826 protein-coding genes, 6 tRNA genes, 17 pseudogenes, 1 CRISPR repeat array, 1 riboswitch and 8 other annotated features (1 of these 859 only partly in view) are annotated in these 851,647 nt (G+C 34.8%); of the genes and pseudogenes, 122 read left to right on the top strand and 727 right to left on the bottom strand.

What is annotated here, in order from left to right; all coding sequences use genetic code 11:
- Positions 1-355: 355 nt before the first annotated feature.
- The gene (locus M9426_RS09265; RefSeq protein ID WP_250342047.1) at positions 356-1,090 is read right to left on the bottom strand and encodes an AAA family ATPase; all 735 of its coding nucleotides are present in this window, start codon (positions 1,088-1,090) and stop codon (positions 356-358) included.
- Positions 1,091-1,200: 110 nt separating this feature from the next.
- Between M9426_RS09265 and M9426_RS09260 the strand changes: the two genes are divergently transcribed.
- Positions 1,201-2,667, top strand: coding sequence for a helicase HerA-like domain-containing protein (locus M9426_RS09260; protein WP_250342046.1), 1,467 nt, complete (start codon positions 1,201-1,203; stop codon positions 2,665-2,667).
- 56 nt (positions 2,668-2,723) lie between these two features.
- On the opposite strand, the gene M9426_RS09255 is transcribed toward M9426_RS09260, so the two are convergent.
- The 4 genes from M9426_RS09255 to M9426_RS09240 all read right to left on the bottom strand — a co-directional run bounded on the left by M9426_RS09255 (position 2,724) and on the right by M9426_RS09240 (position 8,276).
- Positions 2,724-3,965 (bottom strand): YkvI family membrane protein, encoded by a 1,242-nt coding sequence (locus tag M9426_RS09255; RefSeq protein WP_250342045.1) that lies wholly within the window; start codon positions 3,963-3,965, stop codon positions 2,724-2,726.
- Positions 3,966-4,115: 150 nt separating this feature from the next.
- Positions 4,116-5,639, bottom strand: a complete 1,524-nt coding sequence (locus M9426_RS09250; protein WP_250342044.1) for a hypothetical protein — start codon at positions 5,637-5,639, stop codon at positions 4,116-4,118.
- A gap of 153 nt (positions 5,640-5,792) precedes the next feature.
- Entirely contained in the window at positions 5,793-7,586 is a 1,794-nt protein-coding gene (locus M9426_RS09245; RefSeq protein ID WP_250342043.1) for an oleate hydratase, read from the bottom strand.
- A gap of 99 nt (positions 7,587-7,685) precedes the next feature.
- On the bottom strand, positions 7,686-8,276 hold the full coding sequence (locus M9426_RS09240) for a TetR/AcrR family transcriptional regulator (protein WP_250342042.1): 591 nt from the start codon (positions 8,274-8,276) through the stop codon (positions 7,686-7,688).
- 136 nt (positions 8,277-8,412) lie between these two features.
- Here M9426_RS09240 and M9426_RS09235 point away from each other — a divergent pair, with 136 nt between their 5' ends.
- On the top strand, positions 8,413-9,420 hold the full coding sequence (locus M9426_RS09235; RefSeq protein ID WP_250342041.1) for a potassium channel family protein: 1,008 nt from the start codon (positions 8,413-8,415) through the stop codon (positions 9,418-9,420).
- 38 nt (positions 9,421-9,458) lie between these two features.
- Positions 9,459-10,361, top strand: coding sequence for a DMT family transporter (locus M9426_RS09230; RefSeq protein ID WP_250342040.1), 903 nt, complete (start codon positions 9,459-9,461; stop codon positions 10,359-10,361).
- A gap of 132 nt (positions 10,362-10,493) precedes the next feature.
- Here the strand turns inward: M9426_RS09230 and M9426_RS09225 are convergent, their stop codons facing one another.
- From M9426_RS09225 to M9426_RS09175, 11 genes are all read right to left on the bottom strand, one after another.
- A complete protein-coding gene (locus M9426_RS09225) occupies positions 10,494-10,991 on the bottom strand; it encodes a methyltransferase family protein (protein WP_250342039.1) in 498 nt (165 codons plus the stop codon).
- Between the two features lie 104 nt (positions 10,992-11,095).
- Positions 11,096-11,722, bottom strand: coding sequence for an L-2-amino-thiazoline-4-carboxylic acid hydrolase (locus M9426_RS09220; protein ID WP_250342038.1), 627 nt, complete (start codon positions 11,720-11,722; stop codon positions 11,096-11,098).
- Between the two features lie 31 nt (positions 11,723-11,753).
- On the bottom strand, positions 11,754-12,362 hold the full coding sequence (locus M9426_RS09215; RefSeq protein WP_250342037.1) for a class I SAM-dependent methyltransferase: 609 nt from the start codon (positions 12,360-12,362) through the stop codon (positions 11,754-11,756).
- 271 nt (positions 12,363-12,633) lie between these two features.
- Complete coding sequence (locus M9426_RS09210) at positions 12,634-13,659, bottom strand: acyl-CoA thioester hydrolase/BAAT C-terminal domain-containing protein (protein ID WP_250342036.1); 1,026 nt, start codon at positions 13,657-13,659, stop codon at positions 12,634-12,636.
- 549 nt (positions 13,660-14,208) lie between these two features.
- Positions 14,209-14,793 carry an MptD family putative ECF transporter S component gene (locus tag M9426_RS09205; protein ID WP_070669956.1) on the bottom strand — a complete coding sequence of 195 codons (585 nt, stop codon included), beginning with the start codon at positions 14,791-14,793 and terminating at the stop codon, positions 14,209-14,211.
- 10 nt (positions 14,794-14,803) lie between these two features.
- Positions 14,804-15,508 carry an energy-coupling factor transporter transmembrane component T gene (locus M9426_RS09200; protein WP_143877061.1) on the bottom strand — a complete coding sequence of 235 codons (705 nt, stop codon included), beginning with the start codon at positions 15,506-15,508 and terminating at the stop codon, positions 14,804-14,806.
- A complete protein-coding gene (locus M9426_RS09195) occupies positions 15,498-17,015 on the bottom strand; it encodes an ABC transporter ATP-binding protein (protein ID WP_143877060.1) in 1,518 nt (505 codons plus the stop codon). The genes M9426_RS09200 and M9426_RS09195 overlap by 11 nt, the downstream gene beginning before the upstream one ends.
- Positions 17,016-17,017: 2 nt before the next feature.
- Positions 17,018-18,727 (bottom strand): ABC transporter ATP-binding protein, encoded by a 1,710-nt coding sequence (locus tag M9426_RS09190; protein ID WP_047199662.1) that lies wholly within the window; start codon positions 18,725-18,727, stop codon positions 17,018-17,020.
- A complete protein-coding gene (locus M9426_RS09185; protein ID WP_029140959.1) occupies positions 18,720-20,459 on the bottom strand; it encodes an ABC transporter ATP-binding protein in 1,740 nt (579 codons plus the stop codon). The genes M9426_RS09190 and M9426_RS09185 overlap by 8 nt, the downstream gene beginning before the upstream one ends.
- Before the next feature lie 140 nt (positions 20,460-20,599).
- Positions 20,600-21,118 carry a ClbS/DfsB family four-helix bundle protein gene (locus M9426_RS09180; RefSeq protein WP_000708365.1) on the bottom strand — a complete coding sequence of 173 codons (519 nt, stop codon included), beginning with the start codon at positions 21,116-21,118 and terminating at the stop codon, positions 20,600-20,602.
- 50 nt (positions 21,119-21,168) lie between these two features.
- A complete protein-coding gene (locus tag M9426_RS09175; RefSeq protein ID WP_000079884.1) occupies positions 21,169-21,741 on the bottom strand; it encodes a TetR/AcrR family transcriptional regulator in 573 nt (190 codons plus the stop codon).
- A gap of 283 nt (positions 21,742-22,024) precedes the next feature.
- Between M9426_RS09175 and M9426_RS09170 the strand changes: the two are divergent.
- Together M9426_RS09170 and M9426_RS09165 are read left to right on the top strand one after the other, a co-directional pair.
- A pseudogene (locus tag M9426_RS09170) lies at positions 22,025-22,381 on the top strand (plasmid mobilization protein).
- A gap of 1 nt (position 22,382) precedes the next feature.
- Positions 22,383-22,535, top strand: a pseudogene (locus M9426_RS09165) (relaxase); the annotation flags it as partial.
- An 8-nt stretch (positions 22,536-22,543) separates the two neighbouring features.
- Here M9426_RS09165 and M9426_RS09365 read toward each other — a convergent pair.
- From M9426_RS09365 to M9426_RS08915, 51 genes and pseudogenes are all read right to left on the bottom strand, one after another.
- Positions 22,544-22,864, bottom strand: coding sequence for a hypothetical protein (locus M9426_RS09365; protein ID WP_435405875.1), 321 nt, complete (start codon positions 22,862-22,864; stop codon positions 22,544-22,546).
- Between the two features lie 752 nt (positions 22,865-23,616).
- Positions 23,617-24,123 (bottom strand): hypothetical protein, encoded by a 507-nt coding sequence (locus M9426_RS09155; protein ID WP_250342035.1) that lies wholly within the window; start codon positions 24,121-24,123, stop codon positions 23,617-23,619.
- Positions 24,124-24,180: 57 nt separating this feature from the next.
- Positions 24,181-24,798, bottom strand: a complete 618-nt coding sequence (locus M9426_RS09150) for a class I SAM-dependent methyltransferase (RefSeq protein WP_250342034.1) — start codon at positions 24,796-24,798, stop codon at positions 24,181-24,183.
- A 153-nt stretch (positions 24,799-24,951) separates the two neighbouring features.
- Positions 24,952-25,270 (bottom strand): annotated as a pseudogene (locus tag M9426_RS09145) (23S rRNA (uracil(1939)-C(5))-methyltransferase RlmD); the annotation flags it as partial.
- A gap of 82 nt (positions 25,271-25,352) precedes the next feature.
- Entirely contained in the window at positions 25,353-26,651 is a 1,299-nt protein-coding gene (locus M9426_RS09140) for an ATP-binding protein (RefSeq protein WP_250342033.1), read from the bottom strand.
- A 751-nt stretch (positions 26,652-27,402) separates the two neighbouring features.
- Entirely contained in the window at positions 27,403-27,798 is a 396-nt protein-coding gene (locus M9426_RS09135) for a hypothetical protein (protein WP_250342032.1), read from the bottom strand.
- 340 nt (positions 27,799-28,138) lie between these two features.
- The gene (locus M9426_RS09130) at positions 28,139-29,815 is read right to left on the bottom strand and encodes a recombinase family protein (protein WP_250342031.1); all 1,677 of its coding nucleotides are present in this window, start codon (positions 29,813-29,815) and stop codon (positions 28,139-28,141) included.
- A gap of 97 nt (positions 29,816-29,912) precedes the next feature.
- Positions 29,913-30,074: a hypothetical protein gene (locus M9426_RS09125; RefSeq protein WP_000368174.1), complete on the bottom strand. Its 162-nt coding sequence runs from the start codon at positions 30,072-30,074 to the stop codon at positions 29,913-29,915.
- Positions 30,075-30,758: 684 nt separating this feature from the next.
- Positions 30,759-31,487, bottom strand: a complete 729-nt coding sequence (locus tag M9426_RS09120; RefSeq protein WP_250342030.1) for a putative phage replisome organizer — start codon at positions 31,485-31,487, stop codon at positions 30,759-30,761.
- A 125-nt stretch (positions 31,488-31,612) separates the two neighbouring features.
- Complete coding sequence (locus tag M9426_RS09115) at positions 31,613-32,140, bottom strand: PcfB family protein (RefSeq protein WP_009345651.1); 528 nt, start codon at positions 32,138-32,140, stop codon at positions 31,613-31,615.
- Positions 32,141-32,322: 182 nt separating this feature from the next.
- Complete coding sequence (locus M9426_RS09110) at positions 32,323-32,496, bottom strand: hypothetical protein (RefSeq protein WP_169043308.1); 174 nt, start codon at positions 32,494-32,496, stop codon at positions 32,323-32,325.
- A gap of 73 nt (positions 32,497-32,569) precedes the next feature.
- A complete protein-coding gene (gene mobQ / locus M9426_RS09105) occupies positions 32,570-34,210 on the bottom strand; it encodes a MobQ family relaxase (protein ID WP_250342029.1) in 1,641 nt (546 codons plus the stop codon).
- A 348-nt stretch (positions 34,211-34,558) separates the two neighbouring features.
- The gene (locus M9426_RS09100) at positions 34,559-34,879 is read right to left on the bottom strand and encodes a DUF3847 domain-containing protein (RefSeq protein WP_250342028.1); all 321 of its coding nucleotides are present in this window, start codon (positions 34,877-34,879) and stop codon (positions 34,559-34,561) included.
- Positions 34,880-35,217: 338 nt separating this feature from the next.
- Positions 35,218-35,727: a hypothetical protein gene (locus M9426_RS09095; RefSeq protein WP_250342027.1), complete on the bottom strand. Its 510-nt coding sequence runs from the start codon at positions 35,725-35,727 to the stop codon at positions 35,218-35,220.
- Positions 35,728-35,783: 56 nt separating this feature from the next.
- Positions 35,784-35,942, bottom strand: coding sequence for a transposon-encoded TnpW family protein (locus tag M9426_RS09090; protein ID WP_250342026.1), 159 nt, complete (start codon positions 35,940-35,942; stop codon positions 35,784-35,786).
- Positions 35,943-36,046: 104 nt separating this feature from the next.
- Positions 36,047-36,415: a nuclear transport factor 2 family protein gene (locus M9426_RS09085; protein ID WP_070606376.1), complete on the bottom strand. Its 369-nt coding sequence runs from the start codon at positions 36,413-36,415 to the stop codon at positions 36,047-36,049.
- 10 nt (positions 36,416-36,425) lie between these two features.
- Positions 36,426-36,590, bottom strand: a pseudogene (locus tag M9426_RS09080) (nuclear transport factor 2 family protein); the annotation flags it as partial.
- Positions 36,591-36,714: 124 nt separating this feature from the next.
- Positions 36,715-38,220 (bottom strand): cardiolipin synthase, encoded by a 1,506-nt coding sequence (gene cls / locus M9426_RS09075; protein WP_072470439.1) that lies wholly within the window; start codon positions 38,218-38,220, stop codon positions 36,715-36,717.
- Positions 38,221-38,284: 64 nt separating this feature from the next.
- Entirely contained in the window at positions 38,285-39,259 is a 975-nt protein-coding gene (bsh, locus tag M9426_RS09070; protein ID WP_250342025.1) for a choloylglycine hydrolase, read from the bottom strand.
- A gap of 342 nt (positions 39,260-39,601) precedes the next feature.
- On the bottom strand, positions 39,602-39,901 hold the full coding sequence (locus M9426_RS09065) for a nuclear transport factor 2 family protein (protein WP_435405874.1): 300 nt from the start codon (positions 39,899-39,901) through the stop codon (positions 39,602-39,604).
- Positions 39,902-40,250: 349 nt separating this feature from the next.
- Positions 40,251-40,541 (bottom strand): DUF3847 domain-containing protein, encoded by a 291-nt coding sequence (locus tag M9426_RS09060; RefSeq protein WP_250342024.1) that lies wholly within the window; start codon positions 40,539-40,541, stop codon positions 40,251-40,253.
- A gap of 123 nt (positions 40,542-40,664) precedes the next feature.
- Positions 40,665-40,748: pseudogene (locus tag M9426_RS09055) on the bottom strand (single-stranded DNA-binding protein); the annotation flags it as partial.
- A gap of 202 nt (positions 40,749-40,950) precedes the next feature.
- Positions 40,951-41,259, bottom strand: a complete 309-nt coding sequence (locus M9426_RS09050; RefSeq protein WP_250342023.1) for a hypothetical protein — start codon at positions 41,257-41,259, stop codon at positions 40,951-40,953.
- Positions 41,260-41,296: 37 nt separating this feature from the next.
- A pseudogene (locus M9426_RS09360) lies at positions 41,297-41,458 on the bottom strand (conjugal transfer protein); the annotation flags it as partial.
- Positions 41,459-41,761: 303 nt separating this feature from the next.
- A pseudogene (locus M9426_RS09045) lies at positions 41,762-42,094 on the bottom strand (23S rRNA (uracil(1939)-C(5))-methyltransferase RlmD); the annotation flags it as partial.
- Positions 42,095-42,157: 63 nt separating this feature from the next.
- Positions 42,158-42,637 carry a Csac_0668 family 2Fe-2S cluster-binding (seleno)protein gene (locus M9426_RS09040; protein WP_000700631.1) on the bottom strand — a complete coding sequence of 160 codons (480 nt, stop codon included), beginning with the start codon at positions 42,635-42,637 and terminating at the stop codon, positions 42,158-42,160.
- Positions 42,638-43,035: 398 nt separating this feature from the next.
- Positions 43,036-43,308, bottom strand: a pseudogene (locus tag M9426_RS09035) (transposase); the annotation flags it as partial.
- Positions 43,309-43,501: 193 nt separating this feature from the next.
- Entirely contained in the window at positions 43,502-43,726 is a 225-nt protein-coding gene (locus M9426_RS09030; protein ID WP_250342021.1) for a hypothetical protein, read from the bottom strand.
- Between the two features lie 117 nt (positions 43,727-43,843).
- A complete protein-coding gene (locus M9426_RS09025) occupies positions 43,844-45,376 on the bottom strand; it encodes a HEPN domain-containing protein (RefSeq protein ID WP_250342020.1) in 1,533 nt (510 codons plus the stop codon).
- A gap of 666 nt (positions 45,377-46,042) precedes the next feature.
- A complete protein-coding gene (locus M9426_RS09020; protein ID WP_000802831.1) occupies positions 46,043-46,702 on the bottom strand; it encodes a dihydrofolate reductase family protein in 660 nt (219 codons plus the stop codon).
- A 110-nt stretch (positions 46,703-46,812) separates the two neighbouring features.
- Entirely contained in the window at positions 46,813-47,169 is a 357-nt protein-coding gene (locus tag M9426_RS09375) for a WYL domain-containing protein (protein ID WP_000374054.1), read from the bottom strand.
- 23 nt (positions 47,170-47,192) lie between these two features.
- The gene (locus M9426_RS09370) at positions 47,193-47,765 is read right to left on the bottom strand and encodes a helix-turn-helix transcriptional regulator (protein ID WP_494337126.1); all 573 of its coding nucleotides are present in this window, start codon (positions 47,763-47,765) and stop codon (positions 47,193-47,195) included.
- Positions 47,766-48,040: 275 nt separating this feature from the next.
- Positions 48,041-48,835, bottom strand: coding sequence for an aminoglycoside O-phosphotransferase APH(3')-IIIa (gene aph(3')-IIIa, locus M9426_RS09005; protein WP_001096887.1), 795 nt, complete (start codon positions 48,833-48,835; stop codon positions 48,041-48,043).
- A gap of 92 nt (positions 48,836-48,927) precedes the next feature.
- Complete coding sequence (sat4, locus tag M9426_RS09000; RefSeq protein ID WP_000627290.1) at positions 48,928-49,470, bottom strand: streptothricin N-acetyltransferase Sat4; 543 nt, start codon at positions 49,468-49,470, stop codon at positions 48,928-48,930.
- Positions 49,467-50,375 carry an aminoglycoside nucleotidyltransferase ANT(6)-Ia gene (locus tag M9426_RS08995; protein WP_001255866.1) on the bottom strand — a complete coding sequence of 303 codons (909 nt, stop codon included), beginning with the start codon at positions 50,373-50,375 and terminating at the stop codon, positions 49,467-49,469. The genes sat4 and M9426_RS08995 overlap by 4 nt, the downstream gene beginning before the upstream one ends.
- Before the next feature lie 32 nt (positions 50,376-50,407).
- Entirely contained in the window at positions 50,408-51,142 is a 735-nt protein-coding gene (locus M9426_RS08990; protein WP_019131792.1) for a class I SAM-dependent methyltransferase, read from the bottom strand.
- Positions 51,123-51,992: a nucleotidyltransferase domain-containing protein gene (locus M9426_RS08985; protein WP_019131793.1), complete on the bottom strand. Its 870-nt coding sequence runs from the start codon at positions 51,990-51,992 to the stop codon at positions 51,123-51,125. The genes M9426_RS08990 and M9426_RS08985 overlap by 20 nt, the downstream gene beginning before the upstream one ends.
- A gap of 703 nt (positions 51,993-52,695) precedes the next feature.
- Positions 52,696-54,267 carry a recombinase family protein gene (locus M9426_RS08980; protein ID WP_065735315.1) on the bottom strand — a complete coding sequence of 524 codons (1,572 nt, stop codon included), beginning with the start codon at positions 54,265-54,267 and terminating at the stop codon, positions 52,696-52,698.
- A complete protein-coding gene (locus M9426_RS08975; protein ID WP_019131795.1) occupies positions 54,260-54,676 on the bottom strand; it encodes a recombinase family protein in 417 nt (138 codons plus the stop codon). Before M9426_RS08975 ends, M9426_RS08980 begins: the two co-directional genes overlap by 8 nt.
- Positions 54,669-56,231, bottom strand: coding sequence for a recombinase family protein (locus M9426_RS08970; protein ID WP_250342019.1), 1,563 nt, complete (start codon positions 56,229-56,231; stop codon positions 54,669-54,671). Before M9426_RS08970 ends, M9426_RS08975 begins: the two co-directional genes overlap by 8 nt.
- A 59-nt stretch (positions 56,232-56,290) precedes the next feature.
- Positions 56,291-56,500 carry an SHOCT domain-containing protein gene (locus M9426_RS08965; RefSeq protein ID WP_065735313.1) on the bottom strand — a complete coding sequence of 70 codons (210 nt, stop codon included), beginning with the start codon at positions 56,498-56,500 and terminating at the stop codon, positions 56,291-56,293.
- Positions 56,501-56,712: 212 nt separating this feature from the next.
- Complete coding sequence (locus M9426_RS08960; RefSeq protein WP_065735312.1) at positions 56,713-57,816, bottom strand: helix-turn-helix domain-containing protein; 1,104 nt, start codon at positions 57,814-57,816, stop codon at positions 56,713-56,715.
- Positions 57,817-57,829: 13 nt separating this feature from the next.
- Entirely contained in the window at positions 57,830-58,597 is a 768-nt protein-coding gene (locus tag M9426_RS08955) for an ABC transporter permease (RefSeq protein WP_065735311.1), read from the bottom strand.
- Positions 58,594-59,508: an ABC transporter ATP-binding protein gene (locus tag M9426_RS08950; RefSeq protein WP_065735310.1), complete on the bottom strand. Its 915-nt coding sequence runs from the start codon at positions 59,506-59,508 to the stop codon at positions 58,594-58,596. The genes M9426_RS08955 and M9426_RS08950 overlap by 4 nt, the downstream gene beginning before the upstream one ends.
- Positions 59,508-59,708 carry a PLD nuclease N-terminal domain-containing protein gene (locus M9426_RS08945; protein WP_065735309.1) on the bottom strand — a complete coding sequence of 67 codons (201 nt, stop codon included), beginning with the start codon at positions 59,706-59,708 and terminating at the stop codon, positions 59,508-59,510. Before M9426_RS08945 ends, M9426_RS08950 begins: the two co-directional genes overlap by 1 nt.
- A gap of 170 nt (positions 59,709-59,878) precedes the next feature.
- Positions 59,879-60,688 carry an N-acetylmuramoyl-L-alanine amidase gene (locus tag M9426_RS08940; RefSeq protein WP_156329537.1) on the bottom strand — a complete coding sequence of 270 codons (810 nt, stop codon included), beginning with the start codon at positions 60,686-60,688 and terminating at the stop codon, positions 59,879-59,881.
- Entirely contained in the window at positions 60,689-61,090 is a 402-nt protein-coding gene (locus tag M9426_RS08935; RefSeq protein WP_156329538.1) for a phage holin family protein, read from the bottom strand.
- Position 61,091: 1 nt separating this feature from the next.
- Positions 61,092-62,471, bottom strand: a complete 1,380-nt coding sequence (locus M9426_RS08930) for a hypothetical protein (RefSeq protein ID WP_156329539.1) — start codon at positions 62,469-62,471, stop codon at positions 61,092-61,094.
- On the bottom strand, positions 62,458-64,329 hold the full coding sequence (locus tag M9426_RS08925; RefSeq protein WP_250342018.1) for a hypothetical protein: 1,872 nt from the start codon (positions 64,327-64,329) through the stop codon (positions 62,458-62,460). Before M9426_RS08925 ends, M9426_RS08930 begins: the two co-directional genes overlap by 14 nt.
- Positions 64,329-64,691: a hypothetical protein gene (locus M9426_RS08920; protein WP_250342017.1), complete on the bottom strand. Its 363-nt coding sequence runs from the start codon at positions 64,689-64,691 to the stop codon at positions 64,329-64,331. Before M9426_RS08920 ends, M9426_RS08925 begins: the two co-directional genes overlap by 1 nt.
- A gap of 103 nt (positions 64,692-64,794) precedes the next feature.
- Positions 64,795-67,860: a phage tail tape measure protein gene (locus tag M9426_RS08915; protein WP_250342016.1), complete on the bottom strand. Its 3,066-nt coding sequence runs from the start codon at positions 67,858-67,860 to the stop codon at positions 64,795-64,797.
- An 89-nt stretch (positions 67,861-67,949) separates the two neighbouring features.
- Between M9426_RS08915 and M9426_RS08910 the strand changes: the two genes are divergently transcribed.
- Together M9426_RS08910 and M9426_RS08905 are read left to right on the top strand one after the other, a co-directional pair.
- A complete protein-coding gene (locus M9426_RS08910; protein ID WP_019131811.1) occupies positions 67,950-68,273 on the top strand; it encodes a type II toxin-antitoxin system Phd/YefM family antitoxin in 324 nt (107 codons plus the stop codon).
- 94 nt (positions 68,274-68,367) lie between these two features.
- Entirely contained in the window at positions 68,368-68,598 is a 231-nt protein-coding gene (locus M9426_RS08905; protein ID WP_019131813.1) for a hypothetical protein, read from the top strand.
- On the opposite strand, the gene M9426_RS08900 is transcribed toward M9426_RS08905, so the two are convergent.
- The 53 genes and pseudogenes from M9426_RS08900 to M9426_RS08635 form a co-directional block, all read right to left on the bottom strand.
- Complete coding sequence (locus M9426_RS08900; RefSeq protein WP_004816339.1) at positions 68,595-68,759, bottom strand: hypothetical protein; 165 nt, start codon at positions 68,757-68,759, stop codon at positions 68,595-68,597. The two genes, M9426_RS08905 and M9426_RS08900, sit on opposite strands and share 4 nt — an antisense overlap.
- Positions 68,760-68,776: 17 nt before the next feature.
- Positions 68,777-69,133 (bottom strand): hypothetical protein, encoded by a 357-nt coding sequence (locus M9426_RS08895; protein ID WP_019117844.1) that lies wholly within the window; start codon positions 69,131-69,133, stop codon positions 68,777-68,779.
- A gap of 2 nt (positions 69,134-69,135) precedes the next feature.
- Complete coding sequence (locus M9426_RS08890; RefSeq protein WP_019131814.1) at positions 69,136-69,732, bottom strand: major tail protein; 597 nt, start codon at positions 69,730-69,732, stop codon at positions 69,136-69,138.
- A 161-nt stretch (positions 69,733-69,893) separates the two neighbouring features.
- Positions 69,894-70,220: a hypothetical protein gene (locus tag M9426_RS08885; protein WP_250342015.1), complete on the bottom strand. Its 327-nt coding sequence runs from the start codon at positions 70,218-70,220 to the stop codon at positions 69,894-69,896.
- Positions 70,213-70,593: an HK97 gp10 family phage protein gene (locus M9426_RS08880; RefSeq protein ID WP_002834872.1), complete on the bottom strand. Its 381-nt coding sequence runs from the start codon at positions 70,591-70,593 to the stop codon at positions 70,213-70,215. The genes M9426_RS08885 and M9426_RS08880 overlap by 8 nt, the downstream gene beginning before the upstream one ends.
- Positions 70,590-70,922, bottom strand: coding sequence for a phage head closure protein (locus M9426_RS08875; protein WP_002834874.1), 333 nt, complete (start codon positions 70,920-70,922; stop codon positions 70,590-70,592). The genes M9426_RS08880 and M9426_RS08875 overlap by 4 nt, the downstream gene beginning before the upstream one ends.
- The gene (locus M9426_RS08870; RefSeq protein WP_002834875.1) at positions 70,922-71,194 is read right to left on the bottom strand and encodes a head-tail connector protein; all 273 of its coding nucleotides are present in this window, start codon (positions 71,192-71,194) and stop codon (positions 70,922-70,924) included. Before M9426_RS08870 ends, M9426_RS08875 begins: the two co-directional genes overlap by 1 nt.
- Before the next feature lie 10 nt (positions 71,195-71,204).
- Positions 71,205-72,395: a phage major capsid protein gene (locus tag M9426_RS08865; RefSeq protein WP_002834876.1), complete on the bottom strand. Its 1,191-nt coding sequence runs from the start codon at positions 72,393-72,395 to the stop codon at positions 71,205-71,207.
- Between the two features lie 2 nt (positions 72,396-72,397).
- On the bottom strand, positions 72,398-73,084 hold the full coding sequence (locus M9426_RS08860) for a head maturation protease, ClpP-related (RefSeq protein ID WP_002834877.1): 687 nt from the start codon (positions 73,082-73,084) through the stop codon (positions 72,398-72,400).
- A complete protein-coding gene (locus tag M9426_RS08855) occupies positions 73,071-74,189 on the bottom strand; it encodes a phage portal protein (RefSeq protein ID WP_230454528.1) in 1,119 nt (372 codons plus the stop codon). The genes M9426_RS08860 and M9426_RS08855 overlap by 14 nt, the downstream gene beginning before the upstream one ends.
- A gap of 204 nt (positions 74,190-74,393) precedes the next feature.
- Positions 74,394-74,813, bottom strand: a complete 420-nt coding sequence (locus tag M9426_RS08850; protein WP_002834879.1) for a nuclear transport factor 2 family protein — start codon at positions 74,811-74,813, stop codon at positions 74,394-74,396.
- A 44-nt stretch (positions 74,814-74,857) separates the two neighbouring features.
- Positions 74,858-76,447: a terminase large subunit gene (locus tag M9426_RS08845; RefSeq protein ID WP_002834880.1), complete on the bottom strand. Its 1,590-nt coding sequence runs from the start codon at positions 76,445-76,447 to the stop codon at positions 74,858-74,860.
- Positions 76,448-76,542: 95 nt separating this feature from the next.
- Positions 76,543-76,830 (bottom strand): hypothetical protein, encoded by a 288-nt coding sequence (locus M9426_RS08840; RefSeq protein ID WP_035109041.1) that lies wholly within the window; start codon positions 76,828-76,830, stop codon positions 76,543-76,545.
- 93 nt (positions 76,831-76,923) lie between these two features.
- Entirely contained in the window at positions 76,924-77,292 is a 369-nt protein-coding gene (locus M9426_RS08835) for a DUF7698 family protein (protein WP_035109042.1), read from the bottom strand.
- 71 nt (positions 77,293-77,363) lie between these two features.
- The gene (locus M9426_RS08830; RefSeq protein ID WP_002834883.1) at positions 77,364-77,579 is read right to left on the bottom strand and encodes a DUF4314 domain-containing protein; all 216 of its coding nucleotides are present in this window, start codon (positions 77,577-77,579) and stop codon (positions 77,364-77,366) included.
- A gap of 43 nt (positions 77,580-77,622) precedes the next feature.
- Positions 77,623-78,873: a site-specific DNA-methyltransferase gene (locus tag M9426_RS08825; RefSeq protein WP_002834884.1), complete on the bottom strand. Its 1,251-nt coding sequence runs from the start codon at positions 78,871-78,873 to the stop codon at positions 77,623-77,625.
- Positions 78,873-79,655 (bottom strand): S-adenosylmethionine synthetase N-terminal domain-containing protein, encoded by a 783-nt coding sequence (locus tag M9426_RS08820; RefSeq protein WP_002834885.1) that lies wholly within the window; start codon positions 79,653-79,655, stop codon positions 78,873-78,875. The genes M9426_RS08825 and M9426_RS08820 overlap by 1 nt, the downstream gene beginning before the upstream one ends.
- A 3-nt stretch (positions 79,656-79,658) precedes the next feature.
- The gene (locus M9426_RS08815) at positions 79,659-80,171 is read right to left on the bottom strand and encodes an NUMOD4 domain-containing protein (RefSeq protein WP_002834886.1); all 513 of its coding nucleotides are present in this window, start codon (positions 80,169-80,171) and stop codon (positions 79,659-79,661) included.
- Positions 80,172-80,180: 9 nt separating this feature from the next.
- On the bottom strand, positions 80,181-80,648 hold the full coding sequence (locus tag M9426_RS08810) for a P27 family phage terminase small subunit (protein ID WP_435405873.1): 468 nt from the start codon (positions 80,646-80,648) through the stop codon (positions 80,181-80,183).
- Positions 80,649-80,881: 233 nt separating this feature from the next.
- Complete coding sequence (locus M9426_RS08805) at positions 80,882-81,238, bottom strand: HNH endonuclease (protein WP_250342014.1); 357 nt, start codon at positions 81,236-81,238, stop codon at positions 80,882-80,884.
- 99 nt (positions 81,239-81,337) lie between these two features.
- Positions 81,338-81,766 carry a hypothetical protein gene (locus tag M9426_RS08800; RefSeq protein ID WP_250342013.1) on the bottom strand — a complete coding sequence of 143 codons (429 nt, stop codon included), beginning with the start codon at positions 81,764-81,766 and terminating at the stop codon, positions 81,338-81,340.
- A 47-nt stretch (positions 81,767-81,813) separates the two neighbouring features.
- On the bottom strand, positions 81,814-83,157 hold the full coding sequence (locus M9426_RS08795; protein WP_250342012.1) for a DEAD/DEAH box helicase: 1,344 nt from the start codon (positions 83,155-83,157) through the stop codon (positions 81,814-81,816).
- Positions 83,158-83,439 carry a VRR-NUC domain-containing protein gene (locus M9426_RS08790; protein ID WP_250342011.1) on the bottom strand — a complete coding sequence of 94 codons (282 nt, stop codon included), beginning with the start codon at positions 83,437-83,439 and terminating at the stop codon, positions 83,158-83,160.
- Entirely contained in the window at positions 83,397-83,654 is a 258-nt protein-coding gene (locus tag M9426_RS08785; RefSeq protein ID WP_035109046.1) for a sterile alpha motif-like domain-containing protein, read from the bottom strand. Before M9426_RS08785 ends, M9426_RS08790 begins: the two co-directional genes overlap by 43 nt.
- A 263-nt stretch (positions 83,655-83,917) precedes the next feature.
- A complete protein-coding gene (locus M9426_RS08780; RefSeq protein ID WP_250342010.1) occupies positions 83,918-86,119 on the bottom strand; it encodes a phage/plasmid primase, P4 family in 2,202 nt (733 codons plus the stop codon).
- Positions 86,120-86,506: a DUF7768 domain-containing protein gene (locus M9426_RS08775; protein ID WP_002834899.1), complete on the bottom strand. Its 387-nt coding sequence runs from the start codon at positions 86,504-86,506 to the stop codon at positions 86,120-86,122.
- A complete protein-coding gene (locus M9426_RS08770; protein ID WP_004835125.1) occupies positions 86,499-86,699 on the bottom strand; it encodes a hypothetical protein in 201 nt (66 codons plus the stop codon). The genes M9426_RS08775 and M9426_RS08770 overlap by 8 nt, the downstream gene beginning before the upstream one ends.
- 13 nt (positions 86,700-86,712) lie before the next feature.
- Complete coding sequence (locus M9426_RS08765; protein ID WP_250342009.1) at positions 86,713-89,571, bottom strand: DNA polymerase; 2,859 nt, start codon at positions 89,569-89,571, stop codon at positions 86,713-86,715.
- Complete coding sequence (locus tag M9426_RS08760) at positions 89,546-89,746, bottom strand: hypothetical protein (protein ID WP_071125837.1); 201 nt, start codon at positions 89,744-89,746, stop codon at positions 89,546-89,548. The genes M9426_RS08765 and M9426_RS08760 overlap by 26 nt, the downstream gene beginning before the upstream one ends.
- 9 nt (positions 89,747-89,755) lie before the next feature.
- Complete coding sequence (locus tag M9426_RS08755) at positions 89,756-90,307, bottom strand: DUF2815 family protein (RefSeq protein ID WP_019125147.1); 552 nt, start codon at positions 90,305-90,307, stop codon at positions 89,756-89,758.
- 1 nt (position 90,308) lies between these two features.
- Positions 90,309-91,421 carry a DUF2800 domain-containing protein gene (locus M9426_RS08750; protein WP_250342008.1) on the bottom strand — a complete coding sequence of 371 codons (1,113 nt, stop codon included), beginning with the start codon at positions 91,419-91,421 and terminating at the stop codon, positions 90,309-90,311.
- Entirely contained in the window at positions 91,421-91,717 is a 297-nt protein-coding gene (locus tag M9426_RS08745; RefSeq protein ID WP_070699899.1) for a hypothetical protein, read from the bottom strand. The genes M9426_RS08750 and M9426_RS08745 overlap by 1 nt, the downstream gene beginning before the upstream one ends.
- The gene (locus M9426_RS08740; protein WP_250342007.1) at positions 91,659-91,982 is read right to left on the bottom strand and encodes a hypothetical protein; all 324 of its coding nucleotides are present in this window, start codon (positions 91,980-91,982) and stop codon (positions 91,659-91,661) included. The genes M9426_RS08745 and M9426_RS08740 overlap by 59 nt, the downstream gene beginning before the upstream one ends.
- A complete protein-coding gene (locus M9426_RS08735) occupies positions 91,970-92,488 on the bottom strand; it encodes a sigma-70 family RNA polymerase sigma factor (RefSeq protein WP_250342006.1) in 519 nt (172 codons plus the stop codon). Before M9426_RS08735 ends, M9426_RS08740 begins: the two co-directional genes overlap by 13 nt.
- Positions 92,489-92,822: 334 nt before the next feature.
- The gene (locus M9426_RS08730; protein ID WP_176269516.1) at positions 92,823-92,987 is read right to left on the bottom strand and encodes a hypothetical protein; all 165 of its coding nucleotides are present in this window, start codon (positions 92,985-92,987) and stop codon (positions 92,823-92,825) included.
- A gap of 72 nt (positions 92,988-93,059) precedes the next feature.
- Positions 93,060-93,845, bottom strand: coding sequence for an ImmA/IrrE family metallo-endopeptidase (locus M9426_RS08725; RefSeq protein WP_250342005.1), 786 nt, complete (start codon positions 93,843-93,845; stop codon positions 93,060-93,062).
- A 2-nt stretch (positions 93,846-93,847) separates the two neighbouring features.
- Complete coding sequence (locus M9426_RS08720) at positions 93,848-94,219, bottom strand: helix-turn-helix domain-containing protein (RefSeq protein ID WP_034440562.1); 372 nt, start codon at positions 94,217-94,219, stop codon at positions 93,848-93,850.
- A 278-nt stretch (positions 94,220-94,497) separates the two neighbouring features.
- A complete protein-coding gene (locus M9426_RS08715; protein ID WP_250342004.1) occupies positions 94,498-96,252 on the bottom strand; it encodes a recombinase family protein in 1,755 nt (584 codons plus the stop codon).
- Positions 96,253-96,307: 55 nt separating this feature from the next.
- On the bottom strand, positions 96,308-96,445 hold the full coding sequence (locus M9426_RS08710) for a hypothetical protein (protein WP_023054952.1): 138 nt from the start codon (positions 96,443-96,445) through the stop codon (positions 96,308-96,310).
- 385 nt (positions 96,446-96,830) lie between these two features.
- Positions 96,831-98,222 carry an ABC transporter ATP-binding protein gene (locus tag M9426_RS08705; RefSeq protein ID WP_250342003.1) on the bottom strand — a complete coding sequence of 464 codons (1,392 nt, stop codon included), beginning with the start codon at positions 98,220-98,222 and terminating at the stop codon, positions 96,831-96,833.
- The gene (locus M9426_RS08700; protein ID WP_250342002.1) at positions 98,219-98,947 is read right to left on the bottom strand and encodes an energy-coupling factor transporter transmembrane component T; all 729 of its coding nucleotides are present in this window, start codon (positions 98,945-98,947) and stop codon (positions 98,219-98,221) included. Before M9426_RS08700 ends, M9426_RS08705 begins: the two co-directional genes overlap by 4 nt.
- On the bottom strand, positions 98,947-99,537 hold the full coding sequence (locus M9426_RS08695; RefSeq protein ID WP_106460090.1) for an MptD family putative ECF transporter S component: 591 nt from the start codon (positions 99,535-99,537) through the stop codon (positions 98,947-98,949). Before M9426_RS08695 ends, M9426_RS08700 begins: the two co-directional genes overlap by 1 nt.
- A gap of 25 nt (positions 99,538-99,562) precedes the next feature.
- The gene (locus M9426_RS08690; RefSeq protein ID WP_250342001.1) at positions 99,563-101,287 is read right to left on the bottom strand and encodes an ABC transporter ATP-binding protein; all 1,725 of its coding nucleotides are present in this window, start codon (positions 101,285-101,287) and stop codon (positions 99,563-99,565) included.
- Positions 101,284-103,053, bottom strand: coding sequence for an ABC transporter ATP-binding protein (locus M9426_RS08685; RefSeq protein WP_250342000.1), 1,770 nt, complete (start codon positions 103,051-103,053; stop codon positions 101,284-101,286). Before M9426_RS08685 ends, M9426_RS08690 begins: the two co-directional genes overlap by 4 nt.
- Before the next feature lie 107 nt (positions 103,054-103,160).
- On the bottom strand, positions 103,161-103,775 hold the full coding sequence (locus M9426_RS08680) for a TetR/AcrR family transcriptional regulator (RefSeq protein ID WP_205052529.1): 615 nt from the start codon (positions 103,773-103,775) through the stop codon (positions 103,161-103,163).
- Between the two features lie 228 nt (positions 103,776-104,003).
- Positions 104,004-104,168: pseudogene (locus M9426_RS08675) on the bottom strand (sigma-70 family RNA polymerase sigma factor); the annotation flags it as partial.
- Positions 104,169-104,177: 9 nt separating this feature from the next.
- Positions 104,178-105,914: an ABC transporter ATP-binding protein gene (locus M9426_RS08670; RefSeq protein ID WP_250341999.1), complete on the bottom strand. Its 1,737-nt coding sequence runs from the start codon at positions 105,912-105,914 to the stop codon at positions 104,178-104,180.
- The gene (locus tag M9426_RS08665) at positions 105,907-107,628 is read right to left on the bottom strand and encodes an ABC transporter ATP-binding protein (protein ID WP_250341998.1); all 1,722 of its coding nucleotides are present in this window, start codon (positions 107,626-107,628) and stop codon (positions 105,907-105,909) included. The genes M9426_RS08670 and M9426_RS08665 overlap by 8 nt, the downstream gene beginning before the upstream one ends.
- A 37-nt stretch (positions 107,629-107,665) precedes the next feature.
- Positions 107,666-109,018, bottom strand: coding sequence for an MATE family efflux transporter (locus tag M9426_RS08660; protein WP_250341997.1), 1,353 nt, complete (start codon positions 109,016-109,018; stop codon positions 107,666-107,668).
- Positions 109,019-109,030: 12 nt separating this feature from the next.
- Positions 109,031-110,480 (bottom strand): annotated as a pseudogene (locus M9426_RS09305) (ABC transporter ATP-binding protein).
- Positions 110,477-111,157 (bottom strand): energy-coupling factor transporter transmembrane component T family protein, encoded by a 681-nt coding sequence (locus M9426_RS08645; protein ID WP_012291072.1) that lies wholly within the window; start codon positions 111,155-111,157, stop codon positions 110,477-110,479. The pseudogene M9426_RS09305 and the gene M9426_RS08645 overlap by 4 nt, the downstream one beginning before the upstream one ends.
- Complete coding sequence (locus M9426_RS08640; protein ID WP_106460083.1) at positions 111,157-111,735, bottom strand: MptD family putative ECF transporter S component; 579 nt, start codon at positions 111,733-111,735, stop codon at positions 111,157-111,159. The genes M9426_RS08645 and M9426_RS08640 overlap by 1 nt, the downstream gene beginning before the upstream one ends.
- 51 nt (positions 111,736-111,786) lie before the next feature.
- Entirely contained in the window at positions 111,787-112,359 is a 573-nt protein-coding gene (locus tag M9426_RS08635; RefSeq protein ID WP_106460082.1) for a TetR/AcrR family transcriptional regulator, read from the bottom strand.
- A gap of 292 nt (positions 112,360-112,651) precedes the next feature.
- Here M9426_RS08635 and M9426_RS08630 point away from each other — a divergent pair, with 292 nt between their 5' ends.
- The gene (locus tag M9426_RS08630) at positions 112,652-112,993 is read left to right on the top strand and encodes a plasmid mobilization protein (RefSeq protein WP_250341994.1); all 342 of its coding nucleotides are present in this window, start codon (positions 112,652-112,654) and stop codon (positions 112,991-112,993) included.
- 321 nt (positions 112,994-113,314) lie between these two features.
- Here M9426_RS08630 and M9426_RS08625 read toward each other — a convergent pair whose 3' ends face one another.
- The 23 genes and pseudogenes from M9426_RS08625 to M9426_RS08520 form a co-directional block, all read right to left on the bottom strand.
- Positions 113,315-115,219 carry a UvrD-helicase domain-containing protein gene (locus M9426_RS08625; RefSeq protein ID WP_106460080.1) on the bottom strand — a complete coding sequence of 635 codons (1,905 nt, stop codon included), beginning with the start codon at positions 115,217-115,219 and terminating at the stop codon, positions 113,315-113,317.
- The gene (locus M9426_RS08620) at positions 115,207-117,297 is read right to left on the bottom strand and encodes an ATP-dependent nuclease (RefSeq protein ID WP_015777630.1); all 2,091 of its coding nucleotides are present in this window, start codon (positions 117,295-117,297) and stop codon (positions 115,207-115,209) included. The genes M9426_RS08625 and M9426_RS08620 overlap by 13 nt, the downstream gene beginning before the upstream one ends.
- A gap of 77 nt (positions 117,298-117,374) precedes the next feature.
- A pseudogene (locus M9426_RS08615) lies at positions 117,375-118,209 on the bottom strand (nucleotidyl transferase AbiEii/AbiGii toxin family protein).
- Complete coding sequence (locus tag M9426_RS08610) at positions 118,206-118,793, bottom strand: type IV toxin-antitoxin system AbiEi family antitoxin domain-containing protein (protein ID WP_106460079.1); 588 nt, start codon at positions 118,791-118,793, stop codon at positions 118,206-118,208. The pseudogene M9426_RS08615 and the gene M9426_RS08610 overlap by 4 nt, the downstream one beginning before the upstream one ends.
- Positions 118,794-119,261: 468 nt before the next feature.
- Entirely contained in the window at positions 119,262-119,954 is a 693-nt protein-coding gene (locus tag M9426_RS08605; protein ID WP_019108018.1) for an MBL fold metallo-hydrolase, read from the bottom strand.
- The gene (locus tag M9426_RS08600) at positions 119,945-120,196 is read right to left on the bottom strand and encodes a cytidine deaminase family protein (protein WP_256466622.1); all 252 of its coding nucleotides are present in this window, start codon (positions 120,194-120,196) and stop codon (positions 119,945-119,947) included. Before M9426_RS08600 ends, M9426_RS08605 begins: the two co-directional genes overlap by 10 nt.
- A gap of 183 nt (positions 120,197-120,379) precedes the next feature.
- A complete protein-coding gene (locus tag M9426_RS08595; RefSeq protein WP_020999721.1) occupies positions 120,380-120,904 on the bottom strand; it encodes a phosphotransferase in 525 nt (174 codons plus the stop codon).
- Positions 120,905-121,120: 216 nt separating this feature from the next.
- Positions 121,121-121,852, bottom strand: a complete 732-nt coding sequence (gene erm(A), locus M9426_RS08590; protein WP_000810833.1) for a 23S rRNA (adenine(2058)-N(6))-methyltransferase Erm(A) — start codon at positions 121,850-121,852, stop codon at positions 121,121-121,123.
- Positions 121,853-121,909: 57 nt separating this feature from the next.
- A complete protein-coding gene (locus M9426_RS09340) occupies positions 121,910-121,969 on the bottom strand; it encodes an erythromycin resistance leader peptide (RefSeq protein WP_146743586.1) in 60 nt (19 codons plus the stop codon).
- Between the two features lie 291 nt (positions 121,970-122,260).
- Entirely contained in the window at positions 122,261-123,556 is a 1,296-nt protein-coding gene (gene rlmD, locus M9426_RS08585) for a 23S rRNA (uracil(1939)-C(5))-methyltransferase RlmD (protein ID WP_250341992.1), read from the bottom strand.
- Positions 123,543-124,370, bottom strand: coding sequence for a CvfB family protein (locus M9426_RS08580; RefSeq protein WP_250341991.1), 828 nt, complete (start codon positions 124,368-124,370; stop codon positions 123,543-123,545). Before M9426_RS08580 ends, rlmD (M9426_RS08585) begins: the two co-directional genes overlap by 14 nt.
- On the bottom strand, positions 124,361-124,942 hold the full coding sequence (locus tag M9426_RS08575; protein WP_250341990.1) for a hypothetical protein: 582 nt from the start codon (positions 124,940-124,942) through the stop codon (positions 124,361-124,363). The genes M9426_RS08580 and M9426_RS08575 overlap by 10 nt, the downstream gene beginning before the upstream one ends.
- 122 nt (positions 124,943-125,064) lie before the next feature.
- Positions 125,065-126,561, bottom strand: coding sequence for a VanW family protein (locus M9426_RS08570; RefSeq protein ID WP_250341989.1), 1,497 nt, complete (start codon positions 126,559-126,561; stop codon positions 125,065-125,067).
- Between the two features lie 5 nt (positions 126,562-126,566).
- Entirely contained in the window at positions 126,567-127,208 is a 642-nt protein-coding gene (gene nth / locus M9426_RS08565) for an endonuclease III (RefSeq protein ID WP_250341988.1), read from the bottom strand.
- A gap of 17 nt (positions 127,209-127,225) precedes the next feature.
- Entirely contained in the window at positions 127,226-127,507 is a 282-nt protein-coding gene (locus tag M9426_RS08560; RefSeq protein WP_250341987.1) for a DUF503 domain-containing protein, read from the bottom strand.
- A gap of 134 nt (positions 127,508-127,641) precedes the next feature.
- Positions 127,642-128,154 (bottom strand): acyl-CoA thioesterase, encoded by a 513-nt coding sequence (locus tag M9426_RS08555; RefSeq protein WP_250341986.1) that lies wholly within the window; start codon positions 128,152-128,154, stop codon positions 127,642-127,644.
- A complete protein-coding gene (locus tag M9426_RS08550) occupies positions 128,126-129,049 on the bottom strand; it encodes a pseudouridine-5'-phosphate glycosidase (protein WP_250341985.1) in 924 nt (307 codons plus the stop codon). Before M9426_RS08550 ends, M9426_RS08555 begins: the two co-directional genes overlap by 29 nt.
- Entirely contained in the window at positions 129,039-130,118 is a 1,080-nt protein-coding gene (locus M9426_RS08545) for a carbohydrate kinase (protein WP_250341984.1), read from the bottom strand. The genes M9426_RS08550 and M9426_RS08545 overlap by 11 nt, the downstream gene beginning before the upstream one ends.
- A gap of 51 nt (positions 130,119-130,169) precedes the next feature.
- Positions 130,170-130,772 carry a thymidine kinase gene (locus M9426_RS08540; protein ID WP_060800124.1) on the bottom strand — a complete coding sequence of 201 codons (603 nt, stop codon included), beginning with the start codon at positions 130,770-130,772 and terminating at the stop codon, positions 130,170-130,172.
- A 4-nt stretch (positions 130,773-130,776) separates the two neighbouring features.
- Positions 130,777-131,382 carry a peptidylprolyl isomerase gene (locus M9426_RS08535; protein ID WP_250341983.1) on the bottom strand — a complete coding sequence of 202 codons (606 nt, stop codon included), beginning with the start codon at positions 131,380-131,382 and terminating at the stop codon, positions 130,777-130,779.
- A 12-nt stretch (positions 131,383-131,394) separates the two neighbouring features.
- Entirely contained in the window at positions 131,395-132,759 is a 1,365-nt protein-coding gene (locus M9426_RS08530) for an MATE family efflux transporter (RefSeq protein ID WP_250341982.1), read from the bottom strand.
- Positions 132,760-132,762: 3 nt separating this feature from the next.
- The gene (gene map, locus M9426_RS08525; RefSeq protein WP_005956859.1) at positions 132,763-133,518 is read right to left on the bottom strand and encodes a type I methionyl aminopeptidase; all 756 of its coding nucleotides are present in this window, start codon (positions 133,516-133,518) and stop codon (positions 132,763-132,765) included.
- Positions 133,515-134,411: a tetratricopeptide repeat protein gene (locus M9426_RS08520; protein ID WP_250341981.1), complete on the bottom strand. Its 897-nt coding sequence runs from the start codon at positions 134,409-134,411 to the stop codon at positions 133,515-133,517. Before M9426_RS08520 ends, map begins: the two co-directional genes overlap by 4 nt.
- Positions 134,412-134,511: 100 nt before the next feature.
- Between M9426_RS08520 and mnmL the strand changes: the two genes are divergently transcribed.
- Positions 134,512-135,477 carry a tRNA modification radical SAM protein MnmL/YtqA gene (gene mnmL / locus M9426_RS08515; protein ID WP_250341980.1) on the top strand — a complete coding sequence of 322 codons (966 nt, stop codon included), beginning with the start codon at positions 134,512-134,514 and terminating at the stop codon, positions 135,475-135,477.
- 72 nt (positions 135,478-135,549) lie between these two features.
- Positions 135,550-136,788 carry a carboxylate--amine ligase gene (locus M9426_RS08510; RefSeq protein ID WP_250341979.1) on the top strand — a complete coding sequence of 413 codons (1,239 nt, stop codon included), beginning with the start codon at positions 135,550-135,552 and terminating at the stop codon, positions 136,786-136,788.
- A gap of 154 nt (positions 136,789-136,942) precedes the next feature.
- Here the strand turns inward: M9426_RS08510 and M9426_RS08505 are convergent, their stop codons facing one another.
- The 76 genes from M9426_RS08505 to crcB form a co-directional block, all read right to left on the bottom strand.
- A complete protein-coding gene (locus M9426_RS08505; protein ID WP_250341978.1) occupies positions 136,943-137,578 on the bottom strand; it encodes a thiamine diphosphokinase in 636 nt (211 codons plus the stop codon).
- Entirely contained in the window at positions 137,575-138,219 is a 645-nt protein-coding gene (rpe, locus tag M9426_RS08500; RefSeq protein WP_250341977.1) for a ribulose-phosphate 3-epimerase, read from the bottom strand. Before rpe ends, M9426_RS08505 begins: the two co-directional genes overlap by 4 nt.
- Positions 138,219-139,070, bottom strand: a complete 852-nt coding sequence (gene rsgA, locus M9426_RS08495) for a ribosome small subunit-dependent GTPase A (RefSeq protein ID WP_250341976.1) — start codon at positions 139,068-139,070, stop codon at positions 138,219-138,221. The genes rpe and rsgA overlap by 1 nt, the downstream gene beginning before the upstream one ends.
- Entirely contained in the window at positions 139,070-141,058 is a 1,989-nt protein-coding gene (pknB, locus tag M9426_RS08490) for a Stk1 family PASTA domain-containing Ser/Thr kinase (protein ID WP_250341975.1), read from the bottom strand. The genes rsgA and pknB overlap by 1 nt, the downstream gene beginning before the upstream one ends.
- A gap of 7 nt (positions 141,059-141,065) precedes the next feature.
- On the bottom strand, positions 141,066-141,782 hold the full coding sequence (locus M9426_RS08485) for a Stp1/IreP family PP2C-type Ser/Thr phosphatase (protein ID WP_250341974.1): 717 nt from the start codon (positions 141,780-141,782) through the stop codon (positions 141,066-141,068).
- Positions 141,783-142,802 carry a dual-specificity RNA methyltransferase RlmN gene (gene rlmN, locus M9426_RS08480; protein ID WP_250341973.1) on the bottom strand — a complete coding sequence of 340 codons (1,020 nt, stop codon included), beginning with the start codon at positions 142,800-142,802 and terminating at the stop codon, positions 141,783-141,785.
- Positions 142,803-142,922: 120 nt separating this feature from the next.
- Entirely contained in the window at positions 142,923-144,215 is a 1,293-nt protein-coding gene (gene rsmB, locus M9426_RS08475) for a 16S rRNA (cytosine(967)-C(5))-methyltransferase RsmB (protein WP_250341972.1), read from the bottom strand.
- Complete coding sequence (locus M9426_RS08470; protein WP_250341971.1) at positions 144,215-144,907, bottom strand: zinc metallopeptidase; 693 nt, start codon at positions 144,905-144,907, stop codon at positions 144,215-144,217. The genes rsmB and M9426_RS08470 overlap by 1 nt, the downstream gene beginning before the upstream one ends.
- Positions 144,907-145,833, bottom strand: coding sequence for a methionyl-tRNA formyltransferase (fmt, locus tag M9426_RS08465; RefSeq protein WP_250341970.1), 927 nt, complete (start codon positions 145,831-145,833; stop codon positions 144,907-144,909). The genes M9426_RS08470 and fmt overlap by 1 nt, the downstream gene beginning before the upstream one ends.
- Positions 145,833-146,324, bottom strand: a complete 492-nt coding sequence (gene def / locus M9426_RS08460; protein WP_250341969.1) for a peptide deformylase — start codon at positions 146,322-146,324, stop codon at positions 145,833-145,835. Before def ends, fmt begins: the two co-directional genes overlap by 1 nt.
- Positions 146,325-146,332: 8 nt before the next feature.
- Entirely contained in the window at positions 146,333-148,672 is a 2,340-nt protein-coding gene (gene priA, locus M9426_RS08455) for a primosomal protein N' (protein WP_250341968.1), read from the bottom strand.
- A gap of 29 nt (positions 148,673-148,701) precedes the next feature.
- Positions 148,702-149,895 (bottom strand): bifunctional phosphopantothenoylcysteine decarboxylase/phosphopantothenate--cysteine ligase CoaBC, encoded by a 1,194-nt coding sequence (gene coaBC / locus M9426_RS08450; protein ID WP_250341967.1) that lies wholly within the window; start codon positions 149,893-149,895, stop codon positions 148,702-148,704.
- 1 nt (position 149,896) lies between these two features.
- On the bottom strand, positions 149,897-150,199 hold the full coding sequence (rpoZ, locus tag M9426_RS08445; protein WP_148465526.1) for a DNA-directed RNA polymerase subunit omega: 303 nt from the start codon (positions 150,197-150,199) through the stop codon (positions 149,897-149,899).
- Positions 150,196-150,816 carry a guanylate kinase gene (gene gmk / locus M9426_RS08440; protein ID WP_005956769.1) on the bottom strand — a complete coding sequence of 207 codons (621 nt, stop codon included), beginning with the start codon at positions 150,814-150,816 and terminating at the stop codon, positions 150,196-150,198. Before gmk ends, rpoZ begins: the two co-directional genes overlap by 4 nt.
- Positions 150,817-150,838: 22 nt before the next feature.
- On the bottom strand, positions 150,839-151,714 hold the full coding sequence (locus M9426_RS08435; RefSeq protein ID WP_250341966.1) for a YicC/YloC family endoribonuclease: 876 nt from the start codon (positions 151,712-151,714) through the stop codon (positions 150,839-150,841).
- Between the two features lie 48 nt (positions 151,715-151,762).
- Entirely contained in the window at positions 151,763-154,174 is a 2,412-nt protein-coding gene (gene leuS / locus M9426_RS08430; protein ID WP_250341965.1) for a leucine--tRNA ligase, read from the bottom strand.
- A gap of 23 nt (positions 154,175-154,197) precedes the next feature.
- Complete coding sequence (asnS, locus tag M9426_RS08425) at positions 154,198-155,586, bottom strand: asparagine--tRNA ligase (protein ID WP_060800104.1); 1,389 nt, start codon at positions 155,584-155,586, stop codon at positions 154,198-154,200.
- A 72-nt stretch (positions 155,587-155,658) separates the two neighbouring features.
- Complete coding sequence (locus M9426_RS08420) at positions 155,659-156,960, bottom strand: replication-associated recombination protein A (RefSeq protein WP_060800103.1); 1,302 nt, start codon at positions 156,958-156,960, stop codon at positions 155,659-155,661.
- 1 nt (position 156,961) lies between these two features.
- Positions 156,962-157,420 carry a transcriptional regulator NrdR gene (nrdR, locus tag M9426_RS08415; protein WP_005956710.1) on the bottom strand — a complete coding sequence of 153 codons (459 nt, stop codon included), beginning with the start codon at positions 157,418-157,420 and terminating at the stop codon, positions 156,962-156,964.
- 141 nt (positions 157,421-157,561) lie between these two features.
- Positions 157,562-158,812, bottom strand: coding sequence for a sodium/glutamate symporter (gene gltS, locus M9426_RS08410; RefSeq protein ID WP_250341964.1), 1,251 nt, complete (start codon positions 158,810-158,812; stop codon positions 157,562-157,564).
- Between the two features lie 458 nt (positions 158,813-159,270).
- On the bottom strand, positions 159,271-160,362 hold the full coding sequence (ftsZ, locus tag M9426_RS08405) for a cell division protein FtsZ (RefSeq protein WP_250341963.1): 1,092 nt from the start codon (positions 160,360-160,362) through the stop codon (positions 159,271-159,273).
- Between the two features lie 117 nt (positions 160,363-160,479).
- Positions 160,480-161,331, bottom strand: coding sequence for a cell division protein FtsQ/DivIB (locus M9426_RS08400; RefSeq protein ID WP_195443031.1), 852 nt, complete (start codon positions 161,329-161,331; stop codon positions 160,480-160,482).
- A 4-nt stretch (positions 161,332-161,335) separates the two neighbouring features.
- On the bottom strand, positions 161,336-162,415 hold the full coding sequence (gene murG, locus M9426_RS08395) for an undecaprenyldiphospho-muramoylpentapeptide beta-N-acetylglucosaminyltransferase (RefSeq protein ID WP_250341962.1): 1,080 nt from the start codon (positions 162,413-162,415) through the stop codon (positions 161,336-161,338).
- On the bottom strand, positions 162,412-163,518 hold the full coding sequence (locus tag M9426_RS08390; protein WP_250341961.1) for an FtsW/RodA/SpoVE family cell cycle protein: 1,107 nt from the start codon (positions 163,516-163,518) through the stop codon (positions 162,412-162,414). Before M9426_RS08390 ends, murG begins: the two co-directional genes overlap by 4 nt.
- Complete coding sequence (gene murD, locus M9426_RS08385) at positions 163,519-164,838, bottom strand: UDP-N-acetylmuramoyl-L-alanine--D-glutamate ligase (protein WP_250341960.1); 1,320 nt, start codon at positions 164,836-164,838, stop codon at positions 163,519-163,521.
- A gap of 10 nt (positions 164,839-164,848) precedes the next feature.
- On the bottom strand, positions 164,849-165,799 hold the full coding sequence (gene mraY / locus M9426_RS08380; RefSeq protein WP_250341959.1) for a phospho-N-acetylmuramoyl-pentapeptide-transferase: 951 nt from the start codon (positions 165,797-165,799) through the stop codon (positions 164,849-164,851).
- An 11-nt stretch (positions 165,800-165,810) separates the two neighbouring features.
- Entirely contained in the window at positions 165,811-168,300 is a 2,490-nt protein-coding gene (locus M9426_RS08375; protein WP_250341958.1) for a penicillin-binding transpeptidase domain-containing protein, read from the bottom strand.
- Positions 168,301-168,310: 10 nt separating this feature from the next.
- Positions 168,311-168,718, bottom strand: coding sequence for a septum formation initiator family protein (locus M9426_RS08370; protein WP_060800093.1), 408 nt, complete (start codon positions 168,716-168,718; stop codon positions 168,311-168,313).
- 1 nt (position 168,719) lies between these two features.
- Complete coding sequence (rsmH, locus tag M9426_RS08365; RefSeq protein ID WP_195443055.1) at positions 168,720-169,658, bottom strand: 16S rRNA (cytosine(1402)-N(4))-methyltransferase RsmH; 939 nt, start codon at positions 169,656-169,658, stop codon at positions 168,720-168,722.
- Positions 169,658-170,086 carry a division/cell wall cluster transcriptional repressor MraZ gene (gene mraZ / locus M9426_RS08360; protein WP_005956849.1) on the bottom strand — a complete coding sequence of 143 codons (429 nt, stop codon included), beginning with the start codon at positions 170,084-170,086 and terminating at the stop codon, positions 169,658-169,660. Before mraZ ends, rsmH begins: the two co-directional genes overlap by 1 nt.
- 508 nt (positions 170,087-170,594) lie before the next feature.
- A complete protein-coding gene (locus M9426_RS08355; protein ID WP_250341957.1) occupies positions 170,595-172,031 on the bottom strand; it encodes an ATP-binding protein in 1,437 nt (478 codons plus the stop codon).
- Positions 172,015-172,686, bottom strand: a complete 672-nt coding sequence (locus tag M9426_RS08350; protein ID WP_005956870.1) for a response regulator transcription factor — start codon at positions 172,684-172,686, stop codon at positions 172,015-172,017. Before M9426_RS08350 ends, M9426_RS08355 begins: the two co-directional genes overlap by 17 nt.
- 204 nt (positions 172,687-172,890) lie before the next feature.
- A complete protein-coding gene (locus M9426_RS08345; RefSeq protein ID WP_250341956.1) occupies positions 172,891-174,042 on the bottom strand; it encodes a TraB/GumN family protein in 1,152 nt (383 codons plus the stop codon).
- Positions 174,043-174,062: 20 nt separating this feature from the next.
- The gene (locus M9426_RS08340) at positions 174,063-175,025 is read right to left on the bottom strand and encodes a hypothetical protein (RefSeq protein ID WP_250341955.1); all 963 of its coding nucleotides are present in this window, start codon (positions 175,023-175,025) and stop codon (positions 174,063-174,065) included.
- Positions 175,018-175,836, bottom strand: a complete 819-nt coding sequence (locus tag M9426_RS08335) for a hypothetical protein (protein WP_250341954.1) — start codon at positions 175,834-175,836, stop codon at positions 175,018-175,020. The genes M9426_RS08340 and M9426_RS08335 overlap by 8 nt, the downstream gene beginning before the upstream one ends.
- Before the next feature lie 7 nt (positions 175,837-175,843).
- On the bottom strand, positions 175,844-176,266 hold the full coding sequence (locus M9426_RS08330) for a SoxR reducing system RseC family protein (protein ID WP_250341953.1): 423 nt from the start codon (positions 176,264-176,266) through the stop codon (positions 175,844-175,846).
- A gap of 14 nt (positions 176,267-176,280) precedes the next feature.
- Positions 176,281-178,056: an aspartate--tRNA ligase gene (aspS, locus tag M9426_RS08325; protein WP_250341952.1), complete on the bottom strand. Its 1,776-nt coding sequence runs from the start codon at positions 178,054-178,056 to the stop codon at positions 176,281-176,283.
- Positions 178,057-178,201: 145 nt separating this feature from the next.
- Entirely contained in the window at positions 178,202-179,737 is a 1,536-nt protein-coding gene (locus tag M9426_RS08320) for a Mur ligase family protein (protein ID WP_250341951.1), read from the bottom strand.
- Positions 179,738-179,739: 2 nt separating this feature from the next.
- Positions 179,740-181,068 (bottom strand): coproporphyrinogen dehydrogenase HemZ, encoded by a 1,329-nt coding sequence (gene hemZ / locus M9426_RS08315; RefSeq protein WP_250341950.1) that lies wholly within the window; start codon positions 181,066-181,068, stop codon positions 179,740-179,742.
- Positions 181,065-181,691 carry an MBL fold metallo-hydrolase gene (locus M9426_RS08310; protein WP_250341949.1) on the bottom strand — a complete coding sequence of 209 codons (627 nt, stop codon included), beginning with the start codon at positions 181,689-181,691 and terminating at the stop codon, positions 181,065-181,067. The genes hemZ and M9426_RS08310 overlap by 4 nt, the downstream gene beginning before the upstream one ends.
- An 8-nt stretch (positions 181,692-181,699) precedes the next feature.
- A complete protein-coding gene (gene dtd / locus M9426_RS08305) occupies positions 181,700-182,149 on the bottom strand; it encodes a D-aminoacyl-tRNA deacylase (RefSeq protein WP_005956763.1) in 450 nt (149 codons plus the stop codon).
- Positions 182,150-182,153: 4 nt separating this feature from the next.
- Positions 182,154-184,301, bottom strand: a complete 2,148-nt coding sequence (locus M9426_RS08300) for a RelA/SpoT family protein (RefSeq protein ID WP_250341948.1) — start codon at positions 184,299-184,301, stop codon at positions 182,154-182,156.
- The gene (gene recJ, locus M9426_RS08295; RefSeq protein ID WP_250341947.1) at positions 184,285-186,075 is read right to left on the bottom strand and encodes a single-stranded-DNA-specific exonuclease RecJ; all 1,791 of its coding nucleotides are present in this window, start codon (positions 186,073-186,075) and stop codon (positions 184,285-184,287) included. The genes M9426_RS08300 and recJ overlap by 17 nt, the downstream gene beginning before the upstream one ends.
- 116 nt (positions 186,076-186,191) lie before the next feature.
- Positions 186,192-187,544, bottom strand: a complete 1,353-nt coding sequence (gene scfB / locus M9426_RS08290; protein ID WP_250341946.1) for a thioether cross-link-forming SCIFF peptide maturase — start codon at positions 187,542-187,544, stop codon at positions 186,192-186,194.
- 52 nt (positions 187,545-187,596) lie between these two features.
- A complete protein-coding gene (gene scfA / locus M9426_RS08285; protein WP_005956826.1) occupies positions 187,597-187,743 on the bottom strand; it encodes a six-cysteine ranthipeptide SCIFF in 147 nt (48 codons plus the stop codon).
- 8 nt (positions 187,744-187,751) lie between these two features.
- Complete coding sequence (gene yajC, locus M9426_RS08280; protein ID WP_005956830.1) at positions 187,752-188,051, bottom strand: preprotein translocase subunit YajC; 300 nt, start codon at positions 188,049-188,051, stop codon at positions 187,752-187,754.
- An 80-nt stretch (positions 188,052-188,131) separates the two neighbouring features.
- A complete protein-coding gene (gene tgt / locus M9426_RS08275) occupies positions 188,132-189,244 on the bottom strand; it encodes a tRNA guanosine(34) transglycosylase Tgt (protein ID WP_250341945.1) in 1,113 nt (370 codons plus the stop codon).
- A 5-nt stretch (positions 189,245-189,249) separates the two neighbouring features.
- Complete coding sequence (gene queA / locus M9426_RS08270) at positions 189,250-190,269, bottom strand: tRNA preQ1(34) S-adenosylmethionine ribosyltransferase-isomerase QueA (protein WP_250341944.1); 1,020 nt, start codon at positions 190,267-190,269, stop codon at positions 189,250-189,252.
- Between the two features lie 13 nt (positions 190,270-190,282).
- Positions 190,283-191,401, bottom strand: a complete 1,119-nt coding sequence (locus tag M9426_RS08265) for a SpoIID/LytB domain-containing protein (protein ID WP_250341943.1) — start codon at positions 191,399-191,401, stop codon at positions 190,283-190,285.
- 1 nt (position 191,402) lies between these two features.
- Entirely contained in the window at positions 191,403-192,404 is a 1,002-nt protein-coding gene (gene ruvB / locus M9426_RS08260; RefSeq protein ID WP_250341942.1) for a Holliday junction branch migration DNA helicase RuvB, read from the bottom strand.
- 4 nt (positions 192,405-192,408) lie between these two features.
- Complete coding sequence (gene ruvA / locus M9426_RS08255; protein WP_250341941.1) at positions 192,409-192,993, bottom strand: Holliday junction branch migration protein RuvA; 585 nt, start codon at positions 192,991-192,993, stop codon at positions 192,409-192,411.
- Entirely contained in the window at positions 192,993-193,487 is a 495-nt protein-coding gene (gene ruvC, locus M9426_RS08250; RefSeq protein ID WP_148465495.1) for a crossover junction endodeoxyribonuclease RuvC, read from the bottom strand. Before ruvC ends, ruvA begins: the two co-directional genes overlap by 1 nt.
- A gap of 38 nt (positions 193,488-193,525) precedes the next feature.
- Positions 193,526-194,287: a hypothetical protein gene (locus M9426_RS08245; protein WP_060800076.1), complete on the bottom strand. Its 762-nt coding sequence runs from the start codon at positions 194,285-194,287 to the stop codon at positions 193,526-193,528.
- A gap of 83 nt (positions 194,288-194,370) precedes the next feature.
- Positions 194,371-195,366, bottom strand: a complete 996-nt coding sequence (gene asnA, locus M9426_RS08240; protein ID WP_250341940.1) for an aspartate--ammonia ligase — start codon at positions 195,364-195,366, stop codon at positions 194,371-194,373.
- A gap of 54 nt (positions 195,367-195,420) precedes the next feature.
- Complete coding sequence (locus M9426_RS08235) at positions 195,421-196,074, bottom strand: zinc dependent phospholipase C family protein (RefSeq protein WP_250341939.1); 654 nt, start codon at positions 196,072-196,074, stop codon at positions 195,421-195,423.
- A gap of 66 nt (positions 196,075-196,140) precedes the next feature.
- Positions 196,141-197,775, bottom strand: a complete 1,635-nt coding sequence (locus M9426_RS08230; protein ID WP_250341938.1) for a glycosyl hydrolase family 18 protein — start codon at positions 197,773-197,775, stop codon at positions 196,141-196,143.
- A gap of 70 nt (positions 197,776-197,845) precedes the next feature.
- Positions 197,846-198,193 (bottom strand): 50S ribosomal protein L19, encoded by a 348-nt coding sequence (rplS, locus tag M9426_RS08225; protein ID WP_005956838.1) that lies wholly within the window; start codon positions 198,191-198,193, stop codon positions 197,846-197,848.
- Entirely contained in the window at positions 198,180-198,923 is a 744-nt protein-coding gene (gene trmD / locus M9426_RS08220; protein ID WP_005956786.1) for a tRNA (guanosine(37)-N1)-methyltransferase TrmD, read from the bottom strand. Before trmD ends, rplS begins: the two co-directional genes overlap by 14 nt.
- Positions 198,920-199,423 (bottom strand): ribosome maturation factor RimM, encoded by a 504-nt coding sequence (gene rimM / locus M9426_RS08215; protein WP_250341937.1) that lies wholly within the window; start codon positions 199,421-199,423, stop codon positions 198,920-198,922. Before rimM ends, trmD begins: the two co-directional genes overlap by 4 nt.
- On the bottom strand, positions 199,410-199,643 hold the full coding sequence (locus tag M9426_RS08210) for a KH domain-containing protein (RefSeq protein ID WP_005956767.1): 234 nt from the start codon (positions 199,641-199,643) through the stop codon (positions 199,410-199,412). The genes rimM and M9426_RS08210 overlap by 14 nt, the downstream gene beginning before the upstream one ends.
- 20 nt (positions 199,644-199,663) lie before the next feature.
- Positions 199,664-199,963 carry a 30S ribosomal protein S16 gene (gene rpsP, locus M9426_RS08205; RefSeq protein WP_005956761.1) on the bottom strand — a complete coding sequence of 100 codons (300 nt, stop codon included), beginning with the start codon at positions 199,961-199,963 and terminating at the stop codon, positions 199,664-199,666.
- A 49-nt stretch (positions 199,964-200,012) separates the two neighbouring features.
- Positions 200,013-201,350, bottom strand: a complete 1,338-nt coding sequence (gene ffh / locus M9426_RS08200; RefSeq protein ID WP_250341936.1) for a signal recognition particle protein — start codon at positions 201,348-201,350, stop codon at positions 200,013-200,015.
- Between the two features lie 11 nt (positions 201,351-201,361).
- Positions 201,362-201,718, bottom strand: a complete 357-nt coding sequence (ylxM, locus tag M9426_RS08195; RefSeq protein WP_250341935.1) for a YlxM family DNA-binding protein — start codon at positions 201,716-201,718, stop codon at positions 201,362-201,364.
- A gap of 420 nt (positions 201,719-202,138) precedes the next feature.
- On the bottom strand, positions 202,139-203,626 hold the full coding sequence (gene ftsY, locus M9426_RS08190) for a signal recognition particle-docking protein FtsY (protein WP_250341934.1): 1,488 nt from the start codon (positions 203,624-203,626) through the stop codon (positions 202,139-202,141).
- 9 nt (positions 203,627-203,635) lie between these two features.
- Complete coding sequence (smc, locus tag M9426_RS08185; protein WP_250341933.1) at positions 203,636-207,157, bottom strand: chromosome segregation protein SMC; 3,522 nt, start codon at positions 207,155-207,157, stop codon at positions 203,636-203,638.
- A gap of 4 nt (positions 207,158-207,161) precedes the next feature.
- On the bottom strand, positions 207,162-208,211 hold the full coding sequence (locus M9426_RS08180) for an elongator complex protein 3 (protein WP_250341932.1): 1,050 nt from the start codon (positions 208,209-208,211) through the stop codon (positions 207,162-207,164).
- Entirely contained in the window at positions 208,204-208,899 is a 696-nt protein-coding gene (gene rnc, locus M9426_RS08175; RefSeq protein ID WP_060800067.1) for a ribonuclease III, read from the bottom strand. The genes M9426_RS08180 and rnc overlap by 8 nt, the downstream gene beginning before the upstream one ends.
- 4 nt (positions 208,900-208,903) lie before the next feature.
- Positions 208,904-209,131, bottom strand: coding sequence for an acyl carrier protein (gene acpP / locus M9426_RS08170; protein WP_005956798.1), 228 nt, complete (start codon positions 209,129-209,131; stop codon positions 208,904-208,906).
- Positions 209,131-210,114: a phosphate acyltransferase PlsX gene (gene plsX / locus M9426_RS08165; RefSeq protein ID WP_250341931.1), complete on the bottom strand. Its 984-nt coding sequence runs from the start codon at positions 210,112-210,114 to the stop codon at positions 209,131-209,133. Before plsX ends, acpP begins: the two co-directional genes overlap by 1 nt.
- A 632-nt stretch (positions 210,115-210,746) precedes the next feature.
- On the bottom strand, positions 210,747-214,283 hold the full coding sequence (gene nifJ, locus M9426_RS08160; RefSeq protein WP_250341930.1) for a pyruvate:ferredoxin (flavodoxin) oxidoreductase: 3,537 nt from the start codon (positions 214,281-214,283) through the stop codon (positions 210,747-210,749).
- Positions 214,284-214,515: 232 nt separating this feature from the next.
- A complete protein-coding gene (gene hprK / locus M9426_RS08155) occupies positions 214,516-215,430 on the bottom strand; it encodes an HPr(Ser) kinase/phosphatase (protein WP_005956853.1) in 915 nt (304 codons plus the stop codon).
- A complete protein-coding gene (gene uvrC, locus M9426_RS08150; protein ID WP_250341929.1) occupies positions 215,420-217,282 on the bottom strand; it encodes an excinuclease ABC subunit UvrC in 1,863 nt (620 codons plus the stop codon). Before uvrC ends, hprK begins: the two co-directional genes overlap by 11 nt.
- 4 nt (positions 217,283-217,286) lie before the next feature.
- Positions 217,287-219,038 carry an aminopeptidase P family protein gene (locus tag M9426_RS08145; protein WP_250341928.1) on the bottom strand — a complete coding sequence of 584 codons (1,752 nt, stop codon included), beginning with the start codon at positions 219,036-219,038 and terminating at the stop codon, positions 217,287-217,289.
- Positions 219,039-219,711: 673 nt separating this feature from the next.
- The gene (locus M9426_RS08140) at positions 219,712-221,784 is read right to left on the bottom strand and encodes a sensor histidine kinase (RefSeq protein WP_250341927.1); all 2,073 of its coding nucleotides are present in this window, start codon (positions 221,782-221,784) and stop codon (positions 219,712-219,714) included.
- Complete coding sequence (locus tag M9426_RS08135) at positions 221,784-222,482, bottom strand: response regulator transcription factor (protein WP_005956756.1); 699 nt, start codon at positions 222,480-222,482, stop codon at positions 221,784-221,786. The genes M9426_RS08140 and M9426_RS08135 overlap by 1 nt, the downstream gene beginning before the upstream one ends.
- Positions 222,483-222,564: 82 nt before the next feature.
- On the bottom strand, positions 222,565-222,927 hold the full coding sequence (gene crcB / locus M9426_RS08130) for a fluoride efflux transporter CrcB (protein WP_250341926.1): 363 nt from the start codon (positions 222,925-222,927) through the stop codon (positions 222,565-222,567).
- A 92-nt stretch (positions 222,928-223,019) separates the two neighbouring features.
- Here crcB and M9426_RS08125 point away from each other — a divergent pair, with 92 nt between their 5' ends.
- Positions 223,020-224,339: a uracil-xanthine permease family protein gene (locus M9426_RS08125; RefSeq protein ID WP_250341925.1), complete on the top strand. Its 1,320-nt coding sequence runs from the start codon at positions 223,020-223,022 to the stop codon at positions 224,337-224,339.
- Between the two features lie 106 nt (positions 224,340-224,445).
- Positions 224,446-225,603: an alanine racemase gene (gene alr / locus M9426_RS08120; protein WP_250341924.1), complete on the top strand. Its 1,158-nt coding sequence runs from the start codon at positions 224,446-224,448 to the stop codon at positions 225,601-225,603.
- Between the two features lie 109 nt (positions 225,604-225,712).
- Here alr and spoVG read toward each other — a convergent pair whose 3' ends face one another.
- Positions 225,713-226,036, bottom strand: a complete 324-nt coding sequence (gene spoVG / locus M9426_RS08115; protein WP_148465481.1) for a septation regulator SpoVG — start codon at positions 226,034-226,036, stop codon at positions 225,713-225,715.
- 160 nt (positions 226,037-226,196) lie between these two features.
- Between spoVG and murC the strand changes: the two genes are divergently transcribed.
- A complete protein-coding gene (gene murC, locus M9426_RS08110; protein ID WP_250341923.1) occupies positions 226,197-227,591 on the top strand; it encodes a UDP-N-acetylmuramate--L-alanine ligase in 1,395 nt (464 codons plus the stop codon).
- An 82-nt stretch (positions 227,592-227,673) separates the two neighbouring features.
- Here the strand turns inward: murC and M9426_RS08105 are convergent, their stop codons facing one another.
- The 24 genes from M9426_RS08105 to M9426_RS07990 form a co-directional block, all read right to left on the bottom strand.
- Entirely contained in the window at positions 227,674-229,950 is a 2,277-nt protein-coding gene (locus tag M9426_RS08105; RefSeq protein ID WP_250341922.1) for a stalk domain-containing protein, read from the bottom strand.
- Between the two features lie 189 nt (positions 229,951-230,139).
- Positions 230,140-231,207 carry a pyridoxal-phosphate-dependent aminotransferase family protein gene (locus M9426_RS08100; RefSeq protein WP_250341921.1) on the bottom strand — a complete coding sequence of 356 codons (1,068 nt, stop codon included), beginning with the start codon at positions 231,205-231,207 and terminating at the stop codon, positions 230,140-230,142.
- 243 nt (positions 231,208-231,450) lie between these two features.
- Positions 231,451-232,539, bottom strand: coding sequence for a PIN/TRAM domain-containing protein (locus M9426_RS08095; RefSeq protein WP_250341920.1), 1,089 nt, complete (start codon positions 232,537-232,539; stop codon positions 231,451-231,453).
- A gap of 33 nt (positions 232,540-232,572) precedes the next feature.
- Positions 232,573-233,055 (bottom strand): CarD family transcriptional regulator, encoded by a 483-nt coding sequence (locus M9426_RS08090; RefSeq protein ID WP_250341919.1) that lies wholly within the window; start codon positions 233,053-233,055, stop codon positions 232,573-232,575.
- A 626-nt stretch (positions 233,056-233,681) separates the two neighbouring features.
- A complete protein-coding gene (locus tag M9426_RS08085; RefSeq protein WP_250341918.1) occupies positions 233,682-235,025 on the bottom strand; it encodes a butyryl-CoA:acetate CoA-transferase in 1,344 nt (447 codons plus the stop codon).
- Between the two features lie 21 nt (positions 235,026-235,046).
- The gene (locus tag M9426_RS08080; protein WP_250341917.1) at positions 235,047-237,974 is read right to left on the bottom strand and encodes a UvrD-helicase domain-containing protein; all 2,928 of its coding nucleotides are present in this window, start codon (positions 237,972-237,974) and stop codon (positions 235,047-235,049) included.
- Between the two features lie 14 nt (positions 237,975-237,988).
- Positions 237,989-238,270: an ArsR/SmtB family transcription factor gene (locus M9426_RS08075; RefSeq protein ID WP_250341916.1), complete on the bottom strand. Its 282-nt coding sequence runs from the start codon at positions 238,268-238,270 to the stop codon at positions 237,989-237,991.
- A gap of 305 nt (positions 238,271-238,575) precedes the next feature.
- Positions 238,576-239,448 carry a copper amine oxidase N-terminal domain-containing protein gene (locus M9426_RS08070; protein WP_250341915.1) on the bottom strand — a complete coding sequence of 291 codons (873 nt, stop codon included), beginning with the start codon at positions 239,446-239,448 and terminating at the stop codon, positions 238,576-238,578.
- Positions 239,449-239,509: 61 nt separating this feature from the next.
- Positions 239,510-243,451, bottom strand: coding sequence for an S-layer homology domain-containing protein (locus tag M9426_RS08065; RefSeq protein ID WP_250341914.1), 3,942 nt, complete (start codon positions 243,449-243,451; stop codon positions 239,510-239,512).
- 126 nt (positions 243,452-243,577) lie between these two features.
- A complete protein-coding gene (locus M9426_RS08060; RefSeq protein ID WP_195443106.1) occupies positions 243,578-244,186 on the bottom strand; it encodes a hypothetical protein in 609 nt (202 codons plus the stop codon).
- Positions 244,187-244,284: 98 nt separating this feature from the next.
- Positions 244,285-244,794 carry a flavodoxin family protein gene (locus M9426_RS08055; protein ID WP_250341913.1) on the bottom strand — a complete coding sequence of 170 codons (510 nt, stop codon included), beginning with the start codon at positions 244,792-244,794 and terminating at the stop codon, positions 244,285-244,287.
- A 9-nt stretch (positions 244,795-244,803) separates the two neighbouring features.
- Positions 244,804-245,565 (bottom strand): ABC transporter ATP-binding protein, encoded by a 762-nt coding sequence (locus M9426_RS08050; protein ID WP_250341912.1) that lies wholly within the window; start codon positions 245,563-245,565, stop codon positions 244,804-244,806.
- Positions 245,555-246,544, bottom strand: coding sequence for a FecCD family ABC transporter permease (locus tag M9426_RS08045; RefSeq protein ID WP_250341911.1), 990 nt, complete (start codon positions 246,542-246,544; stop codon positions 245,555-245,557). Before M9426_RS08045 ends, M9426_RS08050 begins: the two co-directional genes overlap by 11 nt.
- Entirely contained in the window at positions 246,531-247,451 is a 921-nt protein-coding gene (isdE, locus tag M9426_RS08040) for a heme ABC transporter substrate-binding protein IsdE (RefSeq protein ID WP_250341910.1), read from the bottom strand. The genes M9426_RS08045 and isdE overlap by 14 nt, the downstream gene beginning before the upstream one ends.
- Positions 247,444-248,412, bottom strand: a complete 969-nt coding sequence (locus tag M9426_RS08035) for a heme-binding Shp domain-containing protein (protein WP_250341909.1) — start codon at positions 248,410-248,412, stop codon at positions 247,444-247,446. The genes isdE and M9426_RS08035 overlap by 8 nt, the downstream gene beginning before the upstream one ends.
- Positions 248,393-249,874, bottom strand: a complete 1,482-nt coding sequence (locus tag M9426_RS08030; protein ID WP_250341908.1) for an NEAT domain-containing protein — start codon at positions 249,872-249,874, stop codon at positions 248,393-248,395. The genes M9426_RS08035 and M9426_RS08030 overlap by 20 nt, the downstream gene beginning before the upstream one ends.
- A 220-nt stretch (positions 249,875-250,094) precedes the next feature.
- The gene (locus M9426_RS08025) at positions 250,095-250,928 is read right to left on the bottom strand and encodes a hypothetical protein (RefSeq protein ID WP_250341907.1); all 834 of its coding nucleotides are present in this window, start codon (positions 250,926-250,928) and stop codon (positions 250,095-250,097) included.
- A 4-nt stretch (positions 250,929-250,932) separates the two neighbouring features.
- Entirely contained in the window at positions 250,933-252,591 is a 1,659-nt protein-coding gene (locus M9426_RS08020; protein ID WP_250341906.1) for an ABC transporter ATP-binding protein, read from the bottom strand.
- Positions 252,575-254,293 (bottom strand): ABC transporter ATP-binding protein/permease, encoded by a 1,719-nt coding sequence (locus tag M9426_RS08015; protein ID WP_250341905.1) that lies wholly within the window; start codon positions 254,291-254,293, stop codon positions 252,575-252,577. Before M9426_RS08015 ends, M9426_RS08020 begins: the two co-directional genes overlap by 17 nt.
- A gap of 2 nt (positions 254,294-254,295) precedes the next feature.
- Positions 254,296-254,658 (bottom strand): YbaN family protein, encoded by a 363-nt coding sequence (locus tag M9426_RS08010; protein WP_250341904.1) that lies wholly within the window; start codon positions 254,656-254,658, stop codon positions 254,296-254,298.
- A 238-nt stretch (positions 254,659-254,896) separates the two neighbouring features.
- Positions 254,897-257,998, bottom strand: coding sequence for an isoleucine--tRNA ligase (gene ileS / locus M9426_RS08005; protein ID WP_005955979.1), 3,102 nt, complete (start codon positions 257,996-257,998; stop codon positions 254,897-254,899).
- Positions 257,999-258,052: 54 nt separating this feature from the next.
- Positions 258,053-258,242, bottom strand: a binding site (T-box leader).
- Positions 258,237-258,647, bottom strand: a complete 411-nt coding sequence (locus tag M9426_RS08000) for an RrF2 family transcriptional regulator (RefSeq protein ID WP_040541359.1) — start codon at positions 258,645-258,647, stop codon at positions 258,237-258,239. It overlaps the preceding feature by 6 nt.
- Positions 258,648-258,682: 35 nt before the next feature.
- Positions 258,683-259,960 (bottom strand): NAD(P)H-dependent oxidoreductase, encoded by a 1,278-nt coding sequence (locus M9426_RS07995; RefSeq protein ID WP_250341903.1) that lies wholly within the window; start codon positions 259,958-259,960, stop codon positions 258,683-258,685.
- Positions 259,961-260,032: 72 nt separating this feature from the next.
- Positions 260,033-261,244: an aminoacetone oxidase family FAD-binding enzyme gene (locus M9426_RS07990; RefSeq protein WP_250341902.1), complete on the bottom strand. Its 1,212-nt coding sequence runs from the start codon at positions 261,242-261,244 to the stop codon at positions 260,033-260,035.
- A gap of 91 nt (positions 261,245-261,335) precedes the next feature.
- Here M9426_RS07990 and M9426_RS07985 point away from each other — a divergent pair, with 91 nt between their 5' ends.
- On the top strand, positions 261,336-262,970 hold the full coding sequence (locus M9426_RS07985; RefSeq protein WP_060800035.1) for a putative manganese-dependent inorganic diphosphatase: 1,635 nt from the start codon (positions 261,336-261,338) through the stop codon (positions 262,968-262,970).
- Positions 262,971-263,032: 62 nt separating this feature from the next.
- Here the strand turns inward: M9426_RS07985 and M9426_RS07980 are convergent, their stop codons facing one another.
- The 32 genes from M9426_RS07980 to M9426_RS07825 form a co-directional block, all read right to left on the bottom strand.
- Complete coding sequence (locus tag M9426_RS07980; protein ID WP_250341901.1) at positions 263,033-263,587, bottom strand: hypothetical protein; 555 nt, start codon at positions 263,585-263,587, stop codon at positions 263,033-263,035.
- Between the two features lie 10 nt (positions 263,588-263,597).
- Positions 263,598-265,355, bottom strand: a complete 1,758-nt coding sequence (locus M9426_RS07975) for a DUF4153 domain-containing protein (RefSeq protein WP_250341900.1) — start codon at positions 265,353-265,355, stop codon at positions 263,598-263,600.
- A 90-nt stretch (positions 265,356-265,445) separates the two neighbouring features.
- Entirely contained in the window at positions 265,446-266,711 is a 1,266-nt protein-coding gene (locus M9426_RS07970) for a dihydroorotase (protein ID WP_250341899.1), read from the bottom strand.
- 82 nt (positions 266,712-266,793) lie between these two features.
- Entirely contained in the window at positions 266,794-267,102 is a 309-nt protein-coding gene (locus tag M9426_RS07965) for a CD1247 N-terminal domain-containing protein (protein WP_005955993.1), read from the bottom strand.
- Positions 267,103-267,114: 12 nt separating this feature from the next.
- Positions 267,115-267,672, bottom strand: coding sequence for an elongation factor P (gene efp, locus M9426_RS07960; RefSeq protein WP_005955873.1), 558 nt, complete (start codon positions 267,670-267,672; stop codon positions 267,115-267,117).
- 14 nt (positions 267,673-267,686) lie between these two features.
- Positions 267,687-268,652: a hypothetical protein gene (locus tag M9426_RS07955; protein WP_250341898.1), complete on the bottom strand. Its 966-nt coding sequence runs from the start codon at positions 268,650-268,652 to the stop codon at positions 267,687-267,689.
- Positions 268,645-269,151 carry a PilW family protein gene (locus tag M9426_RS07950; protein ID WP_250341897.1) on the bottom strand — a complete coding sequence of 169 codons (507 nt, stop codon included), beginning with the start codon at positions 269,149-269,151 and terminating at the stop codon, positions 268,645-268,647. The genes M9426_RS07955 and M9426_RS07950 overlap by 8 nt, the downstream gene beginning before the upstream one ends.
- Positions 269,096-269,476 carry a type II secretion system protein gene (locus tag M9426_RS07945; protein WP_250341896.1) on the bottom strand — a complete coding sequence of 127 codons (381 nt, stop codon included), beginning with the start codon at positions 269,474-269,476 and terminating at the stop codon, positions 269,096-269,098. The genes M9426_RS07950 and M9426_RS07945 overlap by 56 nt, the downstream gene beginning before the upstream one ends.
- Positions 269,460-269,900 carry a prepilin-type N-terminal cleavage/methylation domain-containing protein gene (locus M9426_RS07940; RefSeq protein ID WP_250341895.1) on the bottom strand — a complete coding sequence of 147 codons (441 nt, stop codon included), beginning with the start codon at positions 269,898-269,900 and terminating at the stop codon, positions 269,460-269,462. Before M9426_RS07940 ends, M9426_RS07945 begins: the two co-directional genes overlap by 17 nt.
- The gene (locus M9426_RS07935) at positions 269,869-271,011 is read right to left on the bottom strand and encodes a hypothetical protein (RefSeq protein WP_250341894.1); all 1,143 of its coding nucleotides are present in this window, start codon (positions 271,009-271,011) and stop codon (positions 269,869-269,871) included. The genes M9426_RS07940 and M9426_RS07935 overlap by 32 nt, the downstream gene beginning before the upstream one ends.
- A complete protein-coding gene (locus M9426_RS07930) occupies positions 270,998-271,546 on the bottom strand; it encodes an SGNH/GDSL hydrolase family protein (protein WP_250341893.1) in 549 nt (182 codons plus the stop codon). Before M9426_RS07930 ends, M9426_RS07935 begins: the two co-directional genes overlap by 14 nt.
- Before the next feature lie 8 nt (positions 271,547-271,554).
- Positions 271,555-272,274 carry a RadC family protein gene (gene radC, locus M9426_RS07925; protein ID WP_005955827.1) on the bottom strand — a complete coding sequence of 240 codons (720 nt, stop codon included), beginning with the start codon at positions 272,272-272,274 and terminating at the stop codon, positions 271,555-271,557.
- Between the two features lie 22 nt (positions 272,275-272,296).
- Entirely contained in the window at positions 272,297-272,872 is a 576-nt protein-coding gene (locus M9426_RS07920; RefSeq protein ID WP_005955987.1) for a Maf family protein, read from the bottom strand.
- An 8-nt stretch (positions 272,873-272,880) separates the two neighbouring features.
- Entirely contained in the window at positions 272,881-273,381 is a 501-nt protein-coding gene (locus tag M9426_RS07915; protein ID WP_148465451.1) for a Gx transporter family protein, read from the bottom strand.
- A complete protein-coding gene (locus M9426_RS07910) occupies positions 273,378-273,773 on the bottom strand; it encodes a NusG domain II-containing protein (RefSeq protein WP_250341892.1) in 396 nt (131 codons plus the stop codon). The genes M9426_RS07915 and M9426_RS07910 overlap by 4 nt, the downstream gene beginning before the upstream one ends.
- Positions 273,774-274,021: 248 nt before the next feature.
- Positions 274,022-274,108 (bottom strand) — tRNA-Leu (locus tag M9426_RS07905).
- A gap of 39 nt (positions 274,109-274,147) precedes the next feature.
- Positions 274,148-274,224, bottom strand: a tRNA-His gene (locus tag M9426_RS07900).
- Positions 274,225-274,276: 52 nt separating this feature from the next.
- Positions 274,277-274,861, bottom strand: coding sequence for an RdgB/HAM1 family non-canonical purine NTP pyrophosphatase (gene rdgB / locus M9426_RS07895; RefSeq protein ID WP_250341891.1), 585 nt, complete (start codon positions 274,859-274,861; stop codon positions 274,277-274,279).
- Positions 274,858-275,574, bottom strand: coding sequence for a ribonuclease PH (rph, locus tag M9426_RS07890; protein WP_005955881.1), 717 nt, complete (start codon positions 275,572-275,574; stop codon positions 274,858-274,860). Before rph ends, rdgB begins: the two co-directional genes overlap by 4 nt.
- Positions 275,575-275,584: 10 nt before the next feature.
- Entirely contained in the window at positions 275,585-276,931 is a 1,347-nt protein-coding gene (locus tag M9426_RS07885) for an N-acetylmuramoyl-L-alanine amidase (protein ID WP_195443146.1), read from the bottom strand.
- A 71-nt stretch (positions 276,932-277,002) separates the two neighbouring features.
- Complete coding sequence (locus M9426_RS07880) at positions 277,003-277,986, bottom strand: AIR synthase family protein (protein ID WP_250341890.1); 984 nt, start codon at positions 277,984-277,986, stop codon at positions 277,003-277,005.
- Positions 277,987-278,013: 27 nt separating this feature from the next.
- Positions 278,014-279,300 carry a type IV pilus biogenesis protein PilM gene (locus M9426_RS07875; protein ID WP_250341889.1) on the bottom strand — a complete coding sequence of 429 codons (1,287 nt, stop codon included), beginning with the start codon at positions 279,298-279,300 and terminating at the stop codon, positions 278,014-278,016.
- Between the two features lie 3 nt (positions 279,301-279,303).
- Complete coding sequence (locus M9426_RS07870; protein ID WP_250341888.1) at positions 279,304-280,035, bottom strand: prepilin peptidase; 732 nt, start codon at positions 280,033-280,035, stop codon at positions 279,304-279,306.
- A complete protein-coding gene (locus M9426_RS07865) occupies positions 280,025-280,405 on the bottom strand; it encodes a prepilin-type N-terminal cleavage/methylation domain-containing protein (protein ID WP_250341887.1) in 381 nt (126 codons plus the stop codon). The genes M9426_RS07870 and M9426_RS07865 overlap by 11 nt, the downstream gene beginning before the upstream one ends.
- 9 nt (positions 280,406-280,414) lie before the next feature.
- The gene (locus M9426_RS07860) at positions 280,415-281,584 is read right to left on the bottom strand and encodes a type II secretion system F family protein (protein WP_250341886.1); all 1,170 of its coding nucleotides are present in this window, start codon (positions 281,582-281,584) and stop codon (positions 280,415-280,417) included.
- Positions 281,581-283,026 carry a GspE/PulE family protein gene (locus tag M9426_RS07855; protein WP_250341885.1) on the bottom strand — a complete coding sequence of 482 codons (1,446 nt, stop codon included), beginning with the start codon at positions 283,024-283,026 and terminating at the stop codon, positions 281,581-281,583. Before M9426_RS07855 ends, M9426_RS07860 begins: the two co-directional genes overlap by 4 nt.
- Positions 283,019-285,097 carry a type I DNA topoisomerase gene (topA, locus tag M9426_RS07850; RefSeq protein WP_250341884.1) on the bottom strand — a complete coding sequence of 693 codons (2,079 nt, stop codon included), beginning with the start codon at positions 285,095-285,097 and terminating at the stop codon, positions 283,019-283,021. The genes M9426_RS07855 and topA overlap by 8 nt, the downstream gene beginning before the upstream one ends.
- 25 nt (positions 285,098-285,122) lie before the next feature.
- Entirely contained in the window at positions 285,123-286,202 is a 1,080-nt protein-coding gene (gene dprA, locus M9426_RS07845; RefSeq protein ID WP_250341883.1) for a DNA-processing protein DprA, read from the bottom strand.
- A gap of 10 nt (positions 286,203-286,212) precedes the next feature.
- The gene (locus tag M9426_RS07840; RefSeq protein WP_250341882.1) at positions 286,213-287,733 is read right to left on the bottom strand and encodes a YifB family Mg chelatase-like AAA ATPase; all 1,521 of its coding nucleotides are present in this window, start codon (positions 287,731-287,733) and stop codon (positions 286,213-286,215) included.
- A 126-nt stretch (positions 287,734-287,859) separates the two neighbouring features.
- Positions 287,860-289,152, bottom strand: a complete 1,293-nt coding sequence (locus tag M9426_RS07835) for a copper amine oxidase N-terminal domain-containing protein (RefSeq protein WP_250341881.1) — start codon at positions 289,150-289,152, stop codon at positions 287,860-287,862.
- 171 nt (positions 289,153-289,323) lie between these two features.
- Positions 289,324-290,571: an aminopeptidase gene (locus M9426_RS07830; protein ID WP_250341880.1), complete on the bottom strand. Its 1,248-nt coding sequence runs from the start codon at positions 290,569-290,571 to the stop codon at positions 289,324-289,326.
- Positions 290,572-290,683: 112 nt separating this feature from the next.
- Positions 290,684-292,027 carry an oxaloacetate decarboxylase subunit alpha gene (locus M9426_RS07825; RefSeq protein WP_005955942.1) on the bottom strand — a complete coding sequence of 448 codons (1,344 nt, stop codon included), beginning with the start codon at positions 292,025-292,027 and terminating at the stop codon, positions 290,684-290,686.
- A gap of 227 nt (positions 292,028-292,254) precedes the next feature.
- On the opposite strand from M9426_RS07825, the gene rpsD reads away from it, so the two are divergent.
- Entirely contained in the window at positions 292,255-292,851 is a 597-nt protein-coding gene (gene rpsD, locus M9426_RS07820; protein ID WP_005955856.1) for a 30S ribosomal protein S4, read from the top strand.
- Between the two features lie 191 nt (positions 292,852-293,042).
- Here rpsD and M9426_RS07815 read toward each other — a convergent pair whose 3' ends face one another.
- On the bottom strand, positions 293,043-294,347 hold the full coding sequence (locus tag M9426_RS07815; protein ID WP_060800012.1) for a sodium-dependent transporter: 1,305 nt from the start codon (positions 294,345-294,347) through the stop codon (positions 293,043-293,045).
- A gap of 166 nt (positions 294,348-294,513) precedes the next feature.
- Between M9426_RS07815 and M9426_RS07810 the strand changes: the two genes are divergently transcribed.
- Complete coding sequence (locus M9426_RS07810; RefSeq protein WP_005955936.1) at positions 294,514-294,771, top strand: putative signal transducing protein; 258 nt, start codon at positions 294,514-294,516, stop codon at positions 294,769-294,771.
- 49 nt (positions 294,772-294,820) lie between these two features.
- Here M9426_RS07810 and M9426_RS07805 read toward each other — a convergent pair whose 3' ends face one another.
- The 13 genes from M9426_RS07805 to M9426_RS07745 form a co-directional block, all read right to left on the bottom strand.
- Positions 294,821-295,114 (bottom strand): YciI family protein, encoded by a 294-nt coding sequence (locus M9426_RS07805; RefSeq protein ID WP_250341879.1) that lies wholly within the window; start codon positions 295,112-295,114, stop codon positions 294,821-294,823.
- A gap of 1 nt (position 295,115) precedes the next feature.
- Positions 295,116-296,180 carry an alpha/beta hydrolase gene (locus tag M9426_RS07800; RefSeq protein WP_250341878.1) on the bottom strand — a complete coding sequence of 355 codons (1,065 nt, stop codon included), beginning with the start codon at positions 296,178-296,180 and terminating at the stop codon, positions 295,116-295,118.
- A gap of 113 nt (positions 296,181-296,293) precedes the next feature.
- Positions 296,294-300,052, bottom strand: coding sequence for a Rib/alpha-like domain-containing protein (locus tag M9426_RS07795; protein WP_250341877.1), 3,759 nt, complete (start codon positions 300,050-300,052; stop codon positions 296,294-296,296).
- Positions 300,053-300,262: 210 nt separating this feature from the next.
- A complete protein-coding gene (purD, locus tag M9426_RS07790) occupies positions 300,263-301,507 on the bottom strand; it encodes a phosphoribosylamine--glycine ligase (protein ID WP_250341876.1) in 1,245 nt (414 codons plus the stop codon).
- Between the two features lie 8 nt (positions 301,508-301,515).
- Positions 301,516-303,027 (bottom strand): bifunctional phosphoribosylaminoimidazolecarboxamide formyltransferase/IMP cyclohydrolase, encoded by a 1,512-nt coding sequence (purH, locus tag M9426_RS07785; RefSeq protein WP_250341875.1) that lies wholly within the window; start codon positions 303,025-303,027, stop codon positions 301,516-301,518.
- A gap of 1 nt (position 303,028) precedes the next feature.
- Complete coding sequence (gene purN, locus M9426_RS07780; RefSeq protein WP_005955901.1) at positions 303,029-303,631, bottom strand: phosphoribosylglycinamide formyltransferase; 603 nt, start codon at positions 303,629-303,631, stop codon at positions 303,029-303,031.
- Positions 303,615-304,646, bottom strand: a complete 1,032-nt coding sequence (gene purM / locus M9426_RS07775; protein ID WP_250341874.1) for a phosphoribosylformylglycinamidine cyclo-ligase — start codon at positions 304,644-304,646, stop codon at positions 303,615-303,617. Before purM ends, purN begins: the two co-directional genes overlap by 17 nt.
- A gap of 11 nt (positions 304,647-304,657) precedes the next feature.
- Positions 304,658-305,134, bottom strand: a complete 477-nt coding sequence (purE, locus tag M9426_RS07770) for a 5-(carboxyamino)imidazole ribonucleotide mutase (RefSeq protein ID WP_005955862.1) — start codon at positions 305,132-305,134, stop codon at positions 304,658-304,660.
- Positions 305,135-305,143: 9 nt separating this feature from the next.
- A complete protein-coding gene (locus M9426_RS07765) occupies positions 305,144-305,824 on the bottom strand; it encodes a phosphoribosylaminoimidazolesuccinocarboxamide synthase (protein WP_005955896.1) in 681 nt (226 codons plus the stop codon).
- A gap of 298 nt (positions 305,825-306,122) precedes the next feature.
- Positions 306,123-308,267 carry a polyphosphate kinase 1 gene (gene ppk1, locus M9426_RS07760; RefSeq protein ID WP_250341873.1) on the bottom strand — a complete coding sequence of 715 codons (2,145 nt, stop codon included), beginning with the start codon at positions 308,265-308,267 and terminating at the stop codon, positions 306,123-306,125.
- Complete coding sequence (locus M9426_RS07755) at positions 308,245-309,162, bottom strand: Ppx/GppA phosphatase family protein (RefSeq protein ID WP_250341872.1); 918 nt, start codon at positions 309,160-309,162, stop codon at positions 308,245-308,247. The genes ppk1 and M9426_RS07755 overlap by 23 nt, the downstream gene beginning before the upstream one ends.
- Before the next feature lie 177 nt (positions 309,163-309,339).
- On the bottom strand, positions 309,340-310,119 hold the full coding sequence (locus M9426_RS07750; protein ID WP_250341871.1) for an inositol monophosphatase family protein: 780 nt from the start codon (positions 310,117-310,119) through the stop codon (positions 309,340-309,342).
- Between the two features lie 10 nt (positions 310,120-310,129).
- Complete coding sequence (locus M9426_RS07745; protein WP_250341870.1) at positions 310,130-313,021, bottom strand: insulinase family protein; 2,892 nt, start codon at positions 313,019-313,021, stop codon at positions 310,130-310,132.
- 98 nt (positions 313,022-313,119) lie between these two features.
- On the opposite strand from M9426_RS07745, the gene M9426_RS07740 reads away from it, so the two are divergent.
- On the top strand, positions 313,120-314,637 hold the full coding sequence (locus tag M9426_RS07740; RefSeq protein ID WP_250341869.1) for an oleate hydratase: 1,518 nt from the start codon (positions 313,120-313,122) through the stop codon (positions 314,635-314,637).
- A gap of 261 nt (positions 314,638-314,898) precedes the next feature.
- Here M9426_RS07740 and tsaD read toward each other — a convergent pair whose 3' ends face one another.
- The 49 genes from tsaD to thrS form a co-directional block, all read right to left on the bottom strand.
- A complete protein-coding gene (gene tsaD / locus M9426_RS07735; protein WP_250341868.1) occupies positions 314,899-315,897 on the bottom strand; it encodes a tRNA (adenosine(37)-N6)-threonylcarbamoyltransferase complex transferase subunit TsaD in 999 nt (332 codons plus the stop codon).
- A gap of 4 nt (positions 315,898-315,901) precedes the next feature.
- A complete protein-coding gene (rimI, locus tag M9426_RS07730; RefSeq protein WP_250341867.1) occupies positions 315,902-316,336 on the bottom strand; it encodes a ribosomal protein S18-alanine N-acetyltransferase in 435 nt (144 codons plus the stop codon).
- Positions 316,308-316,982, bottom strand: coding sequence for a tRNA (adenosine(37)-N6)-threonylcarbamoyltransferase complex dimerization subunit type 1 TsaB (gene tsaB / locus M9426_RS07725; protein WP_250341866.1), 675 nt, complete (start codon positions 316,980-316,982; stop codon positions 316,308-316,310). Before tsaB ends, rimI begins: the two co-directional genes overlap by 29 nt.
- A complete protein-coding gene (tsaE, locus tag M9426_RS07720) occupies positions 316,963-317,421 on the bottom strand; it encodes a tRNA (adenosine(37)-N6)-threonylcarbamoyltransferase complex ATPase subunit type 1 TsaE (protein ID WP_250341865.1) in 459 nt (152 codons plus the stop codon). Before tsaE ends, tsaB begins: the two co-directional genes overlap by 20 nt.
- A complete protein-coding gene (locus M9426_RS07715; RefSeq protein WP_250341864.1) occupies positions 317,405-317,938 on the bottom strand; it encodes a nitroreductase family protein in 534 nt (177 codons plus the stop codon). Before M9426_RS07715 ends, tsaE begins: the two co-directional genes overlap by 17 nt.
- A gap of 83 nt (positions 317,939-318,021) precedes the next feature.
- Positions 318,022-320,265 carry a DUF3160 domain-containing protein gene (locus M9426_RS07710; protein ID WP_250341863.1) on the bottom strand — a complete coding sequence of 748 codons (2,244 nt, stop codon included), beginning with the start codon at positions 320,263-320,265 and terminating at the stop codon, positions 318,022-318,024.
- Complete coding sequence (locus M9426_RS07705; protein WP_250341862.1) at positions 320,256-320,861, bottom strand: hypothetical protein; 606 nt, start codon at positions 320,859-320,861, stop codon at positions 320,256-320,258. Before M9426_RS07705 ends, M9426_RS07710 begins: the two co-directional genes overlap by 10 nt.
- Before the next feature lie 454 nt (positions 320,862-321,315).
- Positions 321,316-323,391: a bifunctional 4-hydroxy-3-methylbut-2-enyl diphosphate reductase/30S ribosomal protein S1 gene (locus tag M9426_RS07700; RefSeq protein WP_250341861.1), complete on the bottom strand. Its 2,076-nt coding sequence runs from the start codon at positions 323,389-323,391 to the stop codon at positions 321,316-321,318.
- Positions 323,376-323,966: a lysophospholipid acyltransferase family protein gene (locus M9426_RS07695; protein ID WP_250341860.1), complete on the bottom strand. Its 591-nt coding sequence runs from the start codon at positions 323,964-323,966 to the stop codon at positions 323,376-323,378. The genes M9426_RS07700 and M9426_RS07695 overlap by 16 nt, the downstream gene beginning before the upstream one ends.
- 3 nt (positions 323,967-323,969) lie before the next feature.
- The gene (cmk, locus tag M9426_RS07690; protein ID WP_250341859.1) at positions 323,970-324,590 is read right to left on the bottom strand and encodes a (d)CMP kinase; all 621 of its coding nucleotides are present in this window, start codon (positions 324,588-324,590) and stop codon (positions 323,970-323,972) included.
- Positions 324,591-324,674: 84 nt separating this feature from the next.
- Positions 324,675-325,865 carry a BaiN/RdsA family NAD(P)/FAD-dependent oxidoreductase gene (locus tag M9426_RS07685; protein WP_250341858.1) on the bottom strand — a complete coding sequence of 397 codons (1,191 nt, stop codon included), beginning with the start codon at positions 325,863-325,865 and terminating at the stop codon, positions 324,675-324,677.
- Positions 325,862-326,416 (bottom strand): tRNA 5-(aminomethyl)-2-thiouridylate-methyltransferase MnmM, encoded by a 555-nt coding sequence (gene mnmM / locus M9426_RS07680; RefSeq protein ID WP_250341857.1) that lies wholly within the window; start codon positions 326,414-326,416, stop codon positions 325,862-325,864. The genes M9426_RS07685 and mnmM overlap by 4 nt, the downstream gene beginning before the upstream one ends.
- Positions 326,413-327,120: a pseudouridine synthase gene (locus M9426_RS07675; protein WP_250341856.1), complete on the bottom strand. Its 708-nt coding sequence runs from the start codon at positions 327,118-327,120 to the stop codon at positions 326,413-326,415. Before M9426_RS07675 ends, mnmM begins: the two co-directional genes overlap by 4 nt.
- Positions 327,117-327,644 (bottom strand): SMC-Scp complex subunit ScpB, encoded by a 528-nt coding sequence (gene scpB, locus M9426_RS07670; RefSeq protein ID WP_005955854.1) that lies wholly within the window; start codon positions 327,642-327,644, stop codon positions 327,117-327,119. The genes M9426_RS07675 and scpB overlap by 4 nt, the downstream gene beginning before the upstream one ends.
- Entirely contained in the window at positions 327,613-328,359 is a 747-nt protein-coding gene (locus M9426_RS07665) for a segregation and condensation protein A (RefSeq protein WP_250341855.1), read from the bottom strand. The genes scpB and M9426_RS07665 overlap by 32 nt, the downstream gene beginning before the upstream one ends.
- Positions 328,338-328,970 carry a site-2 protease family protein gene (locus M9426_RS07660; RefSeq protein ID WP_250341854.1) on the bottom strand — a complete coding sequence of 211 codons (633 nt, stop codon included), beginning with the start codon at positions 328,968-328,970 and terminating at the stop codon, positions 328,338-328,340. Before M9426_RS07660 ends, M9426_RS07665 begins: the two co-directional genes overlap by 22 nt.
- A gap of 1 nt (position 328,971) precedes the next feature.
- Positions 328,972-330,273, bottom strand: a complete 1,302-nt coding sequence (locus M9426_RS07655; protein ID WP_250341853.1) for a thymidine phosphorylase — start codon at positions 330,271-330,273, stop codon at positions 328,972-328,974.
- Positions 330,273-331,073 carry a purine-nucleoside phosphorylase gene (locus M9426_RS07650; protein WP_250341852.1) on the bottom strand — a complete coding sequence of 267 codons (801 nt, stop codon included), beginning with the start codon at positions 331,071-331,073 and terminating at the stop codon, positions 330,273-330,275. Before M9426_RS07650 ends, M9426_RS07655 begins: the two co-directional genes overlap by 1 nt.
- On the bottom strand, positions 331,066-331,617 hold the full coding sequence (locus M9426_RS07645) for an NUDIX hydrolase (RefSeq protein ID WP_250341851.1): 552 nt from the start codon (positions 331,615-331,617) through the stop codon (positions 331,066-331,068). The genes M9426_RS07650 and M9426_RS07645 overlap by 8 nt, the downstream gene beginning before the upstream one ends.
- Entirely contained in the window at positions 331,618-333,279 is a 1,662-nt protein-coding gene (gene recN, locus M9426_RS07640; RefSeq protein WP_250341850.1) for a DNA repair protein RecN, read from the bottom strand.
- 7 nt (positions 333,280-333,286) lie between these two features.
- Positions 333,287-334,087 carry a TlyA family RNA methyltransferase gene (locus M9426_RS07635; protein ID WP_250341849.1) on the bottom strand — a complete coding sequence of 267 codons (801 nt, stop codon included), beginning with the start codon at positions 334,085-334,087 and terminating at the stop codon, positions 333,287-333,289.
- Complete coding sequence (locus M9426_RS07630; protein WP_250341848.1) at positions 334,087-334,944, bottom strand: polyprenyl synthetase family protein; 858 nt, start codon at positions 334,942-334,944, stop codon at positions 334,087-334,089. Before M9426_RS07630 ends, M9426_RS07635 begins: the two co-directional genes overlap by 1 nt.
- On the bottom strand, positions 334,928-335,152 hold the full coding sequence (gene xseB, locus M9426_RS07625; RefSeq protein ID WP_060799977.1) for an exodeoxyribonuclease VII small subunit: 225 nt from the start codon (positions 335,150-335,152) through the stop codon (positions 334,928-334,930). Before xseB ends, M9426_RS07630 begins: the two co-directional genes overlap by 17 nt.
- Entirely contained in the window at positions 335,153-336,604 is a 1,452-nt protein-coding gene (xseA, locus tag M9426_RS07620; RefSeq protein WP_250341847.1) for an exodeoxyribonuclease VII large subunit, read from the bottom strand.
- A 1-nt stretch (position 336,605) separates the two neighbouring features.
- Positions 336,606-337,004, bottom strand: coding sequence for a transcription antitermination factor NusB (nusB, locus tag M9426_RS07615; protein ID WP_060799975.1), 399 nt, complete (start codon positions 337,002-337,004; stop codon positions 336,606-336,608).
- Complete coding sequence (locus M9426_RS07610; RefSeq protein ID WP_005955958.1) at positions 337,001-337,387, bottom strand: Asp23/Gls24 family envelope stress response protein; 387 nt, start codon at positions 337,385-337,387, stop codon at positions 337,001-337,003. Before M9426_RS07610 ends, nusB begins: the two co-directional genes overlap by 4 nt.
- Positions 337,388-337,696: 309 nt before the next feature.
- Positions 337,697-338,431 (bottom strand): tRNA pseudouridine(38-40) synthase TruA, encoded by a 735-nt coding sequence (gene truA, locus M9426_RS07605; RefSeq protein ID WP_250341846.1) that lies wholly within the window; start codon positions 338,429-338,431, stop codon positions 337,697-337,699.
- Complete coding sequence (locus M9426_RS07600; RefSeq protein ID WP_250341845.1) at positions 338,428-339,225, bottom strand: energy-coupling factor transporter transmembrane component T family protein; 798 nt, start codon at positions 339,223-339,225, stop codon at positions 338,428-338,430. The genes truA and M9426_RS07600 overlap by 4 nt, the downstream gene beginning before the upstream one ends.
- Positions 339,218-340,084 (bottom strand): energy-coupling factor transporter ATPase, encoded by an 867-nt coding sequence (locus M9426_RS07595; protein ID WP_250341844.1) that lies wholly within the window; start codon positions 340,082-340,084, stop codon positions 339,218-339,220. The genes M9426_RS07600 and M9426_RS07595 overlap by 8 nt, the downstream gene beginning before the upstream one ends.
- A complete protein-coding gene (locus M9426_RS07590; protein WP_250341843.1) occupies positions 340,075-340,899 on the bottom strand; it encodes an energy-coupling factor transporter ATPase in 825 nt (274 codons plus the stop codon). Before M9426_RS07590 ends, M9426_RS07595 begins: the two co-directional genes overlap by 10 nt.
- Before the next feature lie 57 nt (positions 340,900-340,956).
- Positions 340,957-341,574, bottom strand: a complete 618-nt coding sequence (locus M9426_RS07585; RefSeq protein WP_250342634.1) for a DNA-3-methyladenine glycosylase — start codon at positions 341,572-341,574, stop codon at positions 340,957-340,959.
- Complete coding sequence (locus M9426_RS07580; RefSeq protein ID WP_060799969.1) at positions 341,549-341,929, bottom strand: YkvA family protein; 381 nt, start codon at positions 341,927-341,929, stop codon at positions 341,549-341,551. Before M9426_RS07580 ends, M9426_RS07585 begins: the two co-directional genes overlap by 26 nt.
- Before the next feature lie 62 nt (positions 341,930-341,991).
- On the bottom strand, positions 341,992-342,621 hold the full coding sequence (pyrE, locus tag M9426_RS07575) for an orotate phosphoribosyltransferase (protein WP_060799968.1): 630 nt from the start codon (positions 342,619-342,621) through the stop codon (positions 341,992-341,994).
- A complete protein-coding gene (pyrF, locus tag M9426_RS07570; RefSeq protein WP_250341842.1) occupies positions 342,621-343,325 on the bottom strand; it encodes an orotidine-5'-phosphate decarboxylase in 705 nt (234 codons plus the stop codon). The genes pyrE and pyrF overlap by 1 nt, the downstream gene beginning before the upstream one ends.
- Before the next feature lie 7 nt (positions 343,326-343,332).
- Positions 343,333-344,448, bottom strand: coding sequence for a peptide chain release factor 2 (gene prfB / locus M9426_RS07565; protein WP_250341841.1), 1,116 nt, complete (start codon positions 344,446-344,448; stop codon positions 343,333-343,335).
- 424 nt (positions 344,449-344,872) lie between these two features.
- Positions 344,873-352,108, bottom strand: coding sequence for a stalk domain-containing protein (locus M9426_RS07560; protein ID WP_250341840.1), 7,236 nt, complete (start codon positions 352,106-352,108; stop codon positions 344,873-344,875).
- A gap of 738 nt (positions 352,109-352,846) precedes the next feature.
- Positions 352,847-353,116, bottom strand: coding sequence for a rhodanese-like domain-containing protein (locus M9426_RS07555; protein ID WP_250341839.1), 270 nt, complete (start codon positions 353,114-353,116; stop codon positions 352,847-352,849).
- A 55-nt stretch (positions 353,117-353,171) separates the two neighbouring features.
- On the bottom strand, positions 353,172-353,549 hold the full coding sequence (locus M9426_RS07550) for a RidA family protein (protein WP_250341838.1): 378 nt from the start codon (positions 353,547-353,549) through the stop codon (positions 353,172-353,174).
- A 1-nt stretch (position 353,550) separates the two neighbouring features.
- Positions 353,551-353,895: a ribosome silencing factor gene (rsfS, locus tag M9426_RS07545; RefSeq protein WP_060799431.1), complete on the bottom strand. Its 345-nt coding sequence runs from the start codon at positions 353,893-353,895 to the stop codon at positions 353,551-353,553.
- Positions 353,896-353,903: 8 nt separating this feature from the next.
- On the bottom strand, positions 353,904-354,782 hold the full coding sequence (locus M9426_RS07540; RefSeq protein ID WP_250341837.1) for an LCP family protein: 879 nt from the start codon (positions 354,780-354,782) through the stop codon (positions 353,904-353,906).
- Positions 354,779-355,351, bottom strand: coding sequence for a bis(5'-nucleosyl)-tetraphosphatase (symmetrical) YqeK (gene yqeK, locus M9426_RS07535; protein ID WP_250341836.1), 573 nt, complete (start codon positions 355,349-355,351; stop codon positions 354,779-354,781). The genes M9426_RS07540 and yqeK overlap by 4 nt, the downstream gene beginning before the upstream one ends.
- Entirely contained in the window at positions 355,341-355,949 is a 609-nt protein-coding gene (nadD, locus tag M9426_RS07530) for a nicotinate-nucleotide adenylyltransferase (RefSeq protein WP_250341835.1), read from the bottom strand. Before nadD ends, yqeK begins: the two co-directional genes overlap by 11 nt.
- A complete protein-coding gene (gene yhbY / locus M9426_RS07525) occupies positions 355,949-356,236 on the bottom strand; it encodes a ribosome assembly RNA-binding protein YhbY (protein ID WP_005956645.1) in 288 nt (95 codons plus the stop codon). The genes nadD and yhbY overlap by 1 nt, the downstream gene beginning before the upstream one ends.
- Positions 356,237-356,248: 12 nt before the next feature.
- The gene (gene obgE, locus M9426_RS07520; protein WP_250341834.1) at positions 356,249-357,517 is read right to left on the bottom strand and encodes a GTPase ObgE; all 1,269 of its coding nucleotides are present in this window, start codon (positions 357,515-357,517) and stop codon (positions 356,249-356,251) included.
- 225 nt (positions 357,518-357,742) lie between these two features.
- Complete coding sequence (gene tnpA / locus M9426_RS07515) at positions 357,743-358,225, bottom strand: IS200/IS605 family transposase (protein ID WP_250341816.1); 483 nt, start codon at positions 358,223-358,225, stop codon at positions 357,743-357,745.
- A gap of 172 nt (positions 358,226-358,397) precedes the next feature.
- On the bottom strand, positions 358,398-358,697 hold the full coding sequence (gene rpmA / locus M9426_RS07510) for a 50S ribosomal protein L27 (RefSeq protein WP_005956665.1): 300 nt from the start codon (positions 358,695-358,697) through the stop codon (positions 358,398-358,400).
- Positions 358,690-359,028: a ribosomal-processing cysteine protease Prp gene (locus tag M9426_RS07505; RefSeq protein ID WP_250341833.1), complete on the bottom strand. Its 339-nt coding sequence runs from the start codon at positions 359,026-359,028 to the stop codon at positions 358,690-358,692. Before M9426_RS07505 ends, rpmA begins: the two co-directional genes overlap by 8 nt.
- Complete coding sequence (gene rplU, locus M9426_RS07500; RefSeq protein ID WP_195443234.1) at positions 359,028-359,333, bottom strand: 50S ribosomal protein L21; 306 nt, start codon at positions 359,331-359,333, stop codon at positions 359,028-359,030. Before rplU ends, M9426_RS07505 begins: the two co-directional genes overlap by 1 nt.
- A gap of 11 nt (positions 359,334-359,344) precedes the next feature.
- Positions 359,345-359,412: a sequence feature (ribosomal protein L21 leader region), on the bottom strand.
- A gap of 309 nt (positions 359,413-359,721) precedes the next feature.
- Complete coding sequence (gene thrS / locus M9426_RS07495; RefSeq protein ID WP_250341832.1) at positions 359,722-361,632, bottom strand: threonine--tRNA ligase; 1,911 nt, start codon at positions 361,630-361,632, stop codon at positions 359,722-359,724.
- A gap of 40 nt (positions 361,633-361,672) precedes the next feature.
- Positions 361,673-361,851, bottom strand: a binding site (T-box leader).
- Between the two features lie 166 nt (positions 361,852-362,017).
- On the opposite strand from thrS, the gene M9426_RS07490 reads away from it, so the two are divergent.
- Positions 362,018-362,356, top strand: coding sequence for a hypothetical protein (locus M9426_RS07490; protein WP_250341831.1), 339 nt, complete (start codon positions 362,018-362,020; stop codon positions 362,354-362,356).
- Between the two features lie 12 nt (positions 362,357-362,368).
- Here the strand turns inward: M9426_RS07490 and M9426_RS07485 are convergent, their stop codons facing one another.
- The 4 genes from M9426_RS07485 to M9426_RS07470 all read right to left on the bottom strand — a co-directional run bounded on the left by M9426_RS07485 (position 362,369) and on the right by M9426_RS07470 (position 365,509).
- Positions 362,369-363,058 (bottom strand): DUF6873 family GME fold protein, encoded by a 690-nt coding sequence (locus M9426_RS07485; RefSeq protein ID WP_250341830.1) that lies wholly within the window; start codon positions 363,056-363,058, stop codon positions 362,369-362,371.
- Positions 363,055-363,801, bottom strand: coding sequence for a TrmH family RNA methyltransferase (locus M9426_RS07480; RefSeq protein ID WP_250341829.1), 747 nt, complete (start codon positions 363,799-363,801; stop codon positions 363,055-363,057). The genes M9426_RS07485 and M9426_RS07480 overlap by 4 nt, the downstream gene beginning before the upstream one ends.
- A 66-nt stretch (positions 363,802-363,867) precedes the next feature.
- On the bottom strand, positions 363,868-364,368 hold the full coding sequence (locus M9426_RS07475) for a DUF4342 domain-containing protein (RefSeq protein WP_005956621.1): 501 nt from the start codon (positions 364,366-364,368) through the stop codon (positions 363,868-363,870).
- A 46-nt stretch (positions 364,369-364,414) separates the two neighbouring features.
- On the bottom strand, positions 364,415-365,509 hold the full coding sequence (locus M9426_RS07470) for a DUF3048 domain-containing protein (RefSeq protein ID WP_250341828.1): 1,095 nt from the start codon (positions 365,507-365,509) through the stop codon (positions 364,415-364,417).
- Between the two features lie 343 nt (positions 365,510-365,852).
- On the opposite strand from M9426_RS07470, the gene M9426_RS07465 reads away from it, so the two are divergent.
- Positions 365,853-366,026 carry a hypothetical protein gene (locus tag M9426_RS07465; RefSeq protein WP_156417309.1) on the top strand — a complete coding sequence of 58 codons (174 nt, stop codon included), beginning with the start codon at positions 365,853-365,855 and terminating at the stop codon, positions 366,024-366,026.
- A 71-nt stretch (positions 366,027-366,097) separates the two neighbouring features.
- On the opposite strand, the gene M9426_RS07460 is transcribed toward M9426_RS07465, so the two are convergent.
- The 27 genes from M9426_RS07460 to ychF all read right to left on the bottom strand — a co-directional run bounded on the left by M9426_RS07460 (position 366,098) and on the right by ychF (position 389,388).
- Complete coding sequence (locus M9426_RS07460) at positions 366,098-366,748, bottom strand: potassium channel family protein (RefSeq protein WP_250341827.1); 651 nt, start codon at positions 366,746-366,748, stop codon at positions 366,098-366,100.
- Between the two features lie 3 nt (positions 366,749-366,751).
- Positions 366,752-368,080 carry a TrkH family potassium uptake protein gene (locus M9426_RS07455; RefSeq protein WP_005956657.1) on the bottom strand — a complete coding sequence of 443 codons (1,329 nt, stop codon included), beginning with the start codon at positions 368,078-368,080 and terminating at the stop codon, positions 366,752-366,754.
- 68 nt (positions 368,081-368,148) lie between these two features.
- Complete coding sequence (gene rplT, locus M9426_RS07450; RefSeq protein ID WP_005956682.1) at positions 368,149-368,499, bottom strand: 50S ribosomal protein L20; 351 nt, start codon at positions 368,497-368,499, stop codon at positions 368,149-368,151.
- Positions 368,500-368,511: 12 nt separating this feature from the next.
- Positions 368,512-368,703: a 50S ribosomal protein L35 gene (gene rpmI / locus M9426_RS07445; protein WP_250341826.1), complete on the bottom strand. Its 192-nt coding sequence runs from the start codon at positions 368,701-368,703 to the stop codon at positions 368,512-368,514.
- A gap of 11 nt (positions 368,704-368,714) precedes the next feature.
- Positions 368,715-369,335 (bottom strand): translation initiation factor IF-3, encoded by a 621-nt coding sequence (gene infC, locus M9426_RS07440; protein WP_231723709.1) that lies wholly within the window; start codon positions 369,333-369,335, stop codon positions 368,715-368,717.
- A 73-nt stretch (positions 369,336-369,408) separates the two neighbouring features.
- Complete coding sequence (gene udk / locus M9426_RS07435) at positions 369,409-370,026, bottom strand: uridine kinase (RefSeq protein ID WP_060799404.1); 618 nt, start codon at positions 370,024-370,026, stop codon at positions 369,409-369,411.
- A complete protein-coding gene (locus M9426_RS07430; RefSeq protein WP_060799402.1) occupies positions 370,016-371,245 on the bottom strand; it encodes a peptidase U32 family protein in 1,230 nt (409 codons plus the stop codon). The genes udk and M9426_RS07430 overlap by 11 nt, the downstream gene beginning before the upstream one ends.
- Positions 371,232-371,888, bottom strand: a complete 657-nt coding sequence (locus tag M9426_RS07425) for an O-methyltransferase (RefSeq protein WP_060799400.1) — start codon at positions 371,886-371,888, stop codon at positions 371,232-371,234. The genes M9426_RS07430 and M9426_RS07425 overlap by 14 nt, the downstream gene beginning before the upstream one ends.
- Before the next feature lie 42 nt (positions 371,889-371,930).
- On the bottom strand, positions 371,931-373,592 hold the full coding sequence (locus M9426_RS07420) for a ribonuclease J (RefSeq protein WP_005956166.1): 1,662 nt from the start codon (positions 373,590-373,592) through the stop codon (positions 371,931-371,933).
- On the bottom strand, positions 373,592-374,050 hold the full coding sequence (locus M9426_RS07415; protein ID WP_005956136.1) for a Fur family transcriptional regulator: 459 nt from the start codon (positions 374,048-374,050) through the stop codon (positions 373,592-373,594). Before M9426_RS07415 ends, M9426_RS07420 begins: the two co-directional genes overlap by 1 nt.
- The gene (locus M9426_RS07410) at positions 374,051-374,296 is read right to left on the bottom strand and encodes a DUF1292 domain-containing protein (protein ID WP_005956313.1); all 246 of its coding nucleotides are present in this window, start codon (positions 374,294-374,296) and stop codon (positions 374,051-374,053) included.
- Positions 374,297-374,304: 8 nt separating this feature from the next.
- On the bottom strand, positions 374,305-374,721 hold the full coding sequence (ruvX, locus tag M9426_RS07405; RefSeq protein ID WP_005956077.1) for a Holliday junction resolvase RuvX: 417 nt from the start codon (positions 374,719-374,721) through the stop codon (positions 374,305-374,307).
- Between the two features lie 57 nt (positions 374,722-374,778).
- Positions 374,779-375,033, bottom strand: a complete 255-nt coding sequence (locus M9426_RS07400; RefSeq protein WP_005956238.1) for an IreB family regulatory phosphoprotein — start codon at positions 375,031-375,033, stop codon at positions 374,779-374,781.
- 48 nt (positions 375,034-375,081) lie between these two features.
- The gene (alaS, locus tag M9426_RS07395; protein WP_250341825.1) at positions 375,082-377,694 is read right to left on the bottom strand and encodes an alanine--tRNA ligase; all 2,613 of its coding nucleotides are present in this window, start codon (positions 377,692-377,694) and stop codon (positions 375,082-375,084) included.
- Between the two features lie 77 nt (positions 377,695-377,771).
- Positions 377,772-379,055: an AI-2E family transporter gene (locus M9426_RS07390; protein WP_060799396.1), complete on the bottom strand. Its 1,284-nt coding sequence runs from the start codon at positions 379,053-379,055 to the stop codon at positions 377,772-377,774.
- Positions 379,056-379,059: 4 nt separating this feature from the next.
- Complete coding sequence (locus M9426_RS07385; protein ID WP_005956298.1) at positions 379,060-380,187, bottom strand: cysteine desulfurase family protein; 1,128 nt, start codon at positions 380,185-380,187, stop codon at positions 379,060-379,062.
- A 7-nt stretch (positions 380,188-380,194) separates the two neighbouring features.
- Positions 380,195-380,590: an RrF2 family transcriptional regulator gene (locus M9426_RS07380; protein ID WP_005956306.1), complete on the bottom strand. Its 396-nt coding sequence runs from the start codon at positions 380,588-380,590 to the stop codon at positions 380,195-380,197.
- 11 nt (positions 380,591-380,601) lie between these two features.
- On the bottom strand, positions 380,602-381,057 hold the full coding sequence (gene sufU / locus M9426_RS07375) for a Fe-S cluster assembly sulfur transfer protein SufU (protein WP_005956153.1): 456 nt from the start codon (positions 381,055-381,057) through the stop codon (positions 380,602-380,604).
- Positions 381,047-382,288, bottom strand: a complete 1,242-nt coding sequence (locus M9426_RS07370) for a cysteine desulfurase (protein WP_250341824.1) — start codon at positions 382,286-382,288, stop codon at positions 381,047-381,049. Before M9426_RS07370 ends, sufU begins: the two co-directional genes overlap by 11 nt.
- Positions 382,289-383,338, bottom strand: coding sequence for a SufB/SufD family protein (locus tag M9426_RS07365; RefSeq protein WP_250341823.1), 1,050 nt, complete (start codon positions 383,336-383,338; stop codon positions 382,289-382,291).
- 7 nt (positions 383,339-383,345) lie between these two features.
- A complete protein-coding gene (sufB, locus tag M9426_RS07360) occupies positions 383,346-384,725 on the bottom strand; it encodes a Fe-S cluster assembly protein SufB (protein ID WP_250342633.1) in 1,380 nt (459 codons plus the stop codon).
- Between the two features lie 37 nt (positions 384,726-384,762).
- Positions 384,763-385,509, bottom strand: coding sequence for a Fe-S cluster assembly ATPase SufC (sufC, locus tag M9426_RS07355; RefSeq protein ID WP_060799388.1), 747 nt, complete (start codon positions 385,507-385,509; stop codon positions 384,763-384,765).
- 125 nt (positions 385,510-385,634) lie between these two features.
- Positions 385,635-385,994 (bottom strand): YraN family protein, encoded by a 360-nt coding sequence (locus tag M9426_RS07350; protein WP_250341822.1) that lies wholly within the window; start codon positions 385,992-385,994, stop codon positions 385,635-385,637.
- Entirely contained in the window at positions 385,988-386,605 is a 618-nt protein-coding gene (gene rnhB, locus M9426_RS07345; protein WP_195443264.1) for a ribonuclease HII, read from the bottom strand. The genes M9426_RS07350 and rnhB overlap by 7 nt, the downstream gene beginning before the upstream one ends.
- Positions 386,592-387,443: a ribosome biogenesis GTPase YlqF gene (gene ylqF, locus M9426_RS07340; protein WP_005956176.1), complete on the bottom strand. Its 852-nt coding sequence runs from the start codon at positions 387,441-387,443 to the stop codon at positions 386,592-386,594. The genes rnhB and ylqF overlap by 14 nt, the downstream gene beginning before the upstream one ends.
- Positions 387,444-388,274 carry an HAD-IIB family hydrolase gene (locus M9426_RS07335; RefSeq protein ID WP_250341821.1) on the bottom strand — a complete coding sequence of 277 codons (831 nt, stop codon included), beginning with the start codon at positions 388,272-388,274 and terminating at the stop codon, positions 387,444-387,446.
- Positions 388,275-388,299: 25 nt separating this feature from the next.
- Entirely contained in the window at positions 388,300-389,388 is a 1,089-nt protein-coding gene (gene ychF, locus M9426_RS07330; protein ID WP_250341820.1) for a redox-regulated ATPase YchF, read from the bottom strand.
- 360 nt (positions 389,389-389,748) lie between these two features.
- On the opposite strand from ychF, the gene M9426_RS07325 reads away from it, so the two are divergent.
- From M9426_RS07325 to M9426_RS07310, 4 genes are all read left to right on the top strand, one after another.
- Positions 389,749-391,023 (top strand): ATP-binding cassette domain-containing protein, encoded by a 1,275-nt coding sequence (locus M9426_RS07325; protein WP_250341819.1) that lies wholly within the window; start codon positions 389,749-389,751, stop codon positions 391,021-391,023.
- The gene (locus M9426_RS07320) at positions 391,013-391,843 is read left to right on the top strand and encodes an ABC transporter permease subunit (protein ID WP_060799374.1); all 831 of its coding nucleotides are present in this window, start codon (positions 391,013-391,015) and stop codon (positions 391,841-391,843) included. The genes M9426_RS07325 and M9426_RS07320 overlap by 11 nt, the downstream gene beginning before the upstream one ends.
- Positions 391,844-391,971: 128 nt before the next feature.
- Positions 391,972-392,493 carry a sigma-70 family RNA polymerase sigma factor gene (locus M9426_RS07315; RefSeq protein ID WP_250341818.1) on the top strand — a complete coding sequence of 174 codons (522 nt, stop codon included), beginning with the start codon at positions 391,972-391,974 and terminating at the stop codon, positions 392,491-392,493.
- Positions 392,483-393,523 carry a DUF4179 domain-containing protein gene (locus M9426_RS07310; RefSeq protein ID WP_250341817.1) on the top strand — a complete coding sequence of 347 codons (1,041 nt, stop codon included), beginning with the start codon at positions 392,483-392,485 and terminating at the stop codon, positions 393,521-393,523. The genes M9426_RS07315 and M9426_RS07310 overlap by 11 nt, the downstream gene beginning before the upstream one ends.
- Before the next feature lie 125 nt (positions 393,524-393,648).
- Here the strand turns inward: M9426_RS07310 and tnpA (M9426_RS07305) are convergent, their stop codons facing one another.
- The 10 genes from tnpA (M9426_RS07305) to hflX all read right to left on the bottom strand — a co-directional run bounded on the left by tnpA (M9426_RS07305) (position 393,649) and on the right by hflX (position 402,165).
- Positions 393,649-394,131 carry an IS200/IS605 family transposase gene (tnpA, locus tag M9426_RS07305; protein ID WP_250341816.1) on the bottom strand — a complete coding sequence of 161 codons (483 nt, stop codon included), beginning with the start codon at positions 394,129-394,131 and terminating at the stop codon, positions 393,649-393,651.
- A gap of 191 nt (positions 394,132-394,322) precedes the next feature.
- Entirely contained in the window at positions 394,323-395,135 is an 813-nt protein-coding gene (locus tag M9426_RS07300; protein WP_250341815.1) for an ABC transporter ATP-binding protein, read from the bottom strand.
- Positions 395,122-396,006, bottom strand: coding sequence for an ABC transporter permease (locus tag M9426_RS07295; protein WP_250341814.1), 885 nt, complete (start codon positions 396,004-396,006; stop codon positions 395,122-395,124). Before M9426_RS07295 ends, M9426_RS07300 begins: the two co-directional genes overlap by 14 nt.
- A gap of 35 nt (positions 396,007-396,041) precedes the next feature.
- Positions 396,042-397,031 (bottom strand): ABC transporter substrate-binding protein, encoded by a 990-nt coding sequence (locus M9426_RS07290; protein WP_250341813.1) that lies wholly within the window; start codon positions 397,029-397,031, stop codon positions 396,042-396,044.
- Positions 397,032-397,068: 37 nt separating this feature from the next.
- Positions 397,069-397,301 (bottom strand) — a binding site (T-box leader).
- A gap of 108 nt (positions 397,302-397,409) precedes the next feature.
- On the bottom strand, positions 397,410-398,387 hold the full coding sequence (locus M9426_RS07285) for an ABC transporter substrate-binding protein (protein ID WP_250341812.1): 978 nt from the start codon (positions 398,385-398,387) through the stop codon (positions 397,410-397,412).
- Positions 398,388-398,436: 49 nt separating this feature from the next.
- Positions 398,437-398,665 (bottom strand) — a binding site (T-box leader).
- An 84-nt stretch (positions 398,666-398,749) separates the two neighbouring features.
- A complete protein-coding gene (locus tag M9426_RS07280; RefSeq protein ID WP_250341811.1) occupies positions 398,750-398,932 on the bottom strand; it encodes a hypothetical protein in 183 nt (60 codons plus the stop codon).
- A gap of 206 nt (positions 398,933-399,138) precedes the next feature.
- Positions 399,139-399,321, bottom strand: coding sequence for a hypothetical protein (locus tag M9426_RS07275; protein ID WP_005956316.1), 183 nt, complete (start codon positions 399,319-399,321; stop codon positions 399,139-399,141).
- A 198-nt stretch (positions 399,322-399,519) separates the two neighbouring features.
- Positions 399,520-400,236: an NAD(+) synthase gene (gene nadE / locus M9426_RS07270; RefSeq protein ID WP_250341810.1), complete on the bottom strand. Its 717-nt coding sequence runs from the start codon at positions 400,234-400,236 to the stop codon at positions 399,520-399,522.
- Between the two features lie 14 nt (positions 400,237-400,250).
- Complete coding sequence (locus tag M9426_RS07265; protein WP_250341809.1) at positions 400,251-400,883, bottom strand: YigZ family protein; 633 nt, start codon at positions 400,881-400,883, stop codon at positions 400,251-400,253.
- Complete coding sequence (gene hflX, locus M9426_RS07260) at positions 400,876-402,165, bottom strand: GTPase HflX (protein WP_250341808.1); 1,290 nt, start codon at positions 402,163-402,165, stop codon at positions 400,876-400,878. Before hflX ends, M9426_RS07265 begins: the two co-directional genes overlap by 8 nt.
- 91 nt (positions 402,166-402,256) lie before the next feature.
- Here hflX and M9426_RS07255 point away from each other — a divergent pair, with 91 nt between their 5' ends.
- Together M9426_RS07255 and M9426_RS07250 are read left to right on the top strand one after the other, a co-directional pair.
- Positions 402,257-405,139, top strand: a complete 2,883-nt coding sequence (locus M9426_RS07255; protein WP_250341807.1) for a transglycosylase domain-containing protein — start codon at positions 402,257-402,259, stop codon at positions 405,137-405,139.
- A 17-nt stretch (positions 405,140-405,156) separates the two neighbouring features.
- Positions 405,157-405,342, top strand: coding sequence for a hypothetical protein (locus tag M9426_RS07250; protein WP_005956281.1), 186 nt, complete (start codon positions 405,157-405,159; stop codon positions 405,340-405,342).
- A gap of 111 nt (positions 405,343-405,453) precedes the next feature.
- On the opposite strand, the gene M9426_RS07245 is transcribed toward M9426_RS07250, so the two are convergent.
- From M9426_RS07245 to M9426_RS07235, 3 genes are all read right to left on the bottom strand, one after another.
- The gene (locus tag M9426_RS07245; protein WP_005956199.1) at positions 405,454-405,966 is read right to left on the bottom strand and encodes a macro domain-containing protein; all 513 of its coding nucleotides are present in this window, start codon (positions 405,964-405,966) and stop codon (positions 405,454-405,456) included.
- A 134-nt stretch (positions 405,967-406,100) separates the two neighbouring features.
- Positions 406,101-407,609, bottom strand: a complete 1,509-nt coding sequence (locus tag M9426_RS07240) for a Na+/H+ antiporter NhaC family protein (RefSeq protein ID WP_250341806.1) — start codon at positions 407,607-407,609, stop codon at positions 406,101-406,103.
- Positions 407,610-407,622: 13 nt separating this feature from the next.
- On the bottom strand, positions 407,623-408,336 hold the full coding sequence (locus tag M9426_RS07235) for a hypothetical protein (RefSeq protein WP_005956234.1): 714 nt from the start codon (positions 408,334-408,336) through the stop codon (positions 407,623-407,625).
- Positions 408,337-408,475: 139 nt separating this feature from the next.
- Here M9426_RS07235 and M9426_RS07230 point away from each other — a divergent pair, with 139 nt between their 5' ends.
- On the top strand, positions 408,476-409,381 hold the full coding sequence (locus M9426_RS07230; RefSeq protein WP_250341805.1) for a restriction endonuclease: 906 nt from the start codon (positions 408,476-408,478) through the stop codon (positions 409,379-409,381).
- Between the two features lie 275 nt (positions 409,382-409,656).
- Here the strand turns inward: M9426_RS07230 and M9426_RS07225 are convergent, their stop codons facing one another.
- From M9426_RS07225 to M9426_RS07165, 13 genes are all read right to left on the bottom strand, one after another.
- Positions 409,657-409,902 (bottom strand): DUF1294 domain-containing protein, encoded by a 246-nt coding sequence (locus tag M9426_RS07225; RefSeq protein WP_005956203.1) that lies wholly within the window; start codon positions 409,900-409,902, stop codon positions 409,657-409,659.
- 77 nt (positions 409,903-409,979) lie between these two features.
- On the bottom strand, positions 409,980-410,462 hold the full coding sequence (locus M9426_RS07220; RefSeq protein ID WP_005956271.1) for a hypothetical protein: 483 nt from the start codon (positions 410,460-410,462) through the stop codon (positions 409,980-409,982).
- Positions 410,463-410,595: 133 nt separating this feature from the next.
- Entirely contained in the window at positions 410,596-411,393 is a 798-nt protein-coding gene (locus tag M9426_RS07215; protein ID WP_195443309.1) for a putative hydro-lyase, read from the bottom strand.
- A complete protein-coding gene (locus M9426_RS07210; protein ID WP_250341804.1) occupies positions 411,390-412,334 on the bottom strand; it encodes a 5-oxoprolinase subunit C family protein in 945 nt (314 codons plus the stop codon). Before M9426_RS07210 ends, M9426_RS07215 begins: the two co-directional genes overlap by 4 nt.
- The gene (gene pxpB / locus M9426_RS07205) at positions 412,327-413,073 is read right to left on the bottom strand and encodes a 5-oxoprolinase subunit PxpB (protein WP_005956257.1); all 747 of its coding nucleotides are present in this window, start codon (positions 413,071-413,073) and stop codon (positions 412,327-412,329) included. The genes M9426_RS07210 and pxpB overlap by 8 nt, the downstream gene beginning before the upstream one ends.
- A 35-nt stretch (positions 413,074-413,108) precedes the next feature.
- Positions 413,109-414,314, bottom strand: coding sequence for an NRAMP family divalent metal transporter (locus tag M9426_RS07200; RefSeq protein ID WP_005956180.1), 1,206 nt, complete (start codon positions 414,312-414,314; stop codon positions 413,109-413,111).
- A 14-nt stretch (positions 414,315-414,328) separates the two neighbouring features.
- The gene (locus tag M9426_RS07195; protein WP_005956066.1) at positions 414,329-415,099 is read right to left on the bottom strand and encodes a LamB/YcsF family protein; all 771 of its coding nucleotides are present in this window, start codon (positions 415,097-415,099) and stop codon (positions 414,329-414,331) included.
- A 146-nt stretch (positions 415,100-415,245) separates the two neighbouring features.
- Entirely contained in the window at positions 415,246-415,998 is a 753-nt protein-coding gene (locus M9426_RS07190) for an ABC transporter ATP-binding protein (RefSeq protein WP_195443326.1), read from the bottom strand.
- Positions 415,995-417,014 carry an ABC transporter substrate-binding protein gene (locus M9426_RS07185; RefSeq protein ID WP_250341803.1) on the bottom strand — a complete coding sequence of 340 codons (1,020 nt, stop codon included), beginning with the start codon at positions 417,012-417,014 and terminating at the stop codon, positions 415,995-415,997. Before M9426_RS07185 ends, M9426_RS07190 begins: the two co-directional genes overlap by 4 nt.
- Positions 417,011-417,775, bottom strand: coding sequence for an ABC transporter permease (locus M9426_RS07180; RefSeq protein ID WP_005956190.1), 765 nt, complete (start codon positions 417,773-417,775; stop codon positions 417,011-417,013). The genes M9426_RS07185 and M9426_RS07180 overlap by 4 nt, the downstream gene beginning before the upstream one ends.
- Positions 417,744-418,043 (bottom strand): thiamine-binding protein, encoded by a 300-nt coding sequence (locus M9426_RS07175; protein WP_005956232.1) that lies wholly within the window; start codon positions 418,041-418,043, stop codon positions 417,744-417,746. Before M9426_RS07175 ends, M9426_RS07180 begins: the two co-directional genes overlap by 32 nt.
- 207 nt (positions 418,044-418,250) lie before the next feature.
- Positions 418,251-418,826: a nitroreductase family protein gene (locus tag M9426_RS07170; protein ID WP_250341802.1), complete on the bottom strand. Its 576-nt coding sequence runs from the start codon at positions 418,824-418,826 to the stop codon at positions 418,251-418,253.
- A gap of 53 nt (positions 418,827-418,879) precedes the next feature.
- Positions 418,880-420,625 carry an ABC transporter ATP-binding protein gene (locus tag M9426_RS07165; protein ID WP_250341801.1) on the bottom strand — a complete coding sequence of 582 codons (1,746 nt, stop codon included), beginning with the start codon at positions 420,623-420,625 and terminating at the stop codon, positions 418,880-418,882.
- A 155-nt stretch (positions 420,626-420,780) separates the two neighbouring features.
- On the opposite strand from M9426_RS07165, the gene murJ reads away from it, so the two are divergent.
- The 4 genes from murJ (at position 420,781) to M9426_RS07145 (ending at position 425,547) form a co-directional block, all read left to right on the top strand.
- Positions 420,781-422,382 (top strand): murein biosynthesis integral membrane protein MurJ, encoded by a 1,602-nt coding sequence (gene murJ / locus M9426_RS07160; protein WP_250341800.1) that lies wholly within the window; start codon positions 420,781-420,783, stop codon positions 422,380-422,382.
- A 132-nt stretch (positions 422,383-422,514) separates the two neighbouring features.
- Positions 422,515-424,218 carry a hypothetical protein gene (locus M9426_RS07155; RefSeq protein ID WP_250341799.1) on the top strand — a complete coding sequence of 568 codons (1,704 nt, stop codon included), beginning with the start codon at positions 422,515-422,517 and terminating at the stop codon, positions 424,216-424,218.
- 160 nt (positions 424,219-424,378) lie between these two features.
- On the top strand, positions 424,379-424,849 hold the full coding sequence (locus M9426_RS07150; RefSeq protein WP_250341798.1) for an HD domain-containing protein: 471 nt from the start codon (positions 424,379-424,381) through the stop codon (positions 424,847-424,849).
- A complete protein-coding gene (locus M9426_RS07145) occupies positions 424,846-425,547 on the top strand; it encodes a putative ABC transporter permease (RefSeq protein WP_250341797.1) in 702 nt (233 codons plus the stop codon). The genes M9426_RS07150 and M9426_RS07145 overlap by 4 nt, the downstream gene beginning before the upstream one ends.
- A 267-nt stretch (positions 425,548-425,814) precedes the next feature.
- Here the strand turns inward: M9426_RS07145 and pyk are convergent, their stop codons facing one another.
- The 10 genes from pyk to glmU all read right to left on the bottom strand — a co-directional run bounded on the left by pyk (position 425,815) and on the right by glmU (position 441,145).
- On the bottom strand, positions 425,815-427,548 hold the full coding sequence (pyk, locus tag M9426_RS07140) for a pyruvate kinase (RefSeq protein ID WP_250341796.1): 1,734 nt from the start codon (positions 427,546-427,548) through the stop codon (positions 425,815-425,817).
- A gap of 9 nt (positions 427,549-427,557) precedes the next feature.
- A complete protein-coding gene (locus tag M9426_RS07135; protein WP_250341795.1) occupies positions 427,558-428,511 on the bottom strand; it encodes an ATP-dependent 6-phosphofructokinase in 954 nt (317 codons plus the stop codon).
- 6 nt (positions 428,512-428,517) lie between these two features.
- Complete coding sequence (locus M9426_RS07130; RefSeq protein WP_250341794.1) at positions 428,518-431,943, bottom strand: DNA polymerase III subunit alpha; 3,426 nt, start codon at positions 431,941-431,943, stop codon at positions 428,518-428,520.
- 260 nt (positions 431,944-432,203) lie between these two features.
- Positions 432,204-432,470 carry an HPr family phosphocarrier protein gene (locus tag M9426_RS07125; protein WP_005956304.1) on the bottom strand — a complete coding sequence of 89 codons (267 nt, stop codon included), beginning with the start codon at positions 432,468-432,470 and terminating at the stop codon, positions 432,204-432,206.
- A gap of 1 nt (position 432,471) precedes the next feature.
- Complete coding sequence (gene whiA, locus M9426_RS07120; RefSeq protein WP_250341793.1) at positions 432,472-433,407, bottom strand: DNA-binding protein WhiA; 936 nt, start codon at positions 433,405-433,407, stop codon at positions 432,472-432,474.
- A gap of 186 nt (positions 433,408-433,593) precedes the next feature.
- Positions 433,594-434,682: a peptidylprolyl isomerase gene (locus M9426_RS07115; protein ID WP_005956140.1), complete on the bottom strand. Its 1,089-nt coding sequence runs from the start codon at positions 434,680-434,682 to the stop codon at positions 433,594-433,596.
- A 52-nt stretch (positions 434,683-434,734) separates the two neighbouring features.
- Positions 434,735-438,214, bottom strand: a complete 3,480-nt coding sequence (mfd, locus tag M9426_RS07110) for a transcription-repair coupling factor (RefSeq protein ID WP_250341792.1) — start codon at positions 438,212-438,214, stop codon at positions 434,735-434,737.
- An 8-nt stretch (positions 438,215-438,222) separates the two neighbouring features.
- Complete coding sequence (pth, locus tag M9426_RS07105; RefSeq protein ID WP_250341791.1) at positions 438,223-438,792, bottom strand: aminoacyl-tRNA hydrolase; 570 nt, start codon at positions 438,790-438,792, stop codon at positions 438,223-438,225.
- Positions 438,793-438,801: 9 nt separating this feature from the next.
- Positions 438,802-439,752 carry a ribose-phosphate diphosphokinase gene (locus tag M9426_RS07100; protein ID WP_250341790.1) on the bottom strand — a complete coding sequence of 317 codons (951 nt, stop codon included), beginning with the start codon at positions 439,750-439,752 and terminating at the stop codon, positions 438,802-438,804.
- A gap of 13 nt (positions 439,753-439,765) precedes the next feature.
- A complete protein-coding gene (gene glmU, locus M9426_RS07095; protein WP_250341789.1) occupies positions 439,766-441,145 on the bottom strand; it encodes a bifunctional UDP-N-acetylglucosamine diphosphorylase/glucosamine-1-phosphate N-acetyltransferase GlmU in 1,380 nt (459 codons plus the stop codon).
- A 914-nt stretch (positions 441,146-442,059) separates the two neighbouring features.
- Between glmU and cysK the strand changes: the two genes are divergently transcribed.
- From cysK to M9426_RS07080, 3 genes are all read left to right on the top strand, one after another.
- Complete coding sequence (gene cysK, locus M9426_RS07090; RefSeq protein WP_250341788.1) at positions 442,060-442,950, top strand: cysteine synthase A; 891 nt, start codon at positions 442,060-442,062, stop codon at positions 442,948-442,950.
- Positions 442,943-443,494, top strand: coding sequence for a serine O-acetyltransferase EpsC (epsC, locus tag M9426_RS07085; protein ID WP_250341787.1), 552 nt, complete (start codon positions 442,943-442,945; stop codon positions 443,492-443,494). The genes cysK and epsC overlap by 8 nt, the downstream gene beginning before the upstream one ends.
- Before the next feature lie 521 nt (positions 443,495-444,015).
- Complete coding sequence (locus tag M9426_RS07080; RefSeq protein ID WP_250341786.1) at positions 444,016-444,828, top strand: deoxyribonuclease IV; 813 nt, start codon at positions 444,016-444,018, stop codon at positions 444,826-444,828.
- A 92-nt stretch (positions 444,829-444,920) separates the two neighbouring features.
- Here M9426_RS07080 and M9426_RS07075 read toward each other — a convergent pair whose 3' ends face one another.
- The 10 genes from M9426_RS07075 to M9426_RS07025 form a co-directional block, all read right to left on the bottom strand.
- Positions 444,921-446,066 (bottom strand): aminotransferase class I/II-fold pyridoxal phosphate-dependent enzyme, encoded by a 1,146-nt coding sequence (locus M9426_RS07075; protein WP_250341785.1) that lies wholly within the window; start codon positions 446,064-446,066, stop codon positions 444,921-444,923.
- Positions 446,059-446,772, bottom strand: a complete 714-nt coding sequence (locus tag M9426_RS07070) for a 6-carboxyhexanoate--CoA ligase (protein WP_250341784.1) — start codon at positions 446,770-446,772, stop codon at positions 446,059-446,061. The genes M9426_RS07075 and M9426_RS07070 overlap by 8 nt, the downstream gene beginning before the upstream one ends.
- On the bottom strand, positions 446,762-447,250 hold the full coding sequence (locus tag M9426_RS07065) for a hypothetical protein (protein WP_250341783.1): 489 nt from the start codon (positions 447,248-447,250) through the stop codon (positions 446,762-446,764). Before M9426_RS07065 ends, M9426_RS07070 begins: the two co-directional genes overlap by 11 nt.
- A 100-nt stretch (positions 447,251-447,350) precedes the next feature.
- Positions 447,351-447,737, bottom strand: a complete 387-nt coding sequence (rplL, locus tag M9426_RS07060; RefSeq protein WP_005956282.1) for a 50S ribosomal protein L7/L12 — start codon at positions 447,735-447,737, stop codon at positions 447,351-447,353.
- Between the two features lie 50 nt (positions 447,738-447,787).
- The gene (rplJ, locus tag M9426_RS07055; RefSeq protein WP_060799625.1) at positions 447,788-448,324 is read right to left on the bottom strand and encodes a 50S ribosomal protein L10; all 537 of its coding nucleotides are present in this window, start codon (positions 448,322-448,324) and stop codon (positions 447,788-447,790) included.
- 8 nt (positions 448,325-448,332) lie between these two features.
- Positions 448,333-448,454 (bottom strand) — a sequence feature (ribosomal protein L10 leader region).
- A gap of 489 nt (positions 448,455-448,943) precedes the next feature.
- Entirely contained in the window at positions 448,944-449,585 is a 642-nt protein-coding gene (locus tag M9426_RS07050; RefSeq protein WP_250341782.1) for a DUF6198 family protein, read from the bottom strand.
- Positions 449,586-450,086: 501 nt separating this feature from the next.
- Entirely contained in the window at positions 450,087-451,304 is a 1,218-nt protein-coding gene (locus tag M9426_RS07045; protein ID WP_001291561.1) for a tyrosine-type recombinase/integrase, read from the bottom strand.
- Between the two features lie 81 nt (positions 451,305-451,385).
- Positions 451,386-451,589: an excisionase gene (locus M9426_RS07040; protein WP_000814511.1), complete on the bottom strand. Its 204-nt coding sequence runs from the start codon at positions 451,587-451,589 to the stop codon at positions 451,386-451,388.
- A 460-nt stretch (positions 451,590-452,049) separates the two neighbouring features.
- Entirely contained in the window at positions 452,050-452,280 is a 231-nt protein-coding gene (locus tag M9426_RS07030; protein WP_000857133.1) for a helix-turn-helix domain-containing protein, read from the bottom strand.
- The gene (locus tag M9426_RS07025; RefSeq protein ID WP_000804885.1) at positions 452,277-452,699 is read right to left on the bottom strand and encodes a sigma-70 family RNA polymerase sigma factor; all 423 of its coding nucleotides are present in this window, start codon (positions 452,697-452,699) and stop codon (positions 452,277-452,279) included. Before M9426_RS07025 ends, M9426_RS07030 begins: the two co-directional genes overlap by 4 nt.
- A gap of 504 nt (positions 452,700-453,203) precedes the next feature.
- Between M9426_RS07025 and M9426_RS07020 the strand changes: the two genes are divergently transcribed.
- Complete coding sequence (locus M9426_RS07020) at positions 453,204-453,557, top strand: helix-turn-helix transcriptional regulator (RefSeq protein ID WP_001227347.1); 354 nt, start codon at positions 453,204-453,206, stop codon at positions 453,555-453,557.
- Between the two features lie 59 nt (positions 453,558-453,616).
- Here M9426_RS07020 and M9426_RS07015 read toward each other — a convergent pair whose 3' ends face one another.
- The 26 genes from M9426_RS07015 to M9426_RS06885 form a co-directional block, all read right to left on the bottom strand.
- Positions 453,617-453,784 carry a cysteine-rich KTR domain-containing protein gene (locus M9426_RS07015; protein WP_000336323.1) on the bottom strand — a complete coding sequence of 56 codons (168 nt, stop codon included), beginning with the start codon at positions 453,782-453,784 and terminating at the stop codon, positions 453,617-453,619.
- A gap of 118 nt (positions 453,785-453,902) precedes the next feature.
- Positions 453,903-455,822 carry a tetracycline resistance ribosomal protection protein Tet(M) gene (gene tet(M), locus M9426_RS07010; RefSeq protein WP_000691727.1) on the bottom strand — a complete coding sequence of 640 codons (1,920 nt, stop codon included), beginning with the start codon at positions 455,820-455,822 and terminating at the stop codon, positions 453,903-453,905.
- Positions 455,823-455,837: 15 nt separating this feature from the next.
- Positions 455,838-455,924 (bottom strand): tetracycline resistance determinant leader peptide, encoded by an 87-nt coding sequence (locus M9426_RS07005; protein ID WP_011058339.1) that lies wholly within the window; start codon positions 455,922-455,924, stop codon positions 455,838-455,840.
- Positions 455,925-456,198: 274 nt separating this feature from the next.
- Entirely contained in the window at positions 456,199-457,131 is a 933-nt protein-coding gene (locus tag M9426_RS07000; RefSeq protein WP_001224319.1) for a conjugal transfer protein, read from the bottom strand.
- Positions 457,128-458,129, bottom strand: coding sequence for a bifunctional lytic transglycosylase/C40 family peptidase (locus M9426_RS06995; RefSeq protein WP_000769868.1), 1,002 nt, complete (start codon positions 458,127-458,129; stop codon positions 457,128-457,130). The genes M9426_RS07000 and M9426_RS06995 overlap by 4 nt, the downstream gene beginning before the upstream one ends.
- Positions 458,126-460,303 carry a CD3337/EF1877 family mobilome membrane protein gene (locus M9426_RS06990; RefSeq protein WP_000804748.1) on the bottom strand — a complete coding sequence of 726 codons (2,178 nt, stop codon included), beginning with the start codon at positions 460,301-460,303 and terminating at the stop codon, positions 458,126-458,128. The genes M9426_RS06995 and M9426_RS06990 overlap by 4 nt, the downstream gene beginning before the upstream one ends.
- A gap of 2 nt (positions 460,304-460,305) precedes the next feature.
- Entirely contained in the window at positions 460,306-462,753 is a 2,448-nt protein-coding gene (gene tcpF, locus M9426_RS06985; protein ID WP_250341781.1) for a conjugal transfer ATPase TcpF, read from the bottom strand.
- Positions 462,737-463,129, bottom strand: a complete 393-nt coding sequence (locus tag M9426_RS06980) for a conjugal transfer protein (protein WP_000723888.1) — start codon at positions 463,127-463,129, stop codon at positions 462,737-462,739. The genes tcpF and M9426_RS06980 overlap by 17 nt, the downstream gene beginning before the upstream one ends.
- Before the next feature lie 88 nt (positions 463,130-463,217).
- Positions 463,218-463,715: an antirestriction protein ArdA gene (locus M9426_RS06975; RefSeq protein ID WP_000342539.1), complete on the bottom strand. Its 498-nt coding sequence runs from the start codon at positions 463,713-463,715 to the stop codon at positions 463,218-463,220.
- Between the two features lie 116 nt (positions 463,716-463,831).
- Positions 463,832-464,053 (bottom strand): hypothetical protein, encoded by a 222-nt coding sequence (locus tag M9426_RS06970; RefSeq protein WP_001009056.1) that lies wholly within the window; start codon positions 464,051-464,053, stop codon positions 463,832-463,834.
- Positions 464,054-464,095: 42 nt separating this feature from the next.
- The gene (mobT, locus tag M9426_RS06965; protein WP_000398284.1) at positions 464,096-465,301 is read right to left on the bottom strand and encodes a MobT family relaxase; all 1,206 of its coding nucleotides are present in this window, start codon (positions 465,299-465,301) and stop codon (positions 464,096-464,098) included.
- Positions 465,302-465,478: 177 nt separating this feature from the next.
- Positions 465,479-466,864 carry an FtsK/SpoIIIE domain-containing protein gene (locus M9426_RS06955; protein ID WP_250341780.1) on the bottom strand — a complete coding sequence of 462 codons (1,386 nt, stop codon included), beginning with the start codon at positions 466,862-466,864 and terminating at the stop codon, positions 465,479-465,481.
- A 28-nt stretch (positions 466,865-466,892) separates the two neighbouring features.
- On the bottom strand, positions 466,893-467,279 hold the full coding sequence (locus M9426_RS06950; protein WP_000985015.1) for a YdcP family protein: 387 nt from the start codon (positions 467,277-467,279) through the stop codon (positions 466,893-466,895).
- 15 nt (positions 467,280-467,294) lie between these two features.
- Positions 467,295-467,609 carry a YdcP family protein gene (locus M9426_RS06945; RefSeq protein WP_000420682.1) on the bottom strand — a complete coding sequence of 105 codons (315 nt, stop codon included), beginning with the start codon at positions 467,607-467,609 and terminating at the stop codon, positions 467,295-467,297.
- A 482-nt stretch (positions 467,610-468,091) separates the two neighbouring features.
- Positions 468,092-468,793 (bottom strand): 50S ribosomal protein L1, encoded by a 702-nt coding sequence (rplA, locus tag M9426_RS06940; protein WP_005956100.1) that lies wholly within the window; start codon positions 468,791-468,793, stop codon positions 468,092-468,094.
- A 39-nt stretch (positions 468,794-468,832) separates the two neighbouring features.
- Positions 468,833-469,258 (bottom strand): 50S ribosomal protein L11, encoded by a 426-nt coding sequence (gene rplK / locus M9426_RS06935; protein ID WP_005956246.1) that lies wholly within the window; start codon positions 469,256-469,258, stop codon positions 468,833-468,835.
- A gap of 47 nt (positions 469,259-469,305) precedes the next feature.
- The gene (gene nusG, locus M9426_RS06930) at positions 469,306-469,848 is read right to left on the bottom strand and encodes a transcription termination/antitermination protein NusG (RefSeq protein WP_005956160.1); all 543 of its coding nucleotides are present in this window, start codon (positions 469,846-469,848) and stop codon (positions 469,306-469,308) included.
- A gap of 14 nt (positions 469,849-469,862) precedes the next feature.
- A complete protein-coding gene (secE, locus tag M9426_RS06925) occupies positions 469,863-470,078 on the bottom strand; it encodes a preprotein translocase subunit SecE (protein ID WP_005956279.1) in 216 nt (71 codons plus the stop codon).
- A 9-nt stretch (positions 470,079-470,087) separates the two neighbouring features.
- A complete protein-coding gene (gene rpmG, locus M9426_RS06920) occupies positions 470,088-470,237 on the bottom strand; it encodes a 50S ribosomal protein L33 (protein ID WP_040541406.1) in 150 nt (49 codons plus the stop codon).
- A 185-nt stretch (positions 470,238-470,422) separates the two neighbouring features.
- Positions 470,423-471,235 carry a CPBP family intramembrane glutamic endopeptidase gene (locus M9426_RS06915; RefSeq protein ID WP_250341779.1) on the bottom strand — a complete coding sequence of 271 codons (813 nt, stop codon included), beginning with the start codon at positions 471,233-471,235 and terminating at the stop codon, positions 470,423-470,425.
- A 105-nt stretch (positions 471,236-471,340) separates the two neighbouring features.
- Positions 471,341-473,641, bottom strand: a complete 2,301-nt coding sequence (locus M9426_RS06910; RefSeq protein ID WP_250341778.1) for an ATP-dependent DNA helicase — start codon at positions 473,639-473,641, stop codon at positions 471,341-471,343.
- Positions 473,642-473,670: 29 nt separating this feature from the next.
- A complete protein-coding gene (locus M9426_RS06905; protein ID WP_195443373.1) occupies positions 473,671-474,135 on the bottom strand; it encodes a tRNA (cytidine(34)-2'-O)-methyltransferase in 465 nt (154 codons plus the stop codon).
- The gene (locus tag M9426_RS06900) at positions 474,129-475,685 is read right to left on the bottom strand and encodes an NAD(P)/FAD-dependent oxidoreductase (RefSeq protein ID WP_250341777.1); all 1,557 of its coding nucleotides are present in this window, start codon (positions 475,683-475,685) and stop codon (positions 474,129-474,131) included. The genes M9426_RS06905 and M9426_RS06900 overlap by 7 nt, the downstream gene beginning before the upstream one ends.
- A 106-nt stretch (positions 475,686-475,791) precedes the next feature.
- Complete coding sequence (locus M9426_RS06895; protein WP_250341776.1) at positions 475,792-476,946, bottom strand: sensor histidine kinase; 1,155 nt, start codon at positions 476,944-476,946, stop codon at positions 475,792-475,794.
- Positions 476,933-477,607: a response regulator transcription factor gene (locus M9426_RS06890; protein ID WP_250341775.1), complete on the bottom strand. Its 675-nt coding sequence runs from the start codon at positions 477,605-477,607 to the stop codon at positions 476,933-476,935. Before M9426_RS06890 ends, M9426_RS06895 begins: the two co-directional genes overlap by 14 nt.
- Positions 477,604-478,080 (bottom strand): dihydrofolate reductase, encoded by a 477-nt coding sequence (locus M9426_RS06885; protein WP_250341774.1) that lies wholly within the window; start codon positions 478,078-478,080, stop codon positions 477,604-477,606. Before M9426_RS06885 ends, M9426_RS06890 begins: the two co-directional genes overlap by 4 nt.
- Positions 478,081-478,226: 146 nt before the next feature.
- Here M9426_RS06885 and M9426_RS06880 point away from each other — a divergent pair.
- Positions 478,227-478,300: transfer RNA gene (locus M9426_RS06880), tRNA-Cys, on the top strand.
- A gap of 127 nt (positions 478,301-478,427) precedes the next feature.
- Here the strand turns inward: M9426_RS06880 and M9426_RS06875 are convergent.
- Both M9426_RS06875 and M9426_RS06870 read right to left on the bottom strand, forming a co-directional pair.
- Entirely contained in the window at positions 478,428-478,883 is a 456-nt protein-coding gene (locus tag M9426_RS06875; protein WP_250341773.1) for a VOC family protein, read from the bottom strand.
- A gap of 189 nt (positions 478,884-479,072) precedes the next feature.
- On the bottom strand, positions 479,073-480,338 hold the full coding sequence (locus M9426_RS06870) for a Glu/Leu/Phe/Val family dehydrogenase (protein ID WP_005956075.1): 1,266 nt from the start codon (positions 480,336-480,338) through the stop codon (positions 479,073-479,075).
- 415 nt (positions 480,339-480,753) lie between these two features.
- Between M9426_RS06870 and M9426_RS06865 the strand changes: the two genes are divergently transcribed.
- Positions 480,754-481,638, top strand: coding sequence for a YitT family protein (locus M9426_RS06865; RefSeq protein ID WP_250341772.1), 885 nt, complete (start codon positions 480,754-480,756; stop codon positions 481,636-481,638).
- Between the two features lie 255 nt (positions 481,639-481,893).
- Here the strand turns inward: M9426_RS06865 and M9426_RS06860 are convergent, their stop codons facing one another.
- From M9426_RS06860 to M9426_RS06845, 4 genes are read right to left on the bottom strand one after another with little or no spacing between them, the layout of a single operon-like run.
- Entirely contained in the window at positions 481,894-482,595 is a 702-nt protein-coding gene (locus M9426_RS06860) for a CPBP family intramembrane glutamic endopeptidase (RefSeq protein ID WP_250341771.1), read from the bottom strand.
- Positions 482,582-483,121, bottom strand: coding sequence for a 5-formyltetrahydrofolate cyclo-ligase (locus M9426_RS06855; protein WP_148465306.1), 540 nt, complete (start codon positions 483,119-483,121; stop codon positions 482,582-482,584). The genes M9426_RS06860 and M9426_RS06855 overlap by 14 nt, the downstream gene beginning before the upstream one ends.
- Positions 483,114-485,726 (bottom strand): PD-(D/E)XK nuclease family protein, encoded by a 2,613-nt coding sequence (locus M9426_RS06850; protein ID WP_250341770.1) that lies wholly within the window; start codon positions 485,724-485,726, stop codon positions 483,114-483,116. The genes M9426_RS06855 and M9426_RS06850 overlap by 8 nt, the downstream gene beginning before the upstream one ends.
- A complete protein-coding gene (locus tag M9426_RS06845; RefSeq protein WP_250341769.1) occupies positions 485,707-486,696 on the bottom strand; it encodes an RluA family pseudouridine synthase in 990 nt (329 codons plus the stop codon). The genes M9426_RS06850 and M9426_RS06845 overlap by 20 nt, the downstream gene beginning before the upstream one ends.
- 73 nt (positions 486,697-486,769) lie before the next feature.
- On the opposite strand from M9426_RS06845, the gene M9426_RS06840 reads away from it, so the two are divergent.
- The 3 genes from M9426_RS06840 (at position 486,770) to M9426_RS06830 (ending at position 490,332) form a co-directional block, all read left to right on the top strand.
- Positions 486,770-487,456 (top strand): endolytic transglycosylase MltG, encoded by a 687-nt coding sequence (locus M9426_RS06840; RefSeq protein ID WP_250341768.1) that lies wholly within the window; start codon positions 486,770-486,772, stop codon positions 487,454-487,456.
- A 906-nt stretch (positions 487,457-488,362) separates the two neighbouring features.
- Positions 488,363-489,448, top strand: coding sequence for a M24 family metallopeptidase (locus M9426_RS06835; protein WP_250341767.1), 1,086 nt, complete (start codon positions 488,363-488,365; stop codon positions 489,446-489,448).
- Positions 489,449-490,140: 692 nt separating this feature from the next.
- Positions 490,141-490,332: a hypothetical protein gene (locus M9426_RS06830; RefSeq protein WP_250341766.1), complete on the top strand. Its 192-nt coding sequence runs from the start codon at positions 490,141-490,143 to the stop codon at positions 490,330-490,332.
- Between the two features lie 589 nt (positions 490,333-490,921).
- On the opposite strand, the gene M9426_RS06825 is transcribed toward M9426_RS06830, so the two are convergent.
- The 12 genes from M9426_RS06825 to M9426_RS06770 form a co-directional block, all read right to left on the bottom strand.
- Positions 490,922-491,068 carry a YvrJ family protein gene (locus M9426_RS06825; protein ID WP_005956291.1) on the bottom strand — a complete coding sequence of 49 codons (147 nt, stop codon included), beginning with the start codon at positions 491,066-491,068 and terminating at the stop codon, positions 490,922-490,924.
- Between the two features lie 31 nt (positions 491,069-491,099).
- Positions 491,100-491,318 (bottom strand): DUF2922 domain-containing protein, encoded by a 219-nt coding sequence (locus M9426_RS06820; RefSeq protein WP_250341765.1) that lies wholly within the window; start codon positions 491,316-491,318, stop codon positions 491,100-491,102.
- 86 nt (positions 491,319-491,404) lie between these two features.
- Positions 491,405-491,626 (bottom strand): DUF1659 domain-containing protein, encoded by a 222-nt coding sequence (locus tag M9426_RS06815; protein WP_195443387.1) that lies wholly within the window; start codon positions 491,624-491,626, stop codon positions 491,405-491,407.
- A gap of 83 nt (positions 491,627-491,709) precedes the next feature.
- Positions 491,710-492,186: a peptidoglycan recognition protein family protein gene (locus M9426_RS06810; RefSeq protein WP_195443389.1), complete on the bottom strand. Its 477-nt coding sequence runs from the start codon at positions 492,184-492,186 to the stop codon at positions 491,710-491,712.
- A gap of 12 nt (positions 492,187-492,198) precedes the next feature.
- A complete protein-coding gene (locus M9426_RS06805) occupies positions 492,199-492,939 on the bottom strand; it encodes a sigma-70 family RNA polymerase sigma factor (RefSeq protein ID WP_250341764.1) in 741 nt (246 codons plus the stop codon).
- 1,219 nt (positions 492,940-494,158) lie between these two features.
- Positions 494,159-494,887, bottom strand: coding sequence for a hypothetical protein (locus M9426_RS06800; protein WP_250341763.1), 729 nt, complete (start codon positions 494,885-494,887; stop codon positions 494,159-494,161).
- A 109-nt stretch (positions 494,888-494,996) separates the two neighbouring features.
- Positions 494,997-497,801 (bottom strand): S-layer homology domain-containing protein, encoded by a 2,805-nt coding sequence (locus M9426_RS06795; RefSeq protein WP_250341762.1) that lies wholly within the window; start codon positions 497,799-497,801, stop codon positions 494,997-494,999.
- Positions 497,802-499,221: 1,420 nt separating this feature from the next.
- A complete protein-coding gene (locus tag M9426_RS06790; protein WP_250341761.1) occupies positions 499,222-499,941 on the bottom strand; it encodes a Fic family protein in 720 nt (239 codons plus the stop codon).
- 759 nt (positions 499,942-500,700) lie between these two features.
- Entirely contained in the window at positions 500,701-502,107 is a 1,407-nt protein-coding gene (locus tag M9426_RS06785; protein WP_250341760.1) for an AlbA family DNA-binding domain-containing protein, read from the bottom strand.
- 1,344 nt (positions 502,108-503,451) lie between these two features.
- Positions 503,452-504,576, bottom strand: a complete 1,125-nt coding sequence (locus M9426_RS06780) for a pyridoxal-phosphate-dependent aminotransferase family protein (protein WP_250341759.1) — start codon at positions 504,574-504,576, stop codon at positions 503,452-503,454.
- A gap of 128 nt (positions 504,577-504,704) precedes the next feature.
- Positions 504,705-505,310: an ECF transporter S component gene (locus tag M9426_RS06775; protein ID WP_250341758.1), complete on the bottom strand. Its 606-nt coding sequence runs from the start codon at positions 505,308-505,310 to the stop codon at positions 504,705-504,707.
- Between the two features lie 52 nt (positions 505,311-505,362).
- Positions 505,363-505,475: riboswitch (FMN riboswitch) on the bottom strand.
- A 105-nt stretch (positions 505,476-505,580) separates the two neighbouring features.
- Positions 505,581-507,020: a L,D-transpeptidase family protein gene (locus tag M9426_RS06770; protein WP_250341757.1), complete on the bottom strand. Its 1,440-nt coding sequence runs from the start codon at positions 507,018-507,020 to the stop codon at positions 505,581-505,583.
- Positions 507,021-507,160: 140 nt separating this feature from the next.
- Here M9426_RS06770 and fic point away from each other — a divergent pair, with 140 nt between their 5' ends.
- A complete protein-coding gene (fic, locus tag M9426_RS06765; protein WP_005956162.1) occupies positions 507,161-507,730 on the top strand; it encodes a protein adenylyltransferase Fic in 570 nt (189 codons plus the stop codon).
- 101 nt (positions 507,731-507,831) lie between these two features.
- On the opposite strand, the gene M9426_RS06760 is transcribed toward fic, so the two are convergent.
- Positions 507,832-507,915 (bottom strand) — tRNA-Leu (locus tag M9426_RS06760).
- A gap of 308 nt (positions 507,916-508,223) precedes the next feature.
- On the opposite strand from M9426_RS06760, the gene M9426_RS06755 reads away from it, so the two are divergent.
- The 4 genes from M9426_RS06755 (at position 508,224) to M9426_RS06740 (ending at position 512,002) form a co-directional block, all read left to right on the top strand.
- On the top strand, positions 508,224-509,153 hold the full coding sequence (locus tag M9426_RS06755) for an L-lactate dehydrogenase (protein ID WP_250341756.1): 930 nt from the start codon (positions 508,224-508,226) through the stop codon (positions 509,151-509,153).
- 28 nt (positions 509,154-509,181) lie between these two features.
- Positions 509,182-509,583 (top strand): hypothetical protein, encoded by a 402-nt coding sequence (locus M9426_RS06750; protein WP_250341755.1) that lies wholly within the window; start codon positions 509,182-509,184, stop codon positions 509,581-509,583.
- 100 nt (positions 509,584-509,683) lie between these two features.
- Complete coding sequence (locus tag M9426_RS06745; protein ID WP_250341754.1) at positions 509,684-510,577, top strand: copper amine oxidase N-terminal domain-containing protein; 894 nt, start codon at positions 509,684-509,686, stop codon at positions 510,575-510,577.
- A gap of 114 nt (positions 510,578-510,691) precedes the next feature.
- Complete coding sequence (locus M9426_RS06740; RefSeq protein ID WP_250341753.1) at positions 510,692-512,002, top strand: hypothetical protein; 1,311 nt, start codon at positions 510,692-510,694, stop codon at positions 512,000-512,002.
- A gap of 69 nt (positions 512,003-512,071) precedes the next feature.
- Here the strand turns inward: M9426_RS06740 and M9426_RS06735 are convergent, their stop codons facing one another.
- The 7 genes from M9426_RS06735 to M9426_RS06705 form a co-directional block, all read right to left on the bottom strand.
- Positions 512,072-513,367, bottom strand: coding sequence for a bifunctional folylpolyglutamate synthase/dihydrofolate synthase (locus M9426_RS06735; RefSeq protein WP_250341752.1), 1,296 nt, complete (start codon positions 513,365-513,367; stop codon positions 512,072-512,074).
- A complete protein-coding gene (locus tag M9426_RS06730) occupies positions 513,364-516,015 on the bottom strand; it encodes a valine--tRNA ligase (RefSeq protein ID WP_250341751.1) in 2,652 nt (883 codons plus the stop codon). The genes M9426_RS06735 and M9426_RS06730 overlap by 4 nt, the downstream gene beginning before the upstream one ends.
- Before the next feature lie 77 nt (positions 516,016-516,092).
- Positions 516,093-516,294 (bottom strand) — a binding site (T-box leader).
- Complete coding sequence (locus M9426_RS06725; protein ID WP_250341750.1) at positions 516,289-516,855, bottom strand: hypothetical protein; 567 nt, start codon at positions 516,853-516,855, stop codon at positions 516,289-516,291. (Overlaps the previous feature by 6 nt.)
- Positions 516,845-517,075: a sodium ion-translocating decarboxylase subunit beta gene (locus tag M9426_RS06720; RefSeq protein ID WP_250341749.1), complete on the bottom strand. Its 231-nt coding sequence runs from the start codon at positions 517,073-517,075 to the stop codon at positions 516,845-516,847. The genes M9426_RS06725 and M9426_RS06720 overlap by 11 nt, the downstream gene beginning before the upstream one ends.
- 63 nt (positions 517,076-517,138) lie before the next feature.
- Complete coding sequence (gene trpS, locus M9426_RS06715) at positions 517,139-518,131, bottom strand: tryptophan--tRNA ligase (RefSeq protein ID WP_250341748.1); 993 nt, start codon at positions 518,129-518,131, stop codon at positions 517,139-517,141.
- A complete protein-coding gene (locus M9426_RS06710; protein WP_250341747.1) occupies positions 518,121-519,017 on the bottom strand; it encodes a CPBP family intramembrane glutamic endopeptidase in 897 nt (298 codons plus the stop codon). The genes trpS and M9426_RS06710 overlap by 11 nt, the downstream gene beginning before the upstream one ends.
- Positions 518,986-520,269 (bottom strand): amidohydrolase, encoded by a 1,284-nt coding sequence (locus M9426_RS06705; protein ID WP_250341746.1) that lies wholly within the window; start codon positions 520,267-520,269, stop codon positions 518,986-518,988. Before M9426_RS06705 ends, M9426_RS06710 begins: the two co-directional genes overlap by 32 nt.
- A gap of 103 nt (positions 520,270-520,372) precedes the next feature.
- Between M9426_RS06705 and M9426_RS06700 the strand changes: the two genes are divergently transcribed.
- The 5 genes from M9426_RS06700 (at position 520,373) to M9426_RS06680 (ending at position 524,070) form a co-directional block, all read left to right on the top strand.
- Entirely contained in the window at positions 520,373-521,020 is a 648-nt protein-coding gene (locus M9426_RS06700) for a trimeric intracellular cation channel family protein (protein ID WP_250341745.1), read from the top strand.
- A 10-nt stretch (positions 521,021-521,030) separates the two neighbouring features.
- Entirely contained in the window at positions 521,031-521,342 is a 312-nt protein-coding gene (locus M9426_RS06695; RefSeq protein ID WP_060799474.1) for an MTH1187 family thiamine-binding protein, read from the top strand.
- Between the two features lie 182 nt (positions 521,343-521,524).
- Positions 521,525-522,487, top strand: coding sequence for a P1 family peptidase (locus M9426_RS06690; protein ID WP_250341744.1), 963 nt, complete (start codon positions 521,525-521,527; stop codon positions 522,485-522,487).
- A gap of 49 nt (positions 522,488-522,536) precedes the next feature.
- Positions 522,537-523,286, top strand: a complete 750-nt coding sequence (locus M9426_RS06685; protein ID WP_250341743.1) for an ECF transporter S component — start codon at positions 522,537-522,539, stop codon at positions 523,284-523,286.
- Position 523,287: 1 nt separating this feature from the next.
- A complete protein-coding gene (locus tag M9426_RS06680) occupies positions 523,288-524,070 on the top strand; it encodes a type III pantothenate kinase (RefSeq protein ID WP_250341742.1) in 783 nt (260 codons plus the stop codon).
- Between the two features lie 18 nt (positions 524,071-524,088).
- Here M9426_RS06680 and murI read toward each other — a convergent pair whose 3' ends face one another.
- The 61 genes from murI to M9426_RS06375 all read right to left on the bottom strand — a co-directional run bounded on the left by murI (position 524,089) and on the right by M9426_RS06375 (position 561,603).
- The gene (gene murI / locus M9426_RS06675; protein WP_148465275.1) at positions 524,089-524,919 is read right to left on the bottom strand and encodes a glutamate racemase; all 831 of its coding nucleotides are present in this window, start codon (positions 524,917-524,919) and stop codon (positions 524,089-524,091) included.
- Between the two features lie 332 nt (positions 524,920-525,251).
- Positions 525,252-525,692 carry a type II toxin-antitoxin system HicB family antitoxin gene (locus M9426_RS06670; RefSeq protein WP_148465274.1) on the bottom strand — a complete coding sequence of 147 codons (441 nt, stop codon included), beginning with the start codon at positions 525,690-525,692 and terminating at the stop codon, positions 525,252-525,254.
- A 32-nt stretch (positions 525,693-525,724) separates the two neighbouring features.
- Positions 525,725-525,910 carry a type II toxin-antitoxin system HicA family toxin gene (locus M9426_RS06665; protein WP_148465273.1) on the bottom strand — a complete coding sequence of 62 codons (186 nt, stop codon included), beginning with the start codon at positions 525,908-525,910 and terminating at the stop codon, positions 525,725-525,727.
- 274 nt (positions 525,911-526,184) lie between these two features.
- Positions 526,185-526,255: transfer RNA gene (locus M9426_RS06660), tRNA-Lys, on the bottom strand.
- 152 nt (positions 526,256-526,407) lie between these two features.
- Positions 526,408-526,611, bottom strand: coding sequence for a hypothetical protein (locus tag M9426_RS06655; RefSeq protein WP_250341741.1), 204 nt, complete (start codon positions 526,609-526,611; stop codon positions 526,408-526,410).
- A 287-nt stretch (positions 526,612-526,898) separates the two neighbouring features.
- Entirely contained in the window at positions 526,899-527,156 is a 258-nt protein-coding gene (locus M9426_RS06650; RefSeq protein ID WP_250341740.1) for a hypothetical protein, read from the bottom strand.
- Positions 527,157-527,162: 6 nt separating this feature from the next.
- The gene (locus M9426_RS06645; protein ID WP_250341739.1) at positions 527,163-527,471 is read right to left on the bottom strand and encodes a phage holin, LLH family; all 309 of its coding nucleotides are present in this window, start codon (positions 527,469-527,471) and stop codon (positions 527,163-527,165) included.
- Complete coding sequence (locus tag M9426_RS06640; RefSeq protein WP_250341738.1) at positions 527,458-527,844, bottom strand: phage holin family protein; 387 nt, start codon at positions 527,842-527,844, stop codon at positions 527,458-527,460. Before M9426_RS06640 ends, M9426_RS06645 begins: the two co-directional genes overlap by 14 nt.
- A gap of 1 nt (position 527,845) precedes the next feature.
- Positions 527,846-528,595, bottom strand: a complete 750-nt coding sequence (locus M9426_RS06635; RefSeq protein WP_250341737.1) for an N-acetylmuramoyl-L-alanine amidase — start codon at positions 528,593-528,595, stop codon at positions 527,846-527,848.
- A 1-nt stretch (position 528,596) separates the two neighbouring features.
- Entirely contained in the window at positions 528,597-528,923 is a 327-nt protein-coding gene (locus M9426_RS06630) for a hypothetical protein (RefSeq protein WP_250341736.1), read from the bottom strand.
- A 108-nt stretch (positions 528,924-529,031) separates the two neighbouring features.
- The gene (locus tag M9426_RS06625; RefSeq protein ID WP_250341735.1) at positions 529,032-529,706 is read right to left on the bottom strand and encodes a hypothetical protein; all 675 of its coding nucleotides are present in this window, start codon (positions 529,704-529,706) and stop codon (positions 529,032-529,034) included.
- 83 nt (positions 529,707-529,789) lie between these two features.
- Complete coding sequence (locus M9426_RS06620; RefSeq protein WP_250341734.1) at positions 529,790-530,257, bottom strand: hypothetical protein; 468 nt, start codon at positions 530,255-530,257, stop codon at positions 529,790-529,792.
- Between the two features lie 4 nt (positions 530,258-530,261).
- A complete protein-coding gene (locus tag M9426_RS06615) occupies positions 530,262-531,524 on the bottom strand; it encodes a hypothetical protein (RefSeq protein ID WP_250341733.1) in 1,263 nt (420 codons plus the stop codon).
- Between the two features lie 2 nt (positions 531,525-531,526).
- Complete coding sequence (locus tag M9426_RS06610; RefSeq protein ID WP_250341732.1) at positions 531,527-531,676, bottom strand: hypothetical protein; 150 nt, start codon at positions 531,674-531,676, stop codon at positions 531,527-531,529.
- On the bottom strand, positions 531,676-531,816 hold the full coding sequence (locus M9426_RS06605; protein WP_250341731.1) for a CD1375 family protein: 141 nt from the start codon (positions 531,814-531,816) through the stop codon (positions 531,676-531,678). Before M9426_RS06605 ends, M9426_RS06610 begins: the two co-directional genes overlap by 1 nt.
- Positions 531,816-532,055: a hypothetical protein gene (locus M9426_RS06600; RefSeq protein WP_250341730.1), complete on the bottom strand. Its 240-nt coding sequence runs from the start codon at positions 532,053-532,055 to the stop codon at positions 531,816-531,818. The genes M9426_RS06605 and M9426_RS06600 overlap by 1 nt, the downstream gene beginning before the upstream one ends.
- Positions 532,055-533,626, bottom strand: coding sequence for a hypothetical protein (locus M9426_RS06595; protein WP_250341729.1), 1,572 nt, complete (start codon positions 533,624-533,626; stop codon positions 532,055-532,057). The genes M9426_RS06600 and M9426_RS06595 overlap by 1 nt, the downstream gene beginning before the upstream one ends.
- Positions 533,627-533,628: 2 nt before the next feature.
- Positions 533,629-534,099, bottom strand: coding sequence for a hypothetical protein (locus M9426_RS06590; protein ID WP_250341728.1), 471 nt, complete (start codon positions 534,097-534,099; stop codon positions 533,629-533,631).
- The gene (locus M9426_RS06585) at positions 534,096-534,434 is read right to left on the bottom strand and encodes a hypothetical protein (protein WP_250341727.1); all 339 of its coding nucleotides are present in this window, start codon (positions 534,432-534,434) and stop codon (positions 534,096-534,098) included. The genes M9426_RS06590 and M9426_RS06585 overlap by 4 nt, the downstream gene beginning before the upstream one ends.
- A 6-nt stretch (positions 534,435-534,440) precedes the next feature.
- On the bottom strand, positions 534,441-535,256 hold the full coding sequence (locus M9426_RS06580; protein WP_250341726.1) for a putative phage tail protein: 816 nt from the start codon (positions 535,254-535,256) through the stop codon (positions 534,441-534,443).
- Complete coding sequence (locus M9426_RS06575; protein WP_250341725.1) at positions 535,246-536,382, bottom strand: baseplate J/gp47 family protein; 1,137 nt, start codon at positions 536,380-536,382, stop codon at positions 535,246-535,248. The genes M9426_RS06580 and M9426_RS06575 overlap by 11 nt, the downstream gene beginning before the upstream one ends.
- Positions 536,383-536,384: 2 nt before the next feature.
- Entirely contained in the window at positions 536,385-536,828 is a 444-nt protein-coding gene (locus tag M9426_RS06570) for a DUF2634 domain-containing protein (RefSeq protein WP_250341724.1), read from the bottom strand.
- Positions 536,825-537,280: a hypothetical protein gene (locus tag M9426_RS06565; protein WP_250341723.1), complete on the bottom strand. Its 456-nt coding sequence runs from the start codon at positions 537,278-537,280 to the stop codon at positions 536,825-536,827. Before M9426_RS06565 ends, M9426_RS06570 begins: the two co-directional genes overlap by 4 nt.
- The gene (locus M9426_RS06560; RefSeq protein WP_250341722.1) at positions 537,280-538,686 is read right to left on the bottom strand and encodes an XkdQ/YqbQ family protein; all 1,407 of its coding nucleotides are present in this window, start codon (positions 538,684-538,686) and stop codon (positions 537,280-537,282) included. The genes M9426_RS06565 and M9426_RS06560 overlap by 1 nt, the downstream gene beginning before the upstream one ends.
- A gap of 5 nt (positions 538,687-538,691) precedes the next feature.
- Complete coding sequence (locus tag M9426_RS06555; RefSeq protein ID WP_250341721.1) at positions 538,692-539,297, bottom strand: hypothetical protein; 606 nt, start codon at positions 539,295-539,297, stop codon at positions 538,692-538,694.
- Positions 539,290-541,344, bottom strand: a complete 2,055-nt coding sequence (locus M9426_RS06550) for a tape measure protein (protein ID WP_250341720.1) — start codon at positions 541,342-541,344, stop codon at positions 539,290-539,292. Before M9426_RS06550 ends, M9426_RS06555 begins: the two co-directional genes overlap by 8 nt.
- 164 nt (positions 541,345-541,508) lie before the next feature.
- Complete coding sequence (locus M9426_RS06545; RefSeq protein WP_250341719.1) at positions 541,509-541,913, bottom strand: phage tail assembly chaperone; 405 nt, start codon at positions 541,911-541,913, stop codon at positions 541,509-541,511.
- Positions 541,910-542,395: a phage tail tube protein gene (locus M9426_RS06540; protein WP_250341718.1), complete on the bottom strand. Its 486-nt coding sequence runs from the start codon at positions 542,393-542,395 to the stop codon at positions 541,910-541,912. Before M9426_RS06540 ends, M9426_RS06545 begins: the two co-directional genes overlap by 4 nt.
- A gap of 53 nt (positions 542,396-542,448) precedes the next feature.
- Entirely contained in the window at positions 542,449-543,792 is a 1,344-nt protein-coding gene (locus tag M9426_RS06535; protein WP_250341717.1) for a phage tail sheath family protein, read from the bottom strand.
- A 16-nt stretch (positions 543,793-543,808) separates the two neighbouring features.
- On the bottom strand, positions 543,809-543,988 hold the full coding sequence (locus M9426_RS06530) for a hypothetical protein (protein ID WP_250341716.1): 180 nt from the start codon (positions 543,986-543,988) through the stop codon (positions 543,809-543,811).
- Complete coding sequence (locus M9426_RS06525) at positions 543,978-544,646, bottom strand: phage tail terminator family protein (RefSeq protein WP_250341715.1); 669 nt, start codon at positions 544,644-544,646, stop codon at positions 543,978-543,980. The genes M9426_RS06530 and M9426_RS06525 overlap by 11 nt, the downstream gene beginning before the upstream one ends.
- Positions 544,643-545,032 (bottom strand): HK97 gp10 family phage protein, encoded by a 390-nt coding sequence (locus tag M9426_RS06520; RefSeq protein WP_250341714.1) that lies wholly within the window; start codon positions 545,030-545,032, stop codon positions 544,643-544,645. The genes M9426_RS06525 and M9426_RS06520 overlap by 4 nt, the downstream gene beginning before the upstream one ends.
- Positions 545,032-545,403, bottom strand: coding sequence for a hypothetical protein (locus M9426_RS06515; RefSeq protein WP_250341713.1), 372 nt, complete (start codon positions 545,401-545,403; stop codon positions 545,032-545,034). Before M9426_RS06515 ends, M9426_RS06520 begins: the two co-directional genes overlap by 1 nt.
- Positions 545,382-545,807 carry a histone H3 family protein gene (locus tag M9426_RS06510; protein WP_250341712.1) on the bottom strand — a complete coding sequence of 142 codons (426 nt, stop codon included), beginning with the start codon at positions 545,805-545,807 and terminating at the stop codon, positions 545,382-545,384. Before M9426_RS06510 ends, M9426_RS06515 begins: the two co-directional genes overlap by 22 nt.
- A gap of 7 nt (positions 545,808-545,814) precedes the next feature.
- Positions 545,815-546,057 carry a hypothetical protein gene (locus M9426_RS06505; RefSeq protein WP_250341711.1) on the bottom strand — a complete coding sequence of 81 codons (243 nt, stop codon included), beginning with the start codon at positions 546,055-546,057 and terminating at the stop codon, positions 545,815-545,817.
- Positions 546,058-546,067: 10 nt separating this feature from the next.
- On the bottom strand, positions 546,068-546,985 hold the full coding sequence (locus tag M9426_RS06500; protein ID WP_250341710.1) for a hypothetical protein: 918 nt from the start codon (positions 546,983-546,985) through the stop codon (positions 546,068-546,070).
- A gap of 14 nt (positions 546,986-546,999) precedes the next feature.
- Positions 547,000-547,545: a phage scaffolding protein gene (locus M9426_RS06495; RefSeq protein ID WP_250341709.1), complete on the bottom strand. Its 546-nt coding sequence runs from the start codon at positions 547,543-547,545 to the stop codon at positions 547,000-547,002.
- 220 nt (positions 547,546-547,765) lie between these two features.
- Entirely contained in the window at positions 547,766-547,939 is a 174-nt protein-coding gene (locus M9426_RS06490; RefSeq protein WP_250341708.1) for a hypothetical protein, read from the bottom strand.
- A 2-nt stretch (positions 547,940-547,941) separates the two neighbouring features.
- Positions 547,942-550,470, bottom strand: a complete 2,529-nt coding sequence (locus M9426_RS06485; RefSeq protein ID WP_250341707.1) for a minor capsid protein — start codon at positions 550,468-550,470, stop codon at positions 547,942-547,944.
- Complete coding sequence (locus M9426_RS06480; RefSeq protein WP_250341706.1) at positions 550,430-551,836, bottom strand: phage portal protein; 1,407 nt, start codon at positions 551,834-551,836, stop codon at positions 550,430-550,432. The genes M9426_RS06485 and M9426_RS06480 overlap by 41 nt, the downstream gene beginning before the upstream one ends.
- Before the next feature lie 10 nt (positions 551,837-551,846).
- Entirely contained in the window at positions 551,847-553,097 is a 1,251-nt protein-coding gene (locus M9426_RS06475; RefSeq protein ID WP_250341705.1) for a PBSX family phage terminase large subunit, read from the bottom strand.
- Positions 553,084-553,551 carry a terminase small subunit gene (locus M9426_RS06470; protein ID WP_250341704.1) on the bottom strand — a complete coding sequence of 156 codons (468 nt, stop codon included), beginning with the start codon at positions 553,549-553,551 and terminating at the stop codon, positions 553,084-553,086. The genes M9426_RS06475 and M9426_RS06470 overlap by 14 nt, the downstream gene beginning before the upstream one ends.
- Positions 553,552-553,705: 154 nt before the next feature.
- Positions 553,706-554,815: an HNH endonuclease gene (locus tag M9426_RS06465; protein ID WP_250341703.1), complete on the bottom strand. Its 1,110-nt coding sequence runs from the start codon at positions 554,813-554,815 to the stop codon at positions 553,706-553,708.
- Between the two features lie 2 nt (positions 554,816-554,817).
- Positions 554,818-555,222, bottom strand: coding sequence for a hypothetical protein (locus tag M9426_RS06460; protein WP_195444635.1), 405 nt, complete (start codon positions 555,220-555,222; stop codon positions 554,818-554,820).
- Between the two features lie 131 nt (positions 555,223-555,353).
- Complete coding sequence (locus tag M9426_RS06455; protein ID WP_250341702.1) at positions 555,354-555,692, bottom strand: MazG-like family protein; 339 nt, start codon at positions 555,690-555,692, stop codon at positions 555,354-555,356.
- On the bottom strand, positions 555,692-556,006 hold the full coding sequence (locus M9426_RS06450) for a hypothetical protein (RefSeq protein ID WP_250341701.1): 315 nt from the start codon (positions 556,004-556,006) through the stop codon (positions 555,692-555,694). Before M9426_RS06450 ends, M9426_RS06455 begins: the two co-directional genes overlap by 1 nt.
- A 14-nt stretch (positions 556,007-556,020) precedes the next feature.
- On the bottom strand, positions 556,021-556,263 hold the full coding sequence (locus tag M9426_RS06445) for a hypothetical protein (RefSeq protein WP_250341700.1): 243 nt from the start codon (positions 556,261-556,263) through the stop codon (positions 556,021-556,023).
- A gap of 9 nt (positions 556,264-556,272) precedes the next feature.
- Positions 556,273-556,485: a hypothetical protein gene (locus M9426_RS06440; RefSeq protein WP_250341699.1), complete on the bottom strand. Its 213-nt coding sequence runs from the start codon at positions 556,483-556,485 to the stop codon at positions 556,273-556,275.
- A gap of 13 nt (positions 556,486-556,498) precedes the next feature.
- Positions 556,499-556,675 carry a hypothetical protein gene (locus tag M9426_RS06435; protein ID WP_250341698.1) on the bottom strand — a complete coding sequence of 59 codons (177 nt, stop codon included), beginning with the start codon at positions 556,673-556,675 and terminating at the stop codon, positions 556,499-556,501.
- On the bottom strand, positions 556,672-556,827 hold the full coding sequence (locus M9426_RS06430; RefSeq protein ID WP_250341697.1) for a hypothetical protein: 156 nt from the start codon (positions 556,825-556,827) through the stop codon (positions 556,672-556,674). Before M9426_RS06430 ends, M9426_RS06435 begins: the two co-directional genes overlap by 4 nt.
- A complete protein-coding gene (locus M9426_RS06425; RefSeq protein ID WP_250341696.1) occupies positions 556,824-557,057 on the bottom strand; it encodes a hypothetical protein in 234 nt (77 codons plus the stop codon). The genes M9426_RS06430 and M9426_RS06425 overlap by 4 nt, the downstream gene beginning before the upstream one ends.
- A 43-nt stretch (positions 557,058-557,100) precedes the next feature.
- Positions 557,101-557,445, bottom strand: a complete 345-nt coding sequence (locus tag M9426_RS06420; RefSeq protein WP_250341695.1) for a DUF1064 domain-containing protein — start codon at positions 557,443-557,445, stop codon at positions 557,101-557,103.
- Entirely contained in the window at positions 557,438-558,289 is an 852-nt protein-coding gene (locus tag M9426_RS06415) for a DUF4373 domain-containing protein (RefSeq protein WP_250341694.1), read from the bottom strand. Before M9426_RS06415 ends, M9426_RS06420 begins: the two co-directional genes overlap by 8 nt.
- A 78-nt stretch (positions 558,290-558,367) precedes the next feature.
- Positions 558,368-559,228, bottom strand: a complete 861-nt coding sequence (gene bet, locus M9426_RS06410; protein ID WP_250341693.1) for a phage recombination protein Bet — start codon at positions 559,226-559,228, stop codon at positions 558,368-558,370.
- Between the two features lie 11 nt (positions 559,229-559,239).
- Positions 559,240-559,779: a host-nuclease inhibitor Gam family protein gene (locus M9426_RS06405; RefSeq protein WP_250341692.1), complete on the bottom strand. Its 540-nt coding sequence runs from the start codon at positions 559,777-559,779 to the stop codon at positions 559,240-559,242.
- A 10-nt stretch (positions 559,780-559,789) separates the two neighbouring features.
- Entirely contained in the window at positions 559,790-560,005 is a 216-nt protein-coding gene (locus tag M9426_RS06400) for a hypothetical protein (RefSeq protein ID WP_250341691.1), read from the bottom strand.
- 58 nt (positions 560,006-560,063) lie between these two features.
- Entirely contained in the window at positions 560,064-560,717 is a 654-nt protein-coding gene (locus M9426_RS06395; RefSeq protein ID WP_250341690.1) for a hypothetical protein, read from the bottom strand.
- 73 nt (positions 560,718-560,790) lie between these two features.
- Positions 560,791-560,976: a hypothetical protein gene (locus M9426_RS06390; RefSeq protein WP_010242877.1), complete on the bottom strand. Its 186-nt coding sequence runs from the start codon at positions 560,974-560,976 to the stop codon at positions 560,791-560,793.
- A gap of 9 nt (positions 560,977-560,985) precedes the next feature.
- Entirely contained in the window at positions 560,986-561,165 is a 180-nt protein-coding gene (locus tag M9426_RS06385; RefSeq protein WP_250341689.1) for a hypothetical protein, read from the bottom strand.
- Between the two features lies 1 nt (position 561,166).
- On the bottom strand, positions 561,167-561,367 hold the full coding sequence (locus M9426_RS06380; RefSeq protein WP_250341688.1) for a helix-turn-helix domain-containing protein: 201 nt from the start codon (positions 561,365-561,367) through the stop codon (positions 561,167-561,169).
- Between the two features lie 26 nt (positions 561,368-561,393).
- The gene (locus M9426_RS06375; protein ID WP_250341687.1) at positions 561,394-561,603 is read right to left on the bottom strand and encodes a helix-turn-helix transcriptional regulator; all 210 of its coding nucleotides are present in this window, start codon (positions 561,601-561,603) and stop codon (positions 561,394-561,396) included.
- Between the two features lie 159 nt (positions 561,604-561,762).
- On the opposite strand from M9426_RS06375, the gene M9426_RS06370 reads away from it, so the two are divergent.
- From M9426_RS06370 to M9426_RS06355, 4 genes are all read left to right on the top strand, one after another.
- Positions 561,763-562,131, top strand: a complete 369-nt coding sequence (locus M9426_RS06370) for a helix-turn-helix domain-containing protein (protein ID WP_250341686.1) — start codon at positions 561,763-561,765, stop codon at positions 562,129-562,131.
- A gap of 78 nt (positions 562,132-562,209) precedes the next feature.
- Positions 562,210-562,779, top strand: a complete 570-nt coding sequence (locus M9426_RS06365) for an ImmA/IrrE family metallo-endopeptidase (RefSeq protein WP_250341685.1) — start codon at positions 562,210-562,212, stop codon at positions 562,777-562,779.
- 12 nt (positions 562,780-562,791) lie between these two features.
- The gene (locus tag M9426_RS06360) at positions 562,792-563,730 is read left to right on the top strand and encodes an SAP domain-containing protein (RefSeq protein WP_250341684.1); all 939 of its coding nucleotides are present in this window, start codon (positions 562,792-562,794) and stop codon (positions 563,728-563,730) included.
- A 134-nt stretch (positions 563,731-563,864) separates the two neighbouring features.
- On the top strand, positions 563,865-564,878 hold the full coding sequence (locus M9426_RS06355) for a tyrosine-type recombinase/integrase (protein WP_250341683.1): 1,014 nt from the start codon (positions 563,865-563,867) through the stop codon (positions 564,876-564,878).
- A 125-nt stretch (positions 564,879-565,003) separates the two neighbouring features.
- Here M9426_RS06355 and M9426_RS06350 read toward each other — a convergent pair.
- Together M9426_RS06350 and M9426_RS06345 are read right to left on the bottom strand one after the other, a co-directional pair.
- A tRNA-Lys gene (locus tag M9426_RS06350) sits at positions 565,004-565,079 on the bottom strand.
- Between the two features lie 83 nt (positions 565,080-565,162).
- Complete coding sequence (locus M9426_RS06345; RefSeq protein ID WP_250341682.1) at positions 565,163-565,840, bottom strand: GntR family transcriptional regulator; 678 nt, start codon at positions 565,838-565,840, stop codon at positions 565,163-565,165.
- A gap of 185 nt (positions 565,841-566,025) precedes the next feature.
- On the opposite strand from M9426_RS06345, the gene M9426_RS06340 reads away from it, so the two are divergent.
- On the top strand, positions 566,026-566,649 hold the full coding sequence (locus M9426_RS06340; protein WP_195443466.1) for a PepSY domain-containing protein: 624 nt from the start codon (positions 566,026-566,028) through the stop codon (positions 566,647-566,649).
- 214 nt (positions 566,650-566,863) lie between these two features.
- Here the strand turns inward: M9426_RS06340 and M9426_RS06335 are convergent, their stop codons facing one another.
- The 5 genes from M9426_RS06335 to secA form a co-directional block, all read right to left on the bottom strand.
- Entirely contained in the window at positions 566,864-567,166 is a 303-nt protein-coding gene (locus M9426_RS06335) for a DUF3870 domain-containing protein (protein WP_250341681.1), read from the bottom strand.
- A 1-nt stretch (position 567,167) separates the two neighbouring features.
- A complete protein-coding gene (locus M9426_RS06330) occupies positions 567,168-567,956 on the bottom strand; it encodes a serine hydrolase (RefSeq protein ID WP_250341680.1) in 789 nt (262 codons plus the stop codon).
- A 25-nt stretch (positions 567,957-567,981) separates the two neighbouring features.
- Positions 567,982-569,163 (bottom strand): DUF819 family protein, encoded by a 1,182-nt coding sequence (locus M9426_RS06325; RefSeq protein WP_148465222.1) that lies wholly within the window; start codon positions 569,161-569,163, stop codon positions 567,982-567,984.
- Between the two features lie 52 nt (positions 569,164-569,215).
- Complete coding sequence (locus M9426_RS06320; protein ID WP_250341679.1) at positions 569,216-570,310, bottom strand: dipeptide epimerase; 1,095 nt, start codon at positions 570,308-570,310, stop codon at positions 569,216-569,218.
- 473 nt (positions 570,311-570,783) lie between these two features.
- Positions 570,784-573,522: a preprotein translocase subunit SecA gene (secA, locus tag M9426_RS06315; protein WP_148465217.1), complete on the bottom strand. Its 2,739-nt coding sequence runs from the start codon at positions 573,520-573,522 to the stop codon at positions 570,784-570,786.
- Between the two features lie 216 nt (positions 573,523-573,738).
- Here secA and guaA point away from each other — a divergent pair, with 216 nt between their 5' ends.
- The 7 genes and pseudogenes from guaA to M9426_RS06285 all read left to right on the top strand — a co-directional run bounded on the left by guaA (position 573,739) and on the right by M9426_RS06285 (position 579,524).
- A complete protein-coding gene (guaA, locus tag M9426_RS06310; RefSeq protein ID WP_250341678.1) occupies positions 573,739-575,259 on the top strand; it encodes a glutamine-hydrolyzing GMP synthase in 1,521 nt (506 codons plus the stop codon).
- Between the two features lie 200 nt (positions 575,260-575,459).
- A pseudogene (locus M9426_RS06305) lies at positions 575,460-575,648 on the top strand (plasmid mobilization relaxosome protein MobC); the annotation flags it as partial.
- Between the two features lies 1 nt (position 575,649).
- Positions 575,650-575,904 (top strand): annotated as a pseudogene (locus tag M9426_RS06300) (relaxase/mobilization nuclease domain-containing protein); the annotation flags it as partial.
- A 194-nt stretch (positions 575,905-576,098) separates the two neighbouring features.
- Positions 576,099-576,227, top strand: a complete 129-nt coding sequence (locus M9426_RS06295; protein ID WP_005957740.1) for an LDCC motif putative metal-binding protein — start codon at positions 576,099-576,101, stop codon at positions 576,225-576,227.
- Positions 576,228-576,747: 520 nt separating this feature from the next.
- Positions 576,748-576,843, top strand: a pseudogene (locus M9426_RS09355) (relaxase); the annotation flags it as partial.
- A 115-nt stretch (positions 576,844-576,958) separates the two neighbouring features.
- Positions 576,959-577,408 (top strand): CopY/TcrY family copper transport repressor, encoded by a 450-nt coding sequence (locus M9426_RS06290; protein ID WP_250341677.1) that lies wholly within the window; start codon positions 576,959-576,961, stop codon positions 577,406-577,408.
- A gap of 19 nt (positions 577,409-577,427) precedes the next feature.
- Complete coding sequence (locus M9426_RS06285; RefSeq protein ID WP_250341676.1) at positions 577,428-579,524, top strand: heavy metal translocating P-type ATPase; 2,097 nt, start codon at positions 577,428-577,430, stop codon at positions 579,522-579,524.
- 581 nt (positions 579,525-580,105) lie between these two features.
- Here M9426_RS06285 and M9426_RS06280 read toward each other — a convergent pair.
- On the bottom strand, positions 580,106-580,333 hold the full coding sequence (locus M9426_RS06280) for a helix-turn-helix domain-containing protein (RefSeq protein WP_019034280.1): 228 nt from the start codon (positions 580,331-580,333) through the stop codon (positions 580,106-580,108).
- A 671-nt stretch (positions 580,334-581,004) separates the two neighbouring features.
- Between M9426_RS06280 and M9426_RS06275 the strand changes: the two genes are divergently transcribed.
- The gene (locus M9426_RS06275; RefSeq protein ID WP_072071454.1) at positions 581,005-581,256 is read left to right on the top strand and encodes a mobilization protein; all 252 of its coding nucleotides are present in this window, start codon (positions 581,005-581,007) and stop codon (positions 581,254-581,256) included.
- Between the two features lie 329 nt (positions 581,257-581,585).
- Here the strand turns inward: M9426_RS06275 and M9426_RS06270 are convergent, their stop codons facing one another.
- The gene (locus tag M9426_RS06270; RefSeq protein ID WP_005957777.1) at positions 581,586-582,011 is read right to left on the bottom strand and encodes a MarR family winged helix-turn-helix transcriptional regulator; all 426 of its coding nucleotides are present in this window, start codon (positions 582,009-582,011) and stop codon (positions 581,586-581,588) included.
- A gap of 1 nt (position 582,012) precedes the next feature.
- Positions 582,013-582,387 (bottom strand): hypothetical protein, encoded by a 375-nt coding sequence (locus M9426_RS06265; protein WP_250341675.1) that lies wholly within the window; start codon positions 582,385-582,387, stop codon positions 582,013-582,015.
- Positions 582,388-582,779: 392 nt separating this feature from the next.
- Here M9426_RS06265 and mgtA point away from each other — a divergent pair, with 392 nt between their 5' ends.
- The 6 genes from mgtA (at position 582,780) to M9426_RS06235 (ending at position 592,068) form a co-directional block, all read left to right on the top strand.
- Positions 582,780-585,311, top strand: coding sequence for a magnesium-translocating P-type ATPase (gene mgtA / locus M9426_RS06260; protein WP_250341674.1), 2,532 nt, complete (start codon positions 582,780-582,782; stop codon positions 585,309-585,311).
- Positions 585,312-585,661: 350 nt separating this feature from the next.
- Positions 585,662-586,972: an aspartate kinase gene (locus M9426_RS06255; protein ID WP_250341673.1), complete on the top strand. Its 1,311-nt coding sequence runs from the start codon at positions 585,662-585,664 to the stop codon at positions 586,970-586,972.
- Positions 586,973-586,974: 2 nt separating this feature from the next.
- Positions 586,975-587,952: an aspartate-semialdehyde dehydrogenase gene (locus M9426_RS06250; RefSeq protein ID WP_250341672.1), complete on the top strand. Its 978-nt coding sequence runs from the start codon at positions 586,975-586,977 to the stop codon at positions 587,950-587,952.
- Between the two features lies 1 nt (position 587,953).
- Positions 587,954-589,135 carry a homoserine dehydrogenase gene (locus M9426_RS06245; protein ID WP_250341671.1) on the top strand — a complete coding sequence of 394 codons (1,182 nt, stop codon included), beginning with the start codon at positions 587,954-587,956 and terminating at the stop codon, positions 589,133-589,135.
- Entirely contained in the window at positions 589,132-591,426 is a 2,295-nt protein-coding gene (gene thrB, locus M9426_RS06240) for a homoserine kinase (protein ID WP_250341670.1), read from the top strand. Before M9426_RS06245 ends, thrB begins: the two co-directional genes overlap by 4 nt.
- 135 nt (positions 591,427-591,561) lie before the next feature.
- A complete protein-coding gene (locus M9426_RS06235; protein ID WP_250341669.1) occupies positions 591,562-592,068 on the top strand; it encodes an ECF transporter S component in 507 nt (168 codons plus the stop codon).
- Between the two features lie 50 nt (positions 592,069-592,118).
- Here M9426_RS06235 and hslO read toward each other — a convergent pair whose 3' ends face one another.
- From hslO to hpt, 5 genes are read right to left on the bottom strand one after another with little or no spacing between them, the layout of a single operon-like run.
- Positions 592,119-593,039, bottom strand: coding sequence for an Hsp33 family molecular chaperone HslO (gene hslO, locus M9426_RS06230; RefSeq protein ID WP_250341668.1), 921 nt, complete (start codon positions 593,037-593,039; stop codon positions 592,119-592,121).
- 2 nt (positions 593,040-593,041) lie between these two features.
- Positions 593,042-593,767: a class I SAM-dependent DNA methyltransferase gene (locus M9426_RS06225; protein ID WP_250341667.1), complete on the bottom strand. Its 726-nt coding sequence runs from the start codon at positions 593,765-593,767 to the stop codon at positions 593,042-593,044.
- Positions 593,764-594,501, bottom strand: coding sequence for an SIR2 family NAD-dependent protein deacylase (locus M9426_RS06220; protein ID WP_250341666.1), 738 nt, complete (start codon positions 594,499-594,501; stop codon positions 593,764-593,766). The genes M9426_RS06225 and M9426_RS06220 overlap by 4 nt, the downstream gene beginning before the upstream one ends.
- An 11-nt stretch (positions 594,502-594,512) precedes the next feature.
- Positions 594,513-595,427 (bottom strand): type II CAAX endopeptidase family protein, encoded by a 915-nt coding sequence (locus M9426_RS06215; protein WP_250341665.1) that lies wholly within the window; start codon positions 595,425-595,427, stop codon positions 594,513-594,515.
- Positions 595,414-595,941, bottom strand: coding sequence for a hypoxanthine phosphoribosyltransferase (gene hpt / locus M9426_RS06210; RefSeq protein ID WP_005957802.1), 528 nt, complete (start codon positions 595,939-595,941; stop codon positions 595,414-595,416). The genes M9426_RS06215 and hpt overlap by 14 nt, the downstream gene beginning before the upstream one ends.
- 97 nt (positions 595,942-596,038) lie before the next feature.
- Here hpt and M9426_RS06205 point away from each other — a divergent pair, with 97 nt between their 5' ends.
- Positions 596,039-596,563, top strand: a complete 525-nt coding sequence (locus M9426_RS06205) for a DUF4364 family protein (protein WP_250341664.1) — start codon at positions 596,039-596,041, stop codon at positions 596,561-596,563.
- A 91-nt stretch (positions 596,564-596,654) separates the two neighbouring features.
- Here the strand turns inward: M9426_RS06205 and M9426_RS06200 are convergent, their stop codons facing one another.
- The 13 genes from M9426_RS06200 to nadA form a co-directional block, all read right to left on the bottom strand.
- Positions 596,655-598,730, bottom strand: a complete 2,076-nt coding sequence (locus tag M9426_RS06200) for a heavy metal translocating P-type ATPase (protein WP_250341663.1) — start codon at positions 598,728-598,730, stop codon at positions 596,655-596,657.
- 1 nt (position 598,731) lies between these two features.
- Entirely contained in the window at positions 598,732-599,043 is a 312-nt protein-coding gene (locus M9426_RS06195; protein WP_148465155.1) for a DUF6110 family protein, read from the bottom strand.
- A gap of 437 nt (positions 599,044-599,480) precedes the next feature.
- On the bottom strand, positions 599,481-601,154 hold the full coding sequence (locus tag M9426_RS06190; RefSeq protein WP_250341662.1) for a sensor histidine kinase: 1,674 nt from the start codon (positions 601,152-601,154) through the stop codon (positions 599,481-599,483).
- A 1-nt stretch (position 601,155) separates the two neighbouring features.
- Positions 601,156-601,836: a response regulator transcription factor gene (locus M9426_RS06185; RefSeq protein ID WP_250341661.1), complete on the bottom strand. Its 681-nt coding sequence runs from the start codon at positions 601,834-601,836 to the stop codon at positions 601,156-601,158.
- A 30-nt stretch (positions 601,837-601,866) separates the two neighbouring features.
- Positions 601,867-602,505 (bottom strand): phosphate signaling complex protein PhoU, encoded by a 639-nt coding sequence (phoU, locus tag M9426_RS06180; protein ID WP_005957817.1) that lies wholly within the window; start codon positions 602,503-602,505, stop codon positions 601,867-601,869.
- A complete protein-coding gene (gene pstB / locus M9426_RS06175; RefSeq protein ID WP_250341660.1) occupies positions 602,505-603,260 on the bottom strand; it encodes a phosphate ABC transporter ATP-binding protein PstB in 756 nt (251 codons plus the stop codon). The genes phoU and pstB overlap by 1 nt, the downstream gene beginning before the upstream one ends.
- Entirely contained in the window at positions 603,260-604,141 is an 882-nt protein-coding gene (gene pstA / locus M9426_RS06170; RefSeq protein ID WP_250341659.1) for a phosphate ABC transporter permease PstA, read from the bottom strand. Before pstA ends, pstB begins: the two co-directional genes overlap by 1 nt.
- On the bottom strand, positions 604,134-605,042 hold the full coding sequence (pstC, locus tag M9426_RS06165) for a phosphate ABC transporter permease subunit PstC (protein ID WP_250341658.1): 909 nt from the start codon (positions 605,040-605,042) through the stop codon (positions 604,134-604,136). The genes pstA and pstC overlap by 8 nt, the downstream gene beginning before the upstream one ends.
- A gap of 17 nt (positions 605,043-605,059) precedes the next feature.
- Positions 605,060-605,962, bottom strand: a complete 903-nt coding sequence (locus M9426_RS06160) for a substrate-binding domain-containing protein (protein ID WP_250341657.1) — start codon at positions 605,960-605,962, stop codon at positions 605,060-605,062.
- Positions 605,963-606,136: 174 nt separating this feature from the next.
- Entirely contained in the window at positions 606,137-606,646 is a 510-nt protein-coding gene (locus M9426_RS06155) for a transcription repressor NadR (RefSeq protein ID WP_250341656.1), read from the bottom strand.
- A gap of 7 nt (positions 606,647-606,653) precedes the next feature.
- Positions 606,654-607,499: a carboxylating nicotinate-nucleotide diphosphorylase gene (gene nadC, locus M9426_RS06150; protein WP_250341655.1), complete on the bottom strand. Its 846-nt coding sequence runs from the start codon at positions 607,497-607,499 to the stop codon at positions 606,654-606,656.
- Complete coding sequence (locus M9426_RS06145) at positions 607,471-608,733, bottom strand: L-aspartate oxidase (RefSeq protein WP_250341654.1); 1,263 nt, start codon at positions 608,731-608,733, stop codon at positions 607,471-607,473. Before M9426_RS06145 ends, nadC begins: the two co-directional genes overlap by 29 nt.
- A 1-nt stretch (position 608,734) precedes the next feature.
- A complete protein-coding gene (gene nadA, locus M9426_RS06140; RefSeq protein WP_250341653.1) occupies positions 608,735-609,658 on the bottom strand; it encodes a quinolinate synthase NadA in 924 nt (307 codons plus the stop codon).
- Between the two features lie 287 nt (positions 609,659-609,945).
- Here nadA and M9426_RS06135 point away from each other — a divergent pair, with 287 nt between their 5' ends.
- Positions 609,946-610,956, top strand: a complete 1,011-nt coding sequence (locus M9426_RS06135) for an aminomethyl transferase family protein (protein ID WP_250341652.1) — start codon at positions 609,946-609,948, stop codon at positions 610,954-610,956.
- Between the two features lie 168 nt (positions 610,957-611,124).
- Here the strand turns inward: M9426_RS06135 and M9426_RS06130 are convergent, their stop codons facing one another.
- From M9426_RS06130 to M9426_RS06095, 8 genes are all read right to left on the bottom strand, one after another.
- Entirely contained in the window at positions 611,125-613,626 is a 2,502-nt protein-coding gene (locus M9426_RS06130) for an ABC transporter permease (protein ID WP_345779811.1), read from the bottom strand.
- Positions 613,589-614,266, bottom strand: coding sequence for an ABC transporter ATP-binding protein (locus M9426_RS06125; protein WP_250341650.1), 678 nt, complete (start codon positions 614,264-614,266; stop codon positions 613,589-613,591). Before M9426_RS06125 ends, M9426_RS06130 begins: the two co-directional genes overlap by 38 nt.
- Positions 614,267-614,354: 88 nt before the next feature.
- A complete protein-coding gene (locus M9426_RS06120) occupies positions 614,355-615,227 on the bottom strand; it encodes a sensor histidine kinase (RefSeq protein WP_250341649.1) in 873 nt (290 codons plus the stop codon).
- Entirely contained in the window at positions 615,215-615,868 is a 654-nt protein-coding gene (locus M9426_RS06115) for a response regulator transcription factor (protein ID WP_250341648.1), read from the bottom strand. Before M9426_RS06115 ends, M9426_RS06120 begins: the two co-directional genes overlap by 13 nt.
- Positions 615,869-615,941: 73 nt before the next feature.
- Positions 615,942-618,458 carry a Spaf_1101 family AAA-like ATPase gene (locus M9426_RS06110; protein ID WP_250341647.1) on the bottom strand — a complete coding sequence of 839 codons (2,517 nt, stop codon included), beginning with the start codon at positions 618,456-618,458 and terminating at the stop codon, positions 615,942-615,944.
- A gap of 156 nt (positions 618,459-618,614) precedes the next feature.
- Positions 618,615-618,815: a helix-turn-helix domain-containing protein gene (locus M9426_RS06105; RefSeq protein WP_250341646.1), complete on the bottom strand. Its 201-nt coding sequence runs from the start codon at positions 618,813-618,815 to the stop codon at positions 618,615-618,617.
- Between the two features lie 428 nt (positions 618,816-619,243).
- Positions 619,244-620,086, bottom strand: coding sequence for an ABC transporter permease (locus M9426_RS06100; protein ID WP_250341645.1), 843 nt, complete (start codon positions 620,084-620,086; stop codon positions 619,244-619,246).
- Complete coding sequence (locus M9426_RS06095) at positions 620,083-620,982, bottom strand: ABC transporter ATP-binding protein (RefSeq protein ID WP_250341644.1); 900 nt, start codon at positions 620,980-620,982, stop codon at positions 620,083-620,085. Before M9426_RS06095 ends, M9426_RS06100 begins: the two co-directional genes overlap by 4 nt.
- A gap of 331 nt (positions 620,983-621,313) precedes the next feature.
- Here M9426_RS06095 and M9426_RS06090 point away from each other — a divergent pair.
- A pseudogene (locus M9426_RS06090) lies at positions 621,314-621,641 on the top strand (relaxase); the annotation flags it as partial.
- Positions 621,642-621,659: 18 nt separating this feature from the next.
- Here M9426_RS06090 and M9426_RS06085 read toward each other — a convergent pair.
- The 3 genes from M9426_RS06085 to M9426_RS06075 all read right to left on the bottom strand — a co-directional run bounded on the left by M9426_RS06085 (position 621,660) and on the right by M9426_RS06075 (position 624,287).
- Positions 621,660-622,031 (bottom strand): hypothetical protein, encoded by a 372-nt coding sequence (locus M9426_RS06085; RefSeq protein WP_250341643.1) that lies wholly within the window; start codon positions 622,029-622,031, stop codon positions 621,660-621,662.
- 131 nt (positions 622,032-622,162) lie between these two features.
- A complete protein-coding gene (locus M9426_RS06080; protein WP_250341642.1) occupies positions 622,163-622,768 on the bottom strand; it encodes a response regulator transcription factor in 606 nt (201 codons plus the stop codon).
- Entirely contained in the window at positions 622,740-624,287 is a 1,548-nt protein-coding gene (locus M9426_RS06075; protein WP_250341641.1) for a sensor histidine kinase, read from the bottom strand. The genes M9426_RS06080 and M9426_RS06075 overlap by 29 nt, the downstream gene beginning before the upstream one ends.
- Positions 624,288-624,675: 388 nt before the next feature.
- Here M9426_RS06075 and M9426_RS06070 point away from each other — a divergent pair.
- Positions 624,676-625,224, top strand: a pseudogene (locus M9426_RS06070) (transposase); the annotation flags it as partial.
- Between the two features lie 54 nt (positions 625,225-625,278).
- A pseudogene (locus M9426_RS09350) lies at positions 625,279-625,614 on the top strand (transposase); the annotation flags it as partial.
- A gap of 3 nt (positions 625,615-625,617) precedes the next feature.
- Here M9426_RS09350 and M9426_RS06065 read toward each other — a convergent pair.
- The 8 genes from M9426_RS06065 to M9426_RS06030 form a co-directional block, all read right to left on the bottom strand.
- Entirely contained in the window at positions 625,618-629,619 is a 4,002-nt protein-coding gene (locus M9426_RS06065) for an FtsX-like permease family protein (protein WP_250341640.1), read from the bottom strand.
- Between the two features lie 7 nt (positions 629,620-629,626).
- A complete protein-coding gene (locus tag M9426_RS06060) occupies positions 629,627-630,328 on the bottom strand; it encodes an ABC transporter ATP-binding protein (protein WP_005957422.1) in 702 nt (233 codons plus the stop codon).
- A gap of 164 nt (positions 630,329-630,492) precedes the next feature.
- On the bottom strand, positions 630,493-630,948 hold the full coding sequence (gene smpB, locus M9426_RS06055) for an SsrA-binding protein SmpB (protein ID WP_250341639.1): 456 nt from the start codon (positions 630,946-630,948) through the stop codon (positions 630,493-630,495).
- Positions 630,941-633,043 carry a ribonuclease R gene (gene rnr / locus M9426_RS06050; RefSeq protein ID WP_250341638.1) on the bottom strand — a complete coding sequence of 701 codons (2,103 nt, stop codon included), beginning with the start codon at positions 633,041-633,043 and terminating at the stop codon, positions 630,941-630,943. Before rnr ends, smpB begins: the two co-directional genes overlap by 8 nt.
- Positions 633,043-634,215, bottom strand: a complete 1,173-nt coding sequence (locus M9426_RS06045; protein WP_060799590.1) for a D-alanine--D-alanine ligase family protein — start codon at positions 634,213-634,215, stop codon at positions 633,043-633,045. The genes rnr and M9426_RS06045 overlap by 1 nt, the downstream gene beginning before the upstream one ends.
- Before the next feature lie 4 nt (positions 634,216-634,219).
- On the bottom strand, positions 634,220-635,773 hold the full coding sequence (locus M9426_RS06040; RefSeq protein ID WP_250341637.1) for a UDP-N-acetylmuramoyl-tripeptide--D-alanyl-D-alanine ligase: 1,554 nt from the start codon (positions 635,771-635,773) through the stop codon (positions 634,220-634,222).
- Between the two features lie 9 nt (positions 635,774-635,782).
- The gene (locus M9426_RS06035; RefSeq protein WP_250341636.1) at positions 635,783-636,553 is read right to left on the bottom strand and encodes an alpha/beta fold hydrolase; all 771 of its coding nucleotides are present in this window, start codon (positions 636,551-636,553) and stop codon (positions 635,783-635,785) included.
- Positions 636,540-636,968: a hypothetical protein gene (locus M9426_RS06030; protein WP_250341635.1), complete on the bottom strand. Its 429-nt coding sequence runs from the start codon at positions 636,966-636,968 to the stop codon at positions 636,540-636,542. Before M9426_RS06030 ends, M9426_RS06035 begins: the two co-directional genes overlap by 14 nt.
- A 106-nt stretch (positions 636,969-637,074) precedes the next feature.
- Between M9426_RS06030 and M9426_RS06025 the strand changes: the two genes are divergently transcribed.
- A complete protein-coding gene (locus M9426_RS06025) occupies positions 637,075-637,314 on the top strand; it encodes a glutaredoxin family protein (RefSeq protein WP_250341634.1) in 240 nt (79 codons plus the stop codon).
- Positions 637,315-637,350: 36 nt separating this feature from the next.
- Here the strand turns inward: M9426_RS06025 and M9426_RS06020 are convergent, their stop codons facing one another.
- From M9426_RS06020 to M9426_RS05990, 7 genes are all read right to left on the bottom strand, one after another.
- On the bottom strand, positions 637,351-638,244 hold the full coding sequence (locus M9426_RS06020) for a hypothetical protein (RefSeq protein ID WP_250341633.1): 894 nt from the start codon (positions 638,242-638,244) through the stop codon (positions 637,351-637,353).
- A gap of 255 nt (positions 638,245-638,499) precedes the next feature.
- Complete coding sequence (locus M9426_RS06015) at positions 638,500-639,486, bottom strand: resuscitation-promoting factor (RefSeq protein ID WP_250341632.1); 987 nt, start codon at positions 639,484-639,486, stop codon at positions 638,500-638,502.
- Between the two features lie 441 nt (positions 639,487-639,927).
- Complete coding sequence (locus tag M9426_RS06010; protein ID WP_250341631.1) at positions 639,928-640,557, bottom strand: NUDIX hydrolase; 630 nt, start codon at positions 640,555-640,557, stop codon at positions 639,928-639,930.
- Complete coding sequence (locus M9426_RS06005) at positions 640,547-641,578, bottom strand: patatin-like phospholipase family protein (protein WP_250341630.1); 1,032 nt, start codon at positions 641,576-641,578, stop codon at positions 640,547-640,549. Before M9426_RS06005 ends, M9426_RS06010 begins: the two co-directional genes overlap by 11 nt.
- A complete protein-coding gene (mscL, locus tag M9426_RS06000; protein ID WP_250341629.1) occupies positions 641,575-641,994 on the bottom strand; it encodes a large conductance mechanosensitive channel protein MscL in 420 nt (139 codons plus the stop codon). The genes M9426_RS06005 and mscL overlap by 4 nt, the downstream gene beginning before the upstream one ends.
- A 210-nt stretch (positions 641,995-642,204) precedes the next feature.
- Positions 642,205-642,624: a deoxycytidylate deaminase gene (locus M9426_RS05995; RefSeq protein WP_005957383.1), complete on the bottom strand. Its 420-nt coding sequence runs from the start codon at positions 642,622-642,624 to the stop codon at positions 642,205-642,207.
- Positions 642,621-643,199 carry a ribonuclease H1 domain-containing protein gene (locus M9426_RS05990; protein ID WP_250341628.1) on the bottom strand — a complete coding sequence of 193 codons (579 nt, stop codon included), beginning with the start codon at positions 643,197-643,199 and terminating at the stop codon, positions 642,621-642,623. Before M9426_RS05990 ends, M9426_RS05995 begins: the two co-directional genes overlap by 4 nt.
- A gap of 88 nt (positions 643,200-643,287) precedes the next feature.
- Between M9426_RS05990 and M9426_RS05985 the strand changes: the two genes are divergently transcribed.
- The 3 genes from M9426_RS05985 (at position 643,288) to M9426_RS05975 (ending at position 647,548) form a co-directional block, all read left to right on the top strand.
- Positions 643,288-644,178: a fructose bisphosphate aldolase gene (locus tag M9426_RS05985; protein WP_250341627.1), complete on the top strand. Its 891-nt coding sequence runs from the start codon at positions 643,288-643,290 to the stop codon at positions 644,176-644,178.
- A 300-nt stretch (positions 644,179-644,478) separates the two neighbouring features.
- Entirely contained in the window at positions 644,479-646,122 is a 1,644-nt protein-coding gene (locus M9426_RS05980) for a tryptophanase (RefSeq protein ID WP_005957420.1), read from the top strand.
- A gap of 85 nt (positions 646,123-646,207) precedes the next feature.
- Positions 646,208-647,548, top strand: a complete 1,341-nt coding sequence (locus M9426_RS05975) for a sodium-dependent transporter (RefSeq protein ID WP_250341626.1) — start codon at positions 646,208-646,210, stop codon at positions 647,546-647,548.
- 69 nt (positions 647,549-647,617) lie between these two features.
- On the opposite strand, the gene gloB is transcribed toward M9426_RS05975, so the two are convergent.
- From gloB to ahpC, 36 genes are all read right to left on the bottom strand, one after another.
- Positions 647,618-648,307, bottom strand: a complete 690-nt coding sequence (gene gloB, locus M9426_RS05970; RefSeq protein ID WP_250341625.1) for a hydroxyacylglutathione hydrolase — start codon at positions 648,305-648,307, stop codon at positions 647,618-647,620.
- A gap of 791 nt (positions 648,308-649,098) precedes the next feature.
- The gene (groL, locus tag M9426_RS05965) at positions 649,099-650,721 is read right to left on the bottom strand and encodes a chaperonin GroEL (protein WP_195443702.1); all 1,623 of its coding nucleotides are present in this window, start codon (positions 650,719-650,721) and stop codon (positions 649,099-649,101) included.
- A gap of 29 nt (positions 650,722-650,750) precedes the next feature.
- Entirely contained in the window at positions 650,751-651,032 is a 282-nt protein-coding gene (locus M9426_RS05960) for a co-chaperone GroES (protein ID WP_195443705.1), read from the bottom strand.
- 980 nt (positions 651,033-652,012) lie between these two features.
- Positions 652,013-652,567 carry a methylated-DNA--[protein]-cysteine S-methyltransferase gene (locus M9426_RS05955; RefSeq protein ID WP_250341624.1) on the bottom strand — a complete coding sequence of 185 codons (555 nt, stop codon included), beginning with the start codon at positions 652,565-652,567 and terminating at the stop codon, positions 652,013-652,015.
- A 49-nt stretch (positions 652,568-652,616) separates the two neighbouring features.
- A complete protein-coding gene (gene rplQ / locus M9426_RS05950; RefSeq protein WP_005957415.1) occupies positions 652,617-652,958 on the bottom strand; it encodes a 50S ribosomal protein L17 in 342 nt (113 codons plus the stop codon).
- 10 nt (positions 652,959-652,968) lie between these two features.
- Entirely contained in the window at positions 652,969-653,916 is a 948-nt protein-coding gene (locus tag M9426_RS05945) for a DNA-directed RNA polymerase subunit alpha (protein WP_250341623.1), read from the bottom strand.
- A 26-nt stretch (positions 653,917-653,942) separates the two neighbouring features.
- Positions 653,943-654,338, bottom strand: coding sequence for a 30S ribosomal protein S11 (rpsK, locus tag M9426_RS05940; protein WP_005957371.1), 396 nt, complete (start codon positions 654,336-654,338; stop codon positions 653,943-653,945).
- Positions 654,339-654,350: 12 nt separating this feature from the next.
- Complete coding sequence (gene rpsM / locus M9426_RS05935) at positions 654,351-654,713, bottom strand: 30S ribosomal protein S13 (RefSeq protein WP_005957375.1); 363 nt, start codon at positions 654,711-654,713, stop codon at positions 654,351-654,353.
- 11 nt (positions 654,714-654,724) lie between these two features.
- Positions 654,725-654,838 (bottom strand): 50S ribosomal protein L36, encoded by a 114-nt coding sequence (rpmJ, locus tag M9426_RS05930; RefSeq protein ID WP_005957387.1) that lies wholly within the window; start codon positions 654,836-654,838, stop codon positions 654,725-654,727.
- A gap of 22 nt (positions 654,839-654,860) precedes the next feature.
- Entirely contained in the window at positions 654,861-655,079 is a 219-nt protein-coding gene (gene infA, locus M9426_RS05925; protein ID WP_005957367.1) for a translation initiation factor IF-1, read from the bottom strand.
- A gap of 18 nt (positions 655,080-655,097) precedes the next feature.
- The gene (locus M9426_RS05920; protein ID WP_231723510.1) at positions 655,098-655,319 is read right to left on the bottom strand and encodes a KOW domain-containing RNA-binding protein; all 222 of its coding nucleotides are present in this window, start codon (positions 655,317-655,319) and stop codon (positions 655,098-655,100) included.
- Between the two features lie 36 nt (positions 655,320-655,355).
- The gene (locus tag M9426_RS05915) at positions 655,356-655,997 is read right to left on the bottom strand and encodes an adenylate kinase (protein WP_005957369.1); all 642 of its coding nucleotides are present in this window, start codon (positions 655,995-655,997) and stop codon (positions 655,356-655,358) included.
- Between the two features lie 9 nt (positions 655,998-656,006).
- On the bottom strand, positions 656,007-657,287 hold the full coding sequence (gene secY, locus M9426_RS05910) for a preprotein translocase subunit SecY (protein WP_195443716.1): 1,281 nt from the start codon (positions 657,285-657,287) through the stop codon (positions 656,007-656,009).
- On the bottom strand, positions 657,287-657,736 hold the full coding sequence (gene rplO, locus M9426_RS05905) for a 50S ribosomal protein L15 (RefSeq protein WP_005957515.1): 450 nt from the start codon (positions 657,734-657,736) through the stop codon (positions 657,287-657,289). Before rplO ends, secY begins: the two co-directional genes overlap by 1 nt.
- A gap of 13 nt (positions 657,737-657,749) precedes the next feature.
- Positions 657,750-657,926, bottom strand: coding sequence for a 50S ribosomal protein L30 (gene rpmD / locus M9426_RS05900; protein ID WP_005957502.1), 177 nt, complete (start codon positions 657,924-657,926; stop codon positions 657,750-657,752).
- Between the two features lie 10 nt (positions 657,927-657,936).
- On the bottom strand, positions 657,937-658,443 hold the full coding sequence (gene rpsE / locus M9426_RS05895) for a 30S ribosomal protein S5 (RefSeq protein WP_005957480.1): 507 nt from the start codon (positions 658,441-658,443) through the stop codon (positions 657,937-657,939).
- Positions 658,444-658,456: 13 nt separating this feature from the next.
- Positions 658,457-658,819: a 50S ribosomal protein L18 gene (gene rplR / locus M9426_RS05890; protein WP_250341622.1), complete on the bottom strand. Its 363-nt coding sequence runs from the start codon at positions 658,817-658,819 to the stop codon at positions 658,457-658,459.
- A 15-nt stretch (positions 658,820-658,834) separates the two neighbouring features.
- Positions 658,835-659,371 carry a 50S ribosomal protein L6 gene (rplF, locus tag M9426_RS05885; protein WP_005957448.1) on the bottom strand — a complete coding sequence of 179 codons (537 nt, stop codon included), beginning with the start codon at positions 659,369-659,371 and terminating at the stop codon, positions 658,835-658,837.
- 14 nt (positions 659,372-659,385) lie between these two features.
- A complete protein-coding gene (gene rpsH, locus M9426_RS05880; protein ID WP_005957390.1) occupies positions 659,386-659,781 on the bottom strand; it encodes a 30S ribosomal protein S8 in 396 nt (131 codons plus the stop codon).
- Between the two features lie 30 nt (positions 659,782-659,811).
- Entirely contained in the window at positions 659,812-659,997 is a 186-nt protein-coding gene (locus tag M9426_RS05875; RefSeq protein ID WP_005957510.1) for a type Z 30S ribosomal protein S14, read from the bottom strand.
- 11 nt (positions 659,998-660,008) lie between these two features.
- Positions 660,009-660,554: a 50S ribosomal protein L5 gene (gene rplE / locus M9426_RS05870; protein WP_062571956.1), complete on the bottom strand. Its 546-nt coding sequence runs from the start codon at positions 660,552-660,554 to the stop codon at positions 660,009-660,011.
- 11 nt (positions 660,555-660,565) lie between these two features.
- The gene (gene rplX / locus M9426_RS05865) at positions 660,566-660,874 is read right to left on the bottom strand and encodes a 50S ribosomal protein L24 (protein ID WP_005957468.1); all 309 of its coding nucleotides are present in this window, start codon (positions 660,872-660,874) and stop codon (positions 660,566-660,568) included.
- 14 nt (positions 660,875-660,888) lie between these two features.
- Complete coding sequence (rplN, locus tag M9426_RS05860; RefSeq protein WP_148465119.1) at positions 660,889-661,257, bottom strand: 50S ribosomal protein L14; 369 nt, start codon at positions 661,255-661,257, stop codon at positions 660,889-660,891.
- 23 nt (positions 661,258-661,280) lie between these two features.
- Positions 661,281-661,535 (bottom strand): 30S ribosomal protein S17, encoded by a 255-nt coding sequence (gene rpsQ / locus M9426_RS05855; RefSeq protein ID WP_005957504.1) that lies wholly within the window; start codon positions 661,533-661,535, stop codon positions 661,281-661,283.
- A gap of 4 nt (positions 661,536-661,539) precedes the next feature.
- Positions 661,540-661,746 carry a 50S ribosomal protein L29 gene (rpmC, locus tag M9426_RS05850; protein ID WP_005957439.1) on the bottom strand — a complete coding sequence of 69 codons (207 nt, stop codon included), beginning with the start codon at positions 661,744-661,746 and terminating at the stop codon, positions 661,540-661,542.
- Complete coding sequence (gene rplP / locus M9426_RS05845; protein ID WP_005957418.1) at positions 661,736-662,167, bottom strand: 50S ribosomal protein L16; 432 nt, start codon at positions 662,165-662,167, stop codon at positions 661,736-661,738. Before rplP ends, rpmC begins: the two co-directional genes overlap by 11 nt.
- Before the next feature lie 17 nt (positions 662,168-662,184).
- Positions 662,185-662,940, bottom strand: coding sequence for a 30S ribosomal protein S3 (rpsC, locus tag M9426_RS05840; RefSeq protein ID WP_060800688.1), 756 nt, complete (start codon positions 662,938-662,940; stop codon positions 662,185-662,187).
- Positions 662,941-662,951: 11 nt separating this feature from the next.
- Entirely contained in the window at positions 662,952-663,287 is a 336-nt protein-coding gene (rplV, locus tag M9426_RS05835; RefSeq protein ID WP_005957388.1) for a 50S ribosomal protein L22, read from the bottom strand.
- An 11-nt stretch (positions 663,288-663,298) separates the two neighbouring features.
- Complete coding sequence (rpsS, locus tag M9426_RS05830) at positions 663,299-663,583, bottom strand: 30S ribosomal protein S19 (RefSeq protein ID WP_005957452.1); 285 nt, start codon at positions 663,581-663,583, stop codon at positions 663,299-663,301.
- A 13-nt stretch (positions 663,584-663,596) separates the two neighbouring features.
- The gene (gene rplB, locus M9426_RS05825; protein WP_005957523.1) at positions 663,597-664,427 is read right to left on the bottom strand and encodes a 50S ribosomal protein L2; all 831 of its coding nucleotides are present in this window, start codon (positions 664,425-664,427) and stop codon (positions 663,597-663,599) included.
- Positions 664,428-664,445: 18 nt separating this feature from the next.
- Entirely contained in the window at positions 664,446-664,733 is a 288-nt protein-coding gene (rplW, locus tag M9426_RS05820) for a 50S ribosomal protein L23 (RefSeq protein ID WP_005957514.1), read from the bottom strand.
- Positions 664,733-665,356: a 50S ribosomal protein L4 gene (gene rplD, locus M9426_RS05815; RefSeq protein ID WP_005957518.1), complete on the bottom strand. Its 624-nt coding sequence runs from the start codon at positions 665,354-665,356 to the stop codon at positions 664,733-664,735. The genes rplW and rplD overlap by 1 nt, the downstream gene beginning before the upstream one ends.
- 17 nt (positions 665,357-665,373) lie before the next feature.
- The gene (gene rplC / locus M9426_RS05810) at positions 665,374-666,006 is read right to left on the bottom strand and encodes a 50S ribosomal protein L3 (protein WP_005957434.1); all 633 of its coding nucleotides are present in this window, start codon (positions 666,004-666,006) and stop codon (positions 665,374-665,376) included.
- 58 nt (positions 666,007-666,064) lie between these two features.
- Positions 666,065-666,382, bottom strand: a complete 318-nt coding sequence (rpsJ, locus tag M9426_RS05805) for a 30S ribosomal protein S10 (RefSeq protein WP_070700276.1) — start codon at positions 666,380-666,382, stop codon at positions 666,065-666,067.
- A gap of 713 nt (positions 666,383-667,095) precedes the next feature.
- On the bottom strand, positions 667,096-668,619 hold the full coding sequence (ahpF, locus tag M9426_RS05800; RefSeq protein WP_250341621.1) for an alkyl hydroperoxide reductase subunit F: 1,524 nt from the start codon (positions 668,617-668,619) through the stop codon (positions 667,096-667,098).
- Positions 668,619-669,188 carry an alkyl hydroperoxide reductase subunit C gene (gene ahpC, locus M9426_RS05795; protein ID WP_005957521.1) on the bottom strand — a complete coding sequence of 190 codons (570 nt, stop codon included), beginning with the start codon at positions 669,186-669,188 and terminating at the stop codon, positions 668,619-668,621. The genes ahpF and ahpC overlap by 1 nt, the downstream gene beginning before the upstream one ends.
- 516 nt (positions 669,189-669,704) lie before the next feature.
- Between ahpC and M9426_RS05790 the strand changes: the two genes are divergently transcribed.
- Both M9426_RS05790 and M9426_RS05785 read left to right on the top strand, forming a co-directional pair.
- Positions 669,705-670,502 carry an electron transfer flavoprotein subunit beta/FixA family protein gene (locus tag M9426_RS05790; protein ID WP_060800685.1) on the top strand — a complete coding sequence of 266 codons (798 nt, stop codon included), beginning with the start codon at positions 669,705-669,707 and terminating at the stop codon, positions 670,500-670,502.
- Between the two features lie 8 nt (positions 670,503-670,510).
- Positions 670,511-671,506 carry an electron transfer flavoprotein subunit alpha/FixB family protein gene (locus M9426_RS05785; protein WP_060800684.1) on the top strand — a complete coding sequence of 332 codons (996 nt, stop codon included), beginning with the start codon at positions 670,511-670,513 and terminating at the stop codon, positions 671,504-671,506.
- Positions 671,507-671,591: 85 nt separating this feature from the next.
- On the opposite strand, the gene M9426_RS09290 is transcribed toward M9426_RS05785, so the two are convergent.
- The 7 genes from M9426_RS09290 to M9426_RS05755 form a co-directional block, all read right to left on the bottom strand.
- Positions 671,592-671,714: a hypothetical protein gene (locus tag M9426_RS09290; protein WP_256466621.1), complete on the bottom strand. Its 123-nt coding sequence runs from the start codon at positions 671,712-671,714 to the stop codon at positions 671,592-671,594.
- 372 nt (positions 671,715-672,086) lie between these two features.
- A complete protein-coding gene (locus tag M9426_RS05780) occupies positions 672,087-672,779 on the bottom strand; it encodes an LrgB family protein (RefSeq protein WP_060800683.1) in 693 nt (230 codons plus the stop codon).
- On the bottom strand, positions 672,772-673,122 hold the full coding sequence (locus tag M9426_RS05775; protein ID WP_148465114.1) for a CidA/LrgA family protein: 351 nt from the start codon (positions 673,120-673,122) through the stop codon (positions 672,772-672,774). The genes M9426_RS05780 and M9426_RS05775 overlap by 8 nt, the downstream gene beginning before the upstream one ends.
- 10 nt (positions 673,123-673,132) lie before the next feature.
- Positions 673,133-674,104: an electron transfer flavoprotein subunit alpha/FixB family protein gene (locus M9426_RS05770; RefSeq protein ID WP_250341620.1), complete on the bottom strand. Its 972-nt coding sequence runs from the start codon at positions 674,102-674,104 to the stop codon at positions 673,133-673,135.
- Positions 674,105-674,116: 12 nt separating this feature from the next.
- Positions 674,117-674,887, bottom strand: coding sequence for an electron transfer flavoprotein subunit beta/FixA family protein (locus tag M9426_RS05765; protein ID WP_005957506.1), 771 nt, complete (start codon positions 674,885-674,887; stop codon positions 674,117-674,119).
- A gap of 10 nt (positions 674,888-674,897) precedes the next feature.
- Positions 674,898-676,034, bottom strand: a complete 1,137-nt coding sequence (locus tag M9426_RS05760) for an acyl-CoA dehydrogenase family protein (protein WP_250341619.1) — start codon at positions 676,032-676,034, stop codon at positions 674,898-674,900.
- A gap of 19 nt (positions 676,035-676,053) precedes the next feature.
- Positions 676,054-677,466, bottom strand: a complete 1,413-nt coding sequence (locus M9426_RS05755; protein WP_250341618.1) for a D-lactate dehydrogenase — start codon at positions 677,464-677,466, stop codon at positions 676,054-676,056.
- A 170-nt stretch (positions 677,467-677,636) separates the two neighbouring features.
- Here M9426_RS05755 and M9426_RS05750 point away from each other — a divergent pair, with 170 nt between their 5' ends.
- Positions 677,637-679,073 (top strand): hypothetical protein, encoded by a 1,437-nt coding sequence (locus M9426_RS05750; RefSeq protein ID WP_250341617.1) that lies wholly within the window; start codon positions 677,637-677,639, stop codon positions 679,071-679,073.
- 299 nt (positions 679,074-679,372) lie between these two features.
- Here M9426_RS05750 and M9426_RS05745 read toward each other — a convergent pair whose 3' ends face one another.
- A complete protein-coding gene (locus M9426_RS05745; protein WP_250341616.1) occupies positions 679,373-685,957 on the bottom strand; it encodes a S8 family serine peptidase in 6,585 nt (2,194 codons plus the stop codon).
- Between the two features lie 717 nt (positions 685,958-686,674).
- On the opposite strand from M9426_RS05745, the gene yfcC reads away from it, so the two are divergent.
- Positions 686,675-688,387, top strand: a complete 1,713-nt coding sequence (yfcC, locus tag M9426_RS05740) for a putative basic amino acid antiporter YfcC (protein ID WP_148465108.1) — start codon at positions 686,675-686,677, stop codon at positions 688,385-688,387.
- A 12-nt stretch (positions 688,388-688,399) separates the two neighbouring features.
- Positions 688,400-689,584, top strand: coding sequence for a beta-aspartyl-peptidase (gene iadA, locus M9426_RS05735; RefSeq protein ID WP_250341615.1), 1,185 nt, complete (start codon positions 688,400-688,402; stop codon positions 689,582-689,584).
- Between the two features lie 64 nt (positions 689,585-689,648).
- Here iadA and M9426_RS05730 read toward each other — a convergent pair whose 3' ends face one another.
- From M9426_RS05730 to M9426_RS05685, 10 genes are all read right to left on the bottom strand, one after another.
- Positions 689,649-689,891 carry a type II toxin-antitoxin system RelB/DinJ family antitoxin gene (locus M9426_RS05730; protein WP_250341614.1) on the bottom strand — a complete coding sequence of 81 codons (243 nt, stop codon included), beginning with the start codon at positions 689,889-689,891 and terminating at the stop codon, positions 689,649-689,651.
- Positions 689,892-690,269: 378 nt separating this feature from the next.
- Positions 690,270-691,100: a class C sortase gene (locus M9426_RS05725; protein WP_250341613.1), complete on the bottom strand. Its 831-nt coding sequence runs from the start codon at positions 691,098-691,100 to the stop codon at positions 690,270-690,272.
- A complete protein-coding gene (locus tag M9426_RS05720; protein ID WP_435405872.1) occupies positions 691,090-691,917 on the bottom strand; it encodes a class C sortase in 828 nt (275 codons plus the stop codon). Before M9426_RS05720 ends, M9426_RS05725 begins: the two co-directional genes overlap by 11 nt.
- Positions 691,904-692,902, bottom strand: coding sequence for a class C sortase (locus M9426_RS05715; RefSeq protein WP_250341611.1), 999 nt, complete (start codon positions 692,900-692,902; stop codon positions 691,904-691,906). Before M9426_RS05715 ends, M9426_RS05720 begins: the two co-directional genes overlap by 14 nt.
- Positions 692,903-692,941: 39 nt before the next feature.
- Entirely contained in the window at positions 692,942-694,168 is a 1,227-nt protein-coding gene (locus M9426_RS05710) for an MSCRAMM family protein (protein ID WP_250341610.1), read from the bottom strand.
- Positions 694,169-694,278: 110 nt separating this feature from the next.
- The gene (locus tag M9426_RS05705; protein WP_250341609.1) at positions 694,279-696,435 is read right to left on the bottom strand and encodes a SpaA isopeptide-forming pilin-related protein; all 2,157 of its coding nucleotides are present in this window, start codon (positions 696,433-696,435) and stop codon (positions 694,279-694,281) included.
- A gap of 527 nt (positions 696,436-696,962) precedes the next feature.
- The gene (locus M9426_RS05700; protein WP_250341608.1) at positions 696,963-711,143 is read right to left on the bottom strand and encodes a SpaA isopeptide-forming pilin-related protein; all 14,181 of its coding nucleotides are present in this window, start codon (positions 711,141-711,143) and stop codon (positions 696,963-696,965) included.
- Positions 711,144-712,276: 1,133 nt separating this feature from the next.
- Positions 712,277-713,530, bottom strand: coding sequence for an ABC transporter permease (locus M9426_RS05695; protein ID WP_250341607.1), 1,254 nt, complete (start codon positions 713,528-713,530; stop codon positions 712,277-712,279).
- Complete coding sequence (locus tag M9426_RS05690) at positions 713,530-714,213, bottom strand: ABC transporter ATP-binding protein (protein WP_250341606.1); 684 nt, start codon at positions 714,211-714,213, stop codon at positions 713,530-713,532. The genes M9426_RS05695 and M9426_RS05690 overlap by 1 nt, the downstream gene beginning before the upstream one ends.
- Positions 714,210-716,330: an efflux RND transporter periplasmic adaptor subunit gene (locus M9426_RS05685; protein WP_250341605.1), complete on the bottom strand. Its 2,121-nt coding sequence runs from the start codon at positions 716,328-716,330 to the stop codon at positions 714,210-714,212. The genes M9426_RS05690 and M9426_RS05685 overlap by 4 nt, the downstream gene beginning before the upstream one ends.
- 170 nt (positions 716,331-716,500) lie before the next feature.
- On the opposite strand from M9426_RS05685, the gene M9426_RS05680 reads away from it, so the two are divergent.
- Positions 716,501-717,802, top strand: coding sequence for a Na+/H+ antiporter NhaC family protein (locus M9426_RS05680; protein WP_250341604.1), 1,302 nt, complete (start codon positions 716,501-716,503; stop codon positions 717,800-717,802).
- A 256-nt stretch (positions 717,803-718,058) separates the two neighbouring features.
- On the opposite strand, the gene M9426_RS05675 is transcribed toward M9426_RS05680, so the two are convergent.
- The 8 genes from M9426_RS05675 to M9426_RS05640 all read right to left on the bottom strand — a co-directional run bounded on the left by M9426_RS05675 (position 718,059) and on the right by M9426_RS05640 (position 726,003).
- Positions 718,059-718,703 (bottom strand): ABC transporter permease, encoded by a 645-nt coding sequence (locus M9426_RS05675; protein ID WP_250341603.1) that lies wholly within the window; start codon positions 718,701-718,703, stop codon positions 718,059-718,061.
- Positions 718,696-719,673, bottom strand: coding sequence for an osmoprotectant ABC transporter substrate-binding protein (locus M9426_RS05670; RefSeq protein ID WP_250341602.1), 978 nt, complete (start codon positions 719,671-719,673; stop codon positions 718,696-718,698). The genes M9426_RS05675 and M9426_RS05670 overlap by 8 nt, the downstream gene beginning before the upstream one ends.
- Positions 719,673-720,308 (bottom strand): ABC transporter permease, encoded by a 636-nt coding sequence (locus tag M9426_RS05665; protein ID WP_305883872.1) that lies wholly within the window; start codon positions 720,306-720,308, stop codon positions 719,673-719,675. The genes M9426_RS05670 and M9426_RS05665 overlap by 1 nt, the downstream gene beginning before the upstream one ends.
- Complete coding sequence (locus tag M9426_RS05660) at positions 720,301-721,521, bottom strand: ABC transporter ATP-binding protein (protein WP_250341600.1); 1,221 nt, start codon at positions 721,519-721,521, stop codon at positions 720,301-720,303. Before M9426_RS05660 ends, M9426_RS05665 begins: the two co-directional genes overlap by 8 nt.
- A 451-nt stretch (positions 721,522-721,972) precedes the next feature.
- A complete protein-coding gene (locus M9426_RS05655; protein ID WP_250341599.1) occupies positions 721,973-723,181 on the bottom strand; it encodes an AI-2E family transporter in 1,209 nt (402 codons plus the stop codon).
- Positions 723,182-723,201: 20 nt separating this feature from the next.
- On the bottom strand, positions 723,202-723,645 hold the full coding sequence (locus M9426_RS05650) for a hypothetical protein (protein WP_060800652.1): 444 nt from the start codon (positions 723,643-723,645) through the stop codon (positions 723,202-723,204).
- 2 nt (positions 723,646-723,647) lie between these two features.
- Complete coding sequence (locus M9426_RS05645) at positions 723,648-724,514, bottom strand: radical SAM protein (protein ID WP_250341598.1); 867 nt, start codon at positions 724,512-724,514, stop codon at positions 723,648-723,650.
- 34 nt (positions 724,515-724,548) lie between these two features.
- The gene (locus tag M9426_RS05640; protein ID WP_250341597.1) at positions 724,549-726,003 is read right to left on the bottom strand and encodes a nicotinate phosphoribosyltransferase; all 1,455 of its coding nucleotides are present in this window, start codon (positions 726,001-726,003) and stop codon (positions 724,549-724,551) included.
- Between the two features lie 274 nt (positions 726,004-726,277).
- Between M9426_RS05640 and M9426_RS05635 the strand changes: the two genes are divergently transcribed.
- The 3 genes from M9426_RS05635 to M9426_RS05625 all read left to right on the top strand — a co-directional run bounded on the left by M9426_RS05635 (position 726,278) and on the right by M9426_RS05625 (position 729,596).
- Positions 726,278-727,096, top strand: a complete 819-nt coding sequence (locus M9426_RS05635; RefSeq protein WP_005955526.1) for a tRNA lysidine(34) synthetase — start codon at positions 726,278-726,280, stop codon at positions 727,094-727,096.
- 121 nt (positions 727,097-727,217) lie between these two features.
- Positions 727,218-728,429, top strand: a complete 1,212-nt coding sequence (locus M9426_RS05630; RefSeq protein WP_250341596.1) for an FprA family A-type flavoprotein — start codon at positions 727,218-727,220, stop codon at positions 728,427-728,429.
- 816 nt (positions 728,430-729,245) lie between these two features.
- Positions 729,246-729,596, top strand: a complete 351-nt coding sequence (locus tag M9426_RS05625; RefSeq protein ID WP_250341595.1) for a Spx/MgsR family RNA polymerase-binding regulatory protein — start codon at positions 729,246-729,248, stop codon at positions 729,594-729,596.
- Positions 729,597-729,710: 114 nt separating this feature from the next.
- On the opposite strand, the gene M9426_RS05620 is transcribed toward M9426_RS05625, so the two are convergent.
- The 4 genes from M9426_RS05620 to M9426_RS05605 all read right to left on the bottom strand — a co-directional run bounded on the left by M9426_RS05620 (position 729,711) and on the right by M9426_RS05605 (position 734,512).
- The gene (locus tag M9426_RS05620; RefSeq protein ID WP_250341594.1) at positions 729,711-731,237 is read right to left on the bottom strand and encodes a ClC family H(+)/Cl(-) exchange transporter; all 1,527 of its coding nucleotides are present in this window, start codon (positions 731,235-731,237) and stop codon (positions 729,711-729,713) included.
- On the bottom strand, positions 731,227-732,423 hold the full coding sequence (locus M9426_RS05615; RefSeq protein WP_250341593.1) for a hypothetical protein: 1,197 nt from the start codon (positions 732,421-732,423) through the stop codon (positions 731,227-731,229). Before M9426_RS05615 ends, M9426_RS05620 begins: the two co-directional genes overlap by 11 nt.
- A 111-nt stretch (positions 732,424-732,534) precedes the next feature.
- Positions 732,535-733,893, bottom strand: a complete 1,359-nt coding sequence (locus M9426_RS05610) for an MATE family efflux transporter (RefSeq protein ID WP_250341592.1) — start codon at positions 733,891-733,893, stop codon at positions 732,535-732,537.
- Complete coding sequence (locus M9426_RS05605) at positions 733,886-734,512, bottom strand: NAD(P)H-hydrate epimerase (protein ID WP_250341591.1); 627 nt, start codon at positions 734,510-734,512, stop codon at positions 733,886-733,888. The genes M9426_RS05610 and M9426_RS05605 overlap by 8 nt, the downstream gene beginning before the upstream one ends.
- Positions 734,513-734,802: 290 nt before the next feature.
- Between M9426_RS05605 and M9426_RS05600 the strand changes: the two genes are divergently transcribed.
- The 5 genes from M9426_RS05600 (at position 734,803) to M9426_RS05580 (ending at position 739,539) form a co-directional block, all read left to right on the top strand.
- A complete protein-coding gene (locus tag M9426_RS05600) occupies positions 734,803-735,438 on the top strand; it encodes a helix-turn-helix domain-containing protein (protein ID WP_005955550.1) in 636 nt (211 codons plus the stop codon).
- Positions 735,439-735,493: 55 nt separating this feature from the next.
- On the top strand, positions 735,494-736,930 hold the full coding sequence (locus M9426_RS05595; RefSeq protein WP_250341590.1) for an MBOAT family O-acyltransferase: 1,437 nt from the start codon (positions 735,494-735,496) through the stop codon (positions 736,928-736,930).
- 8 nt (positions 736,931-736,938) lie between these two features.
- A complete protein-coding gene (locus tag M9426_RS05590; protein WP_250341589.1) occupies positions 736,939-737,967 on the top strand; it encodes an LB_356 family protein in 1,029 nt (342 codons plus the stop codon).
- Positions 737,968-738,140: 173 nt separating this feature from the next.
- The gene (locus tag M9426_RS05585; RefSeq protein WP_005955449.1) at positions 738,141-739,016 is read left to right on the top strand and encodes a LysR family transcriptional regulator; all 876 of its coding nucleotides are present in this window, start codon (positions 738,141-738,143) and stop codon (positions 739,014-739,016) included.
- A gap of 1 nt (position 739,017) precedes the next feature.
- Positions 739,018-739,539 carry a phosphatase PAP2 family protein gene (locus M9426_RS05580; protein ID WP_250341588.1) on the top strand — a complete coding sequence of 174 codons (522 nt, stop codon included), beginning with the start codon at positions 739,018-739,020 and terminating at the stop codon, positions 739,537-739,539.
- A 7-nt stretch (positions 739,540-739,546) separates the two neighbouring features.
- Here M9426_RS05580 and M9426_RS05575 read toward each other — a convergent pair whose 3' ends face one another.
- From M9426_RS05575 to M9426_RS05500, 16 genes are all read right to left on the bottom strand, one after another.
- Complete coding sequence (locus M9426_RS05575; protein WP_250341587.1) at positions 739,547-740,236, bottom strand: hypothetical protein; 690 nt, start codon at positions 740,234-740,236, stop codon at positions 739,547-739,549.
- A gap of 28 nt (positions 740,237-740,264) precedes the next feature.
- On the bottom strand, positions 740,265-740,870 hold the full coding sequence (locus tag M9426_RS05570) for a C39 family peptidase (RefSeq protein ID WP_250341586.1): 606 nt from the start codon (positions 740,868-740,870) through the stop codon (positions 740,265-740,267).
- A gap of 39 nt (positions 740,871-740,909) precedes the next feature.
- The gene (locus M9426_RS05565; RefSeq protein WP_250341585.1) at positions 740,910-741,647 is read right to left on the bottom strand and encodes a TIGR03915 family putative DNA repair protein; all 738 of its coding nucleotides are present in this window, start codon (positions 741,645-741,647) and stop codon (positions 740,910-740,912) included.
- A gap of 426 nt (positions 741,648-742,073) precedes the next feature.
- Positions 742,074-743,672, bottom strand: coding sequence for a Na/Pi cotransporter family protein (locus tag M9426_RS05560; protein ID WP_250341584.1), 1,599 nt, complete (start codon positions 743,670-743,672; stop codon positions 742,074-742,076).
- 157 nt (positions 743,673-743,829) lie between these two features.
- Positions 743,830-745,050 (bottom strand): MFS transporter, encoded by a 1,221-nt coding sequence (locus M9426_RS05555; RefSeq protein WP_250341583.1) that lies wholly within the window; start codon positions 745,048-745,050, stop codon positions 743,830-743,832.
- 32 nt (positions 745,051-745,082) lie between these two features.
- Positions 745,083-745,355, bottom strand: a complete 273-nt coding sequence (locus M9426_RS05550) for a hypothetical protein (RefSeq protein ID WP_195443871.1) — start codon at positions 745,353-745,355, stop codon at positions 745,083-745,085.
- A 1-nt stretch (position 745,356) separates the two neighbouring features.
- Positions 745,357-745,896 carry a GNAT family N-acetyltransferase gene (locus M9426_RS05545; protein ID WP_250341582.1) on the bottom strand — a complete coding sequence of 180 codons (540 nt, stop codon included), beginning with the start codon at positions 745,894-745,896 and terminating at the stop codon, positions 745,357-745,359.
- Between the two features lie 4 nt (positions 745,897-745,900).
- Positions 745,901-746,317 carry a histidine kinase gene (locus M9426_RS05540; RefSeq protein WP_250341581.1) on the bottom strand — a complete coding sequence of 139 codons (417 nt, stop codon included), beginning with the start codon at positions 746,315-746,317 and terminating at the stop codon, positions 745,901-745,903.
- 8 nt (positions 746,318-746,325) lie between these two features.
- Entirely contained in the window at positions 746,326-746,538 is a 213-nt protein-coding gene (locus M9426_RS05535) for a helix-turn-helix transcriptional regulator (RefSeq protein WP_250341580.1), read from the bottom strand.
- A gap of 192 nt (positions 746,539-746,730) precedes the next feature.
- Positions 746,731-747,135: a metal-dependent transcriptional regulator gene (locus M9426_RS05530; RefSeq protein WP_005955481.1), complete on the bottom strand. Its 405-nt coding sequence runs from the start codon at positions 747,133-747,135 to the stop codon at positions 746,731-746,733.
- Positions 747,132-748,244: a metal ABC transporter permease gene (locus tag M9426_RS05525; protein ID WP_250341579.1), complete on the bottom strand. Its 1,113-nt coding sequence runs from the start codon at positions 748,242-748,244 to the stop codon at positions 747,132-747,134. The genes M9426_RS05530 and M9426_RS05525 overlap by 4 nt, the downstream gene beginning before the upstream one ends.
- Positions 748,241-749,122, bottom strand: a complete 882-nt coding sequence (locus M9426_RS05520) for a metal ABC transporter permease (RefSeq protein WP_005955575.1) — start codon at positions 749,120-749,122, stop codon at positions 748,241-748,243. Before M9426_RS05520 ends, M9426_RS05525 begins: the two co-directional genes overlap by 4 nt.
- A complete protein-coding gene (locus M9426_RS05515) occupies positions 749,115-749,840 on the bottom strand; it encodes a metal ABC transporter ATP-binding protein (protein WP_005955545.1) in 726 nt (241 codons plus the stop codon). The genes M9426_RS05520 and M9426_RS05515 overlap by 8 nt, the downstream gene beginning before the upstream one ends.
- A 9-nt stretch (positions 749,841-749,849) precedes the next feature.
- On the bottom strand, positions 749,850-750,803 hold the full coding sequence (locus M9426_RS05510; RefSeq protein WP_060800628.1) for a metal ABC transporter solute-binding protein, Zn/Mn family: 954 nt from the start codon (positions 750,801-750,803) through the stop codon (positions 749,850-749,852).
- Between the two features lie 379 nt (positions 750,804-751,182).
- Entirely contained in the window at positions 751,183-752,040 is an 858-nt protein-coding gene (locus tag M9426_RS05505; RefSeq protein WP_250341578.1) for a hypothetical protein, read from the bottom strand.
- An 85-nt stretch (positions 752,041-752,125) separates the two neighbouring features.
- Positions 752,126-752,608 carry an acyl-CoA thioesterase gene (locus M9426_RS05500; protein ID WP_250341577.1) on the bottom strand — a complete coding sequence of 161 codons (483 nt, stop codon included), beginning with the start codon at positions 752,606-752,608 and terminating at the stop codon, positions 752,126-752,128.
- 149 nt (positions 752,609-752,757) lie between these two features.
- Between M9426_RS05500 and M9426_RS05495 the strand changes: the two genes are divergently transcribed.
- A complete protein-coding gene (locus M9426_RS05495; protein WP_250341576.1) occupies positions 752,758-753,966 on the top strand; it encodes a copper amine oxidase N-terminal domain-containing protein in 1,209 nt (402 codons plus the stop codon).
- Positions 753,967-754,356: 390 nt separating this feature from the next.
- On the opposite strand, the gene M9426_RS09285 is transcribed toward M9426_RS05495, so the two are convergent.
- The 3 genes from M9426_RS09285 to M9426_RS05485 all read right to left on the bottom strand — a co-directional run bounded on the left by M9426_RS09285 (position 754,357) and on the right by M9426_RS05485 (position 756,353).
- Entirely contained in the window at positions 754,357-754,482 is a 126-nt protein-coding gene (locus tag M9426_RS09285) for a hypothetical protein (RefSeq protein ID WP_256466620.1), read from the bottom strand.
- Between the two features lie 58 nt (positions 754,483-754,540).
- Complete coding sequence (locus tag M9426_RS05490) at positions 754,541-755,284, bottom strand: alpha/beta fold hydrolase (RefSeq protein WP_250341575.1); 744 nt, start codon at positions 755,282-755,284, stop codon at positions 754,541-754,543.
- Between the two features lie 310 nt (positions 755,285-755,594).
- Positions 755,595-756,353, bottom strand: coding sequence for an SDR family NAD(P)-dependent oxidoreductase (locus M9426_RS05485; RefSeq protein ID WP_250341574.1), 759 nt, complete (start codon positions 756,351-756,353; stop codon positions 755,595-755,597).
- A gap of 279 nt (positions 756,354-756,632) precedes the next feature.
- Positions 756,633-756,879, top strand: a binding site (T-box leader).
- A gap of 57 nt (positions 756,880-756,936) precedes the next feature.
- Between M9426_RS05485 and M9426_RS05480 the strand changes: the two genes are divergently transcribed.
- From M9426_RS05480 to M9426_RS05465, 4 genes are read left to right on the top strand one after another with little or no spacing between them, the layout of a single operon-like run.
- The gene (locus tag M9426_RS05480) at positions 756,937-757,980 is read left to right on the top strand and encodes a methionine ABC transporter ATP-binding protein (protein WP_250341573.1); all 1,044 of its coding nucleotides are present in this window, start codon (positions 756,937-756,939) and stop codon (positions 757,978-757,980) included.
- Complete coding sequence (locus tag M9426_RS05475) at positions 757,980-758,660, top strand: methionine ABC transporter permease (RefSeq protein ID WP_250341572.1); 681 nt, start codon at positions 757,980-757,982, stop codon at positions 758,658-758,660. Before M9426_RS05480 ends, M9426_RS05475 begins: the two co-directional genes overlap by 1 nt.
- Positions 758,661-758,678: 18 nt before the next feature.
- Complete coding sequence (locus M9426_RS05470) at positions 758,679-759,572, top strand: MetQ/NlpA family ABC transporter substrate-binding protein (RefSeq protein WP_250341571.1); 894 nt, start codon at positions 758,679-758,681, stop codon at positions 759,570-759,572.
- Positions 759,556-759,780, top strand: a complete 225-nt coding sequence (locus M9426_RS05465) for a hypothetical protein (protein ID WP_250341570.1) — start codon at positions 759,556-759,558, stop codon at positions 759,778-759,780. The genes M9426_RS05470 and M9426_RS05465 overlap by 17 nt, the downstream gene beginning before the upstream one ends.
- 505 nt (positions 759,781-760,285) lie before the next feature.
- Here the strand turns inward: M9426_RS05465 and M9426_RS05460 are convergent.
- The 6 genes from M9426_RS05460 to M9426_RS05435 form a co-directional block, all read right to left on the bottom strand.
- Positions 760,286-760,597 carry a PadR family transcriptional regulator gene (locus M9426_RS05460; protein WP_250341569.1) on the bottom strand — a complete coding sequence of 104 codons (312 nt, stop codon included), beginning with the start codon at positions 760,595-760,597 and terminating at the stop codon, positions 760,286-760,288.
- A 2-nt stretch (positions 760,598-760,599) separates the two neighbouring features.
- The gene (locus M9426_RS05455; RefSeq protein WP_250341568.1) at positions 760,600-761,841 is read right to left on the bottom strand and encodes a DUF2812 domain-containing protein; all 1,242 of its coding nucleotides are present in this window, start codon (positions 761,839-761,841) and stop codon (positions 760,600-760,602) included.
- Between the two features lie 296 nt (positions 761,842-762,137).
- On the bottom strand, positions 762,138-762,965 hold the full coding sequence (locus M9426_RS05450; RefSeq protein ID WP_060800622.1) for a class I SAM-dependent methyltransferase: 828 nt from the start codon (positions 762,963-762,965) through the stop codon (positions 762,138-762,140).
- Positions 762,966-763,049: 84 nt separating this feature from the next.
- Complete coding sequence (locus M9426_RS05445; protein WP_250341567.1) at positions 763,050-763,688, bottom strand: DUF6796 family protein; 639 nt, start codon at positions 763,686-763,688, stop codon at positions 763,050-763,052.
- Between the two features lie 301 nt (positions 763,689-763,989).
- The gene (locus M9426_RS05440) at positions 763,990-764,661 is read right to left on the bottom strand and encodes an MgtC/SapB family protein (protein ID WP_250341566.1); all 672 of its coding nucleotides are present in this window, start codon (positions 764,659-764,661) and stop codon (positions 763,990-763,992) included.
- A 241-nt stretch (positions 764,662-764,902) separates the two neighbouring features.
- Positions 764,903-765,124, bottom strand: a complete 222-nt coding sequence (locus M9426_RS05435; RefSeq protein ID WP_005955598.1) for a DUF3784 domain-containing protein — start codon at positions 765,122-765,124, stop codon at positions 764,903-764,905.
- 147 nt (positions 765,125-765,271) lie between these two features.
- Between M9426_RS05435 and M9426_RS05430 the strand changes: the two genes are divergently transcribed.
- Together M9426_RS05430 and M9426_RS05425 are read left to right on the top strand one after the other, a co-directional pair.
- On the top strand, positions 765,272-765,529 hold the full coding sequence (locus M9426_RS05430; RefSeq protein ID WP_005955548.1) for an AbrB/MazE/SpoVT family DNA-binding domain-containing protein: 258 nt from the start codon (positions 765,272-765,274) through the stop codon (positions 765,527-765,529).
- On the top strand, positions 765,529-765,795 hold the full coding sequence (locus M9426_RS05425; protein ID WP_195443904.1) for a type II toxin-antitoxin system RelE/ParE family toxin: 267 nt from the start codon (positions 765,529-765,531) through the stop codon (positions 765,793-765,795). Before M9426_RS05430 ends, M9426_RS05425 begins: the two co-directional genes overlap by 1 nt.
- A gap of 257 nt (positions 765,796-766,052) precedes the next feature.
- Here the strand turns inward: M9426_RS05425 and M9426_RS05420 are convergent, their stop codons facing one another.
- The 9 genes from M9426_RS05420 to rlmD (M9426_RS05380) all read right to left on the bottom strand — a co-directional run bounded on the left by M9426_RS05420 (position 766,053) and on the right by rlmD (M9426_RS05380) (position 772,441).
- A complete protein-coding gene (locus tag M9426_RS05420; RefSeq protein WP_250341565.1) occupies positions 766,053-766,391 on the bottom strand; it encodes an SdpI family protein in 339 nt (112 codons plus the stop codon).
- A complete protein-coding gene (locus tag M9426_RS05415; RefSeq protein ID WP_250341564.1) occupies positions 766,381-766,521 on the bottom strand; it encodes a hypothetical protein in 141 nt (46 codons plus the stop codon). Before M9426_RS05415 ends, M9426_RS05420 begins: the two co-directional genes overlap by 11 nt.
- A 138-nt stretch (positions 766,522-766,659) precedes the next feature.
- Positions 766,660-767,085: a hypothetical protein gene (locus tag M9426_RS05410; RefSeq protein WP_250341563.1), complete on the bottom strand. Its 426-nt coding sequence runs from the start codon at positions 767,083-767,085 to the stop codon at positions 766,660-766,662.
- 50 nt (positions 767,086-767,135) lie between these two features.
- Positions 767,136-767,804: an ATP-binding protein gene (locus M9426_RS05405; protein WP_250341562.1), complete on the bottom strand. Its 669-nt coding sequence runs from the start codon at positions 767,802-767,804 to the stop codon at positions 767,136-767,138.
- A 125-nt stretch (positions 767,805-767,929) separates the two neighbouring features.
- The gene (locus M9426_RS05400) at positions 767,930-768,787 is read right to left on the bottom strand and encodes an Abi family protein (RefSeq protein ID WP_250341561.1); all 858 of its coding nucleotides are present in this window, start codon (positions 768,785-768,787) and stop codon (positions 767,930-767,932) included.
- Positions 768,788-769,018: 231 nt separating this feature from the next.
- Complete coding sequence (locus M9426_RS05395) at positions 769,019-769,549, bottom strand: HNH endonuclease (RefSeq protein WP_250341560.1); 531 nt, start codon at positions 769,547-769,549, stop codon at positions 769,019-769,021.
- Positions 769,550-769,725: 176 nt separating this feature from the next.
- Positions 769,726-770,283 (bottom strand): hypothetical protein, encoded by a 558-nt coding sequence (locus M9426_RS05390; protein WP_250341559.1) that lies wholly within the window; start codon positions 770,281-770,283, stop codon positions 769,726-769,728.
- On the bottom strand, positions 770,246-771,073 hold the full coding sequence (locus M9426_RS05385) for a hypothetical protein (RefSeq protein ID WP_250341558.1): 828 nt from the start codon (positions 771,071-771,073) through the stop codon (positions 770,246-770,248). Before M9426_RS05385 ends, M9426_RS05390 begins: the two co-directional genes overlap by 38 nt.
- Before the next feature lie 36 nt (positions 771,074-771,109).
- A complete protein-coding gene (rlmD, locus tag M9426_RS05380) occupies positions 771,110-772,441 on the bottom strand; it encodes a 23S rRNA (uracil(1939)-C(5))-methyltransferase RlmD (RefSeq protein WP_250341557.1) in 1,332 nt (443 codons plus the stop codon).
- A gap of 188 nt (positions 772,442-772,629) precedes the next feature.
- Here rlmD (M9426_RS05380) and M9426_RS05375 point away from each other — a divergent pair, with 188 nt between their 5' ends.
- Genes M9426_RS05375 through M9426_RS05355 form a run of 5 tightly spaced genes read left to right on the top strand, consistent with a single transcriptional unit; the run spans position 772,630 to position 777,540 of the window.
- On the top strand, positions 772,630-773,667 hold the full coding sequence (locus M9426_RS05375; protein ID WP_250341556.1) for a phosphate/phosphite/phosphonate ABC transporter substrate-binding protein: 1,038 nt from the start codon (positions 772,630-772,632) through the stop codon (positions 773,665-773,667).
- 40 nt (positions 773,668-773,707) lie between these two features.
- Complete coding sequence (phnC, locus tag M9426_RS05370; protein WP_005955554.1) at positions 773,708-774,472, top strand: phosphonate ABC transporter ATP-binding protein; 765 nt, start codon at positions 773,708-773,710, stop codon at positions 774,470-774,472.
- Positions 774,469-775,290 (top strand): phosphonate ABC transporter, permease protein PhnE, encoded by an 822-nt coding sequence (gene phnE, locus M9426_RS05365; RefSeq protein ID WP_005955513.1) that lies wholly within the window; start codon positions 774,469-774,471, stop codon positions 775,288-775,290. Before phnC ends, phnE (M9426_RS05365) begins: the two co-directional genes overlap by 4 nt.
- 1 nt (position 775,291) lies before the next feature.
- The gene (phnE, locus tag M9426_RS05360; RefSeq protein ID WP_005955447.1) at positions 775,292-776,104 is read left to right on the top strand and encodes a phosphonate ABC transporter, permease protein PhnE; all 813 of its coding nucleotides are present in this window, start codon (positions 775,292-775,294) and stop codon (positions 776,102-776,104) included.
- On the top strand, positions 776,101-777,540 hold the full coding sequence (locus tag M9426_RS05355; protein WP_250341555.1) for a bifunctional metallophosphatase/5'-nucleotidase: 1,440 nt from the start codon (positions 776,101-776,103) through the stop codon (positions 777,538-777,540). Before phnE (M9426_RS05360) ends, M9426_RS05355 begins: the two co-directional genes overlap by 4 nt.
- A 161-nt stretch (positions 777,541-777,701) precedes the next feature.
- On the opposite strand, the gene M9426_RS05350 is transcribed toward M9426_RS05355, so the two are convergent.
- Positions 777,702-778,364 (bottom strand): S-layer homology domain-containing protein, encoded by a 663-nt coding sequence (locus M9426_RS05350; RefSeq protein WP_005955532.1) that lies wholly within the window; start codon positions 778,362-778,364, stop codon positions 777,702-777,704.
- Positions 778,365-779,123: 759 nt separating this feature from the next.
- On the opposite strand from M9426_RS05350, the gene M9426_RS05345 reads away from it, so the two are divergent.
- Positions 779,124-779,642, top strand: a complete 519-nt coding sequence (locus M9426_RS05345; RefSeq protein WP_250341554.1) for a nitroreductase family protein — start codon at positions 779,124-779,126, stop codon at positions 779,640-779,642.
- A gap of 93 nt (positions 779,643-779,735) precedes the next feature.
- On the opposite strand, the gene M9426_RS05340 is transcribed toward M9426_RS05345, so the two are convergent.
- The 17 genes from M9426_RS05340 to M9426_RS05260 form a co-directional block, all read right to left on the bottom strand.
- A complete protein-coding gene (locus tag M9426_RS05340) occupies positions 779,736-780,599 on the bottom strand; it encodes a DUF1002 domain-containing protein (protein ID WP_250341553.1) in 864 nt (287 codons plus the stop codon).
- A 188-nt stretch (positions 780,600-780,787) separates the two neighbouring features.
- The gene (yihA, locus tag M9426_RS05335) at positions 780,788-781,384 is read right to left on the bottom strand and encodes a ribosome biogenesis GTP-binding protein YihA/YsxC (protein WP_005955507.1); all 597 of its coding nucleotides are present in this window, start codon (positions 781,382-781,384) and stop codon (positions 780,788-780,790) included.
- Positions 781,371-783,704, bottom strand: coding sequence for an endopeptidase La (lon, locus tag M9426_RS05330; RefSeq protein WP_250341552.1), 2,334 nt, complete (start codon positions 783,702-783,704; stop codon positions 781,371-781,373). Before lon ends, yihA begins: the two co-directional genes overlap by 14 nt.
- 46 nt (positions 783,705-783,750) lie before the next feature.
- On the bottom strand, positions 783,751-784,968 hold the full coding sequence (gene clpX / locus M9426_RS05325; protein WP_060800603.1) for an ATP-dependent Clp protease ATP-binding subunit ClpX: 1,218 nt from the start codon (positions 784,966-784,968) through the stop codon (positions 783,751-783,753).
- Between the two features lie 8 nt (positions 784,969-784,976).
- Positions 784,977-785,561: an ATP-dependent Clp endopeptidase proteolytic subunit ClpP gene (gene clpP, locus M9426_RS05320; protein WP_005955542.1), complete on the bottom strand. Its 585-nt coding sequence runs from the start codon at positions 785,559-785,561 to the stop codon at positions 784,977-784,979.
- 16 nt (positions 785,562-785,577) lie between these two features.
- The gene (gene tig / locus M9426_RS05315; RefSeq protein ID WP_250341551.1) at positions 785,578-786,927 is read right to left on the bottom strand and encodes a trigger factor; all 1,350 of its coding nucleotides are present in this window, start codon (positions 786,925-786,927) and stop codon (positions 785,578-785,580) included.
- 70 nt (positions 786,928-786,997) lie between these two features.
- Positions 786,998-787,219 (bottom strand): YdbC family protein, encoded by a 222-nt coding sequence (locus M9426_RS05310; RefSeq protein ID WP_005955451.1) that lies wholly within the window; start codon positions 787,217-787,219, stop codon positions 786,998-787,000.
- A 1-nt stretch (position 787,220) separates the two neighbouring features.
- A complete protein-coding gene (locus tag M9426_RS05305) occupies positions 787,221-788,924 on the bottom strand; it encodes a proline--tRNA ligase (RefSeq protein ID WP_250341550.1) in 1,704 nt (567 codons plus the stop codon).
- A gap of 452 nt (positions 788,925-789,376) precedes the next feature.
- Positions 789,377-789,571 (bottom strand): hypothetical protein, encoded by a 195-nt coding sequence (locus M9426_RS05300; protein WP_250341549.1) that lies wholly within the window; start codon positions 789,569-789,571, stop codon positions 789,377-789,379.
- A gap of 20 nt (positions 789,572-789,591) precedes the next feature.
- Positions 789,592-798,053: direct repeats of the CRISPR family, unit length 32 nt; unit sequence ATTTCAATCCACGCACCCGCGAAGGGTGCGAC.
- Between the two features lie 131 nt (positions 798,054-798,184).
- Positions 798,185-798,478, bottom strand: coding sequence for a CRISPR-associated endonuclease Cas2 (gene cas2 / locus M9426_RS05295; protein WP_005955246.1), 294 nt, complete (start codon positions 798,476-798,478; stop codon positions 798,185-798,187).
- Between the two features lies 1 nt (position 798,479).
- Positions 798,480-799,511 carry a type I-C CRISPR-associated endonuclease Cas1c gene (gene cas1c, locus M9426_RS05290; protein WP_250341548.1) on the bottom strand — a complete coding sequence of 344 codons (1,032 nt, stop codon included), beginning with the start codon at positions 799,509-799,511 and terminating at the stop codon, positions 798,480-798,482.
- Complete coding sequence (cas4, locus tag M9426_RS05285) at positions 799,508-800,161, bottom strand: CRISPR-associated protein Cas4 (RefSeq protein ID WP_250341547.1); 654 nt, start codon at positions 800,159-800,161, stop codon at positions 799,508-799,510. The genes cas1c and cas4 overlap by 4 nt, the downstream gene beginning before the upstream one ends.
- A 1-nt stretch (position 800,162) precedes the next feature.
- Positions 800,163-801,014, bottom strand: coding sequence for a type I-C CRISPR-associated protein Cas7/Csd2 (gene cas7c, locus M9426_RS05280; RefSeq protein WP_250341546.1), 852 nt, complete (start codon positions 801,012-801,014; stop codon positions 800,163-800,165).
- Positions 801,007-802,971 carry a type I-C CRISPR-associated protein Cas8c/Csd1 gene (gene cas8c / locus M9426_RS05275; RefSeq protein ID WP_250341545.1) on the bottom strand — a complete coding sequence of 655 codons (1,965 nt, stop codon included), beginning with the start codon at positions 802,969-802,971 and terminating at the stop codon, positions 801,007-801,009. The genes cas7c and cas8c overlap by 8 nt, the downstream gene beginning before the upstream one ends.
- Before the next feature lie 13 nt (positions 802,972-802,984).
- Positions 802,985-803,689, bottom strand: a complete 705-nt coding sequence (gene cas5c / locus M9426_RS05270) for a type I-C CRISPR-associated protein Cas5c (protein ID WP_250341544.1) — start codon at positions 803,687-803,689, stop codon at positions 802,985-802,987.
- A 198-nt stretch (positions 803,690-803,887) separates the two neighbouring features.
- On the bottom strand, positions 803,888-806,467 hold the full coding sequence (gene cas3, locus M9426_RS05265) for a CRISPR-associated helicase Cas3' (protein ID WP_250341543.1): 2,580 nt from the start codon (positions 806,465-806,467) through the stop codon (positions 803,888-803,890).
- Positions 806,468-806,502: 35 nt separating this feature from the next.
- Entirely contained in the window at positions 806,503-807,441 is a 939-nt protein-coding gene (locus M9426_RS05260) for a phosphoglycerate dehydrogenase (protein ID WP_250341542.1), read from the bottom strand.
- A 153-nt stretch (positions 807,442-807,594) separates the two neighbouring features.
- Between M9426_RS05260 and M9426_RS05255 the strand changes: the two genes are divergently transcribed.
- The 3 genes from M9426_RS05255 (at position 807,595) to M9426_RS05245 (ending at position 810,585) form a co-directional block, all read left to right on the top strand.
- Positions 807,595-809,151, top strand: coding sequence for an SH3 domain-containing protein (locus M9426_RS05255; protein ID WP_195445301.1), 1,557 nt, complete (start codon positions 807,595-807,597; stop codon positions 809,149-809,151).
- Positions 809,152-809,260: 109 nt separating this feature from the next.
- Positions 809,261-809,827, top strand: a complete 567-nt coding sequence (locus M9426_RS05250) for an RNA polymerase sigma factor (RefSeq protein WP_250341541.1) — start codon at positions 809,261-809,263, stop codon at positions 809,825-809,827.
- On the top strand, positions 809,824-810,585 hold the full coding sequence (locus M9426_RS05245) for a hypothetical protein (protein WP_250341540.1): 762 nt from the start codon (positions 809,824-809,826) through the stop codon (positions 810,583-810,585). Before M9426_RS05250 ends, M9426_RS05245 begins: the two co-directional genes overlap by 4 nt.
- A 124-nt stretch (positions 810,586-810,709) precedes the next feature.
- Here M9426_RS05245 and M9426_RS05240 read toward each other — a convergent pair whose 3' ends face one another.
- The 8 genes from M9426_RS05240 to murA all read right to left on the bottom strand — a co-directional run bounded on the left by M9426_RS05240 (position 810,710) and on the right by murA (position 818,714).
- Positions 810,710-811,561, bottom strand: a complete 852-nt coding sequence (locus M9426_RS05240) for a DnaJ domain-containing protein (protein WP_250341539.1) — start codon at positions 811,559-811,561, stop codon at positions 810,710-810,712.
- Positions 811,554-812,222 carry a metallopeptidase family protein gene (locus tag M9426_RS05235; RefSeq protein WP_187360262.1) on the bottom strand — a complete coding sequence of 223 codons (669 nt, stop codon included), beginning with the start codon at positions 812,220-812,222 and terminating at the stop codon, positions 811,554-811,556. Before M9426_RS05235 ends, M9426_RS05240 begins: the two co-directional genes overlap by 8 nt.
- A 92-nt stretch (positions 812,223-812,314) precedes the next feature.
- The gene (locus tag M9426_RS05230) at positions 812,315-813,115 is read right to left on the bottom strand and encodes an ATP-binding cassette domain-containing protein (RefSeq protein ID WP_005955405.1); all 801 of its coding nucleotides are present in this window, start codon (positions 813,113-813,115) and stop codon (positions 812,315-812,317) included.
- A gap of 4 nt (positions 813,116-813,119) precedes the next feature.
- Positions 813,120-814,076, bottom strand: coding sequence for an ABC transporter ATP-binding protein (locus M9426_RS05225; protein ID WP_195445291.1), 957 nt, complete (start codon positions 814,074-814,076; stop codon positions 813,120-813,122).
- Between the two features lies 1 nt (position 814,077).
- Positions 814,078-814,920: an ABC transporter permease gene (locus M9426_RS05220; protein ID WP_060800531.1), complete on the bottom strand. Its 843-nt coding sequence runs from the start codon at positions 814,918-814,920 to the stop codon at positions 814,078-814,080.
- Between the two features lie 7 nt (positions 814,921-814,927).
- A complete protein-coding gene (locus tag M9426_RS05215) occupies positions 814,928-815,857 on the bottom strand; it encodes an ABC transporter permease (RefSeq protein ID WP_250341538.1) in 930 nt (309 codons plus the stop codon).
- 67 nt (positions 815,858-815,924) lie between these two features.
- The gene (locus tag M9426_RS05210; RefSeq protein WP_250341537.1) at positions 815,925-817,451 is read right to left on the bottom strand and encodes an ABC transporter substrate-binding protein; all 1,527 of its coding nucleotides are present in this window, start codon (positions 817,449-817,451) and stop codon (positions 815,925-815,927) included.
- A gap of 15 nt (positions 817,452-817,466) precedes the next feature.
- Entirely contained in the window at positions 817,467-818,714 is a 1,248-nt protein-coding gene (murA, locus tag M9426_RS05205; protein WP_005955165.1) for a UDP-N-acetylglucosamine 1-carboxyvinyltransferase, read from the bottom strand.
- Positions 818,715-818,856: 142 nt separating this feature from the next.
- On the opposite strand from murA, the gene M9426_RS05200 reads away from it, so the two are divergent.
- On the top strand, positions 818,857-820,011 hold the full coding sequence (locus tag M9426_RS05200; protein WP_250341536.1) for an aminotransferase class I/II-fold pyridoxal phosphate-dependent enzyme: 1,155 nt from the start codon (positions 818,857-818,859) through the stop codon (positions 820,009-820,011).
- Positions 820,012-820,121: 110 nt separating this feature from the next.
- Here the strand turns inward: M9426_RS05200 and M9426_RS05195 are convergent, their stop codons facing one another.
- From M9426_RS05195 to sdaAB, 10 genes are all read right to left on the bottom strand, one after another.
- Positions 820,122-820,997 (bottom strand): DNA-3-methyladenine glycosylase family protein, encoded by an 876-nt coding sequence (locus tag M9426_RS05195; RefSeq protein ID WP_250341535.1) that lies wholly within the window; start codon positions 820,995-820,997, stop codon positions 820,122-820,124.
- Positions 820,998-821,044: 47 nt separating this feature from the next.
- Complete coding sequence (locus M9426_RS05190) at positions 821,045-821,674, bottom strand: redox-sensing transcriptional repressor Rex (protein WP_005955344.1); 630 nt, start codon at positions 821,672-821,674, stop codon at positions 821,045-821,047.
- A 262-nt stretch (positions 821,675-821,936) separates the two neighbouring features.
- Positions 821,937-822,680 carry a class B sortase gene (srtB, locus tag M9426_RS05185; protein WP_250341534.1) on the bottom strand — a complete coding sequence of 248 codons (744 nt, stop codon included), beginning with the start codon at positions 822,678-822,680 and terminating at the stop codon, positions 821,937-821,939.
- Positions 822,681-822,708: 28 nt separating this feature from the next.
- Entirely contained in the window at positions 822,709-822,885 is a 177-nt protein-coding gene (locus M9426_RS05180) for a hypothetical protein (RefSeq protein ID WP_250341533.1), read from the bottom strand.
- 1 nt (position 822,886) lies between these two features.
- The gene (locus tag M9426_RS05175; RefSeq protein ID WP_250341532.1) at positions 822,887-823,789 is read right to left on the bottom strand and encodes an arginine deiminase-related protein; all 903 of its coding nucleotides are present in this window, start codon (positions 823,787-823,789) and stop codon (positions 822,887-822,889) included.
- Positions 823,790-823,886: 97 nt separating this feature from the next.
- Positions 823,887-824,717, bottom strand: a complete 831-nt coding sequence (locus M9426_RS05170; RefSeq protein ID WP_250341531.1) for a bifunctional 5,10-methylenetetrahydrofolate dehydrogenase/5,10-methenyltetrahydrofolate cyclohydrolase — start codon at positions 824,715-824,717, stop codon at positions 823,887-823,889.
- A 78-nt stretch (positions 824,718-824,795) separates the two neighbouring features.
- Positions 824,796-825,530: an elongation factor P 5-aminopentanone reductase gene (ymfI, locus tag M9426_RS05165; RefSeq protein ID WP_005955067.1), complete on the bottom strand. Its 735-nt coding sequence runs from the start codon at positions 825,528-825,530 to the stop codon at positions 824,796-824,798.
- Between the two features lie 112 nt (positions 825,531-825,642).
- Positions 825,643-826,878 carry a dicarboxylate/amino acid:cation symporter gene (locus M9426_RS05160; protein ID WP_250341530.1) on the bottom strand — a complete coding sequence of 412 codons (1,236 nt, stop codon included), beginning with the start codon at positions 826,876-826,878 and terminating at the stop codon, positions 825,643-825,645.
- 5 nt (positions 826,879-826,883) lie between these two features.
- Positions 826,884-827,765: an L-serine ammonia-lyase, iron-sulfur-dependent, subunit alpha gene (sdaAA, locus tag M9426_RS05155; protein WP_250341529.1), complete on the bottom strand. Its 882-nt coding sequence runs from the start codon at positions 827,763-827,765 to the stop codon at positions 826,884-826,886.
- Positions 827,766-828,434 carry an L-serine ammonia-lyase, iron-sulfur-dependent subunit beta gene (gene sdaAB / locus M9426_RS05150; RefSeq protein ID WP_250341528.1) on the bottom strand — a complete coding sequence of 223 codons (669 nt, stop codon included), beginning with the start codon at positions 828,432-828,434 and terminating at the stop codon, positions 827,766-827,768.
- A gap of 247 nt (positions 828,435-828,681) precedes the next feature.
- Here sdaAB and M9426_RS05145 point away from each other — a divergent pair, with 247 nt between their 5' ends.
- Entirely contained in the window at positions 828,682-830,259 is a 1,578-nt protein-coding gene (locus M9426_RS05145; protein ID WP_148465019.1) for an AbgT family transporter, read from the top strand.
- Between the two features lie 118 nt (positions 830,260-830,377).
- Here the strand turns inward: M9426_RS05145 and M9426_RS05140 are convergent, their stop codons facing one another.
- A complete protein-coding gene (locus tag M9426_RS05140) occupies positions 830,378-830,845 on the bottom strand; it encodes a radical SAM protein (protein ID WP_250341527.1) in 468 nt (155 codons plus the stop codon).
- Between the two features lie 354 nt (positions 830,846-831,199).
- Here M9426_RS05140 and M9426_RS05135 point away from each other — a divergent pair, with 354 nt between their 5' ends.
- Together M9426_RS05135 and M9426_RS05130 are read left to right on the top strand one after the other, a co-directional pair.
- Complete coding sequence (locus M9426_RS05135; protein WP_005955132.1) at positions 831,200-831,643, top strand: MarR family winged helix-turn-helix transcriptional regulator; 444 nt, start codon at positions 831,200-831,202, stop codon at positions 831,641-831,643.
- A 50-nt stretch (positions 831,644-831,693) separates the two neighbouring features.
- Positions 831,694-832,536, top strand: a complete 843-nt coding sequence (locus M9426_RS05130) for a DegV family protein (RefSeq protein WP_250341526.1) — start codon at positions 831,694-831,696, stop codon at positions 832,534-832,536.
- A gap of 78 nt (positions 832,537-832,614) precedes the next feature.
- On the opposite strand, the gene M9426_RS05125 is transcribed toward M9426_RS05130, so the two are convergent.
- Positions 832,615-833,325 (bottom strand): helix-turn-helix domain-containing protein, encoded by a 711-nt coding sequence (locus M9426_RS05125; RefSeq protein WP_250341525.1) that lies wholly within the window; start codon positions 833,323-833,325, stop codon positions 832,615-832,617.
- Positions 833,326-833,521: 196 nt separating this feature from the next.
- On the opposite strand from M9426_RS05125, the gene M9426_RS05120 reads away from it, so the two are divergent.
- The 7 genes from M9426_RS05120 (at position 833,522) to M9426_RS05090 (ending at position 841,400) form a co-directional block, all read left to right on the top strand.
- Positions 833,522-834,709 (top strand): MalY/PatB family protein, encoded by a 1,188-nt coding sequence (locus M9426_RS05120; RefSeq protein ID WP_250341524.1) that lies wholly within the window; start codon positions 833,522-833,524, stop codon positions 834,707-834,709.
- A 168-nt stretch (positions 834,710-834,877) separates the two neighbouring features.
- Entirely contained in the window at positions 834,878-835,795 is a 918-nt protein-coding gene (locus M9426_RS05115) for a DUF2232 domain-containing protein (RefSeq protein ID WP_250341523.1), read from the top strand.
- Positions 835,796-835,806: 11 nt separating this feature from the next.
- Complete coding sequence (locus M9426_RS05110) at positions 835,807-837,804, top strand: DHH family phosphoesterase (RefSeq protein WP_250341522.1); 1,998 nt, start codon at positions 835,807-835,809, stop codon at positions 837,802-837,804.
- 1 nt (position 837,805) lies between these two features.
- The gene (gene rplI, locus M9426_RS05105) at positions 837,806-838,255 is read left to right on the top strand and encodes a 50S ribosomal protein L9 (protein WP_005955268.1); all 450 of its coding nucleotides are present in this window, start codon (positions 837,806-837,808) and stop codon (positions 838,253-838,255) included.
- 5 nt (positions 838,256-838,260) lie between these two features.
- Positions 838,261-839,622 carry a replicative DNA helicase gene (gene dnaB / locus M9426_RS05100; RefSeq protein ID WP_250341521.1) on the top strand — a complete coding sequence of 454 codons (1,362 nt, stop codon included), beginning with the start codon at positions 838,261-838,263 and terminating at the stop codon, positions 839,620-839,622.
- Between the two features lie 100 nt (positions 839,623-839,722).
- On the top strand, positions 839,723-840,598 hold the full coding sequence (locus M9426_RS05095) for an undecaprenyl-diphosphate phosphatase (RefSeq protein ID WP_250341520.1): 876 nt from the start codon (positions 839,723-839,725) through the stop codon (positions 840,596-840,598).
- Positions 840,599-840,605: 7 nt separating this feature from the next.
- A complete protein-coding gene (locus tag M9426_RS05090) occupies positions 840,606-841,400 on the top strand; it encodes a carbon-nitrogen hydrolase family protein (protein ID WP_250341519.1) in 795 nt (264 codons plus the stop codon).
- Positions 841,401-841,533: 133 nt separating this feature from the next.
- Here M9426_RS05090 and tnpA (M9426_RS05085) read toward each other — a convergent pair whose 3' ends face one another.
- The 3 genes from tnpA (M9426_RS05085) to M9426_RS05075 all read right to left on the bottom strand — a co-directional run bounded on the left by tnpA (M9426_RS05085) (position 841,534) and on the right by M9426_RS05075 (position 843,119).
- The gene (tnpA, locus tag M9426_RS05085) at positions 841,534-842,007 is read right to left on the bottom strand and encodes an IS200/IS605 family transposase (protein WP_005955379.1); all 474 of its coding nucleotides are present in this window, start codon (positions 842,005-842,007) and stop codon (positions 841,534-841,536) included.
- A gap of 208 nt (positions 842,008-842,215) precedes the next feature.
- Entirely contained in the window at positions 842,216-842,857 is a 642-nt protein-coding gene (locus tag M9426_RS05080; RefSeq protein ID WP_005955183.1) for an SdpI family protein, read from the bottom strand.
- Complete coding sequence (locus tag M9426_RS05075; protein WP_005955259.1) at positions 842,847-843,119, bottom strand: autorepressor SdpR family transcription factor; 273 nt, start codon at positions 843,117-843,119, stop codon at positions 842,847-842,849. The genes M9426_RS05080 and M9426_RS05075 overlap by 11 nt, the downstream gene beginning before the upstream one ends.
- 439 nt (positions 843,120-843,558) lie before the next feature.
- Here M9426_RS05075 and M9426_RS05070 point away from each other — a divergent pair, with 439 nt between their 5' ends.
- The 3 genes from M9426_RS05070 to M9426_RS05060 all read left to right on the top strand — a co-directional run bounded on the left by M9426_RS05070 (position 843,559) and on the right by M9426_RS05060 (position 847,712).
- The gene (locus tag M9426_RS05070) at positions 843,559-844,308 is read left to right on the top strand and encodes an IclR family transcriptional regulator (protein WP_005955304.1); all 750 of its coding nucleotides are present in this window, start codon (positions 843,559-843,561) and stop codon (positions 844,306-844,308) included.
- A 191-nt stretch (positions 844,309-844,499) separates the two neighbouring features.
- Positions 844,500-845,732, top strand: coding sequence for a Fic family protein (locus M9426_RS05065; protein WP_005955216.1), 1,233 nt, complete (start codon positions 844,500-844,502; stop codon positions 845,730-845,732).
- Between the two features lie 93 nt (positions 845,733-845,825).
- Positions 845,826-847,712, top strand: a complete 1,887-nt coding sequence (locus tag M9426_RS05060; RefSeq protein ID WP_250341518.1) for an ABC-F family ATP-binding cassette domain-containing protein — start codon at positions 845,826-845,828, stop codon at positions 847,710-847,712.
- 317 nt (positions 847,713-848,029) lie between these two features.
- Here M9426_RS05060 and M9426_RS05055 read toward each other — a convergent pair whose 3' ends face one another.
- Complete coding sequence (locus M9426_RS05055; RefSeq protein ID WP_005955240.1) at positions 848,030-848,668, bottom strand: aspartate/glutamate racemase family protein; 639 nt, start codon at positions 848,666-848,668, stop codon at positions 848,030-848,032.
- 4 nt (positions 848,669-848,672) lie between these two features.
- Complete coding sequence (locus M9426_RS05050) at positions 848,673-849,545, bottom strand: diacylglycerol/lipid kinase family protein (protein ID WP_250341517.1); 873 nt, start codon at positions 849,543-849,545, stop codon at positions 848,673-848,675.
- Between the two features lie 190 nt (positions 849,546-849,735).
- On the opposite strand from M9426_RS05050, the gene M9426_RS05045 reads away from it, so the two are divergent.
- Positions 849,736-851,565, top strand: a complete 1,830-nt coding sequence (locus tag M9426_RS05045) for an LTA synthase family protein (RefSeq protein WP_250341516.1) — start codon at positions 849,736-849,738, stop codon at positions 851,563-851,565.
- Here M9426_RS05045 and M9426_RS05040 read toward each other — a convergent pair whose 3' ends face one another.
- Positions 851,566-851,647, bottom strand: partial view of a DUF368 domain-containing protein gene (locus M9426_RS05040; RefSeq protein ID WP_250341515.1) — the 3' end only. Its footprint extends 812 nt past the window's final position; the window shows 82 of its 894 coding nt (coding positions 813-894); its start codon lies beyond the right edge, outside the window; the stop codon is at positions 851,566-851,568.

Genomic DNA, 851,647 nt, shown 5'->3' with positions numbered 1-851,647 from the left:
GTTTTCCTCCATAAATTTTATGATTTGTATCTTTCACAAATTAAATACATGCCTTAAATTAAATCAAAGACAATAAAATATTTTAATTTATAGAATTAATATAAATTGCCTACTACTTTATATTAACTTACATAAATAATAAATATTCAAAAATATTTAACTAAATGTAATGATACGAGAATTATTTTAGCATAGGTTTCCCTTTAGATAAATAAAAAATATTTTCAAAAAATAAAAATTTAACATTTCTTTGACATTGATACTATAAATTTAATTTATACATTAGTTTCTTTTTTGATTAGTTATAAATTTTTTAAAGACAAAAAATAACCCCGATTATGTATCAGGGTTATTGTCAATCATCGAATAAAAAATTCATCATTCTTTCTGGATCATCTAAGAAGGCTTTAGTTACACTATAGGATTCTGTTTCCTTGTAGGACTTCTTCTCTATGCCAGCTTCGCTAAATTCATAAATATCTGCATTGGGATAGGCAAGTATAATTGGCGAGTGACTTGCAATTATAAATTGAGTATCTTTTTTTACTAGTTCATCTATTATGCAGAGTAGCGACATCTGTGACGTTGGGGAAAGTGCAGCTTCAGGTTCATCGAGTAGGTAGATTCCTCTGGCTCTAAACCTATTTAGGATGAGAGACCTAAAACTCTCGCCATGGGATTGGTCATGAAGAGACTTGCCACCATAAGAATCATAAAAATTTGTGAAACCAGAGCTTGCGAGCTCCTCAACTTCTGTTGCAAGATTGTAAAAGGACTCAGCTCTAAGAAAAAAACCATCCTCTTCTCTTCTTGATCCTCTAGCAATTTCTAAGATTTTTCCAAGTTCTGAATGAGTTTCTTTTGTGGCGAAGTTAAAATTTTTGGATCCCCCTTCTGGGTTGAGGCCTAGGGCAACAGCTATGGCTTCAAGAAGAGTTGACTTCCCACTTCCATTTTCTCCAACAAAAAAAGTCACAGGCTTATGGATTTTAATTCCCTGAAAATTTTTTAATGAAGGAATATTTCTAAGGTATGAATATTCTTCGAAGTCTTCTATATTTATTTTATAAATTTCTTTTAAGTATTCCATGGTATGACCTCACATTCTTTAATCAATTATATCATTTTTAAAAACTTATTTTATCAAGTCTTTTCTCTGCTATAATAAACTTAGATTACAAAGCTACTAAGGAGGCTCTTATGGATAAAATTTTAATTGGAAAGGGTAAGTTTGAAAATTACATTCTTCTCAACAAGGTGAACAGGCATGGACTTATTAGTGGAGCAACAGGATCTGGAAAGACTGTTACACTTAAGGTCTTAACTGAAGGTCTATCTGATGCTGGTGTCCCAAGTATCCTTGCTGATGTCAAGGGAGATCTTGTAAATATTTCTAAGCCTGGAGAAATGAATGACAAGCTAAGGTCAAGGCTTAATGAACTGGGTTTAGATGATTTTGATTTTAAGCCCTACCCTCTTAACATTTGGGATGTATATCAAGAAGGAGGAATTCCTCTTAGGATAACTATTTCTGAAATGGGTCCTCTCATGCTTTCAAATATCTTAGGCCTCAATGATACTCAAATGGGAGTTTTAAATATTGTCTTTAAGGTTGCCGACAGTGAAGGACTTCTCTTAATTGATTTAAAAGACTTAAAGGAAGTTATAAATTATGTAAGTGATAACCGTGAGGTCGTTAGCAAAAATTTTGGAAACGTAGCTAGCCAAAGCTTGTCTGCTATTTCAAGAAAATTGCTCTTCCTAGAAGATGCTGGTGGAGATTTGTTCTTTGGAGAACCAGCAATCGACATCAATGACTTAATTAAAACTGATTCAGAGGGCAGGGGTCTTGTAAATATTTTAAAGGCAGATAAGCTTATTACAAATCCTCTTCTCTATTCAATGTTACTACTATATCTTCTATCAGAAATTTATGAAAACTTCCCAGAAGTTGGTGACTTGGATAAACCTAAGTTGGTTTTCTTCTTTGACGAAGCCCACTTACTTTTTAAAAATACACCTAATGTTTTAAAGGATAAAATAATTCAAGTGGTAAGACTTGTTCGCAGTAAGGGTGTTGGAGTATTTTTCATAACACAAAACCCCTTGGATATTCCAGAAGAAGTTTCGTCTCAACTTTCCAACAGGATTATCCACCAGCTAAGAGCTTATTCTCCTAAAGAATTAAAAACTATTAAGGCTGTTGCTGATAGCTTTAGACAAGATGAGTCAATAGACTTAAAAGAAGAAATTATAAATTTAAGGACTGGAGAGGCAATAGTATCCTTCCCTGATGAAACTGGTGCACCAAGCTTTGCAGACAGAGCTTTAATCTTGCCACCTCACTCCTCATTCTCGAACCTTAATGATATGGAATTAAAATCAATAGTTGAGTCTTCTTCCCTCTACTCTAAATATAAAAATTCTATTGATAGGGAGTCTGCTTATGAAGTTCTTAAAGATAGGATTGAGAGAGAAAAAATTGATAAAGCTCGCGAAGAAGAATATGAACTTAGAAGAAAAGAACTTGAAAAAGAAAGGAAGTCTTCTCGCAAGCAAAAGTCCTACATCGACAAGGGGATTGACTCCATGTTAGGAACAATAACAAGATCCATTGGTCGTGAAATAGCTAGAGGAATACTTGGTTCAATGAAAAAGAGAAGATAAATATTTTTGAATTTAAAAAAGACTGGATGAAACTTTTAATCTCTCCAGTCTTTATTTTAATTATTGTTTTCTTCTTCCAGCTCTTCTTCTATCTCTTCTTCTACAGCCTCTTTTATCTTATCGTCGTCAATAATAGATGCTTCTGCTAGCTTATCTAACTTTTGCCTATCTTTTCTACTAAATTCCAAATCATCGTCTAGTTTTTTTCTTGTAAGTTCTTCTATCTGATCACGTTTTTTACTTTCAGATTTTATTGAATCTCTCTCTTTAAACCAGGCTACAATTAAAATTAAAATTAGGGCAGTTCCTAAGAAACCAAGTATTGGATAAAGTATTGCCATTAGTTTTTTGAATCCCATAAAAGAAAGTCCAAATCCCAATAGGGTGAAAATTATTAAATTTCTTTTGAACTTCTCTTCTGTCAGGGACAGTCTTCTTGCAGCAGAGTAGAATAATGAAATGGCAGTATTAAAAATCATTCCAAAAATAACTAAAGACATTGCAAGTCCCAAGTAGGGATTAATATTATTTAATATAACTTGCATGGGAATGTCTGCATCTATTACATCATTAAGCCCTAAAAATACTGTTATACCAACTAGAAATGTTAAGATTGCAACGAGACTGCCACCTAACATTCCACCGGCTCTTGCCTGTGACGAGTCAGTCCTAGTGCCACCAAGTACAAATGCCATAGAAATACTTGAAATCATACAAAGTCCAAAATAATTTATTGTGGAAATATAAATATTAGGTAGTGATGCTTTTAAAGTTTTTCCAAGGGCATCTAGGGCTTGAAAGTCTGGATTTGAATTTACTATTGTGTGGATAGAGCCTACTAAAGTAAAAACTAAAATTAGAGGAGTAAAAAGTCCAATTACTTTAGTTACTTTTTCAAAGTCCATCATTCCTACTACTATAATCAATATTGTACATATTAGTGAACCCACCCATGATTTCAAACCAAATTGTTGGTTTAAGTTGGAGCCTGCACCTGCTATCATTACAAAGCCCATTAAAAAACAGTTTAAAAGTAGGGCGAAGTCCATAAACTTTGTCACAAATTTTTCTGAAACTTCTTCTAGTACATCTATGTGACTTTCTGCTATGAAGTGACTTCCTAGTTGAAGGATAATTCCACCTACAAAAATGTGTAGGATTCCAACTACTATTAGCCCAAAAATTCCTGGTTTCCCAAAGGAAACAAAATATTGCATAAGTTCTTGACCACTGGCTAGGCCTGCTCCTGTAAGTACGCCAACATAGGCCAGTATTATGCTTATGGTTTTCTTATTCATTAGTTCTCCTTAATCTCAAATTAATAATCGAACTCTTATATGTTATCACAATGAGAATATATTACAAATTTGTAGACTTTGTTTCTTTATGAAATAAAAAAAGAAAGTAATTTTAACAAGTACTTTCTTTTCTTAAATTGCTTTATTAAATTACTCTTCATCATACTTTTCAAGTATAAATTTTGTCTTCTCTAATGGAAAGGGTACATCTTCTTTATAAAAGTATTCTACTTTATCGACAAAAGCTACTGCTTCATGGTTGTCAGGTCCCACAGGTACAAGGACTAAATCACCTTCTTCTATCTCATTATCTTCAGTCCTATAGTAGTAGGTCTTCTTACCACTTCCAAAGTCAAGACTGCAATAAATATATTGATCTTTTAATCTTCTAACTTTTTCATAAAATTTAGGATTTAAAATTTCTTCAAAGTTATAAAAGTTTAAAGACTCCTGAAGGATTTCAGCAAATTCAGAAAAATCTTCTGGTAAGCCTCTCTTGTCAAAATCTCCTTCAATAATTCGCTGTGGCTTCTTCTCATAATCAATAGTTATCTTATATTTTCTTATCTCGTCAGGTATTCCTATAGCATCTTCAGGATTTCCTTTTATCTTTTTAAATAAATCTTCTTCTTCAAAATTATCAAGGATTGAATCTATTAGTCCTTTCACCTCAAATTTTTGATAAACTTTGCATTCTTCCCCAATTATTTTGTTATGCTCTATTGTGTTTTCTTCCCTATTAATAATTATTGATTCCTTATAATCCCATATTGCGCGATCAAAATTTTTATCAAAAATAAATCTATCAATAGGAATTTCTGTTATTCTATGATAGTATAGGCTAAGTTTTTTTATTCTATCAGTCTTAGCTTTCCCATCAAAAACAAATAAGTCCATTCTTCCAAGCAAGCTCCTTATAAAAAATGATAAATAAGCAAGATCCTCATGCTGGTTTTCAAACAGGGGGCCATTAAATCTATATTTTTTACCTTCTGTGTTTTCTATTACTGCATCCCAACTTCCTACATCCATAATCATAAGTTCAAAGGGATCGTACTTATCTCCAAAATATTTTTTAAGCTCATAAAAAATTCTATAGGCTTCTTGTTTTCTAATTTTAAAGTCGATTCTCTCGAAATTTTTATTTCTCCCTATTTCTCTGGCATACTTATAAGACTTAATAGAAACTCTTCCTTCAATATCTAGGTAGATATCTTGTCCTATAATTTGACCTTCCTCAGGAAAAAGTCCGAAAGACATAGCATCCGATTTTAAAATAAAACTTTTGATTTCCCCTTTAAATAAGAATTTATCCTTTGCTGCAAGCTGATTTAAATGACTTAACGCCAAAATAAACCAATTTATATTATCTTCTTTTAAAATTTCACTTTGGTCATAAGCCCAGTGGTTGAAATATCTCCAATTAAGAAAAATAACAGAACCCAAAAGATCAATTTCATTTACTTCATCAATAATTTTTTTTAACTTAGCTAACTTACTTGTCTCATTTCCATATTTTCTAAGAAACTCATGTCCTAATTCTAGAGAGAAGCCAAGCTCCAGGCAATCTTCTGCCATTTTTACATCAATTAAATCTTGAAGATTAGGATCTTCTGCAGAAAATTTATCCAACCACTTATTTGAAAATTTATAAATCTTTTTAAAATCTGTCACACTATTCCACCCCACTTGCTTTAAGCTAATAAATTATTATTTACTCTTATTATATTATAAATAACACAAAAAAATCTCTTAAGATGCTTAGACCTCAAGAGATTTTTCTTATTATATGCTATTTAATTATTTAATTATTTAATCCTGTAATCATTATATAATATTAAATTCTTTTAACATTTCTTCTATATCTGTACCTTTAATAAATTTTGCAACTTTCATCTTTTGTAGTGGTGAAAGTGGAAGATCTGGCTTTTCACCATCTGATAGTGCAACCATACCGTTTAGAAGGTATCTTATATCATATCTTGATGCGAATACTTCCGGTACAGCCTTTTCTACTCCGCAAAGTACATAAACTGCTTCCATTGCTGTTCTACCAGAGTATTCTGTTGTGAATACTGTATCTCTTCCTGGATCATCAAGAGTTTCTGCAAATTGTCCTAAGAAAGCAAAGTTAACTCCACCCTTTGGAACTACATAAGGTCTATCGCCTGCTTTCCTTGGCATAAATTGAGCTGTGATATATGGCATCATTACAGGTACTGCTGTACAAGTTTCAGCAAGTGCATCAATTTCATTTACAGGAACACCAATGTGGTATAACCATTCTTTTGTAATTTCCTTACCAGTACAATCTCTCATTTTCTTCTTGATGTAGTCACCTTCAACATCTGTGAATAAACCGTAAACCCAAACACATACATCATTTTCAGGTTGTTCTGGATATTGACCTTGTCTGTTAATTGTCCAAGACATTAACCAGCTTGAATCAACGCAAGTAACAATACCACCTGTTACAGTTTTTCCACCATAAGGGCTTCTCTTTGTAATTTTTTCAATATATTTTGGCACTGATTCGTCGTGGCAAGTTACTGTACAAGACTCCCAGTTACTCTTTTCTACATCTGAGCAGAATACTTCAGGATTACCAAAGTCATCTGATTTTTTAGCAATGTTTTTCCACATTTCCCAGCAACCAGTTTGTTCGTCACTAAGTTCTGCTGGTGTGTTGTCATCACCATAACTTGAGTTTTCTGTCATAGATCCGTTAGTTATAAATAAAAGATCATTTTCTGTTAAGTCAATAGACTTGTCATTTCCATCTTTATCTTCAGCTATAATTTTTGTTGCAACTTTTCTATTTTCTGAAATATCAAAGTCAACATCAGTAACCTTAATGTTGTATTGGAATTTACATCCGTGATTTTCAAGATATTTAACCATTGGTTTTACGATTGAATTGTATTGGTCATATCTTGTAAATCTAAGGGCAGATAAATTTGTAAGTCCTCCAACGTGGTGGATAAAACGATTTAGATATAATTTCATTTCTAGAGCAGAATGCCAGTTTTCAAAGGCAAACATTGTTCTCCAAAGTGTCCAGAAGTCTGAGTTTAAAAGTCCATCTGAGAAAATATCTTCTATAGCCTTATCTTCAAGTAGTTCATCTTGAGTCATGCAAAGTTCTGCAATTTCTTTAACTTGATCTTGAGTTAGATTAAATTTACCATCGTCATAACGTTCACCTTGTTTGTGAGTTATACGGCAATTACTAAAGTTTGGATCGTCGTAGTTAGTGTAGAAATAATCGTCTAAAACACTCATTTCTGGGTCTTCTAAACTTGGGATTGAACTCCAAATATCCCATAGACATTCGAAGTGAGCTCCAGTTTCTCTACCACCACGAGCTACATACCCCCTAGTATCCATGTAATCACCATCAAGTGAACCACCAGGAATATCTAATTGTTCTAAGAAAGTAATTTTTTTACCTTCCATGTGAGCATCTCTAATTAAGAAACAAGCTGCAGTAAGTGATGCAATTCCTGTTCCTACTAAGTAAGCAGATTTTTTTTCAATTCCTGCTGGCTTTCTAGCTTTTACTAATCTTTGAAAATCTCCATTAGTAAGTTTTAATCTCTTATCATGAGTCTTTAGTTCCATAACATCCTCCTTAAATAATTCTTTATCATTTCTTCTATGTTTATTAGAACATTGTTCTGATAAAGTATCATCTGCCAAAAGAGGATTCTTGGGTAACTTTTACTCAATTTCAAGAGATTGGGTAAGTTTTTCTAACTTTTCACTGCGTTTTAAAGACTCTAATATATTCCCGTCCATTAACTCTCCTAATCTACGCGTAACTACCTTAGGATCTGTCTTCATGTCAGTGGCCACCCATTGGATTAAAGATGAACTGAAAGCACATTGATAAAAATAAGCAATAAGTTTTATATCAATTTCTTGAGCTTTTGTATCCTTGGCAACTCTTCTCACATATTTTCTCATTATTTCTCCTGAAATAGAAAAAATATATTTTTCTAATTCAATTTTGTAATCAGACTCATACATATGCTTTACAACTTTTTTATTATCCAAGATAAATTTTTCAGCAGATATAAAACTCTCTTCCCAAGATAGGGTTTCATTAAACTCTTTGATTACATCTTCAAGTTCTTCATCAAAAATTTCTTTAACAAGTTGTGGTAAATTTTCATAATGATAATAAAAAGTTTTTCTTTCTATTTTGCATTGTTTTGCTATTTCAGTCACAGTAATATTATGTAAACTCTTTTTATTCAAAAGTTTTATAAATTCTTGCTTTATTAGATTTTTTGTATAATTTTTCGCCATAAGACTCCCCTCTTATAAATTCATATATATTAACCATTTTTAAAATTATTAAATAGATAAATTAGAATATTATATAGCTTAAACTTCTAGTCTTTTATCATGTATTATAATATAATCTCAAGTATAGGAGAAGCTTATGGACGAGAAAAGAAAAATTAAATTTATTTTATATGCATTTTCCCTCTTGCTTATCATAGGCACAGTGGGTTATATGATTTTATCAGATGTAGATTTTGTTGACGCCTTATACATGACAGTTATAACTGTATCTACTGTTGGCTTCGGTGAAGTTGGCACAACTAGCAATTCTTCAGAAATATTTTCAGTTATAATGATATTTTTAGGAGTTGGTCTCTTTGGTTATGCTTTTACAACTCTTGTTGCTATGTTTGTTGAAGGTAAGGTTTCTGATTTATGGAAGGGAAGTAAAATGGAAAGAAAAATTTCTGCTCTAAGTGATCATTACATAATATGTGGATCTGGAGAGCTTGCAGAAGTAATCATTAAAAAGTTTATAGATGAAAATTTAGACTTCGTAGTAATAACAGATAAACGAGAAGACCTTGATGACTACAGTCACCACAATATATTAGTTGTTGAAGGACAATCAACTGAAGAAAGTGTCTTACTTCATGCAGGAATTGAGAAGGCAAAAGGTCTTGTTGCTACAATGGAAACCGAGGTTGATAATATTGTTACAGTTCTTACTGCAAGAAATCTCAACAATAAAATTTATATAATCTCTAATGCAATTACAAAGTCAGGCAATGAAAAATTATTAAAAGTTGGCGCTAATAAAACCCTGTCAGCCATTGAAATATCTGGCAACAGGATGGCATCATTAATGATTAAACCAAATATTATTTCTTTTCTTGATGTTGTCACAAGAGTTGGAGATGTAGAACTTGACCTTGAAGAAGTTATCGTAAAGAAGGGATCTTATTTAGAAAACAAAACATTAATTGAAGCAGAAATACCAAGAAAAACTGGTCTAACTGTTTTGGCAATAAAAAAGATTGAAGATGAAAAGATACTCTTTAACCCTCCTATTGATTATACTTTTAAGATTGGCGATGTCCTTATAATACTTGGACGAGAAGAGCAAGTTGATAAGCTTAGAAATTTAGGAGATGAAATAAAATAATTTATATATAAGTTTAAACATTATAGGGGGAAATTTGATTGAAGAACAAGAGTAAGATGAGGGGTTTATTTTTTGCATCTTTAGGTGCTATGAGCTGGGGAATATCTGGTGTGTGTAGTCAGTATCTTTTTATGAATTATGATGTTGATTCATCTTGGTTAACGGCTATACGTATGGTCTTATCAGGGATCCTACTTTTAATTTTATCAGCCTTTAAAGATAAGGATAAAATAATAAAAATTTGGACAATTCCAAAAGATGTTGGATGGCTTTTTGCCTTTTCCATTTTAGGACTCTTAATGTGTCAGTACACTTATGTAAGTGCTATAAAATATTCAGACTCAGCAACTGCAACAGTCCTTCAAAGCCTTAACGTAGTTATAATGATCGTCTTTATGTCCATAGTGACAAGAACAAAAATGAAGTTCTCGCAAATTCTAGCAGTTTTTCTAGCTGTGTTAGGAACCTACTTAATCTCAACTGGTGGAAATCCCCGAAACATGACAATTTCTACAGCAGGGCTTATCTTTGGATTGTTATCTGCTGTGGGAGTTATCACATATACACTTTTTTCCAGACCTATTATTGTTAAATGGGGCAACATACTTGTAACTGGTTGGGGTATGCTCATCGGTGGTCTTGTAATATCCATAATTACCAAGGCTTGGATTATACCAAAGGATCTTGACTTCATAGCATGGCTAATGATAGCAATTATAATAGTAGTAGGCACTGCTGGTGGCTTCTCCATCTTCCTTGAAGGTGTAAAGCATATTGGTCCAGTTAAGGCAACCTTAATTGGATGTCTTGAGCCAGCTTCAGCTACTTTGCTTGCTGCTATATTCTTAGGAATGAGATTTTCATTAGTAGAGTTAACAGGTTTTTTCTGTATACTCTTGACTGTCTTTTTATCAGTTAAAGACAAAGAAGCAGAAAATTAAGTTAGATTTTATAAAAATTTTTATAAGGCCTTTCTATTTATTTTATAAGTATCAAAATGTAATTATTATTCTGTAATAAGACAAAAGCATCTAGCTTTATGGTGACCCCATAAGGATAGATGCTTTTTTAATTCAATTACTTTTTCTTCTAAACCATGGTATTACTCTATTTACTTCATTTAAATATATTTCATATTCTTTCCCAAATTCATTTTTTAACCATCTTTCTTCTGTGTTTTTCATCAATATTGTTAGGTAGGCCCAGAAGACAAAGGGCAGTATTAATAAAATATAGTTTGCTGTGAGTAAAAGAATTCCTGTAAAGATAAATATAAATGCTGAGTAGACAGGATTTCTTACAAATCCGTAGACTCCACTTGTAATCAACTTTTTCTCTTTAACTTTTTTATTTATTTTTTGAACTATTACAGCCTCTATCCATAAATATAAGCCAAATAGTATTAGGAGAATTCCAAAAACAATAAAAAATATTTTTCCCTCGGTAAATTCTCCTGCATATAAGTATCCTTTAATATGTAGATATACTCCTAACATTGTTAAAAATAAACAGGTTAGTACATAAATTGGTCCGACCCCAAAAGCTGGCATTTTAAATTCTTTTGATTTCATTTTCAACCCTCAGTGATTATTGTAAACTTAATAATCCCCTTTTTTCCACTATGTAAATTGATGTTAACGAAGTAAAGCTTCTTTAAAAAAATAGTTTATTAAGTTCACTCCCTATCGCCAGTTATAAAATAATCGCAACAATCTGCTCCATTTGCTATGGTATCTTTTCTGTGAAGGACTCCATGTTGAAGACTTATCATAAGCTCGTCCAACTCACAGAATAAAGGCATTAATTCAGCTACCCCTAGCTTCTCTGTGTAAGCACAAATTGGGCAACGAGTAATTCTATAATAACAAGCTCCCTCATAGGGTTCTCCCTCAAAATCAACTTTAAAGGATGTTGGATATAGCTTTTCTTTTTCCTCTGTGTACCACTTGTAATACTTAAGTATATTTTTCTTATTTGCCTTTTTTCCCCTTTTAGTATTAAGATCAGTTAAGGAGAAAAACCATCTAAGTGAATAAAGGGCCCTTCTCATCATTTCTTGTACTATTTCAGGAGGAATACTTTTCTCGCTTGCTATATAAGGAGCTACAAAAGCAAGGGCGAACATCTCATTGTATGCCATGGGATTGTCATCGCCTATATCATCAGCCTCTTCTATTAATTTTCGATAAACTATCTTACTTTTTTTGATTACTTCTCTAGCATAATCATGTCCATAATTTTCTAGTAAGACTTTTTTCATAGGATATTTAAATAGATTGAAATAAAATCCATGGTATTTCATAATTTATCCCTTGCACCTTTCTTTAAATTATTTACTTTGTTGCAATAAATAAGATTTGTTCCTTTTTATCTAAATAATACTCACATTTAAAACCAATATCTGTGAGCATTTTTGTCAAATCCTTTGGTGTGTAAACTTTGAGATTTATAACTCTCGATAGTTTCCTAACATCTTTTCTTTTCATAGAAGAAACTTCATTACATATTAAAAATTTCCCATCTTTCTTTAGCACTCTATAAATTTCCTTAAAGCATTCCTCTATATCACTCCAGAAATAAATAGTTTCAAAAGCTGTAACAACATCTATTGATTCATCTTCAAAAGGAAGGCTTTTTACATCTCCTAATAGGATTTTACATCTTCCAGACTCTATTGCCTCTTTATTTCTCTCACTTGTTATTTTTACACTTGCTTCTGAGTGATCAAGGCCATAAACTTTATCAGCTTTAGTCAAAAAATATTCTATGTTACGTCCTCCACCACATCCCAAATCTAGGACAGTATAATCTTCAGAAATATTTAAGTAAGACCTACCCCACTTTGCTAATTTTTCATGCCCTTTATTCATACTCTTTAACATAAATCTTCCACAAAAATTATCTTTTGGCTTTCTAAAATTTTCTAAGAAACTCTTAAACATATACACCTCCGATTGATACTAATTATCACCTGTATTATATCACTTTTCATTATTTTAAACACAAATACTATTTATATTAATTAATTAAACGAAAATAAAAAAATGACCTCATTAATTTTGCGTTTTCAATCGAAATATTTGGAAAAATCAAATCTATTAGTCTTTCTTTATTTTAAAAAAATTTACTTACGTTTCCTTTTCCTTCCATTTTTGGCACTAAAAAAGACGATAGATTATTATTTCTACCGTCTTTAAATATCTAAGTAATCTTCTATTTATGGTTTTCAATTAAGAAAGCATCAATAGCTTTTATTGATTCGATTTTTGCTTTTTTATTGTCTTCAGCTGTTCCACCCGTTGCAATCCTCACATTTTTTATATTAATGATCCCATTGCCAGCAAATATATGCCCTGCACCTTTATAAGAATAAATCTTTGCATTAGGATTTTCTTCTTTTATTTTATTTGCCATGGCAAGACTATCCCACATCAAATCATCCTCGCCTACTATCATTAATATATTCGCCTTGACATCTTTGACTGGGATTAGTTTTTCTTGGCTTGATGAGTCTTTCTCTATTGCACTATTATAAGTATCTTTAAAACTAATAGGACTTTTAATAATGGCTGGAACAATAATATTTTTCAAAAATGACTTAAGTGATGATTTTTTAATATCTATATAAGGAAGCTCCTTTCCTTTATATGTCCATGATGAACCATAATCTTTAAAATCTAGACCAGCAAAAGTATAAGATGAAGGTGCTATTAAAACCAAGTTATCTATCTCATGATATTTGCTAGCCAAATTAAGTGCATATTCTGATCCTTTTGACGCCGCCAAAATACTTATCGGTTTATTATCTTTTACATTTTTATTTATATAATTGATAACATCTTCAAATTGTTCTAAGGGAATTCTTCTCAGAGTTTGTTCTTGATTTCTCATACCATACATAAATAAGGCAAAAGTTTCATAACCCTCCTCAGCTAATCTTTTTGCATTATCAAAATTTGGACTTCCGTCAGAACCTCCAAAACAAATTACAAGGCCCTTATGTAATTTTTCTTTGGGTACAAATCTAAAGCCTTGCATTCTACCTTCATCAACATAGGTTACATCAACTCCGTCAGTAGCTACGGGATAAAGACTTATATCATTTACATCTTTATAATATTCAGGTAATTTCAAGTTATTGCTATTTTTATACTTATGGTCATTGTATATTCTAAGAATAAAAACCAAAGCCAGTAAAATAATAACAATTGAAAAAATTCTAAAAAATATTTTTTTCATTTTATATACTTCCTTTGTAATAATATGAAGCTTCTACTAATATCTAACAAAAATTTAATTTTACTTATTATATCATCCTTAGTGTATTAATTACATTAGCAACAATAATTCATTAATAAGTCCTATTAAAAGATGAATTACAATAGAATTCTCGGCTTTCTTATAATGTTTGATTGAGTCTTTTTGACCTATCCTTCTTCGTCTTTGTCGAAGACAAAATACTTATAAAACTACATAAAATACAATATAACTAAATTTAAATATTCTGTATTAAGATTACACTCTCAACACACATTGTCTTTTGCTATAGTATTTTTGAGTTTTAATGATTAATTTGAACAAAAAAAATGAGGACTTATGCTATTAGACATAAATCCTCTAAAATAAAACAAATTTGTTTTTTCCCTATATTTTAAATTTGATTTTTTATGGTAATTACCAGTATCAAAAAGGTCTATTGTTTTTTTCTATATGAATAACAGACCCTAAATAATACATAGCAATTACCTCCATTATTTAATCCATTTTTCCCTCACAAATAAATATTGATTAAATCACTCCGGCTTTTTCAAAATGTTTTTTAAGTATTCTAGTTGCAACGAATGCTCCTATGCAAGCAAGAACAAAAGTTATCAAGCCAAATCCTACTGCCCACGAAACTTTGAAATAAGATAATGCTTCATTTATTTGTGCTTCGCTCATTTTCCATTTTGATGCTCTTTCCACAAAAGAAGCTGTCCCGAATAAAATCACAGGAATTACTGTCCCTAAAAAATCTGCTAATGCAAATGTCCCATATCCAATAATCATTCGTCCCTTGCTCTCATAATTTCCTATAATCAAATCACATATAATTCCACCGATTACAGCAAAGACTGCATGAGGCAAATGTCCTCCTGACAATGCAATTAAACCAAGAAGCGTTCCTGATATTGTAAATACGCCCTTCTTTTTAACTTTCAAAGCCATAAGGATATAAACTGTAGCAGCTACCATAAAGCTAACTCCTGACGCAATAAATCCTCCAATCACTGTTGTTGCCATAGCAAATGCAACCGCCATGTATATGACAATTCCAATTGCATTAAAGATTCCGATTGTAATAAAATCACGACCATTTAATTTGTTTTTCATAAAAGTCCTCCTAATAAATTTTCTGTATTACTATCACAAGAGCAATCATCAAAGCTCCTAATAGTCCAATCAACAAATCCGCCCATCTAAACCTCAATTTTGTTAATGTAACCCTGTTCGCATCACTATCAAGTCCTCTAATGAGTGCTGAAGCTGACAGTTCATCTGAAATCTTAATCATTCTCATTAAAAGCGGAACAAGCGTATATTCAATGTATTTAATTGGATGTAGCAACGGGAAAAATCTACTTGTTACGATTCCTCGAATCTTCATATTCTCTTTTAATGCCTTGAGTTCTATTTTTATAGTTGGTACAAACCTAAGCAAAACACTAAAAGGTATACCAATGCTTCTTGGTACTTTCATTCTATTTAATGCTTCAAGCATTTCACTTACACTTGTAGTCTTTGTTATATATCCACCAAACATAGCAATTAAGGTCATCCTTGATGCAAAGTAAATAAACATATATATTGCAAATACGATACTTGCTTCACGAAACTTTCCAAGCCCTAACTCTATGCAGTATAAAAGCACAAAAAACAAAATAAAGCGTAATGCTCTTTTCCACATACTACTGTATACATACAGAAAAAAGGCAAAGACAATCAGTCCGAAAAGTAGGATTGTATCGCTTATAAAAAAGCTGGTAAAGGAGGCAATTGGAAGTAGAATAAGTTTTATTCTCGGATCGACTGTTTTTCTATCTATCAAGTTCTCTACCTCCTCTCATCTTGTCTAATATGAGAAATTTATTACTTTCACTCATATTCAGAACCTTTTCTATTTTTCCATCTCCCATTACCCATAGCTCACTCACTGTGTTTGCTAAAAACTCAAAATCATGACTTATCACCAAAACTGTTGTCCCATTTTTTAATTGTTCTTCAATCAATTTTGCGACTGAAAGCATTGAGTCTTTATCACAACCTGATGTTGGTTCATCATAGATAAAAACTTTTGCCTGTTTCATCATTCCACAAGCTATTGTCAGTCTTTGTTTTTCTCCTCTTGATAAAGCAAACGGATGCTTGTCTATATATTTATCTAAGCCAAGTACATTCAAAATAAACTTTGCCTTTTGGGTATTTTCTTTTTTATTTTTACTTGAAATACCAAGTAGCATTTCATCAAGTACACTTTCCGAAAACAACTGATAGTCTGAATCTTGAAAGACAAAATATGACATATCCATTAAATCTTTGTGATTAAGCGACTTATCTTTTCCCGCCCATATTGTCCCCTCTTTTATCTTCTCAAGTCCTGAAAGCACTCTTGCAAAGGTAGTTTTCCCAGTACCATTTAAGCCGATAAGACCAATGGCTTTTCCGCACTCCATATTGAAATCAAGATGATTTAAAATGTACTGTTTTTGCTTCTTTCCATTCTTAGCTACATTCGAATAGCAAAATCTCAAGCCTTTTCCGCTGATACTTTCATCCTTTAATTGATATGAATCTTTCTTCTCACTTATCCTGTATTCTTCTAATTCAAGAGTTCTTAATCCATTCTCATCCCAAAACTCCTCTTCAAGATGAATAACTTCTTCCCGACTCAAGTCCAGTGCAATTTCTCCATCTTTCACCAAAAGAAAACGGTCAAATAAAGATTTTACATAGTACAAACGATGTTCAATTAGAACAACTGTTGTTCCTTTTTTCTTTAATTTTTCCAAAATTAAAAACAGGTCAAATGTTGCTTTCATATCCAAATTTGCTGAAGGCTCATCTAAAATTAAAACTTTCGGATTCATTGCATAGATGCTTGCAATAGCTATCTTTTGTTTCTGCCCGCTTGATAATTCAAAAACAGATTTTCCTTCCAGTTCCTCAATATCCAGTTCTGCATATACTTCTGCTACTCTCTGTTTTATTTCATCTCTTGATTTGCAGATGGTTTGAAGCCCAAAAGCTATTTCTTCATCTGTCGTTGTCGTAAAAAACTGACTTCTTGGATCTTGAAATACAGTCCCTACAATATGCCCTATTTCATGAAGCGATAACTTGCTTATATCTTTTCCGGACGCAAAGGCTTCCCCTTGCATTTTGCCTTTGTAATAATGTGGAATAAGACCATTCATTACACTTCCAAGAGTGCTTTTACCACTTCCACTTTTCCCTGAAATTAAAACAAATTCACCTTTTTTAATTTCAAGATTGACATTTTTTAAAGCAGTTCGTCCATCTTCCCATTCATAAGAAACATCTTTTAGCAAAATCATGGTTATACCCCATACTGAGCTTTCCATAATTTTGTGTAGTAACCATTTTTCGCAAGAAGTTCACCATGCTTTCCTTTTTCAAGTAAATTTCCTTTTTGAAATACGAGAATTTGGTCAGCTTTTTGAATTGTTTTTAAATGATGAGCCACTACAAGTACAGTTCTATTCTTTGCAAGTTCTGTAATAGCATCCTGTATCAAAGATTCATTTACAGGATCAACATTACTTGTCATTTCATCAAGAATTAAAATCGGTGCATCTTTTAGAAAAGCTCTTGCAATAGATATTCTTTGTCTTTGTCCACCTGATAAAATTCCTCCATTTTCGCCAATATCAGTTTCATAACCTTTTGGTAAACTCATAATGAAATCATGTATTCTTGCTTTCTTTGCAGCTTCAATGATTTCCTCTTTTGTAGCTCCTTTTTTACCTACTCTGATATTTTCTTCAATCGTGTTATCAAACAATTGAACATTCTGCATGACAATGCTAATACGGTCTAAAAGCTCATCATAAGGAATATCCCTTATATCAATTCCTCCGAGTGTAATTTTTCCTTTATGCACATCATAAAATCTTAGAAGTAAGTTGGTTATAGTGGTCTTTCCACTACCTGATTCTCCAACTAAGGCTGTCATTGTTTTTTCAGCAATAGAAAAGCTCAATTTTTCCATTTTAAATTCATCTTTTTCATAGGAAAATCCAATGTTATCAAAAGCTATATCATTATCTTTCGGAACAATTCCATTCACTTTATCCGGGATTACATCTGCATATAAAATTCTTGAAAGTCTTTCGTAACTATCTACCGCCGAAACATAGTTCATATAGTGTTGTTCCATAGAAGCGAACGGCTTATAAAACTCTTTTGAAATTACTGCAAAGATAATAAAATTAAGTACATCAAGACTTCCCTTTATAACAAGTATTGCTCCTGCAATTAAAAGAACTAAATATCCAATATCCAGTAAAAACCCAAATATAGATAGCTGTTTTGCCTTGAATCTTGAAGCTACTTTGCTTGTTTCTCCAAACTTTTTTGTCTTGTTCATAAGCTCATTATCCAAGCTTTTATTGTTTGAAAAACTCTTTAGTACAGGTATTCCTCTAACATATTCAACAAATAAGCTAACCATATCAAGAAGTGCTGAATTATTCTGATTCTCTATTCTTTCAGATTGCTTAATTGTCAGATATAGAAAGACAAGTGCAATCGGAACAGATACAGCCATTAGAATAGCAAGTTTGAAATCAATACTTGCAAGACCGATAAATACGACTGCACCTATCAAAAAATCGCCAAACATTCTCGACCACATGTGTCCTACAACAAGAGACATATTATCAACATCTTTGTGTAAAATTGTATTGATCTCTCCCAGTCTTTCATTGGTATAAAATCCCAAACTGAATTTTTTCAATTTAATAATCATGCGTTCTCTGATTTGCTGAACAATATCAAAACCTGCACTATGCTTTTTCATATCTGCAACCATATTACAAATGCCTTTGAATACTACAAGTAACCCAATTGCAATAAAACCTTTATATAAACTTGCTAAACTCGTCCCATCAAATATCTGAAACAGTATAGAAAATACGATAACAATCATGGCTATGGAGCTTAGTCCATAAAGGGCAAAGAATACACTTGATATAATCAAATCTCTCTTGCCGGTTTTTGTAAGCAGCTTTAACATTTCTCTAAACATTTTCTGTTACCACCTCTTTCAAATTCCATCTATCTACCTTGTTCTGTGCTTCAACCATATCCTTATAGAACTCACATCTTTTCATCAACTCTTCATGGCTTCCTGCATCAAGAACAACACCCTTATCCATAACTATAATTTGGTCTGAATCTCTAATTGTGTTTAGATGATGAGCAATTGTAATAATGGTTTTATCCTTGCTTAAATCGTCAATTGCTTCGCCGATTAGTCTTTCATTTTCACTATCAACAGCTGCCATTGCTTCATCTAATATTAAAATCGGTGCATTTTTCAGTATCATTCTTGCTATGGAGATTCTTTGTTTTTCTCCACCAGATAACTTAACTCCCATTTCACCTACTCGTGTTTCATATCCATTTGGCAATGCTGAAATAAAATCATGGCATCTTGCTTTTTTAGCAGCTTCTATGACTTCTTCTTTTGTTGCATTTAGTTTTCCAATTGCTATATTTTCAAAAATACTTAAATCAAAAAGGATAATTTCTTGTTGCACACTACCAATCAGCATTGAGATATTTTCTTGACTATATTCTTTTATATCTTTTCCATTTATCAGTATTTGTCCTTCATCTGCATCCCAAAATCCCATAAGCAAATTAGATACGGTACTTTTCCCACAACCACTTGCTCCTACAAAGGCATTCAAACTATTTTTCTTAAAATTCAAATTGATATTTTTAAGCTCAAAGCTATCTTTTCCGTATGCAAAATTCACATCTTTAAATTCTATATTTCCAAATTCTAAACCTTGTTCTGTCTTTTTCTTTGGAAGCGGAACTGTTAAAACTTTTCCAATCGCCTTTAGTGCTTCCTTAAACACAATAGAAAAATGTTGCAATGTAGCCGTCTTACTTATAGATGCAGTAAAAGCAGACGATAAAATAATGGCAAGTATAAAATTAGGGGTTGTAATATTTCCATAGTAAAGAAATATACTTCCCAAAATCATGACAATAACTACTCCAATTTCCATAAATATGTCAATGAGTCCCATTGGAATTGTAATTGCTCCCATGCTCTTTTTAACCCAGTAAATATATTCTCTTGCCGTTTTTAATGTTCTTTCACTAATCTCCTCTTCTTTAGCAAAAGCCTTAATCACAGAAATATTTTTTACATATTCCATTAGCTCTTCTCTCATCTTATTTTCATGGTTAAAGTAAATAGCAAAGTTTTTATCCATTGTTTTCTGTGAAAGAACTTTTACCAAATACATGAGTGGAACTCCAGCAATCATTCCAAGAGCAAGACGCCAATCAACAAAAATCATAGCTACAAAAATAATGGTAGGCAGAAGTGTAACTGCCATTATTTCAGGAAGACCATGGGCAAGGTATACTTCCACTTGCTCTACATCATGTTGAACAATGTTGGTAAGCTCTCCTGTATTATGTTCTTTAAAGAATCCCAAACTTAGTTTTTTCAGATGACCGATAATATCTAACCTAAGTTCTGTTAATTTTTCGTATGCTTTCTCATGGGCAACCTTTGTTGCAAAATAATAAAACACTCCTTTTAATACAAACGATATAAAGATTCCCAAGAATATATACTTTAAATTACCTTCGTTAATATTGTTTGTGATTAAAGAACTAATCAAATATACAAGTAAGATTTGTGGTATCAAATCAAATACTATTTTTAAAGCAAGAAGTGAATTGGATAAACTATTTTTCCCAATCACTTTTTTCCTTAATTCTTTTTCCGGCATGAACAACTCTCCTTTCAAAATTGAATAATATTGAATTTTAATTCAGTATTAAGGTTTAAAGTAAGACTTTGCTGATTACGCAAAGTCTATTTTATCCGATCACTATATTTTTTTAAATTACTGTATCAGCAAATCAAAAATTATAGCACAATCTTTTTCCATTTTCTAATCTTAGTTCTAAACGTTCCAAAAGGGGCAACCGTATTAACATGAATAAACTTATAAACTTCCCATGTCGCTGTTTTAGTAGCTTCATCAGCCCATTTTCTCATATGCGGTTGAAATAATTCTTCTTCACTTAGTGTATCAATCATTGTATAGATAGATATAATATTTTCTTTCAATCGTTTCTTTAATTCTTCTATCGATAAATGAGCATAAGTATCGGTAAACCACTGATATAATTCTCCAAGTTGATTCCATTTAAACATATCCGACGGTGTCTTTACTTCAAAACCGTTTTTCTCATCTTTTTCCCATTTCAAAACTAATGTTGTCCATCCGAGTTGATAAGCAAGATTTTCTGCTGGTGTTCTGTCAACTTCAGGGACTCTCTTATCTTTGAGAGATTCAGGAATAATATCAAATTCAGAAATATACTTTTCAAAACTTTTATTTATCTCAGATTTCAGTTCTTCTTTATCTTTATATATCTTCAAAATATCTCCTCCAAAAATTTAAATTTATCGCATTTAAATATCAAATCAACTTACAATGATTCCACTCCCTTGTAATAACACTTTGCAATAAGTTTTAGCATATCTTTTGCCCACTTTTCACTTTGATAATGCCTTGCTATTTCAAGAAGTCCCTCTGTAAAGTTACTGGCTAAAATATGGGCAAGCATTGGATCATATTCCTGTTTCGATTGTCTTTTTAAACTTACTTCAATATGAACCTGCATTTGCGATATGAGTTTTTGTTTTGCTTCTGTATGCTTTGTACCTGAGCTTTTATCCATTAAAATAATTAACTTCTTACGATCTTTTAAAAGTTCATGAATATAATTTTCTCCAACTTCATCAAATCTTTCAGAAGCAGAACCTTTTTCCAAAGATTCTTCCTCATTAAAAGCTGACTCGAAGTTTATATAAACAGAACTTACTACTGCATCAAACAAAACTGCCTTATTTTTGAAATAGGTATAAATTAGTGCCACAGGAATATCTGCTTCTTTTGCAATTTCTGTTAATTTGGCACCTCTATAATCCTTTTTATAAAATACTTTTTCTGCTGCTTCGAGTATTCTATTTCTAACTTCTTCTTTTAATACTTGTGCCATAGCACACCTCTTTCGAATAAAATACTGAATCTCAATTTAATAATAAATCTAAATTAAATATTTTTCAATAGTGCTCTGAAATTATATTCTGAGTATGGTATAATTCATTTATTATAAATAACACGCTTAACGCTTATAACTATAATAGCAAGCACAGTAAGTGAGTACCCACTTACGAAAAATTGATGAAGCAGAACCTTTATGGACTGCTTCTTTTTTTATCAATTTTGCCTTGTTAGGGAGAACCCTAAGACCCAAATTATTTATTATAAGGAGAACTGCTATGGATAATAGAAAAATAAAAAATCAACTTAAAATATATTTAACAGATAAAGAAAAAAATTTTTTTGAAAAGAAAGTGAAACTTCCTAATTGCAAAACCATGTCCCACTTTCTTAGAAAGTGCGTATTAGAAAAAGAGATTTATGTAGTACATTTATAACCATTTAGAAACTTACAATGGCTACTTTCAAATGCTACGAATAATATAAACCAGATTGCAAAAGCAACTAATACAACTGGTCTTATTTACAAAAATGAGATTGAATCTATGAATAAACAGATAGAAAAAATATCAAGAGAAATATGGCAGATCCATTCCCTACTTCTTAATAAATCAAAAGGTAGTTCTGGTGATTAGTATGGCAATTACAAAAATATATCCTATAAAATCAACTCTAAATTTGGCAATAGACTGTATAACTAAGAGTAAAAAAACTGATTAAAAAGGCTTGGTATCTTCATTTAAATGTCATCCGTCTACTGCTCATATTCAATTTATGAAAACACGAAAGATTATATTCTAAAGCATATTTTGAAACAAAAAAGAAGTAGAATAATTCCACTTCTCATGATTAATATTTCCTTGTCTATAATTTGCCAGACAGTGTCTGTTAAATAAATCTAATTGATCTGTTTTTGCCTTTATATAAATAGTCAACGCTTGGACTATCTTCTGCATTTTTGTGATGGAATTTAACGATAAGATAATCATTAATATTTGTAGGTTGATCGTTGACACTTTCCTTGCGGTATCTTTGGTATTTTCCTCAATATCAGCAATTATGCCGAATATCTCATCTTGGTTCTCAATTTTTAAACGATCTTCTGAAGTGTTTTTCATGATTTCAACTTCTTTTACTTCCTCGGCTTTGAGTAGAATTATTTTTTATTACTAACACATGCAGTCAATGACAAAATGGTTATTAAGACCAGTGTTATTCCAAGATGTTTTTTCATCGTTTTCATCTCCCCTTTCGATTTATTATCATGCTCCCTCATACACTTTATTATTCTGTGCAATCATGCTGAAACTTTTAAAATCAAATTTTCTAAAATATACTCCTTGATTTGTGCATAAGTAGCCTTACTTTCGATACCTATCAAGCCAAGCTCATCTACCTCAATTTCAACATTTAGATTTATATCACATCAGGTTTGGACAAAGGTGTAATCGCCTCAGCCGTCGAATTTTGCCAATCGAATCACCCTGGCGATCGCTTCTCTTGGAGATTCTTGGCATGATCAAGTCCTTAGCTTTTTGTAAGAAGGGCAATCGCCTCGCCATGCTACGAGGCATGGACGAAGCGATCAAGCCCACCAACACCTGCTCCTACCGTGGTATCTTTATGCACAAAGCCTATTGATTTTATAAGGTCTATCATATTTTTTTCAATCATAGTTTTTTTGATTCGGCTATTTTACATGATATTTATGGTGTAGCTGCAAAGAAGTATTTAAAAATTGTGTCCATATACTTGACTATGTTGCACCTTTCTTTCTAATTTTGGGCGAAGAAAAAACAGTAAACCGATTTGATTTACTGTTCTTATGGTATCTCTCATCAAATTATTAAATTGTTATGCAACTCTAAATTTATCTTCCTAAAAAGCCAACAAACAAAGCTTGAATTGTAGCTATAATTGGTACAAGAAAAAATGGAACTAATAAAAAATGTTCTCGAATTGCCAAATGTTTCATCCAATTATTAAACTCATAATCTTTGTGTCCCTCTGTTCCTGGAATAACTATCTTTTCTTTATATTTTCCTTGAAATAAGAGACAATCCAATAACAAAAAATCTCCTATATTTAATATACTCCACTGAATGTATCCCATCCAAAATATATTCCAAAAGCCAACGATTCCTGAATGTATAATGCTTATTGTTGAATAAATAAAACAAACTCCTACAATAATGATAGTAAGTATCATGTTTATCTTTTTCTCTTGCTTTGTCATTTGTTTCGGAGCTATTTTTTGGATAGCCTTTGGATAAGAATCCAAAAAGAATCTTGGATTAATAAGTACCAAAGAAGCCACTGCACCGTTAAAAATAGCTGCTATAGCAATTCCGACAAGAATTGCCTGTATTAAATCCATAAAATCATCTCCCTTTTGCTTTTAAATTCATATTACTTTGTAAATAATAATTTAATATTACTTTTTATATGCAATCATCACACCAATCGGTGCAAGACCTCCATATACCAATTTCATTTCAACTACTGAAAATCCATATTCTTTAATAAAATCTTCAAATTCCTTTTTATCCCATTCTTGATACATCTTAAATCCTATAATAGACATCAACCTTTTTATCATTTTTCTTTGCTTTCCCTCTTTCCATAGAAAAGTGGGGGCGAATAAAGTTCCATTCGATTTTAACACCCTATATATTTCTTTCATTGCCTCATCCGGTTTAGGCATAATATGAAGTGCATTAGCAATTAACACACAATCAAATTTTTCATGCGAATAGGATAATGCTACTGCATCGGCTGTTTCAAATGTAAGTTTTTCGTATTCCCCACGCTTTTTAGCCTCTAAAATCATTTGCTCAGAAAAGTCTGTAGCAATCCAACTTTTCGTATGCTTTGAAAGACTAAAGGACAATTGTCCTGATCCACAAGCGAGTTCAAGCACCTCCATGTCTTTATTCAAATGAGGACGAATGTAATTGCATACTTTATCATATACTCCTTTGTCTTTTTTCATGAAAGGAGTATATAGCTTAGCAAATTTATCCCAAAATTTTTTATTGCTTTTATCAATCATTTCAACGCTCCTTTAAATATAAAAAGAATCCTATCAATCTTTATATTGAGCCTATTTTCTAATTCATACCTCGTAAGAGAGGAATAATAGCTGTTCCTATACCAAGTAGGAATGTCATAAATGCAGAAAGTCGTATGCTGTCATTCTTTTCTATTAAATCATTTTGAAGTGTCTCAAAGCATCCATGATGGCTTCTTCTTTTTCAGGTGTACACTGTGGAATAATTTGTTACTCCTTTTTAGACTTGTTGCAATGTTATCGTAATTCTATTCCACATTTTCTTTTTATCTGTGCAATATATAATGCCGGAACTTTTAATTCAAATTTATTTCAAACATATTCTTTGATTTGAGCATATGTTGCCTTACTTTCACAACTTGTCAAATCAAGCTCATCCAGCTCAATTTAAATATTTATATGCTTATAAGACATCGAGTTTGGACAAAAGTGCTACCGTCTCGAAGTGGATTGAGTAGTCAGTATGAATAAAATTTAATTTTTAGGGAAGCCTCGTATGTGGAAATATATCCATAACAAATTCGTTAAATTCTTCATTATAAGTCCAAGCTCTCCTTGTTTAACAAAAAGTCAAATAAATTAATAGTGAGTATTCCATTTTCATCTAAAAACGGCTTTATTCGATCTTTCACGATAATTATTTTCTTAAAAGAGTCATCAATATTTAACAAGGAGGCTTTTTCTTGATTTGTTTTTTCGATTGATGGAAGCCTATATGCAGATTGAATATAATATCTTTTGCTTCCAAGGTTGGCTATGAAATCAACTTCCAGCTGTTTCTTTATATCTTTATTATTAACATTTTCCCTTTTAATGACCATTCCTACATCGACCATATAGCCACGATATCTTAATTCGTTATAAATGATATTTTCCATTAGGTGGGTTGGTTCTATCTGTCTAAAGTTTAATCTTGCATTTCTCAACCCTACATCTTCAAAGTATATTTTATAAGGCGTTCCTATATATTTTCTCCCTTTAACATCGTATCTATAGACTCTTTTTAAAATAAAAGAATCTTCAAAGTAGCCTATAAACTTATCAATTGTATTTGCAGAAATTTTAGATTTTTTTATGGACTTAAAAGTTGAAGCTATTTTACTTGGATTCGTAAGACTTGAAATTCCTGATGCTAAAATATTAAGTAAGTCTTCTAGTTCAGAAGTTAAGCGTATGTCATACCTATGAACAATATCTCGCAAATATACATTTTCGAGTTGCCCCTTTAGATAATTCATCTTATCTTCATCCCTTTTCATTAAAGCTCCAGCTGGTAAACCTCCGTAAACTTGATATTCAGCAAAAGCATCTTCTTTGTCGCCATCATAAGTTTGAAGAAATTCAGAAAATACAAGGGGCATAATATGAATCTCGTCACCCCTACCTGCAAATTCAGTGATTACATCTTTAGACAGAAACTTTGAATTGCTTCCCGTGACATAGACATCAAAATTATCTTGACGCAAAAATCCATTTAAGACTTGCTCAAAGGATTTAAGCAATTGAACTTCATCTAAGAGGATATAAAATTTTTCCTTGTCATTAGTTTTGCTCATGATATAGTCTAAAAACTTTTTAGAATCTACTAATCTTTCACCGCTTAGTACATCTAAATCCATTAAATCTTCGTCAATTTTTAATAAATCTCTTCCTGAATCAAAGGCAAATTTTATAATATGTTTATTATCTACTCCATTTTCAAGCAAATGATTATAAAATAGATTATTAAGCAAGTAAGATTTACCGCTCCTTCTTATTCCTGTAATAATCTTAATGAACCCATTGTCCTTTTTTCGTATTAATTTATCTAAATAATAATCACGCTTTATTTCCATAAACCTACACCTCTATCTATTTAGAATTATTTCCGTTTTGGAACTTAATCTAAGTATATTATAAGGTGTAAGTTCATATAATTCAAATCTATTTAAAAATAATTCCATATCGGACATATTTTTAAATTAGTGTTTAACATTTCCATTCACGTATTTGTCCAGCTTGTGTTCAAGTAATTATCCACAATCCATTCAAGTAATTATCCGATTTTTATTCAAGCACTTGTTCGTGTCCTATTTTCTTATATTTAAGATATAATACTTTTGGAACAAGCCCTTGCCATATGTGGCGGGGATTTTTTGCAATCAAAAGACCCGACTTGGTTCGCATTGTTAAGAGGCGTGTCGGGTACTGTTATTTCTATTGTATATTTACTTTTTATCCCTGTCAATTTTCTATTTCAACTTCAAGTCCTGATTTGAATATTACTTTAAACTTTTTTCATAAATGACTATCTTCTCTACTAGTTTTCTTACCAATTCTTCATTATAGCGTTCTATTTCTAATTCCTGATTTTCTAAAAACGCTTATTTAACTGTTTCTTAAATGATTCCCTTATTTTGTTTGTCTATATACTAGGTCTTATTTATTTAGGATATTCTAAATAAGTGAAGATATTCTCTTTATTTTCCAAACTTTCTTTTACTTTTGGATATTTCCCTGACCATAAGGCTATTTGACTAAGATCCAATAGATAAAATGGTATGTATCCTGTTCACTACAGAAAACATACCATTGAAAAGATATTTTTTATTTATATTTATACGTAAATAAGGCTATACATATATTTATTACTAATAATATCACAATTGGTAGGAAAAAAAACAACAATTCATCACCATTTGTACTGCCCATGGCTACACCAACAAATGATATGAATGAGCTAATTATAAATAGGCCTATAACAAATAGATATAAATATATATTTTTGTAAAAAGCAAATACAAAAAACATAAGGGTTAGCATTATATAGGGTCCTGCAATAAATGGTCCTTTGGAAAAGACTTCAAAAATAATATTTCCTGTTGGAAAAAACAAAAGACCTAACAATATAATTAAAATCATCACTCCATAATATAGTCTGCTTAGTTTAAATTTTAAATAAAAATTTTTTAATCTATCTTCTCTTTTTAATTTTTTGTTCATAGTTCATCACCACACAAAATTAGAATAACATATTTTCCAGGAATGTTTAATTTTATCCTAAGCCAATCTTCCAATTGGAATAATGAGATTTATTTTTTTATGCATATTGAAGTCCTTAATTCAACCTAATTAATATTATATCATTTTTATTATATGATAAGCAGTCTGATATTATCCATCCTGTTCACTCCATCTAAAATATCCATAGTGTCTACACACCCTGCAATAATCTACACTTGAACTGTTCCCACAAGGTGTTTTTCTAATAGAAAAATGGCTTTAAGGTTTCTTTCAACAATCCTAAAATCCATTGATACCAACAGTCTTGTAACATCTTATCCTATTCTCTTGACATCAATACTACACTCTCATCTTGTTCATTATTGTCCAAACTTATATTCAAGCCATCGTCTATAATTGGGAGCTTGAAAGTAATTGATTTTAGCCATTGTCCGTTAGGTTGTTTTTCTTCATAAATTTGAATTTCAGAAATCAAAGCTGTAATTAACTGCCTACGCTCTACATCATTCATAACTTTATAGAGTTTATCAAAATAGATCAGAATCTTATATATGTTATCTCCTGTGAGTTTTTCAGCTTCAATAGTCTGTTTCTTTGCTTTCGCATCAATTAGTGATGATTCTAATTCATCTATTTTGTCATACATACGATATAGTCTATCATCTAAATCCTGTTTCCTTCTCTTATAATGCTTATCTTCAACATCTAAATTATCTATTTCCTCAATTAGCTTAAACTTTGTAGAATGACTCTTCCTCAATTCCTTTTGGTAATTATCTATTTCTTTTTCTATTTCAGAGGTATCCACCTTCATGTTGATTTTTTCTTGCATCATAGAAGCAAATTTCGGATTACTTACTATCTTGACAATCACCTCTGCAACAGCATCATCTAACAATTCTTCTCTAATTTGCTTACGGAAAGTACACTTATGACCTCTTATCATCTGCCTATGTTTACAACCATAGTAATAAAAATCTTTATATTTTGTGCCATCTTTCTTTTTCTTGGTACACTTGTTTCCAAACATTCCCACTCCACATATCGGGCATTTTACAATTCCAGAAAGCAAGTGTGTGCGTGTATCTTTTCCTTTATTCACATGCTCATATTTCTTTGCTTGAGATTTTAGCTTAACCTGAGCAGCTTGCCAAACTTCATCGGAAACTATAGCTTCATGTATCCCTTCAGATATTAGATATTCATCTTGTTCAACCTGCTTATATTCATTTCTTGTACCATGAACTTTTTCTAAAGTTCTTCTTCCAAATGCTATTTTCCCATTATATACAGGATTCTTTAATATCTTTCTTATAAGACCTGCATCAAACAAAGGATTCTTACCATTCTGTCTTGGAATTTTTCTAATTCCATGATTCTCTAAGTATTTAGATAGCCCATTGGCTCCTATCGTAGTATTTACATACTGGTCGAAAATCGTTCTTATGGCAACTGCCTCTTCCTCATTTATAAACAGCTTGCCATCTTCAAGTTTATATCCATACGGAGCAAAGCCACCATTCCATTTTCCTTCCCTTGCTTTTTGAATTCGACCTTCCATTGTTTGAATACGAATGTTTTCTCTTTCTATTTCAGCCACAGCTGATAAAACAGAAATCATTAGTTTCCCAGCATCTTTAGATGAATCAATGCCATCTTCAACACAGATAAGATTAACTCCATAATCCTGCATTATCTGAAGTGTAGAAAGAACATCAGCTGCATTTCTTGCAAATCTTGATAACTTAAACACAAGAACAAAAGATACTCCATCTTTTCCAGATTTTATATCTTCCATCATTCGATTGAACTGTTTTCTACCTTCAATAGACTTGCCAGACTTTCCGGCATCTTCATACTCTCCGACAATTTCGTAATCGTTGTAAATAGCAAAAGCTTTCATTCGTGATTTTTGTGCCTCTAACGAATACCCCTCTATCTGTATTGACGTAGATACTCGTGTATAGAGGTATACTTTTATTTTTTCTTTTAACATAGCATTAACCTCAATATAACTTTTCTATATCATATATAAACTTTGATTTTTGAATTTAAGTTTGGACTATCATTTCAAGTATATTATAACACTTTTATTAATCCGTCTCAATTTGTGTTTTTGCCATGTCAAAACTATTTTTCATCTCTTGATTTTTTGCTGGCGTTGGATCGGGCAGATTATCTAAATCTAAAGCACCAGCATATTTTGCAATCAGATTTGCTATTAAATCAGCCAATCCATTCCAGTCATTGTCCAATATATACCTCCTCTAAAGTTTTATATCTAATAATTATTTGTTTAATTAAGTTTTACGACATTGACAAGTGCTTTGGATTAGCAACATAGGAATCTCACCTCCGCCTCTATTCCGGATGAGCCGGCTTCAACCTTAGAAGTATCATTATCCTCATTTTCTTCATAGCGGATAGGGTATCCCTCCCTATATTCAAACTCTTACTTATCGCTCTCTTTCTTTTTGCTTAGCAGAACTTTTTTTGCCGAATTATTCAGCCGAAAGATCTTGGCGGATAGGTTATTACGCTCCAAAAATAATTAACGTCTTGTCTTGGTCTATTCAATTGTTAAGGTTCAAAATTTATCGAGAGCTATTAGTCTTTTTAAAATTTGATCCTCAGAAAATATTTATCTTGACGAAACAAAATTCTATAAATTACTCTCTTATACTTAACAGTGAAAAGAAGTCTTTCTTGGTAACCAATTTTGAAATAGAATTTGCTTATATAAAAAGGTCCAATTCCCACTGCATAAGTAGCAGTGAAAATTAGACCCTCTTGGTAATTGTCATCTAGAAGTCTTCTAGCATTTCTTTAATTTTCTAATCGCCTTTTAAGTGTCATATTTATATTTTTATTATCTCTAGCATACTTTGATACCTTTTTAGACTTAAAGTCTTTAATAGTGGCTTTCCACCTCTTTTTACCTATAAAGATTCTCCTACATCATAGTTCATTTTTTTATTTCCTCCTTGATGTCTTAGTTTTTCTTTATCTTCTTCATACCATTTTAAGATTGTCACATATTGGTTTTGATAGGTCTTACCACTGCTTTCCATGTATCTGGATAGTTTATTTATCATTATTTCTGTGTGTGAGTTTAATTTTTCTTTAAGGTTTTTATATTCTTCTTCAGTTAATCGAACATTTTTGAATTCTCCATAAAAGATGGGGGTGGACTTTTTATCTATCTCTCCCTCTCTCTCTTTATCTATCTCTATATCTTTATCTATCTCTATCTCTTGTCGGACATGGGTTGGACTCATTAAGGACAATGTCCTCTGTTTATTTTGTCTGTATCTTCTTTTTTTCTCTGCCCAGGCTGTTTCTGATCCGATTAAGTTCGGTATTTCTGTTAAATAGTATTCATCATTTTCTGTTACAACTTCTAGTAAACCTTGATTGATTAAATAATTAGCTGTGACCATTACATCATCGTCTGTTTCATCTATGGTTAGTGCTAACTCTTTTATAAAATCACTTTCTACTCCATCATAATAGAGTTTGCCCTCATCTTTTAGGCTTAGTAGTAGAAGTTTGAGGTAGATTATCGTGTAGGTATCTCCTCCAGATATTCTCCTTAGTCTTTTTATCCTTTTGTCTGTGAAAAATTCTTCTTTTAATTTTATCCAATAATATCTTTTGTTTGTTGCCATATCTGCTCCTTTCTTGATTTTCGATAATCGAAATTCTTGATTTCCGATTTTCGGAATTCTTGATTTCCGATTTTCGGAAGTCTTGTTATTTTAGTTATTTAAGGGTGTAACTTTTCGTTACTCCCTTAGATTTCTCTGGTCATATCTTTTTTACTTGGTTTTACTTTTTCTTTTACTTTTCTTTTGACTTTTTCTTTTGTCTTATCCTTGTTCTTGGATAGGTCTTTGTATTTCTTTATTTGTTTTAGGATACTTTCTTTTTCTTTTTTATTTTCCTTGGCTATGACTTGCTTAAAGGCATATTCCATTACTTTTATGTCTTTGGCTTGGAAGAATATTTCATAGTTTTTGCTTTCTTTGTTTTTCATTACTGAGAAACTTACTCCAAGTTTGTTTAGTTCTTTTCTTAAGTCTTTGAGGTTGCTTTGATCTATGCTTATATTTTCTAGTTGTCCTTTTTTGTAGAGGTCTTTTATTTTTATTTCATCGCCAATAAGGCTTTTTAGGTTTCCATTTGCTTTTTCTAAAGTATCATTCATCTTTTTTCTAATTTCTTTGTCTAATTTAATTGATTCTTTTGCTGCCTTTATTGTGTATGATATTATGGTTTGTGCTGCTTGCCCTGCTTCTTTGCTTATTTCTTCGTTTATCATGCTTTATCTCCTTTGTTTGAATTAAAAAAAGGGAAGTATAGGCTTTAATTTTTCTATACTTCCCTTTGATTGTTTTTATTTTATTGTTCTTGGTGGTGGAATGCTTTATTTTGATGTTTTTATAGCTTACTTAGGTTTTGTACCTTTTATACTTTAAAATAGCTTACAATGCCTTTCCACCTTTAGTAGTTTGTGTGTGTTCTTTTGTCTGATAGATAGTTTTTCATGTTGGAATATATAATCTGTATTTCTTCATTGTTCATTGCTTTTATTTCTTCTGTGCTTTTATATGTTTTGTATGTTCCATCTTCGTTTGCTTTTATGAGTTCGTCTATTAGCTCTTGCCTTTTATTCATCTCTATTACCTCCTAGATCTGCCTTTAGTTGTTTGGTCATATTATAGCTTGGATAAGATATTTTTACCAGGTCTTATCTTTCTTGATCCATTTTCTTGTTTTTCATCATTTCTCTGTATTCATTGTCTTTATTAACTTGGTCTTGGAACTTTTTAATCTGTACTATTACACTTGGTTTTTCACCTTGTTTTATTAACTTATCTATTTCTATGGATAAGTCTATACCTAATTCTTTGTTTACAAAATCTACTGAATATTTTATATGATTAATTTCCTGGTATTCATCTTTTATCTTGTCTTTTTCTTTATTTATTTCTTCAAGATTTGCCATTAAAAGATTTTTTTCTTCATTCCATTTTTTAGGACTTAGCTTTTCCTTGTCTGATAGGAGTTTTTTTAATTTCCCACTTACTACCTTATATTGGTCTATGTCTTTCTTATATTTGTTATAGAATGCGTCTTTTGTGAATATATTTTTCTTTTGATATTCTTCATAAACTCCTTTTTTGGCTTTGTAGATTTCATAGTATAGAATTTTCTTTTCTACATCTTCCATTTCTTTATGGATTGTCTTTGCTTTTTTATTTAGCCTATAGCTATTAGACTTTAAACTTTCTATTTTTGTTTGTAACTGACCTATGGTTTCTATATTATTTTTTCTTAAATAACTATATGCACTTGTTAGCTTTCTGAAGTCATATTTTTCTTTATTTGTTTTTGCATATCCTTTTAGATATTTACTTTTTTCTTTTTGAATTTCTGAATAAGTTAATAGATAATTTGTTAGATTAAAAAGTTTAGGGTTGTCTATTACCTTATCTCTTTCTATATCCTTAAATTTTTCATAAGCCGTAGATAAGTTATCTAATAGATTTCCTATCCAACCCTTTAATGTTTTTATCTCTTCTTTTATTGTTTTTACAAGGTTATTATATTTTCTTATTTCTCTATTGTAGTTTCCCTTGTCAGTTTCTATTCCCTTTCTTTCCATTGCACTTGCTGCTGATCCTAAATGGATTGTCGGTAGATAATCTGAATTTTGTCTTTTAAAACTCCTATGGTCTACTCTTTTTTCTATCTTGTTTTTTGCTAGGTATTCATTGCAAAGGTCTGAAAAATTTTCTCTCCATTTTTCTACATTGCCTTTATCGTTCCATGTTGTTAGTTCTACTTTTCTTGTTTTGGGTTTTCCATTTTTGTTTAAAATCTTTTCTCCTTTTTCATCTAGGATATATTCTTTTTTTGACTTTGCTAAGAACTCTCCTTTTTCGTTTATGGGTCGCATTATGGTCATTATATGACAATGGATATTTCCATTTTTATCTTGACTCTCATCATGAATTGCATAATCTACTATCATTCCTTGTGATGTTAGATTTTCTTTTATATATCTTTCGACTAGGTTTTTATTTTCACTTAAAGATAACTCTTTTGGTAGTCCTATTATGAATTGTCTTGCTAGTTGGGCATTAGAATTTTTTTCTGTCATTTCTACTTTATTCCATAAGGTAGACCTATCATTAAATTCTTTTGGTATATGATCAGGCAATATTATATTTTTTACTAATACTTTTTCTTTTCTTGTATAGTCATGGGTTACTCCGTCCCATTCATTTTTTATTTTTTCTCCACTTATATATGCTGCACTTGCTACTGCACTTTTTCCTTTTCCTCTTGATATTATGTTTACTGAAAAATGAAAACTGTCTGCCATTTTTATCACTTCCTTTCTTTTTTTGTTGTTTCACCCTAAAGGGTACAAGTAGGTGGAGGCTTAATAGATTTTTATATCCTCTTTGTGAATGAGCGTTTTGAAATGATAGAATAGAAAAAGCCGACTACTGAATTAATTTTTGTTGTTTCACCCTTACGGGTACAGGCAGTTAGTCGGCTTAATTGTTTTGTTCATTTCAAATTTTAAAAGTCAAGGGCGAGCCTTAGCGAGTTTATTTACCCTTGATTTTTAAAAAGCGAATGGTTGTTGCTCCCTGCAAGGGTTTGGCTCCGCAGGACGCAAGCACCCTTTAGGGTGTATAATTGCGCCCTTGTAACCAAGGGACAATTATGTTATTTCATCTTTAGATGATTTTTCTACATTATCATCTACTCTTTCTTCTAAAATTTCCATCATGTTTAATCTTATTTCTTCATCATTTAACATTTTTATTAACTTATAAAATTCATCTTTTGTTAAGTTAATACTTTCTTCAAAAATACTTTCAAACACTGCTCCTTTTTCTATGAGTCTTTTGTTTCTTGCTTTTCTTTCTTGTTCATTAAGTTTTTTCTTCAACTGTCTTTTTTGATTTTGTAATTGTTTAATACTTTCTTCTTTCTTTTTAATCTGTTCTTCAATACTTAACTTTATTCTTTTACTTGCCATAATATTTCCTTTCTTAAAATAAAAAAACGACTAGATTTTTATTTCTAATCGTTTTTTATATTTCAACTGTCAAATTAATCTTATAAATTACTTTTTGTCAATATAAGTCGCATAATTTTTGTATAAATAAATGGTTGCCATTAACCAAAGTATTATAATTACAAGTTTCATCGGAATACTTAAATTTGATAAAAATACTAATAGTTTCTTAAGTATATGGTTCTCATCTAAAAGGTCTATCTCAAGTATCCTTCTCACAAATGATATAATTAAAATTAATACTGAAAAAACCAAATAAAACCAAAACAAGATTTTTTTTATCATATTTACTATCCTACTTAGAATGCAACAAACATTATTGTTTTTGCTGCCCAATGAGCTGCTGTTTGATTCCAGCCCCATTTATTTATTAAGAAGTTCTCTATACCATTTTGATGATCATCTTCCCACTCAAATAAATAGTCTGTAAAATCTGCTAGTCCTTTTTCACCCATTTTTACCCCGAATTTCTTCGCGGCTTTCTTTAAAATTGGTTTAGCAACTTTAACAACTTTTTTTACTGCCGATACTTTCCATCTTAGTTCTGTTCCACTATGATTTATTAAATATTGTTCTTCTAGAAAATTGATCTCTTCATAATTTAAATCAAGTTCATTTTTCAATTCAAATAGCTCTGACTTCTTATAATCAGGTAATTTATTAGTTAACAAACTCTCATATTTGACTTCATCGTTTGAAGATTTATACTTACTGTAGCTAGAAGCAAAAACTGGTACAGTAGTTTGAGAAAAGATTAGAATCGCCATAGTTGTCGCAAATAGTTTTTTGTTTAATTTAGAATTTTTCATATATCCTCCTAATATAATTTCTTAGTTTTATAATTTGATTTCTACGTTATATTAATTTAATAGGAATCTATCAATATTAGCTTTAATATTTTATCCTTGTATGTTTCGCCTGTACCTTGCTTAAAATGTAGGTTTACAGTATATTTTGTCTTCCCAATATCCATAATTAACTGTTTATGTGGTGGTACTTGTATTTTTCTTCTTTCTTCTTCCATAAGTTCTCCTTTCCATTTTTAGACAATAAAAAACAGCAAACCATTTTTGATTTACTGTTACTGTGTTAGTTTTTATTAAATTGCTTGATTTTCAAAATTGAAATTTACCTAATGCGTTTCCCAATTTTCATTTTCTTACGCCATTCTGGTGCCAATCCATCATAAGACCAATATTCATCCATATCAACAATCAAATTATCTTCAAGATAGATAAAACTTACTACATGAAAAGACTCACTATTATCTGTTGGAAAAACCCGACAAGCTAAAATAATAGTATCTTCATTTTCTTCAATTCTCTCTATTTCTCCGTTCCAATTTCCGGGATATTCACAATTTGCCCTTATATACTCATCTAAGGTAAAAAACTCATTTGTGCAATGCCATTTTATAACAGCATTCTTTTGAAAATATTTCCTAAGTTCTTCTGCATTTTGTGATAAAACCGTTTTGAAAAATCTATCTATATCCATAGTAATCACCTTAAAACCAATTCACTTTTTCATCTCTAAACAATGGTGTTTCACTCTCTTTGTAAGGATTGTAGTTATTACAATTACAGCCAAACTCTTTCAATACTTTTATCTTATTATCGGCTGTCCAAACAATCAAAGAAATACCGTCAAATTCTTCAACTTTCCCTGTAGAGATACAATTGATGTGAGACCAAAAACAGGAAATTCTCTCTCCTGTTTTTGGGCTCACATCATTTACAAATGTACATTTTCTCAACAAATTATAATTTTCTATTTATCTAATTTTATTATATCGTTTACATTATTGGAGCAAATAATCTTAAAATAGCTTGCCATAGTCCTTTAAATAAACCATTTTTTGCTTCTCTTTCATCTACTTTATGTGATTCTTTAAAGGAATCCTCAAAATCTTTTTTGATATCTTTTATTACATTTGTATCCTTCATATAAATACCACATTCAAAATGTAAATATAAACTTCTATAATCTAAGTTTATTGTTCCTACAGTTGCTATTTCATCATCGGATAAAAATACTTTGCTATGTACAAAACCATTCGTATAAGTATAAATTTTTACTCCACCTTTAATTAATGTATAAAAATAAGAAGAGGTTAAATCATATACAATTCTTTTATCGGGTATTCCAGGAACAACAATTCTGACATCTACTCCTCTTCTTGCAGCTAAGATTAAACTATTTATCATATCTGTATCAATAATTAAATAAGGTGTATAAATATAAACATACTTTTTCGCTTGATTGATAATATTTAGATAAATATCTTCGCCGGTTATAACATCATCTAATGGACTTTCCCCATAAGGTACAACGAAAGCATTTTCCTTATACTTTTCAGTAAAATTATATTTGTATTTATTATAATCATTATCTTCTTTTTTAAATGAATTCCACATTTCTAGAAACATAACAGTAAAATTCCAAACAGCTTCACCTTTTATCCTAATTCCATTATCTTTCCATACTCCTAATTTACTATTTATATTTATATATTCATCTGAAATATTAATTCCACCAGAAAAAACAGTATGTCCATCAATTATCATCATTTTTCTATGATCTCTATTATTCATAATAATACCTGCAAATGGCGATAATTTATTAAATTGCATACATTTTATTCCATATTTCCCCAGTAACTTTGGATAATTACTAGGTAGCATAGCAAAAGAACCCATATCATCATATAATACTCTTACATCTAGTCCTGAATTTGCTTTTTCTTTTAATATATCTAAAATTCCTTGCCACATAGTACCATTATTAATAATGAAATATTCTATAAAAATAAATTTTTTGGCTTTTTTTAGTTCTTCTAACATAACAGGATAAACGTCATCACCAAGAGAATAATAGTTTATCTCATTGTTTTTCGTTACAGGAAATCCTGCAAATTCACTTATATATTTTAATTGTCCTAAATTTTTAGTATCGATTTCTTTTTTTATAAATTCATCTTGTATTAAGTATTTTTGACCATTTTCTATATTTTCATTAATATTCTTTAAAACTTTACTTCTTTTCATATTATTACTAAGTATGATATATAGAAGTGTTCCAATTAATGGAAAAAGCATAATCAGTAATATCCATATTAAATCGCTACTTAATCTTTTACTATACTTGATAATCATTAAAACAATTATAATACTAAGTAAACCATAAACTACATGAATAATACTTATAAATTCTCCAAATTTTAAATATATAAATAATGTTAATAGAATTTGTATTAATAAACCTATTGCTACAACAATTCCTCTTTTTACTGCCATCCACATATTTTTTCTCCTCATACTAATTCATTTTTATATGTAATACTTTTATCTTCTTTATAGATAAACATTAATTTTGAGTTCTTATCTGTTCTTCCTTTATCAAAGGATAACAAATAAGTACATTACTATCTAGATTTTCTTTGTGCATATCAACTGCTGTTATTTGATGATTATCATATGTTGTATAATAATAAATTCCCTTATTTACATTACAGCAAGATGTATAAATTGTTATTTCAAATTTATCATCACCTAAATCACAGCATCCTCTTTGTTGATCAACGCTACCTAAAATGTGAAAAAATTGACTAACACTTGATTTTTCATCTTCTTTAGAAAAAGAATTTAATTTAGTATACGCTACTCTTATGAATCTTGATTGCGATGATAAATCACCTGGTAGACCTATTGCTCCCATTCCTCTACTATATAAACTTAGATCTAATTCTTTACTAAATTTATTCTCTGGAGATTTAGGTGATAAATACATATAATTATTTAAGGCAAACATTTGCTTATCAAAAGATGGATTATTAGTTAATACCCCTACTGGATTATCATATATTTTTATTCCATCAATAACAGACTCTACAGTTATTGATTGTGTGCTATCGGAAATAATCCAATGTAAGCTAGCTAATGGTAATTTATCACTAAATGGAGTATTTAACACATTCATTTTTTCAATCAAATTTCTAGCTTCATTTACATTTGAACATTGGCTTAAAATCCATGGTATCAGTTCAAATTGAGCAACATTATCTTTTCCTTCCTGTTTTTCTTTATAATGAGCATTTCCAACAAAATTTAAACCTGCTATTGCTAACCCTTTTTCGTTTATTGCATCGTAATATAATGGATAATCTTCAGTAACAAATGCCATTCCAATTATCGCATAATGACTCTTAATGTCATCTACTTCTCTAAATTTAAATTCAAAGTTTCTTGGTGTTATTGTTACTTCATCTCCATATGAAAATTCATAATCCAATGTTCTTCCAAAATAAAAATCTTTCGTTTTATAAGTTGCTGCTGTACACATATTCTTTCCCTTCTTTCTAATACTATTTCTTATCTTTTATATAACTCTCTTTAAAATTACTATTTAGTGATTATATTTAATTCACTAAAAATATCTTTCAAAGATATAAGGGCATTTCTGTTATCAATCATAAATGAAAGAAAATCATTTTTCTTATCATTAGTATCTAGTCTATTCATTACTATTGAAATAACATCTGATTTTATATTTTGTCTATCTAATTCTTTTAATATTGAACAATCTAAGTTTGATAACATTACTACCCTATTGCTGGCGGGTTAACCCGCCAGCAATAGGGTAACATACAGGAAATTCTCTCTCCTGTTTTTGGTCTCACATCATTTACAAATGTACAATACCGTCAAATTCTTCAACTCTCCCCTCATTCATTTTATTTTTGAAGTGCCATTCTACAATAGTTTGATTATCCTTATGAAAAAATTGCTTTATATCCCAAGCAAGCACTTTTCCTCTTGTATTCCATTCATTAAACCAGTGCTTTACTGTTTGACAATTTTCATACTTAGGACTCCAGCTCTCAATATAAATTACATCATCTAAAAAAATATCATCTATACCTAAGTCTTGTTGTGTGAGCCACATATCAAACCATAAACGAATGATTTTTTCTCTTTCATTCATAAATTTAAGCACCTCCAAAATCAAATAATTATATATAATTATACCATTTTTTCACTTACTTTTATAGGTCTAACTCATTCCTCTTTACCTGTGATAGTCGTTTTGCTTGTTCCTGTAAATACTCTATGCAAGTCTTAACTTTTTCTGCTTGTTCTACTTATTTTCGTATTTCTAATATTTGATTGTAAAGGTTATTTTTATCTTTCCTCATATTGGCAACTTTTGATTTCCGTTTGAATATATTTAAGATCTTGGTTTCTCTTAAGTATTCTTTCAGATATTTCTTGAAACTTTCAAATAAAATAAGTTATGCAATATACTCATTGTAAAAATCTTCCTATTTGTTTTTTTAATTTTCTCCAATTAGTCTTAGTGTTTCTTTAAATTCTTTTGTATTTGTTGCTTCTTCTAGTAGGATTTTTATTTCTTCATCTGTTAGTTCTTCTGCATTTTCTATAAGGCTTTCTAAGATTGCTCCTCTTGTTATGAGCCTATGAGTTCTTTCTTTTCTTCTTTTTACTATGTCTTGTTTTAATATCTTATTTTCTTGATTTTTTAGTTGCCTTAATCTTTCTTCTGTATCATCAATTTTTTCTTTTATTTCTTTTGACTCTTGTCTTATTTGCTCTAATTTTTTCATACAAAACTCCTTTCTTGTAATAAAAAAGAGATAACATTTCTGCTATCCCTTTCAAAGTTTCACTATTGAAATTTTATGTCTTTTGAAATATCATCTATGTTTCTATAATGATTTTCTATTTATTATTCTTTCTCCATCCTTTTCAAATTCTGAAAATTTAGCTTCCTTAACTAAATTTGCATTAATATTTATCATTTCTCTATCCATTAATTTCTTCTCCTTAATCTATAAATTTCAATTAAAAAAGCGACTGAACTTATATTTCAATCGCTGAATATCTTATACATTAAATTGTTTTAAGTAGGACTTCTTATCCTTACCATTTTCACCTCCTTCAAATTGTTGGATATAAAAAGCAGCAAATCATATTAGACTTACTGCTTTCTCAATTTCAAATAAACAAATCCTTTTATTTTTTTATAACTATATCTTTTGCACCCGATGGTAAAGGCTTATATCCAGCAAATCCTGGATAACCTGGATAGCCTGGATAACCCGGATAACCTGGATAGCCTGGATTGCCTCTATAAGGATGATTTGTAAAATAATAAATTCTATCCTTATCTACAATAGTTCCTAAATAATCTCCTTTCATTGTAACAACTTCATTATTTCCCCACGGAAGCCATCCTATCAATTTTCCATTTTTGTCCCAAATAAATTTATTAACTTTGAAACAGATCCATTCTCCAGATGAATTGAATAAATAATCAACCAATGTTTTTCCTCCTCTTTCTTAATTTATATCATATATATCATACTCTAAATATCCTTGTATTTGGTGTCAACTTCGCCCTCCCTTTTTGCTTTAAATACTCTTCCACATCAAACAAGTTTTCATTATTATAATCTTCCAACAACTTGTAATTCTTATATTTTGTAACATCAAATTTATCAGATAAGAAAGGTCTTACTCCACAAGCAAGTTCAAGCACCTACATATCTTTATTCAAATGAGGACTAAGATATTCACAAACTTTATCATAAACCTCTTTATCTTTTTTCATATAAGAGGCATACTACTTAGCAAATTTATCCTAAAATTTTTTGTTGGTTTTATCAATCATTTCAACGCTCCTCTAAATATAAAAATGATCCTATCAATCTTTATATTGAGCCTATTTTCTAATTGATACCTTGCAAGAAATGAATAATAGCTGTTCCTATACCAAGTAGGAATGTAATAAATGCAGAAAGTCATATGCTGGCATTCTTTCCTATTAAATCATTTTGAAGTGTCTTAAAGCATCCATGATGGCTTCTTCTTTTTCAGGTGTACACTGTGGAATAATTTGTTTCTCTTTTTTAGACTTGTTGTAATGTTCTCGTAATTCTATTCCACATTTCCTTTTTATCTGTGCAATATATAATGTCGGAACTTTTAATTCAAATTTATTCCAAACATATTCTTTGATTTGAGCATATGTTGCATTACTTTCAGCACTTGTCAAATCAAGCTCATCGAGCTCAATTTCAATATTTATATGCTTATCGACATCTAGTTTGGACAAAAGTGCTACCGTCTCAACCCCTATGGTTATGGGGAACATATCCACGCTCGTAGATGGAAACATATCAAAGATTGGCTCTCGTTTGTAGGAACATATCGACTGTAATTATTTCATTTTCAAGCCTTTATCGATAGCTTCCTGAATAATCTTATGACAACAAACTCCCAACGGATTGTTTTCTTTACAATTAGAATTTTTCATTGCCCCAGTGATGGCATTTACTTCTTTTACGGATTTCGCGCCATGCTTTACAACTGCTTCAATTACCTGATTTTCTGTGACTTCGCTACAATAACAAGCATACTTAGGATCTGCATCTTTCTTAAACCAGATAGGAACTCTAACTTGGTCTTTCAAGAATTTTATTTCATTATCTAAGTTATAGTAAACAACGTCGCAGTCCTCGTTCATGCAAATCTTATATTGATCTCCGTTAACAGCATTACGATAATCATCTACCACTAGATGTTCAACAGTTACTTTACTAACGGAAATCCCTTCATTATTACATACAGGACAATTGTCTTTAATTTGATCCGGCTTTTCTGTTTTGCATCCACAACAACATTCATTATTAATCTTCATATTCTTAGCCTCCATATTTTCATTATAATTTCTTTTTTAAACTAGGTAAAACCAATTTCATATACTTGTCATTTATTAATAGCGTCAAACATTTTAGCTGGTGTTAATTTACTTAGCTCCCTGTTGTCAGCCAACGCACGTGTAGCTTTTTGGTGTATAAACACATCAGTGTCATGTTACCCATTGCTCGGCATTCTTCTAATGAACCCAAATACGTGGAATGGCAACCCTTTTTTAGACAATTTATAACCGAACATTATCAAGCTTGAAAGTTTCTTTAGATTATAAAATATATTCTCAGACAATCAAGGGTAAAAGCTTCGCCCAAATTTCGTTGAAATTTGCCCTTGACAGTCTGTTCATATATTTTATTTAATTTATGAAACTTCCAGAGCTTTTTATTCTGCTTTTCTATATTCTACTGGTGTTTTATATCCTAAAGATCCATGAATTCTTAGGTTATTATACCAATATACGTATTCTGCTAATTTTAGATTAAGTTCTTGGAAATTAGTAAAGTTCTCCTGATATATGAATTCTGTCTTCATTACTTTATTGACTGCTTCGCTTACTGCGTTATCATATGGGCTTCCTTTTTTACTTAGCGATCTTTTTATCCCAAATACCTTTAATATTTCTTCTATTTTTATATTTTTAAATTCTCTTCCTCTGTGAGTTGTGTCTTTTGAAAAGTCAATTTCAGATAATTCATCTTCCCCTATTTCTATATCTAAATGATGTTCTGTATTTAGTTTGGACAACAGAGCTACCGTCTCGCAGTGGCTTGACTGGTCAGTATGGATAAAATTTAATATTTCTCAAAAGCTTCGTATGTGGGGATATATCCATAAATACTAGAAACTATTAAGGTCTTAAAGCAGTAATCGGTATTACGTAAACATCATCATCTCTTTTATAAGTAAAAGGGGCTTTGGCGCATAATACCATCATAAATGATGGGTTGGACATGCTTTTTGTATCTATTTTAGATGCTAAATCTCTTAATATCTCTGCACCTTCCTCAATTAACTTATCTCCACCAAGTTTAATTTCAACTAGACCATAATCTCCCTTTCTTATATGAATCAATGCATCACATTTTAAATCCCACTTATCCCTATACCGACAGGCTCTTACATATAAACAGTTGTTATAATTACTTAAACTATTGCCCCTAAATCATAACCAGTTATTTGTTAGTAATTATTATTTTCTTAGTTTCGCCTTTAAAAAAGGATACTGATATATCCTTTCATCTCTATTTTCACCATATAAAGATCTTAAAACAAAATAATAAATCACAAAATCTAAAACTAAACTGGCACTTAAAAACTCATCTGTAGTTGTAAATCTATTTCTATTTCTTTGATTGTTTGCTCCATGAGTATAAAAATTTCTTGTATCTTTTAATCTTCGTGAGAAATTAAATATAAATTTAGTATCTTCTTTCCAATTAGGATCCATTTCAGAAAACACAACTTTAAGTTCATCTGGAAATCTTTCTAACACTGCTTCTAATTTTTCTCTCAACGTTATATTATTCTTTTTATTTTTATCTAGACATCTATTTACCTCTTCTTTAGTCGATTCTTCAAGTTCAGAACTATCCATAAAGTTTTTTATCTTTTCTCTTGCTTCATTAAATTTTAAATCCTTATCAGTTGATTTTTCTTGGCTTTGTAAGAAATTATCATAGTAGGTCTCCATCATTTTTATTTTATTTACTAGAATGGTTTCTATCTCCAAACTCGAATTCATGTTTTGATAGTATAAGTCGATGATGTACTGTAGCTTATCTTTCTCTTCAAACCACGTTTTAAGCAACTCTCCATAATCATCTTTAATATCACTTAGTCTTAAAGAATTTATTTTTAATTTCGGAGATTCTTTTAAAGCTTGTCTAAATATAAGTCTACCTTTATATTTAGGACTGTGAAACTTACATTCTCCATTTCCAAGATCCTCTATCCACCTTCTGTTCATTTTGTCTTCTAAATAAAATTCAAAATAAGTATATCTTCCAAAAATTTGTGTTAAAAAATCACTAAGTTTTAAAGTCCAATTTGCAATTTCCATAAATATTTCAATTGTTTCTGTTTTATAGTCTTTTGTATAAATTGATATGTATGATTCAGTTTTTACTTGTGCTCCCTGATGAATTACTTGATTTGCTTTAATATCCTTCTTCAAACTTATAATATATTTTCCATCCAAAATTTCAAATTTATTCTTATCAAAAAATTCATTATTATAATGTATCGTAACTGCCTTTGAATCGCTTGAATAATCAAAACTCGGTAAATCAATATTGTACCAATTATCTAAATAATCAATCCCAAAATTTACTTTAGTAGCTATAATTTTTTCTTCAATATTAAAATCAGTATATATTGGGTCTTTATCTAATATATAAGCTACATTCGCAAGATATTTCTCTACTACGTAACCCGGAGCACTGAAAGCGCTGTTAATAATAAAACATTTTTCTAAAATTACAAACAATCCTGAACTTAAATATCCATAAATACGATATATATTCTTATCATAATCAGATCCAAATCCATTAAAACAGCCATTAATGTCTAAAGTAATCCTTCCTTCTGATAATTCAAGTTTTCCTGGTATTGCCCCACCTGAAAAGGTAAAACTCTTCTTTTCGAATAAATCGCCTAAGTTAAATGCCCACATACCCTCAATACTGTAATTATTATCTAAATTGAAAGACTTAATATTTCCCATTTAACCCTCTCCTAATAAAAACAAGTTATTTTTTATAAATTGTTAATGGCTAATTTTACCGTAAACAAAAATAATAAAAAATTTAATCTTAGACTTCTCTTATATTTTCAAGAATAACTACCATCTCAACATGCCTTGAGTGGGCAAAAAAGATGTCGCACCCCACTGGTATCCCCTTGGCGGAAGCCCATATTTCTGAAACAGTCGCCTGGATAGGCTATTTTTCATTGATTTGGTGCCTGCTTTTGCGTTACAATCCAAGTAATTGTAAGCAATAAAGCCTTCAAAAGCATGTTGTCCTCTTGAAGGCTTTATTCGGTACAACTTTAAAATTGGTTTACTTATCTTTATCTTCCTCTCTAAGATACTTAACTAGCCCCGGATAATTGCTTATCCTTACAGTTCGGATCAATTAGAATTAGCCGAAAACGGCGGCGAAGAAACGAACCACCGAGAAGCACCGCCGCATTGCCGAGCTTGATACCCTCATTGAACGACTGTATGCGGACCGGAAAAGGCGCGGTTGACCGCCTTGCCCTCAAAGGCTTAGGGGCATATCAACTATATATTGGGGCCGAGTGCCGTTACTTTAACACCGCCGCTAGCCATGAGCTTATGCTTCCTTTAGGACACTGTCCCAACAGACACTTTTTAAAGTATGCTGCACTAATCCTTATTTTTCACAGCATAGCGCAATGACAGACAGCCATGTTCTGCATTCTCTGTTCCCTGCAATTCCAAATTAACTTTTTCAGATAACAGAAGGTTATCAAATAGTTGTTTTTCTTTATTACCTACAAAACATGGTGATATCACAAGACTGATTTCATCAATAAGTCCGTTTTCTAATAATTTGTTGGTTAATCCACCGCCACTGTCTGTCCGCATGTATTTACACCCATATTGCTCATGCAGGATCTGAAAGGCTTTTTCATAGTCCACATGATCATTTCCTGACACAATATATGGGTAATGCCTTTCCTCCAAATAATTCAAATATTCCTTCGGAGTGGCAGTTGATACCAGAATGACAATTTCCTTCAGATATCCAAGATTTCTTAAGCAATGAAGACTTCTCAAGATACCTCTGCTGTCAGGTATGACTCCTATTGGTCTGGGGTCCTCCGGGCTTGTTATGATTTTCTCAAAATCAGCCTCTGTTTCAGCAGGATATTTTTCAAATGCAGTAAAAACAGTATTGGACCCAAACAGCACCGCATCCGAATGAATTCCCCCGGCAACCTGGTAGTAAACTTCCGGATTATCAAAGCCTTTAATGCGGCCATCAAGGCTAATTTGTGTGTGCATAATTATCTTTGGTTTCATATTTTTCAATCCTCCTTTTTGATAGTAGAATATCATAATACACTGACAGCTGTATGTCAGCAGGGGATATGAAACCTTACAAAAAATACATAACAGACCAATCGCTTTCTCTAAATCAAGTTTAGGCAGTGATTCGTAATTTGTGCCAGGTGTTTACGGGTTATGCATTTTAATTCATCAGGTTGGACTATTTCAATGCCTGATCCATATTCAATCAGCTGCTTGCTCAATATCTCAAAGGAATCTGTCTGGAATTCGATTTCCATTTTACTTCCCAAATCGGTTTCTTCAAGGAAGCCGAGAGAATACCTGTTCTTGATAGAATTGTATGTCTCCCCTTTTTCAGCTCTAAGAATTACATTATATAGTTTTTTATATGAAAGCATTTGTTTTAATATTTGTTCCAAAGAGCCATCATGGCTTTGACAGAGCTCTTCTTCTATGCAAATGCTTTTAATCCGATCCACACGAAAATTCCTATATTCATTTCTTAGCCTGCAAAACCGATTAAGTACCAGTTCTGTTCATAAAACCCCAGTGATATAGGCTCTATCATTCTGCTTTCCGGTTCTTGCCCTCCTGATGCAGGATATTGAATTGATATTACCCTTTTATTGCAGATTGCAGTCTGAATTGCTGCAATAACGTTATCCGCCAATGTATTTTTCTGTCCAGATGTGCTGTACACGTTAATACTGTTCTCCAACTCCTGTGCATAGTTTTTTTCACCATGCTTCAAAATAGATTTGATTTTATACATAGCTGAATCAAAATCCTTTATAAATGATTCATCTCCATGGCAATTTAAAAATTTCCCTGCTGTAATCAATGCACCCACTCCCGCCGCTGTAAACATTACCGGCGGAAGTAGGAAGCCCTCTACAAGAAAATATCCTTTTCCGGCCTCAGATCCAATTGGTATTCCGGCTTCTTCAAGTGTCCGGATATCTCTGTAAACTGTCCTTAAGCTTATATTAAATCGCTGTGCAATTTCTTTGGCAGGAATTATTTTTTTTGATTGCAGCTGAATAAGAATAGAGGTTACTCTGTTAATCCTGTTCAAATTTTATTCCTCCTCTGTGACTTCCATAAAAAGTATATCCTATGCGTTCTTAAGCTAGCTGCTGTTAGTGCTTCTCATTGCACCCTGGTTATAAAAGCCATACTCACAAACCTCTTCACCAAAACTCTTTACATCTCTAATATAGAACTCTATCTAGCGAACTTTTAGAAAAGATATAAAACATCAGAGTATGGACAGTTGCGGATGTACTTCAGAAAAGATTAGATGTCTAAAAAGCTTGTAGTTAAAGCTTTTTAGACATCTAAATCTAGGTACTAAAACAATTCATCCAGTAAAATATAATATTTTATTTTCTCCCAATCAGGCTTGATCCCCAGTAAGTCAAAAAATAGCTCGACATACTGTTCTTCCCCGATATCCTCCCTGATCGATCGGACGCAGAAGGCAATGTCATACCACTTGTCCGCCCTGCCGCTTCTCCCAAGATCAATAAAGCCACTTACTTTGCCATCTTTCACAAAGATGTTGCTGTCTCCCAGGTCGCCGTGGGAAAAGACAAGTTCCTCTTCGGGCTTTTCCGTCTTTAAAAAATCATACAGCTCGCGCGGATCTTTAAATGGAGTGTCTTCTTCCCAGTTTTCGCAATCCACATCGGCCAGATCGTTATTCAGTAAGTAATCCAATTCGGCTAAGCGGCTGTCTAAGCTATTCGTATAGGGACAATCCGATATGTCGATGGAGTGAAAGAGCCTGATGCACTCCGCATACAGCTCGATAATCTTTTCAGGGCTTTGTTCATCTTCATACTCTTCCGAGCAAAGGACGCCATCGGCCTCACTCATGAGCAGATTGCTCCAGCCATCATGCCGTTCAAAGTGCAGGACCTTTGGAACAGGCAGCTTTCCTTCCAGCCATAGCATCATGTCCTTTTCCCGTTCCACATCATAGGTGGTCCCTTTATACCGGCTGTCCGTCATTTTTAAATATAGGTTTTCATTTTCTCCCACCAGCTTATATACCTTAGCAGGAGACATTCCTTCCGTATCTTTTACGCAGCGGTATTTTTCGATCAGTTTTTTCAATTCCGGTGATATTCTCATTTTAGCCATTTATTATTTCCTTCCTCTTTTCTACAGTATTTAAAGATACCCCAAGAAGCTAATTATAACAAGACGAACTCCAATTCACTGTTCCTTGCATTCTAAAACCTTAAATACCAGAAAACAGCTTTTTCAAAGTTGTTTTCAAAGTTGGCGTATAACATAGTATCGACGGAGCCGATTTTGAAACCACAATTATGATAGAATTTACAAGCTATAAGGTTATTGTCCTGGGTTTCAAGCATTAGTCCATGCAAGTTTTTATGCTTTGCCCATTCTATAGATATATTGATAAGCGCGCTGCCTATGCCTTGCCCCCTGAAATCCTTACATACGGCGATATCTTCTATATAAGCGTACCGGTTCCAATTTTTTCGCAGTTTAACTTTTCCGACGCATTTATCGTCTTGGTAGTAAAGATATATTATCTTATCAGTATTGTCAATATATTCAAGGCAATCTGCCTCCTCATCCTCTTCATCCTCTTCGTCTTGGTAGCTTTTTAAATATGGCGCTTCATAGAGTAATTCTGTAAAGGTCCAATTCTCGTTTTCATACCTCGGTATAATCTTACCTATCACCTCAAATGGTTCGCTGGGTTTATCGATATCTTTCAGGTGCCCTGCTTTCATTTCTGTAATCACTGTTCCCGCCTCTCTTCTATATCAGCGGCATATGTGCTATCCAGGCAGCCGGTTTTACCAGTGTATTTTTTATACATGTCCCTGGTATATTTTGTTATATTCCTATCATACTCCGGATAGGCATAATGAAGCCTTTCCGCCACCTCACCGGATACCGCCCTGAACAATTGATGGCATAGAAATAATGCTTCCCATATGTTTTCATAGGAATCCATCCGGTAGGTGGACAAAAGTTTCTCCCACAAATCCTCGGATATATACCTTTCAATAAACTTATAGTTCTTGCCTACACTTAATTTAAAGCCTGTTTCGATGCCGACCTTCCATGATATCATTCTCAGCAGCTCATGGCGAACAATCTGATTAAAATGATCAATAGCAAATAAAATTTCCTTACGGCACAATCCTTTAATAACATAAGGTGTTACATTCCAAAATTCATTGCAGCAATCATCATACTCCCTTGCGCTTGGCTTTCTTACATGATAATCTATATCAGTCGGAACTATGTCCCTTTTAATTCTACAATCTTTATCAATTAGAACCTTTATTAATTTATCGCCCTTTAGGTAATTATCTAACTCTTCCAAGGGCAATAAGGTAAGATCAATTTTATTGTAATCATCAAATAGCATAAGATAGGAAAATCCCTTTTCTTCAGGTGGGAATAATTCCATATCCTCCGGCTTTTGCATCATTATTATATTCCCAAATTGATTAAGCCAGTCATCATTAGATATAAACGGTTCTATATCACTTACAAAATATGTAATATCATAATCCTGAAATTCATCTTTAGGTATATTAATATTTGCGCGTGACCCCTCAAGGGTCACAATTCGAATACGTTCATCCTGTTCTGCTAAAGAAAGTACTAAATCCATCATTTCTTTTTCTGATCTCATTTACATACTCCTCGTTTATTTTTTCTATATTATTACATCTTCTTTTTTGCCGATACAATCAGCATCATTGGGCGTCGCATTTCATCCGCCATCCCCGGAATATCCATCATGTTCTCTGGCGGCTGTGGCTCCACAATCTGATTTATTATAAAACTATTTGAAAGCAGTGTATTTAGATATGTGGTCAGTGTTCTATGATATTTTGTAACCTTTTCTTCCAAAAACATAGCTGTCCGTTTGCCCTCATAATAATAATTGTCCACCGGGAAATGCAGTATTTCTCCTTTTTCGTTATAATACCAGTCTTGTGTTCCATGAGCAGTAAAAACAGGATGTTCAACTGTAAAAACTAAATTGCCACCAGCCTTCAGCATCCTATATATCTTTTTTATTAAATTCTCATAGTCTGCTACATAATGAAACGCAAGCGAACTTAGTATTACATCAAAGCTCTCCTCTGGGAAATCCACATCTTCTATAGCACAACATCTATATTCAATCTGTGAGAAATGCGTTTTCTCTTTTGCTACTTTGAGCATTTTATGAGAAATATCAACACCTACAACAGAAGACGCTCCGTGTTCCATCGCATAAATACAATGCCATCCATAGCCGCATCCTAAATCAAGCACAAGCTTATCTTTAAAATCCGGCAGCAGCTTTCTCAATGTTTCCCATTCTCCTGCACCGGCTAGTCCCTGCTGTGATCGACTCATTTGACTGTATTTTTGAAAAAATATATTATCATCATATTTGTTTTCTTTCATCTGAATTCCCCTCGTTTAAAAAGTTATTCATCTCCGTTGCAATTTTTTTCACTTCTTTATAAAGCTTCTCGGTCAGATCGTAGCATTCAAAAAGTGAAAGACCGAGTACTTCAAAAATATGATTAACCCTTTCAGCATATTTTTCAGGTTTATATTCAAAGGTTTCAATCAGTTTTATAGCTTTCTTTTCGTTAATGCAATAAGCATTATTACATGCAAATAGTACTTGATTTAAGCATGAAATAATACGAAAAACATGGCCTGCAATATAATATTTATCCTCTGCTCCCGCATTTGCTTTTACAAACATTAAAGAGAACTCTGCTTCAAATATAAAAAAGTTTATCAAGTTCTTCTTTAGAGCACCAGGGTAAATTTCTGCCTGATTTTTTAATTCGCATAAGCTTTCATTCTTAGTATATAGTATCTTGCTGATCGCCAATTCTCCACGATACATAGCACTTATATATCCATGGGGATGCCCCGTCTGATAATTAGTAGTAACAATTCCTTGCTCCGTATCTTTGATTATTTGTTCCACCCGTTTTATATCACGTAAAATCAAGTCAACATGATACCCATTTATAACTAACCATCCGCCGCCATTAATCCAATCACCCCACGCTCCGGGAGGTACAACAAGGTTATTTCTATTCTCATCATCCAACTCTGTAGCAATTTGATTAATCGCTGTAATGTCAAATGATTCTGATTTGTAATAGATTCCGATATCTATATCAGAATCCTCTGTATGTGTGCCTCTTGCACGAGAACCCCCTAATACAATGCCTTCTATATAAGGCAAAGAGGATAATTTGTCTGTCACTGATTGAATAATATTATCTATCATACTGAATCTCTCCTTTCAATATCAAAAGCTATATCTCATGTTGAGAAACACTTTTTTTGCCATATGTTCCTTATGCTTTACGTATATTTATATGGAAAGGAAAGGGGGCCTTCGGAATTCATCTTGAAGGCCTTATTTTCCCTGATTAGTGATCTAAACTACTTAGTGCTTAGATAAAATCCATAATCTTTTTCACTGCCCTACTTACCATCTGTCAAATAAGAAAAGTAAAATAATTATCAGACCATGAATATACAACAAAACAATCATAATATTTCTTTTATAACGTAATGATACAGATTAATGTATTAATTTAAAAGAGCAGCCGTTAAATTGAAGTCAATATCTGTTCTATCCACTCCCTAATTGATTATTGCTACTGTTTACTCAATCTGGTTGTTTTTCTGACACTCTCGATCTGTTCTCACAAACAAAGAAACACACATTTCTCCGAGTTGATAAAATAGATGTTTCTTCTTAAAACATTGCTATATCATTATTTTCTTGACATCAAACATACCGTCTCAGCAGGCGATTTCTGCCAATCGAAGCTCCCTATTCGGTCGCTTCTCTTGGGAAATCTTTGCATGAGACCTGCCTCTACTTTTCAGCGTCGCTTCGCTCCTTGACAAGTAGGGCTAGGGCTTCAACATGGTTCGCATTGTTAAGAGGCGTGTCGGGTGCTGTTAGTTATATTGTATATTTACTTTTTATCCTTGTCAATTTCAACCTCAAGTCCAGATTTAAACACTACTTTTAAATTTTCTTCATAAATTACTATCTTATCTATAAGTTTCCTCACCAATTCTTCATCATAACTTTCTATTTCTAATTCTTGATTGTCTAAAAACTCTTCTAATTCCTTTAGCCTGCTTTGTTCATTCTTCTCTTCCGCCATTTCAAGGAGTATCTTTTCTTTTTCATTTCTTAACTCTTCCACCCTTTCTACAAGGTCTGTGTAATCTTTCTTGGCATTAGCTACTTTTAAAAGCTCTTCTTGCACTTTCAACATTTCTTTATCTATTTCTTCTATCTGGCTAGTTCCATCACCTGTGATGACTTTTTCTATATTCTCTTTTATTATTTCTTTTAATTCACTGCTTTCAGATATAAGTTGATTAATGGCTTCTACAACTGCCTCTTGTAGGTCGTCTTCTTTAATAGTTCTCGCATGGCAGGCATCTGGTCCATGGGTTACTCTTGTGCAGCACCTCCAAACGGTGTACTTTTTCCCTCTGTTATTCCATGCTATTCTCCTGTAAATATCGCCGCATTTTGAGCAGTAGACAATACTTGAAAGGGCATATTTGCTGGAATAAATTCTTCTTTTTCCTTTGCCACTTACCATATTAGCTCGTCTATCCATTTCTTCTTGGACTCGCATGAAGATTTCTTTTGGTATGATGGCTTCATGGCTATTTTCTACATAATATTGAGGTGCAATTCCATCATTTTTTACTCTCTTCTTATTCAGGAAATCCACTGTATAAGTCTTTTGTAAGAGGGCATCCCCCATGTATTTCTCATTAGTTAATATTTGATTGAGGTTCGATACATGCCACTTCTTATTTCCTGCTCCATTTACTATCTTGTCTTTCTCTAGTCCTTCCTTTATATCTCGTAGGCTTGCTCCTTCTAAATATTCTCTGTAGATCCTTTTTATAATTTTTGCTTCTTCAGGAACAATGACAAGTTTTCCTTCTTCGTCTTTTGTATAGCCTAAAAACCTATTATGGTTTACTTGGACTTGACCTTGTTGAAACCTATATTGAACGCCTAACTTTACATTTTGAGATAAGGACTGACTTTCCTGTTGAGCAAGAGATGCCATAATGGTAAGGAGGACTTCTCCCTTGGCGTCCATGGTGTTGATGTTTTCTTTTTCAAAATAGACTGGGATGTTGTTTTCTTTTAGTTTACGAATATACTTTAAACAGTCTAGTGTGTTTCTGGCAAATCTCGATATGGACTTTGTAATGATGTAGTCGATATTTCCTTCCATGGCTTCTTCAATCATTTTATTAAAGCCAGCTCTTTTCTTGGTATATGTTCCACTGATTCCTTCATCAGAAAAAACTCCCGCAAATTCCCAATCTGGATTTTTCTTTATATAATTTGTGTAGTGGTCTACTTGAGTGTCATAAGAAGTTGCTTGTTCATCGCTATCTGTTGATACCCTCGCATAAGCTGCCACTCTCAGTTTCTTCTTTTCTGATTCCTTGATGGAATTTCCTTTTTTCTTCTTCGCTGGTATTACTATGACCTTGCTATTCATCATCTATCACCTTGATTAACCTATACTTATAACTCGCTCGTTCAAAGGGATCTAGTGGTAGAACTTCTTCACTTTTGTATCTAAACTTGCATGGAACTCTAATGATCTCTTCTTCCTTTTCCCAAACTCGTCCCATGGCCACTGCCCTTTCTTTTAACATTTGACCTGCTTTTTCAAAGCTTTCTCTATCTATTATCTTGGGATAGATTTCATTTCCTAAATACTTTTTATTGGTAAGGATTCTTTTTACACTGGAGCTGTTTTTCTTCACGCCTGCAAGGTCTGCTGACTTTATAAGGGCATTGCCAGCAAGGTAGTTTTTAAAGATTTTTCTTATATTCTCCGCTTCTTTTTCTTGAATTTCTAATCTTCCGTCTCTTATGGTATAGCCATAACATAACCTAGACATTATTTTTCACTTCCTCTCTAAGTACAAGTCCACACTTTAAATGAAAATCAAGGGTCTCTCTATTAACAACTTGAATGTGGTCAATGATTTCTTCAAACAAGTCATCTTCAAAGTGATCTATCATTTCACTTTTTCCTAAGATTCCTATTAATTTTTCAAGTTCTCTTATTTCTTCATCATTTCCAAGGATGGCTTTTTTAATTCTTTCCTTTTCCCTGAGTAGATAACTTTCTTCACTAGAAATTTCACTGCTTTCTTTTGCGTAAACACTTGCATCTAAAACTCCCGAAGTTATTAGTTTGCTTAGAACCTCTTTTCTTTCCTTTAGTTTTTCTAGTCTTTCTTCAATTCCATTTATCTTCTCGACTTCTTCCTTGCTGTCCACTCTCTTTAAGGATTCTAAGAGTGGTGTAAGGATACTATCTTTTCCAAAGACTAGCTTGTTTACTAAAGTCGCAAATGCCAGTTTTATGTCCTTGTCTTTAATAAACTTCATATAACATTTATTAATATCTTTAAGGTGTTCACTGCAAGTCCAAGCTATATATTTTTCTTTGCCATTATAGTGATGTCTTCTTTTAAAGCTTGAACCACACTCGCCACACTTTATTTTCCCCGATAGGCTATATCTATTTTGGTATCTTTTAGTGTTTTCTCCATTTCCTTTTGCTATAGCCCTTATCCTTATTAGGTCTTGAACTTTCTCAAAGTCCTCTCTACTTACAATGGCTTCATGGTTGTCTATTATCTTATACTGGTCTTCTTCTCCCTTATTCTTGTGTCTATTATAATTTTCATCTGTATAGGTCTTTTGGTAGATGACATCGCCTATATATTTTTCATTTTTTAAGATTCCGTTTATAGTCGATCCATGCCATTTTGCTCCTTTTTGTCCTTTAATCTTTCTTTTATTTAAGTCTTCTGCAATTTTATGTGTTCCCTTACCTGAAAGATACTGTTCAAATATTTCTTTTATGATTTTTCCTTCTTCTTCATTCACTACCATCTTTCCGTCTATATTCTCATAGCCATAGGGTGGACTTGATATGATAAAGGTTCCATTTTGAAATCTTTTCTTTATGGACCATTTGTTATTTTCTGATATCGACCTGGACTCACTTTCTGCAAGGGATGAAAGTATGGATAACATCAACTCGCTTTCCATGGTTCTTGTATCAATGTTTTCTTTTTCAAAATAGATACCAATGTTTAAATCGAGAAGTCTCCTTACGATTTCCAAACAATCTGTCGTGTTTCTTGCAAGCCTTGAGATTGATTTGGTTAGGATAAAATCTATTTTTCCGTCTTCACAGTCTTTTAGCATTTTTAGAAGACCGTCTCTACATTCTTTCTTTGTTCCAGTGATGCCTTCGTCAAAGTATAGGCCTGCAAAAGTATATGAATTGTTCTCTGCTATCATCTTTTCGTAGTGTGCCTTTTGTGTTTTAAGACTCACCAGTTGAGCTTCCTCATCTGTCGATACTCTTACATAGGCAGCAACTCTAAATATAGATTCTTCTTTTTGATTTGCTTCTATTTTTGTTATCTTTTTCATCGTCTCACCTCTCTTTCTCTAAGTGCTATATTCCCGTACAAGTAAGTATTTATCAAGTCTTATATCATTAATTCTGAAAGAATAGGTTTGAACTTTTTTATGTTTTCTCTCCTAATTTTCCTATATTCTTCAAGGCTAATTTCATCTAAAAGAAATAGGTCTTGAATGAATTTATCCGATAGATAGAAATTAAGCTCTGCCTTTAAATCCCTTTCAGTGTATTCAGTTTTTATAATTTCTTGTCTACCTTCAAACTTTTCTACTCTCATACTCCACCTCCTATATCACAGGCAAAGAAATCAGGTCTATCTTTAACCCTAAATTTCTTTCCTCTATATTCCTTAGGACAAAGGGAGTAGTTTTGAGTAAAGTTTATAATTTCTAATATATGTAAAGAGAAATATGGCGTTAGAAATGTAGGCATAAAAAAAGGTTATAATTTTGAAAAATTACAACCTTTTGTCCAATGCTAGTTATTTAATTATAGAGAGTATATTTCTTTAACCCTATCAGCTAAGAACTTTACTCTTCCTTCAGAGATTATTTCTTTAAAACTCTCGTTATTTGCAATTGTTTCTAAATAAAAGTTAACAATCATATCGTCACTTCTGTTTGGATTTGTAGATAATAATAAATTTTCATCAAGCCATTCATCTATTTGATTAAAATACTCATCACCTCTTATCTTAAAAGATTTTTCCTTGCTCTCTATTAGTAGGTTGAGTAATTTTTCTACATATTGACTAGCGATTTTTGGGTTATTATCTTTAATATAATGAGTTGCCAAGGATAAATAAAAGTTTAAAACTATAGAAATATTTATTTCAATAAGATTAAAAGTTTCTATTAAATCCTCCACTCTTTCCAAGGTTTCGACCCAATCCTCATTATGCAAACTGCTTTTCATCATAAGAAGAGTGATTAAATCAATTACGTTCTTATAAATCATTACTTGAAGTTTTTGATCTACTTCATTTTCTTTCTTCATTTTTAGATAAGCTGAAGCCACCAAACAATCTTTAGATATAGATAGCATGTCAGAAGATGGTAAAATATTTAATGCTTCTTCTGATTTTCCTAAACTAATTAAACAGGCTGCCCTCAAGCTCAATGATTGTTCTTTTAATATAGGATTTTTAGAATGCTCGCATACCCTATTTAGTATATTATTTGCGTATTCTAGATATTCCTCTTTTTTTACATCATCAGTTGCTAAATCACAATGGTTCAAAATAAACAAAGCCATGTAATATAGTAGTTCAAAGCAAGAATAGTATTGTTTTATTTTGATTTTTATATCTTCTACGATACTATCCATATCTGTATCAGTGACACGATTCTCTAAGTCTATATAAAATTTTTGAATTTGAGTTGAAGATAAATCTGGGTCATATCCTATTAATTCATCCACACTTATATTGAAAAAAGTGGCAAGTTTTGGTAGAAGTAAAATATCTGGATGGCTTTGACCTGTCTCCCATTTTGATACGGACGCTTTTGTTACCATCATAAATTCTGCTAATTCTTCCTGAGTTATACCTCTTTCTTTTCGCTTCTGAAGAATATTTTCTCCAATTTTTAGCATTCTATTTTACCTCCTAACTGATTTGTTTTTTGTTTATTATAGCAATTGAAATTACGATACACAGTATAAGCAAAATACTTCCTGTAATAATCGGTACATAATAGTCATCATATCCTATTCCTTTAATAAGGTTCACAGGCTTTCCTATTAATGCGATAGGCATATATTTAACAATTTCATCTCGAATAGATAATATAAGTTGAATCACAATCCCAACGGTCGTTAATATTAATGTGCCTATAACATTTCCTGAAATCACCCCAGCTAATATCTCTAATGATATTAAAAATAAACCAAATATAAAGGGAAGTAAGGCTGCCATAAGTATATTTCTTATAGGAAATGAAATCCCGAAAAAGTATTTTGTATAGAAATAAGTGAGTATAAATGAGCAAAAGTAAGCCAAAAACCACAAAATGAAATTGTAAAAAATCTTCGATAGCACTACTTGATACCTTGGCAGTCCCTTAGATAACAAATTAATCAAGGTTCCCTTTTGGAATTCATTTGCCATTTGTGTACTTAAGATAATGGCTAATCCAAACATACCTATTTGACTAATGTTTTTAAAGAATTGTGTCCAAGAATCTATTTCTGATGGTGGTGCTACGTTAATATCTATATTTCCTGTAGCTATGGATTGAAGTATCAGGGGAGTTAATTTCGCTGTCAAAGGACTTATCAACCCTATAAACAAGAACAGGATAAGGGTAGAAGTCGTTTTTTTAGTCCTTGCACCTTCAATAGCTTCTTTCTTTAATAGAGATAAAAATATCCTCATGTTTTCGTCACCTCCATAAAAATATTTTCTAATGTAGGTTCTTCTATTTTTATTTCTAGAGGAAATATGTTTAGCTTATATAGCTCATATAAAATATCAATATCTTTTATTTTATTGTCTTCGTCTGTAAGGTATAAAATATCTCCTTTTTCATTCGTTACAAGATTTGAAAATTTATCTAGTGACTTAAATACCTTTAGCTCTTTGTTCGACTTAAACCTTATTTTAATTGTATTTTTTCTCTTTATATTTTTTAGCTCATCTATCGAACCTTCTAGTACATTTTTTCCTTTATCAAGCACCACAACATGATCGCAGATTGCTTCAACATCCGATAAAATATGTGTGGAAAAAATAACGGTTGTAGAGTCTTTTATTTTTAATATAATGTCTAATATCTCTTTTCTTCCAAGTGGATCAAGGGCGGAAGTTGGTTCATCACATATTAATAATTTGGGACTATTTAACAAGGCTTGGGCAATACCCAAGCGCTGTCTCATACCTCTAGAATATCCACTAATTCTTTTATTGACATCTCTTAATCCCACCAATTCTAAAAGTTCTTCGCTCTTGTTTTTAATTTCATTTTTGCTAAGACCAGTTATAGCCCCACATAGATTCAGATATTCCTTTGCTGTCATATAACCGTAAAATTCAGGAACATCTGGAAGATACCCTATAAATCGATTGGTTTTTGACTGACCAAAGCTAACTTTTTCTCCAAATACTTCAATTGAGCCTTCATCAATTTTCAAAAATCCTAAAATCATTTTCATTGTCGTAGTTTTTCCAGCACCATTTTTGCCTAAAAAACCAAAGATTGTGTTTTCAGGAATTGACATGGATAATCCATTAATAATCGTATTTTTACCAAAAGATTTATGAAGGCTTTCAATTTTAAGTGCTTCCATTATTCTTCCTCCCTACCTATTGTTAAGTATAGGATAGGTCCAATAATTTGAATAAAAACAACTATTAAAATCCACATTGTTCTACTGCCAAATTTATATCTATTGTGTTTTAAAACATGTCTTAAGGAATAAATCATAAGTCCAATTTCTAAAATAATAATAGGTATAAGTATCGGCAAATATTCTCTAATAATATCCATTTTAAGCCCTCCTTTATTTGTATATATCTTACCATTTTATTAAATCAACTTTCAAGAAACTATTAGTAAACTTATCCTATTTTTATCAACTTTCAAGAAACTATATTTTATTTCATCAGAAATAAAAAAATAGCCTGTACCAAAATCGGCACAGGCTTCTTACTCACATATTATAATAGTTGGTTCACTCTTCTCTGAATAACATAATAATCATATCCAGCATTAGTTAACCTTCTTTTTCTCTCTTCTCCATTACCCCATTTTCCACTTATAACTTCTTTTGCTAACTCATCGATTGTCTTACCAACTGGATATACTATCTTGCCATTAACATCGAATACTTTTAATCCAAATCTATCGGCACATCTTTTAGCATTATCTAAATTCTTAAACGCACCTTTCTGGCTTTTTACATCAGACCAAGATTTTCTAACTCTATATAGTCCACCTATTGATTTGCTAACAGTCTTATTATCTCTTAGTCTTTTATTGACTTCTCTTGCGATATATGGGAACTTACTGCCAAGGTATGGTCCAGGACAATTTGTACTAGAATACCACTCGTGTTTTTGAAGAACACCATCCTTACCTCCAGTGTAGGTGCAGGGATAGATTCCATTTCTCCTACAGATGTCTGTTACTAAATCAATTAGTCTATTTAAAACATAATCAGAAACCAACCACTGAGGTCCTCTCGTAGAGTTCCCTACTTCAATTGTGACTGCTCTATTGTCACACCAAGAAGATGAGGTTGTCCATGCTCTGTTAGATTCATCTACTCCTAAAACAATGACTCCATCGGATCCTAAATTGTAGTTAGCAGATGCTCGTCTTGACCTTGGCACAAATACTCCAGCAAGATTTCTACCATTTATAACTCCTGCCGCATGGTGGATTGCTATTTTAGTAATCTTTTGATTTCTTCTTCCGCTATGGTTTGGTGAAAGAATTGTTGCTTGTACTAATGGACTATTACTCATTTATTTTTCCTCCTTGAATTGTTCTAATACTTTTTTTAATTTTTCTGGTACTGGCAAACCTAAAGCTACAGAGTTTTCAAGTATAGAAAGCCCCTCATTTGCTATATAAAAAAAGATGATGGCTGTTCTTATCATTGTCCCATCACCTTTAATTAAATTTACATCACATAGGTTTGCTATTCCTACAACTATAAAAATCATAATCTTTTTTGCTATCCCTTTAAATCCTATGGACGAGGATAGCTTTCTTTCGACCCCTGCTCTTAAAACTCCTGTTAAATAGTCTGCAATAACAAAAGCAAGAAGTGTGTAAATAAAAGCATCTACACTTCCAAGATAAAATCCCAACCATCCTCCGATAGCTGTAAAACATACTTTTAGTATTTCTAAAAACTTATTCATTTTATTCCTCCTCTGTTAAGGTATATGTTATTTTCATTGTCTTATCTGCCGTTTTTAATATTGGACTTGATAGGTTGTTAATTGTTCCAAGATATGGAGTATGAAGAAATAAAAGTTTGTAAAACCTCTCCTCATAACCTCCAAATCCAATGACCAATGGCCCGATTGTCTTTGGATCCATCATTAAATTTGGTATTCCCTCTCCGCTATAATCAGAAACACTGTTTACTATGACTTGGTCTTTTTTATCAATTGCAAATTCATAACCTAATATATAGTCTCCCCACTTATATAGGTAACAGTATTCTCCCCCATATTTCGAAGTCCTAACTTCTTTACCTAATTCTATAACAGAAATATCTACAGGATTATTGATATTAATTTTATAGATTTTATCCGCACTATATGAATTTATCGAATATAGGTAGCCATCTTTAATACAGCTATATACATATCTATGACAGTAACTTCTATTTTTTTCATAGTAACTTCCTAATTTACCTAATCTTATTTCATTTAATGCCCACTCATCTATTTTCGTTGAGTAATCATTTTTATTTATTTTTATTCTTATTAGCTTATCTCTGTAAGTTCCAAAACCATACCAATTTCCATCTTCTCCGTCATAAAAACAACATTCGTTCCAAGTACTCAATTTACTAAAAAACTCTGATACGTCAATTGTTATCCTTTCCTCATTTTTATATCCTTTAGTGTAAATTGGATCATTTAAACCTATATTCGTAAATGGTTCCTTAAGTTTAACTAATTCTATAGATTTGTTGTCTAAAGGCCATATTGAAACCAAGGTGTTGTTTTCAACATCTATTTCAACACATCCGTTATATGCGTCCGAGACTTCTCTGTTTTTCCATAAGCTAATTTTATTTAATAATAAGAAGGGATCTTTACCATGAGTGTCTCCATAAAAATGTTTCCCTCCTCTATAATGTGTTAATGCCAATGAAGAGATTCTTCCGTTTGCCTGTGATGTAGAAAAGTCCCAGACAAACTTGTATCCATTTTCAAGAGGGGTTGATTCATTAAGATTAGCTGAACCTCTTCTTGGGGCATCCGTTGAATTTACATCGTTGGATGCATAACCTATTATTTGGTTATCTGAAGGAGCAAATATTTTATTTGGATCTTCTTCTAATTTATCCTCAAATAAAAGGATTCCACCATAACATTTAGTTGCTATAGGAAATATTTCTTTTTCATATTGAGTAATTCTCGAATCACCCATAGGGTACATTAACCCCATAGGATTGAGCCTTAATAAATCTGGAACTGCATTCGTTATTAAGTTTTCATCTTCATATATCTCCTTCCTATTTGTCCTCACATCAGTTAGTTCAATGACTGATTTACCTTTGAGCATTTCCTTCCTCCTTATCTTTAAATTCTGTAGTAATTTCTTCCGTATATTTTCTAAGCATTAATCCTTGATATTTAAATCTTCCTACCTTTTCATTAAATACTAGTGGTCTTGGGACTTGTCTTTCTACTTTGTATTCAGCTTTCAATTTTCTAAGCAGGAATGAATGACTAAGTTCTATTCTCTTCCAAGATTCATCAATCTTAATCTTTCCATCCCAAGCCTCCGTAGAACCTAAGGATTGACCAGATATAGCTGCAATAGCATTATCTTTACCTATCATAGCTTGTCCTGATTCAAGCCTAATAAGCACTGAGAAGTTGTTCATTGTCTTTTCTTGAAGTTTGGTTAATGGATAGAAAAGATTTAAAATGTGGTCACCACTTAGGTAGTTTTCTTTTGGAATGTGATGTTCTATTTTCGTATCATTAAAAACATAAGTAATAACTATCCTTGTTGGTATTTCTATGTTTTCAATAAAGTCTAATTCTTCTACTTCCTCTTTTTCTTCATACTTTGGAGGATCATAGGATTTTCCATCTTTATTTAATACCTCTACTCGCTTCTTGACACTCCTTGAAATCTTTCTTGTCTTTTCTTCGGTATCACAGATGATATTTAACAAGATAGATGCATTAAAAATTGCCTCCGTTTCTTTATTGGAGGCAAATTCTATACGAATTATCGGCGTGTCTGTGGTAGAAAGATTAAAGACAGAGTAATTAGAATAGGCATGAACTACCAACTTTTCCGATTCAATCTGATTTAAAAGTCCTACTATATTCTTATCATTCTTACTTTTAGCCTTAGATAAATAGGGGTTTTTCCCAACTCCTAAAATCCTGTGCTTCCCATTTATCTTGTATTCTATATCAGTGATAAGGCCTTCAATCTTTTCTTCTTCGTAAGAAATAGCTATCCTATCTCCAACATCAAGGCTTGGATCTCCTATAGTTACCATGTCAAAAGGGGTGTGATTAATCTTACAAATTTCAGTAAGAAGTACTTCACACATTCTTTTTCTTTTTTCTGGAAGTCCTAATTGCATTAAAGGATTTATTCCAAGGTTCATAGTTAGGCCATCATCATTTTCTAAAGAGTAGTATTCAGCTATTTTTGTCTTTGCATTTGTTGAGTTGATGGCTGTATATCTTGTCTTAAAATCTGATATTGATGAAGAAAATCTTTCTTCTGTTTTAATTTCAGTTGATATGCTTTCTGCATACTTTCTTAAAACCAACTTACCATCACGTGAAACCCCAGCAAAAGCACCAAGAGTCGATGCTATATAGTGAATAAAGTCCCTGTAAGTTTCTATATCATGGTCTTGATAAATTGCCAAAACTTCTTCACCATTAACAAAAGCTTTCACCTCATCTTCTGTCATGCCTAGTTTTACCTTGCACTTCTCACATGATAATGTAAGTAATTCAAAGGCTGTACCAAAGGTATCTGTTACTGGGAAGTTCTTATCAAACCTAAGCATATAATCATAGCCTTTTAATTCTAAAATCTTCTTAGACCTATTTGCTTCAGTAATGTCAAATATTCCCATCGGTATGGTTTCTATCTTTTTGTTTTCTAATTCTTGATGATAATAAAGTACTAATTTGGAATCCTCTAAAGAATACCTATCTATATCTGAAAAAAGACTGATTCCAAACTCCCCAGCATAAACTGTACCTATTTCAAGTTCAGAAGATCCAGAGCATGAACGATGAATGTATCCAGACCCTTTAAGAATATCTTGATTGGTAAATGGAATGATTGTTTCATCTTTTAAGATGATATTTCCCGTCCAGTAAAATTTACGAGAATTCTTTTTGATTGCTGTTTTATATTCATTGCTTGTTGGATGCATTAGTACTCCTCCAATGAAAAAGATACTTCCCACAATCCTTTATAAGAAGTATCTTTTATTAGTTTGACTTGAAACTTGTCTATATACATTTGTGACTCTTTTAGGTCCAACGTTTCTGTATCTAAGTATTTAACTTTAAGATTAGACTTGTTAGCAAGACCACTCAATATCTTCACAAGCTTAGGACTACATGAAAAACCTACAGAAATACTTGCTACTTTGTTTCTAACAATATCTCTTTGAATAGTTCCTGCCTCTGTCTCTCCTCCAGTATCTGCCTCAATATCTCTAAACTCCAAATCATAAGAATTTGGTAGAGGTAGGTCTACTCCTTCAATAATTAAATATGACTGATATTTCAATTTATACGACTACACCTCCATTCACTACGTCGCTTTGCTCCTTATTCATGGGGTGAGACTGCATCTAACCTACCAACAAAATCACAGATTTTGGGTTAGGTCATTATCTACCTCCACTTCTTAAATTCTTACGCATTGATGCATTAACAATAACTTCATCAAGGAGAGTTCCACCAAGATAAACTGGTATGACTATATCTCCAGTATTTTCTGATTTTAAATTAATGTTTGCAAGTGCATCGGATATTTGCCTTCCAATATCAATGCCACTTACAACAGATTCTTTATCATGTCCTCCAATCTCTAGAGATGATATATTGGGACTTAAAACCATATCACTTGCGACATTTTTCATAGAAGATTGAACTAATTTCCTACTCTTTTCTATTCCATTAGATAGACCTTCCATAAAGTCTGGCATCCATGATTCATAATCAGTAAGTGGACCAACATCTGGCACAGAGAAGTGCAGGTAAGACCTAATAGTTGATGCCACATTCGATACAGCCGATGTAACATTGCTAATCGCACTTCTAATCCCTCTTGCAATCCCGTTAATCATATCGGCTCCCCATGTATAGGCTTGAGATGCCAAATTCTTAATATGATTAACTGCATTGTTAAAACCATTTCTAATTGTGGACTGAATATTTGACATGGTCGATGAAATACTTGATCTCATCGAATTAAATGCAGACGATACTGCTGACTTCGCAGTATTTACTGCAGAGGAAATAGTCGACTTTATGGAGTTCCAAGCAGATGAAACAAAGGTCTTAATATTATTCATTGTTGATGAGATAAAGGTCTTTATCCCATTCCAGATTGATTCAAGGATTGTCTTAATAGAAGTCAAGATAGTCTCAATAGTTGTTTTTATATTGGTCCAGGATGTAGAAATAAATTCTCCAATGGCAGTAATGACTGTTGTTAAAAACTCTTTTAGTCCATTCCAAATGGTTTCTACTTTTACTTTAATTGCATCAAGAACTGTTGAAATTAAAGTCTTAATACCTTCCCAAGTAGTTTTTATAAACTCTCCAACTGCTGTAAATACTTCTGTAGTTGTAGTTGATATAGCTGTCCATATATTGGTAAAAGTAGTTTGAATTCCCGTCCAGAGGCTTGTAAAGAATTCTCCTAAACTTTGCCATAAACTCTTGGCTCCCTCAATAAAGGTATTCCAAGATTCAGTTAGAAAAGTTGTTATAGATGTCCAGATACTGTTCCATCCTTCAGAAAGTCCGTTCCATAGATTGGCAAAGAAGTCCTTGATGCTTTTCCAAGTATTCTTCACTCCTTCAATAAATCCGGACCAAAATTCTGATAGGAAACTTGTAATCTCAGTCCACGATTTTGTCCAAGATTCTGATATTCCTTGCCAGAGGTTTACGAAGAATTCTTTTATTCCATTCCAAATGGCAACAGTTGATTCCTTAATAGTTTCCCATATGGAGATGACCCCTTCTCTAAACCAGTCGCACTTCTTCCATAAAAGAATAAGACCAGCTATTACTGCACCAATAGCAATAGGAACAATACCAATGGCTGATACTACTGCAGTGATTGCTGGTATAAGTGTACCTGTAAAGATTCCAACTATCTTAGTTATTCCTCCTACTATTAGAGGTCCTTTGGTCATAATAGTTCCTATTGACCAGATAAGTTTTCCTACAATCATAAGTACAGGTCCAAGAGCAGCTATAAAAAGACCGATACCTGCAATAATACCTTTTACTGGTCCTGGAAGTGCATTAAGACCATTTACCAGTTTGGTTAATATATCTACTGCTTTTCTAACAGCAGGCATTAAAAGTTCTCCAAAGGATATGGCTAATTCTTCTAAGGCAGATTGTAAAATCTTTAATTGACCAGCCAGGTTATCCTGCATAGTAGCAGCCATTTTTTCTGCTGTTCCATCTGCCTTATAGATGGCATCACTTAAACTGTTATAGTCTTTTTCACTGGCATTTATAATTGCCAACATTCCAGACATGGCATTTTTACCAAATATCATGGATGCTGCTTGTGCTTTTTGAGTTCCATCTAAATTAGCAAAGGCTACCCTAAAGGTGCTTAGAGTTTCATCAAGTGAAAGGCCCTGTACATCTTCAATAGATAATCCCAACATGGACATTCCATTAATAACTTCTTTAGTTGGTGATGCGAGTCTTGTTAGTCCAGACCTTAAAGCGGTCCCTGCTTGTGAGCCTTTTATTCCTGCGTTAGCCATTAAACCTATAGCTACTGCTGTATCTTCAACTGAATAGCCAAGTGTCCCAGCAATAGGTGCAGCATATTTGAAGGTTTCACCCATTAATGAAACATTGGTATTGGCATTAGATGATGCAGCAGCAAGAACATCAGCAAAGTGAGAAGAGTCTTCAGCTTTTAAACCAAAGGCTGTAAGGGCATCTGTAACGATATCTGAAGTAGTAGCTAGATCCTCACCACTAGCTGCAGCAAGGTTCATGACTCCTTCAATACCACTAATCATATCTTTACTTTTCCAACCAGCCATAGCCATGTAGTTCATAGCCTCTGCCGCTTCAGATGCTGAGAACTTGGTCTTGGCCCCCATTTCACGAGCCTTTTCCCTTAGGGCATCAAAGTCGGAGCCTGTTGCACCAGATACTGCTTTTACCTTTGACATACCTGAATCAAAATCTGATGCAGTCTTTACAGCCGCTACCCCAAGACCTGCTACTGCAAGAGATACTGGCATCATTTTTCTTCCTACATTTTCTATATTTTGCCCTGTGTTTTGCCATTTTTCTCCAGTAATAGCTATGTTTTGCAGGGTTTGATTAGTGGTTGCACCTTGCCTTTCTAAAGATTTAAGGGCTTGTTCTGTTTCAATAATCTCTCGTTTAAGTGCATCATATTGCTCTTGGGAAATCTTTCCTTCTGCAAGAGCCTGTTCAGCTTGTTTTTGTGCCTCTTTCAAAGAAGTTAATTTGTTCTTTGTTTCTTCTAAGGTCTGTCCTAATAGCTTATGCTTTTGGGAGATAAGTTCTGTATTTCCAGGATCAAGTTTTAGAAGTTTATTGACATCACGAAGTTCTGATTGGGTATGTTTTATCTCCGTATTAACTTGTTTTAGTGCGGTCTGTAATTTGGTAGTATCTCCACCAATCTCAACAGTTATCCCTTTTATTCTATTTGCCAATATCTCACCTCCTCTTTAGAGATATATTTATCAGTGTTTTTGTTGATGTTTTTATCAATTTTTGCTATACTTATCTTGAGGTGATAAGTATGAATTTTGTAAAAGAATTATCCAATAAGACTGTATCCATTTCTGAATTCAATCGAGGTCTAGCTGGACGTATTTTCGATGATGTTAAAGTAAATGGTTCTAAAGTTGTATTAAAAAATAACGCCCCTGAGTGCATTCTTCTTTCCCCAGATGAATATATGAAACTTATTGATGAACTCGAAGATGCAAGAGATCTTATGCTTGCCAATACAAGGATGTCATCAATGGATAAATCCGATTTAATTTCTCAAGATGAATTTGAAGAAGCCTTTCATATCAATTTAAATGAAGTCTCTCCTCTTGATGAGGACGAAATTGAATGAACTATAAACTATCCTTTATAAAAGAAGCCATCCAAGACTATAAAGCCTTAGATGGATCTCAAAGAAAATTGTCGATAAAGCACTTAAGAGGATCTTGATAAATCCTCTTCCTAATACTGAAGGTGGGTATGGCAAGCCTCTTTCTAACCTTTCTGATTCTAAGCTTGCTGGTCTTATGAAAATTAAACTTAAGAGTTCAGGTCTTAGGATCGTTTATAAATTGGAAAAATCAGATGACGAAGTTCTTGTCATTATTATCGGTGCAAGAGCGGAATCCAAAGTCTATAAAGACGCTGAAAAAAGAGTAGCTAAGCTTGAAGATTAAAATTTATCAAAGTCTTCTTGCGTAGCTACTTCTTTATATTTATAGTCGTCATTATTCTTTTCTGTAAACATATCATTTACAAGTCCAATTGTTAGTAGAGATAAATCAGAAACAGAAAGACCAAGTTCCACTGCCCTTAATAGAAACAAGGGTGTAGTCATTGGTCTTTCTGTTGGCCTTACTTTTTTTTAGGAACTTCTTCCGATTTTATATTAAGTCCCCATAATTCAATTAGCTGAGGTAGAATTTGATAAATTGAAAAGGTTGAGAAATTATCCAACCATTCTTCTGGACTATCTGGTACAGATTTATCTCCATGCTTTGCCATTACATAGGCTATATTTTCAAATAGTTCTAATGAGCCTATATCTAGATTGGATTTATCTTCATCATTTTTCTTCATGGATTTTTCAAGTTCCATTAAGTCTTTGAAGATATCTCTTCCAAATTTAAGTCTATAGATTCTTGGGATTGCTGCTGATGCACGGAAAACAACTTCTTTCCCATCGATTTGAATTTTCTTGGTTAGTGCCATATTTATTTACCTCCAACACTTGCTCTTGAAGGTGTTACTGTATTTTCTGTTGGCATATAGACTGACTTGTACCAACCATCATAAGTTTCCTTTGTAGTCTCTTCGCCTGTTCTAGCCTTTACATTTCCATTTGGAAGTGGTCTTGCTTGAATAGACAAGGTTTCTGGTTGGACTTCTCTTGATTCCTCGTTGGTTTCTCCTTCAAGAGTAGGTCTTGCTGCTGAGCAGTTATACATGACGTGACGGATTTTCTTTTGGTCACCATCAAACTCAAATAACAGTGCAAAGTTTGCAGTTTCGGAATTTGAAGACTCAATAAGAACTTTATTTGAATCTGATCTTTCCATCAAAACATCCGTCCTAAAGGATTCTGGAATAAGGGCGATTTCTAAATCTCCATCATATCCCATATTGTTTGAAATAGTGTAGTATTCAATTCCATCTGCATAAAAGCTTTCAGGCTCTCCATTAGGATCCAATGAAATTGAAACAGCACCAGGCATTGGCACTGGTGTTTTATATTTAATAACGCCCTCTTCAGCTTTATCGAATAATGCATAATGCACATTGCAAATATTAAACTTTACCTTATTTGCCATAATTGTTACCTCCCATAAATTGTAGTGAGTCAGCTCCATCACAATTCTCTTCGCTCCTTATCAGTCGCAGAGAATTGGATTGCGTGACATCTGACCTACCTTCCACTCGCAAGGCTCGTGGGGTTAGGTCATTAACATTACAAATATTAAATTTAACTTTATTAGCCATTTTTTACCTCCATAGTAAATTCATAGAGAACTTCATAGAGTCTTTCTGATTCAATCCAAACTTCAGATTTTTCATAATAGATTTCTTCTCTATCAAGTATCTCTTCTATTTTTTCTTCTAGTTTTAAATCTTTCTTATCAGTGTAAAGTTCTAAGTCTATCTGGGTGTTTTTGTAAAAAACTACTCCATCTGCTCCAAAGTGTTTATTCTTTGGAAATAGATAGACTATAAATGGTGGATCTGGACTTTCTCCTTCAGCAAAGTGCGAGTATGCAAATGGAAGTCCTATTTTTTCAATTATTTTTAATAGCCTATCCATCGTTTAGTTTCCTCATAATATTTTCTTCCAATTCTCTGATTCCTTTCTCCTCAGCTGGACCAATGTGTGGCTTAGCAGATACTCTTCCTCCCTGCCTAAGAACATGACCTTTTTCAAGTAGATGAGCCAGTTGATATCTATTTCTTGAGTGAACTACGAGTTCTATTGAGTTTGATGTTTCTTTCATAGTTTTTACAGACCAGGACTTAGAATATTTCTTTGTCTCCCCTACAGGTGCATTTTCTTGTATGTCTTTTCTAATATTGCTACCAGCCTTTTTAACTTCCTTTTTGACTTCATCTGTTGCCATATCAGAATATTCTTCTAAGCCCTTCATTATTTCACTGGCTAGGTTTTCAATTTTTACATTCATCTACTCACCTTCCTACATCTAAACTTTATAAGTCTATTTTTATAGTTCATAAAGTCAATTGAGATGATATTGTAAATTTCATCATCAAATAGAATTCTGTACTCTGAAGTATTAATGTTCTTCAGACTATTTTGAAATCTTACAGTAAAAGAAATATCTGACCTGTCTACTTCCATCCCAAGAAATATTTCTTCTCCTTTTCCTTGAAAAGATATATAGGTTGATGTTGTTAGATAGTCCATCCATACTGATTTATGGTTACCAATTTCATCTACCTCAACATTTTTATTTTGAAAGGTTATTTTTCTATTTAAATCCGATATCCTCATTAGAACTCAGCCTTTCTCATTCCAAACAATAAAGCCCTTAGAGTTAAGTTTAGTTCAGAATAATCTGCCTCTTCTCTATGCTCATAAAGATACGCTGTCATATATAAGACAGCTATCTTTCCATTTGGATTTTTAGAAAGTTCTTCCTCACTATCAACTCTAGCTACATCCATGGAGTGCTTTATTGATGATTGGATGAGAGATTCAATCATCTCATCCTCATCATCAAAATCCACCCTTAAATAGGACTTTGCCTCCTCAAGAGTAATCATAATTTACTCCTTAGGCAGTAGTACCGATTTTTAATAGTTTAACTGCTTCTCTTAAAACTAAGATTCCATCAACTCTTTCTTTACCTAAGAAACCAACCATGCCATTACCAGCAAATAGTTCTTTTAAGTCTTGGAATGACCTATTTCCTCTATCTCCAATCTTGTAGTATGAAAAATCGCCAAAGGCTACAGCAAGTTTTCCTTTATCAGCTTTTGGAGCAAAGGCAGATGTGTAGGCAGGATATCCTAAAAGTCTATCCGGTTCTCCATCTTTAAGTGATGGTTGCCAAATATATGCACCATTAACATCTTTAAGTTTTCTAATTTGAGCAACTGTTGCATCATTTAAAATGAAGGCTGCTTTCTTTCTATAAGGTCTGTCTAAGGAGTAGACTAAATCAATTAGTTCATCTGCAGTAATTGTTTGAGCCTTTGTTGTACCTCCAAGTTCTCCACCTTTTTTAGAGTCAAAAATTCCTGTAGGCTTATTTACTCCATCGCCATTTAAGAAAGCATCCTCTTCAGCATTTGCTAGTGCTCTAGTAAATTCTTCAGTGATGTATTTTTCTAAATTAAAGGCTGCATCATAGAGAAGTTCTTCAGTAACTTTAATACCAACATGGAGTTTATGTGCATCAAGAGATACTTGATCGAATGTACCATCTCCAAAGGTAAGTTGACCACCTTCTTCAACCCATAGGGCTGCTGGTTTAGTAGCTGCAATATTAATTTTATGAAGTCCGGAAGTTTGAACTTTTGTAGCTAATTTTCTTACAATATTTTCATCTTCAAGACCATTTACAATATCTACTTCCATTTCTTCTGGAACTAAATATCCACCACTTTCATCTGTTCCTACTTTTAATTCATTAGAAATATCTCTAAAGTTAGTTCTTAATGCTTTCATCATAGACTTCTTATAGACATTTCTTGCCCTCATTGGCTTTTCTTCTTCATTAAAAGTAGCAGGTTCATTTGTTAATGCTTGAGTAGTAGGTTTTTCTAAAGTTTTATCCATTTCTTCTTCCCTCTTCTTTCTATCAATTTCACGAGTGTAATTCTCGATAGTTCTCTCCATCTCTTCATATGTCTTAAAGTCTTCATCAGACATTAGACCATTTTCATCTTTCTTAGATTCGGCAAATGCCTTTGCCTCATCCCAAGCTTTAGTTCTCTTTTCTAAAAGTTCTTTAATATTCATAATTACCTCCAAGTGTTTTTAATTTTGTTTAATCTTTCATCTACTTCTCTCATTGAGTGAGTCTTCACTTCTTTATTTATCTTTGTTAAAAGTGAGTTTGTAACTGCTCGCCTTGAAAAGACCATGTTCGTAACTTTTTCATCTTTTCTTTTATCGGTTAGAGTTCCATCACAAAAACCCATCTCGATGGCCTTATTCTTATCAAACCAAGTCTCTCCATCCATTAGATTAGAAATTTCTTCTCTTGATAAACCTGTCTTAATCTCATAGGCATTGATGATTGATTCCTTGACTTCCTTTAACATGTCCATAGCTTTTTGCATTTCTTTTGAGTCACCAATGGCTACAGTTAAAGGATTGTGAATCATCATTAATGATGTAGGACTCATCAATACTTCAGTTCCTGCCATAGCAATAACTGAAGCTGCTGATGCTGCGAGTCCATCAATCTTTATGGCCACATTTCCCTTGTGTTCTAAAAGCATGGTGTAAATTCTTGATGCTGCGATACAATCTCCACCAGGGGAGTTGATCCACACAGTTATGTCTCCACTTTTATTTTTTAATTCTTCAAAAAAGAGCCTTGGTGTGATTTCATCATCAAACCAAGACTCTTCTGCAATAACTCCATCTATATAGAGTTCATTTGAATTCTTATTCCAATTCCAAAATATTTTATTGTTCTTCATTAGTATTTATTTCTTCTCCTTTCTGCTGATAAAAACTACCTGCTTTATCAAGTGGTAGCATATTTCCATTTACAAGGTATAAGTCACCACCTTCTTCAGCTGATATCCTATCTAGGTTTTCTAATTCTCTTATGTCATTTGCACTCATCCAGCCATTTTGTCTTCCTACAGCATATCCATTCATCCTTGATTCATAGTCTCCCCTCAGAAGTCCATCAAGATTAAATTTAATAAAGTAGGATTCTTTTTCTTTCTTTGTTAATAGTGCTCTTTCCAAAGATTGCTCCCAACGAACAATCCAAGGGTCAAGAGTGTATTTAACAAATTCAAGCGACTGCTGTTCTATATTTGAAAATGACGACTTCTCCAAGTCTCCAATCATGTGAGGTGGTATTCTGAATATCCTTGCTATCTCATTTAATTGAAACTTTCTAGTTTCCAAAAACTGGGCCTCACTTGGTGCGATGGCTATTGGTTGGTATTTCATCCCTTCTTCAAGTACAGCCACTTTATTGGCATTTTTAGGCCCTTGAAATGCAGCATTCCATGACGCTCTAACTCTTTCTGGGTCTTTGATGATTCCTGGATGCTCTAAAACCCCACCAGGCTGTGCTCCATTTTGAAAGAATGACGCTCCATAATCTTCGCAAGCCATAGCCATACCAATTGCATTTTTTGCCATTGTAATTGGTGAGTATCCAATAAGACCATCAAAACCAAGTCCTGGTATATGAAGGACATCTTCTTTTAAAAGATAAACTTCTTCTGATTTATGACTGTATTTATAGAAGATTTCTCCATCTTCACTTCTCATAACCGTCATCTTATTCGGCATTAATGGGTAAAGTCCTATGACCTCATTTCTTCCATTACGAATTATCTGAGCGTAGGCATTACCCCAAAGTAATAGATGGGTCATTAGTGTTTCTCTAAAAACAAATGAAGTCATCTCTATATTTGGTTCATCGTGCAAAAGAAAATATATGGCATGGTCTTTTGCTTTTTCCTTTGAGTTTGAATCTCCTCTTTTATATAGATGAAGAGGAAGTCCTGCTAAGGTTTCAGCAAGCACTCTCACACATGAATAAACTGCAGTCATTTGCATAGCAGTAAACTCGTTTACATTCGTACCTGCTGTTGTCCTTCCAAATAAAAAAGACGATGAAGATATCCTCTCCCCGTCTTTAGGTTTATCTCTCGACTTAAATATTAAATTTAAAATGTTTATATTACCACCTTCCTAAAAGTTGGTATGAAAAAAGCACCTACTAATGTAGATGCTAAAAAAAATATCATTAATAAATATATGTTAAAACCACTTTGACTTTTCTTTTCTAAATTTAGGAATCTCTCCATAAGCATATGGATTATAATTATCTATATTACATCCAAATTCTTTTAATTCTATTATTTTATTATCAAAATCCCATTTAACCAAAGAAATTCCATTAAATTCATCAATTTTCCCATTATTCATCACTGATTTAAAATGCCATTCCACAATTGATTGGTCTTTAAAGTCTAAAAATTGTACAATATCCCATGTTTCAACTTTTGCACGACTGTTCCATTCTTTAAACCATAACTCGAGTGTACTGCGATTATTATACTTTGGCCCCCAACTTTCTGTATACACAATATCATTAGCAAAAATATCTTTAATTCCTAAGTCTTGTTTTTTTATCCACATATCAAACCATAAACGAATAATATCTTCTCTATTCCTCATGAATATCACCTCAAAAATGTTTCTATTTTATTTATATACCCATATTAAAAAACAATCAATCCCCTATCATCATAAACCGATTCACTTGTATCATTACCACATCTTATTGCTCTATCAAGGGCCATGATTGTAGCAATAACTCCATCTATTTTTTCTGTAGACTTTTCTTTGTCTGCCTTAATGTTTCCAGCAGGATCAGTTTTTATAAAAATATTATCCATCATCCATCTTAGGACGGGATGTCCTCCATGGGCTATTTTTCTTTCAAGTGTTAGTTTCATTAATTCTTTTGTTGGTGGAGACATATCCTTAAATCCTTGACCAAATGGAACTACTGTAAAACCCATGCCTTCTAAGTTTTGAACCATCTGAACTGCTCCCCACCTGTCAAAGGCAATTTCTCGTATGTTATATATCTCGCCTAAGTCTTCGATAAATTTTTCAATAAACCCATAGTGGACTACATTTCCTTCTGTTGTCATAATATAGCCTTGTTTTTTCCATAGGTCATAGTTTACATGGTCTCTTTTTACTCTTAGGTCGAGGTTATCTTCTGGTAACCAAAAGTAGGGTAATATTTGATATTTATCATCTTCGTCTATTGGAGGAAAGACTAAAACAAAAGCTGTAATATCCGTTGTGCTTGATAGGTCAAGACCACCATAACAGACTCTGCCCTTTAGTTCTTCTTCATTAACAGCAAAGTTACATAAATCCCATTTTTCCATAGGCATCCATCTAATTGCTTGTTTGACCCACTGATTTAATCTTAACTGCCTAAAGGCATTCTCTTCAGTTGGATTTTGCTTAGCCGATTCACAGGCTTGTCTTACTTTTTCTATTGGAACTGTAATTCCTAGAGAGGGATTTGCCTTATGCCATACTTTTTCATCTGTCCAATCATCTTCTCTGTCTGCTCCATAGATTACAGGATAGAAAGTTGGATCCGTTTTTCTTCCTTCAAGTATGTCGACTGCCTTTTGATGCGTTTCGTAGCAGATTGATTTCGTATCTGTTCCTGCAGTTGTAATAAGAAAATATAGAGGTTGGGTTCTTGCATCACCAGACCCTTTTGTCATAACATCAAATAATTTTCTATTGGGCTGAGTATGAAGCTCGTCAAAGACCACACCATGAATATTAAATCCGTGTTTAGAATAAGCCTCTGCAGATAAAACTTGATAGAAAGAATTGGTCGGCTTATATATCATTCTCTTTTGAGATGCTAGAATCTTTACTCTTTTAGATAAGGCTGGACTCATCCTTACCATATCAGCTGCAACATCAAAAACTATAGTTGCTTGCTGTCTATCGGCGGCACAACCATATACCTCTGCTCTTTCTTCTCCATCACCACAAGTAAGAAGGAGTGCTACAGCAGCTGCAAGTTCTGACTTTCCCATTTTCTTTGGTATTTCAATATAGGCTGTATTAAATTGTCTATATCCCGTATCTTTCACTATGCCAAACAGATCTCTAATGATTTCTTCTTGCCAGTCAATAAGCTTAAAATCTTTACCTGCCCATCTACCTTTTGTGTGTTTAAGACATTCTATAAAGGTGACGGCATAATCTGCCTTGTTTTTATCATAATGAGATGTAGGTAGCATAAATTTTGTTGGTTTATATTTCATTTGACCTCCTTCCTTGAAAAATAGGCATAAAAAATAGCCACTTGCTAGTGACTTCTACTACAACAAATAGAGCCTAAACTCTATTTGGAATTTTTTTATCTTTGTCTTGCTATGTTTAATTCTTTGTAAGCTTTCTTTAATTCTCTTTCTAGTGTTTCTGATTCTGTAAAAAGTTGGAATTCTTCATCTGTTAAATTTCCTTTTGATACTTCCCAAAGTTCTTCATGAACTTGGTCTGCACATTTCTTTGCTGTTCCTGCTATGTCTAAAAGGTTAATGGCTGCTCCAGTCTTGCCTTCTTTTGATTTTTTTATTGAGCTTTCTGCGTATCTTTTGCAAGCTTTAACTTCTGCTTCTAATCTTTCTAAAAGGTCTTTTTTCATGGTAATGTTCTCCTTCTCTTTTGTTGTACACATATTCCCGTACAAGAAGAGATAAGTCAAGCAATTATCTTGCTCAACTCTCTATTTTTATTATTAATTTCTCTTGAAAAGGAGGGCTGGTGCATATTCTTTTTCCTCTTTGCTCTCTTTGAAATTCCAATTAGTCCTTCCTGTATCTATTTCAATTAAGTCTATAGGAAAGTAACCTTTTCTTTTAAAACTTTTTAATCCTTTCATAAGACCTGTTGACTGGTCTGAAATTGTAAATTCTTGTATTCCAAATCTTTCAAGATTCTCTATCATATCTTCGTGATTATCTACAAATCCAATGTCATCAAAGTTTATGATGTCTCGCCCTATCCTTTGGGATTCCCTATATGCCCAATAAAATCTGTAACTGATTTTATTTTCTTCGAATTCTTCTTTTTCTTTAATGTTTTCTAACAATTCAATCTTTTTCATTTTTGTACCTCCTCTTTTGTTGTACACATATTCCCGTACAATAGAGGAATAGTCAAGCAATGTATGGTTATTTAATTAGATTTTTCAATAATATCCTCCCTAAAAATTACATTTAACATCGAACCATTATCCCATTTTACTAGGATTGATCCAAGGGCATCTACTCCATAAACTGTACCTAAAGTTCCAACTGGAGGTGCTTGGTCATCTTCCATTTGGATTAGTTTCACTCTTGTACCTACTGGATACGTCTCTTTCAATTTTTGTATAATTTCCCTTGAAATCATCTAATCACCTCACATACATATATCACTCAATCTAGGATTTATATCAAGTCAGATTAATAACATCTTCATACTTATATTTTTTTCCATCTCTTAAAAGGCTTATATCTTCATCACTACCCACTAAATTTAAATATCTTTTTACTGCTACATCAACAAATTTAGGTTCTATTTCTATTCCATAGCAGATTCGATTAAGCTCCTCACAGGCAATTAATGTAGATGCACTTCCTAAAAATCCATCAAGGACTAAGCCATTTGTTTGAGTTGATTGCTTTATTAAATAAGCAATAAGTGGTACTGGTTTTGATGATGGATGACCACATCCTTCTTTTTCAGAATCTTTAATTCCATCAAATTCAAAGACTGCTGTTTGCTTTTGATCTCCATACCAGTTATGTTTTCCATCTTTTCTCCAACCAAAGATAATAGGCTCCATATTAAATTTCCAATCTGTTCTCATGAAAGGAGCTCTTGGTTTTTTCCAAATCAGTCCTGCACCAACTTTAAATCCAGCATCTTCAAAAGCATCATAGAAAACTCTTGCCTTCATCGTTGCATAGAATTCATAAATAGATGCATCTTTGGCCATTGCATCTTTGAAGTTAGTAAATACCTTCATTAAAAATTCATAGGCTTCCTTATCATTAAGATTGTCATTTTTAATTGTTCCCGATTTATTTTTCAAATCTACAAAATATGGTGCATCTGTACATACTAAATTGACCTTAGTTTCACCTAGTAACTTTTCAAAAGTATCCCATAGAGTAGAATCTCCACAGATAACTTTATGTCTTCCTAGAGCCCATATATCTCCTTCTTTAGAAAAAGTTGGTTTATTTAGTTCTCCCTCAATATCAAAGTCATCTTCTTTTGCTTCACTACCTAAATCAAAAAGCTGACCCAGTTCTTCTTCCGAAAAACCTGTCAGCTCTACGTTAAATCCATATTCTTCTAATGATTCTAGTTCGATTTTTAGTAATTCTTCATCCCAACCAGCATCAAGACTTAACTTATTATCAGCAAGAACATAAGCTTTTCTTTGTGCCTCTGTGAGATGATTTTCTAAAATACATGGAACTTTCTTTAGTCCTAGTTTCTTAGCCGCTAGAAGTCTGCAATGTCCTGCTGTAATAACATTCTCATCTGAAATTAAGATAGGATTTAAAAATCCAAATTCTTTTATAGATGCAGCTACCTTATTTACTTGTTCGTCAGTATGCGTTCTAGCATTACTAATATATGGGATGAGTTCATCTACATTTTTTAATTCATATTGTAATAGTCCTTCTTTCATTAGATGAGCCCCCACTTTGCAAATTCCTCAAAACCACCAATAGATTTTACATAGTCTTCGGCAATTTCTACTATTTCTTCATAGGCTTTATCACCAACAAATTCATCTCCAATGGCACAGGATAATTCTATATCCCTATTTTCTTTTTGTGCTTTTAGGTGGGCGTAGATATTGACCGATACATCTGCCTTAGATAGGTCTTTACCATGTAGTCCACCACCAGTTACAGCTCGACCCATATCTGAACCTAGCTTTCTATTGGTTGCTCCAGTATCTACATTAAATCCTCCAGTCCAATCTCCTAATGGATTTACAATTGCTCTTGGATAAATTGATTTTAAAATTTCCGTAGATACATTTGACTGACAAATAATAAGTTTATCCCCATCGAGAATATATTTCCCATCATATGGGTAGTCCCTATAAATTTCTCTGGCTATAGTTGAGAGTTTCTTTTCTTCTTCAGATGTAGGCACTCCTTTAAATATTCCATTATCCCCACATCTAATCTTTTCTTTTTGATTGTTCGATAAGTGAATGTCTTGCTCTACAATTTTTACATCGGCTTTTACTTCTCCTGCTATTCTATTAATAGCTGATTTGATTTCTTCAACATCTAACTTGCAGTCCGTTTCTATAATCACATGACAGTCTCCATGTCCCAGTAAAACTTCAACTGCTATTTTAGGATTATCTTTTTCTTTATATGCTAAATCTACAATTGCACCAGCAATACAATCTGCTATTTTATCAACGTGTGATGGATTCACTTTTTCAAACATATATTACACCTCCATGTTTTTTATCCTTCCAAAATTCCAACCATTAATTAGAAAATTGTTCAACGTATTCTCTTTTACACATTTTTCTAATTTCCCGTTATTTATCCATTTCCTATTTTTGCTATTCTCAGAAAGTTTTTTTCTACTTTTTTCAGAAATCACTTTTCCTTTATGTGATTCAGATATTTTCTTCTTAACATCTCCATAATTCATATTGTATGAATGAGTACACCATTCTAAATTTTCTAATTTGTTATTAGCTTTGTTTTCATCAAGATGATTTACTTCCTCATAGTTATTTGGATTAGGCAAAAAAGAAAGAGCCACCAATCTGTGAACGAGCAAATTTTTTTTGCTACCATTCTTCCAGAGGTAAACTCTTTTGTATCCATTAGGTTGAAAATCTCCCTTTAATATTAAATTATTACTTTTTATGCTTCTAATATTACCTAGAGTAGATGCCTGATATTCATCTTCATATCCAGGAATATCTTTCCATACTTCTATTGAATTCAATGAAACCTCTTACTTTCTACTTCTTAGAAGTTTTTCCATCATATCTTCTCCATAATCTTCATATACTTCCGTGCAGTTTTCTTTAACTATGTCATAAATCTCGTACCATAGAAGATTGGCCGTCTTTTGAAATTGTGAAGACATCTGTACAAAGGGAGAGGCAATAACTCCACCAGTTGTAGGATGCTTTCCTAAAAGTCCAAATTGACTTATTGCCTCTTCACATTGAATGTATCTTGCAAAAGCCTGGGAGTAGGATTCTAATAATCTTGGATTTACTAAGTTTTCACAGTTTCTCTGTTTTAGCCATCCCCAGGTCTCTTTATATATTTCATCAGCACCAAGTGGTATACCATTTTTTTGCTTTGCAGATAGATAGTCACTAGGAGCTGGCATATCCGTTCCATCAAGAACAGCACCGTCTGGTAAGTCAACTGCATCTATTTCTTCTGGAGTAAATGTTGGAATATCATTCATTAGTATTTCTACTTTTTTACCTTTTTCTATTTTTTCAGCAGCAGGCTGTGGTTTCCCTCCTGCTTTTACTCTTCTTCCACCTCTGTATGTTCCGTCTTTAGCGATAGTATCACCTCCTAGTTTATTATTTTCTTTAATAGGGCCTTTGAACCCGTTTTTTTGTGCGTGAGAGGGCGGCACCGTTGGTAGGGGATTCACTCGTAGAGATTAAGACTCCCCCTACCCACGGAAAACTATCCTCCAAACCTATCTCCACTCTTTGCATGAATCTTTGAGTGACAAGATTTACAAAGACTCATAAGATTATCTTCATCATTAGTTCCACCACGAGAAAGAGGAAGTATGTGATGTACTTCCTCTACCTTTGTCATTCTATTTTCTTTTAAACACATCTCACAAAGTGGATGCTCTGCTACATATCTTTTTCGTATAAGTCTCCATGCTTTTCCATAACGCTTATGAGTTTTAGGATCTCGTTTATATTTTTCATAGTTTTTGTTGTATTCTTTCTCATGTTTCTTACAGAATCGTCCATCAACTAACTCTGGACAACCTGGATGTGAACATGGTCTCTTAGGTTTTCTTGGCACTTTATCACTCCATAAAGAAAGCCTCGAAGATTAAATCTTCAAGGCTCTATTAATTATTCTTTTGCTATTTTAATAATACTACAACTCCATAGTGACATTCTATGACATTTCATGACAAGGTTTGATTAGATTTGAAGTTTCTTTTAATCCCAGATTGTGAAGCCTATGAATATGCCTAATATCGTAATTCATATCAACTGCTATCTTCTCCCAAGTCTCATAACAAAGATATCTTTTTTCAAGGATAACTTGAAGTTCCTTATTTTGAATCTGTTTGATTGTTCCAACCATCTCTGCTTTCAAATCTACAAGTTTATCTATATCCCTATTAATCTCTTCTTGGAGATCTACAATCTTTACGATAGTATCTTCAAGTTTTGATGGTCCTCTATTAGGACTCTTAGGCATATCTGATAAGGTCGATGTAGCTTTTGTTGCTAGAGCGTTGAGTGATTCAACTTGCTCCAGCTTTGAGTTTATTCTCTTGTCTAAATAAAAAGCTTGTTTTAAATATTCTTTTGCATTCATTTCTTACCTCCATAAGTATTGAGGTAAGTTCTCTATAGAACCTCTACTCATTTTAGATTTGCTTTTACTGCATCAATGAGTGCAGCTTGTGTCTTGTTCTTATTTTCTAATGATTTCATTACATCTTCATCAATAGTTCCTTTAGATAAGATATGATGAATTACAACTGTTTCTTTCTGACCCTGCCTATATAGTCTGGCATTGGTTTGTTCATAAAGTTCTAATGACCAAGTAAGAGAAAACCAAATAAGTGTTGAGCCACCTGCTTGTAGGTTTAATCCATGACCAGCAGATGCTGGATGGATAATGGCTACAGGAATCTTACCTTGATTCCATTCTTTAAAGTCCTCACTTGTCTTAAGTTCTCTTACATCAAACTTGTCTTTTATTCTTTTTAAATCTGACTTATACCAATAAGCTATCAGAACAGGTTTACCATTTGCACCCTCTATTAAATCTTCCAAGGCATCAAGTTTTCTATCATGAATATGAATCATATTTTTATCTTCATCATAAACAGAGCCTGACGCCATTTGAAGTAACTTATTAGAAAGTGCAGCAGCATTAACTGCATCTATATCTTTATCCTTAATACTAACAACCAAGTCTTTTTTTAAGGTTTCATAGATATCTCTTTCTTTGTCTGATAGATTTACAAAGACTTCATTGTTTATCTTCTCTGGCATTTTTAGGTAATCTTCAGCTTTCATAGAAACTGTTATATCTGATATTTTTTCATAGATTGCATCTTCAGCAAAAGGTAGTGGTTTGTAAGAATAAATGATTGGTCCGTTTCTTTTATCTGGTTTGAAGTAGATTTCTCTGTACTGACCAATAAATCTGCCAAGTCTTTGACCCATATCAAGCAGTCTAAACTCAGCCCACAAATCCATTAGACCATTTGATGATGGAGTTCCAGTAAGACCAACTATTCTTTTTACCTTTGGTCTAACTTTCATCAAGGCCTTAAACCTCTTTGATCTATGAGACTTAAAAGATGATAATTCGTCAATTACAATCATATCGTAGTTAAAGGACAGTTCGCTCTTATTTATTAGCCAATCTACATTTTCCCTATTGATTAGATAAATATCTGCCTGTTTATTTAATGCTTTTATTCTTTCCTTTTCACTACCTATGACTACTGAATATTTTAAGATATCAAGATGAGACCATTTTTCTATTTCTTCCTTCCATGTATCTCTAGCAACTCTTAATGGTGCTATTATTAGAACTTTAGAAATTTCAAAAGAATCAAAGAGTAAATCTTTTATAGCTGATAAGCTTATGACCGTCTTGCCGAGACCCATATCCAATAGAAGTGCAGATTCTTTATTTTCTTTAATAAACTCAGTAGCATATTTTTGATATTTATGTGGAGTGTATTCCAATTAGTCACCTCCAATCCTCTTTATTATTTCATCAATGTTTTCTTTTGAATCAAGAACATAAACCTTAAAACCTAAATCTTTAAATTGCCTTATTCTCTTTTTCTGGATTGCTCTTACTTCTCCTCTAGGTCTTTTTGTTTCCACAAATCCAATCTTTCCTTTAGGTAGAAGTATTATCCTATCTGGTATTCCCGTCATTGAAGGAGATGTAAATTTAAGACAAAGACCCTTATTCTCTTTTACTCTTTTAACAAGGGCAGATTCAATCTCTTTCTCTCGCAATTTTCATACTCCCTCCATGCGTTCTCAAAAGTCATCATACAATCATAACAAGCACCCTGGCTTTTTAAATAATTTTTAATCAGTCTTTTCCAGCCCTTAAATTTCCCTGTTTTATTTTTAGGAAAGTCTCTATCTTGCTTCATATCTCTTGCTAAATCTCCTCTTGGAGACTTTTCATTTAAGTGATTTTTCATCATGTAATTATAGAAATTCATAAATCCTCCATTTTTTTAAGTGTTGTATAGTGTAGCTTTATATAAACCTTTTACACGAGAGAATAAAAATAATATATAAAAGAAAGTAGGCTATAACTATTCACACCATACAAAATGCGTATATTAAGCCATTTTACTGTTAAGTCAAGTGTAAATAGTCATGTCTTTTTGTAGTTTAGTGTATACATTTTTCATTAATTAAGAAAAACTTTTTTCTCTACAATCATCTTTATTTAGCCTATAAATGCTACACTAAGATGCATTTATAAAAAGTCGTCTTCCGACTCCATTAAATCATTGATGGTTATACCACCCCATTCAATTCCCCTATTTGTCCTTTTCTTTTCATAACCTTCTGCTATAAGGGCTCGTGAAAAATCTCTATTATTCCTAATGTATTCTCCATTTGAACCAGCCCACTCACGATAAACTTGATATAACCTTGCACTCATTTCTTTAAAATTTGTTCCTTTTATGCATTTATCTGAAATAAAATGGTTTATCCAGTCATTTTCTTCTTTATATGATTTTTTTGCATCATCTACTACATTACACTTTGGATATTTAAAGCCTGCATCTATATATTCTTTTGCTCCTTCAATCATCCACTGTAGAATTGCCTCACCTGCTTTTTCTAGGAGCTTATCTATATAGTCTGTCTTAGGATTTTTAATGGCGACAGAAAATGGAGCCACCACAATTCTTCTCCAGGTACCTCGATCATTAGATCCTACCTTTGGTAAATGATTTGTATAGAGAATAGTAGAATGCGTTGGCGTAAATGAAAATGGTGCATAGTATTTTCTTTCTGCTGAAATATCATCAACACTTGCTATCTGCTTTAGCATTGAACTTGACAGTCTTTGACCCTCTTCTGTTTCAGAGGCTAGAATAAATCTCTTACCACATAACTCTGCAAGATCAACCTTCACATTCTTTGCTCTTGTTGTTAAAGACTCAGCTGGGATTTTACCTGCATAGTCTCCAAGAACGTGAGCCTCTGAATTAAAGACTGTAGACTTCCCATTTCCTCCATCTCCATAAGCTATAAGGAGTGCTTCTTCATAAACATGACCTATTAATGTCGACCCTGCATGGAACTTTAAGAAATTAATAAACTCATCATCTCCACCAGTTACATCCCTTAAAGTAGCTATCCACATATCCATATTATCCTTACTTGGAGCTAGGGCAGTAATCTTCGCGCAATAGTAAGATGGGTCATGCTCTTTTATTTCACTTGTTTTTAAATCAATAACTCCAACAGGTGTATTTAAAATAAAAGCATCTGCATCAAGTTTTTCATTTTTAACTTCTAACAAAGACTTAGCTAGTTTTAATATTCCAGATACTTTTCCGTGGTCGTTCATTTTTTTAGCAAAATTGAGATAAGCTTTTGCACTATTTATTTTTAATTTTGCTTGTGCTTTTTCTTCCTTACTTCCCATCATTTCAGCATCTGCTAATTCTTGATAGGTCTCTTTAAATTCAATGCTTGCATTTTCTAAAACTTTTTTGGCAGTCTCCATATAAAGACTCATTACTTTTAGCTCAGAATCTTCCCACTTCTTGCCCGTCCAATAAAGCCAGCCTTGAGATATCGTGTAGATAGCTTTATCTTTGTTATGCTTAGTAAAGATTTCTGCCATTGCTATATCTGTAAGTTTCTCTGGCTTATATTTCTCATATCTTTCATTGTATTCTTCAGGTGGCACATAATCTTCACTTGCTGCTACCTTTTTATAAAATTTACAAGCTGACCTCCATATTTGTTCTAGTTCATCATCTGGAAGTGGTGGAGAACAAAGTGATGCTTTTTTATCGAATAATTCTCTTGCCTCATCTGTATTTCCATATCGAATTAGAACCTTACCAGCGAAATGATTCATAGTTGAGTTTCTAGAGCCTTGATGAATCAAATCTTGAGAGTTATCAAAATTTTCAAAGTCGTCCTTTAGGATTTCTGTTACATATTTTCTCCCTCTAACTATTTCAACAACAGGGTTCTTAACGCCAAAGAAAAATCTCGCTCCATCTAGTGCATTACCATCAAAGAAAGTATAAGTCTCTGCCAAGCTTTCTTTTATGCCTACATATTCAGCTAAATTTGTAATCTTAGGAATTGGAAAATATATGTGCATTCTTGGTCTTGCAGCTTTTCCATTTTTTTCTTTTCTATGGTTTCTGCTGTAAACTATAGCAAATTTAACTCCATCAAATATTCTCTTTAAATCATTAGCTGAAATCCAGTCATCTGGATTTTCTGAATGATCGTTGTCTATATCCATGGGAACACATTCCGACTCTATAAAATTATCATTGGATCGATAGGAATTTTTATACTTAGCCATTACATGATCAAAACTTGCGGCTTTCTCAAATGACCTAACATCTAGTGCATTAACTTCATTTGGATAAACACAGTTTGACTCCACTCCCATTAAGTTTGAGGTGTATATTTTCAATTAGGATACCTCCTTTATATAACGAATCTTCATTTTTCTCTTCTTAGCAATTTTTATTTCTTCTGCCATTCCAGGACTTATATGATCACCAAAAGCCCAGACTTCTTCACATTTTCCAAGAAGGACATAATTAAAATGCATGGCAAGTCTTCTCTCACTTTCATCACTCATAAACTGAGGAAATAAAAGATGTGGTGCTATGGGAATATTTCCTTTATCTAAGGCATATCGAGAATACTTCTGTGCCTTGATGACATTATTTTCTAGATCTTCAGAAAATGGACTGCAGATATATACCAGGGGATAGTATCTCTTCTCTGCATTTTTAATTGCTTGATAAGGAGTGGGATCCTTGCACCCACTCCCGTTGTATAGTTCCTTATTCATAAATATCCCTCATTGTTTCACTACAAGTATTACAGCAAACTTGAGTAGAAAATAAATCGCCATCTTCCAATACTTTATTTAATTCTACTCGAACTTCTTTTCCACACTTTGGACAGGTGCAAAAGACATTCTCATCATTTATTTCAATGCTTATTTCCATAGAATCATTGATTTTTTCTTTCACATAAAACATGAATAAACCTCCATTAATCTTTCTTATAAAATTCACTTTCAAATCCATCTGCATCTAATATAAGTCCAGGTGCCCAACTAGGAAGTAAGGACATTATTTGATTTACTTCCTCGATACTAGATGAATTACTTTCTATTACAACTTCATCATGAATATGCATGACGATATTAAATCCTTTTTGTTCAAGTCTCATCATAGCCTCAGCGAGAATATCCCTTGCGATAGCTTGAACTATATTCTCTACAAACTTTCCGCCGTAGGATTCTATCTTGTCCCATTTATTTCCTACTACTATTCCCTCATAGACTATTGACTCTCCACCAAATCGATTCATCCCTATCTTTGCCTTTGGATAAGCAAGTCGTCTTTTTGAAGGAAGTTCTATGAAAAGAATGCCTTTTTCATAGCTAATAACTAAGCTCTTATATTTTTCTTTAGTTCTAGTCTTTACAACCCTTCTTACGACTGAATCTATGTCCCACCAAAGACTCACTATATTTGGATTAGCCTCTCGCCAGGAATCAACTATTGATTGAAGTTCATCTTCAGACAAACCCATCTCAATACCACCCATAGCTTTAAGAGCACCTAAGGCTCCTTGGTAGCCACAGTTGTGAACTAATTTCCCTGATACGGTAAAACGGTTATTCTTTCCGGCATTTCGTATATCATAAAGTCTAGTCTTGCTTCTATACCTTTCCAATTTTTTCTTTTCTCGAATACAGCTAATTCTGCATCTTCTATAATTTCGTCTCGGCTTAATCCTTTTGAAAGTTTCCTTATAACAACACTTCGTGCATAAGGCCAGTATTTTTGATGAAATTCTGTTAATACAGTATTTCTCTTGTTCGAAGCATTCTCTATACGAGTCGCAAATCTTAAGTTGCCTCTTTCGTAATGCCCATTGTTGTCTATTCTGTCTATTTCTAGTTCTCTTTTTGGCAATCCAAATCTTTCTATTAAATAAAGACCTGCCTCTAGAATTGATGGAAACTTGAATTTTATTCCTCTTTCTCCATAGTTTTTGAACTCTGGATCTTTTGGGTTGGTACACCTTTGCTTTGCTGCTGTTAGCCTTCTGTCCAACCATCGTGGAATTTGTCTTGGCTGGGAGCAAGCTTGACATCCTTTTGACCTTCCTGTTGTTAAATTTCCCCTGTCTTGCCATTGAATGCTTCCACAGCCTTGACATCTTGTGAGGACATAACAAGAATTCCAGTTTTTCGCCCATCTTTTTTCTGGGCTTATAATCTTCACCCACCCGTATTGTTCTCCTACCATCTCCTGATTGTAGGAGATGTGCTCCGCTGGTGGCAGCTTCTCCAAATTGTATTGGCTTTTCTTGCCCCTCGATCCATACGATATGGTCTTTTGTTGCTCTAAGCCCATCATATTCAATCACTTCTCCTATCCCCTTATATATAACTCCATCATGTGAAACCCAGTTTTCTCCATCCCATAATTTATGAGCTTTTGTAAGTTTTTCTATAGGAACTAACCCCTTATCTGTAAGAACCAACTCGCCTTCAGCAATACAAGCTAACGTCGCTATCTTTCCTTTTTGTCTAAGATGACCATTTACTCCATGCTTTTCAACTGGCACTCCAAACATCCTTGATGCTGTTCTGCAATAGATATCTTCTCCATTTTCAAAGGCATCCAGTACCCATTGTTCTCCTGCAAGCCATGCAAGGACACGGGCCTCTATTGCTGAAAAGTCTGAAATAATAAACCTGGTGCCTTCTTTTGCTATAAAGGCTGTCCTTATTAGTTGGGATAAAATATCTGACGGGGATTCATAGAGAATTTCCATAGTTTCATAATCTCTATTTTTTACAAGACTTCTTGCAAGTTCTAAATCTTTTAGATTGTTTCTTCTTAAGTTTTGAACTTGAATAAGTCTTCCTGAATACCTTCCAGTTCTATTTGCACCATAAAATTGGATCAGACCCCTTGCTCGATTGTCTTTTCCTTTTACATTTTTCATAGCATCATATTTTCTAACTGAAGACTTAGATAATTCCTGTCTAAGTTCCAAGACTTCTTTAATATCTCCTTCAGCGTTTTTAAGAGCAGACTCTACATCTTTCTTAGCTAAAGACTCTATCTCTAAGCCTTTCTTATTTAGCCATTCTTTAAGCTGTAAGGGAGAATTTGGATTCTCAAGACCAGTTAATCCTATAGCTCTATCCATGTTTTCATCTCGTAATATCTCATCAAATTTAATAGCTGAATCAACTAAAACTTCATCAATTAAGATTCCTCTGTCATTGATGGTTTGGTCTATCCAGTAGTTTTCCCATTCTGATTGAGGCATAGGAAAGGCTGATAGTTTTTTCTTAATAGCCATTTCTGTTTCCACATCTCTTTGGTTATATTCCTTAAAGATAGACCACTTTTCTAAATCGTGATGTGGTAGATTTCTTGTCCTCATACCATTGGTTTTAGTTGGTTTACAAGGAATAGAAAAATATCTTATGAGAGCCTTGCCTTCATTCATTTTTTGCTTATCTAGTTTTAAAACCTCTCCTACTTTTTCAAGAGATAGAGGTAGACCAAGATAAGCCGACCAAATCATGGTGCAGTACCAACCTTGAGGTTTTAATCGCTCTCCAAGAAATCTAGATAAACACACCCTTTCAAAGTTTGCGTTAAAGGCCCACTTTTCTATAGTTTCATCTCTAAGTGCTGATAATATTTCTTCAGGAATAATCTCTCCACTTGCCAAATCTATGACCTTAACTTCTCCATCATCAATAGAATAGGCAAAGAGGAGGATTTCAAAATCCTCACTCTCAGCATATTTGTATACACCACTTTTGCCTAAGTCAACTGAAGAATAGGTCTCAAGATCTATGGACAATCTCTTCATAGCTATCACTAAGCTTTGTTAATTCTGCTAAATTATTTTTTCTATCTTCTTTTATTTGTTTTTCTATTTTTCTAATATCTCTATCTAGTTCTTTTAACTGAGCTTGTAAAAATCCAAGCTTATAACATAAAAAGGACCAAATAGCTAAAACTATCGCTGTAATTAAATAGTCCATTTCTACCTCCTATGCTAAGAAATCTTCGTCATCATCGTCCATCGCATCGAAGTCATCTGCTGCATTAGACCTATTTCCTAGAGGTTGACCATCTCTTAGTTTTTGAATATTTCCAAGGCCAACGGCCACTCCTTTATTACCATTCACATTGTAGGCGTAGAAGTTAAGTGATACTCTTGCATAAACTCCTGAGTAAACTTCACTTCTATCAAGAATTGGTTCTACGTTTCTATCTACAATTTGAGGTGCTGTCATAGAGTTGGCATTTAAGAAGTATGCATCTGCATAAGCCTCATCATCTTTTTCTGTGTCACCATCTCTTAATGGAAGTTTGATAGCTTTCTTATTTGGTTTCTTTCCATTGAATTTAGAAAGTCCTTCATCAATAGCAGCATCTACTGCTTTTTCAATCTTCTCGATTGTCTTTTGGTCGCTCTTTGGAATAATGACGGATACTGAGTATCTTTCTTTACCACCATTGATTGACTTTGGTTCCCATACATTTGCATAGCTTAATCTAACTTCGCCTGTAATTACTTTTGTTTTATTCATATTTGACATATTATTTACCTCCAAATTCTTCTTTAACATTGTCAATTTTTACTTCTTCCCTCTTGTCATCAATGCTTACTAAGGTTAACTTTCCTTTTGGTTTTTCTAATAAGTCAGTGATATTTTCATCAAAGATTTTCTTACCTAGTAACTTAGTCATAGCTGTGATGCCAAGTAACTTCTCTTCAAAGGGGTTAAATCCCAGTTCTCTTACTTTCTTAACTACTTCATCTTCATCTCGGTATTTCCTATTAGACCTACCTTCGACAAGTTTTAGATCCTTCCATCTATGACCCTTCATTGCTCTTTCTAAAGCGTAAGCCTTGATATCTTTGACCCATTGTTCCAGTTCGTCTAGTTTTGGTAGAATCTCTTCAATTTCATCATCCGATAGTTCTGGTGGTAGGGTAAATTCTTCTTGTGCTAGTTTTAAGTTTTCTTCCGCTCTTTTTCTACACTTATTCTTAGCTTTACAGAAAATGCACCATTCTCCACACGAGAATTCTCCCTCGCCTTTATATGCTTTCTCAGCAATTTCTCGTATGGTTTCTCCCCACTTATAAAGTTCTGTCTTTTTAATTTCATAAGTTGAGATATTACATCTTCTTGGTTGATAGATATGAAGAATTACTTCCTCAATATCATAAATTCCATCGAAGAGAGTCAGAGCACCAAGTCCATATAACATGAGTTGTGTGTTTTCTTTAGCATCTACTAAAACTCCCTGACCATACTTTAGATCTATTACATGAAGTTCTTTTCCTCCAACAACTACACAGTCAGCAGTTCCAAAGGACTCTTTAACATAGTCTGATAGGTTAAGTCTTTCTTCCACAAAGACGGCTGGGCTTTCATAACTACTTATTACTTCTATTACATATGAGGCATATCCTTCAGTTAACTCATCCATTTCTTCATCATAAAAATCCAAATCTTCAGTAGGATCTTTTACATCTATGCCTAATAACTTTTTTAGTTTATATTCTGCTAAGGCATGAGCCGATGTGCCTTCAAGTGCATAGGGACTAACTTCATCTTCATATTTTTGAGAGAGCCTAACGCTTGGTGGACAGTGAATCCAGCGTGAACTACTTGATGCAGATAATATTGCGTGATCGCCCATCAGAGTTTCTCCACATCTGCTACCAAGTCTTTATATTTACTTGGATCAATTTCAGATAACTTTTTAGCCCCATACTTTTCTAAAAGTTCTCTTATTTTTGCTGTATGGCCTAATCTTGATTTGTCAGCTAGTATCTTTCTAACATCTTCAATCTCATAGGTCTTTTCTTCTTGCTTCACCTTTTCTTCTTTAGGTAGTTCCTCATCACTTTCTAGTGCTGTTAGAAGGACACCTATACTAGATGCAAGATTCTCTGCATCTTCTTTGATTTCCATTAGTAGCTTTATTCTTGACACTTCTTTCTCCTTTCTCTGGTTGCATTAATTCCATAGCTATCTTCTTGGCAACAATTGAGATGGCTATTAAACTTTCTGCCATCTGTTCGTTTTTTACTAAGTCCACTTTGTTCCTCCTTTCATACTCCTTGGGACATTTGCCTTCATTTTGAGTAAGTTGTATATCCTCATACTTCTTAGGACATCCTGTTTGTATTTGAGTAAGACTTCTTCCCTCATATTCCTTAGGACATCTAGTAAGTTTTTGAGTAATTATTTTTTCCAAGGTCTCAATTTCTCTTGAATCTTTGGTAAATGCTTATTTTTGATGTTATTAGCTGTTTTTTGGGATATTCCTACTACTTCTGCGACTTCTCTTTCTTTCATTTCGTAGAGAAAAAGTAGTTTTAGAACTTTTTTATCTCTATCAGAAAATTCACTAATGACTTCTAAGAATGCTTCTTCCAGAAGTTTGTACGTTACTATGTCCTCAGTATTTTTAACGCTAGTTACTTCAAAGTCGTATTCCTCTTCAGCAACATCAAGGGATAAGGGAAGTCCATATTCTTTTGTATCGACAAAGCCTGTTTCTAAGCTTCCTGCTTGGACATAGTTTCCATTTTTCTCAGCCATTGTTTTAATTCTGTCTTTATCTTGTAGTTCTTCTAAATTCTTGTAGGCTCTTTGGATTCTCTTTTTTTCTCTCCAGATTGGTTTCATGTATTCTTTGTAGACTTCTTCACTAACTTCGATTTCTTTGCCATTTATTTCTAAATATCTTTTCTTTGCCATCTTTTGCCTCCTCGCAAAATCTCTAGATCCGCAAGAAGGCCATCCGTAAAAACAAAAAAAGACGGCAATAGAAAACCATGGTTTGGTTTTCCGACTGCCGTCTAGCGTTCTTGCGGATATCTTTTACTTATTTAAAATTTTAATTTCGCCTTTAACTACATAGGCTATGGTTGTACTTTTACCTCGTATGATAGTTAGCTTTTTCTTGTCTTCACTAATATCACAGACTCTTTTTCCTTCTTTGTTTCTTATTTCTATAGGATCACCTCCTTAATATAAAAATAGCCAGATGAGTTTCTTTTTGAATACTCATCCGGCTATTTGATAGTTACATTTACTTCTTTGCTCGGTATGGTTTTTTCTTATTTTTGTTTGATATTTCCAGTGTTGAGATTTTCCCACAGTGTGGACATTTAGCTTGTATCTCTATTTTCTCTAAAGGAATTCTTGATACATCAAAAAATCTCTTTTTACAGACTGGACATGCCATTTGTTCCATAATACCTCCTTATCTTTCCTTGTTAGCTTCTTTGCTAATTTCTTTCTTAAAAAAATATAGCTAAGCTATATTTTAAAAACTAAATTCGTTATATAGTTCTTTTGTTAATTCAAAGTCATTAGGTGCATAGCCTAATACTTTTAATCGAACTAATGCTGCTGTTTTTGATACTTGGAATTGCTCTGATACTTTCATGATGAAATCAAATAGATAAGTCTCATCCTTAATATGCTTATCATAACCCAGATAGTATAAATACTTTATAATCGCTTTTTTATTCATCAAAAGACAAGAAGCAAATGTATTCGCCTGCCATTCTATTGTATCCATAAATCCCCAACGCTTAGTTTTCTTCTTATTAACATCGCCAGTTCGACAAGCTAGTGAAGCAGGCTTTTCTTCTTCATTAAAAAAAGATAGTTGGTTTGGATCTCTATAGAATACACACGGATGGATTACTCCATGTCCACATTCATGAGCTAGGGTAAATCTTCTAAATCCTTTATCTCTTGGATTGTCTAATTGCTTATCTATTAGAATAGTATTGGCTCTATCTGTAAGATATTCTAGTTCCCATTGTCCAGTTTCAACATTTGGCATCAGGCTTTTCATTGTTCGTATTACTTGGTCATCATTAAAGACCATCATCCCTGCATAGCATCCGTTATGAGATAAGTAGGCATATTCAACATTAAACCCTAAATCAAATTCTGCCAGTCCCTCAATATCTACTGCTTCAAAATTTTCAATTGCAGAAGGACAATATTTATTGAGAATTTGCTCGGTCAGTGATTCAATTTGATCTAAAGTGATAAATGGAGCACCTGTACTTGATTTGTTGAAGTTATATTGATACATGCCTACCTCTCTTTTTCAATTTCTTCAATGAATTTTATCCACTCTTCTTCTTTAACATCTAAGTCTCTAGCTTTTCTCAAAGCTACGCTTAAGCCTTTAGTCTTTAAAATATACTCTGGCAAATCAGGTGCCACCGTATTTCTTTGTTTTCCAGCTAAATCCATCATAATGGATGATTCTTCTTCATCCAAGTTTAATATTTTAGCAATTTGGTTCAACCTCTCTAAGTCAAAAGAATCTCTTTTTCCTTTCTCTACATCGCTTAGATACGGTGAGGAAATATTAAGCCTGTCCGCCATATCCTTTAAGGTGATTCTTAAATCCTTTCTCTTCTGAGAGATAAAATCCCCAAAAGTCAGTTCGTGATTGTTCATGATTACCTCCTATTACTTTATTAGCTAATCTGCTAACTTGTTTATATTTTACAACTTATTAATTGATGTGTCAAGTCCTAATATCTATTCTGTTCACTCTCCCTATAAATATCTATCCTGTCTACACACCCCTACGATTTTTACTATTAATATGTTCCCACAAGGTGTTTTCCAAATAGAAAAATGGCTTTTAAGATTTCTTCTAAAATCCTAAAAGCCATTGATTTCAACAGTTTTATAGCTTGTTATTCTATTTTCTTGACATCAATACTACAGTCTCAACATGCATTATCTTTTGCTTGGGAACATAATTTTTTATCCTCGTCATTCTTGTGGGAGCACAATTTATTAATGTCATCGTCTTTGGTATTTTTTCTTTTATCTTTAAAGTTATTAGAATCTTGACTATCTTTAACACCTGTTTTGAAGTAGAATGTCAGGTCATATGGATGAACTGTTCCGTCTTTGTCAATTCTACCCACTACGACTTTATCAACTATGCTTTCAAATACTGTTCTATTAAATTCCTCTATAATTTCTCTATTTTCTAACACCTTTTTAAATTGCTTTAGTCTTTTTTTAATAGAATTTTCATCTTTTATTGTTAGTTCCAGTGTTTTCTTTTCATCAAGTAATTCTTCTTTTTGTTTTGTAAGTTTTTTATACTTTTTAGCATAAACTTCTTCGTCTATCCTATCTTCTAAATGAAGATCAACTAACTTTCTTTCTTGACTAATGATTCTATTTAATTGATTTTCTATCTTTTTCAGATTCTTGACTAATGTATTATCATTTATTTCTTCTTCGACAATTTTTAAAAAGTCATCTATTACTGTTGAATCTGCATGGCATAATTGCCTATAGCTTTCAACAAATGCTTTTTCTATTGCCGCTTCTTGTATTCCCTTTGAATGAGGGCAATATTTTTTACCTTTTTTTGTTGACCTTACACATTGCCAGTTAATTTTTTTGTAAATTGAACTTGTGTGCCAAGTTCTTCTTGAAAGTATTTCTCCACAAAATCCACATTCCAGCATACTTGAAAAAGCGTATTGCCTTGATAGTTTTTCTCTTTTTCTATCCTTGTTAGCAATAGTGTTTCTGTTTTGTGCTCTTCTGAGTCTAATCTCTTGTGCCTTTTCAAAATCTTCTTTTGATATAATTGGCTCGTGATGATTTTCAATGTGGTATTTATCAGATTCACCAAAATTTGCTAGTCTTCTTTTTGTTATGGGATCAACTGTGAAGGTCTTTCCCATTAGTATATCGCCAATATACTTTTCATTTTTAATTATTCCTAACACTGTAGTATCAGACCATTTTGTTTTACCTCTCGGAGTGAGATATCCTTGCTCTTCTAGTTCCCTGCCAATGACTGAGCCACCATTACCCTCTAAATATCTTTTAAAGATGTATCTGACAATTGTGGCTTCTTCTTCATTTATAGAGATACTTTTTGTTATAGGGTCATAGTCGTATCCAAGACAACCTTGAAAACCAATAAGTTCCCCTTTTTCCATTTTCATTTTCAGTCCTTTTTTTACATGGGCTGAGGTATTTTCTACTTCTTGTTGAGCTACTGAACTTAATATTGTTAATAGTAACTCTCCATCCATTGTCAAAGTATCTATATTTTCTTCTTCAAATACTACACCAACATTATTTTCCTTTAGCAGTCTTACATATTTCAAAGTATCTAATGTATTTCTAGCAAATCTTGATATAGATTTAGTGATTATCATGTCTATATCTCCATTTTGACAATCGCTTATTAGTCTCATGAAATCTGCTCTTTTAGTAGCAGTTGTTCCTGTTGTCGCTTCATCTGCATATATACCAGCCAAAGTCCAGTTCTTATTATTTTTTATTAGATTTGTGTAATAATCAACTTGCGACTTATATGATTCAAGTTGGTCTTTACTATCTGTACTTACTCGACAATATGCTGCAACTCGTTTTAAATCTAAATGCAGTGCATTTCTATTTCTTGCTCCTGTATTTGAAGCTTTTATTAATTTTACTTTAGTATTCATTTTACCTCCTTCCCATTTTGTATCTTTCTACAGTGTTATTATATCACAAGATTAACTACTTTCTATCTCTCTTCTTATAATCATTTTCTATTCTATTTTTTATTTTTGTATATTCCTTATCATTAATTAATTTAAGATCATAAAGTCTACATAACATAGCAACTCTCATGCTATAAACTTTTATTGCTTGCATTTTAACCTCCTATGTAAGTTAATTTTTTACCTTGATAAGTTGTTTAAATTTAAAATATACTAATCTCACCTAAGAAATTTATAAATATTCGCAACTCAAAGTATTTTGATTTTTATAGAAAGATGACAAAATACCCCTCACTTTATATAGTGAAATTTGCCCTCTTTGGTAACCAGAATTTTTATTTTTTTATAGTATTTTTGAGTTTTAATGATTAATTGAATATAAAAAATGAGGACTTATGCTATTAGGCATAAATCCTCAAAAATAAAAAATATTATAAAGTTTATATTATGAAGTATTCTAAAAAATACTATTCATAACTTCTCGTTTTTCTTGCGTTTTTATCATATGTCCCTCTTGCAATTTACTAATGTATGCATTTTCACAAATACGTGAAATCAATCACTTTATCACAAACTGACTCTAAAAACTCAACATCATGGGATATTATTAAAATCAGCTTGTCTTTTTCCTTAACTTTCTTTATGTTTTTAGCTACTATTTTCATATTTCTATAGTCCAATCCACTGGTTGGCTCATCGAAAAATAGGATTTTCTTGTCGGATAGTAAAGCGGATAAAATAATCACTCTCTGTTTTTGTCCTCCTGACAAGGTGTGAGGATTTCTATCACCAATGTTTTTTAACTCCATGTCTTTTAACCAAGTATCTAAAGCATTATCATCTTTAATATTTGATGTTAATACTATTTCATCTTTGACAGTGTCCGTGAATAACTGATAGTTCACTTCCTGCATAATAAGCAGGCTCTCATTTAGCCTACTTTTTATATTTAAATTCTCACCATCTCTTAAAATTTTCCCTTTATTTTCTTTGTATAAGCCACATATGATTTTTGCTAATGTAGACTTCCCAATTCCATTTTCTCCAACAATCCCAATAATATTGCCATAGCTAAATTTAAGATCCTTAATGGACAAAATTGTTTTGGTACTTCTTTTGAACATCAGATTTTTTAACTCTAATAAAGTCCCTTTATTTGAAGTTTCAAAATCATCAAATCTTTCAATGGCTTTATAATCAGAATTCCTAAGTCCCGTTCTCATTCGTTCATCTTCACTTAGATTTTCAATTTCGTCCATACTATATTCTCTGATGATTTTCCCATCCTCTAAGTATATTGCTCTATCAACAATGTCTTTTAAATACCACAACCTGTGTTCTGCAATAATAATAGTTTTTCCTAAAGATTTAAGCTTTTTTATTGTAAGAGATAATTCTTTCATTGACTTTATGTCTAAGCTTGAAGATGGTTCATCAAGAATAAATATCTCAGGGTTTAATGCGTAAATGCTTGCTATAGCAATCTTCTGCTTTTCTCCTCCAGAAAGATTGAATATATTTTTATTCATCAAGTTTTCAAGATGAAGCTCTTTTTCAACTTCGTCAATCCTTTTGTTAATTACTTCTCTTTCTATTCCGTAATTTTCTAAACCAAAAGCAATTTCATCGGTTGTATTGGTTGTATAAAACTGTGTTTTAGGATTTTGAAAAACCGAGCCTACATTCTTAGATAATTTATAAATTGGTGTAGTAAATGTATTCATACCATTGACCATAACACTGCCAGAAATGTCCCCATCATAAAACTCAGGTATTATACCGTTCATAAGCTTTAATAGAGTCGACTTTCCGCAACCGCTCCTACCACACAGAAGAATGCATTCCCCTTTTTTGATTTTCAAATTTATATCTTTTAATGAGTAATCAGATCCTCCCTTATACTTAAAACTTAATTCTATAATTTCAATCATAAGTCCCACCCTGATACTTTCATAAATATTACTATTGATAAAATTAAAATCATAAGAATTAGAACACCAATATCATTTTTTCTAAACTTAATTAGGTGTCTACTTGTTTTGTTAACAGGAGCATCGAGTCCCCTTATAATGGCTGATTGAGAGAGCTCATCCCCAATTTCTATCACACTTACGAACAATGGCACAAAAAAATATTCCATAATTAATGTTGGTCTTCTTGTTAAATTGATTAAGTTAAAATTAATTCCTCGAGTTTTCATCGCCATATTTATATGACTCCATTCGTCTTTAATAGTAGGCAAACATCTAAATATTACAGAAATCATTATGAGCGAGTCTTTTGAAAGTTTTAATTTTTGTAAAGTTGCTACTGCAATGGAAACAGATGTGGAATTTAAAATCCATTTACCCACGATAATACATGGCAAAAATTTTCTTCCAATTGCTAAGATAAATAAAATTAAATTCAAAAGAAAATTCATATTAAAATAGGCTAAAGATTTTTCCAATACTACACTTATTACAAAAAATAAAATATACCTTATAGCGGATTTTTTATAACCATCGCTAATAATAATGACAAGGAAAAATAATGTAATAAGGGTTTGATAGATCCAATCAAACCCTAAAAAAATTAAAATATTCGCACCTATAAGCAAGATAAGTTTTGTTCTGAGGTCATATTTTGACCCCAGAACAAACTTTGAATTTTCCATTATAAAACTCCTGCGGATTCCAACTTTTTATTTAGTATTTTCTTTGTAAAATAAGAACCAATCAAAGAGAATATAAATGTTCCAATAATCATTACTGGTAACATCCATATTGGTGTCCATGCTCTTACTGTGTTACAAAAGCTTTGATCTAATTTACCTTTTATTAAACTTTCAAAAAATGCTTCTCTCATAAGCCAAATTGGTAAGAATCCTCCAAATAAGTTTAGAGAAAAAAACATATGACTAATTGTATTTTTCTTAAAGTCTGTATAATTCCCACCTTTTGCTATGAACATAGCAATTATTCCGGCAGGCACTGCCACTAATGGTGCAATTGGAATATGTCCAGTTGCAACTAATAAAATACTTGGTAAGATAGCTGCGATTACAATAGCAGTAGCTGACTTTGTCTTTGCAAGAAGCATATGATAGGTTGGTGCAGCAAATAGTGCTACAAGCATAGGCATTAGTAAAAATAAAACAGGGACAGGCATAGATATTGCCCCAATGACTGCATATGTTACAAAGTAAAGTGCAATTAAAACACCGGCTGTAACTGCATTTTTTGATGATTTCTTTTGTGTTTTCATAAATTTCCTCCTTTAAAATTGATTGTTACTGTACAATCTTCCATTCTTTAGACTTTTCTTGATAATTCCATAAGTCTTTATATAGTCCTTCATTTTTAATAAGTTCTTCATGTTTCCCAACTTCTTCTACCTTTCCTTTGTTTAAAACAACAATTTTATCAGCTCCCATTATGCTCCTTAATTTATGAGCTACAACCACAACTGTTTTATTTTTAATTAAATTTGATATTGCTTCCTGTATAATAAGTTCATTTTCAGGATCAAGTGAAGATGTTGCTTCATCAAGTAGTATTATTGGTGCATTTTTTAATATTGCTCTCGCTATTGATATTCTTTGTTTCTCACCTCCAGACAGAGTCGCTCCTCCTTGTCCAATCATAGTGTCAAATCCATCATCTTTTTTGACTATAAAGTCATAAGCTCCTGCCATTTTTGCAGCATTCATGATTTCATCTTTACTTGCATCTTCATTTCCAAATTTTATATTGTTATAAATTGTGTCTTTAAAAAGATACACATCTTGAAAAACAACAGAAAATTTATCCATTATTTTATCAGGGTCGGCTGTTAGCAAATCTACTCCACCAATTTTAATTGCCCCTTCATTAGGATCATAAAATCTGGAAATTAATTTAATTAGTGAAGATTTTCCAGAGCCAGAGTAACCAACAAAAGCAGTTAATTCATTTTCATTAATGTCTAATGAAACATTATCGATAACCTTAGATTCCTTGTAAGAAAATGAAACATCGTGGATTTCAATTTTGTTGCTTTCGTTTACATCGGAATTTCCTGACATAGATTTAGCGTTAAGTAAGTTAATGATTCTCTCTCCTGAAACTGATGCCATTTGTAGACCTGTATAATTTACAAGTGCAAGCTCCAAGGGATCAAAAATCCTTGTGCCTACAAATAAGAACATTAAAAATGTATCAATTTCCAAAGATCCATTTATAAATAAATAGGAACCAACTAAACTCATCAAAGGAAGTCCTATTCTTAAAATCATACTTGCTATAGTAGTTAATGAACCAACCCCTTTCTCACTCTTAATATTTGCATTTCTTGAGTTATCTATATCTTCTTCAAGTTTTGTTAATGTATCATCTAAGCTGTTATAAGCTTTTAGAGTCTTAATGGTATCCAAATATTCATTTATATCTTCTTCCTCTTTTATCCTCATTTTCTTTGTTTTTAAATAATTTTGTTTCTGAAAGTTTTGCATGAGCGTGAGAAGTAGAACAGAAATAGGTAGTCCTATAAGAGTTGCTATTCCCATTTTTACATTAATTATCAAAAATAATATCGAGCAAAGAATCGCTACACATATACCACTGAAAAATTGAGGTAATTGATGCGTTACTGCCGTTTCAACTTTGAAAAAATCATTCATTAATGTATCTAAGATCTCCGCTGAACTTTTCCCTGAAATATAACCTATTGGCAATTTTCTTATGTGGTCTGCAAGCTCTATTCTTCCATCTGCACTTGTCTTGTATCCAAGTTCATAGGTATATTTTGTGGCTAAATTTTCCAATAAGAATGTTATTAAGAAAAATACTGCCATTATCCCAAAATACTTCCATAAAAGGCTCGTATCTATACTATCTGCGCCTCTATTTAAAAATAGTGTTTCTACAATTTTTGCCAAAGCAATAAATGGTATAAGGTTGGAAATAGATGCCAAAACATTTAAAATAATTGATTTTCTTATATTATTCATCTTTCCTAATGTAATATTTCTTATCATTCATTCTCACTCCCTTCTATATCCATTTGCCAAATATTTGTCTTCTTATAAATATCAAAGAGTCTCTTATATATTCCATCTGCAAGGATTAAATCTTCATGCTTACCTCTTTCTGCAATTTTTCCATCAGATATTACTAAAATTTGATTTGCATGCTCTATGGTATTTAACCTATGAGCAATCATGATAACTGTCTTATCTTTAACCAATTCAGACAAAGCTTCCTGCATAAGATATTCATTTTCAGAATCAGCAAAACTTGTTGCCTCGTCTAATACTAATATTGGTGCATCCTTTAAAATCGCTCTTGCTACAGCAATACGTTGTTTCTCTCCGCCGGATAAATAAGTCCCTTTACCCAAAACAGTATTGTATCCATTAGGAAGTTTTACAATAAAATCATGACATCTTGCTTTTTTACATGCTTTTATGACATCCTCTTTTGTAGAACCTATCTTTGCCATAGCAACATTATTGAAGACTGTATCTGTGATAAGATCACTGTCTTGAAAAACGAATGCTATCCTCTCCATTAAGGCGTTCATCGGAATATTTTTTATATTAACTCCACCAATTTTAATAGAGCCTTCTGAAGGATCGTAAAATCTGGGTATTAGCGTTCCAATGGTAGATTTGCCTGCTCCCGAATAGCCAACTAATGCTGTAACTTCTCCTTGTTTAGCACAGAAGCTTATATTCTTTAAAACCTCTTCATTTCCATAAGAAAAGCTTACATTCTCAAATTCAAGATCATGACCTTTTATCTCTTCCTCGCTATTTTCAATTGCCAATTCTTTTTGATCTATAATTTCGTAGATTCTCAAAACAACTTCATTTAGTAAATTCATTCCTTCTGCAAAATCTCTAAGTTTTAATGCAGGTACGCTAATGGCGGGTACAAGAATCAAATAGAAAATAAAAACTGTAGCAAAATCCAAGTTATTATTTCGTGACATTAAAAATATTCCTAAAGGAACTATGAATGTAGCAACAGATAAAATAAACATTCTAAATGAAACAAATCCTGGTCTTATCATTGATGTCATCGAACTTGTAAAGTCTCTATATTCTCCTACTGACTTTGAAAAAGTTTTAAATGATTTTGCTCCTGTTCCAAATATTTTCACTTCCGGCATACCTTTAACGTATTCAGTAGTTGCTGAATTAATTTGATCCAAAATCGCAAAGTTCTTCTCAAGTCCACCCGACTTTATAATCTTTGCCATGATTGCAATCTGAATTCCTAAACCAACAAATATAATTAACAAAGTCGTAAGACCTAATATTAAATTTATCTTTAACATAACAATTATCATTGCTAAAATTAGTGCTAAAGTTGAAATTAGATTTGGTAATTGATGAGAAAAATAACCCTCAATTTGATTCATGTCCGATCCTAATACTTGTCTTATTTTTGACTTGTTGTCGCCGGTAAAAAAACCTGAAGGAAGATTCCCAATATGAAATAATATCTTCTTTTTTAAGTTAGCTATTAAAACATATGAAAACTTATGGCATAAAATACCGCCAATGTAAGTTAAGCAATATGACAATACCACTGCTGCAAGTCCATAGATGCAGAACTGTATTGTACTTTGTTCTAATTTTCCATATAAAAATAGAGATTTTATGACTTTGTATATCACCAAAATTGGACAAATACTTAATAGCATCCCAAGACTAACAAATAATATTCCTCCTACAAGTTGTCCTTTTTTTATTTCACTGTAGGAAATAATATCTTTGATTGATTTCTTCTTTTTCATCTAAAACATGCCTCCTTACCGAACGAGTTCGTTCATTTACCTTAAAACTAATACAAGGAAAACACCGTTGATGTTTTCCTTGTAAAATACTTATATTTTATTTTTCTCTAATGAGGTCTTTGAAATAGCTCACTTATTATTCCAAAGGCATCACTTGAATTTGTTTTGTTTTCTCCCTTAATAATATAGTCGTTATATATTGTTCCGACAGCTCCGTATAAAATAAAAGCTGCAAAACTTCTCACATTTTCTCTGTTTATTCCCATATTATTTTCTATTTTTTTATTTTCAATTCCTTCAATTATAAACTCTGAATAGACATCTATAAATTTTCCAATGTAATGAATTAATTCCCATAGCCTGTAAGAGTTATCTGTAATTGAATTCTCTTTCGAAAAATTATATCTTGTTGTAAATTGACCGATATCTTTTACTATAAGTTCTCTTACAATTTTTATTCTTTCTTCGTAATCCATTTCCTTATTTTGAAGTATATCCAACTTATTTTTTAGTTTTTCTTCAAAATATGTTTCCATACACGCCAAAAAAATATCTTCTTTTGATTTGAAGTAATAATAAAACATTCCAGGTGCACCGTTAACTTCTGCGAGAATATCTCGCACAGAAACTTTTTCATACCCATACTTTTCAAAAAGTCTGGATGCTATATTTATAAGCTCCTGTTTTCTTTCTTCTGGATCTTTTACATTTCTCTTTGCCAAAACCTCACCACCTATTGACCGACACTCGTTCTTTAATAAAGATTATCATTTTCTTATACTTTTGTCAATAGTGCCCTGAAATTATATTCTGAGTATGGTATAATTTTATTTACTATAAATAAGCACGCTTAACGCTTATAGTCTTAATTACACAATAACAGGGTCTGTAAATAATTTTGTGTATCAACCTAAATCCTGTTTAAAGGGTAATGGTTGATACATTTTTTATGCTTCAATCATCATTGGTGTAGCTACAACTTTTTCTACATCAACATTTTTATCTTCTAGATTATCTTCAAAATTCCCATATTGATTTAGGAACGAAAAAAAGAGCAAGTGGTTTTTCTTGTCCACCTGCTCTAAATATTTTTCATGTTCAGAGACTTTAAATATTTCTTCCTATCAATTATTTAATTTCCATGATTCTGCCTTAGCTTTTGCATTGATAAGGTCAGAATAAAGTCCATTATTTTTAATCAGTTCTTCATGATTTCCACATTCTACTATTTCTCCATCTTTTAAGACTAAAATCTGATCTGCATTTCTAATGGTTTTTAGTCTATGGGCAATCATAATTACTGTCTTATTTTTTGTTAATGTTTCTATTGCTTCTTTAAGTTTATCTTCATTTTCTGGGTCAATATTTGCAGTTGCTTCATCAAAGATAATTATATCTGCATATTTTAGCATGGCTCTAGCTATGGAAATTCTTTGTTTTTCTCCACCAGATAGGCTTGCTCCACCTTCCCCAATAATAGTGTCATATCCTTCTGGTAAAGCTTCTATGAATTCATGACATCTTGCTTTTTTTGCAGCTTGAACTACTTCTTCATGGCTCGCATTTTGTTTTCCAAATTTTATATTATTTTCAATTGTATCTTCAAATAGGTATACATCCTGAAAGACCATTGAAATAGAATTCATTAAGTTTTCTATCTTATAGTCTTTTATATTTTTTCCACCAATTAAAATCTCGCCAGAATTTACATCCCAAAATCTCGCTATGAGATTACAAAATGTTGTTTTACCAGATCCAGATGGACCAACAATAGCAGTCATAGTATTTTCTTTTATCTCTGCTGATACATTTTTTAAAATTGGTCTGTCATCATAAGAAAAAGAAACATCTTTAAAGACTATATCGTGATTTCGTATAGACTCTGAAACTTCTCCTTCTTTCATATCAGGCATTGAGTCTATAAAGCCAACTGAATCTATAGCATTTTCGCAAGCTCTTAGGATTGCCATGTTTGATCCTGCACCGATTAGTCCTTCAAAGATTATAAAGGATGCCATAATCATAAGAATTGTTTCAGCAAGTGGAAGTTCACCAGATAAATTTAATTTTAATGATACATAGACCATAGCTACTGTTGTTATTCCCATTACAATTCTTTGGATAACTGTGTAAGGTGCTACAGATATTTCTAAATCTAAAAGTATATTTGATGTATCTTTTATAGACTTTCTTAAAGCCCTGTTATTTTCTCCACCAAGATTATAGGATTTTATAACCTGCATTCCTTGTAAAGTTGCTAATACTTCTTTTGTAAGTCTTGTTTGTGTTTCTGTCATTTTATCTGCATTAGCTGATGATTTTTTCTCCATCATTGATGTAACTATAAAGAATACTATTACACCTACTACTGCAACAAGCCCTACCTTTACATTAAATATTAAAGTTCCAAGGACAAAAACTAAAGTATTTAGAACTCCACCAAGTACAAGAACCAAAAGCATAGGCACCCACATTTCCGCTTGGGAAAGTGAAGATGTGGAAATAGTAGTTAATCTTCCTAGTGAAAAGCTTGAAAAGAAACCCATAGGAACTCTTTTTATTTTTTCTCCTATTTCTATCCTCTTATGAGCTGCCATAAAATATCCAGCGTGTGTTTGTGCCATTTGTGATGATTTTTGTGTCATTATCTTTCCAACAAGGGATATAACTAATATTCCAAGACAAACAAAGATAGCCTTATAGTCTAAAGTTTTAGAAAATATATTTACTAGCATATAGTAAATTGCACCAAACTCAAGGGCATTAAATACTGCGTGCAAAAATCCAGCGAGAATAGATTTCTTAATATATACCTGTTCTTCTTTTGAAAAATTCCATATCTTTTTAAACACATTAAGCATTTTCATCCCCCCTTAAATTTGCAGCATACATTTCCTTATAAAGTTCTGATGACTTTAATAGTTCTTCATGAGTACCATAAGAATTTAATTTGCCATCTTTAATGACAAATATCCTATCTGCATCAACAATTGTCTTTAACCTATGAGCGATTATTATTAAAGTTTTACCCTTAACTAGATTTGCCAAGGCGTTTTGTATGAGAGCTTCATTTTCAGGATCTATATAAGAAGTTGCTTCATCTAAAATTACGATTGGTGCATTCTTTAGCATGGCACGAGCAATAGATATTCTTTGTCTTTCTCCTCCAGATAGATGACCTCCACCTTCGCCAACTCTTGTATCATAACCATTAGATAGATTCATAATAAAATCATGGCAGGCAGATTTTTTACATACCTCTATGATTTCTTCGTCTGAGGCATTCTTATTTCCAAGCCTAATATTTTCCTTTATAGTCATATCAAAGAGGAAATTGTCTTGGGATACAAAAGAAATAAGTGAAGACAAGTTTTCGAGCGACACATCTTTTGTTTCTACTCCGCCAATTTTAATAGATCCCTTATCTACATTCCAAAATCCAGCAATAAGTTTTGCTATTGTGGACTTGCCTGACCCAGAAGGACCAACGAGTGCTGAAACATTAGATTCTTTTATTTCCATAGAAAGATTATCAATGACTTTCTTTTTTCCATCGTAAGAAAAGTCTACGTCTTGAAGTTCTATATTATAGGATTCTATTTTTTCTCCCTTGTCGATATTTTCTAACTCTCTTGAATCTAAAATCTTTCCTATTTCAGAAGTTATAGTTGATATTCTTGACATATCATCCATATAGTTCATGATTTTTAAAATGCTAGAAACTGTAGCAAAGGATAAGACGATTAAGGTAATTAAATTTCCTAAATCAATACTTCCATTTATATAAAATAAAATCCCAAAGGGTATGATTGTAATAATTCCCATAGGAGAAAGTAATCTACCTATGGCAACCCTATTCATAGATTCACCCATCCAGTTATAATAAAAGCTTGCATTGTCATAAACTGCATCAGCATATTTTTTATAAGATGATTCGCTTTGATTAAAGGTCTTTATTACTTCTATCCCATTTATATACTCAACAATAGAATTATTCATGTGTTGACCAATGGCAACTGACTTCCCAAACATTTCCTTATAATGAGCATTCATAACAGACATCATAATAGACATTCCTACCACAAATGGAATTAGTGATAGCAAGGTCAATCGCCAATCTAAGCTAAACATATAAATAAATAATAAAACAGGTCCTACTAAGTTTGCAGTAAATTCTGGCACTAAGTGGGCAAGGGATGTTTCCATAGAATCAACTTGCTCAACTATAATATTTTTTAATTCCCCTGAAGATCTTGAAAGAACATCTCCCAGTGGCATCTTAAATAATTTTTTGGAAATATCATTTCTAATTTCTCCTAAAGAATTAAAAGTTGCCGTATGAGAAATACTTGTTGATATTCCTGCTGCCACTTCTTTAATAACAAATGTTATTAAAATACTTATACAAAGTGAAGTATATAAACTCGTATCGCTTACGCCATTAATCAAATTTACAATTATTTTTGCCATATAAATATAGGAAAAAAGACCAGCCACCACCCCAACTGTTGCAAGTAGGACGGATATAAAATATGAGCCTTTTCTTTTATTTACATATTCTTTTACTAAATTCACTTTAAAACCTCCTTTAGTAATATTTTTAAATAGTTTATTATATTTTTTTTATTTCAGAGGGCATTCTATTAAGCTCTCCAATCATCATTGCTATTCCAGCTAAAATCATAATTAAATCTACAAGAGGTTCTGCAAACCATACTGCTTTAACTCCAAATATCATTGGTAAAATAATCATGGCAGGTACGAATAAAAATAACTGTCTTAGCATTACTATTATGCCGGCTTTTTTAGCGTTTCCTATTGATTGGAAGAATGTTATAGTCATTACCATTACTCCATATAGGATAAAGATAGAATAAAATAGTCTAAAGTTTCCTATTCCCTGAGTTATAATACTTTCTTCTACTCCAAATAAAGACAGAATATTCTTTGAAAATGCTAATGCTGGTATCCAAAATATTGATGCAAGAACTAATCCTCCGATAGAAAATACTTTCATAGCTTCTTTTACTCTGTCGTATTTTTTCGCTCCAAAATTTGTACCAACTACAGGTTGTAAACCTTGACTCATTCCCCAAAGTGGAATGAATGAAAAGGCATATATTCTAAGTGTTGCTGCCATCAAGATAGCATTTGTATCTCCGCCATATTTAAATGACATTTTATATAGCATTGTTTGTTGAATCATAAATAAAATTTGCATCATCATAGCAGATGACCCTACGCCAAACATTTCTTTTTTTATTTCCTGATCAGGTTTGATTTTATTTATTTTTACTGCTTTACTTTTATATTTGAAGTAATGGAGTGTTATTATCGCTTGAACAAATTGTGCTGTAATAGTTGCAAGTGCAGCCCCTTCAATTGCATATTTTCCCATTAATTTCATTAGAATGGGATCAAGAATTATGTTTAAAAAAGCTCCTAGCCCCATAATGAGCATTGCTTTTTTCATTAATCCTTCTCCACGCATAACCATGTTTGCTGATTGAGTAAAGTTTACAAATAAAGAACCAATAAAAATTACTCGTAAATATCTGATACCATATTCTTTAATTTCTCCACTTGCTCCAACCATATCTAAAAAATGTGGTGCAAGTAAAATTCCACCAATTGTAATAATTGATGAGAATAGAATAACCCAAAAGATTAAATTCCCCATAATTTTATCAACTGTTTTTTTGTCGCCCTTTCCTATAGCTCTTGATAAAACCGATGCTGAACCTACACCAATAAGTGTAGATACACCACTATTGAAAAATGTAAGTGGCATAGCTACACCACAAGCTGTCATTGCTGTTTGTCCTATAATATTTCCTGCAAAAATTCCATCCATTAGTGGATAAAGACCTATTACTATCATTCCTATTACAGCAGGGATAGATAATTGAAAAAGTAAATCTATAGGTCTTTTTGTTAATAATTGTTCTTTCATATCTTGTTTCAAAAAATCAACTCCTTACACAATCAGTCCATCTTTAATAAATTTCAAAATATCTTTTTCATGTCCTTGAACATATACTTTCTTATATCCATCTTCTTCAAGCATTAACACAGAATTACAAACTTTAAAAATAAGTTCTATATCATGAGTTATTATGGCAAAAGGATATATTTTTGAATATCTTTTTATTATTTCAGAAATATCATTCATCCTCTTGTAATCTAAACCTGACGTAGGTTCATCAAGAATTATTAGTTTTCTACCACTTAAACAAGCAGTTAATAGTGCAAGTCTTTGTTTTTGTCCACCAGATAGATTTTGTGGATGGTCATACCTATTTTCCCAAAGGTCAATATGTTTTAATTCGTTTCTAAGTCTATTTAAATATTCAACGTCATTAATTCTATCTTTTTGTAAAAGCTCATTTTCCACTGTATCAAAAAATATTTGGTATTCTACATCTTGCATCATATAATAAGCGTTTCTTAATCTTTCTTTTTTATTTCTCCCAAAGCTTGTATTGCCTTTAAAGTTTAATAAACCAGCTAAAGATCTTGCAAGAGTCGTTTTACCTACTCCATTTTTACCTATAATCGCCATTATCTCATTTTCATATAAGCTTATATTTAAATTTTTTATTAATTCTTTTTTTACCAATAGAAATACCAACTCCTCTTATATCCTCAACTACATTTTGGGAATTATCAATATTTTCAGATAGCAAAAAATTATAGTTAGTTGTTCTTAAAGAGTAATTTTTACAATCCTCTTCTGTTAATTCACCTTTTTTAAAGACTTTTTCGATTTTACCATCTTTCATATACAGAAAACGATCATATAAATCATTTAAATAGAACAATCTATGCTCAGATATTATTATCGTTTTTCCTAAGGATTTTAATTGTTCAAGAATATTTTTAAGTTCGACTATTCCCCTATAGTCTAAATTTGATGATGGTTCATCAAAGAAAATTATTTTAGTATCATAAACAAGAGTAGATGAGATAGCAACTTTTTGCTTTTGTCCACCTGATAAAGAATTGATATTTCTATATTTTAAATTTTCAATTCCCATCACACTCAAAGAGTCATCAACTCTTTTCTTTAATCCTGAAAGCTCCATTCCTAAATTTTCTCCAACAAAGGCAAGCTCATCCTCAACAATATTTGCGAAAAACTGATCTGTTGGATTTTGAAAAACATTTCCTATATATTTTGCCAATTCTCCATTTTTATATTGCGAAATATTTTTTCCTAAAATAGATACTTGTCCATATAATTGTCCTTGATAATGATTCGGAATTAAACCATTTAATATTCTTGTTAGAGTAGTTTTTCCACAACCAGATAAACCACTTATAACAACAAGTTCCCCTTCTTTAATATTTAGCTCTATATCTTTTAAAATCACCTTATCATTTCCATCATAAGAGAATTTTTTAATATCAGCTTCTATTACATTCATATTGACCTCCACAATAAGAAAATAGCTAAAAGTAAGAATACGATATCAAAAAATTTAAAAGTTATTTTATGATAATTGGTCCTTTCCCCTCTATATTCTGCTCCTTTAGATATAATAGATGAAGTCAAAGTTTCACTCACTTGCAAACATTTATAGATAAGAGGGATGAAGTAAAGTTCAAAAGACCTAACAGGATGGAGGGGACTTAATCTTAGCCCCCTTACCTTCATGCCATTCTTTATTTCTTTAATCCTTAACCCCATCTCTGATATAAACTTCATTCCTATCACTATGCTTAGAGCAAACACATTTGGAATGTGTAAAAACTTAAGTGAACTCATCATTTTAAGTGGTGATGTATTCACAAGAATACCGCCAATAATAAATATCGGAAAGAGTTTTAATACGATTTCTACAAGACCTAAAATTGCATTTCCACCTATTCCTAAGTCTATAATAGTTAATGTTTTGCCAACAATTAACAAGATAAGAACTGTTGCTAGTTGTTTAATAAATTGTTTTAAGGAAAAAGTTAAGGTTAGAAACATTGATATTCCTATCATAATATAGTAGCCAATATCATCTGTTATAAATAATATAATCGAAAACGCTAAAATTAAAACAAATAAGATTATAGGATTTACAAGACAGTTGTCATCTCTCCTTATGTTTTCCATTACAATATTCCTGATTTTTTACTCTTTTTAAAAAACTTATTATTTATATATAATCCAAATCTTCCTGCTATTAATACCAAAACGATATTAATGCCTATTGAGATTAGCATTGCCTTTGGTGTAAAAAAGGCATCCATAAAGGCAGCCTGTTCTTTTGTAAATACGCTAAAAACTTCAACAATTTTTTCTGGTCCAAGTAATCTTACAAATGTCATTGCGTGCATTGAAATAACAAACATTCCAGCAGATAATGCTAAAGCAACTCTATTATCATTTTTATAGTTACCTATAATTAATTCTGCTACAATAGCTGCGATGGCATTTACTATAAGCATTGGCCAATATCCACTTAAAGCATAAAATACACCCAGCAACATGAAAAATATAAAAGCTATTCCTCTTTTTTGTAATTTTTTAGCCATAATTATAAATGGCGGAGCTACTACAAAGGAAGAAAATCCTGCCGCTATATATAAGGATAAAGTTCCTAACATTCCTGTAGCTGTTGATACAGCCATGTTTAATATAAACGCCACTACTGTAAAAATTGTAACTTGTACGACATCTTTTAATTTCATATAAACCTCCAATTTAAGATATATTTTTTCTTTCTGAGTAAACCCTAAGATTTACTTAGCATTATTATCTAAGATAATTCCTATCATTTTTTTTAATGCAAGTTTGTTCTTCACAAAATTTTCTCTTGCATTTAGAACTTCACAACCTAGAATAAATGTGTTAATCAAATCAGTTATTAATTCGATAGCTTCACTTAATTCACCCCTTACATCTTCATCAAATAACATTAGAATACTATCAGATGATGATTTTTTTAGTTTCTTATATAAGTCTTTTAACTTATCGTCATGATTTAATTCCTGCAAAAACATTGCATAAATTGAAACATAGTCACTCTGATATAGCATTTTTTCTAAAATAATCTCAGATAAAACTTCGCTAAAATCCTGACTTGTTTTATTCATCTCATCATAGATTATCTTCTCTCTGTATTTATTTCCTTCTAACATAATGTCGTATAAAATTTCATAGGTAGAACCATAATGATGATACAAACCACCTCTAGAAAGCCCAGTAGCTTCCATAATGTCATTCATAACTGTATTTCTAAATCCCTTATCCAAAAAGACTTTCATAGCTGCTTGTCTAATCTGCTTTTTTCTTTCATCAGCTTCCATTTTCATTTCATAAATAACCTCCAAACCGACACTGTTGTCGGTATTATTATATCAACACTGATAATCATTGTCAATAGCTTCGCTTATACTTCTTTATTAATTTCTTTAAATGCGGTATAATCAATAAAATTGAATAAACGCTTAACGCTTATAACTTTAATAGCAAGCACAGTAAGTGAGTACCCACTTACGAAAAATTGATGAAGCAGAACCTTTATGGACTGCTTCTTTTTTTATCAATTTTACCTTGTTAGGGAGAGCCCTAAGATCCCAATATTTTATGATAAGGAGATATACTATGGATAATAGAAAAAGAAATAATCAACTAAAAATATATTTAACAGATGAAGAAAAGGAAGTTTTTGAAAAGAAAATGAAACTTGCTAATTGCAAAACTATGTCTCACTTTCTTAGAAAATGTGTATTGGAAAAAGAGATTTATGTAGTAGATTTAGAACCATTTAGAAACCTACAATGGTTACTTTCAAATGCAACAAATAATATAAACCAGATTGCCAAGGCTACTAATACAACTGGTGTTATTTACAAAAATGAAATTGAATCTATGAATAATCAGATAGAAAAATTATCAAGAGAAATATGGCAGATTCATTCCCTACTTCTTAATAAATCAAAATGAAATTTATTATATAAGTCAAAATTTAATTTATAAATACATTAAATATCAGATGAGAAATTCTACATTTTTAATAAAAACTAGGTACATCAAATACTGCATTTTTCATGAATATAATCATGTTTTTATTTTTCAAATCAATCTACATGATTTGAAAAGTATCTTTCCGAACTTAAATATAGTATTCTAGTAAATACAATAAAAAAAGAATACCCTCATGCAAGAGTATTCTTAAAATAAAAATAGTAATTATCTTTTTTCATTCTATAGAATAATATTAAAAAGCAGCATAAAACATAAGTAGAAATAGTACCTACTTTTCAATTAAATCGAAGAGAGTTCTATAACATTTTCTTCTCCAAAATACTCTTTAGCTTTTTCTAATATGTCAGAATCATCAGTAGGCATATATATTATTAAATTCTTTTTTGCTCTTGTTATACATACATAAAATAATTTTTTTGTACGTTTCTGAACATTAGAGTTCGGAGATCCTTTCCCAAATAATGTTCTAAAGTCATATTTATTCCAATCAGACTCTAATACAAGCAATACATTGTCATATTCACTACCTTTAACACTATGTTGAGTACAAATTGGTGAAAATTCTTTTAAATATAAAACACTTTTTCTATATTGATTAAATGTTATCTTTTTTATTCTCTCCCATAAATAAAACCCTTTATTTGAAATATAATCACTAAACAATTCATCTTCTTTGAGTAACCCTTTTACTTCCGCAAATTTTAATACATTTTCTATCGTTTGATTATCTTCACTTACAAGATAATCAATTGCTTGCTTAAGGCAAATCTTATCATTTCTATTATGAATAGAAAATTTTGTTATTCGTAGAAAATCATTAAATCTATTAGCCTCATATAATTCAATAATCTCCTCTAATATATCTAATCTGCGTAAAATCCTATCTCTATAAGAATTAGCTTCATATCTACCACTCATTCCATTTAATTTATATGACATGAGTGATTCCTTAGTGATTCTACATTTTTCGTAAGCTTCTTCCCATGACATATCTTCTAAAACACTATATATTGACTGATAAATTTCATTTCCGTTAATTTGATCTAACAGCTCCACTTTGTTATATGTCGGTTTTACCTCTAACGTTATTTCTCCCAAAGTCTTATTACAGTCTAAATTTCCCTTATCAATTTTTTTCTTTATCCCACTTATAAGCTTAGTTATCAAATCAGCATTATATAGATCATATAAGTCTTTAAAGCCAGTCATTTCAGCATTATATTTATGTGTTAGCCTTAACTCTTTTGTTTGTTTTCCATCAGAAAAATCCCAAGATTCAAAAATATTCTTCCCCTTTACACTTATAAAATCATTTATTTCAGTTCCATATAAAAATTTAATACTACCTTCTCTAATAGTACCATTTTCCATATTAGGTGCATTTATATCTTCTGAAGGTCTTTGCTCAATATCATCATCTCTAAACTTATTGGCTACTTCGATTACAACTCTTGGATTTCTTCGGTTTTGCGTCTTTACTATTTTAGTTAAATTATATTGATTTAAATTACCAACTCCGTCGTCATATATAGACTGCATTGAATCTCCAAAAAAACCAATTACATTTTTCTTATCGCTTTGCTCAAGATGCTTTAGTAAAATATCAGCAACTAAAGGACTTGTATCCTGATATTCATCAACAAAAATACAATCTGCAATATCCTTTAAAATGTCCGCTATTTTTTTATATTTCTCAAACATTTTCTCTGCAACAATCAAAATGTGATTATGGCTGATTTTCACTCTATTTTCTTCATTTGCCGTTACAGAATAATACTCATCATAATCTACATAAAGATTTTCGAAATATTCTTGAGAAATTAAATCCTCAGAAAAATCTTTTGGCTTTTTAAAGTTCTTTTCATTATCATCGTTAATAAGCTCAACTAAAATATTTTTTATTTCATTCTGATATTTTCTGATAAGAGACCATATAAACTCATGTATTGTTGAAACCCAAATATTTTCATTTTCTATTCTTGATAAAATTTCGGCAACTGCATTATTTGTATATGTAATGCATACTATCTTTATATCTGGTAATTCCTCTGTGAGTGCATTTATTAAGGAAATTAAGGAGTATGTTTTTCCACTACCTGCTCCACCTTCTAAAATAAAATTTTCACCATTTTTTATACATTCAAGAGCTTCTAATACTTCTTTTTCCAATGTTAGCGTATCCATAATAAGCCCTCCTCAATATAATGTGGAACTGCCCATTTTTCATCTTCTTCGCCATTCTCATTATCAAAATACAATAAGCTTGATGCAAATGCCGATTTCTTTTTCACATTATTCAAAGCAAAATTATAATAATCACCATTTTCTATTTCATCATTCGAAAAATCTTTTAAAGCTCCATATTGATAAAACCCTTCTTTGTTTTTTAATATAAAGTCTTTATTTAGTGCTATAAATGCATCTTCAAAACTACTCGCTTGATACTCACCATAAGATTCTGGTATTTGATAGGCCATTCTCATATTATCTTTAATTTTATCCTCAGCATTTTTCCCTACAAGTTCCTTAAATTGATTATTCGATGTATCAATTCCAGTATCTTTAAAAAATTCTTTTATTGATGCGTTACTTGTATGTGTTCCCTCATCGGGGTGACAACTCGTATATACAGTTCTTTCTTTTCCATTTTTATCTATTTTCTTTTCAGCTTTAACAGAGTCAATATCCGTAACAAACAAAACTTTTGTTCCTAAAAAGGAAAATAAAGGCATAAATATATGAGAATGCGCTCCAACTTCTATTATAGAAATATTCTGTGATAATAGTGGTATAATATCTGCTCTTGGCTTTTCTTTATTATCAATTTTATGCATCATCACTGGCATTAAAATTCGTTCGGTATCTCCTTCTATACAAATAGCTTTATCCGCAAAGAATAGTTCACTTCTATTCATTGTCAGATATTGTTTTACAAACTTAAATCCTTTCTGTTCATCTCCACCATACTCTTCTTTTAAAGAATTAAAGCTCTTAGCTATGACCGTATTCCCGTTTTTCTTCAAATATATAATGTCATCAAAGTTACATTCAGAAACTATATGTGATGAATGCGAAGTGATTAAAATCTGCAACTGCTTATTCTTTTCTTTCAACAACTTATTTCTATGTGCTTTGATATGAGATTTAATATTCCTTATAAATATATACTGTAACTGAGGGTGTGTATGTGCTTCAGGTTCTTCAATATATAAGAGATTTATATCTGCTGGTTGTTCAAACAATTCCTGTATATTGGTTTCAATCTCAAATAAAATACCAATTAAATTTAAATACCCCAATCCATTATATGTTTCTGGAAGCGAATAATCTCCCCCTTGTCTATAACTTAAGTTTGTATTATCTGACAATAAATTTTTCTCTGAAATAGATGACTCTATTGCTATATCAATTCCATTTTCTGCACCACCATAAGTTTTAATAACATCTATAACATCACTAAAAATACCATCAATGGGTTCTTCACCTTCACTTTTTTCTCCATTGTAAATCTTATATAATTCTTTATCGGCTTCCTCCAATTTTTCTTCAAGTCTTGTAAATACCGATTCACTTTCATCTTTTGCAGCTTTATAAGAACTGAAATATTTACCAGTTAAACCTGATAAAACATGATTACGATCATCATTAGAAACCGCTCGATCAGCTCTTATTCCTGCCACTTTAATGACTTTTTGAATATCTTTATTATCAATTTCTTCTGATCTATCTTGCGTTGTTTTGTTTGCTTCAACATCAAACCCTCTTGAATATTTTTTCGTTTCAAAGAAGTTTGCAAAATTCTTACTCATAAATTTGGAAAATGATTTAAAATCTTCAATATTTTTTTCACTAATAATGTTTTTTAATTCTATGATTTTTTTTGCAGCTATTACCGAAATAAATTCTAAAACTATTATGTTATTATCTGGATTTAAGTCCATCATGAATTTTTGAATATTCTCATATGAATCATTATCATTATACTCAATGAATAATTGCATATTAATAGTTTCTAATAATTGAACTTCATCCAGCTTTGTTATATCAAAACCAATTATTTTTTTATAGAGATCTTTCTGGCATTCTAAATTTATATCTTCCCAAAATAATTTAGATGAATTTAGCATTTTATCTAAAACAATAATAGATGATGTTTTTCCACAATTATTTTTACCTATAACTAGCGACAATTCATCTTTAAAATTTAACTCAAAATTTTTTAATAATCTAAAGTTTTTGACTTTCATCTTTTTTAAAATCATTTTAATACTCCTCTTTACCTTCTAAATCAAACTTTTCTTTTATATTTATTTTCCTAAAAATCCTTTGTCTACTTAGATCAACTTGTTGTTTTCGAGACGATTCTCACTACATCAACAACCTTATCAAAGGTTAAATCTCCAATATATTTATTTTCACTCAGATATACTTCCCACAATGATCTCAGGTATGAATCTTCTTTTATGTACTCTATTATTTCCTCATAGTCTTGCATTATCTCATCACTTCTTCTTTTGTTTGAGGTTCTCTCTACTGCTTCTTTTAAAACTTTATAGTTTATCTGGTCTTTTTTAGTTTGTAGAGGGTGTATAGGTCTTAAAAGTCTCTCATTCGTGTGGTTGTTATATTTCTTCTGATTATTGTTTCGTATTTTCAGCTAAAATTGTTTCTAATGGGTATGCCATTATTTTTATATTTTCTTTGCTAAAGATACATGGATAGGTGTATTCTATTTCTCTTGGTGTTATTGCATCTCCTGTTGTTAGATCAAGTTTCATTGTGTTTTTAGTTTTTCCAACATTTGCTATTAGTGAAATTCTAAAGTTCTCGTACTCATCCTCTTCTCTAATATAAGAGATGTCTTTTATTTCAAATTTTATTCCATCATCGACATCTATATTTATAATTTCATCTACGATTTCTTTTATTTTTTCTTCTTTTAGGGGTATGCCTTTTATGGTTGTGTCCATGTCCATAGTTGTTCTATTTTCAATGCCGATTAAGGATGATATGAGGAATCCTCCCTTTATTACAAAATTATTTTTGTATTATGATTTAGATAGTCTTTCTAAAAATCTTTCAAAGAAATATATTTGCAAAACTTCTTGCGATTTCAAATTCTTCTTCTCTGCTAAACTTCTTATCTTTCCCTTTATACTCTCGATATTAATCATGATAATACCTCCATGTATTTTCTAATTTCATTTTCTATTTTAAATAGTCTGCTGTATTTTATTAATCGTCTTAGATTTTTATTTGGTGATTTAAAGTATCTTTTTATTGCTTCTGTAAAAATTTGTTTATCTATTTTTTCTCTGTCGATTATGATATCGCAAATTGTTCGATCTATATCATAAACTGGGATAAGGTTGCCTTGTGGTGATTTTATTTCTGCCTTTCCTAGTTCGTATAAATCTTTTTTTACATAGTGAACTTGTAGATCCTCATATCTTTTTTTGATATGGCTGGCATTGTAGCCTTGAGGTACAGATATATGAAATACATTTGGGGTCCTATCTGATAAGTCATGTAGATATAGGGCTGTTTGATGGGAAAATATAATTCGATTACTATTTGATGATATTAAAACAAAATCGTCTATTACTTTTCCTTTTAATTGATATAGTCCTGGTCTTAATCTTTCCAACTGTCCACTCTTTGTTAATTCTGATAAATTATGCCTAGTATATCCAAGTTCTTCTGCTTCTTTGTTGGTTATCACTAAATTTTCTTGGATATATTCTTTAAGTGTATTCATAGTCCGCCTCCTCTCGTTTACGCTTTTATTATATGTTATAAAAGCGAATATGTAAAGCTGGGCTATGAGTAATTTATATTTTGAGAAGGATGTAACGAATCCTTACTCCCTTCAATAAAAAAGAGCAGCCTTTTAAGCTACTCTTATAGAAAGTACAAAATGAGTTTATCTTATTAATTTTTTCTTTGTGTTTCCTCATACTAGTTTTAAAACTACTCTTACATCCATGTAGTTTTTTTGAGTCTTTTTGACGTATCCTTCTTCATCTTTATCAAAGACAAAATGCTTATAAAACTGCTTAAAATGCAGGATTTCTAAATTTATATCTTTTGTATCAACGCTATAGCTTCCACATGGCTTGAGAGGATAGAATGAATGTCATTTGAGTGTGTCCGTTCTCGGGAACATATCCACTGCGTTTTTGGGGCTATCGGTAGACGGGAACATATCAATACACCTCATGGATTATTATTTTAGAATGGATTTTAAGTAATCTAATAAATCTGATTTAGTTAGAGGCTCTGCATGACTTAAAATACAATACTTACAGTCGAAACTTTCTATCAAATTTGTTAATGACATTAATTTTTCTTTATCCATATACCCATCATTGTAGAAATCCTCGCTTGTTGAATCTCCCAAGAACAATATTTTTTCCTCAGGAATATAGATAAGCACCGTATCTTCCGAATGGGGTGAAACCGTATGAAAAATCATTGCGGTTATTCCACCGAGATTAAGGGTAAGCTCTTTTTCAAATTGGATATCCGATAGAACGGCAATAATTCTTTTATTATCTACATATTCTCTAGCTAGGCACTCATCATCATTTATCAAAAATTTTATATATGCACTGTCAGATAGTTTGGCTCTTTCCTGTTTCAAAAACTCGTTGGTTTTATGGTGTGCAATGGACAATCCGTGAATTTTATGCATTCCAAAGGTATGGTCCCAGTGCCAATGAGTGATGACAGTAAAATCTGGCTTCTTTAGGTCCTCGATTTCTAGGGATTTATAAAATTCATCAACATGGTCTGCTGAATTTCCTGCATCAATGGCAAGTGCAATTTTATCTCCATTTAAGTATGCCAACATAGGCCTATCAGTTTCTGGTTGATGTGGATAATAAAAGACCCTGCTAGTTATCTTTTTCAGTTCCATTTGCCATCCCACCTTTCTGGTAATAAATCTTTCAGCAACACTTCTTCCATTTCAGGTAATACAATTTGGGTCTCTATATTTTGATTATCTATCTGTGCAATAAACTCTCTGCACCTTCCACATGGTGGAAGTATACTCCCATCTTCAAATACAGCGATAATCCTTTTGATTGCAGTTTCATTGTTCTTTACCATTTCAGCAATAGCTGACTGTTCAGCGCATAAGCCAATAGAACAGGGCAAGTCAATGCATATTCATGTAAAGATGTTACCGCTATTTGTCTCCAACGCGCACGCAACATGCCCTGAAGTTCCAAAGTTCCGTAACTTTTTATGATTAATTATACTGAAAGCAATTTGATATAATTCTTGTTTATTCATTTTCTTCTCCAATATTATTTAGCTTAATAATACGTTATTCTTTTTTCAAAACACTAAGTTATTCAGTTCACCATCAAGAACTTTTATAGTTTCATTTCTTTCCTTATCCTCTTGATTGTCATATAAAAGTTGTTCAATAAACTCCCATATATCTTCTAGTTTACGTCTAATATGATAGAATAACAAAGCATCCGTATTGATTAAAAAATCTTTGTGTAATTTCAGGTATATGTTCATAAATACATCATAATATGGCTTATCAACAAAAAACATGAGATCAGCTTTTACTGGAGCCAATTTCAAGCCTTCCCAGTCAATTAGAACTAACTGCTCATCCCGTTGCATCAAGTTCCAATTATGAATATCTGTATGGCATAGGGCCATTTTAGGATTACTTCGTCTTAGAATCTCCGACAGTCCTTCAACTCTGTCAATAGATTGTTCAAGGGGTTTTATGTGTGCCCCAAGCAAGCATTTTAAGTCCATGGGAAGACTGGCGCATTCTTTACGCAATACTTGTTTTAGCTGTTTCAGAAATGGCAAGATAAAATCTTCCCTAATTAGTTGCACATATACCTACTGTATCAATAAATTTTGAGTTATCATTGACTATATTAGTTGCTATTATCAGAATAGTCGTCGATAACTATATTTTCGTGCAAATATGCAAATAAGTAAAATGATAGTTATGTTATATCATAATAATTGAAAATAATAGAATGCATTTTTCAATGTAATAAGATTAAGCGTTCTCTTAAAGTTAGAGAACGCTTAATTATTTTTAATTTATTGAAATAATTTGTAACTATTGAAAACAGACAAAAATTGTTCATTGGATAATTTATCAAGATCAGTAACATTCGCATGCTTCAGCACCTGTCTTAATTGATTTTTAGTAAAAAGAACATGATATTCCCTGTTTACCCATTTATAAACGAAAAATCTATACTTTTTGTAGTCCTTCTTTAAAATAAATGGTTTATGCCTTTCAAGTACAATCAATACAGAATCTACATTAGGCTTAGGGTGAAAATATGCTCGTGGCACTTTTTTAAGAATTTTTATATCCATTTCCACCATTAACAGCAAACCTAAAGCTCGTTGGGTATTTTGCAACCTTTTAGCAAATCCCCTCTCTACAATAAGGTAGCTATATTTCGCTTGACTATCAAAAGCAATCTTTTTTACAATATCAGTACTAATATTGTAGGGAATATTACCAAATATTTTATAGTCTGTATTTTTAGGAAAGCTAAACTTCAAAATATCCTCATGAATAACTTTTATATTCTGAAAAGGTTCAACTGCTTTTTTCGTGGCATGACATAAACCTTCATCAATCTCTATAGCATTCACCCGTTGACTCATTTCCACAAGTTCCTTGGTAAAATGTCCTTTTCCTGACCCAATTTCTATTATTTTATCTTGTTTATTGATATTCGTATATTTTAATATTTCCTTTACATGCTTTTTAGATGTAATGAAATTTTGCGTATTTTTCGGGTTTTTCTGTTTCATTATAACCTTCTCCTTGCCGTTTATAATGAACTAATCTTAAGAGCTCATTATAACCAATTATTTTTGGTTTGGTTGATAATGAAATCTCTCAATAACAAATATAGAAAACATACCCATACCTTTACCTCCTTTAATTTTTTTCATTATAAATGAGATAAAGTAATATCTACTACTGCAATACATGTACACATATTTAACTCCTCCTTATGCAACTGATTATATAACTTTTAATTTCTCTATTCAATAAAGTTCTGTGCTAATCTACCTCACCCTATGGATTTTTAATCCCGAAACATCAAATGTCATCTGTCAAATGCCCTATTTAAAAGGGTCAAAAAACGGTATTTTTTAGCCTGTTTTTGACCCAATTTTCGTACTCAAACCACTACATGTTGTGGTTGACTCCTATTATTCCTTGTCCAAACCACAATACGTCATCAGAATTGCTGCTTCAACGTGAGCGGTATTTGGAAATAAATTTACTACTGATATTTTTTCTACTTTATACACTTCTTTTAAAGACTTTAAATCTCTTGCTTGGGTTGCTGGGTTGCAGGATATATATACCAGTCTTTCTACTGGATTTTCTTTTAAAAAGTTTACTAGTTTTTCATCTAGTCCCTTTCTCGGTGGGTCTACTATAATTTTATTTGGTGCAATTTTTTCTTCTTCCCAAAGTTTTTCTATAGTTTCTTCTGCTGGTCCATGTACAAATCTTGCAGGGATATTATTTTTCTCTGCATTTTCTCTTGCATCATCAACTGCACTCTCAACAATTTCTATTCCTATGACTTCAGGTCCAGACTTTGCCACTGAAAGTGATATGGATCCAACTCCACAGTAGAGGTCGTAGATCTTGTCATCGTCTTTGGGTTCAAGATAGTCTATTGCCTTCTTGTACAATTTTTCAGTTGCAGGTCCATTGATTTGGAAGAAGGATTCTGGGGAAATTTTATAATTTATACCAAGTAGTTTTTCTTCTATTGTGTCGTCACCATAAATTTTTTCAAACTCCCGTGAGTAGTGAGTCTTATCTTCCTTGTTATAATTTAAGTAAATTGACTTAACTCCTGCATCTATGAGGTCAGACAAGACATCTTTTATCTCAAGCCTTCCCCTCTTGCTCACAAGTATTAAAAGAATATCTCCCTTGTAATTTGTCCTAATTCCTATTCTCTTAAGGTCCTTTAATTTTTTATAATTCCACATTATTTTAAGAACCTGGTTAGCTGAATCTTTTTGCATTATGCAGGTTTTTATAGGAACAATTTCTTTAGAATTCTTGGCAAAAAGTCCAATCTTTCCATCACTAACTTGAAATTGCATATTGTTTCTATAATGTGTTTTGTCTGGAGAATCAATAACTTCTTCCACTTCTAAATCAAGGCCAGCAAGTTTATTTAAATTCTTATTTACATCTGCTTCCTTCCATTTTAATTCCTTATCATCGGAATAATTTAGGAAGTCACAGCCACCGCAATCTTTAAAATAAGGACAGGGGGATTCCACTCTGTCCTTAGATTTTTTAAGTATTTTTAAAATTTCTCCCTTGGCGAAACTTTTCTTTTTCTTAGTAATAATATACTCTACTTCATCACCAATGACGCCACCATTTAAAAATACCGGGCTCCCATTGAGTTTAGTCATACCAAGACCCTTGAAGTCAAAGTCTATAATTTCTCCACTAAATTTATTTTCTGCCATGTCTCAACTCTATCTTTGTATCGTAAATATTTATCTTCCTATTTTTGTAAAGATTACCTACTGCTCTTTTGTAGGCTTTTTTACTTAGACCTGTTATGTCTTTAATAAGTTCTGGATCTGACTTGTCTCCTAATTCTAGAACTCCATTATTATCTTCAAGTATTTCTAAAATTAAGTCTGCATCAGCATCAATTTGTTTATAGGCTTTTTCTCTTAAAGTCAAAGTAATAAAACCTGTTTGAAGAATTCTTTGGACTCTTGCTTCTACTTCTTCTCCAACCTTGTAGATTCCCTTGATTTCTTCTATAGGAATCATGCCGTCGTATTTATTATCAATGGCAACAAAGGCACCAGGTCTGCCTATACTATAAATAGTTCCTTTGACAATATCATTAACCTTAAAGTTCCCTTCTGTGCTTAGCTTGTCTTTTATATTCATTGTTAAAGCAAGTCTGTCGCTCTTGTCATGATAAAGGTAAAGTAGATACTCATCGCCAACTGTTAGCCTTCCAAAGGATTCTTTAAAAGGTAAGAAAATGTCCTTGCCAATTCCATTGTCTACGAAGTAACCAACCTTGGCCTTGTCAACAACCTTTAATTTCTTTAATTCTCCTACTTGAGCAAAGGGCCTTTTCAAAGTTGCTTCAAATTCTTCGTGGATGTTGTAGACAAATGCTTCAACTTCTTCGCCTACTTTTAAATCTTCCCCTTCTCCTTTTGCAAGATTAACTCTTTCTCCATCTTGGTCCTTAAGACTTACTCTTCCATCTTTTTTAGATGCAACTGTTAACTTTTGTATTTTTCCTAATTCCATGCCTTCTCCTCTATTATTTCTTTTCCAATCTCTGTCATGCCTTCATACAAGTCGTCTATTATACCGTAATCTATATCCTTTAAAACATCTATCCCATAATAAATAAAGGCTGGATGTTTTAAGATGTTCAAAAATATTTCATAAGCCCTTGTCACTTCTCTGAGATTGTAGTACTTGGTCATGAGCATACCAAATTTCACGCACTCTTCATTTCTCGAATCTCTCATGAGTAAAATTGAAAGGCCAATTAATTTGCTTTCGTCAAATTCTATTTTTTGAAGTAAGAAAGTCAAAAAATTTCTCTCTGCTTCAAGAGCCTTTTTATCCTTAAAAAATTCTTCAAACTCTTCAATTGCCTTATTATCTCTTAAATAATAGTCATCAAGAGCCTTGTTAAGTTCTCTTGTTTTTATGTGATTTATTTTTTCCTCTCCCTTTAGGACCCTAAGTTCATAAGATCCATCAGTTAAGTTCAAATCGTTTATCTCAGATAGATTTGTTAAATCAAAATTATTTTCTAGAAGAATTTTATAAATTGACTTTTTCTTTTTAAATATATCAAATAGTCCCATAAACCTATTTTATCACAAATGCTTCCATTATATTTATTAAATGAAAAATACTTGTCTATAAGTCAACAGATTATTAAAATTTCAAAAAAATAAGAGCCTAAGCTCTTATTAATTTTTATTTATTAAGATTTCTTTTTATCTTTAGATTTTTTGGAATCTTTACTGTCTTTAGACTTCTTTGAGTCTTTGCTGTCCTTTGACCTCTTACTACTCTTACTACTCTTACTATTATTGTCTTCATCATCGTCATTAGACTTGGAAGAGATCCCTGTACCCACTACTAGGACCTTACTCTTAGGAACATAATAAGATTTTGAAATTTCTTTCTTTTCTACTACTTCTCCGTTTTTTACGACTTCCTTGTAAGTCTTGTAGGAGTAACCATTTTTTCCACTTTCCTTTACCACAGTTTCGCCTTCTGGTATTGAGTCAGAATATGTTGTCTTTACATCTGGGCTTACAACTCCAAGTCTTTCTGGAATTATTTTTACTTTGTAGTCCCTCTCAGCTGAATTTCCCAAAACTTTAAAATCAAGTTTTTGTCCATCGGCTTCAGCCAAGATAATAATTGGATTATTTATATTGTTTTTAAATTTTAAGTCCTTATAACCTCTTGCTACTGCAGCGTCTGTTCCAAGATCAACATAATTAATTGGTCTAGAGTGATTGTGTCTTTCAACAATTTCTAAGTCTGATAGAATTAATGAATTGTATAGGGTTGTAGAAACTTGACAAATTCCTCCGCCAATTCCAGTTTCATATTCTCCACCAACAATAACTGTTGCATTTTTAAAACCCGTAGCTTCACTTATTTCTCCAACAATATTGTTAAAAGAAATTTCATCGCCAGGATTTAATTTCATGTTGTTGAATTTCTCTGAAGCAATTTTTATGTTCTCTTTTCTATTTTTAATTGATGATGAATAATCTGTACTAAAATCACCTAAAACTTTATCAATACCTTGATAATAATCTGATTGAATTTTGGGCTCTGTATCATAAACTGGGAGTTCAATCTTTTCTTCATTAAGCATATCTTTATTGAGAAGTCCCTTTGCTTCATTTAAGTCAAGATACCTGCCCTTTTCTGATTTTGCTATGGTTATGGTCCCATCTTCATTAAAAATTGGGTGAGCGTCAAGAGGTTTTTTGTGGATTTCTCTTGCTAGGTTAGTCAATACAGCATCCTTTTTTCCTTCATCAAAGCTTGAGTCCGCTATAATATTCTTTTTAAAAATTAAACTAGAAACAATATCTAAATAATTAGAAAAAAGTCCCTTACTTCTTCCAATACTATAAGCCTCATTTACAGCATCTTCTAAATTTAAGCTATAACCAAAGTCCTTTAGGGCAATGGGAAAATCTCTATCCCCATATGAAAAATTTATTTTTTTATTGTTAATTCTTTCTTCAGTAATTTTTGAGACTTCTTTTAGTGCTTCATCCTTAGATAAATTAGACACATCAACATCTTCAACTCTTACTCCCCTATGAATTCCTGTGTTTAAAGATTCACTTGTAAAATACATTACGGAGATAAAAATAAGCATCAAAAAAATTGCTATACCTATGAGCACTTTATTATTTATGTTAAAAAACTTATTTCTTAAATTCTTCATTTAAGTCATGTCTCCTCATAATATCTACAAAAATCTTTTATAGGGCAAGCCTGACACTTAGGACTCCTTGCAGTGCAGCATCTTCTTCCGTGGAAAATAAATAAGTGATGGGCCTTAGTCCACCTGTCTCTGTCTATTTTATTTTCCAAGGCTTTTTCTGTCTTTTCTACATTATTTTCGCTGACAAAACCAATTCTATTAGAAACCCTAAAGACATGAGTATCCACAGCTATAGCAGGAACTCCAAAACAAGTTGATGCTACAACATTGGCAGTCTTTTTTCCCACTCCTGGTAGCTTCATTAAATCTTTAATAGTTTCTGGAACTTTGCCATTAAATTCTTCCAATATAACATTTGACGATGCCTTAATGTTCTTTGCCTTATTTCTATAAAGTCCACATTCTTTTACAAGTCCTTCCAAGGTTTTTATATCCATGTTGGCAAAGTCTTCTGGCTTATTGTATTTTTTAAACATCTCTTCAGTTACCTTGTTAACTCTAACATCAGTGCATTGAGCTGATAAAATAGTTGCCACTAAGAGCTCAAAGGGACTCTTGTGTTCGAGTTCACACTTAGCATCTGGATAAGTCTCTTCTAAGACGTCAAGGCACTTGTCGGCCTCATCGTGGCTTAAAATTCCCTTCATCTTTATTCCCCTTAATTTTATAATATTTCTCTGTTAATATTTATAATTTCAATTTCGCTATAGGAATCAAAAAAATTTATCACTTTCTCAATGGTTTCTTCAACAATCTTTTGATCATTAGAAATAGTTGAGAAGGCAATAATAGATTTTTGCCATTTGTCATTTTCTCCAACTTCAGCAATTGAAATATTAAATCTATTTTTTGATTTTTCGATAATACTTTTAACAACAGACCTCTTTGACTTAAGAGAGTTTGCATTAAAAATAAAAATTTCGCAAGTACATATTCCTATTATCATAATAAATATTATAACATGAATATGAAAATATTTTCATATTAAAAGGCTTCTTCTATGCTTAATTCTATATTCTCAATAAAAATTTTATACAAATTAAAAAGCTGCAAATAACATAAGTTACTTACAGCTTAATTTTATTTTAAGATTTCTCTTAATTCCTTGTTGTTTTGTTGTCTAATCTTATTAATTTGTTTTCTCGCTTCGTAGCCTTCAATGATTTTTTTCTCTTCAAGACTTTCTCCAATAATTTCTGGAATCATTCCCGGCTCAGTACCCTTGCACTTAAATGTTAGAAAGCAAAAGGCTGCAAGCTCAGTTTCTCCAGTCATAGGACCTTCTTTAGTAAACTTTGTGAAAACTTCTACAGAAGTATTGCCCACTCCAGAGATAAAAGTTGTTGCTGTCAAAAAGTCTCCTTGGTTAATTGGCCTTAAAAAAGTTAAACTATCACAGGAGATTGTAGCAACTCTCCCCCTTGTGTGTCTTATGGCACAAGTACCAGAGCTGTGGTCTGCTATCTCAAAAAGTCTTGGTCCATAAAGTGTGCCTCCAGTATTTAAGTCTGTTGGCATAACACCGTATGTGAAGACTACCTTTGATTCTGAAACTTTTTTTGAATTAGTAGAGATATTTTGCAACTTCAGCACCTAATCTTGCGTTGTTCTTAACAAGTGCAATGTTAGCTTCAAGAGATTTTCCTTCAGTAACTTCAAGAACCTTAGATAATAGGAATGGAGTTGTTTCCTTTCCATGGATTCCCTTTTCTTCAGCTTCAACTAGAGCTGCTTCAATTGCCTTGTTGATTTTATCTTCGTCCATTGAATCTGCTTCTGGAATTGGATTTGTAAGAAGAATTCCCCCTGTTAAACCAAGATTCCATTGAGTATTTGCTGCTTCTGCTGCTTCTTGAGGTGTTTTAATGTTGTAGTCAACTTTAAATTCAGATTTTCTTGTAAAGAAAGCTGGCATATGATAAGTTTGGTAACCAAATACTGGAACACCCTTTGTTTCAAGATATTCAAGAGTAAGTCCAATATCAAGGATTGATTTACAACCTGCACATACTATCATAATGTCATTTGATGCAAGTTCTTCAAGGTCTCTTGAGATATCAAAAGTTGTTTCAGCGTGTCTGTGAACTCCACCAAGTCCACCAGTAACAAAGATTTTGATTCCAGCAAGTCTTGATGCAATAATAGTTGATGCAACTGTTGTAGCTCCATTAAGTCCACGAGAAACAATATAAGCAAAGTCTCTTCTTGAAGCCTTGATGATGTCCTTTGAAGTTGCCATGAATTCTAATTCTTCTTCGCTAAGACCAATTTTAATCTTTCCACCAATAATTGCAGTTGTTGCAGGAACAGCTCCATTTTCTCTAATGATTTCTTCACAAGCCTTGGCTGTTTCAATATTTTGTGGGTAAGGCATTCCGTGAGAAATAATTGTAGATTCAAGGGCAACTACTGGTTTGCCTTCTTCCATAGCTTTTTTAACTTCGTCACTGTACTCAACATATTTTTTTAGCATTTCATTAGTAATCATAAATTTCTCCTTTTAAATTATTTTCATTCATATCCTTTGAACATGAGTCTGAGCTCATAAGTGTTATCCTAGCTGCTGCTTCTGCTGCAGCCATTCTCTCTTCTATTTCTAAATCATTATAAAGTCCATAAGCATAGCCTGCCATAAAGGCATCTCCTGCTCCACTGGCACTTAATATTTTAACTTCTCTCGGCTTTCTCATCATCTTAAAATCTTTTTCAAAATAATATGATCCTTGGCCTCCAGCAGTTATTACAAGACTTTCTAGGCCCTTACTTATTAGGTCTTCTCCAAGCATATCAATGTTATCAGTTTCCAATCCTGAAAGAGCCTGGGCTTCATAAATATTTACCTTTAAGAAGTAAATCTTTTCTAGCATGTTTTTAATCTTCATTACCTTTTTAGTTGAAACCCCATCTATCAAAAACTTGCCCTTTAAGTTTTTTAGGACATAGTCAAGAGTCTCCTCTTCAAGATTTGTATCCATTATTGTGAATTCAGCATTCTCAATAATTTTTCTGTTTTTCTCAACATAATCCTTGTCAATGTTCTTTATGAGTTCCATGTCTGATATGGCTACATACATATCTCTAGTTTCGTCAAGGATTGCAAGATAGTGTGGAGTGATGCCATCAGTTATTAGAACTCTTGAGCTGTCAACATTTATCCTGTTGAGCTCCGTCAAAATATTCTTGCCGGCATCGTCTCTTCCTACTACTGATAGAAGACTGGTATTAACCCCAAGCCTTGCTAGGTTCTCGCAAATGTTTCTTCCAACACCGCCACTAGAGTATTCAATTTTTCCTGGGTTTGAGTCTCTCTCTTTTAAATTATCAAAGGTTGATCCACTTATATCCATATTGCAGCCACCAAGTATAGCAACATAGGTGTCCTCTCTTAAGATATAACCCCTTCCCAAGATATAACCCGAGGTCATCAGATTATTAATATGGGCAGATACCCCTGACCTTGTGATGTTTAACTCATCAGCAATTTCTTGCTGAGACATTCCAGGATTTTTTTTCAAAAGATTTATAATTTCTTTCTCTCTTGGAGTCAAAAAAATCACCTCTAATCATTTACTTATATTCTAGTCAAATGATTAGAGGTTGTCAATATCTTATAAAAAATTTTCTTGGTTTTTTCTTATCTTATCTTCTTCTCTTGCTTCCCTATAGCATCTTCTACAAAGTGGTTCATATTCTTCTACAGCTCCAAGCTCTACCCTCTTGTCACTCTTGATTTTTCTGTGAGAAACCCAAGCATCGGTTCCACACTTCTTGCAAACTGCATGGTGCTTATTGAGGTAGTCAACCTTTGGCATAAGTTCCTTTACTATTTCAAAAGGTTGAGCCATGTAGTCCATATCAAGTCCTGCTAATACAATAGTAATTCCCATATCGAGAATTTTTTCTAAGTCTTCTAATACAAGTTCAGGCGTGTCACACAAAAATTGTACTTCATCGATTCCAATAACTTGTGGAGAGTATTTTTCTACATAAGCTAAGATTTCATTTATTGATTCAACTTCAACAGCATCAAGGGAAATCTTATCATGTGTTACAATTTCATTTTTAGCATACCTCTTATCCATAAGTGGTTTAAAGGCAACTACCTTGTAATTGGCAATAGAAAATCTCTTTAGGTCCTTTTCCAGTGAACTAGTCTTTCCAGAAAACATAGAACCTGTGTGTAATATCATTCTTCCTCTATACTGATGCATGATCTTATCCCTTATACTCTTCTACTATTGCTTCTTCTATCACTATGTCGTTAACTGGTTTATCCATAAAACCAACTCTAGTCTTGGCAATGTCATCAACTACATCCATTCCCTCAAGAACTTGTCCAAAAACAGAGTGCTTTCCATCCAGCCAAAAAGCTCCTCCCTTTTCTTCGTAGGCCTTTACAATTTCTTCAGGATAACCATTTTCTTCTCCAGCATCTTTCATTTGTGAAATTATATCATCAGAGAGTTTATCCCCTTGCACTATAAAAAATTGAGATCCATTTGTGTTTGGACCAGCGTTAGCCATGGAAAGAGCTCCCCTAAAATTTCTAAAGTTCACATCAAATTCATCCTTAAAAGCTTTCTTCCACTTACTTTCTCCTCCACGACCTGTCCCACTTGGGTCTCCCCCTTGGATCATAAAGTTTTCTATAACCCTGTGAAAAATTATTCCGTCATAGTATTTATCTTCTATAAGTGAAATGAAGTTTTCAACAGCAAGAGGTGCTGCTTCTTCAAATAATCTAATTTTAATATCGCCTTTATTAGTTTTTAATACTGCAATCTTTTCTCCAATTGCAGGTTTTTCAAATTGTTTTAACATTAAATCTCCCTTTCATAAATAACTTTTCATATTAATTCTAAATCCTTGAGTCTTTTTTCGCAAATAATAATAGACTATTGTTAAAAATATTCCCTTTAAAACCGACGATAGGGTCATTGCCAACCATATTCCATTTACGTGGAAGATTGGCATCAATAAAAGAGCCATTGGAATCCTTGACACATTAAATACCATAGAATTTATAGCAGGATACCTTGTTAGCCCAAGTCCATTTAGCATCCCTGTAGTACCAATTTCTAAAGTCATAAAGTATTGCGAAAAAGCTAAAATTTTTAAATAATCTATACCAGCTACAATTGCCTCAGGGTCCTTAGGTATAAAGAGTCTGAATAAATTTTCTGCAAAGAAAAATAAGAGGACTGTAGCAAAAATTCCAATAATATTTACAATTTTCATAGCTTCTCTTCTTCCATCATGGAGTCTTTCATAATTTTTAGCTCCAAAGTTTTGACCAAAAAAGGCAGAGAAGGCAACGGCAAACCCATCGGCAGTCATCCAAGAAATTGATTCAACTTGTGAACCAATGGAATAAACTGCAATGTAAAGAGCACCAAAGCTTGCTATATATCTATTTAGTATCATACTCACTGAAGCATGAATTAAAGACTGGAGTGATGCAGGTAAGCCTAGGTTTAAAATAGATTTAAAGTAAGACCCTTCTGGCATCTTAAAGTAGTTTGTCCTAACAAATATTTCTCTATTTGCTACTCCAATATAAAGATACAATAAGCTAGATACCATCTGAGCAAGGACAGTAGCATAGGCCGCTCCCCTTATTCCCATCTTCGGAAAAATCCCAATTCCAAATATAAAAAAGGGGTCCAAGATTAAATTTATAACCAAGGAAATAATTGAAATCTTAAAGGGTGTAATAGAATTCCCCTTGGCAAAAAAAGCCGAAGATAAAATTGGATTTAAAAAAGTAAAAATTAGTCCTCCACTAACAATTAATAAGTAATCAACTGCCATGGTGTGAACGGATTCTTCAAGCCTATAAAATCCAATAATATTATTTCTCATGCTTATGTATAGGGTCATTAGTCCTATACAAAAAATCAAATTGATTACAAATCCTGCTATCCAAACTTTTTTCGATGACTCATCATCATTTCTCCCAAAGGCCTGAGACAGTCCTACGGAAACTCCTGTCTTGGCAACAAGGGTTATGGCCTGAGCCATCCAAACTAAAAAGGAACAGGCTCCTACAGCAGCAACAGCTTCTGTAGAGAGTCGTCCCAACCACATTAAATCAACAAGAGAATAAGCCATTTGAACAAAGGCCGTTCCCATTAGCGGCAAAGCCATTTTTAATAGGGCAGAAAAAATATTTCCCCTTAGTAAATTGACTTCCCTCATTTATTAACAGTCACCTTGATCTGTAATAATTATTGGACCATCCTTTGTAATTGCAATTTGGTGTTCATATTGAGCTGAAAGAGAGCCGTCCTTTGTCCTTGCAGTCCAACCATTGTCGTCAATAGTGAGTTCCTTCTTACCCATATTTATCATTGGTTCAATAGTAAATACCATTCCCTCTTGGATTCTTAGACCACGACCAGGCTTTCCATAGTGTAGAACTTGTGGGTCTTCGTGCATTTCTTGACCGATTCCATGTCCAACAAATTCTCTTACCACAGAGTAACCATTGTCTTCGGCGTGTTTTTGAACTGCTGCTCCAATATCGCCAAGTCTATTTCCAATTACAGCTTTTTCTATTCCCTTATACATTGCTTCACGAGTTACTTGTAAAAGTTTTTTTGCTTCAGGAGAAACATTGCCCACTTCATAAGACCAAGCTGAATCGGCAAGCCATCCATCCACATTTACAACCATATCAACTGTAATTATGTCTCCATCTTTTAGCTCATATTCAGTTGGAAAACCGTGGCAAATTTCATCATTAACAGATGCACAAACTGAATAAGGATAGCCTTCATAACCCTTTTGTTCAGGATAGGCCCCTCTTTCCTTTAAATAATTTTCCACAAATCTGTCGATTTCAATTGTCTTAACACCTGGCTTTATAAAATCTCTAAGCTTGTGGTGAACATCTGATAAGACCTTGCCAGCAACTTGCATTTTCTTAATTTCATCTTCTGTTTTTATAATTATCATTTTAACTCCTTTACTATTTCACTTAAATCATCATCTCTTAGTGCCCAATCATAGGCATCTGGATTTATTTCTATCGCTGTTATAATCTCTTCTTTGGCCAAGTCATCTCTTCCAAGCAAGTGGAAGGAGCAGGCCTTATTGTAATGGAGATTCACAGACTTTGGAAAATCTATAAGTCCCCTGTTTAATATATCAATAGCAGCTTCATAATCCTTTTCTTCGATATAAATTGCAGACATATTTAAAAATAAAAAGGGATCTTCAAATTTGCTAATGGCATCATAATAATATTTAAGTGCCTGCTTGTTGTCGTCCTTCTTCTTACAAAGTACACCCATATTATATAAGGCTCTACCATAATCTTCTTTAATATATAATGATTTTTTTACATAATTTTCTGCAAGTTCATTTTCATTTAGGACTTCATAGATGGATCCAAGGTCGTTGTAGGCCACAAAGTCAAATTCATCTAAGTCGATAACTTTCTTGAATTCCTCTATAGCAAGCTTACTCTCTCCAAGTTTGTCATAGGCATGAGCTAGATAATAGTGAGCTCTGTCATAGGTATGGTCTAGGTCAATGGCTCTTTTGTAATTTTCTATAGAGTAGTTTGTGTCTCCACCCTCAAAATCATTGGTAATGGCAAGCCCATAATAAGCTCCTGGCATCTCCTTCAAAGCTAAGATCTTATCAAAATAATTTTTTGCTTCTTCATAAGCTTCTTTCTTTAGATAAATATCAGCTAACTCAAAGTAAACTGAAATTCTTTCATCTAGGTCTTTCTCAGATGTAAAGTTAAGAGACTTTAATAAGAGGTCCTCAGCCTTATCATAGTCGCCATCTATTAAAAAGTCTTCTGCTAAAATTAAATAGTTTTTAAATTTTAAGTCCATTAAAAAACCTCAATTCCTATTCTATTATATAGTATTTTTTTCAATTTCATATACATAGAAATAATTTTTAATTAAATATATAATGAATGTGGTGATAAACGTGAGAAGATTTTTATCCTTTAATGATTTTTTTAAGGAATACTTTGGTGGCAAGACTGTCAAGCTTTCTCTTGATGGAGGATTTTCATGTCCCAATAGAGATGGCAGACTTTCAGAGACTGGTTGCATCTTTTGTTCCGACGAAGGCAGTGGAGAATTTGCTGGTTCAAAGTCTCTCAGTATTGGTGACCAAATAAAGTCTCAAAAAGAGTTTTTAAAAAACAAATGGAAGGCTGACAACTACATAGCCTACTTTCAAAATTTTACAAATACCTATGGGTCTTTAGATAATTTAAAAAAAATTTATAATCAAGTTGCAGACCGTGACGATATAAGAGGTATCTCTATTGCAACTAGGTGTGATTGTCTTGATGATGAGAAAATCCAGTATTTAAAAGAAATCTCTAAGAAGAAAACTTTGTGGCTTGAACTTGGAATGCAGACAGTTAATGAAGATACAATCAAACTAATTAACCGTGGCTACTCCCACAAGCTTTTCGATGAAACTATAAATAAATTAAAGGATGCTAATATTTTATTTTTAATTCATGCTATCTTTGGCCTTCCCTATGAAGATCAAGGGGACTTCGAGAAAACAATTAATTACATAAAAGACATTGCACCCTTTGGAGTAAAGTTTCACAACTTATACATCTTGAAGGATTCTCAAATATATAAACTTTACAAAAATAAAAATTTTAAAATCCTAACAAAAGATGAATATGTGGAACTTATTCTTAGAGCCCTAGATGGGATTGACAAGAAAACTGTAGTCCATAGGATAAGTGGTGACCCACCAAAATCAAAGCTTTATGAACCTAAATGGTGTGCTGACAAGTTGTCTGTGATTTCACAAATTGACAAAGCTTTAAAGGAAAATAATAGAAAAATAATTTCTCAAGAGGAGATTATAAAAATTGTAAATTATTGGAAGGAGAAAGATAGGGCTTTTACCCAGCCTTCTTAAATTTTCCCTCCCACTAGTGTATAATGTATAAAGATATAGCGACTAAATAAATTTATGGATAAAAGGAGAAACATGAAAAATATTTCTAGAGATATAATAAAAAAATATAATGTTAAGTTTGTAATTCTTGGTTCCGATGAAAATGCCTATGGGATAGCTCGTATTTTAAATGACAACTACGGTCTAATCTCTACAGTTTTTTGTCAAAAGCCCCTTCCTGCTACAGACAATTCGAAAATCCTTGATAGGAAGATTATAGAAAATTTTTCTAACAACGAAGTTTTTGTCAGTGAAATGATAAAATTTGCTGAAGCAAATAAGGATGCCAGCCTAATTACAATTCCTTGTGGAGATGAATACTCTAAGCTACTTTCAAACAATAAGGAAAAAATAAAGGATTATTACAAGTTCAACACACCATCTACTGACTTAAATGACAGACTTGAAAATAAAATCGACTTTTATAACTCCTGCGAAGAACTTGGCATTCCCTATCCTAAATTTGCAATAATAAATTCTTCTAAGGAAATAGAAGGTCTTGACCTACAGTTCCCACTTATACTTAAACCTAACGATTCTATATCCTATGTAAAATTATCTTTTCCAAACAAGTATAAGGTCTATACAATTTATGACTATGCAGAACTTGAATCAGTTGTAAAAACAATTTACGACGACAACCACTATGAAGGTACCATGCTTGTCCAAGAATTTATTCCTGGTCCTGCATCAAACCAAGCTTCCTTTAACGTCTACTGTGACAAGAATGGAAAAGTTAGGATGATGGTTTATGGTCAAATTCTTCTTGCAGATCCACTTCCACTTAGGATTGGAAATAACGACGCAATTTACACAAGAAATATGCCTGAACTTTATAAGTTCTATAGGGAAAAGTTAGAGTCAATTCACTACACTGGTTATTCAAACATAGACTTAAAATACGATCCACGTGACAACACCTTTAAGGCCTTTGAAATGAATCTTAGACTTCCTCAAAGTCATTACTTCATGGCTGCTGGTGGCGTAAATGTCCTTGATTTTTATATTCGTGACCTCTTAGACCTTGGCTTTGAAGAAGAAGTTTACTACCACAAGGAAACTTCAAAAATTTGGATGAATGCCCATCCAAAACTTTTAAAAGAGTACACAAATGAAAAGTACCACAAGACTATTGATGAGCTTTTAAAGAATGGCTACGAATTTACAATTAACAACAAGAAAGACTTTAGCATTAGCAGAAAGATTACTTATCTAAAGAGAAAGTATGGATCTATAAAGCATTACAAAATGTATTATAAGTTAGAGAAATAAAAAATTGCCAGCTTCTTTTAGGGGAGCTGGTTTTTCTTTGCAGTAAGTTTTATGTAATTAATTACTAAATTTTAATTTTCATTTCCAATACTTATTCCTTCAAAAATTTTTTATAAAAAGAAAAACCCAGGCTTTTTAAAGCTTGGGTTTCTATTTAATCTCTTGACTGAATGATAAAGGCTGAGCCCTGATTAATTTTTATAGTGGCACTATCTCCCACCATTTCATTGCTAACTCCCCTACTAGGATTTTCTGAATTAATTTCAAGGTCCTCTACTTCATAATAGAGTCCCTTAGTTGTAAAGTTCATCCTATCACCAGCATTTATTAAAGAAAAATATTTTTTATTGGTTCTCACAAAGTCGTAAGAACCTTCTTCTACATAAATAACTTCATTGTAGTCGTCTTCTATCTTTGCACTTATTCCTTTTTTATATAATTTTTTAAGGTTCAATAAATTTGCAAGTTCGTGGTCAAGTCTTGTTCCCAAAGCTCCAAGAATTACAATATCCTTATAGCCCTCATCAACTAAGTAAGACAGGGCGAGCTCTGTGTCAGTGAAGTCTTTTTTGGCAGGAAACTTTTTTACTTCTATCTTGTGTTCCTTAATATAATCTAAAGCTTCCTCTCCAATAGAATCAAGATCTCCCAAGAGTATATCAGCTCCTAGGTCATACTTCATAAGAAGTCTTGCACCACCATCTGCTACAATTATAAACCTGTCTGGATACTTTTCTATTAATTCTTTAGAAACTTGCCTACCAGCAGAAATTAAAAGTGCTTTTTTCATAAGAGTTCCTTAAAGGCCTTTATGTTTTCTCTAGTTTTGTCTTTTTGAAAAATTGCAGAGCCAGCAACAAGTATGTCTGCTCCAGCAGCTAGAACTTCCTTTGCGTTGTCTAGCTTGACACCGCCGTCAACTTCTATTAAGGTATTGATATTTCTTTCTTCAATCATCTTCTTAACTTCAGAAATTTTTCTAAGTGCAGATGGAATGAATTTTTGTCCCCCAAAACCCGGGTTAACGCTCATGATTAAAACTAGGTCTAGCTTGTCCAAAGTATAGTCTAAGACTTCAAGACTATCTGATGGATTTAGGGCAAGTCCTGCCTTCATACCATGAGACTTAATAAGTGAAAGAGTCCTATCAAGATGCTTTGTTGTGCTTGGATGGATAGTTATAATGTCAGAGCCTGCATTTTTAAAATCCTCAATAAAATTTTCTGGTCTTTCAATCATTAGGTGGGTGTCAAAGGGAATATCTGTTAAGGGTCTCAAGGATTTTACAATACCAGGACCATAGGAAATATTTGGCACGTAGTTGCCATCCATGATATCAAGGTGAAGAAAGTCAACTCGTTCTTCCTTTAGTATCTTAATTTCTTTTTCTAAATTTGTAAAATCTGCTGAGAGTAGTGATGGTGAAATCATTAGTATTCTCCTTTGCTTTTTAATTCTTCAAAAATGTATAAGTAGTTTTCATATCTTTCTTTTTCAATTTTTCCAGCTTCAAGAGCTTCCTTTACTCCACACTGTGGTTCTCTTATGTGGTTACAGTTGTTAAACTTGCAAGATGAATATTTTTCAAATTCTCTAAAATAATTTTTTAATTCGTCGCTATTAATATTTAAGCTCAAGGAAGAAAATCCTGGCGTGTCAAAGATATAAAGGTCATCCTTGAATAGGATTTCTGTGTGTCTTGTTGTGTGCTTTCCTCTTCTCGTCTTGTCAGAAACTTTTCCAACTTCTACGTCCTTGTCTAATATCCTAGAAGTAATAGTTGACTTGCCTGCACCACTGACGCCACATAAGGCAACAGTTTTTCCCCTTATATAATCTCTTAAGTCCTCTATGGAGTTATCCTTATTTGAAATCATAAAAGTTTTAAATCCAGAGTTTTTGTATATGTTTGCTAGTTTCTCACTTTCTTTCCTATCGAGGTCACACTTATTTATGACAATTGCCACATCTATGCCTTGGTCCTCTGCCTGGATAATAGTCTTATCTATTGTCATTAAATTATATTTTGGATCCATAACAGGAACAACAACTAAAGCCATGTCAACATTGGCAACCTTTGGCCTTGTGAGCATATTTTTTCTGGGATATACTTTTTCAATATATCCCAGAGTCTTTTCTTCAAACTTAAATTCTACATTGTCACCAACTATAGGATCTACCTTAGAATGTCTAAAATTTCCTCTCGCTCTTGTTTCATAAACTTGTCCCTCAGCAAGAATATAGTAGAAGCCACCAGTTAGTTTTATTATCTTTCCAATCATTATCTTATCTTCTCTGTTTTTACAAGGTTGCCATCAACATAAATGTTGTATTCGCCAGGCCCAATAAGTTCAACGCTAGCAACATCTCCAGCTTCAACATTGTAGTTCCAAACAGTTTGACCACCAGTTTTATTTCCACTTCCATCTTTTACCCTGTCTGCAGAAACCTTGTGGCTTTCGCCGTCATCAGGCACCTTAACCTTTATATGGTTTACCTTGTTAAAATTATCTTCTTTGTTGCTTTCATCGCTATTCTTATCATCATTTCTATCTTCATCTTCAACTTTTGGTCCCTTGGAAATATAAAGTGTAACAGTAGAACCCTTTTCTACACTTGTTTTTGCCTTTGGATCCATGTCATAAACTTGACCTTCAGAAACCTTGTTACTATGTCCATTTTCTATAACTACAGTAAGTCCAAAACTCTTTAGTTGATTTACAACAACATCTTGATCCATTCCCTTGTAGTCGCTTAGGACAACAGGAGTCTTATCTTGTCCCTTAGAGACAATAAGTTTAACCGCTGTTCCTCTTTTTACAGAGTAACCTCCATCAGGGTTTGAATAAATTACCTTGCCTTCTTCAACAGTGTCATTAAATTCTTCTTCTACAGAACCTAGTTTTAATGAATTTTCTTCGAGTAGTTTTTTAGCTTCTTCTTCTGATAAACCCTTAAGTGGTGGAACTGGTACAGAATCTGGAAGTTCATTAATCTCAAGGGTAATTGTTGTTCCCTTCTCAACTGAAGTTCCTTCTTCTGGATTTTGTCCTAATACCACACCATCAGGTTCCTTTTCATTTTCCACCGTATTTACATCCAAGACTAAGCCCTGAGCCTCTATAAGTTCTTTAGCCTCTTCTCTTGTCTTCCCAATGTAATTTTCAACAGCAATTTTTTCAACAACATCGCCTGACTTCATTCCCTTTATTGCCTTTGGTACTACATATATTAAAAGAGCAATGATTACGATAGCTGAGAATATACCTAGTAGGGCTGGAGCTACAGATTTTTTCTTTTTAACAAGCTTCTTAGGTTTATTTGGTCTTTTAGCATCAAGATTATTTGAATGATTCCTATTAGGTCTTCTGTTAATAGGAGGTGTGACAAAGGCAGTATTGTCATCTTCCTCATAAACTCTATTTACTGAAAAAGTCCTTGCTCCCATAGTGTAATCTTTAATGTCTTTAATGAGTTCAAAGACGTCCTTATACCTGTGGTCCGGATCCTTTTCTGTCATTTTTAAAACTAAGGCATCAACTGATGGGTCGAGACTCTTTATAAATTCAGAAGGCCTTGGCATCTGAGATTGCACTTGCATTAGGGCAACTGATACTGGATTGTCTGCATCAAAAGGCAACCTTCCTGTTAACATTTCAAAGAGTACTATACCCAATGAATAAATGTCAGACCTGTTGTCTACTTTTGCACCCCTCGCTTGTTCAGGTGAAAAATAGTGAACAGAACCCATAACGGCATTTGTTGCTGTAACAGTTGTGTTGTCTGCCACTCTCGCTATTCCAAAGTCTGTAACCTTTATCCTGTCGTCTCTTGTTACCATAATGTTTTGAGATTTTATATCTCTATGGACTATGTGCTTAGAGTGAGCAACCTTTAAAGCTTCAGCAATTTGTATACAGTAGTTTAAAGCTCTCTTTTCAGAAAGTCTTCCCTCATCATTAATCAAGTCCTTAAGAGTTTTCCCATCAATATATTCCATTACAATATAGTGGACTTCCTTATCTTGGATTTTTTCAGTTCCAACATCGTAAATGCTAACTATATTTGGGTGAGAGATACTTGCTGCCGCAAGAGACTCCCTCTTAAATTTTCTTATAAAGTTGTTATCTTCGTTATATTCTAATTTTAGAACCTTAATGGCAACTATTCTATCAAGTTTGCTGTCATGAGCCTTAAAAACATTGCCCATACCGCCAGTGCCAATTTTTTCTAATATTTCGTATCTATTACCTAAAATTTTATTAATCATTGCCCACCTACTCATTAAATACTAAAATAAATGTAATATTATCCATGCCACCATTTTTTAGGGCTAAGTCTAGAAGCATATCCCTAGCTTCTTCAGGGCTGTTTTCTTTTACAATCTTAAATATTTCCTCATCAGGAACCATATTTGTAAGCCCGTCAGAACAAAATAAAAGTACATCCTTATCCTTAATGTTAAGAGTGTTAACTATAACCTCTATATCAGATGTGGTCCCCATAGCCTTAGTTAAGACATTTTTCTTGGGGTGATTTTTTGCTTCTTCTTCCGTAATTTCTCCAATTTCAATTAGATAATTTACAAAGGAATCATCTTGAGTTATTTGCTCCATCTCTTCATTTATCCTGTAGATCCTAGAATCTCCTATATTTGAATAAATAAGGACATCATCTAAGATAAGTCCACTTGATAAAGTAGTTCCCATTCCCCTGTAATCTTCATTTTCTTGGGAGCTCTCATAGATTTTTTTATTGGCATCTCGAATAGAAGAAGAGAGGATTTCTATTGCATCATCAATGCTTGTCACTTCCCTTTCTCCTGCAAAGTCCTGTCCAATTATTTCAGTTGCCATCTTAGATGCTCTTTCACCTGCAAGATGACCTCCCATTCCATCAGCCAATACATATAAGTTTTTTGATTCATTTACATAATATGAATCTTCATTGTTTTTTCTGTAGTTGCCTACATTTGTTGCTGATACTACTTTCATTCATTTCACCTCGATCTTACGCCTAAGTTGTCCACATGAGGCACTGATGTCGCTACCTAGTTCTCTTCTTATCGTTACATTAAATCCCTTTTTCTCAAGTTTATTTTTGAAGTCATTGATTTCAGCCTTAGAAGGCCTTTTCTCATCAAATTCTTCTATGGGATTTAAGGGAATTAAGTTTATATGACACTTTAAGTTTTTTGCAAAATTATAAAGTTCATCAATATTTTTAACTCCATCATTTTGATTTTTTATCATTGTATATTCAAAGGTAATCCTATTATTTGTCTTCTTGACATAATATTCCAAGGATTTTTTTAGTTCAGCAAGATTAAAGCGTCTATTAATTGGCATTAGTGCTGACCTATCTTTGTCATTAGTTTGATGTAGACTAACTGCTAGGTTAATTGGAAGATTTAAATCCGCCATATCATAAATCTTATCAGCTACTCCACAAGTTGAAATTGTAATATTTCTATAGGAGGTGTTGTGGCCCTTCTCGTCGTGAAGAAGTTTTATAAACCTAATTACTTCATCGAAATTATCAAGAGGCTCTCCACTTCCCATCAATATAAAGTTTGAAATTTTTATATTGTATTTATTTTCGATTTCATAAACCTGTCCTAGCATTTCGCCAGCACTTAGGTTCCTAACAAGACCAGACTTTGTTGAAGCACAAAAATCACAACCCATCCTGCATCCAACTTGAGTTGACACACATTGGGAATAACCATGCTTGTATTCCATTAAGACGCCTTCAATTAGGTTTCCATCTTTTAATTTAAAGAGCATCTTTCTCGTTTCATCTATGTCTGAGTCGAAACTTTTAAAAATTTCAATCTTATTTACTTCTTCATCTTTTATAAGGGAGATGGCCTTTGCCGAAAGATTTGAGTTCTCCACATCATATCTCTTTTTGTCGTGGAAAAAAGTAAAAAGTTGCGTGCCCCTAAAGGCTTTCCCTTTTCTATCTTCAAAAAATTGGCGCAGTTCATCTTCATACATAGAATTTAATTCCATTAAAACCACCTATTCATCTAATCATTATACCATTAGACATCTACAAATAAAAATAGATTTAAAGAAATTAATCAAATACAAAAAAAGACTGAGAAAAAATTTCACAGCCTTCAATAATTATTAATTTTTTTCTAAGAGACAAATAGAAAAACCATCTGAACCATCTACTGATGGAAAAAGTTTTAATACATCCTTGTCTCTTAATTTTTTTATTTTAAAGTTTTCGTTCTCTTTTAAAAAGTTCTCGATAACATCTTCGTTCTCAATCTTTGATAGAGAACAAGTTGAGTAAAGCAAAAGTCCCTTTTCTCTTACATACTCTTTGGCCTTGTTTAAAATTTCTAATTGAATTACTCCAAGTTCCTTTAAGTCATCAATCCCCTTATTCCATTTTATGTCAGGTTTCTTCCTATAGAGTCCTGTCCCAGAACAAGGTGCATCGACTAAGACGTAATCAAAGTTATTAATAAACTCTTCATTCAAGACTCTAGCATCATTAACCCTTGGAGATATGTTTGTGCATCCAAGTCTCTTGGCATTTTCCTTTATTAGTTTTATTTTTCCCTTGGACTTGTCACAGGCAATTATTTCTCCTGTGTTATCCATGAGCTCTGATAAGTGAGTAGTTTTTCCACCAGGTGCTGCACAAAGATCAAGTACTTTTGAATCTTTGCTTGGATTTAAAAAAGTAGAAACCAAAATTGATCCTAGATCTTGTACATAGAAGTGACCTTTTTCAAAAAATTCAGTGTCTATAATTCCATTGGGATTTAAAACATTTAGGGCATTCACGTAAGTTGTTTCTTCGATGTCAAAGCCAGACTCAGTTAAGTTTTTAATAAGCTCATCCCTATTAATTTTCAAAGTGTTAACCCTAATAGTAAAGGGCGGTTTTTCATTATTTGCCTTTAAAAGTTTTTTTGTAAATTCCTCTCCATACTTGTCATAGAAGTACTCTGTATAAAATCTTGGATGAGAATAGTAAGTTGAGAGATTATCTATTGAATTCTTTAAGGTAACTTGAAGAGCTTTCTCTTTCGAAATACTTCTCAAAATTCCATTTGTAAAAGATATGGATCCCTTGTTGCCATAAATTTTTGCAAGATTAACAGATTCATCAACTATAGAATAATCAGGAACCTTGTCGAGAAAATACATTTGGTAAATTGCCATCTCCAAGATGCTAAGTATAATTTTGTGAATCCTATTAAATCTAACTTTAGAATTCTCTCTTATAACATAGTCTAAGTAAGTTTTGTTTCTAACAACGCCTGTTGTTATTTCTTTAATGAAGGCAAAGTCTCTTTCATCAATATTTGATGCTTTTAAAATTTCTAAACTTTCCTCTAAAAATGTCCCCTTATAGAGGACATCGTTAATTATTTGTAGTGCTTTTTCTCTTGTGTTCTTCATTAATCTCTTCTTCCAAATATACTAAGTAGTCTCAAAAATTGTCCAATTGCAACTAAAGTTGATGCAACGTAAGTTAGTGCCGCTGCACTTAGAACTTCTCTTGTGCCTTTTAAATCTTCATCAGATATAATCCCCATAGCAAGCTCTTCTTTTGCCCTGTTTGATGCATTAAATTCAACAGGCAAAGTCACAATTTGAAATAAAACTGCAAAGAAGAAGAGAGCAATACCTAACTTAGTAAAAAATACAGAGAAGAAAAATCCTAGTATTATTAAAAAGAAGGAGACTTGTGTCCCAAGATTTGCAAGTGGAACTAAGGCTGTCCTAAGCTTTAGCGGAGCATAGTCAACTGAGTCTTGGATAGCATGACCAACTTCATGAGCTGCAATAGAAACTGATGCAATAGAATTTCTATAATAGACATCTCTTGATAGGTTTAAAGTCTTATCTCTGGGATCATAGTGATCCGAAAGTTTTCCATCAACCATCCTAATGCTTACATTTGAAAGTCCATTTCTATCTAAAATTTCTCTAGCAACTTCTGCACCACTTAAATTTGTAGAAGCGGGTATTTTTTTATATTTTTCATAAGCAGAGCTAATTTTTGCCTGTGCATACATGGCAAGAATTAAGCCTGGTAGTATATAAATTAAATAAGAAAAATCATAAGTGTAAAAATATGGTCCAAACATTATTTTCCTCCAATCACATAATTTTCTTGGAATTTATTTCCTCGTAAGAAATCATCTATTCCCATGGCCCTTTTGCCTGGTGCTTGTATTTCTTTAACAGAAATTGCCCCATCACCTGTTTTAATAATTAATTCTTTGTCAGATTTTATTATCCTTCCTGCTTCTAAATCATTTTTGTCTTCAAGTTCTTCTGCCTTGTAAATTTTATAGAACTTATCATAATATTTGAACCTTACCCCATAGTGTGGGCTAAGTCCTCTTATTTTATTTACTATATTTGCAGAAGTGTCATTAAAATCTAAATCTAAATCATTTTTTAAAATCTTATTAGCGTAGGTCTTTTTGTCTTCATCTTGTTCTATAAATTCTACTGGTCCATTTGAAGCATCAAGTACAAACTCTTCTAGTAGATCTGCGCCCATATGTGAAAGCTTATCTTCAAGTTCTCCTGCATTCATTTCTTCAATTTCAATTTCTTTCACAGCAGAAACTGGTCCGGCATCAAGACCTTCTTCAACCTTCATTAGGCTGACACCAGTCTTGGAATGGCCTTCCATAATAGCTCTGTTAATTGGAGCTGCCCCTCTTAGATATGGCAAAAGAGAAGCGTGAACATTCACTATATATTTTTTGGGCAAGTCTATAATTTCTTGACTCAAGATTTGACCATAGGCAACTACAACTATAATGTCAGCTTCAACATGTCTTAATTTGTCAATTGCTTCAGGAGAATTTACATCTGCTGGCTGGTAAACTTCAAGCCCAAGTTCTTCTGCCTTAACTTTTACAGGAGTTTTAGTAAATTTCTTTCCCCTGCCCTTTCTCTTGTCTTCTTGAGATACTACAAGAGCTACTTCTCCTAGAGTATTTAGTCTTTCCAAAATTGGAACAGAAAAATCAGGAGTTCCCATAAAGATAAACTTCATTATTCTTCACTCTCCGCTTCATACATATCTATTGCCTTATCTGTATAAAGTATTCCGTCAAGATGGTCTGTCTCATGTTGGATAATCCTAGCCAAAAAGTCTTCAGCCTCCATAAGTTTTTCTTGACCCTCTAGGTCATTATACTTAACCTTAATGTGCTTTGCCCTCTTAACTGTTCCTTGTTTCCCAGGAACTGAAAGACAACCTTCCATTGAGACTTCTTCTCCATCTTTTTCTATAATCTCAGGGTTAATCATGTAAAATCTCATTGGCTTTTCGCCCTCATCATTATCTTCTTCCCTGTTATCAACAACAATTACTCTTTTTAAGATTCCAATTTGAGGAGCTGCAAGTCCAACTCCAGGAGCAAGGTCCATAGTTTCGTACATATCATCTATTAAAAATTTTAATCTATCATTATAATTAGTAACTACTTTTGATTTTTTCCTAAGAATAGGATCTCCATCTGTTCTAATTTTTCTTATTGCCATTAAACCACCTAAAATTCTATATTTAAAATAATTTTTCTTTCATTTTCTATCTTACTGTTATTTATTACCCTATTAAGACCTTCAATTAACAATCCAAGGTCCTTAGGCTTGACTTTGAGGGAAAATTTAGTCTTGTTAATATTTTTTATCCTTGGCATCTTAATAAATTTTGTAACCATAATATCCATTCCCTTTAAGTCAATAGACATTTGTTGTAAAAACTTTTCTGCCCAAACTTGAGTTAGGTTTTCATCATAGGATGAAAATTCAAGTTCAATTAATTTTGTATAAGGAGGATACAAGAAAGTCTTCCTCTCTTCAATTTCATACTGGTAGAAGTCTTCATAATCTCCCTTAGCAGAGTAATTTATGATTTCACTGTCAGGACTGTAGGTTTGAATTATCACTTTCCCCTTCTTTGATGCACGACCAGCCCTTCCAGAAACTTGAGTAATAAGTTGGAAGGTTCTCTCTCTTGCCTTGTAATCAGAAATGTATAAGGACATGTCTGCTGCTACTATACCCACAAGAGTTACATCTTCAAAGTCAAATCCCTTTGAAACCATTTGAGTGCCTATAATTACATCAGCTTCCTTATTCTTTATCTTTTCATAAAATTCATTAAAGGAGTTTTTTTTCCCAGTTGTATCTCTGTCCATCCTTAGAACTCTAGCCTCTGGAAAATATTTTTTGACTTCTTCCTCAACTCTTTGGGTTCCAACTCCAAATTGTTTTATAAATTTCGATCCACATGAAGGACATAACTTAGGTAAAGCTTTTGTCTTTCCACAATAGTGACATATTAGCCTATTCTTTGCCTTGTGATAGGTCATAGATATGTCACAGTCGTCACACTTTATAACTTCTCCACAAGACCTACAAGAAATAAAGTTAGAAAAGCCCCTTCTATTTAAAAATAGGATGATTTGCTCCTTGTTGTTTATCTTCTCTTCTATAGCTTTTTTTAATTCTCTACTAAATATTGAGACGTTACCCATAGTTAGTTCATCTCTCATGTCAACTATCTCTGTATCGGGTAGAAAGGCTCCCTTCTTTGCCCTATTTTTTAATTGGCAAAGATTATAAAATCCCTTCTTGGCATAGAAATAGGATTCCACTGAAGGAGTTGCAGATCCAAGAACCACCTTACCTCTATCCTTCATCCTATTTATAGCAACTTCTATGGTGTCGTACTTTAAGTTGTCGTGAAAGTCATAGGAAGAGTCGTGAGCCTCGTCAACAATAATCATTTTTAAATTTTTAAAAGGAACGAATACGGCAGACCTCACTCCAACTACGACCTTTACCTGGTCATTTAGGACCTTCCTATATTCATCATATCTTTCACCTGCTGAGAGCTTAGAGTGGATTATTGCCACTTCATTTCCAAACCAAGATTTAAATCTCTCAATCATTTGTGGTGTTAAACCAATTTCTGGTACAAGGACAATAACTTGGCCACCATCTTCTATGACCTTTGAGGTTAAATTTAAATAAACTTCAGTCTTGCCTGATCCAGTTAGACCATGAAGAAGAGACACAACTTTATCAGTCTCTTGTATGCTTTTTAAAGCTTCCTGCTGCTCATCATTTAATGCCAACTTATTTGTTTTATAAGGATTTTCCACAGGTTCTCGATTTACCTCTTTTTTATATTCTTCAATTAAGTTTCTTTTCATTAAACTCTTAATTGGGGAATAAGAAATATCTAAATCCTTCATTACATCTGCCCTAGATATATCTTTCTTATCTTTTATAAAATTAAAAACCTGAGCTTGCTTCTCGCTTATGCCCTCAAGATTTTTTGGATCAAAATTCTTTGAAATTTTTAAATAGTTCACAAGCTTTGGTTTTATAGTCACAAGTGAATCGTAAATATATTTTATATATCCCTTTGTCCTTAATCTCTTAATAAGAATTTTTTCATCATCACTTAAGTCTTCAAAGTATTTTGATAAGTCAACAGAATTTAAATCTTCCAGGTCTTTGCCATGGGGATACTTCTCCACAAGAATTTTCTTTTTAATTCTTTGAAGGTTTCCTGGTGGTAAAATTGGAGAGAAGGCCTTTGAATAACCGATAATGTACCTTTCTTTCATCCAGAGTCCAAGTTTTATTAAGTCCTCAGATATTATTGGTTCATCGTCAAGGACTGAATGGATTTCCTTTAACTTTTCTAGGTGATTTCCAGAGTAATTTTCATGTAAAAAAAGGACGATACCAACTCGGTAAGATTTGCCAAAATTTACGAGTACTCGCATACCAGGTTGAACATCATCTTTTACTATGTATGTATAAAGTTTATCAATTTTTTGAAAATTATTTTCTATAAAAATATCTGCAAACATATCTTCACCCACAAAAGAGCTAGATTTCTCTAGCTCATAAGTTTTTTTGCCCTATCTAAAATTTCTCTTGCAAGTTCAGTCTTACTCATAATTTCTAAATCATCAGTCTTGTCTCGTGAAATAATAGAAACTATGTTAGTGTCGCTACCAAAACCTGCGCCTTCTTTTTTTATATTGTTAACAACTATAATATCAAAATTCTTTTTTATTAGTTTTTCTTTTGCATACTCATAGATGTTAGTCGACTCAGCTGCAAATCCAACTATAACTTGGTTTTTCTTTAGACTGCCATAGTGTGCGGCAATGTCAGGATTTTTTTCCATCTCAATAAGATTCATCTGACTGTCGCTACCTTTTTTAATCTTTTCTTCACTATAAGTCTTTGGTCTATAATCACTTGGAGCTGCTGCCTTAATTAATATGTCGCAGTCATCAAAGTATTTTCCAACAGCATCAAACATTTGACGAGTTGAATCTACTCTAACAAAGTTATCAACCTTTGGAACTTCTATTTTTGTTGGTCCAGAAATAAGAGTTACCTTTGCTCCTCTTTTTTTTGCATTGTCAGCAAGAGCATAACCCATTTTACCTGAAGAGTAATTGGAAATAAACCTAACTGGATCAAGTGCTTCTCTTGTAGGTCCAGCAGTTATTACAACGTGTTTGCCTTCAAGATCTTTCTCAGTAAGAGCCCTATCAATTTCATCAACTATTTCGCTAGGCTCCAGCATCTTACCACTACCATAGTCGTTACATGCAAGAAGGTCCTCTTTAGTGTCTAAGATTAAAACTCCCCTGTCTCTAAGAGCTTGCATATTTTTTTGATTAGCTTCTGAATTAAGCATTACCGTATTCATTCCAGGAGCCAAGATTACCTTAGACCTTGATGCCATTAGGACTGTGGATAACATATCATCAGCAATTCCATTGGCAAATTTTCCAATAATATTTGCAGTTGCTGGAGCTATAACAATTATATCTGCCCACTTAGCAAGAGATATGTGCTCAACATCCATGTTAAATAGTTGGTTAAACATTTCACCATGTACCACATTGTTAGACATAGTTTGAAAAGTAAGAGGGGTTACAAATTCAGTGGCATTCTTTGTCATTACGACCTTTACTTCTGCCCCTAGTTTTCTCAAAAGACTGCAAATACCTGGTGACTTATAAGCCGCAATCCCACCTGTTACTCCAAGTAGAATTTTTTTACCTTTTAGCATCTTATTCCTCTTCTACTTCCTCTTTATTTAAATCTTCAATCTTTTTTTGTTTGATTTCTTGGATAAGATTTTCTTTTTCTTCAGCGATTTTTTCTTCGTATTCTGAATCACTTAATCTTTCTCCAAATTTTATTTTACCAGCCATGATTTCTTCGATAGCTATTGTAACTGGCTTATCGCTATCTGTATCAACAAGAGCTGGGTTTCCATCTATAAGCTTTCTTGCTCTCTTTGATACTAAGATTGCAAGTTCATATCTTGAATCTGCAACTTCTTTTAATTCTTTAAAAGATGGTATAATCATTTGCTTCTCTCCTCTTCTGCTTGAACTTCCTTCTTAATATTTTTGTGCCTTTTAACCCTAAGTTTTTCAGCTGCTATAATAGTTTCAATGTCTTTTACAGCATTATCAATCACATCGTTAATAACAAAGTAGTCATATTCTCCTACGAAATCAAGTTCTCTAAAGGCATTTCTATATCTTGTTTCAATTTCATCTTCAGTTTCTGTATCTCTCTTAACTAGACGAGATCTTAATTCATCCATAGTAGGCGGAATTAAAAATATGAAAACTGCTTCCTTATACTTTTCTTTGATTTGAAGGGCGCCTTGTACATCTATTTCAAGAAGGACAATTTCTCCCTTTTCTATTTCATCAAAAACAAACTTCTTTGGTGTTCCGTAGTAGTTAGTGTGAACAAAGGCATGCTCCAAAAGCTCATCCTTTTCTACCATTTCTTCAAATTCTTCTCTTGTGGCAAAAAAGTAGTTTTCGCCATTAACTTCTCCTGGTCTAGGAGTCCTAGTAGTAACAGAAGTTGAGAAAATAATATCGTCATTATTTTTCATTAGAGCTTCACTTACTGTTCCCTTTCCGGAACCAGAAGGACCTGATAAAACTAATAAAAATCCGCCGTCCAAATAATCACCATCCTAATTTTTATTATTCAACATTTTGCGCTTGTTCACGCAATTTTTCTATTTCTGATTTTAGCATTACAACAGCACTTGTAATTTCTATATCATTGGATTTTGAACCTATGGTGTTAGCTTCCCTATTCAATTCTTGAATTAGGAAGTCTAATTTTCTTCCAATTGGTCCCTCTTCATTTATTATATCATTAAAATTTTGAATATGGATTTTAAGCCTTGTAATTTCTTCATCAATTGAAAGTTTATCAAGCATTATTGCTATTTCTGTCAAAATCCTATCTTCATTTACTTCACTTGATTGTAGAAATTCAGCTACTCTTTCTCTCAATCTGTTTTCATTTTCTTTTAAGCTTATTGGAGCTCTTTCTTCAACAAAATAAGTAAGTCTTTCAACTTCATCGAGCTTGATTTTAAAATCTTCCCTAATCTTTTCACCTTCGAAGGCTCTTGATTTGAGAAAATCTTTGGCAGCTTCGTCGAGAACCTTTAAAAGTTCTTCCTTAATATAGTCGCCATCAAAATCAGCTTTTTGAGCTTTTACTATATTTGAGTCCTTCATAATCTTAGAGAAAGATAAGTCTGAGCTTAATCCATAATTTTCCTCTAATTCTTTACTTATACTAATATACTTATTTAAAAGCTCATAGTCAATATCTATTTCAACCTGGCTTGAGTCCAAGTATTCAAAGTTTATGAATACATCAACCTTGCCTCTTTTGATTTTTGACTTAATAAAAGATCTTACAGCTTCTTCTGCATACATAATTGAGCCAGGCATCCTGACATTCGTGTCGAGATATCTGTTGTTAACAGATTTCATCTCCACTTTTATATAAAAATCTTCACACTTTTTTTCAAAAAGGCCGTAGCCAGTCATGCTATTCATAAATTACTCCTCATAAAGAACAAAAAGCACTAAAAAGTGCTTTTCATTTTATTTTACAACTATATTTACAATCTTATTTGGAATATAAATTTTCTTAACAACATTTTTTCCATCAATATTCTTAGCGAAAAGTTCATCCTTTTCTGCAATTTCAAATACTGTATCTTGTGAAGCATCTCTTTCAATATTAATTGTATATCTAACTTTTCCATTAAATTGAACTGGAATTTCTATTTCATTATCAATAGTTAATTCTTCTTCAAATATTGGCCAAGTTTGTTCTGATAATACTCCACCTAGGTTGCAAACTTCCCATAATTCTTCTGTAATGTGAGGTGCAACTGGATTTAATAAAATTAAGAAAGTTCTAAAGTCTTCCTTAGTAATCTTACCAAGGTCACTAAATTCATTGGAAAGAGTCATAAGTTGTGCAATTGCAGTGTTGGCTTTTAAGTTAGCATAATCTTCTGTAACTTTTTTAATAGTCTTGTGGATATCAGTAACTAATTCTTTACTGTATTCATCGCCATCAACAACAATCTCTTGTAGATTCCAAACTCTCTCTAAGAATCTTCTACAACCCTTAACACCATTTTCTGACCAAGGTACAGGTTTTTCAAAGTCACCAATAAACATTTCATAACATCTTAATGTATCCGCACCATAATCTCTAACAATATCATCTGGGTTTACAACATTTCCCCTAGATTTTGACATCTTTTCATTATTTCCACCAAGAATCATTCCGTGAGAAGTTCTTTTTTGGTATGGTTCTTTAGTTGGAACAACACCAATATCGTATAGGAACTTGTGCCAGAATCTTGAGTATAGTAGGTGAAGAGTTGTATGTTCCATACCACCATTGTACCAATCAACTGGAGTCCAATATTCAAGAGCTTCCTTACTAGCAAGTGCTTCATCATTGTGAGGATCAGTATATCTTAAGAAGTACCAAGATGATCCAGCCCATTGTGGCATTGTATCAGTTTCTCTCTTTGCTGGTCCACCACATTTTGGACAAGTAGTGTTAACCCAATCAGTCATCTTAGCAAGAGGAGATTCGCCAGAGTCAGTTGGTTCATAGTTTTCAACTTCTGGAAGTAGAAGTGGAAGTTCCTCTTCAGGAAGAGCTACATAACCACATTTTTCACAGTGAACTATAGGAATTGGTTCTCCCCAGTATCTTTGTCTTGAGAATACCCAGTCTCTTAATTTATAGTTAATTTTTCTATCTCCAAGCTTGTGTTCTTCAAGATAGTCGATCATTTTAGCTATTGCATCTTTAACTTCAAGTCCATCTAGGATACCTGAGTTAATCATTTTTCCGGTGGCAGTTTCTGTATTTGCATGTTCTGATACATCTGAACCTTCAATTACTGGAACAATATTAAGACCAAACTTCTTTGCAAAGTCATAGTCACGATCATCATGGGCAGGTACAGCCATAATAGCTCCTGTTCCATAAGTCATTAGAACATAGTCTGAAATCCAAATTGGAATTTCTTTGTTAGTTAAAGGATTAATTGCCTTAATTCCTTTTATTTCTACACCAGATTTATCTTTTTCAAGTTCAGTTCTTTCGAAGTCACTCTTCTTAGCACATTCTGCCTTATAGGCATTTATTTCCTCTAAGTTTTCAATCTTGTCAGCGTGATTTTCAATTAATGGATGTTCCGGTGCAATTACCATGTAAGTTGCTCCGTAAATTGTATCTGGCCTTGTAGTGAAAACTTCAAGTTTTTCATCGTAGTCCTTAAGTGAGAAGTTTATACTTGCTCCTTCACTTCTACCAATCCAGTTCTTTTGTTGTGTTACAACCCTATCTATAAAGTCAAGATCGTCTAAGTCTTCAATAAGTCTATCTGCGTACTCAGTAATCTTAAGCATCCATTGGCTCTTAACACGTCTTACAACTTCTTCACCACATCTTTCGCACTTTCCACCAACAACTTCTTCGTTGGAAAGTCCTACTTTACATGATGGGCACCAGTTAATTGGCATTTCCTTCTTATAAGCAAGTCCCTTTTTATAAAGTTGTAAGAAAATCCATTGTGTCCATTTATAATATTCAGGATCAGTTGTGTTAATTTCTCTAGACCAGTCAAAGGAAAAACCTATTGACTTTAATTGTTTCTTAAAGTGAGCAATGTTGTTTTTAGTAACAAGTGCTGGATGAATTTTATTTTTTATTGCATAGTTTTCTGTTGGTAGTCCAAAGGCATCCCAACCCATTGGATAAAGTACGTTATATCCTTGCATTCTCTTCATTCTGGAAACTATATCAAGGGCAGTATAAGGTCTTGGGTGACCTACGTGAAGTCCTTGTCCAGATGGATAAGGGAATTCAACTAGAGCATAAAATTTTTCCTTGTCTGAATTATTTTCACATACAAAGGATTCATGTTCATCCCAAAAGTCTTGCCACTTTTTTTCTATTTCACTTGGTGTATATTTATTCATAATAACTCCTAAAATTTCAAAAATTAAAATTCAGCATTTCCAACAGTTCTTGGGAATGGAATTACGTCTCTTATGTTTTTCATTCCAGTAATATACATTACTGCTCTTTCAAATCCTAGACCAAATCCTGAGTGAACTACAGATCCGTATCTTCTTAAATCTAAATACCAATCGTAATTATCCATATCCATTCCAATGTTTTTCATTTTTTCTTCAAGAACATCAAATCTGTGTTCTCTTTGGCTTCCTCCAATGATTTCACCAACTCCTGGTACTAATAGGTCCATAGCTGCAACAGTTTTTTTATCTTCATTTTCATACATATAGAAGGCTTTGATTTCCTTTGGATAGTCAGTTACAAAAACTGGTTTCTTGTAAACTTCTTCTGTAATGTATCTTTCATGTTCTGTTTGTAGGTCAATTCCCCAGCTTACTGGATAGTTAAATTCTTTGTCAGCCTTTTCAAGAATTTCAATAGCTTCTGTATAAGTTATTCTAGCAAATTCATTTTCTACAACATTGTGGAGTCTTTCAAGTAGACCCTTGTCAATAAAGTTGTTGAAAAATTCCATTTCTTGTGGTGCATTTTCAAGTACGTAGGAAATAATGTATTTTAACATTTCTTCTGACACGTCCATGTTTACATTTAAGTCAGCAAAGGCCATTTCTGGTTCAATCATCCAAAATTCTGCAGCATGTCTTTGTGTATTTGAATTTTCTGCCCTAAAAGTTGGTCCAAATGTATAAATATCTCTAAAAGCTTCTGCAAAAGCTTCTGCTTCTAATTGTCCAGATACTGTTAGATGTGTCTTTTTGTTGAAAAAGTCCTTAGAATAATCAACTTCTGTTGGCTCAGATTTAGCAATCTTATCAATATCTAAAGTTGTCACTTGGAACATTTCTCCTGCTCCTTCAGCATCTGAAGTTGTAATAATTGGAGCATGTACGTAAACAAATCCCTTTTCTTGGAAGAACTTATGAATTGCATAGGCAATTAGTGATCTAACTCTAAAAACAGCATTAAATGTGTTTGCTCTTGGACGTAGATGAGCTATTGTTCTCAGATATTCCATTGTGTGTCTCTTCTTTTGAAGCGGGTAAGATGGATCTGATGAACAGATTGCTTCTATCTTATTTGCTTGTAATTCAAAAGATTGGTTTTTTCCAGGTGATTTAACAATTTTTCCGCTTATTTCAAGTGAAGAGCTTATTGGAAATTTTTCAACTTCGTCGAAGTTTTCTAACTCTTTACCATAAACAACTTGAATTGGTTTAAAAACTGTTCCATCAGTGAGTTCAATAAAACCAAAGTTTTTTGAAGCCCTAGATGTTTTCACCCAACCACTTAATACTATTTCTTTATCTAAAAAATCTTCTGGATTCTTAAATATATCTCTAATGCTAATTGACATAATTCCTCCTAATTTTCAATTTCTTACTTAATTGTTAAGTATATAATTAATTGCCCTGTTTGTCAATTTTACTCACTTTAAACTATCTAAATAATCTTTTATATTTCTTTCATAGCCAATTTCTTTTGGCTCATAATATTTTTTTCCCTTAAAATTATCTGGCATGTATTTTTGATCCACATAGGCATTTTCATAATCATGTGGATATAAGTATTTTTCATCAGTTTCATTTTGCGGGTTTCTCTTATCCCTTATATACTTTGGTATATCAATGTTATTTGATTTTTTTACATCTTCCATAGCCTTATTTATTCCACGATAAGCTGCGTTAGATTTTTCTGAAGTTGCGAGATAAGTAGCTGTTTGTGCCAAAATTATTCTTGCTTCAGGCATCCCCACTGCATTTATATTGTTAAAACAAGCTGCAGCTACTTGTATAGCTTCTGGATTTGCATTTCCCACATCTTCTGATGCAAAAATTATAAGTCTCCTTGCAATAAATTTTATATCTTCGCCGCCTTCTAGCATCTTTGCAAGATATATCAAAGCAGCGTCAGGATCAGAACCCCTCATAGACTTAATAAAGGCCGAGATTGTGTCATAGTGCTCGTTGTTATTCTTATCGTACTTTACGTTTTTAATAAGTAGTGAGTTCTCAATAACATCTCTATCAATTAAAATTTTCCCATCAACTTGATCTGTGGAAAGAACTGCAATTTCTAAGCTATTTAATAAATATCTTCCATCTCCATTGGAGTTTTTTATTAAAATATGCCTTGCTTCTTCAGTTATTACTATATTCTTCTTTCCAAGTCCACGTTCTTTGTCACTTAGAGCCCTACCCATCATATCTTCAAGGTCTTTATCTTCAAGTGGATGTAAGTTTATTATTTGCATCCTGGATAAAAGAGCCCTATTTACTTCAAAGTAAGGATTTTCAGTTGTAGCACCAATTAGACTTATTACTCCCCTTTCAACAAAAGGCAAAAGAGCATCCTGCTGACTCTTATTGAACCTGTGGATTTCATCAATAAAAACTATAGTTGCTACGTTGTCAAACTTCATAGAGTCTTCAGCCTTGGATAAGACCTCTCGTAGTTCTTTTAAATTCGAAGTTACAGCAGAGAGTTTTACAAAGTTTTTGTTTGTGGTCCTAGCAATAATTTCTGCTAGAGTTGTCTTCCCAACACCAGGAGGACCGTAAAATAAAACTGAAGTTAGCCTATCACTTTTTATTAATCTTGAAAGGTATTTCCCTTCTCCAATAATATGGTCTTGACCAAAAAATTCTTCTAGAGTCCTTGGCCTCATCCTATCAGCAAGAGGGGCCTTGGTCTCCAAATTTTTTTGCATACTAAGTTCGAATAAATCCATATTAATTCTTCTTTTTTACAAAGTTTTCTAATTCGTCAATAAAGGATTGAAGGTCTTTGAATTCTCTATATACGGATGCAAACCTAACATAAGAAACTTCATCAAGATCTTTTAACTCATCCATTACCATTTCTCCAACTTCAAGAGAACTAATCTCCTTCTTCATAGAGTTTTCAATTTTCTTTTCTATATTATTAACGGCTTCTTCTATATCAGCAGCAGAAACAGGTCTCTTTTCACAGGACTTAATCATTCCCCTAATAATTTTTTCCCTATCAAAGGCCTGTCTGTTTCCATCTTTTTTTATTACCATAATTGGTGACTGTTCAATTTTTTCATAGGTTGTGAATCTCTTTTGACATTTTAAACATTCACGTCTTCTTCTAATTGTATTACCTTCATCAGTTGGTCTTGTATCTAATACTTTGGAGTCATCGTATCCACAAAAAGGGCATTTCATACTTTTCACCTCATTCAAATAAGGTCCAAAAGGACCATTTAACTAATAATATCACTTAAAAATTTATTAATCAATTACAAGACAATATAAAAAAGCTGAGCCCTAAGGCCCAGCTAATTAATTTTGGTTTAATAAAAAATCTTATGAAATACTTTGTGCAATATTTAAGAATATTGTTATAAATACTGAGTTTGTAATATCAATTGCAAAAGCTCCAACCATTGGAAGGATGAAGTATGCCTTTGGTGATGGACCAAATCTTTCAGTAATTGAGTCCATGTTAGCAAGGGCGTTATAAGTAGCACCCATACCAAATCCACACATACCGCCAGCAAGTACTGCTGCATCATAATTTTTGCCCATTGCCCAGAATGTTATAACATAAGCAAAGAAAATCATAAATATAGTTTGAGCAAATAGGATAACAAGCATTGGTCCTGCAACTTCTTTAAGGTCAATTAAGTTAATATCGATTAAAGCCATTACTAGGAATACATTTAGTCCAACGTCTCCACAAATAGAGTTAGCTCTTTGGTTAACCATAAGACGTCCTTCTTTGCCAATTGTGTTAACAAAGATACCTGCAATAATCATTGAAGTTACGTATGCTGGTAAGTTTAATTCTTTGCCCATGATTGATACGTGAGTCCTTATGAACTCTTGAAGTATTGAACCAAATCCAATTGATACGAAGATTAGTCCAAGAACTTTAATGAAGTCTCCAGCTTGAAGAGGTATTACCCTTTCATAGCCATCACCAGCGTTGTTTTCTTCTAAGTTTTCAAGAACATCATCGTAGTTTGAAGATTTACTCTTATTTCCAGAAAGATTCTTTCTGTTAATAAGTGTTGATCCTACTGGTCCTCCTATTAAAGATCCCATGATAACACCAAAAGTTGCTGCTGCAAGTCCAAAAGTCTTTGCATTATCAAGACCTAATTGAGCAAAGGTACTTCCCCAAGCTCCTGCTGATCCGTGACCACCAACCATAGTAACTGAACCACAAATAAGTCCAAGAAGAGGATTTTGTCCTAATACCTTAGCAAGAACAAGTCCTATAGTATCTTGTCCTAGAACTAATATTGCTGAAATTAACCAGAATATTAAGAATCCCTTTCCACCCTTCTTTAATGTGTCAAGGTCAGCCCCAACACCAATTGCAGTAAAGAATACCATCATAAATGGATTTTGTAGTGCTTGATCAAATTCAAAAGTTGCTATGCCTCCAATTTGCAATAAGAATCTAATAATTGCAAATAAAAATCCCCCAATTACTGGTGCTGGGACGCAAAACTTTTGAAAAAAGTTAATCTTACTTCTTAAATATTTACCTATGTAGTAAACCATAATTGCAAATCCTACCGTTTGCATTAAGTTAAATGAAAAATTCATTTTTACCTCCTTTAATTTTTTCGCACAAGGGATATTATAACAAATAAAATTTAAAAAATAAAAATTTTTTTATTTTTTTTCTAAAGTTTAATTTTATTATTATTTTTTGTTAGTATTATAAATTAATTTATAATTTTTTACCGATTAGTAATCATTAATTCTTGAGTTTTTTACATTTAATTTATTTTGATGCTTTTATAATCGAATATAGTTTTTGATTTTAAATTATTCTTGTAAAAACATTTTCATTGAATGTAATTGTGTATCTATTCTTCATGATTTTGTATTAAAAAATTTCTAAACTATTTCTACTTTTTTAACTAAATTGATAAGCTTGTACTTGAAAATATAATTTTATTTTTTATTTAAACACTGCTGATGAAAATTTTTTAATCAATCTAATAAATTTTTCAATAAAAAAAGGACATTGTCTCCAATGTCCTAAATCTTTAATTAAATTATTTTCTATTAATTCTTAAGAAAGAAGGGATTTTAAGTTCTCCATTATCTTCATCATCATTGTCTTCAAGCGATTCGATGGGAGATTTTTGACCTAAATCTAGCTTTTTATCCTTTTTATCTTTCTTGTCATCCTTGTATTGATCAAATTCAGTAGCTATAACTGTAATCTTAACTTCATCCTTAAGTGATTCGTCGATTCCTGCACCAAAGATAATATTAGCATCTTCAGATACACAATCTCTAATAAGATCAGCTGCTTCATTAACTTCAAAAATACCAAGGTCTGAACCTGCTGTAATGTTAAGAAGAACAGATTTTGCTCCTTCGATTGAAGTTTCTAGTAGAGGAGAGTTTATTGCAAGTTTAGCTGCTTCTGTTGCTCTGTCATCACCAGATGCACGTCCAATACCCATGTGAGCAATGCCCTTGTCATACATAATTGTCTTAACGTCTGCAAAGTCAAGGTTGATAAGGTTAGGAACAGATATTAGATCTGAGATACCTTGAATACCTTGTTTTAATATATCGTCTGCCATTTCAAAGGCTTGTGAGAAGCTAGTCTTTTTATCTGCAATACTTAGAAGTCTGTCGTTTGGAATTATAACTAATGTGTCAACTTTTCCCTTAAGAGCATTAATACCTAATTCAGCTGATTTTGCTCTCTTTCTACCTTCAAAAGTAAAAGGTTTTGTAACAACACCAACAGTAAGTAGGCCTAATTCTTTTGCTACATCTGCAATAACAGGAGCAGCACCAGTACCAGTACCTCCACCCATTCCTGCAGTGATAAATACCATATCAGCACCATCTAGTGCTTCTCTAATTTCATCTAAAGATTCTTCAGCAGCTTGTTCACCAATTTCTGGGTTAGCACCTGCTCCAAGTCCCTTAGTAATTTTTTCTCCAAGTTGAATTTTTGTTTCAGCATTTGAATTCTTAAGTGCTTGTCTATCAGTGTTGAATACTAAAAACTCAACGCCCTTTACACCAGCGTCAATCATTCTATTAACAGCGTTATTTCCGCCGCCACCAACGCCAACTACTTTAATTTTGGCAAAATCGTCTTGGTCCATATCGAATTCCAACATAAACATCCTCCTCGTATACTAAATAATTATTTTTATATTCATTACTACCATTTTATAGAAATAGTGTGGAATAGTCAATATATAAAGGTTAAAAGTGTCCTTTAAATTGTATTTTATCTAATCCTGATTTATTTCTCTATAAGATTTATTTTTGTTTTCTTCTTTTTTTAATTTTTTGTTTTCTTCTTGGTCTGATTTAGAATCTGTTTCTCCATCAGTAATGAGAATTGGGCTGTCTCCCTTTTCCATTTGAATTAAAATTGCATTTTTATTTGTAGTGCTAATATCCTTTAAAATTAAGGAAAGCATCTTTAGTTTGTAGTCAATATTAGAATATGATCCAAATTCAATTTTAATTCCATCAACTGTAGTAAAGGTTGAAATAGAATCAAGAAGTTCTATGTCTCTAATATTTCCACGAAGTGAGTACTCGTCATTTCTTAGTTCTAATAAGAGATCTCTCTTCTCTCGGTCTTCTTTGTTTGTAAGTATATAGTTACCAGCTTGTGGGTTTTCTACATTAAAACCAGATAAATTAACTAAGTTGTCTCTTTTTTTATCTGAGTTTTCAAGAATTCTAAAGTTATCATCAACTAATAAGTAGTCATTTACATCTAATTGGTAATAAGGAACTCTTTCCTTTACCCTAATTGTCACTCTTCCCTTTAAGTTGTAAGAAATCTTAGCATCTTCTATATAGGGAACGCTTTTTAGTTTTTTAACTCTGTCTTTTTTTGATACGACAAAAAATTTACTTCCCTTATGTAAGCCAGAAACTTTTTTTATTTTAGCAGCACTTACATTTTTGTTACCCTCTATGCTGATACTTGTCACATTAAAAAAATTTGAGTTTTTTAGTGCAAAAATTATCAAAAAAATGAAGGAAAAGAATATAAAAAACCTGCTAAAAATTCTAAAATATCTTTTCTTTTTATTCAGTTTTCTTTTTTTCTTTTCCATCTTTTTCATAAAATCACTTTAAAATAATATCTACTATTTTTGAAACAGCTTTAGGACTAGCGAGTTTTTTTGAATTTTTCGCCATCTCATTTCTTTTCTTATCATCATCAAGAATTTTATTTATTTCATCTAAAAGTGTCTTACCATTTAAGTCCTTCTCTTCAATAACTGTAGAAGCACCCATGTTTTTGTAACTCATGGCATTGTAGTATTGATGATTGCCTGCAGTGTAAGCCTTTGGAATTAAAATAGATGCAAGACCTAGTGCAGAAATTTCTGCAAGAGTCATAGCAGATGATGATGCTATAACAAGATCAGCACTTGATAGGTAATCATAAACTTTATGTGTGTAATCTAATATTTCTACATTATCAGGAAGTTCATCTAGCTTTTCCATAAAAGCTTTATAATGTTCCCTACCAGTAACATGAGTTAACTTGAAGGGAAGTTCCTTGTTTTCTTTTAGGATTTCTAAAATTGCATCATTTGTTGATTCTTGTCCACCGGATCCTCCAAAGGAAAATACAAATTTTTCTTGGTCTTTAATATTTAATCCTTCTCTAGATTTAGCTCTATCTAAATGAGAGAATACATCTCTTACCGGATTACCTGTGAAGATGATGTTGTCATTGTCCAAATACTTTTTAGCTTCCTCAAAGTTAATAAAAACATAGTCAGCCTTCTTGGCAAGAATTTTATTAGTCTTGCCTGGGTAGGCATTTTGTTCTTGTACTACTGTCTTTATCTTTTTTTGTTGAGCCTTAAAAACTATTGGAGCACAAACATAGCCACCAGTTCCAATTACATAGTCTGGTTTAAAGTTATTAAGTATCTTGTTACACTCCCTCAATCCCTTCATGAGATTAAAGAAAGTTATAACTGTATCTTTGTTTAATTTTTTTCTTGGAAGACCAGAAATATCAATTCCCTTAAAGTCAAAATTATACTTCTTAGCTAATTCTTCTTCTAAGGAATTTTTCTTTCCAACATAAAGAATCTCTGCTTCCTTATCCTTCTTTTTAATTTCTTCTCCAATTGCTAGGGCAGGATATATATGTCCCCCAGTACCGCCACCGGATAAAATGTATTTCATAGTGTGCCTTCTTTCGAAATTTTTAATAATATTGCTGTTGATACAAGTGCCATTACAAGAGCTGTACCCCCATAAGAAATAAAGGGTAAAGTTATACCAGTTACTGGTAGGATCTTTGCACAAACCCCCATATTAAAAAAGGCTTGGATACCAATGTAGGTTGTCATACCAATAGCTGTAAACTTATCAAAATAATTAGTTGCCTTAAAAGCAATCATGTATCCCCTGTAAATATATATTATAAATAATAATATTACTATAAAAGTTCCAATAAAACCAAATTCTTCTGCAATTACAGAAAAAATAAAGTCAGTATAGGCTTCTGGTAGGTTAGTGTACTTTTGTCTAGACCTAAATAAACCTACACCAGAATAGCCTCCTAGGGCAAAGGCATATAAGGACTGCCTTGATTGATAAAGGGCTGCTGATTGGTAGTCTGTAGAATCAGATACAAATCCTAGAATTCTCATCATTCTAAACTTATTCTCAGGGTCCTTTAGGATTACAAATATTAATCCTATCCCTAGTACCACCAAAAACATAAACTGTTTCTTTGTAATTCCACTTGCTAATAGGATAGCAAAAAGTGCTACACCAATAACGACAGCAGTTGAGAAGTCCTTGATCATAATTGGTCCAACAGAAATACCCATTATCCCTACTGCCATTAAAAAAGTCTTTCTATCTCTTAGGGAGTAGATATTCTTAGCCAAGTACTTTGCTAAATATATTATTGAAGACAATTTCAAAATATCTGACGGTTGAAATCTAATTATTTTTAAATCTAGCCATCTTACCTGTCCCTTTGACTTGTCCCCAAGTGGTGACCATAAAAGAAGTATTAAAATGATACTCATAGGAAATATCCATTCAATATTTTTATAAATCACTGCTCTTGGCATTTTTATTATCATAAAAAGGGCTATAATACCTATCACTAAAAAACCCGATTGTCTTGCCAAATAATGGAAACTGTTAAGATTGTATTTTTTTGCCGTTGGAAAGGAAGCTGATGTAACTGCTACAAGACCAATTACAATTAGAAAAATTGTAGCCAGAAGAAGCATCAAGTCAATATCTTTTATTTCCTTTTTTAACTTCATCTACATCAACTCTTTTACAAGGTCCTTAAAGTGTTGACCCCTCACTTCATAACTCTTATACATATCCCATGAAGCGCATGCTGGTGAAAGCAAAACATCATCACCCTTAATGGCAAGTTTTTTTGCAAGCTCTACTGCTTTTTTTAGGTCCTCTGTAATATAAAACTCTACTCCATGATTTTTACATGAATTGGAAATTTTTTCTGCTGTTTGACCAAATAAAATTGCTGTCTTTAATTTATCCTTAGATTTTTCTATTAAATTATCAAAATCTGCGCCCTTGTCATAACCGCCAGCGATTAAGACTACATCTCCATCCATGGCAGCTACAGCAACTTCAGTAGAGTCTGGGTTAGTTCCCTTAGAGTCGTTATAATATTTTACTCCATCAACTTCTCTTACAAATTCAATCCTGTGTTCAACTCCAGTAAAAGATGCAATTGATTTTTTTATTACGTCTAAATCAATCTTCAAAATTTTGCATGCAATTACTGCAGCCATAATATTTCTTATATTATGATCTCCAGGAATCTTTATGTCTTTAACATCTAAAATTTCTTCAGTTTTATCTCCATCGGTAAAATAAATTTTACCTTGGTCAAGGTAGGCTCCCTTTTCAGAGGTTTTTTCCATAGAGAAATAATATTTTTCTGCCTTTAAATTATATTTTTCTGCAAGTTCTTTGTCTTCATAATTTAAAATTGCAAAGTCATTTTCATCTTGGTTTTTGAAAATCTTAAACTTAGCATCTACATAGTTTTGTCTAGTCTTGTGCCAGTCCAAGTGGTCACTTGTAACATAAGTTAGCACTGCAATGTGTGGTTTAAAATCTACGGTATTCTCTAATTGGAAGGAAGATGCTTCTATTACAACATAATCTTCAGGCTTGGCTTCTCTAGTTATTTCAAGAATTCCTCTACCAATATTTCCAACAACATAAGTCTTTGCTACCCTTCTTAGGATGTCCCCAAGAATTGTTGTTGTTGTAGTCTTTCCATTAGTACCAGTAACTGCAAGTACATTTTTTGTTTTTAAGTTTCTATAGCTAAGCTCAATATCAGAAATAATTTCAATATTCTTTTCCCTAGCTTTTTCTAAAAGTTCATGGAAGGGATAAATTCCTGGACTTTTTACTATTAAATCAATATTATCAAGATCTTCATCTTTGAAAATAATAAAATCTTCTTCAACATTTAATTTTTGTAGGTCTTGATTGCTATCATAGACATAAATTTTGCATGGAAATTCTTTTAAAAACTTTAGGGCTGTTTTTCCAGTAACACCAAAACCCATTATTAATATATTTTTGTTTTCTAACATCTTAAATCACCTAAAATAAAATTAAGTAGGAAATCACACAAAGTATAACTTCTACTAATGAAAATACTGCAACTATTTTTTTCTCATGCCATCCCTTGTGTTCAAAATGATGGTGAAGCGGTGACATAAGGAAAACTCTCTTCCCCCTAGTTTTAAAACTAACTACTTGAATTATAACTGAAAGTGTTTCTATAAAATAAATTCCACCAGCAATAGGTAAAATTAAGGGCACATTTAAAAGAAGTGCAATTGCAGATATTGCTCCACCTAGGGCAAGAGATCCTGTATCTCCCATAAATACCTTAGCTGGAAACTTGTTATAGTGTAAGAAGCCCATTAGAGCTCCTGCTAGTGCTAAGCAAAATCCTGCAATTTCATATCTTTGAAATTTAATTGCTACAAAATTGAAAAACATAAGACAGATAATTGTCACACTAGATGAAAGACCATCTAGTCCGTCAGTTAAGTTTACTGAATTTACTGTTCCAACAATTACAAAAATCACAAAAGGAATATAAAGAAATCCTATTGACCTATAATCTTTTAAGAATGGAATATAAAGGTCTGTTCCCATTTCCTTAGAATTGTATTGATAAATTATTAAAATAACCGCAACTAAGATTTGAAGAAGTAGCTTTTGGTAAGCACGTAGGCCAAGATTCCTCTTCATAACAACCTTGATGTAGTCATCAATAAATCCTACTGCCCCAAAGGCAAGAGTTGAAAATAGTATCATTAAAACTGACAACTTGAAATTTGCAGTTACAAGGCTAGTTATTATTACTGATGCTAAAAATATTAAACCACCAATTGTTGGAGTCCCACTTTTTACCAAGTGAGACTGAGGTCCATCTTCTCTTATACTTTGTCCTGCGTGTAATCTTTTTAATATTGGAATTATAAGTCTTCCCAAGACTATGGAGAGAACAAATCCCAAACCTATATTAATTAAATAATTCATTATACTTTAACCTAATCCCTTTTATTTTTATTACTTTCTTTGTTATTATTTTCTAAATTTTCTTTAGATTTTTTCTTTTTACTTTTAGATTTCTTAATTTCTTTATTGTTTTCTTTATTCTTCTTATTTACTTCAGACTTTTTTTCACTATTATAATTTTTTTCCTCATTAAAAGACTTATTGTTAGAATTTTCTTCACTAGGCTTATCAAAATCCTCATCTATTTTTGAGTAATTAAGTGTGACGCTTTCGCTGCCACTTAATTTTTGTCCAGGTCTTGGACTTTGTGATATAAAGTCGCCATTTCCCTTGATATTATACTCTAAATTCATAGAATTTAAAATAGATTGGCTTTCTTTTCTAGTCTTCTTGCTAAGGTCAGGCATTATTAATAGACCACTGTCCTTATCATTAACTGCAAGGTCAACTATAGTATCTTTTAATACATAGGATCCTGCCGATGGACTTTGGTTAGTAACAACAGAATATGGTAAGACATTTTCTGAATTGTTGTTAAACCTAAGTCCAGAATCAATTAATATCTTTCCTGCATCTTCAAGAAGGAGTCCTCCTACATTTGGAACAGAAATAAACTCATCTTTTTCATCAACTTCTTCAGTTTTTTGAATTTTCATATAGTTAAGAGACTTTTCCAATACATCTTGAACTACTGGAGCTGCAACTACACTACCAAGTATCCCTCCCTTAGGATTGTTAATAACAACAAGAACTGTTAATCTCGGATCATTTAGAGGCGCTACACCAACAAAGGATGAGTTATAGGCTTCAAGATAACCAGTAGGTGTTGCAATATTAGCAGTACCAGACTTACCTCCAACGATGTATCCCGGTACTTGTGCACGCTGACCTGTACCCTTTTCGACTACTCTTCTCATCATCATCTTCATCTTGTCAGAAGTTCCCTCAGATATTACCCTTCTCCTAAGCTCAGGTCTTTTTCTTTCGATTACATTACCATTGGCATCTACTATTTCCTTTATAAGAGTTGGTTTATTTAAGAAACCTCCATTGGAGATTGCACTTACTGCATTTATAAGTTGTATAGGAGACACAGCAATTGAGTGTCCATAGGACATTGTTGCTAGATTAACCTTACTTATATCCTTATAGGACCTTGGAACAATACCAATGGATTCACCATAAAGCTCTATTCCAGTTTTTTTACCAAAACCAAAGGCCTTGATATACTTTAAGAACTTTTCAGCTCCCAAGTCTTGACCGACTTGAATCATAGTCATGTTACAGGATTCTTCTATGCCCTTGGCAAGAGTCTTTTTCCCCCTAGTGCGGCTTGTACAAGTTAACCTACTATTGCCCATAACCATTGCTCCGTTACAAACATATTGTGAATCAGGTTGGGCTGTGTTTTCTTCTATTGCAGCAGCTGCTGTTATAAGTTTAAAAATTGAACCGGGCTCATACTGGTCATTGACATTAAAGTCTCTCCAGTTGTCGTAGAGGATGTCCATCTTTTCTTCTTCACTTAATTTATCCCACTCCTCTTCTTGCTTTTCATTAAGAGGTGCCCTTGGATCATTTAGGTTGTAGTCATCCTTAGTTGTCATCGCCAAGATTTCTCCAGTCATAGTATCTTGAACTATGATAGAAACCTTGTCTGCCATATTTTCCTTTTTTGCATGTAAAGCTGCAGTTTCTGCAAACTGTTGGATGTTTGAATCAATTGATAAAACTACAGAATAACCTTCTTTTGGTGCATAGGTTTCCTCATCTGTAAGAGGAATTTTATTTGAAGCGTTGTCCTTTAAAGATACATTCTTTCCAGAGATCCCTGATAATTCTTCGTCAAAGGATGCCTCAATCCCATATTGACCCACATTTTCATCATTAGTAAAGCCAATAACATAAGATGCCAAGTTGTTAAATGGATATAGCCTTCTTGTTACATCATCTATAGACATAGGAATGAGGTTGGATTTTTTATTATCTTTTTTTTCTTTATTTTCTTTTATAATTTGTAATCTTAAGTCCTTTAATTCTTGGGCCTTGCCCCTTTCAATGTTAGTAGCAAGTCTTACAACCTTGTCACCTTCCATCTTGGACCTAATCTCATCATAGTCTATACCAGTTACATCAGAAATTGTTTTTGCATCTTCGTCATATAACTTTTCTTTCCTGTTTTTGAAATCACTTTCGCTTTCGTCCTTTCTCTCCTTCAAATAATCCATGTCGTAAAAGACATTACACTTAGTTATGTTAATTGCCATCTCTTTCTTGTTTCTGTCATAGATTATTCCACGATTAGAGTTTATGACCTCAGTCTTTGTTAATTGGTTTAAGGCTGCGATAGTTAATTCTTCTGACTGGACTATTTGAATCCAGAGAAGTTTTGCGATTAATATTACAAACAAAAAAGCTAGAAAGATAAAAAATACAAATATGAATCTATTGGCATTGTTAGTCTTGCTCTTAAATCCATTTTTCATTTTTTTATCTCTAGCTTTCACTTTATTAGTTTTCAATTATATCCTCCTAATCTCTTGTAAAAGACCTGAGGACAGAGACAATTGGACTCAAAAATACGTTGTAGTTAATGTCTCCCACTTTTTCTTCTTCCCCTGAATCAATGTAAACTATTTGGTCTTCTGAAGGATAAACCATTCCAAGTTTATACATTGCCTCTTCTGCTATTTGAGCAGATGACTTTACAGCTTTAATATCGCCTACAAGAGTTGTTTTTGTTTTATTTAATTCTTCAATTTCAGCCTTTTGTCTCAAGATTTCCCTGTCGAGACCTGCAACTTGTGAATAAAGAATAATAACAGCTGCAAATATTATAATAACAATTGCTATTGTAAAAATAAAAGGCCTATTATTTAAAAGTCGATTTCTATATATATTATAACTTTTATTTGAAATTTTAGTTAATCTTTTTGCCATTTTACACCTCTAATTTTTCGGCAATTCTTAGTTTCGCTGAGTGAGATCTATTATTTTCTTTTAATTCTTCTTCACTTGCAGTTATTGGCTTTCTAGTTAAAATTTTTATTTCTTTTTTCTTGTCACATGTACAAATTGGAGACGATGGAGGACAAATACAATCCTTTTCTAGGTATTTAAAGGCATTTTTCACTATCCTGTCTTCTAAGGAGTGAAAAGTTATTATTGCAATCCTCCCACCTGGGTTAAGTCTATGGACAAATCTCTCAATTGAGTCCTCAAGAACATCAAGTTCCCTATTAACTTCAATTCTCAAGGCTTGAAAAGTTCTCTTTGCTGGATGAGGTCCATTTCTTCTTGCAGAAGCTGGAATAGCATTTTTTATAATTTCAACAAGTTCAAAAGTTGTCTCTATGTTTTTCTTTTTTCTCTCACCTACAATGAACTTGGCAATTCTTGCTGCCCACTTTTCTTCCCCATATTCTTTTATGATTCTTGTAATTTCACTTTCACTATAAGTATTTACAATGTCTCTTGCTGATATATCAAGTTCTTGATCCATCCTCATATCAAGTGGTGCATCAAACCTATATGAAAACCCTCTCTCAGGATTGTCAAATTGATAGGATGAAACTCCAATATCAAGGAGGACACCGTCGATTTTATCAATTCCAAGCTCATCAAGAGCTTTTTCAAAATTTATATAATTTAAGTTAAAAAATTCTACATTTTTATAGTCGGAAAGTCTTTCTTTTGCAACTTCAAGGGCTTCTATATCTTGATCTATTCCAATTAAAAGTCCAGATCCCTTTAGTTTTTTTAAGATTTCACGGCTGTGACCTGCTCCACCAAGAGTTCCGTCCAGATAGATTTTTCCTTCTCTTATGTTTAATCCTTCAATTGTTTCATCTAAAAGAACACTTTTGTGTGCAAATTCCATTATATTCCCAACTCCGACATTTTTTCAGCAAGCTCTTCATAGGATAGAGCTTCTTCTTCATTGTACTTATTCCAATTTTCCTCTGACCAAATTTCTGCCCTGTTTGAAAGTCCTATGATTACGCACTTGTCAATTAAGTCTGCATATTCTCTTAGGTGTTCACCAATTAGGACTCTTCCCTGCTTATCTAATTCGCAGTCCACTGCTCCAGAGAAAAATGTTCTCACAAAAGACCTTACAGCCTTGTTAGTCATTGGGAGTTCCTTTAACTTGTTTTCAATTTTCTCCCACTGGTCGCTTGGATATAAAAATAGGCAGTCGTCTAAACCCTTCGTCATTACAAAAGATGAAAGGTCTTCTCTAAACTTTGATGGAATTGTAACTCTTCCCTTAGGATCGAGGTTGTGTCTAAATTCACCTATTAACATAAAATTCTCCACTTTATTCCATTTTAACTATTTTTTACTCCACTTTGCTCCACCTAAGTTAATTTTACTACACAAAGTCCCTATTTTCTAGTGTTTTAATTAGTTTTCAAAAAATAGGACTATAGGCCCTAAAATTTTACTCTGAATAAAAAATATTTTCATAAAATACAATTTTTATTTCTGGGATAGGGGCTTTGGTCTATAAAATAAAAAATTATAATTCTTTTTAGTTTGTCTTTAATTGTTAATTAATAAATTTTTATAAGCTATTTAATTTTTACAAGTTAATAAATTTTTACGACTTCTTAAATTCTCACAAGCCTATAAACTCCTATGACTTCCTTGATCATCACGACTCAATAAATTATTACAAATTATTTAATCTTCACGAGTTAATAAATTTCTATAACTTCGTTGATTGTCATAAGCTCAATAATTTTTCAATAAGCAAATATATTTTTCCACAAAAAAAATCGACTATCTCTAGTCGATTTAATCTCTTATTATTTTATTTCTTTCCTATAAAGTAGAAATCGGAACCCTGACCTAGCTTTGAGTTAACTCCGTAGTCAAAACCATGAAGATCCATTATTGTCTTGACAATATAAAGTCCCAGACCAGTTCCAATCTCAGGTCTAGTGTGGTTGTCACGAACCCTATAAAATCTGTCCCAAATTCCCCTTATATCCTTTTCACTTATTCCTATTCCCTTGTCTATACAGTGGAATTCAGTTTCTTTTTCATCACCCTTGATTATTAATTTTATTTCCTTGTTAACTGGCGAATAATTAATGGCATTGTTGACCAAATTATAAATTACTCGGTTTATCTTAGACTTGTCTGCAAAAATTCTTGTATCACCAGAGGCTTCAATGTCAAACTTGTATGCTGTAAAATCTTTATTTATTTTAAACCTATCTAAGACTTCCTCCACAGAATCTTTAAGGTCATACTCTTCCTTCTTAATTTCTTCTAAGTTGGACTCCATCTTTGAGAGATCTAAAAGATCATTTACAAGATCTGTCAACTTATCAGCTTCGCTAATAATGGTTTCCAAGTGCTTATTTCGCAAAACTTCATTGGGACCAGATATATCCCTAATCATCTCTCCATAAGATTTTATAACTGTCAGCGGAGTCTTCAAGTCATGACTTACATTGGCGACAAGGTCCTTCCTCATTTCAATTGTCTTTGTGAGTTCATTCTTTGCATAGTTAAGAGTGTTGGATAGATCATCTATTTCAGTGTACTCTCCCTTCCTAAAAGTAACCTTGTAGTCCCCCTTAGCAAGCTCTTTGGCAGTGTTTGACATCCTAACAAGAGGTCTTGAAAGTCTCTTAGAAACAAAGTAGGCAGTGATAGATGCAAATATAAGTGACAAGAAGGAAATTATTATAAGTATTCTTCTAATTACATCAACAGTTGCATCTACGGGCTTTAAAACTGAGTTGATATAGAGATAATAGTCTTCTCCATCAGTTTTACCAAGATAACCTGCATAAATAATGGAAGGGTCCTTTAGGTTTTCATACCTAACTGTATAGATTTTATAAGTCCTGTTGTCCCTACTTAAGGATCCAAAAAACTTATCGAAATTATCCCAAATCATCCTTGGTCTCTCTACAAATTCATCGAATAATCTTAGAGGAAAGACCCAAGCTCCATTTTGATCCAAAACCTTTATCTCAAGTCCCTTAGTATTTGCATAGTTTGAAAGTTTAGTTTCAAAATCTTGTGACTTGTATTCACTCCTAAGTTCATTACCAACCTTTGTAACTTCACGAATTTTCATAGTTTCGTAAAAACTTGAAAGGAAAACTGTTTGAAAGAGCCAAATAGAAATTAAGATCAGTCCAGCGAAAAAGACAAAGTACTTCCACAGCTTAAAGAGAATGCTGTTTTTGTCTATTTTTATCCTCCTCACTTCTTTAATTTCTCGTATCAAACTTATATCCCACTCCTCTTACTGTAATAATAAATTTTCTGTACTCTTTAATAGAATTTCTAAGCATCTTTATGTGTGTGTCTACTGTCCTGTCTTCCCCGTAGAAATCATAACCCCAAACTTGGTTTAGGAGCTTATCACGAGAAAGAGCAATATTTTTATTTTTCACCATGTAGACTAAGAGGTCATATTCCTTAGGAGTTAGGTCAATCATTTCATCGTCAACAAATACAACACGACCATCTAAGTCAATTTTAAGTCCTTCAAACTCCATAGTCTTATTTTCTTCAACCTTGTTGTTACGATTTACAATTACATTGAGTCTAGCCATGAGTTCCTTTGGAGAGAAGGGTTTAGTAACATAATCATCTATTCCAATTTCAAACCCAAATAATTTGTCATATTCCTCACTTCTTGCCGACAGCATTAAGACGGGAATATTTTTTATTTTCTTTATTTCCTTGTAGGATGAAAAACCATCAAGCCTTGGCATCATAATATCCATTACAATTACATCGAAGTCTTCTTCTTTTACCTTATCAATAGCGTCAAGACCATCGACAGCTTCAACAACTTCGTGGCCTTCAAACTCTGCGTAGGTTCTTATAACTTCTCTAATGCTTTTTTCATCATCTACTACTAAAATTTTAAACATTTAATCACCAACTTAATTATAATAAGAATTTGTGAATTTTTGATGAAAGCTTTGTTAAGCCTCTTCTTATAAATTCTCTTTACATTTAATTTTATTATATCAATAAGATAAGTTTTTTGTTAGAATCTTTTCCTTTGATTAAAATTGCAATCTAAGCAAAATAAAAAAAGCCTGTAAGAATTTCTTACAGACTAAAATAATTTATTAAATTATACTTTGAATAATCTTTGACCCTGCAATAATTGTTCCAATTGATGAACCTAAGTTAGCAAGTATTACTACTAAGAGGGCTTTCAAAAACTTATTGTGAATCCATGACTTAAGATTAAATATGTCATCAGGAATATTATTTACGTCTTCAACTGTTGGCTTCTTTAAACTTGCTTCAACTAAACCTGCAAACCATCCACAAGCAAGGACTGGATTGATCGAAGTAAAAGGTGCTGCCACGAAAGCAGTTAATACACTTAGTGGATGTGGAAGACATAAAGCTGTAAAGACAGCAGCTAAGACTGAATTAAATATAAACCAGGATTTAATTTGAGATAAGCCCGTATTCATACTTTGCTTAAAGCCTAAGACTATTAAGATTACAATTAGGGCCGGTATTATCCAAGGCAAGAGCTTCCCAATTAAGGATTTAGGTGGAATCTTATTAAGCTCTTCAATATCTTGGTCCTTGAAGACTTCTTCTTCAACACCTGGCGTGTGGGCTGCTCCAAGAATAGCGACAACTTTTTTGCCTGGTGCATTCTTAATGTTATAAGCAAGGAACTTATCCCTCTCGTGCAAAAGTGTTGCGGCAATTTGAGGATAGTCCTTACCCATATCTTCAATAGCAAGTTCAAGATTATCTCTTTCGATTAATCTCTGAAGATCTTCCTCAGACACATCTTCGTCGTCATCAATGGACATTAAAGAGAAAAATAATTTTATTTTTTCAAAAAATCCCATTTTTCTCCAAATCCTCATGAAAGTTGTTTGAATACTTCTGTCAGCTAGGACTAAGTTGATTCCCATCTCTTCAGAAGCCTTAATACCTTCCATCATCTCTTGACCAGGTTTTGTTTTTAGTTTTTTTGCAATATTTTTTTGATATGATGAAAGAATTAGGTTTGCTATTAAAAGGGTAACCTTCTTCTCCTTTATAATATCAATAATATTTGTGTTCTTCCAAGCCTCAGGATTTTTTAAATTTTTATACCTTTGGTCGTCAAGCTCAATACATATTGAGTCAGGATTCTCTTCTTTTATAGTTTCCCTAACCAAATTAACACTTTCTTGTGAAACGTGAGCTGTTGGTATTAAAATAATTTCCTTTCCTTGGTAATCTATTCTAATTAATTGATCCTTCATTTTTCTCCTACGTAGAAGTTTTATTCTTTTTCTTCACTAATGGTGTAGGTTTTTTCATCTACACCCCTATAATAATTTGTAATCAGCTTCTTGCCTTCTATCTTCTCTGTCATAAATATCTTGTCCTTTGATTTAAACTTATTAAGACCATCTTCATTTTTTATCTCATAACCCTTTAGATAATTAATTGAAGAGTTTAAAATATCAAGACAAAGAGCATTTAAGATGTCTTCTTCATTGTCTTCTTTTTCTGTGTCTTTAACAACCTTAAGGTCTTTTAGATTTTTATTTTTAGAATTCTTATTTAATCCATAAATATTCTCATAAACTTCTAAAAGATTATCTTCTTTTTCTAAAATTTCCTCTTTTTCATCCTTTAACCTAGATATTTTAGAGGAATCATTTAAAAGAATGGACTTAAGCAAATAATTGTCTCCCTTTAATAAGTATTCTACAAGACCAAGATTTTCAAATCCCTTGATGTTGTGCTTTCCTATGGACCTGTTCAAGTCATAAGCATAGTGGGAGTCTATAAAAAATGTAAGAAGTCTTAAGTTGTCTTCCATATCCTCCCTAAGCAAATCCTTGTCAATAAAATTGCCTCTAAGAGGTGTAAAAGAATTTACTTTTTCTTTTGAAATTTCAAAAAATTTTAATTCTCTATTCTCTTCAAAGGGAATTAAAGAATCTCCCAATTCCCTATTGAGGTCTTCTATCTCTGTAGACTTGTTTTGTAAAACATCAAACTTTTCAATTTCACTTGATATTACATCAAGCTTTGAGTTTTTTAAGTTTATATCTTGGCTGAGATTTTTTATTTTTTCCTCTGTCTTATTTTTCTTTTCTAAGAGAGAAGAATTTTCTCTTGTTAAGTTAAAGTAAGAAGACTCCATGTATCTTAAGTTGGAAAAACCAAGATAAGAAAGTATAAGACTTAGAATTATAAAGAGAAAAGACAAAAAAGTTTTTTTATTTTCATTCATTTTTATCACTCTTTTCCAAGGCCCTTATAATTCCATAATTTTTATAGTATTCAGAAACTTTTTCATCTAAGAAGTTTTTTAAATATACTAATTTTTCTGATGATAGGTCACCAGTCTTAAAGGATTTCTCTTCCATTTCTTTGTAGATATCCAATAAATTGTTAAGATCGACGTATATTTCAGAGAAAGGCACCTTGTCATCCTTTATAAAGTTATAAATACTTGAAGAATATATTGATGCATAGAATACAAATAAATTTAGTTCCTTAGATGGTTTATTTTCTTTTATCAAATAAGAAGCAAATCCATCTAGGTCTTTAAAAAGGCTCTCAATTTCTAGGTCCTTATAAATATTCTTGTGCTTTTCAAGATTTTCTTCTCTACTTATACTTAAGAAGTCATCCACAATCCTATCGTAATTTTCTTTTTCATAAATATTTGAATTAAAAAATGCACCATAAGCTCTTAGTCTTTCTCTAACTTCAGATTTGATGGCCTTGTTCTTTTCTTCATAATCTGCTTTTATTTTTTTAATTTCCTCAGATTTATTGGCTTCAAATTGGTATCCATATTTTTCATAAAATTCTTGAGACTTTAAATTAAATTCAATGTCCAAGTCATCTATTTCTTTGTCAAAAGTCTTAGACTTATCTTCCAAAGACTTTATCTCTTGAGCCAAAGCCCTGTTTTCAGAAATCAGCCTTGTTGAAAACTTTTTGTTTGCAACAGAATATACAAAAAATAATACAGACAAGACTAGGATGCAAAGAGAAAAAATATAGAGAACCTTGTGCCAGTTTTTACTACTCATCTTTCACCTACATTTTTTCAATAAGAATGCTGGCTCCACTTGTCTTTCCAAAATTTTTATCAATACTCCTAAGTATAATAAAGGAAATAATAAAGGATAAAACCCCTGCTATGAGAGACATTAAGTCCTTGTTAGCAAGTCCCATCTTATTAAAAACATAATAAGATAAAGAAATTGCCGACATAAATAGGACTAGTGGCAAGCCATAAACTAAAAATTTGTAGGAAAGCACTGACTTGTCATTGGTTTTTATCTTGACTACATCTCCAACTTTTGCAGAAATTGTATTGTTAAACTCAAAGAGCTCTTGTTCAGATTCAGCGCACTTTGCATTACAAGACTCGCAAGATTCTCCGCAGGCACTTTCTCTAGTAAATTCCACAAATATTTTGTTGTTCTTTTGAGCTCTTACAATGCCAATACTTTCCATAAAATCACCTATTCTTAATCTTCAATTACCTTAATGTGGACTTCTTCTAATTGTTTTTCTGTAAGTTCTGTTGGCGCACCTGTTAATAGACAAGTTGCAGCTTGAGTTTTAGGGAAGGCTATTACGTCCCTGATACTCTTAGCTCCTGTAAATAACATTACAAGTCTGTCTAAACCATAAGCAAGTCCTCCATGTGGTGGAGCTCCATACTTAAAGGCTTCAAGAAGGAAACCAAATTTTTTCTTAGCTTCTTCTTCTGATAAGCCCAGTGCTTCAAACATTTTTTCTTGGACTTCTGGGTCGTTGATCCTAATACTTCCTCCACCCATTTCGTCACCATTTATAACAATGTCATAAGCCTTTGCTCTTGCATTTTCCTTGTCACTTACTAATTTATCCACGTCTTCATCAAGTGGACTTGTGAAAGGATGGTGCATAGCAACATATCTTCCTTCCTCTTCATCATATTCAAATAGAGGGAATTCTGTAATCCAAACAAGTTTATAGTCATCTTCGTCAATTAAGTCCATGTCCCTTGCAATTTTGTTACGAAGGTTACCTAGACCACTAAATACAACAGAATTTTTATCAGCAAGAATTAAAATTAAATCGCCTTTTTTTGCTTCAAAAGCAGAAATAATTTCTTGCATTGTTTCTTCTGAAATAAATTTAGCAATTGGCGAATCAATTTCTTCATCAACTCTTATCCAAGAAAGTCCCATTGCCTTATAGTCTTTTACAAAGGATTCTAGTTTTTTAACTTGCTTCTTGGAATAGAATTCACTTCCGCCATCAACTTTGATACCTCTAACACTCTTGCCTTTTTCTGTATTTCCTTCAAATACCTTGAAGCCGCAAGTTTTTACTATTTCAGAAATATCTTTTAATTCCATACCAAATCTAAGGTCTGGCTTATCTACCCCAAACCTATCCATGGCTTCAGAGTATTTCATCCTCTTAATAGGAAGTTCAATGTCTTTGTTAATTACTTCTTTAAACAATTTTTGAAGGAATCTTTCATTTATTCCCATTACATCTTCTTCGTCAACGAAGCTAAGTTCCATATCAATTTGAGTAAACTCAGGTTGTCTATTTGCTCTTAAATCTTCATCTCTAAAGCACTTAGTGATTTGAATGTATCTATCCATTCCTGCAACCATTAATAATTGCTTCATTAACTGTGGTGATTGAGGAAGAGCATAGAACTCGCCAGGGTTAACCCTACTTGGGACTAAGTAGTCTCTCGCTCCTTCAGGAGTTGGCTTAGTTAACATAGGAGTTTCAACTTCTATAAATCCATTATCATAGAAGAAGTCACGAGTAATCTTATAAATCTTTGAACGAATCATAAGATTTCTTTGCATACTTGGTTTTCTTAAATCAAGAGTCCTGTACTTAAGTCTCATGTTTTCAGCAACATTGTCATTGTCCTTGACATAAATTGGTGGAACTTCAGACTCATTTAAAATTTTAAGTTCACTAGCTAGGACTTCAACCCTACCAGTTTCTAATTCTTCATTGATTGAAGATCTCATACGAACTGCACCCTTGACAGCAATTACAAATTCTCCACGAAGGTGTGATGCCTTTTCTAAAAGCTCTTCTGATGAAGTATCGTCAAAAACAATTTGTGCAATTCCACTTCTATCTCTTAAGTCAACAAAAACTATGGATCCCAATGACCTTTGCTTTGCCACCCAACCCATTAGGACAACTTCTTTTGAAATCATATCTTCTGAAATCTCATTACAATAATTTGTTCTCTTGAGATTTCCCATTTTTTCAGCCATATTTCCTCCTAAAAATTAAACTCCAAGCCTCAAATGGTTTGGAGCTTATTCGTTAACATTTTTTATAATCGATTAGCCATTTATATTGTTTTTAATCCATAAAAATCTATTTTAATTATAAAACAAGGCCTGTCAAAATTCAACTTTAACAGATTCTCTTGTCGATTCTGTGAGAAAATCCTTGGATATCTTTCACCTTGTTTTCTCTCAAAAGTTTTTCCTTTACAAAGCCTGCTCCCTTATCCATGCCTTGGCAACCAGCAAGGAGTAATACATCATCTTGATCAAGTAAGTCAATAGCATCGTTAATTGACTCTTCGAGTGTGTCATATACTTTGCAAGCAATCTTATTCTTTTCTAAAATATCTTTAAAAACTTTTAGTTCTTCATCAGTTACCCTGTCCTTTTCCTTGACAGTATCTCTTGATAAGGTTGCAGTAAGGGATTTTGGATTTAAAACTTTTATCCACTTAACTAATCTTTCTGTAATTTCACGATTTACTTCAACCCCTCTCTTGCCCCTAATTGCATAGAGAATATTAAGATTTTTATAATCCATTTCCTTTAAGGTTTCCATAGTTGCGTCAATATTTTTTTCATTGGCGAAGTGGTCATCTAAAATTTTAAATTCTTCATCAAATATTAATTCAAATCTTCTCTCTACTCCCTTAAAATTTTTTAGAGCTCTCTTTATAGTTTCTGTATCAATTTTAAGACAGAGACCTATTATTATGGCAACAAGAGAATTCATTACAGATGAATAACCAACTGAACCAAGTTCGATTTCAAATTCAGATTTTTCTAAAATAAAATCTTTAATTTTTATGTCCCTATTTATCTTAAAAGTAAATTTTCCCTTACCAGTTGAAAGGTCAAGATTTTGAATTCCAAAGTCAGCGTCATTGTTTTCTAAAGAGAAGCTAAGAACCTTTGCCCTTGTCTTATCCTTTAGTGAGTAAATTTTTTCATCGTCTGCATTTAATATTGCAAGGGCATCTTCTTTTGCGTGTCTAATAAGTCTAGATTTAAATCTAAAATAATTTTCAAAACTTCCATGTTGATCAATATGTTCTCTGCCAAGATTATTAAAAGTTACAATATCAAAATCAATGTTTTTATTTCTATATAATTCTTGAGCAGATGAAGAGACTTCCATAGTCACATCAGTTACTCCCTTGTCCTTCATATCCCTGAAATAGGATTGAAGAGTTAAGGACTCTGGTGTTGTAAGTACAGATGGAATCATTACATCAGCATATCTTGTTAACACAGTTCCAATAATCCCTGTATTTCTTTTATCTTCTTCTAAAATAGAATTTACCATAAAGGCAGTAGTTGTCTTGCCATTAGTTGCAGTAATCCCTATTACATTCATATCTTTTGAAGGATCTTCATAGAAATTTCTTGCCATGTCTGCAAGGGCAATTCTTGAATTTTCAACTCTTATTTGTTTAATATCTTCCTCAGAGTAGTCTTCGACTACAGCAATTTCTGCTCCAAGTTCTCTTGCTTTCTTTATAAACTTGTGGCCATCTGTGACGTATCCTTTTATGGCAACAAAAATACCGCCCTCAACTACATCGTCTGTGTGAAAGGCGATATTTTTTATTTCTATTTCTTTATCAATTTCAAAATTTGCATCAATAATATCTAAATTATTTAAAATTTTTTCTAATTTCAAGCTTATCTTCTCCTTAGAAAGTCTTCAAGGTTTTTAGAATTTAAATTTCTCTCAAACTTTCCCTTTTCATTTAAAATCTTTGTGCTTGCGCCTAGGCCAAAGCCAATAATGTTTTCAAGTTCTTCCATCATAACAATATTATAAACTGAAGCATGACCCTTCTTTGCATATCCAATATTCTCTGATGAAATTACAGATTTTTTCTGCCTATAAAGATAATAGGGTTCATAATTATTTTCTATTAAAAGTTTCTTCGATTCTTCCAAAAGATTTCCAAAGTCTTCATCATTGTGGTAGGAATTTTCAAAAAGTTTTGATCCATTCTTTAAGGCTAGAGTGTGCAGCGTAATATTTTCTGGAGAAAAGTCTATTGCTTTTTTTATAGAATCAAGAATACTAGCCTTATCTTCTCCAGGAAGTCCCATGATTAAATCCATATTTATAGTTTCAAAACCAAACTCTCTTGCCTTATCAAACCAAAAACAAAAATCTTTATTTGAAACCCTATTTAATTTGTTAATTACCTCTTCATTGAAAGTCTGTGGATTTAGAGAAATCCTATTAACTCCCTTGTCTTTTAACATTTTTAAAATTTCAAGGCTCAAGCTATCAATTCTTCCGCATTCAACAGTAAACTCTCTTGTGTGGCCAAACTTTTTAATCAGTGAATCAATAATTTTTTCCAAGTTGTCCAAGCCAATTGATGTGGGAGTTCCCCCTCCTATATAAATTGAATTAGGCTCTTTAGAAAATTCAAGCTCATAGGAATTTATATCGTAGGTTAAATTTTTTGTGTATAAATCCATTTTCCCCTTGTTCTCTATTGTCGTGTCAAAGGAACAATAAAGGCACCTTGATGGGCAAAAGGGTATGTGCACATAGACATTATAATTTTTTAAATTGGAATTAAGCCTTAGATCTTCTTGATTTTTATAAATTTTATATAAAAAATCTGCCTCCTCATTTCCAATCCTATACTTGTCCCATAAAATTTTAAGGGACTCATCATAGGAAGAGCCCTCAAAAACTTTTGAGATAAGTTTTAAGGGCCTCACTCCAGTTAGGATTCCAAAGCTTGGATCAAAATTTTCACCCTTAGAAAACAAGTCAAATAAATATCTCTTAATAGCGAAGTGAGCTTTTTCATCCCTAAGCCTAAGCCTTTCACTAACCTTTATCTTGTCTCCAAAGATGCTAATAAAAACATTTTGGTCTTCAATTTTTATTTTGATGTCAAAGTTTAAATCTTCATAATTTTTAGGAAGCTTCATCCTAAAAAATTCGAAAATTGATTTCTTTAAGCCTTCGCTTTCGTTTTCTATATTAATCATAATTGTCTAAGATAAGGATTTGTCATTTTCTCATAGGATATTTGTGACTCAGGACCGTGACCTGATAGGACATAAATCTCATCGTCAAGTTTTTTTAATTTTTTTAATGATTCAATCATAAGTGAATGGTTTGACTCTGGAAAGTCAGTCCTTCCTATGGATCCATTAAAAAGAGTGTCTCCTGCAAATAAATAATTTTCAAATAAGTAGCAAACTGATCCAAGAGTATGGCCTGGCGTTTCAATAACTTTTATAGTTCCTTCTGAGAAAGGAATTTCATCCCCCTCTTTTACAAAGACATCTACATCAGCTGCTTCAATTTGCATACCAAAGGCAGAAGCTCTGACTTCCTTTGGACTCTCTAAGAAGGCCCTGTCATCTTTTGACATGTAAACTGGCGCCTTGTATTTTTTCACTAGAGCAGCAACTGCCCCTACGTGATCAAAGTGACCATGAGTTAGCAAAATATATTTGATATTTAGTGAGTTCTTATCAATAGCTTCAATTATATTTTCACTTGATCCACCTGGATCAACTACAAAAGCATCCTTGTTTTCATCAAAAAGTATAAAGCAATTTTCTTGTAACTCTCCAACAACTAACTTCATAATTTTATATTCCATTATTTCACCTAAAATTCCTTGCTTGAATCCAATAAAATAGTAACCGGTCCATCATTAATAAGTTCAACATCCATATCTGCACCATATTCGCCAACAGAAACCTTAATTCCTAAATTTTTCATCTCTTCAATGAATTTTTCATAAAGAATTATTCCATCATCAAACTTTGCCGACCTAATGTAGGATGGTCTGTTGCCCTTTCTGGCATCCCCATAGAGGGTGAATTGACTTACAACTAAAATTTCAAGACCATAATCAAGAAGAGACTTATTCATAACCCCTTCTTCGTCATCAAAAATTCTCAATTTGCTTACTTTTTTTATAATATATTCTAAATCTTTTTCGTCGTCATTAGCTTCTATGCCGAGTAAAAGCATAATCCCCTTGTCGATTTTAGAAATCACTTTGCCATCAACAGATACACTTGCTCTTTTTACTCTTTGAACTACTCCACGCATTTTATCACGCCTTTATTCTGTAAACTTCAAGGACATTGTTTATCCTCTTAAGTTTTTCCATTAGTCTTTCAAGTTCTTCACTGTCAGTTATTTCAACTGTAATATCTATAACAGCGTCGCCATTTTTTACAACTTTTGCATTTAAATAGGACATGCTAAGTTTAGATTCATTTACCCTACTTGCAATATCAGCAATAACATTTGGCTTGTCAAAGGCCCTGATTTCAATAGAAGCACTGTAGCTTGTTGAATTTGAATTTTCCCATTTAACTTCAACAAGTCTTTCTGGATCAACATTGTTTTGTAGATTTTTACAGTCCTTTCTGTGAACTGAAATTCCTCTTCCAATAGTTATATAACCAACAATTTCATCTCCAGGGACTGGTGTACAACATTTTGCAATTCTAACATTTACACCGTCAACACCCTTGACTTCAATTCCTTGGTTATTGTATCTCCTCTTAGATTCAACAATTTCTTCAATGCCTTTGTCGTCTTTTTTGTAATGCTTATTATAAATATCTTGTAATTTTGCAGTTACTTGGGCAGTAGTTATAGTTCCAAAGCCAACTGCTGCATACATTTCATCAAGACTAAGCATATTTAATTTTTCTTTTACTTCTTCTAGCCAATCATCACGCAAGATTTTGTGAGTTTCGTAGCCAAGTTTCTTAACTTCTCTTTCAATAGCATCTCGTCCTCTTTCAATATTCTTTTCCTTATCTTTAACCTTGAAATATTGCAAGATTTTTTTACGAGCTTGAGGACTCTTAACAATTTTTAACCAATCAAGAGATGGGCTTGTGTTTGGATTTGTAATAACATCAACAATATTACCACTTTGTAGGGTGTAATTAAGTGGTACAATCCTTCCATTGACCTTAGCACCTACACATGTGTTACCAACTTGGGAGTGAATTCTGTAGGCAAAGTCAATTGGAGTTGACCCTTCAGGTAAGTTTATAACATCTCCCCTTGGAGTGAAGACAAATACTTCATCAGCGAAGAAGTCAATCTTTAGGGTATCCATGAAGTCGCCTGGATCATTTAAGTCTTTTTGCCATTCAAGTAATTGTCTAAGCCAAGTTAAGTTTTCATCAAAAGCTGTTTCTTTAGATACTCCAGCCTTGTATTTCCAGTGGGCAGCGATACCATATTCAGCAGTTTGATGCATTTCATAAGTCCTAATTTGAACTTCAAAAGTCTCTCCATTATTGTCTATAACAGTTGTGTGAAGAGATTGATACTTATTAGGCTTAGGCATAGCTATATAGTCCTTAAACCTACCTGGTATTGGTTTGAAAAGTGTATGAACAACACCTAGGGCACCATAACAATCCTTTACGGAATGCGTTAATATTCTAACTGCAGAAAGGTCATAAATTTCATCAAAGACCTTGCCCTTCTTCTTCATCTTATTATAAATTGAGTAGAAGTTCTTTGGTCTTCCCTTAATTTCACATTCAATTCCAACATTTTTTAGGTTTTCTTCAAGAAGCCCTATTATGTGGTTGATTAAATCTTCTCTTTCATTCCTTCTCTTGTTGACCATGTCTACTAATTCATAGTAGCCTTCTTCATCAAGATACCTAAGTGAAAGGTCTTCAAGTTCCCACTTAATCCTGCTCATACCAAGCCTATCAGCTATTGGTGCATAGATTTCAACAGTTTCTGTTGCCTTTTCAATCTTCTTGGCATCAGTCATGTACTCAAGAGTTCTCATATTGTGAAGCCTATCAGCTAATTTAACAATAATAACCCTAATGTCCTTGGCCATGGCAAGAACCATTTTTCTTATATTTTCGGCTTGTTTTTCTTCCTTGTTTTTATAATTTAATTGTTTTAACTTTGTAACGCCGTCAACTAGGTCAGCAATTTCTTGACCAAATTCATTTTTAACATCTTCAAGAGTTACATCTGTATCTTCAACTACATCATGAAGAAGACCAGCAACTATAGTTGCTGTATCCATATTCATATCTGCCAAAATCAAGCTGACATTAAGGGGGTGAATAATATAGTCTTCACCAGAGTTTCTCTTTTGTCCCCTGTGGTGTTCATCAGCCATCTTATAGGCACGTTTAATCATGTCTATATCAGCATTTTCATTATAGGATTTTACTTTTTCAATTAATTCATCTATTAATAACATTCTTCTCACCTGTGATTCTATAGCTTTTTATCTTTAGCTGAATAGTAACATTTCCATTAAATTTATTTAAGTCAAGATTAAAAACTATATCTATAAATATATTTGAAGGTCTTCCATTTAAAAGACCCATAACTTCTTCCCTGCCATAGGAACTAGCAAGCTTATTTAAAAATACTTTTGAATCTTCAAATAATATTCCTGTGTAATTTATATTATCTTGGGATAAAGTCATCTTTAAAAAGTTTTTATTTTTACCCAAGATATTAAGTGACTTTATCTGTAAGTTTTTAGCACCAAACTTCGGCGCAGAGTTTCCATTTCCAAAGGGAGCCAGAGCCTCTATGTCCTGGACAAGCTTCATGCTAATGTATTTGAGCTCTAAATTTCCATCAATATAAATCTTTCTTATTAAGTCGTGCCTTGTTAAGCTCTCTTTTTGGTCTACATCCCTAATAAAGTCATCTAGATTTTCTAGGGGAAGAGCTAGTCCGCAGGCCATCTTGTGACCACCAAAGCTCCTCAGGTATTCCTTAGATTTAGAAAATTCTTGGAACATATTATATTCTTCAATACTTCTTCCAGATCCCTTAATTAAGTCCTTGGAATCACTTAGAACTACGCTTGGCCTGTAATACTTTTCTTTGATTTTTCCAGCAACAATACCAAGAATGGATTCATTTAAGCCTTCCTCATAAACTATTAGGACCTTATGCTTATCTAGCAATCCTTCTTTCTGTATCTTCTCATCTATTACTTCAAAGGCATCACTAGTTAGCTTTTGTCTTTCATAATTTAGGTCTCTTAATTCTTTGGCTTTTTCAAGAGCAATAGAATAGTCCTTTTCCAAAAATAATTCTAGGGCTTCTTTAGCAGATTCAAGCCTTCCACTGGAATTAATAGTTGGTCCAAGGATAAAACCAAGATGGTAAACATCAATATCATCTTTTTTTATATCGGCTGCCTCTATTAAGGCATTAAGGCCCAAATCTTTGCTTTTCCTTAAGATCTTAATTCCCTCAGAAACTATAACCCTATTTTCATTTGTAAGTGGCATTACATCACATACAGTAGCTATGGCAGCATAGGGCAAGAATTTTTCATAAAACTCTTCCTTGTCTACTCCCTTGATCAAAAAAAGATACTCTATGAGTTTAAAGGCAACTACCCCTCCGCAAATTTCCTTAAAGGGATAAGAGCAAGCATCCTGTTTTGGATCTATAACTGCACTTGCCTCTGGTATAATCTCAACTTCATTTCCATCTTTAATAATTTTCGGCACCTCATGATGGTCAGTTACAACTACATCAATATCTAAAGACATGGCATAATCAACTGCATCTCTTGCAGCTATTCCATTGTCACAAGTTATAATGCACTTGACACCATCTTCATTAGCCTTGTCAATTAAATTTTTGTTGATTCCATAGCCATCTTTAACTCTATGAGGTATGTCATAAGAGACATCTCCACCAATAGTCCTTAAGCCTTCATACAAGATATAAGTTGATGTTACACCGTCAACATCATAGTCTCCAATAATTCTAATTTTATTTTTCTTAGCCAAGTGACTTAAAATTATATTTGAAGCCTTGACCATGTCCTTTAACAAAATAGGCGAATTTAAATTTGAAAGACTTGGCTCTAAAAACTCTCGAATGTCTTCTTCAGTATTTATTTCCCTATTGAGTAAAATTTTATATATGACATTGTTTATCCCTAATTTTTTATAGTCGATTCCAGGATCACTTTTGTTTTTTATAAACCATCTTTCCATTTAATCACCACTTTATATATACGATTAATTATATCAAAAATTATCATTTAGGTAAAACAATTAGGCTATCAAGCAACAAAAAAAGAACCCTCATGGGGGTTCTTCAAAAGATTTTATTATTCTTCATTAGCTAGAACTGAAATTGCACATTCAATTCTTTTCTTTTCCATTTCACATCCAACCTTGTAAGGTTTGCTTAAGTCATTGTTGCTGTAGTAAGCGTTGGCGTGACAACCACCTGAGCAGTAGTATCTTGCCCAACAAGTAGGACAGTCTTCATTAGTATAAACATTGGAATTTTTAAAAGTATCTCTTAGGTCAGTGTTTTTTATTCCTTCATCAACATTACCAAGTAAGAAGTCTTCTTCACCAACAAATTGGTGACAAGGATAAATTTCTCCTTGCGGAGTTATAGCAACATATTCCGATCCAGCACCACATCCAACAGTCCTCTTAACTATACAAGGTCCTTGAGATAGGTCAATAATAAAGTGGAAGAAGGAAAAGTCCTTGTCTTTCTTTCTTATTTCAATATAGTCCTTGGACATTTTTTCATACTCTCTAAGAATTTTATCAAGGTGTTCTTCTCTTATTGCGTAAGGCTCTCTCTCATCAGTAACTACTGGTTCAATAGAAGTCTTTTTAAATCCATGAGAATAGAAGTCCTTTAAGTCTTCTGAAAAGTCTAAATTTTCATTTGTGAAAGTTCCCCTGATAAAGTAGTCCTTGTCTCCTCTCTTATCAATAAGTTCTTTGAACTTTGGAACTATAATGTCATAGGACCCCTTGCCATTAGTAGTAGGACGCATTTCATCATTAATTTCTTTTCTTCCATCAATTGATAGAACTACATTGTCCATGTTCTCATTAATAAATTCTTCTATTTCGTCATTTAGTAGGACGCCATTAGTTGTAATTGTGAATCTAAAGTGTTTGTCATATTTCTTTTCTTCTTCTCTACCATAAGCTACAAGTTTTTTTACTAAGTCAAAATTCATTAGAGGTTCCCCACCGAAGAAATCCACTTCAAGATTTCTCCTGTTACCAGAATTTTGTAGAAGAAAGTCTAAGGCCTTCTTACCTGTTTCAAAAGTCATAAGACTTCTATCTCCCTTGAAGTCACCTTGGGATGCAAAGCAATACTTACATCTTAGGTTACAATCGTGGGCAACATGAAGGCAAAGAGCCTTTACTACATTTTGAGGATTGAATCGAGGAAGTTTAAAGTGTTCATCTTCAGAAAATAATAAATCTTCCTTAGCCAAGTAGTCTATTTCTTCATAGGCTTCTTTAGCATCTTCTTCATTATATAGTTTTGAATATTTATCAATAACTTCATCCTTTGACAATTTTTCATAATCATCAATCATTTCATATACAATTTTTTCTACTACATGGACTGATCCACTTGCTATATCAAGGACAATGTATCTATTATTTAAATAAAATTTATGAATTCTTTCTTCCATCTTTTCTCCTTTACTTAACCCCTAACAAAATAAAAGCAAGGTTTCCCTTGCCTTAGTTTTCAGAATTTTCACATTTTTGATTTCCAACTGTACAGCTAGTTTTGCAAGCTGATTGACAAGATGTTTGACATTCGCCACATCCGCCTTTTTCATAAGTTTTCTTAAGATTTTTTTGTGTAAGTGTTTTAATGTGTTTCATAATATCTCCTATTCTTCTTCAGCGTCTTTTAAATCAGCATTCTTTTTATAAGTACCATTAATTCCCCACTTCATGACTTCAATTTTTGTGTTGTCAGATGAAGTTTCGATAACTAAGTAATCTTCCTTTACAAGGATAATTTTTCCAATAATACCACCGATTGTTATTATTTTATCTCCAACCTTTAAGTTTTCACGCATTTCATTTATTTCATTTGCTTTTTTCTTTTGCGGTCTTATTACGAAGAAATAAAAAACAACAAACATCAATATTAAGGGAATAAAGTTTAACATTGCGTTTTGATTCATTATTAACCCCTTTCTTCTTTATGATTTATAATTATATTATACATTTTATCTTATAACTTAACAAGAATATCTTTAAGACTTTACTTATAACCGTATTTTTTATAAAAATCTTTTTTATATTCTAAGAAGTAGTCACCTTTAATAGACTCTCTAATATTTTTCATCATGTCGATTAAGAAGTAGAGATTGTGAATAGTTGCAAGCCTCATTCCAAGTATCTCGTCTACATTAAATAAGTGTCTAAGATATGCCTTAGAATAGTTTCTACAAGTGTAGCAGTCGCATTCATCATCTAATCTTGAGAAGTCATCCTTATAAATTGCATTTTTAATTGGAATTCTTCCCTGATGAGTTAAGACAGTTCCATTTCTTGCAATTCTTGTAGGAAGAACACAGTCTGCCATGTCCACTCCTCTTTCTACTGCTTCGAATAAGTAGTCTGGACTACCAACTCCCATTAGGTATCTAGGTTTATTTTCAGGCATGAAGTCTGTTGTGTAATCTAAGATTTCAGTCATTAAATCAATAGGTTCACCAACTGAAAGACCTCCAATAGAATAACCCTTAAAGTCCATATCCACCATTTCTTTTGCAGAAATTTCTCTTAGGTCCTTATACATACCACCTTGGATAATTCCAAAAAGAGTTTGATTATCTACGTTCTTGTGGTGGTTCTTACATCTTTCAGCCCATCTAAGAGTTCTTCTCATTGAATGATCTATATATTCATGGCTTGCTGGATAGGGTGCACATTCGTCAAAGGCCATAATTATATCTGATCCCAAAATGTTTTGGATATCAATTGACTTTTCAGGAGAGATAAACATCTTGCTCCCGTCAATATGACTCCTAAAATGAACTCCTTCTTCAGTAATTTTTCTATTATCTGATAAAGAAAAAACCTGAAATCCTCCTGAATCTGTTAGAATTGGTTTGTCCCAATTCATAAACTTGTGAAGACCTCCAGCTTTTTCTATTATCTCAGTCCCTGGTCTTAAAAATAAATGATAGGTATTAGATAAAATTATTTGTGCTCCAATATCTTTTAACTCTTCAGGAGTCATAGTCTTTACTGTTGCTCTTGTTCCAACTGGCATGAAAATTGGAGTTTCAATTTCCCCATGATTAGTTGTTATTTTTCCAAGTCTTGCCTTTGAATCCTTAGAAGTCTTTAATAATTCAAATTTAAACATAAAACCTACCTTATAAACATGGCATCACCAAAGCTGAAAAATCTATATCTTTCTTTAACAGCTTCTTCATATGCCTTTAAAATAATCTCTCTACTTGATAAGGATGAAACAAGCATTAGAAGAGTGGATTCTGGCAAGTGAAAGTTTGTTATAAGGGCATCTACACACTTAAACTTATAGGGTGGATAAATAAATATATTTGTAAATCCACTTTTTTCACATACTCTTCCATCTTCATTTGCAATAGATTCAACAGTTCTCACACTTGTAGTGCCAACTGCGATTACCCTGCTTCCCCTGTCCTTGGCTGCATTTATTTTATCTGCAACTTCCTTTGTCATTACATAAAATTCAGAGTGCATTTCATGTTCATCAACATTTTCCACCTTAACTGGTCTAAAGGTTCCTAGTCCAACGTGAAGAGTAATGTAACAAATTTCTACACCCTTATCTTTTAATTTTTCTAATAATTCCTTTGTGAAATGAAGTCCTGCAGTTGGTGCGGCAGCTGATCCTTCTTCCCTTGCGTAAACTGTTTGATACCTATTTTTATCCTCTAGTTTTTCTGTTATATAAGGTGGAAGTGGCATTTCACCAAGTTCATCTAGGATTTCTTCAAATATTCCATCATAATCAAATTTTAGAAATCTAGATCCGTCTTCTGAAATATCTACAACCTCAGCAGAAAGTTTATCACTGAAAATAATTTTACTTCCTATTTTTGCTTTTTTACCAGGTTTAGATAGACATTCCCATATATCATCTTTCATATTTAAAAGAAGAAATTCTATTTTTTCTTCTTTTCCTTCCCTGTGTCCATAAATTCTTGCAGGCATTACCTTGGTGTCGTTTAATACCAACAAATCACCCTTCTTGAGATAGTCTATGATATCATAAAAGTGTTTGTGTTCCATCTCTCCACTTTCTTTATCTAAAACAAGAAGTCTTGAATGATCTCTTTTTTCTTCAGGATGTTGTGCTATTAATTCCTTTGGTAAGTCGTAATAAAAATCTTTTGTTTTCATTTTCGCCTTTCTATTATTTTATCTTTTCAATATTTGTTCCTGGAAAATAAAATTCAATAATATCCTTGTAATTGCTTCCCTTTTTTGCCATTTCAACAGCACCGTATTGACTCATGCCAACACCATGTCCATATCCCTTTCCACTTACAAATATTTTATTTCCTATTACATTTACATCAAATAGGGTTGATTTGATAATTGTATTACCAATTTTTTTTCTAAAATCAGTAGCCTTTATTTTTACATCTCCCTTTGATGTAGAAAAAGTTAAGTTGTTAACTCTATTCGAATTATTGTAGTCAAGACTAACGCTAAATACATCAGATAAATTTAACTTCTTTAAATCGCTATCTTTAAGCTCATACTTCCATGGATGAACTGAGTAAGGATCTTCTTGTGCAATAAGGTAAGGAACACTATTTCCGCCCCAAGCTTCGGAAGAAGCGACAGTATAACCACCAGAAGAAGCACAGAAAATTGTCTCTGCAACTTCACCCTTATATTTAATAACTTGGCCAAGAGTATCTTCTACAGCCTTATTTGTAGATTTGTTCTCAACATCTTTTCCATAATAAACTTGTGAGCTTGTAGTATCGTCAAGATTATAGCCTTTTTTAATAAATTTGTTGTAATTATTAATAGCAAAAGACCTTGAGCATAAGGCTTGGGCCTTTAGAGATTCCATTGGAAAACTTGGGCTCATTTCTTTTGGAAGAACTCCCTTTAAATATTCGTCTATCTCCACCCTATTTACTACATCAAGTTTTTTATTATTAACTCTAAAGGAAATTGCTCCCCCATAGTTTCTCTTGATTTTATCTACGTAAATTGGCGAATCAGAGGATATTAAAAAGGCTCCATTTTGTGGAAAGTTATTTAATTTAAAATTCTTTCCATCTAAATTAATTTTATTTCCATCAAATATAATATTAATTTCATTGTTGTTTGTATTGTTTATTACTTGTTCATCAGAAGTCACAACTTTTAAATTAGATTTAGATTTTAATTTTAATGTTTCACCAGCTGAAATAGATTTTCCAACCTTAATGTCAATCTTGTCATAGTCTTCCTTAGCAAAGATATTTAATGGCAGTAAAACCAAAAATAAAGCTAACAATAATATTTTTTTCATTTTATTCACCCTTATACTCCAAACCAAAATGGTCATAGGCCCTTTTAGTGGCCATCCTTCCTCTAGGCGTTCTAATAATAAAGCCTATTTGCATTAAATAAGGCTCATAAACATCTTCTACTGTTCCCTTATCTTCACCAATAGCAGCTGAAATCGCATCAATTCCAACTGGCCTACCGTTGAATTTCTCAATCATTGTAAGTATAATTCTTCTGTCAATATTGTCTAAGCCAAACTTGTCGATTTCAAGAAGGTTAAGTCCCTTTATGGCAACCTTAGTTGTTATAACTCCGCCTTCCTTTACTTCAGCATAGTCTCTTACTCTTTTCAAAAGTCTATTGGCAATTCTCGGTGTTCCCCTTGATCTTCTTGCAATTTCTAAGGCTCCCTCTTCTTCTATGGGAACATTTAAAATTTTAGCCGACCTCATTATAATCTCAACTAAAGACTTTGTATCATAAAGATCAAGTTTCAACATTACCCCAAACCTATCTCTAAGAGGTGACGTAAGCATACCTGCCCTTGTTGTGGCACCAATAAGTGTAAAAGGTGCAAGGTCAAGTCTAATTGATCTTGCAGAAGGTCCCTTACCTATTATTATATCTAAAGCATGGTCCTCCATAGCAGGATATAAGATTTCCTCCACAGACTTATTTAGCCTGTGAATTTCATCAATAAATAGAACATCGTCATTATTTAAATTTGTAAGAATACTTGCTAGGTCTCCCTGCTTTTCAATTGCAGGGCCAGATGTAACCTTTAGGTTAACCCCCATCTCATTGGCAATTATGCCAGCAAGTGTGGTTTTCCCAAGTCCTGGTGGTCCACTTAAAAGTGTATGATCCAAGGGTTCTGACCTGTTCTTGGCAGCTTCAATAAAAATTTTTAAATTCTTAACTACCTTTTCTTGGCCAATATACTCTTCTAACCACTTAGGTCTAAGACTTACCTCCCTAGCATCGCCATCAATAAGTTCTGGCTCAACTAATCTATTTTTTTCCATTATATCAACCCATTAATTTTAAAGCTTCTCTTATTCTCTCAGAAATATCAATAGAAGGATCTACCTTTTCTAGTGCTTTTTTAGCATCATATACATTATAACCTAAGGAAATTAGGGCCTCAACTGCTGAATCGTCCTTTTCTTCGATAATTTCTACATCATCAGTCATAGAAGTCAAGTCTAGGTCTAACTTCTCAACCTTATCCTTTAATTCAAGAATTATCCTTTGAGCAGTTTTCTTCCCTATACCAGGTAATTTTGTAAGAGATTTTTCATCCTTGGATATAATATATTTTGCAATATTAAAGACATCATCGCCATCAAGAATTCCCATGGCTAACTTAGGACCAATTCCTGTTACACTTGTAAGAAGATCGAAAGCATCTCTTGTTTCTATATGTCTAAATCCATATAAAATTGCCGCATCTTCCCTTAAAACAAGCCTAATGTTGATGAAAACTTCTTCATTTTCATAAAATGTGTGAAGTTCTCTTTCCACCATATTAACTATATAGCCTATTCCATTGGATTCAAGTACTAGGTATCCCCTGTCAGTAGAGTGAACTCTTCCCCTTAAAAATTCTATCATTATATCATCCTAAAACTTTCTTTAAACTTAATTGAACTTCCATGAGTTATTGCAACTGCTAAGGCATCTGCAACATCGTCAGGTTTTGGAACCTTTTCTAAGTTTAAAATAATTCTTACCATCTCTTGAACTTGATTTTTAGTAGCCCTTCCATAACCAACTATGGCTTGTTTTACTTGAAGAGGCGTGTATTCATAAAGTCCTGCTCCAGATTCTTTGGCAGCAAGGACTTCAACTCCACGAGCTTGGGCAACTGTAATTGCTGTCTTAACATTCTTATTAAAAAACAATTCTTCAAAAGCAATGTCGTCAGGCTTATACCTTTCTATAAGTTCATTCATTTCTTCGTAGATTGTATCTAGTCTTTCTGGGAGAGGAACTTTTGCCTCTGTGGTTATTGCACCGTAATCTAAAACTTTATAAGAATTCCCTTTAAGTTCAAGAAATCCATATCCAACAATAGCTATCCCTGGGTCAATTCCCAAAATTATCAATTTATCACCACTTTAAAAAGGATAGTATAAAACTATCCTTACTTGTATCTCTTTAAAACTCTATCATTAACTCCATCCCAAAAAGCATTTCTAAAAACTCTGAAGCAATCTATGTAGAGAAATTTAGAAATCTTATTATTTAAATTTTCAATTTCAGAATCAGTTAAGTAGGAGTCAACTTCTTTTATTTCAACGTCGTCATCTTGACTTCTAAAAATAAGCTGCAAGTCTAGGTGGTCGTTTATACTTTGGATCTTACTATTGAGAAGTCTTTTTCTAACATCAGTAAGAGTGTTTTTTATAAAAATCCTTATTTGCCTATCTTTTCTTATTTCTTTAAAAACTAACTTCTTAAAAGATAAAACTTCTTCGTTTTTAAATTCATATTGAAAAAGTTTTTTTCTATTGTAAAGTTCATCTATTGTAAGGTGCTTTAAGGTTATTATCTCAAGCATATTTATGTGCTTTTTTGAGTTAAACCCAAGTCTATAACCCTCTAAGTATAAGTAAAGTTCAAGCCTATTTATGTCATCATGAATAAGACTTGAGAGGTTCCTTGCTATAAGTTCAATTCCCTCTTTTTGCCTATAAACTTTTACAATATCCTTTCTCAAATTCTCAAGAGTTACGTACCTTGGATAAATATTTTCAATGGATTCGTAAACATTGTAAAGATTGAGTAAAATATTTATGCTATCCAAGTCGCCCTTGTACAAAAAGTTTGCGATTAGGTATTTTTTTATATCTTTAAAGGCAAGCCTTTTATAAGGTGTCTGATTTAATTTTTCTGCCAATTCCATAAAAAAATCCTCCGTTACTTCGTATAAAATAATTATACTATAAGTCACGGAGGATTGAAATCCAAATTGTAAATGTAATGTAATTATAATAATTTAATTTTATTGTCTTTGCAGAAGTCTAAACTCTTTTCATCCCAAACACCTACTTGGACTTCTCCAATGTGTTGCTTTTCTAAAAAGAACATACAAATTCTTGATTGGCCAATACCACCACCAACAGTGTAAGGTAAGTCTGCATTTAAAACATTTTGGTGATAAGGAAGTTTAAATCTTTCAGTTGTATTTGTAAGTTCGCATTGACTCTTTAGAGATTTTTCATCAACACGGATACCCATGCTTGAAACTTCAAGAGAGTTATCTAGGACTTCATCCCAGAACAAGATGTCTCCATTTAAGTCCCAATCATCATAGTCAGGTGATCTGTGATCGTGTGGCTCACCAGACTTTAATTTATGTCCAATGCCCATGATAAACACAGCACCCTTTTCCTTACAGATTAATTTTTCTCTTTCCTTAGAAGTTTTTCCTGGATACATATCTTCTAATTCTTGGGAAGTTATAAAGAAGATTTCTTCTGGAAGCTTCTTTGAAAGAATGTATGGATAAGTTTGATTAATATATTCTTCAGTTCTTTTAAATACAGAATAAATTTCTCTTACAATTAAGAAAAGATATTCTTTATTCCTATCAGACTTATTTATAATTTTTTCCCAGTCCCATTGGTCTACATAAGAAGAGTGAATTTCATCAAGTTCTTCTTCTGCCCTAATGGCATTCATATCTGCGTAGATTCCTTCATACATATTAAAATTGTAGTCCTTAAGGGCATTCCTCTTCCACTTAGCAAGAGATTGAACAATTTCAACATTAATCCCATATTGTCTAAGATCAAAGTCTACAGCTTTTTCTCCATTTAAGTTGTCGTTAAGTCCAGTTTCAGGTCTTACAAAAAGAGGTGCAGAAACCCTTTGTAGATTTAAAGTGTTTGCCAAATCTCTTTGAAAGTAATCCTTAACTGACTTGATTGCAATTTGTGTCTCTCTAAGATCTAATTTTGTAGCACTAGAGTTGTTCCTCATCTTTTCCTCCCTAATTATAAAAATCTTCCACCCACATTGAGTGAAAGATTTCTTTTAAATATATTGTATATCAAAATCTCCTTGAAATTGGAGACTTGATTCAATAACTAAAACAGAAATATTTGTACAAAGATTTAAAGCAAAATTCAAATCATTATCAAAGGAATGATTTGACTCCTTGTATTGGTCTATTACATCTATTAAATACTTCTTAACTCTTTCTTCAAGCCTCATGTCAGAATCTTCTAAAAAACTAATATCATTTATACTAATTACAGATGAAAAATCTTTTTCTAGATATTTATTTTCTCTTGCATAAAGAGCTAAGTCTTGTTCGTACTTAACGTGTTTTCTCAAATTTTCTACGAAAGTCATTCTGTAGGCGTGAGGATAGCAAACAAAATCACATAGATAGTGCATTATTATGCCAAGCCTCCTGCTCACATAGTTAATTAATAGTTTGCTTTCATTTCCTTCAGAATAAGAAAACCTTGAAAAGAAAATTAATTTTGTAATTTCTTTTGCTATATAGTCTCCAGATTCGTCGAAATAATGTCTCTTCAACTTATAATAAGGAAGGACATCGGGAGCAACTGATCCCCAAAGCATTTTTTCTAAATTTAAATTGACATTGTATTTATCTTTTATTCTATCGTGGACAATTTTTGCCACGATTTTATGTGTATCTGGTAAAATTTTTAAACACATCCTAATTAAAATTTTTCAACATCTTCACAAAATGATTTTATACTTTAATAGTTAAATTGTCAATTTTTAGTTTGTTTTGTCAAGTTCCTTTGATATTACATCCCAAATATTTGGAGTTTCAAACCCAAGTCTCCAGCTTCCAACACCTGCTAGGTTGTATTTATTAACAAGAGATACCTTTTTCTCAAGTGAGTTTGCATCTTCAATCCAAATTTTATAGTCTGCATTGTTTTCTTGATATTCGATATAATTTTGTTGTGACTCTTTGTCCCAAACTGGTTTTAAACCTTTAGCTGCAATTATTCTTGCAACTTCATCCATAGAAATTGTCTTAGAAGTTACCTTGCCGCCAGCTTCTTTCCATATTCTTGTATAAAGTGGAACTCCAAGAATCATTTTTTTATTTGGAATATTTCTAAACAATACATTGACAGATCCCTCTACCCATTTATATTGGGCAACAGATCCAGCCTTATCAGAAGATCCCCAGTGTTGGTCGTAGGCCATTACTACCATGTAGTCAGCTATCTCAGCGAGAGACTTTCTGTCATAAGGTTCCTTTGTAACATCAGCTGATATTTGCGGTGTAACGTCAACAGTTATTATGAAGTCATCTCCTGCTGCTTGTCTAAATTCTCTTACAAAGTCTGTTATATAATCTCTATCGTCAATCTTTGTATGTTCGAAGTCAATGTTTATTCCCTTCATGCCATACTTTTTGCATAGCTCAAGAGTTTTATTTATAACCTTTTTACGAGTGTTTTCATTTGATAGGGCCTCATGAGTTATATTTGGATCAAAGGAGTTATCAAGATATGCCCAGACATCTATTCCTAAGTCCTTATATTTTTTAATATAATTTTGATTTCCCCTGTCAATCATATCTCCATTTCCATTTCTAATGGAGAACCATGTTGGAATTATTACATCAAGTCCCTTTATGTCTTTAATTTGGTTTATCTTGTCTTCAGAATGTTCTGCATAAGTGTAATCCCAAGTTAAGTTAATTGGACCGTCAGATGTATTTTTTGAAGTTGACTTTAAAGATACTTTTTCAAAATTTTCGTCAAGGTCCTTCTTTAAAACATATCCGGCATATCCTTCTGGCATCCTAACTTTGTAGAACTTACCCTTTTCTTCATATACATAAAGTTCTTCTCCCTTTGGAAGCTTCTTTATAATTGGGCTCCTCTTAGAAGCAGATTCTCTTAATAGAGTTTCTGATGTAGTCTTAGTTAGGTCATACTCCTTGTCCCTGTAGTCAAGAAGCAATAGTCTAATGTCCTTGTTGTACCTTAATCTAACATCATAGTCGTAGATAAAGGCTTCAATTGGAAGCATAATCTTTCCATTTTTTTCAATAACAGGAGCTCTTAAATCAATTGTCCCGCTGTTAAACTTTGCTTCATATTCATTTAATTTTAAAATTTTATTAGCATGATTGTTGTTGATTTTTACTTCACCTGTTGACTCATCATATTCGATTCCCTTATCAAGGTATTCTTTTATGTAGTCTAGTGAAAGGTAAATCATTCCATCTTCAATACAAAAGTCGTCTTTATCAATGTCTTTGTCTTCTGTCAAAAAGTTAAACTTATCGTACTTAGTTGAGATTTTGCTAGTTCCTCTATTTTCAACAAATAAAAATGCACCAGCTGCTAGGACTACTATTAACAAGAGTCCCATAAAAAGTTTTTTCATATTTATCACCCTTTATTAAATTATTTGCTCAAAATAAAAGATACTAAAAATAGGACTTAAAGTCCCATTCTCAGTAATTTGTCTTTTCTCTAACTTTTGCAGCCTTACCTTGTCTATCTCTAAGATAGTAAAGTTTAGCACGTCTAACTCTACCCTTTCTTGTAACTACAAGATCAGCAATTCTTGGTGAGTTAAGTAGGAAAGTTCTTTCAACTCCAATACCGTAAGAAATTCTTCTTACTGTGAAAGTCTTTCTAGCGCCTTTTCCTTGAATTTTTAAAACAGTACCATCGAATACTTGGATTCTTTGTCTTTCTCCTTCGATAATTCTGTAGTGAACGCTAACTGTATCTCCAACATTAAATTTAGGTAAGTTTTCATTTATTTGTTCAGCTTCAATAGCTCTAATATAATCCATTGTCTTTACCTCCTTCCAGTAAATCTTTCAAAATATCTTTTTCTTCATCATTTAAAGTCTTATCTTTTAATAAGTCTGGCCTTTTCTGTAAAGTATTTTTAATAGACTCTCTAAGTCTATACTTCCTTATTTTTTCATGATCTCCACTTAAAAGAATATCTGGAACTTCAAGTCCTCTAAATTCTCTTGGTCTTGTGTACTGGGGATGTTCTAAAAGTCCATTGTAATGTGATTCATCCTCAAAGGACTCCTCACTTGCAAGTACGCCATCAAGTAGTCTTGACACGCCATCAATAATAACCATAGATGCCAACTCTCCACCAGTTAAAACATAATCACCAATGGAAATTTCTTCATCTACATAATTTTCAATGACTCTATTGTCAATACCTTCATAATGACCGTTGAGAAGAATTATGTGTTCTTCTTCTTTTAGTTCTTTTAACTTATCCTGTGTAAGAACCTTGCCCTGTGGGGACATATAATAAACTTTGGAATTTTCTGTCTTTACAGATTCTATTGCCTCTACTATTGGTTTAATTTGCATCAGCATACCAGGTCCACCGCCATAGGGATAATCATCAACTTGTAAATATTTGTTGATGGCAAAATCTCTAATATCTACAGTTTCTAATTCTAATTTTCCTTGGCCAATAGATCTTCCAACAATAGAAAAATCTCTAATATTATTTATGAAATCGGGAAATAATGTTAAAACACTAATTTTCACAAAATCATTCCTTCTATTAACTTAATAGTTATTGTTGAATCTATCTTTTTAATAAATTCTTTTACTCCTGGCACTTGATAAGTTTCCTTATCCTTGCCTTCTATGACAAAAATATCATTAGCGGGATATTCCAATACTTCCTTTAAGACTCCAATGTAATTACCATCAGTGTCATAAACTTCTTTTCCAATTAAATCGGAAACATAATACTGGTCTTCCTCAAGTTCTAACCTGTCTTCATCTTTAATATAAATGTTAGATCCCTTTAAATTTAGGACATCATTTATATTTTCATAACCTTCAAAGCTTAAGTAGACAAAATCATTAACACGAACTCTTTTAATAAAAAATTCTTTTAAATCTTCGCCTACAAAGACGCTTTCCAGTTTAGAAAACCTCTTTTTGTCAAAGGTATAAGGATCAACCTTAAGTTCTCCCTTAATACCATGAGTATTAATTATTTTACCAATGCAAGTAATTGAATCTTTAATATTCTTCAATTTCCAAATTAACCTTTACATCTTCTTTTAGTGAAACAGCTTTTAAAATTGCTCTTATTGCCTTAGCAATTCTGCCTTGTTTGCCAATAACTTTTCCCATATCATTTGATGCAACTTTAAGAGTAATATCAATTGAATTATCATTCTTAGTCATTGCCACATCAACTGAAGAAGGATCGTCAACTAAAGATTTAGCAATATATTCAATTAATTCAACCATTTGGTCCTCCAAACATACTGTTATTCAGTAGCTTCTGATTCACTTGCTTCTGCTGTATTATTTGAGTTTGCACCAGCGCTGTACACTGAGTTTTCTCTGAAAAGTCTGTCAACTGTATCAGTAGGTTTTGCACCATTCTTAATCCAGTTGTTAGCTTTTTCTGCATCTACAACAACTTCCTTAGGAGTTGTAAGTGGGTTATAATAACCAATCTCCTCGATGAATTTTCCATCTCTAGGACTTCTAGAGTCTGCTACAACTATTCTATAAAAGGGTTTTTTCTTAGCACCCATTCTTCTAAGTCTAATTTTAACTGCCAAATTATTCACCTCCACAAAAAAATTTATATATTAAAATATATAAGCTAACTTAAAAGGAAAAAGGTAATTTAAACTTTCTCTTTCCCATTGTCTTGGACATGTTTCCAAATTGTTTCATCATCTTTCTCATGTCCTTAAACTGTTTAATCAGTTTGTTTACATCGGCTGGACTAGTTCCAGATCCCTTTGCTATTCTCTTCCTTCTGGAAGAATCTATAATTTCTGGCTTTTGTCTTTCCTTCTTTGTCATGGAAAGAATAATAGCCTCTACCTTAGCAAATTCATTATCAGGTAATTTAATACCCTTTAGAGCCTTGCTGTTCATACCAGGAATCATTCCTATTATGTCTTCAAGTGGCCCCATGTTTTTCATTTGTTGCATTTGGTCTAGGAAATCTTCAAAAGTGAAAGTTGACTTCCTAAGTTTTTCTTCAAGTTCCTTTGCCTTTTTATCATCAACAGCTGACTGTGCCTTTTCGATTAGGGAGAGCACATCTCCCATTCCAAGTATTCTTGAAGCCATTCTATCTGGATGAAAGACTTCAATGTTGTCCATTTTTTCGCCACTTGCGATAAACTTAATAGGAACATCTGTAACTGACCTAATTGAAAGGGCAGCTCCACCTCTTGCATCACCATCAAGCTTAGTTAAGATAACACCTGTTAACTTCAACATGTCGTCAAAGGTATCAGCAACATTTACTGCATCTTGACCTGTCATTGCATCAAGGACAAGAAGGACTTCTGAAGGTTCAAGAGCCTCGTGAATATCTTGAAGCTCTTTCATAAGGGCTTCATCTATGTGAAGTCTACCTGCAGTATCTATGATGACAACGTCATTTCCATTTTTCTTGGCATGCTCAAGAGCTGCCTTGGAAATATCAACTGGAGAAATCTTATCTCCCATAGTAAATACTGGTGTATCAACAGACTCACCTACAACTTGAAGTTGTTTTATAGCTGCGGGTCTGTAAACGTCACAAGCAACTAAAAGAGGTCTCTTTCCATCTTTTTTTAATTTATTGGCAAGCTTACCACTTGTAGTAGTTTTACCTGCACCTTGAAGACCACACATCATTATAACAGTTGGTTTCTTTGAGAAGTCAATTTTAACCTCGCTAGTACCCATTAAACTTGTGAGTTCTTCATTAACAATTTTTATTACTTGCTGGCCGGGAGTTAGGGATTCTAAAACTTCTTTTCCCAAAGCCCTTTCTTTTACTGTCTTAACAAAGTCTTTTACAACTCTGAAGTTTACGTCAGCTTCAAGAAGTGCAAGTTTTACCTCACGCATTGCTGCGTCAATATCTTTTTCAGATAATTTACCTTTACCTCTTAAATTTTGCAAAGTATTTTGCAATTTATCGGATAAACTTTCGAATACCAAAAATCCACCTCCTAGTCAAAAAGTATTTCTCTAAGCTCTTTAATTTTTAAATTATTGTTTTCACTTAGACTTTCTTTTTCTATACTTTCTAAAATTCTTTCTATTTTTTCATTTTTTATTTCTTTATTAGCTTCTTCTTTTTTTGCATTTTTTATTAACTCAAGTTTTGCTTCAAACTCCTCTAAGTTGTTCTCTGCTCTCTTTAAGTTGTCGAATACTGCTTGCTTAGATATATTAAGTTCAGATGAAATCTCGTTAATTGTGCAATCATAAACATAATACATTAGGGCAGCCTTCTTCTGCTTTTCAGTAAGAAGCTTTCCGTAGAAATCAAGTAACCTGTTCATCCTGAAAAATTTCTCATTCATTATATCACCATTTTTCTTGAGAGGTCAACCTCTTTACTTGACCTATCTAATTCTAACTAATAGCCCACTTAATGTCAACAATTATTTTAAATTTTTTTAGTTTTTTTATTGTTTTCTAGGTTTTTTTTCTATTATCTGTAGACACCCAATTCAATGACTTTAATAACTTTTTAAATTTTTATAAAATAACAAAATCATATAACGTCATAAGACTTTATGACTTCCTAATTTCCTATTAGTTTATAAGTTTTATGACTTAATAGGTTTTTATAACTTCATAAAATTTTATTTTTGAAATTTTCAAACTCATTAAAATAATTTTTCCACAAGAAATCCTTCAAATAATTTTACAAAAACCATCACTTAAAAGTTAGCAATAAAAAAGTAGGCCCTAAGACCTACTAAATATTTTTATGAATTTTAACCAAAAATTGTTTCTAAGAAGTTATCGATGTTGAAGTCTTGAAGGTCATCTATGCCTTCCCCTACTCCAATTAGCTTAATAGGAATTCCAAGTTCTGATTGAAGGGCAACGACAACGCCACCCTTGGCTGTTCCGTCAAGCTTTGTTAATGCAATTCCTGTTATGTCAGTTGCTTCTCTAAAGGTCTTTGCTTGGTTAATTGCATTTTGACCTGTTGTTGAGTCAAGTACCAATAAGTTTTCACGATTTGCTTCTGGGAACTTGTTAGAAATAATCCTATTAATTTTTTCAAGTTCTTTCATGAGATTAGACTTGTTGTGAAGTCTTCCTGCTGTGTCAACTATTAAGACGTCAGTTTTTCTAGCCTTAGCTGCTTCAATTGCATCGAAAACAACTGCTGCAGGGTCTGATCCTTCAGCGTGACTAATTATATCAACGTGAGCCCTATTGCCCCATTCTTTTAATTGATCAATAGCTGCTGCCCTAAAGGTATCTGCTGCACAAACAAGAACTGACTTGCCCTCTCTTTTGAATCTTGATGAAAGCTTACCAATAGTTGTTGTCTTACCAACTCCATTTACTCCAACTACTAAAATGATTACAGGCGGTTCTGTCTTAATAGGAGTATTTAATTCAGGGTTCATAAGTTTTTTTGCTTCTGCCATTAAAAGAGGCTTAACTTCTTGTGGGTCATTTATCTTTTCCCTGATTATTGTTTCACGCAAGTTGTCAATTAGCTTCATTGTGGTTTCCATTCCAATGTCTGCTGATATTAAAATATCCTCAAGGTCTTCAAGCATTTCGTCATCAATCTTGACATAAGCACCTAGGACAGTGTTGATTTTAATTCCAACTTCTTTTCTAGTCTTGTCTAGACCTTCCTTTAGTCTTTGGAAGAGTGAAACTTTTTTTGGCTCTTCTTCTACTACTTCTTCAGTATTTTCAACTTCCTTAGTTTCTTCTTTTGCTTCTTCTCTAGCTTCTTCCTTTTGTTCTAGAGCATCTTCAATAACTTCCTTGTCCTTGAAGGCTTCGTCTGTATCTTCTATTTTTTCTGAAGTTTCCACATCTTCTTCAGAAAGTTTTCCTTCTTCAGAAACTTCTTCTAGTTTTTCATGAATTTCTTCTATTTCTTCTGCTTGAGCTTCTTCTCTTGCTGCTTCCTTTTGTTCTAAAGCATCTTCAATAACTTCCTTGTCCTTGAAGGCTTCATTTGTGTCTTGGATTTTTTCTGAAGTATTTACATCTTCTTCAGAAAGATTTCCTACTTCAGATACTTCTTCTAGCTTTTCATGAATTTCTTCTATTTCTTCTTGGACTTCTTCGTCCTTAAATTCTTCATTTACTTCATCATGAATGAGCTGTTCTTCTTCTAAATTTGCTACTTCAGACTCAGTTTCTTCGGCAAGATTCTCTTCAATTAACTCTTCCTTGTTTTCCTTGTCGTCTTTTTTCTTAAATTTATCCTTAAACCAATTAAACATATCTATCTCCTAATCCTTTAATTTTACAGAGAACAATTTACTAATTCCCTTCTCTTCCATTGTAACACCATACATAGTCTTTGCAATCTCCATTGTGAGCTTCCTGTGAGTTATGATTATAAACTGAATTCCTTCAAGAGTTAAAAGGTAATCGGCATACCTCTTGATATTTGCATCGTCAAGAGCTGCATCAATCTCGTCTAGGATGCAAAAAGATGCTGGCCTATACTTTAATAGGGCAAACAATAGGGCAACTGCAGTAAGGGACCTTTCCCCACCTGATAATAGAGAAAGGGATTGTAATCTCTTGCCTGGAGGCGATGCCTTGATCTCAATTCCTGATTCTAATACATCTCCCTCTATGCTTATCTCTGCACGGCCGCCATTAAATAAAATTTTAAAAATTTCAGTAAAGTTTCCAGAAATTTCTTCCATGGCTTCATTAAATAATTTTTTCATCTCATGGTCAAGCTTACTTAGAATAGATTTAATTTCTTCTTTTGATTTAATCAAATCATCTCTTTGTGAAGTGTAAAAATCGCATCTTTCTTTTACAAGTTTATATTCTTCAATAGAAGAAATATTTACTTCTCCATAGTCGCGAACCTTCTTCTTTAGCCTTCTAAGAGTCCCCTCTTTCAAATCCACAAGATTATCATCAATAAAGTCGTAATAATCCTGAATGTCGTAATCTTCCCTTAGTCTATCCACTTCACTAGAAATTTTATTCCTGTTCATTTCAATTTTTAGTTCAGTTTTTTCTATTTCAGAACTTATTATAAGGGATTTTTCCTTAAGGTTTGAAAGCTCCTCCCTCTTATCTAGGTAAGTTTTATTTTTCTCATCTAAGTCCTTCTTAACTTCTTCTAATTTGAGATTTAAGTTTTCTATTGATTCCCTAATCTCTTCAAGAGATTTTTTATTTTCTTCATTAGATTTGGTCTTCTCTTCAATATTAGCTTGAGACTCTTCTAATATTTTCTTATTATTCTCAAGTTTTTCTTCAATTGAAGATATTTCAGACTTTATTCTTTCAATTTCTCTGGACTTGTAGAGGATTTTTTCTCTATTTTCCCTTTCAAGTAATTGAATTTCTATTTTTTCATCCTTTAGACCTTCGATTTCCTTTGAAAGTTTTTCTAGCCTATCTCCGCTATCAACTTCAGCCAAGAGTTCTTCAAGCATTTTATTCTTGCTTTCAATTTGTATCCTGTTATCTTCTAAACTACTTATATCAGCTTTTATATTTTCTTCAAGCTCTTCTCTTTCTCTTACATACTTGTTTAAGTACTGGGAGTTAAGCTCATTATCATTTTTATTTTTGTAAATGTTTGATTCTATTTCATTTATCTTGAGGCTTAGAGAATTTCTTTTTTCCATGTAAGATCCTGCAAAATCATTGAGGTTTGAAATCTTTTTTTCAACTTCTTCCTTTGCTGCTTCAACTTTTTTAAGCTGGCTTTGAAGAATCTTAAATTTGTTTTGGAAATCAGTAATTTCATTTTTACGCAAGATAAAAGAACTGTTGTAGTTGTTAAGTGAACCACCTGTGATGGCACCCGATGGATTAAAGACTTCTCCCTTTAGAGTTACCACCTTAAGCTTATGTTTTTTTGAAATCCTTGAAGCATTTTTAAAATTGTCAGCTATTATAACTCTTCCCAACAAGTTATAAAAAATCCCCTTAAATACTTCATCAAATTTTATTAAATCACAAGCTAGGCCAACCATACCTTCTTCTTTGGAGTTAACGCTTACTCTACTTCCAGAAACCCTATCTAGTGGAAGAAAAGTTGCTCTTCCCATCTTATTATTCTCCAAAATTTTTAACATCTCTGATGTATCTTTTGTAGAGGATACAATGATGTTTTGGGACATGGACCCAAGGGCAACAGAAATTGCCCTTTCAAAATCTTTTTCAACATAAAATTTTTCTGCAACTGGACCATAAAGTGAATCCTTGAAAATATTATTCTTAGAAGAAAAATTCATAAAGGATTTTACAGTCCTGTTGTAGCCTTCGTAGTTTGATTCCATGTTTTCAAGAATCTTTAGCCTTGCGAGGATTTCATTTCCTTCATTTCTTCTTTCTATTAGATTGGATTCAAGTTTTTTATTTTCATCATCAAGTCTTATGAGATCGTCCTTGGTCTTTTCAAAGTCTTGGTCATCTTTTTCGAGTTTCTCCCTTAGATTTTTTAATTCTAAGTTATCTCTATCAATAATTTCTTCAAATTCAATTTGATTCTCTCTTAGATTTTCTATGGACTTATCAAGATTAGACTTTCTATTGTTTTTTTCTTCTATTATATCTTCAAGGGTTTCGCTCTTAAATTTTATATTTTCAATTTCATTTTTTACTTTGTTTTTATTTTCAAAATTTAAGTTGCCAAGATCTTCTAGGTTCTTAAAGTCTGCTTCTAAATTTCTTATTAAATCTTCTTTTGCATTTAGTTTTTCAAGAATTTCTTCTTTAGAGGAATTTAATACTTCCCTATCTTTTTCAATTTCTCCTATTGATTCCCTAGCACTAAGTAAATCTTTATCTAAGCTTCCATTTTCAAAGCCTATTCTTTCAATATCCCTCTTGAGAGAATTTATTTTTTCCTCATCCAGATTTATTTCTAAATTTAACTTGTCAAAGTCTTCCTTGTGGCTATTTAATTTTTCACTAGAAGACTCGTTTTCTTCTTTTAGCTCCTCAAGTTTCTCTTGAATTTCTTCTAAATCTTGAGATAAATCTTCTCTTTTGCTTAGGATTTTATCAGAATCAGATTTTAAAACTTCAAGTTCCTTGACCTTGTTAAGTAAGTCTTCTTCACGCTTTTTCATATCCTTACAAGAAAAGTTTATGTCGTAAATCTTTAATTCTTCATAATCTTTTAAGTAGGCTTCAGCTTTTTCTGCTTGGACTTTTAAGTTTTGTTCTTGGACTTCTATTTCTGAAAGAATGTCTTCAATCCTAATTAGGTTCTCCTCTGTCTTTAGAAGTTTATTCCTAGATTGAATTTTCTTATACTTGTACTTTGAAATACCTGCAGCTTCTTCGAAGATATTTCTCCTGTCTTCAGGTTTTGAACTTAGGACGGATTCAATCTTACCTTGCCCTATAACAGAATAGCCGTCTTTACCAATTCCTGTATCCATGAAAAGTTCTTTTATGTCTTTGAGCCTACACTTCTTATTGTTAATCAAAAATTCACTCTCAAGGGACCTGTACATCCTCCTAGTTACAGAAACTTCACTATAATCTACGTTAAGGGACTTGTCCGAGTTGTCAAATACAATAGTTACCTCAGCCATGCCTAGGGGTTTTTTGGAATCAGTTCCAGAAAAAATTACATCCTCCATCTTACTTCCACGAAGATTTTTGGCGGAAGATTCACCCAATACCCAGGTTATTGCATCTGTAATATTACTTTTCCCACTACCATTGGGTCCGACAATTGCCGTAGTGGTTTCATCTAATTCAATTTTTGTTCTATTTGCAAAGGACTTAAATCCCTGCATAGTAACGGATTTTAAAAACATTTGCTCACCTGTAGTAGTTTCTCACATCAATAACTTCGTCTTTCTTTGACAAAATTTCCACTTCAAAATCAGAAAGATCCTTTTGTCTAAGATTTAATTTATCTATTCCTAATTTATTTATAATTTCCTTCTTGTTCTCTGACCCTTGTCCACTTATATTAGAAATATTTTTCCCCTTGGCAAGTAGGGTAATTTCATCAGCAATATTATTTGAATCCACAAAATAATTTATAAGTGCATTTTTAAAATAATAGGATTCAACTAATTGCCTATAAGCTGGATGAAAGGCTCCTGCCACAATATCTCCACCATAGTTTATATTGTCTGTTGGCTGAAGACCAACTCTTATGACATTTATATTATTTTTATAATAAATATTTAAAATGTCAGCCACATATTTAATTGAATCTTCTAATTCAAGAGCCTTGTAATTTCCCTTTTCCAGATTTATACAAAGGGCCGTCTCTTTTATAACAAGTGTTGGATATACTCTTATACAATAGGGCTTTAGTTTTACAAACTCCCTTGCAGTATAGAGTGATTTTTCTAAAGTATCCCCTGGCAGTCCCACCATTTGCTGAAGTCCCAGTTTAAAACCATAGGATTTAATCAAATTTGCAGCCTCATAGACACAAGAAGCATTGTGCCCCCTGTTAGATAAGATTAAAACTTCGGGATCAAGACTTTGGACCCCAAGTTCAATTATATCTACTCCATATTTTTTTAAATTTTCTAGAATTCTATCATCTATGGCATCGGGTCTTGTTGAAAGTCTAATATACTTTACAAAACCCTTTTCTTTATAGCTATGAGCCACTTTTAAAAATTCACTTTGCTCTTCAAGAGGTATAGCTGTGAAGCTTCCGCCATAAAAGGCAACTTCAACATTATCCTTCCTCTTAAAATAAGAAAGATATTCCAAAATAGTATCTTCAACATCACTATTTGAAATATCTGTAGACATCCCTGTAATTTTTCTCTGGTTACAAAAAACACAATCATTAGGACAGCCGTAGTGAGGAATGAAAATAGGTATTATATTTCTCTTAGCCATTCCTTCTCCTTTCAAGAGCCTCTCTTGCAGCTTCTTGCTGAGATTCCTTCTTTGTCTTGCCAGATCCTTTTCCAGCCAAAACTTCATCTAAGTATAATTCTGTAAAAAAGGTTTTGTCGTTATCTGGTCCTTCTTCCCTCACAAGTTTATACTCAGCCTTTTGCCCAGACCTTTGGACCTCTTCTTGAAGCATGGTTTTAAAGTCAACATTAAAGAGTTTATAAGCATCTTCTTTTAAGAATTCATCAAATAAATTCAAAACAATTTTCTTTGCATTATTGAAGTTCGAATCCAAAAAAATAGCACCAATCAAGGCTTCTAAAGCATCAGCAGAGGTTGACTCCCTCTTGCTACCACCATTTTTCTTTTCCCCTTTACCAAATCTTATAAAGTCTCCAAGTTCCAAACCCTTGGCAATGAAAAATAAGACTTTCTCATTAACAGACTCTGCCCTCATCTTAGTTAAGGACCCTTCAAGGTCTCTTGGAAAGTTCTTATAAAAATACTCCCCAATAACTAGACCAAGGACAGCATCTCCAAGAAATTCAAGTCTTTCATTACTTTCATATTGTTTCATCTTGTTTTCATTGACATAGGATGAGTGAGTTAGGGCTGTTTCTAAAAGACCTTTATCCTTAAAATCATAATTTAATTTTCTTTCAAGATTTTTTAAATTGGAAAAGGTCATTTGATTACTGTTCCAAATCTTCTACGTATTCTATTACATCGCCAATAGTCTTTAACTTTTCAAGGTCTTCTTCAGAAACCTCTGTCTCAAATTCTTCTTCTATTGTCATTACAAGTTCAACAAGCTCAATAGAATCAGCATTTAAGTCATCTTGAAAGTTCATATCTTCTGTAAGATCATCCTTATCAATGTTGAATTGTTCAGCAATAATTTGTAAAATTCTATCCTTCATTATTTTTCCACCTTATCCTTTATTTTATCTACAATATTAGATTCTACTATATCTATGGCATATTTTGCAGCATTTTTTATGGCTCTGGCATCAGAATTTCCATGAGCCTTAATAATGTTGCCATCAATTCCCAATAAGATTGTTCCCCCAACTTCTTTAGCATCTAGCTTTTTAAACTTATTCATTAAAAAGTCAGTGAAAGCTTTTTTACTCTTATCGTCTAAGTCTGAAGTTGCAATACCGTGGAAAAGGCTTTTTGTTGCAAATTCCACTACTCCCTCAATGGATTTAAGAAGAACATTTCCATCGAATCCATCACAAACTAGAAGGTCCACATCATTATCCATAATTTCTCTAGCTTCAACATTTCCCACAAAGTTGAGATCAGATTCTTTTAATCTTTGGTAGGCTTCCTTATAAAGTGCATTGCCCTTGCCTTCTTCTACCCCTACATTTAATAGTCCAATTTTTGGATTTTCTATCTTGTAGTATTCTCTTAAGAATACATCACCAAGGATTGCAAATTCTTCTAAAAGTTCTGGGCTTGTGTCCATGTTGGCGCCAGAATCTATTACAAGCGTATTAGATTTTAAACCTGGTATTAAAGTTGGAAGAACTCCTCTTTTTATTCCCTTAATTCTTCCTACAATAAAGATTCCGCCACCTAAAAGGGCGCCAGTACTTCCTGCAGAAATAAGTGCTTGGGCCTTCTTTTCTTTTAAGAGAGTCATAGCCTTTACAATAGAAGATTCTTTCTTTTTCCTTAAAGCGAGAACAGGTTCTTCATTGTTCTCAATGTTTTCACTTGCATCCACTATCTCTACTTTATCTTTATCATAATCTAGTCCTTGAAGATTTTCTTTTATAAAGTCTTCTCTTCCCACTAGGATTATTTCTTTATTAAATTCATTGGAAGCATCAATAGCTCCCTTAATGATTTCAGCCTTATTGTCGCCACCATTTATATCAAAAATTAGTTTCATTTCGACCTCCATTAATAAATTTAATATTATATTAAATGATTAAAAAAATCAATCTTTTGCCTATATTTAATAAGATTTCTTCACTTCTCTTAAGTCAATCAAATTTATAAATTATTTTTTATAACCTATAAAAACTTTTTATTTTATAAGGCAAATATTTTAAATATTATAATGAGAGTTTTTTATTTTGTGTTAATCTTTTTCTTATTTTAAATCAGAAGTCTTTATGTTTAAAATTACAAAGTCATTTAAACTGAATTATTATTTACTACAAGTTAGTAAAAATTTATGAAACAGGATTTATCTATGACTTAGTAAAAGTTGATGACTTAGTAAAGGTTGATGACTTAGTAAAAGTTAACAACTTAGCGAGAGTTAATAACTCCGCATTAATCTATAGCTTTTTATTTACTTAAAAAGCTATGAGAAAATATTAATTTATAAAGTTTTACAAACTAATAACTTCCTACTTAATAGAAAATTATAGCTAAGTATTCTTGTTTAACTTCAAGATTAATTTCTCTAAAGAAAATATAAGTTAGCAAAATTAAAAAAGACAATAAAAAAACTCGCTCAAGTTTCCTCAAGCGAGTTTAATTTATTTATTTAGAAATTATATTATTTGGCAAAAATTATTCTTCACCGTTTGCTAGTGCAATATAGCCAGCGTATCTTGCCTTAGCATTTTCTTCAGCAACTTCGTAAAGTTTTTCTGCTCTTTCAGGGAATAACTTCTTAAGAGATGTATATCTTACTTCTCCGTCAAGGAAGTCTCTGAATGGTTTAGTAGGTTCTTTAGAGTCTAAAATGAATGGATTCTTTCCTTCTTCTTTAAGTTCAGGGTTGAATCTGTATAGGTGCCAGTAACCTGTTTCAACAGCTTTCTTTTCTTCTTCAATTGAGAAGCCCATACCTACTCTAATACCGTGGTTAATACATGGAGCGTAAGCAATGATTAGTGATGGACCATCATAAGCTTCAGCTTCTTTAATTGCCTTGTAAGCTTGGTTCTTGTCAGCACCAAGAGCAATTTGAGCTACATATACATAACCATAAGTTGTTGCCATTAGACCAAGGTCTTTCTTCTTAGTTAACTTACCAGCTGCTGCGAATTGTGCAATTGCTGCAGTTGGAGTTGCCTTAGAAGCTTGACCACCAGTGTTTGAATAAACTTCAGTATCAAGAACAAGAATGTTGATATTTTCACCAGATGCTAGAACGTGGTCAACTCCACCGAATCCGATGTCGTAAGCCCAACCGTCTCCACCGATGATCCATTGACTCTTCTTGATTAAGAATCTTTCAAGACCCTTAAGATCATCAATGATTTCATCTGCCTTGTCGTTTCCGAATTTCTTATCAAGAACTTTTAGTACATTTGCACTTGCTGCCTTAGAAGTCTTGTAGTCATCCATTCCTTCAATCCAAGCCTTGAATGCTTCGTTAGCTTCTGCGTCAACGTTAAGTTCAATGAAGTCTTCCAAAAGGTTCTTAATTCTATTTCTTGTTTGAGTTTGAGATACAGCCATACCATATCCATATTCAGCATTGTCTTCGAATAGGGAGTTAGCCCATGATGGTCCATTTCCGCATTCGTCAGTACAATATGGCATTGATGGTGCTGATCCACCCCAGATTGATGAACAACCTGTAGCGTTAGCAATGCTCATTCTATCTCCAAATAATTGTGTAACAAGTTTTACATATGGAGTTTCTCCACAACCTGCACAAGCTCCTGAGAATTCAAGATATGGAGTTTGGAATTGACTGTTCTTGAAGTTGTTAGGTTCAATGTTTTCTTGTTTAGATTTTACGTGTTCAAATGCATATTCCCAGTTAGCTGCTTGAACGTCTAATTCATTTTCGAACGGTGACATAACAAGTGCTTTTTCTTTTGCTGGACAAACTTGAGCACAGTTTCCACAACCTGTACAGTCTAGTGGAGAAATTTGCATTCTGTATTCGTAATTTTCAAGTCCCTTACCTCTAGCCTTAATTGTTTCAAAGCCTTCTGGTGCGTTAGCCTTTTCTTCTTCGTCAGCAAGGAAAGGTCTAATTACTGCGTGAGGACAAACTAGTGAACATTGGTTACATTGGATACAGTTTTCGCTCTTCCAGTGAGGAACATTAACTGCGATACCTCTCTTTTCGTAACGGCTTGTTCCTGATGGGAATGTACCGTCAACCATGTTGCTGAAAGTTGATACAGGAAGATCGTTACCTTCTTGTCTGTTCATTGGAATTAGGATGTTATTGATAAATTCAGGAGCTCCCTTAATCTTGAAGTCCTTAGTTGTATCAGAATCTTTCCAAGAATCTTTAACTTCTACTTTGTGAAGAGCTCCAATACCTTGATCTACTGCAGCGTAGTTCATGTTAACAATATCGTCACCCTTAGCACCGTAATCTTTTACGATAGCTTGTTTTAGAAGTTTAACAGCTTCATCTAGTGGAAGTACTTGAGAAAGGTTGAAGAATGCAGCTTGCATTACCATGTTAGTTCTTCCGCCAAGTCCAACTTCTGCAGCTATTTTAGTAGCGTTAATTGTATAGAATTCAATTTCATTTTCAGCAATATATTTCTTCATATATCCTGGTAGGTGTTCATCAAGTTCTTCGTCATTCCAAATAGTATTTAGAAGGAACTTTCCACCTTTCTTAAGTCCTCTTAATAGGTCATAAGAGTAAACATAAGATTGTTTTGAACATGAAATGAAATCAGTTTCTGTTAGTAGGTAAGTTGATGTAATTCTGTTGTGACCAAATCTTAAGTGAGACATTGTAACTCCACCAGATTTTTTAGAGTCATAATCAAAGTAACCTTGTGCATACATGTCAGTGTTGTCACCGATAATCTTGATTGCAGATTTGTTTGCACCTACAGTACCGTCAGATCCGAATCCCCAGAACTTACATCTAATAGTTCCTTCAGGTTCAGTTGTGATGTGTTCTTTAATTTCAAGTGATTTGTGAGTTACATCATCAACGATACCAATTGTGAAGTCATTCTTAGGTTGGTCAGCCTTAAGGTTTTCGTAAACTGTTAAGATATCTGTTGGGTTAGTGTCCTTTGAACCTAGACCATAGATACCACCAACGATAAGTGGTTTCTTATCTGATTCATAGAAAGCATCTCTAACATCAAGGTAAAGTGGTTGTCCAACTGCTCCCTTTTCCTTAGTTCTATCAAGAACTGCAATTCTTTCAACAGTTTCAGGAATTGCTGCCATTAAGTGTTTAATTGAGAAAGGTCTGTAAAGGTGAACTTTAACAAGTCCAGTCTTTTGTCCCTTTGCGTTTAGGTAATCAACAACTTCTTCAATTGTTTCAGTTACTGATCCCATTGCTACGATAATGTCAGTAGCATCTTTTGCACCGTAGTAGTTGAATAGGTTGTATTCTCTACCAGTTAATTTAGAAATGTCCTTCATATAACCTTCAGTGATATCAATGATATCAGTGTAATAGTGGTTTGAAGCTTCAATTTCTTGGAAGTAGATATCAGGGTTTTGTGCAGTACCTCTAATTTCAGGTCCATTAGGGTTAAGAGCTCTTTGTTTGAAAGCCTTAACTGCTTCTTTATCTACTAGTTTTGCTAAATCATCGTAATTAAGTACTTCAATTTTTTGAACTTCGTGAGATGTTCTAAAACCATCAAAGAAGTGAATGAAAGGTAAACTTCCCTTGATAGCAGCTAAGTGAGCAACGCCAGCTAAGTCCATTGCTTCTTGAACTGAACCAGATGCTAACATAGCAAGTCCTGCAGCTCTTGCTGCCATAACGTCTTGGTGGTCTCCAAAAATTGAAAGTGCGTGTGATGCTAGTGCTCTAGCAGCAACGTGGAATACACCTGGAAGTAGTTCCCCTGCTATCTTGTACATGTTAGGTAGCATAAGTAATAGACCTTGAGATGCTGTGTATGTTGATGTTAGTGATCCAGCTTGTAGTGAACCGTGAACAGCTCCAGCAGCTCCTCCTTCAGATTGTAACTCCTTAACCAATACTTCTTGACCGAAGATGTTCTTTCTTCCGTGAGAAGCCCAAGCATCAATGTGCTCAGCCATTGGTGAAGAAGGTGTGATTGGGTAAATACAAGCAACGTCAGAAAACGCATAGGCTACGTGAGCGGCTGCTTCATTACCGTCCATTGTTTTAAATGTTTTAGACATATTTGCCTCCTAATTATTAATAATATAAATATTAACTAACCATACTGTTTATATTATAGAACTTAATTTAATAAATTTCAATAATATTATTAATAAAAGTCTTAGAAAGATTTAAAAATAGCGAATTGTGAAAGACGTTCCATTATACGGAATTTACTTTTTATTTTTAATTTTTTTCTTACTATTAATAATAATAAATAAAAGCTTATTATTAAGTTCTCATTAATTATCTTTAATTTCTCTTTCCACCCATAAGTCTATTGTTTAAAGCTTCTGCAGGATTGTAACCCAATTCTTTTTGCTTGTAGTTTTTAGTAGCAACTTCAATTATAAGGGCAGTGTGTCTTCCTGGCTTAACTGGTATGTCAAACCTAACAACATCTATCCCTAGAATGCTTTGGTATTTGTTGTCTAATCCCAGTCTTTCATATTCCTTTGACTCGTCCCAATCTTCTAAGTTTACAACGACTTCGATTTCTTTTTCTTCCATGACGAAACCAACACCAAACATTTTTTGAATGTCGATAATGCCAACTCCCCTTATCTCCATAAAATATTTTGTTATTTCTGGTGACTTTCCAATAAGTCTCTTATCTAAGTTTTTTATAATAACCGAGTCATCAGAAATTAATCTTGCTCCATTAGAAATAAGATCTAGGGCAGTTTCACTTTTACCAATTCCACTTCTTCCTGTTATTAAAACTCCAATACCAGAAATATCTAAAAGAACACCGTGCATCCTCATTGTTGGAGCTAGTTCATCTTCTACAAGTGAAATAATCTTACTAAAGACCTTTGAAGTTGAGTCAGGACTCCTTAAGATTGTTACATTATATTTTTTTGCAAGTTCTATGGCTTGAGGAAAAATTTCAGCATTCCTAGAAAAAATAACTGCAGGAATGTCATAGATAAATAATTTTTCTAGGGTTTCATACCTCATCTTATCTTCCATAGAATTTATATAGTGCCACTCTTGAGTTCCTATTAGTTGGATCCTGTCCTTAACAAAGTTAGAGTAATAACCATTAAGTTGTAGGCCTGGTCTATTGATGTCACTACTTTCTATTTCTATGTCCTTGTAGTCTATGGATGCATGAACAAGTTCAAATTTTAATTCATCAACTATATATTTTATTTTAACGCCCATTATTTCCTCCCCTAAAGTGCTGGTAAATGGAATTAGCACTTGCTTCATTCATGGATTCAACTTCCATTAATTCTTCTAGACTTGCATTTTTTATCTTATCAATGGATTTAAAGTGTTTTAAGAGATTTTCCTTCCTCTTTGGTCCAATTAATTTTATATCATCTAGTTCTGACTTAAACATAGTCTTGGTCCTTAAATTTCTGTGATAATTTATGGCAAACCTGTGGGCCTCTTCTTGAATTTTATAAATCATCTTGTAAGCACGTGAGTTTAAATCAATTTTAAATTCTTCATTATTGTAAATAATTCCACGAGTCTTGTGGAAGTCATCCTTTACAAGTCCACAAATTTCTAAATTTAAATTCAACTTGTCTAAGATTTCTTTGGCAGCATTGACTTGTCCCTTGCCACCGTCCATCATTATAAGGTCTGGGAAATTTGAAAAAGAAGATGACTTAGAAGTTTTTTTCTCTTCCACTCCCCTTGTAAATCTCCTCTCGATAACTTCCTTTAAACTAGAATAGTCATCTGGTCCCACAACACTTTTAATCCTAAATTTTCTGTAGTCACTTTTCTTAGAGTCGCCATCTTCAAAAACTACCATTGAGCCCACTGACTCAACTCCAGAAATATTTGAAATATCGTAGGCCTCAATCCTCCTAGGAGTTTCGTTCAGACCAAGTAGGTCCCTAATATCTTCAAGGGCCTTTTTATTTGTTTCAGCTCGCTTCTTGAACTTGTCACCGTACTTTTCTATCATATCCAGGGCATTCCTCTTTACCATTTTAACAAGTTCTTTCTTGTTGCCCTTTATTGGAACTACAATATTTACCTTATTGCCCCTCTTTTCTGTTAGCCAATCTTCCAATAATTTAATATCGAGAGGTTTTTCTTCTATTATAATTTCCTTTGGTATATAAGATGCTCCAATGTAAAATTGCTTGATAAAAGATGAAAATATTTCTTCATAAGAATCATTGTAATAGTCTCTAATCATGTAGTGTTCTCTACCAATAATTTTTCCATTCCTAAAAAAGAAGATTTGAATCAAGACTTCGTCAATTCCCTTGGCAAGGGCAATAATGTCCTTGTCATCGTTAGCTTCTGGATCAGAAATAAGTTGCCTTTCCTTTAAGTATTCAAGATTTTTAATCCTGTCCCTAATGTCTGCTGCATTTTCATAATCAAGATTTCTTGAGTAGTCCATCATCTTCTCATGAAGTTTATCCACTAGCTTGCTGTTGGAAGAGGATAAAAAATTTAGGACTTCATCTACCATTAAATTATAATCCTCATCCTTTACTTCTCCAGTGCAAGGTCCCAGGCACTTGCCAATGTAGTAGTTTAAGCAGGGCCTAAAAGGTTTTTCTTCCACATTTTCAAGATTCAAATTGCAGGTCCTAAGGGGATAAATCCTCTCAAAGGTTTCAATAGAACCATTTACTGCAAAGACATCGGGATAGGGCCCAAAGTATTTTGCTCCGTCTTTGGCAACTCTTCTTGTCTTCATAACCCTTGGAAATCTCTCGTTGACCTTAACTTTGATGTAGGGATACTGCTTGTCATCACGGAGTAGGATGTTATATTTTGGAAGATTGTCCTTTATCAAGTTGGACTCAAGCACTAGGGACTCAACTTCATTTTCTACTATTATATATTCGAAGTCGTGAATCTTTGACACCATGCTGGCAACTTTTTTTGAGGACTTACCATAGGATCCAAAGTATTGTCTAACTCTTTTTCTAAGAGATTTAGCTTTTCCAACATACATTATCTCGTCTAATTCATTTTTCATTATATAAACTCCTGGTTTGTCGGGAAGTTTATCAAGCCTTTCTCTTAAATCTAACAATTATTTATACCTCTCTCGTTGCTTCTTTCAAGTATTCTAAAATTTCTCCTTCAAGATAGGGACTTAATTTTTCAAAAACTTCCTTGTGGTAGGAATTTAAAACTTCCACTTGTCTCTTTGTCAAAAGACTTACATCAATTGCATCTAGTTCAAAGGGACAGAAGGAAATTGTCTTAAACTTATTAAAGATTGAGTCCACAGTTTGGCAGTCGTAGACAACCCTCATGATGTTTTCAATCCTAATTCCATGCTTGCCTTCCTTATAAACTCCAGGTTCATTGGAAACAATCATGCCTTCTTCCATTCTCACTGCAGGGTCTCTTGGAGAAATTCTGTGTGGTCCTTCGTGAACTGAAAGGACAAAACCAATTCCATGACCAGTGCCACACTTGTAATCCATTCTCTCTTGCCAAAGGGCATATCTTGCAATCCCATCAAGGGCCAGGTCATAAGTTCCCTTTAAGAAAACTGCGTCCATTAGGTTTATGTGACTCTTAAGGGTCAAAGTATAATCTCTTATCTCTTCTTCACTTAAGTCTCCCATGGCAATGGTCCTTGTAATATCAGTTGTCCCTGAATAATATTGGCCTCCTGAATCTACAAGATAAAGTCCCTTGTCCCCTATTATTGCTTGGCTTTCCTTTGTGGCATGATAGTGCATCATGGCAGCATTAGGGCCATAGGCTGAAATCGTGTCAAAGGAATTAGATATATAAAGAGGGTCCTCCCCACGAAGTCCATCAAGTTTCATAGCAGCTTGGTATTCCCCAATTTTATTTTTTGCATTTTTCTTCAACCAGTAGATAAACTTAAAGAGTGCCACACCATCTCTAACATAAGTTTCTTCAAGATTTTTTATCTCAACATCGTTCTTTATAGCCTTTAGGTCTTCTGAAATGTTTCTTCCAAAGATAATTTCATTCTTGTCGCAGAGTTCCTTATAAATTCTTTCGTTAATAGAGGCTGGGTCAAGATAAATTTTCTCGCCATTATAAGTTTTTAAATATTCATAAAAATCTGAGTAATCTTTTATTTCTAGGACTTTAGACAGTTCTTCTTCAATATTTTTTGTCTTAGACCTATCTGTAAACAAGATGACCTTGTCTTCTTCAATTATCATAAATGAAATTAAAACTGGAGTGTCCTTTATGTCCATGCCACGAAGGTTTAGGGTCCATCCAATATCCACAAGAGATGAAACCACAGTCATCTTGGCATTTTTATTTTTTAAAATTTCTCTGATTTTAGAAATTTTATCTTGGCAAGACTTGCCAGCATATTTGATATCCAACAAAAAGGCATCATCTGATGGAAAGTCATACCTATCTTCCCAAAGGTCCTTTATCAAATCTATATCAAGAATTTTAATATTCTTATTTTGCAATTTCTTTGAAATAGAAGAAAACTCTTGATGAGAAAAATATTCTGCATTAAGACCAAGGGTCATTCCCTCTTTCATGTTTTCTGCAATCCACTCATCGTAGTTTAAAACTCCAGCTTGCCCTTGCTTTTTAAGTTCAAAGCCAAAATCTTTTATCTCTCTTGCAGCTTGAATGTAATATCTTCCATCAGTCCAAAGGAAAGCCTCATCTCTTGTCACTACAGCAGTCCCTTGTGAACCAGTAAAGCCTGTTAAGAATTCTCTTTCCTTGTAATAGTCTGGCAGGTACTCAGACCCATGTGGGTCCTTTGATGGCACAAGATAAAAATCTATTTTATTTTCTTTCATTAAGTTTCGTATTTTATTTAAAATCACATTATCACTTCCTAAGTCCTATATTATCACAAGAGGAAATTAGGGCAAAGAAAAAAGTCCGGTCTCCCGAACTTTCTCCTTTTATATTAAATTTTTCTCATTATCGCCTTTGCTCAAAATTTAAATTTCTCATTAAAATAAGAAGTAATATACAATTTCCCACCATGTGTAACTAAGATATGCTAATAAGAATAGTAGTATTATCAATATACTTTTAATTAGTAAAGCTTGATTTTTCTTAGAAATTTTCTTATTAACATAAAAATTTATAGTTTCATACCCTCCATACAATATAGGAATGTTAATTATAATACACATTAAATTTAAATAAGAGTTTATAAATTTATCAGAACCTAAAAAGTAAATATTATATTTCCTGCCAAAAAATTTAAGACTAACAAATAATATTAAACTTAGTAATGATATTCCATACATAGTTCTTTTTTTATTAGTACGCTTATTTAATAAATAAACTAAGATTAAGTATATTATTATAGTTATAATGTAAATTAAAAGCTGTTTTGTACCCACTTTTTCCACCTCTAAATAATTTTATTTTTGTCGACTTTATATTTTCATCTCGAATATATAATACCACTTTATCTTTGTCAAGTTTTAATAAAAGAAAAAAAGTCCGGTCTCCCGAACTTTCTCCTCTTTATTAAATTTATTTTTAAAATTTAATTGTAACTTTGAATAAGTCTCCGTCAATGTCAATGTCAAAGCTTGCTCCGTGAGCTCTCACGAAGGAAGATGCTATTGATAGACCAAGACCTGATCCTGAAGTTGTTCTTGATTTTTCTCCACGAGTGAATCTTTCCATAAGTTCCTCTGCAGAAATATTAAGTGGATACTTAGAAATATTTTTTATTGTAAGCTTAACTCCACCCTCATCTCTTAGATCAACATAAACTCTTGAGTTTTCTAGGGCATACTTAGAAATATTTGAGAATAAGTTGTCTAAGACTCTTGAGAATTTTTGTCCGTCAATCTTAAGCATTACTTTTTCTTCAGAAAGATTGGAAATTATCTCAATATTGTTTTCTTTAATTTTATCTTCCCACTCGCCTATTGATTGGGCAACGAGAGAATTAAAATCAAGCTCTTGTCTATCAAGTTCAATGTTATTTGATGTTGCCTTTGAAACTTCAAACAAGTCTTCGATTAAGACTCTTAACTTGTTGGACTTTTCATTAATTATCCTTGCGTACTCTTTAGCTTCCTCTTGTGAATTATCTTCCTTTGAAAGCAAGTCAGAATAATTGAGTATGGAAGTAAGAGGTGTCTTTAGGTCGTGGCTAACATTGGTTATAAGTTCAGTCTTTAACCTTTCAGACTTTACTGCATCTTCAATAGCAAGGTCTAAGTTTGATCCAATGTTGTTAAAGTTATCAACTATGCCGTCATAAAGTCCACCAGTTTTTTCAATCTTCTTCTTATAATTTCCTCCAACTATTTCGCTTGCTTCCCTATTAATTCTCGCAACTTGGTTAATGTTTTTAAGAATTATAAAGTAGATGAAGCCTGCAAAAATAATTATTGGTATCACTATAGCTTCAGGCGCTGATGCAAACATGCCTGCAAAGAATAGAAAGAGTAGAAATACTACAATACACAAGACAAGATAAACAAGAGTGAATTTCATCTTGGCATTATTTATTTCCTTATTATCAAATTTGTCAACTTTTGAGAATTCTCTAATGCTTGCCTTAAAGGCCCTATAGATCAAAGCATTTTCTACTAAATAGTTTTCTGTATTTTTATTAAATGTGCTCTTCAGTAAGATTACAAGATAGTCTACAGTTAGTGAAATAATCACAAGACCAAGAAGGTAGAATAAATAGAAAATATACAAATTACTATAAATTTGGTTTATACTTGATATTCCTGCACTAGAAAATACAAAAATTACAAATAAAATTATCACAAGTTCTATTGGAAACTTGAAAACTTTTCGCAAGCTTCCGCTGCTGTCAACTTTTTCCATATTCATAAATAGTCCTAATAATGCTGATAAGACAGCTGTAATTAATACGCTTACTCCAATTTGCACTTGGACTTGGTCCATAAAGACATCTCTTTCAATATCTTTAAAAACTTCATCATCTAAAGATGTATAATAAGCAAACTTTAGGTTTTTAATATTGTTTTTGCTGTTCAAATCTCTAAAACTGTCATTAATTTTAGATTTAAAAGACTTGTCTATAAAATTGTAGTCGCTATCCATAAGTCTTTGGCTCTTTTGAACCTTATCAATCACTATACTATCATTAATTACTGACCCAGTAATTAAGAAGTCATTGTTTCTCATTTCAATCTCTAGGGGATCAAACTCATTTTTTTCATATTCATTAGTAAGATAAAAAGTTTTATATTCAGATTTTAATTCAGGTTGGTCTAGCATCCAATCTTCAAGATAGTCCTTTGGGTCAAGTCCCTTGGCCTTTAGGTCATCCTTCTTCTTTTGAGCTTCAATTAATCCTGGATCTGTAACAACATTTCCATTTTGGTCAAAATATTTTAGTTTATAAGACTTAACAGCAAAGTTAAATCTATTATTGGAGCTATAGTCTTCACCATAAAGAGATAGGTCTATAGTGCCGGTAATTCTATTATCTGTCAGAATTCTTCTGTAAGTAGAACTCGGATCTCTTGAAAATAAAAGTCTACCTGCCAAAAGTGATACTAGTGAAATTACTAAAATTATTAAAGCATAATAGGATAATTTGTAAGAATTTTTTTTCATTATTTTCGCCTCAAATCTTCAAACTTATATCCAAGACCCCACTGAACCTTTAAGTACATTGGCTTCTTTGGATTTACTTCGATTTTTTCTCTAATACGTCTGATGTGAACTGTCACAGTCTTTGCCTCCATGGCTGGTTCATTCCAGACACTTTCATAAATTTCTTCAATGGAAAAAACCCTGTTGGGATTCTTCATCAAGAGTTCTAAAATTTTAAACTCAATAGAAGTAAGTGCTACTGGCTTGTCCTCTACATAGGCAATTTTTTGTGACAAGTCTAACTTGATACTGCCTATCTCAATAAAGTTCCTGTCCTTTTTTAAATCATAGGCATAAAATCTTCTCAGGTTGCTCTTCACTCGAGCAATGAGTTCCATTGGATTGAAGGGTTTTTGAACATAATCATCAGCACCAATGTTGAGTCCGAAAATTTTGTCTGTGTCCTCTGATTTTGCAGATAGGATAATTATTGGGACAAAGGAAACTTCTCTTAGTTTAATTATTGCTTCCTCGCCAGAAAGTTTTGGCATCATGAGGTCCATTATAATTAAATCAATTTTTTCATTTTTAAAAATTTCTAGAGCTTCAAGTCCATCTTCAGCGTAAAAAATTTCAAAGTTTTCATTTTTTAGATAAATTCCAATGGACCTTGCGATTTCCTTGTCGTCCTCGGCAATTAAAATATTGTACTTATCCATTACATCCCTCCTTCTGACTTTATAATAGCAAATAATAATTACAAAACTTCTTACAAATTCTTACAAAAATCTTAAATCGTATTTAAAATGCTTTTATTGCAATTTCTCTTGCAAGATAGATGGCAAAGAGAGACAAAATCATGCTAAGAAAGGCATAAAAAATTCCTGTACCAAACTTTTGATTGTCTCCCAAGTTAAAGATTTCAAAGGCAAAAGTTGAAAAAGTTGTAAAGCCTCCACAAAAACCAACTTTTAAAAATAAAACAAGTCTGGAGTCCAAATTATTTTTCTCTGCGTAAAAGGCTATGAGGCCAATTAAAAATGATCCAACTACATTAATTATAAAAGTTCCAAGAGGAAAGTCCCCCTGACTTTTTATTGTGGTGGACAAAAAATACCTAAGTAAAGAGCCCAAGGCCCCACCAAGTCCAACAAATATATACATTTTTTCTTCCTTTCTATCCTAGAAATATTGTTACTTAAAAGTGAATGTGTTAAAATTTACTCAACATTATTATATGAGAAATGGGGTTTATTGTGAAGAAATATTATGGTATGAAACTTGAATACGAAGTTGACGACAAGCCAGATTTTTTGAAATCATCTTTACTTGGTTTTCAAAATATCTTAACTGCCTTTAGTGGAATTATTGCAGTGCCACTTAGTATTGCTGCCATAGCTGGCACAAATGTTGCTGAGACTTCTGTACTTATCTCTGCCGCTCTTCTTGCTTCGGGTATATGTTCCTTTATCCAAACAAGAGGAATCTTTAAGGGCAAGGCCAAGGTTGGTATAGGCCTTCCAACTATAATGGGAACAGATTTTGGATTTGTTCCACCAGCCAACGCTGTTATCAACACTATGGGCGGCGGCCTTGCAGGTTACTTTGGCGCTACAATTATGGGGGCCTTTTTGGAATTAATCTTAAGCTTTTTTATAAAGCCACTACTTAAGTTCTTCCCAGAAGTTGTAACTGGAACTGTAATCACTCTTATAGGTATTACTATGATGCCTGTTGCCTTTGACTGGGTGGGTGGAGGCTATGGCGCAGAAAATTATGGGGACCCACTCTTTATTGGAATAGCCGTCTTTACCTTCTTACTTATAATTTTTATAAATCATTATGGAAGGGGCTTTGCAACAACAGCATCAGTTGTCATTGCCATGACTATTTCCTACTTAATTTGTATTCCACTAAAACTTGTTGACTTCTCACAAGTTGCAGCTGCTCCATGGTTAAGACTTCCAAGTTTATTTCCCTTTGGACTTAAGTTTGATGTAAGGTTTGTCATCCCCTTCATAGCAGGTTACCTTGTTACAATTATAGAAACTGTTGGAGTTATGAAAACTCTTGGCGAAGTTTGTGAAGTTGACCTTGATGACAACGACATTGCATCTGGTGTAAGGGCAGACGCTATTGGTTCAATGCTTTCTCCTGTTTTTGGATCTGGTGCAGCCCAAACCTTTAGTCAAAACGTAGGACTTATTCCACTTACAAAATGTGCATCAAAAAAAGTTGCAATTTACTCTTCTTTTATTTTGATTATAATGAGTCTTTGTCCAAAGTTTGCAACTCTTGTTTCTATTATGCCAACACCAATTCTTGGTGGAGCAGGTATTCTTATGTTTGGAACAATTTTAGGTTCAGGCATGCAGGCCTTATCAAGAGCTAAGTTCTCATCTAAGAACTTAATGATTATTGCCGGCGGCATAGGAGTTGGTATTGGAATCACAATGAGGCCAGACATTGTTGCAAAACTTCCTACTGTAATTGCAGCTCTCTTCTCTTCAGGTATCTCTGGAGGAACTATTGTGGCTGTGGTTTTAAATATTTTGTTAATAGACAAGGAATATTAATTAAACTGCCTCAGGGCAGTTTTTTTATTTTCAAAAGTATTTTATTTATTTCCTGTGATATAATAAAAAAAGCAACTTTTAAACTCTTAATCGAAAGGATAATAGGATGAAAGATTTTTTAACAAGACCTGCTTGGATAGAGATAGATCTTGATAAATTTGAAAATAATATGAAGATAATAAGGGACAAGGTTGGAGAAAAAACTGAAGTCATGAGTGTCGTGAAAAGCGATGCCTATAGACTAGGTGCTCTTCCACTATCACAAGTTTCCCTTGACCTTGGAATAAATTACTATGCAGTGGCAACTTTATCAGAGGCCCTAAGCTTGAGAAAAAAATTTTCTAAAGTTAATATTTTGATTTTGGGTTACACACCTCGTCATCTCTATGAAGATGCCATAAGAAATCACATTACTCTTACAATTTATTCTCTTAATGATGCACTAGTTTTAAATGAGCTTGCAGGTAATTTGAAAGAAGAAGCTAAAATACATATTGCCTTTGACTCTGGCATGTCAAGAATTGGTTTCATGCCTTCAGATGAAGCAAAAAAAGAAATTTGCGAAATCTTTAAACTAGGAAATATAAATGTTGAAGGAATATTCTCTCACTTTGCAGCTTGCGAAACTGATCCAGAATTTACTGAAAGACAGTTTAAGACCTTCACGCATTTTATTGACGAGTTGGGTCAGCTTGGATGCAAATTTAAATTTAGACACATTGCAAATTCACACTCCGTTCTCTTCCATGACGAGTACGACCTAGACATGGTGAGACCTGGCATAATTCAATTTGGTTACACTGACAGTGATCATCTTCCCGAGGAATTTGGCTTAGAGGAAATTTTATCCTTGAAGGCACAAATTTCTTCTATAAGAGAAGTAAAAAAAGGCGAGACTGTTGGCTACGAAAGGTTTTATAAATGCCCAAGGGACACAAAAGTTGTAACTCTTCCCCTTGGCTATGCAGATGCCTTCCCTCGTATCCTCTCCGAAAAAATTGAAGTTTTAATAAATGGCAAGAGGTGTAAACAAATTGGTCTTATCTGCATGGATCAAATGATGGTAGATGCCACTGATGTGGACTGCAAGATTGGCGACGACGTTGTCTTAATTGGAAGACAAGGCGACGAAGAGATAAAAGTTCGTGATATTTGCATTCATTCTGGCGATTGTGAAACATCCTTTATAACCCACTTCAACAGGAGACTTCCAAAATATTATTACAAAAATAAAGAACTTGTCCACGTAAGTAAGATGGACTAATACTGGCTATGACTTTCATAGCCTTTTTTATTTTTGTTTTTTTGCGTCGCACTTATTTTATAAGTCTACATAAAAAAAAGAGAGCCTAAGCCCTCTTAATCTTTAAATTTTATTCTTCGATTACTTCTTCTGCTTCAACTTCAATAACTTCACCATCATTTTCTTCTTGGTCAAGTTGTTCCTTCACAGAATAATATTCTTTAAATACAACATCTTCAAGTTCTTTTCTTGCTTCAGCACTAATAGGATGAGCAATGTCTCTGTATTCACCATTAGGAAGTCTTCTGCTTGGCATTGCTAAAAATAATGATTCTTTGCCTTCTATTATTTTTATGTCGTGAAGCACGAATTCGTTATCAAAGGTTACAGATACTATTGCTTTAAGCTTTCCTTCAGTTGGCAATTTACGTAGTCTTACATCAGTTATGTTCATAGAAGTATCCCTCTCTTTCTTTATCACATTATAACATAATCAAGTTATATATTGAATATGTTAATTAAATATTTTCCCTGATTTTACATAAAAAGAAAAGTTAAAAAATTTTCTCACTTTAGAAAATATGTTATAATTAAAAAGAATTGGAGGAAGTAAATTGTTTGAAATTAATATAGATAAAAGTGATTACAAAAATATTTTTTTTATTGGCATTGGTGGCATTTCTATGTCTGCTCTTGCAGAATTAATGTTGGCTAAGGGTTATAAGGTTTACGGAAGCGACAGAAGTCCTTCTATTAATACAGATAAATTAGAAAAGAATGGTGCAAAAATTTATTACGAGCACAAGAAAGAGCACATTAATGGTATGGACCTTGTTATCTTTACAGATGCAATCTCCTTTGACAACGAAGAATATGTTGAAGCTGTAAAACAAAAAATTGACCTTGTTGATCGTGCAAGTTTTCTTGGAGCAGTGATGAAGAACTACGACAAATCAATTGCCGTTTCTGGAACTCATGGTAAGACTTCTACTACATCAATGCTTACAGAAATTATTAAGGACCTCGATGTCAATCCAACAATTATGCTTGGTGGCCAACTAAAAGATATTGATGGAAATATAAAAATCGGTGATGAAAAATTATTTTTAACAGAAGCCTGCGAGTACAAGGCAAACATCCTAAAGTATTTCCCAACAACAGAAATTATTTTAAATATTGACGAGGACCACCTAGATTACTTTGACAACATTGACCACATAATAAGAACCTTTAAGGGCTACGTTGATAACCTAAGAGAAAGTGATTATGTAGTCATAAATATTGATGATGAAAATGCAAAGACACTTTTACCTATTGAAAACTGTAAGGTCTTCACTTTTGGAATAAAAAATCATGCTGACCTAATGGCAAAGAATATTGAATTTAATAATGAGGGCTTCCCTACTTATGACCTCTACCTTAAAGACGAAAAAGTAGCTCACGTTGAACTTTCAGTTCTCGGAAGACACAATATTTTAAATTCTCTTGCTGCTATTGGGGCAGCCTATGTTAATGGAATCTCCATCGAGGATTCTATTGCTGGCTTAAAATCTTATAAGGGTGTTGAGAGAAGGCTAGAAGAAAAAGGATTTTACAAGGGTGCTAAGGTCATGGACGACTACGCCCACCACCCAACTGAAATAAAATCATCTATTCATGCAATTAAAAATGCTTGCAAGGGTAAACTCTACACAGTTTTCCAACCTCATACTTTTACTAGGACAAAGCTTCTTCTTGATGCCTTTGCAAATTCCTTTGATGAATCGGATGTAATTATCATCACTGATATTTATGCAGCTCGAGAAAAGGACTACGGCGATATCCACTCAAAGACTCTTAGAAATGCTATTGCTGATCACAGGGACAACGCCTTTTATATCTCTGGCTTCGAAGACATAGTTAAGTTTGTAAAAGAAAATATTTCAAAGGACGATATTTTTGTAACTATGGGAGCTGGCGACGTTTATAAAATTGGCGAGATGCTCTTAGCTGAAAATGACAATAAATAAAAAATTAGGAACTCAAATGAGTTCCTTTTTTTGTTCTTATAATTTAAATCTCCATAAAAAAATCTCCCCTCAGGGAGATCTTTTAGTTTAATATGCTCTTATTCTTTTGATTCATATTTTTATTATTTTGATTAGCATTTGAAGCCTTATTATTTGTTTCTAAGTTCTTATTGCTAATAGGCTTATTATCTTTGCTATTTTCATTAGACTTATTGTTGAATTTATTATTGGCATTCTTGTTAGAATTATTAGCTTCTCTATTGACTTCAATATTTTTGCTATCTAGGTCTTTCTTATCTTCAAAGTATGAAATTTCAATTTCACGACTTTCATTGATGTAGTTTACATTCATACCTAAGTTCTCTGCAACAAACCTAATTGGTACATAAGTCCTGTCGCCTTTAATTATTGCAGCTTGGTCAATAGCAATTTCTCTACCATCAACTGTAATCTTTTTAGAATCAATTGGAAGGATTATATTCTTGCCCTTACTATTTACTGTTACAACTCTACTATCTCCATCCCAAGCAACATCTCCACCTATTGCCTCAATTATAAATCTAAGTGGAACAAGAGTCCTTGAGTTTGAGATAAATGGTTTTGCATCCATCTTCTTTGCTTGACCATTAACTGTGTAGTTCACATCATTTATCTTCATCTTTATAAGTCTTGTGTTTTCATCATAAAGTGAAAGGCTTGCAGTTTTGCCTCCAAGTTTTACGAGAATCTTTGGATTTTTACCATAGTCATTAATTTTTATATTAAAATTATTTGGATTTACTTCTGCATTTAAATCTTCAAAGGAGTAGTTTAAAACTCTAGGAGAAATATTTATCTTTCTTCCCTTATACTCTCCTATAGCTTCAACTTTAATTTCGCTGCCCTTCTTAACAATATTGTTCTTGGTTGAAAGCTTTAAGTTGTTATAGCTTGATGGATCAGCTACATTGACTTCTTTGCTAAATCCATCTCCCTTGTCAGCTTGAAGATTAATTGTAAACTTGCCTGGAGTTAATGGAAGATAAGTTTGACCATTTAAGATATTTGCTCCATTAGAAGAGTCTGAAATAGTGTAAGTTCTTGTCTTAATATCAATTGGATTTAAAAATTCATCCCAAGCTGATTTTAATTTTAGGTTGACTTGTTCACCAACAATAGTGTCAACATCACTTTCAAATTTTCCATCAACAATCAAGCCAGTATTTTTACTTGTGTTATAAACTCCAAGACCATTTACAACTCTTCTCTCGGCTCCATTCCTCTCTGGGTTTGTTGCCCTAGTCCTGTTAAGGTCCCCAAGATTTCTAACAGCCATGGTAGTTGATCCACCACCATCGAGGTTCATAGCCTTATAGACTCCTATTTCTTGCATAAATTTTGCAAATTCAGCAATTGTTAGACCTGAAGATCTTTTAGTTCTGCCTTCAGCAGTTACTACATAAACTGTTTTACCGTCTTGGCTAATTCCAACAGCGGTCCTTGCCCTTACACCGTCAATAAATTTAATATCTCTTGTGTAGGGTTTAACAGCTCCATTGTCAACTAAAACTGCATGACCACCAATCATCATCTTCCAGTTTCTATTAGGTTCTATGTTGTATTTTATGCCTAATTTGTCTCCAACTTTTACGTTGTCTTGGATAAATTTGATAGCAGAACCAGAAAATTGTAGGATTTTCTTTCCATTAGGTATAGACATATCAAGTCCCTTATTGTAAGAAATTTGTTCAACTACATTGTTTTCATTTAATAGAACTTCTCCACCATTTTTATCTCCCCTAGTCTTAGCAGTCCAAAAGGAATCATATAATTGGATTTTATTTTGGTGGGAATACTCCATAGATGGTTGGTACCAATATTTAGTTTTGTTTAAACCATCAATAGGAAAAGATCTACCATTAGAAGCAGTGACGCTTCCAACAAACTTTGTAAGTTCTATAAAAGCCTTATCGTTGCTGTCAATTCCAAAGGACCAGATGTCATTTAAAACTGCTGGCGAAGATTTAGTCTCTCCATTAATAACTGATGGTCCTTGTGGGGCACCTTCTAACTGCATAGTGAAGAAGTCACCATTGACAAGGGCAACTGCATTAGTCCTGTTTGCCATTTGTGAAACTGTAGCCTTATTAGTATAAGTTCCTCCACCAGCTACAGTGTTAATCTTTGCATGGGGATTGTTCAAATCCACCTTTATAACATTTGCCTCTGCATTTCCTTTACTTCTCTTAACTTGGTATTTGTATCTCACAACTCCAGGAGCAATTGGCTCTTGGAATAGCAATTTGTTCTCTGCAAACACATTTGAACTTATTAAGAGAAAAAATAAAATCAATGCAATACTAATTTTTTTCTTATTCATTTAATCTACCTCACTTAATTAAAAATTATAAATCATAGCTAGGCCATTCTCAAAGAATATTAAAACTTGTAACAAAAACTTAATTATAAAAAGCAAAACCTAGATAAGAAATTTTAAATTCTCAACTAGGTCCTTAGTAAATAAATTTTTTCAATAAAAAATATCCTGTCATCCAGGATATTCTTCATCTCATTTTTTTAGAATTTCTTCAAAAGTTTTTGTGAATTCTTTTATATTTTCTAATTTTGTATCACCCATGTGGCCAACCCTAAAAGTTTTGCCAGCAAGTTTTCCATAACCATTAGAAATTAAAAATCCCTTGTTCATAAATTCTTGGCTTACTTTATCAAACTCCAAGTTCTTTGTATTCTTTACACAAGTTATTGTTGGAGAAAGATACTTCTTATTGCCAAAGATTTCAAAGTTCTCATTGGCCCATTTTTTAAAGTATTGAGACATTTCTTCATGCCTTTTATATCTGTTTTCAAGTCCTTCTTCATTAACAATATAGTTTAGTTGATATTCAGCAGCAACCATATTAGAAATAGCTGGAGTTGATGGATATTGGTAGTTGTGTTCTTTTACATACTTGTATAAAAGAAGTAAGTCAAAGTAGTGGCCTCTGTTTTCAACAGTCTTTGCCTTTTCTACTGCCTTTTGTGAAAAAGATGCAAAGCTAAGACCTGGTACAAGGCTTAGACATTTTTGTGAAGAAGTAATTGCAATATCAATTCCATACTTATCTTGATCAATTGGAGTTCCGCCAGCTGAACTTACAGTATCAAGTGCCCAAACAATGTCAGGGTACTTGTCAATAAGAGGCTTTAATTCATCTAGGTTATTTAAGATACCTGAAGATGTTTCGTTGTGAGTTATACCAACAAAATCATATTCCTTTGACTTTAAAGCTTCTTCTAACTTATTTGGATCAGTTACTTCTCCATCCTCTGCTCTTAAGATATCAGTCTCTATTCCATTTTCAAGTCCAAGTCTTTGCCATAGGTCTCCAAAAGATCCTATAGAACAAATAAGAGCCCTCTTCTTAGTGCAAGACCTAATGGCACCTTCCATAAGGCCAGTACCTGATGATGTTGAAACAAGGATTTCTTCCTTTGTTCCAAATATCTTTTGCATATTTATTGTAATTGATTTTTGAACTTCTGATGCTTCCTTAGTTCTATGTCCAATAACAGGTTTTTCAAATTGCTTCAAAACTTCGCTGCGGACAGACACAGGACCGGGTAAAAATAATTTCATTTTTGTTCCCCCTTATCTAGTAACAAATAATAATACAAATAAAATTTACCGTCAAATAAAAATCTTTGTAAGACTATCTATAATAATTTTGTTCAATCTCCTTAGATTACATTTATACCACAGAATTTGAAGCTTCAATCAAACTATTACTTATTGCTAAAATTCTATTAATTAAAATTCACTAATTTGTTTAATAAAAGAAGACAATAAAAAACTCTGTCCTAAGACAGAGCTAAAATCAAATTATTTTAATTTTGCAAAAATCATCTTGCCTGCTGAAGTTTGAAGAGCTGATGTAACAACAACATTTACCTTTTCTCCAATTAAGTCCTTGCCATTTTCAACAACAATCATAGTGCCGTCATCTAAATAAGCAAGACCTTGGTTGTGCTCCTTACCTTCTCTTACAATTAAAATGTCCATCTCTTCGCCGGGAAGATAAAGAGGCTTAACTGCATTAGCAAGCTCGTTAATATTTAAAACTTCAAGGTTTTGAACCCTAGCTACCTTGTTCAAATTATAATCATTTGTGACAATTTTTCCATTTAAATCAATGGCAAGCTTTAGAAGTTTTGAATCCACTTCAGGAATTTCTTCAATCTTTCCTTTATAGATTATGACTTCAACATTTTTTAGTTCTTGAATTTCTGCAACAGTGTCAAGACCTCTCCTGCCACGATTTCTTTTAAGTCCATCAGCAGAGTCAGCTATGTGTTGTAATTCTTCAAGAACAAAAACTGGAACAACAAGAGGCCCTTCAATAAATCCTGCTCTTGCTATGTCGAGGATTCTCCCGTCAATAATAACAGAAGTATCCAAGACCTTGGGAATGCCTGTGTGATCCTTTACAACATCCTTAGGCTTTAAACTTCTTTTAGCCGCCAAAGATGTGAGATCCCTAACTTTTTCTGATATAGTGTCCTTATTTGACATCCCAATATTAAGACCTAAATAACCAAGTATACCATAAAGTAAAATTGAAACTACTGAACCCACATAAGGGATTGGAATCTTGTAGATAGGTTGTGAAATTAAGAATGCTATTATGAGACCAAGAATTAGTCCCACTGCGCCTAGTATTACTTCTGTAAAAGATTTTGTTTGGATTTGTCTTTCCCATATAGCCAACAAATCTTCCAAGGCTCGAAAAGCCTTTGGAGAAAGCATATAAAATATAAGTGCAAATAAAAGTACAACAACAACAGAAATACCTGTTGTGATTTTTTGGCTACCAATAGCTTTTACAAAGTTTATATCTGATAAAACAGATACAATAAAAACACCGACTAATGCGCCTATTGCAGTAAATAGAAACTTAAATATTTTGGACACAATTTTTCGGTTTTTGCTAATAAAAATCCCTCCTTATCCAAAAATGGCATCATCAATTAATTTTGTCACTTCTTCAACATTTTTTTCAAAAACAAGAACCATCTCTGATACAATAATCTGCTTTGCCTCATTCAAAATCTTCCTCTCACCTGTTGACAGGGACTTTTCTCTATCAAGACTTTCAAGAGATCTTACAACATCAGCAATTTCCATTAAATCACCAGATTTTATCTTGTCAAGATTGTATCTATATCTTCTATTCCAATTTTTGGGCATAGAAACTTCCTCTTCAGAAGATAGAGCTTTTAAAACCTTCTCCATAGTATTAGCATCAGAAATATCTCTAACACCAATTTCTTTTGCATTTTTTACAGGCACCATGACCTTAAGATCATTTATAGGTAACCTCATTATGTAGTATTTGTGCACATCTCCAAGGATTTCTCTCTCTTCAATTGCTACAATTTCACCGGCACCATGCATAGGATATACAATCTTATCACCAATATTAAACATTTTTTACCTCCTATTGTCCCTTATACTAGTATAACAGAGCTTTTTAGAAAAGTAAACGTAACACTATATCATAATACCTTACATTATGCAAAGTTTTTTTTGGTGATTTTTTATTTTTATTTATTATAAATTTTATTTGTGAAAGATATAGATGGTCATTGTGAAAATTTATTGAAGTAAATTAAAAAACTATTAAATACTTTATTAATTTTTATTAAGAAGCTTGTAAAAAATTTTAATTTTGTAAGACTTTATAACTTTTCTTTTTATTCTAATTTAGTTAAAACTTAGGACTTTGTTGTTATTTACGTATCAATAAGGACTTATAAATTAGCAATTATTTTTAATCTGATAACATTTTATGACTTAATAATTATTTCCTACTTAGTAACATCTTATGACTTTGTGAATATTTCTCATTTAATAGCATCTTATGGCTTCATAATTATTTTTCCCTTAATAACATCTTAAGACTTTGTAACTAATTTTCACTTAATAAATTTTACAAGTTTACTTTTAAAAGCTCTCTCATTCTTTTTAATCATCTTAGATTTTTTCCTTCCATATACATATTGTTAGAGGGCATAAAAAAATCCCCTGACAAATCAGGGGATGTAATTTAAAAATTATCTCTTGTTAGTTCTTCTCCAGATATTCATTCTTTCTGCTTCCTTAATTAGGTCATCCCTAAATTCTGGTGCAGCGATGTTAATGATACCTTCTGCTCTTTGCCAAGTTGATTGGCCCTTGCAGTTGAACTTACCATATTCAGTTACTAGCCAGTGAGTGTTAGGTCTAGCAGCTGTAATAGCAGAGAATGTTTCAAAGTTTGGAACAATTCTTGATTCTTCCTTGCCAGTCTTCTTGTTCATAAATTTAGAAGATAGACAGATAAAGGACTTTCCACCCTTAGATAAATAAGCTCCTAGAACGAAATCTAGTTGTCCACCTGCTCCAGAAATGTGTCTTGCTCCTGAAGATTCAGAAGATACTTGTCCAAATAAGTCTACGTTAACAGCGTTGTTAATGGAAATAAAGTTGTCAAGTTGTGCAATTACTCTTGCATCATTTGTATAAGAAACAGGAGCTGCCATAGCATCAGAATTAAAATCTAAATAGTCATACATTTCCTGAGAACCTGCTGCAAAAGCATAAACTTGTCTAAATCTATCAATTGACTTCTTTGAACCACTTAACTTACCCTTCTTCGCCATATCTACGAAACCATCAACATACATTTCTGTATGAACTCCAAGGTCCTTTAGGTCAGAGTCAGCAATTAGGGATCCAACAGCATTTGGCATTCCACCAATTCCTAGTTGAAGTGTTGCCCCATTAGGAATTTCTTCTACAATTAATTCTGCAACCTTTTTATCAACTTCGCCGAAGCTTCCCTTAGGAAGTGCAGCTATTTCTGGATTTTCTCCCTCGATAATGTAGTCTACATCCTTAATATTAATTTCATGTTCGAATCCTCCAAGGCAAGTTGGCATATTTTTATTTATTTCAACAATTACCTTGTCAGCAACTTCTGTAACTGCTCTTAAGTGTGAAGCATTAAGTCCAAAATTAAAGTTACCATGTTTATCCATTGGAGGAGTTACAATAACTGCTATATTAACCTTGCAATTTTCCCTATACATTTTTGGGAGTTCTGAGTACCTTAATGGAATATAGAAACCACCTGGAGTTGTGTTAATTCTCTTTCTATCTGGTCCACCTGCGTGCCAAGAATTCCAAACAACTTTTTCTCCTGCTGGATCTTTTTTAAATACTTCTGGTTCCCAAAGAAGTACCCCACCTCTTAAATAAATTTCATTTAATTCATCTAGTCTTTCAGCAAGAGCCTTGTCAAAGGCAACAGGTGTACTTGCACCCCATGCGTAGTCAATCCACATATTGTCCTTTACTAGACCAGCAGCTTCTTTTGCTGTAATTAACTTGTCCTTATAGTCCTTAGAATAGTCCATATTTCCTCCTTAAATAAAAAATTATAAATAATCCCTTAATAGCTTGTGAGACCTTATAAACTTAATGTAATTTAAAAATTCTTCCATTACTTCTTTATATTTTTCTTCACTTGTCTCTACAACTATTTTATTTTTACCCCTTAGGTCAAATATATATGCAGCCTTTATCTTAACTTTATATAGGTTTTCATAGATTGCTGAATAAAGTATTAGTTGGTTCTCGTAGGTCTTTTTTAAGTCTTCTACACTCCCATAGCTAGTCTTTAAATCAAGAATATAATATTCGCCATTAATTTTTATAACTTGGTCAATGTAACCCTTTACAAGAAAACCTTTTAAGTCGTAGTAAAATAAAAGCTCTTTATCTATTATACACTCTTCTTCCATTTCTAAGTAGTTTAAAACTAATTCTTTTGAAAGATTTAACTTTTCAGAGTTTATCTCCTCTTCATAATATGAAAATACATCTTTTATAATGTCCTCAATCTTCTTGTTTTTTAAATCAATTTTTTTATACTTGTAGGCGAACATGTGAACAATATTCCCAAGAGTTTTGGGATCCATTATTTGATTTGTCCCTTGACCCCTTGTGTACTTGTCAATGCCCAAAAAGTACTTGTAGTAAAAGTCCTTCTTGCTTCTCTTGAAGTTTATAAAATCTGTAACTGTGTAATATTCTCTTATCCTATTTTCAAATTTTATATCTATGTCAAGTGGAATAAAGTTTTCTTCTACTTGTCTTCCTTCTATATTTGAGAGCTTATATTCTTGTAAAGCAAAAATATCTCCCAAGAGAGAAAAATAAGAACCTGCCCTTGCCTTTTCATGGTCTCCAAATAAGACTAATTCTTTTTTTGCCCTGGTCATGGCAACGTAAAGAACCCTAATCTCTTCTTCCTCATCAATCTCCCTTAATTTATTTGCGATTTCCTTATAAGAATAATTAGAAAGGTCAGAATTTATTCCAAGTCCAAGGTCTTTATCAACAATTATCCTATTATTGCTTCCAAGTTTTTTCCCCTTATCCATGTGAGAAATTATTAGGCCATCAAACTCCAGCCCCTTAGACTTATGGATTGTAAGAAGATTAATTCCATCTTCAAGGTCCTCAAAGGTCATAGAAGAAATATGTCTTTCAAAGGCTCTGAAGTCATTGGAATAATTTTCCACAAAGTCCCTAGCTTCTTCCTTAAACCTATAAATATATTCCCAGTCACTTTTCCTTAAAGTTCCAAGTTTATAAAAATAATCCATTAGTTCATCAAGGACTTCATCTATCATAAGGTAAGATGTTTTCTCTCTTGTTTCCTTTAAAAATCTCAAAAAATTCTTAATATTGTCTTGAGTTGAATTATAGTTTAATAGGTCTTCAGAATTATTAATTCCCTCATTTAATATTGCCACTAAATCTTTGAATTCAAAATTCAAAAGCTCTGAGTTAAAGAGTGATAAAAATTCCAAAAATTCTTTTGGGCTGTAAATCGCAGAGAGAATATTTTTTATAAGTTTTAAAATATCAATTTCTTCAAGACTTCTCTCACCCTTATTGTATTTTATTCCACGTGCAGATAAAACTTCCCCTATTTCATCAATTTGCGAGTTGGACCTTGATAGGATTGCAATATCCTTGGCCTTGTATTTTTTTAAAAAGTCTTCTGCTAAATCTGCAATATTAGAAATTTCAGAAGAATTATAGAGGTAAACTCCTCCACCCTCTTTATGGGAAAATTCCATTTCGTCATAGGAATCTATTAGGTCCTTAAACTTTTCATTTATAAAATTTATTATTTCACCGTCAGACCTATAATTTTTGTTCATTATAAGAGAAGTCCCTCTGGCTTCTATGTCTCCAGAAAAAGAAAAATAAGAAGATAAATCAGTTCCCCTAAAGGCATAAATAGATTGCTTAGGGTCACCAACTATAAAAATATTAGAAGAAGAAAAGGCTCTAATGATTTCATTTTGGATTTCGTTGGTATCTTGGTATTCGTCAACGAGGATATAAGAATACCTAGAAACTAATTCTCCTTTGACAAGAGGATTTTTTAAGATAAGCTCTGCGTAAGAAATTATATCTTCGTAATCAAGTCCACTTATATCTTCCTTAGATTTCTTATAATTTTTGTCGATTTCCTTTAAAATTTCTATAATGATTTCATAATAGTCCTTGTTCTTCTCTTCTAAGTCTTTCTTTAGCTCTTGGATAAGGTCCTTGATTTCTATAATCTTGTCATTGTGTTTTGTTGATGTCCCAAGATTTTCTTCTATCGTATTTAAAATTTCGTTGTCAAAGGTCTTTAAAGATTTTATTTCATCAATATTATTGTCGTAAAAAGTCTTGAATTTATTTCCACTTAGGCTCCTAAATTCATCTAAAAGTATAATTAAATCATCAAAACTTTTTTCCGCCCCAATAAAGTTTAAGGACTTATTTAAAATATCATCAAAATCCAAGTTATTATTTTTAAAATCCCTATACAGACTTATAAAAATATTTTTTTCTTCAAAGGGAGATGACTTAAAGTCTAAAAGATAATTTTTAAATCTTTCATCTTCGAAATTATTGAAACTCTCTTTTACAGCTTCCTCTAACAGATAGTCCCCTTCACCCTCTTCTAAAATTTTGAATCGTGGATTTATCCCTAGAATAAAAGAATAATTCTCAACAATTTCATGAGCAAAAGAGTGAATGGTCATTACATTAAGATCTCTCTCCTCAAAGTCAATATTGTTGAGAACAAGTTCTTTTGATATCCTTCCAAGCATTTCTTGAGCAGCTTTTTTTGTAAAAGTTATAGCCAAAATATGCTTTGGACTTATATTATTTTTTACAATATTTATAAACCTACTAGTGAGGACCCTAGTCTTGCCAGTACCAGCCCCTGCCATTAAAGATAAATCTTTATCAAGAGTGTAGACTGCTTTTTTTTGAACTTCACTTAGTTCCATAAGCTAGCTTTTCCTTAATTCTTGAAGAGAGTCTTGGCAAGTCTTAAAATAAATTCATTTTCCACCTTGTAATAGATTTCTGTTCCATTTCTATTAGCTATTAAAATACCAGCTCTCCTAAGCTTGCCTAGGTGAGATGAAACAGTTGGTTGTGGAATGTGAAACTTCTCTTGCATAGATCCAACATTAGCCGGACCATTGTCAATTAAGTTCTCTATAATTTTAAGTCTAATTGGATGGGCCATGACCTTTAAAAGTTCAGCTGTGTTTTCAAGTTTGTCAATTTTCTTCTTCAAATTCTTACCTCCAAGTATGTCTTCCTTAATAATTTATTTACTATAGTAAGATTATGTAATATTAGAGAATTTGTCAATAGTTTTTGTATAATTAAGAATTATGCAAATATTTCCATTAGGATAAAATAGCAAAATCTTCTTGTATTTTATAAAATAAAATTTATTTTTTGTGTCCTTTAATTTTTTAATTTCTTTCAATAGATATCCCAAGTAAATAATGTTTTTATTTATAACCTTCTTAAACTTCTAAAATATTGTCTAAAAAAAAATCTCCCATAAAAATTATTATGAGAGATTTACAAAAATTATTTACTTATCTTTACACTTCTTGTTGAAGCATCCCAATCTACTTTAGCTCCTAAAATTTCTGAAATTGCTCTTAGGGGTACAAAAGTTCTTGCATCCTTAATCACTGCTGGTGAGTCGATTGCAATTTTCTTTCCATTAGCCTCAATTTCTTTTTCTCCAATAACAAGGCTTGCCTTCTTATCTCCAATGAGAACAGTTTTTGTATCAGCCTTCCAATCAACTTTTTCACCAAGAGCCTCAGAGATAAACCTTAGAGGAACCATTGTCCTTCCATTTTCAATGTAAGCTGGAGTTTCTGGTTTTATTTCCTTGTCTGAAACAAAAATTTTAATCTCAGATTTAGATGAAGATTTTTCAGCCTTTACATCCTTCTTGCTTTCAAGTTTAGAATCCTTAGCTTCGATGGCCTTAGCATTAGCCCAGTCAAACTTTAGGTAAGCCTTTTGTTCTCCTGAACCCTTTCCACCACCAGCAATAGCATCCATAGCATCAACCCATACAGCAACAAGAATTTGGTCTTCCTTTGGATTTGTTCTTACAAACTCGTGCTTCTTTATATATTCACCATTAATAGGGCTTTGCTTAGTTTCAACTCTCTTAGAGTCCTTATCGCCATCATAGATAAATAAATTTGTAAGTTCACCTTCCATATTCATAAATTCCATCTTCTTTAGAAAAATATTGTAAATAAATTTACCATCTTTTTCTTCAACTTGAGCAACTTGCTTTAAAGAAGGGTTGCCCATAGACTCCTTATCTGGTTCGCCATACTTAACTAACTTTACTGGTACTTCATAAGAACTTGCAGCAAAAATAGAATTAGGTAATAAAACTAATACTAACAATAGTGATAAAATAATTTTTTTCATATTACACCTCATTTTTATATAAAGGGACTCTTAATTTAAAAGTCCCTTTAAACTTTTAAACTTAATTGTGATCAATGTTGTAAAGAACTTGTGCAACTTGTGCCCTAGTAAATTGAGATTTTGGTGCGAAGCTTCCATCGCCCATACCACTTACTACTCCAAGTCTTGCCATTTCCTTTACAGAATCCTTAGCCCAGCCTTGAATCTTTTCTTCATCTTTGAAGCTATTAGTATTGCCTTTAGCATTGAGATTCTTGCCTGATACCTTCAAGAACTTAGTCATCATCACAGCCATTTCTTCTCTTGTTAGTTCTTTATCAGGTGCAAAGTTTCCTTGACCTACTCCTGATACTATTCCAACTTTGTTTGCCCATGTGATGTATGGACTGTAATACATTCCTGACTTAACATCTTTGAAGTTTTGATCCTTGTAGTCATTTACATTGACATTTAACATTCTTCCTAGAACACTTACAAATTGTCCCCTTGTTATAGATTTGTTAGGACCAAATTCTGTATTGCTTAGGCCTGCAAAGTATCCCTTGCTTACAACATAATCAATAGCAGTCTTAGCCCAATGGCCGCTTATGTCTGTAAAGTTATTTGATGCATTGTTATTTTGTACTACTTGTGGTGCTTGCTTTTGTTGATTTTGTTGATTTTGATTTTGTTGGTTTTGGTTATTGTTGTTTCCACCAACTCTACCTACTTCTCTTGCATTGTTCCAATTAAAGGATAGGATTGCCCTTTGTTCATTTACGGCAATTTGATCCATTACATCAACTTTAACGCTGACATTTACCTTGTTATATTTGCCATTCATAACCCATGACCATACATTTCCAGATGATTGTTCTGCTAAATATTTATTACCATCATGAATAAATAGATGAGTTAAATTACCAACAAGTTTTTGTCCATTAAATTCTCTTTCAAGAGGATTAAATTGAACGCTATACCTGAATTGACCGTTTCTTTCCTCTACTCTTGCTATGTGGTTTATTGCTCCATTTGCCATAGAGTATCCATCTTGATAAGCATGAAGAACTTCTACAGGTACTTCATATTGGATTGTTACTGGTCCATTGTTTTTATTGCTTTGGTTGTTTTGATTGTTTTGGTTGTTGTTACCATAACTTCCCCATGAAGAATTGTTGTTTCCCCATCCGGAGCTGTTGCCCCAGCCTTGGTTGTTGTTGCCCCAAGCTTGGTTGTTATTTCCCCAAGAACTATTATTGTTTTGCTTATTCATACTACCCTTATTGTTAATAACTGCATTATTTAGGGCTTGTGTAGCACTTAATATTTCTTCTCTTGATGCGTATGGGTTATTAGCAATTGCACCTGCCCTTGCCATAGCTGCTACTAAGTTGGAGTCAGCTCCCTTACTCATAGATGCACTTGCACTTGCCATTGCAGAGCCTAGTGCAGATCTTTCTATAGCTAAGTTTTGGAAGGAATATCCTGGTGTGCTTGGATTACTTGGGTTACTTGGGTTACTTGGATTACTTGGATTGCTTGGGTTAGATTGATTGTCATCTCCCCATCCAGTCCATTCTTTTGCTTTAGACCCTGTTATTTTCAATTTTGCATTTTGTTCAGCTCCACCTAGTTTAGCCATAGCATCTACACTTACACGGCAATAAATTTCTCCATCTTGAGTTTTAAACTTAGGATCTATTTCAAATTTAAATAAAGATGGAAATTCTTTCTCTTCATTTCCTAATCCCTTATCCCTTTTATTCTCAATTATTGTAGATTCTATTTTTTCAGACTTAAAATTATTTTCTTTGTATGTCCAGAATTGTAATAAATGTCCACGCATACCCATAAAATCAAGACCCTTTAATTTTATTGTCATATAAGTCTTGCCATTTTCTTCTGTGATTTTTGCCTTTTGGACTAGGGCGCCATTACCCATAGATGCATTGTTTTGGTAACCATGCCATAGCATAACAGGCACTTCTAATTCTTCTTTATTTTGATTTTCAATTTTTGAATTAGTAAATTCTTCTACAGCCTTGTTCAAATTCTTTAGTGCTTCATTTATCTTGCTTTGATCTTGTTCTTCATTTTTTGCAACATTTTCTGCGACTTCAATAGCTTTACTAAGTTTCTTAAAATCCTCCTCTGAATGTCTTCCTTTTTTTATACTTTTAGCATCCTCTATTGCTTGATTTAAGTTATCTTTATTAATTTCTTCTATTTTTTCTTCTAATACTTTTTTCCCTATATCATAATTTGGTATTTTAAACATCCTTTCTACAGGATCTTCTGTTTTCTTAGGAGCTAAAGTCATTCTTCCATTATCTTCTACACTTATAAACCTAGCATTAATTAATCCTATCTTTTCATCTTCATCACCTATTGACAAAGGAACATCCTTTAACTTTATCTTTGTTATTCTATTTTTATAAGTGTTCTTTTTATTTGTAACGGTAAAATCCTTGCTATCCAATACTTCTACATCTTTTATACTTCCATCAGATGACTTGTATTGGATCGGTTTAGAATCATCAATTTTTACTATTCCAGTCTCTCTAAGCTTAGTTCCTTTTTTGTATTGTTCAGCCCAATACACGGTAATATCAGCTTTATTTTTTCTTATTTCCAAGTCGTATATTGGTATAATGCCTTCTCCCGGATTAAATCCAAGCTTATTATAATTTCCCTGGATTAATTCATCATTGTATTGCTCTCTCGTGTATTTTATCTTATTATTTTCCTTATCCCATAAAGCATCAAGCATAGCTTGGTTTGCCGGCAAACTTATTATTTTTAAAACTTTATATTTTCCACTTGGAAGATTTAACTTTTCCAATTTCATATCTTCCCATCTCATTAGAAGATTGAAATTTTGTAAAGAATTACCCATCGCATCAACCTTTACTTTAAAAAGTTTTTGAGACTCATAATTTGTCGAACCATCTTCATATTTTAATGGTATTTCATAAATTTCCGGAAAAGATAATTCAATGCCACCTACATTCTCTGAAAAATATTTCTTTAAGTATTGCGGATTATCTAAAGCTATTTCCTTTGCTGTAAAAACTGTAGGAGCTTTCATATATTGGTCAAAATCATCTACTGAATTATAAGTCCACAGTTTCATGAGATGTCCTGTTATTGCCTGTCCACCTGTATAAGCAGGATCGCTCAATGTTAGTGGCTTAAATTTTATTCTCAACTTAATAGAACCATCTTGCCCAACAATTAGTTCTCCGTTATCTTCTACTGCACCATCTGCCATTGAATATTTTCCTGGTGAATTTGAATACCTGATAGATAGAGGAATATTATAAGTCCCCGGAAGCAAGTCTTTAGGTATTGGCTTAGGCCAACCCTGAAAGATATATATCCTAAATTTGTCATGTGTACTACTATAATAATCTACCGGTTGGAGGCTAAGATTTATTAAATATTTCCTTCCATCATGGCTTGATTTATAATCCTGTATTACGTAAAATCCTTCCCCTTGTTCGTCATAACTTCTTTTTTTATCTAATTTCTTAGGTTCACTCCATGAATTAGTGGAATCATCGAAGGATGATAAATACAATTCAACTTGTTCAGGCCAGATGTTATACATACTTCCGTCATCTATTCCGGAACTATTTATAACAAAATTACCATAATAGTCGCACCCAACATCGTGCTTTAAGTCTAATTCATAGGCATTCCACTGAGGGTCATCCTCTTTATTAACAGCTGCTTCATCTTTATGTTTTTCTCTAAATTCTTTAAAGTTTTGATCATTATCAGATATTTTTTTGCCTGACATCTTTAATCTATTTTCATCAAATAGGGGATGAGTTGCCGTTTCATCCGTAGATACATCTTTTCCTTGAGCCCATCTTTTATATACTTCCGGATGAATTTCAAAGTGCGCTCTGTTATCTCCGGTGATTGGAATTATAGCAGAATGGTCTGCTGCTAATACATTAGACCCACTTGCGAATAAAAATACCAGCAAAAATAAAATAAAATTTATACTTTTTTTCAATTTATTTTCCTTTCTTTTTTTTATATAGTTAATAGATGTATAGGTCTATTCGCTATACATCTATTACTATTCACAATAAACATCTTTTGAATTGTAAATTTTTAAGGATTAGTTATTTATTATAATTTATTTTACAAAAAATCTTGCCTCTGGTTTCATCATAGCTGCACCGATTTTACCTAAAAATCCGGAGTCAGCTAAATTAGTTGTAAATTTAATTTTAAAATAATTATTATATTCTCCTATACTTTCTTCTTCTAGGTCATCCTTTAATATAGTGAATTTAAATCCTTCAGGCACAGTCTTATTTTTATTATGAACAGCTTCTTTAGAACCAAAGGCTTCTACTTGAATTTCTTTTCCATCTATTACAGGTGTAATGCTAGTACAATCTGCTTCATATACATTACCAAGCATTTTTTTACTAACTGGCTTTGTATATAAAGTTATTTCGTAGCTGTCGCCCTTATCTTCAACTTTTGATAAATCTTTATTGAATGCATCATCAGCCATAGAAAGTTTTGCTTTTGTTATGTGATATATAGCAAAATCTGCTACTTCCCTTACGGATCTATCAGAATATTTAAATCCATACAGTTCTGAATCAGAGTAGTCTATAGTTTCTTTAATTTGCTCCTTTATGGATTCTAGATTCATTTCTTGAGCAAATGTAAAAGTTGGAACTAACATCATTAATACTAATAGTAATAAACTAATTTTCTTTAAATATTTCATATTATTTATCCTTCCTTTATATTATTTATTTTTCCATAACTAATCCTTATAAGGTTATAAACGTACTTTCCTAATCCCACCCAAACACCCACTAATTTTTATAAATTAATTAATTTTTCATAGAAGTAGTTTGCAGCTTCTTCTAGTTCTTCTTCGCTTGCTTCTCTTGATGCAAGGCTTGTTTCTATCATTTTTTCTTTTATCTTTTTTGGAACTACTAGCCCTGTAATTCCTCTTAATTTTTCTATCATCTTGGGATCAACTAGGCCTGGGCATATGTATTGTCCCAAGGAGTCCCTGTCTATTAAAAGATTCTCTAAATTTTTTATCACCTTCCTTCCATGTTCTGAGTCTGGCATTGCTCCCAAGGTCGCAAATAGTCCAAGCTTTTTATTTTCTATAGTCTTTAAGAATTTTAATGCCTTGGTCTCTAAGGTCCCTCTATCGATCCAGGCACCCAAAAGTATGAAGTCAAATTGTTCTACTTGAGGTGCATCTCTTATGTCCTTTATTGTCATCTGGTGTTCTTCTTTTAAGACTCCATAAATTTTTTCTGCCATTCTCTTGGTGTTTCCCGTCTTTGATGAATAAATTATTAGTCCTTTCACTTTTCCTCCTTAGTCTTCTGCAAATACATATTTTCTATTTTCTATATCTATTATTTTTAGTCTTGTGTCGTAGATCTTGCTTATCTTTTCTCCTGTCAAGACCTGACTTGCCTTTCCTTGAAATTCGATTTTCCCCTTCATCATTCCCACTATGGTGTCCGAATACTCTAGGGACTGGTTGATGTCATGAAGGACCATGATTATTGTCTTGCCTAGATTTTTATTTAAATTTCTTATTAGTTTTAAAATTTCTATTTGGTATTTAATATCTAAGTAGGTTGTGGGTTCGTCTAAGAGAAGTATCTCGCTATCTTGTGCAATCGCCATAGCTATCCACGCCCTTTGGACTTGTCCACCTGATAGGGAATTTACTCGCTCTTTTCTTATCTCTTCTAAGCCACAAACTTCTATTGCCTCATTGATTTTGTTTTTGTCTTCTATGCTTGGCTTCTGCATAAAGCCTACATAGGGATTTCTTCCATAGGCAACAAGTTCTTCAACTTTAATGTCGCCTGCTATTTGATTTTTTTGTCTAACTATGGCAACTTTTTTTGCAAATTCTTTTCTCTCTATATTTTTTATATTTTTGCCATCAAGACTTATGAATCCCATTTTCGGTTTTTCTACTCTTGTTATTAATTTCAATAGGGTTGACTTGCCACAGCCATTGGCACCTAGGAGGGTTGTGATCTTATTTTTTTCTATTTTTAGATTTAAGTCTTTTATAACCATGTTCTTGTCATAGGCGAAAAATAAGTGATTAATTTCCATAATTTTTCCCTCCTACTTTTAATAGGCCTATAAAAAATATTCCGCCCACTACTGTCATTACTACTGATGGTTTTATTTCGTAAGGGTAGGCTATCACTCTTCCCAAGGTATCTGATAGGAGGAGGGTTATTGCTCCCAGTATCATGGAATAGGGTATTAGGTTTTTGTGGTTGGAGCCAAGAATTATTCTTGATATGTGTGGCACCACTAGGCCTAAGAATCCTATTACACCAACAATGGCTGTGGATACTGATGCTAGTATTATTCCTATTAGGGCTAGGATAAACCTATCTCGATTTACATTAACTCCCAAGGCTTGTGCTGTTTGGTCTTCCAGTTGAAGTAGGTTAGCTGTCCTTATTGTGAAGAGTGCTATTATTAGAAATAGGATTCCGTAAATTGCCATAATTTTTACATCTGCCCAAGTTTTTTGCGCTACATTTCCTTCTATTATTGATTGAACGTTTGTGAGGTTGCCCCCCATCATGGATTTTATTCCTTCGTTTACTCCCATGAGGGTCATGTTGAGTGCCACACCTACGAGGATTAATTTTATTGGGTTGGATCCTCCGTTCCAAGCTAGTGAATATATTAAGAGGTAGGCTAGAAGTCCTCCCACTACTGAAAAAAGTGGGCTAAAGGCATATAGGCCAGGGAATAATATCATTACAAGGCTTGCTGATAGACTGGCTGCTGATGATATACCTATTATCCCTGGATCTGTTAGGGGGTTTTGCATTACTGCTTGTAGGAGAACTCCTGATGTTGCAAGAGCCGCCCCAGCTAGTATTGATATTATTATTCTTGGAAACCTAAGGTCATATATTGTCGCTACGTCGGGATCATATTCTATGAACAAGCCTCTTAACAATTTTCCAAAGGTCATTTCTATGGATCCTGTTTTTGCTGAATAGAGGATGAGTCCTATTAGGACCAGGATTGATATGGTGTAAACTAGGATGATTTTATTTTTTTTCATTTGTCTTTTCACCTGTATTTCCTACTTCATTTGAATCTTTCCCGTAGAAGAGTTTGTCTAAGTCATTTAAGGCTTCCTTGTAGTTGAATTTCGCACTCATGCCAAATTTTTTGTAGTCAAGGTCGTAGACCCTGCCTTCCTTAACTGCCCTAAAGTGTTTCCAAATGTCATTTTCTGTAAAGTCTTTTTTAAACATTGCCATTACTTGATCTGGTAGGGCATGGGCTGTTCTAAGTATCATGTCAGGGTCTTTCTTCAACATATCTTCTGTGTTTATTGTTATGAATTGTTGGTCTGTTCCTTCATATACATTTTCTGCCCCTGCAAGTTTTACAAGGCTTCCTGCATAGGAGTTTTCTGTTGCTACTACATAGGACCCTGGCAAACCCATTAAGATTAATACTCTAGGTGCTTTTTTGTCCTTGTGTTTTTCTTTATAGTCGTCTATGAATTTTTTGTAATCATCAATTAAGTCTTTGGCTTCTTTTTTTCTGTTAAGTAATTTTCCAAGATCCTCTATTGACTTATACATTCCATCTGTGTTGTTTAGGTTTAAAAATCCATAGTCAAGGTCTGCTGCCTTGTACTTTGGAAGTAGGTCTGATATTAAAGACACTGGTGAGAATACATAGTCTGGATTTATTTGTTTTAATTTTTCTATGTCTGGTGTCATTGCCATACCTACCTTAGGGACATCCTTATATCTTTCTGGCATTGGATCGATTTCCGAGTCTGGTACTGCAACTAGGTCTATGTTTAATTTTTCCATTATATAAACTGTTGCCATTGATGTTGCTGCTATTCTCAGTTCGCCATTATTTGCTTTCTTACTAGATTTTTGACTCACGCAAGATGTTAATAATAGACTTGCTAGAAGTATGGCTAGAATCTTTTTTATCCTATTCATAGATATTTCTCCTTTTTTCTTCTAATTCATCTTCTACTTTTTTCTTGTAGTTATATGATAGGAGGGCTAGTATGATAAATCCGCTTGTTAGTATTACAAAGAGACCAATTAAGCCATAAATAAAAGCTACAGTTATTTTGCCTAATTTTGTCTTTTGTGTTTCTTTTTCATCTTGGTCATCTGAATAATATAATTTTTTAATTATTGGAGAATCCTTTGTTAAAAGTCCATGGTCATAACCTAAGTCTCCAGCAGAAAATTTTGAGTTGACAGGTTTTTGCTCTATTACTTCTCCTTGGTTAGGAGCTTGTAAAACTTCTCCAACTTGTTCATCATTGTCTAGTGGTTTTAAGTTGCTTAGGTTAGGTATATTGTTATTTGTATTAGTTTTAGGAATATTTGCCTGTGCCTGTGCTTGTGGGGCTTCCGTTACTGCTTCTTGTTTATTTGTACGTCTTGAAGAAGCATTTTGAAGAGTTGCAAAGTCCGTGTTACCTTTAACTAAATCTGATATTGTGTAGTAAAATATTACATCCCTTCCCATTGGACCTACAAAAAATGTTGCCCTTACGATTACATTTTTGCTTGGTATCTCAAATCTGTAATCTCGTGTTTCTGCTGTCTTTCCCGTAACTTCTGCTGGTACAGAATAGAAACTGTTGTCGCCATAATTTTGGACTGCGAAGGTTTCATTTTTGATATAGTTGGCTAGGTTATAACGTACTGACAAAAATATTCTTCCATCATCGGTTGTCTCTACCAAGGCTTGTGGAGATACTACATTTTCTGTCATACCCTGTCCTATTCCTGGATTGTTGCCTGGGTCTTCTATGACTCCTGTAACTGGATGAGAATAATAAGGCGTTGTCTTTGCTATTTCTTGTGAATAGGCATAGGTAACATTTATTAGACTTGTAAAAATGAGAGCCATAAGGCAAAGGCTATTTATTATTTTTTTCATTATCTTTTAGCCCTCCTAAAAACATCATTTCATCTTTCATATCTTTTACTTCTTGCAAATTCTTTCTAATTACTACAAAGGCTATTGCATTTAATCCTATAAATATTAGGAGTATTAAAATAATAATGCCCTTGGATTCTTTTTCTTCAATTTCTTGTCCCTCTGCTCCATTCTCTTTATCTTTATTTTGATTGGAGGATGGTCCCTTGTTTTCTTGACCTGAAATTTTACTTTGTAGTGATCCTATAGGGGGCGGACTTGTGTTTAGTGTTGTTGAACTAACTTGTGGTTCTTCTACTGGCATAGAGGATGAAGAATCTGAAGAGCTTGATATTTTTTGTGTCTGTGGTTTTTTAACTGTCGTCATAAAGGCCTTTGCTCTATCTTCTTTTGAACTACTAGTGCTTGTACTTATATTGCTTAGTGTAGGCAATTTATTATTATCTATGGTTTGATTTGCTTGCATACCTGAACCAGCAGCTTTCGCCACTATAAAGATTGCTGAATCCTTTGTTTTAAATTCAATGTAATCGCCATTAACTTTGAAATCTATCTTCTTTTTTTCTCTATTAATTATTTCATAAAGGCTTAGCTTGTCTTGTCCTTTGAATTTTAAAAGAGGTAATTTTAAATCAAATTCTTTGTTTGCGTAAATCTTTTTTCTCTTTGCTTGAACGTTTTCTTCCTTGCCTGTTATTTCATCTAGGGGTCCTAAAAACTCAACCTTAAAAACATTCACTTGATCTAATTTATCAAAGGACTTTGTGAATTCTTCTGCTTCTTTCCCAGATAATTTGTTTCCATAAAATGAAAATTCTTCACTAAATGTTTCTGGCCCGTAGTTGACTATCAAATTTTTATTTTGAACTTCTCCTGCTTCCTTTGAATTAAAGTCTGGCTTCTTTGGTCCCTCTTTAAACTTCTTTATTAGGGTCGCTTCACTTTCATTTATTTTGTTTATTTTGTCAAAGTCCAATTTTATTCTCGCCCTTATTGGTTCGTCCCCCATGGGCTCAACCTTTGGATCTACATAGACCTTTGTCATTTCATCCATATTAATTAAGTTTGTCCTAAATACTCTTGGTCTTTTGTCCTTTTCCTTAGGTACTTCTAGGTCATAGCATCCTGCTTCTGCCCTATGATAAATTCCATCTTCCTTTTGGAAATATATATTTACCAAGGATGCTGTTATAGACATATATTCCATCTTGTCTGACCCTATGTATAAATTTGCTTCCTTATTCTTTACTTCTATCTCCGCTTTTTGTATAAGGGCCTTGTTACCCATACTCGGTTTTTCTTCGATGGCATGCCACAACTTAATTGGAATTTCATAGCAACCATCTTCTAAATTTATTTCTTTTTTCTCTGGTGTGCTTTCATTATCTGCAAATACAAAATTCGTTAAGAATAATAAAGATAATAAAAATACTAGAGATATGTAAATTTTTTTATTTTTCATTATAAAACCCCTTTTTATAAAATGATAATTTCAGGTTAATGATATTACTTATCAATTAAATAAGCTATAAAAGAATTATGAAAATTTTGTTAACTCTGGTTTACTTGAAGGAAAATTTTTATAAATATATTATTTTAATTTTTATAATAAAAATAAACCCTAGTCAGTGACTAGAGTTTAGAATGTTTTTATATATTTTACGGTGTATAAATTTAAGTTTTTAAGTTAAACAAAGGTTAACTATGAATAAAAAATTTGCTTTTTTAGCATGGATTGTTATTCCCATTTGAGATTTAATTTTTAAAATCAAGGATGCCTCTAAAATTATCCCATCTGATGTTGACCAGTAATCAATTAAATCAAGGGGAATCTTAAAAATCCTGTCCTTAGAATTTATTTCTATTTCTTGTCCATCATCGAAATAAAATAGTTTTGTAGCAATCGCTTTTTTAAAGTAACCGTGATGAGCCTTTTTTATTGTCTTAGTTGAAAGTTCTATATAGGATTCTTCTCCAATTATCAAATATGCGTGATCATCAAAACCCATAAGTGCCATGGAATTATCTACAAAGGATCTTTTGCTCTCTTCATCAATCTTCTTAATTGAAAAATTAATTTTATGCCTTCCCTCATCTAAATATTCGGAAATATCTTGGACCCTCTCTCTCCCCTGAATATCTTTAGCCAAAATCATACTCTTGTATCTTTTTTCCATTGCCTCTTGATAAGGAATAAGTCTCTTTGACAATATTTCTAGGCTGATACTCCTAGCAAGAATATCGTCAATATCCAAAAATTTTTGCACTACAAATAAATTCTTTTCAAGCTTCTCATTATAAAATTTAGAAAGGTCACACCCAATTTTCGTCAACTTGTACTCATTATCCTCTTTGTATAGGATGCCTGTAAGAATCATTTTATCAAGAATTTTTTTTGAGTTAGCGCGAGAACAATTAAAGAATAGACTTGCTTCTGTAATAGTCTTCCTTCCTTCATAATTTTTTATAAATAATAAATATTCAATTTGTATTTTAGTTATATTCAAGTTTATCATTGACTTATGACTCCATTTCTCTCTTTACTTCTACTATTCTGTCACAAATCCTAAGGGAACTATCTCTGTGAGATGAAATTATAATATTTTTATTTTTTCTCTCCTTATATAGGGACTTTAAAATTATCCCTTCGTTTAAGGCGTCTATGTTGGCTGTTGGTTCATCAAGTAGATATAACTTAGACTTTCTTAAAAAGATTCTTGCTAAAGCTAGCCTCTGAGCTTGTCCAGTGGAGATTTCATTATTTTCTTTTACTATCTCTGTGTCAAATCCCTTTTCAAGAGTCATTATGAAATCATATATATTTGCCTTCTTGCAAGCTTCTATTAATTCCTCTTCACTTGCATCTTTTTTTGCAATTTTCAAGTTATCTCTAATGCTTCCTCTAAATAGGTGGGTTTCTTGACTTAAGTATGAAATGTTTTCTCTTAAATTTAAGGTATTCAAGTCTTTTATGTTTATATCATTTATGCAAATTTTACCACTTTTTGTATCATAAAATCTCATCATTAATTTTATTAAGGTTGACTTGCCGCAACCGCTTTTGCCTTTTAGGCCTATTATCTCATTTAATGAAGCTTTAAAATTAAAATCATTAATAAGTTTTGTATCATCATAAGAGAAATTTACTTCTTCAAGACTCATATTTTCATAATCAATTTCTTCTCCCTCATAATTTATTGGTGTAAGAGGATCCTCTTCTAAAAGTTCCATGACTCTCTTGCCGCAAGCAAAGGTCAAAACTAAATTATTTGCAAGAGATGAAAGGGCACTTGTTGGTCCAAAAGAAGAAATGAAAACTCCCAAGGGAAATAATAAGCCACTAAGGTCTAGGATAGACTCCTCGTAAAGCTTAAAGGCTGCCAAAGTAAAAATTAAGTCTCCAAGTATTATGGTAAAAGATGTGAGTGCAAAATTACTAGATGACTTTTCTGTAAGAATCTTGGTAGACCTATTTAGCTTGTTTGCTTCAAATTCAATCTCTTTATACCTATCATCAAAGTAAGAAAAATTAATAATTTCTTTTATTCCCTTAAAGCTATCCAGGATTAGAGAATTTAAACTCGATAAATTCTTCCTCTGCCTTCTCCCAATTTCTCTAGCAGATTTCTCAGTAATAATTGGGATAATAATAGCTAATAACAAGTGAAAAGCTAAAAGTATCCAAGAATAAATTGGATTAAATTTCCACAAGATTATAAAGAAAAATAAAGTGTGCACTAGGGCTATACAAACAGGAGAAATTGTGTGTGCATAAAAGACCTCTAGTAGTTCTATATCTGATGTGATAATAGAAATTAATTCCCCCTTATTTTTTCCATTCATCTTAGCTGGTCCCAAAGACCTTAGCTTTCTGAAAATTTTATCTCTTAATATTGCTAAAATTTTGAAGGCTATATAGTGATTTAAAAGCTGTTCAAGGTACTTAAATATTGCTCTTAGTATAGCTAAAGTGAATAAGATACCCATTATTAATTTTAAATTTATAGTTTGCTTTAAAAGTATCTTACTTAGGTAGAATAAGCCTAGTGATGGCAATAAGGTCGCAAATATGTGTCCACTTGCACCAAAAAATATGGCAAAAAACATTTGTAACTTCAAATCACCCACAAGAGATAGGAGTTTCCCTATTAAATTTTTATATTCAATTAATTTCTTCATTTAAACCCCACATTTCTAATTCCCTTTGGTATCTATAAATACCAGAAAATAATTCTCCCTTACTTATTTCTTCAAAACTTCCTTCTTCAGCTACCTTCTTATTGTCAAGATAGTAAATATAGTCTGCCTGAAGGACTGTGTTGAGTCTATGAGTAATAAGAATAATGGTCATTTTTTCTTTTAATTTTTGTATAAGATCTAAAATCAAATCTTCTGATTCCTTATCTATATTTGAAATGGACTCATCTAAAATTAAAATCTTTGGTTCTTTCAAAAGGGCCCTTCCTATTGCAAGCCTTTGTTTTTGTCCACCTGATAGGTTGTTGCCAGCACTTTCTAGGATGCTATCTAAGCCTCCTATATTTTTAAAGTAAGAATAAAGACCAACCTCTTCTAAAACTTCTATTAACTTATCATCATCTGCATTTTTATTTGCCATTTTAAGATTATATCTAAGACTTTCCTTAAAGAAGTAGGGGTTATTGTCTACTAACATTATATTTTCATTTAAAGAATCATTTGAAATTTCACTTAAGCCATTGTAAAGTATCTCTCCATCATAATTTCTTTCAAATCCACCAACTAATTTCGCAAGAGTAGACTTCCCACAACCACTTTCTCCTACTATGGCTGTGATTTTGTTCGACTTAATCTTCATATTTAAGTCTTTTAAAACTTCCTTTTCTCCGTAAGAAAAACTTAAATTTTTTACTTCTACATCTACTTTCTCATCCTTTAGTAGGTCTTCAAAATCATCTATACTTTCTATTTCTAAAATTTCAAAGAGGGAATTAGCTGCTGTGATCCCATTCATTGCGACATGGAAAAGTGCCCCCAACCTTCTTAAAGGCAAGAAAAATTCTTGGCTTAAGAGTATAAAAGAAAAGGCTGCAAAGACAGAAAGCTGCCCCCTAGAATAATAATATATGGATAAAATTATTCCCAAGGCTGATCCTGCATAAGAAATTAAGTCTAGAACTGTAATGTTATTAAGTTGCATCATGAGGAGCTTCATGGTTTTTACTCTAAAGTCTTCTGCCTTTTCATTCAATAGGTCATTGTAGTCTTCATCTGCATTAAAAACTTCTAAATTTGTTAAGCCATATAGGAAGTCAATAAAAACTTCTGACAAATTTGTATATGATTTCCAATAAGTTTTCACGACTTTCTTTGCAAGTTTTTGCACCATCATTATGGCAATAGGTATTAGTGGTATTAGTAAGAGCATTATTATTGCAATTTTGAAATTTAAAAAGGAAAGTAGGCAAAATAAAATTAGGGGACCTATTAGGGAGAAGAGAAGTTGTGGCAAGAGCGCAGAGTAAAATAAATTGAGTTGTTCTATCCCTTCTACGCCTAAATTTATAACTTCTGAAATAGAAACTTTGCTCCCATACTCCATCTTAAAAGAAAAAACCTTCTTCATTAGTCTTTCTCTCAAGGTATTTTTAATCCTATAGGAAGCCTTATAAGATATACTAGATTCTATTTTTATTAAGAAAATATTTAGTCCAATTATCATGAGCATAAATAAAATAAATTTGCTCCCACTAAAGCTTGAACTAATTAAAGCTTCTATAGACTTGCCTATTAAAAAAATCATGGCAACATTAGTTGTCATTTGTAAAATTTTTATAAGTAAAAGCTTTAAGATTTGTAGCTTTTCACTTTTTAATTCATTGAATAATTTCTTGTTAAACATTTCTACTCCTTGATTGTCTTAATTTTAAAAATAAAATATATGTAGTGAAAAATAAGCACTAATAAAAGTGTAATTCTAGCATGCAAGTTGTTTACAAAATAAAATGATATAGCTAAAAAGAAAGTGATTGTCATGAGTATCTTCATCTTCCTCTCTCTTGTCATGCCAGTCTTGTTTTTTATTGGCTCAATATTTTCCTTGTATAATTTAGTAGAAATAAAATAGTCGTTGAACTTTTTTGATCCTCTTGCAAAGCAATAAGTTGCAAGTAACAAGAAGGGAGTCGCAGGTAATAAGGGCAAATATATACCGATTATTCCAATCCCCAAAAATATAAATCCAAGTATTAAAAATAAAATCTTCAATTATATCCTCCTTAACTTTAGTTTCTTAATTTTTCATGATAAATACTAACAAAGAAATTTTTATAAGTAAATAATATTGATATTGGGTATCATTTTATTTTTCTTAAATAAATTCACTTTTTTTATCTTATATGTTGAATTATAGGGACTAGGTCCTTGTTAACCTCAGTTAATTTTTTATATAATTTAAGACAAAAAAATAAGGCCCTGGATCCCCAGAGCCTTTAAGCTTATAAGCTTACATTTTTTCAATATTTATTTTAATGTCGTGACCATTTAGACTTTCAACTTCTGCTTCATTGTCTTCTTTTACAATATCAAGTGCAAGAGTTTCTGATTTGATAAATTCTTTTTCTGCTTCAATAGCTTTTTCAACTTCATCATCAGACTTGTATGTGATCTTAATGTTGTCAAGAATATCTAAGTCTTTTTTCTTTCTTAGTTGCTGAATCTTTGATACAAATTCTCTTACATAACCTTCATTTAGAAGTTCTTCGTTAAGTTCTGTGTCTAGGATTACGAAGAGGTTGTTTTCCATTATTACGTCGAAGCCTTCTTTTGCAGAAATTTTAACTTCAACAAAGTCTCTTTCAATTTCTGTATCTTCGCCAGCAAGTTCAAGAGTAACTTTACCTTCTTCAAGCTTAGCTAGTAGGTCTTTTGCATTGGCTTCTCTAAGAGCCTTGCCAAAGTCCTTAACCTTTGAACCTAAGATGCTACCACAAACTTTAAAGTTTGGTTTAAGTTCAAATTCCATATATTCTGAAAGGTCATGTTCAAATTGAACTTCCTTAACGTTAAGTTCTTCCTTGATAAGTTCTGTTAAGTCGCCAATGATTTCCTTGTACTTTCCATCGATGATAACTTTAGAAAGTGGTTGTCTAACCTTTATCTTTGCTTCTTCTCTTGAAGCTCTTCCTAGAGTTACAAGATCTCTTACAAGGTCCATCTTTTCTTCAACCTTGTCGTTAATCATGTTTTCATCATAAGTTGGATAGTCAGCTAAGTGAACTGATTCTTCATCAGTAAGTGACTTAAATAATTCTTCTGATAGGAATGGAACCATTGGTGCAATTAATTTTGTCACACCAAGTAGAACTTCATAAGTTGTCTTGTAAACGGCAATCTTAGTGTTGTCCTTGTCAGTCTTCCAGAATCTTCTTCTGTTTCTTCTGATGTACCAGTTGGAAACATCCTCGATAACGAAGTCTTGGATTTCTCTTACAACTTTTGTAAGTTCAAATGCTTCCATGTCTTCTCTTACATTTTTAACAAGTCTGTGGTACTTAGACAATAACCACTTATCTATTTCTTCTAAGTCGTCATAGGAAACCTTAACTTCTCTTGGGTCAATCTTGTCTGTGTTTGCATATAGACTGAAGAAGTTGTAAGTGTTTCTTAAAGATCTAAAGAATTTTGATTCAATCTCGCGTAGTCCATCTTCATCGAACTTTGTTGGAGTCCATGGTGGAGATACATAAAGTAGGTACCACCTAACAACGTCAGCCCCGTACTTGTCAAAGAGTTCAAAAGGTGCAACTGTATTGCCACGAGATTTTGACATCTTCTTTCCTTCCTTATCAAGGATAAGGTCATTAACAAGTACATTCTTGTAAGGGCTCTTGCCTGTCATATAAGTTGATATTGCAATTAGTGAGTAGAACCAACCTCTTGTTTGGTCAATTCCTTCACATATAAAGTCTGCTGGGAAAAGTTCGTCAAAGTTATCTTTGTTTTCAAATGGATAGTGCCATTGAGCAAAAGGCATAGCACCTGAGTCAAACCAAACGTCAATTACGTCTGCTTCCCTAGTCATTGGCTTGCCACACTTAGGACATTTAATGTGGATATCATCAACATAAGGTCTGTGAAGTTCAACATCTTCTGCTACATCTTCTATTGCCTTATTTCTCAAATCTTCTATTGAGCCAACAGATTCTGTGTGGCCACATTCACATCTCCAAATTGGAAGTGGAGTACCCCAATATCTTGATCTAGATATTGCCCAGTCATTTAAGTTTTCTAGCCAGTTTCCAAATCTCTTTTCTCCAACGAAGTCTGGGAACCAGTTTACTCCATTGTTGTTTTCTATTAACTTGTCCTTAAACTTAGTTACTTCTATATACCATGATGGGTGTGCGTAGTAAATAAGTGGAGTATGACATCTCCAGCAATGTGGATAGTTGTGAAGCATCTTTTGTTTTGCAAATAAAAGATCGTGGTCCATTAGGTAATGAAGAACATCGTGGTCAGCATCAATTACAAATTGACCCTTCCAAGGTGTGTCTGTAAACTTACCATCATCATCAACTGGTTTTAACATTGGAAGGTCATATCCCCTTGCAGTTTGATAGTCATCTTCACCAAAGGCAGGAGCAATATGAACTATACCAGTACCATCTTCAGTTGTTACATAATCAGCACAGATTACATAAAAAGCTTTTTTATCTGGTTCAAGGAATTTAAGGAGTTGTTCATATTCTGTGTATTCAAGATCCTTACCAAGCATTTCTTCTAAGACTTCATATTCGTCATCCTTAAAGACTTGTTTAGCAAGAGATTTAGCTACATAGTAAATATGTCCGTCAGCATGCTTAACCTTAACGTATTCAACTTTTGGGTTAACAGCTAAGGCAACGTTAGATGGAAGTGTCCATGGTGTAGTTGTCCATGCTAAGAAGTATTCATTCTCCTTGTCTTTTAATTTAAATCTACAAGTTGCTGTTGTAGTTTTTATTTCTTCATAACCTTGAGCAACTTCGTGAGATGCAAGACCAGTACCACATCTTGGGCAGTAAGGAACAATTTTGTGACCTTCATAAATTAGGCCGTCCTTAAACATCTTGTCTAGAATGTGCCAAACTGATTCAATATAAGAATTTTGAAGAGTGATATATGGGTGGTCTAAGTCAATTAAGTAACCCATTCTTCTTGTAAGAGTTCTCCATTCTTTTTCATATTCAAAAACAGATTCCTTACATTTTTTGTTAAAGGCTTCAACTCCATAGGACTCTATGTCTTGTTTGTTGTGAAGATCTAATCTTTTTTCTACTTCAATTTCTACAGGAAGACCATGTGTATCCCAGCCTGCTTTTCTCTTAACTTGATAACCAAGCATTGTATGGTATCTACAAGTTAAATCCTTAAGAGTTCTCGCCATGACATGGTGAATGCCTGGCTTTCCATTAGCAGTTGGAGGTCCTTCATAGAATATATAATTTTCTCCATCTTTTCTCGATTCCACAGATTTGTGTAGAAGATCTATTTCGTCCCAAAATTTTGAGACTTGTTCTTCCCTTTCACTTACACTGTCTTTAGATAATTCTTTAAATACTTTCATCTAAATCTCCTTTTCTTCCATATTTTTTGTATAAAAAAAGTCCCCTCTCAAAAGAGAAGGGACGAACTAACCGCGGTACCACCCTAATTATAGGAAACTATCACTTAATATCTTAACGCAAAATTACGCAAGAGCTTTTGACTCTTGAGCTCCGAGGTGATCTGTAAAATTTTGAAAGGCAGTTTTGCACCAACCAACTGTTCTCTTACTTTCTAAAAATTACCGTCCTCTTCACAGCTTATATAAATTTGTCAATTGTTTGACTCTTAAACATCTTAATAATATTTGATTGCATACCTGCAAGGGCAAGGTGGAATTTACAACTTCTTCTATCCTCATCAGGATGCTTACTGCAAAATGAGTCTTCTTTTTGTAAGCACCTATTGATTACAATAGGACCATCTACAGCTACAAGTATATCATACATAGTGATTTCTTCCTTAGCCTTCTTTAAAAAATATCCGCCTTTAGATCCTCTCTTCGCATCTGTAATGCCAGCCAAATTTAATTTTCTAAGTATTCTTAGGGTAAATCTTTTTGTAACACCTTCGCTCTCAGCTATTTGTGGCGCTCCAACAACCTTTCCCTCATTTGCTGCTAGATAACTTACAATGCGAAAAGCATAGTCTGTCTCTTGTGTTATTCTCATATCATCACCTATTTAGGATATTATACCATCAAAGTTTAGAATTTAAAATAGTCATCTTGAATTTTTCGCAACTTTACTATTTCTGAATTATTATTTAAGGATACATCGTCATAAGTAAGAAGGCTTCCCTTTTTAATATCTCTTTTTGCAAAGGCTCCTTCTGTTACTATACCTATTGGAAGATGCTTTCCTTTTTCTTGGTCTTCTTTTGTCTCAAGACTTCCAAAAATCATTTCGCCACCAATGGAGTCAAACTTTTCTCCCTTTTTAATGTCTCTCTTTGCAACACAAACTGTTTCTGCAAAGGGCCTTCCAAGAGGAGCAATGGATTCATCTCTTAATACAACTGCCTTTATAATAGAAATAATTGTCTCAATGCTTGTTAGATGGTAGGGCCTATAAATTGTATAATTTGGACCCTCACCCATGGATAAATATTTCATTTCCATATCTATTATATCTGACTTAGGTCTTACTACTGCAAAGACTCCTGGAGCAATTCCCGTTGCAAAGTCAACAACTCCGTATGAATTTAAAATTCCCCCATCATCCTTTAGTTTAAAGTCTTCAGCAATGTTTTTTGGTTCAGTATTAACAAAGTGACAACCTCTTACATCTGGCACAAAGCCAAGGGCATTGCAAACTGCATTGAGTTCGATCATGGTATTTGTTCCATCGACAAAGGAAGTTAGCATCCTTGGGTTGATTCCCTTTTTCTCTGCAGCTTCTCTTAAGCTATCTGGCGTTGCATAATTATTTAATTCATTGTTCTTCCCCTTGCCTAGGACTAGGACTTCAAAGCCACAGTTTTTAGCAAATTCATAAATTTCTACAATGGCTCCTGGCTCATCTCCCTTAGTCCCAGAATAGACTACTCCTTTTTCATCTGCCAAGACTTTTAAGTAAGGTCCCACTGTTGCATCCATTTCTACATTGAGGCTGACAATATCAACCTTGTTTTCTATAGCCACAAGGGATAACTTTGTACCAGTTTCTGTGTCTCCAGTACAGTCCACTAGACAGTCCACAAGAGATGCTGCGATTAAGTTATTTGTAGTTCCAATGTATTTCTTTTCCTTTAAGAGCTTCTTTGCCTCTTCCATGTCATCTGTAAAGGCAAGGTCATCCTTATCTATATTTGCTGCTTCAATAGCAGACTCTAGTGTCTTTTTATTTCTTGAGGAAAACACTATGGGATAAAAATTTTCATTTTGGCTAAGTATAGTGAAGAGCGAGCTTCCCATAATACCTGAGCCAACAATTCCAACAGAAATATTCCCAAATTCCTTTAATTTTTTCTGTAAATAAAACATTCTTCCTCCAAATTTATTGCAAGATATAATTTCAAAATTAATCACAAAAATTATTTTAATCTGATTTTACTTCTATTGCAAATTACTTTTGTAAATTTTTTCCCTCAATATTTTTCCAAGTCTATAGCCACATCCAAAGGCAAAGTGCAAGTTATATCCTCCACAGTCTCCATCAATATCGAGAGCCTCACCAATTATATAGAGGTCCTTGTATTTTTTTGCTTCATAATTTTCTGGACTAACTTCATCTAAAGAAACTCCACCTCTTGTCACTTGGGCATTTTTAAATCCAGTGTTACCTGTGACCTTAAAGCGAGATTTCAATAGAAGGCCAATTATTTTTTCGAAGTCTCCCATGGAAATCATGTTCATTGCTGTGTTCTTATCCATGCCTAGTGAGTCAACAATATAGTGGATGAACTTCTTGTCAACAATTCCCATTAAAAATTCTTCAAGGGAAAAGTCTGGGAACATATAGTACCTGTTGTAGATCATGTCAATGCTGTCTTTCTTTAAGTTATTAATCAAGGGCACTTCAATGACGTCGCCTTCTTTAGTGTTGACAGATATATCCAAGATTGGAGGTCCACTAATACCGTAATTAGTAAATAAAATTTCGCCCTCTCTCTCGTCTATGACTTTTTCATCCCTTAAGAGCCTTGCACGACCTATTACCTTTGTACCACTTAGGTGTTTTAAATATTTTGAATCAAGTTTTAATTGAGTTAGGGCTGGTTTTAAGTCCGTCACCCTTATCCCCATCTTCTTTAGGATTTCAAAACTTACACCATCAGACCCACTTGCTGGCATAGCCTTACCACCAAAGGCAGCTACAACTATATCAGCTCTTAAAGTCTCTTCATTAGTTATGACTTCGTAGCCCTTTTTGGTTTTCTTGATTTCCTTAACCTGGCTCTTGTTTTTCACTTCGATTCCCTTTTTCTCAAGCCAGTAAATCAAAATATTTAAAACAGAATTCGCCTTTAAGCTTATGGGATAGACTCTGTTACCATCTAGTGTAGATTCAAGTCCTAAAATCCTAAAATAATTTATTAAATCTTCATTGCTAAAGTCCTCTAGAGTTCTCTTAACAAAATCAGGAGAAGAATAATTTTTTTCTGACAAGTTCATGTTGGTATAGTTGCACCTGCCATTGCCAGTTGCCAATAGCTTCTTCCCAATTCTGTCATTTTTCTCTAAGAGTATTACCCTGTTATTTTCATTTTTTGCATTTATGGCAGTGACAATTCCACTTGCCCCTGCTCCAATTATAATTATATCCATATTATCACCCCTAAATTATATCCTAAATTCACATATTATTACAAGATTTAAGCCATTTTATGTTATAATGTCTTAGAAATTTGGAGGATTTATGAAGAATAAAATTTATATAACTGGTCACAAAAATCCAGATACAGATAGTATATGTTCTGCCATAGCCCTTGCAGAATTAAAAAACAAGATGGGTCAAGACGCTGAAGCAATTAGGTTGGGAAACTTGAATAAGGAAACCGAATTTGTCCTAGATTATTTTAAGGTTCAAAAGCCAAGGTTAAAGACTTCTATAAAGCCACAAGTTCGTGACATAGAAATTGATGCAGCCTACTGTGTAAATCCAAGCCTATCAATGGCTTCTGCTATGGATCTAATCCAAAAAAATAATATTAGCTCCCTACCAGTTGTTGATGACGACGACAACTTAATTGGAATAGTTAGTCTTTCCAACATAGCGTCAACTTACATGGAAATTTGGGACGACTCCATCATCGGTAGGTCCAACACAAGCTTTGAAAATATTTTAGATGTACTTAGGGGAAAGGTCCTCTACCTTCCCGAAAAGCCAAGAAGTCTATCAGGTAAAATGGCTGTCAAGGCTATAAAAAATCAAGACCTCATAAGTGAAGGGGACATTGTAATTGTTGGCGACGACGTAAAAGACCAAGAGTCTGTAATAAGAAAGGGGATTTCTCTTTTAATCCTAACTATCTCTAGCAAGCTTGATGATAGACTAATGGAGCTAGCTAAAGAAAATAATGTTGCAGTAATTTCAACTGGCCTTTCAACTTTTATGGTTGCAAGACTTTTGCCCCAAGCTGTCCCTGTTGCCTACGTGATGACAAGGGATGACTTAGTTGTCTTTCATAAGGACGATTTAATTGACGACGTTAGAGAAAAAATGTCTCAATCAAGATTTAGGTCTTACCCAGTTCTTGACAACAAGGGCAAGGTTATAGGAAATATTTCAAGATACCACTTGATTTCAAACTTAAAGAAAAAAATTATTCTAGTGGACCACAACGAGAGAAACCAATCCATTGACGACATAGACTCAGCAGAAATAATTCAAATTGTGGACCACCACAGGGTGGCAAATGTATCTACATCTTCCCCAATTTATTTTAGAAATGAACCTGTGGGATCAACTGCAACTATTGTGTCAAAGATGTTTTTTGAAAATGGAATCAAACCATCTCGTGAAGTTGCCGGACTTCTTTGCGCAGCAATTATATCCGACACTTTGTTATTTAGGTCACCTACTTCAACAGAAACTGACAAGTATGTATTAAATAAGATGAAGAAAATTGCAGCTATAGATGTAGAAGACTTCGCCATGAAGATGTTCCGTGCAGGCACAAGCCTTGAAGGTAGAAAACCTGACGAACTTTTAAAGTCTGATGTCAAAAATTTTTCTATTGAAGGGGTTAATGTTAGGGTCTGCCAAATCTTTACCATGGACCTTGACTCCACAGCTTCTGTAGAAAAGGACCTCAAGGATGCCATGGAAAACTTTGTAGCTTCTTCTGATGCAGAAACTTTTGTCCTTATGATTACTGACATCTTCAAAGAAGTCTCTGAAGTCATCTTAGCAGGATCTTTTAAAGAAGCAATTGCAAGGAAATTTGAAAAAGAGCTTGTGGGAGATAAATTTTTATCAGAAGGTCTCCTCTCAAGAAAGAAGCAACTACTTCCAAAAATTTCTTCTGCTATATCAGAAGAACTCTCATAAAACTATGTACAAAAATAAGAGCCTATCACATCACATGATAGACTCTTTTTTTATTTAACTTTTTAATTGTTACAATACCCACCACAGCCACATGACTTGTCGTCATCTTCATCTGAATGGCAACCACAAGAATGATCGTGGTCGTGGTCATGATGATCATGGTGGTGACTTTCTTCTTGGCTGTCCTCATCTATATAGACATTGACTTCCTTTATACCATAAACTTTTTCAAGCTCATCAGAAAATTCTACAACAGTTTTTTCGTCAAAGCCATAGATATAGACTTCGCTTCCATAATTTAGGATTTCTAATTTTAGGATTCCATCATCATAGAGGCTTAGGCCCATAAAGTTTAGTGCCATATCGCCAATAAGATTTTTAAGAATCATATCTTTAAAGTCATCGTCTACTATACCTTGGAGGATAAATTCATAACCATTCTCATCAGAATAAACTGCAAAGTCATCAAAAATTTTCTTTGACTTCTTGTCTTCTTTTAAGATTGTAATTTGATAGGAATCGCACCTATTTAAATAAATCCTTACAAGGTCCTTAAGGTGTGAAAGGTCTATGTTCTCATCAATAAAAACATCATTTTCAAAATTTATATAATACATCTTATCCCTCCTACTTAGTCAAGAGATAGAATTCAACATAGGCATTCTCAATATTGTCTTCATTTCCAAAATAAATATTTGTGAAATAAATTTTAAAGTTATCGTCCTCTATCGCTAGGTCATCAAGTTTTATTTCATCTTTAGTCTTCTTTAGGGTCTTTAACTTATCCCTAAGAGCAAGAAGGTCAATTGTCTTTTGAAGCTCGTAATCGCCCTTAAACTTCTTATAAATATTTATTTCTTTCTTCTTTCTCTCAAACTTGTAATCTCCACAAGTGGAAATGTGATCAAGAGAATAGACAAAAATCATATTTTTGTAGCCTTCTATGTCAATATTAAATCCAAGATCTCCCTTTTCCGCAATATTGTCTGTGTAAGAGTATCCAAGATAGGAATGGTTTTCAACCTTATTAGAGAAACCAAAAACTTTTGTAAAATTCTCTTCGCTGAGTTTAAAGTCCTTTGGAAGATAGTTTAAGTCTTCTATCCTATCTCGCTTATCCATGTAGGACACTATATCAATTATTTGGTTCTTTGCAGAGCTGTCAATATTTACATCAGACCTTATTCCCTCTCCCGCAATCATGTTATTTTCCTTTAACAATTTTTCAAATCTTGCATTTTGTGACCTAAGACTCAAGCTTGTTGCTGATGCAGGTCCAATGCCTGTAATTAAAATTATTTCAGCAAGAAAAATCGGTACAGTGATGTTTGAATTTTCCCTATAAAAAATATAATAAATTAGAGATAAAAATACCCAAAGTCCTCCTGCAATAACGATGTACCTGTTTTCAGTTAGTCCATACTCACTAATTCTTAAGTAAATTGCAAAGAACATCATGCCAAGTAGTGGGAATAAACTTATTGGAAAAATTATCTTTAATTTATTTATAAATCCAATGGAATCCACTCTTGATAAGAAGAACAAGTAGACTACTGAAAAAGCTGCAAACCAAATTACAAGATTTACTATTAAATTGTTTGGAATTTGCCAAAGAGCTAGGATCTTTATAAAGTAAGCCAGTAGAATCAAAGTGTAAATAATCACAAGAGGTGTGATTATATATACCAAAAGAATTCTAAAGGGCTTTGGATACTTGTAGTCTGTAAAGGAATCCCTTACCTTTGGAAAGTCTTGGAAAAAAGTTATTACATTAAATAAGATAAAGGAAAATATTCCAATCCTCAAGTAAACTAAGGATCCAAAATCAAATTTAAAAAGTGAGTCCAAGGCAAAAACTATACTTGATATTCCTATAAAAACTATGAAGCTGTAGATATTTGAAATTATAAATGCCCTTAAAATTTTTGCTACATAGACAACATAGTCTTTGTGATAATTAAATTTTGCAACAAAAGAAGTTCCCACAACTAAGAAGGCAATCAAGGTAAAAAATACAAAATTGTCATTATAGTTTGATAGGGGTCCCGCCTTATCATAAACTAGCTCATAAATTTCATAGAGTATAGGCAAAGTTATAACATAGGAAATTACTTTTAATAAATTATTATTTTTTAAGTTTTTTAGGTCATAAAAATTTCTAAGTCCCTCGTTAAAAAGTTTTATAAAAGCATATAAAAAAATTGCAAAGGCAAAGACCAAGCCATAGGAAATCATCTTGTTGTTAAAGTCTTCTGCATATTCATCATAGGCAGCCATAATAAAAAATATGCTTGCAAGTGTTGCTGATGTTATTGTGAAGGGAAACCTTTTAAAGGTATCTTTTATACTTTTAAAATTCAAAATTTTTAAATTTAGTTTCTTCATAACTACCTCCCTTTTTTTATAATATACTAAAGGCAAGGATTTTTAAAGAATTTAGATAAAACTTTTGTCATTGTATCCACTTTGACATATTTATTTTTTGAATACAATTTTTCCTTCAGAAATTGTATATAGGACTTCTCCTCTCAAAGTCTTGTCCTTAAATGGAGTGTTGGAAGATTTTGATTTATATTTATCTATCGTATACTCACTTTCTAAATCTATTATTGCAAGGTCTGCAGTCTTCCCTTGGCTAATTTCTCCACCCTCAAGTCCATAAATTCTTGCTGGATTAGTAGACATAAGTTCTATTAACTTCATAAGACTAATTTCTTTTGTCAAAACTAAATTTTCATAGCAAATAGAAAAAGAAGTTTCTAGACCAATGATGCCTGATGGAGCCTTTGTAATCTCCTTGGATTTTTCTTCGGCAGTGTGCGGTGCATGGTCAGTTGCAATTATTTCTATTGTTCCTTCTTTTAAGCCCTCAATAATTCTAAGCCTATCCTCTTCACTTCTTAGGGGAGGATTCATCTTGGCAAGACTTCCATATTCCAAAACTGCTGAGTCATTTAAGGCTATGTGATGAGGTGTTACTTCAGCATAAATATTTGCTCCCATTTCCTTGCCAAACTTAACAAGGTCAACTCCTAGTCCTGTAGAAATATGTTGGATAGAAATTTTTGCACCTGTATAAATTGCCATTGCCACATCCCTAGCTATAAAAGATGTCTCTGCAATCTTTGGAGATCCATAAATTCCAAGTTTATCAGAAACTTCTGAGTGGTTTATTCCATTTTGCTCAATTAGTTCTGGATCTTCTTCGTGGAAGGATATTATTGCACCAAGTTCCTTGGCCCTATTCATTGCTTCCAGTATAAGTTTTGAATTCCTATTTGGGATTCCATCATCTGTAAAGGCAAGAGCTCCCCTCTTAAAGTTTTCTTCCATATCAACAAGTTCCAAGTCGCCAAAGTTTTTTGTAAGGGCTGAAACAGTAAATACCTTTAAAGGAAGGTCTCTCGCCCTTTTGTAGTGTTCTATGATTTTTTCTTTTGAATCAATTTTCGGACTTGTGTTTGCCATTTGGACTACACTTGTAAAGCCACCAGCTATAGCAGCTTGGCTTCCTGTAACTAAATCTTCCTTATGAGTTTGACCAGGGTCCCTAAAGTGAACGTGGACATCAATAAGTCCAGGCACAACAATTTTTCCTCTTGCATCAATAATTTCTTCTTTGTCACTTGAAGCTTCAATGTCCTTTGCAATCTCTACGATCTTTCCATCTTCAATTTTTATATCTAAAACTTCATCTCTTTTAGATAGAGGATCAATTATTCTCCCACCCTTAATTATCATAGTGCCTCCTTTTTTATAAGTTCATAAAAAAAATCTACATCCTAAAAAAAGACGAGGTCCACCCTCGCCTTTTAAAATATTTTTATTCTTCTTCTGCCTCTTCTTCGTCTTCGTCATAAATTTCTAAATCATCAAAGTCGAAGTCATCATCATATAATTCAAAATCAATGTCATCATTTTCATAAACATAATCTTCAAGATCAGCAAGATCCTCTTCAATAATGTCTACATAGTCTTCGATTTCTTCACGAGATTCTCTCATTTCATCAATAACATCACTTAGGATATCTACAAGTTCAGAAATAATTTTTCCTTCATTTGTAGTAGTGTCTAAATCATAACCGTCACAAAGACCTTGTAGATAAGATATTCTCTTTAATAAATATTCCATATTTCCTCCAAATTAAACTCTAGACATATATTCGCCATCTCTAGTGTCAATTCTTATCATATCGCCTGTATTGATAAATAGTGGCACATTAAGAGTAAAGCCTGTTTCAACTGTAGCTGGTTTAGATCCACCACTTGATGTATCTCCCTTAACTCCTGGTTCAGTTTGAGTAACTTCTAACTCAACAAAGTTAGGAGGAGTTACTCTAAATGCCTTACCCTTGTAGAAGTTAATAGTTGCCATGTCGTTTTCTTTAATAAAGTTAAGTGCATCTTCAACCATATCTTTTTCTAGTGGAATTTGTTCGTAAGATTCTTGATCCATGAAGTAATAAAGTTCACCATCAGAATATAGGTATTGCATTTCTTTGTTTTCAATAACAACTTTTTCAAATTTTTCAGATGGGTTAAATGTAGTATCTCTAATTCCACCAGTAAGTACTGATTTAATTTTACTTCTTACAAAGGCAGCACCCTTTCCTGGCTTAACGTGTTGGAAATCAATAACTTCCCAAACATCTCCATCCCATTCAAATGTAAGTCCTTTTCTTAATTCTCCTGCGTTGATCATATTATCCTCCATATTTAAGTATTATCTTCTATGTCATAGTAGTTAAGTGAAATTGGCTGAAATTTTATGTATTCAGGCAACAAATAACCATAGATCCTGAAGACTTGTGAAGAATATTTAACTCCTATACCTGAGTTTTTGTCATATAGGTCTATTAAATATCCCTTTAAAGTACAAGTATTAGCAATTTGTGCATTTTCCTTTAGAATAATTATACCAGATAATGTATTATCATTAAACATTACTTTATCATTTATTATGAAAATTTGATTAGGACTTCGGGATAAAATTTTTAAAGTCCCTGACTTTTGAATTATTATTTGTTTACCAGTCACATCATAAAGTGGATTTATTTTCTTGATGTAGGATCCACTCTCTTCATCATAGACTTCTACTTCTTCAAAAATTGTATATTTATCATTTTTTAAATCATAAATAAAATCTCCATCAAGAATAACTTTTTTATTATTCTTATCTGTCCAATTATCATTAGCGAATTTTTCTCTTAGGCTTGAGAGGTAATCTAAGTCAACTTTAGAAGAGTTTAGGACTCCATCTTCTTCCTTGTAAATTTTATTTACATAATGGCCCCTTAGTCTTCCACCAAGAAGGGTGTTTTTATATTTTATTTCACTCTTTAAGCTCACCATGTCTACAAGGTTTTTATTCTCATCTTGATAGTCTTCTCTTTTGAAGTTAAGTCTTAAGACTTCAGTGTCCTCTGGTATTTTTTCAATTCCTAATTTTTTTGCACTATCATTTAAAATATAATTTTCCAATTCTTCTTGAAAGTCATCTTGAGAAACTTTTATATTTAGTGTCGACTCAAGCGCATAGTTTGCTTGGGTTGACTCCAGCCTGTTTTTACTTATGTAAGTAGACCCTGACATGTAGGAGTAGATAAAATAAAAAAAGATTGCAAGAAGTCCAATGAGTAAAATTGTAAAAATATAAATATATCCCTTTTTTCTTTTACTCATAAAGTCTTGACCTCTTTGCAATCTTTCTTATAATTTCTTCTTTATCCTTGTATCCAATTTTTACCGAAAAACAATCTCCTTGGTCTTCAATAGAGAAGGAAGATATGTTATCTATTAGAGCATTAACTCCGTCGCTGTGAATTTCATTTCTTTTCTTCAAACTATCTATTAGGATGGAATACCTATAAAGCTTGTTGTCCTTTAGTCCAAAGGACACGTAATTATATTTATTTCCCTTGGGTTGAATAAAATATATCTCTCCGCATACTATTGTATAGTAATCACTAGAAGTAATTTCATCTTTTATGTACTCAGTGGCATAGGACAGGTCCGTTGAAATATTTTCATTTTCATAAGTTTTTGTAAGAGCCTTTTGAGATACGCCCAAAATTGATGTGATCACCATGCCAATAATTAGGAGCATGGCCATAGACATCACAAGTTCAATTAGTGAGTAGGCCTCCCTTTTTGAGGTAAACCTCCATCTTAATTTCTTCATCAGAACCTCGTCTCTTTCCTCTTAAAGTTATGTGGTTTAAATTATCGCTGGAATCATTTTGAATTTCTATTTTAAATTTATCATCATGATTATCTCCCGAATCAAAATTAAAATTCAAGTCCTCATTGTTGTAAGCACTGCCAATTATCTCTTCCATCCTCGATGACATAAGATTTATAAGTTCTTCTCTTTCTCCAATATATGATTGGTTCTTTAAAAGACTTATTACGTTAGGAAGGATAGTCGATGCAATTAATGCTAAGAGAGCAATTGAAAATAAAACTTCAAGCATTAAGTGTCCCTTATTTTTATTCCTTGATTTCAATAAAATTCACCTTACCTGTAACTGGTTGAATTGTAATCTTATACTTCTTGTTTACAATAGAAAAAATTATTGTCCCAGCTGATGACTTTTCTTCCAAGTAAGAAGGCTTACCCTTATTAGAGAAAGTAATTTTCTCCAGATTTGTAGACTCAAGCTTTACAAGAGAATTAAATTTAACAGTTTTTCTCTTCTCTCCAAAATTTATTGAATAGCCTCCATCACTTAGATTCATAGATGTCCTTATGTTATTTATTTGAGAATAATTTTTCAAAAATTTTAAATCAAGAGCCAGTTCCTTAACTTGTTCCCTTGCTTGAACCCTATCTCTAATCTTAAAGTTAAGTCCACCAATGCTTAAGAGAAGTAAAATTATTCCTATGCAAATTACAAGCTCAATTAGGGTAAAGGCTTCGTTCTTCTTCATGATAATCAACTTCTTTTATAAAGATAAGTAAGTCCTTATTGTCTTCTGGCGTAAAGTAAATATAACTCATGTCATCTTGATACAAGTCTATCCTAGTCCAATTGTTTTCTAGAATTTCTCCCCTATAAGGCAAGTAGTTTCCAGCAATATTTATAGTCCCCATGTCTTTAAAGGATTTGTTTGGAATATAAATAGATAAAGAAACACCATTACAGTGCCTATCAACTCCCAATTTTACAAGGTCCTTTAAATCATTCTTGCTTACATAGACAGAGGTAACTTTATCTTCTGGATAATAATCTAGCTTTATACCCTCGCCTTCAACAAACTTTAAGCCTTCATCTTCCTTATTAAAGGCAAAATCATATATGCTCTCGCTTTTCTTTTCATTGGATAAATTTGAAGGACTCTTTGCAAAATTATTTTTATTTAAATTATTTAGCTTTTCTTCCTGTCCCTTAATTTGATTCTTGCCTTTACTACTTGTCTTCCTACTTGCCTTTGTTTGCTTTTTATTTTCTATCTTGATGTTTTTCTTTGTATTGGTAATCTTTTCAGCTTTAGGCTCTTCACTTGCTACTTTCTTTTCTTCTTCAGGCTTAACTTCTTCTTTAAGATTATTTTCTCCAAAGTAAGCCTTCTTTAGGTCGTTATAATAAATTGCCTTCGAAGGTTTTTCTGCCTTAAACCTATATGTAAAGTTCCCCTCGTCACTTCTTAAGATGTCAATGTTTGAATAGCCATAGTAATTAGTCAGCCCTTCAATGGTATTTAAATCAAGTGACCTAACTCTTCCACTAATAATTAAACTTTCTATATCACTTTGTGAGTCCTTAGAAAAACTATCTTTACTTATATTGCTTTCACTGGAAATTTTTTCAAGCTTATCTTGTGAGAAGTCATCAAAACCCTTATATGTAAATTCTTCTTCTATTGGGTTTAGATTTCCTTTCAAGTTTGCTTCTGAAATGCTTTGGACTTGATTCTTTAATAGAAAATTATAAAATAAAAATTCAATAACAAGTAAAATTAAAATACTAAATAAAATTTTTTCTCTCTTAGAAAGCTTTCTGTATCCAATTTTTTTGCAAAAAACATCATAAATATCCATTTAATTTTTCCTCAAGATAATCTGCTAGTTCCTTGTGCAACTTTGTGTTTGGGTGGATCCCATCGATTAAATCTTCTTCTATATAGTTAGACTTTGCATAGTCATAAAAAGAAACAAGCTTATAATCCCCTTGGCTTTCCTTCAAAATCCTATCGAAATCTTCAATTTTTTTATTTACTGATGTGAAGTTGATAAAACTCTTATAAGCTTCATCAAGATTTAAAAAAGAAGTTGGATATGGAGACATTATAAAAATTTTTCCCTTATTCTCCTTTAACTTTTCTACAATTTTGAAAATATTATTTAAAACGTGGTCAAGAGACTTGCCGTTGTAAAAATCATTTAAACCAATACAAACTAAATTAACATCGTAGGGAATTAAATTGTCTAGACTTAAAATAAGTTCATCAGTGGTTAAGCCGTTAACCCCATAGTTATCTATATCATAACCTTTTCCCGCTAAGTAATAAATTAAGGATTTTCCTCCAACTAAAAATCCCTCAAAAATAGAATCTCCTAAGGCGCAAAACTTCATAAGCCCTCCTACAAAAGTCCTTCTTCCAAGAAACTAAAGTACTTGTTGTCCCCAATAATTATGTGATCCAAAATATCTATTCCAATAATCTTAGAAGCTTCAAGTAAATTCTTCGTTAATTTGATATCTTCCTTGGATGGACTCGGATCTCCCGTTGGGTGATTATGTAGTAAAATTATGCTGTGAGCATTGTCAGATATAGCAGCCCTGAATACTTCTCTGGAATGAACTATGGTCATGTTAATAGTTCCTTTAGAAATTTCTCTAATAAAATTTATTTCCTTTTTTGTGTTTAAGGTCATAATTCTAAAATGTTCTTGTTCCAGTACACTCATTTCGCTTAAGACATAGTTTGCAGCGATGGAAGGTGACGTAACCCTTATTTTGCTTCCATTGCTTGAAACAGCAAGTCTTATTCCCAATTGAACTGCAGCAAGAATCATTGCAGCCTTGGCTTCTCCAATTCCATCGACTTCCATGAGGTCCGAAAGGCTAGCATTTTTAAGAGAGTTTAAACCATTAGAATCATTAGCTGACCTAAGAGACCTGAGAACTTTAGTCGCAGTATCAATGGCAGAGTCTCCCTTACTATTTCCTGTCCTAATGATAAGGGCAAGGAGCTCTGCATTGGAAAGATAATCAGGCCCAAACTTAATTAGTTTCTCTTGGGGCCTCTCATCTGCTGGCATTTCCTTTATAGTGTACTTTTCAAAATCTCTCTCTTTCATTTAAATCACCATTAAAAATTCATCACCATAAATTAAAATTAAACAATTTAATTAAGTCTCTATTTATTTTTCCAATAGGCAGTCCCACAATATTGAAAAAATCTCCTCGGATTTCTTCAACTAATAGTGATCCCTTCCCTTGGATTCCATAGGCACCAGCCTTGTCCTTATACTCTAAAGTATCCAAATAATTTTCAATCTCCTCATCACTTAGGTCATAAAATTTTACAGAAGATTTTTCAAAATCTACATATTTTATCCCCTTAGATAATTTAAAAATAGCATAGCCTGTGAAGACATTGTGGACCTTTCCACTAAGAGACCTTATCATGTCCCTTGCTTCATTTCTATCCTTAGGCTTTCCCAATAACTTTCCATCAAGTTCCACCAAGGTATCAGCCGATAAAACTACGGCATCTTCATTTTCTTTGGCAACCTCTATGCCCTTGCCAAAGGCAAGACCCATAACTGTAGTCCAAGGAGAAAAGGCATCATCCTTAACTTCATTTATTTCTCTTGTAATAATTTCAAAATCTATAAAGTCTCCTAGAATTTCTCTTCTTCTTGGAGAATTTGATGCTAAAATAATTTTTTCCATTTGTACCTCTATTTAGAAATATTTGTATTATCAACTATAAACATAGAAGTAAGTCCAACAAAAAATCCTGTGAAAATTCCAAGAATTACTAAAATTGGCAGGTAGGCAAGAATCGCAGTAGTTTTCATAATAAAGGAAGCTACAAGAACCTGACCTAAGTTGTGAAAAAAGGATCCTATTTCACTGATTCCAATTAAAGATAAATATTTTCTCAAAAATTTGTGGGCTAAAATCATTGAAATAGAACTTAAGATTGCTCCACCCATTGAGAAAAATAAACTTGAAATTGCTCCAGTAACAAGTCCCAAAAGTATGGTTTTAAAAATAGCTACAAAAAATCCCTCCTTGTAGCCAATAGCAACTATAGTAACCAGGACAACAATATTGGATAAACCAAGCCTTGCTCCTGGAATAGCTACAGGTAGTGGAATCATGGACTCAAAAAGACCAAGCACAATACCAAGAGCACTTAAGAGGGATAAGTAAATTAACTTTGTGTTTTTTTTCATTTTATAATCATATCCAAACTATCATCACTAGGTTTATCTTCCACAATCTTAACCATAAGCCTATTAGGTAGACATATAATTGAATCTCCTGGGAGACTAATCTTACCCATCTTCATGCAAATCTTATCCTTGCAATCAGATTCATGCATATGGACTTCTCCATTCTCAATATGGACTTCGTTATTTCCATATTGTGTATTAACATCAATATCTAAATTCGTATTTTCTTTTAATTCAACTTCCTTAAAAATTTTTCCATCAACAGTGATCACAACTTTTTTAGATGAAGAATCATTCCCCCTTGGGAGTTTGTTGGTAAAAATATAAATAAGAAAGGAAGAAATAATTATTAAAAAAATAACAAAAATATCAGCTTTTTTTATCTTATTCATAAATTTATTATAGCACACTTCTATTTACTAATGACTTAATAAAAAAATTTTTTAAAGTTTTATATTTCAAAATCTTTTTACTAGAGTTAAAAAAATGGTGTAAAGTTGGTGTAAAAATTTTTTAAAAACAAAAATACATCCACATTTTTTTATATCATTACTTTAATTTAAATAAAAAATACTCCTACAAAGTCTTAAATAATCACAAACTTGTGAAAAATAAAACTCTGTAGGAGTAATAAATTTTGTGGTGCTAAAGATGGGACTTGAACCCATACGATCTTTCGACCGCCAGATTTTGAGTCTGGTGCGTCTGCCAATTCCGCCACTCTAGCAAAAAATAAAAAAGAAGTGCCAGGCACTTCTAAATATTGTGGGGTGGATAGTGGGAATCGAACCCACGATCTTCAGGACCACAATCTGACGCCTTAACCAGCTAGGCCATATCCACCACGAACAATACATATATAATAGCAAATTAAAAATGTATTGTCAATAAACATTTATAAGTTCTCTAACTTTTCTCTGAGATTCTTCAAGGCTCTTGCCCTGTGAGAAATTTCATTTTTTTCTTCGTGAGACATTTCTGCAAAAGTTTTGTCAAATCCATCTGGTATGAAGATGCTGTCGTATCCAAAACCATTGTCTCCTCTTTCCACTTCTGAAATCCTTCCTTGGCAAACTCCCTCAATTGGAATTGTATTTTTTTCTGAGTCAATTAAAATTATTTGGGTTTTAAAGTAGGCTGACCTATCTTCCTTGTCCTTTAAATTATTTAAAAGTTTCTCTCTATTTTTCTTGTCGTCATGCTCTGATGCATATCTTGCTGAGTGAACTCCTGGCTCACCCTTAAGTGCATTTACAAAAAGTCCAGTGTCATCTGCCAGAACTGCTAGGTCTACTCTTTTGGCCATGGCATCTGCCTTTTTTAATGCGTTGTCATAAAGAGTTTCTCCATCTTCAATAACTTCAAAATCAAGTCCTTCAATGTCAGACTTGCCAAAAATTTCTATGTCTAGATCTTCTAAAATTTCTCTTATTTCTCTTAATTTATTTTTATTATCAGTAGATAAAACTATTTTCTTCATAGGTTTTGCTCCAAAATTTCAAAATAATCAAAGATTTCTCCAATGCATCTTTTTGCACCAAGTAAAAATTCATTTAACTCTTCAATTGAAAAAGTATCTTTTTCTCCAGTTCCTTGAATTTCTATAAGTTGGAAGTCGTCATTCATCACAACGTTTAAGTCTACGTCTGCATTGGAATCTTCTTTAAAGTCCAAGTCAACTAATTTTACTCCATTGACCTTACCAACACTAATAGCTGCAACCTTTGAAACAATTGGATCTTCTTCAAACTTCTTGTTCTCTAAAGCTTTTTTTACTGCAAGCTTAAGGGCTATGTAGGACCCTGTTATTGCTGCAGTCCTTGTTCCTCCATCTGCAGAGATGACGTCGCAGTCAATCCAAATAGTCCTTTCTCCAATTTTATCTAAATCTATACAAGTTCTTAAGGCTCTTCCAATTAATCGTGAAATCTCGCTACTTCTTCCATCAAGTTTTCCCTTGGAGATATCCCTAACTTTTCTAGTAGGGGTTGATCCAGGTAGCATTGAGTATTCACTTGAAAGCCATCCCTTGTTCTTTCCTCTTAAAAATCCTGGAACCTTGTTTTCAATCATGGCACTGCAAATAACTCTTGTCTTACCACATTCAATTAAAACGGATCCATCGGGATGATCTAAATAATTTGGAGTGATCCTTATCTGTCTTGCTTCATCATTTTGTCTATCTTCTCTCATAATTTCCCTTCTACTTGTCTACATAGGTATTCATATAATCTACTATACCATTATAGAGTCCTTGAGCCAATTTATCAATGTAGTCAGGGTCTTTAATCTTTTCTAGTTCATCTGGGTTTGATAAGAATCCAAGTTCTGCTAAAGCTGCAACATTCTTTGTCTTATTCAAAACAATGATTGCAGGTCTATTTATAATTCCACGGTTTACTGCTCCAGTTTCTTTTATAAGAGCTTTTTGAAGACAGTTTGCAAAATTCTTTTGAACTGTATCCTTTATTCTTACATTTTTTTCTGATGCATAAAGGACTTCTATACCCTTAGCACTAGAATTGTCAGCACTATTAAAGTGAATTGACAAGAATAAGTGGGCATCTCCATTATTAGAAACTCCTGCCCTATCTAAGAGCTGGATGTATTCGTCTCTCGTTCTTGTTATTGTTGGACTTATTTCACTATTTGCATTTAACTTATCCATTAGTCTTTCTGCAACTAAGAGATTGACAGTTTTTTCATAAGTTTCTCCGTCAAGGGCAATTGCACCTGAATCTTTGCCACCGTGTCCTGGGTCAATAACAATTTTTAATTTTCCATTTACTTCAATTCTGTTTTTTATTACTCTTTTAGCTTTTTCATCTGACTTTTCAAGATCTGCTTGGTCAAAGACTTTGTCCTTATTGCCATCATTGATTTCTTTCTTTATCTTATTAGTTTCTCTCTTTTCTTGATTAGATTGAAAATAATCACTGTCAAAAATAGATTTTGAATCAATTGACTTATTCTTGGATTTAGTCTTCTTATTGCTCTTAGAATTTTTATTCTTCTTAGTGTCTTTAGAATTTTCTTTATCGTCACCGTCAACAATCGACTTAGACTTGTCAGTGCTTATCTCTGCCCTAACTTCATCATTGTTCCAGTCAACGTCATAGCCAAAAGTTTCTGATATAAACCTCAAAGGAACCATTGTCTTTGTTTCTTTTCTCGGACTTGAATAAAGAGCAAGTTGAGGAGCTTGTGCATTATCTAGGCTGACTTTTTTTCCGTTTACACTTACATTAGGACTGTTAATCTTCATGTTTATAACATCGCCATTAAGACTTATCTTGATAGACTTGTCCTTGTTGTTCCACTTAACATCTGCCCCAAGATTTTCTGTGATTTCACGAATAGGCACAAAGGTCCTCCCTTGTTTTATGTAGGGAGAGAATTCTGTGTTCAAGAGTTTACCGTTAACTAGAACTCCTGCTTCCTTAACTTGAAACTGAGTTTTACCTATACTTACATTAAATAAATTATTGGCAAATACTGGGCTTACAAGTAGTGCCAAAGACAATATTGAAATTTTAATAATTCTTTTCATTTAATTCACCTAGATAAAAGTTTATAAACTTTAGTAATTAATGTCAACAATGTAACCAAATTGTAATAATTTTAAACCACCTTATAAAGCTCGTCAGGATCTGGATCTTGTAAGATAATTTCCCTGTCCTTGTACTTAACTACAGCTTGCTTTTCATTGTTTATATCGCCAATCTTTGTAACTTTTATTCCACTAGCTTCTGCTTCTTCTTTAAAGTCATCAAAATTTTCTCTATCGAAAACCATTAACATGGATCCACTAGAAATTAATTTCATTGGATTGATTTTATAAAAATCACAAATCTTTTTTGTCACATCTAGTAGTGGAATTGAATCATTAAAAATTCTAATTCCATGACCTAGGGCTTTAGAAGTTTCCCACACTGCACCAAAAAGTCCTCCTTCGGTGATGTCGTGCATGTGCTTAACGCCATACTTGCCTGCTATTTTTGATTCTTTAAGGACAGAAATTTCCTTTGAAAGTGATTTTGCAAACTCATATTCTTCTTTACTTAAAATTTCTTTTACTTCCCTTTTCTCATGGGCTATTATGCTGGTACCTTCGATTCCAAGATACTTGGAAACAGCAAGGACATCTCCTGCCTTCACAGTACTTAGGTCCGGCCTTCTTTTTTTATTAACTCTTCCAAAAACTGTTGTTGAAATTACAATTTTATTTACAGCGTCAGTGACTTCTGTGTGACCACCTACAATATCAACATTTAATTCTCTTGCAGTTCTTGTTGCATCATCTACAATTTCTTTTAAGTCATCAAGATCTGCTGATGGTGGAATTAATAATGTCATCAAAACTCCTACTGGATCTGCACACTGGCAGCTCACATCATTTACAGAAATATTTATGGCAAGAGCCCCAAGATTTTTTGACGCTCCTGTTATGGGATCAGTTGATGCAACAATAAGGTCTCCCCCAAAGTCCATGACTGCATTGTCAAGGCCAGTACCTCCACCCATAATAACTTCTTCTCTATTTGAAACTAGCTTGTCGAAAATATATTTTTCCAACAAATCTGTTTTTAATTTTCCAATCTCCATTTTTTACACCTCTCAAGAATTTTACACTTATTTTATTTGCATTTCAAATTTGTTAAATCCATTTTCCTTGTAAAAATTCTTGCTAACAATATTTAGGTCCTTAAATTTTTTGTTAAAATAAGCCTCATCTTTAACAAGACCTTTAACAAGTATCCTTCCCTTATCAAAGTTGTAGGAAGTTATAACTAAGTTATCATCTTCAAGTTTTTGTATTTCAGAAATTTTTTCTATAAATTTTTTATTTCTTTCTTGAAACCTATCTGATGATAAGTCTATTTTTTCATTTTCCATTTCTTGAGAACTTATTATTTTGTTTGTGACTTCCTTTTCTTTCTTGAGCTTATTGTAGTAAAGAAGGTTGGAAGATATTAAAATCAAAATCGCCAAAGGTAGGATGAAATTAATACAATTTTTATTTTTATTTTCCCTAAGCTTTTTCTTTTCTTTAGAATTTGGAATATCAAAATCTAAATTTTTTCCAATATATTCAAAATCCAAATTGCTATAAGACTTTAGGATGTCTTTTATAATTTCTGAATCGGCAATCCTTCCAAAGAGTTGAATTTTATCTCCCCCAGAGAAATTTTCTATCTTGCTTATATGTCTAAGGAAGAAATTTTTATACTTAAAGAGAAAATCCTCTTCAACATTTTGTTCCTCTATGTCGTAGGAAAGATTGATTATGTTAGAAGCATTCTTCTCTTCTAGTTGGTTGTCTCCTATCATCATTTCGATGTTTTCATCATAAATTTTGTCATAAACTTTTAGCAACTTGTCTTCTACAGAAATTAATTTTATGTAACTTGCTTGTATCTCTACAAACTTACCATCTCTTGAAAAGCTTTGACCTTCTGTAAGAATTTCATAGTTTGTAACTTCTAACTTTTCCAAAACTTCCTTTAATTCTTCTAGAATTTTCTTGGGAACAAGGTCAATGGAAAGATTCAATGCCTTTGCTGTAGAATTTTTCTTGTAAAAAATTTCATAATCACTTAAATCAAAGTCGCCATAATCTTCTAATTCAAGCTTTAAAAAGTCCCTTATCTCACTCTCATCAATTTCTGGAACTTTGTAGTTGATATGGATGAGGGAAGTAGAATCAAAAATAATAAAGACCCTGTCCTTCTTTTTTAAATCTAGCTTCTTAAAAACTTTGCTCATCTTATAAAAAAAATGATGATAATCTAAAATATTCCCATCCCTATAAATCCTATAGGGCATGGGAATACTAGTCTTTTCTTCTTCACTTTTAGTCTCGTCAAAAATATTTATAAATCCATCGTTAAGTTTAATTTTTGTTTTTCTGTCAAACATAATTCACCTGCAAATAAAGAAAATAATTATAGCTATAGTCATAAAGGGCCCAAAGGAAATTGAGTCCTTAAGAGTTTTCTTTTTTAGTAAAATCAAAATCATAGATACAATGCCGGCAATAATAAAGGAGTCACGAAATAATAAAAAGGCCTCAAATAAATTATTGGCAACTAGTCCCATTATAAAAGCATAGTAAACATCTCCTAAGCCCATCATTCCCGTGAAATAATACAATAGAAAAAATATTAATCCCATAGCAAGAGAAGACTTTATAGAAACAAGGATCCCTCCGCTGATAAAAATTTTATAAATTATCACAAAGAATAAAAGTATAAAGAGGTCAAGATTATAAATATAACCAGTCTTGTAATCAAGAACTCCTATAAAAGATGCCACTATTAAAATAAAGATAATTATTAAGGTCTCAAGAGAAATCCCATATCTCATAAAAACCAAGAGGGCTAGGAAAGAAGTTAAGACTTCTATATAAAAGTTTTCTCTCCCAATTTTTTCTCCACAAGAAGAACAGCTTCCTCTTAAAAATATATAAGAAAAAACTGGAATCATCTCATAAAACTTCAAAGTCTTATTGCAAGAGTCGCAAGAACTTCTTGAGAATATAAAGTCTTCTCCTCTTTCTCTTCTCTCAATAAAAACTTGGTAAAAAGATCCAAGGGACCCACCAAATAAAAATACCAATAAAGATATAAAAATAAAATATAAATTATTTTTCATTCTCTTCGACTAACTTCTTGTCTTGAACTTTAAGTGGACCTGGACTAACTGTCACATCTCCATCTTCTGTTGAAGTAATAGTAAATTTTTCTACTTTTAAATGCTTAGCAGGCTTTGGTATCTTTCCTCCTTCAAGGTAAGGTTTTAAAGCTTCTACACTAATACTTTTATCAGAATCTGGATGATCAATTAAATATAAGATGCCTGCACTTTTTAAAACTTTGACATTGGCATTGTGCGCTGCTGCCTCTGCTGCTAAGTTTGTGGAGCTGTACTTCATTGCTGCAATGGAAATTAAAATTGCAATAATTGCTATAACAATAACCAACTCGATTAGGGTAAATCCCTTGTTTTTCTTTGCGTTCTTCATATGTCCCTCCTAAAATTGATTTACCATGTCAAAAATTGGAAGTGCAATAGATAGCACTATAAATCCAATTATCAATGCCATAATTATTATTAAAATTGGTCCCATTAGGCCAAGAATTTTTTGATTGCGAGAATTTAATTCTTCTTCATAGTATGAAGACATAATGGAAAAAATTTCTCTAAGGCTGGAGGACTCTTCTCCAACCCTAATCATAGAAACTAAGACCTTTGAGAATACACCCACTTCTTGAGCACCCTTATAAAAGGGCTCTCCTGACTTTAGCTTAAATAAAATTTCTTGATACTTTTCTTTTAAAACAGAGTTCCTTTCCATATTAGAAATAATTTCAAGACTCCTGTCTACTGTTAGACCAGACCCAAGCAAGAGGTCCATGTTAAAGGACAGGTTCATGGCTCTTGTTATCTTGTAGTAGGATGACTTTAGTAGTAAGGAATGAAAAGCCCTTGGCTTCCTTTTATGATGAATAAATGCAATCGCTACCACGAGTAATATCCCTAAAATAATAAAGAAATAATTTTTATAAACAAAGTTTGAAAATCCCATTAAAATTCTTGTTGGAAGTGGAAGCAAGTTGTTGTTATCGGAAAAAATTTCTCCAAAACTTGGAATGACATTTATAATTAAAAAATTAATTATAAAGATTGAAGTCAGCAAGAGGATGCATGGGTAAGCCATGGCCTCAATTATCTTAGACTGAGTCTTTCTCTTTTTTATGTAATAGTCAGATAGCTTGTCAAAAATTTTACCTAGACTCGAAGTGTTCTCCCCTACATAAACCATGTTTATCACAAGACTTGGAAAGGCTCCCGTCATCTTCATAGAATCAGATAGATCGCTTCCAGACCTTAGGCTGTCTCTTATATCAGATAAAGTTTTTCCCTTGTCCTTTTGGAATTGTGAAGACAGAATCTCAAAGGCATTTTCTATATTTATACCTGAGTTTATAAAAAGAGAGAGCTGTCTAAATAAAATATAGAGATCTTCATTTTTAAACTTCTTCTTGTATTCAAAGGAATTTGATGACTCAATATTTTCTTCTATCTTTATGGGTCTAAGTCCCTCTCTCTTTAATTTTTCCTTGGCTTCCTTTAAGTTGTCAGCCTTAATGTTTCCCCTAACTTTTTCATTGCCCCTAAAGGCCTTGTAATTGTAAATCATAAGTCACCAACGGTATGTATGTTTTTATAATACTCCTCAAAAGTTGTTTCGCCATCTTCTATTAAGTTTAAAATTTCACTTGATAGGGTCTTCATTCCCTTTTCTATTGCCAAAACTTTTATATTTTTTACAGATTCTCTCCTGCTTATCATTTCTCTAATTTCAGAATCTACAATCATTATTTCAAAAACTGCCATCCTACCTAAGTAGCCTTGGTTACACTTATGGCATCCTCTAGCCCTATAAACAAATTCACTTTTCACAAGAGGATTGGTGTTTTTGATTTTTTCTTTACAATGAGGGCAAAGTCTTCTTATTAATCTTTGAGATATAACCCCAATAAGACCTGCAGAGATTAGGTAGGCTTCAATTCCCATATCAAGAAGTCTTCCTATTGATGCAGGCGAAGATTCTGTGTGAAGAGTAGACAAAACTAGGTGACCTGTGATGGAAGATGAGATCGCTATGTGAGCTGTGTCTTCATTCCTTATTTCACCAATCATAATCTTGTCTGGGTCCATCCTCAAAATTGCCTTAAGGCCCTTTTCAAAGCTTAGGCCTGTGCTGGGATTTACCTCAATTTGATTTATCCCATCGATTTTATATTCAATTGGGTCTTCAATAGTCATGATGTTAATATCATCATCTTGAATCTTTCTCAAAAGTGTATAGAGTGATGAAGTCTTGCCAGAAGATGTTGGTCCACAAATTAGAATCAAGCCTGATGGTTGAGAAATTAATTTCATTACCTTGTCATAATTTTCTCCCACAAGCCCAATGCCTTCTGGAGTGTAAGAAATTCTTTGGATATCCAAAATTCTCAATACTATTTTTTCTCCATTGCCAGTTGGTGTGGTTGCAACCCTAATGTCAATTTTTTCTCCCTTGAAGTCAAAGGAAAATCGTCCATCTTGAGGAAGTCTCTTCTCAGAAATATCTAACTGAGACAAGATTTTTATCCTCGTAACAAGATAGGGATAAATCTTTTTCGGTAAATCTATCAGCTTATTTAGAGCTCCATCAATCCTAATTCTTACTATTATGTTGTCGAATCTTGGCTCAATGTGAATGTCACTGGCATTTTTCTCAATGCTTTCTCTAAGTATATAATCAAGGACCCTAACTGCCGGCGAGTCTTCCTTGTCCTCATCTTCTAAGACAATTAAGTCCTCATATTTATTATCTATGTCTTCTAAGAGATAATCTTTTTTGTTGCTCTTGTAGATTTCATCTAAGATTTCATTAATTTTTTCTAAGGGGGCCTCTTCAAAGGAAATTTGTCTTCCTAGCTTTTCGCTGAGATTGTATTTTAGAATCTCATCGTTAATATGTAAAGAGTAGAAGACCACTAGGTCGCCTTCTTCTCTGTTGGGAGCTATAAAATTCTTTCGACAGTAACTTTCTGTCAAAATCTTTTTAATATCAAAAGAAAATTTATTCATTTTCCTCTCTCCTGTAGTCGCAAGTAGAGTTACTACATTTTATTGTTTTTTTATTTCTAGAGTTCATTTCTGTCAATATGCTGCCACACTTTGGACACTTTTCATTAATTGGCTTGTTCCAAGATACAAATTCACACTTTGGATATTGGTCACAGCCGTAGAAAATTCTTCCTTTTTTGGATCTCTTAACAACAATTTCTCCGTCGCCACAGTCTGGACACTTAACTCCAATTTTTTCAACAAGAGGCTTAGTGTTCCTGCACTCAGGAAAGCCTGGGCAAGCTAAAAACTTTCCATATCGACCCATTTTTATAACCATGTTCCTGCCACACTTGTCACAGATTACATCAGTTACTGGGTCTTCAATTTCAACTTTTTCTATATTTTCATAGGCCTTGTCGAGATCTTCCTTTAAATCTTCATAGAAGGACCTTACAAGTTCCTTCCAAGGCTTTTTGCCTTCAGCAATTTCATCAAGTTCGAATTCCATTTGTGCAGTGAATTTCTTGTCAACAAGGTTGTCAAAGTTCTCTACTAAAATTTCATTTACTGTGTTGCCAAGCTCAGTTGGAACAAATTTCTTTTCTTCGAGAACCACATAGTACCTACTTTGTAATGTAGAAATTGTTGGGGCATAGGTAGAAGGTCTTCCAACTCCCAAGGATTCTAACTCCTTAATAAGTGAAGCTTCATTGTATCTTGGAGGTGGGTTTGTAAAGTGTTGTTCCTTTTGAATGTCCTTTAATTTTAAAACTTGTCCTTCTTCAAGAGGTGGAAGTTCCTTTGCCTTTTCAGGATTGTAATCATAGACTCTTAAGTATCCATCAAAGTTCAAAGTTGATCCGCTGACCCTAAAGATTTCAAGATTAGAAATTATGTCAGCTGAAATTGTATCAAAAATTGCATTCGCCATAAGTGATGCAACAAACCTATTCCAAATCAAAGAATATAATTTAAATTGATCCTTTGAAAGTGAATCTTTGATTGAGTAAGGAGTCTTTGTAACATCTGTTGGCCTAATACATTCGTGGGCATCTTGAATGTTTTCCGTTTTTTTGGCAGGTGCTTTGGACTTACCAAGATAGTTCTTGCCATAAGACTTTTCTATGAAGTTAAGGCAAGCATTTTGTGCTTCTTGGGAAATTCTAACAGAGTCAGTTCTCATATAAGTTATAAGTCCAACTGAACCTTCCTTAGGAAGTTTTACACCTTCATAAAGACTTTGTGCAACCATCATAGTCTTCTTAGTAGAAAAATTAATTCTCCTAGAACTTTCTTGTTGCATTGTAGAGGTTGTGAAAGGATTTGGTGATTTTCTAACTCTTTTTCCCTTCTTTACAGAGTCCACTGTAAACTTGTCTCTATCAATATTATTTATTACCTTGTCGGCATCTTTTTCAGTCTTAAGGTCAACCTTCTTAGCCTTAGATTTTTCTTTAACACCATAATATTCTGCAAGAAGTTTACGTCTGCCAGCTCTTAAATCAGCTTCAATTGTCCAATATTCTTCTGGGATGAAGTTGTTGATTTCCTCTTCCCTATCGCAAATTAATTTTAAAACTGCTGATTGAACACGACCTGCTGAAAGCCCGGACTTCACTTTCTTCCATAGTAGTGGAGAAATCTTATAGCCTGCAAGCCTATCAAGTTCACGTCTTGCTTGCTGAGCATCAACCAAGTTCATATCAATCATCCTTGGATTTTTGATTTCTCTTTTTACAGTGTCCTTAGTTATTTCATTAAAGGTAACCCTGTTCTTGTCATCTTCCTTCATATCTAATATATAAGAAAGGTGCCAAGAGATAGCCTCACCCTCCCTATCGGGGTCGGTTGCGAGAAATATCTTATCAGCCTTTTTTGCTTCAGCCTTGATTTCTTTAATAAGGGGTCCCTTGCCGTATATATTCATGTATTGTGGTTCAAAATCATTTTCTATATCAATGCCAAGCTTTGACTTAGGTAGGTCTCTAACATGACCTACAGATGCAATTACATTGTAATTTGTGCCAAGCATCTTTTTTATTGTCTTTGCCTTAGTGGGGGATTCCACTATCACAAGATTTTTTGCCAAAATATCATCTCCTTCTTCCTCTTGTCTATTTTAAAATTTGAAATTCATTCATAGAAATTTTTTCAATAATTCCCTTAAGTTCCAACTTAGTCAATATCTTATTTATATAAAATACCTCATTATTTAAATTAATGCAAATATCATTTGTGTTATTTATCCCCTTTTCAATGAGATTATAGACTGCCATCTCTTCAAGGTCTAAGTCAATCTTTTCTTCCTTATCCTTTTTAGATAGGATGCCTGGATAGAAGTCTAGAATATCTTTTATCTCAACAAGGGGTATGGCTCCATCACGTATCAACTTATTAGTTCCCACTGAATAAATAGAAGTAATATTTCCTGGAACTGCAAAGACTTCTCTTCCTTGTTCTGCTGCCAGCCTTGCAGTTATAAGACTTCCTGACTTGTCCTTGGCCTCAACGACTACGACAGTTTTTGAAAGTCCAGATATTATTCTGTTTCTCATGGGAAAAGTAAATTTGTTGGCTTGAGTCCCTAGAGGAAACTCGCTAATGACTGCTCCCTTCTCAGAAATTTCTTCATAAAGAGCCTTATTTGACTTTGGATAAATAACATCTATCCCCGTTCCCAAGACGGCAATTGTATTTAGATTATTTAATAAAGCCCTCCTGTGGGACAAGGTGTCAATCCCATAGGCCATTCCACTTACAATTGTAAAGTCATAAAATCTAAGATCGTCGATTATCTTATTGACAGCCATGTTGCCATAAGATGAATGTGATCTTGCTCCTACAAAGGCAATGGGATTGTAAATTTTTAAATTTCCCCTAACATACAAGACAGAAGGTGGATCTTCAATGTACCTAAGTTCATCTGGATAGTCTTCATCGAGAATAGTGACTATGTGAACTCCCATTGATTTTATTTTTTCACTAATCTTTTCTATTATAAGATCGAAGTCCCCAGCTCTTTCGTCTAAGCGATTGGCACTTCTCTCTGAAAGAACATGCTCTTCTAAGAAGTCTAGCTTATAAAAATCTTCAAGAGGAAGGTTTTTATCCATTAAATAATCTAGGACTTTTAGAGAATTTTCGCTGGAAAAATTTATTGCATTTAAAAAAATAAGTAAGTCTCTTTCCTTCATTTTTCTGCTCCTAATTGCCCCAGAATTTTTTATCCATAGTTCTGTACTGGATACTTTCTAAAACATGATCTTCTTTTATATTTTCGCAGCCATCCATGTCTGCAATTGTCCTTGCGATTTTTAAAATTTTGTTGTAAGTTCTGGCACTCATTCCATACTTCTTAAAGGCAAGCTCTAGTATATTTTCAGAATTTTTATCAAGAGGGCAATAGCTCTTTAATTTATTTTCAGGAATTTCAGAATTATACTTAAAGGACTCATCTCTATACCTATCCTTTTGAAGCTCTCTAACATACTTGACCCTATTTCTTATAGCTTCAGAAGATTCACCAGACCTCTCTGAAGAAATGTCCTTATAATTAACCTCTGGCACTTCAAGATGGATGTCAATCCTGTCCAAGAGTGGGTGAGAAATTTTTGAAAGATATCTTTGAATTTCATAAGGCGAGCAAGTACACTCGTGAGTCTTTGAGTTATGATAGCCGCAAGGACATGGGTTCAAAGCTACAACGAGTTGGAAGTCCGCAGGGTACTTAACATTTGCGTTGGCACGAGATATTATTATGTCCTTTGATTCCATTGGCTGACGCAAAACTTCTAAGACTGACTTAGAAAATTCTGGCAACTCATCTAGAAACAGAACGCCCTTGTGGGCAAGAGAAATTTCTCCAGGCTTTGGTATTCTTCCTCCACCTATTAGGGAAACTGCTGATGCTGTGTGATGAGGTGACCTAAAGGGTGGCTTAGTTATTAGTGAGTTGTCGTCTAAGAGCCCTGATATAGAATAAATTTTTGTAACTTCAATGGCTTCTTCAAAGTCAAGCTCTGGCAAGATTGTTGGAAATCTTTTTGCCGCCATAGTCTTACCTGAACCTGGCGAACCTAAAATTAAAATATTGGATTTTGCTGATGCAGAAATTTCTAATGCCCTCTTTAAATTTTCTTGGCCCTTAATGTCAGAAAAATCCATGTCATAAGAAACCTTTTCCCTCTTTAGGCTACCAATACATCTTTCAATTTGAATTTCACCCCTTATAAAAGAAACAACTTCTTCTAATGTCTTTACAGGATAAATTTCAACATCAGATACTATGGCACATTCCTTACGGTTCTCATAGGGAACAATGAATTTTCTATAGCCCTTCTCCCTCATGGATATAACCATGGGAAGGGCTCCTTGAATTTTATTTATCTTGCCATCAAGAGCAAGCTCTCCCATGTAAACATAGGGTGAATAGTCCATCTCAAGACTCTCATCACAGCTTAAAAGGCTCACTGCAATGGCAAGGTCTAGTTGTGTTCCATCCTTTCTAAGGTTGGCTGGAGCTAAATTTATTGTAATTCTCTTTTTTGGAAAGTCGAAGCCAGAATTTTTTATTGCCGACTTAACCCTCTCTGTTGATTCCTTGACGGCAGTGTCAGCAAGTCCAACTAAAATAATTTTTGGCATTCCATTTGATAAGTCTACTTCAACGTCAACTGGATAGCCATTAAGTCCAGTTAAGGTGCAAGTTTTCGTGCAAGAATACATAAGCCCTCCTTATCTATGTAAATTAAAATTTTTTCTTATTTATATTTTAGCAGAAAACCTTTACAAATTCTAAAATAATTAAAAAAAGCCAGGCGAATTTACCTGGCTTCATTAAATCTAAATTTTTTATTTTTCAATTGTAACTATTACTTCTTTATCTACTCGTTTTTCAAGATCTAAAAAGCGCTTAGTCATTTCCTTATTATTGAAATCTATTTGAGCATCACGTGGGATTCCTTCAGCCGTTTTTATTGTGCCCTTGGAGTTTATGAGTTTGTAGAGCCCATCATACATTTCATATTCACCCTTCTTTTGCTCAAACTGTTCGTAAAACTTAATGCATCCTCCGAAAACTTTATTACCTGATTGGACAATTTTCTTGTCGCATATAGAATATCCAGGTCTCCAAGTTAATTTTTTAACTACAAGTTCTTGCATAAGGTCATTAGGTATCTTTATTGTCACCTTTGGATTTCCAAAAGTGAAAACTGTGTAGGCTTCCTTATTAGGCTTTGCCTTATTAGAATTTGTTTCAACCTTTTTGACTTCTTTAGTCTTTTCGCTTGCCTTTGGCTTGTTAATATTTTTTAAATCAAACTTTGCAAAGACGTTATTAGTTGGAACAGCAACTGACTCTTGAAAGACCTTAAGTATCTTGTCACTTCCCCTTAAGCTTGGGTCAAGCTTCTTTAGGCTTCCATCTGAAAACTCATACCTAACTAGGACCTTCCCATCTTCTTGGTAAATATTAATAGCTGGAAAAAAAGCTTTCTCATCTTCTGTGCCAATGGATCCCACAAGACCATTCATAGTGCCTTTCTTGTAAAGAGACTTGTCATAAAAGTTTACAAGTCCATCTCCAGATGAATTTTCAATTAAAATATTGTCTTGAAAATTATCTTTAACATAAAGATTGAATCCAAATTTTGAAAAATCCAACTTTTTAAAATTTGAATAATCTATATTTCTTGAGTTAAATCCATCCCCAATATAAACTGCCCTATCGTTAGGGTTCCAGCTCACAGGTTTATTAAGAGATTCTCCAACATAACGAATTGGGACATAGGTGCTGTCCTTGTATAGAATTGGAGCCACATCCATTGTCTTTTTAACTCCATTAACTTCTAGATTTTTGCTTCTAACATTCATTCCGACTTCTTGGCCATTACCTGTGATCCTAATGTTGCGAGTTGTTTGGTCATAAATAACATCGAAGCCAAGAGTCTCACTGATAAATCTTAGAGGCACATAGGTGCGGCTATTGGATATAAAACCATAATAATTAGAGTCACTCTTGTAGGCAGTCTCACAGTCCATTCCATCAATAACAAGTGGCGTATCAAAGTCATAGGCATAGGTCCTTGTACTTAAAAGTAAAATAAAAACAAGGCCAAAAAATAATTTTTTAAATCCTTTCATAAAAATCCTCCTTCTAATTTAAAATATTTTATATATACCATTTTATCATATTAAATAAAAGAAGTTCATTTATTAGTAAAATATAAATTTTTATTATCTAGTTTATTCACTGTACTAAAAAAGCTCCCTACTTTTTATAAGTAGAGAGCTTTCAAAAAACTTTTTAAATTATTAAATTACAAAGTTTCCTTCTTTAAAGATTTGAACTTCTTCACCATTTTCTTTGACTCCAATAATTTCTGTTGTTTCATCGCCCACCATGAAGTCAACGTGAGTTAGGGAGTCGTTCATTCCCCTTTCCTTCAATTCTTCTATTGAAAGTTTTTCTCCTCCTTCAAGGCAAGTTGGGTAGGACTTGCCTAGGGCAAAGTGACAAGATGCATTTTCATCATAAAGTGTGTTGTAGAAAAGAACCTTCCTCATGGAAATTGGTGTATTGTAAGAAACTAGGGCAACTTCTCCAAGTCTTTTAGCTCCTTCATCTGTGTCTAAAATATTTTTCAAATATTCTTTGCCAGCTTTTGCATCATAATCAACTACTTCCCCATCTTTGAAAACTAAATAAAAGTCTTCTATTAGGTTGCCGTTGTAGTTAAGTGGCAATGTTGAATAAACTTTTCCATTTACTCCATCCAGTCTTGGTGCAGAGAAAACTTCTTCACTTGGCATGTTGGCTATAAATTCTTCTCCATCTGAATTCACATCTCCTGCACCTGCAAAGATGTAGCCCTTTGGAAGTCCAACTTCAAGGTCAGTTCCCTTTTGAGACTTATAAATTAATTTTTCAAACTTAGCTTCATTTAAGAACTTGCTGTATCTATTTAAGTTATCAACGTGATTTTCTAAAGCTTTTATTGGATCTTCTTCAAAAAGTCTAACTGAGTTAAAGATTTCAAACCAAAGTCTTCTAACAGCTTCGCCTTTTTCTAGGTCTGGAAAAACTTTTGTAGCCCAAGATGGAATGCTAGCTCCAACAACTATCCAAGAAACATAGTTTGCCATCATCTTTGCAGAAAAGTCTCTCAAGGCTTTGGAGTTTGCAAGATTAGACTTAAATAATTTTTCAGCATCTACTCCCTTAAAGGCATCTGGGTCTGAACCTGTAACTGAAAGATACTTTGCCTTCTTTTCCATGTAGTAGTTTTCCTTGTCAACCTTGTGCTTTGGTATGTCTGTCAAAACATCAAGACTTTCATTTTCATACTTAAGTCTTGAGATAAGTTGGTCTCTGTAGTCAACTACAACTTCGCCAGCACCAAGCTCATAGGCCTTCCTTGTGCACTCTACTGCAAAGTCTCTTGCTTCAATGGGACATCTAACAACAAGTTTGTCCCCATCTTTAATTTTTAAACCAACTTTTAAAATTAGTTCAACATATTTTTCTATATAATCTTCGACTTTAAAATTTTTATAGTCCATTTAATCATCCCTTCGATATAAAATTTATTTTTATTCAAAATTAATATACAACAAATTAAAATAAGATGCAAAAAAAGATACTACCCAAGTGAGTAGCATCTTCATAATAAACTTATTTAGAATATTTTTTTGTTAAGAAGTCCTTAGCAACTTGTGGGAAAAGTGCGTAAGTCAATACGTCTTCATCACATCTTGCAAGGTCACCAATTTCTGCCTTGTATTTAGCAAAAGCTGGCTCTAAGTGGTTAGCAGGTCTGTCAGTAATAACTTCTGCATCACCAATTATAGATTTTCTAAAGGCTTCGTCAACTTCCACTGGAGTCTTACCGTAAAGTCCCTTTAGGTAATCCTTGATTTCATTTGGAACCATCTTGTATCTCTTGCCTGTCATAACGTTAAAGGAAGCTTGAGTACCAACCATTTGACTCATTGGAGTAACAAGTGGTGGGAAGCCCATGTCCCTTCTAACATTTGGAACTTCTGCAAGAACCTTGTCGAATAAGTGGTCTTGCTTAGCTGCAGAAAGTTGTGAGCTTAGATTTGAAAGCATTCCACCAGGTACTTGATAAATTAGTCCCTTAGGATCAACTGTAAGCATCTTAACTCTCATTGTTCCATTGTTAAGATATTTATTTTTAACTTCTTGGAAGTAAGGAGCAAGTTCATTTAGAATATCAAGGTTAAGGTCAACATCGAATCCTGCTTCTTTTAAAACAATAGCAAGAGTTTCTGTTGGTGGTTGACTTGTTCCACCAGAGAAAGGAGAAATAGCTGTGTCAATAATATCTGCTCCTTCTTCAATTCCCTTAAGATAAGTCATAGATCCACAACCAGTAGTTTCGTGTGTGTGAAGTTCTATTGGAATATCAATTACCTTTCTCATTGATCTAACTAGGTCTCTTGAAACAGGTGGAGTTAAAATTCCAGCCATGTCTTTGATGGCAATAGAATCTGCACCCATTTCTTGGATTTTTACTGCAAGTTCAGTAAAGTATTCAATAGTGTGAACTTCTGAAGTTGTATAACAAATTGCAACTTGAGCTTCAGCTCCAGCCTTCTTTGTAGCCTTAAGTGAAGTTTCGATATTTCTTAAATCATTTAGGGCGTCAAAAATTCTTATGATGTCAATTCCATTTTTAACAGAAAGCTCAACGAATTTTTCTACAATATCATCGGGATAATTTTTATAACCTAAAAGGTTTTGACCTCTTAGAAGCATTTGAGTTTTTGTATTTTTAAAGTGAGACTTAATCTTTCTAAGTCTTTCCCATGGATCTTCATCTAAAAATCTTATGCAGGAGTCAAAAGTAGCCCCTCCCCAACATTCGATTGCCTTATAGCCAACCTTATCAAGTCTATCAAGAGCTGGTTCCATGTCCTTGTAAGTCATTCGTGTTGCCATAAGTGATTGGTGGGCGTCACGAAGAATAGTATCAACAAATTCTATCTTTTTCATAAATCCTCCTAGGTATCTCATACGTTCAGATCATCTTATTAAGATAAGTATAACACAAATTTTTCAAATTTTTTCATACTATAACTCCTTTTCTAACAAATAATTTTTGTTATTCCATAAAATTTTTATTATATTTTGTTATTCTCTTTACAAAGCCTTTCTCATTTAGTATAATGCTATCGGCTTATAAATTATCGCGGCGAAGATTTATAAGGAGTTTGATAAAAATGGCAAAAATGATGGATCCAAAGTTCAAGCAATCAAGAAGACTTGGACTAAATGTATGCGGTCACCCAAAGGCAATGAAAAGAGCTACAAGAGGTACTGCAAGAAGCGATAAAAAACTTACTGAATACGGTAAGCAACTTTTAGAAAAACAAAGATTAAGAGCATACTACGGTGTACTTGAAAAACAATTTGTTAATCTATTCAAAGAAGCTCAAAGAACTCAAGGCCAAACTGGTCCTAACCTTGTAACATTCCTTGAAACTAGATTAGATTCTTTATGTTACAGAATGGGCTTCGCATCTTCAATCAGACAAGCAAGACAAATGGTTAGCCACTGTCACCTAACTGTAAATGGAAAGAAAGTAAACATTCCTTCTTACAGATGTCAAGCTGGCGATGTTATTGCATTATCTGCTAAGGGAAGAAAAGTTGACCTATTTAAAGAAAACTACAACACTAACATCGTTGTAAACTACCCTTACATTTCTAAGGACGAAGACTTTAAAGCAACTTTAGTTTCTCTACCAAATAGAGAAGATATTCCAATAGAAATTGAAGACCAATTAATCGTTGAATTCTATTCAAAGAATATGTAATGAAAATGGAAAAGACCCTGCCAGGGTCTTTTTTATTGCTTAAAAAGTGGAGGCTTAGTCCCCCACTTTTTTTAATTTTTATTGATGTCATTAGCTTCTACTTAATAAAAGATTTTTAATTCCTTACTTAAGCAAGTAAAATAAAATTTAAATTATCCTACAAAAAAATCGCATGACCAGCATGCGACTTTTTATTTTATAAATTGACTTAAGAATATTATCACAATAACAATTGGTGAAACATACTTTATACTAATATTCATCCAAGCCCTAACAAAAGGACTTTTAATATTTGCTGCTTCAAGTAAATTTTCCATCTTCCAAGCTCTCGCTGAGAAAAGTGCAATGATTAGACAGCCAATTACTAAGATGTAATTACTTTCTATATTGTCTAGGAAGGCAAAGGCTGGATCATAAAAAATTGATACAGCAGCAATGGCAACTATTATTGCACTTGCAAGCATTAGGGCCTTTATTCTTTCTAATTTAAATCTTTCCATAAATTGACCTACAATTGCTTCAAGAACTCCAACTGATGAAGTAAAGGCTGCAATGTAGAAACCAAAGTAAAATAGGATTGAAAGAACCCTACCAAAAGGCACAACGTTAAAGGCAAGTGGAAGAGTTAAGAATGTAAGTCCAACTCCTTCGCCTGGTGTAAGTCCTGTTGCAAAAACTATTGGAAGAATCATAAATCCAGATAAGATTCCTGCAAAAACTAGGGCAAGACAAATAACTGATGAGTCCTTAAAGATGTTTTCATCCTTCTCTTTGATGTAAGATCCAAATACCATAGAACCCAACATAGCAAGTCCCAAGGCAAAGAAGGCTTGTCCCAAACAAGTTATAACTGAGTTAAAGGAAAATTTAGAAAAATCTGGTTTAAATAGAAAGGTGATACCTTCTTTTGCACCAGGAAGTCTAAGTCCAAAGAAAATTATAATTATCATAATTACAAATAAAACTGGAATTAAAATCTTTGAAACTCTTTCAATTCCCTTTTGAACCCCAAGTATAATAACTGCATTGTTAAGGGCAAAGTTAATTAAGAAAAATATAAAAACTGTTGTCTTGTTAGCATTAAATGCATCAAAGTAAGTTTGAATACTTTGGCTATCAAGACCAACAAAGTCACCCATAAAAGCACCTGCAATATATTTTATTATCCAAGCATAAATAACTGAAGTGTAACCAACAATTATAAGGGCAGCAAGTGTGTGTAAGTAACCTGCTAGGTACCACTTTGTATTTGGCTTTAAAGTCTTATAGGCATCTATGGCGGCATTACCTGTTGCATAACCTATAGTAACTTCACAAGTCATTAGGGGAATTCCTATGACTAAGATAATTAAAATATATAAAAATATAAAAATTGCTCCACCGTTTTCGCCAACTACATAGGGGAATCTCCAAAGAGTTCCTATCCCAAGGGCAAGGCCAATGGCAACCATAATAAATCCTAGGATTGATGAAAATCCTTCATTTTGTTTTGACATACGCTCTCTCCTTTTTTATATACTAGAAATACTAACACAAAAGTGATTTTTTTTAAATAGATTTAGTATATATTCCCCTTTAAAGCGACAAATTTTTTTAATTTTATTTATTTTTATTAAATTCATTATAAAGCTTATTAGTGGTATAATCTTTTTAGGTGATAATATGAAAAAAGACATTGAGTATGTAAAACTTGTTACTTCAACTAATAAACTTATCTTTGACGAAATCTGTGCCTTCTTAGAAGACAACTCCATCCCATACTTTGTTAAAGACGAGGGCGACTACATGCGTCTTATATCTGGATTCTCTCTTTACGAAAAGGGAATTTATGTATCAGAAGATGATTTTGATAAAGCCAATGAGCTTCTAGTTTACTTTATGAATGACAACGACACAAGCGGCGACTTATCCTTTGACTAATCTTAAATAAATAAAAATTAAGCTGAGAAATTTTTTTCCTCAGCTTTTTTTATTGGATAAATAATTTTATTAAGTTTTTGTTTACAAGGTTTGGATAAAATTTTGTAATTTGGTACTCAAGATAGCCTTCTAGGACTAGGGGATCATTATCACAAAAGTCTTTTACATCATCTCCCAAATAAATTCCTATGCCTCCACCATCATCTTTGGGCCCAGAGATAATTAAATTTCCCAAGTCAACTTCATTCTCATGGTAGTTTAAATGCTCTTCAAGATTTTTTTCAAAATCTTCATCAAGCTCTTTATCCTTTTTTAAGTTTCCAACTATTAAATAAGAATTCATTTTAATTTTCTAAGAAGTCTACAATGTCTTTAAAGACTTCTTCCCTCTCTTCTTCTCTAAAAATTTCGTGCTTCATCTTCTTGTAAAGTTTTGATTTTATGTTTTTGTAGCCAACTTTTCTTAAGAGATTAATTGAAGACTCAAATCCCTTCTCCCCACCAATTACCACATCATCTTCTCCGGCTATAAAAAATATATCAAGGTCAGGATTCCTAAATTTATAGTTTTTTGTATTTTTTAATTCTCCTACGCCTTCAAAGACTGCGAGGTAGCCCCTGTTTTTAAAAACTGGAGGCATGTGAGGGTCCTTCTCTGCATCCCTAATATTTTCCTTGGAGTAAGACAACCAATCAAAATGTTTTTTATCACCAGTGTAAAGCTTCTTGAGTATATAAATTGTCCTCTGTTCTCCAAAGTAAAAGTTAATAAAGTTGCCAAGGAAAATTGCTAGAGGAACTTCAGAGACATAATTTGGTGGACCCGACAAGACTAATTTTTTAATTAGGTCGTCGCCCTCTTCAAGGTAAATTCTTCCAAAGACAGTCCCAAGTGAATGGCCAACTAAATAGATGTCAGTATCTGGAAATTTCTTTTTAAGTTCCCTTGTTATTGCAAGATTATCATCAACAACTTTTTCCGCTCCGTCAATGTAACCTACTGTGTACTTATCTCCAAGGGACCTACCGTGTCCCCTATTGTCAGATATGAAGCAGGAGTATCCTCTCTCGTTTAAATATTTAATTAAATAATAATATCTTTCTTTATGCTCAAGAGCTCCGTGAATAATTTGCACTAGGGCTTTTGGTTCTTCAACTGGAAAATAACTGCCATCAAGAATAAATCCATCGTAAGATTTTATTTTAACCTTCTCAAAGTTTGTAAGCTCATAAAAATCTCTTTCGTTGCCAAAGTCTAAAAAGTTGTCGTTCTTTACAACTTCATTAATAAATTCTAAGTCGCAAGTTAAATCCACTCCATCATTCTGCAGAAGTTTGTTGGACTTTCTGTAATAAATTTGTGGGATTAATAAAATAACAAGAACGAGTAAAATAATAAAATATACCATAAGTCACCTCTCAGTCATTATAACAAAATATTAAGATACTTTGTCTCCTTTAATATTTTTATTTCAATATGTTTGCATTTAAAAAGGAAGGTCTCCCTCCCCTTTTTAAATTTTTATTTAATATTAATTGTCACTGTCTTGCTTTCTTCCTTCCACTCAATGTCATTTTCTTTATCATCGTCTGCATTACCACTAGTAAGCCCGAAGACTTGACCAACATAAACTAGTGGTAAATAAATTCTTCCATTGACGTTAAGTGGTTTTGCTTCAAAGTCAATTGTCTTTCCATTAGATAGAACTATTTTGCTGCCATCGATTTGTATAAGAGCAGTGAGACCATCTCTTGTGAAGGACGCAGTCCTTGTTGCATCATTCCAAATAACTTTGGCGCCTATGATTTCTGCCAAGGCTCTAAGAGGTAACATAGTCCTATTGTTTTCAATTATTGGTTTCACATCCATGGACTTTTCTAAAGTTTTTCCATCTTCTGTCAAAGTGTAAGTTCCACTTTTGATATCAATTACAAATTTTTTAGGATTGACTTGTGTTTTTGTATGACTTAACTGTGAATTAATTTTTACTTCAACCTTATAAGTTGGTGTCTCGTTATTTCTTACATAGTATCTTGGGAATCCATTCCATGAATCTAATTTATTTTCTTTTTTATCTCTAGCCTCTTCAATATTTTCTTCAGGCTTTTTATTATCTTCTTCTTTGCCTGGTTTGTCTTCAGGATCTTTCTTGTCTTCTTTTCCAGGCTTTTCTTCAGGATCTTTATTGTCCTCTTCTTTTCCTGGTTTGTCTTCAGGATCTTTATTGTCTTTTTCCTTGCCTGGTTTCTCTTCAGGGTCTTTCTTGTTTTCTTCCTTTCCTGGTTTGTCTTCAGGATCTTTCTTGTCACTTTCTTTTTCCTTTAAGACTATAGTATCTTCTGGACTTATAATATTTTTTGACCCATCAGCATAAACTAAAGTAACCTCTCCCTCGTCGCTTACTACTACTGTAACTGCTTGAGAGTTAACCTTTTTAACCTTTTCCATAATTTCAGATTTTTCAGAAGGACTTAGAGAATCAAGATTTTCAACTTTTGTTTTCTCTGGCTTTTTTACTTGGAATTTTTCAGCAAGAGGTGTTAAAACTTCAACTGGAACTTCAACAATTCTTGATGAGCCATCCTTGAAAGTAACTTTAACTTTTCCAACGTAAGATCCTGGAGTTTTTGTATCAATTGCTTCACTAATACCTTCTAATTTTGCTCCATCTGGAAGATTTTTAATATTATCTAAAAGATTTATTTTTCCATTGTAAGGAACGTCTTCTTTGATAATATCCTCAGCTTTTATAGTCGGTACTGGTTTAATTATAGTTCCAGAAATTTGATTAACTACCTTAACAGTAACTTCCACTTCCTTGCTTGATGTGTCAGAGAAAATTAATTTTAATGTAGATTTAGTTTGTCCAACTTTTGACGTATCTGCCTTAGTTTTAATTTCAACTTCAACATTCTTTGGGAGATTTGTAATTCCTTCCTTTAATTTTTCTGGACTTACATCTTCATTTAATTTGACTTCAACTTCTTTTGTAGATGGATTATAAGAGTCTGACATAGGTGCCAAGACTTCTACAGGAATTTCAACAATTCTTGATGAGCCACCCTTGAAAGTAACTTTAACTTTTCCAATGTAAGTTCCCGGAGTTTTTGTATCGATTGTTTCACTTATGTCTTCAACTTTTGCTTCAGATGGAAGATTTTTAATATTATCTAAAAGATTTATTTTCCCATTGTAAGAAACTTTTTCTTTGATAATATCTTCAGCTTTTATAGTCGGTATTGGTTTGACAATTCCTCCGTCAATTTTTTCTACAACTTTTACAAGAACTTTAACTTCCTTTACTGATGTGTCAGAGAAAATTAATTTTAATACAGCTTTAGTTTTTCCAGCTTTGGACGTATCTGCCTTAGTTTTAATTTCAACTTCAACATTCTTTGGGAGATTTGTAATTCCTTCCTTTAATTTTTCTGGACTTACATCTTCATTTAATTTGACTTCAACTTCTTTTGTAGATGGATTATAAGAGTCTGACAAAGGTGCTAAGACTTCTACAAGAATTTCAACAATTCTTGATGATCCATCTTTGAAAGTAACTTTAACTTTTCCAATGTATTTTCCAGGAGTTTTTGTGTTGATTGAATCGCTTACATCTTCAATTTTTGCACCATCTGGAAGGTTTTTAATATTATCAGAAAGATCTATTTTTCCATTGTAAGGAACTTCTTCTTTGATAATGTCTTCAGCTCCAATTGTAGGAATTGGTGTAATTAATTTTCCATCTTCTCTTTCAATTACCTTAATAGGTACTTCAACTTCCTTGCTTGATGTGTCAGAGAAGGTTATTTTTAATACAGCTTTAGTTTGTCCAACTTTTGACGTATCTGCCTTAGTTTTTATTTCAACTTCAACATTCTTTGGGAGATTTGTAATTCCTTCCTTTAATTTTTCTGAACTTACATCTTCATTTAATTTGACTTTAACTTCTTTTACTACTGAATTAAATTTTTCTGATTCAAAATCTCTAACTCTTCTTGCAGTAAAGACTTTGTTAGAATTGATTTTCACCTCTTTAATATTATCAATTTTTGTAAAACCATCATACCAAGCAACTTTTCCTTTATATTCAACATTGTTTTTATCTTTTAGCTTTGGTTCTAAAGAAAATTTAGAGATAATACCCTCAAGAGTTTTTCCCTCTCTTACAGCATATCTTTTATATCTCAAAGGATTTCTAAATAAATATCCATCTTCTGCTTGAAAATCGACTTCATAACATCCACTTGGAATTGGATTTTTCCCCAAATCAAAGTTATCGTGGATTCTTATATAATCTACAATAAATTGAGCACGATATACTTGATCAATTTTTCCAATGTCAAAATCATCTTCAACTGGTCCACTAAAATCACTATCTACAGACCAAAACCAAAATGTTTTACCCTCACTATTTATGGTTTCTGGCTTGAAATCTGCAAAAGAATGTGTTCCAGAATTTTTTCTTATGTAAAGATATATTTTTTTTGAAAAATCCCCTTCATAATTAGCATATTTCTTTTGTGAATCATATAATGATATATCTCCCATCAACTTATCATCTTCAGATGTTGCCATAAACAACACTTCGTTGTATTCATCAACTATCAATTTTCCTATATATGTTCTATATATTCTATATCCATCAGAATCAAAATTTCGTGAATCGTCCAAACTATAAAAATATGGTGATGTTTGAAAAATAGCTGTAAAAATTAAAGGATTTTCAATACTATGGCTTTTTATATTTATTGGATAAGTATCATAAAAAGGTTCTACTTTTATGCCGTTTCTAGTCCATGCCAGAAACTCATGAACCTTCTTTTTATCTGGATCACTTTCATTATTGACAGCTTTTCTAACGGAAAGAACTTGTTTATTATTTTCCTTATAAAATAAAATATTTTTCCATTTTGCATCCTTTAGCACGTAATATTCTTTTCCTTTAATAATATTATTCTTATATGAAATATCACTTAATAAAACTTCTTTATTATCTTTATCTAAGAGCTTCCCAAAATTTTGAACTCCATCAACCTTACTAGTTTTTGGAACAAAAATTATTCTCGCATACTTGTCCTTCACCCTATCATTTGGCATGGTTTCTGTAACAAGAGGAAGTTCTTCTTTCGCCTCAGAACTTTTTATCTCCTTAGCTTCTGCATGAATAGCTAAACTCTTCTCCAAATTATTATATGTAAAATTTTTACCTACTGCCCATGTTGGACTAAAGCTTGAAGATAATATTGCAAAACTAGTTACCAATGAAAACATTTTTCTATTCATGATGGCCTCCTCCTAAAGTTATACAAATCGTTTTTCCAATCATTGTAGTTTATTTCACTCTGAGCTTACGGATGTATTGAATTCGCTTTCTCGATACATTAATTATAACAAAGTTAAACTCTTCCATCTATAAATAAAATAAAAAAAGCAGGTGATTGTCATAAAGCACCTGCAAATTTTCATTTATAATTTTTGTAGAAAAATAAATTTTTATTTACTTCCTATATCTTTTCTATAATATGCTCCTTCGAAGGAAATTCTTTCTACATTGTCGTAGGCCTTCTTACGAGCTTCATCTAAATTTTTCCCTAAGGCTGTAATTGATAGAACTCTTCCACCATTTGTGTATAGACCATCAGTCTTCTTAGTTCCATTATGGAAGACAATTATGTCCTTGTCCACCTTATCAAGTCCTTCAATAAGTTTTCCCTTTTCATAGGATCCTGGATAACCACCTGAACACATTATAACTGTTAGACAAGTTTCATCCTTCCATCTGATGTCATCTTTTTTAAGCTTTCCATCAATTGTCTTATTCAAAAGTTCATACAAGTCTACGTCAAGTCTTGGCATTAGGACTTCTGTCTCTGGGTCGCCAAATCTTACATTAAATTCAAGAACTTTTGGCATATCATCTTTAATCATAAATCCAACAAAGAGGATTCCTGAATAGTGAAGACCTTCTTTATTAAGCCCGTCTTCAATTTGTTTGTAAATTTTTTCAAGATTTTCTTCTAGCTTAGGGCTTGCTGATACTGGGGAATAAGTTCCAACTCCACCAGTGTTTGGTCCCTTGTCTCCGTCAAAGATTTGCTTGTGGTCTTTGGCTCTTTCAAGTGGGAATAATTTATTATTTGAAACTAGGCAAAGGACAGATGCCTCTTCTCCTGTCAAGAATTCTTCTATAACAACTGTGTTTCCTTGGTCACCAAAAATCTTGTCCTTAAATATTTTTTCAAGGGCGTCTACTGCTTCATCTCTGTCTTGGCAAATTATAACTCCCTTACCAAAGCAAAGTCCATCTGCCTTTACAACTAGAGGATAAGAAAATTTTTCAAGACCTTTTTCTGCATGGTCATAGGATTCAAAGCTCTTATATTTTGCAGTTGGTATAGAATATTTTTCTAGGAATATTTTTGTAAATTCCTTAGACTTTTCAAATCTCGCACAAGCCTTGTTTGGTCCAAAAACCCTAAGTCCCTTTTCGTTAAAGGCATCAACTATACCTGCACATAGTGGATCTTCTGGTCCCACTACTGTTAAATCAATCTTGTTTTCCACTGCAAAGGCAAGAAGTTTTTCTATGTCTGTTGGGTCAATATCTAGGTTTTCACAGAAGTCTTCTGTCCCCCCATTGCCCCTTGCCATATAAATTTTATCAACGGATTTACTTTCCTTAAGCTTCCATGCAAGTGCGTGCTCTCTTCCACCATTTCCAATTACAAGTACTTTCATTTGGCCTCCTAGTGTCTAAAATGTCTCATATTAGTAAAGACAAGACAAATATTATTTTCATTTGCATAATCTATAACTTCTTGGTCCTTAACGGATCCACCTGGTTGAACTATTACATTAATGCCTGCCTTGTGAAGAAGTTCTATTGTGTCTCTAAAGAAAAATCCATCTGATGCAAGGACTGCGCCTTTTATCTTTTCTCCAGCCCTTTCAATTGCTTCTTCTACTGCCCAAGACCTCTTAGTTTCTCCTTGACCAAGGGCAAGTGTACCCCCATCCTTTGCAATAACAACTGAGTTTGAAAAAGTTGTCTTGCAGCAAGTAAAGGCAAATTTTAATTCTTCGAGTTCCTTTTCAGTTGGTTTTCTATTTGAAACGAAGTCAAGTTTGTCTTGGTCCCAAATCACATCATCAGAGTTTTGGATAATAATTCCATTAAGGACTTGTTTAAATCTAAAGCCTGGGTCATAAAGTTTTTCAAAGTCAGGGATTTCTATAAGCCTAATATTTTTCTTTTGAGCTAGAAGGTCATAGGCTTCCTTAGAAAAACTTGGTGCAGCTACAATTTCTAAGAAAATTTTTGATAAATGCTCTGCAGTTTTTACATCAACTTCCCTGTTTAGGGCAATGATTCCACCAAAAATTGATTCGTCATCACATTCATAAGCCTTTACAAAGGCTTCTTCAAGACTGTCTCCAGTGCCAATTCCACAAGGGTTAGTGTGCTTAATAGCAACAGCAGCTGGTTTTTCAAAATTTATAACTGCATTTAGGGCAGAGTACATATCATTTAAGTTGTTGTAAGAAACTTGTTTTCCATGAAGAACCTTGTATTCGATCTTGTCTGGTGTGTAGGAATCTTCATAAAAGGCTGCACTTTGGTGAGGATTTTCACCATATCGCAATTCTTCAACCAGCTTGTAGGACTTGTTAATGTATCTTGGGAATTTTTCCCCTTGTCTTTTTGAAAAATAATTTGAAATTACTGCATCATAATGAGCAGTGTAACTAAAGGCCTTGTTGGCTAAATACTCATTAAATTTTGGATCTTTTTTGTCTATGTACTCGAGTACAAGCTTGTAGTCTGCTGGATCAGTTACAATGTAGACATCCTTATAATTTTTGGCAGCTGCCCTAATCATTGATGGACCACCAATATCTATGTTTTCAATCATAGTTTCGTGGTCTGCATTTTCAAGCAACTTTTCTTCAAAGGGATAGAGATTGTTTACAACCATATCAATTGTTTCAATTTCTTCTTCCTTTAAAGTTTCCATGTGATCTTTTAAGTCACGTCTAGCAAGGATGCCAGCATGAATTTTTGGGTTAAGAGTCTTTACCCTTCCATCTAAAATTTCTGGAAAGCCAGTAAGCTTGTCTACAGATATTACATCTATTCCTGCATCCTTTAACTTATTATAAGTTCCACCAGTAGAAATGATTTCCCAACCTCTATTAACAAGTTCCTTGGCAAATTCAACAATTCCTTCTTTGTCATAAACTGAAATAAGTGCCCTCATCCTAACCTCCAATTACAACTTTTCCATTAACAACTTTTAACTTATCCTCGCAAAAATATTTTACAGAAAGAGGCAAAATTTCGTGCTCAATCTTTAAAACCTTTTGTTGAAGCTCTTCAGGATTCTCCCCTTCAACTTCAACAATTCTTTGCATGATAATAGGACCCTCATCTGCTCCCTCATTTACAAAATGAGTTGTGGCTCCAGTGTACTTGACACCTCTTTTTATGACGGCCTCATGGACTTTTAATCCATAATAACCCCTGCCACAAAAGGCAGGAATTAATGATGGATGTATGTTTATTATTTTATTCTCATAAATCTTGGTAATTTTTTCTGGCAAGATTTTTAAGTATCCTGCCAGAATGATTAAGTCAATATTATATTCTCTTAGCTTGCTTATTAGTTCTTCATCATCTTTTATAAAGAAACCAGGTATGCCTGCCTTCTCTGCTCTCACTAAACCATAAGCATCTTCTTTATTGGAAATGACAATTTTTATTTTTCCATTGATATAATTGTTTTCTGTATTGTCAATGATAGCTTGTAAATTTGTGCCACCACCTGAAATTAAAACTGCGATATTTTTAGAGGCTAAGGTCAATTTTATCTTCTCCAGCTACAACTTTTCCAAGTTCATAAAGCTTTAAGTCAGTCTTATTAAAGAAGTCAACAACTTTTTCCTTATCCTCTTGAGCTACAACAAGAGTAAAGCCTACTCCCATATTAAAGGTAGCGTACATGTCTTCATCCTTAAGATCAGCCCACTTCTTTAAAAGCTTAAATATTTCAGGAGTATCGATTACAGATGCATCAAGCTTTGCACAAAGTCCATCTGGAATCATCCTAGGAATATTTTCGTAGAAGCCGCCACCTGTTATGTGACTCATTCCCTTTATGTCTACAGTTTTTAAAAGTTCAAGAATTTCCTTAACATAAATCCTTGTTGGCTTTAAAAGTTCTTCCCCTAGAGTACAATTTAATTCATCAATTTCTTCATTTAAATCAAGCTTGCAGTGGTCAAAGACAATTTTTCTAACAAGTGAATAACCATTAGAGTGGATACCATTGGAAGAAAGTCCAAATACTATATCGCCTTCCTTGATGCTAGAACCATCGATAATCTTGTCCTTATCAACTACTCCAACAGCAAAACCTGCTAGGTCATATTGGTCTTCTTGGTAAACTCCAGGCATTTCTGCTGTTTCGCCACCAATAAGTGATGCAGAAGATTGGATACAACCTTCGGCAACTCCCTTAACAATTTCTTCCATCTTTTCTGGAATTAATTTTCCAGTTGCAATGTAGTCTAAGAAGAAAAGTGGCTTAGCGCCTTGGCATAAAATATCATTTACACACATGGCCACACAGTCAATACCAATAGTGTCGTGCTTATCAAGCATGTGAGCCAAGATAACCTTAGTTCCAACACCATCTGTACCACTACAAAGCACAGGATTTTTAATTCCATCTAGGTCTAAATTAAATAAACCAGAAAAACCCCCAAGGGATGATAAGACATCCCTTGATTGAGTTTTTTTAACAATACCCTTAATTAATTCAACTTCTCTTTGACCGGCATCAACATCTACGCCTGCATTCTTATAATTAATTGCCATCTCCGCTCCTTTTATCCTTCGTAAATATATTCGGTGTTTGCAATTTTTTCTGACATATCAGACCTAAATTGTCTTAGCTTTTCCTTTAAATTGTCATCAGAAATAGCCAAAATTTCTGCAGCTAGGATTGCAGCATTTTCTCCACCATTAATAGCAACTGTAGCAACAGGTACTCCACTTGGCATTTGAACAGTGGAAAGAAGTGCATCAAGTCCGTCAAGAGTTGAACTCTTAACAGGAACTCCAATAACAGGTCTTGTAGTAAGAGCTGCTATAACTCCACCAAGGTGGGCAGCCTTGCCTGCTATTGAAATGAAAACTTGGCTTTCATCTTCAGCATTTTTTACATATTCTTGTAACTCTTTTAAGGCTCTGTGAGCAGAAATTACTTTGGCTTCATATTCAATTCCAAATTCCATTAATTTTGCAACTATCTTGTCTGCAATTTCTCTGTCGGAAATTGAACCCATTATAATTGATACTCTCATTTTTACTCCTTAAATTCCTAAATATTTTGAAACATCAAGAGGTTTTACATATACTCCATCTTTGTAGGCTCTCATGTTTCCACCACTAACTTCGTCAATTAAGACGATTTCGTCTGATCCTTCAAGTCTACCATATTCAAACTTAATATCGTAAAGGTCTAGTCCCTTTTCTTTTAAAAGGTCTTTTACAATATTTGCAATTTTTCTATTCATTTCTACGATTGTATCATATTCTTCAGCTTTTAAGATACCTAGGGTAACAAGTCCTTCTTTAGTAATAAGTGGATCGTCTCTTCCATCATCTTTTAAAGTGATTTCAGTATATTCTGGAAGGTCAGCACCTTCTTCTACATAAAGACCATATCTTCTGTAGAAAGATCCAACAGCCTTAAATCTTGTAATAACTTCAAGACCTTTACCAAATACACTTGCTCTTTTTACTTCCATTAAATTATTGTCAAGGTCAGAAGAAATGTAGTGAGTGTTAATTCCTGCTTCGTTGATTTTTTCAAAGAAGTATTTAGTAACCTTTAGACATTCTTTACCTGCACCTTCAATACTACCAGCTACTTGGTTTCCACCAGTATCAAAAACTCCGTCAGTTCCTGTCATGTCATCCTTGAATTGTAGGTAACATCTTCCGTTGTCTTCTAATACATTCTTAGTTTTTCCTTGGTAAATAGTTTTCATAATTTCCTCCAGTAAATTAAATAAAGCCCAAAGAGGCAGATTTCGTAAAACCTACCCCTCTGGGCTTTTTTCCCTAAGGTGTGATACTTTAATAAAAGTACCCGTACCGCTCGGTCCTTGGCAAAGCCCGGATCCCTAGGCACACTTTCACTCATGATAAGAGCTCTCGTACTCTTAGATAGTAACAATTTAATTTTTAATTGTCAATAGTTTTTATAAACTTGACTTAAATTTAAAAATTATGAATTTAAGCTTTATATTACTTAATCAAAAGTAAAAAATGTTTTTAAATTAAATTTTATTTCTTAAAGATCTTTAATAATTTATTTAAAAATAATCCATGTTTTTTTTCTTTATTCTTTCTCTTCAGATTATTTTCTTCAGTATTTTCTTTCTTGCTATCCACTGATGCAATAATTTTATCTTCTGCTTCACTAATAAAATAATTTTGCGATGAAATCTTTTCATTCTCAATTTCTATTTTTTCATATTCTCCATCACTATTCATTAGTCTTGCACCAACATTGTCTTGCATTTGTATTTCAAGATATTTTATTATTCTATGTCTTATTTCTTCATCTAAGACTGGTGTGGCAATCTCTACTCTCTTTTCAGTGTTTCTTGTCATGAGATCAGCAGAGGAAATGTAGATATCTTTTTTGTCCTTTCCAAAGACATAGACTCTTGGGTGCTCCAAAAATCTTCCAACAATAGACCTAATTCTTATATTTTCACTTTGACCTTCTATTCCAGGAAGAAGACAAGATGTCCCTCTTATAATTAAATCCACCATGACTCCCTTTTGAGAAGCTTCAACAAATTTTTCTATAAAATCCTTATCTGTTAGAGAGTTAAATTTGCAAAAGATGTAACCATCTTCTCCCTTTTGAATCTCCCTTTCTACTAGATTCATAAGTCCTGACTTTAGAGAGGTTGGCGACTGCAAGAGATGCTTATACTTACCATCTAAATTTCCAATTGACATATTTTTAAAGAAATCTGTTGCATCAAGACCAATTTCTGGATTGGCAGTCATTAGTGCAAAGTCAGTGTACTGCTTGGCAGTGGATTCGTTATAATTTCCCGTACCAATTTGTGTAATATAATTTAAGTTTCCAGTCAAGTTGTCCCTATAAGTTATTAGACAAATTTTGGAATGCATCTTGTACTTGTTAAAGCCATAGATGATATTACAGCCTTCTTCATAAAGAAGATTAGCATAGTTTATATTTGATTCTTCATCAAACCTTGCCTTTATCTCGACAAAAACTGTTACTTCTTTTCCGTTTTGTGCAGCCTCTGTTAAGTATCTCACAACTTTTGAATTCTTTGCCAATCTATAAATTGTTATCTTTATTGACTTACATTCTGGATCTTTTGCAGCTTCCTTTAATAAAGCTATAAAAGTATCCATGCTGTCATAAGGATAAGAAAGGATTCTGTCTTTAGTTCTTATATCTTCTGTTACACTCCATGAATAGTCGCAAGGATTGTATTGCCTAAATTCCTTGTACAATAGGCCAGTTTTTATTGCCTTGGGAATGTCATCAATTAAATCAAAAACATACTTCATGTTGAGAGGAGATACTGAAGAGAAGTAAGCAGCTTCTTCTAACTCTAACTTCTTCAAGAGGAACTTAAGACTTGCCCTATTGAGGCTTCCTTCTGATTCCAATCTAACAACATTTAATCTCTTCCTCTTCTTTAAGATTGTCTTCATATACTCAGTATAATCGTCAAACTCTTCCCAGGTGTCCCTATCGTCAACAAAGTCAGTATTCCTTGTCACCTTTATAATATTTTTAGATAAGACTTCATAGTCCTTAAAAATCTCTTCAATTTCATTTAGAATTATTTCTTCCATCAAGATATACTCAAAGTTTTCTCCTGGAAGAACTAAATATTTTGGGTAAGTGTTTCTAACTGGCACTATTCCAAATACTTTTTCCTTGTCTTTTTCCAATTGAGCTATTGCATAAAGTTTTGTATTTTCTAAAAAGGGAAAAGGATGATTTAAATCAACTATTTGTGGTGATACAAGTTGGTCAATTCTCTTCACGTAAAAGTCTTTTACAAAATCTTTTTGCTTTTTGTCTAGGTTCTTATACTTCAACTGTCTTATATTGGACTTTTCTAAGCTTTCACTTACTTTATTAAAAATTTCGTCCTTTTCTTCATAAATTTTTGGAAGAGACTTTAAGATTGCTTGGATTTGTTCCTCTGCGTTCATTCCCGTCTTATTGTCCTTCACTTCTTTTTTCAAAGAAGATAGGTCATGAAGAGAACCAACCCTAACCATGAAGAATTCATCTAAGTTTGAAATAAAAATACTAATAAATTTTAATTTCTCCAGGTCTGGAACTTCATCTTCAGTTGCCTCTAAAAGTACTCTTTCATTAAATCTTATCCAGGATAATTCTCTATTTTGAAAATGTGATTTCATTATTACCTTCCAATACTTTATAAATCAAATAACCTTCTCTTAGCCCCTTTGCTGAAACTTGTATCTCTTTTATATTAAGTTTTTCCATAAGAGTCCTTAATATAATTATACCAGGAACTGTGGTGTGGATTCTTGCAGGATTGATACTAATAATAGACCTTATAATGTCTGTGTTTTTATCTTTAATTAATTCTATTAACTTATCTAGGTCTTCCAAGCTAAAAGATTTTTCATCCCCTCCCCAAAGATCTTCTATAATTTTACCTGTAGTTCTTATGGATCCACCAATACCAATAAACTTGTTACTTTTACTAGAAAAATTATTAGAATTAATTTCACGAAGGACTGCTTTTTTAATAGTACGCATTTCTTTTTTCTTAGGCAAAATTCTCGATACATTATCCTTATAAAGTAAAAGAGATCCAGTATTTAGGTTTAAAAACTCCTTAGGTCCTTCTTTATCAAAATAAACCACTTCGGTGCTGGCGCCACCAATATCTATAGACACGCCCTCCTCTATATCTATCTCACTTCTTATTCCAACATTACCAAGGAAGGCTTCTTCAACTTGGTCCAAGACATCAATATCTATGTCAAGTTCTTCCTTGACCATAGATAAGACTTCTTCTAAGTTATCTAAATTCCTAAGGGATGCTGTTGCAAAGGGAGAAAAAGTTTCAACCTTTAGTTCTTCTACAATTTTTTTTACGCTATCAAGAGTTTTTATAAGTTTCTTAATTCCCTTTCTAGAAAGTTCTCCATCATGAACATAAGTTATAAGTCCAACGGTGTACTTCTTGTTTAATACTTTTTTATAATCTATAGAATTCTCTTCTACATCAAAGACAATTAACCTAATTGTGTTGGAGCCAATATCCACTATTGCGTCTCTCATAAATAACCTCATCCTTCCTCATAAGTCTTCACAATAATCTTAAACTTCAATTGTAAATTTCTTGTAAATTTTTCTTTTAGAAAATGTAATTTTTATAAAGATTTTCATCTAAAAAGACAGGATGAAATTTCATCCTGCCTTAAAAGTTTTTTGATCTTATAAATTTTATTTTTTAACTTAATAGGTAAATCTTTTTAATTCATCAACAATTTTTTTGGAGCCAGATATTATTCCGCCTCTTCTTTCTATCTTGACTTCTTCTCCATGCATATTGATGACTTGTCCGCCAGCTTCTCTAACTATTAAGGTCCCTGCTGCGTAGTCCCAAAGATTTAGGTCGTCTTCTATAAAGGCGTCGTACCTTCCGCAAGCCGAGTAGCACATCTCAAGGGCTGCAGTCCCAATTCTTCTTATGCCATTTGTATTCTCGTAAATAAATCTCATCATCTCAAAGGTCTCGTCAATTCTTCCCAATCTTCCTCCACCAGTTCCAACACCAATAAGAGAGTTGGCAAGTTCTTCGTTATGAGAAACTCTAATGACTTTACCATTTAGTCTTGAGCCCTGACCTTTTATTGCTGAAAAAAATTCATCTCTATAGGGTTCGTAAACTGCACCTATGACAATTTCTGATTTTTCAATCAGTGCCAAGCTAATAACTGAGTGTTGAAATCCATGGACTAAGTTGCTTGTTCCATCAACGGGATCAAGGACCCAAGTGTAGTCTTTTATCTCTGCACTTGACTTTCCCTTTTCTTCTGCCAAGAGGTTAGATCCTTCTATTAGTTTTAAAAGTTCTCCCTCTAAAACTTCTTGGACCTTGAAGTCGACTTCTGTTACAAAGTCATTCCTCCCCTTCATCTCAAAATTATTTTGTGGGTCTAAGTCAAAGAAAATTTTTGAAGCTTCCTTCATTAGCCTTTCAATTTCACTTAATATGTCTTCGTAATTAATCATAGTTCACCAATCACTTAATGGATTTTATTTCCTTAAAGAGGTCAGCCCCATCCCTAATTATGCTTTCACTACCAAAGGCAGCAAGGTAATTTATCTTCATGGCTTCATCAAAGAATTTTCCATAGGTATTTAATCTTTCCAAGTTTGTTTCAAGAGCTTCCTTCTTAGATTTTTCTAAGTCTTCTATTGTAAGTCCTGTTATAAATCTTGATAGGTTAATATCTCCAATTTGTTCTGGAGAAAGTAGTGGGTCAAAGGAGTTCATTGATCCAATGATAAAGTTCTTTAAGTCCTCATCTTCCATCTTTAAATTTTCTACAAAGTTTCCAATAGAGTCGTAAACCTTAACTGTGTTTTTTAAATTTGGATCCCTATAAGAGTAAGTCGCCATGTCGCCAGACCTTCCAATAGAAATACCTCCACCATAGGCTCCGCCCTTGGCCCTAATTTCGTTGTGAAGGAAGGATGAGTTTAAAATGTTTGCGAGTACTGTTAGGTCTCCACTGTATTTTAATCCCAAGTCTTCAAGGTCATAACCCTTTGATACGTAGACAACATTTGAAGTTGTATAAAGCCCCTCATTTTTATTTTCTCTTTTAAATTCATAATCTGCTGGCTTTATGTTTTTAACTTCTAAAGACTTAATATATTTTTCTAGCTCAGGCTTAAGTCTATCTAAATCAGCTAGGTTTCCTGTAGTTGTAATAATTAAGTTGTCTCTAACAAAAAGTTTTTCATAAATTTTTTCTGCTTCTTTTTCAAAATCTTCCCACTTATCTTCAAAGTTTTCAACAAAATCTCTCATGAACTTATAATAATTTAGTCCTCCAATGTGGGATTGAATGTCTGCAACTCTTGAATAGTAGGATTTTAAAATTGAAATTATAAATTGGTGGCCATTTTGTAACATTGTGGATTCAATTCTTGATTTTAAAATATTTAGAAGTTCCCTAACCCTCTTTTTGGAATCGAGGATTGACCTCTTCATTATTTCATCAATAATTTCAAGGCCTCGTCCAAACTTATCTGCAGTTGACTTCATCTTTATGTTCATCCTTAGGACATATTTTTCCTTGTCCTTTGCATCAACATATACAGCTGGGTTAAAGGAAATTCCACCAGTCGCCTTGTAAATTTCGTTATTTAATTCTTCATAAGTGTAATTTTCTGTATCAATTAGTCCAATTAATGAAAGTAGAAGGGACATTGTCTCCATCTCTCCTTTTTCTATAAAAGAGATGTCATGAGATAGACTTGTGTAGACAATTCCATTTGTCTCTTGATTTGATTTTAAATAAATCACATCTCCAATTTTGTCTTCTTCCACTGGGTAACGAGTTACTTTTTCGTCTATATCAGATAAGTCTAGGGAAGGAATTGTGTCCTTGTTTTCCTTTGAGTCTTCAGCATTTTGATAATCTTCAAGGTCTCTTGATTTTTTTACAATTTCATCAATTTCTTCCTCTGACATTTTTGCCTTGAGGTCTTCTAATTCTTTTCTTAAGGACTCTTCTTCCTTGTCATTTTTATTTAGCTCTGGTCTTGCAAGAAGATTTACAGAATACTCGTTGTCTATAAGTTTTTCCTTGATGTAATTTTCTACAAAACCATCATCAAGTTTTTCCTTAACTACTTCTAAAACATCGTTGTAGTAGAGGGCGTCAAGTGGTGATTGGTCGTAAAGCCATGAGTTTAGAGCCCTAATATAATAGATTATTGCCTTTTGAGTTCCTCCACCCTCTCTAAAGATAAATTCAAATTTATTTAAAGTTGCTTCAAGTAGGTCCTTGTCGATTCCCTCTTCAACAAGTTTTTCTAAAGTGTCCTTTAAAACTTTTAAAAATTCATCTTTCTTATCTGCGTCAGTATTTTTTAAAACTATTGATAGGTCTAGAGGAAGTGAAGATGAAGTTTCTGAATATACATCTTCAGCAAGACCTGCATCTAGAATTGCCTTTCTTAGTGGCCCTCCTTGAGCTTCAATTAAAAGTTCTGCCAAGAAGTCACGCATAAAGACATCCATCTTGGAGTCGGCATAACCAATTGTCCAACCCTTGGATAGGTAGTCAATCTTGTCCTTCATTTCTTCCTTTGATGCAGAAAATGTAATTTCCACATCCTTAGTTTCTTTTATTTCATCATTTAAGATAATTTCTGAATTGATTTCAGCCTTGTCAAAGTCTTGCAAATAATTTTTGTCAATGAAGTCTAAGGCTTCTTCCATATTTTGATTTCCATAAAGATAGATGTAGGAGTTTGATGGGTGGTAGTATTTTTGGTGATAGTCCTTAAATTCTTGGTAGCTTAGGCTAGGAATAAGTTTAGGATCTCCACCAGAGTCAACTCCATAGGATGAGTCCTCATGAAGGGCAAAGACCATGGCATCTGACACAATATTTTCTGATGAAGAGTAAACTCCCTTCATTTCGTTGTAGACAACTCCGTTGTATTTTAAGTCATCATCCTTGTCCTTTAATTCATAGTGCCAGCCCTCTTGAAGAAAGATTTTTTCTTCTTCATAAATTGCTGGATGGAAAACTGCATCAAGGTAAACGTCCATCAAGTTGTAAAAGTCCTTTTCATTTCTTGATGAAACTGGATAAATTGTCTTGTCTGGAAAAGTCATGGCATTTAAAAAAGTTTGTAGCGATGACTTAATTAGGTCCATAAAAGGCTCTTTAGTCTTAAACTTTCTTGAACCAGAAAGTACGCAGTGCTCAACGATATGACAGACACCATTGCCCCTTACAGGTGGCGTCCTAAATCCAATACCAAAGGCCTTGTTGTCGTCATTGTTTTCAAGAGTTAAGACTCTTGCTCCTGTCTTTATATGAGTATAGACCTTGCACTTAGATGCAACCTCGTCTATATATTTCTCTTCGATTAATTTATATTTATTCAAGTTAATCCCTCCAAGCTCCATTATACTTGTTAGAAAACAATTTAACAAACTAGAATTAAGTGGCTATATATTGGGTAAAGTCTACTTGAGGTGAAATTATGTCAAGAAAAGATGACATCAAAAAATTAGCTCTTGCAGCTGCAACAATTTCTGCAGCCATCCTTGCTGCAAAAAGAGTTTCTGATGACGAGGTAAAGGTCTTAATGCCAAATCGTGACGAAGGCTCTCTTGCATATTTATTAGGCGATGGTTTTGGCAACCTTGCTCTTGCCTATGGACTTATTAATCACGCAAACTTAGATCCAAAAAATATAAATATTTATACAAAGGGCTTTAATGAGTTTGCAAATATCTCTCACGGAGAAAATACTTATATAAACTTTGACAACAGATTTTCCCAATACAACTTTAAAAACACTTTTGAAATTTTAAAAAATATAATGACTGAAGAAGAAATTCTTGAATTAAATGAAAAGATGACAAAAAAAGAAAGTCCAAGAATAATGGACTTGTCAATGAATTCATCCTATGATGTTGATGAGCTTGATGAAGTTAGCAAGAAGAAAATCTACAAGTTAATGCTTTCTCCCCTTGATTTTGAAAGTGAATCAAGTATTGAGAAGTACTTTCTGTTTTCAGACTTTTTGAATTCAAATTTTTACTACTACTTAGCAAGCATCTACAACTTGAAAGCCACTTCTCCAGTTAGTGAATTAAAGGAAGCTCTTCTTGATTATATTGGCTCAGGCTCTTACTTCAGCTTGGACTCCAATATGATTTATGAAAGGTTACGAGGCTACTTGGAAGACCTGGGCGTTAAGTTTTTAGATGGTTACAAGTTCCTTGAATTTTCTTCTACCGAAACTCACGTGGATAAGCTTGTTTTTGAAAAAGATGAACATGTTGAAGAAGTTTACACAGATTTAAAGGATATTATTTCCATTGAATCCCCAACTTACTTGGACAATCTTTATCTTGGCAACACAGAAAGCGTGCCAGAGAATATTTTAAACACCTATTATTTTGGCAAAAAAATTTCTAGCAATAACATTTACAAGGAGATTCAAGGCAAGACTTCTGACTCAGGTATCTTATATGTGAACTTTGAATTCTCTGACCCAATCTTCACAGATAAAATTAAAAATAATTTAAGGGACAGTGACTTTTTTATTTTCAAGACTAAGTCTGGGATTTCTGCAAAGATTCTTGGCAATAGGATTATCCTAAAGGTCTTAAATCCCAACAAAAATTCAATTTTTATTGGCGATGTCTTTAAGGCCCTCAATGGCGAAGATTTTTTCTTCGAACTTATTAAACTCTTTGGACTTGAAGATGACTTTGGCGAGCTTAGGTTTAATTTAAAATCTGTTTCTATCTCTATGATGGAAAATTACAAAAAGCTCCCTGGAGAAGTTTACAAGAAAAACCTAAATCAAATTTCAAATTTAATTTTCCTTTCATCAAAGGCTTCTGACTTTGGCGAACTTTATTCTATTGAAAAGTTGGTAAAAAAGGGCATAAAAAGTGCCCACGAACTCATGGGCATTGACCACCTAGAAATTTTTGAAAATAGTCTTTCTAAGATGGAAATTTTAAAATTTATTAATTCTTTATAAAATTAAGTGCAGAAATGCACTTTTTTATTTTTTACTCCACAAGTTTTCATCAACTTGTAAAAAATTATGACTTCATAAAATCTTTTAACTTTATAAGAAGTAATAACTTCATAAAATCTTGTAACTTTATAAAAGTCTATAACTTCACATAAATTTACTTCTTTTTACAAAAGTATAAGCTTGTAAACTTTTACTACTAAATAAAAAAATCTAAGCCATGAAATATTTTTTATTCATAGACTTAGATTTTTAATAAATAACTTATTCCAAACCTAAATTTGGGTTTGCGAAATTTTCTTCATCAAGCTTGCCAGCCATGTATTCATAGTAGGCTGCTGAAGCAATCATAGCTGCGTTGTCTGTGCAAAGCTTGAGTTCAGGATAGAAGATTTTAATATCTTCTTCCTTGCCCCTTTCTTCAAAGGCTTCTCTTATCCTAGAATTTGCTGAAACTCCACCGCAAAGGACAATTTTATCCATACTCTTTTCTTTCGCAAGTCTAAAGGACTTTTCAAGTAGGACATCAACAACTGCCTCTTGGAAGGACTTACAAACATCTTCTTTAACAATTTCTTCTCCACGAAGCTTAGTTGAGTTTAAATAATTTAGGACTGCAGTCTTAAGTCCTGAAAAAGAAAAGTTGTAATTGTCTTCCTTGATCATAACTCTTGGGAAGTCTATGGTCTCCTTGCCTTCCTTGGCAAGCTTATCCACTATAGGTCCACCTGGGTAACCAATGCCCATGGCCCTAGCAACCTTGTCAAAGGCTTCTCCCACTGCATCGTCAACAGTCCTTCCATGAAGTGTAAAGTCAACATAGTCTTTGACTTCGATTAAATAAGTGTGACCACCAGAAATTATTAAACCAATAAAGGGTGGTTCCAATTCTTTAAAGGAAATATAGTTTGCACAAACGTGTCCCACTATGTGGTTAACTCCAACAAAGGGCTTATTAGTTGCAAGGGCAAGAGTCTTTCCTGCACTTAGACCAACTAGAAGGGCCCCAATAAGTCCCGGTCCCTTTGTGGCTGCAATAATATCTATATCCTTAAGATCCACACCTGCTTCATCAAGTCCTTCTTTTAATACTGTGTTAATTGCCTCAACGTGTTGTCTCGATGCAATCTCAGGCACTACTCCACCAAATTTTTTGTGTGTATCAATTTGTGATGCAATTACATTGGAATAAACTTTTCGTCCGTCTTCAACTACAGCAACGGAAGTTTCGTCGCAAGAGGATTCCACTGCTAAAACTTTCATCTCATCACTCCCTCCACATTATATAGGCATCCCTGTCGATGCCATAATAATTTTTTCTCATTCCTTGGATAATAAATCCAAACTTTTTATACAAATTAAAGGCAACCCTATTTGAGTTTTCAACTTCTAGGGTTATCTTGTAGGATCCCTTGTCTGCAAGATCTATAAGACCTTCAAAGAGGTCATTTGCAAATTTTTGCCCACGATACTTCTTCCCAACAGCAACATTCCCTATGTGGATCTCATCATAAATCCTCATAAAAGAAATGAAACCTCCTAAGTCGCCATCAGTTTCTACAACTAAAATATCTGATAGTTCATCAAAAACTATGGCGTTCTCAATAGATTTTTTTGACCAGGGGTTCTCGAAGTTCTCGACTTCAAGGTCGTGAATCCTATCTATATCAGACTTATTTGCCAGTCTCGTGATTCTTTTCATACTGGGCCTCTGCCTGTGATAATTTTAAATAATTTGGGACAAGATTAAAGACATCTGCAGGTCCCTTCTTTTTAAATTCTATTAGACCTAGCCTTGCAATATTTGTCCCCCTCATTCCCTTGTTCTTGGATAATTTCCCTTGGGGGATTTCTCCCAAAAACTTTTCTGCATCAAGCCCCACAAGAGTGACCTCATCATACTTGTTTAAGTCTTCCTTAAATTTTTCAAAGGGCAAGAGAGAGTCTTCGAATAGAACTTCTGGCTCTTCTTTATTATCAATTATAGATCCGTAGACATTTCCACGTCTTGCATCAACAATAGTTGCTACCTTGCCGTAGTCTGACATCCCATTGGCAATAAGAGATGAAACTCCAACTAAGTCCTTATTAAGTGAAAATGCCAAGACCTTGGCAATAGTGATTCCAATCCTAAGTCCCGTAAAGGATCCTGGTCCTATGCCAACAGCAATTAAGTCAATGTCATCTAAAGAAAATTCAAATTTTTTGAAAATCTCTTCAATCATATCTGTCACAGATTCTGAATGAGAAACGCGACCTCTTAAGTTGTATTCAGCTAGGACCTCATCATCTTCAATTAGTCCAATAGCAGTTGTCCTTGTGGAAGTATCAATTCCCAAAACTTTCATCTAATTTCTCCTTCAATTTATCAAATCTATTTCCAAGATAATTTATCTCTAGGTCCCTCTTATCATCATGGGACTTAATATTTATCTCCATGTATTCCTCTGGCAGGGCATCCCTAATTTTTTCTGCCCACTCAACTATAGTAACTCCATCAGAATAAAAATATTCATCAAAGCCAAGATAGTCCACATCAATTTTCTCATCTAACCTATAGGTGTCGATGTGGTAAAGGTCAGTCTTGCCATAATATTCATTAACGATTGTAAAGGTTGGACTAGTAACATAGTCATCGATCCCAAGTCCCTTGGCAATAGATTTAGTTAGGGTTGTCTTACCTGATCCCAAGTCACCATTGAGGCAGACAACATCTCCTGGATTTAAGTTTTCTCCAAGAAAGATTCCAAATTTTTCTGTTTCATTTAAATTATTTAAGCTTATCATGTAAATCCTCAAATACATTTTCAGAATATTCAAAGGGAACTTTCTCTGACTTTTCTTCTGCTGGATGACCTATGCCTATTATGCACTCAACATCAAACTTGTCTTCAAGGTCAAAGAACTTGTGCAAGAAGTCTTGGGAAGAAATTCCACTTTCGTGCTTGGCATCAACAACATTTGCCCAAGTTGCTCCAAGGTCCAAGTCAGCAGCAGCAAGTAAAATATATGTTGCAGCAATAGATGCATCTTGGTGGTTGGTGTTTGGTGCAACCTCACTATCTGTTACAACAGCAATAGCCACATCAGCACCGGCCAAGAACTTGGCACTGTTTACCTTGTAATTGGAAAGCTCTTCCAATCTTTTTTTATCTCTAATAATTATATATCTAACTGGGTTTCTGTTTTTTGCCGTTGGGGCATGAAGTGCAATAGTTAAGATTTCTCTCAAGTCTTCTTCAGAAACTTTTTCATCAGTAAATTTTCTTATACTTCTTCTCTTTTCAACTAAATCTAAAAGCATATCATCACCTCAAAGTATTATAACACATAGTAATTTCAAATTTAAAAATTTGCAAGAAAAAAAGAGGGGCTAGCCCTCTTTAACTACTCTTTATACATGCTTTCTTCATAATCTGGTCCATAACTATGAAATTCTATTGCTTTCTTTTCTTCTGTCACAAGGTCCTTATACCATTTTGGAAAATCTCTTGCATCATTGTAAACCATCTTTTGCCAATCTTCGTCAGTAAGTCTTTCCTTATTTAGAAATTCGTAATAAGAGAAGGTTCCTCCCCTGCCCATGTAAAGTTTATCTTGGTGAGGATAGATTACAAAAATTTCCATTGGCTTACCTGTTCCTATGTGAGAGATTTCGTCTTTAGGAAGACCCACGCTGTTCTCAACTACTCTCATTAGGTCAACTACTACTGGCATCCTCCTGTCAGTTGCATTTTGGATTTCATACCAATAAGAAATATTATTTTCATCAGAAGATTCAACGAAGTCAACCATTATTCTTTCCATTTCTCCACCAATGTTAAGTAAATCAATAATTTCTTCTTCAGTAAGAGGCTCATTTTGAAGTTCCTTAATAGAGATATCTCTAAACTTTACAACCATGGCTTGGAAGTTATTTAATTTTTCTTCATACTTTTCACTTAACATGTCTCGATTTTTTAAATTGACCTTTGTAAACTCAAGAAGCCAATTTAATTTTTCATAAAGCTCAACATTTGGTTCAACGTAGGATTTTGGGATTTCAAAATCTCCTCCGCCACCCATTTCAGCCATGACTGCCTTGCCATAGAGCACTGTGTCGTGTTTTAGTTCTGCAAAAGAACCAAGGGCAGATACTAGGTCCTTTCTTTCCCAAGCATCATTTTTCATAAACATTGGATAGCCCTCTCCAAATTTTTGATCATAGGACTTTAGCATCCAAAGCCAACCACGATACATATTTTTTTGCCAGTCTAAATCTTCCATCTTCTTCACAATAGAAATATTTTCGTCAGTTCTTTCCTTGTACTTATCCCAGTGAGAATTGTAAGGATCCTTATCTAATATTTCTCTCGCCTTTTCATTTCCAAAGGAAGCCATAAGGTCTAGGCCAGAATAAATTGGCCTATCAGATGGGTGGTTTGGACCTGCAATATCCACAACATTTTGCATCAATACGCTATCCATTACAGCTCTTTGTGGCATATACCTAAAGGACTTGCCCATAAAACCTGCAACTTGTGGATCTGGATAGGACTTCAAGACTGTGTAAACTTTGCTTAAATTTTTATTATCATCTAGTTTGTTAATATCAAAATCTTTTCCGTAAACACCATAAAGAGTCCTTGCAAATTCTCTTATAGAAAGGTCATCAGCAGACTCCACCATAAAGTCAATTGGCTCAACTAAATCTTCCCAAGTTTTTAAAATTTCAGGATTTTTATAAATTGAATGAGTTAAAAGTAGTCCTTGCAAAACACTGTCTTCATCAGGCTTTCCTTCATTCTCTATAAAAAGTCCAACTTGACCAAAGTACATTGTGCCTGAGAAATATTTTTTTAATTCTTCACTTCTAGTGTAGTGGCCCCTAGGTTTAAGTTGTGAAAAATCTACATCTCTTCCACTTATAGCTGAAGAAGTAATTTCTTCTGAGCTTGCTTTTTTTATCTCTTCTTCATAAATCTTCTTAGCTTCTTCAGGTAAATTTTCAGGCTCACTTCCCAAAAGCTTAAGTCCAGTGGCTATAAAGGCAATATTTCTATTTTGAATTTCTTTTAATTTTTCATTTTTTATTTCACTTAAAAGATTTATATTTTCTGCAAGCAAGTTTTTATTTAGTTCAAGAGATTTTGGATAGAGCTCATCCTTTTCCAAATTTCTCAAAAATCCATCGTAAAAAATGTGGAAGATGTGAGTTACTGAATCAGTTGTGACAAAACTTGCTAAGATTTTATATTCGTTGTCTTCATAAATTTGGTGAATTTGGTCGAATTCATAATTCCATGGATCTTCACTGTATTTATTGTTTTCTAAATTTTTTGGCTTAGTAATTACGAATCCATTTTTTATTAGCATTTCTTTTTGTTTTTGAGTAAAATCTCCAAATTCAGAAAAATTTACTACATTGGAAAAATCTTCAGCAATCTTATAATCTTTAAGGCTTGGTGTGAATTCGGAAAGCTTGTAATCAATATAAGTGGTTTTATTTTCCATTTCATCTAAAAATTTTGTGTCTTGAAGTTCAATCTTTGCAGCTTCCTTTTCTGGCAAGACTCCCTTATCATTTTTACAGCCAGCCAAAAGCAAAAGCGCTACAAGTGACGTTAAAATTATTTTCTTCTTTACTTCCATTTTACTTCATCTCCTTCTAAATATAATTCTCTCTCGCTTCCATCTATCTCAACTTTTTTCTCCTTGTTTAAAAATTTTGGCTGGTCTTTTAAGACTTCACTCCCATGATTTCTTTCGACAGCAAAATTAGTCCAGTCATATACACCAAATAAATAATTGCCATCAAGGTTTTTTTCTATGGAAATAATTTCGTCATAACCATCCCCATCAAGGTCGCACAAGTTAAAATCTGTAATGGGATTGTATAATCTTGAAATTCTAAGTTTTGGTCTTAGCTTTTTGTTTTTAAGGTCAATGTTATATAAGAAGCACCTCCTGTCAAATTTTTGATCAAAGGGCGTCTTTTTATAAACGCCAAGTGCAAGCTCCATCTCACCTCCATCCACATTACAAAAATCAAGCTTCCAAGGTCTTATGTCACTTACATCAATAGAAAATTCTCTGTCCCTATTTTTAATTTTTAATTCACTTCCATATTCCCCATCAAGAGAAATAATTTCTGCAGAAAGATTATTATGGACTGCCTTGTCTAAAATTTTAGCTTCGCTACTCCTGCAGCCTGTCAAAAAAATAAGTAAAAAAATTATGTATCTCATAAGACCATTATAACATTTAATTTAACAATTTATTTGTCTAACGTGTTATTTTATAAATTTTTATAAACCTAGCTCATAATTTTTTAGTTCTTCAAGGAGATAGCTTCTGAAAATTTTAAATTAAAGATGAAAAAATTTTTTCACTTACGAGGCATAAAAAATATGGCTCAGTCTCCTAAGCCATATTGTAAATTAAATCAGAAAAACTTTTTGCCAATAAACTTGATGGCATTAGAAGACCAATAAGTAAGAGCACAATCAAAGTTAATCTTTTCTTATTCATAATTACCTCCTTATATACTTTATTTGATTATATCATAGAAGCAAAGGTTTTCAAGTGATATGACAATTATAAATATTTTTAAAACTTTTTAATTGCCTTTTCAGTTTTTTTGCAAGAAAAAAGAGACCCGGCTTGCGAGTCTCTTGATATTTAAAATTCAAATAAGAATTATTATTCTTGATCTGTATTTTCTTCATCAACTAGATCAGCATCAAGATTTGCATCTGAGAAGTTAAGTCCTAGCATTTCTCCAATAGTCATGTTGAAGTCATCTTGTTTAGGTTCTTCAATTTTCTTTTCTCTCTTTGGAGCTTTTCTTTCTCTTCTAGGTTTTCTTTCCTTTGGTTTTGCTTCTTCGCCTTCTTCTTTTTCTTCAGGTTCAATTAGAGCCTTGATTGAAAGAGAAATCTTTTGATTTTCTTCATCAATGTCAGTTACCTTAACTGTAACTTCTTCACCAATAGAAAGTTTATCTTGTGGTTTTTCAACGTGTTCTCTTGAGATTTGAGAAACGTGAAGTAGACCATCAACGCCTTGTTCAAGTCTTACGAAAGCACCGAAGTCAAGAAGGTTTACAACCTTACCCTTAACAACGTCGCCAACTTTAACTTCATTAGTAAATACATCCCATGGTTTTTCCATAGTTTGTTTTAGTCCAAGTGCGATTCTATTCTTTTCTTTATCTACATTAAGAACTTGTACCTTAACTACATCTCCAGGTGCTACTACATCTGAAGGGTGTTTAACTCTGTTCCAAGAAAGTTCAGAGATATGGATAAGTCCATCTACTCCTCCAACATCTACGAATGCACCAAAGTTAGTTAATCTTTGTACAGTTCCTTCGATAATGTCTCCTTCTTTAAGCTTGTCATATACTTCGTCACGAACCTTGTCTAATTCTTCTTGAAGTACATTCTTTCTTGAAAGAACAATTCTTCTCTTTCTCTTATCAAAGTCGATAATTTCAGTTTCGAATTCTTCTCCAATGAATTTGCTTAAATCTTTTTGGAATCTAACAGAAACATGAGATGCAGGTATAAATGCATTAAGTCCTCTGAAATCTGCAGTTAGTCCACCTTTAACTTGGTTCTTAACAGTTACTTTTATGTTTTCTTTGTTGTTATAAAGTTCTTCAACTTCATCCCAAACCTTCATGTCAGCAACTCTTTTTGTTGAAAGAACAACATTGCCGTCTCCATCGTCCATCTTTAGAACGTAAACGTCAATTTCTTGACCTTGTTCATAAAGATCTTGAGGATTTACATCAGGTCCTCCTGCAAGTTCATCTCTTGAAATGATACCATCTGATCTGTATCCAAGATTTACCATTACTTCTGAATCAGTTATATATAAAACTTCTCCAGTTACTACTTCACCACGTCTAATTCTTTTAAAAGAATTTTCGATGGCTTCCATCATCTCACCTTTGTCAAAATTTTCCATCCTACTAACAGCCTCCTTGATTACCGATTCCGGTGTGGATGCTCCGGCGGTAATACCTATTTTATTAAATTTTTTAAATATATTTAAATCAATATCTCTAATGGACTGAATTAAAAATACATTTTTACAATTTAATTTTGCAATTTCTGCAAGTTTTTTTGTGTTTGAAGATTTTTTGCCGCCTAAAACAATTAGGGCGTCAACTTTTTTCGATAAATATCTAACACTCTCTTGTCTCTCGAAAGTTGCATTACATATAGTATTATAAACTAAAACTTCATCTTTTGAAATATCTTTTATAAGATTTGTTGCTTTTTCGAAAAAATCTACCTTGTTTGTAGTTTGTGAGACTATAACTATCTTTCCCTCTGGAATTTTTATATCTTCCAAATTGGAAATAATTGTTGCAGAGTCATTGCATCGAGAATTAATTCCCACCACCTCAGGGTGTTCTTCATTCCCAACAATTACTACATTATAACCTTTTTTATAGAAATTATCTACTATATTATAAACTTTTTCTACCTTAGGGCAGACACAATTTATTATTTCATTATTTTTTTCTTCTAGATCATCTAAAATCTTTTTATGGACTCCGTGACTTCTTATTATAACCTTTGAGTCTTCTACATTTGTCTTGTCAATTGTCACTACTCCCAAGTCAGCAAGTTCCTTTACAACTCTTTCGTTGTGAACAAGATCTCCATAGGAGTAGACTCCCTCATCTGCATTATCAAAGGCCATCTTAACAGCTCTTTTTACTCCGCCACAAAATCCATACTTGTCAGCTACAATAATTTCCATTTAACTTCATCACCATACACTATTCTCATTATGTCTTGGGAAATATTTTCAAGTTCTTCTGGAGAATATTTTATTTCCTTATTAATCATTACAGGCTTCCTAAAGTGAATCCTAGTCTTCCTAAAGGGTTTGTAGTCTCCCTCAATATAAACTGGAAGGACTCTCGAGTTTGTCTTTTGTGCAATTAGGGCAATGCCTGATTTTATTCTACTGTAGTCAACTTCCTTCATCCTAGTTCCTTCAGGAAAAATTCCTAGGACCTTTTCATTTTTCAAAATTTTTAGTGCCTTCTTTATGGCTGCCAGGTCATTACCCTCCCTATCAATGGGAAAGGCTCCCAGCTTAGATAGGAATCCACCTATTAATTTATTTTTAAAGAGTTCCTTCTTTGCCATCCAAAAAATTTGTCTATCAAAAACTGCCGATATGGCTACAGGATCTAGGTTGCACTTGTGGTTGCCACAAACTATTAATCTTTCACTATCTTGTGGAATGTTTTCACTTCCTAAGACCTCAATTCTATAAATGTGTCTTATGAAAAATCCCACAAAATTTCTAACAGCAAAATAAAACATAAATCACCTTTTTATATAAGATATTATTTTTTCAATTGTCTCTTCAGCATTTAAGTCTGTACTGTCAATTAATATTGCATCTTCTGTTTGAATTAGGGGAGAGTTTGCTCTGTGAGAGTCATTGTAGTCTCTCACCTTTAAGTCCTCTAATATTTCCTCAAAGCTAACCTTGTCGTCATCAATTTGCTTGTATCTTCTCATGGCACGAGTCTCTACATCAGCAGTTAAGAAAAATTTGTACTCAGCATCCTTTAGGACAACTGATCCAATGTCTCTTCCCTCCATGACAACGTCCTTGTCAGATGCAATTTCTCTTTGCATCTTCACAAGATAGTCCCTAATGATTTTCTTCTTGGACATCTCTGAAGTCTTGTTGGAAATTTCATTTTCTCTTATTTCCTTTGAGACATCTCTTCCATCAAGAAATATTTTATCTCCATCAAAAGATATTTTTGTATTTTTAAGAATTTCTTCGTAAGAAGATTCATCTTCCTTTAAAAGTTTAAGGGTGATTGCCCTATACATTGCTCCTGTATCCACGTATAGGACGCCAAGTCTCTTTGCAATTTCCTTTGCAAGGGAACTTTTACCAGAGCCTGCTGGTCCATCTATTGCAATTTTCATTTTTACCTCCAAAAAAAATCACTACTTTCTGTAGTGACTCTTATCATTATTTATTATATTTTATTTTTGAAAATAAGTAAAGGCTTAGAGATTGATGCCGCAGGAGTAACCAGTTGAGTTTGCAACTTGAATATTATATCCGCCAGTTAGTCCATCAACATCTATGACTTCGCCAATAAAGTATAGGCCTTTAACAAGCTTTGACTCCATAGTCTTTGGGTCAAGATCTTTGACGTCGATTCCACCACTAGTTACTATTGCCCTGTTGATGTCGTCTAAGCTATCAAATCTTAATTTAAAATTTTTAATTGTTTTAACAAGCCCTTCTCTCTCTTCTTTCGTAATTTGATTTACCTTCTTGTCACCGTAAGTTTTTGCTTCATCAAGAACATAAGGAATCAAATCTCTTGGAAGGAGATTTTTCATAACATTTTCTAAATTTTTATTTTGGTTTTCATCAAAGTCTCTCAAGATTCTCTTGTCTAACTTGTCACTCGTAAGCGCAGGCTTTAAGTCCAAGTATAGATCAAAGTCCTCCGTCCTATTAATTTTACTTGAAGTTGTGAGGACAATTGGACCAGATATTCCCCTGTGAGTGAAGAGCATTTCCCCAAACTCTCTTGAGATAACTTTCTTATCTTTTTCAACTCTTAACTCAACATTCTTTAGGCTAAGACCTGCCAAGTCAAAATTATTTGAAAGGTTAATACCAATTAGCCCTGGCTTAGGCTCAACGAGCTTGTGACCAAATTCTTTTCCAAACCTATAGCCGTCCCCAGTGGAACCCGTGAGTTTATAAGAAACCCCTCCCGTTGCAATGACAAGTTTATCAAATTTTTCATTGTCATTTAAGATGAAGACCTCTCCATCTTTTTTTATAGACCTCACTTCTGTATTAAGTCTCACTTCAACGCCCACTTGTCTTAACTTTTTTTCGTAGGTCCTTATAACATCTGATGACTTATCACTTGCTGGGAAGACCCTGTCTCCTCTCTCAACCTTTAGGGGTAGACCTAGGTCTTCAAAGTAATAGTAAGTTGTGAAGGGAGAAAAAGAATAGATTGACGAGAACATAAAGGAAGGGTTCCTCACAAGATTTTTCATAAATTCTTTCTCGTCTACATAGTTTGTTAAGTTGCACCTTCCCTTGCCTGTTATAAATAATTTTTTCCCAAGCTTTTCATTTTTTTCAAAGAGGACAACTTCATGATTTTCTCCTGCCTTAATGGCACACATCATGCCAGCAGGTCCTCCTCCTATAATTCCTATTCTCATCTCGTCACCTTCTTCTCAATTAAGTAAACAATGGGTGGATTGTGTTCTTGATTATAAAATTCTCTCTTCTCTACCTTAAAGATTTTTTGATCAAGAGACTTTAGGAATTCATCCACACCTTCTCTCTCTTCAAGAGAGTTTTCGTGACCCAGGTATGAAACCACAATTATTATTCCAGCTTCATTTATTTTTTCTGTGGCTTTTTTTAAAGACTCAAGAGTTGACTCCCTTAAGGTTGTAATTTTTTTATCAGACCCTGGCAAAAAACCAAGATTATAAATAACAAGGTCAAAACTTTCAAGCCTGTCTATGTTTGCGTGAGAATCTAAAAATAATTCATAATTGTCATAGGCTTTTAACAAGTCTCTTGCCTTACTTAAGGCCTCTTCTTGGACATCAAAACCATAGACAAATCCATCTTTGCCAACAGCCTTTAAGAGTTTTAAGGTATCATTGCCCTTGCCCACAGTTGCATCAACTGCAATTTTTCCTAAAAAATTATGAGATAGGGCTTCATCCACTATCTCAAAATACTTTTCCTTTACTATCATTTTAATCCCTTTAGATACTTAACTTCTTTTTCACTAAGATATCTGTAGTTCCCTGGTTCAAGGTCTAAGAGTTGAATTTCCCCCATGGAAATTCTCTTTAGCTTCTTAACCTTGTGGCCAATGTAATCAAACATCCTCTTCACTTGATGGTTTTGTCCTTCAAAAATTTCAATTTCTATAATAGAATCTTGTTTAAAGGATTTTAAAATCTTTACATTTGCTGGAGAAGTTTTTAAGTCCCTAATGTTAAGTCCCTCTCTCAAGATAGAAAGCTCGCGAGCATTAGGAGTTCCATCAACAGTTACAATATATTTTTTCCCAATTTTATATCTTGGGTGCATCATAATATTAGCAAGTTGACCATCATTTGTAAGAAAGACTAGACCTGTTGTGTCAATGTCAAGTCTTCCCACTGGATAGACCCTGTAGTCATCTGGCACAAGGTCTGTTACTGTTGGCCTATCCTTTTCATCAGATGCAGATGTTACAACTCCAATGGGTTTATTTAAAATCATATAAACTTTTTTGCCTTCAAGTGTTAGCCTTTTTCCATCAAGGTAGACCCTGTCAACATTGGGATCAATTTTTGTTCCAAGTTCTGTCACTAGCTTGTCGTTGACCTTAACAAGTCCTTCCTTTATAAACTCTTCGCACTTTCTTCTCGATGCAGCTCCACAGTGAGCCATGTATTTTTGTAATCTCAATTAGATTCCTCCTCTAATTCCTTTAAGTCAGGCAGCTCTTCCAAGTTTTCCATGCCAAATTTTTGTAAAAATTTTTCTGTTGTGGAATAAAGATTAGGATGACCAATCCTATCTAATTTGCCAGAAACTTCTATTAAATCAAAATCCAAAAGTCCCTTAATAGTTGAGTCGCAATTAACTCCCCTTAGTTCCTCTACCTCTAACTTTGTCACTGGCTGCTTGTAGGCAATAATAGAAAGAGTTTCAAGGGCAGGTTTTGAAAGATTTTTTTCATTTTTTTCTTGGATCAAATTTTTTAAATAGGGTTCATTTTCTTGCTTAGTTCCCAGTTGAAACTTCCCATCAACTTCCCTAAGTCTTAGTCCTGACGTTTCATTTTTATAATTTTCCTTCATCTCTAAGAGGATTTCCCTTGCGTAGTCCTTCCTAAGTTCTAAGCTTGATGCAAGGTCCTCTAAACTTATGGGGTCGCCCCAGATGAAAAGAATTGATTCAATTATTGATTTCAGCCTGTTCCTGTCCATTGTATTCTCTCTCTTTAATTAAAATATCTGCAAAATTATCGCTTTGTTCTGCAAGGATGTACTCGTTCTTAATTAGTTCCAACATGCCCAAAAAATAAGTTATGACATCCACCTTGTAAACTATATCTACTAAGAGTTCGCTAAATTTTATTTCCTTATTCTTGTGAAGGGCAAGTTTAATCTTTCTGGCAGCATCTTCAACCTTGAAGTACTCCCTTTCAATCCCAACTACTTCCTTGTCCTTGTATCTTTTTAAGATGTTAAAAAAGGCAAGAGAAAGCTTATCCACGTTAGAATCCTTTAAGAAGTCTATTTCGTTCATGGAAAAAATTTCTGTCCTAAGCTTGTAAAAGGACTTAGACTCATACTCTTCTTGAACTTTTAAAATTTCTGAAGCTTCCTTGTACCTCTTATACTCCAAGAGACTTTCCACCAAGTCCTGCCTTGGGTCTTCTTCCTCTTCGACCTCTTCATCTAGGTCCTCCTTCTTAGGTAGAAGCATCTTGGACTTTATCTCTAAAAGAGTTGAAGCCATTAAAATAAAATCTGAAGTGAGAGTTAGGTTTAACTTCTTCATGTTCTCAATGTATTTTAAAAATTCTTCAGTAATTTTAAAAATTGGTATGTCGTAAATATCTATTTCATTTTCTTTTATTAAATCTAAAAGAAGATCCATTGGACCTTCATAAGTTTTTAAAACAATATTGTATTCCATAAATTAATTCCCAAAGAAATAATTCCATTGATTATTCCATAGACAATTGGCCCAATAAATTTGTCAACAAGTCCAGAAAAAATCATTATGACTAATACAAAGTAAAAATATTTTTCGTACCTATAAAACTTGTATTCCAAATTTTCTGGCAAAAATGTCGCCAAGACCTTTGACCCATCAAGTGGTGGAAGGGGCACAAGGTTAAAGACGCCAAGCATAATATTGTACCAAAAGATTGATGTGAAAAGTGGCACCAAGGCAGATGACTTGTAGTTTAAGTAAACTAAAATTATCCCTGATATAAGTCCAAGTACAAAGTTAGTAAAGACTCCTGCAAGAGAAACTAAAAGTGATGCGACTTTTCTATTTCCCTTAAACCTATAAGGGTTAATAGGCACAGCCTTTGCCCAACCAAACCTAAAAATGACCATAGAAATTAAACCCACAGGGTCAATGTGATGCAGTGGGTTTAAGCTAAGTCTTCCGTCATCCTTTGCAGTTGTATCTCCACAGAGATAGGCCACATAGCCGTGAGCTATCTCGTGAGGAATTATTGCCACCATTAGGGCAATAATGTTTATTAATATTGATACAATATCTAAGTTATTCATTTCAATCAATCCCTTCTAAAACTAATTTATAATCTTCCTTCTTATCAGAAAAAGCATAGGCAGCCTTGATTCTTTGGATCGCTCCCTCAACTTCATTTTCTTTTTCTGTGTAAATTGTAGCAAGCTTGTCGCCCTTTTCTACAAGGTCGCCAATTTTTTTGTGAAGATAAATTCCTGCACTTAAGTCAAGGACATCTCCCTTCTTATGTCTTCCAGCTCCCAAGTCTCTTGATGCAATTCCAATTTCAATTGCCTCAATGGATTTAACGTAGCCAGACTCTTCTGCATAAATTTCTTTTATTATTGAAGATTTTTTAAATTTATCTGTGTCATCAATGTAAGTCTTGTCTCCACCTTGAAGCTCAACCATTTCTTTGAATTTTAGGGCAGCAGATCCATCACTTATCTTTCCTTCAAGAACTTTTATTGCCTCTTCTTCAGAAGATGAAATGCCTTCCATTAGCATTAACTTGGCACCAATTCTTAGAGCAATATCCTTTAAGTGACCTTCCTTCTTGCCCTTTAGGATGTTTATTGCCTCAATAACCTCTAGGCTATTACCTATGGCATCGCCAAGAGGCTCTTCCATGCTAGTGATAATTGCCTTAGTGTTTCTTCCAAATTTTTTGCCAAGTTCAACCATTAGCTTTGATAGTTCTACTGCTGATGGAAGGTCCTTCATAAAGGCACCATTTCCAACCTTAACATCAAGAACTAGGGCATCTGTTCCCAGTGCAATTTTCTTTGAAAGGATAGAAGATGCTATTAAGCTAACATTATCTACAGTCGCTGTTGCATCTCTTAGAGCATATAAAAGCTTATCTGCTGGAACAATATTTTCTGTTTGACCAATTACTGCAATGTTGGATTTTTTTAGGATTTCAATAAAATCTCTTCCGCCAATATTTATGTTAAATCCAGGAATTGCTTCAAGCTTGTCAAGAGTTCCTCCTGTATGACCAAGTCCCCTTCCACTCATCTTGGCAAAGACAAGTCCCACTGATGCAAGTAGGGGTCCAAGGACAAGGGTAACTGTGTCGCCAACTCCACCTGTTGAGTGCTTGTCAACTTTTGAACCAGGAACTTCTGATAAGTCCACAGTTTCTCCTGAGTCAATCATGGCCTTTGTAAGATAATAAGTTTCATCTAAGTTTAACTTATTAAAATAAATTGCCATTAAAAAGGCAGAAACTTGGTAGTCAGGAATCTCTCCCTTTACATAATTTTCTATAAAAAATTCTATTTCACTTTGATTTAAAACTTTATTTTCTTTTTTCTTTTGAATAATATCTAAAAAGTTCATTAAATTTCCTCAATTATTTCTTTTAATAGTTCTTTAAACTTGCCTGCAACTTCTTTCCCAACTTCAACAACTTCTGTGTGATCAAGTGGAGTGTCAAGAATACCTGTAGACATGTTCGTAATCGTTGAAATACCTAAAATCTTTAAGCCCCTGTGTCTTGCAATAATTGCTTCTGGAACTGTACTCATGCCAACAGCATCTGCTCCAAGGATTCTTGCCATCCTTACTTCAGCTGCAGTTTCATAAGAAGGTCCAGTGAAGTACATGTAAACTCCCTCTTTAATGTCTATGCCAAGTTTTTTTGCAGAATTTTCTGCGATCTCAACAAGTTCTTTGTTATAAAGGTCTGTCATATCAGGGAATCTTGGTCCAAGGTCTTCATCGTTAGGTCCAATAAGTGGGTTCTTGCCCATTAGGTTGATGTGGTCCGTGATAATCATAAGGTCTGCTGGTTCAAAGTCAGTGTTAACTCCACCTGCTGCATTTGTTAGAATTATAGTTTTAATTCCAAGGCCTGCAAGAACTTCTATTGGATAGACAACTTCCTTGATGTCGTAGCCTTCGTAATAGTGGATTCTTCCCTTCATTACGCAAACTTCCTTAGAATTTATGTGACCAAAAATTAGTTTTCCATCGTGTCCCTTAACTGTTGAAACTGGAAAACCAGGAATTTCTGTGTAAGGAATTTCAACTTTATCTTCAATGGCATCGGCAAAGTCGCCTAGGCCTGATCCAAGTACAATACCAATCTCAGGTTGGTTTTTAATTTTTTCTTTTATATAGTCAATGGATTTATTCATTATTCCTCCTAAAGTTATTGTAGTAAAGAATGCCTGCCACACTCTTTGAGTCGTTTATCTCGCCTAAATTAACAAGTTTAAGAGCCTCATCAAATTTTATCTTTTCAACAGAAAGGTGCTCAAACTCATCAAGGTCTTGGTCGCCAAGACTTAAGTCCTCTGCATAAAAAATAAATAATTTTTCATTTGTAAAACCTGGTGAAGAATAAATTTCTGCAAGATAGTCAGACTTTTTGGCCTCGTAACCAGTTTCTTCCTTAAGCTCTCTCAAGGCAGCCTTTTGAGGTTCCTCTCCAAAATCAACCATTCCTGCTGGGATTTCATAAATCTCTTTGTCAATGGCCTTCCTATATTGTTTTATAAGAACAATTTCATCATCTTCAGTTATGGCAACTATGCCTACAGATGGATGTCTTTCCACTATCTCTCTCTTAGTGTACTTTTGTCCCTCCATCTCAACAGTATCCACCCTAAGTTGCAGGACCTTACCGTCAAAAATCTTTGTAGATTTCATAGTTCTTTCTTCATAATTTGAATTTGTCATTTAATCACCAATCATTTCCTTTGCCGTTTCAATTGCAATTTCACTTACATTCATTCCGCCAATTAATCTAGCAACTTCATTAACTCTCTCGTCGTAGCTTAATTTGTCAATTGTAGAAATTGTGCTATTGTTAACCACATCTTTTTTTATTGCAAAGTGCGTGTCCGCAAGGGCAACAATTTGTGGCAAGTGAGAAATTACTATAACTTGTCTATCCTTTGAAACTTCATTTATCTTATTGCCAACTATCTGAGCTGTCTTTCCACTTATACCCGTATCTATTTCATCAAAGACAAGAGTTGGAATGTTGTCCTTTTCTGCAATTATGGACTTGAAACCAAGCATAATTCTTGACATTTCACCACCAGATGCAACCTTTGCCATTGGCATAAGGTCTTGACCAAGGTTTGGTGCAATTAAGAATTCAATCTTGTCAATCCCATCAAAAGAAAGTTCTTTTTCTTTTATTTCAATTTTAAATTTTGCGTCCTTTATATTTAACTTGTTGATCTCTTCTTCAACTTTTTTCTCAAGAATTTCTGAAGTCTTTTTCCTGTTTTGACTAATCTTCTCTGCAAGAACTGTGGCTTCAGCTTCTTTCTCTTCAATTTTCTTTAAGAGTTTATTTAAATTGTCTTCAAAATTTTGTAAAAACCTAAGTCTTTCACTAATCTCTTCATAAAAAGAATTTATGGTCTTTACATTATTTCCATACTTTAATTTTAAATTGTTTACAAGGTCTATTCTTTCCCTTAAAAATTGAAGTCTTTCTTCGTCAACTTCACTAGAGCTTACATACCTGTCGAGGTCCTTGGCAATGTCGGAAATCCTAAATCTTATGTCTTCTAGGTTTTCTTCGACTTCCTTTAAGTCCTTGTTGTATCTTGTTACTTCAACTACATTGGCAATTACCTTGTCTAAGATGTCTTCAAGAGAAGACGTCTCGTAGCCTTCATTGATTAGGGACTTGGCTTCAGATAATTTTATCAAAGTATCTGTCATATTGTTAAGGACGTTAAAGTCATCATAAAGCTCTTCGTCGTCGTAGTCACTTAGACCAGCGTCTTCAATTTCTTTTATTTGATATTCAAGCAGGTCTATCTCCCTATCCTTACTTTGTTCCATAGTAGACTTATCATGGTACTCATTTTTTAAAGAATTTATCTCATGAACAAGGTCCTTTAAGTTACTAAGAAGTTGACCTTGGTCCTTACCAGAAAAGTCATCAATTAATTTTAACTGGTTTTTGTTATCCATAAGGGAAATGGATTCATGCTGAGCAAAAATATCGATTAGATGACTTGAAATCTTTGAAAGGATTTGCGATGTCACTGTCCTGTTGTTGACCCTAGTAATAGTAGGACCCTTTTCACGAATTTCTTTTGAAACAACTACTAGGTCCCCTGACTCAATGCCATATTCAAGAAGAAGGTCCTTGGTTTCCTCATCATAAGACGAAAAAACAGCCTCAATAAAGGCCCTGTCCTTCCCCTTTTTTATAATGTCCTTGTTGGCCCTTTGACCAAGAACAAGTCCAAGAGAATCTATGATTATTGACTTACCAGAACCTGTCTCTCCAGTTAAGACATTAAGACCAGGTTCAAATTCAATTTTCATATTTTCAATTATTGCAAAATTTTCGATATTTAACTCTAAAAGCATATTTCACCTAATCATTTAAATTTTCATAAGCCTTGTTTACAATTTCCTTGGCATCAAAAGTCTCAGAAGCTTCTCCATAATTTGACAAGTAAATTAAAAATTCTATGTTGCCACTTGTCCCCTTAATTGGAGAATTTGTTAAAGCCTTGATATTAAATCCTAGCTCTCCTGCAAGGTCAATTATTTTTTCTATTACTTCAATATGTACTTTTTTGTCTCTTACAATTCCACCCTTGCCAACTTTTCCCTTGCCCGCTTCAAATTGTGGCTTAACAAGAGCGACAATTTCACCTTGAGGACCCAAGATGTCCTTGGCAACAGGAAGAACAAGTTCAAGTGAAATAAAGGAAACATCAATAGAAATAAAGGAAACATCTTCTTCTATTATATCCTTGTCAAAATATCTTATGTTGGTCCTCTCAAGAGAGACAACTCTATCGTCCATCCTTAGCTTGTAGTCAAGTTGGTTGTAGCCAACATCTATGGCATAAACTTTTTTTGCCCCATGCTTTAGCATGCAGTGAGTAAAGCCTCCCGTTGAAGCTCCAATGTCAACACAAACTGCATCAGTAAGATCAATTTCATAATCATCGATCATCTTCTCAAGCTTGTGACCACCACGAGACACAAAGGAGTCTTCAAGACCCTTGATGTAGATTTTTTCATCTTCCTTTAGTTGGGTCCCAGGCTTGTCCACCCTGTCTGTTCCTATAAAAACTTTGCCTTCCATTATTAGCCTCTTGGCCTTTTCCCTTGAATCAATTAGGCCCTTTTCAACTAATAAGACATCTGCTCGTTTTTTTGCCATTACTTACTCCTATTTACAAGTTTTGCTGCAAAATTCTTCAGTACATCTTCCTTAAGTTCAAGACCATCAAGAGCTTCATAGGCCCCATTAGTTAAGTCTATAATTTCATTTTGAAGGTCTTCCTTGTCCTTAAAGAGAAGCATATTAATCTCGCCACTGTCAGGATCCTTTTCTTCATCTAAGAGGTCATCTTCAAATTGGTAGGCAATACCTATGGACTCGCCAAACCTTGCAAGCTTAGTGATATTATCTGGGTCAAGACCTGCTATGATACCACCAACTACAACAGAAGCCTTAATAAGGGCTCCAGTCTTTAACTTGTACATATTTTCACAGTCATCTTCTGTGTAATCAGCAACGTCCCTACTTATATCAATTGTTTGACCACCAATCATTCCATTTACACCTGTGGCATTGTAGATGTATTTCATTGCCCTCATGGCACGCTTTAGATCCTCAGGATCTTCAATATTTTCGATATGTCTCAAGAGGATTTCCATAGACATGTTTAAGAGTCCATCACCTGCTAAGATTGCAATCCCCTCAGAGTAAACCTTGTGGTTTGTTGGCTTTTCCCTTCTAAAGTCATCGTCATCCATAGCTGGAAGGTCGTCGTGAATAAGTGAATAAGTGTGTATCATTTCAATTGCAGCTGCAAAGGGAAGAATCTTGTCTAAAGAATCTTCAGAAAATTCACAAAAAGTTATAAGAGAAAGAAGAGGCCTTATCCTCTTGCCACCAGAAAAGAGGGAGTACTTCATAGAGTCAATAACCTTGTGTTGTGGGCTGTTGTCATACTCAAGTAGGGAGCTCAAATAATTATTAAATTTTTCTAGTAAATTATCTAAATCTCTCATCTTTTTTGTCCTCAATAAATTCAGAATTTTCTTCTGCAATAGTTTTAATCTTGCCCTCATAGGCCTTTAGGGTATTGTTCAAGTACTTGTAAAGTTCAATTCCCTTTTCGTATTTTTTAATGGAATCTTCAAGACTAATGTCCTTAGACTCAAGTTCCCTTATTATATTTTCAAGCTCCCTAAAGGAACTTTCATAATCTCTTTCCATTTAATCCCTCACTTCCACCTTTTGAACCTTGGATTCTAGCTTGCCATCCTTAAACTTGAGAGAAATAATATCTCCAAGACTTGCATCTCTTGCGGACTTAAGACTCTTACCATCTGCTCCTAAGATTTCAACCTTATTTATCTTTTCAAAGGCTGAATCAAGTCCCAACTTCAAGAGATTTAATCTGTTTCTCTCATTCTTTAACCTAAGACTTAGGTCGTAAGTGGCAAAAAACTTTTCAAAAGGCTTAAATTTTCTATGATTGTCATTAACATAGGATTTAAAATAATAATTTAATAGTTTTTTATCAAAATTTAGGATCTCAATGTCCTTATTAAGCCTAGAATTTATATTTACAGAAATATTTTTTAGCCTATAAGAATAATTTTCGATTTCTTTGGACTCCTTGAGCTTAAAATTCCCCAAATAAAATCTTTTCTCTTGAAGATCATACTCATGACCCTCAATAATTTTTTTCATGGCAGAATTTAAAAGGGCATGAGCCCTTAGTAGGTCCCTAGTCCTTTCATTAATCTTATAGATTTGATTTTTTATAGATATGTTTTTGTATAAGTTTAGGAGTCTTAGGCGATTGTAATCAAGTCTTCTCTCCATTAGATTATTAAGCTGAGACTTCTTCTTTTCAAGTTCAGAAAGAATTTCATCTTCACTAAGGGTCACAAGCTCTGCCGCATTAGTTGGTGTTGCCGCCCTCATATCTGCCACAAAGTCGCAAATTGTGTAGTCCACCTCATGGCCCACAGCAGAAATCACTGGGATTTTTGAGGCAAAAATTTCCCTTGCAAGACCCTCGTCATTAAAAACGAAAAGGTCCTCAAAGCTTCCCCCACCTCTAGCAATTATAATGGTGTCAACTGGCTCTTCCTCGTTAAAATATTTCACACCAGCAATCAAAGACTCTGCAGCATAGGCTCCCTGAACAAGACTTGGATAAACTAAAATGTCACAAGTCCTATTCCTCTTCCTAAAAATATTTATAACATCCTTTATGGCTGCACCGCTAGTTGATGTAATAAGCCCAATCCTTGATGGATACTTCTTCAGGCTCTTCTTGTGTCTTGGGTCAAAAAGTCCTTCTTTAGTGAGCTTTTCCTTTAAGTCCAGATACTCCTGATAGAGGTTACCCTTGCCATCAAGGTCCATTTGGCTAATATATAAAAAAACTCTGCCACTCCTTTCATAGTAAGTGACAGTTCCCTTTGCCATAACCTTGGCGCCATCGAATAAATTAATTTTTATATCCTCTTGGCTAGCCATGGCATCAATGCGGGCAAACTTATCCTTAAGAGAAAAATATATATTTCCATTCTTGTGAAAATTTAAATTTGTAATCTCTCCAGTTATGTTAATATCCCTTAGGATATAGTCCATAGAAATTAGCTTTTTGATGTAATTATTCAGTTCACTTACATTAAAAGCAGACTTTGCCAAATTAAAAACTCCTGTAAATTGTTCCCAAAATTCCGTTTATAAATTTAGGTGCTTCGTCAGAACTATAAAGTCTTGCAATCTCAACAGCTTCATTAATAGAAACCTCTTCAGGAATATCATCCTTGTAGAGAAATTCGTAGACAGCAATCCTGAGGATTTGCCTGTCAACCTTGGCAAGTCTTGCCATAGTCCAACCCTTTAAATTCTTCTCTATTGTCTCATCAACTAGATCAAGCTTGTCCAAAATGTCTGGCACAGTCCTCTTGATATAGTCAACTTCGTCCCCTTGGAATTCATGATTTTCCATAAAAAGATCTAGTTTGTCAGTGGAAAAGTCATCATTTACGTCCATGGAGAAGAGGGCCTGCATGGCCCCTATTCTTGCTCTCTTCCTACTCATTTGACAACAGTCTTTTCAGAATTTTTTACAGCAATGCCGGAGATGTGAACATTCACTTCTACAACATCAAAGTCTGTCATATTTTCAATAGCTTCTTTAACTTCTTCTTGCACCTTTTCAGATACTTCAACAATTTTTATTCCATATTCAATAGTAATATATACATCTACAATAGTTTCTCTTTCGCCAATATTAACTCTGACGCCCCTATTGAAATTTTTTGTATTTAAAATGTCAGTAACTTGAGACTTGAAGTTAGATCCAACCTTAACAACGCCGTCAACACTTTCAGCTGCAACTGATGCAACTGTAGCGATAACATCTTCAGAAATCTTAACTTTACCCTCTGCCTCATTACCATTAACAAGATATTTATTATCCACTATTACACCTCCAAATTAACTAAAATAATTATACCAAATACTTCTCATATTATCAATTTATTGCACTTTGCATGACTTTTTTAATAAGATATTTAAAAGTATAATTGTCTGTGAATAAAAAATTAATTTATTGTGACTTAATAGAAAACCCTAGCTTTTTGAGAAAGGATTAAGCCATAGATCTTTATGACTTTGTAAAAATTTATAAAGTCGTGAAAGCTTATGAAGTTGTAAGAAAATATCAAGTCATAAATCTTTATAAAGGAATTAAACTCTACAAGGTCATAAAAATAAAAAAAGCCCGAGGACCTAATACTTGACATCTAACAAGTATAGTCCGCAGGCAGGTGCTGTTGGTCCAGCGGCCTTGCGAGATTTTTTCTCCAAGGCTTCCTTCATATATTCAATTTCTCTCTGGCCCCGTCCTATCTCAAGGACAGTTCCCGTTACAATTCTTATCATGTTTTTTAAAAAGCTCTTTGCCACAAAGTCAAAATACAAAAAGTCTCCATCTTCAATTACATCAATTCGCTCAATGGTCCTAATGGAGTCTTTGACTATGGCACCTCGTCCCATAAAGGAATTAAAGTCGTGCTCTCCTATTAAAGATGCAAGTGCCTCCCTCATCCTAGCTGGGTCAACATCATAGGGATATTCATAGGCACGATTGCGTAAGAGAGCATGCCTGTACCTCGACCTGTAAACCACATAGCGATACTTTTTTAGCTTTGCATCGAATCTTGCGTGGAAATCATCGGGAACATATTTGGCATCAACAACTGAGACATCTTCTGGCAGGTTAAAATTTAAAACCTTGGGGAGATTTCCGATGTCAATTGTAGTGTCGGAATAAAAATTTGCATATTGCCCCTCAGCGTGAACTCCCCTGTCAGTTCTACCTGCGTAAAAAATTTTCACTGGGTGTTTGACAGTTTTTTCTATTCCAAGATTTAGTTCTCCTCCCACAGTCCTATCATTTGGTTGAAGTTGAAAGCCGTGAAAGTTAGTCCCGTCGTAATTTATTTTTATTAAAATATTTTTCATAGCTTAGAAACCACAACTATTATTCCAAAGAAGATTAGGTTGCCAAGAAAAATTAGCACATCCTTACCCACAATCTTCGAAGCATTCATCTTAGTCCTTCCATCTCCACCCCTGTAGCATCTTGCTTCCATGGCAGTGGCAAGTTCTTCTGCCCTCCTAAAGGAGTTAATAAAAAGTGGCACAAGAAGTGGAACTAAATTCTTTGCACGTTTAATAATATTTCCCGATTCAAAGTCTGCCCCTCTTGCCATTTGAGCCTTCATAATCTTATCAGTCTCTTCTATAAGGGTCGGGATAAACCTAAGGGCAATTGTCATCATCATGGCGATCTCGTGACTTGGCACTCCAATCTTCCTAAAGGGCCTCAAAAGTGATTCAATCCCATCAGTTAATTCAATTGGAGAAGTTGTGTAAGTTAATAAACTTGTTCCAAGAACTAAGAGGACAAGTCTAATACCCATGAAGACTGCAAGGTCCATTCCCTCTTGAGAGATTTTCAAAAATTTAAAAGTGTAAATTGGGTCCCCTGGTGTGAAAAACAAATTAATTATAAAAGTAACGAGGATAATCCACTTAAGTGGCTTTAGACCCCTTAGGACCATTCCAAGGGGTAACTTGGCATTTAATATTATAAGGAGCAAGTATAAGACTACTGGCACATACATGAAAACTGATTTTATAAAAAATAGTGAACATATAAATAAAATCATTGTTACCATTTTTAATTTTGGATCATACTTGTGGACGGCGCTTTCGCCAGGAAAATATTGGCCAATTGTTATATCTTTAAACATTAGAAGCACCTCTCAAATATTTTTTTAGAGACTCCTTGGCCTCTTCCACAGTGATAGCATCTTCGTTGATGTCCAGACCCTTCTTCTTTAAAGTCCTCATAAGAGATGTGATTTGTGGAATGCCAAGTCCAACTCCAAGTAGCTTGTCTTCATTTCTAAAGATTTCCCTTGGCTCTCCATCTAAAAAGACCTTTCCCTTGTCGAAGACAATAATTCTCTCAGCAATTTTTGCCACGTCCTCCATGGAGTGGGAAACTAAAATTACTGTGATCTTTCTATTTTCGTGAATACTTTTTATTTCACTTAGGATTTCGTCACGACCTCTTGGGTCAAGACCTGCTGTTGGCTCATCTAAAATTAAAACCTTGGGCTCCATGGCAAGGACACCTGCTATGGCTACCCTTCTCTTGAGTCCACCAGAAAGTTCAAAGGGTGACTTGTCCTTATAGGTTTCGTAATCGAGACCAACGGACTCCATAGAAGCCTTGACTCTTTCTTGGACTTCTTCTTCACTTATGTCTAAGTTTCTTGGTCCAAAGGCAATATCCCTTTCAATGGTTTCTTCAAAAAGTTGATACTCTGGATATTGGAAGACTAGACCGACTTTTTTCCTCAAGTCAGTTAAGTTTGATCCTGACTTATCCACCCTAGTTCCATCAATAATTATTTCACCTGATGATGGCTTTAGAAGTCCATTAAGATGTTGGATGAAAGTTGACTTGCCTGAACCTGTGTGCCCAATAAGGCCAATAAATTCATTCTCTTCTATCTTTAGGCTTATGTCATCCACAGCCTTTTTCTCAAAGGGAAGGCCTGGGCTATAGATATGACTTAAGTTGTTAATTTCTATTAGTGACATATTTCCTTCACCATTTCTTCTATATTTAAAACTTCCGTAGAAATTTCTAGTCCATCTTTCTTGAGTTCGTAGGCAAGTTCTGTTACTTGGGGAACATCTAGGCCCAGTCCCTTAATCTTATCAACTTGAGAAAATACTTCTCTTGGAGTACCACTTAGGACCATGCTGCCATCTTCCATTACTACAACCCTGTCGCTTATGGCAGCCTCTTCCATGTAGTGGGTTATTAAAATAATTGTCTTGCCTTCCTCTTTGTTGAGCTTAATAAGGGTATCCATTACTTCCCTCCTGCCGCTTGGGTCAAGCATGGCAGTTGGCTCATCAAGAATTATATACTTAGGAGACATGGCAAGGATGCCAGCTATAGCTACTCTTTGCTTTTGTCCACCAGAAAGAAGGTGGGGCGCATTCTTCTTGTAGTCTGCCATCCCAACATCTTCTAAGGCTCTATCAACTCTTCTTCTTATTTCACTGGGTTCTACGCCCATATTTTCTGGTCCAAAGGCAACTTCATCTTCAACAATTGTCGCAACTAATTGGTTGTCAGGATTTTGAAAAACCATACCTGCAGTCCTTCTTATGTCCCAGATTTCTTCCTCGCTCTTGGTGTTAATTCCATCAACAAGGACGTCGCCCTGGCCTGGCAAGAGGAGACCATTTATTAACTTGGCAAGGGTAGACTTGCCAGACCCATTGTGACCTAGCAAGGCAACAAACTCGCCCTCTTTTATTTCTAAATTTATATCTTTTAAAATCTGAATTGCATTTTCATCTTCGTAGTCGTACTTAAAAGACAAATTTTTTATACTAATCATATTATCACCTTTATGTTAACCTATTATAAAGGATAACTTAACAAAAATCTATATCATTTATTGAGATACATAGGGGTTGTCTCTAAGATAAAACCTCAAGGGAAGCTTTGCATCCTCGCCTGCGTAATCAATTCCAATTCTCTTAGTGATTACAAGGTCTCTTTCAGGAACATCTTCTCCCTCTCCTATGTAGAGATAGTCCTCTGACAAAATCCTTCCATTAAGGGACCTATCAATAGCAAGTCCTTTGGATAACTTGCCTGGTCCATTGGTCAAATTTTTTCTTTGATAGTTTGAGAGTTCTTCATAGGACTTGCCAAAGCGATTTTTTGCAATCCCATCTAAGTTGTCAAGAGGCTCAACTCCACGAATTAATACAGCCTCTGGATGGTCCTCGTCCCTTGTCACAATATTTAAGAGGTCGTACATCCCATAGATCAAGTAAACGTAGATATGACCACCAGGAAGATAAAGTGTCTTGTTCCTTTCAGTTATTTTTCCTCCATAGGAGTGACATGCCCTGTCCTCAAGTCCAAGATAGGCCTCAGTCTCAACTATTTTTGCACAGAAAAAATTACCAGAAATATTTCTGATAATTTTCTTGCCTATTAAAGATTTTGCAACTTCAACTGTGTCTCTCTTAAAAAAATCACTCTCTAGAATTTTTCCAGACATCATACTTTTCCAATTCCTTGTCTAACTTTTTAACTATATAAGTTAGAACGCTTAAGTCGTCAAAGAATCCAAAGAACAAAACAAAGTCAGGAATTATATCTGCGGGGTTTAAAAGATATAAAAATCCTGCCACAATTAAGATTATGTCTTTCTTTTTTACTCCCCTATAATTACCTTTGGAATAATCCATAACAAGACCAAGTGCAAGCATGAGCTCACGTGAAATCTTTTTAAATAAATCCACTTTACTTGTAGTGGCTGTAGACTCATGAATCACCCTATTAAGTCTATCTTTATTCTTAAAAACTTGGTTAGCATAGGGCCATAGCTTTCTCAAAGTTCTATAATAATTCAAATTTCTCCCCCTAAGTTAAAATTTGCATTTCCCTTACTTGTCTTCTTTACCCAAAAAGAGAATTATGCATTCATCCAGGAAGAATCCTTTGGATTGTCCCTAAATAATTTTAACTTTTCGATTTCACTTTCTTTTATATAGTCCATTTCATGTGCAACTTCTATTAATTCATCAAAGTTTGTAAGTGAGTGGTGTTTAAAGCCAGCTTCCTTAAAGTTTTCTTCAGCATTTTTCATATTATAAGTGAAGATACTCACGATGCCAAGGACTTCATAACCTACTTCTTCAAGGGCCTTTGCAGCTTCAATTGATGAGCCACCAGTTGAGAATAAGTCTTCGATAACTACAACTTTTGCTCCTTCAATTTTTGCACCTTCAATTTTATTTTGCTTGCCGTGGTCCTTGTTGGAAGATCTTACAAAGCCCATAGGAAGACCCATCTTATCGGCAATAATAGCTGCGTGAGGGATACCTGCTGTTGCAGTCCCCATAATATATTGAACTTCTGGATATTGATCCTTAATTAAATCAACTAGACCCTTTTCTACTGTGCTTCTATCTTCTGGATAAGAAAGAGTTAGCCTGTTGTCGCAGTAGATTGGAGATTTTATGCCAGATGCCCAAGTGTAAGGATCTTCTGGCGAAAGAGTAACAGCCTTTAATTTTAATAAAATCTTTGCAATTTCTCGCATTATTTTCCTCCTAAAAAGTCTTTTTTGATTTCTCTATATTCCTTTAGTGGGTCTTCTGCCTTAGTGATTGGTCTTCCCACAACAATGTAGTCAGAACCAAGCTCCCTTGCCTCGCTAGGAGTTACAACCCTCTTTTGGTCATCAGTATTTTTTACCTTCCTGATACCTGGAGTAACTGTTATAAAGTCCTTGCCCAAGTTTTCCTTAATCTTTGGCACTTCAAGGGCAGAACAAACAATACCACTTAGGTTGGCTTCCTTAGCAATATTTGCATAGGCAAGAACAACCTCATCAAGGGACTTGTCCTTGTCAATTTGAAGTTCCCTGTGCATGACATCTTCATCAGTAGAAGTAAGCATAGTAACCCCAAGAGTAATAAGGTCGCTCTTTTCCTTTTTAACAATTTCGCTGGCATCGCTTAACATCTTCTTGCCCCCAGCAATGTGGTAATTAATCATGTCAACATCAAGAGCAATAAGGGAATTTGTGGCTCCCTTACAAGTGTTTGGAATGTCGTGAATTTTTAAATCCAAGAAAATCTTGTGACCAAGCTTTTTAATTTCCCTAATAATACTTGGACCTTCCTTGTAGAAAAGTTCCATCCCAACCTTTACATAGACTTTTTCATCCTTAAAGACCTTTAAAAAATCAAGAGCCTTATCTCCACTTGGAAAATCTAGTGCAATAATTACATCCTTTGCCATATTAACCTCAGCTTTCTCCAGTCGCCTTATCTTGTAAGTAGGCGTTAATAAAGATATCTAAATCCCCGTCCATTACCTTTTCCACGTCACCAACATCTACATTAGTCCTGTGGTCCTTGACCATAGTGTAAGGTTGGAATACATAAGACCTAATTTGTGAACCCCAAGCAATTTGTGAATAGTTACCTTGAAGGTCCTCGATTTTTTCCTTCTTTTCTTCTTCAGCAAGGGCAACAAGTTTTGCCTTTAACATGTTCATTGCCTTTTCCCTGTTTTGAATCTGGCTACGTTCATTTTGACATTGAACTACAATGCCTGTAGGAATGTGAGTGATTCTAACAGCTGAGTCAGTAGTGTTAACGTGTTGTCCACCGGCACCAGATGACCTGTAAGTGTCAATCTTTAACTCTTCATCCTTGATTTCAACTTCTGTGTCGTCATCAATTTCTGGGAAGACATCCACAGATGAGAAGGAAGTGTGTCTTCTCTTATTGGAGTCAAAAGGCGAAATCCTAACAAGTCTGTGAACTCCCTTTTCTCCTTTGAGGTAACCATAGGCATTGTCTCCAGAAATTTTAAGAGTAACAGACTTAATGCCAGCCTCATCTTCCTTTAAGAGGTCAAGAGTTTCAACCTTGAAGCCCTTGTTCTCAGCGTACCTAGTGTACATCCTTAGAAGCATGCTAGCCCAATCTTGTGCCTCAGTTCCACCAGCACCAGCGTGGATGGAAAGAATTGCATCGTGAGAATCGTACTCGCCATTTAATAAAGTATTTAATTTAAATTCAGCAGTGTCCTTTTCAATCTCATCAACGAGATCTTGGAAGTCAGAGTAAGAAGAGTAGTCATCCTCGATTTCCATAAGGGCAATAAGGTCCTCTGCGTCAGTAATCAAGTCAATTAACTTGTCGTATTGATCTATCTTTCTTTGGTATGAATTAGTTTCACGTATAACTTTTTGAGCGCTATCATTGTCGTCCCAAAAACCTGGTTCCATTTGTTTTTTGTTTAGCTCAACAACTTTCTCCTTAAGAGAATCAATCTCAAGAGATTCGCCAAGAGACTTAGTAGTAAGCTTGGAATTTTCCAGGCGCTCCTTATCTAAATAGATATTTTGCTCCATAAAAATCCTCCTTTGTATTGCTTATTTTAGTATAACACAGTTGCTATAATCACACTAATATTTTGTTGTAATATGGGAATAAAATTTGACTTAATGTATTGATTAGAACTATTTTAATTTGAATTATAAATTATTACAACTTTATAAATTTTCACAAGTTCATAAATTTTTACAACTTCATAAATTCTCATAAGTTCATATATTTTTACAACTTTATAAAATTTTATAAAGTACTAATCCCTTATGACTTTGTAGTTCCTTATTACTTCATAGTTATTTATGACTTTATGGTTTGTTATTGCATCATAGTTTGTTATGACTTCATATTTACTTGCCAGATCATAGGACTTGTTTGTGAAATAATTTGACTAAATAAGCATAAAAAAAGAAGAACCCCTGAGGGTTCCTCTTAATTATTAACAACTTATCTTCTAATATAAATTGTTGCACTCTTATCTTTTTGTTCCCATTCAATATCTTGATCAGCCTTGTCTTTAGTATTTCCGTTAGTTAAACCAAATACATTGGCTACGTTAGTAACAGAAACTAGGATTCTGTCGTTGATATTAAGTGGCTTAGAGTCCATCTTAACAGTCTTGCCGTTAGAAAGAACTATTTCATCACTGTCGATTTGGATTGATGCTGTCAAACCATCTTTTGTGAATGTTGCAGTTCTTGTCTTTGCATCCCACTTAACATCTGCTTGAAGTGCTTCAGCTACATATCTAAGTGGTAGCATTGTTCTGTTATTTTGTAGAACTGGAGTTACGTCCATTAATCTCTTAGTTACAACTCCGTTTCTAACAACTTCGTATTCAAACTCGTTGATGTGGAATATATACCACAAAGTGTCACGAACTTTCACACCAGTTTCAGTCTTTTCTGGAACTGTAACAGTCACTGGATGAGTTGGAGTCTTGTGGTCTCTGTATCTAATTCCAGGGATGTTATATGATCCATCAAAGTATCCTGGTCTGTATCCATTATCATCATGTCCCATAGAGTGTCCAAGGATGTCTATGAAGATAACTCTTTCTTTTCCGTCCTTATTTATTGTAACCTTAATAGGTCCATCAACATCCTTACCAGGTTTAACAATAATGTTTCCATTATTATCTACATATACAGGTACATAACTTCCATCTTCATCAATGGCACTAATATCATTTGAGTCAACGCCATCTCCTGCTTTTATACCAGTATCTTGGTAATCATCAGTTGGAAGAAGAGTCTTCTTTCCATTGTCTGGAGTAGTATCAGCTGCCTTAACAGTTTGTTTTGGTGTTAATTTACCAATTTCTTTTCCATCTTTGTCTGTTACAGTTACTGTTCCGTCATTACCTACAGTTACTTTCGCATCTTTTGGTAGGTCTGGATTTGCTTTCTTAACTGCATCTTCAACAGCTTTCTTTTCAGGTTCTGTTAGGTTAGATGGGTCAGCTACTTTAACTGGTTCTGCTGGAGCTACTACTGTTCCTGCTTCATCAGCTTTCTTAACTGTCTTATCTGGAGTTAATTTTCCAAGTTCTTTTCCATCTTTGTCTGTTACAGTTACTGTTCCGTCATTACCTACAGTTACTTTCGCATCTTTTGGTAGGTCTGGATTTGCTTTCTTAACTGCATCTTCAACAGCTTTCTTTTCAGGTTCTGTTAGGTTAGATGGGTCAGCTACTTTAACTGGTTCTGCTGGAGCTACTACTGTTCCTGCTTCATCAGCTTTCTTAACTGTCTTATCTGGAGTTAATTTTCCAAGTTCTTTTCCATCTTTGTCTGTTACAGTTACTGTTCCGTCATTACCTACAGTTACTTTCGCATCTTTTGGTAGGTCTGGATTTGCTTTCTTAACTGCATCTTCAACAGCTTTCTTTTCAGGTTCTGTTAGGTTAGATGGGTCAGCTACTTTAACTGGTTCTGCTGGAGCTACTACTGTTCCTGCTTCATCAGCTTTCTTAACTGTCTTATCTGGAGTTAATTTTCCAAGTTCTTTTCCATCTTTGTCTGTTACAGTTACTGTTCCGTCATTACCTACAGTTACTTTCGCATCTTTTGGTAGGTCTGGATTTGCTTTCTTAACTGCATCTTCAACAGCTTTCTTTTCAGGTTCTGTTAGGTTAGATGGGTCAGCTACTTTAACTGGTTCTGCTGGAGCTACTACTGTTCCTGCTTCATCAGCTTTCTTAACTGTCTTATCTGGAGTTAATTTTCCAAGTTCTTTGCCATCTTTGTCTTTTACAGTTACTGTTCCGTCTTTACCTACTTCGATTGTTGCATCTTTTGGTAGGTCTGGATTTGCTTTCTTAACTGCATCTTCAACAGCTTTCTTTTCAGGTTCTGTTAGGTTAGATGGGTCAGCTACTTTAACTGGTTCTGCTGGAGCTACTACTGTTCCTGCTTCATCAGCTTTCTTAACTGTCTTATCTGGAGTTAATTTTCCAAGTTCTTTTCCATCTTTGTCTGTTACAGTTACTGTTCCGTCATTACCTACAGTTACTTTCGCATCTTTTGGTAGGTCTGGATTTGCTTTCTTAACTGCATCTTCAACAGCTTTCTTTTCAGGTTCTGTTAGGTTAGATGGGTCAGCTACTTTAACTGGTTCTGCTGGAGCTACTACTGTTCCTGCTTCATCAGCTTTCTTAACTGTCTTATCTGGAGTTAATTTTCCAAGTTCTTTTCCATCTTTGTCTGTTACAGTTACTGTTCCGTCATTACCTACAGTTACTTTCGCATCTTTTGGTAGGTCTGGATTTGCTTTCTTAACTGCATCTTCAACAGCTTTCTTTTCAGGTTCTGTTAGGTTAGATGGGTCAGCTACTTTAACTGGTTCTGCTGGAGCTACTACTGTTCCTGCTTCATCAGCTTTCTTAACTGTCTTATCTGGAGTTAATTTTCCAAGTTCTTTGCCATCTTTGTCTTTTACAGTTACTGTTCCGTCTTTACCTACTTCGATTGTTGCATCTTTTGGTAGGTCTGGATTTGCTTTCTTAACTGCATCTTCAACAGCTTTCTTTTCAGGTTCTGTTAGGTTAGATGGGTCAGCTACTTTAACTGGTTCTGCTGGAGCTACTACTGTTCCTGCTTCATCAGCTTTCTTAACTGTCTTATCTGGAGTTAATTTTCCAAGTTCTTTGCCATCTTTGTCTTTTACAGTTACTGTTCCGTCTTTACCTACTTCGATTGTTGCACCTTCTGGTAAGTTTGGATTTGCTTTCTTAACTGCATCTTCAACAGCTTTCTTTTCAGGTTCTGTTAGGTTAGATGGGTCAGCTACTTTAACTGGTTCTGCTGGAGCTTTAATCGCCATTTCTTCAACTGTATCTGCTTGTGAAAGTTCTCCAACTTTTTGGTTTTCGCCTTCGCCAGATACTACTGTAACTGAACCATCATTTCCTACAGTTATTTTTGCATCTGCTGGTAAATCTGGATTTGCTTTCTTAACAGCTTCTTTAACTTTATCCTTTTCTTCTTGTGTTAAGTTTGTCTTATCTGCAACTTTTGTTTTTTCTGGTACATTTAATGGAATAATCTTATCAGCATCTGTTACTTGTCTAACTGTTTTAGATGCTGGGATCTCTTGAGTTTTTGTTGTGTCATCAGAGTTTTTGCCCATAGGTACTGTTACTGTACCATCATCTGCAACTTGGATTTCGTTATCTGCGAATCCAAGGTCTGGGTTTGCTGCTTTAACTGCATCTCTTACTTTTGTTTTTTCAGTTTCATTAAGTTTTTCAAGATTTCCTACTGGTGTTATTGCTGGGTCGTTTAATGTTTTGCCAGCTCTATCAAATGGTTTTACTGTGTCTTTTCCTTCTAATTTACCAGTTTTAGTACCATCTGTAACTGTTACATTACCCTTATCGTCAACAGTAACTACTGCATCGTTGCTTAACTTAGTTTTATTTGCTTCTTTAACTGCTGCAGCAACTTTATCTCTTTCTGTTTGTGTTAAGTTTGTTATATCTTTTACTTCAGTCTTATCTGGAGCAGTCAAATCAAGAATTGTATCTTTTTGTACAACTGTTTGATCAGGTGTAAATGAACCTACCTTACCAGCTTGGTTAATTTTTACAGATCCGTCATCATTTACTGTAATATCTTCATCCTTGAAGTTTCTGTCTGAGTTAGCTTCCTTAATAGCATTTTTAACAGCTTGTTTTTCTTCAGGTGTTAGTTTTGTTTTATCAACAACCTTAACTGGTTCTTTTGGTGGGTTGAAGTTATTTTGAACTTCTTTTTGTTTTACAGTTTTATCTGGTGTCAAAGTTCCAGTCTTGCCATCTTTAGTTTTTACTGTAACTGTACCGTCATCTGCAACTGTAATTTCAGCTTTTGTTAGAGTTGGGTTAGCTGCAATCACAGCATCTGCTACTTTGCCTTTTTCATCTGAAGTTAAATTCTTAGTGTCTTTTACTTCAACAGGTGTTGGATTATTTAATGTTAATTCTTCAGCAGTCTTTTCCCAAACTGCATATACAGTCTTTGGTGATGTTACATCATTTAGAATATTAGCATCAGCTTCTTTTGCATCTTTTGTTGCTGCCCAACCTAAGAATTTATATCCAACTCTTGTTGGGTCAGCTGGTTTTGTTACATTTCCACCTTCAACTTTAACATTAGTTGTGTCCTTACCATCACCAAACTTACCTTGATTTGCATCAAAAGTAACTGCTACATCTTCTGAATAAACAGCGTAAACAACTAAATGTTTTGTTATTGGTGTTTCGTTAGTAAAGACTTGTTCTTTTGCTAGTTTATTAAAGTCATCAGCTGTAACAACTGCCTTGTCGCCTAAAGCTTTTTTACCTTCTTCAGTAACCCAACCTAAGAAGTTCTTTCCTTCTAGTTTTGGTGCTTCTGGGAATTTATCACCAGTGTCTTTTTTAACATTTGCACCTTCAAAACCATTAGGTTTGTAGTCTTTTTGGTCGAAGAAATCAACGTTATCTGGTGCTATCTTAACAACTTTATCAACTTGTTTATCGCCTTCTGTCAATTTACCAGTATTTGCATCAAACAATACTCTTGCCCTAACTCTTGTTTCGTAAAGGTCAGATGGTAGTGATGATCCGTCTGATGCTGTTGAAACAAACTTCATATCCTTTAATAAAGTTAGTTTTGTTTCAGTTTTATCATCTGAATGATAAGGAAGCATCTTTGTTAAGTCAACCTTATATTCATAAGCAGTATATTCTTTGCTATCTCCTGCAAACTGAGCGTCAAAGATATCAGACTTCGGAATAGTAATCTTCTTACTTACATCCTTGCCAACTAAATTACCATCTTTATCATATTCGTTTTCGTCAGCTTCAACTTTTGCATAAAGCTTGCCAGTTTTACCTTCTTCGTAAAGTGTTCTTACCTTACCACCGTCATACTTAGTGTAGCCGACAAATTCTTTTGTGTCCTTCTTAAAGTCATCATTGCTTGCTGGCAATACCTTTGGATCCTTGTAGAAGTCATCTGTTCCATCTGCATAGTCATTTGTAAATAGCACTTGGTATGGAGTGTAAAGTGACTTGTTTATAGAAAGGATTGATGATTTGTCTGAGGAGTCAGTCCATGTAAGTTCCTTAACAGTATCTTGAGCTTTTGTTAGTTCTCTATATTTGAACCAAGATGTTTGATCTTCTAATTTAGTGCCCTTTTCATCATAGGATTCTACAATTATATCTTCACCTGGTTTTAATTTCTTTGTGTTGATATAGAAGTTACCACCTGTTGATAATGTTACTAAATTTGAACCTCCATCCATAACCTTGTCTTTATTGTCAAAGCTCCAGAATCCTTTAGGTTCAAATTTCTTTTCAGCTTTGGTTCCGTCTGCAAGTGTGTATTTTAGAATGTAGTAACCTTTTTTACCTTCCTTATAAAGGTGCATATTGATATTTCTATCTTTTTGTAATTTTAATGTTGCTCCACCTTCATTTAGCTTTGTTCCGTTGTGGATTTCAAGGAAGTTTACAGGCTTGTCATGGTCTTTTGCATATGGCATGTAAACTTTTATCTTGTCTCCAGGTTTTACAGTAGCACCTTCTCTAAGGTCAAACTTATAGATACCATCTGCATATCTTTCGATGGTTTCAATACCCTTATCAGAAGTTATATAGTAAGAATAGTATCCTTGTTGCTTTCTAATGACGGCATCATCGTTACCGATTTGAAGCATGATTTGCTTGTCTGCAGGGTCAGTAGTTGTGTCTATTATAAAAGATTCGCCTTCATTAGCTACATAACCGTCTTTATATTCTTTTTCATAGACAACCCAGCCTTCTGTATTTGGATTAGTCCAGCCAGATATCATTGAGTAATTAAGCTTTCTAGTCTTATTACCGCCGCTCAATTCATCTCTACCTGCAAAGGTATCTTCAAATTTTGATTTGTCAACAACATAGTCAATGGCTGTGATGTAGTACCCTTGAATCATAGTGTGTTGGTCATGTTTTGGTATTTCAACCTTTTTAACTCCATCTTTTTGGAAGTCATGAGTACCAATAACCAGGTAGGCAAGCTTACCATCTTTTGTTATATTAAAGTCGTCTTTCTTAAAACCAACATTTTTAGACCATTTTGACTTAAGTCTTGTATTTTCAAGAACGTTAACATAAGCTACATTGCCTTTGTCATCTGCCTTCAAATACTTAAGAAGATTAGCATCAAAGGCTTGGGTAAAGGCAATTGGTTGTCCACCAGTTGTAGGTGAAGCGGCATTTCCAGCTCTTTGACCTGTATATTGAGTCCTGATTATACCAAGATTCTTTTCGTCCTTGTATTGCTCTGGATTGGCAATAAATTCGGACATAACAAATTCTTGAGCCGTTGCATTCTTGCCATCTGATTGGTAGCCACCCTTAATAAATAGTCTGTTCACCTTATCTTCAAGAGAAACTGATGTTGTCTTGGTATAAGTGGAATAGTCCATGGATGTACCCTTTGGAGCATAAGCATAGATCCTTTCACCCTTTTTGTCAGCAAGTCTCATTTGAACGATGTAGTTCTTTTGACCTAAGTCTTTAATTGTTACGCCTTCTTTTAATACAAGGTTAATAGGAAGGTTCTTTCTTTGGTTTGTTAAGTCCCCTCTCAATACACCTAGGTCGACAATTCTTTCCTTACGGTCATTAAAGGGCTCTAGATTGCCCTTTTTAGCTTCGTTGCCAAGAGTATTAACTCCAACCATGTAGGACTTGTCGTAGTCGATGTATTGATCAAGGTCTCCGAAGTTAAATATAGCTCTGTACCAAACAGCAGTTGCTGCTGCACCCTTTTCCTTGTAAACCATTCTAAGAACAGTCCTGCCGTTGGCATCGACAAAGTTCCCGTCGTAATCGATGTCGTTCATTTCGACTGGGTCTGATGTAGTAACTCTTACAAGTCTTTGTTTGTCGCCAACAGGCCAACGTGACTTGTCTTTGATTTTGTTTTCCCAGTTTGCTTTGTTGTAGTAGGTTGCACTTGATAAAGCATCAGTATTTTCAGCTCTTACAGCTCCATTAATTTTAGGTGATGAAATACCAAGTTTATCTGCTGCTTCTATAGTTGCCTTTTCTGTACCTGTCATATTAGTAGCAAATACGTTATATGGTATAACGCTTGCTAACATTACACCTGATAGAGCATAGGCTGCGACCCTATTGGTGTTAAACTTTTTCCTCTTATTATCCATTATTTCTCCTTTCATTATAGATTAGTTACTTCTTTTAAGTTTTTAGTTTATATTTTACTTATATATTGCTACTTATCCATCTCCCTCCAAAGAGTTTTTTCATAATTAATAATTTTTATGAACTGTTAATTGAATAGACTAAATACTTTTATGGTCTTCTATTCTTAATAAATAATTATAGCACAACAATATAGTAAATAAAGAGAATTAAAAAAATTTACGTTGATAATATTGATAACGTTTATTTTTCAAAACCTTTAAGTTAAAAATTCTATAATTTTTATCAACTTATAAAAAATCTCTTCATTTTTATAAAATTAGATTTACAGAAAGCTTGATATAAATAAAAAATTCCTTTTAGAGTTTTTTTCTATGTTTTATTTTTTAATATAGTTAATAGAAGTTTATTTAATTTTTTAAGATTATCATTAGCATCTTTACCCAAAATAATTTTTTTAACTATGACTTAGCAGCATCTTACAACTTTTTAATTCCTTATTACCTTGTAATATCTAATAACTTTGTAAGGTCTTATAACTTTATAGTATGTTATGAATTGCTGGAAAGCTACAACTTCATAAGATAATGTGAGTTTATTAAAAAATCCTATCTTGCAACAACTTATCACTTAATAAACAGTCATAAGTTAAAAAATCCCACAAGATTTCTCCTGTGGGATATATTTTTATTTTCTATTAGCTTGTAATTCTCCACGACTTACTTAACTAAGTCGCCCTTTTAATTTATTATGCCGCCGTCTAGGTTTATGGCCTCATAACCTATTTGGTTTAGATATTTTGCCACGTTGTAGGATCTTACTCCTGACCTGCAAAGGATATAGATTTCTCTGTCTTTTGGGATGTTGTTAAGCCTATTTGGAACTTCATTCATGGGGATGTGGATGGCTCCCTTTATGGTGCCCGTTTCTTCTAGCTCGTAGTCTTCTCTCACGTCTATAATTATGGGGTCCACAACCCTATCTATCTCGTTAACATTTATTTCTTTCATTTCTAGGTCTACCTCTTTGTTAAAAAAAAGAACCCTCTCGGGTCCTTTTTAGAAATTATTTTACTGCTATTGCTTCGATTTCTAGAAGGCCACCCTTTGGTAGCTTTGCTACTTCTACGCAAGATCTTGCTGGTTTGTGGTTTGTAAAGTATTCTGAATATACTTCGTTTACTGCTGCAAAGTCATTTACATCGTCTAGGAAGATGTTAACTTTTACAACTTTGTCTAGGCTTGAGCCTGCTTCTTCTAGGATTGCCTTGATGTTGTCAAGACTTCTTGCTGTTGCTTTTTTGATGTCATCAGTGATTAGTTCACCTGTTTCTGGAACTAGTGGAAGTTGTCCTGATGTAAATATAAATCCGTTAACTTCTGTTGCTTGTGAATAAGGTCCCACTGCTCCTGGTGCCTTATCTGTGTGTAATGTTTTTACCATTTTACTCCTCCTCTTTTGTTTCTTGGTTTTCTTCCCACAATCTTTCTAGATTGTAGTATTCTCTCTCGTCCTTGTGGAATACGTGTACTATTATATCGCCAAAGTCTAAGATTATCCACCTTGATGAGTTTTTGCCTTCTTGGTTTTGTGGTCCTTCTCCCTTTTCAGATAGTTTCTCGTCGATTTCTCTTGCTAGGGCATCAACTTGTGTTGATGAGTTACCACTTACTATTACGAAGTAGTCTGCGATTGATGTCATACCTTGGATGTCTAGGACCTTGATGTCGATTCCCTTTTTGTCTTCACAAGATTTTACTATGATATCTAATTTTTCTTGAGTTGTCATTTTACCTCCTATTTAAAATTATTTTCCAATAACATTACTTGTATTTTGTTGTCATTTGGTATGAAGTAGGACACTCCTCCCATGTATTTTGGAGCTCCCGGTAGGGTGTTGGTCACTATGTCTTCACTTGTCACGTGACGCATTTTTGCTGCGATTTTTATAAGTTTCTTTACAGGGATGTTGTTTTCTGTGTAGGAAACATAGGATGAAAGTAATAGTGGTGCCTTGACTAGGGTTTTTGGTTCTTTCATCTTGGATAGGATGGCTGACATAAATTGTTGTTGTGCCTTTACTCTTCCAAGGTCTGCGTCCTTATAACCCTTCCTAAATCTCAAAAATCCTATGGCATCGTAACCCTTTAGATTTTGTCTGCCTGCCTTTATGTCTATTGTTAGTGGTGGGTCTGCTGTTGGGTCCTGGTACTTCATATCTATTGGGACATCAACTTCTACTCCGCCAATTTTATTTACCACATCTTCCACAAACCTGTAGTCCACTGTGACGTAATATTTTATATCTGTTCCAAGAAGTTTGTTCACTGTGTCAAGGGTAAGCTCGCTTCCTCCATACTTGAAGGAGTGGTTGATCTTTGTCTTTTTATATCCCTTTATCTTTGTGTAGGTATCTCTTGGGATTGAAATTATATTTACTTTTCCAGTCTTGCCGTCTAGGTTTACTACCATTATTGTGTCAGACCTTGCGTTGTCTGCTTTTTTTGCATCAAGGGAGTCTACTCCCAACATCAAGAATTGTAGGTCTTCGCCGCCTTGGTCAAGCTTATTTGCATCTTCGCCTTCAAAAAAGTAGAAGTAGCCTGCTACTCCTGCAAGGGCAAGTATTAGTATTAATATTATTGTTGTAAAAAAGGCTTTAAAAAAAGTTTTCAAGGATTCAACTCCTTATAATAATTTCTAGCTGTCACTGTCGTTGGCACTATGTAAGTGTCGTGTTCAACTAAAAATTTTAATGTGTTATTTAGGGCGAAATACATGGCTGCGTCAAGGTCTTTCTTTGCAAGCTCTCTTGCCTTTTCCACCCCATCAAAGTTTCTCATGGGCTCGATGTAGTCTGCCAAGAAAATTATTTTTTCTAGGTCTGACATATTTGCCCTGCCTGTTGTGTGATAGGTGATGGCATTTAGGATGTCCTCATCTTCTATGCCATAAAGTTCTCTTGCATAGAGGGCTCCAAGATAGGAGTGGATGATTTGTGGTGCCTTAATCATCTCCTTTGTTAGGAGAAGTTTATTTTCCTTTACTGCCTTCATTAGCTTTTCATGATCTCTTATCTTAGCACAGTCGTGTAAAAATCCTGCTACTTCTGCACTTTCTAGGTCAACATTATGAATTTTTGCAAGTTCTATTGCAGTGTCTCTCACCCTTAAAGTGTGGAGAAATCTTTTTTCTCCTATCCTATCACGTATTTCTTTTTCATATTTTTTTAAATTATAGGTCAACTTTGTAAAACCCACTTTCTTCTATATAATCTAGAACTTTTTTTGGAATTAAATATCTTAGAGACTTGCCCTCACGAATCCTATCTCTCAAGTCAGTGGAAGAAATTTCATAGAGAGGGGTCTTAATAAGATTTATTTTTGTCCCAAAGTTCTCTCTTAAAAAGTCTATCTCCTTATTTACTTCTTCTTTATCAAGATAGCCTGGTCTTAGGGCAACTACAAATTCTATCTCTTGGGATAGGTCCCCTATCTTCATCCATGTCTTAAGTTGGAAGAGGGAGTCCAAGCCTATGAGGAAATATAATTTTTCTTCCTTGTAGATTTTTTTTAGTTCCCTAATAGTGTCCACTGTGTAGGACTTCTTGACCCTAGTGGTCTCTATGTCTGATATTTCAAAATCTGGGTTTGGAGAAATGGCAAGTCGCACCATCTCGTACCTGTCTTCTGCTGAAAGCTCAAGTTCCTTGTGGGGTGGGTTGCCTGTTGGTATAAAGATTACCTTGTCCAGGCCCATTTCCTCCTTGATATACTCGCATATCATGAGGTGACCATAGTGGATGGGGTTAAAGCTGCCTCCAAAAATTCCGTACTTTTTCATTATAATTCTATTTTTTTATTTTCTTTAGATTCCCTATAAATTGTAAGCTTCTTGCCAATTTTTTGGACAAATTCTGCTCCTGTTGCATCAAGGATGTCATCGACAATTTCGTCAACTTCCACTGGTGCATTTTGTAGGACATTGATTTTTACAATTTCGTGGTCTTCTAATAGTTTATCTATTTGACTTAAAAAGCCTTCATTGATTCCGTCTTTTCCCAGTTGGATAAGTGGGTCCATGTTGTGGGCAAGGCTCTTTAAATAGGATCTCTCTTTTCCTGTTAACATTATATCACCTGCTTATTCAAAAAATTCAAATTCGTATTCGCCAATAAATACTGAGCAGCCGTCGTGGGCTCCAAGTTCTTCAAGTTTTTCTACAACCTTATTCTTTCTAAGGTTTTCTTGGAAGTATTTAAGTGAATCGTAATCATCGAAGTTTGTAGAGCGAAGGAGTTTGTCAATGTAAGGTCCTTCAACAAAGTATTCTCCTTGTTCCTTGAAGACCCTGATGCCTTCTTCTCTCTTAACTTCTTCTACGTGTTCTATGTCGTAGGTTTCATAATCTGTGTAGTCCACTTCTTGAAGTTGTCTATAAGTTTCCTTCATTAGCTTGTCTACATTTTCTGTTGTGGCACAGGAACCCGCAATTATTTCATACTTGTCCCCAAGCTCTTCTCTTAATTTCTCAAGATTTTCTTCTGCACCTGGGACATCAGTCTTGTTGGCAAAAATAATTTGCTTCTTTTCTCCCAGCTTTTCATTGTATCTCACAAGTTCTTCATTGATCTTGTAGAAGTCTTCCACTGGGTCCCTGTACTCTGATCCAGAAACATCAAGGACGTGGATGAGGATGCCTGTCCTCTCAACGTGTTTTAGGAATTCGTCTCCGAGACCAATTCCTTCTGATGCTCCCTCAATAAGTCCAGGTATGTCTGCTATAACAAAGGATTCGCCCTCATCAATTTTCACAACGCCAAGGTTTGGAGAGAGGGTTGTAAAGTGATAGTTGGCAATCTTTGGTGTGGCAGATGTAACTATGGAAAGTAGGGTTGACTTACCTACGTTAGGGAAACCAACAAGTCCCACATCGGCAAGGAGTTTAAGTTCCAAGATTATCTCTCTTTCTTCTCCCATGTTGCCTGCTTGGGCAAAGGCTGGCGCCTGTCTAGTGGAAGTCTTGAACCTGGCATTACCCATGCCGCCACGTCCACCCTTGCAGACAGTTACAGCCATGCCATTTTCCTTTAGGTCGTAGATAACCCCATTGGTATTAGCGTCCCTAATTAGGGTTCCCACTGGTACCTTTAGGACAATATCTTCTCCGTCTTTTCCAAATTTTAATTTGCTCATGCCGTTTTGTCCGTTTTCGGCCTTGTATTCTCTCTTGTATCTAAAGTCCATCAAAGTGTGAAGTCCAGAGTCTGTCATTACAATTACATTGCCACCTCTGCCTCCGTCGCCGCCAGCTGGTCCTCCTGCTGGTTCGAATTTTTCTCTTCGCCAAGCGACAGCGCCATCTCCACCTTTTCCGGCTTTTAATTTTATTTTAGCTATATCTATAAACATTTTTACCTCGCATCTTCTAAAATTATATCACAGAATTAGCACAGAATTGTAGTGAAAACTTGAACCTTATGTCAAATATGTAAAATCTTTGTGAAAAATAGACTTTACTCTTAATCATAACCACCGGCTAAGCCGGTGGTTTGTTTTGCCCCTATAAGGGGCTGTTACCGGCAGCATTCCATGCTTTGAACTTTCTTTCTCGTGCACCAATTTTCACAGCTGGTGCTAAAGCACCTTATTTTTGCTTTTGTTTACTTGCTCACCCGTGAACAGGTCTACAAATTCCTTTATGCTTATTCGATCTGCCATGTAATCTTCTTTTAATTGATTTTTTATATATTCTTGTATCTTTTTCGCATTCTTTCCTGCTGTATCTACGTAATATCCTCTACACCAAAAGTGTCTATTCCCATATTTGTATTTTAAATTTGCATGCCTATCAAATATTATTAGACTACTTTTCCCTTTTAAATATCCCATTGTTTGAGATTTGCTGTATTTCGGTGGAATTTCCAACAACATATGAATATGGTCTGGACAGCATTCTGCTTCTATTATATTTATTCCTTTTCTGTCACATAAATCCCTTAATATTTTTCCTATATCTTGTTTTAACCTTCCATAAATTACTTGTCTTCTATATTTTGGAGCAAATACTACGTGATACTTACAATTCCAGGATGTATGTGATAAACTATTTTTATCCATTTTAGGATACCTCCCTTTTCTATTTATGCTACTGCCAGTAACATTAATAGTTTATCACGGGAGGTTTTTTGCTTTAAGCTAAAGCTTTATTTTTCTACCACCAGCATAGCTGGTGGTTTATTCATGCTGAAGCGTACAAAAAAATAAAAGCAAGGTTTCCCTTGCTTTATCTTTATGCTAATTCAACTTTTTCTTCTTGGTAAACATTAGCGAATTTCTTTCCGCCTTTGCCCTTAGTTGTGAATCTTAAAATTCCATCAGCTGTTGCAAATAAAGTGTCATCTGACCCTCTCATTACATTTTCACCTGGATGGATTTTAGTCCCTCTTTGTCTAACGATAATGTTACCTGCTAGAACAAATTGTCCGTCGCCTCTCTTAACTCCAAGTCTCTTTGAGTTTGAGTCACGACCGTTCTTAGAAGAACCTGCTCCCTTTTTTGAAGAAAAAAGCAATAAATCAAATTTAATCATTTTGCACCTCCACCTTCTTTAGTGTCAAATATCCTGGATAGGTCTCATCAATGAGTTCTATCCCTTTAATCATAAATTCAAAACAAGTTTGAATATCATTTCTTTTAAAAATATCACTTTTTAAAATTTCTATTTTTAACATTCCGTCGCCCTGTGAGTCTCTAATGTCACTTTCATTTAATCCCAACTTATCTATTAAGGTAAAGTATAGGGTTTGAGTGAGAGTGGATATGCTGGAGCAGACAAGTTTGTCAAATTCTCCCTCTGCGTGACCACAAGACTTAAATCCATAGTAATAATCGCCCTTTTTGTAAAGGTCAATCCTAGTCATTAGTTAATACCTGAAATTTCAACTAAAGTGTATGGTTGACGGTGTCCGTTTTTCTTTCTTTCGTTTTTCTTAGATTTGTATTTATATACGATAACTTTTTTAGCCTTAGCTTGAGCTAATACCTTAGCTTCAACCTTAGCACCCTCAACGTATGGAGTACCAACTTTTGGCTCGTCACCAGATACAAAAACAACCTTGTCAAAAGTTACAACGTCGCCTTCATTTGCATCTAATTTTTCAACTCTAAGTTTGTCACCAGCTTCAACAGTGTATTGTTTTCCGCCTGTTTCAATAATTGCGTACATTTGTAGCACCTCCTCATTACAAGACTCGCCATCCTAGGTACCGAAGTTTAAAACCTATTCTGTGCGGTTACATCAATGTATTCTATCACAAGGACCAAGCTTTGTAAAGAAATTTTATAAATATTTATGGCTTTATTAATTTTTATGTCCTCATAATATTTTACGACTTTATGAATCTTTATAAGCTTGTAAAAATCCATGACCTTGCAAGTCTTTAGGACTTCATAAAATTTTATGACTTTATGAATCCTTATGACTTTATAATATCTCACTTATCCATAAAAGTCTCTGGCTTTATAAAAAATTATTAACTTATAAAAATTTCCACAAAAATAGCAGGCCCTTTAGACCTGCCAAGATTTTATATTTTATTTTTTTCAAGTACAAGTTAGTCAGTGATTGTCTTGTTTTTAATTTCTTCTTTAAGTGATGCGATAAATTCATCTACATCAACATCTTGAACTTCTTCTCCATTTCTCTTTCTTACTGAAAGTTTGCCAGAAGTTTCTTCTTTTTCACCAATAACTAGCATGTAGTTGATCTTCTTAACTTGTGCTTCTCTAATCTTGTAACCAACTTTTTCAGCACGTCCGTCAAGGTGAACCCTAAGTCCTGCTGCGTGAAGTTTATCTGCAATAGACTCAGCAAAGTCTTTAAACTTGTCTGATACTGGGATAACTTCAACTTGTACTGGAGATAACCATAGTGGGAATTTACCAGCAAAGTGTTCGATTAGGATACCCATAAATCTTTCAACTGATCCAAGCAAGGCCCTGTGAAGCATAACTGGTCTCTTTCTTTCTCCGTTTTCATCAACATAAGTTAAGTCAAAGTTTTCTGGAAGTTGGAAGTCAAGTTGGATTGTACCACATTGCCAAGTTCTACCAATAGCATCTTCTAGGTGGAAGTCAATCTTAGGGCCGTAGAATGCTCCGTCGCCTTCGTTAATTGTGTATGGAAGATTCTTTTCTTCTAGGGCTTCTTCTAGGCTTTTTTCTGCAAGATTCCAAGCGTCAAGTTCTCCCATATAGTCATCTGGTCTTGTTGAAAGTTCTATTGAATACTTAAATCCAAATGTTGAGTATAGGTAGTCTGCAAGGTCAATCATCTTAAATACTTCGTCTTTAACTTGTGAGAACAAGCAATAAACGTGAGCATCGTCTTGAGTAAATGTTCTTACCCTAAATAGACCGTGTAGGGCTCCAGAAAGTTCGTGTCTGTGAACTATACCATATTCAGCAAGTCTAATAGGAAGGTCCCTATAAGAGTGGTTGTTTGAATTGTAAACAAGGATTGAGCCAGGGCAGTTCATTGGTTTAACTGCGTAGTCGCCGTCATCAATCTTTGTGAAGTACATGTTGTCCTTGTAGTGGTCCCAGTGACCTGATCTGTGCCATAGGGCTTCGTTTAGGATAATTGGTGTTAGGATTTCTCCATAACCATTTTCTTCAAGAACTCCCCTCCACCAGTTTAATAGGTTGTTTCTTAAAATCATTCCATTTGGGTGGAAGAATGGGAAGCCAGGTCCTTCTTCGTGCATGCTAAAGAGATCAAGTTCCTTACCAAGTTTTCTGTGGTCTCTCTTTTCAGCTTCTTCACGTCTTGTGATATATTCTTCTAGTTGTGATTGTTTTTCAAAGGCAATACCGTAAAGTCTTTGTAGCATCTTATTGTTAGAGTCACCTCTCCAATAAGCACCTGCTATTGAAAGAAGTTTAATAGCCTTGATTTTTTTAGTTGAAAGAAGGTGAGGTCCCTTGCAAAGGTCAAGGAAGTCGCCAATCTTATACATTGTGATTTTTTCATCTGCTGGAAGGTCATTTATTAGTTCAACCTTGTAGTCTTGTCCCTTTTCTTTGAAATATTTAAGAGCTTCTTCTCTTGAAATTTCAATTCTTTCTACTGGAAGATCCTTCTTTGCAATTTCCTTCATCTTGTCTTCAATTGCCTTAAAGTCTTCTTCTACAAATCTGTGTTCAAGGTCAAGGTCATAGTAGAAGCCTGTTTCAGTTGAAGGTCCAATGGCAAATTTTGTATCTGGGTAAAGTTCTTGAATTGCATAAGCCATGATGTGAGATGCAGTGTGCCAGAAAATTTGCTTGCCTTCCTTGTCTTCAAATTTTACAACCTTGAAGTCAGCATCTTCATAAACCTTGTCGTCAAGGCCTAGGATTTCACCGTTAACTACTGCTCCAAGAGATTGTCTCAAAAGACCTTCTGAGATATCTCCAGTAATTTGAGATACCTTAACTCCTTTTTCATATTCTTTTTGTGATCCGTCTGGGTATTTTATAATCATTTTATCCTCCTAAAAATTAATAATAAAAAAAGCCACCATCCCAAAGGACGATGACCGTGGTTCCACCTTAATTAAACTCTAGGGACTTAACGCGTCCTTACGCCATAGTTTGCTATGGGACTCCAAGTTAGTTTTCAAAAATATAAAATTGGAAATTTACACCAGCCATTTCCTCTCTAAGAATTTTATAGATTCTACTCTTCTTATCAAAGTCTCTTTTAAAATTGTTTCTATAATAACACAAAGGTCTTATATGTTCAAGAATAATTATAAGAGAATTTATCAATTCTCTCGCTCTTATATATTACCCAGAGGAATTTATTTAAAACAAGATTTTTCTTTTTTTTTGATATAATTAAAGGAGAAAAATAAATTGGAGGCAAGTATGAAAAATAAATTAAAATATATTTTGATTTTAATAATACTTATAGGATCAATACCAATTCTGCCTGTCTTAGAAGATAATTTTTATGGATTTTTTGTCTTTATAAATTCTTATGGGCTCAGCTCCTTTGTCTTGCCACTTTTGATTTCTTTGCCCTTAATTTATAAAAATAGAAGTTTTTATTTTTTATATTTTTTCCTCATCCCAATCCTCTACAATAACTTCTTCATTATTTATTTTTTCAAGCTTGTGGACTACTCTTTCACTTCAATTATATTTTTTGTACTTGGTTTAGTCTTGTCCCTTTATTTATTAAAGAGAAATAAAAAAACTCCCTAAGAGGAGTTTAAATTATATTATAAAAAATATTGTTCCATAGTCTTCTATGGGGTCTTTTGACAAAATTTCAATTTCATAACTATACTTATTAATAATTTTTAAAATTTCTTCATAGGATGAATGATGAGAAAAATCGCCTGTGAAGAATATTTTTTTGCCCAAGACTCCAGTCGCTCCACCAATAAAACCGTAGTTGAAGTTTTGGAGTTTAATTTGCCCATGGTCTATTTTATAAATTGGGATAAAGTCCCTTAGGCTTTCATAAATTCCACCATCACTTGTGATGACAAAGTCCTCGCTTACAAGGCAGGAGCACTTGGCATAGCCCTGCTTGATATTCACCAGTTCGTAGCCAGCCTTCTTGTAATAATCTAGGATGGCTTGGTCGGTGTGCTTTAAGTTGTGGATGAAAATCTTTTTAAAGGCAAAGGCATTTAAATGGATATCTCCTGGATATTTCCCTGACAAAGATAAATGAGATGGAATAACTTTTTTGTTCTTAAAAATCTCTTTATAATAGTCAAGATTATCCCTATCTACCACTAAATCTCCACAAGGAAGTGGATGGACCAAGATGTCTGGGTGGGTATCAAGTCCCCTTAAGACCCTTGCGTTTGCCTTGGTCCTCACCACTTCCCCATATTCTTTTAATTTTTCTGCAGACTCTTCTGGAAAGTTTTCTGCCACTAATACATAGGTCATTTCATCATCTCGTAAATTATAATTGATGCTGCAACATTGGCATTAAGGGAGTCAACCTTGGGAGAAATTGGGATATTTAAAAAGTCCTTAGCATGGGACATTATAAAGTCCGAAACTCCCTTGGCTTCGTTGCCAATTACAACTATGTCCTTGTCCTTGAAGTCATAGTCCCTTGTTGAAGTGGAATTTTCCAGTGAAGTTGCAAGTATATTAAAGTCTAAGTTAACCAAGTCTTCTCGAGCCATAAAGTAAATTGGGAGCCTAAAGATAGAGGACATGGAGGACCTAACTGTCTTTGGATTGTAAAGGTCGCAAGACTCGGGAGAAATTATAAGACCGTCAAGTCCCAGGGCATCAGCAGAACGAATTATTCCCCCAAGATTGCCTGGCTCCCTTATGTCGTCAAGATACAAATATTTTCCAGAAGTCCTGTCAAAGTCCCTGTGAAGGTAGGAGTAGTAGGCTATGATGCCAGGAGATGTAACTGCGTCGCAAAGATTTTTGAAAATATTGTCGGAAAAGACAAAAACCTTGTCTTGGTCTACATTTTTTATAATATTTTCAAATTTATTTGACCTGTAGGCAGACTCACTAAGGGCAAGATATTTAATTTCAATTCCCTCAGCCTCTTCAATGACCACAGGCTTCTCCACCATGAAGAGCTTGCTTTCTTGTCTGTGCTTTTTCTCCAAAAGTCCCTTTAAAAATTTGTATGTATTGTTATTTTTACTTGTAATTATCATTTTTTCCCTCATTTTTAAAGAAAAAAGCCCCGAGGGGCTCTTAACTTTAATAAATTTTAATAAGTTTTATAAAAATTTGCTCTTATCCTTTAGATATTCCTTGACATCAATTACTTCTCCATTGTCCATGATGATCTTAAAGGAATAGTCATAGATGTAGGCTGCAGATAGACCAAGTAGTGATGCTGGAAGGGCTAAAAGCATGCCAATAGCAGATGTTGTCAGTGAAAGTGATAGGACAGTTTCGCCCTTATTTTCCACCAATAACCTGCTGGCATTTCCCTTTCTCCAGATTTCCTTTACGGCTTCAAGGATTTCGTCGAGATACTTGATTACATCGTCAACATAGCCTTTGCTAGATTTTCTTTCTCCGTGAGAGTCAGATTCTTTTTCTTTCTCATTTTCATAAACCTTTGAAGGCTCGATGTTGACGTCATACTTACCTTCTCTTATATAAGAGATTGCAACATCAACGTCGCCGTCGCTATCTAAAAGTGCCTTTCTTACAATGTCATAGGACGCTCCAGTTATATTTATTACATAGTCGATTTTTGTCATGTTAATCATAAAATCACCTCTAAGTCTTACTTACCCAAAAGATTTTTTTTTAATTTTATTTTTGGCTATTAACTTTTGCTGGGTCATGGTTTTCTGTAGCATTACCTTCCCCTGCTTGATTTTCAGTTTCTGGAACTTGGTAGACAGCATCCTTTTCTTCATCAACTATGGAGAAGAAAGTTCTGCCTGGGTAGAATTTAACTTCAGTTCCATCAGGATATTTTAAGATTGTCCTTGCATCTTCATTTTCCTTTTCCCAATTTATTGGTGCAAGTTTTCCCTTTTGAAGAAGAAGTCCTTGGCCAGTACCTATATTTGCCATCTTTAAAGTTCCCTTAGGTCCAGCAACTACTCCCTTTTGGAATAAAACTACTAGGTTGTCTGTGTCAAACTCTTGACCTGTTGCCTCGTCAATTACTGGTTGACCTTGACGGATATATTTATACTTTCCAGTAGCTTCGTCATAGATAAAGTTTGTCTTGTACCTATTGTTGAAGTTTAGTGTTATTTCTCCCACATCAAGACCTTCTATATTTGCTTCCTTGTCGTAGAAGTTAAGGGATGCAGTGTTGTCATTTACGTCAACTCCCTTTTCCACTAGGTATTTTTCAAGTTCTGGAAGTGAGATGTAGCCATTGTGGGGTGCACGCTTGCCAACATTTTTATTTCTGTGGAATACAATTCCTTCAAGGGCAATCCCGTCAAGGTCCACTACATTTCTCTTTTTAACTTCTTCAAGTCCTGCAACTGAACCACCCCAGTGGGCATAGATTGCATTGTACTCCTTGGCAGTTTGAACAAAGTAAGGTCTTGCAGAACGAACTGGTCCCACATTTTCTGGGAAATTACTTTGGAAGAGTGCCATGTATCTTGTGAACTCGCCCTCAACCCTGTACTCATAGATTATGTCGGCCTTGGAGATTTGTGCTTGAGGTCTTGCGTCGTCGTGGTTATCAAGCATAACTGCAAAGATTTTTTTCTTTGCTTGGTCCTCATTGTCTCTCTCTTCATGAGTAAGTGGTGTGTAGTAAACTATTTTTTCTGGCTCCTTAACTTCTGGAGCTTGGTTTTTATTTTCCGTCGTCTTGCCACAAGCAACTAGACTTGTAGCTACTAGGCCCACAAGTAAAAGTTTTTTTAATTTTTTCATTGTCTCTCCTCTTTCTCTTAAATTTCTTTTATATATTAAGATAATTGTAGTTTATAAATATAAATATGTAAACAAGAGGATTTTTATAATTTTTTGTACTCTAATAGTTTTTCGTGATAAAATTAAAACAAGTGGTGATTTTATGTTTTATCTTACAATAGTTCCCCTTTATTTTATTTGCTTGGCAGGATATTTTTTAACTGAGTACACAAGAATTATTAAAAATGAAAAAATAAGAAAGAGAGTCAATATTACTTGTCATGTCATAGCTTGGCTCATACTTTTATGTTATTTTGTAATAAGATTATTTGTATAAAATTTCGCAAAAATGGGAGATGGTTTTATGAATATGTATCTTGAAATAATTATCTATTTTACTGCTCTGATTGGATACTTTTTATTTGGATACACAAAAATTATAAAAAATGAAAAACTTAGAAAAAAACTTTCTTTTATATTTAACCTCATAGCTGTGTTAATCCTTCTATATGAATTTGTCTTAAAAAAATTTATATAAAAATTTGCAAAAAATAAGGACTAGGTCTTAGACAACTTAGTCCTTTTACTTTTATTTTTATTTATAAATTTTTAGTTTTCTTCTATAAACCTTTTGATGTCCTTGTCTGAACCCACAACTGTTAAGATGTCCTCTTCCTTAATCTTAAAATCAGAGTTTGGATTTACATAATTTTCTCCATTCCTCTTTACCATTAAGATATTGAAGTTGTAGTCCTCCCTTAGTCCAAGCTCAGTAAGTCCCTTTCCATTCATCTTGACAGGTGCCTTGAAGTCATAAAAGCTGTAGCCCTTGGAAATTTCATCTGAGTTTAACAAGTTGTCGTTGGAAAGATTATTTGCAAGTCTGTATCCAATATCTCTTTCTGGAAAGATGATCTTGTCAGCCCCACACTTTAATAAAATTTTTCCAAACTTATCAGATGTTGCCTTGGCAATAACTCTTTCAATTCCTGCTTCCTTTGATGCAAGGACTGCCATAACTGCTGGCTCAAGACTTTCACCAATGGCAACTATTGCCACGTCATAATTATTTAGGGCAAGCTCTCCTAATGCCTTTTCATCTTCAAGATCACAAACAATTGCCTCAGTAACATTGTCGTTAATTAAATCAATTTTTTCATGATCTGAGTCCACAACTACAACATCGTTTTTCAAATCGTATAATCTAGTGGCTACAGTTGAACCAAATCTCCCACAGCCAAATACAATAAATGTCTTCATAATTTACCCCACTATAATTTTTCCATAAGAATATCTTGTGTGCTTCTTATTTTTTCTATTTAAAATACTTATGCCAAGAGTGGCTGCTCCAACTCTACCTATATACATCAAAACTATTAAGATTAGCTTTGAAAGAGGACTTAAGTTTGGAGTGATTCCCCTAGTAACTCCCACTGTGCCAAGGGCCGATACAATTTCATAAAGGATATCAAGGTATAAGAATTTTCCATTTTCAATAATTGTTATCCAAAGTGATGAAAAAATTACCAAGAAAGATCCCAATGTAAATATACAAAGGCTCTTTAAGAGGGCTTCACGAGAAATTGTCTTGTGAAAAATTTCTGTTTCATCATTTCCCCTTAAAACAGATAGGGTTGAGAATAACAAGACCCCAAAAGTTGTTGTCTTAATACCGCCACCAGTGGAAGCTGGCGATGCACCAATAAACATAAGTATTATAGTTACAATAACAGAACCCTCTTGCATCTTGCCAATGTCGATAGTGTTAAATCCTGCAGTTCTAGATGTAGCTGACATGAAGAAGGAGGCCAAAATTTTTCCCTTTAAGCTCAAGCCTTCCATAGAACCACCCTTGTGCTCTAAGATAAAGAAGGCAAGACTTCCCACTAGAATTAGGATGCTTGTAATTGATATAACAACCTTGGAGTGGAGGGTCAAGTTCCTAAACTTCCTCTTCTTGTATATATCAAGATAAACTGTAAAGCCAAGACCACCAAAAATTATTAGAAAGGCTATGACAAGATTAACAGTTATGTTGTCTACATAGTCTACAAGGGAGTTGCCTATAATATCAAAACCTGCGTTACAAAAGGCTGACACTGCATGGAAGAGAGAAAATAAAATTCCCCTTTCCAAACCAAAGTCTGGAATGAATCTTGTTGCAAGTAAGACTGCCCCAATAAGTTCCACACTTAAAGAAAACTTAATAATGTAGATAACAAGTCTAATGATCCCCTTGCTTGTATCAGCATTAGTTTGTTCCTTTATAATTCTTCTCTGAGTGATTCCAATTTTTTTATTAAATGCAAGGGCAATAAGAGACAAGAAAACCATGGTTCCCAGTCCACCAATTTGTATCAAAGTTATAATTACAAGTTTGCCAAAAACTGTCCATTGGGTGGCGGTGTTGGCAACAATAAGTCCCGTCACACAAGAAGCTGATGTTGATGTGAAAAGGGCATTTAAAAATCCAATGGAATTTCCATCTGCCGAAGCAAGAGGAAGGTTTAATAAAATTGCCCCAAATAGGATCAAGCCAAAAAATGAAAGGCAGACCATGAGGGGTGGATTCTTTTTTAATTTTCTAATCATAATTTCCTCATTAAATAAATTTACTAAAACTTATTATACAAAAAATGCTCCCAAAAGGGAGCAATAATTTATTGTTCTTTTGCAATTTCAACTAGTTTTGCAAAGCCAGCTGGATCATTAATTGCCATTTCAGAAAGCATCTTTCTATTAATAGTGATGTTAGCTTTCTTAAGACCGCTAATGAATTTTGAATAGCTCATGCCATTAATTCTTGCAGCTGCATTAATTCTTGTAATCCAAAGTTTTCTAAAATCTCTTTTTCTTTGTTTTCTACCAATGTAAGCATAGTTAAGAGATTTCATAACAGCTTGGTTAGCAGTTCTAAATAATTTTGATTTAGCACCAAAATATCCCTTGGATTGCTTTAGTATATTCTTATGTCTTTTTTTAGCGTTAACGCCTCTTTTTACTCTAGCCATTTTTACCTCCTATTAAGGGATCATGCGATCAATTCTTCTTTGATCACCTTTAGAAACCGTACTGCTCTTTCTAAGTTTTCTTAGTCTCTTAGCAGTTTTCTTACCTGTTAAATGTCCTTTAAAAGCGTAAAATCTCTTAAGCTTTCCAGAACCTGTTCTCTTAAACCTCTTCGCGGAAGCTCTGTGAGTTTTCATCTTTGCCATAAAAATCCTCCTTAATTATCAGACTTGTCGCTGTCTTTTCTTTCTGAAAGGAACATAACTAAACTTCTTCCTTCCATTTTGGGTTTTTTGTCCACAACTCCATACTCAGAAATTAAATCATAAAACTTGTCGAGAACTTCTCTACCAAGATCAGTATGACCCATCTCTCTACCTCTAAATCTAACTGAAACCTTAACTCTATCACCGTTTTTTAAGAAATCAATAGCTCTATTGGCTTTAGTATTCAAGTCATGGTCTTCAATGTTTGGACTAAATCTTAGTTCCTTAACATTGATAACTTTTTGCTTTTTTCTAGCTTCTTTTTCTTTTTTCTCTTGCTCGTATCTGTATTTACCATAGTCCATTATACGACATACTGGTGGTTTTGCGTTTGGCGCAACGTTCACTAGGTCAAGTTTTTTAGTTGTAGCCAAGTCGATGGCTTGATTTCTGGACACAACGCCAAGTTGATTGCCCTCATCATCTACTAATCTGACTTCCTTTTCTCTTATCTCTTCATTGATTTGAAGTTCTTTAATTTCTAAGCACCTCCGTAAATTAAAAAAGCGGGCACCTAAAAAGATGCCCGCAAATTCATCGTAATTTTCAAATAACCTAAATGACTGAGCCATTAGGTGAGAAGCGGACTTCTTCTTTAATAACAAAGACAATGATAACACATAGGTTATCTCTTGTCAAACACTTTTATACCAAAGATTTAATTTTTTGGTACAAAATATCTATAGCCACTTCGTTTTCGCCACCCTCTGGGATAATTAGGTCTGCATACCTCTTTGATGGCTCAACAAATTGGAGATGTGATGGTCTAACTGTTGAAAGGTACTGATCAATAACTGAGTCAAGTGACCTTCCTCTCTCAAGCATGTCCCTCTTAATCCTTCTAATGATTCTCACATCGGCATCAGTATCAACAAAAACTTTTATGTCCATGATGTCAATTAGGTTGACTTCATTAAAAATTAGAATTCCCTCAAGAATAATAATTGGTTTTGCTTCAACAATTTCCTTTTCTTTTTTTCTGTTGTGAAGGGCAAAGTCATAAATTGGTTTCTCAATAGACTTGCCATCCTTTAACATTTCTAAGTGTTCAAACAAGAGGTCATTGTCAAAAGCAAGGGGATGGTCATAGTTAGTCTTAACTCTTTCTTCAAAGACTAAGTTTGATTGGTCCTTATAATAGGAGTCCTGCTCAATAACAGAGACCTTGTCCCTTCCAATTAAATCAATTAGTTTTTTGGTAACAGTACTCTTGCCGCTACCACTTCCACCGCATATTCCAATAATACAGGCCTTATTCTTCATTTTCTCTCCTCAAAATAAATCCTTTTTTAATAGGTTGGTCGATTTTAATTTTAAAAATTTGCTTTGCCTTATTTGCAACGTCGATTTCTCTATCCTTATCATCTAACATCTTTTCTATTTTGTAGTCAAAATGTTTTACGCCAGGTCCAAAGATTTCAATTTCTTCACCAACAAAGACCCTATTTCTTTGTTCGATTGTCGCAATCTTTGTTTCCTCATCATAGTCTAATACAATTCCCACAAAGTCGTAACCTCTGATGTAGGAGTTGTCCTTATATACTTGTGAATTTTCATTAGCTTGTCCAAAGAAGAAACCAGTTGTGAAGTCCCTGTGACTTACCTTTTTAATTTCTTCTAATAGTGATGGGTCGTACTTGTAATTTTCTGGATCTCTATAATAAGCATCAATTGCCATCCTGTAAGACCTAATTACTGTTGCAAGATAGTATTCACTTTTTACACGACCTTCAATCTTTAGGCTGGCAATACCAGCTTCAATCATCTCGTCAATGTGTTCAATCATGCAAAGATCCTTGGAGTTCATAATAAAAGTTCCCTCGTCGTGTTCTTCTATTGGGAAGTATTCTCCAGGTCTCTTCTCTTCAACTAGGTGGTACTTATACCTGCAAGGTTGGGCACAGTCACCCATGTTGGCATCTCTTCCAGTCATGTAATTTGATAGAAGGCATCTTCCTGAGTAGGACATGCACATGGCACCGTGGGCAAAAGTTTCAACTTCTATAGAGTCACCAACTTCTTTAATAATATCAGCTACTTCCTTTAGGCTTAGCTCTCTTGCCATTACAACTCTTTCTGCTCCCAGCTTTTGCCAGAATTTTACAGTTTCCACATTAGTTACTGATCCTTGAGTTGAAATATGGATTGGAAAGTCTGGTGCAACTTCCTTAACCTTCATAAACATGCCTGGGTCAGCAACTATAAGAGCGTCTACTCCAATTTCATAGAGGTCTTTGATGTAGTCTTCTACACCTTCCATGTCATGGTTGTGGGGAATTATGTTTAGAGTTACGTGAATCTTCTTTCCCCTCTCGTGTAAATAATCCGTTGCCCACTTAATATCTTCCATTGAGAAGTTTTTGGAAGCTTTTCTAAGTCCAAAGCTTTCTCCACCAAGATACACTGCATCGGCACCATATTCCACTGCAGTTTTTAATTTATTTATATCACCTGCTGGTGCTAAAAGTTCAATCTTCTTCATCTTTTCTCCTTACTAAAAGTATTCCGTCCCCAATGGGTATTACTGACGAGTCAAATCTCTCATCACTGGAAATATCTTTTAAAAACTTCCTAAGTCTTTTTACAATTGTTATCTTTCTTCTCTTAACTAGGGAGTCTTCTGCAATCATTCCCTTGAATAGAACATTATCGCAGAGGATTATACCTCCCTCATTTAAATTCTTAAGGGCCTCATCAAAATATTTTTCATATTGTCCCTTGGCTGCATCTATAAATATAAAGTCGTACTTTTCATCCAAGTCTAAAAGAAAATCATAGGCGTCACTGTGATGAACCTTTATCCTATCTTCAAGGCCCACTTCAAAAATATTTCTTCTCGCAATTTCTACCATTTCTTCTTTTAACTCTACGCTGTCAATTTTTTCTATGCACTTATTCCTCTTGGCAAAGGAAATAGAAGAATAGCCTATGGCAGTTCCAAGCTCAAGGATTTTCTTGGGCTTATGCATGGCAAGAAGGAAGTTGATAAACTCTTCACTTTCCCTCTCCACTATTGGAACGTGATTTTCTTCTGCGTAATCCATCATCTCGCGAAGTTTTTCATCTTTTAAATCTTTTAAATCTCTTAAATAATCTTCTATATAATCGTAATTTATATTTGGCATAATTCCTCTAAAAAAGGGAACCTCGTAGATTCCCTAAATATCCTAAACCTCCATAATAATTGGTAAAATCATAGGATTTCTCTTTGTGTTTTTGAAAATATATGATCTCAAGTTATCTCTTATATCAGACTTGAGTCCATTCCAATCCCTTAGGTTGTCACGTGAATCGTCGTTAAGAATTTTTCTAACAACATTCTTTGCATCTTCAATAAGGTCTTCTGACTCTCTTACATATACAAAACCTCTTGAAATAATGTCTGGACCTGAAACAACCTTGCCTTCTTTTGTCAAGGAGATAACAACAATTATTAGTCCATCTTCTGATAAGTGTCTTCTGTCTCTTAGGACGATGTTACCAACGTCACCAACTCCAAGTCCGTCAACAAGGATGTTGCCAGATGGAACATCTCCAACAAGCTTTGCAGACTTTTGTGAAATTTCAAGACAGTTTCCATTTTCCATTATAAAAATATTTTCTTCATCCATGCCCATTTGTTGCGCAATCTTAGCGTGCTTCATAAGGTGTCTTACTTCACCGTGGGCAGGTATAAAGTATTTTGGTTTTACTAGGCTCAAGATAAGTTTTAACTCTTCTTGGCATGCGTGACCAGAAACGTGAATTTCTGATAAGGTTTCGTAAATTACCTTTGCTCCTCTTTCAAGAAGTCTATTTATTACCTTGGTAACAGCATTTTCATTTCCTGGTATTGGAGTTGCTGAAAGGATAATTGCATCATTTGGTGTAAGCTGAATCTTTCTATGTTCTCCATAGGCAATTCTTGTAAGAGCTGACATTGGCTCTCCTTGTGAACCTGTTGTAATTAATACAAGCTCACTGTCGTCATACTTATCCATATCTTTGATGTCAATGAAAGTATCCTTTTTAACCCTAAATTGTCCAAGCTTTCTCGCTGTTTCTGTTACATTTACCATGGACCTACCAGATAATACAACCTTTCTTCCATACTTTTCTGCAGAGTTAATAATTTGTTGAACCCTGTGAACATTAGATGCAAAAGTTGCAATAATAATTCTGTTGTCTGACAAACTTTGGAAAAGCCTATTAAAAGTTTCTCCAACCTTAGACTCACTCATTGTGTAGCCCTCTCTTAGGACATTTGTAGATTCACCAATCATGGCAAGTACGCCTTTTTGACCGATTTCTGCAATTCTGGTTAAGTTAATTGGCTCTCCACTAATTGGAGTGAAGTCAACCTTGAAGTCACCAGAGTGGTAAACATATCCAAGTGGTGTCTTAATTGCAAGGGCACAAGCATCAGGAATAGAGTGGTTTACATTTATCCATTCAACTTCCATTTTTCCAAGTTTAACAACATCACCCGCACTTACTACGTGAAGTTTGTCTCTAGAAAGTCTGTGTTCCTTTAATTTGTTTTCTAATAATCCAATTGTCAGTCCTGTTCCATAAATGTCTAGGTCTAATTTTCTTAGTACATATGGAATAGCTCCAATATGGTCTTCGTGACCGTGAGTTAGGACAAGTCCCCTTATCCTGTGTTTGTTGTTTTCTAGATAAGTTACATCTGGTATTACTACATCAATACCAAGCATTTCGTCTTCTGGGAAAGTCATACCACAGTCTATGATAATGATATCATCTCTATATTCAACTAGTGTAAGATTCTTTCCGATTTCGTGAAGTCCTCCCAGGGGAATTATCTTCACCTTATTTGTGTTTTTCATTAATTTGCCTTCTCCTCAATTTTGTGTTGGCAGTCTTCGCAATAACCCATAAATTTTAGAGTGTGGTCAACAATTTTAAAATTCTTCTCTTTCTCTATTTTAGCTTCTAGTTCATTTAAGTTGTCAATGTCAACTTCTTCTACTTTTCCGCAATTCATGCAAACGAGATGGTGGTGCCTATGTCCTTCACTTGGTACTCTCAGTTCATATCTCAAAATATTATCATCAAAAGCAATTTGATCTAAGACTCCAAGCTTGTGGAATAATTGCACAGTCCTGTAAATAGTTGCAATTCCCATTTCTGGGTCTTTTTTTGCAACTAAGTTATAAACTTCTTCTGTCGTCAAGTGTTTGTCCTTGTTGTCCAGAAAAATTTCATAGACTTTTGCCCTCTGTTTAGTGTATTTATATCCACTCTCTTTTAAGATTTTTTTAACAGGTTCAACGTTTCTTTTCATTTATTCACCGTCTAATTCATCTAATAGTTCTTCATAAGCTTTGCTTGCAACTTCTAACTCGTCATCATCGATGCCAGCAAGAAGCTCGTCACCATTTTCGTCCTCAATTATTTTTAAAATATATACTTCTGGATTTTCCTCGTCAGTATAGAGTGCGACATAATCAATGTCCTCAACAGAAAATTTTGCATCAACAAAAAATTCAACTTCTTTATCATTTTCGTCATATAGTTTTATTTTTTCCATCTTATCACCTATAAATTTATTCTATCCAGATAGGATTGCAGGATATAAGTCGCAGCAATTTTATCTATATATTTTTTCCTATTCTCTCTTCGAACAGAACCTTCTATTAAAACTTGTTCAGCCATTAAAGTGGTCATTCTCTCGTCAACATACTCAATTTCTACTTTAAATTTGTTTTTTAATTTTTCTGCAAACTTGATTACTTTTTCACTTTGAGGCCCAATAGTGTTGTTCATGTTCTTTGGAAGACCTACCACTACTTTTTCTACATTGTTCTCTTTTATAATTTCATGAATTTTCTCATAGGCTATCTTATTAGATTCTCTTTTTATTGTCATAAGAGGTTGTGCAGTAAGCATTAGGGCATCACTTATGGCTACCCCAATCCACACATCTCCTACGTCAAGGCCTAAAATTTTATTCATTTAACCACAACCTTTACAGGTACATATATAATATGTAAAAGAGATGGTCAAACCATCTCAAATTTTTTCTAAATAAACTTTTAACATTTCTTGTAAAAGCTCGTCACGCTCTACTTCTTGTATCATGGATCTTGCATTATCATGGCTTGTGATATATGTGGGATCACCTGATAATATATATCCTATAATTTGGTCAGTTGGGTTGTATCCCTTTTCTTCTAGAGCATTATAAACTGTTCTTAAAATACTCTTAATTCTTTCTTGTTCCAAAATGCTTTTTTCAAAAATTTGTGTATTGTTATTTTGACCCATAATTACCTCCAAATAGATTATATCATAAAAGTATCTATTTTGACATTATTATAAGAGCTCATCTAGCTTGTTTAGAGCTTCTTCCACCTTGTTTAAGTCCTTTGCACCAGCAGTTGCCATATCAGGTCTACCGCCTCCTCCACCGCCAGCTACTTTGGCGATTTCTTTGATTAGTTTACCGGCAGCAATTTTCTTATCAACAAGATCCTTGGAAACTGCACATACAAAGTTTAGTTTATCATCATTTACTGCAGCAAATAAAACAACAACTGATCCAAGCTTATTTCTAACTTCGTCAGCTAGGTCACGAAGAGTATTAACATCTACTCCATCGAACTTTTTGATTACATACTTGATTCCATTCTTTTCTCTAACATCACCTGTTATATCAGAAATTTGATCCTTAGCAAGATCATGTTCAAGTTTTTCAAGATTTTTATTTGCTTCTTTAAGATTTTTAATATTTAATTTTATCTTTTGAATTATTTCATCCTTGTTAGATTTTAATTCACTAGCTATTTCTTCTTCTTTTGCACTTAAGTTGTTTAAATATTCATAAACAGCTGGTCCAGTAATGGATTCAATTCTTCTAACCCCATTACTTATACCACTTTCAGATAGGATTTTAAACATGGAAATCTCTGAAGTGTTGGATACGTGAGTACCACCACAAAGTTCACGAGAGTAATCTCCCATAGATAGGACCCTAACTTGGTCTTGGTATTTACCTTCGAAAAGTCCAATAGCGCCCATTTCCTTAGCTTCTTCAAGTCCTGTTACTTTCGTTTCAACTGGAAGTCCTTCAAAGATTTTTTCATTAACCCTTCTTTCTACCTCAGCAATTTCTTCCTTTGTCATTGCATCAAAGTGAGAGAAGTCAAATCTCATCCTGTCAGCCATAACTAAGGAACCTGCTTGGTTTACATGGCTACCTAGAACATCTTTAAGGGCTCTGTGAAGTAAGTGAGTTACAGAGTGATTCCTTCTTATATTGTTTCTTCTCTTAGAATCAATAATAGCCTTAACTGGTGCTTTTTCTAGCTTTCCTTCTTCAACTTTTACAAGGTGAAGGTGAAGTCCATCCTTAGTTTTCTTTGTATCAGTAACTCTTAACTTAAAGTTGTCTGAAATAATTTCACCAGTGTCTCCAACTTGACCACCACTTTCTCCGTAGAAAGTTGTCTTATCAAGAACTACAAGGCCTTCTTCACCTTTTTCAAGGGAATCAACAATTTCATCATCAGCAATTATTCTTGTAATATTTGCATCACATTCATCTTTTTCATAGCCTAGGAACTCATCACTAAGTCCTTCAAAAAGATGCTTGTTGTCTTGGTTAGCCCAGCCAACATTGGAATCATTTCTAGCTTCTCTGGCTCTTCTCTTTTGGTCATCCATTTCTTTTTGGAAACCTTCCATGTCAACGTCATAACCGTCTTCTCTAAGGATTTCTTCTGTTAAGTCAATTGGGAAACCGTAAGTGTCATAAAGCTTAAAGGCTTTTTCTCCATCTAATAGCTTTTCATTGTTTCCCTTCATTTCATCTATGTGGGCCTTAAGTCTAACAAGACCACCATCAATAGTTTCCAAGAATTTTTCTTCTTCTCTTCTAATGATTTCTTTTATGGATTCTCTGTTTTCCTTGAGTTCTGTGTATTGTTCGCCCCAAGAGTTAATTACCATGTCAGCTATTTCATATAAGAAGGCTCTTTCGATGCCAAGTTTTCTTCCATGTCTTGCAGCTCTTCTTATAAGCCTTCTAAGTACATAGCCTCTTCCTTCATTAGAAGGGACAATTGTATCAGAAATCATAAAAGTCATAGCCCTAATGTGGTCAGTGATTACCCTAAAGGATATATCTGCATTTTTATCTTGGCCATATTTTTTGCCAGAAACTTTTGCAATTTCTTGGATAATATCTTTTATTGCATCAATTTCAAAAATATTGTCAGTTCCTTGTAGGACAGTTGCAATTCTTTCAAGTCCCATACCTGTATCAATGTTTGGATGAGCTAGAGGCTTGTAGTTACCTTCTTCATCCTTATCGAATTGAGTGAATACAAGGTTCCAAACTTCAATAAATCTGTCGCCTTCTCCACCAGGTCTTTCATCTTCAGATCCGTGTTCAAGTCCCCTGTCAACATAAATTTCAGAACATGGACCAGATGGACCAACTTCTAGTTCCCAGAAGTTATCTTCTTTGCCAAGTCTAATTATTTTTTCTTCATCGATTCCCACTACGTCTTTCCAGATGTTGTAGGCTTCATCGTCTTCATAATAAACTGTAACCCAAAGATCTTCTTTTGGGATTTCAAGATTGACTGTTAAAAATTCCCAAGCCCAAGGAATTACTTCGTGCTTGAAGTAATCACCAAAGGAGAAGTTCCCTAGCATTTCAAAAAATGTTGCGTGTCTATCTGTTAAACCTACGTTATCTATGTCGCCAGTCCTAATACATTTTTGGCAAGTTGTAACTCTTTTTGCAGGAGGAATTTCTTCGCCAGTGAAAAATTTCTTCATTGGTGCCATCCCAGCTCCTATTAAAAGAAGTGATTTATCATTTTTTGGAATTAGTGAAAAACTTGGTAGTATGAAGTGTCCTTTTGATTCAAAAAATTTTAAAAACTCTGTTCTTATATCGTGTAAACCTAAATATTTCATAAACAACTCCTATTAAAAATCCTCCCATACCCTGGGAGGATGTGCTATAAATATTATAATTATAAAGAATATGAATGTCAATTAGAGCTATACCTATCGTTGTATTTTATTTTGATAAAATCAACGAGTATAAAGATAATTGACGTCAATGGAACTGAGATAACCATTCCCCATACACCAAAGATTCCACCACCAATAATTATTGAAATTAAAATTACGAGTGGGTTGAGTCCTGTTGAGTCTCCAATGAGTTTTGGTGCAAGAATATTATTTTCTACCCATTGAACGATTACAAATAATATTAGAACCCAAAGGGCCTTCATTGGTGAGTCCATAAAGGCAAATAAAACTGCCGGCGCACAACCAAGGAAAGGACCAATAAAAGGAATTATATCTGCAACACAAGTTATAAGACCAATTATTATGGCAAAGTCCACTCTTAATACTAAGAGGTAGACCATTGTGAGTAAGCCCACAAATATTGCCATAAGCATTCTTCCTCTTATAAATTGTTGAAGGGCTATATCAATGTTCCTTGTCAAGTAAGAGATGTCTTCTCTATGTTTATTTGGTATTGCCTTCTTCACTCTCAACATAAATCTTTCCTTGTCCACTGAAAAGTAGAAAGAAAAAATAATTATTAAGACTAACCTAAAGGCTGAAGTTAAAAATCCATAAAGTTTAGAAATCACATTTGATAGTGAACCCATTAGTGACCCCTGAACTTTTACTATTAAGTCGTTAATAGTGCCCTTAATAGAGTCCAAGATGTTAGAAACTATTTGTGGAGTTTCTACATTTCCATTTACCTTTGGATTTGTTTCTTTGTAAATGTTTATAAAGTTCTTTGGTAGTTCGATGTTAAACTTGGCAAATACATTTGACAAGAAATTGTTAAATTCTCTTATTAAAGTATCCACCATACCAGGTAAACTTGTAAGAAGATTTGAAACTTCGTTAATTGTTTTTGGAATTACAGAAACTATTAAAATTCCAAAAATAAGTATGGCTGAGATGTAAACTATTATTACACCAAACTGTCTCTTGACTCCCTTTCTCTCCAAGTAGTTTACTATTGGATTGATTATATAGGCAAAGATTATTGCAATTATAACCGATGAAAGTGTGTAGCCAAGGATTGGGAACTTATTAAAGAGTATGTTTATTAAGTAAAAAATAAGTATCCCCAAAAATATTTTTGTGATAAGGCTTAGGTCTATATTTATTCTCTTCTTGCCTTCTATATACCTGTTCCCAATATTTATTAGATAGTATATTGCTAAAAATATTAAAAGAATAGAGAGGATGACAAGGGCATAAATCATAAATCTAGCAGCGTTACCAGATATTTGCTCTAACATAATATCACCTGTTCTTGAACTTTTTCATCCCTTGATTTATTTTTTCCACTACGTAATCACATTCTTCTTTTGTGTTTTCGTGATTTAGTGAAAGTCTTAGCATAGAAAGTGAATCTTCTTCACTTCTTCCTATTGCCCTTAAAACATGAGATGGGTTAATGCTTCCTGCTGCACAAGCAGATCCAGAGGAAACACATATATCAAACATATCAAGATACTGAACCATGGTTTGAGGCTTAGTATTTTTTAAAGTGATATTTATATTTCCAGGAAGTCTATTTTCTCTAGGACCATTTAAAATTATTCCATCTATATTCAAAAGTTTTTCTATTGTATAGTCTCTCAAATCTCTTGTGTAAGATGAATAGTCCTCAATATTATTGTAAGCATCTTCCATTGCTCTTGCAAGTCCAACTATTGATGCAAGATTTTCTGTTGATGCCCTCCTTCCTCTTTCCTGTTCGCCACCATCGAGAAAGTTATCTAGGTCTATTCCTTCTCTAAGGTATAGTACTCCGACTCCCTTAGGTGCGCCAAGCTTGTGACCAGATAAGGAAAGCATGTCTACTCCAATGTCTTTGATTTTAAATTTTATATTTCCTATAGCTTGGACTGCGTCTGTGTGAAATAAAATATTTTTTTCTCTAGCTATTTTTGAAATTTCAGCAAGGGGTTCTATAGTTCCTATTTCATTGTTGACAAACATAATTGAAATAAGTCTTGTGGAATCTTTAATTGAATTTTCAATTTCTCTTAAGTCAACAAAACCTTCTGCATCAACAGAAACAAGACTAGCTTGTCCTCCCCAGCTTTCGATTTTTTTTAGTGAATTTAAAACTGCTGGGTGTTCAATCCTTGATGAGATAAGGTGATTTTCTTGATTGGGTAAGAGTGAACCCTTTAGGGCCCAGTTATCTGATTCAGACCCTGAGGAAGTAAAGTAAATTTCACTTGCCTTTACTCCCAAGAGTTCTGCAATTTTTATTCTTGAATTTTCTATTGCTGCCCTAGATCTTTGACCCAGTGAATAGATAGCCGATGGATTACCATAATTTTCTTTTAAATAAGGAAGCATGGCTTCAAAAACACTGTCTGTGATCCTAGTAGTTGCAGCATTATCCATGTAAATCATAAGGGCCTCACATGTCTGCTAGGGTCATGGACTCCATGACACCTTCGATTTTACCTTGAAGTTTAGATAAGATATCTCTTGTTGCACAATCAGCTTGCTTGCCACAAGCAACATTTTTTCCAAGGTCGCAGCAGGAAAGAGAAATATCTCCCTCAAGGGCATTTATAATTTCTCCAATTGCAATGTTTTGTGGGTCTCTTGCTAAGACATAACCTCCTCCTGCACCCCTAATTGATTTGACAAGGTCTGCCTTTCTAAGAAGGGTGAAGAGTTGTTCCAAATAAGATTCTGAAAGATTTTCATCTTTTGCTATATCCTTTAAGGCTATTGGACCCTTTCCCATATTTTCCTTTAAGTTGTACATGGCCATTAGGCCGTAACGACCCTTTGTAGATAATTTCATCTAATCACCTCTTATAATGGATTAAAAGATCCCTTATCTTCATTGTTTTCTAACATATTTTTTAATGTGTACCAGGATAGGACTGCACACTTTACTCTTGCAGGCAAAGTTGAAATAGATTCAAAGGCAATGGCATCGTCAAGATCTTCCAGCTCATCTGGGTCGTCAATCTCTCCCTTTACCATACCAATAAATTTGTCTGCTCTTTCAATAGCTTCTTCAACTTTTATGCCCTTTACATTGTCACACATAATTGAAGTTGAAGCTTGAGAGATGGCACAGCCGTGACCTGTGTAGGATATATCTTCTATGGTGTCATCTTTAATCTTAACTTCAAGAGTGATTTCATCTCCACAACTTGGATTGTGACCAAGTTCTTTTTTTGTGTAGTCTTCTAACTCTCTCCTGTTGTGTTTGTTCCTGGAGTGTTCCAAGATTAATTCTGTGTAAATATTATCAAGATTCAATTCCTAAAATCCTCCTTACATCTTCAAGATGTTCAACGAAATAATCAATTTCTTCCACTGTGTTATAGATTGCAAAACTTGCCCTACAAGAGAAGTTTGAACCCAAGTACCTGTGAAGAGGTTGAGCACAATGATGACCTGATCTTATGGCAATTCCATAAGTGTCAAGGATTGATGCAACATCGTGAGGGTGAGCTTCTTTAAAATTGAAAGAAATTACTGGGGCCCTGTTCTTGTCACTTGTTGTGTAGACTTCAAGATAGTCTAGTTCTTTAAGTTTGCTATAACAGTAGTCAGTTAAAAATCTTTCGTAGTCGTCAATTCTTTCCATACCGTATTTATTTATAAAGTCAATGGCTGCTGCAAGGTTTACTGCTCCTTCAACATTGGCAGTTCCTGCTTCAAACCTTTGTGGTGCATCTAAGAAAGTTGTGTGGTCTTCGTAGACATATTCAATCATGTCGCCACCAGTAAGGAAGACATCCATCTTGTTTAAGAGTTCTTCTTTACCATAAAGTACACCAATTCCCAAGGCAGAGTACATCTTGTGGCCAGAGAAGGCCATAAAGTCAACGTCAAGTTCACTTACATTTACCTTCCTGTGAGGAACTAGTTGTGCTCCATCAAGAATGATTTTTGCATCAGAATTTTCTCTTGCATACTTTACAATTTTTTCTATATCAGGATTTGTTCCAACAACATTAGATGCTCCTGTGATTGAAACAATCTTTGTGTTCTTGGTAACTTTTTCTTCGATTTCAGAAAATGGAATTTGCATATCATCGTCAACATATAAAAATTTTAACTTTGCTCCAGTTTTCTTGCAAACTTCTTGCCAAGGCACAAGGTTGGAGTGGTGTTCCATAATTGAAATTACAATTTCATCGCCCTCTTTTAAGTTGTTTAGTCCATAAGAGTAAGCGAGAAGGTTTAAGGCTTCAGTTGCATTTCTAAGAAATACAACTTCTGATGCCTTCCTTGCTCCAATAAAGTCTGCTATCTTTTGTCTTGCATCTTCGTAAACTTCTGTTGACTTCATTGCAAGATAGTGGGCTCCCCTGTGAGGGTTTCCATTTTCACTTTCGTAAAAGTTTTTTATATTATCAATAATTTCTCTTGGTTTTTGTGTTGTTGCACCATTGTCAAGATAAATTATTGGCTTTCCATTGGATTTTAAATTTAAAAAGGGAAACTCTTTTCTAATTTCTTCTATTTCGTTTTTAGTAAACATTTAATTTCCTCTCTTTATAATCTCTCTAACTGCTTCCCAAACTTCGTCCTTTAACTTTTCATCTCCTAGGGCATCAATAGCTCCAGAGAACTTGGACTCAACTATTAGGGCTTCTGCTTCTTCATAGCTTATACCCCTAGACATTAGATAAAAAATTTGATTTCCATCAAGCTTACCAGAACTAGATGCGTGGTTACCAACAACATCATCTTCATGAGCAAGCATTAGGGGAACTGAGATTGAGTGAACTGTATCATCAAGTAGGATTGAATATTCTTCTTCAGAACCCACTGCACCCTTAGCACCTTCTATAAATTGAAGGTTTGACTTAAAGTTCTTTGATGACCTACCCTTTAAGGCTCCATTAACTAAGATGTCTGACTCAGTCTTCTTGCCCCTGTGAATCATGTCATAGTTCATGTTGATGTACTCATCCTTTTGACCAAAGTAAATTGAATTTACATGGCCTTCAGAGTATTCGCCAATTAATTCACACTTGTAGTTTGTGTAAAGTCTAGCTGATCCAAGTTCATATTGGTGGACGCTGACTTTTGCATGGTCTTCTGTATAAACTCCAATAGATTCAAGAACTAGGGACTTGTCATCATCTCTTGCTATTACAAAAACTTCGACTTCAGAGTTTTCTTTTGCAAGGACTTTTATAACAGTATTCCTAAATTTTTCACTGCTGCCACAAGATGTGTAATCGAGGACAACTTTTAATTTTGAATCTTTTTCTGCAACTATGTGATGAAGGTCAAAGAGTTCAGAATATTCATCGTCAAGTTCAAATAACTTGAAGGCTTCTTCTGTCTTTCCTTCTTCACTTGTGTAGGACTTGTAATAGTTTAGGTATTTCCTATTTAAATCTAAGGCGTCATTTGATATGCCGTACTTAATATTTTCAAATTCAGAAATTTCTCCTGGATTATCTTCTCCTACTTCTCTATATAAGACCCCTTTAATTTGGGGAATTTCTATTTCTGCTTCATTTACCCTTAAGAAATCAAAAGTCTTAAAGGCAATTTCATTTCCTATTAATTTATTCATCTTTCACCTACCCAATTGCTCCAACAAGTTCAAGATTAATTAAGTTATTCATCTCAACTGCGTATTCCATAGGAAGTTCCTTAGCTATTGGCTCAGCAAAACCTCTTACTACCATTTCCTTGGCCTCTTGTTCAGAGATACCCCTGGACATTAGGTAGAAGATAACTGAGTCGCTAATCCTTCCGATTTTTGCTTCGTGTCCAATATCAATATTATTGTTTTCAATTTTAATTGTAGGAATAGTGTCTGATCTTGACTTATTATCAAGCATCAAGGACTCACAAGATGTTGCGTTCTTTGCGCCAACAGCATTTTCTTTTATTTCAACAAGTCCCCTGTAAATTGCAATCCCACCAGATTTTGAAATTGATTTTGTATTTACAGTTGAAGTAGTGTGTGGTGCTGCGTGAACAACTTGTGCTCCAGTGTCAAGATTTTGTCCTTCACCTGCAAAGGAGATACCAGTGAATTCACTAGATGCATTTTCTCCCACAAGGATTGACGCTGGGTAAAGCATGGAAACTTTTGAACCAAAGGATCCTGAAACCCATTCGATCTTTCCATCTTTTTCAACGATTGCCCTCTTGGTGTTGAGGTTGTACATATTTCTTGACCAGTTTTCTATTGTTGAATACCTAAGAGTTGCGCCTTCTCCAACAAAAAGTTCAACTGCACCTGCGTGTAGGTTTATAACATTGTACTTTGGAGCAGAGCAACCTTCTATAAAGTGACAGTAGGCTCCCTCTTCTATAATAATTAGTGTGTGTTCAAATTGTCCTGCGCCTGGAGCATTAAGTCTAAAGTAAGATTGTAGAGGTATATCTACGTTTACTCCCTTTGGCACATATACAAAGGATCCACCAGACCATACTGCATAGTGAAGGGCTGCGTACTTGTGAAGATTAGGTGTGATACACTTGCTAAAATATTTTTTTACAATTTCAGGATATTCTTTAAGTCCTGTTTCAAAGTCTGTATAAATTACACCTTGGTCTGAAAGATATTTTTGGATGGAGTGGTAAACAACTTCAGAGTCGTATTGAGCTCCAACACCAGAAAGCATGGATTCTTTTTCTGCTTCAGGAATTCCAAGCTTGTCAAAAGTATCCCTAATTTCATCAGGAACATTTTTCCAGTCGTCAGACATATCTGCATCTGGTCTTATATAAGTTGTGATTTCATCCATGTCAACTTCAGAAAGATCTGGACCCCATTTTGGATTTTCTTTTTCGTTAAAGATCTTAAGAGCCTTAAGTCTACTTTCAAGCATCCATTCTGGTTCGTCCTTTTCAGCAGAAATTTGTCTTACAATTTCTTCTGTAAGTCCCTTCTCAGTCTTTGACCTAAATGTGAATTTATTTTTAATGTCATAGACCCCACGGTCCATGTCTTCTACATAAGTTTTTTCTACCTTCTTAACCAAATTATTTCACCTCTTCTCTTATCCAGTTAAATCCTTCTTTTTCGATTTTATCGATTAGAGAAGCGTCTCCTTCTTTTACAATTTCACCATCTAATACAACGTGAACAAAGTCAGGTTTAATGTTGTCGATTAACTCCTTGTGGTGAGTGATAATTAAAACTGCATTGTCCTTGTTTAAATATTTTTCAATACCACTTGATACAATTCTTGTTGCATCAACATCAAGACCCGAGTCTGTTTCATCAAGAATAGCAAGCTTAGGCTTTAACATTAACATTTGAAGAATTTCGTTTTTCTTTTTTTCTCCACCAGAGAAGCCTACGTTTAAATATCTCTCTGCGTAAGAAGAATCCATTTTTAATTCTTCCATTTCCTTCTTAATTTCTTTTTTAAATTTTAAAATTGAAATTGTCTTGTCTTCCTTTAAAGACTTTGCAGTCCTAATAAAGTTTTCTACAGAAATTCCCGGAACTTCTTCTGGAGTTTGGAAGGACATAAATAGTCCCTTGTTTGCTCTCTTGTCTGTAGTAAGATCTGTTATGTCTTCACCATCTAAGAAGATCTTTCCGCTTGTTACATTGTAAACAGGATTGTCCATGATTACATTGGCAAGAGTAGATTTACCAGAACCATTTGGTCCCATGATTACGTGAACTTCGCCGTAATTAATTTTCAAATTTATATTTTTTAAAATTTGCTTTTCCTCTACGCCTGCGCTTAAATTTTCTATTCTCAATAACTCTGTCATACTTCCTCCATTTATTAAAAATAATTCATACAAAATTACTATGTTTTTTCTATTAACTATAATAACACAAGTTTTTTAATTAGCAAGTAATTATTGCAAATAAAAAAACTAGGCTTAACCTAGTTTTATGAAAGCATAAATGCCGACTCTATGTGATTGATTTCCTTCTCATTAAAATAAACTTCAATTATGTCAAAGCGAACCATAATATCAAAAAGCCCCTTTGCCATAATGTAAGCTGTTGCTGTTTGAATAATATTTTGCATCTTGTATTCTGTCACAGCTTCATAAGCATCTCCATACTTTCTAGAGTTACGCGACTTCACTTCTACAAAGACAAGTTCATCCTTGTCACGTGCAATAATATCTATTTCTGTTCCAAGGGCGCGATAATTTCTATCTAATATAAGGTAGCCCTTTTCTTCTAAAAATTTTGTGGCAATATCTTCCCCACGATTTCCGAAAAATAAATTATGTCCTACCATGATTTTATATTCTTTAAAAAAGTTTTTCTGTGCATGTCACTTGGACCGTAAGCTTTAAGAGCTTCTCTGTGATATTTTGTTGCGTAACCCTTGTGCTTTTCAAGTCCATATTGGGGATATTCTTCTGCCCACTTCTTGCAGAGATTGTCCCTGTAGACCTTCGCAACAATAGATGCACAGGCAATGGAGTAGCAAGACTCGTCACCCTTAACTATTGCCTTTTGAAAAATTCCAGTTTGAATAGTTTCAGCATCAATTAATACACAGTCAGCTTCGATTTTATTATTTTCACTGTCTCTTAAATTTTCAAGAGCGTTGATCATGGAGATGTGGGTCGCCATCCTAATATTTACCTTATCAATTATGTCAGCATTTGCCCTGCCAATACCAACTGCAATTGCAGATTCTAAAATTTTTAAGTAGAGTGCCTCTCTCTTCTTGGGAGATAATTTTTTGGAGTCATTTACCCCCTCAATGTATTCTCCCCTTGGCATAATTACTGCGCAGGAAACTACGTCGCCAAAGAGACATCCCCTGCCAACTTCATCTATACCGCAAATATTTTTGTAGCCCTTTTCATAATATTCTTCTTCAAAATTATAAAAACTCATCAGGAACCTCCAATGTAATCCTTCCAAGGATTCCCTTCCTAAATTCATCTAGGATAATGCCAGAAACTTTTTCGTAGTCGATGTAGCCACCACGCATTAGGGCTCCCCTCTTACTTCCAATTTCATCCATGATTTCAATTCCAGTCATGTCATGGATATCTTGAAGCTTGTATCTTTCTTCTAAAGAAGAAGGAGCAATTTCCTTTAACTTTTCTATTAATCTCAAGGCAAGAGTTTCCCTGTCCATGATTTCATCTTTTATGGCACCAGTGAAGGCAAGATTAAGTCCAACCTTATCTTGGAACTTTGGCCAAAGAACCCCTGGTGTGTCAAGAAGGTGGAGCTTGGGATGAATCTTTATCCACTGGTTGACCTTGGTAACTCCTGGCCTGTTTCCAGTTTTGGCTGACCTTGTGCCTGATATTGAATTGATAAAAGTTGACTTGCCTGAGTTCGGAATCCCAACAATCATAGCACGTAGTGGTCCCTTGTTAAGGCCCTTGTCTTCAAATTTTTTTATTTCTTCTGCCATTAGTTCTTCTGACTTATTTACAACGAGACCAACATTGGGTTTCATTGCATTGTAGGAGATGGCAAAGTTGTTCTCATCAGTTAGTCTATCCATCCAAAGGTCGTTTAACTTAGGATCAGATAGGTCTGACTTGTTAAAAATAAGAAGTCTCTTTTTGTTTTTTAAGAGGTCATCAAAGAGAGGATTTCTACTTGAGAAGGGGATTCTGGAATCTATAATTTCTATTACAAAGTCAACGAGCTTTAACTTCTTCTCAATATCCTCTATGGTCTTCTTCATGTGACCAGGGTACCAGTTAATATTCATTTAATCACCAAATAAAACCTTATCTAAAATTTTTATTGCGCCATCATGGTTGTTGTCATAATCAGAAACCACATCGGCAACTTCCTTTAAGACATCAACAGCATTTATCATGGCAAAGCCAAGTCCAACATTTTCTACAAGCATCTTGTCGTTGGAGTCGTCGCCAATTGCTGCAACTTCTTCTAGTTTTATATTCCTATTTTCTGCATACTTCTTTACGCCGAAAAACTTGTCCCCATTCTTTTGAAGGATTTCCAGCATCCACTTTGGATGTCTCTTTATCTTCATAAGATGGAAGTTGAACTTGTCATCTCCAATTCCATCTTTTATATTCCTTCTAAGTTCAACTAAGTCGTCGTGACTTCCTGCAAAAACAATTGAAAGAGGATAACCTTCAAAATCATCAAAGTTATCAAGTCCAAGATTTCTTCCCCTAAAGGCATCCACATAAGTCCCTTCAAGAGAATTAAAATTCTTTTTCTTGTATAGGAGGTCAATCCCATCTTCCCTCTCAACATGGATTGTGGAGTAGACCTTGTCATTCTTGTCAAAGGACATAATTAAATCTACATCTTCCTTTGACATGGGATTTACAAATTCAAGTTTTCCAGTTTTGTTATTCTTAATAATATTTCCATTGTTGCAAATCAAATCTATCTCAAGATCTTCGCCCACAAATCTGTGAGCAGTGTAGAATTCTCTTCCAGTTGCAACCACGGGAATAATATTATTAGCTTTTAATTTTTCCACAAAGGGCCTAAAGGATTCTGTCATCACCTTATCGCTTGTTAAGAGAGTTTCATCTAGGTCCATTGAAAGCATTTTAATCATAAATCACCTTTTTTCTTCAGCTTAATTATACGTTAAACTTAAAGACAATTACGTCGCCATCTTCAACGACATAGTCCTTTCCTTCACTTCTAATAAGTCCCTTGTCCCTAGCATTTGCCATTGAGCCAGAGTCAACAAGGTCTTGGTAGGAGATTGTGTCTGCCTTAATAAATCCTCTTTCCATATCTGTATGAATTTTTCCAGCAGCAACTGGTGCCTTGGAACCCTTTTTAACTGTCCAAGCCCTAGTTTCCATTTCTCCAGTTGTGATAAAGGAAATTAGACCAAGGAGCTTGTAGCTTGACTTAATCAACTTATCAAGACCTGATGAGTCAAGACCAAGCTCTTCTAAGAATAATTCCTTTTCATCTTCATCAAGGGCAGCTATTTCTGATTCAATTTCTGCAGAGATAACTACAACTTCGTCGCCAGTTTTTTCTGCGTATTCTCTTACTGCCTTTACATACTTATTGTCATCCTTAGTTAGTTCACTTTCTGCAACGTTACAAACATAGATAACAGGTTTTGCACTAAGAAGGGAATAGTTCTTGATAATTTTCTTTTCTTCCTCATCAAGTTCAACTTCTCTTGCAGACCTTCCTTCTTCAAGGGCAGTCTTAATTTTTTCTAAAAGGTCTCTTTCTTTTGCAAGATTTTTTTCAGCTCTTGCTTTTTTTGCAACCTTTCCATACCTATTTTCAACTTGCTCAAGGTCAGAGAAAATTAATTCTAGGTTTATATTTTCAATGTCACGCAAAGGATCAACTGAACCATCAACGTGAATAATGTTTTCGTCGTCAAAACATCTTACAACGTGGACAATGGCATCAACTTCACGGATATTTGATAAAAATTGGTTGCCAAGTCCTTCCCCCTTGCTGGCTCCCTTAACAAGTCCAGCAATGTCATAAAATTCTATATTAGTGTAGATAATTCTTTGTGAGTTATTTAATTTTGAAAGAACTTCTAGTCTTTCATCAGGCACATTTACAACCCCAACATTTGGCTCAATTGTTGCAAAGGGATAGTTTGCAGCTTCTGCTCCAGCACTTGTTAGGGCATTAAATAAAGTAGACTTACCAACGTTAGGTAGTCCCACGATTCCAAGTTTCATTTAAAAACCTCCATTCAAAGTAAAATTATATCACAAGCCACTTTTTAAGTCATTTTATTTTAATTAGTCTTAGTCCTCAACTTGTAAAATTTTTATAAAGTCATAAGTTTTTGTAAAGTTGTAAATTTTTATTAATCCACAAATTTCTACTAAGTCATAGTTTTCTATGAAGTCCTAGCTTTCTATAAAGTCATAAATTTTTACTAGCTTGTGAATATACAATAAGTTATAAAATATAAAAATTTGAAATGGTTTTGCTTCAATCTTTTCTATTATTTAGCTAAGATGGGCTTACTAATCTTTTATTTAAATATTTTTTATTGTATAATGAGTTTATTAATTATTAAAGAGGTGAATAGTATGAGTGCCATCGTCATAAATGACCTGACAAAGGGCAAGGGTAAAGATAAAGTTTTACAAAAATTAAATCTTGAAATCCTTGAAGGAGAATTCTTCTCCCTACTTGGAACTGAAAAATCTGGAAAGACTACTCTTGCAAGAATTATAATGGGATTTTTAAAACCTAATAGTGGATCTATTAAGGTTTATGATATGGATTCATTTAAAGAATCAAAAGAAATAAAAGAAAGCGTGTCTCTTGTGCCAGAAGATATGATCTTCGATTCAAAAATCAAGTCCTTCGCACTATTAAAAAAGACACTTAATGCACACAACCTATCCAACACAGAAGACATTGACATCCTCTGTGATTATTTTGAATTTAATTCAAACTTAAGGGTTTGTGACTTGAGAGACAGGGAGAGAAAACTCTTAGCTATTATTAACGCCCTAATTATTAAGCCAAGACTTTTAATCTTAGACAATCCTTCTAAGTTTTTAGATGACAAGGACATTGACAGACTCTTCTCTCATGTGAAGAAATTAAATGAGCAAGAAAACCTAACAGTTTTACTCCTATCTGAGTCACTAAGAGAGGCAAAAAAATATTCTGCTCGTATTGCCTACCTATCTGATGGTAAGGTTCAAGACATTGAGTACAACAATGTAAAGGCAGCTGGAGATAAGGTCCTAAAAATTGATTCCTACAGGGGCAATTTAAATTACTTTACTTCCATTGGGGCAAGAATTATCAAGGACGAAGAAGACGAAACTATCCTTTACTTCGATGGTCCTCTTCCAGAACTTTCAAAAGTTATCTATGAAGAAGGTTTAGAAAATTATATTCTTGAAGATGCTGAGCTAAGCGACAAGGTTGAAGCTTACTACAAGGGAGAAAATGCAAAACTTCCAAGAAGAAAGCCTGAAGCTCCAGTGGAATCTAAGGACATCAAGCTAGAAGAAACTTCTACAATAGAAGCAGATACTATTAATGGAGTAAGTGAAGCTACTATTAAGCTGGACCAAGCTGATAACAACTTCAATAGTGTTGAAGGCATAAGCGAAGATGAAATGGAAAAAGATACAGTCCACAACACAAAGACAAACCTCTTCGTTGATGAAGAGTATTCTGAAAAAGTTCTTGGAGAAAATCCAAAGACTCCTCAAGGAGAAGTTCTTGATCCTCCAAAGGAAGAAAAAACTTCTGGCGACACAATAGTATTTGATACCTCTAATGAAGGCATCTTCAATGCAAGTGAAGAAACAAAGCTAAAGGAGGACAAAGATGATATTTAATATGGAATTTAAATCAAACTTTGCAAAGATGATCTCTTGGGCCATTGTCCTAATAATTTTACTGGGACTTATGCTTGCCTTTTATCCTTTCCTTGCAGAGTCACAAATGAATTCGCTCTTTAATTCAGTTTTAGAAAGTTTTAACGAGCCGACAAAAAATATCTTGGGCTTTTATGAAGGCATGGATATAGTAAACATTGGCGACTATCTTGCCCTAGTTTACCACTATCTTGGAATATTAATTTTTGTATTTGCAATGCAACTTGGAGCTAACTCCCTTGCAAAGGAACAATCTTCAGGTAACATTGAATATATTTATTCAAACCCAATTTCTAAATCAGAAATTGTAACTGGAAAGTTCACAGCAAATATTTTAATTTATATTTTATTCTTAATAATAATGGCCCTTGCAAGTTTTGGACTTGTGCTTGGAGTTTCTTCTCTTGGAAGCGACACTCCACAAGTTACAAGCTTTGAAATTATTGAAGGACTTGTAAAAGTTTTCGTTGGACTACTTGGCTCTGGCCTTGTCTTTATGTCCATTGGATTCTTCTTCTCTTCAATGTCTAAGTCAGCCCTACATCAAGATGCAGTATCTGCACTTTTTGTATTCCTTCTTGTACTACTTACAATTGTAGGAAAAGTTATTGGCGACGTCTTCGGAATGGTAGTTACTTACTTCCCTAACGAAGCCTTTAGACCTTATAGTTTTGTCAGCGCAAACCTAAACCTATTTGGCCTAATAGCAAATGCAGTGATATTTATCTTGATGATAGTATTAACTTACTCTATCTATTCAAATAAAGAACTTAAATATTAATTTTAAAAACTATCTTGGATGACCAGGATAGTTTTTTTTGCGCTCAAAATTATTTTTCATAAATTTTAATTTTAAAAATTTGTCAGAATTATTATCTCTATCACGAATATATAAGTGAAGGAGGAAATATGGATAATAAAGACTTGATAGAAAGGCTAAAAAAGAAAGATGAAGATGCCCTTTATATATTTATTGAAGAATATGGAAAAATATTAAAAGGTGTTATTTCAAAAACACTTTGGAAATATCCAAACCTCTGGGAAGAAGCTATGAATGATGCTCTCTTAAGTATATGGCAAAATATAGAATACTTTGACCCAAGTAGGTCCATTTTTAAAAATTGGTGTGCCCTTGTTGCGAAATACAGAGCCATAGATATTCTTAGAAAAGAAATTAAATTTGAAAGCCTTAGACTAGATGAAGATTCAAAAACTGTAGATTCAGATTTATATTCAAATCTAGAAATAGAAGAAATTCTTTCACTTTTAAATGATGAAGATAAAAAACTTTTTGAAAATATTTTTATCCATGGCCTTTCCTATAAAGAGGCAGCATCAAAGCAAAATATTTCCACAGCAAATGCCTATAAAAAAGTTAGCAGAGGAAGAAATTTTTTAAAAAAATGGAGGAAAAGTTTTTATGAAAAATAATATTTATGATGAGTTAAACGATATGAAAATTGAATACGAAGAAATTCCTCTTAATGATTTCGAAAAAGAAAAACTCAAAAAAACTGTGAGATCATTAAAAATAAAAAACAAGAAAAATAAGTTTAATAAAAGAATTGTAGCAATAGCAGCATCTCTTATATTGATTTTAGGAATAACAAACCACACATCTGGTGGTTATGTATTGGCAAAGACAAAAGAAGTAGCAAGTAATTTTAAAATTACTTTATCTGATGCCATGGGATTGTCAAGGGAAGTTGATGAGTACAGCGTAAATTTAAACGAAGCTTTTGAAATAAATGGAAAAAAATATATTCTAGATAAATTTATCATTGAAGATAACAATTTATACACAGTTATTTTAAGCCTAAATGACTCAGAAAAAATACCCTCTGGAGAAGTTAACTTAACTGAACTTAAAGTTAATGGCAAGAAAAATAATATTCTTAGTTCTACTGGCTCTGCCTATACTTTACCTGAAGATGAAAAAGTAAATGTCTATACTCTTAAATATGATTTAGAAGAATCATTGCCAAAAGAAGGCAAAGTTAATTTAGAATTTTTCTTCGATGAGTTTTTAGGAAACAAGAAAAAAATTAGTCTCTCAACAAATATAGATATGTCACAAATGAAATTGAAAAAAAATCTTATAGCAAAGGACTTTACTATTCCAGATACTAATAATATTGTCATTGAAAGCTTTACTACAAGCCCAGCTTCACAAAAAATTGTATTGACCTATCCTGACACCGAAGATGGATATATTTATTCAATAAAAGCCAGAGATTCTAAAAATAGGTTTGTATATTTTGAAACTCGTGAAGCAGAGAAAAATAAATCCAACCTATACTTTTCACCAGTCATTAGCAAAGTTACTGCCGATGAACTTTTAAATGAAATAAAAACGCTAAGATGCCAATTATACAGAGTGACAGTTCACAGCTATGGCAACAGAGAAATCCCTATTGGAGAAGAAGCAATTGGCGACGAATTTACTCTCACTTTAAAATAAAATTTTATATTAAATCATAACCACCGGCTAAGCCGGTGGTTTGTTTTGCCCCTATAAGGGGCTGTTACCGGCAGCATTCCATGCTTTGAACTTTCTTTCTCGTGCACCAATTTTCACAGCTGGTGCTAAAGCACCTTATTTTTGCTTTTGTTTACTTGCTCACCCGTGAACAGGTCTACAAATTCCTTTATGCTTATTCGATCTGCCATGTAATCTTCTTTTAATTGATTTTTTATATATTCTTGTATCTTTTTCGCATTCTTTCCTGCTGTATCTACGTAATATCCTCTACACCAAAAGTGTCTATTCCCATATTTGTATTTTAAATTTGCATGCCTATCAAATATTATTAGACTACTTTTCCCTTTTAAATATCCCATTGTTTGAGATTTGCTGTATTTCGGTGGAATTTCCAACAACATATGAATATGGTCTGGACAGCATTCTGCTTCTATTATATTTATTCCTTTTCTGTCACATAAATCCCTTAATATTTTTCCTATATCTTGTTTTAACCTTCCATAAATTACTTGTCTTCTATATTTTGGAGCAAATACTACGTGATACTTACAATTCCAGGATGTATGTGATAAACTATTTTTATCCATTTTAGGATACCTCCCTTTTCTATTTATGCTACTGCCAGTAACATTAATAGTTTATCACGGGAGGTTTTTTGCTTTAAGCTAAAGCTTTATTTTTCTACCACCAGCATAGCTGGTGGTTTATTCATGCTGAAGCGTACAACAAAAAGTCCTACTCTTTCTTGAGTAGGACTTTTTAATGTTATTTATGAAATTTATGCAATTTTTTCTACTTGCTTTACTCTTGTCACACTTGTTACTTCTACATTGTTTTCTTCTTCAATCTTTTCATTGTAGATCCTATTTAGTTCTTCTTCCGTAACTTCACTTGGAAGAATATCTAGGACAACCTTGCCCTTGTTGAGCATTATAATTCTGTCAGAGTAGTCAATGGCATTCTTTAAGTTGTGAGTGATCATTAGTGTTGTGATTTTTTCCTTCTTGATAAGGTCATTGGTCTTATCCATTATTATTTTAGAAGTCTTTGGATCAAGGGCTGCTGTGTGTTCATCAAGTAAGAGAATTTTTGGCTTTTTCACTGTTGCCATGAGTAAGGAGAGTGATTGTCTTTGTCCTCCTGATAAAAACTTTACTTGAGTCTTTAATTTGTTTTCAAGTCCAAGATCAATAGACTTTAGCTTTTCAATAATTTTATCGTTGTTGTTCTTGTCGATTAACCTCTTGAAGGTGAACTTGTGACCCTTCTTAAAGGCCATAGACATATTTTCTAAAATATTTAGACTTTGGCAAACTCCCTTTGATGGATCTTGGTTTACCTTTCCGATGTCTATTGCCCTCTTGTCTTCAGATAATTTTGCAATGTCCACATCTCCTAAGATGATTTCTCCTGAGTCAGGGTTAAGTGAACCTGAGATCATATTAAAAAGTGTAGACTTGCCACAACCATTAGGTCCTAAAATTGCAACACACTTATTTTCTTCTATATCAAGGGAGAAATTATCAAAAATTTGATTTTCTTCTTCCATTCCCTTGTAAAAAGTTTTTGATAAATTTTTAATTCTTAGCATTTTCTTCCCTCTTTCCTTTTAAAACAGATAGTCCCTTTGAAGAAACATTATTGTAAACTATGAAGAATACTACGATGATTGCAGTTATTCCCTTTAAATCACTTGGAGCAAGTCCTAGGTAAAGGGCGATTCCATAGATGATCCTGTAAATTATTGCACCAATTATGGCTCTTGTTGTCCTATTTAAAAAGTTTGCATTCTTTAAGAAGGCATCGCCAATTATAACTGATGCAAGTGCTGATACGATTATGGCTTGTCCCATTGTTATGTCTGCATAACCATTGGACTGTGCCATCAAAGCTCCAGCAAGTGCTGCAAGTGCATTGGATATTACAAGACCAATTGCAATGTACTTGTCTGGATTTTTACCAAGGGACTTAACAAGAGTTTCATTGTCCCCTGTTGCCAAAAGAAGGTAGCCCTTCTCAGTTTTTAAAAACCAATCAAGAATTAATTTTATAACAAGTGTTATTATTGTAAGAATTAACATCTTAGGAAGGCTTTCAAAAAGTTGAAATATAGTTTTGTAATCGAAAAAAGTAACATTTGGCGTACCAGTAATTCTTAGGTTCACTGAATATAAAAATGTCATTGTTAGGATCCCTGCTAAGATAGCTTGGATCTTAAACTTTCTAAATAAAATATATGTGATGTAGCCTCCAAGTCCTCCTGCTGCAAGTGAAACCACCATAGCAAGCACAGGATTCATGCCAAGTGTCAACATCTTGGCAAAGGCAAAGGCCCCCAGTGGGAAAGTCCCTTCCACTGACATGTCAGGGAAATCTAAAATTTTAAAGGTTATTACAACTCCTATTGTCAATATGGAAAATATAAGTCCCATGACAATGGATTCCATTATTACTGAATTCAACTTTTTCCTCCTAATTTGTTTTAATTATTTTTCATCTATTCAACTACTTTTGCATTATCCATTAAGTTCTTATCATTTTCTAGGCCAAGAGCTTCAGCAGTTTTCTTGTTAACAACTTTGCTTGTGTCAGATGAGAATAAAACTGGAACATCTTTTACAGCCTTGCCGCCAAGGATATCACTTGCCATGCCTGCTGCCTTCTTGCCAAGGTCAACATAGTCAACTCCTGCACTTACAAGAATCCCATTTTCAACTGGTCCTTCTTCTGAGGCAAAGGAAGGGATCTTAGCAGCCTTTAGTGACTCTGCAATTATTGTTGATGCAGATGAAACTGTGTTGTCTGTGATTGACATGAAGATGTCTATCTTTGGTTCAATTGTCTTTATAGCTGTTGATACGTCGTTAATATTGTTTACTCCAACTTCCACAACGTTAAGTCCAAAACCATCTGCAGCCTTCTTTAGTTCTTCGATTTGGAATTTTGAATTGGCTTCATTTGTTGAGAACATAACTCCAATGTTTTTAATATTTGGGAAGATCTTGATCATTTCTTCTAGTTGAGCTTGCATTGAGAAGTAATCAGAAACTCCTGTTATATTTGCTTCAGGTTCTTCCAAGTTTTTAACTAGGTCTGCAGATGCTGGATCTGTAACTGCGTTAAAGATAATTGGAACTTCCTTTTCACCGTTCTTTGCTCCTTGAGCAGCTGGTGTAGCAATTGCGTAAATTAAATCAACTTTCTTGTCTTGGAAGGACTTAATAATTGATGGGACAACTGTTAAGTCTCCATTGGCATTCTTTGTAATAATTTCTACATCAGGGTTTGTCTTTTTAAGTTCATCTTCAAAACCCTTTCTAGCTCTTTCAAGAGCAATATGGTCGGCAATTTGAATTATGCCAACTTTTTTGCCACCACTTGTTTCTGTAGAAATTTCTACTTTTGAATTTCCACTATTTTCAGTCTTGCCACAAGCCGCAAGGACAAGGGCCATCATAAGTAAAACAAACAACTTTCTAAATTTCATAAAAAACCTCCATAAAATAAAAAAAGTCTTTCATCCACATTGGGACGAAAGACTGACTTCGCGGTACCACCCGATTTTATAATCTAAAAGATTACCTCACTTTAAGGTCTAACAACCTCTAGCCTCAGATAACGGTGGCTTCCGTACTTGCCTACTAACTTCAACAAATAAGCTTTAGAGTGTATGTTAAATTTCCGTGTATTGCCTTTCACCAGCCGGCAACTCTCTTAAAATCACTAAAAATTCTTTTTTCTCTTTCAACGCTTCAATTAAATTACATTTAGTATATTCTGCTAGCAGAACAAAGTCAAGTCTTTTTTTTATAATTTCGTCCAAAGTTTTTATTTAATTTTTATTTTGCTTATATCAGTGAGATTTTTATTTTAAAATTTCTGCATCCTTAAGATTTTCATTACTTAAATCAAGTCCAAGAGCTTCAGCAGTTTTGCCGTTGATCTTTTTCTTTGAAGTCTTGTTGTCTTCTCCGTGAAGATTTTTTATGTCTTCTCCCTTTAGGATTTTTATTGCTATCTCTCCTGCTTGCCTTCCATGTTCATAGTAGTCAACACCTTCACTCATTAGAAGTCCCTTAGACACTTGACCTTCTTCAGCAGAAAGTGATGGGATCTTGTCCTTTAATAAATTTTCTGCAAGGACTGGGCCAGCAGAGGCAACTGTGTTGTCAGTAAGTGCGTAGTAGGCGTCAATCTTTTCTGTGAGAGTTGAAAGGGCTTGGCCAATATCGTTGATGTTATTGATTCCAACACTTTCAAGTTTAAGTCCAAGTTCATCACAAGCTTTTTCTAAATTTTCAACTTGTATCTTTGAGTTAACTTCGTTAGTTGAGAAAATTGTTCCAATAGTCTTTACATTTGGATAAATCTTTAAGAAGGATTCTAGTTGGTCCTTTGCAGAAACTGCATCGTTAACTCCTGTGATGTTTGTAATTTTATCTGGCGATTCAATTAGTCCTGCTTCCACTGGGTCTGTAACTGCTGAATAAATAATTTTTTTATTTGGAAGTGCAGTTTTTGCTCCTTGGGCAGCTGGTGTTGAGATTGCGTAAACTAATTTATATTCATCTCCTTGGAATTTCTTTGGTGCAGTTGTAGCTAGTGCTTGATCACCTTGTAGGTTTTCAACATCAACTTCTACGTCAAGTCCTTCTTCCTTTAGTCTATCTTGGAAACCCTTTAGGGCATTGTCAAGAGACACGTGCTCAATATATTGGATAGCTCCAATTTTTATTTTTTCTCCACTTCCTTTTTCTGTTTTCTTATCACCTGCACATCCAACAAGGGAAAGTGCAAGGGCACCTACTGCAATAACTTTTACCATTTTCTTTAAATTTTTCATTTTGTCCTCCAAAAATTTTATTTAAAATAATAAAAAAATCCTTCACCCCATATAGGGCGAAGGATTCGCGGTACCACCTAAATTCGAAATAAAAATATTTCCTCTTTAAAGATCTAACAATCTCTAGTCTATGGTAACGGAGACTTCCGTGAAGATCTACTATAATTCAATCCTCATGCTTTAGAGTGAATATATGACATCAACTCATCTGTGGGCTCTCACCATCCCCACTCTCTTTAAGACTCATTAAATATCTTTTTCTCTTTCATGGCATTTATTATTTTATTAAATGAGATTATAGACTCTTAAAAATTTTTTGTCAATACGAATTTTAATTTTTATTTTTAATGTAAATTTTCAATTTATCCTTTTTTCTTAGAAAGAATATCAATAATAAAGCCAGTTATGAGATAAACTACAATGACAAAAATGTTGTTTTTTATTGTTGTAGGACTCAAGCTTCCTGTCTTGTAATAAATGAATCCATCAAAAATTATCGTAAAAAGTAACAGAATAAATAAGTCTTTAATTCTTTTTTTTAACATTTAAATCACCTTAAAATAAATTTTAATTTTCTTTTTTATTTTTTATTTTTTCTATGACAAAGTAAGTTAATATATATAAGGCAAAAGCTATTAAAGCAATTTTTAATTTTTGTCCCTCATAAGATCCAAACCTATAAATAAAAAAACTTCTCACAGAAAACAAATAAAAGTATAAGACCAAAGCAGATCTAATATAGGCTTTCATCTCACTCATTTCTCCTTGATATCACATAAACTACAAAGCAGGTAATTAAGAAGACCCCAATTACAAAAATATACTTGTAAATTAAGTCTGAAATAATGATTTCAGAAGTAAAGTACCTGTAAACGTCAAAGGCCCCCATAATAACTAGTAAGATAAATAAATTTCTAAGTTGATGATTTCCCATTTTAATCTCCCTTTTGCACTTTAGAGAAAATAAAATCCCAGACAAGATAAGTCACAAGTAATAATGCGTACATTTTTAATACACGAACATCTAAGCTACTTGTTTTGTAATAAATAAACCCATTAGCTATAAGCATAAAAGATATTAAAATAAATTTCTAATTCTATCCTTTAACATTTAAACCAGCCTTAAATAAATTTAAAATTTAAAACTTGGAGCCATTACTCTCTTATGCTCAGAATTCTTATGCATCCTGTCAATTTTTTCTTTTATCTCAGGCTCTGGAGTTTTTTCTCCCCTAATGTAGGCATCAAGAACTTCATAAGTAAAGCCCATTTCATCTTCGTCAGTTTGTCCTGCCCAAAGACCTGCTGATGGTTTTTTATTTATTACAAAGTCAGGAAGTCCAAGTTCCCTTGCAACTTTAAAGATATCTGTCTTTAAAATATTTGCTATTGGCATGATGTCTGCTCCAGAGTCGCCGTATTTTGTTGAGTAGCCAAGATACCATTCGCTGGCATTTGATGGGCCAAGCACAAGATAGCCAAGATCTTGTGCATAGTAATAAAGTGTTGTCATCCTAAGTCTTGGCTTGATGTTTGACCTTGCCATCCTCTTTTCTGATGTGAAGGAGGCCTTCATTAGTTCTTCAAAAGTTTTTGTAAGGTCAATTGTCTTTGTCTCAAGGCCAAGAGCTTCAGCAACTTTTAGAGCATCTTCCCTATCCTTGTCAATGCTGTCGCAAGGCATAATTAGTCCAAGAGAATTGTCTGGAAAAACTCTTTTTGCAAGAGCAGCAACTACTGCTGAGTCAATTCCTCCTGATAGACCAAAGACAAAACCTTTGGCTCCAACTTCTTTTGCGTAATCTTCTACCCACTTAACTAAATCTTCTGTTACTTTTTTATAATCCATAATGTCTCCTATATTTAATAAATAATTTTTCCATCAATAGTTGGAAGTTCAATTACTTCCAAATCTTCTGTCTCAAAGTTTGCAGAGGTCATGTCCCTAATTTTATCAAGGATTGACTTGTCATCTCCGATGTCAATTGTGACTTCAACCTTGTCCGTGTAATTTTCTTCTATGATTTTATAATCTTCATTGGCTAGCAAATTAACGATTGCACCATGGAAGGTGTAATCGTAAATGACCTTTGTCCTTGTAAAATTTTTTCTTATGCACCTCTTTGCCTCATCAAGGGCCTTAACAACTCCCTCTGTGTAGGCACGAACAAGTCCACCTGCTCCCAGCTTGGTCCCGCCAAAGTAGCGAGTGACAATGACAAGGACATTTCTCATGTCTTCTTTTTTTAAGACTTCAAGCATGGGGATTCCTGCTGTGCCAGAGGGCTCACCATCGTCAGAATATCTCTGTGTCAGTCCATCTTCGCCAATTATGTAGGCATGGCAGTTGTGGGTTGCAGACCTGTGTTCTTCTTTAACCCTGCCTAAGATTTCAAGAGCCTCTTCTTCACTTTTTACAAAAAAGGCATGACCTATAAAAATTGATTTTTTTATTTCAATTTCAGCCTTTGCATCTTTTAAAATTGTCTTATACATTTACAACATAATCCTTTACTTTTTCGTATTCTATTTCTTCAAGCTTAAGATCCAAATAAATTCCATCCTCTTCATAGATAGGCTTGGCATCAAATTTTTCCACTAGCTTGTAGAGAAGGTCTGTGTCGTTGTAGGCAAATTTTAATTTAACATCAAAATACTTTTCATCGAGATTGTCCTCAATAATTTTTAAAAGTGAGTCCATATTTTCATCTTTAAGAGCAGAAATATAAACTTTCTTGTCTGGCATAACCCTTAAAGGCAAGTTGATGTCATAGAGGTCAACCCTGTCCACCTTGTTAAAGACTGTGATTATATTTTTGTCTAAGACTTCAATGTCTTTTAGGATTGCCATAGTTGTATTGTATTGGATCTCCAAGTCCTCACTTGATGCGTCAATGACGTGGAGGATTAAATCCGAATACTTAATTTCTTCAAGAGTAGACTTAAAGGCCTCAACGATTTTTGTTGGCAGCTTAGAAACAAATCCAACTGTGTCAGAAATTATAAACTCACGACCTGAAAGGAGCCTAGCCTTTCTTGAAGATGGGTCAAGAGTTTCAAAAAGCATGTTCTTTACAGAAACCTCTCCCGACTCTTCGTCCTTTAATCTATTTAAAATTGTAGACTTGCCTGCGTTGGTGTAACCCACCAGTGACACAATGGGAATGTTGGAATCAATCCTTCGCTCCCTTGTTGTGTCCCTAGTCCTCTTTGCCTTCTCAAGCTTCTCCTTAATCTTGTCGATTTCTCTCTTGAGCCTTCTCCTATCAGTTTCAATTATTTGCTCACCTGGTCCCCTAGTACCAATTCCACCACCAGTCCTTGACCATCCATCGATTCCCAAAAGTCTTGGGAGTTGGTACTCAAGTCTTGCCAGTTCAACTTGTAGCTTTGCTTCATAAGTTGTGGCACGAAGACCAAAAATATCTAAGATCAGGTTGGTCCTGTCGATTACCTTCTTCTTAATTCTCTTTTCCAAGTTTCTAACCTGGATGCCAGAGAGCTCATCATTAAAGACAACTGCATCAACTTCTAGGAGCTCAACCATTTCTTTGATCTCGTCAACCTTGCCAGACCCAATTAAATACTTTGGATTGAACTTATAAATATTTTGCGTAACCTCTCCCACAACTTCAGCACCGTCTGCGTAAACAAGTTCCGCCAACTCCTTCATAGAAGTTTCAAGACTGTGGGGGTAGGCCCCAATATTTGTTCCAACAGTTATAACTTTCTCTAATTTTTTATTTGAATTTAAATTCTCTAAATAAACATTATCCATAATTTACATTATACTACATCGCAGCAAGTTAAAAAAACCGTCTAATAGTATTTAGCTTGTTAAAATGTTATAATTGTACAAAGGAGAAAGTATGGAAAACTTAAGAGAATTAAAAAATAATTTTAAAAATTTAAATAAAAAGCAAAAAATAAAAATCGGCCTCTTGGTCTTGCTTTTAATTTTTGTTTTACTTATTTCATTTTTTTCTGCCCTCATAGTTTCAATTATTTCAAAAACTCCTGCCACTGACTTAAATAATTTGAGCTCCTCCTTTAACCAGAGCTCCTATATTTATTCCAAGGAAGGAAATTTAATTGAAAAAATTGAATCTCTTGAGTACAGAAGTCTTATTGACATAAAGGACATACCTGAGGACATAAAAAATTCCTTCGTTGCCATTGAGGACCACAGGTTCTACAAGCACAAGGGACTGGACCCAATTGGTATTGCATCTTCTATTGCTGCAAATATAAAATCACGCTCACTTATGCGTGGCGGATCAACAATAACTCAGCAGCTAGTTCGTTCAGTCTACCTCACAAACCAAAAAACTCTTGGCAGAAAAATTCAGGAGGCCTACTTGTCACTTCGTGTTGAAGATGCCTTAAGTAAAGATGAAATTCTTGAGGCCTACTTAAATAGAATTAATCTTGGCCAAGGTGCCTATGGGATTGAAGCTGCAGCCCAAACTTATTTCTCAAAGTCTGCTGTGGACTTAAACATTGCAGAAGCTGCCCTTCTTGCATCAATTCCAAAGTCACCAACTAATTATTCGCCCTTTAAGTCTGTCCCTCCAGAATACTTGGAAGACAACTTCAGGGTAATTGGGACTCGTGAGATTGACGGCAAGAACCTCTACATGGTTTTAAACGACGATGCCTTTAAGAGGCAAAAGACTGTCCTCATGAGGATGCACGAGCTTGGCTACATTAATGACGCTGACTATGAAAAGGCAAAAAACTTTGACATAGTTTCTGACTTAAACCCAAAAAATTTTAAAAATCATACTATGTCTACCTACTCAACAGACTACATAAAAAAAGAAGCTTCAAGATATCTTGCTGACTTCTATGATATTAGTCAAGAGGAAGGCGAACACAAACTCTTCACTGGTGGCTACAAGGTTTATTCAACAATTGACGAGGACATCCAAAAGGACTTAGAAGGCAAGTACGAAGGCTTCCAAAAGCTCCTCTTAAATTATTCATCAGCTGGTGGATCTAGGATGCTGAATTTAAACTTTGATGATTGGAAAAATATTATCTTTGGAGACGAGGTCTTGTACTTTGCCAGAGAAAATATTCTCGATGATAAGTTCAACCTTATTATTCCAAAATCTTTTTATAGCATTTCATCTCACGGTGACTTAAAGATAAAGAGCCTCTACTTCAAAGAAGTAGGACAAAAAATTGACATCATAGATGCCTATGAGCTTGGCGAAGATAAAATTCTTAGGACCTATGAACTTGGAGGTCTTAAACTTGAGGAAGGAGCTGGCGAATTAAAAAATAATTATTTAATTATTGACGGCGACTACCTAAAAGATTTTCCAGATTTTTATAAAATTGAAAATGAAAATTTAATTATTTCTAACAAGTATTTCGATTACAAGGAGGAACCAGTGGTCCAACCACAGTCTGCCATGATTGCAGTTAATAACGAAACTGGCTTTGTGGAAGGCATCATTGGTGGCCTTGATGTGAGGACAAAGAACGCAAAAATTTTAAATCGTGCCACAGATTCCTATAGGCAACCTGGTTCTGCCCTTACACCTTTTACAGTTTATCTTCCAGCCCTTGAGTCTGGTAAGACCTTGGGGACTGTCTACGATGACGTGCCAATAACTGTTGATGGAAACTTTTGGCCAGCAAATTATTATAAGTCTTTCAAGGGTCTTTTGACTCTTCGCAAGTCCTTGGAAGCATCTTCCAATGTTATCCCTGCCACAATCTTGCAAGAGCTTGGCAAGGACAAGGCCATGGATGTTTTAAAGAAATTTAATGTCATTGAAGAAGAAGGCAAGGACTACTTCATCTCACATAAGGATAACAAAAATAAAAATGATGAGAACCTTGACTCCCTTGCCCTTGGCAACATGCAAGTGGGACTTCGCTTATCTGACCTATCAAAGATGTACCAAACTATTGCCAATGATGGAGTCTACAAGGAAGAAACTGGAATTTTAAAAATTGAAGACCCTAGTGGCAACATAATTATTGACAACTCCCATAAAAATAAGAGACTCTTCGATGAAAAATCATCCTACCTCTTAAGAGATGCCTTTATTGGCAATGAAAAATCAGGAAATGCAAGAGGAGCGAAGATCAACTACTCTGAAACTGGAGCCTATCTGGGACAAAATAAAACTAATTCAGATTATTTTGTAAATGCCTTTACAAAGTCTCACACAGTTTCCTTCTGGTTAGGAGCAGACTCTCCAAAGATTTCTCTTGCAGCTAAGAGTCAAGATGCCATAAGTATTTTTAACAAGATGGCAAAGGACATTGGAGAAAAAGAAAAGTTTGATGAAGATCCTTCCTACATTGTCACAAGAAATATTTCATCAAAGAGTGGAAAGCTAGCAACAAAAATGAGCGATTATGCCGGGGCCTCTTACTCAGAAAAATTTATTTCTGGAAGTGAGCCAAAGGACCACGACGACTTGTTTAAAAAATATTTGATATGTAAGGACTCAGGCAAGCTTGCCAACCAATTCTGCCCAAGTGAATCTGTCCTCTACACAGTTCTCTTTGAGAGAAAGGAAGGCTACGACCCCAAGGACCACTACGGGATTTATCCTGAGGACTACATGACAATACCTAAGTCCTATTGCAATATCCACACAAGAGAATGGTATAATGAACATGGCGATGAGTCTGACTCCAATAGTGACAAGTCTTCATCAAAAAAGAAAGATAAGGATTCAAAGAAATCTACAGATAAGGCAAAAACTTCTAGCAAAAAGAGAAAGTAAAAATATTAGGAGGAAGTATGAAAAAATTATCAAGTTTAATAAAATTAATAGCCTTTATAAGGCTTATAAAACCAAAGAGAAGAAAGAAGGGACTAAGACTTAGCAAGTTACTCCCTCTCCTCAACCCAAAGAGGGCTGGCAAAGTTGCCTACCACGCTGGCAGAATAAGAATGAGAAACGAAGTAAAGAGATTATTTTATTAAGAAGTTAAAAGTAATTTTTAATTCTAACAAAGAAAAATTTATAAATTAAAAATTTTTACAAATAAAAAGATAGCCTGTCTAAATTGACAAGCTATCTTTTTTTGTCTAACTTTATTTTTCTATCCACTCTTTATTTTTTTCTTTTAAAACTTTAAGTACCCTGTCATTTAAAACAGAAATTGTCACATCAAGGTCGTGGTCTTCAAGATAGTCCCTTATTGTATCAACAGCAACTTCAGCTGCTTCTTCAAGTGGATAACCATAAATACCTGATGATAGAAGTGGAAAGACAAGAGTCTTAAAGTTATTTTTCACTGCTAAATCAAGGGCAGACTTGTAAGCATCTCTTAGGATTTCTCTCTCTCCTTGTTTGCCATCAAAATAAATTGGTCCCACGGCGTGAATAATATTTTTCGCCTTTAGCTTATATCCCTTAGTGACAACAGCTTGGCCAGGTTCTATTGGGGCAAGTTTCTTACATTCTTCTTCCAATTCTTTGTCATCTGCTCCAGCAAAGATTTGTCCGCAAACTCCTCCGCCAGGTCTAAGCTCTTTATTTGCCGCATTAACTATTGCGTCAACGTCATAATCTAAAATATTTTTCTTTTCAATTTGAAAGCTCATTGTACACCCCTTTCTTTATCTTACCTAAACTATATACCACATCAAAGGATTTTTAAAGTACTAAAGAAAAATTTTCGCTATTTTATAATTTTTTTAGGCAAAATAAAAAAGGCCAGCATAGCCAGCCTAAATTTTTAATTCTTTGTATGTTTTATATATTTATTTATTGTCATTCTTCTCATTACAAATACAATTGATGCCAAGATAACAAGTCCTATAGGAAGAGTTAGGTTTGGCTTGTCAAGTATGCCTGATATTAAAAAGGCAAAGAAAGAAGCTGCACCGACACTAATTGCATAAGGCAATTGACTTGAAACGTGGGCTATGTGGTCGCAGCCTGCTCCTGCTGATGACAAAATTGTTGTATCAGAAATTGGTGAGCAGTGGTCTCCAAATACTGATCCAGAGAAAATTGCTGCTAGTATAATTGTCAAGAAGTGCATGTGGTCTGTGTGCATTAGGATTGGCACCATAATAGGAATTAAGATACCAAAAGTTCCCCAAGCAGTTCCTGTTGAGAAGGACAAGAAGGCACCAACTACAAATATTATTGCAGGTAGCATCCACATTGGCATAGTCGAATTAGAAATAAGTGATGCAATATAAGATCCTGTATTTAGGTACTCGTCACTTGTTATTCCACCAATTGTCCATGCAAGTGAAAGAATTACAATAGCAGAAACCATTGTCTTCATACCTTCCACTATTCCCTTCATAAAGTCCTCAAACTTTAAAAGTTTTCTTGGTATATAAAGGGCGAAGGAAACAACAATTGCAAAGAAGGCTCCTATTACAAGAGACAAGTTTACATTTGCATCTCCAAAGGCTGATGCAGCCCCAACCCCATCAGAGAAGAAACCACCAGTCTTAAGCATCATCATTACAGTTACAAAAATCAAAACTACTATTGGGACAACAAGGTCAAAGACTCTTCCATTTTTTGAATATTCATAACCCACATCTTCTTTTTCAATTATCCTCGATGTGTCATTTAATTCATACCTTTCCATAAGACCCATTTCTATTTCAGTTGTGGAAAAATACAAAATCATAATAAGAGTCATAAGAGGATAGACGTTCATTGGTATTGTTGCCAAGAAAACCCTCATGGGGTTTGCAACTCCAGTATCTCCAATAACTGCAACAACAGAAGCTGCCCAAGATGAAACTGGGGCCAAGATACAAACTGGTGCTGCACAAGAGTCTATAATGTGAGCAAGCTTTGCCCTTGATACCTTGTTCTCGTCAGTAATTGGCTTCATTACTGCTCCCACTGTTAGACAGTTGAAGTAGTCGTCAATAAAAATTATAATTCCCAAGAAGGCTGTGGCAAGTTTTGCCATCTTCTTACTCTTGATCTTCTTGCTTGCCCACTTACCATAGGCAAAAGACCCTCCCGCCATGTTCATTACCATGACTAAAGATCCAAGCATTGCCAAGAAAACTAGCATAAGGGCATTGTCCCCTAGTTTAGTCCCCATAAGTGTAAAAACTGTTTCCAAGGCGGCAATAATATTTCCGCCTGTAAATATAAGTCCTCCAGCTATAATTCCAATTAAAAGTGAAATTATTACTTCCTTAGTTATAAGTGCCAAGGCTATGGCAACTATTGGAGGAATTATTGATAAAAATCCAAATTCCATTTTTTCTCCTTTATTATTTATTTTTCTCTTCTCTTTTATTTTCCCTATAAACATCCATTACTTCAGAGAAAATATCAGAGCTCGATACTGGTGTATATGTGATGGCATTGGCTCCAGCTTCTATTGTCTCGAGTATATGCTCATCAGTATGCCCACCTGTTGCTATAATTGGAAACTCATCTCCAAGTAGCTTCCTTGTGTATCTTACTAGTTCTGCAGTTTTTTTGCCACCTGCAATATTTAAAACTCTTGCACCAGCTGCAACTTTACCTTCAATATCGTCGTACTTTGATATGACAGTAGCAATAACTGCTATGTCAAGTGCCTGGGATATTAGTCTTATGTTTTCATTAGACATTGGAGCATTGACAACAACTCCAGTGGCTCCTAGTAGCTCGGCTTGGAGTCCAATATTTACAGTCCTAAGACCTGAAGTTGTACCCCCACCTATTCCAACAAAAACTGGCACCGACGCAACTTCCATTATAGCAGATACAATTTTTAACTGAGGGGTAAAGGGATAAACAGACATAATTGCCTGAGCATTGTTATTTACAATTATTGGTATGTCGTTAGTGAATATCAGAGATTTTATTCTCTTACCCATAAAGTTAATACCACTTGCCCTATATGTTACTTCAGGTACAGACACCTGCCTTCTTCTTAGTTCTGTTTCAATTGAGGGAACAAATTTCTTTTTCTTTTCTAAGTCATTAAAGTTTTCCATTTTTACCTCCCTTTAAAATAAAAAGCTCATTACTAAACATTTAATAAAATTTTTATAAACTTGTCAATAATATTCTGAATAATAAAGTTTTAAAACTATGTTATACTTTCCTTATAAGATGGAAAAAGAGGTGGGAAAAATGCCTGTCAATTTAAAAAAATTTGGCTTTGAATTTGAAGAATGTAAGAAGAAGGTTGCTTATTCTATAAAACATGATGATAAGCCCCTAAAGTTAAGTGAAGAAATGACTAAGAACTTGGAGTACCTCCTCTGGTATGTACCAAATATTAATTCTGCCCAGTCACAAGAAAATGAACTCACATCATCCCTTAGCTTTGAGAACTTTGTCTTTGGCATAATAAAAAATTATATGAATTTAGAAAATAAGGACGTGGCCTTCCTCAACTATATAGACCCAGACATTGTAAAGTTTTACGACAAAAAGATTTGCCCTCACTCCCAAAAAATTATTTTGACAAAGTCAGCGGGCGAGTCAAAGACCGACTGCCTCCTTAGACACATTAGAAATTCCCTAGCCCATGGCAACTTTAACCTTGTTGAGGACATGCTAGTGGGTTTCGATTACAAGTTTGGTCCAGGAGGTCAAGAAATTTGCACAGGGATCTTTAAAATCTTTCCCAAGAACCTCTTGAGAGGTCTATCAAGTCTTGACGAAGAAGTTACAGCAGAAGGACTTGCACAAATTGCCCTCCAAAGAACTGGCTACGACCTAGAAAGATTTAATAACGAGGACAGGGATACTTCCTTTGACTTTTATGTGAAGAAGGGTGCCAAGAGGTACGCCCTAGAAATTAAAAAGTACAAGGACACAGAAGTCTTGTCAGAAAAAGAAGTCCAAAAGCTCTTGGACAAGTTCTCAGGCCTTTACGAAAAAATAATTCCAGTCCTCTTTGTCAACACCTCCTTCTTAAAAAAAGAAACCAAGGAGAAGTTAAAGAAGGAAAGAGTAATAATCTTGGATATAAAAAATATTCTCAAGATGTTAGAAGGTCGTGACATCTTAGGCGAGATTGAATCCTATTAAAATATTTTGATTTTTAAAACACTTTAAATTTCTTATAAGCTCGGTTAATTTCCCTTTTAACTTATTAGCTAACTTTATATTTTAATTTTTTACTTGTGAGCTATTTTTAAATTTTCTCTTTTAACTGGTGAGTTAATTTTAAATTTTCATTCCTTAGTTCTGAGTTAAATTTAAATTTTCTCTTTTAACCGTGAGTTAATTTTAAATTTTTCCTCTTAACCTATTGTTTCATAAATTATTGCAATCAAAAAGGATGCCCTCTCAAATAGGCATCCTTATTTTAATGTCACATAAATTGTCGCAAGTATTCCAATAAAGTTTGCTATATAAAATTTCTTCTCACGAGTCTTGTGGCGGAAAAATTCCATGCCAGCAAGGCCACCAAGACCTGCTACAAGAGAAAAGGTCAATAGGGTCTTCTCACTTATCCTCCACATCTTGTGCTTGGCCTTAAACTTGTCCAGTCCGTAAAGAATAAAATTCATTAAGTTTAAGATTATCACTATATAAATATTTTCCATTAAATCATCCTCAACTTATAAACTACAAAATATAATATCATGTTTAAGGATGAAATTAAAAATTTTTTAATGAGAGCTTACTCCATCATTTCAAATTTAGCAGCACCAGCTTCATATTTTTCATTTTTTAGACTTTCAATTAAGTTGTCAAAGTCCTCTTTGCTCTTCTTATAATCATCAACTTCTTTCCCATACTTGAATTTCAAAGGTTCATTGGCATATTCCTTATCAATGAAAGAAAAGTATAGGTCTTCTCCTATATACCAAACTTCTTCTGCATCCGTTAAGATAAGTATAATCACTCCATTTATAAATCCTGTCTTGAAGGACTCATCTTTGCTTATGTCAGGCTCGTCACTTAGTTTAATTTCCAAGCTTTTGTTTTTTACTTTATAATCTTCAAGCTTATAAGGTCTCCAGTCAATGCTTCCAATTAATTTCTCTAGACCCCTTTCATTAGTTAGGTCTGTCTTCATAGGATAAAGAGATTTATTCTCGCATCCAGTAAGGAAAAGCATTAAAACTCCTAAGGCAAATAAAAATTTAAAATATTTTTTCATAGAAACAACTCCTTTAAACTTTATTACTTTATCTAATTATACTCTTCATCCACTTAAACTACAAACTAATAACTATCAATCTTTAAGCATAAAAAATCTGCCAAGTTTCCCTGGCAGATAATAAATTTTATTTTTAAAATACTGAAACGTAAGCATCTTTTTTATCTAAGATAAGCATGTAACCTGGCGCGTGTGTGATCATGATTTCAGGTTTAGAAGCCATAGCTACTGCTTGAGGTGTTACTCCACAAGCCCAAAATACTGGCACTTCTCCTTCTTTGATTTCACTTCTTTCACCAAAGTCTGGCTTGTCAACATCTTTGATTCCAATTACAGATGGGTCACCAATATGAACTGGTGCTCCGTGAGTTGCTGGGAATCTTGCAGTAACAGTTGTTGCCCTAACAATATCCTTGTAAGGAACTGGTCTCATAGATACAACTGTGTTTCCATGGAAGATACCAGCAGGTTCTGTTGCAAGATTTGTGATATACATTGGAACGTTGTGTTCATCTTCGATGTGTCTTACAGGTACATCAGCTTCTAACATGGCTTTTTCAAAGGAGAAGGAACATCCAATAACGAAAGTAACAAAGTCATCTTGCCACACGTCTTTAAGGTCCTTAACTTCTTCAACAAATTCGCCATTTTTATATATCCTATACCTTGGCACGTCTGTCCTTATGTCTGCACCCTCAGCCATTATCTTTGTAAGAGGGCTTCCTTCGTCTAAAACTTCAAGGATTGGACAAGGCTTTGGATTTCTTTGAGCGAAGAGTAGAAAATCGTAGGCATATTTTTTTGGAAGGATTGCAAGGTTAGCTTGCAAATATCCTTCACTCATGCCAGAAGTTGGAAGATCAACTTCTCCCTTTCTAATAAGTTCTCTTACTTCTCTTGGGTGTAATTTACCTAGTTCACTTAATTTCATATTACAGACTCCTTCTTAATTGTTTCAAATTTATTCCTGTAGTCAAGAGTTGCCTTTTGTGCTTCTTCGATAGTAACTTTTTGGAATAAAATCTTATCTAAGAAGGACATTTGAGCAAGCTTGTGAAGGTCTGGTGTTATTACGTTACCAATCTTTGTGTAACCACCAGTAGTTTGTCTATCTGCAACTAGGATAATTGGTTGACCATTTGCTGGTACTTGGATTGAACCAAAAGTTGTTCCGTCAGAAATAATATCTGCAGTTTCCTTGTGCTCAATCGAAGTTCCCTTTAGTCTAATTCCCATCCTATCAAAGTCCTTAGTCACTTGGTAACCACCTGACCTAAATAGGTCGTGAATTCCCTTTTCAGTGAAGTAGTCGTCTTGAGGTCCAAGAACAACTCTTAGTAGGTTGCAGTGGTTAAATTTAGGAAGATACTTTTCAGGTATTCTTCTCATTGTCTTATCTTTGGAGCCTACAATATTTAATGTGTCCTTAGGTTTTAATGCTCTTCCGTCAATTCCCCCCATTTTTGTCTTGATGTGAGTTGACTTAGAACCATTAACCACTGGCACATCTATAGAGCCACCAAAGGCAAGGTAGCCTCTAACACCTTCATTAACTTTACCAAATTGTAAAGTGTCTCCAGCCTTAACCTTAATGGTTTCAAACATTGGTGCAGGCTGACCATTAATTTTGGGATTCATATCAGAACCTGTTATTGCAAGTGTAAGGTCTTCATTAAACTTAAGAGTTGGTCCGAAATAAGTCATTTCAAGAACAGCTTCGTCAAGTTTATTTCCAACTAAGATATTGGCAAGTCTGTAGTTGTAATCATCCATGACACCTGATGTAGGTATACCTAGTTCTTGGTAGCCATATCTACCAGAATCTTGAATTGTTGTGAGAATCCCACCATTAATTACATCGATACTACTCATGAAGATCACCCCTCTTTACCTTCTTAATTGAAACCTTATAGGTATCTTTTTCCACTTCATCTTTAATTCTGTCATATTCTTTTTGATCAATAGAGACATACCTAATGTAGTCACCAGCTTGGATGAATACAGGTGGTTCCTTTGTATCATCAAAAAGCTTAAGTGGAGTTCTTCCTATTAGTTGCCATCCTCCAGGAGATTCAAGTGGGTACATACCAGTTTGATTAGCTGCAATACCAACTGAACCTGGTTCTATTTTTAATCTTGGGCTCTTTAATCTTGGAGTTGCAATTCTTTCATCAAGTCCACCAAGATAAGTGAAGCCAGGCATGAAGCCCATCATATAAACTAAATAATCTGTTCCAGAGTGAATCTTTATAACTTCTTCTTTAGATAGTTTTGCATTTTCAGCTACAAAGTCAATATCTGGACCATATTCGCCACCATAAAGTGTTGGGATTTCAATAAGTCTAACTTCGTCACTTTGTTCCCCTGAGTTAGCCTTGCTAAGTCCCTTTAAGGTATCAACCATTTCGCCATAGGAAATCTTTACTGGGTCATAATTAATTAATATAGACCTGTAAGTTGGCAAAATGTCCAAGATACCATCAATATTCTTCTTTTTTAAACTTTCTACAACTGCGGCAATTCTGGCGTTTATTTCTTTTTCAATAGTATCGCCAAATTCCATAACTATGGCAGAATCACCAGCAGTTAGAAATTTTATTTTATCATACATTTTTTGCTCCTATACTTATGCCAAAATATCTTTAATTAACCAAATAATTTTCCAATATTTGCGATTACAGTTTGTGCTCCCATGAAAGCAGTTACTGCCACTACTATCCAACCTAAGATGAAAAGTACATTAGAGTGAACATAGTCGCCAACGATTTTCTTGTTCTTAGATGCAAGTAGGATTACTGCAAGTGTGATTGGAAGGATAAATCCGTTAAGTGTACCAACAACTACTAATAAAGTTTGTGGTTGTCCAATAAAGATAAACATAATTGTAGAGATTACGATAAAGGCAATTGTAACCATGTTTTCGTGATCAGCTACGAATTTGAATAAAGTCTTTAGGAAAGATACTGAAGTATATGCTGCACCTACTACAGAAGTGAAGGCTGCTGCTGCAAATACAAAACCAAAAATCTTATAACCAACAACGCCTGAAGCTGCTAAGAAAGATGATGCTGCAATGTTGTCAGGATCAATTTGTGCTCCAGCCATCTTAGTTACACCTAGTATAGCAAGGAATAATAAAATTCTAACTATTAAAGCAACTCCAATACCTAGAGATGCTGATTTAGTTACTTGGTCAAGATTTTCTTCTCCAGTGATACCGGCATCAATAAGTCTGTGTCCACCTGAGAATATAATATAACCACCAACAGTACCACCAATAAGTGTAAGTGTTGGAGAAACAATGCTGTTAAATCCACCGGCTGGGCTAACAGATGCTTTTAAAGCTTCACCAACAGGTGGTTGTGTCTTAATTGCTACGAAAGCAATTAGGATAATCATAAGTGCACCAAGCACTTGAGTTACTCTGTCCATGATAGAAGATGCTGACTTTGATGAGAAAAGTATAATACCAATAACTCCACCAATAGCTGCACCGATTTTTACATCTACACCAAAGATAACGTTAAGTCCAAGTCCTGCTCCACCAACGTTACCAATGTTAAATGCCAAGCCGCCAAGAGCTACTAAAAAGGCAATTACATATCCAAGACCAGGAAGTACATTGTTGGCAATGTCTTGACCTCTCATCTTAGAAACTGCAATAACTCTCCATACGTTAAGTTGTGCAATATAAGAAAATACAATTGAAATTAAAATTACTGCTGCAAAGTCTGCGCCAATTTTTGTAGTAAATGTCGCAGTTTGTGTCATAAAGCCAGGTCCTATGGCAGATGTTGCCATTAGGAAGGCCGCCCCTAAAAGGACAGACAAATTATTTTTATTGTTACTCATTTCTTCCTCCTAAATTATAAGAAACTAATTAAAGGTTTAATTTCAATACCTTCAGCCTTTAGTCCTTCACGAATATTTTTTACGAATTCAAGAGCTTCTGGATTGTCGCCGTGAACACAAATTGAATCTGCTACTATATCGATTTCCTTACCATTAGCAGTTACTACCTTGTTCTCTTTAATCATCTTAACAACTCTTGGTATTGCTTCTTTTGGATCCTTAACAAAAGCTCCTGGTAAAGATCTATTAACTAGAGTTCCATCTTCGTTGTATCCTCTATCAGCGAAAACTTCTTGGGCAACTCTAAGTCCTCTTCTCTTACCTTCCTTAGCTATGTATGAGCCACTAAGAACCATAAGAATTAAATCTTTGTCAAATTCTTCAACTGCATCTAAGACTGCATTTGCAAGTTTTTCATCGTTACAAGCTGTGTTGTAAAATGCTCCGTGAAGTTTCATGTGTTGAAGTTTTTTGCCATGAGCCTTTGCGAAAGCTGAAAGAGCTCCAACTTGATAAAGCATATAAGCTCTTGCTTCTTCTGGAGTCACTGCTAATTTCCTTCTACCAAATCCCATTAGGTCTGGATAACCTGGGTGAGCTCCAATTTCTACTCCATTATCAGCCGCTGCTTTACATGTTGCGTCCATAATAAGTGGGTCGCCAGCGTGGTAACCACAAGCACAGTTAATACTAGTAACATATTTTACAATCTCTTGGTCCATACCCATTTTATAGGCACCAAATGATTCTCCAATGTCACTATTTAAATCTACAAAATATTGCATCCATTTCCTCCTTTTATCTTATAAATCATTGCAATAACGTATTTAAATTATAATCCAATTTAAAGGAATATGCAAACATTGTCTTAGGCAAAATCGCAATATATTTAAATGTATTAATAAATAAAAAAAGAGGCCGAAGCCTCTTCTTATATAAGTTTGTCGAGCTTTTCGATGATGTGCTTTTTGTACTGGATAAACTTTTTATCCTCGAAAAAGTTTTCATGAAAATCTTCTGTAATTTGTATTTCTTCTATAATAGTTCCTGGATTTTTTCCCATGATATAAATTCTATCTGAAAGCTTAACTGCCTCTTCTATGTCGTGGGTTATAAAAATTGTGGAAATTCCAATCTCACTAATTATTTTTTTGTACCACTTGTGGATTGATGCTTTAGTTATTGCATCAAGGGCAGAAAAGGGTTCATCAAGTAGGGCAACTTCATTGGAAAAGACATAGGTCCTAAGGAGGGCAGCACGTTGTGCCATTCCACCAGAAAGTTGTGATGGAAATTTTTCTTGGCAGCCTTCAAGTCCAAAGTCACCAAAAAGTCCTCGCACTTCTTCCCTTGCTTCCTTTTTCTTCTTGCCACGAAGAACAAGGGGCAGGGACACATTGTCGATAATTGTCATATAAGGTAGGAGCATATCCTTTTGAAGCATATAAGAAATATTACCTGCCTTACCTGTGACATCTTCCCCCTTAAGATAAACTTTACCTTCATCTGGTGCTAAGAGGCCTGCAATAATATTAAAGAGCGTTGTCTTACCACTACCAGAAACTCCCACAAGAGAAACTAGTTCTCCCTTATTTAATTTTATGTTTATGTCCTTTAAGACCAGCCTGTCATTAAAGGACTTATAAACATTATCTACTCTTAAAATTTCTAATTTTTCGCTCATTTTAATTTTTCTGGATTTACAAAATCATCAGTGAATCCAAAGTCCTTTGGAATTTCCTTGTTGATTAATTTATTTTCCCATAACCATTGGTAGAAATTGTTCCATCTATCTGGATCAATTTGTCCAAAGTATTTTGCGTCGTCTTGGTACTTGTCAGCAAGATATTCCATTCCCTTTTCTACAAAGTCCTTATCAAGTTCTGGATTTATCTTAACTAAGATATCTGCTGCTTCCTTTGGATTTTTTGCTGCGTATTCATAACCCTTGATGAAGGCACGCATAAATCTCTTTGCTACATCTTCCTTGTTCTTTAAGAAGTCGTTGTTTGCAATAAGGATTGGTGTGTAGTAATCAAAAACTGGACTGATGTCTCTAAAAGCGAAGTAATTAATTGGCACATTTTCCTTTGCTGCAAGAACTCCATCAACTTGGAAGAAAACCCAAACAGAATCTATCTTACCACTAATTGCTTGAACTGCATTTACAACATTTTCTGGAAGAAGTTCAACCTTAGAGAAGTCTCCTCCGTCATCTGTTATTACTTGTTTTAAGATTGCTTGTTCAATTGGAAGTCCCCAAGTTGCATAGTTGTATCCTTCCATGTCCTTAGGTCTTTCAATTCCCTTATCCTTTAAGGAAATAATTCCTGAAGTGTTATGATTAATAATAGCTGCCACAGCTGTTACTGGAAGTGGTTCGTCGCTGGCAAAAGCTGGTGCAATTGTATCTTGATAAGATACTCCAAAGTCAGCCTTACCTGATGCAACTAAAGCTTCAGCACCATTAGCTGGTGGTTGGTTTACTTCTACTTCAATGCCTTCTTCTTCAAAGAAGCCCTTGTCCATAGCAACATAAAGACCTGCGTGGTTTACGTTAGGTTCCCAGTCTAGTAGGAAGCTTACCTTTTCCTTAGGAAGATTTTTTGCTTCTTCTGATTTTGTATCATCTTTCTTGCCACATCCTGTTAGAAAAAGTCCAACAAGAATTAAAATCAATAATTTTCTTAAATTTTTCATTTTGCCTCCGTCCACGGCATAACCTTTCTTTGGATGAAGCTAACTAACTTCATCAAGATAAGTGAAATTGCCGAAATTAAAAATATAACTGCAAACATCTTGTCAAAGGAGTAATTTTTTTGAACTCTTATCATATATACTCCCAGTCCCTTGTAGCCACCTAGCCATTCGGCAATAACTGCACCTACAACTGAATAGGAAACAGCAATCTTAAAGGCCGCAAAAAAGTTTGTAAGACTTTCTGGAAATTTAATGTACTTATAAATTTCATACTTGCCTGCTCCCATGGCCTTTAGAAGTTTTGTCTTGTCTGGGTCAACTTGCTTAAAGGCTTCCAGAAGTGAAACTGCAATTGGGAAGAAGGTTCCAATTACAATTAGGGCGATCTTTGGCATAACGCCATAACCCATCCAAAGGACAAGTAGGGGTGCAATGGCAACTGTAGGAACAGTCTGGCTAATTACTAAAATTGGATAAAAGGCAGAGTAAAGTGTGTCTGATAAATCCATTAGTAGTGCCACAAGAAAGCCTAAAGTCACACCAACAGATAGACCTAAAAAGGCTTCTGTCAAAGTTGTCCCCATGTGAGATGAAATTGTTGGAAAGTCATTTACAAAGGCCTTGACAACGTCAAGTGGCTTGGGCAGCATAAAGGCCGATACCCCACCATAGGTTGTTGCAAAGTGCCAAAGGACTAAAATAATTACTATCAAAGAAGCTGCTGAGATATTATCCTTGATACTTGCCTGTTTTTTCTTCAATTGTTAAAATTCCTTTCTCAGAATAGAAGGTCTTGGAGTAACAAGCAACTTGTTCTGAAATTTCTCCCGCTAACTTCACACAGTTCTTTAAGATCTCAAAGGCCTTGTCAAAGTCGTCTAACTCTATAACTGTTTCAAAGGGAGTGACTACATAGTCAACTTTTTCGCTTTGAATATATTCTATGACCCTATCAACTACTTGGACAACAGATTCAGTTGTTCCTTCCTTAGTAGTAGGTAGGATTTGTATTGCTACTGATATTTTCATCTTAACCTCCTTATAAAAATTCCAATAAAAAAAGCCTCTACAAATAGAGGCAGCCTTCCCTAGACAGCATTACCTGTCCCGGTCCATAGGGTTTAAGGATAAACCTAATCTCAGCATGCGCTCCCCTGATAAGTTAATTATAAGCATAAGTTTTCCTTATCACAAGGAATAAAGGCAAATAAAAAACTAGGTCCTTGGACCTAGCTCTTATTCAATAACTAATAATTTTCCTTCAATTGGTTTTTTATCCTTTGCCTCTGGCTCTTCTTCAATTTTTCCAAAAGGCATTTGTGCCACAAGCTCCCAATGTTCTGGAAGGTCGTAGAATTCCTTAACCCACTCATCAATTACAGGGTTGTAGTGTTGGATGCTGGCACCAATTTCTTCATCCCTTAGGGCTTGCCAAAGATTTAATTGAAGCATAGCAGCTGAATGATGTCCCCAGGTTTCAAAATAATCTCTGTAGGATGCCATATTTATTTCTTGATCCCAAATTTCATTCATATCTATAAAGAAGAGAGCTGTCCCCTTAGCGTGATAAAAACCATGGAACTTTTCTTTATTTATAGACTTGTCAAAATTTTCATTTACCCTAGTCCAAAAATCCTTGGACTTGTCATCGAAGAGTAGGACGATCCTACTTGTCTCTGAATTCATGTGTGACGGAGTTATGTTCATTACATCTTCAACAAGATATTTTATTTCTTCATTTGTAAGGTCAACATCTTCTGACAAGTTGTAGTAGGATCTTCTCTTCTTAATTATTTCTATATAATCTTTCATAATTCACCTCGCAAGTTTTCTTTACATCTTAGTAAAGTTTTACCCTGAAAAAATTATTCTAACCTACCACCCTTGGTGTAGAGGTTGTAATAGTAGGACTTTGCTTCCATTAGTTCCTTGTGAGTCCCTCTTTCCACGATTCCATCTTTTGTCATCACGATGATTAAGTCTGCGTTTTGAACTGTTGTTAGCCTGTGAGCAATTGTAAGTGTAGTCCTTCCCTTGGATAATTTTTCTATAGAGTCTTGAACAACAACTTCTGACTTGTTGTCTAGGGCAGAAGTGGCTTCGTCTAAGATTAAAATTGGTGGATTCTTTAAGAAAACTCTAGCTATAGAAATTCTTTGCTTTTGTCCACCAGAAAGTTTCACTCCACGTTCGCCCACATAGGTGTCAAAACCATCTGGGAGACTTTTTATAAAGTCGTAGGCCCCTGCAAGCTTGGCAGCTCTTATGACATCGGCATCACTTGCTCCCTCCTTGCCATAGGCAATGTTGTCCCTAACTGAGCCAGAGAATAAATACACGTCTTGTTGAACTATTCCAATGTTCTCCCTAAGAGATTTTATCTTAACATCTCTTACGTCAAGTCCGTCGACTTTTACTGAGCCCTTGTCTACGTCGTAAAATCTTGGAATCAAATTACAAATAGTAGTCTTGCCTGCCCCACTTGGTCCAACTATGGCAAGCTTTTGTCCAGGAGAAATGTGAACTGAAAAATCTTCTAAGACTTTTTCTTCTCCTTTCCCATAAGAAAAGTCTACTTGGTCAAAAATAATCTCGCCCCTTAGACTTTTTATTTCAATGGCATCTTCCTTGTCCTTGATGTCAGACTCAATAGACATAATTTCTGAGAATCTTTCAATCCCTGTCATTCCCTTTTGGAATTGCTCTGTAAATTCAATAATTCTTCTAACAGTTGCAAGAAGTGATTGAACATACATTACATAAAGAATTAAGTCTTCGGGACCAATTTCTCCCTTCATGAGGAAGTAACCCCCAGATACAATTAAGATGAGGTACATGAGGCCGTCAAAAATTCTGTTAATTGTGTTGAAGCCAGCCATGGACTTGTAGTATCTCTTCTTTATGCCCAAGAACTTGTTGTTCTCATGAGTGAACTTTTCCTTTTCAAGGTCTTCCTTGGCAAAGGACTTGACCACTCTTATGCCAAGTAGGGAGTCCTCAATGGCAGAGTTCAGATGACCAACGTGGACTCTTTGATCCTTTTGTGCCTTGCGCATCTTGTTCCTAAAGTGACCAGAGAAGTAAATCATAAGTGGAATCATGAGATAAATTAAAAGAGTCATCTTTACGTTGAAGTGTAAAAGAATTATTAAGGAAATAATTATCTTTATGACTCCAATAAAATATTCTTCTGGGCAGTGGTGGGCGAACTCGGTTATGTCGAAAAGGTCGTTGGTGATCCTTGACATAATGACTCCAACCTTGGTCTCGTTGTAAAAGGTGTCAGAGAGGGTTTGAAGATGGGAGTAAAGGTCCCTTCTCATGTCAGTCTCGATCTTGGCACCCATGATGTGACCAATTGATGTCATGAAGTATTGGGCAACAACTTCCACTGTCTTAACTCCTAAATATATAAGGGCAAGCTTCATGATGAAGTCGAAGCTAATAGATGCAAGGTCCTTCATCCCCCTGTTGGTAAGAGCCCTTAAGATAAGTGGAAGAATCATTTCGCTGGCAGTTGTTAGGCCTGCACAAAATAAATCTAGAAAAAGTGTGAACCTGTACTTATAAAAGTAGGGCGTAACTTTTTTTATTAAGTTTTTATTTTTCATTTTTCCTCCTTTATATAAAAATTTATTTTTTGAAAGCTATCTTATATATGATAACACAAAAATAAAATCCTTTAAAAGTCTAGAAAATAACCTTACTTGACATAAAAATTCAAACAAATTATAATTTGATAAGACTTACAAAGGAGATTTTAAATTTGGAAAATAAAAGTAGCGCAGGCTCACGAATTGCAAAGTCCACCCTAGCCATCACTGGCTTCCTTCTAGTGGGTAAGGTCTTTGGATTCTTTAGAGAGTCACTTACAGCTTATGTCTTTGGTGCCAGCAAAGAAATGGATGCCTTTTCTCTTGCTCAAGCAGCCACAGCAATGATAGCAAGCTTTGTCACTCAAGCAATAGCAACAACTTATATACCTTCTGCCCAAAAGGCAGAGAGCGACCATGGACCAAGTAGGAAAAATTATTTTACTAACAACCTCTTAATGGTTACTTCCCTTGTGTCCTTTGTCCTAATTATTCTTGGGATTTTATTCCCAAATCAAATTGCACTTTTATCTGCATCACAAGCTGATCCCGAAACCTATGCAATTGTTGTTAAGTTAATACAAGTTGGAATGCCCGTAGTTTTATTTTCATCTTGGGTTGGTGTAATGGAAGGCTACCTCCAACACGGTGGCAAGTTCGCAGCAACAGGTGCCATTGCAATACCCCTTAACTTAACTTATATAGTTTACCTTGCCCTCTTCTCCCACCACGTTGGGATTATAGGACTTACAATAGCATCAGTATTAGGTATCTTGGCACAATTCATCTTCCTACTACCTAACGCAATGAAAATTGGTTACAGACCAAGGCTTGTGGCAGACTTCCAAGATAAGTATGTGAGAGAAGCTCTTGTCCTTGCCCTTCCAGTTTTCGTTTCTGTATCAGTAAATGACATTAACACAATTGTAAATAGAAACCTTGCATCAGGCATGGGCCAAGGTGCAGCATCAATTTTATATTATTCAAACAAGATGAATACCATGATAATTGGTATTTTTATCACAGCTATTACTGCCATAGTCTTCCCTATCCTAACAAGGACTTTGGGATCTGGCGACATGAAGCTTGGTAAAAAAGTTATGAATGCATCGGTTAAGACGGTTTTATTTATAACTGTTCCTGCAACTGTAGGTCTAATTATCTTGGCAAGACCTATAATAGAAATTGCCTTTGTCCGTGGTTCCTTTACTGCGGCTGATGGTGTGGCAGCAACATCAACTCTAAGATGTTACTCCCTTTCACTTATTTCAATTTCTGTTATCAACGTCTTAAATAGGATTTACTATTCCATTGGCGACACAAAGACTCCTTTCTATGTTGGTGTAACTAACGTAATTATTAACGTTGGTCTCAACCTCTTAGTGGCAAGACACTTTGGTACTAATGGACTGGCAGCATCAGTTTCAATTGCAACAACAATTGCAGTTTTTATTTCCTTTATACTTTTAAAGAAAAAAATTGGAAATCTTGGAACAAGATCCTATATCAAGGCCCTTATAAAAACTGTAATGGCATCACTTGTCATGGGAGCAATAACTTTGGCATACTTCCCTTACGAAAAACTAATCATGGCATTAACATCTGGCGGAGTCCAAACTCTTTCAAGATTGGTCTTCTTAATGCTAGTAGTCTTTATTGCCGCTTTAGTTTACGTCTTCTGCCTTTACAAGTTGGGAGTTCGTGAAGTTAGGGATGTGGTTGGCATAGTGAGAGAAAAAATTGAAAATAGACATCCTAAATCAATAGAAAATTAAAAATTATATTTTATAACTAAGACTCGAGCCATCGGGTCTTTTTTATTTTTGTAATTTTTTTAAAATTTTATACAATTAAAGTAGTCATTTGATAATTAAGTGGTATAATGTTAATAAATTGGAGGTGTTAATATGAAGGGCATACACTATATAATTGCCGTCATTGTAATCGTTTGCTTGATTTTCTGGAGAAAGTCCATTGTCAATAAGAGAGGCAAGGGTCAAAAATCTATTGACTCATCAAGTAAAGCTAAAAATAATTCTAAAAAAGAGGACCTACATAAGATGAGTGAGGCAAAGTCTTCTGAAAAAACTTCTGCTAGCAAGCTAACTGAAGTTAAGGAGAAGGAAGTCTACGATGGATCAAGGAAAAAGGACCGCGGCAAGAAGAGACGTCAAAAGAAAAATACAAGCTCAGCTCTTGATGAAATAAAGAAAAAGACTGAAGAAGTAAAAGAAAAAACTGAAGCCGAGGCTAAGAAGCTTGAGAGAAAAGCAGAAGCTAAGGCTGAAGAAGTGAAGGCTGAAACTAAAGCCAAGGTCGAAGAAGTAAAAAAAGAAGCTAAAGAAATAAAAGAAAAAGCTGAAGTCAAAGCTGAAAAAGTTACAGAAGAAGTCAAGGAAAAGGCTCAAGATGTAAAGAAGGAAGCTGAAGTTAAGACTGAAGAGGTTAAAGAAGAAATCTCTAAAGAAAGCAAAAAAGTCCAAGCTAAAGCCAAAGAAGTTAAAGTTGAAACTCAAGCTAAGGCTGAAGAAGTTAAAAAAGAAGCTAAAGAGATAAAAGAAAAAGCTGAATCCAAAGCTGAAAAAGTTACAGAAGAAGTAAAAGAAAAAACTGAAGCCGAGGCTAAGAAGCTTGAGAGAAAAGCAGAAGCTAAGGCTGAAGAAGTGAAGGCTGAAACTAAAGCCAAGGTCGAAGAAGTAAAAAAAGAAGCTAAAGAAATAAAAGAAAAAGCTGAAGTCAAAGCTGAAAAAGTTACAGAAGAAGTCAAGGAAAAGGCTCAAGATGTAAAGAAGGAAGCTGAAGTTAAGACTGAAGAGGTTAAAGAAGAAATCTCTAAAGAAAGCAAAAAAGTCCAAGCTAAAGCCAAAGAAGTTAAAGTTGAAACTCAAGCTAAGGCTGAAGAAGTTAAAAAAGAAGCTAAAGAGATAAAAGAAAAAGCTGAATCCAAAGCTGAAAAAGTTACAGAAGAAGTCAAGGAAAAGGCTCAAGATGTAAAGAAGGAAGCTGAAGTTAAGACTGAAGAGGTTAAAGAAGAAGTTAAAGATAAGGCTCATGATGTAAAGAAGGAAGCTGAAGTTAAGGCTGAAGAAGTCAAAGAAGAAGCAAAAGAAAAGACTGAAGCTGTAAAAGAAAAAGTTAAAGAGGAAGTTAAGGAAGAAAAATCAGAAATCGAAAATAAAATTGCAAGCACTGGCAATTACCCTGACCTTATCACTTCCCTAAAAAATAATCCTTGGACATCAGGCGACTTAAACACAAGAGTTAAATTTGAAGACATAAGAAGGCAAGTAACTTTACACGAAGAGGAGATCACTGACCTTCCCCTTGATAAAATCAAGGCTTCCCTAAGCCCAGAATCTCTTGTAGACTTCCTAAACATGACATCAGCAAAACCAACTATCCTAAATAGAAAAGAGGACACATCTTACGAGTTCACAACAAGAGATCCTAAAGAAATCGACTTAATCAAGAAGAGATATGGACTCCTCGATAGAGAAATCGACAAGATAACATCAGTCCTAATCTTTGACAAGGAAGGACAAAAATTAAAAGAAGTTAAAGATGTCTTGGCTGAAGGAAAAAATAGAATTTACATGGAAACAAAATTTTAGTAGAATATAAAAGTCATACTTGTATGGCTTTTATTTTTTTGCAAAATTTTTACAATATATATTTAGGCAAGAATATAAAAACAATTTTTTAAATAAAAATTTAAAGAAAACTTTGAACTTTTTTTACTTTTTTAGTTTAAAATAAGTTCAGGAGATAAAAATGGAAAACATAAAAAAATTAGAAGAAATTATCAAATTCTTAAGTGAGAACACGAGATTTCTAGAAACAAAAAACTTCATACAACATGGAGACACCACTGTCTACGAACACGTTATTTCTGTTGCGAAAAAGTCTATTGAAGTAGCAGAAAAATATAACTTAGATGTGGACATGGACTCAATGATTAGGGGCGCCCTCCTCCACGACTACTTTCTCTACGACTGGCACGACGGCAAAAGAGAAAGATGTATTCATGGCTTTACCCACCCCATGAAGGCTTACCGAAATGCCAAGTCCGAGCTAAAGCTTAACAGGATTGAAAGGGATATAATAATCAAGCACATGTTTCCCTTGACTCCCCTTCCCCCAATGTACTTGGAATCTTGGATTGTCACTTACTCTGACAAGTACGTGTCCCTTGCTGAAACCCTAAGAGGTATACCTGTAAAAGTTGGGTTGGTGAGACCATGAGATACCAAGAATTTTGTTTAATATTTTTTATCTACTCCTTCCTTGGCTGGTTCTGGGAGACCTTCCCTTGTTCTGCCATTGAGCTAGATAAAATTCACAACAGGGGCTTCCTCTTGGGACCCATTTGCCCCATCTATGGTTTGGGAGCCAGCCTTTCCTTTGGAGTCTTGAAGAACTTCGAGTCAAGCCTTGAGATTTTTATTTACTCAGCCTTCTTGTCCTGCTTAATTGAGTACATAATTGGCTACCTCTTGGAAAAATTTTTCCACAAGCGTTGGTGGGACTACTCCAACTACCCCTTCCAAATTAAGAGGAGGGTTTGCCTCTATGGCCTCTTGATCTTTGGCCTTGCAAATATTTTAATCGTCAAGAAGCTCACACCAATTTTGCTCTTCTCCTTGTCCCTATCAAGCGACAGGATTCTTGATTTACTAGTGATCTTTTTCGGCATCCTATTTGCAATTGATTTAATCTTGACCCTAAATCATTTGACTCATGGCTCTAATGCCCTCAACAAAGTTTATGAAGTCATTGACGATAACTTAAGTGACTACTTCAATGGTCTTAACGAGTCTGAAAGACTTGCCAACTTAAAAGTCCTTGAAGAGTCAAAGAAGTTTAAGTCCAAGCTCTTAAATATTAACTCCAACCTTAAGGAGAGAGAAGAAAGTATAAAAAAATTAATAAGGCAAAAATAAAGACCCCTTTGATTAAATATCAAAAGAGGTCTTTTTTCTTTGTCTAAAAATTTCTATTGCTTAAGATTTTGTGTACTCAAATAATCTTATGACTTCATATTTTTTTATAAAGTGATTATGATTTATAACGTCATAACTTTTTATAAAGTCATTTGAATTTATGAATCCATAGCTTTTTACAAAGTCATTAATATTTATGACTTACAAAATTTTCACAAGGTCACGAACTTTTGCAACTTTATAAGTTATTCCAAAGTCACAGAAATTTTATCTCCTAACACTTCCATCAGTTCCGTCAATTGTTATGATGTCGCCAGTTTTTATAAGCTTAGTAATGTCCCTTACCCCAACAATGGCAGTCTTATTAAGAGAAATTGCAGAGACAGCTCCATTGGATGTGAAGCCTGCTTCTTCTGTTACAAATCCAGAGGACCTTTCCATGTAAGGGATCATTCTGCCATCAGTCCCATTGCAGATGATTATGTCCTTAGACTCGAAGTTTGCTTCAAGTTCTTCAAAAGTATTTACAACTACTGCCCTTGCCTTTTTCTTTTTCTTGCCAATGGCAGTTCCCCTGCCGAGGATCTCTGAAACATTTTCAATCTTCAAGAGGTTAGTTGATCCAGCAATCCCTGTAGGAACTCCTGCAGTTAAAACAACTAAGTCTCCAGATTTTAAAAATCCCTTCTTAACAGCAACTTCCATGGAAGCATCAATTAAGTTGTCAGTGTCCTTAAAGTTAAGAACCTTAACAGGTCTAACTCCCCAAACCAAGCTAAGTTGGTTTTTAATTTTTTCAAAGGGCGTTGAGGCAATAATTGGAGTCTCTGGTCTGAACTTTGCAATGGCCTTAGAAGTGTTACCTGATGTTGTTGCAGTGATTATTGCATTGGCGTGGAGGTCTCTCGCGATTACGCAGGCAGACCTTCCTATGGAGTTAGTCATGGAATTTTCCACGTCCTTGATCCTGTTTTCCAAGATTTCGTCGTGGTCAATTGTTGACTCAGTGTATTCTATAATTTTTCTCATAGTTTCCACTGCCTCTACAGGATACTTGCCGCTGGCAGTTTCCCCTGAAAGCATAACTGCACTTGTCCCATCGAGGACTGCATTGGCAACATCATTAGTTTCGGCACGAGTTGGCCTTGGGTTTCTTATCATGGAGTCAAGCATTTGCGTTGCAGTGATTACAGTCTTACCTGCAACGTTACATTTTTTTATAATTTCCTTTTGAACTATAGGGACAGCTTCCGTTTCGATTTCAACGCCAAGGTCTCCCCTGGCAACCATAATTCCATCAGAAACTTCTATGATTTCATCAATTAACTCCACAGCCTTTTGGGACTCAATCTTTGAAATAATCTTTGTCGTGTAGTCCCTCTCTTCTTCAAGAACCTTCCTTATGGCAAGGACATCATCTCTTGACCTAATAAAGGAAGCTGCGATAAAATCTATGTCTTCTTTTACTCCAAACTTTATGTCCTCAATGTCTCTTTCAGTTAGGGCAGGAAGTTTGATGTCAACTCCTGGCACGTTAACTCCCTTGTGAGAAGAAATAACACCAGAGTTTTCAACTTCTGTAATAATTTTTTCTCCCTTAATTTCCTTTACAAGAAGTTCCACAAGTCCGTCATCAATTAAAATCTTGTCGCCAGCCTTCACGTCCTTGTAAAGTTCTTTGTAGGAGATGCTGACAATGGACTTGTCCCCTCTAAGGTCCTCAGTGGTTAAGATGAATTCATCTCCAATTTCTAAGCTGACTTCTCCTTCAACTTCTCCCAGCCTAATTTCTGGTCCCTTGGTGTCAAGCATGATACCAATAGGAAGGTCCATTTCCTTTCTAAGTTTTTTAATTCTGTCAATTTTTATCTTGTGCTCTTCATGGCTGCCATGAGAGAAGTTAAGTCTTGCAACATTAACTCCTTCTGTGAAGAGAATTTTTAAAATTTCTTCACTTTCACTTGCCGGTCCAATAGTGGCAACAATTTTTGTCTTTTTCATTTTCCACCTCTATATAGAAACAGTCTTTAGAATATCTAAAAGATCTTCCCTAAAAACTTTCTTAGCTTCAAACATTTCTTCAAAGGTCATGGCCTTTGCCCTTCCTTCTTTAAAACCAAGGACTCTTGAGTTTCCTTCTTTAGCTTCCTTGACTGCAAGATAACCAAACTGTGATGCCAGGATCCTGTCAAAGATAGAAGGAGCTCCTCCCCTTTGGATGTAACCAAGGACAGTAACCCTTGTGTCAATCCCAGTTAATTCTTGGAAGTCTTTGGCAAAGTCAAAGGCTGACCCACAACCCTCAGCCATAATAATTATGTGGTGTCTCTTGCCACGGTTCTTGCCCATGATTGCCTTCTCAGCAATTTCATTTATATTGGTTTCAATCTCTGGAACTACAATTGACTCTGCACCAGAAGAAACTCCTGCATAAAGGGCAATGTCGCCACACTCACGACCCATGACTTCAACAACATTGGCACGGCCGTGGGCCTCTGTTGTGTCTCTAATGTGGCTTATGGCTTCTGTAACAGTTTCCACTGCCGTCATAAAACCTATTGTGAAGTCTGTGTAGGCAAGATCGTTGTCAATGGAACATGGAATTCCAATTACACTAATTCCTCTCTCCCTTAATTTATTGGCACCCTTGAGGCTCCCATCGCCACCAAGGACAATTAGGGCATCAATTTCAAAAATTTTTAGGGAATTTATTGCCTTTTCAAGTCCCTCTTCTGTCATAAATCTATCAGAACGTGAAGTGGAAAGAATTGTTCCACCCCTTTGGATAATGTCTGCAACAGAAGACTGGACTAATTTTTCAAACTTTGCATCAATGAGACCCTCGTAGCCTCCACTTATTCCATAGACCTCTATCCCTTCAAAGATGCAGGTCCTTGTAACAGCTCTTATTGTGGCATTCATGCCTGGAGCATCCCCGCCACTTGTTAAAATTGCAAATCTCATATCCACCTACTTTAAAATAATCTTGTCTCTTGACTTGGTATAAGCTATCAATTTATTTTGAATTTCGTCAAAGGACTTGTCGTCAATCCAAAGACTTGAGTCAGTCCCAAAGGCCCTTCTCGTTTCTTCTTCAAAGAAGACCACTGGAGTAGACCCCTCATAATCTTTTAAAATTTTTCTTATTTCATCTACATTTTTATTCTTCATTGAGTCAACAGAAATGTACAATTTATTTTTTGTTGGCATCTTAAGTCTTGAAATTGAATCCACCAAAATCTTTGGCTCTTCAATTTCCGATTCTTGGAAGTGACCTTCAACTACAACAACATTCTCATCTTCAATTAGGTCCTTGTAGCGTGAGTAGACATTTGGAAAAATCACAAGTTCAATGGTTCCAAATAAGTCTTCTAGGGCTGCAAAGGCCATCATCTTGTTGGTCTTTGTTATCATGGTCTTCTTGGATTTTAAAATTCCTCCAACCTTGACCTTGGACCTTCTCAAGAGATTTTCCCTGTACTTCTCAAAGATTTGGTTTGTGTTTATAGATGAATTCTTCTCGATTAATTCCCTGTATGGATCTAGTGGGTGACCAGAGATGTACATGCCAATAACTTCCTTCTCCATGTCAAGCTTGTCCTTTTGTGGAAAGTCGCGAAGTCTTGGCAAGTCCTCTTGGAGGTCAGCCTCTTCAAAAAGTGAAAATTGACCCATGACATTATTTTTTGCAGTGTTTGATGATGAGGATAAAATCCCTTCATAAATTGCAAGGTATTGAGCCCTGTTCCCCCTGAAGTCGTCCATGGCACCACACCTTATTAGGGATTCCACAGCCCTCTTATTAAGGGCAGACTTGTCAAGGGCATTGATCCTATCAACAAAATCCTTGAGAGACTTGTAGGGTCCCTTGTCCCTTGCTCTCACAATTACATCTATTAAGTTGTCGCCAACATTTTTAACAGCCTTGAGTCCAAACCTAATTTTATTGTCCTCAACAGTGAAGTTTTTGAAGGAGTAATTAATATTTGGTGGCAAAATTTCTATCCCCAACCTCTTTATCTCTTCAATATAAAGGCTTACTTGCTTGATGTCGTTTGTATAAGTAGAAATTTGCGCCGCCATAAATTCTCTGGGATAATAATATTTTAGCCACGCTGTCCTATAAGCAACTACTGAATAGGCAACGGAGTGAGACTTGTTAAAGGCGTAGTCGGCAAAGTCTATAATTAAGTCGTAAATTTCATTGGCAGACTTTTCGTCAACTCCATTGGCAATGGCACCACAAACTCCCTCTTCCTTGTTGCCATAGATGAAGTTCTTCCTCTCTTCTTCCATGACCTTCATCTTCTTCTTGGAGATGGCACGTCTAACAATATCTGCCCTGCCAAGAGAATAGCCACCAATTTGTTGAACAATTTGCATTACCTGTTCTTGGTAGACTATACAACCATAAGTTGACTTAAGTATTGGCTCAAGCTTTGGATGGATATAGGAAATTGTAGACTTGTCGTGCTTAGAACCAACAAATTTTGGAATTTGCTTCATTGGTCCAGGCCTAAAGAGGGCATTGGCAGCAACCAAGTCAGAAAATTCATCTGGTTTCAGTTCCTTTAAGAAGGCCCTCATGCCGCTGGATTCAAATTGAAAGACTCCAAGGGTTTCCGATCTTGCAAACATCTTTAAAACTTCTGGATCATTGTAGTTAAAGTTGTCAAAATTTATAGTCTTGCCCTGGTTTTCTTTTATTAAATTAATTGCGTCCCTAATAACTGTAAGAGTCCTTAGGCCCAAGAAGTCCATCTTCAAAAGTCCCAACTCTTCAAGCTCAATCATGTTAAACTGAGTTGCAATAATTTTGTCGTTCCTAGTTAGGGGAACATATTCTGTCAGTTCATCCTTGGAGATTACAACACCGGCTGCGTGAGTTGAAGTGTGTCTTGGCAGACCTTCAAGTTTTAATGCCATGTCGATTAAAAGTCTTGAGTCCTCTTCTCCATCGTAGATTCCCTTAAAGGTCTCAGAAACTTCTAGGGCTTTTTCTATGGTCATGTTGAGAGCCTGAGGGACTTGCTTGGCAATGTAGTCCACCTTGGCATAGGACATGTCAAGGGCACGTCCCACGTCCCTTATGGCATTACGAGCAGCCATGGTTCCAAAGGTAACTATTTGGGCAACGTGAGAGTCCCCGTACTTCCTGTTTACATAATCAATAACCTCTTCACGTCTTTCATAGCAAAAGTCTATATCAACATCGGGCATGGAGACCCTCTCTGGATTTAAAAACCTTTCAAAAAGTAGATCGAACTCTAGGGGGTCAACGTCAGTTATCCCCAAGCAATAGGAAACCATGGAGCCTGCAGCAGAACCCCTTCCAGGTCCAACTTGGATCTCATGCTTTCTCGCATATCTTATGAAGTCCCAAACTATTAAGAAGTAGTCAACATAGCCCATGTTCTTTATAGTGTTAAACTCAAACTCAAATCTGTCTTTTATTTCATCAGTTACATTTTCATAACGCTTAAGCATTCCCTCAAGGGCAAGCTTCTTTAAATATTCCTCGTGGCTATATCCATCTGGCACTATAAACTCAGGCAAGTGAAGGTCGTGGAATTTTATTTCAACATTGCACCTATCTGCAATCTTAACAGTATTCTCTAAGGCCTCAGGATTTTCTGGGAAGAGGGCTGCCATTTCATCAGGAGACTTTAGGTAAAATTCATCTGATGGAAACTTCATCCTGTCTGTGTCGTTGACAGTCTTTCCCGTTTGAATACAAAGTAGGACGTCGTGACTCTTTGAGTCCTCCTTCATTAAATAATGGACATCATTGGATGCAGTTAGGGGAAGGTCCAGCTCTCCAGAGAGAAGCACAAGCTCACGATTAACCCTAGCTTGTTCAGGCATGCCGTGGTCCTGAAGTTCTAAGAAGAAGTTTCCTTCTCCAAAGATGTCTCTATATTCAAGGGCAGCTTTTTTTGCAGCTTCCTTGTCCCTATTTAAAAGAGCTTTTTGAACCTCGCCACCTAGGCAGGCTGAAGTTGCAATGACTCCCTTGGAATATTTTTTTAAGACTTCCTTGTCAACACGAGGCTTGTAATAATATCCATCAACGTAACCAGTGGAGACTATCTTCATAATGTTTTTGAAGCCCTCATTGTTTTCTGCCAAGAGGATCAAGTGGTACCTCTTGTTTGTCCTGTCCTTTACAGTCATATCCTTTTCTGATATGTAGACTTCACAACCTAGGATTGGTTTTACTCCAGCATCCTTGCAGGCCTTGTAGAAGGCAATGGCTCCATACATATTGCCGTGGTCAGTTAGGGCAACGGCATCCATGCCAAGGTCTTTAACTCTTTTAGGCAAGAGACTTATCCTCGTAGACCCATCTAAGAGAGAGTATTCACTATGGAGATGTAGGTGAACAAAATTATTCATAGGATCATCCTTAATCTATAAATCACAAATTTTTATTTTTAATTTATAAAAAATCTTAAAAAATTTAAAATCAATTTTCAAAAAATTTTTATAACTCACTAATAAGTTTTAAAAAATTTTTCACTAGCTTATAAATTTTAAAAATAAAAAATTTTCATTACTAATCTTTAATATATTTTATCAAAGGCCAAAGACAAATAAAAGGACATGAAAAAAGAGTTTTGACAAAGCAAAACTCCAAGCAAAATATTTTATTTAATTTAAAGATTTATAAACTCTTTTTCAACTAAGTTAGCTAATCTTTCCACAGCTTCTTCTTCATCTACGCCGTCAGCTTCAATGATGATCTCTTCACCTGTGAAGGCACCAAGAGACATAATCCCAATAATGGACTTGCCATTTACCTTGTCACTATGAGCTTCAAGATTTATTTCAGAAGCAAACTTGTTAGCCTCTCTTACAAATAGTGCAGCTGCCCTAGCGTGGAGCCCGTCACTATTATTAAGTACAACTTTTTTACTTATCATTTTATACACCCCTCAACTTGTTCGCAATTCTCCTAAGTTTTTTAAATCTATAATTAACAGTGGACTTTGAAAGCTTTGGCTCAAGAGAGTTCGCAATGTCGTTTAAACTCATAGACCTGTTCTCAAGTCTTATCTTGGCTATGGCTTTCAAATCCTCATCTAAATTTTCTATCCCAATTTCCATCTCGATAAGCTTTATATCTTCTACCTGGTCGTAAGATGATTTAACTGTTTTATTTAAGTTAGCCGTCTCACAATTTACAATCCTATTTACATTGTTTCTCATTTCCTTTATAACTCTTACGTTTTCGTAATTCAAAACAGAGTTATAGGCACCTATGAGAGATAGGAAGTCGGAAATTTGTTCTGAGTCCTTAATGTAAATTATGTATTTTTCCTTTCTCATAATTACCTTTGACTTGAGTCCAAATTCATTAATTGTATCTCTTAAAAAGTATGCGTTGGATTCGTTTTCAGAAACAAATTCCAAATGATATCCTTTTTTTGGATCTGTAATGGATCCTGAACCCATAAAGGCACCACGGATGTAGGCCTTTTTCTCATTACTTGTTTTTATGAGATCAGTGGGCGCATAATTTATCATAAATACGCTTGCACCCTTAATATATTTTAACTCATCAAGAAGTAACCTGCAAGACTCATCTTGCGATATATAGATAATAAATACATTTTTTTTAAGTTGAGTGGACCTAACATTTTTAACTTCAACGTCAAAACCAAAGGACCTTCTTAAAAATGTAAAAATTCTCCTTGCCACAGGAGCATTTTCTGTAATGTATTCCATAGAAATTTTATTATTTTTGAAATTTAAAATCCCACACATGGGAGTTATGCCTGCAAGTTCAGATAAAATTATTTTGTAGTCTTCAACTTTTATCTTAGCCACTTCATCCTTAATCTCTGATGAAAAACTCATTACATCACCCCTTTATCCATATTTCTCTTATTATATCAGAAATTTAATTTAATTGTTTCTAAATTTACATTTTCAAAGCATTATTAAATTAAAGTAAAGCTTGGGTTAAAATAAAAAATAAAAGGCCTGTGACCTAAGAGAGAACTTTAATCCTCTTCTCTTTACTCACAGGCTTTAATTTAAATCTTATTTTGTTTCTTTCTTGTTTTCAGCCTTTGCATTTTCTTTTCCTGCATTAGCTTTTGCATTTTTCTTTCCTGCTTCAGCCTTTGCATTAGTTTCCTTAGCTTGGCCTTCTTTTTCTACCTTGCCAAAGTTTTTGTATTCTTCTGGAAGTTGAACTTCTTTAGAAGTGTTAACATAGATTTTTATTTTAGCATCTTTTTTAACTTTGTCAATGTATTCTTTGAATTTTTCTTGTTGTAGTTGTGCCTTGATTTGGTCCTTAACTGCATCAAATTCTAAAGGCTTTTTATCTTCAAGTTTGATGATGTGGTAACCAAATTGTGTAGTGATAGGTTCAGAAATGTCTCCAACCTTCATCTTAGCAATTTCCTTGTCAAAGGCTTCAACCATTTGTCCACTTGTGAATTCGCCAAGTGATCCACCGTTTTGTGCACTTCCTGTGTCCTTAGAGTTTTCCTTTGCAAGCTTAGCAAAGTCTTCTCCCTTTAAGATTTTCTTTCTTAGGACGTTAGCTTCCTTTAAGTCATCAACTAGGATGTGAGAAGCCTTAGCCTTGTAGTAAGAATCCTTGTTGTCTTCGTATTGTTTTTTAACTTCTTCTTCAGTTGGTTCAAGTTCTTTTAATTTTTCTTGAGTATATTTGCCAACTAACATTTGATTTTTCATGTTTTCAGCAACATATTCCTTTGGAAGTCCATTTTCTTTTAGGAACTTGTTGAAAGCTTCTTCTCCACCAAGTTGTGCCTTGATTTCGTCAAGCTTTTTATTTACTTCTTCATCAGAAACTGTGATTTTTGATTTTTCTGCATCTTGTTTAAGAGCTTCAGTTGTTGTTAAGTCAGTGATTGCTTGTTCTCTTAAAAGTTCGTCAGTAGACTTTTTACCATCTTCCTTGTTCTTAAGAACATCTTCTCCATACATTGAAGTAAGTTGATTTACCCTTGCTGCATAAGACTTATAAAAATCTGCCATTGGGATTTCAACTCCACCAACCTTAGCTGCTGCATCTTTATTTGCACCGCTACAAGCTACAAGTGAACCTGCTAGTGCAATTGTCACTGCTATCTTACCAAATTTTTTTAAAAACATAATTCTCTCCTTATTCTATTTAATTATTATCATTTAGTGTTTCTATTATACACTACTTTTTAGAAGTTTTTGTGTCCTTTTTGTGTAAATACAAAATTGTAACTAGTTTTTTAAGCTTATCGAGAGGATACTTGAGCTTAGTCAATACAATTTCATTAACATTGCCCATAGAGTAGGAAACATTTTCGAACTCGTTGTTTATTTCCATTATGGCAGGAAGCTCAACCTCACCTTCTACTCTTACCCTATATTCTCCTCTTCTCTCAACAATAGATGAAACTTTTGCCTTTTGGGCCTTGTTCTTTAAGAGGGCAATGTCCATTAGGTTTGAAACTTCATCAGGGAAGTCTGAGAACCTGTCGATTAATTCATCAACAAGGTCTGAGTACTCTTCTTCAGTTGATAAAACAGAAATCTTTTTATAAATCTCAAGCCTTGTCCTGTCATCAGCAATATATTCTTTTGGTATAAAGGAATCCAGCTTGAGATCAATTGTAGTTTCAATTTCTTCTTCAACATCAAGACCCTTTAACTTCATGACAGCATCCTTTAGATACTTCATGTAGAGGTCGTAACCAATTTTTTCTATGTGACCTGACTGTCTTGACCCTAGTATGGATCCAGACCCTCTTATCTCGAGGTCTCTTTCTGCAATCTTGTGACCTGACCCAAACTCAGTGAACTCTTTTATAGCTTGGAGTCTCTTTTGTGCCACTTCAGAGATTGATGTGGACCTGTCGTAGGTGAAGTAGGCGTAGGCAATTCTCGATGACCTGCCTATCCTTCCACGAAGTTGATAAAGTTGTGAAAGTCCCAACCTATTGGAGTCTGTTATTATCATTGTGTTTGCATTGGGAACGTCCATACCCGTTTCTATTATAGTTGAGCAAACTAATACGTCAACATTACCCTCTATGAAGTCAATCATTGTATCTTCAAGGGCCTTCTCAGTCATCTGACCATTTGCCATAGAGAAGGTCGCCTCTGGCACAAGCTTCCTAAGTTCCAAAAGTTTATTTTCCATATTTGAAACCTTGTTGTAGAGGAAGTAAACTTGTCCTCCCCTTTCAATTTCCTTTAGGATGGCCTCACGAACCATGAGGTTGTTATACTCTAGGACGTAAGTTTCCACTGGAAATCTCTCTTCAGGTGGCTCTTCAATAACAGACATGTCCCTTATTCCAATCATAGACATCTGAAGAGTCCTTGGAATTGGTGTGGCTGTTAGAGTTAAGGTGTCTACATTTTCCTTTAGCATCCTCAACTTTTCCTTGTGACGAACTCCAAATCTTTGCTCTTCGTCAATAATTAAAAGTCCCAAGTCCTTGAACTTCACGTCCTTGGAAAGGAGCCTGTGAGTTCCCACTATTATATCAATGTTGCCATCCTTCAGACCTTCAAGGTCCATCTTCTGATCCTTCTTGGACCTAAACCTTGATAGAAGTCCAACTCCCACAGGGAAGTTTTTAAACCTCTCCTTAATTGTGTTGTAGTGTTGCTGAGCTAATATAGTTGTTGGCACAAGAATTGCAACTTGCTTTCCGTCAAGTATTGCTTTAAAGGCTGCACGAAGGGCAACCTCTGTCTTTCCATAACCAACGTCGGCGCAGAGAAGTCTATCCATTGGAGATGCCTTCTCCATGTCTTCTTTTATCTCTTCAGCAGACTTCAACTGGCCAGGAGTTTCTTCATAGATGAAGGCATCCTCAAACTCCCTTTGATATTGGGAGTCCTCACTAAAGGCAAAGCCTTTGGTATTCTCACGAGTTGCGTAGAGTTTTATTAAGTCCTCAGCCATGTCGTCAATGGACTGTCTTGCACGAGCCTTTTTCTTTTTCCAGTCAAGAGAGTTTAACTTGTTGACCTTTGGCGGCCTCTTGCCCTCTTGTACGTACTTGTAAATGGAATCAAGAGCTTCTATTGGAAGGAAGAGTTTGTCCTCTCCACCGTACTCAATAAGAATGTAGTCCTTTTGTATGCCTGAGACTTCAAGTCTTCTTGTCCCAACATATTTACCAACACCATGGGCCTCGTGAACTACGTAGTCACCAATTTGTAAATCTTCAAAGTTTAGTGCCTTCTTCTTAGCTGGTTTTTTCTTTTTATTCTTTGAGAAGGACCCATAAATTTCTGAATAATTAATAAAAACTGTCTTTGAATCTGAAAATTCTATTCCTTCATTTAAGGCACCAGTAGTGACAACAAGCTTGGAAGTGATTTTTTCATTCTTTGTATTTTTTGCCAAGTGTGGTGAGTAGCCCAAGTCCACAAGGTGATCAAAAAGACGCTTGGCTCTTTTTTCTGTTGCCCCAAGGAGGATGACTTGGAAATTATTTTTTCCATAATAGTCTAGGTCTTCCTTGAAAAGTTTTATCTTTGACATGTAGTTTGTCACGCTCTTGACCTTGATGTTCACAATGTCCTTTGGCTTAAACATCTTTGGTGGCTTCAATAGGGCGTTAAAAGTTATTAAAGTTTTTTCATTTAACTTGTCGACTATGTCCTTATAGTTGTAAAAAGTTTTTTCGTGAGACTTTGTGACTTCACCATTCTCTATTAAGATTGCAAACTTTTCTCCATTTGCAAGATCAAGTTCTTCTTCTCTTTCAAGAATCCTGGAAGGCTCTTCAATTAAAAATATAAAATCATCCAAGTAATCTAAGAAGGATCCCACTTCTTCTTGGTCTACATAAGGAAGGATTAGGTCCTTGTTGATAATAGTCTCTTGGTTTTCTAACCTGTCAACGTATCTCAAAAACTTTTCATTGAGTCTATCTTTTTCTTTCCCCTGGAGCTTGGTCTTGGAAAGGTCTTTTTTAATTCTCTCAGCAACTTGATCTCTTTCGTCTGCTTTTATAATCAAGTCTTCTATGGGATAGATTGTAATTTTTTCTAGCTTATCAATGGACCTTTGGCTTTCAATTTCAAAGGACCTAATGGAATCAACTTCGTCATCAAAAAGTTCTATCCTGTAGTTGGCATCTTGGGTCCCAATGTCAATGATGGAACCCCTAAGAGAAAATTGACCTAGACCCTCAACACTTGGAAATCTTTCGTAACCCATTTCCACAAGTTTCTTGGGTAGGACGTCAAGATTCAAAACTTGCCCAACTTCTATAGGAATCTTATAAGATGCAAAAATTTCTGGCCTTGATATCTTTGCAGTCAAGGCGTTTAAGGTTGTGACAACCATCTTTGCCCTGCCACTTGAAATCTCTGCCATGGCTTCTAGCCTCTTCTTTGTATTCTCCTTGGACTTTGAATCCCTGTCGTAGAAAAAGACGTCCTTTTCTGGATAATAGACGCAGGTCTCATCTGATATGGACTCAATGTCCTCGTAGGCCTTTCTTGCCCTTACCCTATCTTGTGAGATAAGGCAGACTTTCCTCCCATCAGCTGCAAAAGTGGGCGCAAAAAGAGAGAGCACTGCCTCCTCTGAACCAAAGACTGCAGTGTTCTTTGAAATTTTTATTGAATTATCTAATTCCTTAAAAGCTTCTAGGTTCTTTACACTATTGATTAAAAAATTCAATTTTCACCTCAATAAATGTTGTTGTTATAAGAATTCATGGACTTGTCGATACCTGAGTCCACTGCATCAATTACTGCATCGGCACAGGCATCAATGGCATCGGCAATATGCTTCCTATCCTTTGATGGAAAATTGGACAGAACAAAGCTTGCCAAATCTTCATTAGGGTGTTTCTTCCCAACACCAATTTTAAACCTGGCAAAATTTTTGCTTCCTGTTAAATTTACAATTGACTTAAGTCCATTGTGAGTACCAGCTGATCCATTTTTCTTTATCTTTAACTGAGCAAATTCAATGTCGATGTCGTCTACAATAACCATTAGGTCTTCTGGTTTTAATTTATAAAAATTTAAAATTTCTACAATTGATTCTCCGGAATTGTTCATAAAAGTATGGGGCTTTAGGAGAATGACCTTCTCGTTGCCGATTCTCCCTTCACCTACAAGCCCCTTAAATTTAATCTTATTAACTTTTATATTAAGCTTATCCGCAAGGACATCAATTGTTGAGAAGCCCACATTATGCCTAGTATCTTCATACTTCTTGCCGGGGTTTCCCAGTCCTGCAATTATATACACTTAATCACCTTATTCAAACATTTCACTAACTGATTGTGATGTGTTGATTCTCTTAATTGCTGATGCAAAAATTGGAGAAACAGACACAATATCAATCTTATCTATTTTCTTTTCTTCTGGAAGTTCAATAGTATCTGTGATTACAAATTTTTCAAGAGATGAATTCTTTAGTCTTTCAATAGCTGGACCTGATAAGACTCCGTGAGTTGCAGCTCCATAAACTTTCTTTGCACCTCTTGCCTTTAAAGCATCTGCTGCCTTAGTAATAGTTCCAGCAGTGTCTGCAATGTCATCAACAAGAATAACTGACTTGCCTTCAACATCACCAATAATATTCATAACTTCAGATACATTTGCCTTTGGTCTTCTCTTTTCAATTATTGCAATAGGAAGATTTAATTCGTTGGCAAATTTTCTTGTTCTAGTAACTCCTCCAAGGTCTGGAGAAACAACTACAAAGTCGTCTTCACTTACAATGTCCTTGAAGTATCTTGCAAGATAAGGAACTGCTGTTAGGTGGTCAACTGGGATATCAAAATATCCTTGGATTTGACCAGCGTGAAGGTCCATTGCAACAACCCTGTCAGCTCCTGCTTCAGTAATTAGATTTGCCACAAGTTTTGAAGTAATAGGTTCCCTTGCCTTAGTCTTTCTGTCTTGTCTTGCATATCCGTAGTAAGGGATAACTGCGTTAATTCTACCAGCTGATGCTCTCTTTAGACCATCAATTAAAATTAAAAGTTCCATTAGGTTGTCATTAACTGGTGAAGAAGTTGATTGGATAACAAAAACATCCTTACCTCTTACAGAAACTCCAATATCAATTGAAATTTCTCCATCAGAAAATGTGGACACAGTACAAGCGCCCTTTTCAATTCCCAAGTTTTCACAAATTTTATCTACAAGACTAAGGTTAGAATTTCCTGTAAATACTACAATATCTCCATTAACTGTGTTCATTATCCACGTCCTCCTATTTCATAAATCCTTTTCTCTCAACCCAACCATCTATATTTTTTTGAGGTGCTCTCTCAAGAGAAAGTTGACCCTTCAAAACTTTTTTAGTAATAGTAGATCCAGCTGCAACATAGCCATTTTCTTCTACTTCAATTGGTGCTACTAAATTTGCATTAGAACCAATAAAGGCATTGTCCCCAACCTTGGCCCTAAACTTGTCTCTTCCATCGTAATTAACAAAGACCACTCCGCAGCCTATGTTAACTCCACTGCCCACATCGGCATCGCCTATGTAAGCAAGGTGGCTCATCTTTGACCCATCTCCAACATTAGAATTCTTAACTTCAACAAAGTTTCCAATTTTACAATTTTCTCCAACATGAGAGTTTGGTCTTAAGTGAGCATAAGGTCCCACTGTAGTTCCCCTTCCTATAGAAGAGTCTTCTATTTCAGATGACCTAATAATAACATCTTCTCCAATTGTTGAATTCTTTATTGTAGAAGAGTAAATTTCTGCCCCTTCTTTTATTACAGACTTCCTGTCAATGCGAGTGCCTGGGTAAATCATGACATCTCTTTCGATAGTAGCTCCATATTCAATATAAGTGGACTTAGGGTCAATTATCCCAACACCATTTATCATGTATTCCTTGTTTATCTTTTTTTGTAAGATTTCTGCTGCAATAGATAACTCGTATCTTGAATTAACCCCAAGGATTTCTCTTGTGTCCCTGAGCTTAAAGGAGTCAACCCTCTTGCCTTCCTTAACTAGGATTTCAAGGGTGTCAGTTATATAAAGCTCATTTGCTGCATTATCAGTGTTGATTTTCTTTAGAGCTGACCTTAGAGAAGAACCTTTGAAGGCAAAAATTCCTGAATTAATTTCACGAATTAGCTTTTGCTTTTCACTAGCGTCCTTTTCCTCAACTATTGCAACAACATTTGCATTTTCATCTCTGACAATCCTGCCGTAGTTTGTAGGATCCTTCATATCAGCAGATAAAACTGTTATATCATTATTTCTCTCTTCGTGGTATCTCAAAAAGCATGAAATAGTTGAATTAGAAATAATTGGAGTATCACCATTTAGGATAATGACTGTATCATCATCTTCTATTTTATCAAGAGCATTCATCACGGCATAACCTGTACCATAAGGTACATTGTCGCCAATAGGTTGCTCAATAAATTCCACATCTTGTTCATCTTCAAAGGCCTTGCACACTTTTTCCTTGTTGTGTCCCACAACTACAAGATTCTTTTCAACTTGCGAATGCTTGCAAGAATTTAGGACATAAAAAAGCATAGGTCTTCCAAGAATTTCATGAAGTACCTTTGGTTTTTTGGACTTCATTCTCGTTCCCTCTCCTGCTGCCAGGATAACTGAAACTTTCATAAAACACCTCTTTTTATTTACTCCTTACATTATAACTAAGATTGACTCTTATATTCAAGAAAATTTCACAATTAATTTATATTTCAGCCACTTGTAGAAGATTTTTTTGTTTTTTGTAAAAATAAAATAAATTTTATGGAAAATTTCCCTTGTTTACTTCTTAAATTTTTACTAAGTCATAAATTCTCGTGACTTTGTAAATTTTTGTGAAGTCATAGTTTCTTATAAAGTCGCAATTTTTTATGAAGTCACACTTTCTCATAAAGTCATAAATTTTCATGAAACTTATTTCCATTGCTGTGAGAGTATATTTTTCTAATATCCCTTACTTATGCCTAGAGATATCTCCTTCAGACCTCTCTTACAAACTAACGGCCTGTCAGAATCACATTCTTTACTTTTCATAAGCAAGACGTCAGCCTTAAATTAAAGACTAGTGGGAGTGCATAAAATAAGCAAAAAAATTGGCTGTGCGTTAAAAATTTTCAACTGTTTAAACTCGCGAAGCGAGTGAGTTTTGAAAATTTAGCATAGCCAATTTTTTTGGACTTCCAGCGCGTGGGGTTAATGGGGGTGGTTTAAGGAGGGGGAAAGGGGCCTCGCAATGCCCCTTAACCCCCTCCTTATAAATGGATAAAACCGCAGGTTTTAAAATTTTTTATTTTCAATTTGTACTTGACAAATAAATTTTTAAAGGTTATAGTCGAAACATATTGAGAGGCGATAAAAATGAAAAACTTAAATAACTTTAAAAATTTCACAAGCCAAGCATTCTGTTGTTGTTCTATAAAAATTTTTATAGGACTTATTTGAATGTGAATCAATATTTTAAACTTTTTATTAGATATTAAGAAAGATTTTAAGAGTATATGATTTCATATACTCTTTTTTTTATGTATTTACGGAGGAGAAAAATGACAAAATTATTAGAAACAGTTGGAGAATCAAAATTAGTACAATTAGAAAAGATTGGTAGCGGAAAGATTTTTGTAAAAGTAGAAAAATCTAACCCAGCAGGATCTATCAAAGACAGGGCTGCCCTCTACATGATAAAGGGAGCCATCAAAGACGGATCCCTAAAAGAAGTCCTGGAAATTGTTGAACCAACAAGTGGCAACACAGGAATTGCCATTGCCATGATTGGTCGTGCCCTTGGCTACAAGGTAAATATCGTTATGCCAGCTTCCATGTCAATTGAAAGAAGAAACTTGATCGCAGCCTTTGGTGCAAATTTAATTTTAACAGGAGATGGCGGCATGCAAGCAGCAGTTGACAAGGCCAAGGAACTAGTGGCTACTGGCAACTACTTCATGCCAAACCAATTTGAAAACAAGTACAACGCTCTTGCCCACGAAGAAACTACAGGTCCAGAAATTTATAGGGACCTAAAGGACATCACAGGCTTTGTTGCAGGAATAGGAACTGGAGGAACTGTTACAGGAATTGGCAGATTCTTAAAATCAAAGGATGAAAATATAAAAGTTTGGGGGCTTGAACCAGATGAATCTCCACTTCTTACAAGAGGAGAAGCTGGCGCACACAAGATTCAAGGGATTGGAGCAAACTTTGTGCCAGGAGTTTTAGACACAAAAATCCTAGACAAGACAATCACCGTTAAATCAGATGAAGCTATAGAAATGGCAAGAAGACTTTCTCGTGAAGAAGGACTACTTGTTGGTATATCAGCTGGTGCTAATGTGGTAGGTGCACTAAAAATGCAAAAGGAGCTTGGTGGAAATATAGTCACAGTTGCACCTGACACAGCTGAAAGATATATGTCCACTGAACTTTTTGAAAATGATTAAGTATTTGAAAAAAATTAAGGAATACGGGGAATTTATTTTATTAAAGGACCCGGCTTGTAAAAGTTTATTTGAAGCAATCTTTATGTATCCCATTGTTTCCTGCATGGTGAGACATAGGATTGCTCACTACTTCTACGAAAAGGACCACACTACACTTGCAAGATGGATTTCACAAAGAGCCAGGAAGAAAACAGGCATCGAAATCCATCCAGGTGCTAAAATCGGCAAGAACCTCTTTATTGACCACGGCATGGCTGTGGTCATAGGAGAGACTGCCGAGATTGGTGACAACTGTCACATGTACCACAACATAACCCTTGGTGGAACAGGCAATGAAAAGGAAAAGAAGAGACACCCCACAGTTGGAAGCAACGTAATAATTGGAACAGGAGCTACCGTCCTTGGCCCAGTTGTAATTGGAGATGGAGCAAAAATTGGAGCAGGAGCCCTAGTCCTCACAGACATACCTGCCAACTCAACAGCAGTTGGCGCTCCAGCCAAGGTCGTAAAATTTCACGACCCAAGTGAAAATAAGTTCCACTAAACTTTTTATAAAAAATTTTTAAAAACTAAGAGAATTTTTTATATTATTACATTATCAATTATGTAAAATTGTTTTTATTATTGGAGGGGCTTATACCCATTCAGGCACAGGGGGGCGCTTACTAGATCAAGCTTTAATAAACAGGAAGCCCCTTGTTTGTGCCTGGTGGTACCCCTCCAAACCACCCCATTCACTCCACGCACTGAAAGTCCAAAAAAATTGGTCATGCTAAAAAAGAAGAACACAAATTGTTGCAAGCTCCAATTTGCGAACTGACCTACCATCAATTTGCTTCGCAATTTGGGTTAAGTCATGTCAAACTCGCTCTTCGGGCTCAAACAATTGAAATTTTTTAACGCATAACCGATTTTTTTGCTTATTTTATGCTCTCCCAATAGTTTACTGCTTTTAAAAAACATTTCTTTAAAGATTACAAAAAGATATGCATTGTTACTATGATGATTTTTAATTATGGGGTTTTTTTCTAATCATCATATTCAATTTTATTTTATTGAGGTAATATGTTTAAAATAGGTCCCCATCTTTCTACATCAAGGGGCTACACCAATATGGGAAGAGATGCCCTAAAAATTTCTGCCACAACTTTTCAATTTTTCTCAAGAAACCCAAGAGGTTCCAAGATGAAAAAATTAGACGAAGAAGACATAAAAGGCCTAATTGACCTTGTAAGAGAAAACAATTTTGGTCCCCTACTTGCCCATGCTCCCTACACCCTAAATCCCTGTTCATCAACAGAAAGTGTGAGAGAATTTGCCAACCTAGTCATGGCAGAAGACTTGGAAAGGCTCAGGTATTTTGAAAACACCTACTACAACCTTCACCCAGGTTCCCACACAGGTCTTGGCATTGACGCGGCAATAGAAATAATTTCTGCCCAATTAAATTTAGTTCTAAGGGAAGACCAAGAGACCCTAGTCCTTCTTGAAACCATGTCAGGCAAAGGAACAGAAGTTGGATCAAAGTTTGAAGAAATCGGACGAATAATAAAAGGCGTGAACTTAAAAGAAAAAGTTGGAGTCTGTCTGGACACCTGCCACGTCCATGAGGCCGGCTACGATATAGTGGGTAACCTAGATGGTGTTTTAGAAGAATTCGATAAACTCTACGCCATCCACCTAAACGACTCCAAAAACGATAGAGAAGCCCACAAGGACAGACACGAAGTCATAGGCAATGGAAAAATTGGTCTTGAAGCAATCGAGAGAATCATAAACCACGAAAAATTAAGAGACCTCCCCTTTTACCTAGAAACACCTCAAGACCTGGAAGGCCACAAAAAGGAAACAGAGCTTTTAAGAAGTCTTCGCAAGTAAGATTTCGCAAATTAATTTTTAATAAAATCATCCTACAAATTAAAAATCAAAAAAGAAAAGAGAACTCACAGTCAAAAATGAGTTCTCTTTTTTTATTTAACAAATTCTTTTAATTTTTTCAAGAGAAAATCTAAATCTTCTTTACTGTGATTAGCCATAGGTGTTACTCTTAGAATCGCTTCATTTTTTGGAACTGCTGGAAATCTTATTATTGATAAAAATATTCCAGAATCCATTAGTTTCTTGAATATTTCCTGAGCTCTTTTTTCATTTCCCACTTTTATAGGAATTATGTGAGAGTTTCCACCAATATCAAAATTATTTTCTTCCAACTTTTTCTTTAAATATGAAACATTATCCTTCAACTTATTTATATTTTTCTTATTGGATTGAATATAATTTAAAGATTCTGAAATAATTAGGGTGTCAATAGGGCTTATAGATGTTGAAAAAATAAATTCCCGACTGGTGTTATAGAGGTAATTCCTCATTAAATTTGATGTCAGAAGAGCCGCGCCACTTGCGCCCAATGCTTTAGAAAAAGTTACAAGCATTACATCAGGATAAGTATTATAAATTTCTGTTATTCCTTTTCCATTTTCTCCTAAAACTCCAAAACCATGTGCATCATCAACGTAGGTCAAAGCATTATATTTTTCTCCAAGTCTACAAAACTCATCTAGCGGTAGAATATCTCCATCCATGCTAAAGACACCATCAGAAACTAAGACTTTATTTTTATTAGGATATTTTTTTAATTTTTCTTCTAAATCTCTAAAGTCCAAATGCTTATAAACTTCTACTTTAGATTTGCTTAATCTAATCCCATCTATTATCGATGCGTGATTCTTTTCATCAGAAAATACAATAGTTTCATCATTGCAAATTGCAGTTAAAAATCCAAGGTTGGCCATAAAACCACTTGAGTATACAAGGCTATTTTCATATCCAATAAATTCAGCAAGACTTCTCTCCAAATCTTTGTGAACTTTGTGGCTTCCAGTTGTTAGTCTAGAGCCTCCACTTCCAAGACCCATGGATTCTATTTTATCCTTCACACTTTCTAAAATTTCTTTATTTTCTCCAAGAGAAAGATAATTGCTAGAAGAAAATAAAAGATATTCTTTTGAGTCAATTATACTTTTTGGCAGTTGAGGACTTTCAAAAATTCTTTCATCTCTTATAAGATGATTCTCTTCAAGTTTTTGAAGTTCTTCTTCTATATAATTATTATTCATGAACTATCACCAACTGATTTTCTAAATAGTCAATAGTATTCTCTATTGTGTCAAGACGAGGATCATAAAGAAAAACTCTTCCGCCATTTAAATCTCCTCTCTCCTTTAGCTTTGTAATTCTAATATACTCCTTTTTATTGGCTAGGTATCCAGTGACATAATCAGGATCATCTGAAATGCAAACCTCTCCGATTATTGCCTTTGCATTTAAGGTTTTTGTTGCAAGACAAAGAGCTTCTTTAAAATGGTTTTTATTGGAGATATCTCTCCTGCTAGCAAAATCCATATTTGTTACTCTGACTCCCTTGTCTAAGTCGCCTTCCATTCTTTCTAGGCTTAAAATATTTAAAATTATAGCTCCCCTCATATTTTTCGTATTAATTAACAAGTCTATAACTCTTTGAGGATTCTCTATTCCCATAGAATTCAAAAGTTTTTCCATTACTACAAGTCCCTCTTCTTTTGTATCCACTTCTATAGTCTTAGTCTTTAAAGCCCTTATGTTTATTATGTCCTCTTCTCTAACTTTATTTATTTTTATATTCACAAAATCTGCTTGGCCTCTTGAATGATTTAATCCTCTTGATGCAAGACTGTTTATTATATTTAAAAGATCCTCTTCATCAACTATACTTTCAGCTCCACCAATATGTAAGTTTTCTTTGTCATTATTCTTTGATGCTCTCATTTTAACGCTATACTTCAAGTTTTTCCTCCAAAATTTTAAAACCTAATAATCTACTACAAATCTTTTCATAAAATAACTTTGCCAATATACCACTGATTACCATACCAGGAAGGGCAGGAATTAAAAGACTTATAAGTGGTAACCCTACTAATTTCGATAAAACTATTCTCGATAAACTCGTACCAAATGAAGAAGCAAATAATAAGGAAATATTTTTATTCTTTACTAACAAGATAAATATTAGAATACCTAGTCTAAAAACCAAGGCAACAATAATTCCATAAATATTTGATATGCCCGAAAAGAAAGATAGAAAGGATCCTATTAAACCAGCTAAAATATAAATTTTAGGACCAAATGTCGTTGCAATTAGTACTGAAATTGGTGCAGACATCTGAAATTCTGCACCTGGAAAAATACTTGGAATTTTTATAAGACTTGTTAAAAAAATTATAGTCCCAAGAATTGGTATAAGAGTTAGTTCTTTAATTTTCATTTGTTATCCTTGTATAATTTTAAGTTGACTATCTATCTATAAAAAAACTGTCCTCTCTGGGACAGTTTTTTTAATTCTTATAAAATTTAACTAAGTTAAATTATTTTACTTCTACAGTTGCTCCAACTTCTTCAAGTTTAGCCTTGATTTCGTCAGCTTCTTCTTTTGAAGCGCCTTCTTTAACTGCCTTAGGAGTTCCGTCAACTAATGCTTTTGCATCTTTAAGTCCAAGTCCAGTAATGTCTTTAACAACTTTGATTACTTTAACTTTTTCTTGTCCTGCTTCAGTAAGGATTACATCGAAATCAGTTTTTTCTTCAGCTGCTGCTGCTGGAGCTGCGCCACCTGCTACTGGAGCTGCTGCAACTGCTGCTGGAGCTGCTGCTGATACGCCGAATTCTTCTTCTAGAGCCTTAACAACTTCTGATAGTTCTAATACTGTAAGTTCTTTAACTTCTTCAATTAATTTTTCTACTTTTTCTGACATTTTATTCCTCCGTAATTTTAAATAATAATTTTTCTTAATTTTTTAGCAGATTAAGCTGCTTCGTTTTCTTTCTTGTCTGCGATTTGTGCAATAACTCTTGCAAAACCTGATAGTGTACCATTTAGTACATTTGCGAATCCTTGGATTGGAGCATTTAAGCCGCCAAGTACTTGTGCAACAAGAACTTCCTTGGATGGTAATTTAGCAAGTGCGTCGATTTCTGGAAGTGATAATACCTTTCCATCAACATATCCTGCTTTAATTTCTAGTGCTTCATGATCTTCTGCAAACTCTGATGAAATTTTTGCTGCTGATGCTGGGTCTTCCATACCAAATGCAATAGCGCTTGGTCCCTTTAGGAAGTCTTCTAAACCTTCAACACCTAACTCTTCGAAAGCACGTCTCATCATTGTGTTTTTGTATACCTTGTAATCAACATTTGCTTCTCTGTACTTTGATCTAAGTTCAGTTACTTCTTCAACTGTTAATCCTCTGTAGTTTACAAGAACGATAGATTGAGCGCCTTGAATTTTCTCTTTAATTTCATCTACTAGGGCTTGTTTTGATTGTAGTTTTTCTTCTTTCAATTTGTCACCCCCAAAATAAAAAAATCTCACGCCGCCGTGAGATGTGAAAATCAAATAAATCCGAATTTCAAACCTCGGTAGGATTTATGGCAGTGCCACCTACTGTCTGCGGCTTAGTAACATAAGTATTATATATAGTCTTTACTTCTTTGTCAATGATTATTTGCATTTATTTTAAATTTCTTTGTTTTTCTATATTTAATTGTAATTCCTAAAACAATTATACATAAAAGTAAAAAATTTATAAAGTTTCCTTCTTTTTTATGGTTTGAAAATTATATTAAACTACTTTTACTTATTCTTCTTAGGATCAAAATCCTTATAATTTTCTTAAATTCTTATTAAAAAACGCTAAGTCATACGGTCTAACTAATCTATAAAATAAAACAAGCTCATAAGCTTTTATTAAGTCATAAGCTTTCACAATTTTATAAATATCTACAAGCTAATAAGTTTCTATTAACTCCTAGGTCTTCACAAGTTTATAAATATCTACAAGCCCATAAGTTTTGATAAGTTAGTAAACTCATGACCTAATATAAAATAAAAATTTGCATAAAAAAAAGTAGCCTAAGCTACTTTTTTTCATATATAAACTTGGAAATCCTCCCATAAAATTTTAAATCGAAAGATTTGTTTTCTCCACTGATGGACTAACACTAACCTCAAATTGACCAACTAAAACAGATGATACTGTTGTAGTAATTAGAGAGTAAATTAATCTAGCAAAAGGGATATAAGTTAAGGACATTACTAAAACTATTATGTCCATTAGTAAATAGGCATAAGAAATATTTATCTTAGTCTTATTTGACACTACAAGTGCCAAGGCGTCGTCTCCACCTGTAGCTCCTCCTTGAGATACTACAAGTCCACAACCCAGTCCAATGCCAATGCCTCCAAATACAGCTGCCAATAATGGATAGCTATAAAGATCAGGAAGGATTGGTCCCATAATGGAAAATATTTTGTAGAAAAGGGCAAATAATAAAGAAGCTAATAAAGTCTTTCTTAAAAATGCCTTTCCAAAGATATTTATTCCAATAAGAATACATATAATATCCATTATCGGACTTAGGATTGATGGGTTTATACCAAAGGTCTTATAAGATAATAAGGCCAGGCCTAGGATTCCACCTTCAGTAATTTGAGATGGGATATGAATATTTACAACTGTAAAAGATTCAATCATTGATCCTAAGATAATATTAATTAGTCCTGCTCTTGATAATTTAAACCAAGTCAGCTTTTGATTTAGCATTTTAACACCTCCTTAATATTTCGCAATACTAGAAGGGTATCCAACCAACAAAAAAAGACTGCTGTCGGTCCTAAGGATAACCTTCGTACTTTTGCAATCTTGTGGTGTTGATGCTTTTTATTTGCTGATTTTTTCTTGTAAAAACTCTGAGCATAATAGTTACTTTTAGCTTTTTATCTCCCACATCAGGCAGATAGAAGGCTCTCTTGTCGTAAACTTTAGCATCAGATAAAAACTACCTGATAATTTCGGTAACCACCGTAAAATACTTAATCAACGTTAAATATTATAGTTTTTTATTTTATAAATTGCAAGTTTTTTTCTTATAAACAAAGTATAAATTTCTAATTATCTTTTTATATTTTCTTAAATGCTCGTAAAGCCTTATTCTATGTGCTTTCGAGTATTTTTACTGTAGGAAGATACTTCACGTTTCTTTGCATATTTCCTCATGTCTTAGCTGTCAGAAGTGGTAAATAAGTAGTAAATTCATTTGTACTACTAAGCAACAAGACGCTCCTGTTGCTTCTCTTTATTCAAGCGTTTCATTTCTGCCATTGCAGAATCGAATGTTGCATGTGCGTAATAGTTCAGCGTCATGGCTATATTAGCATGTCCCATAATGTACTGTAATGCCTTTGGATTCATTCCTGCATTTGCATAGTTGGTACAGAATGTATGTCGCAAACTATGTGGAGTGATGTGTGGCAATTTATCCTCGTTATACTTATTGTATTTCTTAACAAGACCTTTCATCATGCCGTTGTAATCACTTGCCACTTTTGGATAGTTCTTTCTATTAAGAAAGAGGAAATCACTATATCCATCAATCTCAACACGCTTATCATTCTTTCGATTCGCTAACACTCGCTTAAATGCTTGATAGGCTTCTTCAACCATAGGAACTTGACGTTCGCCACTTTTGGTCTTTGGTGTTTCAATGTAGTACCCAATTTCAGTATCTCTCAATAGCTGATGGTCTATATTGACAAGACGATTCTCAAAATCTAAATCTGGAAGTGTCAAACCACCAAACTCTGAAATACGAAGACCTGTTTTTAAGAGTATCAGAATTTCATCATAATTTTTGCTGTAGGTTTTATCAGCTTTTGCAAAGGCTAACAGTTTTTCTTCCTGTTCTTCTGTTAGTACGGTCTTAGGGACAGTATCATCATCAAGAACTGCTTTCAGTTGAAAGTCAAATGGATTCTTCCGAACACAATCATCTTGTATAGCAATATAGAATGAAGCCTTTAAAGAACGTTTGTAGTTATTGATGGTTTGATAAGCATAACCATTTTCACTCATTCTAATAGCCCATTCTTTAGCGTCTGATGGCTTAATACTGTCAATACTTCTTACACCTAACTTGTCTTTCTTCAAAATATCCATAAGATATTTGCGTCCAGTTTCAGTGTTTTTTCTAACCTTTGGTCTTTGAGCGTTCTGTTTTGCGTAAAGCTGGCAGAGTGTCATTTTCTTTCCTACAACATCAATACCATCATGAATGTCTTTCTGTAACTCTGCGATTTTCTCTCTAAGTGAGATACAATCACGCTTTCCTGCTGGTACTCGGTCTGTAGCCACAAGTTTCCACGAGTAAACAAATTGCGGTTCTCCAAATGAATCTATATATTTGTATAAGTATCTTCCGTCTTTTCGTTGGCTCTCTCCAGTCTTTAAGATTCGACCTTTATTGTCACGTCTTTTTTCTGACATGGCATTTGCTCCTTTCCTTTATGGAAAGAGCCTTGATACGACTTAATACTATTTTATCATATACAAGACCCTTTGGCGACGCTAGATTGCGTCCAATGTATCTATAATTTTTTCAAATTGTTTTCGTTTAATCTGAATACGATTGCCATTCATAATCAGCCAATTTGCATTTTTATTTTCCTCTGCCAAGCGTCGTAGCTTGTTTTCGCCAATACGAAAATATTTTGACGCTTCTTCAATGGTTAGGGTATAACGTTCCCAAATAGGAATGTCAGTCTGCTTCATAAAATCCTCCTTTCCAAATCACTTATTTGGATTTCATAAAAGTTGTTTTACCAGCAATCGAACAGCTTTAGCAAAGCTCACGGGAGTTCCACCCCTGCATGGTTCTCATGTAGCCATACTCATTGCCTGCGACGGTTTTATCACGCTCGGACTATTGACTGTATGGGAGTATCATTATCACGATAAGAATGTCGTTGCAGGCAATCCTGCTAAAGATTGCTTCTCGGATCACTAACATGAATCGCTCGCTATCTTTATAAGATAGGTCATGGCGGTTAGTTCCGTTGGCTCTTTTCTTATCGAAACGTATTCGATTACTTTTATTCAGTTTTCAAAGAACAATGGCTCGTTAGCCTATCAAAACACATTGAAAGCTCAATATGCTTTGGTGGAATAACAAACCTCCCTGTTCGGGAAGCGTGGAATGGTTTAGCACGCTTCCACGAAAGGAGAGAGGATATTACTTAATTTCAAATGACAAAATCTTTGTAATCAGTCTGGTTTCCATTCTTCCACGTAAGACTTCATCAACGACCATACTTTGATTGCCATATTCATCTTTCATAAGTCGTAGGGAACGCTTCGTTATGTACCCTCTGTAATGATGTAGAATCTGGTTAATCGCTTCGGTATCGCCATCTGTTGCCTTTACAATGAGAGGAAAGGGAATCATAGGATATTGTGTTTTCATTCTTCAAATTCCTCCATAAACTTTTTAATTAAGGCTAGTCCACTGGTTCTATGCCGATAGACAGTAGAACGGTTCAATTTCAACAGGTCTGCAATTTCTGAATCGCTCATGTCCATAAAGTAAAACAGCAGTAGAATTTCACGTTTCTTGTCTGGCAACTCACGTAATGCTTCACTCAACAAATCATTTTCAACGCCTACTGATAACCCATTGAGTGTAAAAATCTGAAAGTCAGTTGAATAGTTATCTGTTGTCGCAAACTGGCTAACAAGATAATCGCCAACATCCGAAAAGGACACCTCACGCTTTGCAATCCTTGAAAGATAAAGCATATAATTCTTTCGCTCGTCTTCCATAGCACGTTTACAGATATAGTCAAACTGATTTTCTATTGTGGTCTGAAAAGAAGATGGTTTCATGTTTCTCACCCCCTTTCTGTCTAGGAAAGGAAGTGAGCCTTGCTCGTTTATCTCCTTTCACTCTTAGTCCCAATGTGAAAGGGGGATTTGTTGCATTACTGATAAATAAACTTTGTAAAAAAGTTCTGAATAGCCAAAAAAGCATATAAACAGATTTATTTCTCTGTTTACATGCTTCTGTTATTCTATCTATATGATTTATAAAACCACATTGGTGGACGTACTTATCTATTGCAGATAGACGACTTTTTTTGACAAGAACCCAATGTAAGGAAATTTATTGTATATGATGTACTTCATGGCGACGTTGACCTCCAACAAACCGCCATTTGGAAGTAATATACAATATTTTAACAGCGTAAATAGCACTACCATATAACGGTTTTTTTTATTGGCGTTTAGTAGTGCTTTTTATTAAATATAAACCTATAAACCATATAACACGTTTTTCTATACCTGTTTTTAATTCAGTAGGAACAATAAAATGTATAGAGGTGGTCTACTATGCGTAAAAAAGAAGATAAATATGATTTTAGAGCCTTTGGTTTAGCCATTAAAGAAGCTCGATTGAAACGAGGTTTAACTCGTGAACAAGTGGGAGCATTGATTGAAATTGACCCACGGTACTTAACTAATATTGAAAATAAAGGGCAACACCCCAGCATACAAGTTCTTTATGACCTTGTATCGTTACTTCATGTTTCCGTTGATGAATTTTTCTTACCTGCTAATAACTTGGTAAAAAGCACCCGACGATTACAGATAGAGAAATACATGGATAGCTTTACAGACAAAGAACTATCCTTAATGGAATCTTTAGCCAGCGGTATCAACGAAGCAAGAAACATCGAAGACTAATTAAAAGAATCCATACATAACGGAAAGAGCCGATAAAATGAGATTGTATTAATCTCATTTTATCGGCTCTGCGTCTTTGCGTCTGGCTCTGTAATCACAGTTACTTTGAACTGCTTTATTTCAATTAAATTTTCTTGTCTGCATTTCGGACAATAGAGGGGGAATTTTTTTAATTCAGTATCTTCCCTTATCTTTAATCGTGTTTTATTTCCACATACAGGACACAATATCCACTTGTAGTTTATAATAACTATCTCCTCCTTTACACTTTAATTCAAATCTTTATTAAAAAATATTTCATCTTATTTAACAAGAAACCATATTTATATAACAACATAAAATACACTAAGTTATTTTATTGAACATATATCGTACTTTATCTATCCGACTATTTGGACGACGGGGCTGGCAAACAGGTTCACCGGTAGTAACATGGTACCCTTTTAACTCTGTTAAACAAACACTACGTCCATTTGTAAAGAAAGTTAAATCACTACGATATTCTTGAATACACCGAGCAGGGATTTCTCCACTAAGAATGACCTCATTATTTTTCAATTGAGTGTCTACGATGTTCGCACAATATTTAGGAGCATCGTTGTATGCTCGTGAAAGATATTCCTGTGGCGCATAAATTTTAAAACTAAGATATGGCTCTAACAATTCTGTTCCAGCTTTTTTTAAGACTTGTTCCAATACAATAGGAGCAAGCATCCGAAAATCTGCTGGGGTACTAACAGGGCTATAGTATAAGCCATACTTAAAACAGATTTTACAATCCGTCACATTCCAACCATATAATCCTTGTTCGCAACCATAGCGTATCCCTTCCATAACTGCATTTTGAAATGATTGATTTAAGTATCCAAGAGAAACCGAGCTCTCATACTGCATTCCACTTCCCAACGGAAGCGGTGATACAGATAAACCAATGGAAGCCCAGAAAGGATTTGGCGGCACTTCGATGTGAATGGTATATTCTGCATTTTTTAACGGTCTCTCCATATAAATGACTGTAGGCTCTTTTAGTTCTATCTCCACATGATACTTTTCTTGCAACAGTGCACTAATCACTTCCATTTGTACTTTCCCTAAGAAAGAAAGTATAATTTCATGTGTCGTAGAATCCACGTAATATCGTAGAAGCGGATCACTATCTGAGATTTCCAAAAGGGCATCAAGCAACATTTCTCTCTGTTCAGGTTTACTCGGTTCAACAGTTGTTTGTAGTAGAGGGTGCGGATTTTCAATCTTTTTTCTCTGTGGCAATAGTTTTGTATCTCCAAGAACACTATTTAACTTCAAAAACTCATTTTGCAAAATAACAATTTCTCCAGAATAAGCTCTATCAATCTTACATAATTCACCATTTATTGAAGTATACATTTCTGTAACTTTTATTTTTTCTTTTTCTGATACTCTAACCGAATCTCGTAAATGTAGTACTCCACTATAAAGGCGTATATATGCAAGACGTTGTCTTTTTTTTGTATATTCAATTTTGAAAACATTTCCGCAAAGTTCAGACGGACCTCGATGTGTTGATGAATAAAATTTATTCGTAATCACTTCTATAAGGTTATCAATCCCTATATTGTTTTTTGCACTTCCGTGATAAACAGGGAACAGGGAACAATTATGAAATCTTATGCTTTCCTCTTGTTCGAGTTCCAATGCTTCTAATGATTTACCGGACATATATTTCTCTAAAAGGTCATCGTTTCCCTCTATTACCGTATCCCATTGTTCAGATTCGGTAAAGTTCGTCACACACATATTAGGATACAGTTCTACCTTCTGTTTGATTACAATTTCGGCAGAAAGTTTCTCTTTAATATCCTGATAAACCGTTGATAAATCAATTCCATTTTGGTCAATCTTATTGATAAAAAAGATTGTGGGAATCCCCATTTTCCTAAGTGCATGAAATAATATACGAGTTTGTGCTTGTACGCCATCTTTTGCAGAAATCAGTAGAATTGCCCCATCTAAAACTGATAATGAACGATATACTTCTGCTAAGAAATCCATATGTCCTGGCGTGTCTATGATGTTCACCTTCGTATTTTCCCACTGAAAAGAGGTTATTCCTGTCTGAATTGTAATTCCTCTCTGACGTTCTAAAAGCGTATTATCCGTCCTCGTTGTACCTTTGTCCACGCTTCCTAATTCTGTAATCGCTCCACTGTTATATAATAAGCTTTCTGTTAAGGTAGTTTTTCCTGCATCAACATGAGCTAAAACTCCAATATTAATAATTTTCATGTGATTTTCCTCCATTCAAAAACCCAAAAGGGCATAAAAATCCCAGTGATAAATACTTTTATCACTGGGATTTTTATGCATAACCATAGGTATACAAAGCATACAGATATTCTCTGGATACTTTAGAATCACATGATAAAGGTATTCTTAAACTGGGTACAAAAAACTAAGCCCTCCTAAAAAAGGACATCTAATTATTTGTTCCCGCTATCAAATTGACAGTTTATTTAAGAATACCTTGCCACATATTTATTAACTCCTTTTAAATAGATACTTAAATAATAGCACGTAAGAGCATATTTGTAAAGGAATCTCCAATTTTTTATCAAAGAGAGTACGTGATTACAAAATAGCTGTAATAATGTACCAATATTTGTTATTTTACAATCTTCCAATTACTCCCGTTCTTTTCAAGTACCAAATCAAATTGAGATACCTGCGTTGCTTTGGTCTGCTGGTCGATATACTCCACTGTCAGCGATACCGTGACTTGATTATCCTTACGATTGTGAATAGGATTTACCAGTTCTTGAAAGATGTACTCTTTTCCGATTGGTTTTAATATCCCGTCATTCACATAGTAGGAAAGTTCACTGGCTGTCGCTGTAGGATAGAGCTTGAAGAACGTCGTTAAAAACTCATTGATTTCATTGGTTGTAATGGAATCAACCGTCCCCTCACTTTCAATGGCTTTTGGTTTATAACTTGATTTCTTAGGTATGTTGGTAATGGTCGGATTCTTAACCAGTACCATATTTCCAGAACCATCTACATAGACACTCACTATATAAGCAGAGTGGACGGTCTTTGTATTTTCTCCCTCTGTAATGAGCTGGTCTACACTGTAGGTTACATTAAACTCATTGTCGCCAGTTGGCTCTACCGTCCATATCTGAAATCCTCTTACAGAAGACGATACAGGAATATCTTTGCGTACTGTATCAACATTGAGAGCTTGAAGTTCATCTGTCAGATAGCCTTTTAGACTTTCCATTCGATTATCAATGGACTTATCGGATTGCTCCCATGAATAGTAGACTTTCGCAAAGTTCTCTACAAAATTTTCTACATGATGAGTATCAACGTATTCCTTTTCTATGATAGTTGTTTCGTGAATAGTATGAGTATCTATAGCTGTAAAGTGCTTGAATATCGCAAAGCTGAAACTAAGCCCTAAAAGTACCCACAAGGCAATCACAACCTTTTTATGAGGATTGACCTTATAGACACGAGGTTTCTTTTCCTTTGGTATCTGTTTTTCTTTATTCTGATTTTTTCTAAATTTCATCATTAAATCTTCCTTTCTCATTGTTTGATTCGTCCTGCTCCCACTAAATGCTGTTGCCAGTAGGGGCTTGTTAAGTCGGCATAACCGATTGGGTCGCCTGCATGAAACATACGGTTATTGCCAAGGTATATCCCAACATGAGTAATATAAGAGCCAGCGTTATAGGTAGAATGAAAGAAAACCAAATCGCCAGCTTGTGCTTCCGATAGTGGGATATGCTGGGTCACATCATATTGCTGTTGTGCGGTTCGTGGTAAGTTAATTCCAGCTTTTCCATACGTCCATTGTGTCAGTCCGCTACAATCAAAAGAAGTAGTCGGGGAAGCTCCACCGTAAACGTATCGCCAGCCCTCATATTTCAGTGCTTCGTCCATGATGGCTTGTACCGTATCATCATCAAACTCTGTTGTGACAAGATACTGCGTTACCAGTTGCACATAAAACATATTGCCATAGTTGTATCGCCAGCCCCCATTGATAGGTATGGCTATGGGATTGGGGTAAGACACTTTTTCGCCACCTGAATACTCTTTTGAGAAACTTTGAGCCAGTTCAAAGGTATATTTATTTCCACGATTAGCCACATACCCTAAGAAACCACCACCATAATTGTAGGACTGGATAACCGATTCTAAATCTACACTGAGCCTTTCGCTACTGGCTAATAATTCACTGAAATACTTCACACCTTGCTTAATGGATTCTTCTGTACTCAATGAATTAGGTGGAAGACCGAGGGATTCCGAGGACTGCATAACATCTTCCGCAGTACCGCCCGATTCCACCTGTATAATCGCAAGAAGTATGTTGACATATTCTTCAACGCCATATTCTTTGGCATATTTTTCTACCATAGGCTTATGAGCCAGCACTTCTGCGGAAACATTCACACCTCCATAATGAATATTGGAAATTCCGCTGTCCTGTTCATCTGAAAATAAAATGGCAACAAACAGAAGCAGTGAGAAGACCATCAAGAATAATCCAGAACCACCAATCACTAAAGTTTTCAACTTCATGGTTTCTTACCGACTTTCTTAATGGTGGCGGTTTTGATTGGTGGTCTACTTCTTGTATTTTGTAGTGGTACTCTTTGAACAGTAGACGGACGTTCTTTTGTGATTGGACGTTGTGAAGTTCTATCTGCTGTAGTGGTTGAAGTTGCTGGCTTTTGAACGGTTTTTTCTTGAACGGTATTGCCTTGGCGTTCCACTTTTGGACTTGAAAAATCGGACTTAACTGCTGGACGCTCTTGTTTGGCTTGTTGAGATTCCTTATATGAAGTCTGAATATTAGACTGTTTTGAGGTCTGTTCATCATGATATTGTTCTTGTCTTGTAGTCGGTCTTTCATGAACAGAAGAAGCAGGCTGTTTTTTCTGTTTGACCTGTTCCATTTCAGAGCGACGCTTCGCAATGGTTTTTCGCCTTTGTTCCTGCTGTTCCTTGCGTCCACTGGCTCTGTCCGCTTTGGTTTGAGAAATACTACTGGTTAAATCACGGACATTCTCTTTTACTTTGGATTTTCCTTGATATACTGCATATCTTGCATTGGTCGGCAAATCTTTAACCTGTTCTTTCAAACCACTAGCAGTGTCTACCATTCTGTCTTTGGTATCAGCTACTGTACCGATGGTTTGACCGATACGTTTTCCAAGTGTTGATTTTTCCTTTCCGTCTGGTCGGGAGTGATCTGCTTGTGTCCTTGCAGAACTCCCCGAACCCGACTGTCCTTTTTTACCTGTAACAATGGCAGACCCAGCCCCTAGAGTAGTCATGGAACGTCCAAGTTTCCGCTGTAGACGGTGCATGTGAGCGTGCATAAGCATACGAGGTTTTCTCATCACACGACTTCCCACACTTTGAGAATCGTTACTCTGTAGAGAAAACATACTCATTAAATCGCCCAGCTTGAAGTAGATTCCTGCAAAGGTCACAATCTGTAGAAAAGCAATCAAAAAGAACGGATAACCAGCCGATAAGGTATAGAGCATGGTTGAAATACTAAATGCTGTCGTAATAATCAATGTGATTCCAGCTCGTGTCAAAATGGTATTAAAGAGCTTTGTTATGGCTCGTTTTGACATACCATCAAATGATGGAATCATGCTTAAAATAAAGCTCACAGGCAGAAACATAGCATAGATGATAAAAAGTACCTGCGAGAAAATCATGATTCCTGTTAATAGGAATACAAATATGGAAATCCCAATATTGAAGACAAATAGGAAGAAGACTGTACCTAAACGGTTAATGGTCTTTGTAATGGTTAGATTGGTATTGCTTCTGTCTTCAATTTCTTCCGCAACAATTTTTTCTCTGTCTTCGCCATTGTTGGAATCTGGGCTGGTGGAGAGCAGGCTTTCCACACGGTCAATACCGATACTTTCAATGTCTGAACTGTTGTATTGAAGCAGTAGCCACGGTTGCTGAACCTGTATGGAAAACAGGCTATCTCTGATTAAGTCCACGCTGTCCTTGCCTTGACTATCGGAATGGGGCATGACAATCTTCGTGCCAAGTGATAAACTGGCATTACTGATGTCTGATGAAAAGTCATTGATTTTTTTAATGTAGTCGGGAGCGTAGGCAATAAAGGAAGCCGATAGGATAAACACCAGCACAAAATTCATAATGGCATGAATTGCCTTTGTGGTTTCTCTCTTTATCAGTCCCGTATAGGCAACATAAACCCCAAGAACCAAAATCAAGAGTAAGAGGAATCCAACATAGAAACCCTCTGTTGAAAATCCGTTTGCACTCACACCAGCTAAGGTCTGCATATTCTTACCAATGGAATCTGCTGTAGCGGAAATGAAGTCTAAGGAATAGGCTTCCTGTACTAAGTAACCTGTCGCATTGGAAACATACAAACTGATTGTCCAAATAAAATTGGTAATGGCATATAGTCCATACATGACCTGTTTTCCAATCCCGTCCGACCAGTTCCACGGAAGCCAGCCCCAGCTATTATCCACATAAAAATCCAGTTGATAGTTTTCAAGTGGGTATCGGCTGTATTCATTTGCCACATTGACCGTATCATCTACCAAGCCCGCAGCTTGAACCACCGTTCCCAGCATGGCTAAAAGAAAAATGGCAATCACAAGTGTGAAAGCCACTGTCATTGCCACTTTACCTAGACGTTTCAGCGTCCAGTTTGATTTTATTCTGTTTACTATTGATGGTTTCACATTTACACCTCTTTTCGCACAGGTGGTCTGGTATCAAAGGCATGGAGCAGTTCTTCAAATACAGGGTGGAACTGTATCACACCGACACGACCATATAAATCACTGATAAGGCATTGCCCGTTTTCCAAATCACGCAATCGCTTCTGATTGTTTTCGTCCTCTGGGTCTACACCAAAAAAGGCTAAGGTCTTTTTAATCTCGTTAAGGTCAGTGGAACGAAATGCAAATTTTAAGCCGAGGTTATTTTTCAGTTTTTCATCTAAGAGGTCGTCTGTATTTTGGGTCACGAAATATACCCCAGCGTTCATAACACGACCAGCCCGAACCAGCTTCATAGATAGTGTTTTTCCTTGTGCTACCTGTAAAAAGCTCCACGCTTCGTCTAAGTCAACAATTTTAAAAATGCTTCTGTCTGTATGGATAAAGTCTAACGCAAAGGTACTAATGACAATCAGCATTGCCACCGATAGTAACTCCATTGTGGTATATTCCTCAAAGGAGGTTTCTTTATCGGGAAGTACCAAGTCGGCAACCTGTATGATGTTCAGTTGTTTTTCAAGACTGATAGACTGCTCCACATATCCATCACTAAAGAGCAGATGTGCAAAGTCATAGTCTGTAAAACTTTCGATATGGTCGGCTATGCTGGTGCTTATTTGAGTTCCCTCAACCCGTAATTCCTCAATCACTTTCAGAAGACCTCGCACTTCACTATTAGTTACAGCACGAATGGCTTTTCGTAGAACAGGGAAACGGTCAGAATCTCGTGATGAAATCCCCGTAAGGAACGTCAAAATGTCGATTGCCAGTGATTCAGAATCTTTGGGATTTTTCATAATCACGTAAGGGTCAAGTAAGCCTTTATTTTTCTCATCAGAAGTCAGATTGACAATATTAATTTCGTGAGCGATTTCTGGCAAGGTTTCTTTCCATCTGCCACGTTCCGCTTTCGGGTCAACAATCACTGCTTGTGCCCCATAAAGCACTGCATAATAGACGATAAGGTTATTCGCAAAGGATTTTCCACCGCCTAGCGAACCTACAAAGGCAGACGCTAATGCATTGGTTACTGAACCCTTAACCCCTTGACTGGCAAGAGCAGGTTTGAGGTAGACATTGCGTCCTGTATCTAAGCTATAGCCAACATAAATACCCTCATTTTCGCCAAGCATTTGAGTAGCACCGAAACCAAGTCCAGCTAAGAAATCAGAGGTTACATACTGAATATAGTCATTCATATAACGCTTGCTTGATGGTAAAAATTCTTCATGTAAGCCCAGCATATCTCCAAATGGTCGTACCAACTTGACACTTAAATCGTCATAAAAATCTTTCACTTCATTACAACGACGTTTCAATTCGTCCAAGTCATTTGCGGAAACACGCACCACATAAGAGAGCTTATACATGGATTCCTTGCTTTGGTCTAAATTATTTTCCAGCTCATTGACACTTTCCAGAGCTTCCGCCACATTAGAGCTGGTTTCGTTATCACTTTGCCATGCGTGGTTATCTAGGTCTTTTAGTTCTTTCTTTTTATTACGAACGGTGCTTAGTGCTTTACGGTTTGCCACGATTTCCACATTCATAGAAGTATCAATCGGGAATGTAAATTGCTGTTGCTGGTAGTAGAAGATTTCAGAGGACGGAAAGTCCAATTCGCCGACAATGCTGTTGATGGTAAAGTACGCCACATAGACGGTTTCGTCTTCCTGTTGAATTTTTAGGTATCGCTGTTTTTCTTCCACCAGACAACGGGTCGGTTTAATAAGGTCATAATATTTAATCAGCGTTTCATTATCCAGCTTCTTCTTTGATAGATGGTACTCATAATCTTCATAAGCTGTACCTGTCTGTCCATAAAGATGTTCAATCAGATAGCCGAAGTCGTCCTTATCCAGTCTACGGATTTTGAAACGACGAGAGATTTTATTTTCTAAGAGCTTTTCCATCTTCTGAAAACGCAGGATTTCATCATTACTCATACTAACAAAATCGCCCATCAGCTTATGGTTCACATCATAGACAAAATCAGACAAAGCATTTTTGGCTTCAACGGTAAGACTTTTCATAGAAAACTCCTGATCGTTGAGAAGCAACTTAAAGCCGATAAAGAAACGGTAGTTCACTTGATTTTCGCCAATCATGGATATTAAAGCGTCTGTCTGTTGGTCGATTTTGTCATAGGCAACCGCTTTGAGCTTGCCAGTGACTTCATTTTTGGAACGCTCTTGTGCAGAACGTATGCTGGATTCTGTACTGATTTGTAAAGCATGAATTTTGCCATCACGATTTTGTGCGATAAGCTGTCTGAAAGAATCATGCACTTGTATTTTCTGTTCTGGACTTAGAAATGAGTAATTGTAAGGAACAAGCTCATAGTAAGCATAACATTCCCCGTCTTTATTCCAGACGAGATTGTTTTCAATGTATTTAATTGGATATGCCATAAAATTCACTCCTAACTGCTGTAATGGCTTCTTGTGGCTGGTTTCTGCCAAGCGTTACTTTTTTTCCTGCATAGGTCAGCTTTGGTCGCAGTGCATAAGCAATGACAGACTTCAAAAATCCATAAGGCTTTTTACCATCAAAGGTTTTTGTAGACATAAACCATGTGAAAGCCACAGGAATCCCAAAGTATTTGAGAAATGCTCCCTCTATCATGGAAAGAGGGGGCAAGTTGCCAAGTATCATCACTGCAAAGAGTGACACGACAAACCATGTCATTTGCGTAAAGGTTATGGGAAACGGAAGTCTAAAATCATTGATAGAATACAGTACCTTTTCCACAGACCAGATACTGGTATAGCTTCGTATTTTCTTCATGTAATCAATCCTTTCATAAAAAATAGGGGTAGCTGATTGAGCCACCCCGTAAAATAGAAAATCTGCCAGTAGTAATGTACCGACAGATTTAATAGACGATTTCAAAAATCCCATGATTGGTTGAGATAAACGTTCCTGAAAGGTCTAAATCCCGACCATAGGCTTGATAATCAATATAGTTTTGAAGACTAGCTGGTACTTCGCCTAAAGCACCCGTTTCTTCAATGTAGTAGCGTGCCACGTCATACATATCATCACAATCGGAATGAATGATAATATCCTCTTGATGTTCGCTTAGTTCTTCAATGCTTGAAAAATGAGTGAGCAGAGCAGATAGCTCCGATTGTAATTCTTCGGGTAATTCCGATACCATTTCCCATAGTCGATTGAGTTCGCCAATGGAAGTGTATTCGTCAACCGTAAAGGGTAACTCGTAGTCATGAATGGCGTATTCCTCATATTCATCATTCAAGCCGATTTTCTCTTTGACTTCCTCAAAGTCAATGGGAAAGGTAAACCACGCACCGACCAATTCGCCCTCATTGTATTTGCCTAAATTCGCAATATAGACTTGCATATCGTCCATATATTCACGTCCTTTCTTTGTAGAGATTCAAAAATCCCTACCGCACTTCGTTTGGTGTACCATTCCTTTGCGGAACATAAGAAAACCACTTATATTCCACAAAAGAACGGTTTTATTTAAGCACCAATAATGCGATTGAATAGCTCTAGTAAAATGTCTTTTACTCCAGCAGCGTTGAAGACTAAGCCAACCGCAATAATCGCAATAATTAAAAAGCCAATCAGTTTGCTAAACTCACGCTTGAAGCCAAGATACAAGCCAATCACAACGATTGCTAAAAGCACCAGTGATTGAGCGTTTGATAGAAACCAGTTATAAAGGTTTTGTCCAAAATTCATAAAAATGTTCTCCTCTCTATATTCAATGAATTTGTATTTGAGTTATTTTTTTGTTGTTATCACGTCCTGTTCTTTTACTGACTGTTGCTTCAAAATCTGCTTGTGTCGGTCTGTCAGTTTCGCATGGTCGAGAATGTCTTTTACAACCTGCGTCTGGTTGATTTCATCAAGTTTAATCGCAACCTTTAAGGTCGGGGCAACTTGATGAGATAGCCAGTTCAGCGTCCTTTGGAAGGAGTAAGGCTCTGGTTTTGTGGTTAGTTTTAATCGTTCACGATTGTTCCCAATAAACCAAGCCCATTCTTCATTCAGTTTCCAATCAGAACGAGGTTTGGAATCGTCTTTATCTACAAAACGGATATACCGATTGATAATTTTAAAGGCGGTATGCTCTGGATTGTCATAGACGAGTAAATCACGGACTGCATAATAGGCACGCTCATTTTTCAATCGAATCTCAAAACGGTTTTTTACTTCTGCGTCTTCAATGGGAATATCATTTTTCTTGTACTGCTCGTAGTCCTTTTCATAGATACAGAAATAAACTTCACTTTGTAATGAACCGATATAGAGGGTGTTTCCCATACATTCCTTTTCCTCTTTGCGTACCAGTTCGCCACTGCGATAGCTTTTAAAACTGCGGAAGACGGAGATACATTCTTCCTGTTGGCACTTTTCAGTGAGTACAGGGATATTTAAAATCCCTGTCTTATCGTTAATGGCAAGGTCAAGGCGTTTCATCACACCGCCAGCCACCAAAACGTCCATAAAGAACTCATACCAGCTTCTTTGTTGTGCCAGAAGATAGCTTTCAAATTGTCTGCACCCACGACCTTTCAATTCCACCAGAACTCCTTTGTCCAGTTCATGGGAGCAAAGGACGAATATGTCGCCTAAAGCATAATGCTCTGAATAAGAATAGAAACCATAGTCCTCATGAAGAAAATAGGACAGTTTCAGTTGTAAGATGTTTTCGACCACCTGCTGTACGTCTGTTGTCGGAAAGCGAATTCTTACATAATCAAACAGCATTTCAAGGGGAGCGTCGGGATTGAAGCGTTCCAGAGCTTCCCAAAGGGACTGCTGTAAATCCTCTGATGGCTTGACTTTTCCTGTTTCAATATCGCTTAGATACTGCCTTGTAATACCAGTCGCAACAGCTAAACGGTTTTGAGATAGTCCATAAGCCAAGCGTTTTTCTTTTAAATGCTGTAACCAAGTTTGTTCATTCAGTAAAAATCCCTCCAATCAAAAAGGCGTATGTCAACTTTTAAAGCCCATTTGACATACGCTGAAATTTTGTAAATCCCTTGTAACCAAAGGATTTTCTAATGTTTTTTTGACTGTTTCCTGTCGATTTGTACCCCCCTGTTAGATACGGGGGGTTAAGTGCTGGCGTGGCTATTGCCACACCAGCCAGCAAGATCAGTCCACACCTGCGACTTCCGCTTCGCACGTCGCCTGCGTGGACTGTCTGCTGTTGGATAACTTTTTAATTTCCTCCAAGAAATCATATCCTTTTGGTACAAGGGGAGTATAAAACTCTGATATGACACTTGTTCCTACATCAACATAGCCACGACCTTTGATTCGCTTTAAGAAGAAATCCTTTTGTACGTCACTGCCAAACATCATGCCATAGCCCATTTCAGACATACGACCTAAAGCCACTCTGAAATTAAACTGATCACGGATTCCGTCGCCTAAATATTTTGCGTCTGGACGTTGACAAGCCAGTATTAGAAAGAAGCCAGCTTGACGACCTAACATGACAATCTGTTTCAGCTTATTCATAACTGCGGTGTTTTCTTTTGTTCCCAGCATTTCCATGAAAGCGACGTATTCATCAAAGATTAAGAAGTGTGCCGGGAGACCTAAGTAAGCATAATTTTTGCCAGTCTTATAGTTCTTCATCTGCTTCATTTCCTCACTACGTTTCATCATTTCTTCATAGAATGTTTCAATGCAAGAAAGCAAGTCTTCTTCTCTATAGTAGACATTTGCCATCACAGAACCTAAGTCCGCAAGATCAGCATTTTTCGGGTCAAGAATATACAGTTTTGAATCTGTATGAAGCAAGGCTTCAATCAGTGTCAGTATAAAGTAAGTTTTACCGCCACCTGTACCACCAGCAATCAACATATGAGGGAGCTTATCATATTCCCACCATACGTTTTTCATTAAGCGAAGTTTACCATCTTTAGCTTCTACTTCATCAATAGAAATACGACTGGCTATGGTGTCATAGAGCAAAGTATATTCCACATAGGAATCCTTTAACTCTTTATCCGTCAGCTCACAGTACAAGCCACTCTCTAATTTCTTTTCCAAGTGTAAGAGTTGGTCTTGATATTTTCCCAGCGTGATTTCCACCCGTATCTGTATCAAGCCATTTTTAAGTCGATAATACATTTTAGGGAAGTAGGTTATCTTTTCCTTTGTACGACCAGCACTATCTTTAAAGAAACCCTCTGTTTTGACCTGTTCAGATTCATACCACTTGTTTTCAAGTATCATCTTTGCCAGTTTTTGACGGTGGTAAAGTTGTTTAACCGTATCATAGCGAACCCGTTTGAATACAAACGCTACCAGCAAGCAGATAAGAATTGCGACACTGAAACTGATAATTAAATAGGGAATGTCAATCTTATCTGCTTGTGATAGGTTAAAATCCTGCCAGTTGATCTGCTGGATTGTCTTCACATGAAACAGTCCGACAACCAGCAGGAAAACAGGCAGGAGTGACGCTATCGTAAAATGAAAGACTAAATCTTTACCAGATGGGCGAATCCTTTTACCACGCTGTTTCATGCGAAAAAGTCTCCTTTCTACCTAGCGACTATTTGTCTTGTGTCGGTTCTTTCTTTGCTTGTGGTTGAGCTTTGAATGAACTAGAATCCTTTGTCAGCACAATATCGTCTGCCTTGATATACCAGTCAACATCTGCTCCTTGATAGGTGGCAGTAGCAACGGTGTCCGCAATGGGATTGATAAGTTCCACCCGTGCGTTATAATCAAACTCTTTCAAAGGCACGCTGGCAGGAATACTTACTTGAATCATGCGTCCTTGTCCTTTGGATTTTAAGTCATAGGTACGTTCCTTGATTTCATCTGAAACCGACCCGTCTTCATTTTGGATTCTCACTTCACGACGTAGAGCAGAGAATTTCAATTCTCCAAAAGTCGTGTCTTTATCTAATACAATGCCATTTGCTAATCTCATCATTTTTCCTCTCTTTCTTTATTCTTTTATCATGTCGTCAGCATGTAAAAGGTAATTTGTAAAACCACGAGTGCCGATTTTGTAGCCCTCTGCGGTAATACGTGGATTGACTAACTTCACACGTTCCTCAAAGCCGAAATGTTTTTCGCCAGCTTCAGCAGGAAGCACCACCACAATATCATCTGCTCTTTGAACATCAGAATAGAGATTATAGCTTCTTGATAAGACAGTTAGCCGTCCGTTGATTCTTCGCTGAACGACTTTATCCTCGCCAGCAAATTCTAAATTGCCGAATGTTTTTTCCATGTTGGGAATCACAAATTTAAGTTCCATATTTTTACCTATCCTTTCTTTTTTATTGGCTGAATGAATGTTTGATGGTCTTAAAGAGTGGGGAACGACCTTTTGATTCTTGATTTTTTGTTTTCATAAGTTCACTTCCTTTCAAAATCGGGTAAAAAAATAGACACCTCATTTTTTGAAGTGTCTACCTATTAAATATTCAAATTTTATTGGAAGTATCTTTATATCTTCACTTTTCAAGGATAAATCGTCGTATCAAAGCTCATTCATAAGTAGTAAATTAGTAGTAAATTGAGTGGTTTTGACCTTGATAAAGTGTGATAAGTCCAGTTTTTATGCGGATAACTAGATTTTTATGCTATTTTTAAATTAAAAATTAAGATTTCATAAATTTTTCACCAAATCCTTTTAAAAGTTTCTAACAAAAAGGACCTAAGCCTTTAAACTTAAGTCCATTAAAAAACCCCTCTTACTTATAAAAAGTTGAGGGGTTTTATTTATCTTAGGTGTTTTTATTTTTCAATTAATTTTGAACCATTAACTCTGATTCCAGGTCCCATTGTTGATGAAACTGTTACTGATTTTAAATAACGACCCTTTGCTGATGCTGGTTTTGCTTTAATAATAGCATCTGCAATTGTCTTGAAGTTTTCAGCAAGTTTATCAGCTCCGAAAGAAACTTTTCCAATTGGAACGTTGATGATAGCAGCCTTGTCAACTCTATATTCAACCTTACCAGCTTTAACTTCTTTAACAGCTTGTTCTACATCAAATGTAACTGTACCTGATTTAGGGTTTGGCATAAGTCCCTTTGGTCCAAGAACTCTACCGATTTTACCAACTACGCCCATCATGTCTGGAGTTGCAATCATTACGTCGAAACCAAACCAGTTTTCGTTTTGGATTTTTTCAACTAATTCTTCTCCACCAGCGAAGTCAGCACCTGCTGCTTCAGCTTCCTTAATTTTTTCTCCCTTAGCAAGAACAAGTACCTTAACTTCTTTACCTGTTCCGTTAGGAAGTACTACAGTACCTCTAACTTGTTGGTCAGCGTGTCTTGGATCAACACCAAGTCTTACTGCAAGTTCTACTGTTTCATCAAAGTTTGCCTTAGCAGTTTTTGTAACTAAGTCAAGAGCTTCATTAACATCATATAAATTCGATCTATCTACAAGCTTAGCGCTTTCTTGATATTTTTTACCTCTTTTTGGCATATTTACCTCCTTCGTGGTACCTACGGCTTAGCCTCCCACTTATCTTTCTACTTCTATACCCATACTTCTAGCTGTACCAGCGATCAATTCAACAGCTGCTTCTAAGCTTGCTGCGTTAAGATCTGGCATCTTAGTTTTAGCTATTTCTTCAACTTGTGCCTTTGTTAGCTTTCCAACTTTTTTCTTGTTAGGTTCACCACTAGCCTTTGGCAAATTAAGAGCTTTCTTAATAAGCACTGCTGCTGGTGGAGTCTTTGTGATAAAAGTGAAAGAACGATCTTGATAAACTGTAAGAACAACAGGGATAATCATACCTGCTTGATCTTGAGTCTTTGCGTTAAATTCCTTTGTGAACTGCATGATGTTTACACCATGAGGTCCTAGGGCTGTACCAACTGGTGGAGCTGGTGTAGCTTTTCCTGCAGGAATTTGTAATTTTACTAATGCTATGACTTTTTTTGCCATTTTATTTCCTCCTTGTGGTAATGCGGGTTTACCCTCCCACACATCTCTTACTCTTTAATAATTTGATTGAAATCTAATTCAACTATTGTATCCCTTCCAAACATGGAGATACAAACTTTAACTTTTCCCTTGTCGTAATTGAAGTCGTCAATTTTACCCACCAAGTCTTTGAAGGGTCCATTTATAACCTTGACTAACTCCCCTATCTCGTAATTATCGAATAACTCTTTGTTATCAGTAACTCCAAGTAGTAGCACTTCTTCATCAGTTAATGGTACAGGCTTAGATGCAGGTCCAACGAAACCTGTTACTCCTCTTGTATTTCTTACAAGATACCAAGTTTCATCATTCATAATCATGTTTACAAGGACATAAGAAGGAAACATCTTTCTTTCCTTTGCCTTGGACACGCCATCCTTTGTTTCTACATAGTCTTCCATAGGGATCCTAATGTCAAAGATGACATCTTCCATGCCACGATTGTGAACCATGGCTTCCATGTTTGCCTTTACCTTTTTTTCATAACCTGAATAAGTGTGTATTACATACCATTTTGAAGCTTCGTTGTTGTTAAGCTCTTGTGTATCCAACTATAACACTCCAATCAATAAATAAAACCAAATAAAAACATTATGATCTTATCATATGCTAGTAATAGTAGTGATGACAAAATAACTGCCACGATTACTATAATAGAATATTTGATTACAGTATCCTTAGTAGGCCATACAACTTTTTTGAATTCAGATTTCACACCTCTAAAATATCTACCTAGACCACCTTTTTTTTCTTCAGTCTTAGGTGTTGTTTTAGTAGCCATAAATCCTCCTTACTTAGTTTCCTTATGTGTTGTATGTTCTTTACAGAATTTACAATACTTCTTTAGTTCCAATCTTTCAGTAGTATGTTTCTTGTTCTTATATGTCACATAATTTCTGTTTTTACATTGTGTGCATTCAAGTACTACTCTATCTGCCATAAAAACACCTCCAGTGCTAAAAAAAAGAGCCGCCTTTGGCTCCTTCTAATTTACTCAACAATATTATCACATAAGATAGGCTTTGTAAAGATATTTATTATAAATTTTCTCTATTTTTTAGGCTTTAGACCTCATTAAAGTTTTTTAACAAAAATATGACTTTTTATACTCAAAAGATTAAATTTTTAGATATATTTTTGTAGAAAAATAAAGAATCTAAAAAGAAGCCCTATATTAAGTGGGAATATCTTCATAAGTTCAGGTAAACATCTAATCTCTTGCAATATTTTTTTTAGAATTTTCTTTTCTCTTTGACTAAAAGTAGCTACATAGTTTTTATTTAACAAAAATTGTCCAAAAATTAAAATAATTCCCAAGAGTAGACTTATAAATCCTGTCATCTTATTTATTTGGGCTAATTCAATATTCTTTGCTATAAAAAGATTTTGAAAAAATACCACGATTCTCATGGATACTGTTGAATTTAAAAAATAGTGTATTATTACGGTACAAGTGATATTTTCTGTTATTGCGTAAATAATACCTACTGCAATACCAAATAAAAAACCTGATTTATATTTTCCGTAATGAAATAGCCCAAAAACTATTGCCATAACTAGTATTCCATAATCTTTTGAGACATTCATTAACTTCCTTTGGACTAAATATCTAAAGATGTATTCTTCAAATAAGACAAATAATATCATGGTAATGCTTACATAAAAATCAATAAAACTAGTCGTATCATTGCTCATTTCTTGTAAAGCATCTAAATTTGTTGTTAAAATAATAATTCCCTGATAAATAAAAACATATTTTAAAAATAAAATTAACTCTTGTACTTTTATTTCTTTTATTCCCTTAATTAAATCTTTAAAAAAATCCCTAACATGAATACCAAAGAAACAACTAAATCCAATAAAGATTGAAACTGGATTTAAAAGAGACCTAAATACAAAAAAAGAGTCTGAAATTCCTTTAAATTTAACTGATGCCAAAAAAATATAACCAATAAAAGAAACAATTGTAGCATATCCAATTTTTTCTAAAATTTTTTTCCTCTCTAGATTCATTCTAAAATCTCCTTTTTTCTTTTTATGATTTTAAATACCCTTCTCTTTCGTAAAGTTTTTTAAAATTGTTTCCATTTCTTCTAGCTTTTCAAAATCAAAAATTTGCCAGTGGTGAGGTAATAAAAGCTTATAAGGTTCAAGTGAAAATCTCTTGTCTATTAAAAGAATCTTTCCCCTATCATCTTCTGTCCTTATGACCCTTCCCGCAGATTGGATGACCTTGATCATGCCTGGATAGATATAGGCGTACTCATAGCCCCTTGAGTACTTCTTTTGGAAGTGGGATTTTAAAATATTTCTCTCATAAGAAAGTCCAGGAAGTCCAACACTAATTATGGCAACTCCCCTTAGCCTTTCGCCAATTAAGTCTATGCCTTCAGAGAAGACTCCACCCATAACTGCAAAGGCCCTCGTTGATGATGAGAAGGTAAAATTATTTAAAAATTCTTCCCTCTCTCCCTCTGTCATTTCTCTCTCCTGCTTAATGGCTTCTCCATCAATTTCTACATATCTATCATAGACTGCCTCCATGTAAGAGTAGGATGGAAAAAAGAAAATATAATTTCCATCATCTTGAGAAAATTCTCTAAGGTTTTCAATTATTTCGTCAATTGATTCTTCCCTATCCCTATAAACTGTAGAAATTTTATTGTTGCGAAGGACCAAAAGATTATTTGGATCAAAGGGGGACTCAATCTTGTAGTAGGAAGTTTCTTCATCTGCCCCCAGAAGTTTTCCATAATATCTTATGGGGTTTAGGGTTGCAGAGAAAAATACAGAAGACCTTGGAGCCCTTAAAATATTTTGAAAAATTGGCGCAATGTCAAGGGACTTAATTTTTATTTTGTCCTCGTCTTTCATAGAAACAAAATCCTTGTTGTAGTATTCCAAAATTTTTATGTAGTTAAAGAGAGAAAAATAAATTTCAAGAGCTTCCTCATAGTTTTCTTGGTCCTTGTCCTTGGTCAAGAAGTCGTTCATGGAGAAAACTGTCTTTTCCACTTCCCCATTAAAGCCTATAAAGGACTCGTAGGAATAAAAGGTCTTGCCTGAGTCAAGCTTTTGAAATTCTTCAAGGGCGTTAGTAAGATGCTTCCTTGCAGCCTTCCTCTTCTTTGGGAGCACTTCTCTTAATCTTTCAAGGTCAGGAATAGAAACTTCTGCCGAGTACATTTCTCTACCCCTCTCAAGGAGATTGTGGCTCTCGTCAACTAGAAGAGTAAACCTCAGCATGGAATTTTCAAAAAATCTCTTTAGATAAACTGTTGGATCAAATATGTAATTGTAATCGCAGACAATAAAGTCCGAAAAGTCTAAGAGGTCAAGCTGGTATTCAAAGGGACAAACCATGTGGAGCCTTGCAAATTTTTCAATGTTTTCTCTTGTGAAGTTGTCGCAGGTATCAAAGATGTCAATTATGGCATCATTGACCCTGTCAAAGTGACCCTTGGCATAGGGACAGTCTTTGGGATTGCAGGCTACCTTGTCGTTGATGCAGATCTTGTCCTTAGCTGTGACAATTGTAAGCTTTAACCTAAGCTTTTTATTTAAAAGTCTTTCAAGGGCTTCCTTGGCTGCATTTTTTCCCGTGGACCTTGCAACAAGATAAAAGGCCTTGTCAATCTTGTCCTCTCCCATGGCTTTAATTGTTGGAAAAATTGTAGAAATCGACTTGCCAATCCCCGTTGGCGCCTCCACAAATAATTTGTTTTGGTCATCAATAGTGTTGTAGACGGCAACAGAAAGGTCCCTCTGCCCCTTCCTAAAAGACTTAAAGGGGAATTTTAATTTTTTTATGGACTCATCTCTAGTGTCCTTCCACTCAACAATTCTCTTTGAAAACTCAAGATATTCCACAAGAGTCCCCATGAAAAAGTCGCGAAGTTCTCCAAAAGAAAAAGTCTTTTTTATATTTAAAATTTCTTCTGACTCTAGTTGATAATAGGTGAGCATGACATTAATCTCGTCAAGTTCATGGTCCTTGGCATAGATGTAGGCATAGCACTTAGCTTGTGCCCAGTGCATTAGGTTTTCTTCCTTCTCAAGATCCTCAAGCTCCCTAGTAGTTGATTTAATTTCATCAACTGTTACTTGGTCTGTGACTTCAATCCCGTCAGCACGTCCCTCAACTGTAAAATTTATTCCCTCAATTTCTTCTGTCGTCCTCAAAAAAACTTCTGTCAAAAAGTCCTTGGAGTATTCCCTTTGGACCTTTTGATGGGCCCTGATTCCTTCCACAGCCCTCTTGTTGGAAAAGAATCTCCTATCTATGTCGCCAGACCTCTTGACGAATTCTATTAAATTTCTTACGGAGATTCTTACTTCCTTCACAATAAATCCTTTCTATTTATAAATTAAACTTATTCCAAATCGAAAAAATCAAGTTGCCTTAGGGCTTCAAATAAAATAATATTTGCAGAGTTTGACAAGTTTAGGCTCCTGCCAAAATCCTTTAGCATGGGAATCCTTATGGCCTTGTCGTAATTTGCAAAAATTAAATCCTCTGGCAGACCACGAGTTTCTGGTCCAAAAACTATAAAGTCCCCATCCTTGTATTCAACATCTGTGTACTTTTTCTTGGCCTTAGTTGAGGCAAGGTAAAAATTGCTATCAGGATATTTTTCCACAAGTTCATCATAGGAATCGTAATAATTTATATCCACGAGATGCCAGTAGTCAAGACCTGCCCTCTTTAAATGTGAATCGTCAACGGAAAAACCAAGAGGCCTTATGAGGTGGAGCCTTGTCTTTGTAAGTCCACAAGTTCTTGCAATGGCACCTGTGTTAAAGGGAATTTCTGGTTCGTAAAATACTATATTTAACATTTTTTATCTCCTTCTAAAATTTCTATGGCGCACTTTATCCCATCAAGGGCAGAAGAAATTATTCCTCCAGAATAACCTGCTCCCTCGCCAATGGGATAGAGATTTTGAAATCTTTCTGTCCTGTAGTCACTTCTCTTGATCCTAATTGGGGCTGAAGTCCTAGTTTCCACACCAGTTAGGATTGCATCGTCGCTGGCAAAACCCTTGACCCTCTTGTCCATGACTTTAAGGGCATTCTTTATTGCACTGTTAATAGATTCTGGATAAATTTGATTTAAGTCGGCAAAGACATATCCTGGTATAAAGGTTGGTTCCACCTCTCCCAGTTTTTCTGTTACCCTTCCATCCATAAAGTCCCTAAGTCTTTGGACTGGCGCCTTGCCCCCTCCAAGATCAAAAGCCTTCTTCTCAATTTCATTTTGAAAGTCCATGCCTGCAAGATTGCCCTGGCCGTAAATTTTCTCATCAATAGATGCAACAACAGCAGAGTTGGAATTATTGCCATCCCTGTCGTGGTAGGACATGCCATTGACGCATAATTGTCCCTCAATTGAAGAAGAATTAACAACGTAGCCACCTGGGCACATGCAAAAAGTGTAGACTGAATGGTCAAAGTCCTTGTCAGTCACATTTAATTGGTAGGTTGCTGCTGGTAGCTTGTCAGATGTCATCCCAAATTGTGCAAGTTCAATGTCCCTTCTCAAGTGCTCAATCCTAAAACCAACTGCAAAGGGCTTTGACTCAAGAAGGTCGTACTTGTCTAGGGTCCTAAAGGTATCACGAGCAGAATTGCCAAGGGCCAAGATGTAGGCATCAGCTTGGTACTTGTCCTTGTCAGTAATAATTTTACTAATCTTTCCGCCTTCAAGTTCAAAGTCCAAAAACTTTTCGCTGAAGTGGTAGACCCCACCTAAGCTTTCAATTTCCTTCCTCATATTTTTTATTACGTCACGCAAGATGTCTGTCCCAATGTGAGGCTTTTGCTCGTAGAGTATGTCCTCTGGTGCTCCATGATCCACAAAGATGTCAAAGATCTGGCTCATCCTCTTGTCCTTGGAACGTGAAGTCAACTTACCATCGGAGAAAGTTCCAGCTCCACCTTCTCCAAATTGGACGTTGGATTCCTCATTTAATACTCCAGTCTTGTGAAGTTGGTCAATGTCTTTAACTCTTTCATCAACTGCCTTTCCCCTCTCGATTAGGGTCACCTTGACTCCCTTCTTGGCTAGGAGATAGGCCGCGAAAAGTCCTGCAGGTCCAGTCCCAACAATTACAGCTGACTCAATCTTGTTTTTGTTTTCAACTTCAAGCTTCTCTTCTTGAAAGTCTGCAAGATTATTTTTAAGTCTTTTCTTAATCTTCGCATCAATGTCATCAAAGTCTAAGTCAATTACAACTTGGTAGACAAAGTTCAAACCCTTCCTGGCATCAAAAGACTTCTTGTGAATCTTAAAATCAAAATTCTTTTTATTTATTTCTTTTTCAATTTTCTCCCTCAAAAACTTTTGGTCCTTGTCATAGGGAATTTTTATATTTCTTAAAATTATCATTATTTCACCAAGGACATTATAACACGAAATTATTTTCTTTAAAGATTTGTAAGCTTTGCCCTTTCAAAAGAAATTAAAAATAAAAAACTCAAAAGAAAAAGAGACCTCATAGGATCTCTTCTTTTGATTTTGGAAGTCTTACTTCGAAGATGCTTCCTCTTATCTCATTATTTTCATTTAAGTTGTCCCTAATTAGAACTTGACCGCCTAACTTTTCTACAATATTCTTCACAAGGTTAAGTCCTATTCCATAGCCACCAGTTTTTTTATTTCTCGATTCGTCTACTCTGTAAAATAAATCAAAAACTTTTTCTTTCTCTTCTTCATCGATTCCAAGTCCAGTGTCTCTCACGTAGATAAAATAATTTTCCTCATCTTCAGCGAAGTCAAAGACCACAAGTCCTCCGTCTTTGTTGTAGGCGATGGCATTCTTGCCAAGATTGTAGAGGACTCTCTCTAGCAAGATGTCACTGGTGTAAATTTCCCTGCTTCCCATCTTGGAAATAAGATTTACGTTTTTCTCTTCTGCCAGGTCTTCCAAGTCAAAGACAATTTCTTCAACAAGGTCCTTGATGTCAAACTTTCTTGAGATTGCATTCTCCCTCCGATTTAAAAATAAGAGGGACTCAATAATTTTTGATATCCTGTCGATGTTTTCGTCAAAATTATCCAAGAGCTCTTTAAGTTCTTGGTCCTCCAGCTTATTTTTCATGAGATAAATTTCAAGGGATGACTTCATAACAGCCACCGGTGTGTTTAACTCATGTGCAATGGAAGATGATAGGGCCTTCTCCCTTGCGTAGGACCCATAGATCTTGTCCAAGGACTTTTGAAAGGCCAAGGAAAGTTCTTCGATTTCTTGTGACTGACCCTCCATGTAAATTTTCTTTTCATTATCCACCTTGTCAATGTCAATCTCTTGAACTTTTTCCTTTAATTCCTTTAAGGGCTTAAGGCTTCTGGAAACTAAAAAATAATAAACCAAGGACCCAAGGGCAATTGTTGACCCAATAACTATTAGAGAAAAGTTTTTTATCTCCTTAGTTGACTTCAACTTTGAGTCCTCAAGGACTATAAAGTAATCTTTATTACCCTTGTTGGTCTCTTCCATTACAATTTTTTCGCCAATGTCCTGGATTCTCTTCTCTTGATACTTGCCAATTATATAGTTTGAAGTGGCTGTCATTACAATGAAAATCAAAATTATGGAAAGAATTAGCTTAAAGACAATGGTATTTTTTACATTTTTAATTCTCTTCATCTATAATGTAGCCCTTTCCAATTTCATTTCTTATAATATTTTTGCCAAGCTTGTCCTTTAACTTCTTCCTAAGGGCAGACATGTGGACTCTCACAACGTTAGAGAAAAGGTCTACCTCATCATTCCAGACGTGGTCCATTAATTCTTCAGCAGTGACGTACCTTCCTAAATTGAAAAATAAATATTCCAAGATTCCCGCTTCCTTGGCAGTTAACTTCAAGGCTTCTTTATCGATTGCAAAGGTCCTCTTGGCTGTGTCAAACTCAACTCCATGGGCCCTAATGATAGAGTCACTTATGGAAGTCTTGCGTCTTAAGAGAGACCTAATTCTTGCCTTTAGCTCTTCAAAGTGGAAGGGCTTAAGTATATAGTCGTTGGCTCCAAGGTCAAGACCCCTCACCCTGTCATCAACATATGAAAGGGCAGTGAGCATTATTACATTGACTTCCCTATCCCTCTCTCTTATCTCTTCCAAGATTTCAAAACCATTTTTCCCTGGCAGGTTTACATCTAAGATTATTAAGTCATAGGAATTTGTAAAGGCCATAAAGGACCCTTCATCTCCGTCAAGGGCTGTGTCAACTGCATAGCCAGAATGAACTAGGCCCTCCTTTATTGACTTTAATAACTTTTCTTCATCTTCAACAATTAAAATTTTCATTTTTCCCTAACCCATTTCTCATGATAAACTTTGTATATCTCATCTTCGATTTTTGACTTATCAATAAGTTTAAAGCCATCAAAGTCCGGTATAAAGGTGTCGGCACCTTGGACTACTGTGTCAACTCTTGTTACAATTAGTTCATCAATCCTATCCCAAAGAAGTTTTACTATTTCTGCTCCCCCAATGACAAAGACTTCCTTATCTGGATAGGCCTCAATAATCTTGTCTAACTTTTCTACTGAGTCAATGTAGAACAAGTCCTTCTTGTCCTCTCTCTTGGACCTAGTGAAAACCACAGAGATCCTATTGGGAAGCTGTCTTCCAATATCGTCAAGAGTCTTGCGTCCCATTACAATAATATTATTTGTTGTGTAGTTCTTAAACATCTCAAGGTCATTGTCAACAAACATAATTTGCTTTCCATCTTTTGCAATTGCATTTTTATTATCAACTAAAATTAATAGCTTCATCTCGTCCTCCTAAAAAACTCCTTAAAACTATAATATCTTAGTAGCCTGTCTATTCCTAGGACTTTTTATCATCGAAGCTCATTTAAAATTTAAAATCAATTTTCCCTTGTAATTTATTTCATTGTCTGCTATACTAATGTTGTTATGGCGACATAGCCAAGTGGTAAGGCACGGGTCTGCAACACCCTTATCACCGGTTCAAATCCGGTTGTCGCCTCCATAATAAAAAGTCTACTGAAATTTTTCAGTAGATTTTTTTTACTCATTTTTATTTTTTTAAATTTGCGGACTATTAGGACCAAATAAATCATTAAATCTAATCGACTTAACAAATCCAATTTTTAAAATCAACCAAGGGACTCTATGGCTTCAAGAATATTTCCATCTGGGTCGTAAAAGTAAAAGGCCTTGCTCTTGCCAAAGCCGTAGTCAGTAGAATCAAAAACCTGTGGCTGAGACATAACTTCCACACCCTCTCCAATTAACTTGTTATAAAAAGCTTCAATATCCTCAACTCCAAAGCAGAGTTCTGAAATTGAAGTTTTAAAAAGTGATGGCTTGTCCTCTTCCACATCTCCTCTTTCAAACTCAATAAGTTCAACATCAGGGCAGGCTTTACAAGACTTAGGACTTAGGTAGGCAATCTTAGCTTTTATATTTTGACCATTAAAAAGCCTATCTGTTGACTCCCCTTCCATGTACATAAATCCCTTGTAGTCAAGTCCAAGTGTATCTCTATAAAATTCCACCGACCTGTCTAGGTCCATAACAGTTAGTCCAATGTGGGCAATATTTTTTATCATCTTATTAGCTCCTTAATAAATTCTCCTATGTCTTTATGACCTAATGATAGCAAGGAGAAAGATTCTAGTCAATTTTATTCAAGCCCATAGGATTTCCAAAATAAAAATTCTTCACCCTAAGTTAAACTTAAACACAAAAAAACCGCAAGATAACTTGCGGCTTTTTCAGCATTTATTTACTTGTAGGGATTAATACCATCCTCTAAGTTTCATAGCTTTGTCAATTGATTGGATAGCGTACATGTAAACTCCTTCTCTAGGAACTACATCATATTCATCGCAAACTCCGAATACGCCTTTAATAGCTTTCATCATGTCAGCTTCTTGTTTTTCTTCTACTTCAGCTTCTGTCCAGTACATTCCGTATTGGTTTTGAACCCATTCGTAGTAAGAAACTAGAACTCCACCAGAGTTAGTTAAGATATCTGGAGTAAGTTTGATTCCTCTTTCAGCAAGAACCTTATCTCCTTCTGGAGTTGTAGGACCGTTAGCTGCTTCACAAACTAATTTAACATTAAGTTTTTGTGCAACATCACCAGTAATTACGTTTTCTAGAGCTGCTGGAATTAAGATATCCCATTCGCCTGTCCAGAAATCGTCAGCTGAAATTTGTTTTGCATCTGGGTAACCGATTAGTGTGTGGTGTTCTTCCTTGTAAGCAAGAAGTTTTTTGAAATCTAGTCCATTTTCATTGTATAGAGCGTAGTTTCCTTCTTTTTTGTCCCATTCAGCTAGAGCGTAAACTTTTCCGCCTTGTCTTTCAATGTTTTTAACTGTGAAAGATCCAACGTTACCGAAACCTTGAACTGCAATCTTAGCGTGTTTGAAATCAATTCCTTCACGTTTAGCAGCTTCTCTAGTTACTACAGCAACACCAAATCCTGTTGCTTCGTTTCTTCCTTCAGATCCACCAAGTCCAACTGGTTTACCTGTAAAAGTTCCTATATCTTGTCTGTCTCCGTTTACTTTGATGTATTCATCAAGGAACCAAGACATAATTTGTCCGTTAGTGTTAACGTCTGGAGCTGGAATATCAATTCTTTCTCCAATGTATTTGTAAAGTCCTCTTACCCAACCTCTACAAAGTTGTTCTAATTCTCTTTTAGAAAGTTCAGATGGGTCAACACAAATTCCACCTTTTCCTCCACCGTATGGAAGACCAAGTGCACCACCTTTGAAAGTCATCCAAAGAGAAAGAGCCTTAACTTCGTCTAGGCATACATTTGGATGGAATCTAACGCCACCCTTTGCAGGACCAACTGCTGTTGAGTGAGCTGATCTCCAGCCTTTGAAAGTTTTAACTGAACCATCATCCATCTTAACTGGGATAGAGATTTCAATTACTCTTTCAGGTTCTTTTAGAATTTCATAAACTGCTGGGTCGCAACCTAGCTTGTCACATGCAGCCTTAACTTTTTGTTGAGCTGCTACTAACGGATTTAAAGTATCTGTCATTTTTAACACTCTCCTTTATGTATAATCATGATAACCATTTCTTACAGTCTTAATTATAGCAAATAGAAATATTAAGTTCAAGCAGACCAACTAAGTTTAACTAATTGTTTGATATTATAATTTTAGTTTAATCATTTTATTTTTTTTTGCCCTTATTAATTCAATTCGTAAACAATCGGAATATTTTTTATTATTTATAATCTATAAATTTTTACAAGTTCCTGACACTTATTTCTTACACAAAATTTAGTAATTATAAGACTGTAATCATTTTCACTAATCTACTAAGATATAGAGTTTCACGCCTTCTCATTAGTTTTTTCCAATTTTTTATTGGCAGGCTTTTTTACTATTAATAAATTTATTGCTTAAATTTTTTTCCTTTATAGTGTATTATAAAAACTGAGGTGATAGTGTGAATTTACATAAAACTAGTTTTAAGGACTGGATTTTTTCAAAAACTTTTGCTAGGAAATTGCTTTCTGTAATTTTTTGCAGCATAATAACTGCCTTTTCCATTACATATATTATTAAACCCAACTTACTTATATCAGGAGGCCTAACTGGTCTATCAATTTTGACTTCTAACGTAACGGGACTTAGCCTTCCCCTACTTGTCTTTTTGATGAACCTTCCAACTTCAGTTTTAAGTCTTATATTCTTAGATAGGGACTTTACATTTTTTTCAACCCTTGTAATTTTTCTCCTATCTATATTCATTTCATTTTTCGAGAAACTTGCACCAGGTTTTTATGTGACTCAAGAACCTATCCTCGCTTGTATCTTTGGAGGACTCTTAAATGGAATTGGAGCAGGCTTTGCCTTTAGGAATGGAACATCAACTGGCGGTCTTGATATTGTCGCTGCAATCTTAAAAAAGAATTTTAATATAACTATTGGTCACGTCCTAATGGGCCTCAACTTCATCATTGTATCTTGCCTCGGCTACCTCTACTCCATTGACAAGGTCCTCTTCACTCTAATACTTATGTTTATCAACTACACTGTTATCGACAGGATCCAATTGGGAGTTGGCAAGCAAAAGCAAGTCCTTATCATCTCAGACTACAACGAAGAGATTGCAAAAGAAATCTATGCAGAGATCACAAGGGGAGCAACTTACATCAAGGGAGTGACTTCCTACAAGAAGAAGGAAGTCTATATCCTCTACGTCATTTGCTCATCAAGACAACTTGTAAAGGTTAGACAAATTATCAAGAGGACAGATAAGGATGCTTTTGTTACAGTTTCTGACACTTCAGAAATCCTTGGCAATGGCTTCAAGGAACTTTCAATTTAATAAATTTTGACCAAAATAAAACCACGACTTTATGGTTACCCCTTAAGTCGTGGTTCTTTTTTTACAAATTTTTATAAGTTCCTTTAATTTTAATTTTTAATTTTTATTAGCTTGTAATTTCCTCTAAGTTTATAAATTTCTCCAAGTTTATAATTTTCTACAAGGTCATAAATCTTTATAAAGTGACAAAGCTTTGCCAGTTCCTAAATTTTTATAAACTCCTACATTCTTACAAACTCATACTACTTCATAAGTCTATGCCATTTGACCAGCTGCTAGGTAAATCCAAATCAATACCCAGTCGTAAATCATGTGGACTAGGTAAGTCACTGTCAAGTTCTTTGAAAGGACATAGGACATGGAAAGTCCCGTTCTAATTATAGAAATCACAAGGACTGCCTGGAGGATGTTGAAATTGTAAGTTGTCAGATGCATGGCACCAAATATCACAGATGATACAAGGATTGCCGCAAGAGTCTTTAACTTTTCATTCTTTGTCCTCAACTTGTTAATCACAAACAAGAAGGGAATAATAAAAATTATCTCCTCAGCTATGAACTGGATCATAGTTGAAACAATAAACCTCTTTACATTTTCATCAGTTAAGACATCAAAAATTGGATTTGCCGAGCCTTGAATTCCCATTTGCGCCATAGCAATTGATGCAAAGACAACTGCCACAAAGGAAAATCCAAGTCCAAGAATAATGTAGAGAAGGTCCTTCATCTTTAAGGGCAAGAAAATTTTAAAAATGAATTGCCTATCTACTAGCCAAAGGGACATAAGGCACGAAGCACTTATTAAAAGGGCAATTAAGACTTCATTTTGACTTCCCAAGATTCCAAAAATCAAGCTCACCAAGAAGAATGAACCTATACAAAGAAAGAGTGACAGGACCCACTTCCACGTCTTGGCTTCTATCATTGGGTATTCTCTTTTATATTTATTCAAATTCAATCAGTCCCCTATCAGTTAAAAGATATTCAAGGGGCTTGTCGTAGTCTTCGTGAACAATACTTTCAACAAATTGGTCATAGTAACCAATCCCCATTCTTATTGTGTCTACTTTGGCAAAGAACTTGTCATAGTAGCCACCACCGTAGCCCAGCCTATAGCCTGCCTTGTCAAAGGCAAGTCCAGGTGTGATAGTCAAGTCAACATCAGTCACTTCTTCTCCAGACTTAGGTTCAAGAATCCCCATCTTGTTTGGCTCAAGGTCATCAATCCCCTTGACTTCAACAGCTATCATTTGGCTACCCTTGACAAGGGGCACCAAAAGTTTTTTTCCATCTGCCAAGATGTCCTCTATTATTCCCTTGGTGTCAACTTCTGACCTGTAAGAAATAAAAACAAAGACAGACTTGGCATTTTTATAAAGATCAAGTTCCCTTAAATTTTTTCTTATTAACTTGTCCTTGAGGTCCTTGTCCTCAACCTCTGCCCTAACTTTTGTATATTTTTTTCTAAGTTCTTTTTTATCCATTAAAACTCTCCTTATTCTCGCAAATTTCTAGGTAATCACAATTTTTGCAATCACTTGTGGATTCATAGTCGCCAGACCTAATATTAGAAGTCAGTCTGACTATCTCATCTTCAAATTTATTTAAGAGGTTCCTTAAATCTTCATCTGTAATATAATACCTTCCCTTGTCGTCCTTTGGCAGGAGGTCAGAGTTCTTTATCACAGTGGCGATTTCTCCCCTCTTAATAGACCCATAGTTGGCCATCGCTATCTTCTTACCCAGTTTTTTTCTCGCTATAGCATAAAGGGGCATTTGGAAAGACTTTAGTTCATCAATTTCCTTTTTCTTTTTGACACCTGACCTCTTGTAGTCCATGAGGATTTCCTTGTCCCCAAGGGCATCAATCCTGTCAATCCTTCCCCTGATTTTTAAAGAATTTATTTCTGTTTCAAAGCCTTCCTCAAAGTAGGCTGGCTTGTAACCATACTTGGCTTGGCCATCTAGGTCCTTCTTTATATAGTCGCCAAGAATTTTTTGTGAGTTTAGGACTGAAAGCTTATCAAAGAAAGAAAGATCATCAAAGTCCCCAAGATTTTCAACTTCCAAAATTATTTTTAAAAGTTTATCTTCATCAAAGCCCTCTTCTTGCTTGAAGTAGGTCTCCAAAACCTTATGGTATTTTTCTCCAGCTTCAATAAAAAATCTGTCCTCGTAGTCCTTTTCAAGCTTGCCAATCCTGTAGACTCTCTCAAAGAGGAAGCGTCTCGGGCAGTCCTTTAGGATGTCAAAATCTGTAACTGAATATGGTCTCTCAGAAATTTTTTTATTTATTTCTCCAAGCTGGCCTGCGTCTATTATATACTTGTTTTCTTTGACTTCTCTTGTCCTGTAGAGTTTTCCAGTCTCGTAAATTTTTTTAACTTCTTCTACTTCTAGGTCTATGTCAAGGATCAAAGAGTTCAAGAGTTTTGAAAACCCCTTGTCCTTGTCGCCACAGAGAATCAAAATATTTTCTGCAACAAGTAAGTCATAGATTAAATAAGAGTAGTCCCTCTTGAAGTTATCTTTTACAAGTCCAAGCTCTTCCATGACTTCCTGACTTTCTTGCTTGTAAATGAAGTTAGACCTCTTGTCCTCTTGATAAGAGTCGTCAAAGCCAATTAAAATTAAGTTTTTGAAGTCCCTATAATAGTTGGAAGCCTGGTTTGAAATTTCAAGACCTTCAAGATTTTGGACCTCATCAAGCCTAATCTTTTCAATATATTTTTTGAGGATCAAGACAAAGTCAGAAAGGTCTATGGACTTATAAAATTCTCTCAAAGCCTCCATCTTAACAAAGACTTGGTCGAGCTCTTCCAAAAATCTTTGGTCACGAATCAAGGGACTTTCAGGATCCCTCTCAAGGGCATTTTCAATTTTTTCCCTAGGACTTTCTAAGTAATTTTTGAAAAATTCAAGATAATATGAAAGATCTTCCCTTGGAGAAATTCTTTCATCCTTTAAAAGGTCCACTCCCCTTATAAAGTCCTCAAGCTCGCCTTCATTGAGCCTTAGGTCCCTTTGCTTAGAGAAGTCAATATCCCCTAAGTTTTTAAAATTATAGGACATAAGACTTGACTCAAGATTGATGACATCTACAGACAAAGGAAAGTAAGACAGCCTAAGGCGCTTCAAAGTATTTACCTTGGACTTGTCGAATAAATAATCTAAGAGAGCCACAAATTCTCTCTCTAGTAAAGACCTCTCCTTCCTTGGAAGATTATATTCAAGTCCTTGGAGCCTTCCCCTTCCCCTGATTTTCTCTGAAAGAATAGGCGATCCACTTAAAATTGTCAGGTCACTTACTTTTTCATCCTTCAACAAAAGCTTCACCTTAGAGAAAAATAAATTATAAAAATTGTCCTTTGAGGACAAAACTTTTATTTTGTCCCTATCTATTTCCCTCTTGTAGTCAATGGATTCTTTCTCATCAAGGACAAAGCCATAGCTTTCTAATTTTTTAATAAGCCCATGAAGAAGGTCTGACTCCATAAAGTTAAAGGGCAGGTCAATAAAAATATTTTTCCCTTCTTTTTCAGATAAGTCAGATAAAATTTTTATAATCTCTTCTTCAGTCTTACCAAATTCCAAAAAGCCAGAAATAATTATAGAGTCGAACTTACTTGCCCTAATGGACTCTTCCTTGACCCTTCCATATATGTCGTAGCCCTTATCAGCAAAGTAATTCACATAAGATTCAAAGACCTTGGCAAGGTCTACAAAAAGCTCTCCAGGAATTTTCTCAACATCTCTTGGTCCTAAATAATTTTCTGCAAGCTCATCAAAAAAATCTAGGACAAGGTCAACAGTCTCTGGAAAAATTTTAAAATCGCAAAGCTCTTCCTTCATAAGCTTTGACAAGACCAAATATTTTAAAATTCCATCTGGCCTCTTTGCCCTATTCTTTCTTCCAATCCCGTCAAAGGTCTCAAACTCAGTCTTGTTTATGTCCACGCCCCTTCTCAGCATGTCTCTTATGTAAAAATTTATGGCAGATTGAGAGGGCAAGACCACTAAAGTTTTCTCGCCCTTTAAATTTTCAAAATCTAAGTCCTCTCTTGGAGACCTATAAATTATTTTTTTCATTTAACAAATCCCCTAAATTTATCTTAAAAATATCTTCAGCTAGGTCCTTCATCTTACCATCAGGCAGGTAGACAAAGGACTTGCCCTTTAAGTTCTTAAAGGCATCTGCCCCAAAAACTATGGCGTAGTTGTGCAAGAACTGAGAATCCAGTCCCCTCTCTCTAAAGACCCTGTTGACCCTGTCCTCCCCATACTTCCTGTCTCCAACAATGGCAAGGCCCTCTTCCTTTAGGGAAGCCCTAATTTGGTGGGTCCTTCCAGTGATCAAGTTGACAGATAAAAGTGAGTAGTCCTTGTTGGAATTAAGGACCTTAAACTCTGTTATAGCCCTTTTGCCCTCCTCTCTCGAAGACTTCTTCATCACATTGTTGCCAGTCTTCTTGAGATTTATATCAACATCAAAATCTTTTGTCACCCTGCCAGCCACAAGAGTGAGGTAGAGTTTTTTGATCTCCCTCTTCTTTATGGCATCGTTTAAGTCCTGCAAAGCTTTTAAATTCTTTGCACCTATTAAGATACCAGAAGTATTCCTGTCGAGCCTATTTACAAAGGCAGGCCTAAAAGACTTCTCAAGCCTTGGATTGTAATCACCTTGAGCAATGAGATAGTCCACCATCCTGTCAAGAGCATTGTCTTGATAGGCCTTTGAGTCGTTGTGGGTAAGCATGTTGACGGGCTTCTTCACAAGGATGATGTCCTCATCCTCGTACAAGATATCTGGCAGCTTAGAATTTTTTGACTTCTTAATATCTTTCTTAAACTTCTCAATAGTCTCCTCTGCCAAAAATAATTTGATTTCGTCGCCTTCCCTCAAGATGTCCTCGGGCTTGGCCTTCTTGCCATTGACCACAATGTTCTTCTTTCTCAAATTTTTATATATAAAGGAAAGAGGCGCCTTCTCAAAATAGATTTTCAAAAACCTATCCAGCCTTCTTCCCTCGTCGTTCTTGTTAACAATAATTTCTCTCATAAAATCTCCAAACTTTTAATTTTACGCCTTTGCTGATATAATTATATCAAAACATGATGAAAAGAGGTTTATTTTGAATAATTTTAACAAAGGCAAACTCTTTTTTATTAAATTCTGCCAAGTTTTAATATCAATACTCTTCTTCTTATTCCTAATTTTTGTAATCAAGTGGAGGATGGATTCCCTTTACTTAAATTCCATTACCACAAAAGACATAAAAATTGGGATAGTCGACGAAGTGAAAAAAACTTATGGCGAGTTTCTTATCGCAACAGGCCTAAGAGAAGAAAAATTTGTTAAGCCCGTTGTCCTAATAGACGATGATAAAAAAGATGAAAAAGACGAAAATGTAAATTCTTTTACAGTTCCAGAGGGAACAAACCTAGATAGTCTTGGAGAACTTTTAATTTCCAAGGGACTAATTGCAGATATGCCAACTTACAGGGCCCTTGCAGAAGACATGCAAATCGGAGACAAGATTGTCCCAGGAGCCTATGAGTTCGCTAAGGGCATGAAGGTAAAGGAAATCCTTGCAGAAATAGCAGGCATAGAACTAAAAACTTACAAGCTAAATATTGCCGAAGGCGAAGGCCCAGCCCAAGTAGGCAAAAAACTCCTAGACCTTGGAGCAATAAAATCAGACCAAGCCTTCATAGCAGAATGCAATAGGTTAGGAATAACAGCCTTCGCACCAGGAGACCACGAATTCACAATGCCTATGAAGGTAGAAAATATAATAAAAACATTGACACAAAATTAATCTGTAGGAAACTACAGATTTTTTTATTTTTATAAAATTAAAAAATCGTGAAGCAAATGGTCAAAGAATTCGTCTTTATGAATCTTTATCGTAAAGCAGAGCTTTACTATTTCTTTCTAAGGAGGGGGAGCCAGGGGCGAGCGAGGCCCCTGACCCCCTCCTTAAACCTCCCCCCTGACCCCATCGCCCTAGCAGGGGCTCGACCCATTAATACGCAAAAAGCTCTCCGACTAAAAATTTCAAACTCGCTTCGCTCAAACAGTGAAATTTTTTTAACGTCTCCGAACTTTTTGCTTACTGCCTTATAAGCCCTTAGCGTATTGGCAAACTTTATGACCTCATAAAACTTCAACAAGCTGGAGCACTCCCGTAAGCTCATAACTAAATAGAAAGTTGTAAAAAGATAAAGCTTAATCGTTACTGATTAAGCTTTTTTTTATGCAAAACTTTTTACTATATGCTAGTTTTTGTTATGTGACTTTATATAAAATTGAAAACGTGTAAAGGTAAAACCGTGGACTAGAGGTCAAGAAACCCCGTAAGGCAAGACAGCCGTTAAAAAATTCAACTGTTTGAACTAAGCAATTAAATTTTTATCTTATTAAAGGTAGATATTTTATTAATTTTAAAGTTTTATAAAGAATAAGACTTAGCTTAGTGAGTTTTGAATTTTAGGCTGTCTGCCGCTCGGGGTTGTAAGCAAAGGCCCCTGCCAGGTCGTTGAAGGTGTTGGGGGTGGTCCGGAGGGGGAAGGACCAATCGAAAGGTCCTAACCCCCTCCGGATAAAGAATAGTAAAGCTTAGCTTTACAAAAACTTTCATTTAATAAAAATTCACCCTTTATCTTTAATTGGATATAAAGAAGAATTTATGATATATTTGAAAAAAAGAAACGGAGGACACACTATGCATAAAAATAGAATTGATAGACTTATAAAAAAAATGGAAGAAGCAAAACTTCCCCACATGATAATCTCTGACCCCTACGCAATATTTTATCTCCTTGACAGGATGATAGAACCAGGCGAAAGAGCCCTTGCCCTTTACATCCACAAGGACGGAGACATAAAGCTCCTCATCAACGAGCTTTTCCCTCAAGAAGAAGAGGCAGGCGTAGACTTTATTTGGTACAACGACATAGAAGATGGAATCGAAAAACTTTCCAAGTATATAAAAGACGACGAAGTCATAGGAATTGACAAATTCTGGTCAGCAAAGTTCCTTCTAAGACTTCAAGAAATCTTTCCAGATAAGAAATATGTAAATGGATCCACAATAGTTGACGGCGTTAGACGAATTAAGGACGAAGAAGAAAAACAACTAATGCGTGAATCCTCTGCCATTAACGATGCGGTAATGGAAGACCTCATCCCTTGGGTTGTTAAGGGCCTAAGCGAAAAAGAACTTTCCCAAAAGCTAAAAGAAATCTACAAGGCTCACGGAGTTGAAGAAGTATCCTTCGAACCAATCACAGCCTATGGAAGGTCTGCAGCAGACCCCCACCACTCCACAGACAACACAAAGGGCAAGCTAGGCGATTGCGTAGTCCTTGACATTGGAGGAATGTACAAAAATTACGCATCAGACATGACACGTACAGTATTCATTGGCAAAGTAAGTGACAGAGCGAGAGAAATCTACGAAATAGTAAAAGAAGCCAACCTAAGAGGAATCGCCGCAGCAAAGCCAGGCAACAAAATGTCAGACGTAGACAAGGCAGCAAGATCCTATATAGAAGAAAAAGGCTACGGCAAATACTTCACCCACAGAACAGGCCACTCCATAGGGCTAGAAACCCACGAAGAAGGAGACGTATCATCAGTAAACGACAGCATAATAGAAGTAGGACAAATCTTCTCCGTAGAACCAGGCATCTATTTGTTAGAAGAAGGAATAGGAGTTAGGATAGAAGATTTAGTATTAATAACAGAAGATGGGTGTGAAGTTCTTAATAAAGTTTCAAAAGACTTGAGAGTAGTGCCGGTAGAATAAAATTTTTTTAAAGCTAAAGCTTTTAGATTTCTGTATAAAGATTTAATATTTAAGAAGTTCTTGTAAATCAGAGCTTTACGAATCAATATTGGAGGGGCTTAGGGGCATCGTGAGGTTTGGTATAAAAGACTTAGTCTTTGTAAATCTTTCTAAAGCCTAAGGCTTTAATTCTTCTCTTGGAGGGGACTTAGGGCGTTTCGATTCGCCCTTGTCCCCTCCATACCTCCCCTGAACACCCCCAACGACCTGGCAGGGGCCTTGGCAAACAACCCCGAGCGGCAGCCATCCTAAAAATTCAAAACTTGCTCGCTTTAAACTTTTAAAAACTAAAAATAATTTATCAATAGAGTCAGAAACACCTGACTCTATTTTTTATTGCGAGCTTCGCGTGAACCTAATCAAGTCAAAGTTCGCTACGCTCCTTTTCCTTGTAAGGTTCATCGGCTGAGCAAATAAATTTGCTCAAGCACATTGAATTTTTTTAACGGCTGCCTTGCCTTACGGGGTTTCTCAATCATTAGTCCACGGTTTTACCTCTGCACTGCTTCAAATTTATGTAGGATCACTTAACCCTACCTAACAAATGGAATTAACTTTTGCATTAAAATAGATTAATTAGTAAAATATTGATTTCCTTGTCGTATTGAAAAATATGCCTAGTATACATATAATTACCTTAAGGAGCTGGTTTTATGTCTAAGGCTAAATTATCTTTTAACAAGAATCAAGAAAATTGTGTTGATAATAAAACAGACGAAGATAGGATGTTTGAAAATGCAAGAAATTTTGTTGATAATCATATTGACGCTTTTAAAAAACTTGCAGAAATAAGTGATAATATTATGGATAAGTATGATGAAACTTTTAGGGAATTGGGAAAGTAATTTTAGTCTAAAGTTCTCAAAAAATTGTTAAACCTATAAAAATTAAATCAAAAAAAGAAAAGCTTAATCAATAAAGGATTAAGCTTTTCTTTTTATACATTCATATTTAATTGTTGCGTTGGCAATTATGCCCCAGCTTGTTGAAGTGTGATAATGTTACAACTTTTGCCAATACGCCGCAAGCTAATGAGGCAGTAAGCAAAAAGGCTGGAAGCGTTAAAAATTTTCAATGTTTGAACGATAGTGAGTTTTTGAAAATTTAGCTGGAAGCCTTTTTGCGTATTAACGGGTCGAGCCCCTGCTAGGGCGATGGGGTCAGGGGGGAGGTTTAAGGAGGGGGTCAGGGGCCTCGCCCGCCCCTGGCTCCCCCTCCTTAGAAAGGCATCTAAAAGCGTCAGCTTTTTGAATAATTTTGTTAGCTTGCTAACCCCCTCCGGAAAGGGATTAGTAAAGCTCTGCTTTACACAAACTCCATTAAAGATGAAATCTTTATCAACCAATCCAAAATTAAAGCTTTTACCCTATTTTTGCGCAAAAAAATAAAGAACCCATAAAGATTCTTTCCAGAGTTTTAACAATAAAACTCAACTCATTTCCCCATATTCTCCAAAGCCTTAGAAAGCTCTACAATAACTTCCTTTAGCTCCTCCATCTTCTTTTCCAACCTCACCAAGAGATAGCAAGAGATGGCAATGGGAAAACCAATATTTGAAATGTTAGCTAATAAATCTTCCATCTTAATCAACCTTACTAGACCTTACTCAAGCTTACTCAAGAGCTGTTTCTTTTCTAGTTACAATCGCAGCCCCGTTGAAAGTCTTGACAAAGCCAACCTTCCCTTGCACAAGCTTATTACTAGTGATGTTATTAGACACAGCCTTCACATCTTCTATCCCAACATTTTCCATAGGGTTAGAGATTGTAAGAGTCCAAGGCTTGCCACCTTCATCAACAAAACTCATTCTTAAAGTTCTCGTTTCCTTCATATTAAAAATCTCCTTTCATAAAATACATAACAAGTGAAATCCAAAAATTTCACGCCAACAAGCTACCAAGCAAAAGATTATAAATCTTAAGCTTCATTTGCTAAAACTTCTTCAGTGATTAAAGATGATGTAGAGAAGTTTCCTTCAACAAGAGGGTTAAGACCAGAAGAAAGACTATATAAGTTTTCTTTAGAAGCCTGAGGATTAATACCCTTGATGGAAACAGTTCTTCTCTTCATCACGCCAGAAGACTCGTCAGTAAAAACTGACTTAAGCATAAGTTTAGTTTCCTTAACTTTAACTGCCATTATTTTCACCTCCTACTATATACATAGAAAAAATTCCCAAAAGTTGCTATGCTAAAATAAAAATTTTTTTGAAAAATTGAAAATTATATAGAAGCCTTAAAAGCCCACCACTTTTTCCAATTATTCTCAGACATAGAGCGAGGACAAATCTTGCGGGAAGCATCATAATGCCTTACCACCCTCTCAAGGGGAATATTATAAAGACCCATGAGATACCTAATAATCTTTCTTGCATTCTCAAGAGCGGCCTCATAATTGCCATCCCTATTGATACAGATCTCAACCCCAATAGAATTAGAATTAGTGATCCCATACCTGCCGTGACCATCGCCACAGTGCCAAGAAGCATTAGCAGTCTCAACAGTCTCCACAATCCTCACATCATCCACAAAATAATGAGCCGAAGCCTGCCTGTTGCCACCGTTAAAATACCTAAAGTGAGCAAGAGCATCAGCACCAGGATTAGGATTGCCAGTGTCGTGGACCACAATAAATCTCGGAGTCACATTCCCCGCCCTCTTCATAAAGTTATAGCGAATAAGTTTCTTTTCAATCAACATAAAAACACCTCCTTACAAATTATTATTAAGAATAAATTTACGCAGGTTCGCAATAGCATTGCGCTTGAGGTTAACCACAGTCCACCTAGAGATACCAAGAAAATTAGCAATCTCACTGAAGCCCAGACGCTCATAAAAGAAAAGCCTAACCACCAGCGCCTGTCTTGGAGTAAGACTATCAAGAGCCTCCTTCAAGATACCCAGCCTCTCAGCCTCCAAAAAGTCCGACTCAATATCCACCCCAGCATCAAGAGAATCAAAAATAGACAGACCCTCTTCATCAGGAGCATCATCATGAAGATCCCCCTCCACATTAGTGAGGTACTTGTAGGTATTAAGATAAAAATACATAAGCGAAGACTTAACATACTTAAGGAAGGATCTCTTCCCATCAAAATCTTCAAGACATTCCAAGACCATATAACGGCCATCAGAATAAAGATCCTCAAACTCAGAATAAACTGGGCAATACCTCTTAATCGAAGACCTAATAAGAGGGTCAAGCATAGATAAGATCTTTGCCCTTGCCCTCTCCTCGCCAACAAGAGCAGACCTCAGAACCCTGTCAAAATCCTCATAAGAATTTTTCTTCAAAGACTCAGGGCTCTTAGAAGACCCATAGTCCCTGGATCCAGTCCAAAGATCCCCCTCAAGATTATAAATTTCCTTCATGTCCCCCCTAGGACTTATGATTTTGCTCATATTACTTCCTCCAATCCTATTATCATCTTCCCTCCTATCAAAAATCTCCATCTAGCTTACCTCCTTTTGTAAATTATTCTTAAGGATATTATAGAACTTCCGTTTTAAATTGTCAATCATTTGTTTAAACTTATTTTCTTTATAGAAAATATGGAAAAGAATCTTTTGAAAATTGTTGGAAAAGCTTCGCTTTTAAAGGTTTTTTGTAAAGCAGAGCTTTACTATTTATCTTATGGAGGGGACTTAGGGCGTTTCGATTCGCCCTTGTCCCCTCCATACCTCCCCTGAACACCCCCAACGACCTAGCAGGGGCTCAACCCATTAATACGCAAAAAGCTCTCCGACTAAAAATTTCAAACTACTCACTTCGTTCGCTCGAACAGTGAAATTTTTTTAACGTCTCCGAACTTTTTGCTTACTGCTTTAATAGATTGCAATTTATTGGCAAAGTCTACGACCTCATCACACTTCAAGAAGCTGGGGCACTGGATAAGCTCACGATTAAGTATAAAGTTATACTTCCTTATTAAGTGATAACATCTTATAGGCTTACTATTAAATATAAAGTTGTCGATCCTTATTAAGTCATGAATGTTTACAAGCTTATAAATAATTACAAAGTTATAAAAAGAAGAAGCTTAACCGAATATGATTAAGCTTCTTTTGATATGCAAGTTTTAAATTGTTGTTAGGTTTGTTTAAGTAACTCAGCATAAGTTTGAAAAGGTGTTGAGGTAAAACCACTAACTAATGGTTGAAAAACCCCGTAAGGCAAGACAGCCGTTAAAAAAATTCAATGTGCTTGAGCAAATTTATTTGCTCAACCGATGAACCTTACAAGGAAAAGGAGCGAAGCGAACTTTGACTTGATTAGGTTCACGCGAAGCTCGCAATAAAAAAATAGAGCCAGGTGCTTCTGACTCTCTTAATAAATTATCTTTAATTTGTAAAAGTTTGTAGCGAGCAAGTTGTGAATTTTTAGGATGGCTGCCGCTCGGGGTTGTTGGCAAAGGCCCCTGCCAGGTCGTTGGGGGTGGTAAGGGGAGGTTTGGAGGGGACAAGGGCGAATCGAAACGCCCTAAGTCCCCTCCAAGAGAAGAATTAAAGCCTTAGGCTTTAGAAAAGATTTATAAGGACGAAGTCTTTATCCAAAAACTTCACGATGCCCCTACGCCCCTCCAATAAGGATTCCAAAAGCCTCAGCTTTTAATAAAACTTTTTAAACAAAACTTCTTTCCAACTTTCTTTAAAGAAAAAAATAAAGCAGACCTCAATCTGCTTCGTCTTTTATCCTATTCCATGTTCCGTTGAATATTTCTGTGTACTTGCTTATTATTTCTTTTCTTTTAAGTCCAGTCAATTTATCTGCTTCATTATAATTTTTTAAAATTGTTATAGTATCTTCCAAGAATTTTATTTGATCTTTTAAGTCCTTATTTTCCTTTTCTAAGTCATCACGACTCTTTGTGGCATTAGAATCCTTATCCTCATCACTATCTAAATTTCTATTGAAGTTCAATTGAACATCAAGTTCCTTTGAGTTTGCATAATAATACAAGAGCTCTACAGTGTCACGTTCATTCTTGTTCTTCTTATCTTTATCTTTTTTCACATTTAAGTTGCTAATTATTAGGTAATAGAGTTCCCTTGCCTTATCTTTTTTATCCTTTAAGACATTTTTTACCTTAGAGTTGCTAGTGATAGCCAAGAACTCTGCTAGGGCTTCTTGCATCTTATGTAACCACTCTATCCTCTCCCTAGTTACTATTTCTTTATAAGTTTGCTTCTTATTAAAATAAAAACCAGCTAAGACTCCGTTAACACCTATAAGAGCAGCTAGGACTGTCCCCACAAGATTTTCGCCTAAGATTTTATAATGTAATATCATCAAGAATAAAATAACAATAAATAAAAGGTTAAAGCATAAAACACCTATCAAAATGCAAAAAGTTTTTTCTAAATTATTTTCACTAGAATCTAAATTTAACTTATCATCCATACTACCACCTCTTGCCATAATTCTACCAGAAAAAATATATATGTACAAAAAGAAAAACCCGAGAGTTTCCTCTCAGGTTTTATCTTTAAAGTTTAATTAGTTAGACTAATTATTTTACAGCAAAAGTAATTTCTTTTTCTGCGCCTTCTTTTTGGTCAATTTTAAGATTGTCAGATACTACTTTAACTTTAACTTTTTTATCTGCTGTATTAATGTCACCAATAACAACTTTAGCGTCAGCTGGTTTTCCTTCTACATCTTTAATTGCAGCTTCAACTGCAGCTTTAACATTTGCTTCAAGTTCAGTTTTTGAATCAGAAGATTTTACTTCAAGATTTGCTAATTTTGCAAATACAGCTTTTGCATAATTATCATAAGCTGTTTGTTTTTCAGCTACTGCTAATTTATCTTCAGCTGCTTTGATAGTCTTGTTGTAAGCATCGATTCTAGCTTGAAGATCGTCTTTTCCTTTAGAGTCTTTTAAAGCGTCAACTAATTTTTGAGCTTTAGCTGCTTCTTCTTTAGCTGCTTTTATAGCTGCTTCATTAGAATCAACACTCTTAGTTTTGAATTCTACAGGTGTTGCTTTTTGAGCAGGAACTACTTTTTCGTCTCTATATTTTTTGATTTCATCTTTAGCTGCTTTCTTTTCATTGTAGCTTGCATCTTTTACTTTATCAATATCTTCATTTGCTTTATCGAAATCAGTAGAAAGTAATCCGCTTTCGTAGTAAGCATTAACAACTTTTTCAAGTTCAGTTAAGTTCTTGTTAGCTTTTGGAGCGATTAGAACATTTTTACCATCATTTAACATGAAGTCATAAGCTCTAACGTCATTTTCATAGTTTTTGTTTTCAGCTTTGAATTTAACTTCTTTTCCTACATATGCTTTTAGAGCATCTGCAAGTTCTCTGTCAACTTTGTAAGTCTTAGTTGTGTTGTTAAGACCTGCATCCCAGTTGTCAGATTCGATCTTAATTTCAACTTGTTTTTCTCCAACCCATTTGATTACACCAACAACAGTGTGATCTTCAATTCCTTGAACAACCTTTAGAACAGAACCTGATTTATCAAATAGGTCTCTTGTGTCCTTTGAATCATCAAGAATTGATACGATTTCGATGTCTCTAGCATCTTTGTTGTTAGCAGTGAATTGTAGGTAGTCACCCTTAGCTAAATCTTTGTATTGTTTAGCATTAAAGATGTCTGCATCGCCTACATAAAGAAGAGTTTCGTTTCCGAATCTATCTTCTACTCTGATTTCATCGTTATCAAATACTCTTAAAACTCTTACTACAGGGAATGCTTTTTCATCGCTGTGGTCAAGAAGTCTGTCGATAACATCTCCACGAGTTTCGATAACGTCAAGTAGGTCACCGTAGTTTAGTGGGAAGTTAGCTTTGTTAAGAACGTTGTCTCTGTCGTAAAGTTTTCCATCAGTATCTTCTAGAGTAGAAGAGAACTTAGAAGAAGAAGAGTTAATTACTCTGTATCTGTCTCCATCGTTGTCTTTAGATACTACGTTAAATACGATAACTTTAGCAGTGCTTCTTTCAGAATTGAAAGATTTTACAGCTGATTTGTGATCATCTGTGTCGAATCCTGCATAAACGTTAGGAATCTTATAGTCTTTTCCATAGTTGTGGAAACCGATTAATGAAAGTGCTTCATTAATGTCTTTAACTTCTTTCATAATGTTGTTGTATGGGTTAGCAACATAGATTTCAGTTTTGTCGTTAACTTTTAGGTTAGCTAGTTCGTTTCCATTAGCTTTGTGGAATTTGATATAGTCTGCTTTAGTCTTTGAACCGTTAAGAGTTACAGTAGCATATGCTCTGTCAACTTTCTTTTGGTCAAGATCTTTTAGAGATTCAATGTTCTTGTAGTAGTTTGTTTCTACTGTAGCGTCAGCAACGCCTTCCCAGATGTGGTTGTCAGTGTCAAGAAGTTCTCCTTCTTTGTCTGTTCTTGCAAGTACTTCTGGGTTACCAAGTTCGATAATGTGAGTTACTTCGTTCTTGTCATTTACAAGAATTCTTACTAGAGATCCTTTGTAAAGATCAAGGTTGTTAAGGCTGTTAACTTTAACGATTTGTTTTCTAACGTTAATACCATCAACGATTACTGTATCACCAGTGATAGTGTATTCTTTTTCGCTATCTTGGTTAAGAGTAAGTTTAGAGTTAGTTAAGTTAGAAACAATACCTCTTGTTTCGTTAGCTGGAACTCTCTTGAATTCTTTCATTGCATATAGAGCATTGTAAACCATAGTGAATGCATCTGCTCTGTTAGCTGCTTTGTTAGAATCAACAACGTTTACGTCATCAAGAATTCCTAGTTGAGCTGCCCATGTCATCCATGAAGTTGCCCATTTAGCGTTTTTAACCATGTCTGCTGTAAGGTCTTCTTTAGCAAGAACTACTAGCATTTTAGCTAATTCAGCATAAGTTACGTCGTTTTCTGGCTTGAATGATCCATCAGGGTATCCTGCTAGCATAGCAATTCCGTTAGCGTCAGATGGAACTGTAGTTCCTACTGAGATAACTCCGTTTGCCCAGTGCTTAGCATCTACGTCAGAGTAGATTTTCATTGATCCTTGTAGTTGTTTTGCTAATTCTTCGTTACCATTAGCAAGTACAAGAAGTCTTGTAATTTCGGATCTCTTGATGTTTTTGTCAAGTCCGTAAGTTCCGTCTTCGTAGCCTTCAACAAGCTTTTTGTCGATTACGTATTGGATTTTGTTATCTTTTCCAACTACTTTTTCAACTTTTTCTCCAGCTTTTGCTTTTTTAGTTTCAGTCTTTTTAACTTCTTCTTTTTTAGCATCAGCTTTAGCTGCTTCGGCGAAGACACTTGTGAATGTTCCTAGTACCATAACTAGTGCTAGTACTAGAGAAATAATTTTCTTGTTCATTTGTCTTTCGACCTCCTTAAAAATTTTGTAGATTCTACAAAAGTCTCAAACTTTTGTCGCCGAGACTGAACTATCTCGGCTAAGAGGTCGACAAATAAATATCGCCTTTTGGTTTTATTTAGTTGTCATGTTCCTCTTGTGTCTCTATTATACACTAGAATTTTGCTTTGTAAAATTACAATTACATTACATAAAGGAAATATGCGAAATTCTTTTGCAACATTCCCTCTTGTGATGGCTTGTATTTTATTTGGCTCTTTCTCGTGTTAATAGGGCGATCTTTTTAGACCGTATGTAGAATTATAACAAAAGGGTTACAGGATTGCAATTTTTTATTTTTTTCTTTTCTAATTTGATAAAGAAAGAAAATGGAAAGAAAATGTTGGTTAAAGAAGTTTTTAAAAGCTGACGCTTTTATAATTGCTCTTGGAGGGGCAAGGGGCCTCACGATGCCCCTTGCCCCTCCAAACCACCCCCTTCACCCCACGTACGTTGAGTCCAAAAAAATCGGTCATGCTAAATTTTCAAAACTCATTCGCTTCGCGAATTCAAACAGTTGAAAATTTTTAACGCATAACCGATTTTTTTGCTCATTAGATACACTCGATCAGCTCACCGCTAAAAACGAAGTTATAATTTCTTATGAAGTTATGAAACTTTATAACGTCATATCTAATTTTAAAGTTGTAGTTCCTTACAAAGTCATGAAAGTTTACAAACTCATAAATAATTACAAAGTTATAAAAAGAAGAAGCTTAATCAATACTGACTAAGCTTCTTTTGATGTGCAAGTTTTTAATTGTTGTTAGGTTTGTTTATGTAACTCAGAATAGATTTGAAACTCTGTAAAGGTAAAACCACGAACTAAGGTTGAAGAACCCCGTAAGGCAAGACAGCCGTTAAAAAATTCAATGTGCTCGAGCAAATTTATTTGCTCAGCCGATGAACCTTACAAGGAAAAGGAGCGTAGCGAACTTTGACTTGATTAGGTTCACGCGAAAGTCACGATAAAAAAATAGAGCCAGGTGTTTCTGACTCTATTGATAAATTATTTTTAATTTGTAAAAGATTTTAGCGAACGAGTTTGACATGACCTAACCCAATTTGCGAAAGCAAATTGATGGTAGGTCAGTCCGCAAATTGGAGCTTGCGACAATTTGTGTTCTACTACAAAAAAGGATGTCTGCCGCTCTGGGTTGTAAGCAAAGGCCCCTGCCAGGTCGTTGGAGGTGGTAAGGGGAGGTTTGGAGGGGATGCCACGCAGGCACAGGCAAGGGCGATCGAATAAGCCCCTGCGTGCCCAAATGGGTATAAGTCCCCTCCGGAAAGAAATTTAAAGCCTTAGGCTTTGCAAAAAATTTTTTAAAGATGAAATCTTTTCAGTAGATTCATAAAGACAAAGTCTTTGAATCCACTTCCCTTACTTCAAATAATCTCCTATAGTTCCTAACTCCAACTCCCTCACCATGTCTAGGAAGAGTCCTAGGTCTCCCTCTCTTCCGTAATTATCTAGGGCTTGGTAGTAGGCTGGCCTATTTTTTGCTTCTATTACTATTGGAAGGTATCCCCTTTTCATTAGTATAAAGTTTAGAAGAAGTCTTGCACTTCTTCCGTTTCCGTCTTGGAAGGGGTGGATTCTTATAAATTCTGCGTGGACCCAGGCTGCTAGTTCTACTGGATGGGTATTTTCTTTTTTGATCTTGTAATCTTCTATAAAGTTTTTCATCTCTTGTCTTACTGCTTCCCAGGATGGTGGAGAGAATGATGCTCCTGTTATTCTCACGTTCCCGTTTCTATAGATGCCTCCTGAGAATATGTTATCCATTAGGATTTGGTGAAGGTCTTTTATTAGTTCTTCGTCTAGATCTTCTTCAAGATGACTTTTTATATAGTCAAAGGCTTTTTTGTGGTTAACTACTTCGTAGATTTCTCTCAGGTCCTTGCCGCCTATTGATGTCTTGTCTACTAATAGGGTCTTGACCTCGTAGATGGAAAGTGTGTTGCCTTCAATTTTTGTGGACTCGTGAGAAAATCTCAAGTCTAGGTCTTCTTCTATCTTCTCAAGGATTGATGGAGAGATGTTTTTTATATCTATTTTTAATTTATCAAGAGCTTGATCAATTTCCTTAAATCTTTCCAAGTTTTTCTCCTTCCTTTGCTTTTTTCTTTATTATATTCTATTTGTTGGGAACTTGGCAATCTTACTCAAGATGTGTTTGAAAATTTTAAAAAAATAAAGCCTAATCAATATCGATTAAGCTTTGTCTTTTTATAAGTTTATATTTAATTGTGATCTTGTAATTTTCTATTACTTCATAAAGAATTACAACTTCATACTAATCTACGAGGTTATAAGCTTCTATGACTTCATAAAGAACTACAACTTTGCACTTAATAGTGAGCTAATCAAGTGATCCAGCTTGCTGAAGTCTTATAAAGCTATAAACTTTTCCAATACGCTGATGATTAATAAAGCAGTAAGCAAAAAGGCTGGAAGCGTTAAAAAATTCCACTGTTTGAGCGAAGCGAGTTTGAAATTTTTAGTCGGAGGGCTTTTTGCGTATTATTGGGTCGGGCCCCTGCCAGGTCGTCGGGGGTGTTCAGGGGAGGTTTGGAGGGGATGCCACGCAGGCACAGGCAAGGGCGATCGAATAAGCCCCTGCGTGCCCAAATGGGTATAAGTCCCCTTCAAAAGAACATAGTAAAGCTCGGCTTTACAAAACTATTTAAAGATGAAATCTTTTTTAGATTCATAAAGACAAAGTCTTTGACCACCTACTTCACGATGCCCCCTGTGTGCCCGAATGGGTATAAGCCCCTCCAATATTGATTCGTAAAGCTTGGCTTTACAAAAAAATTTTTAAAGATAAAATCTTTATAAAAAACAAAAAAGCTACCTTTATTGTTTAAATTCCCAATGCCCATCCTTAGCACTGCCTACATACTTTATTATTTTTTTATCTGTTAGAACTTTTAAATCTCTTTTTATAGTTCTATCAGTTACATTAAATTGTTTAGATAAATCATTGGCAGTTATTTTAGGGTTATTTTTTATTATTTCAAGAATTTTTTCACGCCTATCACTTGGTTTTAATTTTTGACCGACACTTTGAGTGACATTTTGGGTGACATTTTGGGTGACACTTTGAGGGGCATAATTTAAGTTTTTTAGAATTGTAGTAAAAGAAGATTCTGTTGACTTAAACTCTGGTTTTAATTCTTTTTTATAATTTTCTTCTGATTCATAAGCTTCTATAATTTTTCTAAGTCCAGATCCACGTCTTTCCATTAAATCCATTCTAGCAAATACATCTGCTATTATCGGATTTCTTCTTGTGGAAGATACATTCAACGGATTGAGATCTTGCACAAAAGTCCCATCATACATACCGCCAGGAGAATATATTTCTAGCCTGTCATCATAGATATCTACATGGACTTCACTGCCAATTACTGAATAATCTCTGTGAATAAGTGCATTTACTAAGGCTTCCTGCACTGCTCTTTCAGGATATTCTGGATATTCTATTCTATAGACTGGACCTTTCTTCCACATCTTTTTTGAATTTCTTTTTACAAAGTCTAGACTTGCTTTTAAAAGATAAATTATATTTCCTTCAAATTCAACATCATCAAGAGCTTCTATTCTACCACTGGCTTTAGTTAATCCATTCCATCTAGTACAAAATACCCTTGACTGATAAATTTGATAGTTATCTGCAAAGAGTGCTCCTGCAATTGTTAAATTGTTCTCATCATTTACAAGTCCAAAAGATTTTAAATCTTTTTCTTCAAAATCTTTTCCCGTTCTTTCTTTGTACTCGATTCTAAGTTCCTTAAAACTTACATCTTCTAGTTTTTTCTTTGACTTAAGTGAATCGTAACTTATATGTTCTCCTTTTAGCGATAGATTAAATAAGTCTATTCGACTTGCAGGGACACTTTGATTTCCTACTCTTTTATAAGCAGTTCTGCTTCCTCCATCAACTACAAAATATGGTGTGTTTTTCCCAACAAATATATTTAAAATCAATATGACTTTTCCATCAATTTCCTCTATTTCCATATCAAATTCTGGATTCGGATCCATTTTAGTTTTTACGATTTCAGAAATATTTTCGGAAGTATCTTTATAGTCTTTAAGTCCAAGAATTGTATTATCTTCTTTAACTCCAAATATTAGCTTCCCACCTCTACCATTAGCAAAGGCTGACACAGATTTTAACCAAGACTTTGGCTTATTTATTTCTAATTTTTCTTTTTTGTCGTATAGATTTGTTTCTCCAAGATAGTCTTTTAAGTTCAAAGTATCTCTCCTTTGCTTTTTCTTTTATTATATTCTATTTGCCGAGATTTTGGCAAAAAAATCATAAATACTAAGAAAAGCCCAATCAATAAAGGATTAAGCTTATATTTTATAACTTTATCTTCAATTGTAACGTTGGCAGTTATGCCCCAGCTCTTTGAAATGTTATAAGGTCGTAAAGTTTGCTAATATCCTGCAAGCTAATAAGGCTGTAAGCAAAAAGTTCGGAGACGTTAAAAAAATTTCACTGTTCAAGAGGACGGAGCGAGTGAGTTGACATGACCTAACCCAATTTGCAAAAGCAAATTGATGGTAGGTCAGTTCGCAAATTGGAACTTGCGACAATTTGTATTCTACTATTTAATAGTCGGAGGGCTTTTTGCGTATTAATGGGTAAGGCCCCTGCCAGGTCGTTGGGGGTTTTCAGGGGAGGTTTGGAGGGGATGCCACGCAGGCACAGGTAAGGGCGATCGAATAAACCCCCGCGTGCCCGAATGGGTATGGCTCCCCCTCCTTATAGATAAATCGTAAAGCTTGGATTTACAAAAACTTTTTAAAGAAAATTTCTTTAACCCCTCCAGCCTTTTTGCTTACTGCCTTATAACTCTTCAGCGTATTGGCAAATGCTACGACCTCATCACACTTCTACAAACTGGGGCACTCGATTAGCTTACTGCTTAAGTGTGAAGTCGTTGATTGTTATAAAGTTATGTCATCTTATAGCATCGTAACTTATTATAAAGTTGTACTTCCTTATGAAGTCATAAAAGCTTACAAGCTTATAAATAATTACTAGCTTATAAAAAGAAGAAGCTTAATCAATACTGACTAAGCTTCTTTTGATTAAAAAGTTTATTAAGATTGTTAGGTTTTGGTATGTAACTCAAGATAGGATTGAAAAGGTGTTGAGGTAAAACGGTGGACTATAGGTTGAAAAACCCCGTAAGGCAAGACAGCCGTTAAAAAATTCAACTTTTTGAGTTAAGCGATTGAGTTCACAGATAATAATTATTCGGCATAAATTGATTAGTAAGTTTTTAAAATTCAAAAGCTTGAGCTTAACGAGTTTTGAATTTTAGGCTGTCTGCCGCTCGAGGTTGTTGGCAAAGGCCCCTGCCAGGTCGTTGGGGGTGGTAAGGGGAGGTTTGGAGGGGACAAGGGCGAATCGAAACGCCCTAAGTCCCCTCCAAAAGCAAATATAAAAGCGTAGCTTTTAAAAAATTTTCTATTGATTTCCTAAGTCCCTCCAATAAGAATCTTTAAAGCCTTAGGCTTTGCAAAAAATTTTTTAAAGATGAAATCTTTATAATAAAATTCTTTTCCTTATTTTCTTTAAAGAAAATCTTATTTTTCCATTAATTTTTGAAACTCTTCTTTTAAAGACACTTTTGTCTTGATTCCTAGTTCCCCGAAGACTTCATCTAACTTTTCATAGAGTTCTAAGAAGTTTTCATATGAGATGTTGTTGCCCATGTGACCTATTCTAAATACTTTTTCGAAGATGTCCCCTGCTCCTTTAGAGATTAGGATTCCTTTTTTTCTCAAGGCTCCTATGATGTCTTCTGCTATGAAGCCTTCTGGGACCATTACTGCTGTTAGTGTGTTGGATCTTGAGTCCTTTGCGTAGAGTTCAAAGCCTGCTTTTTCAAAGATTTCTCTTGTTACTTCTGCGTATTTTTTGTGTAAGGCTAGTGAGTCTTTTTCAAATAATAAATCTAGGGCTAGGTCTAGGGCGTAGGTCAAGTTTTCGTTCATTGTGTATGGGAAGGCAAAGCCGTCGGAGTAGGCGTAGTAGTTTTCAAAGTTCATATAATATGAAGGAACTGGTTTTTTTCTATCTCTTATTGCCTGCTTTGCTCTCTCTGATATGGTCACTAGGGTTAGGCCTGTTGGTGCTGAGATACATTTTTGGCTTCCGCCTAGGGCGATGTCCACTTTGTAGTCGTCGAAGTCAAATTCTTCTCCCCCCATGCCTGATACTGTGTCTACTATTGTTAGGATTCCGTAGGAGTTTAGAAGCTTGCATATTGTCTTGACGTCGTTGGTGATGCCTGATGGTGTTTCGCAGTGGACCATGGTTGCTACTTTGAAGTCGTGGTCTTTTTCTAGGAAGTTCTTAAGTTTTTCTATGTCGAAGCCTCTTCTGAAGTCGTCTTCGTATATGTAGGGCACTCCTTCATAGTATTTTACAAAGTCGGCAAAGCCTGCTCCAAAGACTCCGTTGTTAAGGACTAGGACTCTGTCGCCTTTTTCTACTAGGTTTATGATGGCGCCTTCTAGTCCTATCATTCCTTCGCCTAGCATGATGAAGGATGTGGCTTCTGTCTTTAGGAGTTTGGAAATTTTCTTTTCTACTTGTCTATGCTTCTTTTCGTATTCTGGATCTATGTCTGGGTTGGTAAGGGATTTTCCCATTACTTCCATTACTCTTGGGTCGATTGATGTTGGGCCTGCGCAAAGTATTTTCATTTTCTACCTCTCTTTGTATTTTTTAAAATGTTTTCTTTTTAAATTATATTATATAGGATAAAAAAAACAAGCTGCCTTGCGACAGCTTGCTCTTTTATCTTATCTTTAATCTTTTAAATCTTTTTTATTTAGTTTTTAAAGAGTGGTGAGACTCTTTTGTAGACTAACATCATCACAGCTGATGTTGCGAAGCCTTTTATTAGGTTAAAAGGTAGGACTGAGTAGATCATCATTGTGAATAGACCTGTGATTTTTGATGTGATTGCTGCGCCCATTCCTATGATTGCTTCCATTGGCATTACTTTGCCGTATAGTGGGAATACTACGAAGTAGTTGGAGATCATTGCAAGGACAGTCATGGCAAGTACTCCTAATGTCAAGGAGATTATTGCTCCCTTGTATGTCTTGTGTCTTCTATAGAAGTAGGCTGACACGAAGGCAAAGGTTGATGAGATGATGAAGTTGGATAGTTCGCCAACTCCTGCTGTCATTGTGCCCTTAAATATTATGTGCATTATGTTTTTTAGGGCTGCGATTATGATGCCGTAGGCTGGTCCCATTGTGAAGGCCCCCATTAGGACTGGAAGGTCTGAGATGTCTAGCTTCATAAAGGGCGGTGCTACAAAGGTAAGTGGTAGTTGAAAATACATTAGTATAAAACCAATTACTGATAGCATTCCTATTTTTGTCATGTCTTTTGTTCTTATCATTGAACTTGAATTTACTTTATTCATTTTACCTCCTGTTGGGGCATAAAAAAACCCCGAACCTTCGGGGCGTGAAAGTTTAAATCATTCTCTCATCCAGACTTTACTGTCGGTATTGGAATTGCACCAATTCGGCTTGCGCTCGCGGACTTTACCGCCGGTTGGGATTTGCACCCTTCCCTGAAGATTTAAAATATTTATTTATTTCTTGTTTTTATTATATCACTCGTTAAATTTTTTTCAAGCTTTATGTGGACTTAATTTATATTAATTATCAATTTGCTTTTGCTCTTAATTTTATTGTCCTTGATTGGCTTGGGCTTGTGGTTGTTGACCAACTACTACTTGTCCCCCAGCATCATTAACTCTTTGGGTTGCTGAGTTATAAACTATAACTGGCATGCCCGTAAAGGTTTGTGGAAATAAGTTTTTCATAACTGGAACTGGAATGTTTATGCAGCCATGAGATCCACCTGACTTGTAGATGTTTCCGCCAAAGTTTGATCTCCATGATGCATCGTGAAGACCCACTCCGGACCAGTTAATTGGTGCCCAGTAGGAAACTTTTGATCGGTAGGTTTCTCCTGTTAGGTACCTATCTCTTTCACGAGACCAAATCCTATCAGTACCTGTTGGTGTTCCATTGCCTTTGGTTGGGTTACCTGTTACAACATTGGTTTCAAGTTGTAAGGCTCCGTCCTTGTAGTACCAAAGTTTTTGTCTTGCAAGGTCTACTTCGATGTAGGTCTTGCCCACGTCGTCAACTTTTCTTGATACTGCGTCTTGCCTATAGGCTGGCTTTATTGTAACTGGTTCTTCTTTAGCAAGGGCCTCTTTTATTTTTTCTCTTGTAGCCTTCCTATCTGTTAGCCAACCGTAGATGCCTCCGTCAACTTTCATGAGACCAAGCCCTGTTGAGTTAAAAATCCTGCTTGTTCTGTAGGTATCGTACTTGGCAGCAAGTCTTTCTACAAAGTGTTTTAGTTTCTCTTCGTCAAGGGCAAGGGTTCCGTCATCAGCCTTGGAGTAGATAGCAATTATCCCCTGACCTGTCACCTCTTCCTTCCTGTCGTCAAAGTCAAAAATTATTTTTTTCTTGTAGACGTCTTTATAAGAAGCAAGTTGATTTTTTATATATTCTGAATCCTTAGTAATCTCTGGTTCTTGGTAGAGATTTTCTTCTGCAAGGTCAAGTTTTTCCTTCAAGTCTCCAAAGTGACCTAGGATGGAATTTTTAAATTCGTCCATCTTTATAAAGTTGCCATGGATTTCATCTTGGATTTTAAATTCCCCATCTTGGTAGATGACTTTTGCATCTTGTGAGTGGTCCTTTTGTCCCATTACTGGTTTAAGTTTATTTATTTTTTCATCTAAGGCTTCTGCATCAAACTTTAGGTCACGGTCAACCTTGTAGTGCTTTGGCACAAGAGATGCCACTGGCCAGTAGAAGGCTGTCTGGTCTATAGATTCACTTCCTATAGAGTCAACATATCCAAAGTCCTTGGCAGCGATCTTGTCATTCAAGTTCTTGTCCTTGGCGATGATTTCAAGTTCAAAGTTTCTTGAAAGGTCCTCGTAGGTCTTTTTGAGTTCAGATTTTTTTACAAGCCCAAAGTCTCTTCCATTGATGTAGGTCCTTGGCATGTACCTATTAGTGAAGAAGAAAAGTCCTCCTATGTATATAGAAATTATTAAAATTAGTAGTAGTCCAAAAATTATTTTAAAAGTTTTTTTCATAAGTCCTCCCTCACATATTATACTCGATAAAATTTCTTTTTTTGTATGAATTTGTAAATGTAAAATAATTGTAAATATTTTTTGCTTTTCCTTTTATATGTTGTAGAATAATTATAAAGTAAAACTTAAGGGGTGATTCAATGAAGGATGAAGAGTTGCTATCAAAGAAGCGATCAATTGAACTCTGGGACAAGAAGTTAATAAATGAATTTGAAGTTGGAAGCCTTAAGGGTCTACAAGAAATTCACAAATATTTATTTCAAGATATTTTTGATTTTGCTGGCGAGATAAGAGATGTAAATATTTCAAAGGGAAATTTTAGATTTGCTCCTCTTTTATTTTTAAGAGATAATTTAAAAATAATCGAAAAGATGCCTGAAGATAACTTTGATGAGATAATAGAAAAATATGTGGAAATGAATGTGGCTCATCCCTTTAGAGAGGGCAATGGTCGTGCCACTAGAATTTGGTTGGACTTAATCTTAAAGAAAAACTTAAAGCTTTGCGTGGACTGGTCCAAGGTTGACAAGTTTCAATACCTAAGTGCCATGGAAAGGTCCCCTGTTAATTCTTTAGAGATAAGGCACTTGTTAAGAGATGCCTTGACCAAAGACATAGATAGCAGGCAGGTTTATATGCGTGGTATTCAAAATTCTTATTATTATGAAGACCTTTATAAGTATGATATTGAAAATTTAGATAAGAAATAAATTAATCTGTTGGAAATAAAAACCAACAGATTTTTTTGTAAAGATTGTGCTTATAAAAAAGGACACAAAAAAACACACAAGTTAACTTGTGTGTTTAATGTTGGTGCGGGAAAGAGGACTTGAACCCCCACTCCGTTGGAACTAGATCCTAAGTCTAGCGCGTCTGCCAATTCCGCCATTCCCGCATGAAGTTTTAACAACAAAACTTATTATACGCACTTTTTAATATCTTGTCAATACTTTTTAAAAAGTTTTTAAAATATTTTTTCGAGGAATTTTTCTCCCTCTTTCAAGTGCTTCTTTATTATAACAGTTGAATTTGAAAAAAGCTACAGAAATTTACAATTTTTTATTTTTATTTTTTTATGTAAATGCTTAGTTAATTTACTTTTTTATTTCCTTTTAGATTTTACTGTACTATAATATGGTATTAATAAGAAGATTTTTGACTTCTTATTAAATTTGTCCCAGGAGGACATAAGGAGGAATAAAGATGAAATTAGGTATTATTGGAGCTGGAGCTGTTGGCGAAATCGTGGCATACACTTCTGCCATGAGAGGTATTGCATCTGACATTATTATTAATGATGTTATAAAAGAAAAAGCAATCTCCCAAGCCATTGACTTAAATGATGGAAGACTTTTCTATCCAAAGGATGTTAAGTTTAGAGCTGGCGAGTATGAAGACATGGGCGACCGTGATGTCGTTGTAATTTGCTCTGGCAAGATCCCTGAAGAAGATAGACTTAATGAGCTTGAGTTAAATAAGAAAGAAGTTGCAAGCTACGTAAGAAAAATTGTTGACGCTGGCTTCAAGGGAATTTTTGTCGTTGTAACAAACCCTGTAGACATTATTACTTATGAAGTTTATAAAGTTTCTGGCTTCGATGACTCAAGGGTTATTGGTTCAGGAACATTTTTGGACTCTGCAAGGCTACAAGTTGTAATTGCAAATAAGCTTGGTATTTCTCCAAAGTCTGTCAACGCTACTGTACTTGGCGAACATGGTGAAAGTCAATTCGTTCCTTGGTCACAAGTTATGATCGGATCTATGACTCTTGATAAGTATAAGGAAACTCACCCAGAACTATTTAAGGACTTTGACAAGGACCAAATCGAAGATGACACTCGTCGTCGTGGCTGGGATATTTTCAAGGGCAAGGGCTCAACTCAATATGGTATTGGCAACACTGTTAACAATATCATCCAAGCAATTGCCAATGATGAAAAAATTGTCCTAAAGGCTTCTTGTTTAATGGAAGGACACTACGGACTTGATGACCTATACATCTCAACTCCAATTAGGGTTGGCAAAGATGGTATAGAAGAAAAGTTTGAGCTTGACTTAACAGAAGACGAATTGGGTAGACTTAAAAAGACAGCTGGCGTAATCAAGGATCATATTGCAAAGTTAGACCTATAAGATTATAAAATTAGAAAGAGTTGATTTTTTGAAAATCAAAGATAAGTTTAGACAGTTTATGGTGGGCAGGTATGGTCAAGATCAATTGGGCAGGTTCATCACTTCCCTAGCTCTTGTCCTCTTGATTATTAATCTCTTCATAAAGAAGGCAAGCCTACCAACTGTTGCCCTTGTGCTTATTATTTATTCCTATTACAGGATCTTCTCTCGCGACATCAACGCAAGGTATAGAGAAAATCAAAAATTCTTAGATAGCGTTGAACCACTGAGGAGGAAGGTCTTCACTTCCAAGACTAGATACGACAATAGGAAGACTTACAAGTACATCAAGTGCCCTTCATGCAAGTTAAAGATGAAGGTGCCAAGAGGCAAGGGCAAAATAAGAGTTACTTGCAAGTCATGTGGCAACAAGTTCATAATTAATTCTTAAAAGTTCCCTTAGGGGGACTTTTTTCTTTTCTCTTATTCTTAAGCTTTTTGTAAGTTTTTAATTTTTTATTAGTGTTATAATTAACTAAAGGAGTGATTACATGAAGAAGAAGTTTTTATTTATCCTATCTTTTCTTTTACTCTTCACCAGTGTCTACGCTAGTGAAAGGAAAAAGATGACTCTTGTCATCAATAACATTGTCTTCGAGAAGGATTTCGTTGTGAAAAATGACAGGATCCACATTCCCCTTAGGCTTGTTTCTGAAAACCTAGGAGCTGATGTTATTTGGAAGGGCGACACAAGGCAGGTGGAGATTATTAACAAGGGAAAAAAGATTGTTTTCTACATTGACTCTAAGGAGTACAGGATTGATGACATGGTCTTTACAATTGACTCGCCAACTTTTATCTTAAATGACACTGCTTATGTACCTGCTAGGGCACTTGCCAATGCAATGAATGCCAAGCTTGAGTGGAACGAAAAAGAATTTTACTGCAGCATCAATAATGGCTATGAGAGAGATGTCACTCGTGAGCCTGACCCTCTTAAGGATGGTAAGGATCTTGCTCTTATTAATAAGATAAGAAAGGTCACTGACCTTGGCGACTACTTAAGGGATGGTGTCATTAAGGTGGAAGAAGTTCAAGACGGCAAGGTCTATGAATTATTTTTAAAGGACTATGAAAAGAAAAATTTATCTATGAGGTTCATCTTTGATAAGAATAATAATTTAAAGTTTTATAAGTTTGACTACTTCCCTAACGAAAAGTATCCTTTCTTGAAAAAACACTTGAGTGAAGATGAGTCAAGAAAAGTTGCTCGTGAATTTATGAATCTTGTGGGAAACAAGAAAAGATTTTTAAAAGATAAGGAGCTTAGTAAGGACCAAAGGGATTACCTCCCTGATGCTGGTACTTATGTCTTCTACACTAAGTCTGGCGAAGTCACTGTAGATGCAAGTGGTGGTTTCGTTTACACTTATAGCAAGAATTAATGTTACAGAATTATTAAAATTTTTAAAATGATTCTCTATTTTACTCACTTTAATTGATTTATCAATTAATTTATGTATAATAAGGTTAACTTATATTTTAGGAGGAAAATTATAATGAACAAGAAATTAACATCACTATCTCTAGCTGGAGTAATGCTACTATCTACTGCTAGCCCAGTTTTCGCTGCAGCTGAAAATGCTATGAAAGAAGCTAAAGAACCATCTAAGGTTGAACAATTAGCTAAAGACGCTAAGGAAGCTGGAAAAGAAGTAGCTAAAGATGCTAAAGAAAAAATGACTGAAGCTAAAGAAAAAGCTGAAGAAAAAATGACTGAAGCTAAAGAAAAAGTTGCTCCTAAGCTTGAAGAAGTTAAAGAAGCTCTTAATAAAGAAATTGCAAAAGAAAAAGCAGTTCGTGAATCTAAAAATTTAAAAGAAGCTAAAGATGACGTAATCACTAATTACGAAAATGCTATTGCTGCTGCAAAATCAATTGCTAATGACAAGGAAGCTAAACCAGAACAATTTGAAAATGCTCTTAAGGCTCTTGTAGAAGCTCACGAAAAACTTGGTTTCAAGGCTGATGCTAAGGTTGAAGAAAAGAAAGAAGTTAAAACTGTTGACGTTAAGGCTACTACTCAAAAGGTTAAACTTGACGGAAAAGACGTTGTTATCTACGGATACAACATTGATGGTTACAACTACTTCAAACTTAGAGACTTAGCTGCAGTTCTTAAAGACTCTCAAGCTAAATTCGGAGTTGAATACAAGGACGGAGTTGTTACTCTTACTAAGGCTGCTGACTACAAGGTTGTAGACTCTGACCAAAAAGAAGTTAAGGCTATGTCTAAGGGTATGCTTACTAACGACAAGGTTCTAGTTGGAGACAAAACTCTTACAGCTACTGCTTACAAGATTGATGACCTTAACTACTACAAGTTAAGAGACCTTGGAAAAGAACTTGGCTTTGGCGTTGGATATGACGAAGCTACTAAATCTGTTCTTCTAACTTCTGTTGCAAACAAAGAAGAAGTTAAGGAAGAAAAAGTTGCTCCTAAACTTGAAGAACTTAAAGAAGCTGTTAAAAAAGAACTTGCTAACGAAAAAGAAGTTCGTGAATCTGAAGCTTACAAGAAAGCTGACGATAAAGTAAAATCTAACTTTGAAAATGCTGTTGCAGCTGCAAAATCTCTACTAGCTGATGAAAAAGCTACTGCTGAACAATTCACAAATGAACTTAAGGCACTTGTTGAAGCTAAAGAACAACTTGGTTTCAAGGCTGACGTTAAAGTAGAAGAAAAGAAAGAAGCTAAAGAAGCTAAAAAAGAAATGGAAAAAGACGTTAAAGAAGCTAAAAAAGAAATGAAGAAAGACGTTAAAGAAGCTAAAGAAGAAGTTAAAGAAACTGCTAAAGAAGCAAAATAATTTAACTTAAATTAAAAGACCATGGAAACAAAAATCCATGGTCTTATTTTTTTACAATTTTTTATTTTATTAAATGCTGTAATCGTAGTTTAAAATCTTTGATCTTGCTTCACTTACAAAGTAAAGAGAGCCTGTGATTAATATCAAGTCTCCTTCTTGGTAAGACTTTTTGTAATAGGCTAGGGCATCATCAATTGTCATGACTTGACCCTTAAGTCCGTACTCACTTGCCTCACGACTAAGTTCATCTGGGCTCGTTCCCCTCTTGTAGTCAAGATTTACAAAGACAACTTCATCTGTGTAAGATGAAATTTCTTCTAGCATCTTTTTGTGTTCCTTGTCTGCAAGGATTGACATAATGAGGTGGAGTTTTTTGAATTTAAAATTGTCTAGGGACTCAACTAGTCTTTTGATCCCATCAAAGTTATGAGCTCCGTCAAGAATTATAAGTGGGTCTCTTGAGACAATCTCCATCCTTCCCTTCCAAGTTGATCTTTTTATCCTCGCCTTGATATCCTCCATAGAAATTTTTAAAATTCCCCTCTTGTTTAAGAGGTAGAGGGCGTAAATTGCTCCAATAGCATTTTCAACTTGGTAGTCGCCAATTTGTGTGAGATGAAATTCTTCAACTTCATCTAATTTCACTTTGAAGTCAATCCCCCTTAGATCAGACCTTAAAATCTCGCTTGCAAGTTCCTTGGTGTAGAAAAGTTCTGCAGATTTTTCTTTTGCTTCTCTTTCTATAACTCCAAGAATTTTTGGATCCCTATTGGTTGTTACTACAAGTCCACCTTCTTGGATGATGCCAGCCTTGGCATCTGCAATTTCTTCTATGGTGTCGCCAAGGTATTCCATGTGGTCCATGGAAATTGATGTGATAAGAGAAATTAATTTTTCACGACTTGTGAAGATGTTTGTGGAGTCTGCTCGTCCACCCATGCCAACTTCAAGGATAGCAAGGTCCACCCCTTCTCTTTCGAAGTAGATTATCGCCATAATTGTCAAAAACTCAAAGAGGTTTAGGTCCCCATATTCTTCTACAATATCTTTTTCCCTTTCAATTATAAATTCACCAATTTCAGCAAAGTCGGCTTGAGAAATTTCTGCATCGCCAATTTTTATCCTGTCGCAGTAAGTTATGAGGTGGGGAGAAACAAAGGACCCCACCTTGTAGTCTTCTTTTAAGACATCTTTTATAAAGTTAACTGTTGATCCCTTGCCGTTGGTCCCAGCAACGTGGATGACTTTTAAGTTCTTGTGGGGTGACCCAAGCTTTTCTAAAAACTTTTTGATCCTCACATTACCCTTGGACTTGAACTTGCCAATCCTGGATTCAATATTTTTTACAACTTCTTGGTATGTCATAGGTTTTTTTCTACCTTTGCAATTTGCACTTCAATTGTCTTTAGGATTTCTTCATACTTAGTAACTTTTTCTTTTTCTTCTTCAATAAGTTTTTTTGGTGCCTTAGAAACAAAGCCTTCATTAGCAAGTTTGCCCTTGGCTCTCTTTAGTTCCCCTTCAGCTTCCTTCTTATCCTTTTGAAGTCTCTTTAGTTCCTTTTCAAAGTCCACAAGTTCCTTAAGTGGAAGTTGGATTTCTGCCTTGTCGAGAACTATAGAAATATTTTCTGAATTCTTTTTGCTTTCGTCATCTGTAACTTCTACAGAGTTTGAGTAGCCAAGATTTAGAAGAAGTCCCTTCATTTCTTCAAAGATTTCCTTAACTTCATTGTCCTTAGTGTAAACAAGAGTGTTGGACTTCTTTGAGTTTTCTATATTCATTTCGCTTCTTGCATTTCTTATTTCACGAATGGCATTTTCAATGTATTCTGTTGCCCTTTCTTCTTTTTCAAATACAAGGTCTTCCCTGTATTCTGGCCAAGCTGCAACAATAAGTGCTTCCTTCCTATTAGGTAGGGCTTGCCAAATTTCTTCTGTGATGTATGGCATAAATGGATGAAGAAGTTTTAAAATATTTTCTAATACATAAAGTAAAACTTTTACTGTGTTTGTTTTTTCTTCCACATCGTCAGAATATAAAACTGGTTTTACAATTTCAATATACCAGTCGCAGAAGTCGGACCAGATGAAGTCATAAATGTCATCTGCTGCAAGACCAATGTCGTACTTGTCAATTTTTTCTGTAATTGATTTTATAACTTTTTGTAGCTTTGAGATTATCCACTTGTCTTGGTAGTGAAGCTTATTTACATCAAAGTTGGAATCTTCGATTTCTTCAGACATATTCATCATTAAAAATCTTGTTGCGTTCCAAAGTTTATTTGCAAAGTTTCTATTTGCTTCAACCCTCTTAATGTAAAATCTCATGTCGTTGCCTGGAGTGTTACCTGTTACAAGAGTAAATCTAAGGGCATCGGCACCGTAGTCTCTTATGATATCAAGTGGGTCAATACCATTGCCAAGAGACTTGGACATCTTTCTTCCTTGGTCGTCTCTTACAAGTCCATTTAGGAATACATCTTTAAAAGGAAGCTTGCCAGTTTGTTCTAGGGCAGAGAATACCATTCTAATTACCCAGAAGAAGATAATGTCGTAGCCTGTTACAAGTACATTTGTTGGATAGAAGTAGTCGTACTCTGGAGTTTTTTCTGGCCAACCAAGAGTTGAGAAAGGCCAAAGGGCTGATGAGAACCAAGTGTCAAGTGTGTCTTGGTCTTGTGTGTAAGTCTTGCCTTCATGTCCCTTAGTGTTTGATGGGTCTTCTCTTGAAATTACAATTTCATCGTCAGAGTCTGAATACCAAACTGGAAGTCTGTGACCCCACCACAATTGTCTTGAGATGTTCCAGTCACGAATATTTTCTAGCCAGTTTTCGTAAATCTTTCCAAATCTTTCTGGAATTATATTTAAGTTGCCCTTCCTGTATTCTTCAAGAGCTGGCTTAGCAAGTGGTGCCATCTTAACGAACCATTGCTTAGAAATTAGGGGTTCAATAACTGTGTGACATCTTTCGCAATGACCAACAGCGTTATGGTGGTGCTTCTTGCCAATGTAGAAGCCAAGCTTTTCAAAGTCTTCAATTATTTTCTTTCTAGCTTCGTATCTTTCCAAGCCTGCATAGGCACCAGCATTTTCATTTAAGTAGCCCTTGCCGTCCATAATTATATTTTGACCAAGGTCGTGACGAGCTCCAACTTCAAAGTCGTTAGGGTCGTGGGATGGAGTAATCTTTACTGCACCAGAACCAAAGTCCATTTCAACATAATCATCAGCAATAATTGGAATTTTTTTGTTGCCCATTACTGGAATCATTACATACTCACCAACAAGGTCAGTGTATCTTTCATCTTCAGGGTTTACTGCAATGGCAAGGTCTCCTGGGATAGTCTCAGGTCTTGTTGTTGCAATTTCAATTCCACCTTCCCTATCTGCAAAGGGATACTTGAAGTACCAAATATTGCCATCACTTTCTTCGTGTTCAACTTCTGCATCAGAGATTGAAGTCTCACAAGATGGGCACCAGTTAATAATCCTGTTGCCACGATAGATAAGTCCCTTTTCATAAAGTTCTATAAAAACTTCTTCAACTGCGTGGGAAAGATTGTCGTCAAGGGTGAAGCTTTGTCTTGACCAGTCGCAAGATATTCCTAGCTTCTTAAGTTGGTTTACAATGTTGCCACCATATTCGTGAGTCCATTCCCAAGCGTGTTCTAAGAATTTTTCTCTACCAATGTCTTCCTTGTTTATGCCTTGATTTCTAAGTTTTTCTACAACCTTTGCTTCAGTGGAAATTGATGCGTGGTCAGTTCCTGGTAGCCAAAGTGCTGAGTAGCCCTGCATCCTCTTTGTCCTAATGAGAACGTCTTGGATAGTGTTGTTAAGGGCGTGACCCATGTGAAGGTTGCCTGTTACATTTGGAGGTGGCATTACAATTGAGTAAGGTTTTTTGTTTTCATCAACCTCTGCCCTAAAGTAATTATTTTCCATCCAATAGTCATAGATTTTCTCTTCAAAATCCTTTGGATCATAAGTTTTGTTTAACTCTTTCATTTTTCCTCCTCATAATTTATAATTTTTGAATTTTTACAATTTTATAAAATTAAAAAAATAAAAAAGCGTCCTCCATCCCTAAGGACGAAAGACGCGGTACCACCTTAATTTTTATTTTTCAATAAACACTCTATAATCTTTAACGAGATAAGTCGTCTCTGGCTACTTGATTCACCAAAGAAGCAAAAAAGCTACAATTGTAAAGTTTATAAAGACCTCTCACCATCTAGTCTCTCTCTAAATATAAATTTTTACAATCCTCTTTTTTATTGCTCATTTTTCTATTTTTAAATAACCTGTAGACACTAGACCTACTTCATAGCCATCTATTAGACAAATAAAATTTTCTTCAATAGAAATTATAAGTTCATCATAATTAGAAATTCCAAATACCTTTTCTGTTTTCTTAAAATGATCTGTAGCTTCATCTGATGAATTAATTATTTCTAGCTTTTTAATAACTTCTTTGTCTTTTGTAGCAATTAAAATTGTATAGTCAGATTTTAACATTATTTTTGAGCTTACATAAGTATCTATTTTAATTTCTAAGCTAGAATTCTCCCAATTTATTAAAGTTACAAGTGTTTTTGCAATACTCGGATTATAAATTGGTGTCTTTTTTATAAAATAATCCTCATCATCACATATAGCGTAAGCTGTTGCTGCATTATCAGATTCTTTTTTAATTTCAGCTTTTATATTTTCATCTTCAAAATAAAAATATCCAGAATCAACTAATTTTTGAAAATCATTTCTATCATCGTCAATTGCATGATTTTTCGTCGAATCTACACCAATTAATCCAATGGGCGTTGATTGATATAAGTTTCTATTTTCCATTAGATTTCACGTAGATTTGAGTTGGGCCATCGGCTCCGCCAATTATTTCTACACCATCATCTTTGTCTTTGTCAGTCTTTTTATTTTTTGTAGTAAAAGTAGCTGTTGGTCCGTCTGATCCGCGAATTATTCCAATAGATGCAGCTTCTTTAGAATTATGTCTATATAATACTCCTGCACCTATTAAGATAATGGCTATTACAATCATTATTTTCTTCATAATCCACCTCCAACTTAATATAAAAGATACCACAAAAAATCTTTGAAATCAATAAATTGTTGATTATCTAGGGATAAAACCAACTTTTTTATAAACCTTTCTTAGGGTTTTGTTTGCAAGATAGGATGCCTTTTCTGCTCCCTCCTTGTAAACTGATTCAAGATAAGCCTTGTCCTCTCTAATTTCTTTAAATCTTTCACGAAGTGGTCTTAGTCCTTCAACTACAACTTCGCCAAGGTCTTCTTTGAATTCTCCGTAGCCAAGATTTTCGTACTTCTTGACAATTTCTTCTGGGCTCATGCCAGAGAAGGAAGCGTGAATGTTGATCAAGTTCTTTAGGCCCGCTTGTTCGTCAGAATATCTAAACTCGCCAGAGGAATCTGTCACAGCTCTTTTTATTTTCTTTCTTGTGTCGTCTTCTGAATCAAGAATTAAGATAAAGGCGTCCTTATTTGTGTCAGACTTAGACATCTTTGAAGAAGGATCCTTAAGTGACATAATTCTTGCCCCAACTTTTGGCGTTAAAATTTCTGGAATTGTAAAAGTTTCAGAATATCTTGAGTTAAATCTTTGTGCCAAGTCTCTTGTAATTTCTATGTGTTGCTTTTGATCTTCGCCAACAGGTACAAAGGAAGATTGGTAAAGCAAAATGTCTGCTGCCATTAGGACTGGATAGTTAAGTAGTCCTGCTTGCACGTCAGTGTACTTCTTTGCCTTGTCCTTAAATTGTGTCATCCTTTGAAGTTGTCCAAGACCTGTCATTGTGTTTAGGACCCAACCAAGTTCAGCGTGGGCTGGCACATGAGATTGGATGTAAATTATTGACTTCTTTGGGTCAAGACCTGCTGCAAGGTAAAGGGCAAGGACATCAAGTGTGTTCTTCCTAAGGTCCTTTGGCTCTTGTGCAACAGTGATGGCGTGCATGTCAACTATACAGTAGAGGCAGTTGTATTCATCTTGAAGTCCAATAAAGTTCTTTAAGGCTCCAATATAATTTCCAATAGTGAGGGAACCTGAAGGTTGGATCCCAGAGTAAACTATTTTTTTATCTTCCATTTTTATCTCTCTTTCTTTTTTCCAAATAAAATATAATAAAAATACTAATTATTTCAATGAAGGTCACGAGGATGCTTCCCTCTGGCCCATAAGTTTTGTCGTACAAGTTGTAATTTAAAATTTTAAAATTAAGTAGGCTGTCAAAACCACTAAAGCCGCTAACATTTAGTCCATAGATCATTGCCATGGAAAAGTTCCAGCCTGCGTGGACTCCAGAGGTCAACATAATATTATCTGAGTAGAATAATAATTTTGCAAAAAATATTCCCACCAAGATTGTGTTGATGGTGGATAAGATTGTAACTCCCTCGTTGCCCAGGTGCAAAAGTCCAAAGAAGATAGAAGGAAGTAAAATTGCGACCTTCCTTCCATATTTATCAAATAGGACTCTTGTTAGGATTCCTCTTACCAAGACTTCCTCTGATGTGGATTGGATAAAGAAGGCAATGAAGTAGGCAAGAAAAATTAAGTTTAAATTGCCTAAGTTAATTCTCTCATATCCAAGGACTCCCCTTCCCATGTCTAACAAGACATAAGTAGAAATTTGCAAAAACCCAAGGAAGAGTCCAAGACCAATGTTCTTAGCAAGGCCTTCTCTCTTAAAGAAGATGTAGTCAATTTTCTTTTTCAAAATAAATTTCACAAAAAAGATTCCTGCCAAGAGTTGTCCAGTAGTCCCCGTTAACATCACTAGGTTGGCATTTTTATAGTCGCTCTTAAAATAAGTCTGCCCATAAAAAATTAGGGACAGGGCTAGCATGATGCCACCAGTGAAGATGGTAATAGTAATTAATAAAATAGCTAGCCTTAGTATAACTTTAAAAAAATTATTTGTCTTTTTCTTTTCCATGGTCTTATCTACTCTTAATGTCTTCCCATCTCTCATTGACCACTTGTCTAACTTTTCCCTCATCTAGCTTTACTATTTCCCTATTCTTCATGATGAAGTCTCCGTCGCAAATGACTGCTTCAACATCAGATGAGTTGGCTGAGTAAACTAGGGCTGAGATCAAATTATTTCTCGGTGTGAAAGAATTTGAATCTAAATCAAAAATTGTTAGGTCTGCAAGGTAGCCTTCCTTAATCAAGCCAAGATTTTCAAAGCCAAGGGCCCTTGCTCCATTTACAGTTGCCATTTTTAAAATTTCAATAGCTGGCACAGCCTTTTCATTCATGGTAACAGCCTTATTGACTATGCCACCAATGTGCATCTCCTCTACAAAGTCTTGGTTGTTGTTTGATGAGTCCCCATCAGTTCCCATTGCAATGGTAATATTATTTTTCAAAAGTTTATCAACTGGTGTGAATCCACTGGCAAGCTTTAGGTTTGATGATGGGTTGTAAACTGGGAAGAATTTTTTATCCTTCACAAGTTCGATTTCTTCATCAGTTATGTGTACGCAGTGGGCTGCAATTATTTGGCTATCAAGCATGCCAAGAGAGTTCACGTACTCAATTGGGGTCATCCCATATTCTTTTTTAGAATTTTCTACTTCTGTAAGAGTTTCAGATAAGTGGATATGAATTAGGCTGTCATACCTTTCCCTTGCCCTCTTGGAGATTTCTTTTAAAAATTCTGTGGAACAAGTGTAAATTGCATGAGGTGCAGGGACAACTCTAATTCTTCCCTTAGACTTATTGTGGTAGTTCTTGTAAAGGTCGTCAAACTCTTTAAGCTTGGCTTCCCCTTCTCCATCAAGGTCTGTCATGCCACGAGTTAGGACTCCACGAATTCCAGCTTCAATAGCAGCGTCCCCAACCTTATCCATCTCATAGTACATATCGCAAAAAGTTGTCACACCCGACTTTATGTTTTCAATAATAGAAAGCTTAGAGGACCAATATATGTCCTCTGGGTTTAACTTTGCTTCAATTGGCCAGATTTCATTTTCCAGCCAGTCCATCAGTGCCAAGTCGTCGGCATAGTTCCTAAAGTAGGACATGCCAAGATGGGTGTGGGCATTTACAAAACCCGGTGTAAGAAGTTTGTCCTTGCCATCAAAAACTTGGTCAGCTTTAACATCTAAATCTCTTCCAATTTTTTTTATTTTATTTTCTTCTATAAGAATATCTGCATTATCAATAATTTTTTCCTGGTCTATATCTAAGTAGGAAATGTTTTTTATAAGTAAGCTCATAGTCCCTCCAATACTATTAACATTATAACAAAGTTTAAAAAAATTTTTTCAATTTATTGAAATTTCCGATTCCCACAAATTTAAACTTTGGTATAATGACCTTATGATTGGAAATTATTTAGAGTTCAATGTATTTTTTGATATCATCGGGACAATTGCCTTTGCAATTTCCGGTGCCATACTTGGTTGCAAGAAGAAGATGGACATACTTGGCGTTACCGTCTTGGGTCTTGTCACAGCTCTTGGGGGAGGCTTCGTTCGTGACTTGGTCCTTGGTATCAATCCACCAAAGATGTTTCAAAATTCAACTAACGCAATCATATCCACTGTCTTTTCAATTTTAGTTTTTATGTTTTTCTATTTTAGAAAAAACTTTCAATCAAGACAGGTCATAAGTTTCATGAATGAGTTTATGATTATTAGCGACACAATTGGCCTTGCTTCCTTTACTATTACTGGAATGGCAACTGCCCTTTCCCTAGGACTTGATAAGAGGTTCTTGCTTATCTTTGTTGGTTCCATAACGGGAGTTGGCGGTGGAATGATTCGTGACGTCTTGGCAGGCACTATCCCCTTTATCTTTAAGGAACAAATTTACGCCGGCGCCTGCATCTTGGGCTCTATAGTTTTTCTCCTTACGAGAAGTTTTTTAGGCGACCAGGTTTCCATGATAATTTGTTTTTTTACAGTTTTAATATTTAGACTCTTGGCAGTGAAAAGAAATTGGAACCTGCCAAGGATTAGTGACTAGGAGGAATAAAATGGCAGTAGCAGAATTAACACTTATACCTATAGGAACAAAGACAACATCTGTGAGCAAGTACATTGCAGGTGCCCTTGACTCCATTGGCGAAGTTGATGGACTAACTTATGAACTTAATGCCATGGGAACAACAATTGCCCATAAGGATTTAAAAGTTTTATATGATGTAATAAGAAGGATGCAAGAATCAGTTTTTGAATCTGGAGCAGACAGGGTTTACTCTGTTGTAAAAATTGATGACAGACGCGACAAGGATTACACATTCAAGGATAAAATTACATCTGTCAACGAAAAGAGAAAAAATAAATAAATTTTCAAACCTCATCGACTTTGATGAGGTTTTTTGATATTTTGTAAGTGATTAAGTTTTATGACTTTGTAAGTTTTTGTGAGTTAATATTTTTTTATGACTTAGCAAACTCTCATGACTTTGTAAATTTTTGCAAGTTTATAATTATGTATGAGTTGATGAACTTTTAATAAGGAGGAAATATGTACGAGGGATTTTTGACAGATGTTAAGGGGATAAGGCTTGGCCACTCAGAAGATGACCTTGCTCTAACGGGAACAAGTGCCATTCTTTGCCCCGAAGGCTTTACGGCAGGAGTTGACGTTCGTGGTGCAGGACCTGGCACTCGTGAGACTGATCTTCTAAGAGCAGAAAACTTGGTCCAAAAGGTCCACGGTGTTTTCTTAACTGGTGGGTCTGCCTATGGACTTGACGCAGGTGGTGGACTTATGAAGTTCTTGGAAGAAGAGGGTGCTGGCTTTGACGTGGGAGTTGGTATAGTTCCCATAGTTCCCGGCGCAGTTCTCTTTGATCTTGCAGTAGGCGATTCAAAAGTTCGACCAGATTTTAAGATGGGCTATGAAGCTGCGAAAAATGCAAGAGAAGATGACAAGACTCAAGGCAACTTTGGTGCAGGCTGTGGTGCCAGCGTTGGAAAAATCTTGGGCAATGACTTTGCCATGAAGTCAGGTCTTGGTCAATCATCAATAAGACTTGGGGACCTTGTAGTCTCTTCTATAGTTGCCCTAAATGCCTTGGGAGATATTTTTGACTACGAAGCTGGAAAAAGAATTGCGGGAGTTTACGACAGGGAAAATAAAATCTTTTTAGACACTTGTGCCCTTTACGAAAAGCAGCTTAAAGATTATAATCAATTTAGCCCTGCCAACACTACAATTTCTGTTGTGGCAACTAACGCAAGGCTCACTAAGGCAAACTGTAATAAGATCTCACAAATGGCTCATGATGGATATGCAAGATCAATCAATCCAGTGCATACCATGAACGATGGAGATACAATTTTTACACTAGCAAGTGGCCAAGTTGAAGCAGACATAAATTTAGTTGGAATTCTTGCTGCAAAGACCATCTCAAGGTCTATTGCCAATGCAATTTATTCAGCCGAGGATTCTGGAGGGCTTGTAAGTTATAGGACCATCAAATAATTTGATGCAAATAAGAAGGGTATCCTCGTGAACCCTATCGGAGGTAAAAATGAATCGAAACACTGAACGTAACAGAAGGCTAGTGATAGCTGCCATGCTTGGTGCCATCACAGTTGTTCTTAGTCTCACTCCTCTTGGACTTATTCCACTTGGAGTAATCAATGCAACTACTATGCACATACCAGTAATTATTGGTGCCATAGCAGAGGGCCCTGTGGTTGGAGCCATGGTTGGACTTATCTTTGGAGTGTCATCACTCTTAAATGCAATCCTAAGGGGTGCAAGTCCCGTTGCCTTTGTCTTTTACAATCCACTAATTTCTGTCTTGCCAAGAGTTTTAATTGGGATAACTTCCTACTACTCTTACGCAGCAATGAAGAAGTTAGAAGACAAGAACTTGAGAAACTTAACTAAGGGACTTTGGGGACTAATTTCAATTTTCCTAGCTTACTTACTCTACAAGAATATAAAAAGTGGTGGGTCAACGCTAAATATTACTTTTGTAGTAATACTACTTGCCCTTTGCCTTGGATTTTTTATTTATTCTTTCAAGTCAAGCGAGAAGGACTTCCCTATTGCCATTGGTGCCTTTGTGGGATCAATGACTAACACAATCCTAGTCCTTGGTGGCATTTATGTAATCTATGCCAAGAGATATGTTGAGGCTCTTAACATTCCACTAGAAAATGCAAAATCTGCAATCCTTGGTGTGTCAGTTACATCAGGAATACCTGAAGCTATCCTATCTGTTATTATTACTACAGCAGTTATAAAAGCTTTGAAATCAAGAAGGGGTTAATATGTTACTTGCAATTGATATAGATAATAGGACAACAGACTTTGGAGTCTTCGACCAAGATAAGTTAGTTGATAAGTTTTCAATTACAACTGACAGGAATAGGTCTGTGGTGGAAATTAAACTGATGATCAAACTCATCTTAATGGATAAGAATATAGAACTTTCTGACATCCATGAAATTATAATTTCTAATGTTGTTCCAGAGCTTTCATCTTCCTATGAGATGATTGGAAGAGAACTCATTGGCAAGAAACCAATTTTTATTTCTGCTGGAGTTAAGACTGGTTTAAATATAAAGTGTGAGAGCCCAAGAGAAGTTGGGTCAGACAGAATTATAAAGGCAGTTGCTGCCACAAGAAAGTACACAGGCAACATAATAATAGTTTCTGCATCGTCAATTACAACAGTTGACTATATCAATGCAAAAAAAGAATTCCTGGGAGGACTAATCCTGCCAGGAATCAACTTGCTTCAAGATTCACTTGTGAGAGGTAGCGCCAAGCTCCCTCATGTAGAATTAAAAAAGCCTGATGGCATAGTTGGAAAAAATACTGAAAAGGCAATTCAGGCTGGACTCTTCTTCGCCTACAAGAAGGCAGTCCTCGGTATAATTGATGAAATAGTGGAAGGCTATTCACTTAATAAAAAAGATACAAATATTTTAATCACTGGACCCTATGCCCATCTCTTAGATCTATCTAAGTACGACTTAATAAGAGATGACGACCTGGGCATCTATGGACTTAAAATTATTTACGACTTAAACAAAAAGAAGGCTTCATGATTTTGAAGCCTTCTTTTATTACCTATATTTTTCTAAATTTTTTATGTCTACTTGATGGAAGCTTACCTTGAAGTCAGAAAGGTCTACTATCTTTTCCATGGTAGAACGAAACAAATTAATGTCTCCAGTTATATAAAAGTCAATTGTCCTATTGGGAATCTCTTGGTTGTCCTTTTCAATTTTTAAAATATTCATGGCATCTAGAACTGTCTTGTAGGCTGGGTCAACCATCAAGACCTTCTTACCTTGTTTCTTCAAAATTCTCTTAAAGGAATCTTCAACAAGAGGATAGTGGGTGCAGCCAAGAATCATTGTGTCAAAGTCGTAGTCTTCGAAGTAGTCTAAGTATTTTTTTACAATTCCGTCCATGTATTCTTCTTCAAACTCTCCCCTCTCAATAGCAAGAGTGAGATCAGGACAGTAAACAGATCTTAATTCAATAGATGGGTCCATGGACTTTAAGACCTTGTCATATACTCCACTTTCAACACAGGACTTTGTTGCAACAAGAGCAACCCTCTTGGTCTTAGTTCTCTCAAGGGCATTTTCACTTCCTGGTTCAACAACACCAATTATTGGATACTTGTATCTTTCATTGGACTCCTTGAGTCCGTGACTTGTTGCAGTGTTGCAAGCAATAATTGAAAGGTCAACATCAAGATCCTTGAAGAAACCCATGACTTCCATTGTATAATTTTTTATTTCTTCGTTAGTTCTGGCACCGTAGGGCATCCTAAGAGTGTCGCCAAAGAAGACGAAGTTTTTATTTTTTATTTTATTTAAAGCGACTTTTAAAACAGAAAGTCCTCCGACTCCGCTATCATAAAAGCCGATCACATTATTTCCCATTAAATCACCAACTATTTTATATAATACTATAAATTGTGAAAAACAAAAAGAAGAATATAAATTCATTGTAAATAATTGTATTTATAAAAATTCCTTCTTGTCATAAATTTTATATTTTAAGCCATGTGATTAATTATATAAAATATCATACTCTCTATCAAGTTAGGCATATTGTTAATCTTGTTTATTTTACTTTGTCTTACCTTATTTTAAGCAAGAGTGTATAATTTTTCTATCAATCGGCAAATTTATATCCATAGCTTGGTCAATATTCAATACTATTATAAAAAACACCCTTATAAAAAGAGTGCTTAATTATTGTTTTTATATTTTTAATTTTTGGCGATATTTACAATAGCTTCAGTCAGTAACTTAGAAAAATTCAAATTCAATTTATTCCCTAGATCATTGCTCCACTTGGGTATAGATAAGGTCTTTTTTACAAGTTCTTGGCTACCTAAATAGTCCTTTAAATCAACATAAACGAGAGAAACAAAGGACTTAGAATAATCATAGAAGCCATCAAAATCATCATCATCTTTAAAAGGAAAATCATCTTCAATAGACAAGTCACTTATGGCTGATTGTTTTGGCAAAGTATCTCCGCCTTCTATTATAGAGCTAGCCATTATTCCCAAGTAGTCACTTGCCATTAACAAAGCTTCCTCTATTGAATTGCCTTGAGTCCCTGCACCTCCAATGTCTGGCATATAAACATAGTAACCCTTCTCTTCTGGACTATAATAAAATATAGCTGGATAAGAAACTAACATACTTACCACCTCTCTTAATATAAGAAGTAGGGCTATTTTAGCCCTGCCTCTTTTAGTATCCCACGCTCGGTTCCCTTTTGGAGTTCTCCATGTGGGATAATGATTGGTCTTTTGATGCCAAGTTTTGTCATCTTTATATGACTGCCCTTGCCACCCTTAACTACTTCGAAACCATTCTTTCTTAGTAGCTTGACCATTTCATCTTGTGTCATCGGCATGTATACCTACCTCCTGACAGCCTTATTTTACCACGTGTTATTACGTAGTGTCAATATGAGACTTTAATTTATAAATTCATCTTCCACTTCCACATCTTTTAATCTACCAAATTGACTTTATCTGTAGCTTATACTCCCTCTAGACTTTAAAGATCTACAAATTAAAATAAATTTGTGTGCAGCCCACCAAAATTCAAGGGAATTCATGTGAATTTTATGTATTTAAAAATATAAAGAAAAAAGCCTGCGAAGATTAAATTCACAGGCTTTCAAATGGTGCACCTTTACGGACTCGAACCGTAGGCCCACTGATTAAGAGTCAGTTTTTAAGACCCTTAAACCCGCTATTTCACCACCTTGTGCGTAGTTTGTGCGTTAAGTTTATTTATGTTTTAGGCTATGTGATTAATTATAAATAACATAAGATTTAATAACAAGTTAATTGTAGAAAATAGTGCTAACCAAATGTATTTCTTAGCACTATTTTTTAATAATAATTAATTTACTTTATCCTCCAATATTATATAAAGTATGTCTTCTAAAAATAACCTTTCTTCCATGAAATTTGGAAAATACTTTTCAATTACTTTCTTCATATTCCACCAATTTTTTACATTGTGATCCTCTCTATAAATTTTTATAGCCATAAGTATTTCTTTTATTTCATCATCATTAAATCTCTTTTTAAAATTATTATTCATTTTTTCACCTCCTAAATACCTCTACTATATATATAGAAAAATTCTTCAAAAGTTACTATGGTTTTTTTTAATTTTATGTAATTTTTTATAACCAAATAAAAAAAGCCCAGAGATTTCTCCCCAGGCTTGATTGTCTTAAAAAGTTATAAAAAATTTTTATTACATCCAAAGTACATACATTGTACATACTTTTATAGTTACGCTCTTACAAAAATTTTTGACTTCTACAAGCCTGTAAATAACAAGCCTACAAAAGTTAAGGCTCTACAAGACCCATACAGGGCTTTTTATTTTTTCTTAATACCTTTATATGCCTTATTACTGTTGTTTTCAAGATTTTTATACTCTTTTTCACTGAGCAATCTCTTTGCAGCAGTTTTAAATTCTTCACTATAAGGCATCAAATTCCTATCAAGTAAATTTCTAAGTTTAACGGCATCTTTTTTTCTTCGCATATGTGCGTGCTGTCCGTATTTCCCGTTAACTCTTTTTACAAGCCAAGGCCTATCATAGCACCTAGGTTTATATCTTATGGAAAGTTTCATTTAATTTTATTTATTAATTTCTTCTTTCCAACGGTTTAACTCAAGGACACTCGCCCTTCTCATATCATCGAGATCCTTTTCTGTTACTTTAAATCCCTGTTCATTAAGTCTCATAAGCACATATTGCTTTTTAAGGTCACCTTGACCTGTACCCTTGTAAATTTGCTCAGCTGCTTTAACTGCGATATCCACTGCTTCCATTACATTGACAATTTTTTCTTTGCCGTATTTTTGTTTTAAAAGAGGCACCAAGACACCTGTAATTAGCACAGATACAACGGATAAAACTACATAAAAAATATTACTTGCATTCATTTCTATCCTCCATAGATTCTTTAAATTCCTTAATTAAGTCCTCTTTCATTTCCCAGTCTTTAAGATTTTTAAATTCAGTATGTTGCTTAAAAAATTGATGAACTCCAACAGCTGTGGCACCAAGAAAAACTCCTTGACCAATACTCATAAGAATCCACACAACAATTTGAATATTATTCATAGGATCTATTCGATTGGCAAGACTTGTCACCAAGGCAATAGGAATACCTACAATGGATAAAATTGTAGGTATTAGACTATCACTTATTCTATTGGACTTCTTTAAAGCTTTCCCTATCACAACAAGCACAGGAATCATAAAAACCAGTTCAGGACTTAAATATTCTTTCAAGCTAAAGACTAAGTCTTGCATCCTATCCCCTCAATTCAACAGTTTGCTTTTCTTGATTCCAACCAACTTTTAAATTAAGAGCTTCAGCAAGGTCTCTTATAGATACATAATTAGTACCTTGAATATTTTTACCTCGCAAGTTAATTTCCTTGCCGTTGTAATTAATCTTAACCTTGTCGGTCTTTAATATTTGATCCATAACTTTATCAATCCTTTCTTTAAGTTCCTTTTCTTGCACAGGTACACCAACACTAGACTTTGATAAATCCAATTTAATCTTAATAGGTTCTTGAATATCCTTTAAAAACTTTTCCCAAAGATTTTTTGTAAAAAAAGTTCCAGGACATCTTTTCCTGGAAACATCATAGTGCCTACAAACATTCTTTATAGGAATATTAAATTTAACCCTGAGATTTTTAACCAACTCTACTAAATTGTCATAAGCCTTTTGATAATCTCCATCTGAATTTATACAAAGCTCAATCCCAATTGAAGTGCAATTCCTAACACCATTTAAAGCCCTACCATGACCTTGATTATCTCCACAATGCCAAGAAGAAAAGCTATCTCCTATAATTTGCACTATCTCATGGTCATCTACAAAATAATGGGCACTTGCATTCCTATTTCCACCACCAAAAAATTTAAAGTGATTAAAAGCATTGGCTCCTCTTCCAGAATTACCAGTATCATGGATAACTAAAAATTGGACTTTCTTGCCTTTTCTACTGGAGTAATTGTAGTTTATAGGCATAAATCTAAAATTTACCATCTTACCACCCCTTAACTATCTTAGCTATCAAGCCAGTGACAATGGCAGTAATTACAATAGTAATTATTGTGTCCTTATACTTGTCAAAAGCCTTTTTAGGCTTATCAGTAAGTTCTATCAATGTCGCATTCATTGTCTTTAACTGTTCTTTTATAAAGTCTAAGTCTTTTTGAAAGAGCTTAATGTTTGTGTCTTGTATGGAATTATCATTTGCAAGTTTCTCTATCTTTACTCCGTGGTCTTTAAGTGTAGCTTCATGCCTCTCTGCAATTTTTTCCAGGAGTACTACTCGTTGTTCGTGGTCGTTACATTTTTCTTCATCAGTCATAGGCTTTTCTTCCTTTCTTTAGATTTTTTGTTTTGATATATAAATTAATTAGTTTTCATAGTAGCTATCGTCTATATATTGTATTAGTTTCAATTATTTCCCCTTTCTTTAGTCAACAAGTTCTAGAACAGGTCGCCAACCATGGTTAGAGATAACACGGGAGGGAACGTTGAAGTTCGAACTAGAAACATAAATGTGACCACGATACAAGCGGCAGCTTATGCTATTCCCATGTTCTTGGCACCAGGAATAAGAACCATCGCCTGCAGAACTACTTGTAAATAAGTCGTTGTCCGTGTATCCTACATTCCAATTTTCGGTAGGAGAATTGACATTTTTTGGATACTCCCAACTAGACGGTGCATTTTTATGAATAGGTAACATTAGTTTATTCCATTCAGAATTTTTACAAATATCACCCTGATAAGAACCAATATCATTTTGCTTCCCTTCAGTTTTTCCCTTCATAAGTCTTATCTTGTAAGTGTGGTTGCCTATTTTAATTGTCCTATTTCCAAATACAGCACTTACTGCGTTAATATGGTCCCAAGAAATATAACTTCTAAAAGTTTTCTTCGCTACAAACTCAACTTTTCCCATATAGGCGAACTTTAGCCAACCAGCGTTAGAGTTTTGACTTTTTCCTGCAGTTAGACCTATCATTTTTGCTAACTCATCACCAGTAATAAGTTCACTAGTTGGCACTTCACCATAAAATCCAGCTTCTTCATTTCCACCAATTAACTTAGTAGGTCCAGGCACTGTGTTTGCTTCCCACAGCACCCCCCCCCTCACTCATGATTCGCTTAATTTCAACATTCCCAAGCATTACTCTTTTTGTATTTTTATCAATTAACATACTTCACCTACTTAACGACTCTAAATTGTAAATTTAATACTTTTTCAATTTTATCTTCTTTATACTTAGATGGGAAATCTGTATTTTTCAGGTAAAGTTCCTCAAACTTATACACAGGCTCATCAAACACCATACAAAATATTTCAGTTTTCTTATCGTAACTACTTTTTGATGAAACGTAGCTACCTTTCTTGTTATAGAAGTCAAAAAATTCTATGCTAATATCCCCAGTGGAGTAATATTCTCCAACTTCTGCAAGATAGCCAGCTTTATCTATTTTAAATTCAACAGCTTTCATAGGGCAATAATCGTTTAATTGGTGTTGAAAATATATTAATCTCCAATTATCTATAAAAACTGGTCCTTTAACGGGAAGCCAAGGGTTTTCTTTCTTCCACCAAACTTCATTGTTCGACATAACCCTTTGAGTATCAGCACCTACTATTTTTATATCCTTAACATTTTTAGTATCCATAACATCAAGCCTTTATAAAGTAAATCTTACTAGCATCATTCTTTTGAGATGTTGATAGAGCATTATATTCAGCTTCAGTAAGTATTACTTGTTCCTTCAAGTTGTTTAGCTTCTTTTTATCACTTGCACTCATAAGACCGCTACTTGATGTACTTGCTTCAGGATAAGTTGTGTCAGTGTATTTTGCATTAGATGGTATTTCATCAAGCTTTCTCTTGTCTGAATCTGTATAGTCATTTGTAGAAAACTTATACCACTTACCCCAAGTCGAAGACCCTCTTCTTTGCCTAAAGTATGGAGTAGAGTCAGAATTATCTCTTACTGCAATTTGAAACATGTAATTGGTCCTATGTTGAGTAGATGAATCAGTTGGCAAGACTATAAGGGTATATTTACCGGACCCATTAGGACAATTTGAGGAAAAAGAGCCATTATATATTCCTTGTTTACTAACATTATTAAAGTCAGAACTTGGAGGATTAGACATTGTTAGTTCTTCAAGGGTAGCCTTGAAATCATTGGTAAAATCATTAGAGGATAGACTTTTTCCAGATACCACATCAACCTTTTTGTTTAAATCACTTTTATCTGCCTTGTTAGAAAGGCTTTGTGTTAAGTCATCTTTCTTAACATAGGCAGCAGCTATATCATCAATTACAACCTTGTTTGCAATATCTTTTTTCTGCTCATCTGTGAGTTTTTCAAAAGTTAAAGGATCTCCCTTTGCCCCCTGTGGTCCTGTTTGCCCAATCGGTCCAACATCTCCTCTATCTCCCTTAAGTCCTTGAGGTCCTCTTTCTCCTTGGTCTCCCTTAAATCCTTGAGGACCAAGGTCTCCTTTTTCTCCCTTGATGCCTTGTGGTCCTCTAGGCCCTTGTTCTCCTTGTGGTCCAGTGTCGCCCTTAGGTCCTTTAATCCTACCAACATTTACAAAGACACCATCTTTTGCAATGTGAAGGTCTCCTTGGACCATATAGCCTACACCATCTTTAGGATTTTTAGGTAAAGAGGCTTCGCTATCTACAGTGCCACTAATAGTTAAACTTGTACCAGTATCGCCTTTTTCTCCCTTATCCCCCTTTGGTCCTTGCGGTCCTCGGTTCATATAGGGTAATTCTTTGTAAACTGTCTTGCCATTTCCCATCTTCATAAGCTGAGTGTCGGCTTCTAGTGCAATTTCGCCTTCATATAAAATTAAGTCAGAGCTTATTAACTCTGACCTAGTTCCTTCTTGAAAGGTAAATCTACCAATTCTTACAATTTTCATAGTTACTCACCTTTTGTAAGTTCATCAATTACTGCTTGGACTGCTTCCTTAAGGCCAAAAAATGTTGGCACTTGGTCTATAGTGTAAACACCAGTCATCACAAGGCTTACCCATACTTTAGTTAGTCCACTATTTTTAGTAAATTTAAGCATTATTTATCTCCTTTCTCAATAATTTCTGTTACAACTTCTTTCAAGTTATAAAGCTTTGGCACTTCTTCTAACTTGCGATATCCATTCTTAATTAGGTTAACCCACACCCTTACAAGTCCACTGTCTTTTGTAAATTTCATTAGTTAGTACCTCCCATTCCTGCACCAATAAGCATAGTTATTTCTGCCATGGCTTGCGAAAAGTCCTTTGCAATTTCCCCCAGTGCCAAAGAAAGGTCTCCAACTGATTGTTCAGTGAGACCCTTATTTGCTTCTTGCACCTTTAAAACATAAGCTAATTGCTCTTTTGTGCTTCCGCTTGATTCAAGCTTTCTTTCCTCTTGGATTTCTTTAACGCTTCTTGGATTGTAAATTACCATTATTCAAAAGCACCTCCTGCAGTCGCTATATAGGATATTGCAGTAGCATTATTTTTATTAATTGTCATCTTAACTGCAATTCCCCACTTATTAGCCTTTTTAGTTTGGTTTGTAAAGTTAAAAGTCTTACCTACTTTAACTGTACTTGTGGCATCCTCCCAAGTTGGGTTAGCGTCAAAACCATTATTACAAATTTCAATTTTCCCTTCTGCTCCAACTGCCACCCTCCACACTGGATTAAAATAAAACTTCTTAGCAGCTGCATCAGTTTCTATAGGTTTGGCACTCATAACGACAAGTCTTTTTGGATCTCGTGTAAAATTAATTAACCTTACAACCTTTTCACTTTTCTTATCAGTAGCAAGAATCTTAAGAGTGTGTTTGCCAGGTTTTAATTTTAAAAAGTCTAAGTCTTTAATTTCAACTTTATAAGTCTTACCTGCTTCAACTTTTACTTCTTTTTGGATGTATGTCTCATCAATAATTACATCAACATAAATATCATCATCTTCTGTATCAGTAACTGAGTAAGAATAAGATAAACCCTTATCCACAATACCTAAATCCCTATCATTACCACTGATCATTGGTGGTAAATTAGTCTTTTTGAAGGTATATCTTCTATAAGATACACCACCCTTTGTGTCAGTAGCTTCAATTTCTATAGTATTAATTTTACCTATCTCAAATGCCAATATTTTCTCTTGTGTGATGTTAAGGTATAAATCAGTGTTTTTACTAGCATTATTGAGGTTTCTAAGGACTTTACCATTTACTTTTTCAACCACATTTACAATGTCATTATCAACATCAGATACTTGGTAAGTCACAGTGAAAGCAGTGTTTTTTTCCCCAAGGTCTTTGTCACTTCCACTAATAAGAGGAGCATTATTTATCTTAGTCCACCTATAAGTTCTTGTAGCACTAGCACCTTGGGAGTCAATAGCTTTAATTGTTATAGTATGGTCTCCCAGTTCGTAGCTTTCAACATTGATATCAAGATAATTCTTAACACCTAGTTTAATTTCATTTATGACTTTAGGTTCTCTTTTATCTTCTTGAATTTCAACCCTTACAACATCATTTAAGTCGTTGTCAGTAACTATATAATCAAGTCTAAAATTAGATGACTTGTTTCCCAAAAATCCATCAGCACCAGATATTGTTGGGGCTTCATTCGCTATGCCTTCATAGGTATACCAACAATTTCCACTTTGTCCGTCATTAGGATAAGCGTTTCGATTTTCTGATTTAACTGTGTCTATTTTTGAGCCCCTTGACCAGTGAGAAAATTCGCTTTTATATTCTAGTTTATACCAACTGCCACTTAAAGTGATGTTAGAAGCAGTTGTGTGGTTAATCCCACTTACTACAAAAACCTCATTTCTGTGGAAGTTAATAATATCTCCACTTGTTAAATCTCCCCATTTTTTTGAACCACTAGGAAATAATGATGCGATTTCCTCCTTTGAATTTGAGGTAGTCGTATTTGCATAATTAGATGTATCAGCTAGAACTTGTTTTGTTCGATAATTACCTTTTAAATCATATTTTCCCCATTTATACATCATGGTCAAATCACACCCCTTCCATTGGCTTCATCATACCAACCTTCAACCACTACTAGACCATTAATAGGGTCTTCGCAAGATAAAACAAAAGTATTGAAAGGCATGTTGTTTTGATTTTGACCTAATAGAGTACTTACTAAAACACTAAGTTTTCTAAGTTCCGATTCCATCTCAAAAATCTTTAAAAAGAGCTTGAAGATGGCAAAGTCCATATTACCTAGGTTCTTCTCATTAATAGGCTTGCCCTTTTGAAAGATTTCCCCATCATCTCTTTCGTGTCTTACAGACTTACTCCCATCTGGAAATTCAGCAACCACAGTTTCTTTTTTGACATCAGCAGTTTGTGCTATATGGTCAAGCCAGTCAACTGGAGTGTAAGAAAAATCACTTAGGATTTCCTTTTTTTCCTCATCATTTAAATCCCTTTTTCCAAGGATCTCATTATATTTATGATATTTTCTTAAATCTATCATTCAGTCCTCCCAGTAACCTTAAAAATATCAATAGGCTTTTCAATCTCTTCTTCCAAGACATTAATATAAAAAGAAGATACAACAGAGTAAGTATCATTCTTTTCAATGTTAGTATCCTTGGAAATTATCACTTCGCCCTTAGCATTTTTAAGATTAATATTCGTAATTAAACCATCAACATCAGCAGTATTTGTGTAAATCTTAAGTAAGTTGCCATCAATTTCAGATTTCATAATTGGAATGTCATGTGGCTTATTCTCAATTATTGCCTCAGCACTAGCAACTTGACTCTCAACAAATTCTGCAACTTGTCTAATTAATAATTTACTTAGCAATCCCTATCACTCCTTATCTTTAAACTCGTATATATCCTTACTTGAAAAGTCTTGGATAAAAATAGTCTCATCAATTAAGTCCTCAAACTCAATGCCAGTAGGAAGTTCATCACTAGGCAAAGCATAATAATTCTTAGAATTATAGTTTTCAGTCCTAATCCTAAGATTAAATACCCTATTATCTGCCTTAATTTCCCAAGGAATATCCCCACATTTTTCCTCTCCACAAAGATATTGAGGGTTCACATAGTCGCCATATTGAGTTCTAAGCACTAGACTAGATACAAAACCATATTTAATTGAAATCCCTAGATTTGCAGGAATAATTTCTCTAAGCTCTTTGTATATCCCATAGTCTTTAAATTTATTGTTAATTAGTAGCTCAACTTCAAGTTCGTACTCATTATATATGAGCTTCATCCTGTAGTTAGTTTTACCTAGTAACACATCTAGCATTGCCCTCATGCTTCTATCGGTATATCTAATTTGTTTGTTCCACAAGAAAAAGACTTCTCTTCTTCTTTCGTCAAGAGTTTTCTTGCCAGGATCTATGCCTAGTATCTTTTCATACCTGCTAAGTCCATCACCTGTAGCAGTTAATATAAACCTATCAAAGAAAGTCTTTAAGACCCTGTAAGAGGCAATATCAAACTCTAGATTTTCACTTTCGCACCTTATTCTCCAGTCAATAGACTTTGCTTCTGTTTCATAATCGTTATACTTTGCAAGGTCGACATTTCTCTTTAGTTGAATTTTCTTGCCTGAAAAATCTATCCCATCTAAGTCAAAAACATAAGACTTCTCTAAGTAATTACTTGCCATTGACATCACCTAGTACTGGTATGCTTTCTCCATCTACTTCATAGTTCCTGGCAAGCCCATTGATTTTAGAAGAGTTAATGTCAAGCACACCTTCTATATCTAATAGCCTTGTTTCTATTCTCCTAAGCCTTAGGATTGACTTTTCATAGTTTTGCCATTCTCTTCTTAGGTCTTTGAAGTATAGCTCTAGGGTAGCCTTGACTTCGTCAGCAACCTTATCCCAGTTAAAGCCCTCTTTATATAGGAGCTCGAAGCTAAAGTTAATTTTATCTTCCTTGACTCCTCTTACTGTCACAGTATGACCAATAGGAGCAATACCTATGCCTTTTCCATGATTAGTCACAGGATCTATAATAGTTTGGACCTTGTCTATTAACTCTTGCTTTGGCACCATATAATTTGCATCAGAAAAAACAATTAAAACAGTGCCTCCACCTTGCCATATTGGATAGACCTTAACACCACCAACACCATCAATGGCATGGACTTTATCTAAGTAGTCATCAATATTGCCACCATAGGCATTTGACATAATGTTTCTGTAGTATCTATTTCTAAATTCTTCAGTGTCTTCTTCCTCTTCTCCAGGCTTTATAACCCCTACAATAAAGGCACTCTTTAAGTCCTTTATATGGTCCACTGGAATTAATTTCCCATAAGGCACATTGCCTATTGCACCATACTTATTACATACCAGTTCGTAGTAGTATTTTTCATTTTGATTTTCAATGAATTTTTTAACTGTAAAGTTCAAATCGTCAAAATTAAATGTCTTTCCAATGTCAACTTCGACATTAAACTCACCCTTTACAATTGCTTGACTTGCAGGATATGGAGACATGCCCCTGTCATAAGCAAGTCTAATTAGGCCCTCTCTATCGGCAGTATCTCCAAAGACATTCTTTAAGATATAGTCAAGCTCCATATACATGATTTCAAGTTCTATTGCTGCAGGAGCAAGAGCATCATAAATTATAGAGCCTTCCCTTTTATCAAATTTATCAGGGATCCTTGAGAGCATTCTTTCCAAAATAAAAGAAGCAGTGTACTCACCAAAAACTGGCTCGTAAGCTTTCTGCTTCCATTCCCCTATAAATCCATAGCCTTTAACTTTTACATCACTCATTATCAGTCACCCCCTATTCCCTTGTCGTAGTCAAACTTCCATGTATTATAGATTTCTATGTCGCCATAAACAGAGTCCACAGTAAAAGAGATACTGAGTTCATCTCTTGGAGATTTATCCCTGTGATAATAAAAGTCGTAGACCTTTAAAACTCTGTCGTCTCTTATTAGGCACTCTTCAATTCTTCTAATAACTTCTATATAAACAAAGTGCTTAGGCTGTCCGAAAAGGTCTTTAAGAGGCATACCAAAGTTAGGATAAATGATGTGATCCCCAAATTCTGTGTTAAGCTGCTTATATATCATCTGCTTTAAGGCTTCCTTGTCATCTATATGTCCGTAAATTCTCATAAAGTTGACATGCATCCTATGGGTAAAAGTAGGTGCTATCTCCACATTTACTCCATCCATGAGCATATCGTTAAAATTATCTTGTTGTGGTATCAATCTTTCACCTTCTTTATGCCAAAGTCATGCCTGCAGTCAATTATTTCTCCATGAGTAACCACTACATCATGACCACAAGAGCAAGTACCATGCAAAGTTGCCTTTTCAAGGTAACCTTCCCAGTGATAAGACCTGCCATTGGACCCTTGAGGATAGCTTGACTCATAGAGATAATAAAAGACCTGCATCTCATGATTTCCAGAAAATACAAAAAAGTGACCAATTTCTTCTTCAGTAAACTTCCTATACTTAGGCACTACTAAAAAGTTCTCATACATTTCTATCCCGTCATCTCTTACAAACTTAAGAGGAGATATGCTTTCTAGTTTTGCATGAAAAACTGTAGCAAAGCTTTGAGTTCCCATGTATTCTGAAACAATATTAGTTAAAACATTTTTTAGTCTTTCAGGATTATATTCCTTTTTAGCTTTCTGTTCTTTGCCTTGAGCCATTAACTGTCACCCCTAATTCTATAAAATCTATTAAACCTATTGCCAAGAGTTGAGTATCCTAGAGGAGTGCCAACTTTGTGAGCACCAAGAGTTTTACCTCCTCCAACATACATTTCCATGTGGCCTTTCTTCCAACAAACATCTCCTGGCTGTAGTTGATTCTTGTTGATTTCCATAAAGTGTTTATCTGATGCAATTGTGCTTGTAGTTAGGTTATATCCATTTGTAGGTAGTAGACCTACACTTTGATAAGCCCTCATTACTGCAGATGAGCAGTCAAACTTACCTGGACTCATTCTTTGAGCCTGGCTATATGGAGCACCAATATTGGCTTGTAGGAATTTAATGGCACCAGAAGCACCCTTGCCACCACCAAAGCCACCACCAAAACCAAGTCCTTCACTATTTTTACTGCCCATAGATGGAGGACTAATTCCAGGACTAATGTCCTTGTTGTAAACTTCCATATCCATAAAATGATGTTCCTCTTGGAATTTATGAGTCACAGAAGCCACCATCATATAGCCTTTAATGTCAATGTCACCAATTGCAGGCATATCTACTGGCACCAGGCTTCCTGCTCTTACATCAGTTCTTCCAACAATGTTTTTTAACTTTAATCTCCTGTGCTTCTTATTTAAAAGTTTTAAGAGTTCCTTGGCCTTGCCCTCAATATCTTCTTCATTGTTTGTTTGATCGAAGTATTGTAATATCCCCCATTTAGCAATGCTGTCTTTATCCTCAGCAGATGCACTCTTAACCTCTCTTTTATCGTCATCTAAAAGTTTGAGATAAACCCTGTTATAAACACCTTCTGAAATTGAAGTTGCATAGTCAAAGTCAAGTGTGCAGTCATAGTCAATTACATCTTTGCATTTCATATTTTGTATGTCCTTAAGACAAATCTTGCCACCCTTGTCAAAAAGCACATAAATCTTATTAGTGTTTGCAGTAGTGAGATCACTTGCAAACTTAAGCATCTGATAATACTCCTGATTGATTTCTGCCCTTGCAGGGATTTTAAAGCCAGTGTCTTCTATGTCACCCACTGTTAGGTGTCTATCTGCACAGATATTTTTTAAAAGTTCAGAATAGGACCAGTTTTTATACTGGAGCGTTGACTTATTTTTTAAATATCTTATTTGATCGTAGCAGGTAGTCTTTATAATTTGCTCTCCAGTCCTTGATTTCTCAAAGACATAGCCATAAAAAAAGAGTTCATCATCAACATAAAAGGCAACTGTATTACCTTCTTGATAGTCTAAATTCTCATCTTTTACAATGTTACAAATTAATTTTCCAGGACTGCCCTCTCTCGACCAAGTCACAGTGAGTTCACCTTCTACACTAGGAAATTGCAAATTGCCTAATTGTTTATTCTCAATAACTAATTTATACTTAGCCATTTGCATCACCTGAAAAGATACTTCATAGCTGCATCTTTTACACCCTTAAGCATAGTAGCAGAACCACTTATCAAAGGCTTTTGTGCAATTTTCCCTATTACTGACATACAAGATAGGCCTTTATCGACTGCATCAGAGGTGACTTTGATACCTCCTCCGCCGCATTCGTCAGCCTTGGTATTAACTACCTTGGTCTTAAGAGGTATATATTGTTTTAACTTTATACTAACAACTAAGTCAGGACCATTTTTCACATCTTCCTTGATGACATATTCTTCAAGAGTAACCTTCTTATTTATTGAGTTGTTTAATCCCGATTCATATGGTGTCCTTATAATAATAAACTGGAAGGACTTTTTATTTTTCTTCAAGTCCTCTAGTTTATTTAAGACTGTTATTGGTGGCACAAAGCTTTTAACTGCAGGGTAATTCTCACTTGGTAAAGTACAGTCAAAGTCAAATTCTGTAAGCTTAGGCTTCTTTAAGAGGTTTAATTCCTCGCCATTTAAAAGAGTGACAATTTTGTTTTTATTGCCAATCTTCGTGTCTATGGACCCAGGAGTAATAGGCAATAAAAGTCCGTCAATATAAAAGTCATATCCCTTACTCATAAGCTACCGCTCCTCCCATAGTCGCATTAACTGCCTCAGATAGGTTATCAGTCAAATTATCCATCCATCCGTCTAAGTCCGCAGTTTCGTGCACATCACCAAAGTTATTATTAGCAATAACCTCTATCTTATCAAAGCTAAAGTTTTGAATTGCCCTCATTTCTGCTAAATCTTTAAGATAGGATATATCGTCATTTTTAACTTCAATACCATCCTTAAGCTTTTCAGTATTCTTCTTAGTGCCCTTGGCAGCATCTTTTCCTGCCTTAACATCTTTTGCAATATCTGGTATACCTGAATAAGCAGGTATATCAAACTTTTTATTAAAGTTTGCTTTTTCTGCACTAGCCTTTTTCTTTTCAGATTGTAGCTTTGTGATTTCTTTTTCTCTTACAAACTTTTCCTTGTCATATTTAATTTCTTGCTTTTTGATGTGGTCATCTCTAGTAGCCTTGTCAGTCTTAACCTTATTTTCTGCAGCTTGAGCTGCCTCGTCTCTTTGCCTCTTGTTTTCTGCAGCTTGAGCCTTGGCTCCTGCTACAATAGAGACCTTGTCTATAGTGTCAATACTTACTCCAGGTATTTCATTTACAAGTTTTATAAGTCTATTAATACCTGCAATTACACCATTTAAAAAGTTTTCAACAATGATTAAGCCTTGGATTTTCATAGCATCTAATGCATTGAGGACACCATTTTTAACCCTTAAAATGCCAACTCTAAACATGCCCCATTGAGCAATTATTACACTTAGGGATTGCTTAGTGTGTATAACAAAGCTTGCCATAAGGTTCTTAATTCCATTTACCATGATTAAATAAGCTACATGTACTCCACCGACAGAATTTATCCATCTAACGAATAAAGCGATTAAAACTCCTACTGCTGCAAGAATTAAGTAAATAGGATTTGCACTTAGGACTGTGTTTAAAGCCATGGTCTTAATTGTAAGAGCAACTGTTGCCAATTCAAGTCCACCAAAGGCACCTGCTAAGGCCCAGATTACAGGCTCTACAACTCCCCAATGGTCAGCTAAAAAGTTACCAAAGTTAACTGCTTTTTCTGTGACACTTACAATTACATTTGCAAGGACCCCTATTGCATTTGATGCCCTGTCAACAAATACCTTGAATTTATCAGAATTTGCAAAGTCATTTAACCTATTAAGTGCAGGCTCTATGTTTTTTATAAACTTATTTTTCATAGATGTTGCAATTTGTCCAAAGGTCATAGGCATTTTTTCAAATTGTGTGTTGATGTCATCAGTAGCACCTAAGAGTGCATTTTTAATTACATCAGCGGACAATTGTCCTTCTTCTGCCAACTTTCTTATTCTTCCTATAGGTTCTCCCATATAATCCGATACAATTTGCAGAAGTTGAGGAGTATTTGCCATTACTGCGTTCAAGTCTTGACCCCTTAAAACTCCAGAAGCCATAGCTTGAGTTAAGTTATACATTACAGATTCCATACCCTGTGCAGAAGTACCTGAAATTGTAAATAACTTATTCAGATTTTCAGCAAAGGCTATTGTCTCTTTATTACTACTAAAGGCAGCCTTAGCCTGTGCACCTAGCTTAGATACAATGTCTAAAGTTGTTTTATATTCCCCTCTTGCTCTTTGTGCACTTTCATATACCATGTTTTGCAACTCTACAGTCGTTTGTTGACCATCATTAATTGCATTAAGCCTTGCCTTTATTTGTGTCATCTCATCAGATAGCCCCACAAAAGCCTTTATACTCCTAAAAGAGGCATAGGTTATCAAAGCTTTTTTTAACATGCCAGTTAATTTACTTGCAGCTTCAGAACCACCTTCAAGTTTCTTGTTAAAACTTTCTTGTTCTGTTGCTGCTGCTTGTATAGATGCTTGAGCTTCTCTCAACTTGTCTTTGGCAGCATTTAGTGTAGTGGGATCAAAAGCCTTTTTATTTGCCCCCTCTACCTTATATGCGGCACTTACCACCATGTTCATGCTGTCAACAATGTTGTTTAAGACTCCAGTCATCTGATTTTTTAAAATTATTGTGCTTGATAAAACTCCCATATACACCTCCTAATTTGGCTTAGTATCTTTTGCATACTGTTCAAGCATAGCAACATACATTGCTTGCGTAGGCTCGTCAAACTTGATGAATTCTTCTGGTCTAACCTGGAACTTGCTGCATACAAAAACATAATAAGCAAGGGAGGTTTCTAAGTCCTCCCTGATTAGTTTTTTACTTCAGTTTTTAAGTCCTCAAATGTCTTATTAAGACCATTGATTTCCAAGCATTTTTCAAGTAGCTTGTTAAATTCTGCAGAATTAAGCATCTTATTTAAAAGTTGCCCAGGATCCATAACCCCATAAGAATCTTGTAACTCCTTATCCCTTAAGTTTGGATATACAACAGTTTCAGCAACAACATTTTTAAAATATGTGCTTGTCTTAAAGTCGCTTTGTCTTCCATTCATGACAGTAGCCCTATCAGAAGCTAGTAGGGCATTGTCTGGAGACATTGCCCTTAACTTCCAAGCTACAGCACCCTTATCATCTTTAAATCTATCAGATACTACAAATTCTACTTCCTCAAAAGGATTCGCAACATTATCCTTTAAAAACGCAGTTAAACTCATTGATTCATTCCCTCCAATACTAGGAATTCTTCAGCCATTTCGACATCTTCGAATGTGCCGCTTAAATCCTCATCAAGATATTCCTTGGTTACATCAAGCTTTGCCATAACACTTCCATCAATGTTACAGTCTCTAAAAATCATTGTGTGTCTTCCTGCATTAGAGTTTGCATCATCATTAGTGATTTGGATGTCAAAGTAGATGTCTTTGTGGTCTTTGATATAAACCATCATTAATTTTCTTAACACATCAGTGTTGTAATATAACTTTGCCTTCCATTTACCTTTGGCATAGTTACTTCTATTTCCAGCCATTCTTGTACCTAATCTAGGTATTTCAACTTTGCCCTTTTCTAGGGTAAATTCACAGTCTATAAGTTGGAATAGTAAATATCTACTGCCTTCAATAGTTGCATAAGCAGCACCTTCAGCACCATGGATTGGCTCTCTAGCGTGCATTATAGGTTGATTATAATCTGCCATTTTCTCACTCCTTTATATTAAAAAAGGAACCCTTCCCGAGTTCCCAAAGTTTATTATCTTACCCAGATTGTCATATAAAGTTTTTGCATTGCCATTACTGGTAGCAAGTAGTCTTTAACAACAACTGCATCCTTTGCATAACCTTTTTCTACTGTAGTGTCCTTTGGATCATAGTCCTCAATAGCACCAAGTTCAGTTAGTGTGTTTGCGTGTCTAACAAGTTCGTTCCAGAAAGCAATTCTACCATCTTCGTTGTTTTGTACCTTACCTAGGTATCTCTTATTGAAGATGATTGAAATATCCTTTGCCCTTTGGTCTAGTACCCTCATTACTTGGTTCTTTGAGAAGTCCTCATTCTTGTAAAGAGTAAATTCTGTAAATGAGTTAATGTCTTCAAGGACTCTAACTTCTTCGTTCTTTTCGTAGAAGAAGAAATATCCCTTGATGATAGCTTCTTTAGCATCTCTAGTCTTAAACTTAGTAAAGACTTTGTAATCACCATCATAAAGCTTGTTTGTAATGCTTTTATTTACATCAGCACCTGCTTCTTGACCAGTAACCCAGTAAACAAGAGCTGCTTCATTTTCATCATCAAGGGCTTTGTTTTTAACATTAATTGTTCCCTCGTAATTTGCCTTAGTCGGATCCATGTTGTAAATTACAGCTTGGAACTTAACCCCCTCGTCATCTCTCATACGCTTTGTAAATTGATGGTATAAGCTTTTAATTGTCTCATCAGTTCCTGCATAGCCTATACAGTTGAAGTCGTATTTTTCAATGATTTCTAGGAAGTTAGAGTGTGATTGTCCTGTAACTGTGCCATTAGCACCACCTGCTAGTTTAACTCCTGCAGATAAAGTTAAAGCATCCCCACTTGCCTTAAAGTCAACAAATTTATTGTCTTCAAGTTCTGTAGCTTTCTTTACAACTTGCTCATCAACTCTTGTTCCGTTAACTCTTGTAGTAACTACAAAAGCACCTTCTGTGTCAATGTCATTTTCACATGAAATCATTATTTCATTTCCAACAATACCTTCATACTTTGCAGTGATCTTTAAAGTTTCTCCTAAGCTTCCTTCTGCCTTTTTGCCACCGCTATCATTTAATCTGTAAAGATATACTACTTTGGCACCCCTTATAATCTCCCTCAAAGGTTTAATTTTATCATGAGTATAAGAGTAGCCTAATATAGCTAATGATTCAGTTTGCAAATCTGCAGGCTCAAGAGTTATTATTTCCCCAGTTTTACCCCAGTCAAGAGGCATACCAATTGCTGCATATCCCCTATCTGAAAATAAGTTGCTTGCCCTTGGCACACTTACATAGTTAATGTAAGAGCCTGGTAATATTTTATTCTGTACTAAAAAAGTACCTCCACCTAGTGCACCATATGCCATAAATTAATCCTCCTCATTAGTGAACTTCTCTTTTGTTGAAGTCGTCTACAATTTTTTCAACTTCATCAAGAGTGTATTCCTTATCTTCAAGTAGCACTGCCAACACATCTCTATTCCATCTAAGTTTGTCAGCACTTAAAATTACAGATTTTGTGTACTTTGCCACTTGTGTATCTTTAACTTCTTTATCTTTCATCAATGGTCATCTCCTTGGTTCTCATTAAATCTTCAGCTTCTTCTTCGTATCTTTCCTTATCTTGCTCGTATCTATCCTTATAGCCCTTTGGTTTCCACATCTTACCCTTGTTTTTATCTACATACCTTTCATCTCTTGAATTCATGGCAGGATAAATCTTAAGTGGCTTCCTTTGCCTTGGTGGAGTCTTCCACATACCAGGATTGATTTTTGTAGTGTCCTTGATATATGGTTCTTCCGTTGTGTAATGCACAATTTTATTTGTTGCCATCATTGGATCAGGTAAAATTGGAAACTTGCCAATGTAGTCATAATTGACATCAAGTTGTAAGTTGTCATCTTCTGTCCTTACGCTCATGCCATAGCCATAGATACCACTGTCCTTTTCTCTATCAATACTTATGTTTCGCATTCCCAAGAGCAGTCTTTCTTTTATGGACTGAAAGACAAAGGCATCTTCACACTGGCTTAAGTAGACCACATTTACAAGATTTTTAAACTGGTATCTCTCGCTCATTAGCTTAAGCATGTCAGTATTTACCATAGTAATAAAAAAGCAAGGTTCGATTAAGCCTTGGTCGGCATTATTTACATAGATATTAGTGTCGGGAAAGAGTTCAGCAAGCCTATCAACAATTCCTTGCAGTAAGTTAATCATAATTTGCTAAAAGCCTCCTCTAAGTGTCTATCTACTATGCTTTCAATTACAGCTTCAATTTGTCTTTCAGATATAGTCAGCATAAATTTACCTGGCACCCAGTTTTTGTGGTCTATAGTCCTATGACCAAATTCCACATAATCAGCATAATCTGCGTTGTTGTATAGAGTTACTTGATAGCTATCTCCATCTTTTTTGACATCTGTTATCCTCCAAGCCCTTCTCAAGTTGCCTGTATCTACTGGAGTTAACTTCTTTGCCATCCTCATTTCCCTAGCAACACATTCCTCTAGGGCTTCTTGTATTATGCTGTCGACTATGCCCCCTAATCCCTTTAACTGGTCCTTGAAATCTTTAAGGCTACTTACATCAAAAGTTACACTCACTATAACCACCTCAAAAACTCAGTGCAGGAGTACTCATTGTGACTTGCATAAGATTTTTTATTGGCGTTAGTAATAGTGAAAGTATAGCCATTTTGCTTGACTGTTATTTTTGAATTCGTCTTTATATCAATTTCTGGACTGGTAAAAAGAGTAATAATATTTTCACTTGCCATAGTCTTTTCTTCTTGTAAGTTTTCGGCAGTAGAAAAAGACAGTCTACAAGGTATATCCTCATAAACTGTCTTCTCTCTAAAATCACTAACCTTTGTCACAGGATCTCTTGATGTCTCTCTTACCACTGCAGTCAAAAGACCAGTGTATAAACTTTCAATTGCCTTTCTATAAGCAGTTACCACTCTATCTTTCTGCATGTAATCGCCTCTTTCTGCCAGGAGCTTTTAAGTGAACCTATCCAGTTAAGTAGCTTGGCTTCGCTCATGTCATTTATGCTCTTGTCGCCTTCTAGTTCTACTGATGTATCTCCAATTTGCACCCTTCCTGCAATTTCTGCAAAGTCAAAGGACTTAGGAAGCTTGCCATTTTGATACATAGTTTCTAAAAAGCTACCTAGTATCATTTCATAAAGCAGATAGTAAATTCTTTCAGGGATAAATACTATGTTGCAGAAGTTTTTAAGCCTCATGTGTTCCTTAACTGCTATCATCTTTAGACTAGGATCTATCTCCTCAAAGCCTGCAGCCTTTAAAGCTACTAAAATATCATCTGCATAGATACTTGCAAAGAATTCATCCATAGGCACTAAGTCCTTAAACATAATCCACCTACTTTAACAGTTCAATTAATTCAGCTTTTTTTGTAGCTCCGCTTCTGTCGATTCCCTTTTCATCACATAGTTTTTCAAGTTCATCAACCTTTAAATTTTCAAGGTTTGATACTTTGTCAATCTTAATTCCCTTTTCTACTGTCTTTTCTCCACCTACAATTTCAGCTCCAAGTTCTTGAAGTTCTAAAATCTTATTTGGATTGTCGGTAGTGTAATAAAGATTGTCTAATCTAAGTCTCATATTCCACCTCTTAAGCTGTAGTACATACAAAAATTTGATTTTCTTTTTGTTTCTTAATCCATAGATCGTGGTATTTTCTAAAGTCTATCTTCCAAGCATCTGCTTTTTGGTTAACATCAGGAGTAAACACTCTTAATTTGTCAGTCTTATTGATTGCAATTGGCACATTGAGAGGAGTGATAATCCAGTTAATGTCCTTTGCTTCAGCAGCTGCCTTAAGTCCACCTGCTTCTTGACCGCTTGTCTTACCATCTTGGATATCGTATAGAGTCTTAAGTCTTGCTGATGGAGCAATTCTAATTGGGCACTCATCAAGAGCCTTAACCTTAAAGTTTAAAGTACCTTGTTTAAAGTCTGCCACGTTGATAGACTTACCAATCTTTGTAGACCCTTCAATAAGAGCTCTAGTTATAGAAGACATTGTAAGTACTAGAGGCACGTCTTCTCCTACTATATCTTGTACCGCTCTTATATGTTCTCTAATTTTGTCTAATGCTTTGTCAGCGGTTAAAGCAAGTGCTTCAGTTTGTCCTGCTGCTTTTGCAATTGAAGCAATTTTTGAGTATCTGTAAGCATCAATTTCTGGGATAACTTGTTCAGTTTGGAAAACCTTAATTAAGTTAGCAGATGTTGCTACAAATCCAGTTTCGTCTACATCCATTGCATCTAGTTGGAAAGTTCTACCCCTATCTTGAGTCATCTTATAAGTATCAAACTTTAAAGTAACTCCACCTTGAACAAATCCGTTATCTCTATCATAATCAGCTAGTCCAACAGTTGACATTGTAGGGATTTTAACTTCATCTCCGCCATTATAAATAACTTGTCCTGCATTTGCTTCCATCCAACCTGATGTTAGACCTTGCACTGCGTGTTGATCTAACTGTTGCATCATTAGTTTTGAATATTCTAGTGTGTTAATTGCCATATTTTCATCCTTCCTTATTCATTAAATACATTTGCAATAGCTTCTTCCATTGGACTTACGCTACCACCATTACTATTAGGTGGAGTGTGAGCATTGAACCTATCATCTTCAGGCTTGCTTCCTTCATCACTTTTAAAAAGGTAAGGCTTAGCCTCTTTAAGACCTTCTATTTGCTCTTTAAGTCCACTTATACCATCTTCAGAAAACTTAAGACTATCTCTATCTATTAGCTTCATAAGTACATCTTCGTCTACTGTGTCATAGCCTCTTACTGCATCCTTTAAGGCAGTGTCATTCTTAAGCTTTTCATAAGCCTTTTCATGCTCTTTAGCAGTTGTCTTCCAAGTCTCTACTGACTGCTTGATTTCATCAATATTCATGTCTTTGTATGACTTGATTTCCTTGTTTGCTGTGTCTACCTGCTCTTTTAAAGTTTTGATTTCGTCATCTTTTGCAGTAGCCTTAGCTTTTTCAGCATTGATGTCCTTGCCATTTTCTTCCATAATCTTGTCGATTACTTCTTTTTCCAGTCCTAGACCTTCTAAAAATTCTCTCTTCATTCTTTCGTCTCCTTACGTTTTTTTTACGAGTGTTACAGTCTCACAGGTGGATAAGTTTTACGCCCTTCCAAGGCAATATAAAAGACGACCTTTTACAGTCGTCTTAAAGCCATATTTTCACGATTAACTTGCGATTAATCGTTGATAAATACATATTGTTTAATTGTTTTATTTAAGCTGCTCACGATTAAAGCGACCTTTCGACATAATCTCACAGCCTTCAATATAGAGCCCCTTCCTCTATTTCGGGCTCATAAGGTTTATTGTTTTCAATTGCATCTTTTACGAGTTTTACAATTTCCTCTTCATTCAAATCCCTAACAATAAATATTGGGAAGTTTTCTTTAAATTTCTCACTATATTCTAATAGTATTTTACCTGTTTTATCTGACATTTTTATTCACCCTCCAAAATTGATTTTAATATATCTTCAAAAATCTCGTATGACTTGGGTAGGTATTTTTTAATTGCCTCAAGTTGCCCTGGATTAGCCACGCTAGAATCAAACATTTCAGCGAAAGCTTCCGTAGATAAACTTCCAAGATAATTCCAATACCTTTTACCATGCCCAAATCCGCAGCATGTCTTAGCTCTAGTCGCCCCTTCGACTATATCAGAAAGGTCTGCTCTATTAATTTCAGGTATTTGAATTATTTCGTCACGCAAAGCTCTATAGGCATGGTCTTTTTTAAATCTGATTGGTTTACCAATCCACTTGCCATTTTTAACTTTAGTTTCAAGGTCAAGTGCACTAATATATTTATTTTTATATAGCCAGTCTATATTATTTATGTTTTCTTCAAGTTCTTTTTTCAACATTTCTGAAATTGAGTTAATTTTTTCGGTTATCTCACTTTTTATTGTCTTCCCGAAGATATTGTCTTTATATGTGTAGGAATAAGGTCTAAACTTATCTCCATCACCATATTTTACATTCGCTATATAGTCTATGTTATGCCCAAACTCGTGAAATACAGTTTGGTATGGTGCACTATAAAAGTCTCCTTTTGCTGACTCTGACACATCCAGTTCTATTCCTCCTTGTGTTGGACTGAAGCGTGGATGCACTTTTGCTTTTGCACTTGCTACTTTCAAATCGTTCTCATGCTTCACCCAAACATTTCTTTGTAACTCTGGAGCGTCCTTTAAAATATTTTGCATGTTAGTGTAGTGCTCTTCGCCTATTTTTTTGAATATTTCAGATTCTTTATTTATAGTTATCTCATTTTTATTATACCCATTATTAGGAATTAAATCAGCTTTGAAGTAAAATTGACCTTGCTCTTGTCTTACTTCTCTTATAACAAACTTCTGATTTCTAGCAAGTAAGACCTCTTTTTGTTCCATGTCAGCAATATCAAAGTCTTTTAAATCTATACCCTTAATTCCTTTTGGTACATTAAATTCAATAACGCAAGGCTTTGAGCTCCCAGTAAAGTCTTGGAAATCTAAGGCGATTTCTTTATCTTTTGTTGTAGATATAAAACCTTTGTCGACTATTTCTTTACCCTCAATGTTCTTTAAGTATTTATTTATCACCTCTTGTGCAGGTTTCGACTTGTTATTATATATATAGGCACTCTTTAAATCATCATACTCAGAATCACTTATATCGCCTATTATTGAGGATATATCTACTGATCTGTATAGAGTTTTTTCTTTTACTATTTGGCTTTGAGTTGCTTGGTCTAGTTTTTCCAAATATATTTTATCGTCTTCGCTGAGTGGATAGTCTGCTATTTCTCCTATGCCTCTAAGTTTGTTATTTATCCACATTCCATCTCCTGAAACATACTCTTCTATAGCTTCATTTGTTTCTGCTTCTGTATACTTAAGCTTTGGTTCTGTTGGATCAGGAGTATCTCCCTCTTGATTATTGTTTGGAAGTTTTTCAACATATTTCTTATGCCAATCTTCATAAGATAAATTTTCTACGACTTCACTCTTCCCATTGTCTGGATTTCGTGCCATTCTCCCTACATTTTTATCTAGTTGTCTTTCTAAGTCATCATTAAAAAAAGGTATTGTGTCAGTCCTGCAATTAGGATGGAAAGGCGGAGCAGTTATGCCAACTCTATAATCTTTTATATCGTAAGTCTTTCCGTCTTGACTCCTGCAGATGTCACTTGTCCTTAAGTCAAGAGTTGCTAAAATCTCATACTTCTTAACTCCAATTCTCTTATATGAGTCTTGAGTTGCCTTTGATGATATAGCTGCAGTTTCTGTGTAAACAAGTCTTGATGCTGCAGCCTTTGAAACATTAAATTGGCTTTCTATGTCCTTTATACTTTCTTTAGGGCTTGCACCACTTGCAATGTTTCTTGTTAGGTTATCCTTTAGGGAGTTTACAAGCTTATCTCCCCTATCCCAAATCCTTTGAGAAAATTCCCTGCCATCACTGGTCCAGGGATCCTTTAAAATTATATCTAGGTCTTCTTTGGATATTTTTCTAACACTGTCATAGCCAGTAATTTTTTGGAGTTCGTATAATTCTTTATAAAACCTACTTTGATAGGCTTTTCCAAGTTCGTCAAAGAGTCCACTTTCCTCTTTTGACATTAGACCCGCCACAGTCTTTTTAAGTTCTACTTCCATTGCTTGCAGCCTTGATATTCTAACCCTACGAGACACTATGTTAAGTTCCTTTTCTAACTCAGGGCTTATATTCCCTTGAGACTTTTTTATGAAACCCTCTAAGTCCATTTTAAAGAGATCTCGTTCCTTGTCATTTAATAGCTTCTTGGCCTCAAACAAAGAAATACCACCTGCTTCTTCTTGAAGTTTACTAAGGTGGTTATAAATCTTCTCATCAATGTTATTAACTTCTTGCTCGTAAAGCTTTCTTAATTCCCTTACATACTTGTCAGAATTTCTAAAAGTCTCTTTATTCAGCCTTTCTATCCTTGCTTCCCAGTAATTGGTCATGACCTTCACCGCCTAAGTTCTTATAGTCATCAAAGTATTCAAGAGACTTTTCTTTTTCCTTTTCAATCCTCTTCATTTCTTCAGATACATCTTCCACAAATGGATGTGCTGCAACTAAAGTTTCGTCAGAAATAATTCCTATAGAGTTTCTAATCATTTCAATTGTTGACTCGTCATTTACCATAATGCTTCTCTTAAACTTCACTTCTGCATCTGAGAAATCAATTCCAACAATATCAGCAACCCAAGAGAATAAGTATTCAAAAGATGCTGTAAATTCTAACTCCAAATCATTGGCATCTAATTCCATGTCAGAATACATTGCCTTTATATTTAAGGTATTAGGAGCATTACTTGTCCTGTCATTATCTAAGTACAAGCTTCTAGCATTATGAGCAATAGCTTTCTTTATAAGTTCTATAATTACCTTGTAGTTGTCAGAATTAACTGTAACTTGTAGAGTGTCAACTCCTCCGTCACTTCCATCAGCAGTCCTAACCTTAATTGCTGCATACTGTGCAAGCTTTTCTCTAAATTCCCCTAGGTCTTCACCCTCATAGTTCTTTAAAACTAATATTGAGTTCATAGGATTTTCAAACATGTTGTCAGCATAGTTAGAAAGTAAGAGGTTAAGAGCATCTTGTAAGCACCTAATCCTATCAAGTAGTGTTATCTCGTTAGGCTGTTTAAAGTAGACAAAAGGTAGTTTCTTGTAGCTATACAAGTTTCCTTCTTTTTCTAGGTATTGCTCATCTTTTAAGTAAGCAAGCTTGCCATCTTTGTAGTTAAAAACTTTGATCCCGTCTAACATGTAAACATAAACATAGTGCTTGACCTTTAACTCAGCAGCTTCAAATTCACTTTCGCTTACAACTCTAATAACTGCATCTAGACTTTCATGGTTATCATCTGCCCATTCAGGTATAACAGTCATTGGATCTAATCTCTTATACTTGATGTCTTTACCGTCAGTATAAAGGTACATCCACCCATATCCAGTGTTATAAGAGTCAATAGCTATCTTGTTTAAGGTCCTCATAAACCTGTTGTCAATAAATCCGTCTAAGAAGTCTATAGCTGCCTTGTTCTTGGAATTGATGTTAGGTCTTTTTGATAGGACATAGGACCTCTTTTGGTCTAAGGCCCTTGAATACTGGTTATCTTTTATAATTGTGTTTGGCAGGTTCTTAATTGTTATCAAATTCCCATTTTTACCAATTACTGCCCTCTTTTTGTCATCAATCGCTTGTTTATAGTTATAATAATCAATGCCAGTTTGCATCTTAGTCTTAGTTTCTTCAAAGCCTGAAAGCTTACTTTCAAGATACTTTACAAGCTCTTCATTGTTCAATAGTTCTAAATTCAATTCACACCTCCTAAAATCCTACAAGCGAGCCCCTCATATCTTCAGAAAGGCTGTACCTTGTTGCATCTATTGCGTGATTATCCTTATCTTCTAGTTTATTTTTTGGATTGCCATCTTTATCCACTGCATAATCTATATTCTCAAATTCCTTGGCAGTGTTAGGACACCTCTTAGGATCTATAATAATTTCCTCTAAGTCGTCAAGCCACTTTTCCCCATACTCAACACTTCCAGGTCTCTTATTTGCACCATATATCTTTAAGCCATATTCCCACATCTCGTCAATTGACTTAGGCTCTGCAGAATCGGCTATTATCTTTGTGTCATTCCACCCATTTTCTTTGATTTTCTGTGCTGCATTTCTATTAGATAGCTTGACTTGGTAAAGTTCGTCAAAGATAAATATCCTTCTTCTAGTTTTGTCATAATGTAACCTTACAAAGGCAAAGGGATCATTAGCATAACCCCAGTCAATGCCCTGTCTTATATTGTCAAAGTTTAAAAGTTCCTTCGTAGAAATTTCCCTAAATTCAAGGTTATCAAAGGGCACTACTCCTGAACCGATAGGCTCACCAAGATACTCCCACCTATACTTTAAAGGCTTAGTCTCTTTTATATGTTCTGCTTCTTCCCTAAAAGCCTTTGAGATAAATGGATTATCTAAGTAGCAAGAGTGATGTACAAAAGTATTTTGAGGTAAGAAGTTAGTTTCATACCTCTTATTGACCCATGACTGCTTTCTCTTCGGTGGATTGTAGGAGTAATAAAACTTATACTTTAGATCTCTGTCAAGTTCTCCACGCAGGATAGAGTTCTCAATCATTGAGACTTCATCTTCTGTCTTAAATTCTGCAAGCTCTTCAATCCATAATCTTGCAATAGGATATTTTGCCATCTTAATGGACTTAATCTTTGCAGGATCATCTGCACCCCTAAAAATAATTGCATTACCTCTTGGAGTATATGTAATTTTAAGTGGACTGATATTTAACTTGAAGTAGCCATTTAAATTTAATTGGTCAATTGCTTCTTTTATCTGTTCATAGCATGATTCTTGTAGGGTATTCCCCACCTTTCTCACACATAGGACAGTTATGGGATATTTAATAACATCCAGAATTATCTCCTGGGCAATAAAGGAAGACTTGCCCGAAGCACGACCACCCTTTAAGACATACTTGAGATAATCTTCATTCTTAATTATTTTATGGAGGTTTATGAAACTTTTTGTAAAGACTTCAGATAACTTAATCTGTGTCATCAACTATCACTACTTGATTAGACGCTTCAAGTTCAACCTTATCAGTCCACATACCAAATCTCTTGCCTAATAATTCTCCTGCCTTTATAGAGTCCTTATTCTGTGTAGGTAACTTAATAACCTCTGGCTTTTCTTCCATTCCTAAGAAGTTGCCATTATCGTCAAATCTAGGTTTCTTTACCATAACAACTTGATAGTCAATTTCTTCTCGTCTAAATTGCTTAGTAATACCTCTTAAAATCTCCCTTTGGTCAGCAATAAGTTCCTCGTCAAGTTCTTTCATCTTGCTTTCAATGTATTCCTTAACTTCTGGAGTACTAAAAAGACGGCTTGCTGCTGCAGCTGCCGTCTCTCTATTTTTAATATTTTTATAAAATTTTAAGTAACTTTCTGTCCTGTTGCCAGTGATAATAAAATCATCAGCAACTTGCTTTTGTTTAATTGTTAATGCCATTATTACCACCTTTCTTTGCATAATAAAAGAGACCTGCTTAGAGGCCTCTTGGGGAGCGTTAAAATTGATTGAAATCCTCATATTATGAACCCACTAACTATTACATTCTTTCATAATATATACTAACACACAAAAATCGGACAAAACGGACAATCTATAAATTGGGATATTCTGGCTTAAAATTACCTAAAATAAAATCATAATATGAATAATCTATTTGTTCTTTAAAGTTTACAAAAATTCCATTTTCATTACATTTTAGTTCTCCACAATAAGGTATATATAGTCCAAATTCTAAACAATTGTATAAATTTAAGACTAAAAATATCTTTTTTAGAAGATGATTATACTGATAAAAACAAAAATGATTAAACTCCATTTTTTGTGGAATATATTTTGATTTAAAAACAGAACAAATGCCGTTATTTGTGCCATGACAATACATGTTTTTAGAATTTTCATTTAAAATATGTTTTTTATATTTATAGAAGCTATCTTCATCAAGAATTTCTTTTCCCTCAAAATATGCCAATGTGTTCAGCATAGTTTTTATTGCAAATTTATCCAAGGCTTTGACATCTATAGTACAACTAAAATCAACTATAGGTTTCTCCTGAGTATTCTCAGAAATGTTATACCTAACAGATGATTTTGGATTTTTGAGTTTACTAAACACTTCTTTAACTTCACTTTGTTCAATACATTTTCCATAAATTACCTTATAATATTTTTTATTGAAATTTTTTATTTTTTGTCTGTTAGCGTGAGGATAATCATAATAAAAAATTATCTCATTATCCCCTATATCATAGTTCCTTTTTTCCATTTTAAGGTTATTTTCATCAATTTTTATTAGATTATTGAAAAAATCATTATATGTATCTTCATCTTTTATGTGTCCATGAATCCTTTCATTTTTCAAAAATTCATAATATTCAATACTTATACTGTTGATAACATAGGGTTTACCCTTGGACATATAAATAAAATTAGTACGCCCATAAACATCTTTTGTTTTTCCAATATTGCCAATAAATTTTTTGCTATCTGATATACTTCCCCTCTTACCTGGTCCTTCAAAGCTTCTCATCATTCCTATTAAACCTTCTCTAGAAACAGATAGTTCTATTTTCGAAAAATTGTTATTACATTCATCACAAACATAACCCAAGGGCAATTTTGACTTACCACCCAAGAAAGCCGATATAATATGTTCTTGATTTTTAGAGCTTGAAGAATCCTTCCCACAATACATACAATTCATTTTTATTCACCTCGAGCAATATATCTATCATGACTTTTTCTAGCATAACTCTCATTGCAGCTACCTAGTTTATTAGATATATATACCCAGCTTTTACAATGAATATATCTTAACTCAAATATTAATCTGATCCTTGAGTCTTCTATCCCTTCAATGAATTCCTCTATCTCAAGCCTAAGCTTCTTGCATCTTCTAATTCTGCGAGTGAGTCTTACCCTTATCTTCTCTATGTACTTATCATCTTCATAGCCTTTGATTTTAAGCTCATATTGGTTATAAGGAAAATCAGAAGCAGATGCAAGGACCTTGTCAGTTACTTCTTGCCTTTTTAAATTGTTAAGTCTATTCTCTAGTTCTTTGATTTCAAGACATAGGCATTTGTATTGCCCTAACTGCTCCTTAGTCATTATTTCCCCCTATAACAATAAATATAGCCTTCCCAAACTTCTATATAGTAGCCTCTTCTTTCATAATAATTTACAATTCTGATTCTATCCCTAAAAGTTTTATAAGGAATTAATAAGCACCTTTGCATTCATCATAAATCCTCAGATTTTATAAAGGTTCCATTGATTGTTTTTCCAGTTCTTATGGAAATTTTTTTATAAGCTTTGTTTAAGCAGTCAAACAAATCAATTCCAAGTTGCTCACAAAGAATAATTAGAGTAACAAAGATATCTCCCATTTCAAGCTTCATCCTATCTGTGTAGATTTCCTTTAGTTTCTCGTGGTCTATCCTCTCAACTTGGTCCATCTCAGCCTTAAACTCAAAGACCTCTTCTATAAATTTCATGAATTGCTTAGGAGCATTTTTCCTATGGAGCAAATCTCTATCCTTTGCCCATTTAATAATCTTTTTACTTAATTTTTCAAACATTATTCCACCTCAAAAAGTTTTTCAAATTCTTTAATGTTATCTTCGTCATAGGTTTCATTCCCTAAGTAGAAAATCCACCCATAGTTTTTCATAAGTCTCAAGCAAATCTCTTTTTCTGAAAATTCCTCACAGTTATCCAAATTCTTGGCTCTAATTGCTCTTATACTTGTAAAGTCATCTGCTCCTAAGTCGCATTGATACATATAAGGGCTATCGTAGTTAGCTTGTGCTTTTGCTCTACCTCTTGTTTCAGCCCATACAAGACTACTGCAGGTTTCTGGACTTTCTTCTGAACTCAATATCCACGCTCTCATTATTCCACCTCAATTTATTTATTATCTAAGTTGTAATCTTCAATTCTGTCAGCAACTTTAAAATAATCTTCTGTATCGTCTATTTTTGTAAATTTCTTTCTTAGTTTATTTACTTCTTCTATATATTTTTTTGTATTTTCAAATTTATCTTCATGACCTGAAAGAATCTTATAGACTTTCTTTAACCTTATTTCTTCATCAGCTAAAAGCCCATGAATTAAATTTAATTCAAAATCACTAAGTGCTATTGTCTTCATTCCTCCACCTCAATCAAATTCATATTCTGGCTCAATTTCTACTCCACAAAAAGGACACTTTATTTTTTCATATTTCCAATCAGAAAAGTCACTCCAAGATAAGCCTTGGTCATCTAAAAATTCTTCAAAGTCTTCAGAAACATCTGCTTTACAGTAAGGACAAGCAAATTCAACCTCAGTAGGTTTCTGAATTAAAGTAACAATGGTTTCTAACTTTTTCATTCTTCCACCTCATTTAATAATAGTGACAAAAGAAACAAATTCTTGGTATTCCATCTTTCCACTCAATAAAAGTACCTTCAGAGGTTTCTAATAAATATTGTTCACTGCTTTCATCTTCTGCAAGTACCCCATAAATTTCTTGTTCAGGGTTATATAACTTTAATTCTTCAATTAAATCTCCAACTTTCATTCTTCCACCTCTTTAATAAACTCAACACCGCCAAACATTGTCGGGAATTTTTCATCCCAATATTCCTTAGCTTTTTCTTCAGCTTCTTCCTTTGTTTCTGCTTCAATGTCGATTTCTTCATAGGCAGAAACTTCAAATCTATAAGTTTTCATTTTTTCTTTTCTCCTTTAAATTTTTCAATCCTAATTTCTATAATTTTATCTTTCTTTAAATAGACTCTAAATGTACCTGCAAGTTCATCTTCGCACTTAATATATTCATTGTTTAAGTTATATTTTTTCCAAAACTCTTCTTCATTTTTTACAAAAATAATTTTATATGAGGGTTCACAATATTCCTGCGTATTGTCTCCGTCTTGATATATCAAAATAACTTTAATCATTGTCGCTCCTATGCGTTAAAACATTAACATTTCTTAACATTTTCTAAATTTCACTAATTTCCAAATCAGGATATTTGTATTCAAAAATTTTCCTTTTGAGTTTGTAAACATCAGTCTTTAAGCCTTTCACATCTTCCACTACAAACTTCTTTCTCTCAAGGTCGTAGTAAGAGAAGTCAGCTATATACTCAATCTTCCTAACTGCCCTTCCGTTTTTAGAATAAGCCTCTTGTAGCAGAAAGTGAGGCTGCAGGCATAGATCTTTAATAACTCCTGCTTTCTCTAGAAGTCTTAATTCCCTATACCTCCTGCCCTCTTTCCTACTGTCAAAAGTCACTCCGTCAATAACAGTCTTAATTGCCCTGTATTTACTAGGTTTCTTATACATCTACATTAACTCCTAACTTCTCAAATCCCTCTTTCTGCTTTTTCATAGCAACATCTTCAAGCTCTTCAGCAGAAAAAGAGTCAGTAATTCCCTTAAAGTTATTGAATTTATTGGAACTAGGTCTCTTATAATCCCTATAATCGCCGTTACAAAGTTTTACAAGAAAAGAGTTATTAGCTTTGTTTAAGTTATGATTTTCACAAACCCACTTGCTCTTAGAAAGCTCTTCAATTAGCTTCTCAACATCAATGTTTGAATTGATTTTTGTGAGGAAGTTAGGGTATACAGGAATTTTAAGCAAAGAATTTAGCTTGGATATAAGCTTATTATTTATATCACCCTCTATACTTTTCTTTACTTTACTTTCCTTTACTTTACTTTGTGTACTTTTGCTAACAATAACCCCAGTTTCTGCTTCAGTAACTATAGTTTCTGTTACATTAACCCCAGTTTCTGTTACATTAACTAATAAATATTCATTTATTAAGTTGTCTCTCTTTCTTCTTTTTGTTATTTCAAAGAATCTTTTTTGTATTCCTTTAGAAGTTATAATTTTAAATTTCTCAAATAATTCATTAGAAAATAGATCTATTTGCAAGCACTTTTTTAAAACTTCTTTTACATACACTTCCTTAGCCCCAACTTCGTCAGCAACTAAAAAGCATATATCTTCATCCCACTTCATGAAATACCCTTCATCTTTGTAAATATTTCCGAGCAGCAGTATAATTATCGCAATACTATTTGGCCCACAAGATTTCATAATTTTTCTAATTTTAATATCATTCATGAAATCCACATCTAAAGGATAATACTCTATCCCTCTACTTAAAGGTCTTGCCATGTTAAAAACTCCTTTCAAGTTGCTAGCCCCGACATAAGTCAGCAGCTAGCACCCAAATTTTGTTTGTTTTTATTAGGATTAACCTTCAAAAGGAGTACCCTTTAAAAAATCTTCCTCTTCTTCAACTTCTTCAACAACTTCTGCATCTTCAATGATTTCATCTTCTTCTGTCTTAGATAGACTTAAAAGCTTTGTAATATCTTCACAGATACCATCAAAATCATCTTTTTTTATATTCCTAGTACTTTCATATCCGTACTTACTTAAAACTGCCTTAACAACCTCTGCCTTTCCGTCAGCTAGGTCAAATATTTTCTTTCTGTCGCAATTTCCAATAAATTCATCTTTATTTTCTAAAACAATGGTATCTTCAATTGATGGATCACTTCCCATTTCTTCAGCTGCGTAAAGTTGTGATAAATCATCAGGAAAGGCCTCTCTTAAAGCTTGCACCAGTGCAACCTTCCTTATCATAATTGCAGGCATGTTCTTCCATGTTGCAGTTCCCTTATTAAATTCAGTTAGTGCTACTGTGTGGTCAAATGGAACATCCCAATCCTTAATATAAATTGATGCCCAACCACCTACTAAGTTTTCTTGGCCCTTTAGGTAGAAAGTACCTTCTCTTTTTTCAATTTCTTTTTCACTTTGGACTATAATCCCTGCCTTAAATCCTCTAAAGCTTTCATTTGCCCTTGCCCTCTTTAGAAAGACATCCTTGCTAGTTATAATATTTGCATCATTGCCAAACTTGATAAGGTAGGCTTCCCTTAAAAAGGGATTTAACTTTTGAGCCTTACAAAGTTCCAAGAATAGTTTAAATTCTTTATCTGTAACCTTTTCAGCATCTCCAGTAACCAAAAAATTCTTAACATCACTTTGAGTAAGTTGTATTTCTTGGCCACCTGCTTCGTACTTAACCATTAATTCATTATTCATAATTACTCCCCTTAATATTTAACATTGAAGTTTCTGAATTCAGTAATTGTAATACCTTCAACAACTTCTCCATTGCCATCAACTACAATATTATCTGCTACTAAATTCAAATCTTCCTTTAACTTAGTCTTATCAATGGACTTCTTAACCTTGATGTAGTCCTCTAAGTGCTTATCTTCCAAGTCTTTTAAAAGGACTTCCTCGTCATAATTCCACTTCTTTTGAACCTTGCCATAAGATGCAGAACCTTTTGCAGTCTTTAACTTAAAGTCCTTATCTTCTTCCAGTCTTTTATCTGTATAGATCCTTAAAAGTCCTTCGAAGTATGCAATATCATCTGCAGCTTTCTTTTCTTCAGCCTCAATATATTCCTTATACTTCTTAATCTCTTCTTCAGCATAGGCCTTTCTTTCCTCAAGATTTGACTTGATGCCCTTAAGTCTTTCAAAGCACCAGTCAGCACCTGAAAGAGAATTAATTTCAAAGACTTCCCTTTTCTCTTCAACTTCTTCTACATCTTTAATTTCATCAATCAATTTTAAATTTTCCATAAGATCTCCTTTATGCCACTGCAATTTCTTTATTGTCTTCAGTAATTCTCTTAACCTTGATATTGCTTACTTCCTGCGTTCCGTTTATGTTAAAATTATTTAGTATCTTATCAACTGTGTAGCAGTAACCATTTTGTGTAAGCTCATCAACAGTATGAGTTTCAAGTAACATGTCTAAAATCTCTTTATTAGTAAAATCAAGTTCAAATTCTATTTTAAATTTCATAATTTCCCCCTTATTTGTGGTATAATAAAGGCAAATAAAATATTTCTTTATAATTTATTTAGTCCTGTTGTTTAGTCGCTGCAGGGCTTTTTTCATTTGCCTTTTCTTCTAAATTTCCAAATTGTTTACTGACTATCCAACCTTTTGTGACTACAGACCTATTAAAATCTCTTTTATTTTTATGAACATTTGAACAAGCAAATCCACAAATTTCAGATAATTCTTTTAAGGTCTTTGTTTCTACCTTAGCCCCAGTTTCAATATTTACTGCAATCCAAGATTCTAATAAATCGTATGTTAATCTTTGTAACTCTAAGGCCTTTGCCATAGTCATCAAGCTGTCGCCGGTTAAGTTTCTCCCGAGCAAATGACAACCAATATTGCTTGGTAACATTAATATGTTATCTACTGCCAAATTATCTTTGTTTCCATCAATAAAGAATCTGGTTTCAGCATCTTTCCCTTTTTGATTAATAGTTTTAAATCCAAATCTTCTTCCCCAAAGCTTAATACTTGAATAAGATAAATCTAGACCTAATCTATCTTTTATAATTGTCATAAGTTCAATCTTGGTCACTTTGCCAGAATAATCGTTCATTATTTTTTTAATATCTGACTTTTTAACTCCATTTATATAATCATCTGCGTAGATTCCATTTTCTCTTAATATTTTTGATACTCGGGTACTTCCCATATCTAATCTTCTTGCCATTTCTCGTCCTGAAAGTTTATTAAAGTTCTTAAGAATAAACTCTTTTCTATCCTCTGGACTAACAAAAACTAAGCTATATAATTTCGGTTTTAACATTTTGTTTTTCAGCCCTAATTATTACTTGAGCATTGTTTATTATTTGCTTAGCCATATTAGAAATAGCATTTGCCTTATCAATGTCAAAAGCATTCTTTTCAGTGTCATCTGCTAATTTTTCTATTTCCTTACCTAATAATTCATGTAAATCTGTTAATTTCATTTTTCCACCTCAACCTACTAAAAACTTAAAAAATCCGTCTATAATTTTTGTGCCTGCATACAAGAGATAACAAATTAACTTAACACTAAAAGTGAAAGTCCAATATGCAAGCATAACGAGAATTAAAATTCCTAAAAATCTTCTTATTCCAACTGGTATCTTGTACCAACTAACACTTAAAGCTTTCATCTTAACCTCCTAAATAACTTTCAACATTTCCTACATAATCTTCCAACTTCTTTTTAAAAATAATGTAAGAGTACTGCTTCTCATTGAGGATTGCAGCTCCAAAGGGTAAAACCCCTTGCTGCAACCCAAGCCTTATAGTTTGCTCAGGCTTTCCAAGAATTTTAGCGGCCTCTTTTATAGTTAAAGTAAGATCATTTAACATAAGAAAACTCCTTTCTCTAAGCCTTGTTATTTGCTAACCGTGAACTTTGTTGGTAAAAAAATATCATCTTTATTTATATTCAATATTTGTGCTATATTATCCACTGTTTCTGCAGGAACATTTCTTTTCCCTGTTTCATACTGACAGTAAGTAGATACAGCGATTCCAAGGATGTCAGCCATATCTTTTTGAGACATTCTTCTTTCATCTCTTATTTCTGCTAATGTTTTTTTCACTAAACCACCTCCAAACAGTTTGCTCTATGTGAACTTTGATTTAATTATATATTCACAATTAGCAAAAGTCAATACTTATTTTCACTTTTTGTGAAATAATATTTTCATTTTGCAAATTATACTATATAATATTCACAAAGAGTGAAAGAGGTGTGACAAATGGCTGCTACTTTAGGTAATAAAATAAAATATTTAAGAGAGAAAAATAATCTATCTCAAAAGGAATTAGCTAAGATATTAAACATTGCAAACTCTACACTATCTCAATATGAAAGTGATGTTAGAGTTCCCAGTGATGATATAAAAATTCTTATAGCAGATTATTTTAATGTTTCTCTCGATTACCTTCTTGGAAGACCTAATAAATATAATGTTTCTAAAGAAAACTCTAAAGTTTCAGAATTAGAAGAAGAATTTCCAGAGGGGATTTCTGTGCTTTATAGAGCCAACCAAAACCTCACACCAGAGCAAAAAGAAGTCATGCTAAGAATGATAAAAGCAACTTTTTTTGAAGATGATGAAAAATAAATTTTAATAAGTTTAGAAATATATAAGGGAGAAAATCCCTATATATTTTTTATCTAAAAAAGAACTAAGGTTTGTAATATGAATAATTTAAACTATAACATACGCTATGCAGTTAGCATGGCACACTGTGTTCACAAGAAAATTACATATGAAGAACAGTTACTACCTATAAATGTGGAAGATATTATTAAATATAGAAAAGATATTAAGATAAAAAAAGAAGATCTCTTAGGTTTAGATGGTTATAGTATCTATAATGCCAAGACAAAAAGATATCTTATAGCACTTGATGATGTAAATTATGACTTATCCCGTCAAAGATTTACCTTGGCCCACGAGTTAGGTCACATCTTCCTGCAGCATCACACAAAGTATAAATATCTAAGTGATTATGTAAAAGAAAAATCTGCAGATGCCTTTGCAGGAGAACTCTTAATGCCTAGAGAAATTATGTATAAGACTGCAAAATTCCCGCCAAATTATGTCCTGGACTTATATGGAGTTAGCTACAGTGCTTACGAGCAAAGAAAGAGGTTTTTAGATGAGATGGAGAATTTCAGCAGAATAATAGAAGAAAATAAAGTAATGTCAATAAATGATGTTATTCAGTACTCAAAACACTCTCTGATTTTAAAGAATTCTTGTTAGAAAGGAGTCAAAATGAACAGATACACAATATTAAAAGTCCTATGCTTCATATTCTCTTTATTATTTGCAATTAGTTTTTTAGTAACAGCTAAAGCAGCTACTCAATTTGCACAATATGTTATCGGAACAATGATCTTTTTGGTACCCTCCATTTTATTGATAAAAATTGGTCTATGGGCATCTAAAAAAGAGAAAGATAAGAAACTAAAAGTTGATCCCGATTATTATAATAAGAAAGCTGAATTAAAAGAAGCTAAAGCTATGGAGAATATAAATAAAATAAAATCAGGCACTGATACTCCATATAAAAATAATAACCTTCCAGAAACATATACGAAAAAATCTCCAGAAAAAGAAACGGATAGATCTTATAATCCAAAATTTCATCGAACAGAAAGTGAGAAAGAACTAGACTTTAATTTCTTCTTTAAATATAAGAATGAAATAGAAAAATACGAAAATTTAATTTACGCTTTTATGGAGAGTAATTTTATAGAAGACACAGTAAAAAGTATTTTAGCATTCGACGACTTCAAAAAGTTCTGTTTTTCAAAAGGCAAAGGTGGAAAACTGTATTTCGAAGACTCTTGGTTAAATTGTCATAATAGTAATAATGCTCGTTTTTCTTATAGAGATCGTATTGTTGAGAATTTAGATAATATCTATGAGTATTGCTTAGAATTACCAACCGCTAATTTATATGATTATCTTTGCTTTGAGTCATTAAAAGTTGATGAATTAAAGAACTTATTAAGAGAAAACAACTTAAAATTATCGGGTAAGAAAACTGAATTAATTGATAGATTAATTACAAATAATATTAACCCAACCATCGATTCTATAACAAAAAGTAATTTAGATCTTAAGGAAGATATAATAAGAAAAAATTTAGACTATATAACAGATAATAAAGAATTGATAAATTTATTGCTTGATGAAGACTTAATATGAGTGAGAAAAAAAAGAATAAAATGAATAAAAAATCCCCTATTCTACTGCCATAGAATAAGGGAAGGCTATGAGATTACCGCTATAACCTAAAATAATTATATCACATAGCCTAGTTAATAACTAGGAGGAAGATTATGAGATTACCCAATGGCTATGGAAGTGTATATAAACTTTCTGGCAATAGAAGAAAACCATGGAGGATATTAGCTCCTGCCGATAAGTTCGGCAACCAAAAGACAGTGGGATATGCAAAAACAAAATCAGAGGGCCTTACTATGCTATCTGATTACAATCAAAGTGAACCTCAAGACAGTAAACCACCACTATCAGAAATATTTGAAAGCTTTATGATCACAAAAAGACATAAAGCACAAAAAACACAAGATATGTACTATACAACTTGGAATTACTTTGAAGACTTAGAAGATGAGCCCATAGACACAATCAAGTCAAGACACATACAAGATATAGTTGATAATCTTTTAGACGAAGGTAAAAGCTACTCTTCAGTCCACAAAGTAAAAGTATTAGCTTCACAACTATATAAAATAGCCATGCAAGATGACTTAATAAGCAAAAATTATGCTCAATTTATCATTTTACCTGACAAACCAAAACCTAACAATGCAACTTTTAGTGAATTTGAAATAAATAAACTATTTGAAAGTGCAAAGAATAATTACTGGGCAAAAGTAATGGTAGTAATGATTTATACTTGTATGAGACCAAGTGAACTATTAAATGTCACAAAATTTAATGTACATCTTGACGAAAACTACATCATAGCAGGTGGAAAAACAGAAGCAGGAACAGATAGATACATTCCAATCTACTACAAAATTAAGCCTTTCATAAAACAACTTATGGCAACACAAGGATCAGAATATTTAGTGTCTATGGAAGGAAAAAAAGTAAGTTACAGATATTACTTAGATAGGCACTATGAAGTAATAGAAGAATTAGGACTTCAAAAACTAACCCCTCACAAATGTAGGAAGACTGGAGCAACAGAATTTCAAAAAATGGGAATGGATATGGTCACTTTACAAAAAATTATGGGACACGAAGATTTTAAAACAACAGAAAAATATTATATAGGAGATCTAACAGAAGCACTTCAAAAAGAAATGCAACAACTAGCAAAATAATTTGTGCGTTATTTGTGCGTTATTTGTGCGTTATCTATAAAAATTCAAGCGAATTCAGGCGAATTCTTGATATTTTAGAAAGCAAATAAAAAAGCTTGTAACCATTGAGATTACAAGCTTTTAAGTGGTGCACCTTTACGGACTCGAACCGTAGGCCCACTGATTAAGAGTCAGTTGCTCTACCAACTGAGCTAAAGGTGCATGAGTATTAACTTGTGTGTACCATCAGTACAACAAAAATAATTATAATTAAAAAAAACACTCCTGTCAAGTGTTTTTTTTAATTATTTTCTAAACATTCTATAGTCAGCTTGCTCTTCAAACATCTCGTAAATTACTTCAATTGTTCTCTCGCTAGCCTTCCTAGCTTCTTTAGGTTTTTTCTCTTCGATTAATTTATAAATTTTTTGCAAGTTGTCGTAGTGTCTCTTGTAATTTTTCTTGTCTCTGAAAATAAAATTACCAAACCTGTAAAGTCTCTTATTGACCATAGTCATTACCTCAATAAGAATTTCATTGTTAAGTGACCTTACAAGGGCCATGTTCCATTCAATAATAAGATTTTGAGCAAGTTCTTCTTCACCATTTTCAATGGCGATCCTAAGATCTTCGTTGACTTCTTCGAAGTACTTTGTTTTATCTGTCAATCCCTTCTCTGCTAAAAGTTCAACACAAAGAGGTTCTAAAGATTTTCTAACTATATAAAGATTCTTGGCTTCCTTGACAGAAATTTTTGAAACAATATAAGATTTTCTTGGAAAACTTGTAACAAGACCATCCTTCTCCAACTTTTTCAAGGCTTCTCTTACTGGTGTCCTAGAAACGTCGAGTTTAGAAGCGATTTCCATCTCAATAAGCTTATCCCCTGGAAGTAATTTGTTCTTCAATATTTTTTCTTTTAAATCCCTATAGACCATATTGCTAAGAGACTTTTTATTAGCTTTTACATCCAAAAATCTCACCTCCTACATCCTAAAAATGTTTTCCTTCAGTCTAGGAAATTTTCTTTTTTCATTATACCATAAAGTTGGTAGTTTGCTATACGTTTATTTTCAATATTTCATGCTTTTCCAAATGTTTATACCTTGCCATTTCGGGTAACATAATTGTAGGCAAAATTAAAACACACTTTAATTGGAGGAATATAATGAATAAGAAAATTTTAATGACAACACTTGGACTAGGACTTGCACTAACACTTACTGCTTGTGGTCCAAAGAATGAAAAAGCAGATAATCCTAATGCAAAAAATAATGCAGCTGTTGAAGCAAACGCAAATAAAAATGCAAACAAGAAGGCTGCTGACGCTCAAACAAAGGAAGAAACAGCTATTAATAAGGGTGCAGTTGCAAACTTAGATAGAGGAATAGCTTTTGACGGTTTCAAAAAACTTCATGCTGACGCAAAGGTTGAATCTTTCCAACTTGAAGTTGAAAACGGAAAAGCTTACTACAAGGTTAGCGGCTACGACGCTGAAAAAGAATACGAAGTTACAGTGGACGCAGTGACTGGTGACATTGTGAAGGATGAGTTCGAAGCAGAAAACACTTCAGCTAAGACAGCTGACATTCAATTAAATATGATTGAAGCAGTTGACAAGTATATGGACGAAGCTTTAAAGGAAGCTGGACAAGGCTTTGAAGCTGGAGAATACGAAGTTGAATTCGAAGACGGCAAGTATGTAGTAACAGTTGAAGTCGTTAACGGAACTAAAGATATCTCTTACACTTACGACTATGAAACAGGTAAGCTTATAGAAAAAGATATGTAAGATAAGTTTTAAATTTTAAAGAGGGCTCGTCCCTCTTTTTTTTGTTGAATTTTTTTATTAGCAAGTATATTTGTTAAGTCTCTTTAATTTTATTTTCTAACCATTAATGAGTTTGTACTTTTTAAAATTTATTTCAAATTTCTTTTGACTTAAAACTTTTATCTTTCAATGGGACATAAAAAACTACCCTCTCTAATGAAAGGGTAGTTAGATCTTATTTTAAATTTTTATATCTCTGTAAGGCATCTTTGTAAGCAGAGATTATTGCCTTAGTAGAAGAAGCATTGTATCTTCTTTGGATTTCGTCGGTGATTATCTCCTGGTCCTTGATGTTTTTGCCAGCAAAAATATCCTTTATAAACTTCCGAGTTAGTTCAAGGGTTGCATTGCTGTCGGAATCAATAATTTTCCCATCTTCATCCACTTCGAAGGCCAAGTAAAAGACTCCATAAATTTTTGTGATGGCATTGTCTGAACTTGTCCTAGCTTCTCCTGTGAGATATAAAGTATTCTTCATCTTATTCTCCAATTTCCTTATAGATTTTTAGAGAAATCTCTCCTATAATCTCTTTTGCAAGGACATTGGACTCTGCTTGGTTTACTAAAACAACTAGGATGTAATTTTTATTTTTTGTAAAAAATATTCCACCGTCGTTTTCCAAATTATCCAAGTCGCCACTCTTATTTGCAATTTTTAAATCTTCTGGAAGGTATCTTTGAAGCCTATCTCTCTCCTGCTGCCTCAAAAGAATATCAAGAGCAAGCTCAGAGTAGTCTTCATTAATAAAATTCTTCTCATAAATCATTTTTAAAAGTTTTAAAATTTCATTTGAAGAAGTGAAGTTGTCTAGGCCCCTTTCCTTTGCAAGAGAATCCATCATCTTCCTCTGAAGAATTGTCTTCTCAAGTCCAAGTTCATGACCAATTTTATTTATTTCTTCTCTTCCAAGAAGATCTATTAAAATATTTGTGGCTGTGTTGTCACTTACAATTATCATAAGAGTCAAGAGCTCTCTTATAGAAAATTTGTGGTTCCTATAAAGTTCCTTTAATATCCCTGATCCATCAACTCTTTCATAATCATCAAGACCTATGGTGTCTTCAAGATTAAGTTTTCCCTTAGCACATTCATCAAAGGCCTTTAACAAGATTAAAAGCTTTATCATACTTGCTGAAGGAACTTGTTTGTCTCCATTTATGGAAAATCCTTCTCCAAGGTCTAAGTCGTAAAAGGATACAGAAATATTTGCAGAACTCTCTTCAACTATATTTTCTATTTTATTTTGTAATCCCTTATAGTTTATCATATGAATACTTTCTTTTCTATTATCTCTAGCTCAATAGCTTGAGGATTTGTCCCATTCCAATACCAAAGAAGTTACCAACTGCTGCTCCTAATACTCCCATTAGGACTCCTATACCTGCATAGGATGCGTCATAAGCAGAGGCTACTATTGGCGCTGATGCTGATCCACCTATGTTTGCAAGGGATGCTGTTGATACCATGCAAAGATCCCAGTGGAAGATTTTTGATAGTAGGTACATTAAGACTACGTGTACTACTAGGATAAATACTCCATATACTACCCACATTGGTGCAGAGATTAGGTCTACTACTGATGCTGTTGATGCTAGTAGGGACACTACTGCGTATAGGTATACGTTGGATAGTTCTTCTACTGCTGGAAGTTTACCAATTTTTGTTAATGCACAGATTAGTCCAAGTACTGTTACAAATAGGGTTGTTATTGTTCCCTTATCAAATACTGCTAAGCCTGCGTTTGTTAATGTTTCTGATAGTTTTGCTCCGACAAATTGTGATAATGCTGATACTATTAGTGATAGACCAATTAGGAATATCCAATCTGCTGAGTCTGCACTTCTTTTTTCTTTTGCAACTTCTGCTGCTGCAGCGTCTGCTACTGCTTGAAGTTTTGATGTGTCTGCTTTTGTTGCCTTGTTCCACTTTGGTGCGTATCTTACTGCTAGTAATAGTAGGGCTATCCATAGTGAGTAACATACTGTGTCAAGTGCTAGGGCACATGAGTAAGCTCCTGCATCTACTGGTAGGGCTGCTTGCATTGCTGCCATGTTGGCTGATCCTCCAACCCATGATGCGAATAGGGCTGCCACTGCTGCCCATGTGTCTGTTCCTAGGGCATGTTTGAATATTGGATATCCTATTAGGAAGCCTATGAATAGTGTTAGTGAACATCCTAGGAAGATTGCTACCATTCTTCCACCAAGTTTTGCAAGTTTTTTAAAGTCACAACGTAGTAACATTACAAAGATCATTGCGTATAGTAGGTTGTTCTTTAGGGCTGAGTATGTGTCTGAGCATGCATCTGATGCGTATAAACCCATTGTACAGAATACCATGTTTAATACATATATGAATACTAGTGGTGGTACTACATTAAATATTTTCCATTTTGTGTATTTTTCTAGGGCAAGTAGTGCTCCTGCTATAAACATTAAGAATGCTATATAAGTAAATCCATTTGTGATAACCATAATTTACTCCTTTCTTTTTATTATTTTTACTTTTTATTTTTATGATTTCTCTTTATATGTCTAGGTATTTTATTCCTCTTACTGATTTTATTCCTAGTCCATAGTCATCATTTACAGTAATTTCTTTTTCATTGAAGACTGCTCCGCCTTCTATTGGGTCTTCAGAACATAGGACCGGTCCATCTAGGTCTATCTTTGTGATGATTTGTTTTGCACATGCTAGGTGGACTGCTGCGTTTACTGATATTTTTGCTTCTAGCATGCAACCTATCATGCATTCTACTCCACATAGCTCTGCCATGCTTGTTATCTTTAGAGCATTGTAAAGGCCGCCGCACTTCATTAGTTTTATGTTGATTAGGTCTGCTGCCTTCATGTTTAGGATTGTCATGGCGTCTTCTGCTGAGAATACACTTTCGTCTGCAAGGACTGGGACTATTGAATGGTCTGTTACATATTTTAGGCCTTCATAGTCGTGAGCTTTTACTGGTTGTTCTACTAATTCTATGTCAAGTAGTTTTTCTTGCATGGAGTCTAAGATTCTCACTGCTTCTTTTGGTGTCCAAGCTTGGTTGGCGTCGATTCTTATTCTTACGTCTGGTCCCACTGCTTTTCTTATGGCATCTAGTCTTGCTACGTCTAAGCTAGGATCTATTCCTACTTTTACTTTTAAGGTGTCGTATTTTCTTTTTATTGCGTCTATGGCATCTCTTGCCATTTCTTCTGGATCGTTTACAGATATTGTTATGTCTGTAGTGATCTTCTTCCTTGAGCCTCCCATTAGTTTGTGGACAGGAATTTTATGTAGCTGACCGTATAAGTCCCAAAGGGCCATGTCGCATGCTGCTTTTGCACTTGTGTTTTTAACTATGCAAGAGTTTAGAGCCATCATTAGATTTTCGAAATCATCTACGTCTCTACCAAGAATTGTTTTTATTATGTGGTCTTTGAAGGCTCCTATGATTGAGTATTGTGTCTCTCCTGTTACTGCTCCTGTTGGTGGTGCTTCACCATAACCAATATGACCTGTGTCGGTATGGATCTCCACTATTATGTCTTCTACGCTGTTAACGGACCTCAAGGCTGTCTTGAAGGGCACCCTCAAGGGAACAGATAAAATTCCTAATTTTACATCTGTAATTTTCATTTTTTACCTCCTTCTCCTAACTTCAAATAACAAAACTAAAAAACAATATAAAAAAACCCAGCAAAATAAAAAGTATTTATTTACTGGGTCTCATAAAGCTTTTTGATCTACTGTAATAGCTCATGCAAAATGAAGCAGTTAATATATATTTGTGAAAACATTTTACTATCATTCGCAAATTTTGTCAATATGATAACGCGTTGAAGTTTGAAAAATTTAAATTTTTTTTGTATAAGATTTTTAATTTTTTAATATGTCCTAAGACTTTATAATCAATCGAAATTTAATTTTTAATTTGTCTTTAAGCTTATTAATCAATCGCCCTTTATTTTTTTATCTGTCTTAAGACTTATTAATCAATGCCTCTTTATTTTTTTAATTTATCTTAATACTTATTAAACAATAGAACTTTCATATTCTTATAAAGACAAATAAAAAAACTCTGGCATCTCTACCAGAGTTTATATTAAATCTTATTCAAATTTTCCGTGACAGTTTTTATATTTTTTTCCACTTCCGCATGGACATGGATCATTTCTTCCAACCTTTTTTTCTTTTCTAACGAAAGGTTTTTGTTTTCCGTCATCAGGATTTACAGTTTCAACTTCCTTTGCCACTCTAACTCTTTGTACTCTTTCAGGGTTAACTACGTGGTAAAGCATCTTAACTGTGTCTTCTTTTATTGACTCGTTCATTGCTTCGAACATGTCAAAGCCTTCTTCTGCGTAGGCTCTTACTGGGTCAGTTTGACCAACTGCACGAAGTCCAATTCCCTTTCTTAGTTGATCCATTGCATCGATGTGGTCCATCCACTTTTGGTCAACATTTTGAAGAAGGGCAACTCTTTCGATTTCTCTGAATTTTTCTTCGCCAAATTCTTCTTCTTTTTCAAGGTATTTTGCATCAGCAAGTTCTTTGAAGTATGCCTTTAATGAATCCACTGTAGGATTTTCAAGCTTCTTTAAGAAGTCTTCTTCGAAGTCAAAAGTAGTTACACCAAAGTTTCTTATTGATTCAAAGTCAAGATAGTTCTTGTTGTTGTCATCTAGCTTGTTGTAGAAGTCAATTGTCTTGTCGATTACATCATTTCTCATTGCTATGATGTCGTCTCTTAGGTTTTCGCCTTCAAGAACTCTTCTTCTTTCTGCATAGATTACTTCCCTTTGCTTATTCATAACGTCGTCATATTTTAGGACGTTCTTACGAATACTAAAGTTGTTACCTTCTACTTTTCTTTGAGCTGACTCGATTAGTCTTGTAAGAATTTTGTGTTCAATTGGTTCATCTTCTGCTGGATCAAGTTTAAGCATTGTATCCTTGAATCTGTCCCCAGCGAATAGTCTGATTAAGTCATCATCAGCTGAGATGTAGAATCTTGAAGAACCTGGGTCTCCTTGACGACCTGAACGACCACGTAATTGGTTGTCGATACGTCTTGACTCATGTCTTTCTGTACCAATGATTCTAAGTCCGCCAACTTTTTTAACTTCTTCAGCTTCCTTGTCAGTTTCAACTTTAAACTTTTTAACAAGAGCTTGATAGTCTTCTCTTGCCTTTATGATTTCTGGATCATCAGTCTTGAAGTATGAATCTGCGTATTCAAGCATTTCTTCTTCCATGCCTTGTTTCTTAAGTTCTTTCTTTGCAAGATATTCTGGGTTACCACCAAGTACAATGTCGGTACCACGACCAGCCATGTTTGTGGCAATAGTAACTTGACCAAAACGACCTGCTTGAGCAACTATTTCAGACTCTTGTTCGTGATTTTTGGCGTTTAAGACGTTGTGCTTAATGCCTGCACGTTTTAAATATTTAGAAAGTGCTTCAGACTTGTCAATTGATACAGTACCAACTAGGACTGGTTGTCCCTTTTCATGTGCTTCAGCAATTTCTCTTGTAACTGCCTTGAACTTTGCATCTTCATTTATATAGATGTGGTCATTGTCGTCTTCCCTTTGTACAGGTTTATTTGTTGGGATTTCAACAACGTCAATATTATAAATATCTCTAAATTCGCCTTCTTCTGTCATGGCAGTACCTGTCATACCAGAAAGCTTGTCATACATTCTGAAGTAGTTTTGGAAGGTAATTGTTGCAAGAGTTTTAGATTCAGCTCTTACTTCTAGTCCTTCTTTTGCTTCAATAGCTTGGTGTAGACCTTCAGAGTATCTTCTACCGTACATTAGACGGCCTGTAAATTCATCAACAATAATAACTTCGCCATCTTTTACAACATAGTCAATGTCTCTGTGCATTGTACCTGCTGCCTTAAGAGCTTGGTTAATGTGGTGAGATAATTCCATATTTGCTGCATCAGATAAGTTTTCAATGCCAAAATATTTTTCAGCCTTAGTAATACCCTTATCAGTAAGAGTTGCAGTCTTATCTTTTTCATCTATTACATAGTCAACAGTTTCTTCTTCGAATTCCCTGTTAAATCTTTCAAGATCAATTTCATCTTGAGACTTAATTCTGTGGCTAAGAGTGTTAACAAAATCTCTTGCTCTAACATATAAGTCAATAGATTCATCCCCTTGACCAGAAATAATAAGAGGTGTTCTCGCTTCATCAATTAAGATAGAGTCAACTTCGTCGACTATACAGAAGTGAAGTCCTCTTTGAACCATTTCTTCCTTATATATAACCATGTTATCTCTTAGGTAGTCGAAACCAAATTCGTTGTTAGTACCATAGGTGATATCAGAATTGTAAGCAGCTTGTCTTTCCTCTTGATCCATGTCGTGGATAATACATCCAACACTAAGACCTAGGAATTCATAAACCTTACCCATCCAGTCCCTATCACGACTAGCCAAGTAGTCGTTGACAGTAACAACATGAGTACCCTTACCTTCAAGGGCATTTAAGTAAGCTGGTAGTGTAGCAACAAGTGTCTTACCTTCACCAGTTTTCATTTCTGCGATTCTACCTTGGTGAAGAATAATACCACCAATAACTTGAACCCTAAAATGCTTCATGCCTAGGACTCTCCAAGCAGCTTCTCTTACAACAGCAAAAGCTTCTGGAAGTAAGTCATCAGTTGTTTCACCATTCTTAATTCTATTTTTAAATTCTTCAGTTTTTTCTTTAAGCTCATTATCAGAAAGTTTTTCCATCTCGCCTTCGAGACTCATAACTTTATTAACTAGGGGCTCGATCTTTTTCAGTTCCCTATCGCTGTAGGTACCAAAAATCTTTTCCATTAAACCCATTTTACCACTCCTTTTACCTGACGTATTATTCTATCATTAAATGGCATATTTTACAATAAAAATCCCGTTCAATATATCTCTATAAATTATATTGTTACTATTATTTAATGTCAATATAAATAGGCTAATTACTTAATTTAAATCAAATCCCTTCAGCTGAAACTATACAAAATTAAAAATTTATTATAAAATGGACTAAATGAAGAGGAGGTTAATATGATACTAGTAGTTGACTTTGGCGGCCAATACAACCAGTTAATAGCAAGACGAATAAGAGATCTTAACATTTACTGCGAAGTTGTACCCTACAACAAGGCCTTAAAAGAATTAGAAAATAGAAACAATGTAGAAGGAATAATATTTACAGGTGGACCTAACTCAGTCTATGAAGAAGGCGCACCACAAATAGAAAAAGAAATCTTCGACAAGGGCATACCAGTACTTGGACTTTGCTACGGAATGCAAATCATGGCACACACACTTGGTGGCGAAGTAATAAAAGCACCAAATGAAAGAGAATTTGGAAAAACAGAAATCGAAACAAAAGAATCACTTATCTTTAAAAACCTATCAAAAGAAGAAACAGTTTGGATGAGTCACGTAGATAGAGTGAGCCAAGTGCCAGAAGGCTTTGAAGTAATAGCAAAAAGTAAAAACTGTCCAATAGCAGGCATGACAAATGTAGACAAAAAACTTTATGCCCTACAATTCCATCCAGAAGTAAACCACTCAGTTCATGGCAAAGAAATGTTAGAAAACTTTGCAGTAGAAATCTGTGGAGCAAAAAAAGATTGGACAATGGAAAACTATGCGAAAAAATCCATCCAAGAAATAAAAGAAAAAGTTGGCGATGGAAAAGTCCTCCTTGCCCTATCAGGTGGAGTTGACTCATCAGTAACAGCAGCCCTACTATCAAAAGCAGTTGGTGAAAAACTAACATGTATCTTCGTAGACCACGGCCTAATGAGAAAGAACGAAGGTGACGAAGTAGAAGAAGCTTTTAAAGACTCAGGCATGCACTTCATAAGAGTGGATGCAGAAGAAAGATTTTTAAATAAACTAGCAGGCGTAACAGACCCAGAAAGAAAAAGAAAAATCATCGGCGAAGAATTCATAAGAGTCTTTGAAGAAGAAGGACAAAAAATAAAAGCAGTAGACTTCCTAGCACAAGGAACAATTTACCCAGACGTAATTGAATCAGGACTAGGCGACTCAGCAGTAATAAAATCCCACCACAACGTTGGCGGGCTACCTGACTTCGTAGACTTCAAAGAAATCATTGAACCACTCCGCATGCTATTTAAAGACGAAGTACGTGACCTTGGAAGAGAGCTAGGACTTGCCGACTACCTAGTAGACAGACAACCCTTCCCAGGACCAGGACTTGCCATAAGAGTAATGGGCGAAATCACAAAAGAAAAACTCGACATACTTCGTGATGCAGACAAAATCTTTAGAGACGAATTAGAAAAAGCAAAACTCAAAGATATCAACCAATACTTCGCAGTCCTAACAAACAACAGAACAGTAGGAGTAATGGGCGACTTTAGAACCTACGACTACACACTAGCCCTTCGTGCAGTATCAACAACAGACTTCATGACAGCCGACTTCACAAGAATCCCTTGGGAAATCTTAGATAAGGTGTCAAATAGAATAGTAAACGAAGTAGACCATATAAATAGGATTGTATATGATATAACATCCAAACCCCCAGCAACAATAGAATGGGAATAATCGCAAAAAAAACAAAAAACTTTGTAAAATCAATGGTTACAGAAGATTAAAAATTGTAACTGGGATTAAAATAGGAACATTTGTAAAAAAGAATAAATTGAATAATAGTTCCAAGTGGTTTACATTTGGACAAAATATTAGACCGTAGTTTCAAGCTACGGTCTTTTTGCGTACATATTATGAGGATTAATTTATTTTGACATCTCAAATGGTTACTTTCAAATGCTACAAATAACATAAACAAGATTGTAAAAGCAACTAATACAAGTGGTGTTATTTACAAGAAAGATATTGATTATATTAGAGAAAGAATAGAAAAATTATAAAAAGAAATATGGGATATATATTCCCTGATTCTTAATAAATCAAAAGAAAGTTCTGGTGATTAATATGGCAATTACAAAAATACATCCTATAAAATCAACTCTAAATTTGGCAATAGACTATATAACTAAGAGTGAAAAAACTGATGAAAAAATCTTAGTATCTTCATTTAAATGTCATCCATCTACTGCCAATATTAAATTTATGAAAACACGAGAAGACAATGATACTAAGGGTACAATTTTGGCTAGACATTTAATCCAATCTTTTCTACCAGGAGAGGTTGATCCTATAAAAGCTCACGAAATTGGAATGGAATTATGAAAAAAAAGAACACCCTTATGCAAGAGTATTCTTTGAATAAAGAACAATTTTCTGACCTTGTTCAGTATAGGAAAAACTATGAAAATTATTATGGGAAGGAAGTGGAGAGATAAAAAATTGAAAAAATAATTTTTTTCTGTTATAAATATTATTGTAGAAAATTTACAAATAATTACCCGAGGAGGTAAAATATGAAAATCTTTGAATCAATAAAAAATAGATGGAAAAAATTCTTGAAAAATCTAGCAAATGAAAATAAAAAATCTTTTGGAAATGAAAGATTAGATTGTTGTTCAATGAACAAAAGAGAATATAAATAAAGAAAAAAATGACCATGGCGGAGACTGTGTAAAATTTTGTGTATAGAAACCTCCTGATTAGGGTAAGTAAAAACTAATCAGGAGGAATTTTTATGCCAAAAAAAAGACCAGAAACAAAAAGAAGCAAAAATGTTAATTGAAGAATATCAGCCTCAAAGTGCACAAGATATTCAAGAAGCTCTAAAAGACCTTCTAGGCGATACAATGGAAGAACTTTTAAAAGCAGAATTAGATTAGCATTTACACTATGAATATGGAGAAAAACCACTATCATTAAATACAAGAAATGGTCCTAGTAAAAAAACAGTTAGATCATCATATGGAAATATAGAATACGAGGCTGGGATCAAATCTTATCCCAATTATCAACCCTTACCCTTATATCAGGATTTAGGTTGATACACAAAATTATTTACAGACCCGCAAAAACGGCTATGAGCATTAAACTCATAGCCTTTCTACTTGCCACCTAAAGACTCTCTAAATCAGTTTTCTAAAATCCCTAATTCAATGAGCCTTTATGCAAGAGTATTCTTTAAATAAAGAACAATTTTCCGACCTTGTTCAGTATAGAAAAAACTATGAAAATTATTATGGGATAGAAGTGGAGAGATAAAAAGCTATAAGCGTTGCTTACATTTATTAAAAAGACTTGACATAATTCGTTTACAATAGTAAACTTATTTTGAGCATATTTGTTTACATCTGTAAACGACGAGGTGGGAAGGAAAATGAGCACAATAGAACTTAATACTTATATCACAGATGCAGAATGGGAAGTCATGCGTGTAGTTTGGGCAAATGATCGAGTAACTAGTAAAAAAGTCATTTCCGTATTGCAAGAAAAAATGGACTGGACACAATCCACTATCAAAACGATCTTAGGTCGATTAGTTGAAAAAGGCGTACTAAATACTGAGCAAGAAGGTAGAAAGTTTATTTACACAGCCAATATTGAAGAGACAGAAGCCGTAATGGATTATGCAGAAGATATTTTTAACCGTATTTGCAATAAGAAAGTCGGAAATGTAATAGGAAGCATCATTGAAGATCATGTTTTAAGCTTCGATGATATAGATCGACTAGAAAAAATATTAGAGATGAAAAAATCTTTCGCAGTAGAAGATGTGGATTGCAATTGTCCAGAAGGACAATGCAAATGTCATTTACATCATCATTAAGAATAAGGAGGAATTTAAAATGAACAATAACAACAAACATTTATCCCACAGTCACCATAATCATGGCGACATGGATCATTCAAAACATGAGCACGTAAGCACGGAAGAACATGGAGACCATAAGAATCAACATCACGACCATCATGCTGGTCATGACCACAGTGGGCACGGAGGGCATGACCACCATCATCACGGTAACTTTAAGGAACTTTTCTTAAAATCATTGCCACTAGGAATCATTATTATGCTCTTATCCCCTATGGCTGGGTTTGACCTACCATTCCAGTTTACTTTTCCATATTCTGATATTGTAGTAGCTATTTTATCTACTATATTAATTATTTATGGTGGACGTCCATTCTATCAAGGGGCAGTTGACGAATTTAAACAAAAAGAACCCGGAATGATGGCTCTCGTTTCTTTAGGTTTAAGTGTTTCATATTTATATAGTATTTATACTGTAATAGCAAGCTACGTAACAGGTGAACAAATTATGGATTTTTTCTTTGAATTTGCTTCATTACTATTAATCATGTTATTAGGTCACTGGATTGAGATGAAAGCTATTGGAGAAGCAGGAGATGCACAAGAAGAACTGGCTAAGCTAGTACCAAAAGATGCTCATGTAGTATTAGATGACGATTCAATAGAAACACGACCAGTTGCTGACTTAAAGGTAGGTGATTTAATTCGAGTTCAAGCTGGAGAAAATGTGCCAGCAGACGGAACTATCGAGCGTGGCGAATCACGTGTAAATGAAGCTCTTTTGACTGGAGAATCAAAAGCAGTTAAAAAAGGTCCTGGCGATGAAGTAATCGGAGGCTCAACAAATGGAGAAGGAGTTCTTTATATTAAAGTGAACGAGACAGGTGATCAATCCTTCATCTCTCAAGTTCAGAATTTAATCAGCCAAGCTCAAAGTCAGCCTTCCAGAGCAGAAAATATTGCGCAAAAGGTTGCAGGATGGCTCTTCTATATTGCTGTTATTGTCGCGCTAATTGCTTTTGTAACATGGATGGTTATAGAAGATTTGCCAACGGCAGTTATATTTACTATTACTACATTAGTTATTGCTTGTCCGCACGCATTGGGTCTGGCTATTCCATTGGTAACCGCCCGTAGCACAAGCTTAGGAGCTAGCCGTGGCTTACTAGTAAAAGACCGAGAATCTTTAGAAATAGCTCAAGATGCAGATGTGATGATTTTAGATAAAACGGGTACTTTAACAACTGGTGAGTTTAAAGTATTAGATGTAAAACTTCTTAATGACAAATATACAAAAGAGGAAATCATTGCCTTACTGGCAGGTATTGAAGGAGGATCTAGCCACCCAATTGCTCAATCAATTATAAGCTTCGCCAACCAAGAAGGTATAAGTCCAGTATCCTTTGATTCTATTGATGTAATTTCCGGTGCTGGCGTAGAAGGTAAAGCCAATGGGCACCAATACCAATTAATCAGTCAAAAAGCATACGGACGTAATCTAGATATGGATATTCCAAAAGGAGCAACTCTCAGTGTCTTAGTAGAAAACGATGATGCCATTGGTGCTGTAGCTTTAGGAGACGAATTAAAGCCAACGAGTAAAGAGTTAATAGAAGCTCTTAAAAATAACAATATAGAGCCAATTATGGCAACAGGTGATAATGAAAAAGCGGCTCAAGGAGCGGCGGAAGATTTAGGGATTGAATATAGATCAAATCAATCTCCACAAGACAAATATGAGTTAGTAAAAACACTTAAAGAAGAAGGGAAAAAAGTTATCATGGTAGGTGACGGTGTCAATGATGCTCCTTCTCTTGCCTTGGCAGATGTTGGAATAGCGATCGGTGCAGGAACTCAAGTGGCATTGGATTCAGCTGATGTCATCTTGACTCAATCTGACCCAGGAGATATTGAATCATTCATTGAATTAGCACACAAAACAACTCGTAAAATGAAACAAAATCTCTTTTGGGGAGCTGGTTATAACTTTATAGCTATTCCTCTAGCTGCAGGAATTTTGGCTCCTATTGGTATCACATTAAGCCCTGCATTAGGAGCAATCCTAATGTCTGTGTCAACAGTCATAGTCGCCATTAATGCTATTTTATTAAGATTAGATCCGAAAAAATGACAATTAACATATAGAATAATTGAAACTCCTTAAAGTATCAAGATACAATAGTTTTACAGGAGAAAAAGAGATGTAAGTACTGGCTCTTTGTAAAATCGTGTTGGTAGAAGTAGACGATTTTTCTACCAACACGATTTTTAATTTATTATAGAACTGATTTCTTTTAAAATCCTAAAAGCACCTATTTCAAAACTTTTATATCTTGTTATTCTATTTTCTTGACAATAACACCACCGTCTCCACATGTGTCGTATCCTGAAATAGCTTTAAAATATTTTTCTGTATCACTACTTAAATTTGTAATTTTAGAGCTTTTTTTGTTTGATAAAAGTATTAAATTTTCTAAGCCTAATTTATTTAAAACAAAACTGCTATGGGTTGAAATAATTATTTGACTAGATTCCTTATTACTAATTTCTTGTAGAATATAAATTAAATTATTCATGTTAGAATATGACAAATGGTTTTCTGGCTATTCAATTAAAATTATTTTATCTTTATTTGTATTAATATTATTTAAAGCAAGCTCAGTTTTTAATAAGCATTGTAGCCCTCTACCAGCATTGGAATATGGAATACTATCAAATTCCGTTATCATACTTGATTTCCATTGACTTATATTCAATAATATCTCCAATATCACATTGAAAATACTCACAAATCTTTCCTAATGTTTCTAGACTTACATTTTCGTTTCTTCCCATTTTTGCTATTGTCTTGGGTGTTGTTGCGATTGCACATTGTAAGTCTGTTTTTTTCATATTTTTATCTATTAATAACTTCCATAATTTGTTATATGAAAATCCCATATCATTCTCCAATTCTATATTTTACCTTTCTAAATGTATAGATTAACTATCTAATGAGAGCATATAATACAGATTCCTTTCAATAATATAATTTACTGCGTTAAACTTAGCAAAAAAATAAAGGCAGTCCGAAGATTGCCGATATTTATCTCTCTGCACCTTTGCAATGGCCTTTCTTATTTGACTTGGCTTTATCATCTGTTTTAAAGTTTTTTATTTGCCCTAATATAGACTTTTTATCTTTATCTTGACTCTTTACTTATTTTTTACTTTTAAGAGCTTAGAAGACAAAAATAGATATTATATTAAAACAATATTTCTCCGGTACTGGGACTGGGACGAGACTAAAAATCTGAAAATGTCCTATAATTAGGTGGATTTAGTGATACTAGAAAAATAAAATCTAGTATTTTGAATGATTTGAGATATATCGTACCTTTGGAAAAGAAGAATGGGAATAATCGCAAAATTTTCTGAAATGGTTTGATTACAAGCTATATAGAGAATGAAAAATGGCTACTGGTACTGATATGGTACTGGAAGCTAAAAAGAATAAACTAAATAATAGTTCCAAGTGGTTTACATTTGGACAAAAAATTAGATCATAACTTAAGTGTTATGGTCTTTTTTATTTGATAGGTTGTACAATTAAAAGCGACATCTAGTATAAAATAAATTTAAAAAATCAACTAAAAATATACTCAACATATGAAGAAAAAGAAATTTATATTATAGACCTAGAACAATTTAGAGATTTACAATGGTCACTTTCAAATGCAACAAATAATATAAACCAGACCGTAAAAGCAACTAATACAACGGGAGTCATTTATAAGAAAGATATAGATTATATGAGAGAAAAAATAGAGAAAATATCCAAGGAGTTGTGGGATGTGCATTCACTATTATTAAGGAGGGAATGAAAAAATGTAGAAATTATGATAATATTTAAACTTCTAGTTCAATAATTAAAGTTTTATAATACTACGATATGCTCTATTTCTATAGGAGTGTATAGATATTTAAATGCAAAAAATGTATCAACCCTTACCCTTATGTCAGGATTTAGGTTGATACACAAAATTATTTACAGCCCCCAGTTAAATATAGACAATCAAGATTAACTAGTAATTATCATTTAATCTTAAATTAGTGCGTTCGATTTTAAATTGTACAAATAAGTGTTGACAATCCAAGGTGTAAAAGTTCGAGGCAAGTTGACCCGATGTGTAGAGGGGCAATAAATTGAAAGTTATTTATTATCAATCTCAAAATTTTTTTTTAGCATTTCCAGACTTTGATAAACGATTTCATATTGTTCATCTGTCCATTCTGATGTCAACTTCTGATTAAATTCTTTTAATGCTCTACTTAAAGGTTCATATTTTAATCGTCCTCTTTCTGTAAGATGTATTTTTTTGTTTCTTTTATCTTTAGGGTCTGTTTCTCGTGTGATATATCCTTTTTGCTCTAATGATTTAACCATTCGAGCCGTACCAGCCTTATCTACTTTCACAAGCTTTGTTAATTGATCCTGAGTCAATCCATCCTGTTTTGTAAGTGCCATGTAATAAGGCTCTTCTCCGACACTTATGTCAAATGGAACAACTACATTTTTTAATTCTTGCTGAATACATCTCGATAAATAAGTTATAAGTTTTCCGATACTTTTCTCCACTTTATGCCTCTTTTCTTCTTAAAACTTTGTCCAATATCACATTCCAAAAAATACTCGAAAAATATCCTAATACAACATTAATAGGAAATGAGGAAAAATATATTTTCCAGAAATTCTCATCATATCCCTTCATTCTTAACAATCCGCTTACAGACATAATTGTAGTAAAATATATCGCTGGAATTATTGATGAAAGAACTAAAAAAACAATATATGATTTTCCAGTATATAGTTTCTCTGTTACTTTTGCACCTATAAGTCCAGCCGGAAAAATCAAAGATGCTATACTTGCAACTATAGATTGCAATAATATCATTAAAAGTATAGACGGAAAAACAATTTTTCCAGTATTCATCTGAGACATAATGCAACTCATTGTGCTCCCCATCAATATAGGGAAAATATAACGTTTATATTTCATTACTCTTACATCACTTTTCATAATAAGTGAAGTATACCACAAATTAGTTGATGCGTCAACTAATTTGTTTTTAAGTTTATATCTCTTAAAATAATATTTTAGTGGTGAATTTCGTAGTAAATACTGTTTCTATAAATTTTTCCTTTCAAAGGGTAGCTGGCGGCAGCCAGTGCAGGGGAAGCGTAGCGTCCTCTTTTTGATTTGGAACAGACCATGACTGCGGAAAATCACAGCCCTCTGGCGAGGAGCCTTCGGTCTTTTTTTATTTTACTTACATATTTTTATTTTTGTAAATCTCTTGTGTTTTATTATTGTTAGATATATATTTGACCTATCTAGGAGGTATTATGAAAAATTTTTGGTCTTATGACATAGATGATGCGTTGAAGGAATTAAAATCTGGCCGTGATGGTTTAACTAGTCAAGAGGCTGCCGAGAGGATTGAAACTTATGGTAAGAATGTTTTTGATGAGAAGAAGGCTTCTTCTAACTTCATGATATTTTTATCTCAATTCAAAAGTCCTATTACTTTGATTCTTATCTTTGCTGCTATCTTGTCAATTTTTTTGAAGGATTATTCTGATGGCTTCATTATTTTAATTATAATTTTGATTTCTTCTCTCTTGAGTTATCTTCATGAGAGCAAGGCAAAGGACGCTGTGAAGAAACTCCTTTCTTCTGTTAGTGTTACGTCATCAGTTTTAAGAGATGGAAGTTTTAAAGAGTTAGACAATGCTGATCTAACTCTTGGTGACATAATTAAGGTTAAAACTGGCGACATGATCCCTGCTGATTGTTTGCTTATTGAAAGTAACTCTCTTACAACTGATGAGTCAAGCTTGACTGGGGAGACCTTCCCTGTTGAAAAGTCATGCGGAAAATTAGATGCAAGCACAGGTCTTTCTGCTAGAAAAAATTCTCTTTGGATGGGGACTCATCTTATTAGTGGGTCTGGCAAGGCTCTAATTGTCAACTTGGCAAAGGATACTGAGTTTGGAAAAATTACAAATTCTCTTAGTCAAAGAGATTCGGATACTGACTTCGAAAAGGGCATTAAAAATTTTGGAAATTTAATCTTGCACGTTACAACCCTCTTAATTGGTTTAATTTTCTTGTTTAATATTGTTTTAAATAAGTCTTTTTTGGAATCCTTCATGTTTGCCCTTGCCCTATCTGTTGGTCTAACTCCACAAATGTTGCCAGCTATTATTAGCGTCAACTTGTCACAGGGTGCCAAGAAGATGTCTGAGCAAGGCGTTATTGTGAAAAAATTAAACTCCATCGAAAACTTTGGTTCCATGACAGTTATGTGTTCTGACAAAACTGGAACTATCACTCAAGGTAAGGTTAAGCTCCACTCTAGCCTCAACTTTGCTGGAGAAAATTCTGAAAAATTAAGAAAATTTGCAGGTCTTAATTCATACTTTCAAGAGGGCTATGCAAATCCAATTGATGAGGCTATCTTAAGTGACAAGTCAGAAGATTTTTCTGCCTACAAAAAACTTTTTGAAATCCCCTACTCTTTTGAAAATAAACTCTTGAGTGTCATTGTGAAAACCAATGATGATTTTTCAAATAAAAATTTAATGGTCACCAAGGGGGCCTTTGAAAGCATCTTAAAGATTTGCAAGACTTACGAAGGAAGTGATGGTTCTATTGGTCCAATTGATGATGTGGTCTCTAGTTTAAAAAATTCTTTCAATAAGTATTCAAGTCAAGGCTATAGGGTCTTAGGTCTTTCCTACAAATTTTTAGATGACTCTTGCGACCCTGAAAAAGAAGCTGCCCAAGATATGATCTTCAAGGGTTTCTTGCTCTTCATTGACCCTTTAAAGGAAGACATAAGGGACGTTGTTAGCCATATGAATAAGCTTGGCGTTGCCTTAAAGATGATAACTGGGGACAACCAAGAGATTGCAAAAAATATTGGCAGTCAAATTGGACTTAATCCCGAAAAAATTTTGCTTGGAGAAGATCTAAGTTCTTACTCCATAAGTCAACTTAACAAAAAAGTTTTAGATATTGATATATTTGCTGAAATAAGTCCTAATCAAAAGGAAAAAATCATTAGGTCTTATAAGGAAGCTGGAGAAATTGTTGGCTACATGGGAGATGGCATCAATGATGCTCCTGCCATAAAGGTAGCTGACGTTGGCATATCTGTTGACACTGCTGCTGACACAGCAAAGGATGCAGCTTCGATTGTTCTTTTGCAAAACAGTCTCACTGTCCTCTTGTCTGGCATTAAGGAAGGAAGAAGGACCTTCATCAACACCTTGAAGTATATCTTTGTCGCTACAAGTGCCAACTTTGGAAATATGTTTTCTATGGCAGGCGCAAGTCTTTTCTTGAAGTTTTTGCCCCTCTTGCCTAAGCAAATTCTTCTTACAAACTTGTTAACTGACTTCCCTTCTTTGCAAATTGCATCGGACTCTGTTGATGAGGACTGGTTGAAGAATCCTGTTAAGTGGGACATGAAATTTATTAAGAGGTTTATGGTTGTTTTTGGAATTATATCCTCCCTATTTGACTATGTGACCTTCTTTGTTTTAATTTATATTTTCAAGGCAAAGGAAAGCTATTTCCAAACAGGTTGGATGTTAGAGTCTGTTATCTCAGCTATGGTGGTTATGTTAATCGTTAGGACTGCAAGACCAATTTTTAAAAGCAAACCTTCCAAAAAATTAATCCTAGCTATAGTTTGTGTCAGCATCCTCTTAGTTGGAATAATTTACAGCCCAATTAACTCCTATCTTGGTTTAGTTGACCTTCCTATCAAGGTCCTACTTGCCATGTTTTTAATTTCCTTCGTCTATGCTTTGGTGGCAGAAGCGTTGAAAAAAGAATTTTATAAACGCAACTCCTTTTCAAGAAAATAAATTTAAAGAAAACAATCTTAATAGCTTAGAAAAATTTAGGTCGAGTTAACTCGGCCTTTTTTATTTTTCAAATTTTAAATTTTTGTTCTCTCTCGCTTGTTTTAAATTTATTATGATATCCCTCTTCTTCCTTTCTTATAAGTCCCTTTCAATTGACAACTGGGCTAAATAATTGTATAATCGAAAAAATTACTTTTAACATTTTTACTTATATTTATAAGCTTGTTCTATAAATTTATTTTTCAATTCAAAATTTTATTATTAAGTAGTTTTGATTAAATAATTTTTATTAACTCAAAAATTTTTATTGTGTTAAAAGTTTTTCTTAATTTTACAAAAAGGAGAAAGAGATGAAAGTCGCAAAATTTGGTGGCAGTTCACTTGCCGATGCTCGTCAGCTGAAAAAAGTTAAGGATATTGTACTGGAAGATGAAGCTAGAAAGTACATAGTAGTTTCTGCGCCTGGAAAAGGAGTTAACAACAATCACAAGGTCACTGACCTTCTAGCAATGTGCCACGAGCTAAGTGCGCACGAATTGAATTTTAATGAAGTTTACAAGATCATCGAGAATGTTTATAAGAATATTGTTGATGATCTTGTTTTGGATATAGACATTGATAAGATTCTTGCCGAAGTCAAGGATGAGATCACTAATGGAGCAAGCTACGACTTCGTCATAAGCCGTGGCGAGTTTATAAGTGCCCAAGTCCTTGCAGCCTATCTTGGCTTTGACTTTGTAGATGCAAGAGACTTGATTGCCTTTACCAATGGGGTCTTGGACCTTCCGAAGTCAGAGGAAAAGATTAGAAATCTTCTAACTCAACATGAAAAGGCTGTTGTCCCTGGCTTCTATGGAGAAAAGGAAGACGGCAAGGTCAAAACTTTTTCTCGTGGTGGATCTGATGTGACAGGTTCTGTCATTGCCTCTGCCCTTGATGCAGAGATGTATGAAAACTTCACTGATGTGTCTGGCTTCTTAGTTGCCGACCCCAAAATCGTCAAGAACCCATCCCCTATTGGAACTATCACCTACAAGGAATTGAGGGAGCTTTCCTACATGGGAGCCAAGGTCCTTCACGAAGAGGCAATCTTCCCCCTTAGGGACAAGAACATTCCAATCAATATTAAAAATACTAACGCCCCTCATGAAGAAGGGACTTTGATTCTTTCTCAATGTGACATAAAAAATAAAAATATTTTAACTGGTATCTCTGGCAAAAAAGATTTCACTGTTATAAATCTTGAGAAGGTAAATATGAATAGCGAAAAGGACTTTTTCAGGAAGCTCACTACAGTTTTCGAGTCTAATGATATTTCCATTGAGCACATGCCTTCAAGTATTGATTCAGTTTCTGTCCTTGTTGCAGATTCTTACATCACACCAAAGCTAAACAAGGTTCTTGAAGAGCTAAAGATTTATTTAAACGTGGACAATATTTCTTGGGAAAGGGACATCTCCCTAATTGCCGTTGTTGGACGTGGCATGATCAATGAAAAGGGTGTGTCTTCTAGGACTTTCACTGCCCTTGCCAGAGAAGGAATTAATATTAAGATGATTAGTCAGGGTTCCAGCGAAATCAATATTATTATTGGTGTGGAAACTCAGGATTTTGAAAAAGCAATTCGCGCAATTTATAGAGAATTTTATAAGGAGGACTAAAGATGAAGGTTAATGTAGCAGTTGTAGGTGCAACTGGACTTGTTGGAAGCATGATGTTAAAGGTTTTAAGTGAAGAAAATTTCCCAATAGACAATTTATACTTGTTTAGCTCCAAGAAATCAGCTGGCAAAAAAATTGAATATTGTGGAAAGGAATACACTGTTGAGGAATTAAAGGAAGATTCCTTTGAAGGAAGAGACATTAAGATCGCCCTCTTCTCTGCTGGAGGTGCTGTTAGTGAAAAGTTCGCTCCTATAGCTGCTAAGGCCGGAGTAACTGTTGTTGATAACTCCTCTGCCTTTAGGATGGACCCAGAGGTTCCCCTAGTTGTTCCAGAAATCAATCCTGAAGATATTAAAATGAACAAGGGAATTATTGCAAACCCAAATTGTTCAACTATCCAATCTGTACTTCCACTTAAGCCAATTCACGACAAGTACAAGATCAAGAGGGTAATTTATTCTACTTACCAATCAGTTTCTGGATCTGGCATAAAGGGAATTTCTGACTTGGAAGAAGGAACACAACTTGCTTACAAGTATCCAATTAAGAATAACTGCATCCCACAAATTGATGTCTTCTTAGACAATGGCTACTCCAAGGAAGAAATGAAGATGATTAACGAAACTAAAAAAATTCTTCACGACGACTCTATCCTTGTTACTGCCACAACAGTTCGTGTGCCAGTTAAGTTCTCCCACTCAATTTCCATTAATGTTGAAGTGGAAAGACCTTTTGAAGTGGAAGATGTAAAAAAAATCATCGGCGACTACCCTGGCATGGTACTTCAAGATGATCTTGCCAATGAAGTTTATCCAATGCCCCTAATGGCAGCCGACAAGAATGAAGTTTTTGTTGGCAGAATTAGACGTGACTTCACTGTAGAAAATGGTCTAAACCTATGGTCTTGTGCCGACAACATTAGGAAGGGAGCTGCAACTAACGCAGTGCAAATTGCGGAAAAAGTCTTGGAGGTTTAAGTTGAAAATTGCAATAATGGGCTTTGGCACTGTGGGAACAGGTGTCGAAGAAATTCTATACAAAAAAAGAGATGCCCTTTTAAAAAATCATTTTGATATAAAAATTGAAAAAGTTTTAATTAGAAATAAAAATAAAAAAAGGTCTCCCTTGGCTGGCGACCTCGCTTTCACAGATGATTTTGATGAAATTTTAAATTCTGATGTGGACACAGTTATTGATGTGACATCAAGTCTTGAAGAAACTTACGAAAGAATTGTAGACCTAATGAAGGATGGCAAAAATATTGTCACTGCCAACAAGGCTGTGGTTTCAAAATATTTTGAAGAATTAAATGAGCTTGCTAGAGAAAAGAATATTTATTTCTCCTATGAGGCTGCAGTTGCTGGTGCAATTCCAGTAATCCACCCCATCATGGAAGAGGCCTTCTTCAGCGACATGCATAAGGTCCAAGGGATTTTAAACGGAACTTCCAACTACATCCTTTCAAAGATGGAAGTGGAAGGGTCCTCCTATGACGAGGTCCTAAGGGAAGCACAAGAACTTGGATATGCCGAGGCAGATCCTACTGCTGATGTTGGCGGCTTTGATGCCATGAGAAAGATTAGAATTTTATCTTCTCTCATCTACAATGCAAAAATAAATGAAGAAGAAATTTTTACTTTTGGCATTCAAAATGTAAATAAATCTGATTTTGATTTCGCAAAGGAAAAAGGCTATTCCATTAGACTTCTTGCAAAGTCAGAGCTCGCAAAGGATAAAATAAATATTTCTGTAGTACCTACATTTATAAAGGATAATTTCTTTGCAAAGACTTTTGGTGGAACTAATGGAGTAAAGGTCTGGGGAGAAAATTTCTCTGCCTACGAGCTAAAGGGACCTGGTGCAGGCAAGCTTGAAACTGCCGATGCAGTTATGCGTGACCTCTTGAGAGTTCTTGCAAGAAGAGAAATCAAGACTTTTTATGACGCGGGAAATTCTTATGAAGTCGAAAATAATTTGAAAAATAAATTTTATGTAAGGACTAGTGAAGTTTCAGAAAAATTAAAAGACCTGATAGAAGAAGAAAAAGTCCTAGACGACCAACACTTAATTATTACAAAGAAAGTTTCCCTTGATGACTTGAGAGATGCCCTAGGCGACCTTTCACAAGTTTTCTTGGCAGAAATTGAGGAGGACCTATGAAATTTTTATCAACAAGAAATTCAAATTTAAAAATTTCTGGCAGAGAAGCCATTGTTAAGGGAATCTCTGAAGATGGCGGACTCTTTGTCCCAGAATCCTTCCCTAGCTTCGACATAATGGAAAATTTGGACCTATCATACACAGACTTGGCCCACAAGATTCTTTCCTTATATTTGACAGACTTTGACAAGGATGACTTGTTAAAAATTATAGAAAAATCCTACGCATCCTTTGAAGATGAAATTGTAAATATTTCTTACCAAAAGGATTTTTACCTAGAACTTTATCATGGCAGGACTTCTGCCTTTAAGGACTTTGCCCTTTGCCTTCTTCCAAACCTCTTGGCTTATGCAAAAAAATCTCTGGGCATCAAGGACAAGACATTAATCCTTACTGCAACATCTGGCGACACTGGTAAGGCTGCCCTTGAAGGTTTTTACAACACAGAGGACATTGACATCTTGGTCCTATATCCAACAGAAGGTGTGAGCTCCATCCAAAAGGCTCAAATGGATACAACAGGATCTTTAAATTCAAAAGTTATTTCCATTGATGGAAACTTTGACGATGCTCAATCTGCTGTGAAAAAAATATTTAACGATGTAGCTATAAAGGAAGAGCTTAATAAAGAAAATATTTATCTTTCTTCTGCCAACTCCATAAACATTGGCAGACTCCTTCCCCAAATTGTTTATTATTTTTATTCCTATGCAGACCTAGTTAAAAATAAAAAAATAGATGCTGGCGAAAAAATTTCCTTCTGCGTCCCAACTGGTAACTTTGGAGACATCTTGGCAGGTTATTACGCCAAGGAAATGGGTCTGCCAGTTGACAAACTTGTAATTGCATCAAATGACAACAATGTTTTGACAGACTTCTTCACTACTGGGACTTACGATGCCAACAGAGACCTTGTAAAGACAATTTCTCCTTCCATGGACATCTTAGTTTCATCAAATCTTGAGAGACTAATCTTCCACAAGTCATCAGATGCTGTTGTTAAAGAAAAGATGGATGACCTAAGGGACAAGGGAGTCTTTGACTTCGAGGGAGACTTCAATGAATTCTTGTGTGGCTATGCCAATGAAGACGAGACAAGGAAAACTATTAAGAAGGTCTTTGAAGAAGAAAATTATTTAATTGACCCTCACACAGGGGTGGCAAAAAATATTGTAGACAAGCTTGGATTTGAAAAGACTGTGATTTTGTCAACTGCAAGTCCCTACAAGTTTTCTTCAACAGTCCTTGAGGCCCTTGGAGAAAATCTTTCAGATGACGAGTTTGAAAACATAAATATTCTTCACGAAAAAACTGGAGTGAAGATTCCATCTGAAATTAAAAAATTGAAAAATAAAAAAATTCTTCACAAGACAAAAATTCAAAAAAATGAAATCGAAGAAGAAGTTTTAAAATTTGCAAAACGTGGCAAGAGAATTTCTGTCCCAGCAACTTCTGCCAACCTAGGACCTGGCTTTGACGTACTTGGACTTGCCCTTGACCTTGCCAACACTTGTGAATTTAAATTGACTGATAATAAAGAGGAATTTGAAAATAATTTAAAAACAAATTTAATCTACAAGGCCTACAAGTATGCCTTCGACTTCTACGATAAAGAAGTCCTTCCTGTTGACTTTGACCTTGACGCAAACATTCCCCTTTCACGTGGTCTTGGATCATCAGCTGCCTGCATTGTCATGGGCATTATGGCAGCCTTCGAGGTCATGAAGAGAGACTTTGATAAGAAGGAGATTTTAAAAATTGCAACAAAGATGGAAGGCCATCCAGACAATGTGGCTCCAGCAATTTTTGGAAATGCTGTGGCTTCAATCTTAAAAGATGACCAAGTCTATGTAGAAAAATTTGAAATTTCAAATAATTTTAAATTCTTGGCAATAATTCCTGACTTCAAACTACCTACAAAGGAAGCAAGGGATGTCTTGCCAAAGACTTACTCAAAGGAAGATGTTGTCTTTAACCTATCAAGGCTTTCCATGGTCATCTTGTTCCTAATCTCTGGCGACCAAGAAAACTTAAAAGTTGCCCTTGATGACAAGATTCACGAGCCCTACAGGTTAAAACTAATTCCAGAAATTCATGAGATTGAAAAAATTATTTATGATAGCGATGCCCTTGGTCACTACCTAAGTGGTGCCGGCTCAACAATAATGCTAGTCTTAAAGGCCAAGGACAAGACTTCAGAAGAGGAAATAAAAAATAACTTAGACAAACTCGCAAATTCTTATGAAGTTGTGGCACTTGACCTTGATAAAAAGGGAGCCTTCATAATTTAAAATTTTGACTTTACAGAAACTTATGAAATAAAATTTTTAAAAACAAGGTCGGATTGTCGACCTTGTTCTTTATTTATATGACAATTTCTGATAAAATAGTTTTAAAATATTTTTAAAAACGTGAAAGGAGCTCACATGAAAAATTTTAAGGTCAGAGACCTTGTCGTCACTTCACTATTTATTGCACTTGTATATGTATTCACTTGGGTTGTAAAAATTCAACTTCCCTTCTCTCCCAACGGAGGCTTAATTCACTTGGGCAATGTACCCTTCTTCTTGGCAGCCATATTTTTTGACAAGAGAGTTGGCATGACAGCAGGAGCCTTGGGCATGGGACTCTTCGACCTCACAAGTGGATGGATCCTTTGGTCACCAATGACTGTGATCTCAGCACTTATTATGGGCTACATACTTAACAAGATGAACTACAAGAAGTACACTCTTAAAAGTTTAATCTTGTCCTTCATTCTTGTTGCCCTTGTAAAAGTTGTTGTTTATTACATAGGAGAAATTTTTATCTTGTCTTCCTTTGCTGCACCCCTTGCATCAATACCAGGCAACCTAATTCAAATTGGAGTATCATCCATCATCGTCCTTGTGATATTAAAACCCATGGAAAAAGTTTTTAATAGCATAAAATAAAAAAGATAGCTAGATTAAATTTTCTAGCTATCTTTCTTTTTTATAAAGTTTTAAAAATTATCTTGGATTATTATTTCCCTATTTTTATTTATGTCCTCTGCCTTCTTTAGCATTCTCTCAAGGTCTTTTTCATCGAAATTGTAAACAGAGTTGCAGAAATAGCAATTTACTTCTGCCTTCTTGTCTTCTTCTAAAATTTCTCTAATTTCTTTTGGGCCAACTGACACTATGGCATCTTCAACTTTTTCACGAGAGCAGTTGCACTTGTACTCAATATCTCTCTTTTCAAGGACCTTGTAGTTCATGCCTTCCATTAAAATTTCAATTAACTTTTCTGCGTCGTGGTACTCATCAATTACTGAAGTTACATTCTTTAACTTCTTCAAGTTTTCTTCCAGCTTTGCAATTTCTTCTTCCCTGCAGTCTGGCATTAGTTGAACTATGAAGCCACCTGCTGCCTTTATTGAATAGTCAACATCAACTAGGACTCCAAGTCCAACTGCTGATGGAACTTGATCTGATTGCAAGAAGTAAACTGCAAGGTCTTCTGCGATTTCTCCACTTGTTAGGTTGACTGTCCCTGTGTAAGGCTTCTTCATTCCAACGTCCATTGTCACAGTAAGGGTTCCTTGGCCCACTGCTCCAGCAACGTCAATCTTGCCGTCGGACTTTCTTATTGGAAGGTCAGCCCCAGGTCTTGCAACGTAACCCTTTACATAGCCGTCGTTTTTACAAGTTGCAACAATGGGACCTGCTGGTCCATTTCCGTTAATGGAAAGAGTTATTGAGTCCTTTTCATTTTTTTGCCATGATCCAATAATTGCTGTTGCAGTTAAAACCCTGCCAAGGGCTGCTGCAGTTGTCTTTGATAGATTGTGAATCTTTGCTGCCTCTTCAACTACATCAGTTGTTATGGCAGCAGAAATTTTTATTGTTTCTGTTTCATCTATTGCTCTTAAAATATATCCCAAATTTACCTCCTTGCGATTATTGTGTATCTCGAAGTTTTATCACTTGCTTCTTTAAAGTCGTAGTCGTCATAAACTTCTATGTCACAAAATCCAATCTCTTCTAAAATATTTTTCACATAAGAAAGGTCGTAGGCCCTCTCTAGGTGCTCTTCATAAAATCTCTTATAATTGTTGTCTTCAGTGTTTCTAAAAAAATTAACTCCATAGGTGTTGAGCTTTGACTCCCCATCAAAAATATTTTCCCAGATGTAAAAGACGTCTTCAACTTCGTCCACAGTTACGGGGTCAATGTTTTTGAACTTGTACTCTGTATTGAGGTCAAAGATAAAGATCCCACCATCTCTTAGGTGGTCATAGGCTGACCTCAAGGCTGCCTCAAAGTCTTCCCTCTCTATTAAATAATTTAAGCTATCGCCAACTGAGACTATGGCGTCATAAGTCCCTGGGGCAGAAAAACCTGCCATGTTTTGCTTAAAAAGTCTTAAATTTCTACTCCTAATCTTATTTTCGCAGACTGCCAACATGTCCTCTGATAGGTCAAAGGCATGGACCTTGTAGTCCTTCACCAACTTTTCTGTGAGACCTCCTGTCCCACAAGCCATTTCTAAAATTAAGTCAGCTTCTAGAGATTTTTTCCCTAGAAGCTCTCCTATAAATTTATAAATTTTTTCGTAGTCAAGGTCGTACATGAGCTTGTCGTAAAAATAAGCAAAATCTCCGTACATCATGATCTAACTTCAAGCTCCTTTAAAATTTCTTCTAAGACCCTAGTGGAGTTTTCGTGGATTACTACATCGGCACGCCTATCCATTGGTGTTGGGTCATTGTTAATTATAATCAAGTGGTCCACGTAGTTTGGCAAGAAGTTTACTGGCGAAACAGTAAGGGATGAGCCAACAACTATTAGGGTGTCAGTGGAATCAAGTTCCCTTGCTCCCCTCTCGAAGTCGTCTGGCATCATGTCGCCAAACATTACAACGTTAGGCCTTATTACTCCGCCACAAGCATCGCACTTTGGTGGAATTTCTCCAGCCTCAACCTTTTTTCTCATTAGAGCAAAGGGATATTCCTTTCCACACTTCATGCAGTGAGTTCCACGAGTTTCGCCATGAACTTCGTAGATGTTTTTGGAACCAGCCTTAGCATGAAGGTTGTCAATGTTTTGTGTTATTATGCCAGCAAGATAACCCTCCTCTTCCATCATGGCAAGTGCCTTGTGGCCTCCGTTGGGTTCTTGGTCATTTAGGTCTTCTAAAATCTTGTAGCCCTCCTTATAAAAAATTTCTGGATGGTTTAAAAGTCTGTCCTTAGAAAGGGCAAGGGCTGGGTCCATCTTGGAATAATAGCCAGATGATGACCTGAAGTCAGGAATACCTGAATCTGTAGAAATACCTGCACCAGTTAGGGCAAAAACCTTCTTTGATTTTAAAATTAAATCTGCTGCTTCTCTAATCTTATCCATATCCTATCTCCTTAAAAAACAATATAGTGATAGATGAAATACAAAATCACAAGGGCAATAAGGGGCACAAAGTTGAACAAGTCAATAGCCTCTACGTCCCTATACCTAATCTTAACTTGACCTTCAGCCTGATTTTCCTTCTTTAGATTTTTCAAAATAAGCCTGCTAAAGACTATTGAGAAAATAGAAAGGACAACTAAAATTATAATTATTGAAAGCTCAAGAGATCCAATCTCACGAGAAAATTTTGTCTGCCTCAAAAAGTTAAATACTCTTTCATTTACATACCTGGCAGATAAAACTGCAAGGACGTTATTGACAAAGTGACCCAAGATTGCAGGCAGAATTGAGCCTGTAACTTCAATTAAACTTGCAAATAAAAGTCCCAACAAGAAGGGAGCTATAAAATTTTGGATGTCAAAGTGGAAGAGGGCAAAGACAAGAGCCGACACCACTATGGCAAACCTCTCTCCATAGACATTATAGGCATTGGTGAGGGTTCCCCTAAAGAAAACTTCTTCACAAATTGCCGGCACAAGGCACATGAAGATTAAATAATTAAAAATCGGAACATTTTGTAGCATTAACTCCATGGGAAAATTTTTGTATTCAATAAAGTTTGAAAGAAGGGACAAAAATACTCCGTTAAGAAGCAAAATCACAGGATAAATTAATACCACAAGGATTATTGTAAGTCCCAAGCTCTTCATTGGGACCTTTTTGACCTTTAGGACCTCTTTAATTCTTCCTGTAGAAGAAATAAGTAGGGCTGGAATCAAAACAATGACCACTTCTGTTATTAGGGTCCCCCAAAAACTAAAACGTTCCTGAATATTAAAGCCAATTGTCAGAAATATAATTGCAAGAACGAGAGTCAAGGAGTTGACACTCATTACATTTAAATTTTTCTTCTTAAAGTTTTTCATTTTTTTCTTTATAAGTGTAGATGTAAGGGACATTCCTGTAGTGGTCGCCATAGTTTAGACCGTAACCAACTATAAAGAGGTCCTCAATTTCAAAGCCAACATAGTCGGCGCTTACATCTGCCTCTCTCCTTGAAGGTTTATCTAACAATACGCAAGTCTTTATGGACTTAGGTTTATAAGTCATTAACTTTTCCTTCACAGCATAAAGGGTATTACCTGTGTCCAATATGTCGTCAACTATTAGGACATTTCTTCCCTCAATGTTTGTGCGAAGGTCTGTCAAGAACCTAACCTCTCCACTGGAGCTTTCGCTGTGGCCGTAACTTGACGTTGTTAAAAAATCTATTTCAACTAATCTATCTATCTCTCTAACTAAGTCTGCTGCAAAGATAAAACTTCCCCTTAAAAGAGAAATAACTACGAAATCATCTTCGAAGTCTTTTTCAATCATCTTGCCCAGGCTTACAACTTTTTCTTGTATCTCTTCACGAGAAAATAAAATTTCTTTTTCCATAATTCCTCCAAGTACATTATATCAAAAACTTGTAAAAATTCATCTTTAATTGCCATTATGAACCTAGCTTTGGTATAATACCCTAGAAGGTGATCTTATGAAAAAAAGTTCTTTTGAACTTGCATTGAATAAATTATTGATCCTCTACATAATAGACAACTTCAACCACAGACTAAAGGAGAATGACCTGTCTTATTTTGTATTGGATATTGAGCTCTTTAATTATTTTTACTTCAAACAATATTTAAAGGAGCTAGAGTCAACGGGCCTTGTCCTCTTTGACAATGACAAAAAATATTATCTATCAGAGGATGGAGTCAAGACCTTAAATATTTTCTACGAGCAAATACCTGAAGAAAATATAAAATTTTTGGACGAGAAGATGGAAGCCTACCACCACGAATTACTTTTAAAAAATTCTGTCTCAGCAGAAGTCATGGAAAGAGATGGGAGCCACTACGCTCAACTAAAAATTAGAGACGACGAGATCGAAGTATTAAATTTAAAAATTGAAACTTCAGACGCCACTATGGCGAAGAAAATTTCTGCTAACTTCAAAAAAAATCCAGAAGAAATTTATTCAGAGATTTTAAAAATCTTGACAGAAGAAGAAAATAAATAAGCAAAAGAAAAAGGACCAGGTCGGTCCTTTTTTGTTAGAGTTTTTCTAAGAATATATTTTTATTTTACTATTTTACCTTATCATAAGTTATTTATATTGCGTAGTCCCTCATATTTCTTCCGGCAATGGCAACTGTTGATGCATTGTGTAGGAAGGCTGAGCGAGTGTTTGTCACATAGCCTAAGACTCCAAGAATAATTAGGGCTCCGTTAAAGGAAATAATTTCCCTGTAATTTCTGTGAATTCTTCCTTCGAGAGCTCTTGCAATTTTTATTACGTCGATGAGTTCCTTTAGGGAGTCAGACTTAATAGATATGTCTGCAATTTCCTTTGCAATGTCTGCACCTTCATGCATTGAGATGCCAACATCTGCTGATGAAAGAGCAATGGAGTCGTTGATGCCGTCTCCAATCATAACTACAGTTCTGCCTGCTTCCTTTTCCCTATCTACATAATTTTTCTTGTCTTCTGGTAAGACTTGAGACTCGTAATAATCAAGCTCAAGTTCTTTTGCTACAGCTCTTGCAGAATTTTCTGCGTCGCCAGTTAGCATTGCAATTCTTGTGAAGCCAAGTTCTCTTAGGGCATCAATAGTGAATTTTGCATCTTCACGAACTGGGTCCTTGATGCAAATTACTGCAATTAGTTTTTCATCAAAAGCAAGATATAAAAGTGAATAGTCTTCTTTTAACTCTTCAATCTTATCTTCTTGATCCTTGTCTATTTGAATCTTTTCATCTTCAAGTATGAAGTGGGCAGATCCTATTAAGGCAGGTTTTCCTTCAATAGTTGATTTTATTCCATGAGCCACAATGTACTCTGGCTTTGAGTGCATTTCTTCGTGCTTAAGGTCCTTGTCCTTAGCAGCCTTTACAACTGCATTGGCAATTGAGTATGGAAAGTGTTCTTCAAGACAAGCTGCAATCCTTAGACATTCATCTTCATCATGGTCGTAGAAGGCAATTACCTTCTCAACCTTTGGTTCTGACTTTGTAAGAGTTCCTGTCTTGTCAAAAACTATGGAGTCAGCGTGGGCTAACTTTTCAAGATACCTTCCACCCTTTACAAGAATTTCTCTTTCTGATGCCGATGAGATTGCCTTCATTGTTGCAATTGGCATTGTTAGTTTTAGGGCGCAAGAGAAGTCCACCATTAAGAAGGACTTGGCCTTGATAAAGTTCCTTGTCAAAAGATAAGTTAGTCCTGCTCCAAGGAAGGAATATTTTACAATTGAATCTGCAAGAGATTCTGCCCTCTTTTCTGCAAGAGACTTATTCTTTTCACTTTCTCCAATTAATTCTATTATGTGGTTGATTCTTGAGTCGTCATATTTTTTGGCAGTCTTTACTAAGAGAGCTCCTTCTTCTAAGACAGTGCCTGCAAATACAGTCTTGCCTTCAGTCTTTTTAACAGGAAGGGACTCACCAGTTAGGGAGGCCTCGTTGACCATGCCGTAACCCCTAATTATTTCTCCATCAACAGGAATAGTTGAACCCATGTTGACTTCAACAAGTTCGCCAATTTCTACTTCTTCAAGTTTCTTTAAATACTTCTTATCTCCCTCAACTACAAAGACCTTGTCAACATTTAATTTTAAGGACTGAGCTAGGTCATCCTTAGACTTCTTTAGTGTGTACTCTTCTAGTTCTTCGCCAAGTCCTAGCAAGAACATAATGCTACCTGCGTCGCCAAACTCTCCATCAAGTATAGATACACCAATTGCTGTTGCATCAAGTAGGCTCACGTCAAGCCTTCTATTCTTAAGGCTCCTTAAACCAGCCTTGATGTAAGGGATGGATTTTATAATTACGCCAATTGGTCTCAAAGGCATTGGCATAATTTTTGTAAAGAAAATCCTCCTGTACATGGCGTCACGCAAGATGTGAAATACTTCCCTATTATTTTGTGGTACAAAGTCTGGATCATCGATTTCAAAGTCATCTAAGTCACTTAAGTCAAAGTCCAAGATAAATCTTGCAATCTTAGGAAGAAATTTCTCTTCATAAGTTACAGTTATTGAATTGGCAAGGGGAGAAATTTTGCAAAACTTAACTCCCTCAAGCTCTTCAATTTTATATTTTAATTTATTTACATTGGAATCTGGAAGGCTCCCTTCGTAAGTGAAACGAGCTCTCCCCAGAGTCCTGCTAGCAATAGAAGCAATCATCTTAGTCTTCTACTTCTTCTTCAACAACTTCTTCTTCAACAACTTCTGCATCAGCAACTTTTTCTATGTCTACTTGAGCCTTTCTTTCAGCTTCCTTCTTTTCGTCTTCAGCTTTTTTAATTTTTGCTTCAGCAAGAATATCTTCGCTAGTAACTTTTACATTTTCAAGATTCTTGTCGATGCCTTCTTTGATTTTTAAACCACCAGCAACAGTATTAACTGCTAATTTTTTTGCAGTATCTGATGAAAGAATTTTTCCACCAAGGGCACCTACTACTAAACCTAATCCTAAATTAATTAATCTCTTATTCATTATAAAAAACCTCCTAAATTTTTTCTTTGCCTTCATTATACCCAATAATCTATAAATTACAATCATTTTTTTAAAAAATTTCCTAATTAAGCAAAATTTTAAAATAATTTTTCAATAATACAATGATATTTAAAATCAATTATTTACTAATTTATGGCTACTTGAAATAAATCTTAATATTGTTAATGATTCCTACTTTAATTTTGATTACATTTATCATCAATAGCTAATATAACATAAATTGATTTTTGATTTCAATTTTGAAAATCTTATAGTATCCCAAACCTTGTATCCCTTTAAGCCCTATTAAATTGATTTAAGGAGTTTTTATTGTATAGAAAGTTTACATACAAGAAAAACCTATAAGGGTTGATTTTTAAGTCCAACCCCTATAGGTCATTTAAGTTTACTTTCTTTTATTAAAGCTTTTTGAAAATTTATTTATTTTCTTTGTTTAAAAGTAATTCAAAGGTCGTTCCCTGACCTAGTTGTGAAGAAATTTTTACCTTGCCACCAATCTTTTGCAAGATGTGTTTTACTATTGAGAGGCCAAGACCTGTTCCACCGACTTTGCGTGACCTAGACTTGTCCACCCTGTAAAATCTTTCAAAGATCCTTGCAAGGTCTTCTTGGGGGATTCCAATTCCTGTGTCGGCAATTATAATCTTGTAGGCTCTTTCTTCTTCAGAAATTTTTATATCTAGCCTTCCCCCCTCCTTGTTGTACTTAAGTCCATTGTTAATTAAGTTGGAGAAGAGTTCCCAGATCATGGTCCTGTTTTCAAAGACAGTGCCTTGTCCTTCAAGCTTAACTTCAAGATTTTTTTCTTCAATCAAATTTTCATATCCCTTTAGGACTTCAGAAATAATTTCTCTTAAATCTACTTCTTCCTTGTCGTAGTCTCCTGCATTTTCAAGTCCAGAAATTTTCATAATGTCTTCCACAAGACTTAGGAGCCTCTTGGAATCATCATAAATTAATTTGTAAAATCCTTCCTTGTCCTTGTCTTCTACTAAGTTATTGACAAGAAGTTCTGAAAAACCAGAAATTGATGTCAAGGGAGTCTTTAACTCGTGACTGACATTTGATGAAAATTCTTCACGAAGTCTTAGGGCCCTAATCTCTTCTGTCTCATCAATGAAGAGGATCAAAAGTCCCCTCACCCTCTTGTCTTCATAGACTGGATTTACATAGTACTTGTAGTCTCTGTCGCCAATTCTTGTTATGGCTTCGATGCTCTTTCCCATAAGGGCCTCGTCAGTCATTTTTAAAATTTCTTCATCTCTTATTAGGTTGATTATATTTTCTCCAAGGATTTCTCTCTTAGACTTAAAAATTTCTCTTGCAGAGTCATTCACTGCCAAGAGGTTTTTATTTTCATCAACAATAATAAGGGACTCCCTCATGTTTTTTAGGATTGTATTAATTGTGTCCCTCTCTCTTTCAATCTCCCTGTAGCTCTCATCTATAGTTATCTTTTGTTTTTTTATCCTATTGATGAAGGGACTTAGCTCTGGAAAAATATTTGTGTCGAGACTAAGTAGGTCTTCTTCAAGACTGTTAAGTGGCTCAAAGGTCTTCTTAGTTAAGGTCTTTGAAACGAGAGCTGCCACTATAAAAATCACTATAGACATTAAGATGTCAAGGGGAAGGACCTTTGTGAAGGCACCGATTAAGTTGTCCATCTCTCTAGAAATCCTAATCATATTTCCATCATCAAGCCTTAGGCTGACATAGTAGAGGTCCTTGGAAAGTGTGTTAGAATATCTTTCCACTTGGGCATAGCCAAGTCGTTTTGCTTCAATGAATTCTGGCCTATCCTTGTGAGATGCCAAGAGCTTTACATCCTTTTTTGAATCATAAAGAACTTCGCCGTCATCTCTTATCAAAGTTATCCTGAAATCCAATTTTTTATTTGCAAGTCCTTCCAAGTAAGCTATGTCATCTTCATCCTTGTTGAGACTTTCTCCCATGGCCATGACGATATTTCTCAAGTCTTCGTTAGACCTCTTGGCATATCCAGAATAAAAAATAAACATGGATGCCACAGTTGATAAAAATAAGGTCAAGAGGGCAATGCCAAGGAGGTATCTGAAAAATCTTTTCTTCATCTTATTCCTCCTTGGTCATCATGTAACCAATACCCCTAATGGTCTTGATGGAATTTCTCTTGTCGCCAAGCTTGTCCCTTATTAACTTTATGTGCATGTCAACAGTCCTAGTTTCTCCCTCATAATCGTAACCCCAAATTTCTGTTAAGAGTTTCTCACGAGATATAACTATGTCCTTATTTAAAATTAAGTATTTTAAAACTTCATATTCTTTTAAACTAAAGTCAACTTGGACTCCATCAATAGTAACGGACCTGTTCTTGTCCTTAATAACAATTCCATTGTAGTCAAGGACTCCTGTGTCCACAACTTTTTTGCCAGCACGTCTTTCCACTGCCCCAACTCTTGATAAAAGTTCCATGACAGAGAAGGGCTTCTTGATGTAGTCGTCTGCTCCTTCGTCAAGGGCAGAGATCACATCGTATTCTGAGGTCTTGGCAGTTATCATTATGACCCAAGTATCCCTTGTGTCTTCTCTCTCCCTAAGTCTTTTTAAAATTTCAATCCCGTCCATGTCGGGCAGCATTATGTCAAGGAGGACGAGGTCAGCTTTTCTTTCTTCAAGAACTTTAAAAAAGTCCTTGCCCCTTTCAAAGGCCCTGACCTCATAGCCCTTAGTCTTTAGGGAGTATTCAATTAATTTTAAAATCGATGTATCATCTTCAACGAGATAAATTAGCATAAAATCATCCTTATAAATTTTGATTTCTTATTAAGTTCTTGAACCTTCTACAGTAAAGATTACCCAGTCAGCAATGTTTACTCCATGATCAGAAATTCTTTCCAGATACTTGGCAATCATTATAAAGTCAATGGCAGCCCCTGGGTCAAAATCTGCCTTAATTATATCAATTAATTGGTCTCTTATCATTAGAAAATAATTGTCAACTACGTCGTCTTCGTCATCAATTTTTTTTGCAAGTTCTAAATCTAGATTTACAAAGGAATCAATGGACCTATTTAATAAATTTACTGTGGCCTCAGCCATTTCTTTTATAAGAGGGAGGCTTGTTGTGTCACAGTCATCTGGGAGGCCCATGCAAATTTCTGCAATGTCTCTTGCATTGTCTCCAATCCTTTCTAAGTCTGTAATCATCTTTAAGGCAGAAGAGACCCTCCTAAGGTCACTTGCTGCTGGTTGTTGCTCTACAAAAATTTTAAGGCATTGGTTTTGGATAGTCTTTTCGTATTGGTCTGTCCTCTCTTCATCATGGATGACATCTTCTGCAATATTTTTATTCTTTTCATCTAAAAGTGAAATTGCCTTTTTAATGGCTGACTCATTTAGACTTGCCATCTCTAAAACCAAGTCATTTAAGTGCCTTAATTCATCATCAAATCTTTTTCTCATTAGCCGAACCTTCCTGTTACATATAATTCCGTTTTTTCTTCCCTTGGATTTGTAAAGATATCCACAGTCTTTCCCTTCTCAACAATAACTCCATTTAAGAAGAAGGCAGTTTGATCAGATATTCTTGATGCCTGTTGCATGTTGTGAGTTACCATTACAATTGTGTACTTGTCCTTTAGATCTTGGGCAAGGTCCTCAATCTTTCCTGTAGAAATTGGGTCAAGGGCAGATGTTGGTTCGTCCATTAGAATTACTTCTGGATTAACTGCAAGAGCTCTTGCTATACAAAGCCTTTGTTGTTGGCCTCCTGATATGGAAAGGGCAGACTTCTTTAAATCATTTTTTACTTCATCCCAAATTGCAGCTTGCTTAAGTGATGATTCAACAATTTCATCAAGCTCAGCCTTGTTTTTTATCCCATGAGTCTTTGGTCCATAGGCAATATTTTCGTAGATGCTCATTGGAAAGGGGTTAGGTTGTTGGAATACCATTCCCACTCTTTTTCTAAGTTTATTTACATCATAATTCTTGGCGTAGATGTCGTCGCCATCAAGTTTTATTTCTCCATCAATCGTGCAGCCAAGGACTAGGTCGTTCATCCTATTTAAGCATTTTAATAGGGTAGACTTGCCGCAACCTGATGGTCCAATAAAGGAAAGAATTTCCTTTTCTTTTATGTCTAAATTTATATTGTGAAGGGCTTGAAAGTCTCCGTAGTAAAGATTCAAGTCCTTAACGCTCATTTTTGTATTCATTATTCAACCTCACTAAGTTTGTTTGCAAGTTTTGTGGAAGACCAGTTAATTATTAAAACTAAAATCAAGAGGACCATACCACTTGCATAGGCTTCTCCAACGTGCTTACCCTCAGATGAAAGTACATACATGTGAAGGGCAAGAGTCCTTGAAGATGATTTAAGAGAAGTTGGAAGAGATGTTGCTGTTCCCAGTGTGTACATAAGGGCAGCAGTTTCTCCAACTACACGGCCTACAGATAAAATTATACCTGATAAGATCCCTGGGATTGCTATTGGTAGCACAACCTTGAAGATTGTCCTAAGCTTACCAGCACCAAGGGCAAGTGAACCTTGCCTTACTGATGGGTGGACTGACTTTAAAGCTTCCTCTGTTGCCCTAATAATAATTGGCAGAATCATAATAGAAACTGTTAGGACACCAGAAATTACTGAGAATCCCATTTTTAATTTTAGTCCAAAGAACAACATCCCAAAAAGTCCATATACAATGGAAGGTATGCCTGCAAGAGTTTCTGTTGCAAGCCTAATTGCCCTTACGAGTTTATTTTCCACCCTAGTGTACTCAACTAGGAAGATGGCAGTAAAGATTCCTATAGGTGATGCCAATAAAATTGAAAGGACAACTGTTAAAAGTGTTGTTACAATGGCAGGACCCATGGAGAGATTTTCTGTTGAATACTTAAGGGATAGCATGCTTGGTTTAAAGGACATGGCTCCCTTTACTACAACAAATAAAACTATAAAGACTAGGACTCCAAGAGTCATTGCAGAAAATAGTCTTGTAGTTATTTTATAAAAGGACATCTTCCCAACAAAGTGAAGTCCAAGAATTGAGATTATAAATATAGCCAAGAGACCTAGGACAATTATTTTAGTCATTTTTTTCTCTCCTATTCTTAACTATGAAGAAGCTTGTATTTATTATTAAGATAAATATAAATAGGACTCCTGCTGTTGCTATTAAGGCTTGTCTGTGGTCGCCAGCAGCATAAGCCATTTCCAAAACAATATTTGTAGTCATAGTTCTAATTCCCTTGAGAGGGTTAAGTGTAAGTCTTGTTTGGTTACCAGCAACGAGGATTACTGCCATAGTTTCACCAATAGCACGTCCAATTCCAAGTATTATCCCTGCAAAGATTCCTGATCTTGCAGCAGGTATCATAACTCTTGTTATAGTTTCATCGTGACTTGCGCCAAGAGAAAGTGAACCTGAGTAATAAGACTTTGGCACAGTCCTAAGTGAAGCTTCTGCCATAGAAATTATTGTTGGTAGAATCATTATTAAAAGTAGAATTGCCGCACTTAAAATATTCATTCCATTTCCACCAAAAATACTTTTGTTAATAGGAACAATAATTGTTAGGGCAAAGAAACCATAAACAATTGATGGGATCCCTGTCATTAAATTAAGTCCTGGTTTTAAAATCTTGTAAAATTTTTTGGGACAATCAAAGGCCAAGTAGGCTGCCACCATAATGGCAACAGGCACTGCTCCCAAGCATGATAGGGCTGTAATAATTATTGAGCCAAGAATCATGGATAAGATTCCATAAGTTGGCGGTTGATTCATAGGTGCCCAAGAGTCATTTAAGATAAAATCCTTCACTCCTAGCTTTCCAAAAAATTCTATTGAATCTTTGAAGATAAATACGCAAATTAAGAGTAAGAAGAAAATTGAAAGAACAGAACAAAGTAGGAAGAAGTACTTAGATACTTCTTCCCACGAAAATGTCCTGGTCCTCTTGTCATCTCGAGGGGCCTTTATATTAATATTTTCCATTTTATTTCCTTTGCATTTTATTTTGCAAGTTCTGACCAATCTGTTAATTCTCCAGTAAAGATTTGTTTTAAGTTATCCATAGTTACATCTTCTGCAGGGTTTTCTTTGTTTACTATAACTGCGATACCATCTCTTGCAATAACTGTGAAGTCAAGAGCCTTCTTTTCTTCGTCCTTAAGCTCTCTTGATGCCATACCAATTTGTGCAGTTCCTTCCATTGCAGCAGTCATACCTGCTGATGAACCATTAGATTGGATATCAATTTCAACCTTAGGGTTCTTTGCCTTGTAGGCTTCAACAAGTTTTTCCATAAGAGGAGTGACAGAAGTTGAACCTGCTACAGTTAACTTTGCATCGTTGTCAACCGGTGCGTAAGTTTCTCCCTTAGCATCGCCAACATATCCTTCATCTTCACAAATCTTTTGTCCTTCATCAGACATTACAAACTTAACAAGGTCCATAGCTTTTTCATCTAGGTCTTTTTTGTAAGCAAGGTTAAAAGGTCTTGCAAGCTTATAAGTGTTTGCCTTAATATTTTCTGGAGTGGCTTCAACTCCTTCAAGCTTTAAAGCCTTGACATCATCATTTAAAGATCCAAGAGAAATATAACCAATAGAAGCGGCGTCATTTTGTACTGCAGTAAGAACTGCATCAGTAGAAGATTGAACAGCAGCTTCTGCATAAGTATTGTCAGTTTCCTTGTCTCCATCCTTAACAAGAACGCCAGTTAGTTCAGTGAAGGCTGATCTTGTTCCAGAGCCTTGTTCCCTTGATATAACATTAATTTTTCCAAGAGTCTTTCCTTCTTCTTTTCCACCAGCATTAGCAGTGGCTTCTTCCTTTTTGTTTCCTCCACAAGCGACAAGACTTGTAGCAAGACCAAGAACTACAGCAACCTTACCAAAACTTTTTAACTTCATTAATTTTCATCCTTTCAAAATTTAATTTATTTTTTATTTCATGGTCATTATAATTTTGCTTTGTAAATTGCCAAGAAGTCTTTTGTAAATTTTGTGTAAATTATTTTACTTTTTAATCTTTATCTCTTGTAATGTAAATTTTTACAATAAAAAAAGAGTTAGTTTCCTAACTCCTTAGTCCTCTATTAAAAATCCCATTTCCCCCAAGACAACTTCTATTTCTTCCATGACTTCTTCGTTTTCTGCTACTACTGTATGGTAGTGGACTCCACCTGTTAGCACGTCAAGGGGTTTGGATTTTTCTTCATCCATCTTCTCTAAAAAAATTTTTATGTCCCTTCTTGATGAACAATTTAAATCTTTTTTTATCTCACCATAAACCTTGTGGTGGACAATGACATCCTTAACAAGTCCTCCTAGGTCAACAATGGCTTCTAGTTCTTTTTTTATGTCCTTGTCACTGTGCTTGACCTTAAAAACTTTTTGGGTCCTAGCTTCGTTTAAGTAGTAGCCCCTATTAGTTGAGACAATATCCTTGCCGCTGGCCCTGAGTATTGCCATGTCTTGGACTATAACCTGTCTTGTCACATCAAACTTTTTTGCCAGATTTTCTCCCGACATGGGCTTTTGATTTTCGTATAAAAATTTTAACAAGTCTTCTCTTCTTGATTTTGGATCTAACATATCTCCCTCAATAGATTTTCAAATTTTTCATAGATAGGTCAAGTACTCCTGCACTATAAGTTATTGCACCTGAAGAAATATAATCAATGTCTAGGTCCCTATAAGAATTTATATTTTCAAGGCTAATGTTACCTGAGCACTCAATGATGGCTCTCTTATTAATTATCTTGCAGGCTTCTTTTATCTCTTCTATATCCATGTTGTCTAACATTATTATATCAGCTTTTGCCTCTAAGGTTTCCCTAACTTGGTCAAAATTTTCTACTTCAACTTCGATTTTCTTTACAAAGGGATTGAGACTTCTCACTTTTTCAACTGCCTCTCTTATTCCACCAGCTGCATCTATGTGGTTGTCCTTAAGCATAATTCCATCAGATAAATTGTACCTGTGGTTGTAAGCTCCTCCAAGTGTCACCGCATACTTTTCAAAAATCCTCATGTTAGGTGTTGTCTTTCTTGTGTCAAGAATTTTTACATGGTCGCTGTCAAGGGCATCAAGCATTTTCTTTGTGTAAGTTGCAATCCCGCTCATCCTTTGCAAGAAGTTTAGAGCTGTCCTTTCTCCCTCAAGGATTGCCTTGGCCCTTCCACTTATTTTTCCTATTAAGTCCTTATTATTAACCTCATCGCCATCAGAAAAATAAAATTCAAAGCTCACATCCTCATCTAAGATTTCAAAGACCCTCTTAAAGACATCAAGTCCTGCAAGGATTCCCTTGTCCTTGGCTCTTAAATTTACCTCTGCCCTCTCATCTTTTAAGATGGCATCAGTGGTAATGTCTCCACTTGTCATGTCTTCTTGCAGAGCTGCAAGTATATACTTGTCAATTAAGATTGGCTTTAGCTCTCTCATCTTCTCTTATCCTTTCAAAAATAATTTTTTTCTTATCTTCTCCATCAAGGTCTTTTGTGTCAATTGTAAAGTCTATTTCTTTTTCTTCAAGTTTATTTTCATTTAAGTAGTCTGCCAAAATTCTTCCAAAGACCAGGCACTCTAAAAGGGAATTGCAAGCAAGTCTATTGGAACCATGAATTCCAACGTTGCCAGCCTCGCCGACTACAAAGAGTCCCTCTAGGTTAGTCTTTCCTTCAATGTCGCACTCTATTCCTCCCATGGTGTAGTGTTGGCAGGGAACTATTGGAATATTTTCGTATCTTGGGTCTATCCCCCTGGCTTTTAACTCATCAAAAATCATTGGAAATCTCTTGGGAATTCTTTCTTCTCCAAGGGGCTTCATAGACAAGTATTCAAAGTCTACTCCTTCTCTTTCCATTTCATTTTTTATGGCACCTGCTACTATGTCTCTCGGCTTCATTTCATCTGTGAATCTCTGGTCCTCGTGATTAAGTAGGACTGCACCTTCTCCCCTAGCAGATTCAGATATTAATAGTTGCCTTTCCACTCCCTCTTCATAAAGGGAAGTTGGATGAAATTGAATGTAAGATATGTCCTTTATCTTGACACCATTTTTTATTGCCATGGCAAGTCCGTCGCCTGAGATATGAGGGAAGTTAGTAGACTTGTCAAAGAGTCCACCTAGTCCACCAGTTGCAAGGACAACATTTGTAGAAATAAAAACTTCATCACGAGACTTTGCTCCGTAACACTTGCCATCTTTTACAATAAGGTCAAGTATGGGAGTGTCTTCAAATATTTCTATGTTTGATCTTTCTCTTAGCCTTTTATAGAGGACATCCAAGATTCCCTTGCCAATCTCATCGTCAATGTGAAGTCCCCTTGATGCAGAGTGACCTCCCTCTCTTGCATAATCAAGTTGACCATCTTTCTTTGTGAACTCAACTCCAAGATCCATTAAAAACTCAATTGCCTCTTGGGACTTGTCCACCATGGTCTCAACAGACTTCAAATCATTTTTGTAGTGACCAGCCTTCATGGTGTCCTCGATGAAAACTTGTCTGTCGTCATCATCTCTTAATACATTTATCCCTCCTTGGGCAAGATAAGAATTTGAATCTTCTAAATTTTTCTTCGTTACAAGACCAATTTTATAATCTTTACTTAGTTCTAGGGCAGTGCTGACTCCAGCAAGACCTGACCCAACAATTAAAACATCAAATTTTTTCATCCTATGCACCTAACTCCAACATTTTTTCTAGTGGCTTCAAAGCTCTTTCCCTAATTTCTCTTGGTACTTCCACTTGATTTTTATTTTCTTCTAAGACCTCGATAATCTTATCAAGAGTCAATTTTTTCATGTCATCGCAAATTGGTCCCTTGGCAAGCTTTCTAAAGTTTACCTCTGGATATTTTTTCTTTAACTCAGTAAAAATTCCTTCTTCAGTGACAACTAAAACATCATCATACTTTCCTGCTTCATTAATAATTGCCTTTGTAGACCCTATGAAGTCAGCAAGGTCTAAGACTTCTTTCCTACATTCTGGATGAGCCAAAATTTTTACCCTGCCCTTGTAGGCCTTCACATCTTCAAGGTCTATCTCGTCGTGAACAGGACAGTAGCCGTCGTTTAAAATTACATTTTTATCTGGCAAGGACTTTTTAATATACGCCCCAAGATTTTTATCTGGCACAAAAAATATATTCTTTTCTTCTAATTTGTTTACAATCTTTGCAGCGTTGGAAGATGTGACACAAATATCCGAGTAGGCCTTGATCTCTGCAGTAGAATTTATGTAAGTTACAACTGCTAGGTCATCGTAGGCTTCTCTCATCTCCTTAATTTTTTCAATGCTCACCATGTGGGCCATGGGACAGTCCGCTTCAAGGTCGGGCATCAAAACATTCTTGCTTGGATTTAAAATCTTAACACTTTCTCCCATGAAGTAGACTCCTGCCATGACTATGGTTCCTTCTTTTAGTTCAGTAGCCTTTTGAGCTAAGAAAAAAGAATCTCCTATGTAGTCAGCCACAGCTTGGATCTCTTCATCAACATAAAAGTGTGCAAGTATAACTGCATCCCTCTCTTCCTTTAATTTCTTTAATATTTCAATTTTTTCTTCTAAACTTAAATTTTCTAAATTTTTCAATCTCACCAATCTCCTAATAAATTTTGCTTAAAATTATATTACAAAGAAGTAGACAGGACAAGTCAAGTGTATATACACTAGTTCAGTTTAGGATGAAGAGTTTATTTTTTTGACTAAGTTTTATTTCTATAATTATTTATCTTCAATGACTAAGTTTTTATTAGTCATTAATTTTTTACTAGGAAAATAAAAGTTAAAAGTCACTAGACTACCACCCTTTGTTATTTAAAAACTTACTTGGGTATCATAGTAATATAGGATATTGTTTTAAAGCGATAAAGGAAAGTGATTTTATGAAAAATGATGCTTTAAGAAGAAGAGAACATGAAGCTGTTAGATCAGGCGTTGGTTATTATGACTTTACTCACCAGGTCCTAGATGTAAAGGGCAAGGACGCTGCCGACTTCTTGGACAAAGTTTTTGTAAATGACATAAAAAATATGAAAGATACCCACGCACTTTATACAACAATGCTAAATGAAGAAGGCAAAATCATTGATGACGTAATTGTCTTTAGACTAGAAGCAGATAAATTTTTGATCTCCACCCTCTACATCGACAAGATGATTGAGTGGTTTGACAAATTTAAAAATGGTTCTGATGTTGAATACAAAAACATCACAGACAAGCTAACAATGTTTGCTATACAAGGGCCAAAGTCCAAGGACCTTGTAAATAAAATAGTAGACAAGGACATTTCAGATTTAAAATTCTTCACAATCGAAGACAATTCTCTTGGCGATTTGGACCTAATGGTAGCAAGAGCAGGCTTCACAGGTGAACTAGGCTACGAACTTTACGTTCAGTCAGACAAAAAAGACGTCTTAGAAGAAAAAATTAAAGAAGCTGGAAAAGAATTTGATCTCGTGAACATCACAAGTGATGTAATAATTGGCAGCCTTCCTGGTGAAAAGGGCTACGTTCTTATGAGCGACCTTGAAGGCGCAAACCCACTAGAAGTTGGTTATGGCTGGACAATAGCTTGGGACAGTGACTTTATTGGCAAAGAAGCCCTCCTAAAGGCAAAAGAAAATGTTACACGAGATCTTTTTGGCTTTGAATTATTAGAAGATGGTCAAGTCGAACCAGGCGACGAAGTCCTAGTTGATGGCAAAAAAATTGGTAGAGTAACAAAATTCACTTACGGCTACACACTTGAAAAATTCATTGGATACTGCATGATAGAAAAAGAAGCAGCAGTAGAAGGTAAAAAAGTAGAAATAAAAACAAAAGCAGGAAGCCTTGAAGCAATATTAAGCGACAGGGTATTTTATGATAAGGATAACGAGAGAGTAAGAGGATAAGAAGATTGAATAAAAGAAATGAGTTTAGAGGTAAAAAATTAAGAAGACTTAATCATTGAATTAGGGATTTTAGAAAAACTGAATTAGAAAGTCTTTGGGCGGCACGATAAAAGGATGTGAGTTTAAATTCTCACATCCTTTTTTTATTTATAGCAACTTAAAACATATTTATTCTAAACTTCTTATTCTATCTACAAGACTGTTATTGCTATGCTTTTCATAGAATCTACCTGTAAATATTATCCCAATGATTATATTTACAAAGTTGACAAGTATAAGTGGCATGATTGCAAATTTATAGGAAGTCCACTTAGCTTGTTCCATAAAACCTATCAAGATGTATTTATCTACAAGAAGCATGATGATGAAAGAAAATACTAAGCCACATAAAGAATAAATCAAATTCTTTTTCACCAAATATTTTTTAATATTTTTCTTTGTCATTCCAATTGCTTCAAGAATTGATAAGTTCACCATATTTCTCAAAATTTCAGTAGCAATAACATTTATAAAATTCAGTACAGAAATTAAAAACAATACTATAGATAAACTATAACCCACAAATTCTATAAGATTTTTGAAATCTTTAAAAGACTTTATTTGAAGATCTCTTGAGTCATAGGAAAAGTCTGGTTCATTTTCAAAAGTTTTTAATAACTTATCAAAATTTTCTTTTTCACTATCCTCCACATCAAAGCCATAGGACATTATACTTTTATCTCCTGTGAGCTCTTTATACTCATTCGGCTTCATATAAATATATTCCAAACCTAAAGTAGGACTAGATTCGTCGTTTATATCTTCCTTAATTACAGGGAAATATCTAAGTCCATTGGAAAAATTATATTCAACCTTGCCCATCACTTGGACTTCTTTGACCTTATTATTAACTTTAATATTTATTTTATCGCCAGATTTAAATGCAGATTTTTTATTACCAAATTCTCCAATTATAATATAATTTCCTGTTTGCCATTTTTCTTTATCAAACACTCCATCTATAAATTTTTGTTTGTTTATTAGATAGTCATCTATTCCTAATAAGATTGGAGCGACTTTATGATCTTCTATTTTAATATCTGGATAATCGTACTCATAACCATAGGAATATAAGGCGCCACCACCTTTAAATCCCTTTTGATTTTCTATTTCATCAATGAAATTATCCTTGATACCGTCCTCACTTCCCGAGTACATATACCTAAAATATTTTGGGCTTGCTATATTATAGTCCGTTGCAATTACATCAGATACTCCTTTTTCTAAATCAATATTGCCAGTATAAGTTAATACACTATTTAAAATAACAGCAGAAAGGCTAATAGATAGAACTATGGATATAAATCTAAATTTATTGGAAAATACTTGTCTTCTAGCAAGTTTACCTAAAGAAATATTCGCGCTTTTATATTTATTTTTTATCATGGTATCGTTGTATTTGCTGGCATCTATTGGAGAAACTTTTGCTGCATACCTTGCAGGTCTCATAACTGATAGAAATACTGTAAGCAAAGTAAAGGCTGTCGAAAATAAGATAATTATGATTATTACCGCTAGAGATAATTTTACATCCGTTAGTATCTCATTATTTGCAAATATTTTATTTAAAATAACTTTTCCAATAGAAATCCCTACTATATCTCCAACTATTATTGAAGGAAGTGCCACTGCTAAAGACTCTAGATGAACGAGTTTTTTGATTTGTGGCTTTGTCATTCCAATTGTTTTTAAAAGTCCCAGAAGTTTAATATCTTCATTTACTGATATTTTGAAAATATTGTTTATTATTAAGTATCCTGCAACCATTACTAAAATTAAAAAAGCTAAGAAAGGTAAAAATGTTTTAAAATCAAAACTAGAATCACCAGAAAAAATATAAGCAAAGTTAACACCAATTCTTATTTCTTTGTCGGATAGATTTCCAGGGTCATCTACCACTTTATAACCATTTCTCTCTGCAATTTTTAAAAGCTTATTCCTTATCATAAAAGAATTCTTTAGCATTACTTCCACGTCATTATTATTTTCTGGAAGGGATAATTTATCTACATAAGCTTTTGATAAATAGATTTGTCCTACACCAACATTTGAGTCAATAGGATTTTGAAAGGTTCCAGATATAATAAATTTATCACTTTTCTTTTCGATAATCTCTCCCGTGTAAGGTTTTTCTATTTTAAAAGGAACTTCTATCTCTTCTCCGATTTCACCCTTATAACCTAACTTTTTTGCAGTAGCTATATCTATAAATACTTGGTTATCTTTTTCTGGAAACTCCCCCTTAACTTTTTCTATTAGAGACCATTCAAATCCTTTCTTATCCATGTAGGATAGTTCTGCCATAACTTTTTCATCATCAAGAATCCCAACTTTCTCTCTAACTGAAAAATCCTTTATATCCTTATCATGGGTTAATGTTTCTACATCTTCATCACAAATATCTTTAAAAGAACCATGGCTGATTGTTCCAACAGTTTTCATCGTTTGGGTTTCCATGCTTTTTCCTAAACCTAAGGCTACGGAAAACAGACTCGTAAATAGTATAGAAGTCAAAGCAATTGCTAATAAAAGTATATTTCTCCTGCTTTTATTAGCATTTAAAATGTTTTTTGCAAGCCTCCTTATATAAGCTTTATTTTTGACTTTCATTTTTTCCCACCAGCTTTCCATCTTCTATCCTTAGAGTTTTTTCTGCAGCTTGAGCGACGGCATCATCGTGAGTAATCATAAGAATAGTGTTTCCAAGCTCTTTATTAATTTTTTTTAGTAAGTAAACAACTTGAGAAGATGATTTTGAATCCAAATTTCCTGTAGGTTCGTCAGCTAGAATTAAAGATGGTTTGGTAACCAAGGCTCTTGCTATGGCAACTCTTTGTTGCTGTCCACCAGATAATTCATTAGGCATTTTATATTTTTGATCACTTATTTCTAGAATGTCTATTACGGAATCAACATATTTCTTATCTACTTTGTCCCCATCAAGACCAAAGGGAATAATTATATTCTCATATACATTTAGCATGGGCAAGAGATTATATGCTTGAAAGACAAAACCAATATTTCTTCTTCTAAAAATAGTTCTCTCATCATCTTTTAATCCATAAATGTCGGTATCATCAATTAAAACTTTTCCGCTTGTAGGATAATCAAGTCCTCCTAATAAATGTAATAGGGTTGATTTACCGGATCCTGACGCTCCAATTATAGAAATAAATTCTCCTTTTTCCACATCGAAAGATACTCCATCAAGAGCTCTTACTTCCACGTCATTTGATTTATAATATCTTTTTAAATTTTCTACTTTTAACATTTCTATCACCTCTTTACATTTAATATAACATTCATATCTTACAAAGTACTTACAAGACTTCTTACAGTTTTGTAAGAAAAAAGACTTCTCACAAGGGGAAGTCTACTGAAAATTTTATTCTGTTATTATCCAAAGACGCTCTTATATTTCCGCCATGCTTTTCTATAATTTCTCTGGCTATAAAAAGACCTAAACCCAAACCATCCTTTGAAACGGAATTTTTTCCTCTATAAAATCTTTCAAATATCTTTGGCAAAGTTTCTTCTGATAAATCTTTGCACTCATTTTCTATGTCTAAATTATAGTTTAGGTAAGATTTATAGATTGAAATATTAATTGTATAACCATTTGGCGAGTATTTTATAGCATTATCTACTAGATTGTGAATAGCTTCTTTAAGCCATCTTTCGTCCAAATTGAAAATTAAGTCTTCGCCTTTTAAATTTATTCTTATACATTTTTCATCTAATATTACTTTAAATTCTCTCAAAACATCTTCTACTATGTCTTTTAAATTTGCTTGATGTTTTTGTAATGAAATAATATCGGATTCTAGCCTAGAAGATTTTACTAGGTTTTGAATTAAAAATTCTAGTTTATTAAGCTCATACTTTATAATTTCAAGATACTCATCTTTCGGATCATCTTCTAAAAGACTAATGTATAAAGAAAGGTTGGTAATGGGTGTCTTGGTTTGGTGTGATATATCTGCTATTAAATCTTTTGTTTTACTTTTTTCTGTATTTATTTTCGCTTCTTTTACTTGACTGGCATACAAAAACTTAATGAGTTTTGATTTTATTTTAGATAATTCCTTTTCATCAAATTCTGTAATTTCTAAATTTCCATCCAAAGCTTTATCAATATAAGCTGAGAGTTCACTCATTTCACTTCTCAAGACAATATATTTATATAAAATAATTCCGATTACAATTACTAGAAGACCTATTAAAATTTCCATTTATATCCAACTCCAAAGACTGTTTCTATTGGGTCATAGGGTTTTAATTTATTTCTTATTCTAGAAATGTTGACGCTAAGTGTATTTTGATCAATAAATTCATCATCTATTCCCCAAACAAAATCAAAAAGTAATTCCTTAGTAATAACTTGAGACTTGTTTGTTATTAGGTAGTACACAATTTTTGTCTCTGTCCTTGTGAGATCTATATTTTTATTATCTACATAAAAAATATTTTCATTGAAATTAAAGTCTAGACCATCTTTCTTATAAGGATTCAAATCACTAGAAACTATTTTTTCAAAAGCTCTTTTTATCTTTGCTTCTAAGATCCCTAAAGAAAAAGGTTTTGTTAGATAGTCATCTGCCCCTAAATTTATGGCTGAAATTATATATGATTCTAAATCAATCGCTGATAAAACTATAATAGGAATTGACGAAGTTTGTCTCGTTAATTTTATTATTTCAAGTCCATCTCCATCTGGCAAATTCATATCGAGTAAAATCAAATCCGCATCATCAATAAAATTTTTAGCTTCAATAATTGTGCTTACGGAAAAAACTTCATAGTCTTTATTTAAAGCTATAGAAAGCCCCTTATTTAAATTTTTATCATCTTCAATTATTAATATCTTTTTCAATGAAATGCTCTCCCTTGTATAAAGCTTTAGATACATTACAATATTCTTATTTATGTTAAAAATCTTCTTAACTTTATTTTTCCAAAGCTTCCTTATAGATTAAAATTTTATGTTTAAATGAGTCTATTCCACCTTCCATGTGATTTATTATTTCTTTTTTTATAGCTACTTCACCAGGATAGCCTTGATTTTTCACCCATCCATGTACTCCATCAGAATCCATTACTAACACACAATCTGACATTGCATTAGTTACAATTGTTGCACTATGAGTTGCAATTATAACTTGTCTATCATTTTTAGTTTTCCTTAGCTGCTGAACAAGATTTTTATAAATATATCTACTATCCAAATTATCCTCTGGTTGGTCAATAACAATCGGTCTGAAATCATCGTTATATTTCCCATATCCTAATATAAAGTCTAACATTGCTACGACTTTTTGACCTAATGATAAGTTTTTTATATCTTTATAAATCTCTTGAAGATTTTTATTGTCTTCCCTACTATTAATATTAAATAGGATAGTGTATTCTTCAAGTTTTCTAAAGTAGTTTTTAAAATATCCAATCCATGTATCTATATTTTTATCGTCAGTTGCATATATTAATAAATCCGATGTTAATGTCTTAGCAATATCAGCATTAATAATTGTTTTATTGGAATCTATTACTTTAAAACTACTTTCTTCTGTAAATTCTAAAAACTCTTTAGGATTTATCCAAGAAGAATCTTTATTTATTGATGATTTCAAAAAATTAATCAATCCTTTTTTATCTATTATATAAAATATAAACCCCTCTAAATTTTCTCTCTTAATATTATATCTATTAATAATACTTGAAAATTTACTTTTATAAATTTCTTCTATGGGGTACTCAAGCACTAAATCCTTTTGAATATAATCGATTTTTAATGTTCCTTTTTGAGTTTCATTAAAAGGATCTAGTACCTTTTTTACATCTTCTCTTCTATTTTTTAAAATACTTTCTATATCTCTTAGAAATTTAGATAAACCTGATTTAGCTTTAATTTTTATTTTATTTTCAAATGGTTCTAACTCTTTATTTTTAAACATCAAATCATAAATAAACCTGTTAATTTCATCTCCACTTGCATATCTAACAAGATCATTAACAGAATACCTATTATCATAAAGTTCTGATAGGACTTTTGTTTTATTACGTACTTTTTCGATATTGCTAATATCCATCTCTTTAACATTACTACAAGTTATCTTATATACGTTCAAATACTTTTTAAGCATATATTTTTTAATTCTGTCTCTATTAAAATAATATCTTCTTCCATATTGATAAGGTCGTTCCTCTTCAAATCGGCTTAAAATATTATCATTATCTTCTTTATAAGGACTTGTAAACTCAACAATATACTCATCTCTATCACATTGAAATAATAAATATACATTCCCATGCTTACAAATAAAATCTAAAAGATTCTCATCATGAACACTTTGTGTCATTACAAAATCAATTGTTTCAAGAACAGTACTCTTGCCAGTTCCTCTTCCCCCTATCAAGCAATTTAAAGAATCTGAAAATTTTACAGTAAAATCTCCATCTTTCTTTTTATTAGATAGAAAACCAGATTCTTCAAACATTACATATAAGCCTTCTATATAAACTTTATTTTTATTCATGTTCTCATAACTTACAGAAATATCAAAATCAATTAAAGCTTCTTTTAACATTTGAAAGTTAATATCACTTCCTTTAATCCAAAAAAAATTATTTGCTAATGTATCAATTGAATGTGAGTCATTGTCAATTAAAAAATTTACATCCTCTCTATAATTTTTCATGAAATTTTTTGCACCTTTGATTTGATTCTTGTTTTTTAAACCAACAATTCTAGTGTTTTCACTGGAAAATAATTTCTTTTTATACGCCCCGCTTAAAAACTTATCTTTATTTATATTTGATGAGTATATATGAGCTATATAAGTTATCGCTCCTAAACTCGAAAAAAAATCCATAACTTCTAAACTAGTAACATACACACCGTCTTTTTCAGAAATCAATTTTTCATCTAGCCACTTAATTACTTCCTCTTCATTATTCTTATCGTCATCTAATATTGCTACTACATGAAGCTTGTCAGCACATGATATTTCTATTCCTCGAAATAATATTGTTTCAACATTATATTTAGCTTTTAACTTTTTTAGATGATGTATACATATTTTTAATTTGTCTATTCCCTCAAATGTATTATGATCTGTAACAACAGCTATCTCATATTGATTTATTAGTAATTCATTAGCTAACAATAAAAAAGCATATATTTCTTTTTTACTTTCAAAAATGTCAAAATCTCCACCAAACTTTACATCTCTTTTCCCATTTATGAGAGGAATAATACTTCTTTCATAAATTATATCTTCTAATTCTTTTTCACTTATTTTTTTATATCCATTCGTGCCTAAATTCTCCATTAATTTATAATCATGAGAAGCTGGTGTGTGAATATGAAATATCGACTTCCTAGGAAATCCAAAATTATCTCTAGTGTTTTTTATATGCTTATATGCTTTTATAACTTCACTATAAGTTCTTGTATCTTCAGCCATACTCCTCCTTAACAATCCCTAAGGCTTAACAATAATTCTTATATAGAATAATCTCTCTGATCTTCCGCCACCATTTTAAAATCAATAGATCTTCCAAGTACCGTTGATGAAAATAACAAATATAATTAAGAATCTTATTTACCATTTACCTCAACTCTATTTTTTATATTCAATAATATCACCAATATCACATTGAAAAAACTCACAAATCTTTCCTAATGTTTCCAAACTTACATTTTCATCTCTTCCCATTTTTGCTATTGTCTTGGGTGTTGTTGCTATTGCACATTGCAAGTCTGTTTTTTTCATATTTTTATCTATTAATAACTTCCATAATTTATTATATGAAAATTTCATATCATTCTCCAATTCTATATTTTACCTTTCTAAAGGTATAGATTAACTACCTAGTTATAACATATAACACAGATTCCTTTCAATTATATGATTTACCGCGTTAAATTGAGCGAAAAAATAAAGGCAGTCCGAAGACTACCGATATTTACCTCTCTGCACCTTTGCTATGGTCTTTCTTGTTAGATTTAATTCTATCATCTGTTTAAAGCTTTTTATTTGTCCTAATATGGACTTTTTATCTTTATCTTGACTCCTTTTACTTGTTCTTTTGCTTTTAAGAGCTTAGAAGACAGAATACGGACACTCTTATGTTCCTTTCCGTTGTTATCAATTCTTGTTTTTACTTGACCAAATATTTTAACAAAATCTCCTTTATCAAAGTATACCTAGTTTCATAAGCTAATTTATTTTCCAAAATAGTAATTATTTTAATAAATATCTCTTTTGCTAAGAATCATGATATTCAATATTATCATAATAATCAAATAAATAATCGATAATAATGTCACTCTTAAATAAATAGAATCACTGCTATCAATTGATAATAATACTATGTTTCCTGATATAAGATAATTCATAATTGAAAATGATAAATTTCCAGATATTTGATGGAATATTGTATCAATTATTTGTAATATTCCAGCTGACTCAAGGAGACCAATAATAAGTGTAACGGCAGAATTTCTTATCAAATACGCTAAAAACATTATTATAATACTATAGGTTATATATAATAAGTATTCTGTGAGTATATATTTTATGAATATTCCTATTTCTGTGAATTTCAAATATCCTTCCATAAAGTAAAATGATAATGACATAATAATAAAACTAGTAATAAATATAGCTAATGTGTATACACATATTATTGCTACTTTTCCTAAAGTTAGCTCTATTTTTTTTTGAAAAACTTGATTAATATTTTTTAGAAAACTAGATTTAATTTCATCTCCTATATACATCACAATAAAAACTGTTTGAAACATCAATAAAATTTTACTTTGAATATTTCTCATAAATAATTCAGTTATAGGTATATAGCCTAAATCTAACCAATCTGGAATCACACTTCCAACATAAATCCCCCAATTTATCTGTGTGAAATTTATTTTCAAGTTTTCTAGTGCTGCTTTATCATTAATATAGTAATGATAATCAACTTTTGTCATATATACAGATCCAATTATCATAAGGCTACTAAGAATTAAAATTATCCATGGATATTTGTTTCTTCGTAGTCTATATAACTCTAATTTTATTGCTCTACTCATCTTAATATCTCCATATAATAATCTTCAAAGCTCATTTCTTTTACAGAAATTGAACTTATTTCTATACCACAATTTACTAACAAAGAGTTTATTAGACTCATTTTATCAAAGTAATCGTTTAATATAACTTTTTTACTATTTATAATCTCATTTTCATATCCATGTTTATTTAAAATTTTTGATACTTCATTCGTTTTGCTGGTTATTATCTCTATTCTTAATCTACATCTTTTATGCAAATCTTCTATTGTAAACTCAGCTAGTAACTTCCCTTTTGAAATTACTCCAAAATCTGTTGCGATTTTAGATAACTCTTCTAATATATGGCTTGATATAATTATGGTAATGCCGTATTTTTTATTAATTTCTTTTAACATATTTCTAATATCGACTATTCCTTGAGGATCAAGTCCATTAATTGGCTCGTCTAAAATAATAATTTCAGGAGATCCTATAAGAGCCATTGCAATACCAAGTCTTTGTTTCATTCCTAAGGAAAAACTCTTAACTTGTTTATTATAGCAATTTTCCAACCCAACTATTTTAAGTATTTCTTTTATATACATTTCATTTTCTATATCATAAGATAAGCATTTTAATTTCAAATTGTCATAAGCTGTTAGTTGCATATATAATGCTGGTGTTTCTATTAAATTGCCTACTTTACTAAAATAACTAGAATTTTTTTTAACATTTTTACCAAATAGCTCTATATTCCCACTACTCTTATTAGATAATCCAGATATCATCCTCATAATAGTTGATTTTCCAGCTCCATTATCTCCTATTAAACCATAAATAGATTGTTTTTTTACTTTTAAATTAACATTATCTATTGCTGTAAAATTTCCGAAATTTTTTACTAAATTTTTAGTTTCTAATATAGATTCGCTCATTTGATTATTCCTTTCTATAATTTTATGAGGAATTCTAAATAATGATATTATATATCCTACTTTTAACATAATTATAAGATCTTTTATAAGATGTTTCAGCTAACTTTTGTGAATATTATTTATATCTTTGCTATATAATTTTTAGTCATTGAAAATACTCCATCACTTATTCTTTGAATTCCTTGTTCATAAAAAAATATTACTATAATACTATTTTAAATTTTCCCTTTTATTTTAGAAATTGCTCTTTACTTCAATCTCATGTCAAGCATGTCTTTATCTTAGTTAGCCTGATGTTTTTCTTCTTCTTTTGATGTATAAACCGAAATAGAAAAATCTATCACAAGATATGAAAAAATGTAAAAATTATAAATAAATATCATGAGATTTATAAATACCACAAGAAAAATCTTGAAGATAAACAATTTGAAGAAGAGTATTATAGTGAACTTTCCGTCTACAAAATAGCTGCTAAAGAGATCTTAGAAAACTATAAAAAACTACCCACCACAAAAGAAATATTAACCAAACTCGATAAATTGAAAGAAAAAAAGAATACCCTTATGCAAGAGTATTCTTTGAATAAAAAACAATTTTCTTATCTTGTTCAGTATGAGAAAAATTATAAAAAATATTATGGGATAGATTCAGCACCATAAATAACAATTATTAAGTTTTTAATTTCCCAATACTTCTTTAGTTAAACGTTCTTGAGTAATTTCCTCAACCCCTATAATTTTATTTTTTTCATCTCTACGGACAATCAAAAGTATTCCATCACCATAATCATTATTTGAATAAACAAAACCAACATATCTACCATTCTTTTTTGCAACTTCTATAGGATCAAAAAAACCTTTTACTAGATTGCCATTATATGTTAATTTATCATTTGAATATTTAAGATTTGGAATATTAATCTCAGAAAAATATTGTTCAACATTTGCTGGATTATTATTTTCATGTGCTTTTTTATTAATAAATATAAAAATAACACCAAAAATCAATACACATACAATCATAATAGAAAACACATTTTTTTTAGTCATCTTTAATTATCTCCTTTAAATATTATTAACTTTATACTTCTTCTTCAATTTTATATATTTTCAATTCCTATTTCAGCTAACTTTTGTGAATAAAAAAAGCACTAGAATTATAAAATTCTAATGCTCATCTATCAAAATGAATCAACATATCCTAATTCACGCACTTTATCTATCATTTCTTGGTAATTTCTAACGCCTAACTTTTGATATATTCGTGATAAGGATACTGCCAGACTTCTTACATTTGTTTTTAGTTCTTTAGCTAACTCTTTCCTTGATAGCCCCTTTGAATATAGTTTAACTATCTGAATTTCACTTTTTGTCAATGGCTCTAACATGTGATTTTCTTCCGGAAAGATTGCTTTGCCTTTCAGGGCGATAGACTTTATATCCTCTATTAGTTTAGCTGTCTCTTCTTCTTTTGAAATAAATCCTTTACATCCAATTCTTTTTGCTCTTTTAATATAAAAGTCTAATTTATAGGCTGTTAAAATTACTATTTTTAGCTCTTTGTACTTATTAATCAGTTCTTCAGCAACATCTAAACCATTTATCGTTCCTTCTATTCCGGTCAAATTAATATCTATAAGTAACAAATCATAGTAAAGTACGGATTCATTAATACTAAGGTCTGTAACATTATTTACTATATCTACAGAAATAGATTCGTCCGTCTCTAAGCTCATTTTTAAAGAAGTTGCGACCATTTTATGATCTTCTATTAATAAGATTTTCATTGACAACCCTCCTATCTACTGGAACTTCCATTTTAAATTCCACAAATGATTCATCTAATTCCTTTTGATTCTTAGAAAAATCAAAATCAAATTTTCCACCATATTCTTTTAAGTTGAATCTTAATATATTTAAGCCTATATTTCCCTCTACTATTTTTTCTTCATGGTCTAAATAATCCCCATAATTTTTTATGGTAAGATGAATTTTATCCTTTACCGTTTTAAGAATAATGTCCGTACTATAACCTTTTGAATGTTTTAGTGCATTTATTAATAATTCATTGATACATTTGTAAATCAACTCAGCATAGGGACTGGGCAAGTCTATATTTCTATCACATTCAAATTCTATCAGCATTTCATTGTTTAAATACATGCTTTCTAAATCTACTATAAGCCTGTTGTAGGCGTCATAAAGAGAGTTATAATCATTGAGCATTGGATTAAAGGCATTTATTTCATGACGAATCAAATCGTTTAACTTATCCAGATTTTCTATAATGTATTTTTTGCCAGATCCTGAAAGATTATCCTCTATCCACCTTCGTATTGCTATGATAATCTGTAGAATGTCGTCATGTAAAAATGTCTGGATCCTTAGAGTATTTAATTTTTCAATTTCTAAATTTCTATGTTTTTCAAGATAATAGGTATCCAGCATTTCCTCAAAAGTTATCATGTTGGATTTTTTATGTTTTTCAAATAATCTAAATTCTACTAAAATCATGAAGAAGCTTAAAGAAAATAATATCACTCCTGAAAAAGATAAGGAGGTTAAATACAACATAATAAATAACAGAATAAATTCAGGAAATATTTTTTTCAGAGAACGGGAGAAAAATACTAAACCACTTTTGATTTTTGTCTTACTCATCCTATATAGCAGTACCGATTCAATGAAGATGCATGTAAATAATTGATACTCGCTGATAGACACTAGACCTATGTTTTCATACTTTTTATATATGATAAAACTTGTAATATATAAAATTTGTAATGCTATAACTAAACTACTTTCATATTTTCGAATTTGTCTATCCAATATAAATAAGATGCTTGGAGTCAACATTAGAATAATAACCACCCAATTAAATAGTAAAGATGATAAAGATACATTCAATTTCATCAAAATGATTGACATAAACAATCCTAATATAGTAATTGACAGAATATATTTAATTTTATTTGATGGTCTTGTTAGATTAAAAGTTGCAAAAATTATTAAACTATAGATTAATAATTCGATATATTTTCCTATTAACAATTCTCTTAATATTAAGTCTTCTAAAAAAGTGAAAATTATAAATAACTCAACTATTAAGCTATGAATCACTATATAATTTTTTTCAGAATTTAACACACATACAATATAAGCTATAAAATTTATTATACTCAGTAAAAATACTATTAAAATCCCCATATCTAATGTCTGCTGATATTTTATAAATGGTGCTATAGGCATAAACAAAATAAATTGCAATAAAATATGAGTAATTAAAATGAAATTTTGTTTTCTCATCCTGACCTCCTTTTAAAATTTAAATTCCGATACTATTTATTATATGGAATGTGATTTTCTTAATTAGATAAAGACTATCCGCTAAAATTATACATTAAATTCTATTACTAATTATAAATTATAATATATTGTAATTTTTTTATTTTTGTATTTTAACTTCAGTTTTCAATAATATTGTAGACATATTAAGATTTAATTTCAGCTAACTTTTGTGTATTAATATCTATGATAATGATATAACATCATTATACAGTCTATTAAAATATAGCAAAAAAATAAAGGCAGTCCGAAGACTGATGACAAAGCAGGCAAAAAAGCCTGATTTTTTTATGAAATCATCTGAATTTACAGAAAAAAGGTAAAAATTAACTAAGAAAGTAGGTGTAACATGCTATCAAAAAACAATAAAAGAAAAACAGATCAAGTACAGATCATATCAGTAGAACAATTTGTACCAAAAAATCACATATTGAGAAAAATAGACAAATACATAGACTTTGACTTCATCTATGAATTAGTAGAAGATAAATACTCACTAGACAATGGAAGACCAAGTATCGATCCAGTAGTATTAATAAAAATACTGTTCATAGAGTACCTATTCAACATAAAAAGTATGAGACAAACAATAAAAGAAATAGAAGTAAACATAGCATATAGATGGTTTTTAGGACTAGACTTTTACGATAAAGTTCCACATTTCACAACCTTTAGTCAAAACTACAGAAGAAGATTTAAAGACACAAATATATTTGAAGAAATATTTCAAAACATATTAAGCCAAGCAATGAACAAAGGATTTGTAGATGAGAAAATACAATTCGTAGACTCAACACATGTAAAAGCCCATGCCAATAGACATAAAAACAAAAAAGAAGAAATCAAGAAAGTAACAAAGGCATACCAAGAAGAATTAGACAAAGAAATAGAACAGGAATGCTTATACGAAACAGAGGGGTACAGATACACCAAAAAATGAAAAGAAGAATATAAAAGAAGAAAAGAAACTTTAGAAAGGCAATTTGGAAGTGCAAAAGAATTCCATGGATTTAGATACACAAATATGATTGGACTAGCAAAGATGGAAATGAAAGCTGCACTTACATTTGCATACATAAATATGAAAAAATTAGCAATATTACTATATAAATTGGATCCTAATAAGGATTTAATGTTGAATAAATTAAGAATTTTTTTAATGAATATATTAAAAATGCAACAAACCCAGGAAATATTCCTGGGTTTGTCTACAATCTGGCAAGTGCTATTTTACACTTGCTTTTTGTTTATCAGATTTTATTTTCAAATCTCAAATCTTAAATCATAAATTTTATTCGTTTGACTTCAATGCGTCTAAAGCGTTTATCTTCTTTATCCTGTAGTGGAAGATTATCATTATTAGCGTATTCACAAGGGCTGTTATTATTCCTGCCAAGATGAAGGGTCTTGGACTCAAGTCTTCTGGCAGCATGGCCATAAAAGGAACTACTATTTGAAGGACTGAGTAGTGGAGGATTTTTCCCACGAAGAGTCCTATGATTATTCCAATTATTGCCAAGATGTAGGTTTCCTTGTAAATGTATGAGGTTGTCTCTCTTGGATAGAAGCCAAGGACTTTTATTGTTGAGACTTCTCTTATTCTCTCTTCGATGTTTATGTTTGTGAGGTTGTAGAGGACTACAACTTCCAAAATTGTTGTCACTATTAGAATTATTATCTCAACCTTAGTTATTGAATACAAAAATTGATTTAAGATGTCCTTCATGTCGTCAACATTTCCAATATTAAAGACGGACTTCTTTTCTATTGTGGATTTTATAAAGGCATCCTTGTCAAAGTCTTTAGGAACTTTTATGAGGTCGGTGTTGGCCTTAAACTTTGATCCTGTTACCTTTTCAAAGTAGTCCCTATCCATGTAGACGTTATGACCTATATAAAATTCGCTGATGCCAGCGACTTCTACTTCGAATTCATTTCCATAGACGTCTCTCATCTCTAGTGGGTCGCCAACTTTTAACTTTTTAAGTTTGGACAACTTTTCTGTTATTATGACACCCCTCTTTGGAAGTTCTAATTCTTCCTTTGTGTCCTTGTCAAAGAGGGACACGTAATTTTTGAAGTCTTCCTTGTCACTTGGGACTATTACATTTACCGATTGATCAATTTCATCGTAGTCTACAGTGAAAAATTCTTCGTAAGTTTCTGTGTAATCTAAATTTTTTTCTGCCAAAGACTTCTTATATTCTTCAAAGGAATCTTGGTCAAGGTCCCTGTCATAAAGGACAGATATGTCGTACTTCAAAATGTTTTTAAATTGTAGGGTCTCAACGTCCTTTACCGATTCAGCAATTCCAAATCCAAGGACTAAGAGGGCTGCACAACCCATAACCCCAACAAGAGTCATAAACATCCTCTTCTTTGACAAGAATAGGTTCCTTGCTGTTACCTTTGATAGGAAACTCATCCTGTTCCATATAAAGGGAATTTTTTCCAAGAGAATTCTGTTACCCTTGGCTGGTGCCTTTGCCCTCAAGAGGCTGGCTGTTTTTTCTTCCAAGTTTTTATTAACTGTTATCATGGCAGCCACGCTGGTAAATAAAAATCCAATGGCAATGGCGAAAATAGCTCTTAGTGGGAAGATATTTATTAATAGTTTATTTTCAAAAATCGTCTTTGTTGAGTAGGCGTTTCCGATTATATAGGTCAAGAGGTAAGACCCAGTAATTGCTCCCAAGGTCCCACCAATTAAGGATGCTAGTGTCCCATAGAGGAAGAACTTCTTGCCGATTTCTCTATTGGTGTAGCCCAAAGCCTTATAGGCCCCAATTACAAGCCTATTTTCATCCACCATCCTAGTCATTGTTGTGAAACAAACTAGGAGGGCAATGGCAAAGAAAAATATTGGGAAGATAAGTGAAAGGCCGTCAACTCTCTTTGCGTAATCAAGATAGGTGTTGATGCCTGTTTCTAGGTGCCTTGGTGTGATTGTGTAACGAGGTTGCTTGACTAGGCTGAGGTACCTTCTCCCATCAGCAATCTTTTCTCTTGCATCAGCAATTTTTTCTTCAGCTTCTTGGGACTTATCTTTGTATTCATTTTCGCCCTTATTCAAATCTTTTTCTGCCTTGTAGAGTTTTGACTTGGCATCATTTAACTTGCTCTTGCCAGTTTTTAATTCCTTATCAAGTCTTTCTTGGCCCCTATCTAGTTCATTTCTCCCTAATAAGTATTTTTCCTTGGCCCTTGAAAGTTTTTCCCTGCCTTCCACGTAGTCATCATACTTTCCTTCGTATTCTTTTTTGCCAGACTCGTAGTCAGCAGTCCCCTTATTTAATTTTTCTTCAGATTCATTGATTTTATTTTTTGCTTTTGCTAATTCTTCTCTGGCTTCTTGAAGTTTTCTCTTGTTCTTCTCGATTTCATCCTTGCTCTTGGCATAGTCAGCTTCTCCCTTTTCTGCCTCAGCAATTCCTTCTTCAAGTTGCCTCTTTCCATCTTCAATTTGCTTCTTGCTGGCATCAAGAGTGGCCCTGCCTGCTGCAAGTTTCTTTTCATTTTCTTGGATGGCTAGGATTCCAGTCTTCCCTTCTTTTAACTTTGCCTTTAAGTCAGACAAGTTACCAGTGATTCCACCTGGGACTTCCTTCTTGATTTCTTCCAGAGCCTTATCGATTTCTTCTTTAGATGTCTTTAAAAAGTCTAACTTTCTATTTAAGTCAGCCTTGTTTTTTTCCAGTTCTGATTTTTTCCCTTCAAGTCCAGCAATTTGTCCCTCTATATTTTTTCTTTCTTCACCAGTAAGGTCTGGATTATTTAGAGAATTTTTCAAAGCAGAAAGCTGACCATCAATTTGTGAAAGACCCCTATCCACTTGGCTTATTTGGGAAGAAGTTTTTGAAATTTCACCTTCTATAGTCGGAAGCTTTTTAAGAAGGTCTTCACCTGTTTCCAAGGCCTTGTCTATGGCGTAGATTTTTTCCACAGCATCTTCATAGGAAGAAGCCCCCATCTGGGAAACCAATTTGCTTTTTCCTGCCTCAAGTTGAGTCATACCAGCTTGGTAGTCCCTTTCTCCCTCTTCATACTTTCTCATGCCCTCAGCAAGTTTTTTTCTTGATTCTTCAATCTTGGCCCAGCCATCATCAAGTTTTTTTCTCCCGTCAACTAGCTGGTCTTCTCCTTGCCTTAGGGCTTTTTCTGAGGCTTCAACTTCTCCAAGTCCCTTTTGGTACTTTTCCTTGCCCTCTGTCAACTTCTTTCTTCCAGAATTTAATTCAGACTTGGCATGGTCAAGTTTCTTCTTACCATCAGATAATTTTTCGTATCCATCGATTAACTTTCTCTCGCCATCATCTATTTCCACAGATGCCTTGTAAAGTTTATTTCTGTTTTTGGAAATTTCTGACTCTGCCTTGTCCTTCTCACTATTGTACTTATCCAGGCCCTTCTTGTAGTCGGACTTACCCTTGTTAAGGTCTTCTCGACCCTTAACTAGCTTGTCCCTTGCATCAGATAATTTTGTTTCGGCATCACTAATCTTGTCCTCTGCATCAGTGATCTTGTCAGAAATTTCTCCCTGAATGGAGGCAAGTCTTTCCTTTGGCCTAGACTTCAAGTCAATTTTAAGGGCCCTCTTCTTCTTGTCCATGTAGTCAACATATTCCTTGTCTGAAGTCTTTAAGCCTTCAGTCCCCAAGAATTTTATCTTGGCAAGAGTTGGGTCGCCAGAAAAGTTTCCATCGTCAATATAGGCAAAGTAAGAAATTTGTCCGTATCCTCTTTCAGAGTGGGCTGCGTTATTTTCTTGAAGAAAGTCCAGAGAATTTGCAAAGCCAACAACCTTAAAGGAAAGCCTCTTTAGGTCATTGTCCTCATCATCGTCGTTGTCTTCCTTAAATCTTATTGTGTCCCCAATTTTGCTACCAGCCTTTTTCATCCTGGCGTCCAAAATAATTTCATCGGGACCCCTAAGCTCTCTTCCCTCAATTATTTCTGGTTTAGAAATTTCATAGGGCATGTTTAAAACTTTTATAACAGTTGGGTCTCCTGCAAGAAAGACATCCTTGTCGTAGCCATACTCCAGCTCCTTGATGTCCTCTTGATCCTCAATAATTTGTCGGTCCTTAGCTTCAAGTCCAATGGGAACGGAAATTTTTATGTCCTCTTGATTTAATTTTTCAATTTTATCATCAATTGTATTTCTCATAATCTTGCCTGTGGAAATAAGTCCAATTAAGACAAAGACTCCGAGAAAGACAATTATCATTATTGAGATAAATCTTGGAAGAGAATTTTTTATCTCCCTGAGATTATCCTTGTCGCGAGCTTTCACCCTCCACCTACCATTCTATATCCATAATATCCCTTGGATTGTCGTTTACAAAAACATCCTTAACCTTGGCATCAGAAATTTCAATTAGCCTGTCTGCAGAATTTTTAATTGCAGAGTTATGAGTTATGAGGACCACAGTGGTGTCTGTTGTCCTCGTAAGATCTTGCAATAGTTTTAAAATTTGTTTACCTGTCTTATAGTCAAGAGCACCTGTTGGCTCATCACACAATAAAAGTTTTGGATTTTTTGCAATAGCACGAGCTATTGAAACCCTTTGTTGCTCTCCACCAGATAATTGTGATGGAAAGTTATCCATCCTATCTCCTAGACCCACAGACCTTAAAACTTCAACTGGGTCCTTGGCATGCTTTACAATTTGACTGGCAAGCTCAACATTTTCAAGAGCAGTCAAGTTTGGAATCAAATTGTAAAATTGAAAGACGAAGCCCATGTCGTAACGCCTATAAGTTGTCAGTTCTCTTTCACTATACTTTGCAATATTTTTCCCATCAACTAAGAGGTCACCAGAAGAGGTCGTGTCGAGACCTCCTAAGATATTTAGAAAAGTTGACTTGCCGGCCCCTGATGCACCAAGAATAATTGCAAACTCATTTTTTTCTATTTCAAAATTTAATTTATCATTTGCCATGACAGACCTTTCCCCAATTGTGTAAACTTTTGAGAGGTCCTTAACTTCGATAAAAGCCATAATATCACCTGGGCTTATTATATCATTAAAAGCTAATAAGATAATTAAAAATAAAAAACGCCCACAAGTGAGCGTTAATTAATGATTTGTTTTCAATTTTTTGTTTTTTAAATTTAATGAAGTTCCTCGCAATTAATTTTTATCCAATCGCAAGTTATTAAAAATTAATACATTGTTGCTCGGCGAAGTCTCTTGTCTACTTCTCTCTTCTTCATTGTCTCTCTCTTGTCCCAAAGCTTCTTACCCTTTGCCTTGGCAATTAGGACTTTGACTCTCCCCCTCTTTAGATAAACCTTTAGGGGAATAATTGTGTAGCCCTCTTGAGTTTTAACTTTTTCAAGGCGAAGGATTTCTGCCTTGTGCATGAGGAGTTTTCTCTTCCTCATGGGGTCAACATTATAAATGTTTCCCTGCTCATAGGGCGAAATGTGCATGCCTGATACAAAAATTTCTCCCTTGTTGATGTCGCAGTAGGCATCCTTGATGTTGACGTGGCCTGCCCTTATGGACTTGACCTCAGTCCCAACAAGTTCAATCCCTGCTTCATAAGTGTCCTCGATAAAATAAAGATGGCTGGCTTTTTTATTGTTTGCTATTGCATCGTTTTTTTCCTTACTCATCTTCATCACCTACCATTTTAAAATCAATGTTGCCCATGTTGAGATCAACATTTACAACTTTTATAGTAACATCGTCGCCAATGTGAAATTCTTTTTTAGTCCTGTAGTCAATTGCCCTATAGTTGTCTTGGTCAAATTCGTAGTAGCCATCCATGGTCCTGTAGCCCACAAGTCCTTCGATTAGGTTGTCTAGTTCAACAAACATTCCAAAGTTTGTGATAGATGAAATCCTGCCCTTGTAGACTTCTCCAATTCTCTCAGACATGTATTCAGCCATCTTGATGTCTTCAACTTGCCTTTCAGCATCTTGGGCAACTTTTTCTGTCTTAGAAACTTGCTCTGCTATGTCTGGCAAGATTGCCTTTAAGTTTGTAAGATCTCCCTTAGATAATTTGCCTTGGATCTTCTTTTTTATAATTCTGTGGATTGTGAGGTCCGCATACCTTCTTATTGGCGAAGTGAAATGGGAGTAGTGGTCAAAGGCCAAGCCAAAGTGGATGTCGTTTACTTCAGAATATCTTGCCTTTGCCATGGACCTTAGGGTCATAGTTGAGATAAACATTTCTTCCTTAGTCCCCTTTGCCTTCTCAAGGACCTTCTGCACATCTCTTGGCTCAACTTTTTCATCAAAGTTAATCATGTAGCCAAGTGGTCTCAAGTAAGAGTTGAGCTCTGAAATTTTTTCATCCTTTGGTCTCTCGTGAATCCTGTATAAAAAAGGAATTTTCTTAAAATAATATTCCTTTGCCACGCAGACATTTGCCATTAACATGAAGTCTTCTATGAGCTTATTGGCAGATCTCCTGTCCCTCTTGTGGATATTTTGTGGCCAACCTCTCTCGTCAACTTCAATGATAACTTCTGGTATGTCAAAGTCTATGGCGCCACCCTTTTCCCTCTTGTCTTCCAAAATTTTTGCAAGTTCATACATCTTGTCTAGGGTTTTCTCAAGCCCCTTTAGGGAGTCGTGTGTAATATTTTTTTCTAAGTAGTCTGACACATTTTCATAAACTAATCTTCTCTTAGAATTAATCACAGACTCAAGGATTTCATATTTTACTACTTCGCCCTTCTTGTCAATTTCTGCAAGGACAGATAGGGTCAACCTGTCTACACCCTCGTTAAGGGAACAAATTCCATTGGAAAGTTCAAAGGGCAACATTGGTATAACCTTGTTTAAAAGGTAAACTGAGTTCCCCCTCTTGAATGCCTCTTCATCTATGGCAGAGTACTCTTCAACATAGTGGGCAACATCTGCAATGTGAACTCCTAAGAGGTAGTTGCCATTTTTTGCAACTTCAAGAGAAACTGCATCGTCAAAATCCTTGGAGTCTGCTCCATCAATTGTAAAAGTCATAAGATCTCTTAAGTCTCTCCTGCCCTTTAGGTCATCTTGGCTAACTTCTTGCGGAAGAGACTTGGCTTCAGATAGGGCAGCTTTAGAAAATTCCATGGGAAGGTCTAGGCCTGCAGCTACAGAAAGAATATCAACGTCAGGGTCTTCTGGGTAGCCCAAGACTTCTACTATTCTTCCTTCAGGTTTTTTGTTTGCCTCTGGCCATTTTTCTATTTTTACAACAACCTTTTGACCATTTTTTGCTCCCTTGAATTTCTTCTTAGGAACGTAAATATCCATGGCCATCTTGCTCTCATCAGATACAACGAAGCCAAAGTCCTTTTTGTTTTGAAAGACTCCAACGAATTTGCTGTTAACCCTTCTCACAATTGATAGGACCTTGCCCTCTGGCTTGTCGCCAAAGGAGTCCCTATATCTTCTTACAATGACTTCGTCGCCATTTAAAGCATCCTTAAGGTTGTTTCTTGATATATAAATATCCTCGTCAAGATTTTCGCTTATTAAAAATCCAAAACCCTTGGCATTTGTTTGAAGTTTTCCAAAAAAGAATTTGTCATTGTCCACGAGTCTGTACTTCTTCCTGTGGTCCATGAAAATTAAGCCCTCTTTTTCAAGTTCCTCAAGAATCCTATTAAATTCTTTTTTCTCCTTGCTCTTAATTTTAAATAATCTAGCAAGATCATCTTTTGTCCTTGGCTTCGAATTCTTAATGAGTTCTAAAATCTTTTCTTTAATCATTAAATCTTTGCTCCATAACTTGTCATATTAAATAAATTTGAATCAATTGAATAGTTATTTGCAGCTCTCTCACTATGTCTTTCCTTGCCAAGTTCAATTAGTCTTGTGATTAAATCTTTAATCATAAGTCCATCAACTTCATAAAGGTAAAAGGCAATGGAACCTGGAAGGGTATTGATTTCATTTACATAAGCCTTGTCGCCATCAACAAGGAAGTCAATCCTTGCCACACCTGCACCATCAATTGCTGAGAAGGCTTTTTTTGCAAGTTCTTTAATTTCTTTTTCAAGTTCTGGCTTAAGTTCTGCTGGAAGTTTTTTGTTTTGGTGCTTTTGAGATGACTTAGCTCCCTTAGATCCAGAAACATACTTGTCTTCATACTTTAATAGGTCCTTAAAGCCAAGAGGTTCTTCTGCTGCAGAAACCCTTAGGTCATTTTCGTAACCAAGGACTGCCACGTTAATTTCTCTTGGATTTACAACAGCTTCTTCTACAATAATTTTTCTGTCGTAGTGGGCTGCAACTTCAAGAGCCTTTGAAAGATCAAGGGCATTTTCTACTCTTGAAATCCCTATTGATGACCCAAGGTTAGCTGGCTTAACAAAAAGTGGGAAGTTTAAGTCCTTGCACTTTTCTATAAGACCCTTTAGGTTCTTAAGTTCTTCCCTGTAGAAGTACTTGTACTTTGTCATTGGGATGTCTTCTGATTCAAAGACCTTTCTCATGATTACCTTGTCCATGCCAACAGCAGCAGACATAACTCCGCAGCCAGTGTAAGGCATGCCCATAAGTTCAAAAAGTCCTTGGGTACATCCATCTTCTCCAAAGGTTCCATGAAGGGCAAAGAATATTGCATCAATTTTTTGGTAAACTTCTATTGAATCATATTCTGCCTTAAAAAGTTTCTTTGGATTGTGCTTTACATAGTATAAGTTTTTGTTGCCATATTCTGGCTTGAAGAAAACTTCTACTCCATCGTGGAAGTCTTGATCCTTGTAGGCCTTGAAGTTCTTTAAGCTTTCTCCTGACAAAAACTTGCCATCTTTTGTAATATAAATTGGAATTGGATTGTACTTAGACTTATCCATGTTTTCAATAATTTGCATTCCTGTAATAACAGAAACCTCGTGTTCAACGGATCTTCCCCCGAAGATTACACCTATATTTTCCATTTTTTCACTCCTCATTGTAATTGTCAGGAAGGTCATTTTCAAAGAGAACGACATCTCCCGCCATTGAAATCTTTGCGAGAACCTTAGTTGCCTCGTCTAGTGAAGAAACCCTATAAATTTTTTCTTCATCAAAATTTTTATCCTTAAGGCCTTCATAGATTGGAAGAGTTCTCTTTTTGCCAACTAAAATTGCAAAATCAAGGACATCTGCCATAACTTGACCTATTTTTCTGTTTTCTTCTTCTTCCATATCTCCAAGCTCAACCATGCCTGGCGTTATTATTATCTTCCTGTGGTCTTTAAATTCTCTTAGAACATCAAGAGCAGCCCTAAAGCCCACTGGGTTTGAGTTAAAGGCATCGTCAATAACTATGGTATTGTTTGATGATGGAATAAGTGAAAGTCTGTGTTCCACTGGCTCAACCTTGGAAATCCCCCTTTGGATTTCTTCTAGGCTAAGTCCCAAGACATGAGCAGCAGTCGCCGCTGCAAGAAGATTTGAAATGTTGTGAACTCCAAGAAGTCTTGTAGAGCACTTGATTTCTCCTCCTCCCTTGATGTGGAGGACAAATTCTGACCCAGTCTCATTGACTTTTATTTCGTCAGCGTAGACATCTAGCTTGTCAAAGTCCTTAGTTCCATACCTGTAAGTCTTTTTCTTAGTCTTGTCTGCAAGAGGTTTAACATAGTCATTGTCGTAGTTAAAGATTGCAATCCCATCTTCTGGTAGGTCTTCAATTAACTCGTACTTTGTCTTTTGTATATTTTCAATTGTCTTAAAAAGATGCATATGAGTTGGCCCAATAGCAGTTATTATCCCGATATCTGGTTGGACAAGCTCTGCAACTTCGTGGATTTCTCCAGGAACTTTTGCTCCCAACTCTGCTATGAAAACTTCCCTGTCCCTTTCTAGTTCGTTGTTGATGATCTTTGAAAGCCCCATAGGAGTGTTAAAGGATGATGGTGTGTTTTTAACCCTTAGACCTTCAGATAGAATTGTGTCTGATATAAATTTAACTGAAGTCTTTCCAAAGGATCCAGTGATTCCAAGGACCTTTAAGCCTTCTTCTTCCTTGTATTTTTTTATTTTTGCCTGAGCTGACTTGTAAAAGCCCATGTTTATCTTGTCTTCAGTAGGTTTTGCCCACTTGTTTGTCAAGATTAGCAGCCTGTATTGGTAAAAGTAAATTAAAAATGACAGGATTAGTGTAGCTAAAATTGAAATGACATAGGATCCTGACCCATCAAAAATTCCCAATGAAAAGACAACTATAAGGACAAAGGCAATAAAATTTACAAGCTTGTGCTTCTTTAAAAGTCTCTTTGCCCTGTCAGTCCAAACTATAGGAGTCTTTTGATTTGTCTCTAGCTTATAGACTAACTTGTTCATCTTTTCCTTGTTGTTCTTTAAAAATGTCTTGTATTCATCATTGTCATAGCCCTCTAATTGGAGCATGTGAATGGGAAAGTTACTCCTAATTAGGGAATAATAAAGTGCCAGGCATATGATTACAAAATCTATTAAGCAAATTGGCAGTCTCTGTAAAAAATATTCCATGAAAATCTCCTAACCTAAAAACGAATTAATAACTGCATTAAACTGACCAAACTTGTCAAGGTAGGAATAGTGTCCAGCTCCCTCTAGGACAACTAGCCCAGAGTTTTTTATCTCTTCTTCAAAAATCTTACCCATATAAAGAGGAGTTGCCTCATCCTTATCTCCCCAAATAAGGAGTGTTTCTGCATCTATGTTTTTGAATTCATCTCTTGTGGACTCATTTACCACCTTTACAAAGCACTTTCGCATAATTCCATCTGCTGCTTGGTAGTCATCAGACCCATGTTTTTTATAAAACTTTGCCATGGCCTCTTCATTATTGCCATGAGTAAGCATATAGAATTTTTTTGCTGCCTTAAAGGAATATACCTTGCCATAATAGGACAGCTTTCTCTTGGGAAGGACTCCTGAAGCATCAATTATTATAAGCTTTTCAACCCTGTCTTTATTTCTTGACCCCAAAATCGTAAGGGTCTTGCCACCAAAGGAGTGACCAACAAAAGTCGCCTTCTTAATATTAAAGTGGTCCAAAAACTTTAAGAGAAATTCATAGTAGTCATAGGTCCCCATAACTTCTTTTGGGTTTTCGCTGTCGCCAAAGCCTGGCGCATCATAGGCATAAACTGTGTAGCCCTCTGGGATGGCATTAAAAATCGGCATAATTGATTCAATATATGCACCCCAACCGTGGAGAATGACAAGGACTTTCTCGCCACCCTCCCTCTTAATATATGCAGTTTTTATACCGTCTATTTCAACAAATTCTTTATCTATTTTCATCTTCATCTTCTTCTATAAAAATTATTGAGCCCTGGTCTTCTTCATCTCTTACAAAAATTGAAGAGGACTCATAGGCATCTTGGCTAGAATTTTCTTCTGTAAAACTTATGCCAGATGTCTTTTCACTTAAGTCAAGGCCCATCTTTAGTGAAGAAATTCTTGACTCTAACCTCTCTATTTCTTGCAAGGTTTCACTTACATCGAGATTAGATACCTCACCCTTAAGGGCATGGTATTGGTGCTTGCCAAGCTTTTCAAAGACCTCACTTAGCTTTCTCTCTTCATTTAAAAGTTCGTATCTCAACCTTGCTGCCTTTTTAATTTCTTGCGACTCAGTCACAAGTTTCTTCTTTAGATAATTTAAATTACCAACTAGGTCATCTAAATTGCCATCAAGACTGTCAAAAAATCCCACAATATCACCTCGAATCTATGTTATTATACCAAAAATCTCATATCTTTTAAATACTGCCCTTGTTTTCTTTATTTTTAATTGGGTAAAAAAGATTTGGAGGGATATTATGGAAAAATTAACACTTTATGTAGGAACAGTTTGCCCTTTCTGTAAAAAGGTAGAAGCCTTCATGGAAGATGCAGGCATTGACTCTGTAGAAATAAAAAATATTGATGAGGATAAAGACGCTCGTGAATATTTAATTGAAAAGGGCGGCAAAAAGCAAGTGCCTTGCCTCTTCATTGGAGACAAGCCTCTTTATGAATCACTTGACATTATTAAATACCTAAAAGAAAATGTAGCTTAAGTTTTTATAAAAAAAGACAGGGATTACTCAATGAGTTTAATCTCTGTCTTTTTTGTTTCTTCTTCTGTTTTTCTTTCTCTTTTTTCGCGATAGCAATATATTTTTAGACTTGGAAATAGTGTAAGAGTTCAAAATTAAATTAACAATATTGCATAGGATTATTATCTTTATGGCAAATACCCTTGGCATGTGATAGCTTGTTAAAAAAATCAAACTAATGATGCTAAAGATGTCAACGAAATATTCCACATACATAGTCTTTGAAAAAATTGTGTTTTCTGAAAACTTAAAATTCACAGAAAGCACATTTATAAAAAATAAAATCATGACAAAGGAATAAGTAGCTATGGAAATATTTATGCTAGCAGTCAAGATGTAGACTTGTAGCATAAAGTACATGGAAAACTTCACCATGAGTAAACCTATCTCATAGACCTCTAGCTTTAACTTTTTGGACTCGTAGAGGTTGTCTATGTCCCATTCGTCCATAAGGGCTCTTAAGATTTTTGTAGTCTTAATCTTTTCGCAAATCCATGATGGCAAAAGGCTCAAGATGAAAATGCTAACTACAAGGCTCTTTAAGATGTCAAATAAACTTGTCCCTTGAAAGCGTCTAAAGTAGTTAAAGATAAATACTACAAGGCCAATAAGGGCAGAAATTGAAAGTATCTTTAAAAAGGCCTTAAAGATTTCATAATTCTTTCCACTTAAGAGGAAGTTGCCTGGGTCACTGTAGGCTCCTGCAAACTCATAGGGGTTCCCCATCCTATTTAATTCTTTTTTTATGTCTTCTTCTGTATAAATCTCTGGAAGTCTATCTCTCAGTATATCTAAAAAATCCTCTTTGGCAGCCTCTTGCTTGTCATAGGGGATGTATCTTTGCAAATAATAAATATATCTATCGACGAGTTCATGTTCAATTAATTTCATAAAATCATCCTCATATACATTATAAGTTAAATATTGGTTCTTTTAAATGTCTAATCACAAATTTAAAAATTTTTTTACTTTATTTTTATGGCCTATAAATTTTTGATTACTTAATAGTTTTTGAATATCTTTAAAGTTTTAAAAAGCTTGTATTTTAAATTTTTTATAAATATTTTTCTTACTTCATAACTTTTAAAATCTTAGTCTATAAAACTAAAAATTTCCAATAAAAAAAGTCCTGTTACCAGGACTCTCTTAATCAAGTACATAAACTTTTACATTTCTTCTTCCAAAATTTCTAGCTTGGGAACTTGTGCTGTAGAATAAGTCGATTCTATTTCCCTTAATTGCTCCACCAGTATCTTCTGCTGTCGCATAACCATAAGATGCAAATCCATCCATACTTTCAATGTAAAGCTTTGAACCTAGTGGGATAACCCTAGGGTCAACTGCAACTGCACCAACTCTTGCTCTTGTTCCCATAGCAGTCTTTGAACCTGCAGTTGGGTCATAAGCAGTAGCTTGCATAACAATTACTCTCTTAGCTGACTTTCCATTAGGAGCAGCAGATCCTTGTTTAGTTCCAACTTCTACAACTTCCTTTACAGGATCTTTTGTAATTTCACTTTTTAGGACTTCAGTAGATTCTAAGTTTCCATTTACATAAGTATTCTTTAGGCTTTCTAGCTTTTCTCCAACTTGTCCATTAGTGATTACTTTTTTCTCGTCCTTAAACATTTCATTGTTTTCACGAGTTTCTGTTTCAAAAGGAATTTCAACCTTGTTAACTAAGTTTTCTTCAACAACTCTATCGATTTTAATTTCCATTCCTTGCTTAGCAATTTCATCAAGAGGAAGGGAAACTCTGTCAAGCTTGTTTAGCTTTATGTCAAGATTTTCAAGTACATCAGCAACTGTGTATCCATTTGCTTCTGCAATTAATGTCTTGTTTCCATCTTTGATGTGGTAGGACTTTGGTGAAGTTATAAGGATCTTAGTGTCCTTAGTAATTTCTTCATCAAGACCTGGGCTTACAAGGTCCTTGTTCTTAAGAACAATGCCTTCTTTTTCCAAGAAGTCTCCTACTGTTTTTTCATATGTGAAAACTGTCTTAGTCTTTCCATTTATATTTAGTTCAACGTCTTTACCTAGAGCCGTGTTAAAACCCATTGTTAGGATTGACACAAGAGCTAAGGCAATCAATATAAATTTCGCATTTCTAAAAATGTTCTTTTTATTCAAAAATATTACCTCCATAAATTCAGTTACAAATTTGTAGCTTTTGTTACTACTTTGTAACCTCTTCTAATCTTTTAAGAGTATATTAAAAAAAATAAGATTTGTCAATTTTTTTGTAACTTTTTTGTAAATCTCTCGGCAAAGGGCTTAGTTAAGCCATTTTGTAATTTATATAAATTAAGTCTATTTTAAAATAAAAATAAATTCTCTCTCAAAGCCTGAAAATTAGGGATTCTTTATAAAATATTACGTTTGTGTTACAAAATCTTATGAAGTTTTCCTTATTTTGCTAATTTTTTGATAAAAATAACATTTAGTAAGTGAATTTTAAATTATTTCTAGTCTCTATTTCTAATAAAGAACTTACCCTCCTATAAAAAATAAAAAGCTTAAAAAATTAAAAACAAAATAATTTTTTAAGCTTTATCTTTTTAATTTTTAAAATTAATACATTAGTTTTTCTACAAAACGCCTAGCCAGCTTGGCAGTAAAGCCCCAGATAATATGTCCATCATATTCATAAAAGAGGACTTCTTCTCTTCCCCTTCTAAACTTGTAATTTATACCATTGGGAATCAAGTGGTAGGGAAAGTCTTCATTCCTCTCAACCCTTAAGTCGATCTTATAGGACTTGGGTTTGGTCTCTAAAAAATAGGAAAGTGGAACTGTGAATACCTTCTCAACCTCATCTAATGAAGGAGAGATTTTGTCAAAGTCTCTTTTGATTTCTCCAATGAAGCTGTGAATAATTGCTGCATAGGGATTTACTACAAAGTCTCCCTCAGAAAAAATTTCAATCTCATCTTCTGAAATTAAAAGCTCTTCTGAAGTCTCCCTAAGAGCTGCGTCCCTTGGACTTTCTCCCTCTTCAATTCTACCTCCGGGGAAGGAAATTTCTCCAGGTTGATTTCTAAGAGTAAAAGCCCTCTCCTCAAAGATTAGATGAATTTCCCCATCTCTTTTTATAAGAGGAATCATGACGGAAAACCTATTTTTCACGTCAACGGGCATAGGTTTTATTTCTTGGACCTTGGCTTTAATTTTCTCTAAATTTAAGTCTTGGTCAGTTGACATTTTCTATCTCCCTCATTAATTCTTCTACTGTGTAAATCCTAAACCTATCAATCTGTCTTTTGTTACCTTCTCTTTCAAGAAGCATGTATAGAAGCTCATCATACCTAAAGTTTTCTGGCATTTCCAATTCTTCTGCAAGCTTTGGAGCATAGTCTTCAAAGATTATCCTTGCAATCTTACTTTCACTTTCCTTAACCTTGTCCCTTAGGAGTCTGTAAATATATTTTAGGCTCTCCTCTTCATCAAGAGGCATAATATAGTAGTCCTCTCCCCTAAGACCCTTAATAGCCCTAAAGGCATCGAAGTAGCCAAGTTTTATTAAGTCGTCAGCCTTTTCCTTGTCAAAGCCAAGAGATGATCCAAGATTTTTATTTGGCTTAATAATATAACTTGCCCTTTCAATATTTTTAAGTGGTTGCCTTGAAAGTCTCACTAGGACAATATCTGTGTCTTCATCAATCATCTCCATAGGAGCTAGTGATGCAAAGCCACCATCAATAAAGTACTTGCCATGAAGACGTTGCAATTTAAAAAAGGGAAGATAACAAGAGGCAATAATATAGTCCTTTAAAAGGCCCTCTTCAATATCATCCTTAAATAATCTTTCAACTTTGAGGTCAGATACATTCACTGTACACATTCCAAAATCCACATCTGAAGATCTAAGTTTATCTTCATCAATGAACTGGTCCACTAACCTGTAAAGAGGATAGGGAGACCTTGTAAGTTCTGGAATCTTTATATCGTGTTCCCTAAGTTTATCTACAATTTTCGAAAATAAATTATCATCTTTTTCTATTTCTTGTAGCTCAGTTTCAAAGGCAGAAAAGTCCAAAGACTTCCAGGCCTTAAAGCATTCATAGGCATCTCCTTGAGCAAACATGGCTCCATTAAAGGCACCTATAGAAGTCCCAACAATTTTTGAAAAATCAAATCCCATTTCCATAAGGGCGAAGTAGGCTCCTACTTGGTAGGCACCCTTGGCTCCTCCGCCTTCAAGAACTAATGCCCATTTTTTCATTCTGCACTTCCTAATTCAGATGTACAATGTGGACATCTTGTAGCATTGATATCAATCTTAGACTTACAGAAAGGACATACCTTTTCTGTTGGCGCTGGAGCTTCTTCTTCCTTCTTGAATTTATCAGTAATTTTTGAAATTTGTTTGATCATAACGAAAATAACAAAAGCGATAATCAAGAAATCAAAAACTGATTGTAAAAATATTCCATACTTAACTTCAGCAGTACCCACTGTGACAGCAAGATCTTCGAAGCTAACACCGCCAAGCAAGATACCAATGAGTGGCATTAGGATGTTTTCAACAAGGCTTGAAACGATTTTACCAAAGGCACCACCTATGATAACACCTACAGCCATGTCCATAACATTACCTTTCGCAATAAATTCTCTAAATTCATCAGCAAACTTTTTCATTTTTCCTCCTTTATATCAAAGTAATAATTTAAATATAATTCCTTACGAATATTAATTACCCATAATGATTATAAAAAAACTGAAAACAAAAAATCCCAAGCCTCTACCGTGACTTGAGATTTTCTTCTATAGTAATAAATAATTTTTATTAATTGATTTAAAGCAAAAGATCCAGGAATTATTCCCAGATCTCTCATCATCTTCTAAATTTTAAATTTGTTTTAAGATAACCTTGTTCTTTTCCAAAAGTTCCATGGCGTAGTCGTCGACCCTATAAGCTTCGTGGTAGATTATTTCTCTTATGCCTGCTTGGATCAGGGCCTTTGTGCAGTTAAGGCAAGGAAAGTGGGTTACGTAAGCCTTGGCTCCCCTTACTGATATTCCTTCCTTGGCACAGTACAAGAGGGCATTCATCTCTGCGTGGATTGTGGCTATGCAGTGGCCGTCACGCATTGTGTGTCCCACTTCGTCGCAGTGGGGGTTGCCTGTTACTGATCCATTATAGCCTGTTGAAATTATCCTGTTGTCAGAGTTCACAAGGACGCATCCCACGAATGCCCTGTCGCAAGTGGACCTTGTTGCAACCATTTCTGTTATCTCCATAAAATATTCATCCCAAGATTTTCTCATTTTGCCTCCTTTGCAAGTTTATCAACTAACTCATTGTACTTGACCCCAGTGTGAGCCTCTACTTTTATAAATTTTACCTCAAGCTTGTCCTTTATAGAATCGTAAAATTTCTTGTAATAAATCGTCCCTTCCTTATTAGTCTTCCAAAAACCAAGAGCCCATGACCTTATGCCTTCGTAGTCGTAGTGAAGGTAGATTTTTTTCTTGCCAAGCTCTGCTGCTTCTTCCATGGCACGCATGGCTCCCTTGATTTCTCCCGACACATTTCTCATGTCTGAGTCCTTGAAAAATCTCTTTGAGTAAGTGTATTCTTCTTCATCATTAAACATGTAGACTCCATAGGAGTGGGACTTGTCGCTGTTCCTGTAGGATCCGTCAACGTAAACTACAAGCTCATCCTTTTCCGCTGACTCCTTCTTGTCTTCTTCTATTTCATTTATAAAGGCCTCAGCATCTTCACGAGTGGAGAACTTTTTGAAACTTGCTCCCTTAAAACCCATGGTTTCTCGCTTGCACTCATCCCAGGTGTGATAGATGCCAGGATTTCTTCCTATTCTAACTGCGTAATACTTCATGTTCACCTCAAAATTTTGTCATTTGTCAACTATGTCTACTTATTATATAATTAGAAGTAATTAGAAGTCTAGACTTTTGGAGGTAAAAATGAACAAAGAACAATTTGAAAGAATGAAAAATGGCAAGGGCTTCATTGCTGCTCTTGACCAATCTGGTGGATCAACACCTAAGGCCCTATTAAATTATGGTGTGACTGAAGATGCTTATTCAAACGAAGAAGAAATGTTTGAACAAGTTCACGAAATGAGAAAGAGAATTATAAAGGATAAGGCCTTTACATCTGATAGAATTTTAGCTGCAATCCTATTTAAGGTTACTATGAACTCTAAAATCGACGGCAAGTTCACTGGCGACTACCTTTGGGAAGAAAAGGGCATCGTTCCAATCCTTAAGGTTGACGAAGGTCTTGATGTAGAAAAAGACGGCGCACAACTTATGAAACCTTTCAAGCACATTGACGAGCTTCTTGCAAATGCAAAGGAAAGAAATATTTTTGGAACTAAGATGCGTTCTGTTGTAAAGGAACTCAACGAAGAATCCATTAAAAAAGTTGTTGAACAACAATTTGACTACGCAAAGAAAATTTCTGCAGCAGGATTTGTTCCTATTATCGAGCCGGAAGTTGACATCCACGCTAAGGACAAGGCTGAAATCGAAGAAGTCCTTAAAAAATATCTTGTGGAAGAACTTAAAAAGTTAGACAAGGACACTTATGTAATGTTTAAGTTAACTCTTCCAGAAAAGGAAAATCTTTACGAAGATCTTTACGACTTTGATCAAACTGTTAGGATCGTTGCCCTATCTGGTGGCTACTCAAGAGATGAAGCCAACGAAAAACTTAGAAAAAACAGGGGCGTAATTGCTTCCTACTCAAGAGCCCTTACTGAAGGACTTAATGTAAATCAAACTGCCGAAGAATTTACAAAGATGCTTGATGACTCTATCGAAAAGAACTACTCAGCTTCAGTTGAAAAATAAAGTGTAAGATTTTTAAGATCTCCAATTTTGGAGGTCTTTTTTTTATTTTGTTTCTTGATTTGCAAATGTTTTTTCATATTTTATAACCCTAGCTAAAGCTTGTATTGATGCAGTTTATTATTGACAATTATTTTTTCATAATGTAAACTATTGCATAGATAATAAACATTATCTGGAGTGCTGTCCGCTAGTTAAATTTTTAATGACCGGGGTTCTCTATAGGATACTGTCCGCTAGTTAATTTTATATTAATGACCGGGGTTCCTCTATAACTTTTTTATTATTATATGGAGGTTTTTTATGAAGAAGTATCAATTAGACGTACCTACACCACATTCCTACACTTATGTAACAAAAAATATTCCAAATGTTACAGTTGAACAAAGGGAAAGAGCTCTTAAGGCTACTCACTACAATGAATTTGCTTTTCCTGCAGGAATGTTAACTATTGACATGCTTTCAGACTCAGGAACTACAGCCATGACAGATGTTCAATGGTCTGCAATGTTCTTAGGAGATGAATCTTATGGTAGAAACAAGGGCTACTATGTTCTTCTCGATGCCTTTAGGGATGTATTCGAAAGAGGCGACGATCAAAAAAGAATCATCGACCTTGTAAGAACTGACTGCGAAGATGTTGAAAAAATGATGGACGAAGTTTACCTTTGCGAATATGAAGGCGGCCTATTTAATGGTGGTTCTGCCCAAATGGAAAGACCAAATACCTTTATCATTCAACAAGGTCGTGCAGCTGAATCTGTTTTATTCGAACTTGTCAAAAAAATATTAAACGCAAGAGAACCAGGAAAGATTTATACTATTCCTTCAAATGGTCACTTTGACACTACTGAAGGTAATATTAAACAAATGGGTTCAATTCCAAGAAACCTATACAATAAAAAATTACTTTGGGAAGTTCCTGAAAATGGTCATTATGAAAAGAATCCATTTAAGGGCAACATGGACACTGAAAAACTAGAAGAACTTATCACTAAATTAGGACCTGAAAATGTGCCACTAATTTACACTACTATCACTAACAACACAGTTTGTGGTCAACCAGTTTCTATGGCAAACTTAAGAGAATGTTCAAGAATTGCTCATAAGTATGATATACCTTATATGTTTGATGCTGCTAGATGGGCTGAAAATGCTTACTTCATCAAAGTTAATGAAGAAGGTTATGCTGACAAGTCAATTCCAGAAATCGCAAAAGAAATGTTCTCTTACTGCGACGGCTTTACTGCATCACTTAAAAAAGACGGACACGCAAATATGGGCGGCGTTCTTGCCTTTAGAGATAAGGGACTATTCTGGAAGAAGTTCTCTGACTTTAACGAGGACGGCACAGTTAAAACTGATGTAGGTATCCTCCTAAAAGTTAAACAAATTTCTTCTTACGGCAACGACTCCTATGGTGGAATGAGTGGTAGAGATATTATGGCTCTTGCTGCAGGTCTTTATGAAGCAGCTAAGTTTGATTATCTTGATGCTCGTGTTAAGCAATGTGAATACCTTGCTCAAGGTTTCTACAAGGCTGGCGTTAAAGGAGTTGTACTTCCTGCAGGTGGCCACGGTGTTTATATCAACATGGACGAATTCTTCGACAACAAGAGGGGACCAGAAACTTTTGCAGGTCAAGGCTTCTCTGTTGAATTAATAAGAAGATATGGAATTAGAACTGCAGAACTTGGTAACTATTCTATGGAATATGACCTAAAGACTCCAGAACAACAAGCTGAAGTAGCAAACGTAGTTCGTTTCGCAATAAATAGAAGTCAACTTTCTAAGGAACACATGGATTATGTAATAGCAGCAGTTAAGGCTCTTTACGAAGATCGTGCTACTATTCCTAATATTAGAATAGTCAAGGGAAAGAACCTTCCAATGCGTCACTTCCACGCTTTCCTTGAAACTTATGAACCTTCTGAAGATGAAAAATAAATTTCTCTAAACTTTTTTATAAATACAAAAAATTAAATAAGCCCCTCTTAATTGAGGGGCAAATTACCCTTTAAGGAGAAAAATTATGGATAACAACTTAAAAACTCGTGATGGTTTTAAAAGCAAATGGGGCTTTATACTAGCTTGTATTGGCTCTGCAGTTGGTATGGGTAATATTTGGAGATTCCCTATAATGGTTTCAACTTATGGTGGGATGACTTTTCTCATTCCTTATTTTATCTTTGTAACCTTAATAGGATCTACAGGAGTAATTTCCGAAATGGCACTAGGCAGGTCAGCCGAAGCTGGACCAGTTGGCGCCTTTGGAAAATGTACAGAATTAAGAACTGGCAATAAAAAGCCTGGCGAATTAATTGGTCTTATCCCAGTTCTCGGCTCTTTGGCACTAGCTATAGGCTACACTTGTGTAATGGCTTGGATTTTTAAATATACCTTCCTTTCTCTATCAGGTCACCTTTATGAAATGGGACAAGATATGGATGTAATTGGTGGTACCTTTGGCCTAACAGCGAGAGCCTTTGGTGCAAACACCTGGGTAGTAATAGCAATTCTTGCAAGCTTTGCCATAATGGTAATGGGTGTATCTGGTGGAATTGAAAAAGCAAACAAAATTATGATGCCAGCCCTATTTATTTTATTTGTAGGACTTGCATTCTACATCTGCACTCTTCCAGGTGCTTCAAATGGCTATAAATATATTTTCACAGTAAATCCTGATGGATTAAAGGATCCTAAGGTTTGGATATTTGCCTTTGGGCAAGCCTTCTTCTCCTTATCAGTAGCAGGATCAGGAACTGTAATTTATGGATCTTACCTTCCTAAAAATGAATGTATTCCATCATCAGCAAGGAATGTTGCAGTCTTTGACACAATAGCAGCCCTCTTGGCAGCCTTTGTAATCATCCCTGCAATGGCAGCAGCTGATGCACCACTTGATACAGGTGGCCCTGGCCTTATGTTTATCTTCCTTGTAAATGTATTTAACGGTATGCCTATTGGAAGAATTATTGGAATGATTTTCTACATCTGCGTTCTATTTGCAGGCGTATCTTCAATAATAAACCTTTACGAAACACCAGTTGCCTACCTACAAGAAAAATTCAATGCATCAAGATTTCTTGCAACTACAATTATCCACATCATTGGTTGTGTCGTTGCAATTCTAATTCAAGGAATAGTAAGTGGTTGGATGGATGTAGTATCAATTTACATTTGCCCACTTGGAGCAGCCCTTGCAGGTATAATGTTCCTTTGGGTTGCAGGCAAAGACTATGTTCTTGCTGCAGTCAATGAAGGATCCCCAAAAGGCATTGGAGGATGGTACTATCCATTAGCAAAATATGTATATGTAACAGCTGCCATAGTGGCCCTAATAGCTGGTGCAATACTTGGTGGTATTGGTTAATAAAATTTTGTAAATAAAAAAAGTGTTGGCTTTTGTAATAGCCAGCACTTTTCTTTTGCTTACTTTTTCTTAAAAATTATCCTTTTTGTTTCTAAAATCTATAAATTCATCTAAGTCCCTTGCCAAGAAGAAGGGATTTATTTTTTTCTCTTTTCCAATTGTCGTAGGAAAAGTAATCTTGTCATCTTCTCTAAGCTTCTTTACTCTTTCATACTCCCTATCCAAGTCCTCATTAGAAATTACGGACTTGGCAAATTCTAAGTTGGCAAGAGAATACTCGTGAGCAGGATAAACTAAAGTGTCATCAGCTAAATTTTTTAACTTGTTAAGACCCTCATAGGATTTTTTATAGTCCTTAGTGAAGACCCTGCCGCAACCTGCTAAGAAGAGGGCATCTCCACAGAACAAGTTACCATCAACTAGATAAGAAATGTGGTCTTCAGTGTGACCTCCAGTTGAAATAACCTTGAAATTTTCTCCAAGAAGATTAAATTCATCTCCGTCCTTTAAAGTCACGTCGTTGTATTCGCTAGTTTCCCTAGGTCCATAAACCTTTGGGCCGTATTTAATCTTAAGTTCGTCAAGGCCACCTACGTGGTCCATGTGCTTGTGGGTTAAAAGAATATAATCAAGTTTTCTGCCCTTCAAATAATCTATAACAGGACCTGCATCGCCAGGATCAACAAGGAGAACCTTGCCGCCCTTCTCAATAGTCCAAATGTAATTGTCATTAAAAGCTTTAATATATTTAATATCCATAAAACACCTCATAATATTCTTACTCTTATTGGTGAGATTTAAACATGGGAAGGTTTTGTTATGCTTTTAAATATTTGTTATTTTTGATGGATAAGATTTTTCATCAGCTTTACTGAAATTAAAAAAGACAGTCAACTTTGTGACTGCCTTTGTTTAGGTTGTTTTCTATATTTACTTAATCCGACTCGCTTGAAAATTCTCCTTATTCAGTCGCATTGGCTGAGACTTGATCAAATTTCTGTAAGAAATTTTGATAAGTCTGCCCGCAGATTTTTGCTTGTCAAAAATCTGTGTTCCCTTATTCTCGCTGGATAAGGTTCTTCATAAACTTTGCTTGAAATTAAAAAAGACAGTCAACTTTGTGACTGCCTTTGTTTAAGGTTTTTACTATATTTACTTAATCCGACTCGCTTGAAAATGCTCATTATTCATTCGCATTGGCTTAGACTTGATCAAATTTCTGTAAGAAATTTTGATAAGTCTGCCCGCAGATTTTTGCTTGTCAAAAATCTGTGTACCTTTATTTTCCGCTGGATAAGATTTTTCATCACTTCAGCCTTCGCTATCGCTCGGCTTCAGTGTGAAGATAAAATAAAAGACAGTCATGTTTGTGACTGCCTTTGTTTAGGTTGTTTATTGATTTACAAATCCGACTCGCTTGAAAATTCTCCTTATTCAGTCGAATTTTCTACGCTCGCTGGATAAGATTTTTCATCAGCTCATGCTTCGCTTACGCTTGCATTCGCTGTGAAAACCAGAAAAACCGAGACTCGTCTCGGTTTTTCTTATCATTACATCATGCCCATGCCTGGATTCATTGGAGGCATTGCTGGTGCGTCTTCTTTTATGTTTGCTACTGCTGCTTCTGTTGTCAAGATCATTGATGCTACGCTTGATGCGTTTTGTAGTGCTGATCTTGTTACTTTTGTTGGGTCTACTATTCCGGCTTTTTTCATATCTACGTATTCTGACTTGTATGCATCGAATCCAATTCCTGCTTCTTTTGTCTTTACGTGTTCTACGATTACTGAGCCTTCTAGCCCTGCGTTTTCTGCTATTTGTTTTAGTGGTTCTTCTAGGGCTCTTAGGATAATGTTAGCTCCTGTTTTTTCGTCGCCTTCTAGTTGGTCAACTACTTTTGCAACTGCGTCGATTGAGTCGATTAGTACAGTTCCACCACCTGCAACGATTCCTTCTTCTACTGCTGCTCTTGTTGCTGCTAGAGCATCTTCGATTCTTAGCTTTCTTTCCTTTAGTTCAACTTCTGTTGCTGCTCCAACTTGGATAACTGCAACTCCGCCAGAAAGTTTTGCAAGTCTTTCTTGTAATTTTTCTTTATCAAATTCTGAATCTGTTTCTTCGATTTGGTTTTTAATGTGGCTAATTCTGTTATCAAGTTCAGATTTTTCGCCTGCTCCATTTACAATCACTGTAAGTTCTTTTTCAACCCTAACCTTTGAAGCTGATCCAAGCATTTCAATTGTTGCATCCTTTAGGTCTTGACCTAAATCAGATGAAACAACTTGTCCACCTGTTAGGATTGCAATATCTTGAAGCATGTCTTTTCTTCTGTCGCCATAGCCTGGAGCCTTTACTCCAACTACGTTTAGTGTTCCCCTAAGTGAGTTAACAACTAGAGTTGCAAGAGCTTCGCCGTCAATATCATCTGCAATAATAAGAAGTGGTTTTGATTGTTGAAGAACTTGTTCTAATAGTGGAAGGATTTCTTGGATATTTGAAATCTTCTTGTCTGTAATTAGGATGTATGGATCCTCTAATTCTGCAACCATCTTGTCAGAATCTGTCACCATGTATGGAGATAGGTAGCCCCTGTCAAATTGCATACCTTCAACAACGTCTAAGCTTGTTCCCATAGATTTTGATTCTTCAACTGTGATAACTCCGTCGTTTCCAACCTTTTCCATTGCTTCAGAAATAAGTTTTCCAACTTGTTCGTTAGCAGCAGAAATTGAAGCAACTTGTTCAATAGCTTCCTTTGAAGAAACTTCAGTTGAGAAGTGTTTGATCTCTTCAACTGCAGCTTCAACCGCCTTAGCAATACCCTTTTGAAGAACCATTGGGTTTGCACCTGCTGCAAGGTTTCTCATGCCTTCTCTAATGATAGCTTGAGCAAGTAAAGTAGCTGTTGTAGTACCGTCCCCTGCAACGTCATTAGTCTTAGTAGCAACTTCCTTTAAAAGTTGTGCTCCCATATTTTCAAATTTATCTTCACATTCAATTTCTCTTGCAATAGTAACACCATCGTTTGTGATAAGTGGTGTGCCATATTCCTTGTCTAAGATAACATTTCTGCCCTTAGGTCCAAGAGTTACCTTTACTGTATCTGCAAGAGTGTTAATTCCCTTTATTAAGCCTTTTCTAGCATCTTCTGAAAATTTAATTTCCTTTGCCATTTTTATCATCTCTCCTTATTCAATAAGCCTTATTCAATAACTGCCAAGATGTCTTGGAACTTGATTATAGTGTATTTTTCGTGGTCAAGTTCAATGTCATTTCCTGCGTATTTAGAGAAAATAACCTTGTCACCAACCTTAACAAGTCCCTTCATTTCTTCATCTGTATCTAATTTGTTGCCAGTTGCAATAACTTCTGCGATGTTTGATTCTTCCTTAGCTGAAGAAGGAAGAACAATACCAGAAGCAGTAGTTTCTTCTTTTTCAATCTTTTTAATGACAATCTTGTCATCAAGTGGTCTCAATTTCATATATATAAGCCTCCTAAAATTTATAATTTATTTTTAGCACTCGCTTGTCCCTTCTGCTAATATGTATATGATAACTCAAATAAAAACTTTTTTCAAGTAGTTGGGGGAGAAAATTATTTTAAAAGCCTTGCTTTTATATTTATTTATCAAGTTATTATTTAAATAAGTTTTGTAAAGCGGAGCTTTACGATTCTTTATCCGGAGGGGGTTAGGACCTTTCGATTGGTCCTTCCCCCTCCGGGCCACCCCCAACACCTTCAACGACCTGGCAGGGGCCTTTGCCTACAACCCCGAGCGGCAGACAGCCTAAAATTCAAAACTCGTTAAGCTTAAGTATTTGAGATTAAAAAACTTATAAATAAATTAAGATTTCATCACAATTATTTATTTACTGAATCGCTTAACTCAAACAATTGAATTTTTTAACGGCTGTCTTGCCTTACGGGGTTCTTCAATCTTAGTTCGTGGTTTTACCTCTACAGAGTTACAAACTTATGTTGAGTTACTTAATAAAACATGATACAACTAAAAATTTTTGCATAAAAATAAGCTTAATCAGTATCGATTAAGCTTTAACTTTTTATAAAGTTCTATTTAATTATAAATCTCCAACTTTTCCGTACTTTGTAACAAGCTATAACTTAAGTCTTAAGCAGTGAATTTGTCGAGTGCCCCTGCTTGTTGAAATGTTATAAGCTTATGAGGTTAGCCAATAAACCGCAAGCTAATAAAACAGTAAGCAAAAAGTTCGGAGACGTTAAAAAAATTTCACTGTTTGAGCGAAGCGAGTTTGAAATTTTTAGTCGGAGAGCTTTTTGCGTATTAATGGGTCGGGCCCCTGCCAGGTCGTTGGGGGTGGTAAGGGGAGGTTTGGAGGGGACAAGGGCGAATCGAAACGCCCTAAGTCCCCTCCAATTGTAAATATAAAAGCATAAGCTTTTAATAAAACTTTTTAACGAAAACTTCTTTATTAAGTATTTTTAAAAAGTCCTTTTTTTTACTTTTTTCTCTTTCCTCTCAAACTCCAAGAGTTTCTTCTTTACATCTACTCCTCCAGCATAACCTCTTATACTCCCATCGCTTCCTATGACTCTATGGCAGGGTATTATCAAGGAGATTGGGTTGTGACCTACTGCTCCTCCAACTGCCTGGTTGGATACTCTTTCATACTTCCCACTTGCAAGTAAGGCTTCTCCAACTTCCTTATAGGTCCTTGTCTCTCCATAGGGAATCTTAAGCAAGATATCCCAGACGTCTTTTCTAAATTCACTTCCACTTACTTTTATTGGAGGAATATAGCTTGGATCTCCTTCTGAAAAATATTTATCCAACCAAGTTTCTGTGAGTCTTAAAATTTTATAGTCCTCTTCTTTAGAAGAAAATAAGACCTCATCAACAATTAAAATTATTTCAGTATCTTTTAGTTTCTCTGCAAATTCTTTTTGACTGTATAGGTAGAGTCCAAACAAGGCTTCTTCATTAAAAACTATTAATATGTCCCCCAGCAATGACTTGTATATTTTTTTATAGAGCATATGGCCTCCAAAAGTTTATAAAAAAAAAAGGAAACCCCATTGGATTTCCTTATACTAATTCTATAATTGAAATTTCTGCGCCGTCTCCACGTCTTGGACCCATCTTTAAAACTCTAGTGTATCCACCGTTTCTGTCAGCATATTTTTCTGCATACTCAGTAAATAGTTTTGTTACAACATCTTCTGAATAAATATATGCTAAAGCTTGTCTTCTTGCGTGAAGATCGCCTCTTTTTCCAAGTGTAATCATACGATCAGCAATTCTTTGAACTTCTTTTGCTCTTGTGTGAGTAGTTTGAATTCTACCTTCAGCTAAGAGAGAAGTAACAAGGTTTCTTAGCATTGCACGTCTATGACTTGAATTACGGCCAAGTTTTCTATTTTTTGCCATAATATCCTCCTTATTCTTCTTCAGGTTTGAGGCTTAAGCCTAACTCGTCAAGTTTTTCAGTTACTTCTAGTAGAGATTTTCTACCTAGATTTCTAACCTTCATCATTTCACTTTCAGTTTTATTAGTTAGTTCCTCAACACTATTTATGCCTGCTCTCTTTAGGCAATTGAATGATCTTACAGATAAGTCTAATTCCTCAACTGTCATTTCGAGAACTTTTTCCTTTTGATCCTCTTCTTTTTCAACCATCAAATTTATTTCACTGACATGTTCTTTTAGGCCAATGAAGAGTTCAAGATGTTCTGTCAAGATTTTTGCTGCAAGAGATGTTGCTTCGTCAGCCTTCATTGAACCATCTGTTGTAACTTCGAGGATTAATCTATCGAAGTCTGTTCTTTGTCCAACTCTTGTGTTTTCGACCTTCCAGTTTACTTTTTCCACAGGAGTGAAGTTAGAATCCATAGGAATAATTCCTATTTCAGATATTTCTTCCTTTTTAAGTTCAGAAGGTTCATAGCCTCTTCCCTTTTCCACCATCATTTCAAGATAGAAATCAGCATCATCATTTAGAGTTGCTATATGTTGATCTGGATTAATAATACTTACATGTGGAACAAGTTCAATATCAGAGGCTTTTATTTCACCCTTGCCCTTTTTTTCTATTACTAGTTTTACAGGCTCATCTTCAGTCATCTTTAAAACTATAGATTTAATATTTAAAACTATTTCAGGTACATCTTCCAATACTCCTGGAATTGTATCAAATTCATGTTCAACGCCACGTATATTGATAAAAGATACAGCTGCGCCTGGTAGAGAGGAAAGTAACACTCTTCTTAAGGAATTTCCAATAGTGATACCAAATCCAGCTTCTAGAGGTTCAACGACAAACTTGCCATATAAACCTGATTCATCTAATTCTTCAATACTAATCCTAGGTTTTTCAATTTCAATCATGGGTACCCTCCTTCTCGGTAAATAGTTTAGACTCTTCTACGTTTTGGTGGTCTACATCCATTGTGAGGAATTGGAGTAACATCTTTAATCATTGTTACTTCAAGACCTGATGCTTGAAGAGATCTAATAGCAGCTTCTCTTCCTGAGCCTGGACCCTTAACATATACGTCAACGCTTTTTAGTCCGTGTTCTTTAGCTTTTTCAGCTGCTTCTTGTGCTGCCTCTTGTGCTGCAAAAGGAGTAGACTTTCTTGAACCTCTAAATCCAAGTTGTCCAGCACTAGCCCAAGATATAACATTACCGTTAATATCAGTAAGAGTAACCATAGTGTTGTTAAATGTTGAAGCTATATGTGCTTCACCTTTTTCAATATTTTTACGTACACGTCTTCTAGCACGTGTAGCTTTTTGTTTTTTTGCCATTTAAGTCCCCCCTTACTTACCCTTAGAAACAAGTTTCTTAGGACCTTTTCTTGTCCTAGCATTTGTCTTAGTCTTTTGTCCTCTTACAGGAAGACCCATTTTATGCCTTCTTCCACGGTAACAGTTGATTTCACGAAGTCTCTTGATGTTCATAGCAACATCACGACGTAAATCACCTTCTACGTGGTACTTATCAATTTCTTCTCTAATTTTAGCAAGTTCTGCTTCTGTAAGGTCTTTAACACGAGTGTCAAAGTCTACGCCAGCTGCAGTTAATATTTCTTGAGATCTGGGTTTTCCAATACCATAGATGTAAGTGAGTCCAATTTCAACTCTTTTTTCTCTAGGTAAATCAACACCGGAAATTCTAGCCATAATTACCTCCCTTATCCCTGTCTTTGTTTATGTTTCGGATTTTCACAGATTACCATTACTCTTCCGTTTCTTTTAATAATTTTGCACTTTTCGCACATCTTTTTTACAGATGGTCTTACTTTCATTTAAATGCCTCCTGACTCTGGATTATTTCTTTCTCCAAGTTATTCTACCTCGTGTAAGATCATAAGGTGAAAGCTCAACTGTCACCTTATCACCAGGAAGAATTCTAATATAATTCATTCTCAATTTACCTGAAATATGAGCAAGTATGATATGTCCATTTTCAAGTTCAACCTTGAAATGAGTATTTGGAAGAGCGTCAACAACAACGCCTTCTACTTCAATTACATCTTCTTTAGCCATATTATTAAGGATCCTCCTTTAGCTATAAGGTAATAGTTTCTTTCTAATATAGATGTCACTAAAGTCACTTACCTCAGTATCTATGACATCCTTATATATATAAAGATGTTTTACCTTTTTTTTCTTTGGTCGATCTAGCTTTCTTAGTTTTCCATCAACGAGCAAGAGAAGGTCATCATCGATAATTTCCATTATGATATAAACCTTGCCCTCATCTCTACCCTTTTTGGATCTTACCACTTGTCCCTTCAAAAGACTAAATGTTTTATCCATGAACTATTCGAGACCAATAACTATATCGTCAAATACCTTGTCAATATCCTTTGCACCGTCAATGTCTATTAATAGATTTTGTGCTCTATAGTAGTCAATAAGAGGTGCTGTTTGATCAAAGTAAACAGAAATTCTAGTCTTTACAGTTTCTTCAGTGTCGTCATCTCTTTGAATAAGCTTAGTGCCGTCCTTATCACAAACTCCTTCTTCCTTTGGAGGATTGAATTTAACGTGATAAGTCATACCACAAGTTTTACAAACACGTCTTCCAACAGCTCTTTCAATTAAGATTTCAGGATCAACTGAAATGTTAATTACCTTAGTTAGCTTGTCGTCATTCTTGTCTAAGATTGAGTCAAGACTAACAGCTTGAGCTACAGTTCTTGGGAAACCGTCTAGTAGAAATCCTTCTTTAGCATCGTCCTTGTTAAGTCTATCTTCAACAAGTGCAATAACAAGATCATCAGGAACTAAAAGACCCTTGTCCATATAAGACTTAGCTTTCTTTCCAAGTTCAGTGTTGTTCTTAATATTTTCTCTAAAGATATCTCCAGTTGAAATATGTGGGATATTATATCTCTTTACAATATATTCAGCTTGTGTGCCTTTGCCGGCCCCTGGAGGTCCCAATATAACTAATTTCATAATTACCTCCTACTTATTCTTTAAGAATCCACGATAATTTCTCATGATTAATTGTTGTTCTAACACTCTGTGGATTTCAAGTACAACACCAACAACGATGATAATTGATGTACCACCATAGTTGAATTGTAGGCCTGAAATAAGTGTTAGGATAGTTGGAAGAACTGCAAGTATAGAAAGTGCAATTGCTCCCGGCATAACCAATCTATTTAAAGTTCTACCTAAATAATCACTTGTAGGTTTTCCTGCTCTAATACCACTAATAAAACCACCATTAGCTTGAAGGTTTTTAGAGTATTCAACAGTGTTGAATTGGATTGTAGTATAGAAGAATGTGAAAAATACAATAAGAATAACAGTAAATATTATATAAAGCACAGCTCCTGGTCCTCCAGCTGGAGTTAACCATTTTTGAATCCAATTTCTAGTTGATTCACTTGTAAACATAGCAATAGTTGCTGGAATAGCAAGTAGTGAGTTAGCGAAGATAATTGGCATAACACCAGTCATTAAAACCTTAATAGGAATATGAGTTGATTGTCCACCGTACATCTTTCTACCAACAACTCTCTTTGCATATTGTACAGGAATTCTTCTTTCACCTTCAGTTAGTGTTACTACAAAAACAACAATTGCAATAGCAATTATTAAGAATAGCACTAAGAAAATTGGGCTAGACTTTCCTGCCTTAACAAGAGCAACAGATTGAGCTATATCAAGTGGGAATCTTGAAACGATACCTGCAAAAATTAAGATTGAAATACCATTTCCAATTCCGTGTTCAGTTATTTGTTCTCCTATCCAAATTAGTACCGCTGTACCAGCAACTATTGATAGGATAATAGTTGTGTATTCAATAGCACTTGTTGCGTTAACTGCTTGTCTAAATAGACCAAAAGTATAACCAACTGCTTGAATAAGAGCGATAGCAATAGAAAGGTATCTAGTGTATTTTGCAATAGCCTTTCTACCAGTTTCTCCTTCTTTTGCAAGAGATTCCAATGAAGGAATAGCTATTGTCAAAAGTTGAAGTATGATTGATGCTGTAACATAAGGATAAATGTTAGCAGCAAATATTGTAAATCTTCTAAAGTTTCCCCCTGCCATTAAATCAAGGAAGGAGAAAATTGATCCGCCTGATCCAGAAAAAATTTGTGAAATCACTTGTGAATTCATATAAGGAACAGCGATGTGTGATCCAAGTCTATATAATAGAAGCATGAAAAGAGTGAAAAGCATCTTCTTACGAAGAGATTCAATCTTCCACGCATCCCTAAAAGTGGACAGCATTAAATCACCTCGGCCTTTCCTCCGCAAGCCTCAATTTTTTCTATAGCAGATTTTGAGAAATGCTGAGCTTTAACAGTTAATTTAACATTTAATTCACCATCTCCCAAGATTCTAAGTCCGTCTTTAGCCTTACCAGCCTTTATAAATTTATTTTCGATTAAGAATTCAGGAGTGATTTCAGTTCCTTCTTCAAATACATTAAGATCTGCTACGTTTAATACAGCGTATTCTTTCTTAAAGATATTTGTAAATCCTCTCTTAGGAAGACGTCTGAATAGTGGCATTTGTCCACCTTCAAATCCAGGTCTTACTCCGCCGCCACTTCTAGCATTTTGGCCTTTGTGACCCTTGCCGGAAGTCTTACCAGTACCGGAACCAATTCCACGACCTACTCTTTTTCTAGCTTTAACTCCGCCGCCTTCGTTAGGTCTTAAGTCATGTAACTTCATTAGGTACACCTCCTTATTCTACTACTTCGATCATATAATCGACTTGTTTTAACATTCCTCTAATTTGAGGAGTGTCATTTTTTTCGATAACTTGGTTTAACTTTTTAAAACCAAGAGCTTTGATTGTTTTTCTGTGTTTAGGTACTTTACCGATAGGACTTTTAACAAGTTTAATTTTAATTGTACTCATGATTTTCCTCCTATCCTAAAATTTCTTCAACAGATTTATTTCTAAGTCTTGCAACAGATTCTGCAGTCTTAAGAGACTTTAGACCTTCCATAGTTGCATTAACAACGTTTCTTGGGTTGTTTGTACCAATGTTTTTAGTACGAATATCAGTAATACCTGCAAGTTCGCATACAGCACGTACTGCACCACCGGCAATAACTCCTGTACCTTCTCTTGCTGGCTTTAAGAAAACTCTACCTGCACCATAAATTCCAGTTACTTGATGAGGAATAGAAGTGTTTAGTAAGTTAATTCTTACAATATTCTTTCTAGCATCTTGTGTTGCTTTTCTTATTGCTTCAGGAACTTCAAGAGCTTTACCAGTACCTACACCAACGTGTCCGTTTTTGTCGCCAACTACTACAAGAGCTGAGAATCTAAAGTTTCTACCACCCTTAACTACTTTGGCAACTCTGTTTATAGATACAACTCTTTCTTCAAGATCAAGTTCTGCCGCATTTATTAATGAACGCTCCATTACTTCCTCCTTCTTAGAATTTTAGACCAGCTTCTCTAGCTGCATCAGCAAGTGCTTTGACTTTACCGTGGAAAATATATCCACTTCTATCAAAGACAACTTCTTCAATTCCTTTTTCTAATGCCTTTTTAGCAATAGATCCTCCAACAGATTTAGCTGCTTCAATATTTCCAGTGTTTTCTAAGTTCAATCCCTTGTCAAGTGTAGATGCACTTAATAAAGTATTGCCAGCTTCATCATCAATTAATTGAGCATAAATATGTTTAGATGATCTGTAAACTGAAAGTCTAGGCTTCATTGAAGTTCCGGAGATGTGATTTCTAATTCTTTTGTGTCTTTTAATTCTGTTTTCGTTTCTATTAATTTTATTTAACACTTAAATTCTCCTTTCTTACTTACCAGTCTTACCAACTTTACGTCTTACATGTTCATCAGTATATCTAATACCCTTACCCTTATATGGTTCAGGTTCTCTGAAGCGTCTAATGTAAGCAGCATAAGCGCCAACTTGTTGTTTATCGTTACCTTTAACAATAATTGAGTTAGGAGATGGAACTTCTACTTCAATACCTTCTGGATCTTCTATATCAAGAGGGTGAGAGAATCCTAAGTTTAGAGAAAGAACCTTTCCCTTCTTAGCAGCTCTGTATCCTGTTCCAATTATTTCTAGAGATTTTGTATAACCTTCTGTAACGCCAATTATCATATTGTAAATTAGAGTTCTAGTTAAACCGTGAAGTGCCTTAATTCTTTTAATATCATTTGGTCTTTCTACAGTGAGAACTCCGTCATTTAATTCTATTCTTAAATCTTTATCGAAAGATTGTGTTAGTTCACCCTTTGGTCCCTTAACAGTAACTGTTTGGCCGTCAACTTTAACTTCAACGCCCTTTGGGATTTCAATAGGTTTTTTGCCAATTCTTGACATTTTTCACCTCCAAATTACCAAACGTAGCAGATTACCTCTCCGCCAACTTTTTCTTGTCTTGCCATTTTATCTGTAATTATTCCCTTAGATGTAGAGATAATTGCAATTCCTAGTCCTCCTAGAACTTTAGGAACATCGTCGCACTTAACATAAACTCTAAGTCCCGGTTTTGATATTCTCTTTAATCCAGAGATAACTCTTTCACCGTCTTGAGAATATTTAAGATCTATTTTGATCATTCCTTGTTTGTCGTCTTCAACAACGTCATATCCTTTAATATAACCTTCATCAAGAAGAATCCTAGCGATTTCTTTTTTGATGTTTGAGCAAGGAACATCAACAGATTTGTGTCTTGCATTATTTGCATTTCTAATTCTTGATAGCATATCTGCAATTGGGTCTGTCATCATATCAGTTTGCCTCCTTTCATCTAAGGCTTATTACCAGCTAGCTTTTCTTACGCCAGGGATTTGTCCTTTATACGCAAGTTCTCTAAAGCAAATTCTACATATTCCATATTTTTGTAAAACTGAATGTGGTCTTCCACAAATTTTACATCTTGTATATTCACGAGAAGAATACTTTTGTTTCCTCTTTTGTTTAGCAATCATTGATTTTTTAGCCACTTTGTACCTCCTTAAGCCTTAGCAAAAGGCATTCCCATTTTGTCTAGGAATTCTTTAGCTTCTTCATCAGTTTTAGCTGTAGTTACTATATTGATGTCCATACCTCTAATAGTGTCTACTTTATCGTATTCGATTTCTGGGAAGATAAGTTGTTCTTTAAGACCTAGTGCATAGTTACCTCTGCCGTCAAATGCAGTTGGCTTAACACCTCTAAAGTCTCTTACTCTTGGAAGAGCAACGTTCATAAGCTTATCTAAGAAATCGTACATTCTATCGCCTCTTAGAGTTACCTTAACACCAACATTTTGACCTTCACGAAGTTTAAAGTTAGCTATAGATTTTCTTGCCTTAGTAACAAGCGCCTTTTGACCTGAAATAATAGTTAGGTCTTCAACAGCTGCTTCTAGAGCCTTGTGGTTATCTTTAGCTTCGCCAAGACCAATGTTAATAGTGATCTTTTCAAGTTTCGGTACTTCCATAACGCTTTTATAATTGAAGCGTTCCATTAGGTGGCCCACAACTTCTGTCTTATATTTTTCTTGTAATCTTGAAGTCATTATTCTACCCCCTACTTAATTGTCTTTCCGCTAGATTTTGCAAATCTAACTTTTTTTCCGTCTTCAAATTTATAACCAACTCTAGTAGCCTTGCCTGATGCACTGTCAAAGTACATTACGTTAGATACGTGAATTGGCGCTTCCATTTTTTCAATTCCACCTGGTGCTTGAGGTCCCTTTGGTTTCATGTGTTTAGTTACAACATTAACTTTTTCTACAACAACTAAGTCTTTCTTAGGAATTGTTCTTAGGACTTTACCAGTCTTGCCTTTATCTTTTCCGGCTATAACTTTTACGATGTCATCTTTTTTAATTCTCATATTACACCTCCAAATTATAGTACTTCCGGAGCTAGAGATATAATCTTCATAAAGTTTCCAGCTCTAAGTTCTCTAGTTACAGGTCCAAAAATACGAGTCCCAACAGGGCTTCTATCATCTTTTATTACAACAGCTGCGTTATCGTCAAATTTGATGTAAGATCCGTCTTTTCTGCTGATTCCCTTGTTTGTTCTAACAATAACTGCTTTTACAACAGAACCTTTTTTGACAACGCCACCGGGTGTTGCATGCTTAACAGAACATACTACAATATCACCAATGCTTGCTGTTCTTCTATTAGTACCACCAAGGACTTTAACAACAGATAGTTCTCTTGCACCTGAATTGTCAGCAACACGCAATCTTGTTTCTTGTTGAATCATGTTATTCTCCTTTCAAGCTAAAATTATTGAGCCTTTTCAATAATTTCTACAAGTCTCCATCTTTTATCTTTACTTAGTGGTCTAGTTTCCATAACTCTTACGCGATCACCAATACCACATTCATTATTTTCATCATGAGCCTTGAAATTAGTAGACTTCTTAAATCTCTTCTTATAGATTGGATGAGTCTTTAAAGTCTCAGTTTGAACTACAATAGTCTTATCCATCTTATCGCTTACAACAATTCCTGTTATAGTTTTTCTTGAATTTCTTTCCATGAGATTAAGCCTCCTTTCCAACTTCAAGTTCACGTTCTCTAATGATCGTTTTTACTCTTGCTATATCTCTTTTAACATTTTTAATACTTGATGGATTGTCAAGTTGGCCAGTTGCCAATCTGAATCTCAAATTAAAAAGTTCATTTTTAAGTTCATTAACTTTGTTATTTAAATCTTCGCTAGACATCTTGCGGATTTCATTAGCCTTCATTTGAGTCACCATCCTTATCTTTCATAACGAATTTTGTTTTAATAGGGAGTTTCATGGATGCAAGTCTCATAGCTTCTCTTGCAACTTCTTCTGAAACACCACCCATTTCAAATAAAACTCTACCTGGTTTAACAACTGCTACCCAGTATTCTGGCGCACCTTTACCGGAACCCATACGAGTTTCAGCAGGCTTTTCTGTAACAGGTTTGTCTGGGAAAATCTTAATCCAGATATTTCCACCTCTACGAATATATCTTGTCATAGCACGACGTGCCGCTTCTATTTGATTTGAAGTTATCCAACAAGGTTCTAAAGCTTTTATACCATATTCGCCGTATGCAAGCTCATTACCACGCATAGCCTTGCCCTTCATTCTGCCTCTGTGAACTTTACGATATTTTACTCTCTTAGGCATCAACATGACTATTCCCCCCTTCTTTAAGACTCTTTATTTTTATTGTCTCTTCTATTATTTCTATTGAAATTATTGTTTCTGTTATCGCGTCTCTTGCGATTTCTGTTATCTCTATTATCTCTAGGTTTTCTTCCTCTTTCATCTTCGATTTCAGGAAGAACTTCACCCTTGTATAACCAAACTTTAACGCCTAGTTTTCCGTAAGTTGTATCAGCTTCAGCAAAACCGTAGTCAATGTCAGCTCTTAAAGTTTGTAGAGGAATAGTTCCTTCAGAATATCCTTCAGTTCTTGCCATGTCAGCACCGCCAAGACGACCTGCAACAGAAGTTTTAATACCAAGTGCTCCTTGACGCATAGTTCTTTGGATTGCTTGTTTCATAGCACGTCTAAATGCAACTCTTCTTTCAAGAGCTTCAGCAATACCTTCAGCAACGATTTGTGCATCTAGGTCTGGGTTTTTAATTTCTTCTACATTTATTACAACAGATTTATCTGTAAGTTTTTCAATTTCAGTTCTTAGTTCTTCGACACCAGCACCACCACGGCCAATTACCATGCCTGGTTTTGCTGTATGAATAGAAACTTTAACTCTATTAGCAGCTCTTTCGATTTCGATTTTAGAGATACCTGCAGCATAAAGTTTTTTCTTAACGTAATTTCTAATATTGTTGTCTTCAACTAAAAGATCGGCAAAATTTTTCTTATCTGCGTACCATTTTGAATCCCAATCTTTGATTACTCCAACACGAAGTCCATGTGGGTTTACTTTTTGACCCATTCTCTACCTCCTTACTCTCTTTCTGCTACTACAACGCCAATGTGACTTGATCTCTTTAAAATTGGATAAGCCATACCTTTAGCCTTAGGACGGAATCTCTTCATTGTTGGGCCTTCGTTTGCGTAAGCCTTTTTAACATAAAGATCTCCTCTGTCTAGGTTAAGGTTGTTTTCAGCGTTAGCTACAGCTGAATGTAGTACCTTATATAGTTCATGAGCTCCTCTTTTATTAGTAAACTTTAAAATAGAGAGGGCTTCATCAACGCTTTTTCCGCGTATTTCTGCGCAAATATAGTTCACCTTTAGAGGTGATATTCTTACATATTTAGCAATTGCTTGTGCTTGCATTATAACCCTCCTTACTTAAGTGTTGTACTCTTTTCGCTCTTGCCGCCGTGGCCTCTATATGTTCTTGTTGGAACAAATTCACCTAATTTATGTCCTACCATGTCTTCAGTAATATATACTGGCACATGTTTTCTGCCGTCGTGAACAGCAATTGTGTGAGAAACAAATTCAGGGAAAATAGTTGAGCGACGAGACCAAGTTTTTATTACTTTGTGTTCGTTCTTATCATTAAGCTCGTCAACCTTCTTTAGAAGGTGTTCATCAGCAAATGGTCCTTTTTTTATTGATCTACTCATTAATACCCTCCGATTACTTAGTTCTTCTTCTTACAATATACATGTCAGATTTTTTAGATTTCTTTCTAGTCTTAAGTCCTAGAGCTTTCTTGCCCCAAGGAGTCATTGGTGAAGGTCTACCAATTGGAGTTCTACCTTCCCCACCACCATGAGGGTGATCAACAGGGTTCATTGCAGATCCTCTTACGTGAGGTCTCTTTCCAAGATATCTGCTCTTACCTGCCTTACCTAAAGTGATAAGTTCGTGAGAAATATTTCCAACTTGTCCAATAGTTGCCTTGCATCTTAGGTCTATTAATCTAAATTCACCTGAAGGAAGTCTAAGTTGAGCGAACTTTCCTTCTTTAGCCATAAGTTGTGCAGATGATCCAGCAGATCTTGCAATTTGTCCACCCTTACCTGGAGTCATTTCGATGTTGTGTACTGTTGTACCAACTGGAATGTCAGCAAGTCTTAGTGTGTTACCAACTTTAATATCTGCATCTGATCCAGATTCAACTACGTCTCCTACCTTTAAACCATTTGGTTGGATGATGTATCTTTTTTCACCATCAGCATAGTTTAGAAGAGCAATGTAAGCTGTTCTATATGGATCGTATTCAATAGCTGCTACTCTTGCAGGAATATTGTCTTTATCTCTCTTTAAATCTATAATTCTGTATTTTCTTTTAACTCCGCCGCCTCTATGTCTACTAGTAATTCTACCGTGAGCATTTCTACCGGCAGTCTTGTTGATAGTTGTTACAAGGGATTTTTCAGGTGTTGTCTTAGTAATCTCTTCAAATGTAGCAACTGTCATTTTTCTACGGGAAGGAGTTGTAGGTTTAAATCCTCTAATCGCCATTATTAATACCTCCTACTATCAGATAGAATCAAAAAATTCTATCGGCTCTGAGTCATCAGTAAGCTTAACTATAGCCTTTTTCCATGAAGGACGTCTTCCTTGATGAACTCCTTGTCTTTTAAGTTTACCACGCATATTCATTGTATATACTTTTTCAACCTTAACGCCGAAGATTTCTTCAACAGCTTCTCTGATTTCAGGTTTTGTAGCAGTTTTAACAACTTCAAAAGTGTATTTGTTTTCTGCCATCATGTCCATACTTTGTTCAGTGACTAAAGGTCTTTTTATAACGTCAAATTTATTCATCAGTTAAAAACCTCCTCAACAACATCAAGTGCAGACTTTGTGATAACAAGGTTATCGTACTTTAATAAGTCGTATACGTTAATGTCTGTAGCTCTTGATGTTTTAACACCAGCGATGTTTCTTGCTGCTCTTTGAACATCTTTTTCGTCGTCATTAACAACTACAAGCGCCTTTTTACCAGCACCAATATTCTTTAAGATGTTAGCAAAAACTTTTGTCTTTGCTTCTTCCATTTGGATAGAATCTACAAGAATCATTTCGCCATCTTGTAACTTGCTAGTAAGAACTGACTTAAGAGCAACTCTTCTAGTCTTCTTAGGAGTTGTGTAAGAGTAATCTCTTGGTTTCTTAGCGAAAACAACTCCACCGCCTCTCCATTGAGGTGATCTAATAGAACCTTGTCTTGCACGACCAGTTCCCTTTTGTCTCCAAGGTTTTCTTCCGCCTCCACGAACTTCAGCACGTGTCTTAGCAGAGTGAGTACCTTGTCTTTTGTTAGCTAAAATATTTTTAACAACTAAATAAACAGCATGAGTGCTAACAGGAGCAGCAAATAGCCCTTCACTTAGTTCGACTTCTTCAACAGGATTTCCCTTAATGTCAATCATTTGAATTTTAGGCATTTCTTAACCTCCCTATCTTATTTAGTCATTTTAACAGTGCTTTTAATTCTAACAGTTCCCTTCTTAGGTCCTGGAATAGCACCCTTAACTAAAATTAAATTTTTATCTGTATCTATTCTTACGATTTCTAAGTTTTGTACAGTAACTCTTTCGTTACCCATTTTTCCAGCCATTCTGTGGTTTTTCCAAACTTTTCCTGGATAAGAAGCAGCTCCCATACCACCTGGCATTCTGTGGAATTTAGAACCGTGAGTTTCTCTACCACGACCGAAGTTGTGACGTTTGATAATACCAGCAGTTCCTTTACCCTTTGAAGTTCCAACAACATCAACGTGTTCTCCAACTTCAAATAAATCTACTTTTATTTCATCGCCTAAGTTGTAAGATTCTACATCATCAGTTCTGAATTCTGAAAGATGTTTTCTATATCCTACACCAGCTTTGTCTAAATGTCCCTTCTCAGGTTTGTTTAATCTTCTTTCTTTAACCTCTTGTGTTGCAACTTGGATAGCGTTATATCCATCACTTTCAATTGTTTTCTTTTGCACAACAACATTTGGTTCTACTTCAATAACTGAGACAGGAGTGACAATACCCTCTTCATCAAAAATTTGGGTCATGCCAATTTTTTTACCTACTAAATATTTCATGTTGCACCTCCTAATATTTACAGCGGACTTCTATTTAGAAGTCATATAAAGCAAAGTTTTAAAGTTTAATTTCAATATCTACACCAGCTGGTAGATTTAACTTCATAAGTGAATCTACAGTTTTTTGTGTAGGGTTTAATATATCAATTAGACGCTTGTGAGTTCTTTGCTCAAATTGTTCTCTTGAATACTTGTACTTGTGTACAGCTCTTATAATTGTGATGATTTCCTTTTCAGTTGGAAGAGGAATTGGTCCAGATACTTCTGCACCGCTCTTCTTAGCAGCATCAACAATTCTTAGTGCTGAATTGTCAAGTAGTTCGTGATCATAAGCTTTAAGTTTAATTCTGATTTTTTGTTTGCCTTTGTTAGACATATTTACCTCCTATTCGCTAAAGCCTTACTTGCGAATGGGGTTATCGATACACGCACCCTGGTGTGTAAACAGGGCACATTTGAAAAAAATAACCCACGCCCAAGTCCAGCTTGGACTTCTCTGTCATAATTACCTTGAAACCCCTTTTTTTCAACAAAATCTCAAGCAACTTATGACTTCATCGCAACATTCTTTTTAAACGCTCAAATATTATATAATAAAAAATCCCACTTGTAAAGGATATTTACAGGTTTTTTTGAATTTCTTCAGATTTTTTATTAAGAATATTTTTGCTCTTATTTTTTGCATCTAAATTTATAGACACTCCCTTTAATATAGTCTAAAAGTCTTATATTTGCAAGGCTTTATCTATTTTTATAAAAATATTTTTAATTTTCTTCCTATTTATTAATAAATTATTTTTTTAATTATTTTTTTCTAAGATTTAATTGCTTATAAAAAATTTCTTCCTATTATATAGGCTTTTATTTTTTTTATTTTTTAACCTAAATTAGTAAAATAATTTTTTTCTGAGTAGACATAAAAATTTTCCACAAGTTTTAATTTTTTTTCAAATCGCAAAAATTTTTGATTATACAATCTTATGCAGGACCCCATATCATAGAAAGAATTAAAAAAAGTATGGCAGACCACCATACTTTTCATACACTTTTTATTACTAATTTTTTATAAGTTTTACTATTTTAATAAGATCACTTGGACTTAGTCATTAGATAATTGTAGGCACCTAGGGCAGCTGTTGCTCCAGATCCTTCTGCTATGACAATTTGCTTAAAGGCTGAGTTAGTGCAGTCCCCTGCTCCGTAAACTCCTTCAAGGCTTGTAGCCCCAAACTCATCTACAATAATTTCTCCACGAGAATTTTTTTCCACAAAGTCTACCCACTCAGTCATTGGCACAAGTCCAACTTGGATAAAGCAACCTTCAGTCTTTTCTTCTATAACTTCGCCACTTATCCTGTCCTTGTAAGAAATCTTTTCCAAAACTTTTTCTCCAGTCAAGGCTTGGGTCTCTGCATTAGTAACTATTCTTACATTTTTAAATTCCCTTAGCTTGTCTTGAAGAACCTTGTCAGCCTTTAATTCTGGCAAGAATTCTAGGACTAGAACTTCCTTGGCAAGGCTGGCAAGATCAATTGCAGCTTCTATACCAGAGTTACCTCCACCGATTACTGTTACCTTTTTGCCCTTAAAGAGTGGTCCGTCACAGTGAGTGCAGTAGGCAACGCCCTTGTTCCTAAATTCTATCTCTCCAGGAATTCCAATTAGCCTCCACTTGGCACCAGTTGCAATTATTACAGTCTTGGCAAAGAGCTCTCCCTTATTAGTAATAACTTTTAAAGGATTGCCTTCTTCTATGCCAGTGACACATGCGCCTTCAATAATATCAACCTTGTACTTATCCAGATGAACCTTCACATCATCCATGTACTTTGGTCCCTCTGTGTACTCAATACCAGTGATGTTTTCTATTGAAAGAGTTTCCTTAACTTGGCCGCCAAATTCTTCAGCTACAAGTCCAACTTTTATTCCCTTTCTCGCTCCATAGATGGCAGCTGTTGCCCCACCAGGACCGCCGCCAATAACAAGACTGTCAAAGACAGGTTTTTCTTCTAGCTTTAAGTCCACTTCCTCATGACTAATCTTGTTTAAGATTTCATCTAAAGAAGCCTTTCCATTGTTAAAAACTTCAGAGTTTAGATAAGTTGTTGGAACTGCCAAGACCCCAAGGTCCTCAACATAGTCTGTGAAAACAGACCCATCAACCATTGTGTGCCTAATCTTTGGATTTAAAACTGCCATAATGTTTAAAGCTTGAACAACTTCAGGACAATTGTGGCAAGATAGACTCACCATAGTTTCAAATTCCATTTCCTCATCAAAGGCTTCTATCCTCTCCCTAGTCTTGTCATCAATCTTTGGAGGACGACCTCCAACTTGTAAGAGAGCAAGGATAAAGGACTCGAACTCATGGCCTAGAGGAAGTCCAGCAAAAGTAACTCCACTTACAGACCCAGAGGAAAGGCTAAAGCTTGGCTTAAACTTTAAGTCAGCTTCCTCTACTTTAATCTTGTCTGTAAGGCTTACTACTTCATCAACAAAGTCCCTTAACTTTTTAGAATTTTCTGAATCATCAAGGCTAATAGAAATTACAACCTCTCTCTCGAGAAGTTGTAAATATCCCTTAACCTGATTTTTTAAATTTTGGTCTAACATTAAATCTTACCAACTAGGTCTAGGCCTGGAGTTAAAGTTTCTCCTGATTGTTTCCATTTTGCTGGACAAACTTGACCAGGATTGTTTCTTACAAATTGACCTGCACGAATCTTGTCGTAAACTTGACTTGCGTCACGTCCAATTCCATCTGCATTGATTTCTAGAGTTTGAATAACTCCATCTGGATCAATGATAAAAGTTGCCCTTTGTGCAAGACCAGCTTCTTCATCAAGAACATCAAAGTCTCTTGCAATAGACTTGTGAGGATCAGCAAGCATTGTGAACTCAAGCTTGCTAATAGCTTCAGAGTGATCGTGCCAAGCCTTGTGAACGAAGTGAGTATCAGTTGACATTGAGTAAACTTCTGCCCCAAGTTCCTTTAGCTTTCCATATTGCTCTTGCATATCTTCAAGCTCAGTTGGACATACGAAAGTGAAGTCAGCAGGGTAAAACATTAGAACTGTCCACTTGCCTTCAAAGTCCTTATTAGAAACTTCTACAAACTCTTCCTTGCTAGGCGCATAGCCCATAGTTTTAAACTCAGGTATTTTCTTTCCTATTTGTGACATATTGTCCTCCTTATATTTAAATTTTTATTTGATAACAACTTTCAGTATTAAATATACCCCGAAAAATTATCCTCTTTTAAGTTTATTAAGATAATTAGTTTAATGACTTTGCAAAATCATATGAGTTTGTAGAAATTAATTACTCTGTAAGAGTTTATGAGTTAGTAAAAGCTTGTGAAGCCACAAAAAATTAAAAGCTTGTTGAAGTTTATGTAGTTGTAAAAAATTATAAACTTGCTAATGTTTATGGAGTCGAAAGAAATTATAAACTTATAAAAGTTAATGAGCTTATTAAAAACTATAAGCTTACAGACCTTGATGAAGTTTAAATAAATTCTTATCCCCTGCAAACTAATAAGCTTATGCAAAAATATCAGACCATTAGAAACTACAAAATTCCATAAATATAAACCTTAAAAATTTTTGATTATTTTTATCAATTATTAAAATTTTTATTAATACTTTCCCCCTTTTGGGGTATTATATAGATATATGGAATAAAATTTAGGAGGAACTATGAAAATATTATTACTAATGAAAATTGTTCCTGACACTACAAATGCAAAAATCGATCCAGAAACAAAAAACCTAAAGAGAGATGGAATTAAAACCGTTATTAACCCATCAGACCTTTGCGGTTTAAAATTTGCACTTAATGTCACAGAACAAGTGGAAGAAGATGTACAAATTGACGTCCTAACTATGGGACCACCAGATTCAGACAAATATCTACGTGAGTGTATTCAAATGGGAGCAGAAGAAGCCTACTTATTAGAAGGCCTAGAGTTCAAGGGTTCTGACACTTTTGCAACATCTTATGCCCTATCAGAAGCTATTAAACACATTGGTGACTATGACATCATCTTCACTGGCGACCAAACAATGGACGGAGACACTGGACAAGTTGGTCCACAAATTGCAGAAAGACTTAGCATGAACCAAGTGACTTACATCTCCGACATCAATTACAAGGGTGGCGAATTTGAAGTTAAGAGAAAGACTGCTGACGGAACTGAAACAGTTTCCTTAAAGACACCTTTCGTGGCATCTGCCCTAAAGGGTTCAGTTAACAAACCTTCAAAGTTTGCCCTAAAGAGATCTAGTATTGCAAAAGAAAAAGAAATCCACGACCTAACTGCAGAAAAACTTGGCCTTGACCTTGATAAGATTGGACAAAAGGGTTCCCTTACAGTGGTAAAAGACCTTTCTGCTCCAGACAAGAATGAAACAGGCAGGATAATTGACGAAGGTTCTGCTGACAAGAATATAGAAGCAATTATTAAGATAATCGAAGACTCAAAAGTGTTAGTGTAGGTGATAATATGAAAAAAGGAAATATTTGGGTAATAAATGAAACTTCAGAAGGCTCACTTTCACTTATAACTAAAGAAATGATGTCTGTAGCAAGAGAACTTTCTGATGAATTAGATAGAGAACTTGTAGCAGTAGAAATTGGCTACAAGAACGATGTCAAGGTAAAATTATCAGGCAATCTTGGAGCTGACAAGGTAATCCAAGTATCTGATGAACTTTTAGAAAATTACAACACAATGGCCTATGCCAAAGTCCTAGAAGGTCTAATGGATAAATACGATCCAGCAATAGTTATGCTTCCAGCATCACACGATGGACGTGACCTTGCAGGTAGGGTTTCAGCAAATAGAGGTCTTGGACTTGTTGCCGACTGTTCTAACCTTGAACTAACTGAAGGCAAGGAAGACATAAAGTGGATCAGACCATCCTTCGATGGAAAATTATTGTGTGACATAAGAATCCTTTCTGAAGCTATGATGGCTACAATTGGTAGAGGCGCCTTCGTTGAAGCTCCTTTCGAAGAAGGAAGAGAAGCTGAAGTAATAAAAGAAGATGCCAATATCACAGCTGATGATGTCAAGACAAAATTCATAAGCTTTGAAGAAGAAGAAATCAATCCACTTCTTGATAAGCTAATGAATGCAAAAGTTGTTGTATCTGGTGGTAGAGGACTTGGTGGACCAGAAAACTGGCACCTAGTAGAAGAACTTGCAGAAGCACTTGGCGGTGCAGTTGGAGCAACTAAGGCTGTAACAGACCTTGGTTGGTGTGACAAGGACCTACAAGTTGGTGTAACTGGAGTTCAAGTAAGACCAGACCTTTACATTGCCCTTGGACTATCAGGAGCAATCCAACACACTAAGGGAATGGAAGATTCCACAACAATAATAGCCATCAACAACGACCCAGACGCTGCCATCTTCAAGACAGCTCACTACGGAATTGTTGACGATTTATTTAACGTAGTTCCTGGACTAATCGAAGCAATAAAAAACAGAAGATAAAACTACAGATAAAATAATTTAACTTAAAAAGCTTGGTGAAATTTTACTCTCACCAAGCTTTTTTAATGACTAATTTTAAGATTACTTAATATTGTGACACCATAATAGCTCCAGATACCAAACCTAACCCTTTAAATATGCATAGCCCTATAATAATGCTAGCAATTATTATTGAAATTGCAATTATTATTGCCGACTTATTTTCCATAATCTCCCTCCTACAGATTTTCCCGTCTATAAATCCATAAAACTTAAATTTATTTTTTTGTCTATATCAAGATATCCGACTCACCGGGCATTTCTCACTATTCGGTCGCATCGTCTTCCTTCGCTGGATAAGATTTTTCATCAGCTCATGCTTCGCTGACGCTCGCATTGGCTGAGACTTGATCAAATTTCTGTAAGAAATTTTGATAAGTCTGCCCGCAGATTTTTGCTTGTCAAAAATCTGTGTTCCTTTATTCTCACCACAAAACCAGAAAAACAGAGACTCGTCTCTGTTTTTCTTATCATTAAAAAGGACCTATTGAGGGAGACAATAGGCCTTTATATACGTATTCTTTACTTATATTTATTTAAATCAAAATAACATCTCTATAACTTTCATTGCAACTGGCATTAGGATTACAGTCACAAGACCTGCCACTGCAATAGAAAGTCCACTCATAGCTCCTTGGATTTCTCCAAGCTTTCTCGCTTCAGAAGTACCAACAGCGTGGGAAGAAGTACCAATGGCAACTCCTTGTGCAGTTGGGTCCTTGATCCTAAAGAGTTTCATAACAAGGGGAGCGATTACTGCTCCAGTAACTCCTCTAATAACTACAAGAACTGCAGTTATAGCGGAAGCTCCACCATACTCTTCAGAAAGAGAAATTGCAATTGCTGTTGTGATTGATTGTGGAGTTGAAGAAACCACAAGATTTTCGTCAATGCCTAGGAAGCTTGAAGCGAAAATAACAAAGAAGACAGCAATAGCAGAACCTAAAATTGTTCCAGATAAGATTGGGATTAAGTTTTTCTTAAGTTCTGGAAGGTTTTCGTACAAATCAACTACCATGGCAACTGTAGCAGGTGCGATAAAGAACATAATGAAGTCTCCACCTTGCTTGTAATCCTCATAAGGAATACCAGTTACCTTTAAAAATAATATACATAGAGCAATGGATATTAAAAGAGGGTTTGCCAAAGGAGTCTTTAATTTATTACTAATCATCTTACCAATTTCAAAAGTTGCAAAAGTAAGGATGATACCAAAATATTTATTACTAAACATCTTTCCTCCTTTGAAGCAATTCTATAATCTTGCCAGTTAGGCCCATAGTAACTGCAGTACCAATAATAACTAGTACCACAAGTAGGCCTGCCTTGCCTCTGATTTCATCATAACTATTGATAATACCAACACCAGCTGGCACGAAAAGAATAGCTAGGTTATGAAGGATACCATTGGATGTCTTTTTAACATCGTCTGGCTTTATAATTCCCACTGAGAAAGCAATAAAGAGATAGATCATCCCATAAACTGCCTCAGGTATTGGGAAGTTTATCAAGTGTCTTGTCACAACCCCAAGCATTAAACACACACAGAGTATGACAAATTCCTTTAAATAATTCATAGGCCACCTATTAAGCGTTAGCTTTTATTTTTTTAACTTCTTCAATTAATAATGGAAGAACTTGCTTACAATCTCCAACAATTCCAATATCAGCTATGTTAAAGATAGGAGCATCTTCGTCCTTGTTAATAGCTACGATAAAGTTTGAGTTTTCAATACCAGAAACGTGTTGAACAGCACCACTTACACCACAACCGATGTATAGAGCTGGAGCAACAATCTTACCTGATTGACCAATTTGTGAAGCCTTTGGAAGTACACCATCATCAATAACAGGTCTTGTTCCTGAAATTGGTGCGCCAAAAACGTCAGCTAGTTCTTTAACAAGTGGGAAGATTTCATCAGATGATGCACCTCTACCACAAGTTACAATAATTGGAGCATCTTCAAGGTTAATTAGTCCTTCGTTTGAAGTAACAATATCCTTGATAATAGCCTTTAGGTCCTTAACTTCATCAATGTTTTCTTCTACAAGATTTCCTGCACCATTAAGGTCATCTTTCTTGTCAAAGGATCCTGCTCTTACAACAGCAATTCTTGGAGCCTTTTCAATTTTTGATTCAGTTAAAACAGTTGCACCGTAAGAAGGAGTTACATAAATAACATCTTCACCTTCGAACTTGATGTCCATTACGTTAGTAATAGAAACTGTGTCAAGACTTGCAGCAGCATATGGAGCTAGGTCCTTGCCATCAAGAGTTCCTGGGATAAATATGTCTTCACAGTCATATTTTTTAGAAACTTCAACAATAATATTTGCGAAGTCTTCCATGTTGTAGGCTTCTCTTTTTACAAGTACAATTTCTTCTGCTCCAGCAGCCTTTATTTTAGCTAATTCTCCATCAGCAAGTTCAAAAGCAATAAGAGCAAGAGACTTGCCGCCCTTTTCCTTAGCAAGTTCACTTGCCTTAGAAAGAGACTCTAAAGAAAGTTTAATAGGAGCAGCGTCTTTAATTTCTATATAAGTTAATATATTTTTCATCTTTTCCTCCTATTATAAAACCTTTTGTTCTAACATTAGGCTAATAGCCTTAGCTACAGTATCTTCAACTTCTTCTTCTTGGATCTTAACTCCAGCTTCCCTCTTCTTAGGTTCGAAGTCCTTAACTTCTTCAAGGATTGGGCTAGAAGTTGCTTCTACTTCAAAGTCATCAATCTTTTGTCTTCTTGCAGCCATCTTAGATTTTATAGTAGGGTATCTTGGCTCATAGTCTGGTTTAGCAATAGTTACAACAGATGGAAGAATAGTTTCAACTAATCTATAACCACCATCGATTTCTTGCTTAGTAACAAGCTTGTCGCCATCTTTTTCCATTGCGATAACAGATGTAACAACACCAAGATCAGACTTATTTGCAAAGTAAACTCCAACTTGTGAAGCTTCTGCATCTGTAGTTTCTTTACCGAAGCAAATTACATCAAAAGCACCAAGTTCTGCTTCTAATTTTTCCTTTGCTCCCATAAGAATTTCTGTTATAGCTTTAGCATCAAGCTTTCTATAATCATCATTCTTAACTAAGTAAGCCTTGTCAGCACCAACTGCTAGACAGTTTTTAAGAGAGTTCTTAACCTCTTCATTTCCTATAGAAACTACAACTACTTGACTTTCTTCATTAGCTTCCTTAAGTCTTACAGCCATTTCAAGGGAGTAAGTGTCGAAAGCATTAACAACAGGCGTGATATCAGAGATAGCAGCTCTGTCCCCTTGGACAGAAACTGCTACTGAATCATCAGGCACTTCTTTTATAAATACTAGAATGTTCATTATTTAATCCTTAACCTCTCAATAAATTATTAGCAACAACTATTCTTAAAACTTCGTTAGTACCTTCAAAGATTTGGAAGATCTTAGCATCTCTTAGAAGCTTTTCAACAGGATATTCTCTTGAGTATCCATATCCACCAAATAATTGGATAGCATCTTCAGCAACTCTCATAGCTATATCAGAAGCAAAGCACTTAGCAATTGCAGATTCTCTATTGTAAGTTAGTCCCATGTCCATTCTAGTAAGAGCGTTAGCAACCATTTGTCTTGCAACTTCTGTTTGAATGTCCATGTCAGCTAATTTAAATTGGATAGCTTGGTTCTTGTTAATTTGTTTACCAAATTGGATTCTTTCAGTTGTATATCTTTTAGCTTCGTTGATTCCTCTTTGAGCAATACCAACAGCAATACAACCCATCCAAGCTCTAGCTTGGTCAAGAGTCTTCATTGCTATAGAGAAGCCTTGTCCTTCTTGGCCAATAAGGTTCTTAGCAGGAATTCTACAATCTTCAAGAACAACGTCAGTTGTGTTTGAAGTTCTAATTCCCATCTTGTCTTCTTCCTTACCAGCACTTAGACCTGGAGTTCCAGCAGGTACTAGGAACATTGAAAGTCCTCTAACACCTTGAGACTTGTCTGTAGCTGCAGTAATACAGTAGTAAGAAGCAACTGCACCGTTAGTGATGAAGCATTTTCTTCCGTTTAATACGTATTCATCACCATCTCTTACAGCAGTAGTAGTTCCTGCACTAGCATCAGAACCAGCACCTGGTTCAGTTAGACAGAAAGCACCAAGTCCGCCTTCAAGTGTTACGTCAGCAATATATTCTTTTTGTTCTTGGTTTCCAGCAATAAGAACTGGTTTCATACCAAGACCTGAAGCAGAGATAGTAGTTGCAAAACCAGCATCAGCCTTAGCCATTTCTTCGAATAGGGCAGCTACATCAACCCTAGAAAGACCAGGTCCACCTAATTCTTCAGGAACTTCAAGGGCAAAGTAACCTTGTTCCTTTGCCTTTTCATAAAGTTCTTCTGGGAATTCGCCAGTTCTATCTGCTTCTTTACAAACTTCTACAACTTCTTTTTCACAAAAATTTCTAATATCTAAAAGTAAGTCCTGTGCTTCTTCTGAAATTAAATATGACATTAATTAAAATCTCCTTCTATTAAACAACTTTATCTGGGTTAAGAATTAAGTTTGGATCGAATACTTTCTTGATTCCTCTCATTAGCTCAGTGTTAACTGCGCCTTCAAATTCGTGTAGGAATGTCTTTTTACCAAATCCGATTCCGTGTTCACCAGAAATTTGTCCACCAAATTCATAAGCCTTCTTGTAGATGTCGTTCATGAATACATCAACTTGCTTAACGAATTCTTCTTTTTCCATATCGTTTGAGCAAGTGTAAATGTGTAGGTTACCATCACCAGCGTGACCGAAAGACTTAACTTCAAATGGGAAGTCCTTAGCTCTTTCGTTAACATAGTGTACATACTTAGCAATCATGTTAATTGGAACTACAACGTCACATTCGTCAAGAAGCTTAGTTTGAGATTCAATAGCTTCTAGGAAAGAAGATCTAGCAGCCCAAGCTTCCTTCATCTTGTTTGGAGTGTCAGCAACTAGGATGTCAATTGCTCCAGCTTCCATAAGAACTTCAGCAGCTTGTTCAACAATATCGTTAAGTGCATCTTCATCTTCATCATCAAAAGTGATAAGAAGGTAAGCACCAATATCAATTCCTTCTAATTCCTTAGGGAAAGTTGACTTTCCAATGTAGATTTCTGACATATTAACAATTTCTTTTTCCATGAACTCAATTGCTTGAGGATTTAAGTTAGCCTTAAATAATTGTGGAACAGTAGAAATACAAGTGTCAAGATCTTCGTAAGGAACGATTAAAGACATAGTTTCCTTTGGAGCTGGGATAATCTTAAGAGTAAGCTCAGTGATAATACCAAGAGTACCTTCAGAACCAATCATAAGGTCCTTTAGAGAGTAACCAGTAGAAGTCTTAGAAACAGTTGCACCAAAAGTAGTGATTTCACCAGTTGGAGTAACAACTTCCATAGAACGTACATAGTTTCTAGTAGTACCGTACTTAACAGCTCTCATACCACCAGCGTTAGTTGCTACGTTTCCTCCTAAAGTAGCAAACTTTTCACCTGGATCAGGTGGGTACATGTAGCCTTTAGATAGGCAGTCTTCAGCAAGGTCGTTTAATAGAACACCAGGTTCAACTCTAACAACCATGTTTTCTTCATCATAATCAAGAATCTTGTTCATTGATTGCATGTTAATCATAACTCCACCGTGTCTAGAAACACCAGCACCAGTAAGACCAGTACCTGCACCTCTTGGAACTACAGGAATCTTGTTGTCGTTACAAATTTTTACAACCTTAGCAATTTCTTCAGCGTTAGTTGCATCAACAACTAATTCAGGTTGTCCTTCACCGTAAATAGGCATTTCATCGTGGAAGAAGTCGATGTTAATCTCTTCACCAACATAAACTTTGCCTGATACAGCATTTTTAATTTCTTCTATCACATTGTCTGTAACAGCGTTATAATTTACCATTTTTCCCTCCAATAATTCATTAAAAATATTATTGTCTTTATTATATAATGGACCAGATAAAAAAAATTGTTTTCCCTCTTGAAAAATCTTGAATTATTCCTCAATTATTTGACTTTTATTCAAGTAACTAATATAATTATCTTGTATTTATGAGAGATTGAGGAGATATTATGTGGCAATACAGGCAAGCTTTTAAAACTTTAATAGACCTAACAAATACAAAACTATCCACCATTGCCTTTAGCTTGGGTTATGACATATCCTACATAAGCAAGTGGAATAGCGGGAGAAAGTTACCCTCATCTAAGAACATCTACACCATAAATAGAAAACTCTCCTCCCTATTTGCCAAAGTCATCATAGAAGAAGACAAGGTGGACGACTTCTTCACTGCCTTCAAGATCAACAACAAGGACGTCTTGAAGAGCGATTCAAGAAAAGGTCTAGAAGTCTTGATCTATAAACTCTTAAACGAAGCCTACATGGACTCCAACCAAGACCTCCCCATGGAGACAGTCTCAAATACAAATTTCATCTTCAAGAACTCTTCCATAGACAAGGACCTAAGAGAAACCTTGGAGAAAATAATTGGGAAAAAGAAAAAAGTTGACATCTGGGCAACTTTTGACATCAATAGTCACTTCGCCCAAGTCCTCATGCAAATAGGTAAAAATTTAAATAAGGACGTGGAATTTAACCTCCACCTCCTTTGCAAGAAAAAGAACCTAGACAAGTTGGACATTCTAAAGAAAATAACCGACAACTCAGGCATCAACATTGAGCTCTACGAGGACCCAGGCATTGGCTACGACATTATCTTAATAAGAGAAACTGCCTACCTTATCCTTAGGCAAGAAGAAGACTTCTCCCTCCTAACCCATGGAGAAGAACTTGACACACTCTTTGAAATCTCCTCCTATATCATGGGACTTTTCAAGGGACTCAACAAGGTAATAGCTCTTTCCCAGTCAGAAGAATTGGCAAAGTCCAACTACAGGAAGTACTTCTATTCCGACAACGAGTTTCTCTTCCTATCTAACTACGGCTTTGAATTTCTTCTACCTAACCCCATAATCGACAGGATAATAAACGAAATCGACAAGGACAAGGACTTCAAGAAGAAGGAAGTCCAGGGCATCAAACTCCTTTGGGAAGAACTCTTTGCAGATGCAGAGATCAACTTCTTGGCAACGAGGACAGGACTCTTAAAATACTTTGAGACAGGAGAAATCTTCTACTGCTCCCTAAGAGCCAAGCTTTCCACTGAGGAGATTCAAGCCCACTTGAACAACATCATTTCAGTTATGAAGAAGAACAACAACATAAACTTTTATATTATAAAAGACAACAGGCCTCTCCAAGCTATGGGCCTCGACAAGTTCAACTTTTTCATCAACGAAAACAACATGTTCTTCAAGAAGATTAACGACGATGGCGACCTCACTTCCACATCTATAGTGACCGACGTCAAAATCCACAACAAGATCCACCACAGTCTGGAAGAAATCATGGACTCAGACTTCAGTCAGAAGTACCAAGTCGACGACCTAGAGAAGCTCTTCCATAAATACGTTCACGTATTCAAAAAAATGTCCCATAAGGCCTAGGCCAGTGGGAAGAATTTATCAATTATTTATTTAGAATTAGCACGCAGGAATTAATTAAAAAGAAATTATTAAAAAATCTAAAAACACTCTATAAAATTTACCAAAATTAACTAACCAAATCGAAAACATACTAAGAAAGGCTATGAAAACTCATAGCCTTTTTTCTTCCCTAAGACTTGATCAAATTTCTTATTCCCAAATCCGAAATAATCATATTTTTTTAACTTATTTTATTCCTATTAAGTAATAAAATAAGAGACTCGATTTCTCGAGCCTCATATTTTTTTTATTTTGATCTTTTACTTAATCCCAAATACTACTTGAGCAATTTGTGCCCTTGTTAATTTTTCTTTTGGCATGAATTTTCCATCATCCATTCCCTTGATTAGACCTAGTCTAACCATTTCTTTTACAGATTCCTTAGACCAATTTGAAATATTCTTTTCATCTTTGAAACTAATATTAATATTTTCTTCTTTATTATTTATCTTATGCACCTTGTTAAATCTTGATAAAAAGGCACACATTTCTTCTCTTGAAAGTTCCTTGTCTGGCATAAATTTACCATCGCCAAATCCACTTGCAATTTTATTTTTATAAGCCCAATCAATATATGGTGAATAGTACTTACTTCCATCGATATCGTTAAAGACCTTGTCCTTATACTTACTTGCATCTACATTTGCAAGCCTGCCAAGTATAGTTACAAACTCAGCCCTTGTTAGACTTTTTTCTGGCATAAAGTTATCTAAGTCAGCTATATCTTTAAAATAATTTTTTTCCACTGCAGAGATAATAGCCTTCTTTGCCCAGTGATTTTCAATATCCTTTGGATACGAATTATAAGATGAGAAGATACTTCTACTTTTGTTTTTGTCATTAGATCCTGTAACAACCTTACTTGTGTTTTCATGACTTCTCCTTCTAAAAATACCAGTATTCCAGTTGTTTCCACTTTCAGAAGAACTATCAGATGGCTTATTATTATCTTGTGGTCTAGTTTCATCAGATGGCTTATTATTATCTTGCGGTCTAGTTTCATCAGATGGCTTATTGTTTTCATGTGATATTTCTTTGTCCATATCTTTCCAAGAAGCTGTAATAGTTATATCTGAAGTAACTTCAATTTTATCTCCTGGCTTCTTCTCATCCTTATTTCCAGAAACAATCCATCCATCAAAAACTTTACCACTTGGTGAAGTGAAGGTATTTTCTGGTAATATTATTTCTTCCTTATCTCCAACATTAATACCATCTATCCTTCCACTTCCTCCATTTGCCTCAAAAGTTACACTATATTTCTTTTGGATAACTTCTTCAAATACTGGTTCAATTTCAATGTCTTCTTTAGTTAAGAATATATGTCCCGGTTTTTGAGTTACCCCTCTAACATTCCAGCCAACGAATTTTTTATTTGCCTCTACATTTCCACTATATTCTGGAAGTACAAAATCTTCCCCTTCTTTTACAAGTTGATCTTTTCCATTAATCTTTACTTTTATATCCTTGTTTTCTACTTCCTTAATTTCATCTGAATCTAGGTCAATAGAATAAATTTTTACACTTGTATTCTTTGCATAGTCACTTGCACTTACTCTTACTTCAACTTTTCCATCTTTATTATAAGCTTCAAATGACTCATTAGGATTAAATTCCCTTCCATTTACATAAATTTTACTGCTTTCCACACGTCCTGCTTTGTCGCCATCTCTCTTGTCAGAGATATTAAGATGAATAGCTTTGTCTTTATATTTCAGCAAAATGTCATTTTCACTAATTTCATCTTTAGACAATTTTATTTCTGGTTTGACACTATCTAAATAAATCCTATATTGTGATAAGATTCCTTTTTGTGGACCATTTAATTTATAGTCCTTAGCAGACCAATCCATTACATCATTGTCCCTAACATCAAAGGTAACTTCAAAATCCTTTGAGTTGTCAGATTTCAAATCACCATAAATTAAATATTGGTCTACCATTGATTCATTTATTCTAAGATGCCAGTTGAAGCCACCCTTATCTCCAATCCTTCCTCTTAGGGTATGTGGACTCTTCCTAACATAAAGTTCCCCTTTTTCTCCATCACTGTAAGGATTAAATGTATCTTGGTCCATGTCTAATTGAACTCCATCCCTATCGATGTAAAGACACTTGCCCATTTCTTCAACTAAATTTTCTTCTTTAAGCTTTCCACTGTCATCTAACTTGTAAATTTCATATCTAACTACATTAAATCCATCAAGACCCTTGATATTTGCATCAATAGGCATTACATCTTCATCATTATTTATGAAATCTTTCCTATAGTTAGCGTCTAAGCCTGTCTTACCTGGATTTCTGGATATAATCCTTACTCCATAGCCCTTGCTAATTTTAAGTTCATCTTTTACTTCATAGTAAGTTTTTCCATTTTCATCCTTTTTCTCTTTAAGCTCGCCACCTAGTTCAGCTTTTCCAAGTTCAATAATACTTTTTTGTGAAGTTAAAAGTTTTGCCTTTTGCTTTTTCTCTACACTATCATTTATTTCCTTTGGCATTCTGAGGAAAATACTCTCGCTTATCTCATTTCCATCTTTTACATATAATTCAATGTCACCCTTGTAGTCAGTTCCCTTATTGTTGTCAACATCATCCTTATTGCCCCATAGATTGAACTTGAAAGAGTGAGTTTTTTCATCATAAGAACCAGGAACCTTCTTTAGTTCTTCTCTCTTATTAGTCTTTTTCATTCTTGTAGATCTAAAATAAATTTTTGCATCAGGAGATACATTTTTTACATATCCACTTAAGTCAAAGCCTCCCCTTTCGTCAGGTACAATCTTTCCAACATAACCCATAGCTTTTAATGCTGCAAGATCCTTATCCTTAAACTCCATTGGATCGCCATTAGAATATTTACGAGGAATACCATAGTCATCTACTGAATTTATATCACCATAATCGTAGTCAGTGCTTTCGAGACCAGTAAATTGATTAACAACCTTCTCTTCCCTTGGTTTTATAATTCTCTTTGTATCCTCTTCAGAAAGTGGCTTTACATAAGAGTTATCGTCAAGACCTACTAGAGGCTTTTCACTAATGTTTTCTCTATTATTCTTTTCTAGTTCCTTCTCATTCTTATCTTCTTTGTCATCTTTAACTTCTACATTTTTAAGTTTAGATGCATCAATCTCCCCAAGCTTAGTATTTTCATTTCCTTCCAAATAATAAGCAAGTTTTCCATCCTTAACTTCATCGTCAAACTTAACCCTATAAAGATTAGTGAAGTTTGATGCCCCATCAAGTGCAGCCACCTCTAAAGTCTTGCCAAGAAGATTTTTATTTGCTCCAAGAATCTTATAAACAGAGTTTCCTTCCTCGTCCATCTCAAAGCTTCCATACTTGTCAACTTTTCCAGTATTTACTACCTTTAAATTCTCTTCGATATCTCCATCTTCATTAACAAAAGCAGCACCAGCAAACCAAACCTTGTTATTTGTTTCTTTAAAATCACCTGAATTCTTTTCTTGATCCCTTTGGAATAAAGTCTTACTGTGATCATTTTGAACATGGTAGGTATCCTTAACCTTTAAGATCATTTCATCAGGATTATCTGCATTTAAGCTAATAATTTGAGGTGGAGTCCTATCAATTTTTACAGGAATATAAGAAACTTGATAAGGATATTTAGGAGAAAGCCTATATTGGAATTTGTAATAGTACTGACCCTCTGCAATAGGATCAAATTTTCCTTCCACATATTTTGTAGCACCCTTATCATCTTCTGCATGAGGATTATAAATCAATCCGTCCCATCTCAAATCTCCATAGACTTTTAATTTTGACGACTTAATTCCCTTAGCATCACTTCTCTTCGAATTTAAAATCCCCTTTATAAAATGATCCACTGTAATTACCTTAAGATCTTTTTGATTCTTTTCATCCATAGTATTTACAATGGAAATTTTGCAATCAGAAGCTGATCTTAATATCAAAGGACTAGGAGTAAGTCCCCTGTCAATTTCATTTTTAGAAATAATTTTACTATCACCTGTGGAACTCATTGTAAAATCTTGAGAATTGTTAAAAGCAAATAATTCAGGGTCTTGGTCTAGAGTCTTATTTTCATTCTCTCTATTTTGAATTACACCAGCTGGTTTAAATAAATCTATTCCATGTTCACCACCACGGCCCTTGTTTAAAGTGCCAGGAATTTTTGGATTGCCCTCATCATCATAACCTACAATCCCCTTAGATCTAGAACCATCTTCCCATGCCCACTTGTCTACAATAGGCTCCTTATTCCAATCTCCTGCAAAGCCCATTACTGGCATTGAAAGTGAAGGTTGTGGATCTTTTACATTCTCCTTCTCTTCCTTAGATTCAAAATTAATAAAGGCTTCAACAAACTTATCCTTATCCTTTGCCTCTCCAACATTAAGAGTAGCACCTAAGTTAAAAGAACCCCTTGCAGGAATTGTAATTTCATCTTGTGCAAAACTTATACTTGCTCCCTTAACTTCTGTAGGGTGGATCTCTGCAATATTTTGGATACCATCCTTACTTTTTTCATCCTTATATTGCTCATCTAATTTTTTCTTATTAACTTCTCCATCAGTAGTTACCTTTGATGAAGAAACTTTAACAGTAATATCCCTGTCAGAAGGATTGTCTATATTTATAGTAAAGTCTTTTTTGTCAGACTTTATTTCTTTAAGAGAAACTGCTCCATAGGAGTTCATTTCTCCAAGTGAATCTTCCACCTTATATGACACAATTAAATTATTTTTCAATGCCCTCTCAACATTAATAAGACCCGATCCCTGTTGTCTTGGAGATGCAAATAGATAATTGCCCTTGCCGTCATCGGTTGTTGGATCAATCATTGGTCTAGAAGTATTCTGAAGCATTATTTTAGTAAGAGAAGTTATATCAATTCCCCTGGCCTTAATAACCGGTTCCTTGACAAGCTCCTTCACCCTTGGCCTAATCAAGACAGTAGAAGCAGAAACAACAGGAGTCGCCATAGATGTTCCCGACATATATTGATAAGTATCAACACCATTTATCTTATTCAAAGTTGAATAAATATTCTTACCTGGAGCAGATACATCTGGCTTTAACATCAAATCTATTCTAGGACCCCAAGAAGTAGAACCAGCTGGCACATTAGTATCTTCCCATGCAATCTTATGATCCAAGAATTTTATACTAAGCTCTTTTTCCTCTCCAACCTTAGGTTTTTTAGAATTATACTTCTCCATATCAATTCTATAGTCAGAGTTCTTTGCCTTGAAATCTTCTTTTTCATCAGGAGTTCTGCCGCAAATCATATCCCAGATTAACTTTCCATCCATACCTGATACAGAGAAAACGGGAACTCTTGTATTTTCATCTTCTTCATATCCCATTGCAGGAATATTTTCCCAATCATCTCTGTTGTAATAGGAAACTGTATTAACTACAACTACGCCCCTTGCTCCCTTATCAAATACCTTTTTAAAAGAGTATTTTAAGTCCTTGGTATAGATCCTATCCATTACAACAATCTTATCTTTTAGATCCTTACCAGCAATATCTTCATCTTGGCATTGTCCCAAATATATGAACTTGTACTTATCTTGTTTGAAAGTTCCCTTATCGAAGAAAGCACCAATTTGTGAATACCTAAAATCCTTGCCTCCAATATTTACGCCTTCATATTCAATTTTTGTATTTCTAGAAGAAGCAACGGCTATTGCATCTTCATGAGCAGCAGTTCTTGTTACATTGCCAGTATCAGTCATCTTTAAAGCATTATTCGCATACCTGTCCCACGACGAACTAGAAGATGAAGTTGCATAATTACCTGTCGCTACACAAATAGGAATTCCAGCCTTTCTCAAAGACCTAATAGCTTGCCAGTACTTTTCTCCAGCCAAACCAGTTCCCGTGAAGCCAGAAGAAACAGAAATAACATCAACATCATGTTTTATACAGTCTTCAAAGGCGTGAAACATAGTTTCATCACCAGCAAATCCATCGCTTGCATCTGAATACATCTTGTAAGAAAAAAGTTGAGCATTAGGAGCAATACCCCTTATTCCCTTATGGGCCTTAATATCTTCATCTTTGTCATTAGCAGCCAAAATCCCAGCAATGTGCATTCCATGTGGGTCATGATAATCTGAACCATCATCATACTTCTCTGTTGTTATCTTGCCACCATTTAAGTAATTAAAAGAATGTGGTACCTTATCAGAAAGCCAAAACTCCTTATCAGAACCCTTTAGATCATTCTTTTTTAACTTTAGAGAACCTTTAGCATCTTCATCAATACGCATAGCCTTATGACTTGCATCCATACCAGTATCAATGTTGGCAATAATCATCCCTCTACCATCATAGTTCTTGCCAAGATTTGCATTAATCGCATTTAAACTTTTTAGATAATCACTTGCCTTGTCGACACCAACAAGTTTTCTTGCATTTTCCATAAGAGGAACTAACTTGCCAGCCCTTTCAACATCCTTTACACCCTTTATGCTCTTTAACTTGTCAAGCACTTCGGGATATGCTTCAACAGAAACAGCCTTGAACAAAATATTATATTCATAAAGAACTTTTACATCCTTAATTTCTTTTAAACTTTGTATAACTTGATCCTTATTTGCTTTATCATCAAACTCTACAAAGTAAACTACCTTTTCCCTCTTAACCTTTAGGCAAGTTTCATCTTTTTCAAATTCTTCAAGAATTTTACTTTTCTTGAAATTCATTTCCTTTTGACTTCTTACAAGTCTTTCAGTCTCGCTTAAAGGCTTATTAATATTATTGCCTTCAGCAAAAACGCCATTAAAAGAACTCATTACAAAAATTAAAGATAAACCTAACGAAGAATATCTTTTTAAATTTTTATTCATATTACCTCCAAATATTTTAACAATAATACTTATCATTAGTGACAAGCTTTTATATTTTAACAAATTATCTTTTGAATTTATATACCAAAATACAATAATTTATCAATTGATATCACGATCAGAAAAATTAAAAATATTACTGGCTTTTTTCTTAAATAAACGGCTTAAATATGGCAATCTAATTCCTTTTAAATTTGTTATTCTTTTTCAGTATTTTATCGTAATTTATATAAAACTAGACTATATTTAAAAACAAAATAAAAACAATAGATAAATCTTTAAAGAGATAAAAATTAACTAAGCAAATCGAAAAGATACTAAGAAAAGCTATGAAAACTCATAGCCTTTTTTCTTGGCTAAGACTTAATCAAATTTCTGCAAGAAATTTTGATAAGTCTGCCCACTGATTTTGCTTGTTAAAAATCTGTCTTCCTTGGATAAGATTTTCCATTCATAAACAAGAAAATTTTATAAGACCTTCAAGAGACTTGCCAAACAAAATAAATTTAGTCAAAAATCTAAAATCAAAAATTATCAACTTCTTAATAAGTATAAATACTTGAAAAATTTTTATTTTTACATCTTTACTACTACAAAGTGAAAACCTTTTGATATATACTATTTAACAAAGATATAAACTTTTGTGGCTAGCTTAGTAAAGCAAAAATTATATCTTTAACTTATCATTATAAAATTTAAAATCGAAAGGAGAAAATTATGAGCAAAAAAGATTTAACAAAATTCAAAACGCCACACACTTATGCAATTATTTTTGTTGTAGTTCTTATCTGTTGGGGCCTAACCTTTTTAATCCCAGCTGGTAAATTCTCAACTCACGAAGTTGAATACGAAAATGCCTCTGGCGAAATTGACACGAGAACAGTCTTGCAAACTGAAACCTTTAGGTACATGCACCCCCTCAACAAGGACTTCTTAGCAGCAAATCTTGAAAAACTTTACCAAGACAAGCCTGCCTTAGAGGAAAATGACGTAGACCAAGAGGCCTTTGGAGAACTTTTAAAGACTCCAGCTGACACTTGGGACCAAGCTGCCCTAGACAAGGTTGGCTTGACAGATGATGTCCTCTACGGACTTTATGGGGACAATTTTTATGATAAGTCTGTCAACCTCAATAAGACTGCAAAAATTTGGGGAACAGATGACTTTAACGGCTTTGGCTTCCTTAACTACCTCTTCGAAGGTCTTGTATCAGGAGACAAATACGGATCAGCAGTTGGTATAGTTGCCCTCCTTTTAGTTGTTGGTGGAGCCTTTGGTATCATCATGTCAACTGGTGCCATTGATGCAGGCATCTACGCCGTAATCAACAAGACAAAGGGTCTTGAAAAATTTGCAATTCCAATTTTATTCTACCTCTTCTCCCTTGGTGGAGCTACCTTTGGCATGAGTGAGGAAGTTATTCCCTTCTCCATGGTCATGGTTCCCTTTGTAATTGCCCTTGGCTACGACTCCATTGTTGCAGTTACAGTTACCTTCGTTGCATCACAACTAGGCAACGCAGTTTCATGGATGAGTCCTTTCTCAGTTGCCATTGCCCAAGGTATAGCTGGCATACCAGTTTTATCTGGTGCAGGCTTTAGACTTGCCTGCTGGGTAATCGTAACAGGACTTGGTGCAGCCTACACAATGATCTATGCAGAAAGAATACGCAAGAACCCAAGTCACTCAGTAGTATATGAAACAGATAACAAATTTAGAGAAAAATTGGCAGAAGACGACTCAGCCCAAGAATTTAAACTTGGCCACAAGATCATCCTACTTGAAATGCTAGCAGTCTTAGTTTGGATTGTTTGGGGAGTTATGAAACAAGGTTACTACATCCCAGAAATCGCATCCCAATTCTTTGTAATGGGTCTAGCGGCAGGCCTTACAGCAGTAATCTTCAAGCTAAACAACATGACAATTAACGACATGGCTTCCTGCTTCCAATCAGGTGCAGCAGACCTAGCAGGTACTGCGGTTGTTGTAGGTATGGCAAAGGGTATTCTAATTGTACTTGGTGGCAGTGATGCAAATTCCTTCTCAGCCTTAAACACAATCCTTTACTCCATGGGCAATGCCTTCGCAGGAGTTCCAAAGGCAATCGCAGCAATTGGTATGTATCTATTCCAATCATTATTCAACCTAGTAGTTACATCCAACTCAGGACAAGCTGCCTTGACAATGCCTATCATGGCACCTCTTGCTGACCTCGTTGGTCTATCAAGACAAATCGCAGTCCTCGCCTACCAAATGGGTGCAGGCTTTATGGATGCCTTTACACCAGTATCAGCAAGTTTAATTGGTGTCCTTGGTGTTGCAGGTATCGACTGGTCCAAGTGGGCAAAATTCCAAATCAAGATGCAAGCCTTCTTCTTCCTACTTGGCTCAATAATCCTAATTATTGCAGTAATGATTAATTTCCAATAGGAAGTGATGAAGATGATAAAACTTATAAAAAATGTAAAAGTTTATAGCCCCGACTTCTTAGGGACAAAGGACGTCCTTATTCTTGGCGACAAGCTTGCAGGCATAGAAGACGAGATAAAGCTTAAGGTGTCCTGCATGGAAGTGGAAGAAATCGACGGAAGTGGAAAAATTTTAACACCCGGCTTCATAGACTCCCACGTCCACATACTTGGTGGCGGTGGAGAAGGTGGCTTCAAGACGAGAACACCTGAGATCACCCTTACGACCTTAACAAAGGCTGGTGTAACCACAGTAGTTGGAACCCTTGGCACAGATGGACTTGCAAGAGATACCTCAGCCCTCCTTGCCAAGGCAAGAGGCCTTGAAGAAGAAGGAATAACATCCTACATCTACACAGGTGCCTATCAAGTTCCAACCCCAACCCTAACAGGCGACGTCATGAAGGACATCATGTCAATAGATAAAATAATCGGCGCAGGGGAAATCGCCCTCTCCGACCACAGGTCTTCACAACCTACCTTCGAAGAATTTATAAGACTTGCTGCCAATGTAAGAGTTGCTGGCATGCTATCTGGCAAGGCTGGTATAATAAATATCCACATGGGCGACGGCAAGTCCAACCTGGCCTACCTCAACCGAGCAGTTGACGAAACAGAAATACCAATTTCACAATTTTTGCCAACCCACTGCGGCAGAAATCCAGAACTCTTTGAAGAAAGTATCAAATATTTAAAACGTGGTGGCTACTGTGACTTCACTGGTGCAGACGACCCCGACCTCTGGGAAAAAGAATATGGCGAAGTGAGGATATCCAAGGCCCTAAAACGCATCATCGATGAAAAAATTTGCCTAGACAACTTCACCTTCACATCAGACGGACAAGGCAGCTTCCCAATGTTCAACGAAAAGAACGAATACATTGGACTAGGCATTGGCAAATCATCTTGCCTAATAGAAGCCATAAGAGAATGTGTCTTTAAAGAAGACATCCCACTTGAGATCGCCCTAAGAGGTCTTACTACAAACCCAGCCAAGATATTGTCCCTAAAGACTAAGGGCTCAATCAAAGTTGGATGCGACGCAGACATCAACCTATTAGATGAAAAAAGCCTAGAAATAGAAACAGTCCTCGCCCTGGGCAAGGTAATGGTGAGAAACAAAAAACCAGAAGTCCTAGGAACCTTTGAAAATATTTAAAAATAAAACGTGCAACTAATGTGTTAACCACACTAAGCTTGCACGTTTTTTATTTTACAAAAATTTAATTATGATTTATAAATTTTAACTTGCCTTCCTTGTAATCCCTATACTTTCTTTCAAGATACTCAATATTCTTATCGCAATAAAAAAGTTCTTCTACGATCTCATCAGGCAACTTCCCATCATCTGTAACTTTTTTAAGAAAAATATTTATTGCATCATCAATGGTAAGGCCCTTATCCTCGCACACCTTCTTGACTTCTTCTAGCAGACCATCATCGACATCAATAATTAATTCTACCACGCAACCATCCCCCATCTCTTTACAAGCATTTTATATCACATAAAAATAAAATCAAGATAATTTTTATTAAAAAGCTCCTTGCCAAGAATATCCTATGTAAAAAATTGCCATGTTTTCAAATCGAAGACCTTCGTACAAAATCGCATTGTTTGAGCGATAGCGAGTTTGCGATTTTAGAAGGTCGAGATTTAGAAAACATCAATTTTTGGAATGAGATATTCGGGCAAGAGCTTTTTGCTTGGCAAAAATCTGCCTTCCTTTATTCTTACCACAAAATCAGAAAAACAGAGACTCATCTCTGTTTTTCTTATCATTAAAAAGAGCCTGGCATAACCAGACTCTTACAATTCATAAACAAAAATCTAAATCAAACCACAATTATCTTCTCCTAGACCTTCTCTTAGAAGACCTAATATATCCCATCATCCTAATAAAAACTAGGACCATGGCAAGCCAACCAATAATTGTAACTAGATAAATCACATATTTTAAATAATTAACTTCTGTCTTATCTTCCACCACAGGTTTCACGTCAGCCTTCTTTTCCTCGACCCTCTCGGCATTAATAAGTAGCCTCTTAGGTCTTGGTGGCCTCTTTGGATGACATGTAAGAAGTGTCACCATGTCCTTGCCTGCCACTGGAAGGATGGACTCCCAATCAGAAGGAGAAATTATATCTGTCCCAGTAACCCTGTACTCAAGAAGACCTGTGCGACCGTCAATGAAGATCTCATCGCCAACCTCTAGCTTGTCAACATTGTAAAACATGAGGTCACCCCACCAGCCCCTGTGGCCGGCTATGACAGACCTAGTTGACATCCCACCAAGGGGAAGACTTGTCCCCTCAACTTGGGCGACACCCCAGTCAAGATGGTCAAAAGTTGCATCAAGATAAATTGGCTTCTTCATGTCAAGCTTGGGGATAATGAGATAGGCAAAGACCTCGTCCTTGTCAATCCCCTTGATATCATAAGCACCCACATAGTCCTCATTGTCAAAGGGGTCGATAATATTGCTGTCCCCCTTGATAACCTTCTTATTGTAGTCAATCAAGTCATCCGTAACTTGACTGTCTCTTGCCTTAAAAGAAGCATAATTCTTATTTGCCATTAGCTCCCTATAAGACATAGAAGTAAAGGCAAGTAGGGGCATAAAAATCCCCAACAAGATAAATAAATATCCAATTATGACCCTTGTCTTAGCCTTCATAACGTCTCCTCCTGCGTCTTCTTAGGTAAATTAACAAAATAAGAATAAGAAGAAGTAAAACAAAACCAGGCACAATAAAGTCCTTGTAGTTAAACTTAGCCTTCTTTTCAGCCTCATCCTTTTCCTCTGGCACATAAGGAATCCTGTGACCACGCACTAGCAGCCTGTGAGAATTAATCATGTAAGGCGTACAAGTTAGTAGAGTCATATAATCCTTCCCCTCAACAACAAGGACAGGATCAAAATTCCACGGTTCAATAACGAGAATTTGGTCCACCTGATAAGCAAGAGTTTCCTTAACGTTAGTGTAGTAGAAAACATCTCCCACTTCCATCTTATCAAGGTCCCTAAAGAGCTTGACCTGTGGAAGTCCCCTGTGGGCAGTGATAACAGAGTGGGTAGACTTGCCCCCAATAGGAAGTGAAGTCCCCTCCAAGTGGCCGCAAGCCTTTTGAAGAACATCTTCAGAAGTACCAGCATAAACAGGAATTTGTTGGTTGATCTTTGGTATATCAATGTAACCAATCTTTTCCCTTGCCTCAAGCATACGGGCATAATTTTCAACACCCTTCTTCTCCCTTTCAGTGTAGGGGTCAGCCAGCTTTGAGGGGTCAAGAGTTTCATTGTAAGCACGAGCCAGGTCAATCCTCTCGTCAATCTCAGCCTGACTCATCTCATCAACAGCTTCCTTGAAGTCCACGATTTGGTTGTTGTTCTCCACAGTGTAATACCAGTTGGAGAAAATAGGATAAGTTGCAATCAAAAAGCCAGCAATAAATAGAAGAATAATCTTCCAATTCCTTTTAAACTTCTTCATCATGGCCCTTGCCCCTCTCCTTGTCACTTGCCTTATCACTTGATTTATTATTTGAATTATTATTTAAATTCCCACTAGAATTCTCATTCACTTTCTCTTGAGCCTTCATCTTTGCCATCTCAATATTTTTTAACCTATCAGCTTCCCTCTTGGCAGCCTTCTTCTTCCTTCTCCTATCAAGAATAAACCTCAATAAGATAATTATAGCAAAAATTAAGAGAATGATAAGTCTTTTATCAATATCTAAGTTCTTGCCAACATCTTCCCTTACCTTGTCGTCCTTTTCAGGCACATAAGGAACCCTGTGGCCACGCACAATAAGCCTGTGAGTGTTGATCATAATCGGCGTACAAGTAAGAAGCGTTGCATAGTCCTTGCCTGGCACCACAAGAAGTTGTGAAAAGTCAGATGGATCAATGACATCAATGTGGTCCACTTGATAAGCCAAGACACCACCAATGTAGTTGATGTAAAACTTGTCCCCCATCTCCACCTTCTCAAGGTCCGTAAAGAGCCTTGCAGAAGGCAGACCAGAGTGAGCAGTGATAACAGTGTGAGAAGACTCACCCCCAATAGGAAGGGAAGTCCCCTCCAAGTGGCCGCAACCCTTTTGCAAAATTTCCTCATTAGTCCCAGCATAAATAGGCAGGTCCACATCAATAGAAGGAATCTCAATAGTACCAATCTTGGTCCTAAGCTCTAGCATCTGAGCATAATTGTCAAAGGCCCTCTTCTTCTCCTCTTCACTGTAAGGGTCCTTTGGCGTAACATTACCCAGATTGTCATTATAAATCTGAGCCAGCCTTAACCTTCTTTGGATTTCCTCTTCACTCAAGAGGTCTCTTGCTTCCTTATAGTCGGCAACTTGGTTGTTGGCTTCAATCCTGTAATACCAATTTGATATTAGGGGATAAGAAAGGATCCCCAGACCCAAAATAAAAATAAAAATAAATAACTTATTAGATTTTTTCTTTTTCTTACTCATCTATTCACCCATAAAAAAGAGGCCCCCAAGGAGCCCCTCTTAATTCTTGTCCTTGATCATAAACCTACCTAACCCAATCATAATTGCCCCTGCAACAACAAGCACAATAAGGGTAATATCCCCAGTCTTTGGAATAGGTGGCTTAGTAGTATTCTCAATAATTAGGACTTTTTCAAAAGAATTGTCATTAATCTCAAATTTTAAAGAACCCTGCAATAGAGTGTAGCCTTCGGGAGCCTTAGTCTCCCAAATTTCATAAGTCCCATAAGGAAGGTCTCTTACAAAGAACTTGCCATCAGGACCAGACTTCAAAACAAGGTCCTTGCCATCTCTTTGAACCCTTTGGTCCTTACCATTGACCCTTTGCGTGATGACAAACTCAGCACCACTAAGGCCCACATCTCTCTTCTCATTAGTCTTGTAGAAATTATAAGACCCAAGCTTCTTCTTGTTAAGGACACTTAGCTTAGCAGCTTGGCCCTCAAAAATAACAAACTGACTCTTCTCACTAACAATCTCATAACCCTTAGGTGCTTCCACTTCCTTGAAGAAGTAAACCCCAGGCTCAAGATCCCTTATGACAATAAAACCATTCTTGTCAGTCTCAAAGACCTCCTCAGTCCCCTTAGGGTCCATAGTAAAGGCCCTTGTCTTCACCACATTCCCATCCTCATCAAGAAGTTGGAACTTAGCACCAACAAGACCCCTTCCCTCGTCACTGTACTTAAAGAGACGAACAGAATTAGGTGGAGTCGGTGGCTCATGAGGTGGCTTCTCTGGAGGTGGAAACTCTGGTGGTGGAGGTGGTGGAGGTGGCGGAGTCTTTCTCTCGCCCCACTTGACCTTCACAATATTAGTCTCAGCTGGATTAAAAACAGCAGACTCAATGAACTTCTTCCTGTCCTTGCCCCCTAGCTCCCTTAAATAATAAGTGCCAGGCTCAAGATTTAAGACAGACTTATAATCATTAGCTTCCTTAGGATTTAAAATCCACTTGTCAGCCTTATTAACTAGCTGCCTATCCAGTTCATCCTCACTAAGCTTATCAAGTATTGCCACAAGATTAGTCTTATCCATCTTAGTGTCAATAAAATTCTCATTAATCTTCCATATTCCCAGAGTCCTACCCTCCAAGTCTTCACGAGTCAGGTCCTCTCTGGTGTGAATTTCGATGGTAACAGATGATGCTCCCAAAACATTAAGAGGTAGGAAGACCATAGTTACCATCATGTATAAAATTATCAAATCTTTAATTCTCTTCTTCATCTCTACCCCTCTATCATAATATGTAGAGGAAGGGGGCGCCCCCTCCCATAGATTTAAATAATTAAACCTTAATTGAGATTGAAAATCTCAAAATATCTTACTTAATAAGATTAAGCTTCTTCCCTGTTTCTCTTCATAGCAACAACAGCGCCAGCCATTAGAGAAATACCAACAACAGTGAATAGAACAGTACCCATACCACCAGTTTGTGGGATAGTTACGTCATTGTTAACAATCTTTTGGCCTTGAATAGTATCTTGATTATCTGCATAACCTATATGATCAGCCTCTACACCAGTTGGTTTTCCATCGTAAGAACCTTCCATAACTGTAAATTCAAATGTACCACCGTTTGTTGGAAGTGCAAATCCAGCCGGAGCTTTTGTTTCGACTGCTTGATATTTACCATAAGCAAGTCCTTTAACTTCAAATTGTCCATCAGCATTGGTATTAAATGTTGTAGCTTTACTTTCTTCTACCCATTCATATTTTAGATTTGCACCTACAAAAGCTTTATTTCTAGCATCTTCTAATTCTTTTACTTTATTCATAGCTGCTTCTTTATTATCATAATCTTGACTGTCAATTGTTACTTTATTTGTTGCTGAAATTTCGCCCTTTTTCAATGCATCATTAACTGCTTGTATAGCATCATTGTAAGCTTTTTCTGCTGTTATATAAGCATTGTTATTATCTGTTCCTGTAATTTTTAGGAATTTACCATTATCTGTTCCATTGTTTAAGTTTTTAATCTTAAACTCAGCACCAGCTAATCTTTTTGATCCATCTTGATTAGTCTTTACAAATCTCTTTCCACCAACAGTTACCTTAGGAGGTGTAGGTGTGATTATATTTGGTACTACTTTATTCTTTATTGTAACTGTTCCATCAGTATTATTTACAGTAAATTCTGGTTCATAACCATTAACAATTTCTTTAATTTTATACTCTTTATCTGCCTTGAGTCCTTTAAATTTACCTGAAAATTCTCCTGTTTTTTCAAATGTTATTCCATTTCCAAGATTTGTTCTATCAACATTATCTTTATCTTTGAATGTTACATCAGCAACAGGATTATCATTTTCATCTAAAAGTTGGTATTTAACCCATACTTCTGATGGTGCAGTTCCTTTACCATCTGATCCCCATGTTTTTGTAACTGTGATTTCATTATTCTTCGGTTTAACTTTTTCACTTGTAGGATTAGATGGTTTGTGATTGTAAATAAATGATGCATGGTTATCCATTGGATTATCAACTACTGCATCAGCTGTTACTTTAGCATCATATGTGAATGTAACTGTAACATCTTGTGTTTTAGCTGCATCATTTATTTTCTTTAATCCTGATTCTGTAAAAGTAAGTGAGAATCCATTTGCTTGATTTGTAACTGTATAATCTTTAGCGTCTAATGTTACACTTGTAGGATCAACTGTTGCTTTTACTCCTGTTACACTATCATATAAAAGGCCTTTGTCCATAGAGTCTTTTAAATCAAGATTTGTATAAACTGAATCCTTTGGAAGAAAAGCTTTTGTTTCATAATGAATTGTTTTTCCTACTTCAGCTTTTGCATTAGCTTTTTCTTTTTTATAATTATCAAAAACTGCTCCAACATCTTTTAAAGTGTTAGGGTCAGTAATTGCTTCTAAACCATTTTCTTTAGCAAAATTCTTGTCAAATTGTACTTTCTTTTCAGAGTTCTTTGGATATACGTGAATTTCATTTTGTATACCATTTTCATTTCTAGCATGTTCAGGAAGTTTTAAATCAACTGGAATTGCTTTAACACCTGTTAAAACTTCTCCTTTTGGACCCTTATACTCAGACATAAATTTAACTTCATAAATTTTGTAGTTTCCAGGACTTGCAAGCTTAAATGTCTTAATTCCACCATTTTCTGTCTTTCCTTTTCTTCCTGCATCTAAAGATTCTATTATATTTTTTTGTTCTTCTTTGGTTTTGGAGTCGAAGTCATTATATCCAGTTTCATTTTCTTTAATAGCTATGAAATATACATTATCAATTGTCTTAACATCTTTGTCGCCAAAAAATGTCTTCAATTCTTCTTGTGTCATTGCTTTAGTAGGATCATACTTCTTTTGTGCATTATGTTTACTTAAAGCATCTTCACTAATTAATACTTTGTGTACATTTACCTTAATTTCTTTCGGATCACTAGCTTGTGCGTTTTCTTCGCCAACCGCTAGTGCTGATAGTGGAGAAAATACTCCCACTAGCATCACTAATGCCATGATTAGTGACATAATTTTTTTCTTGTTCATAATATAACTCCTTGTTTTAAATTTTTTATAAGAATTTACTGCATAGTTCAACAGTAAATTATTACCATAACTTACTTGCCCTTGAGCAATTATTTTTGTCTTAGACTAGCCCAGTCCATGAGGACCAAACCCCTAAAACATAAACCCTTTCAGGTTATCTAATAAGCCTTGAAGCCTTCCATCCACCTGCCCCTTGAGCCTGCGTCATGTCTGCACTTCATCCTTATTATTTGTAGCCTTCCTCTTGGAAGACTCGCCCTTGGCACTTGCTTCCTTATAAAAGCTTGCCCCTCGGCTCCTTCCCCGTCAACCTCATTTGTCCTTCAATGAGAATCGACTAGGTCTCTGGCATCGCCAGACTAAATGTATGAATGAGAGAGTGATGTGAGTGGCCCATCCCAAGGGGCGAGCCAACTCGGCTTCCCTCCACACTCCCTATTCATTTTTAACATTGATTTTGACTTGCACAACAAGCACTTTACGGAGGGTGCCTCTTCTTGTCCGTAATTTTAATCATCATAAGACACACCCCTCTTCCTGCTGTAAACATAAGCTGCCGCACTCATAAGCACAAGCCCCGCAAGAGTAAAGATCAACGTACCCATACCACCAGTGTGCGGATATTCCGCCTTACGGTTTTCAACCTCAACTGCTTTTGTTAGGTCATATTCATCGTAGACTGACTTGTTTTCTGTTAAGACTGTCCAATCTAGACTGTAGTCAACTTGGTCTGTTATTGAGTAGTTAAGGATTACTTCTGCCTTTTGGTCTACCTTTGTCTTACCTTGAGCTAGAGCACCAGTGTATTCTACTACTATAGTATCAGTGGTTATAACTTGACCATCTTTTTGTCCATTTCCTGTAATTTCCTTTAGGCTGTAAGCTGATCTAGTGTTGCCGGCTTCAGGCTTGTAGATTACTGGACTATATTCTTTAGTAAAGTCTTTGTCTTTTAGGTCAGATATTTTCTTAGTGCTATCTTTTCCTATCAAAGCTACCTTAATCTTTCCACCTTTATTTTCGCCATCAGCTTTTGGTGTGATTGACCAACCATTTTCAAAGATTCTTAGATAAGATTGGAAGTTTGGTATTGTGAAATCCTTGTGGTTTGGATTTATTACAATTCTTTGTGTGAATGTTCTCTTATCCTTATCAACTGTTAAAACTTCACTAGTTATCATACCACCAGTGCTATCTGTATGAGATGCCTTAATTGGATCTTTTTCTAGAGTGTAGAGCTTACCATCTGCAAGTCTAAATTCCCTAATCCAGCCTGGCATCTTAGAGTATCCCTCTGGTGCCTTGGTTTCCTTAAGTGCATAGTCTCCTGGTTTGTTAATTTTTGGCTTAAACTTACCATTTTCGTCAGAAGTTACTGTCATGGTTACTTGTTCAGTAGTTTCGCTTCCATCTTCTGCCTTTTTAGTTTTTGTTTCCTTGACTGGTTGGTAGTTGCCCTTATCATCTTTTTTGTAGACTTCAAACTCTGCACCCTTTAGAAATACATTTTTATCTTCTGCGTCTACCTTTACAAATTCAATGTCCTTGTAGTTGATGATATTAATTGGACCATTTCCTACTGGTTCATCTACTGTAACCAATTCAACATTTGTTTCTTTTGGTTTTTCTGGAGTAGCTCCCGGATCTGCACCTTGATTTTCACCTGCTGGATTAATAGGAGATTCTCCCGCTTTCGGTTTTTCTCCTGGTTTTTCTCCTACAGGAGTTTGATCCTTAGGTTTTTTAACCTTCCTTGTGATTACACCATCATCACCAACTGTAAATTCAGCAGCGTGGCCTTCAATTGGACTGTAGCCTTCAGGAGCTGCAGTTTCTACAAGACCATACTTGCCTGGTGCAAGTTTTTCGTACTTAATTAAACCGTCTTGGCCAGAAGTTTTTGTAATAGTTTTTCCTTCAGTATCTGTAACATCATCCCATTTTTGGGTGTCTTCATTATACTTAACAAGTTTAAATGTAGCACCTGGAAGGATTTCTCCTGCTTGGTCTAACTTCTTGAAGGTTATTTCATTCTTAGGGTTGATGGCTGTTACTTCCATCTTACCTTCTGCTAGATTCTTATTCCATTGTTCATAAACATAGTCTTCCCTAGCTGACCATACTGGATAGTTATTAGCGTCTATTCTTACCTTTGGATTGTAATAGGACCTGTCTTTGCCTTCTGCAATCTGACCAGTGACTCTAATAATATAAGTGTCGTCCCAGTTTAGGTCGCCTGTGTTGTAGTTTAGTTCAGCTGGGTTGGCATCATTTACAATACGTGAGTATTTATCATCAGTTGGTTTTCTAAAGTCCGTGTTATTTGGCTTTACATAGAATGATGGTGGCATCAATAAGTTAATATTATCTGTTCTATATTGACTTCGTGTCCATTTTTCTTCTATCTTGAACTCCTCTACATGGAGATTAACTACATCTGTTCCTGGTTTATAAACCAAAGTTGCAGCATTAGAGAAGTTTTGTTCTCTATTTAGATAGATGATGTGCTCAAATTCACCAGTTTGTGGATTAAACTTTGTAATCTTACTTGCGATATTTAGGTTATTACCCCAGTCATCTGTGTGAGATGCTGTGTCAAGTTCATAAACTACGTTGATCTTTCCAAATTCAATGTCTGGATCACTAATCATCTTTATACCAACTGGTACATTTTTTGCTGAATATTTTAGCTTATCCGTTCTTATATGGCCTGTTAGACTTGTTTCAAAGTTCTTAAGGTCATAAGTGTTTGCATAGTCTGTGAATGTATAAGTGATTATACCATTGTCATAGTCATAATCTGCCTTGGCAATAGTTCCTATACCTTCTGCAAAGATATCTAGACCATCGATAAGTTCTTTGTCATAGATTCCCTTTAGGTCCATATAGTCTGATAGTTTAACTTTGAAGTAGTCACCTGGTTTTATATCCATGCCATCATCTAGCTTAAATTTACTCTTTATGCTTAGAACGTGGGCTGAGTTTGGCTTGATAATTCCTTCTTGTTTTTTGTCATCTGCATTTGGTTTTACTACTTCTATTACCTGATTAGCAATTGAAATTGAGCTTGTTCGGTCTTGCCCCTTTTCTGTTACTGGGCCAGCGTATGGGTCAAGGCCCTTACCACCTACGGTAAAGTACCATTTTTGTCCCTTGTTTTGGTAGCCGTCTGGAGATTTAGTTTCTTCTAGTAGATAGTTACCAATTGGTAGTTCTTCGAATTTTACAACACCATCTTTACCTGATTCTTTACTATAGGATACACCAGCATTTCCTTCTTCTGGCTTAGTTGGATCTTTTTGAAGTTTACTAGATAACCTAGTTAGCTTAAAGTTTGCTCCTTCAAGCGCATTATTTAATCCATCTTTTTTATTAATGGTTACTGCACCCTTGCCAGGTTTTTCGTTAATAATCTTACCCATGTTCTTGGCAGTGGCTGATGTTACATAGTCAACTAGCTTACCATCTTGAACCGTTGCGTGTTCATCTGGAGCATACTTGATGATGCCGTTGGCATTTTTGTTATACTCTAGGGTTACAAGACCTCTGCCTGGTGTGATTTCTCCAGTCTTACCATCTACTATGTCACCTGTGTATTTGATAGTCATATAAAGAATAGGATCTTTAATTGGTTTGTAGCCTGCTGGTGCTTTTACTTCCATTAGTCTGTAACGACCTGGTGGCAATCCCCTGAAACCGAAGTAACCGTTAAAGGCTGAAGATACAAATGTACCTGGCTTGTCTATATAACCACCTGGTGCTAGTTCTTGAAGTTTAAAAATTGCGCCTTCAAGTCTGTTTTCTGTAACTTCCTTTCCATTATCCTTCCAATTAGGGTCATCTTTACCATGCTTAGAGAAGGTAATATTATAAGTTTCTTCATCGTTTATGATTTCCATACCTTCTTTAGGTAACTCTTGTTCATGGGTTGAGTCGTAAATTGGTTTTAAGTTTATAGATGTGTCAGCGTGTAGGTATGGTTCACCTAATGCTGGATCAACTTTACCAGTTACATAAGTTTTTCCATTATAAACAACTTTTTTGCCTACAAAGTTTGCGTATTTTGTCTTAGGGTCTTGGGTTCCTGACCATTCCTTAGCTGCGTCTTCACCATTTTTGCTCTTTACATAATTAGTTACTTGATCAGCACCACCTTGGTAGGAGCCTTTGTCAACAACTTCATAAGTTTTGTTTCCATTTTTATCCAACTTAAGTTGCTTAAACTCTCTCTTGCCTTCATATAGGTCTACGTGGAGGTCAAGCTTAGCTAGGTCATCCGTATCAATGTCTGTCCTATCGTAAGGGTCTTTTAGCGTAGGCTTAGTTACATCCTTGCCTTCGCTATCATAATCTTTCTTTCCTTCCTTATTTAGGAATTTATAATTTTCGTCTATCTTTACTTCGTTTGTAACTCTTTTATCGATTATAGAGTCGTCATAGTAACCTTCAACTTCTACTATATAAACTCCAGGTTCTAGGTTAAGTTGGTCTTCGTCAAAGCCCCAGTCAAATGGTCTCCACCTTGCTGTGTTAACCATGGACACGTCATCACCAGAAAGGTCGTAGGTCCTTAGGATATGGTCAAAGTTTCCATCACTTATATCCTTATTTGTAGCTGCGTTAGAAATCTTATAAGTTGATCTATAAGCTGTCTTAACCCCTTCTTTTATAGTTACTGGTGGTAGTCCTGGTCTGTCAATTTCCTCTCTCTTGTGCTCTGGAGTGATTTGAACGTTAAGGATTCCAGAATGGTTTCTAGTATCTATATAGATTCTTTGTACAAATGTCTTATTTTCTGGGTTAATATCAGTTAGCCTTGACTTGACTGTAATGTTTTTTTCAATCTTATCTCCAGCATTGGCCTTTTTATTATCATTTACTAGACTTGATGGTGTGTCAGATGGTCCCTTGTAGACTGCATAGACACGTCCGCCGTCGTCTTTAACTTGAATCTTCCAGTCAGCTGTAATTTTCTTGTAGCCTGTAGGAGCCTTGTCCTCTGTTAGAGTGTAGTATCCTGGTTTAAGGGCTATAGGGTTTCCAGCTTGGTCTGTGAAGGTTATATTTCCATCTTTGTCTGATGTTCCTATTGCTGGTGCAAAGGACTTGTCCCTTGTCTTGTAAGTGTCATCTGTCATCTTATTGACACTGAACGTTGCTCCTTCAAGAGGTCTGCCTATGGCATTTCTCTTAAATAGCTTTGTAACGAAACCTTGCTTCTTGTTAGGAATCTTTATAATCTCTGCTGCATCATCAGCTGGAACTTCAATGTCACCAGGTTGTGGTTCATAGCTATCGATTGGGTCATTAGACTTACCAACACGAACCTTTTCTGTAGTTGGTCCTATTCTTGAACCTTCTACTTCTGTTCTAGCATAGGCTGCAATCCTATCGCCAGGTTGCTTCATTGCTTGAAAGGTTGCTAGTAGGTCTTGTGGCCAATCTGCTGGGTAGGCTGCATCTGGAGCAGTTCCCTTTTCGATTGAGATAGTGTAGTTATAAGTTACGCTACCTTCTTTACCCGCTTGGTCTACTTTTTTCTCACCTGGAGCAAGATTAGGGTCTACAGTTTTTTCTACTTTAAATGGTATTTTTTCTGTAGAAGTATATTTTTCTTCCCTTGTTCCTGCTGGGATTTCTTTAAAGACACCACGAACAGTTACAGCATCAGATGGGCTAATATCAGGCATTATGAAATAGCCCTTATTTGTAGATGGATCAAATTGTACATCTATTAGTCCGCCTTTATTCTTTGTTACTGTTGCTCCAGTAGCCTTGTATCCTGTGTATGGATTTAGGGTGAAAGTGACTTTTTCTCCTACTTTAGCATATTGATTTCTAGATTCTGTAGGATCTACAGTAACATTACCCCAACCATGTGGTTCACTTCCTACATAGAAAGATTTAACTTGTTGTTTTGGTTTAAATGTCGCTTTAATGTGGACATTTTTCTCTGGCATATTAAAGGTGTTATTAATGACATCTTGAATTTTTTGACCAGATTCGTCCTCTATCCAAATAGTTGCTAAAGAGTAATTGCTGTTTGCTGTTACTGTCAAATCAACTTTTGTATCTTTAGTAGCTTTAGCTAGATTAGCTGTAACAGAATTTCCATTTGCATCGCTGTAAGATGTTATTGTGTATTCTATTGGTTGTGGGGCAGCTTTATCTTTCCAAATAGCTTTGACAATAATATTGTCATTTACTGTAATCTTATCTCCTGGATTTTTTCTCACTCCACCTACTAACCATGCATCAAATTCTTTAGTATTATCTGGCGCTACAAATGAGCATCCTGGTAATTCATACTCTAAGCCTTTGGTTACAGTTTGAGGATCCATGTGCCACTTTCCACCATTTCCATCAAAAGTTATTGTTACTGTTGAGGAAGCTACATCTTTTGTACCAATATATCTAAGCTTTGGTACCATTTCGTTTATTATAGTAATACCATTTGTACCTTTGCTAGTATCAATTTCCTTATTTCCAGTACGAACTCCATCTTTTAATTCATATTTATAATAGGTTCTCTTGTTTCCTATCGTACCTTCTTCAATTCTGTATTTTCCTTTTTCAAGGTTAGGGTCTTTAACATATTTTGAAGGGTCATTGGAGTAATCTACTATTGGAATTTCTGTGGATTCAGAGCCGTATTCATAAGTTATCTTTGGTTGGTTTTTGTTAATACCTGCTGGTCCAGTTGTATAAGATTCAGCAGCCCAATACTTTTTATTTGCATCTCCACGATTAGGTTGGTAATCTGCACCTAATCCTATAGCACCTGATTTTTGATATTCAAACTCTACTACAACAACAAAAGGACTTTGATAGTTATTATTGTCTAATGTTAATTGGTTTCTCCAGTAAGTTAATTCATTGTAGTTTGCACTTTTATATGGAAGTTCTCCACCAGTGTAATTTGGATTATCTAATGTTGAGTTTGTAGACACTGGTCTTACACTAACTATATTAAGATTTACTGGATAGTTATTTGCATTAACTCCCGGCCCAATAACATTCATGTTTTTAGGCTGAGCGTGAAAATCAAGTCTTGCCTTAATCATCTTAATGTTTTCTTTGTTTACTAGGAAAACTTGCCTAATCTTACCATCGTTTTTGTTAATATCAGTTATCTTAGTTTGAATTTTCTCAGGATTATCGTTTCTTGTTGTTGGTGAATCTGAATTGTTAGGATCAACAGCTTCCCAATCTTGCCCTGCTCCTACTGGGGCACTAACTAAATTATTACTCATTTCTAAACCACTTGTAGCTAGAGCTTCTTCGTTAGCAAGTTTTATGATGTTTCTCTTAGCATTTGCCATAGCTATGTTATCTACAACAGATGATGGGCTTGTTACCAACTCTGGTTTTAACAATGCATTTGCTACGTTTACTTCTTGCGCCTTTGCAGTGTATAGAGATGCTCTCGCAGATGTACTTGCTAAAGCATCACCTACATAGACTGACCTTGATTTGCCTGTTGATGATGGGTCTGCAGCTAGAAGTGTCATGTCTGCTAATGTTTTATAGCTTTCTGCTGCCCAGTAATGGTTACCATTGTATTTGTTATTTTGGTCATAAGAACCATAGTTGTAGAAGTCTAGTCCTGTACCAATAGTACCTGAGTATGGAATATCTCCTTCTATAGTTAGGGCAAGTCTGTGCTCTGGACCTGCTACATTTGGTTTTATCCTTAATCTTTCAAAGCCGTTTCTGTTTATGATTTCCTTTCCGTAGGTCACAGCTGTGCCAGGATTTTTGATGTCAGCTGGTTTATAGTTTGCCCCGATTTCCTTTAGAGATACTATCCTTACATTAGTATCATTTAGGCTCCTTTTTTCTTCTTGTGCATGTAGTTCAAAGTATGTGTTCTTCAAGTCTTCTGGATTACCATTTATGATAAAGACCTGTCTAAACTTGTTGAGTTTTTTATTTACTTCAACTATTTGAGTAGCAACCTTTGGTGGGTTGTTTGGTAAGTTTGCAAAGGTCTTGTTTATTTCTTTTCCATTTGGACTTACCTTTTGCCATTGAGTATCAGGATTAGTTTGTCCTCCTGTGCTAGAGTTGTTATCTCTAATATAGACCTTCCCGTCTTTTTTAACAAAGACTGTCCAGTCTGTATGAGATGGTTCATAACCTTGGGCTGGCCCTGTTTCTGTAAGTTTGTAAACACCTGGAACTAGGTTGTCAAAGTTAACAATACCATCTGTTCCTGAATGAGCCCAGAACTCATCTCCTAGATTATTATCATCTATTTTTGGTCCTTGGAGTTTAAATGTTGCTCCTGTTACTGCATCAGTATCCTTATCTTGGTCTACCTTTTTGAATTTGAAGTTGTGTCTTTCTCTTTCGTTGGTAACGTCTAAGGAACCATCAGATACATGGTCACCCTTGATGTTTGGTGTTGCAGGGTCGTCTTGTTTCTCTTTTACGTCCTTTCCTTCTACTATATAGGATACTGATTCGTAGTAGTAAGACTTCCAGTAAACTGTTCCATCAGCGTAAAGGTCCATACCTGTACCTACTCCAGCATTTGGAGAGTCGTATGGTACTTTGACATCTATTACTATAGGATGGTTGCCAATCTTAGTCTTACCATTATCAGTAAATTGTAGGCTTAGCCTATTTTGTCCACCAGAATATTGAACTTTCCCTGTTGTAATATCTGGATTTAGTCCACCGATATTTAATTCAGTTATTCCAAAGTCTTGTAGTCTAATATCTTCAACATTTCCTGTTACTGGTTTGTCTAAAATAAAGGCTTTTATTTCTTCATTTCCTGCATACCAGGTCATATTGTTGTATTGTGGTTTTTCTCTGTGGATTACCGCAGAGTTAAGATCCATCGCTCCGCCTTCTGGATTAATAACATATCTTTGGATTACATATTTTTGGCCCTTATTGATACCAAGGATCCTAGTACCCATTTTGTATGGTTGATGGTTATTACCTGTATAGCCACCCCATCTGTTGTCATCTAGACTCCAACCTGTAAGAGGTCTGTGGGCCACGTCGACCCATTTTGTTCCATCTTTGCCAAACAAAGATTTAGTCGCATCAGTGTTTTCTTTTTCTGGTGGCCTTGTAGCATCAGGGTCTTTATATTCGTAGACTTTGGCCTTGTTATTATCGCCTACTTCTACTACCCATTTTTTGTCAAGCTTTTTAAAGCCCGCTGGCGGATTAGTTTCTTCTAATATATACGTTCCTTTAGATAGCTTTTCAAAGCTTACTACACCGTTAGGGTCGGATTTTACTTTCTTAACCAAAGCTCCATCCTTAGTTAGCGTAAATTCTGCTCCTTGAAGTGGTTGGTTAGTGTCGTCTTTTTTGTAGACCTTAAAGTCTGTTCCACTAGGTCTGTTGGATACATCAAGAGTTAGATTATCTCCTACTAGGTAGTCTCCTTGACCGTCAAAGCTTATTTCTCTGATGGTTACATAACCATCCTTGGACACGTTAATATTCCATGTTTTTTCTACTAGGTTATAGTCTTTTGGTGCTGTCGTTTCCTTAAGTGTATATTCTCCTGGCTTTAGGTTATCAAAGGTTAAGATACCATCTGTACCTGTAGTCCTTGATACTGCCTTGCCCGATTTATCAGTTAAAGTAAATACTGCCCCTGCTAGTAGCTTCTTATCAGCTTCACTGAACTTCTTGATAGAAAACTTAGCTGGTACATACTTTTCGTTTGCCATCATTATCTTTTGCTTGTAGTACTTTGGAATTTCCTTGCCAGCTTGTGAAGCTGCTGATTCGTTTAGGTTTACCTTGGATGCAAAGGCAGACTCTAGGTTGCCGTTTGTCATATAGAAGGTTCTAAATTTCGACCTAAATTTATCTAAGTCCGTTACCTTGAAGGTTTGTTCAATTACATAACCTTCGTTGGCAGAAGATATTTGTGGCATTGAGACAGATAATGGTAAAGATGTATTTACGCCACCAGATGATATTATCTTAGATGGGTCATAAGTTACAGATATATTACCTTGTCTGTCGTATAAGCTTTCATTTGGTTTTATTTTTTGACTATAAACTAAGTTGTAGGTATTTGGGTCATTTTCTGGAATGATACCCATGGACCTAGGCATATTTGGCTCATTAGTCACAAAGTTTTTAAACCCTGTTGGTACTGGAAGGACTCTATAAACCTTTAGGTCATCAAGTTCATAGGCTGGTTTTTGTCCGTAGCCTTCCCACCTAGCTATTTGCTTATTAGGGAACCAGTCTGTAGTCATCCAGTTAAATGATAGGGTTCTAGCGTTTCTACGGCTACCTTGGGCATTGGCCTTTGGGTTATAGTAAGCTAGTGCTTTTACATACCATTGGTCGCCTTCCTTGTATACGTCTCTAAAGTAGTACATTTGTGTTGGTTGGGATCCATCTCTAGCTGAGTCGTAGTCATCGTAGAAGGCTTTTATTTCAATATTTTCATCTTTTTGATTTCCCTGTACATTTTTTTGTCCTGGCGCAACTACGTTTGTGAAGTAGTAAGTTCCTGAGTTCTTAGCATAGAACTTAGATGGGATTATACCAACTATTTTTAAGTTAAAGTTAAGCTTTCCTCCCTTTGCCTTATCGGTGAAGACATAAGTTAGGGTGTTAGAGTCATAGTTAAAATATGGTTTTGCTATAACTTCGCCATTATCTATAATCTTTGGTATTTCGTTTACATATTGAGTGAAATCTAGGTTAGGGTCAAACTGGATAGTTAGTCTACCACCTGGTTTGGCTTTACTTGTAGTTATTTTTGCCTCGTAATTTAGAGACTCATAACGGTAGGCTTCCCATACTCCGTCTTGGGTACCTATTTCACCTGGGTTGTTTTCACTGATATACATCTTTTGATTAACAGTTGTAACTGGGACTCTAGTGTCTTCATCAGCTATTTCTTCGTTTTCTATCCAGTAGTCTACACCTTGGACAGGTGTACCCTTGCCATCCTTGAATCTAGCTGAGTAAGTTACTTGGTTGGCATTATCCACTACTACGTCAAATACTAATTGTGACTCAATATAGCCATCAGGACTTGCAACTTCTTCTATTACATAGTGTCCTGGAGGCATTTGTCCAAAGTTTACCTTACCTTTGTCCTCGCCTTCAGTACTAATAGAAGTTACTGTCTTTAGGATATTGTTATCTGAATCCTTTAGAACGAAAGTTGCCTTTCCAAGTTTTTCCTTGTCAGTTGTTACCTTAGTAACTTCAATTGGTGAAGTTTTAAACTTTTCATTTTTAATAGTTACTATAGTGTCTTTTGTTTTGCCTGCAGAACCGCCTGTATTGCTTGACGTTTTACTTGGGTCAACTGGGTAAATTGCTTTTTGAATCTTGGCGTTGTTTCCTGGGTTGTTTTCTGTTAGCCAGTCATAAGATACTGTCCCATCAGAAGAATTGTTTCTTCCTGTTATTTTTACAAGGAAGCCCCAGTCTCCATCAAATCTTTGGTATGGGAATTTGATTTGGTAACCTGTTCTTTGTGTAAATGAATCAAATGTGTTTGGGCCGCCTGTAATGGCATTTCTATGGACTGATCCTAGAACATTGCCGCCAGCCTTTTTCTCTGGACTATTTTGTAGGTCCATAGCTTCAGATACTGCATCCCTTTGGCCTGGGCTTACATCAAATACTTCAACGCTTAGTCCATTGTTATTATCATAACCAACTATATCTAATCTAGTGTTTTGGTTAGTTCCGCCACCTTTAGTTGGTTTTAGGTAGATATAGGTAGTCATGGTATCGTCTTTTTTACCTTTTGCATAGGACTTAACGTTCATGAAGGCTGGATATCTATCATCTTCGTAGTATTTAGTTGCTGTCTTGTCGTCTTCTTGACTGGCATCATCACCTGCTGCTCTTACTACACCATTATCGTCTACGACAATTGTAGTGTCATCAGCTGGCTTGTAGCCTGCTGGTGCCTTAACTTCCATAAGGGTATAAGTTCCTGGCTCAACATTAGAGAATGTCGCTTTACCATCTTTATCTGTTAGGACTTCTGGGCCTGGGAAAAGTCTAAAAGTTGCACCTTCTAGTGGATTACCATCAGCGTCAGTCTTGTTAAGAATAAATTTACCAAATTTCTTTTGAGTTTTTGCTACTGCCCTGTTGTGAACATAATATTCGTGTCTGCTAGGCTCGTAGTAATTATAGTTTTCAAGATATTGGAAATTCTTTCCATCTATTGTATCTTCTTTTGGTAGGTCTTGAACAACTTTCGGTTGAACCTTGGTTGCTTTTCCATCATCAGCGATAGTCCATACTTTTACATTAGGGATTGTTATCCTTCTTGTAGATGAATCATTTTTTGCTGCTGAAACATCAACTTTTCCTAGTTCATTTCCACCAGCATCTACAGCCTTAATAGTTTGAGCTGGCATTTTTGCACCAGTATCAAGTCCCCAGTTTTGGTCTATGGATAGGTCTTCGTACTTAGATATTGCAACTCCACCTAGTGTTAGTGGATTTTTATCTTCTGTGATGTTTGTTGTATATTCGTAGGCTGCTATTGTTCCTACTGGTTTTTCTGGACTTGGAGTTGTCCCTTCTGTTGGAATTGCGCCAAGATTTTCCACAGTACCAATTTGAACCATCTTGCCTGTTTCTTTATCTATTCCATAGACAGCAACTTGACCTGAATTTAGAGTTTGATTTCCGCTCAATTGTCTTGAAGCTAATGGTAGTTTTCCATCATCACCTGTTGAGACTTGATCTGTTACTGTCCACTTAGCTTGGTTTGATTTTGCAAATTCACCAAGGATAGAAGTCCTGTTGTTCATACCTACACGATTTGGTGTAGCATCTGCGACCTTATCTCTAGGATATCCTTGGGTACCTACTATTCTCTTAGCTCCTACCTTTCCATTGGCAACTGCGTTAATATCCAACATATAGGTTTCTTGTTTTTCTGTTACCGGTGTATAGAAAGTATAAGTGAATTTATTACCATCTTTTTGCGCTGGTTTATAGTGGACTGAGTCTTCTATACCAAGTTTGCCAGTTAAATTATTGCTTTCTGGGTTTATAGAAATACCATCTATTGCGAGTTTTTCTATTTTACCAAGTCCAGATCCCTTTACTGTTGTAAAGTTAACACTAAAGTCTATTCCATTTAGATTTCTAGTTGACATAACTTGGGCTGTCCAGTTAAATCCTTTTAGGACTCCATCTACTACATCTGGAGTTCCGTAAGCATCCATATCTACCTTGTAAGATTTGTCATCTGCCTCTATAAGTTCTGGTACATCTCCCCTGCCTGGCTCAATAATTGATCCTGCAAGATTACCATTTTTGTCAACCTTTTGTGGTATTAGGTCTTTTGGTGCTTTTACTCCAAGTCCTGATACTCTGTTAGTTACAACAAATTCGCCATTATTATCCAATGTAATGTTAGATGTATTGTAATCCACAGGAATATTTAGTGGAACTTTTATATTGTTTGGTATTTCTTTTACTATCTTATATTCAATAATATTATCTTTTGCATTATAAGTTGGGCTTGCTATAATTTCACCATTATATCTAACTGGTTCTAGGCTAGATGGATCTTTAACTGTAAGCTTCTTATCTAGGTGAATATTAAAGAATTGACCTGGTTGAATTGGTCCAAGTACATTTGATGTCTCAAATCTTGTCATGACAGTGAACTTTTTATTTGCCAAGTTTGTCTTTTCTTGATCTGTTAACTCTCTACCTGCTCCAACTGCACCTGGAAGCTCTTCATCAGATATTTCTAATCCTGAGTTTTCATCTTCTTCTGAATTATCTATCCAGAATGCCATTGATCTAAAGGCAGACCTGAAGGATGCTCTCTTTGGTGCTTCTTCCTCTTGCTTGTCAAAAGGTTGAACCATAATAAGTCCAGCATCAATTTCTTCTTGATTTTGTTCTGTTGGGATTTGCGCTCTGAACTCTGCCTTCATACGAGCGATGTCGGCATCGCCTGTGAAGAAGTTCTTTACCTTGTCTAGGAATCCTTCTTCTTCCTCTTCTGTGATTTCTTCTTTATTTGTATTTTTTAATTTATTTGATTCTTCCGCGTTTAGACTTTTTTCTGATTGTTTCTTTTGGTCTCTTAGACCTTTTTCTTTTAATTTTTCTTCTAGTAGTTGTTCAAGCTCTAGCCTCTTTTGATGAGCATCTCTGTATTCGGCTTCGGCTGCTGCGGCTTCTGCATCGTTTGCTCTTGCTGCTTGTGCTTGTCTTTCTGCTTCGATTCTTAGGGCTTCTTGCTTTTCTTTTTCTATCTTATCAAGTTCTGCCTTTTCTTTTGCAGCTTGTTCTTCTTTAGCCTTAGCTTCTTCTGCAGCTTTTGCTTCTGGCTTAGCTTTTTCTTTAGCAGGAACTAAAATTTCATAATCATTTTTAGCTTGCTTAGCCGGATTCATTGATTCGTGGTCATTCTTTGTTTTCTTAGCCGGTATTAAGTCAGGAGCCTTGCCCGTATCCTTAGCTTTGTTAGAAGTTTTTTTATGTACTTCTTCTTTATTCCTATTATCGGTCTTTTCTGCTTTTGCGGCTGGTTTGTTAAATAGTTCTCCAGAAATGTTTTCCTCTATTCTAGTTGAATTCTGGCTTTCAGGTTCATCTATTAAGCTTGCCGCTAAAGCTGCTACTGGGCTAAAGACCTCCATAACCATTAAGAATGCCAGTAAGAGGCATGTAAATCTTTTAAAAATATTGTCCATTTTCTTTCTCCTATTCTCCAATCATTTTAAGTCTATACTAGGAAAAATGTAATTCTCTAGTAATAATATATATATTGTAATACAAGGCTTATTACATATCAATAGAATTTCATAAAAAAACTTTTCTTACAAAGGCTTATTTCTGTCATTTGTTGAGCTTTTACACTAATACTCCCCCTCACTTCAATAGTATAAACACTATGAATAACTTGCAATAAATTTGTAATAGCCTCTATTTATAGCCTTTCCCTGTATTTTAAATATATTTAAATATTAATATATGTGCCATCTTGTTATGAATTATTGTATTTATTTTATACAATTTTAACCATGGGTAAAATTTTAAATTTTTTCGATTTTTTTCCTCTATCTAGTGGATTTTATAATTTCTTAGCCTATATCTATGGGGCTTCTTTTTTATTTTTATAATTTCTTTCTATTTTCTTGCTTATCTTTTTTCCTAGTAATATACAAAAATTTTTTTTATATAAATTCATCTATTTTAATTTTCTATTTATTTCTATGGCAGTAATATTTTTAAATTACATGTCCTGTAACATTTGTATTCTTATTTTAATTTTTTTAAGTCCTACTTCTTTTGATCTTAATTTTTTACCAATCCTTTTCCTTGCTCCTTTGTAAATTAAGTACAAATTAAAAACCCATTTTCAAATTCTATCTATTATATAAGTTTTTCTTGGTCGGTCTTTGATCAGGACTTTTTAATTTATTATGAAGTCACAAGCAAGTCTTAATTCATATAACTTTAGGACTTTATATTTTTCTTCAAGCTTATAGCCTTTTACGAAGTTACAAATTTTTATCGAATCCTAAGTCTTTACAGAGCCATAAGACTTTTTAACTTCGTAAGAATTCACAACTTCACTCTTTTTTACAATTCAGTCAAGACTGACTTAGCAATTATTCGCTAAGAAATTTGGATTATAGCAAGAGCAAGCATCTGATCTACCAACAAGGGCAGACATCTGCTCCAAACCGAAGTTCGCTTTACTCCTTCTTTTTGGAAGATGGTTGCAGGTAGATAAACAAGCAAAAAGCACTGCCTCTCGACAGTGCTTTTCTTCTATTATATAGTCTATTTAATTTTTTATAACTTTCCAACATCTTACATCTTATTCATACCTCAAGGCTTCGATTGGGTCTAGCTTGGCTGCCTTGTTGGCTGGGTAGTAGCCGAAGAAGACTCCTATCAACATAGAGAAGCCCACTGCAACTGTTATTGATCCCAGGGATGGAAGTGTTTGGAATTCCAAAAGTTTGGACCCAATTAATCCTATTATAGTTCCCAGGATGATGCCGAAGAATCCTCCGATGATGCAAATGATGACGGACTCTATGATAAATTGCTTTCTTATGTCGCCCCTTGTTGCTCCCAGGGCCTTTCTGATTCCAATTTCTCTGGTCCTCTCTGTTACTGACACAAGGAGGATATTCATTACCCCAATCCCACCTACTAAAAGGGAGATGGCTGCAATGGCTCCTATGGCAACTTGGATGGACCCCATGGCGGAGTTCATTTGTGATATTTGGCTCTTGGCTGAATAATAGGCGACTTCTGCTCGTGAGTTGTCCTTGTAGAATTTTGCATTTAACTCATCAACTAGAGCCTTGGAATCTTCTTCTATGGTGTCAGGGTTTTTTAAAGTCATAGAGATGTCGTAGTAAGATGTCCTCGGTTCTGTCAAAAGTTCTCTATCCCCCGTTGTCCTTGGGATGTAAAGGGATGAGCTAGCTCCGTTGAGGGATTGACCCATGACCTTCATCTCTTCGTACTCATAGACACCAATTATCGTGGCAACTAGAAGTTTACCATTGACGTCAATTTTCACTTCTTGACCTAGGGCTTCTGGCGCTGGGACCTTGTAAATTTTTTCAAGGACCTTGTCTGAAATTACTGCAACATACTTGCCCCTTGCCACGTCTTCATCATTTAAAAACCTGCCGGCAACCATCTTGAGTTTGAAAATATTTTTTTCGCCCTCTGATGTGGAAACTATGGATACTGCTTCCTTGTTTCTCCCTTCCTTGACAAAACCTTGGCCGCTGGCTCCACGGTAGACTAGGTCTTCAATGGTCCTGCCCTTTTGAGCTTCTAAATAATTTATTATATTTTCTGAGAAGTAGTCGGAGTCCGTAAGCTCTCCTCCGTCGTAGTCGGCGTTTTTTGGCTTTACATAAATATTGACTGCTGTGTTGGCTATGGAGTCAAAGGCCTTGTTGACTGACTTGGTGAGGGCATCGCCTATGGTTGTGATGCCGATTACTGACCCAATACCAATTATTATTCCCAGCATGGTGAGGAAGGACCTGAGCTTGTTGGACCTTAGTCCCTCTAGGGAGAGTTTTATTGTTTCTAGTATATCCATTAAATCTCCTCCAAAAGTCCATCAGTCATCTTGTAGATCCTGCCTGCTTCCTTGGCGAGTTCCATGTTGTGGGTGATGATGATTATGGTCCTCTTGTCCTCTTTGTTGAGTTTGTGGAAGAGGTCCATTACATTCCTCCCAGTCTTGGAGTCCAAGGCTCCCGTTGGCTCGTCTGCCAGGATGATGTCGGGGTTGTTTGCCATTGACCTGGCTATGGCAACTCTTTGCTTTTGCCCACCTGATAGCTCGTTGGGTAGGTGGTCCATCCTGTCCTTCATCTCTACTATTTCAAGAAGTCTTTCAGCCCTTTCAGCTCTTTCCTTTTTGCCTAGACCTGCGTAGGTCATGGGGAGTTCAACATTTTTTAGGGCATTGGACCTGGGTATGAGGTTGAAGTTTTGGAAGACGAAGCCAATTTTTTTGGACCTGTAGGCTGATAGGTCGCTGTCCTTTAGGGTGGAGATGTCAACTCCATTGAGTTCGTAGTAACCTGTTGTCTGCCTGTCAAGAAGTCCAATGATGTTCATTAGGGTAGACTTGCCTGAACCTGACTGGCCCACAACTGATACAAAGTCGCCATCATTTACTTCAAAATTTATGCCGTGGAGGATTTCCAATTCATTTTCTTTTCCAATGTTAAAGGACTTTTTTATGTTCTCCATCTTTATAAGCTTGCCTGTCATTTTATGATAACTCCTCCGGCTTCTGCGGTGCTGGCATCTACACTTTTTTCATCTCCATCACTTTCTTTGGAGTTTGGATCCCTCATAAGTTTAACTTGGCTGCCCTCTCCATAGCCTCCTGATGTGGCAAGGATCTTGTCGCCTTCCTTGAGGTCTTTGGACTTGATGGCAGTTTCTGCATCATTTTCTAGCCCCCTTGTCACTTCAACTTTTTCAATTTGGTACTTGTCTTTGCCTAGGTCTTTTAATGCAAGGACATAGGACTTATTGTCTCTTTCGAAGATGGCATCACTTGGCACTTTGAAGGTGTTTTCTTCCTGGCTAATGATGTATTTAATCCTAAGGGTCATGCCTGGGGCAAATTTTTCTTCTTGGCCTTCATCTATTTCTATTACAGTCTTGTATAATACTTCGCCAGACTTGTTGTCTTCAGATACTGGCATTGGAGCTGGGTCAATGGAGATGACCTTGCCCTTGTATACCTCTCCCATAAGGGAGTCTGATGTGATTTCCACTTGTGTTCCCACGCTGATGGAGTTCTTGTCGTATTCCTTTATTTGGGATTCTATCCTAAGCTTGTCAATGGTTTCGATCTTGGCAAGGTAGCCTGTTGGTACTTGGCCTTCCTTGGCTGGGACTTCTGTTACAGTTCCGTCTGCTGGTGCCTTTATCATTACTTTTTCAAGTTCTTCTGATAGGTTTTCGATTTCTACATTGTCAAGATTGTTGGCTCCTGCCTGACTTGTCTTTAGGTTGTCCCTTAGACCAGAGATTTCGTTGGCAACTTGGATTTTTGTTGACTCAAGATTTTTCTTGGCACTTTCGTAGTTGTTCTTTGCTGTTTCAAGATTTTGTGCCAAAGTTTTTAATTCGTCATCACGAGACTTTCTCGCCTTTAATGCCTTGTCGGCATCAGCGTAGAGGTCTTCCTTTGCCTTTTTCACTTCAAGGCCTGTGGATTCAACTTGTTTTGCTTGGCCTTCCACTTCTTTTTCTAGGGCTTCAGCTTCGGCTTGGTATTTTTGTTCATCAGCCTTGGCAGTGGCTAGGTCTTCAGAAATTTTTCCAATTAGGATTTCTGTTTCTGCCTGTTCTCTTGTTAGGCTCTTGATTTTATTTTTTAGGTTTTCTATTTCATTTTGGATCTTTTTAGTATCTGGGTTTTCTCCCACTGTAGTGCTTTCTACAATTTTACTTTCAAGTGTGCCTGCGTTTATGCTCTTTTTTTCTGAATTTGAATTATTATTTTTAGGCAGGCTTTGGATATTTTGCTTTTCACCGCCAACAAGTTGCCCTTGTTTTTCAGTCATTTCTGCCTGCTTTTCAGAGATTTCAATTCCAATCTCAGTAAGTCTCCTCTTGGCATTGTCTAAGTCTGCTTGGAGATAGTCCTTGGACCTAGATGCACCAGATGCAAGGGACTTATTTTCAGAAATCTTGTCCCTATTCTTGTTTATGTCATCTAGCAATTGCTTGTATCTTAGGTCAGTTGCTTCTTCTTGGTAGGCAAGACTTTCCCTTGACCCCTTTTCTGCCACAAGACCTTGGTTGTATCTCTCGTCGATGCTCCTCTTGAAGTCATTGTAGGACTTCTCTGCAGCAAGGTATTGGTCCATGGCTTGGGTTAGGGATGTCTCTGCAGCAACAAGGGCAGAGTTTTTGCCAGTCTTTTGACCTGATAGGGCTTCAGAAAGTCTCTTCTTGGCAGCAGAAATTTGTGCCGAAAGGTTTTTGTCTGTGGCTGCCTTTTGTGCCTTCCTTGACTTCAACTGTTGCTCTATACTTGATGAGTCAAGCTTGGCAATTATGTCGCCTTTTTTCACCTTGTCGCCAACTTTTACATTTATTTCAGTGACTGGCAGGGCCTTTTCAGAGAATACTTCTACTGAGTTTGATGGAACTACCTTTCCCTTTTCGCTGACGGAGTTTGTGAGGCTCCCCTTCTTCAATGTGACAACTTGGTTTTCAGAAATTGTTTCTGCCTTTCCTCCACCAAGTCCAGCAATTTTTGGCACAATGGCAAGAGCAAGGACGAGGGCAAGTCCTCCTCCTGCTAAGATTTTATTTCTTCTATTTTTAAGTATGGTATTTTTTGCTTTTGTGTAAAATTTTTTCATCTCTACCTCCAAGCTTAATTATATAGTAAGCTTTTCTAGAATTACAATAGTAAAGAACTGCAAAATCTTTCAAATTTATTAAGATTTGTCTAAATTTCCTTGAAAGAAGGCTTAGCTTAATTATAAAATAAAGGGAGTAAAGCTAGAGTTAAGAAAGGGCGGAGTGAAAGATGCTAGAAATTTTAATTTTATTTTTATTTATGATAAATCTTTTTGTGGCAATAATTTTTGACATATCAATTGTCTTTGCCCTCTTTTTGAATTTAATTCTCTTGTCTCTTTATGCTTACATGAGAAAGTTTAGCCCAAGAGAAATTTGGTCCATGGCCTTCACAGGTATAAGGGACACCAAGACCATCCTTCTTGTCTTTTCCCTCATTGGAATGATAACAGGAATTTGGCGACTTTCAGGTACCATTGCCTACATAATTTATCATGGGACTTCTTTCATCTCGCCTAAGTTCTTCTATGTGGGAGTCTTTATCTTTAACTCAGCCATCTCCTTCTTAACTGGGACAAGCTTTGGGACTGCATCTACAGCGGGGATTATCTCCATGTCAATTTCCAACGCCATGAATTTTAACCCAGTGATTTGTGGTGGTGCGATTTTATCTGGCTGTTTCTTTGGAGACAGGTCATCGCCAATGTCCACATCAGCCCTCTTGGTGGCAACTCTTACCAAGACAGACCTCTATGTAAACCTAAAGAATATGTTTAGGACTTGCATCCTTCCTCTTATACTAACTATTGCAACTTATCAAATTTTTAATTTGGGAATCGAGGCAAGAGTGGACAAGGAAAGCATCGAGATGATTAGGGAGATTTTTAATTTTAACTTCCTCCTCATCATTCCAACTCTTTCTATTATCATCCTTGCAATTTTAAAAATTGATTTAAAGATCAACATGCTTATTTCCATTGTGATCTCTATAGTCTTTGCCATGGTCTTACAAGGCAGGTCTTTGGCAGAAGTTTTTCATGCCTTGATTTTTGGTTTTCACTTGGATTCTCCTGCAGGCAAGTTGATTAACGGTGGAGGATTTTTCTCCATGTTTAAGATGCTCTTAATAGTTGGAACTTCTTCTGGTTACTTTGGTTTCTTCAAGGAGACTGACCTCTTAGTCGGCGTGAAGAAATTTGTAAATAGGATGTTTAGTAAGTTACCTAAGATGCTTGTCATGTCCCTAATGTCTGCAATGATTTCAGTTTTTTCTTCCAACCAAACTCTTACAATCATGCTTACTTATGAGATGGCAAGGGAAAACTATAAGGACCAATATGACCTGGCCCTTGATATGGAGAACTCGGCAGTCATGACTCCATCCTACATCCCTTGGAACATAGCGGGAAGGACACCACTGGAAATGGTTGGCGCACCAGTAATGTCCCTTTACTTCTCCTTCTACCACCACTACATCATCTTAGTGAACACAATCTTCTCTGTGGTGGACTTCTATAGGACTAAGAAGTAGCAGGACTTAAGAACTTTTGAAAATAAATTCTAAAAACTTTATAAAAATCTTTGCACGCAAAAAACTCAGGCTCTTTCATGAACCTGAGTTTTATATTTTACAAAATATTTCTTCTTACATTCTCGCTTTAAATTTTTATTTTTAAAGTGAAAGTGTAAAGTTTCCTCGTTTTTCTTTTACTCAAATTAATTTCTAAATAAAAAACTGACCCTTAATCTTGTTTTAAAATTAAAGGTCAGTTTGATTTTTTATTATTCTATATCTTTGTATAGGTTCTTGGCTTTAATTTATTTTCTATGGCGCCGAGGGCGAAGTCTGCCAAGACTGCCATTAGGGCTGTTGGGATTGCTCCCGCTATTATTATGGGGCTTCCATTGGCTACTGTGATCCCCCTTGTGATTATATCTCCAAGGCCTCCTGCTCCAATGAAGGTGCCCACTGCTGTAACTCCTATGGCGAGGACTAGGGCATTTCTTATGCCGCCCATGATTATTGAAATGGCAAGGGGAAGTTCTACCTTCCTCATTATTTGATATTTTGTCATCCCCATTCCCTTAGCCGCATCAACAAGCTCTGGTGTTACTGAGTTGATTCCTCCCACTGTGTTTTTTAATATTGGAAGGATTGCGTATAAAAATACTGCAAAGACAACTGTGTTTGGTCCCGTTCCTATTAAAAACATGAGGATAGCCAACATGGCAAGGGATGGTATGGTCTGCATTACATTGGCGATACTTATTGTTAGTCTTGATAATTTTCTCTTTCTCGCTACTGCAAAGCCCAGTGGTATTGCCACTATTGCGGCAAATAGAACTCCGTAGATGGAAATTAAAAAGTGTCTAATAAATTGTTCAAAGACATAGGATGCGTTCTCCATATAGTAAATTATTACATCAGACATTTTTTCCTCCTTCCACAAGTTCCTTGTATTCTTTTATCTTGTTTTCGTCAACTTTTACGTCTTCAAAATACTTGTGCTTCTTCAAAAAGTTTTCTGCAACTATTTTTGGCATCTCAAGGTCTTCGTCTGCTTGACGGTTTAGCTCTTGCATGTCTTTTGATGAGATTTGTCCCACAAGCTTCATCATTATTGTCTCAAGCTCTGGATATTTTTCCACGATTGCCTTTGACAAAACTGGTGAGCAGTCGTAAGGTGGGAAAAGTCTCTTGTCATCTTCTAAGACAACTAAGTCATAGGATGAAATCTTTCCATCTGTGGAATATCCAAGGACTAGGTCCATCTCTCCACTGGCAAGGGCTGTATAAACTAGACCAATGTCCATTGGATAAATTGTCTTAAAGTCAAAGCCGTAGATTTCTTTGAAGGCCTTGTAACCGTCGCCCTCTCTCTTTATCCAAGCTGTGTCTACTCCAACTTCAAGTTTGTCTTTTATTTTCTCAAGGTCAGAAACTTTTTTAAGCTTATTTTCTTCTGCAAATTTTTTTGTAACCATAAAGGCATAGGTGTTGTCAAAGCCAAAGGATGGGTACCAGTATCTCTCCCACCTCTTGTAGTATTCTTGCATTACAACTTTCTCTGCCTCTTTTGGGTCCTTAATTGGATCCATGCCAAGTTCTCCACTAAGTGCAGTACCAGTGTACATGGCTCCAACTATGTTTACATCTCCCTTTAACATGGCTATGTGGTTTAGGACAGATGATGATAGGTTGGTAATTAGTGAAACATCTATGTCGCTATGGTGTTCTATCATTTGCTTAACAATTTCCCCAAGGATCTGCCTTTCTGTGTTGGATCCCGTTGCCACAACTACACTAGTCTTGGTGTTGCCACCAAGTCCTGGTAGACTACATGAGGTTAAAAAGATGGGCAGGATAAGAAAGATTAAAAGTAATTTTTTAATTTTTTTCATTATGCCACCTCACTTTTCTTGTTAGGCGATAATTTTTCTTCTAGGATTCCAAAGAGGAAGTCCACTATTATTGCCATGAGGGTAACTGGGATTGTCCCCCAAACTACCATTGGCATTATGGCATTAGTAAGTCCGTTAAAGATAAAGTCCCCAAGTCCACCTGCTCCTACATAGGCTGCAAGGGTTGTCCAGGCAAGGACGTAAACTCCTGAAAGTCTTATGCCACCCATGATAACTGGCATAGCCATAGGGATCTGGACCTTGAAAAGTATTTGGGACCTTGTCATCCCCATTCCCTTAGCTGCATCTATTAGGTTTTCATTTACTCCTGCTATACCAAGATAGGTGTTCCTCATAATTGGAAGCAAGGAGTAGATAAAAAGTGCAACTATGGCTGGCTTTTTTCCAACTCCAAAAAGTGGAATCATGAGTGCCAAGAGGGCAAAGGATGGAACTGTTTGAAGAACCGATGCTATTGCCATGACAATTTTTGCTGCCTGCTTGGACCTATTTAAGAGGATCCCTAGAGGAACTGCCACAAGAATCCCAAGGGCAAGAGAAATTGTCGCAATTATAAGATGTTCCATAGACTTTGACAATATTTCTCCACTATTTTCTAGTAAAAAATTAATCATTATCATCACCTATTTTCTTAGGTGCCTCACCTGATGCATCCTTCATAAGTTCAGATAAGTTGTCCTCTTCATAGACTTCTTCAGCCTCTTCCTCTTCTTCATTTCCCCAGAGGTTGGTGTAAATTGTATCTACTACTGAAGCCCTGGTAACAAGGCCAACAAGTTTGTTTTCCTCATCTACAACTGGCAGGTTCTTTATGTCTAGATTATAAATGTCACGAATGGCATTCATAATTACTGTGTCCTCTCCTATGGCGTAGACCTTGTCCATGACTTCGTAAAGAGCTTTTATGTGCTTACCATATCTTCCTATGTCAAACATGCCCACAGCTCCAAGTAGGTGCCCTTCTTCGTCGGTTACGAAAATAGTATCGACTCTCTTGTTTCTCATAAGGGCAAGGGCATCATAGGTTGACCTGTCACTTGTTAATGAAACTGGGTTCTTAAGCATAATTGTTTCCACAGTCCTGTAAGAAGTCTTGGCCTCGTTCATCTTTTCTTGGCCCAGCATTTCTTCTACGTATTTTGACTTTGGATTTTTAAGTATATTTTCTGGCGTATCAAATTGTTCAACGTGACCCTTCTTCATAATGACAATCCTGTCTGCAAGTGAAAGGGCCTCGTCCATGTCGTGGGACACAAAGACTATTGTCTTTCCCATTTCTCTTTGAAGTCTCTTCACGAGTTTTTGAAGGGCATCTCTCGTTATGGGGTCAAGGGCACCAAAGGGTTCATCCATTAGGATTATATCTTGGTCTGCTGCCAGAGCCCTTATAACTCCAATCCTCTGTTGTTGGCCTCCAGATAATTCTGATGGGTATTTGTCTAAGTAGAAAAGAGGTAGGTCCACTTTTTCGATTAAGTTTTCTGCAATGGGCCTTAACTTTTCTTCGTCCCATTTCAAAAGTCTTGGGACCAAAACTATGTTGTCGTAAACTGTCATATGTGGCAGGAGTCCAATTTGTTGGATTACATATCCAATTTGTCTCCTTAGATCAACTGGATCCATTTCCTTGATGCTGACTCCGTTGATGAGGATATCCCCTGATGTAATTTCGTTCATCCTATTTATCATCCTCATGCAGGTAGTCTTGCCCGATCCACTGGCTCCAATAAAACATATAAATTCGCCATCTTTGAATTTTAAATTTATATTTTCCGCTGCAACCTGATTACCGGGATAGATCTTGCTGACTTTTTTAAATTCAATCATTATAATCTCTCCTTAAATCAATTGGTCTTCATTATTTCGAAGACCTTAGCTTCCATTCTTAAATATTTTAATATCTTTAAGCATTTTTTGTTCTTTTCTATTATACCCATAATAGGGAACTTTCAATAATTTGCAAAATGGTCAGATTAATCTTGTGGGTTTTATATAAATTTTTATTACTTGAGACTTTACAATTGTTTGTGACTTTGCAATTATTTGTGACTTTGTAATTATTTGTGACTTTGTAATTATTTGTGACTTTGCAATTGTTTGTGACTTTGTAAATCTTTATGCCTTTATATCTTCTTATGACTTAGCAGTAATTTATAAACTTATAATTTTTTGTAAAGTCGCAAGCTCTTATTAACTTATAATTTTTTATTAACTTGCAAGTCAGATAAACTTGCATAAAAAAAGACTTCTCACTATTACATGAGAAGTCTTTTTTGATTTATATTTTTTTCATTCTTAGGTCTAGGTTCTTTTCATTGATCTTGTACTCTGTGTACTCTTTAATAAGAGCGTAGAGAGTTGATGCAAGTGGTATAAAGGCCCACATTCCCACTACTCCAAAGAGAGATCCACCTATTGTGATTGCCACAAGAGTCCATAAGGATGGAAGTCCAACTTTGTTGCCAACAAGTTTTGGATAAACTAAGTTTGATTCAATTTGTTGCAAAATCAAAATCAATACTATAAACATAAGTCCCTTAGTTGGGTCTTCAATTACAATCATGACAAAGGCCATGGCACCACCAAGGAAGGGGCCGATGATTGGCACAAGGTCTGTCACGCCAACTATTACACCAATTGTGGCTGCGTTGGGAATTCTTAAAAGCAAGCAGCACACAAAAGTCGCTATACCTATAAAGGATGACACTGTTAGCTGTCCCCTTATGAAACCAAAGAAGTTTTCATGTAAGAGGTGGGCAACGTGCAAGATTTTATTTGCGACCTTGTTATTAAAGCATGAGTACCAAATTCTAGTTGCTTGATAGCCAAGTCTTTCCTTGTCTGCAAGGATGTAGATTGATGTAATAAGGGCAAGGAAGAAGGAGACCAAGCCACCCAAGATACTGGACGCTGTCGATAGGGCAGAGTTTAGTATATAGGATGACTGTTCGTCAGACTTGACAAAGCTCCTTACCCTATTAAAAATTTCATTCCAAGACAAGTTGTCGTACTCAGCTTGAAGCTTGTCAGAGTAATTGCTTAAATAAGGTATCTCTCTTGTCTTATCAATTGCCATTTGCAAGAAACTTGGAAGGGACTTCCTAAGTTCGTTAAAGGAATTGATAAGTTGTGGGACAATTATCGCCGTAATTATAAATATGGCGAGGATTATCACTATAAAGGATATAGCAATGGAAATTGTCCTCTTGTGATTTTGAAATTTTTCATTTTTTATCTTGTCTAAAATTTTTCTCTCGAAAAAGTTTAGAGGTATTTTCATTATAAAGGCGATAACTCCCCCTAGGATAAAGGGAGCAATAACGCCAAGTAAGACTCCAAGACCTGAAAATATTGTCTTGGAATTTACAAATAAGTATGCCACAAATAAAAGGGCAAGCCCTGTCAAAAATATCTTTTTGTAGACGTCGGTCTTAAAGGATAAGCTTGACGGGATTTTCTTTTCTTCTCTTTCTCTTTTATCTTCCATTTCTTCCTCTTTTCTTTATACTACAAACCAAAGTAGTCTTCAAAGAACTGTCTCTCTATGTTCTTTGTCCTGTTTAAGTAAATCTCTAGGTAGTCGTAGAATAGGGACCCCTTGTTTATCTTTTGCTGATCTCTCTTCACCCTTTCAAGAGGGTAAGACTTGTGAGGGGCAGGGAGCTTTGACTCCCTCCTTCTCTTTTTATTTTCTTCATAACCCTTGGGATTTACTTCTATAATAATTTCGAAATTTTTGTCACTAGGTTGGTCCTTCTTCTTGTAGTCAATGTCGAGTTTTTCTTTCTTATTAGGCTTTGACTCAAGAGGCATAAGATACCTAACAGGATTTAGGGCAAGGGATGTATCCTCAGTTTTTTCTTCAAAGGAAATAACTCCAGAGTCCAATTCTCTTTTCAAATTTTTTAATTTTTGCCTTTCATCCATACTTTCAAAATTTTTGTCTTTCAATTTTAAAATCCTCTCAATACATCAGGTCTAAAAGACTTTTTCTTTAAAGTTTTTTCTATTGCACTTATTAGGCCTTCCTTGTCCTCGTTTAAAGTTCCTGCAAGGAGAACGTAGTTGGATGCGTGGTTGGACCTAAACACTGTGCCTTCAGAGTCCACGTGCTCCAAGAATATTTTCATCTCTTCAAGAATTTGACCTGCATCTGGCATCTTAAACTTGCCACTTACATAGTCTTCATAAAGAGGTGTGTTCTTGTAAATTCTCATTGTGAGATAACCCAAGAAGTCTGGCTTGGTTTCTGAAATTAATTTGGCAGTTCCTATTGCATTTCTTTCCATGCCCTCTACTCCACCAAGGCCTGCTATGATTGTGATGGAAGTTGTAAATCCTGCTTCCTTTGCCTTCTTCATGGCAGTTACATATTCTTCATAAGTTACCCCTTTTTTGATTTCCTTTAGGAGTTCTTCGTCTCCTGTCTCGAAACCAATGTAGAGCATCTCAAGTCCTTCAGCCCTAAGCTCTTTTAGTTCTTCTAGGGACTTTCTGTTTATATCTTGGGCAGTTGCATAGGATGAAACTCTTTTTACATTGGGATAGTATTTTTTTATGGTACTTAGGATCTCAACAAGGTCCTCTGTCTTTAATACTAGAGCGTCTCCATCTGCCAAGAAGATCCTCTCAAAATAATCTCCATAGGAACTCATTTCTATTAGGTCCTTCTTTATATCTTCAAGGGGTCTTATCCTAAAATCATCATCCTTGTACATGTAGCAAAAAGTACAGTTGTTGTGGGAACAACCAACTGTAGCTTGAATTATTAGTGACCTAGCCTCACTTGGCGGTCTAAAAACATTTCCATAATACTGCATATAACTTCCCTCTCTTTTTTATTCTCTTTTTATTTTAATTTTTTCCGTGCTTCTTTAATAAGTCGTCCTTTAGCTTCCAAAGTTTTTCTGACAAGTCGACGATGTACTCGTTTGGATTGTCAAGTCTCTTAGTTTCTTCCCAAAGAGTATCCAGTTCTGCTTCAGCTCTTGCTCTTATTTCATCAAGGCTTGGCATCTTGTATACAAGTTCACCCTTGTCATAAATTTGAACAAGGACCTTCTTAGCTGTATAGTCTGTAAGTGTCTTTCTCTTCCAAGTGTAGATTGGGTGGAAGACTTCGTAATTATCCTTAGGGATTTCTTCATCTCTTAGGGCAATGACATCACCCATGGCCTTGCCAGTTTCATTTTCATAAAATCTGTAAAGTTCCTTAAAGCCAGGTGTAGTAATTTTTGCCACGTTTTCAGAAATTTTAATCTTTGGAGTGATTTTTCCCTCTTCATCTTCTGTGGCAACTAGTTTATAAACTCCACCAAAAACTGGAGATGACTTTGATGTAATAAGTCTTTCCCCAACTCCAAAGGAATCAAGCTTTGCCCCTTGGTGGAGGATTGTCCTAATTGTGTACTCATCTAAGGAGTTGGATGCCATGATCTTAACATCTTCATATCCTGCATCATCTAGCATCTTTCTCGCCTTGTTGGAAATGTAAGTTATATCTCCAGAGTCAATTCTTATGCCCTTAGGTCTAAATCCACGAGGAACAACTTCTTCGTCAAAGACCTTGATAGCATTAGGGACACCTTCCTTAAGAGTGTCGTAAGTGTCAACAAGAAGTAGACAGTTGTCTGGATAAACTCTTGCAAAGGCCCTAAAGGCTTCTAGTTCTGTGTCAAACATTTGAACCCAAGAGTGAGCCATAGTTCCAAGAGCTGGCACTCCAAACATCTTGTCTGTCAAAGTGTTAGCTGTTCCTGCACAACCACCTATGTATGCTGCCCTTGCTCCAAGATTTGCTGCAGAATAACCTTGGGCTCTTCTTGATCCAAATTCAACAACTGGTCTGCCCTTAGCTTGCTTAACAATTCTTGATGCCTTAGTTGCAATCATAGATTGGTGGTTTATTGTAAGTAGAACCATAGTCTCAAGCATTTGAGCTTGAATAGCTGGGCCTCTTACTATTAAAAGTGGTTCACCAGGGAAGGCTAGAGTTCCTTCTGGCATTGCCCAAACGTCACATTTAAATTCAAAATCTTTTAAATAAGATAAAAATTCTTCGTCAAAAATTCCCTTTTCTCTTAAGAAGTCTATGTCTTCTTCTGAGAAGTGGAGGTTCTCCATGTACTCAATAAGTTGTTCAAGGCCAGCAACAATTGTGTACTCTCCGTTGTCAGGCACTTCTCTGAAGAACATATCAAAGATTACAGTCTTATCTCTTAGTCCTTCCTTAAAAAAACCATTGGCCATTGTGAGTTCATAGAAATCCACAAGCAAGGTGTAATTTTTCTTTACATTATAATTTACCATTTTATACTTCCTTTTCTTTTATCTAGCCTAGCTAGGTCTCCTTTAGTTAATTACCTAAATTATATCACAAAGGAGATTTTTTTAAAAATTTAATGGCTCTCACCCTTATATATGTCCAAAAATATTTTTATAAAAGTTTACTTGTGTTATAATTTTTAAGAAAAAATTCTTGCGAGCTTCTTTTCTATGAAGAGACTCTTAAAGATTTTCAAATTCTTATTAATTAGTAAATAACTATGCTATAATAACAATAGATTGGTAAAGGTGAAATTTTTTGGAAAAAGTTAAAAGCATTGTGGACATAGAGAGGTCCCTAATAAAAACTTACAGGAGAGACATTTATAAAAAATTCGTCAAGGGGATCAACAATTATGAAATGATTAGCCCTGGCGACAAGATTGCAGTTGCAATATCAGGTGGCAAGGACTCGCTAACTCTTGCCAAGCTCTTGCAAGAACTCAAGAAGCACAACAAGGTTCCCTTTGAATTAGAATTCATTGCCATGGACCCAGGCTACCTTCCTGAGAACAGAGAGAGACTTGAGTACAACTGCGAGAAACTTGGCATACCAGTTAAGGTTCACGACTCTGATGTCTTTTCGGTTGCAGAAAAATTGTCATCAGGTGGATCAACTTGTTACATGTGCGCAAGGATGCGTCGAGGCAATTTATACAACAGAGCCCAAGAGCTTGGCTGCAATAAGCTAGCCCTTGGTCACCACTTTGATGATGTCATCGAGACTGTTCTTTTAAATATAATCTACGCTGGCGACTTCAAGACAATGATGCCAAAGTTGAAATCCAAAAACTTTGAAGGCTTAGAACTCATTAGACCCATGTATCTCGTAAGAGAAGAAGCTATTATTAGGTTTATGAAGTCCACTGGACTTTCTGCTCTTGACTGTGCCTGCACTGTTACCCAAAAGAAGTCTGGCAACAAGAGGTTTTTTATCAAGGACCTCATCGAAGAGCTCAAGAAGGAAAACAAAAATGTTGACATAAATATCTTGCGTGCAACAGAAAATGTCAACATGGACCAAATTCTTGGCTACAAGGAAAAGGGCGAAAGACACAACTTTTTAGAATTTTACTAAAAAAAATCCTGTTTTTTATCGGGATTATGGGGTATGTAAGTTAAGGTAATTTAACTTTGTTAAATGTATTGAAGGGAAGGACTTAATTAAGTCTTTACTTTATAAAATATAAGGAGGATTTATGGAAAACTTATTGTCAGTACCTATTAAAGACGATATATATTTTATAGGTACAAATGATAGAAAGACTGAACTATTTGAAGGAATGTGGCCACTACCAAAGGGTGTTGCTTACAACTCTTTTGTACTAAAGGGAGAAAAGAATATACTTTTTGACCTAGTAAGAGTTAACACTATTGACGATTACATTCAAAAAATCAATGAAATTATTGGAGAAAATGAAAAAATTGATTACATAGTAATCAATCACATGGAACCAGACCACACATCTTCAATTAAGACAATCTTGGACATCTATCCAGATGCAAAACTTGTTACAAACAAGAAGGCTGTTGCCATGTTAAAGAACTTCTACGAAGTTACAGACAACATCATCGAAGTTAAAGAAGGAGAAACTGTAGAACTTGGAAATAGAAAGTTAACTTTCTACATGACTCCAATGGTTCACTGGCCAGAATCTATGGTTGCCTACGAAGAAGCAACTAAGACCCTATTCTCACAAGATATCTTCGGTGGCTTTGGTACACTTGATGGTGGAATCTTTGACGACCAAATTGAATACAATTCACAGTATCTAGAAGAAACTACAAGATACTTCATCAACATAGTTGGTAAGTATGCAACACAAGCCCTAAAAGCTCTAAAGAAGCTAGAAGGTCTTGATATTGAACTTATTTGTCCAGACCATGGACCAATCTGGAGAAAAAATCCACAAAAGATCATCGACATCTACACATCACTTGCAAAGCAAGAAACAATTGATGGCTGTGTAGTAATCTACGGTTCAATGTATGGTAACACAGAAACAATGGCAGAAGCAGTTGCAAGAGGACTTTCTGAAGGCGGACTTACTGATGTAAAGGTTCGTGACATCACAAAGACTTCCAACTCTTATTTACTTTCTGACATCTGGAGATACAAGGGAGTTATCATTGGTTCATGTTCTTACGACAATAACCTCTTCCCTCCAATGAACTACCTAATGACAGAAGCTTCTCACCAAAGAATGAAAAACAATTACTGGGGAATCTTCGGTTCCTACTCATGGTCAGGTGGAGCTCTAAAAACTCTAAAAAAATACATGGAAGATGGCAAGTACGATGTGCTTGACACTCAACTTGAAATCCAAGGTGCAGCAACGCATGAAGAGTTACAACAACTTATCGACTTCGGTAAGGAAATGGCTGCAAAGATCCTAGCAAAAGAAGATTAATAAAAGTTAAATAAATAAAAAAAAACTCCACTTATGTGAAATAGGTGGAGTTTTTTTATGTAGATTTTTATTTTTAGATTAGTTGGGATTTTTATTTTTTGGCTATTTTAATTTTGTTAACTTATAATTTTTTGAATCTCTTATAATTCTTTAAGCCTCTTTCCTTTCAATTATCTGTTATCTTACTTCCCTCTTCTTAGTTTTATAAATAAGCAAACTATTAAATTATCAAATTTTTCTGTTAAGACAAAATAATCTCGCTAATACTTCATAAAGTTTTTAAATTTCCTAGGCCCTATTAAAAAATTAAATAAAAAAAGAATGTCCTTAATCATTTAATTAAAAGACATTCTTTTCAGATATTTAATTCCATCCAATTTAAACTTTTTGGTTCAATCACATCTATCACCTATATTCTTCATTTTACCAAAGCCCTATATAAATTAACATTTTTGAAAGCTCCCTACTCTAGGACTTTCTGCCATTTATATAAAAACTAAGAGTAAATAACAATTACTTTCTAAACTATTTACCATCGTACTTTAATTACATCTTCAATTTCAATTTATATAAAAGCCTTTTTATAAGAGGCTAATAAATTTAAATAAAATCAAATACGTTTTACTTTTTTATTGGATGGAATTGTCATTGTTCACAAATAAGAAAAATCTTTAAGCTTTTATTGCTTTATCACGTTAATCTTATTTGGTACTATTATTATACCACGCAAAATAAAAATGTAAACACTTTTTGCAAAAATTTTTAAAATTATTTTATAATTTTTTATAGTATAATTTGACATAGAAGGAGGCTATTATGAACACATTAATCGGATACAAAAAATGCAGCACCTGCAAGAATATTGAAAAACTTTTGCAAGAAAAAAATATTCCCTACGACTACAGGGAGATCGACAAGGACCTCTTAAGTGTTGAGGAACTTAAAAAAATTAAGGACCAAGCAGGAGTTGACATCTTCAAACTATTTAACACATCAGGAGTTAGGTATAGAGAGCTAAACCTAAAGGACAAGAAGAATGACATGACAGAAGAAGAAATCTTCGAGCTCCTATCCACTGACGGAATGCTAGTTAAGAGACCAATCCTCTTAAAAGATGGTAAGGCTTACGTAGGCCCACAAGTTAAAAAATATTTAGAAAGTCTGTAAAATTAAATTTAAAAGCAAAAGAAGTGCAAGAAAAATAATCTTGCACTTTTTATTTTTAAGAATTTTAAATTTACCCACAAAAAACCAGAGTCTATTAAACCCTGGCAAAATTTTTTATTCGCCCTTAAAAAATTCGTCTATATCTAATGCGTCTTCTGCGCTTATTAGGACTGTTACTTCGTCACCAAGTAGGATTAAGTCGTCGGCTGTTGGGACAAATTCGCTGCCATCTCTTTCGATGGACATTATTATTAGATGTTTTGGAAAGTTTATTTCTCTTAGGTCCTTGCCCATATACTTAAAGCCATCTGTGATTGTGTATTCAAAGACTGAGTAGTCGCCAAGTTCTCTTTCCTTAGGACTTAATAAGTTTTTATCCTTTAGTTGTCTTTCAAATAGTGTGTCGTAAATTGGTGCAACTCTTAGGGCTTCTGCCACGTAGTATGAAACCATGACTACAATGGATAGGGCTATCAAGTGCTCAAAGGTTGATGTCATTTCTGATACCAATATTATTGATAGGATTGGACTTCTCACAACTGATGCAAGGATTCCGCTCATGCCCAGGATTATAAAGTTGATGTAGAAGGCATCTACTCCAAAGCTCTTGTCTAGGAAGGCAAAGACTAGGGCTCCACATGATCCTCCTATTACAAGTACTGGCAAAAAGATCCCGCCTTGGACTCCTGATCCGTAGCAAAAGCTTGTGTAAAATAATTTTACTAAGAGGATTGCAAGTATATATTTTACTGCAAATCTATGTCTTGCCATATTTTCTAAGAGGCCGTGTCCTCCACCTGTTCCTTCAAAAAACATAAAGCCAACAAGAATTGTAACTCCCATTAGTAGGGCGTACTTTAAAATTTTTGAATTTATTTTTTTGAAGAGGTCTTGAAATTTTGTTATTAAGTAGTTGTAGACTCCTCCAACTAGTCCTGTCAAGATTCCTATTAGGATGGCAACCCAGATTAGCTTCATAGGTAGGGACTCTGTGACAAAGAAGGAGAAGGATGTTTCTTGTCCCATTATGATAAAGGAAATGTAGTTTGCAGTTATTGATGCAATTAGGGCTGGCAAGAGAACAAATTTTGAGTAGGACTTGTGGAGTTCTTCTATGGCAAAGATGCAACCAGCTAAAGGTGCGTTAAAGGCTGCTGCAAGTCCTGCTGCTGCCCCTGCTGTTATCATGTACTTTAGTTCATCTGGTGGCCTCTTTAAAATTTTGCCAAGTGACTTGGCTGCTGCTCCACCCATTTGGATTGAAGGACCCTCTCTTCCAAGAGAAAATCCCATTAGGTTTCCCAAGCCTCCTCCAAGAATTTTAGAAACTAGGGTTGGAACTTCTTCCATCCTAAACTTGCCCAGGATTTCGCCACGAATTTGTGGTATTCCACTGCCTCCTGATAGGGGTGCCCACTTTAGTAATTTATAAATTATAAAGGAAATGATTGCTCCCAAGACTATTAAAACTATTAGGGACATTAGGTTAAATTCCTTGTAGAGGAAGGACCTGTAGAGGTCCATCTTCATTATCACAAACCTGTAGAGGACAGAGAATAATCCTGCCAGAGCTCCCACCATCAGGGAGTCTATTAACATACTAAATATTAACTTGTCCTTGTTACTTATATCATTTTTCATCTTTTTCACCCCACATTAGCTTTTGCCAATCTTCTTTTTTTAATTTCAAAATTTCTATATAATTTTTCTCCCTTTCAATTTTCTCTGGGATTGTATAGAAATTTAAATTTAATTTTTTTATTTTTGCTCCATCTATATCTGCAATAAGTTTAAACTTCTTGGATCTTACAAAATTATAAAATCTGGCATTTACTAATACCTTCCCATCGTGGTAGATGAGTTTCTTGGAATCGGGATAGTAGGACATCCTAAAGGACCTCTCGTTTATCTTTCCCCTTAGAGTTCTTAAATTTCCATTTTCCTCTGGCTCGATGTAGATTCTTGTGTCTGGAAGTTTTAACTCCATGTAGTCTTTTATAGCTAGGGCATATTTGTTGTCGTCGGACTTTAGTTTCAAGAGGTTTAGGTCTTCATCTGTGTAGATATAGAAAATTATTTGGTCTCTCTTGTCTAAGTCACTTGAAATTTTTGCAAATTCCTTCCTCAATAGATCTGCAAAGTAGGAGTAAGGAAAGTAGTTTTCTTCATAATAAAAATCCTCTATCTTCGCAAAAAGGTCTTTTAAATCTTTAGACCTGACCTTCACCTCGTAGGACCTGCCCGAAAGTTTTTTTACCTTGGTCCTTCTTATTGTCTCTGCCCATTCCTTCTTCACGTACTTTTTAAGTTCTGTGTTTTTCTCAGAAAGTGAAACTGGTGGGAGAAATAATTTTTTGTTGGATATGTCGTAGCCAAGGTCGGACATGACCTTGGAGTCACGTGATAGGTTGACCATGGTGTTCCTGTCAATGTAAAGTGGCAAGTCTGATATGTCGTCTCTGTAGAGATAGACGTCGCTATTTACAATTTTTTCTCCATGGGTTTTTATCTCATGGTCCACTTCTCTTCTCTCGTGGTAGTATCTTTCCTTCTTGTTGGGACATTGATAGCTGATTATATTTAATTTATCATTTTTATTATCTTCAAGGCTCAGCCTAATTCCGTAGTCGCCACTGTCTTTGACCTTCCTAAAGATATCAGAGAAGCCAAAGTCTTGGATGTTTTTATCTACATAGGCAAAGATTCTGTCGTCAACGGTGTAGAGAATTTCTGCAACAACTTTTTTTGGATAACGATTAAAGTTGTAGAGGGCAAAAAAAATTCCCAAGCCAAGGAGACTTATTAAGATTAAAGTTTTTTTCTTCATAGTATCACTGCTTCTTATTTATTAATTATAGTTTACAATAAAGCTTGACTTCATTGCAATTAAAAAAGGCACCAATTAGGTGCCAATTTGTCGTGATTTATTAATTTTTATTTACATCTCAAAATCTTTTCGCCAGCTTCCAAATTTAAAGTAAATAGCCATGATGACCAAGTTAGCAAAATATGAAACTGGATAAATAATTGAGATTACTCTTATTGAATTGAATATTGGCATTGCGAAGTAAACTACCACAAGCCTTAAGATGCAAATTGTAAGAAGTGAAATAATCATTGGTCCCATTGCGTGTCCACTTCCTCTTATGAAGCCAGAGATTGTTTCTGAAAGTCCAAAGGACCATATGCCAAGACTTAAAATCTTTAGGAAGTCGGCACCATAAGCAACAACATCTGGGTCTGGGTTAAAGATTGCTATTAGTGGACTTGCTAGGAAATAGGCAATAAGTGATAGGACAAAGGAAATTCCAAATACAATTATTAGGGAGACCTTCATACCTTCACGAAGTCTGTCAAACTTCTTAGCTCCAAAGTTTTGTCCCGAGAAAGTTGTTGCCGCAAGGGCAATGGCTTGTAGGGCCATAAAGAGGAAACCGTCAATCCTTCCTTCAGCAGCAACACCGGCTATGGCATCGGGTCCAAAGGAGTTTATCTTTGCTTGGAAGATTACGTTGGTTAAAGAAAGAAGCGCTGTTTGAACTCCTGTTGGTATTCCAACTTCAAAAATCCTCTTAGCTTCATGCTTGTGAAGTTTGATTTCACTCTTCCTAAGTTTATAGGATGAGTCAGTCTTTAAGAGTGAATAAGTTACAAGTATTGCTGAGGTAACTTGGGAGGCAAGAGTTGCTAGCCCCGCACCTAGAACTGACATTTGTAAATATCCAACTAAGATTAAGTCCAAGACAATATTTACTAGAGCAGAAACACATAAGAAGTTAAAAGGTCTCTTGGAGTCACCAGTTGCCCTCAAGATGGAAGCGCCCATGTTGTAAATAAGTATGGGAACTGTGCCCAAGAAGAAAACTCTCATGTAAGTTGTAGCGTCTTGCAAAATTTCTGGGGGCGTGTCCATTATTCTCAAAAAGAAGGGCGTTGTAAAATATCCAAAGGCTGTTATCAAAAGTCCTGAGATAAGTCCAAGGAAGTAGGAACAACCTACAGACCTCTTTAGGGCTTCCCTGTCATTGGACCCGTAATAAAGTGAAATTATTACAGAGGCACCAGTTGTTAGTCCCAGGAAGAGTCCAATTAATAAGTTGGAAACTGGTCCTGTTGCACCAACTGCTGCCATGGGGTTCTTGCCAGCGAATCTTCCCACTATCATAAGGTCAGCTGTGTTGTAAAGCTGTTGCAAAAAGTTTGTGAGAAGTAGAGGGATGGCAAACATAATTATCCCTTGGACAATTGAACCCTCTGTTAAATTTATATTTCTATTTGGTCTTCTTTTTCTACTCATCCAGATACCTCACAATCCCTATATAAATTTTCTTAAGTTCTCCAACCTTGCTGTTTAGTAGCTGACCATCTTTTATGTCAGATATAGCATAGGTAATGTTAGCACCAAGGCAAGCTCCATACTCGTCACCTGTATCTGCGTCCATACCTGATGGGATGTCAACGGCAATAATATAGTTGCCGTGGGCATTAATAAGGTTTATTAGTTTCTTATAAAAATCATTGAGGGGCCTATTTAGTCCAATGCCAAAGATTGCGTCAAGAGTAACTTCATTGACTTCCATGGATTCAACTAGGTCATCAAAATCATTTTCATCTTCAATATAATTTATTTCAGTAAGTTTTTCTAAGATCTCAAGGTTCCTAGCAAATTCTTTTGTCATCTTGCCTCCAAGAACAAAGACTTCAACGAGCTTGCCATTTAAGATCAAGTGCCTTGCGATGACAAGTCCATCGCCACCATTGTTTCCCTTACCGCAAACTATTGTGTAGGAATTATACTGATTAATTTCGCGATAAACTCCCATTCCTGCGTTTTCCATTAAAATAAGAGAATCAATTTTGTATTCATCTATGGTTCTCTTTTCTAGTTCTATCATTTTATTTTTTGAAATTGTCACAGTAATCCCTCCTCTATCCTATTATATGCTATTTACTAAAAATTAAAACCTTATAGGCTTTATTTCTTCTAATTAAATCAATTTTTTAATTCATTAATATAGTTAGTGGCCCTTAAAATTTAAATTTTTGATGGCTTGATGACCAAGTTCTTAACTCTTAATTAACAATTTTTAAAAATAATTGTATTTAGCTATTGATATTCAGTATCATTTGGCTTATAATTAACTCAGGTTAAGAAATTAAAAAAAATTAAATAAATAAAATTTACGAATTTACATAGGAGGATATTATGACAAATTATCTTGATCTTGCACAAATGACAAGACCCGAGTTACTTGGTTGCGCTACAGAAATCTTTGAAAAAATTTCATGTTGTGGTAAAACTTCTTCTCTTGATGAGATTAAAAGACAAGTAGAAAACTTGAACACCTTTCTCTATACATACTTTTTGATTACATACAACAAGGACCTTACTTACCTGCATACAGAGTTTTCAAACAGACTTGAAGGTTCACTTACAGAGGCAGATGTTAAAATCATTGGACACGACTTAATTGAAGCTTATTCAAATTCTCTTCTTGATGCCCTAAGTTTTTCTAAGAACGAAATCATCGACAAGGCTTTAAAAATTATCAACGAAGAGTTTAGCAAAGGGCTTGGACTTGAAGACCTTGCAAACAAACTTCATCTTTCAAAAAATTATCTTTGTTCACTTTTTAAAGAAGAAACTGGTTTTACTTTCTGCCAGTACTTAAACACTTTAAAGACAAATAAGGCAAAGAAGCTTCTCTTAGAAGACAAGAAGACTCTTGAGTACATTTCTTATGAGTGTGGATTTTCTTCACAACCTCATTTCACAATGACTTTTAAAAAGTACACAGGCAAGACTCCTAAGGAGTACAAGATGAGCCTACTAGCTGGATAATAATTTATTGAAATCCTCCAATTTTTACTATATTATGTAGTAATTGGAGGATTTTATGCTTTTTAATTCTTTTGAATACCTAATATTTCTCCCTATAGTTGTGATTTTTTACAACTTGCTTAGGGGAAAATTTAAAAATATATTTTTGCTCTTAGCAAGCCTTACATTTTATAGCTTTTGGAATGTGAAGTACACCTTCCTCATGGTTCTTTCAATTCTCATCACCTACATGACGGGGATCTTCATTGAAAACAATCGTGACTCCAAGGCTAGGATGAAGCTTGCTGTCTTTTTGTGCTTTTTTATAAATTTAGGCATCCTATTTATCTTCAAATACTTTAACTTTTTTATGGACTTGGCAAGTAAAATCTCTGGTGGCAACTTTAACATAGCCCTTGACCTTCTCCTTCCCGTTGGAATTTCCTTTTATACCTTCCAGGCTCTTGGTTATACCATCGACGTCTATAGGAAGGACCTTGAAGCTGAAAGGTCACTTATTGATTACGCCCTTTTCGTTTGCTTCTTCCCCCAACTTGTGGCAGGTCCCATTGAGAGAAGTAGAAATCTTCTTCCACAAATAAAAAATCCCAAGAAGTTTTCTTATGAAAATCTCGTGAGGGGCTTGCAGTTATTTTTTTATGGGATGTTTTTGAAGTTAATCCTTGCCGACAGGGCTGCAATTTTTGTCAACGATGCCTTTGGTCATTACCAAACTTATTCTAACGAATTCTTGTTAATTGGTGGCTTCTTGTTTACCCTACAAATTTATTGCGACTTTTATTCCTATTCAATTATGGCAAAGGGGTCTGCAAAAATTCTCGGCATCGACCTAATGGATAACTTTAAGGAACCCCTCCTTTCAAAATCCATCACAGAATTTTGGCGACGCTGGCACATTTCTCTTTCCACTTGGTTTAAGGACTACCTCTATATCCCACTTGGTGGCAACAGACATGGCGAGTTGAGAAAGTGCATCAACCTTCTCATTGTCTTTTTAGTTTCTGGACTTTGGCATGGGGCAGAACTTTCCTTTGTCCTCTGGGGACTTATCCACGGAGTATTTAATGTAATCGAAAGCCTGCTAGGTATAAACAAAAGTAAGAAATCAAATTTTTTATTGGACTTCTTTAGGAGGGTCTTGACCCTAGTGATTGTTGTTTTTGCCTTTATCTACTTTAGGGCAGAGAACATCCACCAAGGCAATGCCTACATCTTGGGAATTCTTAAGAACCCATCAAGTAACAATCTCTTAGGAGAAATTGCAAATTCAAAATTCGGTATCGCAAACCTCTATCCTCTTGGCGTGGGAATTTTTATCTTACTTATCTTTGACATCATAAAGTACAATAAGATAGACCTTTCAGAAAAGATCTTCAAACTCTTCTTGCCAATAAGGTGGATAATTTATTTTGTATTCATCCTTGCCATAATAATTTTTGGAATTTATGGTCCAGAGTTTTCTGAGTCAGCCTTTATTTATTTTCAGTTTTAGGTGGTTTAATGAAAAAATTTTTAAGAATTTTAAAATCCATAATTTTTCTTGGCATCTTAATTTTTGCCTGCCTACAACTTAATAATTTATTTATAAGAAAGTCCCTTTCAAAACCTTGGGACATGGGAAATAAAATTGGCGGCTTCTTTAACGAAAGTGAAGACTACAAGGCCATGTTCTTTGGCACAAGTCATGCCTACTGTTCCTTTGAGCCACTTTATATTTACGAAAAGACTGGCATGAAGTCCTATGTCTTGAGTTCTCAAAAGCAGCCCCTAAAGATTACAGCAACTTATATAAAAGAGGCCCTTAAGAGAAAGAATCCCAAAGTCATCTTCGTCGACATCTACGGAGGGATTTTCAAAATTACAGAAGACCTGGGAGTTGTAAATTCTTATTCCGACTACCTTCCCATGTCTCTTAACAAGCTCAAGATGGTAGCCACAAAAGTCCCAAGAGGCTTCAAGGCTCCAGCCCTCTTCCCCCTCGTCGCCTACCATTCAAGGTGGGATGACCTAAAGGATGAGGACTACCACTTTGACAAGAAAACTTATGAGGACTACCTCAAGGGCTATGTCCTCTTAAAGGGTCAAAGCCAAGACTTTAAAAAAGATATAATCAAGGATAAAGAAAACTTTTTAAAGTCTGTAGCATCCTTTGACGAGGAAGCCTATCTAAAAGAAAACTTAAAGGCCATTGACGAAATAATAAAAACTTGTCAAAAAAATGGAGCCCAAGTCTACTTTGTGAAGACACCAATTTATTCTTACTCTTACTATGCAGACAACATAAAAGTTTTTAAGAAATACCTAGAAGATCGTGGGGCAAAGTTTATTGACTTTAACGAATTTTATCACGAGATGGGACTTCACAAGGATGACTTCTACGACCCCCATCACCTTAACGTCTCTGGCGCTGAAAAATTTAATGACTTCTTCATCGACTACATGAAGAGGGAAGGAGTCTTCCAAGAAAATCTTGCCAAGGACAAGTCATGGCTTGAAGACTTAAAAACTTACAATATAAATAAATCTTGATAGACTAAGTCAATTAGACTTGGTCTATTTTTTTATTTATTACACTTTAATGGGATAATATTCATAAGTTGAAGCTTCTTAAAATAAATACGAAAATAAAATTATAAGCTTTCCTCTATATTTTCTTGATTTTTATTAAATATGATAATAGAATATGTTTAAAGGAGGTTTTTATGACAATTAGAGATTTAGAAATATTTATCGAAGTATGTAAGACAAAAAATATGTCCAAGGCTGCCGAAAATTTAAAAATTTCTCAGCCAACTGTTTCTCATGCAATTTCACAAATTGAAAATGAATACAATGTCCAACTATTCGATAGGATTTCAAAAAAATTATACATAACAGACGTTGGCTTAAGATTATTTGATTATGCCAAAAATATTTTGGAACAATTTCAAAATACTGTTATTTACCTACAAGGTTCATCAGCTGGACACAGTATCAACCTTGGAGTTAGTTCATACTTTAGCTCACAATTTCTATTAGAAATTATAAATGAATATGAAAAATTACACGAAGATGTAAAGATTAGAGTTTATGTTGACTTACGTGAAGAATTACTTAAAAAATTAGATGCTGGTATAATTAACATAGCAATTATAGACGGAGAAGCAGACCTTGATAAAATTGTTTCTGTTCCTTTCTACAAGGATGAAATTTATGTTATTTCATCTAATCATTCTGATTTAAAAGACAAGCCTGTCCTAGATCATGACGACCTAAAGGGCAAGAAGTTTGTTTTAGGTTATCTTGGTGAGCAATCAATGAAAAATCTTCATTCTTACTTGAGAGATACTAACATCCCAATTGATATTAAGTATATCTGCAAGAACAAGGACATGGTCCTAAATATTGTTAAGTCTTCTGACGCAATATCTTTTGGTGCCAAGTCTTCCTTTAACGATGACGATATCATCATGCACAGGGTTAAGGATTTAGACATTTCTAGAGACTACAACTTGGTTTACCACAAAGAAACTTACCTAAAGAAAAACCTAAAGGACTTTGTTCAATTTATCAAGAATAAGTTCAAAGAAAAAAATTAAGATGGAATTACAATTCTTAAAATTTTTAGAATCAATCCACTCCCCCATCCTAGACAAGCTTATGGTTTTTATAACAAGTCTTGGCAATGGGGGAATCTTTTGGATTGGCCTTGGTCTTTTTTTCTTATTACAAAATAATAGGACCTCAAAAAAGAAGGCCCTTGGTCTATTCCTTAGTTTAATTATTTTTTCTATTGTGGGACTTTTGATTTTGAAACCCCTCATTGGAAGACCAAGACCCTTTATGGTTGAGTCTTTTAATCTTTTGATTGAGCCTCCTATGGGTTATTCCTTCCCATCAGGTCACACAGGATCATCCTTTGCCGCAGCCTTTGCTCTTTATTATTACAATAAAAAAGAAGGCATACTCGCCCTCATCTTAGCTGCCTTAATAGGATTTTCACGTATGTATTTATCAGTCCACTATCCCACAGATGTCTTAGCAGGCTTTGTTCTGGGAGGTCTATCAAGTCTAGTGGCTACAAAAATAATTAAAGACAAATTAAAAAAAACTACCTCATAAAAATTTTTTAAGAGGTAGTTTCTTTTTTTGCGATTTTAATATTCAATTCTTCGCCAAGACTTCCATAAATTTCTTGGTATTCTTCGTAGACATTTTTAAGTCTATTTAAGTTGAAGTCAATGGCTTCCTTGTCCTCAAGCATGTCCAACTGGTTGAGGGGAAATTTTTCAAACAAAATAGAAATTTCTATCTCAAGATCCTCCCTCATCTTCTCAAGATCTTCGTTTGTCATCTCAAGTTCCCTTGGCTTGTCCTTCTTTAAAAATTCTTCAAGCCCTTTCTTGTCAGCCTTTTTAAAGGCATCTCTCGCCTGGTCAAAGTCTTCAAGAGAAAAGTCATAGAGCTTGGGGCTGTAATAAAAGATTACCTGCCTAAAGAGGTCTTCAACTTCCCTCAGCTTGTCATCATCTATGAGTCTAGACCTGCCTACAAAGTTCTCCTCTTCTCTAAGCTCTTCAAGGTCTCTCTCAAATTCTTCATCTACTTTCTTCTTGGCAAGGTCTGGAGAAAGTTTATCCAAGAGTTTTATGTTTCTTCTAAGCTTTCTAATATTTAAATTTAGGGTATCTACATAATTTTCTAGGTCTCCAAAGATTTCCCTATACTTGTCTTCAGTCTTGGGAATCAAGTTTATAAGTGTGTCCTCCCTTACAAAGATAAGTTCCGACACCAAAAATTTCAAATAGCTTCTTTCCATTTAATCACCTGTCTGGTCTTAAACTTTATTACAAGTCTTCTAATATGTCAACGCTAAAGACATTGTAAGAAAAAACTGGCAACTTCATAAATCCCCTTAGGTCGTTGTAGTCAATGTAGGACTTGTCCTTGTTCCATCCATCGTAAACGTGCAAGAACTTTAACTTCATTCCCCTGAACTTGTAAATTGAGTAGCCTGAAACAACCAAGGAGTGGTTCTTGTAATAGCCTGACCCCAAGTTCATGAGAAGGGGTTTAAAGTTATCAATCTCTCCCTTTACGTGGGAGTAAAAGTTGCCGAGATAAATTCCCCTTGCCCTTATGCCAATTTTATTTTTCTTGAAGTAGGAGTTGGCAATGTGGGAGATTAAAAGAGGAAGGGTGCCAATGCTTTTGAAGTAACCATTTTTCTTGGCAATACCAAAGACTTCATCGTAAATTTCAAATTTGTCCTTGTCCTTGAAGTAATAATTTATAATCCTAGTGAGGCTTGCTATAGTGCAGTTGTTGTGGCTGTCCTGAAAATCTTTTTGCAAGAAGTCTGGCAGGTCCAAGTCGCTGGACTCAATAAATCTTGCCCCAGGATAAGTCTTTTCTACATAAGTATCTAAGTTTGCAATTCTATTTTTTTCCATTTTTTCCTCCCAACCTATTTATACCCTTGAAAGAAATTTTTATTTGCCTTGGCTTCTCCTTGGTCCAGGCATATTAGCCATGTGACTCCAATAACTTCTTTGCATATCTCCCATCCTGTCTATATCTCTTTTTCGTTTGTCAGGAGCAACTTCATCATAAAAGGAAAGCCAGAGGTCAAAGAAGGCATCAGTAGACTTCATGTCCTCTGACATTTCAAATTCAAAAAACTTGCCCTCTTCTCCATTATAGATCACTGCCTTATTCCTCCTAAAATCTGCAATGACAAAACTTTTGTTGGCAAGCTTACTCTTAAAGTGTCTATAAACAAAATATAGGATGTCATTTTGTGGCTGGAACTTGGCAAAGAGGAGACCCTTCTTTTCTTCAAAAGGGAGGCTCTTGTAGGAGTTAATTTCTCCTGAGACCCTATCTAATAAATTCTTAAAGTCTTTTACATCCTTATCATCACTTTCAAGATAATAAAAGCCATGAAGGTAGAGCTTCTTTAGGGTCCTGGCTATGGCAAGCTCCTTCTTCTCACTGGGCACAGCGAAGACCTTTAAGATTGAGTCGTAAAAGGAGTAGGAGAAGTTTTTTATTATAGACTTCCTAACCCTAAGGGCCTTGTCCTCTTCTGTTGGGCACTTGATCCTTTCTTTTTTGGAATTAACCTGGCTTACTCTTTTTGAAATTGAGTCCACTTCTTCTAAGACCTTGTAGGCATTAAAGATCACTGTGAAGAGTCCCTCAATTGTCCCGTCGTATAAGTAAATCATATCTATAACTTAGGTAAAACTAAGTCTCTCTCCTCTCTTTATAAATTAAAATAAGACTTATCTAAAATAAAAGCTTAAATCTTTCTGCAAGGTCATTTTAACATTGAAACTTCTGTTTGTAAACAGATTTTCTTTTACTGGATTTTTGAGGGTTTTTTATGTTCTTATAGGCCTTTATGACTTTATAAACTTCTGCAAGTTAATAAGTATTAACAACTTCATAAACTTCTATTAGTCTGCAAGTGCTCACAACTTTATAAACTTGTACAAACTCATAAGTGTACACAAGTTTATAATTTTTTACAAACCTATAAGAGTCCATGACTTCACAAGTTCTTATGACCTCATGCCTTCTCACAAGCTAATTAATTCCACAAAAAAATCTGCCCTAAGGCAGATTAATATTTCTTATTTACAATTAAATTATCACATTGAAAGCTTGCCAGCGTTGGATATATAAGATGAAATTCTTTCCATTGCTGCAAGAGTCTTTTCATAAAGAAGTCCTGATTCAGGATTACAAATTTTTTCCCTCATTCTAATCATGTGGTTGTTTCTAAAGGCTGATGCCTCTTTTTGAACAAGCTCGTTAGATTGACGCATGAAGAGAACTCTCTCGTCTTTTTCCATGTCTCCGTCATAGGAGTGGAACATCTTGTCAATAATTGCGTTTATTTCTCTCAATTCGTCAAAGGTTACATCTGTGAACAAAAGACCTTCGTCATTTTTTAACTTGGCAACTTCGGCAATGTTTTTGGAGTGGTCCCCAATTCTTTCCATGTCCCTAGATATTCTAAGGTAGTTTGCGAAGTTAGCAGAAGTCTGCTCGTTCATAGATAGACCCAAGGAATCAATTATAAAGGCAGAAATTTGTTTGTTGAGGTAGTTGATAACTTTCTCTCTCCTAAAAACTTCTTCGTATTTTTCTTCGTCAAATTCTTTTAAAAGTTCCACAGAGTGTTCGTAGTTCATAGCAACTACATCAAGTAGCCTTCTCACCTCTGCCTTGACGTCAGTAAAGGTTGCTGGCGCATCCTTTACAACATTTAAGTTGATGTACTTTAAAGACATCTCTTCTTGTTCCTTGTCAATACCAGGAATAATCTTGAAGGCTAGGTCTGCAAGTTTCTTGGAGAAAGGAATTAATAAAATTGTTGTTACAATGTTAAATAATGTGTGAAGGTTGGCTATTTCTGCTGCCGGCAAGTTCCTTGAGAAGCTTATAACTATCTTGTCTATTGGAATGACAAAGGATGCAAGCACGAAAATTATTGTACCAATAATGTTAAATAGAACGTGGACTAGGGCAGTCCTTCTTGCATTCTTAGAAGATCCAACTGAAGATAAAACTGAAGTCACACAAGTACCAATGTTAAATCCTAGGATTATATACATGGCAGAGTGAAGGGATATTACACCTTGGTTGGCAACGGCTTGCAAGATACCAAGGGATGCTGATGATGATTGGAGTAAGGCTGTTACACCTGTACCTGCCAAGACTCCCAAGATTGGATTGTCAAACTTCGTCATCAAGCTAGCGAATCCAGGATAGTCCCTTAGTGGTGCCATAGAGTCACTCATAAATTGCATACCCATGAATAAGAATCCAAGACCGATAATTGATTGGCCTATATATTTTTTCTTCTTACTCTTGGAGAAGGTGTTCAATAAGAAACCTACAAAGGCAATTATAGGTGCTAGGGTTGAAATATTTAGGGCTACTAATTGACCAGTGATTGTTGTACCAATATTGGCCCCCATAATAATTCCGACAGACTGATAGATAGTCATGAGACCTGCGTTTACAAAACCCACAACCATTACTGTAGTCGCAGAAGATGATTGGATTACTGCAGTGACAAGAGCACCAACAAGTATGGATTTAAAAAAGTTCGAAGTCATCTTTTCAATGACAACTCGGAGCTTATCACCTGCGACTAATTCGAGACCCGAGCTCATCATTTCCATTCCATAAAGGAAAAGAGCAAGTCCTCCTAATAGTTCAATAAAATAATTAATTGACATAAGTCCTCCCAAATCTTTTTTCAATTTCATCTTACAATATAATTCCCAATTTTTAAAGACAAAGTAAAGATTTTGTAAAGAAATTGCTAAAAGAAAAAAGACGGCTAAGCCGTCGAAAATTATTTTCTTCTTTAATTGTTTTTATAATTCTCAATTTTTAATTTGCCCTTGAGGCCCTTAGGTAAAAGGGTATTGCCATTAATTGGGCAAGGATTGAAAGGCCAATCATAAGTGGAAGTGAGGCTGAATAGATTAGACCAAGGAGCCAGGACCCCAAGAACCAAAAAATTCCAAAGGAGCATTCAAAGATCCCATAGCCTGTGGCCCTGTTCTTCTTTGGAACCATGGAAGTGACAGCAGCCTTTAAGATTGACTCTTGGGCCCCCATCCCTATGCCCCAAAGGACTAGGCCAAATAAAATTGCAAGTTCACTTTTAAATCCAAAGATAAAGAAGGAGAAGGGGGCAGAAATTATTGTAGATATAACAAGGGCCCTCACACCTTTCTTGTCGTAGATGTGACCAAAGACAAGGGCAGCTAGGGCATCCACTAACATGGCACCTGCGTATAAAAGTGGTAGGGTCTCTTGGCTTATAAATTTAAAATTTTCATAGCTTCCACCAAGTCCCACAAGATTTTTGGATATATGCATTATGACTAAGGCGTAGTCCATGAAGCCAAAGGCAAAAAGTGAAATCCCAAAAATATAATATATAAAGGACTTCTTCATGACAAAGGTCTCTTCCTTTTTTGTTTCTGGTTCAAAGGACTCTGGGTTTGGAAACTCCCCCTTAGTTACAAATAAAAGTAGGATTGTAATAAGACCTGGGATTGCCAAGAAGGCAAAGGCAGTCCTATAAATTTCAAAAGTTGTCCCCTTAGTCTTAAAAAGCATGACGAGATAAAGAAATACTGGCCCCAAGAAAGCTCCAATTTGATCTAACATCTCTTGGATTCCAAAGGACTTGCCTACTCCCTCTTGGCTAGCAGCAAAGGACATGATAGTATCCTTGGCAGGCTTCTTGATTGCCTTACCCATTCTTTGGATTACAAGTAGTGCCGCAGCGGCAATCCATCCTCCTTCGCCCACAAGGGCAAGGGCAGGGACTGCTAAGATGTCTAATATGTAGCCAAAGATTACCATGGACCAATACTTTCTTGTCCTGTCAGTTATTTTTCCAAAGACATACCTCATGGAGTAGCCAATGAGTTCTCCAAGGCCTGATATAAATCCAATGGTGCCTGCTGATGCACCAAGTAGGGCAAGGTAGGCTCCCCTAATGCTTGATGCCCCTTCATGGGTCATGTCTGAAAAGAGACTTACAATTCCAAATAAAATTATAAAGGTCATTGCCCTTGAAAATCTTTTTTCCTTCATCTTCTTCACTCCAAAAATTACTTATAATAAAATTACTTCTTCTTAAAAATAGTAACCCCATTAATTAATATTGACCCAAGAGTGCATGCAAGCAAGGTCCCTCTTATTGTGGGTATTACATCAAGGGCACCAGCAATATCTTCCTTAATTAAAAAGTTTGCTCCCATGTTATAAAAAGAAAAAATTGCAAGGCATGTGAAGGCCATACTGAGGAAGCAATCCTTAGAGGAGTCCAGGCCCCTTGACCAAGCCAAGACATTCTTAGTTGCAAAAAATATTGCAATAAGTCCAAAAATAATTCCCATCTTATCCTTCTTTCTTTAAAAATTCTTCTCTCGTAAGCAAGTTGACATTTACATCTCGCTTCTCATCCATGAGAGGAAGGTATTCGTCTCTTATTACTTTTTGAGGAATAAAGCCACACTTTTCTTGGACTCTCTTCGATTTTTCATTTCCTGTGTAGTAGCCACACCAAACCTTGGCCATGCCCAAGTCGCAAAAAGCATGTCTCAAGATTTCTCTTGCAGCTTCAGGCATAAGTCCTCTTCCCCAAAATTTTTTGCCCAGCCAATAACCAAGCTCGCACTCATCATCCCTATCTGTTAGCTTTGTATTACCCCTTAACTTCAATTCAATTGCCCCTATTGCCTCATTACTTTCTTTGAGAGCAAGGGCATAGGCTTCTTTTCCATTAAAAACATTTTTTATTGTCCTAAGGCTATCCTCAATAGTCTTGTGGGCAGGCCAACCTGCAACTGGTCCAACCTCAGGGTCCTTGGCATAGTCAAACAAGGACTCAGCATCTTCAAGTGTCCATCTTCTAATAATAAGTCTTTCTGTCTCCATATTTTTAAATCCTATTCCAATCCTTTGATTTTAATTCCTTATATCTCTCTTCATTGCCTTCAAAAATTTTGCCCTTGAAGTCAACTTCATACATTACCTTCTTGCCCAAGTGCCTTAGACTTATGATGGCCTTATTATTTTTCTCATCAACTTCAAAGTCTTCGATTTCATTCCAAGGCATGAGGTAGAAGTCCCTCTTTGTTGAGTTAGAAATTTCACTTTCATAAAGACCCTTAGGGCTAAAGTAGAGAATAAAAGTCCTAGATGAATCCATAGTGTAGTAGAGATTACTTAGGAGCAACTTGCCCAGTCCTGTTTTGATGTCATTGGCCTTAAAGGCTACTAGGTAGTTGTCCCTGTCTCCAAAAATTTTTTCAACCTTGTCACTAAATTCCTTCTTGTCATTAAATAATAATCCCATAAAAAACCTCACTTAAATATAAAAACTTCTTTGATGTCCTTGCCCAAGACCTTGCAGATCTTGTAGGCTGTTTCAAGAGTTGGACTAATAGTGTTGTTCTCGTAGGCCATGATTGACCTCCTCTTAAGTCCCACAGCCTTGGCTAGCTTGTGTTGAGAAAGTCCTAGCTCTCTTCTGTACTCAGCAATTTTATTTTCTATTACTACATTTTCTATTTCCATTAAATCACCTGGTGTATTTGGTTACATTTATAGTACCAAACTTTGTTCGCAACTTCAATAATTTTTCCAAAGACCAATTGTCAAATCAAATGCAAGACCTATGCTAAGAAAGCAAAAAGTTTTCTTCTAGGCCCTGCCCCTTATGGTAAAACAAAAATAATTAAAGGTGCCTAGAAAAATCTAAGCACCTTTTTAATCTTCTAGATTTATATACACTTTTTGCCCATGGGGACATATTTTTGGATAGTCCAAATGTTTATTTAAGCTTTCCATTAGCTTATCTCCTGTTGCATGCTCTAAGAGGTCAGCCTGGTCGTGGATTTCATCTTCGTCAAAGTCTAGGACTTTTTCTAAGAACTGCTCCCATAACCTGTGGATGGAAATTAATTTTTTGGCGATTTTTTCCCCATCCCTTGTGAGATAAATTTTTTGATTTTCCACATAGACTAGGCCTTCTTCTGATAATTTTTTTATCATTTCTGTGACAGAAGGCTTGGAGACTTTTAAATAAAAACTAAGATCTTTATTTAGAGAGTAGCCTCTTTCTTCTATATCTTTAAAAATATTTTTTATATAATCTTCCTTGCTTGGGCTCATTTGATATTAAACTCCTCTAAAAGTGATGTATATTTATTATACCCCAAAGAAGTCAGCTCATAAATCATTTTGTCAGAATTTAAATTTATGAGTTTTTTCTTAGTTAAATAGAAAATATTTTTATCAGTTGTTGCCTTGTCCCAATTTAAGTGCTTGGCTATAGAGTCTGCACCAAGTTCTGCTTTCTCTTCTTCTCTTCCTTGGTGAGAACCTATGTGGATTAAAATAGAATAGGCCTTTATAAGCATCCTATTTTGATGTCTTACATAAATTTGTCCAATCATTCCATTCTTGTTAAAGATTAAGACTAGTAAAAACACTAGACCTGCCATGGCGGCAGTTGTTCCTGACATAGAAAGGTTTAAATAAGTCGCCACTAAGAAGCCCAACATACAGTTTATAAAGGCAAATATTGCTGATAAGAAAAGCATCTTTTTTAAGTCTTTACTTATAATATAGGCAGTTGCACCAGGTGTAATAAAGAAGGATATTACAAGTATGGCGCCTACGCTGTCAAAGGAAATTACAGCACTTAATGATGCAAGACTCATAAGGGCATAAAACAATAACTTTGATGAAAAACCGCTTATACTTGCGAAGTCTGGATCAAAGCTTGTAACTTTTAACTCCTTAAAAAAGACCACTATAAATAAAGTATTTACAATAAACATTCCACTTGATAGGACTAAGGCCTTTGGAAGTTCAAAGCCTGAGATAGTTATTGTGTTAAGTGGTGCAAGTATTACTTCACCCATTAGGACGACGTCAGTATCTAGGTGGACATTTCTTGCAAATTTTGTAATTAAAATTACTGCAAGGGCAAAGAAAAGCGGAAAGACTATCCCAACTGCATCGTCGTTTTTTACAAGTCCAGTGTTGGATAAACTTTCTATTGCGTATACAGTGATAAGCCCAAAGACTGCAGCTCCAAGTATTAGTATAGGCGATTCAATGTCCTTCGTTATAAAATATGCAATAACTATACCTAAAAGGACAGAGTGACTTATGGCATCTGTTAGCATGGAAAGAGATCTAAGCATTAGGAAAGACCCAATCCCAGCGCAGCTTAGGGCTGTCATAAATAAAATAATAAAAATCATTATATTCATTTGTAGGTCCTCCTTCTCTTGTACTTTGCTATAAGACCCCTAGGTCCAAATAGAAGAGATAAAAAGGCAAGACTTGTCATTATTACAATAATAGTCGCCCCTGTACTCATGCCGTCATAAACTGTTGATATATAGGTCCCAAGGACTGCAGAAAATCCTCCAAGAGAGCTCGCAATAGCCATTACCCTAAAGAAGTCGTTAGACCACTGTAAGGCTGCAATGGCAGGGACTATTAAGAGTGATGAAATTAAAATTGCTCCAACTATTTTAAGTCCTGTCCCAATTAAACTCATGGCAGAAATCATAATAACTGCATAGATAAATTTTTCGTTTATGCCAATGGTCTTGGCATAGACTTCATCAAAGATAAAGACCTTGATCTCCTTATAAAACAAAGTTATGAGTAGTAAAACTGCAATAGAAATTACAAGAATAATTTTTACGTCAGTCTCCATCATGTAGGCAGCTTGACCAAATATATAGTTAGATAGGCCTGATTGAGATGCACCCCTGTAGTTTGGATTTCCTTGGATATGGGACTTAAGTGCCATACCAAGGCCAAAGAAAGAGGATAGGACAATAGCTAAAATTGTATCAAGACCAAGCTTTGAATTCTTATTTATGACTTGAATTAAGATAAAGGCAATGGATCCTGAGAAAATTGCTCCAAATAAAAGGATAACAGGATTTCTCGAAGAAAAAACCATAAAAGCAAGGACAAGACCTGGAAAGGCTGAGTGCCCTATGGCATCACCTATGAGGGACTGCCCCTTCAAGACTGTAATAGTCCCTAAGGCAGCAGAAGAAATTGCCAGAAGTAGGGTCCCAATAGCTACAACTAAAAAGCTATAGGAAGTTAAAACGTCAATTTTAAACATTTATCTCGCCTCCAAAGGCCCTTTCAATATTTTCCTTGGTAAAGACTTCTGAGACCTTGCCTTGGGCAAGAATCTTTTTATTTAAAATAACCAAATGGTCAAAATATTTATCCACTGTATTTAAATCGTGGTGGACCACAATAGAAGTTTTTTTATTTCTCTGTGATTCCTTTAAAAAACCCATTATTATGCCTTCGGTTTTTTTGTCAACACCAGCAAGAGGTTCATCCATGAAAAATATGCTGGCATCAGATGCAATGGCGCGGGCTATAAAAACTCTTTGCTTTTGCCCTCCTGACAATTGAGAAATTTGCCTATTTTCAAATTCCGAAAGGCCAATTTTTTCTATAGCTGCTCTGGCAATTTCCTTGTCCTTCTTGCTAGGCCTTTTAATCCAGCCACAGTGGATATACCTTCCCATTAAGACAACGTCAAAAACAGTTGTAGGAAAGTCCCAGTTGACTGAAGACGATTGGGGGATATAGGCAATTTCTTTTTGAACTTCTTTTAAAGATTTGCCCATAATTTCAACCTTGCCAGATAAAATATTTTTAAGTCCCAAGATTCCCTTTAGAAGAGTTGATTTACCTGCTCCATTGGGACCAATAATTGCAGTGATGGAATTATTTATAAAATCCACATCATTATCCCAGATTACTGGCTTATCGTCATAGGCTATAGTCAAGTCTTCAACCTTTATAATTACATCATTTTTCAATTTAATCACCTATTTTAAATTATCCACGATTAAATCAATGTTGTGCTTATACATATCAATAAAATTATCTCCAGCTTGTCCTTCTGGTGCTAGGGAGTCGGAGAAAAGTTCGTGGCCTTCTCCACTAATAACTTTTACATCAAAGCCCTTAGCAGCACATAGTTCCCTTAACTTTTCCATTCTTGCAGGGTCAGTTGTTGATTCAGCAAAAATTGCAGGAACTTTTTTCTCAACTATAAAGTTAGCAGTTTTTTCAATATCTTTATTCGCAACTTCAGAGTCAGTTGAAACACCTTGAGGAGCAACAACTTTAATATTATAAGCTCTTGAGAAATAATTAAAAGCGTCATGAGGAGTTATTAGATACCTATGTGCAGCTGGAATTTCATCAAGCTTTTTCTTGTTGTATTCATCAAGTTCATCAAGCTTTGCTAAGTAATTTTTTAAATTTTCTTCAATTTCAGCCTTGTGGTCAGGTACTAAGTCAGAAAGAGCCTTGGCTGCATTTTCTGTAGCCATCTTGTAGAGGGAAATATCGAACCAGAAGTGAGGGTCAACAATAATTTCTCCATCTTGGTCCATTTCTCCAAGCTTTTCTTTTGGGAAGTTTTTTGAAAGATTTACACCAGATTTTTCTAGAATATCTACCATCTTTCCTTCAAAGTGAAGACCGTGGAATAAAACCAGGTCAGCCTTTTCAATTTTCTTAGCATCATTAGTCTTTGGAATATAAAGGTGTGGGTCTTCCCCTGCTGGAATGATTAAATCAATATCAACAAAATCTCCAGCAAGAGTCTTTGTCATGTCGTATAAAAAAGAAGTAGTAACAGTAACTTTTTTCTTTCCTGTATCTTGTGTCTGTCTTTGACTATTACTTTTTGAATTAGCATTAGCATCATTAGCCTTTGGCGTACAAGCCGTCAAACAAAGCATAAGTGCCAGTGCTAAAAATATTTTTTTCATAAATTTCTCCTTTAAATTTAAAATTGATAAACTTACATTAATTAGGCGATCCTAACTAAGATTATAAAAATACCTAGTAAAATTGTCAACTATAATTTATATATGTAGGTCAAATAAAAAAGAGAGCTTATGCTCTCTTGTAATTGATTATTTGAAGGCATTCTGTAAAGTTCCGAAACAATATCCGCTTTCCCCTTCATGATCTAGTCTGTCTGACTCTACTACATCTGCCTCCCAGTGACCTAACTCTTGCCTCGTCTATATTTCTTTATTGAGAATTATTTAGTATAACTTCCTCTACTAACTTTTATTTTAGATGAATTCCTCTTGTGTTGCTCTTCTTAGGATAAATTTTCCATTAAAAAATCAGTGATTTCCATCACTGACTCTTTATTTTTTCAAAGGTCCTTCCACCATCTTTTGAAATGTAAGTGGTCTTATTATTATTTATGTCATTGAATTCCAAATGGATGACGCCATCCTTATCCATCCTTCCAGAAGCTTTTGGACTTGTTTCTTCAAGTTCAGATAAAAATTTCATCTTGTCGCCAGAAATTTTTACGAGGAACCAGCGTGACCTTGCCCCTGCCCTGTCAACTTCTAAGAGACCGTAGTCAGAATTTTCTATCTTTATGGCGTCAGAGGCTTCAAAGTTTTTTAAAACTTCTTCCTTATTATCTTTTACTTCCTTTAAATCTTGATTTTTATTTTCTTCCTCTGGTCTCTCACCATCAAGGCCTTCCCTTCCATAAATCAAAATTTTTAAAATATCCCTTGCATCATCGTCCTCAATCTTATTTAAATCAGCAAAGGTATTTTTAATTTCATCTTCACTTAGCTTATCCATGGTGATGAAGTTTTTTCTGTAGACTTCATAAACTGGGTCAAACCAGCCAACATTTAAGATGTAAAAATTTTCATTATCATAGGCAACTTGTCGATTTTCTTTGCCAGCAAAAGCAAATGCCATAAGTATATAAGCCATTGAGATGATACAAAGTCCTATTAAGATTAGACCCACAAGGACCTTTAAGTACTTGTTAAACTTAAAATTTAAAATCTTATAAATGGATAAAATTTGTAGGCCAAAGAAAACTAAAAAGCTAAGACCAAGTAGGACGTTGTTGATAATTGGAATAAATTCAATTTTATTCACGAAAATTAAGGCCCCAAGGACTTGCCCAAAGGAAAGTAAGTAAAGAAAAATATATAAAAATTTTTTATCTTTTAAGGTCATAGGCTCCTCCTAATAATCTTTTCTTACATTATAAGTAATTCAAAAAAATTTGCAAAAAAATTAGGAGAACTTGTCTCCTAATAATTTACATATTATCTTTTACACCAACAGCAACCATCCTTGCCTTAGCACGAACTTCGCCATCAGCTTCCATTACCATGTTTACAATTACCTTTCTCTCACCAATTTCTTCAGCAGTAGCAGTAACTGTAACTTCCTTGTCCATTGGAGTTGGCTTTTTGAAGTCCACTTCAAGTCTTGCCGTTATAAATCTACCAATAACTGTGTCTTCATTAAGTTCAAGGCCAAGGTCTCTGTGCTTAAACCAAGCAGCAGAAGCAGTGCCGTGGCAGTCGAAGATCATGGCAATCATTCCACCAAAGAGGTTGGCAGGAACTCCACCAGTGTAAACTGAATCAGGAGTAACCTTAGCGATGCAATCACTTCCATCTTCAGATGGATAAGATCTTAGGTGCATTCCCTCATGGTTCTTTGGTCCACAACCCCAACAGTATTGAAATCTTTCGCCGTAAGTTTCTTGAATGGCAATTTTTTTATTATCTGACATAATATCCCCCTTGTAATCTCATTTGTAATTTTATTTTATCACACTTATGATTACTTTTCTCTTTTCATAATTTATTTGTTGCGTTTCAAATTTTCCAAAAGAATACTTTCTTTCTTTTATGCTATAATCTAATAAAAAGGAGGATTGTTATGAACAAAAAATTATTTATTGGCATGTTAGCTCTTAGTCTACTTCCAAGCAGTGTCTTTGCTACATCTAGTCCCAATTTATTTATCGACGGACAAATTCAAAAGGCTGATGTAATAATAAAAGACTCTAGGACTTTTGTTCCTCTTAGATTTATTTCTGAAAATCTTGGCTACAAAGTAGATTATTTTAAAGAAAGCAAGGGAATTAAAATCTCCAATGATTCTCATGAGCTTAACTTAAAAGTTGACTCAAGCGAGTACGAGAAAGATGGCAAAACAAGTCAAATGGATGTCAAGACTTTTATAAATAATGATAGGACTTTTGTCCCTCTTAGATTTATTTCCGAAAACTTTGGCAAAGAAGTTGGCTGGGACAATGATTCTAGGTCTGTTTACATTGGCAAAAAGCCCGCCGTATTTCCTAAAGTTCAAAAGTCTAATTACGAGGTAAAAGAATACCCAGAGTTTGGTTTCAAATTATTCCTTCCGAAAAATTCTGAAGATAAAATTGAATTTAGACCTAGCCAATTTGAAAAGGGAATTGCTGTTTACTCAAAAGAAGTAAACAAAGCTGGAAAAAAACTTGGATATGAAGATTTGGGATACCTTGGAACATATATCTTTAGAAGTGAAATAAATGAAGATGATTATACTTTAACAACTCTTATTTCTGGTTCAAAGTATTTCATTGGAAAAATTTTAGTTGAAGATTTTATTCAATCATCTGGAAAGCTATATGACGAAATGATGAAATCTTATGATTTAATGGATAGGATTATAGTTGCTCCTTGTGGAAATAAAATACCTGAATTTTCTTCTGTAAAAGCTGATATTATTGACGGCGAATTTGTCTATAGCTTTGGAAACCCAAAACTATCTATAAAAATACCTGAAAAAGATCTTAATAAATTTCAACTTGAATTCTTCGATTCTGGAATTTCTTTTTATGATATAGATAATTATAAACAATATGGTGGCTTCATTAGAAGTATTTCACAAGCTAAAGAGTTACTCGAAGAAAATAGTAAAATAACAAAAAACGGAAACATGATAGTTCAAACTTTTGACGCAAGGGATGTTCAATACGATATGGCTCATAGGAATGTCTACGAAGAAAAGGCAAAAATCATTTTAGATAAAATGAAAATAAAAACTCAATCCGCTGAGAATACAATGAATGGATTTACCAACAACTCATTCAATCAATAATAAATAATAATTTTTAAAAATAAGGCAAGATATTAATTAAAATTTTAGTATCTTGCTTTTTTTATTTTGTAAAAAAAATTAATCAAGCCATCAAGTAAAACTTTCAAACAGAAAAATAGGTCGTCAACTCTCTTCGCAATTTCCTTATTATTAATCTCTTTCTCTGATTCCTATGGCAAAGAAGCACCCTGTATCTTGCCACCCAATTCTCCTTTGTTAATTAAATAATAACTTACTAGAAAACAAAAAAATTCACAAATCTCTTTCATGTGAGACTTGCGAATTTTTAAAATTTTATTTTTGTTTAAGAATTAAATCTATCAGACTATTAATTTACATATTAGTAAGTCCGCTGCCTGAAAGCAAAATTTGTCCCTTTATGTTATATGCTCAGTCTGATGCAAGATAGAGAAGATTTGCAGCAATTTCTTCTGGGCTTGCCAGCACCTTGTCAAGCTTTGGTCCCCTCATTACAAGTCCCATTCCCTTTTCATAGACGTAATTTAAGTTTTCCAACTTTTTCTCAGCCTATGTTTTTTCTGCCTATAATTTTCTATGTATTTCCTTTTGCTTTTTAGCCTAACTCGCCCTCTAAAAATCTGCAATAGTATGAGTTATTCCTTGCTAGGATTTCGCAATGATTGTAGCCCTTCCAAATTTTTACTTTTACATTGGGAAGTTTTTTCTCAATTATCTTTTTTGATTCCTTTAAATTAAATTCTTCTGACCCGTAACAAAAAATACATTTTTCTTGGTCTGCCTTGGATAGCTTAGGGACTTTTACATAAACAAAAGTCTTGACAAGGTTGGTCACACTTTTTTTATCCATGCCAATAAGAGTGTCTGCAATAATATTGCTCCACTGCTTGCCATAAAATTTTTCAATTTCATCTAGGGCGAACTTCCTATCTTTAAGAGCCTTCTTTTGCTTATCCATTACAAACTTTCTAGCCAAAATTTCCTTTATTTTGGATCCTTCTGACAGGGAACAAGCTTCAAATATTGACTTATTAAATTTTATTTTTTTTGAATTTAATAAGTTCAAGAGAACAAGTCCGCCCAAGGATGCCCCCAAGGCTAAGTCTATTTCTCTTATGCCCTTTTCTAATAGGTAGTTTTCAATTTTTTTCGCTTCAATCTCAGTCGACTTAAATACTTCCTTCGACTTGCCATGACCTGCGAGTTCTGGAATTATATATCTATAATCACTTGGCAACTTATCAGCTATTAAATTTTTCATGGCCTCTGCATTAAATCCCAGAGGATGTATAAGTAGTATTGTCTTTTTATTTTCTTTGTTTACTTCTATAAAATCCATTTACCTAACCCTTGCTAAAATTTTTTATGTCTCCTCTTAACTAGATAGACTTGCTTTAAAATATTGCTAAAGTTCTAAGGGAATTATATGTTAAATGAAAAATATTTTCAATCTAGTACATATGCTTGCAACCTCTATCTTGTTAGCAAAATATTAGGCTTATCAAAGTAGCTTAGTTCTTTGACTATTAATTTATACTTGCCCCTTTTCCTATCTGTAGTTAGATAATTAAAAGCCTCCTAAGCTTGTCTTTAAATAAAAAAAGATTCATGCAAAAATCTTGCATGAACCTTTAAAATTCAAAATCTAATTACATGTTAGTAAGTCCGCCGTCTGAAACTAAAATTTGTCCGTTGATATTAGATGCTTGGTCTGATGCAAGGAAGAGAAGATTTGCAGCAATTTCTTCTGCGCTTGCCACCATCTTGTCAAGCTTTGGTCCCCTCATTACGACTTCAATTCCCTTTTCGTCAACATCATTAAGATTTTCTAGGATTTCTGTTGCGATGCCACCAGGCGCTACAGCGTTGCAGCGAATTTTGTCATTGGCATACATAGCAGCAGTGTTTCTCACTAGACCATGGATGGCACTCTTGGACATTGTGTAAGCAACTCCTGCCTTGCCGCCTCTTACACCTGCTATTGATGTTGTTGCAACAATTGAACCTCCATCTTTCATTAGAGGGATAGCAGCCTTAAAGAGTCTAAAGGATCCCTTTACATTAACTTCAAAGATCCTGTCAAAAGTTTCTTCTTGGCAGTGAGTTACAGGTTCAAACTTATCCATTATGCCCGCATTGGCAATGAGGACATCAAGCTTTTCATTTTCATTTTTTACTTTTTCAAAAAGTCTATCCACTTCTTCTTGCTTAGACACGTCACCTGGAACAGGAATTATTTCTCCCTTGTAGCCCAAGGACTTTGCTTCTTCAGCTAGAGCTTCCAACTTTTCCTTTCTTCTTGCAAAGGAATAAACTTTTGCCCCTTCACTTGCCGCCATAAGGCTGGCAGCTCTTCCTACACCAGATGATGCTCCTGTAATAACAAGAACCTTATTTTCAAATCTCATAATATCCTCCTTTATTTGCTTTATTATAATACCATTGTAACAAATTATAAGTTGCTTTTTTATATTATTTTACTTTTTATTATTTTTCTTTCTCATAAATTGCCTGCAAGGTCCTGTGACTTAACAACAGTCTTTTTTATGCCAAGTTTGTTTTTTTCTGATGAATAATAATCGCAGCTTTCTGTTAGTAAGCTTCTCCTTTTCCTAAAAAATTATACAATAATTTTAAAAAAAATTGTTGACAAGCATATTTTAACTTAGTATTATTTAAAACATATTCTAAATTATACGAAGAGAAGAGTAGTCAAAAGGACTTTTTACAGAGAAGTTTCGGGTGATGAGAGAAACTAAAAGAAGAGTTGATGAACATGGTCTCTGATGAGATAGTTCGATATTAGAACTATACGGGACTTCCCGTTACAGAAGAAGGGATATGATCTATATTAAGAGTATCCTATTGAGGTCTTTTTAGTAATAAAAAGATAAATTAAGGTGGTATCACGTAAGCATAGCTTTCGTCCTTTTTGGGGACGGAAGCTTTTTTTATTTTAGGGAAGAAAATAGATATGAAAGGACGTAAAATTTGATTGAACTTAAGAATGTAACTAAAACTTTTAAAAGCGGAGATTATTTTATTAAAGCTGTCGATGACGTAAGGCTTACAATAAATGATTCAGAAATATTCGGGTTTATAGGGTATTCAGGAGCTGGTAAGTCTACTCTAGTAAGATGTATAAATCTACTAGAAAAACCTGATTCAGGAAATGTCATAATTGATGGGGTTGATCTAACAACTCTAAGTGAAAAAGAGCTAAGAGAAGAGAGAAAAAATATCGGTATGATATTTCAGCACTTTAACCTACTTCACTCGATTTCAGTATTTGATAATATAGCTTTTTCTTTAAAAAACACATCATTATCAAAATCTGAAATTGAAGCCAGAGTAAAAGAGCTAGCTGAGATCGTAGGAATAGAAAGAGAGATTTATAAATATCCATCAGAACTTTCAGGTGGTCAAAAACAGAGAGTAGCAATAGCTAGAGCACTAGCATCAAAACCAAAAATTCTACTATGTGACGAGGCTACCTCAGCATTAGACCCAAAAACTACTAAATCAATACTAGAGCTTTTAAAAAATTTAAATAAAACTCTAGCAATCACAATAGTTATAATAACTCACGAAATGGACGTTATAAAAACAATATGTGACAGAGTAGCAATAATGGAAGGTGGTAAAGTCGTAGAAAGTGATAATGTTTTAGAAGTGTTTAGAAAACCTAAAGCAGAAATCTCAAAAGATTTTATAGCTACTACCTCTAACCTATCAAAAGTTGATGAGTTGATTTTAGAAAAATCTCAATTAGTCGAGACTACAAAAAACGACAGAATTATTAGAATAGATTTCTCTGGTTCAGACACTAAGGATGCCACAGTTTCATATATATCTAGAAATTTTGATTTAGATGTAAGTATACTTTTTGGTGATATAGACGTTATTACAAACACAATTGTAGGATCTCTTATAGTTTTATTTAAGGGAGAAGAAAAAAATCAGCTTGAAGCTATTAAATATCTTAACAGTAACGGTATATCAACTAAAATAATTAAAGAAAGGGAGGTGAACTAATGGAACAATTAATGGAACAGTACACACCAAATTTATTTTATTATTTAGATGAATTTGTAGTTAGTATTAAAGAAACACTAATAATGCTATTTGCATCAGGAATATTATCTTTTATATTTGGAATTATATTAGGTACGATCTTAGTAGTCACAAGGGAAGGAAATATCTTAGAAAATAAATTTATTAATAACATATTAGCTACAATAGTAAATGTTTTTAGATCTATCCCATTTGTAATTTTAATAACTTTATTGATACCACTTACAAGAATTATAATGGGAACATTCATTGGAGTAAAAGGTGCAATCTTCCCTCTTGTAATGGGATGTGTCCCATTTTTTACAAGACAAGTAGATTTAGCATTATCATCAGTTGATAAAGGTGTTGTAGAAGCCGCACAATCAATGGGACTTTCACCTTTAGAAATTATTTTTAGAGTATATCTAAGAGAAAGTATCCCAGATATAGCTAGAGCCACAACAATTACAGCTATAAGTCTTTTAGGCCTTACTGCAATGGGGGGAGCTGTTGGCGGAGGTGGCCTAGGAGCTTTTGTAATAAGATATGGTCACAATAGACATTTTACCGATATAACTTACGTTTCAGTAATACTGATTTTAATATTTGTAACAATAATTCAGTTTACCGGAAATAGAGTAATAAAGAAAACTACACATTAATTTAAAGGAGAAAAACAAATGAAAAAATTATATTCAATATTAATTATAGGATTATCGCTTTTATTATTTACAGCATGTGGAAATAATAACCAAAAACAAAATGCAGAAAATAAAGAACAAGCAACAAATAAAGTTTCAGAAACTAAAGAAAATAAAGAAACAAAAGATAAAAAAGTAAAAGTTGGTATTATTGGCGATAGTAAAGAATGGGATTATGTTAAAACTGAAGCTGCTAAAGAAGGTATCGATATAGAACTAGTGCAGTTTGATTCCTATACTCTACCAAACGCTGCCTTAGATCTTGGAGAAATTGATCTAAACTCTTTCCAACACGTAGCTTACCTAAATGGAGAAAAAGAACAACTTGGTTACAAAATAAACCCTATCGGAAACACATTTATTGGACCAATTGCAGTATATTCTAAAAAAATAAAATCTATAGAAGAGCTAAAAGATGGAGATACAATAGTTATTCCTGAAGATGCTACAAACGCTGGTAGAACATTAAACCTTTTAGATAAAATAGGACTTATTAAAGTGCCAGAGGATGCAGGATACACACCTACTCTAAAAGATATAGAAAATCCAAGAAACTTTAAGATTCTAGAGTTTAACTCAGCTAATATTAAATCAGCTCTAGATGAAGTAGAACTAGTAGCATTATACTCAGGACAAGCATCAGATGCAGGACTAAGACCAATTGAAGATTCATTAGCATTTGACTTAAATAGTGCGGATGATATCAAACCAGATAACCCATACATTAACGTAATAGTAGCTAGAGAAGGTGAAGAAAATAACCCAATTTACAAACGAATAGTAGAGTTATACCAAAGTGATGAAGTAATCAAACTTAGAAAAAAAGAAACACCTGTAGTCTTCCCAGCATGGGGCATTGGAGAAAAATACTGAAAAAACTAAAAGGTATTTTATTTTTAGCCTTAGTTACAATCCTTACTGGATGTGGAACTATAATGAGGCAGAAGTTAATAAACAAGAAGAAACTACTACAAATGTAGAAGAAAAAGAAAATAGCACAGAAACTACTACAACAGACGAATCTGTAAAAATTGGAGTAATTGGAAGTTCTAAAGTATGGGAGCATGTAAAAGTGAAATGAACCCGTAAACACGGAACAAATTTAATATTATATTAAGGGGAATGTAACCTATAAATTATAGATTACATTCCCCTTAATTTTGTTTTAATCCTGTATTTGTTATACCATTCAATATATTGTTTACTTTTAAAAAATTTTACAAGACAAGTAACGATTCCTATTCATATAATATAAAAAATGTGTGGGACAGCAACTGGCATCCTAATCCTTGCCTCTGGACGCTTAAAAGCTTATCTTAAGAAAATAGCCATAAGAACAAACATAACTATAAAACAAATTAAATGTTTTCTCCTGCCTTGTCCATTTAATTTTTTTGTGCTCCCCTTGTAAGTGGAATCCACCTAAAACTCCCTCCTAGATAGGGAGGGCCTTTGTTTTTTCCCTTAGTTTAATTTTTATTATGTCTTAATTTATTTCATATATTTTTTAATAAGGCTAGTCTTTTTCTCTCATATCCGAAATAATTTCCATCAATTAGTAGGCTTCCCAGAATTATTTATAAGCATCACACATGAAAATAATTTTCGTAGTTATCTATTAATAGTCTAAGTCTCTTCACTTCTTCCTCAAGAAGTTCTCGTCCCTCATCGGTTATCTTGTAATATTTTCCCTTCTTGTCTACTTCGACTCTTGTGATAAAATCATTTTCTAAGAATTGAGCCAAGAGGGCATAGAGGGTTCCTGGTCCTAAGTTTATTCTTCCCCTTGTGATTTCACTTACCCAGGCTGTTATCTCTGCCCCATTTCTAACTTGGTCCAGAGCCAAGAGGGTGTAGTACATGGGCTCTGTTAGGGTTTGGAATTGATCTCTTGCCATGCTTACACCTCCAGGATCCTTGCAATCTCTTCTTGGACCTTTTCATCTTGGAAGTTCCCATTTACTTCTAAGACCACATTCTTATATAAAATCAAATAGTCTTCTTCAGCAGATAAGATATAAGTCTTATCATAGGGATAATCCTCTGAAATGTCCTTAACAAATTCAGCCCTATAAGGGTGCTTCATAGAATTTTTTAATATTCTTTCAAATAAATTACCTGCAAGGTCCTGTGACTTTACCACAGTCTTTCTTATGCCAAGTTTATTTTTTTCTGATGAATAATAATCGCAGCTTTCTGTTAGGAAACTTCTTCTTTCCCTAGTTATAACAAAATCTCCCACAACTTGGCTTTCAACTTCATTAGCAGTTGATAATTTATCGATTAGGGTAAATGTAAATACATTGGTAATTATCGAAATTAAAATTACCATTGATATTAAAATAAATTTTTTCCCGCCTCTTTTTATGTTCATGGCTTTAATTTTTTTGCGATATAAATAAATAAAAGAAAGCATAATAAGAGTTGGCAGCAAACTTATTAGCATTACAAAAGAATTTGAATCTCCGCTAGGAAGCAAAAAGCCTGATGTAAATGCAAGTATTATTAAAGTAAGTGCAATATAAAATATTAAGACAAAGGCCTTAGAAAAAGTAAGTCTTGAAAACTTTATTTCATTTACATCTTTAGCGTCTCTATTTCTATTTTTAAAAAATATATAATCTCCCAGAGCCAAGGCATCCAAAAGAAGGAATAAAATAACAGCCGGACCCATAAATATTGTGTAGTTGGAGTAAAATATGTCACTTGATAAAAATTGAGAAATTAAAAAGAAAGATAGAAAGGCAAAAACAATGAAATTTATGCTAAGAGAAATTATTTCGCCCCTCACGCCCTTCTTTAAAATTTCAATTTCGTCTTTTCCATCATTATAAAGGGAGTCTCGGCTTCCTTCATCAAGCTTATAGATATTTACGTTGAAGGTCCTGTCTACAAGATGCCAACCAAGGTCTTTTGCCATCTCATCAAAGTCCCTTAATTCATCTTTTGAGAAGGCAGAAAAAGATCCTTCGTTAGGTGCAATTGAAATTTTATATCTGGCATCTTCTGGTGCAGCTTTTTTAAACTTGTGGATGAAGGGCAAAATTATTTTTTCAATTTGCCAGCCTTCCTTCGCCATATCTTCATACCACTTTTCAAAAAGTCCAAAGTTTGTATAAGTTAAGTATCTTGCCTTTAACATAATCTTACCTCCTTTAGTATCGACTATCGATAATTGAATTGTATATCGAGTCTCGATAGATGTCAATAAATTTAAAATTTTTTAGAGATTTTTCCTTCTCTTTATCAAAATTCTGTAAAAATAATTTTTGTAAAAAACAAGGCCCTTAAGATTTAAAATCTTAAAGGCCTTATCCTTATATGACTTCTTGTTTTAACAAGTCCATGGTTAATTGCCGCTATCCTTAAGCTTCTTATTCCACATAAGCTTTAAGCTTATAAAAGTCTTCTAGCCTAATAATAATTACTTTTATATTTCTACTTCCTTCCAATAAAAATTTTTGAACCAGAAAGGCCTAACAACTTAGCTTCCTTGGGGTCAATAAATATTCCCCTTGTTGTGTCTATTAGTTTTATATCTTTGTATCCTTCTTTTTTAAGTTCTTCGATAAATTTTTCTATATCTCCGTAATTTGATTTCTTAATCAAATCATGTATGGCAAAAACGCCACCTTTTTTAAGAACACGCAAAGTTTCCAATAGTAATTTCTGCTTATTATGTCCCATTATATTGTGATAAACGTAGTTGCTTGTCACCACATCGAAGCTTTCATCTTCAAAGGGAAGTTTCACTGCATTGCCCTCTTCAAATCTCACATTAGAAACACCTTCAGCCTTTGCATTGTATTCACAAATCTTTTTAGAAAACTCCACTTTGTATGAACCGCTCCAAATATCGCAGCCCACCATGGTCGCTTTTGGATTTCTTTTTGCACAAGCTATGGTAAGTGCACCGCTGCCACATCCTACATCTAGTCCAACTCCACCATCTGGTATCTCAACATATTGAGCCACACCTTCTATAATAGTTTTGGCGAGTTTCCTCTTACCCCTATAGTCAAAGCTTCGATACATAAAGGAAAGCATAATTGAAGAAAATAGAAGTATTAAGACTCCAATTCCTAAAATAATTCCACAGATAATCCTAAGACTTCCACTGAAAACAAGGTCTGTCCCTGCGAAAATTATAAAGAGAATAAAAGTAATTATAGTCCCTCCGATGAAATTCCTAAGTAAACTTACAGGAACCCAGTTTCTATAGTCAGGCTTTGTTTTCTTGTTATCAATAAAATTTGATTGTTTCATAAACATTCCTCCTTTAAATAATAAATTTTATAAAATTCCCCTTTATCAACTAAAATAATGATTCTAACCCTTTACTTTATAATCTTATAAATTCATATTAGTATGGTTTATAAATAAAGATAAGTAGTAAATAAAATAAATTAAATTGAACCAGCCACCACAGATAATCATGTGTAGACCTCTTGGCAATTTACCAAGAAGTGGTGTTAGAGTAACAAGAACTAAGGGAGTGAGTAAGACTTGCCAGCTTGGAAAAATCGTCAAGCCAAAAAGAATCATTATTGCAAGACCTAAGTTGCCAAGACCCATAAATCCAAAAACTAACTTGGCTTGAAATTTTAAAAATTTTAAAAACTCATCAAAGGCTTCCTTGCCCTCGTGTCTTGACAAGAGACCCAGGTAGGCAAATTGAAGATGATAGGCTCCCCCAAAAATTATTCCAAAAGAATTTATTAAAAATAAAATCCAAGCAAGTTTTAAAAATTTTTCTTGGCTGGCTAAGATCATGTGATAGGATCCAAGCAAATATAAAAATGATCCTAGAGGTCCTAAGATGCCACCCAGATATAATCTCTTTGTGCCGAGCTTTTTCATTATTTCAATTATGCTATTTACCTTGTTCTTGTTATCATAATCTTTGCGATCGTAGTAGAGGAACATATCCCCCATAAACATTGTGATAGATCCCAAGAGACCAATTAAGATGCAGGTATGTAAGTTCATAAAAAACTCCTTTGTAACTTTAAATGCTACTTATTTTCGCCTTAATTATACAACTTGAAAAAATTAAAATCTATTAGAAAACTAGGAGAATATACTTAGCTTATGATTTTTGTTTTTTATTTTTCTTTAAGGTCTAATGATCTTAAATGAGTTTTAAATTTTTATTTTAATGTAAGGATAAAGCTTGGATCTTATCAATATGAATTTTAAAAATAAAAATAGCACCCACACAAGTGGATGCTTTGCCTTACTCTTATTCATTGATTACTTTATTTTCAATCAACTCGTAAAAATTTTTATCTTAACTTCTTTGCTTACTCAACTTTACTGACTTCAAATGATAGTCTGATTCTAATTTTTTAAAAAATTTATCTATATTATAATTTCTGTGGAAATACAAGGTTACTTTAATCATTAATTTATCATCTATGTCCTCATCAATTATATCAAATTTCTTAACTTCAACGCCCTCTTTCGAAGCAAAGTTTAGAAGGCTCTCTTCATCATAATTATTAGTATCAAATAACATTATGTAAGACTTTCTTGTCCTATCATTTATAAAATCACTAACACCCATTAATGATATCAAGGTCACGAGGCAAATTACAGTTGCTATTACTGCTCCTTCATAAAATCCAATACCCACTGCAAGTCCAATAGCTGCAGATAGCCATAGGGTCGCAGCTGTGGTAAGACCTGACACCCTGTTCTTGGTTTGGAGTATAGTGCCTGCACCTAAGAAACCAATCCCACTTACAACTTGAGCTGCAAGACGTGCAGTATCTTGCCCTACATTGTCAGATATTTTTCCAAATCCATTTATTCCTATAAGCATAATTAAGCAGGCGCCAACACTAACAATAATATGGGTTCTAAAACCAGCCGCCCTCTTCTTAGTTTCCCTTTCTATGCCAATAATAGCTCCTAGAAAGGCCGCTAACAAAATTCTAACTGTCACTAAAAATATATCCATTCTATCCCCCCTTATATAAGACTCAATATATTAAAATAAGTTTTATAATTTTTATTGAAAATATAATTTTTGTCCCTTCGACTTATTAACTTTGCGAAACTTATTAAATATATAATTGCTATGAAGATAAAATATTCAATGCAAGTTAGAAGAATAATGCATACTTCATAGATTGTATTATAACTAAGTATAACAAGTAAACTTTTCTATTCATAGGTCTCGAAGTATAAACTAGCGGCGATTATTTTATTATAATCACAGCAATTCCAATTAAAACAAAAATAATTCCAATAATAAGCTCTATTAATCCCACCTTCTTAGCATAGGACTCTGTTTTTCTTCCAGATTTAAAATCCCCTTCAAAGCCATTAATCAAATTGTATTTTTCTTTAAAATATATTAAATAACCAAAAATAATAAAAGCTAGTCCTACTAGGATAAGTATTATTTTTAATAAAGTCATAAACCACCTCTCTTAAAACTTCTTAGCTGGACAAGTATTTTGCAATAATTTTACTACAATGAATTCCACTACTTCTATTGACTTTTTTCTTAGGCAAAAATATAATTTAGTTAGAAAGTATGAATTTCTAACTAAGGAGGTTTTGTTATGTTAGTTGAACTAAAAGCTAAATCACAAGTCACTATCCCAAAAGACATAGTAAACTCTATGGAATTAAATCAAGGCGACCAATTTGAAGTCACAGAAGACAATGGAAAGATCATACTTGTTCCAGTTGCAATCTATCCAGAGCATGTCATAAAAAATTTAAAAGCTGAAGTAAAAGAAATTAAAGAATCTATAAAAAATGGAGAAAGGCCAATCTTTGATTCCATTGACTCTCTATTTGAGGAGTTAGATAAGTAATGTCCTATAAAATTACTTATTCGAAAGCCTTTAAAAAACATTATAAAAAACTATCTGATACTGAAAAGAAACAAACTAAAAAGAAAATTAAGTTTTTCGTAGAAAATCCTACTCATCCATCTTTAAGAACCAAGAAAATACAAGGTTCAGATGGAATATGCGAGTCTTCTATTAACATGGATATTCGAATTATTTGGTTTTATGAAAATAATGAGTTGATATTTCTTTTAGATATTGGACACCACGATATCCTGGACAAGTTTTAAAAATAGTATTATAATGAAAATACGAATTGAAAACGAAAGTTTTGCGGGTGATGCATTTATGCGTCACCCGATTTTTATTTTAATGCCTCTATTTTCTTAACAACAATGTAATACATTCTGCATGATTTGAGAGAACAGTATAAATAATTCTTAAGCCTAATCTCTATGCTTATTTTATGTATCTTAAATCAAAGAAGTAATTATTTGCGATTTTTTTCTTAACCCATGATAGCTAATCTTTAAATTTTTAATAGATCCTAACCATTTTCTTTTTTCGCCAAATCCTTATTAACTCTATATCCAATAATGAAGTAAAACAGCATTTGCAATACAACTATGACTGTCATAGTTGTATTATTTAAACTATTACTAACTATTACTATAATATTTAATAATATAAGAAATATAGCATATATGCGCAAAAGTTTAGCTGCATACTTATGTGCATACTTCCAGTTTTCTTTTGATTTCATACTTAATGCTGTCCTAAATCCACTATGCTTACTGATATTTCCATTTGCTCTATACTTATAAAAAAAAGACAAAAGCAACCATGTTATAGGTAATAAACTAATTACAACTTCTTCAAAATTCATACTTAAATCCTCCCATTTCATAAGCACTATTTAACCCATAGATTTTACCAACATTTACAGCCCTACCAATCATACAGTCTTCTATAATCTTTGAATCTATCCATACATTTTCTAAAAAATTGCCTTCCATACTCACTCCCTATTAAATAAAAATTTTTGTAGTTTTTTAATCCATCTTAGAAATTAAACTTATACACTCTGCGTAGCTTGAGTAGTCAGTATGGATAAAATTTGATATTTTTCAAAAGCCTCGTATGTGGGGATATATTTATTCTGAACTATTTCTAAATTCTTTTAACATTTTATTTAAAACTATTGCATTTTCATATTCATCAACAAATGCCCCCTCTTTGTATTGATGGAAATTCGGAATATTTGGTACATATACATTTTTTAAATATTCATTTCTCTTATACCAATTATTCCTAATAAATTCTTTAAATTCTATGCGTTCTTCTTCTGATTCAAATAATAGTACAACTTCAAATAATCTGTCTCTAGAAAACTTATCACTAAAGCTTTCCTGAAAATAGAAAAACTGATTTAACTTATAAAGAAAAGTTCCTTTCGTAAAATATCTATATGAAAAATCCCAACTAAAGCTATTGTTTTTGTCTAATGTAATTCCATCTATTTCAGGGCAAGGCGTAAAATACCTGCCTCCATCTAAAGCAACCCCACCTAATTCTTTCAATAGTGTCTGATGATATCTAAATTTTATATCATACCAATGTGGCCTTGAATCTACTTGAGAAAAAAATAATATCTGTATCCATCTCCTTCGTCTCTAGCACTCTCATATTCAATAGTGAACTCTGGAAAATACTTGTAGTACTTTTGCATTTCACCATATGGACCATCATTCCAATTTTCATAATCCTCAAGATAAATCTCAAATCTTTCTAAAACTGTTTGAGTTAGTCCAAATCGTTTTTTCCACAAATATTCAACTTTATCTAAATCTGCTGATCTATCTATAGGCGTGTTAGTATCTTGAATTCTCGTGTAAATATAATTTGCTCTAATTCCCTGAAAGTTATCTGCCAAATAATATGGTGTGTTATTGTCATTCAATATCACTATTACATCAATTGTTTTACCTAATATTTGATAGCTTTTTACATATACCGTTGGTCTTAAACCACCCGCAAATTTTTTGTCTTTTAGAAAATCAACTATGTTTTGAGTGTTTTTCCTTCCATCGTCTTCACTTATATCTCTAACATTATAATTATCTTCTTCGTCGACACCTATTATTATATAAGCATCTCTACTATCTAAATTATTAGACATGCAAATAATATCATGAAGTAAGTCTTGCTTTCCTTTTTTATCAGATTTATACCATTCTTTCTTAAAATCCCAGTAGCTGCCTTCTTGTTTTAAGTTAATTAAATCTATAATTTTATGCATACATATCAAAATATCACCTACATCATTACTTTTTCTGATTTTATTATACCATCCTATATAATATAAAAAACAGCTCACTTGGAGCTGCATTTTAATAATTATTTGTTTAGCTTATTATGCAATCATTAAATAATGTTTGCCCATTTTTCTATAAACCCTAAGTACTTTAATTCTACTGATGGATATTTATTAATTAATTCTAACAAGTCTGTATGAAATTTATCGTAATAATCATCTTCAGCTAGAATCTTAAGATTAATTTTACTAGCAAAAATAGTATTATTAGATATTCCTTGGTTTAAATATTCTTTATATAACTTTGGAGTCTTGGTTAATTTAGCTCCATACAATCTACCATAATGAGCACATATATTTCTGACATAAGACAAGTTCTCAATCCAAGATTCTAAATAAATATAATCAACCTCGAATTCTTTGGCAATCTCTTTCTTATCTTCATTCTCCATATTCTTGTACAATTTAGAAAGTGTGCCAAAACTTGCTACCTCTATTGCAACATAGAATGGAATCTTTCCACCCTCATAGTTTTCTTTGAAGTTATGTATAAAGGGCGATTTCTTATTTCTTTTTATCTCTCTTTCTAATTCCTTTAGGGTACTCTTCTGAAAATTCTTTTTCTTGTAATTACTAATATCTTTATATCCAAAATTCCCATATTTTAATGAAAAGTAATTAGTAATTACAGCTCTTAAATAAACTTCTATATACTCTATCAACGAAAATAGAATATGTCTAAGTTCCATATCAAATAAATATAGGTCAACTATATTCTCAAAAGTAGTTCCATCTATGTACTTTCCATCTTCTTTTAAAGTTATACTATAGGCTTTAATAAGTCGATAATAGAATACCCTGTTAAGCAAACTTTCTGCATAGTTTTTATCTTCTATTTCTAAACCTAAAGATATTAAATTTTCAATTTGTTTGCTTACATCTATAGGAGCTTGATAAGTTTTCTTCAAATTATTTCTTCTTATAATCAAAAGACCCGACTTGGTCCGCATTGTTAAGAGGCGTGTCGGGTACTGTTAATTGCATAGTATAGTATTAATTATAATTTGTCAATTTATTATCAGCGCTCATTTTACATTTTTTCTTCTATGCTATTCAATTTAAGCTCAAATCGCAAATTTATTATGAGTAATTGTTATTAATTATAATACTAGCTTATAAAAAAATTTTATCTTTAATTTTCAATCAATTCCATACTTTTCTCTCAATTTTTTGATTAAAATCCTCATTAGTCCAGCTATAGTTGAAGAATTTAAATACGCTTGTCCAAAATGGTGCGTAGCATAGATACCTATATCTTCTCCTAAAATTTCTTTAACTTCCTTGTCAGTTATAAATTCATTAAATATGGCAATGTCATCTTTAAACTTACTTTTATATATTCTCTCATATTCTTCTAAACCTCGGTTTATCCAAAATGTATTATAGTATGGTTTCTTATATGCTTTTAACCAATCCCACATAATTTCAGGGTCATAAACATTAGGATTTTCTAAATGACACCTTTTACAAAGTAGGACATAATTCCGTGGAATATCTTCACCACCCAAGGATCTTGGAATTATATGACATCTCTCTAGCCTCCTTTTTGATCCACATCTCCAACATCTTTCTAATGCTTCCGATGCATCAACACTTAAGTTGCTTTCATCAATTCTAGAAAACCAATAATCACAGATTTCTTCTTTCGTTGTTTTAATTTCTTTAGTCATCTTTTCTCCCAATTATTTACATGTTACTTTACATTTACAATCATATTACAGATTAATCTTCTAGAAATATTTTCGTACTTAAGTCTTTTTTCCACTTCATATGATAATTTTATATGATAAATTTTATTTTAAGCCCTATATCTAGCATTAATCAATATTTGTTTAGCTTATAATGTCTAAACTAAATTCCTAGCTAAAACAATATCACTTTCATCTTGGTATATTGGTATGCAATTAATATCTAGTAATTCATTTATTAAGTATATTCTATCTGATTTGTTAAGATCTAAAATCAAAGCCTTGGACATAAAAAGCAATGTCCCTGTACCTATTATTTGTAATTTCTCTATTGTTTTTGCTAAAAAGTATTTAATCATTTGTGTTTTCTCAAAAAAATCTTTCGGCTCATCTATTAGATTGAAATCATCTATTATAGCAACGGATCCTATTCCTCCAACTTCATTACAGTAAATGTTATAAGCACTTGCCACATATTCTAAATCACCAGAAATACTATCGGCTAATAATAACATATCTTCAATATTATAAATATTAAAGATATAAAAGCATATACTAGCTATAAACTTTTTAACTTCTGCCTCGTCTTGCCATAAATATTCGAAAAAATCTATTCTTCCCAGCATAATATCATCATATTCACAATCAGACTTTAAAAAAATTTCAAAATCAATTATCTCATACTTTTGAGAAAATTGATTGGATTGATATGTCATCTAAACCTCCATATTCTGGTAAAATCAATACTTTAATGTACTCAGCAATAATATCTTGATTAAGAATTTCTCCTTTAATAGCAATATGACTTAAATCGTCTATATATTCAGATTCTTTTTCAAACTCTATTTCTTTCTGTAAATCAAACTTGTTTAACAAGTTTATTTTTTCTACATTTATTGAGTTCTCTTTATAAAGATATGAAACAAATTTTGGTTCTACAAAAGCTGTAACAAACAAATGAGGAAAGTAAATATTATTCTTTACTTCTATAATATATTCAAATAAAATTTTATTATTATCGCTAATAATGCTAATATATTCTGTAAATTGATTAAGAATACTAGCTGTATTCCTAATATAATTCCATATATATTCTGATAAAGATAAACAATCTTCAACTGAAGGTGGAGAATGATTTTCATGTTCTATAAGATTTCTAAGATTAAGATACTTATTTAATGTCAGTGTTTTTATAATTTCAAAATATTCTAAATCTCCTAAAAAATCTTTAGTTTTCTTTTTAGAGCTGTATTTTATATTATCAATTCCTAAATTTTTTCTTAACTCCATAGAAGTTACATTAAAGGCTCTTTTAAGAGATAAGAATCCCTGGTTTAGCTTTTCTTTATTATCATTACAATTTAATATAGTATTATTTGCTTCATTCCATATTTCATAAGCACTATTTAGCCCATAAATTTTACCAACATTCATAACCCTATCAATAATACAATCTTCAATAATCTTTGAATCTATCCATACATTTTCTAAAAAATTGCCTTCCATATTCACTCCCTATTAAATAAAAATTTTTGTAGTTGGTTAATCTATCCTAGAAATTAAAGTTATACATTCTGCGTGGGAGGTTTTTGGGAACTGGTCTACTATTTCTAGTTCTTCTATTTCATAGCTTCTTTCTTTAAAGACTCCAAGGTCTCGGACTAGGGTTACGGGGTTGCAGGATATATACAAGAATTTTTCTGGGTCGAAGTCTATTATCTTGTCTATGGCTTTTGGATTTATTCCTTCTCTTGGTGGGTCGAGGACTATTAGGTCTGGATTTTTGTCTAGGTCGTCTAATACTTTTAAGACGTCTGATGCTATGAACTCTACGTTGTCGATTCCGTTTAACTTTGCATTTTCTCTTGCAGCTTCTACTGCTTCTTCTACTATCTCTACTCCTATAACTTTTTTTGCTGACTCTGCCAAGACTTGAGTAATTGTTCCTGTTCCTGAATATAAGTCAAAGACCAACTTGTCTTTTGCGTCGATTTTTTCTCTCGCCATCTTGTAGAGGACTTCTGCTGATTTTGTGTTTGTTTGGAAGAAGGAGAAGGGACTTATTTTAAATCTTAATCCAAGGACTTCTTCTTCGATGTGGTCCTTGCCGTAAATTAATTTTATTTCTTCTGGCACTATGGCATCTGATAGTGCATCATTCTTCACGTGATAGATTGAAACTATTTGGCCTTTGAGGTCTAGGTCAAGTAAAAATTTTATAAAGGCTTCTTCATCAAGCTGGCTTTGACTTGATGTTGAAAGTAAAATCATTATCTCTCCCGTCTTTGTTGCCTTTCTTATTAGGAGGTGACGGAGGAATCCTTCGTGTCTCTTCCTGTTGTATTGAACTTCGCCAAGGTCTTCAAAATAAGTTCTCACTTCTTCTCTTATTGTGTTAAAGTCCTCGTCAACAATCTTGCAGTCTGTGGTGTTTATGATTTCATGAAATCTATTCTTCACGTGAAGTCCCAAGGACAAGGGTCCACCCTTGTACTCGTCGCCAAAGGTGTATTCCATTTTGTTCCTATAGTTCTTGTGGACTGGCGAAGGAATAATTTCCATTTCTCTTTCGATTCCATTTTCTTTAAATAAGTTTTCTATTAATTCTTTTTTGTATTTAAGTTCCTCTTCATAGCTTAGGGTTTGGTAGCTACATCCGCCACACTTTTCAGAGTGAGGGCACTGACTTTCTATTTCTATGTCAGATCTTTCTATTATATTAAGAAGCTTAGCCTTCTTTGACTTCTTGCCTCTTACTTTTATCTCAACTCTTTGTCCAACTATGCCACCCTTAAAGTGGTATTCTCTATCTTCAAAGCTTCCTCTTGATAGGTTAGGAAATCTTGATTTATCTATTTTAACTATGATACTCATTTCTTCACTCCTTTAGAGAAATTATATCAAATTAAATATATTGCCTCAATTTAATAGCTTAAGAAATATTAGCTACAATTTTTAATTTTTTTATAGTCTTTAATTTATATTTTTCTTTTATTTGGTATAATACATTTGACAAGACTTTGTTGGTGGGGAGTCCCACGAAAATTTTTTGGAGGTATTATATGAAAAAATCATGGTTGGTATTGCTACTTGCAATGCTAATGACTCTTACTGCTTGTGGCGGTAACAAGAAAGAGGCAAAAGCTGATGGCGAAGGTAATGTTATTGAAGATTTAAAAATTCAATTTGTTCCTTCAAGAGAACCAGACGAAATTGTAACTAAGACTGAACCACTTAAGGAAATCTTAAAGGCTAAGCTTGCTGAAAAAGGTTACGATGTTAAGAACATTGACATCACAGTTGGTACAAACTATGAATCAACTGGTGAAGCTCTAAGCGCTGGCTCAGTTGATATTGGATTTATCCCTGGTGGAACTTATGCTATCTACGATGATGGTGCTGAAGTTCTTCTTACTGCAACAAGAAAGGGCCTTTCTATTGATGCTGAAGATCCAAAGGAATGGAACGACAAGAAGCCTACAGAAAAGGCTGAAGACCAAGTTGACTTCTACAGATCACTTATTATCGCTGGTCCATCTGCAAAGGGTCAAGAACTTGCTGCAAAGGTAAATAATGGAGAAAAATTAACTTGGGAAGACCTTGCAAGTGCTAAATGGTCTGTAATGGGATCATCTTCATCTGCTGGTTACATCTACCCATACCTATGGCTACAAAAGAATTATGAAAAGGGTCTAACTGATCTTCCTTCAGTTGTTCAAGCTGACTCTTACCCATCTTCTATGGCAAGACTTGCTTCTGGTCAAGTTGATATTATGGTAGGTTTCTCTGATGTGAGAATTGACAACGCTGAAAAATGGCAAAAGGAATTTGGCAAGACTAAGTCTATCTGGGACGAAACAAATGTAATCGGTGTAACTGATAAAATTTACAACGACACAATTTCAGTTTCTAAGAACTCTGAAATTATGACAGATGACTTCAAAAAAGCTCTTCAAGAATCTTTCATTGAAATCGGTGAAAGCGAAGAAGGTAAGGACATCATTGCTATCTACAGCCACGAAGGTTACAAGCCTGCTGATGACAAGAACTATGATGGTGAAAGAGAAGCACAAAAATTATTAAGAGAACTTAAAAATTAAGAAAGGGCTTCATTAGAAGCTCTTTTTTATGAGGAGAATTATGATTGAATTTAAGAATGTAGATAAAGTTTATCCTGGTGGATTTAAGGCCCTAAAAGATATCAACTTGACTATTAAGGACGGCGAGTTCGTTGCCATAATAGGAAGGTCTGGTGCTGGTAAGTCTACCCTTATTAGAACTATAAATAAGATGCACGACATTAATGCGGGGACTCTTACTGTTGATGGAGTTGACGTAAAATCTCTAAAGGGAAAGGACCTTCGCAAGTTTAGGAGAAATATTGGTATGATCTTCCAATCCTTTAACCTTGTGGAGAGAATTTCTGTTATTAAAAACGTAATGTCTTCCTTTGTTCCTGATTTAAATCCCATCCAGTCACTTCTTGGAATTTATCCAAAGGAATGTAAGCTAAAGGCTCTTGAAGCTCTTGAACAAGTTGATATCCTTGACAAGGCCTTTGAAAGGGCTGACAACCTATCTGGTGGTCAACAACAAAGGGTTGCCCTTGCTAGGACTCTTGTGCAAAACCCAAGCATTATCCTTGCTGACGAACCTGTTGCAAGTCTTGACCCAGTAACTGCAAGACAGGTTATGGATTATTTTAAAAAGATTAACGAAAATCTTGGAATTACTATCCTATTAAATATCCACCACGTTGAGCTTGCCCTTGAATATGCCACAACAGTTCTTGGCGTTCGCGATGGCGAAGTAATCTATTATGGCCCAGCCAAGGATGTGGACGACAAAGTTTTAAAATCTATTTATGGAGATTCCTTTGAAGAAATAAAAATGGAGGAAGTATGAGCCTCTACTACAAAATCTTTAAACCAAAAAAACATACCTTAAAGTCTGGTAAGGAAGTCTATGAGAAGCCAACTTTGACAATACCTGTACTTATTCTCTTGCTCCTATTTACCATCCTTTCTGTAAGGGTTACAAATTTTTCACTGGCAAGCCTTGTGAAAAATATTCACAAGCTCTTTGCCATTTTATCTCCTATGTTTAAGCCAAATACATCCTACTTCCCTTCAATAGTGGGACCACTTTTTGACACAATAAAGATGTCCTTCTTGGGATCCTTCTTGGGTGCAGTTTTGGCTATGCCCTTTGCCTTCTTGGCATCGAACAACATGGTAAATAACAAGGTCATAAACTGGATTGTTAAATTACTTTTCTCAATCCTACGTACCATTCCAACACTTGTGTCTGCACTTATAGCAACTTATATTTTTGGACTTGGTGCCTTTGCTGGTACAGTTGCCATTTTTTTATTTTCCTTCTCCTATGTTGGAAAGCTAACTTATGAGCAAATCGAAACAGTTAACATGGGAGCCTTTGAGGCAATGATCTCCATGGGCTTCACTAGGACTATGGCATTTTTCAAATCTATTGTGCCAGAGATCCTTCCCTTTTATTTATCAACTGCCCTTTATAACTTTGAAGGTAACGTGAGATACGCTGCCATCCTTGGTTATGTTGGTGCCGGTGGACTGGGACTTCTTATTAACGAAAACATTAACTGGAGAGACTACAACCGTGTGGGCATGATACTCTTGATGCTACTTATAACAGTATTTGTCATCGAAAATATCAGCTCCTACTTTAGAAGAAAGTTGAATTAATATGTCAGAAAAAGTAATAGAAAAACTAAAATCAGAACCGAAAAATCATGGCTACATCTTGATGATTGTAGCAGTGGTTTTATTTATGATAATCTGGTCATCTTCTGTAATTAATTTTGATTCTGCTACAAAAGATGGGATGGAAGTAGCCAAAAATATTATTAAGGGAATCTTTAACCCAAATAGGGATATGCTCTTTAACCTAACTACAAAGGGTGTTCCTTACCTACTACTTGAAACTATTTGTATAGCCTTCTTGGGTACTCTTGTGGGAGCAATAATTGCTATGCCACTTAGCTTTTTGGCATCATCAAATATTGTCCCAGCTCCAGTGGCTTACCTAGTTAGAATGTTCATTATCCTAATTAGGACAATTCCAGCTATTGTTTACGGCCTAATGTTTATTAGGGTAACTGGACCTGGCCCCTTTGCAGGACTTATGACCATGTCCTTTACATCTATTGGTATGCTTACAAAATTATTTTCAGATAACATAATGAACCTTAACAAGGCAATACTAGAGTCCTTCTCATCAATTGGAGCCACAACCTTCCAAAAGATTCGCTTTGGTATAATTCCACAACTTTTTGCCAACTTTGCATCAACAACAATTTATCGTTTTGACATAAATTTAAGGGATGCTTCAGTCCTTGGACTTGTTGGAGCAGGTGGTATTGGTTCACCACTTATGTTCGCTATTAACTCTTACAAGTGGCGTGAAGTTGGGGCTATCCTCTTGGGTCTAATTGTTCTAGTTTTATTTATTGAATACTTCTCAACAAAAATAAGAGCAAGACTAGTAGGTGAAAAATGATTTTAAAAATAATTCACACATCAGACTTGCATGGATATTTTTTCCCAACAGACTATCTTGATAGAAAAGAAAAAAACACAGGTTACCTGTCCCTATTAAATAATATAGCAAAAGATGATCACACAATCTTAACTGACGGAGGAGACATCCTTCAAGGGTCCTCCTTCGCCTATTATGTGAAAGAAAATTTAAGCTCAGAAATAATTGCAGATATAATGCAAAATGTTGACTACTACACACTGGGTAACCACGACTTCAACTATGGCTACGACTACCTAAAGACTTATGTGGAGAATATGAAGGGCAAGTTAGTTTGTGCCAACGTCATAGACAAAACTGGAAAAATTAATTTTGAACCCTACGCCATAAAAGAAATTGATGGCCACAAGATTGGGCTTGCTGGTGTGGTTACAGATTGGGTCAACCTCTGGGAGAGAAAAGAAAATCTTGTGAACTTCGAAGTCACAGATACCTTTGAAGGAGCAAAGAGGGCCCTTGATGGACTTAAAAAAGAAAATACAGATTTTAATATTTTAATCTATCACGGTGGCTACGAAATCGACTTAGAGAGTGGCAAGAAACTTTCTGAAACCACAGAAAATATTGGGGGAAGGCTTGCAAAGGAATTGGACTTCAACCTAATCTTGGCAGGCCACCAACACATGGAGATTGCTGCTTACATCGGCAAGACCCTTGCTATCGAAACTCCAGCCAATGGATCCAAGGCAGCCCTTGTTGAAGTTAATCTTGCAACAAAAGAAATGCAGGCTTCCTTCATAGAACCAAAGCTTGGAGACAACGCCCTAATAGAAAAATATAAAGACGTTGAAGAAAAAGTCCAAGACTATCTCGATGTGCCAATAGCAAGGCTCAGTCGCGACTACTTGCCAGAGGACAGGATAAAAATGGCTCTTAAGGGTTCAGACCTCGCAGACCTAATAAATAAGATTCAGTTGGACTACACGGGAGCAGATATTTCTATCACTTCCTTTGCCAATGTCATCTCAGGTCTAAAGAAGAACTTAACAACAAGAGACGTCCTAAACACTTACAGGTTCCCCAACACAACAGTAGTACTTGAAATTGACGGCAAGACTCTTAGAGCTGCCCTAGAACAAAACTTTTCCTACATCGAGTATGACGGGACCTATAAAATTTCAAAGAAGTTTTTGGAGCCAAAGGAAGAACATTACAACTTTGACTACTTCTACGGAATAGACTTTGAAAAGGACCTTACAAAAAAAGTTGGCGAGAGAATTGACAAAATTTTATTCAAGGGCAAGGAAGTTAAAGACAAAGACACTTTCTCCCTTGTCATGAACAACTACAGGGCAACAGGAGCCGGCGGCTTTGATATGTATAAGAACCTTAGAGTAATAAAAAATTACGACAAGGAAACCTCAGAGATCCTCTTAGATTATTTTAGAAACTTATAGAATAAATTTGAAAATTTAATAAATGCAAAAATAAGAGACTTCGGTCTCTTTTTTTTGACTTTAAATTGTAGTTTAAGATTTACAATTCATAAAAGAAATTTATTTTAATATAAATTAACTTCCAAATAAATTTGGGCAAAAAAATAAGACAGTCGCCTGCCTTATTCATAAAGATCTCTGCCTCCAAATTTAATCTTGCTATTATTTAGAGCCTTCTTTTGTGGATAGTTGTAATTAGAAATCATCGACCTAAAAAGCGTAGCAGCTTCTGACCTCCTAATTGATCTTGCGGGATAAAAGTTACCATCAGAATAACCTCTTAGAATCCCTGCATCCACAAGGGCGCCTACATAGCCCCTTGCCGAAGGGCTTATCCTTGCCCTATCGCCAAACTCATTTGTTGAAGCTTCCCTCGGTGATAGCGAATAAACATACCCAAGAATTTCTGCAACCTCTTCTCGTGTAATTTCCCTATTTGGATTTAGCCTACCAGTTGTTGGTGTAATGTAACCTGCCTTTATTCCCTTAGCTACATCATTGTAAAACCAATCAGATGTACTTACATCAGAAAAAGTCACAGTATAAGTCTTATCATAACCCACTAGAGAATTTACAGTGGCATAAAACTCTGCTCTTGACATGTTTTCATTAGGTTTAAAAGTCCCATCTTGGTAACCAGACATAATCTTCTTGTCAGTTATAAAGTCGACTGAAGCTTCTGCCCAATGACCTCTTGTGTCTCTAAAAGTTCTTGCAGATACAGTGCTTGTCAAAATCAATGCTGAGGAGATAATGATCAATGAAGTCTTTTTAAAAATCTTCATCTTTATCACCTTCACTCTTATTATATATCAAAGTCCTCTATATAACAGGTTTTCTATTTTAAGTTTCTGTTACAAAGGATTTTTTGGTGTAACACTCTTGCAACATTAGTTCATTTATTATCATAATATAATATTATGTTTTTTTCTTTTGGATTTTAACTTGTTAGATATGGCAAACATGTGGAGAATCCTGACTTTTTAATTTCTTACACTTTAGTAAAATCCTAGGGCTTAGTAAATGTTTATGGCCTTGTAATTTCCTATGACTTAATAATTTTCTATGACTTTGTAAACTTTTATAGCCCCGTAAGTGTTTATGACTTTACAAAAAATTGAAGTTGATTTATCTTTCACTAACTTATCTTAATTTAAAATAAAAAAGAAGAGTCCTTTAAACTCTTCTCAAAAAAATTATTAATTTAAAATCCATTAAAATTTCTCCCCCTTTATAAAGCTACAAAATTTAACTTCTTTATTAAAATTATGCAAATAAAAAGAGAACAGATTATGTATTCAATAACTGTTCTCTAAGGGAAGAAAAAAGATGATGAAGTTTTCACTTCATGTATATTGTACTTTAGTTAATAATTTTTGTCAACATTTTTATGAAAATATTTTCAAAGATTTTAACTTTTCTATATCGGCTTATTTTCAATCTTATACAAGTTTTTAGTCCTATCTATTAAGAATATTATGAATATATTTTCACAGACTTCCCTGCACTCTTTTTTATGGTAGAATTATAAGAGAGGTGATATTTTGTTAAAAGATATAATTTTAAAAAGAAGAAGCGTTAGAAAATATAAAGACAAAGAAGTTGACAGAGAAAAGTTAGAAGAACTTTTAATGTATGCTTCCATGGGACCAAGCAACGGCAACTCCCATCCAGTAGAATTCATAGTAGTTGATGACAAGGAAAAGATCGAAGAACTTTCCAACATGGACTCCTTCGCAACTCTTTACCTTAAAGAAGCTCCAGTAATTGTAATTGTCATTGCCAACACAGATATTTGCAAAACTTGGGTCGAAGAAGCTTCACTTACAGCAGCCTACTTACAACTTCTACTTGAAGACGAAGGCCTTTCATCATCTTGGATTAACGTAAGAGAAGGAAACACTGCTGGCAAAATTTCTTATGAAGAATACTTCCAAGAAAACTTTGGCGTGAAAAAACCTTACAGGGCTCAATGCCTAATTCCAATTGGCTACAAAAAATCAGGAACAAAGGACCACGAAGAATTTGACGTATCCTCAAAAGTCCACTACAACAAATTTTAATTTATGAAAAATCCGATTAAGTCGGATTTTTTTATTTTCAGAATTTTTGCAATAAAAAAGATCCACCCTTGAGTGAATCTTTATTCTTAATTCTTATTTAAATAAGCTGACAATAAAGTCTATTAATTTTTCCAAAAAGCTCTTCGTGTTTTCAACGGCTTTTTCTCCTTCTGGAGAGTTCAAAAATTTTGCAGCCTTGTCCTTGTACTTAACGGCAGTATCTGCCACTCTGTCCCAGTCAACATTGGCATTTTTCATGTTGTTAAAGAGTCCAACAAGCTTGTCCTCTTGTGACTTTGTAAGGTTTATATCACCACTTTTAGCAACACTTTCGATGATAAGTCTGACTTCTTTCTCGTCTTTTGGCATATTCTTTGCCATGGCGTCCTTGATTTCATAAATTATGTCGTTAGTCTTTTGGTCGCCAAGCTCTTCAGATAATTTTGTTTGAACAACAAGTTCTTCGTTTGCAACCTTCTTTAGGTTTTCCGGGAGTTCCTTGCCTGTGTTCGCTTCATAGGCCTTTAGGATTCCAGTCAAGGCTGCTGTACCGCTAACCTTTCCTGGCGCAGTTACATAAATATCAGCATCTTCAATCCCTACAGTGTTAAGGGCATTGATAAAGGCATCTTCCTTTACAACTCTTATGTTGTCTGATAATTCAATAGTTAAACCACTGCCAGCTTTTTCATATCTCACAATTGCAGAGGAGATTGCCTTGTTGCCAATTTCCTTTGATGACAAAACATCGCCAAGATACTTGTATTCTTCTGCATTAGTAACTTCGATGATCTTTGCATCTTCGTTTGCCTTCATCTCACGAAGCATTTCACTTTTTTGACTTTCCTTTAAGTCGGCACCAAGTGTTACGATCTCGTCCCCTTCTTTTGCGAAAACAAAGCCAGGTAGAAGGGCAAGAGAAAGTGATGCCACTAAAATTTTATTTCTTATCTTCATAACATCCTCCATTTTTTATTATGATACCATTTATATATGAATAATACTTAAAAAGTATGTGAAATTTATCCACCACTTATTAAGAATTTCTTAAAGTCTTGTAGGCTTATAAAATTTTAAAGCTCTTGTCTTATAAGTTTTTAAAAATTTGCTCATCAAAAAAGAACTGGTCCCCCAGCTCTTGTTTTTTATTCTTCATGAAATCTCAACATATCTTCAAAGATAAACCACATGTCCTTTACTTCATCCTTCTTTGATGATGAGAAGGGAATTATATTTTCCTTGTGCTTGACACCAAGCTTCTTGGCAATTACTGAAATATGTTTATCTACTTGAGATTTTTTTATTTTATCTTTTTTTGTTGCTATAACTATTCCTGAGAAGCCCGACTCAATGATGTAGTCATACATTTGCTTGTCAAGGGCTGTTGGCTCGTGTCTTATATCAACAAGTAGGATTGTCTCAACTAAGTTGTCCCTATGCTCAAGATATCTGTTTATGATGCCTGCCCACTTTTCTTTTTCAGTCTTGGCAACTTTTGCGTAGCCATAACCTGGTAGGTCAACAAGACGCAAATCATCATTTACCTTGTAGAAGTTAATTGTCCTAGTTTTTCCTGGTGTTGATGAAGTTCTCGCAAGATTTTTTCTATTTAACATTGCGTTAATAAAAGATGACTTGCCAACATTGGACCTGCCTGCAAAGGCAAACTCCTTGATGCTTGTGTCTGGATATTGTTTTTCTTCTACTGCAACTTTTTCAAGTTCTGCCTTATTTATCTTCATTAAAATCACCTATGGCAATCTCTGCTACTTCTTCAAACTTGGAAACTGGTCTCACGTCTAATCTTTTTATCGCTTCTTCTTCAATTTCCTTTAAGTCTCTCTTGTTATCTTCTGGAATTATTACAGTCTTAACCCCATATCTTTCTGCTGCCAAAAGTTTTTCCTTTAGGCCGCCAATTGGTAGGACCTTACCACGAAGAGTTATCTCTCCCGTCATGGCCACATCGTTTTTAACTGGCTTCTTTGTTAGAGCTGATAGGACAGATGTTGCTATTGTGATACCTGCTGATGGACCATCCTTTGGCACTGCACCTTCAGGCACGTGGATGTGGATGTCTGTAGTGCTCCTAAAGTTTGGATCTAGCTTAAACTTGTCTGCATTGGATGCTATGTGGGAGATGGCAGCTATGGCTGACTCCTTCATAACATCTCCAAGTGATCCTGTTAGAGTAAGCTTTCCCTTGCCTGGCATAACTGTAGTTTCTATTACAAGACTTGTTCCACCAACTTCTGTCCAAGCAAGTCCATTTACTGAACCAACTTCAGGAGTTTTTTCTGCTTCAGAAATCCTGTAAATTTTTTCTCCAAGATAGTCCTCGATGTTTCTTGTGGAAACAGAAACCTTGTCTAAGTCTTCTTCCACAATCTTTAGGGCAGCCTTCCTCACAATTTTTGAAATTTGTTTTTCAAGTCCCCTTACTCCAGACTCACGAGTGTAGTAATCTATTATGTCCTTGATGGCCCTATCGGAAATACTTATATTTTCTTTCTTAAGTCCATTTTCTTCAATTTGCTTTGAAATTAAATATTTTTTTGCAATATTGAATTTTTCATTAGGAGTGTAGCCTTCAAGTTGGATCACTTCCATCCTGTCGAGAAGTGGTCTTGGAATAGTTGATCTTGTGTTGGCTGTTGCAATGAAAAATACCTTTGATAGATCAAAGGGAAGTTCCAAGTACCTATCTGTAAAGGAATTGTTTTGTTCTGGGTCAAGAACTTCTAGTAGGGCTGATGCAGGGTCGCCCTTAAAGTCGTTGCCCACCTTGTCTATCTCGTCAAATAAAAATACCGGATCATTTTTACCAGCCTTCTTCAAGAGAGAAATAATTCTTCCAGGAAGAGCTCCAATATATGTCCTCCTGTGACCTCTTATTTCTGCTTCGTCAGTTACACCACCAAGGCTCATACGAACAAATTCCTTGTTAAGAGAATTTGCAATTGACTGAGCAATGGAAGTCTTGCCAACTCCAGGAGGTCCCACTAGGCAGAGAATTGGTCCCCTTCCCTTGTCGCCAGATAAAATCCTAACGGCAATAAATTCTAGGATCCTTTCCTTAACTTTTTTAAGTCCGTAATGCTCGTAATTTAAAATTTTTCTCGCATCAGAAATATCTCTCTTTTCATCTCCAGACTCAAGCCAAGGTAGGTCAAGAATCCAGTCAAGATAATTTATTAAAAGAGAATAATCTGGCGACTGTGAGTTTAAGTTGCCAAGCTTCTTAACTTCTTTTAAGGCCTTTTCCCTTACTTCATCAGGAAGGGCCTTCTCTTCGATTTTCTTTTTGTAGGACTCTGTTATCTCAGCTTCGTCTTCTCCGTCGCCAAGCTCCTTGTGGATTACCCTCAACTGTTCCTTGAGATAGTATTCCCTTTGGACATCGTCCATTTTCTTTTTAACCTGGTCGTTGATATTCTTTTCTATAGAAAGAATTTCAATTTCCTTTTTCATAATCTCGTGGAAGACCACAAGTCTCTCGTAGATATCTGTGGTTTCCAAAAGCCTTTGATAGTCCTGTAATTTAAAATTCAAATATCCCACAACTGTATCAATAAACCTTGATGGGTCATCTGTGTCTGCAATATTTGAAATAAGTCCTGGGAAGAATTTATCATCAAGAGATGAGTAGGATTCCAAGTCACTAAGGGCAAGCCTAAGAGCTGCTTCAATCTCTTCTTCTTCTGTGAAGTCAATTTCCTTGTCCTCAAGGATTTCAATTTCCGCTTCGATCATCTCTTCTGTGATGTCGAGCTCAGAAATTTGTGCCCTTTCTTCTCCTTCAACAAGGACTCTGACAATTCCACCAGGCAGTTTTAAAATTTGTTTTATAGTAGCCACAGTCCCAATTTCAAATAGGTCTTCCCTCTTTGGATCTTCGATTTCAAGTTCTCTTTGGGCCACCAAAAATATTTTTGAATCCTTCATCTCTGCAGCATCAATTGCATTGAGAGAAATTTTTCTACCGCAATCAAAGTGCATCACCATGTGTGGAAAGATAACTAGGTCTCGAAGTGGGATAAGTGGTAATTTAATTTTATCCATTTTTCACCTTCTAAAAAAGCCGTGGCAACCACGGCTAATTATTTATTTATTTTTTTATTAATTCAGCAGGTGCAGTTCCTTCTACTGATTCTTTTGTTATTTTAACTGCTTTGATGTCATCTCTTGAAGGAATTTCGTACATGACATTCATAATTGTGTTTTCAATAACGCCTCTTAGTCCTCTTGCACCAGCCTTCTTTTCTATTGCCTTTCTAGCAATATAATTTAAGGCTTCGTCATCAAAGATTAAGTCAACGTCGTCAAACTTTAGAAGTTCCTTGTATTGTTTTACAAGGGCGTTCTTTGGCTTAGTTAAAATTTCAACTAGAGCCTCTTCATCTAACTCTTCAAGAGTAATAGTAACAGGAAGTCTACCAATAAGTTCTGGTATCAAACCAAACTTCAATAAGTCTTCTGTTTCAACCTTTTGTAAAATATTTTCTTGTTTGGCTTTTTTATCTACAATTTCAGATCCAAAGCCCATAGAAGACTTGGCAGTTCTGTTTTCTATAATTTTGTCAATTCCGTCAAAGGCACCACCAACAATGAATAGGATGTTAGAGGTATCAACTTGAATAAATTCTTGTGAAGGATGTTTCCTTCCACCTTGTGGAGGAACATTGGCAATAGTTCCCTCGATAATCTTTAAGAGGGCTTGTTGAACACCTTCTCCACTTACGTCTCTTGTGATAGATACATTTTCAGATTTTCTAGCAATCTTATCTATCTCGTCAATATATATAATCCCCTTTTCTGCCCTCTCAATGTCGTAATCAGCATTTTGAATAAGTTTCAAAATAATATTTTCAACATCTTCGCCTACATAGCCAGCCTCAGTTAAGGTTGTGGCATCGGCAATGGCAAAGGGAACATTTAAAAGTCTAGCAAGAGTTTGTGCAAGTAGGGTCTTACCAGAACCTGTTGGTCCAATCATAAGTATGTTGGACTTTTGAAGTTCAATGTCACTGCTAACCTTCCTAGTTGATGAAATTCTCTTGTAGTGGTTATAGACTGCAACAGCAAGAGCACGTTTTGCATCTTCTTGCTTTACAACATATTGGTCCAAGATTTCCTTGATCTCAGCAGGCTTCTTTAGGTCAAAGTCCTTGCTGATTTCATGAGGAACTTCATTTTCTAGGATTGTGTGGCATCTCTCGATGCACTCGTCACAGATATTGACATTAGGTCCGGCAATTAATCTATTCACTTGGTTTTGCGTTTTGCCACAGAATGAACATCTTAAAATTTCATCTGTATTAGACATATTTCACCTCAAACCCTTTTTTCAATAACTTTATCGATTAAACCATAATCTTTTGCTTCTTGAGAATTTAACCAATAGTCCCTGTCAGTATCTTTTTCGATTTTTTCTAGGTCTTGACCAGTTCTTTCTGCAAGAATTTCATTTAACTTATGTCTAATTTTTAAAATCTTTTCTGCATTAATTTGGATGTCACTTGCTTGACCTTGTGCTCCACCAGATGGTTGGTGAATCATAATGTCAGAATTTGGAAGAGCAAATCTCTTACCCTTAGCACCAGATGCAAGTAAAAATGCACCCATTGATGCTGCCATCCCAATACAGATTGTTGACACGTCTGGCTTTATATAGTTCATAGTGTCGTAAATTGCAAAGCCTGCACTTACAGATCCACCAGGTGAATTAATATAAAGTTGAATGTCCTTGTTTGGGTCCTCAGCTTCTAAGAACAAAAGTTGGGCAACAATTAGATCTGCCATGGTGTCATTTACTTCTCCACTAAGAAAGATAATTCTATCCTTTAAAAGTCTTGAGTAAATGTCGTAAGATCTTTCGCCCCTATTAGTTTGTTCTACTACCATTGGCACTAGTGCCATTTAATCACATCCTTGATTATTTATCTTCTTTTACTTCTTCTATATCTTCTTTTGTAATTTCCTTTGGCTCAACAAATTTTGCCTTTTCAACAAGAGTTTCAATAGCTTTTCTCTTTTCAAGGTCATCTCTTACAACGTCCTTGTTGTCGTTAAGCATATATTCTCTCATTTTTTCCATGTGGTCTTTGTCGTCCTTGAAGTATTCTTCAACAACCTTGTTTACTTCTTCTTCAATTTCTTCATCAGTGATTTCAATTTCCATTGCCTTAACAAGAGCTTCTAGGGCAAGGTCATTTTTAACAGTCTTTTCTGCTTCAGGTCTCATAGTCTTCTTGAAGTCGTCAAGACTTTGACCAATCATCTTGATGTAGTCTTCAAAGCTAATGCCTTGAGCTCTTAGACTTTGGTCATAGTTTCTAATCATGTCATCGATTTGAGAGTTAATCATTCCTTCAGGAATGTCAGCTTCAATCATTTCACCAATTTTATCAATAGCTCTTCTTTGTTTTTCCATTTCAGAAGTTGTCTTGAATTCTTCTTCTTTTTTCTTTCTTAGGTCAGCCTTGAATTCATCAAGAGTGTCGAATTCAGAGATGTCTTTTACGAATTCATCATCAAGTTCTGGAAGTTCTTCATAAGAAATAGAATTTAATTTGATTTCAAATTTAGCGTCTTTGCCAGCAAGATCTTTTTGGTGGTAATCTTCTGGGAACTTAACAGTGATGTCAAATTCTTCGCCAATCTTGTGTCCAATTAATTGTTCTTCAAAGCCTGGGATGAATGTGTTTGAACCAATCTTTAGGTCTTGGCTTTCAGCTTCTCCACCTTCGAAGTACTTTCCATCAACAGAACCCTTGAAGTCGATGTTTACAGTGTCTCCATCTTCTACAGCTCTGTCGTCAACATTGATAATTCTTGCGTTCATTGCTCTTTGGTTTTCAACTTCAGAGTCAATAAGTTCGTCAGTTACTTCAATAGTTGGGTCTTCGATTTCAATTCCTTCGTAGTCTTTTAATTCAACTTCTGGTTTAACATCAACAGAAACTTTGATAACAAGGTCTTCAGCCTTTTCAATGCTTTCTTCGTCAATGTCAATGTTTGGTTGGTCAACTACCTTAAGATCTAATTCTTTAACAGCTTTTTCATATTCTTGTGGAAGAAGTTCGTTGATAGCATCTTCAAAGAATACGTCCTTGCCGTACATGTTTTCGATCATCTTCATAGGAACATGACCCTTTCTGAATCCAGGAATTTGGAAGTGTTTTTTGTTTTTCTTGTACACTTCGTTTTCAGCTTTCTTTATATCTTCTCTTTTTAAAACAATGTCAAAAAAGACAGTGTTATTTTCTTTCTTATTAATTTCCATTTCAATTGCCTCCTCGCTTCTCGCGTTTTTCACATCTCTATATTATAACATAAGTTATTTTAAAAACCTATTAAATACCTCTGTCCTTTAGTATCTTTGAAAGAATTTCCATCTCTTCATCATTAAGAGTTACACCCTTGGACATCTTTTGGTGGTCAGGGTCCCATTCTCTTAAGTCATACTTAGCTGGTCTATCGTTAAAAGAAACCTTGTTAAGTTCCTTAGTCCAGCCCTTAGCGCTTTCAGATAGAGTTCCCAAGTGTTCAGTAATTTCAAATTTAAAATCGCTCATCTTATCTAACCTTTTCTACTTCACTTAAAATGTTTTTGATTGCCTCATCAGCAGAAATTTCAGAATTTTCCATTTCTCTTCTTGTAGAATACTCAACAATAGATTTTCCTGACTTCTTGCCGCAAGTAATCCTTAGTGGAATACCAATAAGGTCCCTATCCTTAAACTTAACTCCAGGTCTTTCTTTCCTATCATCAAGTAGGACTTCGACACCCTTAGCTTCAAGTTCCTTGTAAATTTTTTCTCCAAGAGCAACTTGTTCTTCGTCTTTAGTGTTTACTATAGTAACAATTGCTTCATAAGGTGCCACAGACATTGGCCAGATGATTCCATTATCATCGTGGTTTTGTTCAATAACAGCTGTAACAGATCTTGTTACACCAACACCATAAGAACCCATGTAGAAGTAATTTGCCTTGCCATTTTCATCAAGGTAAGTTGCATTTAGAGCTTCTGAATACTTAGTACCCAATTTAAATATGTTCCCAACTTCAATACCTCTTGCAAACTTATAAACTTCATCAGTTCCTGGGACCTTATCCCCTTCAGCAACAAGAAGAAGGTCATCAACAACTTCGCCTTCAAAGTCACGACCGTAGTTTGCATTGATGTAGTGGTATTCACTTTCGTTGGCACCAACAACAAGGTTATCCATCTCAGTGATTCTCTTGTCAAAAATCATCCTAACATCAAGACCAAGAGGACCAGTGTAGCCTGGTTTAGACTTAATAGCTTCGATTTCACTATCTTCCATCATCCTAATGTCGTGTTCAGCAGTACCAGTGTAAGCAACAAGCTTGGCAAGATTAAGTTCCCTGTCTCCAGGAATAAATACAAGAGCAGGTTCATCGCCTAGCATTAAATCAATCGCCTTAGCACACTTCTTTGGGTCCACCTTTAAAAAGTTGGCAACCTCTTCAATAGTGCTTGCATTTGGAGTGTTAACTTTTTCTAAGTCCTTCTTGTCTTCAGCTTGAGGAAGAATATACTCAACAGGAGCCTTCTCTTCAGTAGCACCAAATTTGCCAGACTCAGAATAAACAATTACACCTTCGCCAGTCTCAGAAAGAGCAATGAACTCGTGAGAACCAGTACCACCCATGGCACCATTGTCGCCCTCAACAATCTTATAATCAAGCTCAAGTCTGTCAAAAATCTTTTCATAAGCTTCGTACATATTCATGTAAGCAGTGTGAAGAGTTTCTGGTGAAGTGTCAAAAGTGTAGGCATCCTTCATAGAGAACTCTCTCGCCCTATTAATACCAAATCTCGGTCTCTTTTCGTCCCTGTACTTAGTTTGGATTTGGTAAAGATTAAGAGGAAGGTCCTTGTAAGACTTAACCTCATCCCTAATAAGAGTAGTGAAATATTCCTCAGCAGTAGGTCCAAGGCAGAACTCCCTATCATTTCTGTCTCTTAACTTAAACATCTCTGGTCCAAACTTTTCCCATCTACCAGACTCTTTCCAAATCTCAGCAGGTTGGATGGCAGACATTAAAATCTCCATAGCACCAGCCTTATCCATTTCATCACGAACAATATTTTCAATTTTTCTAATAGATCTATAGCCAAGTGGCAAGTATGTATAGACACCACTAGCAGATTTTCTAATCATACCTGCCCTTAGAAGAAACTTGTGAGATGCGATCTCAGCATCTTGTGGATCCTCCCTAAGAGTTGGCATATACAGTTTTGATAATCTCATATTACCTCCATAATAAAAGTATTATAATAAATAAAATTATATTCTACAAGTTTTTAGGTAAAATCTCATAGCACGCTATTTTTATTATACTATAAAGACCCCAAGACTTCACAAAATTGTTAGATTTATTTATAGGGCCTTGTGACTTTCTTATATATAAATTAATAATTTTATAAAATTATAAAATTTTCTACATCTTATCATTTAATGACTTCATAATAATTTTCAACAACAAAAAACCTAACCTAAAAATTTTAGGTTAGGCATATTTTTAAAATATTTTAATTTCTTCATAAAAAAGTTTGCGACAAAATGGTGCTAAGGATGGGACTTGAACCCAAATTTCAATCCACGCACCCGTGAGGGGTGCGACACCAGTATCAGCGGTAAGGGTTGCCGATATATGGAATTTCAATCCACACACTCACATGGAGTACGGCTAAATTTACCTTTTATTTTTTATAGTTAGGGTTTTCATTTTTGAAAATCTCTACCAACTCTTCTACTTCTTCCAAAGTCTTTGCATATTTCCTCGCAAATGTTCTCGCATTACCCTTATTACGACTATATCTTTTAGCCTCCGGGTTATTCTGTTCCCACTTCTTCGTTGCTCGTCTTTGTGCCTCAGATGTTTTCAATTCTTTCAATATTATCATCTCCATTTCTTATATCAATTCATGCACCCGTGAAGAGTACGACAAACTACTATGAACTTAATTCTTGATGATACCAAAATTTCAATCCACGCACCCGTATAGGGTGCGACACTGAAAAAGGACGAGACCTCTTGGCTTACTGCCATTTCAATCCACGCACCCGTATAGGGTGCGACTTTCAAAGTCTACATAGATATTTTTCCCAAGACTTATTTCAATCCACGCACCCGCGAAGGGTGCGACCTCAATCTGCCCTTAGAGTTCTTAACCTCTATAAAATTTCAATCCACGCACTCACGGGGAGTGCGACAATTGTGATGGATTTTTGCTTTCCGCCTTCATCTAAATTTCAATCCACGCACCCGCGAGGGGTGCGACAAATTAATTACATTTATTAAGTTTTCTAAAGTTTTTTATTTCAATCCACGCACCCGCGAAGGGTGCGACTTTTCAATTCTTACCTTATCCGTTCCCTCAATACCATTTCAATCCACGCACCCGCGAAGGGTGCGACGAAGTTCGGCGCCTCCGTTTTCGGGATTTCCATTATTTCAATCCACGCACCCGCGAAGGGTGCGACTGAGTTTGTGGGAAAAGAAAGACATAATCATCAACGGATTTCAATCCACGCACCCGCGAGGGGTGCGACACAAGGTCCACATAGGCCTTTGTGTATTCCTCACATATTTCAATCCACGCACCCGCGAGGGGTGCGACTCCAATCTTTGACCACATTCGTGGCAATACTTTTATTTCAATCCACGCACCCGCGAGGGGTGCGACTCAACATAAAGCTTTTTGGCATTCCCACTAGATGGATTTCAATCCACGCACCCGCGAGGGGTGCGACTGATTCTATATTTGAGATATTTAAGTATTTAGTAATTTCAATCCACGCACTCACGGGGAGTGCGACCATACCTCTAATAGAAGTGGTAGTTTCAGCAACAGATTTCAATCCACGCACTCACGGGGAGTGCGACATTGAACCAAAAAAAACATGACGAGAGGGAATCTATTTCAATCCACGCACTCACGGGGAGTGCGACAAATTTCTTCTTTTTCTTTTAATTGCAAATGTAAATTTCAATCCACGCACTCACGGGGAGTGCGACGCTAAAGACTACTTGGAAAGACTGATGGAAGTATATATTTCAATCCACGCACTCACGGGGAGTGCGACAGGTCTGCTGGCATGTTAATTCTAAGCATCCTTTCATTTCAATCCACGCACTCACGGGGAGTGCGACGATTAAGATAGGGATATTCTCAATAGCCTTGCTTGATTTCAATCCACGCACTCACGGGGAGTGCGACATTTATTTATAGAGTTGTTCAAGTTTTCCTGATAGATTTCAATCCACGCACCCGCGAAGGGTGCGACTTAAGTGCGTTAATTGTTTTGTCAAACTTAACCAATATTTCAATCCACGCACCCGCGAAGGGTGCGACAGTAGAAACTAATAGAATTTAGTAGAATATAATAATTTCAATCCACGCACCCGCGAAGGGTGCGACTCTGAAGCTGCTGGGTCTATGTCTGAAATTGTGAATTTCAATCCACGCACCCGCGAAGGGTGCGACATAGTTCTAAAAGATTCGTATCTGATTCTGAAAAAATTTCAATCCACGCACCCGCGAAGGGTGCGACTTTACAACTACCTTGAGAGCAGGGGAAAAACCTTTATTTCAATCCACGCACCCGCGAAGGGTGCGACTTTTTGACATCAGGGACTACAAAGTGAATTACTTATTTCAATCCACGCACCCGCGAAGGGTGCGACAAATAAACAATATAGCAAGGGCAAGGATAACAGGCATTTCAATCCACGCACCCGCGAAGGGTGCGACAGGACTTATTAACCAAATAAGCGGCGCAATAAAAGATTTCAATCCACGCACCCGCGAAGGGTGCGACAAATAAACAATATAGCAAGGGCAAGGATAACAGGCATTTCAATCCACGCACCCGCGAAGGGTGCGACAGGACTTATTAACCAAATAAGCGGCGCAATAAAAGATTTCAATCCACGCACCCGCGAAGGGTGCGACTTGAAGAGGTGGCACTGGGGAGTGTAAAAAATGAATTTCAATCCACGCACCCGCGAAGGGTGCGACGCTCTCGTCTTCTTCGTTATCTGTGTAAGTCAAGATTTCAATCCACGCACCCGCGAAGGGTGCGACGATTTACTGATGCAAGGTTAAGATTTTTGATATCATTTCAATCCACGCACCCGCGAAGGGTGCGACTTGTCTCACTTGCCATAGCCCCAATTAGCTTTGCATTTCAATCCACGCACCCGCGAAGGGTGCGACGATATACTTGCTTTCCCCTGGTCTACACCAAGAGAATTTCAATCCACGCACCCGCGAAGGGTGCGACGCCATACTCAAACCACTCTTTTAACCAGGTATCATCATTTCAATCCACGCACCCGCGAAGGGTGCGACCAAAAACTTTTCCTTGTCAAGGCTTGCTTTGTCAATTTCAATCCACGCACCCGCGAAGGGTGCGACGGTCAAATACGGCTTAGTAAAAATGACGGAGGTGTGATTTCAATCCACGCACCCGCGAAGGGTGCGACCTAGGTTTGTACACATCTCATAAGGATCGTAACCATTTCAATCCACGCACCCGCGAAGGGTGCGACAAACTTTGGCTTGATTTTAAGCAGTATGTTGAGGAAATTTCAATCCACGCACCCGCGAAGGGTGCGACTCATTTAAAGATAAATAATCAGGATTTCCACTTAAAATTTCAATCCACGCACCCGCGAAGGGTGCGACTCACTCGGTCAAATCTCGTCAAAAATCGTCAAAAATATTTCAATCCACGCACCCGCGAAGGGTGCGACGTCAAAGGCAACACCCATCTTGGCAGCTAATTCGATTTCAATCCACGCACCCGCGAAGGGTGCGACGTATAATTCGGGATGTTTTTCTTGTAATTCTTTTATTTCAATCCACGCACCCGCGAAGGGTGCGACTCTATGAAACAGCCGAAAGAACAGTATGCTCAACGCATTTCAATCCACGCACCCGCGAAGGGTGCGACAACTTTGGAGATTCTTATTGTGATGTAAATATTGATTTCAATCCACGCACCCGCGAAGGGTGCGACTAAGATTAGGCTAGGGGCGGGAAGCTGGTATGTATATTTCAATCCACGCACCCGCGAAGGGTGCGACTAGAGAAAGCACCACAGTATGACGGACACAAGCCAATTTCAATCCACGCACCCGCGAAGGGTGCGACCTGTCATTCTTTCACCTCAATAACTTAACAATGTATTTCAATCCACGCACCCGCGAAGGGTGCGACGGAATTTAAACTTGATGATGGTGTTGTTGTTTTAACATTTCAATCCACGCACCCGCGAAGGGTGCGACAAGTTGTTTTGAACTTATCTAAGGAAGTTTTAGAAATTTCAATCCACGCACCCGCGAAGGGTGCGACGCGCAGGGCAACAATTTATATTTTGCTTGCAATATATTTCAATCCACGCACCCGCGAAGGGTGCGACGCAAGATTGTAGAAAAAATAATCGAGTTAGAAAGATTTCAATCCACGCACCCGCGAAGGGTGCGACGGGAAAAATATGACTTTAGCACAGCTTTTTCATCCATTTCAATCCACGCACCCGCGAAGGGTGCGACATCAGTAGAAGAAATACAGAAAATAATAGGATATACATTTCAATCCACGCACCCGCGAAGGGTGCGACTATTTGTGCTTATAACATCTCCAGTATTTATTTCATTTCAATCCACGCACCCGCGAAGGGTGCGACGTCAATTTCCCATACTTCAATAATTTTATTGTCATATTTCAATCCACGCACCCGCGAAGGGTGCGACTGAATCTTTTAGTAAAAATACCGCTCTATCTAATATTTCAATCCACGCACCCGCGAAGGGTGCGACTTATCATCAATCCACCGCCTTTTTTAAGTCATTTCTATTTCAATCCACGCACCCGCGAAGGGTGCGACCATCAGGGCTTTCTTGCTTTTCCACAAATAATGCTATTTCAATCCACGCACCCGCGAAGGGTGCGACGTAAGGAGTGACTACAGGCACGACCGCAAAAAGGTATTTCAATCCACGCACCCGCGAAGGGTGCGACCTTCTAGCTTTTCTAAGCCAGATTCCATGGCTTTATTTCAATCCACGCACCCGCGAAGGGTGCGACTAATTTCTAACTTCCACCTATTAAGCTCCAAAACCATTTCAATCCACGCACCCGCGAAGGGTGCGACTAAGGGATTTGCTATTTACAAAGATGACAAACTTATTTCAATCCACGCACCCGCGAAGGGTGCGACATGGAAGCAAGAAATTAGCAAATAAAATATGAGATATTTCAATCCACGCACCCGCGAAGGGTGCGACGATGTTGTTGGATGATAGCGAGTATGAAGAAACAAAATTTCAATCCACGCACCCGCGAAGGGTGCGACGACTATCTTGACCACATAGGGGCACTCATGGACGAATTTCAATCCACGCACCCGCGAAGGGTGCGACGATGTTGTTGGATGATAGCGAGTATGAAGAAACAAAATTTCAATCCACGCACCCGCGAAGGGTGCGACATAATCGCCGCTTTTAAGTGGTGGATCACAACGAAACATTTCAATCCACGCACCCGCGAAGGGTGCGACAACTTTCCAAATCGAATGTCAGGTATTTAAAGATATTTCAATCCACGCACCCGCGAAGGGTGCGACGAAAAATCATTCAGAATGGTTTTGCTTAGAGAGATTTCAATCCACGCACCCGCGAAGGGTGCGACAGGAATCTGCCCAAGGACCTGCACAAGCAAAGGCTATTTCAATCCACGCACCCGCGAAGGGTGCGACCTACACACTAAAGGCATGAGGATCTATGCCATGCCAATTTCAATCCACGCACCCGCGAAGGGTGCGACACAAAGTGCGGCGGAAATGATATTGCCATTACTTGCAATTTCAATCCACGCACCCGCGAAGGGTGCGACTTTGATGGTCGTCCGCAAACTCGTCCATGTTTATATTTCAATCCACGCACCCGCGAAGGGTGCGACCATTGTCGTTATCAGTGTATGAGTAGTCAAGCAAATTTCAATCCACGCACCCGCGAAGGGTGCGACCCCTTGTTTTTTTCTAGGGCATCAAAGTTAGGGTTATTTCAATCCACGCACCCGCGAAGGGTGCGACGATAGAGGACAAGGTCAATCCCTACTCCGAATTTTTATTTCAATCCACGCACCCGCGAAGGGTGCGACCGTCATAGCCAAGGTCTGTGGATATCTTTTTGATATTTCAATCCACGCACCCGCGAAGGGTGCGACCCTGTGCCGATGTAATATTTAACTTCATATCCATTATTTCAATCCACGCACCCGCGAAGGGTGCGACGATATCAAACGAGGATATATCCAAGTATCTTAAAGATTTCAATCCACGCACCCGCGAAGGGTGCGACAGGTGGAGACCACGAAGCAGTTATACCTCTTAATCATTTCAATCCACGCACCCGCGAAGGGTGCGACCCACCTCATCGTGTATGTGCATAACAACCTGATCATTTCAATCCACGCACCCGCGAAGGGTGCGACGGAGATCCAACAGAAATTGGAAAGGTACTTGATGAATTTCAATCCACGCACCCGCGAAGGGTGCGACTCAACGCAGATAATCTCTAATGCCCATGTAATTTTATTTCAATCCACGCACCCGCGAAGGGTGCGACGTAACCAAATTCAAATCCTTGTATCAGTACATAATTATTTCAATCCACGCACCCGCGAAGGGTGCGACATATTCTTCGATGTTCTCTTTGCTTTGTAAATTTATATTTCAATCCACGCACCCGCGAAGGGTGCGACCTATTGCACCGCCTATATGGAAGGACAAAAATTTATTTCAATCCACGCACCCGCGAAGGGTGCGACTGCTTACGTTCTACCATCAGATGCAGCAGGATTCATTTCAATCCACGCACCCGCGAAGGGTGCGACTGCTGACGGGCAGGTTGTTTTTGATGATGACAAAATTTCAATCCACGCACCCGCGAAGGGTGCGACCCAAAAAGTCGTTGTCCTTTTTATAGCGAGATCCATTTCAATCCACGCACCCGCGAAGGGTGCGACCATGGCATGGCCCTTACCACCTCGTCGGTAGTTTAATTTCAATCCACGCACCCGCGAAGGGTGCGACGATATCGTCTCCGTCTGGGTCGTTAGCCTTAAAGCTATTTCAATCCACGCACCCGCGAAGGGTGCGACTCTTGCAAGAGACCAAAGCTCCACAGTGGTAAAGATTTCAATCCACGCACCCGCGAAGGGTGCGACTTCTCGGGATCTCCCTTAGGCTCGGATTGATAACATTTCAATCCACGCACCCGCGAAGGGTGCGACTTGATGGTCGTCCGCAAACTCGTCCATGTTTATATTTCAATCCACGCACCCGCGAAGGGTGCGACGCGATTACAGTTAAATCTATGCCTGATCCGACAAATTTCAATCCACGCACCCGCGAAGGGTGCGACGCCCTTGTAAGTAAATATCCTGTTGCTACTAACTGTATTTCAATCCACGCACCCGCGAAGGGTGCGACGCCATCTTTTGACCTGCTTCGCCTGCTTCCATGTCATTTCAATCCACGCACCCGCGAAGGGTGCGACGGCTTTTTTCTTTTTAAACATAATATTTCCTCCTTATTTCAATCCACGCACCCGCGAAGGGTGCGACTGTACGCTACCACGGGAGCCACCCACTATCAAGGGTATTTCAATCCACGCACCCGCGAAGGGTGCGACACATAAGTCAAAGCTTTTTTCTCAAGCTTGTTGTTATTTCAATCCACGCACCCGCGAAGGGTGCGACCTAGCTTCTTTGGTAATCTTTTTAAGTGATAATCAATTTCAATCCACGCACCCGCGAAGGGTGCGACTAAAGCAAATGTATTGGTTACCAAGTGATTTAATTATTTCAATCCACGCACCCGCGAAGGGTGCGACATTTTCATGGGCATTTATCACAGACACAATAGAAATTTCAATCCACGCACCCGCGAAGGGTGCGACCTGCTACCTTTGCTTTTTGCCATAGCTCTAGGATAATTTCAATCCACGCACCCGCGAAGGGTGCGACACATTAAACAAGTTGCTAATATTATCATTAACAATATTTCAATCCACGCACCCGCGAAGGGTGCGACTTGTAGAGGACTTAAATCGTGTAAGATTGTGTAAATATTTCAATCCACGCACCCGCGAAGGGTGCGACTGTTGTTCCATACGGTGATAAAGATTTTAAAGAAACAATATTTCAATCCACGCACCCGCGAAGGGTGCGACCTAAGATTTTCATTTTTCTCACCTCCTCACAATAAATTTCAATCCACGCACCCGCGAAGGGTGCGACCAAAAGCCAACCGTTTACATTTAGGGGTAGACAAATTTCAATCCACGCACCCGCGAAGGGTGCGACTCTCCTTGGCTCTTTCTACTTGCTCCTCTGTGAGTATTTCAATCCACGCACCCGCGAAGGGTGCGACCCAAGAAGAAATAGACGGAATAAAAAAAGGATATATTTCAATCCACGCACCCGCGAAGGGTGCGACTAGTTGAGAGCTTTTTAGGAGAAAAAGTAAAGGTATTTCAATCCACGCACCCGCGAAGGGTGCGACAGATAGATCAAAAGATAAATGAGTTGATTGATTTATTTCAATCCACGCACCCGCGAAGGGTGCGACCTAGTAGCGTAGAAGCTTTAGAAAACAATCAAGGCATTTCAATCCACGCACCCGCGAAGGGTGCGACCAGCAGGTTACAAAGAAAACATCTCTGAAGATATATTTCAATCCACGCACCCGCGAAGGGTGCGACCCGCTTTGGTGGTGTGGATATTTCGTTTATAGATAATATTTCAATCCACGCACCCGCGAAGGGTGCGACGCTCAAGACCTTAGAAGCTTTAGACAAATGGTATTATTTCAATCCACGCACCCGCGAAGGGTGCGACAGCTGTAGCATAAACTGCACCCTTAGTTACTTGAATTTCAATCCACGCACCCGCGAAGGGTGCGACGCCATTAGATCCCCCCTAATCTTTATCTCTAAATATTTCAATCCACGCACCCGCGAAGGGTGCGACTCAAGGACAATAAAAAGTATGATAAGTTAGATCAATTTCAATCCACGCACCCGCGAAGGGTGCGACGTTTGATTTTAAGCCATTCTAGGGTATGCTTTTTTAATTTCAATCCACGCACCCGCGAAGGGTGCGACCTGTCCCAACTCAATGATGGCTAATAATTGGAAAATTTCAATCCACGCACCCGCGAAGGGTGCGACGTAAGAAAACTGATGACAAGGCAAAAGTCCTTTGATTTCAATCCACGCACCCGCGAAGGGTGCGACCCAAATATTGAAGGTGCAACTACAGAAGATAAGACGATTTCAATCCACGCACCCGCGAAGGGTGCGACTGTATTTTTTGGCTATTATCTCCTACTAAAAAATACAGCTAATCATTTTTTAAAGAGTTTTGTCTCTTTTTTCCTTGTTTTTTATGAGTTAGGTCTGGGCTTTTTATGTCCAGGTCCAAATCTCACGAGTCCTACAAGATCAATAGATCTTTTTCTGGGTTATAAGTATCGTCTCTTCCCAGACTTTCAACTCGCCTCTCCCAATTTTTCCCTAGGTTATAAATCCTTATGGAGTCTTTTTTGGGATCAATTATTTTTTCTAATTTGCTCTTTATTTCTACCATGTCTGCTGGATAAATATTTAATTCGAAGACTGAGTTTTGTACCCTTTGTCCATAATCAAGACAGACTTTTGCTACCTGTCTTAATCTTTTTTTGCCAGCTGGTGTTACTGTTTCTACATCGTAAGTAATTAACACTTGCATTTCAGCCTCCTATCATAAAGGGTGGATAGGCCTCTATGTCTCCTCTTAGGTAAGAGTTCAATAAGAGGGCTTGCACATGAGGAAGCAGTCCAATTTTAATGTTCTCTTCTAAAAATGGATGGTAGATTTCTTCTTGTTCTCTCTTGTTCCAGTTTTCTAAAACTACCTGTCTTCCCTTCTCATTTAGGAGTGTGGCTCCATTTTCTTTGACTTCAAAATGGTTCTTGTTTATTCTATTTAAGTTTATCATTGAAAGTGTAAACTTATCAACTAGAAAGGCTCTCATCTCCTCGATTATGTCTAGTGCCATACTAACTCTACCTGGCCTATCTGTGTGAAAAAATCCTGCATAAGAGTCTATCCCTACTCCTTCAAGGGCTGCAGCTATATTATTGGTAAGTAGAGAATAGAGAAAGGATATAAGGGCATTAAACCTATCCATGGGCGGTCTTTTACTCCTATCTATAAAGAAGAAATCTTCTCTTTGTTTTATTATTAATTCATCTAATACAGAGAAGTAGCCTTTTGCTATTATTCCTTCAATACCTCTTACACTATCTTTGTTTTCACAATTTTTTATTTCTAACATTAAAAGTTTTATTGCTTCTATTACTTCTTCTAACCTTTTAACATCTACCTTGTCCTTATTGTCTAACTTCCCTCTTATTAAAACCTTCCTGGAATTGTAGGCCTTAGCATAAATTATATTTTTTACAAAATCTAAAGACTCTTCTGAGTCTTGCATTTTGTATTGTTTCTTTCTCGTATAAATATTTCCATAAGAGGCTCCTATTACTCTTCCACAATATTTTCCGTAGGGTGTAAAAAATGTTATTGCCACATTTTCTTCCATGCACATCTTCATAAGGTCTGGACTGACGCCCATGTAATTGAAGCAAACTATTTGCTTTAATATGTGGATAGGGTATCTTGCGATTCTATTTGAATCCTCTGTTATGGAAATATTTCTCCCTTCTTTTCTCAGATAATAATTAGGATTTGTTATATATAAGGTGTTCAGTAATTTTTTCATAATTCTGCCCCATAGATATAGTTCCCAACATTTTTTATCTTTTTTGTTAACCTAGGCTTGCACTCTTCATACAAGGAACACATCCTACAATTTTTATAATTTTCTGCTTTTGGTATAATTTTATTCTTGTAATAATAGTGCATTTCTTGGGCTGCTTTTATTGTCAGTTCTCTAAGCTCACCTGTAAACTCAACTTTTTCTCTTGTGTCTGTTTCATTGTAATAAAGATAGCCGTAGTCTAATTTGATTTTAAAGTTTTCTTCTATACAAATTGCCTGTGCCATAAGCTGAGCATTGTCGTAGTTGTATTTTTTCTTCTTTCCTCTTTTATATTCTACGATTACAGGTAGCCACTTACCCTTTCTGTTTTTTAATTCTACTCCTTCATCTGACTTGTGAAATTCAATTACATCTAGCCTGCCAGAGAGTCCCAAAGATTTGCAACTCACTGACATGGCTCTTGATATTATTATGTCTTTTCTCTTTTCCTTTATGAAGGGTTGGTCTACTTTCGTATGGATGACTTGACCTTCTGCTGTAAAGGAGTTTTCCGTCCAAATATTTTCAATATGGATAAGGGCCCACTGTCTCCTGCAAAATAAAAAATGTTGTATTCCATTTAACATTAAATAGTCATCTTCAGCATACATTTTATATTCCTTGAATGTGTTCTACTCTCAAACCCTTTTCTTCATATTCTTTTAATTTTTCTTGGTCTAGTCTAATATTGTAATCTTCATATTTTACTTTTAAGTCCTCTGCGTTAGGTAGTTCGTATTCTAGTAGGTCCTTAATCTTTCCACTTGACACATCGCCAACCTTTGATGAGTGATTGAACCAAAAGATATCTTTAACTTCCATGGATCCATCTGGTCTTGCTGATGATACGTCATTTAAAAATAGAGTTTTTATACACTCTTTTATAGTTTCAACGTCTTCTTGGTCAAAGCCAGTTTTTTCTGCAAAGTAAGAATTTATACTGCCATTAACTACATAAACTCCATGGTCCACAAAGTGTTTTGTTCCCATTGTATCTGCAGATCTTGTTTTTCCAGCTGCTGGTTCCATACCGCTTATAGATTTTGTTATTTGCATTGTTGTTATTTCTATTGGCTCAATAGATTTTGCAATGGATATAGAAACTGGTCCTCTTATACCTAGAGCTCTTTTTTGGTAAGTGAATACTTGACCAAAGGACCTTATATCTAACCACTTTTCATTTGCCATTTTTTCAACTTCTTCGTCAGATTCTTTGTTAAATACATCTTCAAATCTCTTTTGAAGAGACCTAAAACCATCATCACTCCTATCAAGAGACTTTACGAAGATATCATGTCCCATGTCTTGCATTCTATTTCTAATTTTTCTCTTTAAGCAAACATCAGAGATTTCGCCAAATCCTCTGTTATCAATTCTTGGCATATTACCTGTTAGAGGATCTCCATTTGGGTTGGCTCCAGAAACTTCAATTGTAAAAATAAAATCCACCTTATTGTTAATCATTTTTTTCCTCACTTTCTAAGTTTTCTTTATCTTCTTTTTTAGTAAATAAATCTGCCATTTGAGCTTCATAACCAAATATAAAACCTGATCCCAATGGCCTATTAGTTTCTTTTAATTTATAATCGTAGTTTTCACTAATTAAGTTAGTAACTTCTCCTATATCTCTTTTTATCTTGAAATATATTCCTCTCTTAGATTCATTGTTAATTAGTTTATCTTCATAAGGTCTAATTAAATTTCTAAGTCTCAAATTCATAGTCACTGGCTTGTTGACATAGCTAGTCCAAAGTTTTTCTGCATTTGTAACTCTCTCGTTGTCCATATCGTAGGTCAACTTTTCTAATCTTTCGTAAAGAGCTAATAACCTACCAAATAAGTAAGACCTGTCTGTTTCTTTTCTATCCAACATATTACCCTTAATTCCCTCCTTATCTTTTAGGATTGCCAAGGCACACAACTTAACTTGTTGCCATGATTTATCGTAGCTTAATCTATTTCTTATATTTAATTCCATGGCTCTAATTATATTTTGAGGCATGTCTCTGCCTTCAACTATGGCCATAATGATGTTCTTATATTGATCAGTGGAGAAACTCTTCTTCGATACTTCTAAGCCTTTTTCTCTTTCAACTCCATAGGCTGTTTGAATTAGAGCAAAGGGACTTGGAGTGTATAGGTGTCTACCTATTTCCTTAGTATATCTAGGCCAATTGTATTTACCTTGCCACTTAACCAAGTTTTCCTTGAGTATTGAAGAATCCATTTCCTTAAAATATTTAAGGGCAACCCTACCATTGCTTACTTTGTCTATTATTGCAATGTAGTACTTAGAGTCTTCGTTAAATCTTATCCTGCCACTGGTAAAAGATCTAACAATATCTTCAGATGTTTTATCCCCTATAGTCATGGAAGTTTCTTTACTTATTTCTTTTAAATCATCTTCTGACAGCATAAATAATTGGCGATTTTGGGAGCCAGCTTTATTTGACTCTTCGAGACTTTTCTCTAGCTTCTTAGTTACATCCATCTCAGTCTTATTTTGAATATCATCAGAAAACCAACTCAAGACATAAGTAAATTCTCCAAGCCACCTAGAAGTATTTTCACCACTTAAGAGGGCCTTAGCCATTTGTATAATTTTCTGGCTTGAGTCCTTTCCAATCTTTATAGTTTCGTCAGGCTTATCAAACCTACCAAGGAAGTTTTCATTGTTTGCAGTTATTTGAGATATAAGTCTTGCAGAACCAATGAGAGGTTTGTGCTTTAAGCACAAAAAGTCTTCTTTCCCTGATATGTTACAAATTATTTTTTCAGAGTCCTTGTCTCTTTCAAAACTTTCTTCTGTATATCTTATAAATTTTTCTTGCAAGTTTTTATTTTCTGATAGGCTTAGGTTTTTCTTGCCCTCATAGTTTTCTACAGCAAAAGTTAAAAATATCTTCGAAAAATCTACAGTCACAGTCTTCGGTTTTTTTTCAGAATTATCTACATATTCAACAACTTTATCTTTTGTAATCTTATAATCTTTATAAAGTTTTGAAAGTATATCTTCAAAAACTTTTTCTTTTGTTATATAGTCGTGAATAATTTGTACAAAGTCATCTCTGTCGGAATTAAGCCAGGATTCCTGTTGGATAATATAGGCTTCAGACTTCTTTGTCTTGTCTTGGATTACATAATCAAAGTTATCGAAGAGAGGATGAGGTGCAACTCCGCTAGACCTTGCAACAGAATCTTCTGTTACCGGAAAGATTACAAGGTCACCATCATCCAAAAAATTTGCATCAACTAATTCACTTTTATCATTAATCAAAATTTCAACAATATTCTTACCATTGGACTTCATAGAGTTGTGATAAATTGGAAGTATTAAATTCGACTTATCATTTAGATCTCCAATCAAACTATTTTCGAGTCCAAAGTTATATGAATTGTATAAGGCAGTTAAAAAACTCAATATATCACCTCCATTAATAGTCTTCTAATTCTTGGTCTACTGTTCTTGTGAGGTCAGGCTCCTTAAAGGAATAATTTGAAACTTCATTTATTATTGGGCAGTCTTCGGGCCTTGGAAAAGTAATTCTTCCATTTTTCATATTTATTGGTCCATAGGCTGACCTTAACATCTCGCCAGACTTCTTTGGATAAATTAGTCCAACTAACATCAATCCAAAACCTAAATTAGTATCATCGTAATACCCTTTGTCATTTTCATACTCTTCTTCTGTCAAGTATTCAATGTAGCCTTGGCACTCAGAAACTCCTAGGAAGATTGATCTTCTTCCTCCTCTTTTTAGAGATCTTTCTGTTATGGCCTCGTGCTTCAAAAAGTTTCTGTCATTCTTTAGGTCCTCCCTGTCTTCATTCCACTCAAAGTGAAATTTTACATAGTAGCAGGGATCACTGATATAGGTATATGCGGATAAATCAGCGCTATAGTCTCTTAATAGAAGTCTCATGCCTTGAGTGTAAGATTCAATTTTATTCATGATCCTAACTTCGTCAATTACATTTGTAATAGTGGGCTTAAAATAATTTGCATCAATTATTCCCTTCAAACTTTCTCTTGTAGGAGCGCTGTACGAGATTTTTTCTCCCCCGGACTTACTTTCTGGTGAAGTAAACAATGCCCTGTCACCATATACTTTTGCGAAAAAGTATTTTGACTTATTCATTAATAACACCTCCTTTGTTTTTATTTTGCGAAAACGATATCATCTTCTTTTGTATTCATTCTATTATTTAGGAATAATTTTGTCAACTGTTTTAATTTAAATTTTTTTGGTATAATAAAAATGTCAGCGAAAGCTGTGGATTGAAATATTCTTTTATTGAGGATAGACCCTATTATTAATAAGGGTCTTTTTTCTTTTTTAATTCATTATTAATCCAAACTCATCGAAACTTACTCCAAATTTTTCATTGTAATAAGTGTTTGGAAGAATATAAATTTTTCCATCTAGAACATTGTCACAAGAATCCAAATCTTTTTTATTGAGAGCTACAGTGTGCCTTGAAAGTTTTTTTACTATTTTCTTTAGCTCTTTCAAATTTTTTAGATAATCATCTCCATATAATTTTAAGGAAAGATCTCTCAATTTATTTAAATCTTCTGCTGTATCTTCATAGTCAACAATGGCGCTTCTGTTATTGTCTTCAATTAATTCAAATCCTTTGTAGGCTTCCTTAAAAGATTGAAATAAATCAAAGTAAATTTGTCTCTTTTCATCATATAAGTATCCAGCTACTTCTTTTAGATCTTTTTTCACCTTGTTTAATTTTTGAAAATCACCTGCGACTCTTTTATTCTCAGCCAATAATTTTAAGACGTCAGAGTATTGGTCTCCTTTTAAGTTTGCATATAATTTCTCAAAATATTCTTCGGTTAACTTCTTTATATCTAGGTCTTCTGTTGATGTATTGAGAGCAGCCTTGCAGGCAGTCTTTCTTTCATCAACACCCTTTAACATAGAAGTTTTTTCTTCGTTTTTATCTAGGTTTATGAGGTAGGTGAAGGCAGAATGACGATGGCCTTCTCTATTGCACCTTCCCATGGCTTGAACTACTGAGTCCATACCAGAGAGTGACCTTATGACAAGGTCAAAGTCCACATCCACTCCTGCTTCAATAAGTTGAGTTGAAACTACACAAATTTTATCTCCCTTTAGTAACCTCTTTTTTATTTCTCCAATCTTTTTTAACCTGTCGCTAGCTGTCAAATTAGTCGTTAGATAATATAGGTCCTTATCTTCATAATTATTTTCAAGCAAGTCATATAACTTTCTCACAAGTTTTTTTGTATTCAAAATAATTAAATTAGACTTGTCCAAGTTTTCCAAGACTAGATCCCTTATGTCTTCAATTCCATACATCTTATTTATGTCTCCATAAATTTTTAACTTGACCCTCTCAAAGGCTGAGAAATCATAATTTTTATTATCAATAATATCTTCATTTTCTCCATCTAAATTTCCATAAAATAGTTTGTGGTCAAGAGATACAGATGCATTTGTAGGCTGAGTTGCAGTTGATAAAACAAGAGTTGTTTTCATCACTATTTTCATAAAGTTAAGGGCAAGGTTAGTCATATATAAAAATTCTGTAGGTATCGACTGCCACTCGTCCAGAATAATTACAGAATTAATAAGAGACTTAAACCTTGTCAGATTAGCTGACTTACCCTTAAATATAGAATTATAAAATTGGACCATGGTTGTCAAAATAACAGGCGAAGTCCAATCATCGAGAAGAAACTTCTTCTTCACTACATCTAGTTCATCGTCTCTGTCATCATTTTCAATTTCATCTTTATCGTCAACAACATTGGAATGGTGTTCCAAGATAAAGTCATCATCGTTTAAAATTTTCCTCATCTCGGATGCGTTTTGTTCAAGGACTGAAAGAAAAGATGTGACATAAAAGAACCTATCCTTGCCTTGATAGTTCATTTGATTTATTCCATAGCGAAGGGACAAGAGAGTCTTGCCTGCACCTGTTGGAAGGTCTAGTTTATAAATTCCAAGTCCATCTTCTTTAGATCTTTTTAGAATATCTTCAGAGATTTCTCTCCTCAAAACATTCAACTTCCCTTCAGGCTCTCCAAAAGATGCGTATTTTTTATTAATGTTTTCTTCAAATCTTTTTTCTACTTGCCTTAAGTTTTCCGGGTCTTCGTCAACAATTATATTCTCATAAGCATTTATGGTGTCCTTAATGTCTGCAGATTTTAAAATAGAAACCAAGAGCCTAATAAGAAGCGATTTGTATAAGCACAGAGCCTCATACTCTTTATTCTTTGAGTACTCTTTGGCAGAATTCTTTAATTTTTTTATTATTTCAAGATATTCTAAAAATCCCTTACAAAAAATATCTTTTATATAAATTCCTTTTGATTCATAAAATTTTTCAACTTCTTTATAGAAGTCATCAATATCAAGGCTTTCTTGCAAACTTTCGCCAAACCTATAAGGGGACTTTTCAATTTTTTTCAGCCTATCAAGACTAGTCAAAACATAGGCCATGTCTTCATTCTTCCTCACCATGTCGTATTGACCGTGGTGGGACATAATTGTATAAATCAAAATGTTTATATAGTCGCTTAAGTCTAAGATTGTCAATTTATCTTTTTCCAAAACACTTTTCAAGTCCAAAATAGATTGGTCTTTACTAACCAAAATTTCATCAAAAACTGACTTGTAAATTTTCACGACAAATAGACCACCAAGACTTGAGTGGTCTACTTTTTTGTTTGAATTTTTTATGATTTTATCTTGGAAGTCAAGGCTGGCCTTGCCTATGTCGTGAAGAAGTCCTGTTAAAAAGCTGATATTTCCCATATAAACTTTTTCGCCTATCTTCTTTGCCTCAAGTCCAGTTTTTAAAAGATGAGTGTAAAGAGTTTGCTTCTTTTCTATCTTGTCCCTATCAATATGTGCGTACAATTTATCTAACATAAACCACCTCAAAAATTTTTAATTTAAAACAATTTTTAGTAACCCTTGTCGAAGTCTACTATATTTTTAAAGTCGCCGGCATTCTTCAAGGCTTTGAGGTTTTGGTAGGCTGTGGCAAATTGTCTTGCTCCCAAGTCTTCGCAGGCGAAGGATATGTGTGGATAGAGGTAGACATTTTCTAACTCCCAAAGTTCTGAGTCTTTGCTTAGGGGTTCTTCTTCGAAGACGTCTAGGGCTGCCCCTCTTACCTTACCTGATTTTATTGCATCAACTAGGGCTGCCTCATCTATTGTTGATCCTCTTGAAATGTTTACTACTACCATTCCATCTTTTAATCTTTTAAATCTATCTGCATTTAGAATGTGGTGGGTTTTTTCTGTTTCAGGAAGACACATGATTAGGTAGTCCATCTCTGGCAAAATCCTGTCAAGTTCTTCTAGTGAATAGACGTTGTCAAAGGGTTCAACCTTCCTGCCACTTGTTTTGAATCCGTTTAATTCCATTTCGAAGCCCTTGAGTCTTTTTGCTCCTGCTACTGCTATGGTTCCTGTCCCCATAAAGAGGGCTTTCTTTCCATAGAGGTTGTAGGCGAAGGACCTCTTCTTCCAAAGTTTTTCTTTTTGATTTTCTATGTTTCTTCTGTCGTCTTTATTTATTTGTAGGAGTCCGTAGACTATCCACTCTGCTATGGGGTCGTCGTAGGCTCCGTTGTTGTTGGACAGGGTTATTTCTTTTTTCTTGATGTAGTCTAGGTCAAGGAAGTCTATGCCAACTGAGGTTAAAAATATATATTTTAAATTTTTGTGGTCCTTGTAGTTTATCTTTTTCAAGTCTATGGCGCCAATTAAAATATCTTCGCCGTAGTCAGACTTTTCGTTGGGATTTTTTTCATCGTAGCCTATAACTTGGTAGCCTAGTTTTTCTATTCTCTCTCCGTATTTTCTCGCTAAGCCCTGACCCATTAAAACTTTCATTTTTACCTCCATTTATATAAAAATTCTCTTTATTATGTTAATTCGTATTCTAATTAAATTATAGGACATGGGAGAATTTTAGTAAATAGGCGGCTTATTGTAAAAGTTTTTTAAATATAATATAATTTATTTGATAAATTGAAAGGAGTCTTTATGAGTTTTTTTAGAACCCTACCCACAAAGCTTAGCTTTAATACAAGTGAAAAAATTCAAATAGCAAATGCAGAGCTAACATCTGGTGACTTCGCCCTAGCAATTGACGTGTTAAATGCCCAAGACTCTTTTGTCACTAACATTGAATTTGCTGTTAAGTTCAAGTCCATTGAAAGGTCATACCTCTTTAATGGTCGTGAATTTTATTTTCAGCAGGCCGTTAATATTGCACCCTTCACTCGTTACTTCTTAGATCCCTTTATCTTGGATGAGAGGTTTCACGAGGCAAGGGCCATTGATATTTACATTTCAAAATACACTGCTGACGGAAAAAATATTACTTGTGGGGACAAAGAATTTGAAATTAATCTCCCTGTTATTCCCGAAAAGAAGAGGGCCCAAATAAAGGAAACTCTTGGCGATGGAATCAAAACCTACGGCGAAAACCAAATGGATTTTTGGCGTTGTGCCTGCGGCTTTATAAATGAAAATGAGACTAGCGAGTGTGAGTTTTGCGGTAGAAACAAGAGCTTCGTCTTAAATAACCTCACAGAGGCCTTGATAAATTCTAAAATTTTAAATGTTATAGAAAACACAAGGACAACTGATGGGATAAATTTAAAAACTCTTGAGACCCACTTGACTCAAACCAATCTTTCCAAGATTGCTCCAACTACAGAGAGTCTAAAGTTTGACAGGACCAATGAAGAAGCACCAAAAAAACCAAGGTCTATCCCTTGGAAAAAAATATTTTTTACCCTTGTCTTCCTCATCTTCTTGTCTATTGTCTCAATCTTTGCCTTGAACATAGTGAAGAAAGAAAGAAACGCAAGCAAGATTGAAGATGCCAGAGGTCTTGCCCTAAGTGGCAACTACCATCAGGCTCTTGAAATGTATAATTCTGCGACAAAGGACAAGACAAGTCCAGAAATCTTAAATGAAATGGAAAAACTTAAAAAGCTTGTAGCATCAGATGAGTCCTTCCAAAGGGCTTCCAGTTATTTTGAAGAAGGCGACTACATCGACGCTGCCTACAATTATAAAAAGGTAATCCAAGAGGACGAGAAAAATTATAAGTCGGCACAAGACAAGCTTCTTTCCATAGAAAATATAATCTTAAATGAAGTTAAATCATCCTATGCAACTAATAGGACTGATGCACTTTTACTTTTGAATTCCTATTTAAATGTTGTGCCCGATTCAGCTAAGGCGGCAAGGTTAAAAAGAGAAATTGAAAGCGCCAACAGTTTGCAAGGAGACGAAAACCAAAAAGAAAACTTCGAAAAAGAAGAAAGTGATAAGGATGCAGCAGAAACTGCTAAAAAAGCCTCTGACCTCCTTCACACTTACAGGACTGTTGTAACTGAAAAGGCCAACCTGAGAGCCGAGCCAAGTGTTGACTCAGGCCTTGTTAAAATCCTTGAAAAGGGAACTGAACTTTATGTCCTTGAAACAAAAATCGAACAAGGTCAAAGGATCTGGTGCCATGTTGAAGTTAAAAATGCAATTTCACAAGACACTATGAAGGGCTGGATCTCAAATAAAACTTTAAACTAAGAATCTCCACCGAGGCGTGGAGATTTTTTTATATAAATTTCAAATTAAATGAACCTTTTTGTGTCCTAAATAGTCATATAAGTAGATGCATCTAAGAGAGGAGGATAAAATGAATCGTGAAATAAAATTTACAAAAGAAGATTTTGACAAATTAAAAACTGGCGACAAAGATTCCTTTGACCTCCTTTACCAGGAATACTACTTAGTCTTATTTAGGACTGCCCTCTTAATCTTGGGCAGGAAGGAAGACGCAGAAGATGTCCTCCAAGACACTTTTGTTTCTATTTACAATAATGTAAAAACTCTTTCTAATTTTGAAAAATTAAGGCCCTGGATCTTCTCAATCTTAAAGAACACTTCCTACACAAGATACAAGAAGAGGAAGAGGGAATTGCCCGATGAATTTGTCCTTGATAAGGCTGAAGAAAGTCCTACCTATCTTGGAGAAGATGACTTTGCAGAAAGGTCTGAGATCCAAGATGCCCTAATGAATTTAAAGGAAAAAGAAAGAGAAGTCCTGGTCCTCTATTACTACAACGATTTTTCCATAGAAGAAATCGCAAGCATTTGCAAGACCTTCCAGGGTACAGTGAAGTCAAGACTTTATAGGGCCAGAAGGAATTTAAAGAAAGAACTTTTAAAAACAAGTGAAGAATATGAAGGAGAGTTATTATGAAAGATTTTGATAAGTATATAAAAGATGAATTAAATAAATCTGTAGAAGATTCTTCTCCTTCTGATTATCTTAAAAATAAAATTGATTTAGAGATCAATTCGCAAGGAGAAAAAGGAGAATTTAAAATGAAAAAAAGATTTGTATTAGTAGCAGCTGCTGCCCTTGTCCTTTCAGTGGGCGTCTTTGCAACAGGAAAAATCACAGGAACAATTTCATCTTCAACATCATTTTATAACTACACAAACTATACTGACATGGCCAAGGCAGAAAAGAAGGCTGGTTTCGATGCCTATGCCCCAGAAAGTTTAGGAGATTATAAATTTGATGGAATTAGAATGGTTAACCTCGAAGACCTTGACGACACTGGCGCAAAATTAAACAAGAGAAAGGCAATTGATATAGACTACAAAAATGATGCAGACGACAAAGTAATGCTCTCAATTGACAAACGTCCCGACAATTCAAAAACTGTTGATGAACAATTTTATCATGAAATGAGAGATATTAAGGGCGTGCCAGTTTATTATTCAAGGTTGGAAAGTGTCGTTTTACCAGATGAAAAAGATGCGACAAAAGAAGAACTTGAAAGATCAAAGAAGGATCCTTTCTTTAACCTAGCTATTGGTTCAGATAAAAGAGAAGAAGATGCTTCAAAGCACCTAATCTTTGACTACAAAGGAATCCAATATGCCTTAATGGCTGGAGATAATATGGACGTAAACGAATTTTATAAGATGGCAGAAGAAATTATAAAATAATTTCTCGCAGTTAGTTAAAACATTTTTCTTATAAATTAGATAGTTATAAAATTTAAAAATCTAAACACCAAAAAAGGACCCTCGCGGTCCTTTCTTTTTGTCTAAATTTTCATATCAAATAAAATTAATTTGCCCCAGTCATCTTCTTATACATTTCCACATTTGTATCGTTTAAGAATTCGTAGGCTGCATTTATCTTTTGGAATTTTTCTTTTGCTCCCTCTTCCTTATTAAGGTCAGGGTGATATTTTTTTGCCATCTTCCTGTAGGCAAGTTTGATTTCATACTTGTCTGCTGTGTAGTTTACTCCCAGAGTGTCGCAGGCAGATTCGTATTGGTCCTTGAAGCCGTAGCCTCCAGATGATGAAGACCCACCATAAGAGCCTCCATAGTTGTTGCCATAGGATCCACCTTGGTTTTCATAGAATCCTCCATAGCCTGCTTGCCTAAAGAATTCTTCAAATTGTGAGAAGTCGTCAAAAGTTGTCCAAGTAAAGCCCCCAAAGTCCTCAAACCTTTGTCTATACTCTTCTTCTCTTTGTCTTCTCTTCTCTTCTTCTGCCTTAATTCTTTCTCTTTCCTTCTTTTCCCAGTAAGCTCTTCCGTAGCCAGATATGTTTTCAAATTCATTTTCCTTGCCAAGGAGATAGTGGTCTGCCCTGTCGTAGAAAAATTCTGTCACAACGTAGTGGGCATACTTCAAGAAGGACTCTGACACGTTGCCTAGTATTGGCACAAATATTGCCAAAACGATTAGGGTTGAGAGCCATTCATTTCTCGCCAAGCCCCTCCATGCAAAGGGGTTTAAAAGCAAAAATATTATTAAGCAGCCTCCCATAGAAATTATGTACAAGAAAAATCTTCTCACTGCCGAGAAGAGATCCACGGCAATATTTACTATTACAATTAAGAAGGTCAAGAGGAGGTCTAAAAATTTCCCCAAACCCTTATAAAAATATCCTAAAATTTTATTCATTATCTATCCCTTTTCTATATTCTTCTAAAAACTTTTCGTCTTCAATAACAAGTCCCCATTCATTTGCCAAAAATTCTAAGTGGTGGGTGAACTCGTGGAGGAGAACTTCTTCAAGTTTTTCCTTCAGCCTATCTCTCGATGAAAATCTGTACATCTCCATAAATGACCCGTAGTAAATTTTTATCATGTTGCCAAGGATAGACCTTTGGTACTCTCCCATTATTAATAGGTCATCATTGCGAGCCTCGGCGTGATACTTCTTATCTTCTGATAAGATTATACCACCATTTAGATGGTCAAAGGCATAGGCTGGTATGGACTCGCAGATTTCTTCCAAAATTTCTTGGACTTCATCAATCCTCTCAAGATAATAGGAGTCCTCGTCATAATCATTTTCTAAATCTATTTCTTCACTTTGATTTACTTCTTGACCTTCTTCTTTATCTTCTTCAAAAGATTCATGGCAAGTTTCACAAGTTTCGCAAACATCATCAACGAAAGATTCATCTTCCTTTGTCTTAGTAAGCTCAATGTTTTCACTTGAACTCAAAGGCATCTCATCTTCTCTTTTGTCATAAACATCTTGGATTATATCAAGAGGAAGATCAAAATTATTTTCTCCATGGCTATAAAAAATTTTTTTCTCGTCAAAGTCCTGCATCTTTTCACCTACAAAATAAAAAACTGTAGAAGTCTACAGTTTTATCTAATTTATTTAATTATAATACCCAAGCTTAAAATTTTCCACACATCTTATATCTCATCAAGGGCAGCGAGTTTTTTACCTGGCACTGATGACAAAAGTTTTTTTGTGTAGTCCATCTTTGGATTTTCAAAAATTTCTTCTGACTCGTCGTATTCCACGCAGTCGCCGTGATACATTACGAGGACTTCTTCTGCCACGTGCCTAACTACTGAGAGGTCGTGGGAGATGAAAATCATACTTAGTCCTAGGTCTCTTTGAAGGTCTTCCAGCAAGTTAATTATTTGTGCTTGGATAGAAACGTCAAGGGCTGAAGTTGGTTCGTCAGCTATAATTATTTTTGGATCAACAGCAAGGGCTCTTGCAATAGAAATTCTCTGCCTTTGTCCTCCTGAAAACTCGTGAGGATATCTCTCCATGTGGTATTCTGATAGGCCACAAATTTCCATTGTCTCCAAAACTTTTTTGTGGATCTTGTCCTTGTCCCTCTCTCCCAAAAGATTTCTTATGCCTGATGCAATTATGTCCTTGCACTTTTTTCTAGGGTTAAGTGATGAGTAGGGATCTTGAAAAATCATTTGGACGTCTTTCCTGTATTTTTTTAGCTCCCTTTGGTTCTCTTCTAAAATATTCTTTCCATTATAAATAATCTGACCTGTGGCATCTGGATAGAGTCCCATGATGCACCTTGCGAGAGTGGACTTGCCAGACCCACTTTCTCCAACTACGCCAAGGGTGTGTGAAGTCCTAAGGTCAAAGGAAATATCATTAACTGCCTTTAGAGTATTTTTTTTGCCAATATTAAATTCCTTGTTTAAGTTCTTAACTTGTAAAATTATTTTATCTTCCATAGTATCACCTGTACAAGAAGCAGCTTACCTTTTGTCCGTCAACATCAACTTCTTCAGGGGCCTTCTCTTCACAAATTTTCATTTTCTCATCGCACCTGTCGCAAAAGTTGCAGCAGTCAGGAAGCCCTATTGGATTAGGAACTGATCCCCTTATTGTGTAGAGCTCATCCTTCTTCTTGTGGGCACTTGGTATGGCCTTAATAAGTCCCCTTGTGTAGGGATGAAGAGGCCTTTTGAAAATATCTTCAGCCTTGGCTCTTTCCACAAGCTTACCTGCGTACATTACGTTGACATAGTCTGCGATATCAGATACAACTCCCAAGTCGTGACTTATGAAAATAATGGAAGTGTTCATGTCTTCCTTTAATTTCTTCATGAGTTCTAGGACTTCCTTTTGGATTGTAACGTCAAGAGCTGTTGTCGGTTCGTCAGCTATTAAGAGCTTAGGAGAAGACGATAATGCCATGGCAATCATAATCCTCTGCCTCATACCACCCGAAAGCTCGTGGGGGTATGAGTTGTAAACTTCCTCTGGTCTAGGGATCTCAACTTTTTTTATCATCTCTATGGACTTTTCTTTGGCAGTCTTCTTATCCATCTTAAAGTGAGTCCTAAAAACCTCTGACATTTGGTAGCCAACCTTTAGGGCTGGGTTAAGTGAAGTCATGGGCTCTTGGAAGATCATGGAGATTTCATTCCCCCTAATACGTCTTAGCTCTTCGGGAGTAGACTTAAGTAAATTCTTGCCTTCAAAATTTATTTCTCCAGAAATTTTTTCAATAGATGACTTGTCAAGAAGACCCATGATGGCAAGAGATGTTACGGACTTGCCTGAACCACTTTCTCCTACAATGGCAGTTGTCTTACCATCACGAGTATTTATGTTTGCTTTGTTTACTGCTTTGACAATACCTTGGGAGCTTTTAAAAAAAACTTCAAGGTCTTTTATTTCTAATAACATACTACCTCCTGAACTTTGGATCAAAGGCATCTCTTAGGGCATCGCCAACTATATTTAAGACTAAAATAGTTAGGGCAATGGCCATACCTGGAAAGAGGGTAATGTGAGGATAGTTCCTTATATAAGCCCTTCCCTCAGAAAGCATTTGACCCCACTCTGCTTCTGGCGGCATAATTCCCATTCCTATAAAGGAAAGTGAAGCTGCTGATAGGATTGCAGTTCCCACTCCAATTGTTGCTTGAACAATTATTGGTGCAAAACAATTGGGAAGAATTTCTGCAAAAATTAATTTAAAGGTCTTAACTCCAGCAAGTCTTGCCGATTCAATATATTCCAAGTTCTTCACAGCCATAACCTGACTCCTGACAATCCTTGCATAAGATGGTATTGATGAAAGAGAAACTGCTAAGATCAGATTCCTCATTCCACCACCAAGAGCTGCTGCAAGAGCAATTGCAAGAACAAGTTGTGGGATAGATAAAATTGTGTCCATGACCCTCATGATTATGGCGTCAAAGACTCCTTCATAGTAACCTGCAAAGGCCCCAATTATAACTCCAATAAAAGTAGAAATAATTACAGAAGAAAATCCAATCCTAAGAGAAATTTGTCCTCCCTTTAGGACTCTTGAAAATATATCACGACCAAAATTGTCTGTCCCCATTAAGTGTTCAGAGCTTGGTCTCAAGAAGTTGTCTTTTGGGAACTGTTCTGTGTAGTCGTAGGGTGCTATGAAGTCAGCAAAAATTGCCGCAAGAATTATTAAAATTAAAATCCCAAGGGCAAAGACTGCTATCTTGTTCCTACTGTAATATTTAAAAAATGTTTTAAATCTCTTTATCATAGTCCACCTACTTGTACTCTGACTTAATTCTAGGATTTATAAATCCATAGAGGATGTCAACCACAATAGAAATCACTGAATAAACTATGGCTATGAGCATAATTGCTCCAAGTATTATTGGGTAGTCACGAGTCTTTATGGAATCAACCATTAGTCTTCCAATACCAGGAATAGAAAAAATTGTCTCTGTCAAAATACTTCCACCAAGAAGTCCACCAGCTTGTAGTCCAATAGTAGTTATAACTGGAATCATTGCATTCTTTAGGGCATGAACAAAAATAATCTTGGACTTTGAAAGTCCCTTAGCATAGGCTGTCCTAATGTAGTCCTTGTCCAAGACATCTAACATTGCCGACCTTGTCATCCTCATAATAACAGCAGAGGATTGAAAACCCAGGGCAAACCAAGGGAGAATCATCTGCTTAATAGATGAAAATCCTGAAGCTGGCAAGATCTTTAACTTAGTAGAAAAAATTATTATAAGTAGAAGGCCTGACCAAAAGATTGGCATGGCAAGGCCCACCATTCCAAAGGCTGTGATTATAGAATCTATAAAGCTGTTTTTCTTTAGGGCTGCAAGGACCCCAAAGGAAATTCCCATTACAATGGCAATTATAAGGGCACCACCTGCAAGCTTAATTGTTGTTGGAAAAACTCTTAAAAGAGCTGCCGTAACAGACCTCCCTGATTGGTAACTTGTTCCCAAGTCAAAGTGGAGGACCAAGTTTTTTAAGTAATTACCATACTGAACCAGGAAGGGTTCATTTAGTCCAAGGCTCTCTCTTATTGCCTCTACTGTTTCCTTGGGTGAATTGGGTCCAGCTGCAGCAAGAGCAGCATCACCTGGAGAAAGGTAGAGGAGCAAGAAGACTATAAAGCTTACTCCCAAGAGAGTAGGTATTAAAATTAAGAGTCTCTTTAAAATATATTTTGTCATATCTAATCCTTTCTTTCCTAGAAAAGACGAAATTCACCAAATAAGAACTTGGTGAATTTCAAAAAAATTATTTTTCTAATAAAGTTACATCTTTAAGTTCTTGTGGATATTTTGGAAGTAGTTGAAGTCCTTCTACTCTACTGTTAGCTGCCACAAGTGTTTCACCATAGCAAATGTATAACCATGGATACTCTTGATTTATAAGCTCTTGAGCCCTCTTGTAAATTTCTGCTCTCTTTGCATCATCAACTGTTGAAAGACCTTCTTTTATTAAATTATCAAGTTCATCATTTCCAAAATACATAAAGTTTGGTCCTTGGCCCTTATTTGATGAATGGAAAGGTTGGAAAAGTTCATAGTGGGCATCCACAATTGATGGGTTCCAGCTCATGATAAACATGTTGTGCTCTTTTCTCTTTAAGGCATCCATGAAAGCTCCCCATTCAAGTCTTTCAATGTTAAGACCAATTCCATATTCCTTCAATTGGGCTTGCATCATAGTTGCAACATTAACTCTTTGAGTGTTGTCAGATGTGTAGATGGAAATATTTGTGCCTTCCCCTACTCCTGCAGCAGCAAAAAGTTCCTTTGCCTTTTCCTTGTTAACTTTGTTTGCTTCAAGAGAATCTGCTATAGAATATTTGAAGTTAGGGTTAATTGGACTTGTTGCAAGCTTTCCACTATTCATATAAACAGTTTCAAAAATTGTCTTCATGTCAATTGCATTTACCATAGCTTCTCTTGCTTCCTTCTTGTCGAAAGGAGCCTTGTCCATGTTAAATCCAATGAAGTGAACTGAGTTATCTAATTTTCTGTAAAGAGTTAGATCCTTGTTTTCTTCTATATTAGGAATTTCTGATGGGTCGATTTTATATGCAAGGTCAACTCCACCAGATTCAAGTTCAATAATTCTTTGTGAAGCTTCTGGTATTACCTTCATTTCGATGCCAGCAATACTTGGCTTGTCTCCCCAATAATTTTCATTTACTGAGAAAGTCGCATGGTCATTTTGAACCCATTCATCTAATACGAAAGGTCCAGTTCCCATTGGTGCAGTAGCAAGGTCTGCTCCACCTTCTACATAGGCCTTAGACACAATAGACACAGCTGGGTGTGATAGTGAATTTAAAAAGGCGGCGTCTGGTTCAGTTAACTTAAAGGAAAAAGTTAAATCATCTTCCTTTTGGTAGGAATTTGGATCTATCTTGCCATAAAAAGATTTAAACTTTTCACTTCCTGCTGCTCTTTGAAGTGTAAAAATTACATCATCAGCAGTAAGTGGGCTTCCATCAGAAAACTTAACTCCATCTCTTAATTTAATCTTAAAAGTTTGTGGGTCTGGGTTTTCAATTGATTCTGCAAGTGAATTTACAAGTTCGCCCTTTGCATTTCTCTTTACTAAAGTATCATAAACTTGAATTAAAATATTTTCTGCGTAATCATCATTTAGTGCATTAGGCTCAAGCGTTGTAGTATCTTCAGAAATTGCAACTTTTAATACCTTTCCTTCTTCTCCTGACTTGTCCTTAGAGGAGCAAGCCGTCATAAACAGCGAAAGCACTAAAAGCATTCCAATAATTACTCTTTTCTTCATTATCATCTTCCTTTCTTAGACTCTTTTTATATCTGCTCCAAGATTTCTAAATTTCTCTTCGATTTTTTCATAACCCCTGTCGATGTGGTGAATTTCAGAGATTTCAGTTTCTCCTTCAGAAACTAGTCCTGCAAGTATAAGGGCAGCTCCTGCTCTTAAGTCTGTTGCAGCAACCTTGGATCCGTATAGTTTGTTCTTACCCAATAGTATAGCTTCTCTATCTACTACTTTGATTTTTGCACCCATCTTTTTAAGTTCTTCTGCGTGCATGAATCGATTTTCAAAAACTGTCTCTATAATGGAAGATTGTCCTTCGGCTTGAGTTAAAAGGGCCATGAATTGTGCCTGTAAGTCTGTTGGGAAACCTGGATGAGGTAGGGTTTTTATTTCAATTGGTTTAATATCATCTGTCCCTACAACCCTAACAGTGTCTCCATTTTCTATTACCTTGGCACCAGTTTCTTCTAACTTTGCTATAACTGGTTTTAGGTGGGATGTTATTATATTTTCAATAGTTATGTCTCCACCAGTAATTGCTGCAGCTACCATAAAGGTTCCTGCTTCAATCCTATCTGGAATAATTTGGTGAGTGCAACCTCTTAACTTTTCTACGCCCTTGATTTTTATTGTAGAAGTTCCTGCGCCCATTACCTTGGCGCCCATTTTATTTAGAAAGTTTGCAAGGTCAACAATTTCTGGTTCCATGGCACAGTTCTCCATAATAGTTTCGCCTTCAGCAAGGACTGCAGCTGTCATAATATTTTCTGTTGCTCCAACTGATGGGAAGTCAAGATAGATTCTTGTACCCACAAGCTTGTCACACTCAGCTTTTATTTCTCCGTGAGTCATTTCTATATTTGCACCTAGGGCCTTAAAGCCTTTTAAGTGAAGGTCAATTGGTCTTGAGCCAATGTTGCAGCCACCAGGTAGGGAGTTATAGGCCTTGTTTAACTTGGCAAGAAGTGGTCCCATAACAAGGAAGGATGCCCTCATCTTGCTCATGAGTTCGTAGTCAGTTTCGTAAGAGTTAAGGCCACTTGGATCAATTACAAGCTTGTTGCCATCTTTTTCTATTTTAAGTCCAAGCCCTCTAAGAACTTCTGTAATGATTTCAACATCCTTTAACTCAGGCACGTCTTCCAAAACAATTTCTTCTGTTCCAAGAATTGTTGCAGCTAAAATTGGAAGAGCTGCGTTCTTTGCACCTGAAATTCTAACCTTGCCCTTAAGTGGGCCCTTTGATTTTACTAATATTTTATCCAAAAGGATTCCTCCTATAAAATTTTATTTATATTAATTTAATTATATCACAGAGGTTCTATTAAATTAAGGAATTAAAACATTGGCATTAATAAAATATCCGTTTATGTTAGAATAAATTATTAGATATTAAAAGGAGGTTTTTATGAAGAAATTCATCCGTGAAAAATATAGAAATGTAGAAGAATCAATTTATGCTGTAGACTACTCTAGCATCTATCCAGACTTTATTAACTTTGGTGTTGGTGACCCTGACCTCATGACTGACGAGGCAATAATAAAAGAAGCCTACGACTCACAAATGGCAGGTCACACTCACTACGAAGATCCACAAGGTTACATAGGACTAAGAGAAGCTGTGGCAAGTTTTTATAAAGAAGACTTTGGAGTTCTTTGCGACCCTGATGAAGTAATGATTACTATGTCGGGAACTGAAGGAATGTTTTTAATCCTTCAAGCCCTCTTAGAAGAAGGCGACGAAGTAATAGTCCCTTCACCCTACTTCAGCGTCTACCCAGACCAAATCGACATGGCTGGAGGTAAGACTGTCTTCTACGACACAAAATTCGAAAATGATTTTGACATAATTCCAGAAGAACTTGAAAAATTAATAAATAAAAAAACTAAGGCCATTATAATAAACACTCCCAACAATCCAACGGGAGCAGTCTATAGTGATGAGACCCTAAAGGCAATCTATGAGCTTGCAGTTAAGCACGACATCTTAGTTATTTGTGACGACATCTACACAATTTACTCCTACGAGTCTCACTTCACTCCAATGATTAAGTGGGACAAGAACTTTGAGAGGGTAATTTCTATCTCCTCCATGTCCAAGGACTATGTAATGACTGGTTGGAGACTTGGCGCTATAGTTGCCCACAAGGACCTTATCAAGTCCATGACTGCCATTCACACAAACACAGTTTATTCTGTCCCAACACTTTGTCAGTATGCAGGGGTTGTTGGAATTAATCAAAGAAAGAGGATCTGCCCACCCCTTGCCGAAGAGTACAAGGAGAGGATGTATCTTGCCTACGACAGACTAAAAAAACTAAAGCACGTAGAAGTTATGAGACCCAAGGGAACTTTTTACATCTTCCCAAAAATTTCTGTACCAGGCATGACAACTGATGAAGTTGTGAAAGAGATTTTGGAAAAGGCTCACGTAAACCTAATAGACGGTAAAGCCTTTGGTTCTGCTGGCGACGGCTTCATAAGAATTGCCGTAACAGTTAACAAGGACAAGATTAACGAAGCCTTTGATAGGATAGAAAAGTTAGAAATTTTTCAAAAGTAGTTTGCTTTTGAAAACAAATTAAAAATTTAAAATCAAAAATAAATATTCACACAAAAATAGACTGAGCCATAAAAAACTCAGTCTTTCTTAATGTCTTATAAGTTATAAAATTATTTGCCCAACTTATTTTCTCTTCCATAATAAAAGAGATATTGGTTGGCAAAGCCTGCGTTCTTACCAAAGACTTCCCTACCACGACTTGCGATCTTTGACTTTGGTGTGACTTCCTTTAAGTATAATTCTTCCATAACTCTCTTTATCCAAACGTCAACTGGGAAGGACTCCTTCCTGTCAAAGGCAAAGAGGAGGATGCAGTCGGCAACCTTTGGTCCAACTCCAGGAAGAGTTTGAAGTTCCTTTCTGGCATCTTCTAGGTCCATTTCAGAAATCTTTTCTATGTCGACTTCCCCCGATGCAATTAACTTTGAGGCTTCAACTATCCTCTTGTCACGAAAGCCAACCCTTGCAAACTCACGAAGGTCCTCTGGCTTGGCAAGGGCAAGCTGTTGAGCACTTGGGAAGGCATAATATTTTCTATTCTCATCTTCTCCAAGATAGTCACCATACATTTCTGAAATTTTTTCAATTGCCTTTTGGATCCTAGGTATTTGATTGTTGGCAGAAATTATAAAGGAAATAATTGTCTCGAACTTGTCTTGGTTTAAGATCCTTATCCCCTTACCATAATCTGTAGCATCTTTCATGACCTCGTCTTGGGCAAGCTCTTCCATTACAAGTTTGTAGTCACGAGAAAGGTCGAAGTAGTCATAAAAAATTTCTTCAAAGGACTTCTCATCCACTCCCTTTAAAATTATTTCATCTCCAACTTTTTTTGCATTGGCAACTATTCCATGAGTTACAAAGGTAAAGGATCCGTCCTCTTCTTCATACCACCTAAAGGCTTGACCACAAGTGAAAATATCTCTGGGATCAAATTCCTCTAGGTCACTAATCTTGCAAAGACCTTCATCAAAATTTATCTTCATTAAAAACAAAACTCCTATAAATAAAAAACCTATTATAAAATAATAGGTCAACTAATTTCTTTCATAAAATAAGATAGGGTTAGAAGCGAATCGTTAAGCCTTATGTTTTCAACTACAATGCCTTCTGGTCCCTTTAAGTCGTAGGGTGCGAAGTTCCAAATTCCTCTTACACCTGCGTCAATCGCTCTCTTTGCCACATCTTCACAAACTTCTCTAGGCACAGTTATAATGGCAACATCTACTCCTTCATCTCTTATGTATTTTTCCAAGTCTTCCATCTTACGGACCTTAATCCCACTTATGTCATCTATGTCATCCTTGATATCAAAAAGTGAAATCACATTAAAACCAGAATCTCTAAATCCATTGTATCTAGCAATGGCCTGTCCCAATCTACCAGCACCAATAACTATGCTCTTGTAAGACTTGTCTATTCCAAGAATTTTATCAATCTGGTCTTTAAGGGCCTTAGTGTTGTAACCATATCCCTGTTGGCCAAATCCCCCAAAATTATTTAAGTCCTGTCTAATTTGCGAAGCAGAAAAACCTGTGAGTCCACTAAGTTCCTTTGAAGAAACTCTCTCAACTCCATCTTCTATGAGTTCTTTTAAGTACCTATGATAAACTGGCATTCTCCTTATTACGGTTTCGGAAATACCCCTTGCATTCTTCGGCAAATTAACACCTCCTAATTGTTCATATTATAACAATCTTTGCAACTTTTGTAAATTAAAGGAAAATATCTTTTTATTTTGTTTTATGTTTTTATGAGTTAGTAATTTTTTATGGCTTTGTGTTTTACTATGACTTTGTATTTTTTTATAAGCTTGTAGTTTTTTATTAAGCCCTATTTTTCTATGAACTTATGATTTGTTACGAGCTAGTATTTAATTGCTAATCAATAAAAATTTACATAAAAAAATCGCCCTTAGGCGACTTTTAATCTTCAACTAAAACCCCTTGAACCACAAGCCTTGTGTCTCCTGGCGAACAAGTTTGTAGGGTTAGCATGTCCTTGATTTCCTCTGGCATGACCCCACTTACAAGATTTCTTTCCTTGATGTAAGCCAATAGATTTTTCCCTTCTTCCTCACTATAACATGGATTCCTAAACTTATCATAAGGGTCGGCATTATAAACTGCAAAGACCTTATATTTTTTGTAGCCATTGAGGGAATAAATTTCTATAAACCTGTCTTCTTTAAAGAAATCTTTATCCTCATACTTGTGAAGGTCCTTAAAATTACCGGCACGTTGATTGTTGTGACCGTAGATTACTGTGTTTTGGTCTGATAAATCTTCCTTGTTCCTATAGTCCATAAAGATTGCACCGAAGACATTGTACTCGTCCTTGTAATTGTGGTTTAGGTAGTAGTCGTTGTCACTTCCCTTGACTATGGGATAGTCTATGTCTGTTCCGCCAACCCTTATCCAACCAACAACAGAAGGGTAGTCTTTTCTCAGGCCCTCAATTTTTTCTATGGCTTCTTGGTCCCTTTTCTTTTTCTCATCAAGTCCTGAATCAGAAGTTTTAACATCTTCTCTCTCAAATTTTTCTTGGACTTCTCTTGTGGCAGACTTAAAGTTCTTGTCTTCCTTGTTGTAATTGTAAATCCTGTAAAGGCTTGTGAGCAAGATTATCACAAGAAGAATTTCTATTATATTTAATATTTTTTTCTTCATTATCTTCCCTTCGATTTTCTTTTAACTTTTAAATATAGACTCCTAGAGCTAAGATTATTGAAGCTAGAACCATTAAAATTTTTCCTAATAGTATCAAAAAATTTTCCCATGACTTGTCTTCCTTATATATTTTATAATTTTCGGGGACTTGTCTTGCCCAAAAGATGGCAAAAATTATAAAAGCCAGGCATTTTAATAAATCCATATCAACCCTCCCTTATGTCAAAAAAGTTTTCTGCAATCATGCACCTAATGGATCCACCCCCAAATTTTGATATTGTGTCGACATCAATTGGTAGGATTTCATCGTACTTTTCAATTTTTTCTATATTTTCTTTTCTAAGGTGGTCACAGGCTGACTGACCTATAACAAGAATGTTTTTGTCATCTCCCTTTAGTTCAATAGAGTTTCCTGCAAAGTTATCAAACTCTTCTTGGTTAAGAGAAATTATTTCCTTACCTGACTCTCTTAAGGACTTTAGAACTTCCTCTTTGTTTTCTACTATTAAGTCATCTGCAATTATTGCAAACTTTTCTCCCACCATCATCATGACATTGGTGTGGTAGATGTAAGTTTCCTTGTCCTTGGACCTAAAGTAAACTGGCTTTAAATCAAAGGCCTTGCAGAATTTTAAAAACTCGCCCTTGTCACAACGTTTTGAAAGACTTCCGTAGCAGATCTTGTTCCACCTGTCTATTACAACAGCTCCAGTTCCTTCAAGGACTCTTCCTTCATTATTTCTGAAGTCAACTATTTCTGCCTTGTTGTAGTCAAGAATCTTCTTAAGTTGTGGGAGGATTTTATCGTACTCTTCATTCCTATTGTCTGTGTACATTTCCGAAATAAAAATTTTGCCAGGGAAGGTCACAAAGACATTGTTGGGGAAAATTGAATCTGGTGTCTTATCGTCAAAGTCTTCGATGACATCAACATGAATATTTTTTTCTCGCAAAGCTTCCACTGCTTGGTCAAATTCTTTTAAAGCCCTCTCTTGAATTTCTTCTTCAGAAGTTTTCTCTGGGCTAACTTGGTAAACATTGTCTACTGCTGTCTCTGTATTAAAATTAAAGGCGTAGGGCCTAACTAAAATTACCTTATTTGTTATCATAGATTTCTCCTTTACATCAATTAAGTCAATTATAACAAATTTCCAATAAAAAACCCTCCACCAAGGAGGGATAAATTTTTCATTTATAAAATTTTACTCACAAGTAATAGTTAATTACATTCTCAAGAAGTAGGAGGTTAGTAATGCTTCCTATTCCACCAGGCACTGGAGATAAGGCTCCAATCTTTCCCATGACAGCTTCTTCATCAAGGTCGCCACGATACTTGCCTTCCTTGTTCTTCGAAGTTCCTATGTCAATAACAACTGCATCTTCCTTGAAATAAGTTTCGTCAAGAGTCTCTGCCCTTCCCATAGCAGTGAAGATTATATCAGCAGACTTAGTGTGCTTCCTAAGGTCCCTTGTCCCCACGTGACAAACTGTTACAGTTGCAAGTTCACTTAACAAAATCATGGCAAGGGGTTTGCCAACAACATTAGAGTGGTTAATGACTACCACGTCCTTGCCCTTTAGTTCATAGCCATAAAAACCTAAGAGCTCATGGGCTGCCTTTGATGCAAGAGGGATAAAGCCATCAAGGTGTCCGCTATAAACCTTGGCCCTGTTAAGGGGGTTCATACAGTCAATATCCTTTTCTGGATCAATAGCAAGAGAAATTACATCTTCGTCAATAGACTCTGGGAGAGGTCTAAAGACAAGTATGCCTCCAACTTTTTTATCTTGGTTTAAGTCCTTTAAGCAGTCTAAAATTTCTTCCTGACTTACATCTTCTTTGAATTCATTTACGTCTACACTAACTCCAAGTTTTTCTGCAGACTTTTTTATCCCCTTCAAGTAGGCAAGAGATCCATAGTCCTCGCCCACTCTTATAATAGAAATTATTGGTTTGTCCTTTAACTTTTCAACTTTTCCAACTAGGTCCCTAGTCTTTTTATCAACATAGTCCTTGGCATATAAAATCTTTGTCATATTACCTCCTCTTGTAAGAGCTTCTGTTTTTTATTTTCTTTTTTTATTTTAAAAATTTATTACTCATCAAATTTTTACTTAGTAGACAATCATTCCGCCGTTGGGAGAAATTATTTGTCCCGTCATGTAGGAGTTCTTGTCAGAAACCATAAAGGCCACAAGTTCTGCAATCTCTTCTGTGGTTGCAAGTCTCCCCATGGGTATGTCTTCTGACAAAATGCAGAGGTTGTCTGTTCCTATCTCTCTTGTCATTGGTGTGTCAACTGCACCTGGGGCAACTGCATTAACACTTATGCCTGAGTAGCCAAGTTCTTGCGCAAGGGCCTTTGTAAGTGCATTAATGGCACCTTTTGTTGCTGAGTAGTGACTCTCCATGGATCCACCAACTATTCCCCAAATGGATGTCATGTTCAAAATTTTTCCTGAGTGCTTCTTTAGCATGTAGGGAAGGGCTGCGTGAATTGCATTGTAAACTCCCTTTACATTGACATCGAAGATCTCGTCCCAAGTCTCTTCGTCAATATCTTGGAAGAGGGCGTAAGAAGATATGCCAGCGTTGTTGATTAGGATGTCAACTCCCTTAAATCTTCTTTCAACTTCTTTAAACATGTCTTCAACTTCAGAAAATTTTCTCACATCCGCTCTTAGGGCAAGGGCGTCTTTACCCATGTCTCTAATTTCTTTTTCCAGTTCTTTAGCTTCTTTTTCTGACTTGTTGTAGTTAATAATTACTCTGTAGTCTTCTCTTGCAAGTCTTCTTGCAATATCTCTTCCAATTCCTCGTGAGGCACCAGTAATAAGTACAGTCTTCATCTTGTGTCTTCCACCAACCTTTACTTCATTATACCAAATTTATAAAAATAATTTTGCAAAAGAAAAAAGCCATGTCAATGACATAGCTTTTTCCGGTAAATATGCTTTTAAATTATAGGTTTATTCTACCGTCTTCGAAGTCTTCTTCTGGGATAGGTCTCTTTACAATGTGATTGTAATAGATTTTTTCAACTGCCATTGAAATAGCGTTGTCGCCTGTTACGTTACAAGCTGTACCAAAAGAGTCTTGAGTTAGGTAAAGTGAAATCAAAATTGTAGCAAGTGTTCCTGATGATTCGATTCCAACAACTGGTAGGAATGGAAGGGCACTCATTACTGCTCCACCTGGTGCACCTGGTGCTGCAACCATGGCAACTCCAAGAACTGCGATAAACTTAAGTAGTAGTGGGAAAGAGTGTGGCATATCAAACATTGTAAGTAATGTGAATACGCAAGCTGTAAGAGTAATCATTGATCCTGCTAAGTGAACTGTTGCACAAAGTGGGATACAGAATTCTCTAATTTGAGCTGTAACACCCATTTTTCTGTTACAAGCAACGTTAACTGGAATAGTTGCTGCAGATGATTGTGTACCTGCTGCTGTTAGGTAAGCTGGGATTGCTTCCTTTAAGCATTTGAAAGGATTTCTTCCTGTGTATGCTCCTGCAACTGAAAATTGTACTATTAGGTAAAGTAGGTGTAGTGCAATGATGCAGATGAAGATCTTCCAGAATATTCCAAGAATTGCAAATACTGAACCTGAATATGATAGGTTACAGAAGTTACCAAAGATAAAGAATGGAAGTAGTGGAATTACAAATTTTGATAGTACTAGATTTATGATTTCGTTAAATTCATTAATAGCTTTGTAAAATACTTCTCCAGATCCTTTAGCTCTTAGGGCAGAAACTGTAAGTCCAATCATAAATGCAAGAACAAGAGCTGCTGTTACATCAATGAAAGGTCCAAGAGGAATTTCAAATAATGGTGCAACTTCATTTGCTGTTGCTTTTTGAATTTCTTCTGCAAGCTCTGGTTTAATAAAGCTTGGGAATATGTTTCTTGCCATTGTATAAGATAATGAGCCTGCAATTAGTGTAGATCCATAAGCTAATGCAACTGTTGCTCCTAAAAGTTTTCCAGCACCTTCTGATAGGTCTGCAATACCCTTAGATACAAAGGCAATAATCATTAGTGGAATTATAAAGTTCAAAAACTTTCCAAATAATCCTGAGATTGTAATTGCTACTTGAGTTACTACTTCTGGTAAAAATTGTCCAACAAGAATACCAAGTGCAATTGCAATAATAAGTCTAGGAATTAGACCTATTTTTTTCTTTTCCTTCATTTTCTTTAATCCTCCTTAATATTTAAAAACTTAGCCCTAATTTCTTGGCCAGTTTTTGTGCCTGCAAGTCCTCCAAGACCAGTCTCCCTAATAGATTCATGTAGCAAGTGACCAACTTCTCCCATAGCTTGACAAACTTCGTCAAAAGGAACAATTGATTTAATACCTGCAAGGGCCATATCAGCTGAGATGAAAGAATTCATAACTCCTGATGCGTTCCTAAAGGTACATGGATACTCTACTAGTCCTGCTATTGGGTCGCAGGCTAGCCCCATTACATTAATAAGTGTAATGCTGGCTGCGTGTAGTGCTTCTTCTGGACTTCCGCCAAGCATTTCAACTAATGCAGAAGCTGCCATTGCGCTGGCAGATCCACATTCTGCTTGGCATCCACCTTCAGCACCAGCGAACGTTGCATATTTACCAATAATTTGCCCTATTCCTATTGATGTCAATAGTCCATTTATCAAAACCTCGTCATCTAAGCCATATTTTTCCTTAGCTGCCATTAAGGCTGCTGGCATAATACCAGAACTTCCAGCAGTAGGCGCTGCCGCAATAGTTCCCATATTTGCATTGGTCTCAGATGTGGAAAAGGCCATAGCCATTGCCCTAACTAGAAACTTGCTAGTTAAAGGGTCTTTATCTTTTTGATAGTCGTTCATCATTTTTGCAAAGCCGTCTATCATTTTATATTCAGTTTCAAAGGATTTTTCTAGTGTTTCTTGGGAAGATCCCTTCATAACCTCCAGGATTTCCCTTATCTTATTCTTCATCTCTTCCTCAGTCATCTTAAGGGCCTTTGTTTCTCCCTGAAGGACCAAGTCATAGATGTGAATATTATCCTTATCACAAGCTTCAATAACTTCTTTAGCTGTATTTAACATTTAAACCTCCACATATTTTGATGTAATATATCTGGAATTATTTAACAATTTATTTAGCACACTCTCACTTGCGCCTTCATCAAGTTCAACTGTAAGAGTTACTATATTTGTAAGCTCGTCCTTACTTGTATTTATAGATTCAATATTGTAGGACTCCTTAGCAAGTATAGTCGATACATCTGCTATAACACCCTTTTGTTCAGGGTATTGGAATAAGAGTGTAGGGAACTTGCCGTCGTAATCAACTTGGATTCCATTGATGTCAACAATTTTCATATTTCCCCCACCAATTGAGGATCCAATTACATATTCGCTGTCTCTGTCTTTGTAATTAAATTTAATCTTTACTGTGTTTGGATGATAGTTTTCTCCAAGATTCATTGGTATGAAGGAGTATTTTATTCCTCTCTCATCTGCAATTTCATAAGCATTTCTTATAGAACTGTCGTAGGTTTTAAAACCCATAATACCTCCTAGAAGTGCCCTATCTGTTCCATGGCCCTTGTAGGTAAAAGCAAAGGAACCGTGAAGATAAAACTCAACGCTTTCATAATCATCTGGACAAATTTTGGCTGCTAATCTAGCGATTTTGCAAGCGCCTGCAGTATGAGATGATGATGGACCAACCATTATTGGTCCAAGAATTTCAAACGGACTATACTCTTTCATTGGACTCCTCCTTATTTCTTAGACCTTATTTTAGCATAATAAACTTAATTTGTGAAATGAAATTACACTTGAAGACTGGATAATTAACTTATTTCTCTTTATTTGTTCTTTAAAAAATTTAAGCATCCACTTCAATCTATTAACGCAATATAATACTTTGCGGTAAAGTCAAATATTCCTTGCAAGTATATCATAGATAATATAGTATTAAATTATGAGGATATTATTTTCATTAAAGGAGGAATTTATGAAAGAACAAAACAAAAAAGTCAAAGATCAAAATGACGTTGGCGGCTTTCTGAAGGCTGTAGAAAGAATTGGTAACGGATTACCACATCCTGCCATGATTTTTGCTATACTTAGTGCAATCGTAATCATTATATCTTACTTCGCTGCAAAAGCAGGACTAAGTGTAACATACTTTGATGCCAAGGCCGGAGAAGAAGTTACTAAGGAAGCAGTTTCTCTACTTAACTGGGAGGGTCTAGCTTACATCTTTAACTCTGCAACAGAAAACTTCACAAGTTTTGCTCCATTGGGAACAGTACTTGTAGCTATGCTTGGTGTTGGTGTTGCTGAAAACAGTGGACTTTTTAATGCAACTTTAAAAAGACTTCTATCTAATGTAAACCCTACACTTCTATCAGCTACAGTTGTTTTCGCTGGTGTAATGTCAAATATTGCATCTGATGCTGGTTATCTTGTAGTAGTACCACTCGGAGCACTTATATTTGCAAATGCAGGTCGTCATCCACTTGCTGGTATAGCAGCTGCCTTTGCAGGAGTTAGTGGTGGTTTCTCTGCAAACTTACTACTTGGTACAACTGACCCATTACTTACAAATATCACAAACGAAGCTTTAAAAGCTGGTGGTATTGACATGACTCTTGCCGCTACTTGTAACTGGTACTTCCTATTTGTATCAACTTTCTTAATCACAATAATTGGTACTTTTGTAACTAATAGAATAGTTGAAAAGAACTTAGGAGAATATCACGGATCTTACAAGGCTGACGAAAGTCCACTTACAGATGTGGAAAAGAAGGGTCTTAGAAATGCTCTTATAGCTGTAATAATCTTTGTTGTAGTTATGGCATTCTTAATGTTCCCATCAAATGCTCCATTTAGAGCCCTAGAAGATGGAAAAGATATTAAGACTCTTAAATTTTTCTTAGGTCACGGACTTATCCCTGCAATGCTACTATTATTTATGATCCCTGGTATTGCTTATGGTAAAACTGTTGGAACTATTAAAAATTCACACGACCTTGTTGACGCAATGACAAAGGCAATGAAGGGCATGGGCGGATACCTTGTTCTTGCATTCTTTGCAGCGCAATTTGTAAAATACTTCAACCAAACAAACCTTGGTCTTATCCTTGCAAAAAACGGGGCAGACTTCTTAGAATCAATTGGACTAAAGGGACTACCACTTCTAATAATGTTCATCTTGCTATCAGCCTTCCTTAACCTATTCATGGGATCAGCTTCAGCAAAATGGGCAATCATGGCTCCAATCTTTGTACCAATGATGTACAACCTTGGACTTTCACCTGCACTTACACAAGTTGCATATAGAATTGGTGACTCTTCAACAAACATCATCACACCACTTATGTCTTACTTCGCAATGATTGTTGTATTCATGCAAAAGTATGACGAAGATTCTGGACTTGGAACTCTTACATCAATGATGCTTCCATACTCTATGTTCTTTCTAGTTGGATGGACAGTCCTAATGATAGTTTGGTATCTAATTGGAATCCCTGTTGGACCTGAAGCACCACTTCACGTACAAGATATGGTTTCATTCTTATTTATCTAAAAAAAATATTCTCAAATAATAAACCCGGTGGATCTTCCATCGGGTATTTTTTATGCTATCATCTTATTAGATTGTAAAAAAGGCTCCTTCTTAGGAGCCTAATTGCTAAAATATTTTTTTAGCCCACACCAAAATCTGTTATTTCAAATAAAATATCAACTCTTGGATCATCTTCAAGATACCTATATTTTTCTACAAACCACTTCACAAGTTCATCGTCTCTTTTGATGTCTGTTGAGTTATTCATAAAAATATTTACTGTCGCATGAGAAAAGTTTTTTATAATTTCCATGTCGTGGTCAATCATTTCTCTCGTCTGACCCTTTATGCCCACCATGACACAGGGGGAGTCAAAATATTTTTTAACTTCCCTATAGTCTTTAAAGTCTGCGCCCTTTCTAAGTACTCTTTCTCTAAAGTCATTGTCAAAAGTTTCTATCCCTGTCTTAAAAGTTATGGGAACTTTAAAAAAATCTCTTATCTCATCTAATCTATTTCTATAAATCCAGTGAGCTTCAAAAAATAATCTCTTTATATTTTTTTCTTCAACAACTTTTTTTATTGCCTCAAGACTTTTATCTGTCAAATCAAAAACTGATGCAGAGTCAATGACTTCTAGGACTCCAAACTCTCCTGTTACATTTTTTAAAACTTCAAGATTTATCTCATCTATCTTTTTATTGTCTATCTCATTGTCATCTATATAATCACAAAAAGTACACTTGCCCCACTTACATGGCCTTGCCTTTAAGAGGACAATTTCTCTTTTTGTCTTGTTAGTTATTTTTGAATACCTATTTATAAAATCATCTCCTTAAGAAGTTCATCTCTCATGACATTTTAACACATATTTTTAATAAAAAATCTTCAAAGATATAAATGTTGACAGGTCAACAAGTATTAATTATACTTAAGCTTGCATTAAATTAGTGAGGTGCTTATGCTAGATAAATTCAACTACTTTTCCAGTGAGGTCTTTAATATTGTAAAAAACTGGCAGAAGTTAGCAGGACAAGTCATGAAGGACTTTGGCTTAAACGCAAGTCAGCTCATCTATATGCTGGCCCTCTACGACCACGACAAACTTAACTCCCAGGAGCTTGTGAAGATAAGCGGTAAGGACAAGTCTGACGTGTCGAGAAACCTAAACCAAATGATAAGGTCTGGCATCGTAGAAAAGAAGTCTAACAAGAAGAACAACTACGGCGGCAGCTTTTATCTCACAGAAAAGGGAAGGCTTATAGGTTCCAAGATAAGTGAAAAGACCATGGAATACATTGAGCTTGCAAACAAAAATATTTCAAGGGACAAGAAGGAAATCTTTTACGAGGTCCTAGGTGCCCTTTCAGAAAATATTGAGAACTTGACAGAAGAAAAACTTTAATTTGATGGAATTCAAATTTATAGAATAGATTTATAATTGAGAGGAAATATATGGCAGTAAAAATAATTGTGGGATCAACTTGTGATGTGGAAGAAAATATTAAAAAGGACTTAATTGTCGTTCCCCTCCACGTTACCTTTGGAGATGAAGACTTCCTAGATTCAGTTGATATTACAAAAGACGAATTTTATGAAAGACTTGAGAAAAAGGAAGAGTTTCCTATGACAAGTCAACCAACACCTGTGGCCTTTATGGATGTCTACAAGGAAGTAATAGATAAGGGAGACGAGGCAGTTGTTATTGTCCTATCTTCAAAGTTATCCGGAACTTATCAAAGTGCCAAGCTTGCAAGCGAAGGCCTTGAAGAGAAAATCTTTATAGTAGATAGTCTTAATGTTTCTAACGCTGAAGGCGCTCTAGTTGAATATGCACTAAGACTTGTAAAAGAAGGCAAGTCTGCAAGGGAAATAAAGGATATACTAGATGAAGCAAAGAAAAAACTTAGACTAGTTGTTTTAGTTGACACCCTAGAATACCTTGAAAGAGGTGGAAGAATTTCAAAGACTTCAGCCATTCTTGGCAACCTCTTCTCTGTAAAGGTCCTACTTGCCATGAAGGATGGAGCAATTACATCTGTTGGCAAGGCCAAGGGAATAAAAAATGCCAATAATCTTTTCATTAGTGAGATAGAAAAGACTGGGTCCATTGACTTTGACATGCCAATCAAACTTGGCTACACAGGTCGTGACGGCAGCAAAATTGAAAAATACCTAAGAGAGACAAAGAGCCTTTGGGAAGATAAAATTTCTTCACCAGAGTTTATACAAATTGGTAGTGTTGTTGGGACTCATACAGGTCCTGGCGCCCTTTTCTTGTCCTACTTCAGCAAATAATTTTAACTTATAAAGTTCCTAATCTTTAGGAACTTTTTTATTTTTCATAAACTTTATTTAATCAACTTAAACTTCAACTTAAAAAACAGAAAACATATTGAATTTTTTTATGTAGGTCATATCTTCACGATTTAGAATAAGTTTCTTCTGCAATTCTTTATTTTCATCTAAAATCTTTGTTGAAAAAAGCATCTTTATAGCCGCTGGCATTATTGGTCTAATTGAAATTCCATTCCAAAGTCCCCATCTTATTTCAGAGTCAACAAAGGGCGACAAAATTGAAATATTTGGCTTCTCAAGGTCCGTATACTTATTGACCAAATTTATTCTTGTTATGCTGTCAAAATGTTCAATATTTCCATAGTAGGTGTTTTCGCAAATATAAGGAAAGTCATAATCTGAAATATTCATGTACATACAGACCCTGTTGTCTTCAGCTTCTTCTCTTCTTATCTCAATAAGGGACTTAATAATTTTTGAATTCCTCCCATCATAATAATAGGAATATATTTTTGAACCATCCTTAAAGAATTTAGGGACCCTGTCTAGGTCCATATTTTTCCCCCTATATTCAGCTATGCTTTGAGGTATTAAATTAGCTATTTCTATTTCAAATACATCACTAATCTCCTTTAGGGTAATTAGGTCAATATTGATTTCCCCATTTTCATATTTTGACACCGCTGACTTGCTTTTATGTATCTTTCTTGCTAAGTCATCTAAGGTCATCTTTTTTAACTTCCTTATTTTCTTTATTTTATTGCCAACTTCTTTTAAATATTGATCCATTCTAATTCACCAAATTTCCTATAAATATTCTTTTAATACTTTTATTATCCAAATAATTTATTTTTTTAGAATTTTATCATAATAAGTTGATCTTTTCTACTTAGAAGAAACTTTTTACAGTAAAGTTTCTTTAGAGTAAATTTCTGAAATAAAAAAATTTTTTCTTCCTTGATATACTTATCTTGAGAGGTGAAAAATGAAAAAGTTAAATTTAGAAATTAAGCATGATAGACGTGGAAGTAACAGCGTAAAATGGGATCACAAGGACTTTATTGATTCTAGGGCTAGCGATAAAGCCCTTCCCCTTTGGTTATCTGATATGGAATTTAAGGTAGCTGATGAAATTATAGATGCTCTATCAAAAAGAGTAGATCATGGATTCTTTGGTCAGTCAATGCCAGGTCAAAAATATTTTTCATCTATTGAAGCCTGGTACCATGATAGATTTTCTTGGAATATAGAAAAAGATTCAATATTTTATTCCCCTGGCGTCTTGCCAGCCATTGGATTTGCAATAAATTCTTTTACAAAAGAAGGTGATGGAATAATTATTCAACCGCCAGTTTTCTATCCCTTTGCACAATTGATAGAAGAAAACGGAAGAAAAGTTGTCAATAATAATTTAATAAATGATGATGGTTACTACTATATTGACTTCGATGATCTTGAAGAAAAAGCTAAAGATCCAAATAGCACAATGCTTCTTCTTTGCTCTCCACACAATCCAGTTGGGCGTGTATGGAAAAAAGAAGAGCTTTTAAAAATTATTGAGATTTGCAAAAAATATGACTTAACTATTTTCTCCGATGAAATTCACTGTGACTTAACAAGAAAAAATGTAAGACACTATCCCCTTATGAGTCTCGGTGCCTATGATAAAATTGCTGCAGCTGTAGCACCCAGTAAAACCTTTAATGTTGGCGGTCTTCCAATTGCACAAATTATAATCGACCATGTGGATTTAAAAGACAGGTGGAACAAGGAAACTTATGGTAAGCACTTCATTAGATTTGCCCCACCACTTGATATGGTTTTATGTGAGACAGCTTACTCTCACTGCGCTTATTGGGTTGATGAAGTAATGGATTATGTTGAGGACAATTTTGATTTTATTGTCAGCTTCTTAGAGGAAAAACTTCCACAAACAAAATACAAGAAACCCGAAGGAACTTTTTTGGCCTGGATAAATTTTGGGGCCTACGTAAATCACAAAGATCTTATGGACATCTTAATTACAAAGTACGACTTATTAATTGAAGATGGAATTGTCTTTGGCCAACCTGGAGATGGTTACTTTAGACTTAGTATCGCCTGCCAAAGGGACATCCTAGAAGAAGGTTTAAATAAAATTGTTCAAGCTATAAATGAATTACAAGAACAATAATAAATTAAATTTCATTTTTAAATTTGCTACAAACAAATTATTAATTTTTAAAATTAAGTTCCTATTCTTTAGGAACTTTTTTATTTTTCATGGGTGCACTCGTGAAAGTTAGAATTCTTTATCTAATTATAATTCTATGGTAAAATAAGGTGGATAGGAGTTGATTTATTGGAAAAAGAAACTGACTATAAGGGACTCATTAGACTCTTCACAAGGTCTATTTTCATTTCAATGGTTGGAATGATTTTTCCCTTTCTATATATTTTGTTTCCTTCTATGTATGTAGCTGAATCTGTGAAGGAAGGAATTATAAAAGTCATGGCAACACTTCTTGCCGTTGTACTTTTAATTGCTGGTTTTATGGGACCAGTCCAAGCCATAGTTGTCTTTACAATTTTTGGTCCCTTCATATTAATTTTTCACTACATGATTACAACAAAAAGGTCTGTCTCCATGACTATCTTGGCGACATCTTTAATATTTTTTACATCAATAATGGTTTTATTCTTTGCCTTTGGGATCAACAGTGAAGTCCTAAATTCAAAGGATACTATAAATTCCATTACAGAATTTTACAAAAACCTAGCAGGCGAAGATATTTTATCTTCAGGGACTATGGCGATTTTCACAGAAAATGTAGAACTCTACTACAAGAAATTCTTGCAAATTCTTCCATCTGTCCTAATTATCACATCTATTGTGACTTCCTATGTTACTTATACATGGGCTGGAAGAAGTCTTCTTGCAAGGGGGATTTTTATTATTCAACCATCCTCTCTTGAATTCTTGAAGTTCCCAAGGGAAATTATAGCCTTGTCACTTGTGAGTCTCGCCATCTTTTCACTAACTGGCGACTACTTTGGACCCACAGGTCAAGTCTTTATGATTAACCTAATGAACTTAGTCTTCTTTATGCTCTATGCTTCTGGCCTTGCTCTCGCCAAGTTTTACATGACAAGATTTGGAGTTAAGAGATTTTTACAATTTCTCTTAATAGGGCTTAGCTTTACTATATCAAGCCTACAGATTTTTTTAATAATCCTTGGTGGACTTGATCAAATTGTTAACTTTAGAAAAATTAAATAAGTGAGAATGCTATGAAAAATAATTATAAACTTAAAGATTTTCTTCCATTTTTTATTTTTGGAATAATTCTTGTTGTGGCCTTAATCTTCACAAGACCAGTTCTTGGTCTTTTGGGAATCCTAGGCCTCGCCTATGTAGCCTTCTTGGCCTATAACAAGATAAATAGAAAAAATGAAGAAAATTTAAAAACGCTTGAAAACTTAAATGAAAGATTTGATTCTCTTACTAAGCAGGCAATCTTCGACATGCCCTTTCCCCTAGTTGTTACAGATGAAAAGGCAAAAATTCTCTGGTACAATACTCCCTTCATCAATCTTTTTAATGAAAGTAATGTCTTGGAGGGCGACCTAGAAAACCTGATTGGAGATATTGATATTGCAAATATTTTAAACTCTGAGGGTCAAAGAACTATACCTGTTGAAGTAAATAAAAGATTTTTTAACATCTATACCAACATTGTTGAAAACAGGTCTGAAAAGGGAGATGGCAAGTCTGTCCTATTTTATCTAGTGGACAACACTGCCTACCAAAACTTAAAGGACAAGTACACAGATGAATTTGCCATAGTGGCAAAGGTTGAAGTGGATAACTTTGATGAGGCAATATCTTCTGCCCCATCAGAAATTAGACCCCTTCTAATTGCAGAAATTGACTCAACAATTTCCCAATACTTTGAAGAGTACGATGCCCTAGTAAGAAAATCTGACGAGGACTTATACCTTGTCGTTATGAACTTTAAGTCCCTAAGGGCAATTAAGGAAAAGAGATTTGACATCTTAGATGACCTAAGAGACCTCAACAAGGGGAACTCAATTCCAATTACACTTTCCATTGGTGTTTCTTCCTTTGGACTTAACTTCAAGGATGCCTATATTGAATCTGACTCTTCTCTTGACTTGGCACTAGGTCGTGGTGGCGATCAAGCTGTAGTAAAAGTTGACGACAACTACGAGTTCTTTGGTGGAAAATCAAAGGCCATGGAAAAGAGAAATAAGGTTAAGGCAAGGGTAATTGGTGAAGCCCTAAAACAATTAATTGACAGGTCTGAAAATGTCTACATCATGGGCCACAAAAACCCTGACATGGATGCCATTGGGGCAGCTATTGGATGTCTTCGTGCAACCTTAAATAGAAATAAGGAAGGCTTTATTGTCCTAGAAAAATCCAACCCATCAATTGACAATTTAATTGATAGGATGAAGGAAGAAGAAGCAGAAACTTACGAAAAACTTATTTCTAGGGAAACTGCACTAAGTAATATTAAGCACTCTTCCCTTTTAATTTTAGTGGACAACCACAAGCCATCCTTTACAGAGTGTCCAGACCTCTTAGAAAAAACCAACCAAATTGTGGTTATTGACCACCACAGGAGGGGCAAGGAATTTGTTGACAATCCAGTCCTCCAATATGTGGAACCCTATGCATCTTCAACTTGTGAACTTATAACTGAGATGCTAACTTATATGTCTAACGACTTAAACCTAACTCACTTTGAGGCTGATGCCCTAATGAGTGGTATAGTTGTTGACACTAAGAACTTCTCCTTCCAAACTGGTGTAAGAACCTTTGAAGCAGCTTCCATCTTAAAGAGAGCTGGTGCAAATATGTTAAAGGTAAAGGCCCTCTTCCAAGACGACTTGGATACAATGGTTTATAGGGCAGAAGTAATTCACAACACTAAGATGATCCACGACAACATTGCCGTTTCAAGATTTGACAAGGAATCCAACAACTCGGTACTCGTTGCAGCACAAGCTGCTGATGCCCTACTTGATATCAATGGTATAGACGCATCCTTTGTTCTAACAATAAATGATGGCAAGGTCCATATATCAGGCAGGTCTCGTGGAGAAGTTGTATCAGTCCAACTTATACTAGAAAAAATTGGTGGAGGCGGCCACTTGAATATGGCTGGAGCCCAACTTGACACAACAGACTTAGACGAAGCTGAAAAGATTTTAATAAATGCAATTGACGAATATTTAATTGATAATAAAAGCGAGGAATAATATGAAAGTAATTTTAATTAAGGACGACAAAACTCTAGGCAAAAAAGGCGAAATAGTTAACGCAAAGACTGGCTATGCTAGAAACTTCTTACTACCAAGAGGTATTGCCATTGAAGCTACTCCAGAAAACATGGAAACATGGAAGAAGAATAAGCTTGAAGAAGAAAAATTAGAAAAAGAAAACCGTGCTAAGGCTAATGAAATCAAGAAGAAAATTAGTGAAATCACTTTAACTATTAAGGCAAAGGCTGGAGAAGGTGGAAGACTTTTTGGTGCCATCACTTCTGCTGACATTGCAAAAAAATTAAAACAAGACCACAAGATTGATGTTGATAAGAAGAAAATCGAACTTGGAGAAAACATCAAGGAAGCTGGCATGAAAAACATTGACATCAAGCTTTACCCAGACGTTGTTGCTACTTTAAAAGTAAATGTTAGACCGGAATCTTGATTGATATGGATGCAAAGGGAGAATTAAATTTTAATTCTGTTTCAAATTTAAAGATGCCTCCCCACAATTTGGAGGCAGAGGAGTCAGCCCTTGGTTCCATGATGCTCTCCAAGGAAGCCATCACAACATCCATTGAGCTATTAAATATCCAGGACTTCTACCAAGAAGCTCACAGAAAAATTTACACTGCCATCTTAAATATTTACAACAGAAATGAAGCTGCCGATGTAATTACAATTGCAGAGGAACTTAAAAAGACCGACGACCTTGAAGTTGTTGGTGGTATCACCTACCTTGCAGACCTATCTTCTAATGTAACTGCAGTTTCAAATATTAAATACTACTGCAAGATCATCAAGGAGAAGGGAATCCTTAGAGAGCTAATTGATTCATCGGACAAGGTAATTTCTGCTGCCTATTCTCCTGATGCCCAGGCAGACCTCATTATTGAACTTGCAGAAAAATCTGTCTTCGACATAACTCAGGACTCCACAAAGAACGGCCTTGTAAATATAAAAAATATTGCCCTGGACTCCTTCTCTGAAATGGAAAAAAAGGCCCAAAACCCCAATGCCCTTACGGGACTTACAACTGGTTTTGTGGACCTAGATAGAAAAATTTCTGGACTTCAAAAGTCTGATTTAATTTTGTTGGCAGCTAGACCTTCCATGGGTAAGACTGCCCTCATGGTAAACATTGCAACTAACGCTGCCCTAAGAGGTGGTGCATCAGTTGCAGTCTTTTCTCTTGAAATGAGTAAGAACCAACTTTTCCAAAGAATTATCTCTTCCACTTCCCACGTTGACCTCCAAAAGGTCATTAGTGGTAACTTAAATGAAGAAGAATGGACAAAGATAATTAACACCATGCCAATTGTGTCTAATTTAAAAATGGAAATTGACGACACAGCTGGAATCTCTCCACTTGAACTCAAGGCCAAGTGTCGAAGGATGAAGGTGGAAAAGGGACTTGATCTAATTGTAATTGACTACTTACAACTTATGCAGATGTCATCAAGGTCTGAGTCAAGGCAACAAGAAATTTCTGCCATATCGAGAAACCTCAAGGCCATTGCCAAGGAATTAGAAGTTCCTGTCATTGCCCTTTCACAACTTTCTCGTGCTCCAGAACTTAGGACTGACCACAGACCAATCCTATCTGACCTTCGTGAGTCTGGTGCCATAGAACAGGACGCCGACATTGTAATGTTCCTCTACAGAGATGAGTATTATACTAAGGAAGAATCAGAGAAACCAAATGTTGGTGAAGTTATTATCGCCAAGCACAGGAATGGTCCTACGGGAACTGTTGAGTTAATGTTTAAGAAGGAATTTACAAAATTCTTGAACTTGCAGAGAAACGATTGATAAGTAAATAAAATTTTTAAAGACTCTTGTGAAAGCAGAGTCTTTTATTTTTTTTACGACAAATGTTATAATATGCTTTGAAAAAATATTGGAGGTTAATATGATTTTAGATTTAATAAAAGTAATCTTCCTTGGTATCATCGAGGGGCTTACAGAATTTTTGCCTGTATCATCAACAGGCCACCTTATAATAGCTGACAGCTTTATAAAACTTGAGCCTAAGGCCTTTTCCAATGCCTTTAGCGTCATCATCCAACTTGGTGCTATCCTAGCAGTAGTTTATCTCTACTTCTACGACATCAATCCCATTGCCAGGGGCAAGTTAGTAGCAGTTCTTGGAGAAGAAAAGTACAATGAACTAAGCTTTAAGGAAAAATTTAAGTACAGAGACCTTGAGACAATGAGACTAATCGCAAAGATTATTGTTGGCTTCTTGCCAGCAGCCTTCTTTGGCTTCCTCTTAGACGACTTTATCGATGCCCATCTCTTTAATCCCATAACAGTTGCTATTGCACTTATCTTTTACGGGATAGTAATTATATTTATGGAAAAAAATAATAAGGATAAGGACTTTAAGTACGAAACTCTAGATGACATTGGACTTAAGACTGCCCTCTTCATTGGATTTTTCCAATGCCTTGCCATGGTGCCAGGCACATCTCGTTCAGCAGCGACAATTATTGGGGCAATGCTACTTGGCTGCTCGAGAACAAGCTCTGCTAAGTTTTCCTTTTATCTCGCAGTCCCAACAATGCTTGGTGCAACTGCCCTAAAGATTTTAAAAATTGGCTTTTCCTTTAGCCTATGGCAATGGTTCTTGATCTTACTTGGAGGTATAATCTCCTACATCGTTGCTCTTGTTGTAATTAAAAAATTCTTGGGCTACGTCCGTGAACACGACTTCATCCCCTTTGGATACTATAGAATTGTCCTTGGCTTAGTAGTCCTATGCCTTGGCTTTTTCAATGTAATTTGAGGTGACTATGAAAGATTTTAAGGTTGGAATAATTCAGCTGCCTGCTAAGGGCGACAAAAAAGAAAATTTAGAGACAATGGAAGAATATGTAGCTCTTGTAAAAAAAGAAGGAGCTGATGTGGTTTGTCTTCCTGAGATGTGGAACTGTCCCTACCAAAATTCTTATTTCACAAAATTTGCTGAAGAGAACTTTGGCGAAACTTATGAGAAGATGAGCCAGGTGGCAAAAGAAAATAAAGTCTACTTGATTGGCGGCTCAATACCAATTAAGTCTGGCGACAAAATCTACAACAGGTCCTATGTCTTTGACAAGGCTGGCAGAGAAATCTACAGGTATTCCAAAATCAACCTCTTCGACATTGAAGGCTACAAGGAGTCAGACACAATTTCTGGTGGCAAGTCCCTTGGAGTTTTTGAAACAGAGTACGGAACTTTTGGCCTTGCCATTTGTTTTGACTTGAGGTTCCCTGAACTATTCCAAACTTTTAGGGACTATGGAGCAGAAGTCATCTTCGTTCCATCAACCTTTATGAAGAAGACTGGGGAAGTTCACTTCCACCTTCTCAACAGGGCTCGTGCAGTTGACACCCAATGCTATCTGGTCTCTCCTGCCATAGCAAGAGATGATGACTTGTCAAAGAATGCCTACGCCCACTCACTTATAGTTGACCCAAGTGGCAAGATAGAAGTGGACCTTGGCGAAGATAAAAATTATGCAGTCTTAAAATTAGAAGCTAATAAGGTTAAGAGGGAAAGAGAAAAACTTCCCCTTGAAGTATCGAGAAAAAATAGAAAGTTATAAAAATTTATAAAATCATAACCACCGGCTAAGCCGGTGGTTTGTTTTGCCCCTATAAGGGGCTGTTACCGGCAGCATTCCATGCTTTGAACTTTCTTTCTCGTGCACCAATTTTCACAGCTGGTGCTAAAGCACCTTATTTTTTGCTTTTGTTCACTTGCTCACCCGTAAACGGGTCTACAAATTCCTTTATACTTATTTGATCTGCCATGTAATCTTCTTTTAATTGATTTTTTATATATTCTTGTATCTTTTTCGCATTCTTTCCTGCTGTATCTACGTAATATCCTCTGCACCAAAAGTGTCTATTCCCATATTTGTATTTTAAATTTGCATGCCTATCAAATATTATTAGACTACTTTTCCCTTTTAAATATCCCATTGTTTGGGATATGCTGTATTTCGGTGGAATTTCCAATAACATATGAATATGGTCTGGACAGCATTCCGCTTCTATTATATTTATTCCTTTTCTATCACATAAATCTCTTAATATTTTTCCTATATCTTGTTTTAATCTTCCATAAATAACTTGTCTCCTATATTTGGGAGCAAATACTACGTGATACTTACAATTCCAGGATGTATGTGATAAACTATTTTTATCCATTTTAGGATACCTCCCTTTTCTATTTATGCTACTGCCAGTAACATTAATAGTTTATCACGGGAGGTTTTTTGCTTTAAGCTAAAGCTTTATTTTTCTACCACCAGCATAGCTGGTGGTTTATTCATGCTAAAGCGTACAAAAAGAAACTCTTGCAGATATTTTTGCAAGAGTTTTTTTATACCTTGGAAGTCAACCAAGACTTCTAATTTTAAATTCCCTTAGTATATAGATAATAAGAGTAAACTGCTGGAATTATTGCACCAAGAAAAAGTGGGACTAAAAATACAATTTCACTTTTTAAAAATACTGAAAGTATAATACAAAGTCCAATTATTACAAAGCAAATTCCACCAAGCCTATGAGTCCTTCTCCAATTCTCGTCACTGTTAAGGGTCCATGGTAGCTTTATCCCCATAGTGTAGTTCCTCTTTATCTTTGGAAGGTAGTTTCCAATGGCGATAAATAAAAGACCAATAAAAATTGGAAGTATCGTTGACACCTTTACCTCTCTTCCAAATCCTGCCATAACTGTTATTATATAAATCAAAAGCATTATTGCGGGCATGGAAAGCTTACTTATTGTCATTACAAGGTTAAATTGTTTCTTATTTTTTGGGTCACTGTCTAGCATAAAGCAGAGGAAGGCATTCATAAGTACAAGAAAGCCTTGAATTACTACCATAGCATGAAACTTTGAGCTATAGTCATCGGCTTGACCTTGGAAATTCCAGTGAGTTGGGAGTTCTGCTGGCATCTTGTCATAAAACAAGAGATTAAAAATTACTACAATTAAAATTGATGCGATTATGGAAATTATTGAATCTTTTCTTAGTTTAAATTTATTTTTCATCTGGACCTCCTTTGAATTTCACAATCCATGTAAGTATTTCTTCGAAAACTGAAGTGTTGAGTTCGTAGTAAATAAAATTCTTTTCCTTTTCTTCATAAATTAGGTCTTGGTCTTTTAAAATTTTTAGATGGTGGGAGATTGTCGCCTTGGTTAGGTTAAACTTGTCAGCAATTTCTCCTGCATTCATCCTGCCCGACCTAAGCATATTTAAAATCTCTAGCCTAACAGGGTCTGACAAGGCCTTAAAGGTATCAGAAAACACTAGACCACTTCCCTTCCTTTAATTCTATTTTGATAATTATCTAAATGATTAATTTAATTATATAAAATTTCTCCTCTCTGTCAAGACTATTTTGAAATTTATCTAAATAGTTTTTGTTTTAATTATTCACGACTTTCTCTTTTCTGAGAATTTTATTTTTGCGAATCACTTACTTTCAATTTTTAAAACTCATTAGCTTCTAAAATTTTAGAATTTATAAATCAACAAATACCTTCTTACATAATAAAAAATATTCTCTTCCACAAAAAAATCAAAAAATTAACTTTAATTAACTTTTTAAACAAAAAATATAAATTTAACTTAAAATAATAAAAAGACTTTTCTCTTTCCTTACGATTAGATTAACTTATGGCACATTAATTTCTAAGAATGAAATAGTTTCCAGTATGTGGTATAATTAAGGCTGGAAGGTGAAATTATGATTCAAAGTTTAGTCAAGGCAGCTAATGTTTTAGACATCTTAAAAAGTGAAAATAGAGAGCTTACAATTGCAGAAATTTCTGAATTTTTAAATATACCCCCAAGCACTGCCCACAGAATTCTCTCCACCCTAATTGGGGTTGGATATGTGTCCAAGGACGAAAGGACCCATCTCTATGGTCTGGGACCTGCCCTAATTCCCCTTGGCATTAAGGCATCCTCAAAGCTTGATCCACAAGCTGTTGGCAAAGCAGTCCTTGAAAACTTGTCTGGCATGACTAATGAGGACTCTTATTTTGTCATAAAGTCTGGCGACAAGGGCCTCATGCTTTCCAAGTCTGAAGGCAAGCACTCCCTAAAGATTGTGGAAAATTTTGGAATAGAAATTGACCTCCACAAGGGAGCCATAAGAAAGACTATCTTGGCCTTTCAATCTGATGACTATATAAACTACTACTTAAAAAAGGACCTTTCCGACTACCTTGATGCACCTGTTGACAAGGAAGCTCTGAGGCATGATTTAATGCAAATAAGAAACAATAAACTTTCTGTATCTGATTCAGAATACATTGATTCAGTTATTGGAATTGGAGCCCCTGTCTTTAACTACAAGGACCAACTTGTGGGAGCTATTGGAGTTGTCATTCCAAAGGAAAGGATCAACGAGGCTTCTAAAAAAGAATATATTAAGGCAGTGAAAAATGCTGGTATTGAATTTTCAAAAAATTTGGGCTATTCAGAAACTTAAAGTTGCGTCAATGTGGCGCAACTTTTTTCTTTGTCTAAATTTTTTATATTCTTAAAATTCTCTCATTTTTTTATTTTATAATTTAAAGATTTTAAAATAAAATCAAATTTTGATGTTTTTTTGATTTTATTTTGTTATAATTTATTGAAATAAATAAAATTTAATGTTTTTTTGATTTTATTGGAGGATTTATGGATTATTTATACACTTTATACTACAAGAATAAAAATGAATATGAAAAAATTTATAAATCACGAATCGATTTTAGTGAAACTTTAAGAACTAATCTAAGTATAAAGCCTTACAGGGAAAATTTATCCTTTCAACTTTATTATGTCTTCAATAGAGAGACCTCAAATCTAATAGATTTAATAAATCAAAATAATAATACTTTAGAAAAATTAGATGATGAGCTGCCAATAATTGCTAAAAGTGCAAATTTGTTGGAAATTATTTCTAGTGAATTAAAAAGCACTAATGATCTTGAAGGCGTAAAGTCAGAAAAGAAGGAAATAATCGAAACTACAAGAAATATTTTAAATTCGAAAAATCCCAAACAAATAAGGCTCACTAGTATGATTAAATCCTATCTCTTGCTTTTAAATGAAAGTTCTTTGAAAGTCCCATCAGATTTAAAAGATATTCGGAAAATTTATGACGAGATAACTGAGGGAGAAATTGACGAAAAAGACCAACTTGATGGAAAATTTTTTAGGTTGGAGCCAGTCTATGTCCAAAAGAAAAATTCTGTAAATGGCGAAATTATACACACAGGTGTCATAGGCGAAAATAAAATAGAAAAGTCTTTGTCAAATATTCTAAATTTTTTGTTAAATACCGATTTAGACTTACTCATTAGGGTTGCCATTTTTCATTATTATTTTGGATACATTCACCCTTTTTATGATGGAAACGGCCGTGTAAATAGATTTATTTCAAGTATCTTTATTAGGAGCAAGTATTCTTATCTAACTTCTATGTCCCTTGCTCGTGGATGCTGGATTAACAAGACTTCTTACTACAAAAGTTTTGATATAACTAATTCAAAAATAAATAAGGGAGAGCTAAATTATTTTATAGATGAATTTTTAAAAACTTTAATAGCTGGTCAAGAAGATATTATTTTTAATTTGACTAATAAGATAGAAAATTTGAATCTTGCTAGAAAGTGTATTGAAAATAATAGCTCAACTTTAAATAGTAAGCTAAAAGAATCCATCCTATTTTTACTCTGTCAAAATTATTATTTTGACAACAATAAGGGCCTCACACGAGATGAAATATTTGAATATACTAATGATTTTAAAAATAAAAACAAAAAAATAAGAGAGTTGAAGGAACTTGAAAAAGATAGTTTTATAAAAGCTGTAAAGGAAAGACCTTTAATTTATACTTTGAATGATAATTTTATAGAAAACTTATAAATCTAAGACTTGCTGCTGCAGGTCTTTTTTTATCAATAGCCTCTGTCTTTTAAAGAAAGTTACAATTTGTTAAAATGTATCTGGGAGGTCATCATGCCAATACTTAGTTTAACAAATATAAAAAAATCCTATATTGATGAAGAAACTATTAGGGCTGGAAACCTAATAGTTGAGGATAAGGATAAAATTGGCCTTATTGGAATCAACGGAAGTGGCAAGTCCACTCTTTTTAATATAATCACAGAAAATCTCTCCTATGATGAAGGAGAAATTTTTAGAAAAAAAGATTTAAAGGTAGGTTACCTAGAGCAACAACTTAGCCTTCACACTGAGGGGTCCATTTACGACAACTGCCTTTCAATCTTTGCTGACCTAATAGAACTTGAAAAAAACTTGAGAAATCAAGAACACATAATTGCCGCCAACCCTGACAATCTCGACGAAGAGCTCATGAAGTACCAAAGGCTCCAAGATGAGTTTCACAAGAGGGATGGCTATTCTTATAATTCAAAGATAAGGGGAACCCTAATTGGTCTTGGCTTCACAGAAGAGGACTTTGACAAGGACATCTCCACCCTATCTGGTGGGCAAAAGTCTCGTGTGGCCCTAGCCATGCTCCTCCTCGAAGAGGCAGACCTGCTCTTACTTGACGAGCCTACCAACCACTTGGACATTGGGGCAATCTCTTGGCTTGAAAAATACTTAAAGGACATTGACAAGGCTGTCATCATAATCTCTCACGATAGATACTTCTTAAACAACATTGTCTCCAAGATTGTCCTCTTGGAAAATGGGGAAACCAAATCCTACAAGGGCAACTACGACACCTACATGAGACAGAGGAAGAAGGACTTTGAAGTCTTGAAGAGGCAATATGAGGACCAACAAAAGGAAATCAAGAGGCAGGAAGAGATTATAAAGAGGTATATGAATCTTGGACGTGACAGGTTCATCAAGCAGGGCAAGAGCCGTAAGAAGATGCTCGATAAGATGCAGAGGATTGAGATGCCGGCATCTAACAAGAAGACCAATCTCCACTTCACGCCAAAGAAAACTTCAGGCAAAGACGTCTTGGAGATCAAGGACCTTTCAAAGTCCTTTGGCGACCACTTAGTCTTCAAAGACCTCAATGCCTTTGTCTACAAAAACGACAAGATTGGGCTAATTGGTCCCAACGGTGTTGGCAAGTCCACCCTCTTTAAGATTATAGCCGGAGAAACTCCTCCAAGTTCTGGAGAAGTTAAACTTGGTTCTAATGTGGATGTTGCCTTTTTCTACCAAGAGCTTGACAACTTAAACCTAGACAATACTGTCATGGACGAAATTTGGGACGAGTTTCCAAAGCTTGAGCACTTCCAAATTCGAAAGTACCTGGCAGAATTTCTCTTTGTAGGTGACGACATCTTTAAGACAATCGACGAGCTATCTGGTGGAGAGCGTGGAAGGCTGTCACTTTTAAAGATCATGCTAAAGGGGGCAAACTTTCTTGTCCTTGACGAACCTACAAACCACTTGGACATCGACTCCAAGGAAATCCTTGAAGACGCTCTCTTAAAGTACGATGGAACTGTCCTATCCATATCCCACGACAGGTACTTTTTAAATAAGACTGTTGATAAAATTTTTGAAATGACTGAATCTGGTATCAACACCTTCCTTGGCAACTACGATTATTATCTTGAAAAGACCACAGAGGTGGAAGGTCTTGAGGATGACTACAAGTCAAGGACAGAAATTGAAAAGGAAAAGCGTGAAGAGAGAGAAGAACGCAAAAAAAATAAGGCCCTTCGCAAAGAAAAAGAAAAAATTGAAAAAGAAATTTCAACGATCGAAGAAAAGTTATCCACAATAGACTCTAAACTTGCAGACTCTAACACTTACAGCGATTATCAACTAGCAAGTGATTTATCAATAGAGCGTGAAAGCCTTGCAAATACTTTAGAAGACCTTTATGAAAAATGGATGGAACTTGAGGATTGATAAAAATCTTATAAAGTTTTTCTCCACAAGCCTACTTGTGATAAAGACTTTATCCCCAGCTTTATCCACATTATCCACAAGAATATGAACATCTGTCTTGAAAAGTTCTGCACAATTCATGCACATTTTGAAAATATTCTCATAAAACAAGTGAAATTTGCAATTTTACAAGAAATTTAAGCTAACTTTATAAAAATTATACAATCTTATCCACAATTTCATAAAACTTATCCACTTTTGTGGGTAAAAAAAAGAAAAGAGCTAATAAAAAGCTCTTTTTTTCGTGCAGAATTTCAATTTTTGTGGATCAATTAACTTTACAGTCTCTTTATCATGTCCTCGGCTGGGTCTAGGATTTCTATGTCTGTTAATTTTTTAAATTCTTCTTTCATGTAGGGGAAGTGGGTGCAGGCAAGGATGATTCCATCTGGCACATCTTCCATCTTATTGAAAAAATTAAAAAGGTCTCTAAGGTCCAGCTTCTTTACGATTTCTTCTGGCTGAGTCTTCTTTTCGATTTCTTCCACAAGACTTAGGATGCCAAGAGAAATTGTGTCCCTAAAGTTTTTTTCACAGACAAGGGCATCAACACCGTAGGCTGATTTTGAATTTGCTGCAAGGATAATCAACTTCTTATACTTAGAGTCAAGTTCCTTATAAAAGTCCAAGGGAGTGATAATTTGTATTGCCTGACGACGGGATAGGTCGTCGATGTCAATGGAGGCCGAAAGAGAGTTGCAGTAGATAAAAATTTTCTCTGCCCCCTTAGCCTTTGCATCCACAATTTTTTCTTCAACGAGCCTTGTCAAGTCTTCCCTTGAATAGTATTGAAGGAGGGACTGGTCCTTGGGGTTTTCAGAAATTGGATAGGACAAGCTTTCAAATCCCCTCTCCCTTAAGAGGTCTACCCCCATCCTTGTGTCTTCATGAGTCCCTGCGAATACTCCAACTTTCATCTTCTCACTCCTTATAATAAATCCACTTTAATGCCTTGGGCAAGACCTTGTAACTTATCTCCCTTGCCCTGTAAATTTCTCCGTCAATGTTGTATAAAAATTCTTGGTCTGATGAAATCACTCCAGACCTTGTAATAATTTCTCTCACACCAGGCTTGCCCAGGTGGGCTCCCTTGCGATAGGACGAGAATAATTTTATAATCCCAAGGGGTCCCATCTCATCTGCCAAGATTAAATTCAAAAGTCCATCGTCTAGCCTTCCCCTTGGTGATGGATTAAATCCGTTGCCATAATAGGATCCGTTGCAAAGGGCAGATACTAAAAATCTCCCAGTAATTTCTCTTTCTATGTCTTCTTGGTCGCAATAAGAAATTTTTAAATTTACAATTTCTAAATTTGCCACACTTTTTATAACTCCATAGAGGTAGGCAAGCTTGCCTGAAATATTTTTCCTCTTCATAATGTCATAGGCGTACTTCAAAACATTGGTGTCAAAGCCAAGACTCGTTACATTTATACAAGTTTTTCCATTTACTTCTACTAAATCAATGGGCGAAATTTCATAATTAAAAATATTTGAAAGTTCGAAGGGTCTAAAGTTTTTGGAAAAGTCGTTGCCCGTTCCTCCTGGCACAAGTCCCAGGGCTGTGTCACTAGCTCTAAGGACGCTGGCAACTTCTGATAGGGCACCGTCTCCAGATTTTATAAAGAGGAGGTCGCCTCCTTTATCTCTAAAATCCTCTGCAAAGGAAATTGTATCTCCTGCTTTTTCTGTAATTTTTATTTCATCTTCCTTAAAATATTTTAAAAGTTCTCTCTCAAAATTTTTGTCACGACCCCTACCTGACTTAGAACTTATAATAAATAATTTTTTCATAATTCATCACTTGTCTTTTATTATAGTAAATCTTCCTTGCTTTTCCAATAATCTTAACCCAACTTGCCTTAAAGGACTTTTCTTTGATGTTAACTAGGAGAATCTTCCCTAAAACCTGCATTTGCCTTGCTTAAAAATCTCTATTAAATTATAATTTCCTTAAGCTTATTATTAAGGACGAGAGGGTCAAATGGAAAAAAACTATAAAAACCTTACAAAAATTTTATTTTTTATAATAAATCTTATTTTTTATAAGACTTCCCTTGGGAGTCCCACAAGTGACAAGGGCCTTTACATATTAATTATCGCTATTATCTTGACATGCCGTCTCGACTATTTTCTTTTAAAGCTCTATCCCAAGAAAAATTATAAATTCACTGTGGTAGGCTTAAATATATTTTTTAAGATTGGATTTTCCATTTACTTTAGAGAGTTCCATTCCTTTAATATTTTTGGCAGACTTGGACTTGCAAGAGAAGCTGGTGGCGTCCTTCCAGTTATCTTTAAGGACTTTTCTCCTGCCTATGTCCTCATGATTTTATCTGGCATGGGTCTTGCCTACTTAATTAAAAATTATTACCAAGAAGAAGTCTTTAATAAGGAAAGATTTTATAAGGACCTTGGAATATTTTTTGCCCTTCTCATCCTGCCAGGACTCTTTATAAAACCCTTAAGGGGGACTGAAGTCTACACTTCAACTTTTTTATCTCCCCTTTATACAAGCCTCCAAGCTAAGGAAGATGCAAAATCCTTAGAAAAGACTGACATAAAAAAATACTTTAGCTTACAAGAGACTAAGGCCAATGACTTTACAGGACTTGCAAAAGACAAAAATATAATTTTCATCCAGTGCGAATCTCTGCAAAATGCTGTGGTCAATAAAACTTATAATGGGGAAGAGATAACTCCCTTTTTAAATTCCTTGGTAAAGTCCAAGGGGTCCATCTATTTTGATAATTATTTTGAACTCCTTGGCTTTGGCAACACATCTGATGCCGAGTTCGTCTCCATGACATCAGTTTATCCTACCCTTGACGGCCAGGCCTATTCTGTCTACAAGGACAAGAAAACTTATGGACTGCCAAAAATGGTCAAGAAGATGGGCTATGAAACAATAGCCATGCATGGCAACACCGGAAAATATTATGACCGAGAAGAAATCTATAAGGGCTTCGACTTCGACAAAATATATCTTGGAGAAAGTTACGACCAGACTGACCAGGTCATGATGGGCCTATCAGACAAGTCCTTCTTCAACCAGTCCTTTGACAAGATAAAAGAAGTTGACAATGAAGGCAAAAAGTTTTTCGCCCTCATGGTGACCTTGACAACTCACACCCCCTACAATCTTCCAGAAAACTTGCGAGAGATTCCAAAAGAAGCTGATGACAAAACGGACTTCGTCTACGATTATGTTTCTTGTGCCCGCTACACCGATAGGGCCATGGAAGAGTTTTTTGACAAGTTAGAAAAATCTGGAATCTTGGATAAGACTGTAATAGTTATTTACGGCGACCACCACGCCTACACTCTTAACAATACAAAAAACAAAGAGTCTATGGAAAGATGGCTTGGACGAGAAGTCGACTACGACGACATGATGAACATCCCCCTCCTCATCCATGTCTCTGGATTTAATAAAAATATCACAAGACACAATGTCGGCTCACAAGTTGACCTCTATCCAACTATTTTAAATCTCATGGGCTGGGACAGAAAAGAAATTCCGACCTTTGGTATTGACCTACTTGGCTGGGGTAAGGAAATAGAAAATAACGCAGTCCATCCTCAAACCTACCTCTTGAAGGGTTCCTTTATCACATCAGACAAGGTCTTTGAATACTCTCGCGACGGAATTTTTGAAAACTCTAGGCTGATTGACAGAAAGACGAGAAAGCCCCTTCCTCTTGAAGAAGCAAGGAAGGAATCAGACTGGGCAAAGATATGTATCGACTACTGCAAGAACTTAATGACTAATGACAACTTAATAGAACTCGTGGAAAAAAATAAAGAAGACTGATTAATGACCAGCCTTCTTTTCCTTTTTAAGTCTTCCTATCCTAATAATTTCTAAAATAAATAGGATGAAAATTCCCAAAATA

The organism is Peptoniphilus genitalis, assembly GCF_023614525.1.
GTDB lineage: Bacteria > Bacillota > Clostridia > Tissierellales > Peptoniphilaceae > Peptoniphilus_A > Peptoniphilus_A genitalis.
Note: the sequence above shows the minus strand (reverse complement) of the source record. Positions and strands in the feature narration are given on the sequence as shown.

What these genes read in the sequence shown, in the direction of transcription:
- M9426_RS07250 (WP_005956281.1), top strand. Translation starts at nt 405,157, where the DNA reads ATGAAAAAATTATCAAGTTTAATAAAATTAATAGCCTTTATAAGGCTT.
- M9426_RS07795 (WP_250341877.1), bottom strand. Translation starts at nt 300,052, where the DNA reads ATGAATAGAAAAATGTTTTCATTGGTAACTAGTTTTGCAATATTATCT.
- M9426_RS06970 (WP_001009056.1), bottom strand. Translation starts at nt 464,053, where the DNA reads ATGAATTTTGGACAAAACCTTTATAACTGGTTTCTATCAAACGCTCAA.
- M9426_RS06190 (WP_250341662.1), bottom strand. Translation starts at nt 601,154, where the DNA reads ATGAAGAAAAGATTTTTCAGATACCTCCTTGGCATTGCCCTCTTGACC.
- M9426_RS07950 (WP_250341897.1), bottom strand. Translation starts at nt 269,151, where the DNA reads ATGAAGAAATTAAGATGGAGGTTTACCTCAAAAAGGGAGGCCTACTCA.
- M9426_RS07915 (WP_148465451.1), bottom strand. Translation starts at nt 273,381, where the DNA reads ATGAAAAAAAACACAAAGTTAATTTACTTATCCCTCTTAAGTGCTCTT.
- M9426_RS05670 (WP_250341602.1), bottom strand. Translation starts at nt 719,673, where the DNA reads ATGAAAAAAATTAAAAAATTACTTTTAATCTTTCTTATCCTGCCCATC.
- hpt (WP_005957802.1), bottom strand. Translation starts at nt 595,941, where the DNA reads ATGGAAAAAGAAATTTTATTTTCTCGTGAAGAGATACAAGAAAAAGTT.
- M9426_RS06250 (WP_250341672.1), top strand. Translation starts at nt 586,975, where the DNA reads ATGAAGGTTAATGTAGCAGTTGTAGGTGCAACTGGACTTGTTGGAAGC.
- M9426_RS08810 (WP_435405873.1), bottom strand. Translation starts at nt 80,648, where the DNA reads ATGAATGATATTCCAACATTTACTCCAGAAGAAATAGATGCAGTTGAC.
- M9426_RS06890 (WP_250341775.1), bottom strand. Translation starts at nt 477,607, where the DNA reads ATGAAAATTTTAATTGTTGAAGATGAAGAAAAGTTATTAAAGTCAATA.
- M9426_RS06800 (WP_250341763.1), bottom strand. Translation starts at nt 494,887, where the DNA reads ATGGATGATAAGTTAAATTTAGATTCTAGTGAAAATAATTTAGAAAAA.
- M9426_RS06380 (WP_250341688.1), bottom strand. Translation starts at nt 561,367, where the DNA reads ATGTTAAATGATCTTACTTTAACTATAAAAGAGGCCGCTAAAATTCTT.
- M9426_RS06745 (WP_250341754.1), top strand. Translation starts at nt 509,684, where the DNA reads ATGAAGAAGAAGTTTTTATTTATCCTATCTTTTCTTTTACTCTTCACC.
- M9426_RS06535 (WP_250341717.1), bottom strand. Translation starts at nt 543,792, where the DNA reads ATGGCATATGGTGCACTAGGTGGAGGTACTTTTTTAGTACAGAATAAA.
- M9426_RS06465 (WP_250341703.1), bottom strand. Translation starts at nt 554,815, where the DNA reads ATGAATTGTATGTATTGTGGGAAGGATTCTTCAAGCTCTAAAAATCAA.
- rpsH (WP_005957390.1), bottom strand. Translation starts at nt 659,781, where the DNA reads ATGATGACAGACCCAATTGCAGATATGCTATCAAGAATTAGAAATGCA.
- tsaB (WP_250341866.1), bottom strand. Translation starts at nt 316,982, where the DNA reads ATGAAAGTTTTGGGAATTGATACTTCCACAAGGACAACTGCTATTGGA.
- rimI (WP_250341867.1), bottom strand. Translation starts at nt 316,336, where the DNA reads ATGAAAAGAATCACGAGACTGGCAAATAAGTCTGATATAGATAGGATT.
- rpmI (WP_250341826.1), bottom strand. Translation starts at nt 368,703, where the DNA reads ATGGCAAAGATGAAAACTCACAGAGCTTCCGCGAAGAGGTTTAAGAGA.
- M9426_RS06435 (WP_250341698.1), bottom strand. Translation starts at nt 556,675, where the DNA reads ATGAAAGTTGGAGATTTAATTGAAGAATTAAAGTTATATAACCCTGAA.
- M9426_RS08835 (WP_035109042.1), bottom strand. Translation starts at nt 77,292, where the DNA reads ATGAAAAAGATTGAATTGTTAGAAAACATTAAAGAAAAAGAAGAATTC.
- ruvB (WP_250341942.1), bottom strand. Translation starts at nt 192,404, where the DNA reads ATGGAAAAAAATAGATTAGTTGAGCCAGAACTTATTGATGGCGATGCT.
- nifJ (WP_250341930.1), bottom strand. Translation starts at nt 214,283, where the DNA reads ATGTCTAAAACATTTAAAACAATGGACGGTAATGAAGCAGCCGCTCAC.
- M9426_RS06955 (WP_250341780.1), bottom strand. Translation starts at nt 466,864, where the DNA reads ATGAAACAGCGTGGTAAAAGGATTCGCCCATCTGGTAAAGATTTAGTC.
- M9426_RS07370 (WP_250341824.1), bottom strand. Translation starts at nt 382,288, where the DNA reads ATGTTTACTAAAAACGAAATAGAAGAAATTAGAAAAGAGTTTCCCTTT.
- M9426_RS07965 (WP_005955993.1), bottom strand. Translation starts at nt 267,102, where the DNA reads ATGGAATATTTATTAAAGAGAATATCTTATCTACAAGGTCTTTGTGAC.
- M9426_RS06205 (WP_250341664.1), top strand. Translation starts at nt 596,039, where the DNA reads ATGAAAAAAAGTTCTTTTGAACTTGCATTGAATAAATTATTGATCCTC.
- isdE (WP_250341910.1), bottom strand. Translation starts at nt 247,451, where the DNA reads ATGAATAGGATAAAAAAGATTCTAGCCATACTTCTAGCAAGTCTATTA.
- M9426_RS06670 (WP_148465274.1), bottom strand. Translation starts at nt 525,692, where the DNA reads ATGTTAGTTTCTTATCCAGCTATATTTTATTATAGTCCAGAAGAGAAG.
- rpsQ (WP_005957504.1), bottom strand. Translation starts at nt 661,535, where the DNA reads ATGGAAAGAAATTCAAGAAAAACTATAACAGGAATTGTTGTAAGCGAT.
- M9426_RS06395 (WP_250341690.1), bottom strand. Translation starts at nt 560,717, where the DNA reads ATGGCAAGAAGATTAGATATGGGAAGTACCCGAGTATCAAAAATATTA.
- def (WP_250341969.1), bottom strand. Translation starts at nt 146,324, where the DNA reads ATGGCAATAAGAAAAATTAGAACAGATGGAGATCCTATTCTTAGGAAA.
- M9426_RS05995 (WP_005957383.1), bottom strand. Translation starts at nt 642,624, where the DNA reads ATGAGAAAATCTTGGGATGAATATTTTATGGAGATAACAGAAATGGTT.
- M9426_RS07970 (WP_250341899.1), bottom strand. Translation starts at nt 266,711, where the DNA reads ATGATAATTAAGGGTGGGAGAATAATTGATCCTCTATCTAAAAGAGAT.
- nth (WP_250341988.1), bottom strand. Translation starts at nt 127,208, where the DNA reads ATGAAGGGAATTTTAAGCCACGATGAGGCCGACAAGTGCCTTGACGTC.
- rlmD (WP_250341557.1), bottom strand. Translation starts at nt 772,441, where the DNA reads ATGAGTATCATAGTTAAAATAGATAAATCAAGATTTCCTAACCTATCA.
- tcpF (WP_250341781.1), bottom strand. Translation starts at nt 462,753, where the DNA reads ATGGCATATCCAATTAAATACATTGAAAACAATCTCGTCTGGAATAAA.
- glmU (WP_250341789.1), bottom strand. Translation starts at nt 441,145, where the DNA reads ATGAAAGTTTCAGTTATCCTGGCAGCAGGAGAGGGAACGAGAATGAAG.
- M9426_RS08930 (WP_156329539.1), bottom strand. Translation starts at nt 62,471, where the DNA reads ATGCTCAAAGGTAAATCAGTCATTGAACTAACTGATGTGAGGACAAAT.
- M9426_RS07550 (WP_250341838.1), bottom strand. Translation starts at nt 353,549, where the DNA reads ATGGTAAAAACATTACACACAGATAAGGCACCAGGAGCAGTGGGACCT.
- M9426_RS07815 (WP_060800012.1), bottom strand. Translation starts at nt 294,347, where the DNA reads ATGTCAAAACAAAATGAAGGATTTTCATCAATCCTAGGATTTATTATG.
- M9426_RS06600 (WP_250341730.1), bottom strand. Translation starts at nt 532,055, where the DNA reads ATGGTAATTTACAATCCAAGAAGCGTTAAAGAAATCCAAGAGGAAAGA.
- mraZ (WP_005956849.1), bottom strand. Translation starts at nt 170,086, where the DNA reads ATGTTAATAGGTGAATTTAGACACAACCTCGATCCTAAGGGAAGAGTT.
- M9426_RS09175 (WP_000079884.1), bottom strand. Translation starts at nt 21,741, where the DNA reads ATGGCACAAGTATTAAAAGAAGAAGTTAGAAATAGAATACTCGAAGCA.
- M9426_RS08335 (WP_250341954.1), bottom strand. Translation starts at nt 175,836, where the DNA reads ATGAGTAGTAAAAACTGGCACAAGGTTCTCTATATTTTTTCTCTTTGC.
- M9426_RS08520 (WP_250341981.1), bottom strand. Translation starts at nt 134,411, where the DNA reads ATGGACTTAAAATTTAAAAACTATTTAATTTTAGCAGAAGACTTTTTA.
- M9426_RS05745 (WP_250341616.1), bottom strand. Translation starts at nt 685,957, where the DNA reads ATGAATAAAAATTTAAAAAGATATTCTTCGTTAGGTTTATCTTTAATT.
- M9426_RS06550 (WP_250341720.1), bottom strand. Translation starts at nt 541,344, where the DNA reads ATGGGAGTTTTATCAAGCACAATAATTTTAAAAAATCAGATGACTGGA.
- rpsS (WP_005957452.1), bottom strand. Translation starts at nt 663,583, where the DNA reads ATGAGTAGATCAATAAAAAAAGGACCATTTGCTGATGAACACCTTCTA.
- M9426_RS05445 (WP_250341567.1), bottom strand. Translation starts at nt 763,688, where the DNA reads ATGAACTTACATACCTGCATCTTAATTGGTCTCTTGGGATCTATCACA.
- M9426_RS08825 (WP_002834884.1), bottom strand. Translation starts at nt 78,873, where the DNA reads ATGAAAGAAGGACTATTACAATATGAATTAAAAAATGTAGATGAACTC.
- rpsE (WP_005957480.1), bottom strand. Translation starts at nt 658,443, where the DNA reads ATGGAGCGTTCATTAATAAATGCGGCAGAACTTGATCTTGAAGAAAGA.
- cls (WP_072470439.1), bottom strand. Translation starts at nt 38,220, where the DNA reads ATGTGGATGGCAGTAAAAAGAGGAATTGTTGTAGCAATAGGTTTATTA.
- M9426_RS08060 (WP_195443106.1), bottom strand. Translation starts at nt 244,186, where the DNA reads ATGAAATATTTAAAGAAAATTAGTTTATTACTATTAGTATTAATGATG.
- trpS (WP_250341748.1), bottom strand. Translation starts at nt 518,131, where the DNA reads ATGGAAGATAAAAAAATAGTTTACTCTGGGATCCAACCTTCAGGTTCC.
- M9426_RS05990 (WP_250341628.1), bottom strand. Translation starts at nt 643,199, where the DNA reads ATGAAGTATTACGCAGTTAGAATAGGAAGAAATCCTGGCATCTATCAC.
- M9426_RS06540 (WP_250341718.1), bottom strand. Translation starts at nt 542,395, where the DNA reads ATGGCAGATTATAATCAACCTATAATGCACGCTAGAGAGCCAATCCAT.
- M9426_RS08015 (WP_250341905.1), bottom strand. Translation starts at nt 254,293, where the DNA reads ATGTTTAACAAGAAATTATTCAATGAATTAAAAAGTGAAAAGCTACAA.
- M9426_RS07020 (WP_001227347.1), top strand. Translation starts at nt 453,204, where the DNA reads ATGCGTAAAAAAGAAGATAAATATGATTTTAGAGCCTTTGGTTTAGCC.
- udk (WP_060799404.1), bottom strand. Translation starts at nt 370,026, where the DNA reads ATGAAGAATAAGGCCTGTATTATTGGAATATGCGGTGGAAGTGGTAGC.
- M9426_RS08610 (WP_106460079.1), bottom strand. Translation starts at nt 118,793, where the DNA reads ATGAATACACTTAAAGAATATATCCAAGAAAATTTAGTGATAACCAAC.
- M9426_RS07800 (WP_250341878.1), bottom strand. Translation starts at nt 296,180, where the DNA reads ATGGTATATTTTATTATTTTACTCGTTCTTGTTATTTTATTAATCCCA.
- M9426_RS05195 (WP_250341535.1), bottom strand. Translation starts at nt 820,997, where the DNA reads ATGAAGATAAATTTTGATGAAGGTCTTTGCAAGATTAGTGACCTAGAG.
- M9426_RS06900 (WP_250341777.1), bottom strand. Translation starts at nt 475,685, where the DNA reads ATGATAATTTTAAGAAATATAAAAATTCCCTATGACAAGGACCAAAAG.
- M9426_RS06360 (WP_250341684.1), top strand. Translation starts at nt 562,792, where the DNA reads ATGAACAGATACACAATATTAAAAGTCCTATGCTTCATATTCTCTTTA.
- M9426_RS07365 (WP_250341823.1), bottom strand. Translation starts at nt 383,338, where the DNA reads ATGAATAAATTAATAGGAAATGAAATTGCCTTTAAGACTTTTGATTTC.
- M9426_RS07200 (WP_005956180.1), bottom strand. Translation starts at nt 414,314, where the DNA reads ATGAGTAACAATAAAAATAATTTGTCTGTCCTTTTAGGGGCGGCCTTC.
- M9426_RS06160 (WP_250341657.1), bottom strand. Translation starts at nt 605,962, where the DNA reads ATGAAGTTAAAAAGTTTTGGTAAGGTTGCTGTAGTTCTTGGTCTTGCT.
- M9426_RS08710 (WP_023054952.1), bottom strand. Translation starts at nt 96,445, where the DNA reads ATGCAAGCAATAAAAGTTTATAGCATGAGAGTTGCTATGTTATGTAGA.
- dprA (WP_250341883.1), bottom strand. Translation starts at nt 286,202, where the DNA reads ATGAAGGAAAGAGACTTACTTATTTTTTTAAATGCAATAAATTTTTCC.
- M9426_RS09155 (WP_250342035.1), bottom strand. Translation starts at nt 24,123, where the DNA reads ATGGATTTAATACAGGCAATTCTTGTCGGAATTGCTATAGCAGCTATT.
- M9426_RS05675 (WP_250341603.1), bottom strand. Translation starts at nt 718,703, where the DNA reads ATGTCTGATGTAATAATTTACTATATGGAGAACGCATCCTATGTCTTT.
- M9426_RS07875 (WP_250341889.1), bottom strand. Translation starts at nt 279,300, where the DNA reads ATGTTTGACAGAAAAACAAAAATTAAACTTAACGATGGATTTATAAAT.
- M9426_RS06475 (WP_250341705.1), bottom strand. Translation starts at nt 553,097, where the DNA reads ATGACACAGATTAAGTTATCTGAAGTCTTTACAAAAAGTTTCATAAAC.
- M9426_RS08105 (WP_250341922.1), bottom strand. Translation starts at nt 229,950, where the DNA reads ATGAATAAGAAAAAAATTAGTATTGCATTGATTTTATTTTTTCTCTTA.
- M9426_RS06185 (WP_250341661.1), bottom strand. Translation starts at nt 601,836, where the DNA reads ATGCTAATTTATCTCGTTGAAGATGATACATCGATTTTAAAATTAATT.
- tnpA (WP_250341816.1), bottom strand. Translation starts at nt 394,131, where the DNA reads ATGGATAAAAATAGTTTATCACATACATCCTGGAATTGTAAGTATCAC.
- M9426_RS05535 (WP_250341580.1), bottom strand. Translation starts at nt 746,538, where the DNA reads ATGGAAATAGAAAATGTAGTAATAGAAAATAAAATTGCTGAGTACAGA.
- M9426_RS07410 (WP_005956313.1), bottom strand. Translation starts at nt 374,296, where the DNA reads ATGGAAAAAATAAAACTATATGACGAAAATGATAAAGAAGTTGAATTT.
- M9426_RS08730 (WP_176269516.1), bottom strand. Translation starts at nt 92,987, where the DNA reads ATGGAACAAATGGCATGTCCAGTCTGTAAAAAGAGATTTTTTGATGTA.
- M9426_RS05395 (WP_250341560.1), bottom strand. Translation starts at nt 769,549, where the DNA reads ATGACTAAAGAAATTAAAACAACGAAAGAAGAAATCTGTGATTATTGG.
- ruvA (WP_250341941.1), bottom strand. Translation starts at nt 192,993, where the DNA reads ATGATAGAATTTTTAAGGGGAAGAGTTCACTCTACTGACAGGGGATAC.
- M9426_RS06505 (WP_250341711.1), bottom strand. Translation starts at nt 546,057, where the DNA reads ATGAGACTTAGATTAGACAATCTTTATTACACTACCGACAATCCAAAT.
- leuS (WP_250341965.1), bottom strand. Translation starts at nt 154,174, where the DNA reads ATGAATAAATATACACCAAGTGAAATAGAAAAAAAGTGGCAAGACTTT.
- M9426_RS06470 (WP_250341704.1), bottom strand. Translation starts at nt 553,551, where the DNA reads ATGGCATTAACAATTAAACAAAAGCAAGTTGCTGATGATTTTATTATC.
- cas3 (WP_250341543.1), bottom strand. Translation starts at nt 806,467, where the DNA reads ATGTTAGATAAATTGTACGCACATATTGATAGGGACAAGATAGAAAAG.
- M9426_RS06340 (WP_195443466.1), top strand. Translation starts at nt 566,026, where the DNA reads ATGAATAAGAAAATTTTAATGACAACACTTGGACTAGGACTTGCACTA.
- recJ (WP_250341947.1), bottom strand. Translation starts at nt 186,075, where the DNA reads ATGGAAAGATGGTTTATAAAAAACAAAAGTGATCCTGGAATCGACTAT.
- M9426_RS05060 (WP_250341518.1), top strand. Translation starts at nt 845,826, where the DNA reads ATGCCAATACTTAGTTTAACAAATATAAAAAAATCCTATATTGATGAA.
- M9426_RS07865 (WP_250341887.1), bottom strand. Translation starts at nt 280,405, where the DNA reads ATGAAGAACGCAAAGAAAAACAAGGGATTTACCCTAATCGAGTTGGTT.
- M9426_RS06130 (WP_345779811.1), bottom strand. Translation starts at nt 613,626, where the DNA reads ATGGAAAGCTGGTGGGAAAAAATGAAAGTCAAAAATAAAGCTTATATA.
- M9426_RS08775 (WP_002834899.1), bottom strand. Translation starts at nt 86,506, where the DNA reads ATGAATAAGGAACTATACAACGGGAGTGGGTGCAAGGATCCCACTCCT.
- M9426_RS07855 (WP_250341885.1), bottom strand. Translation starts at nt 283,026, where the DNA reads ATGAATAAATTTTCTTTTGATATTAAAAAGATTTTGACAGAAAGTTAC.
- M9426_RS08020 (WP_250341906.1), bottom strand. Translation starts at nt 252,591, where the DNA reads ATGAAGAAATTAATTGAATATAAAAATTTAATAGGGAAACTCCTATCT.
- M9426_RS05790 (WP_060800685.1), top strand. Translation starts at nt 669,705, where the DNA reads ATGAAAATATTATTACTAATGAAAATTGTTCCTGACACTACAAATGCA.
- rplQ (WP_005957415.1), bottom strand. Translation starts at nt 652,958, where the DNA reads ATGGCAAAAAATAGAAAACTTGGCCGTAATTCAAGTCATAGACGTGCA.
- M9426_RS08735 (WP_250342006.1), bottom strand. Translation starts at nt 92,488, where the DNA reads ATGGCAAAGAAAAGATATTTAGAAATAAATGGCAAAGAAATCGAAGTT.
- M9426_RS08635 (WP_106460082.1), bottom strand. Translation starts at nt 112,359, where the DNA reads ATGAAAATGGAAGCTGATGAAAGAAAAAAGCAGATTAGACAAGCAGCT.
- M9426_RS06710 (WP_250341747.1), bottom strand. Translation starts at nt 519,017, where the DNA reads ATGAGAGATGGGAAGACATTAAGAGTAGATAAGACCATGGAAAAGAAA.
- M9426_RS07130 (WP_250341794.1), bottom strand. Translation starts at nt 431,943, where the DNA reads ATGAATAATTTTGTTCACCTACATCTCCATAGTGAATACTCTCTCTTA.
- M9426_RS09215 (WP_250342037.1), bottom strand. Translation starts at nt 12,362, where the DNA reads ATGTTTAAGAGTTTCTTAGAAAATTTTAGAAAGCCAAAAGATAATTTT.
- M9426_RS05500 (WP_250341577.1), bottom strand. Translation starts at nt 752,608, where the DNA reads ATGTCAGATAATAAAAAAATTGCCATTCAAGAAACTTACGGCGAAAGA.
- M9426_RS06490 (WP_250341708.1), bottom strand. Translation starts at nt 547,939, where the DNA reads ATGTCAGATAAAACAGGTAAAATACTATTAGAATATAGTGAGAAATTT.
- M9426_RS06365 (WP_250341685.1), top strand. Translation starts at nt 562,210, where the DNA reads ATGAATAATTTAAACTATAACATACGCTATGCAGTTAGCATGGCACAC.
- M9426_RS05775 (WP_148465114.1), bottom strand. Translation starts at nt 673,122, where the DNA reads ATGAATTATTTAAAGGAATTTGTCATACTCTGTGTGTGTTTAATGCTT.
- M9426_RS08960 (WP_065735312.1), bottom strand. Translation starts at nt 57,816, where the DNA reads ATGCTAAAAATTGGAGAAAATATTCTTCAGAAGCGAAAAGAAAGAGGT.
- M9426_RS05230 (WP_005955405.1), bottom strand. Translation starts at nt 813,115, where the DNA reads ATGGAAGATAAAATAATTTTACAAGTTAAGAACTTAAACAAGGAATTT.
- M9426_RS05690 (WP_250341606.1), bottom strand. Translation starts at nt 714,213, where the DNA reads ATGACAGGCAAGCTTATAAAGATGGAGAACATAAAAAAGTCCTTTAAC.
- M9426_RS05915 (WP_005957369.1), bottom strand. Translation starts at nt 655,997, where the DNA reads ATGAAATTAGTTATATTGGGACCTCCAGGGGCCGGCAAAGGCACACAA.
- M9426_RS05705 (WP_250341609.1), bottom strand. Translation starts at nt 696,435, where the DNA reads ATGTCACTAATCATGGCATTAGTGATGCTAGTGGGAGTATTTTCTCCA.
- M9426_RS05225 (WP_195445291.1), bottom strand. Translation starts at nt 814,076, where the DNA reads ATGTTATTAGAAATAAAAGACCTTGAAGTTTTTTTTAAAAGCTCCCAA.
- M9426_RS06830 (WP_250341766.1), top strand. Translation starts at nt 490,141, where the DNA reads ATGTCTAAGGCTAAATTATCTTTTAACAAGAATCAAGAAAATTGTGTT.
- M9426_RS08880 (WP_002834872.1), bottom strand. Translation starts at nt 70,593, where the DNA reads ATGAATGTAAAAATTGAAAACCTAGCCAGTGAAATAATGAAGGGCTTA.
- tgt (WP_250341945.1), bottom strand. Translation starts at nt 189,244, where the DNA reads ATGTTTAAATTTGAATTATTAAAGACTTCTAAGGATTCAAAGGCAAGA.
- M9426_RS05595 (WP_250341590.1), top strand. Translation starts at nt 735,494, where the DNA reads ATGCTTTTTAATTCTTTTGAATACCTAATATTTCTCCCTATAGTTGTG.
- fmt (WP_250341970.1), bottom strand. Translation starts at nt 145,833, where the DNA reads ATGAAGTTTATCTTTATGGGAACTCCTGATTTTTCTGTTCCAATTTTG.
- M9426_RS08470 (WP_250341971.1), bottom strand. Translation starts at nt 144,907, where the DNA reads ATGTTTGGACCATATTTTTACACTTATGATTTTTCTTATTTAATTTAT.
- M9426_RS05170 (WP_250341531.1), bottom strand. Translation starts at nt 824,717, where the DNA reads ATGACAAAGATTTTATATGCCAAGGACTATGTTGATAAAAAGACTAGG.
- M9426_RS08925 (WP_250342018.1), bottom strand. Translation starts at nt 64,329, where the DNA reads ATGCATCCAACAAGCAATGAATATAAAACAGCAATCAAAAAGAATTCT.
- M9426_RS05260 (WP_250341542.1), bottom strand. Translation starts at nt 807,441, where the DNA reads ATGAAAGTTTTAATGGGTCAGGGCTTAGCGAGAAAATACGGAGAGAGA.
- M9426_RS06145 (WP_250341654.1), bottom strand. Translation starts at nt 608,733, where the DNA reads ATGAAAAAATTTGATGTTTTAATTGTTGGGTCAGGTCTTGCTGGAGTC.
- M9426_RS06355 (WP_250341683.1), top strand. Translation starts at nt 563,865, where the DNA reads ATGAGATTACCCAATGGCTATGGAAGTGTATATAAACTTTCTGGCAAT.
- M9426_RS08400 (WP_195443031.1), bottom strand. Translation starts at nt 161,331, where the DNA reads ATGAAAAAGATGGAAAAGAAAAAAAGAAAACTGAATAAAAAGAAAAGA.
- M9426_RS07885 (WP_195443146.1), bottom strand. Translation starts at nt 276,931, where the DNA reads ATGAAAAGAATTATTAAAATTTCAATATTGTCTTTGGCACTACTTGTA.
- M9426_RS05960 (WP_195443705.1), bottom strand. Translation starts at nt 651,032, where the DNA reads ATGAAATTGAGACCACTTGATGACAAGATTGTCATTAAAAAGATTGAA.
- M9426_RS06220 (WP_250341666.1), bottom strand. Translation starts at nt 594,501, where the DNA reads ATGGATAAGATTAGAGAAGCAGCAGATTTAATTTTAAAATCAAAGAAG.
- M9426_RS06740 (WP_250341753.1), top strand. Translation starts at nt 510,692, where the DNA reads ATGAACAAGAAATTAACATCACTATCTCTAGCTGGAGTAATGCTACTA.
- M9426_RS06320 (WP_250341679.1), bottom strand. Translation starts at nt 570,310, where the DNA reads ATGAAAATTACAGATGTAAAATTAGGAATTTTATCTGTTCCCTTGAGG.
- ftsY (WP_250341934.1), bottom strand. Translation starts at nt 203,626, where the DNA reads ATGTTTAATTGGTTTAAGGATAAATTTAAGAAAAAAGACGACAAGGAA.
- mraY (WP_250341959.1), bottom strand. Translation starts at nt 165,799, where the DNA reads ATGAATTATTTAATTAATATAGGTTTGGGATTTGTTCTCTCCATAGTC.
- rpsC (WP_060800688.1), bottom strand. Translation starts at nt 662,940, where the DNA reads ATGGGTCAAAAAGTAAACCCACATGGACTTCGTGTTGGAGTAATCAAA.
- M9426_RS05095 (WP_250341520.1), top strand. Translation starts at nt 839,723, where the DNA reads ATGATTTTAGATTTAATAAAAGTAATCTTCCTTGGTATCATCGAGGGG.
- M9426_RS08505 (WP_250341978.1), bottom strand. Translation starts at nt 137,578, where the DNA reads ATGAAAAAAGCACTTTTAATTTCTGCTGGTAGGCAAGTTTCTAAAGAA.
- M9426_RS06705 (WP_250341746.1), bottom strand. Translation starts at nt 520,269, where the DNA reads ATGAGCTTACTTATAAAAAACATTTCCTACTTAGATATAGACCAGGAA.
- M9426_RS08760 (WP_071125837.1), bottom strand. Translation starts at nt 89,746, where the DNA reads ATGGACTATTTAATTACAGCGATAGTTTTAGCTATTTGGTCCTTTTTA.
- M9426_RS09240 (WP_250342042.1), bottom strand. Translation starts at nt 8,276, where the DNA reads ATGGCGAAAAATTATACAAAAAATCTAATAAAGCAAGAATTTATAAAA.
- M9426_RS07320 (WP_060799374.1), top strand. Translation starts at nt 391,013, where the DNA reads ATGATATTTAATATGGAATTTAAATCAAACTTTGCAAAGATGATCTCT.
- M9426_RS08800 (WP_250342013.1), bottom strand. Translation starts at nt 81,766, where the DNA reads ATGAATGCAAAAGAATATTTAAAACAAGCTTTTTATTTAGACAAGAGA.
- murG (WP_250341962.1), bottom strand. Translation starts at nt 162,415, where the DNA reads ATGAAATACATTTTATCCGGTGGCGGTACTGGGGGACATATATATCCT.
- M9426_RS09185 (WP_029140959.1), bottom strand. Translation starts at nt 20,459, where the DNA reads ATGCCGGAAAAAGAATTAAGGAAAAAAGTGATTGGGAAAAATAGTTTA.
- M9426_RS08210 (WP_005956767.1), bottom strand. Translation starts at nt 199,643, where the DNA reads ATGGTTGAATTAATTGAATATATTGCTAAATCTTTAGTTGACGATCCT.
- M9426_RS07645 (WP_250341851.1), bottom strand. Translation starts at nt 331,617, where the DNA reads ATGACAAATTCAAATTATGAAGAAAGAACTATGAAATCTACAAAGATT.
- M9426_RS06105 (WP_250341646.1), bottom strand. Translation starts at nt 618,815, where the DNA reads ATGAAATTTTCATATAATAAATTATGGAAGTTATTAATAGATAAAAAT.
- M9426_RS06575 (WP_250341725.1), bottom strand. Translation starts at nt 536,382, where the DNA reads ATGAGTGATGTAAAAGTTAAAGGCTATGGATTTATAGGGGAATGGAAG.
- M9426_RS07390 (WP_060799396.1), bottom strand. Translation starts at nt 379,055, where the DNA reads ATGTTAGAGCAAATATCTGGTAACGCTGCTAGATTTATGATTTATGCC.
- M9426_RS05510 (WP_060800628.1), bottom strand. Translation starts at nt 750,803, where the DNA reads ATGAAAAAAATATTTTTAGCACTGGCACTTATGCTTTGTTTGACGGCT.
- M9426_RS06560 (WP_250341722.1), bottom strand. Translation starts at nt 538,686, where the DNA reads ATGGCTAAGTATAAATTAGTTATTGAGAATAAACAATTAGGCAATTTG.
- M9426_RS07170 (WP_250341802.1), bottom strand. Translation starts at nt 418,826, where the DNA reads ATGAAAGATTATATAGAAATAATTAAGAAGAGAAGATCCTACTACAAC.
- M9426_RS07860 (WP_250341886.1), bottom strand. Translation starts at nt 281,584, where the DNA reads ATGATTTACAATTACAAGGCCTTTAGGGGCAATGAAAAAGTTAGGGGA.
- M9426_RS08830 (WP_002834883.1), bottom strand. Translation starts at nt 77,579, where the DNA reads ATGATTTCAAGGGAAATTATACAAAAATTGAAAGAGACGTATCCAGTA.
- nusB (WP_060799975.1), bottom strand. Translation starts at nt 337,004, where the DNA reads ATGAGTAGGAAGAGAGCAAGAATAGGGGCCATGCAGGCCCTCTTCTCC.
- purD (WP_250341876.1), bottom strand. Translation starts at nt 301,507, where the DNA reads ATGAAAGTACTTGTAATTGGAAATGGTGGAAGAGAGCACGCACTTGCA.
- M9426_RS07025 (WP_000804885.1), bottom strand. Translation starts at nt 452,699, where the DNA reads ATGAAACCATCTTCTTTTCAGACCACAATAGAAAATCAGTTTGACTAT.
- M9426_RS07040 (WP_000814511.1), bottom strand. Translation starts at nt 451,589, where the DNA reads ATGAAGCAGACTGACATTCCTATTTGGGAACGTTATACCCTAACCATT.
- M9426_RS06595 (WP_250341729.1), bottom strand. Translation starts at nt 533,626, where the DNA reads ATGATGTATAAATGGGGAAAATATGATTTAAAAGGTAATTATCGAACA.
- M9426_RS08940 (WP_156329537.1), bottom strand. Translation starts at nt 60,688, where the DNA reads ATGAGTAATAGTCCATTAGTACAAGCAACAATTCTTTCACCAAACCAT.
- prfB (WP_250341841.1), bottom strand. Translation starts at nt 344,448, where the DNA reads ATGGAGCAAAATATCTATTTAGATAAGGAGCGCCTGGAAAATTCCAAG.
- M9426_RS06010 (WP_250341631.1), bottom strand. Translation starts at nt 640,557, where the DNA reads ATGTCAACTGACCAAGACTTAAATTTAGAGAAAATTAAAGCCAAGGTC.
- M9426_RS06400 (WP_250341691.1), bottom strand. Translation starts at nt 560,005, where the DNA reads ATGAAATTTAAAATAGAATTTGAACTTGATTTTACTAATAAAGAGATT.
- M9426_RS06825 (WP_005956291.1), bottom strand. Translation starts at nt 491,068, where the DNA reads ATGGAAGATTTATTAGCTAACATTTCAAATATTGGTTTTCCCATTGCC.
- M9426_RS06100 (WP_250341645.1), bottom strand. Translation starts at nt 620,086, where the DNA reads ATGAGTAGAGCAATAAAATTAGAGTTATATAGACTACGAAGAAACAAA.
- M9426_RS05625 (WP_250341595.1), top strand. Translation starts at nt 729,246, where the DNA reads ATGAACACATTAATCGGATACAAAAAATGCAGCACCTGCAAGAATATT.
- M9426_RS06680 (WP_250341742.1), top strand. Translation starts at nt 523,288, where the DNA reads ATGTTACTTGCAATTGATATAGATAATAGGACAACAGACTTTGGAGTC.
- M9426_RS07005 (WP_011058339.1), bottom strand. Translation starts at nt 455,924, where the DNA reads ATGCTTTGTATACCTATGGTTATGCATAAAAATCCCAGTGATAAAAGT.
- M9426_RS06035 (WP_250341636.1), bottom strand. Translation starts at nt 636,553, where the DNA reads ATGAAAATAGATAAAGAATTTGTTGAAATAGACGGTATAAAAACTGCA.
- M9426_RS07265 (WP_250341809.1), bottom strand. Translation starts at nt 400,883, where the DNA reads ATGTATAAGACAATTTTAAAAGATGCAAAGGCTGAAATTGAAATAAAA.
- M9426_RS07185 (WP_250341803.1), bottom strand. Translation starts at nt 417,014, where the DNA reads ATGAAAAATTTAAGAAAATTATTGATTTTAATTCTTGTTGGACTTTTT.
- M9426_RS06335 (WP_250341681.1), bottom strand. Translation starts at nt 567,166, where the DNA reads ATGAAGAATACTTTATATCTCACAGGAGAAGCTAGGACAAGTTCAGAC.
- M9426_RS08690 (WP_250342001.1), bottom strand. Translation starts at nt 101,287, where the DNA reads ATGATAAGAAATATTACATTAGGAAAGATGAATAATATAAGAAAATCA.
- M9426_RS06455 (WP_250341702.1), bottom strand. Translation starts at nt 555,692, where the DNA reads ATGTTTGAAAAATTAAGTAAAAAGATTATTAAATGGGCAAAGGATAGA.
- M9426_RS07995 (WP_250341903.1), bottom strand. Translation starts at nt 259,960, where the DNA reads ATGTTTTATTTACAGAAAAAATTAAAGGAATTTGGGAATATTTCTGTT.
- M9426_RS05375 (WP_250341556.1), top strand. Translation starts at nt 772,630, where the DNA reads ATGAAAAAATCATGGTTGGTATTGCTACTTGCAATGCTAATGACTCTT.
- M9426_RS06565 (WP_250341723.1), bottom strand. Translation starts at nt 537,280, where the DNA reads ATGGCTCAAGGCAAAGAACAGAAAGCTAAAAAGGAATATAATCCTGAA.
- ahpC (WP_005957521.1), bottom strand. Translation starts at nt 669,188, where the DNA reads ATGTCACAAATAGGAAAGAAAATACCTGAGTTTAAAACTATGGGCTAT.
- M9426_RS06495 (WP_250341709.1), bottom strand. Translation starts at nt 547,545, where the DNA reads ATGAAGAGAGAATTTTTAGAAGGTCTAGGACTGGAAAAAGAAGTAATC.
- M9426_RS05550 (WP_195443871.1), bottom strand. Translation starts at nt 745,355, where the DNA reads ATGGGAATTATTTTTGGACTTATTGCAATATTTTTTGCAACTAAGAAT.
- M9426_RS06665 (WP_148465273.1), bottom strand. Translation starts at nt 525,910, where the DNA reads ATGCCGATGACACAAGATGAAATGGTCAAGCTACTAAGAAAGAATGGT.
- bsh (WP_250342025.1), bottom strand. Translation starts at nt 39,259, where the DNA reads ATGTGTACAGCAGCAACTTATAAAACGAAAGATTTTTATTTTGGAAGA.
- M9426_RS07115 (WP_005956140.1), bottom strand. Translation starts at nt 434,682, where the DNA reads ATGTTTTTAAAAAAATTTGGTAAGATAGCAGTGACAATTGCACTAGCA.
- M9426_RS07880 (WP_250341890.1), bottom strand. Translation starts at nt 277,986, where the DNA reads ATGGAGATTGGAAAATTAAAAACAGATTTGTTGGAAAAATATATTTTC.
- M9426_RS05695 (WP_250341607.1), bottom strand. Translation starts at nt 713,530, where the DNA reads ATGGATATACTAGAAACAATAAAACTCTCCCTAGAGGGACTAAGGTCC.
- M9426_RS08860 (WP_002834877.1), bottom strand. Translation starts at nt 73,084, where the DNA reads ATGAAGAACAATAAAATATTTTGGAATTGGAATAAGAATTCAAATGAA.
- M9426_RS07145 (WP_250341797.1), top strand. Translation starts at nt 424,846, where the DNA reads ATGAGATACCAAGAATTTTGTTTAATATTTTTTATCTACTCCTTCCTT.
- M9426_RS07590 (WP_250341843.1), bottom strand. Translation starts at nt 340,899, where the DNA reads ATGATTAGTATAAAAAATTTGTCTTTTAAGTACGACTACGAAGATGAA.
- gloB (WP_250341625.1), bottom strand. Translation starts at nt 648,307, where the DNA reads ATGGATATTAAATATATTAAAGCTTTTAATGACAATTACATTTGGACT.
- M9426_RS06615 (WP_250341733.1), bottom strand. Translation starts at nt 531,524, where the DNA reads ATGAAAATTGTAAGAATTGGTAGATTTACCTTTCAAGAAGGAACTAGG.
- M9426_RS06810 (WP_195443389.1), bottom strand. Translation starts at nt 492,186, where the DNA reads ATGTTGATTGAAAAGAAACTTATTCGCTATAACTTTATGAAGAGGGCG.
- M9426_RS09290 (WP_256466621.1), bottom strand. Translation starts at nt 671,714, where the DNA reads ATGGAAAATAAGTCGGCAATAATAATTGCAATTTCAATAATAATTGCT.
- M9426_RS08050 (WP_250341912.1), bottom strand. Translation starts at nt 245,565, where the DNA reads ATGGAAATTAATCACTTATTTTTCGCCTATGACAAGAACATGGTTATA.
- M9426_RS05200 (WP_250341536.1), top strand. Translation starts at nt 818,857, where the DNA reads ATGAAGAAATTCATCCGTGAAAAATATAGAAATGTAGAAGAATCAATT.
- M9426_RS08785 (WP_035109046.1), bottom strand. Translation starts at nt 83,654, where the DNA reads ATGAATTTCTATAATTACATGATGAAAAATCACTTAAATGAAAAGTCT.
- M9426_RS05160 (WP_250341530.1), bottom strand. Translation starts at nt 826,878, where the DNA reads ATGAAGGAAAAGAAAAAAATAGGTCTAATTCCTAGACTTATTATTGCA.
- hemZ (WP_250341950.1), bottom strand. Translation starts at nt 181,068, where the DNA reads ATGATTAATATAGAAAACGAAAGCGAAGGCTTAAAGAAATCAATTTTC.
- rpe (WP_250341977.1), bottom strand. Translation starts at nt 138,219, where the DNA reads ATGATTTCACCATCACTACTCTCAGCAGATTTTACAAATTTAGAAAAA.
- M9426_RS05700 (WP_250341608.1), bottom strand. Translation starts at nt 711,143, where the DNA reads ATGGACAATATTTTTAAAAGATTTACATGCCTCTTACTGGCATTCTTA.
- M9426_RS06795 (WP_250341762.1), bottom strand. Translation starts at nt 497,801, where the DNA reads ATGAACAAGAAAATTATTTCTCTAGTACTAGCACTAGTTATGGTACTA.
- M9426_RS07220 (WP_005956271.1), bottom strand. Translation starts at nt 410,462, where the DNA reads ATGAAAAAATATTTTAAATTTTTATTTGCCTTAGGAGTTTTAATGCTT.
- M9426_RS07455 (WP_005956657.1), bottom strand. Translation starts at nt 368,080, where the DNA reads ATGATTAGAAAATTAAAAAAGAATCCACCCCTCATGGTCTGCCTTTCA.
- M9426_RS08875 (WP_002834874.1), bottom strand. Translation starts at nt 70,922, where the DNA reads ATGAGGATATCGGATTTAAATAGAAAAATAACCTTTCAAAATAAAAAT.
- M9426_RS06620 (WP_250341734.1), bottom strand. Translation starts at nt 530,257, where the DNA reads ATGGATACTAAAAATGTTAAGGATATAAAAATAGTAGGTGCTGATACT.
- M9426_RS06095 (WP_250341644.1), bottom strand. Translation starts at nt 620,982, where the DNA reads ATGAGCGAATCTATATTAGAAACTAAAAATTTAGTAAAAAATTTCGGA.
- M9426_RS06885 (WP_250341774.1), bottom strand. Translation starts at nt 478,080, where the DNA reads ATGAAGCTATTAATTTTAGTTGATAATAAAAATGCAATTGCAAAAGAT.
- infA (WP_005957367.1), bottom strand. Translation starts at nt 655,079, where the DNA reads ATGGCTAAAGAAGATGTAATTGAAGTAGAAGGCGTTGTTGTTGACGCT.
- M9426_RS06695 (WP_060799474.1), top strand. Translation starts at nt 521,031, where the DNA reads ATGGCAGTAGCAGAATTAACACTTATACCTATAGGAACAAAGACAACA.
- M9426_RS05765 (WP_005957506.1), bottom strand. Translation starts at nt 674,887, where the DNA reads ATGAACATTCTAGTATTTATAAAAGAAGTGCCTGATGATTCAGTAGCA.
- M9426_RS08605 (WP_019108018.1), bottom strand. Translation starts at nt 119,954, where the DNA reads ATGGAACTGAAAAAGATAACTAGCAGGGTCTTTTATTATCCACATCAA.
- M9426_RS05210 (WP_250341537.1), bottom strand. Translation starts at nt 817,451, where the DNA reads ATGAAGAAAAGAGTAATTATTGGAATGCTTTTAGTGCTTTCGCTGTTT.
- pyrE (WP_060799968.1), bottom strand. Translation starts at nt 342,621, where the DNA reads ATGCGAGAAATTGCAAAGATTTTATTAAAATTAAAGGCTGTTACTCTT.
- M9426_RS09110 (WP_169043308.1), bottom strand. Translation starts at nt 32,496, where the DNA reads ATGAATAAAAGGCAAGAGCTAATAGACGAACTCATAAAAGCAAACGAA.
- scfA (WP_005956826.1), bottom strand. Translation starts at nt 187,743, where the DNA reads ATGAAACACATTAAAACACTTACACAAAAAAATCTTAAGAAAACTTAT.
- M9426_RS08980 (WP_065735315.1), bottom strand. Translation starts at nt 54,267, where the DNA reads ATGAATAGCAAGGTCATAGTAATACCAGCGAAGAAGAAAAAAGGAAAT.
- M9426_RS06845 (WP_250341769.1), bottom strand. Translation starts at nt 486,696, where the DNA reads ATGAGAGAAATTATTGTTAACAAGAACGACGAGGGAAGAAGGCTGGAT.
- M9426_RS07300 (WP_250341815.1), bottom strand. Translation starts at nt 395,135, where the DNA reads ATGCTAAGAATTAAAAATTTATCAAAAACTTTTTACAAGGGAATGGAA.
- M9426_RS05070 (WP_005955304.1), top strand. Translation starts at nt 843,559, where the DNA reads ATGATTCAAAGTTTAGTCAAGGCAGCTAATGTTTTAGACATCTTAAAA.
- M9426_RS07075 (WP_250341785.1), bottom strand. Translation starts at nt 446,066, where the DNA reads ATGAATAATAATTATATAGAAGAAGAACTTCAAAAACTTGAAGAGAAT.
- M9426_RS08630 (WP_250341994.1), top strand. Translation starts at nt 112,652, where the DNA reads ATGGATAATAGAAAAAGAAATAATCAACTAAAAATATATTTAACAGAT.
- M9426_RS08840 (WP_035109041.1), bottom strand. Translation starts at nt 76,830, where the DNA reads ATGAAAAAAGACCTTTTAGAAAGATTAGAAGCAGAAGTTAAAGCTTGC.
- M9426_RS05665 (WP_305883872.1), bottom strand. Translation starts at nt 720,308, where the DNA reads ATGATTAATTTTTTACTAGAAAATAGTGGAGAAATATTGTCAAAGTCT.
- coaBC (WP_250341967.1), bottom strand. Translation starts at nt 149,895, where the DNA reads ATGCTAAAAGGTAAAAAAATTCTACTTGGAGTAACAGGTGGGATTGCG.
- M9426_RS05770 (WP_250341620.1), bottom strand. Translation starts at nt 674,104, where the DNA reads ATGAAAAATATATTAACTTATATAGAAATTAAAGACGCTGCTCCTATT.
- thrS (WP_250341832.1), bottom strand. Translation starts at nt 361,632, where the DNA reads ATGATTATAAAATACCCAGACGGATCACAAAAAGAATATGAAAAAGGA.
- M9426_RS08945 (WP_065735309.1), bottom strand. Translation starts at nt 59,708, where the DNA reads ATGGATATTATTAGAGAATATTTGCCGATACTTATACCTATTATTATT.
- M9426_RS08350 (WP_005956870.1), bottom strand. Translation starts at nt 172,686, where the DNA reads ATGTTTAAAATTTTAGTAGTAGATGATGAAAAAAGCATTAGAGAAGTT.
- rplP (WP_005957418.1), bottom strand. Translation starts at nt 662,167, where the DNA reads ATGTTGATGCCTAAGAGAGTAAAATATCGTAAAGTTCACAGAGGCAGA.
- M9426_RS08850 (WP_002834879.1), bottom strand. Translation starts at nt 74,813, where the DNA reads ATGAGGAATAGAGAAGATATTATTCGTTTATGGTTTGATATGTGGATA.
- M9426_RS08265 (WP_250341943.1), bottom strand. Translation starts at nt 191,401, where the DNA reads ATGAAAAAAATATTATTGTTAGCTTTATTTTTGGTTTTACTGCCATTA.
- M9426_RS07050 (WP_250341782.1), bottom strand. Translation starts at nt 449,585, where the DNA reads ATGCTAAATCAAAAGCTGACTTGGTTTAAATTATCAAGAGCAGGACTA.
- M9426_RS05505 (WP_250341578.1), bottom strand. Translation starts at nt 752,040, where the DNA reads ATGACCTTAAAAGATAAAAAATTTTTATATATTTTTCTTTACTTACTT.
- M9426_RS08035 (WP_250341909.1), bottom strand. Translation starts at nt 248,412, where the DNA reads ATGAAAAAAATAATAAATAGCCTTTGCCTTATGGCTCTCATTTTTACA.
- M9426_RS06820 (WP_250341765.1), bottom strand. Translation starts at nt 491,318, where the DNA reads ATGAAGGAAACGAGAACTTTAAGAATGAGTTTTGTTGATGAAGGTGGC.
- M9426_RS08685 (WP_250342000.1), bottom strand. Translation starts at nt 103,053, where the DNA reads ATGAAAAAGAAGAAATCAATCAAAGATATTATTTCCTACAGTGAAATA.
- M9426_RS05630 (WP_250341596.1), top strand. Translation starts at nt 727,218, where the DNA reads ATGGAAAACTTATTGTCAGTACCTATTAAAGACGATATATATTTTATA.
- M9426_RS06430 (WP_250341697.1), bottom strand. Translation starts at nt 556,827, where the DNA reads ATGAAAACTTATAGATTTGAAGTTTCTGCCTATGAAGAAATCGACATT.
- M9426_RS05955 (WP_250341624.1), bottom strand. Translation starts at nt 652,567, where the DNA reads ATGCTCTATAAAAAAATATACAAGTCATTGCTGGGGGACATATTAATA.
- rplL (WP_005956282.1), bottom strand. Translation starts at nt 447,737, where the DNA reads ATGTCAGAAAAAGTAGAAAAATTAATTGAAGAAGTTAAAGAACTTACA.
- M9426_RS06285 (WP_250341676.1), top strand. Translation starts at nt 577,428, where the DNA reads ATGAACAATAACAACAAACATTTATCCCACAGTCACCATAATCATGGC.
- M9426_RS05430 (WP_005955548.1), top strand. Translation starts at nt 765,272, where the DNA reads ATGTTAGTTGAACTAAAAGCTAAATCACAAGTCACTATCCCAAAAGAC.
- srtB (WP_250341534.1), bottom strand. Translation starts at nt 822,680, where the DNA reads ATGAAGAAAAAAATATTAAATATAATAGAAATTCTTCTTGTGATAATC.
- M9426_RS08855 (WP_230454528.1), bottom strand. Translation starts at nt 74,189, where the DNA reads ATGCAAATGACTGCAGTTTATTCATGTGTGAGAGTGCTTGCTGAAACC.
- M9426_RS05585 (WP_005955449.1), top strand. Translation starts at nt 738,141, where the DNA reads ATGACAATTAGAGATTTAGAAATATTTATCGAAGTATGTAAGACAAAA.
- M9426_RS05760 (WP_250341619.1), bottom strand. Translation starts at nt 676,034, where the DNA reads ATGTCATATTTAATTTCAGAAGAAGCACAGGACTTACTTTTAGATATT.
- M9426_RS06850 (WP_250341770.1), bottom strand. Translation starts at nt 485,726, where the DNA reads ATGAAAAAAATAATTTATAGGTCTCCAAGAGAGGACTTAGATTTTGAA.
- M9426_RS06635 (WP_250341737.1), bottom strand. Translation starts at nt 528,595, where the DNA reads ATGGTAAATTTTAGATTTATGCCTATAAACTACAATTACTCCAGTAGA.
- M9426_RS07280 (WP_250341811.1), bottom strand. Translation starts at nt 398,932, where the DNA reads ATGTTAAAAAAAAGAATTAAAGACTTATTTATTCTGTTACTTTTTACG.
- rplN (WP_148465119.1), bottom strand. Translation starts at nt 661,257, where the DNA reads ATGATTCAACAAGAAACAAGATTGCGTGTTGCTGACAATTCAGGTGCA.
- M9426_RS08935 (WP_156329538.1), bottom strand. Translation starts at nt 61,090, where the DNA reads ATGAATAAGTTTTTAGAAATACTAAAAGTATGTTTTACAGCTATCGGA.
- M9426_RS08085 (WP_250341918.1), bottom strand. Translation starts at nt 235,025, where the DNA reads ATGGACTATTCTAAGGACTATAAGGACAAGTTAATTACAGCAAAAGAA.
- tsaE (WP_250341865.1), bottom strand. Translation starts at nt 317,421, where the DNA reads ATGATAAGCTTAAATAATTTAAATGAAACAGAAAAATTTGGAATCTTT.
- plsX (WP_250341931.1), bottom strand. Translation starts at nt 210,114, where the DNA reads ATGAAACTAATTTTTGATATAAATGGTGGCGACAATAAGGCTGAAATC.
- M9426_RS05250 (WP_250341541.1), top strand. Translation starts at nt 809,261, where the DNA reads ATGAATCGTGAAATAAAATTTACAAAAGAAGATTTTGACAAATTAAAA.
- M9426_RS09090 (WP_250342026.1), bottom strand. Translation starts at nt 35,942, where the DNA reads ATGGAAGAAGAAAGAAGAAAAATACAAGTACCACCACATAAACAGTTA.
- M9426_RS06700 (WP_250341745.1), top strand. Translation starts at nt 520,373, where the DNA reads ATGATTGGAAATTATTTAGAGTTCAATGTATTTTTTGATATCATCGGG.
- cmk (WP_250341859.1), bottom strand. Translation starts at nt 324,590, where the DNA reads ATGAAAATTGCAATAGATGGACCAGCAGGCTCTGGTAAAAGTTCCCTT.
- map (WP_005956859.1), bottom strand. Translation starts at nt 133,518, where the DNA reads ATGATAATTATAAAAACAGAAGATGAAATTAAGAAAATGCAAGTTGCT.
- M9426_RS07285 (WP_250341812.1), bottom strand. Translation starts at nt 398,387, where the DNA reads ATGAAAAATTTAAAGAAAATGGTAAAAGTTATTGCAGTAGGTGCCCTT.
- M9426_RS07165 (WP_250341801.1), bottom strand. Translation starts at nt 420,625, where the DNA reads ATGAAAAATAAAAACTTAATAAAAAAAGTTACGCCCTACTTTTATAAG.
- M9426_RS06875 (WP_250341773.1), bottom strand. Translation starts at nt 478,883, where the DNA reads ATGATAAAAAATATTGCCCACATTGGACTAACTGTTATGGACCTAGAC.
- M9426_RS07740 (WP_250341869.1), top strand. Translation starts at nt 313,120, where the DNA reads ATGTCAAGAAAAGATGACATCAAAAAATTAGCTCTTGCAGCTGCAACA.
- M9426_RS07630 (WP_250341848.1), bottom strand. Translation starts at nt 334,944, where the DNA reads ATGAGAGATTTAGATAATTTACTAGAAAAATTTAATAATTATTTGAGC.
- rplF (WP_005957448.1), bottom strand. Translation starts at nt 659,371, where the DNA reads ATGTCAAGAATTGGCAAAAAACCTATTGAAATCCCAAAGGGCGTTGAA.
- M9426_RS05175 (WP_250341532.1), bottom strand. Translation starts at nt 823,789, where the DNA reads ATGATAACAAATAAGGTAATTTTAGTTAGGCCCTACGCCTTTAATTTT.
- M9426_RS05600 (WP_005955550.1), top strand. Translation starts at nt 734,803, where the DNA reads ATGACAAATTATCTTGATCTTGCACAAATGACAAGACCCGAGTTACTT.
- ileS (WP_005955979.1), bottom strand. Translation starts at nt 257,998, where the DNA reads ATGAAAGTATTTAAAGAATTATCTAAAGACAGTGTAAGTGAAAGGGAA.
- rplO (WP_005957515.1), bottom strand. Translation starts at nt 657,736, where the DNA reads ATGAAGTTACATGACTTAAGACCTAACGAAGGCGGCGGAGTTAAAGCT.
- M9426_RS07045 (WP_001291561.1), bottom strand. Translation starts at nt 451,304, where the DNA reads ATGTCAGAAAAAAGACGTGACAATAAAGGTCGAATCTTAAAGACTGGA.
- rpsD (WP_005955856.1), top strand. Translation starts at nt 292,255, where the DNA reads ATGGCAAAAATGATGGATCCAAAGTTCAAGCAATCAAGAAGACTTGGA.
- phnE (WP_005955513.1), top strand. Translation starts at nt 774,469, where the DNA reads ATGAGCCTCTACTACAAAATCTTTAAACCAAAAAAACATACCTTAAAG.
- M9426_RS05685 (WP_250341605.1), bottom strand. Translation starts at nt 716,330, where the DNA reads ATGAAAAAATTTTACACAAAAGCAAAAAATACCATACTTAAAAATAGA.
- M9426_RS05495 (WP_250341576.1), top strand. Translation starts at nt 752,758, where the DNA reads ATGAACAAAAAATTATTTATTGGCATGTTAGCTCTTAGTCTACTTCCA.
- M9426_RS05405 (WP_250341562.1), bottom strand. Translation starts at nt 767,804, where the DNA reads ATGCATAAAATTATAGATTTAATTAACTTAAAACAAGAAGGCAGCTAC.
- M9426_RS05545 (WP_250341582.1), bottom strand. Translation starts at nt 745,896, where the DNA reads ATGGAGACAGAAAGACTTATTATTAGAAGATGGACACTTGAAGATGCT.
- M9426_RS07225 (WP_005956203.1), bottom strand. Translation starts at nt 409,902, where the DNA reads ATGGAAAATATTTATATAGTGATAATCTTAAACTTAATGAATTTTATT.
- M9426_RS05555 (WP_250341583.1), bottom strand. Translation starts at nt 745,050, where the DNA reads ATGAAGGAAAAAAGATTTTCAAGGGCAATGACCTTTATAATTTTATTT.
- M9426_RS07290 (WP_250341813.1), bottom strand. Translation starts at nt 397,031, where the DNA reads ATGAAATTTAGAAAGTTGTTTGTTTTACTTATGATGGCCCTTGTCCTT.
- rplI (WP_005955268.1), top strand. Translation starts at nt 837,806, where the DNA reads ATGAAAGTAATTTTAATTAAGGACGACAAAACTCTAGGCAAAAAAGGC.
- M9426_RS07315 (WP_250341818.1), top strand. Translation starts at nt 391,972, where the DNA reads ATGGATAATAAAGACTTGATAGAAAGGCTAAAAAAGAAAGATGAAGAT.
- murD (WP_250341960.1), bottom strand. Translation starts at nt 164,838, where the DNA reads ATGTTAGAAAACAAAAATATATTAATAATGGGTTTTGGTGTTACTGGA.
- alaS (WP_250341825.1), bottom strand. Translation starts at nt 377,694, where the DNA reads ATGAAATATTTAGGTTTACACGATATAAGAACAGAGTTTTTAAAATTT.
- M9426_RS07835 (WP_250341881.1), bottom strand. Translation starts at nt 289,152, where the DNA reads ATGAAAGGATTTAAAAAATTATTTTTTGGCCTTGTTTTTATTTTACTT.
- M9426_RS05755 (WP_250341618.1), bottom strand. Translation starts at nt 677,466, where the DNA reads ATGGTAAATTATAACGCTGTTACAGACAATGTGATAGAAGAAATTAAA.
- rnhB (WP_195443264.1), bottom strand. Translation starts at nt 386,605, where the DNA reads ATGAGTTTTTATAATTTTGAAGAAGAATATTATGAAAAGGGCTACAAA.
- M9426_RS05385 (WP_250341558.1), bottom strand. Translation starts at nt 771,073, where the DNA reads ATGGAAGGCAATTTTTTAGAAAATGTATGGATAGATTCAAAGATTATT.
- sdaAA (WP_250341529.1), bottom strand. Translation starts at nt 827,765, where the DNA reads ATGTTAAATACAGCTAAAGAAGTTATTGAAGCTTGTGATAAGGATAAT.
- ruvX (WP_005956077.1), bottom strand. Translation starts at nt 374,721, where the DNA reads ATGAATAAAATTTTAGGCCTTGACGTAGGAGATGTGTGGATTGGGGTA.
- M9426_RS06280 (WP_019034280.1), bottom strand. Translation starts at nt 580,333, where the DNA reads ATGGGATTTTCATATAACAAATTATGGAAGTTATTAATAGATAAAAAT.
- dtd (WP_005956763.1), bottom strand. Translation starts at nt 182,149, where the DNA reads ATGCGTGGAGTAGTTCAAAGAGTAAAAAGAGCAAGTGTATCTGTTGAT.
- M9426_RS08245 (WP_060800076.1), bottom strand. Translation starts at nt 194,287, where the DNA reads ATGGAATTGGCAGAAAAATTAAATCAGACACCTTATAAAAGGCTTGCC.
- rlmD (WP_250341992.1), bottom strand. Translation starts at nt 123,556, where the DNA reads ATGGCAGAAAATAAATTTAGTGGAGAAATTATAGACTTTGACTTCAAG.
- spoVG (WP_148465481.1), bottom strand. Translation starts at nt 226,036, where the DNA reads ATGAACATAACTGATGTAAGACTACGTAAATTGCCAACTGAAGGAAAG.
- M9426_RS06235 (WP_250341669.1), top strand. Translation starts at nt 591,562, where the DNA reads ATGAAAAATTTTAAGGTCAGAGACCTTGTCGTCACTTCACTATTTATT.
- M9426_RS07240 (WP_250341806.1), bottom strand. Translation starts at nt 407,609, where the DNA reads ATGGAATTTGGATTTTTATCAATAATTCCTCCAATAGTTGCCATAGCC.
- M9426_RS09235 (WP_250342041.1), top strand. Translation starts at nt 8,413, where the DNA reads ATGGACGAGAAAAGAAAAATTAAATTTATTTTATATGCATTTTCCCTC.
- pstA (WP_250341659.1), bottom strand. Translation starts at nt 604,141, where the DNA reads ATGACTAAAATAATTGTCCTAGGTCTCTTGGCTATATTTATAATCTCA.
- mnmM (WP_250341857.1), bottom strand. Translation starts at nt 326,416, where the DNA reads ATGATAGTAAAGGAAAAGTATTTTGAGATAGTGGATGAAGCCCTATCT.
- M9426_RS05715 (WP_250341611.1), bottom strand. Translation starts at nt 692,902, where the DNA reads ATGAGTAAGAAAAAGAAAAAATCTAATAAGTTATTTATTTTTATTTTT.
- M9426_RS06195 (WP_148465155.1), bottom strand. Translation starts at nt 599,043, where the DNA reads ATGAATAAGAGATTAATTAATTTAGGATTAGGTTTAGTAGTAGGTGCC.
- M9426_RS06805 (WP_250341764.1), bottom strand. Translation starts at nt 492,939, where the DNA reads ATGGAGATTTTTGATAGGAGGGAAGATGATAATAGGATTGGAGGAAGT.
- M9426_RS06770 (WP_250341757.1), bottom strand. Translation starts at nt 507,020, where the DNA reads ATGAAAAAAACTTTTAAAATAATTTTTGGACTACTACTAATTTTAATA.
- M9426_RS09095 (WP_250342027.1), bottom strand. Translation starts at nt 35,727, where the DNA reads ATGAAAAATTCTAAATTAAACAAAAAACTATTTGCGACAACTATGGCG.
- M9426_RS07460 (WP_250341827.1), bottom strand. Translation starts at nt 366,748, where the DNA reads ATGAAGACATTTATTGTATTTGGCTGTGGGAGATTTGGTTCAACTGTA.
- M9426_RS06440 (WP_250341699.1), bottom strand. Translation starts at nt 556,485, where the DNA reads ATGAAAAAGTTAGAAACCATTGTTACTTTAATTCAGAAACCTACTGAG.
- M9426_RS07840 (WP_250341882.1), bottom strand. Translation starts at nt 287,733, where the DNA reads ATGTATTCTTGCACGAAAACTTGCACCTTAACTGGACTTAATGGCTAT.
- rpmD (WP_005957502.1), bottom strand. Translation starts at nt 657,926, where the DNA reads ATGAGTACAATTAAAATTAAACTTGTTAAAAGTCCTATCGGTAAAGTA.
- M9426_RS06775 (WP_250341758.1), bottom strand. Translation starts at nt 505,310, where the DNA reads ATGAATAAAGTAAATTCAAGTTCAATGATAAGAACAAAAGACATGACA.
- rpmJ (WP_005957387.1), bottom strand. Translation starts at nt 654,838, where the DNA reads ATGAAAGTAAGACCATCTGTAAAAAAGATGTGCGAAAAGTGCAAAATT.
- M9426_RS07135 (WP_250341795.1), bottom strand. Translation starts at nt 428,511, where the DNA reads ATGAGATTTGCAATTTTAACAAGTGGCGGGGATGCTCCAGGCATGAAT.
- yajC (WP_005956830.1), bottom strand. Translation starts at nt 188,051, where the DNA reads ATGAATCAAAACGCAATGTTAAACTTTATTCCCTTAATATTGATGTTT.
- M9426_RS08485 (WP_250341974.1), bottom strand. Translation starts at nt 141,782, where the DNA reads ATGAAAGTAGTATCAGCAACAAATGTAGGCAACTACAGAAAAAACAAT.
- M9426_RS07870 (WP_250341888.1), bottom strand. Translation starts at nt 280,035, where the DNA reads ATGAAAAATAATTTATATTTTATTTTTATATCTTTATTGGTATTTTTA.
- M9426_RS07245 (WP_005956199.1), bottom strand. Translation starts at nt 405,966, where the DNA reads ATGAGCTTTCAAATTGAAAAGAAAAATATTTTAGATTATGACGTTGAC.
- M9426_RS05420 (WP_250341565.1), bottom strand. Translation starts at nt 766,391, where the DNA reads ATGAATTTTGAAGAAGTTGTAATTAGTTTATTACCTATAACATGGTTG.
- M9426_RS05425 (WP_195443904.1), top strand. Translation starts at nt 765,529, where the DNA reads ATGTCCTATAAAATTACTTATTCGAAAGCCTTTAAAAAACATTATAAA.
- M9426_RS07595 (WP_250341844.1), bottom strand. Translation starts at nt 340,084, where the DNA reads ATGTCACTAATAGAAATTAACAACTTAAGTCATATCTATAGCCCAGGC.
- M9426_RS06530 (WP_250341716.1), bottom strand. Translation starts at nt 543,988, where the DNA reads ATGAAAGATAAAGAAGTTAAAGATACACAAGTGGCAAAGTACACAAAA.
- M9426_RS06525 (WP_250341715.1), bottom strand. Translation starts at nt 544,646, where the DNA reads ATGATTAACTTACTGCAAGGAATTGTTGATAGGCTTGCTGAACTCTTT.
- rpmC (WP_005957439.1), bottom strand. Translation starts at nt 661,746, where the DNA reads ATGAAGGCTAATGAAATCCGCAAGATGTCTAGCGAAGATTTAAATAAC.
- M9426_RS08235 (WP_250341939.1), bottom strand. Translation starts at nt 196,074, where the DNA reads ATGTGTTTAAAAATTTTACCAGATACACATAAAATCGTGGCAAAAATT.
- pyrF (WP_250341842.1), bottom strand. Translation starts at nt 343,325, where the DNA reads ATGGCAAAGGATGTAATTATTGCACTAGATTTTCCAAGTGGAGATAAG.
- rsfS (WP_060799431.1), bottom strand. Translation starts at nt 353,895, where the DNA reads ATGACAACTCAAGAAAAATTAGATATCATAGTAAAATCTTGTGAAGAC.
- M9426_RS06425 (WP_250341696.1), bottom strand. Translation starts at nt 557,057, where the DNA reads ATGATTAAAGTTATTTTGATATATCAAGACGGAGACAATACGCAGGAA.
- M9426_RS05455 (WP_250341568.1), bottom strand. Translation starts at nt 761,841, where the DNA reads ATGTTAAAGGCAAGATACTTAACTTATACAAACTTTGGACTTTTTGAA.
- M9426_RS08985 (WP_019131793.1), bottom strand. Translation starts at nt 51,992, where the DNA reads ATGATAGATAATATTATTCAATCAGTGACAGACAAATTATCCTCTTTG.
- phnC (WP_005955554.1), top strand. Translation starts at nt 773,708, where the DNA reads ATGATTGAATTTAAGAATGTAGATAAAGTTTATCCTGGTGGATTTAAG.
- rplU (WP_195443234.1), bottom strand. Translation starts at nt 359,333, where the DNA reads ATGTACGCAATTATTGAAACAGGCGGAAAACAATACACTGTTGAAGCT.
- purE (WP_005955862.1), bottom strand. Translation starts at nt 305,134, where the DNA reads ATGAGAGTATCAATTATAATGGGTTCAATTTCCGACAGAGAAATTGCA.
- M9426_RS05785 (WP_060800684.1), top strand. Translation starts at nt 670,511, where the DNA reads ATGAAAAAAGGAAATATTTGGGTAATAAATGAAACTTCAGAAGGCTCA.
- pstC (WP_250341658.1), bottom strand. Translation starts at nt 605,042, where the DNA reads ATGGAAAATATTAATATAAAGGCCCCTCGAGATGACAAGAGGACCAGG.
- M9426_RS08570 (WP_250341989.1), bottom strand. Translation starts at nt 126,561, where the DNA reads ATGAAGAATTTAAGAAATAAGTTTTTTAACATAAATAATAAAGTGCTC.
- M9426_RS07695 (WP_250341860.1), bottom strand. Translation starts at nt 323,966, where the DNA reads ATGTTTTATTTTGCTGTTAGAAATTTTGTGGGATTTTTCATAAGACAC.
- M9426_RS08080 (WP_250341917.1), bottom strand. Translation starts at nt 237,974, where the DNA reads ATGGAACTAAGTGAAGTTCAAAAAAAAGCAGTCTACACTCTTGATAAA.
- M9426_RS07475 (WP_005956621.1), bottom strand. Translation starts at nt 364,368, where the DNA reads ATGATTAACATGACAAAAATCGACTATGTAATAAATATAACTGGAGCG.
- recN (WP_250341850.1), bottom strand. Translation starts at nt 333,279, where the DNA reads ATGCTTTTAGAGTTAAATATCGAAAATTTTGCAATAATTGAAAATATG.
- M9426_RS09195 (WP_143877060.1), bottom strand. Translation starts at nt 17,015, where the DNA reads ATGATTTTGCTAAAAGATGTTTCTTATGAATGGGAAGATGGACGAACT.
- M9426_RS06650 (WP_250341740.1), bottom strand. Translation starts at nt 527,156, where the DNA reads ATGAAACTTTCCATAAGATATAAACCTAGGTGCTATGATAGGCCTTGG.
- M9426_RS09115 (WP_009345651.1), bottom strand. Translation starts at nt 32,140, where the DNA reads ATGATAAACGAAGAAATAAGCAAAGAAGCAGGGCAAGCAGCACAAACC.
- M9426_RS08695 (WP_106460090.1), bottom strand. Translation starts at nt 99,537, where the DNA reads ATGAAAACACAAAAGAAATCATCAAAAAATGCAGTTACAGCCGGTGTT.
- M9426_RS08435 (WP_250341966.1), bottom strand. Translation starts at nt 151,714, where the DNA reads ATGAATAGCATGACTGGCTACGGCCTTTTTGAAAAAAAGTGTGAAGAT.
- M9426_RS07940 (WP_250341895.1), bottom strand. Translation starts at nt 269,900, where the DNA reads ATGAAGAAGAACGAAGCCTTTACCCTAATTGAGCTTGTAATTTGCATA.
- M9426_RS06485 (WP_250341707.1), bottom strand. Translation starts at nt 550,470, where the DNA reads ATGACCAATTACTGGGAAGCAAGGATAGAAAGGCTGAATAAAGAGACT.
- M9426_RS06510 (WP_250341712.1), bottom strand. Translation starts at nt 545,807, where the DNA reads ATGTTTAAGGACTTAGTGCCTATGGATGAATTCTTTGCAAGTATCTAT.
- M9426_RS05350 (WP_005955532.1), bottom strand. Translation starts at nt 778,364, where the DNA reads ATGAAGATTTTTAAAAAGACTTCATTGATCATTATCTCCTCAGCATTG.
- xseB (WP_060799977.1), bottom strand. Translation starts at nt 335,152, where the DNA reads ATGGAAAGAGATTATGAAAGTTCCTTTAGGGAGCTTGAAAATATAATA.
- rplA (WP_005956100.1), bottom strand. Translation starts at nt 468,793, where the DNA reads ATGCCAAAAAGAGGTAAAAAATATCAAGAAAGCGCTAAGCTTGTAGAT.
- radC (WP_005955827.1), bottom strand. Translation starts at nt 272,274, where the DNA reads ATGAAAGAGAGAGATTTTGAAAAGTACACTATAAAGGAAATGCCAGCA.
- truA (WP_250341846.1), bottom strand. Translation starts at nt 338,431, where the DNA reads ATGAAAAATATTTTAATAAAAATAAATTACGACGGGACTAACTTTCAC.
- M9426_RS05475 (WP_250341572.1), top strand. Translation starts at nt 757,980, where the DNA reads ATGGAACAATTAATGGAACAGTACACACCAAATTTATTTTATTATTTA.
- M9426_RS07755 (WP_250341872.1), bottom strand. Translation starts at nt 309,162, where the DNA reads ATGAGAGACGCAATAGTGGATATTGGCTCCAACACAATTAGGTTAATT.
- M9426_RS07385 (WP_005956298.1), bottom strand. Translation starts at nt 380,187, where the DNA reads ATGATTTACATGGATAATGCTGCAACTACTAGGATCACAGACAGTGTT.
- M9426_RS07150 (WP_250341798.1), top strand. Translation starts at nt 424,379, where the DNA reads ATGGAAAACATAAAAAAATTAGAAGAAATTATCAAATTCTTAAGTGAG.
- M9426_RS06390 (WP_010242877.1), bottom strand. Translation starts at nt 560,976, where the DNA reads ATGAAATTAACAGATTTACATGAATTATTAGGTAAGGAAATAGAAAAA.
- mgtA (WP_250341674.1), top strand. Translation starts at nt 582,780, where the DNA reads ATGAAAAATTTTTGGTCTTATGACATAGATGATGCGTTGAAGGAATTA.
- ftsZ (WP_250341963.1), bottom strand. Translation starts at nt 160,362, where the DNA reads ATGTTGGAATTCGATATGGACCAAGACGATTTTGCCAAAATTAAAGTA.
- ahpF (WP_250341621.1), bottom strand. Translation starts at nt 668,619, where the DNA reads ATGTTAGACCAAAATTTAAAAAATCAGGTTAAGGGATATTTACAACTT.
- secA (WP_148465217.1), bottom strand. Translation starts at nt 573,522, where the DNA reads ATGGGTTTAATGGAAAAGATTTTTGGTACCTACAGCGATAGGGAACTG.
- M9426_RS06045 (WP_060799590.1), bottom strand. Translation starts at nt 634,215, where the DNA reads ATGGAAAATATAGGTGTAATCTTCGGGGGAAGATCCGTTGAACACGAG.
- M9426_RS06385 (WP_250341689.1), bottom strand. Translation starts at nt 561,165, where the DNA reads ATGAAAGCTTTAAGTGTTAGTTGGTACAAGATACCAGTTGGAATAAGA.
- M9426_RS08995 (WP_001255866.1), bottom strand. Translation starts at nt 50,375, where the DNA reads ATGAGATCAGAAAAAGAAATGATGGATTTAGTACTTTCTTTAGCAGAA.
- M9426_RS08770 (WP_004835125.1), bottom strand. Translation starts at nt 86,699, where the DNA reads ATGTTTTATGTGAAAGAAAAAATCAATGATTCTATGGAAATAAGCATT.
- phoU (WP_005957817.1), bottom strand. Translation starts at nt 602,505, where the DNA reads ATGAGAAAAAGATTTGATGATGAATTAAGGCACTTAAATGACTTGGTT.
- sufB (WP_250342633.1), bottom strand. Translation starts at nt 384,725, where the DNA reads ATGGACCGTGGGGTCTATGACATTAAAAATAAATTCACATTTAGGTCA.
- M9426_RS05720 (WP_435405872.1), bottom strand. Translation starts at nt 691,917, where the DNA reads ATGAAGAAGTTTAAAAGGAATTGGAAGATTATTCTTCTATTTATTGCT.
- rpoZ (WP_148465526.1), bottom strand. Translation starts at nt 150,199, where the DNA reads ATGATTATACCATCTTTTAAAGAATTAAAAGAAGTTGCAGATTCAAGA.
- M9426_RS07715 (WP_250341864.1), bottom strand. Translation starts at nt 317,938, where the DNA reads ATGCTTTTAGATTTAGTTGAAAAGAGAAGAAGTATAAGAAAATTTACT.
- M9426_RS06040 (WP_250341637.1), bottom strand. Translation starts at nt 635,773, where the DNA reads ATGGAATATTTTTTACAGAGACTGCCAATTTGCTTAATAGATTTTGTA.
- rph (WP_005955881.1), bottom strand. Translation starts at nt 275,574, where the DNA reads ATGAGAGAAGATAGACAAAATGATGAAGCAAGACAGATAAGGATCACT.
- M9426_RS08330 (WP_250341953.1), bottom strand. Translation starts at nt 176,266, where the DNA reads ATGGAAAGTATTGGCATTGTAAGAGCTCAAAAGAACAACAAAATATTT.
- nadE (WP_250341810.1), bottom strand. Translation starts at nt 400,236, where the DNA reads ATGGATTATAAAAAAGTAACAGAAGATTTAGTTAAGTGGGTAGAAGAT.
- M9426_RS09255 (WP_250342045.1), bottom strand. Translation starts at nt 3,965, where the DNA reads ATGAATAAGAAAACCATAAGCATAATACTGGCCTATGTTGGCGTACTT.
- nadC (WP_250341655.1), bottom strand. Translation starts at nt 607,499, where the DNA reads ATGAGAGAGCTAAAGCCAATCTTAATTGACAAGTATATACTTGCAGCT.
- M9426_RS07190 (WP_195443326.1), bottom strand. Translation starts at nt 415,998, where the DNA reads ATGAGCGAAAAATTAGAAATTTTAAGAGTAGATAATGTTTATAAGTCC.
- M9426_RS07825 (WP_005955942.1), bottom strand. Translation starts at nt 292,027, where the DNA reads ATGAAAAAGATAGAATTTGTTGATACTATTCTTCGTGACGCCCACCAA.
- queA (WP_250341944.1), bottom strand. Translation starts at nt 190,269, where the DNA reads ATGAAAACAAAAGATTTTTATTACGACTTACCAAAGGAATTAATAGCA.
- M9426_RS08345 (WP_250341956.1), bottom strand. Translation starts at nt 174,042, where the DNA reads ATGAAGGATCAATTAATTAGAATAGATTACCAAGGAAAGGAAATTATT.
- M9426_RS05050 (WP_250341517.1), bottom strand. Translation starts at nt 849,545, where the DNA reads ATGAAAAAATTATTTATTATAAGTTCTAAGTCAGGTAGGGGTCGTGAC.
- M9426_RS09140 (WP_250342033.1), bottom strand. Translation starts at nt 26,651, where the DNA reads ATGGAAATAAAGCGTGATTATTATTTAGATAAATTAATACGAAAAAAG.
- M9426_RS06075 (WP_250341641.1), bottom strand. Translation starts at nt 624,287, where the DNA reads ATGAGAAAACAAAATTTCATTTTAATTACTCATATTTTATTGCAATTT.
- M9426_RS05435 (WP_005955598.1), bottom strand. Translation starts at nt 765,124, where the DNA reads ATGACTTTATTAAAAATAATACTTATCCTAGTAGGACTAGCTTTTATT.
- M9426_RS08965 (WP_065735313.1), bottom strand. Translation starts at nt 56,500, where the DNA reads ATGAGAGTAGAAAAGTTTGAAGGTAGACAAGAAATTATAAAAACTGAA.
- M9426_RS07425 (WP_060799400.1), bottom strand. Translation starts at nt 371,888, where the DNA reads ATGCCAAATATAAATTACGATTATATAGAAGATTATTTAAGAGATTTA.
- rplK (WP_005956246.1), bottom strand. Translation starts at nt 469,258, where the DNA reads ATGGCAAAAAAAGTCATAGCATTAGTAAAATTACAAATTCCTGCAGGA.
- M9426_RS08310 (WP_250341949.1), bottom strand. Translation starts at nt 181,691, where the DNA reads ATGGAATATAAAATTATGAAGTTAGTTGTTGGAGAGTTACAAGAAAAT.
- sufC (WP_060799388.1), bottom strand. Translation starts at nt 385,509, where the DNA reads ATGACAGAGTTATTGAGAATAGAAAATTTAAGCGCAGGCGTAGAGGAA.
- M9426_RS09020 (WP_000802831.1), bottom strand. Translation starts at nt 46,702, where the DNA reads ATGAAACCAAAGATAATTATGCACACACAAATTAGCCTTGATGGCCGC.
- cas2 (WP_005955246.1), bottom strand. Translation starts at nt 798,478, where the DNA reads ATGCAAGTGTTAATTACTTACGATGTAGAAACAGTAACACCAGCTGGC.
- M9426_RS09130 (WP_250342031.1), bottom strand. Translation starts at nt 29,815, where the DNA reads ATGTTAAAAGAAAAAATAAAAGTATACCTCTATACACGAGTATCTACG.
- M9426_RS05390 (WP_250341559.1), bottom strand. Translation starts at nt 770,283, where the DNA reads ATGACATATCAATCCAATCAATTTTCTCAAAAGTATGAGATAATTGAT.
- M9426_RS06085 (WP_250341643.1), bottom strand. Translation starts at nt 622,031, where the DNA reads ATGACTAAAAAAAATGTGTTTTCTATTATGATTGTATGTGTATTGATT.
- M9426_RS07600 (WP_250341845.1), bottom strand. Translation starts at nt 339,225, where the DNA reads ATGTTTAAAGATATAACAATTGGCCAATATTTTCCTGGCGAAAGCGCC.
- M9426_RS09225 (WP_250342039.1), bottom strand. Translation starts at nt 10,991, where the DNA reads ATGAAATCAAAAGAATTTAAAATGCCAGCTTTTGGGGTCGGACCAATT.
- M9426_RS07685 (WP_250341858.1), bottom strand. Translation starts at nt 325,865, where the DNA reads ATGAGAATAGGAATTATAGGAGGAGGACCTGCTGGCATGATGTGTGCC.
- M9426_RS08955 (WP_065735311.1), bottom strand. Translation starts at nt 58,597, where the DNA reads ATGAGGATATTTTTATCTCTATTAAAGAAAGAAGCTATTGAAGGTGCA.
- M9426_RS08670 (WP_250341999.1), bottom strand. Translation starts at nt 105,914, where the DNA reads ATGCTTAATGTGTTTAAAAAGATATGGAATTTTTCAAAAGAAGAACAG.
- M9426_RS09040 (WP_000700631.1), bottom strand. Translation starts at nt 42,637, where the DNA reads ATGAAGATTAATAATGAATGTTGTTGTGGATGCAAAACAGAAAAGCCG.
- hprK (WP_005956853.1), bottom strand. Translation starts at nt 215,430, where the DNA reads ATGGGCGTTAAAATAAAATATATAGTTGATGAATTAAAATTTGAACTT.
- M9426_RS08420 (WP_060800103.1), bottom strand. Translation starts at nt 156,960, where the DNA reads ATGGATTTATTCGAACTTAGTATGCAAAAAAATTTGGAGACCAAGGCC.
- M9426_RS07100 (WP_250341790.1), bottom strand. Translation starts at nt 439,752, where the DNA reads ATGAACACAGTTAATGGAGATATTGTAGTATTTACAGGAAATTCTAAC.
- M9426_RS05570 (WP_250341586.1), bottom strand. Translation starts at nt 740,870, where the DNA reads ATGGAAAAAAATAGAATTGCAAACTTAGATACTTATGTAGAAAAGACT.
- M9426_RS09365 (WP_435405875.1), bottom strand. Translation starts at nt 22,864, where the DNA reads ATGAAAAACACTTCAGAAGATCGTTTAAAAATTGAGAACCAAGATGAG.
- M9426_RS08625 (WP_106460080.1), bottom strand. Translation starts at nt 115,219, where the DNA reads ATGGATACGCTAACATTGGAAAAAGAAGTATTAGAAGCTCTTGAATGT.
- M9426_RS06420 (WP_250341695.1), bottom strand. Translation starts at nt 557,445, where the DNA reads ATGTATAAGAAACCTAGTAAATACAGGGCAATTAAGACTGTTATTGAC.
- bet (WP_250341693.1), bottom strand. Translation starts at nt 559,228, where the DNA reads ATGAATAATGAATTAATGGTTAAGTACGAAGCAGGTGGCCAAGAAATA.
- priA (WP_250341968.1), bottom strand. Translation starts at nt 148,672, where the DNA reads ATGTTTGCAGATATTTTTATAGAAAATAATTTTCAAAAAATTGATAAA.
- rpsK (WP_005957371.1), bottom strand. Translation starts at nt 654,338, where the DNA reads ATGGCAAAAAAACAAAAAGCTACACGTGCTAGAAGACGTGTACGTAAA.
- obgE (WP_250341834.1), bottom strand. Translation starts at nt 357,517, where the DNA reads ATGTTTATAGATATAGCTAAAATAAAATTAAAAGCCGGAAAAGGTGGA.
- M9426_RS07275 (WP_005956316.1), bottom strand. Translation starts at nt 399,321, where the DNA reads ATGGGAAATCATCAACTTAGAAATTTATTTATCTTACTAGTTATTATG.
- M9426_RS07930 (WP_250341893.1), bottom strand. Translation starts at nt 271,546, where the DNA reads ATGAAGTTTTGCGCCTTAGGAGATTCTATTTTTGAGGGATTTTTAGTT.
- M9426_RS06895 (WP_250341776.1), bottom strand. Translation starts at nt 476,946, where the DNA reads ATGAAGAGAATTAAAAATGTAAAAAATACCATTGTCTTTAAGCTAATT.
- M9426_RS05530 (WP_005955481.1), bottom strand. Translation starts at nt 747,135, where the DNA reads ATGAGCCCAAGCAAGGAAGATTATATAAAAAATATTTTTAAAGATATA.
- purH (WP_250341875.1), bottom strand. Translation starts at nt 303,027, where the DNA reads ATGAGGGCACTTATTTCAGTTTATGACAAAGAAGGAATTGTTGAATTT.
- rlmN (WP_250341973.1), bottom strand. Translation starts at nt 142,802, where the DNA reads ATGGAATTAAATTCTATGTATGAAGATGAACTGCGCCAATTTTTTGAA.
- M9426_RS06995 (WP_000769868.1), bottom strand. Translation starts at nt 458,129, where the DNA reads ATGAAGTTGAAAACTTTAGTGATTGGTGGTTCTGGATTATTCTTGATG.
- M9426_RS06125 (WP_250341650.1), bottom strand. Translation starts at nt 614,266, where the DNA reads ATGTTAAAAGTAGAAAATTTAAAAAGATATTATAAATCAAATGACGTG.
- M9426_RS07485 (WP_250341830.1), bottom strand. Translation starts at nt 363,058, where the DNA reads ATGACCTATGTATTAGTGGCAGAAAACTTTCCAGAAGAGTCTGCAGAA.
- M9426_RS08950 (WP_065735310.1), bottom strand. Translation starts at nt 59,508, where the DNA reads ATGGAAGCACTTAAAATTGAAAGCCTTCATAAATCTTTTGGTAAAAAT.
- M9426_RS05660 (WP_250341600.1), bottom strand. Translation starts at nt 721,521, where the DNA reads ATGATTGAATTTAAAAAAGTCAGCAAGATCTATCCCGGTAATCAGGTT.
- M9426_RS08820 (WP_002834885.1), bottom strand. Translation starts at nt 79,655, where the DNA reads ATGTTTGAAAAAGTGAATCCATCACACGTTGATAAAATAGCAGATTGT.
- M9426_RS08030 (WP_250341908.1), bottom strand. Translation starts at nt 249,874, where the DNA reads ATGAAAAATAAAAAAATTTACATATCTCTAGTATTTTTATTATCTTTA.
- M9426_RS09245 (WP_250342043.1), bottom strand. Translation starts at nt 7,586, where the DNA reads ATGGAACTAAAGACTCATGATAAGAGATTAAAACTTACTAATGGAGAT.
- M9426_RS05065 (WP_005955216.1), top strand. Translation starts at nt 844,500, where the DNA reads ATGGATTATTTATACACTTTATACTACAAGAATAAAAATGAATATGAA.
- rsgA (WP_250341976.1), bottom strand. Translation starts at nt 139,070, where the DNA reads ATGATTGGAAAGATAATAAAACTAACTGGTGGCTTCTACTATATTCTT.
- M9426_RS08070 (WP_250341915.1), bottom strand. Translation starts at nt 239,448, where the DNA reads ATGAAAAAAATTATTTTATCACTATTGTTAGTATTAGTTTTATTACCT.
- M9426_RS07655 (WP_250341853.1), bottom strand. Translation starts at nt 330,273, where the DNA reads ATGAACTTTTTAGATATTATTCAAAAGAAAAAAGAAAATAAAGTTTTA.
- M9426_RS05340 (WP_250341553.1), bottom strand. Translation starts at nt 780,599, where the DNA reads ATGAAGATAAGAAATAAAATTTTAGTGGCATCACTTTCTCTTGCCCTT.
- M9426_RS07000 (WP_001224319.1), bottom strand. Translation starts at nt 457,131, where the DNA reads ATGAGAAAGGAAGATTTAATGATGAAATTTAGAAAAAATCAGAATAAA.
- rsmH (WP_195443055.1), bottom strand. Translation starts at nt 169,658, where the DNA reads ATGGAATTTGCACACAAAAGTGTTCTTTTAGATGAAACAATTGAAGGA.
- M9426_RS07585 (WP_250342634.1), bottom strand. Translation starts at nt 341,574, where the DNA reads ATGTCTGGAAAAATTCTAGAGAGTGATTTTTTTAAGAGAGACACAGTT.
- M9426_RS05520 (WP_005955575.1), bottom strand. Translation starts at nt 749,122, where the DNA reads ATGTTTAAAATTGACGTTTTAACTTCCTATAGCTTTTTAGTTGTAGCT.
- M9426_RS08550 (WP_250341985.1), bottom strand. Translation starts at nt 129,049, where the DNA reads ATGATTACTAATGAAATGCTAAAAAAATATGTTGAGTACAGTGACGAA.
- M9426_RS09265 (WP_250342047.1), bottom strand. Translation starts at nt 1,090, where the DNA reads ATGGAATACTTAAAAGAAATTTATAAAATAAATATAGAAGACTTCGAA.
- M9426_RS05980 (WP_005957420.1), top strand. Translation starts at nt 644,479, where the DNA reads ATGAAGAAGTATCAATTAGACGTACCTACACCACATTCCTACACTTAT.
- M9426_RS07635 (WP_250341849.1), bottom strand. Translation starts at nt 334,087, where the DNA reads ATGGCAAAAAAACGAGCAGATGTCTTATTAGTTGAAAAGGGCCTAATT.
- M9426_RS07810 (WP_005955936.1), top strand. Translation starts at nt 294,514, where the DNA reads ATGAAAAAAGACATTGAGTATGTAAAACTTGTTACTTCAACTAATAAA.
- nadD (WP_250341835.1), bottom strand. Translation starts at nt 355,949, where the DNA reads ATGAAAAAGTACGGAATTTTTGGAGGCAGCTTTAACCCCATCCACTAT.
- M9426_RS07175 (WP_005956232.1), bottom strand. Translation starts at nt 418,043, where the DNA reads ATGAAAATATCAGTAGCAATACAAATCCTACCTACTACTAAGGAAGGA.
- M9426_RS05590 (WP_250341589.1), top strand. Translation starts at nt 736,939, where the DNA reads ATGAAAAAATTTTTAAGAATTTTAAAATCCATAATTTTTCTTGGCATC.
- rsmB (WP_250341972.1), bottom strand. Translation starts at nt 144,215, where the DNA reads ATGAAGAACACAAGAGAAAAAGCACTACAAATAATTAACGATGTCCTC.
- tnpA (WP_250341816.1), bottom strand. Translation starts at nt 358,225, where the DNA reads ATGGATAAAAATAGTTTATCACATACATCCTGGAATTGTAAGTATCAC.
- M9426_RS09205 (WP_070669956.1), bottom strand. Translation starts at nt 14,793, where the DNA reads ATGAAAAACAAATTAAATGGTCGTGATTTTATTACAATCGGAATCTTT.
- cas1c (WP_250341548.1), bottom strand. Translation starts at nt 799,511, where the DNA reads ATGAAAAAATTACTGAACACCTTATATATAACAAATCCTAATTATTAT.
- M9426_RS06415 (WP_250341694.1), bottom strand. Translation starts at nt 558,289, where the DNA reads ATGGCAAGACCTTTAAGTAGAGGGATAGAGTATTATCCTTTAGATGTG.
- M9426_RS07325 (WP_250341819.1), top strand. Translation starts at nt 389,749, where the DNA reads ATGAGTGCCATCGTCATAAATGACCTGACAAAGGGCAAGGGTAAAGAT.
- M9426_RS06980 (WP_000723888.1), bottom strand. Translation starts at nt 463,129, where the DNA reads ATGAAGAAAATACGAAGCTATACCAGTATCTGGTCTGTGGAAAAGGTA.
- rnc (WP_060800067.1), bottom strand. Translation starts at nt 208,899, where the DNA reads ATGACCTTTTCCAATTTAAAAAATCTTGAAAGAAAATTAAATTATGAT.
- M9426_RS07705 (WP_250341862.1), bottom strand. Translation starts at nt 320,861, where the DNA reads ATGAGATACATAATTTTTTTACTTATTTTTTTGACAGGCTGCAGGAGT.
- M9426_RS08575 (WP_250341990.1), bottom strand. Translation starts at nt 124,942, where the DNA reads ATGGGACTATTTGATATATTTAAAAAGAAAAAGTCAATTTATAAAATT.
- crcB (WP_250341926.1), bottom strand. Translation starts at nt 222,927, where the DNA reads ATGTATATATTTGTTGGACTTGGTGGGGCCTTGGGCTCTTTACTTAGG.
- asnA (WP_250341940.1), bottom strand. Translation starts at nt 195,366, where the DNA reads ATGAGGAACAACTCTAGTGCTACAAAATTAGATCTTAGAGAGACACAA.
- pyk (WP_250341796.1), bottom strand. Translation starts at nt 427,548, where the DNA reads ATGAAAAAGACAAAAATTGTTGCCACTATTGGACCGGCAAGTGAAAGT.
- M9426_RS06255 (WP_250341673.1), top strand. Translation starts at nt 585,662, where the DNA reads ATGAAAGTCGCAAAATTTGGTGGCAGTTCACTTGCCGATGCTCGTCAG.
- efp (WP_005955873.1), bottom strand. Translation starts at nt 267,672, where the DNA reads ATGATCAACGCAGGAGAATTAAGAAAAGGACTTACATTTGAATGGGAT.
- M9426_RS05245 (WP_250341540.1), top strand. Translation starts at nt 809,824, where the DNA reads ATGAAAGATTTTGATAAGTATATAAAAGATGAATTAAATAAATCTGTA.
- rplX (WP_005957468.1), bottom strand. Translation starts at nt 660,874, where the DNA reads ATGAGAATTAAAAAAGATGACATCGTAAAAGTTATAGCCGGAAAAGAT.
- M9426_RS06725 (WP_250341750.1), bottom strand. Translation starts at nt 516,855, where the DNA reads ATGGAAAATAGAAACTTATATCAATCAACGCCCATTGGATTAATTGGT.
- nrdR (WP_005956710.1), bottom strand. Translation starts at nt 157,420, where the DNA reads ATGAAATGCCCTTTTTGTGGATACGATGACTCCAAAGTATTAGATACA.
- M9426_RS06685 (WP_250341743.1), top strand. Translation starts at nt 522,537, where the DNA reads ATGAATCGAAACACTGAACGTAACAGAAGGCTAGTGATAGCTGCCATG.
- M9426_RS08990 (WP_019131792.1), bottom strand. Translation starts at nt 51,142, where the DNA reads ATGAAAGAAAACAAATATGATGATAATATATTTTTTCAAAAATACAGT.
- M9426_RS05725 (WP_250341613.1), bottom strand. Translation starts at nt 691,100, where the DNA reads ATGAAGGCTAAGACAAGGGTCATAATTGGATATTTATTTATCTTGTTG.
- M9426_RS06120 (WP_250341649.1), bottom strand. Translation starts at nt 615,227, where the DNA reads ATGGAAATTTTAATAGGTCTTCTAGTAATTGTAATCGGAATTATTTTA.
- M9426_RS06295 (WP_005957740.1), top strand. Translation starts at nt 576,099, where the DNA reads ATGAAAATCTTTGAATCAATAAAAAATAGATGGAAAAAATTCTTGAAA.
- M9426_RS08890 (WP_019131814.1), bottom strand. Translation starts at nt 69,732, where the DNA reads ATGGCAAATAAGGTAAAGTTTAATATTTGCAATGTGCATTATGCATTA.
- M9426_RS08620 (WP_015777630.1), bottom strand. Translation starts at nt 117,297, where the DNA reads ATGATTTTAAAAAAGATGAAAGTCAAAAACTTTAGATTATTAAAAAAT.
- M9426_RS06555 (WP_250341721.1), bottom strand. Translation starts at nt 539,297, where the DNA reads ATGAGTAAGGGATATGACTTTTATATTGACGGACTTTTATTGCCTATT.
- M9426_RS05490 (WP_250341575.1), bottom strand. Translation starts at nt 755,284, where the DNA reads ATGGATTTTATAGAAGTAAACAAAGAAAATAAAAAGACAATACTACTT.
- M9426_RS06950 (WP_000985015.1), bottom strand. Translation starts at nt 467,279, where the DNA reads ATGATGAGATTAGCAAATGGCATTGTATTAGATAAAGACACGACTTTT.
- M9426_RS06020 (WP_250341633.1), bottom strand. Translation starts at nt 638,244, where the DNA reads ATGAAATTAATTGAACATGAACTCGTCGATAGATATATTTATTATTTG.
- M9426_RS07420 (WP_005956166.1), bottom strand. Translation starts at nt 373,592, where the DNA reads ATGAAAAACACAAATAAGGTGAAGATAATTCCCCTGGGAGGACTTCAC.
- rpsM (WP_005957375.1), bottom strand. Translation starts at nt 654,713, where the DNA reads ATGGCTAGAATTTCCGGTGTTGATTTACCTAGAGAAAAAAGAGTTGAA.
- M9426_RS08715 (WP_250342004.1), bottom strand. Translation starts at nt 96,252, where the DNA reads ATGAATACTAAAGTAAAATTAATAAAAGCTTCAAATACAGGAGCAAGA.
- M9426_RS05575 (WP_250341587.1), bottom strand. Translation starts at nt 740,236, where the DNA reads ATGGAAAGAAGCTATTTGAAATTTTTGGTGTCGGAACTTATCTTTGTA.
- rplW (WP_005957514.1), bottom strand. Translation starts at nt 664,733, where the DNA reads ATGAATAAATTTGACGTTATAAAAAGACCTTTAGTCACTGAACAAAGT.
- M9426_RS05055 (WP_005955240.1), bottom strand. Translation starts at nt 848,668, where the DNA reads ATGAAAGTTGGAGTATTCGCAGGGACTCATGAAGACACAAGGATGGGG.
- M9426_RS07415 (WP_005956136.1), bottom strand. Translation starts at nt 374,050, where the DNA reads ATGAAAAGAAACGTTGAACCTGTTAAAAAAATCTTAAAAGAGAGTGGA.
- M9426_RS06780 (WP_250341759.1), bottom strand. Translation starts at nt 504,576, where the DNA reads ATGAAAATACTTTGCGCAGGCCCAACATCAATCGACCCAAGAGTAATG.
- M9426_RS07235 (WP_005956234.1), bottom strand. Translation starts at nt 408,336, where the DNA reads ATGGAAAACTTTAATGACTTAGAAAAGAAAAAGAAATTTGTTCCCTCA.
- M9426_RS08140 (WP_250341927.1), bottom strand. Translation starts at nt 221,784, where the DNA reads ATGAAAAAAAATTCTTACAAATTATCCTATTATGCTTTAATAATTTTA.
- M9426_RS05640 (WP_250341597.1), bottom strand. Translation starts at nt 726,003, where the DNA reads ATGGTAAATTATAATGTAAAGAAAAATTACACCTTGCTTGTGGATTTC.
- M9426_RS05470 (WP_250341571.1), top strand. Translation starts at nt 758,679, where the DNA reads ATGAAAAAATTATATTCAATATTAATTATAGGATTATCGCTTTTATTA.
- phnE (WP_005955447.1), top strand. Translation starts at nt 775,292, where the DNA reads ATGTCAGAAAAAGTAATAGAAAAACTAAAATCAGAACCGAAAAATCAT.
- M9426_RS06405 (WP_250341692.1), bottom strand. Translation starts at nt 559,779, where the DNA reads ATGGAAAATTTAAAATTGATTGATGAAATTAAAGATGTAGAAGAAGTT.
- M9426_RS07920 (WP_005955987.1), bottom strand. Translation starts at nt 272,872, where the DNA reads ATGGAAAAAATTATTTTAGCATCAAATTCTCCAAGAAGAAGAGAAATT.
- infC (WP_231723709.1), bottom strand. Translation starts at nt 369,335, where the DNA reads ATGGCTCAGTCATTTAGGTTATTTGAAAATTACGATGAATTTGCGGGC.
- rplD (WP_005957518.1), bottom strand. Translation starts at nt 665,356, where the DNA reads ATGCCTAAAATTCAAATGATTGACATTAAGGGAAATCCTGTTGAAGAA.
- M9426_RS08870 (WP_002834875.1), bottom strand. Translation starts at nt 71,194, where the DNA reads ATGATTACTCTTGAGGAGGCAAAGTCCTATTTAAGGGTGGATTTTGAT.
- M9426_RS07710 (WP_250341863.1), bottom strand. Translation starts at nt 320,265, where the DNA reads ATGGAAGTAAAGAAGAAAATAATTTTAACGTCACTTGTAGCGCTTTTG.
- M9426_RS08725 (WP_250342005.1), bottom strand. Translation starts at nt 93,845, where the DNA reads ATGTATCAATATAACTTCAACAAATCAAGTACAGGTGCTCCATTTATC.
- clpP (WP_005955542.1), bottom strand. Translation starts at nt 785,561, where the DNA reads ATGGCACTAGTGCCAATGGTAGTAGAACAAACTAATAGGGGCGAAAGA.
- M9426_RS07490 (WP_250341831.1), top strand. Translation starts at nt 362,018, where the DNA reads ATGAAAAATAAATTAAAATATATTTTGATTTTAATAATACTTATAGGA.
- rplS (WP_005956838.1), bottom strand. Translation starts at nt 198,193, where the DNA reads ATGGATTATATTAGAGCTATTGAAGCTGAACAAATAAATGAAAACTTA.
- M9426_RS08370 (WP_060800093.1), bottom strand. Translation starts at nt 168,718, where the DNA reads ATGGCAAAAAGATTAACTAAAATTTCAAATAAAAGTTATAATATATAT.
- M9426_RS08510 (WP_250341979.1), top strand. Translation starts at nt 135,550, where the DNA reads ATGAAAAATATTTCTAGAGATATAATAAAAAAATATAATGTTAAGTTT.
- M9426_RS09220 (WP_250342038.1), bottom strand. Translation starts at nt 11,722, where the DNA reads ATGAAATACCATGGATTTTATTTCAATCTATTTAAATATCCTATGAAA.
- M9426_RS08720 (WP_034440562.1), bottom strand. Translation starts at nt 94,219, where the DNA reads ATGAACAATCACGAACTGACTTTTGGGGATTTTATCTCTCAGAAGAGA.
- iadA (WP_250341615.1), top strand. Translation starts at nt 688,400, where the DNA reads ATGATAAAACTTATAAAAAATGTAAAAGTTTATAGCCCCGACTTCTTA.
- rpsJ (WP_070700276.1), bottom strand. Translation starts at nt 666,382, where the DNA reads ATGTCTAACAAAGGCAAACAAAAAATCAGAATTAAACTTAAAGCTTAT.
- M9426_RS06835 (WP_250341767.1), top strand. Translation starts at nt 488,363, where the DNA reads ATGCATAAAAATAGAATTGATAGACTTATAAAAAAAATGGAAGAAGCA.
- M9426_RS06500 (WP_250341710.1), bottom strand. Translation starts at nt 546,985, where the DNA reads ATGGCAATTAACACACTAGAATATTCAAAACTAATGATGCAACAGTTA.
- M9426_RS09135 (WP_250342032.1), bottom strand. Translation starts at nt 27,798, where the DNA reads ATGAACAAAAAATTAAAAAGAGAAGATAGATTAAAAAATTTTTATTTA.
- lon (WP_250341552.1), bottom strand. Translation starts at nt 783,704, where the DNA reads ATGGATAAAATTAAATTACCACTTATCCCACTTCGAGACCTAGTTATC.
- M9426_RS05945 (WP_250341623.1), bottom strand. Translation starts at nt 653,916, where the DNA reads ATGATTGAAATTGAAAAACCTAGGATTAGTATTGAAGAATTAGATGAA.
- tig (WP_250341551.1), bottom strand. Translation starts at nt 786,927, where the DNA reads ATGGAAATTAATAAGAAAGAAAATAACACTGTCTTTTTTGACATTGTT.
- M9426_RS07765 (WP_005955896.1), bottom strand. Translation starts at nt 305,824, where the DNA reads ATGAAAACTATTTACCAAGGAAAAACTAAGAATGTATTAGAAGACAAC.
- M9426_RS08975 (WP_019131795.1), bottom strand. Translation starts at nt 54,676, where the DNA reads ATGTCTAGGTTATGTTATGGCTATACCATAAGAGACGGAAGATTAGAA.
- M9426_RS08560 (WP_250341987.1), bottom strand. Translation starts at nt 127,507, where the DNA reads ATGATAATAGGAATATGTACTTGCGAAATTTTTATTTTTAATGCAAAC.
- M9426_RS05220 (WP_060800531.1), bottom strand. Translation starts at nt 814,920, where the DNA reads ATGATAAAGAGATTTAAAACATTTTTTAAATATTACAGTAGGAACAAG.
- M9426_RS06135 (WP_250341652.1), top strand. Translation starts at nt 609,946, where the DNA reads ATGAAAAATGATGCTTTAAGAAGAAGAGAACATGAAGCTGTTAGATCA.
- scpB (WP_005955854.1), bottom strand. Translation starts at nt 327,644, where the DNA reads ATGGACAGGAACAGGCTGAAATCAATAATTGAATCAATTCTTTTCATC.
- scfB (WP_250341946.1), bottom strand. Translation starts at nt 187,544, where the DNA reads ATGGAAGAAAGAATTCATAAATTTTATTTAAATAATAGATACATTGTC.
- M9426_RS09150 (WP_250342034.1), bottom strand. Translation starts at nt 24,798, where the DNA reads ATGATTGATAAAAGCAATAAAAAATTTTGGGATAAATTTGCTAAGCTA.
- M9426_RS07660 (WP_250341854.1), bottom strand. Translation starts at nt 328,970, where the DNA reads ATGAATAACTTAGATATTGTATCAATATTAATAAACATTATTGCCCTA.
- whiA (WP_250341793.1), bottom strand. Translation starts at nt 433,407, where the DNA reads ATGAGTTTTTCATCAGAGATTAAGGATGAAGTGGCTAAGATAAAAGTT.
- M9426_RS08300 (WP_250341948.1), bottom strand. Translation starts at nt 184,301, where the DNA reads ATGTTATTAATAGATGAATTAATTGAAAAAGTAAAATCCTATAATGAA.
- M9426_RS07985 (WP_060800035.1), top strand. Translation starts at nt 261,336, where the DNA reads ATGAAGAATAAAATTTATATAACTGGTCACAAAAATCCAGATACAGAT.
- M9426_RS06630 (WP_250341736.1), bottom strand. Translation starts at nt 528,923, where the DNA reads ATGACTGATGAAGAAAAATGTAACGACCACGAACAACGAGTAGTACTC.
- M9426_RS09060 (WP_250342024.1), bottom strand. Translation starts at nt 40,541, where the DNA reads ATGAAAAAATTAGAGCAAATAAGACAAGAGTCAAAAGAAATAAAAGAA.
- M9426_RS06590 (WP_250341728.1), bottom strand. Translation starts at nt 534,099, where the DNA reads ATGATAGATTTAAGAAAATATCATAAATATAATGAGATCCTTGGAAAA.
- M9426_RS09120 (WP_250342030.1), bottom strand. Translation starts at nt 31,487, where the DNA reads ATGGCAACAAACAAAAGATATTATTGGATAAAATTAAAAGAAGAATTT.
- M9426_RS07560 (WP_250341840.1), bottom strand. Translation starts at nt 352,108, where the DNA reads ATGGATAATAAGAGGAAAAAGTTTAACACCAATAGGGTCGCAGCCTAT.
- M9426_RS06755 (WP_250341756.1), top strand. Translation starts at nt 508,224, where the DNA reads ATGAAATTAGGTATTATTGGAGCTGGAGCTGTTGGCGAAATCGTGGCA.
- smpB (WP_250341639.1), bottom strand. Translation starts at nt 630,948, where the DNA reads ATGAGTAAGGAAAAAAACGATGCAATAGCAAACAATAAAAAAGCCAGC.
- M9426_RS07030 (WP_000857133.1), bottom strand. Translation starts at nt 452,280, where the DNA reads ATGAAAACACAATATCCTATGATTCCCTTTCCTCTCATTGTAAAGGCA.
- M9426_RS09025 (WP_250342020.1), bottom strand. Translation starts at nt 45,376, where the DNA reads ATGGGAAATATTAAGTCTTTCAATTTAGATAATAATTACAGTATTGAG.
- M9426_RS06025 (WP_250341634.1), top strand. Translation starts at nt 637,075, where the DNA reads ATGGAAAAATTAACACTTTATGTAGGAACAGTTTGCCCTTTCTGTAAA.
- epsC (WP_250341787.1), top strand. Translation starts at nt 442,943, where the DNA reads ATGATTAAGTATTTGAAAAAAATTAAGGAATACGGGGAATTTATTTTA.
- M9426_RS05540 (WP_250341581.1), bottom strand. Translation starts at nt 746,317, where the DNA reads ATGGGATTATTATTTAATGACAAGAAGGAATTTAGTGACAAGGTTGAA.
- M9426_RS07910 (WP_250341892.1), bottom strand. Translation starts at nt 273,773, where the DNA reads ATGAATAAGATAAAAAAAGCTGATATTTTTGTTATTTTTTTAATAATT.
- M9426_RS06370 (WP_250341686.1), top strand. Translation starts at nt 561,763, where the DNA reads ATGGCTGCTACTTTAGGTAATAAAATAAAATATTTAAGAGAGAAAAAT.
- fic (WP_005956162.1), top strand. Translation starts at nt 507,161, where the DNA reads ATGAAGGATGAAGAGTTGCTATCAAAGAAGCGATCAATTGAACTCTGG.
- M9426_RS07990 (WP_250341902.1), bottom strand. Translation starts at nt 261,244, where the DNA reads ATGGATATAATTATAATTGGAGCAGGGGCAAGTGGAATTGTCACTGCC.
- M9426_RS07935 (WP_250341894.1), bottom strand. Translation starts at nt 271,011, where the DNA reads ATGGATATTTATGATGTTTTTTGCAAAAAAATTGGATACAGAAAGCTT.
- rpmA (WP_005956665.1), bottom strand. Translation starts at nt 358,697, where the DNA reads ATGATTAAATTTGATTTATTGCTTTTTTCTTCAAAAAAGGGAGCAGGT.
- yhbY (WP_005956645.1), bottom strand. Translation starts at nt 356,236, where the DNA reads ATGTTAACAGGAAAAGAGAGATCCTATTTAAAGAGCCTTGCCCACAAC.
- M9426_RS05525 (WP_250341579.1), bottom strand. Translation starts at nt 748,244, where the DNA reads ATGAATATAATGATTTTTATTATTTTATTTATGACAGCCCTAAGCTGC.
- hflX (WP_250341808.1), bottom strand. Translation starts at nt 402,165, where the DNA reads ATGGATAATGTTTATTTAGAGAATTTAAATTCAAATAAAAAATTAGAG.
- clpX (WP_060800603.1), bottom strand. Translation starts at nt 784,968, where the DNA reads ATGTCTAATACAGATGAAATTTTAAGATGTTCATTCTGTGGCAAAACG.
- M9426_RS06005 (WP_250341630.1), bottom strand. Translation starts at nt 641,578, where the DNA reads ATGAAAAAATGGGCATTAGTTCTTGAAGGCGGAGGAGCCAAGGGTGCC.
- M9426_RS05460 (WP_250341569.1), bottom strand. Translation starts at nt 760,597, where the DNA reads ATGGCAAGAGATCAATTCCAAACCCTAACAGAGCCCATGTACTACACC.
- M9426_RS05090 (WP_250341519.1), top strand. Translation starts at nt 840,606, where the DNA reads ATGAAAGATTTTAAGGTTGGAATAATTCAGCTGCCTGCTAAGGGCGAC.
- M9426_RS07155 (WP_250341799.1), top strand. Translation starts at nt 422,515, where the DNA reads ATGAAGGGCATACACTATATAATTGCCGTCATTGTAATCGTTTGCTTG.
- ychF (WP_250341820.1), bottom strand. Translation starts at nt 389,388, where the DNA reads ATGAAACTTGGAATCGTGGGACTACCTAACGTTGGTAAGTCTACTTTA.
- thrB (WP_250341670.1), top strand. Translation starts at nt 589,132, where the DNA reads ATGAAATTTTTATCAACAAGAAATTCAAATTTAAAAATTTCTGGCAGA.
- M9426_RS06200 (WP_250341663.1), bottom strand. Translation starts at nt 598,730, where the DNA reads ATGATTGCTTCTATTGCTAGCAGGACTCTGGGGAGAGCTCGTTTCACT.
- M9426_RS08530 (WP_250341982.1), bottom strand. Translation starts at nt 132,759, where the DNA reads ATGAGGGAAGTCAATTTACTAAGGGGAAATATTTTTTCTGCCCTATTA.
- M9426_RS08755 (WP_019125147.1), bottom strand. Translation starts at nt 90,307, where the DNA reads ATGTCAAATATGAATAAAACAAAAGTAATTACAGGCGAAGTTAGATTA.
- rpmG (WP_040541406.1), bottom strand. Translation starts at nt 470,237, where the DNA reads ATGGCAGATAGAGTAGTACTTGAATGCACACAATGTAAAAACAGAAAT.
- cas4 (WP_250341547.1), bottom strand. Translation starts at nt 800,161, where the DNA reads ATGTATGCTGAAGATGACTATTTAATGTTAAATGGAATACAACATTTT.
- M9426_RS08535 (WP_250341983.1), bottom strand. Translation starts at nt 131,382, where the DNA reads ATGTTAAAACAATTTGAAAAACCTGCAATTGGAGAAAAGATTGCAGTA.
- murI (WP_148465275.1), bottom strand. Translation starts at nt 524,919, where the DNA reads ATGGGAAATAATGTGATCGGCTTTTATGATAGCGGAGTCGGAGGACTT.
- M9426_RS06945 (WP_000420682.1), bottom strand. Translation starts at nt 467,609, where the DNA reads ATGGAACTTAAATTTGTGATTCCCAACATGGAAAAAACATTCGGCAAT.
- pxpB (WP_005956257.1), bottom strand. Translation starts at nt 413,073, where the DNA reads ATGTATGATAAAATAAAATTTCTAACTGCTGGTGATTCTGCCATAGTT.
- M9426_RS06080 (WP_250341642.1), bottom strand. Translation starts at nt 622,768, where the DNA reads ATGAAAATCTTATTAATAGAAGATCATAAAATGGTCGCAACTTCTTTA.
- M9426_RS06855 (WP_148465306.1), bottom strand. Translation starts at nt 483,121, where the DNA reads ATGGATAAAAAAGAACTTAGAAAAAAATATACAAAAGTTAGGGCAGAG.
- M9426_RS07310 (WP_250341817.1), top strand. Translation starts at nt 392,483, where the DNA reads ATGAAAAATAATATTTATGATGAGTTAAACGATATGAAAATTGAATAC.
- M9426_RS05615 (WP_250341593.1), bottom strand. Translation starts at nt 732,423, where the DNA reads ATGAAGAAAAAAACTTTAATCTTAATAAGTCTCCTTGGCTTGGGAATT.
- M9426_RS08580 (WP_250341991.1), bottom strand. Translation starts at nt 124,370, where the DNA reads ATGGAATTAGGAAAAATACAAAAGTTAACAGTTGCATCTAAAAAAGAT.
- purM (WP_250341874.1), bottom strand. Translation starts at nt 304,646, where the DNA reads ATGGCAATTAATTATAAGAATGCAGGCGTAGATGTTGATGCCGGTCAA.
- yihA (WP_005955507.1), bottom strand. Translation starts at nt 781,384, where the DNA reads ATGAAGATAAATAAGGCAGAACTTGAAAAAGTTGCAGTAGAAGAAAAA.
- M9426_RS08845 (WP_002834880.1), bottom strand. Translation starts at nt 76,447, where the DNA reads ATGAAATATAAACCAACAAAATTTATGCTACCTACATCTCATTATGAT.
- M9426_RS05610 (WP_250341592.1), bottom strand. Translation starts at nt 733,893, where the DNA reads ATGAGTAGAAAAAGAAGACCAAATAGAAATATAAATTTAACAGAGGGT.
- M9426_RS06450 (WP_250341701.1), bottom strand. Translation starts at nt 556,006, where the DNA reads ATGAGAGCGTGGATATTGAGTTCAGAAGAAAGTCCAGAAACCTGCAGT.
- M9426_RS07065 (WP_250341783.1), bottom strand. Translation starts at nt 447,250, where the DNA reads ATGAAAATTAAAGAACTAACTCTTATACCAATTCTTGGGACTATAATT.
- M9426_RS06905 (WP_195443373.1), bottom strand. Translation starts at nt 474,135, where the DNA reads ATGTTAAATATAGTATTTTACGAACCAGAAATTCCCTTTAACACAGGT.
- M9426_RS06870 (WP_005956075.1), bottom strand. Translation starts at nt 480,338, where the DNA reads ATGACAGATACTTTAAATCCGTTAGTAGCAGCTCAACAAAAAGTTAAG.
- M9426_RS05045 (WP_250341516.1), top strand. Translation starts at nt 849,736, where the DNA reads ATGGAAAAAAACTATAAAAACCTTACAAAAATTTTATTTTTTATAATA.
- M9426_RS07400 (WP_005956238.1), bottom strand. Translation starts at nt 375,033, where the DNA reads ATGGGTCAAAATAACAATACACAAATTTTTGAAAAAAGCATTTTGGAA.
- M9426_RS08900 (WP_004816339.1), bottom strand. Translation starts at nt 68,759, where the DNA reads ATGACTACACCCTTGTTTCTATTAAGGGCAGTGGAACTTGGTCTTTCT.
- M9426_RS05710 (WP_250341610.1), bottom strand. Translation starts at nt 694,168, where the DNA reads ATGAAGAAGAGAATTAAAGATTTGATAATTTTATACATGATGGTAACT.
- M9426_RS06640 (WP_250341738.1), bottom strand. Translation starts at nt 527,844, where the DNA reads ATGCAAGACTTAGTCTTTAGCTTGAAAGAATATTTAAGTCCTGAACTG.
- M9426_RS05680 (WP_250341604.1), top strand. Translation starts at nt 716,501, where the DNA reads ATGCTAGAAATTTTAATTTTATTTTTATTTATGATAAATCTTTTTGTG.
- M9426_RS07750 (WP_250341871.1), bottom strand. Translation starts at nt 310,119, where the DNA reads ATGATTAATTACGAAGACATATTAAGTGAAATTGAAAGGCTAATGAAG.
- M9426_RS05560 (WP_250341584.1), bottom strand. Translation starts at nt 743,672, where the DNA reads ATGTCAATTAATTATTTTATTGAACTATTAGGAGGACTTGCTCTTTTC.
- M9426_RS06330 (WP_250341680.1), bottom strand. Translation starts at nt 567,956, where the DNA reads ATGATAAACTATAAGGGATTACAAAATAAAATAGAAAATATAGTTGAA.
- M9426_RS07470 (WP_250341828.1), bottom strand. Translation starts at nt 365,509, where the DNA reads ATGAAAAAATTAAAAAAACTTTTACTTGTGGGCCTAGTAGCTACAAGT.
- M9426_RS05440 (WP_250341566.1), bottom strand. Translation starts at nt 764,661, where the DNA reads ATGGATATATTTTTAGTGACAGTTAGAATTTTGTTAGCGGCCTTTCTA.
- M9426_RS07555 (WP_250341839.1), bottom strand. Translation starts at nt 353,116, where the DNA reads ATGAAAGAAATAAATGTTAACGAGATAGATAGGGTTGTGGACCCCATA.
- M9426_RS06730 (WP_250341751.1), bottom strand. Translation starts at nt 516,015, where the DNA reads ATGAAAGAGTTAAACAAAACTTATGATCCAAAGGATTTTGAAGAGAAA.
- M9426_RS06815 (WP_195443387.1), bottom strand. Translation starts at nt 491,626, where the DNA reads ATGGCAGTTAAAGTTAAGGAAACTAAACTTATGCTTAAGTCAGTTTTT.
- M9426_RS06605 (WP_250341731.1), bottom strand. Translation starts at nt 531,816, where the DNA reads ATGAAATTTACAAAAGACAGTGGACTTGTAAGGGTGTGGGTTAACCTA.
- cas7c (WP_250341546.1), bottom strand. Translation starts at nt 801,014, where the DNA reads ATGATTAACAATAAGGTGGATTTTATTTTTACAATTGAAGTTTCTGGA.
- M9426_RS05180 (WP_250341533.1), bottom strand. Translation starts at nt 822,885, where the DNA reads ATGGATTTATTAAAATGCCTGGCTTTTATAATTTTTGCCATCTTTTGG.
- ylxM (WP_250341935.1), bottom strand. Translation starts at nt 201,718, where the DNA reads ATGAATGAGAAATTTTTCAGGATGAACAGGTTACTTGATTTCTACGGA.
- M9426_RS08090 (WP_250341919.1), bottom strand. Translation starts at nt 233,055, where the DNA reads ATGTTTAATATTGGTGATAAGATTGTATATCCTATGCATGGTGCCGGT.
- M9426_RS07980 (WP_250341901.1), bottom strand. Translation starts at nt 263,587, where the DNA reads ATGTATTATATAAATTTTGAAAATGATGTTTTTATTGATGAGAACATA.
- M9426_RS07125 (WP_005956304.1), bottom strand. Translation starts at nt 432,470, where the DNA reads ATGATAAGTAAAAAAGTTGTACTTAATAATAGTGACGGGCTCCACGCT.
- M9426_RS08390 (WP_250341961.1), bottom strand. Translation starts at nt 163,518, where the DNA reads ATGAAGTTAAAAAAGGAAATAAAAGATATTGACTTGATGCTTCTTCTG.
- sdaAB (WP_250341528.1), bottom strand. Translation starts at nt 828,434, where the DNA reads ATGAAAGAGTATAGTCCGTTTGAAATTCTTGGACCAATAATGGTTGGT.
- M9426_RS05110 (WP_250341522.1), top strand. Translation starts at nt 835,807, where the DNA reads ATGAAAAATAATTATAAACTTAAAGATTTTCTTCCATTTTTTATTTTT.
- M9426_RS06110 (WP_250341647.1), bottom strand. Translation starts at nt 618,458, where the DNA reads ATGGCTGAAGATACAAGAACTTATAGTGAAGTTATAAAAGCATATAAG.
- M9426_RS09260 (WP_250342046.1), top strand. Translation starts at nt 1,201, where the DNA reads ATGGATAAAATTTTAATTGGAAAGGGTAAGTTTGAAAATTACATTCTT.
- M9426_RS06975 (WP_000342539.1), bottom strand. Translation starts at nt 463,715, where the DNA reads ATGGACGATATGCAAGTCTATATTGCGAATTTAGGCAAATACAATGAG.
- M9426_RS07955 (WP_250341898.1), bottom strand. Translation starts at nt 268,652, where the DNA reads ATGAGTAAAAGAAAAAAGGGATATATTTATATTTTTACAATTTTACTC.
- pknB (WP_250341975.1), bottom strand. Translation starts at nt 141,058, where the DNA reads ATGATTAATAAAATTTTAGGTAATAGATACGAAATATTAGAAAAAATT.
- guaA (WP_250341678.1), top strand. Translation starts at nt 573,739, where the DNA reads ATGATACTAGTAGTTGACTTTGGCGGCCAATACAACCAGTTAATAGCA.
- mobQ (WP_250342029.1), bottom strand. Translation starts at nt 34,210, where the DNA reads ATGGCAGACAGTTTTCATTTTTCAGTAAACATAATATCAAGAGGAAAA.
- yfcC (WP_148465108.1), top strand. Translation starts at nt 686,675, where the DNA reads ATGAGCAAAAAAGATTTAACAAAATTCAAAACGCCACACACTTATGCA.
- M9426_RS08700 (WP_250342002.1), bottom strand. Translation starts at nt 98,947, where the DNA reads ATGGAAAATTCAAAGTTTGTTCTGGGGTCAAAATATGACCTCAGAACA.
- M9426_RS05235 (WP_187360262.1), bottom strand. Translation starts at nt 812,222, where the DNA reads ATGCAGGACTTTGACGAGAAAAAAATTTTTTATAGCCATGGAGAAAAT.
- cas5c (WP_250341544.1), bottom strand. Translation starts at nt 803,689, where the DNA reads ATGAATAAGTCAAAATACTTTTTCGCAAAAGTATATGGTGACAGGGCA.
- ppk1 (WP_250341873.1), bottom strand. Translation starts at nt 308,267, where the DNA reads ATGAAATCACATTTTCAAAATAGAGAATTATCCTGGATAAGATTTAAT.
- M9426_RS05565 (WP_250341585.1), bottom strand. Translation starts at nt 741,647, where the DNA reads ATGATTTACTTATACGACGGGACAATTGAGGGACTCTTCACAGTGATC.
- M9426_RS05215 (WP_250341538.1), bottom strand. Translation starts at nt 815,857, where the DNA reads ATGACAAAATATATTTTAAAGAGACTCTTAATTTTAATACCTACTCTC.
- rplV (WP_005957388.1), bottom strand. Translation starts at nt 663,287, where the DNA reads ATGCAAGCACAAGCAATTGCTAAATATGTAAGAATATCACCTCTAAAG.
- M9426_RS07805 (WP_250341879.1), bottom strand. Translation starts at nt 295,114, where the DNA reads ATGAATTCTTATTTAATAGTTGGAAACTTAAAAAAGGATAAAGAGCTT.
- M9426_RS05130 (WP_250341526.1), top strand. Translation starts at nt 831,694, where the DNA reads ATGGCAGTAAAAATAATTGTGGGATCAACTTGTGATGTGGAAGAAAAT.
- M9426_RS05355 (WP_250341555.1), top strand. Translation starts at nt 776,101, where the DNA reads ATGATTTTAAAAATAATTCACACATCAGACTTGCATGGATATTTTTTC.
- M9426_RS05975 (WP_250341626.1), top strand. Translation starts at nt 646,208, where the DNA reads ATGGATAACAACTTAAAAACTCGTGATGGTTTTAAAAGCAAATGGGGC.
- M9426_RS06610 (WP_250341732.1), bottom strand. Translation starts at nt 531,676, where the DNA reads ATGCTTAAATTTACTAAAAATAGTGGACTAACTAAAGTATGGGTAAGC.
- gltS (WP_250341964.1), bottom strand. Translation starts at nt 158,812, where the DNA reads ATGAATTTTTCATTTAACTTAATGCAAACGGTAGGATTTGCAATTATG.
- M9426_RS06225 (WP_250341667.1), bottom strand. Translation starts at nt 593,767, where the DNA reads ATGATGTACGGAGATTTTGCTTATTTTTACGACAAGCTCATGTACGAC.
- M9426_RS05310 (WP_005955451.1), bottom strand. Translation starts at nt 787,219, where the DNA reads ATGAGCGATTTTAAATTTGAAATTACTGAACACTTGGGAACTCTATCT.
- M9426_RS07480 (WP_250341829.1), bottom strand. Translation starts at nt 363,801, where the DNA reads ATGATAATTACAAGTAAAAATAACAATACATACAAATTTTTAAAGGGA.
- M9426_RS07650 (WP_250341852.1), bottom strand. Translation starts at nt 331,073, where the DNA reads ATGAATAAATCCATTGACTATATAAAAGAAAAAATTAAAAACCAACCT.
- M9426_RS09210 (WP_250342036.1), bottom strand. Translation starts at nt 13,659, where the DNA reads ATGAAAAAAATATTTTTTAGAATTTTTTCAATTGTTATTATTTTACTG.
- M9426_RS09085 (WP_070606376.1), bottom strand. Translation starts at nt 36,415, where the DNA reads ATGGATATAGATAGATTTTTCAAAACGGTTTTATCACAAAATGCAGAA.
- acpP (WP_005956798.1), bottom strand. Translation starts at nt 209,131, where the DNA reads ATGAAGGATAGAATTTTACAAATTATTGCTGAACAATTCAACATTGAT.
- M9426_RS08705 (WP_250342003.1), bottom strand. Translation starts at nt 98,222, where the DNA reads ATGATTGAAATTATAGAATTAAGTTTTAAGTATAAGGGAGGATCTGAT.
- M9426_RS06060 (WP_005957422.1), bottom strand. Translation starts at nt 630,328, where the DNA reads ATGGCTTTTATCGAAGTTAAGGACCTCTCAAAAGTTTACACAATTGGG.
- M9426_RS06645 (WP_250341739.1), bottom strand. Translation starts at nt 527,471, where the DNA reads ATGAATGCAAGTAATATTTTTTATGTAGTTTTATCCGTTGTATCTGTG.
- M9426_RS05145 (WP_148465019.1), top strand. Translation starts at nt 828,682, where the DNA reads ATGAAAGAACAAAACAAAAAAGTCAAAGATCAAAATGACGTTGGCGGC.
- M9426_RS08765 (WP_250342009.1), bottom strand. Translation starts at nt 89,571, where the DNA reads ATGAAGAGATTGTCCATAGATCTTGAGACCTATTCTTCAGTTGACTTA.
- M9426_RS06515 (WP_250341713.1), bottom strand. Translation starts at nt 545,403, where the DNA reads ATGCAGAAAGATAGAGTGGTAACTGCTTATAGAAAGGCAATTGAAAGT.
- M9426_RS08230 (WP_250341938.1), bottom strand. Translation starts at nt 197,775, where the DNA reads ATGAAAAAACTTTTTATGGGACTCTTGTTAATAGTAGTCCTAGCAGCT.
- M9426_RS08645 (WP_012291072.1), bottom strand. Translation starts at nt 111,157, where the DNA reads ATGGAAAACATAAGGAGAGATGACAACTGTCTTGTAAATCCTATAATC.
- M9426_RS05655 (WP_250341599.1), bottom strand. Translation starts at nt 723,181, where the DNA reads ATGGAAGATAAAAGAGAAAGAGAAGAAAAGAAAATCCCGTCAAGCTTA.
- M9426_RS06265 (WP_250341675.1), bottom strand. Translation starts at nt 582,387, where the DNA reads ATGAGTTGCATTATGTCTCAGATGAATACTGGAAAAATTGTTTTTCCG.
- M9426_RS06545 (WP_250341719.1), bottom strand. Translation starts at nt 541,913, where the DNA reads ATGAGTTTAACTGCGTTTTTAAAGGATAATGTTGCGAATCCTTTTGAG.
- M9426_RS05780 (WP_060800683.1), bottom strand. Translation starts at nt 672,779, where the DNA reads ATGTTTAGTAATAAATATTTTGGTATCATCCTTACTTTTGCAACTTTT.
- M9426_RS09065 (WP_435405874.1), bottom strand. Translation starts at nt 39,901, where the DNA reads ATGAATGAAAGAGAAAAAATCATTCGTTTATGGTTTGATATGTGGCTC.
- M9426_RS05450 (WP_060800622.1), bottom strand. Translation starts at nt 762,965, where the DNA reads ATGAAACAATCAAATTTTATTGATAACAAGAAAACAAAGCCTGACTAT.
- M9426_RS05135 (WP_005955132.1), top strand. Translation starts at nt 831,200, where the DNA reads ATGCTAGATAAATTCAACTACTTTTCCAGTGAGGTCTTTAATATTGTA.
- M9426_RS05255 (WP_195445301.1), top strand. Translation starts at nt 807,595, where the DNA reads ATGAGTTTTTTTAGAACCCTACCCACAAAGCTTAGCTTTAATACAAGT.
- rnr (WP_250341638.1), bottom strand. Translation starts at nt 633,043, where the DNA reads ATGATTAAAGAAAAGATTTTAGAACTCATTAAGAATTCGAAGCCAAGG.
- M9426_RS07230 (WP_250341805.1), top strand. Translation starts at nt 408,476, where the DNA reads ATGCCTGTCAATTTAAAAAAATTTGGCTTTGAATTTGAAGAATGTAAG.
- M9426_RS07215 (WP_195443309.1), bottom strand. Translation starts at nt 411,393, where the DNA reads ATGAAATTAAGTGAACTAGGTAAATTACACCCAAGAGAAGTAAGAGAA.
- M9426_RS07700 (WP_250341861.1), bottom strand. Translation starts at nt 323,391, where the DNA reads ATGGAAATTATTGTAGCTGACAAGTATGGATTTTGTGGCGGAGTAAAA.
- groL (WP_195443702.1), bottom strand. Translation starts at nt 650,721, where the DNA reads ATGGCAAAGGAAATTAAATTTTCAGAAGATGCTAGAAAAGGCTTAATA.
- rplB (WP_005957523.1), bottom strand. Translation starts at nt 664,427, where the DNA reads ATGGCGATTAGAGGATTTAAACCTACAACTCCTTCCCGTAGAAAAATG.
- M9426_RS08340 (WP_250341955.1), bottom strand. Translation starts at nt 175,025, where the DNA reads ATGAATGAAAATAAAAAAACTTTTTTGTCTTTTCTCTTTATAATTCTA.
- M9426_RS06290 (WP_250341677.1), top strand. Translation starts at nt 576,959, where the DNA reads ATGAGCACAATAGAACTTAATACTTATATCACAGATGCAGAATGGGAA.
- ymfI (WP_005955067.1), bottom strand. Translation starts at nt 825,530, where the DNA reads ATGAAGACTGTACTTATTACTGGTGCCTCACGAGGAATTGGAAGAGAT.
- M9426_RS08000 (WP_040541359.1), bottom strand. Translation starts at nt 258,647, where the DNA reads ATGAGAATAACACAAGAGACAGACTATGCTTTTCGCATTGTAAGTTAT.
- M9426_RS05120 (WP_250341524.1), top strand. Translation starts at nt 833,522, where the DNA reads ATGAAAAAGTTAAATTTAGAAATTAAGCATGATAGACGTGGAAGTAAC.
- rdgB (WP_250341891.1), bottom strand. Translation starts at nt 274,861, where the DNA reads ATGAAGAAAATAGTTTTATCTACTGATAATAAAAATAAATTAAGAGAA.
- M9426_RS05125 (WP_250341525.1), bottom strand. Translation starts at nt 833,325, where the DNA reads ATGGATCAATATTTAAAAGAAGTTGGCAATAAAATAAAGAAAATAAGG.
- dnaB (WP_250341521.1), top strand. Translation starts at nt 838,261, where the DNA reads ATGGATGCAAAGGGAGAATTAAATTTTAATTCTGTTTCAAATTTAAAG.
- M9426_RS06655 (WP_250341741.1), bottom strand. Translation starts at nt 526,611, where the DNA reads ATGAATAATAATTTTAAAAAGAGATTTAATGATGATGAAATAAAAGAA.
- M9426_RS09190 (WP_047199662.1), bottom strand. Translation starts at nt 18,727, where the DNA reads ATGTTTAGAGAAATGTTAAAGCTGCTTACAAAAACCGGCAAGAGAGAT.
- mscL (WP_250341629.1), bottom strand. Translation starts at nt 641,994, where the DNA reads ATGAAAAAGTTTGCTGATGAATTTAGAGAATTTATTGCGAAAGGTAAT.
- M9426_RS07350 (WP_250341822.1), bottom strand. Translation starts at nt 385,994, where the DNA reads ATGGTAGGACATAATTTATTTTTCGGAAATCGTGGGGAAGATATTGCC.
- M9426_RS06720 (WP_250341749.1), bottom strand. Translation starts at nt 517,075, where the DNA reads ATGAAGAAAATAATGATTGTAATAGCCATTATCTTAATAGGTGCAGGA.
- aspS (WP_250341952.1), bottom strand. Translation starts at nt 178,056, where the DNA reads ATGGCTGAAAAAATGGGAAATCTCAAGAGAACAAATTATTGTAATGAG.
- rplC (WP_005957434.1), bottom strand. Translation starts at nt 666,006, where the DNA reads ATGAAATATTTAGTAGGTAAAAAAATTGGCATGACCCAAATTTTTGAT.
- M9426_RS06445 (WP_250341700.1), bottom strand. Translation starts at nt 556,263, where the DNA reads ATGAAGACAATAGCACTTAGTGATTTTGAATTAAATTTAATTCATGGG.
- M9426_RS07505 (WP_250341833.1), bottom strand. Translation starts at nt 359,028, where the DNA reads ATGACTAGGATTGACCTTTACAAAAAGGGCGATTATTACTATGGATTT.
- M9426_RS07975 (WP_250341900.1), bottom strand. Translation starts at nt 265,355, where the DNA reads ATGAAGAAACTAAATTTAAAAATTTTGAATTTTAAAAGTATAAAAGAT.
- M9426_RS08540 (WP_060800124.1), bottom strand. Translation starts at nt 130,772, where the DNA reads ATGCATCAGTATAGAGGAAGAATGATATTACACACAGGTTCTATGTTT.
- M9426_RS07080 (WP_250341786.1), top strand. Translation starts at nt 444,016, where the DNA reads ATGTTTAAAATAGGTCCCCATCTTTCTACATCAAGGGGCTACACCAAT.
- M9426_RS07380 (WP_005956306.1), bottom strand. Translation starts at nt 380,590, where the DNA reads ATGAAATTATCTACAAAGGGTCGTTACGGCCTAATGGCCATGTACAAC.
- pstB (WP_250341660.1), bottom strand. Translation starts at nt 603,260, where the DNA reads ATGAATACAAAAATGAGCGTTAAGGACTTGAATCTTTACTACGGAGAC.
- M9426_RS09100 (WP_250342028.1), bottom strand. Translation starts at nt 34,879, where the DNA reads ATGGCAAGTAAAAGAATAAAGTTAAGTATTGAAGAACAGATTAAAAAG.
- M9426_RS07335 (WP_250341821.1), bottom strand. Translation starts at nt 388,274, where the DNA reads ATGATTAAAATGCTTTCAATGGACCTAGATGAAACTCTCTTAACAAGC.
- M9426_RS06580 (WP_250341726.1), bottom strand. Translation starts at nt 535,256, where the DNA reads ATGGCAAGTAATTACTTAGAGAAGTCTTATGTTTTTGACTTAGATGGG.
- M9426_RS07210 (WP_250341804.1), bottom strand. Translation starts at nt 412,334, where the DNA reads ATGAGTAGTATCGATGTAATTAATGGTGGGATTCTCACAACAATTCAA.
- M9426_RS06735 (WP_250341752.1), bottom strand. Translation starts at nt 513,367, where the DNA reads ATGACATACCAAGAAGTTGTAAAAAATATTGAATCCAGGATTGGCAAG.
- cysK (WP_250341788.1), top strand. Translation starts at nt 442,060, where the DNA reads ATGACAAAATTATTAGAAACAGTTGGAGAATCAAAATTAGTACAATTA.
- M9426_RS05415 (WP_250341564.1), bottom strand. Translation starts at nt 766,521, where the DNA reads ATGGAAGGCAATTTTTTAGAAAATGTATGGATAGATTCAAAGATTATA.
- M9426_RS08045 (WP_250341911.1), bottom strand. Translation starts at nt 246,544, where the DNA reads ATGAAAAAAAATAAAATCATCCTAGTTTACACCATATCAATCCTGGTC.
- M9426_RS06460 (WP_195444635.1), bottom strand. Translation starts at nt 555,222, where the DNA reads ATGACTAAGGAGCAGTTAGGGCAATACAAATGCCTATGTCTTGAAATC.
- M9426_RS07430 (WP_060799402.1), bottom strand. Translation starts at nt 371,245, where the DNA reads ATGAAGAAGATTGAACTTTTAGCACCAGCAGGTGATATAAATAAATTA.
- smc (WP_250341933.1), bottom strand. Translation starts at nt 207,157, where the DNA reads ATGTTTTTAAAATCCGTTACTATGCAGGGATTTAAGTCCTTTGCAAAT.
- asnS (WP_060800104.1), bottom strand. Translation starts at nt 155,586, where the DNA reads ATGTCAATTAGCATTAGAGATATATTTAAGAATCCAGAAGATTTTTTA.
- M9426_RS06690 (WP_250341744.1), top strand. Translation starts at nt 521,525, where the DNA reads ATGTACGAGGGATTTTTGACAGATGTTAAGGGGATAAGGCTTGGCCAC.
- M9426_RS05620 (WP_250341594.1), bottom strand. Translation starts at nt 731,237, where the DNA reads ATGAAAAATGATATAAGTAACAAGGACAAGTTAATATTTAGTATGTTA.
- alr (WP_250341924.1), top strand. Translation starts at nt 224,446, where the DNA reads ATGAAAGATTTTTTAACAAGACCTGCTTGGATAGAGATAGATCTTGAT.
- M9426_RS06325 (WP_148465222.1), bottom strand. Translation starts at nt 569,163, where the DNA reads ATGGTTATCACAAATGGATTTACTTATATAGCATTCTTAATGTTTATA.
- M9426_RS08025 (WP_250341907.1), bottom strand. Translation starts at nt 250,928, where the DNA reads ATGATAAACTTGAATATAACTAAAATACAAATTGAATATTTATTATTT.
- M9426_RS06215 (WP_250341665.1), bottom strand. Translation starts at nt 595,427, where the DNA reads ATGAAAAACTTTAAGAAGAAAAATTTAAATGTAATGAGTGTCAACTCC.
- tnpA (WP_005955379.1), bottom strand. Translation starts at nt 842,007, where the DNA reads ATGGATAAAAATAGTTTATCACATACATCCTGGAATTGTAAGTATCAC.
- ylqF (WP_005956176.1), bottom strand. Translation starts at nt 387,443, where the DNA reads ATGAATATTAACTGGTACCCTGGTCACATGAAGAAGACCATAGAGGAT.
- M9426_RS07465 (WP_156417309.1), top strand. Translation starts at nt 365,853, where the DNA reads ATGAATATGTATCTTGAAATAATTATCTATTTTACTGCTCTGATTGGA.
- M9426_RS08970 (WP_250342019.1), bottom strand. Translation starts at nt 56,231, where the DNA reads ATGAAAAAGATAACAAAAATAGAAGCAAATCAAAAAGAAGAATCTATA.
- M9426_RS07830 (WP_250341880.1), bottom strand. Translation starts at nt 290,571, where the DNA reads ATGGACTATAAAAATTTTAAAGTCGAAGATTATATAGAAAAATATGTT.
- M9426_RS05080 (WP_005955183.1), bottom strand. Translation starts at nt 842,857, where the DNA reads ATGAAAAATAAATTTAAACTAAGAAAAGATTCAATAATTTCCATAATC.
- M9426_RS08180 (WP_250341932.1), bottom strand. Translation starts at nt 208,211, where the DNA reads ATGGCTAAGAGAAATATAATACCTATTTTCATTCCTCACTACGGCTGT.
- M9426_RS08750 (WP_250342008.1), bottom strand. Translation starts at nt 91,421, where the DNA reads ATGGGCGATCACGCAATATTATCTGCATCAAGTAGTTCACGCTGGATT.
- M9426_RS08135 (WP_005956756.1), bottom strand. Translation starts at nt 222,482, where the DNA reads ATGGATAAGTACAATATTTTAATTGCCGAGGACGACAAGGAAATCGCA.
- M9426_RS06155 (WP_250341656.1), bottom strand. Translation starts at nt 606,646, where the DNA reads ATGTTAGATCCAAAATCAAGAAGAGAAGACTTGTTAAAATTTTTATAC.
- M9426_RS07665 (WP_250341855.1), bottom strand. Translation starts at nt 328,359, where the DNA reads ATGGAATACAATATTGTTTTAAAAACTTATGAAGGTCCAATGGATCTT.
- M9426_RS08910 (WP_019131811.1), top strand. Translation starts at nt 67,950, where the DNA reads ATGAATTTTGTAAAAGAATTATCCAATAAGACTGTATCCATTTCTGAA.
- M9426_RS08885 (WP_250342015.1), bottom strand. Translation starts at nt 70,220, where the DNA reads ATGGATAGGCTATTAAAAATAATTGAAAAAATAGGACTTCCATTTGCA.
- M9426_RS05305 (WP_250341550.1), bottom strand. Translation starts at nt 788,924, where the DNA reads ATGAGATTATCAAAACTGTATATGCCAACTCTTAGGGAGGATCCACAA.
- rplE (WP_062571956.1), bottom strand. Translation starts at nt 660,554, where the DNA reads ATGACTTCAAGATTACAAGAAAAATATAAGACAGAAGTTGTGGGCCAC.
- M9426_RS05985 (WP_250341627.1), top strand. Translation starts at nt 643,288, where the DNA reads ATGAACAAAGAACAATTTGAAAGAATGAAAAATGGCAAGGGCTTCATT.
- secE (WP_005956279.1), bottom strand. Translation starts at nt 470,078, where the DNA reads ATGGCTACTAAAACAACACCTAAGACTGAAGAAAAAAAAGGTGGTCTA.
- M9426_RS07195 (WP_005956066.1), bottom strand. Translation starts at nt 415,099, where the DNA reads ATGCAATATTTTGTAGATTTAAATAGTGACATTGGAGAATCATTTGGT.
- M9426_RS05580 (WP_250341588.1), top strand. Translation starts at nt 739,018, where the DNA reads ATGGAATTACAATTCTTAAAATTTTTAGAATCAATCCACTCCCCCATC.
- M9426_RS05750 (WP_250341617.1), top strand. Translation starts at nt 677,637, where the DNA reads ATGTGGCAATACAGGCAAGCTTTTAAAACTTTAATAGACCTAACAAAT.
- M9426_RS08865 (WP_002834876.1), bottom strand. Translation starts at nt 72,395, where the DNA reads ATGAATATTAAAGAACTTTTAGAAAAGAGAACTAAAGCTTGGGATGAG.
- M9426_RS08100 (WP_250341921.1), bottom strand. Translation starts at nt 231,207, where the DNA reads ATGAAATTATTTTTACCCGGTCCTGTGTCTGTCCGCAGCGAAGTTTTG.
- M9426_RS08640 (WP_106460083.1), bottom strand. Translation starts at nt 111,735, where the DNA reads ATGAAATTAAAAGATGTCGTACAAGTTACAATTTTTACAGTAGTGGCG.
- M9426_RS08895 (WP_019117844.1), bottom strand. Translation starts at nt 69,133, where the DNA reads ATGGCACTAACCAAGAAAATTCAAATCGATGGGAAAGAAGTTGTTTTC.
- M9426_RS05645 (WP_250341598.1), bottom strand. Translation starts at nt 724,514, where the DNA reads ATGCAGTATTATGGAAATGTTTTTAGACCGCCAAGTGAGGCTAGGTCA.
- secY (WP_195443716.1), bottom strand. Translation starts at nt 657,287, where the DNA reads ATGCTGTCCACTTTTAGGGATGCGTGGAAGATTGAATCTCTTCGTAAG.
- rplT (WP_005956682.1), bottom strand. Translation starts at nt 368,499, where the DNA reads ATGGCTAGAGTAAAAAGAGGCGTTAACGCTAAAAAAAGACATAAGAAT.
- M9426_RS05240 (WP_250341539.1), bottom strand. Translation starts at nt 811,561, where the DNA reads ATGAATAAAATTTTAGGATATTTTTATAAGGGTTTGGGGAAATTTTTA.
- tsaD (WP_250341868.1), bottom strand. Translation starts at nt 315,897, where the DNA reads ATGAAAGTTTTAGCAGTGGAATCCTCTTGCGACGAAACTTCCGTTGCT.
- M9426_RS05485 (WP_250341574.1), bottom strand. Translation starts at nt 756,353, where the DNA reads ATGAGATTTGAAAATAAGGTTCTTGTTATTACAGGAGCATCATCTGGT.
- M9426_RS07255 (WP_250341807.1), top strand. Translation starts at nt 402,257, where the DNA reads ATGGAAAACTTAAGAGAATTAAAAAATAATTTTAAAAATTTAAATAAA.